We start from the raw sequence: 913,592 nt of genomic DNA, 5'->3' as shown, positions 1-913,592 counted from the left end.
AGGGCCGATCGATCGACGTGCGCGATCCACTCGCCGGCGAGTTCGCCGCGCTGGCGCGCGAGGCGGGACCTGTTGCCGAGCGGCTCGCGCCCGCGCTGCTTGGTGTCGCAAAGGTGTTCGGCCCGCTCGGCGCCGAGCCGCGCCTGCGCGAGGCCGTCACCGCGGCGCTCGGCCGTCTCTACACGGTTGGCGCGCGGCAGGCCGTGGCAACGCACGTCTCGGCATGACCACGAAGCGGGCAGCATCTTGAATGCTGCACTGCAGCCAAAATCGACGGAAGTCGCGCTTGCTTTTTGCCAGTCATTGGCCCACCCGAGAGCGATGGGAAAGGACAACAAGGTCATCGCCGCCAACGCGGCCTTCTACGCCGCGTTCTCGACGGGCGACTTCGCCGGCATGGAACGGATGTGGGCGGACGACGACTCCATCTCCTGCATCCATCCCGGCTGGCCGGCCATCATCGGGCGCGCCACCGTGATCGGAAGCTGGCGCGATATCCTGCAAAACCCGCACCGGCCGCAGATCGTCTGCGCCGAGCCGCAGGCGATCATCGACGGCGACAGCGCCCGCGTGCTCTGCATCGAGATCGTCGACGGCACCGCCTTGGCCGCCGCCAACCATTTCCGCCGCGTCGGCGACGACTGGCGCCTGGTACACCATCAGTCGAGCCCGATCGCGCAGATTGTCGAGCAGGCTGAGGACGATAGAACGAGTCACCGCGTCCACTGAGCGTGGCGATCACGCCAGCGTGATCTACTGTGCATGGGGTTGTTTTTCAGTTTTTTGTTTGGCGGTCCCGAGGTCCGACAGATCATCCAGCACGACCCGCGCCGCGGTGAAGTCATCGTCGCCGAAGAACATGCTGCGCGTGATCAGAACCGGGATACCGGCGCGCGAGGCCGCGATCAGCCCGTTGGCGGAATCCTCGATTGCGACGCACGCGGCGGCGTCCAGCTTCAGCCGCGCCAGGATCTCGATATAGACGTCCGGCGCGGGCTTCTTGTGGCTGACATCATCGCCGGCGACGACCGCCTCGAAATCCGCGGCCCAGCGCTTGCCCAGCGCCCGCGAGAGCAGCGCGTCGATGTTGCCGTGCGAGGTGGTGGTCGCGATCGCAAGCCGCTGGCCCCGCGCCCTCGCCGCAGCGAGCAGGTCCGCCACGCCCGTCCGTAAGGGGCAGCAGCCGGCCTCGACCAGCTCGGCATAATGCGCGGTCTTGATGCGGTGGAGCTCTGCAATCTCCATGTCCGACAATGGCGGAGCGGCCCCCAGCCTGGCGTGGTAGGCGCGCATGCGCTCCTTGCCGCCCGTCACCCGCAGCAGGTCCTTGTAGACGGCGCGGTCCCACCGCCAGTCGAGACCGTGGCGAGCGAAGGCGTGGTTGAAAGCCTGCCGATGCAGCTCCTCGGTCTCTGCCAAGGTGCCGTCGACATCGAAGATTAGTGCGGCCGCACGGCGGATCAGCTCGTTGGCGTCGCATCGCACTGTCGCGGGCGCCTCTCTCTGCGTGATCGACCCGGTCGCCAACTGCGCCTCCCTCCCGACCTACCTGTGACGGATGACCATCCCGCGAAGTGGCAGGCGAGACAAATCGCAATATCTTTTGCCGGACCCAAAAATCTCTTATGAGCGAACTACGCGCGACGTCGCGAACGGGAACTTTCGACCTGCACGGGAGACGCATGCGGCTCTTCATCCTTGGCCTCGGCTACAGCGCCCGGCACTTCGTCGGCAAATACGGCGACGGCTTCTCGCACATCGCCGGCACCGTGCGCGATCCCGCGCAGCGGAACGATCTCGCCGGCCTCGAGGTGCATCCGTTTTCCGGCCGCCCTCCGTCGCGCGAGACGGTTCAACAGGTTCGCGATGCCGATGTCCTGCTGGTGTCAATCCCGCCCCGCAACGGCGGAGATCCCGCGATCGCGGCGTTCGGCGGCGTGTTCCAGGGGAGCCGCTGCAAGGTCGTTTATCTCTCCACCATCGGGGTGTACGGCGATCACGGCGGTGGATGGGTCGACGAGAGCACGCCGCCGCAGGCAACCCTCGACCGCACGCGCATGCGGGTTGCTGCGGAGCAGGCCTGGATGGACGCGGCGCGCGGCGATGCCGTGATCCTGCGGCTTGCGGGCATCTACGGCCCGGTCCGCAATGCGCTGGTAACGCTGCGCGCGGGAACGGCAAGGCGCATCATCAAGCCGGGACAGGTCTTCAACCGGATCCATGTCGATGACATCGCGAGCGCGATCATGGCCGCTGTTCATCACCAGGGCGGCGGCATTTGGAACGTCTGCGACGACGAGCCCGCGCCGCCACAGGACGTGATCGCCTATGCGGCGAAGCTGATGGGGGTGGCGCCGCCGCCTGAAGAAGCGTTCACGACGGCCGAGATGTCGGCAATAGCCCGCAGCTTCTATGCCAGCAGCGCACGTGTCTCCAATGCGAAATTGAAGCGCGAGCTCGGCGTCACGCTGGCCTGCCCCACCTATCGACACGGCCTCGACGCACTATGGCGCGCAGGCGAAGGGCGATAAGGCTCCTGCGCTCCCACGCTTTCCAGCCATGCCTCGCCCGCGCTTGACTTCATCCCAGCGCGGTCGTGATCTAGGCATCGAGCGAGCCACCGAACAACGAGCTCGTCCCTTGGGAGGATGCAATGAACAAGACGATCGCCATGATCGCGGCGACGGTTGCCGTCGTCACGCTCAGCGCAGCGCGGGCCGCGCCGCTGCCCGAAGCCAGTCCCGACGATGTTGGATTTTCAAAACAAGGCCTTGCGCGGCTCGACAGCTTCTTCGCACGCGAGATCGCCGCCAAGCGCGTCCCCGGCGCGGTCGTTGCGATCGCGCGTGACGGCAAGCTCGTGCACTACAAGGCCTATGGCGTGCTCGATCCGGACAAGGGCACGCCGATGCCGGTCGATGCGATCTTCGCGCTGGCCTCGATGACCAAGCCGATGGCAGCGGTCGCCGGCCTGATGCTGATGGAGCAGGGCCGGCTGCCGCTCCAGGCCAAGCTGTCTGATTATTACCCCGGCTTTGCCGACATGAAGGTCGGCGTGCCCCAGGGCGACGGCTCGCTCAAGCTCGAGCCGCAGGCCTCGCCGATCTTCATCCACGATCTCTACCGGCATACGTCGGGCCTGATGTATGGCGGCCGGCCGGACTCATCGAGCCCGGTCGCACGGCAGTATCCTGATGGCATCGCGCCCGCGATCGAAGGCGACACCCAGGCCTTCATCGACCGCATTACAAAACTGCCGCTGGCGCACCAGCCCTCGACCGAGTTCGAATACGGCTTTTCGATCGACGTGCTCGGCGCGGTCGTCGAGAAGGTCAGCGAGCAGAAGCTCGGCGACTATCTCGCCGCCAATGTCTGGCAGCCGCTCGGCATGAAGGATGCGACCTTCCACCCGATCGACGCGCAGCGTTCGCGCCTCGCCCGCCCATTCGCGAACGATCCGCTGACGGGCAAGCCGCAGGCCATCAAGCTCTTGGACACCCCAACCAAGTTCGATTGTGGCGGCGCCTGCTCGTTCGCGACGGTCGGCGATTACATCCGCTTCGGGCAGATGCTGCTCAACGGCGGCGAGCTCGACGGGCAGCGCATCCTCTCCCCGAAGACCGTGCATCACATGACGGCCAACCATCTCGGCCCCGAGATCAAGAACAATGTGGCCAATATCGAGCCGCATCGCGGTGGCTTCGGCTTCGGCCTTTCGGTGGCGGTCCGGACCAGCGAGGGCCTGTCGTCGGTCCCCGGCAATCCCGGCGAGTTCACCTGGAACGGCGCTTATGGAACGCAATTCTTCTGCGATCCCAAGGAGCGTCTCGTCGTGGTGGTGGGGACGGCCGCGCCCGGCGAGCTCAGGAAATATTATCGCGAGCAGGTTCAGGACATCGTCTATGGCGCGATGACCAAGTGAAACCTGTGCGCTGACATGAAAAGGGCGACCGATCGGCCGCCCTTTTGTTTGGGCCCGACGTCAGCTCAACACGCCGTACTTCTTGAACCAGGCCTCGGCCCGCTTCCAGGCGTCTTCCGCGGCGTCCTTGCGGTAGCTACCGCGATAGTCGGCATGGAAGCCGTGCGGTGCATCGGGGTAGATCTTGAACTCGGCTGTCTTCTTGTTCTGCTCGAGCGCTGCCTTCATCTGCTCGACCTGGGCAACGGGAATGCCGGTATCAGCACCGCCGTAGAGGCCGAGGACCGGCGCCTTCATCTCGGGCGCGAGCTGCATCGGACTCTTCGGCCACAGCGGATTGGCGGGATCGACCAACGTTCCATAAAAGGCAGCGCCCGCCTTGAGAGCGCCGCTGTGGGCGGCGTACTCCCAAACCGTGCGGCCGCCCCGGCAGAAGCCGATGATGCCGAGCCGGGTGGCGTCACCGCCTTGCGATCCCGCCCACGCCACCGACGCATCGAGATCCGACAACAGCTCGGCATCCGGCTTCGCATTCACCACCGGCAGCAGGTCCTTGACGTCCGCGATCTTGGTCAGGTCGACGCCCTTGCGGAAATAATAGTCGGGTGCGACCGCCAACGCGCCGAGCTTGGCGAGGCGTCGCGTCACGTCCTTGATGTATTCGTGCAGGCCGAAGATCTCCATCGCCACGATGATCACCGGCGCCTTGGTGTTGCCGGCCGGGCGGGCGAAATAGGCGGGCATCTCTTCGGAGCCGACCTTGATCTTGGCATCGCCGGCCTCGAGACCCTTGGTGTCGGTCGTGACCACCTCGGCGCGGACCGGCCCGGCCGCAAGCGTATAGCCTGCCGCCACGGCCGCGGTGGCACTCATGAATCCACGGCGCGAGACCGGAGCACTTTTGGTCAGGCCGACGACGTCGGACGTCATGGTGGTTTCGAAGCTCATTGGCCATTCCTTCCTGCTGATTGGCATCCCCCGGGGCGACGCATTCGCCGATAATTGCCGGCGGAACGCAAGTCACCAGCCTGCGAGCACGCTCGCTTTCACGCCAAGCCACGAGGGCCGGCGATCGTCGAATTTTGAGGATGTTGCCGAGAGTGGCTGCCGATGCGACACGGTTGAGCGCTGAACCGCATTGGATTCCCAACGACACTTCGACGTTCCCTGGATAGGGCGTGTGCCGGATTTAACCGTCTAGCTGCATTGCATCGCAACATCCGTTAACCGAAAAATGCGGTTCTTCCCTGTGGGCCCGATCGTCGGACGTCGCAGTGAATGCTGTTGTTCGTTCACTCGACAGGCACAGCCGCAACAAATGGCAATCGTGATGACGACGCTGACAAGTCATGTTGCTCATGCATCGCAGATCGTCGCCAATTCTCGTGCGAACCGTCGTTATTTGATTGAAGTTTTCGGAAAATCTGCGTCGCGCGATTTACTCGAATTTTCTTTGTGACGCCCTAGTTCCACGGCCGGAAGTTCCATCGCCGGAAACGGAGAGGCTTCCGCCCCGACGCGTGATCGGCCGCCCGGCAACGGACGAAAGAGCGCCCGGGTTTCATTCCCGTCCACTCAGATTGCGCTGCCCAAGGCTCAATTGAACAAACGTCTATCCGACCTGGAACTGAAATGAATTTGGCTCGTGAATCGATTGAACTGTTGGAGCAGGCCGCGCGAATCCTATGGTTCGAAGGCACCAAGCACGGTTTGCGGGACCGCGAATGGATGGCGCTGCGGCTCCTCTCCCGCGCCAACCGGTTTTCCCGAACGCCGTCGGCGCTGGCGAGCTACGTCGGCACCACGCGCGGTACCGCCTCGTTCATCATCGGCGAGCTCGAGCGGCTCGGTTATCTCGAACGAAAGCGCTCGGCCACGGACAAGCGGTCGGTGATGTTGAGCGTGACGCAGCAGGGCAAGAAGTTCCTGGTGCGCGACCCCGTGAACGTTCTCGTCGAGGCGATTGCCGTTCTCGACGACGAGGTCAAGATCCGCTTCCGCGACACGTTCCGGCACGTGCTGGACCACTCGGATGCTGCCGAGCAGCGGCACCACACGGACATCTGCAAGCGGTGCATCTTCTTGCGGGAAGATCGCACCAGCACGGACGGCAAGACGACCGTCGAGTTCAGCTGCCGCCTGTTTCGCGCGCCGATCGCGGAGGCGGAGGTCGAGCTGCTATGCACCAGCTTCGAGCATCACCGCCAATAGGAGGCGGTTCGATCAAGGCGTTGCCTTGCGCGACGAATAGATGACGCCGCCGCCGGCTTCCACCACCAGGCGTCCGTTCTCGTTCCTGATCTCTTCGATGCGGCCAAGACCGGGCACCTGTTGTCCGAGCACCGCCTCGATGACGCCGTTCGGGCCTTGCAGGATCGCAATCCCCTCATAGGCTTGGCGGACCGACCAGCCCTTGATCGTCTTCCGCGGCGCAGGCGCACGCTCGGGCGCAGGCACCGATCCCGTGAATTCAGGCGCTGTGACCGAGGCCATCATCGGCCCTTGCTGTGGCACCGGCTGCGATTGCACGATTGCCGGCGCGGGAGCCTGGGCCTGCACCTGAGCGAGCTTGTCGAGCTTCGCCGTCGAGGACGAACTCACCCGCTCGATCCGGTCCAGGGATGAGGCGGGCGCCCGCAATGACGGAGCAAGAGGCATCGGCGCTGCTCTGCTCCCCGATCCACGTTTGAATCGCAGACATGCCCTCCCATTCTCGCGGCTGATTTCGCCCGAGCTTTTGCTTCGTCGCTCCACCCTCTCGATCCAAGAGCAACTGTGGCGAAGTAGCCCGGCGATCGGCCGGCCTCAAGGCTGGCGCTGGCGCGCCCCCGCCTGCGGCGGCTGACGGCCTTGACCCCGTCCGCTCACCGGTCTGTTGGCTTTGCATGCGCTCGGCCGAGGTCCGAGCGCGAGATAGGCGCGCTCGTCAGGCCACCCTGTATTTCTTCGGATCCCACGTCTCGCCGCGCGCGATCATGGTGTTGAGGATGATGATCAGCTTGCGCATGCAGGCGACGATCGCGACCTTTGGCGGCTTGCCCTTGGCAATCAGCCGTTCGTAGAAGGCCTTGAACACCGGATTGTTCAGCGTTGCGGCACCGACACAGGGCATGTAGAGGGCATTTCGCACCCAGCGGCGGCCACCCTTGATGCAGCGTTCACCTCGACGTTTGCCGCTATCATCGTCATAAGGAGCAACGCCCATCAACGCGGCGGCAACTTCGTCGCTCACCTGCCCCAGCTCCGGTAGTCCTCCAAGCAGCGCCATTGCGGTCCCCTCAGCAAAGCCTGGTACGCTCTGGATGATCTCGGCGCGTTTGGCAAAGTCCGGCGTTGTCTTGATCGTCGCCGCGATCGCGGTCTCGAGCGCGGCGATTTCGTCAGCCAGCTTCTTAAGAAGACGCGCGCGAGCCTTCTGAACAAGGGCCGGCGCCTCATGCTCCTTCTGCATTTCCAGGCGAGCCCTGACGTCAAGCAGGCCTTGGCGTCCCTTCACCAGTGCCTTCATCTCCTCGTGAGCGGGATTGTCGACTTGGCTGGGAGCCTCGCCGAATGTCTCGGCGAACCAGGAGATCATCTCCGCGTCGATCTTGTCATTTTTCGCAAGGCGTCCCGCCGATTCCGCAAAGTGGCGAACCCGTTTGGGATCGACGATCCGTACTTCCAGCCCTGCTTGGCGCAACGCCTTGGCCCATACCCGCTCGTAGCCGCCGCTTGCCTCCATTACTGCCTTGCCGACCTGATGCTTGCGAAGCCATGCAATCAAGCTCCGTCGCCCCGCCGCGGTTGTTGGGCAAGTCTTCCGCTCCGTTACGGTCCGAATGCACGCATCAATCTTGTCTTTAGCGACATCGATGCCGACGACAACCAGATCGTCTTGTGTCATCATCCACTCCCTTCCTTGCCTGGTACGGGCTCGCAGCCCTTGCAACTGTTCGGGTTCAGGAAGACACCGGAGCTGTCCCTTGCTCTTTAGCAGGCTCTGTCGCCTTTGGGCGCAACGGGCTCAGTTCCGGCAACGGGCGGTTCTGATCCAACCGCCCGTTGCCACATTCTGGCAGATTTCGGGGACACACCGCAGGGAAGGCCGGGTGCCGGCTGGCACCCACGGTCCGCTGTGCGCGTGTAGCGCAAAAGGAATTGCACAGCGGCATACAGGTGAAGCCGTACACACGGCCTTCCCTGCGCAGTGGTCGGACGGCTTATGCCGCGGTCTCCCGGGAGCCGAGTTCCTTCTGGCCTCCCTCACCCCGCGAATTGACGATGCCGTCCGCCCGGTCGGGCTCGCGCGCATCTTCGAAGGGCTTGACCGTAGCAACGACGGCCAGGACCACACGGTTTTGCCGTACGCGCGGCTCGCATGTTCGCGCAGGGTTTTCCCGCGCTGTCGACGTCACGGGAAAAATGCTGGCGAGACGAACCTTTCAGCGCCGCTCGTCCGCACGCGGCTGCGAGCTCACAGGGACTACCCGCCCTGCCCGCACCCTTCGTGCCGACGCTGCCGCGTCCACCGCAACCCGACTCGCGACACGTGACGACACAAGATCGCCCCTCAAGACTGAGCCGGGATGGGCGACACATACGACAAATCCGAATTTCTGTAAAGTCGAATATTTTGGCGGGGACGGATTGACAACGCCGCCTGTGGAAACATCCAGGTGTTTTGCCCGTCGGGCGCCGTAGCCCGGATCGAGTGTTGTCCGGCATCGCACCGCTCATTCTACAGCGCCCCGGATTACGCTTCCGCTCCGTCCGTACGAGGGGCGTCGGATGTCACGCAGAATGCACACAAAAAAACACCCGGCGGTTTCCCGCCGGGTGTTCGTTCCACTGGTTGGAAAGATCTTACCAGTTGCGCTGGGCGCGCAGGATCATGGCGATCGAGTCCTGGTCCTTCAGCTCGTAAACCGCAGGCGGCTTGGCGGTCGTGGCGGACGGGCTGATGGCAACCGTACCCGAATACTTCTGGTCGAGGTGCGTCCAGGAGAGGTCGGCCGAGAACGTCAGGTTCTTGACCGGGGTCCAGCGGGTGACGATACCGAGCTGGCCGATCGCGAAGTCAGGGTTACAGCCCGTGACACCGGCGAGGCCGCCGAACACGCCGCCTGCACCGCTAGCGCCGCAGAGCGTGGTCTTGGCAAGCGTGCCGAACTGGGCCTGAGCGTAGGCACCGTAGAGCGCGGAGTTCCAGTTGGGATTCCAGTTGTGGGTGTAAGCGCCACGGAAGCCCCAGGTCTTGACCGTCTCCTGCTGCGAGCCGGTGATGTACACCGTGTCAGGAGCATTGGCGAAGCCGATGCTGCCATAGGCACCCGCAAGGCCCGAGCCGCCGAACAGCGAATACGTGCTGCCCGACAGGTTCTGGAAGTTGTAGCGGGTCGCACCGTCGGTGTAGACGCCCTGGATGTTGATCGTGTCACCCGCGCCGGTCGGGATGTTCTTGATCGACAGAGCGAGCTGAACCGCCCAACCCCACTTGTCGTCGGGGTGGCCAGTCAGCTCGTTCGCGCCGTAGTAGGCAACGTGGTTGTCATGCGCAGCGACCGACGCCTGGAAGAGACCCCAAGCCTGGTCGACACGCACCTGACCAACGAGGTTCGGCGAACGGGAGCCGCCGATGGCGTTGGTGCCGTACGAACCACCGATCATGCCACCCACGCTGGCGCCGGACATGTTGAGGTTGCCGGCCTGATAATATGCCGTCGCGTCTTCCGCCGAGAACGACGCCGTCACGCCCTGACCGAAGTCAGCGGTATAGGTGAACTGGTTGACACCAGTGACCGTGCCACTGCCGCCGACGAGATTGTCAGTGATGTTGCCCGGATAGTTGGTCCAGGGCGCATCGAACTGCGACACGGCCTTACCCATGGTGAAGCCGGCGAACTGGATGAAGGCATAATACACGCCGAGCGCACCGCCCGAGGTACCGCCGTCGGTCGGGTTGATCGACGAACCGACCAGCGCCGGGGTCGCACCCGAGGTGTTGAGCGCCAGCGTGCTGCTGTAGGCGGTGCCGCCCGTCGCAGAACCGGTGCCGGAATAGTTGCCGGTCGTCCAGGTGAAGACCGCATCGAAATAGGTGCGGACCACGCCGTACTCGGTCGCGGTGCGCGTGTCGATGTTGAGGTCTTCACGAGCACGGAAGGTGTAGTAGTTGGCGAGGCGGTTGCGGGCGCCGGCAACACCGCTCTGGTTCGGGTTGAAGTCCGAGTTGGTGTTCAAGTTCGCGTCGGCGCGCAGATAGCCGCCCAGCTTGATGCAGGTGTCGGTGCCCGGGATGTAGTAGAAACCGGCGCCGTACAGCGAGCAGATCTTGACGTATTCGACCGCCTTGGCCTTCACCGGCAGATCGGCTGCGAACGCCCCGGAGACGGCCATCAGGCCGGCTGCCGAGCCGAGAAACAGCGTCTTCGTTAACTTCATTCGTAAACCTCCAGGTCGCTTCATGGGGCTCGGCTCCTCGGAGGACGCCGCTTCACCCAGTTTGATTTCCGTTCAATTCAGGTCCGCACTGAAGGTCCGGACTGAAACGACAGCGAGGTGCCCCCCCTCCGTCGTTCCTTTCGTATAGTTTATAAAAACAATCGCCTCAATTTGTTGATTTGGTAAATCGTTGTTTCCGGCGCGGATGTGGCCCAAAGGCAACAGAGCAGTCCTTGCGAGGCCATAAATAAATGAAAAAACCCTCAGGGGGCATCCCGAGGGCTTTTTTTGGAGGTCTCACGTCGCCGGCCGTGACAAGGTCAAGAGCCAAAGAGAGAGTGGCTGAGACGTAATTTAATCAATTGATTTTTGCAAGCACTGAATTGTCGCTCGCTTCCGGGCTGCAACATCTACGCCATCTTCGTGCGCGACAGGCGAGACGCCTGCTCAATATCCCGTTACTATCCGGAAAAAGGGATCAAAGGAATAGAACGAGGGAAGCCAGGGTGCTCGAGAAGAAGCTCAACAGGGCGATTACGGACTTCATTTGGAACGTCGTCGAAATCCACTCCCAGCTGGAGGACATCCACACCAGCTGGGCCGGACTGCTGGGCATCACCCAGCCGCAATGGCTGATCCTGATGGCCATCACCGAACTCGATGAGGGGCGAGGCGTCGCCGGCATCGACATCGCGAATAAGTTGCGGGTCCACCCCGCGTTCGTCACCAACCAAACCAAGACGCTCGAAAAGCGCGGATTTCTGTCGCGACGAGCCGCCCCGGACGATGCCCGCTTCGTTCTGATGTCGCTCACCGCAAAGGCGACCACGGAGATCGAAAAGCTGGCCAAGCGAAAGCTCGCCCTTAACTCGACCATGTTCAATGAACTCGACGAAACGACCTTGGCCGAGTTGAACGCCACGCTCGCGACGATCGCCAAGAACGCCCGGCTGGCGGCACGATTGCTGGCGATCGAGACTTCATGATCGGCCTGGCCCCGGCGCTTCACAGGTCCACGTGACGCGTTAGAGGTAAGTCACGGGATCGAATTGACGAGCCGCTCCAAACTTGCTGTCGAGCCATTGGACAATGAAATTGTCGGCGGCGATGAAATTCTCGACCTCACCCAGCGGGTGCGGAATGCGGTTCGGCACGACGACCGAGCAATCGGCTCCGGCCCGCCAATAGGTGGCCTGTAACTCGAGAGCCTCTCGCTCCCGCAGCATCGAGCGGCTGCCAACCACCATGAGAAGCGGGCAAGCGATCCGATGCGACGGCGGCAACTCGCCATTCGAGGCTCTATCATCGACGCCGGTCATCCAATGCACCGATGCGCGACGCGCGACCGAGGTCAACAGTCCCGCGTCGCACACGGCGGCGGCTATCCGGCAGTCCGAAACGGCGAGGCGGGAGGCACGACTGGCGCCCGTCCCTTCGCCATAGACCGCGATCTGCTGCGCGTCGACATCCTGACGCGCTTCCAGATAGTCCAGCCAGCACTGAAGCATTTGCTCCGGCTCCACGCCGCGGCGACCGGGTGAGGCGCCGGCAGCGAGGAAGAGGAGTGACGTGGTCCCGCCGCGTGTGGCCGGCAACAGCCGGCTCATCATCGAGTCCAGCGTGATGTCCTCGTCACCGATGCAGATGATTGCGGGCGCGCAAGGTCCGCCACGCGACGCCGGCACGAAGAAACCGGACAGCGGGCCCCGATCGAGGCCATCGATCTCGACGCGCTCGATCGCCGGACCGAACCCGTCCATGAAAGCTTTCAGGTTGGCTCCGACCTTGCCGGCGAGGCCGGCCAGCGCCGGGTCCTCCGGACAGGACAAGCTTCGCGCGACTTCGAGGGCCGTGAGCGAACACAGCCCCGCTTCCGACACAATCCAGGCCGAACCATCTCTGCGCGCGGACTCGGCGAACAACCGGTAGTCGTCTGCAACCCGCAGCCAGTCCGCGACCCACAGATGTCTGTGCGTCTCACGCGCGAGCTCTGCACCGGTGAGGCTTTCGAAGAATTCGGACACGCGATTGCGCAAGCCCGTCAGATTGCGACCGGCACCGTCGCGCGAGCCGTGAGGCCAATGATCACCTTCCATGTCACCCCCCGAACGGCGCCGTCAGCGGCTGCCCGGACATGGATGGCGAGAACGCAGCGCAATCTCCGCACCGCGTGCGCCCGCTTGCGCCTTTCGCGCGATACGATTCATCCTGACGATCGCTCCGCCGTCGCTTCGCGCAGCGAAGTTGCCGGCGCTCCATCGTTCAAACGAGCCGGTCCCGATACGACGTCCCCGCCGGCTCAACTCAGTCGTCACAGCTCAGCTCCCTTGCTGACACTTGGTCTGCGCCCCGCGCCATTCTGCCATTTTCGCGGTCCCCGGTTTGTAGTTTTTTGTTGTGACGGGCGCCTAAAATATAGAGGGGGCTTGATGACAGAGGAGGCAATCGCGATTTCAGCCGCAGATCCGGCGGATCGTCATCTGATCGTCGCAAACCACCGCGACGCGCAGCTCCAGCTGTTTGCCTCTCCAGCGAGCCGGAAGGGCGATACGATTTTGCCGAATTATTCGAACCGAGATTCTCGGCATCGTGACCGAAGCGCCGTGCTTGCCGTCCTGACTTTTGCGAGCTTGCCGCGGCACGATCCTTGTTGAGCTCCTCGTCGAAATGCGAACGAAGCGGGAATATCACCGCCTTGTATGCATTATCCCAGTTGCCAGTCTCGCGCACTTCGCTTTACATGCGGCCAACCCGCCCTCGGACCAGGACCGAGGCCCAAAATCACATGACCGCTCTGAGGGACGAAACATGGCGCGTAACATTTTGATTCTTGGAGCTTCGTACGGCTCGCTGCTGGGCACGAAGCTGCTGATGGCGGGTCATAATGTGACCCTGGTCTGCCGCGCCAAGACCGCGGAGCTGATCAATCGGGACGGTACCGAGGTGCGCATCAAGTTGCGCGACGAGGCGGTGCATCGGGCCATCTTCTCGCGCGACCTGCCCGGCAAGCTCGATGCGGTGACGCCGGCCAATGTCGACCTCTCCCGTTACGATCTGGTGGGCCTTGCGATGCAGGAGCCGCAATACACCAACCACACGGTGCGCGTTCTCATGGTCAAGATCGCCGCGGCGAAACTGCCGTGCCTGTCGATCATGAACATGCCGCCGCTGCCCTATCTGAAGCGGATTCCTGCGCTCGCGGACATGGAGCTCGAGGAAGCCTACACCAACGCGCAGGTGTGGGAGCGGTTCGAGCCGGGACTGGTGACGCTGTGCTCGCCCGACCCGCAGGCCTTCCGGCCGCCGGAAGAGGCCGCCAACGTGCTTCATGTCGGCCTGCCGACGAATTTCAAGGCATCGGTCTTTGCCGACGAGAAGCACAACAAGCTGCTGCGCGAGCTCGAATCCGATATCGACGCGGTGACGCTCGACGGCCATGACGTGCCGGTGAAGCTGAAAGTGTTCGACTCATTGTTCGTGCCGCTGGCGAAATGGTCGATGCTGCTCACCGGCAATTACCGGTGCATCACGCCCAATGAGCCGCAGTCGATCCGCGACGCAGTGCATGGCGATCTCAAGCGCTCGCAGACGATCTACGACCATGTCGACGCGATCGCCCGCCGCCTCGGCGCCGATCCGCAGGACCAGGTGCCATTCGCGAAATATGCCAAGGCCGCCGAGAGCCTGCTCAAGCCGTCCTCGGCCGCGCGCGCGGTCGCGAGCGGCGCGCCCTTCATCGAGCGCGTCGACCTTCTGGTGAAGCTGATCTCGCATCAGCTCGGCGTGCCCAACGCCGAGATCGACCGCACCGTCGACACCGTGGACCAGAAGCTGAACGAGAAGATCGTGCAGGGCGGATCCGGCGCGCAGTGACTTCGCGCCACGCGCTCGGAAATCATTGAAGCCGGGCCAGGCTGGTCGCCGCGACAGCGTGACCGCGCCGGTGCGCGTGACCAAGTTGCGATGTCCGAGCCGGCGTCCGTGATTGTTCCCGGTGTGGCGCAAACTCACCGATAGTTCTCAAGCCACGTGATCGGGTCGCGCTCACGCGCGAACCGCAGGTATCACGACTGCGTGAGACGACGGCATGCCGCCCGTCATATCCCGCGCTTCGCGGGCAAAGCAGGCCGATTCGACGCGAAAGGCTCCGCCTTACGTGCAGACCCTTCATTCGCGCAAACGTTGCATGCGCGCAGGACCGGTCCAGCTTCTTGCCGGCAGAGAGATGAGCAACATATCTTCCTAACTCAGGTGTCTACGACCTGTTTGCCGGTCTGCTTTCCGGCGCGATCGCAATGCACGGCTGAAAGAACAACAACAATGGATCAGGCGATGCTGAGCATCGTCCGCGCGGTGGAGGCAGGCGCGACGACGATGAAGGCCGTGATCGACGCCATCGGACTATCCCGTCTCAAGATCGAACGTGCGTTGACCGCGCTGGAGAAGCAGAAGCTGCTGGTCCGTGACGGCCAGGGCTTTCGCGCGACCGGTCTGCCGAAGGCGGCGCCTCCCGCCCGGCAGTGCGGCTCATGCAACGCCTGCTGCGATATCCTCGAAGTGGCCGCCGTCGACAAGCCGGTGAACCAGCTCTGCCGGCATTGGCAGCAAGGGACCGGATGCACCATTTACGACCGCCGCCCGCAGATGTGCCGATCGTTCGCCTGCGCCTGGCTGCAGGGCCATCTCGATGACGACTGGTTTCCCGAGAAAGCCGGCCTCGTGGTGCATTTCAGCCAGGACGCCGTCAATGTCACCGTCGACGACGATTGCCCGGACCGCTGGCGCGAAGAGCCGTATTTCAGCAAGCTCGCCGAATGGTCGCTGAACGGCATCAGGCGGATCGGAAACCGGGGCTATGCCACCCTCGTCGTCTCCGGCACTGAGCGCTTCCTGCTGCTTGGACGCACCGTCATTCCCGAGCCGACGCCGTTCGGCACCGCGTTCCTGCCGCTCACGGCTGACACTTTCCGGTTCTGGCGGGCGAAGTCGCCCGAGCATTTGCGACGGCTGCACGAGCGCATCGCCGAGATCGAACGGATCAGGCAGGAATTCGGATCCTGCGCCATCCCTGAGAACGAGGACGACGATCCGCAACCGCCCTATCGGCCCGCGCTTCTACGGTTGTCGCATCACGCCTGAACTCCGCCGTGGGCAACACGGCCTGATTCGCGCGCTGGCGCTCGACGCGCCTCGGTCGGGTTGATAAGTCCCTGTCCGCGAATGACGGGGACTTGAGTCGGGGACATGACGGTTGCAATCGAGATGGGGCAGACCACGGCAGGCGCCGCGGCCGCCATGGACCTCGAGGAACTGCTGGCGACCCGCCTCCTGGTGCAGGGCAATTCGGGCTCCGGCAAGTCGCATCTGTTGCGGCGGCTGCTGGAGCAGAGCGCGCCCTGGGTGCAGCAGGCCATCATCGATCCCGAAGGCGATTTCGTCACGCTGGCCGAGCGCTTCGGCCATCTCGTGATCGACGCCGAGGATCACACCGAGCGCGGCCTTCAGGTTGCCGGCGAGCGCGCGCGGCTGCATCGCGTCTCCACCGTGCTCAATCTCGAGGGGCTGGATGCCGAGAACCAGATGCGGCGCGCCGCGGCGTTCCTCGGCGGAATGTTCGATGTCGATCGCGACCATTGGTACCCGATGCTGGTGGTGGTGGACGAGGCGCAGCTGTTCGCACCGGCGGTCGCCGGTGAAGTCTCGGACGAGGCGCGAAAACTCTCGCTCGGCGCCATGACCAACCTGATGTGCCGCGGCCGCAAGCGCGGGCTTGCCGGCATCATCGCGACCCAGCGCCTCGCCAAGCTCGCCAAGAACGTCGCGGCGGAAGCCTCGAACTTCCTGATGGGCCGCACCTTCCTCGACATCGACATGGCGCGCGCCGCCGATCTGCTCGGCATGGAGCGGCGGCAGGCCGAGGCCTTTCGCGATCTCGAGCGCGGGCAATTCATGGCGCTGGGACCGGCGCTGTCGCGCCGGCCGCTGCGTCTGAATATCGGCTCGACCGAGACCTCCCCGCGCAATTCGACTCCTCGGCTGATGCCGCTGCCGGAAGCGACGCTGGAAGATGCGCGCGCCGTGATCCTGGCGGCGCCGCCGCCCGATGCCAGCCGGCCGCAGCGCTGGCCCGCGCCGGATCTGCTGGAGCAGCTTCGCGCGGCGAAAGCCGCCGCCGCGCCGGAGATCCGGCCCGAGCTGGCCGAGGTGCCGGTCAGCGCCGAAGAGCTCGCGGAGCGGCGCGAGCGTGTCGACCGCACGTTGCGCGCCGTGCTGGCCGAGCCCGACGCCGGCTTCCGCGCCATCGGCGTGCTCTATCAAGAATTCGTGGTCCGCTGCCGCATCGAGGGGCTCGGCGCGGCGGTGCCTGATCTCAACGAATTCCGCCGCATGCTGACGCATGCGCGCGCCGGGCTCGGGACCGATCTCGCTGAAGACGACGCCTGGCAGGAGGTGTCGCTCCGCGCCTCGATCCTGCCCGACGACATGCAGGGCGTGTTCATGATGATCGCGCGCGCGGCCAAGGAAGGCTGGCCGTGCCCCGGCGATGCCGCGATCGCGCGCGCCTACGGCTCGCACTCGCTGCGCCGCGCGCAGCGGCTGCTCGGCTACATGGAGGAGCAGGGCCTGATCGTCGTCCAGCTCGACGGCGCCGGCCGCCGGATCGTCACGCTGGTGGAGCTGGCCTGGGCCACGGCGCCGGGCGATCCCAATGGCGATGATCTGCCGGTGGACCAGGTCGCGAGCGCGGCGTCGGCCTGATATGAGATGGAGGTCGTCATGCCCGGGCTTGTCCCGGGCATCCACGTTGTTCGTGCCGGGAGGCAAGACGTGGATGGCCGGGTCATAGGCGAGCGCAAGCGACGCCGTCCTTCGGACGGCTATGTCCTGCCATGACGTGGAGAGGTCAGCACATTGCGTCAGGCCGCCTCGGAGCCGCCGAGATAGGCGTCGCGCACCCGGGGATCGTCCTTCAGCGCGCGCGCCGGGCCTGACAGCACGATCTTGCCGGTCTGCAGCACATAGGCCTCGTGTGCGATCTCCAGCGCGAGACTGGCGTTCTGCTCGACCATGAACACCGAGACGCCTTCCTGGTTGATGGTGCGGATCAGCTCCAGCACGCGGTCGACATAGAGCGGCGACAGGCCCATGGTCGGCTCGTCCATCACGATCATCCTGGGACGGCTCATCAACGCGCGCGCCATGGCGACCATCTGCTGCTCGCCGCCGGACAAGGAGCCGGCGCGCTGCGACAGCCGCTGGCCGAGCTTCGGAAACAGCGTCAGCATCCTGTCGAGATCCTGCGCCACCGCGTCGCGGTCGTTGCGCACGAAGGCGCCCATCAAAATGTTTTCGCGCACGCTCATGTCCGCGAACAGCCGCCGCGCCTCCGGCACCGAGGCGATGCCGCGGCGGACGATCTGCGGCGTGGAAAGGCCGACCAGCGAAGCGCCGTCGAAGCTCACCTCGCCCGAACGCGGCTTCACCAGACCCAGAATGATCTTCATCGTCGTCGACTTGCCGCTGGCATTGCCGCCGAGCAGGCAGACGATGTGGCCGCGCGCGACCGTGATCGACAGGTCGAAATGCACCTGGGCCTGGCCGTAGAAGGTGTTGACGCCCGACAGCGCCAGCAGCGGTTCGGGTGCGCTCGTCGTCATGCCGCGCTCTCCTGCTCCGCCGCGCCCGACAGGCCGTGGCCGAGATAGGCCTCGATCACCTTGGGATCGCTCCGCACCACCTCGCCCGGCCCTTCCGCGATCTTCTTGCCCTCGTCCATGACGATGACGCGGTCGGACAGGCGCATCACCATCTCCAGCTTGTGCTCGATCAGCAGGATGGTCAGCCCTTCGGTCTTGAGCTCGGCGACGAGCGCCTGCATCTCCGCGGTTTCGGTCGGGTTCATGCCGGCGGTCGGCTCGTCCAGCAGCAACAGGCGCGGCTTCAGCGCCAGCGCCCGGGCGATCTCGACGCGGCGGCGGTTGGCGTAGGACAGGCTATAGGCCGGCTGGTCGATGCGCGGCAGCAGCCGTTCGCCGAAGCGGGCGAGAATGGCTTTCACTTCCTCGCGCAACCGCTCCTCCTCGGCCTTCACGCCGGCCGGGCGCAGCAGCGCCAGGCCGAGTTCGAGCAGCGGGCCGATCACCGGCACGGCCGGCTTCACGGCACGCAGCCGCGTATGCGCGCCGATCAGGACATTGTCCATCACGCTGAGATTGCCGAATACGCGGCCGAGCTGGAAGGTCCGCGCGATGCCTTCGGCCGCAAGCCGTTCCGGCGAGAGACCGGTGATATCCTGGCCTTCGAAGCGTACTGCGCCTTCATCCGGCCGATCGAGACCGGTCACGAGGTTGAACAGCGTCGTCTTGCCGGCGCCGTTCGGGCCGATGATGCTGATGAGCTCGCCTTTGGCGAGGTCGAGATCGATCGCATTGACCGCGGTGAGGCCGCCGAAGCGGCGCGTCAGCCCGCGCAGGGACAGCATGGGATTGTGCTGCTCCGACATCAGATCGTCCCCAACAGGCCCTGCGGCCTGAATCGCACCAGCAAGAGCAGCACGATGCCGTAGATCAGGATGCGATACTCCGCCGCGATCCGGAACACCTCGGGCAAGCCGACCAGCGCCACCGATCCAACAATCGCGCCGACCACGTTGCCGAGGCCGCCGAGGATGACGACCGTCAGCGCCAGGATGGACTGCTGCGTGTTGAAGGTCTCGTGGTTGATGTAGGAATAGAGATGCGCGGCGATGCCGCCGCTGACGCCGGCGGCGAAACCGCCGAAGATGAAGGCCAGCGATTTATAGCGGTTCAGGCTGAGGCCATAGGCGCGCGCGGCAATGTCGTCGTCGCGGATGGCACGGAAGCTGCGGCCGAGATGCGAAGTGAGCAGCCGCCCTTGCAGCAGGGCCAGCACGACCATCACCGCAAGGCTGAACCAGTAGACTGAGGACGGGCTGATCAGGTCGTAGCCGAACAGCGACAGCGGCGGGATGCCGGAGATGCCGATCGGACCGCGTGTCACGCTCTCCCAGTTCAGGATCACCAGCGACACGATCTCGCCGATGGCGAGCGTCGCGATCGACACATAATGCCCGCGCAGGCGGAAGGACGGCGAGATCAAGAGCGTGCCGAGCGCAGCGCTCACGAGGCCGCCGCCGATGACCGCGAGGCCGACCGGAACGTTGAGGGTCAACGACAGCAACGCCGACGTATAGGCGCCGATCGCCAGCAGCGCGGCGTGTCCGAGCGAGACCTGCCCCATCGTGCCCGCGACCAGCGTGAGGCTGAGCGCGAGCATGCCGAGCAGCCAGGCGTTGATCAGCGTCTGGAGCACGTAGAAGGATACCGGGAAGAGCGGCAGGACGGCAAAGCCGGCAGCAGCAACAGCCAGGACCCAACGTGGAATGCGCACCGGGCGGCTCGGGGCGATGAAGGTGCCGGTGAGCGGCTCCGGCGGCGCCTGCCGCGCGCTGGCGAACAGGCCGTTCGGGCGCAGCACCAGCACGACGACCAGCAGCAGGAAGGCGAACAGGTTGCGGTAGCTGGTGCCGAACACGGCAACGCCGTAGCTCTCGACCAATCCCAGCAGCAGGCTGCCGATCACCGCACCCGGCACGTTGCCGGCGCCACCGACGACTTCGGCAACGACGCCCTTCAGCGTCGCCTGCAGGCTCATCGCGGTGTCGATCTGGTTGTAGTACATGCCGACCAGCATGCCGGAGACGCCGCCGAGCGCAGCGGCGATGCCGAACACCGCCTGATTGACGCGGTTGACGTCGACGCCCATTTGCATCGCCGCGTCGCGGTCCTGCGAGGCGGCGCGCACCGCCCAGCCGAGCTTGCTGTAGCGCAGGAACACGAACAGCAGCAGCGCGCTGCTGATGCCGACGCCGGCGATGAGCAGATCAAGCGGTCCGATCGTGCCGCCGCCGAGCTGGAAGCGCACGTCCGGCAGCTGGCTCGGCAGCGCGCGCGGATTGGGCGAGAAGGTCAGCATCACCAGCTGGTCGAGCACGAAGCTGATGCCGATGGTCGCGAGCAGCGGCGCGATGCGCACGGAGTTCTGCAGCGGACGGAGGCCGAACCGTTCGATGATCAGGCCGACCACCGCGGCAGTCGCCGCCACCACGATGATGGTGAGCGGCAGCGGCGTATGCAACTGCACCACCGCGACCCAGCCGATATACGCGCCGACCAGATAGATCGAGCCTTGCGCGAAGTTGATCAGCCGGCTGACGCCGAAGATCAGCGCGAGCCCCACTGCAACGAGGGCGTAGACATTGCCGACGATCAGCCCGTTGATCGTGTAGTCGAGCCAGGAAGACAAACGTTGATCCCCGCGTAGAAAGGAAGGCGGCCGGAGCGGCGCGCTCCGGCCATCAGGTCAGGTCGGCTTGCCGTCCCAGAGCGCGAACTGGCCCTTGCGCACGACGAGCTCGGCGTTCATCGCGCCCTTGACGCGGCGGCTCTCGACGTCGAACGTTGCCGAACCGAAGATGACGCTGGAGACGTCCTTCACTTTCGCGAAGGCATCGCGGATGGCGCGGCGATCGGTGCCGCCGATCTTGAGGACGGCGGCGGCCATGTTCATGGCATCATAGGAATAGGCGTTGAAGGCGTCGGGCTCTTGTCCATTGTACTTGGCTTTGAAGCCCGCAATGAACTTCTTCACCTCGGACCGCGGATCTTCCGGGAAGTAGCGTGTGCCGAGATGGACGTCCTCGACCGCCTCGCCGCCGAGCTCCAGGAATTTCGGCGAATAGACCGAGCTTGCCGCGCAGATCGTCTGCTTCAGGCCGACCTGACGGGCCTGGCGCGCGATCAGCGCGCCGTCGGAATAATAGGAGATCAGGATCAGCCCGTCCGGGTTGGCGTCGCGCACGCGCACCAGGGTCGAGCGGAAGTCGCGTTCCTCGGCGATGTAGCCCTCGGTCACCGCGATCTCGGCGCCGTATTCCTTCGCGGCCTTGACGAAATAATCGCGGCTGGTGCGGCCCCAATCGGTGTTGAGGTGCAGCACCGCGAGCTTCTTGAGACCAAGACGCTTGACGGCATAGGCCGCGAGCAACGGCTGCTCGTCGGCCTGGCTCACGGACGTACTCCACATGAAGTCGCCGCCCTTGGTGAAATCGGGGTGCGAATTGGTGAAGCCGAACTGCACGAGTCCGCCGCGCTGATAGATTGGGGATGCCGCCATCGAGGCGGGACTGGAGAAGTCCCCAAGCTCCATGACGATGCGCGGATCGGACACGAACTTCTGGGCGATCGCCACCGACTGGCGCGGATCGCTCTGGCTGTCCTCGAATTGATAGGCGAGCTTGCGGCCGTTGATGCCGCCGGCGGCGTGGATCTCGTCCAGCGCGAGATCAAAGCCCTGCTTCCACTGCGCGCCATATTGCGCGTTCGGTCCTGTGAGGGGGCCGCTGACGCCGAGCAGGATCGGTTCGGAGGATTGCGCGAGCGCGGCGCGCGAGAAGGCTGCTCCCGCCACCACGGCGGCGAGAGAGCCCCTGACCAGGGTACGGCGATCGATGTTGCTCATGCACGGCTCCATCCATTCATTGTTGAAACAAGCAGCAATTCTCGTGCCGGTGAGATTGCCTATTTCGAGGGCTCGCCGAGCGACAGCATCAGCCGGTTCGCCCAGTTGAAGAACGAGGCGCCGTTGATGACGTCGACGATCTCGGCATCGTCGAGGCCGGCGCGGCGCAGCTCCGCGATGTTGTCAGGACCGAACGCGATCGGCGTCTCGGCCAGCGCCACCGAGGCCTTGACCACCGCATTCCAGCGCTCGCCGAGATCCGCACCAACGCCTTCATCGAGCAGACGCTGCACGTCGTCGCGGCGCTTGGAATAGGTGCTGGCAAACCGCGCATGCACGGAGGCGCAATAAATGCAGCCGTTGTAGCGCGACGTCGCAGCCGCCGCGAGCTCGCGCTCGGCGCGCGGCAGGCCGTCGGCGACGTTGTAGAAGATGTCCTTGTCGGTCTTGGTGCGGGCTTCCAGGACTTCAGGGTCGCGCACCAGCAGGCGGAAATATTCGGACTTGGCGCGGGCGCGGTCGACGAGGCCGGCGAAATGTCGTTCGGTCAGCTCGGCCTCGGGCAGCGGGTCGATCCACGAAACCCAGCCGAGCTCGTCCTGGGTGAAGACGACGGGCGGATTGACGGTGCTCATGATGCAACCTCCTACGCGCTTGCCGCTGCGAGCGTGCGCAAGCCGCTGACGACGCGGACCTGGAACGACAGGAACGCGACGAGCTGGGAAAACGTGACGATGCCGGTGGTCGACCAGCCGGCGGCCAGCAGCGTCTTCATGTCGGCGGATGCGGCATCGCGCGGACGGAAGACCAGAAGATGCGCATGCTCCAGCGCCGCGACAAGCCGGGCGCCGAGCTCGGACTTGCGCTCCGCACTGACGCGATAGATCAAACCAGCCTTGTCCTCCACCGACAGCGGGCCGGCCGGAAAAGCGCCATAGGGACCCGACGTCTTGCCGCGCGCGATCTCGGACCTGATCGGCTCGACCAGCGCCGCGCCATCCGCGCTCGCGGCAAGCTTCTCGCGATAGAAGGCGGCGACGGGGGACTCGCCATGGAGCCCGGTCACGAAGGCCGCGACTGCGGCGCGTTCGGTAAGCGAGAAATCACTGGCGTCGATCGGCTCGAACAGCGAGAGATAGCTCTTCTGCGCGTTCTCGCGCGCCTGCAGGCGACGCGCGCGGATGGCGTCGAGAGCCGATCCTGGCTCGATCCCGGCAAGCATGTCGATGATGTCTTTCGTTCTCATCATTCAGCCTCATCCAATTCCGTAAAGTCGCGGCTAGCCCGCCAGCGCCACATCGGGTGCCGCCGTCCTGATTCAGCCCAGCGCCGGCGCCACCTTCTCCGCGACCAGCTCGATCGAGCGCAGGACATAAGGATGCGGCGCGTCGACCGAATGCACCTGGAAGACGAGATCGGTCACCCGCTCCAGCGTGGCGTCGGTGCGGAGCGAGGCGATCACCTCGTCGGCGGCGCCGACATGAGTGTCGAACGCGGTGATCATCTCCTCCAGCGTCTCGCCCGGCGGAAGGTGACCACCCTTCATGAATTGCGGCAGGGCGCGGCGCAGTCCGATATCGGCAAGGCGCATCGCCTCGCGATGATCGTCGGCGACGAAGACGCTGCGCGAAGCCATGATGCGCGGTTCGCAGCCCGGCGGCAGCGCTGCGAGATAGGCGTCGATGATCGGATTCTGGATCTCGGCGAGCGTGGCCTTCGGCGCCTCCTTGGCCCGCGGCTGGGTGCGCGACAACAAGAGACCATCGCCGGCCTTGCCGGCCCTGGCGCCGCCGGCGACGGAGAACGTCGCCTGCCAGATCCGCTTGTCCAGTTGCGGCCGCTGCGGATAGAGCGTGTCGCCGCCGTCGAGCGGCTTGCCGGTCAGCGCCTTGCGGACGATGTCCAGATTGCGCGCAAAGATCTCGTTGCGCTGGGCGCTGTCGAGGCCGAAGGCGGCGAAGGCGGACGGGTTGCCGCCGGTGCCGACGCCGAGCTCAAACCGGCCATTGCAGAGGAGATCGAGCACCGCGGCGTCCTCCGCCACCCTCACCGCATTCTCCAGCGGCAGCGTGACGATGCCGGTGCCGAGACGGATGCGCGAGGTTTGCGCTGCGACGTAACCCAGGAAGGTGAAGGGCGACGGCAGGCCGCCCTCGCGCTCGTGGAAATGATGCTGCGCGATCCACGCGGAATCGAGGCCCGCCCGTTCGGCACGGACGATCTGCTCGGCCGCGAAGCGATATCGCTCGGCGGCCGGAGCCTCGTCGAGCAGCCGCGTGAAGAAGCCCAGGCGTTTCAGGTTTGCAAAGCGTTTCATAAGACCCCTGTCGGGCGAGGATGGGCCCCGATGATGTCGGTTGCCGCGGCTCCAGACAAGCGGGCATTGCGCAAGGCTCATACGCAAGGCTGTGCGCCGGATCGCCCTTTACATGGACTTTACGCGGGCAGTCTGCCTACCAGCTCGGCAGCACCGCGCCCTTGAACTTGGTCAGGACGAATTCCTTGACCTCGGGCGTGTGATAGCTGTCGACGAGGATCTTGACCCAGGGCTTGTCCTTGTCGACGGTGCGCACCGCGATCAGGTTGACGTAGGGCCCCTTCGGATCCTCGCGCAGGATCGGGTCCTTCACAGGATCGAGGCCCGCCTGGGTTGCATAGTTGGTGTTGATCGCGGCTGCGTCGACGTCGTCGAGCGCGCGCGGGGCCTGCGCCGCATCGACCTCGATGAACTTCAGCTTCTTAGGGTTCTCGGTGATGTCGAGCACCGTCGGCTTGAAGCCGACACCGTCCTTCAGCTTGATCACGCCCTTGTCGCGGAGCAGCAGCAGCACGCGGCCGCCATTGGTCGGATCGTTCGGGATCGAGACCTTGCCTCCCTCGGGGATATCGGCGAAGGCCTTGTGCTTCTTCGAATAGACGCCGATCGGGAAGTTCACGGTCAGGCCGACCGACTCGATCTTGTAACCGCGGTCGGCCTTCTGATTGTCCAGGTAAGGCTGGTTCTGGAACGAATTGGCCTGGATCTCCCCGGCATCGAGCGCGGCGTTCGGCACCACGTAATCCGAGAACTCGAGCAGTTGGATGTCGAGCCCCTGCTTGGCGGCGATCGGCTTCACGGCTTCGAGGATCTGCGCATGCGGTCCCGGCGTCACGCCAATCTTGATGGTCTCGGCTGAAGCCACGGCCGACCACACGGCCAGCACGGCGGAGAGAATCAGGGGAAGGCGAAACGACATCTTGGTCTCCATGGAGTCGGCGGTAACGATTGGAACCGTATTCTCTTTTCTGCGCCGCGAAATCAATGAAATGAAAATCCATATTGGCCGGCCATCGCGGGCAACCCTTCTCCAATCGATCTCAATCGGGAAACGGATGCAGAGGGCCGGGAACGTGCACCACGAGCGCCTGACGGCATCGCGGCAAAGCGGCGCACCCCCCGCGCACCGGTCGCGGAGCGTCCGCCCCTCTTTGACTCCACCACGCCCGACGTGCTGAGTTAGAGCGCACTAAGCCGGCGACGACGTTACTTCGCGAGGTGGAGATCATCCGATGGACGAGACCGAAATCCGCAATCTGGTCGCGGAGGTGAAGCAAGGCACGCTGTCGCGGCGCTCGTTCATCAGGACAATGGCCGCGGTCGGAATCGCGGCGCCGATCGCGAGCCAGATCCTGGTGTGGCACGATGTGGCCATGGCGGACGCCACGCTGCCGTACAAGCCGACGAAGGCGGGCGGCGGCGGCACGCTCAAGATCCTGCTCTGGCAGGCACCTACCCTGCTCAATCCGCATTTCGCGCTCGGCACCAAGGACCAGATCGCCTCGCGCATCTTCTTCGAGCCGCTCGCCGGCTGGGACAAGGAGGGTAACCTCATCCCCTGCCTCGCCGCCGAGGCTCCGTCCAAGGCGAACGGCGGCCTCGCGGCCGACGGCATGAGCGTGATCTGGAAGCTGAAGCAGGGCGTCAAGTGGCATGACGGCAAGCCCTTCACCGCCGACGACGTCGTCTTCACTTGGCAGTACGCCGCCGACCTCGCCACCGCGGCCTACACCACGGGCTCCTACAAGGACATCAAGGTCGACAAGATCGACGACCATACGGTCAAGGTGAACTTCAAGGCGCCGACGCCGTTCTGGGCCGATCCGTTCGTCGGCGCGGTCGGGATGATCCTGCCAAAGCATCATTTCGGCGATTATATCGGCGCAAAGTCACGCGAAGCGCCAGGCAATCTGAAACCGGTCGGCACCGGCCCATACAAATTCGTCGAGTTCAAGCCGGGCGACATGATCCGCGCCGAGCGCAACCCCGACTATCACATCAAGAACCAACCGCATTTCGACACGCTCGAGGTCAAGGGCGGCGGCGACGCGGTGTCTGCGGCGCGCGCCGTGCTGCAGACCGGCGAATACGACTTCGCCTGGAACATGCAGGTGGAGGAGGAGGTCCTCAAGCGCATGGAGGCGGGCGGCAAAGGCAAGCTCGACATCACGCCTTCCGGCAATGTCGAGTTCATCATCCTCAACACGACGGACCCCTGGACCGAGGTCGACGGCGAGCGTTCGAGCGTCAAGACCAAGCACCCGACGCTGTCCGACCCCGCCGTTCGCCGCGCGATCAATCTCTTGATCGACCGCGATTCGATCCAGAAGTTCATCTACGGACGCGGCGCCATCGCAACCGCGAGCTTCGTCAACGCGCCCAATCAGTTCAAGTCCCCCAAGCTGAAATATGCGTTCGACATCGACAAGGCCAACAAGATCCTCGACGAGGCCGGCTGGACCAGGGGCGCGGACGGCATCCGCGAGAAGGACGGCAAGAGGCTCAAATACGTATTCCAGACCTCGACCAACGCCCCGCGCCAGAAGACCCAAGCCATCATCAAGCAGGCCTGCCAGAAGGCCGGCATCGACATCGAGATCAAGGCGGTCACCGCCTCGGTGTTCTTCTCCTCCGATGTCGGCAATCCCGACACCTATTCGAAATTTTATGCCGACATGGAGATGTACAATACGACGCAGCCGCAGCCCGATCCGGAGCGCTTGCTGAACCAGTGCGTCTCCTGGGAGATCGCCACCAAGGACAACAAATGGCTCGGCCGCAACAATTCACGCTATTCCGATCCCGAAGCCGACAAGGCCTACAAGGCCGCGCAGAACGAGCTCGATCCGGTCAAGCGCGCCGCGCTGCTGATGAAGGTCGACGAGATCTTCTGCGAGGCCCACGTGTTCCTGCCGCTGCTCTCCCGCCACGTCGTCAACGCGGGCGCCAATAACCTGATGATCGACATCTCGGGCTGGGACACCATCACGTGGAATCTGGCGGCGTGGTATCGGAGCTGAGGGAGACAGGCGACGGCTCTGGTGTTCCGGACAGCTGCAACGCGCATAACCCGTGGAATCTCCTCCACTGTGTGCTCCAAATCACAGCAGAATCACGCACCGTCCTCTATGAAGATTGGGCATGGCCGCAAACAAGGTAACGGCGGTACGCACGAGGCTGGGAAGACGATCAACAGCTACGGACTTTGCGCAGCCGTCAGGGTGAAGAACCCGGCGGCTTTTTCTTTTTGCAGGCTCGGTAGGATGGGTGCAGCGAAGCGAACCCATCAGAATGTTTCTAGTGCGGACGCATGATGGGTTGCCCAAGGGCTCGACCTATCGCACCTTCGAGACGGCGCCGCTAGTGCCACGTCGTGTCTGCTTCCACGATCACCACTCTCACTTCAGGGTCTTCGGTCGTGTTGCAGATGCAGGGCATGCCTTCGCCGCAGCGGCAGCCGCCCAGCTTCTCACTCCAGACTCGGAGCGGATGGTTTTCGCAGACCCATCCGAGACCCTGGCAGAATGGGCACGTCTTGTCGGTCACAGCGTATCCGGCGTCCGCATCGTGTTCGACTTGTCCTCGTTGCGCAGCTCTTGCTCAGCCGCGTGCCAAAACTCCTCCTCGCGGCCTTCGGGCTTGCCGGCCTGCTCCCACAATCGGTGCGCGCGTTCTCTGATCTCTTGCTCGGTCGGCTCGGACAATGGCACCTCCTGCTTGGGAGCACGGCCCCACCCTGGGGGGTATGGGGGGCTTGGAGGCGGGGCCGTGCAGGCCAGCCATCGGCGGCGACGCTGGCCCGCAGAGTCAATCTTCGACCACAGGCAAGAGTTCCTGCGCGCTTGGCCTTGGCGCAGGCCTTCGCAATACGGTGCAGACAACCCATCGGATTCGGCCATTGGAAACGGAAGCCCTTTGGGAAAATAGAAGAGCTCTTGAACCCACTCATGGCGTTGCTTCCGAGTCGCGGAGAAGGGTTCCTCTTCAGGAGCCACCAATTTCGTCTTTGGAACGCGCGCCCCCCGCATCTGTTGAGATTGCAGTCGGAAGAGCCCGCATTAGCGAGACTTGCCAGTAATGCGCGGCATAGGAGGCAACCATGAAAAAGATCAGCGATGTAATGACCCGCGACGCGAAACTCGTAAACCCAAACGACACGATCCAGGACGCGGCAAAGCTGATGAAGGAATGCGATTGTGGTGTATTGCCCGTGCGTGACGGTGACCGACTCGTGGGCATGATCACAGATCGCGATATTGCGGTGCGCTGCATCGCGGACGGCAAAGGGCCGAACAGCAAGGTCCGTGACGCGATGAGCCAGGAGGTGAAATACTGCTTCGAAGACGAGGACATATCTCAAGTCTGCACGAACATGAGTGAGATCCAGGTGCGGCGATTGCCCGTGATGGACCGGAACAAGCGCCTGGTCGGGATCGTGTCGCTTAGCGATTTGGTGCGCCAGTCGGCAGGGACTGCCAAAGCGCTGCATGGAATCGCGCGGCCGAGTCAACAGCACAACCAGAGCTCGCCTGCTGCCTGAGCCTGCTCATCGGCCCATGAGGTCATAGGGTCCTTCATATCGTAGGGACCTCGATATCGCGCAGGGTCTTGGCGATCTCGCATGAAATGACGGGACAGTTGGATTGTGAGCCGCGATGGGATGATGACTGGGCGGAGGAACTGATGGGCAAAGTTCGAGCGCGCTTGACTTCGCTGCTCGCAATCGCAGCGCTGAGTACGGTCTCCCACGTATACGCGCAGGCTCAATGGCGGATGGCTTCCCCGCTCCCTGCACCCGCCGGCGAAATCGTGGGGACCGTCATAGGCGACGAATGGTATGTGCTCGCGGGGTTGGATACGCGAACCCATCGGCCGCTGGGTCTCGTCTACGTCTTCGACACAAAGGCCGGCAGCTGGGCCCAGAAGAGGGCAATGCCCCAACCCGCCCACCATGTCATGACGGCTGCGCTGGACGGAAAAATATATGTGTTTGGCGGCTTCATAAATCCGGCGGGCGAACCTGAGGCAACGAACGAATCCGGCTGGCAACCCGTCGACAGCAGTTGGGTCTTCGATCCGGCAACCGACACCTGGACGCCGCTTGCCCCAATGCCGACACCGCGAGGTGCAGGCTGGGCAGTTGCACTGAATGGCGAGATCTACCTGATCGGTGGAGTTCAGGCTGACGTTCGCGATGCCCCAACGGCGCCATTGTCCCCCGGGAGCCCGCAACGCGTGCTCGGGACGGTCGAGCAGTACGATCCCTCCACCGACCAATGGAGCGTTCGCGCGTCGATGCCGACGCCGCGCAACCATCTCTTCGCAGCGGCGGCCGGAGGAAAGATCTACGCGATTGGCGGCAGGATCGGTTCAGCGCAGATCACGGTCGCCGAGGACACAAATGTCGTCGAGGAATATGATCCGGCGCGCGACCAGTGGATTGGCAAAGGACGCGCACCGATCCGGCGCAGCGGAATGGCAGGCGCTGTAGCAGACGGCAAAATTTACGTCGCGGGAGGTGAATATCAGGACTGGGAAGGTGCAAAGGCGTTCTGGGCCGTTCAAAGCTACGATCCGGAGAAGGGGCGGTGGGGCACCCTGCCGCGAATGCAACTCGCACACCATGGTTTCGCGGCTGGGTTGATTGGGGACACGTTGCACATGGCCGGTGGAGGCTTCCAGTCGGACGGAATGCCAACTGTGAACACCAAGACTGCCGTTCACGAGACACCGCAGATCAGACCCTGATTTCAGGATGGCGGGGGACTCATCAAGGAACTGGCTCCAATCGCAGCAAGTGCGCTCGGTACGCGTGGTCAGGCAGCCAACTGCAGGACCTTCGCTTCGATCGACCGACGTGAGATGCCGTACCTGTCGAGTAATTCGTCTTTCGTGCCGGAGCGCGGCAGTCGTGCAATCCCCAGCCGATGCACCGGCGCGGTCGAGCCGACCGCGGTCGACACGGCATCGCCCAGCCCACCATCGATCGCGTGGTCCTCGACGACGATCAGCCCCTCGGTATCGCGAGCGGCTGCGGACAGCGTGACGACATCGATGGGTTTCACCGAGTAGGCGTCGATCACGCGGATCGAGATGCCACGTGCGTCGAGCATCTCGGAAGCGGCCAACGCCTCATGTACGGTTATACCGGCCGCGACCACAGTGAGGCGGTCTTGCAGCGACGAGCGCAGCACCTTGGCTCCGCCGATCGGAAACTCCTCCGCATTGGAGTAGATCACCGGCGTCTTCGGCCGCGTGGTCCGGATATAGACGATGCCGTTGGTGCGCGCCGCCGTTGCAGTCAGCCGCTCGGCGCTGACCGCGTCTGCCGGATACAAGACCGTACTCTCGATCAGGGCACGGAACATGGCGAGGTCCTCAAGGCCCATCTGCGATGGGCCGTCCTCGCCGATCGACACGCCGGCATGGCTGCCGCACAGCACGAGATGGGCGGGCCGTGAATACTGCGCCATGCGGATGAAGTCATAAGCGCGCGTGAGGAAGCAGGCGAACGTCGCTGCACATGGGATCTTGCCTGCCGCCGCGAGGCCGAGGGCGACGCCGAGCATGTTCTGCTCGGCGATGAAACCCTCGAAGAAGCGTTCCGGGTATCGGGCCGCGAACGCCTCTGTTCCGGTGGAGTTCTTGACGTCGCCATCAAGCGCCACCATCGCATGTTCCTCACCGCCGAGCCTCTCCAGTGCGCGTCCAAACGCCTCGCGGGTCGCCACCTTGTCGCCCAGCCGATAGGCGGGCGCGGAGCGTGACGCGGTCACGCGCTGCGGGCTTGCCACCTGGCCGACCCGATGCGCCTCGAGCGGCGGCGGAGGCGGCGCATCACCCAATTCTTCGAGCGCCCGCGACATCTGTTCGCGATCGAGCGGTTTGCCGTGCCATCCATCAGCGCCTTCCAGGAACGAGACCCCCTTGCCTTTGATCGTACGCGCGATGATCGCGGTCGGGCCGCCATCATGCGCAGCCCGCAGAGCCGCGAGGATCGCTGTCATATCGTGACCATCGATCTCGATCGTACGCCAGCCGAAGCTCGCGAACCGGCGCGCGAACACCCGGGTGTCGTGGTGATAGGGCGCCGCCTCGCTCTGGCCGAGACCGTTGACGTCGACGATCGCCGTCACGTTCGCAAGACCATTGAGCGAAGCAAACTGCGCGGCCTCCCACACCGACCCTTCCGAGCATTCACCATCGCCAAGCAGACAGAACACGCGAGCGTCGATGCGGTCCAGGCGGTTCGCCGCTGCGAGCCCGTTGGCGGCTGCCAGCCCTTGTCCGAGCGATCCGGTCGCGACCCTGACCCACGGGTTGAGCGGGGTCGGATGGCCTTCCAGCGTGCTGTCGATCCGCCGCAGCGACAGCGGATCCTCGATGATGGCGCCGGCTTCGTGCAGCACCGCCCACAGGATCGGCGCCGCATGGCCCTTCGACAGAACGAATGTGTCGACGTTGCGCGCGGCCGGATCGTGCGGATCCCAGCGCATCTCGCGGAAGAACAGCGCCGCCACGATGTCGGCGCAGGACATGCAGGAGGTGGGATGACCCGAGCCCGCTTCCGTCGTCATGCGGATCACCAATTGCCGCAGCCGCCGGGCCTCTGCCCGCAGATCGTCCACGTCACCGAAAGCCACGGCGCGCTCACCCTTGGCAGCGAACTGCTTGATTAGCGAATCGAACGGATCGATGAACTTCTGGACCGCGTCGTTCTCGAGCTGGGCCGTGACCAGATCTAGCGACACGCCGAGCCGCTCCAGATCTTCCATCATGCGCCGCGCGCTCTGCACGCCGTGCGTGATTGTGGCTTCTACGGTGCCGTGGTCGCGGAACGCGGCGATCGTCTTGCGCGTCATCGTATTGATGGTCATCGGACCGATCAATGGCTCGACATACATGAGGTCCGGATAGTCGGGATTCTTGGTGCTGGTGCTCGCCCATAGCATTCGCTGGACCCGCGCGCCCTTCTCGGCGAGCGCCATCCAGCGATTGCTCGCCACGATATGGCTGAATGTCTGATAGGCAAGCTTGGCGTTGGCGATCGCGATCTTGCCCAGGAGAGCGCGCGGATCAGGATCGGGAGGTGGGCGATCGGGCACGATGCGTTGTCCCAGAAGCCGATCGACGAGCACATCGATGCGACTGAGAAAGAAGCTTGCGACCGAGGCGATGCGCTCGATCGGCCGACCGGCTTCGAGCCGCCGTTCGAGCGCTCGCAGGTAGGCCTCAGCCACCGCTTCATAGCGCGCGATCGAGAACAGCAGCGTGATGTTGATGTTGATGCCTTCGAACAGCAGCTGCTCGATGGCAGGAACGCCTGCCGGAGTGCCCGGAATCTTGATGAACAGGTTGGGCCGGTCAACCAGTGTCCATAGCCTCCGCGCCTCCTCGATCGACGCCTCTGTGTCGTGAGCGAGATGGGGCGAGACTTCGAGGCTTACGAAGCCGTCGACCCCTGCGGTCTCCTCGTAAACCGGACGCAGGATATCACAGGCGTTCCGGACGTCCGTGGTAATCAGCTCTTCGTAGATGCCGACCGGAGACCGGCCCGCCATCGCAGCGCGAGCGATGTCCTGGTCGTAATTCGCGCCTTCCGCGACCGCCTTCTCGAAGATCGCGGGGTTCGAGGTGATGCCACGCAGGCCTTCCTCGGCAACCCGTCGTGCCAGATCGCCGCTATCGATCATTTGCCGGGTGAGATCATCCATCCAGCAGCTCTGGCCTTGCGCCAGGAGTTCGACTGTCCGGTTCATGTGCGATCTCCTTCGTTGGAGTACCTGAAAAACCGACCACGTACCGCCCTATTGCCATTCGCCCTTGTCAGCGGGCCGATGGGACGCTCGCGCGGCGACATCTTGAGCTGGCGGAAGATGCCGGCATTGCGAGCCGTCTCGTGTTCGGTCTCGATATCGATCCCATAGGCGCGCTCGGGATCGACGCGCGCGCCGATCAGGACGAACACGGAGCCTTCGCAATCGAGCAGATGCGGGTCTTCCGAAACCTCCGCCTCCGCGCCTGTGTCGCAACAGAAACCATGTCGCAGCCAATCGTGCTCGACCCGTCTGCCCTGCACCCTGCTCAACGGAATGCAAACGCACGCGTTCCTGAGTTCCGGCTGGAACACGATGCGGCCACACAATTCCTCGCAAGGGGCCGGAGGAGGCTGCGGGAGCTTTAGGAACGACCAAGGCTCAGGTCGCGTTGCCGGTCCGACGCCCCAATGGACCGGATCAGGCTTGCAGCGCTCCGCAGCAGACGTCCAAGGGGACGGGTGCCTGCCATACATGAGCTTCGCGCGGCGTCCGGCGCTCGGGTCATGCCGGATGCGGCCCAAGCCCGCCAAGGGCGAGTTCGGCGTGTATCTGGTTTCCGATGGGACCAACCAACCCTACAGGTGCAAGATCCGCGCCCCCTCGTTCGCGCATCTGCAGGCGATGGACCCAATCTGCCGCGGCCACTTGCTCGCCGACGTCTCGGCGATCATCGGGTCGCTGGACATCGTGTTTGGGGAGATCGATCGATAGTGTCATGAAAGGAGATTGCCATGCCACAGATCCAGATCGGCCGGCAGCCGGTGACGCAAATTACCATCATCGAAGCCGAACCGGAGAAGCAGGCCGAAGCGCTGTCGCTCATGAGGGAGCGAGCTCGCTTCATGCAGCGTCAGCCAGGATTCATTTCCGTCAGCCTGCATCGCAGCCTCGATGGGCGTCGTATCGTGAACTACATTCAATGGGAAAGCCGTGACCTTCTACGGGCGGCGCACCAGTCACCTGAGTTTCGCAAAGCCTGGAGTCAGTTCGGAAGCCTCACCGACGATATCGATCCTCATCTGTACGAGGTCGCCGACGTCCTCGCGAAGAGCGATTGAATCTGCGCTCGATGAGCCCAAGAATGACAAGAGTGAGATGAGCCCAAGAGTGAAACGCCTTTCGCTCCGCACAGGTGGTGGAACGGAAGCAGCACGTGGCTGTTGGGCGCTCATGAATATCCGACGCGTTGTTTCGATGACTGCACGTCCTGTCTTGATGGCGGGACTATTTGCACTTGCGCTCTTGCCGCCATCCGCCCGCGCCCAAGAGCGCTCCGTTCTGACCTATCATGGCGACAACAGCCGAAGCGGCCAGTACGTCGTTCCTGCGCTCTCCTGGGAGAAAGCCAGATCGGTTCAGCTGGATCGCGCCTTCAACGCCCGTGTCGCGGGCTCGATATACGCTCAGCCGCTGTACTGGCGTCCTCCTGACGCGAGCACCGGGATGCTCTTCGTGGCCACCGAGGATGACGTCGTCCAGGCCTTCGACGCAACGACCGGTAAGGAATTGTGGAGGCGCGTGGTCGGCCGTCCCGTGCGCCGTTCGTCGCTTCCGTGCGGGAATATCGACCCTCTCGGCATCACCGGGACGCCCGCAATCGACGCGGCAGCCCAGGCCATCTATTTCGATGCTGCCGTGGAGCGGGGAAACGGTCCGCGCCATGAGGTGTTCGCGCTTTCGACGAGGGATGGCAGCGTTCTCCCGGGCTGGCCGATCGATGTGGCCGACCTTCTGCACAAGGCAGGACGACATTTCGATCCGAGCGTTCAGAACCAACGCGCGGCACTCACGTTGCTCGACGGCACTGTCTATGTCGCCTTTAGCGGCCATTTTGGTGATTGCGGAAACTTTCACGGCTGGGTGGTCGGAATCTCCCTTCATGAACCTGGCAAGCACGTCAGCTTCGAAACGCGTGCGCGAGGCGGCGGCATCTGGGCGCCAGGCGGTCTGAGCGTCTCCGGACGCGACATCTACTTTGCGACCGGAAATACGCTCGGCGCGCAGACCTGGAGCGACGGCGAAGCCGTGTTCCACCTTGGCCCCGACTTGCGCCGCAGTGACGACAAGAAGGACTATTTTGCACCATCGGATTGGAAGGCACTCGATGCCGGCGATGTGGATCTCGGCGGCAGCAATCCGATTCCTCTCGACGTTCCCGGCGCCGACGGTACTCGCGCGCTGATTCTGGCGCTGGGGAAGGATGGCAAGGCTTATCTCCTCGATCGAACTGGTCTCGGCGGCGTTGGCGGCCAGCTGGCTGCCGCGACAGTATCCCAGTCGTCGATCGTCACCTCGCCGGCGGCTTATCGCGTCGGCGATGACATCTTTGTTGCCTTCCAGGCGTCCGGAGTGCGTTGCCCGCAACCTGGCCGAGGTCACGATCTGACCGTCTTGAAGATCACGCCTGGCTCGCCGCCGGCGATGGCCACGGCCTGGTGCGGCGCGCTCCGCGGCCGTGGCTCCCCCATTGTGACCACCACGGATGGCCATTCCAATCCGATCGTGTGGATGCTTGGTGCCGAAGGCGACAACCGGCTCCACGCCTTCCGCGGCGATACGGGCGAACCGATCTTTGTCAGCGAGCCCTTGAGCGGCCTCCGACGCTTCCAGACGTTGATCGCGACGCAGGACCGCCTCTATGTGGGCGCCGACGGGCGCATTTACGCCTTTCTCTTTGAAGGCAATCCGCACGCGCCGGCCGGCCCTTGATCGGGGGGTCACGCCCACGCCGCCGACGGGAACGCCGCCACGGCAAGGCGGACGGCGAGCCTTCGCATTCTCGCGGCGCAATTCGCCCGAGCTTTGCTTGATCGCTCCACCCTCTAAGCCAAGAGCAACTGTGGCGAAGTAGCCCGGCGATCGGCCGGCCTCAAGGCTGGCGCTGGCGCGCCCCCGCCTGCGGCGGCTGACGGCCTTGACCCCGTCCGCTCACCGGTCTGTTGGCTTTGCATGCGCTCGGCCGAGGTCCGAGCGCGAGATAGGCGCGCTCGTCAGGCCACCCTGTATTTCTTCGGATCCCACGTCTCGCCGCGCGCGATCATGGTGTTGAGGATGATGATCAGCTTGCGCATACAGGCGACGATCGCGACCTTTGGCGGCTTGCCCTTGGCAATCAGCCGTTCGTAGAAGGCCTTGAACACCGGATTGTTCAGCGTTGCGGCACCGACACAGGGCATGTAGAGGGCATTTCGCACCCAGCGGCGGCCACCCTTGATGCAGCGTTCACCTCGACGTTTGCCGCTATCGTCGTCATAAGGAGCAACGCCCATCAACGCGGCGGCAACTTCGTCGCTCACCTGCCCCAGCTCCGGTAGTCCTCCAAGCAGCGCCATTGCGGTCCCCTCAGCAAAGCCTGGTACGCTCTGGATGATCTCGGCGCGTTTGGCAAAGTCCGGCGTTGTCTTGATCGTCGCCGCGATCGCGGTCTCGAGCGCGGCGATTTCGTCAGCCAGCTTCTTAAGAAGACGCGCGCGAGCCTTCTGAACAAGGGCCGGCGCCTCATGCTCCTTCTGCATTTCCAGGCGAGCCCTGACGTCAAGCAGGCCTTGGCGTCCCTTCACCAGTGCCTTCATCTCCTCGTGAGCGGGATTGTCGACTTGGCTGGGAGCCTCGCCGAATGTCTCGGCGAACCAGGAGATCATCTCCGCGTCGATCTTGTCATTTTTCGCAAGGCGTCCCGCCGATTCCGCAAAGTGGCGAACCCGTTTGGGATCGACGATCCGTACTTCCAGCCTGCTTGGCGCAACGCCTTGGCCCATACCCGCTCGTAGCCGCCGCTTGCCTCCATCACTGCCTTGCCGACCTGATGCTTGCGAAGCCATGCAATCAAGCTCCGTCGCCCCGCCGCGGTTGTTGGGCAAGTCTTCCGCTCCGTTACGGTCCGAATGCACGCATCAATCTTGTCTTTAGCGACATCGATGCCGACGACAACCAGATCGTCTTGTGTCATCATCCACTCCCTTCCTTGCCTGGTACGGGCTCGCAGCCCTTGCAACTGTTCGGGTTCAGGAAGACACCGGAGCTGTCCCTTGCTCTTTAGCAGGCTCTGTCGCCTTTGGGCGCAACGGGCTCAGTTCCGGCAACGGGCGGTTCTGATCCAACCGCCCGTTGCCACATTCTGGCAGATTTCGGGGACACAAGGGCGCAGGGAAGACCGCATAGGCGTTAAGGTAGCGCGAGCATCGATTGATACGGACGTATTCGAGGAGGCTCGCGCAGGTGCCGCCCAAGCGCTCGCTTTCTGCGGCGAAAGCAACGGATGGTTGGTTGTGGAATGATCGCTTGTAGCAAGGATGCAACGAGTTGTTGCAAAACACGCCAAGCGCCAGGTGCCGTCAGGCGGCCTGCGTCCAGCGGGGAGAGTCCTCGAAGTCGCGGGCAAGCGGCTCGAGCAGCAGGATGATCAAGAGGTGTGCCAGCAAGTAGGGCTTGGCGGAGCGCGGATCGGTTCCAGGTGGCGTCTTGAGACCAATCAGACTCTTCAGTCGCTTGAAGCCAAGTTCGATGCGCCATCGCAGTCGATAGAGCGCGAGTACATCCTTGGTGGAGAACTCGTCCCGCGCGAGCGACGTGACCAGAATGACCCAATCCGCGGCTTCCAGAGTTTCTTTGGAGATGACGCGGTTTTCGTCTTGTGCGTCGCGCCGGGCTTTACGGCGCGAAGCCGCGACTGCACCGGCGGGCTTCTTGACTGCGACCAGACGCATAGCCAGAGGCGCACCGTCCTTGCGTTTGATCCAAATCCTCCGATCGATCAGTCCGTGCGCCTTCGCCGCACGCAATTGGGCCATCAGATCGAACGCAAGGCCTTTGGCATTAAGCCAACGTGCGTTCTTCCAGCCCGCTCGGATCAAAACGTCTGCCCCGGCGTCGCGCACAGCGGCGATGCGGTCAGGTTGTAGATAAGCGCGGTCAGCAATGCGGATCTCGTTCTTGACCACCGGTATCCGGTCAAACGTTTCGCCTTCTTGCTGATCTGTCAGCTCGAAGTGACCAAAGCGCTCATATGGCAGATCGAATGCACTATGAACGCGCCAAAGCTCACTGTTCCTGCGCGCAGCCGGTCCTGCCTGAGGCACTGTCGTCGCATCGATAATGCGGATCAGGCGGCCTCGGCTCGCTTTCGGGGCTGCCGCAGCGAGCAAGCCCTCCACCAGCACTGCAAACCAATCGCCACATTGACGCAGGCGATAGAACAACGCCACGCTGCTGAGGTCGGCAAGCCAACAGAAGCGGCCCACGCGGCTGTCGATCTCAACCCTCTTTCACCCAGACAATAGGCCAGCATCAGCCGAAGTAACGCCACCGCATCTGGAATTTGGCGCCGCCGCACGAAAGCCTTCGTCTGGCGCGCACTTATTTCAAGCTGCGCAGCCCCGCCGAGCTGCGTAACCACTCTCGTCCAGTCCTCGTTCAGAAGCGATTCGTCTGCCATCCCGCCTTGGAATCACGTGTGATTCCAACACTCAAGAACAAACTTAACGCCTATGGGGAAGGCCGGGTGCTGACCTCGCACCCGCGGTCTGCTGCGCGAAAAGCACGCGCAAAAAGACCGCACAGCAGCATACAGGTGGAGCCAATCACTCGGCCTTCCCTGCGCGATGGTCGGACGGCTTATGCCGCGCTCTCCCGGGAGCCGAATTCCTTCTGGCCTCCCTCGCGCTCACGAAATTCACCGGCAGCCGCGCCGGTTGACGCGACTGTCGCATCCGCAAGCGCTTGACCGTAGCAACGACGGCCAGGACCACACGGTTTTGCCGTACGCACGGCTCGCCATTTCGCCGCAGTTTTCCCCAGCCCTGTCGACGGAGCTGCGAAACTTACAGGCGAGACCAACCTGACAGCGCCGTTCGTCCGCACGATGCCTTGGGGCTCACGGAGAGCAATCCGCCCTGCCCCTGGCTGTTCGCGCCCGACGCTGCTGCGTCCACCGCAAGCCCGGCTCGCGACAATGACGACCTCATGATCGCCCCTCGAGAATGAGCCGGGATGGGCGACACATACGACAAATCCGAATTTCGGTAAAGTGGAATATTTTTGCGAGGAGGGGTTGACGGAGAGCGAAACAGCCTGCGTCAGCTCGCTCAGCCACCAATGGCTCCATGTGGACATGAACCAGATGGAAATGCGCGTATGCAGGTGGTATAGTTACCGCGGAGCAACTGACGGGGGCCGAGCGTGGTTCCAAAGTGCGACATCTTCATCAGCTATCGTAGACTCGATAGCGCAATATTCTCACAATGGCTCGCGAATCAATTGAGCGCTGCCTATGGTCAAGATTCGGTTTTTATCGATACACAGAACATCCGGACTGCCGATGTCTGGGCTGAACAGATCGAGCAACGCCTGATCAATTCTTCTCTCGTCTTGATCGTCATCGGAAAAGCCTGGCTGTCCATTGCGGACGAGTTCGGGCGCCGCCGGATCGACCTCCAGGACGATTGGGTTCGTCGGGAGATCGAGGTCAGCCTGAGCAGCAAGAAGAAGATTCTTCCAGTCTTGATAGAGGGGGCAACCCTCCCAGCAAAGCAGGCTCTACCGCCCTCGATTGCTCCGCTACTCGACATTCAGGCGCGGACAATGGATCTCGAAGGGGTGCAACGTGATATGGCCGAGTTTGTGAACGAGGTCGGCATTCTGCTCGGCAGAAAGCCTGCCTCTGTAGACGTCGCGTATCCGTTCCCCCTTTTAACGATAAGTCCTCTAGACGAACAGAATCTCAAAGTTCTGGCGGAAAGACTGCCCACTTGGCAAATCGTGACACGCGCCGATGAAAAGGGAGACAAGACCGAGCTGGTGCGAAAGTTCGAATTCAAGAGCTTCCGCGACGCGATCCATTTTATGAATACCGCTGCGCGCTTTATTGACCAAAGAGACCATCATCCGGAATGGACCAACATCTGGCGGACGGTAATTGTGCGTTTGACGACTTGGGATATTGGTTCAAAACCGTCAATGCTGGACGTCGACGTAGCAGCCTATCTCGACCAGTTGTATCAGGCATATGCGCCAAAGATCCGGCAGAAGGACATCGGCGATATTCTGCCGCCCAGGGCGGTTGCGCACAGCTGACTGCCAATGAGCACGGCTGAGCCGATTTGGATCAATCTTGAGATGTCAGCACAACTCGACCAGAGACTTCTCCACGCCAACGAACCAAGGCTATCTCATCCAATCCCGCGGATGAGGCGAGCGGCAATTGAAGGGCTGGCAGCCTAGTAGCGAGCCGAAGCAACGGAATGCGCAAGAGCTCCGAACGTGGCGTCTGTTCGGTGCCAACATCGTGCAACCGAGCTAGGGTCTGTACTCAATAGGGATTCCCGCTGAGGCGGAGTTGTGATTCAAGACCTCCGAGTCGAAGGGGGGCTTGATGGGGCAAAAGCTATATTGGCTGAGTGAGGCGGAGTGGAAGCGGATTGAACCGCTGTTGCCACGTGGGCGGCGCGGCGCCCATCGCGTGGATGACCGACGCGTGATCAGCGGGATCCTCCACATGCTGCGATCGGGCGCACGCTGGCGAGACTGCCCGGCAGATTACGGCCCCTACACGACCATCTATAACCGCTTCAATCGCTGGAGCCGCCAAGGCGTGTGGGGCAATATTTTCTACGCCTTGACTGGCTCAACCGGCCGGGTCGGGACAATGTCCATCGACGCGACCCACATCAAAGCCCACCGCTCGGCGGCGGGCGCAAAAGGGGGGACTTCCAGCAGGCGGTCGGCCGCTCGCGAGGCGGACGCACCACCAAAATCCACGCGCTGACCGAGGATTATGGACGTCCGATCGCCTTCGTGATCACGCCTGGCAACTGCCATGACCTCACGGCGGCGCGCGATCTGCTGCCTGCCGTCTCACCTGCTCGACGATTGCTTGCTGACAGGGCCTATGACGCCAATAGCCTGCGTGAGTGGTTGGCCGAGCGCGGAACAAAGGCAGTAATTCCGCCCAACCCAACTCGCAAGCATCCGCACCGGTACGACGTGAAGGCCTACAAAGGACGCAATCTCATCGAACGCATGTTTTGCCGCCTCAAGGACTTCAGGCGGATTGCGACCCGCTACGACAAGCGAGCCGACAACTTCCTCTCGGCCATCCTCTTGGTCGCCGCCGTTACTTGGTGGATCAATTGAGTCCGGACCCTAGACCGGTCACGGCATTATCGAGCTTCATCGAGCTTCGCATTGGTTCGGAAGATTGTGCCCAAGAGCGGCCTCTTTGCGCAAAGTACTGCCGTCCGCCTCCCGCTCCGGATGATTGCGGAATAACGATCCGCGGAGCTTTGCTGCATTGCAACTGCGCTTCCGGTCTGATCGCGCGACGGCCGGCTCTCGCGCGCGATATACGTCCCCATCGGTGCAGGATATTGTGGACTGAATGACGTTCCAGCAAAAGATGGACCTCATCTGCTCCGCATCAGGCGCGCATAATCGTTGAACCCAGGCAAAAGACTTGTCGAACATCAATCTCAAGCTTCTCCATACCTTCCTGCTCGCAGCCGAGCACGAAAGCTTCCGGAAAGCGGCGGAGGAATCGAACCGATCACCGTCTGCGATAAGCATGCAGATCCGCGACCTGGAGGAGCAGATCGGCGTTTTGCTTTTCCGCAGAACGCCGCAGAAGGTGCTGCTCACGCCTGAGGGGCGGATCCTGTTCGAGCAGGCGAAGCGCGCGCTTCAGGAAGTGCAGTCCGGGCTCGACCTATTGACGGAATCAGCGCAATCCCGCAGCCGCCACATTCGAATGGCCTGCGTTCCGACGCTTGCGTCCGGATGGCTTCCCAACATCCTGGCCACATTCAAGGTCCGCCATCCGCGGAGCCAGGTGCAGCTCATGGAGCTCTCCACGACGCCGATGCTTGAGCTGCTGAAACGTCAGGATGTCGAGTTCGGCATTGGCCCGGAGGTCCCCGACATGGCGGATTACGAATTCGAGCCGATCCTCGAGGATCCGCTTTTTGCATGCGTACCGCCGGTGTTCGACGAGGGGCAATCGAGCGTCAGCTTCGCCGATCTCGTCGAAAAGCCGGCCATCCTGCTGTCGAAGACGACTGCAGTCCGAGGGTTGATCGACGAGACGCTGGAGACGCTTGCCGTCCGCCTCGATGTGCAGTTCGAAGTCCAAGCGGCCACGACGGCGCTCGCCCTCGCAGCGTCCGGCCTCGGTATCGCGATCGTGCCGAGGGTCGCGCTGGTGCAGGCCGGCGTGCAGCGGTTTCGTGTGGTCCCGATCTCCGATCAAATCAAGCTTCGCCGAATCGGCTTGATCACGGGGCGGGGACAGGTGCGACGCCCGAACACCGAGCAACTGATTGCATTGATCCGTTCGAGCCTAGCTGACCTTCGCTGATGCCCTCGCTTTTTGTTTGAGCATGATCTCCGCGCAAACGCTCCGTGTGTGTCGCGAGGAGAAGCCGCTTCGCACCTTTCGAGTCCGGGACATGCTCTAAAGCGAAATGACTTTCAGGATGAGGACGGAGGGCGCGGCAGCAGCTTCAACGGGCACTGATTGCAGCGATCAAGCCTCATCTCATGGCACTTTAGAGCAGCTTCATGAGCGCATCGACGACCTGATCGGTGGTCGCATGACCGCCGATGTCGCGCGTCCTCAGCGAAGCGTCCTCCAGGCCGGTGCGTACCGCAGCCTCGATCCTGTCGGCACCAAGGCGCAGCCGGCTATCCCGATAGCGCTGATCCAGACGCCGCAGCATCAGGATCGACGCCAGGATCGTTCCATAGGGATTCGCAAGTCCCTTCCCCGCGATGTCGGGAGCCGAGCCGTGCGAAGCCTGGAAGAAGCCGACCCCGTCGCCCACTTCTTCGGACGGAGCCATGCCCATGCCGCCGACCGTCGCCGCGCCGAGATCGGAAATGATGTCGCCGAACATGTTCTCGGTGACGATGACGTCGAAATGGGACGGCTTGTTGACGAGATGAACCGTCATCGCATCAACGAGGACGTGCTCGGCTTCGATATCGGGATAGTCCTTGGCTACCTCATCGAAGACCGCGCGGAAGAACGCATACGTCCGCAGCACATTGGCCTTGTCGCAGCACGTCACGCGACGCCGTCCGTCCTTCGGCGAACCGTTCCTGGTCCTGGCAAGCTCGAACGCGAAGCGGACGATGCGCTCGATACCCTTGCGGGTCTGGACCAGCGTGTCGACGGCGACTTCCTCCCTCAGCAGCGCGCCCGCGCCGCGCGCGGCATAGAGGCCTTCGCTGTTCTCCCGGACGATGACGTAATCGATCGCGCCCGGGCGCCCGAGCGGGGACGGCACCCCCTTGTACAGCTTGATGGGCCGCACGTTGGCGAACAGGTCCAGCTTAAAGCGAAGCTGCAAGGTGAAATCGAGACCCGCTTCCGTCCCATCGGGATGGACGACACCGGGAATACCGGCCGCACCGTGGAGGATCGCGTCGGCTGCGCGGCAGCCCTCAAAGGAGCTGGCCGGAAACGAATCCCCCGTCTCGAGAAAATGAGTGGCGCCTGCCGGATACTCCTCGAATTGGAGCGTGCCGGCCTGAACTCCGGCTTGCAGCAACGAAAGCGCCGCACCGGCCACTTCGGGTCCGATACCGTCGCCGTGCACGACCGCAATTCTATAATTGTCCTTCATGATACTCGCTCGGTGAGTTGAATTTGTGATGGTCACGCCATTTCCCTCACGGCAGCGCGCAAACGGGATCGCACGCCGGCACGCCGTCGCTCGGGTGAAACGCTCGATGGGCTCGATGGGTATGTCTCGTCGCGACTGACCGCGGACGCGACAGAGTCCGGGTCAGTCCAGCTTGATCCAGACCCCCTTCGTGTTCAGATATTCGTCGAGCTGTTCGGTGCCGCCTTCACGGCCGTATCCGCTCATCTTGTAGCCGCCGAAGGGCAATGCAGGATCAATGGCGTGATAGGTGTTCACCCAGACCGAACCGGCGCGCAGACTGCGCGAGACGATGTGGGCCTTGCTCACGTCACGCGTGAAGACACCCGCCGCAAGCCCGTATGGCGTCGCGTTGGCTCGTTCCACGGCTTCATCGAGCGTGTCGAACGGCAGCGCGGAAATGACCGGACCAAAGATTTCATCCCGGGCGATCTGCATCTCGTCGGAGACGCCCGCGAACACGGTCGGCTCGACGAAATTGCCCTTCGCGAAACTCCCCTCCCTCAGTCTCCGGCCTCCGGTCACGACCTTCGCGCCCTCGTCGCGTCCGCTGTTCAGGAAGCCTTCGACCTTGTCGAGCTGCCGCTCTGAAACGAGAGGTCCGATCTCCGTCGTGGGATCCGCGCCATCTCCGATCTTCAGACCCGAGGCAAACTTCCCGAGCCGTTCGACCAATTCGTCGTGGATCGATCGCTCGACGAACAAGCGGGAGCCGGCGATGCAGATCTGGCCCGAATTGGCAAACGCCGCCATCGCGGCAATCGGGACTGCCTTGTCGAGATCCGCATCGGCGCAGACGATGACGGGCGACTTTCCGCCGAGCTCGAGGGACACCCGCTTCAGATTGCCGGCAGAGGCGCGGATGATGGCCTGCCCGGTCGCTGTTGATCCCGTGAAGACGATCTTGTCGACACCGAGATGTTCGGCAAGAGGCGCACCCGCCTCCGGCCCGGTCCCGGTCACGACGTTGACGACGCCCGGAGGTACACCTGCCTCGTTCATCAAATCCGCGATCAGGAGCGGCGTCAGCGGTGCTTCTTCGGAGGGCTTGAGCACGATCGTGCAACCGGTCGCAAGCGCCGGCCCGATCTTCCAGACCGACGCCGCCGTGGGCGCGTTCCACGGAATGATGGCACCGACGACCCCGACCGGCTCCTTCCGCGTGAACGAGACGATGTCGCCCGGAAGCGAATTGTCGATGGTCTGACCGTGAATCGCGGTCGCCATGCCGGCGTAGTATCGGAGCATGCCGAGCACGCGGAGCTTGTTCGCCCGCGTCCTGACGATCGGCATGCCCATGTCGGCGGTGTCGGACTGGCTGATCTCCTCCCAATGCTTCTCGAACAGATCGGCGATACGCAGGAGCAGAGCCTGCCGCTCGAACGGCTTGAACCGGCTCCACGGTCCGACGAAAGCGCGGCGGGCGGCGCTGACGGCGGCGTCGATGTCGCCGGCATCTCCCCGCGGAACACGACCAATCACCTCACCAGTCGCAGGATTGCGCGTTTCGAACACTTTCCCCGAGCGGGCCTCCACCCATGCGCCATCGATGAACATCTGGCGCGTTCGGCCATCCACGGGAAATCGGATATCGGTTCTGGTCATTGACTTGCTTTCCTTGTCTCAACAGTAATTCCGCCTAGGCTGCCGACTTCGTCTTGCGGAATAGCCGCGCCAGGTCCGAAATATAGGCTTGGCCATGGCCGCTCTCGACCACGGCCGCAATGGCGGCGCCAACACCGTCAGCGATCGCTTTGGACGCTCCGGAGTGGCTCGCCATCGTCTGGTAGTAGGAGATGTCCTTTAGCGCATTGCCGATGAAGAATGGAACGGCGCCGACGTCGCCCGTCACGATCGCCGGCGCCATGCGCTGGAGCGCAACGCCCGCCCCGCCGCCCTTGGCGAGAACGTCCACGAAGATCGCCGGATCGACGCCTGCCTCAGCCGCCTGCGCCGCAGCCTCGCCGAGCAGCGCCATGAAACCGATCGACACGTAGTTGTGGAGCAGCTTGAGCCGATGGCCAAAGCTCACCGGGCCGACATGTTCGACATTTTCGGTGAAAGACGCGAGGACTGCACGGACGCTCCGAAGGTCCGCTTCGTCGCCGCCAACCAACAGGTTCAGCGTACCTTCTTCCGCGTGCCTGGCGGTGCGTGTCATGGGCGCATCGAGAAAGCGTCCTCCCGCCGCTTCAACCGCGGCAGCCATCCGCAAGGTCGAGTCCGGCAGCGCCGTCGAACAGTCGACAATGATGGTCCCCCTGCGGAGGCGAGACAGAACGCCGGTCTCGCCCGTGAGGATCGCTTCGACCTGAGGTGAGCCCGTTACGCAGAGGATGATCACATCCGATGCGTTCGCGATCTCGCCGGGAGTCTTGCAGGCCTTAGCGCCGAGGCCGATGAGATCGTCCACGGGCTGATTTCCGGGATGATCGAGAAAGGCCAGAGGGAAGCCGCCGCGCGCAACGACGTTCTTTGCGACACCGTGGCCCATCAGCCCGACACCAATAATTCCGACTCTCATCGCAGCACTCCCATTCATCGGTTCAAGCAAGCCCCTCGTGAACGGCCGCATACATGATCTGCTGCTCGGGTGCCTCTGTCGCCTTGATCTCCTCGACGATCTTTCCGCGGTTGGCGACCAGGATGCGATCCGAGAGAGCCAGTACGTCCGGCAGATAGGGGGAAATCACGACGGCAGCCGGATCCAAAGGCACGACGGTGTCGTGCTCTCGTGCTGGAGGGACTGCTCGCAATCATCGTTTCCTCACCTGCAAGAGGCTTTCTTTTTGCTGGCGCAAGCTGAGCGGCGTGCCCCGGCTTCATGCAAGGCGCTTTTTCTGACCCCCTGTTTGGTTTTTCTGATCTAGCGGTTCGGGGCGCGCTATGTCGGTATCATCGGCAAGAAGAGTGCTTTCTGACAAGCCGCACTCTTCCAACCATTGGGAAGCCGCACACGCATTGACTAAACCTGCACCGAGGTCAGCTTCTTCAGGCAGCGCAGCGCAAACGATGACCGGCTGTGGCGGATACCCGGGATGCGATAGAGCTTTTCCCGCAGGAAGCGTTCATAGCCGGCGGTGCTCTCGACCGCGACCTTCACGACGTAATCGTAGTCGCCCGTGGTGAGATAGGCCTCGATCACCTCCGGCAAGCCCGTGAGCAGTTGACCAAAACGTTCGAGCATCTCTTCGTCGTGGCGATCGAGCGTCAGCTCGATGATGACGGTCTCAGGCAAGCCGAGCTTGTCCTGATTGAGCAGCGCGACATAGCCATCGATATAGCCCTGCGTCTCCAGGCGCTTCAGCCTGTTCCAGCATGGCGTGGTCGAGAGCCCGATCTTGTCGGCGAGTTGCGCCGTCGTCAGGCGTGCGTCCTGCTGCAAGGCGCGCAGGATCTTGCGATCGATTTCGTCGAGCCGAAGCGCATCCTTGCGCGGTGCCTTGGCCGGCCCTGTGGCACGTCCGACTGGCGCCATACCGAGAACTCCGTTCTGGGATTGCCGTTGATATGCAGAAAATCCATACCGCAAACCTAGGCTATACCCAGATTAAAAGAACAACAATCCTGAATTTTGCCAGTACGATATACCAACAAAACGAGACATATGCGGTGTTTCTTCTCGAACTTCAGACCAGCGATATGCACGCCGCACTCGGCCGCCTGCTCGACCAGACGCGCGTCGCGGGGCTTCGGCTTGCCGCCGTCAGCGCACGAGCAGACGCGAGCGAATGCCGTATCTCGGCTTCCATAGATATCGACGACCGCGACATGATCGACCGGCTCGTTCGGCGCGTTGGCGCGTTGTTCTGCATTGATGCGATCGAGGTGAGGGGTGAATGCCAATGCCCGACCAGAACCTCACAGATAACACCATGAGCTCGCGGCGCGAACCAGTTCGCTCGCCGGAGCCTGTGCCCCTGAAACTGCACGTACCGGAACCGGCGGTGCGCCCGGGCGGAAAACCCGATTTCTCGAACATCCGCATTCCGCGCGCCGGCCAGGTCGATCGCCCCAACGTCGACGTGGACGCCGAGGCGATACGCGACCTCGCCTTTTCCGTGATCCGTGTGCTCAACCGCGACGGCGAAGCCGTCGGCCCCTGGGCCGGCGCGCTCTCGGAGAGCGAATTGCTGGAGGGCTTGCGCCACATGATGACGTTGCGTGCCTTCGATGCACGCATGCAGATGGCGCAGCGTCAGGGCAAGACGTCGTTCTATATGCAGCATATGGGCGAAGAGGCCGTGAGCTGCGCCTTCCGCAAGGCGCTGCTTCCCGGCGACATGAATTTTCCGACCTATCGTCAGGCAGGACTTCTCATCGCCGGCGGCTATTCGCTGGTCGAGATGGCCTGCCAGATCTACTCCAACACGCACGATCCCCTGAAGGGGCGCCAGCTGCCCGTGATGTATTCCTCCCGGGAACACGGCTTCTTCTCGATCTCCGGCAATCTCGCCACCCAGTACATCCAGGCGGTCGGCTGGGCGATGGCGTCTGCAATCAAGAACGACACGAAGATTGCCGTCGCCTGGATCGGCGATGGCGCAACCGCCGAATCCGACTTCCATGCCGCCCTCGTGTTTGCCTCGACCTATCGCGCGCCGGTCGTGCTCAACATTGTCAACAATCAATGGGCCATTTCGACGTTCCAGGGCATCGCGCGCGGTGGCTCCGGGACGTTCGCTGCGCGCGGTCTCGGCTTCGGCATTCCGTCGCTGCGCGTGGACGGCAACGATTACCTCGCGGTCCACGCGGTGGCGAAATGGGCCTGCGAGCGCGCCCGCCGCAATCTCGGCCCGACCCTGATCGAGCACGTGACCTATCGCGTCGGCGCCCACTCAACCTCCGACGATCCCGCGGGCTATCGGCCCAAGACGGAATCCGACGCATGGCCGCTGGGAGACCCGGTGATCAGGCTGAAGAACCATCTGATCGTGCGCGGCGCCTGGTCGGAGGAACGACACAAGCAGACCGAAGCCGAGATCCTCGACACCGTGATCTCGGCGCAGAAGGAAGCCGAGAGTTACGGTACGCTCCATTCCGAGCAGCGGCCTACGGCGCGCGACATGTTCGAGGGAGTGTTCGCCGAGATGCCGCCACATCTGCGCCGCCAGCGCCAGGAAGCCGGAGTCTGAACCATGCCACGGCGGACCATGATCGAAGCGATCCGCGACGCCATGGACGTGATGATGTCGCGCGATGACGATGTCGTCGTGTTCGGCGAAGACGTCGGCTATTTCGGCGGCGTGTTTCGCGCGACCCAGGGCCTGCAAGCGAAATACGGAACGAGCCGCTGCTTCGATACCCCGATCAGCGAGCTCGGAATCGTCGGCATCGCCGTTGGCATGGCGGCCTACGGCCTGAAACCCTGTGTCGAGATCCAGTTCGCCGATTATATGTACCCGGCCTACGATCAGATCGTCTCCGAGGCCGCGCGGCTGCGCTATCGCTCCAACGGCCAGTTCACCTGCCCGCTCGTGGTGCGCATGCCGACCGGCGGCGGCATTTTTGGCGGGCAGACGCACAGCCAGAGCCCCGAAGCGCTGTTCACCCATGTCTGCGGTATCAAGACGGTGGTGCCGTCGAACCCGCGCGACGCCAAGGGTCTCCTGATATCGGCGATCGAGGACCCCGATCCCGTGATCTTCCTCGAACCGAAGCGGCTCTATAACGGTCCGTTCGACGGCCATCACGACCGGCCGGTGACGCCCTGGTCGAAGCACGATCTCGGTGAGGTCGAGGACGGGCACTTTGCCATTCCCCTCGGCAGCGCCGCGATCCGCAGGCAGGGCCAGGCCGTCACCATCCTTGCTTACGGTACGATGGTTCATGTCGCGCAGACGGCCGCGGCGGAAGCCGATATCGACGCCGAGATCATCGATCTGCGCACTCTCCTGCCGCTCGATCTCGACACCATCGAAACGTCGGTCAAGAAGACCGGACGCTGCGTGATCGTGCATGAGGCAACGCTTACATCCGGCTTTGGTGCAGAGCTCTGCGCGCTGGTCCAAACGCGGTGTTTCTATCATCTGGAGGCACCGATTGTTCGCGTTGCCGGCTGGGATACGCCCTACCCGCACGCGCAGGAATGGGACTACTTCCCGGGACCGGCTCGGATCGGCCGTGCGCTGATCGAAACGCTGGAGGCCTGAGATGGCCGAGCGCGTGGTCAGGCTGCCCGACGTCGGCGAAGGCATCGCCGAAGCCGAGCTCGTGGAATGGCATGTGAAAGTTGGCGACGTCGTGCGTGAGGACGCCGTGCTCGGCGCCGTCATGACCGACAAGGCGACGGTGGAAATCCCTTCACCCACCGACGGACGCGTCATCTGGCTCGCCGGCAAGGTGGGCGACCTGCTCGCCATCGGCTCCGATTTCGTTCGGCTGGAGGTGGACGACAAGAGCGAGCCGGCGTCGGCGAAGCTCGCATCGCCTGCGGCAAGCGCTTCGGCCAAAACGCCGGGTCATGCCGCGAGCGCTCCACGCCCGTCCACGAGCGTGCCGTCCGAGGCGGTGAAATCGCACTCCTCCGCAACGCGTCCATCCCTTACAGGCGACCGGCCGTTGGCCGCTCCCGCCGTCCGGCTTCGTGCACGTGAAGCAGGCATCGACCTGCGCCGGATATCCGGCTCGGGACCGGCCGGCCGGATCACCCACGATGACCTCGACGCCCAGCTCGCGCGCGGCCGCGCCGGGACGGCGGCATCGCCGTATGCGGCGCAAACCGCGGTCACCGACATCAAGATCGTCGGCTTGCGTCGCAAGATCGCCGAAAAGATGTCGATTGCGAGCTCGCGCATTCCGCACATCACCTATGTCGAAGAGGTCGACGTCACTTCGCTCGAGGATTTGCGCACGAAGGTCAACGGCCAGAAGCGGCCGGGCAAGCCGAAGCTGACATTGTTGCCGTTCCTGATGCGCGCCATGGTGCGCGCGATCGCCGAGCAGCCGCATCTCAATGCTCATTTCGATGATGAGGCCGGGATCGTGCGCCAGCACGCCGGCGTTCATATCGGGATCGCCACGCAGACGCCGGCCGGCCTGATGGTCCCGGTCGTCCGGCATACGGAAGCGCGCGGCATCTGGGATTGCGCCACCGAGGTTGCGCGTCTCGCCGAAGCGGCTCGCAACGGCAACGCCACCCGCGACGAACTTACCGGCTCGACCATCACGATCACCTCGCTCGGCGCGCTGGGCGGGCTTGTGACGACGCCCATCATCAATCATCCGGAGGTCGCGATCATCGGAGTCAACCGGATCGCCATCCGACCGTATTGGAACGGCGCGGCCTTCGTGCCGCGCCAGATCATGAACATGTCATCCAGCTTCGACCATCGCGTGATCGACGGTTTTGATGCCGCCCAGTTCGTGCAACGGATCAAGCTGCTGCTGGAAACGCCGGCCATGATCTTCATCGATTGATGGAACGATGACCGAAATCACCTGCAAGCTTCTTGTCGTCGGCGCGGGCCCCGGCGGCTATACCTGCGCGATCCGCGCCGGCCAGCTCGGCATCGATACGATCATCGTCGAAGCCGCAAAGCCGGGCGGCACCTGTCTCAATGTCGGCTGCATTCCCTCCAAGGCTCTGATCCATGCCGCCGGCGAGTATGAAACGATCGCAGCTGCCGCCGACGACAAGAGTGCGCTCGGAATTTCCACGGCAAAGCCGTCGCTCGACTTCGCCAAGACCATCGCCTGGAAGGACGGCATCGTCCGGCGCCTCAATGGCGGCGTGGCCGGCCTCCTGAAGAAAGCGGGCGTCAGGCTCATCGCCGGGCATGCTCGTTTTCGCGATGGCAAGTCCGTCGAGGTCGAAACGCAATCCGGCGCGCAGACGATCCATGCCGAAACGGTGGTAATCGCGACCGGATCCGAGCCCGTCGCGCTTCCGCACATGCCATTCGGAGGCCGCGTGATCTCGTCGACCGAGGCGCTGGCGCTCACCGAGATCCCGGGCAAGCTCGTCGTGGTCGGCGGCGGCTACATTGGCCTCGAGCTCGGTACGGCCTTTGCGAAACTGGGCGCGGCCGTCACGGTCGTCGAGGCCGAGCCACGCATTCTGCCGCAATATGATGGGGAACTGAGCGCGCCTGTCGAAAGGCGCCTGAGCGCGCTCGGAGTGACGGTCCTGACAGGTGCGAAGGCGAAAGCGCTGGTCGCTGACGGTACCAAGCTCACGATCGAGACCACCGGCGGCGAGCAGAGGACGCTGGATGCCGACAAGATCCTCGTTACGGTCGGCCGAAGGCCGGCGACATCCGGCTTCGGCCTCGAAAGTCTCGATCTCGACATGGCCGGACCTTTCATCCGGATCGACGACCGCTGCCGCAGCTCGATGCACGGCATCTTCGCGATCGGCGACGTCACGGGAGAGCCGATGCTGGCCCATCGCGCGATGGCGCAGGGCGAAATGGTCGCGGAGATCGTTGCCGGTCACCGCCGCGGCTGGGACCGGGTTTCGATGCCGGCGATCTGCTTCACCGATCCCGAGATCGTCACGGTCGGCCTGTCAGCCAGCGAGGCGAGCGGCAAAGGCTTCGGTGTCAAGACGGATCTCTTTCCGTTCAAGGCCAATGGTCGCGCACTGACACTGGAGCGCGAGGACGGCTTCATCCGGACCGTGGCGCGGGCTGATAACCATGTTCTGCTGGGAATTCAGGGGGTCGGAGCCGGCATCGCCGAACTTTCAGCGGCATTCAGCCTTGCGCTGGAGATGGGGGCACGCCTCGAGGACATCGCGATGACCATCCACGCGCATCCGACCCAAAGCGAAGCCTTTCACGAGGCATCGCTGAAATCGCTGGGACACGCAATTCATATCTAAAATAAAGGGGGGAGAACCATGAGCCAGACCACGATCATCGCCAGTCCCGCGAGCGGGGCGAAAACGGCAATCGAATCCTCGACCATCCGCGCCATCTCCTGGCGCCTGATTCCGTTCCTGGTGCTGGCCTACTTCTTCTCCTATCTCGACCGCGTCAATCTCGGCTTCGCCGCGCTGACCATGAACGCCGAGCTGAAATTCACGCCGCTGATCTTCTCCTGGGGCGCCGGCATCTTCTTCATCGGCTATTTCATCTTCGAGGTGCCGAGCAACCTCGCGCTGGAAAGATTCGGCGCGAGCCGCTGGATCGCCCGCATCATGGTGACCTGGGGCATCATCTCGGCGCTGATGGCGGTGGTGAGCGGCGTCACCAGCTTCTACGTGCTGCGCTTCCTGCTCGGCGTCGCCGAGGCCGGCTTCTTCCCCGGCATCATCCTCTATCTCACTTATTGGTACCCGGCCGAATATCGCGCCCGCTTCCTCGCGGCCTTCGCCATCGCGGTGCCGGTCTCGACCGTGATCGGCGCGCCGATCTCGGGCCTCTTGCTCGGGCTCGACGGCATGATGGGGCTGAAGGGCTGGCAGTGGCTGTTCATCATCGAGGGCATCCCCTCGGTGCTGCTCGGCATCGTCACCTGGTTCTATCTCACCGACAGGCCGGAGAAGGCGGACTGGCTCTCTTCCGAGCAGAAGGCCTGGCTCAAGGCGAAGCTCGATGCCGAGATCGCCATCAAGCAGGCCGTGAAGCATCCCTCGCTGGGCGAAGCCTTGTCCTCGCCGAAGGTGATCGCGCTCAGCCTGATCTATTTCGGCTTTGTCGGTGCGCTCTATGGCATGCAGTTCTGGCTGCCGCAGATCGTCAAGGCGTTCGGCCTCACCAACGCGCAGACCGGCTTCGTCACCGCGATTCCCTATCTGTTCGGCACCATCGCCATGATCCTGTGGGCGCGGCATTCGGATGCGAGCCGCGAGCGCGTCATGCATGTCGGCGCCCCGCTGCTGCTCACCGCCGTCGCGCTCGGCGTCTCCTCCTATCTCACCGATCCCACCCTCACGATGGTGGTGCTGACGGTGGCCGCGGTCGGCGTGTTCTGCTGCTTCGGCGTGTTCTGGACCCTGCCGACCTCCTGGCTCTCCGGCACGGCGGCGGCCGGCGCCATCGCCCTGATCAACTCGATCGGCAATCTCGCCGGCTTCGGCGGTCCCTATCTGATCGGCTGGGTCAAGGAGGCCACCGGCCAGACCTCGACCGGCCTCCTGGTGCTCGCGGTGCTGCCGTTGATCGCCGGGATCCTCGCCTTCGTCGGCGGCCACGACAGCAAGTACGAGTTCAGCGAACAGAAGCGGTGAGGTCTTTCCGGCCTCGCCCGGGCGCATGCTGAGATTCTGTAGTTGCAGTGATCGAGCGACGGATCCGGCTCGATCTTCAGATGGCGGCGATGTCCAGCTTGGAGCCATCGACCAGACGCGACAGCCGGAACGGTGTGGGATCAACGCAAGGCGTGTCGTTGACGACAAGCTCTGCGGCCAGATAGCCGAGTCCCGGACCCAAACCGAAGCCGTGACCCGAGCAGCCCGCCGCGAGAACCAGGCCTTTCACCCGGTCCACCTGCGATACCACGGGCACGGCGTCCGGCGTGCAATCGACGAAGCCGCCCCAGGCGCTATCGATCTTCATCTCGCCGAGCTGGGGGAATGTTTTCCGGACACTCTCCACCACTTGGCTCACCAGCCATTTCAAGGGTGGAGGATCCAGCACGCGATTCTGTTCGAAGATCCGATCGTCGTTGGTCAGCAGCGCCGGCATCGAATCCGGCCCCGAAACGAACGATCGGCCGACGCCGAGCCTGACGTTCTTCAGGCGCCGCAAGAACTGCGGCATGAATTCCCGGCTGTACCGGATCGCCTGAGGCGTGATTTCGAGGTTCGCCTTGCCGCTGATCGCAAGCGTATAGCTGCCGTCCAGTCGGCGCGTGATCGTGCAGTAGGGTGTGGAGACCGCCTCGCCTATGTTGATTGTCGGGGTAGAACGCAGCGCGGTCTGACGGATGCTTGCTTGGGGGAAACTGATCCCGAGCGGCCGAAGGAAGCGCGAGGACCAGGCGCCCGCGGCGCACAGCACCGCGCTGGTCCTGATATAGCCCTTTTCCGTGCGCACGCCCGCGATCTTGCCATTGGCCAGGTCGAGCGCCCGCGCGGCGCATTCCTGGTGGATTGTGGCGCCCAGCACTCTGGCCGCATCGGCGATAGCCGGCGCGGCGAGCGCGGGTTCGGCCTTGCCGTCCCGCTCCGAATAGGTCCCGCCGACCCATTTATCGCGCGCTTCGGGGACGCGCTCGGCCACCTCTGCCCGGCTCAGCACGCGGGTGTCGACGTCGTACTCCCTGGCGACCTCGCGCCACTTTTCCCAGCCGGCGAGCACAGCCTCGTCGTGGGTCGCATAGACGAGACCGCAGCGACGAAATCCGAGGTCCCGATTGATATTGCGCGTGAGCTCGTCCCACAGCCGCATGGAGATCACCGAGAGCGGCAGTTCGCGCCGGTCGCGGTTCTGCTGGCGGCACCAACCCCAGTTTCGGCTCGATTGTTCACAGGCGACGTGGCCCTTCTCGAGGAGCGCCACGGAGAGGCCGCGCTTCGCCAGGTAATAGGCGGCCGTAGAGCCGATGATGCCGCCGCCGACGATGACGACGTCGGCCTCGGCCGGGAGACGCTCATCGCTGTGAATGCGCTCGACGCGGGGCGACATGTTCCAACGAACCTCGGCTGCCAAGAACGCGAAAGCAAAGTTCCGATCAGCCCTTCATCGCACCGTCCGCGCGATACAATGTGCTGAAATCATCCAGGACTTCGCAAGATGTTCGGGTTTTTGAGCGCTTGAGTGATACGAGCTGCTCAAGTGCGATCGGGTCCCAGTTCGGCGGAGCCCCTGTCGGTTTCGATCCTGACGAAAGCCATTACGGGCTCATCTGGACCGGAGAACCCGAACTGTCAGGGACAGCACACCATCTTGCCCAATGGCTGCAAGAGCAGTGCAAGAGCTTCATTTAAAGCGCGATGCCGCAGCTTCTCGGAACCGATATTGAGCTATCGGTAGAATCCGAGAACCGCCTTCGTCTCGAGATACTCCTCCATGCCCTCGATGCCGTATTCGCGACCGTTTCCGGAACGCTTGTATCCGCCAAAGGGAGCATTGGGGTCCCAGTCGGGATGGTTGAGATGAACTTGACCAGACTGGATCTGACGGGCGACTGCGCGCACCATCTCCATGTCGGTGCCCTGCACATGGGCGCCGAGTCCGTAGACGGTGTCGTTGGCGATCGCGATCGCTTCGTCCACGGAGTCGTAGGGAATGATCGACAGCACCGGGCCAAAGATCTCCTCCTGCGCGATCCTCATGTCGCGACGAACGTTCGAGAAGATGGTCGGCCGTACATAGAAGCCAACCTGAAGGTCGCCGGGCCGTCCGGGGCCGCCGATGACGAGCTTGGCGCCTTCATGCAGGCCGACACCGATCATGGTCTGCACACGCTCGAACTGCGGCCGGTTGGCGATCGGGCCATGGGTCGTGCTTTCCGCAAGGGGATCGCCGACCACCAGTTCTGAAGCAGCCGCTGCCGCCAAGGTCTCGACCTCTTCCATGTGTGCGCGAGACACGAGCATGCGCGTCGGTGCGCTGCAGGATTGGCCGAGATTGCGGAAGGCGGCGCCGACGCCGAGCGGAACAGCACGGCCGAGATCGGCGTCCGGCAAGATGATATTCGGCGACTTGCCGCCCAGCTCCTGGGCAACGCGCTTGACGGTGGGCGCCGCCACTTGCGCGACGAGAACGCCGGCCCGCGTCGAGCCGGTGATCGAGATCATGTCCACCTTCGGATGCGACGCCAGAGCGGCGCCCACGATTGGACCTGTCCCATTGACGAGGTTGAAGACGCCGGGCGGACAATCGGCATCGTCCATCAGCTCCGCGAACAGCGAGGCGCTCAGCGGCGACAATTCACTCGGCTTCAACACCACCGTGCAGCCCGCTGCTATCGCCGGGCCCACCTTGGCAGTGATCTGATAAAGTGGCCAGTTCCATGGCGTGATGAGGCCGCAGACGCCAATGGCCTCGCGCATGATCGCGGTGCTGCCGCGCGCGGCGATGAATCGATAATTCGCGAGATTGTCGCGGGCGACGCGGATATGTTCGGCGGCCAACGGCACCTGAGCGCGACGTGCGTAGGTGATCGCAGCTCCCATCTCGCACGTAAGCGCCTGCGCGAACAGCTCCAGCCGCTCCAGAAGCAAAGCATGAATCCGGTCGAGCAGCGCCGCTCTCTCAGCAGGCGCTGTCGTGGACCAGCCGCCGAAGGCTCGTCTGGCGGCTGCGATGGCGCAGTCCACGTCATCGTCATCGCCGAGCGCGACCTCGGCGATCGGCTGCTCCGTCGCCGGATTGACGACGGTTGCTGCTGCCGTGACTGATCCGATCGGCTTCCGCCATTCTCCGTCGATGTAGAATTTTCCGAGGAAACCGGCTTCCGTCAGGTGCCGAAGAGGCGAGGTCATTGGAACCGATCCTTTCGACGGCCTACCAGCCGCGCATCCGGGGCCATTGTGCTTCGATCGCGTCGCTGTCGGCGGAGACGACGCTGTACGACTCGTGTTGCGACGCCGTCGCACAGGCGTGATTGGGGAGAATCCTGACCTTCGCGCCGATCGGAAGATTGGGCAAAGCGTGCGCCGAGCCGGGCCTGATGGCGACGATCCCGTGCTCCTGGCTTGCTTGCGAAACGATCAGGTCGGGATAGATCTTGCCGGCTACGTCGCAGACCAGGCCGTATCCCTGGTCGACCGGCTGCGCCGCGGTGCCGCGGTCGCGCGACAGCGCCATCCACCCCGCATCGACCAAAATCCAGCCCTTCTCGGGTTTCTTGCCGATCACGGTGGCGAGCACCGATATGGCAATGTCGTCGGTCGTGCAGACACCGACGCCGTGCATGACCAGATCGAAGAACATGTAGACGCCGGCGCGCATTTCCGTGACGCCGGTCAGGTCTTCGGCGAAATGCGCCGTCGGAGTGGAGCCGACGCTCACGACCGGGCATTCGTGCCCCGTCGCCCGCAACGCCTTCGCCGCGGCGACCGCGGCCGCCCTCTCATTCTCCGCGGCGGCGATGAGGGCCTCGGGCGTGAAGAGGCTGTAGGATTCGCCGGCATGGGTCAGGATCCCGGCGAGCTTGACGCCGGCCTCGCCCAGCGCGACCCCGACTGCAATGAGCTTTGGATCGTCAGCAGTCAGCCCGCCGCGGTGACCATCGCAGTCGATCTCGATGAAAGCGGACGGTATCACACCAGCGGCACGACCGGCCGCGCCAACCATTCTTGCCTGCTCCGGCGTATCGAGCAGAACCTTAAGGTCGACGCCTGCTTTGCGCAGACGCATCGCCCTCGCGGCGGTGTGAGGTGCAAGTCCCACGGCATAGGTGATGTCCCGGAAGCCATGCTGCGCGAAGTACTCCGCCTCCGCCAGGGTTGAGACAGTGATTGGTCCCGCGCCCGACGGATAGGCACGTTGGGCGACGTCAATGGATTTCGCCGTCTTCATATGAGGACGCAGCACGACGCCCTGCTCGGCCATGCGGGAGGACAGACGGGCGAGATTGCGATCGAGCCGATCCTTGTCGAGCAGGAGGGCCGGCGTTGCCAATGCGCCGATCGTTGCGGCCGCCTCGCCGTTCTGGTGATCCGTCCTGTTCATCTCCTCGCGCAGCACGTCGATATCTCCTAGCCGAAAGACTGGTTGGGTATCGCAAAGACACGCGCGGGCCCGCTCGATGGTGCCGGCGTGCCCAAAATCATTGTGGTGGCATCGCCGACCTGCTCCAGGCCGATGCCTTCGAACCAATCCCCGAGTTGCGATGTGGCAGAGGTGTCGATGCGGACAAAAACACTGCCGAGCCGCGCGAGCGCAGCCTCGATCAGCGCCTGTGCATCGGTCGCGGTTTCGGCGACGACGGGACCGATGACATGCCCGCGGCCGAAAAGCCGGGAGATAGCGTAGCCGCGGGCCATGCCGTCACGCTGCAGGACATAGCCATCACCGCTGTGGAGCAGCTTTTCGAGCATCTGTCGTCTCTCCAAGCCCGTAGCCTCGCGATCGAGTCGCATGGTCGCCTCGAAATCCGAGGCAGCCATTGGCCTGACGAGCCCCGGCGGCGGCGGCTCATGGCGCCCTCTGGGAATTCCCTGATGCTGGTGGATGACCCCGATCGGCACAAAGCCGCGACGCCGGTAAAGTATGGCGCCTTCGGCTGTCGAATTCAGCGCGATGGTCCGCGGGCGCGCGGACGTCAGCAACGCATCCACGAGCCGGGCCCCATAGCCGCGGCCCTGAGCATCCTTCGCGACGATGATCATTCCGGCGGAAGCATATGTGTCGCCGTACGGCCACCAGGCTGCAGTCCCGATCACCGTCCCAGCGCGCTCCAGAACAAAGCCTTGGCCCAACTGCAGCGCGACATTCCAGTCTTCGAGCCGATAAGGCCAGGACATCTCCTGCGAGAGCTTTAAGGCGCCTTCCAGATGTTTCTTGGCGAAAGGAAGCAGGACCACGTCTTCATTGACAAGATCTCCGATTGGATAAGCTGCGGTTGTCATGCTGGGTCGACGTCTCTCGTTGGATTGCCTATCGCTGCACTTGCGATACATGGAGCCTCAGATGATCCTCGCACGTTCCGCAGCGTACCTTCGGCTCGACAGCATTACGCAATCAGATTGGAGCGGAGTTCGGCATAGTATTCCGTTCATGATCCGGCAGAAGGGCCAGTCTGCTGCCGGCCGCTGATCGCCACAGCGCGATCCGGACACTGATCCAGTAGCCCGCAATACTCGGAAGTGTGGATCACGGATTGCGCAGATCGCGGCGACCCATTAACAACTCTGCAGATACCGCCATGCGAAACAGTTCATGATCCGAAAGCGGGCTTTCTGCTGGTCGTACCCTGCATGATCTCGGCGATATAGCTCTTGACCGCGCGTGCATCCGCAGGAAGGACTTTAACCCGGCGCGGCAACTCTTCGATGCCCTCGAAACGTCTCGGACGATCCGGCTCCCGTCCCAACGCCTCCTTGATGGTGGCAGCAAATTTGATGGGCTGAGCAGTTTCGAGCACGATCATCGGCACCTCGGGCGACATGTGCATGCGCGCGACCGTCACGCCATCGGCGGTGTGCGGGTCGATTGTGGTGTTGTAGCGCTCCCAAATGTCACGGATCGCCGCCAACCGGTCAGCATGGGTGCTCTTGCCGCTGCGAAGGCCGAACCGTGCGGCCGCCTTTGCGAAGTCGGGATCTCCAATCAGGTCGAAGAGGCCTCGCTCGCTGAGCTGATCATCAAATAGCGCCTTCGTCCGGCGTGCATCGCGCCCGAGCAAATCGAATACAAAGCGCTCGAGATTCGATGCCTTGGAAATGTCCATCGAGGGGCTCGATGTTTCGCGCGTGTCAGCCCGGCTTCGGACGCGATACACGCCCGTGCGGAAAAACTCGTCAAGCACGTCGTTTTCGTTGGTTGCAAGAACGAGACGAGAGATCGGAAGCCCCATCATGCGCGCAACATGACCGGCGCAGATGTTGCCGAAGTTTCCTGAAGGCACGGCAAAGCTCACGCCTTCGGGCGCCGTTTCGGATGCTTGCAGGTAACCGGAAAAGTAATAGATGACCTGCGCGACCAACCTCGCCCAGTTGATCGAATTGACAGCCCCGATGTTGTACCGTCGCTTGAATTCCAGGTCGCCTGACACGCGCTTGACGATGTCCTGGCAGTCGTCGAACACGCCGTCTATCGCGATGTTGTGGATGTTGTCGTCCTGAAGGCTGAACATCTGAGCTTGTTGAAAGGCGCTCATCCGCCCGCGGGGCGACAACATGAAGACCCGCACCCCTTTCTTTCCGCGCATGGCATATTCCGCCGCGCTCCCGGTGTCGCCACTGGTCGCGCCAAGAACATTCAAGTCCTCGTGCCGGCGCGCCAGCTCGTACTCGAGCAGATTGCCGAGCAACTGCATGGCCATGTCCTTGAACGCCAGCGTGGGACCGTTCGACAGACCTTGCAGGTAAAGCCCTGGCTCCAGCCTTCGCAGCGGCGCGATATCAGGACTTCCGAAGACCTCCGAGGTATAGGTCTTGTCACAGATTGCCTTCAGGTCGGCAGGCGGGATGTCGCTGACATAGAGCGACAGGATTTCGAAAGCCAGGCTTGCGTACGGCAAGTTGCGCCACGCCTTCAGCGTAGCGTCGTCCACGCGAGGGTAGCTCTCGGGAACGTAGAGCCCGCCATCTTGCGCGAGCCCCTCGAGCAATATCTCGCAGAACTGCTTGCGGCCCGAATGGCCGCGTGTGGAGACGTAGTGCATCGATTCTCTTCTTTCGAGAGGCGGCGGTGCCGCTAATTGGACGCCATGCCGCCAGCCATCAGCGGCTGGCACGCCACAACGCGATCCGATCACGCATGCGATAGGTCTGGATGAAGGCAGGTATGAACCAGGGATTGCCTCGATAGAACGGGATGAAGGACGGCGGCCGGAAATCAAGGGCGGTGCGCGCCTGCGCGTCATGTCCCATGAGCTTGCGCGCCGCATGCATGCCGCGCGGCTTCCCACCAATAGGGCGTCGCCTTCTCGACAACTCTCGGCGCGTGCATGGGGTTTGCTCTCACGTGTTACGGGTGGCCTGGCCTTGCGCTCGGATCGCATTCAGGTCGAATGATCAGATATGGTCGTTTCGGACGTCGAGCGCGTCGCGCAGGCCGTCGCCGATGAAGTTGAAACTCGTCACCGCTATCGTGATTGCGGCACCGGGAATGATGGCGAGCCATGGAGCGCTCGCCAGATATTGCTGTGCCCCGTTGAGCATGTTGCCCCAGCTGGGCAGCGGCGGCTGGATGCCGTAGCCGAGGAAGCTGATATAGGCTTCAAGAAGGATCGCGCGGGCGACCGCCAGGCTTGCGGCGACGATGATCGGGCCCACCGCATTGGGCAGGACCTCGCGAAACATGATGTGGCCTCTGCGTAAGCCCACCATACGCGCAGCTTGGACAAACTCGCGCTCACGCAGTGAGCGGACCTCGGCTTCCACGATACGCGCAGTCTCCATCCAGCTGGTGACGGCAATGATCACGGTAATCATCACCGGGCTCGGCCGCAGCGTTGCCGCCAGCGCCAGCACGAGAAAGATCGAGGGATAAGAGAGGAAGCCGTCCACCATGCGCATCAGCGCTGCCCCGACCCAGCCGCCGCGATAGCCGGCCGTCACGCCGACGAGCGTTCCGATCAGCGTTGACAATAGCATCGCCGAGAATCCCACCAGCAGCGAAACCCGCCCAGCCATTAGCAGTCGCACAGCCAGATCACGCCCCAACGGATCCGTTCCGAAGTAGTGCTGACCGGTGAGAGGCGGAGCAAAGCGGGCACGCAAATCTATGTGCAGCGAGTCGTAGGGCAGAGCATGGGGCCCAATGGCGCACGCGAGCACGAGCAGGGTGATCATTGCGATCCCAACAAGCGCCAGATGATGACGCATGAAGCGGTTTACTGCACGGCTGCGCCACCAGCGAACGGGAGCTGCATGGACGACGATGGCGGTCATATCTGCTGCCTCCTGTTACCGGCCGTCCGCGGACTCAGCCCAGGCGAATGCGCGGGTCGACGGTGGCGATGACGATGTCTGCGATCAGATTGCCCAACACGACCAGGATGGCCGAGAAGATCAACAGCCCCATCACGACCGGATAGTCGCTATAGCCGAGGCTATCGAGAAACAGCCGGCCCATTCCCGGCCAGGTAAACACGGTCTCTGTGACCAATGCGCCGGTCAGAATGCTGGGCAATTGCATCCCTGCCAGAGTGATCATCGGCAACAGCGCATTGCCGACGACATGCTTCAGCAGGATGCGGCGTTCGCTCACGCCCTTGGCGCGGGCCGTCTTGACGAAATCCTGACTGAGCGCATCGAGCGTCGCCGTGCGCATGTAACGGCTCCAGATAGCGACATGAACGAGCGACAGCACCAGGCTCGGCAGGATCAGGTGATGCAGATAGTCCAGCACCGAGCCGTCGCCGATCGTGTACATGTTGCCTGCGGGCACCCAGCCGAGCTTCAGGGTGAAGATGTAGATGCCGATCAGGCCGAACCAGAAAGTCGGAACCGACAGCGCGACCATGGCGCCGATCGTCGCGCAATAGTCGAACAGGGAATAGCGATGGGTTGCCCCGCGGATGCCGATCCAGGTGCCGACCGCGATCGCCAAGGCTGTGGACGTGCCCATCAGCAGCAGCGTCGCCAGCAGATGGCGACCGATCACCGCAAGCACGGAAGAGCCATCGCGGAATGAGTGTCCCCAATCGCCCTGGAGCAGCCGCCAGGCCCAATCCAGATACTGAATCCACAGCGGCCGGTTCAACCCGAGCTGCGTTGCGAGTCGTTCCACATCCTTCTGGGTCATGCCCGGATCGAGCCCGAACTGCGCGAGAGGACCACCCGGCATGAGGTTGAGAACCGTGAAGCCGATGATCGAGACGATCACCAGCAGCACGATGCTCTGCGAGAGACGATTGAGCAGGAACCCGGACATTCGAGTCACCATGTTGATGTTGACGTTGCAGCATCACTCCAGCGCCGACCTCGCCACAGGGCCTCGGCCGGCAGCACGTCAGCTCGCCCAATACCAGGCCAGCGCATTCCAGGATTCCGTGCGCGTATTGCCGTTCGGCACGAAACCGTTGATCCCCTTCTTGAGACCTTCGACCGCGTTGCTTTGATACAGCGGCAGGAAAGGCAGGTCGCGACGCACGAGTTCCTGTACCCGGAAGTAGATCGCGCGCCGCGCTTCCGGATCGAAGGTGCGTGCGCCCTTGTCGAGCAAAGCATCAACCTCCGGATTGGCGTATTGTGCATTGTTCGAGCCGCGGCCGCCCTTGGCTGCGATCGAGCGGGAGTGCAGGCGATTGGTGACGTCCGGGTCGGCGCCGATCAGATACGAGCTCCCGACGATTACGGAATCGAACTGCGATTGCATCCAGAACTCGCCCCACATCACGGCGGCAGGCAGGTTCGATATCTTCATCTCGACGCCCAGTTGCGCAAACGTCTGCTGCAGGAACTGCTGTACCTGCTCGCGGAGGGGATCGCCGGACGTGGTCGAATTGGTAAAGGACAGACGAACGCCATTCTTGGTGCGAATGCCGTCCCCGCCCTTTGCCCAGCCGGCCTGATCGAGGATCTTGCCCGCGCGATTCACGTCAAATTGGTGAAGCGGCAGATTGGCGTTGAAGAAGAAGGACTGCCGGGGCATGAAGGTCTCCGTCGGGCTCGGCACGCCGTAATAGAGCCCCTGGATGATCGCCTCCTTGTCGATCGCCGCGTACAGCGCCTCGCGAACCGCCAGCTCCTTGAACTGCGGGCGCTCGAGGTTCAGGTAAAAGGACTCGAACGAGGTCCTTGGAACCAGGGTCACCACCCGGTTCGGCAGCGTCTTGGCTTCCGCATAGTGATCAGGCGTGATGTAGGGTTGACCCACGAGGTCAATGTCGCCGCTCTTGAACTGGGTGTAGAGGACGGTGAGGTCAGGGATGTATTTGAAGACCAGCCTCTCGATATGAGGGCCTTCGCCGAAGTAATCGAGGTTCGCCACGAGTTCGAGATGATCGCCGGCGACCCGCTGTCCCCACTTGAACGGCCCGGTGCCGATCGGCGCCTGGTTGAAGGCGGCGCTGTTCGGATTGGCCTCTTTCTCGAGAACGTGCTTGGGCACGATGAAGGTTTCGGTCAGGAACGACAAATATGGCGCAAAGGCCTCTTCCATCCGCCACGAGATCTCCGTGGGCGAGATCACCGTGATGTCGCGCACGAGAGCATGGCCGGCCGTGCGCCAACTGCGGAAGTTGGGATTCATGATGAGTTCGAGAGTGAACTTCACGTCCTCGGCGGTGAAAGGCTTGCCGTCGTGCCAGCGGACATCGTCACGCAAACGAATGCGCCATTTGAGACCGTCCTCCGTAATGCCGCCGTTCTTTTGGTCCGGCACTTCCAGGGCTAGATTGGGTTGAATGACGCCTTGAGGATCGATGCGGAACAGCGCATCGAAAACCGAGAAATGCACACCATCATCGACCTCAATGTGCACCATCAGCGGATTGAAGACGGTCGGCTCTTGACCAAGGCCGACGATCACGCGGCCGGTTGGCTTTGCTGGAGAAGTGCGCGCGAGCGCAGGTTTGTCCAGCAGATTTGATCCGGCAAGGCCGGCCGCGCCGGCGATCATCAGCTGGAGTGCGCTACGCCGCGAATAGATCGATGCAGTCTTTGCTTCAGTCATGACCCCTCCTCATTTGTGGCTATGTCCGGCCAGTGTCGATTGGCTTCCAACGGCGCGGGCGCTGCTTTGCTGCTCGCCGGGGATGGCAGCGACGAGTTCTCGCGTGTAGGCGGATTTCGGATTCAGGAAGATCTGCGATGGCGGTCCGTGCTCGACGATCTGCCCTCGATGCATGACCGCGATTTCATCGCAGATCTGGCTGGCCACGCGCAGATCGTGCGTGATGAAGATCATCGATACGCCGGTCTCCCGCTGAATCTGGTCCAGAAGCTTCAAGATCTGCGCCTGGATCGATACGTCGAGCGCGGAGACCGCTTCGTCAGCGATCAGCAGCTTCGGCTTGAACATCAGCGCCCGAGCGATTCCGATGCGCTGACGTTGGCCGCCCGAGAACTCGTGGGGATAACGATCGAAGGTTCCCGCATCCAGGCCGACATGGGCCAACAGCTCTCGCGCCTGCTCACATGCCGCCTTGTGAGGCACTCCGTGCGCGATCGGGCCGACCGTCAGAATTTGGCCGACCGTTGATCGCGGATTGAGCGAGGCAAATGGATCCTGGAAAATCATCTGGATCTTTGGCCGAACCGGCCGAAACTCGGCTTCGGAGAGCCGGGCAACGTCCCGTCCCTCGAACAGGATAGAGCCGCTGTCGCTGTCGAGGAGCTTGATCAACAATCGACCGAGCGAGGATTTGCCGGAGCCGCTTTCTCCAACAACGCCCAAGGTGCGCCCCGGCGAAAGGTCGAACGACACGCCATTGACCGCTGGTACGATCCGGCGCCTACCGAACAGCGCACTGCCGCTGCGGTAGGTCTTGACCAGACATTCGACCTTCAGAATGGAGGCCGCGGCCGCAGCTTCCGCCGGGACGCGGTCCTTGCCCGTCAGATGCGGCACGGCCGCGATCAGGCGGCGCGTATAGAGATGGCTCGGGGACTTCAACACCTGCTCGGCGCTCCCCTGCTCCACGCAATGACCCTTCTCCATCACCACAACGGAATCGGCAATCTCCGCCACGACTCCGAAGTCATGGGTAATGAACATCACGCTCATTCCCTTGCGGCGTTGAATGTCGCGGATCAGTTGCAGAATCTGTGCCTGGGTCGTCACGTCGAGTGCGGTGGTCGGCTCGTCGGCGATCAGGATCGCAGGCTCCAGAGCCAGAGCCATGGCGATCATCACCCGCTGTCGCTGCCCGCCCGAGAGCCGGAACGGATACTGATGATACATGAGCGGCGGATCCGGCAGGCCCACCTCGGTCAACAGTTCTATGGCGCGGCTACGGCGGGATTTCGGCGTTCCCATGCGGTGCGCCGCCATCACTTCCTCGATCTGCGCGCCCACCGTCATCAGCGGGTTGAGAGCGGATAGCGGGTCTTGGAAGATCATGGAGACAACACGGCCACGGAGGTCGCGCAGACTCTCCGGCGAGAGTCCTACGAGGTCCATGCCTTGCAGACGGATTGCTCCGGAGGACACGCGGATCGACTTGGGCAAGAGGCCCATGATCGCGTTGGCCGTGACCGACTTGCCTGATCCGGATTCGCCTATGATGCAGAGGATCTGGCCGCGCTTCAGTTCAAAGGAAACGTTCTCGACGGCGTGCGCCCGCTCCATGCCTGCCGGCAAGCTCACGGTCAGGTCGCGGACCGCGAGCGCCACATCTTCCGAGGCTAAAGGCTGCGGGGCAGAGGTCATCTGAACCTTCTCCCCTTTCAAGCGCGTCCCGTGACGTTGCGGATCGGCTCTTCGGCCACTTTTGCCGCCGCCGCGCTCGGACAGGTCAACACCTCGTCGCTCATTCTGCCATTCTCCGCGCGGTGAATACGGCATGATTGAGAGCTGGCTGCCCTACAGACAAGGCGTCGCTGAGCGCGGGCGAGCGGTCGAATGGATCGCTCGAACGATGAGCGGAGGTCCGAGAGGCTGCCATTGGCGCCTATCGCTTCGGCAAAGGTCTCCTCCCAGACAAGGCCCATCGCGCGTCACTTTTTGAATTCTGCCCGTTGATCGACATTGATCCGGTGTTCATAACTCTGACCGCTTCAACCATCCCGGAGTCGCCGAAACGCGCCAGACAGGCAGCATGAAATTCTAAAAACGAAGCCCGATTTGGCATTTCGGTCTGCGGCTGCCGGCGCACATGTTCGGCTGAGGCTTGCCTGCAAGTCACGAAAACACAGACCTCATTGCAGAGACCACCCGTCATTCTTCACGCCCATGAGATGGCGTGCAATCCAAATATCTTTGCAATAACTGCCTGCACCGCAAGCCGTAAACCGCAGGAAATTCCGCCCAACCACGAAAGTCCGGAGCGCGCCTGCCGCAGCTGCTCGGATACGATACGCCAAGCATCGGAGTCCCCGCCCCCATGAACCCGCCACTCATGCACATCGAATCCAGCCCTTCCCTGCCTCGAGAGGCGGACGTCGTCGTCATCGGCGGCGGGGTGGTCGGCGTGTTCGCGAGCTATTACCTGGCGCGTCGAGGCGTCAAGGTCGCCTTGCTTGAAAAGGGCCGCGTCGCCGCCGAGCAATCCAGCCGCAACTGGGGATGGTGCCGCCAACAGAACCGCGACGCGCGCGAGTTGCCGATTGCAACCAAGAGCCTCGATCTCTGGGAGAAAGTTGCCCATGAGACCGGTGAAGATACCGGCTTCCGCCGCTGCGGCCTGTTGTATTTGTCGAACGACGAAAGCGAGCTTGAGGGCTGGGCCAAGTGGCGTGACTTCGCCAGGACTGTAGGCGTTACGACGCACATGTTGAGTGCGGAAGAAGCCAGCGAGCGAGGCAAGGTCACGGGCCGCAGGTGGAAAGGTGGCGTCTTCTCTCCCACCGACGGGACGGCGGATACTTCAAAGGCCGTGCCCATCGCCGCGCGTGCGATCATGGCGGCGGGTGGCACGGTGCACCAGCAATGCGCGGCGCGCGGCTTGGAGCTCAGTGGCGGCCGGGTCAGCGGGGTCGTGACCGAGGCCGGCACGATCCGGACGAAGACGGCGGTCATGGCAGGAGGCGCGTGGGCATCTTCGTTCTGCAACCAGCTGGGAATTCGTTTCCCACAGGCGTCCGTGCGCCAGTCCATTCTCGCTTTGGCTCCTGGCGCTGCCGGCCTGCCTGATGCCCTTTACACCGGGCTCGTCTCGCTGACCCGGCGTGGCAATGGCGGATACACGCTCGCTATCAGCGGGCGCGCGCGAGTTGACCCCACGCCGCAGCAATTCAGATTCGGCCGCGAATTCCTGCCGATGTTCGCCCGCCGGTGGCGAAGTCTCAGCCCTGGGGCTTTCGAGGGCCTGCGGCAAGGCCATGAATCCCTGGCGAAATGGCGGCTCGACGAGGTGACCCCCATGGAGCTGAACCGAACGCTCGATCCTCGCCCTGACATGAGGCAGATTAGGGCAACGCATCGACGAGCTTGCAAGCTCGTGCCGGAACTTCAGCGCGTCGAAATCTCGAATGTCTGGGGCGGTTACATCGACAGCACGCCCGACGGCATCCCCGCAATCGGCGAAGTTCAGTCGATTCCGGGTTTCATCCTGGCAGCGGGGTTCAGCGGCCACGGCTTTGGAATCGGCCCAGGCGCGGGGCATATGATCGCAGACATCATTACGGGCAGCGCGCCAATCGTCGACCCTCACCCCTACAGGCCGGAGCGGCTGAAAATGAGCGCCTGGGGCAAGGTCAGCGACTTCTAGAATCCAGTTTCCGCCCCGGTTGGGAAAAGATGCTGGTTGATGTTATGACAGTGCGCGTGACGCTGAAGCCTCGGAGCCTTGACGCCGTTGTCTCACCCCATCTCGTGGCATTGCTATGAAGCTCGATAAGATCGACATCCGGATTTTATGCGAACTGCAGAAGAACGGGCGGATTTCCAACGTCGAGCTCGCAGAGCTGATTAACCTATCCCCGAGCCCGTGCCTGATGCGAGTCAAGAGGCTCCAGTCGGAGGGCTTCATTACCGGCTATTCCGCCCAGATCGACGTTGCGAAGCTCGGACAAACTCTGACTGTGTTCGCCGAAATCACCCTCAAGAATCACCGGCAGATCGATTTCGCGCGCTTCCTCACAACGATCGAAAAGGTCGATTCCGTTGTCGAATGCCATCTCGTCTCGGGCGGGTACGACTATCTCGTGAAATTCATCACGGCAGGGATCAGCGAATACCAGGCGATCATGGAGCGCCTGGTCGAGATGGATATCGGTATCGACAAATATTTCAGCTTCGTCGTGCTGAAGTCCCCGATCGTGAAATCCCATCTGCCGCTCGAAAGCATCTTCAACGGCTAGGGGACAGGCGCCGTGGCTTATCCTTTCATCGCTGCGCGGACGTCCTTGTCCTCGAGCGTCTGGTCGAGCGTAGTTCTCGTCCGCTCAATAATGGCATCGATGTCGCCATCCGTGCAGCAGAGCGGTGGCGCATAGCCCAGCACGCCCTGGGCAAAAGCGCGGATGACGAGGCCGTTGTCCCATGCGCGGTCGAAAATGCGGCGCGCCGCGTCGGCTTCCGCCGGCAGAGGCGTCTTGCGCTGCTTATCGGTGACGAGTTCGATTGCCGCCAGCATGCCGCGACCCCTGATATCGCCGACGAGGGGATGATTGGCCAGCGCGCGAAGACCTTCCAGCAGACGTTGCCCGGCCTTGCGGCCGTTCTCGAGCAAGCCGTTTTCGTAGAGGTCAAGGCACGCGAGTCCCACGGCTGCGCTGACGGGATGGGCGGAATAGGTGTAGCCGTGACCCACGGCCGCCTTGCCGGCACCATCGGCAATGGTGTTGTAGACGCGGTCGGACATCAGAACGGCCCCCATCGGCACATAGCCCGAGGTCAGTCCTTTTGCCGTAGTCATGAGATCCGGCACGACATCGTCCTCTTCACACGCGAAGAGCGGACCGACACGGCCAAAGCCGGTGATGACCTCATCGGCAACGAACAGAATGTCTTGCTCCTTGCAGACAGCATGCATGGCCTTCAGCCAGGACGGCGGCGGAACGAGCACGCCTCCGGACCCCTGTATCGGCTCGACATAGAAGGCGGCAACACGATCGGCGCCGAGCTCGGCGATCTTCTCCCGCAAGGCCGCGACCGAGGCGGCAATGATGGCTTGGGGATGAGTCCCGACAGGATTTCGATAGGCATAGTGCGATGGAATCTTGTGTTGCCAGCTATAAGGCACTCCGAAGCCCGCATGAAAGGCAGGCAGCGCCGTCAGGCCAGCCCCTGCCGTCGACGATCCATGATAGCCGGATTCGACGGAAATGAACTGATCCTTCTGTGGCGTACCCTTGGCATGATAATAGTAACGGATGAACCGGATCGTACTATCGACGGCATCGGAGCCACCCAAGGTGAAATAGACATGGTTCAGATCGCCAGGCGCCAATTCAGCCAGCTTTGCGGCCAACCGGATGGCGGGATCCGAGCCCAACCCGAAATAGCCCGTCGCATAAGGCAGTTCGCGGAGCTGCCTCGAAGCCGCTTCAATGATGCTGTCCTGTCCGTAGCCGGCATTGACACACCACAAACCCGCGAAGCCATCGAGCAACTGACGCCCCGAGACATCGGTCAGCGTCGCGCCTTTCGCTGATTTCAGCACGCGGACGCCCGTGGTCTCGTGGCTGCGATAGGATGAGACCGGGTGAATCAGATGCGCACGATCGAGTTCAATCAGCGAGTTGCTCAACATGTCGTCCTCCAGATCAACCGCAACGTCTGTGCGGCCACCGCGATGTCTTCAGGCTCAACGTAGAGTGCCGAAGACAGCAGTTGCTCCCGGGCCGGACATGGACGGAAGGCATTTTGACTTTGATTGACGACCGACTCGACATCTTATGCCGGGATTGAGCGGCGCACGGCAGCGTGGATCAGCGCGGAGAACCTTCTTCCCGCAACTCTCTACCACAGCTCGGATCCGATACGACACAATCTGCTCCCGGCCACCGCGACATCGGCGCTTTGTCTTGCGCGCTGCTCGCTAGGATGCTTCTCGTACCGGCAAGCGGTGCGTGAGGATTGGAGAATTCAAGCCATGGCGACGTTCAGACCCAAATACATCACCTTCGACTGCTACGGGACGCTGACCAACTTCGACATGGCCGGCGCGGCAAGGAGAGTCTATGGCTCCGAGCTCTCGTCGACGGCCATGGAAAAGCTCATCAAGGATTTTTCGGCCTATCGCCTGGACGAGGTTCTCGGCGCGTGGAAGCCCTATCTCGACGTCGTGCACAATGCACTGGAGCGCGCCTGCAAGCGCAACGGCATCGCATTCCGGCCAGAGCATGCCGAGCGCATCTATGACGAGGTGCCGACATGGGGCCCGCATCCCGACGTTCCGGCAGGCTTGGCTCGGGTTGCAAAGGAAATCCCGCTCGTCATCCTGTCAAACTCGATGAAGAACCTCATCATGTCGAACGTCGAAAAGCTCGGCGCTCCCTTCCACATGGTCATCACGGCAGAGGAAACCGGCGCCTACAAGCCGCACATGAAGGGCTTCGAATATATGCTGGACAGGCTGGGCTGCGGGCCGGAAGACATTACGCACGTTTCCTCCTCCTTCCGCTACGACCTGATGACGGCTTACGATTTGGGCATCAAGAGCAAGGTGTGGGTGAACCGCGGCCACGAGCCCGCCAATCCCTTCTATGAATATACCGAGGTCGCTGGCATCGACTGGCTTGCTGCGGCAGTCGGCCTGGAGCCCCTGCGCAAAAGCGCGTGAGCGCAGTTCTTTTCAGGATCTCTCGCGGCACTTCAGTTCTTGGAAAGCTTCGAGAGAGATCTGCGCTGCAAAGGAAAAAGGGGGCGGTTCAGCCGCCCCCTTTCCTTGTTTCAGATGCAGATCCGAATGCAATCATGGGCTTGCTCCTTCTTCGGGCCAGCCCTGCCATCACGGCCTGGATGTGCGATTGGCGAGGCGAAGCCGTCTCATGCGAGCAATACAGGACCGCACGCCGCATTTTTCATTGAGAATGAAGTAACTGGCCGCGTTGAAGCTGGTCAGACGCGGCCTCGCAAGTCGAATATTCTGAGCGCCGCTCAATAGCGGCCCTCAGCATCGTCTCAGTCATAATGGCAGACGTAGATCTTCCGCACGGTTTCGATCGTGCGCCAGACCCCGACGAAGCCAGGTTTCATCACGAAGCTGTCGCCGGCGCGGTACCTCCTGGTCTCGCCACCCTTTTCCTCGATTTCGATCAGGCCCGAGAGGATGTGGCAGAACTCGAAAGTGGTACCCTTGATGGAGTGGGTCTCGCCGGGCGTTGCCTCCCAGACGCCGGTCAGCACCTTCTCGCCCTTCGAGGCATCCTGCGCCCAGGTCTTGAAGGATGGATTGCCAGAAATGAGCCGTTCCGGAGCAGGCAAGGCGTGCTTCGGTGCGAAATCCGGATTGGTGTCGATGGTGACCAGAAGCGACATGGTGTTCTTCCTGTTAGTAGCCGCGTGTTCGATCGACGAGGCCGATCGGGTTTTGTCCAGCGCGGTGGCGCCGGATGTTCTCTATGACCGATTGTGCCGCCGTATGCGGTTGCGTCACGGACGCGATATGCGGCGTGATGATCACCTTCGGATGGGACCAGAGTGGATGACTCTCCGGCAGTGGCTCGGGATCGGTGACGTCGAGCATGGCCGCTGCAAGATGGCCGCTGTCCAGCGACTCGATGAGTGCGCCCTGGTCAAGCTGCGGGCCACGGCCGACGTGCAGCAGCCTTGCTCCCGTCGGCAAGAGCGAGAAAAGCCTCGCATTCAGGATGCCGCTCGTTTCCTTTGTCAGGGGCAGAAGACAGACGAGGATGTCCGTTCCTTTCAGAAAGCTGCCAAGCTGATCGTCGCCGTGAAAGCAGGTGATACCCTCGACCGTTCTTTTGCTGCGGCTCCAGGCGGCAAGCGGAAATCGAAACGGTTTCAGGCGATCGATCGCAGCTTGCGCCAGCATCCCAAGCCCGAGGAAGCCCACGCGCCGATCGGTCGACTGAACACTTGCAAGGGCTTGCCAAAGGCCCCTTCCCTGCTGCTCCCGATAGGCCAGCATCTCCCGATGGAGAGTCAGCACGCCAAGCACCACGTACTCCTGCATCATGCGTATGATGCCGTCCTCGACCATGCGCACGAGCTTCACGCGCTCGGGTATCGTCTCAGGCTTGAATTGATCGACCCCCGCACCGATGGAAAAGAGCACTTCCAGATTTCGAAACCGCGCGACATCATTGGGTACGTTCCAGGTCAGCAGGTAGCGTACCTTTTCCGGATCGACGCATTCACCGGAATGATGGAATTCGAGATCAGGGAGTTCGCGCGCAAAGGCCTGCCGGAAAATTGCCCCCCGAGCAGCATCGGAATTGAAAAGGAACGCCATCGACGGGGTCCTCTCAGGTCCTCACCTGGGATGCTGGGCATTGAGACCGGCCCGGCCGGCCACTGAGGGCTGGAAAGGCGGCGATATTCACTGGGGCTCACCCTGCCTGCTGTTGCCGGATATCGATAGGCCGCAATCAGGAGCTTTCCCTGCTGAACCGAGTTGCGCTTGCGGTGGAACATTCCGAATACCGCCTGCCAAACAGGCGAAACCTGCTGGCCTTCCGCGTTATGCTGCTGCAAAACAGGGCTTGTGCGGCACGAAGCAGAAGGCCGGCGAGGCCCCCAAGGTTTGGGGGCCGCAAAGAAACGGATGAGCTGAATGGGACGAACGGTCCGCGTGAAGTCCTTTGAACTGGTGGCCAAGGACATCAACGACGTTGATGTGAAGCTGCTCCACGCGCTTTCGATCGGTGTCGGCTGGCCGCACCGCCCGAAGGATTGGGATTTCCTGCGCCGCGCCGGCCACGGCATCGTGGCCGTGGATGGCATAGGGCGCGTCTTCGGCAGCGCGATGTGGTTCCCCTATGGCCACGAATTCGCGACGATTGGCCTGGTGATCACATCACCCCGAACCCAGGCACAAGGTACTGGCCGCTGGCTCATGGAGCAGGTTTTCGAGCGGTGTGGCGATCGGAATTTGACCCTCAACTCAACCCATGCCGCCTATCATCTGTATCTGTCGCTGGGGTTTACGAAGGAAGCCACCGTGTATCAGTGGCAAGGAGAGGCCGTCTCACCACCTCCGCCGGTGCCGGCTCTGACCGCTGAATTGAGCTCGCTGTCCACTGCGAACATCGGAGAGATCGCGGCACTGGATGAACGCGCGTTCGGAGCTAACCGGCAGAAGCTGCTCGCATTGCTTTCTGAAGGTGCCGCAATCTCCGTCTTGCGCCGCGGCGGGGAGGCCGTCGGTTTTTCCATGAAGCGCGAATTCGGGCGCGGTCATGTGATCGGCCCGATCGTCGCCAGCAATGATTGTGACGCGATCCATCTCACGGCCGTGCATCTCAGAGATCTCGCGGGGCAATTCGTCCGCGTCGATACGCGGGAGCAGACGGGTCCGTTTGCGGACTTCCTTCAGCAGAGCCGCCTCGGGATAAACGACACCGTCTCGACCATGTCGAAAGGAAAGCGATTTCTGAACCGGAAGGAAAACGAGCCGTGGGTGTACGGGCTAGCCGGTCACGCGTTGAGCTGAGGCCATGAAGCGAAGCTCCGTGGGGGAATGGTGTCAACGGTGCCGATCGCGACCCTGCAGATAATCGGCCATGGCTACGGCGGCTAGCAGAGGGGACGAGCCGCTCGCGACGCCCCAGAGACGGACCCGAGCACACGAAATCGTAGATTGGCGCAGATAACCTTGAACAAAATTCATGCCTGGTTTGGCGGGACAGTCGCGAGCATCACTCTCAGGCAGGCTTGGGAGCTCACGTCCGAGGTTCTGTCCGGCAACGCGTCGACGCGCCGGGTGTTCGAAAAAGTCCGACTTCAGAATTGCGCGAAGTGATGATCCGAAGACGGTGCGGCTGGTTCTCGATCTCGGCTCCGCACATCCCGCGTGAGCCTCATCTCAACGCGATCGTGAACTGACTGAGATTGGTGGCGGCCCGGAACGGAATGATCGGAAGCCTTGACGCAGATCAAAGGAGGATCGTCGCCGGGTCCCATCATCCGTGCACCGCCCTTGTGCCAACGTGGGGCGACCGGGAGTTCAATCATGAAGGCCGTTTCCGTCGAAGAAGCCGTTGCGATGATCCCGGCGGGCGCCAGCGTGATGGTTGGCGGCTTCATGGGCGTCGGCACTCCGGAGCGGCTGCTCGATGAAGTCGTGCGCCAGAACAAGACAGACCTGAGGCTGATTTCGAACGACGCAGCGACACCGGGCAAGGGCGTCGGCAAGCTGTTCGACAAGACGCTGGTCTCGAAGCTGACGGCAACCCATATCGGCCTCAATCCGAAAGCCCAGCAGCAGATGCTGGCGAACCAGATCGCCGTCGACCTGGTGCCGCAAGGCACCTTCGTCGAGCGCATCCGCGCCGGCGGGTGCGGTCTCGGCGGCGTCCTGACGCCGACCGGGGTCGGGACGCTCGTCGCCGAAGGCAAGCGTCAGATCGAAGTCGACGGCCGGCCATTCCTGCTGGAAACGGCGCTGCGCGCCCAGTTCGCCCTCGTCCATGCCTTCCTCGCCGACTACCTCGGCAACCTGGCCTACGCCCTCACTTCGCGCAATTTCAATCCGGTCATGGCAATGGCGGCGGACACCGTCATTGTGACGGCGGAGCATATCGTGCCGGTCGGCGTGATCGCGCCGGATCATGTCGTCACGCCCGCGCCGCTCGTCGACTATCTCATTACCAACGGGTGAGCCATGGATCCGCAGATCGTCATCGCCCGGCGCGTTGCCCAGGAATTGAAGAGCGGCAACCTCGTCAACCTTGGCATCGGAATTCCGACGCTGGTGGCCAACTACGTCCCATCCGAGCTCAAGGTCTTCTTCCAGTCGGAGAACGGCCTGATCGGCACCGGCCCGATTCCCGAGCAGGGCATGGCGCATCCGACGCTCACCGATGCCGGTGGCCGCCCGATCAGCGCGCTGCCGGGCGCCTCGACTTTCGACAGCGCGATGTCGTTCGGCCTGATCCGCGGCGGTCATGTCGACGTCACCGTGCTTGGCGGCCTCCAGGTCGACGCGCACGGTCATCTCGCCAACTGGATGATTCCCGGCAAGATGGTGCCGGGCATGGGTGGCGCGATGGATCTCGTCAGCGGCGCCAAACGGGTCATCGTCGCCATGCAGCACGCGGCCAAGGGCAAGTCGAAGATCGTGGCCAAATGCTCGCTGCCGCTGACCTCGGCGCGTCCTGTCAATCTGGTCGTCACCGACCTGGCCGTGATCGGCTTCCCCGAGGGCAAGGCGACGCTGCTGGAGACCGCGCCCGGCGTCAGCGTCGGCGAGGTCCTGGCGCTGACGGAGGCCGAGCTCGCCATACCCGACAATGTTCCGGAGATGAGGCTCTGAGCCCATGCGGATATTCAGCGACTTCGACGAGATCAAATCAGCCGTCGGCTCCGAGATCGGTGCCAGCGACTGGATCGAGATCACGCAGGATCGCATCAATCAGTTCGCCGAGGCGACCTGCGACGAGCAATGGATCCATGTCGACCAGGAGCGCGCGAGCAAGGAGATGCCCGGCGGCAAGACCATCGCTCACGGGCTGCTCTCGCTTGCCCTGGCGCCCCTGTTCATCCGCTCGGTTATCGGCCTGAAGGGCCTGCGCAACACGCTCAACTATGGCGCCGACCGCATCCGCTATCTGGCGCCGGTTCCGGCGGGCTCGAAGCTGCGCGGCCGCGTCACGGTGACCGAAGCCGAGGACGTGCCGCCCAACGGATTGCGCGTCAACTATCACCTCGTGATCGAGATCGAGGGCGGCAAGAAGCCCGCCTGCGTCGCCGAATTGATCGCGCTGCACTATCGCTGACTCAAAGAGTCGAAAAACAACCCCATGCACAGTAGCCATGGGGCTGAATTGACTGAGGTTTCTTGTTCACTCCGGATTCGCTCCGAAGCCGTTGCGCCGTCGGGCAAAACACTGGCAATATGTCACCATCGGCCCATGGGTCGCCGGACCGCTCAGCGTGGCGGCGCGCCGATCAATCGATGACGTGACGGCCGCCGTCGACATCGAGGATACCGCCGGTCGTCAGCCTGGCGCCGTTGACTGTGACGCGGCAAGTCCTCCGAACCAGGCACCAAAATAGCCCGCATAAAGCGCCGGCGATTCGAGGTTCATCGAATGCCCAATGCCCGGCACGATGACCAGCCGGCAATCCGGCATCGCTTCGGCCATGGCACGGAGATCGGCCGGGGCGATCCAGCCGTCCCGCTCGCCCCACAACACGAGGTGCGGATGCCGGATCTCCGGCATGCGCCGCTCCAGCTCGCCGCTCTCCCTCTCGTGTGTCAAGTTGACCGGCGTTCCGATCCAGATCCCCTCGGAGACGACGAAGGTCTGCTCGATGATCCGATCGAACAGCGCCTGGATCTCGCCGAGCCCCTCGCGAAAGCGCGGCACCATGTTCGGCGCAAGGCTCTCCGGGACGAACAACGAAGAGGCGGCGGTCGCCATGACGGACCGCGTCAGCTCCTTGCTCGCCATCATCGCCCTGAACAGCCCAATCTGATCGGCATTGAAGGCCATGCCGAGCGGCGTCACCGGGTCCAGCGCGAACACACGGCCAAACCGCCGCGGTTGCATCAACAGCATCCGCGCAGCAATGATGCCGCCGGTCGAATGGGTCGCAAGATGGCAGTATCGGATGCCCAGCGCATCGAGCGCCACCAGCATGTCCTGCGCATGCTGCTGCATGGAGTAGTTGGCGTAGTTGGTCGCCGGCTTCGGCCGGGCGCTGTCGCCGCAGCCGCGCCAGTCAATGGCAATGACGCGGAGTCCACTTGGAAACATCGGTGCGGCGAGCTCGATCCAGTCCTTGCTGGCGAGATTGCCGTGGATGAAGACGACGGTCACGTCGCCTTGTCCCCACTCCCGCCAGCCAAGCTGGACTTCGCCCGCCTGCACTTTCGGCATAGCGCACCCTATTTGTTGAGACCGGCCGTCGGCGCCGCACCGGGCGGCGTCGGCGCCACCGGCAAGGCCGACACCACCGCGCCCTTGATCATGCGGTCGGTGCCGAGCGGCGAAGAGGTGTCGACCGTTCCCTTGGTCACGAAGTCCGCGACATCGGCGGCATATTCGACAGGATTGTCGGTATGGATGAAGTGACCGGTCTCCGGATAGACCTTGAGCATCGGCCGATTGCCGGCATTCGTCATCCTCGTCATGAACGGCGTAATGACATCGCGGCCGAGGTCAGTCAGCCCGTTGAAGGCAGGTGTAGGGATGAAAGGCTCCTTGTCGCCGAACGCAAGGAAGATCGGCGCCTTGATCTGGATAACCCGCTCATAGAGATTCTTCGGATCATCCTGCTGGAGTTCGGCACCGATGGTGTAGATGTCGAAGATGAAGACGTTGCACCATTGATCGAGCTCCTTGGGGTTGCCTTTGGTGAGTCCAACGCGCTGCTCGGTGTGGAAGCGGGCATACTCGCTGTCACTGAAGAAGTAGCCGCTTTTGGCTGCCGAGACCACGCCAGTGTCGGGGTCCCGCTTCTTGAAATAGAAGAAGTCGCGGATGTTTTGCTCGTCGCGCGCCTTCTCCGCTGCGAGAATGCCGGTCTGATCCCAGATCTGTTTCCACTTATCGAAGTCGCGGCCGAGGGTCGGATCGAACAGCGGCGCCTTCTTGTCCTTGGCGATGGTGATCTCGCGCGGATATTCCTCGAGACCGGACGGCGCTTCCAGGGCTAGGCCTTGCAGCGCATCCGGCCAGGTCAGCGCGTAGCCCATCACGAACTGACCGCCGAGCGAATGGCCGAGATAATAGGCCTTCTTGACGCCGAGCTGGTTGACGACGAGGTCGTAGATCACCTCACGCATGTCCTGCATTGTCCGCGCCGGGCTCTTGTCGAGATTGCCGGGCCCGGACATGCCGTAATGCGGCAGGTCCGGCACGATGACGCGAAGACCGCTGCGCAGGGCGTACTGCATGATGTTGCCGTAATGGCCGCCGAATGCGCCCTTGCCATGGATGATGACGAGCACCTTCGGGTCCTTGTCGGTCCCAGCATACTCGTCCATGTAGCCGATTTCCCAGGAGTTGCCGCGCTTGTCCTTGGCGTCGGCGAATTTGACCGGATAGGGATAGGTCACATACGCCTTCCAGAACGACTTCTTCGGATCGATATTGTCGGCAACATTGGGCGCACGATAATTTTTGTCGACGAATTTCTGAGCGCGATCGAGTGCCGCCACGTCGTCCATGAAGGCGACGAACTTCGGGTCGTTCTTGCGCTGATTGATGATCGGGAACACGCCGTAATGGGCGACCGGGCTTTCCTGTGCGATCAGGTCCGCGCCCGGCACGCGGTCGACGGCCTTCTGCGCCAGCTTGAAATTCAGCCAGAGATCATTGGTGATGTGCATCACCAGCGTGCGGGCCTGGATACGGCCGAGATAAGCATTGATGTTGTGTGTCTCGCCGACTCGATTGCGCCAGACGAGGTCGACCGCATCATAAAGCTTGGCGCGGTTGGTGACGTTCAAGCCTGCCTTCTCGTTCGGCGGGTCCCAGTAGAAAATCTCGGGCTGCACCGCGGACCAGTTCTGACTCGTGCGGAAGGCAAAATCGTAACCCGTCATTCCGAGGATCGACCAGCCGAACGCAAGGCCCGGCACCGGGTGCTTCTCCTTGGGCAGTTTATAGTAATCGCCGTTGGTGGACTGCCAGACGGGATCGGATTGGATTGCCGCCGTCATCATCTGGAAGGTCCAGTTGCCGACGGGGTCCTCGCCATCCGACTGCGTGGTGCCGCCGATCGGCATCAGGGCGTTGATATATTCCGGGTGCATCACGCCCCAGACGTAAGTCTGCGTGCCGCCCATGGAGACGCCGGTGACCAGCGCGACGCGCGCAACCTTGAGCTCGTCGCGCAGCAGGCGGTAATTGGCCTGCACCATGTCGTAGTAGCTGTACTGCGGAAACCTGATTCCGAGACCATCCGACGGCTTGCTCGCTCCCCAGGTGCCGAGCGGATCGACCATGATCACGTAATAGCGGTCGGTGTCGATGGGGCGGCCGGGTCCGATGATCGGCACGCCGCCTGATAGCGCCGCGCCCTTGACCCATTGCTCGTACATATCAGTGGAATCGCCAGAGTAGTAGGAGTTGATAACGATGGCATTGGTGATCTCGCCGGCTGCATTGCGCCGGGCGTTTCCGATGGCGATATAGGCCGTGTGCAGCTTGCCCGCGCCCAACGACTCAAGGGTGACGCCCCCCTCGCCGCCGTTCTCCCATTTCGAGGGATCGGACAGGTCGTACTTGCCGCCGAGGCGGAAGTTGGCAAGCTCGTAGGTTTTCTTCAACCCGTCATGCTGCACCTGCGACGAACGTCGCGTGAAGGGTTGTGCGACTGCGAGCGCAGTGCCGACCAGCAGCAGGACCAGACTGATCAAGCTGCGCTTGACGATATCCCTCGCGGTCATGGCGGAGTCCTCCCTGGCGTATTTTGGCGACACGCTAGGCAGGACGACCGGGCGAGCTTTGATCTAACTCAACGGAATGTGCTTGCCGACGTTGAGGATCGCGCGATCGAAATCGCCGCCGGCCAGCGTAATGCCTTTCCTCAGTCATGGGTCATACCGGGTCCGCTATGAGCTCGACGGGCCGGCGGGCGCGCCGGCCTATGTCCTGGTGAACGGGCTGACGCAATATTCCGAGCTTTGGGGCGCATACCGCGAGGCCCTGCTGGCGCGCGGCTTTCGCGTTGCCACCTTCGACCTGCTCGGCCAGGGTGCCTCCGACAAGCCGACGCTGTTCATCAGCCAGGACGACCAGGTCGCCGCGCTGGGCCTCCTGATCGGCGAGCTCGGCAACGGCCCAATCTTCCTGAGCGGCATCAGCTTCGGCGGCCTGATTGCACTGCGCTATGCTATCGCGCATGGCGAACGGCTGTCCGGCCTGGTGCCGATGAGCTGCTTCGCCGAGCTCACGCCGCAGCTTCTGCTGCTCGGCAATGCGCTGCGGACCGGGCTGATCCTTGGCGGCACAAGTTACCTCCAGGACCTGCTGCTGCCGATGAATCTGTCCGACCAATGGCTGAAGCCGCTGCTGGACAAGCTCGACAGCGTCAAGCGGCAGGGCTGGCTGGTCAATGATGTCTACGCGCTCCAGAACCTGATGGAGTCCTTCCTGGATTTCCAGCCGCTCACGCCGCGCCTGTCCGCGATCTCGGTTCCGACCATGATCCTGAATGGCGAGTTCGACTTTCTGACCCCGCGCGCTCTGCACGACACCTTGCGTGTCGAGATTCCGGACAGTTCATTGGTGATCATTCCCAAGGCCTACCACGCCTTCACGCTGGAGAAGGGCGCGCTCACGGCCGATCTGCTGGCGCGCTTTGCCGAGGAGGTGCTGGCCGGCCGCTGGCAAGGCAATCAGGCGGTCTGGGTGGCGCCGGACCAGCCCGGCGGCGAGCTCACGCCGTTTCCGGCCGGCTACGATCATCTGCGCGCCCTCCCGGTCAAGCGAGCGCTGCCATGAGCGACTTCCTCGGTCCCGTCGAGCCGGACGGCCGCATTCCACCGTACCAGCAGACGCGGGTCGCAGCATTCCTGATCTCGGCGCACGGCGCCCTCGCGCGGCAATTCGCCTTCACGCTGCCGGCGCGGCTCGACGCGGCATGGCAGACCGAGTTGAACGCGCAATTCTATCGCGAGGCCGAGATCGTCTCACTGCTGCTGCGCGCCACATCCTGGGGGCTGGATCTATCCCTGGGCTACATGGTCGCGTCCTGGGAGACGGCCTGGGCGCCTGCGCCGATCGACGGGATCGCAGACCCTCACCTTAACCAGGCGGTACACCTCGCAACGCTAGCCCACGCCGTGCATGCCGGCATCCGGCCGGCTGCGCTGCTACCGCTCGAGGCCAATGCGCAGGATCCCTTTGTCATGGCGCTGCGCCGGATCGAATTCGAGAGCGGCCGGCTGTTGCAGGCCCAGATTCTGTTTCTCAAGGGCACAGATCTTGCGCAGCATCGCGATGCGGTAAGTGCGGCGCTCGAGCAGCGTCACGCCGGCGTCCGCAAGCTCTGGCGCGAATTGCTCGAGAGCATCGGCATCGGCGCACCAGCGGCGTGACAACGCGCGATTGCGCGATCAATCGATGATATGGTAGCCGCCGTCGATATAGAGCACGCCGCCGGTGATCAGCTTGGCGCCGTCGAGCGCGAGGAAGGCGGTGGCGTTCCCGACATCGTCGATGCTCACGAGGCTGCGCGAAGGCGCCTTGGACTGCGCCTTGTCCATCAGTTCGTCGAACTCCGGAATGCCTGAAGCCGCGCGGGTTGCAAGCGGTCCCGGCGAGATCGCGTGCACGCGGATCCCCTTCGGACCCAGTTCGGCGGCAGCGTAGCGAACCGAGGCTTCGAGCGCGGCCTTGGCGACACCCATGATGTTGTAGTTCTCCACCACCATCTGACTGCCGTAATAGGTCATCGTGAACAGCGCGCCCCCGTTCTTCATCAGCGGCTCGGCGAGATGCGCCATGCGCAGGAACGACCAGCAGGAGACGTCCATGGTCTTGAGGAAGCCGTCACGGCCGACATCGACGACCCGGCCGTGCAACGCCTCCTTGGGCGAGAACGCAATGGAATGAAGCAGGAAATCGAGCTGGCCCCACTCCGACTTGATGCGCTCGAACACCGCTTCGGTCTGGCCTTCGACCATGACGTCGAGCGGCATGAATATCGGTGCTTCCAGCGCCTGCGCCAGCGGCTCGACGTGCTTCTTGGCGCGGTCGTTCAGATAGGTGACGGCGAGATCGGCGCCGAGCGCCCGGAATGCCCTGGCGCAGCCCCAGGCGATCGACTGGTCGTTGGCGATGCCGACAACGAGCCCCTTCTTCCCCTTCAGGGCGACCTTGCTGTCCGGAAATGCTGGGATCATGACACCCTCTCATGTCTGGAGTTTGGCGAGTGGCCGTTCATCAGAAGCGCCAGCGTATGCTGCGCGATCATCAGCTCCTCGTCGGTCGGCACGACGTAGACGGGGATACGACTTGTCGCCGCCGAGATCAGCCGCGCATGGCGCGCATTCTCGGCCGTATCGAGCATCACGCCGAGCCAGCCGAGCTGCTCCGCCACGCAGCCACGGATACTGCTCGAATTCTCGCCGATACCGGCGGTGAAAACAAAGGCGTCGAGACCCTGGAGTGCCGCGGCGAGCATGCCGGCATTGAGGCCGATGCGATAGACGAAATAGTCCAGCGCCAGCTTGGCTTGCGGGTCGGTGCTTGCCTCCAGCTCGCGCATGTCGTTGCTAACGCCGGAGAGTCCTTTCAAGCCGCAGTCGCGATAGAGCAAATCCTGCACCTTGGAAGCCGTCATCCCCTTCTCGGAGATCAGGTACAGCACGACGCCGGGATCGAGCTGGCCTGGACGCGTGCCCATCGGCAGTCCGTCGAGCGCGGTGAATCCCATGGTGCTCTCGACACTCAGTCCGTCCTTCATGGCGCACATCGAGGCGCCGCTGCCGAGATGGGCGACGATCACCCTGCGCTTTGCGATGTCTGGCGCGATCTGCAGCAGGGTCCTGGAGATGTACTCATAGGACAGGCCGTGAAAGCCGTAGCGCCGCACGCCTTCGGCGTGGAGCTGGTGGGGGATGGCGTAATGATCGGCCAGCGAACCGTGCGCGCGGTGAAACGCGGTGTCGAAGCACGCGACCTGCGGCACCGCGGGGAAATTGGTCAGGATCGAGCGGATCGGCGCGAGATTGTGCGGCTGATGCAGCGGAGCCAGCGCGATGAAGCGCTCCAGCCGCGCCACTACGCCATGATCGACCAGGACCGGTCGTTCATAGTCCGGCCCGCCATGGACGACGCGATGCCCGACCGCCATCGGATGGATGCGCACCTCGTTCCGCAGCCATTCGCCCGCAACGTTCATTGCTGCTGGAACGTCTGGGATCGTTTCGATCGGATAGGCTCGGTCTGCAATGGGGTCGTTGCCCGCCCTGCTCGCCCGCAAGCGCGGCCGGCTGCCGATGCCATCCACCTGTCCCTTGATCAGGCGGCGCAGCATGCCCTCACCCTCGACCGCAAAGACCTGGAACTTGACGCTCGACGAGCCGGCGTTGACGACAAGGATGCTGTCCATGGCGGTCACGCCGAAACTGCCGGCGCCTTCTGGCGCCGGGCATGAGCATAGAGCGCAGCGACGGCGCAGGACGCCATCCGCGCCCGCGGAGTGTCGGCGCGCGAGGTCAAGACAACAGGCACGCGCGCGCCGAGCACGATGCCAGCGCCGTCGGCCTTGGCGAAATAAGCAAGATTCTTGGCGAGCATGTTGCCCGCCTCGAGGTCCGGCACGACCAGTATCTGAGCGCGGCCGGCGACCTCGGACTTGATGCCCTTGATCCGCGCCGATTCGAGGTCGATCGCGTTGTCGAACGCCAGCGGCCCGTCGAGCACGCCCCCGGTGATCTGGCCGCGATCCGCCATCTTGCAGAGCGCCGCGGCCTCGATCGTGGACGGAATTTTCGACGTGACCGTTTCAACTGCGGAAAGGATGGCCACCCGCGGCGACTTGCCGAAGCCCGCCTGATTGTAGAGGTCGATCGCGTTCTGAATGATGTCCCGCTTGGCGTCCAGATCGGGGAAGATGTTGATGGCGGCGTCAGTGACGAAGATCGTCTCGGCGTAGGCCGGTACATCCATGACGAAAACGTGGCTGATGCGCCGATCGGTCCGCAATCCCCCAACCTTGGCCGTGACAGCTCGCATCAGCTCGTCGGTGTGAAGGCTGCCCTTCATGAGCAATTCGCCGCGCGCGGCATGGATCAATTCGACGCCCTTCGCGGCGGCATCGTCACTGTGTGCGGCATCCACGATCTCATAACCCGAGATGTCCAGGCCGAACCTGGCAGCCGTATCCCTGATCTTGCGCTCCGATCCGACCAGGAGCGGCCGGATGATGCCGGCAGACGCGCTGTCGACGGCACCTCGCAAGGATGTCTCATCGCAGGGATGCACCACGACAGTCGGCGTCGGCGGGATTGCCTTGGCCGCGGCGATCAGGCGATCATACTTGCTGGGAGACTGCGTTGCCGTCGCATCTGCTGACATGATGTCGCTCCCGATCCTTACAACTCGCGTTACGACGCCTTCGCCTTGGGATCGAAAGGAGCGACGTTCGACGCCCTTTCGGAACCTTCCGCGGTGTCGAGGCCAAACAGGCCGGCGATCTGCCGCAGCCGGTTTGCGCGCTCGCCCGTGACATCCGCACTGGCCGAAAGCACCTGCTCGATCGCTTCAAATGCTGCACGACGAACGTGCATGTCTTCAGGCAGCAATTTCGGTATTGCGGCGAGCGCCCATTCTCGATCGAGCAACAGCATAAAGAACTGCTCGCGTACCAGCATCTTGAACTCGGCAAGAGACATGCGTGCGCCGCCATGATCCCGGCGGATCTGGCGCAGAGCCTCAATGCTGCGTTCGTCCACCATTCCCCGTGCCGACCCGACGTAGAGCAAAGCGCGCAGCGCCGCTTCACGGAGGCCGCCCTCACCGATCCGCGACTTCAGATCGGCAATGCGCTTCTCGAGCATGGTGCGATGCTCGGCGGACATCTCACGCCGACGCGACGGCGTGGACGTCGGATCGATCCCGACGGCCGCCTGGAGCGTCGGGGACCCGTAGACGCTGAGGAACATCGCTTCGCTGAGCGCTTCCTGTGAATCGCGCCAGCTGTCGAGGGCGTGAACGACCTGCTTCGAGATCTGCTCCTGGAACGCCAGGAACGGATTGTCCGCAGCGACCGGCTTGCGCTCCTCGGCGGCCTTCTCGGCCAATAATTTTACCGTCGCCATGTAAGGATTCTGGCTGCTGAACAGCTCGTATTGCAGCCGCAGCGGATGCATGTTGTGAGCCCATTCCGCCATCTGCGGCGTCACCACGCGCTTGAGCCATGGCTGGACGAATTTCTGGTAGGCCGCCAGATTGATTTCCGAGATCCGCTTGGCTGTGGCAAAGCGTCGCTCGTCTTCGGGCGAATTGCCGCCCATGGCGCGGATGTCGTCGAGCGTCCGCGCTTCGCAGCGCATCACCCACTGGCCGACGACCAGATCCGAACTTGCGGTTTCCTCATCCTTCGCCTCGAATGTTGCTTCATAGAGCCCCGGCGGCAGAACGTCGATGAGGTCGATGTTGCTTGAAAATTCCGCGTGCTCCTTCTTGGCGACGCCGCCGGAGACGAAGATGCCGAGATGGCCGATACTCTTGTGCACGGTGTAGACGATGGTCTGGCCATAGGCCCTGATCTCATCGACATCGGCATAGCAATCGAGGATCCAGTGCAGCGCCTGCTGCGGCGGCGTGATGTTGTCGCCCTCGGAGCAGAACACCACGATCGGGGATCTGATGTTGCGGAGATCAACCTTCCGGCCATCGGACATTTCGATGTTGCCGGCGGCGAGATTGTTGCCGACGAACAGCTCATCGACGATGAACTGAATCTCCTCGGCGTTCAGGTTGACGTGGCCGCCCCACCAACGCTCGAATTCAAGGTACCGCTCTGCCTCGGTGTCGACCTTGGAATAGACGTTGTACTGCTTGGTCCAGAGCGTATTCGAGGGGTTCTGGTTCTCGAAGTTCTGCACCAGCCATGCACCATCGAACTTACCGGCGCCGAGATCAGAGGTCAGGGCCGTTAGCCAGCTTCCGCCCAAGAGCCCGCCCGAGTAGCGCATCGGATATTTTCCGTGCACGCCGGCCCAATAAGCCAGCGGCGCGCCGGCGATGATCAGCGGGCCGAACAGTTCGGGACGCAGCGAGGCCAGGATCATGACGGCCCATCCGGCCTGGCAATTGCCGATCACGCAGGGCTTGCCGTCGGCATCTGGGTGAAGGCTCATGACCTTTTCGATAAAGATGGCTTCGGCACGCGCGATGCGCTCGATGGTCTGACCGGGCATGGGGTCAGGCAGGAATCCGATGAAGTAGCAGGGATGACCTGCCTTCATCGCCACCCCGATCTCGCTATCCGCCTTGAAGCCGCCGATGCCGGGGCCGTGGCCCGCACGCGGATCGACCACGACGAACGGCCGCCGCTCCATATCGATCTCGACGTTGTCAGGCGGAACGATGCGCACCAGCGCGTAATTGACAGGTTCGGCGAGCTGGCGCCCGTCCATGATCAATTCGGCCGCGTATTGCAGAACATGCGGGGCGGTTTTCGCGACATGCTCCCTGTACTGATCCCCGCGCCGGCGCATGATATCCAGGAATAGGACACTGCGCTGTCCCGCATCGACCAGGTATTCGACTGCCGAGGCGATCAGCCCCGACATGGGACCTCCCGGAAATTGTACCTTGTCCATGGACATGTCCTCGACCTCTCCGTCGCTTTCGCCAATTGACGGCGCTGTGCGAGGACGAACGTTGATCTAGGTCAAGATGATCTGCTCGCTTGGGAGGCGTTTATCCTGCATTATAAGGCGTGAGACGCGTCTGGTTTGAGCCGACGGCTTCGGACGAATGACATCGGCATGTCACAAGTAGCAACTTACAGCGTGAAAACCGTCCTGAAGGACGGCACTTCGATCCAGATCCGCGCGCTTCGCGGCAGCGACGAGGCGGATATGCTCGCTGCCATCGCGCGTACCGGGCCGCAGTCGCTGCAGAGCCGATTCTTCATTTTGAAACGGCATTTCTCGGAGAAGGAGCGCACCTTCTTCATGGACGTGGATTTCAGCAATCACGTTGCGCTGGCCGCTCTCGTCGAAGAACAGGGGCGAGACACCGTTATCGGCGGCGGCCGGTACGTTATCGTCGAGCCCGGTCGGGCCGAGATGGCCTTCATGGTGGTGGATGCCTGGCAAGGCCGCGGGGTGGGCTCCCTGTTGCTGAGGCACCTGACAGACATCGCGCGCGAGCAAGGCGTACGAGAGCTCACGGCCGAGGTTCTGTCCGACAACAGGCCCATGCGCAGCGTATTCGCGAAGGCGGGCTTCAAGCTTGCGCGGAGTGACGATCCGACAACGGTGCACCTGTCGCTCTCGCTTGGGTCCGCGCCGCCGGACTGAGCCTCACCTCAAAGCGATCGTGATCTGACTGATATTGGCCGCCAGCTCAAATCCCGCCTTGGGGCCTTGCAGCACCATCGTGACGCCCTTTTCGTTGCGGAGGTGCACACCGTTGGCACCGCCGACCAGCGCAAAGCCGCCGCCAACGGAACTGTAGGTGCCGGCGAAATCACTGATCTCCCGGATACCGGATGCCCAGCCGTTGAGACGGCCGACCGTTGCACCGATCGTGATGCCGAAGCTCAGGCCGCTGATCTTGAAGGGATAGGTCTTGCCCCGGTACGTCAACACGCCGCTGCCGGCGCCACCGCCGACCAGGAGGCCTGCCTTGACGATCTTCACTCTGACCTGACCGGCTGCTTGCGCGAAGGACGGCGTCGCCGGCATGGTCAGCCCGAACGCGAGCAGGAGCAGCGCGATCAGGCGAAATGCGCGCCCGCGCACGCGCGGCTCAGGGTTTTGCGGCATCGACCTTCTTCCAGGTCTGGTCGGGATCGAACAGCGTGATGCGCTGCGCGATAGACTCGGTGCGCTTGCCGAGATCCTTCTGATAGACGACGCCGTCATGATTGACGAGGAAGGTCATGACGCCCGAATTGCCGTATTCCGCCGGCCAGGCGATCAGGCCGAAGCCGCCGATCATCTTGCCTTTGACAACGTAGTTGAGCGCACCGCCTCGCGCATCCGGGCCCTGCCCCTTCAGGATGTGGAAATAGTAGCCGTGATACGGCGCAGGCCCGACATCGGCTGCGTTGTAGCCTTCCCGTGACGCCTCGGCCGCCAGCGCGCCGAGCGGGCTCGGATCGCTGTCGTCGCGCCAGAACAGGCCGTCCTTCTTGCCGGGCGAGGAGACGATGCGCTGCGCGTAGACGCCCGCGCCCTCGCCGCGGTCCTTGTCGGCATATTCGTTTTGCGCATCGACATAGGCGAGCATGGTCTGGATCGCGTCGAGCTCGTTGCGGCCGATACGGCGACGCAGCACCTCGATCCGTCCTTCGTCGGTGTCGAACGCCCAGCCCGTCCTGGTGTTGACCAGCGGAATTGGGAACGGGAAGTCGTCCGGCCCGAGCATCAGGATCGCAGTCTTGTTGCCTTCTGTCTTGATGACGTGCTTGGTATCATACATGGAGCTGAAGCGCGCCCGAATGTCGTTGTCGGCGACCTCGTCGCCGGACGACACGATGTCCTCCGCGTTCCTGCCCAGCACTTTCAAGATGTCTTTCGGGCCGCTCTTCACCGCGGCCGCAAGCGCAGAGGCGGCCTCTTCCGGTGTCTTGTAGGATTCCTGCGCGAGAGAGGGCGATCCGAGCAGCGCGAGCGCGACGACGCCGGGCAGTAGCGCATGGCTAAACGATTTCAGACCGGTCATGGCATCACCTCCGCTGGAATCTTCGCGCCGCCGGCGAGCCAGTCGCGATAGGTGCGGAACGTCAGTCCGAGTTTTTCGTAATGGACGCGCAGATAGCCGTCGCTGCCGTGGGTCACTGCATCGGGCATGACCTGCTCGACCTCCTGCGCCATCACGCCGACATAAGCCTTGTGGCTGCCGATATAGCTGAACCGATAATAGCCAAGGCCATTCGAGAGGTGACCGAGCAGGACGAGATCATGCTTCAGCGCAATGTCGGAACGCCGGCCGCCGCCGCCGCGGAAGCCGCCTCCTCCACCGCCGCCACGCATCGCCATTCCGCCACCGCCGCCGCGGCCGGCAAAGCTTGGTCCGCCGCCGCCACCGCGCGGCATGCTCGCCATGCTGGCGCGGCCGCGCGCGGATGCTGCGGCAGCCGAACGGCCGGAGGAAACGTTCATGGCGCCGCCGCGATTGCCGCCGCCACGGTTGGCCGCACCGCCGCCGGCGCGGTTCGCAGCCTTGGCGCGATCGCCGCTGCCCTTGGTCGCACCCTTGGCACGATCACCAGCCCCGGCACGATCGCCGCCGCCGGGCCGGTCGCGCGTAGCTGCGCTGGGGCGATCACCTGCGCCCGGACGGTCGCCGCGATTGCCGGCGCGATCACCTTGGCCGCCGCGATCCCCCGCACGATCTCCCGCCCGGTCCCCGGCACCCTGATCGGGGCGCAGCACCTGGTTGCCGTCGCGGCCGCGGAAATCCATCCGGTCCGACACGCCGGCCTTCAGATTGTTGTTGCCGAAGCGCTGCTGAACATTGCTATTGTTGTAGCGTACACCGCCGCGATGCGCCGGATTGTGCTGCCAGCCGTTGGCGATGTTCGTGGTGCGATGGTTGACATAGACGTTGCGGTTGCCCCAGTTGCAGCCGCCGCCCCAGTAATTGCCCCAGCGTCCGATCGCCCAGGCCGTGCCGAAGGCGATACCGGCGGCGACCATGCCGGCGCCGATATAGGATGGGTAGCCCCAATAATACGGCGGATACTCCGCATAGGGCCAGCTGCCGTAGACCGTCGCCGGGTCGTAATACGGCACGTACATCGCCGCGGGATCGGCCTGCTGGATGACGACGACCTGCTTGCCCTCCTGAGACTGGACGCTGACCTTCTGCTGCTTGGTGGTGACGAGCTTCTTGTTGTCATAGGCTTTGGTGCGCAGACGCTGGATCGCGTCCATCACGTCGGGCTGCTGCGCGAGGAAGGCATCGCCCAGCTTCTTGGTCCAGTCGAGCTGGTCGCTCATCATTGCGAGGACGTCGGCGGTGCTGGCCAGCGCCTTGACGCTGTCGTCCCAGCCCTGCTTCTCCACTTCCGTCTTCAGCGCATCGCCCTTCAGGCTCTTGCGATCCTTCAGCCAACGATCGGCCTGCACAACTTCCAGCGGATAGGTCGATGCAGCCAGTACATTGGCGAGGAGCTCGTCCGGATAAAGCGCAATCGGCGCAACCAGGGCCTCAAGCTGCTCGGGCTTCAGGAGCTCGGCCGTGGGCATCGGCGGGCTCGCGGGCTGCGCCTGCGGCGCTGGCGCTGGCGCTGCAGATGTCGTTGTGGTCTGCGCCGTTGCAGCGACCGAAGTCGCCATCACAAGCACTAGCGCCATCAGGGTGTTGCCGCAACGAAACATCACATCCTCCCTCCGGACTTCCAGTGTGGGAGGATCGAGCCGGGGCGCAGGCGTTTGTTGATCGAGATCAACGAAACGAGGCCGTCGAGGCTGCCGCAGCGCACGGACGCACGACCATTCGACGAGGATTTTGGCCGTGACAGCCCGCGGATCATCTCTCAGCGCGCGACCGGGAGCCGGATCGTGAACAGTGCGCCTCCCGCCGGCTGGTTCGCCGCGGCGATCGTGCCGTGATGGGCTTCGATGATGGTTCTGGCGATCGCAAGCCCCATGCCCATGCCATGCGGTTTGGTCGTGAAGAACGGATCGAACAGGCTTGCGAGGTCGGAGGCGGGTATTCCAGGCCCGGTGTCGGCAATCCTGATTTCGGCCTGATTGCCGGCACGCAGGGTCGCGACGCTGACCTCCCGCTTTCCGGTGTCGGCGTCGGAGATCGCATCCATCGCGTTGATGATCAGGTTGAGCATGACCTGCTGAAGCTGGACCGGATCGCCCTTGACGTGAAGGGCGGCCATGACCGGAAGATAACTCAATGTGATCCGGCGCCCCTGGGCGAGCGCCTTCACGAGACCGATTGCTTCGCGCACCGTATCGTTGAGTTCGATGTTCTTGACCTCGAACGGGGTCTTTTTCAGAATGCTGCGCAGCCTGCGGATCACCTCGCTCGCCCGTTGGTCGTCCCTTCTGATGTCAGCGAGGATCTGCTGGATCTCGACCAGATCAGGCTGGGCAGCCCTGAGCATGAGCTCTGCCGTTTCGGCATTGGTCAGAATCGATCCGAGTGGCTGGTTCAATTCATGCGCGATCGAGGTCGTCAGCTCGCCAACGGCCGAGTACCGGTTCACGTGGGCGAGCTCCGTCAGCCGCTGACGCGATTCGACTTCCGCAACCCGCCGGCGGCGACGCTCGTGCAGAAGCCCGCTGATGAGTCCGGCCTGGACCAGGAACACGGCCGAGATCATCAGCATCTGCCAGCGATAGCGCTGCCAGATAGTCGGCTCGCGAAACAGAATGGTGCTTCCCGGAGGCAGGCGACTCTCGCTGATGCCCCAGCGCTGCAACTCCCGCCAATCGTATTTAGGAGGGGCATATTCGATCGGTTCAATTCTGACGTTTGCAGGCTCTTCGCCGCCCAGAATTCGGAGTGCCGCATCGGCGGTCTTTTGGCCGAGTTCAGGAATTGAATGCATCGGACCGCCGACAATGTCGCGTCCGAAAAACGACTCCTCAAAGCAGAAGATTGGGGCGTTCGCGACGGCATGAAGGCGATGCAGGGCAAACTTTCCATCATGAATGACACCCGCCGCGTCGACCGACATCAACCCCCAGAACAGAACCGTGTGCGGTGGAAGCGTCGACGCCCGTTTCAGGATCTCCTCGAACGACAGATCCCCGTACCAAACGAACGAAACTCGGTCTTCGAGCGGCTTGACGTCCCTCTTAACCTCTTCGAGCCAGAATTTTTCCAACGCAGACGCGCCGATGACAAGGGCCATCGTCTGCGTGTCCGGCAGCACCTGCAGAACGTTGCGGAAGGCCGTGACAAATTCGTTACGGACTGACACTACCGCGTCATTCCTGGTCAGGCGTGCGCGGTCGACCAATCGTTCCTCGACTGTCGTGAGGACCATTGGCGCCTTCGGAAACAGCCTCTCGCGATGCCTTTGCACGAATCCCGCCGCCGGTCCGCCAATGCTCATCACGATATCAGGTGGCCGCCCTTCGTACAGCGAGCCAAGATATTCGACGAAGGGCCCGTCAGGGCCTGGCGCGATGAACCTGGCAGCAAGAAGCGTATGCTCCTGGATATCGAGCGGCCAAGGAGAGCGCTCCTCGAGATTGGTCTTGATGCTGCGTGCGTACTCGCTCCAGGGCAAGAAATCACGCCCGAAGGAATGCAGCATCAACACACGCTTGGGCTCGCTGCGCGTTGCCGTGGCCGATTGCGCGCGCGCAGGGCCGCATAGCGTGCACGCGGCGAGCAAGAGGCCGAGACAAAGCCACGCAGCCGTAACCGGCCTGACCGCATCTGTGGACATGCGCCCGCTCAGCTCCACTCCCCGCAGCTTTCGCCGACTGCGACCTCCGACAATTTTAGCCGGGATCGCACCAAACGGACAGCCCCCGGGAAGCCTCAGCAGCGCGTGACGACGCGGCCATAGGCGTCCACGACCTGCGCGCAGGAGGGCGCATAATAGGCGCCGGCGGCTCCCGCCGCGGCGCCAACCGCAACCGCTCGGCGTGTTGTTCGACGCGCGACGCCGGCATAGCTCATGGGCGTGAGCGGGCGTCCAACCCTCGCCTGCGCTTCCGAAAGGAAGCTGCTCTCGCCGATGCCAGGTGCACCATTCCAGGACAGTCCGGCGGCAAAGGCGACCATCGCGGCCGCGCCGATCAAAGTCTTTCGCAGCATGATCATTTCTTGGCTCCTGTCGGTGTGCCCGGGGGAAGTTCGTCGAATTCCGCCATCGCGACCGAGTTGATGTCGATCCTGGTGGCGCCGGCCGGTGGCTTGAACACGAAGGTGTCCTCGGCAAATGCGTCGGTCTTCCAGTCCCTGATCCGCAACGTGTACTGCGGTGCGCCCGTCACCGTCTTGCTGGTGATCACGTATTTGCGCGGCACCGGCTTGGCGCCCGTCTCGATCCAGATCTGCCAATCGGTGTCGGGCGTGCGAAATGCGAGATGCTCGCACTCGACGCCGTCGACCACACCCTGCCCGATATGCTTCCCGTCGGTGGCCGTACCCATCAGTTCCTCGAATGCGTTGGTGAGCAGCAGATCGGTGCCGGGCATGCCGAGCCCGGAATGGGCCTGCATCTCGCCGATCATCTGGTCCACCGTGCCCGCCATCTCGGCCTGCATGTAGGATTTGGCGTCGTTGCCGTAGAGCGAGAGCGTCTTGCCGTCATAAACCAGCTCGACATCCGCATAGCCGCCGGTGCGCCTGACGCGGAGCTTGTCGGGCCTGCCCAGCTTGACCTGTCCGGAGCTCGCGAACTGGATCTTCTGAAGTTCGGGCGTGATGATCTCGATGTCGCTGTCGAACGAGGCGGACAGGGTGTTCTGGCTGGTCAGATAGTCCGTCATCGATTTCAGGATCTTGGCCGGATCATCGGCGTGCGCGGGCGAGGCCGCCGCCAGCAACAGAGCCGTGCCGAAGCCAGACAATGTGGTACGAAGGGTTGGTGTTGATCTCATCTCATATCCTCCTCGGATGAAGGACATTGAGATGCGCCGGCGATCGTCTTGCTTGACATGCGTCAATGCTTGCACACTCGCCGCGAGAATTCCGACCGCGCGGACCAGCGCAGGCGACCGAAACGGCAGGCGAGGACGAATTTCGGCGAACTCGCCTTGTCCGTCCTCCTCTTGCGCTTCAATGGCCGCCGCTCAGCACGAGTGTCTGGATCGGCAGCAACAAGGCCTGAATGCGCAGCAGCAGCGCATGGACGAGGCCGACGGCGTCCACGACGTGCAGCGCGATCTTCCGGCTGGTCGGGGTGTCCTTGGCCGAGATCTCCTCGTGGTTGCTGGTGTAGGCATTGACGATGCAGCTCGAGCCCGGTGTGACACCGTCGAGGCCGCCTTTGTAAAGCGGCTCCAGAAAGACCAGGATCGTGCCGGGGCGGACGACATTCTGCGGATCGATTAGCTGCTCGCCGGAGCGAAACTGCCCCGCCGCGATGTAGTCCTGCACCGTCGTGATCACCATCGGGATGATCACCCAGGGCTTCGAGATGCAGGTCGCTTCCGCTATCATGCCCTCCTTCATGACCTGCGCCTCGATCTGGCCGAAACCGGCCTGAAGCGCCTTGCGGCCCGCTCCCTCCGGAACGAGAACGCCGGCGGGGCGCATCAGCTGGTTGACGACGTCGCCGGGGCGAACCAGGAACTGCTCGACCCGGCCATCGACGCCGGCACGCACAAACGTCTTGTCGAGCTCGACCTGTGCCTGGTCGAGCGCGGCTTCGGCGCTGGCCTTTTGGGCCGGCAGCAGAACTGAGACCTGCAGGGAGGCCGACTGCTTCGCCGCCGTCGCGGCGTCGATGCCGGACTGTCGCTGATCGACCAGCACCTGGAGCTTGTCGATGTCACGCTGCGGAACAATGCCGGGGTTGCGACGCTGGAGCTCGGTCTTGACCTCGAGCTCGTCCTTCGCCTGCTGGTGGTTCGCTTTCGCCTCCCCGAGCTGCGCCTCGGCCTTGACCACGTCAGCCTGCGCGGTCTGCATGGCGGCATCGACCTCCGCGACTTTGCGCTTGGCCGTTTCGACGGCGGCCTGCTGCTTGGAGCTGTCGAGCGTGAACAGCACGTCGCCCTTCTTGACCGGCGCGCTGAAGCCGATCTTTACCTCGGCGACACGGCCCGAGCCTTCAGGCAGAATCGGCACTGTGCGGAAGTACAGCGTCGCCGACGACGTCGCCGGATGGAAGTAGAAGATCATGGTGATGAGCGAGACCGTCAGCATCAGGCAGGCGGTGATGCCCCAGCGCAGCTCGTACCAGACTGAAAAGAAGGTGATTTCCTTGCCGAAGCGCTTGCCTTGAGCGTAGCGACGGTAGAGGTAGTCCGGGAGGATCGTGACCAGGGAGCAGATCAGCAGCTCAAGCATGACTGTGCTCCCTCTCCTTGGCAGGTCCCGGCTTGTCAGAAGGAGATGGCGCGGCTGCTGCCTCTGGCTGGATTTCTCTCGCATCGGCGGACGGCGTGGCGTCGGCGATCTTCTCGACGGATCCGGCGATGCTGCGCAGCGGCGTGCCAAAATCCGGAAGATCGATCAGCGCGAGGAGCAGGCCGGCGACCCAGAAGATGTGCATGTGCGTGAACAGCGAGATCAGGCCGAGCACCGCAACGAGCTCGAACTGCAATTTCTGCGATTTGTGCGCCATCCGCTCGGGCAGGCTGTGCAGTTTCCAATAGAGCGTGCCGACCCAGAGCACGGCCCCGATCAGGAATACGCCCATCACCACCATCAGCGTATCGGTCCCGCTCCCCGGTGCGAGATAGAACGGCAGATGATGAGGTGCCATCGGATGAAGCTGCTCGCTCAAAGGTCTCTCCCGGTCAAAACGTGCATGTGCAGCACTGTGTTCGGGTATGTTCGCGTTTGTTTGATTTGAGTCAAGGGAGCGCGTTTGGGGCGACCTAGCGTCTGCTGCATGCCGATCGCATAATCATGAGGAGCCGCCCGCCATGCCCGGCCTAGACGATCTCATCCCCAGCGCCGCCCAGATTCGTAAGGAAGCAGCCCTCAAGGAGGCCGAAAAGGCGGATGAATATGTGCGCCTTGCCGCTGCGGCCGAGGCCGAGAAGCGCGCCCTGATCGAGCGCTTGAGCAAGCCGTCGGGCAAGACCGAGGAGGAGAAGATCAAGCTCGCCTCGACCATTATCCAGCGCGCGGTGCGCAACGGCCTCACGGAAGTGCTGGTCTATCGCTTCCCGAATTCGCTGTGCACTGACAAGGGCCGCGCCATCAATCAGATGGAGAAGGGCTGGGAGAACACCCTGACCGGCATCCCCAAGGAAATCTTCCAGCTCTGGACCGATTACCTGAAACCGCGCGGCTATCGCATCGCCTATCAGATCATCGATTTTCCCGGCGGCGTGCCCGGCGACATCGGGGTGACCATATCCTGGGACGATTAGCAACGGAAGGATCGGGATGGCCAAGGACGCAGCTGCGGAGCGGATGAAGCGGAAGGATTACGAGAAGGAGCTCGAGAAGCTTCAGGTCGAACTGTGCCACCTCCAGGACTACGTGCGGGAAAACAAGCTCCGGGTCATCATCCTGTTCGAGGGCCGGGACGCCGCCGGCAAGGGCGGGACCATCAAGGCGATCACCGAGAAGGTCAGCCCGCGCGTGTTCCGGGTCGTCGCCCTCCCTGCGCCATCCGACCGCGAGAAGACGCAATTGTTCTTCCAGCGCTATATGGAGCGATTTCCGGCCGGCGGCGAGATCGTGATCTTCGACCGGAGCTGGTACAACCGCGCCGGCGTCGAATACGTCATGGGCTTCTGCACCCCTGCCGAGCACGAGCGCTTCCTCAACCTGTGCCCGCAGATGGAGAAATACGTCATCGACGGCGGCATCATCCTGATCAAGATCTGGCTCGAGGTCGGGATGGACGAGCAGGAGCGCCGCTTCAAGGCCCGCATCGACGACCCGGTCCGGCAGTGGAAGCTCAGTCCGATGGACCTGGAATCCTTCCGCCGATGGTACGACTATTCGCGCGCGCGCGACCTGATGCTGAAGAAGACCAGCACGAAGGATGCGCCCTGGTACATCGTCCGCTCTGACGACAAACGAAGGGCGCGGCTGAACTGCATCGCCCACCTTCTCGGCGCCATCCCCTACAAGCGCATCAAGAAGGACAAGATCAAGCTGCCGAACCGCTCCGACAAGGGACGCTACAACGACCAGGTCAGCCTCAAGGAAATGAATTTCGTCGCGCAGCGCTATTGAGCAGCATCAGGCCGCTAGGGGCCTGATGCTGCCGCCGATCGCTCAATAGCGATACGGGTTTTGGTGCGGGCAGACCCAATTGCCGTAGGTGTCCTGATAACAGCCATTGTTGTAGTAGCCGTAAGCGCCGTAAGCGCCCGCTGCTGCGGCCCCAACCGCGGCGGCGCCATAGGCCGCGCGGCCCCAGCCGTAACCAGGACGATATCCCGGATAACCGGCGACGGGACGGCCCGGGCGACCTGCGACTGGATAGCGGCCGGGACGACCGGCTATCGGATGAGCAGGGCGCGCACCTCTGGCGACGCGATGCCCGCCATGGATGCGGCCAGCATGAACAGCACCACCGCGGAAACCTCCGCCATGAAAGCCGCCTGCACGCGCTCCGCCGCCATGAAAGCCGCCACCACCGCGACGAGCGAAAGCATCGTCGGGAACGAGGCTGACGGTGAGCAGGACAAAGACCGCAAGAGCAGCCAGAAGATAACGAAGCATGGCATCTCCTCCTATGATCGGGGTGCCATCACTCGGTCTTGGATGATGCCGCCGCACGACCGCGATAGGCACCCGATGGTAAGGTCGGGTACCGATCCGAATTTGAGCTTGACTTAAATCAACAAGACGACGGCTTTGTGAGGTGGGCTCCTGCAGCGCGCGCGTGAACACGCGCGCTGCGTGGCCCCTTCAACTCGATTTCAGGCGGATTGTGACGCCGCCGACGGCAGCCGATACTTCCGCGCCGACCCGCGGGCCGCTGAGCTGGAGGATCACGCCATTGCTGTTCTGCAACTGAACCGCGCCAGCACCTGCGGCGACTGCCCCACCTGCTCCTCCCACGGCATAAGTGCCTTCAATGGATGCCGGCCCCTTCAAATTGAGGGCGCGGCCGACGAACTTCGTGGTCGACGCCCCGATGGTGAGGCCTACGCTCATGCCAGACACCGTGAACGGATATTTCTTGCCCCGGTAGAGCAGAACGCCCTCTCCGCCACCGGCGCCGATGATGAAGCCACCCTTGGTGAAGACGACCGCAACCTGGCCGGTATCGGCACGGGCCGGCGTGTTGAAGCCGGCAACGGTTGCGAGCGAGGCGACCAGGACGGCGCCGAAGGTCAGTTTTCTCATGACGTGTCTTCCCCTTATTATTGAGCCAGGATCATCGCGAAGTAACCGAAGATGGTGAGAAGGATGCCCGAAACGGCATAGCCGACCGGGAATCCGATCCAGGGCACGGAGCTCTGGATCTCGACCGCAGCCTCGCGGCACGGGCCGGAATGCGAGCGCGCGCCGGCAACGCCGCCCATCAGCACCGCCGGATTGATCTTGAAGACGTGGAATCCGATCGCCCAGACGATGAACGGCGGGATCGTGCACGCGATGAAGCCGACGATGAAGATCTTCAGGGCGACCGCGCCGGTGAGCTGGGCCAACAGGCCTGCGCCGGCATTGACGCCGACGATCGCGACGAACACGACGAGGCCGAGATCCTCGAGTACGTTTCGCGCCGCATTCGGCGTATTGCCGAAGAAGCGCAGACGCGACACGATCGAGGACACAATCACGCCGGACAGCAAGAGGCCGCCGGCATTGCCGAGGCCGACCTTGGCCCCGAACGCGGGGAATTCGACCATGCCGATCAGGAAGCCAAGGATCATGCCGACAGACAGAGTCAGCAGGTCGGTCGAGGTGTTGGCGCGCGCGATGCGCCCCCACATCTCGCCGAGCTCGTTGACCGCCGACTTCAGGCCGACCACCGAGACGATGTCCATGCGTTCCAGCTTGGTCTTGAGACCGGCCGGGATCTGCACGCCGCCCCGTTCGACCTTGGTGACCTGCAGCTGGCCGGCGATAGCCGTGTCGCGGAAGGATTCGAAGGTACGCCCGACGACGTCCTTGTTGAAGACGACGATTTCAGCCTGGTCCATGGGTATACCGAGCGTCTTGGCATCGACGACTTCCGGACCAATCAGGCCCATCTTCTCGGTCAGATGCTCGGTCGATCCGCCCAGCGCGACGATATCGCCCTTCTGCAGCACGAGATCAGGATCAGCGCCCTGCGGCTCGCCCTTACGCCCCACATTGACGATCCGGTATTCCGGATTCATTGCGCGGAATTTGGCAATGCTCAACCCCACCGTCGCTGGATTCTCCAGCCGGTAGGCGCGCAGACCGAACTGACGGTAGCCGGTCAGGGCGCCGCCTTCGAGATCCTTGACGCCGAACTCCTGCTCGTACTTCTTCGCAGCGGCCTTGGCATCGACGCCCCACCAGCGCGGCAAATATTTGCAGATCAGGATGATGCCGACGGTGCCCCAGATATAGGTGATGCCGTAGGACAGAGCGATCATGCCGGACGCTTCCTCGGGCTTCATACCCTCAGGCAGCTTGACGACACCTGAGGTTACCGCCTGCTCGGCCGAGCCGATCGCCGCCGACATGGTCTGCGACCCCGCCAGCATGCCGCCGGCCGCACCGGGCGGCAACGCGAAGAGCTTCGCACCAAGCACGACCAGTGTCAGGCCCAGAATGCTGGACACGACCGCGAGGAACAGGAACTTGACGCCATCTCCCCTGAGGCTGTTGATGAAGGACGGACCGACGCGCAGACCTACACCGTACATGAAGAGATAGTAAAAGAGGCTCTTGGCGAAATTGTTCAGCTCCAGCTTCACGCCATAGCTGGATGCCCAGACCGAGATGCCCGCGCCGACCACGATGGCGCCAGCGACCATGCCGAGACCATAACCCTTGATGCTGGCCCGGCCGATATAGACGGCGAGACCGACCACGAAGAACAGCAGCAAATACGGGTACTGCTGCAAGAACTGAAAAAATGCCTGCATGTTCGTCCCCTCCCGCCCTATGACGCGGCCTTGAGCTTCGGCTGCGCGCTGGGCTTCGGCCTGCCGAGCTTGGCCAAGGCTTCCGTCCGTACGAGTTTCAGCCCTTCCTTGGCGTCGTAGCCATGGATCTCCTTCACATCGAGCTTGCGCATGAAGTCGATGGTCTCCTGGGTGATGACCTGGCCGGGCACCATGATCGGGAAGCCCGGCGGATACGGGATCACGAAGTTGGCCGAGACGAGCTCGGGACCGGCCTTCAGCCGCCGGTCGATCTCGGGGTCGTTGAGGCGAATGTGCTCGCAGCCGGCGACGTCATAGGCCGCGTAGAAGCCGCTGCGGATATCGCCTTCATTAGTCCTGGTGCCGGCATCGCCGCGGAAGCTCGGGTGGAAATGCGAGAAGTTCGGCAGGTCGGGCACGTCCTTCATGAGGCTCGTCACCCGTGCCTCGAAGGTCTTCCGCGCATTGGCGCCGCTGGCGAGGCCGCGGTCGATCTCGCCCGCGATCTCGGCGAGCACGCGGACGAGATGCGCGACATCGCTGCGGGTGTTGTTGATGTTGGACTGGACCAGGACCGAGTTGCGTGAGGTCTTGTTGACCTGGATGTTGTACTCGTTGGCGAGAATGCCCTTGAACTGCGTGCCGTCATAGCCGGCCATGCCGCACACCAGCGTCATGCGGGTCGGGTCGAGGCAGAACTCGTCCTCGTCCAGACTCCTCAGCGTATTCGCCCAATTGACGCCGGGGGCGAGGAAGTCGGTGAAGCCGCTCTGGCGGTACTGCGCCGGCACCATGGCGTCGGCGCCAAGGATGCGGAAATATTTCGAGATCAGCGGATTGTTGTTGACCGCCTGGCGGATCGCGAACGCGATCTCGATCGCGTTGGCGACGAGGCCATAGCCCTCCAACTCCATCTGCCGCCGCGAGATGTCGAGGCTGGCGATGAGCTGCTGGTTCGGACTGGTCGAGGCATGGGTGAACACCGCCTCCTTGAACTGCTGCTCGACGGTGTGGAATTCGACGTCCTTGACCGAAAGCATCGAGCCCTGGCGGATCGCCGACATCGACTTGTGGGTCGAGTTGGTCTGGTAGACGCGCAGCCGGATCTGTCTGGGGTCCGGGATCAGCCGGGTCTTGAGCAGCACCTCGTCGGACGGGTTCTTGCCGAGCTCGGCCTGCTGCTTCTCATAGACCGCGACCGACCTGGGATCGCGCATCCATGCCTCGATCTCGTTGGCGGCGCCAAGTCCGGTCCGGCGGCGCAGGAACGGCGAGAAGCGCGCGAAGCCGAACCAGGCTTCATCCCAGAGAAAGATCAGATCGGGCTTGATGGCGAGGCATTCCTCCATCACCCGTCTAGTGTTGTAGATATGGCCGTCGAAGGTACAGTTCGTCAGGTCGACCATCTTGACGCGGTCGAGCCGGCCGTCGGCCTTGGCGCCCAGCAGCGCCTGCTTGATCGTCTTCAGCGGCACCGCGCCATACATCGAATATTCCGTCATCGGGAAGGCTTCGACATAGAGCGGCTGCGCACCGGCAAGCACCATGCCGTAGTGATGCGACTTGTGGCAATTGCGATCGACGATCGCGATGTCGCCGGGCGCGAGCAGGGCCTGCACCGCCATCTTGTTCGACGTCGAGGTGCCGTTGGTGACGAAGAAGACGCGGTCGGCGCCGAGCGCCCTCGCCGCCTTCTCCTGCGCCTTCTTGATGGTGCCGGTCGGCTCCAGCATGCTGTCGAGGCCGCCGGTGGTGGCGCTGCTCTCGGCCAGGAACAGGTTCGGGCCGTAGAACTCGCCCATGTCCCGGATCCAGTCGGACTTGAAGATCGACTTGCCTCGGGCGATCGGCAGCGCGTGGAACGTGCCGATCGGACGCTGCGCATATTTCTTGAGATTGTCGAAGAACGGCGTGTCGTAGCGATCCTGGATGCCTTCGAGGATCGACAGATGCAGTTCCAGCAGTTCTTCAACGGAATAGAAGATGCGGCGGACCACATCCGCCTCGGGATTGCCTGCCAACTCTTCCACGTCCCGGTTCGAGATCATGTAAAGGTCGAGCTCGGGCCTGACGCGCTTGATGATCTGGGCGAGCCGGAGCGCCGAGGTGTCGGTTTCGTCGATGAGACCGGCCGAGGCCATGATCGAGCGCAACACCGGCGCATCGTGGCGCGAGCGCAGGCCGAAGCCCTCGTTGATGATGACTGCTCCGATGTTCGGATTGAGCATCGTCGCGCAGAAGGCGTCCTCCAGGCTGCCGACGATGACAGGTTCGTAGACGAAGGCATCGACCGGGCGCCGCAGCTTGCGCCATTCGGCGGCCAGGGCCGGCCACTGGCTCGATGATGCGCCGGTGACGATCAGGGTCTCGAAATACGGCCTACGCGCGCTGTGCGCGCCAAAGGCCGGCGGCACCAGCTCCGGCGCGTCAGCATTGCCGTCGTCCTTGGCGTTCCAGTCGCCGGCATGCTGGCGGAAGGATCGCGTCGCCAGCGCCTGGGCAATTCGCGTCGCAAGGGCGAACGATGACGCACCGTCGCCGGCGGCCGCAGCTTCCCGCAGCGCCGCCATGAGGTGCGGACCGGGATAGCCGTGAAATTCCTCGGTGATCGAAAGATCGGCCAGTGCCGCATCATAGGCCGCGCGATTGCCCACGCGCGCCCAGGTCTTTGCTGCCTCCACAAGGTCGCGCCAGTCGTCTGCCCGCGCGCCCGGGCCGGAAAAGAACTGGTCGATACGCTTCTGTGCGGGCTTGGTGTCTTTGGACATCTCTCTCTCCCGATCCTTTACCGAAGGTGATGCGGATCGTGGGAGCGGCGCGGGTCGTGCCATTGATCCAAGTCAACGGTCGCGTGCATTATGCGAGCCGATGCCGTGCCGTTCGCAGCGCAACACGAAGACATCAGGCCGTTCGTTGTGCGACGTTCGCCTGATCATCGCCGAGCAGGCTATCGAGCGACCGCAGCCACTGGGCGCTGTCGGTCTTATCCGCGAGCCCTTCGGCACGCAGAAGATCGCGGAGCTGCGCGTGCGCGCCGACGATGCAGAAGGTCACCCTGCGTGACGCAAGTTCGTCATGCAGCTCGTGCAGCATGCGTGCGCCCGCCAGATCGATATAGGGCGAGGCCGAGAGGTCGCAGGCCACCAGCCGGACGCCGGGCGACCTCCGGAGCGCGGTCAGGACGGTTTCCAGGATCGTCTCGGCATTGATGTAGAGCAGCGACGCTTCGGGCCGGAAAGCGATGATCCCGACCAGCGGCTCGATGCCCTCATGTCTCGCGCTATCCGAATAACGGCCGCTGCCGGGCAAGCGGCCGAGGAACGCGACATTGGGCTGCGAGGCCCGCGCCAGCAGCAGGAAGATCGAGGCGATCGACGCCAGCAGAACGCCCTGGAGGATGCCGAGCAACAAAACGGAGATCAGCGCAATCGCCGCCGCGTAGAAATCGATGCGGCTGACCTGCCACATTCGCAGCAGCGCTCGAACGTCGACCAGCCTGTAGACGGCAGCGATGACGATCGCCGCGAGCACCGCCTTCGGCAGGTTGGTCAGCAGCCCCGTGAAGAACAGCAGGCACAGCCCGAGCGCCACCGAGCAGATCATCAGCGCCAGCGGCGTCCGCGCACCGGCATTGTCGTTGACGGCCGATTGCGACAGGCCCCCCGCGACGGGATAGCCATGGCCAAAGGCAGCGGCGAGGTTCGCCGCGCCCAGTCCCAGGAACTCTTGGCGGACATCGAGCGGATAGCCATGCTTGGCGGCAAAGCTGCGGGCCGCCGATACGCCTTCGATATAGGCCAGCAGCACACAGCCTGCGGCGAGCGGGAACAGGTCGTCGAATTCCAGCAGGCCGAATGTCGGGATCGCCAGTGCCGGCAGCCCTTCCGGTATCTTCCCGGTGACGGGCACGCCGAGGGCTGGCAAGCCCAGGAGCGTTGCCAGAGCGATCGCGAGTGCCACGACGGTGATGCCAACGGGTTTTCCCGGCAAAAGCCGTTCGCCGAGCAGAAGCAACAGGAGCGCGACCGCGCCGATGCCCAGCACAAGCAGATCGATGCCGCCGAGCTGCCCGGACAGCTTGATGACGCGATCGAAGAAATTGTGCCCGCCCCCGGCGATGCCGAGCAGGCTCGGCAACTGACTCATGATGATAGTGAGCCCTGCCCCGGCCTTGAAGCCGACCAGGATGCTGTCGCTGACAAGGCGAACCAACACGCTGAGCTTGAACAGCCAGGCGATGAAGCACAACACCGCCACCGCAAAGGCCGCAAGGCTTGCGACCTGCGCATAGCGGACCGCATCGCCCCCGTCGAGGGCGCCGACGGTCCCGGCGATCATCAGGGAGATTGCCGAGGTCGGACCTATCGCGAGTTGGCGCGACGTTCCGAGCAAGGCATAACCGATGCCTCCGAGCATGTAACCATAGACGCCGATCTGCGGCGGCAAGCCGGCGAGCGCGGCATAGGCGAGCGAGACCGGGATGGCGTAGGCGGCGAGCGTGATGCCGGCGATCGCGTCGGATGGCAGCCATTCGCGTCGATAGGCCGCAAGCCATTCGGCCGGTGGAAAGAATCGCGTCCAGGTCGGAGCGGGTGGCCGGTTCATCGACGGTCCTCCGAACGGGACGCTTCGCAGCGCAGCAACACAATCAACAGCGCGACCACGGGCAGGCCCAACGCGAGATCGGGAATGTTCTTGGCGGCAAAAGCGCCGGCCGCGGCACCGAAGCCGAACACGGCACACAATGCGAAGAAAATGCCCGAGCGGCGCAGCGTTCCCAGTGGGGCGCTCCCTGCCGCGACCGCGAAGACGTTCTCGATGGCCTGACGCATATTGCCGGTGATCATCACCGTGCTGCATACCGTGCCTTCGACCTTGATGAACATTGTAGCCTGCATCGCCGCCACGACGGAAATACCGAGCGTTCCGGCCAGATCGGGCAACCGATTGTGCAGGATGCCGATCGCTACCAAGAGCAGGATCTCGATCAGCGTGCTGATCGCGCTGGCCCGCTCGCCCGCCACGCGGCGCAGCCAGGCCGCGATCACGATTCCGATCGCGAAAGCCAGGATTGGCGGCACGAACTGCAAGGCCTTAGCCCAGTTGCCGGCCATCCCATAGATTGGCGGTCTGGGCATTCGCCATCACACCGTGGATGATCCAGGTATAGGCGTCGATGTAGCCGCCCGCGAAGGCGAGCAGCAAGACGATCCCGACCGTCTCGTCGCGGCGGATCGCGCCGGCTGCGACGTCCAAGGTACTCATGTCGGCATTACGGGCTGTCGCAAACATTTCATCGCGCCATAGGCATCGCCTCATCCCCGCTGAGGCTTGATCTGGATCAAGCAACATCCCGCCGTCGGCAATCAAATCACGCCAAAGCGCCGGGGAAATGCCATGGAAACCGTCGGGTGGATCATCGCCACCGCACCGGAAATTTTCCTGCACCGGCGCCTGCGACGTGGCCGAGAGTCAGACGCCGGTGCTCGCCGTGCCCTATGCGGTCGGCAATGTCGTGCTGACGGTGCTCGGTCCGATCGTGGTCGCCGCAACTTTTGAAGGTTGAGGGAGGTTGCGATGCGTTGTTTGCCTGCGATCCTCCGCTCTTTCGCGACCACCCTCCTCATCCTTCTTGTCTTCGCATCGTCTGCCCGCACGGAGGTCGAGGTTCGCATTCAGGAGGAGATCTGGGCCCTCCCGCTGCCGCTGCCCATGTTCGCCTATCTGGTACGCCCGGTCGGCGATGGTCCCTTCCCGCTCGTCATCATGAATCATGGCGTCTCGCTCAAGCCGACCGATCGGAGCTTCTTTCCCTTGGTCGAATTCCGCGATGCCGCCAAATGGTTCGCGACACGGGGCTACCTCGTGGTGGCTCCAGTCGGCACCGGCTATGGCGCAGCCGCAATCGACATTCCCGAGCGCGCACTGTTTGGCCCGTTCTTCTCCAAAGTCGGCAAGTGCACCAATCCGAACTTTCATGATGCGGGCCTTGCGGTCGCCCAGGGCGATCTTTGGATCATCGACTTTTTGGCCGCCGAAAAGCGGATCATCCCAAAGGACGTAATCGTGGTCGGGCAGTCCGCCGGCGGCTGGGCTTCCATCGCCTTATCGAGCGTGAACCCGCCGCAGGTGAAGGCGATCATCACGTTTGCTGCCGGCCGCGGCGGCCGTGTCGGAGGCAAGCCGAACAACAATTGCGCGCCCCACAAGCTGATCGAGGCCACCGCGGATTTCGGCCGCACATCGCGACTGCCGATGCTGTGGATCTACATCGAGAATGACACGTTCTTCGGACCCGATCTGTCGAAGCGCATGCATGCCGCCTTCACCGCCGCCGGCGGCCGGGCCGAGTATCATCTGATGCCGCCCTTCGGCAATGAGGGACATTTCTTCATCGGTTCGCCGGACGCGATTCCGCTCTGGTCACCCCTGGTTACGAAATTCCTCGATGCGCAGAAATGAGCTCATATCTCGGAGACCGCGACGATGCCTCGCCCTCTTGATTGCCTCTCTGGGCTGTTGATGATTGCAGTCGGGACCGCCACAAGCTCAACCCTGGCCGCGCCGGAGGCATCGCGAGCCGACAGGCCTGCCGAGGTCGCAACGCGCGGCCAGCGCGAAGCAAAGGATATCCGCTATGGCGACTGGCAGAAACTCTGCTTCAAGGCCGGCGGTGCGTCCACCCTGTGCCGAACCTCGATCACCGGCCAATTCGCAACCGGACAGACGGCCGTGCGCCTCGATCTGATCGAGCGGGAGGACGCTCCCACGGCCCGCCTGCAAATTTTCGTACCTGTGGGGATGTACTTGCAACAGCCGCCGAAATTGAGCGTCGACCATGGCGACGCCTTCCGCGTGCCCTATACTTGGTGTCTCACCAATCTATGCGTCGCCGCCGACGTAGCGGCGCCCCAAGTTATCAAAGAGATGGAAACCGGAAAGGCGCTTGTGCTCGAACTCATCGATTCGAATCTTCTTGCCGTTACGACTTCGATTCCGTTGGCGCAATTCGGCTCCGTCCACAAAGGTGCACCAACCAGAACGCTCGAGCAGTATATCGACGAATGATGACCAGAGTGGAGTTACGAAATACGGGCGCGCTCGACGGATTCGATCAACGACTGCGCCGCAAAGGGTTTGATCAAGTAGGCAATTCAGCCGGACGCAAGCGCAGCGGCACGGTTCGCAACGCAATCATTACCGGTTACATAGATTACGGGCGCGATGACGCCTTTCTCAGCCAGTCTTCGCCGCAGCTCGAGGCCGGACTTTGCGCCAAGATTGATGTCGAGAATGATGCAAATCGCGGTGTAGAACTTGCCATGTTCGAGCAAGGCACTCGCAGTGTCGAACAGCGTGGTGTCGAAACCGTGTCCTCGCAGAAGTCCGTCCATGCTGGCGCGCATGGACGCATCGTCGTCGACGACAAAGATGGACTCGCGTAAAGGCAAGGAGATCTGCCTTTCCCTAAGATTCGAAACTATTACGAGGGTGGGATACTGGATACGATTGCTCCGCATTTCCGGGCGGACATGGCCTCAGCATTATCCTTTGGGGCAGTCACAACGGGAACCGCACCGCTGTGACGATGCGGCTACTGGTCGTTCGGGTCGAGTATTCCGAGTCGCTCTGCAATCGAAACGAGTTCCGCCAGCGAATGAACCTGCATCTTCTCCATCACTTGATGGCGGTGCGCCTTCACTGTGCGTTCGGTGGTTCCGAGTTCACGTGCAATCTGCTTGTTGATCCGGCCGCGCACGATGAGATCAAACACCTGCCGCTCGCGCTGCGTCAGCGTGGCGAGATGACCCCGAAACGCATCAAGCCTGCTGCGTTCGGCGCGGGCCATTTTCTGGCGGGCCAACGCGCGCTCGATCGCGTCGAGCAGCTGCTCGGAGGAAATCGGTTTGGTCAGGAAGTCTTCCGCACCCGCCTTGATCGCGCGGACGGTGGTTGGCGTGTCGGCATGACCCGTCAGGAAGATGATGGGCAGCATCGAACCGGACGCGATCAAGCGGGCCTGCAGGTCCGGACCGCTCAGCCCCGGGATCCGGACGTCGAGCAGGATACAACCCGCCTGCTCGTCATCCGGCGCCGAATCCAGGAGTTCCAGTGCCGAGGCATAGGTCATGACCTCATATCCCGCGAGCTTCAGCCGGCGCTCAATCGCGGTCCGAAAGGACTTGTCGTCGTCAACAACGTGAACGAGGCCTGGCACCTTTTACCTGTTACCGAACTATTGATAGGCAGCGCTCGAACGGCGCTCTCATTCTCAAAATCATTTCACGTTCGAAAATGGGAAAGTCTGCTTCGCAATATGCCGCACCTTTCATCGCGGCAAGCTTCTCATCCCGCGCAGCAATCGCCAGTGCTGTCCTTTGGTACAATGCACCTTGGGACAATGGATTGAACTACCAACTTGATCGAAAATCAACCGTGGCGGGAGTGGGATAGCGCGGCGCATTTCCGGCTGAGATATTTTCATCCGACCGACCAATTCGGCGACAAGCTGAGGAGTTGGCCTATGTTTGTTCGCATCACAACGGATTCCGCCCTGCGCCCCAACACCCTCCGCGACCTCGGCATGACCGGCCATTCAAATGCGCTGGTCAATTTAAGCGAATTCTCCTACCGCAAGGGATCTGAGATTTACGGCGAGAAAGAGCCGGCCGAGTATGTTTACCAGGTCAAGTCCGGCGCGGTACGAAGTTACAAGCTGCTGTCGGATGGCCGCAGGCAGATCGGGGCATTTCACCTCGTTGGTGACATTTTCGGGCTTGAGAACGGCTGCGAGCACCGGTTCACGACCGAAGCGATCGTCGACACAACGGTGCGGCTGATCAAGCGACAAAGCCTTGAAACCGTGGCCGAGAGCGATGCCATGGTAGCCAGAAACCTGCTCAGCATGACCACGAGCAACCTCCAGCATGCGGAAGACCACATGCTGCTCCTCGGCCGCAAGACCTCCCTGGAGCGCGTCGCCGCATTCCTGATCGAAATGGACAAGCGCCTGACAGCCGCCGGCGTCATGGCGCTTCCAATGTCGCGGCGCGACATTGCCGATTATCTCGGCCTGACGCTGGAGACCGTCTCGCGCGCTCTGTCGCGGCTCCATGAACTCGGCGTTCTCGGCTTTGTCGGCAACACCCAACGCCAGATCATGCTGCTCGACCGACACCGGCTCGCCAGCCTCGATCTGCAGGCGTGAACCGGCGAAAGGCCGCTTTTCACCATCCACATGGTCGCGCTTGACGGAGGCGACAGCATCAGTTGCGTGGTAGACGCGGGCCAGGTGTTTCCGCGAGCCCGAGATGTTCGAGCGTCTTGAGCAAGACTTCGAACAGAATGGCGGCGGACCAGCCGAACAGAAGCACACCATTCATGGCGGTCAACGGGCCGATCAGCCGCCATTCGCGCACCGGCGTGATATCGCCGTAGCCAAGCGTGGTGTAGTTGACGAAAGCAAAGTAGAGCACGTCGCCGTCGGCGGCAGCGACCCCGACGACGAGATAGGTCGCCGCCCACACCAGAATTTCGAGCATGTGGGCGAACTTCAACACGACGGCAATCGCGATCATGACGCTCATGAGGTGCAGCCTCGGCCAAATGGTATGGCGCGGGACGGCACTGCGGGCAACGGCCACTGCAACCACTGTCACAAGCGCGTGGATCCCGGTATTGATCAAGCTGACCAACGTGCCGACAAGGAATTGGAGCATCATCGGAGTGAATCAAACCTCATTTCGATGGCCTCAGCCCCTTATGATCGACGACGCGGCACGCATGGACGGCAGTGATGTCGCGTCAATCGCCGCAGTTGACGGTTGATCTAGGTCACCCGTGCCTCGACGCCTTCTTTTGCCACAATCATCGCCTGATCAACCCGCGCTGACGCAGCGCGGTCAATCCCCATCCATGCCGTGGCAAGTTCCCAAGCCACCGACAGGATAATCGGCCCAATGAACAGGCCGATGATCCCATGCGCGAGCGTGCCACCAATGACCCCGATCAGGATCACGAGCGTCGGCGTGGTCAAGCCTCGCCCCATGAGAAGCGGCTTCAGAATGTTGTCGAGAAGACCAACGACGACGAGATAAATGGTCAGGAGCAGGGCTACGGTCACGTCCTTGTCCATCCATATCCAGATAATCACGGGAAGAAGAACGATAGCCCCGCCGATCTGAACGATCGATAGCAAGAGCACGATGATGGCGAGCAGCCCCGCACTTGCGATGCCAGCGAGCTTAAAACCAATGCCCGCCAGCAGGGCCTGCACGATGGCGACACCGATGACGCCCTGTGAGACCGCGCGTATGGTGGCGCCGGCGAGCTCGAGGAACTGCTCGCTTTGGTCGGGCACGATGCGCAACAGGAAGCCGCGGAGCGCGGCAACAAGCTGCGCGCCGTGCGGAAGCAGAAAGCCCGCGACGATCACCGAGAGCAGGAATTGCAGCATGCCAATTCCGGTGTTACCGGCAAACGACAACATCATCCCGGCAAGCGGCTTCAAGTACGGTGCCACCTCGCGCAACGCCGCGCGGATGTTCGTGTAGGCCTCGTTCCAGATCGCGTAGAGCTGAGGACCGATCAACGGCCAATTCCTGACCTGCTCCGGCGCCGCCTGAAGTACGAGATCGCCGCTGCCGATCTGGCCCGCAAGGTCGCGAATCCCTTCAACGGCACTCAGGCCCAGCCAGGCGGCGGGACCGATGACAATGCCCAGCGTGACCAGGGTGAGAACGGCCGAGGCCGTCCGGGGACGGCCGCCGAGGCGTCCGGCGAGCCAGGCGAAGACGGGATGAAACGCCACTGCCAGCACTGCGCTCCAGCACAAGATCGGCACGAAGGGGCGGATCACGATGAAGGTCCACAGGATCAGCAGCCCGAGCAGGCCGAGCCGAATCACAAACTGGACAATGTCCTCTGCGGACAGAAGCTGGCGAAGCGTCTTCAAGGCCGTTGCCCTCTGATCGACGGACGTACGCTGCAGAGTAGCTGGGGGGCCGCTCGCTTCGGAGGCTTGATCCAGATCAAGCCGGGCGCAGCCGATTGCAGGTCGGCGCAGATCGCACGGCGCACCACCACCGGCGAAGATCACTCGGTGCTGGTCTCAAGCACTTTGTGCCTTTCTCGGGAGCGCACCTTCTCGCGCTACGCACTTACGGCGCGATGAACCGTTCCTCCCACTTCAATCAATTGATGTCGGACGCTACAGATTTATCTCCCGGTATGCACGTCGTTCACACAAGGCCTTCTAACCGATTGAAAGACTTAAAACTCTCGGTCCAATCCATCATCGGAGCCACAGAAAAAGCCAACGTACGCACTCCAAACTAACCGAAATTGCACACGTTTGTACGAATTCGGCAAAAAAATAACCCCAGCAAGTCCTTCGGACTGCTGAGGTTATTTGCCAACTTGTTGCGGGCAGGCGCAACCACCGATACCGACATTCGGTCCAAGTTGCGCTCTACTGGACGAACAAACGACCTGCTGGCTCAAAGCTGTCCGTTGGACAGGCGCAATTCCTCGATGGCTCGGACGCAGATCTTGACGGGGTCCTTGAGGCCGGTCTGCCCGATCTCAATGATCTTCCTGGCTATCAATTCGGTGAGGGGATCGTTTCGATCCTGTACGCCAATCGTGCGGAGGGCCTGCTTATAAGCGGTGGAAAGCCGCGTGATCTCTTCGGGTCCGAGAGGTGAGTTTTGAAGTAACTGCTGGAGCAACGCATCTCGGCATGACCATTCGTGTCATTCACATGCTTGAAGCCATCAACTTCTGCTGGCTTGCCTGTGCTTGTGTCGACGGCCGGTGCTTTTCGGAGCGTACGCAAAAGACTCGGTCTCGTAGAATGGATCGCGCGTGCAGCTTCCACCGCGTCCGGAAATCGTAGCAAGACACTGCTCCATGGTATCGAAGCTGCAGATCCGCGTCGTCATCAACGCGTAGTCCACGCGACAGTACTCATAGTTGTTTGCGATTGCTGGCTCTGCAGTGCCCCAGAACGTTGCAGCAGCCAGCGCCGCCGCTGCGATGGAACTTGATGCGATAATCTTGGTCATGTCTGCCTTCCATAATTTGTGAAACCGACGCATAGCTAACCGGAGCGCAGCTAATGCTGCGATTCGAGAGCGAGCTCCGGCACGTCGTGCGCCGGCGTCGGTTCAACCGATGCGGACTCCGGAGCGCTGGTCTCTTGCGCAGCGTGTCCATCGCTACAATCAGGATGAATTCTGAACCAGGCGACATACAGCGCCGGCAGGAACAGCAGCGTCAGCAGCGTGCCGACGATGATGCCGCCCATCATGGCATAGGCCATCGGGCCCCAGAAAATCTCGCGCGCGATCGGAATCAGCGCGAGGCTCGCGGCGGCGGCTGTGAGCAGGATGGGCCGCATGCGATGCTCGGTTGCTTCCACCACCGCATCCCAGGCGGGTCTGCCCTCCTTTTTGAGATCCTCGATCTGCACGATCAGGATCACGGAGTTGCGGACCAGGATGCCGATCAGGGCCAGCACGCCGAGAATGGCGACGAAACCCAGCGGCGCGCCGCTTGGCAGCATCGCCATGACGACGCCGATCAGCGCGAGGGGAGCGACCGCGAACACCAGGAACAGGCGCGAGAAGCTCTGCAGCTGCACCATCAGCACAGTGGCCATGACGAACAGCATCAGCGGTACCACCGCGATGATCGGCCCCTGGCTCTTGGCGCTCTCCTCCACCGAGCCACCGATCTTAATCGCGTAGCCCGCGGGCAACTGCTTGGCAAATTCCGCCACCTTCGGCGCGAGCTGGTCGACCACCGTCTTGGGCTGAACGTTGCCGACCACGGCGGCCTTCAGGGTGATCGTCGGGATCCTGGCGCGGCGCCAGATCGTGGGCTGCTCCAGCTCGTAGCGCAGATTGGCGACGGCCCCGAGCGGCACCGATTTGCCGCCGAGCCCGGTCAGTTGCAGGTCACGCAACGTGTCGATCGAGGCGCGCTCCGGCGCGGTCGCACGTCCCGTGACGTTGACGAGATAAATGCTGTCGCGCACCTGTGTGATCGCCGAGCCCTGAAGCACCGAGTTCAGGGTGGTGGCGATGTCTTCCGAGGTCACGCCGAGCTGGCGCGCCTTGTCCTGGAGCACATCGACCTTGACGACGCGCGCCGGCTCCATCCAGTCGAACACCACGTTGCCGAGATCAGGACTGCTGCGGATGACGGCGGCAAGCTTCTGCGAGAGGTCACGGACTTTGGCGATGTCGGGGCCGCTCAGGCGGTATTGCACCGGACGTCCGACGGGAGGGCCGACCTCGAGCAGCTTGACGTAGGTGTCGGTGCCCGGGAACGTCTTCCGCAAGTAATCCTCGAACTGCGACTTGAGCTTGTCGCGTGCGGCGATGCCGCCCTTGGTCACGATCACTTGCTGGCCGAACCAGGTGTTGGCGGTCTGCACGTCGAACGACAGCACGAAGCGCGGCGCGCCGGTGCCGACATAGGTGGACCAGTGCTCGACCGAATCGTTGCCTTGCAGCTGCTCGCGCTCGAAGCGCGCCATCTGAGTGTTGGTCTCGGTGATCGAAGCATTCTGCGGCAGGTTCCAGTCGATCACGAGCTCGGCACGGTCGGAGGAGGGGAAGAACTGCTGCTGCACGAACTGCAAGCCGAACAAGGCGAGCAGGAAGGCGCCGGCGGTCACGGCGACGGTGCTCCAGCGATGATGCATGCAGAACAGCAGGAGGCGCGCGAACATCTGCGCGACGCGGCCCTTCTGCTCGTGATGTCCCTTCATCTTCGCGGGCAGAATGGTGACGCCGAGCAGCGGCGTGAACAAGACGGCGACGATCCACGAGACGATCAACGACACCGCGATCACCACGAACAGCGTGAAGGTGAACTCGCCGGCATTGCTGCTGTTGAGCCCGATCGGGATGAAGCCGGCCACGGTGACCAGCGTTCCCGTCAGCATCGGGAACGCCGTTGAGGTATAGACGTGGGTCGCCGCCTTCTCGAGGGGGTCGCCGATCTCCAGCCGCGCCACCATCATTTCGACCGCGATCATGGCATCGTCGACCAAGAGGCCGAGCGCGATGATCAGGGCTCCCAGCGAAATGCGTTGCAGCGAGATGCCGCAATAGGCCATCACGACGAAGGTGATCGCAAGCACGAGCGGAATGGCAATGGCCACCACGAGGCCCGCCCGCATGCCGAGGCTCAGGAAGCTGATGCCGAGCACTATGATCACGGCCTCGAACAGCGCTTCGGTGAAGCCGGAAACGGCATGTTCGACAACGACGGGCTGGTCGGCAACGAGGTGGACGCCAACGCCGATCGGCAGGTCGGCGATGATTCCGCTCATCTCCTTCTTCAGCGCCTCGCCGAACTGGAGCAGATTGGCACCGGACTTCATGCCGATCGCGAGCGCGATGGCGGGCTGACCGTTGTATCGGAACAGGGTCGACGGCGGATCGGCGTAGCCGCGCGTGATGGTCGCAACATCGGTCAGCGGGAAGAAGCGGTCGTTGATGCGCAGATTGACCGCCTTCAGGCTGGCTTCCGAGGTGAACTGACCGTTGACGCGAACGCTGATCCGCTCCGGCCCTTCCTGGAACACGCCGGAGGGCGCCACCGCGTTCTGGCCCTGGAGCGAGTTCATGATGGCGTGAACGTCGAGGCCGAGGGCCGCGACCTTGCGGGTGGAGAATTCGAGGTAGATGACCTCGTCCCGCGCGCCGAGAATATCGACCTTGCCGACATCGGGCACCGTGAGCACCTTGGCCCTGATATCCTCGACCTGATCGCGGAGCTGCCGCTGGCTGAGGCCGTCGCTGGTGAAGGCATAGACGTTGCCGAAGACGTCGCCGAAGCGATCGTTGAAGCCGGGTCCGATCACGCCTTGCGGGAAATCGCCCTTGATGTCAGCGATCATGTTGCGGACGCGCAGCCAGGTCGGCTTGACGTCGGCCGCCTTGGTTGAATCGCGCAAGTAGACGAAGACGGTGGTCTGGCCCGCGACCGTCACGCTCTTGGTGTAGTCGAGCGATTCGAGCTCCTCGAGCTTCTTCTCGATCCGGTCGGTGACCTGACGCGTCATCTCCTCGGGCGAAGCCCCCGGCCACTGCGCCCCGATCACCATGGTCTTGATGGTGAAGTCAGGGTCCTCTTGTCGCCCCAGCTGAAGATAGGCAAACAGGCCGGCCGCCATGAAGGCGATCATGAAATACCAGACGAGCGAGCGATGGCCGAGCGCCCAGTCGGAGAGGTTGAACGACTTCATGGCTCTTGATCCTGTTCGATGCGGACGTGCTGTCCGGGCTTGAGGCTGTGAATTCCGGCGGTGACGACGCGGGCGCCTGCGGCAAGCCCGCTGGTGACGCGGATGCCCGCCGGTTCGGCGACGCCATCGATCTTTTGCAGCGAGACGGTGCCGGCGGCTTGATCGACCACCCAGACGAAATTGGCGCCGTCCTTGGCGAGCACCGCTGATGCGGGCAGGCGCAAGACCTCGCCCTGGTCCTTGCCGAGCTTTGCCGTGACGGTCGCGCCGAGACGGAAGCCCTCGGGCGGATTGTCGAGCGCAATCCGGATACGTCGCAGCCGCGTCAGTGCGTCCGCTTGCGGCGCGACTTCACGGACCCTGCCCTCGACCTGAACAGCGGGAAGGAGCTGCAGGCTGACGGTGAACGGCAGACCAACTTCGAGCGGCACAGGCAGATCCTCCCCGATATCGACGACCGCCTCGCGAATGTCCGGCCGCGCAACCGTCACCACGGTTTGGCCGGGCGAAACCACCTGGCCCACTTCCGCGCCAACGGCGGTGACGACGCCGCCGAAATCCGCCTTGATCTGGGCATAGCCGAGTTGCTCGATTGCCTTGGTCAGGCTCGCCTGCTCCTGCGCGACGCTCGCTTCGGCACCGGCGCGCGCCTGCTCGGCATTGTCGAGTGTCTGTTTCGTGGTCGCGTCGCTGGTGATCAGCGTCCGTTGCCGCGCCTCCGTCGCCTTGGCCGTCGCAAGCTGCGCCTCGGCCTTCGCAAGCTGGGCTTTGGCCGCGCGAACGGAGAGATCGAGTGCAGTGGGATCGATCGTGCCGATGATTTGGCCTTTGCTGACGATGTCGCCAACGCCGACCGGACGCGAAGTCAGCCGTCCGAGCACGCGAAAGCCAAGGTTGGTCTTGTAGCGCGGCTCGACGACGCCCACGGCAATCGTGCTGTCACCGCTGTTCGGCTTGGCCACCAGTGAGAGCACAGGGCGCACCGGCTCCGGCGCGTTCGCCTCCTGCTGGCACCCTGTCAGCAACGAGGCCGCCGCGAGCGTGCCGGCAATCATCATGACCTGTCGCTTCATGACCGGCCTCCTTCCTCAGCGACCGACTGGCCGACACTCAAAAGCTTGCCGCCTTCGACAACGACGCGCTCGCCGGGCTCGAGGCCTGCCTTGATCAGTACCTGTCCGGCCTCATAGGCGCCGACCGTGACCGGCTTCAGCGAGGCCGTCTGCGTCCTGGGATCGACGGTCCAGACGGCGGCTTTCCTGCCCGCAGCCATCAGTGCGCTCCACGGCAGGGCGATCTCGCTCTGAGGCTTCGCCTTGACCGTTCCGGCGACGGCGCTGCCCAGCGTCATCGCGGCGGGCGGATTTTCGATGGACACCTTGACGCGGATCGTGGAGCTCTTCGCATCGATAACAGGTGAAATCTCTCCCACCTCGCCCGTTGCAGTCACGCCGGGATCGGAGACCAGCGCCAGGGTGACGCGGCGGCTGTCGGTCTGGCCAAGGAAGGCGGATTCATAGACCTCGAAGACGGCATCACGCTCTCCGTCCTGCGCGAGCGAGAACACGGGTTGCGCGGCCGGCACGACCTGGCCGACCTCGAGATTTCGCGCGGTCACGACGCCGTCGGCTTCGGCGCGAAGCACGGTATAGCCGAGCGCATCCTGCGAGGTGCCGAGCTGCGCCCGGGCAGCTTCCAGCACGCCCTCCGCCGTTCGCAGGCCCTCCTGGGCCTGGTCATAAACGGTCCGGGTGGTGAAGCCGCTTGCTATCAGCGCCTTCTGCCGCTCGAACGTAGCCTTCGCCACGCGCAGCTGGGCTTCGGCGGAGGCTACTGCCGCGGTCGCAGCGTCGACATCGGCCTGTTGCTCGGCGGGATCGAGCCGGGCGAGGACTGCGCCCTTGTTGACGTGAGCACCGACGTCCACGGTGCGAGCGATCACACGTCCGCTCACACGGAACGAAAGATCGGCGCGGAAGCGCGCCTGAACCTCGCCAGTCAACGTGATGGCGGCTTGCCGGTCGCGTGGCTGCACGACCGTGGTCCGGACCAGCGTCGCCCGTGTGGTCGTCTGCGCCGCGTGATCGTTGCAGCCGGACAACACCATGCTCGCAAGCACGGCCGCTGTGGCGAAGGCCTTCCCCACATGTGGCGTTCGAACCGGGTCGGAAGGTTGATTTGTCATGGCGCGTCCACACGATGGGAGGGTGACAACAGCCCGCCAAGCGCATCGGCGGATTGGCGGGGGACGACCATTTCGCGTTCTTGCTGGCGCAGGAGTCCCGCGAAGGGACCGGTCTCGGCGGTGGGCCCGCGTTGATTGGCCGCTGCGCTTGCCGTGAGCGCCGCTTCGTTTGAAGCGGTGGCTCTCGTGCGGCGCGGAGCCCTCATCTGGCGCGTTGCGATCGACCAGTTTGCGCCCCGTTCGCGCTCGGTCAGCGGGAACGAGAGGACAATCGAGGTGAAGTCGGCGCCGAAACCCTGCTCGATCCGGCCGCCGAGCGCCCGCGCGATATCCCTGGCAATTCGCAATTCGCGGTCGGAAGTCTCCCTCTCGGGACGCGAGCCGTTGTCCAGGATCACGCAGTTCGCCAGCGCGCCCGTGCGCGTCAGCTTGATCCTGATTTGCCCGGACCGCGCGTCGAAATATGCGTGCCTTGCCGCGTGCATCACGAGTTCATGGACGATCAGCCCAAGGTGCCAGCAGCGCTCCGGCTGAAGCGCGAGAGACTGCGTCGCGAATGCCAGTTGGATGTTCATCCGGTCCAGAAGCGCCCGGCGCATGCCACAGCCCAGTTTGCGAATGTAGGTCCCGGCGTGGATCAGCGTGTCGCCCGTGGGCATGGACAGCGCTCGGTGCACGTCGGCATAGCCATGCAGCAGCTCGACGACATCGCTGAGGGCGCCCTTGGCTTCTGTCCCCTCGACGCGGATGGCCGCGGCAGAGACCAGGTCGATGGCGAAGGCGACGCCATTGGTGACCCTGTGATGCAGCTCGCGCAGCAACGTGCCTTCCTGCAAGCCGGGTGGTTCTCGGTTCAACGGAGTCACGACATTCTCCTCATTTGGCTCGAACGATCGGGGCCGAACACCCCACCTTTGCGGTCCAGATTCGTCCGGAGCTCTCGCCAGGCCCTGCCAGGCACTTAATAAACTATACCGTATATTTTCTTTTTCTTGCCTTTCTTGGCGGACCGTGTCAAGCGGGAAAGCGAAACGCACAGACTCGTGAACTCGGAGGCAAGAATGAAGAAGACGAAGCGAGGTAGACCGCCCAAGGATCTGGCCGGCGACGCGCAGGCGCGCATTCTCGATGCAGCTCAGCAGCTGTTTCTGGAGAAGGGCTTTCGCAGCGCCAGCATCGATGACATTTCCGAGCTCGCGCCGGCGAGCAAGCCGACGATCTATGCCCACTTCCCTGGCAAGGAAGCGCTGTTCGCGGCGGTGGTGGCCCGCACCATCGACGGCTTGACTGACTTCGAGGGTTTCTCGCCTGAAGGCCGCACCATCGAGGACAAGTTGATGAGCCTCGGCACAGCCATCGTCGACAGGGTTATCGAGGAGTCACTGGGCATGGTGCGCGCGACGATCGCGGAATCGCAGCGGTTCCCCGAACTGAGCCGCAACGTCCACGACGCTGCGCGCGATCGCTCCGTGAACGCGGTGTCGCAGCTGCTGGACGAAGCCACGCAAAAGCTTGCCCGCACTGCAAGGGGGCCGTTCAGCGCCAAACGAAGCCGCGCCACTGCCCAGATCTTCCTCGACCTGATCCTGCTGCCGATGCTGTTCCGGTCGCTCGTCGGCGAAACACCGAAGGACCTGAAGAAGGAGCTTCCCGGCTTCGTGCGCGAGCGCGTGGGCTTTTTCCTGGCGGCGTGCGAGACGGACTGGTCATAGGCGCATCGCGGCCTGCCCCCCGTGGGCGATTGGGCTGGAGGCGTCAGCGTCAGCCGGCGGCCTTCAAATGCACCTGCGATGTCATCTCGACCGGCTGCCGCGATGGCATGCGGCTCAGGGCGCCCATACAAAATTTCGACATCTCCTCGAAGCTCGGCCGCAGCGTCGCAGCGCCCATTCGCGAGGGATTGAGATGGATGTCCATGGCATCAAGCAGGCAGCAGGTCAGCGCCATCGGGCTGCCGCCCTGCACTTCACCACGTGCTTGCCCGGCACCGATCATCGGCCGCACCAGTCCTCTGATCCTATCGCTGTAAACGAGAACGACGGGCCAGTTCTGACGAACGGCCAGGGCCACCAGATCCTGGAGCCTTCGGTGCTTCGCCGGCCGGGATTCATTGCAATCGGCCATCGCCTTGAGGACTGCGGCGATGCGCCCCAGCGCCGGCCCACCGCCGCGCGCCGCATCGGCTGCCGCGCCGACCATTTCGTCGAGGAGGCGTTCAACGACGGCTTCCTCGATCGCGCGCTTTGACGGAAAGAAGCGATAGATATTGGCTGAGGACATCGACAGGCGCCGCGCAACATCCGCCACAGTGGTCTTGTTGTGACCGATCTCGCAATAAAGCTCGACCGCGGCCTGGACGATTCTGTCCCGGACATCTGCGTGCCTTCCAAGGTGAGGAGCATGTTCTCGCTTCATGTTCTCACCGCGCCGGAAGGTTAAGCAACTCGCTGCGGCAGGCTTCGCCGAAATCGCGCAAGGGATCCATCTCCTCGATGAAGTCCGGGAGGTCGACGAACGACCGGTTTGGCGACAGATAAGTCTCGATGATCAGCCGACCGGTCCGCTCGGCGGCGTGAACGACGTCGTCACTGGATAGGATCCGCATGCGACCGACAAGCGTATGGAGACCGACGAGTTGCGGGATTTCCACCCTGTCGCTGACGAGCGCGTCGGCATACAGCCGCGAAGCCTCCTCGATAAAGCTCTTGTACAATCGTTCGCGCTTTTCGAACGAGCGGGCGTGATGACGCTCTCGAAGTTTTCGGCGGCGGCTGAACCATCCACTCATGATAGTCGAGACCGCTCCGAACGCGGAGCCGCCGAAGGCGGCAAGGGCCGGGATATACATCGTGGTCATCGATCTTTCCTTTCGCCGGTCACGGTGCGGAGGCATCAGGACGGAACTGCGCAGGTGGCGCCCGCCGCGACGTCGCGCCTTATCGGCTCCGCACGGATCCGGTGCTGGCCTGCTCGAACACCGCCTTGCACGCTTTGCTCAGGTCCGATTTGCGCTGTCGCAAACAGGCTTCGACTCCCGACGGATCGGGAATGTAGGCACTGCACAGACGAAAGGCGTCGGGCGTACACGCAGCCCTCTGCTCTGCTGTGCCCTGGTTTTCCTGCGCGGATGCAGCTGTGCTGCCAAACGCCACCACGACCGCTGCGAACAGCGCCGCCATCAATCTCGTCATGTCCGTTCCTTTCTCTGCGTGAAACTCTGGTTTGCTGGCGGACGCTGACCGCCCGATCCGCACACGCGCTTGTGAGGCCTTCGTCTTGACTTCGGTCACGGCGCATGATTTATATGAACTATACGGTGTATTTTATTAAGGAGGCGCGGAATGTCAAGCCTGCTGTTCGCCTTGATGCGCGAAAACCCGATATCCGGGCTCGCTGTCGCAACGCTGAATGTCGTCGTCGCCCTGTGCCTCGTGGCCTTGAGCCTGCTGCTGGGGATCACGATCGCGATGATGGCCTGGGCTCATGCGCTCAGCGAACGCCGGCCCAGCCCAGTCCGGCTGGAGCGGAGGACGATCGCATGACGCCCGCCCTGCTGATCGCCCGTAACTGCATCATCTACTGGGTCAACGTCTGGATCGCGCGGGTCGAATGCGTGTCGCCCGCAGGCTTTGCGCTTGAGGAATTCGACCGCCTGTCGCAGGCGGCGTGAGGCGACGACGAGTATCCTGACATGCTGAACTTCGTCGAAGTCTTTGACGTAATGGAAGTGAATCCGTCCAGCGGAGAGACCCTGTGGACCGGCGTCACCGGAACACGGACGGCGCTCGAGCGCGACGGATTCATGATCCATCCGAAAGCTGGCGCCTATTGTCCGGCGGAGTGGCTCGACGAGCGCGGCTATCTCGACGCCGAGCTCGCCCGCCGGCACCCGCCCCCCTGGAGTATCTGATGATGAGACGGATTCATTTCGTTGCCGGGAGCGAGGCGCCATGAGCCGACGATCCGCAATGTTCATGCGCGCGAGGCAGCCGATCGATAGCGCCCTTCCGTTGCGCGGCTACTTCCTGTCGGTGGGTGGAATGCTGGTCTGCTTGCTTTGGTTGGCGAACTGGTCGCTGCCGGCGCAATTGTCGGGTCGCTTTTCCGAGCCGGATCCTGCGCGGCCTCCGATCCGCATCCACTCCGACGTCAAGCCACCGGAGCGCGTGGTAATCGATACCAATCAGTCGCTGCCCGCGCCCTCCGACAAGGAGATCGTCGTCGCCCACTCACCCGTTGCAGGCGACCAGCCAGACCGAGACTGATCCGATGTCCAGACAGCATTTGTTCGCCCTGATCATGTGGTCCGCCACGCTCGCCGCCACCGGCGCCGTGGCGGACGTCCAAAATTCCACCGAGACGGACAGCCGCAGCGCGAGCGCGCAAAGCGAGACCGAGGACGTCGCTATCCGCCGCGTGCTCTCTGAATTCCGCACCATACGCGTCCCGCTCAGCCGTGCCATGGCAATCGCGGAGCACCTGCATGACGGCTCGAAGACCGCCGACATCAGCTTCGAGGTCGACAACGCACCCCTCTACCGCGTCCGTACCATCCGAAACGAACACGTGTGGGAAAACGCCATCGATGCCAACACCGGAAACGTCACCGGCAAGGAGCTGACGTCGTCGCTGAAGGAGCTCGATCGGGAAGACCTCGCCAAGATGCTTGCCCTGAAGTGGATCAAGCAGGAATTGTCGGACGCGGTGCAGGTCGCCGAGAGGGCTGCGGCCGGCAGCGCGCTGGCCGGCGGACTGATCCGACAGGACGGCAAGCTCAATTTCGTGATCGTCGTCGCCGCCGGCGATCATCTGAAGGAAGTGCTGCTCGAGCCGCCCAACGTCGGAAAGCAAGGCACGAGCCGCGATTAACACGAACATGTTCATCAGCAATCAAAGAGCACACTCGCCATGAACTTCCAGCCTCGATCACAACTCTCATCCGCACAACGGCAGCTTCCCTTCGACTGCATCGCGCTGCTGTTGCAAGGGGGCGGTGCGCTCGGCGCCTACCAGGCGGGCGTGTACGAAGCTTTGGCCGAAGCCAGCATTCATCCCGACTGGGTCGCCGGCATTTCGATCGGAGCCATCAATGCCGCCATCATCGCCGGCAATCCGCCCGAGTCTCGTGTCGACCGCCTGCGCGATTTCTGGACCCAGGTGACCTCGACCGCGCCCTGGGATTGGTCCGGCAATCCTTTCCTGGACTGGACGCGGAGCGACAATACGCGCAACCTCATCAACCAGATGAGCGCCGGTCTGGCGGCCACCTGTGGCGCCACAGGATTTTTCTCCGCCCGCCCCGTCCTGCCCTGGCTGCAGCCTGGCGGAGCCAGCGATGCGACCAGCATCTATGACACACGCGCGCTCAAGATCACGCTAGAGCGCCTGGTCGACTTCGATCGTATCAATGCCGGGTTGACGCGCTTCAGCGCCGGCGCGGTCAACGTCCGAACCGGAAATTTCGTCTATTTCGACAACACGACCCATACGATCCGGCCGGAGCACATCATGGCCAGCGGCGCGCTGCCGCCGGGCTTTCCCGCGGTGGAGATTGAGGGCGAGCACTATTGGGACGGCGGTCTCGTCTCCAATACGCCGCTGCAATGGGTGATCGAATCGGATGCCCCGCAGGACATGCTTGCATTTCAGGTCGACCTCTGGAGTGCGCGCGGTCAACTTCCCCGCAACATGGCTGAGGTCGTCACGCGGCATAAGGAAATCCAGTATTCGAGCCGCACGCGCGCCAGCACGGACCAGTTCAAGCATGTGCAGCGCCTGCGGCGCGCACTCACCGATCTGCTCAGCCGGCTGCCCGACGATCTCAGCCAGCACGAGGACGTGAAGCTACTCAGCACGGCGGTCTCCCGCAACGTCTACAACATCGTCCATCTGATCTATCGTGCGCGCAATCACGAGGGCCACTCCAAGGACTACGAGTTCTCGCGGCTATCCATGCAAGACCATTGGCAGGCCGGCTACCACGATGCATTGCGCACCCTACGCCATCCCGAGGTGCTTACCCGGCCTTCGAGCCCCGACGGGGTCTTCACTTTCGATCTCGAACACGACGGCCGCGAGTAGCGGTCACCCTGACGACAAGGAGAACGCTTATGCGTGAGGCTGACGTGAAACGACGAGCCTTTGCCATGCCGCTGACGAGCCCGGCCTATCCTCCCGGGCCCTATCGGTTCGTCGATCGCGAATACCTGATCATCACCTATCGTACCGATCCAGCCAAGCTGCGGGCCGTGGTGCCGGAGCCGTTGGAGGTCGACGAACGAGAGGCTCTCGTCAAATACGAGTTCATCCGCATGCCCGATTCCAATGGCTTTGGCGACTACACGGAAAGCGGTCAGGTCATTCCCGTCTCCTTTCGCGGACGCAAGGGAGGCTACACACACTGCATGTTCCTCAATGACGAGGGACCTATTGCGGGCGGCCGCGAGCTATGGGGCTTTCCGAAGAAGCTTGCACAGCCGACCTTGAGAACCGAGATCGATACGCTGATCGGCACACTGGATTACGGCCCGCTGCGCGTCGCGACGGGGACGATGGGCTACAAGCACCGCGAGGCCGATCTGACCAAGATCAAGGCTGCGCTTAACGAGCCGAACTTCCTGCTCAAGATTATCCCGCACGTGGACGGCAACCCACGGATCTGCGAACTCGTTCAATATCGTCTCGAGGACATCGTGCTGAAAGGTGCATGGACCGGACCGGCAGCCCTGGCCCTGACGCCGCACGCCTTGGCGCCGGTTGCCGAACTGCCGGTACTCGAAATCATCTCCGCCGTCCACATCCTCGCCGACCTCACGCTCGGCCTCGGGACGGTGGTGCACGACTATCTACAACAGCCGACGCGCGGCTCGATTCGAGCCGGCGAGCGAGCTCTGGTCTTTTGACTTCAAATCCGCATCGCGATCAGCGGCGCGGCGACAATTGTTCGCATTTATAAGGAAAGTGTACGAGATGGGAATTCTGAACGGTAAGACGGCAGTTGTCACCGGCTCGACCAGCGGCATTGGTCTCGCGTGCGCGCGAGCCTTCGCCGGCGCCGGTGCCAACGTGGTGATCAATGGCATGGGCGTCCCAGCCGATATCGAGACGGCGCGCGCTGCGATCAAGCGCGACTTCGCAGTCGAGGCGATCTATTCGCCTGCGGATATGACGAAGCCGAGCGAGATCGCCGCGCTCATCGCGCTCGGAGAGGCGAGCTTCGGCAGCGTCGACATTCTCGTGAACAACGCCGGCATCCAGCACGTTTCGCCGATCGAGGACTTTACCGCCGAGAAATGGGATGCGGTCATCGCCATCAATCTGTCTGCCGCCTTCCATGCCATCCGCGCGGTGGTGCCAGGCATGAAGAAGCGCGGTTGGGGTCGCATCATCAACACGGCATCGGCCCATTCGATGGTCGCCTCCCCATTCAAATCCGCCTATGTCGCAGCGAAGCACGGCATCGCGGGCCTCACCAAGACGGTGGCGCTGGAGCTCGCCCGCTCGAAAATTACGTGCAACTGCATCAGCCCCGGTTACGTCTGGACGCCGCTCGTCGAGAAGCAAATTCCGAACACGATGGCAGCCCGTCGCATGCGGAGGGATGAGGTCATCAACGATGTCCTGCTCGCCGCCCAGCCGACCAAGGAGTTCGTCACGGTCGAGCAGGTTGCCTCCCTCGCGCTGTTCCTGTGCAGCGACGACGCCGCTCAGATGACGGGCGCCAACCTCTCGATGGATGGGGGCTGGACTGCTGCGTAGCCGGTTTCAATTCCCGGAGCCTTCGATCATGTCTTCTCGCAAAGAAGCCACTCAAATTAAAACAAACCGCCCTTTCCAGCTCGATCTCGCCGAAGATGACCACCTAGCCAACGCCCTGCGCATGAGCGAGGAGGTCTTCAATGATGATGTGCTGCCACGCGATGCCGAGCTGATGGCTCCGAGCGACTTCTATGCGGCGATTGCTTCCAGACCGTCGCGCACATGGCCAACGACCCGGGATGAAAGGTTAAGACTGTTCTTCCATCTCGCGGCCTGATGGACGTGACAGAAAACGACCCGGCGATTGACCCAATTCAACACGAACGATGCCGGGCGCCTCCGCTCTTGCGAAACGAATGGAAAACCTTCTTCTGCTCGGCGGCGTTGGGCCTGCGACGCTCTGTACCTTGGTCCAGTCACCGTAAAACGTGTCGCCAAGTGGTGTCCGATCGCTGGCCGCTCGAAGCTTCGGAAATAAGAGCTTGTGTCCCAGCTTTTTGAGGGCGTGATATTGAAGAAACCCAAGCCGGACAACGTCACCTATGAGCGGCACTCGGCGCATCGATTGAGGATTCTTTAGCGTTCGGTGCTCGTTCGGCCGAATGAAGATGTAAGGAATTCCATCCTCTTCGAGAACGTCATCGACATCCACGCCGCACAACTCCTCCCGGCGCCCGAAAGTATATCTCGCGAGGCACGGTACGACGTGCAATGCGAGTTCGGCCAGGCCCAGCATATACCGGGCTCCGCCGCAGATTGCGTTCCGGAACAGCCGCCCAACAAAACATTGCACCAAATCGCAACCACATTCGGCACCGGGCGAAATTGCGGTTCCGATAGCTTGGTTCAATCCGGCAAGCTCGCCATTCCCAGCGCGTCCGAATTCGACAATGACCTTTCTCTTCAATTCCGACGCACAGCGCGGGGCTGTTTTTCGTGAGGCCTTCACGCGCGACCTCCCACACCTGCCCTTCGCCATCGGTCCGGCCACGGTCTCTCCAGTCGACATACGCTACATCATCACCTGGTCCGTCCCGGAGGCGCTGGAACAATACCGTAACCTCGAGATCCTGTTTTCGGTCGGCGCCGGCGTCGATCAACTTCGGCTGACAGCGATCCCGCCGCAGGTGAAGGTGATACGAATGGTGGAAGACGGCATCACCCGGATGATGCAGGAATATGTCACTCTCGCCGTGCTGGCGCTTCACCGCAACTTTCCCGCCTACCTCGATTTGCAGCGACGCCGCGAATGGCGGGCTCTGCCGCAGAAGCAGGCCGCCGACCGGCGGATCGGGGTCCTTGGACTTGGCGTGCTCGGCCGCGCCGTGCTGGAAAGCCTGAGGCCCTTCGGCTTCCGCCTGAGCGGCTGGAGCCGGTCGGGCAAGACGATCGATGGCGTTGCAACATATAGCGGCGATGCAGGTCTCGGCCAGATGCTCGGCGAAACGGACATCCTCGTGTGCCTGCTGCCCCTCACCGAAGCCACGCGCGGAATCCTGAACCGCGAACTCCTTGCGCAATTGCCTCAAGGCGCGAGCCTCGTCCATGCAGGGCGCGGCGCGCAGCTCGATTCCGATGCGCTCCTCACTGCTCTCGATGCGGGTCAGCTCTCCGGCGCGGTCATCGACGTGACCGAACCGGAGCCTCTGCCCGGCGATCATGCCTTGTGGGCCCACCCGAAGGTGCTGCTGACCCCGCATGTTGCCGGCGTGACCCAGGCGGATACCGCCGCTCGCGCGGTCATCGACAACATCAAGCGGTATGAAGCGGGCCTCGACCTCGTCGGGCTCGTCGATCGGACCCGTGGTTACTGAGAGGAGCCCAACTTGCTGCTGAAACGGATCGACCCCAATCCGACTTTAGCCCCGAAAGAATCCGGCCCGATGCCGGAGCGGCTCGTTGCCGGCGCGCCCCACTTCAAGACCTGGGCGCAGGACGAGGCCAAGGGCGAACTCGTGCACACAGGCGTCTGGGAAGCAACGCCCGGCGAGACGCGCTCGATCAAGGGAGAGACCTTCGAGTTCTGTCACATCCTCGCCGGCACGATCGAAATCACGCCGGAGGGCGGCGCCCCGATCACGTTCAGAGCCGGCGACAGCTTCGTCATGAAGCCCGGATTCACGGGCCTGTGGAAGACGATCGAGACCGTTCGCAAGATCTACGTCACGGTGTCATGAGCCAGAGCTTCGATCCCGATCAGATTCAGCTGCCGATCGGCCATTTCATCGGCGATCGGCTGCTGGAGTCGCCCGGTCTGCTTCCGCTGCACCGGCCGTCCGACGGCGCGCACTACGCCGCATGTCCGGTCGCCTCCGCCGAGACCGTGGACGAGGCCGCTCAAACCGCCAGAAAGGCGTTGAAGACGAGCAATTGGGGCGGCGCGCGTCCACGCGAGCGAGCCAATGTCCTGAAGCGCTGGGCCGATCTCATCGAGAGTGAAGCCGAGACGCTCGCCAGGGTCGAGGCGATTTCATCCACCCGCCCGGTCGGTCAGCTCGTCGCGGGAGACATCGCGGTCACCGCCGAGCAGATCCGCTTCTTCGCCGAATTCGCCGACAAGGAGGGCGGCGACCTCGTGCCCACCGATGACGCGCACCTCGGCATGATCATGACCGAGCCTTACGGGGTCGTCGGCGCCATTACACCCTGGAATTTTCCGGTGAACATGGCGGGATGGAAGCTCGGACCGCCCCTCGCCGCGGGCAACGCGGTCGTGCTGAAGCCGTCCGAAATGACCCCGTTCTCCTCCATCCTCCTCGCCCAATCGGCGGTGAAGGCGGGCCTGCCTGCCGGGCTCATCAACATCGTACTCGGCGATGGACCGACGACCGGCGCTGCCATCACCGGACATCCCGACATTGCGAAAGTGAGCTTCACCGGATCGACCGGCGCGGGCGCTGCCATCATGGCGAACATCGCCCGCACCGGCATCAAACCCATGACGCTCGAGCTCGGCGGCAAGAGCCCGCAGATCGTCTTGCCCGATGCCGATCTGGATCAAGCCGCCGCCGCGATTGCCGGCGGCATCCTCGCAAATGCCGGCCAGGCCTGTGTCGCCGGATCGCGGCTGATCGCTCACGCCTCGGTGGCCGAGCAGCTGGTCGACGCCATCATCGTCCGCATGCAGGCCGTCCAGGCCGGTCCGACCTGGGATACTGCGACGACCTACTCCCCGATCATCTCCGAAAAGCAACGATCGCGGATCCACAGGATCGTGCAGGCAGCCCGCGCTGAGGGCGCCGAGTGTCTGACCGGCGGCGAGCCGATCGAGGCCAAGGGCTATTTCTATGCGCCCACTCTTCTTGCAAAGGTGGATCGATCTTCTGTCGCCATCACCGAGGAGATCTTCGGGCCGGTGCTGACGCTTCAGACATTCACCACTGAAGACGAAGCCATGGCGCTTGCCGATCACCCGACCTACGGTCTTGCCGCCGGCCTCTTCACTCGCGATGTCTCGCGCGCCATGCGGATGACGCGCGCTCTTCCTGCCGGCACCGTCTGGGTCAACCGCTACGGCCGCTCGCGCGATCACATCCTGCCGACGGGAGGCTACAAGCACTCCGGCATCGGCAAGGATCTCGGCCGCGAAGCCTATCACGCCAACCGCCGCTCGAAGAGCGTGCTCATCCACATCGGAGGGCTCTCATGAAGACTTACGCAATCGCACTCATCCCCGGCGACGGCATCGGCCGCGACGTGACCGACGCCGCATGGACCGTGCTGGAAGCAACTGCCAAGCAGTCCGGCTTTGCGCTCAGCGGCACGACATTTCCGTGGTCCTGCGCGCACTACAAGGAGACCGGCGCGATGATGCCTGCCGACGGCATCAAGATGCTCGAAAGGTTCGACGCGATTCTGCTCGGCGCCGTCGGCTGGCCGGCCGAAGTGCCCGACGCCGTGTCGCTGCATGGCCTGCTGCTGCCGATCCGCAAGGGGTTCACGCAGTATGCGAATGTCAGGCCGCATCGGTTGCTTCCCGGCGTCAACGGTCCGCTGAAGACGACCGCATTCGACATCCTCTGCATCCGCGAGAACACCGAAGGCGAATATTCAGGCGCCGGCGGCCGCGTGCATCAGGGCACCTCCGCCGAAATCGCGGTCGAGACCTCCGTGTTCACGCGCGCCGGCGTCGAACGGATCCTGCGGTTCGCCTTCGAGCAGGCGTGCAAGCGGCGCAAGAAGCTTGCCTCGGTCACTAAGTCGAATGCGCAGAAATACTCGATGGTGTTCTGGGACGAGGTGACGCGACTTGTGGCCGCCGACTATCCCGATGTCGAATGCACGAGCTATCACGTCGATGCGCTCGCCGCCCGCATGGTGATGGCGCCGGAGAGCCTCGACGTCGTCGTCGCCTCCAACCTGTTCGGCGACATCCTGACCGATCTCGGCGCCGCCATCCAGGGCGGGCTCGGCTTTGCCGCCTCCGCCAATATCAATCCCGAGCGCAAGGCTCCGTCGATGTTCGAGCCCGTCCACGGCTCGGCACCCGATATCGCCCATCTCGGCACCGCCAATCCGATCGCGGCCATCTGGTCCGGCGCCATGATGCTCGAGCATCTCGGCGAGACCAAAGCAGCGGCACGCGTCATGGCGGCTCTCGAGGCCACCACGTCCCACGGCATCGGTACGGTTCCTGGCAAGGAGCGCACCGAGGCGATCACCGCAGCCGTACTTTCCCGTCTCTCCTGATCGACAAGGAGCATCAAATGCAGAAGCTGAGTGACAAGGATCTCTTCCGGCAACAGGGCCTGATCGGCGGCCAATGGTGCGGCGCCCTCTCGGGCGCGACGATCGACGTGATCGACCCGGCGACACAGGCCAGTCTCGGCACCGTACCGGATATGGGACGGAACGACACCCGCGCCGCCATTGCCGCCGCCGCGATTGCCTACCCCGCCTGGCGCGCCAAAACCAATGCCGAGCGCGCTGCGCTTCTGGAAGCCTGGCATGGCCTCATGATTGCGCATCTGGACGACCTGGCGCGCATCCTGACGCTCGAGCAGGGCAAGCCGCTGGACGAGGCCAAGGGTGAGATCCGGTATGGCGCCTCCTTCGTCAAATGGTTCGCGGAGGAGGCCCGGCGGATCGGCGGCACCACAATCCCTTCACCAACGGCCGATCGGCGCATCGTCGTCCTCAAGGAGCCGGTCGGCGTCTGCGCAATCATCACCCCCTGGAATTTTCCGAACGCGATGATCACGCGCAAGGTCGCTCCCGCGCTTGCGGCAGGATGCACCGTCGTGATCAAGCCGTCGGATTTCACGCCCTATTCGGCACTGGCGCTTGCGGTGCTGGCCGAGCGCGCCGGAATTCCGCCGGGCGTGATCAACGTCGTCACGGGCATGCCGACCGAGATCGGCGCCGAGATCTTGGCCAACGAGACGGTGCGCAAGATCTCGTTCACGGGCTCGACCCGGGTCGGCTCGCTGCTGATGCGCGGCGCGGCCGACAGCGTCAAGCGCGTCAGCCTCGAACTTGGCGGCAACGCGCCCTTCATCGTCTTTGATGACGCCGATCTCGATCTCGCGGTTGAGGGGGCGATCGCGTCAAAGTTCCGCAATGGCGGCCAGACCTGCGTTTGCGCCAACCGGATCCTGGTCCAGGCCGGCGTTTATGATGCCTTCGCAGAGAAGCTTGTCGCCCGTGTCAACGACATGAAGGTGGGCTCGGGCCTCGAGCCCGGTGTGGCGATTGGACCGATGATCAACGAGGCGGCGATCAGCAAGATCAACCGCCATGTCGCCGACGCCCTGTCCAAGGGCGGCCGTATCGCGACCCGGACGGTTGCGCTGCCCAAGGGGGCGCAGTTTACCGCTCCGCTCGTTCTGACCAACGCAACCACCGACATGGTGCTGGCCCACGAAGAAACCTTCGGTCCCGTCGCGCCTCTGTTCCGCTTCGAGACCGACGCGGAGGCGATTGCCATCGCCAATGCGACGCCCTTTGGACTTGCGGCCTATTTCTACACCGCGAACCTCAAACGGTCGTGGCGCGTTGCCGAGGCGCTCGAGGCCGGCATGGTCGGCCTCAACACCGGCATGGTGTCGACGGAAGTGGCCCCCTTCGGCGGCGTCAAGCAATCCGGCGTGGGGCGCGAAGGGGCGCAGGTCGGCATCGAGGAATACCTCGAAATGAAGACCTTCCATATCGGTGGATTGGGCTGAGCGATGACTGAGCGGCAAGAGCGCCTGACCGCGCTCTTGCCAGCTTCGAACTATCGCACGTGATCCAGCATCTTGTAGTACATTCCGACCAGCGGCAGGAACCATGGCTTGCCGAAATGGCCGGGCACGGCCGGCCAATCGAGGCCCTTCATCGGATTTTGATCTTCACGTCCGAGCATCGCGTCGGCGATGGTCATGCCGAGATGGGTCGAGAGCTGCGCGCCATGACCCGAATAGCCCATCGCATACCAGAGCCCGTCCCGATAGCCGGCGCGCGGGAAGCGGTCGCTGGTCATGTCGACGAGCCCGCCCCAGCAATAGTCGATCGGTATGCCGGCGAGTTGCGGGAAGAGCCGCGTGAGACCATTGGCGAGAATGGCGCCGCTCTTGGCGTCGGAACGCTGATCGGATGTCGCCGAGAAGCGCGCCCGTCCGCCAAAGATGAGGCGATTGTCGGGAGCCAGCCGGAAATAATTTCCGACATTCATCGAGGTAACGCAGGTGCGGTTGCCCGGCATGGTGGCCGCGATTTCGGCCGCGTCCAACGGACGGGTCGCGATGATGAAGCTGCCGACGGTAACGATGCGCCGACGGAAATAGCCGAAGTTCGGCGTGGTGTAGGCGCCGGTCGCCAGCAGCACCTGATCGGCGGTGACGCTGCCGCGCGGCGTCGTCAGGTGATGGCGCGATCCTTCTCGCGCTTGCGACGTGACCGGTGCCTTCTCGAAGATGACCGCACCGCGGCGCTTGGCCGCCTCGGCGAGCCCGACGCCATAGCGGCCCATATGCATCATCGCGCTCTTCTTCGACAGCATCGCGCCGAAGAACGGCGAGCCGATCTCCCCGCTCAGACCCTTGGGAGACAGCAAGGCGGTGTCCGGATCGACTTCACGATGGACCGCGTCAAAGTTCCGAGCGATGGCATCGAAGTGCTTCGGCTTGGAGGCGAGCTTCAGCTTGCCGGCCCGGCGGAAATTGCAATCGATCCCTTCCTCCGCAATCAGCGCCTCGAGCGTGTCGATCGAGGCGTCGAGCGCACGGTAGAGGGCGATGGCGCGCTCCTTGCCCAATTCCGCCTTGGCAGCGAGATAGCTGTGGGCCAGACCATTGTTGAGATGCCCGCCGTTCCGGCCCGAAGCGCCGCCGATCACCCGGTCTGCTTCGAGAACGACGACCTTCGTTCCCGCCTTCGCGAGCTGGCGCGCAGCTCCGAGGCCAGTGAAGCCGCCGCCGATCACCGCAACGTCATAGTGCCCCTCGACCGGACCTTCGGCGCCACCTGAGAAGCCTGGTGCGGTATCGTGCCAATAGGAGACGTATTTCACCGCAGGTCCCGCCGGCTCAGAGCCCGAACACGGCCGGGAGCCCGCCGATGTCCTTGATCTCGACATAGCCGTAATAGGGATTCGCGGGCTCGTGCCCCCGATTGACCCACACCTTGTTCTTGATGCCGAGGTCGTGCGCCGTCATCAGGTCGTAGCGGAAGGACGAGGAGCAGTGCACCACGTCCTCCGGACCGCAGCCCAGCGTATCGAACATGAACTCGAAGCCTTTCATGCGCGGCTTGTAGGATTGGGCCTGTTCGGCGGTGAGCGCGGCGTGAAAGGGCGCCCCAAGCTTGGCCACATTGGACGGCAGCTGCGCATTCATCGCGTTGGAGAGGATGACGAGCGGAATCTCCTTGGCGACCTTGGCAAGGCCGGCAGGAACGTCGGGATGCGGTCCCCAACTCGGCACGCGGTCGTAGACCATCTGCGCATGCTCGGCCTTGAAGGCGACGTGATTCCGCCTGCAGGCGCGCTCCAGCGCGTTGTGGATCACGTCCGCATAGGGCTTCCAGTCACCGAGAATCTCGTCGAGCCGATAGGCCGCGAAATCCCTGACGAGGGCAGCCATCTGCGCCTCGGGGAGATGCGCGCGATAGAGATCCTGCGCAGCTTCCGCCATCTGGAAATTGGTCAGTGTGCCGTAGCAGTCGAAGGTTACGTATTTCGGGCGAAACTGGCTCATCATCCCTGTCCTGGTGCGCTCGCGCAATGTCAGGGCGGCAACAATAGAGCGCCAAGGCGGCATAAGATGCGGCTTTTCCACCGGCTGCGGTGGAAGATGTCGTTCGCGCTGCGGCCTTCAGCCGATTTACCCATCGCCGAGATACGACACTGGCTCCCGACAGGAAAACCAGTCGATGACCCAGAGCACCATCTCGCTCACCGCTTTCCAGCCTGAGCATCTCGAAGGCGCATTGCGCCTTTCGCGTCAGGCCAGCTGGCCGCACCGCCTCGAGGACTGGCAATTGGCGCTCGACCTGAGCGCTGGGTTCGTCGCGCTCGACGCCGATAGCAGAAGCGTGGTCGGAACGATCCTGATGACGCCCTACAAGCGGGACGTCGCGACCGTCAACATGGTCATTGTCGATGAAGCAGCCCGCGGGCGCGGATTGGGCCGACAGCTCATGGAAGCGGTCATCTCATTGGCGGGGCCGCGTACGCTGAGGCTGATCGCAACGCGTGAGGGCACCCCGCTCTATCGGAAGCTCGGTTTTTGGCAGACCGGAGCAATTGTCCAGCACCAGGGTCAGGTGCGGCATGTTGCGTCGCCCGCCAAAGTTCGGCCGGCCGAGGCGCACGATATCTTCGGGATCATCGAGCTGGACAAGAGTGCCTACGCCGCCGATCGAAGAGATCTGCTGCGTGCAATTGCGAAGGTCGGCCAGCTGGCCGTGCTCGATCGCGGCCAGGGAATCGCCGGATTTGCAGCCTCACGCGCCTTCGGCAGAGGTGAGGTGATCGGCCCCGTGGTCGCCGCAAACGTCGATGACGCGAAAGCGCTGATTGAATTCTTCATGGCCCAAAGCGAAGGACGCTTCGTCCGCGTGGATACGGCTGAACGCCCTCAACTGAGCGCCTGGCTCGCGGACCAGGGACTGGCCCGGGTTGACGAAGGGATTGCCATGCAGCGTCCCATCGTTGCGCGATCCTGCGGGCCATTGACCACCTTCGCCCTCGCCAGCCAGGCTTTCGGATGAACGGTGACTTGATGCTCAGCAATTCGCTCATTGAACGCGATCGTGCCCATCCCATCCACCCGATCGCCTCGTACCGGGGTCACGAAGCGGCCGGCGTCAAGGTGCTGAGATCAGCCAAGGGAGCGACCGTGACGGACGCCTCCGCGTCGCCGCATTCTATGCCGAGCCAACGTCCGCGGGCGCGGCATGCTGGCCGCGGTCAAACTCGTCACCGACAAGCAACGCAAGACGTCGTTTCCCGCTGCGGCCGAGCCGGCAAAACGCATCCTCGACCGCGCCTGGAAGCAGGGTCTCGTCATCCGCGCTTTCCCGACGGGCGTACTGGGCTGTGCTCCGCCCCTCTGCTGCTCCGAGTCCGAGATCGACGCCATCGTCGAGCGCACCGCTAGGACGCTCGACGATACGCTGGCCGATGCCGAAGTTCGCGCCTCGCTGCAACATTAATAGGCATGCACAATGAGCCGGCTGGACGCAGGTCCGAAATACTAGACACAGCGGCAACTTCGCAATTTTGTGCCGCGGCTCGCGATTTTTTCGGCCAAAGCCGCGGAACTATCCTGCGAGACTTCGATCGCGGGAAAGAATGCAATCCTGAGTGAAGGCGCGGCACGGTCGTTTTAAGGGACCGCGCCGGCATCCACCACAATGCGCGACAGAACAATCTGCCGCTCACCGCAGTACGAGCCGTAGCCTTAGCCAGCGAGGAGGGATTGACATGAGCGATACGACGACAAACTGGTCTGGTTCAGACGATGCCACGATCGAGAACGCGATCCGCCGCGGAGCCTCGCGTCGCGACCTGCTGAAGATGATGCTCGCAAATGGTGTGGCCGTGGCTGCCGCCGGCACCATCTTCGGCCGCGCATCGGAGGCGGTGGCGGCAACACCCGTGAAGGGCGGCGCCCTGAAAGCCGCGGCCTGGTCGTCATCGACCGCGGACACGCTCGACCCGGCCAAGGCCTCGCTCTCGACCGACTATGTTCGCTGCTGCTCGTTCTACAACCGCCTGACGTTTCTCGACCAGAGCGGCGTGCCCCAGATGGAGCTCGCCGAGTCAATCGAGAGCGGCGATGCCAAGACCTGGACGATCAAGCTGAAGAAAGGTGTCACCTTCCATAATGGTAAGGACCTCAGCGCCGACGACGTCATCTTCTCGCTGAAGCGCCATCTGGACAAGGCCACCGGATCGAAGGTGGCTGCGATCGCGTCCCAGATGACCGACTTCAAGGCCGTCGACAAGACGACCATCGAGGTCACGCTGGCGAGCCCCAACGCGGACCTGCCGACGATCCTGTCCATGCATCACTTCATGATCGTGGCCGACGGCACGACCGATTTCTCCTCGGGCAACGGGACCGGCGCGTTCAAGTGCAAGCAGTTTACTCCCGGCGAGCGCTCGATCGGCGTGCGGAACCCGAACTACTTCAAAGGTGGCCCGAACGTCGATTCATTCGAGTTCTTCGCGATTCCCGATGAAAACGCCCGGATCAATGCCCTGCTGTCCGGCGACATTCACCTCGCCGCCTCGATCAACCCGCGATCGGTGCGCCTCCTCGACGGCCAGAGCGGCTTCGCGCTGTCCGCGACCACGTCGGGCACCTACACCAACCTGAACATCCGCATGGACATGGCGCCCGGCAACAACAGGGATTTCGTGGAGGGCATGAAATACGTCGTCAACCGCGAGCAGATTGTCAAATCGGCGCTGCGCGGCTTTGGCGTCGTCGGCAACGACCAACCCGTGTCGCCCGCCAACGTCTACCACAATGCCGCACTCAAGCCGAAATCGTTCGACCCGGACAAGGCCAAATTCCATTTCCAGAAGGCCGGTGTGCTCGGTCAGACCGTCGAGGTCATCACCTCGGATGCACCCGGTTCGGCGATCGACATGGCCATGATCATCCAGGCCAGCGCCGCCCAGATCGGCATGAAGCTCGATATGAAGCGCGTGCCCCCCGACGGCTACTGGAGCAATTACTGGCTGAAGGCGCCGATCCATTTCGGCAACATCAACCCGCGTCCGACACCCGACATCCTGTTCTCCCTGCTCTACAAGTCGGATGCGCCGTGGAACGAGAGCCGCTTCACCTCGGAAAAATTCGACAAGATGCTGGTCGAGGCTCGCGGCTCGCTCGATCAGGCCAAGCGTCACGAGATCTACAACGAGATGCAGGTCCTGGTGTCGGAACAAGCCGGCACCATCATCCCAGCCTACATCTCCAACGTGGATGCCATCACCGCCAAGCTGAAGGGACTCGAGCCCAATCCGCTCGGCGGCATGATGGGCTACGCCTTCGCCGAATACGTCTGGCTGACCGCCTGAGCGGCGCAAAAGCGAGATCACCGCTCGGTATGCCGGGGTGGCAGCCCGAGCTGACAGGAATGATCGGTGTGGCATCGGAGCACGAATGTGAAAAAACAGGTTTCCTTCCTCGTGGTGAGACGACTTCTCATCGCCTTGATCACGCTCGTGATCGTTTCCTTTGCTGTCTTCTTTGCGACCGCGCTCCTGCCCGGCGATACCGCCACGATCCTGCTCGGGCAGTCCGCGACTCCGGAAGCCGTCGAGGGCCTGCGCAAGGCAATGCATCTCAACGATCCCGCAATCATTCGCTTCCTGAAATGGATGGCCGGCCTCTTCCAGAGCGATTTCGGCACGTCCTACGCGAACAATGTCCCGGTCGCCACTCTGATACGCGGCCGGTTCGTCAACACGATGAAGCTTGCAGGGCTGACCGCCTCGATCGCGGTGCCCCTCGCGCTCACGCTCGGCATCACTGCTGCGATATGGCGCGGCACGCTGTACGACCGCATCGTGACCGTCGGGACCATCGGCATCATCTCGGTGCCGGAGTTCATGATCGCGACGCTCGCGGTGCTACTCTTCGCGGTCTATCTCAAATGGCTCCCGGCCCTGTCGCTCACCAACGAGGTCAAGTCGGTCCATGACCTGGTTCGGATCTACGCCATGCCGGTTATGACGCTGACATTCGGCGTTTCGGCGCAGATGATCCGCATGACCCGCGCCGCGGTAGTCGAGACATTGAACACCCCTTACGTCGAGATGGCGCTCCTCAAGGGCGCCTCGCGTCCCCGGATCGTGCTGAGACATGCATTGCCCAATGCGCTCGGTCCGATCGTCAACGCGGTCGCGCTCTCGCTGTCTTATCTGCTCGGCGGCGTGATCATCGTGGAGACCGTCTTCAACTATCCCGGCGTCGCAAAACTGATGGTCGATGCCGTTTCGACCCGCGACCTCCCGCTGATCCAGACATGCGCGATGATCTTCTGCCTGGGTTACCTGGCATTGATCACGGCTGCCGACATCGTCGCCGTCCTGTCCAATCCGAGGCTGCGATGACGGATTCAACCTCGACTGAGCGGCTGGGCATGCGATTGGGCTATCGCTTCAACCTCGTGGGCATGTCGGCCCTCGGCATCATCCTTCTCTGGACCGGCATCGCCCTGTTCGCTCCGCGCATCATCCCGCATTCCGTCGGCGAGATCGTCGATACCGACTATTTTGGACCCATGAGCCGGGACCTGTGGTTCGGCTCGGACTATCTCGGCCGGGATATCTTCTCGCGCATCCTGATGGGCGCCCGCTACACGCTCGGCATCTCCCTCGCCGCCGTCACCATCGCCTGCTTCAGCGGCGTCGCGCTCGGCATGACCGCAGCCGTCGCCGGGGGATGGTACGACAGCATGCTGAGCCGCTTTCTCGATGCGCTCAACTCGATACCGAGCAAGCTGTTCGGCCTCGTCGTGGTCGCCGCCGTCGGCTCGTCGATCCCGGCACTGATCGGGACGCTGTCGGTGATCTACACGCCAGGCGCCTATCGCTTCGCCCGTGCGCTTGCCGTCAACGTCAATACGATGGATTTCATCGTCGTCGCCCGCATCCGGGGCGAACGCCTGCCCTATCTCATCGCCTCCGAGATTCTTCCCAACATTCTCGGGCCCGTGCTTGCCGATCTTGGCCTGCGCTTCGTCTTCATTGTGCTGCTGCTCTCCGGCCTGTCCTTTCTCGGCCTCGGCGTGCAACCGCCCTACGCGGACTGGGGCGCGCTTGTTCGCGAGAACATCGCCGGCCTGCCCTTTGGCGCACCGGCCGTCATCTTTCCTTCGCTCGCCATCGCGAGCCTCACGATCAGCGTCAACCTCCTGATCGACAATTTGCCACGCAGGATCCGCGACCGGGGCGCCGAATGACAGTAAATCTCGTCGAGATCCGCAACCTCAGGGTTGAGGCAACGACCGATGCCGGCAGGCGGGTCGAGATCATCAAGGGTGTCGACCTCGACATCGCCAGAGGCGAGATCGTCGCTCTCATCGGCGAGAGCGGCTCGGGCAAGACCACCATCGCCATGACGCTCATGGGCTACGCGCGGCAAGGCTGCGCGATCACCGGCGGCGAGGTGCGCGTGGCCGGTATGGACATGGTGAGCCTGTCGGAAACCGAACGCGCCAAGATTCGCGGGACGTGCGTGGCCTATGTGCCGCAGAGCGCTGCAGCCGCCTTCAACCCCGCACTGACCATCATGGACCAGGTCACCGGGGTGGCGCGGATCCACAGGCTCATGTCCGCAGCCGAGGCGCAGGCGAAAGCGCTCTTACTCTTCAAAGCGCTATCGTTGCCGGAGCCCGAGACGATCGGCAACCGCTATCCGCACCAGGTCTCCGGTGGCCAGTTGCAGCGGCTCGCCGCCGCGATGGCCCTGATCGGCCAGCCGAAGGTCGTCATCTTCGACGAGCCCACCACGGCGCTCGATGTCACGACCCAGGTCGAGGTGCTGCGCGCATTCAAGTCCGTCACGGCGCAGCACAACATCGCCGGTGTCTACGTCTCGCACGATCTGGCCGTGGTCGCCCAGATCGCCGACAGGATCGTCGTCCTCAAGGACGGCACGGTCCAGGAAACGGGGACGACGGATCAGATCCTGGAAGACGCTCAGCACCCCTATACGAGGCAGTTGCTGGCCGCATTCAGGCCGAAGACACAGCAGCGGGCGCCTGACAACGACGGCGCGACGAAGCGCCCCTTGCTCGAGGTCGACAATCTGACGGTCGGCTATGGACCTCGCTCGCGCGATGGACAGCCGCTGATCAATGCTGTCCAGGCTGTCAGCCTCAAGCTGGATCGGGGACGAAATCTCGGCATCATCGGCGAGTCCGGCTGCGGCAAGTCGACCCTCGCCAGGGCGATTGCCGGAATTCTGCCGGCTCATGCGGGCAATATCGTCTTCAATGGACGCGAATTGGGAAAGGCCGGCCGCAACCGCACCCGCAACGAACTCCGCGAGATCCAGATCGTATTCCAGCACGCGGACACCGCGCTCAATCCGGCGAAGTCGGTGGGAGACATCCTGAGGCGTCCCCTCACCTTCTACCACGGCATGAGGGGCAAGGCGCGCGATGCGCGCGTCAACGAACTTCTCGATCTCGTGCGCCTGCCAAAATCCGTGCGCCATCGGTTGCCGGGAGAGCTGTCAGGCGGCCAAAAGCAGCGTGTGAATTTTGCCCGGGCACTCGCCGCCGAGCCCACGCTCATCCTGTGCGACGAAATCACGTCGGCTCTCGATACGGTCGTGGCAGCCGCGGTCGTCGAGCTTCTCAAGGAGCTTCAGCGCGAGCTTGGTATCTCCTACATCTTCATCAGCCACGATCTGTCGGTCGTCGAGGCGATCTGCGACGAAATCATCGTGATGTATCGCGGTCAGAAGGTCGAGCAGATCACGACGACCCGGCTCTCGGCGCCACAGCACCCTTATACCCGGCTATTGTTCTCCTCGGTCCCGAAGCTCGATCCCGACTGGCTCGACAATTTGAAACAGGATGCCGACGAATTGCGCGCCTATAGCCAACGGTAGAAGCGGTTGGTGCAGCAGCTGGTCAAGCCGGAAAGAGGCTGGTCAGCGGCATCTGGGAGCGCACGATCGGCGATTTGAGGACGACGAAACTGAAATACTTGTCGATACCGATGTCCATGGCGGTCAGACGCTCCATGATCGCCTGGTACTCGCCGACGCTGGCGGTGACGAACTTCAGCATGTAGTCGTAACCTCCGGAGACCAGATGACACTCTCTCAGCTGGTCGATCTTGTCGACCGCCGACTGGAAACGGGCAAAGTCGGTCTGCCTGTGGTTCTTCAACGTCACCTCGGTGAACACGGTCAGCGTCTGTCCGAGCTTGCGCGCGTTGATCTGGGCAGCGTAGCCCTCGATGTAGCCCTCGGCCTGCAGTCTCTTCACACGCACGAGACAAGCGGTGGGCGACAAATTCACCAGCTCGGCAAGCTCGACATTGGTGATGCGACCGTTCTTCTGGAGTTCGTGGAGGATCTTGATGTCGATCCCATCCAGCTTCATGGGTGACTCTCCATCGAACACGCGCCAGAAGGCACAACAGAAAATTTTGTGCGATGAGCCAAAATCTCACCAAGCCCGCAGCCATTGCTTTCGGAAAGGTCTCGGATTTCTAGGGACCTAGAATGAGACGCACGTTGCTGCGGGAGCAGAGAACGCAAGCTCAGCCGATACTGATCTTGCGCGCCGTCGCGCTGACCATGTCGCCCCAGATCTTTTCGTTCTGTTCGACGTAGCGGGAAGCAGGCATGGAGATGCAGAGACCGCCGACCGGCCGGCCCTGCGAATCGAGAATGGCAGCGCCGATGGCGCACACGGCGGGGCGATAGCAGCAAAGATTCAGTGAGTAGCCGCGCTTGCGCACGCGATCGAGTTCCGCGCGCAATGCCTCGGGGTCCGTGAGCGTGTTCTCGGTGTAGCGCGTCAGGCCGCGGCGGATGATGGCATCGACTTCGTCGGGCGAGAGATGCGCCATCACGGCAGTGCCGATGGCGGTTGCATGAATCGGCGACCGATCGCCGATCGGACTGAAGGTCCTGACATTCTGGGTACAGTCCACGCGATCGATCAGGAGCATGGCGTCGAGCCCATCCAGGATCGATAGATGCACGGTCTCGTTCACCTGATCGCGCAGCTCCTGCATCGGCTTGCGCGCCACGACATAGAGCTGGCCGCCCTGCAGCTCCGGCACCTGAAGATGCAGCACGCGATGGCCGATCTGCCAGCGCGTCGCCTCCCCGCCGACCGGACGCAGCCAGCCGGTCGTCGCGAATGTCTGCAGAATGCGCTGCGTGGTGGTTTTGGGCAGGTTGAGGCGACGCGCAAGCTCGCTCACGCCGACCGGCTGCATCTCCGCGACGGCTTCCAGAACGTCCAGGCTCTTCAACAGACTCTTCATCACCCTGACCGCGATTTCTGCGGAGCGGCATCCCCCGGCAAAGGGCACCAGCGCCGCCGATAGCACAAGGCCGGCTTTTCCCGACAGCGCTTGCCATCCCCCAGTTTCCTTGCTGGCCTCCGTAAATGGAACGATGTACCGTATTATGGCACACTTGCTGAGCCGGGGCAACAGAAACATGCGGCGTTCGTTCCCGACGGTCCGCGCAAGCGGACGGGTCCAACAACAGGAGTACTGGCTTTGACCCGAGATGGAGCGACTGCCCCCGGCCCAATGACCCGCCGCCTCCAACTGAAGGCGATATCCGGCGCGGTGGCCGGCAATCTCATCGACTTCCTGGATTTCGCGCTCTTCGGCCTGCTGGCGAAGATCATCTCCACGACGTTCTTCCCGCCCGGCAATCCCACCGTGGCGTTGCTGCAAACGATGATGATCTACGCGTCGAGCTTCCTGATCCGGCCGCTCGGCGGGATCGTCATGGGACGCGTGGGTGATCGCCTGGGGCGCCGTACCGCCCTCTTCATCTCGGTGAGCGGCATGTGTCTGGTCACTGCGGCGACCGCGTTCCTGCCGAGCTACGCCGTCGCCGGCAGCTTTGCGACCGCGGGTCTCGTGCTCTGCCGCCTGGCGCAGGGCTTCTTCGCCGGCGGCGAGTACACGGCCGCGACCGCCTATATCGTCGAGCAGGGAGACAGCAGGCACCGCGCGCTCCGCGCCTCCTTCTCCCCGGTGGCCGCTTATGCCGGCACCGCGATTGCGGTCGGCATCTTCACGCTCGTCTCGGCCATCATCGGTGCGGAGAGCATGGCGGCCTGGGGCTGGCGCCTGATGTTCGGGCTCGGCGTGCCGCTCGGGCTTCTCGGTCTCTGGATCCGCACCCAGATCGATGAATCGCCGGAGTTTCTGGCGATCGAAGAAGAACGCCGGCGTCTGCGCACGGAAGCCCCACCGCTCTCGGCCGTGGTCCGCAGCCAGTGGCGCCGCATGCTGTTCTTCATCAGCATCCTCATGAGCCACACGCTGTCGAACTATCTCGTGCTCGGCTTCCTCGCGACCTATCTCACGAATTTCGTCAAGATCGACGAGACGCATGCGTCGCTGGCGATCTTCATCGCCCAGATGGTGCTGATGGCAACCGTGAGCGTCACGATAGTATCACCGGTGCCCGGGCTTGACTTGCGCGGAATGCTTTGGATAGCGCGGTCGGGATGATTGACGCCGCCGGCGCGCGGTGATGGGGTGACCCTGGTTCGGAGCGGGTAACGAGATCAGAATGACCAGCGAGTCGCAGCTGCGCGAGAAGCTTCGGAAGATCGAGGCCTTGTTCGCAGGTGCCGGAACTGCTGGTGAGCGCCTTGCGGCGGAAGCCGCGCTGCAGCGGGTGCGAGCTAGGGTCGAGGAACTCGCTCGCCACGATCCACCGATCGAACAGCAATTCTCACTTCCCGACCAATGGTCTCGGCATCTTTTTCTGGCGCTTTGCCGCCGATATGGGCTGCGGCCGTTTCGTTATCACCGGCAGCGACGCAACACGGTGATGGTCCGTGCATCACGAGGCTTCGTCGATCGAGTCCTGCTGCCGGAGTTCACCGAGCTGGAGGGTGCGCTGCAAGTGTATCTGCACGAGGTGACGCTGCGCGTGATCCGCGAAGAGATCTACGACGACGCCAGCGATGCGCAGGAAGTTCCTGACGCCTTGCCGTCGAACTGATCAAGCGGCGAGCTTTGCCTCCGAACCGTCGCGTTCGGCCTTCCAATTCCACGGCAGCAGCGTGTTCAGCTGATTGATCTTGGTGCGTCCAGAGACGATGCGCTCGAGAACATCGGTCAGATAGTGCCGCGGGTCGATGTCTTGCAGCTTTGCCGAGTTGATGAGCGAGGCGAGAATGGCCCATGTCTCGGCGCCGCCTTCATTGCCGGCGAACAAGTAGTTCTTCTTTCCCAGGCCTATCGGCTTGATGCTGCGCTCGACCGTATTGCTGTCTATTTCGATGCGTCCGTCATCGATGAAGCGCGTCAGGCCGTCCCAATGGTTGAGGGTGTAGCGGATGGCTTTGCCCAGACCGGACTTCTTCGAGACTTCCAGCAGTCGCGCTTCGAGCCAGGGTTTGAAGTCCTCGATCAGCGGCTTGGTGTTGGTTTGCCGCACCGCAGCCCGATGCGCCGCTGGCAGACCGCGGATGCGATCCTCAATGGCGTAGAACATCGCGATCCGTTGCAGCGCTTCCGCGGCAATCGGCGACTTCGTCGCGACGTGAACGTCCCAGAACTTCCGCCGCGCATGCGCAAAGCAGAACGCGAGCTGCACCAGATGGCCGCCGTTCTTGATCAGGCCCTTGTAGGCGGCATAGCCGTCGACCTGCAGGATGCCGTGGTAGTCCCCGAACAGCTGCTTGGCGCGGATCGCCTTGCGATCCTCGGCAAACATGTAGACCACCGCCGGCGGCGCCGGGCCACCCCACGGACGGTCATCGGTGGCGATCGCCCAGAACTGGCAGACTTTGGTCCGGCCACGGCCGGGATCGAGAACTGGCAGCGGCGTCTCGTCGGCAAACAGCCGCGGGTAGGACATCACTGTGTCGCGCAACAACGTGTGAAGCGGCTTCAGCAACGCTTCCGTCACCATCCCACCGTCGATCGCCTGGGCCGGCGCGGGTGCCTGCAGGACACCCTGGCGGCATCCCCGGCAGCCGTACCGCGGGCGCACAATGCGCTTGACCCGGTACTGCATCGGAATGACGTCGAAGGCTTCCTTGACGGTCTCCCCGATCTTGTGCAGCTGCTCGCCGCAGCAGGGGCAGATCTGGCTCTCCATATCGATCACGACATCGATGCGCGGCAAATGCTCCGGAAGCTTCCCACGGTTGGGTCGCGCCGGTCGCTTTCCACGGTCCTCCGCTCCGTCGGGCAGCCTGCCTCCGGTCACGTCGTCGTTGGCGGCGGCACGAACCGCCTGTGCCGTGATGGTGAAGAGAGACAGCTGTCCGAGATCCAGTGTCTCGGAGCGGGGACCGAAGATCGTGCGCTTGTACTGGGACAGGATCATCAGGAGCTTGTCGTTCTCCTGGATCGCAGCGTCGCGTTGGGCGATTGCCGCATCACGCTCGGCCGAAAGCGAGCTGCATTCCGCCGACAACGCCGCAAGCCGTGACGATAGCACTATCACGGTTTGACGGAGCAATGCTGGATCGAAAGGCAAATCACTCATGCAGAGTGATTCTACAACAACTCCGCATGAGTGACGAACGACTCTTAATAAGGATCAACCAGCTCGTAGTGGCTGATCCACAACTCGCATCGGCAGACGCTTCCAGTCCGAGCCATCGAGCAGCACCGAGAGCTGAGCATGAGATAGCGGCATGACGCCTCCCTTGATCGGCGGCCAGGTGAACTGTCCCTCGATTCTTTTGTAGTAAAGGACAAGGCCGCTCCCATCCCAGGTCAGGATCTTCACGCGATCTCGGCGCTTGGAGCGGAAGACATAAAGTCCGCCGTCGAACGGATCGGCTCCAAAGGCCTCGCTCACCAGCATCGCCAATGAGTCCATGCCGCGGCGGAAATCGACCGGCTGCGTCGCAATCCAGATCGACAACCCAGATCGAAGCCCGATCATCGACCAATCGCCCCGACTGCCGCCAGCACCTCGCACAGTGCCCGCCGGTCGATTGTCCCCCTGACACGGATCCGAACCGCGCCGACCTCGATCTCGATCGCCGCCTGCTCCCCACTCGGCAATTTGCTCCCGCAGCCGATGATCGCGGCCGGCACAAAGCCAGGTAGCATGCCTCTGTCCCCGCGCTCCGCGACTTGCGCCTGCGTTGCCTGGCGACGCCAGAGAAACAACAGGCTTGGACTGATATCGTGCCGCCGCGCCACCGCGGACACGCTCGCCCCCGGCGCAAAACTCTCCGCAACAATCGCCGCCTTCGCGTCGGTCGACCAGCGCCGACGCCGGCCCGTCCCCGTGATGATCTCGATGCGCTGCAGCGTGTCGGCGCCGTCTTCAAGGATAGACGTATGCCTATCCTTATCGCTATCCTTACGACTATCCTTGGACATTGTGACCCCGCGACAAACCATTCCGCGAGATATTCTTAGCCGACCAGATCAGCCCTCAGTGCGTGGTCCCTGGATGACGCTCACTGGCAACCACCGTCACCTATGGCTGGGTCAACGACACCGTGGGACGCCGGCCGACCCTGCTCGCCGGCTGCATCCTCGTGATCCCCGCAATGTTCCTCTCCTTCTATGTCGCAAGCTTTGCGACGCCAGCGAGCGCGATCGCCGCCGCCGTGATCCCGGTGCTGGTCTATCCGCTGATCACCAGCGGCATGACGATTGGACTCGTCGACATGTTTCCGCGCGAGATGCGCGTGACCGCGAGCGGGATCGCCTACAACACCGGCACCGCGCTGTTCGGCGGGACCGCGCCTCTGGTCGCGGCCTTCCTGATCGAGCGGACGGGAACGCCCTACGCAGTCCCCTGCTATGTCGCGGTCATCGCGACGATCTCCTTCGCCAGCGTCTTCCTCTTCTATGACCAGAGACGCGCAGCGCCCTATGTCGCGGCCCCCGCTGCGGCCATTGCCGATCCCGTGTCGTAGCTCCCGGAACGATGCAACAATGACGGCTCAATCCTCCATCTTCGCTCCGGATTTCTCCGAGACACCCTATTGGTGGGACGGCTGGCGCCCGAACGACGCCGGCGCCGGCGAGCTGCCGCGCGAGACCGATGTCGCGATCATCGGCGCCGGCTATGCCGGCATATCCTGTGCGCTCGAACTCGCCGCGCGCGGGACCGAGGTCATCGTGCTGGAGGCTGAGCTTCCCGGCATCGGCGCCAGCACGCTGAGCGGCGGCCAGGTCACCGGCGGCGTGAATGTCGGCAAGAGCATGTCCAAGCGCGTCAGCGCAGCGGCCGGCAATAGCGCGATCGAGGGCAGGCTGCGCGAGGCCGCGGCCGGCTATCGCTTCCTCGAGACGTTGATCGCGCGTTACGGCATCGACTGCGACTACCGCCGCAACGGCCGCATCGCCGCCGCCTGGACCGCCGCGCAAGTCGGCAGCTGGGAAGGACGGATCGCCAGGCTGAACGCACATACCGACAGCGACGTGCGCATGCTGGACCGCAATGAGTTGCGTAGCGAGCTCGCGAGCGAGGTCTATGTCGGCGGCGCGCTGATCAACGGTGCCGGGCATCTGCATCCCGCGAAATTTTTCGGCGGACTGCTCACAGCGGCCCTCGGCGCCGGCGCGAGACTGGCCTGCCACGCGCGTGTCACGTCGATCGCGCGCGCGGGCGCCGGCCACCGGATCTCGACCGGTCGAGGCGAGATTTTTGCAAAACGCGTCGTCATCGCGACCAACGGCTACACGGGCCCGGCAACGCCCTGGCTCAAACGGCGTCTTGTCCCGGTCACCTCGCATCAGATCGCGACCGAGATTCTGCCCGCGGAGCTGCAAATGTCGCTCATCCCCAGGGATCGCGGCGTGGCCGAGGCCAACAGCGTGACCGCCTACTACCGCTACTCGCCCGACGGGCAGCGATTCCTGTTCGGCGGTCGCGCGCGTTTCTATCCGCTCGATCGCAAGGCCAGCGCAAGGATCCTGTTCGCGCAGATGACGGAACGCTTTCCGCAGCTGCGCGACGTGAAGGTGAGCCATAGCTGGGGCGGCAAGGTCGCCGTGACGCTGGATGCCCTGCCGCATCTCGGGCGCGATCCGCAAGGCTGCTACTACGCCGCCGGCTGCAACGGCAGCGGCGTCACGACGATGACCTGGCTCGGCCATCGGCTGGCGCGTCACCTGCTGGGTGAGCACGATCTCGTGTCCGACGCCTTCGGTACGCCGCTGCCGTCGCACCCGCTCTATCACGGACAGACGTGGTTCATGCCGATCCTCGGCAGTTATTTCCAGCTGCGCGACCACATGGACAAGCGCCGCTAAGGCCCTGCCCGCCCGCGGGCATGGTTCGACAACACTTAAAGGAGAGACCTGGACTATGGGTTTGAGAATTGGCGTCGATATCGGCGGATCCTTCACCGACTTTGCGGTCCTCGACGAAGGCAACGGCACCGTGCGCAGCCTCAAGGTGTTCTCGCGGCCCGACGCGCCGGGCCGCGAGGTCGCCGACGGCATGCGCATGCTCGGCAAGCGCTACGGGATCGACCCGGCCGAGGTCGTGCATTTCACCCATGGCACCACGGTCGGCGTCAACGCGGTGGTGCAGCGCAAGGGCATCCGCCTCGGGCTGATCACCAACCGCTATTTCGAAGACGTCCTGGTGCTCGCACGCCTCAAGACCCCCGACATGTATCACCTGATGTCGGCGCGGCCTGAGCCGCTCGTGCCGCGCTACCGTACGTTCGGGATCGACGGCCGGCTGGACGCCGAGGGCAAGCAGCTCGAGCCCATCGACGCAACGAGCGTCCGCGAGGCGGTGGCGGGACTGAAGCGAACCGGGTGCGAGGGCGTTGTGATCTCGCTGCTGCACGCCTACCGCAATCCCGAGCACGAAAGACAAGTACGGGCGATCATCGCCGAGACCGCGCCGGAGCTCTTCGTCTCCTGCGCGAGCGAGGTGTGGCCGATCATCCGCGAGTATGAGCGCACCAACACGGCGGTGATCGGCGGCTACGTGCAGCCGGTCGTCTCGAACTATCTGACCTCGCTCCAGGAGGCATTGCGCAGTTCCGGCGTCACCGCGGATCTCAAGGTCACCAAATCGAATGGCGGCGTGATGAGCGCCGAGCGCGGCAAGACGGACTGCGTCCAGATCGTGCTGTCAGGCACCGCGTCCGGGGTGATCGGCGCCGCGTGGGTCGCGCAGCTTTGCGATCTGAAGAACGTCATGAGCCTCGATATCGGCGGAACAACCGCGGATGTCGCACTGATCGTCGGAGGTGAACCGCAATACGCGACGGGCGAGTATATCGGCGACCACCAGATCCACATCCCCTCGGTCTCCGTCACCTCGATCGGTGACGGCGGCGGCTCGATTGCGCGCGTGGATCCATTTGGCGTGCTCAAGGTTGGACCGGAGAGCGCAGGATCGACGCCGGGCCCGGTTTGCTACGGGCGCGGCGGGCGCGAACCCACCATCACGGACGCCTTCGCCGCCATCGGCGTGCTCGGCCAGACGGCGCTCGGCTATGATTCAGTCCGGCTCGATGTCGCAGCCGCGCGCGAGGCAATCGCTCCCCTCGCCTCGAGGCTCGGCGAATCCATCGAAGCGGTTGCTGAAGCAATCATCAATGTCTCGATCTCGGGAATGTATTCCGGAATCAGCCGGCTGATCTCGCGTTTGGGGATCGATCCCAGGGAATTCGCGCTGATGGCGTTCGGCGGAGCCGGTCCGATGCTCGCCTGTCATCTGGCACGCGCACTCAACATGGAACGGATTACAGTGCCCCTGACACCCGGCGTGCTCAGCGCACTCGGCGGCCTGATCGCCGATACGCGCAACGATTTCGTCGCGGTCGCCTGGTGCGCGCTCGGAGACGAGGAATGGGACTCGCTCGAGCATACGCGACTTGCGTTGGAGCGGGACGCACTGAGTTGGGTGCAGGCCGAGGTCGGCGCCGACGCGCAACCGGAACTGACGTACACCGCGGAGATGCGTTATCAAGGCCAGTCCTTCGAGATCGAGACCGCCTTCGACGCGGAGGCGATGCGCACGAAGAACCTCGCGGCGCTGCGCGAAGCCTTCCATCAGGCCCATGAGCGCCTCTATCGCTACCGCGACGAAAAGGCCGTGATCCAGGTGGTGGCGCTGCGCGTCGTGGCCAAGGTCCGCACGCCGCGCCCGGTGCTGACGCCGGTTCCGGATGCGACCGAGCCCGCGATGCCCGCCGCCATCGTGCCGTGCTGGATGGACGGCGCGATGCGGCAGTTGCCGCTCCATCGACGCGAAGCGTTGCGCGCCGGCGACCACATCGTGGGCCCTGCGATCATCGCGCAGGACGACACCACCACCTGCGTGCTCCCCGACTTCGAAGTGAACGTCGACCGTTGGGGCAATCTTCACATCATCAATCTCGCCGCGGCGACCTAAAGGATTCGGATTATGGCACTCAGTGGTTCCGCTCTTCAGATCTTCGCCAATTACTGCGTGGCCGCCGCGGAGAGCATGGCCTACACGCTGATCCGCACGGCGCATTCGACCTTCGTGAAGGAGACCGAGGATTTCTCCTGCGCCCTGATCACGCCGGAAGGGCTCGCCTTCGCTTCGCCGAAGACGCTGGGCGCGACCTGGTATATCGGCCTCGACTATGGCCCGGTGCTGGGACTGATCAACGAGTATCGCCCCGGCGACATCTGCATGACCAACGACGCCTATAGCGGCAGCGTGGCGACGCATACGCCCGATATCCTGATGTGGAAGCCGGTGTACTACCGCGGCGAGATCGTCTGCTATGTCGGCGGCCACATCCACAACACCGACATGGGCGGCGCGGTCCCGGCATCGCTCTCGCGCAGGCTGACCGAGATCCAACAGGAGGGCATCCGCTTTCCGCCCTGCAAGATCGTCGATCAGGGTGAACTCGACGAAGGCCTGCTCGACATCATGACCATGAACGTGCGCGCGCCATCGCAGAATCGCGGCGATCTACAGGCGCAAATCGCCATGCTGGTGAACGGCGAGAAGCGCGTGCTGGAGATCATCGAGCGCTTCGGCATCGACGACTTCAAGGCCGGCATGTACCAGGTGATGGATTACGCGGAGAAGCAAGCCGAGGCGGTGCTGAAGACAATTCCCGACGGCGAGTATTTCTTCGCGGAATATGCCGACGAGGACAGCGAGAATGGCAAGCCGATGCGGCTCGCGCTGACGCTGACGATCGACAACGGCCGGGCGCTCATGGACTATACCGGCAGCGACCCGCAGCTCGCCTCCTCCCTGAACATGCCGACCGGCGGCATGCCGCGCCATGCGCTGGCGCTGGTCGGATTCCATCACGTTCTCTACACGCTGAACAGCGATATCCTGCTCAACTCCGGGCTGGATCGTGTGGTTCGCTGCGTCCTGCCGGAAGGCACCGTCGTCAATGCGACGGCGCCCGCGGCCGTCGGCATGCGCAGCCTGACCTGCAAGATCACGCACATGCTCACCTTCGGCGTATTCTCCCGCGCGATACCCGAGCGCATGCCGGCCTGCTCGGCTGGCGGCATGGCGATCGTCACGGTCAAGACGATGGACCACGCCGGCCGCGGCGTCATGGCCTCGCTTGGGCCGGTCGGCGGCGGTGCGGGCGGCATGGCTACCGGCGACGGCAGCGACGGCTCCGGCGCCAACAACGCTTTCCTGCGCAACACGCCCGTCGAGATCAACGAACTGGAAGTGCCGATCCGCATGCGGCGCTATTGCCTTGCTCCCGACTCTGGCGGCGCCGGAACTTATCGCGGCGGACTCGGCCTCACCATGGAGTTCGAGGTGTTCACGCCGGGTACCACCGTCACGGCGCGCAATCGCGACCGCACGTATTTCGCGTCTTGGGGCGTCTTGGGCGGCGGCGCGGGCGCCAACGCGATCTTCACAAGAAATCCCGACGGTCCGGACACGGAGGCGCTCGGCAATACCGACGTGGTGCCCTGCAAGCCCGGCGACCGGATCCGCCTCGTCGGCGCGGGTGCTGGAGGATTTGGCGATCCGCTCCTGCGCGAGCCGCGCCGCGTGCTGACCGACGTTCTCTCGGGCTACGTCTCGCTCGAGGCCGCCCGCCGGCTGTACGGCGTCCTCATCGACGGCAGCCGCGTCGATGAGGACGGGACGCGCAGGCTACGTCAGGAGATGCAGAAGGCGCGGCCGGAGCAGCAGAAGGGCGTGTTCGATTTCGGCCTCTATCGCACCGCGTTCGAGACCCGCTGGACCGAGGCGCGCTATCGCGAACTCACCGACATCCTGGCGCGTCTGCCAGTCGCATGGCGGTTCTTCGTCAAGCATCAGCTGTTCGACGCGCTCGACGCCCGTCTCAAGGCGGGGCGACCCGAGGAAGATGCCGAGCTGGTGCGAGAGCTCTTCGACGAACTGGCGGCGCGCTACCCGACGCTACGCACCTCGGAGCGCCAGGCCGCCGGCTAAACGCAAACGCAACCCGTCGACCGAAAGAACAGAGTGACACGCCAAGGAATGTTTGTGTCCTCGAATCTCTAACGACAACCGGATAGGTGCTCCATGATTTCTCGCCGACTTCTTTTCTCAATGATGGCAGCTGCACCGGCAACATCCCTGAACGGCCTCGGCAAGGCCGAAAAACCGCAAAGACGGCACGATCCGCTGGTCGCAGCCGCTCAGCAAGGCGTGGCAATACGTGAAGACAAAGCTGAAGCTCGATCGCGCGGACCTGACTCTCTATTCCACGCGGCACCTGATGGCGGATTGGTTGGACAATGAAGCGATCGCACAACGCACGCGCGACCGCATTCTCGGGCACGCCAGTGACGTCCGCGGCCGCTATGGCCGCAAGGGTATCCTTGATCCGCAAATTGCTGCGAAGATCGAGGCGCTTGAGCCGCCGGTGGTCAAGCAGATGAGAGAAATCTTGCTCGCCACGAAAAGCCGCGCGGATACCGGCGAGCTCACGGTCCTTAAGACGTACTGAATTGCAAAGTTCGCAGCCTTGTTCTGAATGGCGCGCCATTCAGAATAAAACAGCGAACTCCTATGTAATTGAAATCATTATGCAAACTTTCGGGCTCCGCAACACGCTGCGCCTAAAAATTGCAGCCATAAGGATCTTGCTCGAGCTAGCTGGGCCAGACGCCTGACCCATCTGGGTCATGCAAGAAGTCTTACGATAGCGACAATCGGAGCGGCAGCGGCTTCCACCCTCTGCACGGACGTCCGTGAGTTCGTCATCCGTTCCCCTCCGCGGCCCGTGGCGCTATTCCGCAATGAAGGACGTTAAATGAACAAGGTTCTCGCTGTTTTCGCCCTTGCCGTCGTCACTTGCCTCGCGATATCGGCGTACGCCCAGCAAAACCGCGCAAAGCTCGATGCGCCGGGCAAGGTGGCGTTTGGTTCGAGTTACGAGCAGGCAAGTGGTGTCCTCGGAAAGGACGCGGAACCCTATGCGCTCGATCCGCCACAGCCGGGCATGAAGGCGCTTCTTTGCGACAAGTGCGCGCCTCTGCCCAATGTGGAGGGCTTCACTATGTATTTCCAGGATAATGGCGGCCTCGTCCGTTTGGAGGCTTTTGCGATGGCCGGAGGCTTCAAAACGGTCGACGAATGCCAGAAGGCCGACAAGGACATGATGCCGAAGCTCGTGGAAGCGTACGGCAAACCGGACTCGAACGCGGCTGCCAAGAAGGGCGACGCGAGCGAGCGGATCGCCTCGTTCAAGTTCGCGGACGGCGCTCTCATCCAGCACATCAGCAACATTTCCAAGCCTGGGCGACCTTGCACCTATACGGTCGTCTACAAGGAGGCCTCGCGCTGATGCGCTTTGCCGAACGACCAAATGGTCCATGGTGCGTCGGATGTCGAGCCTACGGAAGCTCCTGCATGATTATGGGTAATCCTAATGCGAATTTTAGTGTCGGTGATATTCGTTGCGACGAGCCTTGGCCCGGCCTTGGCCGGTGATTTCGGGTTTGCCTTCGATAACTTCGAGCAGCAGTTCAAGAAATCTCAGGACCTCGTCAACATCGATCTAGGCCTTGAAAAGGTGAAATGCGACGGCGACGGAAAATCTCGGGCCTGCACCTACAAATCCAAAGCCGGGACGACCGTGATCATAGGGACAAAAGGCAGCCAGGCTGAAGACATGATCGCGGTATTCGAGAAACCTGGCGCGAAAGCAGGCTATGAGTTTCTTGCGGTATCAGCTTGGGCAATCGCCTTTGGGAGTGGCGTCTCGGATCCGAAGGAGTTCGGCGCACAGTATAAGGCAGCGATCGACAGTTATGTGAAACAGGCAAACAGCGGCGCCCCCCAGATCGAGGTCATGGTGGGAAACTACAAGTGGACGATGTTTCGGGTGAATCCGAAAAAGGACGAAATGTTTGTCAAAGCGTTGAATTAGTAACTCGTGAGCATTGCTTCGACTGTCGCGTCCAAGCTCGCAAAGAAGATGCGCGCCGTGCCGTCGACTGCAGAACATCCAAACGAAATAGGCTCCGGCGGTACGATCCGGATTTGACGTCGACGCCTTTTCCGCGTCCGCGAGCGCCCTATCAGTGGACCAGCCGCCGCAATATGCGATCATCGCAAACTCCTTGATATTGAAAGCGCTGAAAACGGACGCCGCTAACGTCCTTTAAGGTTTCCAGTTCTTCCCTAGCCTGGGCGTCGGCCGGATCGAGCCGGTAGGCTTCCTGATAGTCAGCCAAGGCCAGATTGAGCTGCATGGTGTGCAACTCGTATAACAGCCCCCGGTTGAAGTACGCCGATCAGTATTTGGGATTGAGCTGGATAGCCCTGGTGAATTCGGCCAGCGCATCATTCTGGTTGAAATCCTCCAGCGCTTGGCTGTGTTGCTTGGTATTTATTTAGTACCCCGATTATTGGAGGCGCTTGGCATACCTCGGATTCAGACGAATGGCCTGGCTGTGGTCGGCAAGCGCCTTATCGGGCCGGTTGAGCTCCCCGTAGACTTTGCCCCGATTATAAAACGCTGGGGCAAAACCTGATAAGATGAAGAGCTGTGCAAAATCGGCCAGAGCTTGGTCGAATTGCCGACGTTCCAGGTAGATGATCCCACGACCATTGTAGGCGTAGGGATCGTTGGGCAGCAGCTTGATAGCCTGTTTGTAGTCAGCCAGAGGCTTGTCCGCCTGCTTGTATTGACCATGGTGGGAGCCCCGCTAATTCGCACCGCCATACGACTCGCGATGAGGGGGCGTTTAGCTAAGGCTTCAGCCGTCGCATGCAGAGCTGCTTATCTTCCGGCTTGTGGTGGAAGCCGTATTGCATGCATCCCTTGTCTTCTGCCGGCGTATATTTCGAGATATTCAGATAGATTCTAGACGGCTTGCCCTCGCCATAATAAAGGTCACCCACGATCTTGGCTGCGTTATCGGCAATGAAATCGTGTCGGTAGAAGTTGCCATCCTCTGCGGTCTTCTCGTAACAGCCGCGGACGAGATTGAGGAGCCTGTCGGTTCGCTCCTCCAGCTCGCGCCTCGTGGTTTTCAGATATTCCCAATCGCAAGCATAGGTCGGAACAATGCGTAGCGTGATGTCCGCGTCTGTGCCGACTTGAATGACGCACTTCGCTGGCGTTACCAGGAATTCCTGCGAAACAGTCACAGGCGTGACGTACGAATCGATGGCCGCCATGTCGCTGATCTTGACACCCTTGCTGCCCAACGTCCCGGGCTCGACAAACCATTCGACCTTCTTTTCCCTGGTGATGCCCGCAAACAAGGTCGCGGCGTGGCCAGTGACGGATCGGATCTGATTGCAAAATTGCCCGTTCTTTTGGCTCGCGTCGGCTTGCTTGACGGCGGGCGTTGACCGCTCTTCCTTCGCTAGCTTGTCCGCCTGAATCTCCTTGAGCTGCCGCACGAGTTGCGCCAGATACTCCAAATCGGCCTTGGCGCAAGCCTTGGCTTTGCGGTCTTCTTTCTCGCGAACCCAGCCGACATACATTTTGTCGACGGGCCCGCTCTGGCACCCAGCCTCGATCAATTTGACTTGCATGGTGTAGTAGGTCTGATTGTCTTTTAGAGCATTCTCCGCATCTATACAGCGCAAGGCGTCGTCCCGCTGTTTGGTCAGTCTGTTGTACTCGTCCTGGTCGATTTCCTTCCGTTGGTACTTGTCTCCAATTGGGGCCATCGTCGCATATTTGAGATCCTCGATGGCGGCACGTTCGCGGGCCACAAGATTTTGAGCTGCCTTCTGCTCTGCGTCCAGCCGGTTTTGGACGCTGAAATCCGGCGGGCATCGATTGGCTGCGTGCGATCCGAGCGGATAGAAAATGAAGGCGACCGCGATAAGCAGGCAGGCCCGCCGAATGAATTCGTACATGTATCGTTTCCTCTTGCCGACTCTTCAATTTCTGAGGCGCGCACGTGCCTTGTCTTCGCCTACGCCCATGGCGTTAGTGACAGCCACGAATGGCGGGTCGCGTTTTTCGGAATGTTCAAGGAATGGCACGCGCGGCGGGTGGCCGTCATCCGCCTGACCCGCTCCCCGCTTGAAACAGGCCCGACAAAATCCTGATCCCTCCGAACAGCATCGCGCCCCAGGCGATGACGACAAAGCCGGAACTACGCGACGCCATCATCGAGAAGACGGTCACGATGATCCCTGCCAGTAGGATCAGAGCACCTGTCCAGATCTTGTTTGAAGCTGAATTCTGCACTCTACAAGCTCCTTTCGATCGCATTTTCGAGTAATCGGTCTTGACTAACTAAATGGGTGCAAGCGGCGTCTTGCATGCGGGCTTGCGCTCCCGCTTCATGCCGAAGCTGTCGGCGCAAAGACAACCGAAGGCGCCGGCCGATGCGTACAGGCGCGCGCTGACGCTCGAGACTTCCGTTTTGACGGAGGTGACCCGTTCGCGCGGAGAGACGCGGACAGTCACGGTGCAGAACAGGTCTTCGGTTCGCCGCTCGCCCTGCTCGGTATGGATTTCAGCTGCAGCACGCAGCTGCCACTCATAGGCCTTCGCGCCATGAGCGAGCATCTTGAAGCCGTCCGGCAATCCGAACTCCTGCATCACCTTCTGGATGTGCATTCCGAGCAATGGACTCCGCGTTGCACCGATGCTCGGTGCACAACGAGCAAGTGCCAGCATGACGGCAAGCGCCAAGGCAACACGGCTCGACGTGCGTGCGACTAGGCTTGGCGGGAATGTTATTCGAATGCTCACGAGCAGGCTCGCCTGAGCGCATGCAGTGACATCCCTTGCAGGTCGAGGGAGATAACGGAACGGCCGACGAGATATCGGCTTGCAATCTTCCGCAAACCGCTCGCGACTTCCCCGAGAGCGCAGTCATCGGCATCCCGTGCCGCGTACAGCGTGTTGACGAAGGCTCGCTCGAAATCATCTCGCGCGAAATCAATCGCGGCGCGCAGGAGAAAGCGGGACGCGCGCCGGGAGAAATGCGGCCCCTCCCGTAGCGCTGCGTACCTCTCGGTCTGAACGAAGAGGCGGTCGCGATCGTCTCCGTCGGAGATGTCCGGAGCGACGTAGCCGCAGGTCGGACATTCCTGCAGCCAGACGCTCATGTTGAACCGCTCCATACCGGAAGGGGGCTGATCGATATCCCGGGAGCCGATCTCGTTGGTGCTCAGAAGGACCGATTGCTCCGAGGTCTGCCCGCAGCAGAAACACCGCACGTTGCTTTTGCGGTCGTTTGTCATGGAGCGACCGAGCGCAGGATGAGCACAGCCCGGCGGCCTCGGCGCAGGCGCAGCCAGATCACGACAGGAGGAAATTCGAGCGACATGCCATCAAACGACAAAATTCGGACTAGCGACCGCTACCGAACTAGCTTGCGGCCGATGCGGCTGCATGACCCAAACGGGTCAGTCAGCTGGACCGTGCTCCGGAACGTCATGCCTGCGGTTTCGGCGTGCCGACTGCTGCCCCCGATGGCGCGGTTCTATAATACCGCAGGCTTTGCGCTCGCCATTCCAGGTGCTCCGTAGAATCCCGGACCAGCCTTGCACATCGCCCTGCTCTCGCGAGAATTTCCAAGCTGGCGTTCATACCTTTGGAGGAGGGTGTGAGTCGGCTGGCACACAGGCCATTTTGGCCTGCCTGTGCCAACTGCCGTCATAAAACGGCAATTGCAGGTTTACGCGGAAGGGGGACCGCTCTTGGGGACAAATGGAGTTGATAACGATCGGTTGTCGAAAGTCATCGATCGACTAGGGGAAGCCGCCATCGATCCCGCCGCTTGGCCCGCCATCATGGACGACATCTGCAGAGCGGTCGGCGCATCAGCGGCCATCCTTCTCCAGAGCGACGTTCGAACGCCAGACGTCCCACGGACGCAATCGATCGATGAGGCCCTTCAGCTGTACTTCAAGCATGATTGGCACCTAAGAGATCCGAGAGCCGCTGGATTTCCGCAAATGATGTCCGGCGAGATCGTCACCGACCACGACGTGCTGACGCCGGAGCAGATCCGTTCCGATCCCATGTATAATGAGGTACTGTATCCGTTCGGGTTTCAATGGTTCGCGGGTGTCGGCTTTTGGGCCGAGTCCGCCGCCTGGGCGCTGACCCTGCAGCGAACGGGTCGCGAGGGTTCTTTCGAGGCGCGTGACAAACGCTTGCTGGCGCGGCTTGCACCGCGACTGACGGAAACGGCTACCCTTGCCACTGCAGTGGGCCGCGTGGCGCTCACGTCCATGACCAACGTGCTGAACCAGGTTCAGCAGCCTGCACTCGTTCTCAACCGCCGGGGAATGGTGCTGAGCACGAACGCGGCGGCCGATGCCGGATTCGACGACGACATCCGGATCAGCAACCGGCGGCTGATGGTGCGCGACAAGAGCGCGCTCGCGAAACTTGATCAGCTGGTCGACCTGATCCGGTCGACACCCGACAGCCACGCGTTACCTGCTGCACCCATTCCGGTTCGGCGAACGGCAAAGCCTCCCGTCGTCATCCGCGTGTTGCCCATCGATGGCGCGGCTCGCAACGTATTTCTGGGGGCACGCGCGATGCTGACGCTCTCTAACTTGCTGCCGCGCCCGGGCCCGGACCCCGGCCTCATCGCCGAAGCATTCGATCTGACACCGGCCGAATCCCGATTGGCCGCGCTGCTCGCAAGCGGGATGTCAATTGACGGCGTCGCCGAGCGGCTGCGCATTTCACGCGAGACCGTTCGCAATCACCTGAGATCGGTTTTCTCCAAGACCGGCATCCACCGGCAATCGGAGCTGATCAGCCTCGTTTCACAGCTGATATGACTCCTGCAAAGGCTCGAACCCGGTGCATGCGAACAAATCGTGCCTCGGCTGACCCATTTGGGTCATGCCCGCGGGCTCGCCGGCAACGCAGATTCTCCATGTCAAAACTTGCTGATGTCCCGGCCATGTCGCGATCTCGCAGACCGCTCTTGATCTTCCTGATGACGGCCTCGCTGCTGTTGGCCTACCCCGAGTTAGGCCTCGCCGGATCATGGAAGTTCGAATTCGACGCGCGAGACGATCCTTCCCTAACCTATTCGCAAGATGGCAAGATCATCTTCCTGCTCAGCTGCGGTCACGCCTTTGCCTTGCACGCGAAATATCCGGGAACGCCGAAGACCTCCGGCAGCGCATCCATCGAGATCAGCAATGCCAGCGCGCGCATGACATTGCGCGGCGAGTTCGAAGAGCCCACCGCGGACGATCAAACCACCTTCGTCCAGTGGGACCTCGGTTTTGCAAGGCAAGATCCTGAGCTCTATGGCAAGCGTTGGGACAAGGTGAGTTCGCGCCTGCTCGACCTGATCGCCAAGGCAGACCCGCTGACGATCGCGAGCGGACACCAGCGCTATGAGATCCCGCGGGTGGACGTTCCCGGCTGGCGCCGGCCGATCGAAAAATGCGGCCGGGGCCCGTGACATAGGCTGCGAATTCTCGAATCCTTTTGTCGCCTGCAGACGGATAAAGAGACCGTAGTTGTCCAGGGTCTTGTGTGATCGCTGGATCGCACCACGTAGGTCGGCGCCGAGTCGGCGGCGGCCGAGCAGATAGTCTTAAGGAGAACTCTCTTGATCAAATTTACCTCACAAGCCCGTTTCGGTCGAAACGCGATTCTATCGTTCGGGCTAGTCGGGATCGCCTCGGCAGCTTCCCAGATGTGCTTTGCCGCAGACCCGCGGTGCTCTGCCATCTACGACAAGCTAGGCGCAGAAGAAAAGGCGGCCGAGAACCGGGTCGCGCGTGAGCGCGCAGCAATTGCGGATCTACATCCGCCCCGCGAATTGGAGGAGATGCGAGAGAAGTACATGGCAGGCCGCTTGTCGCCCGAAACCTACAATGCCGAGCGCAGAAAATGGGATCAGGGCCTGGCATGCATCAATGCCGAGGCGGAGCTCAAATACTGGCGTCTCGGCTACGACAAGGAGGTGGCATACAAAGAGGCGGGCTGCCAGCGCGAGCCGATCACCAAGCACAAGGTCGAAGCCGTCAACGAAAGGACGAAATGGAAGTCCGAGGCGTGCGGAAAAGCGGATCTCGAATATCTGGCGGGGATGATCAAGCGACTCAGTGAGATCAAAACAGACAAAGCTGCGAACGAGGAGCCTCAGACGCCCGTCGTGAAGCAAGCTGACCCGAGTGCGCGGAATACTGAATTTTGCAAAATGTTGCGATCGGTAGCTGACAATGCACCCTCCGCTTTCAAGGCAATTACAGGGCAAAGGGTAGACAAGAAATTTGCGGACAAGATCGCAATCAGCGAGATGGTCGGCGTGGACACGTTCTCCACGCCGGTGGCGCTGTCCCTCGATTTCTTGGGCACGAGTGCGAAGTGTACGATAAACATTGGCAACGAGCACGAACCGAACTTGGCGCTAAGGTCCGCCCCCAACTACGACTGCACTTGGGATTATGATCAAACGACCAGAAAAGAGTTGGACCAGCGAGCCGATAGGATGGCTAACATGAGCCGCGGTTGCTTTCAGGAGATTTCCGAGGGGCCGAGCGAGCCATTTCGGCATTCGTTCACAGCCGATGCGCGGGTGGTGCTCTACGTCACCTCATACTACGGGGAGAAAAAGCCATCTCATATCTCATTGACTGTCGAGCGCGACTTGCCTGGAGCGTTCGGCTCGTGCGTCAAATACAGTATCGACAAGGACCCCCGCGCAAAGCAGCTCTGCTTGAAGAGGTGGGAGCGGCAATAGCATTAACTTAGTTCGCAGTTCAGGCCAGTTCGTGTCGCGACGGGCTAAGATTAGACACCGCCTGCCGTTGGTCAGATGAGGAATAAACCATGAAAACGTACCTGTTGGTCATTTTGGTCTCTACAATTCTGAGCACCTGCCACTCCGCTCAGGCCAAGGCAGATGAATGCAAAGACGCACGAAATGCCTTCCTTCGCTTTGAAGACAAGTCTTCCGAACGATTCACTAGAGCCGTAAATAGCGCGCCGCCGATGAAAGATGCAGCATCGGCGAAAGCGTTCTATCAAGCGCTGTGCAAGGCTCATACTGACAACATTCGGGAGTTTGCCGAATTGAGGCAACTACTGTTTGCTGCCGTCAATGCCTGCAACATGGCGAAGGCCGAAGCAGATTCGTGGCTCCACACACTCGATCAGTCCGCGGAGGCAGGAAAGAAGGACCAGGAGGAATACTGCAAGCGATCAGCTGGGCGATAGGTGTCCTCAGCCAAAAATATCCACGATGGCCGGAATGAACATAGCAAGGCGTTGGGCCTTGTTGAGCATCGCCTTCAGCTTGAGCAGGTACGAGTGAGCGAGGAGGCAATGACATCAGTTGAAACGACCGAACACGCACCCCGGCGCAAATGGGGCTGGATATTCGTCGCCCCTCCTCTTGGTCGAGGTGGTCATCTTCAGCATACACGCTCACAACCTGACGGAAGAAATTAAGTACTTGCGCAGCTATTTGAACGGGACAATCGCCGAGCTTACCCTGGTCAAGATCGACAACCGGACCAAAGAGCTCGATAGGTCTTATCTCATTTCGGGCGCGTCTCTGATCGGCACATTGGTGTGTGTGTGTGCGGCCCTCGGCTTTCGCCGGCGCAAGACTCCTGCGGAGTAGGCACCGCAACCGGGGGAGCTTCTGATGGACCGCTCATGTCGCCATTCTTCCAGCCGTTACAGAGCGGTCACGGCCTCAATGCTGATTTGCCTCCTCAGCGCCGGCGCGTGCCATGCCGGATGTCCGAATGACTACGCCAAGCTGGACGGCCACGCTGAGCAGGCGACGGATGCTTTCAACAGTGCCGGCGCGTCGAGCCGCTGCATGACCGCGCGAGCGCTCGTGCGCGCCGAACAGATGCTTCTCAGCTTCGTCGAGGATTATCAGGTCCAATGCGTGTTGGATCAGGAGATCATTGACGTGCAGCGGCGGCGGCTCAGCAAGGCCATGGCGGCTCAAGATGGTTCGTGCGGCCACTGAGCTATCTTTTTTTGGGTGCCCAACCGAACTTGTTTCTATTGTTCGTCATGAGCTTCGGACGTCGGCGAGCCCTGCTTGCAGAACTTCTCCATGACGACCAAAGTCACCTTCGTCACATTCCTCTGTGCTGGTAATAGATCTTCCTCACCCGGAAGCGGCTTGCTTTCGCCATCTGGGCCGAACGTACCGCCACCGATTATTTCGCGGTTTCCCGCGCCGTCTGGATCGGCCGAGAAGGAGATGCGGAAGGGTTGTCCTGCTCTCAGGTGCAAGGTCGCTGTCAAACTGGAACGGTTGGAAGCAGTGCTCACCCACGTGGCGACTTCCCGATCCAGTCTTGGGCATTCCAGACTTACGAGACCCTCCATCACGAGCCGGAGCAGTGGCTCGTGGTCGGTACCTTCGGCATTGGCGGGAAGGTTTATCAGAAGCGGGAAACATGCGGCGATAGCATGAAGAGTCTTGCTCCTCATATTGCCTCATAGCGATTGTGGGGAGTTTCCGCCCGGCTTGGGACGCCGACAGACGTCAGTGCGATCAAAGACGGGAGGAAGATCGGAAGTGTCATCACAGAACCGCAAGCGTCTCGGGGATTCTCACGAGCTTCCTCCAGGCTTTCGAACAATCTTCAAATGGCGCGCGATCGCCTTGACCAATTCCGGGTCGGCCTCGCCCCTGTCCGGCTCCGACTCGCGGGCAAGCGCCTCCGCGATCGTATGCCGGCCGCTGTCTCTCACTTCGATCCTGCGGCGATGATAGGCCACGATGTCGGCGAAAGGATGCTCGAGCTCTTCCGCCATCAGCTCGGCGATCAGCGCCGCGGCGGCATGCCAGCTCGCCGCCCGCCGCAGGACATCGAGCAGCAACAGGCGGGTGTCGAGCGATGTGAGGGGACCTTCGCCGAGGTGACCGGCGGCTCTGAGCCGCAAGGCGGTCGCGTCGGACGCCCGGCCGCTGTCATCGGCCACCCAGGCCGCACGGAGCGTATTGAGAAAAGCGGATCTCCGGTCCCCGTAAAACGCATCCTGGGCCGAGCGAACCAGGAAGCGGCGCGACGCCGGCTCGGCCAGGGGATCGAGCGAGGCGGCCCGGAACTCCGGCGTGTCGACGAAGCTGCGTGCCTTCGCATCACCCTTGTCGATGCTCGGCGCAACGTAACCGCAATAGGGGCACTCCTGCAGCCACGCGTCGACGGTCGAGCGGAACATTCCCGGCGGGCGCTGGTCGAGATCGCGCGAACCGAAGGAGTTCGAGCTCATGAGCTCCCAGCGTTCGGAAAGCATGCCGCAGCAATAGCATTTGCGCTTTATCTTGTCATAGTCCGTCATGTGCGCTCTAGCCCGCCGCTCCCCAGCGTTTCCTCAGATTGCTCCGGAATCTGTCCGACGCCCGGACAAGCTGTTCCAGCACGCCGTCGCCATTGCCTGGCAGATTCGCGATGCCGGGGCGAAAGATTGGCTTCTTCGCGTCGAGCAACATCCGCAGCATTGCAAAGCTACGCTCCAGCATGGGCTCGGCTTCGTCGACGCTCTCCTCGGCATATCCCTTGGCCAGCTCCGTGAGAATCCACAGCAAGGCGGGGGCGTCATTGCCATACGCTTTTTCGCGGATCGCAAGCAGCCGCTTCAACAGCGGCTCGGCCCGCCGAAATTCCCGGCACTCCACATAGGCGCGTATCATGGCTTCGAGCGCATTCTGAACCTCGAAACTGTCCGGCCCGAATCGCTCTTCCAGAAGGTTCAGGCCAGAATCGAACGCGGAGACGGCCTTGCGGATGCGTTCGTGCCTCGTTCCACTTTGCTGCAGCTTGCTGGCATTGGCGTAGACGATGGCGGCGGCGAGCAGCGACCGAGCAACTTGCTCGCTTCTCGCTCCGAAGATTTTCTCCTTCAGCTCCAGGCTGCGCTGGAGATCGGCCTCGACGTCCTTCCATTTCTCCAAGCGCGCGCTCGTCTCCGCCAGAAGATCGACCGCCTCCGCAACTTCGACGCTATCAGCGCCATGGAGCTTTTCCTTGATCGCGATGCTTCGCTCGAGCAATGCCCGTGCCTTCCGATAGGGTACGTTCGACCCATAGCGTTGGGCGAGGGCTTGGCATTCGGCTGCAACCTGGTTGCTCGTCTCGCCGAAGACCTCGGTCTTGACGGCCAGCCGTCTCAGCTGCAGCGGTTCGAGGTCTTCGAACTCCACGCCTCCCGCCTGACCGATCCAGGTATTGAGATCGGAAAGTGTCGCTTCGGAACCATGCAGGGCTTCCTCGATCGCAAGACAGCGCTCGAGAAAGGGGATGGCCTCGACGGGATCTTCATGCTGGCAGATCACCCGGACGAGCGACCTCAAGCCGGTCGCGACCTCGTCGCTGACCGGTCCGAAGCGCTTTTCAAGTCCCGCGATGTGCTTGAGGTGATTGGGTGCATAGAAGGACGTCATGGCGATTCACCTCCCTTGTCCTCATCGTCAGGGTCGTCCGGCGAACGCTCGCTGCCGTCGATCTCGATGATCTCTTTATCGCCAGGGACGATGGGCGACCAGCGCCGAGGCGGGGTGATGGAATCGCCCGCAGCGATGCTACCGAGGGCATGGGCCACCCGATCAATCCCGGGACCGGACGCCTCGCTCATCTGCCTGAAGTCGTCGTCAGAGAAACCCGGCCAAAGCTCCCATAGCGCGTCGAAGCGATCGTCCTCTTCAAGACTAAGGGTCTCTTGCAAAGCCCCGACGCCAAGCCGGACGACTTCGTTCATGTCCGCCTCGCGGCCGTGCTGAAGCAGTCGGTGGGCGAAACGAAGCAGCAGCTTGACCTGATGCGGCCATTTGTCGACGGCGCCGCCTCGCAGCGTCGACGTGAAGTCCTCGACACGACCATACGTTGCGAACGTTTCGATGGCGGCTTCGAAGACCTCAAACAGCTTCGCCGGCTGATCGGCGATCAACACCGCTTTTGCATTCAGACTGCGCGCGATCAGAGGTCCGATGTCGTCATGCCGGCCAGTCGCAATCAACGTCCCTACCAGAGCATCGAGCGTAGCGACGAGCTCCGCGTCGTCAGGCGCATGCTGCTCATCATGGATGGCAAGCGCCCGGCGCAGCAGCGGCTCGGCCTCCGCCGGCCGGCCGGGAAGGAGGAGTCGGCTGATATTCAGCACCCTGCACGCCACCTCGGCCGGGGCGGCACCATGGCTCTCGACGATCTCAAGGCTGCGCCGGAAATAGGATACGGCCTGGTCACGGCCAAAAAACTGGCGCTGATACCAGCCGGCGAGCGCATCGAGACAGGGCACGAGATCGAGGCTCATTGGGCCCGCGAGGCTCTCCCGGATCGCCAGGCTTCTGCTGAACAACGTTTGCGCATCGCCCTTGTCGCTGCGCTCCGCACATTTCGCCCAACGCTCCAGCGCATCGGCAACAGCGATGTCAGCGCCAAAAATGTGTTCCCGGATTTCCAGGCTGCGGCGGAAATAGGGTTCGGCGCCCGAATAGATGCGGTTATCGGCGTACCACAGCGCGAAATCCTCGAGGGCGTCCGCGAGCCCCAGGTCGTGCGGACCGAACTCCGATTCGAGCCGCGCGATCTCTGCGAGTTTTTGTTCGATGGCTGACGACACGCCCGGCAAATGCCTCGAGAGTCGAGTTTCAAAGGTACGCGACGCGTTTCAGCACCCCGCATCCCTGTGCTCGCTGCGGAGTTTCGCCAGCAGTTCAGCCGTTCGGGCGTCGTCTGCGTTGGCCTCGAGCTGCTTTTCGTACATCTTGCAACGCAGACTGTATTTGGCCGACGGAGATTTCCTTGCATTCGGCGCCTGCACCAATCGATGGGGTGGCTTGGCAGACTCCCTCCTGGCCACGTCCGCATTCTTCAAGGCGATCTTCTCGTTTCTCGCATCGCCAGCCTTTCTGAACTCTAAAGCCGCCTCCCGGAAGCGGTCTTCGGACGTGGACCAGTCCGCGGGTCCTCCGCCGGACTGACCGGCAACACGCGCTGCGGCCTGACCGGCACTGAAGAGTGTACGGGCGTACCGCGCCGCCGCGGCCTTGGCGGGATCATCTTCCGCGGGGCTCGGCTTTGCCGGCAAGGCAGCGGCGGGCGGCGGCGCATCCGGGGCCGGCGACGGCGTCCTGTCGATTCCGAGAACGTCCGCAGCAACGTTATTGACCGCAGATCCGGAATCCTTGGCGCGTGCGCTGGCCGGTACCGCTCCGATCCGGGTTGCAACCGCGGCGCCGCCGTTCGTCGACATCGATTTCCCGTCGGGCGCGAGCGTGTAATTCCACGACCCCAGGCTGTTGGTGTAGGTCAGGACGTTTCCCGAACAGGTCCAGGTGCCCTGCACGCAGGAGGGGTGCTCGCTGCACAACGCCCTGCCATCGGGGGTTATGGTGCCTCTGTTACCACTGCCCGAATGTCTCCAGTCCCCGATGAACTTTGCCGCGCAACTGGATGGCGGCGCAGCCCCGGCGGGCACAGCACAGGCCAACAACAGCAGAAGGGCGATCGAGCGTCTCATATTAGGTTCCCCAAAAAGCAGCCGGTCACGTCGATCAGTGCGCGGTGCGGTTGCAGAATTCTCCCGCTTTGACGCAAGACTGATTGGCGCTTCGACATTGCGCATAAGCATCACGATCGGCTTCCTCTGCGGTGCTTCGGGCGACAGCTCCCCAGCCGGTCCCGGTACTCGTCCAATACAGTGAAATACAGGCATCGGTGGCCAAAATGACCCGGCAGGCGACCCCGGCGCTATTACTTCGACAGCGGTCCATGGAATCGGCTTGCGCCTGGCTCGCCGTGACTCGGTCCCATGACATTCCGTAAGCGAGGCGGCTGGTACTGCTTAGCGCAAGCGCGCCGTACCGCTTGTTCGGGACACAGTCGTTTCCCGACAGCGTCTCGTCGGGGCCACACTTGGTGGTCGCGATCTTCCCTTCCAGAGAAGCGCTTGGCTTCGGAATATCGCCTGACGAAGGTTCGCTCGATAGGCTGGAGATGTTGGTATTGTTGCCGTTGGTGAGTCGGTCCGTGGCTTCCTTGTTGAAATCGAGCTGAATTGTGACAGGCTTAGTTGCACTTCCGACATCGCAGCCTGCCGCCCGAACAGGCGCGTTACCTATCAGGGAGATTGAACGCTCGTCTGTTATCGTGGCCGCCACATCAAACGAAGCTGGGGGACAGCCCTTGCGGTGCAAATAGCTCTTTCCGCTGAGTGCACTTCCTCTTCTATAGCCTTCGAATAAGACCGTTCCTACTTCGATTCCCGCAGCCGAGAGACCTTCTCGCGGTTCAAAGTAGACAGCTGACCGCCTCTGACCGTCGCTCAACCACTTGAGCCTTGACCCGTTGTGATCCCAAATTGATTCGCCTGCGTGGACAGGGTGAACAATAGCCAACATAGCTCCGAGCGCGAGCAGGCTCCTGGTGAACATTCACGCCTCTAATGCTGCAGTGCAGCGACGACCCCTCCGGCTGTCATAACGCCAGCCCTAGGCCACCTGCAGGTCAAACTAAGCAAACGCTCATCTGTCGCATGACCCAAACGGGTCACGTCTTGCGAGCCCCCAAATTTTCGGTCGCAATCCGGTTTTACCCTTCTTCGGACTGACGAATTAGTCGGACGCAATCAAACGACGCAAATAGTTAAATTGCACTATAATTGACCATGAAGTTGAGGAGGAGCGTAACGGCTACCGGAATATGAAATGGTTTGATCACCTTATGCTTATGCCTTTTCGTCGCCGGTAGGCTGGCGCACCGCGTGATCAACGGCCTGCCTGTTCGTCCGCAGCGTAAGGGGACGTCATCCATGACTTCGCTGAAGCTTAGAATTATGGCAGTCACAGCCGCGATGCTGTTCTCGACCGCTAAGCGCGCAAGCGCTATGAATACATCCTGACGCAAAAGGATCTCGACCTCTATCCGATCATCATGTCGATCGTGCATTGGGGCAACGTTCACATGGTCGACTCGCGCGGACGACCGTTGCTGCACGAACACAAGAACTGCCATAAGATGTTTGATCCCGTCATGGTCTGCTCGGAGTGCGGCGAGCCGCTGACGGCGAAGGCGGTTCACGTCCATCCGGGCCCCGGCGCGCGGAAACCCACACGCACCGGCGCGGCCGCACGATAATTCGCGAGTAACATTCACCACTGACGCGGCTGAGCAGTCGCCGGCCGAACACCAGCATTGCCTCGGACGAACCAGTAGTCGGAAACAGATTCGTCAGTTCCGCCGGGCAGACCAATACCCCGAACAACGCGCCCCTCCCGAATAGCCGCTCCACGTTCCCCGACCGGTATGGCTCGAGAGCCGACCTGAGCCGGACGCATATTTGTCCGAAACGGTCACCGAAGCGCGGACGGCGCCCGAGCGCGCCACACGGCCCCTGAACCTCACGAGGTTGGGATGTGTGACGACCCCGTCAGTGATATTGACGGAAAACGTGTAGGTCGGATCGCACGCGCCCCTTTGCGTCACGAAGAGAAGGTCCCAAGAGCCGTCGTAAACTGTGCGGGCCTGTGCGACCGATACAGAGGCGACTAGGCAACTTGCGGCGATCGTATGAGTGAGAAGGTTTTTCATTGTCTGCTCCATGTGTGTTTTGGCCAATCGGCTCGGTTTGCAGATATCAATACGGCGCATGCCGCCGGGCACGCATGGTTGATCACTCAGCAGCAAGGGCGCGGTGTCGCAACGGCAATTCGACCCGCCCCCATACATCCAGCAGCGCTTGCGCGAGCGCATCAATGATCCCGTCATCGTGATATGGCGTTGGCGTGATGCGGAGCCGCTCGGCAATGCACTTGCATCTATGATGCTCATCACAGAGCTCCTCAGTCGTGTTGCCGTTCGATGTCGGCACTGAGCAATCGCTGGACGCTTCGTGTGCCTTGCTTCGTCGCGATCGAACATAGTTAAGGGACCGAGCGAGTTCTTTGCGTCACATGCTTTTGTTTTGTCATTTGTTGCTGGCCAATGAAGACGGATGCAGATGCTGGATGATGGCCGTGCGTGTTTGAGAGTGGCGATGACGCGACCTCCGGATTCACGCCAGCACCGGAAGAGCCTGTCTGATATCAGCCGGCGACGAATCGTGTTGTCGCGATCCAAACTCGCGGCGATATTGGCCGGGCGCCCGACCTGTTGCCTGGCTGAATGCGCGTGTGAAACTGGCTTGGTCGGAAAAGCTGAGCGCCAGCGCAATATCCACCAACGATCGATCACCTTGCGTCAACAAGGCTTTCGCGCGATCAAGGCGCCTGATGCTGACATAGCGATGAGGAGAATGTCCGACGGCCTGCTTGAAGGCGCGGGCAAAATGGTATCGGCTCAGACAGGCGATCGAAGCCATGCCATGCATAACATCGTTGCGACCCACGGCACCGGATCCGGATCGGATACGCGCTCGACCTCATCGATCAGCTTGCGTGCATCCTGCGAATGATCGGAATAGACGGCCGCTTCGACAAAGTCGGCCAGCGCGAAGAATTGCAGGCCAGAGTTGAAAGCCGGATCGGCCGGCGCAAACAGCCGCTGCAGATGCTCGAAGGCCTCCAAATGCCGACCGGCACCGATGGCCGTTATGCCGCGCCCCAACTGCAGCATCGCAAGCAGGAAACTGGCGCCAGTCGACAAGACCAGGCGCTCCGCTTCCGTCGCGCATGTCTCGGCCTGCTCAAGCCTGCCCTGCATGCCCGCAAGCTGCGCTTTCACGATCGTGGCCGCTGCGGTCCATACTGCAGATCCGGTCTCCTCGGCAAAACGGGCGGCTTCCTCAGCTTCTCGCCTCGCCCCGATCCAATCGCCGACTTCCATTTCAGCCCATGCCTGAGCGAACAACGCTCGCGCCAAATTGCCGATTCGCCCCTGTTTGCGCAGCCCCGCGGTAGACTCAGCCAGGAAACTTACACCAAGATCAAACGCGCCGATGACGTTTGCAGTGCTTCCCAGGATTCGCGCAACATGAGGATCGTGGCCGCCCTTTTGCGAAAGCAGCTTCAGCCCCGCGTATACCTCGCTGCTTCGTCGAAGCGGGTCGGAATAGGCGGATATGGCGATGCCGCGCGGGTCGAGCTCCGATAACTCGAGTGATCTTGCGGCGGTGAGGACGCTCGCGCGAAGCTCGCTACCCGCGTTGCTCCACCAGCAGCGTTGCGCCGCTCGCCAGAGAAGATTGCTCGCCAAGTCCTTCGCGCCAGCCGCGCGCGCCTGGTCGGCAAGATTTACGAGGGCGGAAATCCTGCCGAGATCATTGACCATAAGAGGTTGACTCATCTCGCGGCACCAGCCGACCCGGGCGCCGCCCAGCCTATCCGACGGCTGTCGGGCGACATGGGAAATTGCCCCCCTGACGACACGAGGAATTGACCCCCTCGCGACACGATCAAAACGGGGGTTTTATGCAGCGACTCAGTTCAGGTCCTCTGCGGTTCAAAGATCCGCGGAGGGAGGCCATGCTGGAGCCGGACGAGGTTTCGGCGATACTCCGGCTCAACGAGCTGGGGTGGGGTAGCAAACGGATTGCCCGGGAGCTCGGGATCAGCCGCAACACGGTGAAGGAGTACATCGCGGCCGGCGGCTGGACACCTTATCGGCAACCGCAGCGCAAAAAGGCACTTGAGGGCCAGGAGAGCTGGCTCAAGGAGCGTCTGCGGCAGCACCGCGGCAATGCTGACGTGATCCGCCAGGAGTTGGCAGCCGAGAAAGGCATCGTTGTCTGCCTGCGCACAGTTGAGCGGGCGGTACAGCGCTATCGCCAGGAGCTTGCGGCGGAAGCGCGCGCGACGGTGCGGTTCGAGACAGCGCCTGGCAAGCAACTGCAAATCGATTTTGGTGAACGGCTGGTTGAGATCGGCGGCGCCAAGGTTCGCGTCTACCTGTTCGTCGCCACGTTGGGCTACTCGCGCCGGCATCATGTCAGAGCCTTCCGCAACGAACGGCAAGAGAACTGGTTCGACGGCCTGGAAAGCGCGTTCATGAAGTTCGGCGGCGTGCCCGAAGAAGTGCTGTTCGACAATGCCCGTGCCTTGGTCGTAGAGCATGACGCCATCACGCGCACAGTGGTCTTCAACGACAAGCTGAGCGCATTTGCCAAGCACTGGGGCTTCCGGCCCCGTGCCTGCGCGCCATACCGAGCCCGGACCAAGGGCAAGACCGAGAACGGCGTTGGTTACGTAAAACGAAACGCGATCGCGGGCCGCGCCTTCCCGAGCTGGGACGCCCTTGAGGCGCATCTTGAGGCTTGGACGCGGGAGGTCGCCGACCTGCGCCAGCATGGCACGACCGGCGAGCCTCCGATCGAGCGGTTCAGGCGGGCGGAAGCGCAGGCACTCAAGCCCATCGTTGGGAGGCCGCCCTTCCAGGCTGCACGTGAAGTGATCCGCCGTGTGCAGGCCGACTGTGCCGTCGAGATCGATGGCAACGCCTACTCGGTGCCCTGGCGGCTAATCGGCGAGATGGTGCGAGTGATGATCGCCGACGGGCTGGTGCGCATCCACCATGGGATCCATGAGGTGGCCGTCCATCCGATTTGTGCCGGTCGTCGCCGCCGCGTCGTCGACCCCGAGCATTTTGCGGGCCTGACTGGCTTTAGATCGAACCGAGCTGCCGCGCTCGCAGGATCGTCCGTTGCGCCGCACTCGCCGGCGCTGCTGCGGCCGCTCGGCGAGTATGAGGCAATCGTCGGAGGGGGCTTCTGATGCGCGCCGCTGTCCCCGATCGCCTGAGCGATATGCTGACCCGCCTGAAGCTGACCGCCGTCCGCGACCAGTTGGATGGGCTATTGGACGAGGCCGGCCGACAAGAGCTGAGCCTGCGCGAGACCCTGGTGCTACTGTGCGAGCGCGAGATCGCCCGCAAGGACGAGCGGCGCATCGAGATGACCCTCAAACTCGCTCGCTTCCCGTTCGTTCGCGATCTCTCCGGCTTCGACTTCTCGGCCCAGCCGTCCCTAGACCCCAAGCAGGTACGTGAGCTTGCCGGTGCGCGCTGGATTGCCAATGGCGAGAACGTGCTGCTGCTTGGGCCGCCTGGCGTTGGCAAGACGCACCTGGCGGTCGCGCTGGGGCGTGAAGCGATCCTGGCTGGGCATTCCGTGCAGTTCGTCGCAGCCACGACGGTCGTTGCGCAACTCGCCAAAGGACACAGCGAAGGCAGGCTTGACGAGCGGCTCGCGCAATTTGCCAAGCCAAAGCTCCTGATCATCGACGAACTCGGCTATCTGCCCTTTGAGCCCAATGCCGCACATCTCTTCTTCCAGCTCGTCAGCCGCCGTTACGAGAGAGGCGCGATCCTGCTCACCAGCAACCGCAGCGTCGGCGAGTGGGGCTCAGTCTTCGGCGACCCTGTGGTCGCCACCGCGATCCTTGATCGCCTGTTACACCACAGTCACGTGATCACAATCCGCGGCGACAGCTACCGCTTGAAAGAAAAGCGTCGTAGCGGGCTTTTGCAGAAGGCCGCCGCGCCAGAAGCTAAATCGGAGAAAAAGCCGTGAAGCAAGCCGCTCGCTCGCTACGGCGCTATGGGGGCGCGCTCCGCGAGCGGCTTGCCACATCCACCAAAACAACAAGGGGGTCACTTCTTCACGTCGCTACGGGGTTAAATCCGGACGTCGCTTGACACGACGGCTCCACCTCGGCTTCCCGCAACAGATGCTCCAGCAACCCCGGTCGACCAAGGTCGGTTGCAATTTCGGCGGCCTGCAAGAATCGTTCTCTCCTGGCCTTCGCCGTGCTGCTCAGCTTCGCCGCGATCTGCAGAACCTCCATGGCCATGGTGTTGGCGCCCCGGCTCTGCGCACGGCTCGCCATGAGATCGAGTTCGGCGGCCAGGTCGTCGTCGGGCCCCACGGTCGCCGCAGCACGATGCCAAAGCCGGCGGTCTTGATCCTCGATGACCGCCGCAAGCGCGGAATGAACCTTTTGGCGCGTTGCAACGTCGGCGGTTCGATGGATCGCGGATCGCACGAGCGGGTGTCGAAACCGAACCTGCATTGCATCGAGATCGATCAGCTGGGCGGAGGCGGCGGGCGCAAGGGCGTCGACTCCGATATTCTGGGCCAGCAGCACTTCGCCGGCGCGCAGGATTTCGTGGAGAGACGTTCCGTCGTTTTCAGCGGCAACGTTCAACAGCATCTGAGTGGCGCCCGGAAGACCGGACAAGCGGCTGGAGAAGGTGCGTTCAAGTCGCTCCGTCAAGGGAAGCCATGGAGCTTCCCCGTCGTCCTCAGTTCGCAAGTTGTGCGGCAACTCTACCAACGCCAATGGATTGCCGGCGGCTTCCTTGAGAAAGCGGTCGCGCAGCTTCCCGGAGAGGTCAGGGGCCCGGATGTCGAGCAGGCCAAATGGAAGGGAAAAACCCTCTCGTAGAGCGAGCAGCAGAACGATCGAATCCGCACTCAGACGCCGGGAGACAAACGACAGCACGTCACGCGTCGCTTCATCCAGCCATTGCGCATCGTCAACGACCAGGAGGATCGGTTTGTGAGTTGCGCTTTCAGTGAGCAGCGTCAGCGTTGCAAGCGCGACCAGCCAGACATCGGGTGGTTCAGCAGCTTCCTCGCCCAGCCCGAACGCATTCAGCAAGGCAGACTGCTGGCGGGGCGGCAACGCCTTTGCCAGCTTCATGAGTGGACGCAACGCCTGCTGAAGTCCGGCAAACGCCAGATTAACTTCAGCGAGCACGCCGGTCATGCCCAATACGACGATGTCCCGTTCACGGGCCCTATCTTTGGCCTTCTCGAGCAGCGCTGATTTCCAATCCCCGGTGCCCCGCTGATAAAGAGAGTTGCCCCGCCGTCATGGATCCTGTCGAGAAGCTGATCGATGAGAGCAATTTCAGTTTCTCGCCCAAGCAGTGAAAGTTCTCCCGAACGCGGGGCGCGCGCGCGCTGATTTTGCTGCGGTGGCGCAGTTTTTGTCAGCCGTTTCGCCATTGCCCGTTCCGGAGCAATCCGTTCGGGTGATCTCTCAACCAGAACTCTGGGCAACATCCTAGCATGCGCCGGCGACGAGGGCATCGGGGTGCTATCCAACTGCTTAGGCGGCGAGGTCGGAAATGCCTGGGTCTTGCTGCCCACCCTTGCTGTTCCGGGCTTCGATGGCCTTGACGGAGTTTTCAAAAGCCTTTTCCAGAACACCCCTGCCGATGGTCCCGAGCACGAAGCCGAGCAGCCGACCCGTCAGGTTTCTGCCGTCGCGTATCACGACCACATCAATGTCGGTCGTGCCGTCGGGTTTACGGGTAAAAGTATAGGTGTGACCCGAGGCGCCACTCCACACATTGGAGTCGGTTGTCGTGAGGACGACGTGCTCAGGATCAGACCAGTCATAATGCAGGCGCTCCCAGATTCCGCCTGAACCTTCAGTGACATCGGCATGCGAGCCGGTCCGATGATGCACCTTGAGATACGCATCGCTGCTGTTGTCAAACAGCTTCGAGCGGCCGGGCCCGAAATCGGTCAGGCCGGCCACGTACTGCTCGGGCGTCGCCGTGGTAGTTCGATGAAGGTGGATGGTCGACATATGCAGTTTTCCTTGGCGGTGCTCCTTGGTGAGCGCAGCCGTTCAACTCGGGTTCAGTTCGAGGCTGTGTTCGGTTTGCGAACGAGCACGCTGTCCCCTTCCCGGCTGATTTCGATCACGCCCGCTGGCTGCGGTGTCGAGAGCAGCAGGCGCTGACCAGGTGTGAGAAGAGATACGACGCGGAACGGTGTTCCTGTCTCGCCTTGCGCCAGAGTGGCGACCACGCGAAATCCATCGCGCTCGACGGTGTAGTAGGCGACCCCCGATATCCCGCCGAGGTTAATGCTCTTGGCCTCAATGGGACGCAGCCCTTCTGCGTGGGCCGCCGTCAGAGAAGCGATACCGAATGCGGCGGCGAAAAGCGTGTTGCGGATTGACATGACGATTGCTCCTAATGATTGGCGATCGAGCACGGCGAAGTCGTTGATCACGACAGCGGTTCGCCGCCCCGATGAATCCAGGTTCCGTTGATGGCGATCGGTGTGCTGTCGGGCTGCCCGTTGACCGGATCAGCCGGCGGGAAGACGCTGTCGTAGATTGACCGGGCTTCTCGTATCAGGCGGAGCCGTTCGCGCTCGGCCTTCGGGATAAATTGGATGACTTCACCCATGTTTCGCCTCCAGTTCGTGACGCCGTTTCCGGCAGGTCGTGACTGGGAGGTGGGGCGAAAGGCCCGGGTCAACAGGCGGGGAAACCGGGAGTCATCCTTCCGGATTTTGGAAGCTCGACAGCGGAGTGAGCACCGCCTCGGTTTACTCCGCGAAAACCCGCTTCAGCCGCGGGGCTGCAAAGTCCAGAAACGCTCTGACCTTGATCGGCAGAAACCGGTTCGCTGTGTAGACGAGATTAACCGGCATTGGCGGTGGCTGGAATTCATCCAGTACGGTCATCAATGCTCCCGCTTCCGGACCAGCTTCGAGTTGGTAGGCAAAGGCGATGGAAATTCCCACACCAGCGCGGGCTGCCGTACAAGCCGCTTCCGCGCTGCCGACGGTGAGCCGCGTATGCACCGGCGCCGCGATGGTCGCCTTGCCTCTGACGAATGTCCAGACATCCGGTGGCGAGAAGCCAGGATAGCTGATGCAATCATGTCCGGCCAAATCTTCCGGCGTGCGCGGCGTTCCGCGCGCCGCAAGATAGGCGGGACTGGCGCACACCACCCGGCGCGTCCTGCCGAGCCGCAGCGCGACCAGGCTCGAGTCCGGCAATTCGCCGATGCGCACCGCGACATCGATTTGCTCCTGGGCAAGGCTCAGCTTCTGGTCGGTGGGGATCATCCTGACCTTGATGTCCGGGTAGGTCTTGAGGAAGTCCGCAATGATCGGCATCAGAATGATGCGCCCAAGGCCCAATGGGGTGGTCACGGCCAGCTCGCCCGTCGGCGTGGTATACTCGCCGGAGGCGGTACGCTCCGCTTCGAGCACATCGGTGAGAATGCGCTTGCAAGCCGCAACGTAGGACGTGCCTGCATCCGTTAGCACCAGCTGCCGGCTCGATCGGTTGAAGAGCTTCGTCCGCAGGTGAGCCTCGAGCTCGGATACGTTGCGACTGACTGTTGTGAGCGGCGTTTTCAACCGCCGCGCCGCCGCGGACAAGCTGCCCTGCTCGACCACGGTCAGAAAGGTCGACATCGCTTCCAGGCGATCCATCGGATCCCTTCCATAATTCGGGAGGATACCTTCCGATTTTGCCATATCACCCCGGACTGCGGAAGACGGCATCGCCGGGGGTGATCCGGATGGCCCTTCGAGCGAAGCGAGCCTTCCGCTGCCTGGAAGGACCCTTTCCACCTATGGCCCTTTCTGAGGTGGGCTCTCCGATCGATGTCTTTGGATGATGACGCGAGAAGCGCCGCCTTCAAAACAGGAGAGTTCAATGACAAGGCATCTCGAATCCTATCGGTACGAAATCCAGTACAGCGACGACGCCGACTTCGTCACGTATCAGCGCAAGTCGAGCGACGGCGTTTGGCAGACAGTCTCAGCGTGGATGATTCTAAATTCGGCGGATGACTGAGTGTTGGCCCACCATTGCGCAGCCGACCAGTCGTTCCTGTTCGGACATCCAACGACGCACCGGCGAAACTCTCCAGATTGTACTCGGTTCAATGTTTTTATTGCACCGAGTAATGTCTCGGATCATTCTGTCAACCAAGCTCGTAGAGGGGCCAGCATTCAAAGCCGTTTCACGGCGGGTTGACAGCGCCAGCCATGAATGTTGCTCGGAGCATTGAGATCCTCACTCGGAGCATTGGAGACCAAAATGCCTGCGGTAGTCTCGACGATCATCCTGCCTGCTGCCATCAAAGGGGCCGGGATAGCTTCTCGGCTGCTTGCCGGCGGTTGCGAGAGGTTCGCGGGCTATCTCGGCCGACGGACCGCCATTGCCTGCCTTCACGATCTAGACGACCGCGCACTGCGGGACATCGGCATCCGCCGTTTTCAGATCGAGGCCGCCGTCGACGGTCTCATCACATTCTCTGCACAAGCGGACGAAGGGATGGTGAGCGCCGCAGCGGTAGCGATTTCGCGCGAGCGCCGGCGCGCTCCAACCCTGGAGTCACAGCCATGGAGCTGACCGTAGCCACGATCCTGATCACCTTTGCCGGCATGTTCCTGATCTGCTTCATGAAGGGCGCGTTCGGCGGCGGATTCTCGATTGTGGGCATTCCGCTATTGTCTCTCGTGATGGATCCCGTTACCGCCGGCGGCCTTCTCGCGCCGTTGTTCATCGCGATGGACTTGTTCGCCCTTCGCTACTGGAAGCCTTCGACCTGGTCGAAGCAAGATCTTCTGCTGCTGTTGCCGGGCCTCGTGACCGGGATCGGACTGGGCTATCTGCTGTTCCGCTTTCTTGACCACCGCGCCATCGCGATCGCGATGGCCGCGACCACCTTGATCTTCGTGGCGCTGTGGCTTGCTGCAGGCGCGGAGGTGATAACGCGTCCGCGTTCGACGCCGAAGGCCATCACGGCCGGCCTCGCCTCGGGCGTGACGACCATGGTCGCGCATTCGGGCGGACCGCCGCTCGCGATGTATCTGCTGCCCCTCGGCCTCAGCAAGGAGGTCTACGCAGGAACGACAAGTCTGTTCTTCACTGTCGGCAACGCGACCAAGGCCGTCCCGTGGCTCTTGCTAGTGAGGCCGACGGGAAACGTCTGGACGTTGATGGCGATTTGCCTGCTCGCCATTCCCGCTGGCGTGTGGGCGGGTTGGCGGCTTCACGGAAGCTTGGACCAGCGCCAGATCTATCGGGTCTGCTACGGATTGTTGGTCGTGACGGCGCTGAAATTGTTATGGGATGGAGTTTCCGGCTACCTCATGTGAACCGGCTGTTCCCGCGGCTTGGTGTGGGACTCGCAAACACTAACAGCCCCTAACAACCAATAACGAGCAAATTGCGCTGCCTGTGCCAAGTTAGCTTCGCAACAATGATGAATGCGATCCTGGAGCGCCACATGGAGATGCAATCAGAGCAGCCGGCCGCCGCAGGCCGCTATGAGCAGTGGCCGCACCGTGGCGTTTGGGATCGGCACTGTCCAGGCGAGCTGCTGCTGTCTTCGACGGATCGGGGTTGGTCCGGCCTGTCGGCCGAATTGTGCACTGCTAGAAGAGGCGTTGGCCCGTGGAGGACCCCACCATCCGATATCCGGATTTGCGTGGCCACCCGTAGCAATCAAACGATTCTCACGCGGCGGGCGCCGGGCATCGAAAGTCGGATAGTCGCCGAGCGAGGTACGGTTTGGCTCTCTCCTCCCGGCTTGCAGGAGGGTGCGGTTGATTTCGCTGAAGATCTGCCGGAATTCTTGCACATCTATCTTCCGCTAAGCCACTTCGCGTCGAGCAATTTCCACAACGAGACCGGTGAATCGGCAATCCACGCGCTAAACTACGAAACGGCTTTCGAAGATCCGCTGCTGGCCGAGATCGGATTTGCCGTAGCCTCCGAGCTAAAGATTGAAACTTCAGCCGGCAGTCTGTTCGTCGAATCCCTCGCATCTAGTCTGGCGGCGAGGTTGCTTCAAAAGCGAGCCAGCGTATCACGCACTCAACTTTTTCCTCGTCGTGCTCACCATGGGCTCGATCAGCGCAGACTCTTTCGTGTGCTGGACTACATTGATGCGAACCTGGAGGGTGACCTCAGCCTTGAAAGTATGGCAAGGATCGCGTGTCTAAGCAGATACCATTTTGCGCGAGCCTTTCGACAAGCCGTCGGAGAATCTCCCCATCGCTACGTCAGTGCCAAGCGCCTGGAGCGGGCGAAAGCCCTATTGACACGTGGCGATCGGCCCTTGGTGGACATCGCGTTGACGCTCAACTTTTCCAGCCAAGCCAATTTCACGCGAGCCTTCAAGCAGGCGACCGGGCAGGCGCCAGGTCAATATCGTCAAACGGCGGGATCACAAGCATCCAAATCCTCTCTGATGGACGCCAGGCATTCACTTTCGGTTTTTGCCTGAGCCTGCATATCGTTTGCGAGCCAGCGGCAGCAACACATGACAAGACGAGAGCACGCGCTGCAAAGCACGCGGGCCGTCATACGACTATCTTCGCCGGGCTAGTCATTCACTGAAAGGCCGCTCGACGTGCCGATACGTCAATACTTCGTGTGGGTGGGAGGCGCCCTCCTCGTGTTGCTGTTTGCGGCTGACTGGCTGCTCCCAGCGCCTCCTGCATATTCACATTCCGCGGTCGCTCCGAGCGAACGGGCCAACCTGCGCATCACTTCGGACCAAAAATGGCCGGAGCGGGTGGTGTTCGACACCGCTCACGCGCCAGTGACACACTACATTGCTGAGTCTGGCCTCGCGGCGAACCTCGTCCCCGAAGTCTTTTCCCAGACTTCGTGGCGCAGCCCACGCGATGCCTTCGCTGCGGTGGAAGAAGCTGCGGCCCCTGCCCCGACAGCAAGAAATGAAAATGCATCGGCAATCCGTGCAAAGCCACAGCAGCCCAGAACTCGCATGACTAGTGCGGCCAAGATCCATTGATCGAGAACCAACATGAAAGACGCTCTGTGCCTCGCCGTGTTCGCTGGCAAAATCCTGTGCCTCGCGATGTTCGTGACGGTTCTGAAGCCGGACGCCATCGGCGTCATCCAGACGTCGGCGCGTCCTGTCGACTGCAGGATGGAACGTTCAGGGCTGCAGCAATGCGTTTCGAACGTATTTGCGAGAGCTTCGCTAGCCGACGCGACGTCATGCATCGCACATAGAAACCCCGCTCACTGCTGACGCAACGGTCCGCCGACGCCATGACCCAAGCTGCCTCATTCCGGGATCGACATGCCGCCCTCATCTTCGCGCTGCGGACCTTTGCAGCGGCGATGCTGGCGTTCTCGATCGCGCTGTTGCTGGACATGCCGCGTCCCTATTGGGCCATGGCATCGGTCTACATCACTTCGAACCTGTTCACGGGGGCAACCACCTCCAAGGCCGTCTACCGCATCCTGGGCACGCTGATCGGCGCGGCGGGGACCATCGTGCTGGTCCCGAACCTCGTCAATGCGCCGGAGCTGCTCAGTCTCTGCATCGCGCTGTGGGTCGGCATCTTTCTATATCTCTCGCTGATCGACGGCACGCCACGCAGCTACGTCTTCATGCTGGCCGGCTACACCGTGGCGCTGCTCGGCTTTCCCATCGTCTCGACGCCCCAGTCGGCCTTCGACATCGTGGTTTCCCGCGTGCAGGAGATCATGCTCGGAATCGTCTGCGCGAGCGTCGTCGCGATGCTCGTGCTGCCCCGCAGCGTGGCCTCCGGCGTCACCATACAAACCGATGCATGGCTCGCCGGCGCGCGCCGGCTCGCTGCGGACGTCCTGACGGGCCGCGGCAGCGATCGGGAGCATGACGGCGAACGCATACGCCTCGCCGCCGCCGCCGCCGAAATCGACCAACTTGGGCGACATCTCGGCTTTGAGGCGACCACGTCCACAAGTATCGGGCTAGGGCTGCAATTGCTCCGGCAACACATGCTGTCGCTGCTGCCGCTTCTCGGATCGATCGAGGATCGCAAGCTGCCTCTGGGTCCGCACGACGAGGCGGCTGCGCGCATTTCGTCTATGTGCACAAGAATAGCTGCATGGCTCGAAGGGGGCGGCCGCGATGGACAGGAAGCCGATGCGTTGCGCGCAGCGCTTGATAAAGCACGACCGGTGCTGAGCGTGGACGCCGGCTGGATCGAGATCGCGATCTCAGGTCTCATCGTACGGCTGCGCAACCTCGTCGATGTCATGCAGGATTGCCAGCTCCTGCGCGAAGCCCTCGCCGAGGGGCGCAATCCCGAATCGCTTCATCTCGTCGTCTCTCATGGCGCTACGGCTGTTGCCGTCCCGCATCGCGACTACTGGTCTGCGCTCCTGGCGGCCGGGTCTGTAGCCCTTGCGGTGCTGTGCTGCAGTTGCTTCTCCATTGCTACTGGCTGGTCGGACGGGGTTGCCGCACCGCTTTTCGCAGCTGTCGTCGGCAGCTTTCTGGCGGGCGCGGACGATCCGCTGCCGGCGTTCCGCAATTTCTACGGACTATTCCTCGTCGTGATCGCCGTCCATGGCATCTACCTGTTTGGCGTGTTGCCGCGGATTACGGCTCTCGAGGTGCTCATCGTCGCATTGATGCCGCCTTTCGTGCTGTTCGGCTGGATGGCTGCGCGGCCCGCGACCGCGCGTATCGGCGCCATACTTGCCATCTACCTCTCGGTGCAACTAGCGTTGACCGAGACCTATTCGGCCGATTTTATCACCTATGCCAACTCCAGCGTTGCGCTGATGCTGGGTGTGGCGCTGACAGGCGTGACCTGCGGCATCGTTCGCATGGCCGGAGCCGACTGGATCGCAAAGCGATTGCTGCAAAGCAATTGGACCGCGCTTGCATCAGTCGCCGAGCGCACCTCGGATCAGGACCCCTTTGCGCTTGCCAGCCTCATGCAGCATCGCCTCGCCCTGCTTGCTGCGCGTATCGCCGTCGTCCCCGCCGACGCAAGGAACGGCGCCGCCAATCTTCGTCAGCTTCGGACGGCGCTCAACATTCTCGGCGTGAGGCGCTCGAGCTTGGGGCTGTCACGCTGCGCAAGAGCGGCCACCGAAGCGTTCTTTGCTCGTCTTGCCCCGATTTGCCGGACCCACACTGCGGGGGCGCTCCCCGACGACCTGGTGGGACAGCTCGACGGCACCATCGCACTAACGTTGCAGGAATCAAGGAGCGAAGCCCGCGATGACGTGCTGGTCGGTCTCACCGGCGTACGTTCCGGGCTCTTTCCGGAGTCGCCGGCCTATCAACCGCAGCAAATCGAATCTGGGACGATCGCCGCATGAGATACCAACTTGACCTTTTCGGCGTGCTCGTCCCGACGCTCCTGCTCTGGAGCGTGGTTGCCTACGTGCTTGCGCGCCTCGTCAGCAAGCTGATTGCTCGTATCGGCCTCTATCGATGGATCTGGCATCCCGCACTCTTCGATTTCGCGCTTTTTATCTGCCTGGTCACCGGCCTCGTCTTAGGCTCCACGGAGTTATTCTCATGACAGCACCCGTTTCGTTCCAGAAAGCCTTATGGCGCGGGTTCACGATGAAGTGCCCGAACTGCGGTCATGGCCATCTGTTCGGCCGCTTTCTCAAGGTGGTCGGCAACTGCGAGGTCTGCGGCGAAGATTACACGCCGCAACGCGCCGATGACCTTCCGGCCTATCTCGTGATCGCGATCGTCGGCCACCTCGTCGTGCCAGGGCTTCTTGCCGTCGAGATGGCCTATTCACCTCCGGCCTGGCTTCAATTGCTGATCTGGCTCCCTGCCACCGGATTTTCGGCGCTCTTTCTGCTGCAGCCCGTGAAAGGGGCAATTGTTGGGCTGCAATGGCAGACCGGCATGCACGGCTTCGAGGCCGCCAGACGTTGCCGGGATCGAGAAGCCGCAGATGGCGTCCCGCCCGTTCCTCACCTCGCCTCCAAGGAGTTGGTGTCATGAAAGCCGTCGTGAAGTCGCTGCGTCCTTTCGCGCTGACCGGTCTCATCGTGCTGGTCGCGATTTGGGCCGGTTACAAGCTGTGGGATTACTACTTTGATGCGCCCTGGACCCGCGACGGACACGTACGGGCCGACGTGGTGCCCGTGGCTTCCGATGTTTCCGGCTTTGTGAGCGAGGTTCTGGTTCGGGACAATCAGCAAGTCCAAAAGGGCGACGTGCTCTTCCGGATCGATCGGGCGCGCTATGATATCGCGCTCAAGCAGGCAGAGGCGGTACAGGAAGGCAAGCGCGCCACGCTCGACAATGCCAATGCAGATTTGAAGCGCTACAGTGCGCTGACGCCCGGCGTCGTGGTTTCCACGCAGCGGATGGACCAGGTTGTCGCCATCCAGGGCTCGGCCCAGGCGGCGTATGACCAAGCCGTCGCGGACGTTGCCCTTGCGAAGCTCAACATCGAACGCAGCGAGGTGCGGGCCTCGGTCACCGGCATTGTCACCAACAATGAGCTGCGGCCGGGCGCCTACCTCACCCCCGGAAAGGGCGTGATGGCGCTGCTCGACACCGGCACGCTGCATGTCCAGGGCTACTTCGAGGAAACCAAGCTGCAGCGCATCCATATCGGCGATCCCGTCAACGTGCGGCTGATGGGAAGCAGCCGTGCGTTGCCTGGAAAAGTGGAGAGCGTTGCAGCCGGTATCGAAGACCGCGACCGCAGCAACGGTTCGACCCTGCTTGCCAACGTAAATCCGACCTTCAACTGGGTGCGGCTGGCGCAACGTGTCCCGGTCCGGATCGCGCTAGAAGGCACCGAGCGAAACGAACTCGTTGCAGGAGCTACTGCGACCGTCAAAGTCCTCGGCCCCGGATCACGCAATTATGCGACCGCAGTCAAAAATGAACGCAGGACAGCACAGCCCTGCCACATGGTGCAAACTGCGATCGTGGTGGCCCCCTCATGCGGCTGAAAGCTGAACAGATAAAGCCTCTATCAAGATGTTGGTTGCGTTTCTGGCAATGCTGAGTACCAGTATTTTCGCGGCCCATATTTTCGAAGCGCTGCACGCGAGACTCATGTCGGTACGCATTCGCGAACGTAGCATGGCCGATCGTAAGCGATGCCGCTTCCGCTTCGCGAATGCCGCGTCAGTCAGGAGGGCCTTTCACGGAGTCAGTTTAGTGCATTTGGCTACGATCATTGTGCTGGTACCAGCGCCGGAGCGCCCTTGTCCTTGATCAAGAGCACCAGGAATTTCGCGGGCCGGGTGGCACTTGCGTACCGGTCAACGACATGAACGTCGGAAGGGCCTTCATAGAAAGACTGTCCCGGCGTTAGCGTCACCTCTTGTCCGCCCTTCAGCTGCATCACGAGCGAGCCCTCGAGCACGTAAACAAACGCATGGGCATTGTGCCGATGCATCGCGCTCGAGCCGCCGGGCGCATGCTCGACCGCGATCATCAGAGCTTCCCTGCCGGGGCTCTCCGCAAGAGAACAGTTGGATTTGAAAGCGATTATCGGTGATCTCAGCGACTCGCTTGACGAAGTGTTCGGCAGCGCCATGAAGAGAGTCGAGCGACTTCGGGAAGCTCGACCCACTGCGTCAGATATGGAGAGCATTGCGCGCCAGTGAGGTCAGCGCTCAACGCGCCGGTGAGCAATAGAACCTTTTGCTTTCAAGCGAGAGCGTGCGCAGGGCGAAGGCCACACTGGAGCTGGGAACGTCGACGATAGTGTCGACACCTTCGCGTTCGAACCATCGCCGCGCCGTGCTGGCACCGACATCAGCTTTCATCTGATGATCGGCGAATATGATTTCCGCGGGCTGTCCCAAAATCGGCCCAGCGTCCTCGACCGCCATCTTGGCAGCTTCGACCGAGCCTTGTCCGCTTGCGTCAGAATAGACGGACGCCATATCGGTTAGCACCCCTATCCTAACCGGCTGTGTCTGGGCGAATGCGCTCGTAGTCGCGAGCGCAATTGAGCCAACGAGCCATAGGTGCGCCAAACTCCCGCGACGCTTGTCCCCCTCCCTTGATCGTGCCCTTGCCTCTTTCATGTGAGGCCCAGGGCGTCATTTTGTTTCTACGGAAACTCTTCCCGCTCGCGATGGAACTGTCTGTCACCTATGAGTGTGACAGGCCGTGGTAAGCTTAGGGGACCAGCAGATCGAACGTCCTTGTAGAGCATCGACCTACGCGAGCGGTCTAGCTCTTCGGCAAGCGCGCCGTCACCGTCAGCAACTGGTAGGATGCTGCCGTCTCTCCCGTGGCTGTCGTCACTTCGACGTCCCACGTAACCTCGCCGAGCTTATCGCTACGAGGGAACTTCTCCTTCACCGTGAGGCGGACCTTGATCGTGTCTCCGGGATCGACCGGCTTCACGAAACGCAGGGAGTCGAGCCCATAGTTGGCGAGAACCGGACCCGGCGGCGGATCGACAAAGAGGCCGGCGGCATACGACAGCACCAGATACCCGTGCGCGACGCGGCCCTTGAAGAAGGGATGGCCTTTGACCGCCTCCTCATCCATGTGGGCATAGAAGGTATCGCCTGTGAGATGTGCAAATTTCTCGATGTCGTCCAGCGTAATCGTGCGCTCGCCGGTGATGAACGTCTGGCCGAGATCGAGTTCTTCGTAATGGTAGCGGAAGGGATGCTTGTCCTTCACAATCTGCCGGGCACCGCGTACCCAGCTTCCGGCGAGGCTGGTGATCCTTCCCGGCGATCCTTGCAAGGCGGTGCGCTGCATGTAATGGCTCAGGCTGCGAACGCCGCCCAGTTCCTCCCCGCCTCCGGCTCGTCCGGGTCCGCCATGTACAAGATGGGGCATCGGCGAGCCGTGGCCAGTTTGTTCCTTCGCGCAATCGCGATCGATAAAGGCGATCCGACCGTGCTGAGGTGCGATCCCAAAAGCAATGTCTGAAGCCGTTGCCGGATCGTAGGTGTAAACGGACGCGACAAGACTACCTCCTCCACGCCACGTCGAACCGGTCGCAGGCGCTCTCCAGAAGCCGCCGGGCGGCGGCGATTTCGGCGCTGGATTCGGCCACCCGCTGCTGCATGTTGGCGTTCGCGCTCTTGGACGCCCCCGTCACGTCGCGGCGACTCTTCGTGTGCCCGATGAAAGCCTCCAGCCCGGCTTCAGCCATGCCGAGCACCGAACCGGACAGCATGCACGGCAGCCCCGCGAACACCGGAAGGCGGTAGGTCGGAGCGGTGGCATGGGGGCTCTGGCCAATGAAGGTCGGGTAGGTCGGCACCGCGCGATGGTCGGGGACCAGGACGTTACGGGCGACGAGGTCCTTCGATCCGGTGCCGCGCATGCCGAGCGTGCGCCAGGTGTCGTCGATCTCCATATCGGACTGCCGCACGACCACGTGGTAGGTAAGGTAGCCGCCCGCCTCCGGATTGGCGACGCGGGCGCCCATCAGCAACCAAGGCGAGTGATCGCATCCACTGCCGAACTGCCAGCGGCCATTCAGCCGCCATCCCTCCGGGGTCCGTTCGAGCGTTCCTTGCGGAGCGAGGGCTCCGGCGATCAGGTTGTCCGCATCGCCCTCGTAGACCTCCTTCTGGCAGGCCTCGGGGAAGCGCCCGATGACGTAGTCGTGCGCGACGCACACCATCAGCACCCAACTCGCCGCGGCGCACCCATGGGCGACTTCCGCACACGCGCGGATATGGGCGCTGGGCGACATTTCCAGCCCGGCGAACGCCCGCGGCGTGATCACGCGAGCCAGGCCCGATCCACGAAGCAGCGAAGCGGCCTCGTCGTCAAGCCGACGAAGCTGTTCGCTACGTTCCGAGATGGCCGCCAGGCGCGGAACGATCGCCCTGGCCGCGGCGATGGAATCGAAATTCAGGGCGATGGACGGCGCGGCTGAACCGGCGCGGGTCGAGGTAGACATGTCGGTTTCCTCCCGTCGTTAAATCGACGCGATGACGACTTACGGCGCCTTTTCTTGTTGCTCTGATTATCGAACGAGCGGGCCTAGGCCACAACCAATTCACGCAAACTGTTCGCAACGCGAACATGACGGAACGCTCGTTAGTCTAGCGGCGATGGCTGCGGACACGTGCGCCACCCGCAATCTCTCAGCGACTGCGGCCGATCTTCGAAGTCGCCGAGCCGGTCGCAAGCAGAGTAGCCTGTTCGTCGTGGAGTTGGCCTTCCAAGAAGCAGATCGAGCGCCCCCGACTCACGATACGACCGGTGCCGAAGATTCGGCCGACTTTCGCCGGCGAGACGAAGTTGACTTTGATCTCGAGCGTCGGCGCGAATTCACCGGGCCCGAGGGTCGCAGCAAGAGCGGGCGACAGCGTCTCATCCAGCATCGCGGCCAACATGCCGCCATGGATGAGGCCAGCCGGATTCAAGAACTCCGGCCGAGCCTGCATCTCGACCTTGATCACTTGCTGCTCGGCGTCGAAGTCAACGAACTTCCACCCCAGCAGCGTCGCGATCGGCGCCTGAGGAAGCTCTCCTCTCACAATCTTCGCAAAGAACCCACTCCCGTCCATTCAGTCTATCCCAGATTAGCTGATAACAATGGGCGCTAATAAGTTGCTCTCCCCCCGGATAAATCGAACACCGCCCCCGTGCTGAACGAGCACTCCTCGCTCGCCAACCAGCAGACGAGCGACGTCGCCTCCTCGATCGCCCCGAACCGTCCGAGCGGAATCTTCGACAGCATGAACTCGATGTGCTGGGGCGTCATCTGATCAAACAGCGGCGTTTTGATCGCCGCCGGCGTGATGCAGTTGACGCGGATGTCGGTCGCAGCCGTTTCCTTGCCGAGCGATTTGGTGAGCGCAATAAGGGCCGCTTTGGACGCACTGTAGGCGGACGCGTTCGGATTGCCTTCCTTTCCCGCCACCGAGGCGACGTTCACGATGCGGCCGTAGCCACTCTTCTCCATGATGCGGACGGCGGCACGGTTACTGTAAAAAGCTCCGTTGACATTGACATCGAACACCTTGCGCCAATCGCTCGCCGAATAGTCCTTCACGGCTGCGTTCGGCCCCGTGATGCCAGCGCTGGCGACCAGAATGTCGAGCCGTCCGCCCAGTTCGTCGATGCTCCGCCGCATGGCCGCGTCGACGGCATTTTCTACGGCGATGTCGACTGCTTGCGTGTGAGCGGCGCCGACTTCCACCGCTGCGGCGGCAAGGACGGAGGCGTTCAAGTCCCACATGGAAACACGGGCGCCTTCGGCCGCGAGGCGACGCGCCACGTCGCGGCCGATGCCGGAGGCCGCTCCGGTGACTATGGCCGTTCGTCCTTCGAACCGTCCGCTGTACATGGTCACGTCCACGGCCCCGTAGGTGGCGACCACTCGCGGGTTTGCTGGCGCTGCGTTCCGAGTCCCTCGATACCGAGCGTCATGACATCGCCCGGCTTGAGATAGATCGCTGCAGGCTTCTTGCCCATGCCCACGCCGGGCGGCGTGCCGGTCGCGATGACATCGCCGGGCATCAGCGTCATGAAGCGGCTGACGTAGCTGACGATCTCGGCGCAATCGAAGATCATGGTCCGGGTGTTGCCTGCCTGCATGCGTTGCCCGTTGACGTCGAGCCAGACGCCGAGTGCCTGGGGGTCGGTGATCTCGTCCGTCGTCACCAGCCATGGTCCGACAGGACCAAAGGTGTCGCAGCCCTTGCCCTTGTCCCACGTGCCGCCTCGTTCCATCTGGTACTCACGCTCGCTCACGTCGTTCACGATGCAGTAGCCGGCAACGTGGGCGAGCGCGTCGGCGCGGTCGACGTTGGAAGCCTGAGTGCCAATGACGATCCCGAGTTCCACTTCCCAGTCCGACTTCGTCGAACCCTTCGGCAGAACGACATCGTCGTTCGGTGCGCTGAGCGAGGTGATCGCTTTCTGAAAGACGATGGGCTCGGACGGCAGTGGAAGATTCGCCTCTGCGGCATGATCGGCGTAGTTCAGGCCGATCGCTATGAACTTTCCGACGCCTGCAATCGGGACACCCAAACGCGGCTCGCCAGTGACGAGCGGCAGTGCGGATGGCGAGATCGCCGCGAGATTTTTCAGCGCTGAATGCGACAGGGTGCCTGGCGTGACGTCGGCGATAATATTTGACAAGTCGCGCAGGCGCCCCTGATCGTCGATGAGCCCCGGCTTTTCGGCGCCGGGATTTCCAAAGCGAACTAGCTTCATTGGGTGTTCCTTCGAACGTGCCTAGGAGAATCGCGCCGAGACGGATCCAAGGCCAGCGATGTTGGCCTCGAACACATCGCCGGCGCTCACCGGCACCATCGGGCCGAGCGCTCCGGAGAGCACGACGTCGCCGGCGCGCAGCGGCCGTTTGCGGCGGGCCAGCTCGCCGGCGAGCCAGGCCATCGCGTTGAGCGGATTGCCGAGACAGGCCGCGCCGGTCCCTTTCGAGACGACCTCGTCCTTCCTCGTCATCTGCATCTTGAGAGCACGGAGATCCAACCCATCCAGCCGGCGGACGGGCCCTCCGAGCACGAAGAGGCCGGACGACGCGTTGTCGGCGACGGTATCGACGATGCCGATATCCCAATTGGTGATGCGGCTCCCGACGATCTCAAGGGCCGGCATCGCATAGACCACCGCCCTGAGAACGTCGGCACCGTGGGCACCTCGACCTCGACGTCCCGATCAAGAAGGAAAGCCACCTCCGCCTCGATCTTCGGCTGAAGAACACGCCCCGCAGCGACGGGCTCGTCCTCGCCCACGATCATATCGGCGAAGAGAACTCCGAAATCAGGCCTGTCGACGCCAAGCTGCTTCTGTACGGCGCGCGATGTCAGCCCGATCTTGCTTCCGACCACGCGCCGACCTTCCTTCTCCCAATGCGCGGTGTTCTCCTGCTGGATGGCGTAGGCCCCATCAACGTCGAGGTCCGCCAACTGGGGTCGAATGGGCGCGATCGGGACGCCGGCGTAAGCGCCACGGATCTGTGCGGCGAGTTCGCTGTGCTTGGCTTGCTGGTTCATCTGAACGATCCTTATTTGCCGGTCCGGAGGAATTCGATGTGGAGCCGATTGAACTGCTCGGCGTCCTCGAACTGGGGCCAGTGGCCGCAGCGGTTCATGACCACGAATTTCGAACCCGGAATCATGTCCGCGATCTGCTTTCCCTCCTCGGGCGTCGCGGTCGGATCGTGCGAGGTCCACACGACCATTGTGGGCGCCTTGATCGACCGGTATTGGTCGGCGGTGATCATGTTGGGCTGGCGGATTTCCATCTCCTGCAGGTACATGATGCGCTTCATCGTGTCGGCGAAACCCGGCTGCGCGTAGATCGCGCGGCGGGTCTCGATCAGATCGTCCGAGACCATGCTCTTGTCGCACATCAGGAATTCGAGGCGCGCCTTGATCCGCTCCCAGGAGGGATCGGATGCAGCCTCGTTGGACAGCTTTTTCAGCCGCTCCATCACCTGGGGGTGCGCTGTCCAGCCGCCGGCGGTGTTGAGGACGAGCTTCTCGACCGCAGCGGGACGATGCACGGCCAGATAGGTCGCGACCCAACCGCCCAACGATTCACCGCTGATCATCGCCTTGTCCCTGCCGAGCGTCTTGAGGACGGCGAGCACATGGTCAGCGTAGTCTTTGACCTGGTAGTCGATAGCCGGCTTGTCGGTCCATCCGTGGCCCAGCATGTCGATGGCGACGAACCAGAAATGATCGGCGTGCGGACCGAAGTTTCTCGAATATGCCTCGGCATGGCCGCCGACGCCGTGCAGCGCGAGGACGAGCGGCTTGGACGGATCGCCCGACTCGATGCAGCGGGTGCGGATTCCGCCAGCGTCGACGTAGTGCTGTTTGAAGGAAACGCCCCTCAGATCAGCCCAGACGCTGGAAAAGTTCTCCGGTCTTGTGTCGCTCATAGCTGGATCTCGTTCGTTGATGTCAGGCGAAAAGCGGCGTGCCGCTCGGCTTCGATGGACGGGATGGTTTCTCGCGCGGGATGGCAGACAGGTCCGGGAGATCCAGGACCGTTCGGATGGCTGCAGTGAGCCGGTCAAGGGCCACGCTTGCGTCGGACGTTCCCTCAATGTCGCGCCAGGCGACCACGCCATCCGGGCGAACAAGCAGAACTCCGGCTTCCTCGATCTCGCGGATGCGCTGCCACTCGCAATAGAGGTCCTGCGCATCCGGCGAGCCCGTCACCACGACGCGGAGGAATGGCAGATCGAGGCGCAGCGCCGCTTCCTTCCACGCCCCGCCGGCGAGGCCGGTCACGACGGTGAAGAGGCCCTTTCCGGTCACGTCGAGCGTCGACACGCGCAAGCCGTCACGGTCGACGAGCCATGCATGCGGGATCTTCGCCCCAGGGCGCGACGTTGGCTGATTGTAGAGGCCGCGATCTCGCCGCCACTCTTCCGGCTTGGCGCCGACGTCGGGGATCACGGCCGAAGATTCGTACCGCTGGTTCATCTCGGTGCCTTGGGCATTGAACTCCGTTTGCTTCAGGTCCAGCGCGGCCTGCGCCGCTTTCCGGGCGGCCACACCGTCCGGACCCGGATCGCGGAAGCGCGCGATGCCTGCAGCGACCGGGTTCTCAGCGCCTTGCACCCTGAAGCATGCGCTCAGCGGGGCGTAATCGAGCCGGGATTGGTTTGCCCGCAGCACGATCTGCTTGCCGACCGGCGCCCGCTCTTGCGAGTAGCTTTCCAGCAGCTTCGGACCGGCCCACCCCTTCACCGAGTAGGCGAGCTTCCAACCGAGGTTGTGGGCGTCCTGGACACAGGTGTTGTTGCCCAATCCGCTCGATGGCGGATGCCGATGGACCGCATCGCCGCCGCAGAGCACCCTGCCCTTCGAATACTGGGTCACGTAGGCCTGGTTCACGTACCAGATCGATGTGCGCACGATGTCGATGTCGACGGAGGGGTCTCCTATCAGCACCTTGATCTTCGGAATGATGGCTTCCGGAGATAAGTCCGGCTCGCCCTTGCTGATGTCGAAACCCCAACCGGCGATCCACTGCGTCCACGGATGCACGGCCCGCAGCAAGCCCATGCCGATCTCGCCGAAGCTCGCATCCGGCGTCACGATCCAGTTCAGGATGCTCGGCCGGTGTTTGCTATATTTGGTCAGGTCACAGTTGAAGACGGTGTAGACGGTGCCTGCGCGCGCCATCTGTCCTTCGATCGGCAGGCCCAGATGGTCAACCACCATCGAGCGCGCGCCGTCCGCGCCGACCATGTAACGCGCGCGGACGGTGTACTCTCGCCCGTCGAGACGATCGCGCAGCGTGGCCGTCACGCCGTCCGCATCCTGCTCATGCCGGACGTATTCGGTGTTGAACGCGAAGGTCGCGCTCTTCTCGGCCGCCTTCTGGAACAGAATTGGTTCGAGCAATGGTTGGATGATGTCGACCATGCCGCAGGGGCTTGCGCGCAGATAATCGCCGCGGCGGTCGTCGCCGGTCCCCCACGTCCGCATCCGGATCAGCTCTGAGCCGGCCAGGCTGGTCGTGAAGGTCGTGTCGCCCATGAGCTCCCAGGGGCTCGCGTAGCGGGCCACGTCGTCCGCTATCCCGAGATCGCGGAAGACCTCGTTGGCGCGCTGGTTCGTGATGTGGGCGCGCGGGCTGTCGGCCATCCAGTTGCCGCGCGAAACGATGTGACTGCGAACGCCGCAATTGGCGAGCGCCAGGGCGGTCGTCGAGCCCGTGGGGCCGGCGCCGATGATGAGCACGTCCGTTTCGTATGCCATTTGCCTGCTCCGCGATGCTTCCGCATTCGCCCGGGGTTAATGAGCGCCGTCGACCTGCTTGGCCGCCATCATCGCCATGCCGGCGATCCAGCCCGGAATCGCTTCGTAGAATTCCTGCTCCATCTTGAAGTGGCCGCCCGTGGAAAAGGCTCCGAAGGCGGCGACCCATGCGAGGACCTCGTTGGCGCCGCGGCCCGCGACTTCGCGGACCTTGCCGGTATCGAGCGCGTCTGCGCGCCAGATCTGGCCGCTGCGAAGGATCTCCATGAATTCGGCGTCCCACTTCGGATTGAGCGGCTGGCACGGCCCCTTACCCGCCTCGGCGAGAACACCCGCCTCGAGCACGCGCTTCTCGCGGGCTTCCTTGGCCTCGGCCGTCGGATTCCGGCCGTTGATCAGCCGCTCGCGGATTTCGGGCGGTGCATCCTTGATCGACGGGAGCGGTGGATCGTGCGAGAGGCCGCCGGACGCGGCAAACAGCACCCTCTTGCCGGACCGCATTGCGAAGCGGCCAACGGATTCACCGAGTTGGCGGGCCCGGCGATAGGTCGGCACTGGCGGCGCAGCGGCGTTCACGAAGATCGGCAAGATCGGGATGGACTTGAAGTCCCCGAACATCGCTTCCCACAACTGGACGAAGCCGTGATCGACCGGCATGCGGTAGGACACCGCAACGTCGAAATCCTCGTCCCGCAAATGGTCGATGAGTTCGAGCGCCGTCTTCTCCGGAACATCCAGCGGGCCCGTCCCGCCTCCCCAGTCACCCAGGGACACGGCTCCCGCTCCGACGCAGAACGAGGGCATCAGGTCGTAAAAGAAGCCGTTGAAGTGATCGGGCGCGAACTGGACGATGTAATCAGGCGCAAACTCCTTCACGAAGCTTCCAAGACGTCCGAACGCGGTTCGGACGCGTTGCTCGGTCTCATTGCTGGCAGGCCCCTTGTACATCAGGGGGGTATGGGAAGCGCAGACAACGGCTACTGACATGACCGGATTCCTTCCAACGCCTAGTTGAATTTGTCGAAAAGTGGCTGCGGCAGGCTACTTCTTCACCAGCGGGCACGGGCTTTCGGAAAGCGGGCGGTTGAGGGATTCACCTGGCAGCGTCTGCACGACGTTGTAGAGATCCCAAGCGCCCTTGTTCTCTCCGGGTTTCTTCACCTGGAGCAGGTACATGTCGTGGATCATCTTGCGATCTGCGCGGATGTAGCCGTCGGCCGCGAAGAAGTCGTGTACCCGCTCCTTTTCCATCTGCTTCATCACCGTCGGTGCGTCGTCGGTGCCCGTCGCCTTGACCGCTTTGAGGTAGTGCGCGACGGAGGAGTAGACGCCGGCATGGAAGCTCGTCGGCATCTGCTTCGCCTTCGCGAAGAATTTCTCGGCCCAGGCGCGCGTTTCGGGCGTCCGGTCCCAGTAGAACGGGGAGACTTCGTAGGCGTCATGCGCGATCTTAAGGCCCACCGCGTGCACGTCCGTCAGCACCGATTGCAGGGGCACAATCTTGGCTTTTGCGCTCAGCCCGAATTCATCGGCCTGCTTCAGCGCCGTCACGGTATCGCCGCTGGAAGCCGCGATCGCGATGACGTTGGCGCCGGCGCTGGAGGCGGTCAGCAGAAAGGATGCAAAGTCGGACGTGTTCGGCGGAAACACGGAGTTTCCCACCACCTGGCCGCCGTTGAGCTTGACTTGCTCTGACGTATCGCGCGTCAAGGCATTGCCGTACGCCTGATCGACAGTCAGGAAATACCACTTGGTTCCACCTGCATCGATCACGGACTTGGCTGCGCCCTTTGCGAGATTGTAGGTATCGACCGTCCACTGCACCGTGAGCGGCGAACAGGCCTTGCCGCTGAAATCCGACGAGGTCGATCCCGAGAGCAGCATGATCTTGCTCTTCTGCGCGGCCATGTTCTGCACGGCGAAGCCGATCGGCGAGCCCTGCATGTCCGCGACTGCATCGACGCCTTCCACGTCGAACCAGCGGCCAGCGATCTGGGATCCGATGTCGGGCTTGCCGGAATGGTCGGCCGAGATCACTTCGACATTCAGGCCGGCGCCGAAGTCTTCGGCGGCCATCTGGGCGGCGGCGACCGAGCCCTTGCCGTTCGCCATGGATGTCGGACCGGCGATGTCGGTCAGAACGCCGATCTTGACCTTGCCATCGCTGAGCTTCGGGGTGCCTCCGGCGGTCTGCGCCGCCGCTGGCGCCGTCAAGGCCAGACACACGGCCGCGGACAAATAAAGGCTTGAATGGACCATCGTTTCCTCCCATCGCCACTTGTTTGGGCGTGCGGGTGTTGGATTGCCGCCGATTGAACTATGATTCCAGCTGAGTCTGTGAAATGTTCGCGGTGCGAACACGTCGAGGTGATCATGCACCGCAATGTCAGGGCACTTTCCCGAGGGTTGGCGCTGATCAATGAGCTCAATGCGAGCGGGCCATCGAACGTCGTGCAGCTCGCGAAGAGGACCGGTCTCAACCGGACGACCTGCTATCGCTTGCTCGATACGCTGCGCCAAGACGGCTACGTAACGTTGGACGAGACCAACGCCCTATTCGCATTGACGCCGCAGGTGCGCACCCTGAGCGAAGGCGTGTCTTCACGCGACCTATCGAGCCAGGCGGCCCTGCCCGCGATGTTCGGTCTCTTGGATGATGTCTCTTGGCCCAGCGACTTCGGGGTCTTCGAGCTCGGCTCGGTGCTTATCCGCGAGAGCACCCATCCCTTCAGCCCGTTCTCTGTTCACCGCTCGATGGTCGGCCGCAGAAGGTCGTTAGTCCGGAGCGCCCTGGGAAAGGCGATCCTGGCCGCCTCAACGCCCGCGCTGCGCCGCGAGATGCTCGAGCTGACGGCCTCTCTTGTCGAGGAAGACGCAGGGCTGGCGAAGGATCGTCGCTTCATCAACGAAATCCTCTTGAAGACGAAAGAGGACGGATACGCCTCATCGGTGGGCGGATCAGAGGCTGGCATCAGTGCTATCGCGCTGGCCATCCCGGGGGGCGGTCCGGTGCTCGGCAGCCTCAACCTGATCTTCTTCTCGTCGTCAATGACGCCGGAGGTGGCCGCGCGAAAATATCTGCCAAGCATGAAGATGGCAGTAAAGGACATCGAACGTCGGTGGTCAGCCGCAAACAAAGCTCGTGGAAAGCTCGCTTAATCGACGGCTATCGAACGTATGCGCGAGAGCAGAGGGCCCACACGATGGCTCGCTTTTGGCCTTCGGGCGACCTCAAGCTTTCAGCGGCCCTTGGTTTGCCTACCCTAACTTTTGCAGCCTGCAGCGCGCCGCAATACTCCCGGTGGGAAAGGCACATTGGAATGTCGAACTCGAGCAGGATAGTTCGAGACCTACCGGTCGTCGTCATGGATCGACGACGGATGCCGGCACAGCGGCGTGACCCGGATCTCCATGAACGGAAACAGCGGCAGGCTGGACAGAATGTCGTGCAATTCTTGCGCGCCCGAGACGTCGAATATGCTGACATTGGCGTAGCGCCCGGCCACCCGCCACAAATGGCGCCAGGCCCCTGTGCGCTGCAGCTCCATAGCGCGAACACGCTCCGCCTGCTTCAGAGCGTCGGCTCGCTCAGTCGGCAGATCGTGCGGGATTCGCACCTCCATTTCGACGTGAAAAAGCATGACGATGAACTCTTTCTGCAAGGATAAAGCGACCGCGCAAAAATGGCGTGGAGCCGCGGCGCGATCGCGGCGGCTCCCTTGATCGTCTTTATCGTCAGCCCTGTCGTCAGCCCTGCACCAGTCCGCGGCTGACGAGGTTGATGTCATCGGGATTAACCAGATCCTTCGCCGTCCAACCGGAGACGTCGTAGTCGCTCATGCAGTTGCGCACGAAATCCTGCATGGCGCCGAGGTCGCCGGTGGCGGCCGCGGCGTTCAGCGTCTCGACCCGCAGGTTCTCGTAATTGCCGGCATAGTTGCGCTCGTAGAGCTCGTGCCTGCCACCGAATTCGGAGCCGACCGCGTCCCACAGCAGCTTGAGCAGCTTGATCCGGTCGATCGCGGCATAGCCGTTCGAGCCGCGCACGAAGCGGTCGAGATAGGGCCGGATCGCATCGCTCTCCAGATCGGCCGAGCTCGAGGGCAGATAGATCAGGCCGCTCGCGACGTGGCGCTCGATCAATTCCTTGATCCGCGGATAGGCCATCGGCGCGAACACACGATAGGCCAGCCCGTAGTTTAGATTGGGCAAATTGTAGCCCTCGGTGCCCTGCCAGGCGATCGGCGATTTCACCATCGCGTCCGCAATGCCGTGGAACAGATTGCGCCAGGCGATCACCTCCCCCACGGCCGTCTGCACGCCGCGGAAGTCCTTGGAGCCGGTCGCCTCGACGGCCATCGAAAACAGGCCGGCGATGAAGTCGAGCTTCACGGCCAGCCGCGTCACGCCATGCAGCGTGAACCGCGGGATGAAACCGGACGCCGGGAAGAACTGGTTGATCTTGGCGACGTCGCCATAGATGAAGACGTTTTCCCAAGGCACCAGCACCTTGTCGAATACGAGGATCGAGTCATTTTCGTCGAAGCGGCTCGACAGCGGGTAGTCGAACGGCGAGCCGGTCGCCGCCGCCGTGAATTCGTAGGACGAGCGGGCGATCAACTTGACGCCCTTGGCATCCATCGGCGCCGTGAAGATCAGCGCGAACGACTTGTCCTTGATCGGGATGCCGTAGTGCGCGATGAAGTTGTAGTGCGTCAAGGCCGAGCCGGTTGCGACCACCTTCGCCCCGGAGACGATCAGGCCGGCGTCGGTCTCCTTCTCCACATGCATGAAGACGTCGCGCACCTCCTCGATCGCCCGATCGCGATCGATCGGAGGGTTGACGATGGCGTGATTCCAGAAGTCGAGCCGTTCCTGGGTCCGGGCATACCACTTCCTGGCGTTGCCGGCGTAGTCGCCATAGAAGCTCGAATTCGCCCCCAGCGTGCCAAGGAAAGATGCCTTGTAATCAGGTGAACGGCCCATCCAGCCGAACGCAACCTTCTGGAGTTCGGCGATCGCGTCGCGGCCCTTGATCAGATCGTCGGCCGTCTTCGAGCCGAGGAAGAACGGATGGGTCAATTGTCCCGACCCGGTGTCGGTCAGGACGCCGATCTGATCCTTCTTCTCGTGAAAACGGTCGTACCAGCGCGCCACCATCCGCGCCGAATTGCGAAAGGCGGGATGCTGGGTGACGTTCTTGACGCGCTCGCCGTAGATGTAGATTTCTCTTCCGTCCTGGATGCTGTCCAGGAATTCCGCGCCGGTATAGACGCTGGTGGTCGACGCAGGCATGTCGGCTCGCAGGGCGGCTGCTGTAGTCATGGACACTTCTCCTCCGTTTGTGTCGCTGGACCGGCGGCATTGCAACACCGGCCCGAGACCAATCCCGTCACGCTCTTGGTCGGCGCGACATCGGAGGGAACGCTACGCGCTCACAAGGAGCGGGCGAAAGGTATCACACCATACCGCGCGGACCGGCCCAAGTGGGGCTATGACTCGATGGCACGACCGGACTGCAATGATCGTCCGGCCGACGCAACGCCGCAGCTGACGGAGCACTCGCGCAGCACGGCCAGGGAGCGAAAACCGGAGCGAGCCATGGCGACGGGTTTGGGCAAGGGTTTTGACAGCAGCGCTGTCGCTTTCCATCGTGATGGGGAGCTGGCCCTCGACGCCTGCGTCGTGACGATCGGCGCGTTTGACGGCGTCCACCGCGGCCATCAGGAGCTGCTCCGGCAGACAATTGCGGCAGCGCAACGCCGCGGCGTTGCCGCCGTGGTCTACACCTTCGATCCGCCGCCAAAGGTGTACTTCGGCCAGGCCGAGCCGTTGATATCGCTGCGCGAAAAGCTTGCGCGCATCGCAACATTCGCGCCGGACCACATCATCGTCGCCGACTTCAACCAATTCTATGTGCGGCGCACCGCGGCGGATTTCCTCGCCGAGCTGCAGCGGCTGCAGCCGCGTGAAGTGATCGTCGGCGAGGATTTCCGCTTCGGGTCCTGTAAGGGCGGCACTGCGCTGCTGTTGCGGCAACACTTCAACACCCGCATCCTGCCGCCGGTGCGCTGCGGCAATGGCGAGGTCGTCTCCAGCAGCCGGATCCGGAGCTTGCGGCGATCCGGCCTTGCTGCTGCCGCGGCGACGCTGGAAAACTGGCGAGACATCGTGACCGCGCCACCGGCCAATCGATCCGATCTGGCCCAAGCCGAGGCCGCAGGCCAATGACCGCGATCGATCCGCGCGAACTGCGCGATGCGTGTGGGCAGTTCGGCACCGGCGTGACCATCGTCACGACGCATTGCGAGGGCCGCGACCATGGCATGACGGCCAACGCCTTCATGTCGGTCTCGCTCGATCCGCCGCTGGTCGCCATCTCGATCGCGAAAAGCGCGAAGATGCTTCGCAACATCCAGAACAGCGGCCGCTTCGCAGTCAGCGTCCTCGCCGAGGGAATGGAGGATTTCGCGTGGCATTTCGCCGGCAAGCCGAGGCTCGACCTTTGCGACATCTTCGAACGGCGCAACGAGCTACCCGTGATCGCCAACGCGGCGGCCTATTTCGTGACCGATCTCGCCGACGAGATCGTCGCCGGGGACCATACCATCTTCCTCGGCCGCGTCCGCGAGATGGCGCTGGAGCCCAGCAAGAAGCCGCTGCTGTTCTTTCGCGGCCGCTTTGGCGGCCTTGCCGACGCGCAGCCTGCGCCCGCGATGCTGGAGAATGCTGCTTACGAATTTGTGTGGTGAAGCCAACAACCGATATTCCCGAAAACGGGATGCAAGTTTGATCAACCTGCAACAAGAGGAGGAAATGACCATGCTGAACGTCACCAAGGACACCATCACCGACCACGTGATCGCCGCGCTCTCGAAGGACATTCCGGATCGCAACCGCCAGATCATGACTAGCCTGATCCGCCACATGCACGCGTTCTGCAAGGAGGTCGACCTGAGCTTTGCCGAGTGGTTCGCGGCTTGCGAATTCCTGCGGCGCGCCGGCGACATCTCGGACGAGAAGCGCAACGAGTTCATCCTGATCGCTGATATCCTCGGTGTCGAGGTGCTGGTCGATATGCTCGACCACCGAGTCACGGACGGCGAGAGCGAGTCCACCGTGCTTGGGCCGTTCTACCGGGAAAACCCGCCGGTACTGCCGAAGGGCGCCTCCATCATCAAGAAGACGTTCGACAACGCGCAGACTGTCAAGGTCAGCGGGCGCATCAGCGACACCGCAGGGCGGCCGATCGAGGGCGTCACCATCGACGTCTGGGAAGACGCGCCGAACGGGCTCTACGATCTGCAGGATCCGGAGCAGCCGGCCTACAATCTGCGCGGCCGGTTCACCACCGACGCCAACGGCGAATACGCGTTCGTGGCGCTCCGCCCCGAGCCCTATCCGATCCCCTATGACGGCGCGGGCGGCGAGCTCCTGAAGTACATGGGGCACCATCCCTGGCGCCCGGGTCACATCCACTTCATGCTCGCGAAGGACGGCTATCAATCGCTGATCTCGCAGATCTACGATTCCGAGACCAAGTATCTCGACAACGACTCTGTCTTCGCCGTGAAGCAGAGCCTGATCGGCAAGTTCAACAAGGCACCGGCCGGTGCCGACACCGATCTGGTTCTCAACTTCGACTTCAAGCTCAAGAAGGCGGCCGTCGAACGGCTCGTCGCGGCCGAGTAATACCGTGATGTCCTGCCAGGCCCCACCAGCCTGGCAGGGCTCATTCTGAACTTACCTGTGAGGATATATGAGTCGTGCCGTGATCGAAGTCGCCGAGCCTGTGGAGCGAGTGCAGGCTCACACAAAGGACACCGCGATCCGCAGCATCCGCGCCACCATCGTGGAGGCCCCGACCCGCCGTCGGCACAAGCTGTCGAACACGGAAGTCACGCATCAGGGCTACGTGCTGGTGCGCGTCCTGCTCGACAACGGCGTGACGGGCATCGGCGAAGCCTCGACGCTCGGCGGGCCGCGCTGGGCCGAGGAGAGCGTGGAATCGATCAAGGCCGCGGTCACGAATTATCTGGGGCCGGCGCTGCTCGGGCAGCCTGCCCTCGCCTTCGAGGCCAATGCGCTCCGCATGGGCAAAGCCGCGACCCGCAATTTCGCGGCCAAGGGCGCGATCGAGTCCGCCCTGCTGGATGCCGCGGGCAAGACACTCGGCCTCCCCGCCAGCGCCTTGCTCGGTGGTGCAATACACGAACGCATCGAGGTGATCTGGGCGCTGGCCTCGGGCGACAGCGGCCAGGAGGTCGAGGAAGCCAGCGAGAAGCTGCGGCGCCGCGAACACCGTCAGTTCAAGATCAAGTTCGGCTTCAATCGGCCACAAGCCGATCTGAAGCGGCTGCAGGCGCTGCGCGCCGGCCTGGGCGACGAGGTCCGCCTGATCGTCGATGTTAACCAGGGCTGGACCGAGGCCGAATGCATCCGCTTCATGCCCGAGCTGGAGGAATTGGATGTTGCCCTGATCGAACAACCGGTGTCGGCGCTGCAGCTGGACGCCATGGCACGCGTCGCGGCCCGCACGTCCATCCCGCTGCTGGTCGACGAAGCGGCCTTCACCAAGGAAGAGATCGCCCGTGCAGGCACGATGGGCTGCGGCAGCGTCTACTCGCTGAAGCTCGTGAAGAGCGGCGGACTGTTTGAGATGAAGTGCGCCGCTGCGGTCGCCCGCGCGCACGGCCTCGAGCTTTATGGCGGCTGCCTGCTGGAGAGCAGCATCGGCGCAGCAGCGCATCTCGCCGCATTCGCCACGCTGCCCAAGCTCGAATGGGGCACCGAGCATTTCGGCCCGCGGATCCTCATGGAGGACTTGGTCGTCAACCCGATCAGATTCGAGGAGTTCGAGATCTGCGTTCCCGACGGTCCCGGTCTCGGCGTCGAGGTCGACGAGGACAAGATCCGCGCCTTCGCCCGGAAGGACTAGGCAGGCGGCGTCGTTCCGCGGACAATTGACAACCCGGGGACCTACGCCCAGTCTTTACGCTGGAACCATCGTCTCGATCGTGCGCTGATGACCACGCGATACCAAACCAGGCAGGACCTCCAGGCCGCTTCCGCGGAAGCGCGCGAACAAGCGTCCGGCTGACCGTGACCGATCGCGACGACGTCATGGATCTCAGGCGACTGGTCTATTTCGTTGCCGTCGCCGAGGAACTGCATTTCGGCCGTGCCGCCTCGCGGCTCGCGATCGCGCAGCCGCCGCTCAGCCGGCAGATCGCGCAACTCGAGAGCGATCTCGGCGTCATGCTGATCGACCGGAGCCGAAGCCAGATCCGGCTGACCCAGGCCGGCAGCGTGCTTCTGGAGCGTGCGCGCGACGTGCTGGAGCGACTCGACCGAACGCATCGCGAGATCAAGCGGATCGGAGAAGGTTTTTCGGGACATCTGCGCGTCGCCTTCGTTGGATCGGCGACCTATGGCGTGCTGCCCAATGTGATCAAGGCGTTTCGCTCCGCCTATCCCGACGTCGAACTCGCGCTGTCGGCGATGAACAACGCCGAGCAGAAACGCGCGGTGATCCAGCGCGAGATCGATATCGCGATCGCCCGCCCCTCGCTCGACGACGAGGAATTGAAGTCGGAGCCGCTGCTGCAGGAGCCGTTGATCCTCGCGCTGTCCGACACATCGCCTTTGCTCGAACAAGCGATCACAAGGTTGTCGGCGCTGAAGGCGGAGACATTCATCCTCTACCCGCGCAAGCCACGCCCGAGCTTCGCCGACCACATCCTCAACATCTGCCTCGAAGAGGGCTTCATTCCAAAATCGCAGGTGCTGGCCCAGGACTATCAGACCGCGATCAGCCTGGTCTCGGTCGGCGTCGGCATCGCGCTGGTGCCGAAATCGGTCTCGGAGGCGGAACGCCCCGGCGTCTCCTACCGCGCCTATGAGGGACATAATCCAGGGACCGCGCTGTCGCTGAACTACCGTCGCGACAACCGGATGCCGCATTTGTTCAATTTCCTGAAGATCGCACAAGACGTCACGCGGCGGCAGCGCAAGCCATAGTCTCGCGCTCTCAGGCCGCGACCGGCGCGAGTGCGCGATCGTCGACGCGTGCGATCGCATCGGAAAACACGTCGATCCTCGCACCCAGCCGCACGCCGTTCTCCGCGAGGTGCCAGCGGAACGCGCGCCGGGGACGCCATGGAAGGCCCCGACGAAGTGACGCGCGATCGAAAGCAGCCGCGTGCCGTCAGCCGACCGCGGTGCGGGCGACCAACAAGCCGTGGCAGAGGAGGTCGGAACTCCCGCCAATGAGAGTACGAAATCCAGAAGGCAAGCCGGAAGCTCGCTTCGTCGTCCTTCTTCAGAGGCCCGGCGGACGATCCGGTTCTTCATCGACCTGCGAGAGACGGGCAAGTGGCCTGGGAAACGCACCAAATCTCGGCGGCGCGGCCGGCCTGGCAACAGCATCGCCGGCGCTGGTGACGACGGCGGCATCGGGGTTGTCGTAGGCGTCGTCCGCGGGTGGAGTGGCAGCGCCTACAATCATCCCGGCCTCAGGCATCGAACCCAAATCGACACCTTCATCCTCTGCTGGAGTGGCGAGTGCATCTGAGGAGGAGTCCGGCCCCAGTGGCGCCGGAGGTGTGCTTTCGTCCGCTGATCCAGCCTGTGAGGGGGGCTCCTGCTCGCCGAGGATTACGACGCGATCCACGAAGTGATTCTGCAATTTCTCGATCGCCGTGCTGTCCACCCTGCCCTTCCAGCCCCCGAGCTTGCCGTTCCAGCCCAAGCCTGCATCGTCGATGATTGCACGATTATCGGCCGAAACATTGCGAGAAATCTTGACGAACACCTCGCGCACAGCCGCGTCCTCGGAGCCGTACAGCGATCCACCCGACGCACGCTCAGTGGCCTCGAGCGCACGGTTCCTGGGGATGTCCTTCGCAGCGGCCTCGGCCCCAAGCGCACGGATTGTGGCCAGAACCTGCGTCAGCGGCAATTTCGTCAATCCCGCCTCACGGAGACTGCTCAGGATCGTGGCTTCCACGGCCTCATCGTGAGCCTTCTCGTCCTTGGCCAACTGGCCAGCCTCCGCCTCATGGCGCAGGCGCCGTTTGAGCAATCGTGCGGCTTCTGCCTCCAACTTTTTGATCTCGGTCGCCGCCTCGCCTCTCATGACATCCTCGCCTGTTGCGCCCCCCTAAGACCCTGATGCCATGAGAAAATCGCCTCCGCCACCCGATTATTTTTGACTAGTTTCAAGGTCGCCCCTTTGAATTTTCCGGAATCGACGGCAAGCTCAATATGCAGATCGGAGTATTTGGTTGCATCAATGGCAATTATCTACCTAGGAGTTTCATTTACCCACGTTGAGCGAGACGCCGGCGCGCCCGGATTTCTAGGGTACCTGGGCCGTAGCCGGGTGTTGGACACCCGTTTGGCGCGGCACTTTGATTTCTCGAATTTGGACGGCGACCTCGTTCATAGCGAAATCATCCGTACGGACGAGGTCTCCGAGCGGTTCTGCGAGATTGAACATTTCGCCAATTGCGTCGATGAGGCTGAGGTTTATTGGGGCAACTTCGGCGCCGATAGCCGTAGGCAAAATGGCGTTGCCGTGGTCGTGGCTTTGCCACCAGACTCGGAAATCACGCTTGCCGAATGTGCGGAGTTCATTAAACGCATCGCGCTGTTGATCGCTGGAAAGCGGCGCCTTGCGATCCACGCAGCGATCCACGATCCGGCGCGGATGCGACCACGCGATCGAAACCGGCACGGTCATGTGTTTTTTCCGCGCCGTGAGATCCATCTCGACGAAATCTCGGGACCCGCAATTCGCGACATGTTCGCGCATCCCCTACAACTTAAGACGGGCGGAAAAACAGCGACGATCGAAGGCAATCGCTGGCCCGAATTTCATCAGCGCCAACTGCTGGGCTACTTTGCCGAGCTCGGCATCGATCTGGTCGTCGACCCAATTGCCCCGTTTCCCGGCCGTCATTGGCCGGTCGGTACGAAATTTGACGACCCTCGCGTTCAGCACACACGGGCGCGGACGACGCGTCTGAACATCGAAGCGATCCACGGTGATGCCGTCCGCCTGATCGACAAGCTGTTGCGCGGACGCTCGGCGATCCGCGTTGCCGAGCTGCAGCGCTTGATGGACCGGTTCGTAGACAACGAGAACGAACGGAGTTTGCATCTCGAGACTATCCTGAGCCATTGCGATCTCGAAAGTTTTGCTGTGCTCCCTACGGCGACCTACCCCCGGGTCGTTACCACTGCCCCAGTTCGCTCAACCATCGAACAGGCCTGCAGGCTGGTGGATCGAGCGGCTGATAAATCGCAAATCAGCACCATTCGCGCGGTCACCGCCCAAAGTCACGAAGCGGCAATCGACTGCTTCAAAAGCATCGTCGACACAGCGGAACATGACAACCCACCCCTGGTGCTCGGAAACAATCATTCCGATTGCCGCCAATTAGCGCAGGCGATTAAAGCAGCGAAGCCGCAAGTAGGTACCATTAAGGCTGCGCTGGCCGAGTTGCCGAACACGCAGTCACTGATCGTTAAAAATCGGCTGGTCATCGTTCCGCGAGCTGAGTCCATCCACGATCAGACACTTGCCCGCCTAATCGCAACGGCAGACGCGCGAAGTGCGCCTCTCGTTCTAGTGCATGATCAGAGCAAACAGACTGGCATCGCGAGCCATCGCTTGGCGGCGTATGCGGTGGATCGCCTTGCAGCCCTGAATCCGGCTCAGAGCGAAGATGACGTCGAGAGATATCTGCGCTGTGGGCTTATCGCTAGGAGCATTGAATTGATGGCCCAACATCGAAAGATCGAATTCGATCCCGCCGAGCGCTTCTTCGATAAGAGCACCAGCTTCGATTTTCTAGTCTGCAATGATCCACGCCTTCTCGAGGGGCTTAATGACCAGATTCGCACGCTTCGGATTCGCAGCGGCGAACTCGGGACTTCCATCCAGTTGGGCCATCCGCTCAAACCCATCCAGTTGTCACACGACGAGTGGATCGTGTTCACACGGGACGACTATTCCAGCTGCCCACCTGTCATACGCCGCGGCGAACTTGCACAAGTCCTGAACATCGATAGTCAGAAGAACCAGATAACGGTCTCGCTGTTCAGCGGAGGGAACGCGACAATCGATTTGAAGCTGTTTGCCCATTTCCGTCCGGCGCACGCTCTTCTCATCCGGGAGGCAAGGAATGTCGATCGACGACACCGTCTTCTGATTGACATCAACGATGTCCACCATGTGTGGGCAGCAACGCTGCTTGCGGCTCAAGCGCAAGGCTCGGTACTTGCAGTCAACCCGCAGGTTGCAACCAATATCTCATCCCTAATCCTGGCAACCGCGGCGTCGCTTCCCGGTGCTCTCCCGCATCAATTGACACTTCGGCGTGACCCCAACGCAGAGCTCGCTGGCATATTGCGGGGGGAAGGTCCCGTAGGACCGCTTTCGTCGTCGCAAGTCATCGAACCCATGCCGGATCCACAAGCACCGGAAATTGGTTTTGTCAGAAAAGCAGAATCACCGGCACCGGCCGGGACGGTCGAGATCGAGGCTTTTCCGGAGCCTAAGCCGCCGCGCGAAATTGGACATCTGCCAATTGCGACCCTTCACGAAAGCGTCAGAGCCATCGTGGACTCCAACGTTCATACGCGAAGAGGCATGGATCGTCTGCGGCGGAGGCTGCGACGTGGTGAGCCTGAGAGAGATGTCAACGCTCGGCATATTCTTGGACTGTGCGGTGACGACAGCCCGTTAGGGGCCATTGTGAACATGCTAATGAAGTCCCAGACGCCGGCCCCTGCGGATGAAATGGCTGAGCTCGATCTACCCACCGAGATCGAACAACTGTCGCCCCAAGCATGGAATGAATGGGACCTGTACCGGCTAAAGATCGAGTTCGCGACGCTGCAATGGAATTTCACGAGCTGGGAGATGACCCCGGTTGAATTCAAACCACCGGTCCGAGACAGCTGGCGGCGGTTGTTCAAGAACGGCGAGATGTCCCAAGATGAGATCCGGACGCTCTCGATGTAGGTGACATTGCCACTCTTTCGCGTTCTCGACGCTGCGGTCAAATGCGATGCCGCGCGATAGGACGAGTTCATCCGGCGATTCCGCTACTGACTAGGTTAGTCCAGTAGAGGTCCAGGTTATCCTAAAAGCCTTCAGTAGGAAGGTTGCGCATGTGGGAGACCTCGCGCGTCGTGGCCAGGCTTTGAGGCCTCGTTTGCTAATAGCGAGAAGAGTAACTACGGCCAGCACACGCCCGACCTACGGTTTAGGAAACCGTTTTGATGGCAATAATGTCAATACTTTAGATATCGCGTGTCGCAGATATGTTGCGTGCGCGCAATCTCTCCGAGACGAACTCACCAGATTCGTAGTCTGGTCAGGGCCGTTGAAATTGCTAGGATTTGTTACCGTAACGCGAAGCTCAATCCCTCAAACGCGCAAATTCAGCCTTGTCGCTTGGGCAGAGTTACCAGGCATCGATCAGTGCTGATCGTAAGGTGGCGGAGAGAGTGGGACTCTCTTCCTCACAGCGCCGCGTGTGCGAATACCGCCGAAAAACAAGGATTCCCGGAAGGCCCGCCGAAGCTTGTGACCACCGCTGTGTACCACCGGTTCGGCCCGGTGGGCGGTCAATCTCGGGCGATTTCGAGGGGTATCAAGCCCCCGTCGAGCTCGGCTCCTCCCGGGGTGCGGGCTTGCCTAGAGGGTTCGTTTCGCGCTTTCCGGGGCGAACAGGATGCCGATGAAGGCGCAGGCCGCGATCGCCTCGAAATAGAGGATCACCGGGGTGAAGCTGCCGCTCGATCCCATCAGGGCGGTGCCGACCAGGGGCGCGATGCCGCCGCCCAGGATGATGCCAAGCTGCTTGCCGAGCGAGGAGCCGCTGACGCGGACCTCGGTCGGAAACAGCTCCGCCGTGAAGGCAGCCTCCGGCGCGAACATCAGCGCGTGGATGATCCCGATCGAGACAACGAGGCCCATGATCAGCAGCGTCGGATCCTTGGTCGCGACCAGCTGGAAGTAGATCGGATACCAGGCCGCGGCCAGCAGGATGCCGAGTGCGATAAACGGGCGGCGGCCGAGGCGGTCCGAGTAACTCGCGATCAGCGGCACCATGCACATCTCCAGCACATTGGCGACCATGGTGCCGAAGGTGACGCTGGATTGCGCCATGCCGAGCGTCTTGACGGCATAGCCGAGCACGAAGACCGTGCTCATGTACTGGAACGTGCTGTGCGCCATGTTGGCTAGGCAGCCGAACAGCACCGATTTCTTCCACGACTGCACCACTGCCAGCAGCGGTGCCTTCGGCCGCGCGGCCGAGGCCTGTACTGCCTTAAACAAGGTCGACTCGTCGACCTGGAGGCGGATGTAGGTGCCGAGCACCACCAGCGCGAGGCTGAGCACGAAGGGCACGCGCCAGACCCATTGCGCAAAATCCTGCGGCGTCGAAAAGAAACCGAGCAGCGCGATGAACCCGGATGCCAGGATCACGCCGATCGGACCCGAGGCGTTGACGAAAGAGGCGAAGAAGCCGCGCCTTGCCGAGGGCGCATTCTCCAGCGTCAGCGACACCGCGTTCATGTATTCGCCGCCGAAGGCAAAGCCTTGCACGAAGCGCAGCGCGACCAGCGCGATCGGCGCCAGAAGCCCGATCGAATCATAGCTCGGCAGGCAGCCGATCAGGAAGCTCGCGACGCCCATCAGCACGAAAGTGATCGTCAGCATCGCCTTGCGGCCGAGCTGGTCTCCGTAATGGCCGAACACCATGCCGCCGAGCGGCCGGGCGACGAAACCAACCGCGAACGTCGCATACACGGCCAGCATGCTCGCGGTCGAATCCATCTTGGGGAAGAAGAAGCGGTCGAACACCACGGGCGCGGTGAAGGCGTAGATGAAGAAGTCGTAGTGCTCGATCACCGAGCCGAGCGAGGAGGCGATGACCAGCTTGCGGAACGCGGCCGTGATCGGCGCTGCCGTCGTGGCGTCGTTGGTACCGACCATGACATCTGCGCTGTTGCTCATGACGTTTCCCCTCTCCGTCTTGTTTGTCTGGTTTTAATCAGCAGCATTCCCGCGGGCGGACGAAGCCGATGGGCTTCGCCGCCGCTCGGAGCAGCTCCCGTCCGATGGACGTTTCACCGCGCCTCGTCCTCGACCGGATTGCGCAGCACGCCGAGCCGCTCGACCTCGACCTCGACGATGTCGCCGGGCTTCATCCAGAGCGGCGGGCTGCGCCGGGCGCCCACCCCACCAGGCGTGCCGCTGACGATGACGTCACCGGGTTCGAGCCGAGTGAAGGTGGAGCAATATTCGATCTGCCGCGGGATATCGAAGATCATGTGCTTGATCTGCGCTTCCTGCACGACCTCGCCATTCAGGCGGGTGGTGAGCTTGAGCTCGGCCAAATCGCCGAGCTCGTCCGGCGTCATCATCCACGGTCCGAACGCGCCGGTATCGGGAAAATTCTTGCCCGGCGTGAATTGGTGGGTGTGGCGCTGGAAATCGCGGATGCTGCCGTCGTTGTAGCAGGCATAGCCGGCGACGTGGCCCATCGCTTCGCTGCGTGAAATGTAACGTCCGGCCTTGCCGATGACGACTGCAAGCTCGCCCTCGAAGTCGAGGTCGGTCGAGACGCGCGGCCGGACGATCGGCCTCAAATGGCCGGTCTGGCTGTTAGCGTAGCGTGAGAAGATGGTGGGATGCTCGACCTCCGTGCGGCCGGTTTCCTTCCGGTGTGTCTCGTAGTTCAGGCCGACGCACAGGATCTTGTCGGGGTTCGGAATGACGGGCAGGAAGCTGAGCTTCGCAAGCGGCGTGACCGCTGCCTTCGGCTTCGCATCCGCGACGCCCGCCAGAGCGGCGGCGATGGCGGCTCTGAGATCGGCATAGCGAGAAACGAGCACGGCGCCGATATCGATGAAATTGTTACCCTCGACGAGGCCCCAGGTCGTGCGGCCATCGATGGCAACGGTTGCGAGCTTCATGCTGTCTTCTCCATTCTGAGATTGGGATCGGGTTGTCCATGCAGGCGCGCGGTGACGTCGCGCAAGAGATCGTCGAGCTCGGCCGCATCCTGCGCCGTTCCGAACACGTAATGATCGGGCCGCACGATTGCGGCAGCGACCCCATACCTGTCGAACCAGCCGGCCAGCACGCCGTCAGTCTCTTCGAGCACGTTTGAGGCGCCGACGCCGGAAGGCGCGATCGCCGTTGCGGCCAATTCAGGGTGAGCGGCGCAGAGCGCCATCAGAGCGGGCACATCGCTGCGCCGACCGTCGATGACCACGCGCAAGCCCGGCCCGGTGATCTTGTCGAGCAAGCAGCGCGCGCCGCCGTGCAGGACCATCGGTTGTGGAAACAGGGTGCCCCGCGCGGCTCCGACGTGCTCCGCCAGGAAGCCCGTGCGCAGCGGCGGAATGATCTCCTGCCGCGTGATCTCCAGCGGTTTGCCGCCGCCTTGGTCGAGGATCTGCGCGTCGCGGCGCCGCGCGGCCGCCGGATCACGCTCGCAGATCGACTGGCCGATGGCCTTGATCTTGCCGGTCAGCTCGATCACGTGCTGCTTGCGCTCGGCAGTGTAGCAGTCGAGCAGCGTCTCGGGCGAGGTGCCTTTGAGCACGCAGTCGAGCTTCCAGACGAGATTGGTCGCATCGCGCAGGCCTTGGCACATGCCCTGGCCGATGAAGGGGGGCTGCTGATGCGCGGCATCGCCGGCGATGATGATGCGCCCGTTGCGCCAGTTGGCGGCGACCAGCGCGTGGAAGCGATAGGAGGCTGCGCGCCACAGCTCGCCATCCTGCGGCCTCAGCCACGGTGAGAGCAGCGACCAGACATTCTCCGGCCGCTCCATCTGCTTTGAGTCCTCGTCCGGCAGCAGCATGATCTCCCAGCGGCGATGGTTCTTCGGGCCGATCAGGAAGCTGACAGGCCGTGCCGGATTGCAGAATTGCGCGGAATTTTGCGGCAGCTTTGCAAGCGCGCCCTCGTTCACCCGCACGTCGACCACGAGCCAGGGCTCATCGAAGATCAGGTCTTCGAGGGCGATGCGTCCGATCTGGCGCACCGTGCTCGAAGCACCATCGCAGCCGAGGACGTAGCGCGCCGTCACCTTCCGCGACTGCCCGTCGGCGTCCCGCAGCGTTGCCTCGACACGGTCGGATCGCTGCGCGAGATCGAGCAGCTCGACGCCGAGCTCGGCGCAGACGCTGGCGAAGCTCAAGGCGTGACGACGCAGCTCCGCCTCGACCGGCGGCTGGCTGAACACCATGCTCGGCGTGTAGCCGAGCGGATAGGGTTCTGCGACCATGTGGACGCGCCGGATCAACTGGCCATCGGTGCCAAAATGCTCGGAAGCGGTGAAGGGCTCGACATGGGGCGCGATCGCTTCGGCCAGTCCCATATTGTCGAAGTGGCGAAATATCTCGTGGTCGAGCGCGATCGCGCGGGGCTTGTCGTAGATGCCGGTGAGACGGTCAACGACGAGCACGCGATGGCCGAGGCGGCCAAGCAGGCCGGCCGCGACGGCGCCGGTTGGTCCGAAGCCGACGACGAGGACGTCGTAATACATAGGGGCGGAGGACGTCGTCATGCGCGGCGCTCCGTGTCGAACAAGACGGAGAGCTGCGCGGTCTTGCAGGCTTCGCTCTTCGGCGGCGCGATACCCCATTGGTCGGTGCGCCCGGGCGGCCAGACCCATTCCGAGGGGCCCTTGGCGCGATAGAAGTCGTCGACCTGAAGGACTTCGGCGGTGTATTCGATGACGACTCCGGTCGGGTCGACGAAATAGGCGAACACATTGTCACCGGGCCCGTGGCGGCCGACGCCCCAGCCGATCGGGAAGCCATGGTCGACCATGCGGCCCGAGCCGCGCATCACCGATTCCAGGTCAGGCATCAGGAAGGCGATGTGGTTGAGCCCGTTGATAGGGGCTTCCGCAAGCACGACGGCATGGTGATCGCTGTTGCAGCACAGGAAGGCCATCAGCTTCGAGCGGTCGGTCAGGCGAAAGCCGAGCGCCTGCTGGTAGAAGCTCGACAACTTCTCGATATCGGCGCTGTTGATGTTGACATGCGCGAGCCGTTCGGGGCGATCAGCCAGGACGCGCGCGGTCTTGGTGCGGTCGCCCTGGACGAACTCGATGCAGCAGCCTTGCGGCTCGCGGATCACGAAGTGCTCGCCGCCCGAGGGCGCACGCGATGGGCCGGGCGGGGAGATGATCTCGCAGCTCGCCTCGTGCGCACGCGCGAACAGGCGGTCGAGGTCTTCGCGTGAACGCACGCGAAAACTGATCTTGCGCAACGCGGGGCGGGTGCCTTGCGTCAATTCAAGAACGTGGAAGTCCGCTCCGGTGGCCGCCAGATAGATCGTGCCGTCGGCTTCAGCGGCAAAATCGAGCCCCCAGACTTTCCGATAGAAATCCGCCGAGGCGCCGAGATGCGGCGTCGCGATCTCGACGCTACGCAACGCGACCACCGGAAAATCGGACATCGGGCTTCCTCGTGAAAGGCCGGGAGACGCGCGCCGAAACAGCCGCCGATCGCCACCAGGCCGATTGTTGTTGGTCGAGGATTAATGTATACAAACAGCTTCGTAAAGCAGAAATTTATAAATTATGGCTTTGGCGCAGCCTGATGTACAAAAAGCCTGATGAATCAGCACGCTATGAGCTCTGACCTGTTCAGCCCGAAGACGGATGCGCCGGCGACGTTGGCGACGACCATCTATGCCCGCCTCAAGGCCGACATCCTGACCACGCGGCTTGCGCCCGGACGCAAGCTCCAGTCGCGCTTCCTGATGGAGCACTACAATGTGGGACAGACTCCGCTGCGCGAGGCGCTCAACCGCCTCACCACGGAGGAGTTCGTCATCGGCATGGAGCAGCGCGGCTTCTTCGTGAAGCCGGTCAGCAAGGACGAACTCCAGGAGCTAACCAAGACACGCTGCTGGGTCGAAGGTCTCGCCTTGCGCGAATCGATGCAGAACGCCACCCAGGACTGGGAGGAGGCACTGCTGGTGACGCACCACCGCCTCGACCGCACGCCGCGTTCACTCGATCCGGGCAAGTTCACGGACAATCCCGACTGGGAGAAGGCGCACCGCGCCTTTCACGCGACGCTGATCGGGCAGTGCGGCTCGCGCCCGCTGCTCGGCTTCTGCGAGCAGCTCGCCGACCGGCTCTATCGCTATCGCATGATGTCGATCGCCAAGGCCTATCCGGTCCGCAAGATCGGGACCGAGCACGCGCAGATCCTTCAGGCGGTGCTCGATCGCAAGACGGATGACGCTGTCGCACTGCTCCAGCAGCACTATCAGCGCACGGCCGACGTGATCTATTCAGACCTCGCGGCCGTGTTGCCGAAGTCCGATGCGTCTCACGGCACGCGATAATCCGCTGAGGCTGGCGGCGGGCGAGATAGCCGTGTCGGACGAAGGGGCCGGCGTGGGCGTCGCCTTCGACGCCATGGCTTTCAACCAGCACGATCCGATCCCGTGAAGGCTTGCTAAAGTGGTGCCCGCGATCGGCGGCGACCGTCACCACCCTTCCCCGCAATGAGAATTCGTGCTTCTGCGGCATTAAGCGGCGCGGGCGAGCGAGCGCCGCTTCTGGCGCAGGTAGCGCGTGATCTCTGAGAGCGACATCGCGTTCAGGACCCGCTCGGTGGGGACACCGCCCTTGCGGGCCATCAGGACGCCCCAGTGCATTTGGTCGAGCTCGGGAATCGAGTGCGTGTCCGGATTGATGCTCAGCATGCAGCCAAATTCGAGGGCTGCCCGGTGCCAGCGCCAATCCAAGTCGAGACGCCACGGATGTGCGTTGATCTCGACGACGACTTCGTGCTTCGCGCACGCCCGCAGCACCTTTTCGACGTCGATTTCGTAGCCCGGCCGCCGCTGGAGCTGTCGCCCCGTCAGGTTACATCGATACGACTGGCGGACGTCGTCGGGGATGCGCTGGGTGTCCCGCGCGAAACAGCTCAACTTCATCTGAAGACCATCCGCGCTGCCAAGGAGATCACCTTCAAAGGTTTCGGCAGAAGTGCTGCGGCGATGACGCCGCTCGACGCCTCTCGCCTTCTCATCGCAATGGCCGGCAGTTATTTCGTGAAGGACGCGACCGCAGTCGTGAAGCGGTTCGGCAGGCTCAAACCCATTACTCAACGGACCCGAGTGACTGAGACCCTGGAGGATTGCCTGGCCAAACGCCTGGCGGAGCTTCCAATGGACGTTCGTCCCGCAGAGGTAGAGCGCCATTCACCGGAATGGCATCAGAGGTTCGGATCGACGCGGCTTGCGGAGACAGCCCTGCAACTGCTCGATCCCATGCCGAGGGGCGAAGAGAGCGACAAACTCGATCGGTATGCGATCCTGCGATGGCTGAACCAGCGCGGCCGCGCCGAGGTGGTTGTCTTCGGCCCGCAGGGCGCAAAGCAATTGGAGCGCGGCACCGAGATTGCCGATCTACTGGACCTCCAAGAATGGGCTGGGTCGACAATCCCGTCGATATCCGACCTACGGTTTAGGAAACCGTTCAGTGCCAGCTGAAATCAATGACTTAGCTGCTGTGTTCTGCAGGTTAACAGGAAAGGTAAAAGTTTAACCATTGATTGGGTCAGCTCGCCCCGTTCGGAGGCCCGGCCGGAGAACTGATAGATTCCGATGGACGACCACCTGCTCACCCCCCTCCCTGCTTCGAGCAGCGCGCGCGCTGCTCGGATGGAGTCAAACCGAACTTGGGCAGAAGGCTGGCGTGTCGCGGAAGGCCATCGCAACGTTCGAGACGGCCAAGCCATCCGATCGAACCGATCCGCGCCGCAAGGCCGTGCTGCAGACGCTGCGGCAATATCTCGAAGTCGAATGCGATATCGAGTTCACCTTCGCGAGTGACAAGACGGGCGAAGGCGTACGTCGCGCGAAGTCGAAGTGACGGGAGCGACCAAAAGATTCCGGTGTGCAGGATGACAGAAGACCAATCCTAAGCCGTACAAGGCAAGTCCTACAACTAGAATACTCGCATGTCAGCCGATTCGACCTATCTAGCCGTCGCTGCGGATGATTTTGCGCGCCGCTTCTCGCAACGGGGCGGAAATCTGATGTGGTTGCTCGGAGCCGGTGGATCGGCGGCCGCCGGTATCCCGACGGCGTGGGACATGATCTGGGAGTTCAAGCAGCAGCTCTACATAAGTCAGCGGCGCGTCTCCCCGAAAATGGTCGCCGACCTCGCCAACCCAGCCGTCCGGCGCGAACTGCAGTCATTCGTCGACGGCATCGGGAATTTGCCGCCGCCCGGCGCTCCCGACGAGTATGCGGCTCTCTTCGAAGCCGTCTATCCGAGCGAGGCGGACCGTCGAACCTACATCGCGTCGAAGGTGAGCGGCGCCAAGCCGTCTTACGGAACACGTCGCTCTTGCGACAATGATGCGGGCCGGACGTGCTCGTCTCGTCTGGACGACCAACTTCGATCCGTTGATCGCTGACGGCTGCGCGAAGGTCTACGGCGGAACTGGTCAGTTGACGACGGTGGCGATCGAGACCGGAAGTCTTGGGCGCCAAGTCATCGACGAGGGGCGTTGGCCCGTCGAAGTCAAATTGCACGGCGACTTTCGATCGCGCAGACTGAAGAACACCGGAGACGAACTGCGCGAACAGAATGCGAAACTCAGGTCGCTGTTGATCGACAGTTGCGGCCGGTGGGGCCTGATCGTAACTGGCTACAGCGGCCGCGACGACTCCATCATGGACACCCTGGAAACGGCTCTCGAACGCGACACCCCTTTTCCTGCCGGTATCTTCTGGCTCCATCGCGGCGAGGACCCACCGTCGCCGCGCGTCAAACGGCTCTTGGCGGCCGCCGCCCGCAAAGGCGTCGACGGCGGGCCGGTGCCGATCGAGAATTTCGACGAAGTCTTGCGCGACCTCGTTCGCCTGGCGGAGGATCTCGACACTAAAGCCTTGGACGAACTCGCTTCGGAGCGACGAATCTGGTCGCCCGCACCGCGACCGACCGGCAAGCGCGGTTTTCCAGTGGTCCGGCTCAATGCACTCGAATTGATCGAAACGCCGACCGTTTGTCGCCGCGTCGGATACGGCATCGGCGGCGTGGCGGAGGTCAGGTCGGCGATCGAAGCCGCAGACCTGCCGGTGCTCGCGACCCGGTCACGAGCCGGAGTACTCGCTTTCGGCTCTGACGCCGACGTGCGAGCCGTGCTTTCGGCCTACGACATTGAAAGCTACGACCTGCACGCGATCGAAGTCCGCCGATTGCGATACGAAAGCCAAGAGCGTGGGCTTCTCCGTGAGGCGTTGACCCGCGCGCTGACCCGGACGCATGCGATGACTGCAGATCGTCGCCGAAGCAGCGATCTCTTGACCCCGGCCTCGATCGACGACGCGAAGCGGGGGCCGCTCAAGAAACTGACCGGCAGCCTTGGTGGAACGGTACCGAAGCATCCCGAACTTAGTTGGCGGGAGGGCCTGGGCATCCGGCTGGATTGGGCGGACGGGCGGCTCTGGCTTCTGCTCGAGCCGCGCACCGTGTTCGAAGGCATCACGCAGGGGAACAGAACCGCGGCGACCGATTTTGCCCGCGAGCGCACAGTGAGGCGCTACAATCCGGCTCTCAATGCCCTTCTCTCGTTCTGGTCGACGCTGTTCGCGTGCCCGGAGCGCGATATCCTGGCCCTCGGCATCAGCGCGGGCGTGGATGCGGCCTTCAGGCTCGACGATACGACAGCTTATTCAGGAAGAGGCCGCCCATGACGAGCGAGATATCGCCTCACCTTTTCATCCCGGAAGCCGAGCTCGCATTCCATCCCGAGCGAACATCCGACGTCGACCTGCACCCCCTGCGCGGGCTGTTGCGGTTTGGTCCCTATCCGCGCACCAAGGGTGTCGGGATCGTGCACCACGTTACACGTAAAGACGCGCCCGTGGCCTTCCGTATCGTATATCCGTCGAGCGTGGCAAGATTCGCGATCCCGGCCGCTTCGGACCAGGTCGTCGAACTCTTGAGCTTCGCCGGCAAAATCTGGTGGCCTTACGGAGAGCCAAACTTCCGCGACCTCGGCAACTTCCTCGTTGTCCGGCAGCACTTGGTGACCCCAGACGAGTGGCGTGACGATATCTACGCGACGCGTGATCTCCTGAAAGTCGTTCCCGAAGGAGATAAAATCGTAAACACGGAATCGTTCTCGCGGTTCGATCTTCCGAACAAATGCGATGAGGTGACCGCCCAGCTCCAAAGAATACTCGCAGAGAATTTCATGGTCTGCGACGACGTCGTCTACGCAGCAGGCGGCGTGCCGGTCCACGCGGTATGGCGCCATCCCCGCTTCAGCCAGGTGGGCGTCGTCAGCTCCGGCATCGATCGTCGGGTGACGGGTCTCGAACCGCTGAATCCCTACCCCGGCTTCTTCGCTCGCGCAGAAACGCAGGAAGCTTTTTCCGAGAGACGGTTCTGGCAACCCGGCGTGCCGGCACCGATCAAGCTGCCGCGTTCGCAACAAGTGTTCGCCCAGATCGAAGTCGTCGGTCCGACGCCCATCCCCGACACTCTGAGCAACCAGGTACAGATCGACGCGCTTTTCCGCATCATGATGCGCAGTCTAGACTGGTTCATCTTCCATAAGACGCTACCCGACAGCCCCCCTCGATTTTCCGAGCAACGCGAGGAAAAGCGGTTGTTCAGAGCGCGGGTGCGGCAGGCCTTCCGCGATGCGGTGCTCGCTTCTCCGGATGACTTCGTCACCGACACGAAACGAATGGAGGCACTTCGGACCTTATTCGTCGGCGCACGGAAGGTGTCGAGGAAGCATAGCCGGCTTGTCGAGGCTCTGGAAAAGAGCTTCAGGGCGCTGAACAGGCGCAATCCTCGCGAGGAACTCGCACCCGAGGATTTGGCCACCCTCGATAGCCTGGTCGATTCGAACGAGAGCGTTCCGCCTCCGTCGAGCGGTGGTCTTCCTTGATCGCCCAAATCCACGAGGTAGGGCACCGGAAGCCGTCAGCCTCGCTTGGTTATCATGATCACGCCGGACCTCGTGCGGGAGATCCGGATCACCGGAAGTCCCAGCCGATCGCGACGAGAATAAACATGGGGAGAACGCGCGATCGAGCAGCTAACTCGCCTTAGCTTCCCTATCGCGTTTGAGCCTCTTGGTTCCTCCCGATACCGTGAATCTGGAAGCAGAGGCCACACTGGCCATGCCGCGACGGATCGGTCCGCTCGCCAGCTCAAAGGAAACGATGATGCCCAAACAGATGCTTACGGTCGAGGACGTCGAAACCATGCTCAAGCGGTTGTCCGGTGCGATCGAACGGGACCAGACCTACGTCGACGGCCTGCCGCGGGGGCTGTTCTCGCATCAGTACGACGACGACCTGTGGCGTAATTGGCGCCGCGGCCATCGCACGTTCATCGGCGACCTGCTGGCGACCGTCGGCGCCATGAGCCCCACCGACCTGCGGCAGTTGACCGACGTCGCGTCCGGGTTCGCGCCCACCGCCGTGAGGAAGGTCGCGCTCGAGACTTTCGCGGAAGTCGTCGGCGAGTGCGTCGACGCGGACAAAACGGCACGGCAGTTCTTCGCCCGGGTGGCCCGCGAGGTCGTGCGACAGGGACGCGGCAAGCGTCCGGCGGGAGATCCCCGCGAGGCGATCTCGCAGTGGTTTTCGGACATCGATCCTCTGACGATCGCTCAGGATCCCGAATGCGGATATCCGCTCGACGTGAGGGCGTCAATGTCCGTCACGCCGCATCGCAGCCGGCCCTGACTTTCGCAAGCGATAGCGCTCCGCCCTTAAGGCTCGAGCGGGGCCACGCCAGTTCCAAAGTCGCGAAGGGCGGCCAGATTCGTGCCTTTCGACGCCCGGGTCGCCCTCGGCCAACCGGCGGCACCCGTCCAGAGAACGGTACCCTGGCCGTCCGCCGCCCGGTTCAGGAAAACAATTTCCTTGCCTTCTCCCGAAGCTTACTCATGGATTCCACGTAGGGAATGGGGCCGTAGCTGATGCGGGCGAGGCCCAACTGCGCGAGTTCGCCGTTCGAGGGCACGTCTTCCATGCAAAGCGTCCGCCGTCGTTGCGAACGGCTTCGGCCTCAATACGTCTTCGCCGATCGGGCAGATGAACCAACATTCGCTCTTGCCGTTGTGCAGGCATCCCGACCCCTCGACTGTGCCCACCAACCATGAGGACCGACCAGCATCTCGAATCAGGCGGCGCCTGGGACCGCGCCTATCTCGAGTCGCTGATCCGCGAAGACTTCGAGCGATGCCATCCCGGCGAGACGCTGGACGATCTCAAGCGGCGCGCGTCCTTTTCGAGGGAGGACAGAGGCCTACTGCGGGACTGGATGGCGGTAGCGACGGCTCGCGCCGCGGCCGCATGCCCGGCCAAAGCATCGCCGCCACGCTGACGATGCGTTGGTCCGCGCCGAACCATCCGCGCCTCCCAACGATCCGGTTCAACCTGGCACGGCCCCGCCACCGAGCAGCTGCGAGACGGCGGCGGCCAATTGCGCCGGCGCAAAGGGCTTCCTGATCAGGACGCTGCCGTCGACACCCTGCGATTTCCAATCCGGCGCGCTGGCGCTTGTCATGTAGACCACGGGAAAATCAGGCGTGATTTCCCTGATCTGACGCGCCAGCTCCCATCCGCTGATGCCGTCACCCAGGTTGACGTCCGTGAGCAGCGCCCGACACCCCTCGCGGCCGTCGCGAAACGTAGACATAGCCGCCTCTCCCGAATGGACCGAGCAGGCCTCGAAACCGTTGTCGAGCAACGCGTCCTCGATGACGCTGCAGATCAGCGCTTCGTCCTCGACGACCAGAACACGAACGGTATTATCCACTTTCAAGCCTCAAGCGACCTGCCTCGAGGGCCAACCCACACCCGTCTTATCTGCCCCTCAGGGAGAGACTGATGCGCGTGACGATGTCGTCCCACTCGCGCTCTTCGCTCGCCGGGTAGTTGATCAGGACGCAGTGAATCAATCCGCTCGAGAAGTTGCACCGGTTGTACCAGACCGTATCGCCCTTGTAGCTGGACACCGCAAAGAACCGAGGCGTCGTTCGCTTGTACTGAATGCGCGCGGGCGGATGCTTCTTTGCGAGAAATGCGGCGGGTGAATCGTTCGAGACGTTGGGTGCGGCCTGTATCGTAAGATCGGCTCGGCCGTCAGCCGTCCGAAATCGCTGTCCGTAGCCATCCGGCCGGCCGGCTTCTTCGATAAAGATCGTGGCCGGGAAATCCACCGAGGTACCCGTCTGCGGGATGGAATAGGTCGTCCATTTCACCCGTTGAGCCGAGACCATGGAGCTCGAGGCCGCAAGTCCGAGAACGAGCGCCGACTGCATCGCGTCTCCTCCCAGTCGTGAAGACCTGACGAGCGGCGTCTCGGCTTCGATCATCATGTGGCTATCGATCGCCAACGACAACGTCACTGCTGATCCGGCTTCTTAGCCGGCGGACCGCTCTTGTTTCCGGGCAGCCCCTTGATGTTGGACGTGTCCTGCTGCTGGACGGTCGGATTCTGCTGGTTGAGCGTGGAGCTGGAGCCGACGGTCTCTCCCGGTTTTGCCGCCGGACCATTCTTGTTGCCAGGCTGACCGGCGATGCCAGTGCCCGAGTTCTGCGCGCTCGGCGCGGATGAGACATCCGGTTTGGTCGTCTGGGCAAATGCAGCCGAAGCCGACATCGCCAGGGCGAACACGAGAGCGCTCGCGATGGACCTCATTTTGACTCCCTCCACTGTGAGTTTCGGAATCGCGGATCGCGACTAGCTGGAGTCCGAACGTGCGGTTGCGTCGTGCGTTCCTAGCTGCCCGACTGACATCGCTCGCCCTGATCCGAGAAGGCCGAGCGCGACGCGCCAAACCACCGTCTGGACTACGAGCCGAGCGCGTCGGCGGGCAGATCCCAGAAACCTGGAAATGTTCGGGATGGATCAAACCCGTTGATCTGGGGTTGATTGGCCGAAACCCTATTGAAAGGCTCGCCCCTATGGCTGAGCTGGCTCCGGCGGCGCCGCAAGGCACACCGGCCTCGCGCGTCGCGTCTTCGCCCATGCTGACCGCCGGTGGCATCGTCCTAGCCATCGGAGCGCTCTATCTCGGCCGGGAAATCTTCGTTCCTTTTGCTCTTGCTATCCTGCTGAGCTTCGTTCTCACACCCCTGGTCAATTGGCTAAGGCGCTGGAAAGTACCTCGCATCGCAGCGGTACTAATCGCCGTTTCCCTTGCTTTTATCGTGGTCGCGGGAATCGCCTTGGTCGTCGGGCGGCAACTTGTCCAGCTCGCGACCAACCTCCCAAACTATCAGACCACCATCACCGAGAAGATCCACTCGTTGCAGAGTTCGGCCCCAGGCGGTGGAGTCGTCGACACGGTCACCACGACGATGCAGGATCTTGGCAGAGAGATCTCGGGCGAGGAGAAAAAGTCCGAGGCCGCCTCGTCCGGGCTTGGCGCAGGTACCGGGACTCGGGAACCTGTCACGGTGCGGCTGGAGCCGCCCCAGCCGAGACCGTTGGAGCTCATTCGCTCTGTCATAGGTCCGTTGCTGGCACCGCTCGCGACTTCCGGGCTAGTGGTCATTTTCGTGATCTTCGTGCTGCTCGAGCGGGAAGACCTGCGCGATCGATTCATTAAATTGGCAGGAGCCGGTGATCTTCAGAAGAGCACGCAGGCCCTCAACGATGCCGCCTCCCGGGTCAGCCGCTATCTCCTGATGCAGCTTGTTGTTAACCTGACTTACGGTATTCCGATCGGTGTTGCACTCTACTTTGTTGGCGTACCGAACGCGATTCTTTGGGGCCTGCTCGCAGCGGTACTCCGATTCATTCCCTATCTCGGTCCTTTTTTGGCGGCGATCTTTCCTGTTGCCCTGGCCATCGCCGTTGATCCAGGCTGGACGATGCTGTTCTGGGTCGTCGGGCTATTCCTCACCGCCGAACTCATCAGCAATAATGTCATTGAGCCTTGGCTTTACGGCTCCAGCACGGGGCTGTCATCCCTTGCGATCATCATCGCCGCGATCTTCTGGACGATGCTGTGGGGACCGGTTGGGCTATTCCTGGCGACACCTTTGACCGTCTGCCTGGTCGTCATCGGGCGTTACGTCCCGCAGTTGGAGTTCTTGGGCGTTCTGCTTGGCAGCGATCCTGTGCTCGCGCCGGAGGAGCAGCTCTATCAGCGTTTATTGGCTGGCAATATCGAGGAGGCGGTCGAGTTCGCCGAAAACTATGTCGACGAGTGTTCCTCGCGCGAGCTGTACGATAACGTAGGCATTCCAGCTCTGCGCTTGGCGGAAAATGATCGTCAGCGCAGCAGCACAGACACGAACTACCGGCGCCTTGTCGCGGAAACGGCCATCTCGGTTGTGCGGGAGGTTGACGACCACGTCCGCGAGAAAGCGTCTGCTGTGGAAGTGGGAAATCATCTGACGCAACAACCATGCGTCCTTTGTCTCGCCGGACGTACGGAGCTTGACCATGCAGCGTCGGAGATGCTCGCCCAGGTACTTCAGGAACGCAACGTCGGGGCCAAAGTCCTGCCGCCGATCGTGGTGAGCCGGGGAGCATTGGAGCAGCTTGATCTCCAAGGGGTAGACGTGGTGTGCCTGTCCTATTTTCACCCGCAGCCCCAGGTCTATGCGCGCTATGTCTTTCGTCGCCTACGTCGACGGGCTCCCCAAGTGAAGTTTGCCGTCTGCTGCTGGAATTTGATTGCCGGAATGGAACACGCGGAAGAGCTCAAGAGGCAAATGGCGGCCGACGCAGCATTCGCATCTCTGCAAGCCTGCACCGAGCAGGTGGAGGCATGGATCGGTCGGGCAGCAGTTCGCGGCGATGCGCCCCAGGTTACGGCTGAGGCCGAGCGGGCGCAGCTCACCGCGCTACGCAGCCTTGGCTTGGATGCCTCGAAACGTCAGGCCTTGGATGAGGCGTCCAAAAAGATTGGGCAAGCCTTCAACGTTCCGATCGCGCTGGTATCCTTGGTCGATGAGACTCATCCAACTGCCGCTGACAGCCTCCCCCAGGAAGTTCAAACAGGTCTGCAGGGCAATCACGAGGGCTCCCTCGACGCCCATGTGATCGCTGCAGACGATATGCTGGTTTGCGAGGATGTCACCGAGGATCCGCGCTTCGCCGATGATCCGCGTGTGCTGGAGAGAGGCATTCGCTTCTACGCAGGAGTCCCGCTGAGAACTTTGTCCGGTCATGTCGTGGGTTGCCTTTGTGTAATCGATACCGAACCGCGGGAGTTCACTGAGCGAGATCGACACCGTCTGCAGGAAGTGGCGAACCAATTGATGGCCGATATCCAGAACGCCCAAGCGACCAATGACGTCTATTCTGAAAGAACTCGAACATCGGATGAAACATGACCAAGTTCGCGGTACCACGTCCCTGTGCAGATCCTGATGCCGCGGCGCGCCGGCTAGTCCAGCTCGCCGCTAGCATCGAACCGGTTCAGGACGACCGCATCCAGAGAGGATCAACGCGCCTTTCCTCTTCACCCTGAAGGGCAGAGCGTCCGAGTTCGGCGCCGGCATAAAGTACGCCGTCCAGCACGGGTGGCTAGAGCTCCACGAGAGCGGGACAAATGTGCGATTGAAATCCGACAGCCAGAAGCTGATCCGAGATAATCAAGGCGCTCCGGGTGACCCCCTGGCGCCGTAATCATCTGAACTCTCGCGCACCAGCCGGGCAACTCTGCGAGGCCCGTCCCATACCTCAACGGAAGAATGTCCGTCTAGAGCATGTTGTTTTTGGCTGGAATCGGGATTCCCACCGGGAGCGATTTCTGATTCAACATCCATGCTGGAGGGCGGAGGCCGGCATGGATGACGCGACCCTATTCGGAAGACATCCGGGAACGGGCTTTGGCGCGAGCTGACGCGGGAGAAACAGTTCGTTCGATTGCCGAGGCGCTCCAGATCAGCGCCTCCTGCGTGACGAAGTGGAAGAATCTGAGACGGGATACCGGAGGCCTGTCACCTGGCCAAATCGGCGGCCACAAGAAGCGGGTTCTGTCGGATGCCAACGCCGACTGGCTGCGCAAACGCATTCGCTCGGGGCCATTCACTTTGCGCAAGCTGACGCAGGAACTGGCTGCACGCGGGATCAAGACAGACGTGCGGGCGGTGTGGACTTTTGTTCACACCGAAGGGCTCAGCTTCAAAAAAAACGATTCTACCAGCCGAGCAGGATCGTCCCGACGTCGCCCGTAAGCGGACCCGCTGGAAAGCACATCAAGGCAGGATCGACGTCGCGCGGTTGGTGTTTATCGACGAGACGTGGATCAAAACCAATATGGCACCACTGCGCGGCTGGGGGCCTTGCGGGCAGCGCCTCCAAGCCTCTGCACCTTTCGGCCATTGGAAGACAATGACCTTCATCGCGGCGCTGCGTCACGATCGGATCAGCGCGCCTTGGGTGATTGATGGTCCCATCAATGGTGAGCTCTTCACGCTGTACGTCGAGAAGGTGTTGGCACCCACCCTCGCACCGGGTGAGATCGTCGTTCTCGACAATCTTGGCAGCCACAAGGGCAAAGCGGCTCGCCAAGCCATCCGCGCCAGAGGCGCCCACCGCATCTTCTTGCCGCCCTACAGCCCGGACCTCAATCCGATCGAGCAGGTCTTCGCCAAACTCAAACATCTCATGCGAGCTGCCGAGCCCCGTGACGTGGAGGCAACCTGGAGAAAGGTTGGTGAACTCCTCGATCTCTTCTCCAAGGAGGAGTGCACCAACTACTTCAAAAACTCAGGCTATGTTTCCGTATAAAAACATCATGCTCTAAGAATTTCTCGGCCCGAGCCTGGGCGTCTGTGTCGGTCGGGCAATCGATCTCGTAAACTGCACGAGCAACACCTGATAGATCTAATAACTCGGGCGGCTATCTGGCGCTTTTCAGGTTCGATCCAGAAGCTCGCGAACCTTCAACGCAAGCCTTGCTTGGGTGACCGGTTTCTCCAGGAGATCGACACCCTCGTCCAGCCTTCCCTGGTGAACGACGGCGTTGCGCGAGTAACCAGTCATGAAGAGAATCCTGAGATGCGGCCTGATCTGCTGCGCGCGCTTTCCCAACTCACGGCCGTTGATGCCGGGCATGACGACATCGGTCAGAAGGAGATCAACATGCTGATCCTCCTGCAGCAGGATGGTCAAGGCGGCCTGCGCGCTAGCGGCTGACAAAACCCGGTAGTTGAGATCCCGCAGCACGTCCGAGACGTAGGTCCTGAGATCGGCATGGTCTTCGACCACGAGAATAGTCTCTGAAGACACGCCTTCCGATATGAGCTCGTCCGGATCGTCGGGCGCAGGTTGCGCATTGCCGGCGTAGCGAGGGAAATACATCTTGATGCTCGTGCCTTCCCCGACCTCGCTGTAGATCTTCACGTGTCCGCCCGACTGCTTGACGAAACCATAGACCTGGCTGAGTCCAAGCCCTGTTCCCTGCCCCGGCTCTTTGGTGGTGAAGAACGGCTCGAATGCACGATTGAGCACCTCTGGAGTCATGCCGGAGCCCGTATCGCTCACGCTGATGACGACATATTGCCCGGCCGCGAGTTCCGGGTTGATACGCGAATAGTCGTCGTCGACGGAGACATTCGCCCCCTCGATGGTCAGCTTTCCGCCATTCGGCATCGCGTCCCGGGCATTGATGGCCAGGTTAACGATGGTTGATTCCAGATGGTTGACGTCCGCTTCGATCTGCCAGAGGCCGGCTCCGCCGACGGTCTGAATTTCGATGCGTTCGCCCAAGGTGCGCTGAAGGAACTCCTGGAGGCCACTCAGGAAGCCATTGAGGTTGACCGGCTTCGGGTCGAGAGCTTGGCGGCGTGAGAAGGCGAGCAACCGGCTTGTCAGTGCCGCAGCCCGTTCAGCGCCGCGCTTCGCATTCGTCAGCGCGCGGTGCAGGTTCGGCCCCCCGATATTGCGGCTGCTCCGCTCCGCGTTCTCGAGATTGCCAAGGACGATCATCAGAAGATTGTTGAAGTCGTGAGCGATGCCGCCGCTCAGCTGTCCGACCGCTTCGAGTTTTTGCGAGGCAACGAGCTGCTCCTGGACGCGTTGAAGTTCGTCCTGTGCCTGCTTGCGTTCGGTCAGATCACGCGTGACTTTCGCAAAGCCGATGATCGCGCCACTCTCGTCCGTAATTCGATCGATGACGACCGATGCCCAGAAGCGCCTGCCGTCCTTGCGCATGCGCCAGCCCTCGGCTTCGAACCGCCCTTTCTCGGTGGCCTCCGCTAGCGCCGCTTTCGGCACCCCTCTTTCGAGATCCTCAGGCGTGTAGAACGTGCTGAAGTGCCGGCCGATGATCTCCTCCGGCCGATAGCCCTTGATGCGCTCGGCTCCGGGATTCCACGTTGCGACATTCCCGGAAGGGTCGAGCTGAAAAATCGCGTAGTCGACGACCGCTTCCACAAGCCGGCGGTATCGTCTTTCGCTTTCCAGAAGGTCGCTATGGGCCCGCTGCCGATCGGTGATGTCCCGCGTCACCTTCGCAAAACCGACCAGGCGGCCTTCCTCGTCACGGATGGCGTCGAGAACGACAAGCGCCCAGAACCGGCTGCCATCTTTCCGGACTCGCCAGCCTTCGGATGCGAAGCGCCCGGTCTCCGCGGCTGTCGCCAACGCTCTGCTCGGCAGACCCTTCTCTCGATCTTCAGGCGTGTAGAAGATCGAGAAGGGCTTCCCGACAATCTCATCGGCGGCATAGAACTTGAGGCGCTCGGCGCCCTTGTTCCAGGTCCTGACCAGGCCCTCCGTATCGAGCATGAAGATCGCGTAATCGACAATCGCGTTGACCATCAGTTCGAGGCTGCGGGCATCCCCGACGGCGGTCTTTTTCATTTTTGGAACTCAAAAAGGGAGTGAGACCAACTCAAAAGCTTGGGACAGGTTCCGAGCCAGCGCAGCGGTTGGTGGCATGGAGGCGAACGTCAGCTCGTGGCCCTTCGCGACCCGTTTGCCCGGCGCGGGGACATGTCAGAAGTGTGGGGCAGGCCGGAAGTGATTGGCCGAGGCTCAAATCGCCACTGTTGACCTAACCGGAACCGCCAGCAACCAACTCTGCGCGTGCATTTTAGGAGTTCGCCCAGAAACCAGGGTAGTATGGGTGTGGAGCGACAAATTCAGAAGGCCGCGAGAAAGGAGGCGTCTGATGTCGACCGAAGAAAACAAGCGCATCGTACGCCGGTTCTACGAAGAGATTGACAATGGCAATCTCGACGCCATGGATGAACTGGTTGCTGAGGACTATCAGGATCATAATCCCCCACCTTTTCCCGGATTACGGGTGGGACGCGACGGCCTCAAGCAGGTCTTCGAGATCTTCTGGAAAGCGACGCCAGGCTATCACAAAATCGAGGATCAAATTGCCGAAGGAGATAAAGTCGTCACACGCCTCACTTCCTACGGCAAGCATGAAGGCGACCTGCCCGGAGCTCCGCGCACCGGCAACGACTTAATGATGACCTCAATAACCATTCATCGCATCGCAAACGGCAAGCTCGCCGAGAAATGGGCGGAAAAGGACGTCATCGGATTCCTGAAGCAGATCGGTGTGATGCCTAGTTGATCTTCAACTGAACGCGGCGGAATGTCTGCGTGTGTGGCCCTTCGCGACCGTTTGCCGGGCGTTTGCCCGGCGCAGGACATGTCGGAAGTGTGGGGCAGACCGGAAGTCATTGGCCGAGGCTCAAATCGCCGCTGTTGACCCTGAGCGGACTCGCTCATCGGTAACAATTCCGAACGCCGCTGCGCGGTTGAGGGAACGATTTCGGATTCAGGACCTCGGAGGAGATCGAGTCAGGGGACCTTGCCACGGCAGGCCCATGCGACATTTGCAAAGGATCGCGGGCCATCGGGCCGGCCGGCCTCGTAGGCATCGCGCACGGCGGCATCGGTGCGCGCTCGCTCCGTAGCGTCGAGCGCTGCCACATACTTGCCGAGCGGCCCTTCGCCAGCGGCAATCGGAGCCCAATAGTCGGCAAAGTCTTGGTAGTCCATTCGGATCATCAGCTCGATTTCCGCAATGTCCACGAGACCCTGTTCCGCAAATGTCCGTCTCAGTTCGCCTGGCTGCATCATCGGTTGAAAGCAATAGCGACGGCGCAGCTCGCGTCCGCTTTCTCCGAGTGCCGCCACCGTGTCGACCATCATGCGCATGCCGGGCATGCCGCCGAGATGATCCCACACCGTTGCCGCGACCACGCCGCCCGACCGAACGGCACGGCGCATCTCGGCTACTGCCTTGCCGGCTTCGGGAACGAAGTGGAGCAAGAGAAGCGCCAAAGCGCGATCGAACGTGCCGCCCTCGAAGGGCAGGGCGCAGGCATCCGCCTGTCGGACTTTTATTCGTGGGTTTGTGTTGCGCCGGATCACCTCCTCGACAAAGACTGGTGAATAGTCGACCGCGGCAATCTCGGCGAGGTCGGCGGCTTTGGCTAGCGCGAAGGTCAGGCTTCCGGTGCCGCAGCCGACGTCGAGAATCCTTTCGCCGTCGGCAATTCCTGTGAAGTCGATGAATAGCGGCGCGAGTCTTCGGCTCCAGCGGCCCATGAGTTGCTCATAGCCCGCAGCGTTGTGGACGTTGAATTCCGAGGTCATCGAAGTCTCCATGCGCTTCCCAGATTGTTAGACCTCGTCTGCATGGCTACCAAGCCGCTAAAGCAATCGCATTGCAATCGCGGCAAATACGCCGTGCGGCTGCTCTATGATATGTATGAGAAGATCCGCCACGGCCGAGCTCCTTTCGACGGCTACCATGCCTCATCGAGGCCGAGATGCTCGAACACCTCGCGACGAAGCTCAACGAAGTGCGGATCGCCCCGGTGGCGAGGATAGGGTTGGCTGTTGACGACTTCGGCCTTGATCCGTGCCGGTCGCTCGCTCAGCACGATGATACGGCCGGCGAGCAAGAGTGCCTCCTCGACATCGTGCGTGACCAGCAGCGCCGTGAAGTTCGAGCGTTGCCAAAGTGATACGAGTTCCGCCTGCATCGCGATGCGAGTCAGGGAGTCGAGCTGGCCCAAAGGTTCGTCGAGAATGAGCAGCTTCGGGTCGTTGACGAGCGCACGCGCAAGAGCGGCGCGTTGCGCCATGCCGCCGGAAAGCTGGTGCGGGTAGGCATGGGCGAAGCCCGTGAGCCCCACCAGGCGCAACGCGTCCTCGATACGTCCGCGATGGGTGCGCAGCAACCCGCGGGCTTCCAGACCGAGCGCAACGTTGCTCCATACCGTCCGCCATGGATAAAGCGTGGGGTCTTGAAAAACGACGACGCGCGACGGATCGGGTGCTTCGATTTCGCTTCCCTCCGTTAGCAGGGAGCCGGCTGTTGGAGTGTCGAGCCCCGCGACCAGCCGCAGCAAGGTCGATTTTCCGCACCCACTCGGTCCCAGGAGCGCGACGAATTCGCCGCGGCCGACCTGCATGCTGATGCGGTCCAATACCGGCAGGGGCTGCCCTTCGAGATCGAAGCTATGGCTCACTTCGCGGAGCGTTAGCGTCGATCCACGGACCGCGTAATCGCTCGCGATTGCCGCTACCATCGCACTACACCTTTCTGCCAGGATAGCAGGCGGTCCCGCAAGCGGAACAGCAGCGTGATCAGCCCGGAGCACAAGAACGCCATGAGCAGCAGCGCGGCGTACATATTGGCGTAGGCCGCCCAACCCTGCGCCCATTGCAGATACCAGCCGAGCCCGGCCTTCACGCCCAGCATCTCGGCTACGACAAGAACCGCAAACGAGTTGCCGAGCCCCATGAACAGGCCAACAAAGACATGCGGCATTGCCGCCGGAATGGCAACCTTGAGCACGAGGAAGCGCTGGGTTGCTCCCAATGTCCGCGCAATATCGTAATAGGCGCTCTTCACGCAGGCGACGCCCGACCAGGTGAGCACGGTGACCGGAAACCCGGTGGCGAGCGCGATCAGGAAAATGCTGGCGCTGAAGCTCGACGGGAAAACGAAAAATGCAAGTGGCAGCCAAGCTGTCGCGGGCAGCGGCCCGATGAACCGCAAAACTGGGTGGATCCAATAACCGGCGAGCCGCGACCAGCCGATCGCGACGCCGGTTACGAACCCCACCGCCGCACCGAGAAAATAACCGGTCGCGAGCAGACGAGCTGAGGCGAAGATGCCCTGAGCCAGCCGCCCCCAATCGTCGATTACGACTTCGATGATCGCCTGCGGCGGTGGAAAAAATGGCAACGGCAGCAATCCGAGCTTTGCCGTGACGGTCTCCCAAGCAGCCAAAAACACCGCCAGCGCGAACAGCCACGGAAAAAACCGCTGGAGGCGCTGAAAAGCAACGAAACGAACGCCGACAAGGGCCGCCAAGGCAAGGACAAGGGCCAATGCGCCGCACGCAATGGCGAAGCCGCCCGTGTAGGCCCAATCGCTTTCGAGCTTATCTGGCCAGAACGCAGTGAGCGCGGCGACCATAGACCATGCGGCGGCCACAGACAGTCCGCCGATTAGCGACCGAGCTGTTGAACTTTCAAAAAAGCCGAAACCCGATTTCTCTGATGGCCTCGGCACTTCATCGATGACCGAGCTCACTGCAGATGTTCCCAATCGGCTCAGCTTAGAACGTCAAGATAGATGCGGTCGGCGAACTTGGCCGGGTCAGTGCTTCGCTTGATGACGTTCACTGCCTTGAGTTCATCGGTATAGAGTAGAAGTTGCTTCTTGAGTTCCGCCCCGACGGGATGCCTGTGGTGAGTATGGCTACGATACATTGTGGCGAGATCCTCTACGGACCCTCTCCCGCCGTAGCCCGAATAGATTGCCGCGGCATCGGCGGGATCGCTGGCAACTCGATCTGCCGCCTCCAGTATCGATCGTGTCAGAGCGGCCGCCACCGGCATTTCGCCTCGGGTGAGGCTGCCACGTATCGCGAGAACGCAGCAGGTGCGGTCGGCAAATTCACCCGATAAATTCGTCGCGATCTCGTTGAGTTTGCCTTCCTTCAGCCAGATGTAGGGCAGCGGATCTATCTCGGCTAGCGCCTGCACTTCGCCCTTCTCGACGGCAAGCGCGAGCAGATTGGCCGGGTACTGGCGCCACTCTACCTCTTGGGCCGGATCGATGCCCTTCTTGGCGAGATAGATCGAAAAGAAGTTCTTCGCCGGGCTCGCCTGATCGCTAATCGCGATAGCCTTGCCGCGCAGGGACTCCAGGCTGTCAATATTCGCGGCCTTGGAGCCGAGGAGCCGGATGCATCCGCCGTGCACACCCGCGGTGATCCGAACATCGAAACCTTGCTCCAACGGTTTGAGCCAGCGCAGGGCCAATCCCAAACCGGCATCGGCCTTGCCAGTCGCAATCGCCTCCAACAACTGGTCGGTCGAACCGCCGAAATTGACGAAATCGACATCGAGATTGTGCTTGGCGAAGAAACCCCGTTCTTTTGCGACCGGCGCAGCGACCGTGCACGCCGCGTTCGCGTTCCAGGCGAGCTTTAGGTGCCGGGGTGGGCCCTGCAACTCTTCGCTGTTCGCCGCGGTGCGGCAAATAAAAGGCGCGCCCGGAATATAAGACAGCGATCCAGTCCCGGATGCCGTCAGCGCGCGAGCCGCTCCGAACATCCCAAACGGCGCCGCGGCGCCGAGGGTGCAAACCAACGACAGCACCGAGCGGCGGGAGAAGGCGCCCCGCTTCGCTTCGGACAGATCTTTCGTTAAACTGTTGCCAATTTCGCGCTTTTCCATGTGTCGCTCCCAAACTCGCGTGTGAATGGAATGGAACTGGGTGGCGCTTTGCGGGGCCGTAGCTCCCCTCTCTTCGGGCATCATGCGAGCCCGTCTGCTACATAAGCGTGAAGCGATTCACATTACCGCAAAAAATTGAAAGCAGAAAGCTGCGCGGCGATTAAGGCCCCCCGTCAATCGTGTTGACCTGCTCAAGGCAGCGTCTGTCGCTTTTGACCGCGATCGGCGAGAGCGGATGATGGATCTTTCGGTGGGTGCGAACGCACCAGCATGTAGCCTTGCGCGAATTGAGGGATGCCTATTCCAACTATTATAGGGTGAGGCTGAACTTCTAACGTTAGGTCCAGCAGGCTCTGGAATAGTCGGATTGTCGCAGTAGAGGACTGACGATTCGTTCGGCTTTGCGCCTTTGACCCATGTCGACTTCCCGCTTCGCTTGCTTGATCGCGGGAATGCCTCAATTTTGCGGTCGGAGGTATCCTTCAAGGAGGTCGCATGATTACCGCCGTTGTACGATACAAACTGCCGCCGCAGATCGACTGCGCCGCGTGTCGCGAACACTTTCACAAGATCGCACCCAACTTCCGCGAGGTGACGGGGCTGATCAGCAAGCACTTCATCTGGTCCGAAAGCGGCTGGGCCGGCGGCGTGTACCAGTGGGAGCGCATCGAGGACGCCAAGGCGTTCTACACCGGGCCGTGGCTCGAGGGCATCATCCAACGCTACGGCATGAAGCCGCAGATCGATTTCTACGAGGTCTTTGCGGTGACAGACAACACGTGCGGCAAGGTTGAGCTGTTCAAGGAGGCCGTTGCCTCCAAATGACCCCTGAGCAGATCTCGCTGATCTGCTGTGCGAGAGGTGGCGGTCTGTCGCGCAGGCGAATGCCGGCGCTCACTTCCGCCTGTGGGGCGAGCTCTTGACGCATCCGGCGCGCCGCAGGCTGCGCCGCGACGCGCAGTGTCGCCTAGGCGAGGCGCACAAAGTCGCGCACGTCAGCTTTCGACGACCAAACGGAAATCCTACGATCAGTCAGAGCATTGCCGCTCGCGACCCAACTCCCACACGGCGACGTGCGTCGTCATGCAGCCGATTAACTCGATTTTACCCCCATTGAAGCCCCGAGCTGACGTTCGCCGTGCCGCTGGTCTCGAGGCACGGCGGCGTTCACGCGCGTCACCGCGCGCTGCCCGTGGTAAGCTCTTGCGAGTGCACCGGAATCATCAGGTGCTCATTGGGTTTGCCGGGGAACATGACATAAGGCTGGGTCGCGTCCTTGACGTCCAGATCGCGCGGATAGGGACTGAGCATCTCACGTGCTGCGCCCCCGACAATCATCACGTGCGGGCCGGTCTGGACCCAATGCTTGTGCGTGTGGCGTTCGGCATGATCATGATTGCTCGTGCCGGTGTCTCCGGCCAGCATGAAAATCAGGCCGATCTTGTTCGGCGGCTCCTGTTTGGCCTGTAGAGCTTTGCGCCATTCCATGGCGTTCTGGTCGTCGCATTCGGGCGTTCCGTCCGTGCCGATAAAGCACGTGAAACCGTTCGATCCGGTTTGGACGGTCTTAGAAGACCCATCCGCCTGCGGCATGGTGATCGTCGCGTTATTCACGACCGACGGCGGGGCGGCGGTCTTCACCTTGGCGATGTAATCTGGTTCGGTCTTCGGGACTTCCTCCGTTGGAAGAGCCGATGCCGAAGTGGTGGTGAAGGCTGCCAAAGCTACGCAGAACCCAACCGACGCGAGAGCATAGAATCTATTCATGGCTTACCTCCTGCAAGTGGGGCAACCGCACGAATTGTATACCGAAACCGAGCGGGTGCATCCTCCGAAAAGTATGGCAGGGAAATCTTCGAGTTCCGCCGCCGCCAAGTCGGGGGAAACTAGCTACCGTTGAGCTAGTGCATCAAAACAATCTTTAAGCGGACGCGACTTCACTAGAAGCTCAGCACCCACGTGCTCAACATGTCGATCACGGTCCAAAGACAGCAGAGACTCCTACCAAGGTGCGCCATGCGGGCGTGGCTTGCACGCCGTTGTAGTCGTTGACAACTGGGATGCCGACAAGCACGTAGCTCGACCAGTTATCAACCGTGAGCCGAAGACCCGGCGAAACGAAGATGGCGTTGCCGCCCGAATTGGGATCACTGATCCCGGCAATTCGCTGTCTGCCATGCCATTCGCCGTTGATCTCGAGTAGCGCATCGAGCGCAATGTGGCCGTGCGGTGCGGCGATAGTCGGAGCCTTGGTTACCATCGAGTGGCTACGACCAGCATGCGCATAAGCTTTCCGTGGATCGTGCGTATCCGGCTCGCTCGTGGTCTCGCCGAAAACCCGGTAAGAAAGCGCGGCGTTATAATGGAAACGGTTGCCAAGGTTGGTATTTTGCGTTCCGGTGCCAGTAGCAATCGCGAGCACGTTGGTATGGAAGCTCAACGCTGAGGTTAGACGCTGGCTTAACGCTGCGCCGAATAGCCCGTCCCAAGAGCCCGATCCCGGCTGAAATTCGGCCTCGAAGAGTTCACCGAACCTGTCAACGAGATCGGTTGTACCCGTCGGAGCCTTGACCCCAAACAGCACTGCCGCTTGCGTTCCGCTTACCTGATTGTTCACGAAGCGGTACTGTCCAAGTAGTGTGGCATCGCCAAATCCCGATGTATTGCCACGGTCACGCACCGCAGCCGGATCCGCCGGGTCTTCCTGCACGGCTTCGAGGATGCGGTGCGGCGTACCCACGGCAAGCGCACGGACACGGTGAGATCATTGGTGATACCACAGGCAAGCGCAACAGCGTAGCTCTCGACCGTTTGCAAACCATGGACGTCGTTGCCGACGTTCGCGAGCAGCGTCGGTTCGCTCAGTTGTTTGAGCCGCAGATAATCGACATAAGTTGAAGACGCGAACTGGCCCTCGTCGAGGGTGCCAGCGCCTATCGTGAAGATACCGCCTGCGCCACCGATATCGCCGATTCCGGGATGATGCGAGGATGCGTCGCTCACGCCAATGGTTATCGATCCAATCAGGGCCGCCGCGAACCGGAGGCGATTTGCCATGCTTGAAATCCCTATCCTACATTTTCCGCCGACCCTCGTGGAACGGTCCGGCGGACTTACAATAATTGCCGATCAGTTGCGACCGTTGTTTGATAGTGCGGAATTCTATCTCGACGGCGTATCGCTCGTAGGACACACGACGCGCGTATCAACAAGTGGCCTTCTGTGTCTAGGCTGGTAGAGAGCCACGTGAGCTTGACGGCGCTGCTCCGTCATGGATCGTTATCGGCCCATCGGCGAAGTGGCGGCTTGCCGCCTTGAGGTCTGCTCCGCGGGATCTAGCGGACCCGAATTGCTCAGGTTGAGTTTTTCGCATTTTAACCCTGATGGACCCGCATGCGGGCGCTGCGATAAATTGGAGGGCGTGGTAGACTTTCCGTCCCCTCGGTCCGGACTGGATAGCGTGAAGTCCCTAGGGGGCCGCGATGCAGCAGGTTGCCGACTGGCTCGAAAAGCTCGGCATGTCCGAGTACGCCCAGCGTTTTGCTGAAAACCGCATTGATTTCTTGGTCCTTCGTGAACTGACCGATCAGGACCTGAAAGAGCTCGGTGTCGTCCTCGGCGATCGCCGAAAAATATTGCGCGCGATTGCCGACATCGACGTTATCGAGAAGAACGCACCAGCCGCACCCGCCAGGGCGACTGCAGCGCAGCGTCGTACACCCATCGCGTCAGAGCCAATTCCCACCGCGACGCCACCGCCGATCTCCGCCGAGGCCAGCGGCGAGCGCCGCTATGTCACGGTGATGTTCTGTGATCTCGTCAGCTCGACCAGCATTTCCGCGCAGCTCGATGCCGAGGAGTGGCGCGACCTCGTCGGCGGTTATCTCGATGCCGCGTGCGCTGCGGCAACCGAAATGGGCGGCCATGTCGCCAAGAAGTTGGGCGACGGGCTCATGGTGCTGTTCGGCTATCCGGTGGCGCAGGAGAACGACGCCGAACGCGCGGCGCGGGCGGCGCTCTTGATCCAACGCGCACTCGCCGAGGTGAACCGCAAGGATACTGAGGCTGGCAAGCCAGCGCTTAACGCGCGCATTGGGATTGAAACCGGAGCGGTCGTGATCGATGCGGCGGGCGAGATTTACGGTGACGCGCCGAACGTTGCGGCACGGGTGCAAGCGCTGGCGGAGCCGGGTACGGTCGTGGTGACGGCGCGGGTGCAGCACCAGGTCGCCGGGCTGTTCGTCGTTGAGGACCGCGGCAGCCATGAACTTAAGGGCGTGCCGGAGCCGGTGACACTGTACCGGCTGGTACGGGCAAGCGGTGGCGGGCGCCGCGCGGGACAGCGCCATCTCGCGCCGCTGGTGGGTCGCGAAGAAGAGATCGCAATGTTAATGCGGCGCTGGGAGCGGGCGCGGCGGGGCGACGGTCAGTTGGTGATGATCGTGGGCGAGCCAGGATTGGGAAAATCCCGCCTGATCGAGGAATTCCACCCGCGGCTGCGCGAGGTGCCGCACACTTGGGTCGAATGGAGTTGCTCGCAGCTTCTGCCGAACACGCCGCTGCACCCGATCGCCGATTGGGGTCGGCAGCGCTTCGGCGGCGCCGACATACCCGCCGAGCGGCGTCTCGCGGACCTGGAGAATACGCTGGCGCTGGTCAAACTCGACCCGGCGGAGAATGTCACCTTGCTCGCGCCATTATTGGACATCCCCTTGCCGCAGGACCGTACGCCCACTTTAGAGCCGGAAGAATTGCGGCGCCGACAGCTGACAGCGCTCACCAATTGGGTCATGGCCGGCGCGCGAACTCAGCCGGTGGTGCTGGCACTTGAAGATGTGCACTGGGCTGATCCGACCACGCTCGAACTGTTGCGCGGCATCGCCGAACGCGGTGCGCTGGCGCCCTTGCTCGTTCTCAGCACCGCCCGGCCGGAGTTCCGGCCGCCATGGGGCATGCGCTCGCATCACAGCACAATCTCCCTGGCTCCGCTCGATCGCTCGCAGGTGCGCCAGATGGTCGGCGAGCTTGCCTCTCGCTATGCGCTGTCAAGGGAAGTGGTTGACGGCGTGACCGAGCGCACGGGCGGCGTGCCGCTGTTTGTCGAGGAGGTGACACGGCTCTTGCTGGAGAGCGGCGGGCGGGGCATCCAGGCGATTCCGCCGACCCTGCAGCAATCGTTGACAGCGCGGCTCGACCGGCTTGGCCCGGCGCGCGAGGTGGCCCAGATTGGTGCCGTTATCGGGCGCGACTTTTCCTACACACTCCTTCGCGCCGTAACCGCTATGGAGGACAGGCCGCTACAGATTGCGCTGGAACGGCTCGCCGAGGCGGACATTCTGCTGGTGCAGGGCCTACCGCCCGATGCCGATTATCGCTTCAAGCACGTGCTGATCCAGGATGCAGCTTATGAGAATTTGCTTAAGAGCCGGCGCCAGGTTTTGCACCGCCGCGTCGGCGAAGTGTTACGCGATGATTTTGCCGCCACCGCCGCGGTCGAGCCGGAACTGTTGGCGCATCACTTTACAGCGGCAGGACGCAGCGATGCCGCGGTCGAGTATTGGCAACGGGCGGGGGATTTGGCGATGGTGCGCTCGGGACACGCCGAGGCTATTCATCACTTTTCCGTTGCGCTGGACCTCTTGAGCAAGCTCGGTGACAAGCCCGATCGTGCAGCGAAAGAGTTGGAGTTATGCGTCAAGCTCGGGCCGGCCCTTATGATGGTGAAGGGGCCAGGGTCATCGGAGGTCGAAGCAATCTATAGCCGCGCCGTCGCTCTCGAGGCGGGTGAAGAAAATTCAGCGCGGTTCAAGGCGTTGTGGGGCCTCTACTATCATTCGATGAGCTCCGGTCGCTTGCGTGCGGCGACCGCTCATGCCGACGAGCTTCTCGGGCTCGCGCAGCGCTTGGGCGCTGATGATCTCGTCCTAGAGGGCCATCACGCGAAGTGGGCGACGTCGCTTTGGTGCGGCAACTTGGCCGCCGCAGGCGATCATTCTCAAAAAGGCATTTCACAATACGACTGCACCCGGCATCATGCTCTCGCGTTCGCGTTCAGCGGTCATGATCCTGGCGTGTGCGCTCACGCGGCCGGCGCGATCAACCTGGCGCTGTTAGGCTTCCCTCAAAAGGCAATGAAACTCAGTGCCGAGGCCGTCACGTTGGCTCGGAGCTTGTCCCATCCGTACAGCCTCGCCCTAGCAATGTGGTTCTGTGCGATCGTCCTTCAGATCGGCCGCCAGAGAGAATCCTGCCGCGAACTTGCAACTGAGCTGATCGAACTGTCGCGAGAGCACGACTTTCCCATGATGCGCGGCGCTGGGATCTTCTTCTTGGGGTGGGCGACCGCGGATGGCGGCGAACTCGAGCGCGGAATCGCTTCGATGGAACAGGGTCTCGCGCTCTTTTCGGCTGTCCGCCAAGTCACCAGACCTTACATGCTGGCCGTTTTGGCAAGCGCTAAAGCAGATCTCGGCAGGCCGGACGAAGGGCTCGAATTGTTAAAGGATGGGCTCGCCTTGACAGCGGTGAGCGGCGAAGTTTGGTGGCAGGCCGAAATGCACAGCCTTAGGGGTCGGCTGCTTGCGGCTTGCGGGCAAACCGACGAGAGCGAGGCCTGTTTTCGATGCGCAATCGAAGTCAGCCGCGGACAGAGTGCGAAGACGTTGGAGCTGCGTGCTGCCACAAGCCTCGCGCGGCTCTGGAGCGACCGAGGCAGGAACGCCGAAGCCCGCGATCTCCTCGCCCCCATCTACGGCTGGTTCACCGAGGGTTTCGGCACGCCCGACTTGCAGGACGCCAAAATGTTACTCGACGCGCTGGCGCCATGAGGGCGCCGATGCTCGCGAGGTCTGTAAGGAACGTCCGCAGTTGGCCCAAGGGCGAAGTTGCGCCGCTCTGACAGAGGTCCGCTCATCGCTCCAGAGCGGACCAGATTTGCTCAGCCTGCTTCGCATTTTGACCCTGGCTAACCTCTTCAGGGCAAAGCTGGGCGGGGCCTCCTTGACACGGGCTATCCTGAACGGGGCGGACCTCAGGGGAGCGGACCTCTCCGATGCCCATCAGCTCCTTGGGGTACGGGCGCCCATCCTTGGCGAAGAACAGCGAGCGGTTCGCGTTCACCTGATCGGAGTTCAATAGGAACGATGTCGCGCGCCATGGAAAACTGCCCCCTCGGCGTCACGAGGAATTGCCCCCTCCTTGGATAGCCGAGGAGAGAGGGAATGAACGAGGAACGAATCACGGAAGGCTCGTCGTGGATTGATCCACGGGGGCAGGTGATGAAGACGCCGGATGACGTGGCTGAGATGTTGCGCCTGAGGGCGTGCGGGTGGGGTCTGAAGCGGATTGCGCGGCATCTGGGCTGCAGCCATCACACGGTGAAGGGCTACGTGGCGGCCGGCGGGCCGAAGCCGTTCAAGTCGCCTGATCGCCCGAAACGGCTCGATGGCCTTGAGGGCTGGTTGCGCGAGAGGTTCATTCGGCATCGCGGCAATGCGGATGTGGTGCGCCAGGACCTGTTGGCCGAGGAAGGCGTGGCAGTCAGCCGGCGAACGCTGCAACGCGCCGTGCGGCCCTATCGCCAGGCGCTGAAGGCCGAAGCGCTGGCGACGACGCGGTTCGAGACGCCGCCGGGCCGGCAGCTGCAGATCGACTTCGGGGAACGTCTGGTCGAGATCGGCGGGGTGAAGGTCAAAGCATTCGTGTTCGTGGCGACGCTGGGGCATTCGCGGCGGCTGCATGTGCGTGCGTTCCGGGCCGAGAAGCAAGAGCACTGGTTCGCCGGGCTCGAGAGCGCATTCACGACCTTCGGCGGCGTGCCGGAGGAAGTGCTGATGGACAATCCACGCGCGCTCGTGGTGCGCCACGACGCGGTGAGCCGGTCGGTTCAGTTTAACGACAAGCTCATCGCGTTCGCGAAGCATTGGGGCTTCCGTCCTCGCGCCTGCGCGCCGTATCGGGCACGCACGAAGGGCAAGACGGAGAATGGCGTCGGTTACGTGAAGAAGAATGCGATCGCGGGGCATTGCTTCGCGAACTGGGTGGCATTCGAGGTGCATCTGGCTGAGTGGGAGCGTGAGGTGGCGAACGTGCGTATCCACGGCACGACCGGCGAGGCGCCGATCGCTCGCTTTGCGCGTGACGAGGCACACCGGTTGAAGCCGCTCGGCGGGCAGCCGTCGTTCGGATCGTTGCGCGAACTGGCCCGCGTCGTCGGCAACGATTGTGCCGTCGAGATCGACACGAACAGCTACTCGGTGCCGTGGCGGCTGATCGGCGAGCGCGTGGCGGTGACGGTTGCGGCCGGCGAGGTGCGCATCCGCCATGGCATGCGCGAGGTTGCGGTCCACAAGCAATCGGAGGGTCGCCGGCTGCGGATCATCGATTCCGCCCACCTCGACGGGGTTGCCGGGCGCAATGGCGCGGTCTGCCGACCGGAGATTGCGGCAGCGACGGTGCCGGGGTCGTCTCCACTGCCGTCGTTGTTGCGTCCTCTTGCCGAATACGAAGCAGCGATCGGAGGGAGCTTCTGATGGCGCGCACAAAGAAGGCTAATGAAGCACCAATCGATCGGCTCGAGGCCATGCTGGCGCGGTTGCAGCTCTCCGGCATCCGCGACCAGCTCGACAACCTGCTCGATGAGGCGGCGCGCGCGAACCTATCGGCGCGTGAGACGCTGATCCTGCTGTGCGAGCGCGAGATCGCGCGCAAGGATCATCGCCGCATCGAGATGGCGCTGAAACTCGCACACTTCCCGGCCGTGAAGGAGCTTGCGGGCTTCGACTTCGAGGCGCAGCCGTCGATCGATCCGAAGCAGATCCGCGACCTGGCCGCGTCACGTTGGATCGCCAACGGCGAGAACGTACTGCTGCTCGGCCCGCCGGGCGTCGGTAAGACGCACTTGTCGATCGCGCTCGGGCGAGAGGCGATCCTGGCCGGTTACACGGTCCAGTTCACCACGGCGACGACGCTGGTCGCTGGCATGGCCAAGGCGCATGGCGAGCGGCGCCTGGACGAGAAACTGCTCGCGCTGGCGAAGCCAAAGCTGCTGATCGTCGACGAACTCGGCTACCTGCCGCTGGAGCCCGACGCGGCGCATCTGTTCTTCCAGTTGGTCAGCCGCCGCTACGAAACTGGCGCCATGCTGATCACGTCGAACCGCAGCGTTGCCGAATGGGGCACCGTGTTCGCCGATCCGGTGGTCGCTACCGCGATCCTCGACCGGCTCTTGCACCACAGCCACGTGCTGACCATCCGCGGCGACAGCTACCGCCTCCGCGCCAAGCGAAAGAGCGGCCTCATCAAGGCGCCCGCCGCTGACGGCCCTCCGGTCGGCTCCGCCTCCCTCCGTCCCGTCAGCGGCGGAGCCAACCTTCAACCGACATCATGAACCCGAGGGTGGGGGCAGTTCTTCATGACGCAAAGGGGGCAGTTCCGGATGGCGTTTGACAGGAACGAGTGTTCACCTTGGGTGCTTAGACCGCCCAAGATAGGGTCAAAAGTGTGACCGCGAGAGCGAGAACCAAGTGCTGCGCCAATGCCCCCTATGCGGGCAAGATGATCCCCGGTTGACCCGCGAGATCTTGGACCCCACTACCGGGAGGACCTTTCGCCTGTATGAATGCCGATGCGGTGGGCGCAAATGGGAACTGCAAGAACCTGAAGGGTCTACTCAGCCGCGATAAGGCGCGGTTGCCTTCCTTCAGGTGGACGTACTTGGGCGACAGCAATTGAGAGACGCTCATCCCAAGTCACGTATCCGCATTCCCGGCATCGGTACGCCACCACAGACCTGCCAATGCGGAGGTTCAGGAGTTCAGTGACGATGACACGACTGCTGCCGTGGCAACGATCGCATGTTGGCAAGGCGCCAAGAGTACGGTTGATATCTTCCACACCGACACCTCGACTCGTTATTGCAACCGCAAGGTAGTCCTTGACGGTCTTTGCAACAAGTCGTCGTGACCCGGAATATTCTGACAGAAAATCTGAGACACCCCCTCGATCCACGACGCCCGGCGATACGGCAGCCCCCAGAGAGAACCGCAGGTGCATGACCCCGCTGTACAGGCACAGATTCGGTAGACGCAACTGCGGAAAGGGGCTCCCGCGGGAGCGATTCCACACTAGCTGAGGTTCATGCCCAAAGCCTTAGACTTGTGCCTGGCCACAGCCGCAAAGGTCGCGCCCGACGGCTCCGTCGAGGAGGTGCAGCTCTATGCCTTCGACGTGCTCGCCCTCGGCGGCGAGGACCTGCGGCCGCTGCTGCTCTCGATGCGCAAGACCAACCTCGCGCGCCTGTTGCGCGGCCGGCCGGACGGAATGTTCGTTGCGCCGTTCGAGGCCGGCGAGATCGGTCCGGACCTGTTTCGCGCCGCCTGCCGCATGGGCCCGGAGGGCTTGGTCTCGAAACGGCGCGTTCGGCGCTACAGCAACGGCCGATCCACGGACTGGATCAAGGTGAAGAACCGGACGCATCCGGCCATGTCGCGGGTGATTCGCGCTATGGGCAGCCCTTCTCCGAAACGGGGCGCCATCTGGTCAGTCCAGCCGCGGTCTTGACGCTTGGCCGAATTGCGCTCGGCTCGCCTGGAGGCAGTCGGCGGAAAACTATCCGGGTGGACTTGGAGGCGGCAGGCCGTATTCCCTCGCTCGTTTTGCAGCGATCCTTCGATATGAGGCCGCTTGCTCGAGCAGTTGTGATTTGAAGGCGCCGTCGAGTTCACTGGCCGCAAGCTGTTCAAGCTGCACCGCGCGCTCGAGATACTCCGTCAGCAGCTTCATCGGATTTCGCGTGTCGCTTTTCTGTCAGCTGCCCAAGCGCAGATGGCGGGGCTGCGCCCTGGGGTGGCCAGCCAATCATTGATTTGCAATGCGGCTTCGGCCTGCCTTACCCGCTTCATCAGCAGCTCTCGGGCGGTGCCGGGCGGCAACTCTTCAGCGGCTTTCCGGAATCTTTCAGCTTCATCCGCGAGCCGCTGATTGAACGAGATGGATTGCTTAACGCGGTGACGCATACAACATCTCCCCGAACGACCGCCCCGGCTGACACAAACGCATAATGTTCAACTTAGTTTCCGCCTATAGAACCCATTTTAGCCGACCTGACGGCAGGGAAACTTCATCGAAAACACCTAGGCGCGGCTTGGATTCCATCGAGGCCATACCATTCCCTGGTCGAGGCGAGACCTTGCACCAGCGCGCCTAAACAACGCCAAGGGACTCCAGGTAAGGTATAGGGAACCGTCAGCCCTCTAATGCGTTATGGCTTGTTCGGCGGCCCAACGGGGGGAGTCCGCCATTGTCCTCCCAAACTGAATGGCCCCGCGCAGGCCCCCTCTCGCCCCGAGAGACGCATTTATGTCCAATATCGAGGAATTTCCGCTCTCTGTCCATCGCCGGCCCACGGAGTTCGAGGCGCTGGTCGCGGCCGGTAGTGCCGCGCTCGACGCCATTCCTGGGGCGGTTTATCTTTGCGATGCCGAAGGGCTCCTGGTCGCTTACAACAGCGAAGCCGTGGAATTGTGGGGCCGGACGCCCAGCGCTGCCAAGACAGAACGCTTCTGCGGTTCGCATCAACTTTACCTGCTCGACGGCGCCCCGCTTGCCCATAGCGATTGTCCGATGGCGACCGCGATTCGTCTTGGCACGCCCACGCGCAATGGTGAGGTCATCATGGCGCGGCCAGACGGGTCTCGTTTTACAGCACTAGTCAACATCCGCGCACTGCGCGACCACTCCGGTCGTATCCAGGGCGCTATCAATTGTTTTCAGGACATCACCAGACGCAAGCAGATTGAGGAGGAAGTCCGGCGGAAAACGCAGGATCTGGAGGACTTCTTCGAGAATGGCGCCGTTGGGCTTCATATCGTAAGCAGCGAGGGAATTATCCTTCGCGCCAACAAAGCCGAGCTGGATATGCTCGGGTACAGGCCCGAGGAGTATATTGGCCGCCACATTGCGGAGTTTCATGCCGACGCGCCGGTGATTGGCGATATCCTTCAGCGTCTCTCGTGCGGGCAGGCGCTCGAAGCTTATCCGGCGCGGTTGCGGGCGCGCGATGGTTCCGTGAGGCATGTGCTAATTACGTCAAACAGCCGGCTTGTGGACGGCAAATTCACCAACACGCGCTGCTTCACGGTCGATGTGACGCAATTGCGCGCTGCTGAAGAGCAGCGGCGAGCCAGCGAAGCTCGGCTCGCGGCTACCTATGAGGCCGCAAACGTCGGCATCTCGGAAACTGATGAAAATGGCCGGTTCTTGCGGGTCAACGATGCGCTTTGTCGAATCACCGGACGCACGCACAACGAACTGCTCGGAATGACTTTCTCCGACTACACCGATCTCGATGACCGGTTGGAGGATGGCGAGCTATACGCGCAGCAGGTACGCGGTGACATCGCAAACTATGCCGTTCGAAAGCGCATATTACGGCCCGACGGGTCCGTCCGACATCTTGATATTTTCAGCTCTTCCGTGCGCGATGCGGAAGGCCGCTTTCTCTATGGCGTGCGCGTCGCCCAGGATGTCACTGCCACCCAACAGCTCGAGGATCGTTTGCGGGAAGGCGAGCAGCGTATGCGCGATCTGCTTGAGGCCTTGCCCGCTGCGATCTACACGACCGATGCTGAGGGGCGCATCAATTTCTTCAACAGGGCCGCAGTCGAGATGGCGGGCAGGACACCGCAGCCAGGTGACGAATGGTGCGTCACCTGGAAACTCTACTGGCCTGACGGCTCACCCCTGCCGCACAATGAATGTCCGATGGCTGTGGCTTTGCGTGAAAACCGTCCCGTCCGCGGTGCTGAGGCAATTGCTGAGCGACCTGACGGGAGAAGGGTGCCCTTTATTCCCTACCCGACGCCGCTGCGCGACGCAGACGGAAAGTTGGTTGGCGCCATCAACATGCTCGTCGACATCAGCGAGCGCAAGCGGGCGGAGAATGCCCAGAAGGTGCTCATCGATGAGCTGAACCACCGTGTGAAAAACACGCTGGCAACGGTGCAGTCCCTCGCCAGCCAAACTGCTCGGCATGCCGCCGGCCTGGAAGAGTTTCTGCCGACATTCACCGGTAGGCTGCTGGCGCTTTCCCGCGCGCATGATCTGCTCACGATGCGGAACTGGCAAGACGCGCCTTTCGAAAAACTGGTCCACGATATCGTCGCCGCTCTGTCGGGCGGACGCGTCGTGACGGCAGGGCCCCATGTCAGCCTGGACGCGCGGGCGGCGCTGAGTGTCACTATGGTGTTCAACGAGCTTTTGACTAATGCGACAAAATACGGTGCACTCTCTGCGTCGGATGGATTCGTATCACTCACTTGGAAGATTAGTGTCGGCGACCAATCGCAAGGCACTCTTGAATGCGAATGGCTCGAACGCGGGGGCCCCCCTGTTACGCCGCCCAAACGGCGTGGATTCGGCACGCGACTGATGGAGCGCTGTGTGGAACATGACCTCGCCGGAGAGTTCGATTTGATCTTCGATCCGCAGGGCGCACGCTGCACCATGGCATTTCCCGTTATGCTTCCGGCCGCCCATGGCTAAAATGTCCGGCACAAGGGTTCTACTCGTCGAAGACGAAGCGTTAGTTGCGCTCATGATCGAAGACATGCTCGAGGAATTGGGATTGAAGGTGGTTGCCTCCGCCGCGCATGTGAAAAAGGCTTGCGAGCTTGCGACTACCACGTCTTTCGATCTGGCACTCCTTGATGTCAATCTGGCTGGAGAGCGTGTTTTCCCGGTAGCTCGCATCGTGCGCGAACGAAAAATCCCCATCCTGTTCAGCACGGGCTATGGCGCGCCATCTTTGGAGGAGGAGTTCAGAGATGCGCCCGCGATCGGTAAGCCCTTTTCTGTAGACCAGTTGGACCAAAAGTTGCGGGCCCTGCTGTCCGCAGGTGACCAGACGTTGTACGATGGTGGCGGCGACCGCCGCTCGTGACCCGTGGTGGAGTCGAGATGTGGCGCGGTGGCTTTAGGCTGCACATATCTGTTGCCGCCCCTTTCGTCTGGCGGTGCCTTAGTGGTGTAGCCGTGACTCCGTTTCCACATCCCGCTCGTCGAACCGGACAGGCAGATCTTCCGCATCCGGCTCTCGGACAAGGCCTCACGCCTTCGCCCACGGCACGTCGCGCCCAAGTGCGGTGAGACGTACGAGCCCGAAGTGCCCGTAAAGGTGCGAGAGTGGATAGGTCCCGCCCTTGCGTCGCCTGACCTTGTGTTTGATGCGCAACCACCGGCGCAACCGCACAGCGGTGTAGTTGTCGATCGCCCGATACGCCTTGGTGACGGTGCCTACATTGAAGTAGTTCGCCCATCCGCGCAGCGTGCGGTTCAACTTCGCCACCAACTCTGTGGTGTCTTGCCACGTCCCCGTTCGGTCCGTCAGCGCATGGATTTGCTCAACCATACGCTTGATGCTTTTCTTCGATGGCCGGTACCCCAGGCGCGCCTGGCCGGTTCTCGCTGAGTACATCCGTCCGAACGAGTATCCCAGGAAGTCGAACTCCTCTTCCGGCACCTTGCAGATTCGTGTCTTGTCCTCGTTGACCGTCAGCTTCAGCTTGCCCATGATCTCGTGCAGTCGCGACAAGGCCTCTTCGGCTTTGCCCCGCCGGCATAGGATCACGAGATCGTCGGCATAGGTCACGATGCGAGTGCCGAGGCTTCGCTCGAGACCGAGCATCTTCCATCCCAGCACAAACCGGCGCATGTACAGGTTAGCCAGCAGTGGCGAGATGGGTGAACCTTGCGGGATGCCGCGCCGGTTGTCCCGGGCTTCGGTCGTGCGTGTCTTCCTTCCTTGATCGTCGGTTTCTTCCACAGGGCATTCCAGCCACATCTTGATCAGATGCAGCACGCGCCGATCCACGATCCGGCGCGCCACCGACTTGAGAAGTTCGGCAGGCGGAATGCTCCCGAAGTAGTCCGCGAGGTCGGCGTCGACGACTTCCGGGTGACCACGGAACAGCAGCCCTTCCACCTCGACCACCGCCTGTTGAGCATTTCGCCTAGGACGGTACGCGTACTGTTCGGGTGGAAGGTCGGCTTCGAAGATCGGTTCCAGCACCAGCATCGCTGCCGTCATGCAGACCCGATCGCGCAAGGTTGAGATGCCCAATGGCCTGAGTTTGCCATTGGCCTTCGGGATGTACACTCTTCTGATAGGGTCCGGTCGATACGTCTCCTGCCTGAGCGCAGGCGCCAGTTCGCCAAGCCACCGCTGCACCCCATACGCTTCAATGTCCGCGAAGTCCTGACCATCCACCCCCGGTGCGCCCTTGTTGGAGCGGCATTGGGCATAGGCATGGGCCAAGATGTCTTCCCGGCTGATCTTGTCGTAGAGGGCATAAAAGCGGTAGCCGGCTTCTGCCTTCGCTTTCGCGTGCAACGCCGTCTGCAGTTTCTGAACACTCTTCGGAGTTGATAGGTTGCCCAATCCCCAGGTCCCTCACTACGTCTTGCGTTCGTCTTGAACTGAGGTCCCTTCCCTCCCCCGGCGTTACCCGGCTTCAGCGGTATTACGAACCTCTCCGCATCCCCACGGCGCCCGGCCTGTCCCTCGCGGGCGTCCGGTTGATCATCCCTGACCACGTCGTAGGGCCTCCCGTGTTGCGTACGCTTTCCTTGTGTACATGCTGTCGCCACTACCCCGGCGCAGCGGCTGGGCGTACTACTTCGCTCAATCCCCCAGCCGTATCAGCCTTCCCCGAAAGGGTCGTCGGGTCGGCCTGCGCATCGTCCTTTTCGAGGCTTGCTCGGCGTTCACTCGCGTTACGGCCTGCACACTCGCGCTGTCACCAATTCGTGACACGCTAATCGAAGGCTTCAGCCACTTCGTTACCTCCATGACTGCTCCGATTGCTTCCGGCTGGAGCGTTTGCCGGGTGGGACTTGCACCCACTGGAAAGCGCCGCCTTTTCACGGCGCACACCCTTAGCAGACTTCGTCTTGGCAGGAGGTGAACGAGGCCTGATGTGTCGGCCTGCAGCTCAGGGTCCTGATTTTCCCCGCATCATTAAAGTCCAAGACCGCGTGCACTACGTTTTCCCCGCTGACGTACGAGATCATCGCGCCACCGTGCGAGGGCTGAAGATCGTCCAGCTCGGCAGCTGGGTGTTCCTGCAGATGGATAGCCCAGTAGCCTCGCAGGTGTTCTCTGCCGGAGATCGCCAATTGGTCACAATCGCAGTAGACCACGGCATCCTCGGCGTACATTTCGAGTAGCGCTTCGATATCGCCGGCGCGGTAGGCATCGAGCCAGTCGACGGCGGCGGCCATCGGGTCAAAAGACATACGAGCGTCTCCTCCGCGAGAAACAGAGATTTGGCCGGGGTATCCAGCTGATTCTCTGCGCCAGTCGATTCGCGAAGTCTTTGATTTTCACTCGGCCAAGCCATATGCCGAATGCTGCGGATTCCGATCGATGTCGCCCAGGAATCCGAGATGATCTCGCCCACCATTCCGATTTGAAGTCGCCCACCCGTTCCGAGATGATGTCGCCCACCATTCCGGGATGATGTCGCCCGGGTATCGCAAGAGCGAACCCGGGGTGACGAGACCTCTTCTGGCTCCCATAGGGTCAACCTTTCGGCTTTGCGAAGGGGGACCCTGGATGCCGACGGAGAGGCTTGCGATGCGCCGTGTGCGCGATGTGATCAGGATGAAGGCGGCTGGGCTGCCGAGCCGCGAGATTGCTCGGCGGTTGGGCGCGGCGCCCTCGACGGTGCGACTGACCATCCGGCGGTTCGAGGCCGCAGGCCTGAGCTGGCCGTTGCCCGACGAACTCACGGACGCGGCCCTGGAGGCCCGCCTGTTCGCCAAGACCGGCAACGGTAACCGGCAGGGTCATCGCCGCATCGCCGAGCCCGACTGGGCGGCGGTGCACCGCGAGCTCAAGCGCAAGCACGTGACGCTGTCGATCCTGTGGGAGGAGTACATCGGCGCCGAGCCCGGCGGATACCGGTACTCGCGCTTCTGCGAGCTTTACCGCGCCTGGGAGGGGCGCCTGTCGGTGACGATGCGCCAGGCGCACGCGGCCGGCGACAAGCTGTTCGTCGACTACGCGGGCGACGGCGTGCCGGTGGTGGTCGACCGCCTCACCGGCGAGCGGAGGACGGCGCAGATCTTCGTCGCCGTGCTCGGCGCCTCGAGCTTCACCTACGCGCAGGCGACGTGAACGCAGGGGCTTGCCGACTGGATCAGCGCCCATGTTGGCGCCTTCGCGGCGATCAGCGGCGTCCCGGCGCTCTTGGTGCCTGACAACACCAAAGTCGCAGTCATCAAGGCGAGCCTCTACGACCCGCAGATCAATCGCACCTATGCGGAGATGGCCTCGCATTACGGCACGGCCGTCTTGCCGGCGCGACCTCGCAAGCCGCGCGACAAGGCCAAGGTCGAGCAGGCCGTCCTCATCATCGAGCGCTGGCTGCTCGGCCGCCTGCGCCACCGCGTCTTCTACAGCCTCGCCGAGGTCAACGCAGCGATCGGCGAGTTGCTCACCAGGCTCAACGAGGAGCGGCCGATCCGGCGGCTCGGCGTGACGCGCCGCCGGCTGCTCGAGGAGATCGACCGGCCGGCGCTCAAGCCGTTGCCGGCGAGCCCCTACGTGCTCGCCGAGTGGCGGATCCGCCGCGTCAGCCTCGACTACCACGTCGAGGTGGAGAAGCATTATTACAGCGTTCCGCATCGCTTCGCGCGTGCCGAGGTCGAGGTGCGGTTCACCGCCCGCACCGTCGAGATCTTCCACAAGGGCGAGCGGATTGCCGCGCATCAGCGCATGAGTGGCAATCACAAGCACACCACCGTGCCGGAGCACATGGCCTCCAGCCATCGGCGCTACGCCGGCTGGACTATCGGGCGTATCCGTCAGGACGCCGCCGCGATCGGGCCGGCAACCAGCGCATTGTGCGACCTCATTCTCGACGAGCGCTCGCACCCCGAACAAGGCTTCCGCGCCTGCCTCGGCATCCTCAGGCTCGCCGCCTCCTATGGGCGCGAACGGCTGGACGCGGCGGCTGCGCGGGCGATCGACATCGGCGCGCGCACCTATGGCTCGGTCAAGTCGATCCTCGCCAACAATCTCGATCGGCGTCCCGCTCACCAGCGCTCCGCGGACGATGCGCCGATCCTGCATGCCAACATCCGCGGACCGCGCTACTACAATTAGGAGACCGTCCCTTGCTCACCCATCCGACCCTCGACCGCCTCAACGCCCTCGGCCTCCACGGCATGGCTAAGGCCTTCGCCGACATCGAAGCCGCCGGTGAGGCTGGCAGCCTCGGTCACGCCGAATGGCTTGCTCTGCTGCTCGAACGTGAAGCCTCGCTGCGGCACGACAAACGGCTCGCCACTCGCCTGCGCTACGCCAAGCTGCGCCAGCAGGCATGCGTCGAGGACATCGACTACCGCACCCCGCGCGGTCTCGACCGCCCGCTGTTCGCCAAGCTTGTGGAGGGCCGTTGGATCGACGACCACGTCAATCTCCTGATCTGCGGCCCGGCAGGCGTCGGCAAGAGTTGGCTCGCCTCGGCGCTCGGCCACAAAGCCTGTCGCGACAATCGCTCCGTGCTCTATCAGCGCGTCCCGCGCCTGTTCGACGATCTGGCGCTCGCCCGCGGCGACGGTCGTCACCCACGCCTGTTGCGCGGCCTTGGCCGTGTCGATCTGCTGATCCTCGATGATTGGGGCCTCGAGCCGCTCGATGCCGGCGCCCGTCACGACCTCCTGGAAATCCTCGAAGATCGCTACGGTCATCGCTCCACCATCGTCACCAGCCAGCTCCCCGTGGACCAGTGGCATCTGCTCATTGGAGATCCCACCTATGCCGACGCCGTGCTCGATCGTCTCGTCCACAATGCCCATCGGCTCGACCTCACCGGTGAGAGCCTGCGCCGAACCCGGCAATCCGCCCGAAAGACCTGAGCGCTGTGGACATGCCGCTGCGCTTGGACAACGCAATCGCGTTGCCCACATGCCCACAGCAACCGCAGAAGAAGAAAAAAGGTTGAAGTCGCGATTCCAGATTGACCGCGCGGCTTGACCGATGCCAGAGAACCAGCCGGCCAGAACGCCTCGCCGCTGGGCGAGATCAAATCGGAAAGGTGGGCGACATCGTCTCGGAATCCACGGGCGACTTCATATCGGTACGCCTGGGCGACTTCGTCGGAATCCGCACCGAATGCCATACGGCGCATACTTATCCGCTGGCTGTGATACCCCGTGTCGGACGCTGTGATCGGTCTCCATGTGGCCCATCGCTGCCACGCCCCACGGCCCTGTCAGGGGTAGATCGGACCTAACTTAAACCGGGCCAGACCGTCGCGATTGACCCTGAGCGGACCGTCGGTCCTTGCCCTTTCGACTGTCGGCGCTGGCCTGTTTCCGCCGCCATTGCCCTATTTTGTTCTTAGAGCGGCCTGATTAGGCGTATGCTGCCCCGATGGACCTTCGGCTCATCCAGGCACACCTAGCTCAGGCTGAGCGCCACGTTGCGCTGAGCGACAAGCATATTGCTCGCCAGATCGAAATCATTGACGAGTTAGAGCGCGCGGGCGGCTCGACCGTCCTCACCTTAGATCTTCTGGCCACGTACCGGCTGCTCCGAGCTTTGCATGTTGAGCACAGGAATGTCATCCGCAGAGAGCTGGGAATGTGAGGCACCTTCCTTGATCTATCTCAAGCGGCGCACGGCTCTATGCCGCTCCATCGGGCTATGAGGGAATGACCTGCCCCTGCGTATTTCCTCCAGATGGAGTTAGAGTCCGGCCCGAAGAAGGACGGACAGATGAAGCGAGCAAGGTTCACGGAAGAGCAGATTATCGCAGTGTTGAAGGAGCATGAGGCTGGGGCAAAGACGGCCGACCTGGCTCGCAAGCACGGGGTCTCGGAAGCAACGATCTACAATTGGAAGGCCAAATTCGGCGGCATGGACGTTTCAGAGGCGAAGCGGCTGAGGGCGCTGGAGGACGAGAACGCGAAGCTGAAGAAGCTTCTAGCCGAGCAGATGCTCGACGCCGCCGCCCTTCGCGAGCTTCTTTCAAAAAAATGGTAGGGCCCGCCGCCAAGCGCGCTGCGGTCGCGCATCTGCAGGCCGTCATGAGCCTGTCGGAGCGGCGGGCCTGTTCGATTGTCGGAGCGGATCGGAAGATGATCCGCTATCGCTCCAGCCGTCCTCCGGACGCGACTCTCCGTGGCCGGCTGCGTGACCTTGCCAACGAGCGGCGGCGTTTCGGCTACCGCCGGCTGTTCGTGCTGCTGCGGCGGGAGGGTGAGCCATCGGGGATCAACCGGATCTACCGGCTTTATCGGGAAGAAGGGCTCACCGTCCGCAAGCGGCGGGCTCGCCGCAAGGCCGTGGGGACCCGTGCCCCGATCCTAGTCGAGGCGATGCCCAACGCGCGCTGGTCGCTGGATTTCGTCCACGACCAATTCGCCAACGGTCGGCGCTTCCGCATCCTCAACATCGTCGACGACGTCACCAAGGAATGTCTGGGCGCCATTCCGGATACGTCGATCTCAGGACGACGCGTCGCTCGCGAACTGACGGCCGTCGTCCAACGACGCGGCAAGCCAGGAATGATCGTGTCCGACCACGGCACCGAGTTCACCTGCAATGCCATGCTCGCCTGGTGCAGGGACGCAGCTATCGACTGGCACTTCATTGCACCGGGAAAGCCGATGCAGAACGGCTTCTCGAGAGTTTCAACGGCCGGATGCGTGACGAGCTGCTCAACGAGACTCTCTTCTTCGATCTCGACCATGCCCGCGCCAAGATCGCCAATTGGGTTGCCGACTACAATCTTCAGCGGCCTCACTCGTCGCTGAAATACATGACCCCCGCGGCTTATGCCGCCCACCTCACCGCAACGGACGATCGGCTACGCAACCCCGACCAGCTCCGCCGATCGTCCGTTGCTCCAACCGCGCCACTTGGCGTACAAAGCTCCGAGACTCTAACCGCTGCCGGATGAAAATTCAGTGGCAGGTCAGCTGGGGCCGATGTGGTCTTGTAAAAGATCAGCGGCACTTTGAGGCACAGAGGCCGCCGGTTCGCACTGGCGGCCCGCTGGCGCTCTAATCAGTTAGTGGACCTCTCTGTCCCATTGCGAGCGATCTGCAACGGCATGAGGCAGGCGGCCCTCATGGTCCAAGACGGCGGCAAGATCGCGCAGATCGATACTCGCAGGTCGGGCATTTCATAAAATGCTTGGCTTCGTCTGCGGGCAGATTCTGTCGAAAAAGGCCGCAATTGCGACGAGATACCAGTGATGCTCATTCATAGCAGTGTTGCCTTGAACGGCAACATGCAGGTGTCTTGGGGCCGTGCGGCGCTAGGAACTTTTGCAGTTCGGCTCCCTTGTTTCGAAGTGAACATCCTTCAGCCGGACCGATTTAGTCGTGAGTCTGCTCGATTTTTTTCTCGGCCGGCGCCTGGCCAATAGGGAGTTCAAGGAACGCAAAATCGGAGCGTTCGAGGGGCTTCCCGCGATGGGGCTGGACGGGCTCGGCTCATCCGCTTATGGGCCCGAGGCGGCCCTCACCATTCTCATCCCGCTCGGCGCAGCAGCGACATCCTACATTGGTTGGGTCATGGCGCCGATCGTGGCGCTTCTCGGGATACTGTTCGCCTCCTATTGGCAGACCATTCGGGCGTACCCCAATAACGGCGGCGCCTACATCGTTGCAAAGGACAACCTCGGCACTAATGCCAGCTTGCTCGCAGCTGCTGCGCTCATGGTCGATTACGTCCTGAACGTCGCGGTGGGCATTGCAGCCGGCGTGGGTGCGTTGGTCTCGGCTGTGCCGGTCCTGCATCCTTACATTCTTCCATTGTGCCTCGCCATTCTGGCTTTGGTAACGATCGTGAACCTCCGCGGCACGCTAGATGCCGGCAGGGTGTTTGCTCTGCCTACGTATGTCTTTGTCGCAACTTTCGGCATCATCCTGGCCGTCGGCACGTATAAGGCACTTACGGCCGGCGGATCGCCGCAGCCGGAGGTCCCGCCCCCGCCCGTTGGCAAAGCTATCGAGGGTGCCAGCCTCTGGTTGCTGTTGCGCGCTTTCGCCAGCGGTTGCACGGCCATGACGGGCGTTGAGGCCGTGTCGAATGGCATGACCGCATTTCGCGAGCCCACCGTGAAATATGGTCATCGGACCCTCACCGCCATCGCCGTGATCCTCGGTATCCTGCTGATCGGGATAGCTCTCCTCGCCCGCGTCTATGGAATCGGTGCCATGGATCAGGAACAGGAAGGTTATCGAAGCGTGCTGTCGCAGCTTGCGGCCGCCGTCGTAGGCCAGGGTCTCGTCTACTACACCGCGATCGGTTCTCTCCTGTGCGTGCTGGCCCTTTCGGCGAATACCAGCTTCGTGGACTTCCCTCGTCTTTGCCACGTGGTCGCCGAGGACGGCTTTTTGCCAAAATCCTTCGCTGTCGCGGGCCGTCGCTTGGTCTTCGACATCGGCATTCTCTACCTCGGCTTCACGTCGGGGCTTTTCTTGATCGTCTTTGGCGGCATAACGGACCGGCTGATCCCGCTATTCGCCATCGGTGCATTTCTCACGTTCACGATCTCGCAAACGGGCATGGTCCGGCACTGGCGACGCGCCATCGATCAAGCCGGAGGGCCGAAGGGGCAACTGAGAGCCCATCTTCTGGTCAATACTGCAGGCGCAGTAACTACCGGTATTGCGCTGATTATTATTGTTGCCGCCAAGTTCACCGAGGGAGCCTGGATCACCCTGTTGGTGCTCCCAATCGTCATCATTCTGCTCAAAGTAATAAGGTCTTACTACGATGAACTCGCCACGCAGCTCCGCGATCCGAGGCCGTTGGATCTCAGCGGCTTGAGCCCGCCAATTGTCGTCGTTGCCTTCGAATCCTGGAATAAGTTGAGCGACAATGCATTGAAATTTGCGTTGAGCATCTCACCCAACGTGGTTGGCGTTCACCTGATGCAGCTGTCAGGCCCGGATGCCACTGAGGAACAGCGCATGCTGCGGGAGCAATGGAAGGTCGACGTGGAAGTCCCCGCGCGACGGGTCGGGCTTGCGCCACCGCGTCTCGTGGTACTCCACGCGCAGTACCGCACCATTCAGTTGCCCATCTTGAGAGCGATTGACGAAATCAGAAGCCAATTCCCCGGCAGGCCGATCGCCGTGCTCATTCCAGAAGTGGTCAAGCGGCGCTGGTACCAGCATTTCCTGCATACCCATCGCGCGCTTCGGCTACGCAGGCAGCTGATCGCCCTTGGACAACCGGACCTCACGGTGATCAACGTTCCGTGGCGACTGGATCTGAACAAGAAAGTGCGCGTCGCACCTGGCAGCGCCCACCGGATTGGACAGCCTGCCTAAGGCACGATCTGCGGAGGTCGCGGGACTTGCTGCCTATGGCAAAGACCACGAAAGACCCAGGTGTGTCTGTCCTGATCCAGCGGGCGGGCGGCGAAAGAGCGCTTGTGTCCGCTCGTGGACCGATTTTGTTGAAAAGGCGGCAGTTGCGACTCGAGGATAGCAGTGATTCAGCCTGTCTAATTGGCAGGATTGAAGATCATGTTTGGCCAGATGCGCGGATGGGCCTGAGCGGAATTTTAGTCTGTTGCCACTGCGGCCATCACGTCGCCTTGGACGGCGCCCCGTGGCTGGACGAGATGCGGCTGTCGGACATTGAGCCCCGCTTCGTATGTCAGGGCTGTGGGGCCCGCGGCGCCGACGTCCGGCCCGACTTTGAGCGAGGTAATCCGAAGATGGCAATTGCGGGCCACCGACCCGAAAGCGATAAAACGTGACAAAGTTCGCGGCCCCACGGCCCTGCGCAGATCCTGACGCCGCGGCGCGCCAGCTAGTCCAGCTTGCCGCCGGCATTGAGTCCGTCCAAGACGGCCGAATCCATATCGAGAAGATCAACGCTCCGTTCCTCTACACGCTGGAAGCAGCGGCCCCGCGTTTGGCGCCGGCATCAGGTATGCCGTCGAGCACGGCTGGCTGATGATCCACGAGAGCGGGACGTATGTGAAGCCACTCACGTGACTGCTCTCGCGGCATGTCAGCACATCTTCACTATTGCCGCCCTTTTGCTTTTGGGTCGTTCATCGTGGCGCCGGGATTTGCCGACCTGGGGCTGCTTGACGCACCTTGGCCGGTAGTGAGAGCCGACGAGTCGGTCTGGCCACCCCCTCCGGCACTGGCTCCGCCGGTTCCGCCTGCTCCGCCGTCGCCGCTTCCACCAGCGCCCGCGCCGGCACCCGCGCCGCCCGCACCACCTGCCCCGCCCCCAGCTCCGCCTTGCGCCGAGGCTGCGGCAATCGATCCGAACACCAACGCGGCTGCTAAGGCAATCGTAGCGATTTTCATGTTGTACCTCCTTGCTGAAGTTTGCAAAAACTGAACGTCGCAAGGATCGTTCCTAAGGCGCGGTATGTGTGCGCACTTTCGCGGTCGAGGCGATCGGCAGGCGCCTTGAAGCCACCAGACCTCGGCAAGTTAGGACCTGCGATCGTCAAGTCACCGGTCGGGCCGCTTCCTTGACGGCCTGGCCCGTGGTGGCCACTCCGGCGGCGTAGGCTGCTCCCGCGCCAAGAAGAAGGGCGCAGAAGCTTGCAAACATCGCGTAGGCGAAGTGCTTCCGGGCTGCATCAATTTGAGCGGGCGTTGCAGCTGTCGTTGTCGCGCCCACGGTTTCCCGTCCCGTATTGTGCGTCCAGTACGCGACGCGCGTGCTGGCGGAATATGACGGCCCGACGAGGTTGCTGGCGATGCTGGTCGCCGAAGCCGGCAACATCGCCGCCGCAGCGACCACCACCACGGTTGCGACCGCCCAGGCGGCCATCGCATGCCCGACCCGACCGAGGCCAGTCTGATCCGGCGAATTGGCTGCCGCAATGGCCCCACCTAGAAATGCTGCGATGATCCCAGAGACCGCCCACCACACGAATGCGGCCCAGCCTGCGCCGGCAGGCGCCGATGAAGCAGTGGGAATGTCGATTGCAAGCAGACCGATGCCGAACCCCAACATGGTCAGCAGGATCTGGACAACCAACGAAGTGAACACGCCGGCCAGTACGGCTGACCATGTCCAGGCGAAAAACATATTGGGAAAGGTGCGTGTAGCCATGGCGAACTCCCTCGTGCTCCGGTTCCAACGCGCGGTTAAATCGTCCGTTCCTGTTACAGGAACTCCCGATGGGTTCTGAATTTGGTGTTCTAGGAAACAACAGGAGGATGTGCGCCATGACGTTTGGCAGAGGTGCCTTATTGTGGCTGCTCGGTATTCCTCTTCCGGTGATCCTGCTGCTTGCACTGTTCTGGCGCTAGCTCGCAATCGATCGGAGAAGATGCAGCGAAGCCGATTAGTCGGCTGACAACGCCGCAAGATGAAGTAGGCCAGCCAGGCCGCTCGGCTGGACGCTGTGGGCGGGCCGTTTGTCTGTGAGATTTGCGGCCACCGAGGCGCCATCCTGCGCGCCGGCAGCGAGTTTAGAAGGTACCCCACAATAAAGTCGGCCCCAGCTGGGCAGCAACTGAGGCCGTTGGTCTGCTCCGGTTTCGGGGAGTGAGTTGGGGACACCGGAGTAAGGAAGCAATTCGCCAGATTGCGACTTGTTCCCGACTCATGAATCCTGCGGAAAAACTTATCTTCGGCGCATGCGTATGGCGTACGAGCTCTGCCTGGCGACCGCCGGCAAGCAGGTCCCGTCAGGACCGGACTGGATTCATGAGGTAAAGCACGACGGCTTGTAGCGCGTCGATCTGGATGGGAAGCGTATTGCCTCATGTACTGATGCTCCCGGGTGCGATCGGTTGCCTCATTTATTTTGCTCCTGGCTTGAGTTGAGGAGGAGGCCGGGTGCGGAGATGGCCGGGGTTTCGGAGCGCCCGGCCTCCTCCGCTGGTACCTCGCACGTCATTGGGGTGTTGTGACCTCGTACCCTGGCGGCATTTTCTCGCTAGGAGCGAACAGCAGCGCATTCGCTTGCTCGCTGCGCCAGGATTTCAGCCGACGTTGAAGGGTTCGAAGAAGCTTGTTCGGATAGGCTCCAGGATATTCCATCTGCAAGCGCGAGAGCAGTTCGCTGCCAGTCCGCCAAGGCTCAGCTTCAAACCATTTTCGCAAATCTGGCGTTGCTCGGATGAGCGGGTCGGGACGACGTCGGCCTCTTTTCGCCTTCACGAGTGGCCGATCCGTCGGTCGCATGGCTCCGTCCTTCCAGGCCGTGCGCAAGCTTGCCAGGAAGCGATCGATCGGTTGCGATGCCACAGCAGGATGGCCGATTGGTTGGGTATCAGCGAGGGCCGCGAGGCGCTCCTGCACGTCGCGGATGTCGCGCAACAACGCGACTGGATCGAGAGCGGCATAGATTTCTTGGAGATGATGGCTGACAGCGTCAGGCGTGCGGGCGTCCGCTGCCAGGCGCTGGTGTGGTGTAGCCGGCGCGCTGTATGTCTTGCGTACACGGGCACCGTCGCGCTGCTTGGCTATCAATTTGAACGAGGGTTGGAAGAAGTTCACGAACAGCCGCGCCGATCGATAGAGTTCAGCCAGCAGCTTGGCCGCTTCCAGGCCCTCGAACCGACGATAGCCGACTATCCTGCGCACGACGGCGCCGTTCTTCTGCTCGACGAACGCCTGGTCATTTTTTCGGTAGGGCCGGCAACGCGTGAAGACGATGTTGGCCGCCTCGCAGTAGGCTTTCAGCGTCTCGTTTATGAACACCGTATCATTGTCAGTATCGAAGCCGAGCAGCGCAAAAGGCAATTGTTTGCGCAATTCCGTCAGCACCGTGCTCAACAGCGTTTGTTCGCGCACGATCAGAGGAGCGCACTCCGTCCAGCCGGTAGCAATGTCGGTGAGCACGAGGGTCTGGATGAAGCTGCCGCGCGCAGATGGACCGCTATGCGCGACAAGGTCGGCCTCGACGAATCCGGGCGCCGGATCATTCCAATCTGCCGACGTCCTTATTGGAACACTGCGACGCAACGAGTGCGTCGCGTGCCGCCGACGCTTGCGACCTAATCCTTCTCGGCCCCCCACCAATGCGCGGTCGATCGTCGCAGCGCTCATTGCCAAAAGTTTGTCGCGGATCTCGGGGGTAAGGTCGAGGTGGCCATGCCGTTCCATCGCCTCAATCAACGCAGGCATTAACGCCTTCAGCCGCTTCCCGCAGATCCGGTCTGACGCCTCCCAAAGGAGCACGAGCGCGTTGTGTTCTACCTCATTATACATTCGACGTCGCGCCCTTCGGCTTGGGCGCGCGTCTTCCTGACCTCGAAGTAGTCGCATCGCATGCTTGCGATGGAATCCGGTGATGTCGACGAACTCGTCCAATATCCGCGTCTTCTTCGCGCGATCCGAACGCCGATAGCGCGCGCCTGCTGCCGCCGTCAGTTCCTTCCGCGTTGCCATGCTTAGCCACCCCATCTTCGCCCCCGCTCGCTCCCGATCCAAGGGAGCAATTTACGTGAGGCAACGGCTCAGCATCTGGTAACAATTAGGGCGAGGCAATGCGCTCTCTCACCTTGATTGACGCGCTCTTCCATCCTGATCCGCGCGCGACAACGGCTACCGGCTGCTGGTTATCCGGGAGGACAAGCGCGTGCGCCTGCTCTCCCGCAACGGCAGCGACTGGACCAGGCGCTATCCCTGGATTGCCGAAGCCACGCTAAAGAACCGGCAGAAGCATTTCGTCATCGATGGCGAGGCCGTGATCCTCGGCGTCGACGGCATCTCCGATTTTAACGCGCTGCACTCGCGCAAGCACGACCCCGAGGTGCAGCTCTACGACTTCGACATCCTCGCAATGGCGAGCGACGATCTGCGGTCGCTGCCCCTCCACATGCGCAAGGCCAAGCTGGAGAAGCTACTGGCACGCCGGCCCGATGGGATTTCAGTGGCGCCCTTCGAGTGCGGCGAGATCGGGCCTGACCTATTCCGCGCCGCCTGCCGCATGGGTCTCGAGGGCCTGGTGATCGCGATCGCCCCTACAAGAACCGAAGTCATCCCGCGATGGGGCGAGAGCTATAGTATCGGGCCGGCGGACGCCACTCAGGTGCGGCTCCCGCGGCCCGAGCCGCGACGTTCCGCACGATCGGCACGGCGCTTACATCTAAGCATATGGCGCGCCAGCTCCACCATGATAATTAGCGAGAATCTGTCAGTGTTGCCCTTGGGACGGGGCCGTGGGGGACATACGCGGCCTTGCTCAGAGGTGAAGGCCCGCCAGCTCGCCAGCCCGGGAGGGCCTTCCCTCACCTTGAGGCCCGTTAAGCCTGCCGAAGAATGTGAAGTCGATCATATTGCAAGCCAAAAAGGCTGCGGTACGCTTCCGTCTCACCGGGGCTGGCTCCATATTTCACTTAGACCTTTTCACCCGGTCTATTTTGACCATCGCGCTGGCCGCAGCAGCCCCCCTGCTGCGGCCTTCGTGCTGACGGGGGCGCCGCCTGATCGCTAGTCATCCGTGAAGAGCGGCTAAGCGATTGAGCTGGAATCGCATTTGTGGTTGCGGGGTGTTTTAGGATTGCAGGGTTTTGATGCTTCGGGCATCGGAACCTTGCAATTTCATTTTCAGGATTCCGTCGAATCGCCAGACATGATTCGGTGGCCGCATCGGAGGTGGCGATGCGACCGAAGAAGCACAGGACGACGGGATCGGGCGATCTGTTCCGGGCCAGGCTGGACCAGATCATCAACATGAAGCACGAGCTGGTTCAGCTCGCTGGCAAGGTCGATTGGGACTGGATCGACGGCGAGATCGCGCCGCTCTACAGCGAGAACGGCCGGCCCGGCATCGCGACCCGCTTCGTGATCGGGCTGCTGCTGCTCAAGCACATTTACGGCCTGTCCGATGAGGGGGTCTGCGAGCGCTGGGTCCACGACCCATATTTCCAGTACTTCACCGGCGAAGAGTTCTTCCAGCACGCCTTCCCGCACGAGCGCTCGGACCTGAGCCACTGGCGCAAGCGGCTCGGCGACAAGCTGGAACTGCTGCTGGCCGAGAGCCTGCGGGTGGCGCACGAGGCCGGCGCGTTACGCGGCCAAGACCTCAAGCGGGTCACAGTCGATACCACGGTGCAGCCAAAGGCCATCACCTTCCCGACCGATGCCAAGCTGCTGCACGCGGCGATCAAGGGGCTCAACCGTCTGGCGAGGAAGCACGGGATCAGGCTGCGGCAGTCCTATCTTCGCGTCGCCAAGACCGCGGCCATGATGGCTTCCCGCTACGCCCATGCCAAGCAATTCAAACGGCATCAGCGGCAGTTGCGCATCCTGCGCAGCCGGTTGGGCCGGATCATCCGCGATATCCGCCGCAAGATCGAAGCTCAGGCCGTGCTCGAGAACGCCTTCGCCCTGCCGCTCAGCCGGGCCGCGCAGATCCGCTCGCAGCAGCAGCGCCAGCGCGGCTGGAAGCTGTATTCCTTCCATGCTCCGGAGGTCGAGTGCATCGGCAAGGGCAAAGCAGCCGCGCCTTACGAGTTCGGTGTCAAAGCCTCCATCGTCACCAACAACCGCCGTGCTCCCGGCGGCCTGTTCGTGCTGCACGCCAGGGCGCTACCCGATAACCCGTACGACGGTCACACCCTGCGGGACGTCATCGACCGCACCGAGACACTCACCGGCTGTCCGATCGAGCGGGCCTATGTCGACAAGGGATACCGCGGCCATGACGCGCAGAACCCGCGCCGTGTCTTCATCTCCGGCCAGAAGCGCGGCGTCTTCGGTATCATCAAGCGCGAGCTGCGCCGCCGCTCCGCCATCGAACCCGTCATCGGACACCTGAAGGCCGATGGTCACCTCGGCCGCTGCTACCTCAAAGGCCGCGCCGGCGATGCCGCCAACGTCATCCTCTCTGCCGTCGGTCACAACTTCCGCCGCATCCTCGCCTGGCTGAGGGTTCTTTGGTGCCTCTTCCTGGCCACCCTCATCGCAGCCATCAGCGACCGCTCACCGCTGCAATCGGCTTCTTAACGGACGACTCGCTATTGGAGACCTTTATGCCCAAAGAGAATTGCGTGATTGTTCGTACTGCCGGGAAACAGCTCGACCTCTTACGAGGCGAAGCTTCCCGCATCGCAAAAGCTGCTAACGTCGGTTGGTGGACCGACCGCGCGGAGATCGGCACTAGGTTCTGTTTTGAAGACCCTAAATCAAAAGAGTCGTTCGCACTCACTTGCGACAGCCTCGGCATCACCTGCCACGAGGGCTAGTCGATTGAAAAACCCGCCGACCTGGGAGCCGGCGGGTTTTCAATGCCCATGCGTGCCGCGGTACTCGTCACCAATCCGCATGCCTTAACTATACCCATCAGCCGTTGACGTTGAGTTACCTCGCCCAGCGGGAACCGGCGGGCCCTAGCGCTCTAGCCCATCGTCCGCGCCCGGCGCCCAGGTCGCTACGATCGTTGCAAAAGCTCTTGGCTCCAATCGAGACCGCATCCCCGAGACGTTGTCGGGACAGGGCGTAGATGCTGGTCCTGCGACCGCTCCGAGGCAAGTGCGCTGCAACATGATTATATTTTCGATTGCTTGCCCTAACCTAATCGCGCGGATATCTTCGCCTCCCTTTGTAGAGTTGGGGTGTTTTCCGATGACTGGATTTCAGGCAAAGCTGGAACGTTTTGAAAGTCTCGCAGCCGAATGCGATCTGATTGCGAAAAAATCTGACGGCAGCAATCGAGAGCTGTATCTGCGCGCCGGGCAGCACTATCGGGAATTGGCGAACGAGGTCCGCGAACTGATTGCATCGTTTGACATCGCCGCATAGATTTTCGAGCGCCGCGCTACAGCGCGCCTGAACCACCTCAGATCGCGGCCAAAGTTTTCGGCGAGCGTCGCCAACGGACGCGATCTCGCTGAAACTGCCTCGATTGCTCCGAGTAGTGCGCCGCGCCTACTCTAGGCTTGCTCGTTGGGCGGGTCGCCGACGAGCGCGGCGCCCGTCGCCGCGAAGGAGTACGCGAAACTAGGACGCTCTTCGCGAATACGTCTAGCAGACACAATTGGATTGCGATCGCCTTGTCACGACTGGAGGGCACGGAGATACAGCTCCGTTAGATCACAAACGTAGCTGACCACCGTAGCAGAAATGAGAAGCGATCACGTTACAACGAAAAAGCTACACTAGGCCAACAAATTGGCATTTCGGTTTGGAGGAGTGGATATCCTCTTCTAGGCCAGGCATGAGCCCGCAGGGATAGCCCATAGCCCAAACCTTGAGCGCCAAGGTGTCAAACGCCATCCGGAACTGCCCCCTTTGCGTCATGAAGAACTGCCCCCACCCTCGGGTTCATGATGTCGGTTGAAGGTTGGCTCCGCCGCTGACGGGACGGAGGGAGGCGGAGCCGACCGGAGGGCCGTCAGCGGCGGGCGCCTTGATGAGGCCGCTCTTTCGCTTGGCGCGGAGGCGGTAGCTGTCGCCGCGGATGGTCAGCACGTGGCTGTGGTGCAAGAGCCGGTCGAGGATCGCGGTAGCGACCACCGGATCGGCGAACACGGTGCCCCATTCGGCAACGCTGCGGTTCGACGTGATCAGCATGGCGCCAGTTTCGTAGCGGCGGCTGACCAACTGGAAGAACAGATGCGCCGCGTCGGGCTCCAGCGGCAGGTAGCCGAGTTCGTCGACGATCAGCAGCTTTGGCTTCGCCAGCGCGAGCAGTTTCTCGTCCAGGCGCCGCTCGCCATGCGCCTTGGCCATGCCAGCGACCAGCGTCGTCGCCGTGGTGAACTGGACCGTGTAACCGGCCAGGATCGCCTCTCGCCCGAGCGCGATCGACAAGTGCGTCTTACCGACGCCCGGCGGGCCGAGCAGCAGTACGTTCTCGCCGTTGGCGATCCAACGTGACGCGGCCAGGTCGCGGATCTGCTTCGGATCGATCGACGGCTGCGCCTCGAAGTCGAAGCCCGCAAGCTCCTTCACGGCCGGGAAGTGTGCGAGTTTCAGCGCCATCTCGATGCGGCGATGATCCTTGCGCGCGATCTCGCGCTCGCACAGCAGGATCAGCGTCTCACGCGCCGATAGGTTCGCGCGCGCCGCCTCATCGAGCAGGTTGTCGAGCTGGTCGCGGATGCCGGAGAGCTGCAACCGCGCCAGCATGGCCTCGAGCCGATCGATTGGTGCTTCATTAGCCTTCTTTGTGCGCGCCATCAGAAGCTCCCTCCGATCGCTGCTTCGTATTCGGCAAGAGGACGCAACAACGACGGCAGTGGAGACGACCCCGGCACCGTCGCTGCCGCAATCTCCGGTCGGCAGACCGCGCCATTGCGCCCGGCAACCCCGTCGAGGTGGGCGGAATCGATGATCCGCAGCCGGCGACCCTCCGATTGCTTGTGGACCGCAACCTCGCGCATGCCATGGCGGATGCGCACCTCGCCGGCCGCAACCGTCACCGCCACGCGCTCGCCGATCAGCCGCCACGGCACCGAGTAGCTGTTCGTGTCGATCTCGACGGCACAATCGTTGCCGACGACGCGGGCCAGTTCGCGCAACGATCCGAACGACGGCTGCCCGCCGAGCGGCTTCAACCGGTGTGCCTCGTCACGCGCAAAGCGAGCGATCGGCGCCTCGCCGGTCGTGCCGTGGATACGCACGTTCGCCACCTCACGCTCCCACTCAGCCAGATGCACCTCGAATGCCACCCAGTTCGCGAAGCAATGCCCCGCGATCGCATTCTTCTTCACGTGTCAACGGCGCACGGAATCTCCTCAGAAGTGGCGCCGCAAAATTCCCCAGTTGGCGGGATGGCGATCAGCCGTCGACGTGATCAGCACCTCCGTCTTTTGGTGGCCGGCCCCGCCGTTTCAGGGTCGGGGGAATGGGGTTCGCGGTTGCCTGCGTTTTGTGTCGGATCGTCTCGGGGACGAGATCAGCATGTTCGCGTAGGCGATAGCTCGAGCCCTCGATTTGGATGACGACGGCGTGGTGAAGCAGGCGATCGAGCAGCGCGGTAGCGACGACGGAATCGCCGAAGATCTCTCCCCACTCGGCGAAGCCGCGGTTCGAGGTTAGGATCATAGCGCCTTTTTCATATCGGGCGTTGACGAGCTGGAAGAACAAGTTGCCGCCACCGGGAGTGACCGGGAGGTAGCCGATTTCATCGACGATGAGCAGCGCGAACCGGCAGTAGTAGCGGATCCGCTCGCGCAGAGCGCCGTCACGTTCGGCCTTGGCGAGCGAGGCGACGATATCGGCGAGGGAGCTGAAGTAGACGCTGCGCCCTGCCTTAACGGCCTCCACGCCGAGAGCGAGGCTCAAATGGGTCTTGCCGGTTCCTGGTGGCCCGATGAGATGGACCGCCTCGGCCCGATTAATGAACTGCAATCCGGCGAGCGCCAGGACGCGGTTTTTGTCGAGCGACGGTTGGAAGGCGAAGTCGAAGCCGGCGAGCGTCTTTATGGCCGACAACTTGGCCATTTGAACCGCCATTTTGATGCGACGGTTCTCGCGCATCGTGAGTTCTTCGGTGAGCAAGGCATCGATGGCGTCGAGGGCGCTAATTTCGCCGCGTTCGAGGCCGCGCAGGGTGACATCGAGGATTTCCAGGGCGCGCGGCATCTTCAGACTGACCAGGTTGGTCTTGACGCGCTCGATGACGGAGGAAGCACTCATCATACGATCTCCTGGGCTGCCAGGCGGCGGCCGACGGCCGCGTAGAAGTCAAGCGAGCGACGAACGGCGTGGTCACCGGCGCGCGTGAGGGTGACGGGTTCTGCACTGCCTGGACGGCGTCGGCCGAAGCTGGCGAGCTTGCGATGTGCCGGATCGAGCCGCTTCTGGCCCCGACCTTCGAGCGGGGCATGACTTGCCACCAGCACGCTGCCCTCGAAGATGCGGATTTCGTCGGCGAGGACGTGGACGTCGAAGACCCGCCGCCGCCTCGTATCAGGCACGCTGTACAGATTGCCGCCGACGCTCACCATGCCTTCGTGCGAGGCCCGTCGCTCCAGATGCAACACCGCCCGGTAGGGCGCGCTCGGCAAGGCTTGCAGTGCCGCCTTTTCCTCGGCGAAGGCCTCATTGACGACCCGATGGGTCGTGGCATGCACCCGCGGATTGGCGACGGTATCCAGCCAATGGCGGAGCTGGCCATTGAGGTCGTCCAGATTGCGGAAGACCCCGCCGAGGAAGAAGTCCTCGCGGATGTAGCGGAATGGCCGCTCGACCTTGCCTTTTGTCTTGGGCCGATAAGGCCGGCAAGCGCGCGGCTGGAAGCCATAATGGCGAGCGAGATCGACCAGCGCGCGGTTGTAGACCACGAGCCCCTCGGCGTCCTGGCCAAGGACAGCGGTCTTCATGCGGTCGTAGAGGATCTCGCGCGGAGCGCCGCCGATCGCTTCCAGAGCGGCGATATGGCAGCGAAGCACTGTTTGCAGGTCCTGATGGACAACGAACCGCGCCCAGATCAGTCGTGAGTAGCCGAGCACCATCGAGAACAGCCAGACGATGCGCTTGACTCCTGGCTCATCGACAAACTGGACCTCGAACCTGGCGAAGTCGACTTGCGCCTGCTCACCTGCTGGAGTTTCAAAACGCACTTCGAAGGCTGCCGGCTGGGCAGGCCGCAGCTCGCGCACGCGATCGCGTACGATGCTGTAGCCGCCGACGAAGCCGCGTTCCTTGAGCTCACGCCACAGCCGCACGGCGGTGAGCGCAGGATAGGCAGCCAGCCGCTCACGCAAATAAGCTTCGAAGTGGTCGACAATTCCGGGCCGCACCGCTCGCTTTTTGTAGACCGGCGGCTCCAATCCTTTGGCGATGTAGGCCCTGACTGTCTTTCGATCGACACCAAGTTGCCGGGCGATAGCGCTGACCGACAGACCTTGGCGATGCAAATCCAGGATCATGACAAGTTCCCCAAGTTTGAGCACCGCGCCCTCCCTTCCGCCTGCAGGAGGAACGTCGGCGATTCGACGCGACGGCCGACCGGCCAGGGCATGCCCTGGCCGGTCGGCCGTCGCGAAAACTGGGGAATTTTCAAATGCCATAAGTGGGGAGAATTACTCCGCCACTCACATCACGTAACCGACGCCATTCTCCGTCTTGCCCTTCGTGCGTGCCCGATACGGCGCGCAGGCGCGAGGACGGAAGCCCCAATGCTTCGCGAACGCGATGAGCTTGTCGTTAAACTGAACCGACCGGCTCACCGCGTCGTGGCGCACCACGAGCGCGCGTGGATTGTCCATCAGCACTTCCTCCGGCACGCCGCCGAAGGTCGTGAATGCGCTCTCGAGCCCGGCGAACCAGTGCTCTTGCTTCTCGGCCCGGAACGCACGCACATGCAGCCGCCGCGAATGCCCCAGCGTCGCCACGAACACGAATGCTTTGACCTTCACCCCGCCGATCTCGACCAGACGTTCCCCGAAGTCGATCTGCAGCTGCCGGCCCGGCGGCGTCTCGAACCGCGTCGTCGCCAGCGCTTCGGCCTTCAGCGCCTGGCGATAGGGCCGCACGGCGCGTTGCAGCGTTCGCCGGCTGACTGCCACGCCTTCCTCGGCCAACAGGTCCTGGCGCACCACATCCGCATTGCCGCGATGCCGAATGAACCTCTCGCGCAACCAGCCCTCAAGGCCATCGAGCCGTTTCGGGCGATCAGGCGACTTGAACGGCTTCGGCCCGCCGGCCGCCACGTAGCCCTTCACCGTGTGATGGCTGCAGCCCAGATGCCGCGCAATCCGCTTCAGACCCCACCCGCACGCCCTCAAGCGCAACATCTCAGCCACGTCATCCGGCATCTTCATCACCTGCCCCCGTGGATCAATCCACGACGAGCCTTCCGTGATTCGTTCCTCGTTCATTCCCTCTCTCCTCGGCTATCCAAGGAGGGGGCAATTCCTCGTGACGCCGAGGGGGCAGTTTTCCATGGCGCGCGACACCAAGGGGTGTCGCGTCAACAGTTGTAATCGATGCGCTTTTCTGGCCGCGCCTCATTCGATCCGCGGTCCTGGCCACAGCCATTTGGTAGCATCCCACTCCCGCGGGGCCTGCTTCGAAGGTGCGCGGCCAAGAGTCGGCTGCACAAAGTGGCCGCCTGCGATCATATGCAAGGAACCACGGGGGTTAGGGGGGCTATGCCGGATCCAATAACGATCGCGTCCGCTGTGGGTGCTGTAAAGCCGACGTTTGATGCTTTACGTTCGGCTCTCGGCCTGCTGAAGGATGCCAAGGATCTCCTGCCAACCGGAGAGAAGCAGGCGGCAATCACCCAGGCTTTGGTGACCGCTGAATCGAGCGCAAAGCTTGCGGAAGCCGAAATTGCAAAGGCGCTCGGATTTGGATTTTGCAAGTGCGAGTTTCCGCCAACGCCTATGCTCACGGTCGGGCACATCAGCAATGCCCACGCCGCTCGGTATGGTATCCAAGGTGCCGTGTATGAATGGCCCGAAGTGCGGCTTCAATAGTGTGCTGAGTTTCAGCTATTCGCGGACCGCGCCGTTGCGAGAAAAGTAAAAGGCTCGGAATTTTCCACACCCAGGACGCTCTGTAGCCGACGCGAGGAGCATGAAATGACTGCCGCCAGTTGGACGGGCGAAGCCTTCCCGCCCGTCGATCATTGCATCTACGCTCATCGGGATGAGGAACACACGCCCTTCACTGATGAGCACATCATTCCGTTTGGATTGCTGCCGAAAGGCGGCGACTGGTTCTTGCCCAAGTCAAGCTGTCTGAAATGCAATGCGATCACAACGCGCTTTGAAGACACGTGCCTACGCGGGACTTTCGGTGTCTTTCGCGAGCATCTAGACCTAAAGACAAGACGCAAAAAGAACCGAAACAAGCCCCGAGAGGTCTGGTTCAAAGGGCCCGACGGGTCCGATTCAAAGCAAGAAATGCAAGTCGCGGACATCCCGAGATATTGCCTTGGCTTCAACTGGCTCCCCCCAGGCATTTTGCGGGGCCAATCTCCGACATCCGAACTCAATTTCAGCGGTGAGACCGTGCTTCGCTACGCTCGCGGCGAATTAGAGAAATTTATCCCTGACAAACACGGATTCAGGCTCGGCAGCGTTCGAATGCTCGACTTTGCCCGAATGCTTGCGAAGATCGCACACTCATACGCAATTGGGAAATGCGGTGAGAACGCTTTTGAGCCGATGCTCCCAGACCTGATCCTTGGTCGCGATGAGCACGCACCTTACCTGATCGGAGGAGATCCAAGAGGAACACCGCCCGCCCAGCCACGCGTACTTCATGACATTTACCCAATGAGCGCGGCCATCGGAGATGACGGCATCACCTACCTCGGCTTCGTAATTCGGTTGTTTGCGTTCTGGGAGACGCCCACCTATTTCGTCATTGTTGGCCGCAAGAAATGGCGAGTTGGCCCTCGAAATGAACGTCTCGCGCGATCAGGCCCGTCAGCGTGAACCGGCGGCCTTTTCCACACCCACGACGCGCTGTAGCCCGCGGTTCCGGGGATCTTGTGTTGCTTTTTGCCATAATTAGTGAGTTGCCGTCACCAGACGCCAGCAGAAATAATAATCTCGCGATGGTGACGGGGTTGATTATTACCGGCTGTGTTGGCTTCCTAGCTTTGGGCGCGACGTTCGCCGTGATCGTCTACATCGATGCACGAGCTGAGCGCCGACGCCAGCAGTAACGAAGCGAGTCCTCCATACGTCTACTTACGATACCAGCCGCGGCAATTGTCCACATCCCCCTGCCCGCAGAAGCTCGCGCGCCTTCCAAGCCACCAGTAATCGATAATTTGACTCTCGCCGGCGCCGAGCTTCGATGGCCGCATGCCACGTCCTCGACGCAAGGACCGCACCGAACCTGATGGCCGCCCGCGCAAGATCACGCTGGGCGACCTGCATCAACGGGCGTGCGCGATCTCGTGTTCTGCCAGGACCATCGCTGCAGCCACAACGTCAAGCTTACGGCTGATTACGTCGACCGATGGTCGGACGACATCAGGATCTCGCAGCTAGAGCCGCGGTTCGTCTGCACAGCGTGCGGCATGCGGGGCTCCAATATCGTCTCCGGATGCTATGGCACGGAGCAAGCCATCTTGCCGAGACCGGGTAATCAAGAATCGCCTATAGCTCGGCAGAATTTCCGGCTGGGGGGCCGATCCATGAAGCTGATGAACGAGCGGCCTCACTCTGATCCAGAGGCCGCGGGGCGCAAGCTGATCGAACTCGCCAAAGGCGTCGAGGCGGTCCAGGACGGCCGCATCCATATCGAGAAGAACAACGCGCCGTTCCTGTCGAAGAACGGCTGCAATTCTAGCGGTCCCGAATTCGGCGCCGGCATCAAGCATGCGGTCGATCAAGGTTGGCTCGAGCTGCACGAGAGCGCGAGAGCGGGACTTACGTGAGGCTGCTGACACCAGGCGAGGATTTGCTGGCAACGCCGCGAGAGCGAACCCGAGGCTAAGTAAGGGGAGCCTGCGACGCGCGGGTTGCGATCCCGGCGGAGAGGACGGGACTGGCATCAACCACCCGCGCGGGCACGGACGGGCTCGGCGGGTGGCCGTGACCTGGGTCGCAATGCGACTTAAATCCGGCAACGCGGTGGATCCATTTTGGCCGCAGGCGAGATGCAGGCGACTTAGCCGTCAGTTCGATTGTCCCCTCAAGGTCGCACTTTGAAGCATCGGCAAATCTTACCCGAACGGATGTAGCCGATGTTACGGCTGCCAGACGAAGCGCTATATCCGAACTGACGACTGGGCTTTCGACCTTCCCGGGATGACATTCTATGCAGAACCCGTCCGATTGCGTGGAGCGATTGCGATGAGGGAGGTTAGGATGGATTTTTCGCGGATGTCGGATGGGATCCGGCTGCACCAGGCCTCTCATCGGCATGATGGGGACGACGAAGCGAGTCCGGCACCGAGCGCCCCTTTCCTGACCGACGCGGTCGGCGGTGGCATCCTGGTCCATGGTCCCGGCCCGTCTGCAGGTCAATTTTCAGGTCAATTTGCAGGTCCTGAAGCGCACCCCACGAGCGCGAATACCCAGCATCATGGTTCCGACTCGATTCAATCCAAACATCCCGCATCGGGGGTCGACACAGGCGGCCACGCCGGCAATCACGCTGCGGCGGGCCTGGATGTTTCGTCCATCACGCCCGCTTCCGACGCATCCCATCCTGGGATGGGCATTGCGACAGTCGAGAGCGGAGCCAACATGGCCGGGAACGGCGGAGATGGCTACTTTTACGGAAGTATCATTCACGCGTCCCTGTTGGTCTATGAACCGATCAACATCTCGGTGAGTTTGGGATACGGCTCGGTCGCCCAGGCCGACCAGTCCAACAATTTGAATGTCGATCAATCCGCCTTTCAGATGGCCGGCGCCGGCGGCCATGGCGGCAATGACAACATTTCATCGGGAGGCAGCGTCAGTACGTCCTTAGGCGCCGGCGTGATCGCGAGCGGCGAGAGCGGCGCCGGAAGCGGCGGCAGCGGCCATTTCTCGGGAGCGATCGCGGACGCTCCCGTGGTGATCTATCATCCAATCAATATTGCGTTGGCGAGCTCGGGCGGCACTGCACATGCAAGTCAGTCGAACACGGTCGACATCGACCAATCGGCCACGCAGATCGCGGGCGTCGGCGGAAGTGGCGGACATGGCAATGTGGCCGCCGGCGGTAGCGTCATCACGCTCGACCCCAGTTGGGGATCGAGCGTCTTTGACGTTCAAACGGGAGGAAGCCAGGCCGGCAATGGCGGTGACGGCATGTTCTACGGGGAACTCGTCCATACCTCGTTTGTAGTGTACAACCCGATCAACATCGCAATCACGGGTTACGGCTCCAGCGCTTACGCGGTGCAGATAAACGATGTCTCCGTGGATCAATCCGCGGTTCAGATCGCTGGCATTGGAGGGCACGGCGGCAACGACAACGCCGCAGGGGGCGGCCATGCAAACCTTCTCTCCCATGATCTGTGGGGCGGGTCCGATACGATCGCGACCGGTTCGAACAGCGCAGGCAATGGCGGCAACGGTTATTTTGCGGGCAGTCTGATCGACGTCAGCGTCGCGATCTATGCACCCATCAACATAGCAATCGCAGGTCCACATTCGACGGCCATGGCGGATCAGGTCAACAACGTGCACATCGACCAGAGTGCGACCCAGATCGCCGGCGTTGGCGGGGACGGCGGCTACGGCAACCTCGTGCTAGGTGGCGATGCCGCGCATCTCTTGTCGGATCTTCACCTGCTGGCATAGCGAAACGTCGCATCGCTTGCATGGCCGATCGCATCGGGGCACGCGCGTCGCCACTCTTCGCATGCAAAGCCCGCGCAGAGGCGCCCCCCCTGACGAAATGTCGTACTTTCGTAGGTAGGCCCATCAAACCGGGATGGTGTTCGATTTGACATCTATCGCTCCTGGGCACGGGCGGATCAGACTGCCGTGCGCGTCCGCCTGATCGGGATGGATGTTGCACGACAGCCAACAAACCGACGGAGGCCTCAAATGATGCCAAAGGCAATCAACATCTCGGATACGATCAAAGTCAAGTCGATCGACACCGGTGGTCAAAGTGCCGGAAATGGCGGTGACGGTACTTTCAAGGGAGCCATCATCAGCAAGCCGACTGTCAACTACGATCCGACCAACAAGGCGGAAGGCGCCGACGTGCACGTCAGCACCGGCGATCACGTCAAACAGACGGCGGATTGGGATGCTGGCGGCGCCAACGCCAAGGCCTCGGTGTTCTCCAAGGCTCATGGCGGAGACGCCGAGTCGAACGGAAGCCAGAAGTCCTACAGCGGCTACGATACCTCCAAGGTCTACGCCAATACGGATGCCACCCAGATCAACAAGCTCGCGGTGGACCAGCACCAGGAAGTTGTCGCCGGCATCGGCGGCGATGGCGGAGACGGCAACTTCGCATGGGGTGGAGGAGTGACCTTCCATCTCGACACGCTCTGACGAACCGCTCGTCTGACCGGCAGGACCGGCTGCCGCGGCCGCCGGTCCTGGATTTCGCGCCAAAGATCTACCTATGTGGTTGCCCGGTTGCGCTGAGCATCAGTCAAGTGCGCCGGACCTCGATTTCAGGCGGTGACGATCATGCTGATGCCGCCCATTCGGTTGCCCATCCTGCCGCAGATCCGGACGCCACTGCACATAGCCCTCCGGTCCTGCGTGGGACCGCTAGGCCTCGTTTTCGCATATAGCTGCAGTTACAATGTGCTCCTGTTTGCGCCCTCCATCTATCTTCTTCAGATCTACGACCGGGTGTTGTCGAGCCGGAGCGGCGACACGTTGCTCCTGCTCACGCTCATCGTCGCGATCACAGTGGTCGTCGGCGGCGTATTCGATGCATTGCGACGCGCCGTCCTTGGACGCCTCGGCGCCTGGCTCGACGATCGGCTTCGTCCCTGCGTGCTTTCGGCCGGCCTCGAATCGGCGCTTCGCAGCGCTTGGACGCAAGCGTCGGACGCATATCGGGATCTCACCGTGCTGCGCCAGTTCGTCGAGTCCGGCTCATGTGCGATGCTGTTCGACGCGCTCTGGTCGCCCTTGTTCCTCGTGGTCCTCGTTCTGATCCACCCCCTGCTTGGCGTGGTGGGCGCCTGCTGCGTCGCCTTCCTGTTCGCACTCACGATCGCCGGAGAGCTCGTCACGGAAGACGCTTTGCTCAGGTCCAGCGCCGCGCTCTCCAGAAGCTACGGTCGCCTTCAGACTGCCGCGAGCAACATCCACATGATCCGCGCCATGGGAATGTTCGATAGCGCTGCGCGCATGATCCAGCGTGACGCGCAGCACGCGCGCAGAGAACGCGATGGAGCCCTCCGGCGAGGCGAGATCGTCTCGCTGGCCGCCAAGCCGGTTCGCGCGCTGTCGCAGGTCTTGATCATGGGGGTTGCCGCGTGGCTCGTTCTCGATCACGGGAAAAGTCCGGCAATCATCTTTGCTTCTACGCTCATGTTCAGCCGGGCGCTCGCGCCGGTCGAAAGTGCGGTCGCAGGCTGGAAATCACTCGTGACGGCCGTGAGTGCCTGTCAGCGGCTCGGCGCACTTCTCGCTGCGTTCCCCGTCGGCCGGCAGGCGAGCGCAGGGGTTTTCCCGCCGCAGGCGCGAAACGGCCTCGTCGTCGACAATGTGGGCGTGTGGCTTGCGGGGACCGACCATCTTCTGCTGAACGGCGTCTCCTTCAGCCTCATGCCCGGAGAATGCCTTGGCATCATCGGCCCGTCCGGGTCAGGCAAGTCCTTACTCGGCCAGGTGATCGCCGGGCTGTCGATGCCGACGCATGGCCGTGTCCTCCTCGACAATACGGACGTCTCGATGTTTCGGGAAGGCCGAAACGGCGGCGGTCTTGGATATCTCCCCCAGGACATCAATCTGATCGGCGACACCATCAACGACATCATCGCACGCCTTGAAGATGCCGACCGGCGGAAGGTCGTCGAAGCGGCCAAGCTCGCTGGAATCCACGGGGCGATCATGCGCCTGCCGCAGGGTTACGACACGGTGGTTCACAGTGAAACAATCTTCTCGCGCGGCTATCGGCAGCGCCTCGGTCTTGCCCGCGCCTTTTTCGGCAGTCCACGCCTCATCGTTCTCGACGAACCCAACGCCAGCCTCGACTACGGAGGCGAGCGAATGCTCCTGGATGCCATCGAACGCATGAAGCTCGCAGGCGTCATCCTTGTCGTCGTCACTCACAGGATGGGTCTCCTCGCCGCCACGGACAAGATTGCCATCATGGAAGACGGTGCGGTCGCCGCGTTCGGCGACAGCGAAGACATCTTTGAACGGCACCTGAGCCGACCCCAGGTTACTTCACAGGTTGCGCCATGATCTGGAACTCTCTCACCGTCTGGAAGCATCCTGCTGTCTCGAGACTTCCCATGATCTGGGACCAGTTCGTGCGAGCGCCGGTGCGCCCCCCGCCCGCCCGACGATCTGGCGTCGTGGTAACCGCAATCGACGATTTCGAGCCTCTGGAGTTTCCATGGTGCTCGACGCCTACGCCGACCTCGCCACGCGGAAGGCTTCGCACTATCACCGTCGCGGGCAATCTGCTGGTGCTCTGCTTCATGCTGGGGCTTGGGACATGGGCGAGCCTCGCGCCGCTCGAGAGCGCCGCGATCGCGTCCGGCGTCGTGGAATCGGAATCGAGTCGCAAGACGATCCAGCATCTGGAAGGTGGTATCGTCAGCAAAATCCTGGTTTCGGATGGCGATAGCGTGCGTAGCGGCCAAACGCTGATCGCGCTGGAGGATACCCGGGCGAGCTCGGAGGTGCAAAGCCTTCAAGGTCAATTTTGGGACGCAGTTGCTCGTGCCGCACGACTTCAAGCCGAGCAGCAGAGATCTCAGAGCATCGCGTTTCCGGACGCGCTGGAACAGGACAGCAAGCAGAACGGCGTGGCAGCCGCTGCAATGTCCGCGCAGCAGTTCATTTTTCAGGCACGCCTGCAGGTTCACGAGTCGCAGCTTGCGGTCATTCGCGAACGAACGCGTCAAGTCGAAAAGGAGATCGAAGGTCTCACGGCACAGGAGAGCGCCACCGAGCAGCGGGTCGGCATCGTCCGGGAGGAACTGGATATGGTCACGACCCTCGTCAATAAGGGGCTCGAACGGCGGCCGCGACTTCTGAACCTGCAGCGGGAGCTGGCCGACGTTGAGGGCCGCCGCGGCGAGATCGCCGCGCAGATTTCCCGCGCCACGCAAGTCATCAGCGAACAGCAGGCCACATTGTTCAAGCTCGAGAGCGAGAGGCAGAACGAGATCGCACAGTCGCTTCGTGAAGCACAGAACCAGATATTCCAGCTCCGCGAGCGGTTGCTTGCGGCCAGGGACCAGCTATCGCGAACAGAAGTCAAGGCGCCAGAGGATGGCGTGATAACCGATTTGCGGATTCATACAGCCGGTGGCGTCATCGGAGCGGGCGCTCCGCTCATGGACCTGGTGCCCCGGCAAGACCGTCTCATCGTGACCGCGCGCCTGAGGCCCGAGGATATCGACGTGGTTCATCCCGGCCTCAATGCCGAGGTTCACCTCGTACCGTACAATCAGCGTCGCGTGCCTCGCCTGAAGGGAACTGTCGTGCACGTGTCGGCAGACCGGCTCCTCGACAAGCGTACCGACCAGCCATACTACGCGACCAAAATCCGGATCGACGACGCGCAGATCCTCGCAAACGACATCCAGATCGTCCCCGGCATGCCGGTTCAAGTGTTCATCACGACAGGGCACGGTACCGTGGCTCTCTACGCGCTCAGGCCTTTGCTCGACAGCTTCCGTGGTGCATTCAGAGAGGACTAAGTCTCCTGCATCGGACCTGCGCCGGATTCGTGATCGCGAACCTGCGCCGGCAACCGGACGCGCCAGCGGAGCACGGCTTCCGTCCGATTGTGCGCGGCACATTTCCGCATGATATGCTGGACGTGCATTTTCACTGTGCTTTCCGAGAGGTTCAATTTGGCGGCGATCAGCTTGTTGGGCAGGCCGAGCGCCAATTCCGCCAGAACCTGTTGCTCACGAGGCGTGAGGTCGGTCACGCTCCTTTCGATAGTCACTCCGGCTCCCTCGTTCACAAGATATGCGCGCGCAAGCCCGCGTGCATCTGGCGCCTCGAAATCAGCTATCCTGTTCATGCCGGCGACAGGCAGCGGCCTGTAGACGCCGCCGACAAGGACAAGGCGCAGGCCAGCTATGGCGATCTCGATCGGCAGCGAGGTAGAAAGAAAGCCGCGCACGCCCCGCTGCATCGCGGCCTGCACGGTCGGCTCGTCGTCATGGTTCGACAGGATCGCAACGGCGGCGTTGGGACAACACTCCGCAACGAAGGCGAGACTGCCCTCAACCGAGGGATCGTCGATGGGCTTGTCTGCAATACTCAGCATCACCAGACGAACATCGCGAGTTGACGTGGTGTCCAGGCTTTCGACCGTTGCCAAGTCGAGGATCTCGAATTCCGCCAATTCCCGCCTGAGGACGTTCAGAATACATGTGCGGGGCAACAGGAGCGGGTCGACGATTACCAGAACCGGAAAGTGAAGCGATCCATCGAGCCGCTTTGACGAGTTGGTTATGTCGTCCATGATTTCCTCGAGATGAAAAGAGCTTCCGCGATATTCCCATTCCGTACTGCGTCTCCCCTGCTGCTGCATTCATCCTGAATGAACATCACGAGAGCGGCGCAGTGCCGCCGCCAGTGCCTTATCCACTGCGGGTACTTGGCGCTTGGGTGGAAATTCTTTCCGCTCAAATCATTTGGGCGCGTACCGCGCGGTGACGCAGTCGACGCATTCCCTAATTGCAGATATTTCGATACGCCGTTGACGCCGCCGACCCCGACTTGCCGTCGGCGATATATACTTCATCCTCCTTCACGAGATAAAGAAACGGTCTCTCTGCGGTCTCGCCGCCTGATGCGCTTCTTCCTTTCACACGCCCGCAAATCGTGTCCACGGGGCGTCCAAGCGTGTTCTTTCGCATCGTGCGCTTCATTTCGGTGAATTCGGCCGATCCTGGATCCTCCATCTTCGTGGCGATGGTGACCTTCGCCTTTTCCAGGACAGGATCTGATACTTCCGCGGGCCGTTCGGATACCGGGACGCTGATCCTCGTCCGCGGTGACGCCGCTTTGGCGAGGTCGACCGATCCGCTCTTCTCTGGAGATGATTTCTTGCCGGACCTTCCCCGAGTTGCAGAATTCGATTTGACGATCACGGGATCCGGCGCCAATGCCGTCGGCGTTGGCTGTGCGGGTCGGGCGACCGCAACCCGGTCGAAACAGGCTCGTGACGCACACCCAAGGAAATACCCTCGGGAAGGCGCGAACCAGCCAAAGCCGATCAGGACTCCTGCCAGCACTCCAACAAAAAGCAGTCCCATCCGATTCCCCTCCCTGGGAGCTCGGCTCGCACTTGTAACTAGGACTAATTCCGCGCTGGTGATCCATTTGTTGCGCAAAAGCGTTAAACGGCCATTAAGCTCGCAGTCGTCTGGACCATGCCTGGATCGGCGGATCAGATTGGGCTCCAGGCCCGTGCCGAGATTGCCGCAAAAGGACAATCGTGAAAGCAAGCATGGCCCGATTTGGTCCGCTCTTGGTCCCCTCTGCAACTTGCGTGTTCAAAGGTCCCGCTTTGCACCACCAAAGGCTGCCGATCACCGGCTTATGGCCCTCGGGCCTGTACCGCGCACCAGCTTCGCATCAGAAACGGCGTGAACGAAACGCCACGAAAGCAGATGGGATCGAGCAAAAACGAGGGAGGATTGTCAAGCGACGTCCGGATTTAACCCCGTAGCGACGTGAAGAAGTGACCCCCTTGTTGTTTTGGTGGATGTGGCAAGCCGCTCGCGGAGCGCGCCCCCATAGCGCCGTAGCGAGCGAGCGGCTTGCTTCACGGCTTTTTCTCCGATTTAGCTTCTGGCGCGGCGGCCTTCTGCAAAAGCCCGCTACGACGCTTTTCTTTCAAGCGGTAGCTGTCGCCGCGGATTGTGATCACGTGACTGTGGTGTAACAGGCGATCAAGGATCGCGGTGGCGACCACAGGGTCGCCGAAGACTGAGCCCCACTCGCCGACGCTGCGGTTGCTGGTGAGCAGGATCGCGCCTCTCTCGTAACGGCGGCTGACGAGCTGGAAGAAGAGATGTGCGGCATTGGGCTCAAAGGGCAGATAGCCGAGTTCGTCGATGATCAGGAGCTTTGGCTTGGCAAATTGCGCGAGCCGCTCGTCAAGCCTGCCTTCGCTGTGTCCTTTGGCGAGTTGCGCAACGACCGTCGTGGCTGCGACGAACTGCACGGAATGCCCAGCCAGGATCGCTTCACGCCCCAGCGCGACCGCCAGGTGCGTCTTGCCAACGCCAGGCGGCCCAAGCAGCAGCACGTTCTCGCCATTGGCAATCCAGCGCGCACCGGCAAGCTCACGTACCTGCTTGGGGTCTAGGGACGGCTGGGCCGAGAAGTCGAAGCCGGAGAGATCGCGAACGAACGGGAAGCGAGCGAGTTTGAGGGTCATCTCGATGCGCCGCTCGTCCTTGCGGGCGATCTCGCGCTCGCACAGTAGCACCAGGGTCTCGCGCAGGCTCAGCTCTTGTCGGCCGGCCTCGTCCAATAGCCCATCCAACTGGTCGCGGACGGCGGTCAGCTTCAGGCGGGTCAGCATATCGCTCAGGCGATCGGGGACAGCGGCGCGCATCAGAAGCCCCCTCCGACGATTGCCTCATACTCGCCGAGCGGCCGCAGCAGCGCCGGCGAGTGCGGCGCAACGGACGATCCTGCGAGCGCGGCAGCTCGGTTCGATCTAAAGCCAGTCAGGCCCGCAAAATGCTCGGGGTCGACGACGCGGCGGCGACGACCGGCACAAATCGGATGGACGGCCACCTCATGGATCCCATGGTGGATGCGCACCAGCCCGTCGGCGATCATCACTCGCACCATCTCGCCGATTAGCCGCCAGGGCACCGAGTAGGCGTTGCCATCGATCTCGACGGCACAGTCGGCCTGCACACGGCGGATCACTTCACGTGCAGCCTGGAAGGGCGGCCTCCCAACGATGGGCTTGAGTGCCTGCGCTTCCGCCCGCCTGAACCGCTCGATCGGAGGCTCGCCGGTCGTGCCATGCTGGCGCAGGTCGGCGACCTCCCGCGTCCAAGCCTCAAGATGCGCCTCAAGGGCGTCCCAGCTCGGGAAGGCGCGGCCCGCGATCGCGTTTCGTTTTACGTAACCAACGCCGTTCTCGGTCTTGCCCTTGGTCCGGGCTCGGTATGGCGCGCAGGCACGGGGCCGGAAGCCCCAGTGCTTGGCAAATGCGCTCAGCTTGTCGTTGAAGACCACTGTGCGCGTGATGGCGTCATGCTCTACGACCAAGGCACGGGCATTGTCGAACAGCACTTCTTCGGGCACGCCGCCGAACTTCATGAACGCGCTTTCCAGGCCGTCGAACCAGTTCTCTTGCCGTTCGTTGCGGAAGGCTCTGACATGATGCCGGCGCGAGTAGCCCAACGTGGCGACGAACAGGTAGACGCGAACCTTGGCGCCGCCGATCTCAACCAGCCGTTCACCAAAATCGATTTGCAGTTGCTTGCCAGGCGCTGTCTCGAACCGCACCGTCGCGCGCGCTTCCGCCGCAAGCTCCTGGCGATAGCGCTGTACCGCCCGCTCAACTGTGCGCAGGCAGACAACGATGCCTTTCTCGGCTGCCAACTCCTGGCGGATCACGTCAGCATTGCCGCGGTGCTGCCGCAGACGCTCCTTGAGCCAGCTCTCCTGGCCCTCAAGTGCCTTTTTGCGCTGCGGTTGCCGATAAGGTGTCCAGCCGCCGGCCGCGATGTACTCCTTCACCGTGTTGCGGCTGATCCCGAGCTCCCGGGCAATCCGTTTGCTACCCCACCCCAGCTCGTTGAGCCGGAGTATCGCCGAAACCTCGTCCGGCTCCAGCATGGCCTCCCTCCGCGGATCTTTGAACCGCAGAGGACCTGAACTGAGTCGCTGCATAAAACCCCCGTTTTGATCGTGTCGCGAGGGGGTCAATTCCTCGTGTCGTCAGGGGGGCAATTTCCCATGTCGCCCGACAAGGATCACGAAGCTGACCAATATGAGGAGGTCAACATGACCGACACAGCTCAGACAGACAGATCAATGCGGCGGATCGGCGTTATGTTCGGAGCTAGTGAGGGTGATCCCCAGGTCACGAAATATCTGAGAGCGTAAGCTGACATCCCGAAGGCGTGCAACAGAGGCGATCAGTTGAGAGGCTCAACAAGGTGGGCACGCGAGGGCGACGGAGTGAATCGGTCTCACGAAATATTGAGTCTCGTGCGCTACACGGCCGTCGCGGAACTCCATAATGCTGACGGAGTAAGACGGTACGTCGTCATAGCTCAGGACAAACTCGCTAACCCAGAGGTCGCCACCCCCAAGGATTCGCCCTACGGCAAAGCGCTTTGTGTTCGGCTGCAGGAAGCGGCTTTCCTGGATTTTGCGCCGGCCCCGGATGCGTTCGCCTGATTGCGGATAATCGAGCACGGCATCTTCGCAATAGATTTCATGCTCGATCGAACTGGCCTGAATCCGAAGCATCCCAAGGACGGCGCAGCGCAGCCAGTTTCTCGCGATCATCCATCCTTCGCCTCACCATCTGGCGCTTTCGTTTGCGCACGCGATGACACTGGGCACAGGCATACCATGCGCCGCCTAATTGTCTGAGCAAGAGATGCGCCGAAGTAGAGCCGATATCGCCGCGGGTCAAAAGCGCCGTTTTGGCCAGCGGTCGGCCATTCCGGTTTACCTCCGCCTCCGGACATCTCCCTCCGACGCTGTAATGGAAGCTCAAGGGGCCAAAAGGAGACCAGAGACTACGATTGTTTTGGCTACTCGATGACCTTATCAGCGCGGCCCAGCAATGTTGGAGATATGGTGAGGCCCAACGCTTTCGCCGTCTCGAGATTGACAACCAATTCGAATTTGCGGGCCGCCTGAACCGGCAGGTCTGCCGGCTTGGTACCACGAAGAATGCGATCGACGTAGTCTGCTGTCTGCAAGATGGTATCGCTGCGATCGATACCATAAGTCACAAGCGCTCCCGCGTATGCGTGGGCCTCGAATGCAAATATTGCCGGCATGAGATTGGCCATGGCCCGTTGAATGATAAGATCGCGGTTGGCCTCGGTGATGGCGTGGGGCAACGCAATGATGCCCCCTCCACTTCCGCTCCCCACGAACTCGGTGAATGCGCGCTCTACTTCGGTGCTGTTGTGGATGCCGCCAGCAGTGTTGGCGGCGTACGCGATAACGGGACCAGAAGGCGCAGCACCGATGCGCATCGTGATTGGTTCTATGACTGTGGTGCCGTAGGCATCCAGGTTCCTATCATCGGCGTCAAGTCGTAGCCGCTCGCTTCTGTCGAGATTAAAAATGTAAGTCCTTTAGCCGCAAACATATTGGCCAAGCTTACGAATGAAGGGTCCGTCCCCGCAGGCAAAATCTGGATGTCCGAGACGTTGGACATGGTCACATTAGCGGTTTGAGCGAACTTCTCTTTCCGCCACCGAACGGCGCCACCGCGGGAGCGAATAGGATCTCAATAGTTCCTTTGGTGTAATTCGCCCCACGACCGGGGTAGGGATCGCTGCGTGGCGCGCTCCGAAATTCTTCGGAATAGTCCCTTGTGACGTCTACAGACATGGGGTCTGCTGCGAGAGCAGTATCAACAGCTGTAACGTCAAAGATGCGCGCTACGACATTCCTCGGGATTTTGATACCGATATCAAAGTCGATAATGACGCGCTGAGAACATCAAAGTTTACTGTAGGATTCCCCAAGGTTAGGTCGTAGCCGGCTTCGATTTCCAGCAAATACGACTGATACAGGGCGGCTCCGCCCGGCACCGTTCGCGTTCCAATTAGACCTGGCTGACCGGTCTGGTCGTAGGAAAAACGTCCCGGCGTCGCACCAACTAAAAAGCAGGCTTGCAATAATTCCGTTGCAAACCGACTCGAGAATTCAATGCTGAAATCGAAATCGGCTAACTCTGTCATGGCGCACTCACACGGACGCCGAGGAGCGCATCGCCCTTATCAAAACCTATCTTGCTCTGAGCAACGATTCTAAGGTTGAGGCAGCCGACCGTGCGCTCATACTGGCCCCACTATTCAGAACAGCCGCAGACGGAATCGTGAAGGAGGAAGGGCCGGATGCGTCACTGGCGGGAATCATCGCAAAGGCGTTGGACTCCAAGCCAGGTCGTTAGCGATTCCGTGCAGCTTGTGAAGCCTGCCAGTCCGCCAGCGCATCGTCGGCCTCGTTCGCCGTCCCTTGGGGCAGACTAGAAGCCCGGTCGAGATACCAATCAATCGCCTTTCGGTCCCAACGCTGAGTGCCGGAGATCGCCCCCGGTCGAACGCATCCTCGGAACAGCCGCAATAGGCGGCTGCGTCGGCTTTTTTGAGCCCCCGAGGCGGTATCTGTCCCTGGCGGTGCATCAGCTTGGCCGGTTGGTGGGGAGTACGCATACGACGAAGGCCGCCTGATTGACGCATGCGCGCGAGCACGGCGAGTTCTACGATGGCGTTGCGTGCAGGGTCAGGCGGCTTGCTGATTGGCGGACTTGCCGGCTTGGTGCAGGAGCTTCCATTCCCAGGGCAGCAGTTCGCGCAGACGCGAGGTGGGAAGATCAGCGATCCGGGCGAGGACGTCGGCGAGCCAAGCCTTGGGATCGACGTCGTTGAGGCGACAGGTCGTGATCATCGTCAGCATGATAGCTGCACGATCGGCGCCACGCTGGCTGCCAGCGAAGGTCCAGTTGCGCCTTCCCAAGGCAATGCCTCTCAATGCACGCTCAGCGCAATTGTTGGTCAAGCAGATCCTGCCATCGTCGAGGAAGCGGACGAAGTCGTCCCAGCGCTTAAGCATGTAGTTCATGGGCTTCAGGACCTCGGCGGAGCGCGAGAGGCTTTCTCGCTCGCGGAGCAGCCAGTCGTGCATGTCGTCGAGCAGCGGCTTGCTCCGCTCCTGGCGCACGGCACGCCGCTCGTCGGCGCTACGGCCGTTGATGGCGCGCTCGATCTCGAACAACGCATCCAGACGCCTGACCGCCTCCAGCGCGATCGGAGAGACCGGTTTGCCCTTGCCTTCCCGGGCGGCTTTCTCGATGTCAGCCAGCTCGAAGAATCCCCGCCGCGCATGGGCCAGGCAAAATGCCGGCGTGATCGGCATTGCTTTCCTTTTTGGGTCGAACAACGGCTCGAAGCCGCCATAGCAATCCGCCTGCAGAATGCCGACGAAGGCGGCCAGATGCCTCTGAGGATTTTCGCCCCGTCGATTGCCCGAGGCATAATAGACCGCCGCCGGCGGCGCAGGCCCGGCGAACGGCCGGTCATCCCGCACATACGTCCAGATCCGGCCGGTCGTGCATTTGCCCTTCGCCAGGACGCGGATGGTGGTGTCGTCGCCATGAAGGCGCTCGGCCGCGAGCACGTGACGCTCGATCAGCTGGAACAGCGGCATGACGGCGAAGGTTCCGTGGCCGACCTGGTCGGCCAGCGTCGACAGCGGCAGATCGATCCTCTCGGCCTTGAAGCGCACGCTCTGGCGGTTGAGCGGGATATGCATGCCGAATTTGTCGAACAAAATCGTTGCCAGCAATTGTGGGCCGATGAAGCCGCGGGGCGTCGCATGGAACGGTGCCGGCGGCTGGCTGATCTTCTCGCAATCGCGGCAGGTGAACTTCTCGCGTACCGTCTCGATGACCTTAAAGCGACGCGGAATCTCCTCCAGCGTCTTGGTCACATCCTCGCCGACCTTCGCCAGCCGCGATCCGCCGCAGCAGGCGCAGGTCGTTGGAGCCTTGATGACGACGCGCTCACGTTCGATGTCGTCCGGCCACGGTTTGCGCACCGGCCGCTTGCGCGTGAAGGCGCTCACGCTCTGGGTTTTTGCCGCGGCAGCCTGCGCAGCCAGCTCATTCTCGGTCGCCGTGGTGGCGAGTTCTTCGAGCTCCAATTCCAACTGCTCGAGTAGCCGCGCCGTGCGCTCGGAGCGCTGCCCGTGCAGTTCGCGTTTGAGCTTCTCGATCCGTAGCTCAAGATGAGCGATCAGCACCTCGCTGTCCGACAGCTCCGCCCGCGCGTTGGCGGCATCCGCGACTGCCACATCGCGTTCAGCCTGCAACGCCTCGCGCTCGGCCAGCAGCGCAAGGTAGGCGCTTGCGAGATCCGACGGAAGATCATCCGGCTTCGATGTCATGAAGCCATTGAATCAGATCGAGCATCAGATTCAAACCCAAAACGATTATCCGACCCGCGTCGGGCGCTGGGTTTCTTGCGGATTGCGCCAATCGATCCCGGACAGCAGGTAGCTCAACTGCGCCAGCGAGATCGTTACCGCTTCACCGGCAACCGATGGCCAGATAAACTTTCCTCTCTCGAGTTTTTTTGTGAACAAGCAGGCTCCCTGACCATCGTGCCAGATCACCTTCACAAGATCGCTGCGGCGACCACGGAAGACAAACAAATGACCGCTAAGCGGTTCTTTGTGCAGCACCTCCTGCACTTGGAGGGCCAGCGATGGAAAGCCTCTGCGCATATCCGTGTAGCCTGTAGCCAGCCACACTCGCACATTCCCTGGTACAGAAATCATCGGCGTCCAAGCACATCGAGGACCCGCGCCAACGCCTCCGGATCGACGTGCGCATCCACCCGGATGCACCGTCGGTTGCCGAGATCGATCTCTATCAATCCAGTACGCGCAGCTGCCGCCGAACGAACTCGGCCATCAACCGTAGGCAAAAGCTTCGGAGTTTCTTCAGCCGAGGCTGCTAGGGCGGCGATCTGCACCGGCGTAAAAGATGGTGCAACTTGTTCCGATGTCCGTGCTTGGCGACGCCAGGTAAACACCAGGCTGGCCGCTACTCCGTTGCGCCGCGCAACCTCAGTTACCTTCGCGCCCGGTGCCAGCGTCTCCTCGACAATCCGTGCCTTGTCGTCCTGCGACCAACGCCGCCGCCGCTCGAGCCCGCCCAAAACCTCGACCCGCATCGCCTGATGACCTTAAAGCTAGACTTAAGGTCACACGCTTCGCGAATTACCACCCGTCACGCAAGACGGTCCTCGTCGGAGGCGTACGGTGGGGAGGCCTTCCTCTACCGCAAGAGCAGCGAGAGTCTGGGGCCCGCCACCGTGAACCGACGGGCCATTTGGCTTCACTTCTTCATGCAGAGCCCGACCGTCGGCGAGGTCCCACATTTCGCGCCGTCTGCGGCTCCCCCACCAGGACAGAATACGGACACCAGTGTTTCGCTATTATCGCAATTGACTGCGCCATCCGCTTGCACGGCACGGATGTTGACGGGCGCCGGATCGCCCTTGTCGCCCTTCTCACCTTTCGGCCCCTACGGTCCTTGTGGTCCTTGCGCGCCGGCTGGGCCCTGTGGCCCCGGCACCCCCTGAATACCTTGAGCGCCTTGCGGACCGGCCGGGCCTTGCGCTCCCGGATCGCCCTTTGGTCCAGGCTCTCTGCCACAGGCTGCAAGAACGAGCGCGGCCGTCATAACGCCCACCGTAATGATCTTTTGCATTGCGATCCTGCCAATGATCGAGATCATTAAACGGGTCGTACAAGAGAGCCGCAAGAGAGACGCCCGCCAACCTGGCGGGCCCCTATTCATCGCCTCAGCCGTCCGGCATGTGCCGCCAGCCACTGGGCGCGTTTCCTATGTGACCTGGGCGGCGCCTCATGTGCCTGCCCTGCCAAGCCGCTGCGGCCCCGATCGTACTGAGCGGCGACAAGGCGCTCGACCAGAGCCACGAACGATCTGAGGAAGTCGGCTCCTCGGCTTCGATAACAATGCCCCTGCCCTGCGTCGCTCCTTCATGATGAAGCTCGCAACCGACCAGCGAATGGAGCTCGACCATCATCAAAACCCCGGTCGGCTTACAACGGCGATGACCGGTGGCGGAGCATGCCGGAAGCTGACAACCACCCGAGATCGTGGAGACGCCTTTGATCGTTACTTTTCTCGAAATGGCGCGGCTCTCCCGGCCACATGGCCAGATCGGAGCGCACGCTAATGCGCTACCAAATTCAGCCGACGTTATTCCGACGCCAGTTGGTGTCATCCTGACCAAGGATGTGCGGCTATATCTCGGTTCGGGTTGTCAGGCAGACGGGCATGCTCAGCTGGTTCGTTAAAAATGCAATTCTCTGGGCAGGAGAAAATTTGCCCGTGTGCGCCTTGATGTGGCTCGCCGTTGGCGAGCCATGGAGGCGTGTAGCGATGGGACAAACGACCCGAATTTTGAAGCGGGCAACGGTCCTGCCGGATCTCCTGAAAATGCTTCAGGAACTCGAGGATCTACGAGAGAAGGTCCGGCTAGCAGAAGCCGCTCGCGTACTGCACTAAGGTTGGCGCGTTTGAGACGCGTTAAGACAGCCATCCGCCGGGGCGGGTCGGCTCCCTTAGTCGCTCCTCGCCACCCGTAAATTTCCCAATATCGCTCGCATCGAACTCATTCGATCATTTCGAAATGAGATCGTCAAAGCCCAAGGAATGGATCGAGGCTGAGCGGAAGCGGCTGGCTTGGCTGGCGCGTCGCCGTGTCGTCTCGGAGATTGCGGCAGCGCTTGGCCGGCACGCCGGATCCATCAGGCGGATGGCACGGGAAATGGGATTGATTCTGAAGAAATAGCTTAGCACTTCCGTCGCAATCCGGCCCAAGTTATTGATAATTTGCGAGGTACTTACGATGTCGCTTTGATGGCGGCATGCCTCGCTCTTCACGCAACTACACACCTACACACGTCGACGGCCGGCCGCTCAAGATCACTTTCGGCGAGATGCATGAGATGGGCGTGCGCGGGGTCCTACTCTATTGCGCAGATTACCGGTGCAGCCACAGCTTGGCACTCAATGCTGACTGTTGGCCGGATGGCATGCGGCTGTCAGATCTCGAGCCCCGGTTTGTGTGCGTGGCATGCGGAAGGCGCGGCGCCGATGTTCGGCCGGATTTCAAGAGCGGCACGCCGCCACTCTCGTTGGCTCGGGCGCGCTCCGAGCCGCACATGCCTGCCGCTACCAGGGAAGGTACAGCATGACGAATAGGCCAAGACCACCTAGGACGAATGCCCAGGCAACCGGGCTGATCACTGTCCGGATTTCCATGATGCCCCGAACGCCCCTAAGTCCCATCATTTGTCTTAAAGCGACAAATTAGGCAGTCTTTCGGCCGCGTGCCTTCTGCGCAGTCCAAATTGTCATTGGAGACGTTTTATGCCCAAGGAGAATTGCCTGATTGTTCGTGCTGCCGGGAAACAACTCGACCTGTTACGGGGCGAAGCTTCCCGCATCGCGAAAGAAGCTAACGCCGCTTGGTGGACCGACCGCGCGGAGATCGGCACCAAGTTCTGTTTTGAAGACCCTAAATCAAAAGAGTCGTTCGCACTCACTTGCGACAGCCTCGGCATCAGCTGCCAGGACGGCTAGTGCATTGAAAAACAAGCCGACCTGGGGCGGCTGGCGGGTTCCTCTTGGCCATGTAGGCGGTTCTCGAAGTAGATCGCCCGCCGCAGTTCAGCGGTGGTGCTCATCGCTGGACTACTGCGCGCGGGCTGCGCAGGGCGTATAAATCAGAATCCGCGTGCCTTGTAACTCGAATACGCCGCATAAATCCAATCGCAAGCGCAACCTCAGGAACGCATCGCATCGATCGTGTGGGCGATCAGGATCGCTACGCTGACGCCGATGAGAATAACGAGGACCCAATTTAAATACACGCTCGCCTCCAATCTTTGGAATTGAACGCGCGCAATTGTGCACAGTCAAAAACAACCGGCCGAGATTATTAATTTCGGCTCTGGGCTGAGGATTCAAGGTAACTGTTGCGTCCGCTGTCGGCCCTATCGATGGAATGCCATGAACAGAAGGACCCCGACAACGCACGCCGCGAGTGAGAGCAAGTAAATACCCACGGCAACCCCGACTCATCTTTGACTAGGGATTTAATTGGGAACTCGCGCTATACGATGGTCAAGCCTAAGCTTCCCAAGAAACGGTTGATATGCACTCGCGTTTGCGGCGGTAATGGCTCTGGATGTAGCCGCCGGTGCATCGGCCAGGCGCAGCACGAAGGAGTGCCTGAGGTCGCAACAACACTCTAGTCTTAAATGATGGACATAAATATTTAATGGAGGAAATTATATCCTAAGTTAATCCCACGCTCGCGAGGGGCCGCCAGTGCGAACCGGCGGGCGCCGCTGTTGTCCCTCAAGGACGCTTGCGCACGAACGTTTTGCTTGGCCCGGCGTCGAATGGCGTCCAAACTCGCGGTTCGCCATGCACAGAGCAGTCGCTTATGCAATTTCGACCGTCATCGTCCTCCTTGGCGTCTGGATTATTGCTGCCGGCCTGTCGTCTGGCTCGCCTGTCCTATGGATCGTCGTTGGACTCGTCCCCATAGTGACCGGGCTTGTAAGTGCTTTCTGTCCCACCTGATGGTTTTGCACCTTCCTGACGCGGAACGGCACTGACGCGCGTCGAGTTGTCCTCGGAGAGGCCGTGGACCTGACCGAGATCGAGCGCGCGTTCTTAGAACAACTGTCTTCCGAACCGTGGATCAGCACACAGCTGTTCGATCACGAACTCGTTGCTCGCCTGGTAGAGTCTGGCCTAGTAGAGGCAATCCCTGAAGCATCTGGGAATACCGAATATCGAATTACCGCGCAGGGCCGTGCGGCCTTGAGCGGATAGAGTTGCTTCGCAGAAGCTTGGGCCATCCCGCCCTTAGTTAAGCATGTCTGCCTTTTCAGGATCGCGTTTTCGTGGTCGCTCACCCTGGATCGCGTAACCAGCGCTTTGGTTTGGCGGCCCGGGCCCTCGCAGGAGAAGGACATCGACTTCAGTCGCCAATCGCGCGTCTATCCATGGATGGGGGGGCGCCACCGGCTCGGTAGCTTCGGGAACAAAGCCCGTTCGCCTCAATTGCCGCTACATGAAGTGGCTCGTCGGCATCGTTGCGGTCCTCCTGCTCTGCCTTGTGGTGTATGCCGGGTCGGCTTTCGTTTCCGCGTTGGATCTGGTTTCGGCCGTTCGGAGCGGAGACGCTGTTCAAATCATGGCCCGAACGGATTTGTTGCGTGTCCGCCACTTCCTCGTCGACCAGGTTATGTCCGCCTATCTCGATCGACTCGGCCAAAGGCGGCCGGTGCGCCCATTAGAGCGAATGGCGATAAACGCGTTCGGCTCTCAGAACAAGTGGCGCAAGAGCAGAAAACGAGTTCTCAAAGTCAGCGACGAGATCAAATCAGCCGTTCAAAGACAGGGCTATTACCTTCGCAGCTTGCGGATTACCAAGGAGCGGATGATCTAGATCGAGGCTAAAGGCTCTTTGGGTGGTTGGTCTTCGCCGCTCCATCCAGCTGCGCTAGCCCAGCCTCGATCACGATGATATCTTCCTCGATCTGCTGAATGGTTGTCCGGCAGTCAAAGTCGGTGCGTGCCTTCAGGTCCACGGCCAGCTTCCGGCGCTGTATGCGCAAATCGTCGAGAGCTATCCTGTTATTGAGGCTAACGTAAGCGTCCACAATAAGCTCGATTGCGCTTGGCATTCAGACCTCAGTCCTAATCACCCACCTGCAACACTTAGCCCGCGACACTCTTCACAATGGCATCTCTTCGCAAATTGTGTCCAGCGGCCGTCAAATGCGACCCTATGACCAGACCGAGCCGCCTTAGCGTCAGGAGGGCAAGAGGGTCGCACAGTTCAATTGAAAGTCCGGCTCCCAATATCGCAATGGTGCGTTGTTCATCGCTATCGAGATCAGCCCATGAGATGTCCATCACGCGGCTCCGCGTTAAACAAATTACTAAAACCCAATGCGTGCCTGATTTGCCGCAGCATATCCATGGCCGCGTCTGTATACCGACCTTTGGCTAGATATCGACCGTTTGCGCGGTGCCAATCAGCGCCACAACTGCCACCGCGAAGCCCTTAACATTGGGCCTCTCCAGAAGAGACCGCCAACCGGGCGTGTCGAAATATTAAACCGTTCTCAGAATGCGTCGCCGCATATGGCGATGACCTATATGCAAATGGTGACAGCGACTCGTAACCAATTCCTTAACGAGCCGCCACGTCTGGATGCGCGCGGTGGGATGAGGCGAAGACATTGCAGCGGGCATTGCCTGATGATGTCTTGAGTTGCGCGCGCCGAGAACAAAGAGGACAGCGGCGGCCGCAAGGACGATCGTCATTAAGCTCGAACCAGACGACATCATTTCTTCGTCTCCGGATTGGGCTCAGGCGCATTCGGCAAAGCTGTTGCAGGGCGCGAGGCAACGGTTTCTTGGGCTTCAGCCCCAACCGCGCCAATGCGGCGACGACATATTGCGGATGTTTGTGACCGGAGGGCCGCCGGTAGGCGGCGGCATGCCCCAATGCATCAGTGTCATCTCGCTTCGGCTTCCGTGTTGCGGATCACGGGAGCCGGATAATCGGGAAAGACGCCGGGCATGGGCTGCAAGTTGCCAACGTAGCGATTGACCACGCGGAAGAGCGCAAGGATGGCGGCTTGTTTGGTAGTGATGCTGTAGAGATTACACATTATTAAGACCGGCTCCCGGCCCGACGTACCCTGTTGATTTTGCCACCTCGAATAAACCATTCCCGATCCAGCTCGCGCACGGACACGCGCGGTGTGACCGGGAGCGACGGCCGTCTGTGGCGGCTAGCCCTGACGTGCGTCCGCTCTGCCCCGAAGAGCAGACCCAACGGGCAGTTACAGCGAAGGCAGCCTAGGACCAAAAGCAGAAGTGAACGCGATTACAGCGAGGTCAACGACCGGCGTGCGGCCTGACCTCAAGTTCATCTCGAAACCGTCTCAGCAGCATGGGATAATAGTTTGCGATGCTGACTACCTGACCGTTTTCATCGACATCATGATCAATATCCGCGCCCCTCAGAACCTGACGATCTACTATTGGTAACGTTTGAGGAAAATAGGCAGCAAGAAGCGCGGATGCGTACGATGGACCAAAGCCAGCAATCTTGGAATTCGTGTGCCCGCTCAATGCTGGAAATTCACCTGCCTCAGCCCCAAGGCTATCGATGGTTTGGATTTGCCGGAGATCACGGCCGGCGATCAACTTAGCCAGCCGTGAGAGCTGCCTGCTATAACGCGGCAATTTATCGCCAAGGCTTTGCAGGGGCTCGACAACGGAATTGTTGCCGCCCTTGAAATTGCTGACAAGAGCCAATTCCACTGAGTTGATTTCATAGCGTTCCTCGGCGGACTTCAGACCTATGAAATGAAGAAGATACTCGAATGCAAAATTTAGTTTGTCCCAACGTTCCATATACGTTTTTGCTCCTGAGCAGACAGCTATCGCTCACCCGGCCACCAATGCGACGGCGGATCGTTCGCCGAAATCTTTGTCGCCCGCAGCGCAACCAGATGGCTACGCTTGTACGGATAGCCGCGCACCTCCGAACAGTCCTTACAGCGCATGTACCGCTCTAGGGTCCGGACTCAATTGATCCACCAAGTAACGGCGGCGACCAAGAGGATGGCCGAGAGGAAGTTGTCGGCTCGCTTGTCGTAGCGGGTCGCAATCCGCCTGAAGTCCTTGAGGCGGCAAAACATGCGTTCGATGAGATTGCGTCCTTTGTAGGCCTTCACGTCGTACCGGTGCGGATGCTTGCGAGTTGGGTTGGGCGGAATTACTGCCTTTGTTCCGCGCTCGGCCAACCACTCACGCAGGCTATTGGCGTCATAGGCCCTGTCAGCAAGCAATCGTCGAGCAGGAGAGACGGCAGGCAGCAGATCGCGCGCCGCCGTGAGGTCATGGCAGTTGCCAGGCGTGATCACGAAGGCGATCGGACGTCCATAATCCTCGGTCAGCGCGTGGATTTTGGTGGTGCGTCCGCCTCGCGAGCGGCCGACCGCCTGCTGGAAGTCCCCCCTTTTGCGCCCGCCGCCGAGCGGTGGGCTTTGATGTGGGTCGCGTCGATGGACATTGTCCCGACCCGGCCGGTTGAGCCAGTCAAGGCGTAGAAAATATTGCCCCACACGCCTTGGCGGCTCCAGCGATTGAAGCGGTTATAGATGGTCGTGTAGGGGCCGTAATCTGCCGGGCAGTCTCGCCAGCGTGCGCCCGATCGCAGCATGTGGAGGATCCCGCTGATCACGCGTCGGTCATCCACGCGATGGGCGCCGCGCCGCCCACGTGGCAACAGCGGTTCAATCCGCTTCCACTCCGCCTCACTCAGCCAATATAGCTTTTGCCCCATCAAGCCCCCCTTCGACTCGGAGGTCTTGAATCACAACTCCGCCTCAGCGGGAATCCCTATTGAGTACAGACCCTAGCTCGTGGATCGGCGTTGTCTTCGGCCGCCGCACAATATCGAGTGCGACAGTCTGATGGGTCTCGCAGCCGAGGCACTTCACTTCGAGATATAGATACCCAGCGTTAAGGGCATCCCCGAGCGCGGGCGATGGCTGGGCCGGCCCTTGGAAGGCGAGCATGCGTTTATTCCAGGCTTCGCAGGCAAGCCGGTCGGCGACCTTGCGCGCCTCCATCGCCCGCTCTGTCGATGCGCGGACCGAGGCGCCATAGATGCTCTCTCGTGACTTGGTACCCATGCGCATATGAAAGCGCGGCTGCGGCCGATACGCAAATTATCAATCGGGGATGGTACCGGGGCAGAGCTACTCGCAATCGTGGGTGTGGATATGTCCGCTGTTACAGGTGAACCGGACCAGCCCCTGAGAGCTTCGGACCGCTGCTTTTGACCCAAGTGCGACATTCGTAATGCTCGCAATCGGCGCGTTCCGCGTACATAAGACGTGCCCGCCTCCGTCGCCGAATGCTTTGTGCCTTGGATTGAATGTGAGCGTCACGATAGTATCACCGGTGCCCGGGCTTGACTTGCGCGGAATGCTTTGGATAGCGCGGTCGGGATGATTGACGCCGCCGGCGCGCGGTGATGGGGTGACCCTGGTTCGGAGGGTAACGAGATCAGAATGACCAGCGAGTCGCAGCTGCGCGAGAAGCTTCGGAAGATCGAGGCCTTGTTCGCAGGTGCCGGAACTGCTGGTGAGCGCCTTGCGGCGGGAGCCGCGCTGCAGCGGGTGCGAGCTAGGGTCGAGGAACTCGCTCGCCACGATCCACCGATCGAACAGCAATTCTCACTTCCCGACCAATGGTCTCGGCATCTTTTTCTGGCGCTTTGCCGCCGATATGGGCTGCGGCCGTTTCGTTATCACCGGCAGCGACGCAACACGGTGATGGTCCGTGCATCACGAGGCTTCGTCGATCGAGTCCTGCTGCCGGAGTTCACCGAGCTGGAGGGTGCGCTGCAAGTGTATCTGCACGAGGTGACGCTGCGCGTGATCCGCGAAGAGATCTACGACGACGCCAGCGATGCGCAGGAAGTTCCTGACGCCTTGCCGTCGAACTGATCAAGCGGCGAGCTTTGCCTCCGAACCGTCGCGTTCGGCCTTCCAATTCCACGGCAGCAGCGTGTTCAGCTGATTGATCTTGGTGCGTCCAGAGACGATGCGCTCGAGAACATCGGTCAGATAGTGCCGCGGGTCGATGTCTTGCAGCTTTGCCGAGTTGATGAGCGAGGCGAGAATGGCCCATGTCTCGGCGCCGCCTTCATTGCCGGCGAACAAGTAGTTCTTCTTTCCCAGGCCTATCGGCTTGATGCTGCGCTCGACCGTATTGCTGTCTATTTCGATGCGTCCGTCATCGATGAAGCGCGTCAGGCCGTCCCAATGGTTGAGGGTGTAGCGGATGGCTTTGCCCAGACCGGACTTCTTCGAGACTTCCAGCAGTCGCGCTTCGAGCCAGGGTTTGAAGTCCTCGATCAGCGGCTTGGTGTTGGTTTGCCGCACCGCAGCCCGATGCGCCGCTGGCAGACCGCGGATGCGATCCTCAATGGCGTAGAACATCGCGATCCGTTGCAGCGCTTCCGCGGCAATCGGCGACTTCGTCGCGACGTGAACGTCCCAGAACTTCCGCCGCGCATGCGCAAAGCAGAACGCGAGCTGCACCAGATGGCCGCCGTTCTTGATCAGGCCCTTGTAGGCGGCATAGCCGTCGACCTGCAGGATGCCGTGGTAGTCCCGAACAGCTGCTTGGCGCGGATCGCCTTGCGATCCTCGGCAAACATGTAGACCACCGCCGGCGGCGCCGGGCCACCCCACGGACGGTCATCGGTGGCGATCGCCCAGAACTGGCAGACTTTGGTCCGGCCACGGCCGGGATCGAGAACCGGCAGCGGCGTCTCGTCGGCAAACAGCCGCGGGTAGGACATCACTGTGTCGCGCAACAACGTGTGAAGCGGCTTCAGCCACCAGGCGGCGCGGCCCATCCACGAGGCCAGCGTTTGCCGGTCGAGCGTGATGCCTTGGGCGGCAAACATCTGTTCCTGGCGATACAGCGGCAGCTGGTACCCGTATTTCATCACCGCGATGTGGGCCAGCAACGCTTCCGTCACCATCCCACCGTCGATCGCCTGGGCCGGCGCGGGTGCCTGCAGGACACCCTGGCGGCATCCCCGGCAGCCGTACCGCGGGCGCACAATGCGCTTGACCCGGTACTGCATCGGAATGACGTCGAAGGCTTCCTTGACGGTCTCCCCGATCTTGTGCAGCTGCTCGCCGCAGCAGGGGCAGATCTGGCTCTCCATATCGATCACGACATCGATGCGCGGCAAATGCTCCGGAAGCTTCCCACGGTTGCGTCGCGCCGGTCGCTTTCCACGGTCCTCCGCTCCGTCGGGCAGCCTGCCTCCGGTCACGTCGTCGTTGGCGGCGGCACGAACCGCTTGTGCCGTGATGGTGAAGAGAGACAGCTGCCCGAGATCCAGTGTCTCGGAGCGGGGACCGAAGATCGTGCGCTTGTACTGGGACAGGATCATCAGGAGCTTGTCGTTCTCCTGGATCGCAGCGTCGCGTTGGGCGATTGCCGCATCACGCTCGGCCGAAAGCGAGCTGCATTCCGCCGACAACGCCGCAAGCCGTGACGATAGCACTATCACGGTTTGACGGAGCAATGCTGGATCGAAAGGCAAATCACTCATGCAGAGTGATTCTACAACAACTCCGCATGAGTGACGAACGACTCTTAATAAGGATCAACCAGCTCGTAGTGGCTGATCCACAACTCGCATCGGCAGACGCTTCCAGTCCGAGCCATCGAGCAGCACCGAGAGCTGAGCATGAGATAGCGGCATGACGCCTCCCTTGATCGGCGGCCAGGTGAACTGTCCCTCGATTCTTTTGTAGTAAAGGACAAGGCCGCTCCCATCCCAGGTCAGGATCTTCACGCGATCTCGGCGCTTGGAGCGGAAGACATAAAGTCCGCCGTCGAACGGATCGGCTCCAAAGGCCTCGCTCACCAGCATCGCCAATGAGTCCATGCCGCGGCGGAAATCGACCGGCTGCGTCGCAATCCAGATCGACAACCCAGATCGAAGCCCGATCATCGACCAATCGCCCCGACTGCCGCCAGCACCTCGCACAGTGCCCGCCGGTCGATTGTCCCCCTGACACGGATCCGAACCGCGCCGACCTCGATCTCGATCGCCGCCTGCTCCCCACTCGGCAATTTGCTCCCGCAGCCGATGATCGCGGCCGGCACAAAGCCAGGTAGCATGCCTCTGTCCCCGCGCTCCGCGACTTGCGCCTGCGTTGCCTGGCGACGCCAGAGAAACAACAGGCTTGGACTGATATCGTGCCGCCGCGCCACCGCGGACACGCTCGCCCCCGGCGCAAAACTCTCCGCAACAATCGCCGCCTTCGCGTCGGTCGACCAGCGCCGACGCCGGCCCGTCCCCGTGATGATCTCGATGCGCTGCAGCGTGTCGGCGCCGTCTTCAAGGATAGACGTATGCCTATCCTTATCGCTATCCTTACGACTATCCTTGGACATTGTGACCCCGCGACAAACCATTCCGCGAGATATTCTTAGCCGACCAGATCAGCCCTCAGTGCGTGGTCCCTGGATGACGCTCACGATTGAATCGCGTTGTTCACAGCAGGATTGATCGTGGATTGCCGTGAGTCCACCAACCATCGGCCGCGTAGACGTCAAATAGTTGCTTTATCCTAACGTATGGTCCGCTTGTAGGTAGCCGGCGTCACGCCAGTAGCCCGTCGAAATGCGCGCGTAAAACTAGATTGTGATGAGAACTGACAATCGAAGGCGATCTCACTGAGAGACAGCTTCCCCGCCGTGAGGAGCTTTTTGGCGCGCTCCAGCCGGCGTCCTTTAACATAGCAATGGGGCGGTGCCCCGGTACTGGCCGCAAATGCGCGCGTAAAATGGAACACGCTGAGACAAGCGATGCTCGCAAGATCGCTTACCGTAATCTCCTCAGTGAGGTGGTCTTCAATGTAGGCAAGGACTCGTCGCAGTCTTACGTTATCAAGCCCTAATCCTGGCTCGCGTTGCAAGCGATGCAGCGGGCTTTCCGAGTGCTCGTGAAGGAGCCTTGCAGCCAAAAAGAGGGATGCGGTTTCGACCAGCATACGCCCAGATGGCGTTGGATCTGACATTTCGCGCAGAACAGACAGAGCAATCTCGTTGATGACGCTATCTTGGACGCCGGACATGTAGCGGATTGATCGTCCGGGGAATTGAGGCAGGTTGAACTCGGCCTCCAGGCGGCTGAATGCGAGTTTTGGAAGGTACAAGTGAGCGACTTCCAATTCCGGCGACGCGATCCGGATCGCGTCCGCTCTGGCGGCCATAGGATTGAGCCAGATCGTCCCGTTAGAGGGGCGGACTTTTCGCCGCTCTGCTCCGACCTTGCAGGTCACAGCTCCTTGATCTGAACCGTTGACCATGACCGCAACCTCCAAGTCCTCTCCTTCAGCCCCAGGTCCTTCGCAGCTAGAGTGAGATCGAAGCTCTGCGAAAAGCGTCGACCATCCCAGATGGTCAGACGACCTGAGCAGTCGGGAGGCTGGGTATTTTCTGAAGCCTTCGGAAGACAGGGTATACGACAAGTCAGCTCAAACCTAAACTTAAGCCATCATGAGAGTGTGAACTTAGACTATATACAACAGTCAGGCCAGCACTTGCTTTCAGGTTTGAACGATTCGCTCCGATCGGTTGTAAAAAAGCAAACAAATCCGGTTCTGAACGTCGGCGAATCCGCATTGGCATTCCATCGGAGCAACTGCTCTACAACGGCTTCCCGTATCGCCATCAGTCGAACCCAGGCACTTTCGCGCGTAGCACCCAGCACGATCTGGGTGCTACGACAGCTAACACTCTTATCCCTCTGCTCCGTCCATTACATACGCTCGTTGGCGTCTGATGATCCGCGTACCGTCTAGTAGAGGAACCAACTGCGTCCTTCAGCTTCGTCGATCCAAGTCTCAAGCAGGCTCGTCGTCGCAATGTCATGGCTGTCATCGCATATTTTGTGGGCGCGGCGCATTGCCGACTCGAGTCTCAGGTTGTCCTCTCTCAGCTCAGAAAGCATGGCCTGCGGATCGATAGGTTACCGAGCGACGAACGAGAGCAATAGCTCGTTGATCTTGGTTTTTGTCCGTCGTGCATATCTATGTCGCTGTCGGACCAGGGGTGACCCGAGCGGCCGTGGCTCCTGCTACGAGTCGATCACTGAAAGGCGCGATGAAAGTTGGCGCAGCGGCAATCGCCGCCGCGCCATAGACGGTTAGTTCGTCGCAAGTTCGAGATGTCGGCGCACGCCCCGGCTCACCTGATCGATCGCCGCCTCGGTGGAGGGAAGATTTCGCAGGGCGTTCAGCAGCACGAAGTCGTGGATCGTTCCGTTGTAGCGAACGGCATCAACGCTGACACCCGCATCTTTCAGCTTGCGCGCATAGGCTTCGCCCTCATCGCGCAGCGGATCGTTCTCGGCCGTGATGACGAGCGCGGGCGGCAATCCCTCGAGCTCGTGAGTGCTGGCGCGGAGCGGTGAGACATAGGGGTTATCGCGGGTCTTTGCGTCGGGAGCGTAAAGATCCCATCCATACTTCATGAAAGAACGCGACAGGAAACGGCCAGCCCCGTACTCGTGGTATGACGCAGTATCGACACTGGCGTCGGTCGCCGGAATGAGCAGCACCTGGTAGGTGATCCTCGGCCCCTGGCGGTCCTTGGTCATGAGAGCAAGGGCGGCGGTCATGTTGCCACCGACCGAGTTGCCGGCCACAGCAATACGACTACCATCGGAGCCAAACTCGCTGGCGTGCTCGGAAACCCACTTCAGTGCGGCGTAGCACTCGTCCAACTGGGTCGGGAATTTGGCCGCCGGCAAGGGCGTGTACTCGACGAACACGCCAATCTGCCCAGAGCCGACGACAAGATCGCGCAGCAGGCGCTGGTGATTTACGAAATTGCCGACGATCCAGACGCCGCCATGTATGAAAAGCAGTACACCTGGTTTTCCGCTCAGGTGCTCAGGCTTCATAATGTACAATTTGACCACTCGACCATCTTGAGTGACAGTCTTCTCGGTTGTCGTGACGCCCGATATCTCGACGGGTGTCTGCGACTGGAGTCCGGTGAAGACTTCCTGCGGTTTGGGTTGCGGCAGCTCCCAGAAGGGGCTGCTGTCCTTGTTGATCTTGGCCAGGAATGACCGGATCTGCGGATCGATCCGGGGATCAGTCGCGACGTTCGGGGCCGCTGAGGCAACGTGGGTCATGAGGCTTGCTCCGATTGTCAACGCTGCGAGTTTGGCAGTGCGGTTCATGGAATTGGTCCGGATGATTGTGACGTGTGACGGCTTGCAGAGGTTATTTACGAGCCGCGCCGACGGTTTTTTGTCCCGTGGCTGCGATTGTATTGACCGAATTTGCTGTCGCGGCGATCCACACGAACTGGCCGGCTGGACGGACTGCGTGCGTGCTCGTTGCAAGGTTCAATGTTGCCTTGTGGCCCGAAGGCGAAGAGGTTCGGAAAGCCGCATCATTCCGCTGATCTGTTAAGACCGGACTTTGGCTGCGCAGTCTGCTGAACTGGGGGTTCCGGAATTCGGAATCGTAGCAATCTATTGGGAATGTCCCTATTTTTTCCAAATGCGTTCTTTTGAGTTTTGCCTGTCCACCAAGAGCATTGCGGTGCCAGGCCAGGCCCCGACTGGCTTCACGAAGTTAAGTACGATGGCTATCGCCTCCGATTGGAGCGCGATGGCGACCGTGTGAACTGGTCGATAGAAGTCCCGGACGGCCTTGTCACTGCCCGCTGTGCTGCGCGGCTGACGCCTTCAGAAACCGACGTTCTCATGCGCGTCGAGGACCGGCGAATTGCTTTCCGGGTCGGCATCAATGTTGGCGACGTAATCGTTGAGCCCCATGACATATTTGGAGATGGAGTTAACATTGCGGCGAGGCTTGAGGGCATCGCAGACCCTGGCGGCATCTGCATCTCGTCTTCTGCCTACGATCAAGTAGCGGGCAAGATCGAGGTTGACTTCGCCGACCTGGGCGACCAGCACCTCAAAAACATCGCTCGTCCGGTTCGTGCCTATGCCGTAGCTCGAGATAAGTTTGCCTCGACAGCAAAGGGCGGCGGCACGACACCTATCCCACCCGAGCGTCACGCTTGTCTATGGTGGTGCTGCCGTTCGCAAACATCGGCGGCGATCCCGAGCAGGACTATTTCGTCGATGGCGTGACGGAGAGCCTTACTACCGACTTGTCCCGCATCAGGGGCTTGTTCGTTATCGGTCGCCACACCGCATTTTCCTATAAGGGAAAGTCAATCGACTTAAAGCAGATCGGCCGCGAGTTGCATGTTCTCTATGTGCTGGAAGGCTCGGTGCAGCGGAGCGCGAACCAGCTCCGGGTGAACGTGCAGTTTGTCGATGCCGAATCAGGCGCTCACCTTTGGGCCGACCGTTTTGATAAGCCGATCTGTGATCTCTTCGAGATGCAAGATGAAATTGTATCGAGATTGGCCAACGCGTTGAATGATCAGCTTATCGCCGCTGAGGCGAGGCGATCGGAACACTCATTGCACCCGAGCGCCCTAGACTTGTACTTCCAGTGTATGGCTCGCTGGAACAAAGGTGTGACCCCTGCCCACATGGCGCAGGCACGAAGCTTTTTCGAACGTGCTTTAGAGCTTGATCCAGACAACGTTGAGGCGCTGGTGGGCATCGGAGCTGTCGACGTAACAAGAGCTGGCTTTTTTCTCGCCGACGGACGCGCTTTTTGCCGCGGCCGAGGCGGACTTGAACAAGGCGATATACTTGGCGCCGCAGCATGCCCTTGCTCACGCATTTTTGGGTTCTGTCTTATTGTGTACCAAACGCGCGATGGAAGGCATCGCGGAATGCGAGCACGCGTTGGAATTAAACCCGAATTTGGCGGAGGCCCATGCTTTCATTGGTTGCGCCAAAGCCTTTATCGGACTCGCCAAAGAAACAGAGGCACATGTACACAAGGCAATGCGCTTGTCTCCCGTGATGAAGGTACATATCGATGGATGACGTGGGTCGGGTTCAGCAAATTGCTGCTAGGAGCCGACGCCGAAGCAGTTGTATGGTTTCGTCGAGGTCTGAATAGTAACCCGAACAATCCCATAGCGCATTTGGACCTCGCCGCTGCGCTTGCCCATCTCGGAAAATTGGATGAGGCGCGGGCTTCCACGAACAAGGCGCTTGCGCTTAATCCAACTCTCACCATTCGTCGCTTGAGGAGTATTCCATTTAGCGATGATCCGACGTTTCGCGAGCAAGGCAGGCGCGTCATTCAGGGCATGCGTCTGGCCGGGGTGCCAGAGGAGTAATTTCGCCGATGGGTCAATCGCGACGGTTTGGCTCGGGTTAAGGCTGGTCCGGTCTACCCCTGAGAGCCGACAGAGCCTCTGCAGTGGGATGCGGCTGCCATGGGCCAAAAACGGTCATTCCGGGTTCTAGCCACTGGCCTTACGATTGTTGCGTGGCAGGGTAATGATGAATTCCGTGAATTCGCCGAGCTTGGTTTCGACGTCGATCCTGCCGCCATGTTGCTTGACAATGATGTCATGGGTCATCGAGAGGCCCAGGCCCGTCCCTTCCCCGGTCGGTTTCGTGGTGAAGAAGGGGTCGAATATCTTCTCTCTGACTTCCGGCGGGATGCCGGTCCCGTTGTCGCGAATGCGGATTTCCACGCTGCTGCCTAGATCTTTGGTGCTGGCCAGCACAGTCGGCTCGGCGCCCGTCCCTCCATTCTCGATCCTGCGTTTGGTCGCGGCATAGAAGCCGTTCGAAATCAGGTTGAGCAACGCGCGACTGACTTCCTGAGGAAACACCTCGATTGTGCCGGCATTGGCATCGAGCTCTCGTTGCAAGAAGATCTCGAAGCCTGACTTTTCGGCCCGGGCGCCGTGATAGGCAAGGTTGAGACTTTCTTCGACCAGCGCATTGACATCGGCTACGCGTTGCTCGCGGGAGCCTTCGCGCGAATGCAGCAGCATGTTCTTGACGATGGAGTCCGCACGCTTGCCGTGCTGCACGATCTTGGAAAGATTGTCCTTTAGCATGCCGGTCAGCTCGTCTGTCTCCTTGCGGATCGTCTCGACGAGCTCGGCCTGCCTCAAGACGTCGTTGAGTTCGTCGGTGAGTTCGACCGAAAGCGTCGAGAAGTTGTTGACGAAGTTGAGCGGGTTCTTGATTTCATGCGCGATGCCTGCGGTGAGCTGACCGAGCGAAGCCAGCTTCTCGGTCTGGACCAGACGGTCCTGGGCCGCCTGCAAATCAAGCAACGCCTTCTCGGCGGCTTCGCGAGCCATGCGAACAGCGTCCTCGGAACGCTTACGCTCGGTGATATCGGCATAGATCAGCACAAAGCCGCCATCTGGTACCGGGTTGCGGCGGACCTCGACAATGCAGCCATCGGGACGGACCCGTTCGTAACGCATTTCGCGGCCGATATCGTCAACGCTCCTCGCGAGTTCCGCCTCGAGATCGCCCGAACCAAACTCGCCTCTGGCGGCCAAGTAGCGGAACAACTCTGCGAAGTTCGGACGGCTGACGAGCAGGTCGTCTGGCAGATCGAGCATGTCCTGCAGATTGCGATTCCACGCGGCAAGCCGCTTGTCGGCGCCGAACATCGCGACCGCGTCCCCCATATTGTCGAAGGTAACGCGCAGCTCCGCCTGGCGCTCGCGCAACTCATCGAATAGCCGCGCGTTCTCGATCGCGATCACCGCCTGGTCGGCGAAGCTGGTGGCGAGTTCGACGTCCTTGCTCGCGAAGGGTTCAACGCGCGTACGCACAATGCTGAAAACGCCTATCAGCGTATTCTCGCGAAGCAACGGAACGCCAAGCGTCGACCGATAGCCGGCGATCGCCTGCCCTTTGCTGAGAGTGTATTCCGGATCCTGCAAGACGTCAGCGATGGAAACGGCGCGAAGCTCCATCGCTGCTCGGCCAGACGTCGAGCCCCGGCCGGGCGTGAATGGGTTCGTCTTGAAGAATTCTCTTGCCTCGATCGATAGCCCGTAATCGGCGATCAAGTGCCAGAGGTCATGCCGAAGATGGAACATGTACACCTGGTCAGCCCGGCAGAGGCGCGCCACCGTCTCAACCAGAGTTTCGAGTACCGTCTCCAGGTCGACGGATGAGCGGCTGATCACCTTGAGGACGTCGGCCGTCGCGGTCTGCCGCTCCAGCGCTTCCTGCGTCTCGTTGAACAGACGCACGTTCTCGATGGCAATCACAGCCTGGTCGGCAAAAGTTTGCAACAAGTCGATCTGCTTGTCCGTGAAGGGACGCACTTCAGTGCGACGAATGTTGATCGCGCCGATAGCTTCCTGCTCGCGCATCAGCGGAACGGCAAAGAGCGAGCGGTGCCCGGTATTCAGCGAGAAGGCTCGAGCTCTCGGAAACTCGACTTCTTCGGCCCACAAATCGTGAACATGAATGGGTTTGCGGTCCACTACACAACGCCCACTAACCCAGTCGCGGGAAATCGGCCATTTGTCGACGACGGGGATGTCGCCGTGATGAGCTGCGATACGGAGAAAATCGTCCTCGCGCAGCAACAGGACGGCGTCATATGCATCGCACAGGCGACACGCCGACTCCGTCAGAGTATCGAGCACCCTCTGCAAATCAAATGTCGAGCGGCTGATGAGCCTGAGCACGTCGGCCGTCGCCGTCTGCTGCTCGTGAGCTTGATCGAGCTCTATACTCTGACGTTCAAGCTTACGCCGTAGAACGGCAGCAGAGAGTGCCTTGTGACGAGACGCTGTCCCGCGCTTGGTCTGGGTCGATTTGCGTCCGTATTGCGAACTTCTCTTCCTGCCGGCTTTCGCCCTGCCTGCTTTGTTGCCGGTCTTTGACGCGCGCGCCATTTCCCGCCCCTGGGTCCAGAGCCCGCATTTTATCTGTCTGCGGTGTCGGAGCAAAAGGGTCGGATTCGTCCAAATCAGCTGTTGACTGGCTGCGAGGATGCCGCTTTGGGTCAATCGCGACGGTTTAGCCCGGTTTAAGTTAGGTTCGGTCTATCCCTGACAGCCGACATATCTTGGGCCGTGGCATGGGGCAGCGATGGGCCAGCAACAGACCACGAATCCTCGCCTTTGAAGGCAGAGCGAACGCCAGTATCCCGGCGCGGCCCTGATTGGCTATTGCGCACCCGCCCATATGACAAGTTCAACGGGTGACCGTCGGCCGCTTCACCGCTCCAGCGTGCCGAGATAGGCGGCAAGCGCCAAAAAGTCTGCCTCGTTGAGCGCTTTGACCCACTTCGATCATCGGCTGGCTCTCCGGCCCAGCGCGGAAGCCGTGCTGGTATTCGTAGAGCTGGCGGAAGATGTAGGTGGGCGAACGCCCGGCGATGCCCGGCACGACGTCGGTGCCGGTCAGCCTCTCGCCGTGGCAGGCGGCGCAGGCGATCTCCGGCTTCGCGGCCAGCCCGCGGCCGGCGGCGACGCTACCGGGCGGCACGTAGGCGGTAAAGCGGACGCGCGCGTCGCGGTTGACGAAGCGCCCGACGTCCGTCGGCGTCTCGATGATGCGCATTCCGATCGGCTCGCGTTCATCGCCTTTAGTGACGAAAAACCAGCCGGCGACCGTCGGTTTCGGCACGGTCTCAGTCTCCACCACATCGACCAACTTCTTTGGCTTGATGGCGGCGAAATATTCAGCCGCCGCCTTGATCTCGTCGTCGTTCGCTGCCTTCGCGAGCGAGATCATCCATGCTTGGGGAATGCGGTCGGGCAGTGCTGTCGAGCGTTTGCCGCTCCTATAGTCCTGTATCTGCTGAATAAAACATGCGACCGGCAGGCCGGCGATGTCAGCGTTCTCCGGCCCCCCGTGCCAGAGGCACGATGGCAGAAGCCGCAGGCGTAGACGTCAGGCTGGCGGCCGCTCGCCACTACCGCCGGCATCGCTGGATGATCACCTGGGTGCCAATCCGGCGCCAGGAAGCGATCACGCGTTTGTGGGACTGTATAGCTCGCCGTGCTATCGGGAACGTGGCGAGGTTGGCCGTCGTCTGGGGGCGGCTTGAAGTCGGGCGGGTTGTAAGTGTAGGCCCAGAACGGCGGCTTGCCGGTGATCTGCGCGTGCGCGCCCGCCGTACATACGAAAGTCATGGTGAGTGCACTTACCGCCTGAGCGGCCAGTCCCAATCGTGCCATGCTCGCCTCCGGCCTATCTGCCCAGACGAAGACAGGTAAATTAATGACGAATCCGCGCTGGAGCAATTGGCTTTGCTGGCGATTCAGGCCGCCGTCCTGAGGTCCGAGTTGGATCAACAGCAGCGATTTGAGCCTCGGCCAATGACTTCCGGTCTGCCCCACACTTCCGACATGTCCTGCGCCGGGCAAACGCCCGGCAAACGGTCGCGAAGGGCCACACACGCAGACATTCCGCCGCGTTCAGTTGAAGATCAACTAGGCATCACACCGATCTGCTTCAGGAATCCGATGACGTCCTTTTCCGCCCATTTCTCGGCGAGCTTGCCGTTTGCGATGCGATGAATGGTTATTGAGGTCATCATTAAGTCGTTGCCGGTGCGCGGAGCTCCGGGCAGGTCGCCTTCATGCTTGCCGTAGGAAGTGAGGCGTGTGACGACTTTATCTCCTTCGGCAATTTGATCCTCGATTTTGTGATAGCCTGGCGTCGCTTTCCAGAAGATCTCGAAGACCTGCTTGAGGCCGTCGCGTCCCACCCGTAATCCGGGAAAAGGTGGGGGATTATGATCCTGATAGTCCTCAGCAACCAGTTCATCCATGGCGTCGAGATTGCCATTGTCAATCTCTTCGTAGAACCGGCGTACGATGCGCTTGTTTTCTTCGGTCGACATCAGACGCCTCCTTTCTCGCGGCCTTCTGAATTTGTCGCTCCACACCCATACTACCCTGGTTTCTGGGCGAACTCCTAAAATGCACGCGCAGAGTTGGTTGCTGGCGGTTCCGGTTAGGTCAACAGTGGCGATTTGAGCCTCGGCCAATCACTTCCGGCCTGCCCCACACTTCTGACATGTCCCCGCGCCGGGCAAACGGTCGCGAAGGGCCAGAACCGGAAGTCTCGCACGTAGCGCAACCCCGTTCTTCTGGGAACACACGCACGATCAGCCGGGCACATCCGCCACTCGAAATGCGTGCGCTCGAAGACGGTTTTCGAGCCCAATCGCATTGACCGAATGCGCTATCGACAGTTGCCGACTGCAGCATCGTCGCCGCCCGACTGCAAAACATCCTGCAGCGCAGCTACGGAACAATATTACATCCGCGAGATCCGCGGAACGAAACGGTTCGTCAGTCTTTCTCTGGCCTTTGGGAGGTGCACGTGACTTCTCAGACCATAGAAGGCGCCTGTGCGTTCGCTTGGCGGAACTACTTGCTGCTTCACAACGGCATCAGCGAGAACGATGCTCGGCGTTCCGCCCTCTATCGCTACGTCGTCAATCTTCGTGATACCGGCGAAGATGATTTCGATCTCTTGCAAATAGCGGCGGTCGCTTACTTGAAAAAACTCGACGAATTGCATGACGACCGATCTGCGAGACTCGCGGTAGATCAAATTTTGGCCGAACGTTTAGAATCACGCATTGCACAACCCGTCACTTCGCTTCAGGCAAGTAACACTAAAAGAAGGAGCGAGCAGCATGGCAGACAAATCCGCTAACTCAGAGTTCGCGCGCGAACCACAAAGACGCATCGCCGCAGCGACAGCAATCGGCATGAATGCCTTGAACCCAATCATGCGCTTTCAGGTCTCAATGCTGAGGATGTGGGCCGATAGTATTGAGAGGTTCGCGGGCAATTACAAAAAGGGGTTGGAAGAAACCGCGACCGCCGTAGAGGAACAGTCAGACAAGGAACGCGCCGCGTAAAGCAACGCGAATGGTCACGTGGAGTCCGGCTCGCTCGGCGTGCGTTGCGCGGCGTGCTCCTGAACAGTCGACTCAGGGTCCGAAGCTGACGACGCGCCGGAAGGCGCGACAGGTCGCCTAAGGCGCCAATAGCTGACTTAGCACCGCCTCGCCAACCTGGACGAACTCACTTCGGGGGCGACGGTAACGCTGAGGAATGGTGATCGACAATTAGCCAGCGATCACCGTCCTTGACGTAGGTGAAGCTGTAGCGTGCGGGTAAGCTTTTCGTCTCGCCGTCCCTAACCCAAGAGAAGGTGTAATAACCGGAATTGATAGCCGTGTTGCCGTAGACGCGGATTAGTTGATCGCCAAACTCAACCTTGATGCCGGGCACAGCTTTGGCCACGCCAACGAAATACTCGCGTACCGCTCCCCGGCCTGAACGTATTTTCGGTGCCGCCGTACCCCAGAGCACGGCATCATCCGAATAGAGCGATGATACTTTTTCGGGATCGGCAAGTCCCTGTCCCCACGCTGAAGTCGCGGTTGCTATCTCCGCGTTCGGTTCGGCCAATGCATTGGAAGCAAACGACAATGGCCCGATGTTCAGTGAGATCGCGGCGCCAGCCATTGCTAAAGATGATCGCATGACACTACCTCTCGTTCGAAAGAAATACCGGTTTCTTTGAAAAGGATACATCTACGTCAGTGCGCAAAATTTTAGCATCAAAGCTCCCTGCCTTCACGTCTGTTTCGGGCCACAAGCGACATTCGAAAGGATGAGGGTCTCTAGCTGATGCGGCGTTACTCGTCGAAAGCTACGCCGATCTGACCGTCCTTTCGCCAAACAATATGGCAGCGCCAAGAAGTGCCATCCGAGACTATCGCGAGCACGAGGCTGTCAGGAAACCAAAGCGGGCCTGGAGATATCGCGCACGATGCAATCAACGGCCGATGAGCCGAATACAATTTTGCCGGCCTTGAGAATGCGACGGCGCTGGGAGGACCGGTCCTGCATATCGTCAGCTACTTGACTTTACTTCTGCAATCGCTCCGCTTCACTTCTGCAATCGCTTCCGCGACGCTCTCCAGCTGCGCCGCCGTTCGGAGATAAGTGCGAGCGATGATGGTCAGTTTTTGGCGACGGGCCGCCGTTACCGCGAGTTCAGCCAGTTGTTCTGCCTCGGCAGCCTTGTCGCGGTATCGCTTTGCTTCAGCAATGCATTGATCCGATCGTTCTGCCGAAGCAAGTTCGCCGGTTATTAGGCATACACGACCCCGACCTTCTGAGGTGGTAATTGCGCTGCTAGTAAGTGAGGTCGAAAGCAAGGCTGTGATCTTCGGAGGTGTTACGCAGGCGAACCTGCCGCAGGATCTTAAAAACTCGCGCCGATCGTCTTCTGGAGAGGACATTGCGGCTCCTATGATTTTTTTTGAAATGTTTATTAGTTGATTAGAGAGTTAAGCAGTTCAAACAAGGAATGTAACTATATCCTGTGTCGTATCGGAGACCCGCCGCCGCGGGCATTGAAACCTTGACAAGGTCCGGTGCGGGTCAAAGGCTGCCCTCGGTACCTAGCATGACGTTATTCGGCTTACCTCCCCGAAGCGGCCGTCGTGGCGCTCTGAGCTAAGGTCAGTCACAGGCCAAAAGCTGACCTCCTTCAGTCCGACCGCTTAGCTAGCAACGGCCAACCCGAGCGTTTGGACGGCGTGATAGACGCAGCTGACACAACCATGAGAAATCGTTATGCTGCGTACGTTTGAACCAACCGGACGGGTGATTATCATGAAGTCCATTTTGAAGGTTGCCTTAGCACTTATTCTCTTCGGTTCACCGCTGACGGCGTTCGCACAAACACAGCCGCCGGCGACTAAGTCATCGAATGCTCCAAAGGCGAAGGCCAGAATGCATGACGGCTGTCACAGCCGAGCGGCTCAGATGTCAGGGAAACCCTGCCGTTAGGACCACGTTGGGGCCGCCGACGAGCGGCCCCTTTCCTTTCTACTGCCCGGCGAGGTGTGACCGGGAGCGACGGCCGTCTGTGGCGGCTAGCCCTGACGTGCGTCCGCTCTGCCCCGAAGAGCAGACCCAACGGGCAGTTACAGCGAAGGCAGCCTAGGACCAAAAGCAGAAGTGAACGCGATTACAGCGAGGTCAACGACCGGCGTGCCATCGAAAACAGGCCTATAGACCAGCAGACCGGGCATCCTCGAAAGGCTATCAATGATACTAGCCCCAGAGTGACGGAACCTAATACTGCAGGCCAACCTGCGTCTGTCCCGACCCACACCGCCGTCGAGAGAGCTCCAATTCCGACAAGACCTCGGACAAGGTGCTCGGTGAGTGAACTGCTAGCGAACATTTTCACTCCTCAGCGCATCATATATTCACGCACGAGCGCTCGACCGCGATGCAGTCGAGCCTTCACAGTTTCTCGGGTTAGCTCCAGCGATTGCGCTATTTCGCTAATCGTCATTTCGTCCACATCCCGCAAAATGAGCACCTGCCGGTAATGGCTCGGCAGCGACTGGATCGCGGCAGCTATATCGATGCGAAGTTCTGATTCTGGCCTCTTCGAAAGCTGCATGTCATTTTCCAAGGAAGAGACGTCATCGGGAAGACCGATATGCTGCTTTGCCAATCTCAAGCAGGTTCGATGAACTATCTGAAAAAGCCAGAGAGAAAAGGCTCCGGCACGTCGGAGACGACCAATGCGACGGTACACGATCCATAACGTTTCCTGAACCGCGTCTTCCACATCGCTTGTCGTGCGGCAGGTTCTTCGCGCGTACCGGCGTATGTCGGGCTGCGACATTTTGAGCAGCGCCAGAATGGCGTCAGCGTCCCCGCCTATTGCCGCTTCCATCATGCTCGGCGATGAAAAAGGTGTGCTCATGGTTTGGCGCGCAGCTTTCGACCTGCTACTGCGCATGCCGGGCAGTATCCGAAAACGCCTGTAAGCGCGGTCAGGACCCCGACAGCGGCGATCAGGTATCCAACGGGCATACCTTTAAGACCTAGTAGCCCACAAGCGATCATAATTGCCCCAGCCAAGAGCCGGACCCAAATTTCCCAGCCAGCCACGTTCTTCTTATACAGCATAGCAACCTCCTGCCTTTGTAGCGTCCTCTCTGACGCCCCAGAGACTTAGAGGCTTGGAAAATGAGAAACGGTTCGCGGCTCCGAAAAAATAGTCTAAGTCCGGCTGGGGTCAAAGCCGGCGGTCCCCGGGCTGAGTGAAAACGTCTGCAATGGGTCTTGGTCGTGTAAAAACGACCTTACAAGGCGGTCGGTCTAGAGGCCAAAACTGAGCCGACGTCAGGTCAGGATCGCGTCGATCAGCGGCCTGATCCCAAGGATATTTATTACTCGGGTCAGATTGTAGGCCAAAACCGATAGGGCCATCTCACCGGCTACCTTTGGAAGGGTCTTGGTCAGGAAGTGCGTCGCTCCCATGCGTGCCTTCATCGTGCCGAACGGATGCTCGACAGTCTCGCGACGAAGGCGCATAGCGAGCGGGTTCGCATCGAGCCGCTGCTGCACGGCGTCGAGCAGATCCTCGTGCTCCCATCGCGTGATCCGTCGCTCTGACCCGGGCGTGCACTGGGCCTTGATCGAACAGCTCTTACAGGCGTTGGTCCAGTAGCGCCGCAGCATCTTGGCGGCTTCTTCGTTTGTATAGCGATACGGCAATCGCTCCCCGGCCGGACAACGATAGGCGTCTTCCTCAGGCAAATAGACGAAGTCCTGCTTACCGAAGCGTCCGTCTGACTTGGCACCCGAAGTCATCGGCTTGGGCAGAGTTACCGTGATGCCAGCCTCGTGGCAGGCCAGGATCTCCGGGCTGCTGAAGTAGCCGCGATCGGCGACGGCCTCGAGCGTCTCAGTCTTCAGAACAGCCTTCGCCTGCATAGCCATATTGGCAAGTTGTGCCCGATCTGAACCGCTGTTCGTCACCTCATGCGCGATGATCAGGTGATGGTCGGTGTCGACGGCGACCTGGACATTGTAGCCGACAACGCCGGATCCACGGCCACTGGTTGCCATCGAACGGCTGTCCGGGTCGGTCAGTGAGATTTGCTGATCCGGTGAAGCGAGCATCTGCTTCTCGTAGGCGGCAAGCTTGCCCATCTCCTCCTTCAGCTTCGTCAGCTTCTCGGTAAGCCTCGTCACCTTCCCCGCAAGCGCCTCGCTCGGCTCCTGTCGGTCGGCCGTATCAAGTTGGCTCAGATAGCGCGCGACGCTCTCCTCCAACTGGGCCCGCCGCCGCTCCACCTTCGCGCGCGTGAAGTTCCTGTCCCGGTTGTTCACGGCCTTGAACTTGCTCCCGTCAATGGCGACGCTGGACGTCGTGAGAAGGCCCATCCCGCGGCAGAGCTCGACAAACTGCGCACATACCTTGCGCAGCGCCAGGCCATTGTCCTTGCGAAAGTCCGCAATCGTCTTGTGATCGGGAGCGAGCCGACCCAGCAGCCACATCACCTCGACATTGCGCCCGGCCTCCCGTTCCAGCCGCCGGCTCGACTGCACTCGGTTCAGATAGCCGTAAATGTAAAGCTTAAGGAGAACCGAGGGATGGTACGACGGCCGACCGGTCGCCGCCGGCTCCGCACCCGCAAAGCCCATCTCAGCCAAACTGAGCGCATCGACAAATACGTCGATCACGCGAACTGGGTTACTCTCGTCAATGAAGTCATCGAGGCATTCGGGCAACAGCGTCCGCTGCCCACGATCCGCCTCTCAACGAAGCGCCTCATCGATTCCCCCAAAAGAATCACAGGGAATCATAACAGCCGCTCTTCGTTTTCACACAGCCAGGGTCAAAGGCTGCCCTCGGTGGCTCCACGATGGCTTTCCGCTCAACCCTTGGAAGCGGACCGTACGGGGCCCAAATGGGGAGGTCAGCCACAGGCCAACAGCAGACATCACTTTGCGAGATTATTTCCAGCTCACCACCGATAACGCGCTATGCCCTTACCGGCGTAGCTGCGGGTGGCGTTGGAGAACTCGCCTTCGAACGTCACTGCCGCGGACCAGCCGTTCGACCATTTCGTTTCGGCTGACGCCGTGTCGAGCGCGGCACCGGCATCGCGCCGCTCAGAACGCCACCCGCAGGCCGCCGCGCGCGCTGACGACGGTGCTCGAATCCGACATGCCAATCGCCTCGGCGGCGCCGAAGAACGAGACGCCTTTGCGCGTCTGCCATTCGAGTCCGCCGCCGCCCAGGACGCCCGCCACTTTGTTCTTCCCCGGTGTGACGAAGGGCAGGTTCGCGCCGAGCAGCACCGTGTTGACCGTCGTGTCGCCAAGCCGTTGGATGCCGAGCGCGCCCACATAGACGTTGGTGAGCAGGAGATCCGGTCCGACCGGCGTCGCGCGCGTGAGCTTCAACTCGCCACGCTCCTCGACGTTCTGGATCGTGCGGCTCGCGACCGTCAGCGGTGCAGTCGCGCCGGTCTCCGTATAGCCGTCGAAAAAGCCCGCCACGTAGCGCACCTCGAAGGACGGCGTGAGGGTGTATTGCGACCACAGCGGAACATTGACCGAGTATTTCGCCTCCGGGCTCACATACGAAGTGTTGTAGCTGGCGGTCGCGACCTCGGTGCCTAGATTGCTGTTGACCGAGCGCGAGACCGTGCTGGTGCCGGCACCGCCGTGCAGTGCGACCTTAAGGATTGAGGGGGCGCCGAAGGACGTGAACGCATAGCGGCCGTAGAGACCGCCGAACCCGGTGTCGGTCCTGGTATTGCCGGCGCTCTGGTCGAGCGAGAGATAGCTCTGTCCGCCGCCCACGAAAGCCCCGAGCCGCAGGTCGGGTTGCACCAGCAGGTCGAAGCCGACAGCGCCGCCCGAGAACATCGTGGTCGAGCCCAGCAGCACGCCGTCCGCATCCTGCGTGTGCTGGCCGACGAAGCCGCGCGCCCAAACGCTGCGGCCGTCGGCGGTCACCACGGTCGGGTTCTTGAACAGAATGGCATCGCTCGCATAGGCGAGCGCCGGAATCCCCGCGAAGGTGTCGATGCGCTGGGCGGACGAGTCGTCCGGCGCGAAGGCCGAGGCGAGCGGCCCGTTTTGTGCTGCGCCGGTGCCGCCGAGCGAGCCGAGAATGCCGGAAATGCTGCGGGTGAAGTCCATCAGGCTGCGGTCGGCCACCGCAAAGGGGGTCGGGTCGAGCGCGGCGAACTGGTTTCCGCGAATGACGAATGGCGCGTCGCCGGAGCCGTTGATCGTGCCGGTGAAGTTGTTCAACGTCACCAGCCAGGAGGCGCCGCGGCCGGCGGTGAAGTTCACCACGTCCGCGCCGCCACCCATGTCGATCGCGCCGACGATGCGCGAGCCCGGCAGCAGCGTCAGCGTGTCGTCGTTGCCCGAGAACTGGAGCGCGGTCCCCCCGGTGCCGATGATGGTGCCGGAGTTGGTGACGTTGGCGGCACCTCCACCGAAAAGTGTCGAATCAATGCCGACATTGCCGGTGATAGTGCCTGAGTTGGTTACGGTGGTGGTGGCGGACCGGATGCCGTAGACGCCGCCCGAGATGGTGCCTGTATTCGTCACGTTGGCAGCCAAGATGCCACCGATGCCAACGCTATCGCCCGCGATGGTGCCGGAATTGCTCACATTGGCGGTGACGGCGCCGACACCGGCGCCCGCCGCAGCCGAGATCGTGCCGGTATTGGTCACGTTGGCGGTGGTGGCGAACACTCCGTAGGTCGAAGCCGAGATGGTGCCGGAATTGATCACGTTGGCGGTGGTGGTGGCGAAGACTCCGGAGGTCGAACCCGAGATGGTGCCTGAATTGGTCACGTTAGCGGTGGTGGCGACGGCAATACCGAAGTCCCCCGAAATGGTGCCCGAATTGGTCACATTGGCGGTGTCGGCGATGATGCCTCGAAGCGAACCCGAGATGGTGCCCGAATTCATCACGGTGGCCGTGAAGGCGGAGATGCCGTCTTGAGTATCACCGGAGATGGTGCCGGAATTGGTCACGGTAGCGATGGTGGCAGCAATACCGGTGGCCCCCGAGATGGAGCCCGAATTGGTGACGGTGACCGCAGCGGGGGCGAAAATGCCGAAGTTCGAACCCGAGATGCTGCCGGAATTGGTCACGGTAATGCTCTGCGCGCGGAGATACCGATGAGCGAGCCCGTAACGCTTGCGCCCGATACGACGTTGACCGTCAGGTGGGTTTCAAAGCCCGTGCCGTAGCCGATGATATCCGCGCTGGTTCCGGGAGCGCCGCCGCCCTGGTCGACGGTCGCGCCGGTGCAATTGGCCGCCACGTTGCTGGCGGCCGCAGGGTCGCAGGCAGCATGAGCCGCAGGAGAGAACCCGATCAACGCGAGCGCGGTTGCGCCCGCACTCAGCACCCATCGCGCGCGAGTCGATTCCCGGCTCGGGAGATGCGAGTATGCTGCTGCCGTCATGGCCAACCTTCCGTATGCGCTTAACATTGGGTCCCGACGTCGCTAGCAGGCAATTGTTTGGGCAATATTTGAGGAGCGCCAGACATCCGGGAATCCTGGCGCGCGTGAACCGATCGGGCCGGTGATGCGGCATGCTGGCAACAGTTCGGGCTGCGGCGAGCTGACCGCGCAGGGCCTCGGTTACCAGGCGTAACGAACCGCGGCCTTGCCGGCGTAGCTGCGCGTCACGTTGGAGAACTCGCCTTCGAACGTCGCGGCCGCCGACCAGCCGTTGGCCCATTTCATCTCCGCGGACGCGGCGGTGAGCGCGGAGTCACGCGCCTGCGCCGCGCCGTTAACAACGAAGCTCGCCCCCGGCAGCGACTGGAAGATCGCCCCGATGCTCCGGTCCGGACTGAAATCATGGGCCCAGGCGAGGCGGCCGCGCAGCGTGAGAATGCCGTCGGTCATCGCGAAGGACTTGTCAGTGCGCAGGCCGAGCTCGCTGCGCGGCGCAGTGACGCTCTTCGCAGCGTAGGCGAGCGCGAAGTTCGCCGTGCCCGTGACCACGCTTTCGGCATAGGCCGGCAGATCGAACGTCGTGAACTGTCCCGCCGCATAGGGCGTAATGCCGACGCCACTGAGCCACGGCGCGACGAAGCGAAAGCCGCCTTCGAGCCGGCCGGACCAGGCATTCGCCTTGAACTCCGCCCGCAGCTGATCGAGGCCGGCGACGGTCACGGTGCGATTGGTGGTGATGTCCTGCCAGCCATAGGCCAGCGCACCCGTGACATAGGTTGCGCCATTGGTGTGCCGCATGTAAGCGGCGGCCTGGAACAGATCGGAGCGTCCGCTGCCAAGATTGCTGACACTGAAATTGGTGCCGCCGCCAGCAAGCGCAAAGCCGGCGAGCGTGTTCGGCGACAACTGATAGTCGGCGCCGACGGCGGTGCCGAAAATATTGCTGGTTGCGCGGTTCGATCCGGCCAGCGCATTGCCATCGGTGGTCTGCGAGCCGCCATAGCCCGCCGCCCACACGCTCCAGCGCGGCACGAAGGGAATCGGCGGCGCCTTGCTGAACATCGCGAACGCATCCTTCGGCGTCCGCCTCGCGGCATAGGCGCTGGCGCTGCTCTCCTCCGCATATCCCGGCGCTGACGTCGCGCCATTGATGCCGTTGCCGCGACCCGTGAGCGGATCGGTCAAGAGGCCCATGAACTGGCTCATGGCGTTGAACGTGGTCTGCTGCGGGGCGCCGCCGAGTTCGCCCGAGAGCTGCGTCAGCCCGGCCGGTGTGAGGCTGCCGAATACGATCGGAATGCTGCCATTGCTGTTGAAGAAGTTGACGAGCGCATTTCCGACGTTCTGCTGGTTGCCGGACAATCCCGTGCCCGACGGCGCCACGAAGCCGATGGCGAGATCGAGATAGGCATGCGTGCCGTCATAGCTCAACGTGGTCTTGAAACCCGACGGCAGGCCGATGTTGGCCACAGTCGGGTTGAACGTGCCGCTGATGCTGCCGGCGGTCAGGATCATGTACTGCTTTTCGACATAAGATCCGCCCGCGAAACTGGCGCTCACGGTGGCGCCGCCGAGCATCGCCGTGCCGGTGACGGTCGAGTACGATGACGTCGTCGGGTTGACCTGCACGAGGTAGATCGCGCCCGATGCGAAAGCGAGGCTGCCGGCAATGGTCGTGGACGTTCCTGCCGTTCCGTCGCCGGCCGCGAAGGTGCCGCCATTGGCAATGTTCAGCGTGCCGATCGAGCCGGTGCCGAACAATGAGCCGCCCGAGACGGTGACGGCGCCGGCAATCGTGCCGGCATTGTTGAAGGTGCCGCCTGTAAGGGTGAGGCCGCCGCTCAAAGTGCCGAGGTTGGCACCCGTGCCACTGTTGGTCACCAATCCCGTCACCGTGGCGCCGGCGGAATTGGTGAACGTGCCTGACGTCGTGATCGCACCGTTCCAGGTGAGATTGTTGGTGATGGTGCCGGCGCTGGAGGCGACATTGCCGGTCCAGACGCTGTTGTTGGTGATGATGCCGGTGTTGGTCGCGACGTTGGCGAGATAAGCACCATTGTTGGTCACGGTGCCGGCATTGTTGAGATCGTCCTTCACAGTGCCGCCAACGGCGACATTGAGGCTGCCGCCTGCCGCATTGGTGATGCCGCCGACCGTCGCATCCAATTGCCCCCCGCTTGCCACGGTAATGACGCCGCTGTTGGTCAGAAGTCCCTGCAGCGTGTAGTTGCCGGCTGCGCCGATGGCGAGCGTCGCCCCGCCGGCGTTGTCGAAGGTCGAATCGCTGGTCACTGTGCCGCCGACGCTGAAGGTACCGGCGGCGTTGGCGATCGCGCCATTGATCGCGCCGCCATTCGCATTCACGGTCGCGGCATTGCTCAGGCCGCCACCCACGGATCCGCCGGTTTGCGTAAACGTACCGCCGCTGACGGTCACGCCGCCGTTGAGCGCACCGGCGTTGGTCGACGTGCCTACCGTGTTGGTCACACGACCCGACACCACACCCGTCGCAGCGTTGTCGAATGTGTTCGCGTTGCTGACTGTCGCGGTGACCGTGCCGGAGTTTTGAAATGTCGCGGCGTTGGTGACGTTCGATGTGATCGATGCTGCCGACGCCAGGACCAGCGTGCCGGCCGAGACAATGGTCGTGCCAGTGTAGGTATTGGTGCCCGTCAACGTCGTCGTGCCGCTGCCAATCTGGTTGACGCCGCCCGAACCGGAGATCGCGCCGCCAAACGTCACTGCATCGGAGCGGTTGAATGCAAGGGTCGCATTGTCGGTGACATTGCCGACGATCGACCCGGTCGTGCCGCCATTGCCGATCTGCAGCGTGCCGGTGCTGATCGTCGTACCGCCGATGTAGGTGTTCGCGCCCGTTAGCGTCAGTGTGCCCGCACCATTCTGGATGACCGAGCCGTTGCCGGTAATGATGTTGCCGAGCGTCTGGGCGATTGCTTGATCGAAAGTCAAGCTGCCGCCACCGTTGATGGCAAGGTTTCCGGTGAGCGACCAGGACGTGCCTTGCAGCGTCAGCGTGTCGCTGCCGCCGGTGAAGGTGATGGCGTCGGCCCTGCCGAAGGACACTAGTCCTTGGCCGGGCATGCCGCCGCTAATGGATCCGCTGTTGATGATCGTGAGATTGCTGCCGACGATGCCGGCGCCGCCGCGGCCGTTGACTCCGCCGTTGTTGTCGCCGCCGTCACCGCCTTGGATCGTGCCGGCGTTAGTGATGAACGAGGTGCCGAAAACGCCTACGCCGCCTTCGCCGCTACTGCCACCGGAATTGGTGCCGGTGCCGCCGGTGCCGCCCTGAATTGTGCCGAAGTTGGTGAGCGTCGTGGCGCCGGAAACGCCTGAGCCGCCCTGGTTGCCGGACCCGAAGTCGCCACCGCCGCCGGTGCCACCCCGAATTGTGCCGGAGTTGGTGACGGTCGAGGTGCCGGAAACGCCCGAGCCGCCGCGGCCACCAGCCCCGAAACCGCCGCCGCTACCACCGCCGCCGCCCTCAACTGTACCGGAGTTGGTGAGGGACAAAGCGCCGGAAACGCCGGAGCCGCCGTCGCCGCCGCCGCCGTCGGTGCCACCGCCGCCAACGCCGCCCCGAATCGTGCCGGAATTGGTGATGGACACTGCGCCGGAAACGCCCGAGCCGCCGCCACCGCCGTGGCCGCCCCCGGTGATGCTGTCGTTCTCGCCGCCGCTACCGCCGCGGCCGCCGATGATCAAGCCTGAATGAACCAGCGCGCCGGAGCCGAGGAAGGCGACAGCGTCGCCGCCGCCACCGCCGCCACCACCAGCACCACTGAAAGCACCACCGCCGCCGCCGCCGCCGACGATCGCCGACGCGGCAGAGGTCGTGATCGAGACGCCATCAAGGACAACAACGGCCGCTCCGCCGCCGCCGCCACCACCGCTGGTGTCGCTGCCGGATCCGCCGTTGCCGCCGAAGATCACAGCCGTAATGGTTTGATCGGTTGCAATTGCAGCTGGGTCACTAGCGGCCGAACCGCCTGATCCCGGCGTCGTCCCCGCAGTGCCGTCTGTTGCAGGAACGATGCCGCTACTCCCGTTGCCGCCGGCGCCGCCGCCCGGACCCGGTCCGGCTGCCCCACCTCGTCCACCCGCCCATGCGGGCGCGGTGGAAAAGCTCAGCATCACGGCAAGCGAAAGCACGGAGACCGTTTGAAGCAGACTCCAGCGCGAGAGCAGACCGTGTATCGCGGGAGATGATCTACCAAGAATTGAAGCCCAGCATTGCAACTGGACTGAACGAACGACCATACCCGCCCCTTGCACGTTTGACCGGCACGATCGCGCCGGTCAGCCGTCGCTAGCAGGCAATTGTTTGGACAATATTTGAGGATTCCAAAATTGCTCTTAATCAGGGCTGGTTGAAACAGCTCAACCGCTGATGCGGCATGCGGGCAACAGTTCAGCCCGGGGCGATCGAACCGATACTCCTGAGAACGAAGGCGGGCACCGCCTCTTCGCCGTGCAGCCTCCTCGCATGCGTGATCAGGCCACGCATGACATTAGCGCGTGCCTGCTCCGAGACGAGGTGACGCGCCGAGGTGAAGTAGAGATATTCGACCGCGCTTGCGGCGCCCACAGGACCAAGCGCGGCGAGGGCATCCGCCGCCGGCGGCGTCTGATCGGGCGCTGCGACCATCCAGCCGATCATCAGGGCGATTTCGGGCGGGCAGAGCGGACCCATGTTGCCGATATCGACGGCCGCGGCTTCCAGCGCGGCGCGATCGCCGGCAGCAAGCAGGGCGATGCACTTCAGCACCCTCATGTGCAAATGAAGTGCGGGCCCCAGCTCGGCCATCTCGATGCCGCGATCGAAGAATTTGACCGCTTCGTCGAAACGGCCGCGCGCGTAGCGCAATTGCCCCAGGATGGGCAAGGCTGCGGCAAAGTCCGCAGTGCGGGCGAAGGCTCGCTCGGCAATGTCCTCCGCGAGATCGAGATGCCCCCGGTTGATGAAGTACAACAGCTTGGCGGCCGCCACCATCAGCAGCGGGTTCGCCTCGATGGCGGGCAGGCACTCCAGCACTGTGGCGTCGATCTCGCTCTCGATGCGGTAGCGTTCTTCCAGGCTCATCCCGCCGAACGGACTGGTCAGGATGACGCGCGCGAACAGATGCAGACACCATTGCAGAGCGATGTCTGTATTGAGAGGATCCTGCGCGCGGTCCCTGCTCAGTTGCTCGCCACTTGCCAGCCACGATGGATTTGAGACCGACAGCAGGCTTGCAGCCTTGTGCAGGCGCGCTTCAAGCGGCTCGTCCACAGGTGTGCCGAGACCCCTGGAGGCGTCAATCAGAGCCTGCGACAGGTCGCCGACGACCTCATTCGCAATTCGAGTTGCCTCTGCCGTGAACGATTCGGGATCCGCTATGTCCAGATCAAGCCGCAATGCCTTCAAGATCCGCTTTGACGGCATTTCTCGCAAGGTGGCGGCGCAATCAAGCTGCCCGTCACCGCCGAGAAAGCTCATCTGAAGAAAATAGCGAAGTGTGTCGGTGGCGGCAGGGCGCCAATCGTCGGCAACCGCGATCTTTTGGTCAAGGCCGGCAGCGACAATGTCGCGAATTTGACCGACCAGGGAGGACGCTTGCTTGCTGAACGGATGCCCCTGCGGCCCGAAGGACGGCGCAATAACCAGGAACGCGTCGATCGGCAGCGCTGGAGATGGTGCAGCGATCCAAATATAGCCCTCGCCATATTGCGTGGCGATGTACTTTGGCGATCTGGCGCTGTCGCCCAGTTTTGCCCGCAGCCTGTTCACCAGGAAGTCGATGTTGCGGTCGGATATGTCGGATTCCGAAGCGACCTCATCGAGCAGACGGCCGCGGCGCATCAGGCGCTGCGGATTGCGCGTGAGGGCGAGCAGCAGCGCGCGCTCGTTTCTGGTGAACTGAATCATCTGCCCGTTGCGGCTCGCGAAGAGGCACGTTTCGTCAAGAATCAGGTCTCCGAAGCGAAGACCCAGTGCTTTGTTCACTCCTCACCCCCTGAGGCAGATCAAGCCAAGTCCAGTCAGCACAATTAGCCTCTTGAGAGACTACGTCGCAAGCTTGCAGTCGCAACACGACAAGATATGCGCCCAGGCTCTGCCGGGATGCAGCAAAGCCCGATATTCGCCGTTCGGTGGCAAGGCAAACAGTTTCGGTCCGCGCCTTATTCGATATTGGTCGCGTTAACCAGCGCATTTCGCCCGGCCCGGCCGAATGTCTCAGATGGGCCGATTCTGTCGAAAAAGTCGAGATAGGGGGCCTTCCCGAGATCCGTACGAGCTTTCCATCGACAAATGTCTGCAACGGGTCTTGGTCGTGTAAAAACGACCTTACAAGGCGGTCGGTCTAGAGGCCAAAACTGAGCCGACGTCAGGTCAGGATCGCGTCGATCAGCGGCCTGATCCCAAGGATATTTATTACTCGGGTCAGATTGTAGGCCAAAACCGATAGGGCCATCTCACCGGCTACCTTTGGAAGGGTCTTGGTCAGGAAGTGCGTCGCTCCCATGCGTGCCTTCATCGTGCCGAACGGATGCTCGACAGTCTCGCGACGAAGGCGCATAGCGAGCGGGTTCGCATCGAGCCGCTGCTGCACGGCGTCGAGCAGATCCTCGTGCTCCCATCGCGTGATCCGTCGCTCTGACCCGGGCGTGCACTGGGCCTTGATCGAACAGCTCTTACAGGCGTTGGTCCAGTAGCGCCGCAGCATCTTGGCGGCTTCTTCGTTTGTATAGCGATACGGCAATCGCTCCCCGGCCGGACAACGATAGGCGTCTTCCTCAGGCAAATAGACGAAGTCCTGCTTACCGAAGCGTCCGTCTGACTTGGCACCCGAAGTCATCGGCTTGGGCAGAGTTACCGTGATGCCAGCCTCGTGGCAGGCCAGGATCTCCGGGCTGCTGAAGTAGCCGCGATCGGCGACGGCCTCGAGCGTCTCAGTCTTCAGAACAGCCTTCGCCTGCATAGCCATATTGGCAAGTTGTGCCCGATCTGAACCGCTGTTCGTCACCTCATGCGCGATGATCAGGTGATGGTCGGTGTCGACGGCGACCTGGACATTGTAGCCGACAACGCCGGATCCACGGCCACTGGTTGCCATCGAACGGCTGTCCGGGTCGGTCAGTGAGATTTGCTGATCCGGTGAAGCGAGCATCTGCTTCTCGTAGGCGGCAAGCTTGCCCATCTCCTCCTTCAGCTTCGTCAGCTTCTCGGTAAGCCTCGTCACCTTCCCCGCAAGCGCCTCGCTCGGCTCCTGTCGGTCGGCCGTATCAAGTTGGCTCAGATAGCGCGCGACGCTCTCCTCCAACTGGGCCCGCCGCCGCTCCACCTTCGCGCGCGTGAAGTTCCTGTCCCGGTTGTTCACGGCCTTGAATGCGGATTCCGACGAAGTCGCCCAGGCGTACCGATATGAAGTCGCCCGTGGATTCCGAGACGATGTCGCCCACCTTTCCGATTTGATCTCGCCCAGCGGCGAGGCGTTCTGGCCGGCTGGTTCTCTGGCATCGGTCAAGCCGCGCGGTCAATCTGGAATCGCGACTTCAACCTTTTTTCTTCTTCTGCGGTTGCTGTGGGCATGTGGGCAACGCGATTGCGTTGTCCAAGCGCAGCGGCATGTCCACAGCGCTCAGGTCTTTCGGGCGGATTGCCGGGTTCGGCGCAGGCTCTCACCGGTGAGGTCGAGCCGATGGGCATTGTGGACGAGACGATCGAGCACGGCGTCGGCATAGGTGGGATCTCCAATGAGCAGATGCCACTGGTCCACGGGGAGCTGGCTGGTGACGATGGTGGAGCGATGACCGTAGCGATCTTCGAGGATTTCCAGGAGGTCGTGACGGGCGCCGGCATCGAGCGGCTCGAGGCCCCAATCATCGAGGATCAGCAGATCGACACGGCCAAGGCCGCGCAACAGGCGTGGGTGACGACCGTCGCCGCGGGCGAGCGCCAGATCGTCGAACAGGCGCGGGACGCGCTGATAGAGCACGGAGCGATTGTCGCGACAGGCTTTGTGGCCGAGCGCCGAGGCGAGCCAACTCTTGCCGACGCCTGCCGGGCCGCAGATCAGGAGATTGACGTGGTCGTCGATCCAACGGCCCTCCACAAGCTTGGCGAACAGCGGGCGGTCGAGACCGCGCGGGGTGCGGTAGTCGATGTCCTCGACGCATGCCTGCTGGCGCAGCTTGGCGTAGCGCAGGCGAGTGGCGAGCCGTTTGTCGTGCCGCAGCGAGGCTTCACGTTCGAGCAGCAGAGCAAGCCATTCGGCGTGACCGAGGCTGCCAGCCTCACCGGCGGCTTCGATGTCGGCGAAGGCCTTAGCCATGCCGTGGAGGCCGAGGGCGTTGAGGCGGTCGAGGGTCGGATGGGTGAGCAAGGGACGGTCTCCTAATTGTAGTAGCGCGGTCCGCGGATGTTGGCATGCAGGATCGGCGCATCGTCCGCGGAGCGCTGGTGAGCGGGACGCCGATCGAGATTGTTGGCGAGGATCGACTTGACCGAGCCATAGGTGCGCGCGCCGATGTCGATCGCCCGCGCAGCCGCCGCGTCCAGCCGTTCGCGCCCATAGGAGGCGGCGAGCCTGAGGATGCCGAGGCAGGCGCGGAAGCCTTGTTCGGGGTGCGAGCGCTCGTCGAGAATGAGGTCGCACAATGCGCTGGTTGCCGGCCCGATCGCGGCGGCGTCCTGACGGATACGCCCGATAGTCCAGCCGGCGTAGCGCCGATGGCTGGAGGCCATGTGCTCCGGCACGGTGGTGTGCTTGTGATTGCCACTCATGCGCTGATGCGCGGCAATCCGCTCGCCCTTGTGGAAGATCTCGACGGTGCGGGCGGTGAACCGCACCTCGACCTCGGCACGCGCGAAGCGATGCGGAACGCTGTAATAATGCTTCTCCACCTCGACGTGGTAGTCGAGGCTGACGCGGCGGATCCGCCACTCGGCGAGCACGTAGGGGCTCGCCGGCAACGGCTTGAGCGCCGGCCGGTCGATCTCCTCGAGCAGCCGGCGGCGCGTCACGCCGAGCCGCCGGATCGGCCGCTCCTCGTTGAGCCTGGTGAGCAACTCGCCGATCGCTGCGTTGACCTCGGCGAGGCTGTAGAAGACGCGGTGGCGCAGGCGGCCGAGCAGCCAGCGCTCGATGATGAGGACGGCCTGCTCGACCTTGGCCTTGTCGCGCGGCTTGCGAGGTCGCGCCGGCAAGACGGCCGTGCCGTAATGCGAGGCCATCTCCGCATAGGTGCGATTGATCTGCGGGTCGTAGAGGCTCGCCTTGATGACTGCGACTTTGGTGTTGTCAGGCACCAAGAGCGCCGGGACGCCGCTGATCGCCGCGAAGGCGCCAACATGGGCGCTGATCCAGTCGGCAAGCCCCTGCGTTCACGTCGCCTGCGCGTAGGTGAAGCTCGAGGCGCCGAGCACGGCGACGAAGATCTGCGCCGTCCTCCGCTCGCCGGTGAGGCGGTCGACCACCACCGGCACGCCGTCGCCCGCGTAGTCGACGAACAGCTTGTCGCCGGCCGCGTGCGCCTGGCGCATCGTCACCGACAGGCGCCCCTCCCAGGCGCGGTAAAGCTCGCAGAAGCGCGAGTACCGGTATCCGCCGGGCTCGGCGCCGATGTACTCCTCCCACAGGATCGACAGCGTCACGTGCTTGCGCTTGAGCTCGCGGTGCACCGCCGCCCAGTCGGGCTCGGCGATGCGGCGATGACCCTGCCGGTTACCGTTGCCGGTCTTGGCGAACAGGCGGGCCTCCAGGGCCGCGTCCGTGAGTTCGTCGGGCAACGGCCAGCTCAGGCCTGCGGCCTCGAACCGCCGGATGGTCAGTCGCACCGTCGAGGGCGCCGCGCCCAACCGCCGAGCAATCTCGCGGCTCGGCAGCCCAGCCGCCTTCATCCTGATCACATCGCGCACACGGCGCATCGCAAGCCTCTCCGTCGGCATCCAGGGTCCCCCTTCGCAAAGCCGAAAGGTTGACCCTATGGGAGCCAGAAGAGGTCTCGTCACCCCGGGTTCGCTCTTGCGATACCCGGGCGACATCATCCCGGAATGGTGGGCGACATCATCTCGGAACGGGTGGGCGACTTCAAATCGGAATGGTGGGCGAGATCATCTCGGATTCCTGGGCGACATCGATCGGAATCCGCACCTTGAACTTGCTCCCGTCAATGGCGACGCTGGACGTCGTGAGAAGGCCCATCCCGCGGCAGAGCTCGACAAACTGCGCACATACCTTGCGCAGCGCCAGGCCATTGTCCTTGCGAAAGTCCGCAATCGTCTTGTGATCGGGAGCGAGCCGACCCAGCAGCCACATCACCTCGACATTGCGCCCGGCCTCCCGTTCCAGCCGCCGGCTCGACTGCACTCGGTTCAGATAGCCGTAAATGTAAAGCTTAAGGAGAACCGAGGGATGGTACGACGGCCGACCGGTCGCCGCCGGCTCCGCACCCGCAAAGCCCATCTCAGCCAAACTGAGCGCATCGACAAATACGTCGATCACGCGAACTGGGTTACTCTCGTCAATGAAGTCATCGAGGCATTCGGGCAACAGCGTCCGCTGCCCACGATCCGCCTCTCAACGAAGCGCCTCATCGATTCCCCCAAAAGAATCACAGGGAATCATAACAGCCGCTCTTCGTTTTCACACAGCCAGGGTCAATCGCGTCGGTTTGATCGTCTGCCAACCACTTCCGGTCTACCCCAAACTCCAGACGTGCCACGGCATCGCAGCCAGTGAAGCGATGGGCCAGAAGCCAACATCTGAACTGGCCTTCGGCAGTCTGCGTTGGCTGACCGGGATTATCGAACTGCGTCCCCGGAAACTCAGCTCTTGGTTGCTTTTCTGGCGCAGCCGCGAGTTTATTCTCTAACGAAGATATGAGACTTTATCCTCCACTGTCCGTCGGGTTGGTGTTCAAGGAGTCTCACGGTGCTGCCGGAAATTGGCGTCGCCTTCTCATTCACCACTAACGTGGCCGTGAAATGGGAGGTGGTATAGGCGTAGTTCCCGATGGGCAACACATCGACCAGCTCCACCCTGTGATCTCTGACGCTTCTACCCCGCCCCGTAAAAAAATCACGGATTGCCAAAGGGCCGGCGACGGGCCGCGCACCAGGCGGCATCAATCTGCCGTCCGCGGTATACAATGGAAGCAGGGCATCAAAGTCTGCGTTGTTGATGGCAGCATCCCACTTGGCAGCCAACGAGGAAATATCGTCGGCAAGTGGGTCTGCTCCTGCATGGCCAACGCAAGCACAAGTAAAGATCAACAGCATGGCGTATGAACGAAGGGAATGTCGGCTCATCTTTGCCTCCTTTGGCTGATGCTTTAGCTTTTGGCCGAGGTACATGGCGCATGAGCGCACTTGCAAACGCTACCGCTGAGGGAAGCGGGCAACTAGTATAAAAAGTGGACTGGAGAGACTGTCGTCAGCCGGCTCAGAGTTGATCTGTGAGCGCAGGCGTCTCGTTGGCGTATTTGCTGTGTGGGAACCAAGTGCGCATGCTGTTCACAAGATGCTGAGGTCCGTCGATCTCGATTTTGCCGAGCTCACGCGCCCGTAGCAGTGGCATCTCGCCTATGAAAATCTGCACAAGCGTCCGAAGACTCGCGTAGACGCTGATATCGACCTCGAAGCCGGGATCATCCCAGCAGAGATCGGCATCCTCCTCCTTCACAACAAACCACCAGCGCTTCGGCCGAGCGTCTGCAATCTCGATATACAGCACGAAGTCGCATGGAATGCGCTTTAGATCGAACGATCGGCGCATATTCCACATGAGGCGGCCCGCGTGGAGTTCGTTGGGCGTGAGCTGGCTGCGCGCCCACCTGTGACCCCAATAGCCCAATGCATCGATGATTGGCCGGGCTTCTCTGGCCGCTTGGGTCGGGTGGTACTCCCAATGCCCATTGCCGTCTGACTGGCGCGAGATTAGCCCAGCTTCTTCTAGCGTTTGAAGGCGCTTAGAGAGGAGGGTCGGCGACATCTGAGGGATGCCGCGGCGAAGCTGGTTGAAGTGGCGGGATCCTAGCAACAGCTCGCGGATCACGAGCGGTGTCCACCGCTCCGTGAGAATCTCCGCAGCTTTGGCTACGGGGCAAAATGATCCATAGCCTTTCATGGCGAGAACTTTAGCATCACTAGAGCCACCAAGGTAGTCCAGTTTCTGGACTAGAAGGCGCGCCAGTATCGAGGCTCTCCTGCTGCGCGCGAGTTTCTTGGAACGGGTACAAAATGCCTCAGTTTCAGGGCCGGCTACCATCCCCGGCGCTGATCGCTTGTGGTTCCTCGTCTTGTAAAAGCAGCTGACGCCGATCAAAGCTAACCGCTCCTGCAGTTGGTCGGGTTTGGGTCAATCGCGCCATTTTCGGTCGGACCTCAGATGTCCGCTTGTCTCCCGACAGCGGCAGAATAGCAGACATCCCTCAACCGCCGCTTAGGGCCAGAAGCTGAAGTCGCCGTTATCAGATCAGTGGAATTGATAATTGAGCGTTAGCGTCACGGATTGATTGGTGACCCGCTCTTGGGCGTTCAAGACAGCAGACCCAGAGGTCGACAACGTCCCATTCTGGTTGAACACAGTGACCGTGTCGGAGATGGTGAAGCTCGTGGAACGCGCATAGGTGTAGGCAAAATCTAAGAACCAGCCGCCGGCAAAGGAATAGGTAGTACCAATTTGCGCCGCGCCACCCCACACCCAATTCTGATTAAATACGGTGATCGGCAGGCTGGTGGGGAACGTTCCTCTCAACGACTGGGTGGCAAAGGGAATCCCATTGATAAAATTGGATTCCACGCCGAACAGGGCCGGACCACCACCGGCGTATAGCGTAAAATTGCCGAATGCCCGGCCGATGGTGCCGATAAGCGAAAACTGATGCTTGAGATTGATTTCGGCTGGGCTGATCGCCAAGAACCCAGTGATAGGTCCAGAGGTTCCGGCGTTCGGTCCGCTTACCACGGTGCCGGTCCCATTTTGCGGAATGCTCACGTTCTGCTTCGAGTCGACGTTTGCGTATTTATAATTGAACTTGAGCCCAGCCAGCCAGTCGCCCCCGGCAAACGGATGCATATAGCCGAACTGAACATCGGGGGCGAAACCGGATTTGTTTCGATTGTAGTCGAAAAAGGGGCCACCCTCTTGCCCTTGGGCGGTTAGCACCCCCGCATCAAATACACTGATGAGGCCGGATATGCCCTGCAGCGATTGGTCGAAACGGGTCCAGTTATAGCTGCCGCCCACACCGATATAGAACCCGGACCAATCCCACTTAGCAGGCGGCGGCGCTGACGGAAGAGCTTTGACGGCCATATCAGCGGCAAAGACAGGGGCGCTTTTTGCTACGATTAAAACGCTCCCGCAAATAATAATGGAAATAAGTCGGTTACTCATCTGACCACCCCCAAGAGATTCTCATTGCCATTCGCGGCGATTGCAATTCGGAATCTTTCCAAGAGCCGGCGCACTCCCAGATTTCCGGCCGGTGTTGCCCCGTAGCAACGTCCGCTCAGGGTGTGCGCCGTGAAAAGGCGGCGCTTTCCAGTGGGTGCAAGTCCCACCCGGCAAACGCTCCAGCCGGAAGCAATCGGAGCAGTCATGGAGGTAACGAAGTGGCTGAAGCCTTCGATTAGCGTGTCACGAATTGGTGACAGCGCGAGTGTGCAGGCCGTAACGCGAGTGAACGCCGAGCAAGCCTCGAAAAGGACGATGCGCAGGCCGACCCGACGACCCTTTCGGGGAAGGCTGATACGGCTGGGGGATTGAGCGAAGTAGTACGCCCAGCCGCTGCGCCGGGGTAGTGGCGACAGCATGTACACAAGGAAAGCGTACGCAACACGGGAGGCCCTACGACGTGGTCAGGGATGATCAACCGGACGCCCGCGAGGGACAGGCCGGGCGCCGTGGGGATGCGGAGAGGTTCGTAATACCGCTGAAGCCGGGTAACGCCGGGGGAGGGAAGGGACCTCAGTTCAAGACGAACGCAAGACGTAGTGAGGGACCTGGGGATTGGGCAACCTATCAACTCCGAAGAGTGTTCAGAAACTGCAGACGGCGTTGCACGCGAAAGCGAAGGCAGAAGCCGGCTACCGCTTTTATGCCCTCTACGACAAGATCAGCCGGGAAGACATCTTGGCCCATGCCTATGCCCAATGCCGCTCCAACAAGGGCGCACCGGGGGTGGATGGTCAGGACTTCGCGGACATTGAAGCGTATGGGGTGCAGCGGTGGCTTGGCGAACTGGCGCTTGCGCTCAGGCAGGAGACGTATCGACCGGACCCTATCAGAAGAGTGTACATCCGGAAGGCCAATGGCAAACTCAGGCCATTGGGCATCTCAACCTTGCGCGATCGGGTCTGCATGACGGCAGCGATGCTGGTGCTGGAACCGATCTTCGAAGCCGACCTTCCACCCGAACAGTACGCGTTGTCAACGGCGCACGGAATCTCCTCAGAAGTGGCGCCGCAAAATTCCCCAGTTGGCGGGATGGCGATCAGCCGTCGACGTGATCAGCACCTCCGTCTTTTGGTGGCCGGCCCCGCCGTTTCAGGGTCGGGGGAATGGGGTTCGCGGTTGCCTGCGTTTTGTGTCGGATCGTCTCGGGGACGAGATCAGCATGTTCGCGTAGGCGATAGCTCGAGCCCTCGATTTGGATGACGACGGCGTGGTGAAGCAGGCGATCGAGCAGCGCGGTAGCGACGACGGAATCGCCGAAGATCTCTCCCCACTCGGCGAAGCCGCGGTTCGAGGTTAGGATCATAGCGCCTTTTTCATATCGGGCGTTGACGAGCTGGAAGAACAAGTTGCCGCCACCGGGAGTGACCGGGAGGTAGCCGATTTCATCGACGATGAGCAGCGCGAACCGGCAGTAGTAGCGGATCCGCTCGCGCAGAGCGCCGTCACGTTCGGCCTTGGCGAGCGAGGCGACGATATCGGCGAGGGAGCTGAAGTAGACGCTGCGCCCTGCCTTAACGGCCTCCACGCCGAGAGCGAGGCTCAAATGGGTCTTGCCGGTTCCTGGTGGCCCGGTGAGATGGACCGCCTCGGCCCGATTAATGAACTGCAATCCGGCGAGCGCCAGGACGCGGTTTTTGTCGAGCGACGGTTGGAAGGCGAAGTCGAAGCCGGCGAGCGTCTTGATGGCCGACAACTTGGCCATTTGAACCGCCATTTTGATGCGACGGTTCTCGCGCATCGTGAGTTCTTCGGTGAGCAAGGCATCGATGGCGTCGAGGGCGCTAATTTCGCCGCGTTCGAGGCCGCGCAGGGTGACATCGAGGATTTCCAGGGCGCGCGGCATCTTCAGACTGACCAGGTTGGTCTTGACGCGCTCGATGACGGAGGAAGCACTCATCATACGATCTCCTGGGCTGCCAGGCGGCGACCGACGGCCGCGTAGAAGTCAAGCGAGCGACGAACGGCGTGGTCACCGGCGCGCGTGAGGGTGACGGGTTCTGCACTGCCTGGACGGCGTCGGCCGAAGCTGGCGAGCTTGCGATGTGCCGGATCGAGCCGCTTCTGGCCCCGACCTTCGAGCGGGGCATGACTTGCCACCAGCACGCTGCCCTCGAAGATGCGGATTTCGTCGGCGAGGACGTGGACGTCGAAGACCCGCCGCCGCCTCGTATCAGGCACGCTGTAGGATTGCCGCCGACGCTCACCATGCCTTCGTGCGAGGCCCGTCGCTCCAGATGCAACACCGCCCGGTAGGGCGCGCTCGGCAAGGCTTGCAGTGCCGCCTTTTCCTCGGCGAAGGCCTCATTGACGACCCGATGGGTCGTGGCATGCACCCGCGGATTGGCGACGGTATCCAGCCAATGGCGGAGCTGGCCGTTGAGGTCGTCCAGATTGCGGAAGACCCCGCCGAGGAAGAAGTCCTCGCGGATGTAGCGGAATGGCCGCTCGACCTTGCCTTTTGTCTTGGGCCGATAAGGCCGGCAAGCGCGCGGCTGGAAGCCATAATGGCGAGCGAGATCGACCAGCGCGCGGTTGTAGACCACGAGCCCCTCGGCGTCCTGGCCAAGGACAGCGGTCTTCATGCGGTCGTAGAGGATCTCGCGCGGAGCGCCGCCGATCGCTTCCAGAGCGGCGATATGGCAGCGAAGCACTGTTTGCAGATCCTGATGGACAACGAACCGCGCCCAGATCAGTCGTGAGTAGCCGAGCACCATCGAGAACAGCCAGACGATGCGCTTGACTCCTGGCTCATCGACAAACTGGACCTCGAACCTGGCGAAGTCGACTTGCGCCTGCTCACCTGCTGGAGTTTCAAAACGCACTTGGAAGGCTGCCGGCTGGGCAGGCCGCAGCTCGCGCACGCGATCGCGTACGATGCTGTAGCCGCCGACGAAGCCGCGTTCCTTGAGCTCACGCCACAGCCGCACGGCGGTGAGCGCAGGATAGGCAGCCAGCCGCTCACGCAAATAAGCTTCGAAGTGGTCGACAATTCCGGGCCGCACCGCTCGCTTTTTGTAGACCGGCGGCTCCAATCCTTTGGCGATGTAGGCCCTGACTGTCTTTCGATCGACACCAAGTTGCCGGGCGATAGCGCTGACCGACAGACCTTGGCGATGCAAATCCAGGATCATGACAAGTTCCCCAAGTTTGAGCACCGCGCCCTCCCTTCCGCCTGCAGGAGGAACGTCGGCGATTCGAAAACTGGGGAATTTTCAAATGCCATAAGTGGGGAGAATTACTCCGCCACTCACACGCGTACCGTCCTAGGCGAAATGCTCAACAGGCGGTGGTCGAGGTGGAAGGGCTGCTGTTCCGTGGTCACCCGGAAGTCGTCGACGCCGACCTCGCGGACTACTTCGGGAGCATTCCGCCTGCCGAACTTCTCAAGTCGGTGGCGCGCCGGATCGTGGATCGGCGCGTGCTGCATCTGATCAAGATGTGGCTGGAATGCCCTGTGGAAGAAACCGACGATCAAGGAAGGAAGACACGCACGACCGAAGCCCGGGACAACCGGCGCGGCATCCCGCAAGGTTCACCCATCTCGCCACTGCTGGCTAACCTGTACATGCGCCGGTTTGTGCTGGGATGGAAGATGCTCGGTCTCGAGCGAAGCCTCGGCACTCGCATCGTGACCTATGCCGACGATCTCGTGATCCTATGCCGGCGGGGCAAAGCCGAAGAGGCCTTGTCGCGACTGCACGAGATCATGGGCAAGCTGAAGCTGACGGTCAACGAGGACAAGACACGAATCTGCAAGGTGCCGGAAGAGGAGTTCGACTTCCTGGGATACTCGTTCGGACGGATGTACTCAGCGAGAACCGGCCAGGCGCGCCTGGGGTACCGGCCATCGAAGAAAAGCATCAAGCGTATGGTTGAGCAAATCCATGCGCTGACGGACCGAACGGGGACGTGGCAAGACACCACAGAGTTGGTGGCGAAGTTGAACCGCACGCTGCGCGGATGGGCGAACTACTTCAATGTAGGCACCGTCACCAAGGCGTATCGGGCGATCGACAACTACACCGCTGTGCGGTTGCGCCGGTGGTTGCGCATCAAACACAAGGTCAGGCGACGCAAGGGCGGGACCTATCCACTCTCGCACCTTTACGGGCACTTCGGGCTCGTACGTCTCACCGCACTTGGGCGCGACGTGCCGTGGGCGAAGGCGTGAGGCCTTGTCCGAGAGCCGGATGCGGAAGATCTGCCTGTCCGGTTCGACGAGCGGGATGTGGAAACGGAGTCACGGCTACACCACTAAGGCACCGCCAGACGAAAGGGGCGGCAACAGATATGTGCAGCCTAAAGCCACCGCGCCACATCTCGACTCCACCAAAGTCGGTCCTGCCATCGCTCGAATTGGACGCAAGTACGTCTCCAATCGTCCAGAAGCGGACGCCGGATTGGAAGGGCTCCGGGCGGAAAATGACCAGCCTCACTAGATGAGGAGGTCAACATGACCGTTACCCCAAGCCCCGCCGCCGCCTCGAAGCAAGTTCCTTGGAACAAGGGCAAGATCGTCGGTGCAAAGCCGCCGCTCCGTCCCAAGCATGTCTGGTCAATCCGGACCAAGCTCCAGGTCGAAGGCCGAACGCGCGATCTGGCAATGTTCAACGTCGCCATCGATAGCAAGCTCCGCGGCTGCGACGTCGTTGCCTTGAAAGTTGATGACGTTGCGCCAGGAGGATATTCGGCCGACCGCGCGACCATCCGACAGAAGAAGACCGGCCGGCCGGTCAAATTTGAACTGACAGAATCGACCCGGCAGGCAATCGACGACTACCTGCGGCTTACCGGCAAGAAGTCAGGAGAATATCTGTTCACTGGCCGACGCTTAAATGGACCTATGACGACCCGCCAGTATGCTCGCCTCTTATCCCGCTGGCTCGCCGACATCGGACTGGACCCGCACCTGTTCGGAACGCATTCCCTTCGCCGGACCAACGCGACCTTGATCTATCGCCGAACCGGCAACCTACGAGCCGTGCAGCTCCTTCTGGGGCATACTAAGATCGAGAGCACCGTTCGATATCTCGGCATCGAGGTCGACGACGCACTCGCGATAGCAGAACAAGTCGACGTCTGACTTCAGGGGCAGAGCAGACTCGCTCTGCGCTGCCCTCCCAGACGGCTCCGGGCCAACAGCGGAAGTCGCGCTCATTCGATCAGCCCGTTGCGCAGATAAGGTCCTTGGCTCCGATTTCATTTCGGCAGTCCGGGGCAATGTGCCAGCATTCCGCTTGATGGAAACGCTGTTCGGGGACGAGAAAAAGGAGCTTCCGATTTCGGCGCAGCGGAGTTGATACTGCATGGGATCACCACGTGGTGCTCTGACCCGCCGCCACTGTGGGGCCAAGTCGCTCGGGCGGTGGTCGCATGGTGGTCGGCGCAGGAGACGGAAAGTTCCACTCCGGCGGCCTGCCTGTGACTGCGCCGGCATAGGCAAATCGCGGAGCGGCGCTCCGACGTCGGCTTTCGGGGAGCACGTGCGTAATGGATGAAATCCTGCGTTGGGTGGCGACAGTCGGCACGATCGGCGCCGGGCTGATCCTAGCTGCCCGGGCGCGGCCAGTCGTTACCGGCTGGGCCTTCGTCGTGCTGAGCGCTGCATCGATGATCTGGATCGTCGTCGGATATATCACAGCGGAATATGCGCTGATGGTGCAAAACGTCGTGGTGACACTTATCAACGTGTTCGGCATCTACCGATGGCTGATCTGGAAAGGAAATGTATGAAGGCGCTCTGCCGTCTTCGCGCGCACAGGTCAAGCTAAGCTCGGCGGCCTCAGTCCGGTCTACCTCGCACAGCCGACGGCGACGGCTCAACCGTTGTTCGGCTGAGGGCCAGCACCGGAAGTGGCTGATCACTAACTGCAGCTACTTCGAGGGGGACCTGTCGTAAAGCGGTTTGCCCTTGTCGACGATATGTACGGTCAGAATTTTTATGGTCGCGTCACCGACCACTTTGAACGCACCGTGCGGCATATCTCGCACGTTGATGCCGGTCGTTGCCGTTGGGAAGGGGACCTGTTGCCCGTCCGGGCGCTCAATCGTCCCGCCCTCGAGAACATAAAAAGATTCCTCTCCGTGGTGGATGTGGAGTGTTGAAGATTCGCCGGGCTTGATTTCTGAAATGCTGGTGATGACTTCCAAGTTGGTGCCGGTCAGGTCTGCTCGCTTCAATTCCTTTCGAAACGGCGAGTCCTGAGCGTTAGCCGGCAGAGATAGCAACACCGCAAGAAGCAATCCAAAGGTCGTTTTCATCTCAACTCCCCAATCTGAATGAGATTCGAAAGTCCAGCCGAAGAATTAAATCGCGCGACACGCTTGCGTCGCACGCTTTATCTTTTCCGCGTCGCACCAAGTCAACCATGGTCTATCGCGCCTCAGGCCGTTTTGGTGGAGTCGAGATGTGGCGCGGTGGCTTTAGGCTGCACATATCTGTTGCCGCCCCTTTCGTCTGGCGGTGCCTTAGTGGTGTAGCCGTGACTCCGTTTCCACATCCCGCTCGTCGAACCGGACAGGCAGATCTTCCGCATCCGGCTCTCGGACAAGGCCTCACGCCTTCGCCCACGGCACGTCGCGCCCAAGTGCGGTGAGACGTACGAGCCCGAAGTGCCCGTAAAGGTGCGAGAGTGGATAGGTCCCGCCCTTGCGTCGCCTGACCTTGTGTTTGATGCGCAACCACCGGCGCAACCGCACAGCGGTGTAGTTGTCGATCGCCCGATACGCCTTGGTGACGGTGCCTACATTGAAGTAGTTCGCCCATCCGCGCAGCGTGCGGTTCAACTTCGCCACCAACTCTGTGGTGTCTTGCCACGTCCCCGTTCGGTCCGTCAGCGCATGGATTTGCTCAACCATACGCTTGATGCTTTTCTTCGATGGCCGGTACCCCAGGCGCGCCTGGCCGGTTCTCGCTGAGTACATCCGTCCGAACGAGTATCCCAGGAAGTCGAACTCCTCTTCCGGCACCTTGCAGATTCGTGTCTTGTCCTCGTTGACCGTCAGCTTCAGCTTGCCCATGATCTCGTGCAGTCGCGACAAGGCCTCTTCGGCTTTGCCCCGCCGGCATAGGATCACGAGATCGTCGGCATAGGTCACGATGCGAGTGCCGAGGCTTCGCTCGAGACCGAGCATCTTCCATCCCAGCACAAACCGGCGCATGTACAGGTTAGCCAGCAGTGGCGAGATGGGTGAACCTTGCGGGATGCCGCGCCGGTTGTCCCGGGCTTCGGTCGTGCGTGTCTTCCTTCCTTGATCGTCGGTTTCTTCCACAGGGCATTCCAGCCACATCTTGATCAGATGCAGCACGCGCCGATCCACGATCCGGCGCGCCACCGACTTGAGAAGTTCGGCAGGCGGAATGCTCCCGAAGTAGTCCGCGAGGTCGGCGTCGACGACTTCCGGGTGACCACGGAACAGCAGCCCTTCCACCTCGACCACCGCCTGTTGAGCATTTCGCCTAGGACGGTACGCGTACTGTTCGGGTGGAAGGTCGGCTTCGAAGATCGGTTCCAGCACCAGCATCGCTGCCGTCATGCAGACCCGATCGCGCAAGGTTGAGATGCCCAATGGCCTGAGTTTGCCATTGGCCTTCGGGATGTACACTCTTCTGATAGGGTCCGGTCGATACGTCTCCTGCCTGAGCGCAAGCGCCAGTTCGCCAAGCCACCGCTGCACCCCATACGCTTCAATGTCCGCGAAGTCCTGACCATCCACCCCCGGTGCGCCCTTGTTGGAGCGGCATTGGGCATAGGCATGGGCCAAGATGTCTTCCCGGCTGATCTTGTCGTAGAGGGCATAAAAGCGGTAGCCGGCTTCTGCCTTCGCTTTCGCGTGCAACGCCGTCTGCAGTTTCTGAACACTCTTCGGAGTTGATAGGTTGCCCAATCCCCAGGTCCCTCACTACGTCTTGCGTTCGTCTTGAACTGAGGTCCCTTCCCTCCCCCGGCGTTACCCGGCTTCAGCGGTATTACGAACCTCTCCGCATCCCCACGGCGCCCGGCCTGTCCCTCGCGGGCGTCCGGTTGATCATCCCTGACCACGTCGTAGGGCCTCCCGTGTTGCGTACGCTTTCCTTGTGTACATGCTGTCGCCACTACCCCGGCGCAGCGGCTGGGCGTACTACTTCGCTCAATCCCCCAGCCGTATCAGCCTTCCCCGAAAGGGTCGTCGGGTCGGCCTGCGCATCGTCCTTTTCGAGGCTTGCTCGGCGTTCACTCGCGTTACGGCCTGCACACTCGCGCTGTCACCAATTCGTGACACGCTAATCGAAGGCTTCAGCCACTTCGTTACCTCCATGACTGCTCCGATTGCTTCCGGCTGGAGCGTTTGCCGGGTGGGACTTGCACCCACTGGAAAGCGCCGCCTTTTCACGGCGCACACCCGTTCCGGACATTGGTGCATGCGGTGCCCCTGAGAGGGAGGAACCACAATCCATGCACCAATGATCGCCTTGATGGTGCCTTCCGCAGCCGCGGCATTTTATCGATATGGTACCCATGGAAGATGTGGAGTGGCTCGTGGTCTTCGAAGCTGTGGTGCGCGCCCTTCCACAGTACCGTCTCCACTGGGATCGAACGTTTGCTCTCTGCCATCTGGCGGCAGAGGACGGGGCTGGTGGCCTCGTCCTTTTCAGCAAGGTAGAGGCGAACCGGGGCGTAGAACTCGACGTTCTTCATCAAATAACAGGACGGCTGCATCGCGAAGCCGCCCGCGAACATGTGCTCGTGCAGGTCGCCGATTGCCCGGTTCATGATGATGAAGGTCGTGGTCGCACCGTTGCTGCGGCCGAGGACGTAGACCCGCTTGGGATCGGCGATCTTCTGCCCGATGAGCCAGTCCAGCGCCGCATAAGCATCGTCAGCCCGGCGCCGCGCCCAAGTCAACTGGTGGGATCCTATGGACGCAGAAGCCTGGGCGCCGGCTGACCGAAATACTTTCGATGCCCTTTGGCGCAAGGGTGGAGCAGCGCTAAGACCCGCCTCACTCTGTTAACGTCGACGGGCGGCTTCTCCCCTTGTGGGAAAAGGATGAATTGGCCGAAGGCATTGAGAAGAAAGGTTCTTCCCGCATTCGGCCTCCGGGCGATACTGTAAATCGGTACTGTATTTTCCCGGAGGGGTCCTATCGCTATATGTCTGAGTCCGCCACACCGGAACAGTCAAGGTCCAGGAGTCGCATCGGCGCCGTCATCTAACCGCGATTGGATATAGCGTGCGTCAGCCTTGGGTCAGTGCCTCGGCAGGGTCCAAGCGGGCTGCTTTTCGCGATGGATAGAGGCTGGACACGATGGTGATGAGCGTTGCCGCACCTACCGCGCATAGAATGACCAGCCCCGTTTCCGGACGCTCGATTGCTGGCCCCGCTCCAAAAAGGAGCGCTCCGCACACTCCCAGCACCACGCCGACTCCCGACCCCAGAAGTGCGAGCAAGCCGGCTTCGATCATGAACTGGCAGCCGATCTCGCGACGGCGCGCGCCAATTGCCATGCGCAACCCGATCTCCTGTCGGCGCTCACTCACCGAGACCAGCATCACGTTCATGATTCCAACGCCGCCAACGACAAGTGATACGGCAGCGGCTCCCGCGAGCATCAATGTGGTAAGCCAGGCCGATCGTGATTGCGCGCGCTGCGCTGACGCCAGATCACGCACAACGAAGTCGTCAAGATCGTTGATCCGGTGACGTTCGCGCAATAGAGCGCGCACACCTCCGCTCAAACGCTCCATTTCGGCCGTGTTGGCCACTCGCAACGTGATCCCTCCAACGGCTGTCGGGTGGCCCCGGAAGAAGCCCAAGACACGCTTACGCGCGGTCGTTATGGGAATGAAGATCTGGTTGTCGAGATCATCGCCGTCCAGACTATGCCCCTTCTCCTCCAGAACGCCAGCGACAACGAACGGAATCTGCTTGATGCGGACAACTTGGCCGGTCGGATCCTCATCGCCGAACAGAGTTCTCGCGATTCCATGCGCGAGCAGCGCCACCTTGGCGGATCGCCGGACATCCTCCTCGACGAGTGGTCGCCCTGTTGTCAGCGGCCACGGCCGTGCCTCGAACATTCCGGGCGTAACTCCGCGCACCGTGGTGGACTGATTGCGGTTTCCGGCGACCACCTGCGTCGACCCGCGCAGGGCGGGAGCCACTGCGGCGAGCCCCGAAATTTCCTGTGCGATCGCCTCGCCGTCCGCTTCGGTCACCGCCGGCTTGCCCTTGGTGCTCCAGGCGCCCTTGCTTCGCGCTGGGCCAGGCAGCACGAGAAGCACGTCAGCCCCGAGTTCCCTGATCTCCGCGTCGAGCTTCGCCCGGGTGGTCGAGCCTAGGACGACTATGAGTACTATCGCCGCAACACCGAAACAGATGCCAAGCAGCGCCAGTCCGGTGCGAAGTCGATGCACCCTGAGCGCATGTACCGCTGGCACCAGTGTTGTCGCGAGCCTCATCGAGCAATCATCTCCTCCGCCTCCAACCGCCCCAGCTTGAAGCGCAACACGCGTTGGGCGTGGGCCGCGATGGACATGTCATGAGTCACCAGCACAATCGTGACACCCGAGTGGTTCAGTTCGGCGAAGAGGCGCATCACCTCGCTCGCCGAGACACCGTCGAGCGCTCCGGTCGGCTCGTCAGCGAGCAGGAGTTTGGGGCGGTTGACGACGGCCCGCGCGAGGGCCACCCGTTGCTGCTCCCCGCCGGATAAGCGCCCGGGACGGTGATCCTCGCGATCAGCCAGTCCGACGCTCGCCAGCGCAGCGCGCGCCCGCAATTGTCGTTCCGACCGCGGTACCCCCGCATAGGCAAGCGGCATCTCGACGTTCTCAACGGCCGTGCTCTGTGGCAGCAGCAGAAAGGACTGGAACAGAAAGCCGATGGTGCGATTGCGGACGTCTGCCATTTGGTCCGCAGTCAGGCCCGCGACATCGATGCCGCTGAGGCGATATTTTCCATTACTGGGGCGTTCCAGGCAGCCCAGGATTTTCATGAGAGTCGTCTTGCCGGAGCCCGAAGCACCGGTAACGGCAACGTAGTCCCCTGGTTCGACCACCAGCGAGACATCATCGAGAGCGGTCACGGTGCGCCCCCCCAGGGTGTAGTGTTTGCTTAGCCTATCCCCTTCAATGACGTACCCGGGCACACTTAGCCTCCTAAGACGGGGCTCGTTCGGCCACCGCAGCACGCACCCATCCGGCCCAACTCGCGAGCATCAGGCGGAGCGTTTGCGCTACAGTACCCCGGTGGCCCTCCTGGACGAGCTTGTCGACGACGATCGTCGTCCCTTCTCGCAGAGGCCCAACGATCTCGGTCAAGCCGCCGCTGCTAACCCCCACTCGCACGGTGATGGGATGGACGCTGTCACGATCAAATACCCAAACATGTGATCCGGATGGTTCGGCGATACCTTGCGGCCGATAGCGGAGGGCAGCACTGGGAACCTGCAGCGCATCGGGTCGCTCATCGGCAATGATCTCGGCCTTGGCGGTCATCCCGGGAAACAGCAGCCCGCCTTCGTTCTTTGCGGATGCGACGACGGTGTATGTCACCACGTTGTCTTGCGCGTGCGGAGCTTTCCGAATTTGCACAACACGGCCATCGAAGGCTTTGTCTGGGTATGCGTCTACTGAGAACGTGACCGGTTGGCCGAGAGCGATCTGGCCGATGTCGGCCTCATCAATGGCGATCTCGATCGAGACTGCGCCAAGATCACCGATTGTGAACAGCGTCGGCGCCTGAAAGCTGGCGGCGACCGTCTGGCCCGCCGTAACGCTTCGTTCGATGACCACACCGTCCATCGGCGCACGGATCACGGTGCGTTCTAAATCGGCTTCGGCTTGCCGCAATGCCGCCTCGCTGCGCCGGACCTGCGCTTCGCCGAGAGTCACGCGGGAGCGGGCCACGCCAAGTTTGGCACCGGCCTCCTGTGCACGGGCTTGCTGTGACGCCAACTGTGCCTTGATCGACTCCACATCTGCAGCCGCTGCCTCATGGACTGTGCGAGCATCATCGAGATCGCTGACCGAACTTGAGCCGGTCTTTACCAGCTGAGCTTTGCGCTCGAATCGGCGCAAGGCGTTGTCCGCAACGACCTCGGCGCGTTTGACTTCCGCGTCCGCCTTGTTGCGCTCCGCCGCTGCGCTGTTCCCGGCAGCCTCAGCAGTCGCCACCTCGTCAATCGCGATCCGAACGGCCTGTCTCGCCACATCGACCTCGGCCCGTGCTTGTTCCACACGCGTGACAAAGAGCTGCGGATCGAGCCGTGCAATCGGCTGCCCTTCTTTGATCGAATCGTTGTAGTCGACCAGGATCTCTTGCACTTGGCCCGATACCTGCGAACCAACGACAACGCTCACGACGGGCTGGATGGTACCCGCAGCCAGCACCTTGGTTACGGCACGCCCGCGACTGACCTCCGCGAGCCGATACGGGGCCGGCTGAGACTTCGATAGCTCCTTTGTCTCCGTTTCTGCCAGCATAGCGGCAGAGAGGCCGATCCCGATTAAACCGATGAAAACCACCGACGCTTTCCACATCGCTGGTGCCCAATTGAGCTAGTGCTGTGGCCGCGGCTTGATGCCTCGACCACAGCGCAAACCAGATCACGTTGTTTCCGGCACTACTTGCATTGCCCCGCGGGGCCATCACACGACCCGTTGTTCCCACCGCCGTTCACCGTGACAGTGGTGCAGCCCGGGCTGCCGGCGGTGCAGGTGTTGCCGCTTCCGCCTTGGCTCGTGCTGGTCGTAAATCCGTTCTTGTTCCCGTTAGTACTATTCGCGAGCGCTGCGCTTGAGGCAAACGCGAATGAAATCGCGGACGCGAGCAGGAGAGCAGGCAGCTTTGTCATGGCTTTTTCTCCATAGCTAACTAAGCACGTCTTATGTGGAATTTACTTGCATTGCCCGGCCGGGCCATCGCATGTCGGCGGTTGGGGGTTGTTCCCGCCGCCGTTCACACTGGTCGTCGTAGTGGTGCACCCGGGACTGCCGGCGGTGCACGGGTTGGTGCTTCCGCCTTGGGTGCTGGTGGTCGTCGTGTTAAATCCGGTCTTATTCCCGGCCGCGAGCGCCCCGCTTGAGGCAAGCGCGACTGAAGTAATCGCTGCAAGTAGCGGCAGGTAAGTGGCTCGTGACATGATGGCCTCCTGCTGAGAGTGATACCGAAGCCGACCATTACGCCTGGCGTACCGAAGCTTGATCCGGCTACCGACGTAGCGGACCATCGAAACGTTACAGTGAAGTGCCCGCGCGTCTATTGGCGCTTGGATAGGATCGAAGGTCTCCTTCGATAGTAATCAACCGATATAGGCTAAGCGATAGGAGATACCGTAGATCCGCCATGGAATGCCGGAGGCGCAGACGCGCCTAATCAACGGCTTGCGGAAGAGATGCTCCGTCGTAAAAAGGAGCCACCCGAAGTCCATGTGGACTTGGAAAGAAATGGCCCGGCGTTAGGCCAGCCCCGCAGGCCTCGAAGCTAAGCCGAGGTCTTTGGTTGGAGCCTTGCCGCAGTCGCGGAATCCAGAGCGGTAGGCTCCCCCTGGCGCGTTTCACTATTCGATCCAGGCGTCCACGCTCCAGCCATCGACATCGCCAACTGCGTTCTGCTTCCAATACGAAGTTTGGCATAGATATGATGCAAATGCATCTTCACGGTGCCTTCTGACAAATGGAGCTTGCTGGCGATCTCCTTGTTGCGCAAGCCTCGCGATACGAGGTGGACGATATCGGCTTCGCGCAATGTCAGACTGCTCGCAATCTGAGGGGACCGTTCAGCCGTCGCTAGATGGCGCAACAGGGCGGGGTCGAGCCACTTTCGGCCGTGATGCACGCTCTTTACACAATCGATTAAGCTTGTGGAGCAGGCCACGCTCAACAGAATCCCCTCCACGTCAAGGTCAAGCAGAACGGAGGCCCTAAGCGACTCGTGCTCATCCAGCAGGAAGATCATCGCTACAGAGCAGTTGCGGGCGCGGAGTCGTGAGACCGTTCTCGCGATGTCCCCTCCGACAAGGTTTTCCGCCAGCATAATGATATCCGGGCGGTAGGCATCCAGGGAACGCAGGAGGTCATTTTCGGATGAGCAGCGCGCCGCCACACGGTAACCGGACGCATGCAATACGGTTTCCATTCCGGCTGCGGTGATCTCGTTTGGTGTGGCGATCACAAGGACGGCTTCGGTTTTTCCCGACCGCCTCGCAGCAAGCGTGCGATCCCTTTCAAAATTGATGAGTGTGCTGGTTCGAGAAGTATGATCGTTGACCATGAATTCATCCTAGGCAACGTTGAGAGTGTCATCTTGCGCGGCCCTGCGCCGGGGCCATCGCGTCACGATGTTCACGGCGCCGCTACCCAATGAAAATTGAATTTCCGTCGCCATTTTCCACGGCATAATTCGATTTAGTTTAGCACGAATCATCCTATCGGCTAGCGCGCCTGTCTGTCGCGGATTTGTTCCGTGCGCGGAACTGTTCAGCCGCAATCCCACCATGGAGAATCCCGCTTGATATCGGGCGAAGGTAGCGTGCGGCTGGCGATGTTAATTGCACCGCGGCAAAATTGTGCCGTAACATGGCGCTACTCAATCACCGTGTCGGCAGACGCCAACAACATCTCTGGTACTTTCAGATTGAGCGCTCTTGCCGTTTTCAGATTGATCCCAAGCTTATATATAGTGGTGTGCTCGACTGGAAGATCTGCTGGTTTGGCCCCGCGTATGATCCGAGCAGCAAAATGAGCAGCATGATGATATTCGGCAAAGATACTCGGGCCATAAGACAATAGTCCACCTACTTCGGGAAAGGAGTCCGCGAAACTGACCGTCGCCAATTTGTTCTGTAGTGCGAGCTCAGCTATCTGCTGCCCGGCTATATCAAAAAGAGGGTTGCTCGTTAGGGCGATCGCTTGCACGTTGGCGTTCACCGCCGCGGCAAGCGCGCTCGGGAAATCGCTCTGCCCGTGTACTCCAATTACCTGAAGTCTGACCTGCATCTTAGCTGCCGCGGCTTTGGTCGGCTCTACGGAAAGGGAAGCCGTAAGATCGTCAAAATTGTAGAACACCGCCGCACGTTCAAGGGTGGGAACGATCTGAATCAGTAACTCCAACCGCTTTGCACTTGCCTCCGCTGTCAAAATACTAATCCCGGTAAGATTACCGCCCGGGCTTGCGAGGCTCTTAACTAGTCCCGCCTTGACCAAATCGCCTGTCAGGCAAACAATGGGGATCGTGCTAGTCGCGCTCTTGGCAGCCTTACCAGCGACCGCTCCCGAGGCGAAGATCACATTCATACCTTGTGAGATGAAATCAGAAACGGTCCTTGAGATCGTGTCCCGTGGCGTGGTGTAGCTGAGTGCGGGTCACCACGTTCGCCGGCATGGGCCGGATCGGTCAGCTGGCGATTGCCGGGAAGCTGACGGCGGGATCATCGCCCAACGGGGCGATGGTTTCCAGTGTCATGTAGCGGCCGCGTTGAACCGTCCACTCGTCGTTCTGTTCGAGCAGGATGGCACCGATCAGGCGAGTGATGGCGTCCTCATTCGGGAAGATGCCAACCACTTCGGTTCGGCGCTTGATCTCGCCGTTGACCCGTTCGAGCGGATTGGTCGAGTGCAGCTTGGCGCGGTGCGCGGCCGGGAAGCTCATATAGGCCAGCACGTCGGTCTCGGCCTCGTCGAGGAAGGCGGCGAGCTTCGGCAGCTTGGGGCGGAGCTGGTCGGCGATGCGCCGCCATTGCGCCCGTGCTGCCTCGGCGTCGTCCTGGGCAAAGGCGGTGGCGATGAAGGCGGAGACGACGCGCCGGCCGCTCTTGCCAGCATGCGCCAGCGCGTTGCGCATGAAGTGCACGCGGCAGCGTTGCCAAGAGGCGTTGAGCACCTTGCTGACGGTCGCCTTGATGCCCTCATGGGCGTCGGAGACGACGAGCTTGACGCCGCGCAGGCCCCGCCGCGCCAGCTTGCGCAGGAACGCCGTCCAGAACGTCTCGGCCTCTGACGGACCGATATCCATGCCGAGCACCTCGCGGCGGCCATCGCTGTTGACTCCCACCGCGATGATCACCGCGACCGAGACGATGCGCCCGTTCTGGCGCACCTTCACGTAGGTCGCGTCGATCCACAGATAGGGCCAGTCGCCCTCGATCGGGCGGTTGAGGAAGGCCTTCACCTTGTCGTCGATCTCGCCGCACAGCCGCGACACCTGGCTCTTGGAGATCCCGCTCATGCCCATCGCCCCCTGCACCACGGCGGTGAGCGCCTTCTCGGCCATCCGCCGCGGCTCGAGGAAGCCCGGGAAGTAGGAGCCTTTGCGCAGCTTGGGAATGCGCAGCTCGACGGTGCCGGCGCGGGTCTCCCAGCTCCGGTCGCGGTAGCCGTTGCGCTGGACCTGCCGTTCCTGGCTCTTCTCGCCGTACGCGGCCCCGGTCAGGCCCTCGACCTCCAGCTCCATCAGCCGGTGGGCGGCAAAGCCGATCATCTCGCGCAAGAGATCTGCATCGGGGGTCTTCTCTACGAGCGTGCGCAGGTTCATCATGTCGTCGGTCATCGGTGGTTCCTCGAATCAGGTTGGCTGTCGCAATCCAAACCTTACCGACGAATCATCGGTGACCACCCGCAAAGCCGCTCGCTCGCTACGGCGCTATTGAGGGCGCGCTTCGCGAGCGGCTTTGCTAATCAGCTACACCACTCCTCGGGACACGACCGTCCTTGACACTGCTTGCGGGGAAGCGGCGCTTGCTGGATTTCCAACAACTAGTACCGAATCGCCGTCGATAAGGCCAAAGTCGCGCAACCCGCCCTTGAACTCGTCTATTGCACGTTGGTTAAGTGAGCCAACAATTCCGACCTTCGGAATGCTCTTAGATTGAGCTAGCGTGGCAGCCGAATAGGCGGCGAAAACTGACCTGCCCCTGCGTATTTCCTCCAGATGGAGTTAGAGTCCGGCCCGAAGAAGGACGGACAGATGAAGCGAGCAAGGTTCACGGAAGAGCAGATTATCGCAGTGTTGAAGGAGCATGAGGCTGGGGCAAAGACGGCCGACCTGGCTCGCAAGCACGGGGTCTCGGAAGCAACGATCTACAATTGGAAGGCCAAATTCGGCGGCATGGACGTTTCAGAGGCGAAGCGGCTGAGGGCGCTGGAGGACGAGAACGCGAAGCTGAAGAAGCTTCTAGCCGAGCAGATGCTCGACGCCGCCGCCCTTCGCGAGCTTCTTTCAAAAAAATGGTAGGGCCCGCCGCCAAGCGCGCTGCGGTCGCGCATCTGCAGGCCGTCATGAGCCTGTCGGAGCGGCGGCCCTGTTCGATTGTCGGAGCGGATCGGAAGATGATCCGCTATCGCTCCAGCCGTCCTCCGGACGCGACTCTCCGTGGCCGGCTGCGTGACCTTGCCAACGAGCGGCGGCGTTTCGGCTACCGCCGGCTGTTCGTGCTGCTGCGGCGGGAGGGTGAGCCATCGGGGATCAACCGGATCTACCGGCTTTATCGGGAAGAAGGGCTCACCGTCCGCAAGCGGCGGGCTCGCCGCAAGGCCGTGGGGACCCGTGCCCCGATCCTAGTCGAGGCGATGCCCAACGCGCGCTGGTCGCTGGATTTCGTCCACGACCAATTCGCCAACGGTCGGCGCTTCCGCATCCTCAACATCGTCGACGACGTCACCAAGGAATGTCTGGGCGCCATTCCGGATACGTCGATCTCAGGACGACGCGTCGCTCGCGAACTGACGGCCGTCGTCCAACGACGCGGCAAGCCAGGAATGATCGTGTCCGACCACGGCACCGAGTTCACCTGCAATGCCATGCTCGCCTGGTGCAGGGACGCAGCTATCGACTGGCACTTCATTGCACCGGGAAAGCCGATGCAGAACGGCTTCTCGAGAGTTTCAACGGCCGGATGCGTGACGAGCTGCTCAACGAGACTCTCTTCTTCGATCTCGACCATGGCCGCGCCAAGATCGCCAATTGGGTTGCCGACTACAATCTTCAGCGGCCTCACTCGTCGCTGAAATACATGACCCCCGCGGCTTATGCCGCCCACCTCACCGCAACGGACGATCGGCTACGCAACCCCGACCAGCTCCGCCGATCGTCCGTTGCTCCAACCGCGCCACTTGGCGTACAAAGCTCCGAGACTCTAACCGCTGCCGGATGAAAATTCAGTGGCAGGTCAAAACACTTAAAACGGTGAGAACCTGACGCCGCCTCATTCAAGCCTCGTTGAACGTGTGACGCGTGCCGTCCGTAGCCAATAAAACTGCGAAGATCGACCGAATACAATGAACCCTTATGTCGCAGTGGGGGGTCAAAAGACGTAAGCGCTTAGCCGTGACCCTATTGAGGCTGGCAAAGTGTGCTCGCAGGCTCGAGGATCCGCTCCACCCGCGGCAAATGGGCAGGCAAGCAGCTTCGATTGCGATGACGGTCCTGATCCGATCCAGCACGCGATCGGCCCCTGATGACCGCCGCAGCCTTCTCCTGTGCCGCGTCCAAGACGCCTTGCGCGATCTCCACGTCTTCGAGCGGTAAATGGTATTGATCTGGCCGCAGCTTCTCGGACTTCGCTCCGAACTTCTCTCGGCGTAGTTCGCCGAGAATGACCTCCAACCGGCGCCGCGCTTCTTCCGACGTGGCCAGCGCCGCTTGATGTTCGCTCAATGCTGCCTGCGTTTGCGCTAAAAGCGCCTTCAGGCGTTCATTCTCGTCGCGAAGCGTCGCGCTGCTCATGCGCCATGTCGAGCATATCTGCGCTGCCGGCGCCATGCCAAACTCGGCACAGAGTCATTCTGCCGCACTTATCCAGCGACCTGTGGACGCCGCGCTTCCTCCGGCCGTACCAACCGCCAATCCAGGCCCTCGAACAGCGCGGCAAACATCGCCGGCGATATCCGCATCACGCCGTCCGCAATCTTTGGCCATACGAACTTGCAGCCCTCAAGGCGCTTGTGCACCAGCACCAAGCCCGTTCGATCCCACACCAAAATCTTGATCCGGTCCGCTCGTTTCGACCGGAACACAAAGGCTGCACCGCTGAACGGATCGAGACCAAGCATCTGCTGCACCTTCGCAGCAAGCCCATCATACCCACAGCGGAAGTCGACGGGCCGCGTCGCGATGTAAATCTTCAGCTCGGCGCCGGGGACAATCATCGTGACGCCCGCACCGCGCGGATCACTCGAGATAGCTGCTCCCCATCTATCGCCGCGTCCGTCCGCACGACGACGTCGCCAATCGCAATCTCGAGCTTGACTGTCGGAACGTGACGCTCCTCAAACGGCCCCTCCACAACCAGCGGCGCGAACCGCGGCTGCGGAGCCTCGCTCGACGGCAATTCGCCGCGCTGTCGGAAGCGTCGTCGCCAATCGTAAATCTGCCAGCGCGTCGCCCCGTGCTTGCGCGCCACCTCCGCCACCTGAGCGCCGGGCAGCAGACTTTCGGCGACGATCCGAGCCCGCTCGGCCTCCGAACGCACGCGACGCCCGGACGGTCCCTCAAGCACCTCAAGCCGGCTGACTGCTCCTGACCCAACTGATGAGCTGTCCAAATGGGCGTCCTTTTTGCCGTCCAATCCCATCCCAAACCTCCGCTCAACCCAGAGGCTTCTTCGCACATCTAATCTAACGTCGAACCGAGGGTGCCGGCTTAGCGCTTACCAAAAGACCAAGAACTCAGGTTGAGCAAATCTGGTCCGCTCTGGCTCAAGGGGGGCGGGCCACCGTCAGACCCGGCGAAACTTCGCAGATGGCCAGGAGCGGAAAAGTGGCAAGTTGGCCGCGTTATCGCCTTCCGATCTTGTAGGATCGAACGAAAGCTCCGCGCGATGCTGTCCCTGAAGACGCTCGCGAACCGCAAGAGGCGCGGAGGCACAAGCTGGCAGCCCTTTACGATCTGGGCGCTCGGACTACCACGAGTTCGGCCGGCCGCCCAGCTCGGCCAGCCTGTTCGCTGTGGCGGCCTAGGTGGACTTGAGCACGCCGTTCATTCCGTTCGGATAGAAGCCGCCTTTACTAACGCCTTGCTGCTCGGTCAAATAGACGATGTGCAGCACCTCCTGAGGTGTGCGGCGGAACGCGATGGCGTCGGGGGTAGACGGCACGACGTTGGCTTTGCCGTTCATCCGGATGCCTTGGTCCTTATCCTCTGGCCCATCCACTTTGTCGCGAGCGTCCGAGATCGCGTTGGCCGCATTCCAGGCCTTTTCGCCCATCAAATAAAGCTGCGAGCGCGCCATGCCCATGTGGTACGCCTCGACCGCAAGAATGCCGGCCGCCGCCTGGACGAACTCCTTGCTCTTGATCAGCGGCGCTGCCCCAGCATAGGCGGTCACGCCCACGTCCTCAAACAGCATGCCACCGAGCAGGACGCTCATATCATCGGCAAACGGGTCGAAGTCGGCAGGGAGGCCGGCTGCCTGCGCAGCTGCCTTGAAGCCCGCATCGAAATCGATGGCCGGGCGCGACACCGCCATCCTGCCCAGTGTCTTGCGATAGAAGCGCACATGAGCAAGCTCGTTCTCCGCCAACTCCTCGATGAATTCGCGGATTTCCGGCTTCTGGAACTTGGCTTCGTGTCCGCCGACGACCCGCGCCGCATCTGGACCGGCATCGCTATCGTCGATGCCTCTTCCCATTGTGGCCCGCAGATAGAACTCAGCTTCCATGTATTCCAGATTTAACGCGAACTGAAAAATATCTTCATCCTTCACTTCGGGAGCATGGATTCCAACGCCTGTAGTCTCCTGTTGCTTCCGCTGTGCTTTGTGCTGTGCATAGGCGGCGGGAAGCAGGAGACCGCTCAGCCCGAGAACCGATATGCCGGCAACGGATTGCCGTCGGGAAATACGCGACCGCTCTACGTTCATGGCGAACCTCCTTTTCATGGTAATTGTGACGCGCTTTCCGGAGCGGCAAGTCGCAATCCGCTGTCGGCCGCTTGGGGGGCGCTTGATGCATCACAAACGGGACGAGCTTGCGTCCGTTCCTACTTAGCGCAGCTTTCGGGACGATCCGCGATGCGGAGTGGTCCGACCTCAGCAACGGTTTAAAATACGAAGAACTCAGGTTGAGCAAATCTGCTCCGCTCTGGCGCAACGAGCGGACTACCGACCGCCGAGTCGCAACGTCGCCGATGGGCCAACTCCGGACTTATGCGCCGCAGAAGGGCCGCTATTTCGATCACCTCGCGCACATTGGTGTGCTACTCGGGTAGCCCCGCCTTGCGAAAACCCTCAATCATCAGCTTCGCATTTTTTGATAGCTGGCTCCGAGCGATCCACGCCGATATTGTGAAAGTAGGGTCGATTTCGAGCATACGGGTCGCCGCCTCACGGGCCTCAGCGTCGCGCCCGAGATGGGCGAAAGCGGATGCGAGGCAGCGGTATGGTCCTGGATAGGAGGGGTTGTTACGCTGCGCTTTCTTTCCGGCACTGACGGCCTCATCAAAGCGACGAAGCTCAACAAGGGCAAATCCCATCCCGGTGAAGACTGTATATTGTTGCGGGTCTAGTGGGCTCATTCGCACGGCACATTCAAAGCTCCGGATCGCTTCTTCTGGCTGCCCTGCAATCTTGTAGACCCAACCTCTGCAGTTCCATGCACGATATGAATTCGGGTTGAGAGAAACCGCCCGATCAGACATCTCGATCTCAGTCTCACAATCTCCGACCAAAAGTGCCGAGATCAACGCAGCATTTGCTAACGTGTCTGGATTATCATCGTCGAGTCTCAATGCCACGCGCGAAAGCCGAACGGCTTCCTTGCGTTCGAATTGGGGGTCGACGGCATAGCCCCTGACCACATTTTCCGCGTGACAAAGAGCTGCCAGACCAGCGGCAGCAGCAAACTTAGGGTCGCGCTTCAAGACGCGCTGGACTAGCCGGAGCGCCTCAGCCAACCCGTCGCGGGTCGATCGGAAGGCTCGCTGTAGAGCTCGAAGATAAAGATCATACGCGGTGAGGTCTTCCGGTCGCCGCCGCTTCGCCAGTGCAATTTCTGCGTGAAACAATTTTGGCTGAATAGCTGAGACAACAGCGAGCGTGACTTCGTCCTGCAATGCGAAAATATCCGTCATGTCACGCTCGAACTTTTCCGCCCAGATGTGTGCGCTCGTAGCCACTTCAATCAACTGACCGGTGATGCGGACTTTGCCCGACGCCTTGCGCACCGCGCCCTGAAGGACATAGCGGACGCCAAGCCTGCGTCCGACTTCCTTGATGTCGACGGCTTTGCCCTTGAAGGTGAAACTCGAATTGCGAGCGACCACGAACAACGATTTGAACCGCGAAAGAGCGGTCGTGATTTCCTCAACCATCCCGTCCGCGAAATACTCCTGCTCGGGTTCGCGAACGGCAGCACAGCGATGGAGGGCTTGTCGGGAATTGCAGGAGCGCTCTCGGGTGCATCGCCCGGATTTGGACCCGCAGCTTCTCGCGCCTCCTGCACCTTTCCGACGAAGCGGAAGCCCTTGCGTGGTAGTGTTTTGATGAAGCGCTGTTCCTCGCCGGAATCGCCGATTGCGCCCCGGGCGGCATTCAGGCGGGTTGTCAGCGCCGCGTCGGATACGCTGCGCCCATTCCAAATTGCACTGATGAGGTCGTCTTTACTGACAACGCGTTCCCTGTTGCGAATCAGGTAATCAAGCAGGTCAAAAACTTGCGGTGTGATCGACACAGCATCGTTCCCCCGATGCAGTTCACGCCGTTCGGTGTCGAATGTGTACTCCTCAAAAAGATAGTGCAAGCTGCCATTCCCTCTCGAGATCGCCTCTGTAGCACCTCTGGCGCACGAAGAATAAGCCGCCGGTAAGGGAAATGTAAGCCACCGGTTAAGCGCGCCGGCACATCTTGCGGCAACTTCCGCCTAGTGAACAGTCCAGACAGGACGCCCTCAATGAGCACGATCCATGGGACCACTGAGCTGGGGCCGGCAACAGCAAGGCGGCAGGTCTACAGTCCTCTCGAAGCATACTGGAATGCATTTCAGGAGTGGCGCAAACGCCGGAGATTACTAGCCAACTTGTGCGACCTAAGTGACAGGGAGCTTATGGATATCGGTATTACGCGCGGCGAAATCGACTACGTCGCCTCGCACCGAGATTGCGATCCGCGAGGCATCCTATCCGGTGAATGAATGCCGATATCTGTAACGATGGAAGGTCGTATTGTCACAGCTAGAGGCGTCGTGGCGCAGATGCTCACTTCCGATATGGGTCACGAGCGGTCTTCCATCCGAGCGAACTCAATGTCGGAGTGGGTGCCAACAGCAGACATGCGCCTCTCTAGGCGGGAGTGCGCAGCTACGTTTTCGTTACCTCTTTAGGATGCCCGTATCGGTGTTCCAACTGCCGTACGTCTGCATCTGCAGCTGGCGTGTTGTATGCCGGTCGAGATCCGCTCCCGTTCTGATCAGAACCAATCGCGCGCTTCCACGCCTTCTTGCATTTGACGCGTCTGTTCCGCTGAGTGTGGTCCCGCTCAATCTCAATAGCGTTGAGCCAGGCTACTCGCGCCAGCTAAGCTCGTATCTCCTGCAGATGAAGAACCTCCCGAGCCGCCTCCTGAGCTTTGCGCTATTGAGAACGAGGTTGTGCCCAGCAGAATTGTCACCGCGGTCGCTAGAAGCTTCATCCTTTTCCTCCGTCCGGAGCCAGCAGAGCTAGAACTGGCTCGCAATTCCTATCGCCGGCGTGCGAACCAGGCTCCAAGCAGAAACGCAACAAAGAGCGACCGCAAAGGCGCTTTCACTGTCACCTCTCCTGGTGGTCCACCAACCCCATTTTGCGGATCGCGTGGTTGAATGCCAACTCCCGGACATGGTGCTGTTTCAAACTGGGCAACCCCATTTAGGAATTTGATCCCATTGCATACGGACGGCGGCAAGGGACACCCCGCACTCCTCCGGGCAAGCTCTGTATTCAGTGGTGTCTTTCAAATTGTTCACGTCGCAGCAGGGATTGTCGAACTGGCGACCGTAGTGAGCCTCGTGATTGCGCGCAGCCGGCAAACTGATGCCGTTCTCCAGCGCCTACACCGTGCATAATCTCGGCATCGACATCGCGCATCTGCCGACGATCTATCTCGTCTCCGGCCTGTTCAGCATCGTCACGGGACCGCTCGTCGGCCGCGCCAGCGATGCGTTCGGAAAATACCCGACCTTCGTGTTCGGCTGCGCCATGACCGTCCTCATGGTGCTGATCTACACCCATCTCAGCCACGTCTCGCTCGCGACCGCGATCCTGGTCAACGTGCTGATGTTCGTCGGCATCTTCTCGCGCATGATCCCGTCGCAGGCGCTGATGTCGGTGATTCCCGAGCCGAGCCAGCGCGGCTCGTTCAGCGCGGTCAGCGCCTCGCTCCAGCAACTCTCCGGCGGCCTCGGCTCGGTGCTCGCCGGCGCGATCATCGCGCAGGGCGCGGACGGCGCGCTGCTCCATTTCCGGATCGGCTACGTCGTCGTGACCACGACGATCGTCACGCTGGTGATGATGTATTTCGTGCAGAAGGCGGTGGCGGAGCGGGTGGTGTGAGGGGGCGAGAGGACCGATCTGGTGCCTTAGGACCCACACGGCAGCGACGCGGTGATCGCCGCCTGCCATCGCCAACGATCTGAGGTAGCTCTATTTTGGGGTCCGAACCCCCAAAATGGTGCCCAGGAAAGGATTGGGGATCGATCCGTCAAACTACAGCAAAAACAGGGACTTACCTCTGTGTCAAGTCTGACGCTTGTACCACTGGACTGTGCTCATGTCGACCTTACTCTGAATGCCATCCCACATGCGCTGCTAGGCAACGAGACTGCGCCCGAGAGAGCTTAGAGGCGTCGGGGCTAGGTCAGAAGGCCCAATTCAACCCTTCGTGAATGGTCTCTCGGCGCCGGATTTTTAAGCGCGGCAGGACACGTCGCCGATAACTTCAGGGGGTCGGGACGGCAGCCCTGAACTTGAGGTTGAATCGCATTTGAAACTGAAACGTCGATTCTCGTTGTGCTTCAAAGCCGGTCTCGTCCCGATTCTCGCGCCCCGCAATTCCTGTCTGCGTGATCGGACGGATGCTCGATTTCGCGACATATTGCGTCGCGTACGAACGGGGTCGAGTCAGGGAAAAAGAATCCCGTGTTTGCTGGACAAAGCATTGCATGACTCGCTTGGGTCAAGACTGAACGATAAAAACAATAGAGCTGATTACGAACGCTACCCCTGCAATCATTCCGATTTTTTTGTACGGAACCGTATGCGGCTGAAAGGCACCAAAATCACACTGACAATTACAATAATCAGCGACAGGAGCCGCACAAAGAAAATGAGAATCGCCCCTCCCCCAGCGGCCACTTTCAATGGAAAGCTTCGCGGAGCATAGTAGCGCATATCAGCTGGTTCGCGCGCCGAACGAAAAGCGCGGGCATTGCCCGCGCTTAGAAACTATTCCGCACCGAGGCGGCGCAAACCGAGCCGACTTGTTTCGAGTTCGGGCTTGAGCGCGACCGCCTTCCGGAAATCGCTGATCGCCTCCTGCTTGCGCCCGAGCGCTTCGTACACATGCGCGCGGGTATCAATGACGTTCGCATCGCTCGACGCGAGCTTGTACGCCTCTTCCGCATACGTAAGCGCTTCGCTGTTGCGACCGGTTTTGAACAGCGACCACGCGAGCTCGTTGAGCATGTATGCGCTGCGGTTGCCCATTTTGATCACCACGGCGAAATCCTTCGACGCCGAAGCGTAGTCTTTGCTGCTCGCATAAAGACGGCCGCGCCAGCTATACGCAGCGATTTCGTCCGGTTGATTTTGTACGAACATGTCCGCATCGCTGAGCGCCGAGGAGATGTCTTTGAGCGCCGCATAGGTTCGCGAGCGGTAGTAATATGCGTTGCGTGCCTGCGGCGAGCCGACGGCGTCGTCGAATTGGCTCAACGCTGCGCGATAGTCGCCGGTCGCGAAGTCGAGCCTGCCGCGGGTGAATGCCATGCACGCGTCTTTCTCGCCGAGCGACGCAGCCTTCTCGAGATCTTGCCTCGCCTTGTCGTACTGCTGTTCGTCGATGTAGAACGACGCGCGCGAACGCCACATACGGCCATCTTTGGGAGCGAGCGCGACCGATTTGTTGTAATCGATGAGCGCCTGCTCCTTATTGCCCCGCATGTTACAGAATGCCGGCGCGATTCGAATACGGCACGCCGTCGTTCGGTGAATACCGGATGGCGTTGTCGTAATCGGAAAACGCCGCGTCGTACCGCTTCGTGCGATGGTATGCGATGCCGCGCCAGTTATAGGCAAAGCCCGAAGTGCGATCGAATTCGATCGCGGTGTCGCAGTCCCGAATGGCTTTGTCGTATTCCTCCTTGTTCACGTAATGCCCGCAGCGATAGCCGAAGGCGATCGCTGTGTTCTTTTCGTTTTGGAAGCCACCCTTGAGAATACGCGTGCATCCCTCGATACCTTCGTCCGGCAACAGCCCTTCCTCGATGCCGTATTTGCAGTCGAACCAGTCGTCCGCATGCACGGGCGTGGAGCCGATGCCTGCAGCGAACAGCGCGCCTGCGGCAATCATTATTCCGACAAAGATCATTCTTCCCTCTCTCGGTCCACCCGGCTGAACGTCATCGCACTTTGGGTGCCGTTTGCAAGACGCTTCGGAAAAGCGCTCCTTGCTTTTCAGATCCTGCTTCAACGCTTGAGGGCCCTTTCCGCGGCCTGGCAATCTGAAGCCTGCTTGTCTTTCATCTGCGCAAGGAATTCCTCGCGCTGCTTTCTGGCAACATCAGAGAGCTCACGCATGTCACAGGCCCTGGATACATTCTCCATGTGGGGCAAATCGAGCTGAACCTGCTCGACGAACATCTTCTGATAGTCACACTGCGCCTGGAAATACGTTGGCGAGCAACATTTCATTGCATCGATCTTCGCCTGGGCCTTCTTCACGGCTCGATCGGAGTTCTGGTTATGAATTCGCTGGGCATTTTTCGCATCGACGCACTCGTCCGCAAACACCGGACTTGCCAAGACCATCGCTGCAACAATCGCGCTTCTGATCATCGAGAACATCCGCTGGCTCCTGCAATCAATCTGCTATGGATTCGGGCAAACCTCGATCGAGCACTAGCGACTCAGCGATTTTCACGCATAACCCAAATGGGCCATACTACTGCCGGCAATACCATCTGAGTTCGAAACTTCTGTCTTAGCCGCGTAGCACGAAAACTTAGGCCGCCGCCGGGTCCGATTAGGGATGCCATGATTCGTACAAGCCCTCGTGAGACGTCGCCAGATCCACAATAACACCCCTGCGAACCCACAGGAGGCCGACACGTGCCAAGTATCTCCTCATTTGCACACGCCGTTGAAAATCACTGAAAATGCGCGCAAATGCTCTATTCAAATCTTGGGCAGGTCCGAGTCCATGGCGTTACGTGGCTGGCGCCTTGCGCTGAGAGCAACAGAAAGAGCGCCCTTGCGCCCTTGTAGCTGGCCGCCTTGCGGCTGCGTTCGCGGCCAAGCATCACGGGTTTTCTGGGCGAGGCGCAGACCATCCATTCCCAGGAGCGCGAGCGCCTTCGAACGAAGATGTCGAAGGTCGTAAAGCTGGAGCGGTCATCCTTCCAGCCACTCGGAACGATCGCCCGATGTTCACCAAGGCGGCTCAACCCAAACTCCTCTCTTGAATGCGAGGGCGAAGAATTCAATAGACCGACCGGTTTTCCCGAGGATGACCCATTTGGGTCATGCCGAAAGCTTCGCGTGCGGCAACAACGTCATTGTTCGAACCGGACCGATTCGGAGTGGGATTGCCCAGCCAGAGACGGTCCGATACGGTTAACCACTGACTGGTGACGCGGCTCATCCCCGTCGAAGGACTCGTAAAATGTTCAGGACTCTCATTGCCTTCGGTATTGGCATGCTCCTGACAGCGCCAGCTCATGCCCAGCAAAATCGCGCAAAGCTCGAAGCACCGGGCAAGGTGTCGTTTGGTTCAAGCTACGAGCAAGCGAGCGGCGTCCTCGGAAAAGACGCGGAGCCCTATGAACTCGATCCGCCGCAGCCGGGCATGAAGGCCCTTTCTTGCGATAAGTGCGCGCCTTTGCCAAACGTAGAGGGCTTCACGATGTACTTCCAGGACAGCCGCGGACTCGTTCGGTTGGAGGCGTTCGCGATCGCCGGCGGTTTCAAAACCGTCGACGAATGCCAGAAGGCCGACAAGCCATGATGCCGAAACTCGTCGAGCTGTACGGCAAACCTGAATCGAACGTGAACGCCAAGGAAGGCCCCGAGAATAAGCGAATTGCCTCGTTCAAGTTCGCCGACGGCGCTCTCATCCAGCACATCAGCAACATTTCCAAGCCTGCGCGACCCTGCACCTATACGGTCGTCTACAAGAAGGCGCCCTAGCGGCCTAACGCTAATGCGCCGTGGTTTCTCAGGCGGAAATGGGCAGTTCTGGAGGGGTACCAATGCGATTTTTAGTGTCGGTGTTGTTCGTTGCGACGAGCCTTGGCCCAGCCTTGGCTGGTGATCTCGGGTTTGCCTTCGATAACTTCGAGCAGCAGTTCAAGAAATCTCAGGACCTCGTCAAGATCGATCTAGGCCTCGAAAAGGAGAAATGCCAGGGCGACGGAAAATCTCGGGCCTGTACCTACAAATCCAAAGCCGGGACGACCGTCATCATCGGGACAAAAGGCAGCCAGGTTGAGGATATAGTCGCGATTTTCGAGAAACCTGGCGCGAAAGCAGGCTATGAGTTTCTTACGGTATCAGCTTGGGCAATCGCCTTTGGGAGTGGCGTCTCGGATCCGAATGACTTCGGAGCTCAGTATAAGGCAGCGACCGACAGCTATGTGAAACAGGCAAACAGCGGCGCCCCTCGGATCGAGGTCACGGCGGGAAACTACAAGTGGACGATGTTTCGGGTGGGTCCGAAAAAGGACGAAATGTTTGTCAAAGCGTTGAATTAGTAGCACTACTTTGGCAGATTGTTGATTTTGGCGCGTTTTATAGGATTCCCGAATCAATTTTTCAATGATTCATGGGTGGTCGGCTCTTGGAGGGCTGACCATGCCGGGATGGGAAGACGAACTCGAACGCTGGCTGATGCCGTTCTTGGACCGACTGGGTCATAAGACCCGGCAGCGGATGTGTCCTCTGTATGTTGCGGGATTGATCGGTCCCGGCGATCGTAAGAGCGTTCAGCCGATGGCGGAACGCCTTGCCACCAGCACCTACGACCAGTTGCACCATTTCATTGCGGACGGTGTCTGGGACGCGACGCCGCTGGAGACAGAGTTGCTCAACCAGGCGGACCGACTTGTCGGCGGCAGGGATGCGGTGCTGGTTATTGATGACACCTCACTTCCCAAGAAGGGTGAGCGCTCGGTCGGTGTTGCGGCTCAATACGCCTCGGCTCTCGGTAAAACGGCAAATTGCCAAACACTGGTGTCTTTGACGCTTGCGCGCGGCGAAGTACCCGTGATGGTCGCGTTACGTCTCTTTCTGCCTGACAGTTGGACAAGCGACGAATCTCGTTTGAAGCGCGCTCGCGTGCCAGTCGAACATCGAACGCCACGGTCCAAGCCGGAGATTGCTTTGGCCGAGATTGACCGCGCGATAGCAGCCAACGTGCGCTTTGGATATGTGCTGGCGGATGCAGGATACGGCCTCAGCGCACCGTTTCGACAAGGGCTAACAGAGCGCGGGCTGGTCTGGGCTGTCGGAATCCCGCGGCACCTGAAAGTGTATCCGGTCGATGTGAAGCTCATTTGGCCGATTACCAAAGCCCGCGGCAAACCACGAAAGCACCACGTGCCCGATATCTTATCAATTGCGGCCGAGCAAATGCTGGCCGGCGCCAAATGGAAAACCGTGAGTTGGCGTAGCGGGACGAAAGGTCGGCTTAAAGCCCAATTTGCTGCGGTCCGTGTCCGGACCGCCGACGGCCCTCCGCAGCGGATATGGGATAAAGGTCAGCAGCATCTCCCAGGCGACGAAGCCTGGCTCATTGGCGAGCAACGTGCGTCCGGGGAGAAGAAATACTATCTGGCCAATCTTCCGGCGGCGACGGATCTGCGCACGCTGGCCGCCACCATCAAGGCACGGTGGATTTGTGAGCAGGCGCATCAGCAGTTGAAGGAGGAACTTGGACTTGATCACTTCGAAGGGCGATCATGGCAAGGTCTTCATCGCCACGCCCTGATGACAATGATTGCCTACGCCTTCCTGCAACATCGTCGCCTCGCACACGCGGGGCGGAAAAAAAAGAATCTACGGGCCTCCGCCTCAGCCAACCATGCCAGCCGTACGTCACGCCATCGTCGATCTCATCCTTCGGCCGCCGTCTCAGCATTGCCCATATTGCCGAAGGCAAATCCGTGAAAAACAGCGGCGAAAACACAATCTGCCAAAGTAGTGGTAGGCCGTGTACCCATAAATCCGGCCGAGGGGCAGCCTTTGACTCAAGCAGCCATTTAGTTTGTGATATATTCAACGATTTGCTCGTCGAGCCTTCCGTTGATTTTCCGGCTGCGACATTCTGGCTAGGAAGACCTTGATGAAAGCTCGGATTTTCATGCAGAAAAGACTTTTTTCGGGATTGATTGCTGCAGCGTTACTCTGGACCGCGACGGAAACATTGGCTGAAGACGGCGCGAAATGGCGCTGCACCGGACAACCCGATATTGCACCGGATATCCAAATTGATGGCTGCACTGCCGCAATCCGCTCAGGCCAATACAGCGGCAAGAATCTCGCGTGGGCCTACTTCAACCGCGGCAATGCCTATCAAACCAAAGAGGATTACGACCGCGCCATTGCAGACTACGACCAAGCCATCGCGCTTGCGCCGGACGCGGAAGGTCCCTTTGCCAATCGCGGCATCGTTCATCGAAAGAAGCAGGAATACGACCAAGCCATCGCTGACCTCACTCGAGCCATCGCGCTTGGAGGAAAGGATGGACTCGTCTACTTCAACCGCGCCGAAGCCTACAATGGTACAGGCGATCACGACCGCGCCATCGCAGACCTGGACCGAGCGATCGCTCTCGAGCCAAAAAGTGCTGGCAATTACGTCGGCCGTGGAGTCGCCTATTACAACAAGAAAGATTACGATCGAGCTATTGCCGACTTCAATCGGGCAATCGCTATGGATCCGAAATTTGGCGGCGCCTACTACTTTCGCGCGTCTGCGTTCAATGCCAAAAAAGACTTCGATAGCGCCATCGCTGACTATAGTCAGGTCATCGTCCTGCATCCGAAAAGCACTGACGCTTACAGCGAACGTGGCGATGTCTATTTCGGCAAAGGGGATTATGACCGCGCCATCGCCGATTACGGTCAAGCGATCGGTCTCGACCCGAAGACTGCGAACGTCTACGCCAACCGCAGCAGCGCCTATCGCAAAATGAACGAGCATGGCCTGGCCATGGCTGATCTTAATCAGGCCATCGCCCTCGATCCGAAACCGGCTTACCTCAAGGCGCGCGGCGTTTTTCAGTTCGAGCTAGGTGATTTCAAGGCAAGCGCCACCGATCTACTGCGCGTTCTGGAAACCAACGATAGTGCCTACGTGATGTTGTTCCGCTACCCTGCGCGCGCTCGCGCAGGAGAAGCGGCTGCATCCGAACTGGAAGGCAACGCCCGGCGCTTGAACGATAAGTCATGGCCGTTCCCAGTCATTGAATTGCTGGCGGGCAAAAGATCACCAGAGGCCACGCTGGCGGCTGCTACCAAACAGGAAGAGACCTGCGAAGCAAATTTCTACATTGGCGAGTCCTATATCTTGAGTGCAAAGAAGGAACTTGCACAAAAAGCACTGCGAGCCGCTGCCGACACCTGTCCTAAGAGTTTCGTCGAATTTAATGTCGCCCTTGCGGAGCTGAAGCGGTTTTAGCGGTTCTTCTCCGTATCGTAACTTGAGTCCAACAAATGTTAAAACTCCCTGAGTACGATCAGTACCTCCGGCCGAACTCGCTAGGTCTGCTTCTGATGCTGTGGACGGCTTCTGCAGGGGCACGAGAGTGGCAAGGAGTGGGTGCGTTTTGAGGTTCCCCACGATTCGGAGGAGCCTCGCGGATCACAGCGTTGTCGAAGGGCCTGACCACATAGCCGAACGCGGGCGAGCCCCGCACGGATCACAGCCAACTCTTCCGAGATCAGCGTTTGAGGGTACAGGATCATCATCCACATAACCGCGACAAGAATGCGTACCTCTCCGTGACATCGTTGATGATGTCGTCTGCCGGACTCAATCCCCTGGAGAGCCGGATGGGAGCAGTCCAGGAAAGAACTCGAAGGCACCGACCGCCATGGCGCCCCAGGCAACAACGAAAAAGCCGGTGTGAGCGGACGCAGCGCTCGGCAATACAGGTACGAAGATGCCGATCAGCAGCACGGTGCCTCCTCTGGCCACATTGGATGAAACTGTCTGCTTCATTTTCCCCCTCCCCACGTTACAGAATCAGAGACTGTCCGAAGCGAAAACGGCGGCGGCCGTTCACATCGCTGTTGGCGCTCCCGCTTCATCCCGAAGCTGTCGGCGCAGAGACAGCCGAAAGCGCCTGTTGATGCGTACAGGCTCGCGGTGACACTCGAGACTTCCGTTTTCACGGCGGTGACCAGTTCGCGCCGAGAGACCCGAACGATGACAGTACAAAACAGGTCCTCAGTTCGCCGCTCGCCTTGCGCGCTCTGGATCTCGGTTGCAGCACGCAAGTGCCATTCATAGGTCTTCGCGCCGTGGGCAAGCATCTTGAAGCCGTCCGGCAGACCGAATTCCTGCATCACTCTCTGGATGTGCATCCCGACGAGCGGACTTCGTGAGGCGCCGACACTCGATGCGCAAGGAACAAGCGCCAGTACACCGGCAAGCACTAAAGCAGCGCGGCTCGATTTGCGTGCGGCTGGGCTTGCGGGCGAAGATATCATTTAAGCTCTCACGAGCAGCCCCAACTGAGCGCATCGAGTGACATCAGTCGCAGGTTGACGGAGGGAACGGAACGGCCGACGAGATATCGGCTTGCAATCTTCCGCAAACCGCTCGCGACTTCCCCGAGAGCGCAGTCATCGGCATCCCGTGCCGCGCACAGCGTGTTGACGGAGGCTCGCTCGAAATCATCTCGCGCGACATCAATCGCGGCGCGCAGGAGAAAGCGGGACGAGCGCCGGGAGAAATGCGGCCCCTCCCGTAGCGCTGCGTACCTCTCGGTCTGAACGAAGAGGCGGTCGCGATCGTCTCCGTCGGAGATGTCGGGAGCGACGTAGCCGCAGGTCGGACATTCCTGCAGCCAAACGCTCATGTTGAACCGCTCCATACCGGAAGGGGGCTGATCGATATCCCGGGAGCCGATCTCGTTGGTGCTCAGAAGGACCGATTGCTCCGAGGTCTGCCCGCAGCAGAAACACCGCACGTTGCTTTTGCGGTCGTTTGTCATGGAGCGACCGAGCGCAGGATGACCACAGCCCGGCGGCCTCGGCGCAGGCGCAGCCAGATCACGACAGGAGGAAATTCGAGCGACATGCCATCAAACGACAAAATTCGGACTAGCGACCGCTACCGAACTAGCTTGCGGCCGATGCGGCTGCATGACCCAAACGGGTCAGTCAGCTGGACCGTGCTCCGGAACGTCATGCCTGCGGTTTCGGCGTGCCGACTGCTGCCCCCGATGGCGCGGTTCTATAATACCATAAGCTCTACGCCAGCGTTTAAAGGTATTCCGTAGAATTCCGGACCGGCCTTGCACTTTGCCTTGCTCTCGCGAGAATTTCCAAGCTGCCGTTCATACCTTTGGAGGAGGGTGTGAGTCGGCTGACACAGGTCAATTTTGGCCTGCCTGTGCGGGACTGCCGCCACGAAACGGCGGGCGCAGGTTGACGCGGAAGGGGGACCGCTCTTGGGGACAAATGGAGTTGATAACGATCGGTTGTCGAAAGTCATCGATCGACTAGGGGAAGCCGCCATCGATCCCGCCGCGTGGCCCGCCATCATGGACGACATCTGCAGAGCGGTCGGCGCATCAGCGGCCATCCTTCTCCAGAGCGACGTTCGAACGCCAGACGTCCCACGGACGCCATCGATCGATGAGGCCCTTCAGCTGTACTTCAAGCATGATTGGCACCTAAGAGATCCGAGAGCCGCTGGATTCCCGCAAATGATGTCCGGCGAGATCGTCACCGACCACGACATGCTGACGCCGGAGCAGATCCGTTCCGATCCCATGTATAATGAGGTACTGTATCCGTTCGGGTTTCAATGGTTCGCGGGTGTCGGCTTTTGGGCCGAGTCCGCCGCCTGGGCGCTGACCCTGCAGCGAACGGGTCGCGTGGGTTCTTTCGAGGCGCGTGACAAACGCTTGCTGGCGCGGCTCGCACCGCGACTGACGGAAACGGCTACCCTTGCCACTGCAGTGGGCCGCGTGGCGCTCACGTCCATGACCAACGTGCTGAACCAGGTTCAGCAGCCTGCACTCGTTCTCAACCGCCGGGGAATGGTGCTGAGCACGAACGCGGCGGCCGATGCCGGATTCGACGACGACATCCGGATCAGCAACCGGCGGCTGATGGTGCGCGACAAGAGCGCGCTCGCGAAACTTGATCAGCTGGTCGCCTGATCCGGTCGACACCCGACAGCCACGCGTTACCTGCTGCACCCATTCCGGTTCGGCGAACGGCAAAGCCTCCCGTCGTCATCCGCGTGTTGCCCATCGATGGCGCGGCTCGCAACGTATTTCTGGGAAGGATCCAGGCGACGGTATAGCCAAATGGCCACACGCACAAAGGTTCCGCGCGCCTACACTTCCTTTGGCGCTGCCTTACACGGACATTCGACTACGATGATGGCCATCCCTAGGGACCGCCATCATGCGGTACAGAGTGTTCGTGGTAGACAGCAGCCGGCGAGTGATCTGCACCGCGAAGCTCGACTGCATCGGCGAGCAGGCTGCGAGATGTCGAGCCGAGCAAATGTGTGGCGAGCACGAGTTGAGCTTTAGGCGGGGGATCGTCGCGTCGCTATTTTTCGCGGGACAACATCGAAGGAGAAGCGAACCGACCGCTCATCCTGAGTAGAAGACCCGTCAGGCGACCCAACCGTCCTCTAGGATCGAACGGATTGACTGATTCCGAGAAGATTGTCTTCGCTGTCGGGAAACCAAGCGCCTCGCTCACCGATAACCTTACTGGCGTAAGTCCCGGCAATCTCGGCGATCCAGGTCAATGGTCTTCAGACCGGGCAGATCATATTCCTCGACGTTGGAACTCCGTGCTGCGACAGCCATTGCCCCGCACTGGATGATCCGGTCATGGTGCGCAGCAGTTGGAACGCGATGTTTCTGATGGGCGATGTCTTAAGACAGTCGCTCGGAACCCTGCTGGATAATGCAGGGTATGCGCCGCAAGAGATGACTTGGTATCGCGTGCAGCACCCGGATCTTCAATTACGCCGCTACTTTTCGAATTCTGCGGCAACTAATCCCGTTTTGATTGTGCCTGCGCCCATCAAGCGGCCGTACATCTTCGATCTATTACCACAGGTCAGCGTGATACGGCGGCTCGCCGATGCTGGGTTTGCCGTCTACCTGCACGAATGGCCGGAGGAACAGGCTGCGGACTGGAACCTCGAGACGAGCATAGCTCTGCTGCTTGCGGCGATCGAGAAGCTCTCAAGGGATCACCAACGAGCGCCAGTGGTCATTGGCCATTCGCTTGGCGGGACTCTGGCTGCCATCGCGGCTGCACTTGTACGGCGGCGCGTCGGCAAACTCGTCCTGGTTCAGGCCCCCCTCGCGTTCGGCCAATGCACCGGAGCCTTGCGACCGATCGCGATCGATGCGCAGTTTGAGGTTTTGAGCCGTCGTATTGCGGGTAGTCTGCTGGACTGTGCGAGCGTTGCCGCGGCTCCAGAGGAGTTTTTCGTCGGGCGCTATTGCGATGCTTGGGCCAGCTTGTCCGATTTGGAAGCGCTCGCGCTCCACGGCCGCGTCATTCGCTGGACCCTCGATGAGTTCGCCCCATCGCGCCAACTACTCCAAGACGTGATCGAGTTGCTCTATCGTGAAGACCGGTTCGCACGCAACGACCTGCACCTGCTCGACCGTACTGCCCGCTGCGACGCCCTTGCTGAACTGCCAGTGGCGGCGATCGTCGATCATACGAGTCGTGTCGTCCCGCCCTCGTCCACGCTGCAACAATTGAGCAGCCCAAGGGTATTTGTCTATGAGCCGGAGATCGGAGTGGCGTTGCAGCACGTTGGTGCTCTCGTCGGCCGCCGAGCGCATCGAGAGATCTGGCCGCACGTGATCGAGTGGTTGCGCCAGGGGGGCGATCACAAAACTTGAAATCCCTTCGTGCCAGTGAGCATCTTTCCTCGACCAGCGTTTCTCGCGCGGCCCCCCTACGAGTAAGGCATGGCAATGGGCCAGCTCAATAGCCATAGAAGCAAGCGCCGAGCTAGCCACTATCTTTTTCGAGTAAGCTTCCAGCTTTTCTAATGCGGTGTGCGCTTCTCCGGATCTTGATCAGACCGGCGACCCTTGGCGCACTCCTGCTTCACGACAAGGCTGAGACCCAGCGCCTTGGCGACGGGCAAACCGACCCTTGTCATCGGCGACACCGCCGAACAGGCTGTTGCGAGATGGTAGTGTGCGGGAGGTTCTGCAAAAGCTGAGAGGCTGAAGCGGTCATGGTAAGTCCGGTGATTGCGAAGATCACCGCTCGTAGAGGAGCTTGGACCCGCCATGACCGTGACGAAGATTAGGACGGATGTCTCTGCAGTCAAAGAGTTGTTGAGGTCGGACAAGGAGTTCCTGAAGCCGCTGATCCAGGGTGCGGTGCAGGACATTCTCGAAGCCGAGATGACGGAGACGCTGGGTGCGGAGAAAGGGGAGCGCAGCGAGGGGCGGCTTGGCTATCGCTCCGGCTACTATTCCCGCTCGCTGATCACCCGGGTCGGCAAGATCGAGCCGAAGGTGCCGCAGGACAGGCAGGGACGGTTCTCGACCGAGCTGTTCGAGCGCTACCAGCGCTCGGAGAAGGCGCTGGTAGCGGCCTTGGCCGAGATGTACGTGCAAGGCGTCTCGACCCGGAAGGTGAAGCAGGTCACCGAGGAGCTGGTGGGGCTTGCCGGCACGCGGGACGGTATCGAGGCCGCCGGCGATCTGTTTCGCGCGTTTGGTCTGCGCTGCGTCTTTGCTACAGCCCACGACGATCAGCAGACCCGCAACAGGGCCGCGCCCTATGCGCCGCTCGGCTGGCTTGCCAAGCCCTACACGATGGCGTCTTTGGTGGGGCTTGTGCGCGAGGTGCTTTCGACACAGGACTAACAACGGCCAAGCGATCCCTGGAGGACCGGAGCCAGGAGTTTCCTGAGCGCGTGGCTCTCAAAAGGCTTCTGAAAACGTGCGACAGCCGCCAAGCTCGATCTCAATGATGCCAGCCCTGCGATGCTCAGGCGTTGAAGAGGCCGGTTGCGAGGGGTTCATCGCTACCGGAGTCGGCGCCGAGGCGATCTCGACCGGAACAAGCGCCGGCATGATCTCACCGCTCAGCTGACCCTGGCGTGCCTGCCGGCGCCAAACCGTGAACAAATTGGGATGAACATCATGTCGGCACGCAACTCAATAACACTTGCCGCAGGCGCCAATCTTCCCGATCCGATGTCACGGTTGCCAGACAAGCCCACGGCCGATGTCGTTACGTTCGAGTGCATGGAGCACGTGATCTTGAGGTCGCGCAGGTAAGCGTTTGGGAGAGCTTTCAATTACCCACAAATTCTCCTCCGACCATGGCGCCCAGCGCGATGTCGGTGAGGCGTGACAGCCCGCGCCACATGACCGTATTGCCGGGCGGCGGATCGCTGGCGCGGGCGAGATAACCGCCGAGCCGGGCAATCTTGATCAGATAGTGCGAGAGCGTTTTCCGTCTTGCTTTTGGTTTGTCGTTGACGAGGCGATCGAGCACGCCGATTTCAGTCGCAGTCAACGCGAGGGTTGGCGGCGCGTCTGGGGCGGAACGGTTGAGCATCGTCATCCAGAAGACCCGCCAACTCAGGATGCAAAAGAGCGAGATCAGGTTGGTCAGACGCTGGGCGGTCCTGAGCTTCGACTCCTCAGCTTTGCAGCCCGATTTGAGGATCTTGTGGAACACCTCGATCTTCCATCTCAAACCATACCATTCCAGCTTCTCAATGGCGTCGGTGCGGGAACCAACAGGCAGGTCTGTGATCAGCTTCCAATCGATCTTCTTTCTGTTTTTCGGCGTCCCGCGCTCTTCGGCATGGATCACCGTCAGGGTCAGAGCGGGATAGCGCTTCTGCTTTCCGATCGGCGGCAGGACGCGAATCTTGCGATACCTGATCTCAAGAATGGCCTGGTCGGGATCGCCGTTGCTGTCTCTGACTTCGATGCGATGGAGCCCTTTGACGGCGACCTCGTCCATTTCGTCGGCGATCGTGTGATCCCCGTCTCCAGCCAAGCGGTCGACGCAGGTCCTGATCAGGAAATGAGTTCCGATCTCCTGTGCTGCGCAGAAGAGCTCGTAGATGTCACTCTCGCGATCACCAATATGGATGCATCGTCCCGGATGATCCAAGAGTTGCGTAGACTGCTTGAGATTTTCCAACCACCGGACGCTTTCCTTTTTCTCGATGGGAATCCGGGTCGGATTGATCTTCTTTTTAAGCGCTGCCGTCCCCTTGAATTTCTTCCGGGTCCAGAACTTAACGGCCGCCAACCCCAGCGGCACCCCCTCAATTGTAACCGCGAGGCTCGAATGCATCAGGATGCCGCAAACCGTGTGCGATCTGAGGCGACCTGCCTTATCCCGTCCACTGTTTATGCTCTTGGTGATGCCGATCGCTTCTGACTTCTCGCGTTGATAGCTGAACTCGGTTGTATCGTGCAGCACAAGAACGAGACCTTCAGTGGCGGCGGCACGATCACGTGTCGATTGGAAATGGCCCGCCAGAATGTCCACTTCGCTGACCCGGTCGTTAGAGAAGAAGCGGTAGGCTGCCTTGGTATTCGCCCAATCCTGGCAGACGAGCGGAATGCTTTGTCCCATGGCGCTTCCAATCTGCGTGAGCAGTTTGCGGAATCTGTCGCCGAGCCGCGCGTCCCTAAACTCGCATCCACTACTCTCTCGATCAATCCAACATTCGCCTTCCAAGGACCGCAAACAGCCTTTTGCCGATCGATCTCTTAATGTCAGCCCCATAGAGCACCCCTCGCGAATCAGGTGCTCAGAAAGGAATCACAAGTGATTCTTTCGATTCAAGATTTCGCCGATCAGCGGATCAGCCCGAGTGGTCAAAGTTATGGGTAATTGAAAGTTGGGAGAGACCATCATGACCGCAAAGGAGGTACGATTCTCGACAGAGGCCCGAGACAAAATGCTGCGTGGCGTCGACATTCTGGCCAATGCCGTCAAGGTGACGCTAGGCCCGAAGGGTCGCAACGTTGTGCTTGAAAAGAGCTTCGGTGCGCCTCGCATTACCAAGGACGGCGTAACAGTTGCGAAGAAATAGAGCTCGAGGACAAGTTCGAGAACATGGGAGCACAGATGGTCCGCGAGGTTGCCTCAAGGACCTCCGACCAGGCCGGCGATGGCACAACCACTGCTACCGTTCTGGCACATGCAATTGTCCGTGAAGGCGCCAAGGCAGTCTTAGCGGGCATGAATCCCATGGACCTTAAGTGTGGTATTGATCTCGCGGTCGACGCGGTCGTCGATGAACTAAAAAAGAATACGAAGAAGCTTACGTCAAACGACGAAATCGCGCAGGTCGCGACGATTTCCGCCAATGGTGACAAGCAAATTCGGACGCTTCCTGGCCGATGCAATGAAGAAAGTCGGCAACGAGGGGGTGATCACGGTGGAGGAAGCCAAGTCACTCGAGACCGAGCTGGAGGTCGTCGAAGGCATGCAATTCGACCGCTCGGCTTGCAATATTGGCTCTGACGCATTTTTGGTGCAGCTCCGATTATTCTCACGACTGGAACTATGTGCATCTCAATGTGCCGCTGCCTTTTAGCTGCGGTTAAATCGGTAGTAGATGCCGAAGACCCGCACCGCTTATCTCCGCGGGCATCGTGTAAAGCGCCGTTTGCACGCCAGCGATGCTCCAAGACACGGATTTTCAAGACGAAATCCGTGTCTGCCTGGAGGGCCATTAAGCCTACCATTCCCATTCCGGCTCGTCCGCGGCGAAGGCCCGGCGGCCGCCTTTACCGACCTGCTTCGGGGTCGTTCCAGCAATGGGTTCGATTATCGTTGGTACGATGGGCATGCGTGTACATGCCAACGCTCCATGAATCTTGGTATTATTTTACTCCCACCTTCCACTTTGTCCGGTGCGACGCCGCAAGGCTTCTCCGCCCCCCAATAGCCGGTCCGGGGGGCCGCGCTTAACGCTTCCCCAGTGGAATGACCGAGGCTACCCCTTCCGCAATTCCTCGGGTGTCGCAGACACGTTGGTCTTGTCACGAATCGCGCCTATCCCTCTGAAATCATGCCCCCAGCGTGCGCATGTCGGCAGAACGTTCGCCATCGCTATGGAGTGAGGGGGCCTGACTGGCGGACCTTTGCGCCCGACCACCAACCTGCATGATCGCACCTCCGTGGCAGTTTCTGGATCGTTAGCTCTATGCGCTGTGCAAATGAGCACTTGCGGCGCCCCCCATACCGAACCGCGCGCGTTCACGCTATATTTTAGTGGATAAAGTTTGTAACTATAATTAGTTTCTGAAATTTCCGTTGCTTCAAGCGGCCGGATTGGAGACCAATGCGTACATGACCAAGGCAAAAAGAACAAAATCAACATCAGGAACGACCTCGTCTTCACACAGAGAGAATGCTCGGGAAGGCAAAATCAGAAGCTACGACATGATGAGGAAGCTGAGCTGGGAAATCGCGGCGCTCAGCGTACACCTTGATGAAGTTCGTCAGTTCTGGGCTCAGGCCGTCAATATCAGTGGTCCACAATGGACCATCGTGATGGCAATTGCGGAGCTCGATCCGAATGGGGAGGAAGGCGTGCCCGTCACGGGCGTATCGAAAATGCTCCAGGTTGACCCCTCCTTCGTGACCACCCAGTCAAAGCTTCTCGAACAAAGGGGGCTCCTGCGCAGGAAGCCATCCGCGGACGACGGCCGAGTGGTCCGGATGTCGCTGACGGAGAAGGCACGTCGACAGCTGGCCGATCTATCGGAGCACCAGACGGCTATCAGCGATTATGTGTTCGAAGAGTTTGGTGAGCGTGAGTTGCAGGAGCTTACGGATAATCTCGCTACGCTCAACGGCAGGCTCGAGAAAGCACGCTTGAAGATCGCCCTCGATTCCTGACTCATTGAGTAGCTTTCGAGAAACGAAAAACCTCCGGTAGGGCACTACCGGAGGTTTCGGAGGTTTACCAAAAGTAAGTCTTTGTCTCCTTTTCTTCCACAAATCCACTGTCGGGGCTGCATAATACATGACTTGCTCAAATGATCAAGTCAGATATTTAGAGGGTCGTCTGCGATATGACGTCCACGAGCCCCTCGTTCCGACCGATGCCGGCCAGATCGCTTACCAGTTGCGCTGAGCGCGCAGCAGCATGCTGACCGTATCCTGGTTCTTCAGCTCGTAAAGTGCCGCCGGCTTCGCGACACTTCCTACCACCGGTGCTGCAACCGAGCCAGAAAACTTCTGGTCAAGCATGGTATAGGTCACGTCGGCAGAGAACGTCAGGTTCTTTACCGGGGTCCAGCGCGTGATCAGACCGAGCTGCCCGATGTTGAAATTGGGATTGCACGTCGAACCCGGCGTCAACACGCCGGCCGCCGCGATTCCAGCGCAAACCAACGCCGATCCCGTTGCACCGTAGTTTACCTGCGCATAAGCGCCGTAGAGTGCCGTGTTCCAGTATGGATTCCAATTGTGGGTGTAGGCGCCGCGCATGCCCCAGGTCTTGACCGAGGACTGCGAGGTACCGGGGGCAAACACCGTGTCCGCTACTCCGGCAAAGCCGATGCTCTGATACGCTCCGGGCAGACCGGTCCCGCCGTACATCGCGAAGGTCGAGGGCACCAAGCTCTGGAAGTTGTACCGGGTCGCACCATCCGTATACACCGCCTGCACGTTCAACACGTCGCCGGGCCCGGTGGGAATATTCTTGATCGACAAGGCCACTTGTCCGGCCCACCCCCACTTATCCTGCGGGTGACCAGTGACCTCCGTGGCGCCGTAATACGCGGCGTGGTTGTCATGGCTCGCGAACGACGCCTGGAACATACCCCAAGCCTGGTCGACGCGGACAGCTCCGACGAAATCGGGTACCGCCGTGCCGCCGAAGTCATTCGTACCGTACGTGCCAGCGACAACGCCCGCCGCCGTCGCTCCAGCGGTATTCCACATGTTGCTCTGGTAATTGAGCGTAGGATCTTGGGCTGAGAATGACGCGGTAATGCCCTGGCCAAAGTCCGCGGTGTAGGTGAACTGGCTGACGCCGGTAATGGTGCTGCTGCCGCCCACGAGGCCGTCGAAGTTGTTTCCGGGATAGTTGGTCCAGGGCGCGTCGAACTGGGAAACCGCTCGGCCCATCGTGAAGCCCGCGAATTGGATGAAGGCGTAGTAAACACCGAGCGAACCGCCGTAGAGCGCGTCGCCGCTGTAGGTCGATGGCGAACTGCCGGACACGCCGCCCGTGGTCCACGTAAACACGCCATCGAAGTAAGTACGAACCACACCGTATTCCGTCGCAGTGCGGGTATCGATATTCAGATCTGCGCGCGAGCGCATCTGATAATGATTGCTCAGACGATTCTGCGCGCCGGCAACGCCGTTGTACGCACCGCCGTAGTTGCTATTTGTCCAGAGCGCGGTCTCAGCGCGGAGATATCCGCCGAGCTTGATGCAGGTGTCGGTGCCCGGCACGTAGTAGAAGCCGGCACCATAAAGCGAGCACACCTTCACGTACTCGACAGCCTTGGCCTTCACGGGAAGGTCGGCAGCTTGCGCTCCGCTCACGGCGATCAAGCCGGCCGCCGATCCGAGCCAAATACTCTTCATTACGTTCATATCAAACCTCCAAGTCCCTCGTTGATGGGAGACAGAGCCCTTACCTGCCGCTGCGCTCCGCACTTAAGATTCGCTTGCCGCTTCGTGCTCTGATCGCCCGCGTCAGAGCGAGCAACGACCAGCGCAAGCCACCTGCGAAGCGATGAAGAGCTCCCCACCGCCAAGCCAGTTATGCATGCGCCGCTCATTGGATCAAAACATTTGACTTACTCTGCTATTTATTTTGCCGCGCCAGTGGCTCAAAGGCCACCACAAAAATACTTGAGTTTCTAAAATTTTTCAGTCAAACACATTGCAGTCGATAAATGCAGAAGGACTTGGCTGTGATGGTTCAATCCGACGAACCGGTGAGCTGGATGGATGCGCTGGGCAGCAGCAACGAGGGCGAGTCCGACCTGCCCCAGTCCCGAACGAGCCTTGACCAACTCTCATGGGAAATCACGTCCATCAGCGTTTACCTCAAGGAAATCCGAGAGATCTGGGCACGCGAGATCGAAATAAGCCACCCGCAGTGGATGATTCTGATGGCGCTTTCGAAATTGGCCGAGGGCGAAGGCATGGCCGTAAACATGGTTGCAAAGGCTCTTCACATAGAATCGGCATTTGTGACCACGCAGTCGAAAGAGCTCGAAAGGAGGGGGCTCTTATGCCGGCGGTCTTCTTCGGAGGATGCACGCGTCGTTCAGCTGTCGCTTTCGGATAAGGCCTGCAAGCATTTGGAGAGTCTTGCTGAACGGCAAGCTGCCCTCGACGAATACATCTTCGCAGGCTTTACGGACCCAGATCTATCCAGTTTCCTTGTGCGGTTGTCCGACCTCAAAACGCGAATCGGGAAGGCTCGCTTTAGAGCTGGGCTAGAGTGCTGATAGGCAAATCGAGCCTTCCTGGTCTGGAGTCGTATTCCGTGCGCGGGTCATGCCGCGGACGATGGATTCTCGGACAAGCGATCGTAGCGCCTCAGCACTTTCGTGATTTGCTTGCGCGCTTGCCAACCCGCAGTTTGGATGCCAGCCAATCGAAGATGTATTCGTTCGCCAGCGTAGGGTTGTCCGCGTGCCCCTGCCAGGCGGCCGTCTCACTCGCCGTAAAGTACCTTAGCGTTATGTCTCTGCGGGCATCCGCACTGAGGCCGTGCACGATTTCGGCCACTCGGTTGACCTTCAGCCACCCGAGTTCCCCAAGTGTGATCAATAGAGGGCAACGAATTCCGCGAGCAATCCGGCTCACTTCGAGAGGAAGGCTTGGCGGCTGATTGGCGAAGCGCCGGGCGGCCAGAAATTGCGTTTCGTGGATGTCCCAGATGCCACCATCGCAGGCAGCAGCCGCGAACCGTCCATCGGATGCGACTGCCCGCGCTACGAAAGATGACGAACAGGCATCCGACAACACCCCGATGCGTTGTTCGTCGACATCATCCCGCTCGGAGAGATAGTCCATAACGCTCGAGACCGCCGTTTCTAGATCGGGGCGAGCAATGATCTCGCCAAGACGGAAGCCGGCTGTATCTCCCAGCAGGTCGACCAATAGCAACGACAGGCCTCGCTCGACCCCCTGCCGGACGAACCTCGAAAGACCGTCCTCCTTGGCTCGACCAGGCTCTCCCATGCAAATAACCGTGGGGGCTCGATGTGGTGAGTTTGACCGTAGGAAGTAGCCCTGTAGCGGGTAGTCGCATATCCAGGGAATGGACACGATCTCGCCCACCGGACTGTGATGGCGGAGGAAATCAGAGGCACACGCTCGCATACTCCTTACCGAGGCCTGCCATCTCTCGTCCTCGGGCAGAAGCGGTTGGGTCGCAGTCCGATGGTAGTTGATCGCACGAAGCCAGTTGCTCTGGGCCGTGGCGATGTTGCCGTCCCGAATAGCAAGGTTGCCGCGAACTCGGTTGATCTTGGCTGTGGCAGTCCACGCATCATACCAGGAATCATCGGAAGCTTCCGAGATACTTCCAATGGTACTCATGCACTCGGCGATCATAGAGCCGCCTTCCTGGGCTGCGGCTAGGATAGCCATGAACTCACTAGCCAGGTCCTGCCTTTCTGGCCACAACGTTGAAAGAATCGGGATCGAATGGGTGCTCATGTGCAGCTTTGGAACATTGCGATTGGAGCACGTTCGGCGGGCGCTAGACATTAATCAAATGCAGATCATTCATCGCCGAATTCACTCGGGGCATGTGACCGCTGCGCCTCTAGCCGCCCCCTTCTGCCACGGCAATGACCACCGGGGGAGCACGTTTCCTCGAGCCGGTGGCCTCTCAGGGGTAACGAATTTACGGGCGCGGGCCGCTCGAGCGCATCTGCAGAGCCCGCCTCCGCCCCGTCGTGTACGTTCGAAGGCTTCTACGAGCCGGCATACTTCAACCAAGATTTTGCTAGGTTTTCGCCTGGTGTGCCTTCGCGCCTGGATAACGGCTATTCTGGAGCGAGGACCATGTCCGAAGGCAGATACGCTCCGCCGCAACACAGCTCTAGCGCTTGACCTTGGACGCCGCGGCCGGTCGGTCTGCCGAGCGACATAAGGCTTCTGCCGGAGACTAGTCGCCAGAACCGTACGCGGCGGACGCATCGCTGCCCGGACAGGGCATAACCAGAGCACTTCCACTTCCGAAAGCAAGTCTCCTCGACGGCACCGCGTTAGCCGAGAGCGACCCTCGTCGGGATCGACGACTTGGCACTCAAACTATTGGTAGTGAGGACCGGTGCGAAGCACGAGAACGCTGCTCAGTGCAGCTCCGGGGCTGACGCGCAGCACTGAGAACGTGCAGCGCCTCGCACCGGTCCATCCGCCATGCTGTGCGCGTCACAACTCGCGCCACCCGATTCAAACCCGAGAGACTACGTTACCGCGATAGTTCGCGCCCCTCGTCGTTCAGATCGGTAGCCAAACCTGTCGTGAGCCATCCGATAGAGCAAGTTCAATATCCTAATGTGGACATGCGATGATTGAATTGCATCCACGAGAACCTACATCGTCCGGCAAGGCCGCGGCGACCTTGGACTCCATCAAGCTGCACGCACCGTATCAAGGAATTTCCGTACCTCTTGAGGCGGTTGCTCTCCACTGACAGAGCCTGCGCCGACGACAACACCTGGCTCGAAGCCGAGCCCGTCTCGGCAGCGCCGCCCCTCACCTGCCCGATTTTGTCCGCGACATCCGCCGTACCACTGGCGGCCTGCTGCACGTTCCGGGAGATTTCTCTCGTTGCGGCATCTTGCTCCTCGACCGCCGCAGCGATGGTGGTCGTGATTTGAGAGATCTTGTTAATCGTGGAGCCGATCTCCTTGATCGCAGCAACGGAGACTTGAGTTGCAGCCTGGATCTCGGTGACCTGATCCGCAATCTCTTGGGTGGCTTTCGCAGTTTGGGCTGCGAGCTCCTTGACTTCGGAGGCCACGACCGCGAACCCTCTTCCGGCTTCGCCGGCTCTCGCCGCCTCGATGGTTGCGTTCAAGGCCAGTAGGTTTGTCTGGGCCGCGATGGCGTTGATCAGCGCCATGACGTCGCCGATGCGCGCGGCTGACGACCTCTGGTTGGCTCGAATGATCGGGTTTCAACACCAACGTCGCGCTGATATTGCGCCTGCAGGTGAATACTCGGATGAAGCGCAGTCTGCGGTATTAGGCAAAGGCGGCCTGAGCAATTGCGGTCATTCCGCAAGACGCCGCGGGATCAATGAGTACACGCCTTAGGTTAGTCAGAGATAGCCCCGAGCAGCGCATTTAGAAGTTCAGCGACGCTGTGGGGCTGGTAGATAATGCCGTCAGCGCCATACACTTGAGCTGCGACAAGTGCGTAGTCCGCTGGCAGTTGTCCCCCACCAAACACTGCAAGAACCACGATGTTTTCGTGTCCGAGCTTGAGGGACCGCATTAGCTCAAGATATGTCATGAGCGGATCGCGGACCGCGATCAGGGCGACTCCCAGTTTCACGTCAGAGAAGTCAGAGAGCTCGGTCGAATCGCGAGCATGGTGGACGTCGTGACCGGCGCCGACCAAAGCGGTGCGCAGCTATTGGGCGCGAGCATCATCGGCATGACATGCGACTTTTGAATATACCCGTGTGAGATCTGCCCAAACGGACGAACGCGCGGGTGACGTGGTCAATCCGGGACCTCGGCCAATCTGTTCATATCGCTTACGTCTTGCGAGTTCTTCAGGAGCCCGCCGGCCAGCTCGTAGGCTCGAGTGATTTCACCAAGGCGCGCCATCTCTCGTGCCCCGGAGACATTGGACTTCTCGACAACACCACTCATGACCTTACTCAGAGGTGCAGGTTGTGGGCTTTCCTCCGCCTTTAAGAGATTGCCTCCGACGGGCTGCAACAATTCTGGTCGCGCAAAGCGCACCAAGCTGAGTTGTCCCAGCACCCTCTGTTTCGACGTAACAATGCCGTCGGCCCCGACCTCGAGAGGTCCCTCGGTAGGGCCTGTTTGCAGCGGCCCCGTCTTACCTTGAACGGGATATCCGTCAGTCGTAACGATATTTCCGTTTCGATCGACGAGGAATGCCCCGCTCTTCGTGTACAGCTCGCCATGGTCGGTTTTAACCACAAAGAACGCGTCGCCATCGATTGCAAGATCCAACGTGCTTCCGGTAGCGTGAAGCTCCCCCCGAGCCGTGGTTGTGAGCGGAACGCTTGCATCGGTTAGCGACAGCGGACGCTCCTTCTGGCCGTTCTCGTCTATTCCATTCTCCGGCTTGAGGTACTCCCGGAACGAAAGCTCCCGCGCTCTAAATCCGTCGGTGCCTATGTTCGCGACGTTTTGCGCGATCACGTCCAACTTTCGCTGTAGGCCGATCAAGCGAGATAGATGGATTAACGTATTGTCGCCCATAAGACGCTTCCGGAGGCCGCCGCGGGCCAGCGAGAAGCTCGCCGAAGAGTCCGGCGACTTGCTGGCATGAGCCCGCTCTAGGAGCGCCAGTATCGGTGTTGGAAATGGCGCGCCGATAGACTGCGCGATTACCTTCGTCCGGCTCAAATGAAACGTGTTTATCGTGAAATTCGCATCCTGAATAATAGAGCAAGTTAACGTGGGGCCGGCGCTTACCGTGGACTGCCCGCCCGCGAAGCGATGGCTCGGTCACGGAGGCACACTCTCGGCCGACCTTCGCCCTCCAATAAAATGCTAGTTCAGGATCAACTGAATGCCTTGCAAGACCGTCTGCCCACCCAAGGCGCCGACAAACCCGCTAATGATGAACCCGCTCCAGAAGACGGCTACACGTCCCGACTTGGAAACGTAGAGCGCCAATGTTGCAGCAAGACTCAAGCCAAGAACGATCATGGTGACACGCCGATCTGGTCCGTCGGGATCTGCCACCCAATCCGACAATGCACAGCAAACCGTCTGCGCCAAAGCGGCAGTGACCCAGAAGAAGGTTCCGCGCCAGCTAAGTCCAACCGGCCCCGCAATGGCACCTCTCATTCGATACCAAATCACGAACGAAAGAACGAGATAGATACCCCAGTGCAGGATCGCTCCGAGGTCCCCGATGCCGAGCGACTTGTCGACGGCTTCCGCCAAGTTTGCCCCGACGAACGTGATCGCGGCGATCGACCACCAAAACACGATTTCGGCGAGCCGACGACGGGCAAACATCATCCCGATTGCCGAGACAAGCCCGAATGTGGTGAGGGCGACGACGCCTCCCCAATAACCGGTGTTCATCCAGAGGATCAATGCCCTGCCGGCCATTTGACCAGCGGCAGTCGCAATGAGCCGCGTCGCCCAGAACGCGGCGTTGACGTCGGGAAGCGGCCTCGAACGCACTTGCTGAATACTACTTCGATTGATGGTCCCGCGAGTTCCGACTGGCCAAGTGTTGTACGTCAATGCTCTCGCTCCTCTCGCTAAGACGGCGTGTTAGCCCCGCAGGCCGGTGCCTTGGCGGGAGTCGCTACGAGGTGGCGAGAACCACGCTTCCGCGATAGCCGCCGGCTTAGTGCATCGAGGTAGATATAGACGACTGGCGTGGTGACGAGGGTTAGTAGCTGGGATACGATCAGACCGCCGACGATTGCGAAGCCGAGCGGTTGGCGCAATTCTGCGCCGGTTCCGGTCCCGACCATGAGAGGGACGCCGCCAAGCATTGCGCACATCGTAGTCATGAGAATCGGCCTGAACCGTACTCGGCAAGCTTCGAATGCCGACTGCTCGGCAGTTAAACCCCTGTGTCGCTCGGCCTCCAGCGCGAAGTCGATCAGCATGATGCCGTTCTTCTGCACGATACCGATCAGAAGAATGATTCCGATTAGACCGATAACATCAAGTCCGAAGCCAAAGGCCCATAGTCCGAGTAGCGCGCCGAGCCCGGCGGACGGGAGTGTCGAGAGAATCGTGATCGGGTGAATAGTGCTTTCGTAGAGCATGCCCAGGATAAGATAGACAGCGACGATTGCCGCGACGATCAGGATCGGCGTGCTGGCCAATGAGTTTTGGAACGCTTGGGCATTTCCTTGGAAGCTCGTCGCGACGGTCTGCGGCATGTGGAGAGCTGCCACCGTTTTTTGGACCGCTGCCACGGCCATGCCGACCGCCGTGCCGGGCGCAAGATTGAAGCTCAGGGTCACGGCTGGAAATTGGCTCTGGTGGTTTACCGCCAAGGGAGCCACCCCGTACTCGACGGTCGTAAATTGGCTCAATGGGACCATCGATCCGGATGAGGACCGAACATAGATGCGGTTGAGCGCGTAGGGTCCGAGCTGGAACGACGGATCGACCTCCATGATAACAAAGTAGGTATTCAGGGTCGTGAACATCTGGGCGACGTGACGTTGCCCGAACGCATCGTAGAGCGTGTTGTCGACTGATGCCGGATCAATCCCGAGCCGCGCCGCGGCATCACGATCGATGTTGAGCTTGAGCTGACGAGCCGCGTTTGCCTGATCGGTCGCCACATCCGCAAGCTCCGGGAGCGCCTTCAATTCATCGAAGAGCTTCGTTGCCCAGGTGTTGAGCTCGTCCTGGTTCACGTCCGTCATCGTAAACTGGTACTGCGTCTTTGATAGGCGACTGGCGAGATTGATGTCTTGAGTCGCCTGCAGGAACACCTGAATGCCCTGGAGCGATTGGAGCTTCGTGTTCAGTTGACGAATGATCTGGTCAGCAGAGAACTGCCGATCGGCTCGCGGCTTGAGCAGCACAAAAAGTCGGCCATTGTTCTCTGTCACGGTCGGGCCACCCGGCCCAATGTAGCCGGTCGCATTCGCGACGGAGGGATCCTTCGCTATGATGTCGATGACGTTGCGCTGCAGCTCCGCCATCTGGCTTGGAGACGCATCCGCGGATGCCTCGGTGATACCGGCGATCATTCCGGTGTCCTGCTGAGGGAAGAAGCCCTTCGGAATGTATACGAAGAGCGCCGCCGTGGCCGCCATGCTGGCAACCATTACGGAAATGGTGAGCATCTTCCGCTTGAGCGCGATCTTGAGAACGGCTTCGTATCCGTTCTGAATCCCGACGAACACGCTCTCCAACGCTCGGGACGCCCGACCCGGAGATGCTTCATGCGACGCGCCCAGGAGATATGCGCACATCATCGGCGTCAATGTCACGGAAACGACTACGGATACCGCGATTGCGACGCAAACGGTGACCGCAAACTCCTGGAACATACGGCCCACAACTCCGCCCATCATCAGCAGCGGAATGAAGACGGCGACTAAGGATACCGATATCGAGATGATGGTGAAGCCGATCTCACTGGCGCCCTTCAATGCTGCCTCGAACGGTGGAAGTCCCTCTTCAATGTGGCGGGAGATGTTTTCGATCATGACGATCGCGTCGTCGACAACGAAGCCGACGGCGATGGAAAGTCCCATCAGAGAAAGGTTGTCGAGGCTGTAATTGAAGAGGTACATCACTCCGAATGTGACGATCAGAGAGATTGGCACGGAAACGCCCGGGATGATCGTTGCCCAGAAATTACGCAGGAACAGGAAGATCACGCCCACGACCAGCACGATCGTGATGATCAGCGTTAGCTGGACGTCCTCCACACTGGCTCGGATCGTCTGGGTTCGATCGGAAGCGATTTCCACCTTTATGTCGGAGGGAAGGCCACTGATCAGCTGCGGCAAGATTTGCTTGATGCGATCAACCGTGGCGATCACGTTGGCCCCAGGCTGCCGTTGAATCGCGAGAACGACGGCCGGCTTGTCGTTGAACCACCCGTGCAACGTCATGTCCTCGGCCGCCACGACCGCCTGGCCGATGTCGCGAAGTCGAATCGGCGCACCATTTCTGTACGCGATGATAACGTCCTCATAGCCCTTTGCGGTCAGGATTTGATCGTTGGTCGCCAACGTGTACGCCTGCTGAGCGCCGTACAGCACCCCCTTCGGCTGGTTAATCGTGGCGTTTCCCAGCGTGGTCCGAAGCTGCTCGAGATCCAGGCCGGCCGCCGCAAGCTTCGCCGGATTTACCTGAATACGTATCGACGGCTTCTGGGCGCCGCCGATCGTGACGAGCGATACTCCCGGCACCTGCGAGAGCTTTTGAGCCAGGATGCTGTCCGCATAGTCGTTCACTTTCGTGAGCGGCTGGGTATCGGACATCAGCGCGATTAGGAGGACGGGAACGTCGGCGGGATTGATCTTCCGGAGAATCGGCGGCGACGGCAGATTCTTCGGCAACTGACCGGCGGCGGCATTGATTGCAATCTGAACGTCTTGCGCGGCCGCGTCGGCGCTGCGGTTGAGGGCAAATTGCAGCGTGATCTGCGTGTTGCCGAGACCACTGCTCGACGTCATTCCGGTCAGACCCGCGATCTGTCCGAACTGACGTTCAAGGGGCGTGGCAACCGACGATCCCATCGTTTGAGGATCCGCGCCGGGCAACTGCGCCGTCACCTGAATGGTCGGAGTATCGACGTTCGGCAACGCCGAGATCGGCAATTGAATGAAAGCGATCAAGCCAATTAGCGTTATCCCAATCGTCAGGAACGCCGTAGCAACTGGCTTTCGAATGAAGCCCTCTGACACGTTCATGGCAGCATTCCCGCACTGGCCGTTGTCGCGTTCTGTACCCGGGAGATTTGGCTATCCGGCACGATCTCAACGGACTTCCCGTTGGTGAGGCGATATTGGCCGGCGGTGACCACGATCTCATTCGCAGCCAGCCCGTCTTGGACGAGAACCTTGCCTGAGCGTGACTGACCGGTGACGATGTTCCGTGCGGTCACCTTGTTGTCCGGACCAACCACGTATGCGAACGCGCCTTTGGGCCCCTGCAAGGCGGCAGTCAGCGGAATGGTCAACGCATTCTTTCGGACCGATAGGGTCAAATGGACATTGACGAACGCTCCGGGCCAAAGGGTCCGGCTTGCGTTGGCGAATAAGGCCTTCAAACGTACAGTTCCGGTAGAACTGTCGACCTGGTTGTCGATCAACATGAGTGTCCCGTGATCGAGCTTCTTCCGGTTGGAAGCGTCGTACGCGTCGACGGACGCCTCACCGGAAGCGATGGCCTTTTGAACGTTCGGAATCTCGGTGGAGGGCAACGTGAAGATTGCAGCTATTGGTTCGAGTTGCGTAAGAACGACCAGTCCGTTGATATCGGACGGCTGGACGATGTTGCCCGGATCGATGCGGCGAATGCCCGTGATGCCATCAAACGGCGCGGTGATGGTCGTGAAACTGAGTTGGGTTTGAGCCGCTTCCAATGCGGCCTGGTCCAGCTGAATGGTCCCCTCGCCTTGGGCGACCTGAGAGTTTTGAGTATCGAGCTGCTGCATGGTCGCGAAACCCCGATCCGCAAGCGGTTGCGTTCGCGCCAAGTTGGCTCTCGAATTCTTTAGAGTGGCCTCATCGCGCGAAAGAGCCGCCTTGGCCTGGTCGACTTGCGCTTGGAAGACGCGCGGATCGATTTTTGCGAGAACGGCACCCCGCTTCACCAACTGACCCTCGATGAAGTCCACGCTTTCCAGCGTTCCCTGCACTTGCGTGCGAATGACCGCGGTATTGATGGGCGTTATCGTACCGAGACCTTCCAGCACAACTGGAACGTCGCCTTGAACTACGCCAGTGGCAGTTACGGGCACGGCCTGCGCCGAGGTCGCAGACTGTGTGGCACCGGAAGCACGTGCAGTGGCTTTGTTCGATCCCTCGGAAGCTTCTCGGGTAGCCGAGGGAATCCAATAGTAGGTCGTAAGACCCCCGATCATCAGGAGGACGATCCAGACGATCTTTGATGCTTTCGATTTCATTTACTTGCTCGCAATCTGGGGCGATGTCCGACAGTCGCCACCAACTCCAAAAGGAAGGCCTCGGCAGCGCTACCGGTTGCTTGCGGCGTGGTCGATCCAGCCTGGTTCAACCTGATGATGCGTTCGTCCACGTCGGCGTGTTTCAACTGGACTATGAGCCCGGGCTCTTCCTCGCTCTCTTGGTGAACGACCAGACGGATGACCGCCTCTGTTTCGAGATGATGGAACGGCAAAGGCGTGCACGGCACGTCGATGGCCAGTATTCCGGCACATTCGAGTGACCCTTGCGCCACGAGCTCTAACGCTGCACGTCCGATCTCCCCGGCTCCAAACAGGACTAATTGGCCTGGACGGACTCCCCTTTCCTCCGACATCTCCTCGACGAGGCCGCCAACTCGCCCTAGGTCCGCGCGCCGCACGCCGATATGGACCCACGACGCCGACGGCGTCAGTCGGCGCCAGCGAGCAAGGTCCTCCGAGGCTGGCCACTGGTCCTCTGCGAGAACGGCAATGACGACGCCGGCGCCCGTCCGGCCGGCTCTGGAGCCTTTTCCGAGAATTGAAGGCATGACTGGACATTGGCGATCCAAGCGCTATTATTCAAATGAATTGTAATTATTGGTCAATTCACTATGTGCATATGAGGGATGAGCGTGAGACTTCGGAATCTCGATTTGAACTTGCTGCCGGTCTTCGATGCGGTTTTGACCGAACGGAGCGTCGTGCGGGCTGCCGAGGTATTGGGAATGAGCCAGCCCGCAGTGAGCCATGCATTGAACAGGCTGAGGCACACCCTGAAGGACGGACTGTTCGTGCGGACCCCCGCTGGCATGGTTCCGACGCCAAGAGCGGAACGATTGGCCCTTCCAATTCGCAAGGCGTTGAACGATCTGCAGCTGGCAGTCGAGGGCGATGGCTTCGACCCCGCCTCGGCGGACAGGCGATTCGTGATCGCGGTTAACAACTATGCGGCGGTCGTGACGGCGGGTCCTATTGTCGCCGCGACACGCGCTCAGGCGCCGAAGCTTCGGCTTTCGCTCGTGCCGAGCGGAACGCTCAATGTTTCTGACAAGCTCGATCGCGGTGAACTCGACCTTGCCGTTACCGGACGAGAGTGGGAAGGTGAGCGCTTCGCATCGCAGGTCCTTATCGACGACCACTACGTGGCCGCTTTGAGAAGCGGCCACCCGGCCATTCGCACGAAATTGACGATGGTATCCTTGGCGCAGGTACAGCATCTTGCGATCAGCTCCGCTGCCGAGGACCTGAGCTTTGTCGATAAAGCTCTGAAGAAGAATCGAACGATTGCCCTGGACGTTCCGTATTTGTCGGCCGGCTCCGTGCTGGTACAGTCGAACCTCGTCGCCATTCTGGGGCGGAAGCTCGCTCAGGAGTTTCGGCGCGCCTATCCGATCGAGATTCGTGAACTTCCATTCGATGCTCCTCGCCTCCGCAGCGTGATGACCTGGCATCGCCGGTTCGATGACGTGCCCGCGCACAAGTGGCTGCGAAAGACGATCCTCGCGGCGACCGCCGCGATCTAGGGTTCGTCAGCTAGTGCCGGCTCCCGCTTAGGGGAGACTTAGGGCTCCCCCGATTTCCGCACTGAGTTCGACGCCACCGGTCGAGGCGGCACGTCCAAATGGACGGCGCTCGTGCGGACAGACATCATACCGTTCGGAGAACGGGGCGCCTGGATTCTGCTGTTGTCGCGAGGCGGCGGAGGCCTCGTGGTCTTCTCGCGCCAGCTTATCGCGCTGACCTCCTCACCCCTCCTGAACCCGAAATATGCGACCAGTCATCTGGCGAGCCGAACAACTCCTAAGTGTGGGCTAAGTGAGGACTGTCAAAGTTGTGCGGCGGCTTGCGAACTTGTCGGGCCATCCAGGAATGGCGACATGATATTCCGTATTTTCAGATCTTGTATCTCAGGCGCCGCGAGTTGGAGTTCTGTCAGGATGTCTTCGTTGTGCTCGCCCTGGTAGGCTGGCGTCCCCGGAGGTGGCAGCTCCGAGCGGCTGAAGATCCAGGGGTTGCCTGGCATCCGCACCCGGCCGCCGAGGCGATCGTCGACCTCCACCACGGCATTCCATTCCCTCACCCAATCGGACTTTGCAAATTCATTGAGGGTTCGCACGCGCCCGACAGCGAGTCCGGCCTCGCTCACCTGCGCCTGCAGCTGTTCAATGCTGTCGAAGGTCGACAACCACGCCTGAACTTCAGCAAGCAAAGACGACAGGTTTTCCCTGCGCAGTTTGGCTGTCGCATAGCGTGGATCGGTTAGAAGATCGCTCCGCCTCATCATCGCGCAGTAGCGCATGAACATCGGCGAATAGATGGGGCTTGAAGCAATCGTAAGACGGGTGCCGTCGGCCATTTCAAAGATGTGAGACTCGTTTGCGGACAAGGCGATTGGCTCCCCCGTCGGTATCTATGTCCGACAACAAGGCCCCGGCGCGTTCATTCACAGACAACATGGTTGCCGCCATCGAAACGTCGACGTGCTGCCCCTCGCCGGTCCGGTTACGGTGCTGCAGGGCAGCCAGCACGGCGATGACGGCCTGCAAGCCGGTGTAGACATCCGCATGGCTACAGGAATCGCCTCGTGGTTCCGACAGCGCATCGCCAAAATGATCCTGAACGATCGCGGTAAGACCGGTCTCAGCCTATACAGTCGGCGCAAAGGCAGGACGATTTTTCCAGGACGTGGATTGACCATATCCGCTCAGAGATACGTAGATGATGCCCGGATTGATGGCCTTGACGTCTTCATAGCCGAAACCAAAGCGTGCAAGCGTGCCAGGACGGAAATTTTCAACGATGACATCGGCAACGCGGCAAAGCTTTGCGACAATTTCGCGGGCTTCCGCATAGTTCAGATCGATACTGAGGTTCCTCTTGCCTGCATTCTGCTGCACGTAATAGAGCCCAACCGAAACGCCCGAGGTCGCCCGCCGGCGGCTCAATCTTGGTCACGTCAGCCCCTAGATCGCGCAGAGCCTTGGTGCAATGGGGTCCGGCCAACACGCGGTTGAAATCGACCACGCGCAACCCTTCAAGCGGAGCAGCAGACATGGTCAGTCTCCCTGAAATGCCGCGGTCGCAGGTCCGCTAGCGAAGAAAGCGTCGGCGCCGCGCTGGCGGTCCTTGGCCTTCCAGATCGTATCGTTGATCTCGACCTGCCGCGCATCCGCCGCCCCGATGCCGCCCGCGCCTCGAGATTAGCCTGCTGCTTGCCCGCAACCCGAGGCCGGATCGGTGCTTTGCTCGAGCCACCACAAGCGGAACACCCCTTCAGGTGCTCAACCGTACTATGATCAGCCAACGTGGTGGGCTTTCGTCGAGTGCCCGAACGACCGGCCTTCAGTGACTCGAGCGGTGATCAGGAGCATCAGGAATTTCGCCGGCTGGGTAGCGCTCGCGTTCCGGTCTACGACATGAACGTCGGCAGGCCCTTCATAGAAGGACTGTCCCGGCGTCAGCGTCACTCTTGTCCGCCCTTCAGCTGCATCACGACCGAGCCCTCCAGCACGTAAACAAACGCATGGGCATTGTGCCGATGGATTGCGCTCGAACCGCCAAGCGCATGCTCGACCGTGATCATCAGAGCTTCCCGGCCGGGACTCTCCGCAAGATCCTTGGACATCAGCGGGGTGACCTTGGGCTCCTGAGCCAGCGCGGGACTTGATCTGTAGTCCCAATCACCATCTATGGGATGAAAATCGATCACTTCGGGCTGTCGCTCGACGTACCTTCCAAATTTTCCGCCCACTCGCTCGTGTGATGCCGTGTTCTGGACCATCACGAAGATGGTGAGGTCAATCCCGAGCGCCGACAGGTCTATTTGACTGGTCGTACCGAGGATAATGCCGGCGCTATTCAGTCTCTGTAACCGCCTCTAGCACGCGTTAAGTGACGGTCCAGATGTGATCGAATCTTATCTCGGAAAGGGCGTCCACCGTGCTTAAACCCTCACGCGCTAGTTTAAATCATGGCAGGTAAGCTTTGAATGGACGTCCTCCAATTCCCACCCACCGCTCTTCGTATCCTTGGAGCCATCGCCGGCAAACCAGCATTCCGTGACCTTCAACCGCGCGATTTTTGCGGGGCTTCATAGTCAGAAGGTTCGTCACATCATGCAGATCGTCTGGCGATGCGACGGCAATCGTTAGCCATTTTCCGTCGATGTATGTTTTCGCGTCATCGTAGAGTTTGATCAATTGCGCGTGCCAAACATAGCGCCGCTCCTCAAACTTTTCTCGCTCTGCTCTTCCCATGACCACCACAGCTGAAACTCGTCGGAATTCCGGCACCAGGTGGCAGAACGCCTTGGTCTTCTTGTAACGCAGGGACCAACCGCGGTTCTTTCCATTAGAGCCAATCCGGCGCGAAAACTTCTGGGTAGGATTCAACGATCCAGGTCCGCAGCTTGGCCCAGTACTCGAAGCCATCTGCTCCGATCCAGTCGCGAACGGTGCTTTCATCGGGCGATGCTGATTTGTCGGTGATCCTGTCGCCGATTTGCGGAAGCGTACTAATCATCGGAAGACCTCGTGTTGATAGTCCCGCAGGGGGGCCGGAGGTTAAACGGGCGCTCGTCAAGCTTGCCATGGGCCCTCAGAATGCCGCCGGTGCGACTTTGTCCAGAGCACGGAGAGCATTGCGATACGGTCTGGCGATACTCGAGAGCACGGCTGATCAAGCAGCGACGTCTCGAAGCTCTCGCACGACTGTCAAGTCGATACCGTCAATTACCTTCTCGCTCGCTAGCGGAGCTTGGCCCTCTTCAATAAACGCGGTGGCCTGCAGCGGAAGGAATAGCAGCGTCTTTAGCCCAATAGAGTTCAGTGCCAGCGTCAGATAGGGCGTGAGAAAATCAGGCTGATTTCCTCGCTCTCCGGTAAAGACGCCGCCGGAAGCGACGCCGATAAAAACCGGACGATCCGGAAGCATTCCCACCTTCCCGACGGGCGTTGACTCCATTGTGCGGCCGACGCGCAGGATCTGGTCGATCCGCGCTTTGAGAACCGAAGGGATAGTGAAGTTGTGCATTGGCGTTCCAATGACAATCACATCAGCCGCCTCGACTTCCCGAATGAGCGTTTCGGCGAGGTCCAAAGCGCCCTTCAGCGGTGCCGCCAGTGTGGCCGGCGATGACAGCGTATCCGCGTAGTCAGCCGTGGCGTGAGGCAGAGGATCAGCTCCAAGATCACGCCGCCTGATGCTCGCATCCGGCGCAACCTGAAGAAGCTTCTTGACGATCGCCGCCGAAAGCTCACGGCTATGCGATTTCGGGCGAGGACTGCTATCAATATGGAGGATATTCATGCGAGGGATCCAAATGGCTAGGAAGCTCTTGCATCAAACGCCTCCAGGGCTCCTTGGAGGCGGTTGATACCACTGGCGAGCTCAGATCGAGCCGGCCGGTGCGACTGCGGGGAAGTCCCTGTCGGGATGGAACACGTTGTTGAAGAAGTTCGTCAGCGAGTACATGGCCACGAGCGCGACGATCTCCATGATGTTCGCATCCGTGTAGCCCGCATCGCGGACGGCTTGCAGATCGGCGTCGGTGACATGGCCGCGGCTTGCGATGATCTTGCGTGCAAGCTGGACGGCGGCATCTCGCTTCGGGTCGGTTGCGTGACCCTTTCGGGCGAGGATGATGTCCTCGGCCGGCAGCTTGGCCATGCGCTCCGCCGTGAAGCTGTGCACCGTCAGGCAGTAGTTGCAGCCGTTCACCTCGGAGACCGCAAGGCCGATGCTGTCGCGCGTCTTGACGTCGAGCGCCTTGCTCAACGAGCCGAGCAGAGCGGCCCATGCGTTGAACGCGACTGGGCTTTGCGCGAAGGTCGTCAGCATGTTTGGAGTGAACCCGATGTTCTTGGTGAATGCATCGAGGGTCGGTTTCGAGTCAGCCGGCACGTGTTCCGGCTTCAAAGCAGCAGCTCTGGCCATGATATTTCTCCTTGAATGATTGACTGCGGGGTTGGTTATGCGAAGTGCAGCACATCGGCCACGGGCAGACGCGGCTTCTGCGGCCAGTTGCCGGGCCGCTCCGGCCCGACGGTCAACAGCATCACAGGGACTTCGTCTTCGGCCAGGCCGAACTCTTTGTGCACGGCCTCTGCATCGAAACCGATCATCGGTGTCGACCCCAGGCCCAGCGAGCGGGCTGCATAGATGATGGCTGCGGCGCCGAAGGTCGCGGTGCGTACGGCCTCATCGCGCTGGCGCTGCGGATGATTGTCGTACAGGCCGCGCGCAGGCCCCTCCCATTCCGGCACCATATGTGCCGGCATGATTCCGGCTTCCACGACGGGCGCCAGGCGCGCAGGAACGGTGCTGGCATCGGCCAATTGGCCGACAATGATGAAGGTCACGGCTGCTTCGGTGATTGCGGGCTGGTTCCAGGCGATCGGAAGCAGCCGCGCCTTTGCTTCGCTTGAGCGCACGGCGATGAAGCGCCAGTTCTGCAGATGGAAGGATGTCGGCGCTGACGTGCCGATCCGCACGAGGTCGCGGATCTGATCGTCGCTGAGGACGGCCGTCGGGTCGTAATATTTCGCAGCGCTGCGGCTCAGAATGGTTTCGATCACGGCGTTTGTCGGCAACGGCCGCGCCCGCGAACGGGAGGTTTCCCGATCGGCAGCGACAGCAGTTGCAGTGGTGTTGTTCATTGGGGTGCTCCGTTATCAAGTGATGACGGAGCCCAATTTACCGCCGGAAATGATCGTTTCGAGCCTCTAAAGGCTCAAATTGGCGCTCAAAAGGATCATTCTGGCAATGACCCGGACTCATCGCCGTTGTGCGCCAGTCGGCGCCATTCGCCCGGTGTCATGCCCATCCTCTCCGCAAATACACGCCGGAAGGCCGAAACCGATTGATACCCGACCGTCTCAGCCACAGCTTCCGTGCTGATCCTTGGCTTCTTGAGTTCGTTGGCGGCCATGCTCATGCGCAGATCGGTCAACAGGTCGAGGGCGGAGCGACCTAACTTGTCCTGAAACTGGCGCATGAATGTCGCGCGTGACATGCCGCATAGATCGGCCAGATCGGGAAGCTTCCAAGGTCGCGCCGGATCAGCGAACATCGCCGCAATGGCCGGCGCCAATCTCGGATTGCCAGCAAGGGCCAACAAGCCTTCGGTGGATTTTCCGGATTCGCTCGCGGCGCGGAGAACTAGAGTGAACAAGATCGAAGAAAGCGCGTTCAGAATGGCGCGTCCTCCCGCTCTATCCTCAGCGGACTCCGTTCGCATTAAGCTGACCAGTCCGGAAAGTTGACTCGATGCCGACGCGATGTCCTCTTCCCCGTGGTTTTTCAGAGCCCGCACGACCAGATTTGCTGGCAGGTAGTTGCGGACTAATCGATCATGGGGTGGCACGACGAAAAATCGTCCGCACAGCAGATCTAGTTGCTCACCCCGTCCATTGTTCTCGCTCAACATCCATCCTGCGGAGCCCCTGCTTTCGTGCGTGTTGATCGGCGTTTTGCCGCTGCCGTCGTGCAGCACATGCGCCGAACCGTGAGGGAGCAGCACGATATCCCCGCTCCCAAGCTCCTGCACCGTTCTCGATTCAGGGTCCTCGAAAATCGCCCGGCCCTTGACGATGACATGGTAGGGGATCTCGTTCGCCGCCGCCCTAGGCCAGATAACACGCCATGGCGCGCCGTACGCGCAGCGGACCTCAAGCTGGCCGGTCACGGTGATGATTTGCAGGAGATGACTCAACCAGTCGACTTGAGACATAAGACCTCGATAACCTGAATTGCCCACGCAGCATATCGTATCGCGCGCCAAGCGCGCTTCTGATCACTACGGCCCGGAGATCAGCTCGTATTTCCAACGATATGTGTCCCTGATCTCTTGCTGCCTCCCAAGGCGGATCAGCAAAGACATGAGCGGGAGAAAGAAGCCGTGAAATTAAAGTGGTTTCAATTCTGACGAGAGGATGGACAGAATACCCCTGGCCATTCGCCGCACGGACCCGGTCGGCAATCATGGAAAACTCGTTATTTGCCGGTGGCGAAACCAAGGCCCTCCATGAACCGGCATCCGCAGCGCTGGAACGTCGTGGTCGCAAAGTGCACGGTTGCCTGCGATCGAGCACAACTGAAGCGTGAGCGGCACCCATCGCTACAGCTGCTCGTCGCCACATTGCCGTGGACGGCGCAACAATTCAGTGCTCTTCGGTCTTGAGCCCGCCGACATGCTTCTGGGTGTAGAGCTCGAGGCCGATGCGGCCGATTAGATCGAGCTGGGTTTCGAGGAAGTCGATGTGATGTTCCTCATCGCTCATCAGCTCCTCGAAGAGGTCGCGTGTGACGTAGTCCTTTACGCTGTGGCAATAGGTCGCCGCTTCCTCATAGAGGGCACGCGCGCTCATCTCCGCGGCGAGATCGCACTCGATAATCTCCTTGACGTTCTGGCCGATGCGCAGGGGATCGAGCACCTGCATGTTTGGGAAACCATCGAAGAAGATGATGCGCTCGGTGAGCTTGTCAGCGTGCTCCATCTCCTCGATGGACTCCTTGCGCCAGACCTTAGCCATCTCTAGGAGACCCCAATTATTCAGGAAGCGGTAGTGCAGCCAGTACTGATTAATTGCCGTGAGCTCGTGACGCAGTGCTTTGTTGAGATACTCGATGACTTTCGGGTCGCCCTGCATGATGAACTCCAAGACTTGAGGCCCGTTCTTGACCCTCGCAAGTCTAGAACGATTCTGACGAAGAACAAGCAGACAGGCATTCTCTGGGCGTGAACCCGAGAGGCGCCTGTCCAGCAAAACAAGGGAACCTAAGGCTATTTTCGACGCGAGTTTGGGCTCATTCATCCTTGGTCCCACCATGCGGGGCAGCCAGCCTGACAGGCTAGTGCACGCTCCTTGTACGCCTCGTCGATGATCGTCCTCATGGTGTGCGCGCAGCGGCCGCATTCGGCGCTGCAACCGGGTGCTCATAGATCTGCTTGGCATTGCGCAGCGCGGCGTCAGCCGTGTTCACTGCGTGGCGAGGATACTGGTCGCTGAGGACATTACAGGAGCAGATGATCATGAAGCTCGAAGGAAGACCCTCAGTGATACGGCGTCACCGATAGGAGACGAAGCCAGTGCGCGTTGGAGGCTCCAAACAAGGAGAAGATGGTTGCGTGTCGACCGCTATGGGAAGTCCGCCTTGACCTTTGATCTTTGGAGGTCAGCAAAAATCTGCTTGGTCAATCGGGGGCGACCGGTAGCTGCAGATCGGACGGAGGACGCAGAAGCACCGCTCCACGCCGGCCGAAGATCAACGCTTTCGGTTAACGTAGATGACACAGCCGCGGCTAAGCAACTTGTCTTGATCTAAGAACGGGATTGAGGACTGTCGCTGCGCAATTCCCCTCGCTATGGAAACCATAAGTACTGGCTATTGGAAACTTTCGAGCCGCGCTGCGACCTTGACAGCCACTCAGTCGAATAACGACCAGGACAACCGTTTCAGCCGACACGAGCAGGAGACCCCTGATGTCCGGATCCAATCCGCTCGCTTCCACCGAAATCGCAGCCCGACTCGAGTTCGATCTCAAGTACGCTTTGCCGCTCAAAGCTAGCGCGCGTCATGTGCACGTTGCCGGCGATTTCGCCCTGATCGTGCTGGATCGGTCAATTGATGGCAAAGGTCTAAGTCGCAAATACGTTCGAGACTCAGCGAGCGGCGTCGTGCGCCGCGCGGATCGACGATGGCAGTACCTGATCGACAATAGCCAAAGGACGGCTGTGGCAGCTCTCAGCGATGGAGCCACTCGTCAGTTTGGCACCAATATCACCGCCACCTAGTGAAGCAAACCAACCGGAGAACTCGGACCTGCGCGCCCGAATTTCTTTGGAAGACGACCGATTCGCTACTCGATGCAAAACTTGCCACCAGTGATCAGCCAGTCTCACCGAAGCGGAATGCTCCCGCTGGCATTTTTATCAGCGGTAGTTTCCTTGGTGGTCTCATTCGCCGCTGCGGCCGCTCCGATCCCCCTTTACAACACCTACCGGACAGAAGACGGGTTCACTAACGCCGGTATTTCGATGGCCGTCGTCGCGTACGCCGTCGGCACCATAACCGCGCTGTTGGTACTGGGACGGCTCTCCAATCATCTGGGCCGCCGGGTCACTGCGATCACTAGCCTCGGTCTTCTCCTGCTGGGGTGTCTGCTGTTGCTCAATGTGCACGACATCGACACTCTGCTGGCCGGTCGGCTCCTCGTGGGCCTCGGCACCGGGTTGGCTGGCAGCAGTCTGACCTCCTACATCGTCGATGCGGCACCCAGCAGACCGGAATGGTTGGCGTCCGTTGTCACCAGCCAAGGACCGATGCTCGGCGTCGCTATCGGCGCCATAGCATCGGGTGCGCTTGTTGAGTTCGGCCCCTGGCCGCGCGAACTCATCTATCTCGTCTGCGTTTGCTTCCTATTACTGTCTGTTGCACTCGTCGCAATCAGTCCGGAAACAGCAACTCCGACTCCGGGCGCTTGGCGATCGCTGTTACCCCAGGTCAGCGTACCGGCGCGGGTCAGGCATCTGCTCCCTGTCGCGGCGGCGGTGTTTCTGGCCACTTGGGCCAGCGGGGGCTTCTACCAAGCGTTCATGCCTGCGCTTGTACAAGATGAACTCCACACCCGCAGCCCGTTGATCCTCGGGCTCGTGTTCGCTGCCTATATGACCCCCAGCGTTCTCGGCGCTCCCATTGGTGGCTGGTTTACATCCGCGGTAGCCCAACGCGTCGGTATGATCACCTTCGTGGCCGGAATGATCGGCATCAGCACTGCAATCTTAGCCGGCACACTGGTGTTGTTCATCACCGCGACCATGGTTGCCGGTGCCGGCCAGGGCATCGCCATCAGCGCCGCCACACGCGGCTTGCTGCACGGCAGCACACTCGCCGAACGGGCACCAATCTTCAGCGCGATCTACCTTCTCTGCTACAGCGGCGCCGCCTTCCCGAGCCTCATCTCCGGGCAACTTTCCAACCTGTTCTCGCTTCCGCAGATCACGCTTGGATACGGCGGACTTGCCGCCGTGGCCACCCTATTTACCCTTCTCGGTGCGCGCAATCCGCACACCGACAGAACCGGGAAGAGCACGTCCGACGGCTCGACCGCTAGCGGTTCACCAGTACATGGAACAGTGCCATGAGAATCGTCGCTGTCCTGGGCGCCGCTTTATCCCGATTGAAGCGCAGATTATCGCCGCAACATACCCGGCAATGAGACGAATGACAGAGGAGATCATTCCCATGAAAGCGATCGTTGTGACGGACCAGGCTGCGGGAACGGCCGGGATGAAGTTGGTGGAGCGACCCGAGCCGCAGGCAGCGATAAATGACGTCGTCGTTCAGGTGCATGCGTCTGGATTCACCTCGGGCGAGCTGACATGGCCTTCGACCTGGACCGATCGCCTCGACCGTGACCGGTCGCCGACGATTCCCGGCCAGGAGCTGGCAGGTATTGTCACCGCTCTCGGCTATGGCACGACCGGACTGTCGGTAGGACAACGGGTGTTCGGTCTCTCTGACTCGTATCGCGGCGGCACCCTGGCTGAGTATGTGGCAGTGGAGGCACGCAATCTCGCACCGCTGCCAGGCGACGTCGAGTTCTCGGTGGGGGCGGCCGTAGCGATGCCGGGCCTGACTGCTTGGCAGGGACTGTTCGTGCACGGTCGCCTTGAGGCGGGGCAGAGCGTTCTCGTGCACGGCGCGGCCGGCGCGGTCGGCTCGATGGTGACGCAGCTCGCGCGAGAGGCCGGTGCCTACGTCATCGGCACGGGACGCACCGCCGACCGTCAGAAAGCGCTCGACTTCGGCGCGCAGGAGTTCGTCGACCTCGAGAAAGACGATCTCGAAGGCGTCGGCGGAGTCCATCTGGTTTTCGACGTCATCGGGGGCGAGATCGGTAAGCGGTCCGCCGGTTTGGTTCGAGCCGGAGGAACGTTGGTAACCATCGCCGGGCCGACCGAAGCGCGGCCCGGCGACGGCTTGGCGATCGACTTTGTTCTGGTGTCCGATCGCGCGCAACTGGGTGAGATCGTCCAGCGGGTACGGGACGGACGACTGCGTACAAACATCGGCAACATCGCGACCCTTGACGAGGCAGTCGCCGCCTTCAATCCGACGCGGCGGATCAGCGGGAAAACGATCATCCGAGTTCGTCCGTGAGGAAGCAGCGGCGAGCGGCTCTCCCCTCACACATGCATTGTCGGCGCTTTCCCCGGGCCGGTGCGTGGGGCAGGCAATGCCCATCGATCCCGTCGTCTCTCAGCTGATGTCCAAGGTCGTGCCTGGGTACCCATGCTAGCTCGGCTCGCATCCTGGCGGAGGATTCGCCTTTGCCCCGGCCCGGCGCGGCCCGCATATCTAGGAGGAAGAAAGTGACTGTTGATCATGCAATCTTTGCGCGCTGGCCGGCGCAGTATCCCGATCGGCTGCAACTCTTTTCCACTTCCACGCCCAACGGAGTGAAGGTCGGCATCATGCTTGAGGAAACGAGCCTTCCTTACGAGCCGCACCGGATCGACATCATGGCAAACGAAACCCACGACCCGGCCTTTCTGGCGCTCAACCCCAACGGAAAGATTCCCGCAATCTACGACCCTGATGGGCCTAGCGGAACACCGCTCGCGCTGTTCGAATCGGGCGCGATCCTCCTCTACCTTGCCGACAAGACCGGACAATTCATCTCGGCCGATCCAAACACCCGCTATGAAACGATCCAGTGGGTGATGTGGCAGATGGGCGGAGTCGGGCCGATGTTCGGCCAGGTCGGGTTCTTCAACAAATTCGCCGGTAAGGCCTATGAAGATAAGCGCCCGCGCGACCGCTACGCGAACGAATCAGCGCGGCTGCTCGGTGTCATGGACCAACGGCTCGCGGGCCGGGACTGGGTGATGGGGGCCGACTACAGCATCGCCGACATTTCGCTGCTCGGCTGGGTGCGCAATCTGATCGGCTTCTACGAAGCACGCGATCTCGTCGGCTTCGACCGCTTTCTTCATGTGCAGGCGTGGCTCACCCGTGGCCTCGCGCGGCCGGCGGTGCAACGCGGGCTGCAAGTGACAGCTGGCTAGAAGCGCTCGCGAAGAACAAGGAGATGGTATCTATGATTGAAATCACTGCCGACATGGAGGCAATCATCAAACAGGCGATATTGTCGTTTGTGGCGACAGTCAACGAGGATGGAACGCCAAATCTTTCCCCGAAGGCGTCTTTGACGGTAAGAAACGGCGTTCTGTACTTTGCCGACATCGCCTCGCCTCGGACGATACTGAACTTGGAGCGCAATCCCGCTGTCGAAATTAACGTAGTCGACATCTTCCAGAGGCGCGGCTACCGATTCAAGGGCCGTGCGTTGATACTGCCACCAGAAGATGGCGAGTCCTTGATGATCGCCGACTGGGTTCGGGCGACGAATGGCCTAGAGTATCCTGTCGATCACGTTGTCAAAATCGAAACCACTTCAATCAGCCCGTTGCTATCTCCAGCCCATGTCTTCGCTCGCCCTCCTCGAAGTCAGGATGAAATCAGGAGCACCTACTATCAAAAGTACGGTGTGAAGCCCATCGGGGCATAAGTGTGGGCTCCGCAAAAACCGGTCGGTACCCAGAGTTAGAAAGTCCGCGAACATCCGAACCACTATCTCGACCGCCCGCGCAGCGCAGCCTTATCGATGGCCGCCCCACGCTGATGTGAGTTCGGGCGCGAGGCTGCTCGCTGTCTACTGCCTCGACACCGATGACAAGGCGCTTAGCGCGCTCATCAAATGCCCCCTTAGGACTTAAGAGGAGCGAAGGTCTTTCGTCGTAGGGCGGAAGCGGTCCATGCCGTCGAATTTACCTGCGACGCCTCAATCGCGACGGTGGAGCTTCCATGGGCGCGTTTGCAAAGTTTCTATCTTTACTTTCTACTGGACGTGCTTGCAGCTCCTCGGTGGCGTTTCGAAAAAATATGACCGTCCCGCGACCGTCGAGGAAAAGTAACTGTGGAGATAGTGATCGGCGGCATAGGCATCATTAGCTCGAAGATCGTTCTATTCCAGGGGGCATTACATCCCTCGCGGCGTCGAGGGGATCCACATCGTCACTGGAGATGGCCAAAGAGCCACGGCGGGCGCACAGGTGGTCATCGTCTGTCGCTGACGTGACATCTTAGCTGCCGCCTACGGCGAATACTTCGCTCCGACCAGAAAACTGATCATGACCGCCTTGGTCGAGCTCGGCCGCGCTTATCTCATCCCAGTCCTGGCGAGTTTCCTCATGCCGGCCTGGACCCAAGCAAATTGACTCCTCGCGGATCGAGCGCGGAGTCGCGAAACTATTTGAGGAACAAAATCGGCCCCGGGGACCCTAAGCGCCCCTGCCATCCTTTTTACCGAGCACGCAGCGCCATGCTGCGAGGCGCTCGGTCCGATGCTGATTCATCCAGTCGGCAAGCTGCGGTGCGCCCATAAGGCAGGACTGCATCGAGATGTCAGCGAAGTTCGAGGTGGTGACGGTCTGCTCGTGGCAATTTGCGGGAGAAGACAAGCTGCAGAGTACGGCGATGATCGCGATCATGATGCGCCCCCATCGCCGTGATCGATGTCTGCGTCCACGCGCATGTGGCTTGCGCATGCATTGTCCGGCTGGTCGCAGGCACATTCAGACGGCGGGAAGACGCTGTCATAGATCGCTCGAGCTTCTCGACCAAGGCGAGCTCGCTCTCGCTCCGACTTTGGTGCAAATCGAATGATCTCACCCATATTTCACTCCTATCATAGTACATTATCGTACTATTTAGCGATTTAGGTTCGTTGACGTCGATTTGGGCACCGGCGCAGTTAGCAAACGAGGGGGTAAGAACAAGTAACGGATCCGATGTTGTAGGCGTCGGTCGTTTGGCCCGGTCGAGTTAGTACGCTATAGCGCGGATTCCCACCGTGCGCCCCGAGCGATCGGCGTAGATGTAGAGGGGGCGCGCCGTGCCTTCCACGACTTCGCGGGAAATCACAACTTCTTCCACACCTTCCAGGCCCGGCAGGTCGAACATGGTCTCGAGTAAGATCGCCTCGAGGATCGAACGCAGACCACGCGCGCTCGCGCTCTCTTTCGCCTCGTCGAGCGGGTTGTCTCAAGCCTGACTGAGGACGACGACTTTCGCTTCGCCAAAATCCGGCGCGTCGGCACGAGCGCATTCGAGATACTCGTCTATAGCGCCGGAGCGACTGGCTCTCCCCTTCCCATCCAACTCGCCTCCCAAGGAACCCTGTCCGTCGTGACGATATTCGGGCTGATCTACAGTTTCCTTCGCGAAGTCCATCCGCATCTGCCCGAGAACCGCGTTTTCGAGGCTCCGGGAATCGTCATCGTGGACGAGGTCGACGCTCATCTACATCCCAGCTGGCAGCAAAAAATCCTTGCGATGCTGACCTCGACCTTCCCTAACGTGCAGTACATCGTGTCAGCACATAGTCCGTTCATTGTAGCCGGATGCGATCAAGGCGAAGTCTCCGTCTTGCGGCGACAGTCAGAAACCGGTCTATTTCAACTGGACCCGTTATCTCAGGACTTCTTGGCAGCGAGAGCCGGTGACATCTACAAGCAGGCGTTCGAGGTGGCCGAAGTCGATCGGCTGTATCTCGAATATTCGGCAAAAGCATTTTCAAGTGATTCACTCGAGCACGAAATCGACGCTCTTGAGAAGCTGCAGCCACGATCTGAGACTCAAGACGCACGCTTGGATCAACTGTATCGCGAACTGCGACTGGTGAACCGGGCTCGTTCTGTGCGTCAAGAACGGCTGGAAAACGAGCGCAGCTCCGCGCGAATACAGCGGCTGGAAGCTGAGATCGAACGACTCCAAGCGGTCTTACTTGAGCAAAACGCGCCAAAGCAAGGCACCAAAGACGCTCCAGGAGAGCAGGCGTGATGCTTACCGCCGCGGACAGAGATCAGCTGATCGGGCTTTACGCCCGGCATTGCGTCGCCGACATCGATTTGGTGGTGGAATTCCGGGACTTGTGCAAACACCTTGGTGCAGATTTGCACTTTGCTGCGGAACGCGATCGGGTCGAGCGCGCTAAAATCATCGTGGAGGAGGCGCTGGAGGACAGGCCACTGACGGAGCGGGCGATGGTCCAAGAGGCCATTAAGCTTCTTATAAGCACAAGAGGTGATCCGCAGCTGAGAGACCTATGCCACCGTTTGATAGCTGAGGGATACAGCGGCCTGTGGTCTCCGTCGCACAGGATGGCTTTCGACGCCGCCTACCAGAAGGTACAACTCAAGAACGACTTCTTCCTGTCATTCACCACGCGAACGGGATCGAACGTGGGCGAAAATCCGATCAATTTATGCTACAAAAGCTTCATCGTCTCTGAAATCGGCATCGACGCTTTCAAGAGATCGGACAGGTCAAAGACAAATCTCCTGGCGCTCGCCGCTCATCGCCTCCTTTCACAGGCGCGCATCTCGGGGTTTTATTTCCCCCATTCACAATACGACGGAGCGGATACGGAACAGAAGCTGTTCGACGAAGCCGACTCTTCATTGGTCTTTGTCCAGCTGGTTCAGCCGGTCATGTTTGATCGGCCGCCCAACGGAGACAACTACTGCTTCGTGGAATGGAGCCGGGTCTGGTCTCGCATGAGCGAGAGCGAGCGCGACCTAAATATGATCTTTGTGGTCGCCGCAAACGATCGTACGGAGCTGAAAGCGATCTACCCGTTCATCGAGTATCGGGCTTGGCATGACGACGTCTTGAGAAGGGATGCGCCCTATCTGCCCGAAGTCCAGTTCGCAAACCGGCATAAGGTTCTCTACATTAAGAGCACGTTCCGGGAGCAGCTTGTCCGACAAATCCGAGCCGCATGGTCCCGCCTCATAGACGATGTGCCCGATCACTAAGGCATATTAAGCCTCACATAAGATGACGTGCCGACAATGTAATTGTCGTTGCCGCTACAAATCAATCCGGTTGATCAACTTCGAGATTAGGACGTCAGAGCCGCATCGCCTCGAGTTGAGGTCCGCTCGAGCGTTTCGCGCGCTCCTGTTTCTTCACCCACGCGAGAGGCAAGAACCAGCAGTGATTCCAGGCAGGAAGATCTACGTCGAAAGGATACCCGCTTTGATCCTAGGGAGTGTCGACGAATAACGCTCGCTCCGTAGCCAATCCTCGATCCGCTTTTCTCGAAATGTAAACGAAAACCAGTTCCAGCAGAAGTCAACCATTAGGTTCACTTCAAGCAGCAAATACCAGAAATCCTCGGGTACAGGCCCCGTGCGAAATTCGAAGTCAAACTTACCACCTGGGCCTATCGATCGCGGCGCTTGCTGCGCCCGTCGACACACCGTCCTTTCAAGCAACCGCTTATAGGCGCGCTCGGCGGTCGACCGCGAAACGTTGTTCGGATCAGACAGAAACGCGAATGAATAGACCCACTGTGGTTGCGACGTGATGTTCGTGTACGAAACCCTTGTCACGAATTCTTGCCCCGAACGTACGGCGACTACATTAGTCGCTTGCCGATGCATTGGGCTAACATGCTCTACGACGAGACAGCGTGGACAGATCACTTGTCGCCGCTCCGAATACTCAACGGAGATATTCTGGCCCAAATAGCTTAGCCGCCGTTCGATGAGCCGTTCGCCGCAGACTTGACAACAGGTGTCAAGCTGCTGGGCTCCTTCGGGGCCGTACATCTCGTCGAGCTGTTCGCCGACTGCGTAGAACCCGCCCGCTTCCTCCCACGCTTCACTCAGTCGTAGGGTCGCCTGCTTTAGGGAAATGCGTTCATTGGGCGGCCGAATTCCATCAATCAATCCTTCGATGTCTGATTCGGATCTGCCCGCGCGCGATAGGGATCGGATGTCTGCTCGAGCCAACCACGCCATATCTCGTCGGAACTGACTGTGCGGCTCATTGTTCTTCTGGAATCCGAAATTGGCGGCATTGCTAACGAACCCGACGTTGGCGACGAAGCGCCGTAGCAGCTGTGATACTTCTTTCGCCTTAGGATCCGGACTAGAACCGGCGCTCTTCCTCGGCGTGGCTCGATCGGCGACGAGTGCGCGAGATTCCGGATTTCCCAGCAGCATGAATGGGCGATAGTCCACACCTTCCGTTGCCGCGTGATTGTTCAACGCGCGGACGATGTCTCCCATCGGCATCCCATCCGACGTCAAATCCAAGTATAAGTTCAGCAGATTTGGAATGTAAGTTTGAACATGCGTGCTGCAGATCACGGTCTCTGCACGACTTGTTAGAGCGATGGACAGGGGAAGCGTCAGATAAGATCCCAGCTCTGGCCACATGAATGGACTATGGCACGATTGAAGAAGCCAATGCCGAGCCCGCACGTCACGAGGCGAAAGCCGGCCCAATTCGGGTGCACTAATCGTGGGGTGGAGACAGCCCATTCCCACAAGGCAATACGATTGCCTCCCCTCCGTCACCACGGCAAGTGATGTGAAATCATGTCTTGAGATTTGCAGGGCAGCGTCGTCGCGGCTAGTGATCGTTCCCTCCGCTTCCGACCTGCGCCTCAACTTGACGATGGTTCCTGCGAAAGGTACCGAAGGCTCGCGATAATCGAAATCAAGACCTCTGCTCGAATAGAGACCGACGGTCGAGGCTACCTCGGGAACTCCGGCGCTCGGCGCCAACAGGCGGGCGAAGGAATCCTCATGCTGAGGATGGTAGGGGACAATCCCTACAGGGACCCGACCGCCACTTCCTCGCTCGAGGAGGTCAGCCAGTCTATTGTCAATCTGAAAGAGTTCTCCGACGACAATTGCTGGCTCTGTGTCGGAGGCCAACTTCGCCTCCAATTCGGCGAGCGTGACGGCCGCAAAGCTGAACTGAAGCGACTGGAGCAATTTGCCGGCCGCGTTCGAGAGGCAAAGTATTCGCATCGAATTTCATCCGCAAAGAAAGAAAACTACACCTGGAATATCTCTTCGCCTCTCAGCCAAAGTCCATCGAATTCCTCTTTTGTGGCGTGGACGGTAGGTACATTGAATTCAATTTCGTTGATGCCCGCCGGTGAGAGGCGACCGACGGCAATGTGGCCATAGATTCCGAAATTTGGTGGCGACCGGTCTTCGTCCCATTTTAACACCCGAACCTTGACCCCTTGCTTAATCTGGGCGTTTAGGGCCGATCGTCGCTCTTCGTCGAACTCGTCAAATGTTTGTTTGCCCATTCGTAAGATGAATAGTCTGAAGATATTTGGGCTGGCCGAGGCAAATAAAAAGTCCTTCGACTCAGGCCGAAGGACCTCTTCATCGGTGGCTGTGGCCCTGTATTCGTGGACCTGACGCCTCAGAAGATCCATTACGACATAGCTATCCTTCTTGGCTGTGACGATCTTTCCCTGCCGTACGACCGACAAGATGTATGCCAGCTTTTTCTGAGAGGACCAATCTTGTCGCCCCCTGATCATTCTGCCGTACATTGCCCAAAATCGATCATCGATCGGGCTGCCATCGAAAGTCACACTCTGGAGGGCTTGGCCAATCAAAGTGGAGTACAGCCTATCCTCCGCGTATCCACGCCCAACCGGGAAAAGAGGCTCCAGGCGAGATAGCGTATCGAACGAACACGCGGACAAGGTCTCGTTGTCGAGAGTCAGCCCATCCTCTTGGGCATTTCGAAAATCAATGTGATGAGCGTCCCAATCCACCGATTCACGACATTCAAAGACCTGATCCGGAGCTCCCGCGCACGCGGCGACAATTGATCCGACGGCGACGCGTAGGTCACTCGCTCTCCTAGGCTCCGTCGCGTGGTATCGGTGCAAAGGATCTGGAAGCTCACGGACGGATAGGCCATTGATACAGATAGGAACGATGGTCGGCTGCGGAGCATTGAAGAGAGCTGCTCCGAACTCGAGCAGGGCGAAACTTGCCTTGAGCGAGCTCGGCGATGCGAGAAAAACAACAACCGCAGCTTCAGAAAGGCGCACGCGTATGCGCTTCAACCAGTCGATCCCCAAAGGTTGGGCATTGGCATCGGACGAGACAAAGACCCGTACTTTGAACGGTGCGGCCTCGACGATCAGGTCCTTCAAAAGTACCGCAACCTCCTTGTCCTCATCGGCATGGCTGACAAAAACGAGCGGACCATCTTCGGACATCAATGCTCACTCCAACCTAAATTCACCAGAGTTCAGCGCAATATTTTCGAGTTTTATCAGTACGTTGCAATCTTAGGAAGATCAATTTCGTTGCCTAGAGCGATGGACCAGCCTTTTGCATGAGAGCTGCGCACACGCCTCGTTTGATCGAGCCTCTGTTGCTTCGCCAATTCCGCAACGATCTGCTCATACGTCCACATGAGCGACACAGTCGTGGTGCCGACCGCGAATCTCCGGCAAAACCGGCACCGACAGGTCGATGCACGCATCCAGCGTGATGCGCCGAACCGAGTCCTCGCGCCGGCCGATGTAGAGTTCGTGACCTTCGCGTCTTGCACAAAGCCGCGCCGGTGCGTTGTCCTGGTTTCCCCAATTCCGCAAAGTAGCAAGCGACAGAACCGAGACGAACCTGCGGCAATCGGCGACGACATCGAGCACCTCGCGGCCAACCATCATTCCACGTTGAAACGCCCTGGCCGCGGCTTCGCGCTGGTCATCGCTTGCATTCGCGACATCCGACGCCAAGTCGATGCCTTTGAGATGGCGGATCACCGTGTTGACGCTAGGCTCGGTGCGCTTTCGCGCCGAATCGATCAGCGTGTATCCTTCTACCGTCGCGTAAGGCACAAAGATCGGGCCCCGCGCCGTTTCCTCGACAACTTTCAATTGTCCGCCGTCCCGGACGTGCTGCCAAAGGTCGATGCCGATCGCCGGACGCAGGCTGTCACCCTGCTGCTGTTGAAGGCTGTCGACTTGCCGAGCCAAGGGTAACGATTGCTCCAGCAATTTGATCGCCGCATGTCGTTTTTCGATATTCTGCCTCAGATAGGCGATCGTTGCTTCTCGGCGCTGACGCTCATCCAATTCTCGGACAGCGAACTCGTGCCCCTCGGGTTTTAAGGTGCGAAAGCAATCGCGCCCCATCAGGCGGATGCAGGCAGTGCGAGGGAACCAGGCGATGAAACCGATGCCAAATTTCGGATGTCGCGGCGTGCAGCAAGGACACGGCGACTCAACACCCTTGGGAAGCTGGAAATCGGCGACGTATCGGATTTCTAAGGCTTCATCGGCCGTGGGCTCAGAATGTGTATGTCCGTGCCAAGCCCAGGGCGGGTGACGTTTTACTCACTCCCGCACTTCGGCGACGATCTCAACGCCTGGAAAGTCGGAAAATAGCGGCGGCTAGGAAGGCCTCGGCGGGAATCTCGATCGGATCTGGCAAGGTCTCGTCTCGTTGATTCGGAGGGGAGTAAATTAGCCCCTCGCCCTCGTTGAGTCCTCAACAGCGCGCAAACGTTACGTGCAAATGCAGTCTGCGGCACACCTCTGATGGCAGATCAATTGAAGGATTCGAACACCGAGCGAACAAGGTTTCGATTGCCGCTGAGGCGGAAGGGCGTCGCTACGGAATTTGCTACGGCATCGTACAAGGATTCGCGCGAGAGCCGTTCTCTTCAGACGCTTGATTTATCTGGATTTTTGGTAGCGGGGGAGGGACTCGAACCCCCGACCCCAGGATTATGATTACTCGCCTCTTGCAGTCGTGGGCGCGCGTACAGCGGTTTGGCGCGAAAAATCTCGAAAAAATGCCGCCGGACCGCTCCTGCCCCCGTTTCCGCCGACCGCTTTTTTGGACTTCGATGGTACGGCGATGGTACAATTACCGATCCTTCGTCCGAAAATCCGAAAAAGGGAACGGTAAAATGGCGTCCGAACGGCTCGACCTGACCCCGGAGGTCGTCAAGACCGCACTCAAGCGCGCGGTGGAGGGCCAGGAGGGAATCCATGATTTCTGCGACAGGCTTCAGCCCTATCTCGTGCTGCGGGTCCGCGGGCACTCGGCGTCCTGGCTGGTCAAGACCCGCCTCCGGACGCTCAAGATCGGCGACGCCATGCCGCCTTCGACCGCGACCAAGGTCCCGCAGCGGCGCAAGCGGGGCAGCGCTTCCGGCGAACGAATCCTTGGACTGCGCGAGGCGCGCGAGGCCGCCAAGCGCGAGTGGGCCAGGATGGGCAATCCTACGGACGACGCGGGGGAGACGCCGGCCGGCTGGACGTGGGGCAGACTGGCCGAAGAGTACAAGACCCACATCGCGGGCATGCGCGAGGATTCCTCCGGCCGCCCGATCTACCCCTCGGCCGAGACCCAGAGCGACGTCCGGCAGATCTTCGGCCGCAAGGAGGTGGAGGAGCACGAGACCCGCCTGCTCGCCTCTCTCGACGAGAACTGGTTCGAGGAGGTCCAGGAGACCCTTCACGAGGAGTACGGCTACGACGCCTACAGAAAATTCCGCGCCTACGCCCAGGCGGCCCTGAACTGGGCGGCGGCGTTCAAGCGCAAGGAAAGCGGCCTGCTGGGACGCAAATGGTGGCTGCTCGCCGAGCGGCGCCGGCGGACCAAGGACGAGATCGAAAAGAAGGTCGTGCGCGACAAGGCTCGGGCCAAGAAGAAGGACGACTTCAAGGTGGAGCATCTCGGCATGCTGCTGGCCGAGCACGAACGCTTCTGCGCCTCGCGCACCGGCAACGAGCGCATCTCGCCGGGCGTGCGCTGGGGACTCTGGTGGGACGCCTTGACCGGCCACCGCCGCGGCTCCGGCACCTGGATCGCCCAAGAGGATCTCGACTACACCGATCCGCGCGGCGAGCCCGGCTGGGGCCTCGCGACCTGGCAGCCCGAGGTCATGAAGACCCAGAACCCGTTCACTCTGCCCATTCCGCAGCTCGGACTGCATATCGCCGACTGCTGCAAGCGGGATTGGACTCGGGCGGCCGAGCGGGCCGGCATCTGGAACCGGACCAGCAAGTGGGTGTTCGCCTCGCGCGTGATGCAGTCAGAGGCCGGAGACATCGCCGTCTCCGGGTCCGCGATGGCGAACCATCTGCGCAACATGCGCGGCCTGCGCCAAGGCAACCATCGCGACGTGCTCCGCGGCATCCCGCCCTTCTCCATGCACATCATCCGCTCGACCATGGGTGACTACATCCTGGACGAGACCGGCCTCCCGCCGGGCACCGCATCTCTGATGATCGGCCACGAGATCGCCGGCGACCGCCGCAACGAGCTCGACCGGGTCGGACAGACGGGAAAACGCTGGTACTTCCAGGCGCAACGCATCCCGGAAAAAAAGGCGGCGATGGCGTTGTGGTCGGAGGCGTTGCTCAAGGCTTTCCGTGCTGCGGGCGGGATCTACCCGGACTAGTCATGCGCGACTCATGGCGGTTACGGGGCGCAACGGTTGGTGCGGGGCCCCTCCTCTCCCGCAAGGAGAACCAGTCAGGGCGTCTCGGTCGATCTCGTAGCGACGACGAACGCCATCGAAGTCACGCCGATGCCGATGGCAGTCGCGGGCGCCGCGTTCCGCCGAACTACGGACCCGCAACTTCCAAGCTCGTTTGGGCGGCCAGATCGTAGATTCTCACGCGCAATTTGGGAAACCTTCGGATTATCTCCTTTGCGCCACCCATGGCGCCTTCGAGAGTGTCGAACGAGGTCTTGAGATGTCCATCCACCTCCAGAGCGAAACCGGACCGAGGCAATGGCGAAGCCGACGAGCGCATCTTGTCTCCGCATAGACGTGACCCGAATTTCCTAAGGTGAGTCGACCCCGTCCGACAAGCGCGCTCGCGCGGCGAAAAGTGACAGCCTAGGCGACGAGCCGCTCGTTCCGGCGGTCGCACGCCTTGGCGGCTCGCCTCGCTGCAGAGGCGGCGCGAAGCCGAGATTTCGACAGAGCGTCGTCACCAGGGTGCCGAGCTCTCTGGCGGCCGTTTTCTCCGACAGGAGGGACGTCGATAGGCCCATCCACTGGGCGGCAGTTAGAGAATACACGAGTACGCTCGGGCGCGTCGACTCAGGTACCGAGCTCACGGTCGACTCGGGAAATGCGACGCGTCCGGCCTTGATCACGGGTCGCAACGTCGAGCTTTTTGCGACGCTGACCGGTAGGCGATCGCAAGTGGGGAGTATCGAGGAAATATTCGGCGACAAAGGGTTCGGCAGACTTACCCCGGCCTTTCGTTCCCGGAGAGTTGGGAAACGACGATAAAGAACGACGGGATGCCGAGGCCATCCAGCGATGCAGGCCCACATTGGATGACGATGCCCTGGATCATGGGTGGACGTAATTTCGGGCCCGCGTCCACGTTCTTTTCGTTGTACTCGCGAAGATGTGCCCTGAACGCTTCGAGGACCTTGTGCGCGGTGGAGCGAATTTTTCCAACTGGCGAACCCATATCGAGTTTGCCATGGAACCAGCGGCCGTCGTCGCAGGTGATACGTTGCTTCCAGTCCTTCAGATCGACTAGCAGAATCCGATCATCGATGACCATGACGGCATCGATCTCGCGGTACTGCCCCGGGCCCGACGAAGATCTCGAGATTCGTGTAGGCGTACCACTCGTTCGGCAAATGCCGAAGTTGACCATCGGTGGACCTCGCGCGCATGGACGCCTTGTCCTTGATTTCTGATGTCCATGCCGCCCCCCCGTCCGCAAGGCCGTATAGCATGCCGCTGTGGGAGGTAATGCTCCGAATTGCTAATTGCGCATGAATCAGCCTCTGGTCGAATCGAGACCCCGTCGACACCAAGGGATATCAGCCAACGACAATTTTTTCACCCGGACTCTGCGGCGTCCGCGGCGACCCAGCGCGACGATGAACGTCAGAAAGCTCGCAGGCTTTGAAGCCCGCGTTTAGCAACAATTCGAAATCAACGCGGGTCGAACTTTGTCAGTCGCCACCGCACGAGGTCGTCGGCCCCTGGCCCAGCTTGCGGCCGGACGTCTTTCAACCGAACGATCTCGCCTGACTTATCGTCGACCAATGCGACCTTGACAGGACGACCGCTGTTCCTGTTGATGAACTTAAGCGGTGGGCCCGCGTCGCCTGCTACAGCCCACTTGTCTCCGACCTGCGCAAGCGCCTGAATTACCAGAGCGGTGTCCCACCCCTTTCGCGTGAGGACGTATTCGTAGCGATCCGGCCCCGTCTGGTACTGCCGCCTTTCGATTAGGTCGTTTTCTTCCAAATGTCCGAGGCGGTCCGACAGCGTCGCGTTCGTAATCCCGGTCGACTTCCTCAATTCCTCATACTTGCTCAGCCCCAGCGAGAGATCCCGCAGGATCAACATGGCCCAGCGATCGCCGACGGCATCCAGCACGCCAGCAATCGAGCACGTCATCCCTTCAAAGCCTTTTGACCGCATCGCCTTGCCTCGCAAATTACTCTGATTATTAGAGTAATTCGATCGCCTGCGCAAATCCTCAAAACAGCTTGCCTTTCAATCACTCTGATCATTAGAGTTTATCGATAACGCAACGGAGAGACGTCATGGCCGACCTGCGCGATCTGGTTCTTGAGGCGCACGGCGCCGCGAAATGGAAGCGGTTCCGGCAGATCGAAGGGGATATGTCGATCGTCGGCCTTCTTTGGGCGCGGAAGGGTTGGCCTGACGTGCTGAGGAGTGTTCGCGTAACGGCCGATATTGCCGAACAGCAGCTCAGCTACCAGCCATTCACGGCCGACGGTCTGCGCAGCTTCTATCGTCCCGACCTGGTCGCAATCGATACTCTGGATGGCAAGCGCCTTAAGCAGCGGAGCAATCCGCGCAATGCATTTGCGAACCATACGCCGGCTACACCCTGGGACGATCTCCACCTCGCCTATTTCAGTGGCTATGCGATGTGGAACTACCTCAATACGCCCTTCATACTCGAGCTGCCTGGCTTTCTGACCGAAGAGTTGGAGCCATACGCCGAAGGACATCAGACTTGGCGCCGACTTAAGGTCACTTTTCCGGACTCAGTCGCCACGCACTCCCGCGAGCAGGTTCTCTATGTGGACGACAACGGCTTGATTGCGAGGCTCGACTATTCGGCTGACGTCAGCGGCGGCGTTCCAAGTGCGCATTTTACGTCCGGCTATCTGGAGTTCGAAGGGATTAAAATCCCTACCAGACGCCGCGCCTTCCTGCGAAACGCCGACGGGACACCGATCCAGGACGGAGTCGTCGTGGCCATCGACATCAGCGGCATCAGATTTTCCTGAGGCCGGCTAAACGAGAGCGGCGGCCGCCGAGGGCGGGGCCTTGCAGGCCTTTATAGGAAAGCGTGCGTCAAGGCGCTTTGCCCGTGCTTCGAAGCCGCGAAACCGGCGGGCCGCCCGATCAGATATCGTTGCATTTCGTCGCAGCCCTCGTGCAGCAGGAGCGACATCTGCGCCCCCGTTTCAATTCCCTCCGCGAGAACGGGCACGCCAAGTCCGTGGGCGAGACCGATGACTGCCCGCACGATCGCCAAAGCCCGGTCGCTGCGACCTAACGACGCGACGAAGGATCGGTCAAGCTTGATGCGGTCGAGAGGGAACGCCTCCAGATAAGATAAGGACGAATAACCCGTTCCGAAGTCGTCGAGCGCGATCAGGATCCGGAGCGCCTTCAGCGATTGCATCGTCTTTTTGGCGCGCGAAAGATCTTCGATCAGGACCCCTTCAGTGATCTCGAGCTCGAGCCGTGAAGCCGAGAGCCCGCTCTGCCGGAGCGCCGCGGCGACCTGCACATCGAGGTTTTCGCGGCGAAACCGCGCCGCAGAGACGTTGACGGCGATCCTGAGGGGCTGCTCCCATGACGCGGCTTCCTTGCAGGCCTCCGCCAACACCCAGTCGTCGATCTCGGCGATGGAGCCACTCTTCTCCGCAACCGGTATGAACTCCCCGGGAGGAATGGTCCCGCGGAGCGGATGCCGCCAGCGCACGAGCGCCTCGTATCCGTTGATGGATCCATCCCGACCCTGCTGCGGCTGATACTCCAGGTAGAGCTCCCCCCGCCCGATGGCGAGCCTCAGATCGTGCTCCAACGCACGGCGGTCACGCAATTGTTGGTCCATTGCGGCCGTGAACAGGCGAACGGCGCCCCTGCCCTCGTGCTTCGCGCGATAAAGAGCGGCGTCGGCATTCGCCAGCAGTGACACGGCATTGTCGGCATCTCTAGGAAATAGAGCGATTCCGATGCAAAGATCGACCTTTAGAGAGCGGCCGTCGACCTCGATTGGTTGCTCGAATGCAGCGCGCATCCTCCCCGCGACCAACTCCGCTCCGGCCGGAAGCGGCAATTGGTCCGCGATGCCGATAAACTCGTCGCCGCCGACGCGGGCGACGTAGGACCCTTGCGCCGCCTCCTGGAGCCGCCGAGCCCCTTCCCGAAGCACGGCGTCTCCGATCGCGTGGCCGAAGACGTCGTTGATCTCCTTAAAATGGTCGATATCGATCCAGAGCACGGCGAACTCGCTGTCCCGAGCCCGTTCGATCGTCGAGGCGAGATGCCGATCGAGCGCGGCTCTGTTGGGAAGTTGGGTGAGCGCATCATGGCAAGCCAGATATTCCAGCCAGCAAGACGTCCTTGAAGGAAGGCGAAGCGAGCGTGCCGTCCACGGAATTCAAAGGCGGCAAGAGTTCTCCCGGTTTACCCTTTTATTTCGGGCCGTGCCCACCGAGCGGAGAAAAGCCCACCCTATGTGTTCACATTGATCGCCACCGATCTCGAACCTGGCACTTTGCCCTCAGGTCTGACGCGCAATGAACTCGGCGAAGCGTTAAAGGGACACGTTCTCGGTGCGACCAGCTTGGTCGCGCGATACGGACATTGATCTTCTTGCGCGCCGCAAACCTTGGCCCTTCAGGGCCGGATCGAGGCGCGTCTTTGATTGTCGATATATTGCTTCACGATTGCGAGCGGGCGCACCGCAGGAGATCGTAGAGTTAGCTGGGGCTGCCAGCTGTCCGCATGCGAATTTTGACCCTTATCTTTCGATCAGCGCTGCACGGGATCTCAGCCATGCTGCTGCAATGCATTTCCCCGCGCGGGCGATTGCGCGCCTTGTAGTGACATCGGCCTTCCTCGCGGCTTCAGATTGGACCGACTGCTCCCGTCCGCTAAGGGGAAGCCTGCGGGGTGCGTGGCTCCCCGTTCGGAACAGGAAGGATGAACGAGAAGCGGGCACCTCCCGAGAGGTTCACGTTTCCGGCGCGGATGAACCCGCCATGCGCCTCCACTATCGAGCGGCAAATCGGAAGTCCCATGCCCATTCCTTCTTGCTTCGTCGTAAAGAAGCTGTCGAACAAGTGGGCAAAGTGGTCAGGATGGATGCCGGGGCCGCTATCTTCGACGATGCAGGTAATTTTATCGTCCGCGACAATCGTTTGAATCGTAATTTTACGCCGAGAACAATCTCGCTGCGCCAACGCTTGCGCTGCGTTGATCGCTAAGTTCACGATCACCTGCTGAAGTTGCGTCCGGTCCGCAAGGACTATGGCTGGTTCAGCAGACGCGTTATGGACTACGGTGACGGAGCGCGCTTGTAGCTCGTATCGAATGAAGAGAAGCGCCTCCCGGATGATTTCGTCGAGAGATACCAGATTGCGCTCAGGCGGGCGATGCGCTGCCATGGAGCGGATTCGGGCGGTAACATTGGCGGCGCGATGTGCATCCTCCATGATCCATCTAATCGACTCTCGCGCTCTGTCGATTTCTGGCTGAGCCGTTTCAAGCCAGCGCAAACCGGCGTCTGCATTCGCGGCAATGGCCGCAAGCGGCTGGTTCACCTCGTGAGTGATGGAGGCCGTGAGTTCACCCAGCATCGAAACGCGAGCCGCATGCGCGAAATCGCTCTGTACACGCTGCAACATCTCCTGCGCGCGATTGCGTTCCGTAATATCGATAACGGCGACCATGCTCGTCCATCCGCTGAGGTGAGGCGGATAAGCGATCGTGAAGAGCGCATCGAAGGTGCCGCCATCGATCCGGCGCAGCTTGCATTCAGTCCAGTAATGAGGCTTCTGCGCGATGCCGCTCAGCATCGCTTCGGTGAAAGCGCTAGTGCTTTCGTCAGGCCAAAAAGGCTTGAGATTACCTAGCAGCTCCTCCTTATTACCTCTACCGAAAAGAAGTACCGTGTGATCGTTGACGTCCACCACACGCGCTGCCGTCATCATTTCGGAGACGACCCGAGGGTTCTCAAGGAAGTACTTGCGGAAATCCGAGACGCCAGAGTTGCGCAGCGCTCGCAGTCTCTTATTTGCCTCCGAGAAATCGAGCTCCCAAAACGAAACCGCCATGGCTTGGAAGAGGCTCCGGTAGCGAGCTTCACTAAGCCGCAACTCCTGTTCGAAGCTCGTGGTTTTGGCTTCGCGCCCCGTTTCCACGATCTGGATGGGAGTACCCGCCAGATCGCGTTGCACCGACAGCCAAACGTGCACCAACATTTGATTGCCGCGTGCCGATTTACGCTTTACCTCTCCTTGCCAACGGCCGGTCGCGACGCAACTCGCTTCGATATCGCACGCCGATATGGGATATTCGCTATCAAGAAGGGCATCTGCCAGCTGGCCCATCGCAGCGTCACGAGAGTAACCGTACAAGGTTTGGGAGGCTTTATTCCAAGCTCTTATGCGGCCATCAAAGTCGCGAACGAAGACCGCCTGCTCGACATGATCGAGTATTTCGAAGGACTCAGATGTCATTTCAACACCGTGAGTTCGCTTGTGCGCTGGCCCGCCTAACGGCCGCCAGTTAGTCCATCAGCGCACTCGCTCAACGATTTCATGGCAAACTTCAGCGCCCACCGCGCCGGAGCTGAATCCACCGCCGTCCGAGCGCCACCGGTGATGGTTACGTAGATCGCTGAATCGACCGCGTCCAGAATATCCTGATGGAAAGGCTCGGCAGAACCCCAATGGCGCCCTGCCTCATCACTCTGTCTCATCGGAGCATCACCCTGATCGGTTGTTAGAACGATAGAGAGGTGATTGCCATCGGCAAGCTTCTCGTTGAAGGGAAACTCTTGCGCAATCCAGAGGAACGCGTCTACGGCCCACGAAACCGAAACCGGCAATCCATCTTATGCGGCGACCGTGATCGACAATGCAAACAAGCCTCGACGTTCACTTCCTGCGGGGTTTTTGAGCACCGACCTTAGCATGCCATCTGGTTCCCACCAATGACTTCCAGAATTCAAGGACGCTAGGCGCTAAGCAAAAGTCTCTCCCTCGAGTATTTTGCGCCGCAAACTTGCTTTGAGCGCCACTTTCGCTGCTGATTGTCTTCACCCTCTCCTAGCGGTTGTAGGACTTTCGCCAGTGCTGAACGTTCTCACGTGCCGGAGAACGAGTAACGTAAAGCTCGCCTGTAGGCTTGCTTTGGCGCCGTCCTTCAACGTGGAGCGCAGGCAGGCCGCCTAGGTACGGCGGCACTCCTTGCCTAAGAAGCGCATTCTCCCCAAAGCTTAACATGTCTGAATTGCCCCAGCGAGAAAACAAGCTAGAATGGGATTTTCCCTCCTGGGGGGCAACTCATGTTCGACACGGCAACCACCGCGCTTTTGCGCGCCGCCCTCGACGAAGTCTGCGAAAGCGTCTCGCACCGCGAAATCGGAACACGTACTCATGTTGCAGCGAAGATGCTGGAAGCCGCCACCAGAGGCGAGCTTTCGCCAGATGGCCTGAGGCAGGTCGGCCGTGAAGCCTTGTCCCGCGCACCCACGATGTGGCGCTGATCGATCTGGAGGCGGGGGCGTGAATTTCCAGGTTACGGTCCTCAAGATTTTGGTGAGTTATCCAGATGGTTTTGCCGTCATGGAGGACCTCAAGCGCGACATGGCCATCCTGGCAACCAGCGGACGCGATTGGGCGGATCGGACCAAGCGCCTCGCGGCGCGGGTACCAGGCCTCGACATCTTTTCGCAGGGACTGGTCGAGCGCATAAGCGGGGGGTGGATGATCACGGCCAAGGGACGGGACGTGCTAGATTCCATGGAAGCCCGCCCGACCGTGGCCGAACCGATCTCGACGGCTCCGATCGATGAGGCTACTGAGCTGATGCGCCCGTCGGACCCGGTGCCTCCGCTGCGCCATTCCGCTGACCGTGCGAAGCGGCGACGCGAACGCCACGAACGTCGTCGTGAGGCTCGCGGACGAGCGAGGGCGAATGCTTCCTGAGGATCGACCGGGACGCAAAGGAAAAAAGCACCCGTGCGCCGGTCCTACGGCGGCGGCAAGGCGCGAAATTGGGAACTCGGAGCTGGCGACGGGTAAGGTAGCCGTGCCGCACAAAGACGCCGGCATGCGCATCGCCTTCGGCGCCATGGCCTTCCACCAGCACGATCTGATCCCGTGGCGGCTCGCTGAAGTGATGGCGCGATCGGCCGACATCGCGATCACTCTCTAGTGCGAGATCGCGCGCCGGTGCCATTAGGCGGCCAGGTGAGCGACCGCCGCTTCTGATATCGGGTCATCTCCGACGAAGACATCGAGTTCAGGACCCGGTCCGGTTGCGCGCCATCTCGACACCTCAGTGCATTTGGCCGAGCCAGCGATGCGCGTCTGAATTTGAGGCTCATCATGCAGCCGAACTCGAGCGCCGCTTGGCGCCAGTGCCAGTCCAGGTCGAGACGCCATGGATGGGCATGATCTCGACGGCGACGTAATGCTTCGTACAGGCTCGCGACCTCTTCGAATGTCGTAGCCTGGCCGACGCTGAAGCTGCCGCCCGGTCATGAGGCGAACGATCGTGGTGCGAGGATCGGAGAACCACCGGCTCGTAGTAGACAAAGAAACTTGTCAGGATCGTCGCAGCAACGTCGTCCCATCATTCCAAAAAGGTTTGGAACGCGTTCGTTTACCATCATTCGTCAAAATATTTTTTCCGATTGAATGCAACCTGTTACGCCGCCGTTGATCGAACGAGTCCTTGAAAGCTCGGTCGTGAACGCTTGGCCCCGTTTGACGTCGCGGGATACGGCATCCAAATTACTCCCACCGTCAACAACAGTGGGAGAGTGCGAATGAGCGTCGAAGAGAATCTGATCACGAGTCTGCTCGACGGAAGCGTCACGATGGAGACCGCCTGCGGCTCGACCTCGGAGATCGTTGCCGTGTGCCTGGCGCTAGGCCGTTACGACGAACTTCCAGATCCTTACCGCGCCAAGAAGGATGCCTGGGAACGCTTGGACATGCGGCAGCGCCGGATCGTGCGAAACTACAATCCGACATTCCGAGACCCGAAGTGGGACGGGCCGAGCGTGTACGGTTGATCTCGTTCATAACGCTTATCACCAAGCTCTTCGGATGGTGCACGAATGACTTTCGTTCCGGATTATAAAGTTCACTCCATCATGCCGGCGACCTGGATCGGCCCAAACGTGTTCTATGTGGCAGCCGACGAAGAGCGCGGCGTTCTGCTGCGGCTGGACGGCGACGTGTGGCGCGCCTGCTCGTCCGTCACGCAGGTGTTCGAGGGCGGCATCTTCGTCGCGCGCAAGAACATCGATCTGATCGAGGCAGGGGAGCGGGCGCTCGCGCTGGGGCGCGGCTCCGTTTTCCTGAGCCAGCTCGAGGAGGAGCGCACGTCCGCGAAGGTACGTGCCGCCCAGCGTTGGAAGCATCTCATCGAGCGCGGCGCCAGCGGGCAAAGCCCCAAAGGGACCGAATCCAAAGGGGAGTGGTTTCTCGTCGAGCTCGCCGGCACGCTCCTTCCCTGCGGAATGCCTGCTCTCGAATTGCTCGACCGCTTTTCGGCGTCTGAGCTAGAGGGGATCCGCGACGCCATGAGAATCATGGGTCCGGACGGCTGGTACTGGCCGGTAGTGACCCGGACCGCCGACGACGCGGCGTCGTCTCCCGAGTGAGGTGGACCACGGCATGGCTCGAAAAGCGAGACACGCCTTCTCGTCGGCGGAAATGGGGATCGGGGCGGCGATCTACTCCCGAGGTGCCCCTACCCACGACATCGATAGTTGCGGCGCCAGCGCCCTCGTTTCCTTCGACGAAGCTCGAGGGGAGTTGGGAAGGCCCGGTGACTACTCTCGGCCCTGAAGCGCCGAGTTGCGCCCTCGCCTCCACATGCATGGAGACAAGCCGGTCCGCGCTATGCGGCTTTCCGCATCGACGACGCTTTAGGCTACTCATTGCCTCCTGAACGGTTACGCGCTAGGCAGGATTCGACTGATCGCCGCATCCGGACCATGAAGAAAAGCAAGGGCAATTTGGCGTCGAGGCCACGCCTATCGGACGTCGCAAGCGTAGCTGGCGTCTCGTTGGGCGCCGCTTCGAAAGCCTTGTCGGCGCCGGACGCTGTCCGTCCAGCGACTCTTCGCGCCGTTCGGCGCGCGGTGGAAACGTTGGGTTACATCCCAAGTGGCGCGGCTCGCGCGCTCGCCAGCCGGTCGACGCGGATGGTGGGCGTCGTGCTTCCGACCATAAACAATCCAGTGTACGCGACCTTCGTCCACGAGCTTCAGAAGACGCTCGCCAGGCAGGGCCTGCATTTGCTTGCCCTGGCGCACGAATACGACAGGGAAAGCGAGATCCGACTCATCGAACGGCTGGTCAGCCGCAGCGTCGACGCGCTCATCATGATCGGGACCGACCACGACGACCGCACGACATCGCTTCTGAAGAAGATCGGGATGCCGCACATACATTGCTGGTCAAGCGACAAGGCGCCGAGACAGGGTGCGCTCGGATTCAACAACCAGGCTGCCATGATCAAGGTGGTCGACCACCTCGCAGACCTTGGTCACAAACGGATCGCGATGATCGGCGGCGAGACCTGGAACAATGAGCGCGCGCAGTGGCGCCTTCGTGGCGTTCAGAAAGCGGCAGCCGCTCACAAAATGGATTTAGTGAAAGTCGCGACAGTGCCCCTGACGATCGCGGGTGGTCAAATCGGATATGACCAGATAGATCCGGTGCGAAACAAGATCACGGCGCTGATCTGCGGAACCGACCTTCAGGCGGCCGGTGCCCTGCATGCGGCGCGTGCCGGGGGAGTGGCTCTTCCAGACCAGCTCTCGATCACTGGATTCGACGATATCGAGATGGCGGCCCTCCTCTCCCCCGCTCTAACGACTATTCGTGCCCCCATCGCAGAACTGGCGGTCACGACGGGCAATGCGATCATAGGCATGTTGCAGGGCGAAGGCATTCCGAAGTCGCTGTCGCTGCCTACGGAATTGATCGTTCGCCAGAGCACGGGCAGAGCGCCGGTTTGAGTCGGCAACCGCGAGATTGCGTGAACGAAATCTACTTCTTGCCCGGACGTGCTGCCGTCAACCTTTGAGAATTAGGTCGGAGCCCTTCTCCGCGATCGCGATCACACCTGCGTTTGTATTGCCCGAAATGACGGACGGCATGATCGAGGCGTCGACGACCCGCAGGGCATCGACGCCCTTGACCCGCAACTGGTCGTCGACGACGAGTCCCAACGCGGCGGTGCAGCTCGCATGGTACAAAGAACCGCCGGTCCTGCGCGTGTACTCGAGCAGTTGCTCGGCCGACGTGTTCGATGCCCCCGGCATCTCCTCCGCGGCGACGAATGGAGCCATCGCCGACTGGCGCATGATCGATCGGATCAGGCCCAATCCGCTGACGACCGCTTCTCGGTCCCCCCGCGTTCCCAGATAATTGGCGAAGATCTCAGGAGCGACCGATGGATCCGGAGAAGTGATGCGCACATATCCGCGACTTTCCGGCCGCAATTGACAGGCCGAGGCCGTAAAGCCGGAGAAATCGTGCAGCCGTGTCCCCATCGCATCAGTACTGAATGTGATGAAATGCACCTGGATGTCCGGTCTTCGGTCACTTGCTAGTTCCGTGCGGAAAAACCCTCCCGCGTATCCGGCGGAAACGGTCAGCCCTCCTTTTCTCTGCATCAGGTATTTCAGCCCCAACCGCAGAGTTCGAAGCGGGGATTTGAGGTCATCGTTCAATGTTACGGGCTTGGATGCCCGATAGACGACCCGCGCCTGCAAATGATCCTGGAAATGCTCGCCGACGTCCGGGAGATGATGGACGATCTCAATGCCGAAGCTGCTCAACCGACCGGCGTCGCCGACTCCGGAGAGCTGGAGAAGTTGCGGCGTATTGATGGCTCCTGCGCTGAGCACGACTTCACGCCGCGTAGATGCGCTCGCTACGCGCCCATCTTGCATCCATTCAACACCGACAGCCTTCCTCTCCCGGAAGATGATCCTTCGAGCAAGAGCTCCGGTTACGACCTTGAGATTCTTGCGGCTTCGGATGGGCCTCAGATATGCGACCGCGCTGCTCGCGCGCCGTCCTCTGCGGGCCGTCGCCTGGTAATAACCGGCACCTTCCTGCCTCTCGCCGTTGAAATCTGGATTGACCGGATGTCCGTCCTCCTTCGCTGCGGCGATGAACGCGTCGCACAAAGGATGCGGTTCCGTTGGATCGGACACGCTCAGCGGTCCGCCGACGCCGTGGTATTTGGAAGCGCCTCTCTGCTGATCCTCGGCCCGAATGAAATACGGCAACAGATCGTCGTACCCCCAGCCCACGTGGCCGGCCGCTCGCCAAGCGTCGAAGTCCTCGCGCTGACCTCGGACGTAGAGCAAGCCGTTGATCGAGGAGGATCCGCCTAGCACACGCCCACGCGGCTGAGCGATGCGACGCGCATGCATCTGCGGTTCGGGCGCCGTTTCGTACAGCCAATTGAGGCCAGGATGCTTGAAAAGTTTACCGTAGCCGAGAGGCACGTGGATCCATAGATTCCTATCTTCTGGTCCGGCCTCGAGTAGAAGAACACGGTTCTTCGGGTCGGCGCTGAGACGGTTTGCGAGCACGCAACCCGCGCTCCCTGCCCCTACGACGATGTAGTCGAAAGTTTCCATTTCGCTCATGACAGCTTTTCCAGCACCGACCGAGCAATAGCCATCGAAGCTGTGAGGCCCGGGGATTCGATCCCGAACAGATTCACCAAGCCGCGACGACGGTGTTCGCTCTCCGAAGAGATGACGAAATCTCCCGCCGGCTCGCCGCGGCCGGAGATCTTTGGTCTGATGCCGGCGTAGGCTGGGTGTAGCCGCCCGGGATCGATATTCGGCCAAATTGCGCGTGCCGCAGCCAAAAACCTTGGTTTTCGGGTGGCATCGACGTCGTAGTCGATCTCGTCGATCCATTCGACGTCGGGCCCGAAGCGAGCTTGCCCTGCCATATCGAGGGTAAGGTGGAGGCCTAGTCCGCCCGCCTCAGGCACCGGGTAGATCGGGCGGGAAAAGGGCACTCGTCCATCGTAGGCGAAATAGACTCCGCGCGCCAATCGCAACGGAGGCACATATTTCGCATCGAAGCCCTCGATTACGGATGCGACCTTCTGAGCGCCGAGCCCAGCGGCATTGACGAGGACCCGGGCCGATACGACCGCATCGTCCTCACCTCGGATCCAGATATCCCAACCGTCGCCTCTCTCGGCGACGCGCTCGACAAGCGTGTTGCGCGCGAAAACTGCTCCCCTTTCTTCCGCCTCTCCCAGCATGGAAAGCATCAGCGCATGCGAATCGACTATTCCGGTCGAGGGCGAATGAAGAGCGGCCGCGCATGTCAGCGCCGGCTCGAGTGCCTGCACGCTCCCTGGGCTCAGCAGACGCAAGTCGTCCACCCCGGCAGCCTCGCCTTTGCTCTTTAGCTCATCAAGCACGGCAATCTGCGTCTGAGTGGTCGCAAAGACCAGTTTTCCGGACTGACGATGCGGTACGTTTCTCGCCCTGCAATACTCGTAAAGCAGATGCTTGCCTTTGACGCACAAATCGGCCTTGTTCGATCCAATCGCGTAGTAGAGTCCCGCGTGCACGACTTCGCTGTTGCGGCTGCTCGTCCAACTACCGAAATGACTTTCGCCGTCCAGCAGGATGACCTCCCGGCCGGCCATGGCTAGTTCGCGAGCAATGGCGATTCCCACCACGCCCGCTCCCACCACGACTGCGTCGACTCGATCCGGCATATCGTCGTTTTTTCTCGACTTGAAGCGCTTCAAGTTCCATGTATAGGAAGGTGGACGGGAAGGCGCAAGTGGAGGCTTCTGCGATGTCTGAGCGTTTGGCGCGGGACGAACGCCGCAAAGACTTTCTTTGGTGGACGAAAATCTCGAGCCGTTGGGCCGACTGTGATGCCTATGGGCACGTCAACAACGCGACCTATTATAGCTGGTTTGATACGGCCCTTACTCTTCTGGCGATCGAGCGCGGAATTCTACGCGCTCCCGGTCAGACATCGATCGGACTTTGCATATCCAGCGAATGCGAATTCCTGGCTCCCGTTGGGTTTCCGGAAACTGTCGATATCGGCATACGATTGGGACGATTGGGAAATAGTTCGATCACCTACGAGCTGGCGATATTCGGCGAGGCCGCCGACAGGGCATCGGCAGTTTGCAAATTCACGCATGTCTACGTTGATGCCGACACGCGAGCGAAAGTATCGCTTACCGAAGGGCAAAGATCCGCGATGAGGGATCTGGTTCGGCTTTAGCGCTCGATGCCTTGCGCGCTACTCAGGAGGAGATGGAGCGACTCGCATGTTGCTGCGGGGCGACCGCCGAGATGACCACGAAGGCCTGCGCAAGCGGCCAGTCGTCGGTGATGGAAAGGTCGATCCGGGCCTCGAAGCCAGGCGGGGTCAGCTTTTCAAGCCGGGCTAGTGCGCCTCCCGTCAGCTGCATGGTCGGACGTCCGCCCGGCATATTCACAACACCCATATCTCGCCACCAGACACCCTGGAAGATGCCGGTGCCGAGCGCCTTCGAGCAGGCTTCCTTGGCGGCGAAGCGCTTGGCATAGGTTGCCACGACCATCTTCTCGTTCTTGGCCCGACGGCCGGCTCGGGAGCGCTCGACGTCGGTAAATATGCGGTCGAGAAAGCGGTCACCGTGCCGCTCTATGACCTTGGCGACCCGCGTGATGTCGATTAGGTCCGAGCCGATGCCGATAATCATGTCTGCGATCCGTTGCCAATGACGATGTCCCCACCACGAAAACCATTAGGGTGCATATCACGCATAACAACAGTCTACGCGGCCCGGATGCTGTCCAGAAAAGTATTGATCTGCGATCGGATCTCTTGCGTTTCCGAATCAAGGACTTTTCCGGCAGCGGTAACGTGTTGCGCGGCCGTACCCGTCGCATCCGCGGTCGCGCTCACGCGAGCGATGTTCTGCAGTACCTTCTGGGTTTCCGTAGCTGCGAGCTGCGTGTTGGCGCTGATGTCGCGCGTAGCAGTCCCTTGCTCCTCGACCGCCGCCGCAATCGAGGACGCCACGTCGCTGACCTGCCGGATGGTTTCCTCGATTCCCTTGATGGCCTGAACGGCTTCGTTCGCCACGTTTTGCACCGCAAGAATCTGCCCGGATATCTCGTCGGTAGCTTTGGCCGTCTGATTGGCGAGCGATTTCACCTCGGAGGCAACCACGGCGAACCCTCTTCCCGACTCTCCGGCCCGAGCGGCCTCGATGGTCGCGTTCAATGCGAGCAGGTTCGTTTGGCCAGCGATCGTCGTGATCAATTCCACCACCTGTCCGATCCTTCCTGCGCTCTCGGCCAGCCCCCGAACCGTGGCGTCCGTCTCGTTCGCTTGTTCGACCGCTCGAGCCGCAATCTCCGCGGCCTGCGCTGTCCGCTGGGTGATCGAGGCGATAGTCGCACTCAGTTCCTCGGAGGCGGACGCCACGCTTTGAACGTTGATAGAGGCCAGGTTGGACGCTTGTTCGGTCGATTTTACCTGCGCATTCGCCTCTTTGGAAATCGAGGACATGCTGTCGGAAGTGTCACGCATCTGGTCCGACGCTGATGCCAGGGACGCGAAACTACCTGCCATCTGGCGCTCGAACTCCAGAATTTGACGCTCCATCTCCCGTTGTCGTTCGAGCGTAACTTCGCCGAGGTGTCGCTGCTCTTGTTCGATACGCGCCTTCTCTACCGCATTCTCCTTGAATGTCTGCAACGCTTCCGCCAATTGGCCGATTTCGTCCTTACGGCCGGGAAAAGGGGTCTCCGCCGCGATGTTACCGTTGGCAAGTTCGATCGTAGCGTCCCGTATCTTCCGGAGCGGCAGAATTACGAATCCTCGCACTCCCGCGATGCATGCCCCCGCCAGCAAAGTCGCTGCGACCAAGAGGATCGATTGCAGAAGCAGGTTGCTGTGGGCGGCCGCGCTCCGCTCGTTGGCGCGTCCTTGGGCGGCCTCGAGTGCCCGCTCGGCAAGATCTACCGCCGTAGACAACCTCCCGACGCCGAAGTTCACCCACTGGGCGACGCTCATCTCGAGCTTCTCTCCCTTCGCAGGCGCCTCAAAGAGCCGGTCGCGCAGCGCGAGATAATCCTTGTCGAAGTAGCTCGACTTCGTCGCGGCTAGAGCGTCGCTGACCGCCGGGGCCACTGCAGTCCCCGCCACCACGCTTTCGATCGACGACCATGCCGCTTCGATTCTGCCTTTCAAGCGCGCATAGGTCTCTCTCTGGTCACCGCCAGGTGCGACGCCCTCCACGCTCTGCGAGACCAATATCGTCGCTTCACCGCCTACAATGCGGAGAAACCATACTAGTTGCTTCAATGTCATCAATTGATCGACGATCGGATCCCTGAATCTCGCCTGCGACGCAAGCTCGCTGGAAAGGCTATCGAGGCGCCCAAGCAAGCGACCCGTCGCTTCCGCGTATTGCTTTCCGAGCTCTGGCGCTCGCTCCGAGGAGGGCAATTTGATCGCCCGGAAGGCTGCGTCATCCAACTGAAGGACGGCTTCTATCTCTGCACGCGTCACGATCGCCGAGGTCTGCTGTGCGCCGACGGCCTCCACGTCTCGAGGCAGTTCGGTCAGGGCCTGAGAAAGCCGCGAACGCGCCTGACTAAGACCGCCCTCCAGAGCAGGCTCCAGAACCTGCTTATTCTCGAGATAACGACCCGTTATCGCGCGAACGGTGCGGAAGCTGTGCATGCTTCGGAATGTGCCCGAAGACGCTCTCGCTATCGCCGACAGCTGCTCGGCAGTCCGTAATTTCCCGTAGGAGTCGTACACGTCGAACGAAAGGACGCCGGCGACGACCGCGGACACGACGCAAATTATGGTCATCAGTACAGTCGTCAACGTGACGTGCTTCGACATAGGCCAGCTCCCCGGGTTTCCCAGGCTCAAGAAACATACAAAGTTCTAAAAAAGAACTAAATTTCTCTCAGACGAATGCGTTGAAGCAGCGGTAGCGCATCGCGGCTCACGACCCCACACGATACGCCGTGTCTAGGTCGCGCGGTTTACGCCAAGGCCTCGGTCGGATGGCTCAGAAACGAAAATGGCCCGATGCAGCCGCACTATATCCATCCAGCACGCACCATACCCAGGACGGTCGCCGCTTTGCATATGAAGCGTCGAAATTATCGTTGTGATGTTCCCGAAGAGAAGGGATCGCGTGTGGACCGGTAATCCGAACGCCAGAGATATGCGGAAAGACGAATGCCATCGTCGAGCAGGTCTTGTTCGAGCCTAACCAGTCAAATCGCCGCGATAGGCGGCATTGTCGCCCGTTGAACGCGCAAGTTTCATCTTCTCGGCCCGAGATAGGACACTGGAAGGACCCGTACGTGCGGTTCGTCGGTTCGCGCCGGAGGCACGACAGACCTCGCTTCAACCGGATCGTTCGGGGGAAAGATACTGTCGTAGATCGCACCCGCCTCTCGAATTAGCCGATCGCGCTCTCTTTCGGACTTCGAAGCGAACTGAATAATTTCGACCATATTCCGCTCCACGTTGGATCAAGACAGAAGTAGGCGACGGCGTTTCCGGTTATCACTCGAGCCAGCTCCGAGGGGCTCTCAACGGATGCGAATGGCCAGGCTTCCGAAGCGTCACAAGATGCGGAATCAGGGACCGCGTTCGTTCACGGTCGCTCGGAAGAGACCAATCGCCATCCCCGTAAATGAGCGTAACCGGCGTTCGAATCTGCCCGTAGTAGTCGCGAGCCTTGCTCCACGGACCTCCAACCCGCCAGCACCTTTCTAGCCATCCGCTTGTATCCGGGGAGACGAGCCGCCCTGTCGAACTCGTCGAGCAAACCGGGGGCAGTTGCGCGGATCGCGATACCCATGATCTTACCCAGTATCATCTTGTTCCCGATAAGCCGACACCGGTCGTCAACCGCGCGGCTGCCGCAGCGGTGACGCGCCAAGGTTCGGCTCAGATTCGATAAGGAATGATGACCGGAAGGCGTTCGATGCCATGCACGAAGGATGAGAAATTCCTCTCCGGTTCGGCGACGACTTTTATCTCGGGGAATCGTTTGAGAATTTCTTCCCAGATAATCGTGAGCTGCATTTCGGCAACACGATTTCCGACGCAACGGTGAATGCCGAAACCGAAGGACATATGTTGATGGGGCCGTTCCCGATCGATGATGAATTCATTCGCCCGATCGATGATCTCTTCGTCGCGATTGCCCGAGATGTACCACATGGCGAGCCGGTCGCCCTTCCTTATGGTCTTGCCACCGACTTCAACATCTCGCGTTGCTGTCCGCGCCATGTGTGCCAGCGGCGCCTGCCAGCGGATCGTTTCGGACACCATCGACAGGACGAGACCCGGGTTTGCGCGCAGCTTGGCGTATTGCTCCGGGCACTTGTTGAGCTGGAGGACGCTGGCGGAAATCGTGTTTCGTGTCGTGTCGTTCCCACCGATAATGAGCAGGACGACATTACCCTGATAGGATTCGACGGACATGCCTCGGGTGGCGGGATTGTGGGCCAACATCGAGATCATGTCGTTGCGCGGCTCGCCATTGCGGCGCTGGTTCCAGAGCTCTTGGAAAGCGCCAAAACACTCAAACGTTTCCCGGCCCTTCTGCTCCCAGCTTTTCACCGGCCCGTAACCCGGCGGGCTTGTCAGAATGTCGGACCAGTGGGTTAGTTTGCGGCGCTGCTCGAACGGAAAGTCGAATAGGGTGGCCAAGGTCATGGCGGTCAGTTCCTTGGACACCAGGTCGACCCAGTCGAACTCGCTGCCGATCGGCAGGGAGTCGAGAATCTGGCCCGCTCGCTCGCGCACCTGGCCTACCATCGTCTGCAGGTTGGCGGGCGCCATGGCGGGCGTCACGGCCTTCCGCGCCGGAGCGTGCTCGGGTTCGTCCATGGTAATAAAGCCGATGTCGCCCTTGGGACGCTTGCCCATCACCCTCTCGCGCTCTTCGATATCTGCGAGGGGAGTGAGGACGATGCCCTCCGCGGAGGAAAACGCCTCGTGGTTCGTATCGACGGCCAGGATGTCATTCCACTTGGTGATCGACCAATAGGGTCCAAACTCGCTTACCGGCGTGAAGTGGACTGGGTCTTCGCGGCGCAATCGTTCGAACACTAGCCAGTGAGTGCCATTTCTGAAGCGATCCTTCCGCGCCGGATTCAATTGTTCGAGCGGTGTGGCGGCGATCTCAGCAGCGGCGTCGGCCGGCCGGACTTTCATCGCGATGCTCATCGTTACCCTCCCTATTCAAAGGCGCTTCAGCGTCAAGAGCGGCCAAGCGACCGTGGCAGCTCGTTGCGAGACTTTTGGCGTCCGGACGCATGTTGCCAGCTCCAAACCGAGAGTCAATCATTAATAGTGCTAAAAAGGCACCTACTTAAGTTTTCAGACACACTCGTTCGGCATCATCGACGATTATATGCATGAATTCACGGGATCTGTTCCGCTTCGGTAGTTCTTTCAAGAGGTCTAAATTCGAACGGAGCGAGCGTTGCCGATAGCGTACGGTACGATGGCCGAGCAAAACTGCGACTCTCAGCGCATCGCCGCCGTACCACAGTGCCGACACGAGTCGCTGCTTTAGAGTTGGACGTCTCACACGCCGAGCGCCCACTATGCCGCAGACGAAGAATTCATCATCAATAGCGAGGATCGTCGATCATGGGATCCTCTTTTTGAATTTGTCCATGGGTTGCTGGACGATGATCGCGACCTGCCTGGCGCCGTGCGGCACGAGGTAGATGACGAGGAACAACAGCGCGCCGAACACGGCGCCGGAGAGGCCCTTGGAGATCCCCTCGGCCATGTTCGGAACGAAGATGATGAAGGCCGCACCGACGAACGAGCCGGGCAGCCAGCCGACGCCGCCGACGACCATGCCGAGGAACAGCGAGATCGCGAGCGTGATGGAATAGCCGTCGGGGGCCACGAATTGCACCGCGATGGCACCGAGACCGCCGGCAACGCCGGTGATCCCGGCCGAGATGCCGAAGGCCAGCGTCTTGTACAGCGCGACGTCGACGCCCATCGCCGAGGCCGCGATCTCGTTGTCGCGGATCGCCATGAAGGCGCGACCCGAGCGCGAGCGCAGCAGGTTCACCGAGGCGACGTAGATCGCGAGCGTGACCGCAAGCGTGAAGTAGTAGAGCCACATGTCCTGGGACATCGGCAGGCCGAACGGGGCGTCCGGTTTGGTGACGACGAGGCCCTGTACGCCCCCGGTCAAGTGCTCGAAATAGCCGAGCTTGAGGAGCTGCGGCATTGTGGTGGCCAGTGCAAAGGTCGCGAGCGCCAGATAGACGCCGCTAAGCCGCAGCGCCGGCTGACCGAACAGGAAGCCCAAGCCGAAGCAGACGATGCCGGCGATCGGCAGCGTGAGAGCATAGTTCATGCCCGCATGCTCCATCAGAATCGCCGCCGTATAGGCGCCGACGGCGTAGAACGCGCTCTGGCCGAGCGAGAACTGGCCCGAGCCGCCGGTCAGGATGTTGAGTGCCAGCACCGCCAGCCCATAGATCAGAAGCATCGTCATCTGGAAGATGATGAAGTTCTTGACGAACATCGGCACGATCAGCAGTGCCGCCAGCACCACCAGCGAGGTGCCGGTGCCCAGCGTCATGGCCCGCTTCGGAACCGCCTCGACCGCCTCGTGGCCTTCGGCGACGACTTCTTCTGCTGCGCTCATGATCAAACTCGCTTGACGATGTGCCGGCCGAACAGACCAGCGGGTTTGACGACCAGGACGGAGATGATCAGCGCGAGCGCGATCGGGAGTTTCAGCTCGTTGCCGACGCCTGGGATGTAGGTGCCGGCGAGATTCTCGAAGATGCCGACAAGGAAGCCGCCGACCACGGCGCCCAACGGGCTCGACAATCCGCCGAGCACCGCCGCGGCGAACCCGTAGATCAGCACGCCGCCCATCATGTTGGGCTCGAGGAACACGACAGGGGCGATCAGCATGCCGGCGATCGAGCCGATCGCGGTCGCCATGCCCCAGCCGAGCGCGATCATCCAGCTAGTGTTGATGCCGACGAGGCGGGCCGATTCAGGCACCGACGCGGCCGCGCGCATGGCAAGACCGATGCGGGTGTACTGGAAGAAGAAATAGAGCCCGAGCAGCAGCAGCACGGTGACGCCGATCATGCCGGCCTGGTGGGTCGAGATCAGCTGGCTGCCGAGGAACGGCGCGGAACCGAACGGGGTCGGATATTGCTTGATGGTGAAGTCCCAGATCAGGCCGGCGGAGGAGTTGATGATCGCAAACAGCGCAATGAAGCCGGCGACGTTGGTCAGGACAGGGGCCTTGGCGAGCGGCTTGAACAGGATGCGCTCGATCGCGATTCCGGCGACGAAGGAAAATGCCAGCGTGATCAGGAAGGCGGCCCAATAGGACAGGCCCCACTGCATCAATTGCCATGAGATGAAGGTCGAGAACATCGCCATCTCGCCCTGCGCGAAGTTGAGATGGTCGATGGCCTGGTAGATCATGACCACGGCGAGCGCCATGCAGGCGTAGATCGCGCCCGTGGCGATGCCGGCCAGGACCTGGTTGGTGAACAGCTCCATTGTGCCGGCTCCCTCAGTAACCCAGATAGGATTTGCGGATTTCTTCATTGTTCGCGATGTCCTTGGCGTTGCCCGACATCACGATGCGTCCGGTCTCGATCACATAGGCCTGGTCAGCGAGCTCGAGCGCGAGCTGCGCGTTCTGCTCGACCACCAGGATCGACACCTTGTCCTCGCGGTTGATCTTGCCGAGGATACCGAACAAATCGCGCACGACCAGCGGGGCGAGGCCGAAGGAGGGCTCGTCCAGCAGCATCAGGCGCGGCCGCAGCATCAGCGCGCGGGCGACCGCGAGCATCTGCTGCTCGCCGCCGGAGAGCGTGCCGGCCTGCTGGGTGTGCCGCTGCTTCAACACCGGGAAGTGCGCATACATGCGCTCGATGTCGGAGACGATGCCGGCGCTGTCCTTGCGGGTGATCGCCCCGAGCTGGAGATTCTCCTCCACCGTCATGGTGGTGAAGGTGCCGCGGCCCTGCGGCACATGGGCAATACCGAACCGCACGATGTTCTCGGTCGAGCGATTGTTGAGCGGCTTGCCGTCGAACTCGATCGCGCCGGTCGAGCGCACCATGTTGCAGATCGCGCGCAGCGTGGTGGTCTTGCCGGCGCCGTTGGCGCCCAGGAGCGTCGTCAGCGAGCCCTCGTTCAGCGAGAAGGACATGCCGTGGAGCGCCTGGACCTGGCCGTAATAGGCGCGCAGGTCCTTGACGTTGAGCAGTGTCGTCATTGGTCCTTGCTCCCGAGATAGGCCTTGATGACGTCGGGGTCCGCCTGCACCTGGGCGGGCGTGCCTTCCGCGAGCTTCTTGCCGAAATTCAGCGCGACGACGTGGTCGGCGATCGACATGACGAGTCCCATGTGATGCTCGACCAGGAGCACCGTCATGTGGCGCTCGTCACGGATTTTGCGGATCAGGTCGCCGAGCACATAGACTTCTTCGTGGTTGAGGCCGCCGGCAGGCTCGTCGAGCAGCAGGATCTTGGGGTCTGCTGCGAGGGCGCGCGCCAGCTCGACACGCTTCTGCGTGCCAAACGGCAGGCCTGACACGATGGTGTGGGCGACGTCCTCGAGATTGAGATAGGCGAGGATCTCGTGCACCTTCTTGTTCACGTCGGTCTCGCTGCGGCGGATCCAGGCCAAGCGCAGCGAGTCGCTGATGATGTCGCTGGAGGTCTTCGAATGCGCGCCGACGCGGACGTTGTCCATCACCGACAAGTTCGGAAAGAGCGCCAAGTTCTGGAAGGTGCGGCCGATGCCGATCTCGGCGATCCGGTGGGGCGGCCGCGACAGGATGCTCGTGCCTCCCATCAGGATGTCGCCGGACGACGGCTGGTAGAGCCGCGAGAGGCAGTTGAAGAGCGTGGTCTTGCCGGCACCGTTGGGGCCGATCAATCCGAGGATATGGCCCTTGTGCATGTCAAAGGACACGCCATTGAGCGCGACGATGCCGCCGAACACGACGCTGACGTCGCGAACTGCGAGCAGGGGCGATGTCCCCCGCGCGAGCTGTGCCTGCGTCATCTCGTCTCGCCCACGCGATTCAGTGGACGAAGGGGCGACGCGAACCGCTCCCGGCGATGACAAAAAACGACCTGTTTTCCCTGGCGAAACATGCAACTTTTCCTCATCGTCCCGTCCTGTTATATTTTTTGGCTTTCGGCATCGTGCGAGCTCGCGCGACGCGATCCGGTTTATTGCATCAGTAGCCCGCCACCAGCGCTGCTCAGATCGATGAGCTCTTGCGCCGGCATTCCTTGGAGTTGGGAGGCTTTGAACTTCGAGATCCCGACATGGCTTTGCCGCGTCCCATTCGAGATGATGTCTGATTGTCCTTTGGTCAGGCTCGTACTGCGCGCTTCTTCGCTCACATCCAACGGCGATAACGGGAGCGTCAACGGTGTCATGACGATCTGTTCGGCAAGAGCTCGGAAGAGTACGTCGATGGCCATTTTCCGAGCTAAACAAAATTGGATGAAAGGCCGCTCTCGCGGGAGAGCCGTTCGCTCGGCTCAAAGGTGTCAAGCTTTACTCGGGAACGCGCCTCTTCCTGAAGATTCGCAATGGTGCGCATTCCAGGGCTGACCCGAAGCGCGCGACGGCGGCGATTCGACTGCAGCGCATTTGTGGGCAATCAAGCTACTCCCCCTCCCGGCGAATTCGTGCTCGCCCGGTTTTCCGTTTCCCCGTTTTCAAAGAACCATTTGTCTCACGCTAGGTTTCGGCGAGACACGGTTTATATCAGGACCCTAACGTTCTAAAATAGAACTGTCAATATTTTGATTTCAGCCTCTTTTTCCGCTTCTTTTCGGCAAGGTCTAGAATGGTGACCTTCTTTAGAACTAACGTCATCAACGAAGGTGCTGATCGCGAGTTTCGCGGCGAACCGGACCTCGATTTCGGCTGTGCGGAGCTTCATGAGCTCCGAGATCGAGGCGAGCTTGGCCTTGAGCTGGCGGTGGATGCCGTCGAGCGTCTTCGCCGAGATGCCGAATTGCTGGTAGAAGGAAACAGCCAGGTCGCCCGTGAACTTGCGGCCGCTTCGCAGCGCGACGTAGAGCCTGCGCTCGATCCTGGATTCGAGCTCCGCCCTGGCGGCCAGGACGGGGTGAGTGTTGATCCGGGAAGTAAAGGTGCGGACGATGGAGGGCATTGGAGGCCGTCGCTCGGGTCCCAACACCCGACGGACGACATCTACAAGGAACAGGTTTTCTACACGTTAATCCGAATAGCCTGAATGACGAACCCGGCGCAGCGGTTGCCAGCCGAACGGCTCACGATGATCGCAGCGTACGTAAGTCAGATGCGCCCAGCGGGTCGTTGAAGTGCGAGACGTGGTAACGAACTCACCATGAAGATCGCGGTAGAGGTGCCACCGGATCATTCTATCACTGTTGACATCGCAAACGTGTTCAACGTCCTTCAGACGGGCAGCCCAAGTTGCTTTCGCAGGCTCTTGTCGAATGCGGATGTGGGAACGAAACGACGCAGGAGACTGACTTGGCGCGCCATCCTCCCGGCCGCATAACGCGTCTTCGGAGCGGCATCGGTAGCAGCAGCTAAAACGATCTCCGCCACCACTTCGGGCGAATCGCCTTTCTCCATCGCCTTCCGCACGACTTCGGCCATGCCAATTCGCGCTGAATCGTATATGCCAAGCAAGCGGTCTGGACTCGCGAGATTATGTTCGAAGGACGTCCGGGTATAGGCTGGCTCCACCAGAACGACGCGAATTCCGAATTGGCGCAGTTCGTGATCAAGCGACTCGGAATAGCCTTCAACCGCATGCTTGGTCGACGAATAAAGCGCAAAATAGGGAGCTGGGATGAATCCCTGCACCGAACTGACGTTAACGATTCTGCCGTTCATTTGTCGTCGCATTATTGGCAGCACTGCGTTGGTCACGCGAAAAACGCCGAAGACGTTCACGTCAAACAGAGCTTGGGCCTGGACCAGGGAGGACTCTTCCGCGCCACCGAGCAGACCCATGCCAGCGTTGTTGACGAGTAGGTCGATACGGCCGGCCTCGGCCAGCACATCATCAACCATTTTCCCGACCGACGCGTCATCAGTCACATCACAGGTCAGCATCGTAACGCCATCAGCTCTTTCAGAGGCGCGACGACTGGTCCCGAAGACTCGGAAGCCCGCTCTCTGCAGGGCCTTGGCCGTTGCATTGCCGATGCCAATCGAAGCCCCGGTCACCAGAGCAACGCCAAGATCGGTCTTGTTCATGAAGTCTCCTGTGCTTGCGTCGTTGGAGCAGTCGAAGCCGAAGCTTCAATTGCAACAGAGGTCGCGCCCGCGGACGATCCTTTGCGCAAACTCTCGGCGGCCGCTTCCAGGAATTGAGTTGACAGACGCTCGTCGTTAACGACCCGCGAGAGGACGACCGCACCGACCATCGTCGAGAGAATGGCCATGGCTTTGCTGCTGGGGTTCTCGGAGGCTGTCTTAATGATGAAGTGGCGGATAACGTCGAGATGCGCCCTTATTCCCGCTTCGAATGCCGCTTTCACCTCGGCCCCTTGTCGGGCGGCGTCAGAGCCGAGCGCCACGATCGGGCAACCGTCCATCTTTTCTTCGCGATGGTCGGCACTGAGGTAAAATGCCATCACCGCGCCGAGTGGATCGTCAGGATGGGCCGCGGCCGCTTCCGACCACCGAGCGGAAGCGCTCGCCAGGGCACGCTTGGACGCCTCGACCGCCAGATCCTCTTTCGATGCGAACTGCTTGTAGAAGGCGCCTTGGGTAAGCCCGGCACCCTTCATCAAATCCTTGAGCCCGATACCATCAAATCCGCGCTCCCTGAAGAGGCGACTGGCCACGTTGATCACTGTTTGGCGGTTCTCGACCGCCTGAGTGCGACTCACTCGCATCTCGGATCTCCATTGGATTTCGTTCGACTTCTATAGTTGGTATAGAGTTCGAGTGCAATCTATCAATTTGGGACGCTTGGGGGCTTGCTGCCGCACGGCGACAGCCTCGACAGGATCACGTTCGCGTTAGCTTAAAGATTTAGATTGCGATCGAAATCTAAGTCAAATATAGAGTTCGTACACAATCTAAACTAAGGAGACGGATCATGATGAGGGGTATTGCGGTGTTGGCCGGCATTTCGATCCCGGTCGGGGTGGCGGCCTTCGTCGCTTTTGCGATTCCCGCCCAGGAAGCCTCCGCAGTCAGCGACCCCAGGCAGGAGCCGCCGACGGTCCGTCTGGTGACGGCCGCACGAGTTGGGGGATCCGAACGCGGGTTCACCGGGACCATCGGTGCGAGAGTGGAAAGCAATCTCGGCTTTCGCGTCGCCGGCAAGATCGTCGAACGACTGGTGAATGTCGGTGAGCAGGTCAAGGCCGGACAGCCGCTGATGCGGATCGACGAAACCGACCTTCGCCTTGCACTTACCGCGAAGCGCAACGCCGTCGCCGCAGCGCGTGCAACGGTGGTTCAAACGGATGCGGATGAGCGGCGATACGCCAACCTGGTGAACGAAGGGTGGACGTCCCGGCAGCGCTACGAACAGGCAAAGGCCGCGTCGGATACTGCCAAAGCTCAGCTCGCCGCGGCCGAAGCCGAAGCAGGAGTCGCCGAGAACCAGGCAACTTACTCTGTCCTGGTGGCGGATGCGGACGGAACGGTTATGCAATCGGTTGGCGAGCCCGGACAAGTCGTCTCCGCCGGCCAGATGGTCATCCGGCTGGCACAGTCTGGTCCCCGCGAAGCCGTCGTCGCGCTTCCCGAAACGATCCGGCCGATGATTGGCTCGATCGCCGAGGCCAGCCTCTATGGAACCGATGGGCGCCGCTATGCGGCACACCTCCGGCAACTGTCGGATTCCGCCGATGCCCAGACCCGCACCTACGAGGCGCGCTATGTGCTGGACGGCGAAGCCGCCGCGGCACCGCTTGGTGCGACGGTCACCATTCGGCTTGCAAGCCAGGAGACTCAGCCGGAAGTCCAGGTGCCGCTGGGAGCCGTGCTCGACGACGGCCGAACGACCGGCGTTTGGGTCTTCGACAGCGGTACGTCGACCGTACACTTTCGGGCCGTCGAGCTTGCACGTCTGACCAGCGAAAACGCCGTGATCTCCGGATTGAGCTCCGATGATCGGGTTGTTGCCCTCGGCGCTCACCTCCTTCAGGAGGGGGCTCGCGTCAGGATTGCGTCGGAAAGCAAGAGAAACTGATGAGCTTCAACCTTTCCGGGATCACCGCTGGAGGAGGCAAATGCTGTACAGTTACATCGTCAAGAAAGAAATCCGAAAGACCTTCGACCACGTCAACAACCATCGCTGGGATGAAGCGGTGAAAGCAGTCGTGCCGCATGTCCATCACCGCGTTTCCGGCGCCCACGCGCTCGGTGGTGAGCGCCACAACAAAGAGGACCTGCGCCGCTGGTTTGAGCGCCTCGGCCGCGTCCTGCCGAATCTCCGTCTCGAGGTCAACGGCATCTGGGTGAAAGGCTGGCCATGGCGCACCACCGTGTTTGCCGAGTGGGACGCCACCGCAACGCTGCTTAACGGCGACGCGTCGTACGTCAACCGCGGTCTCCACGTGTTCACGCTGCACTGGGGCAAAGTCTACGCACTCGAGGAATTTCAAGATTCGCAGGAAGCGGCCCGTGGTCTTGCCGCCCAAGCAGCAGCTGGCCTTGAAGAAGCTGCCGCCGAACCAATCGTAAGCTCGCAGAAGCGCAATAAGAGGGCTCGCGCCTTTTAGGTAAGCCCGGTTCACGTCGCGTCCACTTGCCGCAATACTGAGCGAGCGAACGTCGCAAATTTGGAGTGGCCAATGTCGAATTTAAATCTTTCAGCGGTTGCCGTTCGCGAGCGCGCGGTCACTCTGTTCTTCATCATCCTGCTGGCGGCCGCGGGCGCCTACGCCTTCTTCAACCTCGGCCGGGCGGAGGATCCGTCCTTCACCATCAAGACCCTGACTGTCACCACCGTTTGGCCGGGAGCGACGGCACGCGAGATGCAGGATCAGGTCGCCGAACCCTTGGAGAAGCGCCTTCAGGAACTGACCTGGTACGACCGGGTGGAGACGACCACACGGCCCGGCTATGCCTACATGACCGTGACGCTGAAGGACAACACGCCGCCATCGAGCGTGCAGGAGGAGTTCTATCAGGCCCGCAAGAAGCTGGGAGACGAAGCGCGCAAGCTTCCCTCTGGCGTGCTCGGCCCCTTCGTCAACGACGAATATTCCGACGTGAGCTTCGCCCTTTATGCCCTCAAGGCGAAGGGCATGCCGATGCGGGAACTCGCCAGGCAGGCCGAGACCATTCGCCAGGATCTCCTGCACGTGCCCGGCGTAAAGAAGATCAACATCCTCGGTGAACGTCCCGAGCAGATATTCGTCGAGTTTTCCTATCCCAAGCTGGCAACGCTCGGCGTGTCGGCCCAGGATATTGTCGCCGCCTTGCAGCGGCAGAACACGGTCACACCGGCAGGCTCGATCGACACCAGGGGGCCCCAGGTTTTCATCCGGGTCGATGGCGCTTATGACAGCGTCCAGGCGATCGCCGATACGCCGATCGTCGCTGCGGGGCGGACGCTGAAACTCTCCGACATCGCCGCAGTCCGCCGCGGTTACGAGGATCCTCCCACCTATCTCATCCGGCACCAAAGCGAGCCCGCCGTCATGCTCGCGGCGGTCATGCAAGAGGGCTGGAATGGCCTCGCGCTCGGCAAGGCGCTGGAGGAGCGGTCAGCAGCTATCGCTCGGACGCTGCCGTTCGGAATGACGCTGGCCAAGGTCAGCGACCAGGCCGTCAACATCACCTCGGCGGTCGACGAATTCATGATGAAGTTCGCGATGGCGCTCGGCGTTGTGCTGCTGGTGAGCCTGCTCAGCCTCGGCTGGCGCGTCGGCATCGTGGTCGCGGCTGCCGTCCCTTTGACGCTCGCGGTTGTGTTCCTCATCATGCTAGAGACGGGCCGGTTCTTCGATCGTATCACGCTCGGCGCCCTCATCTTGGCACTTGGTCTTCTAGTGGACGACGCCATCATCGCCATCGAGGTGATGGTTGTGAAAATGGAAGAAGGCATGGACCGCATCAGGGCGGCCGCCTACGCGTGGAGCCACACCGCGGCGCCGATGCTATCGGGAACGCTCGTCACGATCGCCGGTTTCCTGCCTGTGGGCTTCGCGCGCTCGACGGCCGGCGAATACGCCGGCAACATCTTCTGGGTCGTGGGGTTCGCCCTCATCGTCTCTTGGATCGTCGCGGTGATCTTCACACCCTATCTTGGCGTCAAGATGCTGCCCGCATTCAAGCCGATCGAAGGTGGACATCACGCGATTTATGGCACGCCGAACTATCGACGTCTGCGCGCGCTCATTACCTTTGCCGTGCGCAACAAGTTCGTAACCAGTGGCATCGTTGCCATCGCTTTCGCGCTGTCGGTCGTCGGCATGGGTGGCGTCAAACAGCAGTTCTTCCCGACATCCGACCGCCCCGAAGTGCTGGTGGAGGTTCGTCTGCCGGAAGGCACCAGCATCGAGACGACCACCGCCACAGCCGAGAAGCTCGAACGGTGGCTGCACGATCAGCCCGAGGCCAAGATCGTCACGAGCTATGTCGGCCAGGGCGCGCCGCGTTTCTTCTTCGCGATGGCGCCGGAGCTGCCTGATCCGGCCTTCGCCAAGATCGTCGTGCTGACGCCGGATGCGGAGGCGCGCGAAGATCTGAAGCACCGGCTCCGACAGGCGGTGTCGCAGGGGCTCGCACCTGAGGCCAATGTGCGCGTCACGCAGCTTGTGTTCGGACCGTATACGCCATTCCCGGTCGAGTTTCGGGTGATGGGACCTGATCCGGCGCAATTGTACGCCATCTCCGAAAAAGCCCTCGACATCATGCGTGGCGTCCCCGACGTGCGGCAGGCGAACCGCGATTGGGGCAATCGCACGCCCGTGCTCCGCTTCATCCCGGATCAGGATCGACTGAACCTCATCGGCCTTTCGCCGGCGGAGGTGGGCCGGCAACTCCAGTTCCTTCTCACCGGCATCACCGTAACGCAGGTCCGCGAGGACATTCGCAATGTCCCGATCGTGGCCCGCAGCGCCGGCGGCGAGCGGCTGGATCCGACGCGTCTGGCGGATTTCTCGTTGATGAGCAGGGACGGCCGCGCGGTTCCGCTCGACCAGGTCGGCCATTCGGAAGTCCAGCTTGAAGAGCCGATCATGAAGCGCCGCGATCGCACCCCCGTCATCACGATCAGGTCGGACATCAATGAGGCGACCCAGCCGCCGGAGGTCTCCAAGCAGATCAAGACGGCCCTTCAACCGCTGATCGCGTCCCTGCCGGCCGGCTATCGGATCGAATTGGGCGGATCGATCGAGGAGGCAAACAAGGCCAATGATGCGTTGGCGACGATCTTTCCCGCCATGATCGCCGCCATGCTGATCGTCATCATGCTGCAGGTGCGATCGTTCTCGACGATGGCCATGGTCGTGCTGACCGGACCGCTTGGCCTCGTCGGCGTCGTGCCGGCATTGCTCATCTTCAACCAGCCCTTCGGGTTCAACGCGATTCTGGGCCTGATTGGGCTGGCGGGCATCCTGATGCGCAACACGCTGATCCTGACCGAACAAATCAAGGAGAATCTTGCAGCCGGCCTTGACGACTATCATGCCGTCATCGAAGCCACCGTGCAACGCACGAGGCCTGTCATCCTGACCGCGCTTGCCGCCGTGCTGGCCTTCATTCCCCTCACACATTCCGTGTTCTGGGGATCGATGGCCTACACGCTGATCGGCGGCACCGCGGTCGGCACGGCACTAATTCTGCTGTTTCTCCCGGCCCTCTATGCCGCGTGGTTCAAGATCAAGCCGACAAAAGAGGAGGCGCCCGAGAATTCGGCGGCAGAACCTCACCTGCGCGAAGCAATGGCCGCCGAATAGAGCCTTCGAACCTATGACTCTTCGAACCGGGAACTTCCAGCGAAAGCTCTCGTACGCATTCTGGAGATGTCCGAGCCTTGCTTTCGCGGCAGTCGGCGGCGGCCTTGATCGTGCGCCTTCCGAAGACGCCGGCGGCCGACGCAAGAATGGCATGACATCCAGAGTGCACGGAGAACACACTTGAGTCGAATATTCACTCTCCTCTCAATTGTCTGTGCCGCCTTGGCCGGCGCGGATCATTTGAGCGTCGCGCCCACCCGCACAACAAACAACTACGGATTCTGCCTGGAGGACCATTCGTCAGGCACGCGCAAATGCAACTTCGACACTATCGAAAAATGCATCGCCGTGATTTCTGGTCGGGGCGGTAGCTGCGCTCGCAGCTTCTAACCAGCCGAGGTTTCACTGCAACCGGGGAGATCTGTCCCCGCAGTCAAGCACGTCGGTTGAGGCCCGCGTGGCACAAGCGCAGCGGACCTACCTACCGAACGTATCAAGATGCGCGTCATGCGCTGATAACGCGAACCATGCCCTCTCGCCACAACGAAAAAACCTCCGGCAGGGCACTACCGGAGGTCTCTGGAGGCATACTGTGGAGCTAAGAGCCGTGACTTTCGAAATTGCCTGAGTAAGTATATGGCTGAGCAACTCAGGTAAGCAAGGGTTATTGATCCTCGTCACTATTAATTCTAAAGTTACTTTTCAACAACGACTAGGGGAAGCAAATGCGCAAGGTTGGTATACATAATTTTCCGGAGATCGATCGCGTTGTCTATGGCAAGTCCGCCGCTGAGGCTTTGAATGATGAAGCGGTGCGGTTGAATGCCAACCGCGTCTTCCTCTTGGTCAGCCGAACCTTGAATACCAAGACCGATGAGATCGAAAAGATTCGTCGTGCGCTCGGCAACAAGCATGTCGCGACGTTCGACGGAATTGCGCAGCACACGACTCGAAAACAGGCAGCGGAGGTCGCGCGTGAAGCAAATGAAGCGGAGGCCGATCTGGTTGTTGCCGTCGGCGGAGGTTCAGCCGTCGACCTTGCGAAGATCGTTATCATGGCGATGGAACATGATATTCGCGATGAAGCAGGGTTCGATCCGTTCGTAATGGGGCCTGGCGTCCCCTTCTCTCCATTCCGTGCACCTTCGGTGCGGCAGATCGCAGTGCCGTCGACGCTGAATGGCGGCGAATACAATGCCGGTGCGCTTGTCACGGACGAGCGCACCAAGCTAAAGCAGATATTCTTCCACCCGCAGATGTCGCCCTTGGCGGTCATTCTGGACCCCGCCCTTAGCCTCCATACGCCTATAAACCTATGGATGGGATCCGGGACCCGGTCGATGGATCACGGCATCGAAGCCCTGTGCTCGCCAGCCGGCACGCCATTGGCAGATGAAGTGGTCCTGTCGGGCATTCGTCTTTTGCGCGAAGGCATGCTCCGCACCTTGGAGCACCCGGATGATTTGGAAGCGCGCCGCCAATCGCAACAAGGCTCATGGCTCGCCGCTTTCGGTCTACAGGCGCGCGTTCCGATGGGGGCAAGCCACGGCATCGGGCACGTGCTCGGCGGCACTTTCGATGTTCCGCACTATTACTGCACGCCCGTGATCATGCCGAGCCTTCTTCGATACAACAAGGCCTTTACGGAGGATGCGCAGAGGCGCTTGGCGGCAGCCCTCGGCAGCCCGGATATGGAAGCTGGAGATGCCTTCGCTGATTTCGTCAAGACCCTCGGATTGCCCACGCGTCTGGCCGACGTCGGCGTAGGCGAAGACAAGTTCGAGAAGATCAGCAAAATTGCGATCAATCACCGCTTCGTTCAGGCCAATCCGCGGCCGTTCAAGAGCGAATCCGATATCATCGATCTGTTGCGAATGGCCGCTTAGCCGAACCGGTTTGCGCGATCTGTACTGGCTGAGGTGCGTGCGATAGGCAAAGAGTCGGCTTGCGTCGGTTTGAAGCAAGCCTTTTCTAGCCGTCGGCGCCGACACTCGCAGAACTCTATTCGCTCGTCGTCGCTGATCTTCCGGGGTACGGCGCGTCAGGCGTTCCCAAGATCGCCGTAGACATGTCGGCTGACGTTGGCGCTCGATCATCCCGAACGCCTTTCGCGACTCGTTGTCATCGACATATTGCTTACTTACAATTAGTTCGCTCGCCTCATCCTTTACCCGAGACGCTGATCTCGCGAGGCTCGGACGGATACTCCGGCCCCTGTGTTCGCGGAGAGTTTCGATCCCCGGGCCGTAGAACACTATCTCAGCGCGTTGTGCGATTCCGAACGCGTGCATCTACCGAGCCGGCGCCTATGCGGACTTCGAGCATGACAAGAGCGATCTTGATGCCGGTAAGGAAATTGCAGCGCGCCTTCATGTCATCTGTGGAAGCCGCGGTGTCGCCGCTTCGGGCGCCCAACCGCTGATCATCTGGAAACATTGGGCGATGCAGGTCACGCGAGACGCCGTCGAGGCGGGTTACTCCATGTGCGAGGAAACTCCAGATGCTACCCAGGGGTTATCCTGAAGTTTCTCGCGGGGCTAATCAGCCGACCGGCGCAGCGCCGACGGCCGAAGATCGGCGATACGAGGGTATCCATCGACGGCCATCAGCAAGTCCGCCTCGGCCAAGATGCATCGCAGCACGTGAACGATACCCTCGACGCCGTCGAGCGCCAAGCCATACGCATACGGCCGGCCAATGCCGACGGCCGTCGCGCCCAAAGCCAGAGCCTTGACAACATCCGTGCCTGAGCGAATTCCCGAGTCAAAAAGAACGGGCGTGTTGCCGGAGGCCTTGACGACGTCGGGCAGCAAGTCCACCGCCGCGATCCCGCCGTTCGCCTGGCGGCCGCCGTGGTTTGAACAATAGATGCCATCGACGCCAGCGTCGACGGCACGTCGCGCGTCGTCGGGATGACAAATGCCCTTCACGATCAAGGGCAGTTTCGTCAACGAGCGCAACCACGGAAGATCATCCCAGGTCAGGGGATTTCCGAAGATCGTCCCCCACTTCATGATAGCAGCGGCAACATCGCCCTCGGGCGGCTTTGCGAGACTGGCGCGAAATACAGGGTCCGAGAAATAGTTGACGAGGGCATGCCCGCGGAGCTGAGGGAAATTAGCCTGATTGAGATCCCGTGGACGCCACCCGGTAACCCACGTGTCCAACGTCACAACGATCCCCTTGAAGCCAGCGGCCTCCGCCCGGTGAACCAGGCTCTCGGCGAGCGCGCGATCGGTGGGCGTATAGAGCTGAAAAAAGCCTGGCGTCTCGCCGAACTCCGAAGCGACCTGTTCGAGCGGAGCGTTGCTCAAGGTCGATGCAATCATGGGCACGCCAAGCTTGCGTGCGGCCGTTGCCGTCGCAATATCACCGCGTCCATCCTGTGCGCATAAACCAATGACGCCAATCGGGCACAGGAATAGCGGTGTCGGAAGCCGCATTCCAAAGAGATTCACCGACATATCGCGCTTCACAGCGCCTACTAACATGCGTGGGATCAAACCCCAGCGTTCAAATGCGGACACGTTGACATTCTGAGTATGCTCGTTCCCGCAGCCACCTGCCACATAGGATACGATCCACGGCGGCATTGCGGCATGAGCCCGTGACTCGAGTTCACGAAAATCGACCGGAAGCTTCGGCAGCGCCCCGTGCAAGCCCGAACGATAGATTTCAAACTGGTAGTCGCCAAAATCAACCACGCCGACCTCCCTTGCCGTGTCATTTTGTAGAACGCAGCCACCGATGCGCTCCGGGCGAACATAAGCGCTCAGCGTTCCCCGACGAAACTGCCGTCCCTGCGACGGAGAAGGATATCGGATATCAGCGTCGTCGCGTCCTGAACGCCGGTCAGAGCCATCGTAATGTCGAGTTCCTTGCGGAGACTCTCGAGCACGAGCGTAACTTGCTTCTTTCCGCCGCATGCTAGACCGTCGCGATGCGACCTTTTGCCAGCCGTCGAAAATTCTGAATACTCGTTGTTGGCATGGCGATTTCAAATCGCGCGCGACAATCCGCGTTGTCCTCACGGCAAGAACTGCACTCTATCAGATCCGTCCCCGATCGCATCGCTATCAGGCAGCGGCCTCGCGAGCCTGACGCACCTCATACGACTTCACATGTGCATAGGCAGTGCTGAGGAGGATCGGGACCTCGCCTCCGGTGACGCGACCAAGCAAATCACCGAGAATATGATCGCCCTCCGTCGGAGCTCCGCGCTCGATATCTCGCGCCATGGAGGCAATGAGTGGAGAGCCGGGCGTTGTGAGAATGGAGCGTACGCGCTCGATGTAGGCCGGACGTGGTTCAAATCCCTGCTTAGCCGCAATCCCGCAGGCCTCGTCGAGCAACCTCATCACCACGCCGGATCCGCCGGCAGCTATGATGTCTCCGATCGAGGCGCGCATCAAGCAGGTCGCGCCGGCGATAGTGGCGATCATCACCCACTTTTCCCACATGGCCAGCAGAATGTTATCGCTGAGCTCGGCGTCGAAGCCAGCCCCCGACAAAGCACCGACGATCTCGGCGCGACGTTCAGATCGCGTCCTGTTCTGTTCGCCAAAACTCAGCGTATGCAGATCGGTCATGTGCAGAATGTTGCCATCGGCAGAAAGCGCCGCTGAGATGGTGCACTGGCCACCGAACACGTTCTTTTCACCGAACTTGGTGTTCAGCACGTCGAGATGACGCAAGCCATTCAACAAAGGTATGATGACCGAGTTTTTGCCTACCGCCGGAGCAAACGACTCCATCGCGCCGTCAAGATCGTAGGCTTTGCAGCTCACAATGATAAGATCATAGGGACCATTGAGCCGTTCGGAGGTGACGGTCGGAGGCGATGCCAGGTGCAGATCGCCAACCTTGCTCTTGACTACCAGCCCGCCTCTCGCGAGCGCCTCCGCGCGTTTGGGTCGTACCAGGAACGTGACGTCGCGCCCTGCTGCCAGAAGCCTAGCGCCAAAATATCCGCCCAGGGCGCCGGCTCCGATTACTAGTATCCGCAAGATTCATCTCCTCTTGAAGGTTGAAGGATCGTAGTTTCGTGCCGAGGCAGGATCCGAGTGTTAGCCTCGGCAGCGCCGAGAGTAGCGCCTCAGTGACCGCCGGCCAGCGTGACTATTCCACGGCGTTGACGAGCTTCCCGAACGGAATCCAGCTTTTTCCGTCGAAGCTCTCGAACTGAAGCGACGTCCACGCCTGGTTATTGCTCGCGCTGGTATTGATGGCGCTGCCGGGGAGCGCCATCGAAGGCGAGAAGTTCTTCAAGTTCAGCGCCTGCTTCATGATGTTGTCGCGCGTCAGGTCGTCGCCGCACTGCTGGAGGATCTTCTCAAGTATTTCGCCCTGGACGACACCGGCAACGTAAAGCGTCTCAGCCACATCGCCGCCGGGAATGTATTTGGCCAGAAACGTACGATAGCTTTTTACCCCAGGGTCGTGCTCCCACGTCGGATCCATCGGATCTTTCAGAAACGTGCTTGATATCACCCCCTTGGCGTTGTCGAGTCCTGCCGCCGCAAGCGTACCCGCTACGGACGTGGTTGAATTGATAATGACAGTCAAAGGAGTCCAGCCGATTTCCCGGCTTCTACGGAGAGCCTGCGCCGTGAATTTCGGCGATCCTGCGATGAACAACGATTCTGCTCCCGAGCTTTTTAGAGAAACGACTTGAGAGTCGACGGTCGGATCAGTCGCTTCGTAGGATTTTGTCACGACCAGTTTGCCGAAATCGTCCTTCATGTACGAGCGGAAAGCGCCGACAAAGTCCTTTCCCAGATCATCGTTCTGATAGAGGATGGCAATGCGCGAACCCGGCATCCGTTCAGTTATGAATTTCGCATACACCCGACCCTCGGTGTCGTAGCTCGGAAGCCCGGTCGTGGTGTAAGGATACTCGGCGTGATTGGTGAACTTGTTCGCGCCTGAGAGAACGAAGAGATGCGGTACTTTTTTGGTGTTTGCGTATTTTACGTTCGCAGAAATGCTTGCGGTCCCAAGCGGGCTGAACAGAAATGCGACCTCCTCGCTTTCAACGAGCTTGCGGGTCTGTTCGACGGATTTGCTTGGCGAGTATGCATCGTCGAGCGCTATCAGCCTGATCTTGCGGCCGTTAACGCCTCCCTTGTCATTGACGAACTCGACATAGGCCATCAATGCCTTGCCTACATTGCCGAGGGCCGAGGCAGGACCGCTGAACGGAAACGTCGCACCGACCTTGATCTCCGTTGCGGTCACCCCGACAGGGTCCTCGGCGTCGGCCTTCTGCGCAAAGGACACCGATCCGATCGCAAGCATCAGCGCCGCGAGCATGAATCTGTTCTGCCACATCGATAATTCTCCCCACAATGAGACGCTCTCGGCGTCGAATGGCGTTTCCGTTCTGTCCCCGCATCTGACGGCGGGGATTGCGCGTAGATGAGAGCGGCTTTGACTTGACCTGCCGTCTCCACCAGACAACATTCGGCGCCCTTTCGCGTGTATACCCGCGATCAGGCCTGCCGGATGATGACTGCCATCTGATCTTGCGGTGCGGGAAGCTGGCCGCAGCCAGCAAACCGCGCCTAATGCGTTTAGTCCCAGTAGCGCGAACCGTTTGCGTCCAATGCGCGACGATAAGACTCCAACGACTCCTGTCCAAAAGTGGTCTTCACGTCGAAGCCCTTCGCAACCTCGCTATGCATCTGGCGCGTCGTACGGCCAAGATATCTTCCGAAAAAGGAACGGCCACACCGGCAGTCGTGTGCGTGTGGGCGATGAAGTGGGCGTCGTCGCGCGCGGCATGAACCGAAGAATGGATGGTGAAGCCCCGCGCGTTCGCACGACCGGGAACGTCCACAACCTTGTTCCCATCAAGATTGATCTTGATAAAATTGGAGGCTGTGACTTCGTTGTATGCCAGCCCGAACGAATTGATCAGAATGTCCTGAGGACCCGGCACGCGAGCCGTGATGTGATTGTAGATGTGCTCGCACCAGCCTAACTCAAAAGGCACATGATAGAGGGCGGCGAGATCCTCGCGAACCCGCCGCTCTTTGGCGGCCGGAGCATGCTGGCTGACTGTTCCAGGGAAAGTTCGGACGTTCACGCGATCCCTCCGAGCATTGTTGCTGGCGGGACCTCAGTTGAGCAGATCCGGCTGTTCTTTTACGATCTTCGAATACAGGGTCTGAAATTGAAACCACCCTGTCCTTGAAGCACCGAGAATGGCGAAGGCCTGTTTTGCAGATGCTTCGGGAATGACCCTGAGATCTTGGCCGGTTCGCGCCGCCGCCGCCTCGGCAAGAAGCTGGACTTGGCACGACCGCTCCATCGTGATGAACCACCAGACCGCCTCATCCACGCTCTGTCCCACAGTCAACAGTCCATGGTTCTGCAAGATAGCCGCCTTGTGCGCTCCCAGCGCCTTAGCGATTTGCTGCCCCTCGTCCACTTCGACTGCCACGCCACCGTAATCTTCGTATAGAGCATGATCGTTGTAGAATGCGCAGGCATCCTGCGTGATCGGCTCCAGCTTCCGAGCCAACGTTGAGAACGCCCGGCCATACGTTGAGTGCGAATGCGCCGCACCGATCGAATCGGGACGAGCCGCATGAACGCTGGCGTGAATCGCAAAAGCAGCGGCATTGACGGGATGATTACCCTCGACCACTTCGCCTTTGTGATTGACCCGAATAAGATCCGACGCCCTGATCAACGCGAAGCTCATCCCGAAGCCGTTCACCCAAAACGTGTCCGTGAACTCCGGGTCACGCACGGTGATGTGGCCCGCGACCCCTTCGTCGAATCCGAACTTGGCAAAGAGCCTCAGTCCGGCAGCCAGTCGCTCTTTTCTGTGCTGTCTCTCTTCAGCCAAGGTCTTGAAGACAGGAGGCTGTGGCAACCCCGCGCGCATTCTCGTTACGGCTCCAGCATGTCGATCCTGCAGGTCATGTTCGTTCATCGTTTTGCCTTCGTATTCAATATGCCGCGCAAGGACCGCAGCACAGTGACGGGAATCGTTCGACGCCGCACCGATAAGGGGTTAGGTTCAGCTATCGGGTATTCGCTACTGCCACTAAACTGGCAGTAAGCAGCGCGAAAACAATTGAAATCGATTGTGGATCGTTGAATCTGGCTCACCGCACAATGTCGAAAGCCCACTCAGCCCTTCCTCCCTTGGCAAGTCTTCGTGCGTTCGAGGCTCTCGCACGGTCAGGTAGCGTCAAGCTTGCTTCAGAAAACCTGAACCTCACGCCATCTGCTATCAGCCATCAAATTCGTACGCTGGAAGCGCACTTCGGCGTTCAACTCGTGCGGCGCAGCGGCCGGAACATTGAACTCACCGAAAGCGGCGCGATTTATGCCAGTGCCGTGCTTACCGCCTTCGACGAACTATTTCGGGCCGGCGACTTCCTGGAGGATAGAAAGCGCGGCCCCATCGTCCGTGTCTGCGTGACGCCGACGTTCGCGATGCTCGCTGCGCTTCCTCACCTCGAGAGATTCCGTATCGACAATCCGGGCCTTGATCTGAGACTAGAGGCCAAGAATACGTTGGCCGATTTCGAGAGAGACAACATCGACGCCGCAGTCCAGTTCGGCGAGCCCCCGTTTGGCAGCCTGACCTATCATAGACTGCTGAGGTCGCGCGCCGCCCCATGCGCGGATCCGAAGCTATTGGATCGCTTCGCCCCAATTCAGCAGCCGGAAGACCTGACGAAGCTGCCATTGATAAAGTTCGCCACGGCACCGGATCTTTGGCAAAGTTGGTTCGAGGAGTACGAACCGCAGGTCGCCACGAAAGAACCGGACCTTGTGGGCGACAGCCTCTTGACGGCCATACAGATGGCTAGGTCATCAATGGGCGTGTTGCTGGCGCCCTTTCCTCTGATCGCACCTCTGGTCAGCAGCGGTGCCCTGACAGTCATACCGCGATGGGGCTCGAGACGCCCGGCGCTGAGGGACTTCTACTTCACCCATCGAAAGGTCGACGGTTCGTCCGAGAAGATCAAAGCCGTCCACAAATGGCTCAAGGCCGTAGCCAAGGCCTTGGAGACTGACGCCAAGAAATTGGGCATCTAGTAACTCTTCACGCGCGATGCTTGGATTTTTCGCGCTTCTGCGACCTCTTCGAGCTCGGACGCTTGGTCCGTATCGAGACTTTACGAGGTGCTTTCGTGGATCCGGGGACCTGCGGATCCTCGCCTAGGACATACTGGCGAGCCACGCTCATTATTTCCGATGCGAACTCCGGATGATCGACCGCCCGGGCCAAGAGCAACGCACCCACGATCTCGGACACGACGGCTATCGCCTCTCGCTTCGATGGGCCGTTCATATCTCCGGACAGAACGTCGATCATCTCTCTCAAGCCGTTTGAAAACGTCTTTCTGATCCCCACGCTGGCCCGCGGGACCTCGGCTCCGAGCGAGGGAAGCGCGCAACCGTTCGCGATATCGTCACGGTGTCGGTCCGTGAGGTAGTAGTCGACGATGCTCAAAAGGCGTTCGCCGGGATTCGAGCGATCAGCCGCCTTCCGCCATTGCTCCACCGAACCGTCCATGGCCCGGGCGAAAGCTCTTTCAATCAGATCACGACGAGACTTGAAATGGAGATAGAATCCGCCGTGCGTGAGGCCGGCAGACTTCATGAGCCCCGCGACCTTGATGCTTTCGATCCCCCGCTCGCGGATACGAGCCGAAGCGCACTCAACGATACGAGCCGACGTTCCGGCTCTATGTCCTTTCTCGTAGCGCATAATGTCTCGCCATCAACGAGCGACTGGCCGAGAATGCGCGGCCCAGCCCCCCCGCCCGTTGGGCCATAACCGGTCCAATCGCCGCTCTGGCTCATCGTAACCTAAGCCGATACAGCCCAACACGGCAAAGCTGCTGCCATGCCTATTCAACATTGAATTACGTAAGCCTGGCTCTGGATGATAGTTATCATCCACAATTCGCGAGGAGCCCGCCATGTCAAGGAGTGCTGCACCTTCGCCCGACCGGCCCGGTACTCCGGTGCAGACGGGCCAGAACTTTGAATCGAACGGGGTTCGGAAGCGGGTGGTACAGGCCAACGGACTGGAATTTCCGGTCCTCGAAGCCGGCGACGGGCCCCTGGTGCTATGTTTGCACGGGTTTCCCGACCATTCGCGAAGCTGGGTCTACGTCCTTAGCCGCCTCGCGCAAGAGGGATATCGGGCCGTTGCTCCGTCCCTGCGCGGATATTGGGCCGGAGGTGCTGCGCCCGACCGATCATACCGTGCCGCGGCACTTGGGCAAGACGTCCTCGCACTCATCGAGGGTTTGGGCGCCGAACAGGCCGACGTCATCGGTCACGATTTCGGAGCTCGATCTGCCTATTCCGCGGCGAGCCTCGACGCGTCGCGCATCCGCAAGCTCGTGGGGTTGGCGGTGCCTTATGGGAAAGGCTTGCCGCAAGCCTTCGTCGCCGACGGCGATCAACAACGACGAAGCTGGTATATGTTCTTCTTTAACAGCCGCTTTGCCGAGCCGGCCGTTCAGCTCAACGATTTCGCCTTCCTCCACCGCCTCTGGCGTGAATGGTCGCCAGGTTATCAAATGCCAGCTTCGGATCGCAAGGCGCTCATCGACACGTTCAGTCAACCCGGAGTACTACCCCAGACGCTCTCCTACTATCGGCAATTGTTCACCCCGCCGCCCGAAGCGGAGGCGCAAGCCCTGGAAGCTCGCGCAAACGGCCCGATCGCCGTCCCGACGCTCTATCTGCACGGCGAGGAGGACGGCTGCATGTCGGTGCGGATCAGCGACGATATGGCTGCAGCTTTCACGAAAGGCTTCGAGCGCATCGTCGTGCCCGGCGTGGGCCATTTCCTTCATCTGGAAAAGCCCGAAGCTGTTTTGAGCCATATTCTGCCGTTCCTCAGAAGCTGAGCTGCAACGCGCGGCACTGTCCCGGCGGCCCTGCCGTTCCGTTCAAACAACGCTCAATCAAGTCAGCGAAAGGATACTTCGATGGCCAGTCCCATTCTGATTACTGGCGCCGGTGGAGACGTCGGCTCCGTGAGCAAGACGATAATCAATATGCTCATCGAAGCGAAAAGGCCGGTACGTGCCTTCGTCCGTAAGGAAGACGAGCGGGCGCAAGCTCTCCGACAGCTGGGCGTCGAGGTACTCGTTGGCGATCTGCTCAACATCGCCGACGTTGCGGCCGCCCTAAAGGGCTGTCGCCGGGTCTACTTCAGCATGAGTCTGAACCCTTATTACACCGATGCAACCATCTTGATGGCTGCCGCCGCCCGAGCGCAAGGAGATATCGAAGTATTCGTCAACATTTCGGAGTTCGAGCAGTCTTACATGAACTTCGCGAGAATGACGGCTCACCGTGAGGCGAGGCGTGAATGGTTGGGGGGACTGGTTACGGACTGGTCGCCGCAACAGCGGGCCCATTGGTCATCGGAACAGGCGCTGAATTGGTCCGGACTTCCGGTCGTCCATGTCCGGGCAACCATGTTCGTCGAGAACCCGATCCTCGCCTGGTTTCCCCTGAAGCAACTGATGGGCGCAGGCGAGCTTCATCTTCCCTTCGGCAACAAGAAGATCGCACCGATCGCCGCTTACGACGTGGCGGAGGTCTGCGCCAAGATCCTGGCCGACCCTACGGGCCATGTATCGAAGACCTACGAACTCACCGGTCCGGCGGCGAAAGACATGAAGGGGTTCGCGGAGGATTACGCCGCGACCTTGGGAAAGCCAGTTTCGTATGTGCCTCAAGACTTGGAGGCGTGGATCGACGCTTACATCAATGGTGCCCTGGCAGCACGCATCCCCCATACCGCCGAGCACTTAGGAATCATCACACGCTTGGCCGCGAGTGGACGGTACGAGGGCGTTACGGGCGAGCTCGAACAGCTCCTCGGGCGCGCTCCGAAGGACTTCAGATGGGCGCTTGAGCGATCCCCACGGGTCCGCGCAGCGCGGGCCGACGCGTAGACGGCGCGGTTAAGGGTCCGGAACTCTTAAATCGCAGCTCGGGCCTTCCCCGCCACCTTCCGAGGGCCTTTTGCTGCCGACTTTGCAGCGGCCTTCGCACGTTGGACTGGACGGCGCATCAGGGCCTCGGAGGCTCGGTTCAGATGGCGAAAGCATTCGTCATGTTGAAGGCCACGGCTCAATTTCCCGCTGACGTGCCGGAGGCCCCACCGACCCAGGGCCAAGACGACGACGCCGAGCTCTTGGCCGGCGTCCGTCAGAGTGTAGTCCGCCCTCGGAGGATGATCGCTATAGAACTCGCGCCGGACGAGGCCGTGTTCTTCGAGTTTTTTGAGACGATCGGAAAGAACATTGGGCGCCATCCCAGGCAATCGCTCCTGCAGATCCTGGAAACGCATAGTGCCAGGAAGCAGGTCCCGGATTATGAGAAGTGTCCAGCGCGCGCCGACAATATCCAGCGTCCGAGCAACCGGACAAGTTTCATCAAGACTGTTTTTCGCCATCGAAGCATTCCTAGAACGAGTATCTTGTTCAAACATAGTCAATATTCCGGGAATTGGAACTAGACCCGAGCGCAAGGGCATGATTCGAGGGGGGCCCCGGCGGCGCGCCGCGATCCATCGGCGACGACGCTGCACACCACGGCGGATCGGATGCCTCATCGCCAACCCCCAACCCGCCGCGAAAGGCACTACGAGCCGGTCACCGCCCGATTACGCGCGACGACTTGGTCATGGGCGAGCTTGCCGCCTCCAGCCGTAAACTCCCTCAAGAGCGCGTCCCTATTCGCCGGCGCCTGGGACCGGTTGGCCCGCCGGAGGGCAAATTTCAGCTCATCGACCGTCAGGTCCGTGCAGTACGCCGGGGTACCCGGCTGCTGACGCCAGGAATCCTCTAGATTGCCCGCGTCCAGCGCGTCGAATCCTGTGGCATCCACCAAGGAGGAGGTCATAGCCTTGGCCTGAGCGCTATCCCCCGCAACCGGGATAGCAATACGTCCCGGCAGTCCCCGCGGCTGCCCCTTCTTCGCCAACGTTTCAGCCAGCGCCGCATTCCAGGCCTTGACGACCCTCCGGCCGATCTTCTCGCTCGCCCAGACACTCTCAGGGGTGCCGCCATCGACTGCAGCAATCGCACCATCTCGGAAGGGGTAGTAGTTTGCTGTGTCGACTACGGGGACTTCCGGAGGCACGGCGTGGAGGAGAGAGGCGATGTCAGGGTACCTCCCGAATGGGATCGAAAGAATGATCATCTCTGCGCCTCGTACGGCCACGTCCGCGGTCACGGCCGTAGCGCCCATCTTGCGGGCGATATCGCGGATGGTCGCTGGTTCCTTCGAGTTGGCAAGTTTTACGTCATGCCCGCTGGCCGCCAGCTTCCGCGCGAGGGTCGAACCTATATTTCCGGCTCCGACGATCCCGATCTTCATGGGTCCTCCTTCTCTCGGTCAATTCGCGGTCAACTCGACGGCGGTTCGTGACAACCGCACGCACCATGCGCTGGCTCTTGTCCCTATCTTCGTCGAGTTCGGCGGCCCGCCGAGTTATTGCGCGCCGCTCCTCAGCTCGCGGCGCAAGATCTTTCCGACATTACTCTTCGGAAGTTCAGACCTGAACTCGATCTGCTTAGGAACCTTGTATGCAGTCAACTGCGTTCCGGCAAAATTGACGAGCTCCTCTGCCGTCAATTGAGGATCATGACGGACCACAAAAACTTTGACCGCTTCGGTGGATTTGGGATCCGGCACACCGATCGCGGCGCACTCTAGAACGCCGGGGTGACCCGATATGACCGCCTCGACTTCGTTCGGATACACATTGAAGCCGGAAACGATAATCATGTCTTTCTTGCGGTCCACGATCCTGGTGAAGCCGTCGGCCGACATGACCCCGACATCGCCTGTTCGGAAGAACCCGTCGCTTGTCATCACTCGCGCGGTCTCGTCCGGCCTATTCCAGTAGCCGGGCATCACCTGGGGTCCTTTCCCGCAGATCTCGCCGGCTTCACCGATCGGCAATTCGTTTCCCTCATCGTCGCGGATAGAAATATAGGTCGATGGAAGGGGCAGACCGATGGTTCCGGAAAACTCCGTCATATTCGGCAATGTGGTTGTGAGGGTCGGAGACGTCTCGGACAGCCCGTAGCCTTCGGAAAGAACGCAGCCCGTGACTGCGAGCCACTTGTCCGCGACGACTTTCTGGACCGCCATGCCTCCACCGATGGTCATCCGCAGCTCCGAAAAATCCACATTCTTGAAGTCAGGATGGTGCAGGAGAGCATTGAACAACGTGTTGACCGCTGGAAAGCTGTGAACTCTGTATCTACGCAACTCGCGGACTAGTCCGTCGATATCACGCGGGTCCACGATCAGAAGATTGATGCCACCGCGTCGCACGGAAAACAGGAAGCAAACCGTAAGAGCGAAGATGTGATACAACGGCAATGCGCAAACGGTCAGCAAAGACTCGCCCGCTGGAAGGCTGCGGAAGGCAGGCGCGCTCCACGCAGAAATCTGAAGCACGTTGGCCACCATATTGCGATGGAGCAAAGTCGCTCCTTTCGACACGCCTGTCGTACCTCCCGTATACTGCAAAAAGGCCACGTCGTTCGGACCGATGTCAGGTCTCTTCAGCTTCATTTCTCGACCGGTTGAGAGCGCATCATTGAACGAGACTGCGTCCGGCAGGGAATGGACTGGTGACTTTACGAGGTACCCCTTAGGGTCGAGCCGACCCCCCATAGATGAAACTACTACGATGTGTTTGACATTCGTCCTTGGCAGCACCTTTCCCAAGGTTGCAGCGAAATTTTCGAGTATGAAGATCGCTTCGGCGCCCGAATCCTTTAGTTGATGCTCGAGCTCCCTAGGCGTGTAGAGCGGATTCACGTTCACGACAGCGCAACCGGCACGCAATGCCGCCGCGCCAGTGATCGGGTTTTGGAGAACGTTCGGCATCATCACCGCAACCCGACTCCCCTTTGCCAAGCCTTTGCTCTGCAGGTAAGCGGCGATTGCAGCCGACATCTCGTCGAGCTCGCGGTAGGTGATCGCCTTGTCCATGCAGATGGCCGCTTTACGATCCCCGAACTTCGCAAAGCTCTCTTCGAACATCTCTATCAATGACGGAAACTGATCGACGTCGATATCCGCCGGCACGCCGTCGGGATAATTCTGCAGCCAAAATCGTTCCACCTTACTGCCTCCCCAACGAGGACGCTTTGCGGCCTCGCTCTCTCCACCGAATGCGACACAATCACTCGGTCGGCTCTTTAGCGCGAATCCATTAGAAACTTAAGTTCCTTTTTAATATTGACTTTCTATTGAAAGTGAAGTGACCTGCCCTTGCTCGTTTCGGTAAGCCAGACTGAACTCGCGACAGATGCCGCTCGGCTGACCGAGCCACGTTGATGGCGGAAGGACATGTCCGGCAGGGCCCCCTTTCGTTCTCACGCGAATAGTACTGGCCGGGACTGACAAACGGGGAGAAGACGAATGACGATCGCAGAGTTCATAGGCAACGAAGTCAATGCAAACCGGGTCGTGCTATTCATGAAGGGATCGCCGAGTTCGCCGGCCTGCGGATTTTCGGCGCAGGTTGTTCGTATCCTCGATCATTTGGGCGTGACGTTCAGGTCGCACGACATCTACCAGTCCGAGGAATTGCGGCAAGGAATCAAGGCGTATTCGGACTGGCCGACGATTCCGCAACTCTACGTGCGCGGGGAATTCGTTGGCGGCTGTGACATCGTCACGGAAATGTTCCAGTCGGGCGAATTGCAACAGTTGCTGTCGGAAGAGCACCAAGTCGCGCAGTCGTCCTGAACTTGCCGTAACAACGCTGAGGCACGCCTGCTTGTCATGATAACAGCGAGGCCATCAGCTCTGGGGGCGGCACTCCGCCGCTGTCTCGAGCAATTCTCGGCCGAGCTCGCTCGACCTCGCCATCGCTCTGGCGAGCGTTAAAACCCCGACGATGCGCCAGGCGATATCCGTCGCGTCGCCGCGTGCAGAGTCCTTATCAGGCAAAAGCTTCACGATAGAGCGCAGCGGGCTTTGTCGCCGGTTTATGAGTACTCCTAGATCGAGCACTTTGCGATGTTCACGTGCGCCGATGGGTCGCGACCGCTCCCCTTCTCGCTGTGATAGCTTCACACCAACGAGTGGGGGACGTGGGCTATCAAGGATGGGCCATGGTCGACCAAGGACAATGGCAAGTAGCTGGAAATGCTGCTGAGACATACGAGGAGGCCCTTGTTCCGGCTGTCTTCGCGCCTTGGGCACCGCTCGTAGTTGCTCTTGCGGACCCGCGAGCAGGTGAGCGCGTACTGGACGTCGCATGCGGTACCGGCGTGGTGGCGCGGCTCGCTGCGCAGCGAGTAGGCACCTGCGGGAGCGTTACCGGTCTCGACCTTAATCCGGGTATGCTGGCGGTCGCTGCCTCTATCGCAGCTTCGCGCCCGCCCACAAGCGCACGGATTACGTGGCAAGAGGCCAGCGCGACGAACATGCCTCTGCCTGACGAGGCATTCGATGTCGTGTACTGCCAATTGGGACTCCAATTCTTTCCAGATCGACCCGCCGCACTGCGCGAGATGTATCGCGTGCTGGTGCGCGGCGGCCGCCTCGGCTTAATGGTGTGGCAGGACATCCAATTCAGTCCCGGGTTCAGCGCCTTAGCCGTTGCGCTTGCGCGGCATGTCAGCACTGACGCGGCGAGCATCATGCGCGCTCCCTTTGCGCTCGCAAACAGCTGCGCGTGCTCGTGGCTGCGGAAGGCTTCAGCGACATAAGGATTGAGTCGGTTGCAGGAACCGTTCGTTTTCCGTCAACTTCGCGGTTTGTGCAGGACTATGTGCGCGGTTCGCCGCTCTCAGGCCATGTGGCCAAACTCTCGGATGAAACCCGTAGAGCCCTGGTCAGCGAGGTAGAGGATGCGATGATGTCTCATGTCGCCGATGATGGGCTAAAATTTCCAATCAAGGCGTACCTCGCCAGTGCGGTGAAGCAAGCATAGCGGTCGGACATAGCCGATGCCCAAATGAAGGTTTCGCTGCCTCCTGCGGACTGGGGGCCAACGTGCGAGATGGGTCATTTTCGATGGTTTCAGCGGAGATTGCCAGCCTGGCAGAAGTCCCATGACGAAGGGCGCGTGTGCCAACATCCCGCCGAAAAGCAATCGCAGCGACCCAATCCGCTTCAGCCTGTTTCTCTATCGCGCTCTTTCCCAGCTTGGACGGCAGCGCGGCATCGAGAATTCACAGAAGAGACAGCTTTTTCTCTATAACTCGTCAGATACATTTATGGTCTCTGCCGGCCTTCGATTTCGCTAAATCTGAGGTAGACTCTTGTCTTCCTAGCTCGCAGGACGAAATGAAGCTCCTCGAACCATTTGCGCTCTGGTCCGGGATCGTAAAAAACAGGATCGTGATGGCGCGGATGTCCCGATCTTTCGGCTTTCCGGATTTCCGTGTGGAATCCGCCCGTCCAGCCCGCGGTGAGCCGGTCCGGATGTCGCCGGATCAAGCCTCGATCCCGCTCGCGCGAGGGAATCTCACCCTCGTCCGGAGGGGCGGCGCGAGCCTTTCCCCGTCGCGGCGGCGCCCGAACTCTTGCGACCTCCCGCGCCCCTCCGATCGCGTCAAATGACGCGTCCCCCCACGTCCTGCATGGACCGCTGACAATCCGGCGGACAGGCTGCTCCACCACGACCACACATGCCTCCGCGCGATCCTTGCAGGTCGCGAGCCCGGAAAACTTCCGCCCGCTGCGGAGCGCGGCGCATAGCTTGCGCTCGATGCCCGACTCGAGCTCCGCCCTGGCGGCCAAAGCCGGATGGCTGTCGATCCGGGCCGTGAAGGTGCGGACGATCGAGGGCATTGGGCTGGTTCGCTGGGCCGGACGCCCATGGCGATGAGCTGCAGGCGAAGGAGGTTTCTACGCGTTAATCCGGATGGCCGATTCATCGAATTGGAGTAGGCGCTCGGCGGCGAGCGAGATCGCAATTCCGGCGCGGACAATGCCGATCTGAGCACACAGGCCAGCACGCTCGGTGGGATCCCCTAAGGCGCAAATTTCCCTACCCGCCATCTCACTTTCTCATCTGCACCCGGGCCCGCCTTCGGTCGAACATCCCGCTGGCGGACGGTGGCGTCCGTGCGCTCGTCGATGATCTTCAACCTCACCCGGCCTCCTCCGTTTGTGTTGACGAATTCGAGCGGAGGTCCATCGCTGCCGGCAACTCCCCATTTGTCACCGAGTTGGGCAAGGGCTTGAATCACGAGCACCATGTCCCATCCCCTGGCGGATGGAACATATTCGTGGCGTGCGGGACGCGTTCGATAGACGCGGCGCTCGATGAGACCATTCTGCCCGAGATGCTTCAACCGAGCGGACAGCGTGGCGTCGGTGATGCCGGTCGATCTCTTCAGATCTTCGTACTTGCTCAGTCCCAACGTTAGATCGCGCAATATCAAGAAAGCCCAGCGGTCACCCACCGCTTCTAGAACGCCGGCGATCGAGCATGTCATGCCCTCAAAACCTTTAAGTCGCATTGGCGATCGATCCGAGCAAAGCTCTCATGGAATACTCTCGGTGGGCCGCCGGCTTCGGCGACGACGACCGGCGGCAAAAACAACTTGCTGACAGTCACTACTATTATTAGAGTGACTATAAGTAAATAAGCCAATGACCGGAGGAAATCATGCCTGCCACAGCAAGCACCGGCGAAGTGACAATCGAAATCAATGGGTTACGTCGGACAGGAACGGTCGAGGCCCGTCGGCTGCTGGTCCATTTCCTAAGGGAGGACCTCGGCCTTACCGGCACGCATGTCGGATGTGACACCTCGCAGTGCGGTGCCTGCACCGTAGAGATCGATGGAACGGCGGTGAAATCCTGCACGGTCCTCGCCGTCATGGCAGATGGCGCATCGATCACGACGATCGAAGGGCTGACCGACCGCCGTGGGGAACTCAGCCGCGTTCAGAAGGCTTTCCACGATCACCACGCGCTTCAGTGTGGTTTCTGCACGCCCGGCATGGTGATGAGCGTGAGGAATTTGTTGAGGGAAAACCCCAATCCCACCGAGCGCGAGATCCGGCACGGTTTGGCGGGAAATATCTGCCGGTGCACGGGCTACCATAACATCGTTCGGGCCGTCGAAAGCCTCGCATCGGAAGGAAGCGCGGCATGACCATCTCTCAGGGCGCTCGACAGGTAGGCCAACCTCTCAAGCGGCGAGAGGACCTCAAACTGCTTGCCGGCAGAGGTCGCTACGTCGACGACCTGAAGCTGCCTGGCATGCTGTACATGGCGATACTCCGATCGCCGCACGCGCATGCCAAGATCAGCAGCATCGATCTATCGCTTGCAAAGGCCGCACCCGGGGTTCGGCTGGCTCTTTCCGGCACGGCGCTCGAGGATAGGATCGGCCCTATCGTGCCTAACTGGATCATTCCCGGCAGTAAGGTGCCGGTACGTCGGGTGGTCGCTACCGACCGAGTAAGGTTTGTAGGCGAGGGCGTCGCCCTGGTGGTGGCGGAGAGCTTGGCGCAAGCCTACGACGCCATCGGCCTGATCGAGGTCGAATACGATGTTCTGCCCTCGGTGACCGAGGAGCAGGAAGCCGTCCGCGGCGACGCGCCCCAGCTTCACGAAAACGTACCGGGCAACATCACCACTCTCTACAAGGTCAAGGGGGGCGACTACGAGAAGGCAAATCGGGAAGCCGACCAAGTCGTCAACCTCCGCATCGTCAATAACCGGCTCATTCCAACGTGCATGGAAACGCGCGCGATCGTCGCAGCGCCCGAGCCCGACGGAACGCTCACAGTCTATATCGGCAGCCAAGTCCCTCATATGCACCGCCGCTGGATTGCAGAGACGGTCCGCATTCCGGAACATCAATTGCGGGTAGTAGCGCCCGACATCGGCGGGGGTTTCGGTGCCAAGATGCATTTGTATCCGGAAGATCTGCTTTGCCCGTACCTCGCTCGCGAGCTGAGCGCACCCGTGAAGTGGTGGGAGACACGCTCTGAGAGCCATCAATCGACCAGCCACGGCCGCGCCCATACCGAGGATCTGCAGATCGCCTTCAATAACGACGGCCGGATCCTGGGCCTCAAGGTCAGCACGTTGGGGAACGTCGGAGCCTATCTTTCCAACATGGCGACTGGCGGGCCCACCGTGAACACGGTCAACTTCGGGACGGGCACTTACAAAATCGAAAACTACGAGGCGCTTTCCAAGGTGGTGGTCACCAATACGGTGCCTGTGGATGCCTATCGCGGTTATGGACGGCCAGAAGGAGCTTACATCGCGGAGCGGGCCATCGATGCCGTGGCTCGCCATCTGAACCTCGATCAGGTCGAGGTGCGTCGGCGAAACTTCATCCAAGCCTCCGATTTTCCTTATCGTCCCTACGGCAGCACCGGCGTCGTGTACGACAGCGGAGACTATCAGGCGTTGCTGGACAAGGCCCTCGACGCATTCGATTACGAGGGAAAACGTGGAGAATGCGAGGCGCTGCGGGGCAATGGCATCTACCGCGGCATTGGGCTCGCCGCCTACACCCACATGTGCGGCATGGCTCCATCGCGCCGCTTGGCTGCGGGCGGATTTGATCGGGGCGGTTGGGAAAGCGCCCGCGTCAGCATCGATTCCAGCGGGCGAGCCACGATCTACTCGGGTTCTATGAGCCAAGGGCAAGGTCATGCCACGTCTCTGGCGCAAATCGCTGCAGACGTCCTGCAAATTCCCCTCGAGGACATCGAGATCGTCCAGGGCGACACGCGCCAAGTGCAGGCAGGACATGGGACCTTCAATTCACGTTCGATGGCCGTCGGCGGATCGAGCGTGCACGTGTCCTCCCATCGCGTGATCGCCAAAGCCAAGACGATCGCCGCCGGTATGCTGGAGGTGGACGAGAAGGACGTTTCCTACTCTGCGGGTGCGTTCACAGTTCCGGGCACCGATATCGCCCCGCTGACCTTCTCCAAGGTGGCCCGCATGGCGTACGTCGGCCACAAGCTGCCCGACGGCGTCGCCCCCGGTCTCGACGAGACGGTTTTCTACGATCCTACCGGCATGGGGGCACCGTCCGGCGTCCACATGGCCTACGTCGAGGTCGATCCCGAGACGGGAATCGTCGATATTCTGGACTACGTCGCCGTCGATGACGTCGGTACGCTGATCAACCCGCGTCTCGCCGCCGGACAGATACATGGCGGAGTCGTTCAGGGAATAGCTCAGGCACTCTTCGAAGAAGTCAGCTACGACTCCGATAGCGGACAACTCTTGACAGGGTCATTGCTCGACTATGCCGTTCCGCGCGCCGAGCACGTGCCGAATATCCGATCATCATTCCAGCAAACTCCCTCGCCGACCAATCCGATCGGCGTGAAAGGTATCGGTGAGAGCGGCTCGATCGCAGCCCCGCCCTGCATGGTGCACGCGGTTCTTGATGCGCTGTCGCCGTTCGGGATCAAGCATCTCGACATGCCTCTGACGCCTCCCCGGATATGGGCAGCAATTCGAAGCGCTCGCGAAGGAGACGCACGATGATCCCCGCGGCTTTTGACTACGTTCGCGTATCTTCACTTTCGCAGGCCATCGAATTCCTGCGCGATAATCCCGACGGAGCGAAACTGCTGGCAGGCGGCCACACTTTGCTTCCGGCGCTCAAATTGCGGTTGGCTTCGCCCGAGCTCCTGATCGACATCGGGAGTGTCGCCGAGATCAAGGGGATCGAGATCGGCGAAACACATGTAAAGATCGGTGCGCTGACGACCCACTCCGAGCTCGCGGCTTCTGAACCGTTGAACGAGATATTTCCGATCTTCCGCGAAACTGGCAGCGTCCTTGCCGACCCTCAGGTACGCAACCGCGGCACGATCGGCGGATCCCTTGCGAATGCCGATCCCGCGGCAGACTGGCCTGCCGTCGTTTTGGCGCTGCGGGCGAAAATCCAGATCGCCGGCGCGACAGGACCTCGATTTGTCCCAGCGGAGGAATTTTTTCTCGATATCTTTTCCACGGCGCTGGAGCCGGACGAGATCCTTGCCTCGATCCAAATACCCAAGCCGAAAGCCGGCACGCGCTACGCTTACCGCAAGATCCGGCACCCGGCCAGCGGGTTCGCCGTCGTTGGGATCGCGATAGCCGTGCGGACGTCGGATGGCGTCGTCGATGAAGCTTCCATTGGGGTCACCGGTGCCACGAACCACGCATTTGTGGGTAAGGAAGCGTCCGAATTTCTGACCGGCAAGGTCTTGTCGCAAGATAACATCGACGAGGCTGCACGAATCCTTGGTGAGAACACTGAGTGTCTCTCGGACCGCTATGCGCCGGCCGAATACCGCGCGAATCTGGTTCGAGTCGAACTCAGACGAGCTTTGCTTGAGCTTTCTTAGGGAGTCGAACATGTCGATCGTGCTCATCAGGGCGACGCCGCAGATGAGGAGCGCGAAGGCGATCGGCATCCCGAGCGCCATGGCGCCGAGCAGCGAAAAGGTGAAGACGGCGATCGTCGTGGCATGATCCGGGTGACGCGAAGGGAATGAACCGGCGTGGTGGGGATGGAGGACATCACTGCTCCTCCGATTCCTTGACCGCGACCATCTCCTCCTCGCTCGCTGCCCGCTGACCACGCGGTACAGGTCGTAGAGGAGGATGATCGCGGTCGACACGCCGAAGATCACGCCGACCGCGTAGAAGATGCCCATCGAAAGACCGGTGGCCCGGGGGCGCGGTCATCCACGTTGATGATGGTTTGGCGCCAGCTTCCCGAGAGCAGCAGCCAGTCGGCGAACAGCATCAGGCCGTAATTAAGGACGAAGCAGATGCGCGTGCCGGCGGCCGGCGGCCTCCGGATCAACGTATCGACGCCGAGATGGGCGAGCTCGCGCATCGCGCGACGATGGCGCCGAGGAAGGTCAACCAGACCAGCAGCCAGCGCGACAGCTCCTCGGAAATCGTGATGCCGGAGTTGAAGCCGTAACGCAGCACGACGTTGCCGAACACCAGCACCACCATGACCGCAAGACACGCGGCAATGACGGCCTTGAGAAACGTGCAATAGAGGTCGAGAGCGCGTGCCATGCGTGACGTCCGGGCAAATGAGCGATGTGAGCCGGCCCGGGGCCGGCTCCGCCGCCCGCGTGATGACGGCGTTGATTACTTCACGTCCTTGCGGATGCGCTCTACTTCGTCGTTGAAGACCTTCACCGTGTCGGGACGCAGATTGGCCGAGATCTTGTCTACGACCGGCTGCACCGTCTTGCGCATGCGGTCGGTCTCCTCAGGCGCGATCGCGTTGTACTGCATGCCCTTGGCCTGCAATTCCGCCAAGGCCTTTTCGGTCTGCAGGCGCGTCTGCTCCTTCTGGTAGCCGCGGCTCTCTTCATAGGCCTCGTGCATCAGGCGCTGTTCGGTCGGCGACAGCTTGTCCCAGAACGCCTTGCTCGCCAGGATGATGTTGAGGGTGAAGGTGTGTTTGGTGGCGGAGACGTATTTCTGCACCTCATAGAACTTGTTGGAGAGAATGACCGTATAGGGATTCTCCTGGCCGTCCACGGTGCGGGTCTCAAGCGCCGAATACAGCTCACCGAAAGCCATCGGGGACCGGGTTAGCCTTAAACGCACCGAAGCTTTCGAGATAGACCGGGTTCGGGATCACTCGGAGCTTGAGGCCGGCGAAGTCCTCGAGCTTGGTGATCGGACGGGTGCCGTTGGTGACGTTGCGAAAGCCCAAGCTCCAATAGCCGAGACCGATCAGATTTTTGGACGGCAAGGTAGCGAGCATGGCCTTGCCGAACTTGCCGGTCGCCAGCGCGTCGGCCTGCTCGGAGGTGTTGAAGAGGAATGGGAAGTCGATCAGGCCGAACTCCGGAACGACCGTTGCGTGCGACGTGGTCGAGGCCGACAGCATCTCCTGCGTGCCGCCGCGCAGCGCGGATTGCTGCTGCAATTCATTGCCGAGCTGTGAGGCCGCGAACTCGCGGACCTTCATCTTGCCCCGCTCTTCGCCAGCAGGATCTCGGCGAACTTCTGCACGCCAAAGCTGACGGGGTGATCGGTGTTGTTCAGGTGCCCCCATCTGATGGTGCGCTCTTGGATGTCATCGGCGGCGGATGCGCCGACCGTCAGCGCCACGCAGATCGCCGTCCCAGACAGCGCCCGTACCAACACGCTCGCGAGCTGCCCGGATGCCGATTTGACTCGTCTCTCTCGGTCGGCGCTGCGCAGGATAACTTCCATGCTGCTGCGCAAGGCCTACCGCTACAGGATCTACCCCGACGCCGCTCAGGAGGAGCTCTTCCGGCGGACGATCGGCTGCTGCCGGCGGGTCTACAATCTGTGCCTGGAGCAGAAGAACGAGTATCTCCGTCGCCGGAAGAGCCTCTCGAAGTTCGACCAGATCAAGGAGCTGACTGCGCTCAAGGAGGAGTTCGACTTCCTGTACGAGGTCCCCACCACCCGCTGCAGCAGGCGGTCTACGACGTCCATGCGGCCTTCGACAACTACTTCGCAGGACTGAAGCGGCGGCGGGAGCTCGCGATCCGCGGCATCAAGACCGATCCGGACGACTTCCCGAAGTGGCCGACGTTCCACATAAGCGCGGCCGCAAGGAGAGCTTCCGCTATTCCGACCCCAAGCAGATCAAGATCGAGCCCGGCAACATCTTCCTGCCGAGGCCGGCTGGGTCCGGATCGTGATGCACCGATCGATCGACGGCAAGATCAAGAACGTCACCGTGTCGACAGTCGCCGGCAAATGGTTCGTGTCGGCGCAAACGGAGCTGGAGACGGTCATTCCGGCCAACCGCGGGTTCCGCGGTCGGGATCGACCTCGGAAGCGCCCAGCCCATCGTTCTCTCCGACGGGACGGTGTTCGGCATTCCCCGCGCGGCGCCGACCGAGCGCCGGCGGCTGGAGAACGCCCACCGGACGTCGCCGCAAGAAGGGATCGAAGAACCGGGAGAAGGCCAAACTCAGACTGGCCAGGTTGCAGGCCAAAGCCGCCCGTCGCAGGAGGGACGCGGCCCACAAGGCAACCACGACCATCGCCAAGAACCACGGCATGGTCGTCATCGAGGACCTGAAGGTCAAGCAGATGACGAAGACAGGTCGCGGCACGGCGGAGGCTCCGGGAACGCTCGTCATGAAGCGGGCCAACGAGAACCGGGCTCTGCTCGAGATCGCGCCACGGACGATCCGGACCATGCTGGAGTACAAGTGCCAGTGGTACGGCGCGAGGCTCATTGTCGTAGACCCCGCCCACACGTCGGAGACCTGCAGCGCCTGCGGCGTCGTCGACGCGGAGGCCCGCATCACGCGGGCCCGTTTCGTCGGCAACGCGCGCGGCGGCGACTTCGATGCCGACGAAAACGCGGCGAGGAACATCCTCGCTAAAGGCATCAGCTCAACCGGAGGACTTCCGGGGATGGCCTGGGGATCGAGCCAGACTACCGGCCGGAAGCAGGAAGATGACGCCCGCAAGGGCAGAAACTCGGCCCTTCAGGGCCGAGAGTAGTCACCAGATCTCCCGCTGTGCGCTCGCGAAACGAGACTTGAGGTCTCGCTCGGTCGGCAAGCCAGCCGTCTCCCCACTTCTTCAATGCAAGATAAGCTGGAAAGAAATCCCGCCCCTTTTCGGTCAGAACATATTCATTTCGCCTTGAATGTTCGGGCAGAGGGACTTGCCTCATAATGCCGGCGCTCACGAGCTTCTTCAGCCTGGCGCTTAGAATATTGGGAGCGATTCCGACGTACAGTTCGAACTCGTGGAAGCGTCTCACGTCGTAGTACGCCTCGCGCAGGATCAGGATAGACTAGCGATCGCCAACAAGCTCCATGACGCGCGCGACGGAGCACTCTTTGTTGGCCAGTCGGCTTTGCTTCGTAATGGACATAGTTTTCATCTCCAAACCCAGCCCATACCAGATCGACGGGATTCGTATTGTCCAGATCAGCTTGCCGTCCTTTCGGGTCGTTCTTCAAGGCAGCTTGTCACTTTCATTTTACAAGTCAATTGCCATGTTGCTATTCACTCATTGCTCCTCCAGACATGATCAGCGGAAACGTTGCGCTGTCTGATCAGCGAGCGTACAAGATCGTCTCATTACCCCTAATCGATACGCCGCTGGCGAGATGAGCAAGCGGCGCCGCAAGGAGTGAACCATGCAATCTCCCATTTTGGTCACTGGCGCGGCCGGAAACGTAGGTCATGTGGTCTGCAAACTATTGATCGAACGGGGCTGTAAGGTTCGGGCTCTTGTCCGCGCCGAAGACGGCAGATCGGCGAAGCTCGCGAGCGCGGGAGCCGAGGTCGTTGTTGGCGATCTCCTCGACCTCCATGCGATGCACCGAGCGATCGAAGGTTGCGAGCGCCTCTATTTCGGCACTGCCGTCTCGCCGTCCTATCTCGAGGCGACTGTCAACGTGGCGGCAGTCGCGAAGCATCACAAGGTTTCCGCGTTCGTCAATATCTCCCAGATGACCGTGTCACAGATGGGAATCAACTCGACGACCGACAGTCCGCAACAGAAGTTGCATTGGCTTGCCGAGCAGGCATTGGATTGGTCCGGGCTGCCTGTTGTGCACGTCCGCCCTACGGCATTTCTGGAGACGTTCTTCCTTCGGCTGTCCGTGAACTCCATCCGCGATCATCGGCAAATTCGGTTACCTTTCGGGGATGGGAAAACGTCGCCGATCGCGAGCGAAGATGTGGCGCGTGTAATAGCCACTATTCTTGAAGCACCGGCCACGCACATCGGAAAGATCTACGAACTGACCGGACCAAAGTCGCAGGACATGAATGGAGTGGCCGAAGAGTTTTCGAAAGCTCTTGGAAGTCCCATCACCTACGTGAATGTGCCTTGGGAGCCTTGGCGGAAGCATTTGCAGGATAATGCTAAGCTGCCTCCCCATGTTCTCGCACATCTGGCGACCATGGCTCTTCTCAAACAGCAGAATCGTTACGACCGGCTGACATCGGACGTCGAGAAGATCACTGGCAAACCGCCGCTGAGCATCCGCGACTTCGTTTCTAGGCATGCAAGCGCGTACACGACTGGCGGCTAGATGTGAGCTGGACCGCCTCCCTGCGGTCGGCGGTCCTCTCCAAAGGCGAGATCTCCCAGCATCAGCAGGAATGGAGCCGAGACATGAAGGCATATCTCTGCAAGTTCATACCGCCGCGCGCCGACTTTCTGTCCACTCTGACGTCCGAAGAAGCCAAATGGATAAAGGAACACGGAGCGTTCCTGGACAGTCTAACCAACGAACGCGTGGTGGTCGCGCACGGTCCTGTCATGGACCCGAAAGGTGGATATGGCGTCTCTATCTGGCAGATCGCCGACGATCAGGACATCGAGATGATTACCTCCCAGGATCCGATCGTGAAGAACGGCGCCGGCCATTACGAGCACTATACGATGCTGAAGTTGGCAACCCGAGCCTAGCACCCAACGCCGTTTGTGCGGCGCCGGCTGCAGCTCCCCCAATTCTGTGGCCGTACGCCGCCCACGCAAGCGTCTCGCCCCTTTCTTGCTGCGCCCAATGAACGAACAGACGCAGAAAAGGGCAGAACACTTTAGGCGTCCCGCCCCTTCTTATTGGCTCTTAGCCGGCCGTTCGGGAAGCCCTAAGCTATTGCTCGTGCAGGCGCAGCACCTTTATGCGTCCCGTCCAAGAATCCCGTCAGCCGCTGCCGGATGATGCGCTCGGCATCTTCCATGATGCGATCAATCAGTTCCTTGACGGTCGGGATGTCATTGATGAGACCGACCACCATGCCGCAGCTCCAGGCGCCAGCGTCCATTTCTCCGTTGACCATGACCTTCGGGTAAACGCCGGCGACCTGATCGAGGATGTCGTCGATCTTCAGGCTTGCGCCTTTTGCGCGCTCGATCTCGACCAGCTCTTCTACGCCCTTGTTCTTGAGTACGCGTTCTGTATTTCGCAGAGCACGCATCACGAGCACCGTGTCAAGTTCCGTAGCTTTGAGCAATGCCTGCTTTACGTTCTCGTGGACCGGCGCCTCCTTTGTGGCCACGAACCGAGTGCCCATATTCATTCCTGCAGCGCCCATAGATAGAGCCGCGACAAGACTTCTCGCGTCTGCCATCCCGCCGGAAGCGACGAACGGAATCTTGAGCTCGTCTGCCGCGCGCGGGAGTAGGATCATGTTTGGAATGTCATCCTCTCCCGGATGACCGCCGCATTCGAAACCATCGACACTCACAGCGTCACAACCGATTTTCTCGGCTTTCAGGGAGTGACGGACCGACGTGCATTTATGGATCACCTTGATGCCGGCCGTCTTTAGCGCCGGCATGTACTGTTCGGGGCTTCGCCCTGCAGTCTCTACCGCCTTGATGCCCCCTTCCTTGATGGCGGCGATATACTCCGGATAAGGTGGGTCACTTAGGGTCGGCAGAAAGGTGAGGTTTACGCCGAACGGCTTGTCCGTCATGTCGCGACAACGCGCGATCTCCTTGGCCAGCAGCTCGGGCGTCTTCTGGGTCAGACCGGTAATGAGGCCAAGTCCGCCGGCGTTCGACACTGCTGCGGCGAGTTCGGCGAACCCGACATAGTGCATCCCGCCCTGAATAATCGGATGTTCGATACCGAACAGTTCAGTGATCGCTGTCTTCACGATGATCTCCCGCAGATCCGTTCAATGGATGATTTCGAAAAGGCCGGCCGCGCCCATGCCGCCACCGATGCACATGGTAACGACGCCGTACTTTGCCTTTCGTCGCCGTCCCTCGATCAGAAGGTGGCCCGTGAGGCGCGAACCGGTCATCCCATAGGGGTGGCCGATCGCGATCGAGCCCCCGTTTACGTTGAGCTTGTTCGGGTCGATGCCAAGCTTGTCGCGGCAATAGATCACCTGGACGGCATACGCCTCGTTGAGCTCCCAGAGATCGATGTCGTCGATCTTCAGATTGTGACGCTTCAGCAGGCGTGGGATCGCGACTACCGGGCCGATGCCCATCTCATCCGGTTCGACGCCCGCGGCAACGAAGCCCCGGAAGATGCCGAGCGGCTTGAGCCCCTTCCTGGAGGCGACCTTATCGCTCATGATCACGCAGGCCGAAGCCCCGTCAGAAAGCTGGCTCGCATTGCCTGCGCTGATGGTTTTGCCTTCGAACACAGGCTTGATCTTGGCGAGGCCCTCGGCTGTCGTGTCAGGCCGCGGCCCCTCGTCCTTCGTCAGCGTCACCTGCTCGTAGGTGACCTGCTTCGTTTCCTTGTTCACGAGCGCCATCTTGGTCGTGAACGGGACGATTTCGTCATCGAAGCGGCCACTCTGCAAAGCGGCGCCGACACGCCGTTGGCTCTCGAGGCTATATTCATCCTGCTTATCGCGCCCAATCTTGTAGCGCTCCGCCACGGTCTCGGCGGTCTCGAGCATGGACATGTACATCGCCGGCTTCGCCGCCATCAACTCTTCGTCGACGATGTGAAACTTGTTCATATGCTCGTTCTGCACCAGACTGATCGACTCGATGCCACCGCCAATTGCGATGTCTACCCCGTCGAGCATGACGGAGCGGGCGGCAACAGCGATCGCCTGAAGACCCGACGCGCATTGCCGATCGATCGTCGTTCCAGCCACCGACACCGGCATCCCCGCGCGGATCGCGCCCTTGCGGGCCACGTTCATGACCATGGTGCCCTGCTGCATAGCGCAGCCCATGACCACGTCCTCGACCTCCCCGGGCGAGATGCCGGCGCGCTTGACCGCCTCAGCCATCACATGCCCCGCGAGCGTCGGCCCTTCCGTATTGTTGAGCGATCCTCGGTAGGCCTTGCCGACCGCGGTACGGGCGGTGGAAACGATTACTGCATCTGTCGTCATAATTGCCTCTTTTCTTACGCGACCGCGTCCAGACGTGCATAGCGAAGCACGTGGAACGCGGGATCGCCGAACTGGATGTTGATGGAAGAGATCCGTTTGAAATAGTGGCCCACATTCAGCTCGTCGGTCATGCCCATGCCGCCATGCAGCTGCACCGCCTGGTCGGCGACGAACTTCGCCGCATAGCCGATCTTCGTCTTGGCGCCGGAGGCGAGCCGCGAAAGCCCGGTTTCACCTTCGCTGATGCTGAGATTGAGGTGCTGCATCAGAGAGAGTGCCTCTTGATGGGCGATGAACATGTCGACCATCCGATGCTGCAGAACCTGGAATGACCCGATCGTGACGCCGAACTGCTTGCGGGTCTTCGAATACTCGAGCGTCGCGGAGTTGAGCTCGCCCATCGCACCGACGGCTTCCGCGCAAAGTGCGCCGATGGCGCGGTCGCGGCAGGCCTCCAGCGCGGTAACGCCCTCGCCTTCATTGCCGAGCAACTGCCCGCGGACGTTGCGCAGGCCGATCTCAGCCGCGCGACGTGCATCGATTGTCTTGAAGCTCTTCAGATCGACGCCGGCCGCGCGCCGATCAACGACGAAGAGACTGACGCCGCCGTGATCCCGGCGGTTGCCCATGGTGCGCGCGGAGACGATGAAGTAATCCGCCCAGGGTGCCGCGATCACTGCGCTCTTTTCGCCGTTCAGGACATAGTCCTCGCCCTCACGCCGCGCCGCGGTGGCGACGTTTGCCAGGTCGAACCGGCCGCCCTTCTCCGTCCAGGCCAGCGTCCAGATCTTCTTGCCGTCGATGATGTCGTGAATGAAGTCTCGCTTCTGCTCGACCGTGCCGACCTGTTCGATCAGACCACCTGCTAAAACGACCGTCTCGACGAACGGCTCGACGACGAGATGCCGGCCGAATTCATGCGCGATGATCATGGTCGACAGCGGACCGCCCCCGAGGCCGCCGGCGTCCTCCGTGAACGGCGCAGCCAACAGGCCGAGGTCCGCGAACGCACCCCATTGCTCACGACTGAAGCCCTGTTCGTTGGCGACGATCTTGCGGCGTGCCTCGAAATCATATTGGTCGCGTAGCAGGCGTTGGATGCTGGACCGCAGCAGCTCCTGCTCTTCCGTGAATTGGATGTCCATCCGACCCTCTCGATAGGCTTCGATTAGAGACCAAGAACCGCTTTTGCGATGATGTTGCGCTGGATCTCGTTCGACCCGCCGTAGATGCTCAGCTTGCGCGAATTGAGGTACTTTTCCGCCGCGGTGTGCCCGTATTCGGGGCCGGGCATGAAGTGATTGGCGCTGAAGGGTTGCTCCCGAAGCGCGAGCCCGTAGTTGCCGATCGCCCGATGGGTCAATTCGGTGATCTTCTGAAATATCTCGGTGCCGCGGATCTTGAACAACGATGCCGCCGGTCCCGGATCGATGCCGCGCGCCATCTGCGCCACTACGCGCAACTCGGTCGCCTCAAGCGCCAACACGTCGAGCTCCACGTGGGCAATTTCGCGTTCGAAGTCGAGATGCGCCGGATCGTCGGTCGGAATCTCGGCCTTTACGATCTGCTTCAGCTTATTGATGTAGCGCGTCGACCGTCCGATACCGGCCATGCTGGTCCGCTCGTTGCCGAGCAGGAACTTGGCGTAGGTCCATCCCTTGTTCTCCTCGCCGATCAGGTTCTCGACGGGGACACGGACGTTCTCCAGAAAGACGTCATTGACTTCGTGGCTTCCGTCGATGGTGATGATCGGGCGCACCGTAACGCCAGGCGATTTCATATCGATCAAGAGAAAGGAGATGCCGGACTGAGGTTTGGCATTCGGATCGGTGCGCACCAGGCAGAAGATCCAATCCGCATGCTGCGCTAGTGTCGTCCACGTCTTGTGTCCGTTGACGATATAGTGATCGCCGTCGCGCACCGCCTTGGTGCGGACAGTGGCCAGGTCCGAGCCGGAGCCCGGCTCGGAATAGCCCTGGCACCACCAGTCCTCGCCTGACAGAATGCGCGGAAGATACTTCTTTTTCTGCGCCTCGTTGCCGAACGTATAGATGACGGGACCAACCATGGTGACGCTGAATGCCAACGGCGGCAGAGTACCGGCGCGGCTCGTCTCCTGCTCGAAGATGAACCGGCGGGTAATCGACCAACCCGGACCGCCGTACTCCTTTGGCCAGAGAGGTGCGATCCACCCCTTCTTGTACAGAATGCGATGCCAGAGCAGGGACTGCTCCTTGGTCAGATCGGTCTCCGGATTCGGGACACGCATTTCCGCCGGATAGTTTTCCGCGATGAATGCGCGCACTTCGTCACGAAATGCAGCATCCTCAGGAGAAAGCGCCAGCTCCATCCTACTTGCTCCTCACCACTTCTCGCCGAAGGGGCGAATCTCGAGCTCGAAAGTCCACGCGCTCTTCGGCTGCTGGTAGAGCTGCCAATAGGACGCCGCGACGGAAGACGGAGGCATCAAGGCGTCCGGATCGTCCAGCGCATTGGGGCCCAGAGCCTCGAGGCGCCGCTGCCGCACCCATTCGGTATCCACCCCGGAGTCGATGATGAGATGCGCCACGTGGATATTCTTCGGGCCGAGCTCGCGCGCCATCGCTTGCGCAACCGCGCGAAGGCCGAACTTGGCGCTTGCGAACGCGGCATAGCCGCTGCCGCCCCGAAGCGAAGCTGTCGCCCCGGTAAAGAAGATGTTGCCGCCCCCGCGCGGGAGCATCAACCGGGCGGCTTCGCGGCCAGCCAGAAAACCGGAATAGCAGGCCATTTCCCAGACCTTCCGGAAGACGCGCTCCGTGGTCTCCAGAATGGGGAAATTGACGTTCGCGCCGATGTTGAAGATGCAGATTTCGAGCGGCGCGTGCTTGTCGGCGTCGTTGAGGAAGGAGATGATCTCGTCTTCTTTGCGGGCGTCGAGCGAACGGGCGTGCACCTCTCCCCCGGCCGCCTCGATCTCCTTCACGAGCGGAGCCAGCTTTTCACCGTTGCGACGGCCCGCGAAGACCGTGAATCCTTCCGAGGCGAACTTTTTAGCGATCTCGCCGCCGATGTAATCGCCGGCGCCGATGACTGCCACCGTTGCGTTTCTTTTCTGCACGGGCTTGCTCCCTGTGAGGTTATTACGTCGCTTGCGAATTATGCTGCCGCGATCCGATGGACCACCGTCGCGGCCTCGGCATCATGGAAGCACATAACGTTCTTTTTTAGAACTCGTCAAATGATATTTGATGTGACCATAACGGCGCGAGCGGCGAGTCCGAGCGCTCCAATCGAGTCGAGTTGGACAGCCAAGCGAGTCGAATCCACGACGTGGATGGCACGACCGACCGCAACCACGCCTGCATCCGAAGGGCATCAACGCTGTCCCTCTGTCATTCACTGAAAGTGAGCTTCTAGAGGTCGCTCGGCCAGAGCAAGCGTCGCCGGCTGACTTGAGCAATTATGCTTGCCGGACGCAAACGGCGAGCTCCATCGAGATCGAGTACACGACCCCAACGACCTCGTGCGCCGAAAGATTGACGAGCGGCGAACCACATTTGGTGTCGCCGCCCTACGGGTACAGATATCATTTGGCCTTTGAAGCGGCCCCGCCGGTCTGCTCGACGATGGATTCCTCCACGTCGCGGAGCTGATCTTTGCCGAAGAACATCTCCTTGCCGACGAAGAATGTCGGCGAGCCGAACGCACCGCGGCTCACGGCATCATTCGTCAGGTCAATGAGCCGCTTCTTGACGTCGTCGTCCTGCGCACGCTTTGCAAGGCGATCGATGTCGATGCCCGAGGAAGCGAACGCGCTCCGGAAAACGTCCGGATCGTCCATCTTCTTGGGCTCTTCCCACATGTGGTGATAGGCGGCCCTGAAATAGGGCTCGAACATCCCTTCAGATTGAGCCGCGACTGCGCAGCGCATCAGCATGAGGGTGTTCACAGGGAAGAAGGGGTTGAGGCGGAATTTCGTCACGCCATGACGACGGATGAAGCGCTGCGTTTCAAGCGCCTGGTACTCGGGCTTGTTCTTGATCCCTCGAAGGGAATCGAAGGGCGACATGTTGCCGGTAGCCTTGTAGATGCCGCCCAGAAGAATTGGAACGTACTCGAACTTGACGCCGGTGCGCTGCTCGATGCCGGGGATCGCGACCTCGGCCAAGTAGGCGTTCGGGCTACCGAAATCGAACAGGAATTCTACTTTCGGGGTCATAGTTTGCGATCTCCGGAACAACTCGAGGATAGGGTGACAGTCGGTATGACGTCCGTTTTATAGTTCTATTTTTGAACTGTCAAACTCACCTGCCCTGTTTTGGCGGATTTTCCGGAGGCTGGTATTGTTTAGGGCTCAGTACCTATCTAGAATGGTATGACTTATCATCTCTCGGCGGATTCGTGGGAGAGTGGTTGGGCCTAGTTGGAGACGCGAATGAAGTGGAAAGAACTTGAAGAAGAGCCATGTTCGATGGCCCGGACCATCGGGGTGATCGGCGACCGATGGACATTGCTTATCCTGCGCGAATGTTTCCTGCGCACTCGCCGCTTCGAGGGCTTCCAGTCTGCGCTCGGGATCACACGTCACCTACTTGCCGAGCGACTGAAGAAGCTCGTCCGGCAAGGCATCCTCCGCCGCGTGCCGTATCAAGAATCGCCGAAGCGGCACGAATACATCCTGACGCAGAAGGGCCTCGATCTTTATCCGATCATGATGGCGATCGTCCATTGGGGTGATACCCACATGGTGGACGAGCGCGGACGCCCCCTCCTGCATCAGCATCGGAACTGCGGCAAGAACTTCGATCCTGTCATGGTGTGCTCCGAGTGCGGCGAGCCGGTCTTGGCCAAAGAGGTTCATACGCATCCTGGACCGGGCAGCAGGCGTCCACTCACGAAAAAGGAGACGCCGGAGCCGGCACCGAAAGCCCGGGCGCGGCGGAAGGCGGCCTGATCGCCTAGGCTGTGGCACGCTACGCTGTCACTTGCGGCTCGAGGTAACCGCGCCTCCTCGCAGCGATCGGCCTCTCAAAGGACGCGAGCAGGGCTTCTCAAACCCTGATCACGCCCGATGCCGGCGTGGAGCTGTAGAGAGATTCCACCTGGTCCGATCGGCACCGTAAGACGGCGCGCTGGTTGACATAGGCCTTGTCGGTGATTTCTCCGGCGGCGATCGATGGCGGCTCCTTGAGCAGCACGAATGAATGCACGCTCTCGCTACTCCCGACGGTCCGATTATATTCTTGGAAGCGATCCTTAAGGAACTGCACGACGACCGGATCGCTGTTCAGGTCGGAGGCCGGCTGCGACGAAAGCCGAGCCGCTTCCGTTGGGTTCAGCCAGCAGAGCAGACTGCACCATTCTCGGTTCTCACCTGCGATGACCACGTCCGACAACACGCCGCGAGCGGCCGCCAAGACCGCGGCCCGCATATTCCCGATCGATACCCAGGTCCCGTTGGCGAGCTTGAAATTCTCGGAAATTCGGCCCGTAAACCGGAGTCCTGCTTCCGGTTTCTCGGGATCCATGAACGAGACCGTATCTCCGATGCGATAGAAGCCTTCTTCGTCGAAGGCGCTTTCCGTCAAATCCGGTCTTCCGAGATAACCCGGGGTGACGTTGGGACCTTTGACTCTCACCTCGTAGGTATCGGAGACGGGAAGCAGCTTGAGCTGCAAACCCGGCGCCGGGAGGCCAATTTCCCCCGGGCGATCCGTAGCCCAGTGGGTCGTACTGATCGTTGGAGCGGTTTCCGTAGTACCGTAGCCCGACATGACCGGAATTTGCCGGCCGGTGATCGATGACGTCAAACGGTACAGACGCTCGAGCGTGTTCTGAGAGATGGCAGCGCCGGCATAGCTCATCCTGTCCACCCTCTTCAGTATGTCCGCGCCCAGCTCAGCATCCTTCTCGATCGCGTCGCAAAGGAAAGTGTAGCCGGCAGGAACGTTGAACATGGCGGTCGGCGAGACCTCCCTCAGATTGCGCAGCGTTTTGTGGAAGAGCTGCGGTAACGGCCGGCCATCGTCTATGTAGAGAGTTCCCCCGTTCTTGAGGATGCCATGCAAAATCACGTTGCTTCCCATGGTATGATGCCATGGCATCCACTCGACCTGAACAGGCGCCTCGGATGGAGTCACCAGCAAGCTGCCCATTTGTAGAGAGCTCGCCATCATTCGGTGAGTATTCAGAACGCCCTTGGGAAGGCCCGTCGAGCCGGACGTGAAGAGTACTTTCGCAACGCCATCGCACGACACAGAACGGGACGCCTGTTCGAAGCCTTCGTAACCGCTCCTCTTCGTAGTGAGGTCCGAATAGCGCACCGTTTCGGGAGCGCCGTCGACGCTGATCCAGGTGGCCGCCTTCAGTTCCGGAATAGAGCGGGCTGCGGAGAATTCCCGTCCGCTCTGCACGAACACGAACTTAGGATGCAGGACCTCCGCGATATCCTTCAGCCGCGCCAGGCCGCCGGGCATCAGAGTGTAGTTCGGCGAGATCGGCGCAAAGACTAGGCCAATAGACATTGCGGCAAATGAAACCACCGCATTTTCTATGGAATTCCCGGAAAGAATAGCGAGGCTGTCCGAAGGCTTCGCATTCATTTCGATCAGGCTTTGGCCAACCGCCTGAACCAACGCCCAAGCTTGGCTGTATGTGATCTGGTCCCAGCCTCCGTCCGAATTGCGCTGCGCCAGGAAGATGCGGTTTGGAGCAGCTTTCGCCCACTTCGGCATAAAGTCAGTGATACGCCAATCGCAACTCCCGAGCTCGATTGGCGAACTCAAGATAAGCGAACCGTCGCTCCGCCGCTGCAGAGAAACCTCCTTGGGGGCGAATACTGGTCCGTTCATTGACATCGAAGGTGATCCCATGACTTGCCGCGGCGATCTCGGTGGCTCGCGTGTGAACTAGCTTCTGGTTGCCGGCCTCGCGACAGGCGCGCGCCCGAGCTGAGGAGCGCGGCAGCGCATTCCATCATGCGCCGCCCAGTCAATTTTCCCGCAGAACGCTTATTCGGACTTGGCGTCGAGCACATCTCCGAATAACTGCCAATTTTTGCCGGTCCAGCGCTGCAGCCGCATTTGAGACCACATCATATTCATCTCCTCGCTGGTATTGACCTCGACTCCCGGCAGCGCGATGGGCAGGACAACGTGTTTGAGATTTTTTGCTTGCGCGAGGATATTCTTGCGGGAAAGATCGTTGCCACATTGTTTCAGGATCCGCTCAAGCAGAATTCCCTGCTGATACCCTACCGCGTAGCTCCCATTCTGGATGTCCGCCCCGGCCAGATACTTCTCGACAAACGTCCTATATTCCTGCAGACCAGGGTCGTCCTTCCAGGTCTCATCTGCAATGTCCTTGGTGATCGTGCCGGCGATCACGCCAACCGATTTGTCGAGTCCGGCGGGCGTCAGCGTTCCGCCAACCGAATTCGATGGGAAGTTGATGATCACGGTCGCCTTCCAACCGATGACGGACGCCTGGCGGATCGCCTGCGCCGCAAACTTTGGGGTCCCGGCCACGACCAGCGCCTCGGCGCCCGAACTCTTCAGGTTTGTGATTTGCGAGTCTATGGTCGGCTCGGTGACTTCGTAGGCCGCAGTCACGACCTTCCGATCGAAATCGCTCCCAACATACGACCTGAAGGCATTGACGTAGTCTTTGCCGAGGTCGTCGTTCTGATAAAGGATTGCGTATTTCGCGTTGGGAAGCGTCTTCAACAGATACTTGGCGTAGATCTTCCCTTCGGTATCGTAGCTGACGAGACCGGTCGTGGTTAGCGGATAGTTCGCGACATCCGTGAACTTCGACGCGCCGCTGACGATTGCGATGCTGGGCACCCCCTTCGCCCTGAGATACTTTGCCGTAGCCGAGATGCCGGGCGTACCGAGCTGGCCGTACATGAAAGCCACTTCGTCGCTCTCGACCAGCCTGCGCACGTGCTCCACGGCCTTGGGCGGACTGTACGCGTCGTCGTACGCGATGTAGTTGATCTTGCGGCCGTTGACGCCTCCCCGATCGTTCAGCGATTGAATGTAGGCAATGAGGCCCTTGCCCACGAGCCCGATCGAAGATGCCGGTCCGCTGAAGGGGAAAACACCGCCGATCTTGATTTCGGTATCGGATACGCCGGGGTTTTCTGCCGCGTGTGCGGGACTGCCCAAAAGGACAGTTAGGGTAATCGCGATCCACTTTGCCAACATCGATATCCTCCCTGCGCGCGTTCTGACGCGCAACTACGCTTAGTTGACCTTCTTCGCTTGGCGCGCTCGCTTGGCAGTCCTCGGCAGAGCTCCGACGACCGCAGGTCTAACCATGACGATCTATGTCTAACTCTAGCGTTCTTTTTTGGAACTAGTCAAGCGCTCCGCTCACACGATCGACTGCGACATCATTGCAGGGAAAATCGGGAGGCTTGCGACGGACGCTCAGCGACGGCACATGTCCGGCGCGTCCACTGATTTCGTTTTGGAACTTATATCGGCCCTGGCGCACCGAGGCGCTCCGGCACGCAGTTCGAGGCACGGCGCATCATTTAGTACTGCTAATGAATAGCTCGATAAGCGCGATCACGGTTTCAGGTGCATCTTCTTGACTGAAGTGTCCTGCGTTCGGGAGCCTGATGATCGGCCTACCCGGCCAAACCGCGCTGAAATCCGCGATCTGTGTGTCGGGCAAGATGGCGCGATCCTTCATGCCAACCGCAAGCATCGCCGGTTTGGATTTGAGGTTCTGGATGAGCGGAAGGCCCTCCGCGAGATAGGGCTGGATCCTTCCCAGTAGCGCATCGAGGGGAAATTCGATCGCCCCGATGCACTCTTCCTTGGTCGTAAATGGAGAGCCGTAAGCCGCAAGCCAATCCGGATTCACCACCGAAAGGTTTTCCAGGCCCTGGGTTTTCATGACGCTCAGGATGTTGAGGTTCAGATGTCCCAATACTTCGCCGAGCGTGCCTCCTCTGTGATGATTGAGGACGAATTGGAACCATGGGGTCAGACCCGGCGGGGCATTGCCGTACCCGCTGACCGTGTTGAGGAGAAACAGCCGTCTGACTCGATCGGGGTGTCGCAGTGCGAACGCAGATCCGATGAGGCCGCCCCAATCCTGCACGACGAGCGTGATGTTCGTTAGATCGAGGGCTTCGACCAGCTTGGTGAAGTTCTCGACGTGGCTCCTGAGCGAATATTCGCGACCCGGAGGTGTTTCACTCTTGCCGAAACCCATATGGTCGGGGACGATCACTCTGTGGGAAGCGGCGAGCGGCGGGATGAAGCGACGATAGATGTAGCCCCAGGTGGGCTCACCATGCAGGCAGACGATGGGATCGCCACTGCCTTCGTCGATGTAGTGCATCCGAAAGCCATTGCCCTCGAAATAACGAGGCTGGAAGGGCCATGAGCCGTTGAAGGTTTCGCGAGCATCGATCATCCTTACATGCTTCCTTTCAGGGGCTCGGGCTTCTCCAGGCTCTGCCGGGCGGGCTACTTACCTTTGAACACGGCGGGGCGACGCTCTACGAAGGATCGAATCCCTTCCATCATGTCCTCGCTGTTGAGAACCCGATCCTTGATTTTGGGTATGTAGCCGATAGCATCCCGCTCGGCCGCTTCGATATACTTTAGCGCGGCTTGTTTGGTGACCTGTATCCCGAGCGGCGCATTCTTTGCGATGGTCTGCGCCAGCTCCATGGCTCTTTCGATCTGCCTACCAGGCTCGACAACTTCCTGCACTAGACCGATCGAGTGAGCTCGCTCGGCATTGAATTCGTCGCAAAGTAGGAGGTGATACATCGCATCCCCCCAACCTGCTCGCGTTAGGAATCGGAAGTGAGCGCCGCCGAGAGGCGCAATCCCCCGCCTTGCCTCCATCTGGCAGAAGCGGCTGTCCGAAGCTGCGACGACGATATCGCCGGCAAGCATCATTTCGATCCCGATCGTATAGACGATGCCCTGCACCGCCGTCACGATCGGCTTTCGACAACGCCCTTTGAGTGAAAACGCATCGATGTTGCTCGGCGAAATCTCTGCTTTTTGGGCGGCCGGGCCAAAGAACTTGGGCATGTCGAGACCCGATGTGAAATCGGCCCCTTCAGCGCAAACGACGCCGGCCCAATACTCGTTGTTGTTGTCCAAGAGCGTGATGGCGTTCGACATCTCCACCATCATCGAGGGCGTGAACGAATTCTTCTTCGCGGGATTGTCGATAATGATCTTGAATACTCGGCCATGAACCTCTGTCCGGATCCGGCCAGATGAGGCCTTGCCATCGCTCATTGCATCCTCCAGTCGCGGAAAGCGGCGGCCTCGTCGCCAGAAGAGCGTTCTCTTTTTGACGAGTTGACGATGGGGCGAAGGTACCGGCTACAACAATTATTGTGCCAAGCCTATTCAGGAGTGAATGCCGTCCCCCGAGGGGGGGCCTGCTGCGCCACTCTCGGGCGGTGAATTTCGCGCCGCCTGGGGGATCGGCCTGAATTCGCATCGCATTCGAGGTCGGTCCGCCCAGCGATTTGCGGGCGGTCCGGCCGATTTGGTGCTGCTATTGAAGTTCTTCAGGAATGGGATTGTGCGCCCGATCGATCACGTAGGCTCTAATCGCTTCGGTTTGACTATCGGAAAGCACAGTCGCAAAAGGCGCCATGCCCCTGGACTTCAGTGCGCCGTCTCTGACCACGGAATTGAACGCGTCGCGGCTTCCGACCAGTTCGGAATGACGCAGATCGGGGAGTACGCCGCCGCTGATCGCCCCGATACCGTGACAGGCTCCGCAGTAGAGGTGGTACAGCTCGTCGCCATTTGCGACCGTTTGTGCGTCTCCGATCTTCGAAGGCATGGAGGTGGGGGTAGCCGCCGTCCTTTCGACCCCGGCTGTCAGCGCATCTTTACCTCCAATCTTGAAGGCCAGCAGGCGCGGTTTGTTGGGCTTTGGGAAAGTACCGAGCGCAGCTTCGCCTCCAGTGAGGGCGATTGACCCACCGAACCCGACAAGAACCGCGACGTACTGTTCTCCATTCACCGCATACGAGATCGGCGGCGCGATCACGCCGGACAGTGTCTTGCGCGACCAAAGCTTGGTGCCGTCGACGGCGCTGTAGGCCACGAGCTCGCCCTGCTGCGTTCCTTGGAAGACGAGATCCGCGGCGGTCGAAAGAAGGCCACCGTTCCAAACTCCAGGATGACGGACAGCCCAGGCTGCCTTTTGACGGATCGGATCCCAGGCCAGTAGTTGACCAAAAACATTGCCTTTCATTTCGTCTCTGGTCCTTTTATCCGTCGGCAGGAGCGCTACTCCCATCCGCACTCCGGCGTTCCATCCCTGTTCGCGGTCGGCCGTCATGCTGATATCGGCCAAGAACGGAAATCCGAGCGTAAGCGCGGGGATGTAGACCAAACCAGTGCGCGGACTGAAGGACATCGGTTGCCAGTTGTGGGCTCCGCTCGGCCCAGGTAGAGCGATGAAGAGGCCGTTCGGATTGTTCGCGTAGCGAGCTTCGGGGTTCTCTATCGGTCTGCCTGTCTCTTTGTCGACGCCGGTTGCCCAATTCATCGGCGCGTACTTCTCCGCCGAAATCAATCTCCCGTTCGTTCGATCCAAGACGTAGAAGAAACCGTTCTTCGGTGCCTGCATCAGCACCTTGCGCTCCCGTCCCTCAATCTGCATGTCCGCAAGAATCATGTGCTGAGTAGCGGTATAATCCCAGGATTCGCCGGGGGTCGTTTGGTAGTGCCAGACGTACTCCCCGGTGTCCGGACGAAGTGCAACGATCGAGGATAGAAAAAGGTTGTCGCCCTTTCCTTCCGACCGGATCTTGTGATTCCAAGGGCTGCCGTTGCCTACGCCGATGTAGAGCAAGTCGAGCTCGGGATCGTAGGACATCGAATCCCAGACGGTCCCTCCCCCGCCGAACTTCCACCATTCGCCCGACCACGTCTTTGCGGCGGATGCGAGGATCGGACTTTCGAAGGGTTTCGAAGGATCGCCCGGGACCGTGTAGAAGCGCCACACTTGCTTGCCGGTCGCGGTGTCGTAGGCGGTGACGTAGCCGCGGACCCCCATTTCGGCGCCGCCGTTTCCGATGAGGACCTTCCCTTTGACGACACGCGGCGCACCTGTAATCGTGTAGGGATATTTCCGATCGATCGTCAGCGTCTCCCAGACCGGCGTTCCGGTCCTGGAATCGAGGGCGACCAGCCGGCCATCTAGAGTCCCGACGAAGACCTTCCCTTCCCAAACCGCAACTCCGCGATTGACGACGTCGCAGCACGCGTGCACGGCCCATTCACCGGGCACCTTAGGATCATATGACCACAGTTGCTTGCCGCTGGCCGCGTCCAACGCGAATACTTTGCTCCACGCCGTGCTAACGTACATGATGCCGTCGACGACGATCGGCGTGGCCTCTTGACCGCGCTCCGAATCCAGATCGGCATGCCAAGCGAGGCTCAGCTGCTCGATATTTTCCCGCTTGATCTGATCGAGAGGGCTGAACCGTTCCTCCTTGTATGTTCGCCCGTGTAGCATCCAATTGCCATTCTCGGCGGCAGCGTTGGAAAGCCGTTCGGCGGAGACGTTGGCGGCCAACGGCTCGGCGCCGACACCCGGCCGCGCCGCTAGGACTGCCAGGCAAGAGACGGCCAAGATCGCTCCAATTTTCTTCATCGCATTCTCCGAAGTAGCTGATTGACTGTGATTTTGGGTGCTCTCAGGCGGCAACTTGCGCGGAAACGCGGTGGCAACTGGGCGCTTGGCGCGGGCCGCACGTCCTTTGCTGCGGTGGATCACGACGGGCCGCCGCCGACTGTCACTTGTGGAATTTGGGTAGGGTCGGTGAGGGAGTTTCGGGCGCCCAGAGACGGAAGCTCAGGTTTGCGAATACGCTGAAGCCTTTGAAAACTGCTGCCGTATCGAACCCCGGGACCAGCGTTCCGCCCGATGCGCGAGCGGAGACCTCGTCGAAAGCCCAGACGTTGAGCGCCGCCGGACCGAAGTTGTAACCCACCAAGCCACCGACCGCCCAGATATTGTAGCGGTTCACGTTGATGGCACCGCCGTAGAACGCACTGGAAGTGTCGTTACCGATCTGACCCGCGTAGTAGGCGACCGGCCCGATCGTCCAATTGCCGATGGTCTTGGCGGCGGTGAACTCGGCAAAGAGCATGTCGCCGCTTCTATAGTTGGTAATGGTGTTCTTGGTGTTGATCTCACCATATAGATTTGCGGTGATATTCCAGCCGTCTTTCAGGTAGGACACGATGAATTCTGGCTGAAATGTCCACCAGGGGTGCCCTGCGTTTCCGAGTCCATTGGCTCCGGTCACCGTGCCCGTGGGCACGTACATTCCTAGACCCGCCTTCACGAAGAAGCCGCTATCTCCCAGCCTCCAGCTCAGCTCGCCAGGTACGACATAAGCGTTGTGAATGCCCGAGAATTGCGTGTTCACGGGATTTCCAACGCTTGCCATGACATACGGCTGCGCCAGCACAGCTGAATACGTCGCGCCGAGGAAGGTCCAACCTGGAACAAACAGGATTCCGTTTACGCCGACCGCGACCTGTTCGCCGGTCTTGGTGCCCGCAGGATTGAGCAGGGCATTCCCCGGTCCGGTCAGATTGGCTTGGTATGTGAAGACCTGATTGAAAGAGTAGATGCCGGCCGGAGGTAGTCCTGCGCTTCCTCCGATCGTAATGCCCGGCTTCTGCTCCCATCCTGGCGAACCAAATTCGAAGGCGTTCGCGCTGGAGATTGCCGACATAGTTGCGATGAGCGCAGCGATGCCCGCCATTGCTGACCTTGCAATCATCTTTCCCCCTACTATGTCCGCCAACGATTGTGTGTCGCTGCTGGCTTGTGCGCCGAAATGGCTCACCTGATCAGACTGGAGAAAGATCGCTGTGACAATGTGTCTACTAAAGTAATAGTGAGTATTTTATTGGAAGTGCCAAAACGGGTACACGGATATTACCAATGATCTCTCACATACTATTTGTGATCTACTTTTGACCATTGTTGATTGCCGTGGTCGCCTTCCGTTGCGCTTCGAACGCAATCCAAGCGCACACAGACGCCAGGCTTCGGCTCGCCGATGAACTCGACACCCGCACTCTCAAGGGCCCGCCTTATCTTCGCGATCGTTTCGAAATGCGCATTGATGGGTCCGCTCATGCGCTCGAGTCGGCGGATCGTTGCAATCCCCACGCCTGCTTTCAACGCGAGCTGAAATTGCTCCCACCCGATGAGAGAGCGTCCGGCCTTTATCTGACGTGCCCATACTAGCATTCGGCAGACTCCGTTGGTTGTGAGTTGCATTTGGCGGCCGCCCGAGGGTGCGTGCAGCATCTCACCGATGGGATTTGCGAGCGACGTACCGTAGGAAATCGTGAGCTTGGCTTCTCGTCAGCGAGGCGGATCATTAATGCCAATCCGACGTTCGGATATACCGTCGAGCCGCAGCGCGAGTTGTTTCATCTCCTTTGGGACCTTTAGGCACCCATCTCGCCGCGGCGGGGCGAAATGCCGTCGCCCGATCGGGTCCCCGGTCCGTTGAGTAGACTGACAACTCTCGCCGACACGAATGTCCCCATTTCACAAATCTGAGCTCCGATGAAGGGCGCAAGAGCGCGGGTCGGGGAGTGTTGCGAACCGCAACCACCGCAGGGGGCCAAAAGTCGGTGCATTTGCATTTCGAGGAACAAATAATATGATGGTCATCAGCCAACATCGAACAGCGAGGAGCTTCTCCATGACTGCAGTTACTGATCCAATCGTCATTGCGTCCGCTGCCCGCACCCCGCTCGGGCGCTTCATGGGCGAGTTGTCGCCGCTGGCCGCGCACAAGCTCGGATCGCACGTGATCGGGGCCGCGTTGGAACGCGCCAAGCTTTCGCCCGAGAAGGTCGACGAGGTCTTCATGGGCTGCGTGTTGCCGGCCGGCCAAGGCCAGGCACCGGCCCGCCAGGCCGCACGCGCGGCCGGCCTGCCCGATGCCACCGGCGCCACCACCGTCAACAAGGTCTGCGGCTCCGGCATGAAGGCGACCATGCTGGCGCACGACATCATCCGCGCCGGCTCGGCCGAGATCGTGGTCTCCGGCGGCATGGAGAGCATGAGCAACGCGCCCTATCTCCTCGCCAAGGCGCGCGGCGGCTATCGTGCCGGCCATGACCGCATCATCGACCACATGATGATGGACGGACTCGAGGACGCTTACGAGACCGGCCGCTCCATGGGCGATTTCGGCGAAGCCACCGCTGAAACTTACCAGTTCACCCGCAAGGACCAGGATGCCTACGCGATGGAGACGCTGAGCCGCGCACGCAAGGCGGTCGAGAGCGGTGCGTTCAAGGCAGAGATCGCGCCGATCACGCTGACCGAAAAGGCCGGCCCACGCGTCATCGCGAATGACGAGCATCCTCTGAAGGTCGATCCCGCAAAGATCCCAGGATTGAAGCCGGCGTTTCGCGCCAACGGCACCATCACTCCGGCTGCCTCCTCTGCCAATGCCGATGGCGCCGCGGCGCTGGTGCTGACGAAACTCTCCCTCGCGGACCGCAACGGTCTGCCTGCTATCGCAGAGATCAAGGGCCACGCCACCCACAGCCAGGAGCCGCAATGGTTCACGACCGCCCCGATCCCGGCGATCCGCAAGCTGCTGGACAAGGTCGGCTGGGCGGCCTCCGACGTCGATCTGTTCGAGATCAACGAGGCCTTTGCCGTCGTCGCGATGGCGGCGCAGCGCGACCTCGGCATCCCTCGCGAAAAACTCAACATCAATGGCGGCGCCTGCGCGCTGGGCCACCCGATCGGTGCCACCGGCGCGCGCCTGATCGTGACGCTGCTGCACGCGCTGGAGGCGAACAACCTCAAGCGCGGGGTTGCCGCGCTCTGCATCGGGGGCGGCGAAGCTACCGCCATTGCCATCGAACGCCGTTCGAATTGAAGGTCTAGATCCCAGCCGCGGGCCGAGAGCGTCGCGACATCGGACGCACGGCCGAAATCCGGACGCACGCCGCCCTGGGAGAGCAGGGCGGCGTGAGGCGCTTCTGGGCCCCTTTCGCCGCGCCGCTCGCGGACCTGGGTTCCATTTCATTTGGCCTTCCGCCAAGGCGTTCGTCCCGCCATTGAAAAAACTCCGAGTAACTCCTAAATCAATAGTCACTAGCTGCCTGCGTCGATCGGAGGCTGCGAGCACTCGCCTTCGTACGGTTTCGCTTCGCGATCCGAACGTTCGGCTTCTGAAAGGCGGCATGATGAGGATAGCTCCCAAGTCGGTTGTCGGCACCCTCGCGACGACGGGCCTTCTGTCGGTACTTGTATTCGGCATAGGTTTCGCGCACGCCCGCGATCCCGACGGGCGCTACGCCAACTCTCCTCTCCATGACTGGTTCGAGAGTTTGCATTCCGAGAAGGGCCCCTGTTGTTCAGATGCGGATGGACGCGTACTGAGGGACGTGGAATGGAAGACGAGCCCGGACGGCAAGCACTACAGCGTTCACATCGATGGGGAGTGGGTCGACGTCCCGGACGGCGCAGTGCTCACGCAGCCGAATCTTTTCGGAAAGACCATGGTATGGCCCTACTATCTCGACGGGCATCCAATCATTCGATGTTTCATTCCGGGCACGATGACGTAAGCAGTCGCAGGAGACGCCGGGAAAGCGCGGCCGGAATCCGCTGCTCCGCTCATCCTCCGACCGCGGGTTCCGCGAAATGACGGCTACTGGGTGGCCGTCATTTCCCATTTTTTGGGGCCATCGCGTAATCAAGCGAACTTGACGCTCTTATTCAGAGGCAATTCGCGCACTCGCTTGCCCGTCAGAGCAAAGATCGCGTTGGCGAGCGCCGGTGCCGCCGGTGGGACTGGAGGCTCACCGATCCCTCGCACCTCGGGTCCGAGTTCGAGGCCTTTGATGATGATCTTCGGCACCTGAGGGAATCTCATGGCCTCGTAAACGTGGAAGTTCGTCTGGTTGGGCGCAAAGTTGTCATACGTCAGCTCGCAGTTCATCGCATGCCCTAGGGCCCATATGATGCCGCCCTGAACTTGCGCTTCGAAATTGACAGGATCGAGAATGCGCCCCACGTCGCAGACCGCGAAGACTTTTTCGATCTTTATCCCTTGAGCGGTGTCGCTGATCTCTACGACCTGCGCCATCGGCACACCGAACGACAAGGTAAGCGCGACGCCGCGGGCTCGCCGATCGTCTAGGCGGACACCTTTCCAATCGGAAATGTCTCGCAATGTATGCAAAACGGCCTTCGAAGGCTCGTGATTGCACAGACGGATTAATTCGGACATCGGGTCCGCGCCGGCGGCGTATATCAGTTCGTCCAGGAAAGACGCACAATGGAAGCCGTTGCCGGAGGCCCCTACCGACCGCCACGGGCTGACCGGCACCATTTCTTTCGTCCGGTATCCTGTCACGCGGTAGTTCGGAATTGAGAAGGGCTGATCCCAAATACCGTTGACGCTTGTGGTGTCGGGACCGGGAGGAACGGGCGCCTGCAGACGACTGAACCAGGATGCTCCCATCGATTGGCCGGCGATATCGATGCTCATGCTCTCCACTTTGCCGTCGCGAACGCTTCCTTTGGCGCGGGAGAGCTGGATCGGGCGGGGGTAGTCGTGCGCCATGTTTTCTTCACGGCTCCACGTCATCTTAACTGGAACGCCCTCCATCGCCATCGCCAGCTCGACGGCCTGCTGTGCATACGTATCGTCGAGGCGCGCTCCGAAGCTACCGCCGATCGGCTGAGCATGCACATAGACCTTCTCTTCGGGCAGTTGCGTCAACTTCGCAGCATGGGCTCGTAAGAAGACCGGGATCTGAGTCCCCGTCCAGATGTCGATCCTTTGCTTCGTGTAGAGGACAACCGCGTTCATGGGCTCGAGCGGCGCGTGTGCCAGATACGGTGTCCGATACTCCGCTTCGATCGACTTGGAAGCGCCGGCAAGCGCCTTTTCGACATCTCCGTCGTTGCGAAGCCGACTGTCCTGCTGGTCTTTCGAGAACGAACCCTCGAGCACCTTCCACATGCCCGCCGAATCGGCCGGATAGGGCGGATCGTTCCATTCGATTTTGATAGCCTCTGCGGCGTGAAAGGCTCTCCAGGTGTTGTCGGCGATTACGCCGACACCGTCCTTGATAGGAACGATCATTTTGACGCCTCTCATTTTTTCTGCATTAGAGGCGTCATATCGTTTGATCGTCCCGCCAATGCCCGGATTTGTCCGCACGGTCGCGTAGACCATGCCATCCAGACGAACATCGATTCCATAACGCTGGGTACCGGTAGATTTCGCGACGATATCGATCCGCCGCATGCTCTTTCCGATGTAGCGCCATTCCTTCTCCGGTCGGAGCGCGACATCCGTGATCGGAGCAATCTGCGCCGCTTCGGCGGCTAGTTCCGCGTATGTAACCGACTTTCCGTCGGGCAGGATGACTTTGCCGTCGCTGGTCTTCAGTTGCGACCGGGGAACGCCCGACCGTCTGGCCGCCGCCTCCTTCAATGTCTCGCGCGCAACCGCACCCGCCACGCGCAGCTTATGATAGCCGTCGGGGACGGTAGACGACCCGCCGGTGATCTGCATGCCGAGTAGGCGACTCAGCACTTCCCCGCCGCCCCGCGCCCCCCGGGCCATGACACCTTCGTCGATGGTTGCGAATGGCAGGCTGTCGTCCATGATCCTGCTGTTGAAGTAGGCTGTATCTGGCGGACCGGGATCGATGCGGACCTTGTTCGGATCCACATCGAGTTCCTCCGCGATCAGATGAGCCTGAATCGAATATGCGCCTTGCCCCTTGTCGGCTCGGGGAGTGATCAGCGTAACGCCCTCAGAGTCTACTCGGACGTAGGGCGTGATCGCCGCTTGGCCCGACTTCAGATCTTTCAGAAGTGGGTTCTGAGGCTCCTTGCGCAAGCTGTAGTAGCCGAAGGCGACCCCGCCGACGATCGCAGCGGAGCCGACCAAAAATGTGCGCCTTGCAATTGTCTTGAGACGAGCCACGCTACTTCCCCTTCGTCATCTGAGCTGCAGCTTTTACGGCAGTACGGATGCGGGGATAGGTTCCGCATCGGCAGAGATTCCCACTCATCGCATCGGAGATCTGAGCCTCGGAGGGCTCGGGCGTCTTCGACAGAAATGCGGCTGCTGTCATCATCTGTCCGGATTGACAGTAGCCGCACTGCGCTACTTGATGGTCGATCCAGGCCTGCTGAACGATGTGCGGGTTCGACGCCGTTCCGAGGCCCTCGATCGTTGTGACGTTGCCGCGAACTTCTCCCGCGGTGATCGAGCAAGAGCGCACCGCAGAACCGTCGACATGAACCGTGCATGCGCCACAAAGGCCTGCGCCGCAACCGTACTTCGGCCCCAAGATGCCAAGCTCGTCCCGGAGCACCCAAAGGAGCGGCATTTCAGGTTCGACGTCCAAATCATGTTTCTTACCGTTGACGGTCAATTGCATTGCGAGTGCTCCTGTGACAAGAAACGACGCCGAGACCTATCTGCTCCTTCCGGCATCGCAATCGACTAAACGCGATGCCCGAACTTGGTAGGTAGCCGGCGTTCATGACGTGGAAATGGAAGGCGGCCCCCTCCATCGACGGCTGGATTTGCGGACGCGCTGTTTAGAGATGTGCGGAGTTTCAAGAATCCTCTCTTGCGTCTCTCAACGAGAGACCACCAGTCCGATGTTGCGGCGTCTTTCTCGGACAGGTCTTGCTTGAATTGGGCGAAATCGCGCTCAAGCCGGCAAACGCGCTCGAGAATGTAGTCCGCCTCCTAGTAGTCAGGCTCGAGGTTTCGCAGGAAGTCGATGAGAGCCGTCCCAACTGCGTTGACAAGCTGGGCTGCGGCACTCCGTTATGGCTATCAATATTCATTGCGACCATACGACCTCTTTTCCGGCTCTGTCGAAACCAGCCGCCGCCGACGCGACGGCCTATTTCGATGAGAGGCTCCGCAAGCCCACCTATTCGTCTTTCCGTAATGAATAGGGGCCTTTGCAGAGATTACCGCCAATTCAGACACGAATGGCCCCGCCGCATTCCTGAATAAGGCGCGCATTAGGACTCCCGGCCGAAGGCGACCTCTTACGAGCTCAATCTTCGATGAGGTGGTAATCACCCTTTGCCGCTCCGCATTCAGGGCATTGCCAATCGTCAGGAATATCCTCAAACCGCGTACCGGGGGCGATCCCGGAGTCCGGATCGCCCTCGGCTTCGTCGTAGACGTGGGCGCAGTAAGCGCAACGATACTTTCTCATCGCTCGTCTCCCGCAATATGCAGGCTTACTGCGCGCCTACGGCAGTGGTGCCGCCGACGTGTAGTGTGGGAATCAAGTCGAAGTCGTGCTGAATGCGCAGGTCTCGCTCGCGAAGTTCCGGCTCCATGAGCTTCCAGACCTTGGCGTGATTGTACGATGGTGTAGTTGGCCAGAGATGATGGATCAGATGGTAGTTGTGCCACTGCATCAGAGGAGCCAGCAACTTTTCGAAACCGAGCCGAATGGTGGTACCTGCTGTCAGGTTGTGACTGGTCGACGCGGCTGGCTTGATATGCGAAAGTTCACCCTTCTCGTCGCCGTCTAGGTGCGGGAGCCACAGAAACACAAAGGACATCAGACCCAGCATCAGGCGCTGAGGCAGAAGGAACAGCATGAACCATTCCCAACCATACCCAAGGTAGAATATCCCGGCGAAAATCGAGAGGACCGCGATCGTGTAAGGAAGCGAGTCCTTCATGACCTTTTGGGCGCGCGGGTCGCTACTGCGCAGGTTATACCAGGAATAGCGAAGGTCGGGGGTCATCCAGCGAAAAGGCAGCGTCCACCAGCTCCCATGGAAATAATGATCGGGATCCTGCGGATCGTTGGTAAAGCGGTGGTGCATCATGTGCGAATAGCGAATCGTCTCCAACGTGCCCAGCGAGCCGGTAGCAACCAGGACGATCCGGCCGATCCAATCGTTGAGCTTGACGTTGGATGACGCGGCCCGATGCATCGAGTCGTGCATGACATGAAAAAAGGGGTACATGGTCGCGACATTCAAGAGCGTCCCGACCCATAAGGGAATAAGGCCCCGTATAGCTGCAACGTCGACGGCGATGACGCCGAAGACGACGTAGACCAGCACCGCCACGGTCGGCCAAGCCACTTTCGGCGGGTTAGTCAGGCGATAGAGCTCGGCCTGCTTTTCAGTCGGCACTCTGACGGGGTACTTGGCGGAAGCGTTAGAGGACATAGCTGATGGCCTCCAGACACTTCAGTTGTGCTTGATCTTTCATGTTGTCCGTCCCTAGACTTTGTGAATCACGGATTCATGCGGCGATCCGTTTCCGAAAGCTTAGGGCGCGCCGGCAAAGAGGAGCCATTGTTGAAGGTGACAATTATTTGTCGTAAGTTGCCAGCGCCATAGCAGGCCAAGCCATATACCCGAACGCAGCAGGGCCTGCGCGGCGAGTTGCAATGGACCATTGTTGAAGTCGCGAAGATTTGTCTTAGCATGCCATCCCAGCGGGGCACGACGTCCATGGCGGAAATCAGTCGGGCAATACGCAGCACCTGCCGCGGGCTATCTCCATCTTGGTTTGAACCAAGCCTACACTCCACTTATTTCCATATCTCTGCCGAGTACATATCAGCGACCCCGGATGTCGCACCGGGGCAGCCACGCCTGCTGCCTATCGCTGATTTCCTATTCTTGTTTGAGGCGTGGCATGCCGCCGACGAGCCGGAGACTGGTATCGAGCTGGGCTTGGCGATTCCTGGGGCCGCGCACGGATCAATGGGGCTTTCCGCCATGTCCAGCGAAACTTTATGGGACGCGATGGTCACAATGGCTCGCTATGCGCCCGTCCGAAACGCAATGTTCACGCACCGGTGCTTCCGGCAGGGCGACCATGCGATTATCGAAATGAAGCCCCGTCTGCAATTGGGTGAATTCCAACAGTTCATGGGGTACGCTACCGTTCTTGCCCTCTACAACATCCTAAAGGCAATTTCGGGAGACGCGTTGGACGAGGACATCCGTCTCGCTTTTCCGTGGAGGACGCCTTCTCGGTCGCAGCCGTCGCAGGTAGAGGGATTGTTCGACTTCGAGAGTCGCTACCTAGGTGTTCGATTGCCTTTGGACGTCGCGATGAGGCGATCCCATAGCGCCGATTCCGACTTGTGCGAGCGACTCAAGATGGTGGGCGACGACGAGCTGGCCAAATCAATGGGCAACACGGCAGCAAGAGTTCGCTGCTTGCTGCGGCAGAAGACGTCAGCGTGGCCCTCCCTCCAGGAAGTCGCAGACGAGCTCGCAATGTCGAAGCGAAGCGTGATCAGAAAGTTAGAATCCGAGAAACTAAGCTATCAACTCCTGCTCGACGAGGTACGCACGGAATTGGCCTGCTGGTTCCTGCGCCGCTCGGATATGCAGCTTTCGGAGATAGCTGAGCAGATCGGCTTCAGCGATCAGGCCGGATTCACCCGAAGCTTCCGGCGAGTTCGAGGCTGCACTCCGTCTCAATACCGGTCCGATTTCCGGCATGCCGCGAATTCGACTTGAAGCGGAAAATTCGACGGGCACAATCCCCACTGATGAGGATGGGCAAGGTTTTGCGTCTTACGATGCGATGTCCTTCATCGGGATCGTTGCGTCTCCAAGCTTGGTCTTGTTTACGGGCTGACGGGAGAGAATCAGCCGCTGTCGTAAGTGTCCGACGTGCGCTTGGAACGGCCGCATCAGAAACGACCAAGGTGGTGGTCAACGGTTTTGGTTTTGAGGCTCACTTGCGGTCAGATAACTAAGAGCCCGTCCTCGAAAGTCATGCTAATCGGGCGATGCGTAGGATAGGGACCATGGCAGCGGCAGCACCACCCATCTGCGCGATTGGACGGCGAAGCTGATCTGGTCGGGCTTGCGTCGGACGATTTCGACGGCGATGCGAGACGCCGTCGCGACCCAAGGTCCCTGATACCGGCGTCGGCAAACACCTTCTCGATGAAGGGAAACAGTCGGCGTGATACTGCCAGCAGCGGGCCTGCCCCATCGCGATCCTTCACGCTGGCGGGATGGGCGAACAGGACGAGGCCGCGCCCATCGGTGTCGACGATAGCGTGACGCTTGCGGCCCATGACTTTCTTGCCGGCGTCGTAGCCGCGCGGGCCTCCTGCCTCGCTGGTCTTCACGCTCTGGCTGTCGATGATGCAGGCGCTCGGCGAGGCTGGCCGGCCGCCGCGTGAGCGCCCCATCTGCTCAACCCTTTCGGGACGGGCATAAGAGAAAGCGCTCCCGAAGGAAGAAGGGGCATCCGCGCGGAGAGCGCCCGGATGGACCCTACTTCTGTTTTCGGCGGCCTTGGCCCGAGGAAGATTTAGTCGGCTCGATCCCGACTTTTGGCAAGGGCGCTTCGATCACGCGGGTCATGAGATCTCTCAGGTGGCTCGCCTCGCGCACGCCGAATGCCGACTCGAACTCCGACCGTGCACGCTTCCAGGCCGGGTAGGCGGCCAACAACGCCGACTTGCCGCGATCCGTGATTGTCACCTGACGCACCCGGCGATCTTCCTCGCTGATCCTGATCCTGACCAGTCCGTCGCGTTCCAACGGCCGAAGATTATGCCCGATGGTTGCGCGATCCATCGTCATAGCGTTCGCCAGACTTGCCATCGTCATCGGGCCTTCCGAGCCGAGGAATCCAAGCAGCGTATACTGAGTGGATTTGAGCCCAGTGGCGGCAAGGCAAAGGTCGTAATAACGGGACACGCGCCGCGCCGCCCTCCTCAATTGACTGCAGGTGCAGTTCTCGGGGAAATCACTGATCTCAATGGTTCGACGTGCCAAGAATAGATCCCTTTGGATTGTCAAGGCTCCCAACACGAGCTTTAGCGTGACTACTCTCGGCTCTCAAGGGCCGAGCTTCTTCCCGGGCGTCTTCTTCCTGCTTCCGGCCGATAGTATGGCTCGATTCACAGGCCATCCCCGGAAGTCCTCCAGTTGAGCTGATGCCTTTGGCAAGGATATTCTTCGCCGCGTTGACGTCGGCGTCGAAGTCTTTGCCGCACGCGCTGCAGAGGTAGCGAGCGCGCGTAATGCGGGCCTCCGCATCGACAACGCCGCATGCGCTGCAGGTCTCCGACGTATGGGCGGGGTCTACGACGACGAGGGACGATCCGTACGGCGAAGAAGACCACGTCCACCTGCTTGTCGAGTACCCGCCGACCTTGCAACTCAGCAGGTTGGTGAACTTGCTGAAAGTGGTGGCGCCCCCGCCCGCGATCGTGAAGCAACATATCGCAAACACGCGCCTCGACCCGGCCCTGAAAGGGCCGGGTCTGCGGCGCGCAAGAAGATCAAATCGTGCAAAGTGAACCGTCGCAAAAACTGCGTTGCCCGGCCGGGCGCCGGATGATAGTCTCATATGCCCTTATTTGAAGAACGGCAACCGCGGTCGAGCTTCGGCCTAAGGCGTCGTTGCACACCGAGGGTCAGGTCTGGATAAATGGCATCTGAAAAGGCTGAGAATGCAAGCTCGTTCAGGCGGTACGCCGCTGCGCGGGTCATGAACTACGCGGGCAACACCGGGGAGGACCTCGCCGACGAACCGTTCCGTGAGACCACTCACTTTTCACCTCTATCCGGCCTGCTCGCCGTCGGCATTCGAGCCCGCCGCGCGAACTTGGCGTTCGCCCCGCGACCGACAACCCTCTCCGACGACCCATCGATCACACTGCGTGGGCACGGAAAGGGGACCCAGCCAGCGCAAACATTTTCATCGTCAAAGGGGAAAGACTGAACCTATGAGCGACGAAGCGATCCTCGTAACGAGCGCCGGCGGTCACACCGGCTCTATCGGGCGAAGCATCGTGCGCAGCCTTCGCGAGCGAAATTTGCCGGTCCGCGCGTTCGTTCGTACTGACGACCAACGCGCCCATGACCTGCGCGAAATGGGCGCCGACGTATTCGTCGGCGATCTTTTGAATCCACGCGACGTCACTCGGGCTGTCCAAGGGGCAAGACGCATCTACTTCAGCATGAGCCTAAATCCCTACTACGCGGACGCGACCATCCTCATGGCGGCCGCGGCGAAACGCGAGGGGCGCTGTGAAATCTTCGTTAATATGTCGGACGTCGAGCAAAGCTACATGACGCTCGACAACATGTCGTTACCCGACGCGGCAAGGATCGATATTCTAGGTGCTGACGTCCAATGGTCCCCGCAGCAGTTCGTGCACTGGGCGGCGGAGCGTGCGTTGGATTGGTCCGGCCTTCCCGTCTGCCACATTCAGGCGGCCATGTTCGTCGAGAACCCGATCACGCTCTGGATGCCTGCGGCAACCATCAAGGAAGATGGCACGATCCGGTTGCCGTTCGGCGAAGCCAAGACTGCTCCGGTCGCGACCGTCGACGTAGCCGAAGTCTGTGTCGCCATTCTAGCCAACCCCAAAAATCACAAGAACAAGTCCTACAGGCTCACCGGTCCCGTCCGGAGGAACTGGTACGAGTTCGCCGAGGATTTCTCGGCGGCTCTCGGCCGCAAGATTACCTACGTGCCCTCGACGATTGAAGATTTTCGCAGCCGACTCCGCACGCTGGCGCCCGGTCTTCCCGATCACATAGCTCTACACCTTGAGAACCTCGCCCTACAGAATGGCGGAGACAAGTACGTCGCCGAGGTCACGGAGGACATAGAGCGTTTGCTCGACCGGCCCGCGACTTCATTGCGAGCGGTCATCGCGACAGAGGCCTGGCGCTTCGAGCAGGATGCGCCGAACCAACTTCAGCACCGCGACCTGAAGGATTTCAAGCGACGGCGTGCCTGAGGTCCCATTACCGCGAGAGCGGAGGCGAGGCTGGAGACACGCGGCTCTCGTCGTTCCAATGCCTTCTACCGAGAGGAACGGTTTGATGCCCCAAATTACCTACGTCGAGCACAACGGAAAGCTGCACACGGTCGATGTTTCGTCCGGCCTCAGCGTGATGGAAGGAGCCGTGAGGAACGGCATTCCGGGCATTGATGCCGATTGCGGCGGAGCCTGCGCTTGCGCCACCTGCCACGTGTACGTGGATGCGGGCTGGGTCGATGCATTGCCTCCCAAGTCGCCTATCGAAGAGCAGATGTTGGAGTGCGCGAACAATACTGCCTCGAATAGCCGCCTATCCTGCCAAATCAAGGTCACGGTCGCACTAGACGGCCTTCGCGTCAGTCTACCGGAATTCCAGTAATTCCGGCGCGCGGGCCGGCGGTACGCACCCAAACAACAGGAGCCCGATATGGCGGGACTGAACGACCATCCGATTGCCGAACGCATTAGGCTCAATCCGCCGGCGCCGCCGACCAAGCTGAGCCTCGATGCCCTCAAGTCGCTGGTGATGGAGTGCGGCGCCGACGATTGCGGCATCGTCAGCCTTGACGATCCGCTCCTTCAGGACGAAGCGGTCCATGCACGCCGCGCTTTTGGGGGAGCTAAGCTTGCGGTAAGCATCGTGTCCAGGACACATCGAGCCCCAATCCGCTCGCCCACCCGTTCAGCGGCCAACAACGAATTCCATCAAGTCAGCCACGACGTGGACGACATCGCCCGCGAATTGGTTCGCCGGCTCGAGGACATGGGAATCTCGGCGTTGAACCCGCCGATGGCCTTTCCGATGGAGTTCGACCGGTATCCTGAAAGGGCCTGGGTGGTCTCGCACAAGCTCGTCGCCGAGGCGGCCGGAATGGGCAAGCGTGGGATCCATCGTAGCGTCATTCATCCCAAGTTCGGCAGCTTCATCCTGCTGGGCACGGTCCTGGTCGACCTCGAAGTCGAGGCTCCTGCGACTTCGCTCGACTACAATCCGTGCTTCGAGTGCAAGCTATGCGTCGTGGCTTGTCCGGTCGGCGCAATCAAACCGGACGGATACTTCGATTTCTCGTCCTGTCTGAACCACAACTATCAGCAATTCATGGGCGGGTTCGCTCACTGGATCGAGGATATAGCCGACGCCAAATCGGCCAAGGACTACCGAAATCGTCAACCGCTGGCGGAGACTGTGAAGCGTTGGCAGAGCCTCTCGTACGGCCCCAACTACAATGCCGCCTATTGCGTTGCAGTCTGCCCGGCGGGCGAGCATGTCATGGCGGACTATCTGGCGGATCGGAAGGGCCACGTGGAAACGATCCTCAAACCCCTACAGGAGAAAATCGAGCAACTCTACGTCGTTCGAGACTCAGACGCAGCCAGCCATGCCGCGAAAATGTTCCCGCACAAGACTCTCCGGTTCGTGCGAACGAGTGCTCGAGCCACGAGTATCGGCGCGTTTCTTTTTGGGATGGGTCTCAGCTTCCAGCGTGGCAAGTCCAAAGGTCTGAACGCCACCTATCATTTCGTGTTCACGGGCGAACAGCCTGCAGAAGCCACGGTAGTCATAAGGAATCAGAAGCTCACTGTCACCAACGGCCTGAGTGGGACTGCCGACCTGCGAATCCAAGCTGACTCGACGGCATGGTTGCAGACGCTCACCGGACGACTGTCCGTCGTGTTGGCGCTTGCTCAACGGAAAATACGGCTGAAGGGCCCGCCGAAATTGCTCAAGGCGTTCGGCGCCTGCTTTCCCAGTTGAGTGGGTCCATCTGGCCTCCCCAGTCGCTTGTCGGGCTTTGCCGTCCACCTCGTCAGGGTCAAACTTTCCCACGCTGACCGCTCTGAACACCAACAAAAGAGGAAGAACGTCATGAAACACCAAACTGTTCGCGCAGGGACCAGCCTGCTGCTCGGACTTCTATTGTCCAGCACGTTCTTCTTAGAATCCGGGTCCGCGCAATCGGAGTCCCAGCTCGCGGCGCGCGCGGGCGATGCGACAAGTTCGGCCGCGTTGTCGGCTGATGTGTGGCTCGACGACTATAAATTCCGCGGCGGCGAGACGCTGGCTCGCCTCAAACTTCACTATTCGACGCTCGGCACACCGCACCTCAATGCCAAGGGTGAAATCGATAATGCCGTCCTTGTTCTGCATTGGACAGGCGCGGATAGCCGCGTCCTGCTGAGCCCGACTTTTCACGACGCACTGTTCGCCGACGGACGGCCGCTCGACGCGCGCCGATACTACCTCGTGTTTCCGGACAGCTTCGGCCACGGCCAGTCGAGCAAGCCGAGCGACGGATTGAAAGCGAAATTCCCCAAGTACGATTATGGAGACATCGTCGATCTCCAGCACAAGATCGTAACCGAAACTCTCGGCATAAAACACCTTCACGCAATTCTGGGCATATCGATGGGTGGCATGAACGCCTGGCAGTGGGCCGAGGCCTACCCCGATATGATGGACGGCGTGATGCCTGTGGTTTCGCTGCCGATTGCCGTTTCGGGCCGAAACTTGCTCTGGAGGCGAATGGTAATCGAGGCAATCCGTACCGACCCCGAATGGAACAATGGAAACTACACGGCCACTCCGCGCGGATGGATTATGGGTTACAACGTCCTGCGCCTTATGATCGACAGCGCCTCCGCTCTGCAGCATGAAGTCCCGACGGGGGAAGCGGTTGATAAGTTCTTGCGAACCAACCAAATCGCGGCCGAGCATGTCGACGCGAACGACATGCTCTATTCGCTCGGATCATCATTCAGCTACGATCCGGAGCCAGAGCTATCGAAGATCAGGACGAAGCTCCTTGCACTCAACTTTTCCGACGACGAGTTCAATCCATCCGAGCTGCGCGTTCTCGAGAGTGCGGTGCCGAAGCTCGAACAAGGGCGCTACCTGATTCAAGAGGGTACAAAATCATCGCCAGGCCATCTAACCATGACCTGGCCCAGTTTCTGGGCCCAGCACGTCGCCGAATTCATGCACTGGCTCGGAGACAAACCAACGACGGAATGACCGTCGGTTGGCAAATGACCGTGTATCGGGGCCGGCATCGGCAATTTGGTCCCGAGAAAGGCTGGCCGCAAAAGCAGGCTTATACGTTCCTTTTTGGAATTGATTACCAAGTTTAACGGTGCTCTACTACGCATCCCTCCCGTCCAGTCCGAGTTGGCGAGACTAGGACATGGACTACTAGACCGGCTGCGAGAAGCAGCCGGTTCTTTTTTGGGGGGAGACCTTCGCGAGATGCCGAGCCGAAAAAGCTTCGCGTGACGGCCTAAGATGAAGGCCAGGCTCGCCTCATAATTCGTGGCAACTCTTTTTCGCTAAGTTTAAGGCGAAATACGCGAGACTTCGATCGCGGATAATGCTGGCCGGGCGAAGCGCTCAGCATCGAAGGCAGCACGCTGAAACCGAGCATTTTTCCGTCTGGCCCGACTTCCATCGGATCGAGGCGGAACGCTTCCGGCGAAGCGAGTCCGTCTCCCTCGTTGTCACCTTTCCAGCCTACTCGAGCAAGCGCCGCCGTGACTTGGCGTTCACGAGGACGACACTTGAGGATATCGATTGCCGATCTATAGGCGAGAGCTACCGCTGCCACGTCGTCGACAAGTTGACCGGCAGATGTCTCGGCGTGGGATATGACGGCTCTCAGTACCCTTTCTCGGACATCCTCATATCTGAGGGCGATGGCAGCCAAGCCAAACAGCGCGTCGAATATCCTTATCGCATGTCTGGACGCGCCGAGCGCGTGCACATAGAACTCGATCATGGCGGGCCCGAACGCGGCGGCTGATTTTGCCCCGACCGCCGCCAGCCAAACCGTGCGCTCTCGCGTGAATCCGAGGCTCGGAGTCCATTCTTCTTGGCAAACCCCGAGCGCGGCCATTTCGGGCAGGACCGTGGCGGCGCTGCTCATGAGCGTGAGATGTGCCATGATATGGCTTGCATCGTAGTACCGCTGCACGGCTTTGCTTGAATGGAGGTCATCGTAAGCCTCCACTCTCGCTGGTTTCCGCAGTTGGTCCAGGCTCGCGAGCAGGCCGGCACCGAGCGCGTTTGAAAGCCCTTCGACAAGAGCCGACCATCGGAAGACAGACTGAAATTCGGATCTCGAGGGTATGCGCCCGGCGTTATGATTGGCGCGAGTAGTTCGGCGGCGTGATCTCGGCTCTTCACGGTCAGGAGCTGCACTTGGCGCATGAGGTCCGCAGGTAGCAGGGGATCCATGTCCTCGCCATTCGCAGCATCGTGCATCCGGACCGGACGTAATCTTCCGGATGGCTGAATCTCGATGCCGGCTGTAGCGTTCGGAAGCTTCATGATAAGCGGCTGCTCGTGTCGGCCCGCCGCAGCCCGGATGTTTTCAACGACCGTCGGATCGATCTCGATAGCAAGTCCGATCGCCAATGCGTCGACCATTCGCGTTAGATCGAGCGACATTTGTGCCGCGATTGGCGACGCGGCAATGTCACGGCTTGCCTCTCTCGTTCGATCTCGTCGCAAGATTCGCTGACCTCACCTCCGTCGTCGAGCGTCTTAAGGAGCGCGAGCGATCCCCCGGGACATGGGTGCGCGGATTCTGGCGATAATTGATGTACTCAGGCGGCTGACCGCAGCTGCAAATTTGATGCAGCGCCTAGTCAATAATGAATAAGCGATCGAGCGTGACGGACCGTGCGGTCTGTTCGCGACAGACATAAAGGCCCAGCCGTGCTGGCCGACGTCCTGCGGGTGCGTTCGACGGCCGCCATCCACTTGACAAGTTCAATTTTGGAACTTACCGAACAGGTTCTTAGTAGGGAGAGTAAAGTCGATGCAGGTTCTTGTGCCGGTAAAGCGGGTCGTCGACTACAACGTCAAGGTCCGGGTCAAGGGCGATGGATCGGGCGTTGAACTCGCCAACGTCAAGATGTCCATGAACCCCTTCGACGAAATCGCAGTCGAGGAAGCGCTGCGCCTGAAGGAAGCCGGCAAGGCGACCGAGGTCGTGGTGGTCTCGATCGGACCGGCGCAGGCGTCGGAGACGATCCGCACTGGCCTTGCCATGGGCGCCGACCGCGGCATCCTGGTGAAGGCCGAGGGCAATGTCGAGCCACTCGCGGTCGCCAAGATCCTGAAGAAGATCGCCGAAGAAGAGCAGCCGGGCCTGATCATCCTCGGCAAGCAGGCGATCGACGACGACAGCAACCAGACCGGCCAGATGCTGGCCGCGCTGCTCGGCTGGTCGCAGGCGACCTTCGCCTCCAAGCTCGAGGTCGAAGGTTCTGACTTCAAGGTGACCCGCGAAGTCGACGGCGGTCTGCAGACGGTGAAGCTGAAGGGACCGGCGATCGTCACCACCGATCTCCGCCTCAACGAGCCGCGCTATGCCTCGCTGCCCAACATCATGAAGGCCAAGAAGAAGCCGATCGCGGAGAAGGCCGTCGCCGATTACGGCGTCGACGTCGCCGCACGCCTCGAGGTTCTCAAGACGACGGAGCCGGCCGGCCGCAAGGCGGGCGTCAAGGTCAAGGACGTCGCCGAGCTGGTGTCCAAACTCAAGAACGAAGCCGGGGTGCTCTGATGACGACGCTGCTGATTGCCGAACACGACAACGCGTCGTTGAAGGACGCGACCAACAAGGCTCTCACCGCGGCCGCCGCGCTCGGCGCTGATGTCGAGGTGCTGGTGGCCGGCCAGAACGCCAAGGCCGCGGCGGATGCCGCAGCCAAGCTTGCCGGCGTGAAGAAGGTGCTGCTCGCCGACGGCGACCTCTATGCACACGATCTCGCCGAGCCGCTGGCTGCGCTCGTGGTGTCGCTGGCGTCCGGCTATGACGCGATCGTCGCGCCCGCGACTTCCCGCTTCAAGAACGTGATGCCGCGTATCGCCGCCCTGCTCGACGTCATGCAGGTCTCGGAGATCATCAAGGTGGTCGCCCCCGATACGTTCGAGCGGCCGATCTATGCCGGCAACGCCATCCAGACGGTGAAGTCCAAGGACGCCAAGAAGGTCATCACGGTGCGAACCTCGACCTTTGCCGCAGCAGGCGAAGGCGGTAGCGCCGCGGTCGAGAACGTCGCGGCGGCCGCCGATCCCGGCCTGTCGACCTTCGTCGGTGAGGAAGTCGCCAAGAGCGACCGTCCCGAGTTGACCTCGGCCAAGATCATCGTCTCCGGTGGCCGCGCCATGCAGAGCCGGGAAAACTTCGCCAAGTACATCGAGCCGCTGGCGGACAAGCTTGGCGCCGGTGTCGGTGCCTCGCGCGCCGCGGTCGACGCCGGCTATGCGCCGAACGACTGGCAGGTCGGCCAGACCGGCAAGGTCGTGGCGCCCGAGCTTTACGTCGCCGTCGGCATTTCCGGCGCGATCCAGCATCTGGCCGGCATGAAGGACTCCAAGGTGATCGTTGCGATCAACAAGGACGAGGACGCGCCGATCTTCCAGGTCGCCGATTACGGCTTGGTCGCCGACCTCTATCAGGCGATTCCGGAGCTGACGGCCGAACTCGGCAAGTAACGCAAGCGGCGGCCGCGAGACCGCCGAACAGTCGGAATTCCAACCGCAAGTGCCGTCCAGAGCGGCGATATGGAGGACATCGATGAACACTGTCGTAAGCCTGAAGTCCCATGACGCCATCGGAATCATCACCATCGATAGCCCTCCCGTCAATGCGCTCAGCGCAGCGGTCCGCGTCGGAATCCTCGAATGCGTCCGACAGGCCATCGCCGATCCAGGCATAGAGGCTATCGTGTTGACCTGCGCCGGCCGCACTTTCATTGCCGGAGCCGATATCACGGAGTTTGGCAAGCCTCCGAAGAAGCCAAACCTCGACGAGGTCCTAAGCGCGATCGAGAGCAGTCCCAAGCCTATCGTCGCGGCGATCCACGGGACCGCGCTTGGGGAGGACTTGAAGTCGCCTTGGCATGTCATTTCCGGGTGGCGGATAAAGATTCGAAACTGGGCCTTCCTGAAGTCAAACTGGGGCTCCTGCCGGGCGCAGGCGGCACGCAACGTCTTCCGCGCGCCGTGGGTCCTGAACTCGCCGCGAAAATGATCGTTGGCGGTAATTCCATCGGATCCAACGAAGCGCTTCAAAATGGACTCGTCGAGGAGGTGGTCGAGGAGTCATCGTCCGGTGCTGAAGCTTTTGCTCGGAAGATCCTCGCTGAAAAACGTCCGCTTCGCAGGCTACGTGACGACGACACAAAGCTCCACGCGGCCCGAGCCGACCGCTCGATCTTTACCGGAGCGGTCGCCGCGATAACCAAGAGAATCCGAGGGCTTGAAGCCCCCTTCGTGGCCGCGGACGCAATCGGTTTTGCGCTCGATCTGCCGTTCGACCAGGGGCTGAAGAAGGAACGAGAATTGTTCCTCAAGCTGATGAGCAGCGATCAATCGAAAGCTCAACGATACGCCTTCTTCGCCGAGCGAGAGGCAGCGAAGATCGAAGGCGTGGGAGCAGAGGTCAAGCCGCGTCCCATCGAACGGGTCGCCATTATCGGTGCTGGCACCATGGGCGGTGGCATCGCGATGTCCTTCGCTAACGCAGGCATTCCGGTCACCTTGATCGAGACCGGCCAGGAGCAGCTTGATCGCGGATTGAGCGTAGTTCGCAAGAACTATGAAGCGACGGCCGCGCGGGGCGGGATTGCTGCAGACGCACCCGCGAAGCGCATGGCGCTCATCAACGGAGCCGTCGGCCTCGACAGCGTCGGACAAGCCGACTTGATCATAGAGGCCGTATTCGAGACCATGGCGATCAAAAAAGAGGTTTTCGGTCAGCTCGACAAATTCGCGAAGTCAGGCGCCATCTTGGCTACCAATACATCCTTCCTGAACATCAACGAAATCGCCAAGGAGACCAAGCGTCCCCAGGACGTGCTCGGCATGCATTTCTTCAGCCCGGCCAATGTCATGAAGCTCTGTGAGATCGTTCGGGCCTCGGCCACGTCGCCCGACGCACTGTTGACTGCCGTTTCGTTGGCACGAAAGATCGGAAAGGTGCCCGTAGTGGTGGGCGTATGCGATGGCTTCGTGGGCAACCGCATGCTCATGGCCAGGCAGCGGCAGGCCGGTCAGCTGCTTTTCGATGGGGTACTTCCGCAGCAGGCCGACGCCGCTCTTACCAAATTCGGAATGCCGATGGGGCCGTTTGCCATGGGAGACCTCGCGGGCCTGGATATCGGCTGGCGCTCGCGCAAGGACCGCGGCATCAAATCGGAGATCGAGGACGCCCTTTGCGAGGCCGGTCGTTTTGGGCAAAAGACGGGAAAGGGTTTCTTCCGCTACGAAGACGGCTCTCGTGCTCCCCTGCCCGATCCCGAAGTCGAAAAGCTGATCGATCAGACTTTAAAGCGTCTCGGGCGGAAACGCCGCTCGGTGAGCGACGAGGAAATCCTCGAGCGAACGACTTATTCGATGATAAATGAAGGTGCCCGGATTCTTGAAGAGGGCATTGCAGCCCGTGCAAGCGATATCGACGTGGTCTGGCTGTATGGCTACGGATGGCCGGTCTACCGCGGAGGTCCGATGCATTATGCCGACCACATCGGGTTGAAGAAAGTCGTCGATAGGCTTTCGTACTATGCGAGAGAAACGAACGATCCTTCGCTCGAGCCGGCTCCGCTGCTGAAATCCCTGGCCGACCAGAACTTGAGATTTACCGGGCCTCGTTGAACCTGAAGTGTCCGGCCTGACCTAATTAAGCAGCCTCATTTCCGCTCGAACTGCACACCGAAACGCGGAGCTGATCGATGGCCTTCGGCGCTCGCGAGCGCCGGATGGCTCCTACCACCAGACTGGTAGTTGAGCGAACGAGGCAGGCTGCTGTGTGGAGCGGTGGCGGCGACTCGCGCAAGCTGTTCGCTGCCCAGCATCATCTTGCCGCCGACGGGCTCGCTGATCACAAGGACTGGCGCAGGGCGTGGTACGCCGCGCGCAGCGCGCAGTTCTTCATTGAGGGTGCAGCACGGCTTCAGGGAGGCAATCAGTTCGCTCGTCTGACGTCCGTCGACGACGGTACCTTCCAGCTCGAAACTCCGGCTTCCGGAGACGCTGGGCTATCTGTCGGAAGTCGATATGGTCCAGAGCGGGCACGTTCTGCGCTCCATTTACTTCCGGCTCCGGTTCACATGGCGCCACTGAGATCCGGGAGGCGCTCGATGCCGGCAAGCCGCTGTCCTACCGCTTTCCGGCGAGTCGACGACGGCTCCTGGTTCGTGTCCGTGATGCTGCGGCAGGACTTCGCCGACCCGGCCTCTGCGACTTCTCGAACGGCTGTCCCGGCGTCGACCTCAACGCCGACCACGTCGCGCTGACCTTGGTGGACGACACCGGCAATCCGCTGACGACCGGTGATGATCGGGCGGATCGAGCTCGTGACCTACGGCAAGACCCGCGCGCAGCGGCTTGACATGATCCGGAAAGCCGTCGCCGAAATCGCGAAGTTGGCTGTCCAGCTTGGCTTTCCTGTCGCTGCCGAGAAGCTCGACCTCCGGCGCAAACGCGCGGAACTGGAGACGACCGTCGGCAAGAAACGCTCCCGGATGCTGTCTTCGTTCATCTACTCGAGCTTCGGAGAAGCGCTGGCGCGGATCTGTATCCGCAAGTCCGTGCGGCTCATCGTCGTCAATCCCGCCTACACGTCTCTCATCGGCTGCGTGAAGTTCGCTCCCCGGTACGGGTCGAGCGTCCATGCGGCCGCGGCCTGGCGATCGCCCGTCGGGCGATGGCCCTTTCCGAACGACTGCCGGCTTCCGGCGAGTCCATTTCGGCGGTTCTCGCCTCCGGCGACCGCGTCACCCTCCCGCGACCTGCAAGTCGCGCGTAGGCATGTGTGGTCGTCGTATGGGCGCCCTAATCGACGGCAAGGACGCCCATTTTTCACGGTAGTTGCTTGTAATTTCGTAGCTACTCTGGCAGTTTCGGCTGAAGTGCTCATGCTTGGGGCCGAGCGCGGCTCCTACCTGGGCTGAAAGCCTCCTCATCTCTGGAGATGAAGTTTAGGAGGAACCGGATTCTGCTGTCTCGCGCTCAGGATCCTCTAGCCCCTGGCCAAATCATCGTATCTTCAAGAATCGGATCCTTACATGCGACGAATAGTGGTCACAGGAATGGGACTGGTATCTCCGCTCGGCTGCGGTGCAGAGGTGGCCTGGCCCCGGCTGGTTGCTGGGAAGTCCGGCTTGACCATCCTCCCCGAATGGGCTTCCTCGCTACCGGGGCGAGTTGCCGGGCTTGTGCCGAGCAAAGCGGACGACGTCGATGGTGGCTTCGATCCCGACCTGACCATTCCGCCGAAAGAGCAGCGGAAGATGGATCGGTTCATTCAGTTCGCATTGGTCGCAGCGGCGGAGGCGATCGCCCAAGCTGGCTGGTCCCCTGCGGACGAACGTTCCCTGGAGCGAACGGCGACGATCATCGCTTCTGGGATCGGCGGATTTCCAGCGATCGTCGAAGCGGTTCGGACTACCGACCAACGTGGAATCCGCCGCCTGTCGCCGTTCACCGTACCGTCTTTTCTGGCAAATCTCGCGGCCGGGCACGTTTCGATTCAATATGGCTTCAAAGGACCAATCGGTGCCCCAGTAACGGCGTGCGCCGCCAGCGTGCAGGCGATCGGCGACGCAGCTCGGTTGATTCGCTCCGGCGAGGCCGACGTCGCGGTCTGCGGAGGTGCCGAAGCTTGCATCGATCTAGTCAGCCTCGGAGGCTTCGCGGCGGCCCGTGCAATCTCAACCCGCTTCAACCACCGGCCCGCTCAAGCGTCCCGCCCGTTCGATCGTGACCGCGACGGATTCGTCATGGGCGAAGGAGCAGGAATTTTGGTGATCGAAGAGCTCGAGCACGCTCAAGCCCGCGGCGCACGGCCGATTGTCGAGCTAGTAGGCTACGGAACTTCCGCTGACGCTCATCACATCACCTCGGGTCCTGAGGACGGCTCTGGCGCCCGGAGAGCCATGGAAGCAGCTTTGCGCCAGGCCGAGCTCAATCCGCGCAACGTGCAACATCTCAATGCTCACTCGACATCGACGCCTGTGGGCGACATCTCCGAACTCGCTGCCATCAAATCCGTTTTCGGAGCTGACGGCGGCATCGCCGTGAGCGCTACGAAGTCGGCAACCGGTCACTTGCTCGGTGCTGCAGGGGCGCGGAGGCCATCTTCGCGATACTCGCGCTACGAGACCAGATAGCCCCGCCCACCCTGAACCTGGAAAATCCCGACGATGCCGCGGAGGGCGTTGATCTCGTCGGACCAAAGGCCCGGAAGATGATGATGGATCACGCGATATCGAATGGTTTTGGGTTTGGCGGCGTGAATGCCAGCGTCATATTCAAGCGGTGGTAGGGCGACGGGCGGGTTCTCGTTGGGCTCCGGCCGGCCAGCTTCGCCCGCCATGCGGTCGGCGATGATGGTCGTTTCAGAATAGCCCCTCCTGCCTTGTTCGTTTTAGTCGGAACGTAAGGCCGACAAATCAATTCGAGTGTATTGTGCCGGTGCTAAGAAGCGGGAGATGGACGCTTCTTGGCGCCCGCTCGCTTCGTGACCAATGAACGTCGACCTAAGCGCGTCCGCGATCAGACGGGCACGAACCGATAAACGTCACCATCGGCAACAATGCGTCCGCCGGTTGGGTTCGCAAAATGCGAACCCAACACCAAGACTGGTGTACCCGCGGCCTCAGCGAAGAATCGGCTCCTAGTTCTGTGAGCTTCGTCGGGAGAGACATCGAAAACGCAATTGATCTGCGGGCATGCGCACTGTAGCGGATGATGCAAAATATCGCCCGTGATCAGGGCTTCGGCGCCCTCCGAACGGATACGCACGCTAACGTGCCCGGGAGTGTGGCCGGGAGTGGGCTCGAGCCGAACCTCTTTTGTGATCTGATACGTTTCATCGACGATATCAGCTAGGCCGGCATCGATGATGGGCTGGAGGCTATCGCCGACGACATCGCCCCAGTGTGACGGTGTCGACTGCGTGTGCGCCCACTCCTTTCTACCGAAGAGATAGCGCGCGTTGGGAAAGGTCGGCACCCAGCGCTCGCTCTCGAGACGAGTGTTCCAGCCGACATGATCGACATGCATGTGAGTGCACAAAACCGTATTGATCTCCTCCGGCGGGAAGCCGGCCGAAATCATGTCATCGAGGTACCCTGTCTGCAACATGTGGAAGTTGGAGCCTGGTCGCTGCTTGTCGTTTCCTGCGCAGGTGTCGACGACAATGCGTCGATTGTCCGATTCGATAATGAAGGAATTGAACGCCAGCCGAATGCTGCCGTCGTCCTCAGCGAAGTGAGGACGCAGCCAATCCTGCGAGAGAACCAGCTCCGGAGTCGCTCCCGACAAGATCCGCGCCGCCGGAATCGGTACTTCCCGCTCTTGAACGCGCGTAACGGTAACCTGCCCTACGCGCCAGCGCTTTATGCCAGATTGTTGAACCATGAACTTTTCCCTTTGACGCAGCGAGCCTGAGAGCTTCGCATTTTCGATTTGATAGCGAGGTTGCGCGCGGCCGAATTTCAGGATTCTCTCGCGCAGACGAGAGAAACGTGATGCCGCAGCGATCTAGAGCGATTCGAAGATCATCTTTCCGAGCTGACCGATCTCTTCATCCTGCTCCGGACTGGCGCCGCTTTCACCGATCGCTCCCAGCATCGTGCCATTCTTGTCGCGTAGAACGACTCCGCCCCAGATTGGAGTGAATAGCGGGTCGCCAAACCAGCTCACTTCACGCCTATTGTCGCCAAGCGACCAATCGAAGAGCCGCGCACGTAGCAGCTTGGTATCCTTCTGCCACTTCACCGCTGTGTAGGCCTTGTTATAACTCATCCGCGCAGTGACAGCTGATGCACCGTCCATGCGGGCCAAATGAATGAGATCGCCACCGAAATCTACGACCGCCGCGGACATAACGAACCCTTTTTCGCCGGCGGATTTGAGCATCGCATCGACGACCATTCGTGCTTCGGGCAATCCAAGTTTTTGGACCATTTTCTAGTTCTCCATCTGCAGCATTACTCCTGGCCTCCACGCGTCGGCTTCGGATGACGATTAGACCTACTCGAGACCGCGGGGCTCAGACCCAGAACACAATTTTCGTGCGAGCGGCTTTAACCGCGACCGTCAAGGCGAGAGCGGTAAGAGAGAGATAAGTCAGTACAGAGAACACGCCGGCAATATCCACCTGAGATTGCCGCTGGATGATCAGGGAGCCGAGACCGACGGAAGATCCGACGAACTCGCCCACGATGGCTCCGATCACGCAGAACACCACGGCCACTTCCAGACCTGCAAACAGATAGTTGAGCATATTTGGCAGGCGCACTTTGACGTATATCTGCCACTGGCGCGCACACATCATCCGCATCAAGTCGATCCGGCGCGGGTCGACCGCTCTAATGCCCGCGATGACATTGACCATCACCGGGAAAAATCCGAGCAAAGCGGCCGTCGCGACTTTCGACGATATCCCGTAGCCGAACCAAATGACCAACAATGGCGCGATCGCCACTTTCGGAACGGTTTGGACCACGAGCACAATAGGATAGAAAGTCCGTTCGATCAGCGCCGAGCTACCAATAAGGGTCCCCAATAGCAGTCCGCTCGCCGCTGCAATGAGCAGCCCGGCAGCAACTTCGATTGCCGTCGCGGCTAGGTGAGGCAGGATTGCCCCCGTTGCGAGGTCGCTCACGATCTGCCGTCCGATCTGGGTCGGCCTCGGCAGAATATACGTTGGAATCTCGATCCACAGCACTGCCGCTTCCCAAGCGAGCAAAAGGAGCAGGATGGTCAAGGTAGGAAGCAGCAGGGCTCCGACCGTTTTCACAGTTTGCGAGATATCGGGCGGCGCCCGTTCGATGGCCACGCTCATGACTTCGCCCCTCTTCGCTCCAGCTCCGCTCTGACATCGGCGACGTAAACGCCGAACTTGTCAGAGTTCATTATCTCGATCGGGCGTGGCCGCGGCATATCTATCGGAACGATCGCACGCACGGTTGATGGCCGGCCTGACATGACGAACACCCTGTCGGAAAGGAAGACCGCTTCCGAGATGGAATGAGTGACAAAGATCACCGTTGCGCGCGTCGCCAGACTGATGCGTTGCAGTTCGAGATTCATTTGCTCTCTGGTCATCGCATCAAGGGCCCCAAAAGGCTCATCCATCAGTATCAGCTTTGGATCGAGCATCAGTGCGCGCGCAATCGCGACCCTCTGTTGCATACCGCCAGAGAGTTCCTTGGGATACTTCGTCTCAAAGCCGCCGAGACCGACAAGCTCGATTAGCTGCTTGGCTCGCAGCGCCTGATCGGAGCGCGCAATACCGCGCACCTCGGCCGGCAAGCGTACGTTCTGGATGACGGTCCTCCACGGAAAAAGAATCGAATCCTGAAACACCACACCGAAATCGGCTTGCGGTCCTTCGATCCGGCGCCCCCGGTAGCGAACGACACCCTCTGAAGCGGCCAATAGACCAGTAAGCATCATCATGAGGGTCGATTTTCCGCACCCGGACGGACCCAGGATGGAAACGAATTCACCTTCGTGTATGCTTGCGGTGACGGTGTCGACGGCGCGGACCGAGCGTCCGTCGGCTGCTTGATACGTTTTGCTTAGGCCTTCGATTTCGATCGCCACAGCTGACTGCGCGGGCTTAGACGTCCGGTCGACTGCCGTCGGGCTGAGCATGGAGAGATTCATGATACAGACCTGTTCAGTTGGACGGCTTGTATTGAACGTTTACGGTCTTCTCGATGTCGATTGCACCTATCTGATCGAGTAGTTCGTTCGAGCACACGTCTTTTCCGCCCAAGTTCTGTTTGCTGCCTCCCTCTTCCTTCATGACCCGCATGTACTTCTCGAGAGCCTCAAAATCGAAGCGACCTTGATCGCGTGCGGACAGTCCCGGTGGATACGGATTCATGAAGCCGATTTCTTTCAGAGAGTTGGCCCGTTGCTGCTCCGTAGCTTTACCAAACCGCGAATTTGGCACAGCGTCCCAATATATTTGCACGGCTTCATCAGGTCTCTGACTGATCCATAGACGTGCCCTTACAATGGCGCGCAGAAAACGGATATGAGCTTCCCGCCGATTCTTAAGTGAAGAGTCGGAAATGAAGAATCCGGCATTGCCTACGAAACCTACGACCGGATGATGGTAATAGCGAAACTCGGCGCCCTGACGTTCGAGCGCAGAGTAAGCGGAATCCCATAAGAACAGCGCTGACACGCTGCCATTCGCGAGTGCTTGCAAAGCGGATGGGCCGGTTCCCACCGGAAGAAACACGGAGTTGTCGTATGGCAGCCCGGCGAGCTTAAGCATCGAGCGGGCGATCTCCTTACCGCCGGCCCCTATATCCACAACTCCGATCTTTTTGTTTCGTAGATCTTCGACTTTCTCGATGTTGCTGGCCTTCGGCACGGCAAAGAAGAAGATGTTGTGGGCATAGTTTTGCATGTAGAACTTACCTCGCACGCCTTGTTCATAGCCGGCGAGATAAGGCTCGAACGTTGTGCGCGCGACGTCAGCCGCACCCGAGGCAGCAAGCTGGAGCGCCTGCGACGCATTTGCGGAATGACGCATCTCCACCTGCAGGGCCTCGTCGGAAAAGAAGCCCAGCCTCTGAGCAGCATAGACGTCGAGAAACGGCGCACCTGGCACTGGCGCGGCGTTCTGCACGACATATTTTTCCATGGCGTTCGCGGAGCTGGTCCACATGACGGCCATTGCCGTCAGTACGGCTACAAGCCTACCACCCATCCTCAGTCCTCCCTCTTACCAAGTATTATATGGTTACATCTCTCAGCGAACGGGACGGACCACGTATTTGCCGGGATCGAAGTGCGCCGTCCTGCGGAAATATTCGATGATCGGATAGGGCCAAGGCACTGCCGGTCGGCCGTTCTTGCCTTGGTACCAAGTATTCACCGTCGCAACGCCCCAGGTCCTCTTCCGATTTTCTCGGTCGATTTCGAGGTTGTAGGCGTCGTATACATCGGGACGGAGATCGACCGACTTAGCCCCCTCACGCAGCATGTATTCGATGCTGCTCATGACAAATTGAAGCGAATACTCGGTGGTGACAATTGCGTTGCCATTGACGACAAGACCGCTGTTCGGACCTCCGATGATGAATAGATTCGGGTAATTGGGGACCGAAATTCCGAGGTACGCGCGGCAATCGCCTTCCCAAAATTCATGCAGAGGGATTCCGTTCTCGCCGACCACTTCGATCGGCGCCATGTAGCTTGAGGCATGGAACCCCGTGGCATACACGAGGATATCAACGTCGTGGTGGACGCCGTCGGACGTAACGACTCCGGTGGGCGTCAAACTCGCGACGGCTTCCGTGACGAGACTGACGTTCGGTTGCTTCAAAGCGCGCACATAAGCGCCGTTGTCTCTCACCATGCGCTTCGATCCTGGCGCGTAGTTCGGGGTGAGCTTCTGCAGCAGATCGAGCCGATCGCCGCATTGTTGCGCGAGGAGCGAGAGGCATTCCTGCCGTAGCTTCTCGTTTAGAGCACTTACCGAGATCGGGTGCTTCCAGTCAGGATCCACGGCTACCGCGGGAAACCTCGCATCGAGCGCCATGACGAACTGAAAGAGCCGAAACCATCGGCCGTAATAGGGCACGGATGCCAAGAGACGGCGCATACCGGGCCGAATATCGTCGTAGTAGTTCGGCGTCGACAGGATCCAGGATGGAGTCCGCTGAAAAACCGTCAAACTGTCCACTCGATCCGCAATGGCGGGGACGATTTGGAACCCGCTGGCTCCTGTCCCGAGCACAGCGACACGCTTTCCTTTCACATCGACATCGGAGGGCCACTCGGCCGAATGAAATGCTCTTCCGGAAAACGACTCCTGGCCAGGAATGCTCGGGATGCTTGGCCTGTTCAGATGACCAACCGCTGAAATCACGACATCGGCAAAAAGGGTCTTCTCGCCTGCGGGCTGACGGACGGCAATGGACCACCCTCCTCTAGCCGGGTCGTACGTCATGCGAACGACCTCGGTGTCGAACTCGAAGCTGTCGGACAACTCAGCACTGCCCAGCACCGTGTCGATGTAGTTCAGAATCTCTTTCTGTTGAGAGAACGCTTGCGGCCAATCAGATTTGGGCGCGAATGAAAAGCCATAAGCAAAATTTGGCGTATCGAGGCGGCAACCGGGATATCTGTTGTCGTTCCAGACCCCACCGGGACGGGAGCTCTTTTCCAGCACGACAAACGGCACATTAGCCTGCGAGAGACGATATGCCGCCGCAACTCCCGCCAGTCCCGCGCCAATCACAGCGACTTTAAACTGCCTACTTGGCGCGAGTTCGCTCTTCTGCCAAGCGGGCGTAGCCCTATCCACCGGCAGACGGAACTCTCGGCTTAGCATGTCCGTGAAGTCTTTGTCGTCATTTTTAGTCAGATACTTGAACGCATCGCGCAGCAAATCCGGCGCAGGCTCCATTCTTGGCCACCCATTTTGCCGAGCTTTGATCAATTCGGCGGTCGCCAGGGCGCGGCCCTTTGTCAGCGCCGCTTCACTCATGCCTCCCTGGGGAGCGCCGGCAGCGCCGAGAGGCGGCAGCGGTGGCACGAGATCATCGGCGATAAGGGCGCGTTCTCCGCTCAGCACGAAGAGCGCGGCGAGTAGCGGAGCGATCTCGGCCTCCTGCACTGCCGAGGCGATTTCGGCATCTGTGCCGGGTAGTTCGACGACTTTTTCGAAGTGATCTGCGATGTCGATGGCCTTTCGTCGCGCTGACAAGGAGCCGGCGTTCTGGATATTCATGACGTTCTCCAATTGAATCTTCGGGCCGTGCACCGACGGCAGTATCGTTCAGGTCGCCGCTTCGCCGATCGGCGAGGCTTCTGGGCTTGATGCCTGCTTAAGTTGCGACAGGATCCAGTTCGCTGTCGGACCAGGCAGCTCGACGTGGGGCAGGTGGCCGCAATTCGGCAACATGCACATCTTGGCGTTGAGCATTTCTCGCCAATGTTCGGCATGCGAAGAGGAGACGAGACGATCATTCTCTCCCCAAACAATGAACGCCGGAATATCCAATTGCTGCAGCTTCTGCCCAAGCTTTGGGTCGTAGCTTTGCTGGCCGTTATATCTTGCTGTGGTGGCAGCGTTACGCCTCTGAAGCACAAGCTCCTTTTCCGTTGGATCCCGCGCGAGAATTCGATCGGCGATCGACTGATCGAAGTACAGCATTCGCGTGAAGCTCTCGCGTGTCGGCGGGGGCGCATCCTTTTCTAAGACCCGCGGAAACATTCCGGTTGGCGCCATCAGCGTGAGACTCTTGAGCCTCCCCGCTTCTAACGTTGCGAGTTCACTCGCAAGCCATCCACCGAACGAGCTGGCAACCACGTGTACGCGGTCGATACGAAGCAGGTCGAGCACCTGCCGATAGTGGTTTGCAAGTTCCGCCACATCACGTACGTGCGGCAGATCGGCGGATTCACCGTATCCCGGGTGCTCGGTTATGATTACTTCGTAGTGACTCGACAGATCATCATGGAATTTCGACCAGTTTGCGCCCGCGGCGCCGTGCAGGAACAGCAATCTCTCCCCGCTCCCGCCGCGCAGTACTCGCGTCTTGAAACCTTCACCCGCAACTACGGTGTCTACCGGAGTAACCATCGCTTCATCTCCGAAGAAGAATGCTTCTCTTTTGGCGGCCTCGGAGATCGTCCGGCGATCCGTTGAGGCGCACATCGATCCCTTACTGTCGAGCGGCTTTACTCCGCGCGTCGCTTTCGAATTCGCTTAGAAACTGCTGAAGCTCGGATAGGAAAAAAAGCGGATTCTCCAACACGCAAATATGCCCTGCATCAGGCACGGCGCGATGCCTCGCGTCGACAATCTTCGCCGCAGCGTCGGCGAGGATATCGGGGGGCGCTCCCTTGTCCTTTGCCCCGCCGATAATCATCGTCGGAAGACGGATCTCCGAAAGCCGGGGGCCAAAGGATAGGGTCTTAAGCGCCTCGCAGCACCCCTCATGGCCAACCGGGTCAGTCGACCTGATCATTCGGCGCACCTTGTCGAGATACGGTGGATTTTCGGTGACCGTCTGGGGAGTGAACCAGCGTTCGATAGTGGACTCGACCACGCCTTCCATGCCCTTCTCCCGCGCCTTGTCGATGCGGGATTGGAAGTAAGCGGCATAATCGGGCGGCGCATCTGGTCTGGAGTCGCAAGCCACAAGCGAAATCAGCTTGCTTGGATGCGATATTCCCAAGCCGTACCCGATCATTCCCCCGATCGACAAGCCGACCCAGTGCGACCGCGGGATTCCGAGCGAATTCCAAAGGGCCAGCACGTCGTCCATCAACATCGGAAACGAGTACGGCCCCGGTACGGCTTCAGTTTTTCCATGACCCCGCTGGTCATAGCGGAAGATGCGAAATCTACCCTTCAGCGCATCTACGACATCGTCCCACAAGGAAAGATTATTCGCCAGCGCATGTGAAAGCGTAATCCATGGACGTCCGGTGGCGCTATCTTCCACCTCGCAATGGAAGTTGATGCCGTTAGCGAAGACTTTCATTGATCAAACCTTCTGTTGATCGCCGACATACTCAATATCGTCCGCAATCTTGAGTTCGACGAGCACGTTCTCATCGAGCGATTTCTCGCAAAGCATCGATCGATGAGCTATTCCCTTCGGGATAAAAAGCATATCCCCGGCTTGCATGGTTCGGGTGCCCATCTCGGTCTCCCATCTCAAGGCCCCCTTGACGCAGATGATGATTTCATGAGCATCGATATTGCGATGCCAGAATGACATGTCCTCCTTGCTACGCTTGGACAGATCGATTTTGACTCGGTCCGAAGCGAAGATCCGGAGGGGCGTCCCGTCGGCACTGTTTTTGTTCGTTGGAGTGAACTTTTCGTCGAAAATGTTGAGCAAACGAAAGATCTCTGCGTGCTCGACCACTCCTGCATTTTCGACAGGCGACGATTTGTGAGCAAGAACTACGTTCTTGCCGTATATCGTAATGACTTCCTTCAGGAGATCGTTCATGGATACCTCAAACTTTGTTCACTGCTGCAACGTCTTAGTTGCGACTGACACCACGAGAGCGCACGATCCGCAGCCGCATCCGTTAGCGGCTAACCAGCGGGTTTTGATGAAACGGTTTACTGCAGGACTCTTGAGCGGTCCGACACTATCCCGCGCGCGATTTTGGAAGAGACACGATCGGCGGCCTCGCGTTCAGCTCCTCGACTTGGAAGCCGGCGACGCGACGATAGTTAGCGCCGATCTCCTCAAGCTCACTCTGCGAGATTACGTCGGTAACGACGTCGAACCCGTTCGGCGCCCGCTCTTCTACGATCTGCATGACGTGCTCGGGGCCGTTTCGGCGGTTCAGCTTCACGATCTCCGCCGTCGCCGGCCGACGTTCGGCCTCGTACGCATGAAGCGCGCTCGGAGTCTCGCCATGTTCGAGAATCTCCCTGGTTAGCGTACGCGCGTCCAAGATCGCCTGCGATGCGCCGTTGCTTCCGATCGGGTACATCGGATGCGCGGCGTCGCCGAGCAAAGTGACAGATCCGAAGCTCCATCGCGGGAGAGGGTCCCGATCCACTAGCGGAAATTCGTAGCTCCGCGAACAGTTGCGCATCAGGCCGGGGATGTCGAGCCATCCGAAATCCCATTCCTTGAACCAAGGAAGATAGTCTTCGAGGCTGCCCGCGCGGTTCCAGTCCTGCTGGTGCCAGTCGTAAGTTTCCGGCAATTGGCGCGCGGCGACCCAATTGATTTCGTACTTGCCGTTTTCGTCTGGGACGTTCGAGATAGGATAGCACAGGAATTTCTGCGCCTGATAGCCGGCCATGAGGACGGACCGGCCCGATAGGAACGGCTCCGCGAGCGTAACGCCGCGCCACATGATCCGCCCGGTCCACAGCGGCGGCCCCTCCTCGGGATAAAGCCCCTGTCGTACCCCGGAATGGATGCCATCCGCTCCAACCAGAAGCGCGCCCTCGTAGGCCCCGACGACTTCTCCACTCGCCTTATTGATAAACTCGGCCCGAACACCATTGGGCGTGTCGCTCCAAGAGGAGATGTGGTGACCGGTCAAAACGCATTCCGCACCCATCCGCTCGATCACTGCATCGAGCAGCAACTGCTGAAGCTTCCCACGATTGATCGAGAATTGCGGCCAACGATATCCCGCTTCCAAACCACGCGGCTCGCTTATAATCGGCTTGCCATGCTTCGAGAAGTAGCAAAGGTCCTTGGTCAGCACGCCGACAGATTCGAGCTTCTCCTTCAATCCGAGTTCGAACAACTCGCGTACCGCGTGGGGAAGAACGTTGATGCCGACTCCAAGCGGCTTCAGCGCCGGGACGCTTTCAAATACGCGACATTCAACACCGACTTGGTGAAGGCTGAGTGCCAGCGTCAGTCCACCGATGCCACCACCCGCGATTAAAACCGTCATCATAACGCTCCCTAGACGCCGTTCTTTCGTTGATAGATAGCATGACGACAGCCGACCGCCCGAGGTATTTGCTGATGGATCTCATCTCAATTGGTGATCAGCAAGCTTCAACCGATCTGAACGGCCACTCATTTGCGTCCGCTCGGCACTTGGGAGGTTGCGAGACCTTTCCTCGGGGCTGGCGATCGGCCAATCTGCACTTCAGTTTTAGGAACGAATCCCGCAAAGCACCGATAGGCGGGCAGATAGGGCGAAATGCGAGCAGCCGTGGCGCTGCAGAGTCCGCCGCCCATCGCGATCATTTGCTGCACTTCAACGCCGAACGGTGCTGCGCGAAGTGGGGGGCGAGCTGTCAATCGTGGGACGGAGGCCGACGTGCCGTGTCCCACTATGGTTCGCGCTGTCCGATCATCAGAACAACGCTCTTGACGTGGAGATCGGCAGACCAACGCCTCAACCTCCGAGAGGTCTGCGCTTCTTTGCTTTCACCGGCCAACGAACATCTTCAGCTGTGCAAGCGGATTTCTAACGTCACACGCGAACGCTCGTCGCCGCCTGGTCCAAGACGAGCCAATGGGGAGATTAAGGATTGACGAATCGACCTTTTGAGGTGGGAGGCTCAGTGTGCGAAATCTCATCACCGCGACGCGGTGCCGATCGGGCGGTTCAACGCGAGTAGACCAGGCGCAGCGGCGCCTTTAGTCTTCGCTCTTGCGAGATTTGAGCTTCCCGAGCGAACTTCTCTTTGTCCATTTCGCGGTCGTTCTCGACGACAACCGCGGAGCCGAACCAAGGGCAAAAATAAACGGAATGCGTCTCGCCGATCTTAAGTGGCTGGCCCTCGAAAAAGCGCGAAATCACCCATTGGATTTCCGCAAGCATATACATCTCCCTTAACGCCGACGTTTCCCGTTCGCTACTCCACGGCGGATTGATACGCCTCTCGCGTGAGCAACAGGCGGCCGCACTTCTGCGCCAAACAGTTAACATAGAAGAGGCACCCGGGGCGCGATATTTCCTGATAACCTCTATCTGGATTATTGATCAGCAGGCTTGTAGGACCAGGCTTGTACAGACAAAGATTTTGCGCCGCAGCAGAATTGCTTCGCATCACGTCGAGACCGTCGCCAGCATATATTTAGCCCCTCGCGTTTGGACCAAGGCGCAATCGACCGGTAGCGCTACGCTGATGAGTTGACGAATGCAGCTACCGGGCGGTGGGTTTTGTCCGAGCGCTTAGCGCTGTGGATTAAGCTCATACGACGGCCCGTCCGGCTCATCCATCACATTGCCGAAGCTGCTTCTCGCACGACCTAAACAGCCTCCAATGGATTGCTGGACAGCAGACGCAGCAGTATTGCTTTCGGCTTGCGTGATCACCATTGGGCAGGAGAGCCTAACATGGACATGAGGGCTATCAATTATTTCATCAGTGTATTTGAGCACCGCAGCTTCACGAAAGCGGCCGAAAGAATGCACGTAGTTCAATCGGCATTGAGCATGAGAATCCGCAATCTGGAGGAACAGTTGGGCAGCCCACTTTTCGAGCGCACGCCATCTGGCCTCGTACCTACGCGAGCGGGCCAACATCTATATGATCTCTGCATTCCCATTTCGCGAAGCATCTCGGCTGCAAAGCAGGAGATGGATGACCTAAAATCAGGAAAGTCCAAGAAGGGCCTGCTTCGGATTGGCATTACGTCCCCGATGTGCCGAAACGTGCTTGGCAACGTCCTTCCGCAGTTTATGGAAATGTACCCGGATTTCGAGATCGCGGTATCGGAAGGATATTCTCGAGAGATCACGGAGGAAGTCCAGGCCGGCAAACTCGATGTCGGACTTGGCGCTCTTCCATTGGGCGATTCGAGCTTGACTTGGACCCATGGCTTTAGCGACCGTTACGTCGTTGTTTCGGGAAGACCGATTCATGGGCCGACTTTGACTCCGGTTGAGCTTTCGCAACTGACCGGATCGACCCTCGTCGTCCCAACCGCGCGGCATCTGATGCGCCAAAGAATGGACGAGCACATCGCGAGTGGACGCCTCAAGCCGAAGAAGATAGTTACCGTAACCGGCATGGTTGCCACGCTGGAAAGCGTTAGGGACACCGATTGGGCTGCGATCTGCCTTATGAATTCGGTGCTGGAGCGCATCGGTGACGAAAAAACCTACATTTACCCGATCGTCAATCCGACCATGTATTTCGACCTCTATATTCTTCACGACGTGCATCGCCCTCTCGACATTGCGGCCAGGCAGTTTGTCGACATGTTTCGCGCTCGGCTAACAGAACTGAAGAGCCTCTGGTCAAACGAGTAGATGGCAGGCGTCCGGTTCGGCAGCACGAGGCTTCGGACCTGGTATTTGTCCCAGTCGCTCGCCTGTTCTAAGAATTGATCGAGGCTCACCATCTTCTCTCCCACCAACGCACGGCCTTGGCATTGGCGCCGCTGATCGCACCGATGCGCTGGCAGCCGGGCTAAGTCGATGGTGGATGACTTTGCACTCGAGCGATTAGGGCCATTCAAGAAATGCTTTCGAATTCGGGGCGAGAGTTCGTGTCGGTGGTCCAACTCTGGCAGGTCCCGCCCGTCATCGCGCCCAACGACAGCGAGACCGCGACCCCTATCGGCTTAACCTAGACTGCGGGCGCGATCTACGGATGGCTCTTCTTCCGTTCGGAATGCAAACCCGAGCGGAGGTTGGCAATTCGCCTCTCGCGCAGCCCTGTAGGCCGGTCTACCCGTCGTCCTCTCCAGATAAGGCAGAAATATCTCGGGAATCGAAAGCCCGTATTCGATCGCCCAGATCAAACATGTAGTCAGCAGGATGTCGGCGGTCGTGAATTGATTTCCCAACAGGTATCTCCGTTCATCCGAGAGAACCACCTGAGCAAACTTCAGTTGAGCTTTGAAATATTCTTTAGCCTTCGTGACGGCCGTTGGTGCTTCACCGTAGATGTGTGCGAGCCCCTTCCCCGTGCTGTGGCGTCGCACAACGTAAAGGCTGGTCGCATCCAACTCGCTGACGATGAAGAAGCACCATTCCAGCCATTTCGCGTATCGAATTTCGTCATCGGGCAGGGGCGCTAGGAGTCCGCTACGGTTCTTGCGGGCCAGATAAGCTAGGATCGCAGCACTCTCGCCGATCGTAAACGCTCCGTCCTGTAGAAGCGGTATTTTCTGCCTGGGATTTAATGAGGTATACTCCGGAGTATTCGTCTGCCCGGACCGCGCCAGAATGGGCTTGCAGACATATTCCAGCTCGAGCTCTCGCAATGCCCAATGAGCGCGGATCGTTCGGCCCGTTCCCACGCCCCATAGTGTCAGAATTGAAGTCATCATCAACCCCTCTACAATAGGCCTTAGATCAAGCTCTCGCGCCCAGGCGTCGCGCGGCTGCTGATTGAGGCACCAACTAGCAGCGCCGCCATGCCAGTTTGTTCCTGATTCATGAGCGCCCCTCCCGCGTTAGATTGAACGAACGATCTTACGCTCGATCAGCGCGTCGATCGACGCATCGTCGTAGCCGATGTCGCGCAGGATCTCGCGAGAGTGCTCACCGACGCGCGGCGCGGGCCCTCCGATTTTTGATCGATTGATCTCGAACTTCGCCGCCGGCTTGGGTTGTCTCACCCTGCCGACTGTCGGTTGATCTAGCTCCTCGATCAACTCTCGTGCGACCACTTGCTCGTTGCGGAAGACATCGGCCCGACGCAAAATAGGCGCACAAGGCACGTCCGCTGCATCCAATCGGTCGAGCCATTCCGCGGTCGTGTACCGCCCGATGTATTCCTGCATTTTGTTGATGCGAGCGGTCGCGTTCAGGAAGCGTCCGCCCGGGGTCGAGAACCGTTCGTCCTTCTCGAGTTCGGGGTCGCCGGTGGCGCGGCAAAATCCTTGCCATTCAGAATCGGAGATCGTACCGCACGTGATGTATCCGTCGGCTGTCTTGAAGACGAGATCCGGGCGGTCGTTCGGGTCGCTGACGGATGCTTCCTTCCCGACGACCGTGTACTGCATCATCCCTTCAGGCCAGAGATAGGCGATCATGGTATCCAGCATCGCGACCTGGATGTAGTCGCCTTTTCCGGTCTTCTCCCGCGCATAGAGCGCCGCTGCCACGGCCTGCGCCGTGAATACGGCCGTCGTCTTGTCGGCGACGATCGTACGGATCATTTGCGGGCGGTTCGTGAGAGGTTGAGACTGAATATCTGCAAATCCGGACAAGGCCTGAATGATGGGATCGTAGACCCGCTTCCTTACGTAAGGCCCGCTGTCCCCGACGCCGCTGATTGACACGTAGATCAAGCGAGGGTTGCGCTCGCGAAGTTCCTTCGGCCCTAGTCTCAGGCGCTCCATCGTCCCGGGACGGAAATTCTGAACGAGCACGTCCGCCTGGTCGAGCAGTCGGGTCAGGATCTCGCGCCCAATTGGCTCTTTGATATCGATGGAAAGCGAGCGTTTCCCGCGATTCGAGGATATGAACAGGGCGGAGAATTCGCCAGCTTCGTCGATCGTCGCACGGCTTCGTCTCGTTATATCTCCGGTGATGGGCTCGATCTTGATGACGTCGGCCCCTTGATCTGCGAGAAACATCGTCGCGAAAGGACCGGAGACGACTCCGGTCAAATCGATGACACGAACTCCGCTCAACGCACCGCGCATTTCTGTTCCCCCACTGATGCCCGACAAAGCCGGCAAACCTCGCCACGGCTTCGCAGCCGATCTTCTTTTGAACGTGGCAGGTTCAAGCCTTGGCCGCTTGCGGCTGCGCGCGCAGCAATAGCTCAGCGCGCAGCCGCAGCTCGTGTTTCAGAACCTTGCCGGTACCGTTTCGCGGGAGATGATCTACCAGGAAGACATGTCTGGGCTTTTTATAGCCCGCAACTCTTTCCTGAGCAGTCGCGATCACGTCTTCGACCGTCAAAGGACTGTCCGCTGGGCGTTCGACGAATGCGACGACGGACTCGCCGTAGACATCGTCAGGAATTCCGACCACGGCGGCGTCCGCAATACCGGGATTCGCCAGTAAGGCCTGCTCGACCTCCTTGGTGTAGACATTCAGGCCGCCGGTTATGATCATGTCCTTCTTGCGGTCGATGATATAGAGGTAACCAAGCTCGTCGCATTTGGCTATGTCGCCCGTATGCAGCCAACCGTCCCGCAGCGCCGTCGCACTCTCCTCCGGTCTTTCGTAGTAACATCGCATGACGGTGAAACGCCCCGGCTCGCCCGATCGAACGAGTAGCTCGCCCGGTTGTCCTGGATGGGTGTCGATCCCGCGATCATCGACGATCCTGATCTCTACGCCAGGTGTCGGGCGTCCAATCGATTCCGGCCGGACCAACTGTTCCTCGTGCGATAGCGACGTTACCGCTCCGGCCTCCGTCATGGCGAAGAAGGAGACGAGGCGGACGTGCGGGAGCAAGGACAGGAATTTGCGCTTCAGCTCCGCCGGGAACGCTTCTCCGGTCACGACGATGCACCGTAACGACTCACACCTCGACGGATCATCCTGGATCGCAGGCAGCAACATGCGGCAGATGGTCGGCACCATTCCTGCCACAGTAACTTTCTCGTTTTCGATAGCTAGGACAGCCGCGACGGGATCGAACGACTTTAGGATCACCAAGGTGCCTCCGAGGCTCAGGGCGTTCGCCAGCCGCGCCAAGCCAGCGCGATGGGCCAGAGGCGTAGTAACCAGATAATTGTCGTCGCGTGTGATGCCCCATTCGACTGCGTGCACGAAGTAGTTTTGTACGACCAAATTGGAATGGGTAATGACCGCTCCCTTGGGAGCACCGGTGGTACCTGACGTGTACAGCACCAATGCATCGTCGGCGAAGGGCAGGAAATGCAGAGGAGCCGCATCGTTGACACGCAACTCGGCCATGGGGACCGTGCCGGAGACGTTCATTCCGGTGATGATGAAGGCTGGGCCCGAAACATTTTTGACGACCTCAGCGTACTGGGCGGAAGCCGCCTCCAGAGCGACCGCGAACGGTTTGCTGTCCCTACAGATGTACTGTAGTTCGAGAGGCGTAAGCCGCGTGGATACGGGAACCGCGATCACACCGACCGAAAACGCCGCATAGAGAAGCTCGACCAGTTCGATTCCGTTTGGCAGATAGATGACCAGCCGGTCTCCCGGTTTTGCGCCGAGTTTGAGCAGTCCGGTAGCCACACTTCGTATCCGCCGGTCGAGTTCGCCGTAGCTGACACGATCGCTTCCGCAGACGAGTGCCTCCTTTTCAGGATGGCGCACCGCTTGCGCTCGGAAGATCGTGTCGAGCCGCATGGTGGCCTCACACGATCCGAAATGCCGGATATTGCAGATCTTCTGAGAGGCGTTCCCAGCTTACTTCGACGCGCTGGCCGATCGACACTCTGTCCGGATCAGTGTCGACGATGTTCCCGAGAATCCGGACCCCTTCGTCCAGTTCTACCGTCGCTACGGATAGCGGCAATCGCCCCTCCAGCCCAGGCCCGGGAACGCGAATTACGGTACAAGCATAGATGAAGCCTTTTCCCGAAACCTCGCGCCACTCCAGGTTTCTGCTTCCGGTGAAGATGCTGACCGGACGGGGATAGTGCTGGAACTGATTGGTGTCCCTGCAAAACTGCAGCACTAGCTTTTGGCGCTTGGCGGAATCCCAGAATGGCGCGGTGTCCACATAGCTGGAGATCTTCGGGATGGGACGCACGGCGGTTCGGTCGGTCATCGTCATACCTCCAGGATCAGGGCGGCGCTCGTGCCCCAGTTGCGCGCGAAGGGAATGACGCCGATTCCCGTGACCAGCGCGTTTTTGGGGTCCTTTACCTGTCGACTTCCTCCCTCGCCGAACATCTGCCGGACAGCCTCGGCCAGATTGAGTCCACCGCTGGCCAATCCCGGTTGCCCGGCGGAGATTTGACCGCCTCCCGTGTTCAGCGGCAATGTGCCGGTCCGCGAGAGATCGGTAGCCAGAGTGAAATCGCTTCCTTGGCCACGCTCGCAGAATCCGAAGTCTTCGAACTGCATCATGACCGCGATCGTAAAGTCATCGTAAGGCTGAAACATCCGGATATCTCGGGCAGACAAGCCGCTCTGTTTGTAGATCAGGGGGGCGATTGCAGAGAAGCCGGTCTCGGTAATGTCCGGGCACGAACGGTCGCCGTGGAGATTGGTGATCTCCGCGTAAGCAGTGGGAAACACCATCTTGCTCAGGCCCAGCGCTCGCGCACGCTTCTCCGACGTGACCAGGAAGGCGTTCGCTCCATCGCAGAACATTACGCAATCGAGCAATCGGAGCGGGTCCGCAATCACACGGGAGTTGAAATAGTCTTCCATAGTGAGAGGCGTCCTGAACTTCGCCAGGGCGTTCTCGTTGTGTAACGCGTGTTCTCGCTGAGTGATCGCAATTTTTCCGAGTGCTTCCGACTTGATCCCGTATTGATGATGATACCGGCTCATCAGCAAACCGAAGCTCGCGGGAGGGCCTTGAACGCCTACGGGCTCTTGAAACTCCCCTCGATATGCCCCGTAGTTCGCTCGCCAGGCCGTGCTGGGCGCGTCTGCGCAAAGAACCACGACGGTTTCGCACAATCCGTCTCGAATGGCTGAAGCCGCCCTCGCCACGCCACCCGTGGCGGAGCATCCTCCCGTGCCGCTATAGTTCAACCATTTCGGCGACAGCCCCAATGCTTCCGCCATATACACCGGAAAAAACGGATTCGGACATTCGCTCAGCGGAGCAGCGACGGCCATGCCGTCGATCTCGGATTTCGGAATGCCCGTGGCTTGCAGAAGCTTCGCCAGGGCCTCTCCCCCGAAGTCATACGCGCTGCGCCCGGATTTGAACTCGACAGGAGTTTCGGAATAGCCCGCTATGACGATGTCACGCTTTTTCGCCAAGATGATCTCCTCGGAAATGGAGTTGCCGCTGCGCCTGCGCACCGGAATGCGATTTCAGGACCGGAATGCGATTTCAGGGTTGCCTTCGGGGGATTCCCCTCGCCTTCCTCCCGACCCGCTGGCCGGGACGAGGAGGGTAAGTCGCTCCGATTCTCGAGAAACCCCGATTCGACGCTCACGTCCCGAAATACTTGCCAAGATATCTTGGCCACCGCCTTTCCGAGGTCCGCAAGAGCCGGCACTCCGAAATAGGTCCATTCCGGCTCCGTCCGCACGTCGACGAGGCGCATGTGCTTGTCGGCAGCCAGCACATCCCATGCTTGACGCGGCGAAATTTCCGTCCGTCATCGATGTCACAACGGAATTACGATCAAAATGTCGACGTTTCGGGAATCCAGGATCACCAGCCGTTTCTGAAAGCGGGCCTGTCCCTCTTCTATTACGACGTCGTCGATGTATCTGCCGACCGCGAACAGATCCATTCGGCCGCTTTCCATGGTTCGTACGATCTGGAAGTTCGATCGAGTGGAAAGCACCTTTTCCGATTTCTGCTCCAGAAACTCCGATCTCCCGATGACGTGGTTGTAGGTATGTGGCTCGAATATATTGGCAGAATAGAATGCCTTCACCCGATCCTGCATCATGCCCCTTCCGACACAGCGCACGACTCCGATCGGAAGCCCGGCCTCATAATTCTCGCGGGTGGTCACGTGATAGAGCGCATCCGACGTGAAGAACTGCGGCCACGCATCCAGCTTCATGTCATCGACGGAATGCGCGTATGCAGCGATGAGATCGACCACTTGATCTCGCGTCGGCGCGATTCCCTGCTTGGAGGATTTGTCGAGAACCTTGTGCATCCCGCCTCTCCTCAGAAACCCATGATGTTGCGATAGCCGTACCAGAAGCCGCGGACCGCGGTTTCCGTCGCGCGAGAGTTCCTTTCGGACTCGACTTCTCGCCCGCCCATCTCCATGAACGACGACTGGTCCGGATCGGCACGCGTTCCGCGCTGCACGAACTCGTTGATACACCCGTCCTCCAACGAGACGAGGCCTGCAGCACCGGTAAGATTGCTTTGCATCACTCGCATTCTCGACTGCTCATCGGTATCCCGCTCGTAACCGAGATAGATCCAGAACAACTCCGTCTGGTCTACGCCGCGCGGCGCAAAAAAACGGATCGCCAGAGAATTCAGCGTGAACTGAATGCACATGTTGGGAAAGACGGTCTGAATACTGTGCGTGATGCCGTCGTCGAACTCTTCCCAAGCTTCGAGCAGGCCCGGCCCATCGAGCGCGGATTCATAGTTGGCAGAATGCACCTTCGCATCCGCATATTCGGCCGCCTCCTGCATCTTCGCGCGGCGCGCGAAGCTCAGATGATGCCACTTGCGTTCGGACAGGGTGATGCCGCCGTCCATGTCCAGGCGATTCACCTTGAAAGTCGTGTAGAACGTATGCAACAGGGTCGCATGATACGAATCTCGCAGGTTCTCGGCGTATAGTTTCCAATTGTTGTGGATCATCTGGCTGTGCGTTCCGAGGATACGCAACGGACGCCCGAGATTGCGCTTGATAAACGACGCCATTTCGGGGCCGAGATACGTTTCGACGTCTTCGATCTCGTCCGCGAAAGTCCCAAAGATCATCCCGCAGAACGACTCCACCCTCAGGGGACGGAGCCGGTGCTGCTTCGGATCGAAATCCTCCGGCATGCCGCCGTGGCCGCGCACGCCGTTGCGGAAGGCGACGCCCTTGAGCCTACCATCGAGTTCGTAATTCCATGCGTGATAGACGCACGAAAGGCTCGCGACATTGTCCTTTTTCTTCAGGCACACCAGAGCGCCTTTGTGCGCGCAGCGATTCACCATCGCGTGTACCTTACCCTCGTGGCCGCGGGTGACGATCACGGGCGTTTCGCCGACCGTCGTAGTCCGGTAGTCTCCGACGTTCTGGATCTCGATGTCCAGGCACAGAAAATTCCAGGTCTTTCCCCGGAAGATTCGCTCCTGCTCCAGCTTGTAGATTTCAGGATCGGTGAACAGACGGTAGGGTGCACGGGTTACGCCCTGCGGCGGCCAACTGAATTCGGCTGCATGCTTGCGTTCTACTTGTACCGTCGGCGACATCAATAATGCTCCCGCTTCCGTCCCTTTGAGGACTTCTTCAGAATATTAGGCGGCCGCTCGCGTCGACCTCCAATACATTATTTCGCTGTATTGATAAGCAGTGCCTATCAGCCGATCTGCTTCGAAGTGCCATCCGTTCGTGCAGCCATGCGGCCAACTTGATTCAGCCAATAAGTGCCGAGATTCGCTGTGACGCGCCCCCGATATTCCGTGGGCTATCGCTAAATTTGCGGCTGATCCGCCAAGGCCGGTAGAGGACGTCAGGGAACGTTAAGAAGTTCTGGTCGAGCTCGGCGCATCGGCATCCAGATTTCGGCGACCGCCCCATCTCCGAGGTCTTCGAGGCCGAGCGACCGAAGGTCGTGCCCGGCGCGGACCAGTTCGGTGGCTTCCATGCCGTGCCGGCCTCGTTGTTCAAGACCTGTTTGGTGCGATCCAACAACGCGTACTCGGTGGCAACGAGCGCGGCCGGACAGTGCATCGGCTCAAGCCTATGCGGACCCATCTTGTCCTAGGCCTGATCGTTGCCGAACATGCAAGACAAGTACTATGGGACATATTCTGAAGCCGCTTGAACGTGATGGGGTTGGTTTAAATTGCCGTCGGCAAAAGTGATCGACGCGAGCGACTTGTTACCACTGCAAAGCGGGGTCACGCTTACGCGAACGAAGCCCGCGCGGCCGCGCGCTCAGAGCGGCTTCGAAACGGCTATTGGCGAAAGCGAGCCATATGCGATCAGACGTGGATTGCTGAGATGCTCGTTCCAATGTTTGGATGGCTCGTCGCCAAGATGCCTGCCTGGCTGTTTCCCCACGATTTCGGCAGCTGGCGAGCCCCCCATTTACCTAATAGGCGGCAAGCCTCGGTAACAAATCACTCATGCGGGATGGTCTTAACTTGAGGTCCGAGCCCGGATTAACCGGCCAACCGACCGGCCGACCTGAGCGGCGTGCGTTTATGAAGGAACTGCCTATACGTGACTATGGACGACACGCCCATGAACTCCGCCGGCGCGCAAGGCCGCCAAGTCGTCGTTGATGTCGCTAATCGGTGCAAGCCTCACGGGGATCGCCTTGATGCGCCCTTCGCGAGCATAGCCGACCAGTGACTTGAGTTCGGCGAGCGTTCCGACAAATGAGCCGCGTAGAGTGTATTGCCGGCTGGCCAGAGCGGCGATCGGCAGATGCAGCATGCCTCCGTACAGACCTACACCAACGTAGATTCCAGCATTGCGCATCGTATCGAAGGCAAGCTGAACGGTCTGATCCGCACCGACAAAGTCGACGACGGCAACAATGCCTCCCGTCTCCTCCTTCAACATTGCGGCGGCATTGGCCTTCCCGCTGTTGATCGCAAGGTCCGCGCCATAGTCCTTTGAAGCAAGTTGAAGCTTCGCATCATCCATATCAACGACTGCGACCCTCTCGAAGCCGATGCCCTTGGCGATCGCCAAGGCCATCAACCCGACGCCACCCACACCTATGATCGCGATCCATCCGTCCTTGCGTGGAATCTTTGCTAGGGCGGAAAATGCCGTCAGCCCGGAACAGGCGTAGACGCCAGCCATGTTCCGATCGACCCCCTTCGCGTCCACAAGAAATTTCGGATCGCGGACGACCACCTTCTCTCCGTGCCCACCGGGACGATGGAGACCAAGATTTTGCGGCATCGGGCATTCATTGTCGCGTTGATCAAGGCAGGCCTCGCACTTGCCGCATCCGATCCAGGGATAGACAATGACCGGCCGGCCAAGATCCGCCGGCTTCAGTTGAGCATCCGGTCCGTATGCAGCGATGTGTCCGTAGATCTCGTGGCCAAGCGTTAAAGGCAGGTTCGCACCGATATCGGGCAGTAGGAGTTTTCTGTCCCCTCCCATGCGGAGATGTCCCTCATGAAAATGGACGTCCGAGTGGCACAAACCACAACAGGCTACATCCACGACGACTTCGCTCGCTGATGGCTTTGGATTAGCAAGATCGTTCGGAACGATCGGGCACCCGAACTCCACCACTTGATAGGCCTTCATTTCAGTCCTCTCTGAAATCTGCAATAGGCATTCCGCTTGACCCGCTGCCGGCGCGACGCTTCGGTACCTACCGCGGATGGCCTACAAAGACTATCGGTCGGTATCAGGAAGAAGACGCCCGGAAGGCCGAAGCTCAGCCCTTCAGGGCCGAGTGTTGTCACGCCTGGTATATGAAGATCCGGCTATGCTGGCTTCACCACTGCTTTTGTTTCCAAGAATTCACCAAATGCGGTTTCACCCCATTCGCGACCATTGCCTGACATTTTGTATCCTCCGAATGGAGCTTCGGGATCTTCACCCGCTCCATTGATGAAGACCACTCCCGCACGAATCCGATCGGCGACTTCGTTCGCCCGCTTGTCGCTGCCGGACTGGATAAACGCTCCAAGCCCGTAAACGGTGTCGTTGGCGATTGCGACTGCGTCATCAACGTCATTGTATCCGATGATGCAAAGGACCGGACCAAAGATCTCCTCACGCGCAATGGTCATGTCGTTCTTCACATCGGCGAAGATAGTGGGCTTGACGTAATAGCCAGTGCTCAATCCGTTAGGGCGGCCAGGCCCTCCGGTGACCAGTGTAGCGCCCTCTTCGATTCCCTTGTTTATCAATGACTGTATTCTATTCCACTGGCGCTCGGAGACAACCGGCCCCATGTAAACAGCCGTGTTCGGATCACCGACGGTGATCGTAGCAGAAACTGCTTTTGCAATGGCTTTGGCTTCTTCCATCTTATCAGCAGGAACCAGCATGCGGCTCGGAGCATGGCAAGACTGACCGGCATTTATCATGAGACGATATATGTTTTGCGTGATAGCACTTTGCAAATTGGCGTCATCTAGGATGATATTCGGCGATTTACCACCAAGTTCCTGATGGACACGTTTGACGCTATCGGCCGCCCGTTTGGCTACATCGATACCTGCGGCCGTTGATCCGGTGAACGACACCATATCAATGTCAGGATGAGCTGAAATAGCGGCGCCCACGGTGGGTCCGTCGCCATCGACAAGGTTGTAAACTCCGGCCGGCACGCCTGCTTCATGAAAAATCTCCGCCAGTATATGTGCCGAAAAAGGCGCGATTTCAGACGGCTTGTGAACGCTAGTGCAGCCTGTCGCCAGAGCCGGGAACACCTTCACCACGATCTGATTGATCGGCCAGTTCCACGGCGTTATCATGCCAACGACGCCGATAGGTTCACGACGAATTTCGGTCCGAACACCTCGAGGATGTTCGAACTTGTAGTTCTTGAGCGCCGCAATGGCGGTTTGCAGATGGAGGAAGCCGATTCCCGCCTGCGTATCGGTGGCGAATTTTATTGGCGCGCCGAGTTCTTCGCTCACCGCGGCTGCCAGGTCCGCGTGCCGCTTGCCATAGACAGAGAGAATGCTCGACAGCAGGTCGATCCGTTCTTGGCGGCTCGTGCGAGAGAAGGTTTTAAACGCCGAACGAGCGGCGATGACGGCGCGATCCACATCAGCGGCCGTGGCAAGCGTAATCTTGCCGGCGGCTTTCTCCGTCGCGGGGTTGATGACCTCGACGGCATGTCCGCCCAACGAAGCAGTCCAGGCGCCGTCAATATAAAGCTTGGTATAGTCTCTCATATAGGTCTCCTGTAGCCGCGGATGAGATTCCCGCGGTTTCCGACGCGTGAGTGGGTGGATTCAAGCCAATGGTTGGTTAGCCATTGGATTCGGCTAAATCTCATCGCGCCAGTCCATCTGAAATAGGAAAATGGCGCGATCGATCACGTAAGTCCGTATCCGCCTCCGCTTCATCGGAGGTTGAAGTGTTGCCGAAAGCAGCCTTCCCGAGTTCGGGCGGCGCCGAGCGCTGCCGGGATGTTAGTGGATGCTGTGCTTTCCGACCTCGTCTTGTCAGTTCTCGACGAGGTGGTAGTCTCCCTTGGATGCACCGCATTCAGGGCATTGCCAATCGTCCGGATATCCTCAAAGCGGGTGCCGGGGGCGATGCCGGAGTCCGGATCACCCTTGGCTTCGTCGTACACATGAGCGCAGTAGGCGCAGCTATACTTTCTCACGTCGCTTGCTCATGACGCTTGTCGGATCTGGCTGCGCCCGGTCGTATCGCCGCGGTGCAAGGTGGGAATCAGGTCGAAGTTGTGTTGAATGCGCAGGTCTCGCTCGCGCAGTTCGGGCTCCATCAGTTTCCAGACCTTGGCGTGGTTGTATGCAGGCGTGGTCGGCCAGAGATGGTGAATCAGGTGGTAGTTGTGCCACTGCAGCAGGGGAGCCAGAAGCCTTTCGAATCCGAGCCGCATAGTGGTGCCTGCCGTCAGGTTCTCACTCGTCGATGCGGCGGGCTTGATATGCGAAAGATGGCCATGCTCATCGCCATCCAGGTGGGGCAGCCATAAGAACGCCATCGACATGAGACCGAGCATTAGGCGGTTAGGCAGATACCACAGCATCAACAATTCCCAGCCATACCCGAGGTAGATAATTCCGACGATGGCCGCGACAGTGGCTAAAGTGTACGGTAGCGCTTTTCTCATGATCTTTTTGGCCCGCGCGTCGCCGCTGCGCAGGTTGTACGCAATGTAGTGATAGTCGGTGGTCATCCAGCGGAAAGGTAGCGTCCACCAGCTACCATGGAAGTAGTGATCCGGATCCTGCGGATCATTGGTGAAGCGGTGGTGCATCATGTGCGAGTAGCGAATTACGTCCAAGGACCCCGGCGAGCCGACCGCAGCCAAGACCATCTGGCCGACCCAATCGTTGAACTTCACGTTGGTCGACACGGCCCGATGAAGCGAATCGTGCATGACGTGGAAAAAGGGGTACATGGTGATCACATTCAGGAGCATCCCGACCCATAAGGGAATAATGCCCTGCATAGCGGCGATATCGACGCCAATGACGCCACAGACGACGTAAAGCAACACCGCCAGCGTCGGCCAGGCCACTTTCGGTGGGTTGGTCAGGCGATAGAGTTCAGCCTGCTTTTCAGGCGGGACTCTGACGGGATTCAACGAAGAGGCGTTAGATGACACGATGCTTTTCTCCTTGGTGAGTCACGGCTGCTTTTGATTGTTATGGTTCGTGACGTGATCTTGTTTCCCGGTGTGATTGTGGAAGTCAGGAGCTGCGTTCATCCAGTGTTGAGGTTGCCAAATATTTGACCTAAACTGCCAGAAATCATCGCCACTGCATTGCGACAGAACCATCCATGTCGAAAAGCGGTAAGGCAATGAGCGACAGTGCAACGTACAGCGCGTCGCTATCGTCGTGGTGCCAGCCTCCGCTCCGCCTACTTTCTTCTCCGCCAAGCTGATCGCCGCGCATGCGAGTGCCGCTATCAAGCAGCGCAACTGTTGCCCTTGCTGGACTTTCTCCCGTGCTTGAGGCGTATCGTGCGGCTGACAGGCCCGAAGCGGGCATCGATCTGGGTTTGGCAATTTCGGCAGCTTCGCACGGATTGGTAGGGCTTTTCGCGTTGTCCAGCGACACTCTATGGGACGCCATGGTGACGACAAGCCACCGTTCGCGAAGATCGGCACCTTCAACTCGCGGTCCTCGGTTAGCGAGTCGCTGATATTTAGACCCCGATCGCAGCAGAATAGCCGGTCAATGACACGACCGCTGGCTGATCTCTCGACCAACACTCTATCGGGCTGCGTCAATTACTCTATGAGCGGAGTGCCTGAGCTCTTGATGACGCCCCCCCATTTTTCAGCTTCACGCTTCATGAATCGGGCGAACTCGTCGCCGGACACACCGCCTACTTCTGCGCCCGTAGCTTCCAGGCTCTTTCGGAAGCTCGGACTCGACGTGATCCGTGCAATATCGGCGGTCACCTTCGCTACGTGTTCGGTCGGCGTCCCGGCCGGCGCCAACACGCCGAACCACGAAGACGCCTCGAAGCCGGGCAAACCGGCTTCCTCAAATGTTGGCACATCGGGCAATGAGCTCAGTCGTCTAGGGCTCGCAACGGCCAGCGCCCGGACAGTACCGGCCTGCACCTGCGGAATGACGGTAGGCAGATTGTCGAAAAGTATGGGAACGTGCCCGGCGATAAGGTCGGTCATGGCTGGCGCAGCGCCACGATAAGGCACATGCCTGAGTTTGAGACCCGTCATCTTCTTGAACAATTCTGCCGAGAGGTGATGTGTCGAGCCGATTCCGGACGAGGCGTAATTGAGATCTTCGTCTTGGCTCCGCGCCAGATTCAGAAGCTCGGCGAGCGTAAAGGTCTGCAGCTTCGGATTGACTATCAGGACGATTGGAACACTCGCCAGCAGGGCGATCGGCGTGAAATCTTTGGCGGGATCGAAAGGCAGCTTCTTGTAGAGCAACGGATTTATCACGATCGGACCGGGCGAACTGACGAGATAAGTGTATCCATCTGCCGGCGCAGTCGCGGCGGCCTGCGTCCCGACATTACCGCCCCCGCCAGGCCTGTTCTCGACGACGACAGGTTGTTGCCAAGTCTCGTTGAGCGCCTCCGCTAAAAGACGCGCTACCGCATCGTTAGAACCTCCGGCAGGGTTCGGCACGATTAGCCGAACGGTCCGCGACGGGAACAACTCCGCTTGGACGGCGCTCGCCTGAACGATGATCGCAAGAGCAAACAAGCCTAGAACGACTTTTCTCACCGGGAACTCCCTATGCTCATCAGCTAGTCAATCGACAATGACAACCGATCGCCGCGTTAGAATTCTCGAGTCTCAGGAGACCGGCCCCTCCAGCTGCACATACCTCGGCTTCCAGCATGGAGAGGCTCGCTGGCTGGGACGGTAAGCCGCTTCGATTCGATCGTTCTCTTTGATGCGAATGACCGGGCCGTCGCGCAATTTGTCGTCTTTGCAGCTTGACCCTATAGCCCTCAGTCGAGGGTGATGTTCATTGACTTTACAAAGGTCTCCCAATAATCGACCTCACTCCTCACGAATTTTTCTGTATCCGAACCGTTCATCGAAGCGGGGATCGCTCCAAGATCGATCAGCCGCGCTTTGGTTTCGGGATGATTCATTGCGTACAGACCAGCAGCTTCGAGTTTGGCTTTGGTTGCTGCGGGCGTCCCCGCGCGAATACATACCGCGAACCAACTTTTGCTGACGAACTCAGGAAGTCCGGATTCCGAGATCGTTGGAACGCTTGGCAGCGCGGGCACTCGCACTTCGGTGGAGACTCCAATCGGGCGAATCGCATTCGACTGAACTAGTCCGATCGTTCCGGGGACGTTGTCGAACATCATCACGATGTTGCCGGCGATGAGATCCTGCAGTCCAGGTTGCGAACCCCGATATGGGACATGGATCATTTCAACGCCGGCAAGCCTTTGAAACAGCTCTCCCGACAGATGCATGATTGTCCCCTGACCGGCGCTGCCAAAGCTGTGACGACCAGGGCTCGCCTTGAGATAGGCAATAAACTCGCGCAAATTCGACGCGGGAACATCCCTGTTTATCACAAGGATGTTCGGGATAAGCGCAATGTTAAACACTGGAACGAGATCACGATCCGCCACGTAATTTAAGTTTCGGAAAAGAAATCTGCTGAGCACCAATGTGCTGAGATTGCCCAATAGGATCGTGTAACCATCTGCCGGCGATCGCGCGACTTCTCCGGTGCCTGTCGTTCCGCCGGCGCCCGACCTGTTCTCCACGACTATCGATTGCTTGAGGTAGTCGCCCATATGACGAGCGACCAAGCGTGCCACGGTATCGGTCGATGCACCCGGCGCGTAGGGAACGATCATTCGGAGAGGACGCTCAGGAAACTGATCCTCTGCTCGGGCGGACCTTACTCCGGCTGCTGCCGATAACGTGAAAGCCAGCGCGTCACGTCGCGTGATGGACCTTATCGCCATGTTGTCATCACCATGTATGACTTTTAGTTTCGGCCGCGGCTGCAAGGGCGGCAAGAGCACGCGCGACACCTTCGACGCCCGGCGGGCTATCAAGCACTGTGTTGGCAGAGGCAGAGCTGGGCTGAGGTCTCGTCAGCAAGTGGTCATCCTCCCTGTCCCCTACCTTAGAGGGGTTCAAAAGAGACTACCGAGCCGAGCGTTGTCGCAGCTAATAATGATTTTCTCTACTTAAATAAGTAGATCATATCAGTCCCGAATCCGCCGTCCGTGCCAATCTCTTCAACTGATCGAGAAAGGCGACGACAGCAGGAGCCCGCTCCGACTTGCGATACACCATAGCCAAATCAGACTGCTGATTGATCTTTGCCAACGGCCGATAGACCACATCGGAAATTCGCAGGTTCCTAAGTGAGTCGGGCACGAAGGCCACGCCGAGGCCGCCGGCAACCAGTCCCGCAAGAGCTGTGAATTGTCCCGCGCGTTGCGTTACTTGAGGCGACAAGCCACCCGCAGCACATATTTGGGCAACTTGCGCGTTAAATCCGCTTCCCTCCTGGATCTGCACGGCGACGAATGGTTCGGACTTCAGGGCGCCAAGCTCTACGTTCTTTTGCCGCGCCAGTCGATGCCCGCGCGGTATGGCCAGTATGATCGGCTCCCGGTGCAACGACATTATCCCCACGCCGGTCGGCAGTGAGCTCACCGGAAGACGGAGAATTCCTACGTCAAGCCGGCCGCTGCTGACATCTTCCAACTGCTGGACGATTCCAATTTCGTTCAGGCGGAGCTCCACGAGAGGGTTGCCTACGCGAAACCGCGAGATTGCTTTCGCAAGGACACCCGTGAAGATTGCCGACCCCACATATCCAATTTCGATGTGCCCCAGTTCGCCTCGACCCGCTTGGCGTGCCACCAGCGCCGTCTTTTCAGCTTGCTGAAGTGTCCTGATCGCTTCGTTCAACGTGACCCGGCCGACGACGGTGAGCTTTACCGACCTTTTTGTCCGGTGGAAGAGCTCGACACCGAGTTCGCGCTCGAGTGCTCGAATTTGTTGCGTGAGCGCTGGCTGCGCAATGCCGAGGCGCTCGGCAGCCCTTCCGAAGTGCAGTTCTTCGGCCAGGACGGACATGTATTTCAAGCGACGCAATTCCACTCTCCGCCTCCATGGCGTGCTAGAGAATGCAACGTTTACTCGGCCAAGCCCATTCTCTCTTGAATAAGGCCTAACCATCAGCCGGAGCTGATTGTGATAACTTTATCCTATATGTTCGCATGAAAAGGGGAATTTTGAGCGGATGGGGCAAGGCGTGGCTCAAGCGGTACCGAAGGCGAGTTAGTGCTTCTTCGGACTTTGCCAGCGGCCCATGGCGGCTGGCTGTTGCTTCGTGCGCCGGTTCTGGCGGTCTTCGGCAAGGAGGTTTGCAGTGAGCGAGACCGCCGATCCGCTGGTGCTGGATTTCGTTGAATGGGGTCGCACGCGCCCCCGCGCACCTATGCTGAGGTGATCGCAAGCTGGAAGTCCTCCTTGCCCGCGCGTTACCATCTGGAAGGCCGCGGACCGCGGCTACGTCGCGCGCGAGACGGTGCCCGGCCTAAGGCCTGGTCATCGCGGCGATGGAAGGGGCGGGAGATTGCTGCGCATGAGCGAGCGATGACTTCACCACGTCCTCATTGCGAGCGTGAGCGAAGCAGTCCAGAATATCTCTGCGGCGGCCGACCGGTTGCTTCGCTAAGCACGCATGACGGAACAAAGCGATGTCACTCAAACTCTTCGAACTTGTCGGGACCGACGCTGCGCGTCCCTTCAGCCCGTACTGCTGGCGCACGCGAATGGCGCTGGCGCACAAGGGACTGCCGGCGCAATCGCTGCCCTGGCGCTTCACCGAGAAGAGCGCGATCGCACCGTACGGCTCCGATAAGGTGCCCGTGCTGCTGCATGACGAAGAGCCGGTGGTCGATTCCTGGACGATCGCGAATTATCTCGAAGACCATTTTCCGGACCGTCCTTCGTTGTTCGGCGGCGAAGGTGGCCGCGGCATAGCGCGCATGATCAACGCCTTCGGCGACATCACCGTCATCGGCGGCATCTTTCCGCTGATCGTCGCCGACATCCCGAAATATCTGGCCGAAGTCGACGCTGCCTATTTCCGCCAGTCGCGCGAGGCGCGCTTTGGGGGCAAGACACTGGAACAGGTCATGGCCGGCCGCGACGCTGGCGTGATCGCGTTCCGCAAATCGCTGGAAGTGATGCGGCAGACCCTGAAGAAGCAACCCTACCTGGGCGGCGCCGCGCCGAATTATGCCGACTACATCGTGTTCGGCGGCTTTCAGTGGGCGCGAGTGGTGAGCCCGTTCAAGCTGCTGGAGGCAGACGATCCGATCTACGGGTGGCGCGAGAAGCTGCTCGACGCGTTCGAGGGCATGGCGCGAAGATCGCCGGGCCACGCAGTCTAAGGCGGCCGCTCACGCGAGTGGCTCGGTCCGGGAGAAGCCTCCGGTCGGCCGTCGATTTCCGAAGCCGTTCGCTCTCACGACGGCCGAACGCTTTATGCAACCGCGTGTTTGGCCGCCGCTACTTCAGCCGTCGGGACGCGGCTTTCAGCGCCGAACCGGGCGAACCGGACCACCTGGTCAGCGACGACCTGAAGGCCAGGCAACCAGTTGGCGTCAGCTCCTACGGCAGAGGGAGCGCCGGTAAGGATGGTTGCGGCGTATGGCGTCGGCCATCCTCGCAAGGCGTGAACCACCGAACGCATGGCCACCAGCGTCGTCCCTATTGCCTGATGGCCGTTCGCGCAAACGATGCACCCGACGGCTCTTCCTTCCCAGTAGGAGCGCTCGTCGTCGCGCATTTCTTCGGTGTAATCGATGACATTTTTGATCAATCCTGACATCGAGCCGTGATATCCGGGCGAGGACAGAATGATGCCGTCGGCGCGACGCAGAACGTCCACAATCGCGGCCGCCGCCGGAATGTTCTTCACGGTGGCTGGATCATACGGCGGCAGGATCAGCGAAGGTCCGGCAATGGCGTGAACGTCACATCCTTGCGCGCGCACCATGTCCAGTGCAATGTGCAGCGCACGCTCCGAGCTCGAGCCGACTCGCGTCGATCCACCAATTCCCACGATCAAAGGGCTACCGGCCCCCATAGACGTTCTCATTTCCGAACTCCGCTACCAATTGCTCGACCGCGCACATCGTTCGACCGATTTCATGCTTCCATCCAATTTAGCGGCAAGCGGCTGTGGTGAGTATGCTGAAAGCGCTGATCGCAGATATCATCAACGACGATATCGTTTGCGCAGCACACGCCAACGGGCTCAGAATGCCGGTGCGCCTGCGGCGCGCGGATCGCGATGCCCTCCTTGTTGCACGCATCTTGCGTGGCGCGCTCTGGCTCTCCATCCGGCGAGAAGTGGAAAGTATCGACGAGGACGCAGCGCGGTCGCGTGCCTATAAGCGCATGCAAAGACGCGCCTCGACCCGGCCCTGAGGGGCCAGGTTTGCAGCGCGCAAGAAGATCAACGAGTGGCTTGACGTTCCGTCATGCGCCGTCGTGGTTGGTCCAGCGTTCGAGAAGCTCACCTATCGGCAACCTGATTAGCTTCCTTGCCTACCATCGACGTCGCCTAGGGATTCTTCCAGTCTTGCCATAAACCCTTCTGGGTTCTCCAATGCGACGATGTGTCCCGCGTCCGGAACGACCGCGTGCTTCGCGCCCGGTATCTTGGCCGCGGCCGCCGCCAAGATTTCGGGCGGCGCTCCTTTGTCCTTGGCTCCGCCGATGACCAGGGTCGGCACGGAGATTTCCGAGATACGTGGCCCGAAGGACAGCGTCTTGAGCGCCTCGCAGCAGCCCTCATGCCCAAGGGGATTGGTGGTGCGGATCATCGTACGCACCTTGTTCAGCACCGGTGGATTTCGGCCGACGGTTTCCGGCGTGAACCAACGCTCGATTGTACTGTCGACAACACCGTCCATGCCCTTCGCGCGCGCCTTGTCGATGCGGGACTGGAAGTACGCCGCGTAATCCGGCGGCGCGTCTGGACGCGAATCGCATGCAACCAACGAGCGAAGCCGCGCGGGATGCTCGATACCGAGCCCATAGCCGATCATTCCGCCGATCGACAATCCGATCCAGTGCGCCTTGTCCACCCCACATGCGTCCATCAATTGAACAGCGTCCTCGATCAACATCGGAAACGTGTAGGGGCCGGGCACAGCCTCGGTTTGGCCGTGGCCGCGCTGGTCGTAACGGAGGATTCGGTAATCCTGCCTGAGCGCCATGACAACATCATCCCAAAGGGTCATGTTGTTGGCCAGCGCATGCGACAAAGCGATCCACGGCCGGCCTTTCGCCGCATCGATCACCTCGCAGTTAAACTTGACGCCGTTGACCTCGACCTTCATCAAATGACCTTCCTACCCGCCTACATACTCAAGATCGTCGGCGAGCTTGAGCTCGACCAACACGTTCTCCTTGCCGGACTCCTCGCACAGCATCGACCGATGGGCGATGCCCTTGGGAATGAAGAGCATGTCGCCTGGCCGCATTGTACGGGTCCCCATTTCGGTTTCCCACTTCAGCGCACCTTTAATGCATATGATGATCTCATGCGCATCAATATTGCGATGCCAGAAGGACATGTCTTCCTTGCTGCGCTTGGACAGATCGACCTTCGTGCGCTCCGAACTATAGAGACGTAGCGGTGTTCCGTCGGCCTTGTTCAGGTTGGACGGAGCGTACTTCTCGTCGAAAATGTTCAAGAGACGAAATATCTCTGCGTGTTCGGCAACCCCGGCGTTCTCGATCGGTGATGACTGATGCTCAAGGACCACGTTCCTGCCGTTGATCGTCACCACTTCCCTGAATAGATCGCTCATTAAAGCCTCCACTTCGTTTTTCGCTAGATGAAACTTCGTGCTCCGTGCGCCTCTGTCGGGCACGGTCCAGCTGACGATGGACCTGCGGCCCAACGTCGTCTGGTCAGGCGACTGACGACTTCGGGTCCTGGAGGTACGGCATGACATCGCACGCAAAACGCTCGATGTTTCGTTGCGTTAGCTCGTCCGAGAGCGTGCCGAACTGAAGGAGGCAAACCATGTTGCCGAGCCCAGTTCGATCTCGCATCTGCTCGAGGCGATTGCGAACGGTCTGTGGGCTGCCGACGACAACCGTTCCTTTCGCGATCAGCTGATCGAGGGTCTGGCGCTGGATGCCGAGACCGGTCCGGACCTTGGCTAGAGCCTTGGTGGAGGCGATCGAGGAATAGCCGGGCGGGATCAGCATTTCCCAAGGCATGGGCAGATAATCGTTGAACAAGCGCTCGAGCGGCTCGCGCGCCTCTTCCTGCGCGCGTTCGTCCGTATCGGCCACATAGATCGGAGCAGCCCATCCTAACTGGTTGGACGAGGCTTCATAGCCGAACTGCTGGGCTTCCGACCGATACACGTTGAGATACTTCTCGACAGCCTCGGCGGTGCTGAACGTCACGACGAAGGGATACTTGCGTTCCGGCGCGGCAGCCCAGTGAATGGTCTCCGCAGAGCCTTGCGAAGGAATCCAAATCTGGGGGTGCGGGTTTTGGTATGGCCGCGGCCACAGATTGGTGTACCTGATCGAGAAGTGCTCGCCCTCGAACGCAAACGGGCCAGTTTCCCTCCAGGCTCGAACGATCAGATCGTGCGCCTCGTGGAAGCGCTCGTGCGAGAATGCTGGATTGACTCCAGAGGAGTGATACTCGGCCCCGATGCCTCGAACGAATCCGACAACAAGCCGTCCTTTCGACAAATTGTCCAGCATTGCGAATTCTTCGGCAATGTTGACGGGATTGTTCACCAGCGGCAGAGCGCGGCCGAAGACGCCGATCCGAACCTTCTTGGTCTGCTGGATCAGCGCGCTGGCGATCAGGTTCGGAGCCGGCATCAAACCATAAGCGGTTTGGTGATGCTCGTTGACAGCGATGATATCGAAACCAAGCTTCTCGCCGCTGACTAACTGCTCCATATAGGACGCATAATCTTCCGCGCCCTTCACGGGGTCGTAGAGCGAGTTCGGCAGCGCCGTCCATGCGGAGCGATATTGTTTGGCGGCGACGAAGTCGAGGGCACGATAAGGCATGAGATGAAAAAGAACGAACTTCATGATGCGACCCCGTCGGTAAATGCCTTGACCTTTTCAAACAGCGCGCCCGCCGCTTCGATGTGAGGTAGATGCCCGCATTTTTCCAGCAAAGACAGCTGCGCATGCGGAATGCGCTCGCCCCAGCGTTTTGCGTATGCGACCGGGATGAGCTTGTCGTCCTGGCCCCAAATCACCTGGGTCGGCACCTTGATGCGATGCAGCCACTTTTCGAGATCAGGGTTGAACATGCGCGGCTGCCACGCATAGCGCGTGGCCGCGAAGCGGTTCTTGGTCTGAACCTCGATCTGCTCGTCCGTGAACTTCATCCCCAGCAAGCGATCGGCAATGGCCTGATCGAAGAACAGCTCGCGCGTCGCCTCTTCGGGCGACCAGATGAAAAAATCAGCCACCGGGGTGCCCTTGACCCGAATGCCGGCGGGAGCAACTAACGTCAAGCTGGCCAATCGGCTTGCGTTCCGCACCGCGAGCTCGGCCGCTACCCAGCCTCCTAGCGACGTTCCGACGAGATGAACCTTGTCCAGATTCATCTGCTCGATGAAGTCCAGGTAGAACATCGCTAGATCCGACACGCTCCGGATCCAGTCCGGCGAGTCCGAGCGGCCAAAGGCCGGATGATCCGGGACGAAGAGCTGGTAAGCGCTCGACAACTTTTCGAAGAACGGAAGCCAGGGGCCGACGCCATTTGCCCCGTGGAGGAAAATAAGGGCCTGTCCTGAGCCATGTTTTTGGAGTCCGATACGTACTCCGCCGATGTCGACGACTTCGCTGGTAGGTCCCATTCGCCCGCGCTCCCTCTCACGTTCACTTGCTATTGAAGCGCAACTTATAGGGAGGAGGCTCTCAGGCTAGATGGCGATAATTGATAGGGAGTATCAGACGAAGTAATAGCTGCCCCGAGCGAAACGATTCGCCTCACTGCGGCGCCGACTGCAACTGATCCCAGAGCGCGTCGACTTGCTTGAACTCCAGTTCGATCATATGGACAAACTGTCGCGCTGCGGCACTCAGTGGCCGACGGTGGTCGAAGAGCGCGTAGAGATCGAAGGACAGCGCAGGCTCGACGACGGGATAGACGAACACTTTCGGGTTATCCAGGTCGTCGACCATGCCGATGAACGCCCCCATGACCGCCCAATCTGAATTCATGGCAATCGATATGGATCCTGCCGTACTGTTGATCTCGATGACCTTCTCGGCATTGATCAGACCCCGCTCGATGTACTCTTGCGCAGCACGGCCAAAGCTGTGTTTGGTCGTCGGCAGGATCAGCTTCAGGCCCTCGGCTCGTGTCAGGTCGCAAGGGGTAAGCGAGGCGCCGAACAACGGTGATCCGCTCATCAGCACTACCCGATCGCGGTACAACAGCCGCTGTACCAGGTGGCCTTCAACTTCCGGCCGAGATCCCAATGCGAAGTCGACCAGACCGTCACGGACCCACTCCACAAGGGTGCCCGTGTAGCTTTCCGAGACCACGACATCTACGTGAGGATGACGTTCGAGGAACGGCAGAAGGACATTCTTTAGTAAGCTGCGATTAAACATGCCCGAAAGACCGACGTGTATCTTGCCCGTCACCGCGCCCTTCGGATTCTCGACCCTGAGCTCTTCTTCTGCGAGCGAGATGTTCTGCATGATAGCGACGCATCGCTTGTAGAGCTTGTTTCCGGCCGCCGTGGCCTTGATACCGCGAGGATGCCGCTCGAACAGCTGAACGCCGAACTCCTCCTCAAGGCGACGGATCTGCATGCTCAGGGCCGGCTGCACGGTACGCGCCTTGATCGCCGCCTTGCTGAAGGAGCCCTCCTCAAAGACCCACATAAAGTAGCTGAGTTGCTTGATTTCCATTACTGCCCACGGGATTGACGTCGTCTTCCGGCACTTGCGCCGCATCGGCCTGCAGTGCGTCTTCGAGGGCACCACCATACGTATGCGTTACCATACTAGGTGAAGTTCCGTCCCGTAGCTACCCCGAGAGGCTAGATCATGACCGAACCGCCATCGACGCAGATGGTCTGACCCGTCATGAAATCGCTCGCCGGCGAGGCCATGAACAGCAACGTTCCGATGAGATCTTCGGGATAGACTTCCCGCTTGATGGCACGTGTTGCGACATTTCTGCTGACGACATCCGAATTCCAGCTGGCATTGTTGAGGATACCAGCACTCATCGTTAATCCGGGCGCGATCGCGTTGACGCGAATGCCGAAATCACCCAGCTCGCGCGCGGCCGCGCGTGTTAGGGAAATCACCGCCCCCTTAGAGGCGACATAATGGGCGAGGCCGGGCGAGCCTTTAATGGCGGTGCCCGACGCCAGATTGATGATCTTGCCGTAGCCGGCCTTTTTCATCGGCTGAACGACCGCCTTGATGCACTCGAACGTGCCGCGGGTGTTGACCGCCAGGACACGGTCCCAATCATCGGAACTGATCTCGGTCAGCGGTTGCAATTTCAGTATCCCTGAGATCGCGGCATTGTTGACTAGAATGTCGACGCTGCCAAACTGGCGTATGGCCACGTCCACCATCGCGGCAACCGATCGTCCATCGGTAACGTCAAGTCGCACCGCAGCTACGTTGCGTCGAATGCTTTCGATGGCACGGTAGGTCTCTTCGGTCGAGCTGATGTCGCCGATCACGATCGACGCGCCCGCTCTTGCCAATTCCGTAGCGAACGTCGCCCCGAGCCCTTGACCGGCTCCGGTTACGATCGCAACTTTGCCGGCAAGTGGCTTGACGCCGGTCAATTGATCTGCGTCCGACATTCGCTTGTCTCCTTAGATTGCAGTCGCTCCGCCATCGATAGGAATGACGGCCCCCGTGATGTAGCTTGATGCAGGTGATGCTAGGAGCGCCGCAAGTCCTTTGATCTCGTGCGGAAGCCCGATGCGGTTAAGCAATGTATCGGCAGCGAATTGTTTCGCCGTGTCGGCCTGTCGCATGCGGCCCTGGCCGATGTCGGTCAGGAAAGGTCCGGGCGCGATCGCATTGATAGTCACGTTATCGGTCGCTAGTTCGACGGCCGACTGCCGAACGAGGTTGCTAACCGCAGCCTTGGTCGCAGCATAGGCGTAGCCGACCATCCGCTCGGCGCGAATACCGGCAATCGATGACGTCACCACGATGCGACCAGATTTTTGTTTCCGCATGTGCGCGGCCGCAGCCTGGATCGTGATGAAGACACTGGTCAGGTTGAGCCTCAGGAGCGTATCCCAGTGGACCGGGTCGAACTGAGCCATAGCCCCTCTCTCCGTCAAAGGCCCTGGCCCCGCGGAGATGCCCGCATTCGCGATCATGATGTCCAGACGCCCAAAGTGGGCGGCCGTCCTGTCGATCGTCGAGCGCAATAGATCCAGTTCACCCACGTCAAGCACGAGACCTTCTGCAGACAAACCGCGCCCCCTCAGCCGAGCGCAAGCTTCGTTGACGGCGACTTCGTCGACATCGGATAGGATCGTCGTGGCACCCTGCTCCGCAACCGCTTCCGCCATCGCGAACCCGAGGCCTCTTGCAGCGCCGGTAACGAACGCAACTTTCCCCTTGAGGTCAAACATCTCTTTTACATGCATCAGTCATTCTCCTATCGGGGGAGGGCAGCGGGGGCCCGGCCTAAATCCCCGACTCCGCGGTGCCGGCCCGTGATCAGCTCAACGTGCCTTGGCCTCGATCACGTCGAAGCTTCGACCGGCCGTTTCAGGAAGGATCAATGCAGCCAACACACATATGAGGGCGGCAAGCGCTCCCACCAAGATTCCATTGAGGATATTGCCACCGCTCATCGCGGCCACGACCGGTACGGCGTAAGGCGCAAGACTGCCGATTCCCCGGCCGATCATGTAGATCGTGGACACGGCGCTCGACCGGGTCTCGACCGGGTATAACTCGGAGAACCAAGCGCCGAACATGCCTGCGGCAACCTGCCCGCAACCCCAGACGAGGTAAGCGAGGAACAGAGACCATGTCCAGAGTTCACCCGTAAATTTCTCTTCCTTCGAAAGATACAAGCCGGCAAATCCCACCAAACTCAGCAACATCGGCAAGACGATCCCCAGCTTGCGTCCAAGACGGTCCGAGTACCAACCGAAGATTAGGTAGGTCGCACCCATGGCGCCCGCGAAGAGCAGGCTGATGTTGCGTACGACTTCCGGCGAGGCTCCGAGCTTCAGCATGTGGCCAGGCATGAACACCGAAACCGAATAGAAGGCGAACATGTAACCGGCGACGATGGCAAACCCGAGCAACGTGTATTTCAGCGACGGGCCTTTGAATATCTCGATGAGCGGGCTGTCCGCCGCCGACTTCTCGGGCGGCAGTTCTCCGGCTTTGCGCATGCGCTCGTATTCGAGCCAGACCTTCGATTCCGGCATCCAGAAGCGGACGTACACCATGAGGAGGAGTGGAGCACCACCTGTCAGCAACGCGACGCGCCAGCCCCAGTCAGGGTCAAAGCTGCCGAGCGCCCAAGCCGAAACGATGGCCGCGCCAGCAATGCCGCCGGTTGCTGAAGCCTGGATGATACAGCTGCCAAATCCGCGCCGATTCTTGTCCCACACTTCGTTGAAGAGCACTATGCCGGCGCCCCACTCGCCGCCTAGCCCAACGCCGGTGATCGCGCGCAGGACCAGCAACGACGTGAAATCCCACGCAGCGGCAGAGGCGATTGCTCCAAGCGAGAACAACAGAAGCGTCAGAAGGAGCGAATTCTTGCGACCGATCTTGTCGCCGAGCCAGCCGAACAGAACGCCCCCGATCACCGATCCGATCAGAGTGACCGTAGTGATGATGCCGGCCTGCGTGAGAGTAATAGAGAGAGACTTCTGAATGGCCCCCATCAGAAACGCGATAATTAGAATATTGTAGAAGTCGAGACCAAACCCCAAAATGGCGGAGGTCAGCACGCTCCGCTTCTCGCGGCCGTCATAGGCCAAATGCCCTGCACCCATTTCCATCCCCGTTTCGGCATGGTCCTCAGCCGATCCATAACGTTCGGTCTGGCACCTGCTTGTTATATTTGCCCCAAGCTGTACGCGCGGGACGACCGAAGGGTTCACGTTGGTGGGCTATCGACGGTTGCGACGAGCAGGCGCTCGAACGCGTGCCCAACGGTTCTGAAGTAATGCTTTCCCTTCGGTCGGCTGCAGACACTATACAGAACCAACGCTCGCTCCACATGGCTGGGCGTGATAGGAAGTATCATCATACGTTATATCGTCGGAAGCTCGTGTGGCGTCGCGACTGACCCTCGCGACACCGACTGGCTATGGACCTGAGTTTCTGTCGGAATTTATGATGAGATCAGGTGAGAGATCGCTTCATGACGCACCGCAATCTGGCGACGCTCTAGCACCTCCCTTTCAATGGCTCAGACGCAAGCCGTCACAGATGCAAGCGCATGCAGCAAGCACGGTTGTCCACGTTTCTTCGGATGCGGTTCATTGCCGTCTAGGGGACAGGGCCGACGACTAGGCGCGTCCCACGTTGGACACTCCTTGCATCGGCATGAAGCGCCAAGTATCTCGGTTCTCACGCCGTCCGCTCGACAAAGAAGAATAGGCATACCTCGACGATGAATAGCGAACGCGTATCCTTTCGCTCTTCTGCTCGAGCCGACGGTCTCGGTCATCAGGGATCGCATCGAAGAGATTGAAATCATGGGGCTTTGAAAGGCGAACGCCAAGGTCGGCACAGTTGGCGTACGGCTTCGCCCGCTTTGCGTGGTCCTCGTTGAACCGTTATTCGCGACGGATGGCTGTCGGCACGGCCGGCAGAGACTTGATTCCGCTCTCGCGCTGCCGCTATTCAGATCGAGCCTTTGCGTATTGCAATTCGAGCAAGTCGAATACCCATGAAGTTCACCGGAACGAAGAACTACGTCGCAACCGACGACCTCAAGGTCGCTGTCAATGCCGCGATGGTGCTGGAGCGCCCGCTCCTGGTGAAGGGCGAGCCCGGCACCGGCAAGACGGTGCTGGCTGAGGAGGTGGCGAAGGCGCTGAACGCGCCGCTGCTCACGTGGCACATCAAGTCCACCACCAAGGCGCAGCAGGGCCTCTATGAATACGACGCGGTGTCGCGCCTGCGCGACAGCCAGCTCGGCGATGCCCGCGTCTCGGACATCAAGAACTACATCAAGCGCGGCAAGCTGTGGGAAGCCTTCACCGCCGAGCAGCGCCCGGTGCTGTTGATCGACGAGATCGACAAGGCGGACATCGAATTCCCGAACGATTTGCTGCTCGAGCTCGACCGCATGGAATTCCATGTCTACGAGACCGGCGAGACGATCAAGGCCAAGCAGCGCCCGATCATGATGATCACCTCCAACAACGAGAAGGAGCTGCCGGACGCTTTTCTCCGCCGCTGCTTCTTCCACTACATCAAGTTCCCCGACGCCGAGACGATGGGCCGCATCGTCGACGTCCACTTCCCCGGCATCAAGAAGCGCCTGGTCGAGGAGGCGCTGCGGATCTTCTTCGAGGTGCGCGAGGTGCCCGGGCTGAAGAAGAAGCCGTCGACCTCCGAGCTGCTCGACTGGCTCAAGCTGCTGCTCAACGAGGACATGAGCGTCGAGCAGCTGCGCGAACGCGATCCGCGCAAGCTGATTCCGCCGCTGCACGGCGCCCTGCTCAAGAACGAGCAGGACGTGCACCTGTTCGAGAGGCTGGCATTCCTCAGCCGGCGAGAGGTCTAGCGGACCGGACACGTCTCCAAAACGGACTAGGGACGCTTCAGCCATGAATAGCACGCGAGCGGCAATGTTGAATTTGGTGACTACTCTCGGCCCCGAAGGGCCGAGCTTCTTGCGCGCAAGAAGATCAACCCGATTTATTCATCGATGGGAGAGCGAGGGAAACTATTGAAACAAATCGAGTTTTGTCCTCCATGTCCCAGCACCTCGCTAAGTCGCAAACGACCGAACTCACCGACTTCCGGAATGGCGCGAAGCGTCACTTGGTGATTGGATAATGGATGTGGTGCGAAGACCTTGATATGCAGATCCTCGGTGTCATTTGGACTGGAGCCGACTAGATGGGTCATTCCCAAGCGGACAAGGTAAAAAGTCGGCAGCGTATACTGGATGCAGCGGCAGTTCAGATCCGCGAGCTGGGACTGGATGGCATCAGCATCGCCGAACTCATGAAGTCCGCAAAATTGACCCACGGCGGGTTCTACGGTCATTTTGACTCCCGCGATCAGCTGATTTCAGAGGCTTTGGCAAAAGCTCTCTCGGAAGGGGGTCCGGAATCTGTGCGCTTGGGGAGCACGAACGGACCGCGGACACTTAAGACGCTGCTGAATACTTATCTCAGTAAGGCCCATCGCGACGACCCGAGCGTGGGATGTGCGGTGGCTGCCTTGGCGGGCGATGTCGCGCGAAGCGACCGAAAGACTCGTGAGGTCATGACGGACTATCTTTCGAACTACTTCGATAATGTGGCCGACTTGCTGAAAGGTGATCATCCCGACGAATCGGCCATCGCTATCGTGTGCACGATGGTCGGAGCCGTCGCTCTCGCGCGGGTCGCGAGAGACCTTTCGATGTCCGATAAGATACTGCGCGCTGCGCAACGAAGCATTCTCGATCTCGTGGAATGTCGGGGGACAGCGGGCGGATGATAGCGGTCGGTACAAATCCGAGAGTTCGGGATGCCTTCGATAACGTCCGCTTGTTGGAACACAGTCCTTATCCGAAGGTAAGCGCGCTGTCATCCCGCCGGCTCGCGTCTTGCTGCGGCCTGAGAGGAGAGAAACGACATGAAGCTCTACGATTTCGGACCAGCGACTAGCGCTCAACGCGTCCGGGTCTTTCTGGCCGAAAAGCGCATTGAGCTTCCGACAGAGCAGTTGAACGTTCGGGAAGGCGCCCAATTTACCCCTGCCCTCTCGGAGATGAACCCGTTTCACTGCGTCCCGTTCTTGAAGTTGGACGACGGCACGGTCATCGCGGAATCGGTGTCGATCTGCCGCTACCTCGAGGAAATCCACCCGCACCCGTCCCTATTTGGGCGCACGGCTACAGAACGTGCGGTGGTCGACATGTGGCAACGGCGCTTCGAGCTCGACGGCTTTATCCCGACACTGCACGCGATACGCAATTCCATGCCCATTTTCGCCGGCAGAGTAGTGCCTGGCACGCGCAACGATCTGCCGCAGTTGCCTGAACTGGTGACCCGGGGACGCGAAATGATGGAGATTTTCCTCGGCCGCGTCGACCCGCATATGGCCAAGAACGAGTTCGTCGCTGGTCCGTATTTCAGCATCGCCGATATTACCGGGTTCTTCGCGATACGATCTGCCGCCACGCTGAAGATGGACATCGGCGCCCGGTATCCGTCCGTAGCTGCTTGGTTCGCCAAGGTGTCTGCCCGCCCTTCCTTCGGGCTCTAGGAGGCTCATATGAGCAATGCAGTCTGTCTCGTCACCGGAGTTGGACCCGAGCACGGCACCGGCGCCGAGATCGCCAAGCGCTTCAGCGAGGGCGGCTACAGGGTCGCGATGATCGCCCGAAATGCGGAGAACCTCCGCACCCTGGCAGCGAAGTACGATGGCGCGCGCGCTTATCCCTGCGATGTCGGTGACCTTGAGGCTTTGGCCGAAACCATCGCTCTCATCAAGGCGGAGATGGGTGCCCCGGAAGTCATAATTCACAATGCTTTACGTGCGACGAGGGGAAGCATCTTGTCCATGGACCCCGAGGATTTGGAGAGAAACTTCCGCGTCAATGCCACCGCGCTACTTCATCTGGTCCGAGCAACCATTCCTGAGATGCTGCAAGCCGGAAAAGGTGCGATCCTAGTGACGGGCAACACCTCGGCCTTCCGTGGAAAGGTCAACTGGGGCTTCTTCGCTTCGACCAAAGCCGCCCAGCGGATTTTGGCTGAATCCATGGCACGCGAATTCGGGCCGAAGGGAATTCATGTCGCCTATTTCATGATCGACGCTGCAATCGACACTCCCCGCACCCGACCGGTTTTGGCAGCTGATAAGCCAGACGACTTTTTTGCGAAGCCCGCTGCGATAGCAGAGGAAATGTTCCGTGTCGCCCATCAGGATCGGTCGACCTGGTCATTCCTCGTCGAACTACGGCCCTTCGGCGAGGTCTGGTGAAGGGCGCCAGAAAAACTTGCCCGTGACCGCCACGACCGCTCGCGGATTCGAACGCTCGGAGCGAATGGGACGTTCACGCAACTTGATGAAGACGCTTCTGAGTGGCTTTTTGGGCTGCAAACCAGGATTTTGTATTGGCGAGTTCCGTCTCCAGAAACCGCCACACCTGTCTAGTCATTCTTCGGAGATCCGTCTCTCGGCGGCGCAATAGCCAGAGGTCCAGAATCGCGGTCTCTTCAGGGAGCACACGCACCAATCCTTCAGCCACCGCAAAGGGGATCGGCAGGAACGCCAAACCGAGCCCTTCTGCTGCAGCAGCGAAGTGATTGGCAACCGGCATGATATTCAACGTATTGCGGGCATTCTGAGCTGCATTGAAGGCATTGAGCAGTCTGATGGGTCCAACGCGCCCCCTATGTGCTTCTGCGTAGTCAGCGGGTCTTGCAATCAAGTCGTGGTCAACCAGGTCATCTAAGGTCTTCGGCGCACCGTGCTCTTCCACGTACCCAGCGGAAGCGAACAGACCGAAAGCGATCATTCCGACACGCCGACCGACGAGCTCATTGTCACCAGGCTGACCTATCCGTATGACTAGATCGAGATCGCTGGCCGCCAGGTTCTGTTGTTCGACGGTCGAATTGATCTCGAGTCGGATCTGAGCGTTCAAGGCGCGCAACTTTTTTACGCGAGGCAACAACCAGTGCTTGGTCAATCCCTCGGTCGCGGAGATCTTCACCGCGGTGGATCTATCACCGACTCGGAGGGACAAATCCTTATGAAACGCCTCGAACGAGCGAACGATCTCTTCAGCCGAACGGTGAAGCTCCTCTCCTTCTTGGGTCAACTTCACGCCGGATGACACCCGAAAGAACAGCGGCGCTCCTACATTGCGTTCCAGCTCCTTCAATCGTCTGCTGAGGGTCGGCTGGCTCATTCCCAGTGCGCGCGCGGCCCTGTTGACACTCCCGGTCTGCGCCACAGAAAAGAAAAGCCTGAAGAGATCCCAATTTGTTTCCGCCAATCGAGACTTCTGCTGGCTTGCGGCGGCTTGCTCGTGCGGGAGATCGCGCACTCCAGTATCGAAGCAGCCCTCGCTCCGTGCGCGCTTGACGCGCGTGAGACTCTCCGCAGTCATTTCCACCCCCAACGCTTAAGCTTTCGAGCGGAACGCAAAATGATGCTCGTCATCTTTTGATCAGCATGATAGCTATCATACAGAACGTCAAGCTCGGATCTGCACAAGAAACAGCAACGAGCTGAAGAAAATCTGAATCTCGGTTCATTTTATTCGCGGGACGATGTCCTCATAAGGAAGTCCGTTGGCACCGGGACCACTGAGCTGCTTTGCGAAATCGCAGATAGAGTAGCAGTCATAACGCTGAATCGGCCCGACGCGAGAAACGCGCTCTCGGACAAGCTCACTCCCGCGCTGCGACGAACAATCAAGCAATGCGGTGAGGACGCCGACGTCGGCGCGCTCTTGATCACCGCGACGAGGCGCGCCTTTTGCGCCGGTGGCGATGTGAAAGGAATGGGTGATGGGTCCAACAAGGCGCAGTTGACGTTCGATGAGCGGCTCGCTGATCTGCGGACAAAACAGCGTACCCTCACGGGGGCGCTTGCTGCCCTTGGAAGCCCACTGTTGCCGCGTTGCCCGGTGTGGCAGCGGGAGCTGGAATGTCCATTGCGCTCGCGTGCGACATACGGATAGCTGCAGCGTCCGCGAGCATGGTCACGGGATATGCTCGCATCGGTTTGACCGGGGACTATGGCATCTCGTGGCTATTGACCCGTCTCGTGGGCACCTCGCGCGCGAGAGAGCTGATGTTCCTATCCGAGCGGATCGACGCGCGACGATGCGAAGCACTCGGGCTCATCAATCGGGTAGTTGAGGACGGCGAATTGCAGGGTGTCGCCTTCGCGCTTGCCAGGCAGCTCGCGAGCGGTCCGGCATTTGCGCTTGCCCGCATTAAGGACAATCTCGATCATGCGATGATGGCGACTCTGCTGGACTCACTTGATCATGAAGCAGCCAACTTGGTCAGCGCCAGTCAAAGAGCCGACCACAAGGAAGCTGTTCGGGCCTTTAAAGCGGCCCCAGATCTTTTCTGGACGTTGATCGAAGCTCCTTCCGGGCCAACGGCGCTACATCGCCTTGACGATATTCTCGGTGACCTTCTTGGCGTCGCCGAGCAGCATCATGGTGTTGTCGCGATAGAACAGCGGATTGTCGATGCCGGCATAACCCGAGGCCAGTGAGCGCTTGATAAACATCACCGTGCCGGCCTTCCAGACCTGGAGCACCGGCATGCCGTAGATCGGCGAGGTCTTGTCCTCTTCGGCGGCCGGGTTGGTGACGTCGTTGGCGCCGATCACGAAGGCGATGTCGGCCTGCGCGAATTCGGAGTTGATGTCCTCCAGCTCGAACACCTCGTCATAGGGCACGTTGGCTTCGGCGAGCAGCACGTTCATGTGGCCGGGCATGCGGCCCGCGACCGGGTGAATGGCGTACTTCACCTCCACGCCTTCCTTCTTCAGCATGTCGGCCATCTCGCGCAGCGCGTGCTGGGCCTGCGCCACCGCCATGCCGTAGCCCGGCACGATGATGACCTTGGAGGCGTTCTTCATGATGAAGGCCGCATCGTCCGCAGAGCCGAGCTTGGCCGGCCTCTGCTCGCCGCTACCGCCGCCGGCCGCAGCGGTCTCGCCGCCGAAGCCGCCGAGGATGACCGAGATGAAGGACCGGTTCATCGCGTGGCACATGATGTAGGACAGGATCGCGCCCGAGGAGCCGACCAGCGCGCCGGTGATGATCAGCGCGGAATTGCCGAGCGTGAAGCCGATGCCCGCGGCGGCCCAGCCGGAGTAGGAGTTCAGCATCGAGATCACGACCGGCATGTCGGCGCCGCCGATCGGGATGATCATGAGCACGCCGAGCACCAGCGCCAGGATGGTGATCATCCAGAAGTCGAATGCGCCGCCGGTGAGGACGAGCCGGACGACGAAGAACACCAGCGCCACGGCCAGCGCGATGTTGATGACGTGGCGGAACGGCAGGATGATCGGCGCGCCGCTCATGCGCGCGGACAGCTTGAGGAACGCGATCACCGAACCGGTGAAGGTCAGCGCGCCGATGGCGACGCCGAGCGACATTTCGACCAGGCTGGAGGCATCAATGGCGCCGGGCTTGCCGATGTCGAACGCCTCCGGCGCGTAGAACGCGCCGGCGGCGACCAGCACCGCGGCCATGCCGACCAGCGAGTGGAAGGCTGCGACCAGTTCCGGCATCGAGGTCATCGGCACGCGGCGGGCGATCACGGCGCCGATGCCGCCGCCGATCGCGACCGCGAGGATCACAAGAACCCAGGCCACGCCGTCGGCCGGCGGATGGCTCGCGAGCGTGGTGGCGACCGCGATCGCCATGCCGATCATGCCGAACAGATTGCCCTGGCGCGACGATGCCGGGCTCGACAGCCCGCGCAGCGACAGGATGAACAGCACCCCCGCCACGAGATACAAGAAAGCAGAGAGATTGGCGCTCATCTCAGGTCCCCATTGATCCCTTCAGCCCGAGCTGGCCGCTTACTTCGACTTCTTCTTGTACATCGCCAGCATGCGCTGGGTGACAAGGAAGCCGCCAAAAATGTTCACGCAGGCGAAGATGAGCGCGACGAAGCCGAAGCCGCGCGCCCAGCCAGAGCCGCTCGAGACCATGCCGACGCCGACCGCGAGCAGCGCGCCGACCACGATCACCGAGGAAATCGCGTTGGTCACGCTCATCAGCGGCGTGTGCAGCGCCGGCGTCACCGACCACACCACGAAATAGCCGACGAACACGGCGAGGACGAAGATCGACAGCCGGAAGATGAAGGGGTCGACGACCTGTGCAACATGCTCCATGACGGGTCTCCTTAAACCTTCGGCTGGAAGTTCGGGTGGATCACGGCACCGTCTTTCGTCAGCGCGGTCGCCTTGACGAGCTCGTCGTCCCAGTTCACGGCGAGCTGCTTCTCCTTCTTGTCGACCATGGTCTCGATGAAGGAGAACAGATTGCGGGCATAGAGGCTGGAAGCCGAGGCCGCGACGCGGCCGGCGACGTTGGTGTAGCCGACGATCTTGATGCCATCGAGATCGACGACCTCGCCGGCCTTGGCGCCTTCGACATTGCCGCCGCGCTCGACGGCGAGATCGACCAGCACCGAGCCCGGCTTCATCGACCTGACCATGTCGGCACTGACGAGCTTCGGCGCCGGGCGGCCCGGGATCAGCGCGGTCGTGATCACGATGTCCTGCTTCTTGATGTGCTCGGCGGTGAGCGCGGCCTGCTTGGCCTGGTATTCCCTGGACATTTCCTTGGCGTAGCCGCCGGCCGTCTGCGCGTTCTTGAACTCCTCGTCCTCGACGGCGAGGAATTTCGCACCGAGCGATTCCACCTGCTCCTTGGTCGCGGGCCGGACGTCGGTCGCGGTCACCACGGCGCCGAGGCGGCGGGCGGTCGCGATCGCCTGCAGGCCGGCGACGCCGACGCCCATCACGAACACCTTCGCGGCAGGCACGGTGCCGGCCGCAGTCATCATCATCGGGAAGGCGCGGCCGAAGGCCTCGGCGCCTTCGATCACCGCGCGGTAGCCGGCGAGATTCGCCTGCGACGACAGCACATCCATCACCTGCGCGCGCGTGATGCGCGGCATCAATTCCATCGCGAAGGCGGCGACGCCGGCGTCGGCCATCGTCTTCAGCGCGGCCTCGTTGCCATAGGGGTCCATGATGGCGATGACGAGCGCGCCGCGCTTGTACTGTGCAAGCTCGGAGGCCTCGGGACGCTTCACCTTGATGACGATGTCGGCATCTTTCAGCGCATCCGCGCTGACGGTGGCGCCCACGGCGGTGAATTCGGAATCCGGCAGGCCCGACTTGAGGCCGGCACCCGGCTCGACGGCGATCTCGGCGCCTAACGCCCTAAACTTCTTCACCGTATCAGGCGAAGCGGCGACACGCGGCTCCGACGGATCGATTTCCTTGGCAACGGCGATCTTCATGGGGGGTTACCGGCGACCATTGTGAGATATCTGAAAAACGCGGCCGCGTGCGACGCGCTGGAGGACTAAAAACCTGACGGAAATCCTCGCAATCCAAAATCTGAATATCGTCCTAGTCACCGGTGAATAACGAGTCGAGGTCCCCAGCGCGTTCTAGAAACGCCCCGCTGCGGGCTCTCCGCGCGGCCGCCTCTTCGGATCGACTATCGTTATGCCGCTTGACCGACCCTCTTGCCCGTGTAGGATGAAACAATCCTAAATTGCGCATCTGCTAATTATGAAAGCGATTTTCCGTAAGTCGAGTATTCCTCAATCCTCCAGCTGAAAATGATTTCGCGTACGTGCATCGTCGAGGCAATGAGAGTGCGGCTGCTCCATCGAAGGGCGAGCAAGGTCGGCGTTGTCCTCATTCACGGAAACTCCTCTTGTAAAGAAGTCTTCAGCAAGCAGTTCCGCGATCTAGCGAAGACGGATTTCGGAATCGTCGTCCCCGACCTACCTGGGCATGGCGCGTCCGACGATTCAGATAGGCCCTCGACCACCTACAGCTTCCCTGGCTACTCCAGGACGCTGAGTGCGCTGATGCGTCAGCTCGGCTACTCCTCCTACCACGTGGTCGGCTGGTCTTTGGGCGGGCATATCGGCATCGAAATGCTCGCGTCGGATCAGGCCGTACGATCTCTCTTGATCACGGGAACTCCCCCGGTTCGTTTGACGCCGGCGGGAGCCGCGGAAGGCTTCAGATGGACCGCAGCCACGGCACTCGCCGGACGACGCCGTTTCGGCCGTGACGAAGTCTGCAGGTACACGACTGCCATGATGGGTGCCCGACTGGACGACCGCAGCCACCTCTGGCGCATGGCGTCCCGGACCGACGGGAATGCACGTTATTGGATGGTCGCGAACGGAATGGCTGGCCGCGGCATGGATCAGGTCGACGCCGTGGCACGCTCGGACCGTCCGATCGCCGTCGTCCAGGGCACGGGCGATCCGTTTCTACGGATCGATTACCTCGAGCGCCTTCCGGTCAAGAATTTATGGCAGGGACGACCCGTGCTGATCGAAGCAGGACATGCTGCGCACTGGCAATCGCCACGCGTCTTCAACGAGGCCATGATGGAATTTTTGACGGCACACTGACTCTGAGGTGGGGGGCACCATGGGGATCGATATCGAGACGTTCATTGAAAGCACGCAAAACCTTGCAACGGCAGCGCTACTGGAGAGACAGTTTCTCGCCGCGGTGAACGACGAAGGTTACGAAAACGTCGTCTTTGCGCGGACGAACAATCAGCGCCTGGTCTCCTTGCCGCTGGCCAGGTTTCCGGTGGGCTACGTCGATGCCTACACCGCCCGGCAGTGGGACAAGATCGACCCGGTCGTCGCCCGAGCACAATCCGCACGCGCGCCATTCAGGTGGTCCGACGCGAGGCCGCGTGGAGGGTTCACGAAAGAACAGGACGCGTTCTTCGAGGAATGCCGCGAATTGGGGGTCCATTCGGGGATCACGATCCCTATTGGCGCCTCCGGACAGCATGTGGACTTGATCAGTCTCAGTCTGCGGCAGAAGGGACAAGTACCGGCTCATCGCCTGACGCACGCCTACCTGCTCAGCGTTCAATACTGGCTCAAGTACTGCGAATTGACCGATCGTCGACGGGAGGTCGTCGTCGGACTGACCGGTCAGGAAGTCGAATGTCTGAAATGGTGCAAGGAAGGAAAGACCAACTGGGAAATCGGCGAGATCCTGCGGATCTCGGAAAAGACGGTGGAATTCCACCTAAGCAACGGCATGCGCAAGCTCGGGGCCAACAACCGCATTACCGCCGTGATAATGGGCATCAGGATGGGACTCGTACCGCTTTGAGAACGAGACCGAACTTGGGATCACCTCTCTGATCGCCTCCGCGATCCGGCCCAAGCCATCCTCCAGAGTTTCCGACCCGATATTCAAGGGCGGCATCAGTTTCAACACCTCGTCGTGGGGCCCGCAGCATTCGACGACGACTCCTCGCCTCACTGCGGCTTCCGCTACCGCACCCGCAAAATGAGGCGCAGCGAATTCGATGCCTTGCATCATCCCGAGACCCTTCGGTCTTAAGCTTTCGCCGTACCTTCTCGCCATTTCCGCGGTCCATGAGGAAAGCACATGGCCGTGTCGAGGCACTTCCGCCAGCTCGCCGTTGCGCCAGAGCTCAAGCGCCGCCTTGCCCGTCACGAAAGCCAGCGAATTGCCACGGAACGTCCCGTTGTGCTCGCCAGCCTCCCAAACGTCGTGCTCGGGCTTCATCAGCAGCAGAGACATCGGCAGTCCCAGCCCGCTGATGGACTTGGCCATGCAGACGACGTCCGGCACCAATCCAGCCCGTTCGAAGCTGAAGAACGTGCCGGTGCGTCCGCAACCGGCCTGAATGTCGTCGACGATCAACAATGCACCGAGGGCCTTGGCCGCCTGATGAAGCATCCTCAGCCAGTCGTCCGAGGCGACGTTCAGTCCGCCCTCTCCTTGGACGGTCTCGATGATGATGGCGGCGATCGGATCTATGCCACCCGAAGGATCGTTCGCCATTGCGACCAGTCGCTCCAGGTCGCCGCTCCCCGCCCCTTTGTATCCATCGAATGGAACTCGGACGGCACCGTGCAAAACCGCGGATGTGGCTTGCCTAGCTTTGCGGGAGCCCGTCAACGCCAGCGCTCCTGCAGACATGCCATGAAAGGCGTTCGTGAATGCGACGACGGAAGAACGACCGGTGACTTTCCTCGCGAGCTTTACAGCCGCTTCGACGCAGTTGGTGCCGGTCGGGCCGGGAAACTGAAGTTTGTAATCCAGGCCGCGCGGCCGAAGGATGAAGTCGCGGAAGCCCTCGATGAAAGCGAGTTTGGCAGACGTGTGGAAATCAAGTCCTGCAACGATGCCGTCCGATGCGAGATATTCCATCGCCGCCATCTTCAGTGCGGGGTGATTATGCCCGTAGTTCAACGCGCCGCAGGCGGACAAGAAGTCGATGAATTCGTTGCCATCGACGTCGCGAATGATTGCTCCTTTCGCCGAGGCGAGCAGATTCGGCAGTCTTCGGCAGTAGTACCGGACCTCCGATTCGATGTCCGTGAAGGCGCTCAGGTCCATCTTCCGCTCCTAACAGTTTCCTCCCGCCGGCGGATCGTCGGCGTCCGCGATGCGTTGAAGCTTATCTCGAGCCTCGAACAGGTCCGGCAGCACACCGCCAAAGCCTTCTTCCGCCGCGACTTGGCACAGGTACGACACGGCGTCAGCCATCTTTCCCGCGGTATCCTTGGGGTCTGAGGGACTTTCCCTTCTGTTCTTAAGCTGCTTTCGTGCCAAGGACGAAATCCTCCGGGTTTGCAAGGACGCTGCCGGCGATACCGTAAGCTCGGCAATGGTGGTCCGGACGAATGAAGCGCGTCGGGACGAAGAAGGCGCGCTCCAGCTCGCCTTCGATCTGGTCCGGTCTGCCGAGCCACCGGATTCCGTCCCGGATGAAGTGAGACAGCAGATGCTCACGTGTGACGCCGATCATCCCGATGCCACCCGTGAGGACCAGTATTTCGTGGACGGCGCATAGCAATTCCGGCAGCACCCGGCGGCGACGGTCCGGGGGTAGCCTCTTGTCGACGCAGACGCGCGTGATCTCCACGATTCCTGGCGTCGACGGCAGATCTTGGCCTTCAACGAGATGGGGCCAATACGATTTCAGCATGTATGGGAGCGTCGTCGGAAGGAGGCGAACCAATCCTCGGACGACCTTATGCTCATCGCGCCATACGAGATACTTCGCTGCCGGCGTGTCGAATTCGTCGAATTCCAAGCCATCGTACGAAGAATGGGACAGCCCCCGCCTCAGAACGAATACCTCGTGCCGCAATCGCGCCTGGGAAGAAAGGGCGTCCTGGAAATGGTGTGCCGTCGCCAACGAAAGTGCTTCGATCATGCTCATGATCCATCGCGGTCAATCCTTGATGGATCAGAGCATCAAGTTGGATCGTGAGGTACTCGGGGATACCCCAGCTTTTCCGGACAATTCCGTGACTTGACGATTTCGTTCCAATAGTTGCGGCTTGGAAACGTATTGGGTCTAGGTTGTGGCGCATTCCCCCGCTTGCTGCCGGTCAGGCTCGGAAATGTCTAGGTTAGCGGCAAGGTGAGCGCCTTTCCCTGGTCATCACGACTGCTCGCCCGATGAACGTGCCGCAGGACCGGGACCCCACCCCATCGACCGCCCCGAGATCAGCGCCCTCAACCAACTTCTCCGCTAAGAAAGGATTGCACATTTGAATGAATAACGGCTCGTCACTATTTTTTTAGGAGTTACTTTCGAAATTAGTCAATTCTTTGCGTTTGTGTCCGTTACTGATTGACGATTTGTTCGTAGCTGCTTCTCGCAGTGGCGAGCGCCGAAGTGTTGCAATACTCGTTTCAGTTTCCCGTCAGAGAACACGAACCAATGGCCGCAAGTTTATTCCGGAGGCTCAGCCACGATCCGACGTTCTCCGCGAGTGTTGCCTCCACTCAATTCGTAGGCTTTGTCGCGGCGGTGCCATCTAAATCGATCCCGAGGCTTGTCACGGAACGGCCAGGACGCCGCCGTCGAGCAGGTGACCGCCTTGCCGTAAGTACTACCGACAAAGCTTCACTTCGAGGCGCCCTACTTTCGAGCCGCGGAGTGCCGTCGGCGACGAGAATCGACCCCGGGCGCTGCGAACCGGCGTGTCAGCGATGCCATAACCGGTCCGAAAGCGACGTTTGCCGCAAAGAACGGCCTCGAGAAATTGCATCCCACTTCGGAGGAAACCTATGATGAAGCTAATGCGGAATATCAGCATCGGCACCAAACTGGCGATTTCGTCGCTGGCAAGTACGCTGCTGGTCGGAGGCTTGATCTTCGCCGGACTCAAAAGCAACGCGGTAGCGCGGGCTACGGAGGACTATGCGATCGCGCAGTCAGCGGTAACCCAAACCGCGGTCGAAGCGAAAGCGCTGGTCCGTACCATGGAAGTGGCTGGACGCGACGTGAGCCTTGCCAAGTCGACTAATGACATCCAGGCGGCGCAACGCAGCGTGACCGAAAGATACCAGCGGACCGCGACGATCGTGGACGAGATCCTCAAACTCGCGCAGTCTCAGGAAGTCCGAGATCGTGCCGAAAGGATGAAGACAGTCGCTCGGACCTTTAGCGACGGCGTGGCGGAGATCGCGTCCATCCGCTCCGAAATGATGGCTATCGGCGGAGAAACTGGCGCGGGCGCCCCTCAGCCGGCTGCCTCGTCTCAAGCAGCGATACTCGAGGAGAAATCCGCCGGTATCGCGAAGACGAGAACAATTCCTGCGGCCGACGAACTCGTGTCCATCGCGGGCGAGATCGCGGATTCTTCGAAGAACCAGGCATTGGATGCGATCGTTTCTTCGCGTCAAAAGATGGCGTTGGTCGAGGTGGGTTCTCTCGTCGTGGGAGTGGTTGTCGCATTGCTGCTGATAGGCGCCTGTATCTTCTCGATCGTGACGATCGCTCGGCCTTTGCAGGCTCTGGCCGCCGGCATGCGGGAACTCGCGGACGGTAACTTCTCGGTCGTGTTGCCGGGTCTGGACCGCAAGGACGAAATCGGCGGCATCGCCGCCGCCGTAGAAGCCTTCAAATTGAAGGCCGATCAGGTAGCGCGCGAAGAAGCGGCCGCCAAAACACAGCAGGAAAATCTCGCGGCAGTCCAGCGCAAAGCGGACATGAACCGCTTGGCCGACCAGTTCGAGGCGGCAGTCGGCGAGATCGTCGAGACCGTGTCGTCGACATCGAGCCAGCTCGAGGCATCGGCCGGCATTCTGAGCCATTCGACGGAGCGCGCCCAACAAATGACCATTGTCGTTGCCGGAGCGTCGGAAGAGGCATCGACGAACGTGCAGTCGGTCGCCTCGGCTGCCGAAGAACTGTCGTCTTCGGTGAACGAGATCGGCCGTCAAGTTCAACAGTCCGCACGGATGGCTGGCGAAGCCGTCGGCCAGGCCCGCTCTACGACGGAGCGGGTTAGCGAACTCTCGAAGGCGGCTGCCCGTATCGGCGACGTCGTCGAGCTCATCAATACCATCGCGGGTCAGACCAACCTGCTCGCTCTCAACGCCACGATCGAAGCGGCGAGAGCCGGGGACGCCGGACGCGGCTTTGCCGTCGTTGCGACCGAGGTCAAGGCCCTAGCGGAGCAGACGGCAAAGGCAACCGGCGAAATCGGCCAGCAGATCTCGGGCATTCAGGCCGCTACGGAAGAATCGGTCGTGGCCATCAGAGACATCTCCGGCACGATCGAGCGGCTTTCCGAAATATCCTCGGCGATTGCTACCGCCGTCGAGCAGCAGAACGCGGCGACCCAGGAGATCTCCCGTAACGCGCAGCAGGCTGCCCAGGGAACCCAGCAGGTCAGCGGCAACATCGGCGAAGTTCAGCAGACCGCGACGGAGACGGGCAGTGCGTCTTCGCAAGTTCTCGCCGCCTCGAAATCGCTTTCGCGCGATAGCAATCGGCTAAAGGAACAGGTCGGCCGGTTCCTCTCGACGGTCCGAGCGGCTTGACGGCACGAGCAAGAGGAGCATCGCAATGGGCCAAGTCGTCTATCTCTCTCAAGTACCCCAACGGCCTCCGTTCGCACAACTCGACGCACTTTCCACAAGCGAGCTGTCCGAAGCGCTGTCTTCATGCCACAAGATACGTGAGGAGATCCTCAGGATGATCGAAGTCTCGGCTCTGGCGGAACGGGCAATCGGTGACTACTCTCGGCCCTGAAGGGCCGAGCTTCCACCCTCGCGGGCGTCTTCTTCCTGCTTCCGGCCGATAGTCTGGCTCGATCCGCAGGCCATCCCCGGAAGTCCTCCGGTTGCACTGGTGCCTTTGATGAGGATGTTCCTCGCCGCATTGACGTCGGGGTCGAAGTCGCCGCCGCACGCGCCGCAGACGTAGCGGGCCCGCGTGATGCGGGACTCCGGATCGACAACGCCACAGGCGCTGCAGGTCTCCGACGTGTGGGCGGGGTCGACCACGACAAGGGTCGATCCGTACCACCGGCACTTGTACTCCAGCATGGTCCGGATCGTGCGTGGCGCGATCTCGAGCAAAGCCCGGTTCTCGTTCGCCCGCTTCTTGACGAGCGTTCCCGGATCCTCCGCCGTGCCGCGACCCCTCTTCGTCAACTGCTTGACCTTGAGGTCCTCGATGACGACCACGCCGTGGTTCTTGGCGATGGTCGTGGTTGCCTTGTGCGCCGCGTCCCTCCTGCGACGGGCGGCTTTGGCCTGCAACCTGGCCAGTCTGAGTTTGGCCTTCTCCCGGTTCTTCGAACCCTTCTTGCGGCGGTGGACGGTCCGGTGGGCGTCCTCCAGTTTCCGGCGCTCGGTCGGTGCCGCCCGCGGAATGCCGAACACCGTCCCGTCGGAGAGGACGATCGGCTGGGCGCTTCCGAGGTCGATGCCGGCGGCAGGACCGCGATTGACCGGAATCTCGCTCTCCAGGTCCGTCTGCGCCGACACGAACCATTCGCCGGCGATCGCCGAAACGGTGACGTTCTTGATCTTGCCGGCGATCGGCCGGTGCATCGCGATCCGGACCCAGCCGGCCTTGGGCAGAAAGATGCGTTCCGGCTCGATCTTGATCTGCTTGGGATCCGGGTAGCGGAAGCTCTCCTTGCGGCCGCGCTTGTGGAACGTCGGCCACTTCGGGAAGTCTTCCGGATTGGCCTTGATGCCGCGCATCGCAAGCTCGCGGCGCCGCTTCAGTCCCGCGAAGTAGTTGTCGAAGGCGGCGTGGACATCGTAGACGGCCTGCTGCAGCGGGTGGTGGGGCATTTCGTAAAGGAAGTCGAACTCCTCCTTGAGCGCGGTCAGCTCCTTGATCTGGTCGAACTTCGACAGGCTCTTTCTGCGGCGGAGATACTCGTTCTTCTGTTCGAGACAGAGATTGTAGACCAGACGGCAGCAGCCGATCGTCCGCCCGAAGAGCTTCTCCTGGGCGGCGTCGGGATAGATCCTGTAGCGGTAGGCCTTACGCAGCAGCATGGCGGATAGCCTGCGCTGGTGGAATCGTCAAAAGCGAGTCAAATCCGTGCTCGGTCGCCTCGCGGGCGTGGAAAACCCGAAATGGGGAAGCTAACTTTTCTTCGCGGCAACCGAGTTGCGGCTGGTAGATTGAGATGCGCGCATAGGTTGCGTACACTTGCGTCACCCGCCCTTGCGTCTCCATCTGGCGAGCGATGGGCGAATACCGAGGAGAACGCAGCGCGGTCGCGAGTCTACACGCGCATCTGGTGTTCGTGACAAAGTATCGGCGTAAGGTGCTTACCGACCGCGCTCATTGGCTGCTCCGTCATGAGTTCGAGCTGGTTTGCGCCTCGCTCTGCGTTCAGTTGATAGAGGTCAACGACGAAGAAGACCATGTTCTTCTGCTGGTGGAGTATCCGCCGACATTGCAGCTAAGCCGCCTGGTGAACCGGCTGAAGGGATCGTCCTCGCGGCGATTGCGGACCGAGCGGTTGTCGGAGGTCACGGCAAAGCTTTGGGGAGGACACCTGTGGAGCCCTAGTTACTTCGCGGCCTCGTGTGGTGGCGCTCCGCTTGCTATCGTAAGCACTATATCGAGAACCAAAGGCGCGCCTCGACCCGGCCCTGAAGGGCCAGGTTTGCGGCGCGTAACGGGATCAACTTGAAAGTGGTGATGCCAGACGAATACTGTACGAACGAGTGAGCAGCTCCCACAAGGATTGCACTACCGCCCTCGCGAAGGTTTCGACCGCTATCCACACGATCCATCAGGTCCTGTCGAACCGCCGTCCGGACTTGAATTGATCCTCCGTCGATAATCTTTTCGCCGACAAAAAGCTTGGCGGCCGCAGAAGGCCGCCGGCGTAGGTACGTCGTCGTGAGAGATATGACCGTCTCATCTCTGAAAATCCCGAGCCTCATACCTTAACGGAGAGAACGCTCGGGCTCCTTTTCAGGGTGGAGTGCTTCGATCGTTTCTTTGGACAATCCCGAGATTATGACAGCACGTTTTGCGGCGGCTATGAAAACCTCGTCCGGTGCGGGGATGAGCTTTATGAAGTCTTCCCGCTCTTTGGATTCCGCTCTGGGCGTATATTTTGCCGAGTTCATTGTCCTCTCCCGACATACTTTCTGAAGATTTCCATCGTCTCCGGGTCATCCAAGAAAAACGTGCCGTACCACTGCTCCTGGGTCTCCAACAGCAAGGCCTGTCCCAGAGGTACTTTTTTCGGGAGGCCGGTGTCCCTGTCGAAATTCTCGATGCTTGTGACGGGATCACGCCAACTCGCAACTTCGCGAATGAGCTTCGGATTCTCCCCGTCCAGGACGTCGCGATAGGAGCGCATGGAAGCCGGAGAAATCTCTGCAGTCGCCATCCTGAGACGCCGGCCGGCCTGGGTCCTGACGCTGTTCATCCAAGCCGTACGATCAGGTACAAATCCAAATCTCGCCCAAGCGTATCGCCCGATATCCTGTGCCTCGATGGTGATCGTGTTTATGCCCAGTCTGTCCGCAGTATCGATCAGATCCGCCATGAGCATCCGACCTTTTCCCTTTTGTCGGTCACCCGTCGGGATGAGCATCCGTTGTGCTTCGAACAAGGGACCGCTTAGATCCAACTTGCGTTGAGTCCACCACGCCTCGCCGCTATCGCTTGGAAAACCCTTGATGCGGACGACGAAGGATCCAATTCGCGGGTCGAGATCAGAGATTGTGATCGTCTTGTCGCCCACCGCACTCGCGGAAAGGAGATCTCCTAGATCGTCCGGGTAAATCCCATGGGGCGCATAGATGTGATCCCGCCACCAATCAATGGCGACTTCGGACAAAGGAGGATCGAAAGACAGTCGATTTGAGCCAGAAAACCGATGCCGATCGAAGTTATTGAGCACATCCCACATTCAAAGCCTCTGCACGATCCGTCGATGCATCATCAGCTTCGCGATGTCGTCGCAATCCCAAGGCGGAATTCCTGTATCGAGTGATTTTCTGAAGCCTACTCAAAGATATAAACATGGATACAGCAACAAAAAAGGGCGCGTTTGCCTCCCTCGTTACTGCTTTAGCTTGTAGGTACCGTGCGGCCCTCTCTCCGCGACTTCTCCGACACCCCGGGAGCCCGATCCCGAGTACGCCCAGATGTCCTGGAGGCTGGCCTACGGAGTGCCCCGATTACGCGGGCCGACTTGGGCGGAGGGTGGGAGCTCGGCCCTTCGGGGCCGCGCCTATTCGCCGGGTCGAGAGGAATTCTTAAACGGGTCGGCCTTGCTTGCCCATGACGAGACCGCGGCGGCTAAGTTGAAGTGGAAGGACTCCCATCGGATTTCGTCCGCCTACCACTCTTGGTTATGATGACCGTTTGTTTGTCGGTGTCGAATTGTAGGTGGAAACGCTTCTCGAACAGCGAACGAATCCTTTCGAGAACGGCCCTTCGGCGCGGGTCGACCTTCGTGGATAGCTCCCTCTCGACCACGACGATCGTCTTCCGGCTGAGGCCTACCAGCCGCGCCAGCTCGCCCTGATCGATGCCCGCCAATCTTCTGGCCTCCTTGAGCATCGCCGGCGAGAGCAGGTCGCGTATCTCGCCTTTGGGCAAGTTCGTTCATCCGAATGAGCCTGATTGCATCATTGTCGCGGGAGAGGGCCCGCTGTCCAGCTCAAGGATTCGATTTCCGAGACTTTTTTGGGGAAGCAGTAGTCGAATCCTTGAAGAACGCAGGGAGCGAAACTTCACGCCGATCCGTCCGTCTGGCGCTGAAACGCGGGACACGCTCGCCCGCCGTTACCCCATGCGTCGCCGCACCGGTCCAACGCGTTTGCCCGAACGGCTACATCGACCTCCGCGACCGATTGCATTCTCCGCGAGCGCTGCTTGTGCGGGTGTAACCGAAGACATAAAATTGCCGCATTTCGACGACCCATTTCCTCCTGCGAAGTTCAGTCCGCGGACGTGACTACGAGGAGCTCGAAAATGCAGATCAACGTGATCTCGATGGAATGCTGCGCGCCTGTGGTGCGCAGCTACATGCGCTACATGCTCATGCCCTATACGCCGGAGGCGCTCACCGACGCTCCGCACCGCGACGACACCTCGGCGAACGGTATAAACTCCTGGCGCGTCATGCGTTTTGTTCTGCGGGTCAGGACCTTCGCTTGCCTCGTTCTCCGTCAGGCCGCGATTCTCGATTTGAGCAGCTCGCTGGTGCTGCGTTCGGAACCGACCGCGGGAGCGTTCTGATGGACAGCTATCGCTTTCCCCCTTTTCCTCTTTTCCGGGCTCGAGCCCGGTGTTCTCTGTCCAACATCGTTGCACCACTCTTCCCGGTCGCTTCCGGCCAGCACGCCGTAACCGCTCTCTTCTCGCAACCGGTTGGTCGCGTACCCTTGGTCTTCCGCCCGTCTCCGGTGCGCACCTCGCCCGTCGATCGGCCCCGACGCACTCTTCCAGTCCCGCGCTACGCCTCCACCGGAACGCACCCGTCCGGGATGCAGCGCTTCGTGACCGGTCGGTCGATGGTTCCCACCGGGCGAACGGCGGCCCGTGTCCCCATTTGCTTCAGTCCGCGTGGTGCAGATCCACGACGGCATCGCGTGTCCAACGCTGACGCGCATCCGGTGCCGCTGCGCGAATAGCGGCCTCCTATCCTGGATCGAATAGACGGCTTTCACGGCGCCTCCGTGTTCATCACGCGATCGGCGGCAACGGAGTATTGCGCATGCGACGATACGGATACGCGGGATCAGGCGACACGGAGTGGCATCGCGCGCTGTCGTACTGGAGAAAGCTCCCCAGCGAGGCGTTCGAAGTCGAGTTGCAGGATGAGGTCCTCTGCTGCGTCAGGGAGATGGGATCGACCTCGGCGGACTGGCAGGCGGCCATCGAGGGCGACGCCGGCGCCGCCGTCGGCCTGGCCCTGCGGCTGAAGACCCCGAGCGTCATCACCCCGGCGACCGATATGATCATGACGTTGCTCCTGCGGAGCGCCTTCGAAGACGCGGGCGCGGCGCTGGTGCTCTCCACCAGGTTGGAGCAGATGCCGCTCCCGGCGGTCGAGCGGGCGAGGCTGTCCGCGTCCTGGCGCCTGCACAACGTCTACCTGGCCTGGCGGGGCCGGGCCGCCAAGTCCCGTGCGCGGCGGAGGAAGTGACCATGCGGCTCCGCCTCCAGATCGCAAGCGATCTTCACATCAAACATCCGGGTTCTCGTGGGTTTCCGCCGCTCGCACGCGGCGTCGACATCGTGTTGCTCGCGGGCGATACGTGCGAAGGCCTCGAGCAAGCGATCCGTGAAATGCGCGCGGCTTATCCCCACACCGAGATAGTGACCGTCGCCGGCAATCACGAATTCTATGGCGGAGCATACTTCTCGATCCTCGAAGAGGGCCGCCAGTGTGCCCGCGAACTCGGCGTGCACTTTCTCGAGGACGGCGTCGCAACCTTCGGATCCTTGCGCGTGATCGGCGCGACGGGATGGACGGACTACAACCTGTTCGGTCCCGCCCTGAAGCCGGCGGCGATGCGGGCGGCATACGATACGATGCGCGATCACAAGCGGATCCGCTGGCAGCTGAATCCTTGGCAGAGGTTTCGGCCGGTCGAAGCCAGTTTGCTTCACGCCCGGTCGCGGGCCTTCATCGAGGCGGAACTCGCGCGCACACCGGCGGGATCGACGACCATCGTCATCACTCACCATGCGGCTACCGTTGAAGCGGTTGCACCTGCTTTCCGCGACAAGTTGATCACCGCCGCCTACGCCTCCGATTTGCTTCCCGTGATCGATCGCTATCAGCCGGACCATTGGGTCTGGGGTCATACCCATTTTCCGACCGACGTCACCAGGGGGCGGACGCGATTGATCTCGAACCCGGCCGGATACGGCCATGAGGTGTCCGATTTCGACCCCTCGTTCGTCATCGAGGTCGACGCATGACGATGCCCGCCTTCATCATCACCACGGCAGGGGCCTGACAGGTGAAAGCACCCTCTGGCCGACCACCTTCGAAGTCCGCTGCACCCCAGGAGGCAGGCATCACCAAACACAACGACAAACGTGATGCAGGTAAACCGTCGGATCCAAAACGCCCGGCGAGGCCGAATCCGCGCACAGCCCTCGTGAGGGCCGCCGTCGAGGCAAGTCTTCCCACGCGGCTTCGCTCGGCTCTCCGCAAATCTACGCAGTTGGCGATCGTCATCGCCGTGCCTTCGACGTCTTGGGTCAGCGCGGTGGACGACTATTTCGCGCACGGGGCACTGGGGCGCCGATGGACGCGGTATGCGCGCGACGGGTCGCTTCCCCGGGACCACGTACCGTCGAACGGCTGCGGCACCGTCGCAACGTCGTTGGCCCGGGGGGAATGCGTCGTCGGTATCGCTTCGATGCCGGAACGAGTACTTCCCGATACGTTGATTGCAGCTGCGGATTTTCGCATCCAGATCGTGGTCAATGCAGCCGTTCTGCGCGAAGCACTCCGCGTTGCCCTTCCCGGCACACCGCCCCGCAGCATCCCAGAGGATCTGACCCGTCTCGATTTGGATGACTATGTGGCGGCGATGCGGCCTGGCTCTACCTGCGCGAGAGCCTTGTCGCGTATCTCCGATGTCGCAACTCATCGTCTGGGGCGATCGGCATTGGCAGCATCACCTGACTTGGAAACAGCCGTAGAATTTGGAGCCGCGAGAACCTGGTGTCTAGCCCTGGCGCACGATCTAAACGAGTATCGTGCAAAACGGCTACCTTGGAGTGCATTGGACCGGGGAGCCATTTGGCATTCGCCTCCGGGGTACGGCAAGACGCTGCTGGCTCATAGCCTCGCTCGAAAATGCGATGTCCCTCTGATCACCGGCTCGATCGGCGAAATTTTTGCATCGACTTCCGGGTTCCTTGACTCGGTGGTCAAGGCACAGCGCGAGCTGTTCAGCAGGGCCGCTGCGGCGGCTGCTTCCACCGGCCGCGCAGCCCTGCTTTTTCTCGACGAAATTGACGCTCTACCTTCGCGCGAGTCCTTGAAAAATTCGCGCGGCGCGGACTTTTGGATGCCCGTAATAGCTGACTTCTTGCTGCTCCTGGATGATGCAACCTCTGGTAGACGAGAGGGCATCGTGGTGATCGCAGCCACTAACCGGATCGGCGCGGTCGATCCCGCCATCCTGAGGCCCGGCAGGCTGGAGAGATCGATCGAAATTCTTCCTCCGGACGAGGCCGGCATCCAGAACATCCTTCGTTTCCACGCTCCAGAGCTGAAGCGCGTCGAGCTCCAGAAGATCGCCGACCGCCTCACCGGATATACCGCGGCGGAGATCATGGAGACCGTCCGCGCGGCGCGCCGCATCGCGCGGCAAGCCTCCCGTTCGCTCGCCGCCGAAGACATCGTCGCCGCGGCATTGCCGTCGATGCCCTTGTCGGCCGACGCAATCTATCGCGTCGCCGTTCACGAGGCTGGCCACGCCGTCGTCGCATACTTCTTGGGAGAGGGTCGCATCGGACACATCCGAATCGGAGCTCGAGGGGCTCTGAACGCCCAGACGATGGTCGAATTCGAGGACGCGCCGATCGTCACGCGAGAACTGATGGAAAAACAGGCGGTCCTGCTGCTCGCCGGCCGAGCGGCTGAGATCGAATTGCTGGGCTCGGCATCGACGGGAGCAGGAGGCGATGCGACCGGTTCGGATCTTGGAAAGGCGACCAGAATGCTTGCTTCGCTGCATTTCTCCTATGGCCTGGGCGGAGACGAGATCGTCCACATGTGCGCTCCGGACGAAGCGGCACTGGAGCTCAGGCGGTCCCCTTCGGTCAGGCGTCAAGTCGATTCCATGCTGCGCGCGTTCCAGACGCGGGCACTGGAGATCGTGCGTGAAAACCGGGCCGCCGTCGCGGAGCTCGCGAAGCTGATAGCGGAAGGTCGGTTCCTATCCGGTAACGAGATCGAGACGGTCCTCGATCGGCACAGTGGATCCCCTCCCCGTAAGCCGGGACGTTCTTCATGAGCGACGAGATCACCGATCCCAAAGGCCGGCTGACCGAGATGGCGGCGTTGCTGGAGGCGACGGGCGACTACCGAGTCCTTCGCCGTCTGTCCCCCTCCCCTCTTTCCCCCGAACCGTCCGCCGATCCTTCGGTGCGCAGGGGTATCTTCCTCGACGTGGAGACCACCGGCGTCGACGCCCAGTCGGACGAGATCATCGAGCTCGCGATGCTATCGTTCTCCTATACGCTCGATGGCCAAATCCTGGGCGTTTGCGGATCTTTCGAATGCTTCAGGGATCCGGGACGTCCGATACCGGCGCCGGTGCGAAGCCTGACTGGAATCGACGACAACATGGTGGCCGGAAAAGCCATCGACCCCGACAGAGTCGCAGACTTCATCGGACCGGCCGCGCTCATAGTCGCCCACAATTCGAATTTCGATCGGAAATTCTGTGAGCGGCTGTTTCCCATCTTCGCGACCAAGGCATGGGCGTGTTCGTTGCACGAGATAGATTGGCGCGCCGAAGGATTCGCGAACGGAACGAAGTTGGGCAATCTTGTCGGCTGCCTCGGCTATTTCTTCGACGGACACCGGGCCATAAACGACTGCCAGGCAGGAATTGCGCTTCTCTCGAGCGTTCTGCCGGTCGGCGGCCGGACTGCGATGGCCGCTTTGTTGGAATCGGCGCGCAGGCCGCGTTGGCGCATCCGGGCATCTGGCGCCCCCTATGCGCATCGGGAAAGGCTCAAGGCCAGAGGTTACCGCTGGCATGACGGTAGCGACGGTCATCCCCGCGCCTGGTTCGTCGACGTCGGGGAAGACGCCGCCGAGGAGGAGCTCGCGTATCTTAGGCGGGACATCTATGGCCGGCCCGACGCCGTCATCCCAGTTCGGCGCATTACCGCTCTCGAGCGCTATTCGGTGCGATGCTGATGAGCGCGCACGGACCAGACCCAGGGCCACTGCGTTCGGGACGACCTGCCGAACAAAGTTCGCTGAAGGATCCAGGGAGCCGATGGCGAGCTTCATCGTGCCGACAGCTTCCACGACGAGCGGGCGTCTTCGGCCGGCCATGCGGACAGTCTCTCGCCGACTGCCGTGTCAGCTTCAGCGCCGTCTCCATTCTTCCCTCAGGACTGTCCCTTGAAATGAAGGAATTCGGATCCGGAGAGCACTGCGTCGCGATCCACACCATCGCGAACGCGATCGCCCAGGCGACCCATGCTTCTCGAGCCGGAAACCGGGTTGTTGACGTGGCCATCGTCGCGCACAACGCAGAATTCGACAGTGCCTTCTGCAAGCGACCCTCCGATACATTCGTGCGGAAGGCCTGGGCCTGCTCGTACAGGGAGGTCGCCTGGAGGAGCGAAGGATTCCATAGCGCCCGGCTGGGCCACCTCTCGATCGGGCACTGCCTTTTCTTCGATGCCCACCGTGCTCTGGATGACGGCCGTGCCGCGTTGGAGATCCTGTTGCGTCCGTTGCTCCGCTCGGGCCGTACCGCGCTCGCCGTCGAGGTGTCCTGCTCGACCGCGATCGACCGGTATTCGGAAAGATGTCCATGACGAGGATGCCCGTGCCCATTTCCAGGCCCGGTCTCGGAATCGGGACGCTGTCTCGACTCCCCGTCGGGGAAGGTCGCTTCCCTCCTGTCCACACGGGCGCGCGAGCGGACGATCCGTTCTTCGACGCCAGAATTTGGGGCGCTCCGACGATCGGTCCCACGACAACCCTCAGTGCTCCGTTCGGCTGGATCGGACTCCTACGCCACTTCGGACGCAGGTGCGCCGCTCTGCTCGGTGATACCGAAGCCAGAATCCTTTTGCTGACGTTGTCGCGCGAGACCGGCATCTCGGTAGAAGTGGAGCGGTGCAGCGCGCCGGCCCTAGCTGCCATTCATTCGTTGGCCGCCGAGGTCGGGCAAGCCGCCGCGTGCATCGATGCGGAGACCGGTCTGTTGTCGCGGTCCTCCGCGCTGGAATTCTTCCAGTCCTTGAACTCGCCGCGGGTTCAACCGCCTCCTCCCGAACACCTGGAGCTCGCAATGCGCGTCGGACGGCTTTCCCGTAACGCGCGCCGACGCCTGTTGGATGATGTCGGTATCCTTCTGTCAGGCTCCGTCCCGGGCGACCGCAATGTGCCCATGCTCAAGGACTGGAATTTCGGGTTTCCCCCAGGCGCCGTCGTCGTGGAGATCGTCGGCGCGGCGGGGGCCAACCGACGGCTGGTCGCCGAGCCCGTGGTCGCGATGGACCGCCTGCGGAGATGCGTTCGGACTACCCAAGGGCTCTACCGATTGAGATCGGATGAGGCCGTAACGGAGACGATCAGCCATGAGGGGTAAGCGCGGTCTTTCGGTCAGCGTGTCGGTTCGAACTGCGGGGCGTAGCTTCCCTCCCCCTCCCGATCTGCTGGAGATCAGGGTCAGATCGCTGGCAAGCGCTCTGGCCCGGGCTTGGCTTGCGCGGCAAGAACCGGAGCTGAAAGAAATGAACCAGAAAAATTCGGTTAATGGAAAGAAACCATCGCGTTAGAGGCTTTCCGAGACCCTGTTGTATTTGTCGCATGATAAAGATACGATCCGCAATCCAGTTGAGTTCACGGACGTGTCATGCCCAAAGCCAAAACCCGAGCTTCCTCGGGTCGATCCGCTCCAAAGGCGAACAAAGTCGCCTTCGATCCGTCCACTGCGACCGCCGAGGAACTCGCTTCTCAGCCGATGGAGGCAATGCTTGTCTTGGCCAGACAGGACAGGATGAGGCTTATCGGCTCCGGCGCATCCGCCGCCGGTGGACCGACGAACAAGGCGCGGGACCGGTCGGGTGAGCCGAAGGTCGCGCCGGCGAAACAGGGAAAAGGAGCGCGTTCGAAGAAAAGCAAGAAAACCAAGCCCCACTTCGACCCGACCACCGCATCTGTCGAGGAACTGGCGTCCCGTTCCATGGACGAGATGTTCGATCTGGCTAAGAAGGCCCGCGAAGCCTCCTTGGAAAAGGACGCCCAATTCGAGGCGACGCTCGCCGCGATCGAAACGCCGAAGCCGTCCAGGGCGCAGGAACTGAAGGCGTCGACGGTGCTTCAATCCCGCGTCCCCGCGATCGTCTATGCGCGTTTCAGCGACGACCAGCAGAACCCATTGTCGATCGATGATCAGTTCGCGGAGGCGCGCCGTTATTGCGACGTGATGGGGTACGAACCCATCCTTTTTTGTTCCGACGCTGCGATGACCGGACAGACCTTGGACGGTCGCGAGGGATGGGAGAGGGTCGAAAAAGCGATCGCCTCAGGCATGGCGTCCGTCGTGGTGGCCGAGTCGCTTGACCGAGTTGCGAGAAGCGCCATCGATCTCTTGATGATCATGGAGAAGCTCCGGCACTACGGTGCCTTCATCGATACTCCCTCCACCGGCCGCGCATCCGAATTGCAGGGATTGATCCACTCCATCTACAATTTTTTGTTCAAATCGATGTTGGTCGAGAAGGTCGTCAGAGGAATGGCGGGAGGCGTGCGGCGCGGCCGGCATCCCGGAGGGACCAATTACGGTCTGAGAAAGAAGCGCGATCCGGACGACCCGGAAAAGGACGAGTATGTTCCTTACGACCCCGAGGTCGAGATCTACTTCCGCATCATGTGGGAAATCGGCGTCCTGAAGCGCTCCTACGACGAGATCAGCGGTGACCTCAACCGCGAGGAAAAACCGGCACCCAGAGGAGGCCTGTGGGGGCGCCAGAATTTCGATCACCCGAACGGACTGGCGGGTTTAGCGTCGAACAAACGGTGCATCGGCGTGATCGTCTGGAACAAGGCCTCCTACCAGAAGAGCCGCTCGGGGAAAGTGACGGTCAAGAAGAACGATGCGTCCGAGCACGTCATCGGCTTTAACGCCAAGCAGGCGTTCATCCCGCCTTATCTGTTCCGTCTCGTTCAGGAAGAGGTCGCCCTGCGGAAGGTCGGGCCGTCGGGCCCAAGGCAAGCGGCAGCCCGCCGGCTGCTCACCAACAAGCTGATGTGCGGAGCGTGCGGAAGGGGAATGCACATCATCGCGGGCGACGCCAGAGGCCGGCCGCGGGCCGGATGCTCCACCATCAAGGCCAAGGGGAAATGCACCAATCACCGCACCTTCTACCTCGACACGATCGAGAAGATGGTGGCGCACGCGATGTCGGGTTTCGTTTCCAAGCCCAACCTCGTCGAGACGACACTCGAGGCAACGGACAAGGAAATCGAGACGGACCGAAAGAAACTGATGCGAGAGCTCGAGGCCAAGACCGCCGAGAAGGAGAGCCTGACGCCGATGACCGAAGACCTCATCCGCAAGATGGCGGCGGCCGAGGTCGACAAGGACACCCTGCTCTCGATCATCAACTCTAACCTGAAGCCGCTCTACCACAAGCAGCAGGAGATCGAACGCCGGGTCAAGGAAATCAACCTAATGCTTGCTTCGGAAAAGCTAAATCCGAAGAAGCTGAAGGAGGCTACCAACGTGTTCGCGAGCCTCGAGCGCCTACTCGAGGAAACGGGTGGCAAGGGATTGCCCAAGGATCTGATCGTCGCCGCCCAGGCGCTGATCGGAAAGGTTTCGATCTTCCCGGACCCGGCAAGCCGTCACTTCGAACTGCGGATCACCGGACGGTTCGACTCGATGTTGACCGAAAACTACCTTGCGTCCGCAGCAGTAATCAACTCCGAAGAATATAAGAACGCCAAGATGGGGGGACCCGACCATCGCGGTAAACTTACACTCGCGAAACCCTTCTTTATCACGCTTTCCAGCGCAAAAGAGGGGATTCCGGTGGACAGCGAAGTGCGAGAGCGTCCGGTCAGAAATTTTGTCAGGCGCAGGCGCCGGACCGGCGCGCCTCGCCCGGTCGACGCGGCGGTGGCCCCCGCCGTGGGCCAGCCCGCAAGCCTGCCACGACCGTAGTACTGCGACCAATCCCTAGCAGAGGTCAAGCTCGGCTTCTCGCCGACGAGCAAAGACCCACCTGGTGGGCTATTGACCCTTATCTCGTATGTGACAGATAGGCGGCAGTGCTTGAGTTCCGGGTAATCGGAGAGAGCTTATGAGTGACTTTAGTCAGCGCAGCACATCGAGGATGCAGGCCGGGCTAGATGAGCTGGTTCGGCGCGGCGGGGTCGTTGTCAAGTTGCATTTGGCTCCCGCGGCGGTGCGTGGCGCGGCTTTCCCGAAGTGTGTCCCGTAGAGGGGCCCACGGTCGCGCGGGGTTTGGTCCTGCTTGCCAGTCACTCCGTCAGCGAGACGGTGGCCAAGCTCTCCGCCGAGGGATTCAGGAGGCGCGTTGGGGCCCCGATCACACTGGCCATCGTTCGCGGTATGCTGACCAACCCCATGGTGGTCGGCCTGGTTAAATGGCGGAGGGCGCAGAGCGGCAGCGGCGACCGAACGATCGTGTCGGCCAATGAGAGATACCGCATCGTGACGAGCGAACTTTGGATGCGGGCTCGAAAGGCCCGCGGTTCAGAGGAGGTGTAGGCAGACGTCGAGGCGATCGAGGACGAGGTCTTCCCTCCGGAAGGTCTGCCCGCGATGGACGATCTCGAACTGGCGTTGCCGCGCGAATGCGCATGACAGCAGGTCGTCGGGATCGGCGCCGCCGAGCTTGGCGAGCCGCTTGATGGCGGCCTGGTCGCCCCGCACCAGGCGCGGGAAGCGGACGCCCTGGTCTCCGCAGAGCTCCCTGGCCTCGAGCCCGTAGGCGGCGGCGATCCGGGAGGCGTAGGCGATCGGGGGCTCGAAGGGCAGATGCGCCGGCGCGAAGGGGAGCTTGGCCATCGCCGTCCGGACCTGTTCGGCGCCCTGTCGTGTTACTATCCGGCTGTTTATATTTCTAAGCGGGCCTGAACGAGGCTCGCAAAGCCGGCAGTGAGGCGATCCCCCCTATGGGCGACGGACTGAACGAGGGCGTAGTAGGCGATACCGCGAAGCTGATGATGCATCGGCTGATTGTGCGGATGCTTCGTCGCGACCCTTCGTTAGTCGAGAAGGCTAAAGTGGCGCACGAGCGCCAGGCGACCCAGTTCGCCGATTGGCCCTTCGTGCGCGAATGGCAGGAGCTTCTTGCGCTACCGCCGAAGGAACTGGCTTCGAAGCTCATCAGTCGAGATCGCGAGATGGTTCGCCTGCGCAACACCTCGCCGTTTTATCTCGCCGGGGGCGTCGACTTTGGCGACTACCATGCCCGCGTCCGACTGAGAAAGGCGGCGAGGAGGGTGGTCAAACGCGGTCTGGATGCGCAACCGGAATCATACGTTCCTGGAGGCCTCTGATGGCCAAGGACCGCCGGCTGCGCACGCTGGAAGACCTTCTCAGAGTCGTCCGGGCCTTGGCCTACGAATTCAACACCGACACCGTCTTCGTCGTCGGCAGCCAGGCGATTTTGGCGTCCATGCCCGACGCTCCGGAGCCGGCGCGAGCATCGCCCGAAATCGACGCCTTACGGCGTCGACGAGACGACCGCCAAGCTGCCGCAAGGCTGGCAGGTCCGCCGGACCGAAAGTCGCGGGGCGGACCGTATACGGCATAGCCCCCGCGCCCGAGGATCTCATTGCCTCAAAGGTTGCGCGACTGGACGACCGGGACAAATTGTTCGTCGAGGCGATCCATGCGCAACGGCCGCTTGATCTGGATCTCGTCGAACAACGGACCGCGAGACGGAGCTGCATCCCGCAATCGAACAAAGAGCGATTGCCTATATCGAGAGCCTGAAGCCCGAAGAAAAGCCGAAAGGGCCGCAACCGCCTTGGGCTTCGTCGGAAGACGACTGACGCGCCAGCGGACCAACCGACAATCCACTTGCGCCGGCGCTGCCTCTTTCGCTTTTCAGGCGGGCATCAGGCTCTGAAGGCCGGCGCTAAACCGAGAGCGATTGATAGGCTGGATGGCTCTGCTTCAAGCGCCTGAGCAGATTACCGAGCAAAGACGAGACGGCGAAGGCGTCGCGCAGCTTGCCATGGCCGCTTTCGACCTTGAGCGATCGCCGGTTGCGCTGTTGCCGAGCGAAGTGGATTGGGCCTGGCCCGAGCCTCCGCCGCCGATATCCGACTTGACCGCGAGGGCCGCAGCCAGTCGGCGCGGTTCCATTCTGAGCCAGGTCGCGATCCCAAGTTTGACCGCGGTCGGCCCGACGAAGCGATGGGCAGCCACCTTGGCCTTTAGGTCCGCAGCCGCCGTAAGGTAGGCGGCCGATCCCACCACTGCGATGGCATCCACAGTCGCGCTTGCGATTCCCGCTGCCTCGACGCCGGCAACTGCCGCGCCCACCGCCCCTAACTTTTTGAACAGCCCCGCCTGCGCCGGCGTAGCGGCCTGCAGCAGCGAAACCGCCAAAAGGGCAGCCAAAATCTTAAGTGTTGCTCATGGTCGGCCTCCATCGGAACGCACCTAAGCTATGCCACCCTTGCCCTGGCTTCGCGCCCCGGCCGGCTGGGATCCAGTCCCGAGAAGGATTCGAAATTGAAGAGGCGAACGTCAAGCCGGGTGACACCTTCGTCCATAGCCGCTCCCGTGCTAGGAGACTCTCGGGAGCACGGGGACCTGCGAAGCAATGAAAAAGGCAGTAAAAGTGGACGAAGGTTCTGAGCGTCGTCAGCAAATGGCGGCCGCCCTCAGGACCGTCCGAAAACTTGCGGGTTTTGAATCCGCTGGAGCCGCCGCGGAACGCCTGGGGTTTTCGAATGCCTCTTACCGCTCGCACGAAGCCGGAAGTCGGGCGATGGATGAAGACGATGTTCGTAGGTACGCGGAAGGATTCGGCGTTCCGATAAAAACCATCGCCCAACCCGACCAACGCAAAATCGGCCAAGCTCTGAAGACCCTGGAGGCCAAGGAGCTGAAGAACTCCGAGAAGGCGAAGGCAAAGCGTAAGGAAGTGGGCGGGAGGCTGAAGCTGGCCCGATTGGCAAGAGGATGGGACAGCGGAAGCGGCGCCGCTAGGCAGCTCAAGATCGCGACCCAGACCTTTTTGGGCCACGAAAACGGAAGGAACAGCGTCTCGATGTCAGCTGCCCGGCTTTACGGGGCCCTTCTGGGCGTAAGGGTTGCGTGGCTGATGGATGCTCAGCTCCCGTCAGGTCTGGGACGTTCATTCGACGACCAACTCCAAAAAGGTCTGAAGCTAGAGGACATCCCTCAATACCGCCACCTGGTCGCGCCATTTCGCGCGCCCTCCTCCGCGCAGATATCGGCTCTGAGAGCGGAGGTACGGGAAGAAAGCATGCCGGGTTGGTTGTCAAAGGACCGTCCGGATCTGGTCCGCGAAATTGATGCGAGTGCCCTGGCCGAACTCGGGTTTGAAGCGCTCGGCAGCGACCGGTGCTGGCCGTTTCCGAAAGGATTCGTCCGAACAGCTTTTCGAACGTCCACGAACGCTCTGGTCGTAGTCGCCTGCGACAAGGTTATCGGACAATCACGACGAGGCGATCGCCTAGTCGTCGATACCTCCGCGGACGTCGCTAAGGCGAAAGGCGAGGTCCTGACCCTGAAACGAGGTGCCCTGGGACTCTGGAAAGTTCAGGACGTGGATTTCTCGGACGCCGAGCTTACAGTCGTGGGTCAGATCGTAGCGTATCTCAGTATGGCGGTCGAAAGATAGGGACCGCCCTTCGCGCCTGTGGAATGACCTAGGAGCGAAGTCGGGCCGCTCAACGCGCTGCCTGATTCCGAAATGAAAGCCCGGCGACGCCGACCTCGACGCCACTTCTCCTCCGAACGTCAGCTGTGGGTCCACGGCGACCAATCTTCGTCCCCCGGCTTCTGGAATTCGATTGAAAGGCCCAGCTCGGAGGGAGTGACCAGCGTATCGAGAAGGACACCGTACCGGTCGTGACTCACGACCAGACAGGGCCCGCGGAATACCAGCGAATCCTTACGCCATCGAAAATCCTGGTCGCGGGAGCCCGCTCGATCGAAAACGGAGAGACTGTCGGTTACGCGCATTGCAAGCCGGGCCTTCCCGCCCAAGGCGCGGTCAAGGCCATCGTCCGAACTGTCAACGATCACCTCTTCGACCACCATGCTTTCCGGATCAATGCGTACAGCCGAGACCGTATGGGGCGCGATCTCAGGGTCCGGTGCACCCCATCGAACCAGCCCCGCGATCATCTCGGCGTCGGTCCTCGGCCGAGCGTACTCTCCGAAATCAGCCGGCTTACCGACAACAATGGCGCGGCCGGCGACGAAGCGGGAGCCGCCAAGCGAGAAGCCGTTCCCTCCAAAATCCTCCGTGGTTGCAAGAAGTCTGTCGCCGTTTGGGAATCGTGCGGCCGTCCTGGCCTTTCCTCCCAATATGCGCCGGATATCGCCGGCCGACTCCACCTTATGGCTTTCGATGCTCCGACCTATGGGGTCGATCAACAAAACCTTCATCAACGCCATCCTTCGTTAATCAACTTAGCGCGGGTCTCACGGCCATGAGTCGCTTGACGAGACGCATGATACAGATAGGATAGAGGCGTTCAATGAGCTCGGGACCTCACGCCCTAGAAACTTTGTGCAAAACGAGACATGAAAGCGAAAAAGTTCTTCTCGTACTATCGCACCGCCAAGGATGAGGATCCGACGCAATTTGCGCTTCAGGCCGCATATTGCACGAGTCTGATCCAATCGGTAGGCGGCATCCCCGTGGCAGAATCGTCCGACATCGGCTCGGGCTTGAACGCGCGGCTGCCCGGCTATCTTCGCCTCGTGGCGGCAATCTCCGGCGGCGACGTCGATGCCGTTGTAGTTTCTACGCTAGATCGTCTCAGCCGGGATCCGATCCAGGTTGACCGTCTGCTGGATCGTTGCCGGCTATGTGGCGTCGAAATCTGGGTCGCGCGCGACGGCGTTCGTCTGCACAAGGGGTATCCCGTCGTTGGAGGCCTCGGCAAGGTGCGCTCGAAAGAGGAAGTCCCCTTGCTTCACTAGGCACCCCTGTTCGACAGCTCCTGAAGTTCTAGGGACGCTGTCAATATGGAAGCGCTTTCTTTGCGCGGGCACATTGAGGAGAGTTGACGAATGAGTAACAACGCTTCCCAAGCCAATGCCGAGGTCGATTCCGGGGAGGTCGTCCAGGCCGACCTGCCGATGTATTTTCCTGCCAATCGGGTCAAGCGGGTCGCCACGCGGATGAAGAAACTCCTTCGTACTCAGGGCGTGCATATCACGCACATGGAGGCGCTTGACCTCTCCGTGCAGCTTCTCGGATTCGCGGATTGGACCGAGTTTTGCCGCCGGGATCTCAACGCGCCACTCAGCCCGAGCGACGAGCAGCTGAGCGACGAAGCCTTCGTCGCACGCGACGACTTCCAGATGGAAGTGCTGGCCGAGGCCGGGTTTGCAAAATATGCACGGCTGGTTCTCGACGTGACCAACCCGACGGGAGCGCGCTTGGGCAGGACCGCCCTCGCGGTCGAGGTTCTCACGCAATCGGCGACGTGACATCTGGCAGCGCCATGGCGAACGCGTGCGAATGTCGGCTGGTGCCCGTCTTGGTGCCCTACGACGTTACCTACATGGCTAGGGCCGGGAGGATTGTGCGATCCGAGACCGTGGCCGAACTCGCTCAACTGCAAATTCGTGCGCCTCATCCGGATCAAGCCAGAGTGGCATTTCGGCTCAGCTCAGTGAGTTCAACAGACGGCGTGGTCCAGATGACGGTTCGAGAAGTGGTGTACTGCGACGGCGCAATTTGGTGGCCTATCAGTCTAGCTTTCGACCCGGACGGCGGGGAACTTGGTACCCACCAAGACATCGGCGGAGAGGAGCTTCTCCGGGTTCTCGAAACCGGGACCGACGATATTTTGGGCCTCGGCATCGACTACGCCGCGAAATTCAGCCAATTGGCCCGGCTGCGGCAGTTGGGGCTGATCGTGCGCGAGTGGAAGCAGAACGATCCGGATACCGCTCGCTCGCGTGCTCAAGGGCGCATCGATCATCTGATGATCTGGCAAGGCAAGGCGTACGGACGCGGTGGCGAGCCGGCATACGTCCAGCGCCCAATCCACGGGTCGATTCAGTATGCCAATGGGATGGTCAATATCGGTGCCGATCGATCCGTAGAGCCTCGCGATCAGGGTCTGGCCTTAGATGTCGGAAGGTTCGAGTTCGGTCAGCCCGCGTTCATGCGCGGGACGTTTCAGCGGGCCGACGAATACGACGCCGCAGTAGCGAACCGGTCAACGGCCAACAAGCCGTCCCAGGCGCCCGAGCGCATCGAAGTATTGATGCCTGACTTTCTGAAGATGAACAGGGGGCAGATTCGTCTGGATGCGATCTACCGTGCGACCAGCCGCGCGCTGCTCAATAGAGATGAGCCGATTTGGGCCGACCTGCGGGACCTTTTTGCCGAAACGACGGCTAAGGACTGCAGCTCTCCGACGACGTCGAGAGCCCGCTTCGACGCCATGCTCTCGTTCGCCGGCGTTGCCAGCAATCAGCGTATACTGCCGGCGGAGCTGGACGAAGCCTATCGATGCTTTCTCGATTTCGAAAAGTCGCCCGACCTTTCGGAGCTCGGCCCACTCATCGCAATCGAGGACGACGAGGCACTCGCGGCGATGGGAGCTCAGATCGCCTGACAGGCTGAGCCACCTTGCCGTTCCGCCATCGCTTCCATGACCCAGCGGTCCATGTCGGCGTTGGCCTGGCGTGCTTTCGATAGCGGCACACGCCGACGGGTGCAGGAACACGGGCGGAGGGACTTCGTCTACTTAGCTCCGCGCGAGCCCAATTCGTTCAATAAGGGCAGTTAACCACCTCCCGCGGAACGGTAATGCTTCCGACAGACGATTCGTATTTGACTCATGCGACCGATACGCTATCATACATCGTATGAATTTGGCGGAGAACAGATCCATCGGACATTGCCAGTCACAAAAACGGCGGCACATGACCGGTCGATAGCTGCGCCAAGGAGGGTTTCGTGTCGCTGACGGATGTAGGTGCGAGGGTTCCCTTTACGAGGGGCGACCCATTTTTCCAGACCACGCCGGACGCTTTCGACGCCCATGTAAAAGCCTTTGCTCGCAAGCTCGGCGACCTACCGGTTTCATTCGTGTCCGTGCGTCCCCTTCCCGAGGCCGAAACGGGCTTCTGCCATCGCAATGTAGCTGAATGCGTGGACCTCTATGGCGGCCACTGCGTGACCGGATACGCATTCTGGAAGAGCCGCTTGTTTATCATCGCGGAGGCACATTCCGTTTGGGCGACGCCGACTGGACAACTGATCGATCCGACGCCCGCGGCGGAAGGCGAGACCCGCATCTGCTTCGCCCTCGATCCATCCCTTGTGGACGCCTTCAATAAATCGCGGCCCCCACCCAACCGGGCCATGAGCATCGTCGACAAGGCCGATCCCGCGGCGGTCGCGCAAGAGATCGGCCGACTTTCGCCGGCGCGCCTAGAATATGAAAAGCGCCGCGCCAACCGCGCTGGCCTCGATATCGAAACGCACATCGCGAACAAGATTGGACGGACGGCCCTGTCCATCGCGGTGGATGAGTTCATCGTCGCCAGCGAGGCCCGCGATCTCCTTGTGACGCAGACCTTGACCCGCGTCCTCTCTCATGACCGGGCGGCATTCCGAAATGCGCAGCTCAAGGTCTGCCGACTTGAAGATCGTATCCGCCAGCTGCTCGCAAGGAGCGAGGGCGAGACACCCAACATTGTAGCCAGCGTGGATCCGCTCGCCGATGTGAGGACCAACTCCGAAGGCGGCGCCACGGCTCGCGCGCCCGGCTTCGACGGATTGATCGCAGCACTACTCGATCCGAGCTTCGACGTGGTCGCGGTCGACTTGGCGTCGAGCGGACCGAAGGTACTTTATGCGGGAAATCTCGAGGACGACGCGCCGCCTCAGCCGCTCTGATCCGGCGAGGCATCCGACACCCGTCCTCCAGACGTGACGACCCGGCTCTGAAGGGCCATGGCGCGCAAAACTCGGCGCCAGCGTACGGAGACTAAGCATGTCGAACTTCAAACATCTCTATCGTGCCTGCGGCGGCGAGATCAATCCTGAAACCCTCGAGAATTTCCGTTTGGCCATTCCGGAATTTCACGAGTTCATGCGCCTGGCTCGGGAATTCTTCGCCCCGCGAGGCAAGCCCGGCACGCAGCACGAGGACCGTGATGAAGAACACGAGGCGACAATGAGCATCAAGGAGATTTAACGATGACCAGGCCCCCTCACCCCTGCGCAGGCCTTCCTAGAGCGGCAAGGAAGGCGTTCGACACCATCGCCGCCGGCGGTGAGCTCGAGGCAACGGCGGGGACCTTGGAGTTGCTGGTCAAGCGTGGACTCGTTGCTCGCTTCGACGAGAAGCACGTTCTCGATGATCGCCTACCGCCCCTGATCACCACCAGGTACAGTGTTCCAATCGGGCATCACGTCGCGTGGTGTGAACATCTGACCCATAAGGAGAGGTTGCGCTGACGGACTTGGAGATCGCGTCGATCTCCTGGCGCAGCCGCTTTTCCGACGGAAAGGGTCTTCCCTGTTTCGGGGATACTGCTTATATTTCTGAGCAGATTTAATCGGACGGCGCTTTGCGCTGGGAGACGTCGATGTCCCTGATCCTGGAATTACCGCAAGAGCTCGCAGAGCCTTTGGAGAGCAAGGCGACTGAACTCAATGTGGACCCATCGCGCTTCGTCGCGGCGCTGGTGCGTGAGAAGCTTCGTCTTCCTGTAAAGGTAGGCGAGCTCGAGGTGTACGCACCGGCCGACATTCTTGACTACGAACTCGAACGTGAACCCGGCGAGACGGACGAGGAATACGAAGCCAACAAAGCGACGCTGGGCGCCGTCTTCAGGGCTTCTCTCAGGTGACCGATGAGGTCCGTCCGCCGGCCATCGGAGCCGGCGACTTCATTTGGAGCAATTTTCCCAAACGTGAAGCACCAGGAGTGCCGTCGAATGAGCAGCATATTGCGCTCTGCCTCCGCCGCTATAAGCACAAAACTGACGGGTACATTCTAGCGGCCGTCTACACGACGACCAGGCCGAGAGGAGATCGCCCGAAAGCCAAGGGCGAAATCGAGATTTCGAAGGAGCAAGCGGCGCAACTCGGCCAGAACTCCGCCTTTAGGATCGATGTCCGACGGATAGCGGCGATGCCGCTCAACACGGATTTCTTTCCATATCTTGACGAAAAGGGGCATGGCGTTAGGGGCAATTCGAAGCATTTGGCGGAAGCTGCGCTAAAACTCCTCGCAGAGATTGTGAAGAACGATCCGGAACTCGTGGAGTTTCTCGGCCCTCCGGAAGTCAGAAAGTCGATTTTTGGTCGATGAGTTTGAAGGGCGCCGTAAGTGATCGAGGAAGATGCATGCGCGGCGACGTACCAAGCCAAGAGAGCCTTGAAGCCGTGGATCTCGGCCCCGACAACATTTTCGCCCAATTGGGCGAGCCGGACGCGGACGAACGTCATCTGAAGTCGACGCTCGTGACCAGGCTTCGCGCGGCGATCGCGGATCGCAAGCTTACTCAGGTCGAGGCCGGCGAAATCCTTGGGGTTCCGCAATCGAAGGTCTCGGAGTTGGTCAGCGGTGCGGCCTCCGGCTTAAGTGCCGAGCGTCTGATCAATCTGCTGAACAAGGTCGGAGTGTCGGTCTCGTTGGCGTTTAGCCAAGAGCCCGGCTGGCGCCCCGGAGAAACGTTCGTACACTTCGATCGGGACGCCGACACTGACGTGGCCGGTCCCTAGGCGAGTGACGCTAGGGCCGCCTCGTCCCCGGGATCTAACTCTTCCGACATCCGTGCGACATCGGGCTCCGTCAGAAACTCCTCTATTCCGGCTCGCAGCGATCCCTGCACGGGTTTAAACCAGAGACACTCGCGAAGCAGACCGACGCGTAGACGAGTAAGTTCGTCGTTGTCCAGGGGACACTCCGCAGCCTTAAATAGTCGCTCCCGAAACTCTGCTGCACCCGGATAGGAGGCCGGCAGCCTCGCCTCGTTTGGATGAAAGTGATCCGAGTAGGTCACGTCGTTGACCAAGCAACGGAAAAGGATGTCGCACCGAATGGTACTCTGAGAAATCTGGATTGCCCGGGGCTCAAGCACGTCGATTCTGGGGACCCGATGCCGACGATATTTGCGAGGAAGCAGCTTTTTCACTTCCTCGAAAGAATCGGCGGAAAAAAGCGGTTCAAGCGGATCGTCGAAGGTCTTGAGATCGCAATGGATCCACTGATTTCGCGGGCGCGCTGCCCGGTCCGGTCCCGCGGCGGCGACGAAGTGAACTCCATATTTCGATAAGACATAGAGGGGCTCGCCACCCGCGACATATGCAAATCCGTCGCAGATCATGAGATACGACAGTGCCTTTCGCTGGCATTCCTCCAGCGTAGCTTCGAATTCATCTGAAATCAGCTTTTGAACGGGAAATTCGTTCCTCTTCGGAAGCGGCGGCTCCAAGACGCGCCGGCGCATGTGCTGCCTGAACACATCCTCGTCCAGGTGCGCCAGCTCACCTAGTAATTCGGCTTCAGTCACATGTTCTTCCGAGCCGCTGGACCACTTGAGTGGCCACCACAGCTGTTCTTTCCAGGCCAGAATATCCTCGGAAAACCGGCGCCTACCAATCACCGTCGTATTTGTAATGCGAAAGGCTGGTTTTGCATCAGACGGATCGGCCTGGTTCAGGATGAGTGATGCCGTCTTCTCCTGAAAATAAGCCTTACGAGGTTTCCGGCACCGATAGGGAATGAATTCGACTTCATAGCGGCACTCGAATGGTACGGTGAGATACATAGAGGACTCCGAGTCGTGACGCATGGTCGCGCAATGCCCCTTGATACGCGCCAGCTTGCTCCGAGCTCATTTAGCTCGTGGCGTCATCGGATCGTGAACGTTTCGCGATTTCGTCGTTCGGAATGGTGGAAAACCTGGGAAAACGATGGGAAGTTAATTCGTCAACGCACCCGCACAGGTGGCTTCAACTGCATTGCTCGCTCCTGAGTGCGGGTTGCGAGAACCGCGACCACGCTCCGGTCAGTAGGCCACGGCCATCGGCCGATGGGGTCCCAAGCTTGCTAGAACGCAGCTTGTAGATTTTAAGAGCGAAGCACCTCAAGGGTACAGACGGCGTTCTCGCGTCGACGGCTTGGGTTCCTATGCGATCGCATCCGCGGGCTGCGTTGTATCTGTCAATATTTCTCAAAACTCGGATTGTAATCCTGGCTGGCGAACTCGCCCAGTACCGAGCGCGCCGTACTAAGAGCCCGCAGGGCCAGAGGGCTCGCTACGCTCTTCAGCGAGACCTCCTCGCGAGAGAGTTGAATGACGATACGGAGAAGGACGGCCATCGCCTGCCGGACAAGGTCGAGAGTCGGTTCGTCGGCCCAGAAGTCACCAAACTCGCGCTTGCGGATTTCGCCATGCCATCTGGGGTTTCGCGCATAGACCAGCGAACTGCCGAGCGTCATGGCGACTCCGTGTGCAATGTTGTGCCTGATCGTGAATCCGTAGCGCGCTGAAAGGCACCACCCCTCCAGCAATGTTCTTTCATCTCCCGGCGGGAGGTCGGCTGCGAAGCGCTCCAGCATTCCGATCAAATCGGTGATGGCCCGGGCATCCGTCTCGGGCTTGATGCCCTTCGGATCGATACTGCGGACCCTCCACAGTGCGCGCTCCAAATGATGCTCGATGCTGCCCGCAAAGGTCACGATAGCGGCGACCTTCTGGCCAATCGACGAATTCAATCCCAGCCGCGGCTCGATGAGGTCGGCCCTGCCGTATTCCGTCAGGTCATTTGTGACTACTCTCGGCCCTGAAGGGCCGAGCTTCCACCCTCGCGGGCGTCATCTTCCTGCTTCCGGCCGATAGTCTGGCTCGATTCACAGGCCATCCCCGGAAGTCCTCCGGTTGAGCTGATGCCTTTAACGAGGATGTTCCTCGCCGCGTTTTCGTCAGCGTCGAAGTCGCCGCCGCACGCGTTGCAGACGTAGCGTGCCCGCGTGATGCGGGCCTCCGCGTCGACGACGCCGCAGGCGCTGCAGGTCTCCGACGTGTGGGCGGGATCGACGACGACAAGGGTCGATCCGTACCACCGGCATTTGTACTCCAGCATCGTCCGGATCGTTCGGGGAGCGATCTCCAGCAGCGCCCGGTTCTCGTTCGCCTTCTTTTGGACGAGCGTTCCCGGAGCCTCCGCCGTGCCGCGACCTGTCTTCGTCATCTGCTTGACTTTCAGGTCCTCGATGACGACCACGCTGTGGTTCTTGGCGATGGTCGTGGTTGCCTTGTGCGCCGCGTCCCTCCTGCGACGGGCGGCTTTGGCCTGCAACCTGGCCAGACTGAGTTTGGCCTTCTCCCGGTTCTTCGATCCTTTCTTGCGGCGATGGACCGTCCGGTGGGCGTTCTCCAGCCGGCGGCGTTCTGTCGGCGTCGCCCGGGGAATGCCGAACACCGCCCCGTCGGAGAGAACGATGGGCTGGGCGCTTCCGAGGTCGATGCCGACCGCAGGTCCCGCGTTGGGCGGAATGACCGTCTCCAGCTCCGTTTGCGCCGACACGAACCATTCGTCGGCGAGCGTCGACACGGTGACGTTCTTGATCTTGCCGTCGATCGGCCGGTGCATGACGATCCGGACCCCAGCCGGCTTTCGGCAGAAAGATGCGGCCGGGCTCGATCTTGATCTGCTTGGGGTCGGGGTAGCGAAAGCTCTCCTTGCGGCCGCGCTTGTGGAACGTCGGCCACTTCGGGAAGTCTTCCGGATTTGCCTAGATGCCGCGGATCGCCAGCTCGCGCTTACGCTTCAGTCCCCCGAAGTAGTTGTCGAAGGCGGCGTGGAGATCGTGGACGGCCTGCTGCAGCGGGTGGTGCGGGACCTCGTACAGGAAGTCGAACGCCTCCTTGAGGGCTGTCAACTCCTTGATCTGATCGAACTTGGACAGGCTCTTGCGGTGACGGAGATATTCGTTCTTCTGCTCCAGGCAGAGGTTGTAGACGAGCCGGCAGCAGCCGATCGTCCGCCGGAAGAGCTCCTCCTGGGCGGCATCGGGATAGATCCTGTAGCGGTAGGCCTTGCGAAGCAGCATGGCCAATATCCTGCGCAGCGCCGATCGAAAGATACGAGTCAAATCCGCCTCCGAACAGCTCGCGGGCGTGGAAAACCCGAAATGGGGAAGCTAACTTTTCTTCGCGGCAACCGAGTTGAGGCAAGCGGCTCTCGATGCACTCCAGAGTTGCGCGCATCTTGCTTTGAGGCGATTGCACGCCGAGCGCCTACCGGAAGTAGCCACCAAACTCCGGGGAAGACCATCTATGGAGCCCCAGCTACTTTGCGGCATCATCTCGTGGCGCCCCGCTCGCTATCGTGAAGCAGTATATCGACGACCAAAGACGCGCCTCGCCCCGCCCTAAAGGGCCAGGTTTGCGGCGCGTAAGAGGATCAAATTCCTGCGGCATCCTGTGGGAGACATCGCTGTCTTGACACAGAAGGCCTAAAATGCGGGCAAGGTTCTTGGCATACATAAGCTGTTTCCTGATCCGGCGGCTAGTCGTAGGCCATGCGGTAGTCCCGGAGGATAGGATTTGCCCCGACGCGCGAGAGACCTGGTTCGGGGATCGGCAGCTCAAGCGCGGTCAGGAGATAGCAAAGGGATTCCATCGCCCGCGTCGACTTCGAGAATTGCCGAAATTGGGCATCGCTCTCTGGGTTGAAGTGACCGTGCGCGCTCTTGCCGCGGAAACTGATCGCGCGCTTGAGATGTTCGACAGCCTCCTCCGGCATAATGCCTTTGCCGAACCGGGCCTCGACAGTGCCAATCAGGCGCCTGAATTGCTGCTCGGCTGTCTCCGCCCTGATCCATCGGATCGCGCCCGCCACACGTTCGCCGATTCCAGCCTCATGACCGAGTTCTTGCGCTTTCGCTGCGGCAATGGCGGCGATCGCGTCAACGTCCGAGGCGGAGAGCACCGGCTGCGCCTTCCCGATCGCGATGTCTTCAAACCATCGGCACGCGTTCAAAAGCCGCTCTGAGGAAACGACGTTCTTCAAGCCGAATCCCCTCATCATCAGCGCGTTCGGGCGCCGCCAGGCCAAGGCTCGGTTCATCCATGCCACAAGGCAGGCGCGGAAGGCGGGAAGTTCCTGGTCGTCCCAACAGCGTACCGGCGAACCGCCGACCCAGGGATCGCGATTGTCGACCTCGTCTTCCGGCCAAACGTAATGCACCTTGTGGTCGCCGCGATACTCGCGCTTGTCGATGGCTTCCCTCATCTGTGCGAATGAAAGACGGTCGATCCGGATCGAAGATGGCGTGAGCGGCACGCCGAAACAAAATGACAGGAAGCTCACGTAATCCGACACGTGACCGATGTAGTCCCGGATGTTCTGTGGCTGGTCGAATTCGAGCCCGAACGTGGTCCAGATTTCCTGCGGTCCCTCCAACTCCATGCCGTAGGCCACGCCGTACCAGGCCCGCAGGGTCATGCCTTGCGCCGTATCGTTGAATATCGTCAGCTCATTCTCGCCGGGAACTCGCGTGCGGCCGATCGCCTTGACCTTTCCGTCGTGACGCATCAGCTGGTTCGTGTGCTTCACGATGAAAGAGACTTGCTTGACCCCGTCTTCCGCCGTCCACGAGTCATGGCCGGTGACCGCGACGTTCGAGAGAATCTGCTGGTGGCGGGTCGCCCGCTCCGGTGAGAAATTGCGCGAGGAGGTTCCGGCGATCGTGGTGACGTTGGCATGCAGCGAAACAATTTCGTTCGTCGCGGTCTGCAAGAAGATCGGTTCTTCGCCCTTGATATGGAAGTGACCGTTATAGCTGTAGATGTCGGCGCGGAGCTCGCTGTCTGAAACCAGGACCGTACCAGTAAGCCTCTCGCCAGTGACGAGCTCGACACAATGTACCGGCTTTCCGCTCTCGACCTTCGGCATGTGGCACCTTCGGATCGTTTCTATGTTCGGCGTCTTGGCCTGCGTTAGAAACGCAATGCGGCCAGAGCCGCAAAAAAGATCAGCACAGCGGCGCAAATCGCCAACGCTCCGGCCGCACTGATCCGAAAACCCCACAGGCTGACTTCAAGCCTTGGCTCACGCATGGCGCAATTCTCCATTGAGAATTCTGAGAATTGCCTTGCGGGGGATTTGCTTTTGTCGCCGGTTTTCCGACGGCCGTCAACCACGCGCGGGATCTTTGTCTTGGATGTCTTTGACAGGCTTTTTGAAACGGCGTTCAAGGCGGCTTCAATATAAAAACATCTAAGACCTCCGGAGACCGCCGCGACGGCTTTCGCATCTGACGCCGGTGATTCGCCCCTTCTCCAAAATCAGCCGTTGCCAGAGACTTCATTGGCGCATGTGGCACGCCGCATGGGAAGGCTCTCGTTGGAGTGGACGCCTCCTTCCGGCCGGCCGGCCCCGAGCTCGGTCAAGTGCGGCCTACGAAGATCGCCTGCATGGGGTGCCCGGATGGCCTTTGCATCCCCCAGGAAACTAGGTTCAATCCAGAGGAATCAGGGCCCACTTGGTGTCCGGACAAGGACGTCGAAGCTTGTGCGGAGGAACCTCGTCTAGCCCGCGCCTTCCCCGATCGAAACGGGCAGGTCCATCGTCATGTTGTCGATAAGCCGAGTTGAGCCGATATAGGCGGCGACACAAAGTGTGGCGGATCGCTTCAGCGGGCTCTCGGCGGGCTCCAAGGTTTCGCTATCGACCAGCTCAAGATACTGCAGCTTGTCGAGGGGCTTCAGGTGCTTCTCGGCAATCGCAATCAAGTTTCGAACGTCGCGGCTTCCCGAGCGAAATTCATCCTGAGCGGCGAGCAGAGCCCGACTGATGGCAACGGCTCGTTGACGTTCCTGTTCGTTAAGATATCGGTTGCGACTGCTCATGGCTAGTCCGTCGGGTTCCCTGACTGTCGGCAAGGTCACGACTTCGACCGGAAGATTGAGGTCCTTCGTCATGCGCCGCACCACCGCACACTGCTGAAAATCCTTCTGACCGAAGAATGCCGCGTCCGGCTGCACCATGTTGAAGAGCTTGCAGACGACGGTAGCGACTCCGCGAAAATGTCCGGGACGGAAACCGCCGCACAAGGGCTTTGCAAGCTCGCCCGGCTCGACGAAGGTCTCGAAGCCTTCCGGATAGACTTCCTTGTTGTCGGGAGCGAAGACGATTGCTACACCCGCATCCCGGCAGAGCCTTTCGTCGCGCTGAAAGTCGCGGGGGTAGGTGCTAAGATCCTCATTCGCGCCGAACTGGGTCGGGTTCACGAATATGCTGACGACAGTGACGTCGCACTGTTTTCTGCTTGCCTCGGCCAAAGCCAAATGGCCCTCGTGAAGATAGCCCATCGTTGGCACCAGGCCGACCCGTTTCCCAGCCTTTCGAGCTAGGCCGACAACTTGGCGAAGCTCGGCCACCGACGTGATTGTTTGCATCGCTGATAAGGCTCAATTCGGGTTGGAGGGCTTCCAGCCTGAGACGGCGCCCGCAGCGCTTTCAGGAAGCCGATATGACTCGTCTGTCGAGGGAAATGTACCACCGCGAACATCCGCTACCCACTGTGAGAGGGCATTCTGCAGCAGGCCGAAGCCGTCGGCATAAGTGCGAACGAACTTGGGGCGGCGTCCTTCCGTCAATCCGAGCAGATCGTGCAGCACGAGAACCTGTCCGGAGCAGGACGAGCCGGCCCCGATGCCGATCGTAGGAATCGTCAGCGTTTCGGTTGCTCGGGCAGCCAGCTCCGCCGGTATGCCCTCCAACACGATCGCGAAACATCCCGCGTCTTGCAGGCGATGCGCGTCGTCGAGCAGACGCACAGCGTCGTCGGCCCTCTGCCCCTGTACCTTGAAACCACCCATCATGTTGACGCTCTGCGGGGTCAAACCGAGGTGACCCATGACCGGGATCTCGCAGTCGACCAGCGCGCGGACCATCTCAAGGCGCCTGGCTCCGCCCTCGAGCTTCACGGCGTCGGCACCACGCTGGAGAAACCCGCCTGCGTTGCGTATCGTGTCCTCGCGACTGAGGTGAAAGCTGAGAAACGGCATATCGGCGACGAGCAGGGCCGCCGGCCGCGTACGAGCGACCGCTTCGAGATGGTGGTTCATCATGGCGACGCTGACTGGCAACGTATTGTCGTATCCAAGGCAGACATTACCGACACTGTCGCCGACAAGAAGGATGTCGACAATGGGGCTGGCGATGCGGGCGGTGACTGCATCGTACGCAGTGGTCATGACCAATCGCCGGCCATCCAGCTTCCACCGGTTGATCGTTGGAATCGTGACGCGTCCGACCGACGTCTCAGGGGAATGGCTCATTTCTCTGCAACCACTTGGATCCGCGGAGTCGCTGAAAGCCCAGAGCGCGCCTAATTCGCACGCTGCACCTCGTCCGAGACGCGAGAACAATCACAACGGCGGATCGATGGCCTCCTCATATTCCTTCTTGAAGCGCGCGATCATCTCGGCGGCGGGCACGATGCCCTCAATGCTGCCGATGCCCTGCCCGGAGCCCCAGATCTCCTTCCACGCCTTCGGCTTGGCACGCTCACCCGAGGGGTCGGTGCCGAAATTCATCTTGGACGGATCGGACGTCGGCAGATTTTCCGGATCCATGCCGGCGGCCAGAATCGAAGGCTTCAGATAATTGCCGTGGACGCCGGTGAAGAGGTTGGAATAGACGATGTCGTCGGCCGTCGAGCCTGCGATCATCTCCTTGTATTTCTCGACCGCGTTGGCTTCCTTGGTCGCGATGAAGGCCGAGCCGATATAGGCGAAGTCTGCCCCTAAGACGCGCGCGGCGCGGATCGCCTTGCCGTTGCCGATGGCGCCCGACAGGGCGATCGGACCGTCGAACCACTTGCGTGTCTCGGCGACGAAGGCAAGCGGCGAGATGGTGCCGGCATGGCCGCCGGCGCCGGCGGCGACGAGGATCAAGCCGTCGGCGCCCTTCTCGATCGCCTTATGAGCGAATTTCTGGTCGATTACGTCGTGGAACACAATGCCTCCCCAGCGGTGCACGGCCTGGTTCAGCTCCTCGCGTGCGCCGAGCGATGAGATGATCATCGGCACCTTGTGCTTCTCGCAGAGCTGCATGTCGTGATCGAGCCGGTTGTTCGACTTGTGCACGATCTGATTGACCGCGAAGGGCGCCGAGGGTCGCTCGGGATGTGCGCGGTCATAGGCCGCGAGCTCTTCCCTGATCCGGTGCAGCCACTCGTCGAGAAGCGCGGCAGGTCGCGCGTTCAGCGCCGGAAACGAGCCGACCACGCCCGCCTTGCACTGTGCAATCACGAGATCTGGTACCGAGATGATGAATAGCGGTGACCCGATGACGGGGATCGATAAGCGTCCCTTGAACAGGGCAGGCATGGACATTGCGGAATGATCCTCTGGGCAGTCGCAAATCTATCGAGCTCGCCGGGGCCTCGAAATACCAATTCCGAAGCACCGCAATTCATTGGTGAATTGCGGTGCTCCGCCAATGTCCTTCCCATTGTCCAAAGATCACGCGATTGCTGCACATGTCGCGCTATGAATTAAGCCTCGCTGCGCCGCGGTTGCGACAATTGCGGCCCGTGCGCCCACCCGACGTAGCAAGCCGAGACTCGTATGGAATGGCTCCTCTCGTCGGAGGAAGCACAGCGTAGAGCGGCGGCAGGCCTCTCAAGCGATGATGACCCGTCAAAGTGGCCATTCGGGCGAGACGCGACGATCCGGCGAAGACCGGCTCCATCGCTTGTTTGGCCTCCAAATCCACTAACTCGGGTCTCGCGCCCGACCGCGGTACCGAATGAGCCGCAACTTGCGGCCTTTGCGTTCGACACCGATATTTATCTCCTGCGCATCCCGATCCAGCCGACCTGCCTTCCAAAGTCGATCCAGCGCTTCTGCAATCTCGTGGGTCGCCCCTCCGAAGGTTCGTTGAATCTCGGCCGCCGTCTGCCAACGGGGGCCGACGAGCTTCGCCAGCTGTTCGTCGCCGTCCTTCATCCGTGCCATCAACCAGATGCCCCAGGAAGCTTTCGCCCGCGCCTATTCTGGGCGGGGCGACGCCGTTCGCGACGTCTCTACCCGGAACTGGTGGTTGCACCTCGCGGCGGCAGGTTCAAGACCCGGGCCGTATAACCGTTCCGAAAAACCCCATGAGGGTCGCTTCTCAGTGCGATCTCGCGAAACCTTTCGAACTTCGGATATAGCTCGGATATCTGTTCGTAGTTCAACGGGAAGTGCTTGCCCCAATGAAACCTTGCTTCGACCTGCAGCACCAAGGCCCGAGCGACGAATGAGCAGAAATCATAGAAGGGTTTCCGTCGGGCAGGCGGATCGTAGGTGAAAGCCGAAATCGAGAAACTCGCCTCAGTCTTGGAGGCTGTCATCGAGATCAGCGAGTCATCGGGTGGTACGCGCCGAACGATAAACGGGTAGTGAAGGACATATCGTCCCCGATTGGCGAGCAGTTCTCCATAGCAACCAAGTTCGTCGAATATCTGCCGGATACTGGGAGAAAGCTCGTCCACATTGCCGGCGAAGACGTCGGTTATCGCGCGCAGCAACTCCGTCGTCTCGGCAAGCTTGGCTTCCTCGACGAAAATCTCCATCTCTTCGTGACGAAAAAGATCGTGGTGGAAGGCGAGGATGCGCTCCGAGTCGTCGATCCGTTCGACACCTTTCGGGACGAGAGAAGGCATCAACCATTGAAATCCCCGTACGGCCCAAGCGCCTGCCGACCGGCTTCCGGTAACGCCGACATGAAACATCACGTCGACATTGATGAAACTGAAGACCCGAAGGAACCGGGTTTTCAGTCGCTCCATGACACCTAAGGTCCGCGGACCGATAGGCTTCCGCTGAAAAGCAAGCCATTTCCAATTGTGGCGCGACCATAACAGTTGCGTCAGGGGGTAGTCCGGGTACACGCTAAGTGCATCTTCCAGAGACGTGCGCAGGCGGACGGTCTCGGCAATCATGTACTTCGGGGTCGTCGACAGCTCGACCTCGATGATGATGCCCAGGCAACCAAGCCCGCACCTGGCCGCCTCCAGTTCCTGGCCGGCCGCATAGTCGTAGATGACGGCATTGCCCGCCTCGTCATAGGCCGCGACCTTGACCCTCGTGACGTACGACGAAAGACTTGGCCGGCCCGACCCGTGCGTTCCGGTCGAAATGGCTCCGGATATCGTCTGCACGTCGACCGCGCCGAGAGTGGGTAGCGTCTGATCCGTCTTGGCGTGAAGTTCACGGAGAATCTTGCGGAGCGTGCATCCGGCGCCTACGCGGACGAACTTCTTGCCCCCACGAACAAACGGCTCGACGCTCGCAAAGCGCGTCATATCGAGCGAAATTTCGGCGCCGACGATGTCGCTCCAGGAGTGCTTGCTGCCGAACGCACGTATCGTTTTCTTGGAATGCATATCCAAGATCGCGAGCACTTCGTGTTCGTTCGCGGGCTCGTAGATACGGGTTTCCCAGCTTTGATTGCGGCCGAAATTCGTATCCCGCCGCACCGTTGCATCAGATGGCTGCATCACATGTCCCGCCTACCGATCCGAACTGGTAACCCGAAATCGTGCCGGCTCGCCGATCTCTAGGGTCTTGGTCGACCCAGCAGCGGACTCCGGAGCGTGCGATCATTTCGCAACGGGCACTTACCTCACCCGAACAACATCAACATCCACACTGGTGCTCCATATTTCGTAGTGCGGCCAATAGGCCCTGACCAGCGCGGTTCTGGCGAGCCGTTATTCAGCATTGAAATGCCTCCACCGACGCAGGAAAACCTGTTCTCGCAAAAGACAAGCGAGCTTCGATCCGTCGGAACGGGGATCGCGCGCGGCCGAATGGAAGCTTGCCGCTGGGCACGCACTTGGTGATCCAACGCCGCTAGAGGCAAGAGAAACCGTCAGACCGAACCTTGACCACTTGCTTTAGCTTGAGGTGTGCCTTCCACCACCCGAAATCCTGTTCCCAGCGGAGGCTGACCGTTCGCATCGCGCGCCGCACGATAGGCAGGCCTGCTCGTGGTCCTTTCCAAGTATGGCAGGAAAATTTCGGGAACCTTGAGCATGTATTCGATTGCCCATACCAGGCAGGTGGTCAGCAGGATGTCGGCGGTCGTGAATTGCTCTCCCAGCAGATATTTCCGCTCGTCCGACAACGTCACCTGAGCGTGCTTCAGTTGAGCGAGGAAGTATTCGCGCGCTTTGGCGACTGCCATGGGCGCTTCCCCGTAGATGTGGGCGAGCCCCACGCCCGTACTATGCCGCCGCATGACATAGAGGCTGGTCGCATCCAACTCCGTGGTGATGAAGAAGCACCACTCGAGCCATCTGGCATATTGAATGTCGTCCTCGGGAACGAGCGACGAAGAGCCGCCACGGTACTTATGCGCGAGATACGCTGCGATCGCGGCGCTCTCGCCGATGGTGAATGCTCCATCCTGCAAAAGCGGGATCTTCTGCCGTGGATTCAACGAGGTGTACTCCGGCGTGGTCGTCTCCCCGGAGCGGGCCATTATAGGTTTGCAGACGTAGTCCAAGCCGAGCTCGCGCAAGGCCCAATGGGCCCGGATCGTGCGGCCGGTACCGACTCCCCACAATATCAGATCCGAGTTCATCACCAGCGCTCTGCAAACGGCCTAAGGTCGAGCTCGTGAGTCCAGGCGTCGCGAGGTTGCTGGTGGAGCGCCCAATACGCTTCGGCGACCGAAGACGGTTTGATCAGGGAATCCTGCGCCATCGAGGCTACATCCACGCCGCGCTCCCTCAGGCGCCGGTGTATTTCCGGACTATCCAGACCGCCGTCGATGATGAGATGAGCGACGTGGATGTTTTGCGGTCCCAACTCGCGCGCTACCGACTGCGCGACGGCCCGAAGACCGAATTTGGCCGACGAGAACGCCGCGAAGTTCTTTCCACCCCTCAGGCTTGCAGTGGCGCCCGTGAATAGGATGGTCCCTTTAGATCGCGGGACCATGTACTTGGCAGCTTCCCGGCCCACCAGGAACCCTCCATAGCAGGCAAGCTCCCACGCCTTGAAAAACAGCCGCTCCGAAGTCTCGAGGAGCGGCTTGCTTACATTGGCTCCTGCGTTGAAGAGGCAGACTTCGATCGGTCCCATTTCCCTTTCGACCTCGGCGAACAGGGACTGCACTTCCGCCTCTTTCCTGACGTCCGTGCTTCTCGCCTGCACGCTGTGGCCTAACCGCGTAAGCTCTTCTATCAAGGCCGACGACTTCGACGCATCGCGGCGGCCGATGCACACCTTGTAGTTCGCGGCGGCGAACCGGCGCGCCACGGCAGCGCCGATCGCGTCGCCGGCGCCTACCAGCAGTGCCACTCCTGGCTCCTGATTCATTGTCGCCTCCCACGTCAGACAGCGCGGACCGCTTTGCCCGCAACCAGCGTGTCGATGGACGCATCGTCGTAGCCGAGGTCCCGCAGAATCTCGCGGGAGTGCTCGCCGACGCGCGGGGCCGGCCCTGCGATCTTCGCCTGGTTGATCTCGAACTTGGCGGCCGGTTTCGGCTGTCTCACTTTACCCACTGCAGGCTGATCGAGCTCTTCGATCAGTTCGCGCGCGACGACCTGTTCATTGTGGATGACGTCCGCTCGACGCAAAATCGGCGCGCAAGGCACGTCCGCCTCGTCGAGTCGTTCGAGCCACTCCGCCGTCGTGCATTTGCAGATGTACTCCTGCATTCTATTGATGCGAGCGGTCGCGTTCATGAACCGGCCGGCCGGGCTGGAGAACCGCTCGTCCTTGGCGAGTTCCGGATCTCCGGTCGCCCGGCAAAACCCTTGCCACTCGGAATCCGAGATGGTCCCGCAGGTGATGTAGCCGTCGGACGTCTTGAAAACGAGATCCGGACGGTCGTTCGGATCGCTGACCGATGCTTCCTTCCCTACGACCGTGTACTGCATCATTCCTTCGGGCCATAGGTAAGCGATCATCGTATCCAGCATCGCCACCTGGATGTAATCGCCCTTTCCGGTCTTCTCGCGAGCGTAGAGCGCAGCTGCCACGGCCTGCGCCGTGAACGCCGCCGTCGTCTTGTCCGCGACGATCGTCCGGATCATCTGCGGTCTGTTGGTCACGGGTTGGGATTGTATATCTGCGAATCCGGACAACGCCTGAATGATCGGGTCGTAGACCCGCTTCTTGACGTAGGGGCCGGTATCTCCGACGCCGCTGATGGAGACGTAGATCAGGCGCGGATTGCGTTCGCGTAGTTCCTTCGGTCCCAGTCCCAGGCGCTCCATGGTCCCGGGACGAAAATTCTGAACGAGGACGTCCGCGCGATCCAGCAAACGAGTCAGGATTTCGCGCCCGCTCTGCTCCTTGATGTCGACCGATAGCGAGCGCTTTCCGCGGTTCGAGGAAATGAACAAGGCGGAGAATTCCCCTGCCTTATCTATGGGCGCGCGGCTTCGCCTCGTGATGTCGCCCCCGATGGGCTCAATCTTGATGACGTCAGCCCCTTGGTCGGCGAGAAACATCGTGGCGAACGGGCCGGATACGACTCCGGTCAGGTCGACGACACGAACTCCGCTCAACGGACCAGGCATTTCTGCTTCTCCCTCGACTTACGCTTACGCGCTTATCTCAACGTTTGGGTAAAGTCTCGTGCGGCCAAGGCGGAGCCCCGCCCCTGAGCCGCTACAGCGGGATAACGATCAGGATATCGACGATTCGGGAGTCGAGGATAACCAGCCGCTTCTGGAAGCGGGCCTGTCCGTCCTCGATCACGACGTCGTCGATGTATCTGCCGACGGCAAACAGATCCATGCGGCCGCTTTCCATGGTTCGGACGATCTGAAAGTTCGATCGGACCGACATTACGCCGTTCGAGGTCGGTTTCAGAAACTCCGATCTTCCGATCGTGTGGCAATAGGTATGCGGCTCGAAGATGTTGGCCGAATAGAATGCTTTCACCCGATCCTGCATCATGCCCCTCCCGACACAGCGCACGATTCCGATCGGAAGGCCGGCCTCATGATTCTCGCGGGTGGTCACGTGATACATGGCATCCGACGTAAAGAACTGCGGCCACATGTCCAGCTTCATGTCATCGACGCAATGCGCATATGCAGCGACCAGATCGACGACTTGATCACGCGTGGGTGCGATTCCTGGTGTGGAGGGTTTGTCGAGAACTGTGTGCATCCCGAATCTCCTCAGAAGCCCATGATGCTTCGATAGCCGTACCAAAAGCCGCGGACCGCGGTTTCGGTCGCCCGGGAGTTCCTTTCGGATTCGACTGCTCGCCCCCCCATTTCCATGAATGAGGACTGGTCGGGATCGGCACGCGTCCCGCGCTGCACGAATTCGTTGATACAACCGTCCTCGAGCGAGACGAGACCCGCGGCACCAGTCAGATTGCTTTGCATCACCCGCATTCTCGACTGTTCTTCGGTATCACGCTCGTAACCGAGATAGATCCAGAACAACTCGGTTTGATCTACGCCGCGCGGAGCAAAGAATCGGATCGCCAGGCAATTCAGCGTAAACTGAATGCACATGTTCGGGAATACGGTCTGAATGCTGTGCGTGATGCCGTCGTCGAACTCTTCCCAGGCTTCGAGCAGACCCGGGCCATCGAGCGCGGATTCATAGTTGGCGGAATGCACTTTCGCGTCCGCGTATTCGGCTGCCTCCTGCATCTTCGAGCGGCGGGCGAAGCTCAGATGATGCCACTTGCGGTCGGAGAGCGTGATGCCGCCGTCCATGTCCAGGCGGTTTACCTTGAAAGTCGTGTAGAACGTATGCAGGAGGGTCGCGTGATACGAATCTCGAAGGTTCTCGGCGTATAGTTTCCAGTTGTTGTGGATCATCTGGCTGTGGGTACCGAGAATGCGCAATGGACGCCCGAGATTGCGCCTGATGAAGGAACTCATCTCGGGACCCAGATACGTCTCGACGTCTTCGATCTCATCCGCGAAAGTGCCGAAGATCACGCCGCAGAACGACTCCACTCTCAAAGGCTGGAGTCTGTGTTGGCTCGGGTCGAAATCTTTCGGCATGCCGCCATGACCGCGGACGCCGTTGCGGAAAGCGACGCCTTTGAGCCTGCCGTCGAGATCGTAGTTCCATGCGTGATAGACGCACGTGAGGCTCGCGACGTTGTCTTTCTTCTTCAGGCACACCAGAGCGCCCTTGTGCGCGCAACGATTGACCATCGCATGAACTTTTCCGTCGCGGTCGCGAGTGACGATCACGGGCGTTTCCCCGACAGTCGTAGTCCGGTAGTCTCCGGCATTCCGGATCTCGATATCCAGGCACAGGAAATTCCAGGTCTTCCCTCGGAAGATCCGCTCCTGCTCTTCCCTGTAGATTTCGGGGTCGGTGAAAAGACGATATGGCGCGCGGGTCACGCCTTGCTGCGGCCACTTGAACTCGGCCGCCTTGGTGCGCTCTGATCGAGCGGTCGGTGACATGATCGTGCTCCCACTTCGTCCCTCGACGGACTTTGTAGAAATTCTAGGTGGGGCCTTCGCGCAGCTCCAATACATAATTTCGCTGTATTGATAAGCGCCCGCTATCAGCCGAGATCTCGCTTCTCCGCCAGCAGAGGGCCGACCGAATGAGCCACGCGCGAATTGGCGAAAGGTGTCGAGAAAGGGCGCCGTTTCTTTGAATACCCGGAAGCTCGCACACCTGGGACAAGTTCGATCGGAGCTCGAACGCCATATTCTGGTGCGGCCCACTACTGCGCAATCAGGTGCCGGAGCGCGGTTCGGAATATTGCGGCCGACCGGATACACATTCGATTGTCGACTGATCCCCTAGCAGAGGCTTCCGGTCCTGCAGAGATCAGAGGAGTGCGGTGCTTCCGAGTGCCAATCCCGTTCGGTCTACAAAGGCCCGCCGAAGTGGCCATCGGAGACTAAGCCGTCGGCGTACGTCTCTTCGAACGTGGGTTTTGCGGCTCACGCGCAGTGTGCGTATAGTTTCATCGCGTCGGCGCCTTCTAAGTGCGCTGAGACACCCCACGATACGCAAGCGAGGAAGCGACATGGCCCAGTCCACCCAACCTTCGGCGGAAGTCGCACTGATCATCGGCGGCGGCCCCGGCATCAGCGCCAGTTGCGCGAGATTGTTCGCCAAGGACGGCATGCGAGTTGCCGTGGCGGCAAGGACACCTGACAAGACGGTTCTTGAGGAGCTGGAAAGGGTACACGGCGTGCGTCGATACGCCTGCGACGCGAGCGAACCCAGCGCTGTGGATCAGTTGTTCAAAAAGGTGACGCAGGACATTGGAACGCCGAGGCTTGTCGTTCACAATATCGACGGCCGGGTGGCCGGAATCTTTCGCAAGAAGCTTGTCGAAGCGGACCCGGTGATGGCGTTCGAAACCGTCCGCAATTCCGCATTCAGCGCGTTTCTGGTAGCTCAGCATGCGGCCAAACTCATGCTTGAAAACGGACCCGACGTGAACGGAGCAAGGGGAACCATCATCTTCACGAATGCCAGCGCTGCGCTAAAGGGGTACCCTTCGAGTGGAGCCTTCGCGATGGCGTGTCATGCGAAGGCCGGATTGGCGCAGAGCATGGCAAGAGAACTGATGCCGCAGGGTATCCATGTGGCGAATGTTCCGATCGACGCCGCGATCGGCTGGACTCAGGAGGACGGGACGCGCGCCCACCGGCTGGCAGGCTCGACCGTCGACGACAATATGGCCGACCCCGATCGTATCGCCGAGACCTATTTGCATCTGCATCGTCAGCATCGGTCCACATGGGCTTTCGAAGTGGTCCTCCGCCCATGGGTCGAAAAGTGGTGACTTCATTTCCCGCCTGCCGAAGCTCGGGAGGGCGCTCGCTGATAGGAAGCACCGCCGCCGCCCGCGAGCGGACTATGATGCGCATAGAGAACGACCGCTCATGCCGAAACGGCGCTGGTGCCACCGGAGCGGTTTCGACCATCTACGCCCTGCTCCAACACCAAAGGATCTTCGGAGGTGAAGTCCATTACTCTATGAGAGCTATGCCCGAGCTCTCGATGACCCCTCCCCATTTTTCGGCTTCCTTCTTCAGGAAACGGCCGAACTCTTCACCAAACACGTTACCTACGTCCGCGCCGGTCATTTCGAGACTCTTTCGGAAACTGGGACTCGACGTGACCCGTTCGATATCGGCGGTCACCTTTGCGATGATCTCGGTTGGAGTGCCGGCGGGCGCGAAAACTCCGAACCAGGATGATGCTTCGAAGCCGGTCAAGCCGGCCTCTTCAAACGTCGGCACATCGGGCAGCGAGTGCGATCGCTTCGGGCTCGCGATGGCTAACGCCCGGACGGTACCCGCCTGCACCTGCGGAATGACGGTGGGGAGATTGTCGAAAAGTATAGGAATGTGACCGGCGATAAGATCATTCATGGCCGGCGCAGCGCCCCTATAGGGCACATGCCCGAGCTTGAGACCCGTCATCCTCTTGAACAGCTCCGCCGACAGGTGATGTGTCGAGCCGATTCCGGAGGATGCGTAATTCAGCGCTTCGGATTTCTTGGCCGAACTCATCAGATCGGCGAGCGTCGTTGCCTGCAGCTTCGGATTGACTATCAATACGATCGGCACGGTCGCCAACAGGGCGATCGGCCTGAAGTCCTTCTCGGGGTTGAACGGCAGCGTCTTGTAGAGCGACGGGTTTATCACGATGGGACCAGGCGAGCTGACGAGGTAAGTATAGCCGTCCGCCGGCGCAGCGGCAGCGGCCTGCGTCCCGACATTACCACCTCCACCTGGCCTGTTCTCGACCACGACTGCTTGTTGCCAAGTTTCACTGAGCGCTTCGGCTAAAAGGCGTGCCGCAGCGTCGTTCGACCCTCCAGCAGGATTGGGTACCAAGAGCCGAACGGTCCGCGAGGGGAACGATTCCGCTCGGGCCCCGCTCACCTCGACGGCGAGCGCAAGAGCAAGCAAGAGCAGACCGACTCCTTTCATCGCCGAGTCTCTGGGTTGATCCCCTGATCGACCACGACGACCGCAAGCCGCGGCGGATTTCCACCATCCTCGAGGCTCTCGAAGCCGTTTCGTCGAACCTGAGCTGTCGCGTCCTCCGGCAATCGAACGTAGCGGCTGCAGCCCCTCCGTCGTTGCGACGAGCGACAAAACTCCGACAGCGCAATAAGGTTCGCAATTCATATGGCTGCTCCGCTTCGTTGACCATGAGATGCCCGGCGCCGCTCATGCTATAGCTCTTTGCAAATCACCAACGCCGAGGCCATCGCAAGGCGTCCAGTCCCGTTCCCAGGCCGCGACGATCAATCGAGCGCGATGTTCAGCGACCTCACGAACGGCTCCCAGTAGTCGACCTCGCTCCGCAAGAACCTCTGCGTATCCGAACCGTTCATCGGAACGGGAATTGCTCCGAGGTCGATCAGTCGCGCTTTCGTCTCTGGATGATCTACTGCGTAAAGCGCGGCTTCTTCGAGTTGATTTTCTGTGCTGCGGGCGTCCTCGCGTGAACGCATATCGCAAACCAACTCTTATTGACGAACTCCGGAAGTCCGGACTCCGAAATCGTCGGCACGCTAGGTAGCGCGGGGACCCTCACTTCGGTGGAAACTCCGATCGGGCGAATGGCATTCGATTGAACGAGCCCGATCGTTCCTGGGACGTTGTCGAACATCATTACGATGTTGCCGGCGATGAGGTCCTGCAGACCCGGTTGCGAACCACGATATGGGACGTGGACCATGTCGACCCCGGCAAGCCTTCGAAACAGCTCTCCGGAGAGGTGCATGATCGTCCCCTGGCCTGCGCTTCCAAAGCCGTAACGCCCTGGGCTCGACTTCAGATATGCGATCAGCTCGCGCAAATTGGCGGCCGGAACGTCCCGGTTCGTCACGAGGATGTTCGGGATATGGGCGATGTGCACGAGAGGAACGAGATCCCGATCCGGCGCATAGTTCAACTTCCGGAAGAGAAACCTGCTCAAGACCAATGTGCTGAGATTGCCGAGCAGAATCGTATAGCCGTCTGCCTCGGATCGAGCGACCTCCCCCGTCCCGATCGTTCCGCCGGCGCCCGATCTATTCTCCACGACTATCGTTTGTTTGAGATGGTCGCCCATATGGCGAGCGATCAAACGTGCGACGGTGTCGGTCGATGCGCCTGGGGCGTAAGGAACGACCAGTCGGAGAGGACGCTGAGGAAACCTCTCTTCCGCTTGGGCTGATCGCACTGCGGCAGCCGCAGATAACGTGAAAGCCAGCGCATGTCGTCGCGTGATCGATCTCATTGCCATCCCGCATCCCCATGTACGGTGTCACGGTCCGCAGGCCGGGCCTGCATCGCACTGCGTGTTGCGAGTGGGGCGACGATTGGAGCGGGGGTGGTTCCTTCGTATAGCAGCGAACTATCGAACGCTGCGTTGACGCAAGCAAAACGCGGCTGTGGTCGCGTCAGCAAGTGGTCATCCTCCCTTTTGCCGATCTGGGAGCGGCTCAAAGGGAGACTATCGAGCCGAGCGTCTTCGCAGCTAATAATCATTTTCTCCACATAAATAAGTAGATCGTATCAGTCCTGAGCCGTCGGGCCTGCGGTCCGCGCCAATCTCTTCAGCTGTTCGAGAAAGGCGATGACGGCGGGTGCGCGCTCCGAGTTCCGATAGACCATCGCCAAATCGGACTGTTGATTGATCTTTGCTAACGGCCGATAGACCACATTGGGTATCCGCAAATGCCGAACCGAGTCTGGAACGAATGCCACGCCGAGGCCGCCGGCCACCAAGCCTGCAAAGGGCCGTGAACTGTCCTGCGTACTGCATCACTTGAGGTGTAAATCCGCCTGCGGAGCATAACTGTGCGACTTGAGCATTGAACCCGCTCCCCTCCTGGATTTGAACGGCGACGAAAGGCTCGGACTTCAGAGCGCCGAGCGAGATGATCTTCTGCCGCGAGAGCCGATGCGCACGCGGGATCGCCAATATGATCGGCTCCCGGTGCAACGTAGTTATCCCAACCCCGGCCGGGAGCGATTTCACGGGAAGACGGAGAATGCCGATATCGAGCCGACCGCTACCGACGTCGTCCAATTGCTGAACGATCCCCAGCTCGTTCAAACGAAGCTCCACCAGCGGGTTTACCGGCCGAAATAGCGCGATTGCCTTTGAAAGAACGCCGGTGAAGATCGCCGAGCCGACGTATCCGATCTCGATGTGCCCCAGCTCGCCTCGTCCGGCCTGACGCGCCACCAGCGCGGTTCTCTCGGCTTGCTGGAGGGTTCTGACGGCTTCGCTCAGAGTGACCCGGCCAGCGACGGTAAGTTTTACGGACCTCTTTGTGCGATGGAATAGCTCGACCCCGAGTTCGCGCTCAAGTGCCCGGATCTGTTGCGTCAGCGCCGGCTGCGCTATGCCGAGCCGCTCGGCCGCCCTTCCGAAATGCAATTCTTCGGCCAGGACCGACATGTATTTCAGCCGACGCAACTCCACTCATCCCCTCCATCTCGACTCAGCGTTCGAATGCGATGTCAGCTCGAGTTGGGCGCGCCTCCGGCTCGAAGAAGGCGAACCGATGCGCACCGCAGTAGATCCGCCTGTAGTTTATCCTCTTGATCGATTCCTTGAAGTCGTCGCGACGGTTGCTCGTGCAAAGAACATATTGTTGCAGACGAATTTGTCTCGACGCTTCGGTTATAGCTTTCGATGCAAAATTGCAGTTCGATTGTTTTCCGTCCGGCACCAGATTTGTCATGGAAGACGTGGCTGCTACCCACGTTTGAGCCGGGAAGGGCAGCCTAGCTGCGCCCCTTCAGTAGCCACCATCCCCAAGCGGAATGATGCGCCGTAGCCGAAGCGGCCGAGTAAAGGCAGTCAAACGCGTCGTCTCTTCGAGTCGAAGATTACCTGGACAGCGATACGGGCAAGCGTCCATGCAAACAGTGCCGCCGGCCTCACGAGTTGCCGTTCTTATTCACGATTCCGCATGACGCGCCCGCCGGGCTCGGCCTGATTATCGTCCCCGATAACCTGTCGCACCACGGAACCCGGATCGCCGTTCGATTCCGCACACGATAGTCCATGCGCCCGTCACGCAGTACCTGCCGGCATATGTCTCCTTGCATGCGGAAGCCGGGAATCATGGCGAATGTCCGGTATCCTTCCGGTCGCTCTATATTCTGACTGTTGGCAGATGGATCGCCACCACGCTTCTGAGCAAGGGCTATTCAGGGATGAAATGCACCCGAGGTGTGCACGAAGTGAGCTTCCGCCCCTATCCGCGCACTCTCGGAAGGCCGCTCGAGTGATCGTTTCCGCGACCCGGGGTACATGGGGCGGACCTCGGGTAGACGGGCGATATCGGCCGAACCCAAGTCTTCGATCCGTTGGAGCGGCTCCGTCATTAACGGCAAAGATCGGCCGCTTGTTTCGCCGCGACTCGCAATTCTTTGATGAAGGTCAATACAGCCTCCGCACGCTCCGATCGTCTGTAAACCATCGCCAAGATGGAGTGTCGGGAGACGTCCAGGGGGCGATATGCGACGTCGGGGATTCTAAGATTTCTGACGGAGCTAGGAACGAAGCCGAGGCCCAGCCCGCCTGCGACCAGGCCGATGAGCGTGGTAAATTGACCTGCCCGTTGCGTAACATGAGGATCAAGTCGGATCTCTGCGCATAGGTCGGCGATCTGCGCGTTGAAGCCGACATCTTCCTGACTCCGTAGTGCGACGAATTTCTCACGCCGCAGTTGATTGATGGGAACCGACCTCGACATGGTCAAAGGGTGTGCTGCCGGAATGGCCAAGATGATAGGATCTCGAAAGATCGCATCCGCCGTCAGCCGCGAAGGCAGATCTGCCGGCAGTCGCACGATGCCGACATCCAACCGGCCCTCTTCGATCTCGTTCATTTGCGTCAGGATCGCGAGCTCGGTCAGCCGTATCTCCGTGCGGGGCCTGGTCTCGCGGTAGTTGGCAATCGCGGAAGCCAAAACGCCGGGAAAGACGGCGGACCCCTCGAAGCCGATCTCGATGCGGGCCGGCGCCCTTTGACCTCCAGGCATGGCTCCTCCGACCTACTGCGGAACAGGACGTTAGGGAGCATCGATCGATCGCAACTGGAAAGTCGGCGTCTGGCCCTTCTTTGAAGGATCCATGAGGTAGCCGATCTGCCCTTCCGCGATCCAAAGCGTATTGCCGATGCGCGCGAGGGCGGTCGGTCCGGCGAAATCTTTGATTGTGTCTATTTCCGCGCGATCGCCGACGATCGTGACCTTCGAAAGCGGCCCGGCACCTTCAACCATCAGGAAGCCGGTCTTGTCTGCCCTTAAGCCATCTGGAAACTTGATCGGGCGTGATGTTTCGAGCTTCGTGATGACGCCGGCGACTCCCATATTGGACTCAATGCGGAAGACCTCGCCGCTCTGGAAAGTATTGACGTACAAAGCTCCATCCTGTCCAAACGCAATGCCATCAAGGCCGCCCTTCAACTTGCCGTCTTGAACCCAGACTTCAAGCTCGGAAGACCCCTTCTTCAGGCGAAGGATCTGTGGCTGCAGAGTGTTCGTGACGTACAGCGCGCCGTCAGGCCCAACCGCGAGATCGTTGCAGATCGATGGTTGGGTCGGAAGTTGGGCGCTAATTCTTCCCTTGCCTGTCTCGAGGTCAAATCCCTTTACGAACGAGCCTTCGATCGTGTTTGGGCCTTTGACGCCGAGGGGCGTCGGGTCGTTCGAGCAAACCCACAGAAGTCCCGCATTCTCGTCAGCGAGGACGCCGAAGGTCGATCGCGTGCCGAATGTACCGGGCTCGATCCAGACTTCGGCCTCGGAGGCACCTGGCTTTGCGCGCACGATCCCGCCGTTCGTCAGGCTGCTGGCATAAAGTGTTCCATCCTTTGTTGCCGTCAAGCCTTCCGGAAACGGAGATCCGGATGGGATCGCGATCTGCGATAATGCTGCGGTTGCAAGTGAGATCTCAGCTAAGCCGACGACTGCTGCGGCCACGATACGGGCGAGATTGTGAAAGAGGTTGATTCCCCCGACTGACATGCCTGTTCCTCCGAGTTCATGTATGGACGTGTTATCCGTCCATTGTTGCTGCCGTGGTCGCACGTGACGACGACCGGCGTCTCTCCCGATCGCTGGGATTCGTCGGTGTTCGGGAAGGACCGAGCATCGTCGACATCCACGTCAGCCGCCATAGGTGCAGCCCCCTCGCCGGCACAGTGAGAAACTTAAATGCCCTGGATCCATGTTCGGGATCCGAGACCTCGAGGAGTGCGCTTTCAGGACATCCCCGGCTGGGGCGGAATTTCCAGCGGCATTGTAAGCCTCTATCAGTGCCAATTGGCTGGCGGACGCCCCTTTGGAATTGCGTTAGTGAGGCGCATTATAACGCCTCGAGATCGCTTTAAAAGCAAAAGTGACTATCGGAACCGAAGCGAGTCCAGGCTCTCCGGATCTACCACGGTTTGGCTGTGGGAGCATTCAAGCTGAAGGCCTCACCAAAGGGAGGCGGTGGCTGATCACCATCGGCGAGAAAGTCGCGCCAGGGCGTGCCAAATGCCCAAGCGCCCATAGTTCCCCGTTTACCGCAGCCACCGCTCGCTCTAAGACGTGGCGCGATGCCCTCAAGGCGGCATCTACCGCTCAAACTCTTAACAGGCGCTGATCCGCGAGAGGATGTCCATGCCGATGGCTTATGGTTCGAAGTACGGCAGAAGCCACGCGCTCGTCGTCGGCATCGACGATTACAAGCACGTCAATCCGCTGGGTTTCGCAAAGAACGATGCGATCGCGGTAGCTGGGGCACTGCAAGGATTTGGCTTTGACGAGGAGGATATCGTAGTTCTCCTGGATGCCGAGGCGACCTTCGCCGGCATCCGCAATGCCTACTTGAAGTTCGCGGCAGGCGGCGTGGAGCCGGACGACCGAATCGTGTTCTTCTTCGCGGGGCATGGCTTCACCATGTCCGGCACCCGAGGGGAGGTCGGCTTTCTGGTGCCGTACGACGGCAATCCAGGTGAGCCGAGGACCTTGCTACGCTGGGACGATCTGACGCGAAACGCGGATCTGATTCCGGCGAAACACATGTTCTTCATTATGGATGCCTGCTACGGAGGGCTGGCCGTCCAGCGAGCCCCGTCTTTGGGGAACATGCGCTTCCTCGGAGACATGCTCAGGCGGCATTCCCGTCAGGTCTTGACGGCAGGCAAGGCCGATGAGGTCGTCGCGGACGGCGGAGGCGTGCGGCCCGGTCACTCGATGTTCACCGCGCACCTGCTCAATGGTTTAGAGGGGGCTGCCGCGACGAAGGAAGGAATTCTGACCGCCAATGGTCTGATGGCCTACGTCTACGAAAAGGTGGGACGAGACAGGGATTCCCACCAAACTCCTCATTTCGGATATGTCGCAGGCGATGGAGACTTCATTTTCGACACGGGTCCGCTGGACGAACTTCGGTCGAACGCGGAAGCGAAGGCGGATCCGCGGCAATCAGGAACGACGGGGCAGCCCGACATCCTCGTAAACACGGCGTCGCAGGTGACCGCCGGTGCTCTGGGGCCGGATCCGGTCGAAACCACGAAGGAACTGCTCTCGGATCCCGGGAAGCGCATCAAGCTCGATGATTTCGTGTCGATGCACGTCCGGTCCTTCTTGGAAGAAATCGACGAGCGGCAGTTTCCTCTCCACGGCGCGCAGCCTACGAAGGAAGAGTTCGTTGCCCGCGTTCAGCTTTACGAGCGGGCCGCCACCAATATTCAGAAGATAGTGATACTTCTCGCGCGCTGGGCCAATTCCGAACAGTTGCCGATCTTGGAAAAGGCTCTGGGGCGGATTGCCGAGTCGGACAAGGGAGGAGCCGGCTTTAAGGTGTGGCTCAAGCTGGCATGGTACCCGGTCATGTACCTGGTGTACTCGGCGGGCATAGCCGCGCTTGCGGCTCAGCGTTACGACGCACTCCGCGTCGTGCTCAACACGCCCGTGCAGCCTGATGCCGGTAGTGCCGGCCAAGCCGAGCCCATAATAGTACCTGCCGTTGATGCGCTCAGCGACATCAACGATAACTTCAAACTTCTGCCCGGGCGCGAGAGAAACTACGTCCCGCGGAGCGAACATCTCTTGTCCGTGCTGCAACCTCCTTTGGAGGATTTGCTGTTTCTCGGCCGCTCCTATGAGGGCCTGTTCAATTCATTCGAAATCCTGCTCGCGTTGGACTACGCGGACGTGTCCGATTCGCCTTGGGCGCCGCCCGGACGCTTTGGATACAAGCAGCGAGGATCCATTGGAGATGGTCCGTTCGATCGGCTGATGGCCGAGGCGGAGCGGAACGGCGACTCTTGGGCTCCGTTGAGATCAGGTCTCTTCGGCGGATCGCAGGCGCGGTTGGAAACCGCGTCGGTCAAGGTCAGAGACGTCCTCAAGGAGCTACGCTGGTTCTGATGATAGCGAAGTGCCTGGCCCTCTCCCCTTGCCTCCCGGGCCCGCCGAACGGGCAGAAGGCTTGCTTGCTCGCCAGATGTCCAACGATCTCAAGCTTGGGGCTACACTTCGATGATCTCGGCACTTCTCGGCGCACGGGCCACCGCCTGCGTCTTGAGCGAGAGGGCAAGCCCCCGCATCAAGGTCGACATCTTCGGCGCAACTCTCGAGGGATAGCTTCCTCCATTGATGTGCGCAGCGAAGTACAACAAAGAACCTCTCGCGCTCTTCGGCCCGTTGAGGTCGTCGAGGTTGCGAGACAGGCTTTGCAGATAGTTGTTCTTCGCTTGGGAGTCGATAGCGACTCCCTTTGCGAGAATGATATCCTGCGAAAATGCCAGATCCCAATCGGAGTTCGACGAGATAGTCGCAATTCGATCCAGTTCGTCGCCGGCTCCTGCCGCAGCCGCCTGCCACCTCGTAGCGAGCCCATTGAGCACGGAATTACGTCGCCCGTCGTCGCTCAAGATGTAGCCTATCAGCAGCTTGTAGTCGTTCCGCCAAGTGGTCTGTATGACGCCCCGCCCTCTGAATTTGAAGAAGTCCGCCTCCATGACGAAGCCGTTGATGCTCGGGTCGACCGCGGCCGAAACGTCAGAGGGCCACGTGTCGCCTCCCCATCTCGGGTCGATGCCACCGGGACGTCCTAAGATGGACCGCGCGCCCGCCTTTTGACCGTGGGCGTCGGTGAACAGATGATCCTGGAAGAGAGATAGGGCGGTGCGGTTCGGCGCGTGATTGTAGGTCTGCTTCAGACCGTCGATCTTGTCGAATGCGTAGGCGAGCCCGGGATGAGGACGCCCAAGACCGTTCATCTCCTCCGGAGCAGAAGTGAGATCTCCGTTGGATTCTTCGAGATTGACCGCCATCAAGGCGCAGAGTTCGATCGCGCTGATCGAGTCATTGCCGAAAATCGCCGGGATCTGATCCCAGAAATCGTCGAAGTGCTTGCGCTTGCTTGCGGTGTCGCGGGAAGGGAAACGCGTTTTCATCGCGTCGACATTCCTGAACGTTTGGTTGTACCAGTCGAAGAAGCCCTGATGCTCCCCGAACAGCGCCCGAACGTCCGCTGAATTCTTGAGGGTGACGGCAGAGCACAGATCGACCGTCTCCTGATCGAATGGAGGTAGGCTCGCCGTCGAGACAAGCCCTACTTGAACGATGTCGGCCGCGCCGGATGCCGGCTGCTCGACGGCGGTGCTCCCTTGCCCCTGAAGAACCTTCGTGCCAATCGCGACCGCTTGCGTTTCTTTCTCGGCCGGAAGCAGCGACGTGACAAGCGAAGCTACATTGGACTTCGATGCAGTCAGCATATCAAGCACGTCGAATGTCGGCAGTGCCAATCGGGTATAGTAATCGAGGCGTTCCGTATTAAGTAGCTTCCGTGCTTCAGCCGACGAGGTTTCGAGCCATGCTGCAAACTCTATTTCTCGGCCTTCGACTTTGCCGGTCCACGCCTTGAGTAGCGAATAGTACAATTCCTTGAGGTCCGCGGCGCACTTGTACCAACCTGCGTAATTCTGTTGCTGGGAGTACCAGGCGGAGATCGTCTTTTGGAGCGCGAGGATACCCGTCAGCACCGCGGTCAATTGCGCGACCAGGCTTCCGACATGTGGGTTGGCTGCGGACGAAGACGAACTCCAAGTGCCGCCCAGCGCCGCGATCGCGATCGGGAAACCCACCACCATCGCGGCGTTCAACGCGATGAACAGGATCGCGTTTCTCCTGGCGCGGCTGTACTGCCGGGTATACCAGGCGGCGCTCAGGATAACGTCGACGACGTACTCGCTGAGAGCTGGCTTCAACGCCTCGATGGTTGCCGGCTTCTTTATATCCAGCGCGCTCGCAACCTGTCCGACATAGCCGGCGGCCGTCGCCCCGGATCGATGACCGTCTGCAACGCCTCCCTTGGCAAGAAGAACTTGGAGATCCACTGGCTTGACGGTCATGGGCACGTGCCTCCTGCCGCACATCCGAGCCATGATGGCCAGTGCGGCACCGGAAGACTGGGCACGTTTGAGCTGGCAGGTGTACTAGGAAGGTCCCGAGCATTCGCCCGGCCTGGCGCGAACGGCGGAAACAAGACTCGCCCGCTGCGGAGTGAACCGGTGGGACCCCGGCCTGACGCCCGTTCTGGCTTGGTCCCATGGACGAGCGGCTGCCGAAGGAGCGCCCCGGCCGGGCCTCCGATGTGCGGCAGGCGCCCCCGCGGCTGGACCTTACGGCCGTACCCCCCGGCCGTGGCGATCCTCTCGACCAAATCCGAGCATTTCCAATGGGATTCCCTAGGTTCGGGGGAGCGGCGGGAGCGCTAAGAATGGCGCCGCACCTACAAGGGCCGACGGGCTCGAGCCAAGAAAGGCTTGTTTATGGCAGGAACGGAGCCTACAAGGCCGCCCAAAGTTAACCTAGGAAAACCAACTCGCCCTTAGATGGCGATTCGATCGCTTTTCGCTCTGGATTCGGGAATTCACATGTCCGACGACACGAAACAATCGAATTTGAACGATCACGAACGCCGGGTCTACGCCAAGATCGTCGACGATCTCAGCGATCTCGACCCGGAATCCCAGCGCCATGTTTTGAGCGTCTTCAGGCAGATCTGGACGACCGTTCCGGCTACCAGGCTTGGCCGATGTTCTTCGCGAAGGATCGGTAGCGGCAAGTGACAGTCTTCGTCTGGCGACCACACCGGTGGTCGCCAGATGACCGAGCACATAGAAATACACCCCGAAATCCGCGAAGGCGCCGGCGAAGGCCTCTACTTCATCTTCCTTTCGTTCATGCCTCCGTACGCCTTCAAGGACGTGAAGAAGGCGCTCGAAGACTTCTTCCGCTCTGAAGCCATAACCACCTTCTCGACCTTCGAGATCTTCGGGGCCGTCGACGTCATCCTCCAGGCCTGGATTCCACGGTCGAACGGCGCCCAGATCGTGCAGCGCATGCGCGAGCACATCAAGGCCAAGGATTGTCGGGTCCACCAGGGAGCCGTGTTCAATGTGGACGAATTGGCCTTCCACTCGTATTGGCAAGACCGCGCACGCGTCGTTCACGGCGACGAGGGTTTGGCTGCGCAGCATGCTTTCAGCAGGTTGAGTTCGAATAAGTCGGACAAGCAGGCTCGCGAGGTGTTGCGAGGTGCCAACTGGCTCCGCGAAATCGAAGCGGAAGACAACCAGATCCGGGTGTTCATTTCGATATCGCCTGGCGAAAGCGCCAGCCTGGCCGTTGAAGACCATCTCCAGAAGATCATCATCGAACGACTTTCGAAGTCCGGTTTCCGGGAGCCGGTCCTTTACAAAGGCGTGGGCAGATACACGACGTTGCTGATCGAGGGCCTCGTTCCGGCAGCGAGCTATTTCGAGATCAGCCGCTTCAACGACGGCATCAACAGGTCCGGCCTGCATAACATAGGCATGAAGACGACCACCTATCTCACCACGAGCAATATCGCAGTCGTCGATCGACCGACGATCAGCACGGAAGTCCGGGACGCCCGCGACTATCTCACCTCGGAAGAATCGGAAAAGCTCGAGTTAAAAGGATCCTTCGATCTCGACGTGAACAAGCTCCTCATGACCGACAAAATCGAGAAGCTTCCGGTTCTTAGGGATGAAATTCTCGGCACGGTGGTCGCATTCCTCAACTCCGACGGCGGCGAAATCGTCATTGGGGCAGTCGAGGAAGTCAAGTTCAAGGGCGTCGCGCTCGAAAAGCTCAAGACTAGATTTCCCGCGGTCGGCGAGATGCGCATCATCGGCATCGCTATCGAGAACGAATTCCTCAAGGACAAGAGTTGGGACGGGTACCAGCGACGGCTGATCGATCTGATAGCCAGCCGGATCGGGACCGACTTCGGCGAACTGGTGCGTGTCAGGAGGCTTTCGATCGATCTCGATGGAGACCAGCAAGCCGATCTTTGCCTCGTCCAGGTGTTCCCTGCCAAGGGCGATCTCGCCTTTCTCGATCAGCAAAAATGTTTCTTGCGATCGGGGGCCTCTACCAGAGAAGTGACGGGCAACGAACTCCTCAGGCTGGCGTCGAGACGGCGCGGGAGGTAGCTCATCTGCTCGGCCTAAAAGGACTATCAAAAGACGAGCTGCATGAGCGCGCCTTCCAAGCCGGAATAAGCGCCAAGGCACCTAGCGCGTTAGCCTCGGCGGCCAGCTGTTGTTCTCCTCCTTCATCGCGACATCCCTCGACAAAGCCCATCAGGCGGGCAACTTTGGCGCATGAAATTCGATCGATTCGTTGGTCTGGGAAGCGTTGTCGGAATCATTCTTGTCCTGACAATGATCGCGTGGTTGGGGCTGTGGGGTCCTGTAGACTTGCTCTACCTTAAAGTTGAGATCGCTTTCAAACAATTGATCGAGACAGTGCGATCGCGCCAGTCCAAGTTCACTTTCGCGCCCATCTTGGAGAACGACGAATTTTCCGCTCGGGATCTCGACTTCGAGGAGCCGCCCGAGCTTGAGGAAGCTTGGATGTCGCTGGATATCTTTCCGAGACACCTTATCGCCGAAATTCGCAACGTCAGAAGCTCGCTGCGAAAAATGAAATCGTTCAAGGCGCAGATCGGCGACCGGACAATTCTGTATAAGACGTCCGACCCAGCGAACAAGCCTTGGCTGGTCGAACAAGCCGACAATGCTTTGAACGATACTTGGCACTCAGCTGCCGTCGTCGTCGAGGACCTGAAACCCCTTATTCAGGAACTCGCGCCCGAAATGGACGAGAACGATAGACTGCACAAAATCCATGGAAGTCCGGGGCCTGACGATTTCGACGAGAGCTGAGCGCCTCGCTCGATGTCAGATTATTTGAGGCCAAACCGGACCGAGTGAGGGGCGCCATTTTCCAAGCCGTCAAAAAGCACCACGGCTAGGGCTTCCTTTTCATCCGCCCACAGTACTGAAATGGCCTCGGCCTTTCCGATCTTCTCCTTCCCCTTTACGACGCCTTTGACAGGCGGAAGCTCGCCGATCTCTGTGGTGGCTTCGCTGTCCGGATTGAATAGGAACAGTCGGAACGGCACTTCGGGGCCGTTTACCGCACCTCCAAGCACCACTATCCTGCCGTCCGGTAGTGCGGCCAAGTCACGTATGCCGCGGCCCTGGGTCGCGACCGCGGACGGCTTCACGATTTTTGCTCCGGCCTCATGCCCTTCGCGGAAAAGCTCTTGAGCGCTCAATTCCAGGAGGATCGCAGAACCTTTCGCGTCCAAGGGAGCTCGCAGCCCCAACCAAACGCGATCGTCCTTCACGAGCATCCCTTCTATGTTGAGGCCGGCCGCTCCCTCGAGACTTTTGCCGAAGTTAGCCACTCCCCCGCTGCGCAAGGCATCGGCGACGCGATACGTGGTCTGGACACTTGCTGTCGGAGCGCCGCTGCCGTCGACTTTCACGCGGGCGAACACGAAGGAGGAGAGACGAAATTCGTCCGCCTTGCGCGAGCACCCGTGGGATCCGACGATGTAGAAGTAGGGAGCGGAGTACGAGACCGCCTCGCCATCGAGCTCGCCGAATTCGCCTGGGCCTGCCCCGCATGCGACGGAAGGCTCGGCCCCTAAGGTTTCAGGATCGGGCTTTGCTCCGAGAATGGGTACGACGGCTCCGACCACCAGGCGATCCGCATCTAGTGAGAGCCGTTGGGCCGATTGATTTTCGTCATTGACGGCCATGCAGGTTCGAAGACCCGCGGCTCCTCCTGGAAGGCATGAGAGACCACTCAAATCCACCGCGGCCTGCTTCTTCTTTTTGCCCGCGAACGCCCCATCGATCGTCATGGGTTTGAGTTGCAACTGTTCTGCGTCAGCGGAGCTTAGAGATGCGTCTTTCCACAACGCTGCGGAGAAGAAGGCAACAGCCAGAAGGGCTGTCCTTGCGTACGCCATTTGAATCTCCTTGATCCGATCCGATCAGGTCACCTGATTTCGGCCATCAGAGCTTGCCCGTCAAACTCAACTTCCAAATATCCTGCTTCCGCCCCGTGTCTTCGGAGCGGCCGCGCGTGTAGCTTCCGCTCAACCCGATGTAACCCTGCTCGTCCAGGTTCACGGTCAGCGAACTGTTGAAATAGGCATAGCTCCGGCCGTCGAAACCGGACGTGAGCCAGCTCGCCGTCGTTTGGCCATGCAGGCTCGAAAGAAAGCCGATGTTCTTGATGCTGTCCGGAAGCGCATCGGCTATCGCGGTGTACTTCAGGAAGACCTGCGCTCCTCCGCGCGCCAGGTATTGTTTGCGCCCGGTGATGTCGTCGACCAAAACGTTGTCGTATCTGAGCTTGAGCTCCGGCGCAAAAATGAACGTGATCGGTATGGTCCCGATGTTGAACGGCGAATTGAGAACTCCGTCGATGACGGGAATCCATTCGAGTACGCCGGACCCAGAGGAAGTGCCCGAGATCCTGTCCTCGACCCCAGCTCCTCGGGCCCGGAGATAGTTGGCCCCGGGGCCCAGGTCGAAACCGAGTTCGGCAGAACCTCCGAAGGTGACTTCGTCCACGTTGTTGACAGCGGCTTTGGGGTTGCTGTTGCTGATCCGGTCGATCTGGACGTAGGGCGCGACGCTAAGCCCAATGAAGTTGAGACTACCGTCCTTCGGATACCTGTCGTGCAGATACTGGAAGACCACGGCCCCCATCGCATGCGCGCTCCATGCCCTGTTCTGTCCTATGCGGTCGTCGGAATAGGAAAACTGGGCCCCCTCGGCATCGGCGATGTCGGAGACGCCTTTACGTTTGTCGAACAGCCAGACGTCCGTAAAGCTACTGCGAAGCATCGGATAGAAGGCGGTGGCGTATTCGGGTGGCGGAGGCGGCGGCACGGGTCGCTCCTGAGACTGCGCAACCGCGGGAGCCCGCGTGTTGACGACAGGGGCGGCCACCGGCGCGGCGGTTGCCGCTTTCTCCAGCTTTGCTTTGCGCGCACCGGGGTTGGGATTGCCTCTACATTTCTGGAAGGACGGATCCTGCAGGAGATTCGCCAGGGAGATCGTCGACCCATTCTTGGCCACGAAATCGTCGAGGCAATCGCCGCGCGCCGCCGAATTGATTACCAACAAGAGTGGCGCAAGCAGCCACGCCGATCTGACAGTTCTCCGCATCTCGTTCCGCGGAGCCATCATCGCCCCCTTCGCGATTTTGCTTTCTTGCCTGCTCGTCGCGCGCCCGAAGCGGCACTCGTCTTCTTCGTTCCTTTTGCCTTCCTTGTCCTTTTTGTTCCCTTTGCCGCTTTGTTGCTTCTGCCTTTCGCGGCCCGGCTCGCCTTTTTTGCGGCAGCCCTCTTCCGAGTGCGACCAGACGCCGCATCCGACAAGCGTGCCATCGCAGCGAACGTCGATGATGTCTCGTGCGGACGCGTCTGTGTGTTGAACATGAGATCGACGATGTTGGGCTGATTCGAATTCGGGACCGGCCCTACCGTCACGCAGGCGAGAAATTCAGATGGCGCGAACCAGCCCGTGAACCAAGGAGCGCGGTTGAGAGCCTTGCCCCATTCGCGAAGCGATTCCGGACTGGGGAATCCGAGCGCGGAGATCTTCAGCTTGTCCGGAAAGTTTCCGTGGCGAGCCGGAAAACGGGTGGTCATATCCGCAACCAGATTGGCCCTGATTGCCTCCTTGCTCAACCACATCATATGTCCTCCGCCCCTGGGCGGTGACCAGCCGCACCGCACCTTGAATAACGTTGCAAGATAGATGCGACCGCAAGCTGGGGATTCGCCTAGGTGCGTGCCGGCCTCTTGCGAGGTACCGCGGCGGCGGACATATGTGTCAGTCAAACGATTTCCGGCCGACGGCAGAGCCAAGAAGCAGTTATGGCATTCAAAAAACCCAGCGCGCCGGTTGCGGTGCCCGACAGCCCGGACCGCTTGTTCCGCGACCTTCCGCGCCGCAAGCACGCCAGCCTGTTCGACCACCAGGGACAAATTCTGCGCACCTACGTGGCAAAGGCTGTAGATGTGCCCGACGTGGCGCTGCAACTGCCGACGGGGAGCGGCAAAACGCTCGTCGGCTTGCTGCTCGCCGATTGGCGCAGGCGGAAGTTCCGGGAACGCGTCGTGTATCTCTGCCCCACCCGTCAACTGGTCAATCAGGTTGCGGAAGAGGCGAACTCGAAATACGGCCTGACGGTCGAACCCTTCGTCGGCAAGAGAAAGAACTTCTCGCCGGCCGCGAAGGCGGCATATCACAACCTGGAACGAGTGGCAGTTGCCCCCTACAGCGGCCTGTTCAACACCAATCCGTTCTTCGACGATCCCGACGTTGTCATCGTCGATGATGCGCATGCGGCAGAGAACTATATCGCGTCCCACTGGACGGTCAAAATCAGCCGCTACGCTCCCGCAGACGAAACATTGTTCAAGGCTGTCGTAGGCGTATTGAAGGGCGCGCTCTCGCCGACGAACTACGGCCGTCTGACCGGCGTGGCGCGTTCGATCGACGATGCCATCTGGGTCGACAAGATTCCCACTCCACAACTGTTGGGTATCGAGCGTGAACTCCGCGACGCGATTTCGACCAACATCGGAGACGGCGAACAGAAATATCCGTGGAGCATCATCAGCGACAATCTGACGGGGTGCCAGCTGTATGTGTCCTCGGCCGAAATCCTGATCAGGCCTCTGATCCCGCCGACGTGGGCGCACGCGCCGTTCGCCGGCGCGAAACAGCGCATCTTCATGTCCGCCACGCTTGGGGCTGGCGGGGACCTCGAACGGCTCACGGGACGCAGCAACATCATGCGCCTTCCGATTCCGGAAGGTTGGGACAAGCAGGGCATCGGTCGACGCTTGTTCATCTTCCCGGAGAAATCGCTTCGGGAAGACGAGGGACGCGTCCTGCGCCGCGATCTGATGACGCGCGCGCGCAGGAGCTTGGTCCTTACGCCCAGCAACGATATGGCGAAGGCGATCGCCGAAGACGTCGGCAACGTACTCAAGTTTCCGATCTACGACGGCTCGGACCTGGAAACCGGAAAGGATAGCTTCGTCGCATCGGATCCGGCCGTTGCCGTGGTCGCCAACCGGTATGACGGCATCGATTTTCCCAACGACGACTGCCGGCTTCTGTTCGTCGAAGGCCTGCCCAGAGCGACCAATCTTCAGGAGCGGTTCCTGATGGCGCGCATGGGCGCGAACCTTTTGTTCAACGAGCGGGTTCAGACCCGCGTGCTGCAGGCGGTAGGCCGATGCACACGAGGCCTGAACGACTATTCGGCAGTGGTCGTTACCGGTGAGGACTTGCCTGCCTATCTGACCGATCTCAGAAGACGCAAATATTTCCATCCGGAGCTTCAGGGCGAGCTCGAATTCGGCATCGAGCAGTCGACTGGGGTCAAGTCCGCCGACATACTCGACAATTTCCGCATCTTCCTGGAGCACGATACGGACTGGGAGGAAGCGAACGAGGCCATCATCGAGGCCCGCGACAAGGCCGTCCAAGTGGCGTTTCCCGCGATGGACGAATTGGCCTCGGCGGTGGTGGAAGAGATCGCCTGGCAGAAGGCGATGTGGGACGGCGACCATTCCAAGGCTTTCGATCACGCCCGCGAGGTGTTGGCTAAACTTAAACATCCGGATCTGCGAGGCTATCGCGCGCTGTGGCACTACTTGGCGGGCAGCGCGGCGGAGCTCGCGTATCGCCACGGCGACAGCCGCCTCGAAGAAGCGGCGCGAGAGCAGTTCAAACGGGCCAAGGAGTCCTCATCGGGCATATCCTGGCTTAATGGGCTCGCTCGCAAGGGCGTCTCCCCTACCGTGGAGGAACGGGATCAAACCACTACGATGCTGCAGGTGGAACGGCTGGAAGCGTACTTGGCGAAACTCGGGACCGTTCACAACCGCGCATTTTCGACCAAGGAGCGGGAGATTCGGGAAGGATTGAAATCCGGCGACCAGTTCGAGCAAGCGCAGGTCCTGCTGGGGCAGCATCTTGGGTTCGACGCCGGCAAGCGGGAAGAGGATGCGTCGCCGGATCCTTGGTGGCATGTGGGCGATGTGGCGATCGTTTTCGAGGACCATGCCAACGCCGCCGGCGCAAGCTCGGTTCTAGACGCGACGAAGGCACGCCAAGCCGCCTCTCACCCGGACTGGATACGCATGAACGTACCTGCCGCCGCGGGCGCGAAAATCATCCCCGTCCTGGTTTCGCCGGTGAAGAAGGCGAAGCAGGGAGCTGTCCCCCATCTGGGACGGTTCTCTTTTTGGAGCTTGGATGATTTCCGCGCGTGGAGCGACAACGCCTTGGATGTCATCCGAGAACTGCGACGGACATTCACCGAACCCGGCGATCTGGCGTGGCGGGCGGACGCCATAACCGCGCTGGAGAAGGCGCGAGTCGACGGGCCCGGCTTGTCTCACTGGCTCAGTGAGCGGCCGGCCAGCAAGCACCTGATGGCAGTTCCATGACGGGAGCGCTGATGGCGCTCACATAGCGCCGTCGAAGTCTCTGCGGTCATGTAGGGAGCCGCGGCGCGGATGGGCACCCGCCGGATCTCCGAAGCGCTTCATGGCGCGTGTGCTGCTTCCGCCGCTGCGGCTGTCGCTTTGGCCCTCTCTTCGGTGCGGTCGCGCCTAGCGTACATGAAATCGGCGACCAGAAACCGCTTGGCGCTCGTCCGCGAGTGCGGATGCCAGAGATCGCGTCTGTCCTTGAACTTGCCGGCCTGCACGTACAGGATGCTCACGGCGATTGGCTCCAATTGATAGAGCCAGCCTCCGATCACAGCTCCTCCCGGGTCGGTCTTCCAGCAATGCAGGTCCGACCTTCCTATGCCGTTGTCGCAGCGACCGAACTGCAAATGAACCTCTGGGTGAGGCCGGCCAGACATGATCGCGTTGGAAAAAGCGTCCAGGTTGATGGGGACTTCGTGGCCGTTAGCCTTCGCTTCCGCGATCATGCAGCCGAACAGCTTCAGGAAGTACAGGTGCACGGCGATCATTTTACGCTTCGTAAAGTGCCTGAAGATGCGGTTGCAGCGGACCCACCGGCCCGTCTCCAGCCGCCGTGAACGAAGCCGATCGGACATCCATTCCCACCCGCGATCGTGAGATTGCGTCCTGGCGTTGTTGCAGTGGGCGCAGATGCGAACGGGCGACTTGAGTATCTTGGCATCCAGGCTTCCCACAACCTGGTTCTTCTTCTTCGTATCGCTGTAGAAGAACGGCTGCTTCTGCGACACCTTGCCCAACACGGCGAGAAGATCGCTGCGTTTCGTCTTGTGCTCTCCGGAATCCGCCTTGTTCTCCTTGCAGATCCAGCACAGCCGTGCAGGATCGGCGCCTGGCGCCACTTGGTTGGGCGGCCCTTTGGGTACATTCCCCTCCACTAGCGACATTCGCTCAATCCTCTAGTACTTGCGATAGATCGTCTGCACGCATTGATCCGGACAGCTTGGCCAAATCCGCGTTCTTCAGGCTGGCCCAGTGTGAGAGATTTTCGGGCCTGTACGTGTCGTCACTCTGCCAGCGTTCGAAGACCGAGCTGTCGATCGTCTCATTGATCGTACTTTCCACCGCAGCACCATTGTCGGTCGGGTCGATTCCGATCGGACGTTTATATTTTCGCTGAACAAAGCGGTAGAAGCCGCCAAGGAAGCTCCCGTAGGAATCGATGACAGGTGAACGGATCGTCGGAGAGAATTGGTCGACATCGCTGCGGAACGATAGTCCTTGGGCAGCGGCACGCTTCATCATCCAGGCGAACGGCCGCTGCGACAGCAGGTCGTTCGAATAACCGCCGCCGACGTTGGCATGTGCTCCAACAAACCAGCGCTGCTCCGCCTCTGCCAGCGAGCGCGGAGCCCTCGGTTGATCCGCGGTCGGGTCCTTGGGCACGCTTCTGGTCCATAGCGTAGGGGCGAAATCCGGACGATGCTCGTCGATCGCGAGCGCGTGCGCCGCTGCGATATTCGGCGTCCGAAGGCTGGTGTTGAGGAACGAGTGGCTTTTCTTGAAGTGGCTCAAGCCCACGGGAACACCCAGCGACCCTACGGTGTCGAAGACCCCCAAAAACTTTATATTCACGAAGCGAGAGTAGCGGACAAGCCACTCCTCCTCCAACGTCGGGTTCTTCGGTGGATGGTTAAGGAGACGCTCGATCGATGGGACAGTCAGTCCCTGCCGATAACGATCATAGAGCTGCCTAATCGAAAGCGGCCCCCCCGGTTTCAAAACGCCGCAGCGAGAGACGAAGCCGGACAAACTGCGCGCGGTGTAGGATCCGCGGGAGAAACCGAAGATAAAAATATCGTCCCCGTCGTTGTAGGTTTCGACGAGCCACTGATAGGTCTCGAGAAGGATGTCGTCTATTCCGACGCCAAACATCCCGCCGCGCACTTTGCTGCCGACCTGCGTTCCAAGGCCCGTATTGTAGTAGATCGACTGCCTTACCTGATCCGCGCCGACCGGCGCCGTGAGCGCTCGGAGGCGCCAGACATTTGTATTGTCGTTGGTCGTATTCCAGGTCCCGTCGAGGAATATGGCAATTCGCTTTCGGGGCTGATCGCCCGCCAATTCGCCAACCATTCTCAATGTCCTTGTTGCCAAATAGGTCCAATAATACCTGTAGTTGCAACGGCTGGCGAGGATCGAACACGATGATGCCGGCCTGCCGTCATTCAGGGACTATGATCCCCCACCTTTCCAGGCCATCCAAGGACTGCCGTAATCCAGATAGCTCTCTGGGAGAGGCCAATCATGGGCCTCCATAACCCGAAGGCCGTCTAGAAAAATCGGTAACGCTCCTCGGATCCCTCCAACCTGCACCTCCGACATTGCGTGCAGATGTCTGTGGTCGGGAAACTCGGGGAAGTAGAAGAGGAGTTTCTGCGCCAAGGTGCGCAGCAGCCGGCGACGGTCGTCGTTCAGCCCGCGTCTGACGAGCTCATATCCTGCTAGAGCGGTTGCAACGGGATCCAACCACTCGGCCCCTCGTACGTCCTGCCAAAATGCGTCCGGAAGCACTTTCCTCAAATCGCGGCGATGCCTGTAGGCGCGCTGAGCTTCAGCCGACATCTTAAGGCCCTGCAGCAGATTGCGGGCAGAAACCGGTGGCGCGAAGAATGAACGGTAATATTCACGATATCGGTGCATTGGCAGCACGAACTGCGAAATGACTGGGCTCCCGTTTGCATCCAGCGTCATCGTCAGAAACGTGGCCAACGCACGGTAAGTCTTCGTAGCGATTGAAGTCGTAGCTCCCCCGCTTAACCGGAGCGAAACGAGAACTTCTTGACCTTCCGTGTCGACAAGCAACTCTCTGATCCCCAGCATCCTCTCCGGCTGTCTCGCCTCTTTCCATCCGCTCTCGGTCTTGGCGGATACCTTCACTTCGAGAACGCAGGAGGGATCTTCGAAGGCGGCGAGCAGATAGACCGGGGCGCCCCCGGGGTTGTCGTGTAGAAAGTCGAACAACGGAAGCTGCGCGAACTTCGTATAATCGGCACCCGTTAAACCCGCGGTGATCCGCCCCCCGCCGAGTATTGCAAGCCAGACGTTCAGATCGGGGTCCGAAACCGGGCCCATCGAGTCGGAAAAAACGATACCGCCACTGCTTCCGCCGAAACGTTCGGCGATCGATGCGTGCGGCAGACTGCCCGACCAGTCGTCCACGTCCGTCGAAGTGCCCGCCTCGACGATGAGATTGTCGGATCTCAAAACCTGTCTGTTCAAATCACGGACGATGGCCCTGTAGGACCCACGGGGAAGCGAAGTGGCTGTGCCCGCTCCCTCCACGGTTTTCCGATCGCCGGTCGCCCAATCCTGCAGCTCCACCGTCAGGTCCTTTGGGATGACGATTTCGGAGGCGACTTCCGGCAGCTCGAGCTTGGCGGCCCCGGCCGGATCGGCGCGATTGAAGACCAGCTCCGTATCGTCGAAGACGATCACGTCTCGCACGTCGTTCTGGAGTTCGACGTCGGGCACTTCCACCTGGATCCTGTATCGATCCGGCTTCAGCTGGAACGTCGTCGTGGGGCCGGCGATCTTCAGTTCGGAGCGCGAGGGGTTGCGCCTGCCGGTCGTGAAAATCGTTCCAGCCGGTGCCGGATCGATTCCTGATATCCTGACCACGCAATTCGATGTAGGTGCCGGATTCAGTCGCTTCAGAATGGCATCGGTTTCGCCGTCCGCTCCCGCAACATTGATGTAGATCCGCTGAAGGGACATCCGCTCCCGCACGAACCCTCTCAGGGTATCGAACCGGACTATCATGGTGTCGTCTTCGGTGTCGTCCCAGGTTTTGGCAATGCCTTTGCCCTTGAGACCGTCGAGAAGGGCGGCGGCAAACCTTCCGTCGACGGCAGCGGTTGCCGCTGGAGCGGTAGACTGCAGCAGGTAGGTCGTCGCTTCTCCGGACGTCTGCGGATCGCTCGGGGAATGACCCCGCCGGGATTGATCTTGCGACCGTCCAGATCGTTTCGACATGCGTCGACGAAGTAGAACTGGCGGCCGAAGCCGAGATGCTGCCTCAGCCAATAGATCGCCTTGTCGAGTCTCATGCAAGCTCCGCCTGAGAGCTGCATCGCCTTATAGTTGGAGGCGATGATCACGTCGGATCTGGCGTCGGGCTCGACGAAGGAAAAGCCGTGGCCGCTGAAATAGAAGAAGAACTCCTCGGTGGAATTTTGGCCGGCCGCCTTCAGTTGGAGCAGCGCCTGCGTCAGGTCCTCGGCTGTCGCATGCTCGCCGCCTTCGATGGCTGGCTCGGAGCAGAAGATGATCTGCCGCTCGGATGCGAGAACGTTCTCGGCATCCCATTTGCCGATTAGCCAGTCCCGGAAATCCATGGCCGACCGGAGCGTTCCCGGCAGCTTGGCGGCTATGCTGTTGTCGCTGACCGAGCCATATTCTTCGATGCCGATGATCAGAGCGCGACGACCCACGAGAGCTCCTAGTGCAAAACCGCCTGTATCTCGGTCGATCGTACGGCTTCGTTCCGGTACATGAAATAGCCGGACCTGTGGATACCGACGACAAGGCCGGTTTCGATGGAGAACACCGGTGAGCCCGAGTTGCCCTGAGTGGTCGAACAGTCATGGAAGATGTCAGAGGCCTTCGTGCCGTCCAGGAGCTCGCCCAGCGCCGCGCTCTTGACGCCGAATCTGCCATCGAAGACCGACGTCAGAAACAGAGGATTGTTGTATTCATCCTTCCCCGGAAACCCGATTGTTACGACGCTCGCCCCGGCAGCGGGCACGTCCGCGGCGAAAGAAACCGACGGTCGCCCTCCAGTAGCTGCCCTGAATATCGCGATGTCCCTCGTCGGATGCACCTTCGCTACGCCTTCGATGGGAACGATATCCGACTGCGCGTCCGTCGAGGCGAACTCGCCCTTGAAGACGATACGCGAGGCGCCCGGCGCGAGGGCGTCGCTGCCGCTACTCAAGACGGCCAAGACATGGCGGTTCGTGGCAATGAGGCCATCGCCAACGACGAACCCCGTACCGACGTGACGGTTTCTTCCGTCCTCGATCCTTCCGATCGATCCGACATATCGCCCGGCTGCGGCGCGGAATGAACTCCAAGCGTCCTTGAGCTCTTGCGGTCTCAAGTCGCGGTTCGCGGTCTCCTGCAAGTCCTGCAGCACGCCCCCCTGAGACAACACTACCGGTCTGAGCAGGCGGACGACGATCTCCAGAGCGGCCAGTTGCTGCGGCGACGGCGACTGCCCATCCTGGAGAAGCTTGAGCGCCTCTTGTGCGGCGGCCTCGCTATCTGGAATCTCCCTCGGTCCGATGATGGACCGGACCTTCCGCACGGCCTCGATCGGGGAATTGCCGCCGAGGGCGCGTTGAGCACGCGCGAGCAGAAAGCTTCGGCTTTCCTGAGCGTCGCCGTCCCCTGCCATGTTCTACGCCAGCCGCTTCGAATAGATCGCGACGCCTGTGGCGCTCCGCACCTCTTCCTCGAGATGGGGACCATCGAACGTAAGCACCGCGTAGCCGTGCGGGGAGAACTTGTCCTCCTCGCCCACGATGAATTCGTTTCTACCCTCCAGAACGACAGCGGACGGCAGCGGATTGCCGAGGACAGTCAATGGGCCGCAAGAACGCCAGTCTGCGCGAGCGTAAGGCGCTCCCGTCGCGCGAGGCAAATCAATGGTCAGATCACGACTTTGAGGCATCCCGCCATGCCCGATGCAGCGCGCCCAGATTCCGAAATTCTGGTCGGGCGCTTCGTAGATCGTGCATCGATGCTCGTGGCCCCAATACCACGCGAAGATCCGTTTGCTTCCGAGCAGCTCGCCAAATCGGGCATGCGACCACAGTTTGTCGCCCTGTTCCGATTCGATGTTAGAATACAGCTGATGATGCGAGAAGAGCACGATCTTCCGGTCCCCTGCCTTCCGCACGACTTCCAGTACCCAGCCGACCTGTTCGTCGTCGATGGCATGGTCATGGTACGCCACGTCCAGTCCGATCAGGGTCCAGTGAGCATTCTGATACGCGAAATAGCTACCATCCTGGCCGAACGAGGGAAGGATGCGATCGAAGTACGCATCTCCTCCGGAGTACATCTCGTGGTTCGAGTTCAGCGCCCGGCAGATCGCCCCGCGGGGCCGTGGCCACGTCTTGAGAAACCGGGAATCGACCTCTGCGCGGGTGCCCGAATAATAGACGTCGCCCAGATGCATGATGATCTCGAAAGGATCGGGATCCTTCAGGATGGCCTCCGCGATCTTCGGGGCTCCATATAGCCCGGTGCCCCAGTCGCCCACGACGGCTATCCGGGCCTTGTCGGCAAAAGGAGCCGCATGGTCGGACTTTGGACGAACCATGTCGTGCGGGACCAGATGCTTCAGCTTCTCCCAAACCACGCTTGCCCACCCTCCCCAGTCGGAGGTGTCGAACATGGCCTCGTAGCCGCCGGTCGGTAGCGCCTGAAAGCTCAACTTAGCTGCTTCGCCGGATGCCACCAGGCTTTGTAAGCGGGCGGCCTTTGCGTCGTGCGGGGTCGTCAAGACCTTGGCGCCGGCTCGGCTCTCCGCCTCCTGCAATTGACGAAGAACATGACCTACGCCCGCCATGATGGCGCCGCGCTGGACGGGATCGATGCTCGTGTCCTTGTTCGCTGCCTCGTCGAGGTTTCCAAGAGCCTCCGGGCTGCCGATCGCTTTCGAGATCTGTTCGAAGGTCACAAAAACGTTTTCGGGGAGCGCTTCTGTGCTCATTCCAAATCCTATCTTTGGGAGCGCGTCAGGCAAATCGCCAATGCCGAAAGAGAAGCGGCGCCCCTGGGCGACACCGTTCCGAGCGGGCGTACGCGCCGACTATGGTGATCCAGTCTGACATAGAGGGCAACCCTCGCCACCTAGGGAGACCCCGCGCAACTGCGCTTGATAAACTTAGCACCGCTTGATATAACTTGCATAAAAGGATTCGGACATGGCGACTTTAGGCAAGACGTTAACGGCCGCCCGAGAGCGAAAGGGCCTGAGCCTTCGTGATGCCGAGCGTGAAACCGGGATATCTAACGCTTATCTGTCGCAGCTCGAGCACGGCAAGATTGCCGCACCTTCGCCTAACGTGCTCCACAAGCTGGCTGGCCTTTACGGCATTTCCTATTCGACCCTGATGCGAGACGCAGGTTATCCTTCATCCGAAACTTTGCCGGGACATCACGATGGTGCCCGCCTCGCAGCGCGCCTAGGTCCGACCAATCCAGAGGAGGAGGACGCGCTGGCGGAATATCTGGAATTCATTCGGTCGAGGAAATCGCGAAAATGAAATGGTCGCTGTCCTCGGCGAAGACGTTCCGGAAATGCCAACGACAATGGTATTTCCGGAACGTGTTCGCCAGTCCGACAGCCAAGGATCCCGAGCGGAGAGCGGCCTTCCTGCTGGGAAAGCTGCAGAGCGTCGCGAGCTGGAGGGGATCGGTCGTCGACGAAGTCATCTCCGGCACCATCGTCGGCTCCTTGAAGAGCAGGCAGCTGCCCGAGAGGCAAGAGGCGATCGCGTTTGCGCGAAAGATATTTGACATGCAGCTCGCCACGGCGAAAAAGAATCCGCTGCGCGAGCCTGACATGCCGGTGGCCTCGTGGGGCCGCTCGTACGCCGCTCTGTTCAGCGTCGAATATGGAGACGGTCCGACTGCAGAAGAGATCGAGACCGCATGGCGCGAGGTAGTCGCAGCAATCGAGAACCTGCTGCGCCACCGCGGCCTTCTCAACAGATTGCTCGGCGCAAAGTCGCTTTTTGCGCAGCGGCCACTCCAATACCAGGCCTACGGAGTCACGGTCGTCGGCGTGCCGGATCTCATCGCATTCTATGAGAATGAAGCGCCTGCGATCATCGACTGGAAGGCGCACGCGGTCGGATCGAGCGACGCTTGGCTCCAGCTCGCGATCTACGCGGGAGCGCTCGTCAAATGCACCCCGCACAAGGACTTTCCGGAGAACCCATCGTTGCGGGAGTCGGCGGACATCCGGCTCCTCGAGGTGCAGCTCCTGATCGACCGCATCCGCAACCACGAGCTCGACGATGAAGATCGGGCGGCTGCCGAGGACTACATCGCCGACAGCGCTTCAACCATGCTGACGGCGATCGACGGGCGAAAGCTTGCCGATATGTCGCCGGACGATTTCTCGTCCTCTCCGTTCGACGGCGTCTGCGCCGACTGCTCGTTCAAGCGGATCTGCTGGGAGACGAACGCATGATCAGCGAGACGAACATCTTCCCGATCTCGAACCTGAACGAGCTCTCGACCACCTACCGAAGCTATCGGGTACGAGGCCTCAACTCCTCTTCCATCGATTACCACAAGAACCGAAGCCATATCGTCGGAAGACTGAGCCGCTTGCTCAAGCAGCCGGTAGAGATGTTCGAGGAGGATGACGAACTGCGGCTAGGCGTTCCGGCCGATGCCGATCCCATTCCGGACTCCCTGATCGTGACCCGCGCGAGCGTCCGCTTCGACGAACTCTCCGGTACACGCGTCCTGGACTACGGCGCGCGTACTCCATCGACCGACCGGCTGTGCACGCGTTTCATCGACTTCATGGTCCAGGCGCCGCTTAGATCGCGCTATTCGCTCTGGCAGCCCGGCGCCGGTTCCGCCTACTACGAAAAAAGCCCGATCGGCGGCGACGGTCCGATCGGCCGCCACGAGGGATTCAGCGTCCGCGCAATGATCACCGCCGACGGCGGTATCGGTCTGTGCGTCGACTCGCGCAGCTGCTTCATCGAGCGGCGGCCGCTGCGACATATGACCCGCAACGACTTCAGGCGCATCAGAGGGCGCCATGCGGATCTATCGCATGGGCCACGAATGGTTCGACATCGGATTGTTCGCGCTGCATGACCTCAACGTGAGCGAAGTGCTCGTGCCGAACGCCGACGGACAGATGGTCGGGCTCGCAGAGTTCATCGAGAACCGATCACGCAAGCCGATCCCGCCCGAGCTTGCCCGCCTGGATCCCGCGGGTCAGGTCGTCGTCTACCTCAACACGCGTGGTGAAGAGCGCTCCGCGCCGGCCGGCCTCTGCTTCCTCACGCACGATACCGAATCCCGCGAAGTCCGCGCTTCCCATCGGGAAACCATCATGCCTCCGGAGATCCGGCGCGCCAAGATCGCCGAGATTTGCAGGAAGCATCTTGCAGAGATATTGGTGGGCGGCAGGAAGCTTCGGCTCGGCGATCGGCCGGTGGAGATCGAACGAAAGATCTACGCCTTGCCCGATTTGAGCTTCGGCGGCGGCAAGACGCTTTCGGCACGGGGTACCCCGGGCGCAAGAAACGTCGCGCCGGCCGGCTTTGCTGAAGCGCGTCGCGAGCTTCTTCTCGATCCCAAGGCCGGCTTCCAAGTCAAAACTCCTCTCGACCGACATTACATCGTCCTTCCTAAAATGGTGGTGGATAGTTGGGGTTCGCCGTTCGTGCACATGCTCAAGCGCGAGGTAACCGGACTGTACCCGCACGGGTCCTTCGAACCGGACGTCGTCAGCTACGACGATGTCGGGGTGGGACACACTTTCCCACAACAGGCGAACGCCATTCTGGAGGCCGTCCGCTCTTCGTGCCGACGAGCCGGTTTCGCCACGGTCATGATCCACGACATCGTCAAGGGCAAGCCGCGGAGCCACGACCAACTCGAGGCTGCGATCCTGCGCGAGCTTCCGAAGCTGGAACATTCCATCCGAGCGACGGTCATCCATTCCTCGAAAGGGCGCGAGTGCTACGAGCAGCGGGACGACGGACGCGGAAATCCGGTCTATCGCCTCAACGACAGGAAGGCCGGAGTGTTCAGGAGTTACGTGCGCAACGTGGCGATATCGAAGGTCCTGCTGGCGCACGAGAAATGGCCCTTCGTTCTGTCCCAGCCGCTGCATGCCGACGTCGTGATCGGGATCGACGTCAAGCGCAACACCGCGGGTTACACGGTAGTCTCGAACTCTGGAAGGACGATCAGGTTTCGTTCGGAATCGTCACGGCAATCCGAGAAGCTGCTCGCCTCGCAGATACGCACTCAGCTCGATACCCTGCTGCGCGAGGAGTTCGAGGACGGGGGTCGTTCGCTGGGCGATATCGTGATCCATCGTGACGGCCGCAGCTTCCCCGAGGAGCGAGCGGGTGCCCGCGAAGCTTTCCGAACCTTGCTTGCCGATGGCGTCCTCAAGTCCGATGCGACGCTGACGATCGTAGAAATTCACAAGACGAGCCCGTCTCCCTTGAGGTTCTTCGACGTACGGCGCGACGGCTGCGGCTCCCGCGTGAGCAATCCCAACGTCGGCCTGCACTATGTTTCGGGAAACGATGGTTATCTGGCCACCACCGGCTGGCCTTTCCGCAGACCGGGAACGTCGAAGCCGCTGCACGTGCGGTTCGTCGAGGGGGAAATGGAGTTCGAGCGTTGCCTCGAAGACGTTTTCCGCCTTTCGACCCTGACCTGGACGAGACCGGAGGACTGTCTGCGGCTGCCGATCACGATCAAGCTGACGGACCGGGTTCTGGGCGAGGATGCAACCGAGTACGACGAGGACGAACTCCGTTTCGGCGACGAGCACGGGAGGGAAAGGGCATGAGCAACACTGGCCTTCAGGCGGGCCTATACTCGGAAATACGTACATTGTCCGTGCTGGTCGATACCGTCATAGCCGACCTTTCTACCGGAGCACCCGGCTCGTCGGCGGCGCGGACCGAATTGTCGAAGCTCTTGCGGCATATGATGGCAGGCGGATCGAGCGCCCATCTGATGCGATACCTGCTGCCAAACAGCGAAGCACCGGCAAAGACCTGGTCCGGTCTTCCTGATGCCCTCGAGCGGGACCCCGCGCCGCCGGACCTGGCCGAGCGGCTCGAGACGCTGGCTCGCATATTGGACCGGAGCCGCTCGGCTGCCTTCGAGAGACTCCGCGTCGATGCTAGATGAGTATCTCGCCGTTTCCGCACGTCAGTTGGCATCCCGTGGCCGGCTTCTGCTCGGCAAGATTCCGAGAAATCTTCCGCTGCACTATGGGCCGATCATAACCACCACCCAGACGCGTCTGAACCGGTCGATCGAGGATTTACTCGCTTTCGCTGAGCAAAACCATCCCGCGCCATCGAGCGGGCTGAGGCAGAGACAATTTCGCCGCCTCGTTGAAGATCTGGATCTGATCGAGATGGTGGCGCTCACGGCCTTGGAACGAACGACGCCGGAAGATCTCTTCCTGACTCCATTTGTGAACGCCATTTGCAAGGAGCTCGCATATCCGCTGCTTCCTCCAGTCGTGACCGCAAGCTCGTCCCAATACTTCTTCATCTACTCGGACTTCCACCTGCTCTTCGTTCCGCTGATGGAAGGCCACTTCCTGCTTCATTTGCCGGACCTCTATCACGAACTCGCGCACCCTCTCCTCGCATCGACCCACAGGAACGATCCCCTCACCGAACCGATCAGGGCGGCACTTTGGGATCTGACGACCGAGGCCGGCCGGCATTTCGAGAGCCAGATTGCAGCAGTGCACCGCGGTCGAACCCCTCGCGACATCGGAGATTTGTCGCGGTCCGCTGAATTCTCGTGGGCCGCTGCGTGGGGTGCGGAGTTCTTCTGCGATATATTCGCCACGTGCACGGTCGGGCCTGCGTTCGCCTGGTCGCACCTTCATCTCCACTCCAAACGGGGCCAGCGACAGCCGGCCTATTCGGTTCCCGAGTTCGGCACCTCCTCGCATCCGGCGGACGATGCCCGCATGCAGGTCATCCTTTCGACACTGCGGCGGCTGGGGTTCGATGAGGTCGCCGGCGAGATCTCGCAGCTATGGCGGTCCTTGGTCCGCGTGGCCGAGCCGACCGTCCCGCCGGAATTCGCGCGCTGCTACCCGACCGAGCTCCTCGAACTGTGCGTGGACAAGGCAATGGAGGCGACGCCGGCGATGAGCTGCCATCTTGCCGGCCCGGTGCTGACAGGGGCTGTCCGTGGGGTCCTGAATGAGGCTTGGACGCGGCTTTGGGAGAGACCAAGCGAATACCTGGATTGGGAACGGGAGACGGTGGGCAAACTGAGGTCGCAGTACGCGGTCAGCTGAAGGCCCGGAGAACGGCAAAAACGGCAAGCCGGCACTACCAATTTGCCGCGAACACCTATAAATTGGGGGACAAGTAACGCTTTCGCAGCCGATCGGCGCTATTTTTACGCCGAATCGGACCCATTTCAGCAATCCTGCGTTGTATCCGAGTTCCCATCGTGTTAGTCCGGGCGGAACGATCTGAGGCGGCCGACAGAGGATATTGAGCCATGGCCGGCAATGAGACCAAGTCGCGCGAGGCAGAGACGGCGGTGCGGACCCCTCAGGGGCCGTCTTTTCGCCTGCCCACGCTTAAGCAGGACCAGCGGGAATACCTTAGCCGCATCCGGGAAGCCGAACAGAACCCCAATCTGAACATCCCCTTGGGCGGGCCCAGGAACACTCCGTCCTGGTAACGCCAAATGCCGCGCTGGCGTGCTCTGCCGACCGGGTCGGATAGAATAGACTGCGCCCCGCCGTACTCCTTCTTTTCCAACGTCGTCGAGAGATATTTCAAAGCGGAAACCAACCAGTCTCCGCTCCTGCGCATCTGCGCCGTCGCGCGACAACAGGGCGCCACAGAACTCGTCGTCGAAGATGTCGTTTCCCGTCCCGACGTCGCTCACGAGATTACGGCTCTGGATCGTCGATGCGGCGGCGGCGGCGAAGCTGAGGCCGTCGCGTTCTCCTTCCTCAGAAACCCGAGCGAAGGGTCGATCGTTGTCGATCTCTCGCGAGCGCAGATGATCGCTCATGTCGTGCTGATCAACTACAAGGCGAAGCATCATTCTCGCTTTACGCATTCTTACGTCTACGAGGCGATCCTGCCTCCGCCGAAGCGGCCCTACGGCAACCGGTCGTTCGACTTTCCCCAGACGCTGGTCCTTCCGACGAAGCACTTCGAGTGCAGCGTCCTTGGCCAGATCTTCACCGTCAAAGGCATCCTTTATTGCCAACAGAACGACACTCTGCACGTCTGCGCGCATTCGTGCTTGCGCATGGCGATCGGCTCTTCTCAGCATTCCCCTAGCCGGATCAGTGCCGATCGCATCAACCATCTTCTGGGAATCAAGGAGAAGGTCGATTTCCTTGGATCCGGCCAGATCGCTCAGGTCATCAACGCCTCGGGCATGAAAGCCGCGGTACGAACCGATCTGAAGCCGGATCAGTATCTCGCCGAGCTCGCCTCCCTCATCGACTCGGGCTATCTGGCGATGCTCGGCTTCACGACCAAAGGCGGCGTCGGTCACGTGGTGACGGCATTCGGACATTCTCGCAGGGCCGACCAATGGCATCCGCAGGCGATGCACGCCTACTCCGGTCCGAGGTCCGCCAGATATCTTCCGTCGAGTTCCTGGATCGACCACTTCTTCATCCACGACGACAATCTCGGACCCTACCTCTCGCTCAGCGCCCGCTCGTTTGCCAAAAATCCACAGATGCAGCTCAGCTGCGTCATCGGGCTCCTGCCAAGGCCGGCGATCGGCTCGAATCAAGCGGAAACCATTGCGGCATCGTTGCTGCGCAGCCTGCCCCCGCTGCCCGAAGTCGAAGGTGAAAACTTCTGGATGCGCTACATGGCGAAGCGGAGCGAGGCGCCCACGTTGCGATCCGTGTTGGTCAGCAAGACCGAGTACATCGATCACCTGAAGCGGGCCAAGGCCCACGATCAGTCCAGGGCCGACCGGGCCACGCTTGCGGCTTTGGAGGGGCTGGACGAATCGTTCTGGATGGTCGAATTCAGCCTTCCTACGCTCTATACGGGCAACCGTTCGAAACTCGGAGAAGTATTGATCAGTTCGACCGACTATGCCGGCGAGTCCGGCAGCGTGCTGGGTCTACGATTGCCGGGTCGCTTCCTCTCCGTGAAGGAGGGAGACGTCTACATGTGGCGATCATCGCTCACGTCGCACTCGGCGATCTACGAGCATCGAGGCGCCACGCGCAAGGCGGCGTAAATACTAGGCATTTCCCCAGTTGTCGGCTCAGCGCCGCAGCGGGCAAATCGGTCCGTAAAGTGTTTCGCCGAGCGGCCTGAAGGCCCAGGCCGATGGATTGAGGACGATGGCCACGAAAACAAAAAAATCGGGTGGAGGAAGCGGGCGCAAACGGACGGGCGAACGCTCATCAGCCAAAATCCCGGCAAAAAAGCGGATGGGACGCAAAGCCCGGGCCCGCAAGACGAACGACCGCTACGGCTTTGCGGCGGGCAGCACCTACCAGCCGCGAGTAGTACCGCCGACCTCCTCCGGTCCCGCCTTTCTGGACCAGTTTCTGCCTGCAGTGACCCCCACTCCGGAGATTCTTGCGACGCAGCTTTCCGCCGCGAACAGGCAGGCGTTTTCAGAGTTGAGCGAATTGACGTTGGACGTTCCGGAAGGCGTGGAGCCAAGACTCCAACTCGCGGTCGCGAACTTCCGGACCGGCAAGCTCGGCCCGACCCTTTCGTCGACCGCCAACGACGAAGTCGCGGTGGTGGCGCGCGTCAGCTCGGTCGAGGAGTGGCGGGCCATTGCCGACGTCGACCCCGGGGTCGTGATGGGTCGGACAGAAGATGGCAAGAGCTGGATCGTCACTGGGCGCTTCCCCATCGATCGCCTCGAGGCGGTCGCCTCCAACGAGCACGTCATCAGCCTTTCCGCACCTCAGGTCGTCAAGCCCACGCTGGAGACGACGGTCGAAGCTCTCGAGGCGACCCCGGCGATGCTGCCGAAAGGAGTTCGTCCTCGCGGCGGCAAAGGCGTCGTCGTCGGCATCGTCGATTTCGGATGCGACTTCGTGCATGCCAACTTCAGACGCAAGAACAACAAGACCAGGCTGCTCGCCATCTGGGACCAGAAGGCCGCGAACAGGCACACCTCGCTGACCAGCTACGGCACCGTCCATACCCAAAAGGAAATCGACAAGGCGCTCGCCACGAAAGATCCCTACACCGCGCTCGGCTACGATCCGGGAAATGAGGAGGGTGGCGCGCATGGCACGCACGTGATGGACATCGCGGCCGGAAATGGAGCCAATGGGAAACCAGGCCTCGCACCGGAGGCGGATATCGTGTTCGTCGATGCGTCCATCTCCGATATCGGAAGAACCGGGGAACAAGCCGTCAAGACGCATTTCGGCGACTCGATCCAGCTTCTCGAAGCTGTGCGCTTCGTCTTCGACGTCGCAGGAGATCGTCCCTGCGTATGCAACATAAGTCTCGGGACGAACGGAGGCCCGCACGACGCGACGTCTCTCGTAGAGCAGGGCCTCGATATCATCGTGCGGGACCGTCCCAACCGCGCGATAGTCGTCGCGGCCGGAAATGGGCAGGACAAACGCATACACAAGAGCGGCAAGGTACCAGCCGACGGCTCTCTGAGGATCGAGTGGGAGCATAGGCTGGAGGGCGGTGGCGAGATGGAGATCTGGTATCCGGGGGACCGGAGGCTGGAGGTGACTTTGTTCGCGCCCGACGGTACCGAGATCGGCACCGCCGCGCCCGGCGATCATTTCTCGTACGGCACTCGGAATGACGAGGTTCTGATCTTCATCGGCTCGCGGCTGAACGATCCGAACAACGGCGACAACATGATCGGCATCTGGATCGCCAACAAGCTCGCCAGCGGCCGTTTCGTCGTGCAACTACGGTCGGAGGATGGCGAAGTCGACTATCACGCCTGGATCGAACCTCACGTGAGCAGGGAAAAACAGTCGCGGTTTGTGGACCCCGTCGATTCCCACACTCTCGCTTCGATTTCGAACGGACTCCATACTATCGTGGTGGGAAACTACGATGCGAACAAGCGGAAGAAGACCATCGCTCCCTCCTCGAGCCAAGGTCCCACTCGCGATGGAAGGCCCAAACCGGAAGTGTCGGCACCCGGACAACACGTTCACGCCGCCTTGTCCAAGTCACTGAATGCCGTCACGAAGAAGTCAGGAACCAGCATGGCTGCGCCTGCCGTGACCGGCCTCGTCGCTCTCATCTATGCGGAAGCAAAGAGGAAGGGAAAGAATCTTTCGATCGGCCAGCTCAGAAGGAAACTTATCGATGGGGTCTCCACCGCACCTCCGGAGTTGGCGAAGAAAGGAGACTGGGATCCGGCGTACGGCTTCGGCCGTGCTAATGGTCGCAGCGTTAAACTGTAGCAATGTTGTCACGCTCGCCCTTGTTTTGCTGCATCGCGGGGACATACTTCGTTAACCGTTCTTGAACCGTTCGGGGGTAAATCCTATATTGGGGACGCACAGGGCTGATTGCCATGCCGATCGACTTTAAGTTGTTTCGAAAGCTAGAGTCGCTTCCGAGCTCCCTCTCCTCCCAGTCCCGTAGCGGCTCCGACAAGGTCGAGGTGCTCGTCAAGCTCCGAAGGGGCGCGAGGCGCCCGGTCTTCGTCACGCCCCGTACCCACATCGGCCCGCGCATGTTTTCCGCGGAAATCACCTTCGATGACATGAAGCGGCTCGAGGTACATCCGAGCGTGGAGTCCATGTCACTCGGTCGCAAACTGCCCCAGATCGACTGACCATTGGCACAAGCGCCATTTTCGTCACAAGCGAACTTGGTTGTCGATAGCAAAGCGGCCAGCACGCTCGGACTTCATCAACGCCATTGCCTGTCGCGCGGGTCGCAGCACGCTGACGCATACTGCTGCCATCGCTATGTGTCAGCGCACCGTTCATAGACTGCATCCGGTTATGAGCGCCGCTATCGTCTCTGCGAATGCTCGTGCGTGCAGACGAATGCGCTTGGAGGGCTGGACGTTGTGCCTCGCCGGCCGCTCGGCAACGGACGAGCTTCACGCAAAAATGTCGCCCCTTCCGCCGCGATCGAGGCGAATGCCGCCCGACCTGGGGCCCGGCATCTAAGCTCGAGCCGAAGGGTCGCTACGATGATGGTTGCCTTTGGGAAGCGCAATTAACGGTGCGTCGACGGGCTCGAGATTCTTGAAGTGGTTCTGGACGTTCGCGAGAAAGTCCGCCCAGCCGTTCTTCTTGGCGCGGAGCACTCTAGGACAGTTCTTACCGGACCAATCGTGATGCTGATAGATGTTGCTCGGAATGTGCATGCCCAGACGATAGGCCAGCCAGGCGGTCAATAGCGCTGCCCTGTCGTAACACGCATCGACGTCCGCCATGTCGGAATTCATGCAAATTTCGATGCCGATGCTGGTCTCATTTCCTTGCCTCGTGGCGGTGTGCCAAGCCATCTCGTTAGTAGGGATACTCTGGTAGACGAATTTGTCGTCGACGGTGAAGTGCCAGGAAACCTGTCGCTTCTGCGCATCCGGCCCCTTCATGTACCGCGCGTGAGCCGCAGCGTTGGCTCCGCGACTTGAGTTGTCGGTATTGTGGATCGTGATCGACGTCGGAGACATCCGGGTACCCGGACGGTTGCTGTTACCGGCGGGAACGTAGTCCTGCACGATGTTCAACTGAAGTTGCGCGGCATCCAGGTTCATAGCTTTTCCTTGTGTCGGTGAGAGGATTGATCTGATCGATGCGGGCTCGACGGCGAGATCGGTCTGCAGATCGGCGCCGGCCGTGTCCCCGAAAAGCTTCCAGATCTCGTCGGGCGCGTTGTCTGCGCACCAAAAGCTGCAGGACTTGAAGCCGCCACCGCGCACCAGATCCAAGAATTTCGATGTCGCGGCGAGGCAGGTCGCAACGTCCGGCATCGCGACGTCCTCGGTCATCGTGATATTGCCCGTCGGCTTGTAGCGGGACACGAAGTCCCCCGCCGGGATCAACGCCTTGTACCCGTTGACCGACTTTCGCAGCCGGACCTGAGGGTTCGCCGACGTATAGTAGACCTGAGGACAGACATCTTCGATGTAGTCGAGGAACGGCTCAAAGGGCATGTCGGCGTGCAAGGCCGGCTGATCGTGACTCGAAAAGGCGATCCCGCGTCCGTTGGTCTCCAAGCCTTTCGTCAGAGGCTTCAGGTACGTGATTGCCTCCTTGTTGCCCCCTCTGAAGCGCGGGCTTTCCGGAGTGCGCTCCGCGTCGACCACTATGCCGGTCAAGCTCGCATCGTCCGCCCACTTCAACACCTTGGTCGCCTCGTCGGAGGCGGCATTCTGATCGGCGCAGAACGGAACGTGCCATCCCCATAGTTCGACGCCGACCTTCTGAAGCTCGCTCCGCAGTGTCGAAAGTTTCGGATCGGTCATATTGGCGTCTCGGTTCGGACCGCGACCCACGCGTATCCAAACGCCGTTCATTCCGGCCTTGCTGAGCCGATCGGCGAAAGCCGCGCTGTCTACCTTCTTCAGCACCTTCGCGAGATCGGTAACGAACACGTTCCGGCCGGTTGTTCGCTTCATGGCTCGACCTCTCCGCGTGAGAAGCCCAGATTGCGACATCTATGAGCGAAGGCGAACTAGGGAATTACCTAGGAGCGCACGATATTCCGCCGATCAGGCCGTTCAGGCAGGCACTACTTGGCCGGCTCGAGGTGGAGCGCCAGCACCGCGCTCAAACGTTTCCGCGAGCTCGATCGGCAGCTGCGAGCCCGCGTCAGGTGAGCAGCCCGTCGCATTCGCGTTGCAGGCTCCCAAGCATCGACGTGGGCCACCGCCGACCAGCTCCAAGGAGCCGATGGCATCTTGGCTGGGCAGAGCAACAACCTAGGGACCCCACTAGGTTGCGGCGAAGCGCCGTCACGGGAATTCTTCAAGGACCTAAACGAGAGAGATGCGGGGATATCTCATGAAGGCCGCTAAGAAGGCTGCAAAGAAATCCGCAAAGAAGTCGGCCAAGAAGACGAGCGCAAGGCCAGGCCGACGAATGTCCGCCGCGGGGGCACGCTACTACCTTCTTGACATGGGCAAGGAACAGTACGGCGATTGCATCGTGTGCAGGTTCGGCGACCGAGCCGTCATGATCGATGCGGGCCACCCGTCGGACTTTGCGGGACAATCCGGCTACGAGTCCATTCCCGATCAATTGGCTTCCGTCCTTGGAGGAGAGGCACCTTTCACGATCGACCTCCTGATCGTCACTCATGGCCATAACGATCACATCGGCTGTCTTCCGAAGCTCGTCTCGGAGGATACAATACGCCCCAAGTATGCGATCGTCGCGGATCCCGACTTGGCTTTTCCTCCGGGATTCCGCGACGCTTTGGGCGACGACCCGGACATCGAGGTCGAGAAGGTCGTCGCCGGCCTCCTGGAGGAAGACCACTCGTTCCTTCCGGACGCGCAGCTGGACGAGTTTCTCGACGCAGTCGCTAAGCTGGGGCAAAAGTATCGCGATGCGATCGACAAGCTCGAGCACGACGGTACTACGGTTTTCAAGTGGGGATCGACGGATCCCGCCGAGCTCGCACCCATCTACGAAATGCTTGCCGGCACGGGCTTCGATGTCATCGGCCCCGCCCTGCCGCAGCTTGAAATCTGTCGAGACCAGATCATAGCTTTCGCCCGCAAAGCCAAAAAGGCGGCGGAAGACGCCGTTTCCGCGATTCCAACCGACCTAACTCCAAACGCAACGCGCGTCTACAAGCAGATCCTTCTCGGCGATCCGGCCCGAGATGCGTTGCCGCTCATGGACCGAAAAGGGACGGGATCGGCGCTGAATTGTCAGAGCCTAGTGGTCAAGTTCGGTGACGGCGACCAAAAAGTGCTTTTGGCGGGAGATATGCAATTCGCCGACTCGGAGGTCGACGGCCTCGCCGCCGAACTCGCCGATTTGCGGCGAAAGGTGGTCGCCGCTGGTCCTTATCGCTTCGTCAAGATGACGCATCACACCAGCTACAACGGCATCGACGAAACCTTTTGGCAGCAGTTGGGTAGCCCACCTCTCCTCGCGCATTCGGGTGGACTGAACGATAGCGATCATCCGAACGTGGACGCCCTGGCGTACCTGAAGGAATTGAACGGCATCACGTTCGCCAGAACCGACCGCAACGGTCAGATTGCGGTCGATCCGAGCATCGTCGGTCGCACGGCTTTCAAGACCTCGCGGGGTAGCCTAAACGACTTCGCCCTCAACAAACGACAAAAGGCTCGCGACGAGAATTTGGCTTCGCTTGAGCGGAAGACCCCGCCCGAGGTGCAGCAAGTACAGGAGAATCGGCGATCGCAGTCGGTCTCTCTGGAGGGGCGCGTTCCGACGGACGGAGAGTTCGTCGATATCATCTTCGCGAGAATTCCATATCGGGACGGCAGGGTAACGATTGATGGCCACGTCATCGAAATCCAGCGGTTTCCCGCACTTGAAGCGAAGCAGGAAAATCCGCCACCACCGCCGCGTCCGCCGCGCCTGTCGACGGAAAGGACGGCCGACGTACGAAGGTTCGCGCCCGGCCGCGATCTGTCGCGCATATTGTTCGTGACCGACAAGGAGCGTCTCAGGAGAAACATCGGAGATGACGCAGCCGGAATCATGAGACTGATTCAGGACGGCGGCAGCAGACTGCTCGGTGTCGACGGCAGCGCGCCGGAGCGGCAAGTAACGGCCGAGCTTGCGACAGGCAAATACGACGGCACCGTCGTGCTCGGAGGCTATGACGTCGTCAAGTCGCAGAGCGTGGACGTCCTCGACGTCCCCCTCCGGGCGTCTCTCACCCATAGAGCCATCGCGGAGGATCAGGATGAATTCATCGTATGGAGCGACGAGATCTACGGCGACGCAGATGGTGATGGACTCGCCGAGTTTCCGGTAAGCCGAATACCCGACGCGAAGAAGCCGGCGCTGGTCCTTGCGGCGCTGACTGCGGACAAGCCAGGCCGCGTGAGCCAGCGGTTCGGCATCTGCAACAGCGCCCGTCCCTTCTCCTTCGATATCTTTAACTCCGTGGTACCGGGTAGTGCGCCATACATGACCAGCGGGCCCCGGGGCTACAGGGACGTCAACGCTGGCGCGGCCAGACAACCGTTTCTCTATTTTATGCTGCATGGGCTCGACCGCGACGGCTCCCGCTTCTGGGGGGATGGAACAAGCGGTGCCATCGAGGCGATCAATACGGACGTCCTCCCGAAGTCCGGATTGGGGATTGTCTTTGCCGGCTGCTGCTGGGGCGCTCTGACCGTCAATCAAAGGGCGAACGATCGATCCGGCACCGTATCTCCGAAGGCTCCCGATGCCTCGATGGCGTTGGCCTCTCTTGCCGCCGGAGCTCTGGCCTTCGTGGGGTGTACGGGAGTACACTACTCGCCTGGTTCGGCCGGGGACTTCTTCGGTGGCCCGATGCACCGGGCCTTCTGGAAGGCTCTAGCATCGAACGATTTTTCGCCCGCAAAGGCGTTGTTCGATGCGCGGAAGGCCTTCCTTGCCGAGATGCCTCATGGCCGGCGATTGCCGCTTGAACTGGCGATCGAACGGAAAATCTACAGGCAATTCACCTGCCTCGGCTTGGGCTGGTGAATAGCAAGGAGCACGATATGGCCAAAGATTCCAAAAGCGCGAAGATCGCGGAAGAGCATTTCCCCGGATGGAAGGCCACCCGCGTCAGCTCCATGGAGGAGGGAGCGGAGACGCTGGCGGAGACGCTTGCCGACTCCGACCGACGCTCTGCGGCAGACACCACTATGCCTGGGCTGGACGACCTCAGGAGAAAATACCTGGGGGCTCGCGACTCCAGCAGTGCCGACACTCTTCCTCTTTCTGACGGCGCCGAGGATACGGATCTCGTCGAACTCGAGTCCGGCCCACTCAAGAAGGTCGCAGCCGTTTCCAAGACCAAAAAGAAGGTCATCTGGTCGCAGGGTTGATCCTCTGCGGATCGCTCGAATTTGTATTTTGGACGTTTTTCGGGATGAGATCGCTTGCCTTGAATCTCTCGAATTTGTCAAACTCTGCTCCCGCAGGCCCTTGTTTTAAAGAAAACTGCCCGGCTATCTTAGCCAATTGCGCTGCGGGAAGATCATGTACGCGGGGCTTCTTGGTCGCGTTACATATGGTCGCCGCTTTCCTCCTGCGACGATAGATATGCGCGAATGCTTACCTCGTGCTCCCTGACCAACTTTTGGAATTCCGAGAGGGCAGCCAACCCGAGGCGCGCTTGCGCCTTCAAGACCGGCGTCAGCTCCTCGATGCTGAGAGGGGGCGCTCCTCCGAAAACGTAGGCGACTTCGCTCGAATCCGGATTTGAGCGTCTGGTCACGAATTGAGTGATCCCGATGCCGATTCTCGGTCCGAACCTATGATTGTAGGCGTTCCGGAAATCTCGAGTGGAAGTCCTGAAATCCTTGTTTCCCAATTTCTCCAGTGCTTGCTTCAGCCGGGGATAAGCCTTCCATTGACTTCCGTATCGGTCGGCATGGAGGAATTGCAACTGGTCATCGCCTTCGAACTCATCTTTCCAATATGGCTTCTTGGAGCCGTTTGCCTGATGGCAAAGGTGGGCGGTCGCGAAAATGAATCTGGAGCGTAGCGCGTAGGGCAGGCCGAGTGCCAAGACCGCTATGGGCTCGACGAACTCGACGAGTAGATCAAGGAGTTGCTGTTCGCTCGTGCCGCGGATCACGGTATTCCATGCATCCAAACGGGATGCGTAGTCGAAAAGAGTGTTGATGCCATTCGCGATCTCACGATGGAAGTCCTCGAACATTCCGCGATAGATCGCCCATCTCGGAGACAAGGAGCCTGGCAAAACGCGGAAGTCATAGTCGGCCAGTCCGATATCGACCGGCGAGAGCGCCTCCAGCTCCCGTCTATAACGTGCGTACATTTCGGAAAGCCAGGCTGCTTCAATCATCGTACTAAATCTCTATTTTATGTGCTGCCGAACCGGTGCGCGACGCGAACCGGATCGGCTTCGCGCGCTTAGCAAGTACGATCTGAAAAGTTAGAGAGCAAGAGGAGCAATGGGATCCGCCAAACGAGGCCGCGAAGTAGCTGGGGCTCCAGAGGTGGCCTCTTTGCGGTAATTTCGGCCAAACACTCAGTGCGCAACCGCCCTGAAGCTGCGCCTTTCAGCAAGTTCACCAACCGGCTGAGCTGCAAAGGGGCGGCGCGTCACGAGAAGTCTCGACCGTATCACTCTGCGGCTTCAGCAGGCGGACTCTTAAGCTCCGCAAATTTCGCCGCCATCGTCGGATTGCCCTTAGTCAGCTTCTTGATGGTGACGTCCTGCGCCTTGTCATTCGCAAGGCGGAGGTTCCGGTCGGCTCCGATCAACGCATCCTTTGTCTTCTGCAGATGGTCGATAGACTTGTCGATCTCTGAGATGGCGGTCTGGAAGTGCCGGGAGGCAAGATCGTAATTCTTCGAGAATGCAGTCTTGAACGTCTCTAGCTGGCTTTCAAACTGCGTGATGTCGATATTCTGAGCCCTCACAAGCGCCAGCTCCGTCTTATACTTGAGCGAGTTGATGGCCGCATTCCGCAACAGTGTAATCATCGGTAGGAAGAACTGGGGCCGAATGACGTACATTTTAGGGTAGCGGTGAAAGACATCGACGATGCCAGTATTGTAGAGTTCGCTGTCCGGTTCGAGCAATGAGACCAGAATCGCGTACTCGCACCCCTTCTCGGTGCGATCCCGGTCGAGCTCCTTCAGAAAATCCTCGTTTTTGCTCTTCGTGGCGGTCCTGTCGCTCTCGTTCTTCATCTCGAACATGATGGAGATGATTTCCGTGCCAGCCTCGTCCGAGTCGCGGAAGATGTAATCGCCCTTGCTGCCGGTCCGCGCGTCGTTGTCCTTTTCGAAATACGCCCGCGGAAACGCCATCGAGCGCACCCGGTTGAACTCGGTCTCGCAGTGCTGCTCAAGGGTCTCACCCACCATCTTGGTCGAGAGACGGGCCTTCATATCCTTGAGGCGCTCGATCGCGTCGTCGCGATCCTTTATCCGGGTTTCGTATTTGTCCTTGAGCGACTGCTCGGAGAGCTGCTTTTCAAGCTGAACCTGCTTGATGCCGTTCTTCAGCTCGTCGCGCTCTTTCTCGATCGCACCGACCGCTTCGGTTACAGCGAGCTTCTTCTCAAGCTCGACGGCCTGAAGCTTGGCCTTCAGCTCCTGGATTTCTTTTTCCTTGGCAGCGGTGATTTTGTGCTGCTCACTGGCCAGAAGCGCATCGGCAAGCTCCGACGCCGCCTTCTTTTCGCGCTCAGACTCGGCCAGTGCGTTCGCGAGCCTGTCACGCTCCCTTTCGACGGCGCTAAGCGCTTCGCTAACCGCGAGCTTCTGGGCAACGCCGCTTCCCTCAAGCTTGGACTTCAAATCCTGGATCTCGGCATCCTTGGCGACAGCGGTCTTCTGCAGATCGCTGGCGACCTGAGCCTTGGCCAGTGCCACCGCGCTTTGCTTCTCGCGCTCCGCCAACTCCAAACGCTCGTGCAATTGGTCTGCGAAATCGGCGTCACGAACCTGCTTCAGAATCTCGGCATAGCCGGATTCGTCGACCTTGAAGGCCTTGTCACAGTGGGGACAGATGATCTCGTGCATGGTCCTGGGCAGGCTAGGGGCGCTGCTGTTGTCATTCAAACGGGCCTACGGTCGACCGACTCGACCGAGCTGATTGAGAACAAAATTAGAACAAGCCAGTTTTGGCGGTCAAGCAATGAGCCGGTAATCCGGGCATTTTCCCCAGCTTTCGCCATAGGGAAAGGGGCCGCGGCGAAGGAGGACGATTGAGGGCGGCGAGCCGTCGGCCTTTTGCCAGCAGTCGCGCTGCCGTTCATGTGTCGGGTGAGATCGCCGGTGCAGAGATGCGAGACCGGATCCTTCGCAGGATTAGGGCGAAGCTCCATAAGGGGGCGGCTCGTTCAAGCCGGGGTGAAGGCCGCGCGGTCGATCTGCCGATCCCGCCGCCGCCCGATCCAAAGCCCCGCGGTAGTTCCCCCCCTTGTCCGCCCTAGCCGCCGAGGCCGACACCTTCACGAAGAAAGGAGTTAGCTTGGCGGTTTGGACCAACGACTCTGCACACCTTGACCGTCTTTACCAACGACGGTCGGAGCCGCGTCGTCATCCTTGCCGGGCGTTGCGTCAGCGAGCGCCTAGGTCCGCCGCGATGGAACTTCGAAGTCCGCTCATGCAGCACTTTTGAAAATGGCGAGGTAGCGGTCACCCAAATCGTGAACGGCCAACAGGGTGGCGGACAGGGTCGTGCCACCCTTGGAGGTAAGCCGCCAGCCTCGGCCGAGAGCCATCTTGTTGGCGTTCGCCTTACCGGCTTTCCTGCCGACGTGCTTTGCCGCCGCCTTCTTCGCCGTCTTCGTCCTCTTCGCCGCTTTTGACCGCTTGGCCATTGATCTTATCGGTTTGTGAATACTAAATCGATGTTTCTCTAACAAACCCCAGTCGGCGGGTCGACTCCCAACGGCGATATAGTTAACGCGGGCTGAACTTGGTCTGGGACTGGAAGCGGACCGCAGCCGAGGCTCGGCGTAAGCTGGTCACGGCGAAACATGGCGCACGCGAGGCGGCCTTGGGGGCGGCCGGCGGCTCGATCGACGTCAACACGGTGCGTCGCGCGGTTGTGGCGCTCGAATTCCTGGACCGCCTGAAAGCGACGGACCGGGAGAGCTATAGCGTGCTCGAGAATTCGTCGTTCGGCGTGGTCGAGACCTTTTCGCGATGGTGGTCGATCAACGCCGCCGATGCAGTGGTCGGCCTATCAAAATGGAAGAAGGGTGAGCTGACGACACGCGGGCTCGCGGCTTCAATGCGCAAGAGCGCATCTCCGAGGGTTGGGACGACGAACGACGAACCCTTGCTCCAATCATACAGAGATTACGTCGAGCCACGCCTGCGACACGATATCGAAACCAGGCTCGACGAAAAGGTAATCCGAAGCGAGAACAAGCGCCCTGCGCATCGTCCTCCTGTCGACTTCCGGTACAGTTTCACAGATTCATTCGGCGGCAGGGATCGAGAGGTGGCTGCGATTGTCGTCGGACCGTACCAGAACCAGTCGATCTACAGAAAGAAAAGACATGACTGGATGCTAAAGGCGCTCGGCCTCGCGCATTTCTTCGATTGGGTGTTCGTAGTTATTTCGAGTGAGATTACGGCCGGCGAGTACATAACATGGCTTGAGCGTGCTCGCGCCGAGATCGGCGCGGATCACATGGGCTATGGCCCCCCGAGGGACGCCATAAGCAGGGTGATGATACTCGTTGTTCAGTAGCCTCGCGCAGGTCGGCCGGCACGCCCGCACATCGAGATCGCTCGGCAGGATCAACCGCCCGGCGTCTCTCCGGACGAAGCCGCGGCCGAGGTGCGCGCTATTCTGGATTCGATGGGCGACACCTGCCCGGAGTGCCGCCCGAATAGACGGCGGCTTCAGCTACCGAGACTTTTTTCGACACGCGTGCGCGAGTTGCCGGATCTTCTTGACGACCTTCTTCATAGTTATGTCCGCTGGCCACGCGCTGCCAATCCGTACTGACGATCACAGATTTCGCCTGGATTCGTGGCAAGACAATCGCCACGATCCAAGCGGAGCCATGACTCTCTGGGAGAACTGAACCCTCCGTCCTCAGCTCTTAGGAGCGGACCTGAATGATCGTCTTACCTTGACGTCGCTGGGCCGAGTTGAAGGTGGCGACCGCATCGTCGAGGGAGGAGACCTTTCCGATGTTTGTCCGCAGTCTTCCGTCCCGTACCCTCTGGACGATCTCACTCAATTGACCACGGTCGGCCTCCACAACGAAGTCGATGGCCAAACCGTCTCGCGGCCGAGCCTCCGCCGGGCTGACGACCGTCACCAGGGTCCCTCCGGCTCTGACGACGGCTGCAGACTGCTTCTGGATATCGCCGCCGATGACGTCGAAGGCAAGATCGACGCTACCGACATCTTTGAGGGCGTCGTTCTCCAGGTCGACGAATTCATTCGCGCCGAAGTCGAGCGTTTTCTGCCGGTCGGCCGCGCGTCCTGTTCCGATGACATAGGCGCCGGCCTCTCGTGCGAGCTGAACCACCATAGAACCGACCGCGCCGGCCGCACCGTGCGCAAGCACGCTCTGGCCTGCGTGGAGACGGCCGTGCTGGAAGAGCCCTTGCCATGCGGTCAAGCCCGAGATCGGCAGACTCGCGCCCACCTTGAAATCGACGTCACCCGGCAATGGCGCGAGATTGCGTGCCTCGATGGCAATATATTCAGCGAGCGAGCCATCGCGGTACCAATCGGCGAGGCCGAATACCCGCTGTCCCACTGACAGTCCCGCCGTGCCGTAGCCAAGCGCCGCGACTATGCCGGCGAATTCGTGCCCAGGGATCGACGGAGTTCTGTTCTGCTCGCGACGATCGGTCCACGTCGAGGGCCACTCCAATTCGGTCGGAACGAATCCCGATGCGTGAACCGCTACTATGACGTCGTTGATCGCAGGTTGAGGGTCGGGCCGGTCCACCAGTTTCATCCCGCCAAATCCGGCAGCCTGATCCGTCACAATAATCGCCTTCATCTTCGACTCCTGTATGTGTGATGTTTTTTCAGATTCCGTGCTTCCCGGTCTGCGAGCCGCGAGGATCGTGCTCAGATCGAGCCGACCGGTGCCACCGCGGGGAAGTCCCTGTCGGGATGGAACACGTTGTTGAAGAAGTTCGTCAGCGAGTACATGGCCACGAGCGCGACGATCTCCATGATGTTCGCATCCGTGTAGCCGGCGTCGCGGACGCCTTGCAGATCGGCGTCCGTGACGTGACCACGGCTCTCGATGATCTTGCGTGCAAACTGGACGGCGGCATCCCGCTTCGGGTCTCTGGCGTGACCCTTTCGGGCGAGAACGATGTCGTCGGCCGGCAGCTTGGCCATGTGCTCCGCCGTGAAACTGTGCACCGTCAGGCAGTAGTTGCAGCCGTTCACCTCGGAGACGGCAAGGCCGATGCTGTCCCGCGTCTTGACGTCGAGCGCCTTGCTCAAGGAGCCTAGCAGTGCGGCCCACGCGTTGAACGCGATCGGGCTTTGCGCGAAGGTCGCCATCATGTTTGGCGTGAACCCGATGTTCTTGGTGAACATATCGAGGGTCGGTCTCGAATCAGCCGGAACGTGTTCGGGCTTCAGAGCAGCAGCTCTGGCCATGGTATTTCTCCTTGGTGATTGATTTCAGGGTTGGTTATGCGAAGTGCAGCACATCGGCCACGGGCAGGCGCGGCTTCTGCGGCCAGTTGCCGGGCCGCTCCGGCCCGACGGTCAGCAGCATGACCGCGATTTCGTCTTCGGCCAGGCTGAACTCTCTGTGCACGGCCTCCGCATCGAAGCCGATCATCGGTGTCGACCCGAGGCCGAGCGAGCGGGCTGCATAGATGATGGCTGCGGCGCCGAAACTCGCGGAGCGCACGGCCTCGTCGCGCTGGCGCTGCGGATGATTGTCGTACAGGCCGCGCGCAGGCCCCTCCCATTCCGGCACCAGATGTGCCGGCATGATTCCGGCTTCCACGACCGGCGCCAGGCGCTCAGGGACGGTGCTGGCATCGGCCAATTGGCCGATGATGATGAAGGTGACGGCTGCCTCGGTGATTGTGGGCTGATTCCACGCGATCGGACGCAGTCGCGCCTTCGCTTCGGGTGAGCGCACGGCGACGAAGCGCCAGTTCTGCAGATGGAAGGAAGTCGGCGCTGAAGTACCGATCCGCACCAGGTCGCGGATCTGGTCATCGCTCAGGGTAGCGGCCGAGTCATAGTACTTCGCAGCACTGCGGCTCAGAATGGTCTCGATGACGGCATTTGTCGGAAGCTTCCCCGCGAGCCAGCCGGAGGTTTCCGGATCGGCAGCGGCAGCGGTTGTAGCGGTGTGGTTCATTTGGTGTCTCCGTTATCAAGTGATGACGGAGGCCAATTTACCGCTGTGAATGATCGTTTCGAGCCTCTATTTGCTCAATTTGATGCTCAAAAGGATCATTTTGACGGCGGCCCAGCCTCATCGCCGTTGTGCTCCAGTCGGCGCCATTCCCCCGGTGTCATCCCCATCCGCTCGGCAAACACACGCCGGAATGCCGAAACGGATTGATACCCGACCATCTCAGCCACAGCCTCCGTGCTAGTCCTTGGATTCTTGAGCTCGTTGGCGGCCATGCTCATGCGAAGATCGGTCAACAGGTCGAGGGCGGAGCGGCCTAACTTGTCCTGAAACTGGCGCATGAATGTAGCGCGTGACATGCCGCATAGATCGGCCAGATCGGGAAGTTTCCAAGGTCGCGCCGGATCCGCGAACATCGCCGCAATGGCCGCTGCCAATCTCGGATTGCCGGCAAGGGCCAACAAGCCTTCGGTGGATTTGCCGGCTTCGCTCGCGGCGCGTAGAACCAGGGTGAACAAGACCGAAGAAAGCGCGTTAAGAATGGCGCGTCCTCCCGCTCTGTCACCAGCCGACTCCATTCGCATCAGGCCGACCAGTCCGGAAAGTTGACTCGACGCCGAGCCGATGTCCTCTTCTCCATGCTTCTTCATAGCCCGCACGACCAGATGTGCTGGCAGGTAGTTGCGGATAAGTCGATCGTGGGGTGGTACGACGAAAAATCGTCCGCAGAGCAGATCGAGCCGCTCACCGGGTTCATCGTTCTCGCTCAACATCCATCCAGCGGAGCCCCTGCTCTGGTGCGTGCTGACGGGCGTTCTTCCGCTGCCGTCGTGCAGCGTATGCGATGATCCGTGAGGAAGCAGCACAATATCTCCGCTCCCAAGCTCCTGCACCGTCCTCGTATCAGGATCTTCGAAAATGGCGCGACCCTTGACTATGACATGGTAGGGGATCTCGTTCGCCGCCGCTTTGGGCCAGATAATCCGCCATGGTGCGCCGTAGGCACAGCGGACCTCAAGTTGGCCGGTAACTCTGATGATCTGCAGCAGATGACTCAACCAGTCGATTTGAGACATAAGACCTCAAGACGTGAATCGCGACGGAACATATCAGCTTAGCGGCTCCCGCGACCAAAGGCTTGGCGTTCTGTCCCTGTTGATCGCGGTGAAGGCCAGGACGCTCACTTGCCGAGTGCCTTCATATCGGCGGTGAGTTCAGTGATGATCAATCTCTATTTTGAAATGGGTGCTCAGGACTCGCTGAGAAGGTCCGGCTGCGCAGCAGCTTCCCGCAGTCGATCACGCTGTAGACCGACAGGTTCGGCACGGTCATCGGGTCCCTAAAGCGCTAGAGGACTAAGGCAAATTCATCGTTCGTGCGCTCGCCGCAGGCGGGGCTTCCAGCGTCTCGCGCTGCTTCCGCCAGCGCGGCGCTCGACAGGCTGCGACTCTGCGGCGGCCACCATCTGCGGCGAGGCGAGCGAAACTCCAAGCAACCGTACCGGCTTAGGCAGCGGCATCTCGGCCTCGATCAGTCCGTCCGCCAAGTGCTCCAAAGGAAGTTCATGCGCACGGCAACGTGCCGGACATTGTCGAAGTTCGAACTCGCGCGCTCAACCACGCGCTGGAGCGGCTCTCGCTGGTCCCGCGCACACGGACTTCAATAGTTCCGGAAGGTTAGGAGAGCGACCTCGACGCGGTTCGTTTCAGACCTTCTCGAAACTGCGATACCGCGCTCGGAAAGCTTCCGCTTGAAGTTGATCCGCGCGAAGTCGGAAGCAACACACTTCGGCTCACGCCGACTTCCGCTGCGGCTTAGCCGACGGCTTCTTCGCCGTTTCCTTCGCCGGCATCTTGCCCTCGATCGACATCAGCACTTCCTTCTGGCCCGCTGCCGCCTTTCGCGGCTTCTTGGCGGTGTACGCTTTGCCACTCTACACGACTCACAAAAAACCCGCCGCCGAGTTGGGACCGACGGTGGGCAGTCTACCTACCTTAATCTACGAGTCTCGCAACTTCCTAGGCGTCGAGGAGTTCCAACGGCCCGCTGGTTCGCAATCTTTCGCGTTTGCGCCAGGCTGCAACGGGGGCCGAAGGACAATACCGTCCTTCTTAGAGCCCATCGAACTCTCGGCAAGAGCCGACGTTTACTGACATCATGTCAGACGCATTCGATTACTTCCGAGCCTACGCGGTGCGAGCTCTCTGCAAAGCGAGATCCATGCCGCGGGGCAGCATGAAGCATCTGCAGCTGGTGGCCGATCGGATCTACAATCTCCTCAAGAGGGAGGCTGCCTACGGTCCCAATATCCATCACCTTGAGGACTTCGCGCAGCCCAGAAGCTCGAGAACTCTCTCGATCGCCGGCCGAGTGACCGTCCCGGTGGTAGCCTTGCTCCAACGGCGACGCAAAGTGCGGACTGGGAGGCTCCCTGAATGCCAGCGCTCGACGCTCGCGTTGTGGCAAGTCTCCTGCGAGAATACGCGCAGCGCACAGCGTTGCGAGGCGGTAATCCGTACCGGGCAAAAGCGTACTCGCGGGCTGCCGATAGCCTGGCGGCTCTTGCCGTCCCTCTGGACGTGCTTGTCGCCGAAGACAGTCTTACGGAGATCCCGGGCGTCGGCGACGCGATAGCCGACATCATCGAGAAGCTGCACAAGACGGGCAGTCATCCAGCCTCGAAAAGCTGCGGAAGGAGATCCCCGAGGGCGTGATCGAGATGCTCGCTGTGCCCGGTCTTCGTCCGGAGAAGGTGCTGCGCCTGTATAAGGATCTCGGCATCGCCTCGCTCGCGGAATTGGAAGCCGCGGCGAAGGACGGCCGCATCAAGAAGGCCAAGGGCCTCGGCGCCGCTCTGCAGACCAAATATCCTGCAGAACCTGGCTGTCATTCGGCCTGCAAGATTGACCCCCTAAGCCGGGGGATCGGCGTCCAAAATTGACCCCCTACAGGTTGGTCTGTTGCGCTGCCTGCTTCGTAACAAAGCAGGTGGTGGAGGATGCTGGTCGTGGAGACGATTGCGCGGATTCGGCGCGAGCACTTCATCAAGGGCAAGACGATCAAGGAGATCGCCCGTGACCTGAAGGTGTCGCGGAACACGGTCCGGAAGGTGCTGAGGTCGGGAGAGACCTCCTTCGAGTACGACCGGCAGGTGCAGCCGCGGCCCAAGCTGGGGCGATGGGCATCGGAGCTCGATGGGCTGCTGGCGGCGAACGCGGCCAAATCGGCGCGCGAGCAGCTGACGTTGATCCGGATATTCGAAGAGTTGCGCGACCGCGGCTATGACGGCGGTTACGATGCGGTGCGTCGTTACGCCAGGCGGTGGAGCAAGGAACGCGGTCAGTCAACCGCTGCGGCTTACGTCCCGTTGAGCTTCGCGCCAGGAGAAGCCTACCAGTTCGACTGGAGCCACGAGGTGGTCCTATTGAGCGGCACCACGGTGGTCGTGAAGGTCGCTCACGTCCGGCTCTGGCACAGCCGCATGCTGTTCGCGCGGGCCTATCCGCGGGAGACGCAGGAGATGGTGTTCGACGCTCACGATCGGGCGTTCGCGCTATTCAAGGGCACCTGCACCCGCGGCATCTACGACAACATGAAGACCGCCGTAGAGACGATCTTCGTCGGTAAAGGGCGTCTCTACAATCGCCGCTTCCTGCAGATGTGCAGCCATTATCTGGTCGATCCGGTCGCCTGCACGCCAGCGTCGGGCTGGGAGAAGGGTCAGGTCGAGAACCAGGTCGGGCTGGTCAGGGAACGCTTCTTCACGCCACGGCTGCGGTTCAAAAACCTCGACGAGTTGAACGCCTGGCTGCTCGACAAATGCATCGCCTACGCCAAGGCTCATCGCCATCCGGAGCTGGCCGATCAGACGATCTGGGAAGTGTTCGAAGCCGAACGCCCCAAACTCGTTCCCTATGCCGGCCGCTTCGACGGCTTCCATGCGGTGACGGCATCGGTCTTGAAGACCTGCCTGGTGCGCTTCGACAACAACAAGTACTCGGTCGCAGCCAGCGCCGTCGGACGACCGGTCGAGGTTCAAGCCTATGCCGATCGCATCGTGATCCGTCAGGATGGACGCATCGTTGCCGAGCACCCGCGATCCTTTGGCCGTGGCGATACCGTCTACGACCCCTGGCATTATGTGCCGGTGCTCGCCCGCAAACCCGGCGCCTTGCGCAACGGTGCTCCCTTCAAAGACTTGGTGCTGCCGGCCGCGATCGAGCGGATCCGGCGCAAGCTTGCCAGCACCGACGATGGCAATCGGCAGATGGTCGACATCCTCAACGCGGTGCTGACGGACGGTCTGCCCGCGGTTGAAGCGGCCTGTGCCGAAGCGCTCGGTCACGGCGTCCATTCCGCCGATGTCGTTCTCAATATCCTGGCCCGTCAACGTGAACCCACCCCACCGGCCAACATCATGACGCCGGCCGCGCTGACGCTCCGTCATGCACCGATCGCCGATTGTGCCCGCTACGACAACCTCCGGAGGACCATCTGATGGAACGAACCCAAATCTTCGACCTCATGGGCGAGCTCAAGCTCTACGGCATGAAGGCTGCCTTCGACGAGATCATGGCAACTGCCGTCAAGCGCCAGCACGAACCCCAGCGCATTGTCGGCGACCTGCTCAACGCCGAGATCAACGAGAAGCAAGCCAGGTCGATCAAATACCAGCTCACCATTGCCAAGCTGCCGTTGGCCAAGGACATCGCCGACTTCCAGTTCGACGGCACGCCGATCAATCAGACTCTCGTCAATGATCTCGCTGGCGGCGGCTTCATCGCCCAACAGCGCAACGTCGTGCTGGTTGGCGGCACCGGCACAGGCAAAACCCACCTGGCCATTGCCATCGCCAGAAGCTGCATCCGATCCGGAGCTCGCGGCCGCTTCTTCAACGTCGTCGACCTCGTCAATCGCCTCGAGACTGAGACCCGCAATGGACGGCAAGGTCGGCTCGCCGAGCATCTGACCCGGATGGACTTCATCGTGCTGGATGAACTCGGCTATTTGCCCTTCGCCCAGTCCGGCGGCCAGCTTCTGTTCCATCTCGTCAGCCGGCTCTATGAGCGCGCCTCCGTCATCGTGACCACCAATCTCGCCTTCGGCGAATGGCCGAGTGTGTTCGGCGACGCCAAGATGACCACCGCGCTGCTCGACCGGTTGACCCATCACTGCGACATCGTCGAGACCGGCAACGATAGCTGGCGGTTCAAGAGCCGAGACGACGATCACGCCACCCGCGCTCGTCTCGCCTCCGCTATCCCGGCCAGCTCCGACGAGACGAGCGCTACCAGTAAAACCCGCCGCCCGAAGGGGTCAAAATTGGGCTCTGACGCAATTTTGGTGCAGCTTACTCATTCAGCACCTATCAGTCTGGCCTGCAGCAAATCGATTTTGCCGCGACCGTACATTTGACGTCTGACGAGCTTGAGGCGAGTGATCTGTCCTTCGGTTTGTCCGTTCGACCAGGGCGACGTGATTGCCGCTCGAACCGCCGCTTCATCCTTCACGACGCCGCTCGCGAACGAGGAGACAAGACTAGCGCGAGCCCGGTCGATCCACAGGGTGAGGCCCGCCTCGGCCTTGCGCCGGATCATCAAGTGGAATTCGGCGATAATTTCGCGCGCCTCGACCAGGTTCGGTACGCCAGCTTCGATCGCCGCCACCGTGATGGTCTCCGCTTTCGTGAGCAAATCCCGCCCGATTGTCATGAGGCGCGCGATCGTTCTGGCCGACGGAATCCGCTGAAGGTTCTGTGCGTCGGCCTTTTCAGCCCGTCGTCTGCGCGTCGCCCATTCGCTGATGACGCGGAGCGAGCCTCGGAAGCCACGCGCCGTTAGGCGACGCCAGAGTTCAGTGCCGTTTCGGCAGCCAGCTGCCCACTGATCGTCGAGCCACGGCAGGTGCTGATCGAGCGAACTCTGCCGGGTCCGGAAGACATCATTACGTTCGCCGCGGATCACCTGCCGTACCAGCTTCCTGCTATGGCCAGTTTGGCGCACGATCTGCTTGATAGGTATGCCGTTCTTCGACAGAGCCAGGATGGCCGCATTGGCCTCCTCGCGGCGCAGATAACCCTCATACTGGAGGCGTTCGGCGGCTGTTAGCAGCTTGGGATCGATCGTGGTCGCACCGATGACAGTACGTATCTGTCGCATCGATTTGCGGACCGCATCGAGGAAGGACCGACTGGCGTTCTCCATCAGGTGCCAACGATCCGCGACCTGTACCGCGTGCGGCAAAGCCTTTGCCGCAGCTTCGCCATAGCCCCCACCACGGTCACGGGCGATGATCGCGATTGTGGGATGAGCGGCCAGCCAGGCCTGGGCGGTTGCGGGCTCCCGATCCAGCAACAGCGTGACGATCCGGCGCCTTTCCAGGTTGCAGATGATGCTGGCGTACCGGTGATTGCGCCGCCACGCCCAATCATCAATGCCGATAACCTTGAGCGGGTCAGCCAGCGGACGGCTACGGCGTCGGACCACGCGTAGGAGCGTGTCTTTGCTCACTGGCAGCACCAGCCGTCTTGCGAAGTCTGCTGCCGGTCGACCGCCAAGCGCCAGACCGAGGTGATGGACGATAGAGTCCAGCCTCGCCGTGCGTCGCGCCGAGGGAGCAGTACCCCTTCGGCGAAGCTTTCAATTACCCACAAATTCTCCTCCGACCATGGCGCCCAGCGCGATGTCGGTGAGGCGTGACAGCCCGCGCCACATGACCGTATTGCCGGGCGGCGGATCGCTGGCGCGGGCGAGATAACCGCCGAGCCGGGCAATCTTGATCAGATAGTGCGAGAGCGTTTTCCGTCTTGCTTTTGGTTTGTCGTTGACGAGGCGATCGAGCACGCCGATTTCAGTCGCAGTCAACGCGAGGGTTGGCGGCGCGTCTGGGGCGGAACGGTTGAGCATCGTCATCCAGAAGACCCGCCAACTCAGGATGCAAAAGAGCGAGATCAGGTTGGTCAGACGCTGGGCGGTCCTGAGCTTCGACTCCTCAGCTTTGCAGCCCGATTTGAGGATCTTGTGGAACACCTCGATCTTCCATCTCAAACCATACCATTCCAGCTTCTCAATGGCGTCGGTGCGGGAACCAACAGGCAGGTCTGTGATCAGCTTCCAATCGATCTTCTTTCTGTTTTTCGGCGTCCCGCGCTCTTCGGCATGGATCACCGTCAGGGTCAGAGCGGGATAGCGCTTCTGCTTTCCGATCGGCGGCAGGACGCGAATCTTGCGATACCTGATCTCAAGAATGGCCTGGTCGGGATCGCCGTTGCTGTCTCTGACTTCGATGCGATGGAGCCCTTTGACGGCGACCTCGTCCATTTCGTCGGCGATCGTGTGATCCCCGTCTCCAGCCAAGCGGTCGACGCAGGTCCTGATCAGGAAATGAGTTCCGATCTCCTGTGCTGCGCAGAAGAGCTCGTAGATGTCACTCTCGCGATCACCAATATGGATGCATCGTCCCGGATGATCCAAGAGTTGCGTAGACTGCTTGAGATTTTCCAACCACCGGACGCTTTCCTTTTTCTCGATGGGAATCCGGGTCGGATTGATCTTCTTTTTAAGCGCTGCCGTCCCCTTGAATTTCTTCCGGGTCCAGAACTTAACGGCCGCCAACCCCAGCGGCACCCCCTCAATTGTAACCGCGAGGCTCGAATGCATCAGGATGCCGCAAACCGTGTGCGATCTGAGGCGACCTGCCTTATCCCGTCCACTGTTTATGCTCTTGGTGATGCCGATCGCTTCTGACTTCTCGCGTTGATAGCTGAACTCGGTTGTATCGTGCAGCACAAGAACGAGACCTTCAGTGGCGGCGGCACGATCACGTGTCGATTGGAAATGGCCCGCCAGAATGTCCACTTCGCTGACCCGGTCGTTAGAGAAGAAGCGGTAGGCTGCCTTGGTATTCGCCCAATCCTGGCAGACGAGCGGAATGCTTTGTCCCATGGCGCTTCCAATCTGCGTGAGCAGTTTGCGGAATCTGTCGCCGAGCCGCGCGTCCCTAAACTCGCATCCACTACTCTCTCGATCAATCCAACATTCGCCTTCCAAGGACCGCAAACAGCCTTTTGCCGATCGATCTCTTAATGTCAGCCCCATAGAGCACCCCTCGCGAATCAGGTGCTCAGAAAGGAATCACAAGTGATTCTTTCGATTCAAGATTTCGCCGATCAGCGGATCAGCCCGAGTGGTCAAAGTTATGGGTAATTGAAAGTCGGCGAAGCGCTCAGTGAAGATTTGGCGCCCGCAGAGGACGGCATCGCAGCGGAAGCGGCGAGCGATCACCAGGAGCTGCACGATCCGCCCCGAAAGCGGCAGATCGGTCACGCGTCGTCGATACCGGCTATGGACGCGTCGGGAAACCGTTCCGCACGACGGACACAGACCAATGCGTCCAGACGCCCGGACCACAATAACGGCCTTATCGCCTTCGTAGTACGCACTCTCTACAACAAACCCACGCGGCACCAGACTGGAACGCTGGAGTGCTTGCTGCATGGCGCTGATTCTCCCCAATCAAAGCGCCAGACATCTCCCAAACTGCATCAAAAGTGAGTCAGAGCCAAAATTGGACGCCGATGAGGGGTCAAAATTGAACGCCGATTGACATACAAGCCCGTATAGTCACATCGAGCCTGCGATGGCCTACCAGTTGGGCTTGCCCATCCTGATCCTTCGGGAAAGAGGCGTCGTTGCCGAGGGAGTTCTGGAGCGTGGCGTAACCGGGCTTTACTGCCCGGAGTTCGATTGTTCAGCGGAAGGCCCATTCGGGAAGTTGGATTCGAAAGCCATTCTAGATCAACGGACCGGACGAGTCAGAACCACCTACGAAATCGCGGAGCGGCTCCGAAATTCTATTAAAGCGCCCCATGCGACACGGAAGCCGGGATCCGTCGTCTGCTGCGCTGACCTGCCGCTGGTAGGGACGCATCGCGGAGCAGACCTTGATGGTACGTTCAGATTCCACGTTGGGCATGTCTGGTTGAACGAGCGCAAAGCCATGCGTCTCCATTGGGCAATGATCCGATCAATGGAATGCTCTCAGGCCCTCGGACGCTTTTTTGGAGACGCCCGTTTTGTTTTGGCAGGCGCCCTCGATCGAGAAGCTGCTTTACCTTTCCGCCGCTTGGCGTTCTTGAAGTACCGGGCTAGTTGTTCCATCGAGAGCGATGCAATCTGCGTGTTGATCTTTCTGGCGGCTTCTCCGAAGGAATCGAGCACCTTGAGGAAGTTCCTTCTGGCCTGAGGGTATGCGGCGTCCGTTCCCTGAACCGCTAATATCCTTGCCGAGGCGTCAAAAAGTTCGCGCCGAATGGTCTGCCATGTCGTCGTATTCTCGGACGCGTCGGCAACGTTGGCCCTGTTTCCATGAAGCGTGAGCAGCGCTGCGTGATCGTCGAGCTTCATCTGAGCCGCGTCGTCTTCGATCAGAATGATCTCCTTCTGCAGCAGACGAACCTTGGATTGCAGTTCTAGGGGATCGGTCTCCAACTTGAAGGCTTCGGGCGAGATGGCGCTATCCGCTTCGATGAAGATGGCCCTGTAGCGCGCCGCGACGTTCAGAAATGCCAGCAAGGTGACCGTTTCAGCCTTGCCATGGTCACCCCGCTTCAGCTTTTCGATGAAATACATATGGACGACTTTGCGTCCGTTGAAATAATCAAAATGTCTGGTCACGAGCACTCGGTATAGCTTGCCGTCCTTTGGTGCCCGGACGAGTTGGTCGTTGTCGACGTTCGACCCTTCGGACAAGGCAGTCTCGAAGACCCGTTCGATGGCCCGGATCGTCGCAGCGGCGTCGGCACTGTTCTGCTTTGTCAATTCGCCGCAGAAGTCCTTCCAAAGGATCATCCCGTCCAAGCGATCGATCTTGAAAAGGCCGAACGCTCCACCCTGTTCCGTGAGTTTGGCGGTGTCGGGGATGCCCGGCGCCCGGGGCGCATCTCTTGCTTCGAAGAATTCGATCTCTATGAGCCGTTGTTCGATTGAACTCCGTGCTACACGGTTGCCGAGACAGTGGAACATGGCGACTTTGATCCCGGGCACGATCTCCGTTTCGATCCGTTTGATTCGTGCGGCGGTCTCTCCGTCGATGCTGACAGGGTCTCGGTTGGCGAGAGGAGGCAGGCCCTCTTCGGCCTTGTGGGCGACCTCCTTGAGAAATCTTGCTAACAGGCCGTTCGCGGTATCGGGGTCGGCCAACACCCTCTTTTTGTAGTCATCCGTCCCGAGATTGAGATCCTGCTTCTCGATATTGATCGAGATGCCTTGAATTTCATTGAGTGCCGTCGGCGGGTGGTCGATGTAGATCGGGATGATCTTGCGGCTTGTCGACTTCTCTCGCTTGATGTCCGCTTCCATCAACGCTTCGAAAAAGCCAACTTCGATGCCGGTCCAAGAATGGCTTCGTTTCAACGTACCGGTGTAGAAGACGACGAGATAGTCCGTCTCCTCCAAAGCTTCGCGGATCGTCGCGGAGATCAACATGCTTGCGGCGACGGATGACGTGTCGCGAAAAACGCGGATGTTGCGGAAGACAGAGTCGCCGAGGTCTTCAAAAGCCTTGTAGAATGCCGCGACGATGTCCGAGTCCTCTCTAGCGTACGAAAAAAAGAGCCGCACCGGATTGACGTTCACAGCCGCGACACTTTGCGCTGGCACTTCGGATAACGTTTCGGACACAAGGGACCTCCTTTCGCGACGAAAACCCCCTTTCGCAGATAGCTTACATTCCCAAGAGCCCGCGCGCCCAAGGGGAATCCCTAGGAACTGCCGAAATCTATAAAGGTAGGCTACGATCGTACTCGCACGCACGGCGCCGACTTTGTGTTGCTGGCCTGCGATGAAATATGTCGACTACCGGCGCGCTCAAGCGACCGCATAATCTGCATTGAATGTCGGCATTCCACTGCCCGACCGGGCCCACCACAAATGATAGAATTTGGAATCCACGAAGGTAGGGGCGTTCAGGTGAACTCGCATAGTCTCGAGCATCGTGGCAGATGCGCCGCCTTGGCGTACTCTGATGGCGGATATTGGGGCTTTCCGACCAGCTCTTTTGAACCAATCATCGGGAGACCTCGAACGAATTACCGAAAAGTCTCTACCACAGGAAACCGCTTTGGGCGGCGGCCAGCCGACCGGGAACGACTCGTCGTTGCCTGCGACGAACGCGGGCCGCCGGACTCTATCCGCGGGCTGTCTTGAGGACGAACATTCTCCGATTGGGAGAGCACGGCAGCAACTTCTCCGGGCTCGAGTTGCTCAATCACCGAAGCGCATTGGCAGAAACATTGTTCTGATTTTCACCGCTCCAACGGGGAGACGAAGCGGCGCCATAGGTAGTCGAACGCCTGGTCCGGCGTCAAGCGTTTGGAATCAACGCCATCTTCGAACCTATGGAAACCGCTCATTAAAGCAGAAAGAGCAATATCATCCCCCTGAGCGAGCACTAGCATCTCGTTGGTGGCGTTCCCGGAAAGAGAACCCTCCGCATACGATATGCCTTCGCCCGAAATCGGCCCTCCCTGCCAAATGCGGCAGCGGCAAATGCTTTTCCCTCGGAGAAACACCTCGGCGGTGAATTCGACCGATGATCGTCGGTCGAAATCGAATTCAACGGCATCTTCACTGCCGGCGAGTTCGGCAAGCGATCGCTCGAAGCCCTCGGCTAGTCTTTCGAAGGTCTTGCGCATGAAACGCTTCTTGTCGACGTCAGTCATGGCTTTGGGAATTTTAGGCACATAGGCCCCTCTGGACGAGGCAACAGCGGGGAAAGCCGGCTTGGGACGGACGGCACCCGGGAATGGCGGTCGGACCGCCGGCTTGCTCCGTCCGGGCCGAACACCATGAATAAGACGGCGCCGCGCCTCCTCCTCGTCGGCGCCGACGACGTCGATGTGAATGATCGATTTGAGGAGACCGGGGGGCGAGCATTTCTCCACCATCACGGGCAGCAGCTTGCCCTTCTGCCCTTCCGGATCCTCCGCGAACGCGGCCGCCCACTCGGATTGAGCGAACTTCGATGTTAGATAAGCCGAAGAGAGCACTGCGATCGTTCTGTCGCAATCGGCTGCCGCGTTCTGCATGTGGAGCACGAAGTTGGTTCCGGGCCGAAAATCCCAAGCCTGGAGGAACGTGGTCAATCCATGTTCTTCAAGAACGTAGGCGATCCATATCGCCCAGACTTCGTCCGCGGAATTGTAGCTCACGAAAAAGTCAGTCACTCGACCTCCGAATTGGCGATTCGGTTTGGAGCGCACTATACCACTCGATAGGGCCGGGATACGAATGGCGGCTGCTCTGTGTCGCCACCAGCGACACCTAATCAGAGTACCATTCTGCTCGGACGAAAGCGGTCAGGCGCGCCAGTCGCCGCCTTCGTGCAAAGTGCCGGCGGACACGGTTTTGGGGAAGACGGCGAGATCGGCGGCCAGCGCCACAACAAATCAGGAGATTCGCTGCATCACCGCCAGCTTGCGATAATGAGCCCCAAGCGCTGAAAGCTTGCAGGCCTTCGATTCGACCGCAGCGTAATACATGTGGACGGTATCGACCGGAACCACCAGGCCATGCCGGTAGCATTGCTGGAGCTCGGCGAAGATTTGCTGGTTCGTTTCGTTGACCGGATACTTCGCCTTCATCTCTTCCGTGAAGTTCGATCTGTCGCGCTCGTATGACGGATCGAGCGCGAAAGTGTATGCAGCATCCGGAAAATAGGTCGGGAGACGGCGGAGGACTTCTTTGGGCACCTTTGGGGCGACCTCGCGCAACGTCACGAAGGTCTGCACGTTCGCCTTGTAAATCGGGCGCTGCTCCCAAGGCCCCAACGTCTGGTCGACGTGAGAGTAAACCGACGCCGGAGTGATCCGGCCGCAAATGTCGGCTGCGCCGCCACTCAGCGCGTCGAGCACGATGCTCGTGAACAGCCCGTGACCGTCCGACTCCGCAGCGGTTTGTTCGCGATGGCAAGCGGTCAGGATCGTGACGCCTTCGCCTATCGCCGCTACCGCCTGACTGCCGAGCCCGGGTACTTCGCCGGCGTATCCGGAATGGCAGCTGTCGAGGATGATGACGCTCGACTTGATGCGGGGAGCCGCGGTGTTCGCTATGTTCAGTATGTCGGCGAGCGAAATGCCCCACGCTCCCCTCGAACCGTTCTGGCTTACCAGGTGACCGGCGTTCGTTGCGGGGTTGATGATCCCGTGACCGGCGAAGTAGAGAAGCGCGACGTCGGCGTCGCCCTTGAAGAGCTCGGCGATCTTGTCGTTCAACAGTGCCGAAGTGACCTCCTCCTTATCGGAAGTATGAAGGCGAATCGAGAAGTTAGGCGAACCGTCGCCGTTCTTTTCGACGATGGCGGCGATGGCTTTCGCGTCATTGATGCAACCCTGGAGTGGGTTGACCGCATAATCGTCGATACCGATGACGAGCGCCTTCTTCAACGGCCGCCTCCGATCAGCGTCTTCAGATTGTCCCAAGTCCAGTTGTACAGTTTGTCTGTTGCTTTGGCGGCGGTCGGCTTCCGGTTCGTCTTCTTGGCGTAACCGGCCAGCAGGAAATAGTCCACCTTCTCTTCCTGCGCGATCTGGACCTCCGCGCTCACGCCGGTCGCTTTGTCCGTGTGTTCGCCGCAGATTACGGCGACGACGTCGACGGCCTTGATCCGCTTGCGCGCCTTTTCCTTCCAATTGCCTGTGAGCGCTTCCTTGATCGACCAGTCGGCGAGCTCGAAGGGGCTGTCCTTCAGTTTGGATTGACCGATCAGGAAGTCCTTCAGAGTCTCGTCATGATCGTAGTCGAAGCTCACGAAAACTTTCGTCTTAGCCATGATTGTCCGCCCCAATGTGCGCAACACGCTGCAAGATCGGATCGATGTGGATCACTCGCCTCGATTTGGCAAGTGCGAATGCGACCACGTCGGCCGTACCACCGATTCCCTTTGATTGCTTCCCGTCCCAGACCGCGAACAACAGATCGCTTTTGTCTACGATGAATTTGCCGGCCGCGAAGAAACCTTCCTGGTCGTCGCCGGTCCAGCCGAGGTTCGTGACGTCGCACATGCCTAGGAGACGCCGATATTCGGCCCGCGCGTCGGGCGCGAAGAATCTGTCGTACCCATTCACCGGAATCACAGCGGTCACGGGTATTCCGACGGACATGGCCGCACGGGCGAATACCTGATCGCTTCCAACGGCAAGCGAGGAAAATGCACGCCTGACCCCGGTGAGGTTGGCGAGTTCGTGCATCAGGGTTTCACCGACCCAGCCCCAGTCTACACCTTCCCGTTCCTGATGGCCGGTGATACCCACTTTCATGAGGTTAATCTATCTCATTTGGATGTGAAATTCTGCACGAATAGCGGTCCTTCGCGCTCTTCAGGCCCTCAGTCGCTGTTTGGCCTCCCGGTCTTTTGCGCGCGATTATGGATTCGACATGGCGATGATCCGGCACCGTCCGCTTTAGAGCCTCCGGATCCGGCGGCGGCGGCACTGATTGCCGGACCTGATCGCTTCTATGAATGCGATCGCCGATTTCACACTCTCGCGCGAATGCGAACCGTCATCACGACATCGCGCGCCACCCTGCGGCCAGCGAAGCAAGTGGCATTTCCGCGGTCTTCGGCCCGGTCGGTTCCTAAAGGCAAAGTTCCGATACGATCGATCGTGACGCGATGGGCGGCTCGACTATTGGCCTAGGCGAGCCCTGAGATCGCGGTAGAATTGTTGGGTAGCGGTCTGGCGTGCGCGGGCTTCGACCTTGAACGGTCTCTCCCGGGTAAAAGTCCGATCCGCAGCCTTCGACACCTGTGCGTATCCGTCCAGTTCGACCATCGATCGCAGATACGGCCACTTCCTCAAATACTCGGGCAGCGTGGTGTTGTCGCCCGCGTACGTGGCGATCGGCTGGTCCTTCTCAGTGGAAATGCCTATCTCCCATGGCACCCACCAAGAAGACTTGGTGTTCTGCGACACCACCGCGAGCAGTTGGGTGCATAGGCCGAGTTGCTCTCTCAGATGCTCCCCCAGTTTGTCCCCCGTTTTCGACGCCTCGGGATCGATCAGATCTAGATAGCAATCGATTTGATGAGTGATCCTGAGACGGTGAGCGATGTCCCCGGCGAGTGTTGAATCGGCGCTTTGATGCGAAATGAAGATCTTCATTTGTTTCCTTCGAGATTGCGAATCTGTTCAACCCGTGGGCGGTCCAAAGGCGATACGGCGATCGCGTTGTGCGAGATAGCGTGAAGTCTAACAGCTTCAGAGCCGACCTGCTGAAGCCAGTTGGCGATAGAAGATCCCCAGCGTCGTCAACTGGACGAAGCCCGACCGCTCCGCGGTCCAAAACAGGTCGAAACCCTCTTTGGGTTTCAACAGACCGGCGATCTGCAAGATCTTGAATTTCCTGAAGACGGCGACATGCTCGGGCTTCGCTGCGCTATTCGTCTCTTCGTACGTCTCATCAAGGCGATATTCCGCATCCGGTTCGGGGAAGAACACCAGGAGTTCGCGCAGGAGTGCATCCTCGACCTTCGCTTCGCAAATCCGGACGGGCTCCAACCGCGCTGCGTGCGATTTGTACATGGGCCTCTGATCCAAGCCGCCGAGCGCGGCCTCGGCATACGCATAGATCGAAGCAGCCGACACCCGGCCCCGCACGTCGGCCGCTCCTCCGCGCAGCGCCCCGAGCAACAGTCGCGTGAAGACGCCGTGGCCGTCCAACTCGAACGCGGCTTGGCCTGGCCGCGAGGCTGCCAGGATCGTCACGCCTTCTTTCAGTGGAGACTGATTGCTCGATTGCAAGTCCGCATAGTTTCCGACCGCGCCGCTGTGGCAACAGTCCAGGATGATCAGCACGCTCCGGGCCCTCGAAAGGTTGGCGAGGTGCACGACGTCATTCATCGCAAGTCCGGGATCGTCGGGAGTCCCCTCCTGAGTAACCAGATATCCGCCCAGCTCCGTCGGATAGCCGTGTCCCGAGAAGTAGAACAGAACGTCTCCATCGAAATCTCGAAACAGCTCGGACCAGCTCCGGCGCAAGACCGCCCGCGTGATCGGCTCGCCGGCCGAACACGTCAGCAAGCGGCAATCGAAGTTGGGACTATCGTTGTCGTTCTTCTTGAGGATCGCCGCCATTGCTCTGGCATCGGCTGCGCAACCGGCAAGAGGTGCGACGTTGTGGTAGTCGTCAATGCCGACTAAGAGCGCGCGCTTTGCCATCTATATTCTATCCAGAAAGTTCTTGATGTTGTCCCAGGTCCAATCGACTACGAGCACGCCACTCAGTTCGGGCGGGAGCCAAACCGGTCGATTGTCCTGGCTGATGTACATGCCCATGACGGGAACTCTCTCTTCCCGGGCTGTCTTGATCTCCCAGAGTTCGCCCGTGGCACCCGCGGTGTTGTTGCTCACCAGAGCGATGACTCCATCGCATCCCTTGATGCGGGAACGGCACTGAGTCTTCCAAGCCTCGTCCCACGGCTTTTTGGCCGACATGTCGACGAAGTCGAACGGCGTCCGCTCGTTCTTGGCCTGGCCTCCGAGCCTGATTCTGGCCCATTCGTCCTCCATGGCGAAGCTGATGAATATACGGTTTGTACGCGCCATTTTCTCTCCTACAGCCGCCGTGGTCGGGGCGGGACCCCACGAGGTGAGTGCGCCCCCAGAATCACGCTGTCGTCATGGAATACACCCCGTCGTCCACGTTGCGCCCTAGGCGAATCCCCAGCTTGCGCCCAGGCAATTTTGCGTAGTTGATTGGCTTTGGCGGGTGCCAAGGCGATATGTTGCGGAGCAAGGCGGCCGTGCGGTTCAATCTAGTCGCTAAAATGACGATGAGGTTACCAGCGCATCATGGAATTTCGTGGATAGATCAAGGTTGCTGCGCAGGGCTTTCCGAGCACGCAATCATTCGCGAAATGGCACAAGCTTTCCCGCGCAACGATCGGCCCGCTCTCGAATCAAAGGTCCGCATCGTCGCTCTGATGGTCAACACTCGCGCTAGTCCGCGGGAACAGGCCGCGCGGGGCTTGCGAACCGGTTGATTTAGGGAGCCGGGCATAAGAACAAGCAGCATGATCTCAATTCCGAGCGTGGGCTCATTCTTTGCGCGCAGCCTGCGCGGTGCCGCCTGCGCGGATCAGCGGCGAGTAGAGAGGCTGACCGACATTTCGCAGTGGTCGAGATTCGACAAACGGACGAGATCAGGTACTTTGAACTCGACGACGATGTTGCCGCACGAGTCAACTAGCCGCGAGGAAGGTGATGAACGAGTGGTTGGTCGTACGGCGCTCCCGCCAAGCGCGCGCAGATACAAGCAGGTCGCCGGAGCCGATCGCGAGGACCGCGGTGGCGAACGAAACTCCGCCGCACGATCACCTGAAAGTTGGTGTGGAACAGGCCGACGTGCGGGATGGGTTGCAGGACTGGAGAGATATCGAGACCGCTGCCCCCCCGATGCCCATGTCCTTGATCGAGCCTCTTTCGTGCGAACCAGCTGACGCGCAGGAGCTTCTGAGACAGAGCAGGCAGGCAGGCATCGCTTGGGGACTTCGCGCGATGGGCGTTGATCTGAGCAAGTTCGACGGCGCGGGTGTTTCAGTGGCCGTGATCGACACGGGCATCAAGCGTTCGCATGCGGCGTTCGCTCACATTCCACAAGACGCCATTCTGGAAGCCGACTTCACTGGAAAGCCGAACGGCGTCCACGGCTTTGGCACGGCGGAGGACAGCCGGGGTCATGGCACCCATTGCGCAGCCACCATCTGCGGCGGGGTCGTCGATGGCGTCCGTATCGGCGTAGCACCCAAGATCGACAGGCTTCTGATCGCCAAGGCGATCGGTGGAGACCGCGGTTCGGCGGCATTGCTCGAGGCCCTCAGTTGGGCGGTCGCGGAAAGGGTCGACGTGATCTCGATGTCGCTTGGTTTCGACTTCGTCGGTTATCGCGGCACGTTGATCGGCAAGGGAGTTCACGACAAGACCGCCACGTCGATGGCCCTGACCGCCTTCCGCGACAACATCAGGGTATTCGACGCCTGGATGGAAGAACTCCGGAGCAGGCGAAAGCAGCGCTATGATCCGCTGGTGATCGCGGCCAGCGGCAACGAGAGCGGTCGTCCCACTTATGTGGTCGAGAAGGCCAGTCCTTCCGAAGCCGAGAGCGTGATCGCGGTCGGAGCAATCGACGAAACTTTTGCGGTCGCGCCATTCTCGAACATTCATCCGAGTTTTGTCGGTCCTGGCGTCAACGTGCTTTCTGCGGGAATTCATGAAGAACTTGCTGTGATGAGCGGCACGAGCATGGCCTGCCCGCACATTGCGGGCTTGGCAGCGCTCTACTGGCAAGCAGCTCGTTTGTCCGGGGCGGCAACTTCCGCGCGGGTGCTTCGAATGATGGAAAACAGTGCCGACGAAAACTTCGGCCCTTTCCAATCTCATGTGCAGGCTGACGTGGGCATGGGGATGCCTCGTGCACCAGAAGGGCTCAAGACATCTGTGCAGTCGCGTTCTGCCGGATAGAATATCGAGGCCTTTATTTTTGTTTGCGTCGGGCATCGCTCCGCTTGCCGACGGTCGCCCCGCTCGCGATCAACTTTCGCTTTTGCATGTGTATCGCGCCGGTCGACTGAATTAGCCGGATTCGCTCCATTCATTGTCGCATTGTCCCCACGGTTGTAGGTGGGGCCCGACCCGGCTTTTGCGAAAATGGAGACAGTCGGTCCTGTTCGATCAACGTCAGCACGTTGTTCACCGATCTTAACATTCGCTCCTCGCTGGGAACACCCCACCCGAACCGGCGCAATAGATCCTGCGCGGCGGCACTTGTTTGTCCATCCCACCTCTTCAGCATGGCTGGTGTCCAACGCGCGGAATGGACCATGAGGCCTCTTATCGTCTCAGGCCAAAGCTTGGGATAGGGCGCTGCCATTCGCGGGCTGTCAGGTAACGGCGCGAGCGCTAGGCTTGCAACTGGAAGGGTCGAGCGTCAGTATCGAGGTTGCGTGTTCGTACCGCGCCGGTCTGATGTCGGAGCTCGAGACCTTGGAAAATGGCACAGGATACTTGAGGATGGCGAGCAAGGACCGGCGCGTCAGGTCGGCGCCGTGCTCGCTCGAGAAGCTTTCCAGCCCCGACAGGATCCGAAGCGTCTGACCGTTACCCTCGAAGCCGCCGGCATCCCGCATGCAGTAGTTGAGCGCCACTTCGCCGCCATGGCCGAAAGGTGGGTGACCGAGGTCACGACAGAACCCGACGTCTGGATGAGGCTACGGGGGCAGGTGATCGACCGCCTTATGATCGTGGTAGGTCTTCGCGAGCTGCCGGCTCCAGGCCGCCGGCGATTTGGGCCACCTCCAATGAATGGGTCAGGCGCGTCCGGTAGAAGTCGCTGTCGCCGAGATTGAGGAATCAGGTTCTTGCCCTGCAGACGCCTGAAGGATCCGGAATGGACAACGCGCGCGGAGTCGATGTCGAACACGTCCCGGGCGTCGTCATGCTGCTGCCCCAGGGGCTCCGTCGCTCCACCCAAAGGCCCGTCATGAGCCCTCTTCTTCGACGCGTGCACGCGTCTTCCTCGAACCCTCCGTACGAGCCGCCGGATTCGGGGCGATGGATTCCTTGAAAAAACAGGCGTTTAGCCTGAGCACCAACTTCTGCTCAGATAGAGATTGGTGGTACGGAAGGTGGTACCGAATTGTAGATGAGAGTCGCTCGGCGCAAAAAAGCTTGTTTTTCTGGTAGCGGGGGAGCGCTACCGCCTTTCCCCACACCAACCAAACCTACGATATCTTATCCCGTCCTTCGCATGAGGCAGTCCGCTAGATCCGCGCTAAGCTCTTATGAATGCATTTGGTGGCGTACTTGGAAGCGTGACGAACCTCGGTATCTGACTAAAGCGGCAGAATTCGGGAAAAATCGAACAGTGGCTCATGTTCGTCGACACCTTCGTACAGCCGGCCACAATTGCCGAGACCACTCCGCTGGCTGCGCAGTTTCTATTCGGAAAGCACTGGGCGCCTCCCAGCCTTGACTGACCGTTGCCCTCCGAAGGCAAAGGTCACACGTTCGAATCGTGTCGGGTGCGCCAGCCTGGAAAAGCCAAAATGAAGGCGTTTCCAGCGATTTAGGCCCTCCTGCCCCAGCGCCCGAAAAGCTCGCTGTCACAACCGTGTCACAGCGAGAAAAACACATGGCCACGATCAGGCAGCGAGGCAAAAAATGGCAGGTTCAGGTCCGGCGGGCAGGCTCGGGGGCCGTGTCCAAGTCCTTCCTTCGAAAAGGATGCTGAGGCTTGGGCGAGGCAGATGGAGATTCGGGCTGACCGTTCCGATCTGCCGGCCGACAGCGGCGTTCTGAAGACCGTCAAGTTAGTCGACCTTATGATCCGCTATCGCGCGGAGGTGACCCCTAAGAAGCGTGGCGGGAAAATCGAAGACTCCGTGCTCGCGCAGATGCTCCGCGATCCAATCTGCAAATTGCCGCTCTCGCAGTTGGGGACCACCGACTTCGCACGTTATCGCGACCGCCGACTGGCTTGCGTCGCACCCACAACGCTTAAGCGACAGTTGAACCCAATCCAGCACATGTTCGAAGTCGCAAAGCGCGATTGGGCTCTCCCGATCACGAACAACCCTATCAAGGCTCTTCGCTTCTCCGCGAAAATGCGGATGCGCACTCGCCGCCTAAGACCCGGAGAATTGCACAGGTTACTGAAAGCCACTCGGTTATGCCGAAACCGAGCAATTGCGCAGATAATCCAATTCGCGCTCGCTACCAGTATGAGGAGGGGCGAAATCGCCGATATGCAGTGGAAAGACCTCGATCTTAAAAGGCGGCTTCTAACCATTCCCGTCACCAAGAACGGTCATGCGAGAACGATTCCGCTTTCAAACGATGCCGTCAAGGCGTTGCCAAGGCGATGCTCGATCGAAGGGCGCGTGTTTTCGATGACAGGGAACGCGATACATTTATCTTGGGATCGCATTACGGAACGTGCGGGAATCGACGACTTGCGATTTCATGATCTTCGTCATGAAGCAATCAGCCGGTTCTTCGAACTAGGACTAACTATTCCAGAGGTCGCGACGATAAGCGGTCATCGAGATGCAACAATGCTGCTTAGATATGCTCACGCAACGTCAAGCGCGGTCTTCAAGAAGCTGAATCGCGTGGCAGCTTGAAGTTATCCGCTATGGGAACTTCCGATAAGTAACATGCGCGGTCGCGAATGGAATGCCCGCTCGCCCCGCGCTACCGCGAACGATGCAGACTTTATTGTCGATTCCATAGAACCAATAATCGAAGTTCAGCTTAAACGACTTCCCATCGCCCTGCGGCGTGTCGCGCGTGTACTTCCAATGGAAGGCGCATCCGGCTTGCTCGCCCGTGGCTTCGCCTTCCAGCCGATTTTCATGGCCTGTGTATTGACCTTCGGCCACCTTGTGTATCGTCCAGCGTAGCGTGTCGCTATGGCCGTCATCGAACGTGTACGTTTCAGTGAAGAAGACAGTGTCCGTGTCCGCGTCCAATTCGCCGTGAGCAGTTATCGTTGCTCGCTTAAGAAGCCCGCCGACAAGGCTTTCAAGCACAGCCCATCCTCGAGGCGTCCGACGAAGAACTTCTCCGGGAGAAACACGGGCGTGGTGCCAGCGAACGCATCGATGGCCATGGCGAGTCCTCCGAAACACATTAAGTCACCTCTCGGCGCCAAGTTCCTCAGCGAGGAAACATGCTTGGTTCGGAGTGCTCAACCATCTTCAAGATGCTCTTACAGGATGGACATTCATACGATCGAATTTCGTACCGCTTGGCGGCCGGCTCGCTTCTGATGAACTTTCGCGGCCTGTCGCACGCGGTGCAGACGTATTGATTGCGGTCCATGGCAGACCCCAAATCGCCACACGGCAAGTATGAAAGGCCGCCCGTAATATCGAGCGGCCACCGGTCTAAAATCAAGCGGCTAATCTCAGCCCGGCGCATACATCGTAACTTCAACGCGCGCGGAGAAGAGTCGGAAATCCGACGCTCCAACTAAGAATGGCAGACCTAGTGGCCTCTTAGACACACTGTGACGCTTCAGTGATCATATCCAACTTCAACCAACGTCCTTCAACTCGACTGATCACGGCCAATGCCTATTCGCGAAGAAGCGCGGACTTACTAACGCGCATCATCCGAACATTTCATCGTGGCGCCACCGGCTCGAATGCATGTTCGGTATAGCCATGGTGCCGCAAAGCTTCCCGCCCAAATACCGCGCCCTGTCCGTTCGGCGTCCTTTTGTGCCTGGTCATATTTGCCTTTCGAGAAACGCGGCCAATCCAATGCGTGGCCATGTGAGACAAGCCACTCCGCAAGATCAGCGCCTTCAACGGAGCACGACGCGACCACTCGGCCGTACCGATCGGTATCAATTGCTGAGCACGTAACGGTGCGACTACCAATGAACTGATCTAGCTCGTTGGCGGCTTTGGCACCGCAGCGATACTGAAGGCTATTTTCGTCACGGCAAAGTTGATCGTGCTCAGGCGCATCAATGCCCCATAGCCGGATGCGAGCGCTATGAATTTCAAGGGTGTCACCGTCGATGACACTGGCGCGGCCCGCGAAATCAGAGGCAGCACACGCGCTGTAGATGAGCGTCGCCAAACCGGTGAGAGTCGCTACCAATGAGAAGCGGATTGCTATGGTCTTTTGAATGGAGGGCCCTCAATCAACCGCTATCTCGAATCCGTTGGCGGAAATGACTCGGATGCTGATGCAGTTAGAAACATTCGTGGAACTACACTGCGTGTGATGGGGAGAGGATGATCCGAAATCTGATACGCGTACCGATGGCAAGACCTCAGCGGACACGGACTTAGCAGGACTGTCCTCGCTCGCGCTTATCGTCCGCTCCTCTCCATTTTCCAACCTAATGACAGCGGAAACACTCGTCAGGAGAACGTTATCTGCGGAGAAGGTCGCGATGTAGGAGGTATCGATGATGGAGTATTCGCCCGGCTTGGCTATGACGACGTTTCGCTTCCAACTGAACAGTGCGTGCTCCTTGTCGAACTGCACTCCTTCTTGATCGTTCCGGTACGTCTCGTAATCTTCTTTATACCCGACTCCAACACTCTCGACGGGCACTGGCGTTGCAAGCTTCTCGATGCACTTCGCGCTGATGACCTTCCAGTTAACGATGCTCGATTTGTTTTCTTGCAGACACTTTTCATAGCTCTTCACGGTACTGCGCTTGCTCCAGAACCATCCCCAGCTCGGGGTGGACGAAACCGCGAATACAGCAACAATGGGAGCCCATACGACGAGGAGTCTAATTTTTAAGTCATGGAGCAAAGATCGACTCATTGATTTACTGAGGTGTAGGCCGCCTTGCGGAAACTAGCATTCAGTTCGTCACGCTGTTGACCTTGAATCTGTTGGCCGATCGTCTTCGTTGGCGTTATCACCGAAAACATGATGAACCCTCCCGCTTTGCGCGGAAGGATGAAATACTCAGCTATCGCTGACTTCTCAGAATCCTCGCAAGAGGACATGCCACGGAAGACGACTTCACTATCGATAAGCTCGCTATTACGCGCAGAAGCAAACTTTCCTTTGCAGTCTTTTGCATCATTCCCGACTATAGCGGCAGCTACATCAAGACCAGCTACATTCGGCTGTGGAGGAATAATACGAACGAAGCCGGTTGCGTTGTCAGCTTTCCAAGCCGCGCCGGTTGAAGCAAGAGCAACTGGTGTTTCAGATCGACTAACCAAGGCAGGATGAGATAAAGAATTTGCCTTAAGAATGAAGTTTGACGCTAGCTGCATTGCCTCCAACTGCAATTCTGCCGAACCCTCTTGTGGACGTGCTGGTTCCAAGCTGGACGCGTTGGTTGGCGACGTGTTCGGCGCAACAAGTTTTGGCGTGGCGTTGGCAGTGACCGCTGCCGTAAAGTCGCTGGCGGCTGCGATACCTCCGGCATTAATAGTCTTAACGCAGGTTACCAGCGCGGGAATGAGGACCGATGTTCCGCTCAGATCAAACTGAAAAAGGTGGCCTTGGGCAAATGCAGACATTGTGCGTGCCGCGCGGAAACTCTTAATCAGAGCAGAATTGTCCGGCATCGGGACGAAAACCATAGTCCCCGAAATTGCCACGGCATCAACGTTGAACGTATTCCGGCCATCGAAACTCAGAACGATCGGAAACTTTTGTCCCTGGGATAGGGTCCAACTCTGATGTGTAAACGCAAGCACCCAACTGTAAGTCTTGGTGACGAGAACACCAAAATTGATGCCGCTCTTGTAGTTGGCGCTCGCAATACAGTTCGAGAATTGACCCGTCTTATCGTCCGTGTAAGCCCCGCCCGACCATCCTGCTACGGATATCCTACCGTAGGGACCGCGCGCGTGGACAGGATTCACAATAGTGACGAACAGAACTAGTGCGGCAATTATAGCACGCATGGAACTCCCCCCGTACCCTCAGGTTGGCGGCCCATTCTTCCAAAAACTTAAGCGCCGTCAAGTATTAGCCGTATTCACGTCACTGCAACGTCTTCTTTCGTCTCGCCCCGCGCGACAATGATCAGCCCATCATCCGCCAGAGGCCGCTGCAACGCCTTCGCTTCCTCCCATGGCGCCCGCATCCACGCGTCGCGCTCTTCATCGCTCGTCAGGATCACCGGCATAGCTTTGGGATGTATCGGTTCAACAATCGCATTGGGTGTTGTTGTCAAGAAACCATAGACATTATGCGGACCAGGCACAGGCTTGGATTTCGTACCGCGATCACCTTTGAACGTGGTCCAAATGCCAGCGAACGCTGTTAGGGGGCGCTGGTCGTTGATCGCAAACCAAACAACGTCCTTTTTCTTGGTTTCGGGGTTGGACTCTGGCGCGTATTCCGCGAAGCTATTGAACGGTACCAAGCACCGGTTTTCAGGTTTCAACCAGCCGCGCCAATGCGGCGATGAAGTGTTGCGAATGTTCGTGATGGGAGGCCCACCTGTGCGCGGCGGCGGCGGCATGCCCCAGCGCATCAGCGTAAGCTCCGTGCCGCTATCAGTGTTGCGCACAACGGGCGCTGGATAATCGGGAAATACGCCGGGCATTGGCGCAAGATTGCCGACGTAGCGATTGACGACGCGGAAAAGTTCGGCGATCGCCGCCTGATTGGTCGTGATGCTGTAGAGGTTGCACATCGATACTAATCCGATGCTTCGGAGTCCCCGCCATCAGCTAACAAGCCACCCATCACATGGGACAACGCGGGAGGTGGGCGAATTCCGTGGAGCAAATTAGCAAGTAAACTTGCGAAACGAAGGAACATGAAGGGCTTTAGATAGACGAGCGCCAGTCTTGATGTGATCTTCCTCTTTGTTCCGGTCGAATACGACATCAAATCACGCAAGATCGATAGTCCGTTTCCTTGCTTGTCAACGTCGCTCGCAGCATCATAGATGTTCTTCTGCATGTTGCTGACATCATGAGCGTAATAATTTCTTATTCGTGCCAACGCACGGATGAAGCCTGCATTATCGTCGCTAATGATTTCCGACTTCAGAGCTAGCCTAATTTTTGATTCCAAGTTCGCGCCTGCAACGAAGTCGGCTAGCGCGTCGCCACCAGGAAAGTTCACCTTTGGATGCTTCAAGGCCCTCGTCACAGATTGTTCGAGTGCATCCCCCAGCAACGGCTCGATGGTAGCGTGCATTTTAACGACAGCTAGAAAGTCGCCGTCTCGGCGGATGTCGGCGATGGTGCCGCGAGCGACTCTTAAGTAGTCTTCTGCGTCGCTTACCGTAGGCTCAATCGCTCGAAAAAATTCTTCTAGTCCGTCTGGGGTAGGTGAGCCGTCTGGATTCTGGTTGGTCATGTCCGGTATTACCGCTCCCCCGGCCACCACGTTGACGGTGGATGGCTTGCCGAAATCTTCGTTGGCCTAAGCGCTACCAACGCGCTTCGCTTGTACGGATAGCCTCGCACCACCGAACAGTCTTTGCAACGTAGGTAGCGCTCCAACTCATGGACCGGTGTCGTCTTCGTACGCCGAACAATGTCTAGCGCTACGGTTTGGTTCGTATCGCACCCAAGACACCGCACTTCTAAGTATAGATAACCGGCATTGATTGCGTCGCCGATTGTGGGTGATGGCTGAGCCGGTCCTTTGTAGCCGAGCATGCGGCAATTCCAAGCCTCGCACGCCAGCTTGTCGGCCTCCTTGCGCGCTTCCTTGGCACGCTCCGCTGACATTTTGATTTGTGTGCCGAACAGGTACTGGCGAGACTTGGTGGACATGCGTTATAGAGAAGCGTAGCGCACTTGCCTGTGCAAATTATCAATCCGTTGCGAGCGGGAACGCCCTCGGGCTACTGGCTATGGTGGATGTGGATATCTCTGGAATCAAAGAGGCCGCCAACTGAGGCGGCTTAAGATCACTGAATGGATTTTTGGGGGGATGGGCGTGTTAAGGGATTCGCTCAAGTGGGGACTGGGCGGCTGCATCATATTCTTCGTACTGACCACCATCTTGTCCATTACAGGATGGCCCAATCGGATTCATTCCGACGACGACCTGCTCTTGATTTTGAAGCTGGTCACTATAGGCGTTGGAATAGCCATCGCGGTCTTGCTGATCGCGACCCGACAAAAAGCAAGTTAGGACATTAGCAAAATCAACTTAGGACGCTCGGGGTCAAATACGGACAGGTCCACAAGAACACACTGCGAACTAGAACAAACGCGGTACATTGATTGAATGCCAGCTTCCTTACTGAGCAAGCCATCTGATGCAGACCGCCTTGAATTAGCGGCGGACCAGGCCATAGCGGCATGCGGCGGGGACGCGCGCGAGGCGGTCAAGGCGCTGATAGTCGTGAATGAATTCCTTGAGCGGCGCTTGGAAGAGCTTGCCTCGCCCGGTTACGCGCGCGGGCGAGTGCTGCCGCGCAACAATTGAACACCGTTGGATAAGTCGGCGGACCACGTCCCTGTTATTTCAACTTCTGATAGCGTCGCCTGCTCTCAAGAGGATTTTTCATGACTGCGTTGAACGTTTTGCATCTTTCGGACCTGCATTATCGGGGCGAGCAAGATCACGATGTAAAGATCGTGCTGAATGCGCTAACGGAAACCATCGGCTTGCACGCTTCTAGCGAGAAGATCGATCTAGTCGTCTTTTCGGGAGATCTGGTTCAGAGTGGCGCAGATAGGGCTACATTCGAGCAAGCGATCCATAACTTCGTGCGGCCGCTGTTGGTTGAGTGCAAACTTGATAGTAGTCGATTTGTAATCTGTCCTGGCAATCACGACATTGATCGAGACGTGGTACGAGGTAGTAAGTACGTCGAACTAGGACTACTTGCGAGCCTTCGGTCGCGCGAACAGATCAATGCCTTTATCGATGAGCATTGGACCATGCCCATTGCAGGAACGATACCGCCTGCATTCGCTCGTCTCTCCAAATTCTACGAAACGCAGTGGATTGCCCCCAATCCGTCTCGCCATTTTGCCAATCTGTTTCTATCGATTCACAGCTTCGACATCGGTCCCTTGAGGATTGGTGTTGCGCTATTCAATACCGCCTGGCGAACGACCGGGGAACCGGATGATGTTGATCGTAATCGACTTGTGCTTGGCGAACGAGTCGTGGATAGGGCCGTCGATATGATGAAAGACTGCGATCTTAGAATTGCAGTGTATCACCATCCGCTTAACTGGTTGATAGACGACGATGAACTCTCGGTGGAAGGGCGGCTACAGTCCGAATTTGACCTACTAATGTGCGGCCACGTTCACAACAATTCACCCCAGTATAGAAAAACCGTATCTGGAGATGCTATTCTTTCCCAAGGCGCAGCGCTCTATGTCTCAAGAAAATACTTCGACGGGTTTAGCATATTGAACGTTCGGCCCGATGAGCGGCAAGCGAAGATGTCGCTCTTTGAATATTCCGATCAGCGTCGTGTATTTACTCCAGCGACTCGCATCGTTGAAGGCGGCCAAATCATACTGCCCTTCGCCGACTCAAGAGCGCGGGCAAAGCCCTCATTAGCTTCGACTATTCGCCGCGTAAAGTCCGTCATCCGCCAGCAGGCGAATAAGCACCTTTCCTTAATCGGCACGCCGAGCGGTGCCCAGGATATCGATACGCACTTCGTCTGCCCACCATTTGACAATGCTTCTCGGGCTGCCAGTTCCGTCGATCAGGATCAGACGCGAGCACCAAAATCGATTCTGGCGTCACTCTTAGCGATTCCTGAAAGCATTGCCTTCATTGGAAGGTCTGAACACGGCAAAACCTCTCTTGGACATTACGTGGCCGTTCAGGTCGCGGAGGGCAATGCAGACCAACCTCGATTGCCTTTGCTGTGTCAGTTCGCAGCAATCAAAAAGCACACAAATCTCTTTTGGCAGCTTGTCCGCAACCGCGTCACAGAAATATCGGAAGGTACAATCCAACGCTCGCTTGTAGAAAATGAGGCGGTCTTTGTGATTGTTGATGATGTCGATCTGTTTGACACAGATCGATTGACCATTCTTAAGCAAATGATTTCTGAACAGAGTAACGCGCGCTGGTGCCTTCTCGTAAGAAATGCGACCGGGGCGTTGTCGCTGATAAACACAACTGAAGCCAACTTCCCTGGATTTAAAGTCTCCGGCATCGGTGAACTGGATCGCAGATCGATTCGCGCGCTTTCTGCTCAATGGCTAAATACGTCATCCGGCGAAGTAACCGATGCAATGCATCGAGCAGTGATGGAGCAGATTCAGCGCACCGGGCTCCCAAGAAGCGGCTACATCGTTTCCCTTATGCTTTGGGCGATGCTGAATCGGTCAAAGGGTGAACTGATAAATGAAGCAGTCCTCCTCCAGAACTTGATAGACTTTATGCTTGGAAGGATGGATTATTCGGGCGCTTTGCGCCGAGAATTCGATTTTCATTCTAAGTCTGTCGTGTTGCAGGCGCTAGCCTACTGGTTCAAAACCACCGACGAAATAAAGACCAAAAACGACGTAGTGGCGAGGGTGATTCAGTTCCTTCACAGTAAGGCTCTCACTTACGACGCAACAAAAATAGTCGATGGTTTCATATCGTGCGGCATCTTCTCCCAAGTTGGGGAAACAATCTCATTCCGCTACCGACGCTTCCAGGAGTTTTTTGTAGCGGGTTACTTTGCGGACAATCCGAGCATCAGAGCGCAGGTCTTAGCCTCGCCTAACTGGATCGATTACACGCGAGAGTTTGACTTGTACACCGCTCGCTTTAGGCATGAGGGCGATCTTCTCGACTTCGTGAAAGCTCAGATTGATTCGATTGATGTTCCCGAACCGTCGCTGGACGGTCCGCAAATAGAGCAGTATCTCGCATCAACCAAAGACCCTGAGTTTGTTGCGACACAAATTAAGAAGATGCGCAAGGAGCCTATGACGGCCGAGCAAATCGACGCTTTATGGGATTCCGCTGATCGCCGCCTGGAGGAGCGAGAGCGTAAGCAGAACGGTAAGAAAAATGAGAGAGGTTCAATCGAAACTTATTTTGTTGTCCTCGAATTCTACAGCGAACTATTGCGCAATCTTGAATTTGTTGATCGCGAACGGAAGAAGCTTCACTTAGACCACTGCGTGGCTCTTTGGGAGAAAGGCCTTCGCGGTATACTTTCAGGCCTTAAGGAGGTGGTCGAAGAATTTAGGCGAGAGTTGGAGGCTAAAAACCAACCGGACAATACTGAGCGGACCATAAAGCTTCTCACTTTTTTTGAGGAAGCTATGGCGTTCGCCTGGCCCGCTGCACTCTCTGACACAGCTTACCAAAATCTGGGAAGCGAGAAGCTGGTTGATCTACTCGACGAATTAGCACAAGAGCGCGGCACTGCGCCTCTTAAGCGGCTGTTTGCCCTCTTTATTTTGCTAGAACTTGATCCTGCGCGCTCAATCAAGCGATTTTCAGAACTAGCGTCGAACCGACGAACTGAACGATGGGTAAAGAGTGCCATCGTACAACGGTTGTTCGCGTACTATCATTCTAGGCCGCTCAGCGCGTCTCTCAGAGGCGAATTCGAAGCTCTCGTTGCCGATCTTGAGCTTGATCTTATGGACAAGACGAAAGCGAATGGGGCGCTGAAAAGTCGATTGATATCCAAGCTTCAGCAGTCGGCCTACAAAGAAAGTGACCGGCAATAAACTCGCCCATTTTGCGGACGTGCAAATTTTCCTAGGCCCCGGTCGGGAGCCAATTTGGCGAAGGAATCGCTCCCCCCCCGGGGTTAGTTGGGATAGTTCGAAGGCTCATTACGCTCTCGTTGCCGTGCGGCGGACTCTAGTCGTCTTGCCACAGGAGCCTTGCGGTGGAAATCGTCAAAAGAAGCAATGATCGTTGTCCATGGCAAAATGGGCCAGACCCGTTTCGAACTAATGCAGGGGCGTCATTTGAGCGACGACGAAAACGCGTGCGCCTCGTTGCAAATGCGACCACATTGGGCAAGTTGAACTCTCGACTGGGGAGTGACTTTCTCCAATCACTTGCTCGGAATGGATTGCCCAGATGATCTCGGTCCCGGGAGACAAGTCCACCTCATTTCGAAAGACGCCTTTACCTTGTCATCGCTAATGCGGCCGCCGGTTTTAGAGTTAAAAGCAACTGCCGTCCGTTCGCACTCAGCTTCAGACGAATAACCGGGAACAGTTGCTAGACTAACGGCGCTCTGAGAAAACAAGGTCAAAACGAGGACCCAAGTATCCATACCTATTCTCCATAACTGAAGCGCTTAGCACTGTTCTCCTCTCCATGGAGCAATGCATTTGGGGCCATGCCAACAAAAGACCAAGCCTGAGCCGCAGACATAATCACTATTCATGTTTGGCCTGCCGCCGGATACCAGCATCTTTCACCATAGATCCCACGGCACACTCGGAATGGGATGCGGCAGACGGTCGGCCCATCGCCAGCCTCGCTTGAGCGTCTTTTCGCATCTTGTGCCCACGCGGGGGAATAGAGGACAAGCAGGCTCATCACCAATGGACTAAATAAGCGACCAAAGCGGCTCATGTATTTGTACTCCGGCGACGCCAGCACACCGTGGGCAGATTGATCCGTTAGCCTCCGCAATCTCTTCTGGATACCGCTTCAATGTTGACGCTGATGAAGATGTGGCCAGGCAATTTGGAATTGGTCGATGTCGAGTTTGGGTTATACGCCCCGATTTTTATGACGCCTCCCACGCAACGTTGTCCCGGCAGCTGGCACTGCGCTCCCATCGTTGGATGGACCAGGAACGGCGTACTAATCCTGACGCTCTTATCAGCGAGTTCGCTTGATCTGGGCACCGCGATAGTGCTGGAACTTCCCGCAAATCGCGTGAGCATCACGCAACCGACAAGTAATGCGTTTGATAATTGATTCTCAAGCAGCGGATCCAACAGCGCCGTCGGTGGGTTTGGCTGAAGTACCGCGCCTTGAGCTACGGCTTCAACTGAGGCCGTCATCGAGAATGCCGAAACGAAAAACGCATATGTTGCTGTATGTCGCGTGTTGGCACCGCGCTTAGCCGGAGTAACGCCGCGGCCAAATATTCGATGACACTGACGAGCGAAGTCGAGTGTTACGTTCCGACTTCGCTCGTCGGCAAGCTCAGAGATTTGGATCACACTTTTTTGCGCAATATTTTGAGGTCGGAGAAGGACCACAACACCTTTCGCCCTTTGCGCAGCAGCTGCCGGCACATACTGGTCCCCCGGTTGTGCAAGTCACTTGAGATAGTTGAATGAGCGGGGAATAGTTAGGAGCAGACGTCCGGTACGGCCGCAGCGCCTCTTGCGCCAATATGGGGCTCGAAATCGACAAGAACAGTGCAGCGATCACGAGCTTCCGAATACTCCGTTTAGTCATGATGGCAACCCTCCACGTTGTCACGGTGTCAAGTAACAATACGTGCGGCCACGGGTTGGACCGCGCGGAAACGACCAGGCCGACGATGAGGCGGCCTAGTCGTTGAATCGATTAAAGGTCGCCACAGCCAGCGCTATATTTGCACTCTTTGTATCGGTTCAAACACCCCTGCCAACAAAGTTGGTAGTCTCTTCCTGCTTTACAGATATTGCCACATCCGTTCGCTTGTTGTTGGCAAACGCTGGCGGCCCGCTGATCGCAAGCAATCTTTATGATGTTGTTTCGATAGATGCCCTTTCCGGGGATCGGCGTGAAGTTGGCGGCTAAAGCAGAAGTCGTAGCAAACGATAGCAATAGTCCGACTGCACCGGCCAAACGCATTTTTACCTCCCATAGCTAAGGTAGATGATCATCGCCGCCCTTGGCGACTTGTTGACTGCTGAATTTTTGCTGCATTCGCTGCGGATGCTGAGTAATCCAGCCAAGATCAGCAAATCTTACGATTCGCGCATCCGCCATCTATGATTGAGCCTAACTTGATGTCCTTCCGTTTGAGATAGTATTCGGCAGTTCCAGGATTGTTGTCAGCCTGTGCGCGCAGGCATCGGACCGAATGTCCAAAGGATGATGTTCAGCCAGACACCGGAGGCAATGAGCGCAAGAAGTATCTTCGTAGATTGATCCATCGCTTTTACCCTGATCCCTCACAGGCCGCTCCTACCTCGCGCACTGTCGATATGGCGTTTGAATGATTACGAGCGTGCCGTAATGGGTGACCTGAACGTTTGGATTTCCCGTACATTGGCGTGCACGCGCAAAGCAGGCTTGCGCATCTAGATGTGGACCTACGATGTTCCACCGCTCGCCATTGTGAACTGCAACGCACTGAGTGTAAGCTCCCTGAGCAACCCTGAAGGTTTCTTCGGCCCAAGCAGCGCTCGCCAACTGAAAGACAGTCGCGAGTGACAATATCGTTCTGAGCCCAGTGGACATTTCGTCAATCCTGGGGTTGATACTGCAATTTAAACTTCAGTTATTGATGCAAGTGACCGTGTACCAAGAGTACCCGCAACGGTGGCCACCGTGCGTTCCCTCTTTTACAAGGCGGTGCGGCAGAACTTTATTGTCGCCTCCGCCGAGGCGCACAGTGCAAATCTCTTCAGCGATCTGATCAGCATTTGAGCCGCAGGGGTGCAACGATGGGGAAGACACCGGACAGAGCTTTTCGCCTATACAGAATCTCGTAGATTGCGAAAAGGCGGTACTGTTAAATGCGACTACGGAAAGCAGTCCAATTACAAATGAACGCATGGCCGACATCCCAAGGTTTATTTGAGTGCCGCGCTTGAAACTAATTCCATTGCAACCTAAGAATTAATCCCGTAGTCCGCTAGTTGACAACACTCTTCTATCAGTGGCGTCCAATTGTCGCAGATAGGGCAGTGTGTCTTACTTGCCGCGTCGCGCATCTGCTGATGCTTGGTCAGCGAAGGTATTGTTGTGTTCGATCGTAAGGAAGCGACGCGTAGCGATTGTGGCATTGAGCGTGTGCCGATGGACATGTTGGATGGCTACAAGAAAATGGATGTAAGCGCACCGTGAGCGTCACGATAGTATCACCGGTGCCCGGGCTTGACTTGCGCGGAATGCTTTGGATAGCGCGGTCGGGATGATTGACGCCGCCGGCGCGCGGTGATGGGGTGACCCTGGTTCGGAGCGGGTAACGAGATCAGAATGACCAGCGAGTCGCAGCTGCGCGAGAAGCTTCGGAAGATCGAGGCCTTGTTCGCAGGTGCCGGAACTGCTGGTGAGCGCCTTGCGGCGGAAGCCGCGCTGCAGCGGGTGCGAGCTAGGGTCGAGGAACTCGCTCGCCACGATCCACCGATCGAACAGCAATTCTCACTTCCCGACCAATGGTCTCGGCATCTTTTTCTGGCGCTTTGCCGCCGATATGGGCTGCGGCCGTTTCGTTATCACCGGCAGCGACGCAACACGGTGATGGTCCGTGCATCACGAGGCTTCGTCGATCGAGTCCTGCTGCCGGAGTTCACCGAGCTGGAGGGTGCGCTGCAAGTGTATCTGCACGAGGTGACGCTGCGCGTGATCCGCGAAGAGATCTACGACGACGCCAGCGATGCGCAGGAAGTTCCTGACGCCTTGCCGTCGAACTGATCAAGCGGCGAGCTTTGCCTCCGAACCGTCGCGTTCGGCCTTCCAATTCCACGGCAGCAGCGTGTTCAGCTGATTGATCTTGGTGCGTCCAGAGACGATGCGCTCGAGAACATCGGTCAGATAGTGCCGCGGGTCGATGTCTTGCAGCTTTGCCGAGTTGATGAGCGAGCCGAGAATGGCCCATGTCTCGGCGCCGCCTTCATTGCCGGCGAACAAGTAGTTCTTCTTTCCCAGGCCTATCGGCTTGATGCTGCGCTCGACCGTATTGCTGTCTATTTCGATGCGTCCGTCATCGATGAAGCGCGTCAGGCCGTCCCAATGGTTGAGGGTGTAGCGGATGGCTTTGCCCAGACCGGACTTCTTCGAGACTTCCAGCAGTCGCGCTTCGAGCCAGGGTTTGAAGTCCTCGATCAGCGGCTTGGTGTTGGTTTGCCGCACCGCAGCCCGATGCGCCGCTGGCAGACCGCGGATGCGATCCTCAATGGCGTAGAACATCGCGATCCGTTGCAGCGCTTCCGCGGCAATCGGCGACTTCGTCGCGACGTGAACGTCCCAGAACTTCCGCCGCGCATGCGCAAAGCAGAACGCGAGCTGCACCAGATGGCCGCCGTTCTTGATCAGGCCCTTGTAGGCGGCATAGCCGTCGACCTGCAGGATGCCGTGGTAGTCCCCGAACAGCTGCTTGGCGCGGATCGCCTTGCGATCCTCGGCAAACATGTAGACCACCGCCGGCGGCGCCGGGCCACCCCACGGACGGTCATCGGTGGCGATCGCCCAGAACTGGCAGACTTTGGTCCGGCCACGGCCGGGATCGAGAACTGGCAGCGGCGTCTCGTCGGCAAACAGCCGCGGGTAGGACATCACTGTGTCGCGCAACAACGTGTGAAGCGGCTTCAGCCACCAGGCGGCGCGGCCCATCCACGAGGCCAGCGTTTGCCGGTCGAGCGTGATGCCTTGGGCGGCAAACATCTGTTCCTGGCGATACAGCGGCAGCTGGTACCCGTATTTCATCACCGCGATGTGGGCCAGCAACGCTTCCGTCACCATCCCACCGTCGATCGCCTGGGCCGGCGCGGGTGCCTGCAGGACACCCTGGCGGCATCCCCGGCAGCCGTACCGCGGGCGCACAATGCGCTTGACCCGGTACTGCATCGGAATGACGTCGAAGGCTTCCTTGACGGTCTCCCCGATCTTGTGCAGCTGCTCGCCGCAGCAGGGGCAGATCTGGCTCTCCATATCGATCACGACATCGATGCGCGGCAAATGCTCCGGAAGCTTCCCACGGTTGCGTCGCGCCGGTCGCTTTCCACGGTCCTCCGCTCCGTCGGGCAGCCTGCCTCCGGTCACGTCGTCGTTGGCGGCGGCACGAACCGCTTGTGCCGTGATGGTGAAGAGAGACAGCTGTCCGAGATCCAGTGTCTCGGAGCGGGGACCGAAGATCGTGCGCTTGTACTGGGACAGGATCATCAGGAGCTTGTCGTTCTCCTGGATCGCAGCGTCGCGTTGGGCGATTGCCGCATCACGCTCGGCCGAAAGCGAGCTGCATTCCGCCGACAACGCCGCAAGCCGTGACGATAGCACTATCACGGTTTGACGGAGCAATGCTGGATCGAAAGGCAAATCACTCATGCAGAGTGATTCTACAACAACCCCGCATGAGTGACGAACGACTCTTAATAAGGATCAACCAGCTCGTAGTGGCTGATCCACAACTCGCATCGGCAGACGCTTCCAGTCCGAGCCATCGAGCAGCACCGAGAGCTGAGCATGAGATAGCGGCATGACGCCTCCCTTGATCGGCGGCCAGGTGAACTGTCCCTCGATTCTTTTGTAGTAAAGGACAAGGCCGCTCCCATCCCAGGTCAGGATCTTCACGCGATCTCGGCGCTTGGAGCGGAAGACATAAAGTCCGCCGTCGAACGGATCGGCTCCAAAGGCCTCGCTCACCAGCATCGCCAATGAGTCCATGCCGCGGCGGAAATCGACCGGCTGCGTCGCAATCCAGATCGACAACCCAGATCGAAGCCCGATCATCGACCAATCGCCCCGACTGCCGCCAGCACCTCGCACAGTGCCCGCCGGTCGATTGTCCCCCTGACACGGATCCGAACCGCGCCGACCTCGATCTCGATCGCCGCCTGCTCCCCACTCGGCAATTTGCTCCCGCAGCCGATGATCGCGGCCGGCACAAAGCCAGGTAGCATGCCTCTGTCCCCGCGCTCCGCGACTTGCGCCTGCGTTGCCTGGCGACGCCAGAGAAACAACAGGCTTGGACTGATATCGTGCCGCCGCGCCACCGCGGACACGCTCGCCCCCGGCGCAAAACTCTCCGCAACAATCGCCGCCTTCGCGTCGGTCGACCAGCGCCGACGCCGGCCCGTCCCCGTGATGATCTCGATGCGCTGCAGCGTGTCGGCGCCGTCTTCAAGGATAGACGTATGCCTATCCTTATCGCTATCCTTACGACTATCCTTGGACATTGTGACCCCGCGACAAACCATTCCGCGAGATATTCTTAGCCGACCAGATCAGCCCTCAGTGCGTGGTCCCTGGATGACGCTCACAGCGCACCGAAGCCGACCTCTGAACTAGTAAAAATGGTTTTGGAAACAACCCGGCCGATGGCTATTCACCACCGACCGAGCCGCCGCACTCAACGTCGGGACGCCGCGAGCGCTAGACCGTCACTCCCGTAGTCTAGGGACGGTCGTTTCGTACGGCTTCCAAGAGGTTGCCAAGTGCCTTAAGAAATTTATGCGTCGCTCCGTCATTCATAATCTTGAGGGAATTAGCATCGTCTTCGAGCGACCGCGCGTCTTCCGCGTCAATCAAGCCGCAGAACGCGGGCTTGCATGCACCCGCTGCTACCAGGCTGACTTCCTGCAAAGTGGCTGATCTGACCATCCTGACACGGGTATCATCTATCTCAACGTATTCGTCTCCGTGGATAATGACGCCCACGGAAAGGGCAGTGCGCTCCCCGTTCTTGACCGTCTCGAAGGCTTTGCGCCGTGTCGGGTCACCTCCAACCACAAGCCGCATCGCTAGCCCATTGTCGTCGCAGTAAAGCTGCAAGCCGCTCTGCGTCGTAGCGATCACTTCCCCTTCGTTGTGGTCGAAGAGCAGGCGCTTCGGCTCACCCCACATCGGATTTTTGATCGAATGGGGCAGGAAGTAGAAGTACTTTCCGGCCTGCTCAATCAACGAGCGCCAGCGGAGCGCGTAACCTTGCAGGTGCTGCCGTACTTCTTTTTCGTTGGTTGCGCTGATCGACTTCCCATCCACGGCCGTAACGAAGCCGCCGCCTCCGTACTCCAGGTCGTGTGGCCTGCCCGCTGCTATCTCATAGTCGCGCCTGATCATCGCTCAAATTCCTTTGGCATCGAGCGTATATATCCAGCACTTACACACTCACGTAGAAAGCCCGCAAATTCGCTCGTCCGGTCATCAGGAATGCCGAGAAAGTAGGGTTCGATCTGAAAGATTCCGTGCAGTTGCAGGCCCTGGTTGAGCATGGCTTGTTTCATTGCGAAGATGTCACTCCAGATCGCGTGAGCTTCGCGGAGGAGGGGAACGAGCTTCTTCATCCCCCGCTGATAGTACGGTCGCATTTCGTCGCTAATCCCGCCTGCCGCTGCTTTGCGCGCCGTCTCGATCAGAATTAGCTGACTTTTCTCGGCATCCTCCAATGCCCGCAATTCCCTCATCGCCACTTTGAGTTCGGCTTCGAAATCGGGTAGCGCTTCTCCCCTTACCACCCGTTCAGCGTCGGCGGCGCGTTCGTCGGCCGTTGGTCCCGACCGAACACGCTCGTTCAGTTGACGTGCCTTACGTTCGGCGTCCTGTTTCCGGGCCGTGATTTCTTTCCCTTTCGCGGTCTCTTCGCGAAGCTCACGGCTGTATTCAAAGACGTTAGGTACTTTGGTCGCCATCTTAGTTCCTCTACAGGCACAGTCATTCCACCGAAGCATTTGCTTCGTTCGCAACGCGCGTAAACTGATTGGCTACTTGCTGAATCTTATTGTTGTCGTTCTCTTCTACTTCGTGCGTTGACACAAAGGGATCAACAATGAGGACATCGATCCCCTTGTACTTCATTTCGGCGATCAGCGCTTTGACAACTGGCTCGACAATTTTCGTCTCGCGACCTTGCTGCGTCACGACTACAAGCGATTGATCGCGCCCAGAATCCACGAAAAGATTCGCGTTCAACACTTCCGGGTCAACGCCGTGGTGCATTGCGGCTGCGGTCACGCGGCGCTTAATCTCGTCAATCGGGTCTTCAAGATTGAAGTACCAGCCCCTAAGCGGCGGATTCGCGCTAACCATTCCCAACATGTCGGCGACTTCAATGGACGACTTTCCTCCGCCCCCGCCCCCTACAGTTGACGACACGTATCTACGAATAAAGTGGCCGCCATAAAGGTTGTCACGCCGGGGCAGCGTCGAAGGGTCTTGAAAGACGAATGGCGTGGCGGTTATCGCGTTTGAGCGCTTCTGTTCCTTCCGCTTTTCCCGTGCGTTTTCCACGAATGCTTCTGCCGCCCGTGCATTGGCTTCACGCTCGGCCTTCTTGGGTAGAACGAATTTATTCCAGCATCTCTCTGCATCGGCTATGAGGGCTGCTTCGCTGCTATATCTCTCTTTCCAAGCCCCCCGTGAGCGAGACAAAGCGAAATTGTCTCATCCAGTGACAGACCTTCGAAACCGCAGTGCTCGAAGACGCTGGCGGCGTGCTCTGATCTGTCGGGCAATCCGTTCGAAAGCAAAGCCGCTCGAAGAATGTCGCTAGCCCGATCCCAGATGGAGTGTGCTTCGACGCGGCCTGAGAAGCATTCATCGAACTGCGTCTCCCCCTGGGGCTCGTTCAGGTAAGACGATAAGCTGTCGGCCAATTGAGACCCGCTATAGACCAGTCCTTGAAACGGCTCTTTCAGAGTCACGACGCACGGCTCAGCACTGCCCCGCGTGCGAGCTTCGTCTTGGTCGGCCAATTCAGCGTGCCGAGAATGCGCCACACATGAGATATGTCCGCTGTGCCGTGGTCGGAACCGCTGGCTTTCTTCAGCGCAACGGCGAGCGGTTTAGCCTGTTCTAGTGACAGCGGCCTATCAAATAAGATCACCTGTTGACTGTTGCCCGGTGACGTTTCGATCACGAAGCTCGATTCAACTGGCATTTCACCGACCTTGCCTGTGTCGGCGCCCATATCCGCCGCCAGCCCAAGCGCTGCGATAACATCGGACTCGCCACCCTTCTTTCCGCGTGGCAGATTACGACGCATAACGCACAACGGAACGTAAACGTTGGCGCCCGGCGTATTCGCGTGCGCGACTACAGATTCGTACAGCCAGCAACGTCGCCGACGCGGTGGTGCGTGATCGTACCTGGCGCGCCTTCGATGAATACGGAAACAACAAGCTTGCCATCTATGCCGTGGGCACGCTCGTTGATGATTTCAAGGTGTTGCTTGATACTGCGGGGATCGAATGCAGTGACATTCTTGACTGCTGAGTTACTGCTAGACATTACAAGACCTTTGGGAAGCCATCGCGGTTCGTTGGCCATAAATCGCGGATCAACGACCTCCTATCAAGCGAGCCAAATTTGAGTGACGAGATTTTTTTGTTCTGCTAGAGAGCGGCTGTTTGAATCGAAGCGGAACCTGCTATGGCAAAGGCGAGAGAAGAAGCCTCCATCGCCATTCGCGCTAGCTGTCGGTGCGCGGCTAAGGGCAGCCCGTCGCGCGGCAGGGATCAAATTGGCGCAGCTTGGCGAGCAGCTTGAAGTATCTGGCCAGCAAATTCAAAATTACGAGGCAGGTAAGAGTCGCCTGTCCGACGAAACGATTGTCCGAGCTTGTGAAGCCTTACGAATTGAACCCAACCATCTTCTCGGATGGAATGAAAAGATCCCGCCGAAGACAAGGCCGCATTTTATCGTACTCGGTCGTCAGCGTTCAATGATAATGACGACGGACTACGACGGCCTGTTTGAGGCTGGCTTCTTAATGGCTAGCCATTAGGAACGAAGGCAGCGTTGAGAGTGCCTGAAGCGCATTTGTTAGCTTGGCCTCTTGATTATCATCTTCGAATTTCTCGTAAATCCGGCGGTCACACTCTTGTCACAGCACCGGCTGCAACGCAGCGGGTTGCAACCCACCCCTCTTTGCTGTACCATTGATTTTACAGCGAATTTTTGGATTGCTGGATAGAGCGTTGCCCTCCGAAGGCAAAGGTCACACGTCCAAATCGTGTCGCCGATCCAGCACCATGTCCAGATAGTCGTCCTTGCGCCGGCTCAGAGCGGTGTTGCTCATGCTCGCTCCGTCCGTCGCCCCGGGCGACGGCGTTGCGTCGGACCGAACCGCGGCAGCGCGCGCACGCCGCCGCCTCCCGCGCGTTCAGGCCGGCGAACGCTGGCCTCGCCCCGCAGAGTCGCTGCGGTAGCGGCTGGCCGAGGTCTGGTAGTACCGCGCGCAGATGGCCGCCATGGCCTCGATCAACGATCCCCAGGGCGCCGGAAAGCGTTCTTCCGCCATCACCCGGTGCAGCATGCGCGTATAGCCGGCCAGTTCGTCGCTGAGGAACTCCACCACAGGCATAGCTGGATAGCGCTGCAGCAGCAGGATCGCCGCGTTGTCGGCCTCGCCAGCTGACGTGTCCTTGTCGCGTCCATGCAGATCGTTCTGCAGGCGCCCTATCGCGGAGATGAGCCGCAGGACCTGGCGAAACGCCGGACGCGCGCGCAAGGTCGCCATGTCTAGCCCCCACAGCAACGACAGGCAACAGAACACGTTGGCGTAGGCTATCGAATCGATGCCGTTATGCAGGTACTCGGCGTAGGACCAGCGTTCCGGCCCTGCCGCCTGCGCGTGTCCGGCGCGGAGCGCCGCGCAGTAGCGCCTGGTATCGGCGAGAAGCTGAGCATAGTCGCGATGATCGTAGGCTAGCGCGGCCAGCGAAGCGCGCAGCACAGCGCAGCCCTCGAATCCGGGGAGCGCGCACGGCTCGCCCTGCCCCAGCGCCTGCTCCACCGCGGCGAGCTGCTCCGGCACGATCAGGCCAAGGTCGTTGCAATCGTCGAGCCAGAACAGCAGCGCCAGTTCGCGATAGAACGCCAAGATCAGTGTTTCGTCGTGCGGATCGCGACCGGTGCGGACGCTTATGTCGCGCAGGCTCGGGCGGATACGCTGCAGAATGTACTGGCCGCCGTTCACCGCTTCTACGGCATGCTCGTCGGCGAACCCGGTCAGGGTACGCCCCCACTCCAGCACCTGATGCAGCGCGCGTTCTGCCTGGATCATGGCGTCGCTCCTACTCTCTCGGTCAGGACGGGCCGCCCCAACGAAGCGCCAGCCACAAGCCGGCGAGTTCGGCCACGCGCACGACCCGAGTGGGGCAATACAGTTCCTTGCCGATCCACAATGGCGTTTTCGGCAATGCATGCGCCGCATGGCGGGCGAGCATCCACTCTAGCGCACGCGCCACCACCTGTGCGATGCGCCGGCGCCCTGGGGTTTTTTCTCTCTCGTCCATCACGCGTAATGCGAACAACGCATAGGCGGTTTCCTCGAATGTGGACGCGCGACCGGCGCCCCAGCCGCCGTCGCCGCGCTGCGCCCGCAGCAGTGCCGCCAGCGCGCGCTCGTCCCGCCACTCGGGCTTGCCTTGCGCCAGCGCAGCGACCGCATGCGCGGTGGGATACAGCCACGAAACGTGCCATTTTTCGTTGTCCCAGAGACCGTGCGGGTTGCGACTGGCCTCGACGTAGGCGCTGGTGCCGGCGGCGGGCTTTCCCAGCAGTCGCAACGCATGCAGGGCGTGGATGTTGGTCGACAGCGAGGCATTGCGCTCGCCGGGGAAGGTGACGAACAGCTCGCCGGTTTCAAAATGGCGCAATGCATCGACCGCCGCGTCGCGGCCTGCAATGTGCAGGACGCACAACGCAATGGCGGTGTCGTCCGCATCAGCTGCGAAATGCAAGGCGGGGCCTAGACCGCGCACGCTCAGGCGGGCGTCGAGCTGTGCGACAATCACGCGGACCGGCTCGGCGAGCCCGGGATGCGCGAACAGTCCGGCCAGATGCAGGGTGTACAGCGACCAGCATGGCTCGAAAACATTGATCGGCCAGACGTTGGGAACGACGCCTTCGACGCCGCTGCGCGTCACCCGCGATGCCATCCGGAGATACGCATCGGCGCGCCCGGCCTGCGGCGTGCTTCCCCGCGTCATGGCGTGCGCAAGCCACGCGGCAGTGGCCGCAGGACTGATGCCGATGCTGCCATCGTCATCCGGGCATGCGGTCGTCGGCGACGTCCCCCAGGCCTCCCAGGAGTGTAGCAACGGATGGCCGCTCGGCAACATCGCCGCCGCCGCCAGCTTGTCCAGGCACGCTTGCCGCAACGGCAACAGCGCTGGATGGCGCGGAAACGCTACGGTACCCAGCAAGGATGCGGCCTCACCGCAAAGCTGCGGCAGGATCAGCTCCGCGCCGATCGGCGCGTCTTCCGGCACCGCATGCGCGTAGGGATCGGGCTGGCGCTGGAGGAACCGGGTTGCCGCCTGGACTGCATCGGCAGCACCGGGAAGAGGATCGGCGCGCTGCAATGCCAGTAACGCTGCCCAGGTGGACGCATGGCGGAACAGCGGGAAGTCCGCGCTTCCCCATCCGCCGTCGGCCTGTTGTTGCGCGATGAGCCACGCGTACGCGTCCTGCCGACCGGTGACGTTGCCGTGGAAGCGCAGCGCCCGCGCCGTGTCGTAGACAGACGGGCCGACGCTGCCACCATCGCTCACTTCGCTCAGCAGGACGCGCAATTCGGAAAGGATCTGTTCGGACAGCACGTTCACGCTGGATGTCCCTTATGCACACCAGTGAAAAGAACCGGGATCGGGCAGACGCCGCGGATGTCGCGGCGTCGCATAGGCAGCGCCGGACGGCCGCCCTGCTCCGGCGCGGCGACGGTCCCCGATGCTGGCGCCGGTCCGGCGCGTAGGCTTGCGCGCAGGCCGCCGCGTACGCCGCGGCGGGCAACCGCTGCGATCTGGACCGCGATTTGAACAAAGTGCAGCATGGACCTCTGTCGCCGGTCGATCGCTGCGGCACGGGGGGCGTCTCCACGCGGGCGCGCTCATGCGCATGACGCGTGCTTGGATAGATACGCGTTGGCGCGCTGTAGGAGTTGTGCCAACCGTTCAGCACGCGACCCCAGCGGCGCGATCGCCTCCCCGGCATCGCGCAACAGATCCAGCGCGAACTGGCGTGCTGCCGGCAGGCCCATGATCGACGCGCAGGTCGGCTTCTGCGCCGCCGCGTCCTTACCGGGGGTCTTGCCCAGCGTCGCGATATCCGCTGTCACGTCGAGAATGTCGTCGATCACCTGCAATGCCAGGCCGAAACAGGCGCTGTAGTGATCGAGCGCACAGTACAGCGCAGCGTGCGCGGCATTCTCTGCGACAGCGCATAGCGCGCCCATGCGAACGGACGCGCGCACTAGCGCTCCGCTCTTCATCTGGTGCATCGCCAAGATCCTGTCCAGCTCGACGTGCTTTCCAAGCAGCGACAGGTCCCTGGCCTGCCCGCCTGCGGCACCCTCGGCTGACACCGCCTGCGCCAGTTCGCGCACAAGCGCGATACGGCTCTCGCCCGGCGCGCCGAGGCTCGCCAGGGTCAGGAAGGCGTGCGCCTGCAGCGCATCGCCGACCAGGATCGCAGTAGCTTCGCCGAACTTGACGTGCACGGTCGGAAGGCCGCGGCGAAGCACGTCGTCGTCCATCGCGGGCAGATCGTCGTGGACCAAGGTACAGGCGTGCATCATCTCAATGGCGGCGCCGACCTTATCTAGGATGTGCGCCGGCGCGTCGGCCAGTGTGCCGGCGGCCAGACATAGCAAGGCGCGGGTGCGCTTCCCCCCATGCAAGGTGGCGTAGCGCATCGCGGCCATCAGCTCGGTCTCACCGTCATGCTCGGCGCAGAGAAGACGCGCCAGCACCTGTTCGACCCGGTTTGCGCCCTCATGCATCCAGATCTCGGGCAGCAGCCCGCCGGATGCGTCGCGCGCCTGAGCGCCCAATCCGCCGAGCGCGGAATCACCAGTTATGTCATCCTGTGGCGTAGAACCGGGCTGCATGTTGTTCATGTCCTTGTCCCTGACAGGCGAGCCGCCGCGGTATTGTCTGCGTCGCACCGTGCGCGCGCGGAGTGCAGCAATGCCGCGCGTAGCCGGCACTGCTGCCGCGCCACAGGGGCATGTGATGCCAGCTCATGAGAATCCGATGCGTATAGTCATGGACGGATGTGCGGTCGGGTAATAGCGCCGGCCTTTTTCGACACCGCTCAGCAACCGCGGCCGCGCCCCGCCCTCGTGCATGGTCAGCGCCAAGGCGATGCAGAATTGCACCAGTTCCAGCCATGCCAGGTGGTAGCCGATGCAGACGTGTGGGCCGGTACCGAACTGCAGCATGTCCACCGGCCGGATCGGCTCGGTGCGTTCCAGCCACCGCGTCAGGCGAAACTGATGAGGCGTCTCGTACAGCAGCGCCGAGGTCGAGAAATGCAGCACCGGGATGCATAGATCGGTGCCCGCGGGAATGCGCCGTTGGCCGAGTGGCAATTCACGCACTGCGCGACGCACCAGGAGCGGCGTCGGCGGATGCATGCGCAGCGTCTCACGGAACAGCGCTTCGGCGACCGGACACTGCGCCAAGTCCGCGTGCCGGGTCGGCACCGCGCCCACGCGTTGCGCCTCCTCGACCAGAGCGTCCCATAGCCCAGGCTGCCGCGCCAGCTCGATTACTATCCAGGCCATAGTCGAGGCCGTGGTGTCGTGACCACCGAGCAGCAGCAAGCGGATATTGGCGACTAAGACCTCATCGGAGAGCGCATCGTCGCTGCGATCGAAGGCGCTCACCATGTCGTTGATCAACCCGGTGCGCGCGGCATGTTCGCGCGCGTCGCGAACGAACTCCCGCAACCGCGCATCGATCCAGTCTCGGGCGGCGCGACCGCGCCGCAAGGGCAGTCCGGGCAGGTCGACCGGGGGCGCGACGATCAACTGCAGCAGTTGCCGGTACTTGCGACGCCATTCCGGCAGGTCCTGCGCGGGGATTCCCATGAGGCTGAAGATGAGTTTGAGCATTAGATCGCCGGTTTCGCGCAGGATGGTTACGTCTCCCCGGTCGCGCCACCTCTGCACCCACGCCCGGATGACGGGCGCGAACAGCTCGCCGATGCCAGCCTGGGTTAGCCCCGTGGGCAGGAACGCCGCCTGGATCGCACCGCGCGCCTGCCGGTGCGCGCCGCCGTCCTGGGCGACCAACGTTCCACCAAACAATTCGGGCGCGATATCTTCGATCAGCGCCGAGGACACGTCCTTGTGCCGGAGCAGTGCGATCGCATCCGGATCCAGACAGGTCACCATGTGTCCGGCAGGGCCGAAGTCCAGCCAGAAGTGACTGCCCAGCGTCCGTTCCGCACGCCGCAGCAGGCGCGGCAGGTCGCAGACGATGGCGGGAAGGTGCCCGACCAAGGGGAAAGCGCCGGGCACGACCGGGATGTCGTGCCGCAGCCGATCTCGACGGTTCAGCGGGTTGAGCAGCATGTCCATCACCAGCGCGGCGACGCAGCCGCTTCGGTGGTCTCGCCGGAAGGCGGCGCGGCGCGGCTGTTTCCACCGTCGGCGTACGTCGGCACATGCGCCAGCATGCCGCCGTCGATGCACACCACTTGGCCGGTGATGAACGCAGCATCCTCAGAGAGTAGGAACGCCACCAGCGCGGCCACGTCCTCGGGGCTGCCGACGCGCGGCAGGAGCTGGTGCCGGCGCAGATGCCGTTGCATGCACTCGTCCAGCTTGGCCAGGAGACGCTCGGTCATGATGAGACCTGGCGCAACCGCGTTGCAGCGGATCTGCGCATGACCGTACTGGGTGGCGAGCGAGGCCGATAGCATGTTCATCGCCGCCTTCGATGCGGCGTAGGACGTCAGCGTGGTGTCACCGCTGAGCCCCTGGCACGACGACATGTTGACGATCGCGCCACCGCCGCGGGCGATCATCCCTGGGATGGCCCGCCGGCAGCAGAGCAATGTGCCGCGCAGATTGGTTGCCATGGTCTCATCCCAGACCGCCAGGTCCAGGTCGAGGATCGCGCAGTCGCGCGGGGTCAGATGCATGGCGCCCGCATTGTTCACCAGGAGATCGACCGCACTGAAGTGCCGCTCCGCCGCATCGAACAGCGCTGCCACAGCCTGCGCCTCGGCGATGTCGATGGCCAGAGCCAGCGCGTGGCCCGCCTCGGCCGCGATTTGCGCGGCACACGTCGTGGCCGCCGAACCATTGATGTCGGCTACCACCACTCTGCCGCCCTCGCGCGCGATGGCGAGGGCGCATGCCTTGCCGATCCCGGCGCCGGCGCCGGTCACCACGGCCACCTTGCCTTCAAACCGTCCCATGGTGTCCTCCTGGATTGCGTTGGTCTCTCGCGGCATGCCGCTCCGTGTCCGCCGGAGAAGGCGCACTGTCGGCGCTGGCGCGCTCGTCACCGCGAGTTTCGCTTCTGATGACTCGAATCGCGGCGACCGGGCACTGGCTAGCTGCGAGCCGCACGGCCGCGTGCAGCGCCTGCGGAACTGTCGCCCGGCACACTTCGGCCACGCCGTCCGATTCGCGCTGGCGAAAAATACCCGGTAGCGTCAGCGCGCACTGTCCGCTGGTTCCGCACAGATCCTGGTCGACTAAGACTCGCATCACAGCCCCTGCGCATGCAGCCGCACCGGAAGCGCGCGGAACGTCCTAAGGAATGCGGAGGGCTCCCGGGTCGGCAGCTCGGCCAATGCCAGCGTGGGGAAGCGCGCCTGAATCCGCGGCAAACTTTCGGCCAACTGCACCCGGGCCAGTTGCGCACCGAGGCAGAAGTGGATGCCGTGACCGAAGCTCAGCATGATCTTCCCGTCGGTCGACATGCCGGGACTAGTGCCGTAGAACCGGGCAGGATCGAAGCGGTCGGGATCGGCGAAGGCGTCGGGGTCGCGATTCCCAGATGCGATCAGCACGCGCACGTCCGCGTTCTTCGGGATCACCACGCCGCCTAATTCGATGTCGTGCTGGGCGATACGCGGAATGGAGCTGAACATGGCGGGCGCGTCGCAACGCAGGACCTCTTCGACGAATGCCTTCACCCGCATGGCGTCTCCCTGCAGCCACTGCCGCTGTTCGGGATAGGCCAGCATCGCCAGGACCGCATGGTCGATGGTCGCAGCAGTGGTGGCGAAGCCACCCAGCAGCATGCCCCACAACATGCTGATCAACTCCGCATCTGAAAGCGTGTCGGCATCATCGTCGTGTGCGAGGACCAGCATCGACACGATGTCGTGGCACGGATCGGTGCGCTTGCTCTGTATGAGAGCGCCGAAATAGGCCTTCACTTTGGCACTGGCCGCGTCCGCCGCGGCGAGCCGGGAATCGCTGGCGTGTGGGCTCAGGCCTTCCAGAATGGCGCCGATGCCCGCGGCGAGCCCGAACATGTCGTCCCGAGGCATGCCAAACAGTTCGGCGAAGACCAGTATGGGCACGGCCAGCGCGAATTCCCGATGCAGGTCCACGGCCTCCCCGCGCTCCAGCGCGGGCGCCAAGCCGTCCAGCCGCGCTTCGACGATCCGCGCGATGCTCGGCCGCAGGTTGTCGATCTGGCCCATGGTGAAATCGCGCGAGATCAGCCGGCGCAGATGCGTATGCGTCGGTGGGTCCTTCATCGCTAGCGTGGAGGCCAGCAGATTGAGCGACAGGCTGGTCGCCGCATGCGGAAAATAGCGCGCCAGTTCGCCCGGCGCCGGTCCCCGAAACGCATCGCCCGTGGCCTTGAGGGCCCAGTAGATGTCGGCGTGGCGGCTCAACAGAAAGAGGCCCGACGCCGCGCGATGCACCGGGTCGTGCTCGCGCAACCACCGCATGAACGGATACGGGTCGTGGACCCACGCCGGCGACCCGAGTTCGGCGAAGGCGTCCCGGCATGCTGCCGTGGTTTCTTGCACGTCCATCTTTGTTACCGGTTAGCTGGCTGATCTGACCGGTGCACGGCAGGTGCGCCGGCAAACCGCGGATACGGATCGCTTCCCCCAGCGCTGCTCCATCACCAGAAAACCGGGAACTCCTCGAACCCGCCAGTGATGATCTCCTTGCGCAACCTCAATTGTTCAGGCGCGACGGCTAGGCGCAGCGCGGGAAAGCGCTGGAAGATCGAACCGAACACCGCCTTGAGTTCCAGCCTGGCCAGCTCCCCGCCGATGCAGGAGTGCGGCCCGTAGGAGAACGCCAGGTGCGGCTTTTCCTGGCGCCCGATGTCGAAGATTTCCGGCTCGTCGAAATGGCGCGGATCGAACGATGTTGCCGGCAGGCCGACCAGCACCTTGCTCTCGGCGGGAATATGCACGCCCGCGATGGTCACGTCGGTCCTCGGATAGCGCATGATGCCGTCCCAGCCCGCGCCCGGCGGGTACATGCGCAGGATTTCCTCCACCGCGCTGTCCACCAGGGATGGATCGCCGACCAGGCGCTCGCGCTGTGTCGGATGGCGGAACATGGCCAGTAGGCCGCATTCGATCTGGGCGACGGTGCTCTCGTGCCCCGCCACCAACATGCCTGCCGCCAGGCCTATCGCTTCTTCCTCGGTCGACTTGCCCTGGGTCGACCGCCGCGAGCAGATCAATCAGCAGGTTGTCGCCCGGATCCTGGCGCTTATCCCGCATCTTGTCGCGAATGTAGGCGCGCAGCTCTTCCCAAGCCAAGCGCGACACGCTGCGCGGGCCGCTTTCATGCTGGTGCGTCATCACTTCGTCGGACAGGCGAGCAAAAAGGGCATGATCCTCGTAGAGCAGGCCCATCAGGGCGCTGATGACCATGGCCGGAAGCGGAAACGAGAGGTGGCGCCGCAAGTCGGCGGGCTGGCGCTGGACTGCCAGGTTCTCGAATAACTGCGCAGCGATCGCCTCGACATGCGGCGCCAGCAGCTTCACCCTGCGGCTGCTGAAAGCCGGGGCAACGAGCGTGCGTAACCGGACATGCTCGCCCCCCTCGTGCGAGACGAGCCACCCCGGCGAACCGAGGATCACCGAATCCGGGGTGAACGCCGTCGGCGGCATTCCCGCCGGCCGGAACGCCGCGTCGGACAGCGCCGCCTTGGCCTCGTCGTAGCCTGTCACCCACCAGCCTTCGTGCCCGGACGGGAAACGCACGCGGTGGATCGGACCGTTCGCGCGTAGCGCCAACATCTCGGGCGAGGGCTCAATGTGATCGACGCGCCACATCGGCAGCATCGGCAGTGGTTGTTCGGACACGGTGGCACTTCACTCTCTAAACTATGGAAGGGCGGAAGGTGCCCGCAGGCGCTGTGGTCACCCTACGTGCGCTTGCGTTCACTTCTGTTCGTCGATGATGATCGGCGGGAAGGCAACCGAGTCCTAGGGCCTCAAGTTGGCTTTGGCCAGCTACCGAATCTTGTAGTAGCCCGCTAAGCGCCTGGTGCCGAAAAAACGCGGAAACTCTGTCGCCAGGCGCTGCATTTGGAAAACCTATTTTAAAGGGTATCCGCCCATGTTGGTTGGTCTCATGCGCATCTGAGAACACGGACCTGCAGCGCGATGCGCTGCTCGGCTCGCCATCGTGACCTCGCTCAAGGACAATCGGTTCCGATCGCTGACCAAGACCCTGCACACGGCGACGCCCTCGGGCGAATTCCTGTTCCTAAGATCAAGGACTAGCTCGCCAAACGCGACTCGGTGCGCGTCGAAGGACAGCTGCCGGATCGCTTCATACAGGCGACCGCCGGGTGAGATCTGTAATGGTCCATGAATGCCCGGCTCAGCCCGCAGGAGAATAGCTACGGAAACACAACCCCAACAGCAACTCGACGGACCGAAGCGGCTGAATGGAATCGCCCGCGTCCCGAATAAATCCGAAGTCGTCACGTCAAAAGAGGAACCGGAGTAGCAATACGGGAGCGACCGAAACTGACAGTTTTCTCGCATATCGAGGTGGTTTATCTCGACGACCGCCAACGGAGAGCCTCATGTACATACCAACCCACTTTCGAGATGACGACATCGAGAACATTCGAGCGACAATCCGCTGCGCCCGATTGGCCAACCTAGTGACAGCGACATCAGATGGGCCACTTGCGACGCCTCTTCCGCTCTTCCTCGATGAGAGCGAAGGCGAACACGGCGCGCTATACGGGCACCTGGCGAAGGGCAATCCCCAGTGGCGCACGGCCCCGATCGGAGAAGCTCTGGCGATCTTTGCTGGCGCAGAGGCTTATGTGACCCCATCCTGGTATCCCAGCAAGCGACAAGCTGAACATGTGGTGCCGACATGGAATTACATCGCAGTCCACGCCCATGGGCCGATTGAGTTCTTCGAGGATCCCACTCGCCTGCTTGAGGTTGTGACGCGTCTGACGAATATCCATGAAACGTCACGTGCGACGCCCTGGGCCGTCAGCGATGCTCCCGCGGATTTCATCGCCGCTCAGTTGCGTGCAATCGTCGGCGTGCGCATCCCGATCACCATGGTCGAAGGCAAACGCAAGATGAGCCAAAACCGCCCCGCGCCTGATCGCATTGGTATCGCCACGGGCCTAGCGGCGAGCAAAATGGCACGGGACCAGGAAGTTTCAGCTCTTATCTTGGTTCAGGACTGAGACGATAATGTGCATGACCAGCAGCGCCGCAGCCATCTTACATCTACAGCTCTCATAGACTCCAGCGTCGGGCCATCAATTACCTCGCGAAATTCACGAACGGAAACGTCGCCTCGGGCTTGCCGCACTGCGCAGACACCTGTCGGCATTCTGACAAAGGGACAATCTCATGTCAGGTCCAGTACAACGCCCACAGTAAGCGTTCAGACTTTCGAAAGCCCATTCGACTTTGCGGATCCCGCGCCGCCTGGGATGGCCATTGGTTAAAACAAAGCGATCCAGAAACAGAGCCATATAAGCAACACTGCTCTCCACCTTCTCCAAACTCCATCTCGCCCTAGTGGCAATTACATTGTTGAACCAATTCGCGCACAAGTGCAAAGGCTTTGACTCGAGACTCGCGTCAGCGACATTTAATATTTTCGAGCCGCTCAACTCAGTTTAGGAGCATGAGCAAGCAAGAGCGGCTGCACTTGTATATGCAGACCACCGTTTGGTCCCAGAAAGAACCGTCATCGTCATAGTGAGCGATATGCCAGTTGAGACAGAACTTGCCAAAATCTGGGTCTCGTCAACATATCAAATCGTTGGATGATTTGTTTCCGAGACGCGCTTCCGCGCGGCAGGTCCCGACTACATGATTCATAACCATCATGAACTGTTACATATTCTACAGAAGCATTGCTCTTTCAACGCAGTTGCGCGATTACAAAAGCATAACGAGATCTGTCGTTGGCGCGCTCCTGCTGTCCGCTTCGCGTTCGACATTCGAAGGGGTGAGCTCGGAGATCGAGTTCTTTCTTAAGTCGCCCAATCACACGCTCAGTTCGAGGCTCGCGCCAAACGCCACTCATCATTCACTGCCCGTTGTCGAGTACATTTTTGTCTTTCGCTTGGCACGATGCTTGCTGAAGATCATTTGTTTCAAGGGGCGAGGAAGAACTGCAAGGGCTTGGAAAAGCAAGATGAGCACAAACGCTTTGATCGGAGGCGTCATTCCTGGTACCGATGTTGTGAAACGTGCCGCGCGGATCGGTGCCGAAGTCAAGAATATCAAGTTATCAGGCGATCTACCGGATCAAACGATCGCCGCGATCAACAGCTTATTGCTCGAGCACAAGGTGATCTTCTTCCGCAATCAAGGCCATCTCAATGACGCCGAGCATGAGCGCTTTGCCGCTCGTCTCGGAAAGCTGGTGCCACATCCGATGCTCGGTCCTACCAAGGGGATGGCGTCGCTCCTCGAACTGGACTCCACTCGCGGCGGCGGCCGCGCCGACGTTTGGCATGCGGATGGAACCTTCGCCGACGCCTATCCCAAGATTTTGGTCCTGCGGGCCGTTGTAATTCCAGCGTTCGGGGGGGACACCGTGTGGTCGAACACAGCTGCCGCTTATCTTGATTTGCCGCCGCCGCTACAAGGGCTTGCCGAGGACCTATGGGCCGTTCACAGCAACGTCTTCGATTACGCCGGCATCGCGCGAGTCCGCGAGGTCGACAAGAAACATTTTGACGAGGTGTTCACCAGAACGGTTTTTGAGACCGAGCATCCCGTCGTACGCGTCCATCCCGAAACAGGCGAGCGGGCGCTAGTGCTCGGCGCCTTGGTGAAGCACTTTATTGGAATCCGCAAATACGACGGACAAAAGCTGTTCGATCTGCTCCAGTCTTACATCACCGCGCCCGAAAACACTGTGCGCTGGAATTGGTTAGAGGGCGATGTCGCGCTGTGGGATAACCGCGCAACGCAGCATTACGCGGTCAACGATTACGGGGACCAGCATCGCGTCGTACGTCGGGCCACGATCGAGGGGGACGTGCCTCTCAGTGTCGATGGCCGGAGCAGTGTAACGCGACTGAAGGTGACCGACTAACTGCACGTCGACGCCCAGCGCCCCGGCTGAAAACTGGGAAAAATTGGTAATCGGAGTTGTTTCGGGCAAACTCGAAAGCACACTTTCCGACGCCACATCTCAACTCTTGATGCCAACTCGGCAGCGCTTCGCTGTGCTGGCAACTATTTAGCGTGGGCAACGGCTTCGAGGAAATCACGAGCATCACTGTCCTTCGCCGGCGGCCGGTACATGGCCTTCTCGTTTCAGTTTAGAAAATCCTCGGTCAGCGGCCATAAAGCGCGCCAACATGGGGCCGATGAGTTTAGTTGGATCGACCAGTTGACCACCCTGACGCGTAAGCACTTCTGCATATGCAATGAGATCACGATGCACGGCCGCGGGCAGCTCCGCAGTCACTTTGACCGGCTTGTCGTCTGGAAGCTCTCCTATTTTAAGTTTGGGCATGTTGTCACCCTCTATAGGGGGGAAGTATCAGATCATGATTGACAAGAACACGAACCGGGAAACCGGGTCGCACGGTCAGAGTAGGTTGGATGTTGAGACTGCGCCGAACCACCTGCTGGCCGGTCTGGTTCAGTGAGTCGGAGGCGCCGTGTCGCAATGCCTGGATGATCGCACTGTCGTTGCTGTTGGTGTCCGAGCCGGCACCCAGTTCGGTCCCGACCGCCAGAAACGTGGATAGTGCCGCGGCCTTGAAGAGCTCACCCCAGTGATTGTCGACCTGGTCTTCGAGGCCCGCATACCCGCCGGCGTCAGCGCCAGGCTGCCGCTCGAGAAAGATGGAACGTCCATTCGGCATGATCAGCCGGGTCCAGACGAGCAGGACGCGAGACTGGCCGAAACTGACCTGGCTATCGTAGATGCCGATCAGACGCGCTCCCTGAGGCACAAGCAGAAAGCGGCCAGTCGGCGTGTCAAAGACATTCTCGGTTACCTGCGCCGTAATTTGGCCTGGCAGGTCCGACCGGATTCCGGTGATCAGGGCTCCCGAAATAATCGTCCCAGCCTGCACGATATATGGTGAGGCCGGATTGGTGACGCGATCAGGGCTGACCGTGCGGCGGTCCACAGAGGCGTTGACGAAGGCAAGCTTGCGGTCCTGACCGTTCTCCGCCGATCCATCGTCGCCAGTACTCGTTGCCTTCGGTGGCACGACGCGGTCGCTTCCAACCGCCGCAGAGGTGGGCGGACGCAGTTCTCTCCCATTGGTCGAAGCGAACAGATGACTGATGCGGGCGGCCTCAGTCTCTTGATCCCGGCGCTGCTGGTCCGGATCAGCGCCGATCGTCGGCGACTGGCTTTGGGCCGCAAGGATCGGACGACCGAGGTCCCCAGGAAGCGGCGGACCCAGTTGCGGCATTGGCTGGCGTGGAATGCCAGCGTAGTCCTTCGGCAGCGTCGCAACGCCGTCGGCGATATTGTGATGGTCGGCACTGTAAAGCTCATCGGCCGCGTGGTCTCGAGGGTGACTCTTCTGCAGCGACCACAGCACTGCTCCGCCGACCACAAGCAGGACGACCGCGCTCCCTCCCGCAAGTACTTTCCGTGACAACCGTGTCACGCGCGGATGCTCCGCTCTCAAGCGGAAGCTCCTGGACTGATCCTCTTGTGTTTCAGGCCGAGCCGCTTGCTCCTGATCGTTTCCATTCCGGGTGTTCATGATGACGGCCTCCCGTCGGTCCGGACAATCCTGACCTTCTGCTGGTGCTCACCTCCCAGCCTGAGTTCTGCGGCCGCGAACAGCCGATCGACGATCAATACGTTGCCGTAAGCGCGATAGTTGACGAGTTCAGTCTTGCCGTCTGGACCGATGACGAAGAGCGGAGGCATCTCACCCTGCACGATGCCTTGCGGGAATTCGACATAGACCTTGCGGCCATCGTCATATGCGGCGAGCGGCCGCCAAGGAGGAGTGTCGCCTTCGATGGCATAGCGGGAGATACGCTGCGCCGGATCCGGAAGAACGGACTTCAGAGCAACTGAACGCGGCCGTTCGCGTGCCGCCTCAGGATAGTACCAGGCAACGTATGGCATGTATGGCCGTTCGCGGGAGCGGAGCTCGATCAGGTAGGTGCGCCGGTCAGTGTTGATCACAAGATTGGTCTCGATGGAAGCTCGGGTCGGCTTGACCAGGATATGGACGCGCCGTGTGTCGCCGCTCCCGCTCTCGGTATCGCCCACGACCCAGCGTACGGTATCTCCGGCTGCGATCGGCCCTGATCCCGTCAACTGTTCTCCCTCCTCGAGCGCTATATCCGTGATCTGCCCTGGTGCGGCGTAGATCTGGTAGAGCGCCCCGGGACTGTAGGCGTAGATTTGCGCCGCGTTGAAATAACCCCGCTTGCGCGGTTCGACCCGGGCTGCGCTATTTGCTGTCTCAACCCGGCTCACGGATTCGACATCTTCCATCCCTCCCGACTTGCCGCCGAGAGCCGGCTTCCAGAGAGGTGGAACGTGAAGCGGCCGCGATCTGTCGTCGAGAGCCACCGGCGTCGCCGGTAACGGAGGCACTTCGGTGTCATAACTGATCTCCGGCGGAATGTAGGTCGCGCACCCACCGAGCACCGAGGAACCAAGCAAGACAGCAAACAAAAGTGCTCGCTTTGCGATCAAGAATTCGCGCCAAGTGGGACCGATCCCACAGTACGGGACGGGGTGCTTCGAATAGACGTCAAACAGCGTCTGGGTCACTGGCTCAACTCCTTTGACCAGTTGATGGCGCGGACGTAAACGCCAAGTGGATTCTTGCGCAGACGTTCGGCATCGCGGGGCGTCTCGATCACGATCGAGAGAATTGCAGTCCACCGCTCAGTCGAGCTCAACGAACCGTTGTCGTAGGTGCGCTGGGTCCACGCGACCCGAAAGCTCTCCGAAGAAGCACGAATGACGCTCGAGACGTCGACGGAGACTTGCGCCTTGCCCAGCTTGGCAAAGGGGTCATTGTTGCGCGCGTAGTCGTTGAGCGCAGCGGCGCCGCGATCGGTCGTAAAATCATAGGCCCTAAGCCAGTTTTGCCGCAGAACGATGCCGTCCGCTGGCAGGCCTCTGACATCTTCGATAAAGCGCGCCAGATGGTAAGCGATCTGCGCATCAGTGGGTTGATAGTCGACGTTGGCTGGCGCAACCCTTTGAGCCTGGCCGAGATGATCGACTTCGACTACCCAGGGCGTGATCGATCCCTCGCTCGATTGCCAGATAAGGCTACCCGCGAGGCCGGCCGATAGAATCAAGCAGCCGAACGCCATCAAGCGCCAGTTCTTGGCCTGCACGCGGGCAGATCCAATGCGTTCGTCCCAAACTTGCGCTGCCTTTTGGTAAGGCGTGATCGGCTCTGGCATGCGCCCGTAATGAACGGATGGTCGCTTGAACATCGATAATTTCCCCTGAGATCAAAGATGGGTCTTGAGTCGTGCGGTGCCCGGGTTTGAGGCGCTGCTGCGCAGCGGGTGGCGAAAGCGCGATGGCCGCGCGTCAGCGCTCTCCTTCAGACAAATCGACGGAAGAGCCGCTGCCGCCACGATCGCCTGAGCGAACCGCGTGGCCGACCGCCGACGCACCGTGCCGAATGGTCTGGGCCCGCTTCATGCGCCGCGCCCAATCTGGCTGCCCATCAGCCGAACTGCTCGCGGCTTGCCCTCCCGTTTGCCCCCCTGCTCCGAACGCGGCCGCTGCGCGACGCAAAGGGCTCATCGCAGCCGAGCTGCCAGCCTCCGCGACACCAGCAAGGCCTCCGCTTCGATAAGCCGCTGATGCTCCGCTTATGATGGCGCCGCCACCGCGCGCGGCGCCTGCAATCGCGCCGCCAGCAAGTCCAACGCCGCCGGCGGCAACACCTGCGCCGGCGGCAACAATACCGCCAGCGGCAAGGCCCGTTCCAATCGCCGCACCGGCGCCGAGCTGCGGTCCGCCGGATACCAGGCCGTTGGCGAGTCCTGGCCCGAAGATGCCCAAGCCCAGCAACGAAAGCGCCGCGAGCACCAGCGTCATCGCGTCCTCGATGGTCGGCTGCGCGCCGCCGAAACCAGAGGTGAACTGGGAGAACAGGGTCGAGCCGATGCCAACGATGACGGCAAGGACCAGGACTTTAATCCCCGAAGATATGACGTTGCCCAAAACCCGCTCCGCCGCAAAGGCGGTCTTGCCAAACAGACCAAATGGAATGAGCACGAAGCCGGCCAGCGTCGTGAGCTTGAACTCGATCAGGGTGACAAAAAGCTGGATCGCCAAAATGAAGAAGGCGAGCAACACTACGACCCAGGCAAACAATAGAACGACGATCTGGACAAAATTCTCGAAGAAGCTGATGTAGCCCATCAGGTTGGAGATCGAATCGAGCAGCGGTCGGCCAGCATCGAGTCCGACTTGCGCGATCTTTCCCGGCCGCAGGAAGTCCGACGCGGAGAGACTTGCGCCTGATGCTTTCAGCCCAAGGCTGGCAAAGCTCTCGAAAACGACGCGCGCAAGGCTGTTCCAGTTTCCGATGAGGTAGGCAACGACTCCCACGAAAAGCGTCTTCTTGACGAGGCGCGCGATGATGTCTTCGTCCGGCCCCCAACTCCAGAACAACGCAGCAAGCGTGATGTCAATCGCCGCAAGGGTCGTGGCGAGATATCCGACATCGCTACCCAGCAGCCCGAAGCCGTTATCGATATAGCGCGTGAACGTATCCAGGAATTGGTCGATGATGCCCGTACCCGTCATGGCCTGTTCGCCTCAGGTGTCGCCGGCTGCGGTTGCGGATAGCCTTGCGGAATCCGGCTCTGGTCCTTTGGAGCGGGCGCTAACCCTGCGGCGGGATCTTCTTGGTCAGGAACCGCGGCATGGGTTTTCTTGCCGAAGAAGCGACGCCGGTTTTCGGCCCACAGCTGCCTGCAATGCTGATAACCTACCGTTTCCTCAGCAGTGACGCTGCGGCAGCGTGCGAGGTCCGAGCTGGTTGCATCGATCGTCTGCTCCGCGTTGTGCGATCGCGGAGCATCTTCTCCACCGCGAAGCTGGATCGTGCAGGCTGTGACGACCAACACGCCGATTGTCGCAAGCAGCGACAGCGCCTTGAATGCCCTTATGTCGTTCATCAGTGGAACATCTGCACATTGGATGATTGATAGCCCTGCCCCGGTGTCAGGAAGCGCCGAAGCTGTTCTCGTCCCTGATCCTGAGCCGCGGCGCGCTGAGCCGCTTCAAGACTCTGCGCCCTGCCCTGCGCCGTCACGACAGCGGTGAGGTCGGCGAGTTGCTGCGCGCTCAGCGCGAGAATCTGATTGCCGGCCTGCGTCGCCTGCAGAGCGCCGCTTGCACCTTGGCTGGACGTTACGAGCGCGGACGTCTGGATACGGTTGGTGTCGAGGTTGCCTACGATGCCCGCCTGGACGCGAAGCGCGTCCTGTGTTGCCGCGTAAGTATTCTGCCAGCGGGATTGAGCGTTGGTGACCAACATTTGGCTCGACTGGCTGCCAGTGGCCGGTGCGTAGCTCGCCGAGAACGCACGATCGACCTGCTGGACGTCGTAGGCGATGCGCTGAGCCTGAGCCAGTAGTTGTTGGGTCCGCTGGATCGATGATTGCAGTTGCTGCAGCGACGAATACGGCAGGCTTGCCAAATTCTTTGCCTGGTTGACCAGCATCTGCGCCTCGTTCTGCAACGAGGTAATCTGGTTGTTGATCTGCTGGAGCTCCCGCGCAGCCGTGAGGACATTCTGGACGTAGTTGTTGGGATCAAAGACGATCCACTGTGCTCTCGCAGGCCGCGTGACGCCGAGCATCAGCGCGGCCGTGCCAGCGGCCACCAATAGGCCAAGACGCTTCATAGCGATTTCTCCAGATTCACGAGATTGGGGATCAGATCCGTCGCCCAGCCGACGCCACGGTGCTGGAGCCAGGCCGGCACGAAGCCGTCAGGTCCATGTTCGGCGAGGAGTTGCGCGATGGCAGCCTGGTCTGTCTTGGAAGAGGCCGCGGTAAAGGCGAGCGCAACCTCACCAAGCCCGAGTTCGAACATCCGGTTGCCGCGGCGGGACTGGCAATAGTAGTCGCGCTTCGGCGTTGCCCGGCTTAAGAGCTCGATCTGGCGGTCGTTGAGGCCGAAGCGGCGGTAAATGGCCGTGATCTGCGGCTCGATCGACCGTTCGTTCGGCAACAATAAGCGCGTTGGGCAGCTTTCGATGATTGCCGGCGCGATTGCGGAGCCGTCGATATCCGACAGCGACTGGGTGGCGAAGATGACGGACGCGTTCTTCTTCCGAAGCGTCTTCAGCCATTCCCGGAGCTGCCCCGCAAAATCCTCGTCATCGAGGGCAAGCCAACCCTCGTCCACAATGAGAAGTGTCGGCCGGCCGTCGAGACGGTCTCCGATCCGATGAAAGAGGTAAGCCAGAACGGCTGGGGCAGCACTCGTTCCGATCAAGCCTTCAGTCTCAAACGCCTGAACCGAAGCTTCGCCAAGGCGCTCGAATTCGGCATCAAGCAGGCGTCCGGAGGGACCGCCCAGGCAATAGGGCTGCAGGGCCCTTTTCAGGGAATTGGATTGCAGCAGGACTGACAGGCCCGTGAGGGTGCGTTCCTCCCTCGGCGCCGAGGCGAGAGACGTCAGTGCCGACCACAGATGATGCTTGACCTCAGGGGTGATCCCGACCTTTTCCCGTGCCAGAATTGCGCCGATCCATTCCGTGGCCCATCCGCGCTCAGTGGGATCGTCGATCCAGGCCAAGGGTTGCAGAGCGACGGGGTTTTCGTCCCCGTCAGACAATGCACCGCCGAGATCATGCCAGTCGCCCCCCATGGCGAGCGCGGCCGCCCGGATCGAACCACCGAAGTCGAACGCAAAGACCTGGGAGTTTGGATAACGCCTGAACTGTAGCGCCATCAGAGCGAGAAGGACTGACTTGCCGGCGCCGGTCGGTCCCACCACCAGGGTATGACCGACGTCGCCGACGTGGAGGGAGAAGCGGAACGGCGTTGATCCCTCTGTCTTGCCGAACAACAGAGGCGGACCTTGGAAGTGGAGGTCCCTCGCCTCGCCCGCCCACACGGCCGACATCGGAATCATATGGGCGAGGTTGAGAGTCGAAACCGGAGGCTGCCGCACGTTGGCGTAGACGTGCCCGGGCAGACTGCCGAGCCAGGCTTCAACAGCGTTCACCGTCTCGATCATGCAGGTGAAATCGCGGCCCTGAATGACCTTCTCGACCAGCCGCAGCCTTTCGTCGGCAGCACTGGGATCGCGGTCCCAGACGGTAACGGTCGCCGTGACAAAAGCCTGTCCGATCTGGTCCGACCCCAGTTGCTGCAACGCCGCGTCGGCATCCAGTGCCTTGTTGTGAGCGTCGGTATCGAGCAGCGTCGATGCCTCGTTGGTCATGACCTCCTTGAGGATGGCGCCGATGGATTTTCGCTTCGTAAACCACTGGCGGCGGATCTTGGTCAGCAGCTTGGTGGCGTCGGTCTTGTCGAGCATGATCGCCCGGGTCGACCAACGATACGAGAATGCCAGGCGATTCAGGTCGTCCAGGATTCCCGGGGTCGTGGCACCCGGAAAGCCGACAATCGTCAGGACCCGAAGATTGGCTGAGCCCAACATGGGCTCTAGCCCGCCGGTCAACGGCTGGTCGGCCAACAGCGCATCGATATACATCGGAATTTCAGGCACCCGAACGCGGTGACGCTTGGTCGATATCGTCGAGTGCAGGAAGGTCAGTGTGTCCTGATCATCGAGCCAAGTGCATTCCGGCATGAACCCTTGGACGAGCTGCAGCACGCGGTTGGTTTGATCAACAAACCCGCGCAGCACCTCCCGGGCATCCGCTCCAACGGTGCGGTCGCGACCTTCATAGAGCAATCGCTCCGCCCTGGCGGCTCCCTCCTCCGGCGGTAGATAGAGGAAGGTTAGGAAATAGCTGGACTCATAGTGAGCGCCGGCCTCTTCGAACTGGGCCCTGCGTTCGGCATCGACCAGCGCGGACGCGACATCCGGAAATGTACTCGGCGGATAGACCCCAGCAAAATGACGCTGCGCCTCAACGAATACGGCCCAACCAGATCCCAGACGGCGCAGGGCGTTATTCAAGCGACCCGCGACGGCGACGAGTTCAGCCGGCACTGCGCTATCGAGGTCGGGCCCGCGGAACTTTGCTGTCCGCTGGAACGAGCCGTCCTTGTTCAGGATGATTCCCTCGTCGACGAGGGCTGCCCAGGGCAGGAAGTCGGCGAGACGCGCGCTGGAATGACGATATTCGGCAAGGTTCATCATGACAAAGGGCTCAGGTGTTGAGATGTGCGGGAATGCGTAGATGCCGGCGCACCACATCGACGAAGGCGGGATCGCGCTTGGCGGCCCAGACGGCGGCCATGTGGCCGATGAACCAGAGGACAAGACCCGCGATCCAGAGCCGCAATCCCAGCCCAAGGGCTGCCGCAAGCGTGCCATTGACGATCGCAACCGACCGCGGCGCGCCGCCCATCAGGATGGGCTCAGTGAGGGCGCGGTGAACGGGCACCAAAAAGCCTGCCACCTGATCATCCATCAGATCACCACGCCACCGCCGAAGGAGAAGAACGACAGGAAGAAGCTCGAGGCGGCAAACGCGATCGACAAACCGAACACGATCTGGATCAGCCTGCGGAAACCACCTGACGAGTCCCCGAACGCGAGCGTGAGCCCCGTCACGACGATGATGATGACGGCGATGATCTTGGCGACCGGACCTTCAACCGACTGCAGGATCTGATTGAGTGGCTGCTCCCACGGCATGTTCGAGCCAGCCGCCCACGCCGGCACCGACGCCAAAAGGACCGTGCCGCAGGCTAATGAAACGACACCTCGACGGAAGCGAAATTGCACACGCATGTCAGTCTCCTGCTGATGAAAGGTTGTAGTCGCCGGCGGACCCGAGCCCCGAAACGAGGGCGAGCTCAGCGAGGCGACGATCAGCGCTGCGGCCCGCAAGGACAGCGACGAGGTTGATGGTCTCAGCGATCAGGGCACGCGGAACCGTGACGACGGCTTCCTGGATGAGTTGCTCCAGCCGCCGCAGCGCTCCGAGCGCGGTACCTGCATGAATGGTCCCAATGCCACCAGGATGGCCGGTACCCCAGGCCTTGAGCAGATCGAGCGCCTCGGCACCTCGGACTTCACCAATCGGGATGCGATCAGGACGCAGGCGCAGCGAAGACCGAACGAGGTCCGATAGCGTGGCCACGCCATCTTTGGTCCGGAGCGCTACAAGATTGGGCGCTTTGCACTGAAGTTCGCGCGTATCTTCGATCAACACGACCCGATCGGCAGTCTTTGCCACCTCGGCGAGGAGCGCATTTGTGAATGTCGTCTTGCCGGTCGATGTCCCACCGGCGACGAGGATGTTCTTCCGTGCAGCGACCGCGCTCTTCAGGATGCTGGCCTGCTCCGAGGTCATGATCTCCTTGGCGACGTAGTCGTCGAGCGTAAACACGGCGACGGCGGGCTTGCGGATAGCAAAGGCCGGGGCGGCAACGACCGGAGGCAGGAGACCTTCGAAGCGTTCGCCTGTTCCGGGCAGTTCGGCCGAAACCCGTGGCGCGCCGGCATGCACCTCAGCGCCTACGTGATGCGCAACCAGGCGAACGATACGCTCGCCATCCGCAGCCGACAGGGTTGCGCCGGTATCGATCAAACCACCCGACAGCCGGTCGATCCACAGCCGCCCATCCGGGTTGAGCATCACCTCGATGATCGCTTCATCTTCAAGGTAGCCGGCAATCGCCGGGCCAAGTGCGCTGCGTAGCATTCGCGCACCGCGCGAATTCGCTTCCGATTGAATGGAATGGATTGCCACCGTTCGTCCCCACCGAATGAGGACGTCAAACCGGCGTCCCTCATATGGGGATTATTAGAAAAGGCACCGATGGACATGGCGCAACAAGCGGCTTCACTGATCGTAGACTGGCGTAGAAAAAGAAAGGCTGAGAACTGATGTTTGATGCCTACTCAACTGTATTGTACTCGGCGAGCTACCGCTCACCACTCCGCATCGTCATTTGCGGGCAGGAGGATGAGCGACTCCTCATACGAGCTTACCGAAACGACAAGGTCGAAGACATCGGCCGGCGTCAAAACCGGAATCGGCCTCATCCGTGAAGCTAGGTATCCGGCCCAAGGCAGCGCGAACCAGAGCAGCGCCGCGATCTGAAGTGCTACGTTGAGGCCGAACGCGACTTGATAGGCTTGGACGGGCCTATGGCCACCATCCTCAGACCATTGCTGCAGGATCAGGCCGGTCCCGAATTGAGCCAAAAAAGCCCAACCGAAGTGCAGGACATTTAGGGCGCCATTGGCGCGACCAGCTAGCTCAGGGGGAAAGTAATCCGCCATCACCGCGAAGCTGGCCACAGTTGCCGTTCCGACAATGGCGACAACGGACCAGGGCACAATGGACGGCAAGGGTGCTCGCAAGATCAAGGCTAACTCAGCTGTGACAAACAGAACGGCTACCATCACCAATATCCTCTCCGCCCCGATTCCCCTCCGTTTGGTGTAATGGACCGTCGTACCGAACAACCAGGCACCGCAGCTCAAGACGATCGACATCGTAAGAAGCTGTCGGACCAGACTTGCGCGATCAAACCCCTCGACGTCTGCCAGCCATGGCGATGCCCACAAACCTTGCAGAGACCAGGCTGATCCAATGCAAGTCGCCGACAACGGTGCGATTCGCCAGAAGCGCCGGTCCCCGAAAATGGAGCCAAGGGTGGCGTGCGCGATTGATGGGACATTGGGTCGTTCAGGCACCACGACATAGATGAGAATGGCTGTCACACCCGTAGCGGCTGCCAGGATCTCAAAGAGCTGCCGCCAGCCGATCAAAGCGAGCAGGTGCTCGACGGGAGCCGTAGCAGTCACCGCTCCTAGCGAGCCCAGCATGACCATATAGCCATTCAGCAAGGCAACTCGCTCGCTGGGGAACCAAAGGATGATGGACTTCAGTCCTGCCGTGAACGCCGCTGCCACGCCAAGCCCGATCATTGCACGGGCGATCAAAAGCAACCGGAAGCTGGTCGATACAGCGAACAGCCCAGCGCCCACTGCGGCGAGCAAGAGCAAAACACTTTGGACGCGCCGCGGGCCAAATCGGTCCAACAATACGCCGACGGGGATCTGCGCCGCCGCGAAGACTAGGAAATAAACCGACGTCAGCAATCCGACGTCGGCGGTCCCAAGACCGATATCCGCGCTGAGACGACTGGCGATCAAAGCGTTGATCGTTCGAAAAAGAAACGAAAGATAGTATCCAGCAGCAAAAGGAAGAAAAACGAACGCGATTCGACGCGATGCTGTTAAGATTTGCATGCTGGCCCCTCTTGCTGTCGGCTCGTGTGAGCCGATAGCGCGTCTAGCTTTTTGCAAGTTCGGCTAAATTATTGCCGTCGTGGGCTGGCGTAGAAAAAGAAGGTCAGGCGCGATAACGCATCCAGGATACTCGGTCAGGATTCGTCGGCTGATTCCTGGCGGCGGATATCTTCCGGAATCTCGCGGAGAAAGCTTTGCCCTTTTTGCAAGCGACGCCCGAGCGCCTCGACAAATCCTTCAAATCGTTCTCGGCCTTTTGCCTGCGCGGCCGCCTGCGCGTCATTCGGCAACGGTGGCGTGATCGTCAGCCAGAACCGAATGAAGAGAGCCAAGGTCTCCGCCGTCAAACTAACGTCGCGCTCCAGCCTCTGCATCTGACGCGACAGCCGATCAAGACGACGGCTGAACGCGGCCTCCCGCCTATCCGCGCCGTCCGGTGACAGAAACGAGACAACGGCCGCTTCCACGATCGCCGACCGGGAAAGCTTCTTGCGATCGGCGAGCTCCGATATCTGTTTCAGCAGTTCTGGCGGGAAGTAGACATTCATCCGATCGCGCATATGCCTCAGAGCTCCATACCGTCATCGGGTCCATGGCGACTTGACGGGCGACACCGCGCATCTGTTGGCGTATGAGCCGGGACTGACGGACCGCATCGTCGTCATCGTCAAGCACAACCGCAAATTCCTCGGCTGGCGTAGGCTCGGTCGTCTCCTTGACCATCGCAACATGATCAGGCAATTCCGGCTCCCGACGAAGGCCGCTGTTCGCCATGTCTTCCTCCGATTCCGCGGTTTTGTCAGTTGGACCTGCCGTGGGCTTCAATGGTCCCAGCGCTGACCATCCGTCCGTTCGCGATGATCGGCCGGCGCTCGCCGGATCGGGCGGCGGCAGAACCCGCTCGGTGAATCGGCGATCCTCGTAGTAGCGGACCTTCTTTGCCCGGATCGGCGGCGTGCCCGCCACCATGACGATCTCGTCCTTCGGCGGAAGCTGCATGACTTCGCCTGGGGTCAGCAGCGGCCTTGCCGTCTCCTGGCGCGAGACCATCAGGTGCCCCAGCCACGGGTTCAACCTGTGACCGGCATAGTTCTTCATCGCCCGCATCTCGGTCGCGGTCCCGAGCGCGTCGGAAACCCGCTTGGCGGTCCGCTCGTCGTTGGTCGCGAAGCTGACGCGGACGTGGCAGTTGTCCAGGATCGCATTGTTGGGCCCGTAGGCCCTTTCGATCTGATTGAGCGACTGTGCGATCAGAAAACTCTTGATTCCGTACCCCGCCATGAAGGCGAGCGCAGACTCGAAGAAATCAAGCCGTCCCAGCGCCGGGAACTCGTCAAGCATCATCAGGACGCGATGCCGGCGATCACTGGCGTGCAGGTCTTCGGTCAAGCGTCGGCCGATCTGATTCAGCACAAGCCGGATCAGGGGCTTGGTCCGCGAGATATCGGAGGGCGGGACGACGAGGTAAAGCGTCGTCGGACTGCGATCGGCGATCAGGTCGGCGATGCGCCAGTCGCAGCGGCAGGTCACCTGAGCCACGACGGGATCACGGTAGAGCCCGAGGAACGACATCGCGGTGGACAGGACGCCGGAGCGTTCATTCTCAGATTTGTTGAGGAGCTCGCGCGCGGTCGAGGCGACCACGGGATGGGCGCCCTGCTCGCCAAGATGTGCGGTTGTCATCATCGCCTTCAGCGTCGCCTCGATCGGCCGCTTCGGGTCGGACAGAAAGGCGGCGACGCCAGCCAAGGTCTTGTCCGCCTCGGCATAGAGGACGTGGAGGATGGCGCCGACCAGGAGGGAATGACTGGTCTTCTCCCAGTGGTTCCGCTTATCGAGCGAGCCTTCGGGATCGACCAGGACATCGGCCACGTTCTGGACGTCGCGAACCTCCCATTCCCCGCGCCGGACTTCGAGCAGCGGATTGTAAGCTGAGGACTTCTGGTTGGTGGGGTCGAACAACAGGACGCGACCACGCCGCGAGCGAAAGCCGGCAGTCAGTTGCCAATTCTCGCCCTTGATGTCGTGCACGATGGCCGAGCCGGGCCAAGCCAGCAGTGAGGGGACGACAAGGCCGACACCCTTGCCGGACCGGGTGGGTGCAAAACACAGGACGTGCTCCGGCCCGTCATGACGGAGATAGTCACGGTCGAGTTTGCCGAGCACCACACCGTCAGGACCGAGAAGTCCGGCCGCCCGCACCTCTTCCGGACCAGCCCAGCGCGCCGAACCATAGGTCTCGACATTCTTGGCTTCGCGCGCCCGCCACACCGACATGCCGATTGCCACCGCGATCGAAACGAAGGTTCCCGACGCCGCGATGAAGGCTCCCTCGACAAAAATCTGAGGCGCATAGGCGTCGTAGACGAACCACCACCAGAAGAAGACTGGCGGGTAGTAGACCTTGAAGCCCAACAGTTCGAACCAGGGCCGCCCAAGCGCCGGCTGCCAAGCGAGCCGCCAAGCCGTCCACTCGGTTGCTCCCCAGATGGCCAGCAAGACGATCAGGCCGACCACGATCACCTGCCCCCAAAGGATTTTAGTTCCGGACATCCCGAACGCCCTTCCGCAACTGGTTTGGTGAGATTGCTAGAGACCGAGGTCGCGCTTCCGACCAAAGCCCCATTCGATGCCACCGCTGTCTTTCACGACGCCGGTGACGTGTTGGCCGAGCCTCTTTTCGAGGTCGCGCGACCAAGGCACGAGTTGGAAGCTGAGCCCATTGTCGATCATGGCGAACCGCCCCGAACTGAGCGTCAGCCGCTGGCGATACGTGCCCGCCACATGTTCTCCGGAGGCGGCATTCACATGGGGCAGGCCGGTGTCGGCCGAGACCCTTGCTGCTACCTCGTCAAGCTCGCGCCGGCGCAACGTGTTCAGGAGGTCGCGCTGCAGGACGATGCGCTGGCCCTGCCGCCGTGCCAGACTTTCCTGGATCAGATGCTCGGTACGGGCTTCCAAGGCGTTGCGGATCTCGCGACCGAACCCGCCCATGGCGAGCGGCATGGGGTCGCGTTCGACCAGCCGGTGATCGAGCCAAGTGGCGCCTTTTGCAGTGACCTGCGCATCGAGATCGAGATCGGAACGAGTCGCGAGCACCAAGGTCGGCCGCGGGTCGCCGGCTTGACCGAAGCGTCGGACTTCGACGATGCCGCCGGCCAGCGGAGCATCTTCGAAAGCCTCGAGCCCTCGGAAGCGCACGTGGTGAGCGCGCCCGTCCGTTCCGTCGATGAGGGCATAGGCCTCGCCGGTCAGTTCATCATGCAGTCCACGGTCGACCAGCCGTCCGACAATCTGGGACGTCGGCTGTCCGCCCTCGATGACGAACTCGGCAACGCCGCGCGCTTCCCCACGCTCGGTAAAGGCGCGGTGCATGGTCTTGATGATGTCGCTCCGCATGCCAAGGTCGCGCAAGCTGCGCTCGGCCTCGAGCCCTACCATCCACTCCCCTGGCGCGGCGGATGCGGCAAGGCCCATCTTCTCCAGGTGTTGAAGGCGACCGACCATCAGGCGCCGTATCTCGGGATCGGACCGGCCGGGACTCTCCGGGCGAAGATCGATAGCGCCAGTCTCATCGGCTGCCAGCCGGATCTCCCGATCGAGCCGCGTCCATCGTTCCGCGGTGACTTCCCTCTCCAGCGAACTGCGGATCTCGTGCTCCGGTTTTGGACCCAGTTCGATGGCGACCAGTTCCTCGGCGCGTGAGCGCAGGCCCTGGCTGATGTAGTCGCGGGAGATCACGAGATCCGCCCCTTCCTCATCTACTCCCCGAACGAGAAGATGGACGTGTGGGTTGTCGGTATTCCAATGATCGACGGCTACCCAATCAAGCCGCGTACCGAGATCGGTCTCCATCTGCCTGGCGAGGTCGCGGGTGAAGGCCTTGAGGTCGGTCATCTCGCCGGCGTCCTCCGGCGAGACGATGAACCTGAAATGATGCCGGTCGTCCTTGCTGCATTCTGCGAAAGCCGCGCTATCGGCACGATCGGCGCCGGCATCGAACATCTCGGCCCGCTCACCACTCCGGGTCACGCCGTCGCGCTTCAGATATGAGAGGTGCGCGGTCAGTGGTGCTGAACGGAAGGCTCGACCCTTATGACGAACCACGCGCGCCTTTACCACGACACGCCGGGTCGGGCTAAACAATCTTGCACGGCTAAAAGCAAGGCGCCCGCGGCCAAACGTCGAGCGTCCATAGGCCGCAGCACGCCTGCCAACTGCGGCCTGCCCCGAGGTATGTCCTGCTTTCTTCGCGGCGCGCAGCACCTGGTTGATAAAGCTCTTCTGTTTAGGCGCGCGGGTGCTGCGAATACGCCCGGGCCGAACACGCAGATCGCTGTCGCCCGCGCTCACGGCAGGGCCTCCCAACGATCAAAAGCGCACACGGTGCCGAAAACGCCTTTGATTGCATTGTTCAAAATGCAAGGCGCGGCACGCGCCCCGACCGACCGGCACGCCGGAACCCAAGCCATGTCAATGGCTTGCGGTTCGAGCGGCGAGCCTCTTTTATCTCGCCGTCCTGCCGTCGTGGTCTCCCGGTCGCCGGTTTCCGAAAGAGCCGCCGCGACTTGGCTGCCAACTGGCGAAGCCCCCACTGCTTCCGAGCGCTTGCGATAGCGATCGTTACCCGAAGGGCCGAGACACCCGAAGGGTGGCTCGGTGAGGAGCGAAGCGACGAGTAGAGCGCGGGCCGAAGGCATCGCCCATACGCCATCCGCACGTGCCACTTGCATGGTGGAGCACACGAAGGCTTGCGAACCCGCACGCTTGGTCATTGCGATGCTCCCGAATCGATCGAGGCACGAACACGCCAATTGGCCGAGAGAACCGTGTGCCCGTCCTGCCGTCGTGGTCTCCTGGTCGCCGAAAGAGCCGCCGCGACTTGGCATCCAAGTCGCGAAGCCCCCAATGCTTCCGAGCGCTTGCGATAGCGATCGTTACCCGAAGGGCCGAGACACCCGAAGGGTGGCTCGGTGAGGAGCGAAGCGACGAGTAGAGCGCGGGCCGAGGGCATCGCCCATACGCCATCAGCTTGCGAACCCGCGCACTTCGTCATCGCGATGCTCCCGAATCCGATCGAGGGACGAACATGCCAATAGGCCGAGGGACTATGGGCAATACATCGCCGCCCGAGATTGCGGTCGTGACACCGCTCGGCGGCATGAGCGCCAGCAACCGATCGCGCGTTTTCATGAGATCGGATCGCGTGACGAATAGCGTTGCAGCTGCCGATGACTGTCCACTGGACGCCCACCTCGGCGGCAGTTCGATGGCAAGCAGATCTGCAAGCTTTGCGACGTATGCTCGCGTCTCGCCTGGAAGAGGGCCGCCCGCGAGATGCTCTTCATAGCGAGATGGCCCCGCATTGTACGCGGCAAACACGCCAGGCGAGCCATACCGATCGAGCAGTTCGCGCAAGTACGCCGTACCGGCCAGAATGTTGTCGTGCGAATCGTAGGGGTCATTCCCGAGATTGTAGCGCTCGCGAAGTTTCGCCCAGGTCGCCGGCATGATCTGCATCAGGCCCATTGCGCCTTTGGGCGACTTGGCGTGCACGTCTCCAGCGCTTTCGACGTTAATGACCGAACCGATCCAGTTCACCGGAATTGCAAAACGCTTCGAGGCTTCATCGACGAAAGCTCGAAACGGGTTGCTCGCCTGAACAACCGCTTGAGCTAATGCCGATCCACTCTCGGCTAGAGCGGCACTGTCCGATGCAGCGAAAACAAGCAGCAGCGACACGACAGCCCAAACACGCACGCCAGACCGAGCCAGGCATGCCATCGTGCTCGCGCCCGTCCCGGGTAAAGCTGCTTCGCGCCCGCCATGCGGCCGCCCTGGACTGCCGCGGCGCGCGTCCGCGCGGCAAGCGTTGGCCGGGACGGAGGAATCGCCCCGTGATCGATCGAACAGAGGAATGGCTGGGTAAGACCGTGGAACACGCACGATCACTCCTCCCACGTCCACACGGGCAGCGCACGGCCGATCACCGCCGACGCAGGCAAGAATCCAAAATATCGGCCATCCAGGGAGTCGTCGGACTGCCAGTTCATCAGAAACAGCTCTCCGTCGCCGACGACGCGGCAGCCCTGCCATTTCGGCAGCGGCCGGCCGCGTCCGTCGCGGTCCCGCGCCTCGCCCACCGCCACCTCATCGACCGAAATCGTGAGGCCGGTTCTGCAAACGGTCTGCCCGGGAAGGGCGAGCACGCGCTTCAGCATGGGGACGCCAATGGGCAAATAGCCGTTAAGGTCGAGGAAGGTCGCAAGCGGCTCCGGCGGCTGCACGGCGACCAATTCAGCGACTCGGAATTGGTCCGCCGGCCGGAGGCGGTAGAGACCGATCGGCACGCTCGCGGATGCGTTCCAGATGTAAAGCGGAAGCGGCTCCAGCACGATCGTCGCGATGAGGGCAGCAGCGACCCCAATCGTCACGGCCAACATTATTGGGCGGTCCGTCATCGCATCACCTTTTGGCGATGAAGCCAGGCCTGATGGCGCGCTTTCGTATACGGGCGCGGGTTTTCATTGACGGACAGACGGTTATGAACGTGATGCCAATGATCAGGCGCGACATCAGCGGGATCGATGCCGAATGCCTCAACGGCATCGGTCATCTGCAGCACGCGCTCGACCTTCGGCCAACCGGACAGACGCAGCAAAATTTCTCCGCCGGGTGTCACATAAGGAACGGTCGAGCAGCGCTGTCCCGGAGGGACCGCGCGCAAGATGTCGATCCGCGAAATGATTACCCCAAAGTCGTTGGAGGTCCACCGGATGAAAGCAAAGATGCTGCCGGGCGCAAATGACAGGACGCGCCGGTGGCGATCAAGCTTCCGTTCCTTGACAATGCGACCGAACCGAATCCGGTTTTCAATACGCTTCTCGAGCCACAGCACTTCCACTTCCGTGAGATCGCTCATGCCGCCGCTCCGTGACGCTGGAGTTGGCAACCGTGAGCTTGGGGCTCGGTGGAGAGTGTGTATGGCCTACAAAGGCAGGCTGGCCTGTCGGACGGCCGTTGCCGAGCGCCACCAACTCCGCTTTCGGCCCGGTCCGTTAGAAGAAATCCGAAGGATTTCTGGTTAGTAAAGTTAGAGCGACTGGAAAGCTCGGAGAAACAAGCCCTTAAGGTCGATTCCGGTCCCCGAAAGCACGAGGATCGGGTCCCCGATAGCACGAGGGTTGCGGTCCCCGATAGCACGAGTTGATTCACAGGTTGTCCTCCGAATTTCGAATGAGACCGCGCCGGCGCAGACGTGCCGTTAAGGGATCAAAAGGCTGGCGCGAAGCTGAGTCGCTCGGTGCCATCAGAATCGCGCGTGAGCACGAGCTGGTAGCCGGGCAATGTCTGGCGCTGGACGATCTGACGTAGGTCGTACGCAAAATGCTTGAGCGGCGAGAGGATGCCGGACTTGGCATGGAGGTGCACAAGATCAAAACTCCAGCCGCCGTCCTGGCGTCCACCGTGCTTGCGCACGAGCCTGTAGAGCCACCGCTCAAGCCCGCCCGTGAGCTCGAAATAGGCGCGGTCGATCGTCAGGACGAGGGCATCATCGAGGACTCCAGCGTAGAACCAATCCGGCAGGATCAACTCGATCCCAAATGGCCGACCGTTTGCATCTGCCGTCTCCTTCCATTCGTTAATCCAGGAGAAGCGGTGTCGCCGTCGTTCTGCCGGCTGGCGGATCGATGTCAGCACGGTCGTTGACTGAAGTCTGTCAAGACCAGCCTTCAGGCGGTCATAGTCACGTGCGCTGGTGCCGCGGCCGACAAACGTCAAAATCTCGTAAGGTGTTGCAGCCATCAGGCGCGACGTCTTCAAGCCGGCGTCGCGGGCTTCGACGATCTGGGACGCAGCCCAGATCAGAACATCTGCATCCCAAATGGTCGCCATGCCGTGTTCAGGAACGGCTTCGACCCGAATTGCGATCGCACCAGCTCGGAAATCGATCGGCACGATCCGCTTCGTCTTTGCGAGCGAGAAGAACGGATAAGCCATCAGATCCTGCGCGTCACGGGGCGCAAGATCCCCGGGCAGCGCCCGAAAGAGCTCAAGCTGCTCGCGCTCGGAATGGTGTTTGCGCCGCATGGTCACTGCTCTCACGCGGCGATCAACGACGTTCCTGGCCTGCATAGGGACGCAGGGCCGGATGTCTCTTGGCGGGGAGCACGGTCCCCTTGCCGGGATCGGATGTCGACGTCTTGGCGCCGCGGTCGGCCCACGCTTTCAGGTCATCGACGGCGTAGACAACACGTCCGCCGATCTTCCGATACGTCGGTCCAGTACCATACGTGCGGTGCTTCTCGAGCGTGCGACCGGACAGGCCAAGATAGCGCGCGGCCTCCGGTGTACGCAGGAATCGCGGTGGTAGACCGGCCATTGGATCGGGCATTTGAGGACTCCAGGAGCACATCGCACTACGCCTGGCTATGCCGGCGTGTGTGCGGTCATCATGGAGAAGCAAGATCTCGGAGGGGGATGCCGAATGTTGCGGGTACGATTTTCGGCACCCCTTGGAGTCTGCGCTACTCTGCCCTGCGTCCGGGCCGCAGGAGTTTGCGGTAACCACCGCGCATCAACGCGACGCCGCCTTGCACCAGGCGGATTGCTCGATTGCGCAGGTCATGCGTCTTCCAGGCGCGATCGGGGATTCGCTTTTTGCCGAACAGCGCTTCGGCGATAACGCGATAGCTGCCGCCGGCGCTATGCGCATCGAGCGCGCGGATCGCCACGCTCAGGCGTTCGCGCCGCTGTCTGGATAACTGGTGAAAGGCTGGACCGGGCGGGCGTCCGTTCATCGCGCGCCACAGCCGGCGGGCTGCATACGCACGCGCGTCGAAATCGCCATCAAATGGCAATTCGGCTGCGTATGACGCGCCGAGCACCGGCGGCTCTTTGGACCAGACACGGTGATCTACCGCACCGACGCGCAGCACGATGCCAGCCGTCTGCGGCGCGGCGCACTTGGCCAGCTTTAACTCGAGCAGTGGGAGACTGCCGAGCCGAGATCGGCCGTCAAGGCAACCGGCACCGGAACGACCGCCGCTAGAACCTCGGGCGCCCAATATTTGGTGACCGCGCTTCTTTTGGCGCTTGGTCCCGACCCGCCGCGCTGTTTCGCCGGCGCGGCCAATGTCGGCAAAGTTGCCGGAAATCACGCCGCGCTCACGAGCAGCATCGACCAGCGACAGGAGCCTCGGTGAGCGAGGGTCGATCGGGTGAAGGCGATGGCCGAACCGGGCAAGATTTTTCCGTGTGCCTCGACGAAGGCGGCGATACCAGCCTGCGTCGCCGCTACAAGCGCCGTACCTTCACTCATCCGTCGAGCGATGTCGGCGTACAGCTCCATGCATTGTTGGCCGGCGCCTCCATGGACGTCATCGAGCAAATTGATGGCCGACGCCATTGCTCCATTGAGCGGCAAGCCGCAGGTGATGGACATGCGGCCGACCGCGATCGAGGGCGCTTGCGGTCCGTGATCGACCGCAGCCACAAGAGCGGCTTCAAGCAGAGCGGCATGATCGGGCGACGGGAGGTCGCCGCGCAACAGAAGCCATATCATCTGCGGAAAGCTGACCGAGCCGATCAGCTGCTCGATCGAAAAGCCACGAAAGCGGATGACGCCCGGCTTCATGTCGATAATGTCGGTCGACCACCAATTTGTTGCCTCGGTCAGGAGATCGGCGGGATTGGATTCGGGCATGACCAGGATTTCCTTTTCAAGCGACGCGGACCACGCCGCGGTCCGCCATTTCGTCGATCTGGGCGCGCGTGTAGCCGAGCCGTTCGAGCCATGTCGCCGTGTCGGCGCCGAGCAGCGGGGGAGCGGACGGTTTGGGAAAGCCTTCGTCTAGAAGGAAGCGTGGGCGCGTCACCCGTAGCTGTTGCCCTTCGGTCGGTGCGAGAGGCCGGTTCTCGACGAACCGGCGTTCGACCAGTTGCGGCTGCTGCAGTGCGTCCTGGACTGAGAGCACGCACCCCGCGGGAACGCCGGCGGCGTTGAAAATCTCCTCCCATTCCTCGGCGGATTTCGACTTGAGCGCCTTGTTGATCTCGTCGCTCAGGGCTGCGCGATGCAGGTTGCGCGTGTGGCGTTCACCGAACCGCTCCTCGCTCAGGAGATCGGGTCGTCCGATCAGCTGGCAGAGCTTCTCGAATTGCTTCTGCTCGTTGGCGGAAATGTTGAGCGGACCGGTCTTCGTCTTGAACGTGCCGGATGGCGCCGCCGTGAAATTCTCGTTCCCCATTGGCTCGGGGAGGATGCCGGCGTTGAGGTGGTTAGAGACTACCCAGCCCATTGCCGCCAGAGTCGATTCCAGGAGCGACACATCGATGAACCGACCGCGGCCCGTCGAACGCTGCGCGACCAGCGCCGCCGAGATTGCGAAGGCTGCTGTGATACCGGCCATGGTTCGGAGATCGGAAAGCCGGTGCGCAACGGCGCTGATCGGTGATCGCCGGTTACGCTCATCGCGCCCGAGACACCTTGCACGATCTGGTCGTAGGCGGACCGGTTTGCCCAGGGCCTTCCTGACCGAAGCCGGATATGGCGCAGTAGATCAGCCGGGGATTGCGCTTCGCGAGAACCGCATAGCCGGGGCCGAGCCGCTCCATCACTTTGGGCCGGAAGTTCTCGAGCAGCACGTCGGCCTGATCGACAAGTCGAAGGAATGCATCCCGACCCTCCGGCGATTTCAAGTCGATCGCGATCGATTGTTTACAGGCATTCACCGCAACGAAGTACAGGCCGAACAGGCGCTGTGCCATCGTCGGATCTGCCCCGAGATGGCGAGCCAGATCGCCGCCCTTCGGATTTTCGTCTTGATCACTTCGGCGCCGAGCCGCGCCAAGTTGTAGCCACAGAAGGGTCCAGCGAGCACGTTGGACAGATCGAGGACCCGTACGCCCTCAAGCGGCAAACTCATGGCGATCTCCGTAAGACGTTCAACCCTCGTTCTGTCTGACAGAGCGTTATTCTATTGTGCAGACCTCACGCCCGAGTTCAATGCATGAGTCAAGGCAGTTCTATTGTGAAGAACCCAATACAGGTGGGCTTGCAGGTTGATTTTTGAATTCGCGCGAACTAAGTTCTGTAAAACAGAACCTGCAAGGCGATTTTTGATGACCAGGGACGGCGCGGAGTCGGTCGAGCGCGCACTCAACATCTTGCGCGCCTTCTCCGAAACGCGCCGACAGATGAGCCTGACAGAAATCTCGCAAAGCACCGGCTTGTATAAGAGCACGGTCTTGCGTTTGACCGCATCGCTCGAAGCCTGCGGCTTCGTGCAGAGAGGAGAGGACAAGCTCTACCGGCTCGGACCGGAGTTGTGGCGTCTTGGAGCAATTTACCGGCGCGGCCTCGACCTCGGCGAGTTCATCCGGCCGGTTCTGCGCCGCCTCGTCGATACGACCCAGGAGAGCGCCTCGTTCTATGTCCGCGACGGCGACGAGCGCATCTGCCTGTATCGCCAGAATTCGCCGCGCGCGGTTCGACACCATCTTGAAGAGGGAGAACGGCTCCCGCTCGATCGCGGGGCCGCGGGGCGCGTTCTGCGCGCCTACACGGCGCCGAAGTGGCCGCCAGGAGCGCAGATTCGAGAGGACGGCTTCTATATCTCGTTGGGTGAGCGCGACGCAGACGTCGCCGCCGCTTCGGTGCCGGTCATCGACAATGCAGGCCGGTTGCGCGGCGCCTTGTCTGTATCCGATTTGAGAAGCCGTTTCGATACCAAGGCGCAACACCTGGCGATCGAAGCCATGAAGATGGAGGCTGCGCGACTAGCTGACCACCTGCCTGCATCTGACTGAGTCCGGCGAACAAGCGGCAGATGTCGCGTTAGGGTCACAATGCGAAAAAACTCAGATTGAGCAAATCTGGTCCGCTCTGTTGCGATGAGCGGCGCCCGGGAGACAGAGCGCAGTTTCGTGGATGGGCCAGGCAGCTGCGAATGGCGTTACGCTCTGGGCAGGCTTTTAGCTAAGAAACCCCGTCCGATTTGGTCGGACGGGGCTTGGTGGGGCGCTCTTAATCGCCGTTCTTGCGCGGCCGCGACCACAGAAGGGTGTAGCCCTCACCGCCTTCATCATCGAACAGGTTCGCGTAGATCGGCGCGTTGAACGAGGGGTCGTCGAGCTTGAGCGAGAGGTAGTCGCGGCCTTCCTCGGAACGCTTCGACCAGGCTGCGCCGATCTCCGCACGACCCACGTAGATGCGGTGGCTAGGAGCGTTGTCGTTGGAGCGGTTGGTCTCGGCGACGATGCGGACGCCCTTGGCTCGCAGGCTCAGGGTGACGATTTCGCCCTGGAATTCGTTGCCGACCTTCTTGAAAGAACCGATGTTAGCCATGTCACTTCTCCTGTTGTGTTTCGAGCCCGCGACCACCGCGGCCTCGATGGCGATCTAGGGCCGAGGACGATCGGCGACGCACCCGCTCGGGCCGGAGCGCAGCGGAGGACGTCGTTGTGGCGACTTTCTTGTCTCGCGAGGAATGGGCGAAGCCCAGGGGAAGAAAGTCGCATCAACGGCGTTGCGGCTCAGACGATCGAGGCGAAGCCGGTCTTCGGCCAGATCAAGCCATCAACGAGGCCACGTGCGTCCGCGTGCTGAACCACAATCTTACGGAGAAGCGTAGCTATCTCGGTTTTGATGAACAAGCGGTCGAAACGATTTGGCGCAGAAAGAGAAACAATCTGCTGCAAAGGGCGGAATCGTCTCCCCAAGAACGGATCGAGATAAAACCGCTCCGACGCGGCTGTGTGGGCCAGACCGAATGCCGGCAGCTTGATCGAGGTGTTCCGAGGAGGACGGCCCTTCCCGCGCTCAGGTTTCGATCAGCCTTCCTTTAACGCGCCGATCTACGCGCACCTGTTCGACGGAGGGCGGAAAACGGTCAGCCCCTCGGGCCATGCGGCCATAAGAACGCGTTAGGACGGGTTCTCCACCACCTCACCCGGCTCGAACGGGCGGGGCTTCGCCAACACCATCAAGCGCGTCCATGACGTAAGGCCAATGCAAACTGCGCCCAGGCAAGCGAAGACGTCACGCCCAGCGAGTGAAGGCGCTCCGATCTGGGACAGGGCGAATACCACATGATAGCCGGCGACGGCGGCGGGGACCGCGAATGCTGTCGCGATCGCGATACGCAAGGCGGAAGACCGAGTAGCAGCAAAGGCGACCTGGCCTAGCACGAGCGTCAGCGTACCGCCGGCCGTTGCGATAAGCGGGGTGCCAACGAGGCCGGCGCCGCGCTGATACGCCGTGATCCCGATACTCAGTGCGACGAAAAATGGCAATGCATACACAGCGAGCGTAAAGATCGCCCAGCAGAACAAGCCGATGCCGAGTGTGTTGAGAACAAGCCCAATAGCGAGCATGGTGGTGGCTCCATGTGCATAGATGTACTGGTCGCGCCTTCCACCACCACCACGGCGCAACTCTGGATATGAGACCGAAACGAGGCGGAGTTGCGGCGCGAGCAATTTCGCTTCGATGGAAATCGAGAAGACGGCGCTCACGCGCCGCCGAACCTCCAGACGGGGATGCCGAGGCGCTTCGCCTTATCGGCAAGGTTGTCCTGAATTCCCGTGCCCGGGAAGTGCATGACGCCGATCGGCAGGAGTTCGAGCATGGCGTCGTTGCGCTTGAACGGTGCGGCCTTGGCATGCTTCGTCCAGTCTGGCTTGAAGGCGATCTGAGGTACCTTGCGGGTGGTCGCCCATTTCGAGGCTATCAGTTCAGCGCCCTTCGGGGAGCCACCATGGAGCAGGACCATGTCGGAATGCTTGGCATGAACCTTGTCGAGGCGGTCCCAGATGAGGTTGTGGTCGTTAAAGTCGAGCCCTCCGGTGAGCGCGATCTTCGGCCCAGCGGGCAGCATGACCTCGGTCTCGGCGCGGCGCTTCGCCGCGATGAAGTCGCGGGAGTCGATCATCGCTGCGGTCAGCGTACGATGGTTCACCAGCGTTCCCGATCGGGGGCGCCAGAATGAGCCGGTGTGCGTCTCGAAGCGCTCGATGGCCCGATCACGGAAGAGCTCCAGGCAGTCGCGCCGCTCGATCAATGTGATGCCTTCCGCCGTCACGCGCTCGAGTTCGACGGATCGAACTTCGGAGCCGTCCTGCTCGCGCTGGCTCTTCTGCTGCGCCTGTTCGTTGTCGTCAAGTTGACGCCCGATGCGGTCGACGGCTCGGTGGAACAGGTTGACAGTAGACCAGAGCAGATCGTCAAGGTCCGGCTCGAGCCGCGTGTCGCTCAACGTGGCGACCAGGGCATCGAAGATGTCAGCGACGGCACCGGTAATGATCCTGGCCTCGGGAAGCGGCCGTGGATCGGGCTGGTCGTCGAAGGGGCGGTAACCGAAGAGCTGCAATTCGGCAAGAACATGTTCGGTCGGAGATGCGGCGTGCGGCGGTTCGATGTCGTCGTGGTCGGTCATGGAGGCGATCCTTTGCCGGATCGGCCGCGACCATCGCGGCCTTCGTGGCGATCACTCAGACGGCAGGCGGAACGGGCCAGAACCCGGAGCAGAGCGGAGGGCCGAAGCGCCGCGGAGGATGGCAAAGGCCGGCTATTTTGCTTCGCGATGCAAAGCGCGCCGCTCAGATGGCTAATCGCCGGCGCGCGGCGGAAAATAGCCGGACGCAGCCATTGCCGGCCCGAGCCGCTTGCCGTCCGATCGCCCTCTAGAAGGCCGTGGTCGCGTCCTCTTCCGGCAGTGGCCTTGCTATGACCGAGCTGTCGACCCCGATGGAAGCGCCGGGGCTATTCCGCGGCTACCGTCGGAGAATGCAGGAAGCGCGCGACGTCCTCTGGTACGAGTTGAAGCCGCAAGCGTACTCGGATGGCATCGATCCCGAAGAGGTGCAGATCTTCGTTGAAGTCCCCCAGCCGGGGCGACAGCGGGATCGCTTCAACGCCGACGGCTTCCGCTCGCTGCGTGAGAATCGCCTGTACGGCATCTCCGGCGGCATCGTTATCGCGGGCGATATAGAGCCGACGCAGGCCAGACGGCAGCAACATGGCTGCGAGGTGATTGGCCGAAAGCGCAGCCGCCATGGGCAAGGTCGGCAGTGCGTAACGCAGTGACAGCATGGTCTCGATCCCCTCGCCGGCAGCAAGTACGTCATCGACCACGCCGAAATGAACGGCGTTGCCCAGAAGGTCGCCCATTGCGCGTCGTGGTGTGTCGATCGGAGCCTTGCCGAGCCGCACGCGATCAAAGCCGTCTGGATCTAGCCAGGTGCGATGCACGCCGGTGATCCGTCCCTCGAGGTCCGTGACAGAGCCTATCATCGCCGGCCAGGTTTCGGTCGGCAAATGCTCGTCCGGCCGATAGTAGCAACGCGGGTGGAAGCGGAGGCTGCCACCATGGTGGATGCGGGCTATTCCGCGACGCTGCAAGTACGTTTCAGCCGCCGTCCCCTCGATCGGACTGGATATCGCAAAGAGCCGACGAGCGGCTTCCTGCGATCCGGCCGGCACTACTGGACGAATAGGTTTCTGAGCTGGTTGCTGTTCAGAACGCGGTAGCTTCAGAAAGCGCCTCGCCTCCTCAGCGACCTCGCGAAAGTCTCGCAAGGCCAGACTTTCGCGGATGATGTCGAGGAGATCGCCATGTTCTCCGGTCGCGGCGTCGGTCCATTTCCCAGCGGGTCCCTTCGGCGATTCCTGGAGCCGTACGAACAACGAGCGGCCCGGCGTGTTGTGGACGTCGCCGACCAGCCAGTACCGCCCCGCTCGCCTGCCATTGGAGAGATAGTGTCGGCACACCGCCTCGGCCTCGCGCGAGAGGCGGCGTGCCAGTTCGGAAGCATCGCGGGACATCACGCCGCCTCCCGATCACTGATGCGCGCAACCGGATAGCTGTCGAGTACATTCGACAGGATCTCGACACCGCTCGCGTCCGTGGGCACGAACATGCGCAGCTTCCAGGAGATGATCTCCCCAAAGAGGCCGTAAGCACGGAGGCGATCGCGCATCGTGTCTTTGAATCCCGACAGCTCGATGCGATACGCGCCCATCACCCGGACGCGGCGAAGCTGGAGCCCCTCCGCAAGATCGAGGACGGTCCGTCCCTCCATCAGCGCGGCAAAGGCAGCGCCTGGTGTCAGCGCAGGCGCGTCCGTTGCAAGGACGCTTTCGACCCACGCCGCGGAAACCTTGCGTCCGATGATGCGTTCGCCCGCATCGGTCTGGAGCCGATAGACGCGGGTTGATTCGTTCGGCAGCCGCTTCCAGATCGGGAGCAGCAAGCCCGCCACGACGTGGATCGTGATTTCCGTGAACTCGGGCACCTCCGCAAGTTCCGCCAGCCAGGCCGAGGCAAAGCGTTCACGATCCGCTTCGTCCCAATGGCTTTCTGCCATTATGCTTAGGGCGACCCGGTGCTGCTCCATCGGCCGGATCAGACGGACGCGCCGCTCGATCTCGCCATCATCGAGCATGACGCTCGCCGCAGGGACCTGCACGGCGGCTCGTTCCGAGCGCTCATTGACGAGCAGGACGGCCTGACGATCGGAAAGACGTGCAAGAGCGTCATCCAGACTCACCGGATGATTGCGCTGCCGCTGGGCGACCGTGAGCAGCCGGGTCTCGGCGCCGGTGCCAGGATGGTCATAGATCGTCCGCCGGTCGGCGACGACGAAGCTTTCAGCGCGGAGCGTTTCCAGGCCGACGTCGTAGGTACCCGACGCGACCGCGCCCTCGATCCGAGCGGTCAACAGCTGCTCGAAGGCGGTGAACAGCACATTCTGTAGATCGATAGTGAGTGCCAACAATCTGTTGAGGAAGGTGGTGATCGGCGGCAGGTCATCCCTCAGCCCATTGGCATCCATGAGCTTCAGGCCGGTCGCATCCTCGAACCGTTCGAGCGAACAGCCATCGACTTTGCCTCGCACAAGCAGCGTATAGAGCTGACGCAGCGCGTCACGCCCGTACTGGCTTTCGAGATTGTCCTCGGGCCGGAACAGGCCCTGCCCTCCTGTCTGGCGCTGGCCGCGCGTAATGGCCCCTAACGTGTCGAGCCGTCGGGCAATGGTGCTGAGAAAGCGCTTTTCGGCTTTCACGTCGGTCGCAATGGGACGGAACAGCGGCGGCTGCGCCTGATTGGTCCGGTTTGTGCGGCCGAGCCCCTGAATCGCGGCGTCGGCCTTCCAGCCGGGCTCGAGCAAATAATGGACCCGCAAGCGGCGATTCCGGGCCGAGAGCTCGGCATGGTAGCTCCTCCCCGTGCCGCCTGCGTCGGAGAACACGAGGATACGCTTGAGGTCGTCCATGAAGGCCGATGTCTCAGCGAGATTGGCCGAACCGGCTCGGTTTTCGACCACCAACCGATCGCCCTTACGAATGATGCGGCGCGAGCGGCCGGTCACTTCGGCGACGATGTCGGTGCCGAATTGCTGCACGATTTGATCCAGCGCGCCGGGGACCGGAGGCAGCGAGGCGAGTTTCTCGATGAGGCGGCCGCGTCGTGCGACGGCTTCCCGGCTCTCGACCGGCTGGCCATCGCGATAGACAGGCCGAGAGCAGAGGTTGCCCTCAGAGTCGGCGAATGGTTCGTAGAGCTGGACCGGGAAGGAATGGGCGAGATAGTCGAGCACATACTCGCGCGGGGTGATGTCGACCTGAACGTCGCGCCAGTCTTCGGTCGGGATCTCGGCGAGCCGGCGCTCCATCAGCGCTTCGCCCGTTGAAACAATCTGGATGACAGCGGCATGGCCGGCGGCGAGATCGCGGTCGATCGACCGGATGAGCGACGGCGTCTTCATTGAGGTCAGCAAATGGCCAAAGAAGCGCTGTTTGGCGCTTTCAAAGGCGGATCGGGCCGCGGATTTCGCCTGCCCGTTCAGCGTTCCGGTTTCGCCGGTGATGTTGGCGGCCCGCATCGCCGCGTCGAGGTTGTTATGGATGATGCTGAACGCATCTGCATAGGCGTCGTAGATGCGAACCTGCTCCGGCGTAAGCTGATGCTCGACGAGGTCGTATTCGACGCCTTCATAGGAAAGCGAGCGGGCCGCGTAGAGGCCGAGCGCCTTCAGGTCACGCGCGAGCACCTCCATGGCCGCGACTCCACCCTCCTCGATCGCTTCGACGAATTCGGCGCGTGTGGCGAACGGGAAGTCGGAGCCGCCCCAAAGACCGAGGCGTTGGGCATAAGCGAGGTTGTGGACCGTGGTTGCGCCCGTCGCCGATACATAAACGACGCGAGCATTCGGCAGCGCGTGCTGGAGCCTCAAGCCCGCGCGCCCCTGCTGAGAGGCCGCCTGGTCGCCGCGCTCGCCCTTGCCCCCGACCGCATTCTGCATGGCGTGGCTCTCGTCGAACACGATCACTCCGTCGAAATCGGCGCCCAACCATTCAACGATCTGTCTGACACGCGAAAGCTTTTCGCCACGCTCGTCGGTCCGTAGCGTAGCGTAGGTGGTAAATAGGACGCCTTCCGAGAGCCGGATCGGGGTACCCTGGCGAAACCGCGAAAGCGGCGTAACAAGCAATCGCTCCATGCCCAGCGCGGACCAGTCGCGCTGCGCATCTTCAATCAGCTTGTCGGACTTGCTGATCCAGACCGCACGACGACGGCCCTTGAGCCAGTTGTCGAGCAGGATCCCCGCGACCTGCCGCCCCTTGCCCGCCCCGGTGCCGTCGCCCAAGAACCAGCCACGTCGAAAGCGGACGGCATTCTCTGCGTCGTCGCGTGCTGCCGCCACAACATCAAAGGTCGCGTCGACCGTCCAGGAGCCCGCGACAAACTCGGAATGCGCCTCACCGGCATAAATGACGCTCTCAAGCTGAGCGTCCGACAGAAGTCCATCTGCCACCAGACCCCAAGGGAGGTGCGGCCGGTAGGAAGGCTTCGGTGGCGCAACGGAAGCCATCGCCGCGGATTGCACGAGTTTGGTCGGGTGTGCGCACGATCCAGGAATACGGATCGACTGCAATCCGTACTCCTCGTAAAGCGCATCGGTGAGCCGGGTGCCTTCCGGCGGCGACCATTCGACCGTTTCGTACGTAAGTTCGACGCCTTCTGGCGCGGCGCCTGTCGCAGACGATGAGCGCGTTGCAACAGCGCTGGTCGACCCGGACATGTTTGGCCACCCGATAGCGGAGATCTCCGATGGCGTGGCGACAGGCGTCCTTGTAGGCACATGCTTGGCCACCCAATCAAGCAAGGTAGCGACGTCGGCCGCCATGCCCGGCGAGGCAGGAAAAGCCGTCGGATCGGCAGCGGGCAGCTTGTCGATCACAAGCAGCCTCGTATCCGTCTGAGTGCCATGCTTGGCGTAGATGGCGCCCTCGATCGCCGCAGAAAACACCAATCGCCCGCGTCCCTGGAGCCGCACAAAGGCATCTCGCCATGCCGGGTTATCGGCCGCGAAGCTTGCGCCAGTGATGGCGACGAGGCGCCCACCATCGCAAAGACGCGCGAGCGCCGAAGCGATGTGCCGGAGGGTCGCATCCGCCATCCGTCGATCGACATTCGCCAGGGCCGAGAACGGCGGGTTCATCAGGACGACGCTCGGTGCGACACTCGCATCGAGGTGGTCATCGATCTGAGCAGCATCGAACCGCGTGACGTTACCGCCTGCGAATAGATGTTCGAGCATCCCCGCCCGGGCCTCGGCCAACTCGTTCAACACCAAGGCGCCGCCGGCGAGTTCGGCAAAGATGGCGAGCAAACCGGTGCCCGCCGATGGCTCGAGAACACGATCGGCCGGCGTAATGCCGGCTGCGGCGTATGCTGCCAGCCCGAGCGGGATCGGCGTCGAGAATTGCTGAAGCGCCTGGCTGTCCTCGGAACGCCGCGTGTGGGTCGGCAGACAGCTCGCGATCTTCGCGAGCATCGGCAGCATTGCTGCCGTCGAGCCAGCCTTGGCAAGCATCGCGGGGCCGAACTTGCGAAGGAACAGAACCGTTGCCGCCTCGCAGACGTCATAGGCGGACTTCCAATTCCAGACCCCGGCCGCGTCAGAGGCGCCGAAGGCAGCCTCCATGGCGCTACGCAGAACAGCGGCATCGATGCGCCGCCCGCGTTCGAGTTCGGTCAGGACCTGTCGCGCGGCCCTGACAGCGGCAGAGGTGAGATTTGCAGCGGCACGCATCGAGAGCGGCGCGGCGACAGCGCCGCCGGCGAGAGATTCGGTCATGGCAGGGTTCTTTCGGAGAGCAGGAATGGGGCGAACCATCGGGGGCTCTCCTTTGACGCCGACGGCTCAAACCCTTCCCGGCCCGACTCTCACTCTCAGCCGTTCCCAATAAGAATGGGGACCAGCGCTGCGCACGGACCCCCCAAGCAACCGCGGGACGGCCAAAGCCGTCCCGCTCTGTGATGATCACTCAGCCGCGTCGAGCTGTTGCGGATCTTCGTCGCCGACGGCCTCCTCGTCGACGAGGAATTCGGGCAACGAGCCCGTGCCCTCCTGCTCCACTTGCGCCGCATTGGGATCGACGAGACGCAGCGGCTCCGGCAATCAACCCGAGCCATCCAGCAGGCGCTCGGCCTCCTTGGCCATGTCGGCCTTCTTCAGATGATCGATCAGTTGGGCCCATGACTCGCCCTTGGCTTCTCGCACCGCTTCCAGAATGCGCGGCTTGGTGACCTGGCCGAGATAGTTGTCGACGGTCGGCCGCCAGCCAGCCAGCACCATGTCGAGCCCGACCGCGCGCGCCAGCACATCAGCCTGGTCGAGACGCGTGCGGACACCCTGAGCGGAGACACGGCCCTGATTGTAGCGGTTGGCCGGCTCATACACGGCGTTGGCCGTAAATGATGCACAGTGGGCGAACAGCGATGCCTGTGCACCACCATCGAGTGCTGTCAGCGCATCCCAGAGATCGCTCTCGCTCTTCGGCAACCGTGCCTTCCAGGCCTCATGCCGCGCCTCGACAGCTTTGGCCGAGTTGCTTTCCCTCAGCCCCGGAGCTTGGGCGGGAAAGTTCGGCGTGCGAAGGCTGATCTCAAGACAGCTCCCCGACGACGCGAACCGATAAAAGGCAAGTCAGCACGAAGTTATGCAGCACTGCCTGAAACGCAATGGCTGGATTTTCTGCCAGCGCATCCCGCAATGCCAACGTACGATGCGCCGTCAGCTCGGTGATCAACCGATCCGGCAGAGGTTTGGCGGCGTCCTCATCATCCTCTTCGGCGTCAGCAGCACCACCTGCGACCGCGATGATCGTGCGCTGGACGGAAGGGCCCTCTTCTTGACCTTCGGTCGACGACGTTTCGGCGCCCTGCCCGACATCAGGATCAGTTGCCTGAACCTCGTCCTCTGGCCGGACGTAACCCCGGTCCACGGAAAGGCGTCCTTCGGAATCGATGCTGATGAAGACACCAGCCCGGGCGTCTCGGTCGGATCGTAGTGCATCGGCCGGTCTTCGAACGCCGCCAGCGCTGACTCGATTTCGCCGAGACGCTGATCGACTTCGTTGGGCAATTCGTCGGCATCATGGTAGTCGGTTTCCAGCTTGGCCTGCTCGGCGTTCAGTGCATCGATGGTGGCCTGCTCCTCAGGCGAGAGATTGACAGGCTTGCCTTCGATCTTCCGTAGGCCTGAGTGTGACCGTAGGAGAAGTCTACGGCGACCGATATCCACTTCCAGCCTTCGGCGGTAATCGTCTCAGCCTCGGCCTTGAGCTTCTCGGTTACGAGGCGGTCGAGCAGCACGACGTCCTGAAGCCAGCCGCCGTCGTCGTGCTCGAACAGATCCCGCAGAACGCCGCCAACCCGCGTGCTGAGAGGCATCAAGGCCCACAAATTGGGCGCGGCGATCGGACCCGCGTACGGTGTTCTCGGTGAGCAAGCGCCGGATCTGGTAAGGCTCGTCATAGCCGGAACGGCTGACATTCTGCCAGACTTGCTCCTGGCGGGCGTGATCGGCCGTGACCGAGAACGCCATGAGCTGCTCGAGCATCATGCCGTCTTCGGCATAGACCTCATGCAGCCTCGGCGAGACCGACGCCAGCCGCAGGCGCTGCTTGACGATTGCAGGGTTTACGAAATGGCGCGCGGCAATGTCTTCCTCGCTCATGCCGAGATCGCGCAGTGTCTGGAAGGCCCGAAACTGATCAAGCGGATGCAGGCCGACCCGCTCATCGTTCTCCGCCATCGAATCGTCCGCGGCGATACCCGCTTCACGCACAACGCACGGCACCGCCTGCGTCTTTGACATGCGTTTTTGTTTCATCAGGAGCTCGAGAGCGCGATAGCGCCTGCCGCCCGCCGGCACCTCGAACATGCCGGTCTCGTTGCCATCTGCATCAACAACGGCCCGGACACTCAGACTTTGCAGAAGCGTACGCTGCGCGATGCTCTCGGCTAGCTGCTCGATCGAGACACCGGCCTTGACGCGGCACGACGGGCGGCCGTGAGACTCGCTCGGCTTCCAACCCGTCGCGAACAGCCTCCCCCTCCTCTCACTCTCGCGCAGCCATCAGGCCAAGCATCACGCCGTCTCGTGATCGGCGACAACCGAATCCAGCGACGGAAGCTCAATGGACCCGGGAACGAAGCCGAGCAAATAGTCCACGGCCTTGCTCGCCTGTGAGGCGGCCCGCACGATGGCCCGACTGTCTTCGCGTAGGACTTCAAGCCAGGAGCCGATATAGTCGGCATGGCGCACGGTCGGGACGATCCCGAGCGACGCGCAGCTGAATGCGGAACTCAACTCGGCGACCAGTTCTTCAAAGGCATATTTCTTCGTACCGTAGGATCCGCTCTGGTCGCGATTGAGGCGCGAGGGATGCCCGGTCGCATGACCGAGTTCATGCAACGCGGTACGGTGCCAGTTGATCGGCTCGAAATAGGCCTGCGGCGGCGGGACCTGAACATAGTCTTCGGCTGTTGCGTAGAATGCGCGATCTCCACCAATGCGAAATGGAATTCCGCTGGCCTTGATCAGGGCGTCAACCGTGGGGTCAATCAGGCCAGCCGGCGGTGGCGGCGCAGCGGTTGCGATGCCGTCGGGCAGTTCCTCGCACTGTTCGACGTTGAAAACGGTAAATCGTTTGAGGAATGGAATTGCCTGCGCGTCTTCGCCGGTCTCGGCCGCCCGGCGCTTTTCGTCATTCGGCACGAAACGATCAGCGTACACCACTGTGGTGCCGCGCTCTCCCTTGCGAACGTGGCCGCCGAGCGAGAGCGCCTGACGAAAGGTGAGCCAACTTTGACCGGCAAATCCGCGTTCGATCACGGCTCCCCAGAGGATGAGGATGTTAACGCCACTGTATTGCCGGTTGGTCGACGCGTTTTTCGGCATGGCCAGCGGCGCTTTCGCCGCGGCCGTACCCCAGGGCTGAACCCAGGGGACGCGTCCGGCCTCAAGCTCGGCAATGATCTTGTCGGTGATTTCGTTATAGAGGTTTGCCCGGTCCTGGCCGACGCGCGCGCAAGCAGTAGGGTTCGACATCGCGGGTCTCCGCGACGGGCGCCACGAGCCTCTCTCGCAGCTTGTAACCCGTCACGAAAAACCCAGCCTGTACTCTTACTCTCAGCTTCTAGCGCAATCTGCCTTAGGCCGCAGGCCCGATCAGGCGTGCGCCCAAGGGCCCATCGCCTCAACGGAAAATGGCACCCGGAGAGCGTGAGCATAGCGACCCGAAGGGGCACGCTGGTCCGAGTGCAGCGACGAGACCGGTTCAATAGCGGCACCCGGGAACGGGGCAGTGATAGCGATCGCCGCAGGCGAGCCCCTTTCCCGAGTGCCTCCGGCGAGGAGCACCAAAGCTCTAGCGCGAGGGATCGAAGCCGCAAGGCCGAGACGCTGCGCGGCTCGGTTCACGATAGCCCGGTGTGGCCTTGGCCGCACGCGCCAAAACCTGAGCGAACGTGATGCAGGCAATGATACGAGAACCGCCCGGCATTTTCACAGGGGTCTCACAATTGTGGAAGAGAGGTCTGTGGGCGGAGCGAAAGCGAAGACCACTCGCGGACGCGGCGAAAGAGGCACCCGCAGGAGGGTCAGCATAGCGCCGACGCGTAGCGGCGGGACCCGGGACCGAGTGCAGTCGCGAGACCGGTTAAGAAGGCACCCGACCCGAAGGGCAGTGATAGCGACGCCGGCATGCAATGACGGCGGGCCCGAGGGCGAGTGCCTCCGGCGAGCTACTCAATGCGGATTTACGTCTCCTTGGTATCAATTTTGCTTTTGTGATATCGTCTCACGTGTGCGCATGTCTATGCACGGCGTGGGCTTGTTCACTGAGAGCCAATTCTTACAGAGGACGACATGGCCAAGAAAGCGAAGAAGGCAAAGAAGACCGCGAAGGCAGCTACCAAGAAGGCGGCAAAGAAGACTTCAAAGAAAAAGAAGTAGTCGTATCGGCTACTGATATATTGCCGCCTCCGGGTCGAGACCCGGATGAAAAGCGAGACCTCCCAAAGGATATGAAGCGTCCTTTGCAGCCGTTTGGTATCGCGGCACGCTAAGATAAGGCCGGACCTTTATGCAGGTGGCTGCTGCATAAAGGTCCGGTTTTCGTTTCTGCCCCGCGAGGGCGTGATCTGCTCGTGCGCGACGGATCGAAGCCGCAAGCCCGAGACGCTGCGCGGCTCGGTTCACGAGTGCCCGGTGCGGCGACAGCCGCACGCGCAAAAAGGGCAAGGAGCAACCACCTGAGCTCGGACGTCTGAAGTATCGGAAAACGGTGTTTCCAGGCACGGTTGGATGCAGGACCGCGCCGATCCGCATGCACGAGAGCGGGCCTTCGACATCGCCCGTCGAGATCCGCCAGCAGACGCATCCCGTCAAGAAGCGGAGGCCGCGGTTCGCGACGTGCTGGACTCGATCGGTGATACCTGCCCTGAATGCCCCCTCTGACTGGGCACGCTCCGACGCCAGCCCGTCTCTCCGACTCAGCGGCCTAGCCGTTTCTCCACCTGCTTGCGCGCGTTGCCGACCTTTTTGACGGCCTTTTTCACCGCCGGCGACGACTTTCCTATCTTCTTCGCCTCATACTGCACTTCGTAGTCCTGCCCGCCTGCCACTCTCGCCCGGTCCTGCTTTCGTCCCCGCGCCGTCTTCCTCTTCTTCGCTCCCGCCATGGGTGCCTCCTGTTGTGACATGGAAGCAACGCGACAGGGATTCGCAGGTTCCGGAACGATTCGAACTGTGCCAATTTGAATCGGCTGTAGCGTGGAGTTCTGCAGTGGCATTTCAGCGTAACAAGCCGGCAGCTATCGGCGTCAAGACGCCTTTGCCCGGCTTCATCGAACCGGCCCTGGCATCCTCGACAGAGAAAGTGCCGTCGGGAGAGCGCTGGATTCACGAAATCAAATTCGACGGCTACCGTGTTCAGGTCCATCTGGCCAACGAGACGACGAAGATCTTCACCCGGCGAGGCCATGATTGGACGCATCGCTTCAAGAAGGTCGCTCAAGACGCCTGGCGGATCAAGGCGAACTCGGCGGTAGTGGACGGCGAGATCGTGGTCCCGGCCGCCGACGGCACCACCGATTTCTCGGTCCTGCAGAACGAACTCAGAGGCAAGTCCAAGAGCATCGTGCTCGTAGCGTTCGATCTGCTCTATCTGAACGGCCGAGATATCCGGAAGCTTCCGCTCTTTCAGCGCAAAGCCGAACTCAAGAAGATCCTAACCGGCACCGACATCCAGTTTAGCGAAAGTTTCGAAATAGACGGCCACCAGATGTTTGCGCACGCCTGCAAGCTCGGCCTCGAAGGCGTCATCTCGAAGGTCCGGGGCAGCGCCTATCCGGCGGGACGCACGAACGACTGGGTCAAGAAGACCTGCGTGCAGCGGGAGACGCTGACCATTGCCGGTTTCGCGCTCGATGGAACGAAGTGGGACGGCATCTACGTCGGCCGGCGCAAGGGCGACGATCTGGTATACGCCGGGAAGGTGGACCATGGGTTCGACAAGGCGTCAGCCGTCGACCTTCAGGAGCGCCTGAAGCCGCTGATCCGCAAGACGCAGCCTTATGCAAAGCGGATTGCGCACAAAGGCATCTGGGTCGAGCCCAAGCTGCTGGCGGAGATAGAGTACCGTGCGAAATCAGCTGAGGGGAAACTCCGCCATCCCTTCTTCAGGGGACTTCGGGAGGATCTGTAATGGATGCCTTTGACCGCTTCTGGCAGTGGGCGGAAAAGCCGCTCGATAGTCCGCTGACGATCCCTGCGGAGCTCCATCGAGCGGTGATGGAGCTGTCTCCGGAGGACAGACGGGACCGCGCGAGGTCAACGAATCCGCAGCGCGGGCGGTTTCCGGCCGATAGGTTACAAGCGATTGCTCAGTCTAAGCACGCCCGCTCGAGACGCATCATTCGACATTGACCGGCTTGAATTGGAAAGTATCAGAATTCGCGAAACGGAGTATGATCAGTCATCACCGGCAAAGGCACTCTGCCCGCGGGCACCGGTGACTGAGAGGCCAATCGCGCTCCCGCCTGCAGCAGGAGCCACCAATGTCTCAGGATTCCGAACGTGTCATCCTTGCCCGTCGCCATGTTGCCAGAGGACGTCAGATCGTCGAAAGGCAGCAACGGATGGTCAGCAATGGCGGTGCAAACACTGAGGAAGCCATAAGCTGCTGACTCTATTCGAAGCAACGCAGAACATCTTCGAGGATGATCTGGAGCGCATCTTGCGGGAAGAGCGCAACGGCTAAGGCTGGAGACCTGGCAGTTCAGATTGGCGATTTCCGATCTCGACGGCAAAGCAGGCGTTAATGCTAAGACTCGAGATGGTCACACTTCGAGACCTAACCTCGCGCTCGTCGTAACGCCTCTTCCAGCCGGGCCTTCTTTTTCCCAGCGCGCTTCCTCGTCCCGCGCGCTTTCCTCAAGAACCTCGAGTTGTTGTTGAATATCAGCGGCCTTTTCTTCGTGCTTGCGCGGGCCGCGTCCAAGGCGTCTTGCGCCTTGTCGACGGCGTGCTGCCATCGCTCGCGCTCCTTCTGCCGGGCGGCCTCCTCTTTGGCACGTTCGCGCTCCCGTCGCTTCTGCTCCCTCTCGAAAGCAAGTGCGGCGTCCCGGTCAGCCGCATCATCGTTGGCCCGCTTGGCAGGCTTCCGCGGTGGACGGCGGCCTGTCTTCTTTGAGCTGCCGCTGGCAAGGTCGGTAGGTAACTCCGCATGCTCCCCGAATGGCCCGTCGGAGCCGACAGGTCTCTTCAGAACGACGCCCGGCGCAGCCATGGTCGCCTCGATGACGTCCGGATCGTCGCTGTCCTTTGCCGCGCCCTGGTGGAAGAGATTGCTGTCGGCGCCCCAGGCTTCGAGGGCCCATGGAGGGAGCGGCGATCGCCAGATCGAAAAAAACCCAGCGAAGTCCGGTAGGTCTTGAGTTTTCTCGCCACGCCTCGCTCCCCACCTACCGACTCGATCATTTGATCCGCCGGTCAGTCTACCGCGCAAGCAGGGATACTTTAGATCGAGCGCACAGCGCCGCCTGTCCGGGATCTAATAAGCGACCGCCCCAGCGTCAGTGAAAAGCGCATTCGGATGCGCCCTGGACGCCACGGAGCAGGTCCTGCCCTGTTACGGAAAATAGGCCGGGCTCGTTGGTAGTTCGCTCACGCCGCTTGTTCGTGGGTCACGTAATCCATCGTGACCTTCGCGACGTTGGCGTCGATCCAGGCGGCCATGCGCTCCTCCTCCTTCAACGAAGCTTCCAGCGGAGCTCTGGCGGAATCCATCCCGGCCGCGGGGCAGAGCGCCAGCAGCGACTTGTAGGCAGCGATCTCGAAGTGCTCGAACGCATTATTCGCGAAAGTGTTCTTGAGGATTTCGTCACCCGCCATCGAATGGGCCATCGCCATTGTGTTCGCCGCGATGGATTGGGCCGTGTCCTTGAGACTGGAGGTCGTCTCGCCGCAGGCCTCGAGACACTGCTCAAGCCTCGTTAACTGAGTGTTCGTCTCCTGAAGATGGGCGGCAACCTTTTGCTTCACCTCCGGGTACTCATCCAAGCGCTCCGATTGACGTTCCAGTAGTTCGCGCGCCTGGGTCTCCATCGCATGCGCGTTCCTCAACCCGACCACGAATATATCGCGCGCTGTCTGTGTCATCAGTTCCTCCTGTGCTTTGCTGAAGGCGAGAACATCGCTCATGGAGCTACGTTCCAAATCGCACCCGGCTGCGGCGTCTCTACGCAGCCCTCGACGCGCCCGAGTCCTTGCCGCGATAGGAACAAGGGCGCCGCTAGGTCGTTCGGGCCCTGATTCCCGTTCAACCAAGCCGAGGCTCCCCATGTACCATCACGTCAAGAAACTGATGTTCACCGTCCGCGTCGATGAGCCGGACCCCCGGTTCGGCAACATGCTTCTTGAACAGTTCGGCGGAGCCAACGGCGAACTCGCCGCCGCGATGCAGTATTCTATCCAGGGGCTCAATTGCGAGGATCCGGATCGCAAGGACCTGCTCATGGACATCGGGACCGAGGAGCTGAGCCATCTGGAAGTCGTCGGCACGCTGGCCCGCATGCACCTCAAGCCATCGAAGTTCGACCGTCAGGCAGCCGAAGCCGATCCGCTGATTGCGATCGCGGGCGGCGGCGGGGTGAACCTGTTCAATTCGCAGGGCAACGCCTGGACCGCCGACTACCTCAAGATCACCGGCGAGCTCGACGTCGACCTGCGCAGCAACATCGCCGCCGAGGCCCGCGCCAAGATCGTCTATGAGCGGCTGATCAATTTCACCGAGGATGCCGGTACCAGGGACGCCCTCCAGTTCCTGATGACCCGCGAGATCACCCACATGAAGGCGTTCGCGCTGGCGCTCGAAAGCATGGCCAAGCCGGCCTTCAGCATCGGCCGCATCGCGCCGACACCCGGCCTGGTCGACCAGTTCTTCAATGATTCCACCGGCACCGGCGACCACGGCGAGATCGATACCCGTGGGCCCTGGAACGAGGGTGGCGAATGGGTCTTCACCGAATCGCCCGCGATCCAGGCCGGGGACCCGGGTCCTACGAGCACCATTGTCACGGAAAGCTCGGCGCCCGCGGACGAGGCAGGTCTCGGCGACCTGCTCATGGACGAACTCCGCGACCTCCTGCATGCCGAGAAGCAGTTGACTAAGGCGCTTCCCAAGATGGCCGAGGCAGCGCGCTACGACCAATTGCGCGAATTGTTCGAGCAGCATCTCGCCGAGACCGAAGCCCAGATCGAACGCATCAACGAATGCTTCGAACTGCTCGGCAAGTCGGCCCGCGCCAAGCCCTGCAAGGGCATGATGGGGCTCATCGAGGAAGGCGAGGAGATCATCGCAGAGGGTGAAGAGAAGGAAGACGCCGCCGCCGACCTGACGCTGATCGGAGCCGCGCAGCGCGTCGAGCACTATGAGATCGCAGGCTACACCACCGCCCGCAACATCGCGCAGCAGCTTCGCCACAGTGCCGTCGTCGCTCTGCTGTCGAAGTCTCTGGCGGAGGAGGAGAATGCCGACCAACTGCTGAACCAGGTCGCACGGTCGCTGATGTCGGTCGCGAAGATGCCTGCCGCGATCGAACAGGCGCAGTAACCCAGCCAGCGTGCACCGGCTGCCGATCCAATCCCGGCGGCGGATGATGCGAGTTCGAAAGCAGGATCCAAGTGGTGAAGCCGTCGAAGGGTAAACTTCATGAGGAACGCTGAGCTTTATCTCGAAATCGCAAGCCACTATCGAGCAGCGATGCTGAAAGCGCCGGATCCGTTCTCGAGGTGGCACTTGGAAATTCTTGAACGCAGCTACCGCATGGTGGGCGAGAGCGAGACCCTGCTGGAACGATCATCGGGCTTCGCGCGAACGCTCGTACAATCCGCGCCCCGGTCCGCGGAGCGTCCACAGATGCTGCTGCGCATTGTCCCGCCAGCCGCTACCGGGCCCAAATCGGGCGATCTTTGAGGGAGCTCACTCGTTCTCATCCTTGCCGGCCTGCGAAGTGTTGGCGCGCCGTTCGTAGTCCTCCGCCAGCGCGTTGAGCCGCGCGGCGGTTTCCTGATCGTTGATCGAAGCCGCGAGGCGGCGACACCTTCGGGCCTCAGCCAGCAGTCGGGCTTTCTCGTCTTCCATGGCGATCCAATCCACTTCTCGCGGCCCGGTTGCGCCTGGATAACGAACGATTACCATGAAACGTAAGATCCCGAACACCACGTGAAGCGACCCTTGCCCGGTCGCGGCATCCTGCCGCGGCCGCAAACCTGCCGTTAAGCCCTTGGTGGGACCTTGCGCGAAAAGGAGCTCGCTTCCCGTTGTGGGCGGCGGCTTTCGTGGCGCTGGCCTGCGTCGCCATTCTGGCGCTGAGCGGATGGCGCGAATGGGAAGCGCGCCAAGTCGAGTTGCGCAATGCCGAAGTCGATATGGCCAATCTCGCCCAGTCGCTGACGCAGCACGCCGAGGATACGTTCAAACTCGCCGATACCATCCTTGCCGGCATAGTCGACCGGATGGAGGTCGGCGGAACGAGCCCGGCCGCCGTTACGAAGATCCAGACCTTCCTGCAGGCCCGCAAGTACAACAGACAACGCGTCCGCGGCATTTTCGTCTACGGCGAAACCGGCCGGTGGCTCGCCACGACCGAAGACATTGACTTCGCGAGCCTTAACAACAGCGACCGTGACTACTTCCAGCACCATCGTGCCTCGGCGGACCGCGGGACGTTGATCGGCCGGCCGGTGAAGAGCCGGTCCGGCGGCCAGTGGATCATCACCGCATCCCGCCGTTTCAATCGTCCCGACGGCAGCTTCGCGGGCGTGGTGCTGACGAGCGTCGACCTCGCTTATTTCATGCAGTTCTACCGGCGCTTCGACATCGGGCCCAATGGCGCGGTCGCGCTGCTGAATGCCGACGGCACCATGCTGACCCGAAGTCGCGACGAGGACGGTGCCTACGTTGGGCGCGACATGTCGGGTTCGCCGCTGTTTCGGACCATGGGCCACCGGCCGGACGCCGGCGCCTATTATTTCAAGTCGCCGCTGGACGGGCAGGAGCGACTGAGCTTCTACCAAAAAAGCAGCCGCTATCATCTGTCGCGCCAATCATCGCCGGAAGAAGGAGATCTGGGTCGAGACGGCGCTGCGGTCACCCGGTTGTCGGAAACCCGTGAGATCGATGGCGTGGTGGCGATCTCACGCGACATGACCGAGCAGAAGGATCTCCAGGACAAATTGGCCGCGCTCGCCACGTCCGACGGGGCTCACCGGCATCGCCAACCGCCGTCATTTCGACGAGCGGCTCGCGGAAGAACGGGCGCGCGCCAAGCGCGACGGCACCCCGCTTTCGTTACTGCTGGTGGACGTCGATCACTTCAAGAAGTTCAACGACCAATATGGCCACCAGGCCGGCGATGCCTGCCTGCGCGCGCTCGTGCGGATCCTCTCCGCCCGGGTCCGCCGCCCCTCGGATCTTGCCGCGGGCTACGGCGGCGAGGAGTTCGTCCTGCTTTTGCCGAACACGGACGCGGAGGGCTGCGAGCTCGTCGCCGAGAATGTGCGCCGGGCGCTCCGCAAACGTCGGCATGCTGCACGCTTTGAACCCGCCGTGGGTCACCTGGCCGCGCACCAAAAGCGCCTGAGTCAGAGCGGTCAGAGGTTCCGAGAGCCACCGAGTTCCACCAACGCCGGTCGCATTGAAGCGGAGCCCGTCCAATCGTACAGACGGAGAACCGCCACGCTGATGAGGCAATCGAATTGAAGGATCGCGAGACGACACCCGAAGCCAGGGCCGACAAGTCGTGTCCGCGCGGCAGCCGCAAGTTCGAACTTGTCTGGTCTCTCCTCAATCCAGCCTCAATCCAGGTGCCGGTCGTACCGTTCTGAGGTTCGAATGCCGTTGCCGGGAGCGGACCTGGTCCGAGTGAATGGGCGTATCCTTTCCGTTGCAGTGCATCCAAGATGTGCGTCCCGATTCACATGCGTTATGGCTGGCGACCTTCCGATGATGGTAGTCGACTCTCATGGCTGACGTAGCGAACAAGCGGCGCCGGCGCTTCATGCATACGATGTCGCTGACGGAGCGATTGCGGGTCGCCGCTGAGTTGGCGCGCGAGCGCGCGGATGACGCCGCCGACGAGGTGCACCGGGAAATGCTGCTGAAGAAGGCCGTCGCCGCCGAGAACGTCGCGCAAATCGAGAGCTTCCTCACGGGAAGGCCGCGACCGCCCGCGCACGCCACTACACTTCAGAACGCTCGTCCATCCAAAAAATAGTGCGACATCGCGTCGTCGATCCGCGTTGGTGGATCGTGCTGGAACAAACCCCGCCGCGGTGGCAGGCTATCGTTCTCCGACAACTTCGAGTCCTTCGCCATGCGATCGCACATTCAGTTACCGGAGCCGATCGCGACGGTGTTCATCACCGAGCAGCTCGCCGACCGTGTAGCGGCGGCACCCGATTTCCTGCGCGAGAAGCTCGCGATCCAGAATCTGGCGGAAGTCATGTCGGATCATCCGGACGAGGTCCTGGCGCACCTCGTCAAGCTGGGCATGGAGATCTGCGGCGCCCATTCGGCCGGCATCAGCATCTTCGAGCCAGAGGCCCGCCGATTCCGCTGGCACGCGCTTGCCGGCGAACTCGCGACCTTCGAAGGCGCCACGACGCCGCGGAATTTCAGTCCTTGCGGCGTATGCCTCGACCTCGCCGAACCCATCCTCATGGAACGGCCCGAACGCGCCTACGATTGGATCCGCGAGGCCGGCATCACGGTGCCGGAGGTGCTGCTCGTGCCGCTGACGGTGAAGGGGGCCGATGCCATCGGCACACTTTGGTTGGTGGCGGCCGATGCGGGCCACTTCAACAAGGAGCACGCACGGGTTATGGCCGAACTGGCGGCGTTCGCCGGCGTGGCCTTGCGCATGATCCAGACTGAACAGCGCCTCAATCTCGCCTTGCAGCAGCAGGAGACGCTGACGCGCGAGATGAGCCACCGCATCAAGAATCTCTTCACGGTCGCCGACAGCATGGTCCGGATGACCGCCCGTAGCGCGGCCTCCAAGGAGGATCTGGCCGAGATCTTGTCCGGCCGCCTGCACGCGCTGGCGCAGGCCAATGCTCTGATCCGACGGTCCTTCGGCACCGACGTCTCCGCCGTCGCCAGTTTCGGCGACCTGATCGCGCGCATCCTTCGACCGCACGAGCAGGGCCAGGCCGCTCTCTCCGGCCCCGACCTCGCGATCGGAGAACAGGCCACCAACCAACTCGCTCTCGTCTTTCACGAACTGGCGACTAACGCGGCCAAGTACGGAGCGCTCAACTGCGACCGCGGTTCGTTGACGATCTCCTGGGCGGTCACGGCCGACGCCGTCGACATCGTCTGGAACGAAAAGGGCGCTTCCTCGGTGAAGGCTCCCTCGGAGACTGGATTCGGCACCAAGCTCGTGGAAACTACGATCGGCAGGATCGGCGGCAAGATCGACCGCGAATGGTCGACGGACGGCCTCCGCGTCCGGATTTCGCTGCCGCTGAGCGCGTTGCGCAACTGATCGGAAGATCGGAGCAGGAACTCATTCTCCGCGGTGCGATTGATTTCCGCGGAGAGTTCGATGGCCAAGATCCAGATGTCGCATGCCCGGGACACGAACGGCGCAGGATGGAGCTTGGAGGCCGCGCTGGGAACTTCTTGCGGTGGTGTGCTTGTAGGATCGCTTATGCCCGCCTGAAAACGTGGCGCGGCGCGACAAAGACGAAATTTTTCAGCGCAAAGAGGCGGCCGATCGCAATGCCTCGGCGATCGGTCTGGCGACCGAGGGCGGAGATCGAGGGCGGGAGGCTAAATCCCGTCCGAGATTTCCTGCGAAGGGATGGAAGGACATCCTGCAGCGCGTCTACGGCAACATCGACGAGCACCGCCTCCTGGCGCTCGCGGCGGGCATGACATACTACAGCATCCTCGCGATCGGCGCTGGCGGCTCTCGTAGCGATCTACGGCCTCTTCTCCGATCCGGGCAGCATCGCCAAACACCTCGATCAGGTCTCCGGATTCCTTCCGGGCGGCGCAATCGACGTTGCCAGGGATCGGCTTACGCGCGTCGCGTCGAAGAGCAATCAAGCCCTCGGTGTGACCTTCGTCATCAGCTTGGCGGTCTCGCTCTGGAGCGCGAACGCCGCGATGAAGTCTCTGTTCGATACGCTCAACATCGTGTACGGCGAGAAGAAGAAGCGTGGCTTCGTGAAGCTCAATATCGTTTTCCCTGTCCTTCACGGTTGCCAGGATCGCGTTCGTGTTGGCCGCACTTGGCGCAGTGGTGGTTCTGCCGCTGTTCCTGAACTTCGTCGGCCTTTCGAACGCCGCGGACCTTCTGGTCCGCATCGGGCGATGGCCCGCGATGTCCGTCACCCTCGGTCTGACGCCTGCGTTGATCTATCGGTTCGGCCCGAGCCGTGAGGCGCCGCGCTGGCGCTGGATTACCTGGGGCAGCGCGGTCGCGACCGTCCTGTGGCTCGGTGCGTCGGCACTGTTCTCCTGGTACGCCGCCAACTTCGGCAAGTTCAAGGAGACCGACGGATCGCTCGCGCCGCGATCGGCTTCATGACATGGCTGTGGATCTCCGCGATCGTGATCCTTCTCGGAGCCGAGCTCGATGCCGAGATGGAGCACCAGACCGTGCGTGACACGACGACAGGCGCGGAGAAGCCCATGGGCGCGCGCGGCGCTAGCATGGCAGACACGGGCGCAGCGTGCAGCGGCTGATCATGCCCTACGCCGCTCCCGCATTTCGAGACCGTGCAAAATGGCCGCAGGAACCTGCGTAGAACCTCAAGGATCGCTTGGTTTCCAACGTCTGCAGCCTGCGCTCAGCACACCGGATGCTTCACGATTGGCTCGGCCGACTTTCGCTGCGGCTTTGCGGCGGGCTTTTTCGCCGTCTCCTTGGCCGATCTTTTGCCAGTGATCGGCATCAGCATTTGCTTCTGCCCAGCGGCCGCCTTGCGCGGCGTCTTGGCTGCTTTCTTCGGCGCCTCTGTCCGGCCCGGTCGCGTCTCTTCCAATGCTCTTGCGCAGTGCGTCCATCAGGTCCACGACGTTCTCGCCGCGGGGACTCGCTTTGGCGGTGATGGGTTTGCCGGCGCGCTTCTGATTGATGAGCTCGATGAGGGCGGTTTCGTACTGGTCTTCGAACTTGTCCGGCTCGAAATGGCCCGCCTTCTGATTGACGATGTGTTTGGCGAGATCGAGCATATCCTTGGTAACTTTGACATCCTGGATGTCGTCGAAATATTCATCGGCTGAACGGACTTCGTAGGGGTAGCAGCAGCGTTCCGATCAAGCCCTTGTCCAGCGGCTCGAGCGCAATGATGTGCTCGCGATTGGTCTGCACCACACAACCGATCGCGACCTTGTTCATCTCGCGGATGGTTTCCGGAATGACATCGTGCCCGACTTTACCGTCGGGACGCAGGTAGTAGGGCCGGATGAGATATCGCGGATTGATCTCGCTGCGGTCGACGAACTCGTCGATCTCGATCGTTCGCGTCGATTCCAGCGCGACGTTCTCAAGCTCCTCCTTGGTCACCTCGATGAACGTATCGGTATCGACCTTGTACCCCTTGACGATGTACTTGTTGTCAACCTCCTCGCCGGTGTCGGCGCGACCTTGGCGTACTTGATCCGATGGCCGGTCTTTCGGTTCAGCTGGTTGAACGAGACGGATTCCGAGGTGCCGGATCGAGCGCGACCGGACATGACCAGGGAAAGACGCAGGAAGCCTTTCCAGTTAGCGCGGGGGGCCATGCCGGGGGAACTCCGATACTGATACCTGATTCAAGACGAACGATCAGGCTGGGTTCCGACACCGCGACCCGTCCCATAGGAGGATTTTTCTCAGCGGCTGCCCCAGTCGGACTCGACATTTGTTCTTGCTATGTTCTAATTCGGGCATGACCGACCGACCCGCGAGCTGGCGCATGCCGACCCCGAAGCAGATGGAAAAACTGGCCGCCGAAGCCGGCCGGAGACGAGCGCCGTCCGCTGCGGGTCCTGATACGCCCCCCTCGGCCGAATATTGGGAATCGGTCCTCAAAGACCCTCGCGCCGGCGCGACTTTGGCCCAGGCCAGACATCGACGCCTTTCGGAAATTAAGGGCCAGGTGCTGCGCGTCTCCTGCCGCCGCTGCGAGCGGACCGTGGAAATCCAGACGGCCGATGCCGTCCGCTTGTATGGAGATAACGCGCTCTGGAAGGACGTGGCGCAGCGATTGCTCGACAACACCTGCCAGCAGCGCAGCGGCCGGCATGAGGAAGACGGCTGCTGGCCAGCGTTCGAGCCGTAGTCGCTCAGGATTCGCGATCCGATCTCTTTGCACCTGGATGTCCGGATGGCGCCGAAGTATCACCCTACGCCTTTGTCGGGCGGCGATCGCAAGGCTCTGGCGAAAGAGCTCGGCAAGGCACGTGCGATGGCAAACATCCTGGCTACCCAATCGGCGGAGATGCGGGCCAAAGGCGAGGCCATGATCCAGCAAGCGGACAGGCTGCTTTGCGAAAGCTGGAACGAGCGGATGTGGAGTGACGGCGAACCGATCGATCGTCGTCGACCATCGATCAGGCCGTCAACGGAGGCTTTCCCTGGCTGGAGATCAGGTGCGCACGGTGCAAGACGCCGAGCGACGTGGACCTCGCGGCGATGAAGCATCGGCCGACTACGTTCGTGCACGATCTCGCCAGCCGGCTGCGCTGCCGCAAATGCGCCAGGGCGGACCGGCGTCCATCCGCGACTCTGCTACAGTTGACGTGGCAGCCGCGCCACCCTCGAACCGAATCCTGACCGATGTGCAACCTTTATTCCATCACGACCAACCAAGCCGCGATCAGCGCGCTATTCCGCGTCTGAATCGACACGTCGGCAATCTGGCGCCGATGCCCGGGGTTTTTCCCGACTACAAAGCACCGATCGTACGGAACGGAGCCAAGGGCCGCGAGCTCGCTTCGGCGCGGTGGGGGATGCCATCATCATCAAAGGCGCTGATGGACGCCACCAAGAAACGAGCGGAAAAGCTGCAGGCCAAAGGCAAGGCGGTGGATATTTCAAGGAATTGCTCAGACTGGAGCCGGACGGCGGCACGACCAACATCCGCAATGTGAAGAGCAAACACTGGGCCCGCTGGCTCGGCGTCGAGCATCGCTGTGTGGTGCCGTTCAATTCGTTCAGTGAGTTCAACAAGGCCGAGGGCGGCGATATTTGGTTCGCGCTCGATGAGACTCGTCCCCTCGCCTGTTTCGCCGGCATCTGGACGAAGGTCAAAGAAGGTGAGACGACCAACGACCTCTACGCGTTCCTGACGACAGAGCCGAAGGCCGAGGTCGCAGCCATCCACCCCAAGGCCATGCCCGTGATCCTTACGACGCCGGACGAGGTCGAGTCCTGGATGACAGCCCCAGCGGACGAGGCCCTGAAATTCCAAAGGCCCCTTCCGGATCGAAGCCTCCGGATCGTGGCCCGCGGCGTGAAGGAAGACCCGGCTGGGCAGACAGCATGACGGACGGAGACGACGACCAGGCAGAGCCCTCGCTCACCCGACGCAAGATCACCGATGGACGCCTTTTGGCGCGCAGGTTCGGAGTTAGGTCGGCAATGCCGTCGGTGACGGTCAGACAGCAATGTCCGGATCTGATCTACGTGAAGCTGCTTTTCGAGGTCTACAAGGCGGCCTCGCAGTAAATCCGCGAGATATTCGCAAGCACACTCCAATCATCCAGCCTCTGTCTCTGGCCGAGGCCTATCTCGGAGAGGATCACCTCGGGCTTCGGAAAGTTGAGGGCGTAGTTGCATTGCAAAGGCCCGTGCCCGACAATCAACTCATCGATGACATGCCTGGAGCGGACACGGAATACGTAGCAAAGGCGTGAGGCCTGAGAAGTGAGATTATCCCCTGCGTAGCGCAGCGGCGGAAACAATCCGACTTCAAGGCTACGAGCACAAATGTTAGGTTCGAACAGCCACCGACCACAGCCTTTTCGATAGGTCCTAGGTCATCCATGCGCCTAATAATTGAAGAACGAGTCGAACATTCTCTTCGCTACCTCCGCCCAACGGAGAGCGCGAAGGTCATGCATACGCTTGGAGAACTCGAAAGAGCTGACTTTGCTCACTGGCGCGAAAAATTCAAAGTTGTAAAGTCGCAGACCGCCGGGGTTCAGCCGTTCTTCGTTATTCGCGTTAATCCCCGGCTCCGGATCATTTGTCGATATGGGGAAAATGAGACGCTGATCATTGAGGATATCGTTACTCACGAAGGCCTCGAAAAATTTGCTTCCGGGAAGCAGCGAAGATGAAGACGTTCGCTTCTCACACTTTTTCGTTTGATGACTGCGCTGTGCAGCTCGATACATTCGACGGTTTACTCCGCTCAAAAGTAGAGCTCAGCGAACGAGACGACATTCTACCTTTTTTCAAGAAGAACACACAGCTCGCGTCGTTCATAAGCACGTATGTGCCCGATATTGCTAACCCGGATCGGATCGCAATCGAGTACGACATCTTTGGCGACTTTGCCTGCGATCTCGCGATCGGAGACTCAACGTCGAAGAGCTATCTTTTGGTGGAATTCGAGGATGCCAAGCCGAACAGCTTGTTTATCACGGCAGGCAAGAAGGCAACACCTGAATGGGCACCTCGCCTTGAGCACGGACTTTCACAAGTTCTGGACTGGTTCTGGAAGCTTGGTGATATGGAGAAGTCGGACGATTATGAAAATCGATTCGGGGCACGACATGTAAGTTTTAATGGACTAGTTGTTGTCGGAAGAGATCAACAGCTCGAGGCACGTGAGAAGATTCGCCTGAAATGGCGCCAGGATCACACGGTAGTACACTCAAAGAAGGTCTCGGTAGTAACCTTTGACCAACTAGCCCGCGATCTTCGTTATCGACTCTCGCGATATTCACAAATCGCGCAGGCAAAGCAGGCATGAACGATACGGCCAGCTCGTTTTGGTTGATTGCAGGCGCGCTTGCCCAAGCGTCTGCTAGAGTTTCAGTTCCACTTTCGGGTAGCCTGATGCTGCCCAACATACGATTACTTTTCGCGAGGCCTCGTCGAAGAAAAAGGCTAAGCGAATGGTATGGCGCGGCTCTGTGCTCACTCCGTATCCGATATGCTCTTTTAGCTTCACACGGGCGTCGCGGTAGGTCACTTCGTAGTCAGCCGCGTACATACCCATGGTGATTTCGGACTGATGGGCGTTGTACCTAAACTGGCAGCTTTCCCGGCAGGAGTGGTCCAAATCAGCGCACCTCTCAACTCCTGTGCGCGCGTTCTAATACGTCGTCGCTAACCAATTGAAAGCCGCATACAACAGTTCCGGCTGTTCAAATTGAGAAGCCTCCTTTGAGGCGCGACCGTCGAGTACTTCTATGCGGCTCGTGAAATCGTTGCGTGCGCCGTCAATCGCCTCGTCTGTCGTTTCAATCCCCGGCACGTCAGCGGGCTGGCTGTCTTGATCGGCAGCCTTGGAACGCTGCGCCTGAAGAAACATGTTCTTCCAAAGAAGAAGCGCATAGTCGGCTGCGGTTTCTCAGAACGCACAATGATGCAGTCGGTTCGCCAGAGGAGCCGTGACTGAAGGTCGCCATGCTCGAACCGGACAGCGGCGACATCCCGTTCTTCAATCTCATCTTGCCAGCGGAGCACCTGGATCTTTTCGCCGCCCGGAAACACAAGGGGCTCTGCGAGCTTTGGCCAATTTACCGGACGCGCAAGCGGCCTGCGCGCATTCTTAAAAAGCCAATTCGCCACGTGCTCAAGCACCTCCGCCACGGTCGGCGGTGGAGTCTCGGCCTGCTCACCCATCAAGAATGCTGAGAAGTAGGTGGGTTGCACCGCTCCCCTCAAAACGTCGGCTAATATGCGATTCGCCGTAAAGTTTTATCGTACTCTTTCTTGTTGGCCACAACTATAGGTGTCTCTTTTGGCCGGTCCTGCTTCTCCGCAACGTCCAGGCGAAGACGCTTGTCGAAGTAGTAAAGCAAGGCGAGTCGCACCTTCAATTCGCAACGGCCATTGCTCATGCCGTAGTCGCGCTCGATCGTTTTCTGCTGCGCGGCGGAAAGTTTTGGGTTGGGCACGAGGACAACGGTGAACGTGTTGTGCCAATCGTGATCATCAGATGACTTTGCTTCAGGCGCGCCTGTCTGGCCGACCGCGAGGCACCTTGAGATGATAAAATCCTTGAAAGCACGTTCGATGTGACAGAACGCGCGTACGTGCCATCGCAGTCCATCTGTACCGAACGCGTGTGGGGTGATCCAGCGCCACATGGGTTCTGGCCTGCTATCGTTCAGCGACTGATATTCGATATGTGCGGAGCGCTGGGTCCGTATCGCTGTCAGGAAGAAGCGTAGAGTTTCCGGGTCCACTCGCCGTGACGGAATCGGCGTCACCCCCACGTCCGTGAGGGGAAGCATCCACGTATCGAGCGGCGATATGACATCCTCAGCAAGGGCGCGCATTTGGGCGAGATAGCGTTCGGCATTCGGCCGTAGGATACGCGGTTCAAACGTGTCCGACGGAAGGTAGCGTTTGCCGCTGCTGTCGTACCGCAGGTTTTCCGGAGCCCGCTCGCGGTATTGGGCTAGGTCAGCGGAGGCTTGGGGGATCGACACCCCGAATCTCTCCTTCAGGTCGGAGCGGTTGACGCTCCCCTCCCAAAATAGACGAAACTCAATGAATTCAAGACGTTGTTCCGCACCCCAGCGGGGCTTGGCGGGGGACTTGTCCACTGCGGCACTCCGATTATCAGTAAAGTTTCTTGACAGATATAGTTTCTTTATTCATAGGAAGACTAGACCCATCTCCGCTGCGTAGTCAACGATTCGGTTGGCCGCAGCACAGACTGCTTTTGGATTCAACGATGAGCCGCAGCCACGTCGATCATGCCGACATCGTCCGCTTTGCTTCCGAACGGGTAAACCTTCCTAAGGAGCAGGCCGACGAGTACCGCGCGCAAGTGCGTCGTCTGCGTGAGCGGCTTGAAACCTATCTGGCCGAACACCCGGAATTTTCGCTCCGAAAAATGCTTTTGTCGGGCAGCCTTGCCAAGGGTACCGCCCTTCGCACGCTCAACGACATCGACGTGGCCTGCTACATTAGCGGAGCGAACGCGCCCAAGGATGTCAGCGCACTGATCGAATACCTCGCCGAACGGCTTCGCAAGGCATTCCCGAACTTCTCGCCCGACCAGGTCAAGCCGCAGACCTATAGCGTGACCGTGTCCTTCAAGGGCACCGGCCTCGACGTTGACGTTGTCCCGATCCTCTATGACGGCGACAAGGACTGGTATGGCAACCTCGTCAGCCAGGAGGACGGCTCCTTCCTGAAGACCAATATTCCCTACCACCTTGAGTTCATTCGCAAGCGGAAGGCGGCACAGGAAAAGGACTTCGCGCAAGTTGCCCGTCTCCTGAAGTTCTGGACGCGCAAGCTGAAGAACGAGCAAGAAGGTTTCCGTTTCAAGTCTTTCATGGTCGAGTTGGTCCTCGCCCATCTCGCCGACGGCGGGGCCAATCTCTCGGACTATCCGGAGGCGCTGCAGCATTTCTTCACCTACGTCGCCAAGAGCAATTTCCGCCAGCTCATCGTTTTCGGCGACTACTACCCCGTTTCAAGCGCCGGCACGATCACCGAGCCTGTGAAGATCATCGATCCAGTCAACGCGGTGAACAACGTCAGCCGTCTTTATACGGCGCAACAGGCCGACGCGATTGTCGATGCCGCACTCGACGCGGGCGATGCGATTGATGCGGCGCTCGCCGCGCCAACCAAGGGTGAAACAGTTCGGTACTGGCAGCTAGTCTTTGGATCCTCATTTCAGGTCTGAGAGAACATGAGCACGAGTTACGCACTGACGGCAACCACGGCGTTCACAGTGACGCATGCGCGGCACATGGCGTCCAAAGTTGCGACTGACCTCAAGCGCGTGCAGCGATTCTATGGCGAACCGAGCGACATGCGGATCGCGAACTACGAGACTGAACTCACCGAGCTTTTGAAGGCTGGGTTCCTGTCCGAAGTCACCTACGGCTTCCAGCGGAACGGCTCCTGGATCGAGCCAACGCTGCGCTACACCGCGCAGGACCTGCAGGGCATGACGGCCAACGACGACGATCCGGGAAAGGTGCGCGCGGGTGCTGACGTGAGCAACGCCAGCTTTGGTTCGTTCCTGACATATTCCTCAGCTTACTTCACCGCGAGCGAGGCCACACGTGCCGCAGTGCATCGCTTGCTGCCCTTCTCGCGCGGCGATTCCGCCAATCCGGGCGTGTCCGGCTACTTTTCAGCCGACCGCACCTATTCGGCGGGCGGACAAGCCCTCAACCGTCAGAGCGTTCGGAGCTGGTAATGAACATGAAGCCTACCCTTGATGACCTCTTTGAGAGCCGCTTAACCTTCCCCGATCCACTCGCGCGCCAGCGGCTCGCCGCTCTCGTCGGGCTGGATGATCACAAGCAGCGTCTCATGAAAATTCTCGGCCTGCTGATCAATCCCGATGGCCTGAAGAAGTGGGCTCAAGCCCATCACCCGCAACTGAACGGTTCGTTGAGTAGCATCCTGCGACGGCCGCCGCTCGTGGTGCTCGCAGGGGACGTCGGTTCAGGCAAGACGGAACTTGCCGAGACAATTGGCGATGAGGTGGCGCGCCAGGAAAATATCGATGTAACTCTCTTTCCCCTGAGCCTTGCCACTAGAGGGCAAGGTCGTGTCGGTGAAATGACCCAGCTAATTTCCGCCGCGTTCGACCACACGGTGACTGAAGCTTCAAAACTAAAGTCAGCTACCGGCAAGTCCCGGGGTGGCATCATCCTGCTAGTCGACGAAGCCGACGCGCTCGCGCAATCCCGCGAGGCGACCCAAATGCATCACGAAGATCGCGCTGGCGTGAATGCATTCATCCGCGGCGTAGACCGGATCGGAAATGGCGCGCTGCCTGCCGCTGTGATCATGTGCACCAACCGGCTTGGCGCGCTGGATCCTGCCTTGCGGCGCCGCGCAGCCGAGATCCTGCAATTCCAAAGGCCAGACGGCGCCCAGCGCCACGCTGTTCTAAGCAGGATACTTACCGAACTCGGCTTCTCAGCGGCACATATTGAACAGGTCGTCACGGCCACAGGGCCGGCGGCGGGCATCCGTTATGGATGCACGTTCTCTGATCTGACACAACGGCTCCTTCCCGCCATCATTCTGGACGCCTACCCCACGAAAGCCGTCACCGCAGTGCGCGCTGTTGACATCGCCAGGGCGATAGTCCCTACGCCGCCATTTCAGGAGAAATCGACGTGAGCGGCTGGTCCTTAACCCAATTGTTGTCCGGGCTGCACGACGAGATTCAGCAGAAGCTCGCAATTGCAAGAAGCTCCTTTGCGCATCCTGGAATAAAGGGAGATGCGAGCGAGCAGGTTTGGCTCGACATGCTGCAGGCATACCTCCCTCAACGCTATCAGGCCGCATCAGCCCACGTAGTCGATAGTCAGGGGAAGTTCAGTGACCAAATCGATGTCGTCGTCTTCGATCGTCAGTATTCTCCCTTCATATTCAAGTTCCAGGGCCAAACCATCGTTCCCGCGGAGAGCGTCTATGCTGCATTTGAGGCCAAGCAGGCCATCAACGCGGCCCAGGTCGAATATGCGCAAAAGAAGATCGCAACTGTACGGCGGCTGCACCGCACGAGCCTCCCCATCCCGCACGCCGGCGGCACCTATCCCGCTAAGCAACTCATCCCCATCCTGGGAGGGCTTCTTACATTTGAGAGCGATTGGACTCCTGCTTTCGGCACTCCGTTGGAAAATGTCCTCGCAACTACCGATCCAATTGAACGCTTGAATATGGGCTGCGTCGCCGCACATGGCCACTTTGCGTTCGACCCGAAGACCAGCTCCTACATCTTCACCAGGGAAGGACGGCCTGCGACTGCGTTTTTGTTCAACCTCATCTCGACTCTGCAGTTCAGCGGCACAGTGCCGATGATCGACATCCAGGCCTACGCGCGTTGGCTGGCCTAGGCTTTTAGCGGCTAAACAAAAGGTGTTGAGCAAGATTGCGCGATGAATGCGAATCACGATGAGATCAGGGTACGCTGCCTCTTCCGGACCATTTTCGCGCCGGATCATTGGCTGTGCTGGGACTTGTGTTCGGCCCCGGCCGGTGATGATGCCACATTAGACTGGCGGCCCGTTCAGAGCTTTGGACTGCGCTGCGCTAATCTGACCTTTGGTAACGACCTGCAACATTATTGCCTGTACCAAGAGTAGGAACTTTCAAATGGACCGCGTCTCAATTGATCTCAAGCACTGCTACGGCATCAAGGCCCTCTCAAAGGATTTTGATTTCAAGAAGACCAAGGCTTACGCCATTTATGCCCCAAACGGCGTGATGAAGTCGTCGCTAGCCCAGACGTTCGCCGACGCGGCAGCAGGTGCCGATTCCCAAGATCGGATTTTCACCGGCCGCAAAACGGTCCGAAAGATCACCGACCAGGCGGGTAACAGCATCGATGGGGACCGTATCCTCGTCGTCCTACCTTATGATTCGGAATTCGGCCCCACTGAAAAGACATCTACACTTCTCGTCGACGCAAAGCTGCGCAAAGAGTACGAGCAGCTTCACGTCGACATCGAAGACGCGAAGGCTGTCCTTTTAAAGGATATCCGGCAAACGGCTGCTTCCAAGCGCGATTTCGAGACCGAGATTGCTGGTGCCTTCACCAACGGCAGCGACTTTGAGACAGCTGTTACTCGTATCCGGACCGAGCTGGAAAAACAGAAAGACGCGCCCTTCTCTGAAGTTTCCTACGACATCATCTTCGCCGACAAGGTCGTAACGGCCCTGGAAGGCAACGACCTAAAGGACGAAGTGGGCGACTATATCCGGCGATATAACGAGCTGATGGCGAACTCGACCTACTTCAAGAAAGGAATGTTCGACTACTACAATGCCGGTCAGATCGCAAAAAGCCTGGCAAGCAATGGCTTCTTCGACGCGAAACACGTTGTCACGCTGAGGTCGGCATCGGGAGGGGTCAAGGAGATTGCAACAGAGAAAGAACTCGAAGCCGTAATCGCGCAGGAGAAGGAGACCATTCTTAAGGACAAGGAGCTCCGGAAATCATTCGACGCGCTTTCGAAAAAGCTCGAGCGAAACTCCGAACTTCGTGATTTCTGCCGTTATCTTCAGGAGAACGAGACCCTGCTCTCCAGAATGAACAATCTTCCAAAGTTCAGGGAAGACGTTCTGAAATCATATCTGAAGGTACATCAGGATCACTATGAAGATCTGATGCAGAAATACGATGCCGCTGCAAAGCGCAAAAAACAAATCGAGGACGAGGCCCGAAAGCAGCGCACGCAATGGGAAGAGACCATTGCGATCTTCAACGACCGCTTTTTCGTTCCGTTCCGGCTGGAGGCGCGAAATCGCATCGAGGTAATGCTGGGTGAGGATGAGATCATTGATCTCGGGTTTACCTACATCGACGGCACCGAGACTGCAGACGTTGAGAAGCGGGAGCTCGTGCAGGTCCTCAGCACTGGCGAACGCAAGGCTCTGTATATCCTTAACGTCATTTTCGAAGTGCAACGCCGGATCAAGGTGGGCCTGGAGACCTTGGTCGTCGTCGATGACATCGCAGACTCCTTTGATTACTCAAACAAATATGCGATCATTCAGTATTTGAAGGACATCAGCGAGGCTGGCCCCTTTAAGCTGATCATAATGACGCACAACTTTGACTTCTTCCGGACAATCGAAGGTCGCTTCGTGGGATATCCGAACTGCTTGATGGCATCGAAGAATGCTCAGGGCGTATCGCTGGCACAAGCAACCGGAATACGGAACGTTTTTGCAAATGACTGGAAGGTAAACTTCTTCAAAGACGCGAAAAAGAAAATCGCCTCGATCTGTTTCCTGAGAAATCTAGTCGAGATGACAACGGGCGAGACTGATCCCCACTACGGGAAACTAACTTCCATGCTGCATTGGAGGTCCGACTCGCCGAGCATCTCAGTGCGAGATTTAGATGCCATTTACAACGCTGTATGTAAGACGTCCGGCACTTCGCAGGACGCCGGCAAATTGGTGCACGTTCTCATCACCGAAGAAGCCGAAAAATGCCTCGGAGGATCCGCAGGCTTGAACCTGGAGAACAAGATCGTGCTCGCGGTAGCAACGCGCCTGGCTGCGGAACGCTTCATGATTGCTAAACTCAATGACGCCGTTTTTCTAGCCGCGATCAAGTACAATCAGACTCAAGCCCTCATCGGCAAGTTCAAGGAAATTTTTCCAAACGACACGCCCCAGATCAATTGTCTAGATCGCGTCGCCCTTATGACGCCCGAGAATATTCACGTTAACTCGTTCATGTATGAACCGATCGTCGACATGTCGGACGAACATCTCAAGCGTCTGTACGAAGATGTGACGAAGCTCAAATAAGGTGGCTTGCCGCTTGTTAAAAGGCCGCGGCGGGCCATGGCGTGTGCGGATCGCCGAACCCGAACCGACGCGGAGCGATCTTTGGTGGTGCGTTGGGTTCTTTGTAAACTAGTCGATTGATTCTAGAGAATTGTAATGGACGTAGAAATCTATGAAACAAAGGAATTCCTGAAGGCTCTGCGGGCTATGAAACTCGTCGGCGGGCGCAAGAGCAAGGCCGCCGACCAAGTCTTGGCAATGCGCAGCAGCGTCGGGTTGTTCGACAATCCGTTTCAGAGCCTCCGCAAGACCAAGAACGGCGAGAGCCGGATTGCTGGATGTGTGAAGTATGACCTGCAGGAATTTTGCCGACTGGTCACGATTGCTGGAAACGGATGCATCTTTCTGCTCTACATCGGAGACCATGAGGAGGCCGACGCATGGCTCGACAGACATCGGGGCCTGACGATCGGTGCCGTGTCGGGCACTTCGCTCGGGAGAACGAAAATCTCCGATAGCGAAAGCGGTGTGACCATAAGCAACGAGCCGGACAATTGGTCCGGGGTGCTGATCGAGAGATTGCCTGAGGAGCTGCTTGAGCGCCTACTCGGCCACCGCCCCTACCGGGAGGTCCAGGCTATTCGCCAGGTTAGAGCCGGAAGCCGCGATACGAGCATACGAGACTGCCTCGTTCAGGTAGGCGACGAAGCTCTCCGGTCCGCTCTGTTCGATATCCTAGTTCTGTTAAATGGCGGTTTGATCGAGGAGGCTCAAAATCGCGCGCTCCACCACCTCGGAAGCTTCAAGCCCCTCGCCGAGCTTTCGCCTGAAGAGCTCTTGGAACTCGATATGGGCGATGGAACCCGGAAGGTCGAACTGGGCTCGAAGGAATACAGCGAATGGGTAGCTCGTTTCATAGAGACGAAACACCCCTTCGACTGGTTCCTGTTCATGCATCCCGAACAGGAGCGGCACGTTACTGCGGACTACAACGGTCCAGCAAAACTGTCCGGTGTAACAGGGTCGGGCAAGACCAGCATTGCTGTGAAGAGAGCGATACGCCTCGCAGGCGAATACGCGAACGAAAAGATCCTTGTATTAAGTTTAAACCGCGCTCTTTGTGAGTTCATCTCAGAAATTGTTGATCACGCGTGCGGCTCTGATCTCGCATTGAGAAGCAGAATAGAGGTCAAATCGCTGTTTTCAATCTGCCAAGAGCTGCTTCAAGAATTCGAACCGGCAAATGCCAAGCTCTACAGTGATGTGACCTGGGGCCTCGAAGAACACAAGGACGAAGTTTACCGCGAGTTTTACCGCTGCCTCAGTAACGTCAAGGACGCCGAGGTGCTGCGTCCAATGCACCGTCTGTTGACGTCGCAGTCCATCGACGCGGAAAAATATATCGCGGAAGAGTTCGATTGGATTCGTAGCGCGCTTGGACTCAACAAGCGGCCTGAATACAACTCGATTACACGCGCAGGGCGCGGGTATAAAATTCTAGAGCAGCATAGGACCTCCATTCTGGAGGGTTTGACAGGCTGGGAACGCAAGATGTCCGCAGTCGGCGTCATCGATTACATGGGTCTGGTCACTGCGGTGACGAGATATCTCGATAAGATCACATCCCGGTATCGGTGCATTCTGGTGGACGAAGCGCAGGATTTTGGAAGCGTCGAGCTGTCAATTCTCCGGAAGCTTGTGAGGCCGGACAGGAACGATCTATTTCTCTGCGGTGATGCCGCACAATCCATTCTTCCAAAACATCAATCATTCGACGCCGCCGGCATCGACGTGAAGGGCAGATCCTCGCGGATATTCCGCAATTACAGGAATAGCCGGGAAATATTGAAGTTTGCTCATCAGGTCTTGACGCTGAACTTGTCGGAATCTCATTTTGAGCAAGGTGAGCTTGAGATTTCGGATCCGGAATTGTCGTATCGATCATCCGCCGAACCGCTCGTACTCGAAGCGCCATCACTGGACATAGAAATAGCTGCCGCGCTCAAGCTGCTCGACGCAAACGACGAGATCGCAGCCCGGCGCGGCTCGAGCCACTCAGGCTGCGTCGCTATCGTCGGATATTCCGGATTCGAGGTTCAGCAGTACGGCAATGAAATCGGCATACCAGTCCTCGACGGAGCATCGAAATTTCTGCATGGAACGCGCTTCCTGTCGGATCTCGAGCAGACGAAGGGCTATGAGTTCGACACGATGATCATCGTGAATTGCAGGGAAAGCCAGCTTCCACCGCGCGGAGCTCCTGAGCAGGAGGTGTTCCGCAATGCGAGCGAGTTCTATGTCGCCATGACGCGCGCCAAGAGCCAGCTCATTTTGTCATTTTCGGGAAAGCTGTGCGGCTGGCTGGCAGCATTGAAGTCGCCGGTCTCGCAGTGGTCCGATGTTGTTGATATGGATGATTTGGCAAACCTCGGGGTGCCCGGCTTCCTTCAGGAATTTCCGGACACCGAAACCCTGAACTTGCGCGAACTGACCGGAACGGAGTTCATCTTCACTCCCTACGCCCGGGGTCTCGATGCCGAACTCCTCGAAAAGCTGGAGGAATTTGTTGACGGTCGGGGAATGATACAGGGACAAACACAACGGAGGCTCAAATGGAAGAACATCGGCGCACTGGTCGATGACTTCGAGTCGGGCGCGGGCACAGCGGTGTTTGGCCCCTTAGCTCGCGACGTGATGAAGATACGGTTAGCCGAGGCAATGCTGGGTCTGCGGCCGAGCCTTAGGCCGAGGCCTACGCGCAAAAGGCAGCCGCCCGCGGAGACGAAGCTGCGGGGTGACCCGTCTGGTGATGGGTCTTCCACACACGATGGATCCCGCGCCTCAGGACTAGAGAAGCTCGGTCTTACAACCCGCGAATTGGCGATTTTGCACTCCTTGAATATTCGATCCTTGCATGACTTGATCAATGCAAGCGAGAAGCCCCTCGCAAAGCACCTCAGCATGACGACGATCAATTCCTTAAAAGAGCGAGCGAACGCAGCCGAGAAGCGCGCGCTGCGAGACGACTTGGCCGATACTGAAATCGGCAATGCCGGCTTTTCCAAGCAGGTCATTTCGATACTGAAGCAGATGGGATTGAAAAGGCTCAGAGATCTTGGGCGCCTCTCACAGCGAGATCTTTGGACCCGCTCTGACTTAGGCAAAACCGACGTCCAGAGAATTCTAAGAGTCTGCCGAGACCATGGTGTCACCCTAAAGGACGGCTGATCCGAGGGGGCCGGCAAGCATGCCGGCATGCAGCGGGGAGCGAGCAGGCAAGTTGCGAGACCGAAGCAGCAGCCATTGAGCGCGATTCGGCTGCATTAGAATATTGGTCCCGCCATTCCACGACCCTAGTAGCCTTAGGCGTGAATTGGCCGGAGATAGAGATTCGATCCGGGTTCACGGTTTCCTGATTACCGCACCAGTTTCGCACCAGAAATAAGATGATCAAAGCGCAACGAACGCCATCGACATCAAACAAAAACCCGGCAAAATCAACGAAGGCAGGCTTTATCCTCCCGCTCATAACGGTCTGGTTGCAGGTTCGAGTCCTGCCGGGCCCACCAATGAAGTCCAATTGTCCGTCCTCAACGGTGAAATGAAGCTCCTTGAGGCGCTTCGCCTCAAGCATCCTAAGCATGTCCGAAAACTGCCCGCGCGTAACCTGCAGCGAGGGGTGTAGAGAAGTAAGGGTGCTCGCGGCCCGTAACAGAACGCCCATGACGCCGGGCCAGGTGAAGCGCGCCTCAGGCATCGTGAAAGGCAGCGGGCATTTTCACGTAAGTGAACTCAACGGACTGCCTCGGTGGGCGGGGCTGAACGACCTATCCAAGGTTAACCGTGCGGCCTCCAAGGATTTCACCGCGCCAGTCGCCCATATCGTTGCGTCGTGTCACACTCAGATTATCGCGCTCTCATTAAAAAGGCGCTCCATTCCTTCTGCTTGTCCTTTCCAGGCGCCAGGCGCGAGGGTGAAACAAGACACCGGAAAACGATTCTCCTGTTTCGGGCGTTGTTTCCATCACAATACGAAGCAATTTTCCTGACATGATCCTCAATTCCGGGAACGTCGTTGAAGGTCTTCCTCGTGAAGCACGCTCGCTCGAGGTTTGGTAGCTCGTCCATCAGTCCCGTAACATCCCGCCAGACCGAGACGCGTCCGCCGATGTAACTGTCTTTTCGATGATGGGCGCGATCAGTGTCTACCATCACCTCTGAAATGATATCGACGAAGTCGATACCCCTTTCCCGCGTGAACCTCAGCCGTTCCGGATTGCGATTTTTACCCTTTAGATGTCCCTCTACTCCAAAGGCTGCTGGCAACAGGCTCCACAGATCGTTTCTTCCCGTCCCGTAAAAGAAGTCAGCGGTATTCTTGGGTGTATCCGGATTGAACGTTCCAATGATAAGGCACCTCGTTGCAGGGTTTATTTCGTGATTCCGAAATTTATGTTTGATCGGCGTGGGCGTCATTCTTTGCTTCCCGCATTTATTTCCGTGACGTGCTTGGCATCGGCTGCGTCAGACAATGAATCCCACCACCACCGAGAGCAATGTGGTCAATGCTCAGCATCCGGATGTCTCGGCCTGGAAATGATCTCTGCAACACGGAGTGCGCCGCCTCGTCCCGTTCTGGGTCTCCGAACTTCCCAGTAATGGCTGCGCCGTTCGCCAGGTAAGCGTTCAGGTATGACGGAGCAAACGAGCGGCCACGAAACCGCCAGTGCCGCCTGCGAGGCGGAAGGATCGAGTTTACAGTCATCGCGCTACCTCGACTGTCGGATTCGCTCTGAAGCACGTCGATATCTCTTGACCGATTTCTGGGCGTGGGCATCTCTGGATCGGGCGCTTCGACCAGAATTGCTCCGGGCGACGTGAAGAGCAGGTATCCGTCGGCATGGCCACTGGTAAATGGTTCATCGGCGTCGCCCTCAAGCCATATGATCTTGCGCCCGCCGACGGCGGAGAACCCACGCTCTATTTCCTCCATTTGCTCGTGCGCACTGCGACCAATTCGTGGGTTTCGGTTTTCGTTCAGCAGGCAGCTCTTGGTCACGATAACGGTACCCTCGCCGTCGGTCACGAACGCTCCTCCTTCTGCGACAAACTGTGCACGTATGGTCGCCAGCCCCAGTCTTGCGGCCAAGGGGCCGGCGAGAGCATCTCCAGGGCGTGCGGAGCGCGTTGAGCCCCAGCAATTGAAATTCCAGTCAACAGCGACGACTGCATCACCCCGCACCGCAAACGTCGGCGCAATGTCGCGCATCCAGATGTCGTCCACGGGAGCCGATAGGATCTCCACGTTCGGTCCAAATGACTGGCGCTTGGCCTCCGGAATTTGGTCGGACGGTGTCAGCAGGTAAACCGTTTCATATTCGGCGATGGTGACAACAACCTCGTGGAGTTCGCGCCTGACAGCATCGGCGTACATCCCCCATTCCCGGTGTATGGCCCAAGCCATCAGACAACAGGCGTGAGGCTCCCATTCGGCGGGAAGTCTGATTTCGTTGTACGACATTACTGCAATATCCCGCTCTATCTGGCTCTCGCTGCAATGTCGGGAAACCGGCCGAGCTTTCGGCTGACCAACCTAAAACCGAAATCGCTTCTTAGAATCCGCGTGAGCTTCGTGCCTCCTCGTATGCCTTGTTTATTCTGACCGCCTCATCTTCTGCGGCCTTCTTTATGAGCTCGCTGAGATTTGCCACCTTGTCCGGATGGCACTTCTTTATGGCGTCGCGATAGGCGGCTGTGATCTCCTCTGAAGAAGCCTCAGGAGAAACTCGGAGAACATCATGCCATCGCTTCTGCTCGATTGCCCTTTCTGGAGACCTTGTATCAACTCTCGCCTTCTCGTAGTCGACTTTTCTGTTTGGCTCATCCGGCTCCGCTGATTTCCGGGAGCTCTTCTCCGGCGGCCTATTGCCGCCACGGATCGAGGCAAGGGCTTGATAAGCTCGCTCTCGGTCGTTCTCATCTTTGAATCTCAGATTCCATTCTCGACTTCCCGGAAAGCTAAGCTTGATACAAAACGCCCTATCTGGCCGCCCGGTGGTGCTCCGCGAGAATTGAAGTTCAGCATTCCGTCCAGAATTCCAGTGCCACGGGAACCAAATAGATCCGCCCGACCACCAATGAAAATCAGGTGCTATCACGAGAAAGAATTGGCCGTTGGTCGCCTTCCACCGTTGTTCGAGGATCAGAACCGAGAAGGGCCAGCGGACACCGCGATATCTCGTCTTTGACATAACGCGAATCCTGTCGGCGGTAACGCCATTTCGAATTCTTCGTGGGACACGGGCAGCGGCATCCAGGAAATTCTCTTCCCGACCATCGGAATTCCGAGCGACACGTAAGCTCTGTAACGCAAACCATCGAATGAGCAGCACTAAAGGAATGAATTCGATCAGCATGTACTTGCTGTCGGGGTAAGCTAAACCTACTGCAAAAAAAGAGAGTTGTGCGGGCACTCCGATTCGCATGAGCTGAACTCGGAGACCTCTCTCTCTTTCGAGCTGGCGCGTAATTTCGTCTTTTTGAGTGGGCTGCTTTGCGAATTTCTTCTTTAGCAATCTGAATATTCGGCTTTGATCCATGTATCCGCCGCCCCCTCAGAGGATGATGCTGCGCAAACGCGACTCTTCTTTACCGTTCTAAAGCACCCAGCAAAAACGCAGCCAAAGCTAACCAAAACATCGAAGAGTAAGCGAATGTCATGAAGGGGCTGCGAGCTAACCGTGTTTGTTGTTGCGTCTGGCTGTATGATTTCGATCCGACCGAGACGTACATGGTCCACTGGATAACCATGCCAGGAAACAGGTAGAGCTTTTTTAGGATGCTACCCGATACGCCAGCTATATTGTCGCTCGCCATTTTTCAAATTTATCCAACAATAACAATTATTTATCGAATTTTATCCTAGTGAACGAACCAGGACGCGTCAAGGGTCGGAGGTGCCGTCCGCTGCCTTGTTGAATCTTGATAGCGGGTCGTTCGACGTGATGCTCAGCCGTGGCGTGCGCATCATGGCTTATGACGCAGCGATGAAGACCATCATGGACGAAGTGGCGGCCGACCTTTCTTGGTTCGTTAGCCATCCGTGTGACCTTATTCAGAGACTTGAGAGCTGCACGACAAGAGAAGGGCTCAATTCCCGATTGTCGCCCTACGCGAGACGGGTCGTCACGTTCTCACGGAGGTACGACCTGAACTTGTTTTACTCGCCCGCCTTCACGCCTTCCCATTCAAGATTTGGCTGCCGCGTAGCGACTATCGGGAGAGTAAGCCAGCGCCTTGACACCATCAGCATGTCCGACAACCGTGCTCTGTCTCGTCCGCCACGGCAACCTATCGTGCAGGTGGTTTAGCCAGGAGACTCCAACGAGAGATAGGCCTTTGTCGCACACAGCGGCTTTGTCCGAGTTCAAATCCAGCCTTTCGGAGAGCCTATCTTCGTCGTACGATGCCTCCCTCGACAAGTCGGGTGAATACGAGACGCCGCGAATTCCTCCGGTGCGCAACGGCGGCCTGTCGTCTCCCGCGAGCTGAGAGGAGGGATTGACGCAAGTCGGCCAGATGCTCCTCGAACGCACGGTTCGTCTCGTTAGTCCGCAAAGCAGACTGCGGTGATCAATTCGATCTGAAGGCGTCTGCCATATCGGGCTAGCGATCTTTGATCTTCGACCAAGATTTCAAAATTCAGTCATGGTGAACGACCCAATTGCCTAGTCCCGGCGCCGACGATGTCCGATCGACGATCACCCGACATGGATTCATACCGCGGCGTCAGCTACGTCGGTGGTCTGGTCGTGATTGGACTGATCTATTTCGTCTCGGCAAAGGCTGGCCTCGCCCTCGCCTCTATTCATCCCAGCGCAACACCAATTTGGCCGCCGACAGGTGTCGCGCTGGCGGCAGTGTTGTTGCGGGGATATCGAACCTGGCCCGCAATTTTTGCCGCGGCGATGATCGCCAATGCGACGACGGCAGGCTCCCTTGCCACCGCAATTGCGATTGCAACCGGTAACTCTCTCGAGGCGATTGCCGGCGCGTATCTCATCAATCGGTGGTCGGGCGGGTGTGAAACGTTTTCGACACCAAATTCTGTCGCAAAGTTTACCCTGATCTGCGTCGTGATCGCGACACCGATCAGCGCCACCATTGGACTGACCAGCCTGGCACTCTTCGGATACATCGAGCCAAAGAATTTTGCGGACGCGTGGATCACCTGGTGGCTGGGCGACGTGACCGGCGCACTAGTCATTGCCCCCGTAACCGTGCTGTGGGCATCAAACCACCATCAAGCCTCCAACTGGCACGATTTTGTCGAGACGGCAGGGGTCCTCGCGACAGCAGCGGCTGTCGGCCTCATTGCTTTCAGCCCCCTGATCGAGCAGACGCCCGGCCGAGATCCACTCGGCTTTCTGGCCATCCTGCCCATGCTATGGGCGGCGCTTCGTCGCGGTCCACGCGATACCGCAACGGTCGCTCTCGTGCTTGCGGGCATCACGATTTGGGCAACGCACGCGGGCGGCGGCCCCTTCGCGATTTCGGATCCCAACGCGTCATTCCTGCTCGTGTTGATGTTCTTGATCAGTATTACCGTTCCAAGCCTGCTGCTGAGCGCGGATGTTAAGGTCCGCGAGAAAGCGGAAGGAAACCTGCGCCGCGCGCATGTCGAACTCGAGCAGAAGGTCGCCGAGCGTACGCAGGAACTGGAGCTCGCCAACGCAGCCAAATCGCGCTTTCTCGCCATGGCAAGCCATGATTTGCGGCAGCCCTTACATGCGTTGGGGTTGTTCGTCGCCCAGCTGCGGACGCCACTCAAACCGGAGGAAAGGACAAACACGATCGAACGGATCGACGCAACCCGCAAGGAAATGGATGAAATGTTCAATTCGCTCCTGGACATTTCCAGGCTGGATGCCGGGATGCTTACCCCCAAAATCACCGAATTCCCGATCGGGCGCTTGTTGCAGAAAATCGAGACTGCGTTTGACCAGGCCACGCAAAAAAAGGGGCTGCGGCTACGCGTCAGGCCAAGTGACGCCTGGGTGCGAAGCGACGCGATGCTGCTCGAACGCATCATGCTGAATCTTGTGTCAAATGCGGTGCGCTATACGTTGCAGGGCGGGATCCTCGTCGGATGTCGTCGGCGCGGTGAAATGTTGCGTATCGAAGTATGCGATACCGGTCCTGGCATTCCCGAGGATCAAAAGCAGAATATCTTTCGCGAGTTTTTTCAAGTTCCCACCTCAGAACAGAACCGGTCCGGCGGACTGGGCCTCGGTCTGGCCATCGTCGACAGGCTTCGTCTGCTTCTCGACCATCAAATCGACCTGGTTTCGACTGTGGGCCGAGGTTCGCGATTTGCGATCCTGGTTCCGAAAGTCGATCAATGCATCAGGTCCGCGGCGCCCGCCGTCTTACCCCACGCCGGCGCCTTGGCGGTCGACGGCAAGGCAATTCTTGTTATTGCCGATACTCCGATCGTGCAGGAGGGAACGGGCGGATTGCTTAGCAAATGGGGATACTCGGTACTTGCCGCCGGCTCCGACGAAGCTGCACTTGTCCGACTTGCCGAGCGCGAACAGCGTCCCGATCTCATAATCTCGGACTATCATCTCGCAAGCGGTAGGACCGGGATCCGGGCAATCGAACAAGTCAATGCGGCGTTTGGCTCGCCAATTCCCGCCATTCTCGTCAGCGGCGATACCGCAGCTGAACCTCTGCGGGACGCCAGGGACAGAGGGTACATTTTGCTGCACAAGCCCGTCGATCCGATGCGGCTCCGTGCTGTCATGCATGAGCTCCTTAGGGATCACGATGGTGGGAGAGGCACCGGGGCAGTTTCATGAATCAGATTTCGGCGGCACCTCCCAGCCCATTTTTCCGACCTTAATGACGGCCTCGGTGCGCGTCGCTACGCCGAGCGCCTTGAGAACGACCGTGATGTGATTCTTCACTGTCGGCACTGCCATATTGAGCGTCCTGGCAATGACCTTGTTGGTTTTCCCCTTCATCAGCAGCGCAAGTACGTCGATCTGACGATCGGTCAATCCAAGCCCCTTGAGCGAGCCGCGAGCCAATGGCTTATCTGCAAACCGCGGGTCCGCTGTTTCCTCCAGAATCTCCGAGGGAATGTAAACTCCGCCGGAAAACACCAACTCAATAGCGTTGAGCATCACCTCACGTTCCGTGGTTTTGGGGATGAAACCCAGCGCGCCAAGCTTGAAAGCGCGCCTGACCGTATCGTGATCATCGGAGGATGAGAGAATGATGATAGCAATGGTCGCATAGCGATGGCGCAGTTCGCAGAGGACAGAGAAGCCGTCGCGGTCAGGTAGATTGATGTCAAGCAAAATGAGGCTGATATCGGGATGCTCCTCGACGATGTGCATGGCCTCTCGGCTGCTCGAAGCTTCGAATATCACGGCTTCTCGCTTCAATTGCTTGAGGACAGCGTGCAACGCCTCGCGAATCAATGTGTGATCGTCAACAACAAGCACTTTCATAAAAATGCTCTCCGTCCTCTGACCGCCCGGAGATCAATGAAAAATCATACACCCACCTTCGAAACCGTCCATCTTCTATCTCTGGTCCAGCGGTTCGCCGTCAGGCACTCAGAGTAGGAGCCGAGCGCTGCTGTGTGGTATGATTGCAACGGCACACAGTCGTAAGGAGCGCGCGCTGCATGGAGCGCGGAACTCGCTTAGCCCCTCCGTCCACGCGAGCGACAAATTGCTCATCATGCGGTCTCAATACCGCGTTCGGGATAGTACCTTGGTCATAGGACCTAGGCACCTCTCTGTACCGACCTCCGGCCGATTTACAGTCTGTGCCACTTGAAAGATGATGTCGACAGTCGGTCCTCCCACCAGCGTTCTACCCAGCGCGGCCATGTGATCATTGTCGCAATTGCTGTCGTTGCCAGGTCGATGTGAAGCAACCTTGAACTGCGGCGCTGTCACGACCCGCAGGGCCGCGCTTTTTTTTCAAGTTCGATCCGTCTCGATCGTTCCTCTTTGAGCGTGCGCGCACGCTGGACGAGGCAAGCCAATGCATGATCGAACCGCCACCCTGAAGCCATCCGCGGACGTGGCGTCGGAGCTGAAAGCCAACGGCCGCGACGTGCGCATTGATGCCTGCCGCGGCATCGCGCTCTGGTGCATCTTTCTTGATCATGTCCCCAATAACATTGGAAGCTGGCTGACGCTGCGGAACTACGGCTTCAGCGATGCCGCGGAAGTGTTCATGTTCGTCTCAGGGGTCACCTGCGCACTGGCCTACGGTAAGGTATGGGGCCGCGAGGGATGGAGCAGCGTGATCCGCCGGACGCTGCGGCGAAGCTGGGACATCTATGTCGCGTTTCTGCTGCTCACGCTCGCCTGCGCGACCCTAGTCCACATCGCCGGCGTGGAACGCCTTGCCGACGAGAGCAATACGCGCATTCTGTTGGATCAGCCGGGCGCAACGCTCGCGCACGCGGCGATTCTGCAATACCGCCCAGTCAATACCGATGTGTTGCCGATCTTCGTGCTCCTCCACCTCTTGTTCGCGCCGTTGCTGTGGTTGCTGCTCCGACTGCCCAACGTGACGCTCGGCGCCTCGCTGGCGCTTTATACACTGGTGCATATGTTCGGCTGGTCCTTGCCGGCGTGGCCAAACGGCCACTGGGCTTTCAATCCACTGGCCTGGCAGCTGCTGGTGGTCCTTGGCGCGTGGGTGATAATCGCGGGCGGAAGAGTGCGCCCCTGGCTAACGTCACCTTTGGCGCTCGTGCCTGCCGTTCTCTATCTGGTCTTCAGCCTCGTCATCGTATTGAGCTGGAGAATCAAGCCGCTGGAAGCATTGATCCCGCAGGGGCTGACGAAGTTGGCCTACCAGATGGACAAATCGAATCTCGATCCGTTGCGTCTGTTGCATTTCTTGGCCCTAGCGGTTGTGGCGGTATGGTTGGTGCCGCCCAATCGACGAGCATTGACGACTGCGGTAATGCGCGGCGCCATCCTCTGTGGCAGGCACTCTTTGCCAATCTTCTGCCTCGGTGTCCTGCTTACGCTCGCTAGCCTCCTGGCGCTGCTCGACATATCGGCGGGGCTTGCGATGCAGATCACGCTCAGCGCTGGTGGTGTCCTGACGATGATCATGGCGGCGACGCTACTGAACTTGATCAAGAGCAAACCCAGGCCGCAGCTGGCCATTGCACTGCCTGTGAGTGTGCGCGCCGAGGGGAACGCTTGGGGCACCGTTAGCTGGCGCACCCTGGAGGCGTTCCGCCGAGGACTGCGCGAGTTCGGCTGGGCCGGCGACCAGAAGCGCCTCGTCAGCGAGCGGCCATCCCACCAGGGGCCTCGCTTCGCAGACGAATTGGTACGATCAAGCAGGCTCAACGTGAGCGAGCACCCGGCCATGTCGAGCGAGGTGACGTAGCTGCCGATCAGCGAGCGGGCGATGCGCAAGCCGCGCTTCCACCGGGTCGCGTCGGAGCGTATTGCCAATGCCACCCAACGCCTGCGGCATCATCCATACCGCGCCCTTTCGAAAGCTGAAGGCGCTGCAGGCTGCCGCACGCCGTCTCACCCCTCCACCCGCCACAGCCTCCATCTTTCCGGCACGCCCTTCAGCCGGTGCAAGCCGTGATCCTTCAGGCTCGCCGCCGCCTGCGCCGTCATCAGCTCCTTCACCGCACTCGACACCAGCACCTCCCCTGCCCGCGCCTTCGCCGCGACGCGGGTGCCGATGTGGAAGGCGAGGCCGACCATTTCGCCGCCGCTGATGGTGTATTCGCCGGCGTGCAGGCCGACCCGGATCTCGAGGCCGAGCGTGCGCACGGCTTTCTGGATCGCGGTCGCGCAAGCAATGCCGGCGGCGGGTTTCCTGAACGTCGCCAGCACGCCGTCGCCGGTGGTCACGACCTCCTTGCCGCGGCACGTCTTCAACTCCTTGCGGACGGCAGCATAGTAATGGCCCATGACCTTGGTCCAGCGCGCATCGCCGAGCTTCGCCGCCTTCGCGGTGGAGCCGACGATGTCGACGATCAGGATGGTGGCGAGCGCCTGCTTGAGCTCGGCGCTGCGTGCGGCGGACGGGCGCCGGTTCGCGATCGGTCCGGTCAGCGGCTCATAGCGATGATTGCGGCGCCGCGCGATCGCGGCCTTCGTATAGTCCTGCGCGCGCTGCGCAGTGCCGCAACGAACCGTCTTCTCCTGCGGCAGACGCGACCAATAGACCTTGCGCCCATCGCCGGCGCCATGCACCTCCACGGCGCCCCACTTCAGGAAGACTGCCGAGCCAACACGCCTGACGCACCACGCCTTCGACGTGTACCCGGAGACGTTCGACTGATGGACCCCGATGCGTAGGAATTTCGGCATGAACGAGCGGCCAAGGACCGTTTGGGCGTAGCTTGGCGCAAAACCTAGACGCACAACCCGGCGCTGGCAACAGTGCTGCCAACCCGCATGCCGTCGCCGCATCCCAAGCTCGCAGCCTAAATTCCTCTGCCCCCCGCCCTGCCTGCCGATCGTACAGCGCCATGCAGCCGGACGTTCGGCCGGATGCTGCGCCATCCATGCGGCGAGCTGCGGCGCGCCCATCAGGCAGGACTGCATCGTCACGTCGGCGAAGTCCGAGGTCGTGACGATTTGTTCACGACAGTTCGTCGGTGACGAAAGGCTGCAGAGCAAGCGGCGGCAGCCCGGCACGGGGGCGGTCGAGACATAGGCGGAGCAGGCAGAGCGGTTCCGCCGACTGCAGCGCTGCGAGCTCCGATTGGCACTTCCTGCGGCAAGGTGCGTTGCGCTCTTTTCGAGGAGGCGCAGATGACCAAGACGCAGACGACCAGGACCAACGCGCAGGACTCAAGGACCGGGATCCAGCCAACGCTCAATCCTGGCGATGAAGCCCCGCCCGGAACCATGGGCACCGGCGAAGACGTCTGTCCCGACTGTCATGGCAAGGGTCGCATCGACGGTGCCCCCTGCGCCACCTGCGGCGGGAGTGGCACCATTACGCGGGCCATTGGCGGCGCTTGACGTTGCTCCCTTGAGCGAGGCTTCATCTTGACAGCAACGATGGCCGTCACCCGTGTTTGCGGAGCGCCCTCGGGGATAACGACACGAGGCAAAGCCGGAGCGGCCAGATGAACGCGCCGGGCGCCGGCACGACGGGAACGAACCGCAAATGGCCGCGGGCGGAAGGTCGCTTAGCCCTGATACGCAAACAGCTCGATCGGATCGCTGAAGCCGCGCACCTCGTGCCTGCCGACATGCTCGAGCTGAAACTCCTTCTCCACGAGCTCGGCGAAATCGCGTGACAGCAGCACGTTCCTGCCGAGCTTCTTGGTCAGCGCCTCGAGGCGGGAGGCCATGTTGACGGCCGGGCCGATCACGGTGAAATCGAGCCGGCTGGCCGATCCGATGTTGCCGTACATGACGTCACCGACATGGACGCCGATGCCGTAGTTCAGCGGCGCGCGGCCGGTTGCGCTGTTCCGTTCGTTCAGCGCGGCCATGGCCTGCCGGGCCTCGGCCACGGCATGGAGCAGATTGGCGCAGGCGTTGGGCGTATGAAGCGGAAAGATGGCGAGCAGTCCGTCGCCGATGAACTTGAGGATCTCGCCGCCGTGCCGCGCAATCGGCTCCGACATCGCGTCGAAATAGTCGTTGAGCAGGTCGATCACGTCGTCGCGCGGCCAGTTGTCGGAGATCTTGGTGAAATCCCTGAGGTCGCAGATCATGATCGCAGCACGCACCGTCGTGCCGCTGCCGCGCCTCGTGGCGCCGGCCAGGATCAACTCGCCGGCATGAGAGCCGACATAGGTCTCCAGCAGCGTGCGCGCCAGGCGGTTCTTGACGCGGATCTCGCTGACCAGCGCCAGCACCGGCAACAGCTTCTTCAGGCCGGCGACATGCGCATCGTCGAACCCGCCGGGCCGATCGGTCGCGAAAGTGACGATGTGCCGCTTGCCGAGCGTATGGTAGAGCGGCCAGGCGACATAGTCGGTGAGGCCCTTGGCCCGCATCTCGTCATAGAGGGCGTGCTTGCGGCTGAGCGAAGAATCCTGCTCGAGCCGCTCGCGCACCTCGGCGGCGCCGTCATGGATCTCGTTGGCGGCGCTTCCGATATATTCGGACCGCTCGCGAACGTCATAGTCGACCAGCGCAATCTCCGCCTCGCGCATCCCGTCGGACCACATCATGCGGGCCCCCAGCCACTGCGGGTGATTGATCAGGATGTGAAGCGTCGCGCGCTTCACCGGAATGCCCGCCTGCTGGAGACGGATACACATCTGCGCGAAGATGTTGTCGATGAAGCGCTCGTCGCGCGTGCCGGTGGTCAGCCAGTCGACGACGCCGTCGGCCTGCGCAGGGACATGGTTGTCTGGTGCGTTCATATCCTGCCCCTCGGGCTGCGGTCTTTGGGGAAGCAGATATCGTGCTCCGGCCGGGCGGCGTCAACCTAGCCAGTTGCACGGATTGTGCGCAGCGACCGGCGCTAACCGAGGAGCCGGATCGACCCCAGCACCGCCAGACCCGAGACGAGCGCGAGCTGCGATGGCCCGAGCAGCTCGACTTTCAGCGTGCCGTTGTGGGGAATCGCAATATTCTCATTGTCGAGACTGATGCGGCATTCGCCCCGAGGTGCGTAGACCAGATGCGTGCCGGCGGCCAGCCGCCGGTCGCCGGGCTCCTTAAGCGCGATGAGATCGATCTCCGCCGCACCGCGCCGCGCCATGAGGTTCACGACCTCGACGGGCCCGGCCTCGAGCTCGGTCACGATCTCGAGCTCGCCGGTGAAGCGCACGGTCGTAAAAGGTTCACGTTCGTCGAATTCCTGCCCGAGGGCCTTCAGCACCAGCCCGCGCCCATCGACGACCATCTGCAAGCGATCGATGCCGGGCATATGGGAGAAGGGACCCGGCGCCACGATCGGCGTCGACGCAAAGCGCCAGTGCAGGCTGTCCCAGCTCTTCTCGCGTGCATCGGCCCGATGAGCGTCCGCGATGTCGGTGAAGATGCCGCCGCCGTTCTTCCAGGGCGAGCGGGTGTAGTTTTCGGGTCTGAGCAATGTGGTTTTCATATCGTGAGTCGTCCGGGAACGCCGGAGTTTGCACCCGAGTTTGTAGCCGGATGAAGCGCAGCGCAATCCGGGTCAGCTCGCGCCCTGAAGCACTGGCCCCGGATTGCGCTCCCAGCTACATCCCGCTCAGGACGGTATCCGCCGCGAGGGCCTGCCGGTGACGTAGACGCTTTCGGAGCCGGCCGACGCAGCACTTCCTTTACCAAAAGCCCCGCTGCATCGGCTGCGCCGGCTGATAATACTGGTACTGGCTGCGCGGGCGCGGATTGACCGGCTGGACGTAGGGATCACGCTGCTGGAAGAAGAAGCCGAAGCCGTTGCCGCCGTTGTCCCAGCCGTCATCGCTGGCGATCATGGCAGGCGCGGTCGGCTTGCGCGTGATGAAGCCGCCCTGCGGCTCGTTGCTCAGCACTGCGACGAACTCTGTCCGGTAATTGGTCTCGCTGCTCAGCGGCTCATCGGAGATGATGATCGAGGAGCGCGGCAATGCGGTCGGCCCGATGCGATCCCACACGTCCTGCGGGATGGTGATGCGGTCGAGCGCATTGCGGGCGTCGTCGCCGTTGTCGATCGTGACCACGCTCCAGCGCAGGCCCGAATCGGTCTTCGCCATCGCCGTGAAGATGTGCGTGCCGAGCGGCTGGTCGGGATTGCGGATCGTGACGGGAACCTCGATGCTGGTGTCGAACACCTCGCCGCCGCCGTCGGGCGCTGGCTTGTGCGTGTTCCGCCGCACGTAGAGCTTCTGCGTCGCACGGCTGATGTAAACCGAGACCGGCTCACCCGCGAGCTTTGCATCGGTCGCCGCCTTGACGGCGTCGGCCTTCCTGGCCGCGGCCGCCTTCGCGGCTTCCTTGGTGGCGGCCGCTGCATCGCGCTTCGGCTGCGCGGCGGCCCTGGCGGCGTCGAGCTGCGTCGCCGCGTCGGCAGCCTTGGCCACCGCCTTTTGCTTCAACTCCTCGGCCTTGGCGCGTGCCTGATCGGTTTTGGCGTTCACGAGCGTCTTGTCGGCGAAGGCGAGCTCGGCATCTGCGCGGGCCTTCTGCTGTTCCAGCTTGCGCAGCGCGGCAGGGAGCGAGGCAGCTTCCTTCGCGGCAGCGGAAGCAGCCTTCTTGGCCTCGTCGGCCACCCTTGTGGCCTCGTCGGCCTCGGCGGAGAGCTTGTCGGCCCGGCTGGGCGCCGCCGCGATCGCCTCCGGCTTCGGCACGAACAGCGAGGGGTGAGAGAAGTCGGTCGGGACCGTGTCATACGGCGAGATGATCACCCGCATTCCGATATAGGTCTTGTCGAACAGGTTCTCGGCAAAGCCGAACGGCATGCGCACGCAGCCGTGCGAAGCGGCATAACCGGGCAGCGGCCCGCCATGCAGCGCGATTCCGTTCCAGGTGATGCGCTGCATGTTCGGCATCCAGGCATCGTCATACATGGTCGAGCGGTGGTCCTTGTCCTTCTCGATGATGGCGAACACGCCGGCCGGCGTCTCGCGGCCCGTGGTGCCGGTCGACACCGGCGCGCGCAGGATCCAGCCGTCGGCATCATAGAAAGTGACCTGCTGGCTCTTGATCGACACGATCGCCATGATCGGCTCGCCGGCCACACGCGGCGCCACCGCCTCGGTCACCTGGCGCGGCTGCTTGGCGGCGGTCGCCGGGGCCGCCGCCGTCAATGCGACGACCGCGGCCAGCGCCACGAGTCCGGAAGGCCTCCAACTCCGCATCGCCACGGTGGATTGCGCCCTCGTCGGTCGGTTTTTCATGCCATCCTCGGTCGAAATGCCAGTCCGCCTGTGCCGATCACGTGCCAGATTGGAATCATTGCATTAAGAAGTCGCAGCCGCCTTACGTTCCGTCTGTGGCGAGATTCGGCATGTTCCCGCGACAAATCACTCATATACGACGGCTGCCACAGGCGGAAGGCGGCCTCCGGTCGAAGCTGGCGTGAAGCTGGCCCCGATCGCTGCGGCAGAATGTCCGGTTAGCTGGCGGGGGGTGCGTCGTGACGGCGACGCCCACCGGCGCGCAACTAAACGCCCAGCGCCTTGCGGTTGAACGTGCGGAGAAATCGCAGCGACAACGTTCGCACGTTCGCAACGTTCAGCAGCCAGACCGCAACCGCATAAGCAAAGCCGCCGGCAAGGCTCACGATGATCAGCGACACGAGGCCGGTGCCGCCAGTTTGCGAGCGCGCAACCAGAATCGCGGCCGCCATCACCGCTGCGGAGAGGGCAATGCCGGCGAGGCGATTGAGCTCGAACGGGACCGGGTGGGCCCGATGCATCAGGACGACGGCAACGAGGAAGCCGATCGCCTCGGTCGCCAGCGTCGCCAGCGCCGCGCCGTAAAGGCCGTAAGGAGCGATCAGCGCGAACATCAGGATCACGCTGACCACCAGCGTGAGAAAGGATTGCGCCGCCAGCATGAAGGGGCGCTCGGCAAGCTGGAAGCTGATCTGCACGTAGAACTGATTGGCGATGCCGAAAAGCCGCGCAAGCACCAGGGTCGGCAGCAGCGCCGAGACGCCGGCGCGGAAGTCGATGCCGACGAGCGTGCCGGCGACCTGGTCCGCCGCAAGCGCGAGCCATATCGCGACGGGTGCCACGACGGCCAGCAGGAGTTCGAGACTTTCGGTCAGCCGCTCCCGCGTCGTCTCGCTGCTATTCTCGGACAATGACCGGAACACCAGCGGCACGGTCGCCGCGGCGACGCTGGATGCGATCATCACCATGAACTGGCGCGGCAGATCGGCGGCAACGCCGAAGATGCCGGCAGCGTCCTTGCCGAGCAAATAGGCGACGATGAGCCGGTCGCAGGCCGAATAGACGGCAACGGACAATCCTGCCAACGTCAGCGGCAGACCGTAGCGGGCCAGCTGCATGAACTGGCTGCGCTGGAAGCGCGCGATCCTGCTGCGGTCGCCTGCGAGGTTCAGGATGATGCCGGCGAGCGACCCCAGACCGAACGCCGCGAGCAGCCCCAATCCGCCCCAGCCGAGCCAGATGCCGACGAGGCCGAAGCCGACGCTGGAGACGCTGCGCACGATCGCGATCGCCGCGAAGCGGTAGGGACGCAATTTGGCGCGCTCGAACTCCTGGCCGACATCGACCGCATTGGCCATGATCGCGACGAACATGCTGGCGAGCAGCAGCTCGACACTGATGTCGCTGCGAAACAGCAAGACCAGCGGTGTGGTGGCACAGAGCACCGCGACCGTGAGGACGAAGGCGACCATCGCCGTGCCGCGAAAATCGACCTCCGCCGACATCGCCTGATAGCGCGACACCGACAGCTTGATCCAGGCGAAGAAGATCGCGCCCAGAATGCCCGCAAGGCTGATACCGACGACATAGACGCCGTACTCAGCCGGGCTCACGAGCCGCGTATAGGCCGTGACCGCGAAAAAGCCCACGGCCGCCGGCAGGATGTAGGCCACGAGATAAATCGAGAAATGGCGGTTCAGCATGCGAGCACGGGACCGGCAGCGGTCTTGCGATTATGACGGCTGTTAATCGATGGGGCCTTGGCGAACGAACTGCGCCGCAGCATGGCGCAAGAGTGTCACATAAGTCTCCAGATCGGGCGGCGAATGCGGCTTTGACGCCGCTTTCGCGCGTTAGCGTTAAATTTGCCCTTCCTCGAGCGGAAAGGTTTGGCGATCGAAAGAAACATGACTTGCGACTGCAAGGTTAACCCAACGAGCCAAAACCCAGGCGTCGCAAGGCGCCGCTTGGTACGATGCCGTCTTGGATCGATGAGGACTGCGGTGACCAGGCTCGACAGACGCGAATTTCTCCTCGGCGGCGCCGCAGCCCTCGCGGCGGGCGCATCGGCGTCCGCGGTGCCGGCGTCCAAACGCGCCCAGCGCCGTCCCGGCTTCGGCGCCGCGGCGACGCTCTGGGACCTGCAAGCCGACCCGCGGCTCGGTGACGCCATCAGCACCTATTGCACGCAGGTGGTGCCGGTGCTCGAGCTGAAATGGCCGATGCTGCGGCCGGACGCCCACACGTTCGCCTTCGAGCGCGCCGACGCGATCCTGGATTTCGCGCGAGACAACGATCTGACGATGCGCGGCCACGCGCTGGCCTGGTATCACGACATTCCGGACTGGACCAAGCGGATCAAGGACACCAAGGGCGTCGAGCGGGCCTATCTCGACCACATCGGTACCGTCGTCTCCTACTACAAGGACAAGCTGACGTCGTGGGACGTCGTCAACGAGCCGATCCCGGATAACCCCCGCAGCCCGAAAGACAGGCGCGACACGTTCTGGACGCAGCATCTCGGCGGCCGCTGGATTCCCCTGGCGTTCCGTACGGCGGCCGCGGCCGACCCCTTCGTCAAGCTCGCGATCAATGAATATGACATCGAGTCGGCGAAAGACTCGTTCGTCGCCAAGCGGGCGGCTTATCGCAACCTCATCATGGACCTGCTCGATCAGGGCGTTCCGCTCCACGCGGTTGGGCTGCAATCGCATCTGCACGCCGAGCTCGAGATCGACACGCACGGGCTCGCCGAATTCGTCACCGAGCTGCGCTCTTGGGGCCTCGATGTGCTCATCACCGAGCTCGACGTCGACGACCAGAAGCTGACGGGAAGTCCTGCGGAGCGCGACGCCGTCGTGGCCAAGCGCGTCGACGACCTGCTCACCGCCGTCTCCGCGAGCGGCCCGGTGCGCTCGATCCTGACCTGGGGCCTCTCGGACCGTTACAGCTGGATCAACGGCACCTTCGCCCGCGCGGACAAGCAGCCGAACCGCCCGCTGCCGCTCGACGGCGAGTTCAAGCCGAAGCCGTTCATGGACGTCATCAGCAAGTTCACCAAAGACGTTTGAAGACTAAAGCGCGATGAGATTTGGATGAATCGTCATCGCGCTTTAGCTTGTTGTTTACGCATGATTTTTCCGGAAAACCGCTTCGCACTTTTCCGGATCATGCTTTAGCGCGTCTTGGGCACTTCGAACGCGGCCGCGTCTCCCATGTCTTCGGGCGACAGGCTCGGGCTTCGGCGATCGCGCGAGGAGAGACGGAACACGTCGCGGATGTCGTCGATCGAGGTCGACGAATAGGACTGGATGCATAGCGCGACCTGCTCGGGCGAGGCCGTGCGCATCATCGCTTCGATGGCCGGGCGGTCGAGGGGCGTATCGTCCCAGTGCGAGACTGCGAGGCTGTCTTCGGTGATCCGATGTCTCGCCAGATGTTCCGGCGAGGTCGCGACGAAGTTGCCGTAAAGCAGATATTCGGAGAACTTTTTCTTCCGGCACAGCGCCAGAGCCCAGCTCAAGCCCGTCGCCGACTTGATCGCGTCGGTCATCGCACGGGCCGTGTCCTTGTCCCAGACCAGCGCGTTGCCGACATAATCGTCCGCCGGGAACGAGCGCTGCTTGATACCGAGAAGCTGATCGACGGTGCGAAGCCAGAGGCCATGCAACGGGTGATCGGCGCCGATCGCCTCGCGCGTGACGAACAGCGGCGTCTGCTCGGCGCCGGCATACTGGCCGACGTCGAATTCGCGGAAGAACAGATTATCCGAATCCAGGATGCAGACGCGCTGCTCCGGCGCATTGAGGACGCCGGCGATCTTCAGGATCTGCTGGATGTGCCAGCCGTGCACCGGTGACGACAGCAGCGACAGCCAGACGCGGCGCTTGCTCATGAACTGGAGCGCCGGCGGCAGCGCGAACAGCCATTTCGGCAGATAGCGCGAGGCCGGGACGATGACCCGCTTGTCGGAGGCGAACCGCGCGAACAGCGGCACGTCCTCATCGTTGACGAGAACATAATGCCGCGTGTATCCCGTCAGCCAAGTGTCGATGCTCTCGCTGAGCAGCGAAAAACGTTCGATATCCTTGGCGTAGCTGGCAGTCAGCAGTGCAACGGAATGCATGGAACGCGCTCGAATGGCGATCAGACCGCACTCATAGCGACGGCGGGAGCCGCTGGAAACTCACAAACGGAATCAAGGTAAAATGAAATGAAGCATTAACTAATCCGACGGCAGCCCCTGCGCGAGACTGCGAAAGCGCAGCGGTGCCAGGGCTGAGGCCCGCTGCCACCAGTCGGCGACGCGGTCGTCGAGCGCGCTCACACCGCGGCCGTGACCGGGAAAGATCCGGATCTGCTGGATCGCCTCTGCCTCGAAGCCGTTAGCCCTCCGCGTGATCTTGAGGGCGGCACCTTCGCGGTCGCGCTGGGTCAGCGGCACCAGGAGGCGGCCGCGCGGACGGAGCGCCTCAAGCCAGAGTGGGTGCGGGTGCGGGAAGCCGGCATGCACGATGATCACGTCGGCCGGCTTGCCGACGTCCTTGCATCCGTCGCCGTTGACGACCCTGACGTTACCATAGCCGCGCAAGCAGTTCGCCGCTCGCACCGCGAGACGCTCGTCGCATTCGATCGCATGTACGCTGCCCTTTGGACCGACCATCATCGACAGCACGGCCGAGAAATAACCCAGTCCGCAGCCGATCTGCACGACACGGTCCTTCTCCCTGATGTCGAGCATGTCGATGAAATGCGCCCACAGGCTCGGCAGGCCGGTGTCGAGCCTGCGGCGCGCGTCGATCGCGACCAGTACGTTGTCGTAGAGATGAACGGGATCTGCGTTGGGCGTCAGCCGATAGCTGCGCGCCGCCTCGCTCTTGATGCGCCAGGGTCCCCTCGGCAGAAACTCCTCTCGCGGAACGGCGGCAAGCGCGTCGAGCAGGCGCTTTGAGGAAATCCGCTCGCGCCTGGCAATCAACTCCACATAGCGGGCACGCTCGGCGACAAGATCGCTCATGTCACAGATCGGCCTGCTCGCGAATGGGCGCGCCCGCCCCGAGCTCGTTGACGAGCTGCATCGCCTTCTTCAGGTCCGGGGTGTAAAAGCCCTCGCTGAACTTGTTCACGATCGGCACCAGCAGGAGACTTGCGTGCTCGCGTTTGCCGGCTTCATGCGACAGGCGCGCGAGACTGACGGCGGTGCGAAGCTCCCAGGACAGCGCACCCTGCTTGCGTGCGATCTCCAACGACAGGCCGAACAGGTCCTCGGCCTCCTGTACCGAGGCCGGGTCGTGAGCCGACAGCGTGATCTCGCCTTGCAGGCGATAGACCTCGGCAAGGTAGGAGTGATCGCCGGTCCGTTTCGCCGTCGCGAGCGCACCATCGAGCGCGCGCAAGGCGGCATCGCGCATCCCGATCTTGGCATAGGCCTCCGCCAGCAGACAGCGGAACCAGCATCCGGCGAGCCAGGAATCCATCGCCTCGTATTCGTCGAGGCCGAAGCGCATCTGGCTGAGACCTTCGTCGGCCTCGCCAAGCTGCGTCAGCGCCCAGCCGCGCAGGATCGCCGCCTGCTGCTTCCAGTGCAGGAAATTGTGCTCGGTAGCAATGATCATGGCGCGGTTGGCATGGTCGCGCGTGCCCTCGACGTCGCGCAAATGCTGGCAAAGATACGCGCCGAATACGAGTGCGAAGGCGAGGGTGAAGGGGTGACGGATCTTCTCCGCATTCGCGATCGCCTGCTCGCTGTGCTGGCGCGCCGCGTCGGGCCGGCCGAGGAACCACAGGAGGTAGCCGAGATAGGACAGCGAAACGACGCCGGGATCGGTGCCGTGCCGCTCGATCAGATCGGAATGCAGATCGGGGCTGTAGAGATTGATGCAGCGATGCAGATGATGCTGCGAGGCGGCGAAGCGGCCGCGATAGAGCATGGTCATCGCGATCGCGCGGTGAGCCTCGATCAAATAGCCGGTCTGCTGTGCCGGCTGCGCTCGCTCGTTCAGCCGCGCGCGCTTGGCGAACTTCATCAGCTCGACGCTGAGATCGTGCGCGCGCGTGAGATCGGCACGGATGAAATGGCACACCCAGAGCCCGCGGGTCGCAGCAAAGGCCTTTTCGTCGTCCTCGAGCTGCCGACCCAACTCGAGCGCACGGATGTAGTTTTCCTCGACTTCCTGCACCGCATAGCCTTTGGCGGCAATCAGCGCGTTGCCGAGCGCGATCCGCAGCTCGAGCTCCATCTCGTCCGCGCCCTGCATGCGCGCGTTGGCCTGAACGACGCTGAGGCCGCGGCGCAGATGGCCGATCGCCTCCAGATTGGCGCCACTCTTGGCCGCCTGTTTGCCGGCCTTGAGCCAAAAGCTGGCGGCGCCCTCGCTCTGGCCGGATTCGGTCAGGTGATAGGCGAGCAGCTCCGGTTCGCGTTCGGTCTTCTCCGGATACATCTCGGCGAGCACCTGGGCGATGCGGGAATGCAGCTTGCGCCGCTCGCTGTGCAGCAGGCTCGCATGCGCGGCGTTCTGGATCATCACGTGCTTGAAGGAGTAGATCGCGTCCGGCGGATGGCCGCGGCGCATGATCAGTCCCGCCTCCTCCAGATGATTGAGCGCCGCCTCGATCTGCTCGGCCGGCGTATTGGCGACGGCGTGCAGGGTTTCATAGGAAAATTCGCGGCCGATCGTGGCGCCGATCTGCGCGATCCGCTTGAACGGTCCCATCCGGTCGAGCCGCGCCATCAGCGAATCAGTCAGGGTCGCCGGAATTGCGAGCTGCCGCCACTGTCCCGACAACACATAGCGCCCGTGCCGCTCGGTCAGGAGGTTGGATTCGAGAACCGTCTTGGTCAGCTCTTCCAGGAAGAGCGGGACGCCGTCGGTCTTGACGATGATCTCCTCGACGACCTCCTTGGGCAGTTCGCGTCCCGCAACACGCTCGACCAGCGTCGTGCGGAGCTGCCGGCTGAGGCGATTCAGGACCAGGGTGGTGATGTGCGAATGCGCATTCCAGCTCGGCTGGAATTCCGAGCGCGCGGTGATGATGACCAGGATCGCCCGGTTCTGCACCCGATCGACCAGGAGGTCGATCACCTCGCGGGAGGTCGGGTCGATCCAGTGCAGATCCTCGAACGCGATCACCAGCGGCATCTCGCGCGCGAGACCGAGGAAATGGTTCACCAGCGCCGCGACGGTCGCATCCTTCTGCTGCTGCGGCGATAGGTCGAGCGGTGGATACCGGTCTCCGGTCGGTATAGACAGCAGCGCGGCAAACAGCGGCGCGACCTGCTCGATGTCGCCATGCGCGGCGGCGATCGCGTTCTCCAGGCTCGCCAGCGACAGCGCGGAAGCGTCCTCGCGGTCGAGGCCGAGGGAGAATTTGAGCTGCTCGACGAACGGATAGAATGCGGTCGAGGTGTAGTAGGGCGAGCACTGGAACGAGACCTGCGCATGCCGGTCGCCTGATATCCGCTCGAAGATTTCCTGGATGATGCGCGACTTGCCGATGCCGGGCTCGCCGAACTTGACGACGACCTGGCCGTCGCCGTCCTTGGCCTGCTGCCAGCGGCCCATCAACAGCGCAATCTCCTCCTCGCGGTTGACGAGCGGCGTCAGCCGCGCGCCCATCGCGGCGGCGAAGCGGGTCTCCACCCGCGTGGCGCGCACCACGTGCCAGGCCTGCGCCTTCTCCGAGATGCCCTTGAGCGCATGGATACCGAGATTGCGGTAGTCGAATTTCCCCTTCAGCAGCGACTGCGTCGAGGCGGAGATCACGACGCCATTGGGCGGCGCCAGTGCTTGCAGCCGCGCCGCGAGATTGACGGTTTCGCCGACCGCGGAGTCGCGCTCCTCGGTGCCCTGCCCGACGAGGTCGCCGACCACGACGAGGCCGGTCGCAATCCCGATGCGGACAGCGGGTGAATGGCTGAGCGCGCCCCGCGGCTCGACCGCGCGAGCCGTCGACAGCGCCCGCACGATCTCGAGCCCGGCGCGCACCGCACGCTCAGCATCGTCCTCATGTGCGGTCGGATAGCCGAAATAGACCAGGATACCGTCGCCGACGAAACGGGCCGCAAAGCCCTCGTAATGTTTGACCACACGGACGCAGGTTTCGCGAAAGCCCGCGATCATGTCGCGGACGTCTTCCGGATCGAACTGCGCGGAAAGCGAGGTGGAATCCACCATGTCGCAGAACATGGTGGTGAGCTGGCGGCGTTCGGCACCGACCTCCGCGCGTGTTTGCGGACGGACCGCCGCGGTTGGCGCCTTCGCCGTTTCCGCATGAAACAGCGCCGCCATCGCCCGCTGGAGCCGCTTGCGATCGCCGAGCGGCAATCCAAGCTCGACCAGATCGGATTCGGTCAGGTCCCGCATGACGTCGAGATCGAGACGGTGCTGCGCGAAAAGATCGGTGTAGTGCCCGAGGCCGATACCCTCGAGCCAGCGCTTCAGCCCGCTTTCCGATCCCGTGTCCGGCTCATTCTCCAGCATGGTGATTCTGCCCGACCATCACTCCGTCGAAGGGCTTCAGGGTCCCTCAACCACAGATTTTGGACCCAAACTTCACCTCGGACTGGACGCGTTCCCTAGCTTGTTGGAAGAATAGCCTAATCGGATCAAAAGGGAATGGCGTTGTCGGACATTGCATCCGGAGCGGAAGAAGGATCAGCCGGTACGACGGCCGAAACGCAGATATTCGCGCATATCAGCGGCCTTCTCGAATTTTACGCCCGCAAGACACCGGCGGCGCCCGCACTCCTCGCCCCCGGCCGGCCGGTCCTCAGCTATGGCGCGCTGGACGGATCAGTCCGGCAACTGGTCCGTAGCTTGCGTGAGCTCGGCATCGGCCCCGCAGGCCGCATCGCGGTTGCACTGCCGCGCGGCGCCGACAGTGCACTGGCGTTGATCGCGGTCGCCTCGACCTGCGCCTGCGTCCCGGTCAATCCCGACCTGACCGCGGACGAGCTGCAGCGCTATTTCAGCGAATTGAAATTGACGGCGCTCGTGACCCGGGCCGACATGAACTCTGCGAGCCGCGACGTCGCCAGGGCGCTCGATATCGCCGTGATCGATTTCGTGGCGGGGCCGATCGACGATCTCGGTGGCTGCGCGTTCATCGCGCCGACGATCGGGCCGGCGAATGCCAGCGGTGCCGCGCGCGGCGACGACGATGCGTTCATCCTGTTGACGTCGGGCACGGCGGCGCGGCCGAAGATGGTGCCGCTGACCCATCGCAATGTCTGCCTGTCCGCTTACAATGCCGGCCATGTGCTGTCGCTCACGTCGCATGATCGCCTGCTCAACGTCCTCCCTTTGTTTCATGCCCATGGCCTGATTTCCGGTCTCCTCACGGCGCTGGCCGCGGGCTCCAGCGTGATCTGCACCGACGGTTTCGACGCATCCTCCTTCTTTGGCTGGATGCGGGAGCTGCAGCCGACCTGGTACACGGCGGTGCCGACCATTCACCGCGCCCTCTTGACCGCGGCGGAAGCGAACCCGGACCGCGCCCGACCGTCGTCGCTGCGCGTGATCCGCTCGGCCTCGGCCTCCCTCGCGCCTCCGATTCTCCAAGGGCTGGAGGCGACGTTCGGCGTTCCCGTACTCGAGACCTACGGAATGACGGAAGCTGCCTCGCAGATCGCGGCCAACCCGTTCGAGCTGCGCAAGGTCGGATCGGTCGGCCGCGCCGCCGGCCCGGAGATCGCGATCATGGACGAGAGGGGCCGCACGCTCGCGAGCGGCGCGCACGGCGAGATCATGCTGCGCGGTCCGAACATGAGCCGCGGCTACTACAATGACGATGCGGCGACGCAGGCGGCGTTCCGCAACGGCTGGTTCCGGACCGGCGATCTCGGTTATCTCGATGCCGATGGCTATCTCTTCATCGTCGGCCGCATCAAGGACGTCATCAACCGCGGCGGTCAGAAGATCTCGCCGCTGGAGGTGGAAGAGGTCCTGCTCAGCCATCCCGCGGTGCTGGAGGCCGGGGTGTTCGCCGTTCCACACGAAAAGCTCGGCGAGAACGTCGCCGCCGTCGTGGTGTTGCGGCCGAATTCCGAGGCAACCTCCGACCAGTTGCGCCAGTTCGCACGAAAACGGCTTGCCGCCTACAAGATACCCAGCCTGATCCGCAGCGTGCCGGCACTGCCGAAAGGTGCCAGCGGCAAGGTCAAGCGCAATGCGCTAGCCGGCTTGATCGCGGAGACGGCGGATGCCGGCGAGACGCGACTGCCGCGCAACGCGCTGGAGACGCAGCTCGCGGAGATCTGGGCCGGCCTCCTGGAGCTGCCGCAGGTCGGCGTCGACCAGGACGTCTTCGCGCTCGGTGCGGACTCGCTCGCGGTGACTCAGATGCGCTCGCGCCTGCGCGAACGCTACCATGTCGACTTCTCGTTCGAGGACATCTTCGATTGCTCCACGGTCACGGCGCTTGCGAACCGGATCGAGACCGCCGCAAGCCGGCGCGCGACGGCGCTGCCCGCCTGGCGCCACGACGAGGATCCGGATGCGCCGCTGTCGTTCCAGCAGCAGCGGATGTATCTGCTCTCGCGGCTCGACCCGACCCGCTACAATTACAATGTCGTCGAAGTCGCACTCCTCGACGGCGCGGTCGACGTCGCCGCGCTTTCTGCGAGCCTCGCTGCGGTCTGCTCGCGCCATGAGGCGCTGCGCTCGGTCTTCGTCGAACGCCAGGGCGAGCCGGTACAGCTTGTGCTGTCATCACCGCCGCGGGTCGAGCGCATCAAGCTGAAGCCCTGCCCTGCAGAGAAGCGGCCCGCAATTGTTCGGCGCGAGGCCTTCAAGCTCGCGCAACATCCGTTCGACCTTGCCCGCGAGCCACCGCTGAAACTCGCACTGCTGTCGTTCGACAAGAACAGCCATGCGCTGGTGGTCAATGTCCATCACCTCGTCACCGACGGCTGGTCACAGCGGCTGTTCTGGGAAGAGCTCGCCATCCATTACGCAGCGGCGCGCAAGAAGCACCCCGCCGCACTATCTGCGCCTGCCTTCCAGTATCGCGACTTCGCGCTCTGGCAGCAGAGCTGGGCGCGGACGCCGGCGGCGAAGGAGCAGCTCGAGTATTGGAGGGCGCAGCTCGACGGCGTCACCACGCTACCGCTACGGACGGACCGACCACGGCCGCAGGTCTGGAGCGGTCACGGCGCGCGCCACTATCTCGAATTCTCCAAAACGCTGTCGAGCCAGCTGCGCGCGCTGAGCCAGAACCAGGGCGTCACGCCGTTCATGGCGCTGCTCGCCGTCTTCCAGTGCCTGTTGTTCCGCCATACCTCGCATGAGGATGTCGCCACCGGCTCGCTGATCGCCAACCGCAACCAGATCGAGAGCGAGCGCCTGATCGGGCTGTTCGCCAACACTCTGGTCCTGCGCAACGATTTTAGCGGCGATCCGAGCTTCGGCGAGATATTGCGGCGGGTGCGGCAGGTCACGCTGGACGCCTACCGCAACCAGGACCTCCCGATCGAGGAGGTGCTGCGCGCGCTGCAGATCGCACGGAGGAGCGACGGCAATCCGCTGTTCCGGATCATGTTCATCCTCCAGAACGCCTCGATCGAGGCGGCACGCTTCCGGGGGCTGTCGACCCGGCGGCTGGAGGTGGACCCGAAGGTGGCGCGTTTCGACATCACGCTCGAGCTGGTCGAGGCCGACGGCCGTTTCGCCGGCTTCTTCGAATACGCCACCGATCTGTTCGACACCGCGACGATCGAAGGCATGGCCGCCCAGTTCAAGACCCTGCTCAAAGCCGTCGTCGCCAATCCGGAGCAGCGGATCTCGCGCCTGCCGCTCCTGACCGAGGCCGAACGCCGTCGGCTGCTGGCGAAAGGCCGGGGCATGCCGGTCAATTTCACCACACGCGGCAATTTGAGCGAATGCTTCGACCGCCAGGCGAAGAAGACACCGAACGCCGTTGCGGTGTCGGACGGCCGCGCGTCGGTGAGCTATCGCGAACTCGCGCGCCGCAGCCAGGCGGCCGCACGCTGGCTCGCCCGCGAGGGGGTCGGCGCCGAGAGCGTCGTCGCCTTGCTCGCGGAGCGCGGGCCCGACCTGCTGGCCGCAATGATCGCAGTGCAGCGCGTCGGCGCGGCGTTCCTCAATCTCGATCCTGACCAGCCGCCGGCAAGGCTCACGACGATCCTCGGATCGAGCTGCGCCCGCGTGCTGCTGACGCGGCGGGCCCAGTCCGCCATGGTCGAGACCCTGCTCGAGCCGCTGGTCGAGCGCATCCAGGTGGCCGAGCTCGAAGACGTGATCGCACCAGGGACAAGCAAGCCGGCGCGCACGCTGCGGCGCGCCGCCTCCAGCCTCGCCTATCTCGTCTATACGTCCGGCTCCTCCGGTGCGCCGAAGGGCGTCATGGTCGAGCAGCACGGCCTGTCGAACCATCTGGCCTCACTCATCTCCGAGCTCGGCCTCTCCGCCAGGGACGTGATCGCGCAGACCGCACCGCAGAGCTTCGTCATCTCGGTCTGGCAGTTCCTCGCCGGGCCCATGGTGGGCGCGCGCGTCCATGTCTGCGGCAACGCGATCGTGCAGGACGCGATCCTGCTGGCGCGGGAGATCGAGCGCGAGGGCATCACGGTGCTCGAGATCGTGCCTTCGCTGCTGCGCATCATTCTCGATCGCATGGACGAGGTGCAGGTGCAGCGCGCCTTCGCAAGGTTGCGGCTGCTGATCTCGACCGGAGAGCCGTTGCCCGTTGATCTCTGCCGCGCCTGGTTCGCGCGCTGTCCGAGAGTGCCGCTGATCAATGCCTATGGTGCATCGGAATGCTCCGACGACGTCTCCCTGCATCGCCTGACCAAGGCGCCGGCGATCGCGGCGACCAACGTTCCGATCGGCGCGCCGCTGCCGAACACCCAGCTCTACGTGCTCGACGCAAGCCTTCAGCCGCAACCGATCGGCGTGACCGGCGAGCTCTGCATCGGCGGCGCCGGAGTCGGCCGCGGCTACGTCAATGACCCCGCGCAAAGCCGGCAGCGCTTTCTGCCGGATCCGTTCGCGCGCCAGGCCGGCGGCCGGCTCTACCGGACGGGTGATCTTGCCCGCCGCCGCGCCGACGGGACGATCGAATGCCTCGGCCGCGCCGACCATCAGGTCAAGGTCCGCGGCTACCGTATCGAGCTCAAGGAGATCGAGAACGCGCTGGCCGAGCATCCAAACGTGCGCGCCGGCATCGTCGAGCCGCGCCGGGAGGCGAGCGGCGATATCAGGCTGATCGCCCATATCGTCGCCGAGCCCGGTAGCCGGAGCAGCGCCAGCGAGCTGCGCGAGTTCCTGAAAGGCAGGCTGCCGGCCCACGCCATCCCGTCCGCCTTCCTGTTCCTGGATCGGGTGCCGCTCAACGCCCATGGAAAAATCGACCGCTCCGCGCTGCTGGCGCCCGCTCAGCCGGAAACGTCCGGGCCGGACTTGCCCGTGGCGGCGCGGCGCTTCACCGAAAAGGTGCTCTCCGACATCTGGATCGACTTGCTGAAGGTCGAAGACCTCGGTGTCACCGACAATTTCTTCGACCTCGGTGGCCATTCGCTGCTGGCTGGCCAGGCGATGGCGCGCATTGCCCGCGCGCTCGGCGCGTCGCTGCCGATCAAGACCATCTTCGAGGCGCCGACGATCGAAGAGTTGGCTCGGCGGGTCGACGAGGCCGTGGCGGCGAAGCCGCACAAGCCTGCCGCAAGCGTGCCGCGATTAGCTGCAAGCGGGCCTCCCGTTCTTTCCATCGCGCAGGACCAGATGCTGCGGATCGAGCGGAATCTGCCGGGGCTACCCCTGTTCAACCTGCCCTTCGCCTTCCGTCTCCAGGGCCCGCTCGATCCGGCCGCCCTGGCGCAGGCGATCGATGACGTCGTGCGCCGGCACGAATCGCTGCGGACGGCGTTCGGCTGGAACGGCGAGGCGCCCGAAAGCCGCATCGCCGCGCTGCGCACCCTCGGCCGAATCATGACGGTCGAGACGATCGGCGACGGTCATCCTCATAACAACAAGCGGCGCAAGGCCCTGGAGCTCAGGAAGATCAATCTCCTGATCCAGCGGGAGACCTACGTCCCGATCGACATCACGCGTGCGCCGCTGTTGCGCGCCCGCTTGTTGCGGCTCCACGACGACGATCACGTGCTGCTGCTGACGCTGCATCACGCCGTTGTCGACGGCTGGTCCATCGGCGTGCTGTTCGAGGAATTGTCGAGCCGCTATGCGGCGCTGGCCGGATATCCGTCGGTGCCGCTAAAGAGCCCCCCGCCGGCCTTTTCGGCCGTCGCACGCTGGCAGCGCTGGTGGTGCGACACCGACGCCGCACGCCGCCAGGCTGCCGACTGGACGGAGAATTTACGCGGAGCGGGTCTCCTTTTTGACCGCGAATCAAGGCCGGGCCCATCCACAGGGCACCATCCGATCAACCTCGAGCGTGAGCTGATCGGCCGGCTCACGGCGTTCGCCGGCCGGCACAATTGCACGCTGTTCATGTGCCTGCTCACAGGTCTCAAGGCCCTGCTGCTGGCCCGGACCGGCCGCACCGACATCGTGGTCGCGACCGCCATGGCCAATCGTGCCCAGCCGGACACCGACCGAATCATCGGCCCGTTCGAGAACACGGTGATCGTCCGCACGACGATCACGCCGGATCTGTCGTTCGCGCAGGCCTTGGCGCGGATTCGCCAGAGCGTGCTCGACGCGCATGCGCGGCAGGAGCTGCCGTTCAATATCCTGGCCGATCATCTGGAGCGCGAGGGGATCGATCCGGCCTCGCTGCTCCAGGTCTATTTCACGCTGCAGAATCCGCTGCGCCAGCCGCTCGATCTTCCGGATCTCGCGACAGCATCGATCGGCAACGTCGCGCGCGAGGGCCAGCCGGTGCTGCCGATCGACCAGACCTGGCTGTCGCTGATGCTCAAGGAGCGCCCGACCGGCATCACAGGCTCGTGCAATTACAAGCGCGAGTTGCTCGAGGGCCGAATGGTCGGCGAGTGGATGGAGGATCTCGTCGCGCTGCTGACGGCGGCGGTCGCCCAACCCAATGCGCCGCTCGGCCGGTTACTCGCGCGCAGGGCGGCCTTAAGCGCGTTACATCCGGACGAGTACGGATTCACGCGCCAAAGCTGCGAATGATCAAGTTGCGTCTTGATTATTTGGCGTCACCGCGCAAGATTATTCCCGCGTTTTGATTTGGACGATTATTTTCAACCGGGGGAGTGTTTATGGGTTTCATCAAATTTACCAAGGGCACCTCGCTGAGCGACAAGGATCGCAAGGCCCTGCAGAAGTTGCTGACTGAAGAGAAGAAGAGGCTCCAGTCCGCGCTGAAGGACGTCGACGCCAGCCTTTCGATGCTGGGCGCGGCGAAGAAGGCCAAGAAGAAGAAAAAGTAAGACTAGTCGGCAGGGACGCCGCACGAATCTTCAGGCTTCATTTTTCGGCCTCCGGTTTTCAAATTGGGCCGCTCGCTTATCGAGTTGGGGTCTCGGACAAGCTTGCGCCTGTAAACCGGTCTGCAAATCGACAAGAATTCGCCTGGGTGGGCCGTTAGGAAAGGTCCTCTTCGTGGATTCTTGCTCAGCTGACTCTTCCGTCAGGACCGGGGCCTTGACCTCGCCTGACGCCATGGGCCCAATTGATGGCAGACGACAGAATCGAACTCTTTGTCGGGCTGATCGAGACCATTGACGCGCCGGGCGCAGTCGAGGCGTGCCGACGCCTGCTCTCGATCGACGAACGGGCCCGGGCCGATCGCTTCATGTTCGAGCGGCATCGGCGGCAATACATCTTCGCGCATGCCATGCTGCGCCTGGCGCTGTCGCAGGTCGCCTCCAACGTCGCGCCCTCCGACTGGTCGTTTGGCGCGGGCCGTTATGGGCGCCCCTTCGTCGCAGCGCCCGTCACCTCGACAGCGCTGCATTTCAGCCTGTCACATGCCGACGGCTGCGTCGCCTGCGTGGTGTCGCGGCATGAGGCCGTCGGGATCGACGTCGAAACCGTGTCGCGGCGTGTCGCGCCGCTTTCTACCGCGCATCGCTTCTTTGCACCGGAGGAGGTCGAAACGCTGCTCGGACTGCCGGAGCCGGCGGCGATCGAGCGCTTCTTCGACTATTGGACGCTCAAGGAGGCCTATCTGAAGGCCAGAGGCTTCGGGCTCAATTTGCCGCTCGATGCCTTCGCGATGCAGGTGTCGCGCGAGGCCATCGAGATCAGCTTCAAGCCCGGCATTGCCGACGATCCGGACGGCTGGCGCTTCTCGCTGTGCTCGCCATCGCCCTCGCACCGCCTCGCGATCGCCGATGGCTCCCGTGCTGATGGCGGCCTTCCCATCAGCCGCCATGCCTGGCCGCTCCAGGAAACGGCCGAATGACGCCGTCGCGGCTGCGCGTCTTTGCCGCGATTTCACGCAACCGCGATCCCAAGACCCATGTCGGCGAGCTGATGCGGGTGGCGCAGTTCGCCGGCCGCAACGGCTTCGAAGGCATCCTGCTGTTCGAAGGCAACGACGTGTTCGTCGAACCCTGGGCGATGGCCCAGCACATCATGGCAGAGACGACGCGATCTTCGCCGTTGATCGCCGTCAATCCGGTCTACATGCACCCGTTCACGGCGGCGAAATTCGTCTCGTCCTTCGCACAGCTCTACCGCCGCAAGGTCTATCTCAACATGATCACGGGGACGGCGGTCAGCGACCTGCAGGGCCTCGGCGACGACCAGTCGCATGCCGATCGCTACGTTCGGCTCGGTGAATTCGTCGCGCTGATGCGCCAGTTGCTGGCAAGCCCGCGGCCGGTGAATTTCGATGGGCAATTCTATCGCGCCCGCAATCTGCAACTTCGCCCGCGCCTGCCCGCGGAGCTTATGCCGGAATTCTTGATCGCCGGCCAGTCGGACGCGGCGCAGCGCGTGGCCAAGGAGACCGGCTGCATCAAGATGCAGATGCTGCCGCCCGATCTCGATCGCGGCCTCGACGCGGCTGGGATGAACTTCGGCATTTTCGCGCGCGCGGGACGCGAGGAGGCACGACAGGCGGCAAGGGCGCGCTTTCGCGACAGTGTCGATGATCGCGAACTGCTCGCGCTCACCGTGGAGAGCAGCGATTCCGTGTGGAAGCGGCGGCTCTACGAGGAGCAAAGTGGTGAGCTTCACGATAACGGCTATTGGCTGCTGCCGTTCCTCACCTTCCAGGCCGACTGCCCCTATCTCGTCGGCAGCTACGAGGAGATCGGTGCAAAGCTGAAGGAATTTGCGGCGAAGGGCCTGACCACTGTTATGCTCGACATGGTAGCGGACGAAGCCGAGATGCAGCACGTTTGCAAGGCGCTCGCTGCGAGCGGGATGCTCTAAAGCATGATCCGGAAAAGTGCGAAGCGGTTTTCCGGAAAGATCATGCGCAAACAACAAGCTAAAGCGCGATGACGATTCATCAAAATCTCATCGCGCTTTAGGACCGCACGCCGAGCGGGCTCAGTCGCGCCAGCGGCTCGGAGCCTTCCGGCCGGCGCAGCAGCTGCATGACATGCCGCTTCAGCCGCACGAACTCGGGTTCGGTCACGAGATCGTGGCTGCGCGGCCGTGCGAAGGTCAGGACGACGTCCTCGATGACACGGCCGGGTCTTGCGCTCATCACGACGATGCGATCGGCGAGGAAGAGGGCCTCGTCGATGTCGTGGGTGACGAAGACCGTGGTCGTCGGGATTTTGCTCCAGATGTCGAGCAGCACCGCCTGCATCATGCCGCGCGTCTGCGCATCGAGCGCGCTGAAGGGTTCGTCCATCAGCAGCACCCGCGGCTGGTTGATCAGGACCCGCGCGATCTCGACGCGTTGCTGCATGCCGCCCGACAATTGCGCAGGGTAAAACGTCTCGAAGCCGGAAAGGCCGACCAGCTTGATGATGGCGTCGGCGGCACGGTCGCGTTCCTTCTTCGAAAGGCCACGCATCTTCGGGCCGAAGGCGACATTGTCGCGCACCCGCTTCCAGGGAAACAGCGTGTGCTGCTGGAACACCATACCCCGGTCCGGGCTCGGCCCCTGGATCGGCTGCCCGTCGACGGTCAGCTGCCCCGCCGTGACCGGCAGATGCCCGGCCAGCGCGCCGAGCAGCGTGGACTTGCCGCAGCCGGAGGGACCGAGAATGCAGACGAACTCGCCCGGCGCAATGGAGAAATCGAGGCCGCTCACGGCCTCGATTGCCTCGGCGCCGAAGCCGAGCGCAATCGAGACGCCGGCGATGTCGATGCGACCGACGCTCTTGGTGCCGATATCCGCCACCCGGATGTTCATCGCGCCACCTTCGGGCTGCGCCAGGGCATCAGAAGCCGGCCGGCGGTCGTCAGCAGCCAGCTGGAGCCCATGCCGAGCAGGCCGATGACCAGCATACCGACGATGATGTCGGCGTAGTTCTGGAGCGTGTAGGCTTCCCAGGTGTAGTAGCCGATGCCGAACTGACCCGAGATCATCTCCGCGGTGACGAGACAGAACCACGAGGTACCCATACCGATCGCAAGGCCCGTGACGATGCTGGGCGCGGCGTCCGGCAGCACGACCTCTCGCAGGATCGCGAGCTCCCCCGCACCGAGGCTGCGGGCGGAGGCGAGAAGCCGACGGTCGACATTCGCAACGCCATGGACGGTGTTCAGCACGATCGGAAACAAGGCGCCGATGAAGGTGATGTAGATCATCGACAGTTCGGACGACGGGAAGATCAGGATCGACAGCGGAATCCACGCCACCGCCGGAATCGGCCGCAGCAATTCGAGCGGCGGCAGCAAGAGGTCGGTCGTGGCGCGCGACCGGCCGATCGCGAAACCGAAGATCACACCGAGCACCACCGCCGCTCCGTAACCTGCGAACACGCGCCAGAGGCTGCTGGTGATATGGGGCACCAGTTTCGGCGACCGAAACAAAGCGAGTGCGGATTGCACGACCTCGAGCGGCGGCGGCACGTTGCGGAAGGTGACGATCCCGAGATTGAGATGCGTCGCGGACGCGACCTGCCACAGCGCGATGCAGGCGAGAATCGAAAGGCCGCGGACCACCCAGCGGATGGCCGCAGGCCGCGCCTGGATAGCGGCGGTCATGGCCTCACCGGCTCGCAACGAGCGACTCGCGCGCGGCCGCGAAGTCGAGCACCGCACCGCCATGTTGCTTCGACCAGCGCTCGGCCGCATCCTTGAGCAGGAACGCGCTCAGCTCGCCGCTCCACGACCGCACGAACCAGGCTTGGTTTGCGAACAGCTTGATGCCGCTCTCGCGGTCCTGGGCATAGACGACGCGGATGGTCTTGCCGTCCTTCTCGATGCCGGCCAGCGCCTTGAGCGCGTTCTCGGGCGAGGCGTAGTGACGCACATGAGCCTCGTCCCGGACCCAGATCTGCGCGACACGACTGAAGTCGGTGATTTCGGCTCCCGTCACTGCATCTTTGGCCCTGAGCGGGAGCTGCGCATAGTTCTTCAGCTCCGCGTCATAGTCACGGCCCGCCTGCGCGGCCGCGATGCGGATGAACTTGTCTGTGACGAACTGGTTGATGTCGAGATCGCTGTCGGCGCGCTTGAGCAGCTTCAGCGTCTTGATCGAGGTCGCGACCGCCTGCCGGTATTCCGCCTTCCAAGTCACGTCGCGGGTCTGAAGGCCGAGCGGGCCGTGAAAGAGGTAGTCGACCTCGGCCTCGATGCCCGTCACCTTCGCGATCAGCTCGCTGTATTTCTCGGGCTCCTCCGCGATCAGGCGATCCGCTTCGAGCGCGGCGCGCAAATAGGCGACGACGATTTCCGGATATTTTTCGGCATACTCGGCATCGACCAGCCCACCGTGGAATGTCGGAGCATTTGCCTGTGCACCGTCGAAGATCTTGCGCGCAAAGCCGCGCCACGGGAACAGCTCCGCGAACGGGACGAAGTCCGCATGCGCCTCGATCTTGCCGGCCTGCAAGGCAGGTCCCGCAATCTCGGGCGCCTGCATGATGATATTGACGTCGGTCTCGGGGTTCCAGCCCTTGGCTTCGATGGCACGGAGCAGCATGCCGTGCGAGGTCGAGGCAAAGGGAACGGAGATTGTCTTGCCCTTGAGCTCGCTGAGCGACTGCACCGGCGAATTCGAGGGCACCACGATGCCGTTACCGCTGCCCTTGGTGCTACCGGACAAGACGCTGATGAACAGGCTGCGGCGTCCTGCCTTCTGGAACGCAACGCCGTTGAGCGAACCCGGAAAATCCGCCATCGCTCCGAAGTCGAGCTTGCCCGCGACCATCTCGTTGGTGAGCGGTGCGCCGCTGGTAAAGTTCTTCCACTGGATGTCGTAGGTGACGTCCTTGTACTTGCCGTCGCGAGGCAGGAACTGCTCCAGCAGTTTGAGCTCGCGGATAAGCAGCCCGCCGGTCGCGCAGTTGATGGTCGTATCCTGCGTTCCGATCGCCACGCGGATGGTCTCCGCCTGTGACGGTCCGAACATCGCGATTGTCAAAGCCAAGATGGCCGCACTCATTCTCAAAGAGCTGAAATCGATCATCGAACTGTCCTCGGAGACCGGCGATGCCGGCGACAATGCCAGCCTGCACTATCGAAGTCGCGGCGAACCGCTTGAAGCAATTACTTGCATCGCCATCGTGAACTGCGCGCATCGTGAATCCCGCGCGCGATGGCGTGAATGATTTTCTCAGGACCGCGTTCCCGACAGAGGAATCATTCCGCCGTCGATCGCCGCACATATCAAGCTTTGCTAAGTGATTTGGAACGATCGCAAAGAGATGGACATCGCACCACCGCCGCTCTTACCTATTCGCGAGACATCTGAGAGCTGACGGATTGCGATGACCATTCTCAAGGAAGCTGCCGCGACAGAGCCTGGCGCTTTTGTTGATCGGCCGGGCGTTACGTTCGACTGGCCCGCCCGCGAGACCGCGCGTCGAACCCGCGACACGCGCGCGAAGACCGCGAGCTCGGCACTGTTCATGAGCGAGACGATCGACGGGCTCAACGCGGGGGCGCATTTCCTCGATCGCCTGTCCACATTCGAGCAGGCCCGCGTGCATGCGGCCGGGCGCACCGTCACTGTGCCGCAGGGCGAGATGGTGTTCAGCCAGGGCGACGGCCACGAAGGCATCTTCATCATTCGCCGCGGGCAGGTTCGGGTCTACTACACGGCGCCGTCGGGCCGCGAGATCACGCTCGCCTACTGGACGCCGGGACATTTCATCGGCGGTCCGGAGATTTCCGGTGGCGGCATTCACATGTGGTCCGGCATCGCCATCGAGGCGTGCGAGATGACGGCACTCTCCGGTCCCGCGCTCGAGAAGCTGCTCAAGGGCATGCCGAGCTTCGCGCTGGCGCTGATCGACGGCCTCATCGCCAAGGGCAAGTGCTATTCCTCGATGGCGCAGATCCTCGGCACGCGCTCGGTGATCGAGCGGCTGGCGCAGTTCCTGCTCACGCTGTCAGAGCTGCACGGTGTGGCCGACGGCGACACCATCGTCATCAACCGCAAGATCACTCATGACCAGATCGCGGCCATGGTCGGCTCGACCCGGCAATGGGTGACGATGATGATGAAGCGCTTCCAAAACCGCCGCATCATCGCCATCGACGGCAGCTCCATCCGGATCAGGCGGATCGATCTGCTGGAGCAGATCTTGTTCAAGCATTGAGGTGGGCCGATCGACGCTCCGGGGCCGCATTTCTCCTCCCTCTCCCCGTTCTTACGGGGAGAAACGAAGAACGCGCATCACCGCGCCTCTTCGAATCCGGCCAGCACGGAAGTCAAATTCGCGCCGAGGATATTCGAGAGATAACCGCCTTCCGTGGTCGCAGGTTCGCTTGACGTGCCACGAAAGTCTTGATCTCCGCGGCCGCGAGATGCAAGCAAGAATGCCGCATCCGTGCGCGCGGCTCTGCATCGGAAGCAGATCATGCTCTAGCAGCGCCCGCGCTGGAGGCAGTGCTCGCGCCCCGGCTGGTCGGTGCGGAAGGATTCGATGAAGCCACCCTGGCGCTGGGTGACGAAGACAGTCTTGCCGTCACCGCCGCCGAAGGCGAGGTTGGTCGGCTCCTTGGCCCGAAGCGCGATCTCCCGCTCGACCGCGCCATTGGGCTTCATCAGCGCGATCGTGCCTTTGAGAATGCGCGCGACATAGAGGCGGCCGGCGACGTCGGTGCGCAGGCCGTCGACGGTGTCGGGCTGAAACGACTTCACGAGCCTTGCGCCAGTGAGCTCGTTGCCGCTGATCGCATAGGACCAGATCTGGCCGCTGCTGGATTCGCCCACATAGAGCGTCTTGCCGTCCGGGCTGAGATCGATGCCGTTGGTGGTGCCCATCGCGCGCGGCGCCGGCATCACCTGCCCCCGCACCGTCCCGTCGGCTCGCTTCGCGATGCGCCAAATATGACCTTCCCTGCCTTTCCAGTTCGGATCGCTCGCATAGATCGTGCCGTCGCGCGCGATGGTGATGTCGTTGGGCTGATTCATCTCGTCGGAATGAAACCAGACGGTGGGCTCGGTCGCGCCCTTCGGGATCGCGAAGATGTTGTGCTTCTTGTAATCGGCAATGAACATGGTGCCGTCGCGTGCAAAGCGGATGGCATTGCCGACACTGCCTTCGGGAAGCACCGTGAATGGCTCCGACGCCGCGCCGCCCGCCGGCAGCCTGCCGATGGTGCCGGGCTTGCCGAGATTGACCACGAAGAGGTTGCCGTCGAGGTCGGCGGCGGGCCCTTCGATGCCGAACGTATATTCGCCGGCGGGCGTCACCTGCACGCTTTCGAACAGCCTGGTCTCGGCCTGGGCGGGGGCCGTGGCGACGACGAAGAGGATGCTACTGCACAGGCACCAGAAATTCCTGCCGGATGTAATAGCCATCGCCGTCGGAGCACTCGCCATTCAGATAGGGATCGGCCGGCCGAAAGAATCGGCTGAAGCCGGGTCTGTCTACAGCGCTCCTTTGTGTCACGACAACGACCTTGGCGGCCGGTATTTCGCCGCATTCCTTGTCGGACTTGTCATAGAACTTGCGCTGCGGCGGACCGGCTTTGATCCGCATCCGCGTGCCCGGAACCATCTTCGCGACGAGCAGATCCGCCGCATCCAGCAGACGCTTGTAGCCAGGCTCGGTCTTCGGCAGGCTCTCGCCACCCGGCGGCATCAGCTTCTCCGCGCCAAGGCCGCGCAGGCGCGTGCGCAGCTTGCCGGCGTCGGGATCGCCGGGATAGATCCAGCCATCCTGCGACAGCATGAAACGGAGCACGGCGCCGTCCTGCTCTGCCTCCGATTGGCCCGCCTTCAGACCGAAATCCGAGTGGCAGCCGACGCAATGCTTCTCGACGAGGCCCTTGCGCAGCGTGGTCAGCCGGGCGCTGTTCCGTGCATCCCTGGCGACCAAGGCCGCGAGCTGATCGATCATCGCCGGGCTGCGGCTGTCGCAGGGCAGCGGCGCCGGCGCTTCACCCGCGGCGCGATCGACGCGGATCACGGTCCGGTTCTTGTCCTCCACCAGCCAGATCGCGCCGTCCTCCGCAACCGTCATGCCGACGGGCGCACCTTGCGGCCGCGCGCCGTTGACGCGGTGCCAGCCGGCGATCAGCTCCTCGAACGGCGCGGCGGCGACCTCGCCGGCCTCGGTTTGGAATCTGCGGGTCGGGTCAGCCGCGCAACTGACGTGATAGCGCACCGGTGCCGGGGCAGGTTTGGGGAAGCCGTGATCGTCGACATCATAGACGAGCAAGCGGCTGCCGGTCGGGCGATAGCCGTGCAGGCCCACCAGCAGCTTGCCCTCAAGCTCCGGAAATTTGCCGCCGTGGTAGTAGAGCATCGCGAGCGGTGCACCATGCGGCGGCAGCAGCGAGAGCGGCGGCTTATAGAGCGCGTTGGCCGTGCAGAGCGACTTGTAGACCCCGGATTGCAGCACGAGCCTGAATTCGGGACTCGGCGTCGACAGATCGTAGCAATACGGCCAGCCGTAGTGCCTGCCCTGCTCGATCGCGTTGATCTCCTCGTTCGGCTTGAAGATGTCGGGCAGATCGCGCCCGTTCTCGCCCTGCAGGAAGGCGTAGCCGGCATCCGGAAAGTTCGGATGCAGCGCCAGCGCCATCGAGTTGCGCAGACCGCGCGCATAGACGGTGTGCGGCGGGTCGGGATCGCCAGGCTTCAATGCCGGGAAGACGCCGCCTGGTGGCGGCGTGAACAGCCAGATCGCAGCCATCGCGGAGCCGCCTTCGGCCGCAGCGCAGGGCCTGGTGATCGGCGCCGGCGTGATGCAGTCGTCGCTGTGCGCGCCGACATTGACGAACAGCCGTCCATTCCGATCGAGCACGAATTGCTTCAGCGGATGCGCGCTCTCGTCCAGCCTCGTGCCGTCCGGCAAAGTGATTCGGCGGCCGGGCATGTGACGGATGATGGTCTCGACCGTGCTCCGTGGATTGTCGGCGAGCGGATCGAAACGGAAGATCGTCTCCGCGGTCGAGGCATAGAGCTTTTTGTCGGGACCGATCACGAGGCCGAACGGATATTCGAGCCCCGTCAGCAGCTCTTTGAAGCGTTGCCCGTGGGGCGCATGCGGATCGAGCAGCAGCAGCCGCCCGTCGGCATGACCCCAGCCGCCCATGTCGGCGACGACGAACAGGTCATGACCGGGCACCTGGACGATCGAGCGCGGGAATTTGAGGCGGTCCTGTTCGCTGGCGACGAGGCCGGCGCAGAATCCCGCCTTCATGTCGATCTCGATTCTGGGGAAGGCGAGATCGCCGCTGCCGCAGGATTCGGTGCCGATCGCATAGCCACTTTTCCTGACCGGCTCGGACGATGCCGGCGCTAAGCCGAGCAGCGCGGCGGTCAAGACCCCTGCAAGCAAGCGCAGATTTCGCCGTCCGATCTCGAATGTGAACTGATTCACGGTCGCCCCCGACCTTCCCGCGGACGTTGTTCCATGCCGCCTCGGCGCCGTCCAGTCATCACTCGCCTGTGATTAAACCTGTAACGACCTTGGTGCCGACCAATCTCCGTAAATTCCCTTACCGGGCTCGACCCGAATGTTTCGCGAAGGCTTGGGGTGGTATCGATTTGCCGTCCCAATCGCTTTCTACAGGAGGCGCTCATGGTCCAGGTCTATTTTCACTGCTCCAACACCGAGGGCACGCTGATCGACCACTACGGGGCCGCCGTCGCCAATCTGACCGAGGCGCGCGACCGCGCCACCCAGATCATGAACTCGATGATCCAGACGCCCGGTGCCGAGGACTGGCGCGATTGGGTGATCCATGTCAGCGATGACGACGGTGAGGAGATTTTCGATCTCCCCTTCACCGCCATGCTCGGCAAGCCGCATTGAGGTGATACCATGTTGCTCGCTTCCTTGAGCCTGTTCCGCCAGCCCCTGAGCTTCGTCGCCACCAAATGGCAGACGCTGATCCGCGTCGCGGGCAACCCCTATCGCCCCGAGCTGCATTACATGCGCGGGCCTGGCCCGAAATGGCGCGCCAAATATCAGGCCAGCCGGCTGGACCGCTCGCTCTAGGCGCTCCTTCGCTGCGTTCGAGCTGATTTCCGTCTCTTTCCCATCATGGCCGGGTTCAACCCGGCCATGATGCGTTTGGGAGACGGCAGCGCCCCGCCATACCGCCTATTTCACACCAGCCATGTCGCGCCTCCCTTTGTTCTCGTTGGCGGCAATGTGTCATTCTGCGCTCGCTCCGCCGTTTGCGCGGTCGCGCAATGAAGCCAAGACACAGACCAACAAGACACAGAACAAGACGAGATCATGCCTCACCAGTTCAGCCTCAACCAGACCGTCCGCAAACCTGCAGTCAAATCGAAGGGCGGCATCGTCGCCTCGCAATCGCGGCGGGCTGCTGAAGTCGGGGCGCAGGTGCTGGCCGCGGGTGGCGACTGCGTGGACGCGATCGTCGCAACCACCTTTGCCCTGAACGTCCTGGAGCCCTGGAATAGTGGTATCGGCGGCGGCGGTGCGATGGTGCTCTACCGCGCGAAGGAAAATCGCTACGAGGTGATCGACTACGGCATGTGCGCGCCGCAGAGCCTGCGCACTGCCGACTATCCGCTCAGTGGCGAAGGCGCGGCGGCCTCCGACCTGTTTCCCTGGCCCCGGGTGAAGGATGACCGCAACATCCATGGTCCCGGCTCGATTGCGGTACCCGGCGTCGTCGCCGGCATGGAAGAGGCGCATCGCCGCTACGCAAAGATGCCGTGGAAGGATCTGGTCGCGCCGGCTGCCGCGCTCGCCGGCGAAGGCCTGCTGGTCGATTGGTGGACGACCGTGACGATCGCTGGCTCTGCGGCGGATCTCAGGCGCTATCCCGCAAGCGCGGCCGCATACCTGAAAGACGGTCTGCCGCCGAGCGCGCCATGGGGCATCAAATCCGAGACACGGCTGCCCCAGGACACCATGAAGGCGACTTTGTCACATCTCGCCGAGGCCGGCCCTCGCGATTTCTACCAGGGCGATCTCGCCAGGAGCATTGCCTCCGATATCAAGGCCGACGGCGGCTCGCTGTCGGTGGAGGATCTCGCCGCATTCCACGCCCACCTGCGCGAGCCACTGGCGATCCCCTATCGCGAGGGCAAGGTGCTTGCGACGCCGGAGCTCACGGCGGGACCGACGATGGCGCATGCGCTGCGCCTGTTGCAGCAGAGCTTGACGCCCGCAGGCGCGCCGGATGCCGCCGCCTATGTCGAATATGCGCTCGCCCTGCAGGCGGCCTTCCGCGAGCGGCTCAGGGACATGGGCGATGCCGACGGCAAGCGCTCGCTTGGCGCAGAATATCTGGCGCCCGCCTGCACCACGCATTTCTCCGTCGTCGACCGTCACGGCAACATCGCGGCGGTGACGCAGACGCTGCTCTCGTCCTTCGGCTCGAAATATGTGACACCCCACACCGGTATCACCATGAACAACGGCATCATGTGGTTCGATCCGACGCCGGGTACCACCAACTCGCTTGCACCCGGCAAGCGCTGCCTTTGCAACTACACGCCCGTTATCGCCGAGACGAAGGACGGCAAACGCCTCGCCGCCGGCGCCTCCGGCGGACGTCGCATTTTGCCCGCCGTGATGCAACTCGTCTCCTTCGCGATGGATTTCAGGATGGATCTGGACGCCGCCATCCATCAGCCGCGCATCGACGCCAGCGAAGGCGCGATCGTGATCGGAGACGCCCGACTTCCGGAGGAAGCACGCAAGGCGCTGGCCGCACGCTTCGACTACGAAGAAGGCCGGGTGCAAACGTTGCCGCAGAAATTCGCCTGCCCGAGCGTGGTGATGCGCGAGGGCGACACGAATTATGGGGCGGTCGAGATTTTTCAGCCATGGGCCGCGGCGGTCGCGGAAGGCTGAGCGCAGAAATCGACGCGAGATCATGCGAGCGCTCGTTGAGCCGATACGGGATCGCGCATCTGCACGAGCGTCACGACTCCTCCACATTCGCAGGGAACTTACCTGCGCACAGTTCGTTCATTGAATGGACAAATGCGCTCGCCCCAGTGGAGGACAAGATGAAGAAACTTGCGCTCGCCGCGTCCCTGATCATCGCGGCCGGCGTTACGTTTGCCGGCCCCGCGGTTGCAAAGGGCGGACATGGACATGGTCGCGGTCACGGCCATGGTCACGCGATGGGCCATTATCACTATGGCACACCGCCCGGCTGGTCGCATGGACGCAAGGTCGGCTGGCGCGGCATGGGATGCCCGCCCGGGCTGTGGAAGCAGGGCCGCTGCTGACGCAATCTGCAACTCCCAACACGGCGCCGCCCGAATCCGGGCGGCGCCTTTTTCATATGCCAAGCCGGTCCCGCACCCGGCCCGCGATCACCGCGGTCGTCACGCCGACCGGCCAGAACGCGTGCATCGGGATCGGCTTGATGCCCGTGATCGGCATGTCGATTTCGGCCTTGGCGCCGCCGATCAGGCGGCGCGCGAGTTGCGCGCCCATCGCGGTCGAGAGCGCGACGCCGCGGCCGTTGCAGCCGAGCGAGATCAGGATGTTCTCCGCGGGCTCATGCACGTGGGGATAATGGTCCTTGGTGATGGCGAGCCGGCTGTTCCAGCCATGGGTCCAGGCGGCGCCTTTGAGCTGGGGCCATAGCCGCTCGGCATAACGGATGAGATAGGCCACGTCATACGGCGACTTGATCCAGCGCATCGGGCCGCGGCCGCCCATCAAGAGACGGTTCTGCTGATCGATGCGGTAATAGACCGTGATGTGGCCGCTCTCGTAGAGGACCGGACGCGTCGGCATGATCGAACGGGCGACCGCGTCGGAGAGCGGCGCGGTCGCGGCGATCGAGGAAAACACCGGCACGATGGTGCGGCGGAGCGCCGGCCAGAGATCGTCGGTGAAGCCGTTGGTGGCGAGCAGGACCTTATCGGCATGAACCACTGCGCGCGGTGTCTCGATGCGCCAGCGCCTGCCGTCGCGGCGCAGTGACAATGCCGGCGTCTCGCCATGGATCTTCGCGCCCGCGGAGATCGCGGCGCGCGCGAGGCCACGGGCGTAGCTCAGGGGATGCAGATCGCCGCCGCGGGTATCCAGCATCGCGCCGATGTAACGGTCGGTGCCGGTCATCTCGCGCAGCTGCTCGCGGTTCAGATAGGTCACCGGCATGCCGCGGCGGATACATTGTTGCGCGGTCTTCTCGATCGCGGCGGCGCTGGCCTCATTGTAAGCCGCGCGCAGCGTGCCGTTCTGCCGCGCCTCGCAGGGAATCTGGTAGCGGCGGATCAGGTCGTGGGTGAAGTTCGTCGTGCCGTAGGAGAACTCGATCATGCGGCGGCCGAGATCTGCGCCGAAATCGGCTTCGATCTGATCGGGATCGTGCTTCAGTCCGGGATTGGTGTGGCCGCCATTGTTGCCGGACGCGCCCCAACCGGGTTCCTGCGCCTCAAGCACCAGCGCCTCGACGCCTTGCTCGGCCAGATGCAGCGCTGTGGACAGGCCGGTGTAGCCGCCGCCGACGATCGCGACGGAGACGCTTCTGTCGACGTCGAGCGGCGGCGTGGCGACCGGCGCGACGGCGGTGTCGGCATAGAGCGAGGGCGGCAGAGGCAGGCGCGTCATGGCGAAGTCCGGTCAGAGCGGATGCAGCACGCGGCGCAAAAAGTCCTGCGTGCGCGAATGCTGCGGCTGGTTGAGCAGCGCCTTGGCCGGGCCCTGCTCGACGATGACTCCGCCGTCGATGAACAGCACGCGATCGGCGACATCGCGGGCAAAGCCCATCTCGTGGGTAACGACGACCATGGTCATGCCGTCGTCGGCGAGCTTGCGCATGACGCCGAGGACCTCGCCGACCAGCTCGGGATCGAGCGCCGAGGTCGGCTCGTCGAACAGGATCGCCTTGGGTTGCATGGCGAGCGCCCGCGCGATCGCGACGCGCTGCTGCTGGCCGCCGGAGAGTTGCGGTGGATGGGCATCGGCCTTCTCGGCAAGCCCGACCTGGGCGAGCAGAGCGCGGCCGCGCTCGAGCACCTGGGCGCGCGGCTCCTTCTTCACGAAGAGCGGCCCCTCAATCACGTTCTCCAGCACCGTCCGATGCGGAAATAGGTTGAAGCGCTGGAACACCATCGAGACCTGGGTGCGGATGTTCACGATCGACGGAGCATCGCGATCGACCTTCAGGCCTTCGACGCTGATCTCGCCACGATCGTAGCTTTCGAGCCCGTTGATGCAGCGCAGGATGGTCGACTTGCCCGAGCCTGATGGCCCGATGATGCAGACCACCTCGCCCTTCTCGACGCTCGCCGTGATGCCCTTGAGCACCTCGACCTTGCCAAAGCTCTTGTGGACGTCGTTGAGTTCGATCATCGCTTGCGGGCCCGCTTCTCGAAGTGACGGACCAGCAGGATCAGGGGGATGCTCATGGTGAGGTACATCAGCGCCACCAGGGTGAACACGCTGGTGTTCTTGAAGGTCGAGGAGGCGATCAGCTTGCCTTGCAACGCAAGCTCTGCGACCGTGATGGTCGAGGCCTGCGAGGAATCCTTCAGCATCATGATCATGACGTTGCCGTAGGGCGGCAGCACGATACGTACCGCCTGCGGCAGCACCACGCGACGCATGGTGAGCCACCAGCCCATGCCGATCGACTGCGCCGCCTCGATCTGGCCCTTGTCGATCGCCTCGATGCCGGCGCGAAAGTTCTCAGCCTGATAGGCCGAATAGGCGATGCCGAGCCCGAGGATCGCAGCCTGCAAGGCCGTCAGCGTGACGCCGAGATCGGGCATCACGAAGTAGAGGTAGAACAGCAGCACGATGATCGGGATGCCGCGGATCACGTTGATCAGGCTGGCGCTGAGCATCGACAGCGCCTTGATGCCGGAGACCCGCATCATCGCCCAGACGAGCCCTAGCACGGTCGAGAGCAGCAGCGAGCCGACCGTGACGACGATCGTCAACGCGACGCCGTTCAACAGGATCGGGAAGAACTCGACGGCGTCGCGCCAGAAGCCTTTCATCGGGAAGCCTTCATCGGTCAGACGCTCACGATCAACCTTGTGCCTTCAGGCCCCATTTATCCAGAATCTTGTCGATGGTGCCGTTGGCTTTCAGCTTCGCCAGCGAAGCATTGATCTTGCCGAGCAGCGCAGTTTCGCCCTTGCGGACGCCGATGCCGACCGAGCCGACCGTGACCGGCTTATAGCCGTCGACGAGACGCACCTCGGGGAAGCCGCCCTGCTTCAGATTGTAGGCGAGGATCGGATAGTCGGCATAGCCCGCCTTGAGGCGGCCGGTGTTCACGTCGCGCAGGATGTCGGGGATGGTGTCGTAGGCCTTCACCTCGGCGAACAGACCAGTCTTCTTCAGCGCGTCGACGAAGGCGGTGCCGACCTGGGCGCCGACCGTCTCGCCCTTCAGGTCGTCCTGCGTGGCGTAAGCCTTGGTGTCGGTCTTCGGCACCACGAGGCCCTCGCCGTAGGTGTAGATCGGGTCGGAGAAGTCGACGACCTCCTTGCGCGGCGGCGTTATGAACATCGCAGCCGCGATGATGTCGATCTTGCTCGAGGTCAGCGAGGGGATCAGCGCCGAGAACTGCATCGGCTCGATCTGAACGTTGAAGCCGGCGTCCTTGCCGACCTCGGTGATGAGATCGACCATGATGCCCTGGATGGTGTTGGTCTTGGTGTCGAGGAAGGTGAAGGGAATGCCCGTCGGCGTCGAACCGACCTTCAGCACTTGTTGCGCCGACGCCGGCACGGCTGTGGCAATGGCGAGCGCCGCGATCGCGGCCTGGACAAAACGCTTCATCGCATCCCCCTTTGGGTCTGGCCGGTGACGGCGCTCGCGCATGTCGTGACCAGACGTTGCGGGCTCAGCCGTTTCGGCCTAGTTTCACCAATATGAAAATTGGTCACAGTTTCGCGAACGATGCAAGTGGTTTTCATGCACATGAAGGAGGCTGTCTGACGTGAGCGGTGGCAAAAGAATGCGCAAACCGGTCGCCGCAAAGCCGGCCAGGAAGGCGAGAGCCAAAGCCGTCGCCAAGCCGGCCGAACCCGCGATGGACGTCGCGGTCGGCCGTCGCATCCGCGATCTCAGGCGGGTCAGGCAATTCTCGCTGGAGACGGTCGCGGCGCGCACGGATCTGTCGATCGGTTTTCTCAGCCAGATCGAGCGCGGCCTGTCGTCGCCGTCGCTGCGCGTGCTGGCAACGCTCGCCGACGTGCTCGGCGTCGGCATCGCCGCGCTGTTCGGCGCAAGCCCGAGCAGCGATGGCTCCTCCGATCAGGTGGTAACCCGCGGCCTGCAGCGGCCAGAGCTGAAACTCTGGCGCACCGGCGTCTCGAAACAATTGCTGAGCCCGGCCAGCGCCGATAACAAGCTCAACCTGTTCCTGGTGCATCTGGAGCCCGGCGGCTCCACCGGCGACGAGCTCTACACCCATGATGGTGAAGAGGCCGGGCTCGTGCTCGAGGGCGAGATGATGCTGACGGTGGACAGCCGGACGTGGTCGCTGAAGACGGGTGACAGCTTTCGTTTCGCCAGCCGCCGGCCGCATCGGTTCTCCAACCCGGCGCAGGATGCGAAGGCCGTGGTGCTCTGGGTGAATTGCGTGACGGGGGCGTAAGCCTCCCTCCTTTCGCGCGCACACCCTCAGCCCGTGATAGGTTGGCGCTCCGCTACCTCCACATCGTCATTGCGAGGAGCCCTTGCGACGAAGCAATCCAGACTGTCTCCGCGGAGGGATACTGGATTGCTCACATGGGGATTTGGTGTGTCAAGGCGGTTTGTTCAGCTCTTTGTTCGATTGCAGGCCAGCTCTTCGTCCCGACCGTGGAGCACGTAGGATGGCGCGCGCAGATCGAGTCAAGGTCGGCCCGTAGGGCCGTCGCGAAGCGACTTGGCCTTGACTCGAGCGAGCACGCCATCAGGCTTTGGCAGTCGGGGCAGCGGGCGGATAACTCCTTTTCGTCAGGCGATCCAAGGGTCGAGCCGGTTTTTGCAATCTGGTTTGCTTGCCAGATCAAACTCACATTCGGTCGCCGCGCGGCGGCGGCTGCACCAACATTCCGCTTGCGGCGGGCAGGCTCGAGAGGACGAGACCATTCTTCGTTACGGCGTTTGAAGCCATGCAATCCATCGGTTCGTCCACCCGGATCGGCCGAGGCTGATCAATCTCGGCGGATTGGCTTTGAGGCTGAGGAGCGTGGTGTCAGGCGGCGGCCTTTATCTCGGCTCCCTCGATCACCACGCCCGCGGTCACGTACTTCCAGAGGGCCACGAGCAGCTTGCGCGCGAGCGCCACGATCGCGCGCTTGCGGCCGCGTTGGCTGTGCACCTTGAACCACTGGGTCAAAGCCGATTGAGGCTGGTGGCGTACCCAGAGCCAGGCGAGCTGGATCATCGTGGTTCTCAGGCGCGGATTGCCAGCCTTCGACACGCCTTGCTCGCGCTCGATGCCGCCACTGCGCCATGGCGTGGCTGCAAGGCCGGCATAGGATGCAATCTGGCGGCGGTTGGCGAACTGCCGGTAAAAGGCCTCCGACCAGAGAACGGCCGTGAAGTTCGGGCCCAGGCTCTTCAGTTCGAGCAGCATTGCCACCGGGTTCGATACGGTCTTCTCCCCCGCCGCCTTGCTCGCGGCCAGCAACGCATCCTGCTCGCGCTCCACCGCCGTGATCTGGTCGAGCAGCAGTTCGAGCCGGTCGAGTTCGCGGCTGATCTGCGCCTTCAGATGCGCCAGCAAGGCGCGCCCGTCGCCCGTCCGCAAGGCCTCCAGCCGCTTCCGCCGGTCTCGCCGCAGCGGCGCGTAGTCGAAGATCCCTTGCGCGAACAGAAGACCCTTGATCCGGTTCACATGCTCGATCCGCTCCGCGATCAAGGTCTCTCGCTCGCGGCACAGCCTACGGCGGTCCTCCTCTGCCGGAGAGGGCGCAACGACCATGGCGCAGACCCGTACCTCGCCGCGCTTGTAGGCCAGCAGCGTCCGCAACAGCGTCTCGCCATCCAGCCGGTCCGTCTTGGCCCGCCGGCGCCGGCGCGGCGTCGCAATCGAGGCCGGATCGACTACGTGGCTCTCGATGCCTTCCTGCTGCAGGGCGCGGTGAAGCCAGAACCCGTCCAGCCCCGCCTCCTGGATCGTGATGATCGGATAGCTCTCACCCGTTCGCGCCTGCGCCTTGCGCTTCAGCTCCGCAAACAGCTTCAACAGTTCCGAAAGGTCGCCGGCCTTCATGCTGCGTTTGGACATCTTCTCGCCCTTGCAGGGCGACAGCGAAGTGACCAGCCATGTCGAACGGCTCAGTTCCAATGACACAAAAATTGCGCCAAACTGCGTGCGGATAGCGGCCAGTCCGTCGGAAGGATGATCGAGCAACATCGTCGTCTCCAGGTTGAATGGATTCAGCAACCCTCAGTCTGGCCTCAGACCTGGTCGCTATCCACTCCCCATGGAATCTTCGCTACGCACGCAATGACGAACGGATAGAGCCTTACCCGAACCGATGCGCGTACCGCTCCACCGTCAGCGCACTCACATCGATCTCCGGCTTCTTGCCCGACAGCATGTCGGCCAGCACGCGTCCCGAACCGCAGGACATGGTCCAACCCAACGTGCCGTGGCCGGTGTTGAGGTGGAGGTTGGCGTATTGGGTCGGGCCGATCACGGGCGGGCCGTCCGGGGTCATGGGGCGCAGACCGCTCCAGAACGTTGCCTTGGCGAGATCGCCGCCGCGCGGGAACAGGTCGGTGAGGGAGTGATCGAGCGTGGCGCGGCGGGCGTCGTACAGCTTGCTCGAATAGCCCGAGATCTCGGCGGTGCCGCCAACGCGGATGCGGTCGCCGAGGCGGGTGATCGCGACCTTGTAGCTCTCGTCCATCACGGTGGATTCCGGCGCGCCGGAGGCGTCCTTGATCGGCACCGTGATCGAATAGCCCTTCACCGGATAGACCGGCAGCGCGATGCCGAGCGGCGCCACCAGCCGCGGCGACCAGCTGCCGAGCGCGAGCACGTAAGCGTCCGCCTGCAACAGGCCGGCGCTGGTCACGACGCCGCTGACGCGCGCGCCCTCGGTGACGATGCGATCGATGCCGGTGTTGAACAGGAAGCGCACGCCGAGCGCCTGGGCATGCTTGGCCAGGGACTGCGTGAACATATGGCAGTCGCCGGTCTCGTCCTGCGGCAGACGCAATCCACCCACGAATTTTTCCTTGACGCCTGATAGCGCCGGCTCGACCGCGATGCAGCCCTCGCGGCTCAGCACCTCGAAGGGCACGCCATATTGCTTGAGCACGGCGATGTCTTCGCCGGTGCCGTCGAGCTGGGACTGGTGGCGGAACAGCTGCAGCGTCCCCTGCGAGCGCTCGTCATACTGGATGCCGATGTCGCGGCGCAGGTCGCGCAAGGCGTCGCGGCTGTATTCCGCGATCGGGATCATCCGGCTCTTGTTGACCGCATAGCGCGCGCTGGTGCAGTTGCGCAGCATCTTGAGCAGCCAGACCCACATGACCGGATCTAGCTTCGGCCGGATCACCAGCGGGCCGTGCTTCATCAACAGCCATTTGACCGCTTTCACCGGCACGCCGGGGCCGGCCCAGGGCGACGAATAGCCGGGCGACACCTCGCCGGCATTGGCGAAAGAGGTCTCCAGTGCCGGCTCCGGCTGACGGTCGACGACCGTCACCTCATGACCGGCGCGAGCGAGGTAGTAGGCAGAGGTGACACCGATGACACCGCTGCCGAGGATCAGAACTTTCACGCTTCGTCAAACTCCCGCGGCATCACACGCGCCGCTGCCAGGAAACAACTCGCAACGGCGAGAGCAATTATCAGGCCACCTTCTTGATGGCGTCGCCGAGGATGGAGACCATCTGATCGATGTGGCTCTTCTCGACGATCAGCGGGGGCGACATCGCGAAGCTGTCGCCGCTCATGCGCAGATAGAGACCGGTGTTGAAGCAGTCGACCATGACGTCATAGCCGCGCGCGCCGACGACGCCGTCGCGCGGCGCCAGCTCGACCGCGCCCATCAGGCCGCAATTGCGGATGTCGACGACGTTCGGCAGGCCTTTGAGCGAATGCAGCGCGTCGCGCCAGTATTCGGCGATCGAGGCACCGCGCGTGAGCAGGCCTTCGTCCTTGTAGATGTCGAGCGTCGCGATGCCGGCGGCGCAGGCGGTCGGATGCGCCGAATAGGTGTAGCCGTGGAACAGCTCCATCTGGCTCTCGGGGCCGACCATCATGCCGTCATGCACCTTGCGGCTCGCGAACACCGCGCCGCAGGGAATGGTGCCGTTGGTGATGCCCTTGGCCGTCGTCATCAGGTCCGGCGTGACGCCGAAGAAGTTGGCGGCGAACGGCGTGCCGAGGCGGCCGAAGCCGGTGATGACCTCGTCGAAGATCAGGAGGATGCCGTGCTTGTCGCAGATCTCGCGCAGGCGCTGCAGATAGCCCTTCGGCGGCGGCAGCACCGCAGTCGAACCCGGCACCGGCTCGACGATGACGGCGGCAATGGTCTCGGCGCCGTGCAGCGCCACCAGACGCTCGAGATCGTCGGCCAGCTCGACGCCATGCTCGGGCTGGTCCTTGGCGAAGGCGTTACGGGTGAGATCGTGGGTGTGGCGGATGTGATCGACGCCCGGCAGCAGGGTCGCGAAGGCGCGGCGATTGGCGACCATGCCGCCGACCGAGGTGCCACCAAAGCCGACGCCGTGATAGCCGCGCTCGCGGCCGATCAGACGGGTGCGGCTCGACTGGCCGTTGGCGCGATGGTAGGCGAGCGCGATCTTGAGCGCGGTGTCGACCGACTCGGAGCCGGAGTTGGTGAAGAAGACGCGATCGAGTCCCTTCGGCGCGATCTCCGCGAGGCGCTCGGCGAAGTCAAATGCCAGCGGATGGCCCATCTGGAACGAGGGCGCGAAGTCCAGCGTCATCAGCTGCCGCTCGACCGCGGCGGCGATCTGCTTGCGGCCATGGCCGGCATTGACGCACCAGAGGCCGGCGGAGCCGTCGATCACCTTGCGGCCGTCGACGGTGGTGTAGTGCATGCCCTCGGCCGAGGAGAACAGGCGCGGCGCCTTCTTGAACTGCCGGTTGGCGGTGAACGGCATCCAGAACGAGTCGGTCTTGATGGTGTTCGGAATCTGATGAAGGGTCACGGCCGCGCTCCTTTGCTGACGGGCCAGCAGAGCCACGGCTTCGAAGCCGCAACAAGTCCTTTTCTGGTGATCTGCAAGCCATTGATTTAACTGGGGCCGCCGGTCCATATTTGCGCGATCCGCAACACCTGCAACAGGGCTTGGGCTATGAGCGTCGACATCGGTGGACGGCTACGATTCATCCGGGCGCGCCACAAGCTGTCGCAGCGCGAGCTGGCCAAACGTGCCGGCGTCACCAATTCGACGATCTCACTGATCGAATCCAACCAGATGAACCCCTCGGTCGGCGCGCTCAAGCGCATCCTCGACGGCATCCCGATGGGGCTCGCCGAGTTCTTCGCGCTGGAGCCGGAGTCGAGGCGCAAGATCTTCTACCGCGCCGAGGAGCTGACCGAGGTCGGCAAGAAGCCGATCTCGTATCGGCAAGTCGGCGACAATCTGTTCGGCCGCAGCCTGCAGATCCTGAAAGAGCGCTACGAGCCCGGCAGTGACACCGGACGCGTGCATCTCGTCCACGACGGCGAGGAAGGCGGCATCGTGATCTCGGGCAAGCTCGAAGTCACCGTCGAGGACGAGCGCCGCATTCTCAATCCCGGCGATGCCTATTATTTCGAGAGCCGCCGCCCGCATCGCTTCCGCTGCGTCGGCGGCAAGCCGTGCGAGGTGATCTCCGCCTGCACGCCGCCGACGTTCTGAGGGCGCGATCGGCCTTTCGCGATCTTACGGAACCACCGATATCTTACGGATATTGAGCCACCTCAATTTCCGCGAAACAAGCCGCTACATATTACGAACCGTGCCGGGCAGCCTGGCGTTGAGGTGCTGAGGTTATAATACGTGAGAATTCCTTGGGCACTCCGGGGCCGCTTCGCAACAGGACTCGCAGATGAAGATCACGCTCGCCAATGCAGAAGCCGCGCTCGACGAAGTCCAGCGCGATGCCGACAAGCTCCATTCGCGCGAGCTGCGCAAGGCCATCGCCGACTACATCGAGATGCAGCGCGAGGCGCTCAGGGCGCTCCGCAAGAAGCTGCATTAGCGAAACGCGGCGGAGCGAGAAGATCTCGCCCCGCCTTGTCCCTCAACGCTGCGTCAGCAACTCCTCGATCCGGATCGGGAAACGGCGGACGCGCACGCCAGTCGCATGCCAGACGGCATTGGCGACCGCGCCGGCGCTGCCGGTGATGCCGATCTCGCCGACGCCCTTGATGCCGAGCGCATTCACGTGCGGATCGTGCTCCTCGACCGTGATGACGTCGAGCGGCGGCACGTCGGCATTCACCGGGATGTGGTACTCGCCGAGATTGGCATTCATGATCCGGCCGCTGCGGCGGTCGGTGACGGCCTCCTCGTGCAGCGCGAAGGACATGCCCCAGATCAGGCCGCCGCACAGCTGGCTCTGCACCATGCGCGGATTGACGATCCGTCCCGCCGCGAAGGCGCCGACCATGCGGGTGACGCGGACCTGGCCGAGCTCCGGATCGACCTTCACCTCGGCGAACACCGCGCCGTGGGCATGCATGGCATATTCCTCCATCGCCGCCGGATTCGGCGCGCCGGTACCGCGAGCCTCGACCTCGGCGACGCCGGCGCGCGCGAGAATCTCGGCATAGCTCTCGCCGCGGCTCTCGTCGTCGCGACGGATCAGCCTGCCGTCCCGCGCGATCACGCCGGCATTGCCGGCGCCGAACAGTGGCGAGCGCTCATCATTGGTGGCGAGATCGGCGAGCTTTGCGATCACGGCCGCGCCGGCGCTATGGATCGCGCTGCCGGCCGTCGCGGTGTGGGCCGAGCCGCCGGCGATGCCGGCATCGGGCAGGTCGGACGTGCCGGCCTTGAATTCGACACGGTCGACATCGAGGCCGACGGCATCGGCCGCGATCTGGGCCAGCGCGGTCCAGGCGCCCTGCCCCATGTCATGCGCGCCGATCTCCATGACACCCGAGCCGTCGCGGCGGATCGCCGCGCGCGCTTCGGCCTGGAACATCAGCGCCGGGAAGGTCGCGGTGCCCACGCCCCAGCCGACCAGAAGACCGTCATCGTCGCGCATCTGCCGCGGCTGGAGCGAGCGCTTCGCCCAGCCGAACCGCGCCGCACCCTGCTCGTAGCAGGCACGCAGTGCCTTGGACGAGAACGGCTTGCCCGAGATCGGCTCGACCTCGGCGTAGTTCTTCAGGCGGAAGGCGAGCGGGTCGATGCCGCAGGCCCAGGCCATCTCGTCGATCGCACTCTCGAGCGCGATCGAGCCCGTTGCCTCCCCCGGCGCGCGCATGAAGAGGGGCGTGCCGGTGTTGACGCGCACGGCATCGTGCGAAGTGCGGATCGCAGCCGCCGCATAGAGCGTGTGCGAGGCATCGGCCGCGGGCTCGTAGAAATCGTCGAACGTGCTCGACACGGTCCTGGCGTGATGATCGAGCGCGGTCAGGCGTCCCTCCCCGTCGGCACCGATGCGCAGGCGCTGACGCGTCGGCGCACGATGGCCAACCGGGCCGTACATCTGCTCACGGCGCAGCACCAGCTTCACCGGCCTGCCGACGAGTTTTGCCGCCATGATGCCGAGCGTTGGCGGCCCGGCCATCAATCCCTTGGAGCCGAAGCCGCCGCCGAGGAACGGGCTGCGGATGTGGATCTTGTCGTGCGCGATGCCGAACAATTCGGCGATGCGCGCCAGCGACAGCATCAAGCCCTGGGTCGGCATGTCGATCTGCAGACGGTCGCCATCCCAGGAGGCGACGATCGCATGCGGCTCCATCGCGTTGTGATATTGCGGCGGCGTCTCGTAGGTCGCGTCGATCCGCTTCTCGGCCGCGGCAAGACCCGCCTCGACGTCGCCGTGATGATGTTCGCTCGGATTGCCGACGCCAACGACGGGCGGCACGAAGGTCTCCCCGGCATCGAGCCCGACCAGCGGGGGCAGTTCATCATAGCGAGGCGCCAGCAAGGCAGCGCCTTCAGTCGCGGCTTCGAGCGTTTCCGCGATCACGACCGCGATCGGCTGATTGGCGTAGCGAACCTCATTGCTCTGCAACACCTCCATCCGGAACACAAACGGATTGGTCTTGATCTCGGGGTCGATCGCGAGCTGTGGCTTGTGGTCGGGCGTCATGACGTCGACGACGCCGGGATGGCGCTTGGCGGCCGCGACATCGAGCGAGGTCACGCGGCCGCGCGCGATGCTCGAAACGGCCATCACCGCAAACAGCATCCCGGGTGGATGATTGTCGGCGGCGTAGGTCGCCCGCCCCGTGACCTTGAGGATGCCGTCCCGGCGGGTCAGCGGCTGGCCGATATTCGAGCCGTGCCGCAGATGGGCGGGAGCGCTGGTCAAATTGAGCTCAGGCATGGATGGCTCCGGAGATCGAGGCAAAGGGAGAGGCCGGCAGCGCGGGGATACGCGCAGGCGTACCGGCGGCGGCGAGTAGCAGCGCGCGCACGACGATGCGGCGCGCGAGCTCGATCTTGAAAGCGTTGTCGCCGGACGGTTTTGCGCCCTCGAGCGCACGCCAGGCCGCCTCCTGGAACGCGTCCGCCGAGGGCGCAGCATTCCCAAGCACGTCCTCTGCTGCGCGAGCGCGCCAGGGCTTTGCGGCAACACCGCCGAGCGCAAGCCGCGCCTCCGCGATTCTGCCGTTCTCGATCCGCAGCGCGGCGGCGGCCGAGACCAGGGCAAAGGCATAGGAGGTGCGCTCGCGGACCTTGAGATAACGCGCATGCGCGGCAAAGCCGCGCGCGGCGGGCGGCAGGCGCACCGCGACGATGAGATCGCCGGGCTCGAGCACGGACTCGCGCCCGGGCGTATCGCCGGGCAGGCGGTGCAGCGCGTCGAGCGCGATCTCGCGGCGGCCGTTCCTGCCCTCGATCTCCACGACCGCGTCGAGCGCGACCAGGGGCACGCAGAAGTCGGACGGATGCGTGGCGATGCAGCTCTCGCTCCAGCCGAGCACGGCATGGCTTCGATTCTCGCCGTCGCGGGCGTCGCAACCGGAGCCCGGCTCGCGCTTGTTGCAGCGGCTGGCGGTATCGTAGAAATATGCACAGCGTGTCCGTTGCAACAGATTGCCGCCGACGGTGGCGGCATTGCGCAATTGAGCCGACGCGCCGGAGAGCAGCGCTTCGGCCACCGCAGGATAGGATCTCGCGAATTCGGCATTGTGCGCGAGATCGGCGTTGTTGACGAGCGCGCCGATACGCAAGCCACCGTCTGCGAGAGTCTCTATACCATCGAGTCCATCGAGATGCGTGACGTCGACCAGGCGATCCGGACGGCTGACACCGCCCTTCATCAGATCGAGCAGGTTGGTGCCGGCTGCGAGATAGACGGCGCCCGGCCGGGCCGCGGCGGCGACGGCTTCGGCGATCGTGCCGGGCCTGACATAATCGAACTGTTTCATGCGGAGCGCCTCTGATTGGTCTCGTCCATGCCGGCCTGCGCTTCCAGCACGGCATCGACGATGCCGGCATAGGCGCCGCAGCGGCAGAGATTGCCGCTCATGCATTCGCGCACGCGCTCGGGATCGTTGCCAGCCTGGCCTTCGCGCATCATGCCGATCGCGCTCATGATCTGGCCGGGCGTGCAGAAGCCGCACTGAAAGCCGTCATTGGCGATGAAGGCGGCCTGCACGGGATGAAGCTGGTCGCCGCGTGCGACGCCTTCGATGGTGAGGATGTCGGCGCCGTCATGGCTGATGGCGAGCGCAAGGCACGAGTTGATGCGCTTGCCGTCGACGAGAATGGTGCAGGCGCCGCACTGGCCGCGGTCGCATCCCTTCTTGGTTCCGGTGAGATGGAGGCGCTCACGCAAGAGATCGAGCAGCGTGACGCGCGGATCGTCGAGGACGAAGTCGCGCCGCGCACCGTTCACGGTGAGGCTGATGGAGTGGTTCATACAAGGCTCCGATCAGAAATGGATATGAGTCGTCGTGCAGCGCGCCACCGCCGTGGCCGCCGTCGATACCGCGCCGCCCGAAGATGATGCGGCCGACGCCCGATCGAAGATACGGAGGCAGCCTCCGTTTAACAAGAGCCGCTCGGAAATATCTGGAATTCGTCAAAAGCCCCTGCGCCACCAACGCGATGCAGCCCTGCACGGGTCCGGCGAGGGTTCAATCTAACCAATTCGTGATCTACATTGCGCGGCATGGATGACCACACCGACCAGGCCCGAAAGCCCCGCGCCGACGCCGTGCGCAATCGCGAGCGCGTGCTCGAAGCGGCCAAGGCCGTGTTCAGCGCCGGCGGCCCCGAAGCGAGCCTGGAGGCCGTCGCAAAACGCGCCGGCGTCGGCATCGGCACGCTCTACCGCCATTTTCCGACGCGCGAGGATCTGTTCGAGGCGGTGTACCGGCGCGAGGTCGAGCAGCTCAGCGAGCTGGCCGAGCAACTGAAGAATGAAAAGGACCCGGTCGAGGCGCTGCGGCGCTGGTTGCACTCAGGGGTCGAGTTTGTTGCGACCAAGAAGGGGATGATGGCAGCGCTGGCGCTGGCGGTGCAGAGCGGGTCGGAGCTACATGCTTTCTCCTTCGAGCGTCTGACCAAGGCGATCGGCTCGCTGCTCGAGCGCGCGGTCGCAGCTGGCGAGATGCGCGCCGACATCAGCCCGGAGGATCTGCTGCGCGCCTTCTTCGGCATGTGCTACGTGCACGACCAGCCCGGCTGGCAGGCGACGGCGCTGCGCCTGCTCGACGTATTCGTCGACGGCTTGCGCGTGCAGCCGCCCAGCAAGGCCAAGGTGCGCGCGGCCAGGACGACGAAGCCGGCACCGAGGCGGAAGCGGTAGGCGCGGAGATGTGCTAGCATCGCCTCCGCCGGGATATCGACGCGGAGCCTGTCATGCGCATCGCAGTCTTGGTCGTCGCCTTCACGATTGCCCTTAGTCTCCTCGCCGCACGCGCCGGCGATGTCGCGGCCGCCCAAAGCGTCATCCGCGCCCAGGAGCAGGCCTTCGTTCGCGACGATGCGACGGCGGCTTATTCCTATGCGGCACCGGCGATCAAGGAGATCTTTCCCGCACCCGACATCTTCATGTCCATGGTGCAGAGCGGCTACGCGCCGGTCTATCGTCACAAGAGTTTCGAATTTGGCGAGAGCAAGATCGATGGCGGCTGGATCGCCCAGCGCGTCCATATCATCGATGCCAATGGCGAGGCCTGGGAGGCGCTCTACACGCTCGAGCAGCAGGGCGACGGCAGCTACAAGATCACCGGCTGCTCGCTGCTGAAGGCAGGACAGTCCGTTTAGGTGGCAAAACCCGGGCCGGTCTTGACCGAGCCCATCCGCGCGCGGATCAAGAGCAGCACGACGATGCCGATGTTCAGCGCATTCCACGCCACGCCATTGGCGAATGCCGCGGCGTACGATCCGGTGGCATCGAAGATGACGCCGGACACCCAGCCGCCGAACGACATGCCGAACACGGAGGCGAAGATCACGATGCCGACGCGGGTCGCCGCCTCGCTCGCCGGCATCGCCTCGCGCACGATGATGGCGTAGCTCGGCACGATACCGCCCTGGAACAGGCCGAACATCGCGGAGATCAGATACAGCGAGGTGAGGCTGTCGAAGAACAGATAGAACACCAGCGCAAATCCCTGCGCCAGCGATCCCACCAGCAGCGTGCGGATGCCGCCGATCTTGTCGGCGAGATAGCCCGAGCCGATGCGGCTGATGATGCCGCAGCCCATCATCAAGGACAGCATCTCGGCGCCGCGCGCGACGCCGTAGCCGAGATCGCCGCAATACGCGACGATGTGCACCTGCGGCATCGCCATCGCCACGCAGCAGGAGATGCTGGCAATCGAGAGCAGCACCGTCAGTGTGTTGGTCGACAGCTTGAGATCGACCCGCGGCGGCGGTGCGTTGGCATGATCGCGGAGATGGTCGTTGCCCATCTGCGCGCGCAGGATCAGCACGAGCACCGCCATCAGGCTGGCGCAGACGATGCCGATGCCGATATGGGTGTAGCGCCAGCCGATCTCCTGCGTGCCCCAGCTCACGATCGGCGGCCACATTGTTCCCGCGACATAATTGCCGCTGGCGACGATGGTCACCGCCAATCCGCGATAGCGCTCGAACCAATGCGAGGCTTCCGCCATCAGCGGCGCGAAGGTCGCGGAGGTGCCGAGCCCGATCAAGAAATAAGCCGCCACGAACTGCCAGAGCTGGGTCGACAGACCCGCGAGCACATTGGCGACGCCGAGGAAGGCGATGCTGATCGCCATCGCCGGCACGATGCCGAACCGGTCGGTGATCTTGCCGGCGATCACGCCGCCGAGCCCGAAGCCGAACATCATGAGGGTGAAAGCCAGCGACACCGCGCCGCGCGTGGCGCCGAATTCGGTCTGCACCACGGGAATCACGACCACGACCGCCCACATGCCGACGGCGCCGATCGAGCCGATCACAAGGGCAATGACCAGGCGCACCCAGGCCTGTCGGGAGTCAGGGTTGAAGGACGCAGGTGTTTGTCCTGGATGATTTGGCGCGTGCACGGGCCGGACCATGACCCGCGGTTCGCCACATGGTCAAGCATCGTGGCGCGATATTGGGCATGCGCGGTGCACTGCGGTAAGAAGAGCTTGGCGAATGCGCCTTTTGCCATTAGTTTGCAATCAGCGTGTGCAACATTGCCGCGCGGAGTCGGCGGAATGTTGTTGCGATTGACGCGATCGTTGCGGATCAGGGTGGGGCGGATCATCGCCCTCGCCTATCTGTTCTGCGTGCTCGCGCCGGCCGCAAGCCTTGCCTGGGGCGGTGGCCCTGCGCCCTGCCTTGACGACGCGCGCCTCGCAGATCTCGTGCCGGCGCATCACCAGATGCCGACGAACCATGTGCACGGCGATACGTCGCACGCGCATGCGGCAACCCACGCTCATCACCAGACCGCGGCAAAGGACGCGCCCGCACAGCATCACCACGACGGCAAGGGAACAGTGGGCCCGTGCTGCGCGATGATGTGCGTCAGCGCGCTGCCCGCCGATCTGCCTGATGTCGCCAAGCCGCTTCTGCCCGTCTCCGCCTGCGCACCCGAGATCGTCCCCAGCCTGCACGGCGCGGCACCACCCCAGCACTACCGTCCCCCCATCGCTTGATCTGACGCGACGATTTCGGGCCGAGCGCGCTTCTGCGCGCGCGAACCTGTGGTCTCCAGATCAAGGACAGGTCATGTTTACGCTTTCCGGGGCGAAGTCCGCCGCATCTGCGGTGGATCGACGATATTTTCGATTGAATCGGCTGCTGCTCGCCCTTGCCGCGCTGTCGCTCTCCGGCTGCATGCCGGCAACGACACCGATCGCCAGTGCCGACCCCGCCGCTCCCGCGGCGAAGGTGGCGCGCATCGGCTATCGCTCGACCATCGCGCCCTATACCAGCCTGCGGCCTGCGACGCCGGCGCCGTGGCGCGGCCGCAACGATGCGGTGACGCCGCAGCCGAAGCAAGACCGGTAGGAGCGCGCCATGACACGCCATCTTGCGCGAGGCCTGCTCGTCCTCACTGCGCTCAGCGTTTCCGGCTGCGCCGCGTTCTCGCCCGACAGCGGCATGACCGATGTCTCGGATCTGACGAACCAGGCCATCAACAAGGACGTCGCCTTTGTGCGAACGGCCGAAGGCACCGGCGCGGTCGAGGCGCGCGTTCGCCAATTGCTGTCGCGGACGCTCAGCGCAGACGCTGCCGTGCAGATCGCGCTGCTCAACAACAAGGGGCTGCAGGCCGCCTATAACGAGCTGGCGCTGGCCGAGACCGATCTGGTCGAGCAGAGCCTGCCGCCCAACCCGGTGTTCTCGATCTCGCGGATATCAGGCAATGGCGCCAGCGAGATCGAGCGCCAAGTGGTCGGCGACATCCTCGCGCTTGCCACCCTGCCGTTCCGCTCCGACATCGCCCGTGACCGTTTCAGGGCAGCGCAATTGCGCGCTGCCCTGGCGACGCTGCGACTCGCCGCCGACGTGCGCCGCGCCTACATCCGCACTGTTGCCGCCAACGAGATGGTGGTGCTGCTGACCGAGGCGAAGGCGACGGCGGAATCGACCGCGCAGCTCGCGGTCAAGCTCGGCGAGACCGGCTCGCTCAACAAGCTCGACCAGGCGCGCGAGCAGGTGTTTTACGCCGAGACCACTGCCGACCTCGCCACCGCGCGGCAGACCGCGGCGAGCACGCGCGAAAGGCTGGCGCGCCTGATGGGTCTGTGGGACGAGGGTCTCGACTTCCGCTTGCCCAACGCGTTGCCGTCGCTGCCGCGCCGGCCGCTGGCCTTGCCCTCCATCGAGGCCGATGCGGTCGCCCATCGCATCGACCTGCAGATCGCGCGGCTGGAGCTGACGGCGCTGGCGAAGTCGCTGAACCTCACCGAGGCGACGCGTTTCGTGACGCTGCTGGATCTTGCCGGCATTTCCCGCCGCACTCGGGATCCGGAAGGGCCGCCGTTCCGCGAACGCGGCTTCGACGTGCAGTTCCAGATCCCGATCTTCGACGGCGGCGAGGTGCGCGTGCGTCAGGCAGCCGAGACTTACAACTTTGCCTTCAACCGTTTGAGCGAGCGCGCCGTGAATGTGCGCTCCGAGGCGCGCGATGCTTATCGTGCCTATCGCTCCACTTACGACATCGCGAGCCACTACCAGCGCGAGATCATCCCCTTGCGCAAGATCATCACCGAGGAGATGCAGCTGCGCTTCTCCAGCATGCAGGTCGATATCTTCGCGCTGCTCACCGAGGCGCGGCAACGTCTGGCGTCGCTGCGCGGCGCGATCGACGCCAGGCAGAGATTCTTCCTCGCCCAGGCCGACTTGCAGACCGCCGTCAATGGCGGCGGCGCGGCGGCGGCCGTCAGCGACAATCCAACCACCATCGCCGCGGCAGCACCTGCCGATGGCGGCGGCCACTGAGATGGAGGCCAGGATGTTTTCCCGCCGAGGATTTCTAGGGAGCGCCGCGCTTGCCGGCGCGTCGGCTATTCAAGGCCGCGTGCAGGCCGCTTCGATTCCGGAAGCACCCACCATGGACAAGGTGGTGATGCAGCCGCCGCTGCATCCGATCAGCGGACCGGATTATCGCCCCGTGGTCACGCTGAACGGCTGGTCGCTGCCGTTCCGCATGAACGGCGACTGGAAGGAATTCCATCTCGTCGCAGAACCGGTGGTGCGGGAGTTCGCCGAAGGCATGAAGGTGAATTTGTGGGGCTACAACGGGCAATCGCCCGGCCCGACCATCGAAGCCGTCGAGGGCGACAAGGTCCGCATCTTCGTCACCAACAGACTGCCCGAATACACAACCGTGCACTGGCACGGCATGATCGTCCCGAGCGGGATGGACGGCGTCGGCGGATTGAACCAGCCGCACATCGAGCCGGGCAGGACCTTCGTCTACGAATTCGAGATGAAGAAGAGCGGCACGTTCATGTACCACCCGCATTCCGACGAGATGGTGCAGATGGCGATGGGCATGATGGGTATGGTCGTCGTGCACCCGCGCGATCCGAATTTCCGGCCCGTCGATCGCGACTTCGTGTTCGTGATGAGCACCTATCGCGTCGACCCCGGCACCTATCTGCCGCATGTCAACGAGATGACCGATTTCAACATGTGGACCTGGAATGCGCGGGTGTTTCCCGGGATCGATCCACTGCCGGTCAGGCTCGGCGACAAGGTGCGCGTGCGCATGGGCAACCTCAGCATGACCAATCATCCGATCCATCTGCATGGCCACAGTTTTGCGGTGACCTGCACCGACGGCGGCTGGGTTCCGGAGAGCGCGCAATATCCGGAGACGACGACGGACGTTCCGGTCGGCGCGGTGCGCGTGCTCGACGTGCTCGCCGACAATCCCGGCGACTGGGCGTTCCACTGCCACAAATCGCACCACACCATGAACGCGATGGGACACGAGGTGCGCACCCTGATCGGCGTGTCGCGCAAGGATCTCGCCAAGGCCGTCGGCAAGCTCGCACCGGACAGCATGGCGATGGGCTCGACCGGCATGGCGATGGGCAACATGGAGATGCCCGCGCCCGACAACACGCTGCCGATGATGACCGGCACCGGCCAGTTCGGGCCGATCGAGATGGGCGGCATGTTCACCGTGATGAAAATCCGCGAAGACCTCGCGCGCGACGATTACCGCGATCCCGGTCCGTACAAGTTCCCGCAAGGCACCGTCGCCTACGAGGTCACGGCGCCGGCCGCCGAACCAGCCCGGCAAAAACCCGGCAGCCCGCCGATGAAGAACATGAAGATGTGAGCGTCTTGATGAACCACCAACTGGAGACCACGATGAAGATCACGATCAAGCTCGGCCTCACGCTGGCCGCGCTCTCGACCGTCCCGGCCTTTGCCCACGACAAGCACGGGCACGCAAATTTTTCCGCCGGCGAGCCCGGCGATCCCAACAAGCCCGCACGCACGATCGAGATCCTGATGAACGAGATGGACTACTCACCCGCCCGGATCGAGGTCAAACGCGGCGAACAGATCCGCTTCGTGCTGCGCAATGTCGGCAAGGAGGATCACGAATTCCTGCTCGCGACACCTAAGGAGAACCTCGCGCATGCCGTTGAGATGAAGAAGCATCCGCACATGGAGCACGACGATCCGAACGGCGTGCGCCTCGCCCCGAACAAGACGGCCGAGATCGTCTGGAAATTCACCAAGGCAGGCGCCTTCGAGTTCTCCTGCCTGATTCCCGACCATCGCGACTACGGCATGGTCGGCCACGTCACCGTGAAGTAACGCGAAAGGAGACTGCCATGAACCACATCATCCGTATCGGCACTGCGCTGGCGCTGACGTTGAGCGTTGCCGCTGGAGCTTTGGCGGCCGGGGCTGCCGCGATCAGCGGCGAGGTCAAGAAGATCGATGAGGGTGCCGGCAAGATCACGCTCAAGCACGGACCGGCAAAGAGCCTCGGCATGGATGAGCCGATGACCATGGTCTACCGCGTCAAGGACGCCGCGATGCTCAAGCAGGTGAAGGTCGGCGACAAGGTGACCTTCGAGGCCGAGGAGGCGGCTTCAGGGTACACGGTGACCAAGATGGACAAGGCGAAGTAGGGGCGCTTGCCCTCGACTGTCATTCCGGGATGGTCCGCAGGACCGGATCCATGACCCCCGCACCACCCACCCCTCCGTTAACCCTTTGCTAACCATACACCGGGCAAAAATTGCCGGGTGAAGTCGAGTGTCGTCGGCCGCGTTTAGAACGGGAGAGCCCCCGTGGACGCCAGTGCGGTGCCTCACTTTCGGAACGGCGGCCCATCGGCCGCTGCGCAGACGTTTGGGGCGCGCGGACGGCAGTCGCGCGGGGAGGCAGCTACCATGGTCGACGTCACCGCGGGACAGGGCGTAGGCAGCGCCAAGCCCGGCATCCCCTCCCTCAACGAGATCGCGAGCATCCTCAAGCGCGGCGACATCGCGCTGGCACTCGGCATCCTCACCATCCTGGTGGTGCTGATCCTGCCCCTGCCCGCCATCGTGCTGGACCTGTTCCTGGCGATCTCGATCACGCTGTCGATCCTGATCCTGATGACCTCGCTGTTCATCCAGGCGCCGCTCGAATTCTCCGCCTTCCCGACCATCCTCCTGATCTCGACCATGCTGCGCCTGTCGCTCAACATGGCTTCGACCCGCCTGATCCTGTCGCACGGGCACGAAGGGACGGCGGCCGCCGGTCACGTCATCGAGGCCTTCGGCAGCTTCGTGATGGGCGGCAATTTCGTCATCGGCATCATCGTCTTCGCCATCCTGATCATCGTCAACTTCGTCGTCATCACCAAGGGTTCGGGCCGCATCGCCGAGGTCGCCGCGCGCTTCCACCTCGACGCCATGCCCGGCAAGCAGATGGCGATCGACGCCGACCTCTCCGCCGGCCTGATCGACGAGAAGGTCGCCAAGCAGCGGCGCAAGGAGCTGGAGGACGAAAGCGGCTTCTTCGGCGCCATGGACGGTGCCTCCAAGTTCGTCCGGGGCGACGCCATCGCCGGCCTCTTGATCGTCTTCATCAACGTCGTCGGCGGCATGATCATCGGCGTCGCGCAGCAGGGCATGTCCTTCGCCGACGCCGGCCGCAGCTACACGCTGCTGACGGTCGGTGACGGCCTCGTCACCCAGGTGCCGGCGCTGATCGTCTCGACCGCGGCCGGCCTGCTCGTCTCCAAGGCCGGCGTCTCAGGCGCCGCCGACAAGGCGCTGATGAAGCAGTTTTCCGGCTATCCGCAGGCGCTGGCGATGTCCTCGGCGGTGATGCTGGTGCTGGCGGCGCTGCCGGGCATTCCGACCATCCCCTTCCTGGCGCTCGGCGCCGGCGCCGGTGCGCTGGCCTGGCATGCCCGCAACCACAAGAAGACCGCCGTCAAGGCCGAGGAAGCCGCCAAGGCGGCACCCGCGCCGGGCACGCCGGGTGCGCCCGGTGCTGCCGCGACTGAAGAGCCGATCTCGGCCGCGCTCAAGATCGACGACCTCAAGATCGAGCTCGGCTATGCGCTGCTGCCGCTGGTCAATGGCCCCGACGGCACCGACCGCCTCACCGAGCAGATCAAGGCGCTGCGCCGCTCGCTCGCGATCGAGATGGGTTTCGTGATGCCGGCGGTGCGCATCCTCGACAACGTCCAGCTCGAGGCCAACACCTACATCATCAAGATCAAGGAGGTCGACGCCGGCACCGGCAAGATCTGGCCGAACCAGTTCATGGTGATGGACCCCGGCGGCAGCCAGGTGCAGGTGCCCGGCATCCACACCACCGAGCCGACCTTCGGCCTGCCCGCGACCTGGGTCGACGCCAGCCTCAAGGAGGAGGCCTCGCTCAAGGGCTACACCGTCGTCGACGCCGCGACCGTGCTCTCGACCCATCTCACCGAGCTGCTCAAGGCCAACATGTCGGACCTGTTGTCCTATGGCGAGGTGCAGAAGCTGCTCAAGGAGCTGCCGAAGGAGCAGAGCGAGCTGGTCAAGGACATCGTTCCGGGCCAGGTCACGGTCTCCGGCATCCAGCGCGTGCTGCAGCTGCTGCTCGCCGAGCGCATCTCAATCCGCGACCTCTCCACCATCCTCGAAGGCATTGCGGATTCGCTCGCCTTCTCGCGCAATCCGGCGACCATGGTCGAGCACGTCCGCGCGCGCCTCGCGCGCCAGATCTGCGCGCAAAACACCTCCTATGCCGGCTATCTGCCGTTGATCGCGCTGTCGGCGAAATGGGAGCAGGCCTTCGCCGAGTCGATCATCGGCCAGGGCGAGGAGCGCAGCCTCGCAATGCAGCCCTCGAAACTGTCGGAGTTCATGACCGCCGTGCGCGAGGCCTTCGAGCGCGCCGCGCGCGAAGGCGAGGCGCCGGTGCTGGTCACCTCCGCGGCCATTCGTCCGTTCGTGCGGTCCCTGGTGGAACGGTTCCGGGCCCAGACCACCGTGCTGTCGCAGGCTGAAATCCACCCCAGGGCGAGGTTGAAAACGGTCGGAAGCATCTGATTTGCCTTAAGAAGCCGTGTGTTTTTCAGCCACAGGCAAATGTTTTTTGAGTTCCTGGCGCCTTGTCGACCACCAAGCCAGAAAGCGCCAGGCAGGCCCATTACATCTTTGAAATAATTATAGAAAAGCACGACAAAGGGGCCGCTTTTGATCGCGATCTTTCACGTCATGTCACGGTCTTGTGATCGCCCCTTGGGAACGAATCCGCCGATATTAGGTTGTTGAGCACCGGAAGCATGAACCTGCCCGAATGGGCGGGCGACTACTTCGGGTAGATGGCGGCAGGAGGCTTCCATGAACCACTCGATCTACAGCGCTGATCGCGCGACCCATTGGAAGATTGTGGTCGTCGCGCTCGTCGCAGGGATCGCGGTGGCGGGCTTCGGCATGACGGCGCGCTCTGGCTCGGATGAAGGCCTGACCCAGACCGCCCGCGTGGTCAAGGCCGGCAAGCCGGTCGTTGTCACCAGTTCGAACGCCTCTCTCGTTCGCTGAGGAGATTTGACGAGTTTTGTGAATTCACGCGGCTCTTTACCAGCCCCCCAAAGTCGCCACGTGGATATGTAGACGACCCCAACCCCAAGTCGACTACGGAAAGCGCCCGCCCCCCACGGGCGCTTTCTCATGTCTGGGGTATGTCGCGCGGTTGCGCAGGGACGGGTCAGATCTTCAATGCGAGCATTCTCTCCGCCCGTGTCCCGGACGCGCTGCAACGCTCTTCAGCACGTTCACGCGCGTCTTCGACGCGCTATGGCGTTGCTGCGCAGAGCCGGGGACCCAGCAGCTCCACGGCATCCCGACACATGGACCCCGGCTCTGCTTCGCATCGTCGAAGGAACGCTACGCTGCGTCCGGGGCACGAGGGCAGAGTGATGGCGCGTGGGAGGTGACACAGTCGCTTCATCATTGGCATTCATCGCAGACACACCCTCGCATTCTCGCGACTGATCTCGCCCGAGCTTTGCTTCGTCGCCTTGCCCTCGTGGGAAAGAGGGCGCAGGGAAGACCGGGAGCCCGCTGGCACCCGCGGTCCACTGTGCGAATTCTGCGTAACAAGAAGCTGCACAGCGGCATACAGGTGAAGCCAGGACATCCCGGCCTTCCCTGCGCAGTGGTTTGACGGCTTATGTCGTGATCTCCTCGGGGAGCGATGCACTATTGCCCCCGTCGCCTTGCGGATGACTGATGTGCATGCCCGGTCGGGCAATACACACCACCACAACGCTTGGCGCACAGACCCCGGGCGCCAGGACCACACGATTTTGCCGTACGCCAGTCACACCGGTCGTATGCGCGACGCACTCGCTCACGGTTACCCGCCCTGCGAAGCTCTTCGCGCCGATGTGACCCACGTCCACCGCCGCCCGGCCCGCGTGTCGTGACGATCGCGATACGCCCCTCTTCCTCGGGCCGGAGTGCCGCGACACCTACGCGATTTCCGAATTTCGGTAAAGCGGAATATTTTCGACTGCGCCCGTTGACCGACAGTTGGGGTGTTTTGCCCGTCGGCAACACAAGGTCTCGTAGCCCGGATCGAGCAAAGCGTATCCGGGATCCCATCCGCGGACAAAGCGGTCCCGGATTGCGCTAACGCTCCATCCAGGCTCCGTGCTACGCGCCTACAAGCCGCGGCTCACGCCTCGCGCAGCTCCGACGGCGTCGCGCCGAAGCGCTTGCGGAAGGCGCGGTTGAAATAGGACAGGTCGGCGAAGCCCGAGGAACGCGCAATGTCGCTGATCTTGCGCGCCCTGGCGCGGGGATCAGCGAGCAGCTTGCGCGCGTGGAGCAGGCGCTGCTCCAGCACGAATTCGGTGAAGGTCGTGCCGGCCTGCTCGAACAGGCGCTGGGCCTGGCGCGGGCTGAGCCCCGAGCGCGTCGCGACTTCGGACAGGCAGAGATCGTTGCGGCCGAGTGCGGCCATCACATCGGCGCGCATGAGATCGAAGCGAGCCGCCGCCTGGCCCCGGCCGCGTGCGCGGTTTGCATTCTCCGCATCCGTGCCGAGCAAGAGCCCGACGAGATCGACCATATGCTGCGCGGTCAGGCGCTGGCCGACCGCATCGAGATGCGGCGCATGATTGGCGGCGAGCTCATGGTAGCGGAAGATGGTATCGGCGACCGCGCCATCCGAGAGCACCTGCGAGAGCTTGTCCTCGGCGCGCGGACTGATGTCGAGCAGCGCACGGCGCGGCATGCGAATGGTGGTGAAGCGGTCTGCCTCGGTGTGGCCGACGGTCCCGGTCACGCTCATGTCGACCAGCACCATCTGGGCGGGCGCGAGCTCGACGCTGTGGCCGTTCTGCCCGACGCGGACGAGCCCCGCATGGGCCGCGATCAGGACGAGATCGTCACTGCCGTCGGCAAGGTGGCTCTGCGTGCGGGAATATTGCGCGGAGGCACCTTCCGGAATGGCGAGCGCGATGTTGTCGACGACGCTGATCTGCAGCCGGCAATCGATGTTGTCGCCATGGCTCGGCCCGATATCGAGGCCGCAGGGACCGACGGCCCGCTCGCGCCAATGTTCGAAGGCGGCGCCGTGCGGCAGGCCTGCATATTGGTGAAGGAAGATGCTCGGCGTTCTCGCTGCATCCATTTGATTTTCTCGCCCTTTCCAGCATCGCGGACTTCAAATTCCGGGGATTTGACGCGGCGAATTGCGGGGAGGTTCAAAGCGGGGATGGATTCACGGACACTTAATCGGGATGCGACGGCGGGATGGACCGTGGCGGCAGTGGCGCGGCCTTGTAGCCCGCACGGAGCAAAGCGGAATGCGGGAACAGTGGTCCCGGATTTCGCTTTTCGCTCCATCCGGGCTGCGGCACACGCACCTATTTCTTCGCAGGCGCCTGCGGCTGGGACGGCGGCACGGCCTCGATCAGCTTGCCGGAAAACACCGGCGCCGAGGTCGGCTGGCCGCTCGGCGAACCGCCGGCCTGCTCGACCGTGACGGCGTAGGTCGCGCCTTGGACGACCTCGGCATCATAGGAGGCGAGCAGCGGACGCGCGGTGAAATCGCTCGCGCCGATGACGCCGAGCGAGCGCGGGCGCGGCAGCTTGTCCGAGATCAGCCAGAGCTCGAAGCTCTTGCCGGGCTCCGGCGTCGCGCCGACCTTGCGCACCGTGAAATTCCGCGTCGCACCGTCGATGGTGAGGATGAAGGCGGGGCCGCCGCCCTGGCCCTGCAGCAGCGCGACATATTGTGCGGAGGCGGCGAGCGGCGCGGCCGGCGTCTTCACCTCGACCGTCTGGATGCGCGGCGCGGGACGCAAAGCACCCGGCAGCGCGTCGGGCTGGAAGATCTGGAGCGACAGCGTCACGAGCAGCGCGGCTGCGAGCGCGGCGGCGGCCGATGCAATGGAGCGCCAGCGCTTCACGCGGCCCTCGAGGCGAACCACATTGCTGTCGCCGACGACCGGCGGCTGCGGCGCACGAACGACGTTGATATCCGGCGCATGGACTTGCGGGATGAATTGCGGTGCGACGTCAGGGAGGGCGTCCGGCTCGGGACGCGACGTCTCAGCTGGCCCGGCCTCGGGATGCTGCACCTCCACCGACTGCGAGCTTTCGGTCGGCGCCTCCGCGGTCTGCAGCGAGGATGACTCCGGCACGGACGGTGGTGGCGGCGAAGCCTCGGCCAGCGCGGGCGGCTCCTGTGCGGCGGCCGTGCGCGCGATCTCGGACCTGATGTTCTCCCACACGATCGGACGCGGCTCGACGGAGCCGACCATCTGGTTGAGCACGCCGAGACGATGGGCCCAGCCCTGCACGATGGCGGCGAACGCCTCGTCGACCGCCATCATGGTCTCGACCTGCGCGCGCTCATCGGCGTCGAGCGTCCCGAGCGCGTATTCCGCGGCGAGCGCGATATGGTCCTCCGTGTAGGCCATCACATTCCTTCACCTCTCCCGAAGGGAGAGGTCGGAGCGCATCGCAAGATGCGGCCCGGGTGAGGGGTTACGGTCCCCCAGGAGATCCGCGGCCCCTCGCCCGGCGCTACGCGCCGACCTCTCCCCGACGGGGGGAGGTCAACTGCCGTTGCCGCTCTGGTTCGTGCCACTCTCGTCATCCTCTAGAGCCCGAGGCACTCCCGGATATCCAACATGCTGCGCCGGAGCCACGTCTTCACCGTGTTGACGGGCGCCGAAAATTTCTCCGCCAATTGCTCGCGGCTCCAGCCGTTGTAATAGGCGAGCAGCACGAGCCTCTGACGGTCCGGCTCGAGCCGGCCGATACATTCCAGGAGCCGCTTCAGCTCCTCGGTCATCTCGCGGCGCGCCAGCGGATCGGCAGTCTCGGCCGCAACCTCCATCGCCTGAGGCTCTTCCTCGATGGAGGCTTCCGATTTCTTGCGCACGATGTCGATCGCACGATTGCGCGCGATCGAGGCCATCCACGTGATCGGCGACGACAGCGCCGCATTGAACTGGCCGGCGCTGTTCCAGATCTTGACGTAGGTCTCCTGAATGACCTCCTCTGCGAGATCCTGCCGACGCAAGATACGGAGCACGACGCCATAGAGTTTCGCGCGCGTGGCGGCGTACAGGCGCTCGAATGCGGCCTGATCGCCCTTCGCCACCGCCTCAATCAACCCGACCAGCTCTGCTGGCGTCAGCATTGAGCCCCCTGAAACGCGACCCGTCGCTTCACCTCTCCCCGTCGGGGAGAGGTCGATTTGCGCAGCAAATCGGGTGAGGGGGCGCAGGGCTAACGGCAGACCGTAACCCCTCACCCGGCGCTCCGCGCCGACCTCTCCCGAGGGAGAGGTGGGCACCGCCGTCGCTGGCACAGCATTCACTCTCGCCAGCATAGCGCGCGGCCAAGCCGACCACCAAGGGGCGCGGCGCTACACTGTGGACAGCAGATACGAAAACCCGGACCTTGCGGGTCCGGGTTTGGCAAATTCCTGGATGGTTTGGTTGCTGGCGCGTCAGGCGACGGCGCCGATGCGCGCGCGCATCAGGCCGATGCTGTCGAGGTCGGCCTGCTCACGGGCGTTTTCCTCGGCGCGCTCGCGGGCCTGGTCGCGCTCGTCGAGGAGCTCGACTTTCTTCAGCTCCTCGAAGGCCTCGGCCAGCGCGGCCTTGGCTTCATCGAGCTGACCCTTGAGCTCGTCGGCCGAGCGGGTCAGATTCTCGCGGCGCTGGATCGCGGCCTTGGCGTAGGTCGGATAGGCGAAGTGCGAGGGATCGTTGATCCCGGCACGCTCCTGCTCGGTCTGGATCTCGCGCTCGAGATCGACCGACATCCGCTGGAAATCGGCGATCATGGTCTCGATCTGGGTGACCCGGCGGCGCTTCTCGTCGACCTGAAATTTCTTCAGGCGGATAAGCGTATCTCGTGACTTCATCGACTCGTACTCCCCAGAAGTCCCCCCGCTGCACGTGGGACGGCACCGGTCACCCCATAGGCCCGATCGAGGCCAAGACCGGCTCTGCTACTCTGTGGGATCGGATGATGACCTGACAAAGTTAGCGTTCCGTTTCCAAATTGCCCAGGATTTGGGCCAATTGGCGGTAGCCGTCCGCGAGTGATGCATTTTCGTCCTTGCGCTGGCGCAGGAAGGCCTCGAGCGGCTCGTGCAGGCGGATCGCCTCGTCGACCTCGGGGCTGGAGCCGGCCCGGTAGGCGCCGAGACGGATCAATTCCTCCATGTCGGCATAGGTCGCCATCACCTGGCGCGCCCGCTGGATGACAGGCCAGAACTGCGGATCGGCCGATTTCGGCATCGTGCGGGAGACGGATTTGAGGATGTTGATCGCAGGGTAGCGGCCACGCTCGGCGATCGACCGCTGCATCACGATGTGACCGTCGAGGATGCCGCGGACGGCATCGGCGATCGGCTCATTATGGTCGTCGCCATCGACCAGCACCGTGAAGATCGCGGTGATGGCGCCCTCGCCCAAGCCCGGCCCGGCACGCTCCAACAGCTTCGGCAACTCCGTGAAGACGGTCGGCGTGTAGCCCTTGGCGGTCGGCGGCTCGCCGGCGGACAGGCCGATCTCGCGCTGGGCCATGGCAAAGCGCGTCACCGAGTCCATCAGGCAGAGCACGTCCTTGTCCTCGTCGCGAAAATACTCGGCGACCGCGAGCGTGAGATACGCCGCCTGGCGGCGCATCAGCGCGGGCTCGTCGGAGGTCGCGACCACCACGACCGAACGCGCCAGGCCCTCCTCGCCGAGATCGTCCTGCAGGAATTCCTGCACCTCGCGGCCGCGTTCGCCGATCAGCCCGATGACACTGACGGCGGCATCGACGTTGCGCGCCAGCATCGACAGCAGCACCGATTTGCCGACGCCGGAGCCTGCGAAGATGCCCATGCGCTGGCCACGGCAGCACGTGAGGAACGTGTTCATCGCGCGCACGCCGAGATCGAGCGGGCTGCCTACTCGCTTGCGCGAATGTGCGGGCGGCGGCGTATTGCGGAACGGCATCGGCGAAGAGCCCTGCGGCAACGGGCCCTTGCCGTCGATCGGCTCGCCCAGCGCGTTGACGACCCGGCCGAGCCAGGCTGCGGACGGCCGCACCTGATTGGCGGCATTGGCAATGACCGCCTTGCAGCCGCGGCGCACGCCTTCGAGGCCGGCGAACGGCATCACGACAGCATTGTTACCGGAGAAGCCGATCACTTCGCAGGGAATGGTGCGGTTGGCGCCGGTCTCGATCACCAGCCGCGCGCCGACCGACATCGCGTGGATCGGACCGGCCACCTCGACCATCAGCCCGCGCACGCCGACCACGCGGCCATAGATGTTGATGCCGTCGATGTCGCCGATCTGTTCGGCAAGAGCCTTCATCGGTGAGCCTTCATCAAGGGGCGCGCCCAGGTCATCCGGGACCTCACGGTGAACTCTTAAGTTTCGCCATATTTCTGAACGGCGCTTAACTTCGTGTTTACCCGCATCATTAATCATTGCGTCACTGTCTTTGTGACTGAGCGTGACTCCCCTTCAGAAGAAGGCTGAGTCGCGGGAGTCGGTTAGGTCCGTCTCTTAAAGTGGAGCTTGAACGGGATCGGGTAACGAAAGCTGCTTCGCGCGCAAGACCTTAGGGCGATTCGACAAAAATTGCACCGTGGGGACTTGCGTTCCAGAATCAGAGTTTGTTAACCATCTGTCGTCAGGATCCGAATCAGTTGTTCAAAGGCGTTTTGTTGAGTGCCGCGAATGCGGCCGACCTGACGCCCAGGAGCGGCGACTATGGGGAACTGGCATGCGCGTTTTGCTGATTGAAGATGACAGCGCCGTCGCGCAGTCGATCGAGCTGATGCTGAAGTCGGAGAGCTTCAACGTCTACACGACCGACCTGGGGGAAGAAGGCGTCGATCTCGGTAAACTGTACGATTACGACATTATTCTCCTCGACCTCAACCTGCCCGACATGTCCGGCTACGACGTGCTCAAGCAGCTCCGGGTCTCCAAGATCAAGACACCCATCCTGATCCTCTCCGGCCTCGCCGGCATCGAGGACAAGGTCAAGGGTCTCGGCGTCGGCGCCGACGACTACATGACCAAGCCCTTCCACAAGGACGAGCTGGTGGCCCGCATCCATGCGATCGTGCGCCGCTCGAAGGGCCACGCCCAGTCTGTCATCCAGACCGGCGACCTCGTCGTCAACCTCGACACCAAGACGGTGGAAGTCGGCGGCCAGCGCGTGCATCTGACGGGCAAGGAATATCAGATGCTGGAGCTGCTTTCGCTCCGCAAGGGCACGACCCTCACCAAGGAAATGTTCCTCAACCATCTCTATGGCGGCATGGACGAGCCGGAGCTGAAGATCATCGACGTCTTCATCTGCAAGCTCCGCAAGAAGCTCGCCAACGCCTCCGAGGGCCGCAATTTCATCGAGACCGTGTGGGGCCGCGGCTACGTGCTGCGCGAGCCGCACGAGGCCGACGAGCGCATCCCCGCCTGATCTTCCGGGTTACGTCGCGAGCCCGAAAGGGCTCGCTCCTCCCAGCCTGGCCCCCGCCGCAAATGGCGGGGTTTTCGTTTTTGGGGGGCAGCTTCATCCGAAGCTTAACGTTTGAACCGCTAGCCTTCCCCTGCCGACGAATGGTCGCTGCACGATGGGGAACGATGCTCCTGCAATCACTCGCCGGCCTGCCCGCCTTCCTGGTCTATTTCTGCACCGGGCTGATCGCGATCGTGGCCTATCTGTTCGTCTACACCCGCATCACGGCCCATGACGAATTCCAGCTCATCCGGGATAACGAGCCGGCCGCAGCGATCGCGCTCGGGCTCAGCCTGCTCGGCTTCGCGGCGCCGCTGGTCAGCGCCATCGCGCATTCGGCCAATGTGCTGGACTGCCTGATCTGGGCGACCATCGCACTGGTGGTGCAGGTCATCGTGTTCTTCCTCGTCAAGGTCCCGGTCCCCAATCTGTCGGCGCGGATCTCCGCCGGCGAGCTTGCCCCGGCGATCTGGCTCGGCCTGTCCTCGCTCGCCGCGGGCCTCCTCAACGCCGCCAGCATGATCTACTGAGATGGCCGACAAGCCCTCCAAGAAGGAATTCGGCAAGCGCCGGCCAGTGGTTGAACCACCGCCTGCGCAGCCACCGGTGAAGCGCTCCGGCCATGTCGCGCTGCTGGTGATGGGCACGATCGCGGTCGGCACCACCGCCTACACGCTGATGCCGCGGCAGACCTGCGAGCCCTCTCCCGGGGCCGTACCGGGGCAGACGACCACGACCTGCAGCAGCAGCGGCAGCAGTTCGTCAGGCGGCAGCAGCCCGCATTGGTCGTCGCGATCGAGCGTCTTCAGCAGCGATTCCTCGAGCCATTCCTCGTCGGGAACATCTTCCGACTCGGGCTCTCATAGCGTGAGCCGCGGTGGCTTCGGCTCGTTCGGCCACGGCTTCTCGGGCGGCGGATGACCCATGCAGCGCATCACCTGTCTCGAGCGCGACGACTGGCGAGAGACCGCAGCGAAATGCGGCTTCGTCTTCCACACCATCGACGGCGAGCGCTATTGGGACGAGCGCGCCTATTACGGCTTCACGCTGGACGAGATCGAGCGTGACATCGAGACGCCGACCGGCGAGATCGACGCGATGTGCCTGGAGCTTGCCGGCCGCATCATCGGCGACGAGCACTCCTTGCGGCGCTTGAAGATTCCGGAAGCGTTCTGGGGCCTGATCGCCGAGAGCTGGAAGCGCGACGACCGCAGCCTCTATGGCCGGCTCGATTTGAAGTTCGACGGCAAATCGCCGGCAAAGTTGCTCGAATACAACGCGGACACGCCGACCTCGATCTTCGAGGCCGCCGTGTTTCAATGGACCTGGCTCGAGCAGGCGATCGAACGCCGCATGATCCCGTCGCGTGCCGATCAGTTCAACTCGATCCATGAGCGGCTGATCGCGACGTGGAAGGAGATCGCTAGCGGCCGCCACGTCCATCTCACCGGCATCACCGGCAACGAGGAAGACGCCGGCACGCTCGCTTATCTCGAAGACACCGCACGCCAGGCCGGGCTCTCGACCAGGCTGCTCGACATCGAGCAGGTCGGCTGGCACGACGAGCCTGGTGGCTTCGTCGATCTCGACGATGGCGACATCGCACTCGCCTTCAAGCTCTATCCCTGGGAGTGGATGTTCCGAGACGCATTCGGCGCAAAGCTCAAGGGTGCTCCGACGCGCTGGATCGAGCCGCCATGGAAGGCGGTGCTCTCGAACAAGGGCATTCTGCCGCTGCTCTGGGAGATGTTTCCGAACCATCCCAACCTGCTGCCGGCCTTCTTCGAGGACGACCCGCGCGCTGCCGAGCTCGGCAGCTCCTATGTGCGCAAGCCGCTGCTCTCGCGCGAGGGCGCCAACGTCACGATTGTGTCCGGCGGAATGCCGCTCGATGAACAGAATGGCCCCTATGGCGCCGAAGGTTTCGTGCGCCAGGCGCTGTCCCCGCTGCCGAATTTCTCAGGCTTCTATCCCGTGGTGGGAAGCTGGCTGGTGAATCACGAACCCTGCGGCCTGTCGATCCGCGAAGACGAGAGCCCGATCACCGGCAACCGCTCGCGGTTTCTGCCGCATGCGATTCTGTGAGGGCCCCTCATTCCGGGGCGCGACGTCGTCGCGAACCCGGAATCCATAGCCACAGGCAGATCGAACGGCCCCACGTCCAACGGCCTGCCCATCTCGGAGGCCTGTGGTTATGGATTCCGGGCTCCTCGCTTAGGCGCGGCCCCGGAATGACGAGAAGCTGTTCACCGCGCCGCAGCGACCTTCAGCGGCTGCGGCATCAATACGCCCATCGCCCGGCCGGAGCGCGCGGGGTTAAGCTGGTAGAGACCGCGACGGTCGGAGATCGGGCGGAACGCATCCGTGATGCCGACGACGGATTCGGCGGCCCCAAGCAGCAGCGTGCCGTCGGCTTCCATCGCTTTCGCCAGGCGCTCGAAGATCACGGCCTTTGTATCCTGATCGAAATAGATCAGCACGTTGCGGCAGAAGATCACGTCGAACGTGCCGAGATGGGAGAAGTCCTGCAGCAGGTTGAGCTGACGAAACTGCACCATGGCGCGAATGTCGGGGTTGAGCTGCCAGAGCTCGCCGGTTTGCGTGAAGTATTTCACCAGAAGCTGGATCGGCAGGCCGCGCTGCACCTCGAACTGGCTGTAGACGCCGGCCTTGGATTTCTCCAGCACCTCCTGCGACAGGTCGGTGGCGACGATCTCGATACGCCAGCCGGCGAGAGCAGCTCCCATCTCCTTCACGCACATCGCGATCGAATAGGGCTCCTGCCCGGTCGAGGAGGCCGCCGACCAGATGCGAAGCGACTTGCGCGCCGCGCGCGCCTGGATGAGGCCCGGCAGGATGGTGTCGCGCAGGTTATCGAACGGAATCTTGTCGCGGTAGAAGAACGTCTCGTTGGTGGTCATCGCTTCGACCACATCGGTCGCAAGCCGGCCGTCGCCGTTCCTGATCTTCAGGACGAGATCGGGAATGCCTGATAGGCTTGCCTTGCGGGCGAGCGGCAGCAGTCGGCTCTCGACCAGATATTGCTTGTCGGCGGAGAGATCGAGACCGGAGCGTTCCTTCAGGAACTTGCGCAGATAATCGTAATCCAAGGGCGTCACGAGCGGTCTCCCGCGAACAGGCGGTTGACCTTGGCGCCGATCTGGTTGAGCGGCAGGATCGCCGCGCAGATGCCGGCATTGGCCGCTGCGCCCGGCATGCCCCAGACCACGCTGGAGGCTTCGTCCTGCGCGATCACGCTGCCGCCGGCCGCGACGATGTCCTTGCCGCCACGCATGCCGTCCGAGCCCATGCCCGTCAGGATCACGGAGAGGATGCTGCCGTGCCAGACGTCGATGGCGGAGGTGAAGAGCGGATCGACCGCGGGCTTGCAGAAATTGACGGCGGGGCCGTCGTCGAGCCCGATCACGACATCCGCGCCGCTGCGCGCCACACGCATGTGCTTGCCGCCGGGCGCAAGATAGATCCGTCCCGGCTTCACCGGCTCGCGGTCGACCGCCTCGGCTGCCGGCCGGCGGCTCGAACGCGCCAGATGCTCGGCAAGGATGGTGGTGAAGGTCGGTGGCATGTGCTGGGTGATCAGCACCGGGAAGCGGTCGATCACGGGGCCAAGCTCGGTGACAAGCGACATCAGCGCCTGGGGACCGCCAGTCGAGGAGCCGATCAGCAGCACCTTGGGCGCCTGGGCCGAGAACGGACGCGTCGACGGCGATCCTGACGAGGGCGCGTGCACGGCCGGAGCGGGCGCAGGCGCGACAGGCCGCGCAACCGGACCGCGCGCGGCCGGAGACGGGCTCGCGGGCGCCAGCGGCGGGCTCGCAACCGCGGGCCTGCGACGCAGCCGCGCACCGAGATGGCGGATCTTCTGGATCAGGTCGTGATGAAAAATGTCCGCGGCTGCCGCCTCGCGCGTCGACTCCGGTTTGGGGATGTAATCGGCCGCGCCGAGCGACAGCGCCTTGAAGCTGATCTCCGCGTTGCGGCGGGTCAGCGTCGAGGCCATGATGATGACGAGATCGCGCTGCTTTGCCAGCAGCCGCGGCAGCGCCGAGAGGCCATCGAGCTCGGGCATCTCGATGTCGAGCACGGCGACGTCGGGGTTGATGCGTTCCAGCTGGTTGACCGCCTCGAGCCCTGTGCGCAGCGAGGCCGCAACCTCCATGTCGTGCTCGGCGCCGATCCAACGCGAGATCAGACCGCGGATGACGACGGAGTCGTCGACGATCATCACCCGCAGCGGTCCGGCTTCGCGCGACGTGCCTGTAGTCGAATTACCTGCGAACGCAATACTCATTACTCACCAACTCAGACTGAAACGGTTCAGTTGAAAACAAGCGCCGGAGGATCCGTTCAGCCTCCGGACAATCGCTCAGATCAGGCCGACTTCCTGGAACTTCGCCGTCACGATGTCCTTGTCGAACGGCTTCATGATGTATTCGTTGGCGCCGGCGTGCAGCGCGCGCGCAATATGCGCGACGTCGTTCTCGGTGGTGCAGAACACGACCTTGGGCTGGTCCCCGCCGGGCATGCGGCGGAGATGGCCGAGGAACTCGTAGCCATCCATGACCGGCATGTTCCAGTCGAGCAGCACCGCATCGGGCAGGCCGCGCTTGCAGGCCTCCAGCGCCTTCTCACCGTCCTCGGCTTCGAGGATCTGGAAGTCGAGGCCTTCCAGGATCCGGCGCGCAACCTTGCGAATGACGCTGGAATCATCAACGACGAGACAAGTTCGCATGTGAACCTCTGCTTCCTCCCCTCTGCGGGGACACTTCCAATTGCAGGCCCGCCGGCGGCAGCGCCGCCGTATCAGGCCGCCATCATTTCGGGCGCAAGCTCGAGGACGCGATCGACGTCGAGGACGACCATGAGCTGGCCGTCGAGGCGGTGGACACCGCCGGCGAGCTTGGCCATGCGGGGGTCGAGGTTGACGGGGTTCTCCTCCTTGCCGTCCTCGGGCAGGCGCAGCACCTCGCCGATCTGGTCGATCAGGAGGCCGTAGGATTCGCCGCGCAGGTCGACGCCGACCGCCATCGCCGTCTTGCCGTCCTCAGGTCTGGGCAGGCCGAGACGGGCGCGCATGTCGACCACGGTGACGATGCGGCCGCGCAGGTTCAAGACGCCGGCGATCTCGCGCGAGGACAAGGGCACGCGGGTGACGCGCTCGGGCATGAACACGTCCTGGACGCGGGAGATCGGCAGCCCGAACAGCTGGCCGCCGATCATCGCGGTGACGTATTCGACCATGGTGCCTTCGCTGGCGTGGGTCTTGCTGCTCATAAGCGCGTCTCCTGATCCCGTTGGTTACGCCGCCGCCCGGCTCAGCTCGGAGGCGCCGGCGGCGCCCGCGGTCTGCTCCTTCAGCGCCGCGATCAGACCGGGACGGTCGAACTTGGCGACATAATCGTGGAAGCCGGCCTGGCGGCCGCGCTCGATCGCCGCCGGCGACACCAGCGCCGAGAGGCCGATGATCGGCGTCGCGGCGAGATTGTTGTCGGCGCGGATCACTTCGGCGAACTCGAACCCGTTCATGTCCGGCATCTCGATGTCGGTCAGGATCACGTCGAAGTTTTGCGCGCGCAGCGCGGCGAGGCCCTCCTGCGCGCCTCCCGCGGTGCGGACGCGGTAGCCGGCGGCCTTCAGCACCGGCGCCAGCATGTTGCGGAAGAACGCAGAGTCGTCGACCAGCAGCACCGACTGCGAGTGCATCGACGGCCGCATCTCCTTGCGGGTGAACCAGTCGGCGAACGCCATCGGCAGGAAGTGGCCGACGTCGATCACCTCGGTGGCCTGGCCCTTGATCACCGCCGAGCCGAGAATGCCCGAACCCGAACCGCCGACCTCGATGTTGAGCCGTTCCTCGACGATGTCGATGATCTCGTCGACGACGAGGCCCATGGAGCGGCCGTCATCGGCGAACACCAGGATCGGCTGGGCGCCCTGGCCGGCAATGGTGACGCCTTCCATGGCGACCAGCGGCATCAGCTGCTCGCGGTACTGCACCATGTAGCGGCCGTTACTGAACTCGATCTTGTCGGCCGGCAGCTCTTCCAGGCGCGTGACGAGGCCGAGCGGGACCGCCTTGGGCTGCGACGAGCCGGCGCGGAACACCAGCAGCGAGGTGGTCTGCTCGCCCGAGCCGATGTGATGGCCGGCCGCGTCATCCGCCATGTCGTGGGCCGAGGAGCCGGCGGCGCCGAGCGCCTTGGCAATGCCGTTGGGGTCGATGATCATGATCACCGCGCCATCGCCCAAGATGGTGTTGCCGGAGAACATGTCGATGTGACGCAGCTTGGTCGACATCGGCTTGACCACGATCTCTTCGGTGTGGAACACGCCGTCGACGACGATGCCGAAGGTCTGGCTGCCGACCTGCGTCACCACGATGAAGCCGTTCTCGGGATCGCTGGCGGCGCCGTCGTCGATCTTCAGGAGCTTCTTCAGGTGGATCAGCGGCAGCAGCTTGTTGCGCAGCCGCAGCACCGCGGTGTCCTTGATGCGCTCGATGCGGTGCTCGCTGTTGGCGCGGGCGCGGACCAGCTCGACCACCGAGAGCTGCGGAATGGCAAAGCGGTCGCCGGCGGCTTCCACGATCAGGGCCGAGACGATGGCGAGCGTCAGCGGGATCTTGATGGTGACCGAGCTGCCCTCGCCGGCCACGCTCTTGATGTCGATGGTGCCGCCGATCTGGTCGATGTTGGTGCGCACCACGTCCATGCCGACGCCGCGGCCCGAGACCGAGGTGATGGCGGCGGCGGTGGAGAAGCCCGGCGCGAAGATGAACTTGTGGATCTGGGCTTCGCTCATCTTCTCCAGCTCGGCCTCGGTGACGAGACCGCTCGAGAGCGCCTTGGCCTTGATCTTCTCGGTGTTGAGGCCGCGGCCGTTGTCGGCGATGCAGATGATGATGTGGCCGCCCTCGTGATAGGCGGAGAGGCGAATGGTGCCCTGCTCGCCCTTGCCGCTGGCGAGGCGCTCGGCGGGGGTCTCCAGGCCATGATCGGCGGAGTTGCGCACCATGTGGGTGAGCGGGTCCTTGATCAGGTCGAGCACCTGGCGGTCGAGCTCGGTGTCGGCGCCGTGCATCTCCAATTCGATCTGCTTGCCGAGTTCGCTCGAGAGGTCGCGGACGATGCGCGGCAGCTTCTGCCAGGCATTGCCGATCGGCTGCATGCGCGTCTTCATGACGCCCTCCTGCAGCTCGGCGGTGACGTTGGAGAGGCGCTGCAAGGGCACCTTGAACTCGGTGTCCTCGTTGCGCCGCGAGATCTCCAGCAGCTGGTTGCGGGTCAAGACCAGCTCGGAGACCATGGTCATCAGATGCTCCAGCGTATCCACGTTGACGCGGATCGACTGGTTGGCGACGCGGTCGCCCTCGCTCGCCGTCTCGTCGGCCATCGACTTCTTCGGCGCCGGCTTGGCGGGTTTTGCCGCCTCCTTCGCGACCGGTGCTTCGGCGGCCGGCGCAGGCGCGGCCACAGCTTTGACAACAGGCACCGGCGCTTCGATCGCGGTCTCGCGGAAGGCGCGCTCGAGCTCGTCGAGCGAGACTTCGCCCGGACGCAACGGGCGCTCCAGGGTCTGCTCGACCAGCGAGCCCGTGGTCATCTGCTTGGCCGGCGCAGCAGCCGGGGCATCCGGCGCCAGCGGCGGAGCGTCAGCAACCGGAATGGTGCCGCTCGGCATCGGCTGCGCCGAGCCGGACGCGATCGGCGAGGCCGACGCCGACATCGCCGCCATGCCCTGCTCGACCATCGCTTCCAGCTTGTCGATGAGGTCGCGGTCGTTGCCCTCAGGCTCGGCTTCGGTCGCCTCGAGACCTGCCAAAATCTCCTTGATGCGGTCGATCGAGGACAGGATCACCGTCACCGCCTGCCCGGTCACCGGCATGCCGTCACGGAATTTGCCCATCAGGGTCTCGCCGGCATGCGCCAGCGCTTCCAGCCGCGGCAGGCCGAGGAAGCCGCAGGTGCCCTTGATGGTGTGGACCAGGCGGAAGATGTTATCCAGGATCTTGGCGTTGTTCGGCTCCTGCTCGAACTTCACCAGCTGGTTGTCCACGGTGTCCAGGCTCTCGCTGGTCTCCGTCAGAAACTCCCGCAACAGATCATCCATGAAAACAGGCCTTCATACAGGCGCGCACGAGGCGTGATGCGCCATTTCGGAATGGGGCCAGCTTCACCGCAAAGCGTTTAATATTGGTTGAGTATGTGCAAAAGAACGGAACCAACAAAGAGATAGGGCGCTCCGGACAAACCGAAGCGCCTCATAAAGATTCGATTAAGAAGCCGAACGCGACGCGTCTGTTTTACGAAGCGCTAACGATGATGGCTTCGCCTTCGGGCGCGAGCGTCACGGTTAGCCCGCAGGACTGCGCGAGCAGCCGCGTGTAGTAAGGCTGGATTGCATGCGCATCTGCGGCAGGCCCGCGCTCGCCGCTCAGGAGCTCGGAGATGTTTTGCGGCAGGCGCGCATTGTGCCCCGTCGCAGTGATGCGGAAGCTCATCGTCTCGCCCTCGCCGATCGGATCAACCGTCAGCATGCCGCCGCGCGGGATCGTATGCTGGGCGACGACCAGCATGTTGAGCAGCAGCTTGACGCGATTCTTCGGCAGCAGCAGCCGCGGCAGATTCCAGGTGATCGAGCATTTGCCGTCCTCGATGTGGCCGCGCGCCATGGTCTGGGCATCGCCGAGATCGATCTGGGCGCCGGAGGAGCCGGCGGCGCCGAAGGCGAGGCGGCAGAACTGGAGTCGGGCGGAGGCAGTCTTGGCGCTCTTGCGGATCAGGTCGAGCGCGAACTCACGATCTTCCGGCTTGGGATCATCGTCGAGCACTTCGAGCCCGTTGACGATGGCACCGACGGGGCTGATGAGATCGTGGCAGACCCGCGAGCACAGGAGCGCGGCGAGTTCGAGCATATCGGGAGCAGTAGCGGTCGCGGGCGACGAGGCGTCAGACATATAATGGGGTCCTGGAGGGTTCCTGGAATTGCACGGCGCTGGACGCCGCGAATCACGCATGCTTGACGGATGCTGCGGGTTCTAACATTCGCCAGCCGGTGGCAGCTAGCTTGCGATAGGCTCGAAGCGGCCATAAGAGCTGCGGGCGAATCAATTGAGAGGGCAGACTTGCCGATGAATGAGGCATGCAGGTGAGGATCATCGATGCCGAGGCCGCATCCGGATTGATGGAGGCGCTCACCGCACTGGTGGTGAAGGCGGGCGAAGCGATCCTTGCCGTCAACCGCTCCGCCATGCGGATCGAGGGCAAGCAGGACGGCTCACCGGTGACTGAGGCCGACCTCGCCGCAGACCGCATCATCGCCGACGGCCTGGCGCAGCTCGCGGGCGACGTTCCGACGCTGTCGGAAGAGCGGACCCAGCTCGCCGCCCCGCCGTTTCAGGGCAGCTTCTTCCTGATCGATCCGCTCGACGGCACCAAGGAGTTCGTCGCCGGCCGCGACGAATTCACCGTCAACCTCGCCCTGGTGACGGACGGCGTTCCCTTGCTCGGCATCGTCAGCGCACCCGCGCTCGGGCTGCTCTGGCGCGGCATCGTCGGGCGCGGCGCCGAGCGGGTGAAGTTCGACGGGGCAACCATCGGGGCGGCCGAGCCGATCCACACCCGAAAGCTGCCGGCACCGGGCGAGCCCTGGATCGCGGCGGTGAGCCGCTCCCATGGCGATCCCAAAAGCGAGGCGTTCATCGACAACAGGCCCAATGCCGTCAGGAAGACCTGCGGCTCGGCCGTGAAATTCGGCCGGATCGCGGAAGGCAACGCCGACATCTATCCCCGTTTCGGGCCGACCTCGGAATGGGACGTCGGGGCCGGCTGCGCGGTCGTGACCGCGGCCGGCGGCAAGGTGACCGACGGCAAGGGCGGCGAGCTCCGATTCGGCCAGCGCAGCGATACGGGCTTCATCATCCCGGAATTCATCGCCTGGGGCGACCCGCAGGGGATAGGCTGCTACTGACCGAGCTGTTCCTGAAGAGTCGGCCAGCGCTTGCCTACCTCATAGAGGAAGCGCTCGGGATCGGCGACGAAAGCGTCGCGATTCGCTTCCCGGCTGAACAAATAGAGCCGCTGCGCCACGATCGCGAAGAAATGCGGATTGCCGGCGATGGTGACGCCGCGGGCGATATCGGCCGGATCGTAGCCGCCGAATTGCGGACCATAGATCTCGGGATGGGCCAGAAAGGAGGCTCGGTTGCCCTCGTTCCGGAAGCGCCAGACCGCACCCCGGAGATTCGCCTCGAACTCTGCCGTCCCCTGCACGGCCTTGCCAACAACGAAATAAGCGACGGGGTCGAAGCCCTCGATGGCGACGCCGGTGAAGCGGTTGACGACGATCCGTTCGGTGGTGGTGGCCGCTGCCGGCAGCCCCGGGCAGATGATCCAGATGCCCGCCAACAGGCCGACGAGGCCGATCAAGGCAATTCCGGGGCGCAAAGGGCTATCTTCCTGCCGTTGTGCCGTCATAGTTGCTGCGGATAACATCCGAGTCGAGGGGACATTCGGCGCAACCTAGAGCCGTGCCTGTTGGCGTCAGGTTAAGGAAGCGATCGGATTCGGTACCAGGGGTTCTTTTATGACTTTCGCATCACGCCTTGCTGCGCTCGCGCTTGCCGCGATGATCGGCTGGATCGTGCCGGCCTTCGCCCAGCAGGCGCCGCCGCCCAACCTGCCGCCGCCGCAGCGAGCCCCGTCCCCCAACACCTATGGGCCGGACGAGCTCGTCACGGCCGGCCACCGCTTCTTCGGCAACGTCTCGCGCGGGCTCGCCTCGATCATCGAGAAGGCGGTCAGCCAATGGGGCCTGCCGAACGGCTACATCCTGGGTGAGGAAGGCTCCGGCGCCTTCGTCGCCGGCCTGCGCTACGGCGAAGGCACGCTCTACACCAAGAACGCCGGCGACTTGCGCGTCTACTGGCAGGGTCCCTCGCTCGGTTTCGACTGGGGCGGCGACGGCGCCCGCACCATGACGCTGGTCTACAACCTGCCCGCCACCAATGCGATCTACCAGCGCTTCGCCGGCATCGACGGCTCGGCCTACATCATCGGCGGATTCGGCATGACGGCGCTCACCGCCAACAACATCGTGCTGGTGCCGATCCGCTCCGGCCTCGGTCTGCGGCTGGGTGCCAATATCGGCTATCTCAAATACACCCCGCGGGCGACCTGGAACCCGTTCTAGGTCCTCGCCTCCTATCCGCCTACGGATCAAGGTTAACGACAGAGCGGGGCTGGCTTTTTGCCGGCCCGCCATGGCATTGTCGTTGGTGAATTTTTCCTTAAGCTTGGGAGTTCTGGCCCATGGTCGAACCGATCATGTACCTGGCGATCGGTTTCCTGCTCTCGATGCTGTGCTGGCTCGCGATCGTGCCGCTGGTGCATAACCGCGCGGTGCGCCTGACCACGCGCCGGCTGGAGGCCGCGACTCCGCTGTCGATGGCCGAGATCCAGGCCGACAAGGACCAGCTCCGTGCCGAATTCGCCATGTCGGCGCGGCGGCTCGAGATGAGCGTCGAGCAGCTCAAGAACAAGACCACGAGCCAGCTCGCCGAGCTCGGCAAGAAGAGCGACGCCATCAACCGCATGAAGATCGAGCTTGGCGAGAAGAACGCCACGATCTTCGCGCTCGAAGCGCGCGAGAAGGCGATGAAGGAGCAGCTGCGCGCCACCGAGGAGGAATTCAACGCCAAGACCGAGGCGTTGCACGCCGCCGAGATTGCGCTGGCCGACAAGCAGGCCGAGCTCGCCAGGATCAATGCCGAGCTGTCCGACCGCTCGATGATGGCGGAGAGCCGCCAGGTCGAGCTCATTGCCGTGCGCGCGCAAATCGAGGAATTGAAGAACCGCGTCGGCGATGCCGAGAAGGAATTTGCCGCCACGCAAGCTCGCCTCGCGCAGGAGCGGACCGACTCCGAGACCGCCTCGCGCGAACTCGGCGAGGCCCGCGGCCGCGTCGAGAATTTGAGCCAGCGCATCACCGAGCTCGATCGCCAGCTCATCGTGCAGGTGAAGGAGGCCGAGATGCTGTCGGGCCGCGTCGCCGACCTCGAAGGGCGACTTGCGACGCAAGGCAAGCTGCTCGCCGAGCGCGACTATGAGAACAACCAGCTGCGCCAGGCCAACGAGGCCGCCGAGCGCACCATCAAGGAGCTGCGCGTCGAGATCGCCGCCTTGAGCGGCGGCAAGTCGTCGGCCGCGTTTGCAGCGATCCGCGCGGAGAAGGCCGCGTTGGAGGAGCAGCTCCGCTCCGCCCGCGACGAGCGCGCAAAGCTCCATCGCGACATCAACGCGATCCAGCAGCAGGCGGAAAGCTCCTGGGCGACCGAGCGCATGGAGAACGCGCTGCTGCGCGAACGCATCAACGACATCGCCGCGGAAGTGGCAAAACTCGCGATGCAGCTCGAAGGCCCGAACTCGCCGATCGAGGCGCTGCTGGCGGCCGAAGCCGGCCAGCCGCCCAAGCCGGCGCCACGCCCGGCCAACGATGCCGCGACCAATGGCGCGGGCGCTGCCACCCTGCCCGAAGGCGGCGGAACGCTCGCCGAACGCATCCGCGCCCTCCAGGCCCACGCCTCCCGCGCGCGCCAGCAGGGCGCGTAACCGGCCCAAAATCCGGCTTCCCTCGCGAATTGCCGACCTGCCGAAGGTTTTCCGCCGCCGCGCCGCCTGGAAACTTGACACCTTCGGCCGGCACTTCTAAATCGCGGGCTCCGATGTGCCGGCCGGCCGAAAGGTCCGGCCGCCTGCATGATGGTCCCGGGCGCATAGCTCAGCGGGAGAGCGTTCCCTTCACACGGGAGAGGTCCAAGGTTCGATCCCTTGTGCGCCCACCATCCATCCTCCTGAACCATCCAGTTGCGGGCAATCCGGACAGCTGGCGTCGCCGTCAGGGCTTGCCGAGAGCGTTCCATAAAAAATCGAAAAACAACCCCATGCACAGTAGCCGACGTCAGTCGGATCAATGGGTTGCGCCTTTTCCGAAATCGGATTTGACTTGTCGGGCAAAACAGGGGCAGGATGGCAGGATCAGGGAGGGCTCACTGGGCGACCCGGTCGGTTCGTACCTGAACGGGTCACTCGCCATTGCAGACCTTGGCGGTTGGTTGCATCGGCCTGCATTCAACGCTCGCGGAACGCCCGGGCAACCTGGTCCAGGAGTGGCTTGGTGAAGTACGACAAGACGCTGCGGTCGTAGGTCTTGGCAAAGACTTCCGCCGGCATGCCGGGCACAAGCTTGACAGTGCCGAGCCGTGCCAGCTCCTCGGGCATTATCGAGACACGTACCGTGTAATAATTCTGACCCGTGCGTTGATCCGACGTCACGTCGGCGGAGATACGGCTGACCTTGCCCTCGATCTCCGGCGTCGTCCTCTGGTTGAATGCAGAGAATCGCAGGCTTGCCGATTGGCCGACATACAGCTGGTCGATGTCGGCCGGAGAAACCTTGGCTTCCACCATCAACAGGTCGGCTTCCGGCACGATCAGCATGACGGGATCGGCCGGGCTGACCACGCCGCCGACCGTATGGACATTGAGTTGATGAACCACGCCATCTTGCGGAGCGCGTATGTCAACCCGTCTCAGCTGATCTTCGGCCGTCACCTTGCGCTCGATGAATTCGCCAATCTTGCCGTCAATCTCGCGCAACTCCTTCGCAACCTCGCTGCTGAGGTCTTGGTCGATCTGCAGGATCTGCAGCTCGATTTCGGTCACCTTGCCCTGAACTTGGGCCGTGGAGGCGATCGACTGCGCCAGTTCGCCCTTGAGACGCGCGGCTTCGCGTTCCAAGAGGGTAAGACGGTTTATCTGGACCAGATTCTTCTCCCAGAGGCCGCGCACTCCGATCAGCTCGCGCTGGATCAATTCGATCTCCTCCGCCTTGGCTTGCTGCAAAGCCGCATAGCCGCGGATTTCATCCTCGAGCTGCGCGATCCGCTGGCGAAGCTGGGCCTTCTGGCCGCGACGCGCGGTGGCGCGCAACTCGAACAGCTTGCGTTCGCTGCCGATCGCCGCAACGAATTCCGCAGAAGCGTTGTCGAGCAGTTCCTGCGGGATGACCAGATTGTCGGCGCCGTCTCGCTCGCTGGCAAGACGAGCCTTGCGGGCGCGCATCTCATCCAATCCCTTGGTGTAGATGGCGAGGCCGGCACGCAGGGCGGTCTCGTCGAGCCGCACCAATGTCTCACCGGCACGAACATGGTCGCCTTCGCGAACCATCAGCTCTCCGACGATACCGCCGGTGAGATGCTGGACTTTCTTGACGTTGGAATCGACGACCACCGATCCAGCAGCGGTGACCGCTCCCGACAGTTCGGTCGTGGCGGCCCAGCCGCCGATCCCGCCGGTCAGACCCGCCGCCAGAACGACGCCGGCGAGCAGATGATGGCGCATGCTGCGATCTTCGCCATATGTCGCGGTGGTCATGTGGATGCGGCCGGTTGAGGAACAACAACCTTGAACGGTGCGCCAGGCGGCCCGGCTTCCCGCCTCGCCACCAGCGACTGCACTTCCTCCTTGGACCCGAACGCCTGCTGCCTGCCATGGGTCATCGTCATCACGAAGTCCACGGCAACCAGCGCGCTGGAGCGATGTGCGACGATGACGACAACGCCGCCTCGAGCCCGAACGCCGAGAATTGCGCGAGTCAGCGCCTCCTCGCCCTCGATGTCCAGATTGGAATTGGGCTCGTCGAGCACGACCAGGAAAGGATTTCCATACAGCGCACGCGCGAGCGCCACGCGCTGTCTTTGCCCCGCCGACAATAGCGCGCCCTGCTCGCCAATCTGGGTGTTGTACCCATCGGGCAGGCTGACGACGAGCTGGTGGACGCCGGCGGCTTCGGCAGCGGCAAGGATCTGCTCCATCGAAGCATCAGGTGCAAACCGTGCAATGTTCTCGGCGATGGTCCCCTCGAACAATTCGACGTCCTGAGGCAGGTATCCGATGTGATTTCCAAGTGCGTCAGGCGACCATTGCTCGAGCGATGCACCGTCGAGCCGGATAACACCGCGTGACGGCCGCCATGCGCCGACAAGGGCGCGCACCAGCGAGGATTTTCCCGAGCCACTGGCGCCGACAATGCCAAGCCCGCTGCCTGCCTTCAGGTGAAAGCTGATATCAGCAACCAGGATCTTTTCCGATCCAGGGGCGGCGACGGACAACTTGTCCACGACGAGGAATCGCGTCGGAGGCCGCAGAGGCAGTTTATCGGCGGACACCGGCAACGCCGACATGAGCCCGGTGAGGCGCTGCCAGCTTTGGGCCGCGGCGATGAAATTCTTCCAGTTGCCGATCGTGACATCCACGGGAGCAAGTGCGCGACCCGTCAGGATGGAACTGGCAATGATGATCCCCCCGGATGCCTCCTGTCGAATGACGAGGTAGGCCCCAACCCCCAGCACGGCCGATTGCAGCATCATGCGCAGCATCCGTCCCGTCACCCCGAAGCCTCCCGAGATGTCGTTGGCGATCCTTTGCTGCCTGCGATGAGCATCGCCCAGCTTGCGCCATCGCTCCAGAAACCTGGAGGACATCGACATGGCAATCAGGACTTCCGCATTGCGACGACTGGCTTCCGCAAGGCGGTTGCGTGCAGCGGCATAGCTCGACGCCTTCCGGACGGATTGCCGCGACAGCCGATCGGTGACCAGCGTCAACATCACCAGCATGAGCGCGCCGCCGAGGGCTGTCGCGCCAATCAGCGGATGGAAAGCAAAGCAGATGACGAGGTAGAATGGCAACCAGGGCAGATCGAACAGGGCAGGAAGACCAGAGCCCGACATCACCGATCGCACCGTGTCGACGTCGCGAACCGGCTGCAGTCCGTCTCCGCCACCGCGTGTGCGAAGCGGAAGGCGAACCATCAGATCGTAGATGCGGTCACTGATCCGCCAGTCGATCTGGTTCCCGATGCGAACCAGCATTCGACCGCGAACCACTTCCAATGTGCCCTGAAAGACGAACAGCAAGGCCGCGATGATCGTCAGGCCGGCCAGCGTAGATACGCTGCGGCCAGGCAGCACGCGATCATAGACCTCAAGCATGTAGAGGGAGCCGGTCAGGCTGAGGATATTGATCAACCCGCTGAAGGCTGCGATGCCCACCAGGGCCGCGCGGCACGATCGAAGAGCGGCGCGCAGCTCCGATCCTGCATCCGTGGAAACGCCTGCTTGCGTAGCCAACATCACACGCAATGACTCCGCAGCTTACGATGTGGTGATTGTCTCGAACTGATCGCCCCTTCACCGCAGAAAGCGATGAAACGGCTTCTAACTGTCGATGACTCATGACAGACGTTTGACAGCGACAGAGGTGCCGGACTTGGAGTCCGGCACCTCCACAGAGCAATAGCCTCGTCGGGCAACTTGGCGTCAGACGAGATATTGGTGGATCAGTTGCAGCTGGCCGCCTTCGACGAGCTCCCCTCCCACATTGAGGTGAGACTGGGTGTCGATCAGGTAGACGTTTTCCCCGGCATTGCCGAGGATATGCGTGACGTCGATGACGCCTGATGCCTCTTCGTCCTGGGTCAGGAAGTTTGCACCTCCCGTAACGAAGCGGCTTGCGTCGTGCTGAGCAAGCTGTGTGAGCGCGTCGGTCGCAGGATCGTATTGCCACACCTTGCCGAGATGGGCGTTGTTGCCGACGTCCTCGCAAAGAATGACTTTGCCGTGGGAATCGACGGCGACGTTGTCAAGCATCTTCTGGCCTTCGCTGCCGTTGAGCAGCAGCTTGATGGTGCCGCCGAGCTCGGGGTGCGACGCGTCGGTGAAGTCCAGCGCCCACAGCTGGCTCGGCGCGTTGAACGCATTCGTCGTCACGAAGTAGAAGCGGTTGGGATTGAGGGTGTCCCATGCGCCGTCCTCCGGCCGCAGGAAGCTCGTCACACCCGCAGTTTCGCTGTCCGCGTCGATTTGCGCGCCGGTTTTGCCGCTGACGTCGCCGAGGTCAATCATGGTGAAGGCGGACTTCTCGTCGGCACCCAGCGGGCTGGTGCTGCTCGGCGCATTGTTCGCGTAACCCTCGAAGTCGGTCACGTGAACCCCGAGCAGATGGCCGCCAGTCAGCCCGGCCTTCTCGATGGCATTTCCGGTCGACTGTTTGGTGCCGGAATAGAAGTAGACTTGGCCGTTCTGGCCGTCATCCATCATGCCGACGACGGTCTTGTCTCCCGTGTGCGCATTGGCGACCACGTTCTCGTAGGCCATGTTGCCGAGCCAGGCCAGCTCGTAGCTGTTCCCGTCCTGAGGGCCGCCGACAATGTGCGCAAAGGCTCGGCCCTCGACGCCACCCTCTTCACCATTGAGATACAGCCTGCCGTCGAAGCCAAGCCCCGTCTGCGCGTTGTAGAACGCGCCCGAATCGGCAAGATCGGCGGAACAGAACCGGTTGAACGATACGGGGCTGTTGCCGGTGCTGTGGTCGACATAGTTGCCGCCCTCGTACATCCAGACGTCATGGATGAGGTCCTTGCCCGACAGGACCTGCAGCGTCGTCTTGTCAATGACCCATTCCGACACGAACGCGCCGGTGCCGCCATGAGCGCGGGCAATGCCCGCCGCCGAGGGAAGTTCATGGTTCATCAGCACGGTGAAGGTGCCATCGCCATTGTCGAACGCGCCGAGGCCGTCCGGAATGCCGGCCATCTTGTAGCCGTTGACACTGTCGCCGGTCGTCAGCAACGACTCGGTATAAACGTGGGAATCGCTGCTGAGCAGGTAGGGTGTCTGTGAGCTCGACGCGCCCTTCACCTGATCGGAAACAATGAACTGCTCGGCGTGAAGATCAGAAATGCGGGCATGCTCGATGATGAGCGCGTCGCCATTGCCGAGATCGATCTGAACTTTATGGCCGATCTGGCGCGCGGAATTGATCAGCGCCTGAAAGGACGGAATGTTGAAGTCGCGGACGTCGATGCGATCGCCGGAATCGAGATGCTGGATCGTGTCCACACCCATGCCCTTCCGAAGCAGGAACTTGTCGTTGCCCTGATCTCCGTCCAGTTGGTCTCGGCCTGCGCCGCCAAGGAGCAGATCCCGGCCGCGGCCGCCATGCAGGTCGTCATTGCCGTCGCCGCCGATCAGGACGTCATTGCCGCTTTCGCCGAACAGCACATCGTTTCCCTTGCCGCCGTCGATCCAATCATCGCCGCGACCGCCGAAGACGGTGTCATTGCCGAGGCCGGCATTGATGGTATCATTGCCACGGAAGCCAAGGATGATGTCGCCAAGGTCCGACCCCGCAATGATGTCGTCTCCGTTGGTTCCGAACTTGATTTTCTTGAACGGACCGATGTGGCGATCGCCGTGGTGATGGTGTGACATGCTTTGCTTCCTGGCTTTTGGCTTGGTACTGGCACGAACGCTCCGTTAACCAACGGCTGTGACGTTGACGCGACATCGAGATGACGAGGACGATGCCCGCGTTCGATTCGAATTGTGCCATTCCGCTCTAATGAGCCATCAGGACAGGCAGATCCGCATGCTCCATGATATAGCTGGTCGCCCCGCCGAAGATCATTTGCCGCAGCCGGGTGCGGGTGAAGGCTCCCTTGATCAAGAGATCGCAGCCTTCAGCTCTCGCGGCATCGAGGACCGCCTCTCCGGTCTCGCGGTTCTCCAGTTCAACCCTTCTCACCTGGGCTGCAATGTCGTTGTACCGCAGTTGCTGAACGATCTGATCGGCAGACGGTCCTGCTACCCCCTGGCCGCCAATGACGGTTAGCACCGATACCCTTTCGGCCGCACGAAGCAGCGGCATGGCAAATGCGTTTGCCCGAGCCTGCTCGGTACTACCATTCCAGTGGATCATGATGTTCGTCGCGATGCTTCTTGGTGCATTGGATGGCGTCAGGAGCACGGGCCTGCCGCTCTCAAACAGCGCGGATTCAATCGCGCGACGGTGAGGGCCCGCAGCATCGACGTCGGACCGTGCCATCACGATCAGATCGAAAGCGCGCCCATAAGTTCCGACAAAGTCCTCGCCCTCAGGCGCGGTCTCCAGCCAGCCGAAGCATGGTCCACGCGATCCCGCAGTGGCTCGAGGAATATCGTGCTTCAACATGAATGCTTCGAAAAAGTTGCGCATGTCGTTCAATTCGGCTTCGGTCTTGACTTGATACGAATCCAAAAGGATGCCGGTGGCCAATTCCGCGGCTACATATTGAGGGATGCCGAACCGGAGCGGAAAGCCCTCGATATAGGCGCCGGAACGTTGCGCGAGACCTACGACGACATTGAGCGTGGATGTCATCATCGGAATGTTTCGAAGCGGGACCAAGAGCGTCTTCATTTTGAACCCCCGGTGTTTGCGGTGAACATTGACGCAGGATGCCTAGTTTCGCTTGGGACGGCGTGCCACGCGTGCCGACGATACAAGCTCCGCGAGAAAGCGACCGGCGCGCAGATCACGTCGGAACTGCCGGCGGAATGGTGCCTCGACATCGGATTCATCGTCGACGACATTATTTGACCGCTCAACTGCTGCCTCCGGTCTGCAATGGTGCCGCCAGCGTACGTGGCAGCGTAATGATGAATTCCGTATGATCGCCAGGCTCGGTATCGACCTCGATGCTGCCGCCGTGTTGCTTCACAATGACGTCGTGGCAGATTGAAAGGCCAAGCCCGGTACCTTCACCTGCGGGCTTGGTGGTGAAGAATGGATTGAATATTTTCTCCCTCACGTCGGCCGGGATGCCCGTGCCATTATCGCGAATGCGGATTTCGACGGCGCCGCCGAGGTTTGTGGTCGTCGCGCGCAGCCTTGGCTCGAAGCCGTCGCCGGCGGCGTCCTTCTGCTTGCTAGCCGCGTAGAAGCCATTTGAAATGAGGTTGAGGAACACCCGCGTGATTTCCTGCGGATACAGCTCGATCGTCCCCGCACTGGGATCGAGATTCCTTTCAAGCTTGATGTTGAAACCCGCCTTTTCAGCGCGCGCGCCGTGATAGGCAAGGTTGAGACTTTCCTCAACGATGGCGTTGATGTCGGCCGAGCGGCGCTCGCCGGAACCCTCGCGCGAGTGCAGAAGCATATTCTTGACGATGGAATCGGCGCGCTTTCCGTGCTGCACGATTCTCTCCAGATTGCCTTGTAGCATGCGTATCAGCGCGTCGATGTCCTGCCTTGCTGCCTCGCCGAGAGCGGCCGAGCGCAGCCCGTCGCCGAGTTCGTCAATCAGCTCGGAGGAAAGCGCAGCGAAATTATTGACGAAATTGAGCGGGTTCTTGATCTCATGTGCAATGCCGGCGGTGAGTTGCCCGAGCGAGGCAAGCTTCTCGGTCTGGATCAACCGATCCTGCGCGTTTCGCAATTCCTCGAGCGATCGCGACAACTCCATAGTGCGCTCGCGCAGTTCATTCAGCAGGCGTGCATTCTCGATCGCGATCACACCCTGGTGCGCGAAATTGGACACGAGCTCGATCTGCTTGTCCGTGAAGGGCTTAACTTCCTGGCGGAAGATCGTGATGGTGCCGATCAGTTCGTCTTCCTTGAGCATGGGCACGATGACGAGGGTCCTTGCGCCAGCAAGGTCGGCAAGCGCGCGAACGTCGGGGTTGCCTTCGATATAGGGCGGCTGCGTCCTGATATCGTCGATATGAACCGCCTGGTGAGTCTTCTCGACGGTGCAGAGCCCGCTCGCGGGATGCGGGCGAATGCTCTGGTGCAGCCGGGTCTCAACATAAGCTGGCGGCGCGTTGTGCAATGCGACCGTACGAAAGCCGCCTTCCTCGTAGAGATTCATGGTGCCGAAGCCGGCGCCGCAGATCCGTGTCGCATTCTCCAGCATCTTGTGGAAGACCGGAGTCAACGAGCCTGATGAAGCGCTTATGATTTCCAGCACCTCCGAGGTTGCGGTCTGCCGCTCCAGCGATTCGTTCAACTGCTCGAACAGGCGCGCATTGCCGATGGCGATAACAGCCTGATCTGCAAAAGTCTGGAGCAGGTTGATCTGCTTCTCGCCGAATGGACGAACCTCCGTGCGACGTAGCACGATCGCTCCCATGGCCTCGCCTTCGCGCAACAGCGGCACACTCAAAACGGTCCGAACGTTGGAGCGAAGCGCATATTCGCGTCCTGTCGGGAATTCCTCCCCTTCGGGTCCAAGCAGATCATGCACGTGAACGGTGCGGCGGTCGATAATGGCCCGGCCGCTGGGCGATTGCGCACTGATCGATCGTCGACTCCACACGACGGGAACTCGACCATGGTGCGCCTGGACGAGGATATCGTCGCCGTCCCTCAGAACGACGAGCGCATCGTATGCCTCGCAAAGCCCGCATGCGCTTTCCACGATCGCTTTGAGCGCCGGACCGACTTCAGTCGGCGAGGAAGCGATAACCCTCAGGATATTGGCGCTGCCGGTCTGGTACGTCAGCGCCTCGGATAGATCCCGCGTCCTGCTTTGCAATTGTTCGAAGAGCCGTACATTCTCGATGGCGATCACGGCCTGATCGGCAAACGTGGCGACCAACTCGATCTGCTTTTCCGTGAAGGGCTGCACGCGCTTGCGGGCGATCACGATCGCGCCGATCGGCTCATTCTCGCGCAGGAGGGGAACGCCGAGTGCCGTGCGCTGGCCAGCCATGGTGATGGACTCGTGCAGGCGGTATTCGGGATCTGCAGCGACGTCGAGGATTTGCACGGGACGACGCTCGAGTACGGTCCGACCTGTGACCGTGCTCCTGCCGGGGGCAACCGGGTGAGCCTGCAGAAACGCGATGTATTCCTCGGAAAACCCTACCGCTGCTCCGGCCTGATATTCATCGCCTTCGCGGCGCATGATGAATGCCATCTCCGCTTCGCACAGCCTTGCCGCCGAATCGACCAGCGTGTTGAGTACGGCTTGCAGATCGAAGGTCGAGCGGCTGATCACCTTCAGCACATCGGCAGTCGCGGTTTGCTGCTGGAGCGATTCGGCGAGATCGCGCGTCTTCGCTTGGACCTCATCGAACAGCCGGACGTTCTCTATGGCGATGACGGCCTGGTCGGCGAAGGTCTGCAGAAGTTGCACATGATGCGGAGCGAAGGTACCCGGCTCGGCTCGCGTTACGCTGATCATGCCGATCACCTCGCCGCCGGTCGCGAGCGGAACGAACAACATGCTGCGAAAGCCGCGGGCGCGGGCGATGAACTTGATGTCGTTTGTCAGCGCTTCGGTATCGGGGGTCGGCACCACCTTACCGGTCTGCGTCCTTGCAAAACTCTCGAAATCGGCAATCGGCCGCGGAAACATCTTCTTCAATGCTTCATCGGCGGCGGAATTCGTCGGCGTGAACGCCGCCAAGTGGGCGGAGCCGTCGATGAAGCGGAATACGGTCGTCGAAAAGCCGCCGAGCAAGGCATTGGCGCGCCTCGCGATTGCATCGAATACCGGTTTCACCTCGGATGGCGAGCCGGCAATGATCTTGAGAATGTCCGCGGTGGCGGCCTCGCGATCTTGTGCGGCGCGCAATTCGGCGAGGAGCCGCGCGTTCTCCTGCTGCAAATCCGCCACAACGTCCTGAGGAAGCGCGGCCATGGTGAAAATCCACGTCGCCAGCCGGTTCGCAGCCGACGTCAAAATCCAATCAAGAAAGCATCCGGAATTATTCCACCATCAGGTGCTTCCGACCAGACCTATCGTGAGTTGATTTTCACTCGATTGCGCGTCAGTTCGCCTCCGCAATGTGGCGAAGCGGCGAGTTCCGCAAATTGCCGCTGCGGGCCGACTTGTTTTGTGCCGGAGCGGAGCGCGGCGTGATCGTCGGCCTGCTCGCTGCCGCGGTGGCCGTGAACGACGAGCAGTATCGGAAATGACGCGCGGGCGCGATACACTGCGCATAAGAGGTCAGGAGGAGCAGCGCATGGCGACCATATTCATCACGGGCAGCACCGACGGCCTCGGCCGGGCGGCGGCGCAATCACTCCTCGATCAAGGTCACCGCGTGGTGCTGCACGCGCGTTCGGCGGATCGTGCCGTAGCGCTCGGCCAACTCACGTCGCGTGCCGCGGGGGTGGCGGTCGGCGATCTCAGAAGTGCGGCAGAGACGAGGAGCATCGCGGATCAGGTCAACGCGATCGGGCGCATGGATGCGGTCATCCACAATGCCGGCGTCTACACGCGGCCAAGCCGTGGCGCGACGCCGGAAGGCCATGCCGAGACCTTCGCCATCAACACGCTTGCGCCGTACATGCTGACGGCCTTGATCGAGCGGCCGGGCCGATTGGTCTATCTCAGCAGCGGACTGCACCGGGACGGAGAGGGTTCGCTCGGCGATCTCGACTGGAGGAAGCGGACTTGGAATGCGGCCAAGGCCTACGCCGAGAGCAAGCTGCACGTCGTCGCGCTGGCCTTCGCGCTGGCACGACGCTGGCCCGAGGTCCTGAGCAACGCCGTCGATCCCGGATGGGTCCGCACGAAGATGGGCGGCGCGGGCGCTCCGGTCGATATCGACACCGGACAACGAACCCAGACCTGGCTCGCGGTGAGCGAGGATTCCGCTGCCTTGGTCAGCGGACGCTACTGGCATCATCTCGCGCAGCAGCAGCCGGCCAGCGAGGCGGCGGATCGGAAATTTCAGGACCAGCTCATCGGCCAATTGAGCGAGCTGACGGGCGTCGAGCTGCCGGAGGTGTAACGCAGGATGTGATGAACACGAAATGCTGCAATGACGGAGGTGCGCTCCCTCTTCCGCAGGACTATCGCAAATGAGAGCTTTTCCGTGCGGCCATCCTTCGAGACGCCCGCTTGAGGCGGGCTCCAATGAGATTGCTCCCGTCGATAGCGCCTTTTGCCGCGCGATCGTCGCCTGGCCCTGCGCGTCCCTACCCGATCGACAGGATCTCGATCTCCTGCGCGCCTGAGCCCACGACGTCTCCGACCGCCTTTGCCATCAGCGACCTCGCAACCGGCGAGACGAACGAGATCGAGCCGGCCTTGGGATCAGCCTCGTCCTCACCGACGATACGGTAGGTCTGCACGCGGCCATCGGGGCGGCTGAAGGTCACGGTGCTGCCGAAGGCGACGATTTCGGTCGAGGTCGGATCGGGCATGACCTGAGCGGTGCGTAAGCGTTCGGTGAGATAGCGGACGTCGCGCAGCGGCACCGCCGACTGCCGGCGCTTCTCGTTGACGTCCTCGATGGCTTGCGCGGCTTCATAGGCCTGGCGCGCTTCGGCAAGCTGCGTCTGCAACGCCTTGAAGCCTGCCTCCGTGACGAGGTTCGGATGCGGTGAGATCGGGCGATCCGGCAACAGCGTCTCGGACGCGGTTTCGGCGCTTTCTTCCTTGGTGAAGGCGACGCTCAATTGAATATCCTGTCGAGCTGGTTGGATGGCGACGCCGTGTGCCGCCGCTGCCCAAGACTATATCTCAAGTTCGACGAAACGGCGGAGCTTGAAGACGAGGTCCGGAATCGCCTGGCGGAACCGGGTTGCGTTCTGGAAACTGGTCGAGAACGGCGCGAAGGTGAGCATGGCGTTCCAATTCCGATAGCCGTAGACCGTGACCGAGACGCCAGAACTCGGGAAATCTTCCAGCTTGCGCAGCTCGCCGAGCACGAGATCGGCGATCGCCTCCGCCGGCAGCAGGCGCTTGCCGTCCCGCGTGGTCGCGATCTGCACAGGCGGCTCGACCGGTTTCGTGGCAGCCGGCACGGCATCGGGTGCGTTCTCGGCTTTGGCCGCTGCCGGATCGGAGCTGGATGTCGGCCCCACTGCATCCGCCGGCACGATCGGCGGAACCTCGGCGGGCGGCGGCGGTGCAACACTGTCCGCGCGCTTGTTGCCTCCCAGGATGCTGCTGATCATGGCCATAAGGCCAGCATCCTTCACCTCGTCACTCATCATTCCCCCCGGCTTCGCCCTACTTTAGCACTGCTCTCGCAGACCGCCACCGCGGATGTGGGGCCGGAAGCCGCCCGGCCAAGACCGTCGCACCACCGTCGATCCCGCTACTGCTTATCGAACGGAATGTATCGCTGATACTGCTTGGGCACTGAACTGCGGTAGCGCGCAGGCACGGTGCCGGTGTCGATCGAATGATCGATCTCCTGCTGCCGGGTCATCCTCTTCTTCGCCCGCTTCTTCGATGCGCTCTTCTTGGCGTCGGTCGGCTGGCTGGTATCGGTGGTCGCGCCCGGCGTGGTCGACGCGGCTGGCGCGGGGCTTGTCGTCGCAGGCGCGGTGGTCCCGCCGGCGGCCGGAGTGGTCTGCGCCAGCACGAGCGACGATTGTGCAAGAAGCGCCAGCGCTGCGGTCGCACCGAGCAAATATGACCTTTGCATCAGAACCTCCAAATGACCTGACCCGAATGAGCAAAAGCGTAGGCCTCCGGGCATGGCGCGTGCAAGTCCGCAGACGGCAAATCCGTTCACGACAAGTCTGCACGATAGGCCGACAACCCGGTGGCGAACTGTGGCCGAGATCACATTGCTCGCCGCGGTTCGCATCATCATGCATGCGTGTTGAACGCGGCGGCCGCTGCGGACACCAAGACGAGCACGACGAAGTGTCGGACAAATCCCGGAACACGTAGAATGAGCTGGTGTTATCCCCCGTTCTCGAAGGAGTCTGAAATGCGTCGCACCATCCTCACCCTGGCATCGCTCGCAGCGCTGATCGCCGTCGCATCGCCGGCGGCCCAGGCGCATCCTGCAAACGATCGATATTGCCTGCAGGGCCGCATGTGGGGCTATCCCGGCAACTGCCAGTTCGCGACCTATCAGCAGTGCCAGGCCTCCGCCTCCGGCACGTCGGCCTATTGCGGCATCAATCCGCGCTACGCGTTCGCGCCGCAGCGCTATTACTGACGTGATTGCGGCGTGCGCGCTGTCGCGCGCGCCGCCACAATCTTCCGGTGAAGACGATCGACCGAAAGCCCGGCGAGTCGTCACCGCATGAAGCTGCTTGCGCGCGGCGATGACGAGAATGTTATCCGTCATCGGTCCGGGAAGAATTTGCAAAGCGCCGCCGCAGCTTGCTCGCACCCCTCCGCTTCGGAACAGCATCGACATCGCGCACAGTGTGAAGCGACGGCTTGTCGCACGCCGGAATCCTGATCTAGCTTTGCCTGTATATTCTATTGCTAACAACTTTAGCTTTATTCGTTCCGTCGTGACTTTTCAGAGGAGGTGTTTTCATGAGCAGCCGCCACGCAATTGTTCCGCGCGGATTGAACGCAACCCGTTCGCCGCTTTCGCAAGGCCGCTTCGGCCGCATGTTCCGCAAGCTCACCCCGGCGACGTTCGGCGTGAACGACGCCGACAATGTCGCGAACCTTTCGGCGCTCGCCGACAAGATGGTCGGCAAGTTCGACGCGCCCAAGGATGGACCGGACGCGGAGGAGAGCGGCATCCCCGCGCTCTACACCTATTTCGGCCAGTTCGTCGATCACGACATCACCTTCGATCCGGTCAGCTCGCTGACGAGGCAGCAGGATCCCGACGGGCTCGTCGACTTCCGCACGCCGTCCTTCGATCTGGACAACGTCTACGGCCGCGGGCCGAACGACCAGCCCTACATGTATGACGGCAACAAGTTCCGCCTCGGCGAGACGCTGAGCGGCGCGGGCGTGCCTGATGCCAACGACCTGCCGCGCTTCAAGGGCCGCGCGCTGATCGGCGATCCCCGCAACGACGAGAACAGCATCGTCTCGCAGTTCCAGGCCCTGATGCTGCGCTTTCACAACCGCATGGTCGACGAGAATGACAGCCTGTCGTTCGAGGACGTGCAGCAGCGCGTCCGCTTCCATTATCAATACGTCGTGCTGAACGACTTCCTGCCGCGCATCGTTCACGCCAGCGTGCTGGACGAATTGAAGACCGCGGGCCGCTACGACCGCAGCAAGCTCGCCCACTACCACTGGAAGACCTATCCGTTCATGCCGGTCGAGTTCTCGGTCGCGGCCTACAGGCTCGGGCACTCCATGATCCGACCCGGCTACCGGCTGAACGATGCGGACAACATGCTGCTGCAGATCTTCCCCGATCCGAACAACCCCGACCAAAACGCGCTGACGGGGTTCCGCGCCATGGGCCCGGGGCGCGCCATCGACTGGGGCCGCTTCATCGATCTCGACACGCGCGCTTACGGCGTCGAGGACGACGACACCAATCCCGAGAACAAGCGGCGGCTGCAGTTCGCCTATCGCATCGACGCATCGCTGGTGGACCCGCTGCGCAAGCTGCCGCCGGAGGTCGCATCCAATCCGGCGTCGCTGGCGCTGCGCAATCTCGAGCGCGGCTGGCGGCTCGGCCTGCCCTCGGGGCAAGCCGTCGCCAGGGCGATGAACGTGACGCCGCTGGCCGACGACCAGATCGTCATCGGCAAGGCCGTCGACGAGCCCGGCCCCGACGATCCGCAAACCAAGATCGCAAGCATTGCGAACGGCGTGTTTGCCGGCAATTGCCCGCTCTGGACCTACATCCTGGCCGAGGCGCGGCAGTTCCAAACCACCGTGGCCATTCCCGCCACCGGCGCGCCGGCGGCCGGAATCAACACACCGCAGCTCGGCCCCGTCGGCGGTCGCATCGTGGCCGAGGTCTTCCTCGGCATGCTGTTCGGCGACAACTCCTCCGTGCTGTCACTCGACCCGCAATGGACGCCGGTGACGGGCCCCGGCTTCGCGTTGAAGGACCTCGTCGCCTACGCGCTCGGCCAGGGCGATCCGTTGCACTGAGCGCGCTTGCACAATGAAAGGCCGCTCGCATCGCGCGGGCGTCCTTTCGGCTGAAACTCATTGAAACGAGATTCGGCGAGCCGTCCCTGGTTCACCTCTCCCCGACGGGGAGAGGTGAAACCGTGCCCCGAGCGCGTATCGATTCAACCAAAACTCAGCGTCTAAAGCGCGATGAGATTTGGATGAATCGTCATCGCGCTTTAGCTTGTTGTTTACGCATGATCTTTCCGGAAAACCGCTTCGCACTTTTCCGGATCATGCTTTAATGCGCAGCCCCAAGACCACTCTCCGCAACCCGCGCTGCGAACCAGAGTGACAGCGGCTGATCGACAATGCCACTCACATAGACCTCCGACATGGTCACATGGTGCCTGTCCAGCACCAGGAGAACACCCATCCAGTAGGGAAACCAGACATGCACATCGGTCAGCGCCCGCAGCTTGTGCTGATCGTGATCGAGCGGCGTGTGATTGCTCGCCTTGCGGATCTCAACGGCGAGCAGGTTGTTCGGGATCTCGCGCTGATGCACGACGACATCGGGATAGATCGACTTGCCGAGATGATCGTCGGTCGAGATGATGGTACCGTGCGGCAGGTGCAGCGTGCGCTCGCCGAGCCGGTCGTAGTTGCAGTCGACCGACCAGCCCGGAAACTGCTTTTCCAGATGCACGGCGAAGCGGTGCGTCACTGCACGCTCGCCGACGTCCTTCTCGAACAGGAAACCCTCGTGGGCGTAGACGTCCCTGAGCGCCGCGATCACCTTGTTCAGCTCGGTCTGCATCGTGCCTCCGGGCTCACGGCGCTCTGTCTGTTGGCGCCCTACATCTGGACTTCGATCAGCCGCGGGCCGGGCTCGGCGACGGCCTCAGCCAACGCCTTGTTGAACTCGTCGGCATTGGTGACGGCTCGGCCGGGCACGCCCATACCTTTGGCCAGCGCCACGAAATCCAGCGTCGGACGATCCAGGCGCAGCATGTCGTTGGCGCGCTGGCCGGGCTCGCCGGCGCCGACATTGTCGAACTCGCCGCGGAGGATCTGGTAGATGCGGTTGGCGAACACGATGGTGACGATGTCGAGGTTCTCGCGCGCCTGCGTCCACAGCGACTGGATCGTGTACATCGCGCTGCCGTCGCCGACCATCGTGATCACCTTGCGGTCCGGGCAGGCGATCGCCGCGCCGATCGACAGCGGTGTCGAGAAGCCGATCGACCCGCCCATGTTCTGGAGCCAGTCGTGCGGGGCGGCCGCCGCCGTCGGCGGGAAGAAGCCGCGGCCGGTGGTCAGGGATTCGTCGACCATGATCGCATTCTCGGGGATCGCACAGGCAATGGCCTGCGCGATCGAGGCGAAGGTGAGCGCGCCGGTCGGCTTGACCAGCTCCTGCAAAGCCTGCGGCTTGACGTCCTTGGCGCTGGCCTTGACAGCGCCGGCAAGCGCTTCCAGCGCCGCGACCGAGTTCTCGCCCCAGGAGGTCATGCGGTGCACTTCGCAGCCCTGGGGCTTGAGCATGCTCGGCTTGTTCGGATAGGCGAAGAACGCCACGGGATCATCGGACTCGACCAGCACGATGTGACGGAACCTGGCCAGCATCGGCAGCGCCTGGTCGATGACATAATGGATCCGGTCGATCGAGAAACGGCCGCGGCCGCGCGCCATCTTCGGACGGAAGGTCGGGCCCATCACGGTGCAACCGGTCTTGCCGGCGATGCGCTCGGCCAGCGCCAGACCCTGCTCGCTCAAGGCGCTGCCGGTCATCAGGAGCAGGGTGCCTTCGCCGTCGCCATGCAGGATTCTTGCGGCTAGGTCGACCGCCTGCGGCGAGTAGCTCGCGCGCTGCCGCTCGGCCGGAACCTCGGCGATGCCGTCGGCCTCGTTCCAGGCAGTGTCCGCGGGCAGGATCAGGGTCGCGATCTGCGGCGGCGCGCTTTTGGCGGCGGCAATGGCCGCGGCGCCGTCGGCGGCGACCGATTTGGCATCCGGCGAGGTGCGGACCCAGGATGACATCGGCCGGGCCAGGCCCTCGATGTCCGAGGTCAGCGGCGCGTTGTAGCCGATGTGGTAGACGGCGTGCTGGCCGACGATATTGACGATGCCGGAATTCGCCTTCTTGGCATTGTGCAGATTGGCAAGGCCGTTGGCGAGGCCGGGGCCGAGATGCAACAGGGTCGAGGCCGGCGTGCCCTTCATGCGGAAATAGCCGTCGGCGGCACCGGTCACCACGCCTTCGAACAGGCCGAGCACGCAGCGCATGCCGGGCACGCGGTCGAGCGCCGCGACAAAATGCATCTCGGAGGTGCCGGGGTTGGTGAAGCAGACGTCGACCCCACCCTTGACCATCGTCCGCACCAGGCTTTCCGCACCGTTCATTCTTTCTGCTCCCGTAACCGGCGATTTCGAGTGATCCATCCGACCAATCATTGTTCGCAGGCCTCGTCAAAGCAATAGCGGCCATCGCGCCCCTGCCCCGCGCGAGGATGAGCTGGTTTGGCTAACGCTTTCCGGCAAATTGGCGCGGTTGCCGATTTGGTAACGCCATTCGTTAAGCATGGCGCCCCTCACGGGGCCGTGGCTTGCGAAACCCTCGCGAATATGGCCTCTGGCCTTTGTTGAAGAGATTTTTTTCGGGGGAAACATGATCCGGTTTTTTGCCGCGCCGATCGCCGCCATCGTACTCTTGACCGCCGCGACCGGCGGCGTGCTCGCCGAGGAGTTCGACTCCCGGGACATCATGGGCGGCGGCCCGAACTTCTTCCGCGGCGGCGCGAGCCCGATCCCCCGTTCCACCGTCATCTATAACGGCAACTATGCGCCCGGCACGATCGTGGTGAACACCGCCGAACGCCGGCTGTATCTGGTGCTCCAGAACGGCCAGGCGCTGCGCTACGGCATCGGCGTCGGCCGCGATGGCTTCCGCTGGGGCGGGGTACACAAGATCACCGCCAAGAAGGAATGGCCGGACTGGACGCCGCCGTCGCAAATGCTGGCCCGCCGGCCCGACTTGCCGCGCCACATGAAGGGGGGCATCGAGAATCCGCTCGGCGCCCGCGCCATGTATCTCGGCTCGACGCTCTATCGCATCCACGGCTCCAACGAGCCGGAGACGATCGGCCAGGCCGTGTCCTCGGGCTGCTTCCGCATGACCAATGACGACGTCACCGACCTCTATAGCCGCGTCTCGGTCGGCACCACCGTGGTGGTGCTGAATAACTAACCGGCAGCCAGTCCGCAGGGTGGGCAAAGCCGGCGGATCGCGCGAACGCGGATCCGCCGTGTGCCCACCACTCTGGCGGCCGCGATTGCGGGCGCGTGTATTTGCGGTCTTGTGTGCGCGTCGCGAATACGGCAGCGTTGCACAACGATGAGCGCATTGGACCCGCCCTCGCCCGGCCTTCGCGTCGCCCTGCTGGCGCTCGCAACGTTCACCTGCGTGCTTGACACCGCTACCATGGCCGCGGGCGAACTGCCCGCGATCGCTTCACGCCAGCGCGCCGAGAAGAAGAGCTTCACCGACAACGAGATCGTCGAGGGTTTTTTTAAGACCGCGTTCGGCGCCGAATACCACCTGGCCGGCCGCGTCGACCGCATCCGCAAGTTCGACGGTCCGGTGCGCGTCTACGCCGAGAGCGACCGCGCCGACCGCAAGGCTCAGCTCGCAAAAGTCGTGGCCGATATCGGCAAGCGCGTGCAGCATCTCGACATCGCGATGATCGACACCAATGAAGCGGCGAATGTACGGGTGAAGCTGGTGCGCGACCGTGATCTGTTCCGCACCATCTCGAGCTTCTACGGCGTGGAGAAGGCGCGCGAGATCCGCTCCTCGCTCGATCCGCAATGCCTGTCCGGATTCCGCAAGAACGACAATTTCGAGATCGAGCATTCCGACGTCATCCTCACCGTCGACAACGGCGATTTCGTCTTCCTCGACTGCGCCTATGAGGAGCTCCTGCAATCGCTCGGGCCCATCAACGACACGGCGAGCGTGCCCTGGACCATGTTCAACGACAACGTCTCGATGGGCTATTTCGACGTCTACGACCAGTACCTCCTCAACCTGCTGTACGATCCCCGCATCAAGGCCGGCATGACCGTGGCAGAGGTCAAGGCCGTGCTGCCCGCCGTGCTCACCGACGTGCGCGCGTGGGTGAAGCAGGTGAATGATCTGAAGGAGTGAGGCGCTCTTCCCTCTCCCCTTCTTGTGCCTTCTTGTGGGAGAGGGTGGCTCGCCGCGTAGCGGCGAGACGGCTGAGGGGTTGTCTCCGCAGACTCACTCTCAACTGAATTCGCGGATGGAACCCCTCATCCGGCGCTTCGCGCCACCTTCTCCCACAAGGGGGAGAAGGAAAAGCCAGCACCTCTCCGCCCTATTGCACGAGATCCGCGACGGTGGTCGCGGCCTTCAGCCCGGTGCCGGTGAGGACTGCCACTGTGGTCTCGTTCGCCTTGATCAATCCGGCCGCGGACAGTTTTTCCAGCGCCGCGGCCGCGCTCGCGCTGGTCGGCTCGGCGAACAACCCCTGCCGCGCAAGACGGCGCAGGGCGGCGACGATTTCATCCTCGGCGAGCGCGACCGTGCCGCCGCCGCTTTCGCGCAAAGCGGCGATGATCTCGCGCAGGCGCACGGGGTTCTTGATCGCGGTGCCTTCGGCGATGGTTTTACTGACCTCGCGCGCGACGGGCGTGTCGACGCCGGCCTGAAAACTCGCATCGATCGGCGAGCAGTTGAGCGGCTGCGCCGCGAACAGGCGCGGCAGCTTCGATATCTGCCCGGCTTTCAGGAGCTCGCGGAAGCCGAAGGCGCAGCCGAGCAGGCTGCTGCCGGCGCCGACGGGGACGATGACGTTGTCGGGGGCGCGGAAGCCGAGATCTTCCCAGATCTCGTAGGCGAGCGACTTGGTGCCTTCGAGGAAGAACGGCTGCCAGTTGTGGCTGGCATAAAACGTCTGACTCGACTGGCGGATGGCCTCGGCTTCCGACTCCTCGCGCGGCCCTTCGACGAGTTGCACCGTCGCGCCGTAAGCGCGGACCTGCGCGATCTTGGCCGGCGACGTCGAGGCCGGCGCCAGGATCTTCACGCGCATGCCGCCGGCGGCGCCCAACCCCGCCATCGACGAGCCGCCATTGCCGGATGAATCTTCCAGAATGGCTGAGATGCCGATCTGGCGCAGGAAGGACAGCATCACGGCAGAGCCGCGGTCCTTGAAGCTGCCGGTCGGGTTGAACCATTCGAGCTTGAAGAACGGGCGCAGCTCGCCCCAGCCCTGCTGGACCAGCGGCGTGCAGCCTTCGCCGAGCGTGATCGGCTGCTTGATCGCAACCGGCAGCGCCGCCCGGTAGCGCCAGAGCGAGCGCGTGCGACCTTCGATGTCCTCGCGCGAGATGCCGGTCCCCGGCGTCACCAGCAGTGGCGTGCGCTCGTCCGAGCACCAGCGCGGCTGGTCGAGCGGATAGAGCTGTCCGTTGCGGGGGTCGATATAGCTGGCGGTGGGCATTGGGGTCTCCAGGACAAGAACGAACTGCGATTGGGCCAATGACACCTTTAGTCCGGGATTCGACGCTGGCCGAGCCAAACGATGCATAGCCCCCTTGAAAAGATGAAATATAGAAATATTTCAATTGCTTAAGGCGATCGCGCCGGCAGATCGGCGAGCCCGGCCAGCGCGAGCGCCTGGCGCTGAAGGCGGACTCTGCAGGCCCATTGCTGTCGGGAATTTGGTGGCAAGCGGCCCTGCCCGCCCGGCACGATTAACTTGTCTGTCGTCGCTGGCCGCTACAATATGTTGGATTGAGCTTGCGTTGCCGCCATGCTGCGCAAGCGAGCCAGGCCCGTCCGAGCGGCGGGCCGTTGGCTTTTTGGGAGCCTGGACATGAGCCGTGCAAACCGTACCGACCACATCCGCCTGACCTCCCATCCGGAGCCCGGCAGGAAGGCCGCCTTTCCGATCCATTGGGGTGCTGCGGACGCGCGCGCCCGTGGGCCAATCATAGGCACAGTGTCGCGCGCCGGGGATCGCAACGTGATCGGCAGCCATGGCGGGTCCTACGCGATGTACCGCGCGCTCGCCGTCTCCGCCGGCGCGCTCGATCCCATCAGGCGCCCTGACCTGACCAACACTTTTCCGGCCGCAATCATCGGGCCGTTCGAGCAATGGCGCGATCCCACCAAGATCGTTGCGCTCGATCCCTGGGGGCATCTCGTCGCCGAAAACTTCCGCCAGGAGATCGCCGAAGGCGTCGACATCCGCCCCAGCATCGCGGTGACGCGGGCGCGGCTGGACCTGCCGGAGATCCGCGAGGCGCTGACCGCAAAACGGCTGCGCGCCGACGGCGAGGTGGTGCATGCCAATGGCAGCGTGTCGGTGGTGAAGATCGCGATCGATCCGGTCTGGTATCTGCCCGGCCTTGCGGCCCGCTTCGGCACCGGCGAGACCGAGTTGCGCCGCACGCTGTTCGAGCAGACTGCCGGCATGTTCCCCGAGCTCGTGACGCGTCCGGACTTGAAAGTGTTTTTGCCGCCGATCGGCGGCACCACCGTCTACCTGTTCGGCGATGTGACAAAATTGCCGGACCATCGCACCAAGATCACCTGCCGCGTGCATGACGAGTGCAACGGCTCCGACGTGTTCGGCTCCGACATCTGCACCTGCCGTCCCTACCTCATCCACGGCATCGAGGAATCCGCGCGCGGCGCGCAGGAGGGCGGGCTCGGGCTCGTCGTCTACAACCGCAAAGAGGGCCGCGCGCTCGGCGAGGTCACCAAATTCCTGGTCTACAACGCGCGCAAGCGCCAGGAGGACGGTGATGCCGCCGCGGCCTATTTTGAACGCACCGAATGCGTCGCCGGCGTGCAGGATGCGCGCTTCCAGCAATTGATGCCCGACACCATCCACTGGCTGGGCCTGAAGCGCATCGACCGCTTCCTGTCGATGAGCGACATGAAATACGACGCGCTGACCTCGCAAGGTATCGACATCGTCGAGCGCGTGCCGATCCCGCCGGAGCTGATTCCGGCCGACGCCTATGTCGAGATCGCCGCGAAGAAGGCCGCTGGCTACTACTCGACCGACATCGCGCCGGAGAAGGACATCGATGGCGTGGTCGGCCGTTCGCTGGAAAAATACTGATCGCGTGATGGCGGACGCTTTGGAATTGCAGGCACGCTCGCTACTCTCCGCAAACGCGGTGCGCGCGCGGGCGGGGCAGATGCTCGAGCTTGGCCTCGCCGGCGGACTCCAGCATTTCACGATCGACCTCGACCGCATGGATGGCGTCGCGGACGCCGTGCTCGCGGTGACGCGAACAGCCTATCCGACGCTGGACATTCCGTTCCATGCGCGCTGGCGGCACTTTGTGCTCGGCGGCGTCGATCGCTGGGCGCAGCTTGCCGGGGCAGCATCATGGCCCGATCGCGCCGCGCGGGCGCGCTCCGAATTCGATCTTGCGATCGTCAGCGTGCTGCTCGATGCCGGCGCGGGTGCGGCGTGGCGCTATCGCGACGCGCTGACCGGCAAAAGCATCGGCCGCTCCGAGGGGCTCGCCATCGCAAGCCTCGACATGTTTGCAGACGGGCTCTTTTCGCGCGATGCGCGGACGCCGTTCAGGGTCGACGCGGAGGTGCTCGCGAAACTGCCCCTCACCTCACTCACATCCGCTTTCCAAGTGACGGACGCCAATCCATTGCTCGGCCTGGAGGGGCGCACCGATCTGCTGCGTCATCTGGGCAAGCTGGTAGCAGAGCGCGCGGACGTGTTCGGCCTGCACGACACGCCGCGGCCGGGCGGCCTGTTCGATCACATCGCGGCGCAAGCCGTCGGCGGTGCCGTCGCTGCGCCCGCCATTCTGTCGGCGGTGCTGAACCAGCTCGGTCTGATCTGGCCGTCACGGCTCGAGGTCGCGGGCGTCCCGCTCGGCGATTGCTGGCGCCATCCGGCGATCAAGGCGGACGACGAAACGGCCGGGCTCGTGCCGCTGCACAAGCTGTCGCAATGGCTGAGCTATTCGCTGATCGAGCCGCTGCAGCGCGCCGGATTTGCCGTCACTGACATCGACGGGCTGACCGGCCTTGCCGAATACCGCAATGGCGGCCTGTTCGTCGATCACGAGGTGCTACGCCTGCGCGATGCCGCGGATGCCGAGCGTGCGCATACGGTGGATTCATTGCTCGTCGTGGAATGGCGCGCGCTGACGGTTGCGCTGCTGGATCGTCTTGCCGAACTGGTGCGCCCCAAGCTCGGTCGCACCCCTGAAACCTTGCCACTCGCCAGTATTTTGGAAGGCGGCAGCTGGGCCGCGGGCCGCGCCATCGCATTTGCGCGCCGCCCCGATGGTTCGCCGCCGCTCAAGGTGATCAGCGACGGGACTGTGTTTTAAACCTTCTCCCCCTGTGGGAGAGGGTGGCTTCGCGAAAGCGAAGCCGGATGAGGGGTATGTCTCCGGGGGCACATCTCTCATTTGGAGTTCGCGGAAAGATACCCCTCATCCGGCGCTTGCGCGCCGCCTCATCCCACAAGGGGAGAAGGAAGAAAGGCATCTCGATCATGGAAGGCGTCACGATCGTCGATCATCCGCTGGTGCAGCACAAGCTGACGCTGGTGCGCGACAAGTCCATCTCGACCAAGTCGTTTCGAGAGCTGATCAAGGAGATCGGCATGCTCTTGTGCTACGAAGTGACGCGCGACCTGCCGCTCGCCGACACCGTCATCGAGACGCCGCTGTCGACGATGCACTCGGCCAAGATCGCCGGCAAGAAGCTGGTGTTCGTGCCGATGCTGCGCGCCGGCACCACCTTCGTCGACGGCATGATGGACCTAGTGCCGACCGCGCGCGTCGCTCATATCGGACTCTATCGCGAGCCGCACAGCTTTGCCGCGGTGGAGTATTTCTTCAAATCGCCGTCGGATCTCGGCGAGCGTCTCGCCATCGTGGTGACGCCTGTCGTCGCCACGGCCAACACGGCTGTCGCCGCCATCGACCGGCTGAAGGAGCGCGGCGCCAGGGACATTCGCCTGGCCTGCCTGATCGCAGCGCCGGAAGGGCTGGAACGGCTGCGTGGATTGCATCCCGATGTGCCGATCTGGACAGCCGCGGTGGACGAAGGTCTCGACGAGAACGGCTTCATCCTTCCGGGCCTCGGCGACGCCGGCGACCGCGCCTACGGGACGCGATAGCTAAACTTTCCCGCTGCCGCAAATGCCCTTCAGCGCCCGCCACTCCTTGTCAGTCAGCAGCGGCGGGCCGCTGGCGGGCCGATCCTCTCTGCTCATGCGCTTGAGGCGGTCCTCGGTCAGCGGGTGGCTGGCGAGGATCGTCGTGAGCGTGGAGCCGCCTTCCTTACCGGTGATGCGGAACATCAATTCGGCCGCGGGCTTCGGCGAGCGGCCGAGCGCATGCATGATCTCGATCGCAAACGTATCCGCGGCAGCCTCGGCCTCGCGCGAATAGGAGGCCTCGACCAGGCTGCGCGACGCGAAGATCACGGCCGACGAGCCGGTGACGTCGCCGAACAAGAGTCCGATCAGGAACGAGGTGCCGCCGTTGTAGAGCAGGCCGCGCATGTTGTCGTGATGCTTGAGATGTCCGAGCTCGTGGGCGAGGATGCCGGCGAGCTCGTCAGGGCTCTCGGCCTTGTCGAGCAGGCCCTTCAGCACGAACACCTTGCCGCCCGGCAGCGCGAACGCGTTCGGCACCGCGGTCGGCAGCACGCCGGCCGTCATGGAATCGTCGTCGAGGCCGGCCGCATCGCGCAGGCGGTTGACGAGCCTGGTGAAGGCCGCCTTGCCCGCGGGATCTTCGCACACACCGCGGCCGAAGATGGCCTTCATCTGCACTTCGGCGGCGTCGCCGATGCGCCGTTCGACGGGTTTCGGCACCAGCGGAGCGAGACGGTCGGCGGCGAGCGGCACGCCGAACAGCACGACGCAGACGATGGAGACGGCGGCGGCGACCGACCAGCCGACGATCTTTGCAATGCCGCGGCGCGACGTCTGATGTTCGTCGAGACGCATGCAGCGGGCGGTCACGTCGGCGGCGAGGGCGGCGTCGCGGATCTCGAGCCGCGCCAGCGGCGGTGCCGACGTCGAGGCCAGCCGCAAAACGCCAGCCGGGCTATCGGCGCGGCGAATGTTGGCGTAGGCCCAGCGCACGTGCGCTCCGTCCTCCTCGACGATTTCGAGCCCATCAGCCAGGGTCAGCATCACCTGCCGTTTGCGGCTCGACACGCCGTCGAAGAAGATGGTCGGCTTCCTAGATTGTGCCGGCGCCTCGGCAAACACATCCGTCACAGCTCAGAATCCCGCAACATCAAGCCCGTCGGCAAAACCTTCGCCGAGCGCGCTTGCAAGCTGACCGCTGCCGCGCACATCCGCCGCAGCCCCGATATTGTGCACCTCGACGGTTTCCAGAACCTTGGCCCAGAGATCGCGCTGGAGATAGACGCGCATGACGATGTTGGCGCCGAGCGCAAGGGCGAAATAGCCGATAACCGTCACCACCAGCATCGGGATGTTCACCCCAGGCGCGGCGCCCTGCGCCGACGGCGCGAGGTCAAGCTTGACGGTGATCGCGATGGCAGCACCGAGATAGGCGCCGTATATGATCGTCAGCAACAACCACCAGCCGATCACTTTCCAGTACAGGCCGTAGAATGCGTGGTGCGGCAAATCCGAGGACAGGCCGACGTCGCCGATGCGGATGCCGTTGAGCCACCAGCGCCACTCGCGCGCCTTGAACTCGGCATAGAGGAACGGCGCAGCCGGGAAGAAGAGCAGCGCGAGCGGCGTGAGAAGCCACAGCCACCAGCCGCGCTTGAAGAACTCCCAGCCATCGCCGTCGAAATCGCCCTGCAGATCGCCGAAATGCGTGTGCTGCATCTTGTAGCGCTCCAGCGACGCCTCCCGCCAAGGCAGCGCCAGACCGAGCGTGAGGAACATCAGCAGGCCCCAGGCCATCGCGCGGGACGAATAGGCCCAGCCGGAGCCGTCCATCCAGAAACGCACGCCGCGCCAGACCGTGCGCGTCAGCCGATAGCGCCGCGCGCGATAGATCGCGAACTGGCCGAACGCGTAAAACGAGACGAACAGCGGCGTCGAGGCAAAACCCTTCCAGCGCTCGAACTCGATGCCGACGAGGAAATAGACGACGTAGATCGGCACCAGAATCGCGAGCGCGACAAGGAAGCCGAACAGAAGTTCCCTGGCCCGCCCGGTGTATTCGGCGGCGTCGCCGTCGATCGCAGTGTTCGACCACAGATGACGGCGGATGTCGGTGACCAGCCAAAACCGGTAGAAGCCGAAGGTAATGAGCTCCAGCATGGCACCCTTCGTTACCAATTTGCGGAACTCAGAGCGATTGCCGGTGAAATCGACTCGCGTTGGCGGCAGAGGCGGCGGCAACGGTTCGGAGCCGATGGGCACCCATTGCATGTCGTTCACGGCGGCAACCTCGGGATGCGGGCCTGATCCGATCAAACTATAGATCAAAGGTTAGTCGATCCCCAAGATCGTCGGGTTCGATTTGCCTCGATTCCAGTCGATTTCTTGCAGGATTCCTCGGCCAAGGGCGTGCGGGAGATCACGCTGGCGAATCCCCCTGCGGTCCAGGTCGCCTCTCGCAAGGGTTGGGTGTGGCAAAACTCTCCCTTGCTCCGACGCAGGCGACCGGCTGTAATTGCAAATCAAATACCGCAGCGCAGAATTCAAAAATGACGTGCGGAGAACCCAGGGAGAACGGTCATGCATGGGACCATCGAGAGCGCGTCCAAGCTCGACGCACTTCGCGAGCGCGCGTCGACATTGCCGCTGGAGCAATTCGATCCGGGTGACCCCGAATTGTTCAGGACGGATACGTTCTGGCCGTATTTCGATCGCCTGCGCCGCGAAGATCCCGTGCATTACTGCAAGGACTCGATGTTCGGCCCGTACTGGTCGGTGACGCGCTACAACGACATCATGGAGATCGAGACCAACCATGCGGTGTTCTCCTCGGCCTCCGCGCTCGGCGGCATCACCATCCGCGACATCGATCCGGATCTGCGCCGCGAGAGCTTCATCTCGATGGACCCGCCGCGCCATGCGGCGCAGCGCAAGACCGTGGCGCCGATGTTCACGCCGACGCATCTGGACAACCTCGCCATCAACATCCGCAAGCGCTCGGCCGAGTGCCTGGACAACCTGCCCCGCGGCGAGGTGTTCGACTGGGTCGACCGCGTCTCGATCGAGCTCACCACGCAGATGCTCGCGGTGCTGTTCGACTTCCCCTGGGAGGACCGCCGCAAGCTGACGCGCTGGTCGGACATCGCCACCACCATTCCCGGGCCCGAGGGTCTCGTCGCGACCGAGGACGAGCGGCAGGCCGAGCTGACCGAGTGCGCGCAGTATTTCTCGCGTTTGTGGAAGGAGCGCATCGCGCAGCCGCCGAAGAGCGATCTGCTCTCGATGATGGCGCATGGCGCCGCCACGCGTGACATGGACGCGAAGAACTTCCTCGGCAATCTCATCCTCTTGATCGTCGGCGGCAATGACACCACCCGCAACACCATGTCGGGTTCGATTCTCGCGCTGAGCCAGCATCCGGAGCAATACCGCAAGCTGTGCGACAATCCTGATCTGCTCGACAGCTTCGTGCCCGAGGTGATCCGCTGGCAGACGCCGCTGGCGCATATGCGGCGCACGGCGCTCTCCGACTTCGAGTTCCGCGGCAAGCAGATCAAGAAAGGTGACAAGGTCGTGATGTGGTACGTCTCGGGCAACCGCGACGAAGAGGCGATCGAAAAGCCTTACGATTTCATCATCGACCGTGCCCGCCCGCGCACGCATCTCTCCTTCGGCTTCGGCATCCACCGCTGCGTGGGCCTCAGGCTTGCTGAACTCCAGCTCAAGATTGTTTGGGAGGAGATCCTCAAGCGTTTCGACCATATTGATGTGGTCGGCGAGCCCAGGCGGGTCTATTCGAGCTTCGTGAAGGGGCTGGAGGCGTTGCCGGTGAAGATTGCGGCGTGAGAGAACTGAAAACTCCCTCTCCCCGTTCTTACGGGGGAAGGGTCGGGATGAGGGGCTCTTCTCCGCGAATACGCTGAGAGGCGGACTCGCAGAGAGTCCCCCTCACCCGGAGTGCATCTTCGATGGAGCCACGACCATGAACATCCAAGCGCCGGTTAAAGTGGACAAAGCCGAACGCCTGCGCAGGGCGCGCGAAGAGGCCTATGCGACGCCATTGTCGCAATTCCACCCCGGTGCGCCCAGGCTGTTCCAGGACGACACGCTGTGGCCCTGGTTCGAGCGGCTGCGCAAGGAAGAGCCGGTGCATTACTGCACCAACGCGCCGATCGAGCCGTACTGGTCGGTGGTCAAATACAACGACATCATGCATGTCGACACCAATCACGGCATCTTCTCCTCGGACTCGACGCTCGGCGGCATCTCGATCCGCGACGTGCCGGAAGGCTACGACTGGCCGAGCTTCATCGCGATGGACCAGCCCCGGCATTCGGCGCAGCGCAGGACGGTGTCGCCGATGTTCACCCCTCAGCATCTGGACGAGCTGGCAAAACTGATCCGCCAGCGCTCGCAGACCGTGCTGGACAATCTGCCGCGCAACGAGACCTTCAATTTCGTCGAGCGCGTCTCGATCGAGCTGACGACGCAGATGCTGGCCACCCTGTTCGACTTCCCCTGGGAGGAGCGGCGCAAGCTGACGCGCTGGTCCGACGTCTCCACTGCGCTGCCCAAGAGCGGCATCGTCGCCTCGGCCGAGGAACGCCGCCGCGAGATGGACGAGTGCTACGCCTACATGTCGAAGCTGTGGAACGAGCGCGTCAACTCCGAGCCGCGCAACGATCTACTGTCGCTGATGGCGCACAACCCGGCGACGCGCTACATGGATCCCGACAATCTCATGGGCAACATCATCCTGCTCATCGTCGGCGGCAATGACACTACGCGCAACACCATGACCGGCTCGGTGCTGGCGCTGAACGAGAACCCAGAGCAGTATGACAAGCTGCGGGCCAACCCGGCGCTGATCGATTCCATGGTGCCGGAGGTGATCCGCTGGCAGACGCCGCTGGCTCATATGCGGCGCACGGCGTTGCAGGATACCGAGATCGGCGGCAAGCAGATCAAGAAGGGCGACCGCGTCGTGATGTGGTACGTCTCCGGCAACCGCGATGACGAGATGTTCGAGAAGCCGAACGAGTTCATCATCGACCGCCCGCGCCCGCGCACCCACCTCTCCTTCGGCTTCGGCATCCACCGCTGCGTCGGCATGCGGCTCGCCGAACTGCAGCTCCGCATCGTCTGGGAGGAGATGCTGAAGCGGTTCGACCGCATCGAGGTGGTCGGCGAGCCCAAGCGAATCTATTCCAGCTTCATCAAGGGATATGAGGCGCTGCCGGTGAGGATTCCGGGGTAGGCTCCTCATCGGACTGCCTTGGGGCAAACCAGCCTCCTCAACCTCCGCTGTCATGCCCCGCGACGGCGGGGCATCCAGTACGCCGCGGCTTCTCGATTCTGGCCGCGCGGCCTCTGGAATACAGGATTGCCCGCCTTCGCGGGCAATGACGCCGAGGGTGAGATGGCGAGCGCGCTCCGAATGCTCCAGGAACTGGCGTCCCAGCTATAAAATTCCGGCATGTCAGCTCGCGCCAGATGCGAAGGCAAGGCGACGCCCAACTGTTCTACGACACGGCATCTAACTCAACTTGATGTCCCACACGCCGTCCTTGCGGCAGGCGGCGACCTCCTCGCGCAGGAGCGCGGTGATGGCGAGGGACGCCGTCGAGGCCGGGCGGTCGATTGGAGATGCGAAAATGAGCTCGCGCGTCATCGGCTTGGAGACGGGCGCGGTTTCCAGCCGCCCCTCCGCGACCTCGCCGTGGACGGAGGAGGGCGGCAGCAGCGCAAAGCCGAGCCCCTCTTCGACGAGGCTCGTCAGTACGCGGAAGGAGTCCGCCTCGAGCTGGACGTTGAGCTTGATCTTGCGCTGGGCGGCGGCGTGCTCGATCAGGGCGCGGAGGCCGTGGGAATGACTGGGCAACACCAGCCGCTGCCGCAAAAGCCAGCCGATGTCGACGCTCTTCTTGCGCGCAAGGCCGCAGCCGCGCGGGCCGACGGCGACGATGTTGTCGCGGCCCAAGCTCTGCACGGTGAGATGCAGATCAGCCGAGCGGCCGTAGAGGATGGCGAGATCCATTTCGCCGCGATGCAGCCATTCGACGAGATGGCCGCTGTAGCTCTCGACGATGCGCAGCGAGATGCCGGGAAACTTTTCGACGCAGCGCCGCGCAAAGCGCGCCGACAGCACGCAGCTCACGGTTGGAACGAGTCCGAGCACGACTTGCCCGGACGGCGGCCCTTTGGACGACTGGATGTCGTCGCGGATCTGGTCGATCTGCCGCACGATGCCGGAGGTGCGTGCCAGCAGCAGCCGCCCGGCCTCGGTCAGCACCATGCCGCGGCCGTTGCGGGTGAACAATTCGGTGCGCAGCTCGTGTTCCAGCAGCTTGATCTGCCGGCTGAGTGCCGGCTGCGCCACGCGCAGCGTGTCGGAGGCCTTGGACAGGCTGCCGAGCTCCGCCACGCAACTGAAGGTCCTGAGCTGCCGGAAATCCATGCTTGCCAATCCTGGAAGGCTACTCCATACGCTATAACAAATGAGCATAGGGGGCGGGCGTTGTTTTCACAACGCCAGGGGATTGGCCGGCGTTATCTTAACTGCCGCTAAGAATTGGAAACGCCATGAGTCAAGAACACCACACCGAAGATTACGCCGATATTCGCGAGGCCGTCGCAAAGCTCTGCGCGCAGTTTCCCGGCGAATATTGGCGCAAGCTCGATCGCGAGATGGCCTATCCCAAGGCGTTCGTGGATGCGCTGACCGAGGCCGGCTATCTCTCGGTGCTGATTCCGGAAGAGTATGGCGGCGCGGGGCTGAAGCTTTCGGCTGCGGCCGCGATCCTGGAAGAGATCCAGCGCGCCGGCTGCAATGGCGGCGGCTGTCATGCCCAGATGTACACGATGGGCACCGTGCTGCGGCACGGCAGTGCCGAGCAGAAGGCAAAGTACCTGCCGAAGGTCGCAAGCGGCGAATTGCGGCTGCAAGCCTTCGGCGTCACCGAGCCGACCAGCGGCACCGACACCTCCTCGCTCAAGACCTTCGCGCGCAAGGACGGCAACGACAGCTACATCGTCAACGGCCAGAAGATCTGGACCAGCCGCGCCGAGCATTCCGATCTGATGATCCTGCTGGCGCGCACCACGCCGAAGGAACAGGTCAAGAAGCGCACGGACGGCCTATCCGTGTTCATCGTCGACATGCGCGAGGCGAAGAACAATGGCCTCGAGATCCGCCCGATCCGCACCATGATGAACCACGCCACCACGGAGGTGTTCTTCACCGACATGAAGGTGCCGGCGGAGAATTTGATCGGCGAGGAAGGCAAGGGCTTTCGCTACATCCTCTCCGGCATGAATGCCGAGCGCATCCTGATCGCCGCCGAATGCGTCGGCGACGCCAAATGGTTCATCGCCAAGGCGACGAACTACGCCAAGGAGCGCAGCGTTTTCGGCCGGCCGATCGGGCAAAATCAGGGCATCCAGTTCCCGATCGCCAAGGCCTACGCCTCGATGCGCGCGGCCGAGCTGATGGTGAAGGAAGCCACGCGCAAATACGAGGCCGGGCTCGACTGCGGCGCGGAGGCCAACATGGCCAAAATGCTGGCGGCGGACGCGTCCTGGGAGGCGGCGAATGCCTGCATCCAGACCCATGGCGGCTTCGGCTTTGCCGAGGAATACGACGTCGAGCGCAAATTCCGCGAGACGCGGCTCTACCAGGTGGCGCCGATCTCGACCAATCTCGTGCTGTCCTACGTCGCCGAGCATGTGCTCGGCATGCCCCGCTCGTACTGAGGCAACATCATGGGAGCACTTGACGGGATCAGGGTGATTGCGGTCGAGCAGGCCGTGGCGGCACCGTTCTGCTCCTCGCGCCTGGCCGATGCCGGGGCGGAGGTGATCAAGATCGAGCGGCCCGAAGGCGATTTCGCCCGCGGCTATGATGCGGCGGCCAGGGGGCAGAGCAGCTATTTCGTCTGGCTCAACCGGGGCAAGCAGTCGGTCGTGGTCGACCTCACCACGAAGGAAGGCCGCGCCGAGCTGGAGACGCTGATCGCGAGCGCCGACGTGCTGATCCAGAACCTCAAGCCCGGCTCGATGGACAAGCTCGGCTTCTCGCGCGAGCGGCTGCTGAAGGATTATCCCAAGCTGATCTCGTGCACCATCACCGGCTATGGCGAGGAGGGCCCCTACGCGCACCGCAAGGCCTATGATCTGTTGATCCAGGCCGAGAGCGGCCTTGCCTCGATTACCGGCAATCCCGACGGAGCCTCGCGCGTCGGCATGTCGATCGTCGACGTCGCAACCGGCGCGACGGCCCATGCGGCGATCCTGGAAGCGCTGATCGCGCGCGGCCGCACCGGCAAGGGCTGCGACATCCGCATCTCCATGTTCGACGTGATGGCGGATTGGTGCACCGTGCCGCTGCTCAATGCGGAGGCCGGCAATCCGCCCAAGCGCATGGGGCTGCGCCATCCCTCGATCGCTCCCTACGGCGTGTTCACCTCGAAGGACGGCAAGGACATTCTGATCTCGATCCAGAGCGAGCGCGAGTGGAAGACGCTATGCACAAAGGTGCTGGATCAGCCCGATTTGCCCGCCGATCCCCGCGTCGCCAACATGGTCGAGCGCGTGCGCAACCGCGACTTCACCGACAAGACCGTCGCCGACATCTTCGGCAGGATGACGCGCGACGAGCTCTTGAAGCGGCTGTCGGACGCCGACATTGCCTTCGCCGAGGTCAACACCATGGCCGACCTCACCAACCATCCGCATCTGCGCCGCATCGAGATCGATACGCCGAACGGCCGTGTCAGCTATCCTGCGCCGGCGCCGATCATCGTCGGCGAGACACGCAGCTATGGCGCCGTGCCCGCGATCGGCGAGAAACCAGCCAAGAAGTAACAGAGCGAGGCGTCATGACCGAAAAGCTCGACATCGATCATTTGCGGCAGTGGATCGGGCGCAGCACCGAGGCCACCGACATCGTCACCGCGCAGCTCGTCAAGGGCCTGCGCGCGACGCTGTTCCAGGACGTCGGCGAGCCCAAGACGGGCGATGCCGCACCCTTCACGGTGCACTGGTGCATGGCGCAGCCGGTGTTTCCGATGTCGATGCTCGGTCCCGACGGCCACCCGACCCGCGGCGGCTTCCTGCCGCCGGTGCCGCTGCCGCGCCGGATGTGGGCCGGCGGCGAGATCGAGTTCTTGCAGCCGCTGCGGGTCGGCGATGAATCGACGCGGACCTCGCGCATCGCCGACGTGCAGGTGAAGACGGGCTCGACCGGCACGCTTTGCTTCGTCTCGGTCGAGCACAGCATCTCCAGCCCACGCGGCATCGCCATCCGCGAGCGGCAGGACATCGTTTATCGCGAGATGACGAGCAGCGCGCCCGCGACGGCCAAGGCGCCGCCTCCGCCGCCCAGGGCACAGCATCGCGAGACCCACGTCTCCGATCCCGTGCTGCTGTTTCGTTATTCCGCGCTGACCTTCAACGGCCACCGCATCCATTACGACCGCGATTACGTCACCAGGGTCGAGGGCTATCCGGGCCTGATCTTCCACGGCCCGCTGCAGGCGGCACTGATCATCGAGATGGCCGCCAAGCTGCGCAGCGGCAGGGCGCCGAAGAAGTTCACCTATCGCGGGCTCCAGCCGCTGTTCGAGGGCACCGAGTTCTCCGTCAACGCCAACGAGACCGCTGATGGCATGGAACTGTGGACCGCGAACGCGGAAGGACAGCCGACGATGAAGGGCACGGCGGTGTGGTGATACGCTGCTGCCTCCTCCTCTATTGCGAGCGCAGCGAAGCAATCCAGAATCTTTCCGCGGTGACAGTCTGGATTGCTTCGTCGCATCAGCGCAAAATTGCAACGCAATCTTGTCGCGAGCTCCTCGCAATGACGGGTGAGGCTGCTACCTTCCATAAACAATAGGGACGGAAACCATGGCCAAGAACGGCAAGACCGGCAGCAAGTCCGTCACCGTGAAGCAGGCGACGCTCGACCTGTTGCGCTCGTTCGGCATCGACAGGGTGTTCGGCAACCCCGGTTCAACCGAGCTGCCGTTCCTCAGCGACTGGCCCGATGACATCGACTACGTGCTGGCGCTTCAGGAAGCCTCCGCGGTCGGCATGGCCGATGGCTACGCGCAGGCGACGCGCAATGCCGGATTCGTCAACCTGCATTCGGCGGCAGGCGTCGGCAACGCGCTCGGCAACATCTACACCGCGCACCGCAACCAGACGCCGCTCGTCATAACCGCAGGCCAGCAGGCTCGCTCGATCCTGCCGCTGCAGGCGTTCCTCTATGCCGAGCGCGCGTCGGAGTTTCCGCGCCCTTACGTCAAATACAGCGTCGAGCCGGCGCGGCCCGAGGACGTGCCGGCCGCGATCGCGCGGGCCTATTACACCGCGATGCAGCCGCCGTGCGGGCCAACCTTCGTGTCGATCCCGATCGACGACTGGGCGCACGCCACAACCCCGATCGAGGCGCGCAAGGTGAGCCGGGAGATCGGACCAGAGCCTGACGCGATGAGGGCGCTGGTCACAGCGCTCGGCTCCGCAAAGCACCCTGCCCTCGTCGTCGGCCCCGGCATCGACCGCGCCGGTGCGGTCGATCTGATGGTGCGTGTGGCCGAGAAGGCCAAGGCCAGCGTCTGGGTCAGCCCGTTCTCGGCGCGCTGTTCGTTCCCGGAGCGGCATCCGCAATTTGCGGGCTTCCTGCACGCTTCGCCGGCGCAGCTGTCCGACGCGCTGCGCGAGCACGACCTCGTCGTCGTGATCGGCGCGCCGGTGTTCACCTTCCATGTCGAGGGCCATGCCGCGATCTTCGACGGCGGTGCGACCATCTTCCAGATCACGGATGACGCGGATGCCGCCGCGGTGACACCGGTCGGCACCAGCATCATCGCCACGATGAAGCCGGCACTTTCGATGCTGCTCGACCTACTGCCGGAGAGCAAACGCGCGGCGCCAAAAGGCCGCACGCTGCCGCCGGCGCCGCAGGCTGCCGATCCGCTGCCGGTCGAATTCCTCTTGCACTCGCTGTCGTTGGCGATGCCGAAAGACGCATCACTCGTCGAGGAAGTGCCCTCGCACCGGCCGGCAATGCAAAAATTCCTGCCGATGCGCGGCCAGGACAGTTTCTACACCATGTCGAGCGGCGGGCTCGGCTATAGCCTGCCCGCTGCCGTCGGCATGGCGCTGGGCAAGCCGAAGCAGCGCACCGTCTGCCTGATCGGCGACGGCTCGGCGATGTATTCCATCCAGGCGCTGTGGACCGCCGTGCAACGAAAACTGCCGCTGACCGTCGTCGTCATCAACAATTCCGGCTACGGCGCGATGCGCTCGTTCAGCCAGGTGATGCAGGTGCGGGGCGTGCCAGGGCTGGAACTGCCGGGAATCGATTTCGTGCGGCTTGCCGAAGGCATGGGCTGCGATGCGGTGCGGGTGACGAAGGCTGCAGAGCTCGGCGAGGCGCTGAAGCGCGGCATGGCGTTCGAGGGCACGAGCCTTGTCGAGGTCGTCGTGGATTCCGCGGTGCCGGTGCTGTACGGGCAAAAGCACTGAGTTGTCATCCCGGCGAACGCCGGGACCCGTACCGCGTGATCTATCGATTCAGCGCAGGTATCAGTACCGTGGGACAGAACAACTATCTGTCTTCGCAAAATTACGTCCTGTGGTTATGGGTCCTGGCGTTCGCCGGGACGACATCGAGTTTGCCGTGCCACCGACCAACATACTACGACGCCAAAAATCCCCCGTCCGCCGCCAGAACGTGGCCGACCACATACGACGACGCATCCGACGACAGCCACACCACGGCTTCCGCGACTTCCTCCGGGCGGCCCATCCGCCGCAGCGGCAGGCCGGCGCCGACCGTTGCGACATCGCCGACGCCGGCGCGCAGCATCATGTCGGTGACGACGCGGCCGGGCGCGATCGCATTGATGCGGATGCCGCGCGGAGCGTTCTCCATCGCGGCCGAACGCGTCAGCGAGATCGCAGCGGCCTTGGAGGCCGAATAGAGCGAGAAGCCGGGATTGGGATTGCGCATGCCGCTGACCGAGGCGTTGACGACGATGCTGCCTCGGCCTTTCGCCAGCATCGCCGGCAATTGATGCCGCAAGCACAGGAACAGCGCGCGGACATTGGTGTCGAACACGCTGTCGTAGATATCGGTCCCCTGCTCTTCCAGCGGCGCGCGGCGCTCCTGGAACCCGGCATTGTTGAAGGCGACGTCGAGCCGGCCGCAGCGCTCGACGGCCGCGCGCACCAGCCGTGCGACGTCATCCTCCTGCGTGATATCGGTCTTGACCGGGACGGCCTCCACGCCGCGCTCGCGGCATGCTGAGGCGGTGGCGTCGATCTCGGCTTCGCGCCGGCCGGCGACGAAAATCGCTTCGGCTCCCTCGGCCGCCATCCTGAGCGCCGTGGCGCGGCCGATGCCGCTGCCGCCGCCCGTGACCAGGCAGACCTTGCCTGTCATCCGCATCCCGGTTGGCAACGTTCCGCTCATCGTCCACTCCAAAACGCTTGCGCGCGGCGTTGCGCGCATATAGTTGTATGATACAACTATATGCCGGGAGTCAAGGGATGGCCGAGCTTTCGCTGATCGACGACATCCGCACCGCCTCGCGCCTGATGGTGCGCGAGCTCGGTTTCATGGACGCGACGGTGGCGGCATCGGACTATCCGCCCTCGGCGGTCCACACCATCCTGGAGCTCGGCATCCGCGGCCCGATGACTTCGGGCGAACTCGGCGACTGCCTGCGCCTGGAGAAATCCAGCGTCAGCCGCCTGGTGCGCAAGCTGATCGATTGCGGCGAGCTGCGGGAGACCACAAATGAGCTTGATGCCCGCAGCAAGCTGCTATCGCTGACGGCGAAGGGCCGTCGCACGCTGGAGGCGCTGCACGCCTTCGGCCGTCAGCAGGTGCGCGGCGCACTGGCGGCGCTGACGCCAGCCGAGCAGCGCACCGTGCGCGAAGGCATGATGCTCTATGCGCGGGCGCTGCGGGCGAGCCGGATGGAGGATGAGGTCGTGGGCTAGCCACACTCTCCGTGCCATCGCCCGGCTTCCGGGCGATCTCGTACTCCGAGGCGTCAACGTTTCAATCGATAGGTCGCGGCGTACTGGATGGCCCCCTTGCCGCCTTCGCTAAAGCTTCGGCGCCCCTGGGCCTCAACGCCGGCGAAGCCTTGGCGTAGCCGGGTCGCGGAGCATGACAACGTCAGGTGTGGCGGTCACTTGCCGAATTCCTCTCGCATCTTGGCCTGGATCTTGGCCATGCCGCCGATCCAGCGGTCGTAGTTCTCGGTCTTCTTGCGCATGTAGCCGAGCACCTGAGGGTGCGGCAGGATCAGGAATGTCTCCTGCTCGAGCCCGGCGAGCACGTCTTTCGCCACTTGCTCGGGCGTGAGATCGCCGTCGCCGGATTGCGGGCCCTTGGGGATGGAGCGCAGCATGTTGGTGTCGACGCCCTGCGGGCAGAGGATCGAGACCTTGATGTTGTGGGCCTTGTGCGAGATCGCGAGATTCTCGGCAAAGCCGACCGCGGCATGCTTGGTCGTCGAGTAAGCCGGGCTGCCGACCTGCGACAAGAGGCCCGCGGCCGAGATGGTATTGAGGAAATAGCCGCCGCCGCGGGCCCTCATACGGGGGACGAGATGCCGCGCCGCATAGACATGCGCCATGACGTGGATCGCCCAGCTGCGCTGCCAGGGTTCATCCGAGGCGCCCCCGGCATTTTCCGACATCGGATCGAAGCCGCCGCCGATGCCGGCGTTGGAGCAGAACAGTTCGATCGGGCCGAACTGCCGCTCGGTCTCCTCGATGACGTGGGCGATGTCCTTTTCCTGCGCGACGTCGCATTTGAAGGCGGCGCCATCGACCATGGCCGCGACCGCCCTCGCATTGGCGGCGTCCATGTCTGCGACGACGACCTTGGCCGCGCCCGCATTGTGAAAGGCCTCGCACAGCGCCTTGCCGATGCCATTTGCGCCGCCCGTGACGACCACGACCTTGCCGGTCACCTGCATGCGACGTCTCCTCTTGTCTTGTACCGCTTTGTATCGCGCCGCTCATTCCGCGTCGCGGGTCCTCGTCAGCTCAACACGAGGTCGAGCACCGCGGTATAATGGCATGCCGCGCCGGCCAAGACAAAGCCGTGCCAGATCGCATTCTGGAAGCGCAGCCGGCGCCAGGCGTGGAAGATCACGCCAAAGCTGTAGAGCAGGCCGCCCGCAAAGATGAAGCCGAGCGCCAGCGCAGGGAGAGCCCTGACCACGGCGTCGTAGAGCATGATGCCGCTCCAGCCCATCGCGAGGTAGATGCCGACCGCGACTCGGTCGAACCGGCCGGGATAGCGCAGCTTCAGCACGATCCCTGATATCGCCGCGCACCAGACGCCGGCGAGCAGCACCAGCGCGAACGCGCTGTCCTTGAGCTCCAGGATGAATGGCGTGTAGGTCGCCGCGATCAGCAGGTAGATCGCGGAATGGTCGAACCGCCGCAGCAGCCACTTGGCCGGCGACACCGGCCAGAGATTATAGGTCGCCGACAGCACCAGCATCGAGAGCAGACCAGCGACATAGATCGACACGCCGACGATGTCGGTGACATCGGAATAGACCGCCGCCAGCACCACCAGGACGGTCGCGGCGATGATGCCGGAGAGCACGCCGATCGCATGGATGATGCCGTCGGCGATCAGCTCGGCGCGGTCGTAGTTCCAGCCGATCGCGTCGGCTGCAGCGTGGACAGAATCGGACGCGAACTGTTTCATTTGGAAGACGGTCATGGCAATCCGCAAAGCGTGGCAATGCCCTCTTGCATGGGTCTTTCGGGATCGGCGTATCGTTCAAACGGCTGATTTGCCGACAAAGGCGGTGGAAGTATGAAAGCTTGATTTTCCTCAGGCAATTGCCACTTTTGTGACTAATCCGTTCTGCGTATCCCTCGCCCGAGATCCCCTCACGTTCATATGGCATTCAGTTTCCAGGATATGGTCGAGGAGGCGCGGCTGTCGGCGCGGGCGCTGATCGACTATGGCGAGCACTTCTTCAATCCGACGGTGCGGCTTGGTGTCACCGGCCTGTCGCGCGCCGGTAAGACCGTATTCATCACCGCGCTGATCCATGGGCTGACGCGCGGCGGCCGGTTTCCGGTGTTCGAAGCCTATGACTCGGGTCGGATCGCGCGGGCGCATCTGGCGCCGCAGCCTGATGATGCCGTGCCGCGCTTTGCCTATGAGAACCATCTGCGCGCGCTGGTCGAGGAACGGCGCTGGCCGAACTCGACCGTGGACATCAGCGAGCTCAGGCTCGTTATCAACTACCAGCGCCCGACCGGCGCCGATCGCACGCTGACGCTCGACATCGTCGACTATCCCGGCGAATGGCTGCTGGACCTGCCGCTGCTCCAGAAGAGCTACGAGCAATGGTCCGCCGAAAGCCTGGCGCTGTCGCGCGAAGCGCCGCGCGCGCATCTCGCGACCGAATGGCACACCCATCTCGCAACGCTCAAGCCCCAAGCGCGCGAGGACGAGCAGGCGACGCTGACGGCCGCAAAGCTCTTCACCGATTATCTGCGCGCCTGCCGCGACGAGCGGTTTGCGATGAGCCTGTTGCCGCCCGGCCGCTTCCTGATGCCCGGCAATCTCGCAGGCTCACCCGCGCTGACCTTTGCGCCGCTCGATGCGCCCGCCGGCGGGCAGGCGCCTGAGGGATCGCTATGGGCGATGATGGTGCGGCGCTTCGAAGCCTACAAGGACGTCGTGGTGCGGCCGTTCTTCCGCGATCATTTCGCGCGGCTCGATCGCCAGATCGTGCTGGCCGACGCGCTCGCCGCCTTCAACTCCGGCCCCGAGGCGCTGCACGACCTCGAGGCCGCGCTCGCCGGCATTCTCGACTGCTTCAACATCGGCCGCAGCACCTTGCTCTCCAGCCTGTTCCGGCCGCGCATCGACCGCATCCTGTTCGCGGCGACCAAGGCTGATCATCTGCATCATTCCAGTCACGACCGGCTCGAGGCCGTGCTGCGCCGCGCGGTCACCCGTGCCGTTGCGCGGGCGGAAAACACCGGCGCGGCGATCGACGTGGTGGCGCTCGCCGCCGTGCGTGCCACGCGCGAGGCGCAGGTGGCGCGTGGCCGGGATAAACTGCCGTCGATCCTGGGAACGCCGGCCGCGGGCGAAAGTGCCGGCGGCGAGTTCTTCGACGGCAACACGGAGGTTGCGACCTTTCCGGGTGATCTGCCCGACGATCCCGAGCCGCTGTTCCGCGGCACCGATGCGTTCCGCGGGCTCGCGACAGAGGCCGCCGAGAGGAGCGATTTCCGTTTCCTGCGCTTCCGCCCGCCGAAGCTCGAACGCGCGGGCAACGACGAGCCCGTGTTGCCACACATCCGCCTCGACCGTGCCTTGCAGTTCCTGATCGGAGACAAGCTCGCATGAACGACCGATCCCAGCCGCGGCGGCCGGCGACGTTCCGGCTCGACGATCCCGGCGTCCTCGTCACCGAGGCCGATGAAGCGGGACGGATCGGTCGCGACACGATCCAGATCACGCCGGAACCAGATCTCATGGCGCTGCCGGTGCCGGTTGAAGCTGCGCTGCCGGCGCGGCGCGGCGTTCCCTGGGGCACGCTGTTCTGGTCCGGCCTCGCAGGGCTGACGTTGCTCGGCACCGGGCTTGGCGTGATCCGTCTGATCGAGGATCTGTTTGCGCGCAGCGAAAGCCTCGGCTTCATCGGCCTTGCCTTCGCCTTCGTCACTGCGCTGGCGCTCGCCGTAGTGATCGGGCGCGAGGCGTTCGGGCTGGCCCGCCTCGCGACCATCGAGAAGCTGCATCAGCGCGCCGCCGCGGTGCTGGCCAGCGACGACCGGAAAGAGAGCCGCGTCATCGTGCAGGACCTGCTCAAGATCGCGCACCAGAACCCGCAGCTGGCGCGCGCCCGCGCCACGCTGGAAAGCCATGCCGGCGAGATCATCGACGGCGCCGACATGATCCGCCTCGCGGAGCGCGAGTTGATGTCATCGCTGGATGCCGAGGCGCGGCGGCTGGTCTCGTCAGCGGCACAAAAGGTCTCGATCGTCACGGCGGTCTCGCCCCGCGCCGCGATCGACGTGCTGTTCGTGTTCGTCGCCGCGCTGCGCCTGATCCGCCAACTCGCCTATCTCTATGGCGGTCGTCCCGGCGCACTCGGCATGATCCGCCTGCTCCGCCACGTCATCGCCCATCTCGCCATCACCGGCGGCATGGCCGCGAGCGACAGCCTGGTGCAGCAGATGCTCGGCCACGGCATCGCGGCGAAGCTGTCGCAGCGACTGGGTGAAGGCGTGCTGAACGGGCTGCTGACGGCGCGGCTGGGATTGGCCGCGATCGACGTGACGCGGCCGCTGCCGTTCGCGGCCTTGCCGCCGCCGAAACTGTCGGATCTGGCAACGGATCTCTTGCGGAAGAAGGACGGGGAAGAGTAGTTTCTTCGCGGCACGTGCTGGCTGCACCCTCTCCCCTTGCAAGAGGAGAAGGAAGTTCGGAGCATGCCGCGCTAAAGCATGATCCGGAAAAGTGCGAAGCGGTTTTCCGGAAAGATCATGCGTAAACAACAAGCTAAAGCGCGATGACGATTCATCCAAATCTCATCGCGCTTTAGGCGCGCTCCCGCTTTTCGGTTTCTCCCGCCAGCACCTTCCACTGGAATAGCGGCGAGTCCTTCGGCGGCGAGAGCTCCGGGGTCCAGCCGGTCAGCTTCTCCAGCACATAAGTGTCCATCACGAGGCCGCGCCAACGGCGCTCGACCTCGCCAAGTTGCTCGCGTTTCGCCGGGATACGCTCCCACAGCGACGAACGATCGTCCGGTTCGCGCCCGACATAGATCCCCGCATGTCCCCTGATCTTGTCCATGCCGGGATCGCGGAAATCCTGGAAGCGGCCGCGCTCGTTGAGCTCGATCACGGGCACACGGCCCCGGAACAACCAGCGCATCATGGCATAGGTGCGATAGTCGGTGGTCGCGATCCAGGTGGCGCCGGTCTCGTCGAGTGCAGCCTGCGCGCGCGCGGCGACCTGCTCGTAGCCGGCCTCGGCGCCGATCGGATCAATCTTGCCGAGCAGATTCCAGGGCGCGACGACGTAATAGAGAAACACGAGAACGACGAAAGCGATGCCCGAGACGATCGCCGTGTTGACCCAGACCAGTGTCGATTTGAGCATTCGGGCCGACCAGCCCTCTTTCGTCATCGTGGCGAGGTTCACCGCGGCGGCCGCAAAGCCCACCGGCCACATGAACATCGGCCAGGTGTCGCCGACGCGAAGTGTCAGCGATTTCACGAGGAAATAGAGAAACGGCACCAGCACCGCGGTGGACAAGAGGATCGCGACCGGCTCGCGCATGCGATAGCCGCGCCGCGCCGTCAACACCAGGCCCGTCAGCACCACCGGCAGCATGACAAAGCCGACCAGGCCGAATTGCAGGCCGATGTAGTCGCCGATCGTGCGCAGCGAGATGCCGTAACTGGCGGTGGCGCGCACGCCCTGGAAACGGAACGAGGCCCAGTCGTGCTGTGCGTTCCAGATCAGCACCGGCGAGAACGCGGCGATCGCGACCAGCATGGCGAGGTAAGGGTAGGGACTGCGCAACCAACGCCAGCGCCAGTCCGGCACCAGCAGGAAGGCAGCCACTGCGGGTGCGAACATGATCGCGGTGAATTTCGACAGCACCGAGAGGCCCGCGAACAGGCCGGCCGCGAGCCACCAGCGGCCATCGCCGCTCTGCGCCAGCCGCACCAGCGACCAAACCATCGCCATTGCACACGGAATCATCGCAACATCGGGCGCGACCTTGGCCATCAACAGGCCGTAATAGAGCGCAGCCTCCGGCATCAGCACGGCGACCACAATCGCACGCGTATCATGCGTGAGGCGGCGGACGAGGTCGCCGAGCAGCAGCTGCATCACCAGCATCGCGACGATGCCGCCGAAGCGAACGCCGAGAGTGGTGTCGCCAAAGATCGCGGTTCCGAAACGGATCAGCCAGGCGATTCCCGGGGGATGATCGAGGAAGCTGAGCGCAGCCTCCTTTGACCAGGTCCAGTAATAGGCTTCATCGGTGCGCAGCTCGATCGCGCAGGCATAGACGATGCGGAGCACGGTCATCGCGGCGATGATCACTGCCGCCATGACTAGAGGTCGGCGCGCGCCGCCGCGGAGGGGCTTGATGATGTCAGAGGCTGTCGTCACGGCCGCGCTTTTCGCCAACCTGGGAGGGGGAGTCAATGCGGGGAGCCCATTCGCGCTGTCGTCCCGGACAAGCGCGCGGAGCGAGCGCTTATCCGGGCCCCATAACCACAGCGAGGAGTTTGGCGAAGGCTCGCGGTTGCCAGCTCGCGCGCAAGCCGATCCTGTGGTTATGGGTCCTGGGTCGGCACGCGCCTGGGGCCCTCTTGTCCGGGACGACGGTGGCGGCTTGCCGCGCATGTGATCGGGCGAGCTGTCCGCGGGGGGAATTAAACGCTACGCTGGCTGTTCTTCTCGATGAACTGATACAACCGAATCATGGCCACCGCTCCCGTCCATATGCCCGAACTCGTCCGCGCGACCAGCGCGCGGCAGGTGCGGCTCATCTGCGGCATCATCCTGTTCTGTTATGTGGTCAGCCATTTCCTCAACCATGCGCTCGGCAACATCTCGGTCGATGCCATGGAGATCGGGGTCTACTACCACACCCTGTTCTGGCAGTTCCTGCCGGTCGCGATCGTGTTCTACACGGCCGCGCTGACCCATATGGGGCTCGGGATTTACGCGCTGTATCAGCGCCGGCAGTTCCGCTGGCGGACGATCGAGCCGCTGCAGCTCGTGCTGGGACTGAGCATTCCGGCTCTCGTGATGGCGCATGTGATCGGCGTGCGCCTCGGCCAGACGCTGTACGGACACCAGAAGCTCTATCCGCAGGAGCTCTACCTGTTCTTCGTCGCGGCGCCGGGCCGGCTCTGGCAGATGACGATCCTGCTTCTCATCGCCTGGGTGCACGGCTGCATCGGCATCTATTTCTGGCTTCGCCTCAAGCCGTTCTTCACGCGCGCGGCGCCCTATCTGCTCGCGGCCGCCGTGCTGATCCCGACGTTGTCGTTGCTCGGCATCTACCAGGGCGGCCGTAGCGTCGAACTCGAGGCCGACGACGGCGAATGGCGCACGCACAACCTCGCACGTCGCCAGGTCGGCAGCGTCGCGGAGGCCGACACGCTCGACCGCATCACCGGCGGCCTCACCGTCGGATATTTCGGGTTGCTGGGACTGGCGCTGGCGGCGCGCGGCGTGCGCGCCTGGCGCGAACGGCGCGGTGGCACGATTGTCCTGTCCTACGGCAATGGCAAGACGGTGCGCGTGCCAAAGGGTCTCTCCGTGCTGGAGGCGAGTCTGCGCCACAACGTGCCACATGCCAGCGTCTGCGGCGGCCGCGCCCGTTGCTCGACCTGCCGCATCCGCATCATCGGCGACCATGGCGCCCTGCCCCAGCCATCGCAGCGCGAGGCCTTCGTGCTCGCTCGCGTCGGCACCGCCGATCCGTCGATCCGACTTGCGTGCCAGCTGCGTCCGGACTGCGACCTCTCTTTCTTCCAGCTCTTCACGCCCCACACGCATGCGGCGGATGGACAGGCCTCGACGCCGGCGCGCATCGGCCAGGAACGCTATCTCGTCAGCCTGTTCGTGGACATGCGCGGCTCGACGCAGCTCGCCGAGAAGCGGCTGCCGTTCGACACGGTCTTCATCGTCAACCGCTTCCTCGGCGCGGTCTCGCAGGCCGTGATAGAGAGCGGCGGGCAGCCGAACCAGTTCGTCGGCGACGGCATGCTGGCGCTTTTCGGGCTGTCGGCCGATCCGCCGACCGCCTGCCGGCAGGCGCTGAAGGCTGCCAGCAGCATCGCGATGCATATCGACGAGCTCAACGCGCTCTTGAGCCACGATCTGCGCCAGCCGATCCGCTTCGGCATCGGCATCCATGGCGGCGAGGTCATCATCGGCGACATCGGCTATCGCGATCACATCGTCTTCACCGCGCTCGGCGATGCCGTCAACGTCGCCGCCCGCCTGCAGGACATGACCAAGACGCTGGCCTGCGAGGCCATCGTCTCGGAGGAGGTCCGCCGCACCGCGGACCTTGCAGGGGACGCCCTGCCGCAGCAGGAGGTCGCAATCCGCGGCCGCGACGAGCCGATGGCCGTCCGCGTGATCGCTGATGTGAGGGAGCTGGGGGCGCTGGTCGATGGACGCGAGCGCGTTGCGGCGTGAGGCGCGAGCCAAGCGACAGGTGCGCTCTGTCCCCCGCTTGCGGGGGAAGGTTGGGGAGAGGGTCTCTCCGCGACGGGACAATCCGCTAGAGGAAAGAGCCCTCACCCGGCGCTTTGCGCCGACCTCTCCCGCAAGCAGAAGAGGGCGAGCGCACCGCCGCTACCGCCACGACTCGCCACTCTCTCCTCGCGCCGCGTAACACCGGCCTGCTGCAACGCAGCGGCATGGGCTTGCTGCGAAAGCACGAATTGACATCATCCAAATCGTTGCGACAGATGAGCACGGGTCTTACGGTGATGACCGCTGGTCCAACGAAAAGCTCCGGGAGGAGACCAGAATGTTCGATCGACGCGACCTGCTCAAAGGAGCGGGGCTTGCCGCGCTTGCGGCCACACTGAATTCCACCAAGGCGCTGGCACTCGACACCGTCACCCTGCCCTTCGCCAATGGCGAACGGCCGCTGGTGAAATATCCGCAGAAGCGGCCAATGATCGGCCTCACCAGCCGGCCGCCACAGCTCGAGACGCCGTTTGCGGTGTTCAATGACGGCCCGATCACGCCGAACAACGCGTTCTTCGTGCGCTATCACCTCTCCGACCTGCCCTACAATCTCGACCCCGACAAGTTCACGCTCGAGGTCAAGGGCAAGGTCGACAAGCCGCTGAAATTGTCGCTGAAAGACATCAGGAAGATGAAGGCGACGGAGATCGTCGCCGTCAACCAGTGCTCGGGCAACAGCCGCGGCTTCTTCGAGCCGCGCGTCGCCGGCGGCCAGCTCGCCAATGGCGCGATGGGCTGTGCGCGCTGGCGCGGCGTGCCGCTGAAGGCGGTGCTGGAGTTGGCGGGCGTTCAGACCGGCGCCAAGCAGGTGACGTTCAACGGCATGGACGGGCCGGTCAACGACAAGACGCCGGACTTCATCAAGGCCCTCGACATCGATCACGCCACCGACGGCGAGGTGATGCTGGCCTATGGCATGAACGGCGAGGACCTGCCGTTCCTCAACGGCTTCCCGCTGCGCCTGATCGTGCCCGGTTATTACGGCACCTACTGGGTCAAGCACCTCAACGAGATCACCGTCATCGACAACGTCTATGACGGCTTCTGGATGAAGTCGGCCTATCGCATCCCTGACACGCCCAACAACGCGGTCGAGCCGGGCACCGCGCCGAAGGCAACGATCCCGATCAACCGCTTCACCATCCGCTCCTTCATCACCAGCGTCCCCGATGGCGCCAAGCTGAAGGCGGGAGCGACCACCCTGCGCGGCATCGCCTTCGACGGCGGCAAGGGCATCAAGGAGGTCCAGGTCTCCACCGACGGCGGGCAGACTTGGGTGAGCGCAAAGCTCGGCAGGGACCTCGGCAAGTACGCCTTCCGCGAATGGAAGCTGCCGGTGAAGCTCGCGGCAGGCAGCCATGAGCTCAAGGTCCGCGCCACCGGCAATGGCGGCGAGACACAGCCGGATACGCCGCGCTGGAACCCGGCGGGTTATTTGCGCAATGTCGTCGAAACCGTCCGCGTGACGGTGGCCTGAAGGAGACTGATCATGCAGCGCACCGTTCTCCTCGCCATCGCGCTCACCCTCGCCGCGGCAGTGGGTTCAACGTTTGCCGCGCCGGTCAATTACAAGACCCCCGACGAGATCGCGGCGTTCAAGCCGGGGCCCAATCTCGAGGTCGTGCAGGGCAATTGCAGCGCCTGCCACTCGTCCGACTACATCGCCACGCAGCCGCCGATGAAGGACAAGAAGGGCTTCTGGCAGGCCGAGGTGACCAAGATGATCAAGGTCTATGGCGCACCGATCGACGATGCCGATGTCGGCAAGATCGTCGATTATCTGGCAGCGACGTATTGACGGTTGGTGAGACGCGTCTGGGCCATTTGACCGCGAAACGGGCAAAACCGGCAAAAACGCCGCGAAGTTGAGCGGAATTCGGCGAAATGCCGATGTGGTTTGAGCTACCAAGCCTGCCACATTCCGCGTATCCTGCTATGACCGAACCGGCTGGTTGGCGGGGACTGGCGGTTCGAGATCTCGGAGGAAGACCCGCGGAGAAGTCGTGATGGCTAAAGGTACGGTCAAGTGGTTCAACCCGACGAAGGGTTATGGATTTATCCAGCCTGCGTCGGGTGGCAAGGATGTGTTCGTGCATATCTCGGCGGTGCAGAAAGCCGGTCTGTCCACCCTCAACGAGGGACAGACGGTGGAATACGAAGAGATCGCAAACCGGGGCAAGACCTCCGCGGAGAACCTCAAAGTATAAGCCCGCGCAGCCTTTGCTGCCTCCCGGATCTGTCCGGGAGCGGGCCAAAAAATTTAAGAAGACGGCCGGTGCATTCGACGACAGGCGTTGCGATTGCACGAGGATAACTATTTTTCCTGCAAAGACCGCCTTTCCGACTACAGCAATGACAATCGCGACAGCACTGCGCTAACCCACCGGCAATGGTGCGTCGCGCTTGATCTCCTCCATCACCGCATAGGTCCGCGTCTCGCGCACGCCCGGCATCGACAGCAGGGTCTCGCCGAGAAAGCGTCGATAGGCGGTCATGTCCGCAAGCCGCGCCTTCACAAGATAGTCGAAGCCGCCGGCAACCATGTGACACTCCAGCACCTCGGGCGCGAGCTTCACCGCGCGCGCAAAGCGCTCGAAATTGTCGGGTGTGGTCTTGTCGAGCAGCACCTCGACGAACACGAGCAAGCCGAGGCCGAGCCGGTGCGGATTGAGCCGCGCGCCATAGCCCTCGACGAACCCCTCGCGCTGCAAGCGCTTCAGCCGCTCGCCGATCGAGGTCGGCGAGAGGCCAATGCGCTCGGCGAGCTCGACATTGGCGATGCGCCCGTCCTCTTGCAAAATCGAGAGGATTCTCCGGTCGATGCGATCAAGTTCCATATCTTACGAGGCTTAATGGTGAATGATCTTCATTTTCTAAGGCAAATCGGCTAAATTGTCTATCGAACTACGGTCATGCGGGCTTTATCCTGAATTTCAGCCACAGGACACGCCATGCCGAACATCCCGCCGCCCTTCACTGCTCCCTACGCCCCTGACGACGCCGACATTGCTGCGCGCCTGTTGCCATCGGCCCATCTGAGCCCTCCGCAGGATGCGCGGATCGACCGCGCCGCGACGCGGTTGATCGAGGCGATCCGCAAGCGCGACGACCGCCTCGGCGGGATCGAGGATATGCTGCGGGAGTTCGCGCTCTCGACCAAGGAGGGGCTCGCGCTGATGGTGCTGGCGGAAGCGCTGCTGCGCGTGCCCGATGCCCGGACCGCCGACCAGTTCATCGAGGACAAGCTCGGCGAGGGCGACTTCATCCACCACGAGACCAAGTCCACCGCGTTCCTGGTCAACGCCTCGGCCTGGGCGCTCGGCCTGTCGGCGCGGGTGATCCAGCCCGGCGAGACGCCCGACGGCACCATAGGCCGGCTGGTGAAGCGTCTGGGCGCACCGGCGGTGCGCACCGCCACGCGCCAGGCGATGCGGCTGATGGGCAATCATTTCGTGCTGGGCGAAACCATCGAGCAGGCGCTGGAGCGGGCCCGGCCGCGCTCGGGCCAGAAGCCGCGCTATTCCTTCGACATGCTTGGCGAAGGCGCGCGCACGGCGGCGGACGCCAGGCGCTATTTCGACGCCTATGCCAGTGCCATCGAGACGATCGGCAAAGCGGCTGGCAACCATCCCCTGCCCGACCGACCCGGGATCTCGGTAAAACTTTCGGCGCTGCATCCGCGCTTCGAGGCGATCAGCCGCGCGCGCGTAATGGCCGAACTGGTGCCGCAACTGCTGGACCTCGCGCAGCGCGCCAAAGCCCACGACCTCAACTTCACCGTCGACGCTGAGGAGGCCGACCGGCTGGAGCTGTCGCTCGACGTGATCGCAGCGACGCTCGCCGATGCCTCACTTGCCGGCTGGGACGGATTTGGCCTGGCGATCCAAGCCTATCAGAAGCGCGCCAGCGCGATGATCGACTATGTCGATGCGCTGGCGCGTGCGCATGACCGCAAGCTGATGGTCCGGCTGGTCAAGGGCGCCTATTGGGATACCGAGATCAAGCGCGCGCAGGAGCGCGGCCTCGACGGCTATCCCGTGTTCACGCGCAAGGCGATGACGGATCTCAACTACGTCGCCTGCGCCTCGAAACTCTTGAGCCTGCGGCCGCGCATCTTCCCGCAATTCGCCACCCACAATGCGCTGACGGTCGCGACCGTGCTGGAGCTTGCCGCTGACAGCGGCGGATTCGAATTCCAGCGCCTGCACGGCATGGGCGAAGCGCTCTACGAGCAGCTTGCCGAGGATCACCCAGACATCGCCTACCGCACCTATGCGCCCGTGGGCAGCCATCGCGACCTGCTCGCCTATCTGGTGCGACGGCTGCTGGAGAACGGCGCCAACTCCTCGTTCGTGGCGCAGGCCGCCGATTATCGCGTGCCGGTTTCGGCGCTGCTGCAGCGCCCGGCGGATGCCGTCGGCCGACCGCAACAGGCCGCTCATCCCAGGATTCCGTTGCCGGCAGATCTGTTCGCGCCGGAGCGGCGCAATTCGCGCGGCATCGAATTCGGTGAGCGTGCCGCGCTCGACCGGCTGCTGGCCGACGTCAAGGCGGAAGCAGCCGATCTCAAGTCCGTCACCAACGCGACGCCGGATCAGGCCAACGCGGCGGTAGCCGCTGCGCGCGCGGGCTTCGCCAGTTGGAGCCGGGCGCCGGCGGGCGCACGCGCGGCAGCGCTGGAGCAGGCCGCGCATCTGTTGGAGTGCCGGGGTGCCCGTTTCATCACGCTGTTGCAAAGCGAGGGCGGCAAGACGCTGGACGACGCGCTGTCGGAGCTGCGCGAGGCCGCGGACTTCTGCCGCTACTACGCCGCGCAGGGCCGCAAGCTGTTCGGGAACGATGCCGCCATGCCGGGCCCGACCGGCGAGAGCAACGCGCTTAGCCTGCGCGGCCGCGGCGTGTTCGTGGCGATCTCGCCGTGGAACTTTCCACTGGCGATCTTCCTCGGCCAGGTCACGGCGGCGCTGATGGCCGGCAACAGCGTGGTCGCAAAACCCGCCGAGCAGACCCCGCGCATCGCACATGAGGCCGTCGCGCTGCTGCACGAGGCCGGCATCCCCAGGAGCGCGCTGCATCTCGTCACCGGCGACGGCCGTATCGGGGCGGTGCTGACCGCACACCAGGACATCGCCGGCGTCGTCTTCACCGGTTCGACCGAGGTCGCCCGCAGCATCAATCGGACGCTCGCGGGCAAGGACGGGCCGATCGTGCCGCTGATCGCAGAGACCGGCGGCATCAACGCCATGATCGCGGACGCGACCGCACTGCCCGAGCAGGTCGCCGACGATGTCGTCACCTCCGCGTTCCGCTCCGCCGGCCAGCGCTGCTCGGCGCTGCGGCTCTTGTTCGTGCAGGAGGATGTCGCCGACCGCATGATCGAGATGATCGCGGGCGCCGCGCGCGAGCTCAAGATCGGCGATCCCTCTGACGTCGCGACGCATGTCGGGCCGGTGATCGACACGGAGGCAAAGCAGCGCCTCGATGCGCATATCGCGCGGATGAAGCGCGAGGCGCGGCTGCACTTTGCAGGCCAGGCGCCGGAGGGCTGCTTCGTCGCGCCGCACATCTTCGAGCTCAAGGAGGCCGGTCAGCTCACCGAGGAGGTCTTCGGGCCGATCCTGCATGTCGTGCGCTATCGCGCCGAGAACCTCGCGCGCGTGTTGCAGGCCATCGAGCGCACCGGCTACGGGCTCACCCTCGGCGTGCACTCCCGCATCGACGATACGGTCGAGGCCATCATCGACCGCGTCCACGTCGGCAACATCTACGTCAACCGCAACATGATCGGCGCCGTGGTCGGCGTGCAGCCGTTCGGCGGCAACGGACTGTCCGGAACCGGCCCCAAGGCCGGCGGCCCGCACTACCTCGCGCGCTTCGCCACCGAGCAGACGGTGACGATCAACACGGCTGCAGCGGGCGGCAATGCGGCACTGCTTGCGGGGGAGGAGTGAGGCCCTGCGCCCGGCGCCGTTGCATCCCGTCGAAACATCGGTCTAATGCTCCCATCACTGGCCTGCGCCAATTCCAGCGCGCGGGAAACAACAGGAGCGAGGGAGCAACGCCGCGATGGACAAGGGCATTTTTGCGGGGCTGAAGGTTCTGGACTGCGCGAGCTTCATCGCAGCGCCCGCGGCCGCGACCGTGCTGTCGGATTTCGGCGCCGATGTCATCAAGATCGAGCCGCCCGGCACCGGCGACCCCTACCGCAATCTGCCCAACCTGCCGGGTTATCCGACCGGCGAGCACAATTTCGCCTGGCTCTTGGAGGCTCGCAACAAGAAGAGCATCGCGCTCGACCTCGCAAAACCCCAGGCGCAGGCCGTGCTCTACAAGCTGGTGGCGGAAGCCGACGTCTTCATCACCAACATGCCGCCGCCGGTGCGCGCCAAGCTCGGCATCACCTACGACCATCTCGCCCATCTCAACGATCGGCTGATCTATGCCTCCTTCACCGGCTATGGCGAGAAGGGCGAGGAAGCCAACAAGCCCGGCTTCGACAGCAACGCCTATTGGGCGCGCTCCGGCCTGATGGACCTCGTCCGCGCCGACACCGACACCACGCCGGCGCGCTCGGTCGCCGGCATGGGCGATCATCCCTGCGCCATGGCGTTCTACGGGGCCATCGTCACTGCGCTCTATCAGCGCGAGAAGACCGGCAAGGGTTCACACGTCGCCTCCAACCTGATGGCGAACGGGGTGTGGGCGGCAAGCGTGCTGGCCCAGGCAAAGCTCTGCGGCTCCAAGTTCGGCGAGCGACGACCGCGCGAGCGCGCGCTCAATGCGGTCGCCAATCACTATCAGTGCAAGGACGGCCGCTGGCTGATCCTGTCGCTGCTGAACGAGGAGAAGCAGTTTCCGACGCTGGCGCGCTGCCTCGGGCGCGAGGATCTGATCGACGATCCCCGCTTCGCCACCAAGGCCGACCGCCACGCCCGCTCGGTCGAGCTGATCAAGATCCTGGACGAGACCTTCGCCACCAGGGATCTCGCCGAATGGCGCAAGATTCTCGACGGCAATGGCCTCGTGTTCGGTGTCGTCGCCATTCTGGACGACATCCCGAACGACAAGCAGATGCTCGACAACGAGGTGCTGGTGCCGTTCGAGAACGACACCATGCTGACCATCAACAGCCCGATCTGGATCGACGGCGCCAAGAAGGTGCAGCCGCGCAAGCCGCCCGCCGTCGGCGAGCACAGTGACGAGATCTTGCGCGAGGCGGGATACGACGAGGCGACGATCAAGACGCTGAGGTCGTCGGGGGCGGTTGGTTAGGAGCGCGTCGCTCCAACCCCGTCATTGCGAGCGCAGCGAAGCAAATCCAGAGTGTCTCCGCGGACGCATTGCTGGATTGCTTCGCTGCGCTCGCAATGACGGTGAGGGACTATCTCGCTATAACAATCGGCAACACACCGATGCCGCGAGGTCCCATGCCCAGCTACCGCCTGCACTACTTCCCTGAATCCGGCAACAGCTACAAGCTGGCGCTGATGCTCACGCTTTGCGGCGAGACGTTCGAGCCGGTCTGGACCGATTTCGCCGGCGGCGTTACGCGCACGGCGGAGTGGCGCCGGAACGTGAACGAGATGGGCGAGATTCCCGTGCTCGAGATCGACGGCGCGAAGATGACGCAGACCGCGCCGCTGCTGCTGAGACTGGCCGAGCAATACGGCCGCTTCGCCGCCGAGACGGAGGACGAGAAGTTCGAGCTGCTGCGCTGGCTGTTCTGGGACAACCACAAGCTCACCGGCTACATGGCGACCTATCGCTTCATGCGCGCCTTCACCGAAAAGAGCGATTCTCAGGTGCTGAAGCATTTTCGCCGGCGACTCGAGGATTTCCTCGGCATCCTCGACGGGCACCTCCAGCACAATGAATTCGCGATCGGTGCGAAGCCGACGGTCGCCGACATCTCGATGATGGCCTATCTGCACTATCCGAGCGACGAGCACGGCTTTGATTTCGCGCAGAGCCATCCGGCCGTTCATGCCTGGCTCGGCCGCATGGCCGCGCTGCCAGGCTGGAAGCCGGCCTATGAGCTATTGCCGGGCAAACGGATGACGAATTACGCGAAGTGAGGCTTCTTCTTTTCCCTCTCCCCGCATGCGGGCAGAGGCGAAGAAAAGCTACCTCAGCGACAGCCAGCCGAGCGTGAACAGGATCCCGCCGACGATGACGGCCACCGCAACCGCCCAGGTGCTGACGCGGATGCTGCCGGTGATCTGCTTGGCTTCTTCATTCCGCGCAATCTCGCGATTGCGCTCCTTGTTGGCTTGCCTCGTATCCGCCATGAACCATCCGAATCGCTTCTAGTTCTATCTTGCGCGTGATCTTTTCGGAAAACCGCTACACACTTTGCGCTGGCCTCCGGGTCGGATCACGCGCTAACGCGTCTTGATGAAGCACATGCCGATGCGGCGCGAGGCCGCGGCAGCCTGACAGGTGAGACCGTTAGCACAGCTCCATGACGTAAAACTCTCATCCCGCGTTCCCGATCCCGCGTCTTGCAGGGAACAATGCGCGCCCCAGCCGTCCTGATATTCGGTGCCGGCGAGCTCGCTTCCGCCGCGGGTCTGCGGCCGGCTGGCAAATCCGCGTGAGAAATCGGGGTGTTTTCCGGCCGCGAACGCGGTCAGGATGTCGCGGCGGCGGAGCTGATCGCCGAAGAAATGCGGCGAGGCCGGCACGATGGTGGAATTCGATGGCTTGTCAGCAAGCCAATCGACGCCCGGAAAATGGAATCCGCCGATGCCGCGGGTCTGATGGCAGCCGGCGCAGGTGACGTCGTTGAGACGGCGCTGGAAGCCTGCGACCGAGCGGACATTCTGCATGTCGACGCCGCGTGCCGCCGCCTGCTTCAGCGCGCTGACCACGTCATTGTCGGTGAAGACGCCATCGCCTTTGCCCTCTCCTTGCATCATGCCGAACTCCGGCTGCAAGGCCGAGGCATCGAGGCCGGCGGGGGTCGGTACCACCGCAGCCTTGGCCAGGAATTTCTCCGGGATCAGCACGGTGCCACGATCGAACTCGCGAAGATGATCGGGCGCGAGCAGCCAGGTCTTGAAGTCGCGCCGCAGCACGTCGTCAGCAAGAATCCGGTCGCGGTCGATCTGGTTCTCCAGTGTCGATTCCTCGAAGGTCTTGCCGGCAGCGTCGTACTTGAACACCTTGAGCAGATAGTCGGAGCGGAAATCGTGCAGCGTCGATTTCGGTGCGACCGAGACCTGAATGTTGGTCTCGATGCGGTCGAGCATGGCGTCGTGAGGCGGGAGGCGGCTGCCGATCAAATCTTGCCAGTCGGCATTGTCGAGCCAGCGCCGCGCGACATCGGCGCAGCTGATCGACTTGCCGTTCCCGTCCGTCTGGCGCACATCGCGCGCCTTCATCACGAGGTTGAACGTCATCGGCAGGCGCGTTGCGGTCTTGCCGCCATCCGGCCCGCTGTCGAAACGCGTAAGACGATAGATCAGCCGGATCTCGCCGCAGGACCCTTCAGAGACATAGGCACGGTCCATGCGATTGACGATCCCGGCCAGCACGAAGCGCGTGTCGTGCGATCTCAGATTGGCGAGGTCGAACAGTTGCGCATCAAAACCCTCGCCGACGCCGATGGTCTCGCCCGGATATGTCGCCTTGTACCGCGCGATGTAGCGCTCGAACTCCGCATCGATAGCCGGCACGATCTCCTTCAGCTGCGGCAGAGACACGAACATCAGCTCAGTCGTGAGCGGGACGTCCGCGTTCCGCTCCGGCGATAGCAGACGTGGGATCGTCAGCGTATTGTTCTGGTCGAGCTTGCGCAGGAGATCGGGATCGGTGATCGCGATGCCGCGCGTCAGCGCAGTGTTCTCCGCTGCGAAGAGCGAAACGACACCGCCCAGCAATGCGACGGCAGCAACGAGAATTCGCAGCGCGCGGCTCATGCCTCAGGTAACACCGCGCAGGGACGCCTATTCAAGCAAAAAAGGCGCCTCACAGGGTGGTGAAGCGCCTCTGCGACGGTCGAATATCGAATGTTCAGCGCGCGACGATCAGGCCCCTGCTGGTGACGACCACCCAGCGGCCGTCCTGGCGGCGAATTGCATCGACGCGGCCGACCCCGGGTATGGGGTCGCCGGGATAGACCTCGTAGATGCCGTAGCGGCCCTCGATCAGCGCACCGCCGTTGCCGGCGTTGCGCAGCCGCCAGCCCTCGACCGTCGGGAGACGTCCAATCTCGGTCTTGGGCGCGGCGGGAGCGGGAGCCGGTGCGGCCGCAGCAGTCGCGAGCTGGGTCGGCGCGATCGAGCCGGTGGTCTCCTTGGCCGGTGCGGCCGTGGCTTGCGCAGGTGCGGCGGGCGGAGTCGCGCGGAGCTTGTCGACGGTCTCAGACAGCTTGGCGATCTTGGCCAGCGGCTCGGCCTGCGCCTTTTCGAGCTTGTCGAGGCGCTCGTTGGTCCGGCTCAACTGGCTGACTCCGGTCTTCGAGCTCTGCTCGACATTGGCCTTCAGTGCGACGAGATCGGCATCGATCCGGGCGACGGACGCATCCAGCGCGCTGGTATCGGCGACCTGTACTGGCGCCTGGGCCGGGGATGCGAAATGCATCATGCCGGCGGTCGCGAGCGCACCGCTGATCGCGCCGACGCCGGCGGCAATCGCCACCGCGGCAGCCATGGCCGAGAGGCGGCGCTTGCTACCGGTTTCGCGCGGCTCGTCCGCCTTCACATGCGGAGCGAACTCCTCGCGCTCCCAGGTGCGGTCGGCAGGCGACATGACGATGAGCTTGCCGAGCTTCGGCTCGGGATTGGCTTCGGTCTTAGCTTCGAACTTCGGCACCTCGATCCGCGGCGGCTCCACCTTCGGGGCTTCCGCCTTGACCGGATCCGGCTTGGGCGGCGCCTCGTGGTCGGGGGCAATCGAGGGGGCCTCGATACCGGCGGCAGCCTCGACGGCCTGCGGCGCTGCGGCGTCGACAGCACCGGAATCCTGGGCAGCCTGCTCGGGCAATGGTTCGCTCACGGCTCAAATACTCCAGTCTCGGTTGACCTTTTGGTAACTTTCATTGCTTGCGAAATCCTTACCTTCGGATCCGCTTACCGAAATTTTAGGAACTCATCCGGGGCCGAATTAGGCCGGGAAAATGGAACCGGTGTGGCGGGCGTGAAACAGTTTGTAATCGGGGCAAGATGAATGGCGGCGCAACGGCCGGGCCGTCGCGTTCGCGGCGCGCTGAAGAAGCGGGCGCTTCAGTGCGACGGCGAGAGAGTTAACGCGTCCGCTGCGTCCACATCGTCATTGCGTGTGGGGCGTCAGCCGGCATTCACATCACCACCGGCGCATCCGGCAGCTCGTTCGGATGCGGGCCGCCCGGCGGGAAATGGCGCGCCAGTTCGCGCGACACCGCCTCGATGCCGGCGATCACACCGCGTTCGAACTGGCCCGATCTGAAATCGGCCTCCATCGCCTGGCAGATGGTCTCCCAGCCCTCGGCGCCAACCTTCGCGTCGATGCCGCGGTCGGCGATGATCTCGACGTCGCGGTCGGCGAGCAGGAGATAGATGAGGACGCCGTTGTTGTGCGCGGTGTCCCAGATGCGCAAGTGCGAGAACACGTCGAGCGCACGCTCGCGCGCCGGCTGGTTGCGGAACAGGGGGCCGCCGTCGAGCGCGCCTTCGACCACGAAGCGGATCTGGCCGGAATGGGAGGCTTCGCCGCGCTCGATCGCCTGCTCGATGCGTTCGAGCACGGCTCGCGGAAAAATCTGCTTCGCCCGCCAATGATGCTGCACGAGATGTCGGGCAATGCGCTTGATGCTCATGACTGCTACCAGCTCCCCGAGGCGCCGCCGCCGCCGAAGCTGCCGCCTCCGCCGCTGAAACCGCCACCGTCGCTCGACGATGATCCGCTGCTCCAGCCGCCGGACGAGGAGCCGCTCGACCAGGAGCCGCCGCGCGAGCGGCCTGTCGCCGATCCCACCCCCAACAGATCCGCGATGAAGGTCAGGATGGCGCCGAGCACACCGGCGCCGAGGCCAATCACGGCAGACTCCAGCACGAACCAGGCGAGGACGCCGACGATGACTCCGGCCACCACCGAACCCAACAGACGCCCGAACATGGCGCGCAGAAATCCGCCCACGACGAGGGGGCCGAACAATACGAAGTAAAACAGCGGCTCGATGTCGTTCCAGCTGCCGAAATTCACGCTGCGCGAGGGCGTCGGCAGCGGCTCGCCGTCGATCACGCGGATCATGCGATCGACGCCCGCCGAGATGCCACCTGAAAAATCGCCGCTGCGAAATTTCGGCGTGATGTCCTCGTCGATGATGCGCCGCGAGGTGACATCGGTGAGCGCGCCTTCGAGGCCGTAGCCGACCTCGATGCGCAAATGCCGGTCGTTCTTGGCGACGACGAGGATCGCGCCGTCATCGACCTTCTTGCGCCCGATCTTCCAGACCTCCGCGACGCGGATCGAGAATTGCTCGATCGTTTCCGGCTCCGTCGTCGGCACGATCAGGACGGCGATCTGGCTGCCCTTGCGGTTCTCGAACTCGCGCAATTTTTGCGACAACGAGGCGATGTCGCTGCTGGAGAGCGTGCCGGTCTGATCGACGACGCGGCCGGTGAGTTGGGGGACGGCGACGTCGGCGCGGGTGGGGAATGCGAGGGTGAGAAGCAGTGCGATGGCGAGGACCAGTGCGGCGACCAACGAATACGCCCGCCACATTCGCGCTGTCATCGCCCGCGCAGGCGGGCGATCCAGTATTCCAGAGGCCGCGCTGCTCGAGCCGTGAAGCCGCGGCGTACTGGATTCCCCGCTTTCGCGGGGAATGACAGTGGAGTGTGGGGCCCGCATCGGAAGCCGAACGCAGCTACTTCGACGGCGCTGGTGACGGATTGAAATCCACCTTCGGCGCGGTCGAGATCGCCTTCTCGTTCTCGACCGAGAAGTTCGGCTTCTCCTTGTAACCGAACGCCAGCGCGGTGAGGTTGGTCGGGAAGGAGCGGATGGTGACGTTATACTCCTGCACTGCCTTGATGTAGCGGTTGCGCGCCACCGTGATGCGGTTCTCTGTGCCCTCCAACTGGGACATCAGGTCCCTGAACAAGGCATCGGACTTCAGCTGCGGATAGTTCTCGGTGACGACCAGGAGACGCGACAGCGCGCTGGAGAGCTCGCCCTGGGCGGCCTGGAATTTCTGGAAGGCGGCGGGATCATTCAGCACCTCCGGCGTTGCCTGGATGCTGCCGACCTTGGCCCGGGCATTGGTGACACCGAGCAGCACGTCCTTCTCCTGCTGCGCAAAGCCCTTCACCGAGTTGACGAGATTGGGCACGAGATCGGCGCGGCGCTGATACTGGTTCACGACCTCGGACCAGTTGGCTTTGATCTGCTCGTCCTCGGTCTGGATCGCGTTGTAGCCGCAATTGGTCAGGCTGAGCGAGGCCAGCGCCGCCAGCACGGTCAGGATCTTGCGCATCAAATTTCTCCCGGTGGAATCCTGTGATTCAATATCAGATAGCGATCACACGATGCCAGCTTCCCGCGTCATTCCGGGGCGCGAAGCGAACCCGGAATCTCGAGATTCCGGGTCTGGTCCTCCGGACCATCCCGGAATGACTGCGGCGAATGGGGCACCCCAGCCGACTGACGCAAGCCCCTTGCCTATCGCAGGCGGTCATAGTCAACTCCGGCAAAACAAAAGCGGAAACGCCAGGAGGAGCGCGATGTCCTCGTTCGAGACCATTCTCGTGGAGCGGCCGGAGCCGGCCATCGTCCGTGTCGTGATGAACCGGCCCGAGGCGCGCAACGCCCAGAACCTGCAGATGACCTACGACCTCAACGCCGCTTTCGATGCAGCGGTGCAGGACGACGCGGTCAAGGTGATCATCCTCGCCGGTGCGGGTCCGCACTTCTCGTCCGGCCATGACCTGCGTCCGGGCGGCAAGAACGCCGCAGGCGTCGATTTCCCGCCGATCGGAAATTGGGGCGGCTTCGCCGAACCCAACGCGCATGGCCGCTTCGCGCGCGAGCAGGAAATATATCTCCAGATCACGCGGCGCTGGCGCAACCTCGCCAAGCCGACCATTGCCGAGGTGCACGGCAAGTGCATCGCCGGCGGTCTCATGCTGGCCTGGGCCTGCGACCTCATCGTCGCCAGCGACGATGCGCAGTTCTGCGATCCCGTCGTCACCATGGGCGTCTGCGGCGTCGAGTGGTTCGTGCATCCCTGGGAGCTCGGGCCGCGCAAGGCCAAGGAGTTCCTGTTCACCGCCGACAGCTGGAGCGCGCAGGACGCGCATCAGCTCGGTATGGTCAACCAGGTCGTGCCGCGCGCCGAGCTGTCATCGCGGGTGCTGGAGCTGGCGCGCCGGATCGCGACAAAGCCCTCCTTCGCGCTGAAACTGACCAAGGAGGCGGTCAACCGCTCGGTCGACGTGATGGGCCAGCCCGCCGCGATCGACCAGGCCTTCGCGCTGCATCAGCTCTGTCACGCGCATAATCTCCAGGAGTTCGGCATGATCGTCGATCCCTCCGGCCTGCATCCCTCCGTGCGCAAGCCGCCGACGGCCGCGGAGTAGACGCAATGGACCTGAATCTCAGCGACGAGCAGAAATTGCTGCGCGGGAGCGTGGAGCGGTTCGTGGCCGAAAGCTACGATGCCGATCACCGCCGCAGAATCGCGAATGATCCGCTCGGCTTCAGCCCTTTGGTGTGGAAACAGTTCGCCGACCTCGGCTGGCTGGCGTTGCCCCTTCCCGAAGAATTCGGCGGTCTCGGCGGCGGCGCGGTCGAGATCGGTATTCTGATGGAAGCCTTTGGCCGCGGCCTCGTGTCGGAGCCCTATGTAGCGACCGTGGTGCTCGGGGCCGCGCTGATCGCCAGATGCGGCACCACGAAGCAAAAGCAGGCGAGCCTGCCCAAGATAGCGGACGGATCATTGAAGCTCGCCTTGGCGCATTCCGAGCGCGCGGCCCGGTTCGATCTTGCCAAGGTCACGACCAGCGCCACCAAGACGTCGCAAGGCTGGCGCCTCGCCGGCAGCAAGATCGCCGTGCTCGACGGACATGCCGCCGACGAGATCATCGTCTCCGCCCATATCCACGATCACCGGGGGCCGTCGGGGCGGATCGGCCTGTTCCTCGTGCAGGCGACGACGCCGGGCCTCGTCATCAACGATTATCCGCGTCTTGGCGGCGGACGTGCCTGCAACATCGAGCTGTTCGACGCGCATCTGCCGGAGGATGCCCTGCTCGGCGACGGCAGCGATGCGCTGCCGGCGATCGAATGGGCAGTCGATCGTGCCATGGCCGCGCTGGGTGCCGAAGCTGTCGGCATCATGCAGACGCTGCTCGACACCACGCTCGAATACACCAAGATTCGAAAGCAATTCGGCCGGCCGCTCTCGGCCAACCAGGTGATCCGCCACCGTCTCGCCGACATGGCGATGCAGGTGGACGAGGCACGCTCGATGGCGCTGCGGGCCGCGTTGAAGGTGGATGCTGCGCCGATCGAGCGTGCCCGGGCGGCGTCGGGCGCGAAAGCCAAGATCGGCAAATGCGCGCGCTTCGTCGGTGAGCAGTCGATCCAGCTTCACGGTGGCATGGGCGTCACCGAGGAGCTCGAGGTCGGCGCCTATTTCAAGCGGCTGGTCGCATTCGACACGCTGTTCGGCGGCAGCGCGCATCATTATGCCCGCCACGCCGAACTTGGCCGCAGGGCCTGACACCGGGAGAGCCTCATGGACCTGTCGTTCAATGTCGAGGAGCGTGCCTTCCAGGACGAGGTGCGCGGCTTCATTGCAAAGAATCTCACCGAGGAGATGAAGCGCGCGACCGCGCTGACGCCGTCGGTGTTCTCCGATCCTGATATCGGCATGGCCTGGCAGCGCGCGCTGCACCGGCAGGGCTGGGGCGCGCCGGGCTGGCCGGTCGAATATGGCGGTCCCAATTGGACGCCGGCACAGCGCTGGATCTTCGAGACCGAATGCGCGCGGGCCGGCGTGCCGAACGTCAACTTGATGGGCGTGAAGATGGTCGGGCCCGTCATCATCGGCTTCGGCAGCCCCGAGCAGAAGAACTTATACCTGCCGCGGATTCTCTCCGGCGAGGATTATTGGTGCCAGGGTTATTCCGAGCCGGGCTCCGGCTCCGATCTGTCCTCGCTGAAGACGCGCGCGGTCCGCGACGGCGACGACTACATCATCAACGGCACCAAGATCTGGACCACGCATGCCCATCACGCCAACCGCATGTTCGCACTGGTGCGCACCAGCGACGGGCCGCGGCAGCAGGACGGCATCAGCTTCATCCTGATCGACATGAAGACGCCGGGCATCACGACGCGCCCCATCCTCACCATCGGCGGCGACTACGAGGTCAACCAGGTGTTCTTCGACGACGTCCGCGTGCCCGTCGCCAATCGCGTCGGCGAGGAAGGCAAGGGCTGGACCTACGGCAAATATCTGCTCGAGTTCGAGCGCGGCGCCGGCATCGCCTCCGCCAAGCTGCGCGAGGGCCTGAAGGCGATCGCGGATCTCGCCTGCTCCGACCTCACGGGCCGCGCAATCGACAGTCCCGACATCGCGACGCGGATCTCCGAGGTGGAGGTCGATATCGACGCGCTGGAAATGACCGAGTTGCGCGTGCTCTCGGCGCTGCAGACCGGGCAAAATCCCGGCGCGGTGTCGTCGATCCTGAAGCTGCGCAACAGCGAGATCCGCCAGGCCGTGACGCGGCTGGGCGCCGACGTGATCGGCCACGATGCGCTCGCAGTCGAGCCGATGCGCCCGCTCTACAAGCTCAACCACGAGCCGGCGACACCTGAGGAAATGCTGACGGTGATGCCTGAATATCTCAACGGCCGCGCCTACACGATCTTCGGCGGCACCTCGGAAATCCAGCGCGATATTATTGCGAAGATGATGCTCGGGATTTGATGGCTGCGGCCCTCTCCACCGTCATTGCGAGGAGCCCTTCGAAGCAATCCAGAACTGCCGCTGCGGAAAGATCCTGGATTGCTTCGCTGCGCTCGCAATGACGGTGCCCTTGAAGGCTTACCCCGCCGCCTTCGCATCCCGGATCGCCTGCCAGATCTTCTGCGGCGTCAGGGGCGTGTTGAGCTGGGTGATGCCGAGATCGGCGAGCGCGTCCATCACGCCGTTGGTGACGCAAGGAGGGCCGCCGATCGCGCCGGATTCGCCGCAGCCCTTGGCGCCGAGCGGATTGGTGCGGCAGGGCGCCGAATCGTCGAGCGTCACCACGATCGGCGGAACGTCGTCGGCGCGCGGGATGCAGTAATCCTGGTAGCTCGCGGTGAGGAGCTGGCCGTCGGCGTCGTAGGACACGCCTTCATACAGCGCCTGGCCGATCCCTTGCGCGACGCCGCCATGGATCTGGCCGGTGACCAGCATCGGGTTCACGGCGATACCGACGTCATCGACCGTGGTGTAGCGCACGACCTTGGAGACGCCGGTCTCGGGATCGATCTCGACCTCGCAGATATGCGTGCCGTTGGGCCAGCTCGGACCATCGACCTCGCCTTCGGAATCGACGCTGAGCTTGGCGCCGCGCTCCTTCTCGGCGAGATCGAACAGGCTGATGCGGCGGTCGGTGCCGACCACGGTGAGCATGCCGCCCTGATATTCGATGTCCTCGACCGAGGTCTCCAGCACGTTGGCCGCTTTCTCGCGCGCCTTCTGGATCAGGTCGTTGGAGGAGACCGCGACCGCCGTGCCGCCGACGAACAGCGAGCGCGAGCCGACACTGCCGAAGCCCATGGCGAGATCGGTGTCACCCTGGACGACGTCGATCTTGTCCATGGGAATGCCGAGCGAGTCGGAGATCATCTGGGTGTAGGTGGTCTGCAGCCCCTGCCCCATCGCCATGGTGCCGGAATGCAGCACGACGCGCCCCTGAGAGGTCGCGTGCAGGCTGACCTTCTCGGTGTGGGCGCGGCCGCCGGTCCACTCGATGTAGGAGGTGAGCCCGCGGCCGTAGAGCAGGCCCTTCTTCTTCGCCGCCTTCTTGCGCGCGGCAAAGCCGTCCCAGTCGGCGAGCTTGACGGCACGGTCGAGCATGTGGGCGAAGGCGCCGGAATCGTAGACCTGGCCGGCGGCATTGGTGTAGGGCAGCTGCGCCGGCTTGATGTAGTTCGCTTTCCGGATCGCGCGCGGATCCATGCCGATTTTTCGTGCGGCCGCGTCAAACAGGCGCTCGACGATGAAGACGGCTTCGGGTCGGCCGGCGCCGCGATAGGCACCGACCGGCGCGGTGTGGGTCATCACCGTCTTCACTTCGAAATGCACCAGCGGCAGATCGTAGACGCCGGTCTGCACGAAGGGCCCGAGCACCAGCGGAATGATGTTGGCCGCGCCCGAGGAATAGGCGCCGGTACAGCCGATCGACTTGACACGATAGGCCAGCACTTTGCCTTTCTCGTCCAGCGCGAACGAGGCCGTCGAGGTGAGATCGCGGCCATGGGTGCCGCCGACAAACTCGTCGGTGCGATCGCCGCGCCAGCGGATCTTCTTGTTCAACTTGGTCGCGGCATAGGCGACGATGCCGTCTTCCGGATAGAGGTTGGTCTTCTGGCCAAAGCCGCCGCCGATGTCGCCGACCAGCACGCGCACGCTGTCCTTGGGACGCTTGAGCACGGCTTCCGCCAGCACGTCGCGGGTCGAGGCCGGGGTCTGCGACTGCACGTGCAGGAGGAGACGGCCGGACTTCCTGTCGATCTCGGCAATGGTCGAGCGCGGCTCCATCGCGGAAGGAACGAGGCGCTGGCTGACGATGTCGAGCTCGACCGTGTGCGCGGCCTTGGCAAAGGCCTCGTCGACCCTGGCGGCGTCGCCATAGCTCATCGCGCCGACGATGTTGTCGGGTGCCTCCGGCCACACCACGGGCGCGCCGGGCTTCACGGCTTCGACGGGATCGACCACCGCGGGCTGCACGTCGTATTCGACCACGATCGCCTCGGCGGCGCTCTGCGCCTCCACGCGCGATGAAGCCACCACCGCGGCCACGGCCTCGCCGGCATGGCGCACGACCTCGTGGGCGAGCAGCCGGCGCGGCGGCACTGTCATCGGCTTGCCATCGGGGCGCTTGAAGATGTTCAACGTCGGGATGCTGCCGATGTCGTCCTTGACGAGGTCCGCGCCGGTGTAGATCGCGGTGACGCCGGGCATTGCGGCCGCGGCGCTGGTGTCGATCGAGACGATCTTGGCGTGGGCATGCGGCGAACGCAGCACGTGCAACCACAGCGCGCCGTCTTCCGGCTTGTCGTCGATGAACTGTCCCTTCCCGGTGAGCAGCCTGAGGTCTTCCAAACGCTTGACGGGTTGCCCCGCTCCGAAACGCAAATTGCCGGGAAGAATGTTCATTCCGTTATGTCCTCGAAATCCGGAAAACGACCGCGGCGGTTTTAACCGATTTTGCGGGTCAGACAACCGAGCCCCGGCGCATCTGCAATGCGCGTCAGAGCCCCTTGCAGGCGCGGATTGGCCCGCTAAGACCTGTCGATATCGATGATGCTTACGTTCACATCACGGGTATCCGAGCCGCGCTTGACCGTGAGCCGAACGGTCTTTCCGGCCCCGGACAGCTCAAGCGCATCGGTCAGGTCGGAGAGGCGTCGCACCGGCTTGCCGTCGGCCGCGGTGATGATGTCTCCGACCGCTCCGGTCGAAAAGTTGACACCACGAATTCCCGCGCGCTCGGCAGGACTGCCGGGAGCGGTCCGGACCACGATCACCCCTTCGACACCAAGCCGCGTCGACACATCCTCGCTGGCGGCCACGATGCCGATACCGGGTGTCGGCACCCGGCCGTTGCGGATGAGCTCGGGCACGATCCGGTTCACGACATCGACCGGCACCGCGAAGCCGATGCCGGCGTTGGAACCCGACGGCGATATGATCGCGGTCGTGACGCCGATCAGCCGGCCGGCAGAATCCAGCAGCGGTCCGCCTGAATTGCCCGGATTGATCGCGGCGTCCGTCTGGATGACATTGGCAATCTCCCGGCCGCCATGAGTCGGGAGCCTGCGCTTGAGCGCGCTGATGATGCCGCTGGTCATCGATTGATCCAGCCCGAAGGGGTTACCGATCGCAAAGGCGGATTGCCCGACCTTCAGGTCGCTCGAGCTGCCGAGCGCCACCGGCGGAGGCAGTTCGCGCACACTGCGGATCCGCAGCACCGCAAGATCGTAATTGGGTGCCGTGCCGACCAGATCGACCTGGGCCACCTCTCCCGACGCAAAACGCACGGCGATTTCCTCGCCATTGGCCACGACATGATTGTTCGTCACGAGATGGCCCTCACGGTCCCAGACGAATCCCGTGCCGGAAGCGCCGCCCTGGGCTTCCTCGCCGATCAGCGGATTGGCCGCCGATTTCGCCGCCACCTGGACGACCGAGGGAGACACGCGTTCGAAGATGTCGATGGTGGCCTTTTCGGCCTCGGACAACGGCCCGCGCTGCTCGATGGCTCGCGCGGCAGGCGTGGTCCACGGCACATGCTGGATCTTCGCGGCGGTGACCACGACGAGCAGAGCGGCCAAAACTGCCGCGGCAATTCCGTAGCGACGATTCATGGGTGATCACTGCGTGTGCTGAAGACCATGCTCGGAATGCAGATACATAAGCTGGCGGACCTCGCTCACGCAGCAACGTCCCAAGCGGATGGAAGTTTCCCGGTCAGGCAGATGGGGAACGGCTTGGCTCTTGGCAGGCGTCCGAGGACATATTGCCGCGTGACAATCGGCTATGCCAACTCCCTCAGCGCGGCTTCGACGATCCTGCGCTGCTCGACTGTCAGCGCGGCCTGCGGCGGGACGGGGTCGCCGACGTCGTAGCCCTGGATCGAAAGGCCGGCCTTGATGCAGGCGGCGAGGTTGAAGCGGGCGAAGGCTTCGTTGATGCGCCACAGCCGGCGCTGGAGCGACATGGCCTCGTCCCAGCGGCCGGCCCTGCAGAGGTCGTAGAGCATCACGCTCTGGCGCGGGATGATGCAGGCAGGTCCCGCCATCCAGCCGCGGCCGCCGATCAGCATCACCGCCGCCGGAATGTGGGCGGAGGCGGAGAACACGCGCAAGGCGTCCCCGCAGCGGTTCATGATCGAGAGCAGCCGGCCGGTGTTGGTCGAGGCGTCCTTGATGTAGCCGATGCGCGGATGCTCGGCGAGGCGCGCTATGACGTCGAGGGTGAGATCGGAGCGCTGGAATTGCGGATTGGTGTAGATGACGACGGGAATGTCCACGGCATCGGCCATGGCGCGGAAGTAGGACTCCACCTGGACATCCGAGAGCGGGAAATAAGCCTCCAGGATCGCCAGGATGCCGTCGGCGCCGAGGGCCTGATAGGCTCTCGCCTGCGCCACCGCATCCGCCGTCGAAGTGGAGACAACGCCGGCTACGACCGGCACGCGGCCCCTCGCCGCCTCGATCGTGGTCCGTACGACAGAGGTGCGTTGCGCTGCATTGAGATAGGCGAATTCGCCGGTCGAGCCCAGCGGCGTCAGCCCGTGGACGCCGGCAGCGATCAGGTCCTCACATAGCTTCGCAAGGACGTTCGTCCGCACCGTGCCGTCGGCATCAACGGGAGATACGAGGTAGGGAAAGACGCCGTGGAATTCGGACATGTCGGGCTCCCGGAGAGCAGCTGGCACCCGACGGTATTACCAACGCCAGCTCCAGCGATCAAACCTTGAGCAAGCGTACCCGCGTGCCCCAGGGATCGATCGCTTCCAGGCCGTCGGCAAGCGCCGTGACCTTCACACCGTTCTTGCGCAGGCGCTCCTCCTGGGCGGCGAGCAGCTCCGGCTTCGCCATCATCAGAGAAAACCAGGCAAGTCCCGTCGTCTGCTCATCGCGTTGGCCGGCGCCCTGGCTCTGCCAGACGTTCATGCCAAGGTGATGGTGGTAGCGGCCCGACGACAGGAACGCCGCGCCGTCGCGGCGGCGGGTCGGGTCGAGACCAACCGTGCCATGATAGAAGCTCTCGGCCTGCGCGAGATCGCCGACGCGAAGATGCATGTGGCCGACGCGCATTCCGTCCGGCGCTTTGGCATAGTCGGCAACGCGCGTATTGGTCAGCGACAGCAGGTCGGGGATGTTGAGCTCGTCGGTCGCCATCTTCACGCTCCCCTCGCTCCATTGCCATTGCGAAGGGTCGCGGTCGGCATAGACCTCGATGCCGTTGCCCTCGGGATCGTCGAGATAGATGGATTCAGAGACGAGGTGATCGGCAAAGCCCGACAGCGGCACGCGATGCGAGGCCGCGTGAACCAGCCAGCGCGCCAGATCCTTGCGGGTCGGCATCAGGAAAGCGGTGTGATAGAGGCCGGCGGCGTTGCGCGGCTCGATCGCCGCATCGGGACGAGCTTCCAGCGCGAGCAGCTTGATGCCAGCCGTGCCGAGCTTCGCGCCGGTTGCCGAACGCTCCATCACGGTGAGACCGATCACGTCGCGGTAGTAGTCCGCGATCTTCTCGAGATTCTTCACCCGGAGCGTCACCATGCCGACCCGCATCGGCGTGCGGCTGGCATAGGTCGGGCCGCCGCCCTGCGGTGTGCCCTCGGCGCGCGCCGCCGCTGCGGCGGCCATCGCAAGCGAGGTGGCGCCGGCCAGTTGAAGCAGGGTGCGGCGGGTGAGATCGATGGTCATCAGTCAGGGCTCGCTGAAATCCTGGGGGCCAAAGGGCGCACTTTCGGGATTGCTACACGTTCCCGTGAGGCGCTCCCAATCACATGTTCGTCGGCCGTGGTCCTGCGGCGGACTGCCCTGTCCCTGCTCTGGTCCTGGCCACCCGGCCAGTTTCGCAATCGTGCGCGGCATCCCAGATTGAGGGCAACTACAGGAGCCTGCCATGACCGATTCAACTCCTCTGACCTTGCTGTCGTACGCGCTCGCGGACGTGGTGGCGCGCACCGCGCCCTCCGTCGTCTCCGTGCATTCGCATCGCGCCCGCGCAACCGGCTTTGCCTGGAAGCCCGGTCTGATCGTCACTGCCGATGAGGCGCTGGCCGACGAGGGCGAGGTCGAGATCGGCCTCGCTGACGGCAGCCGGGTCGCGGCCACGATCGCCGGCCGCGACCACACGACCGACATCGCGCTGCTGCGCACTGAGGCCGCTGTCGCACCGGTCAAACTCGCCTCCACGGTCCCGCCCCTCGGCGCGCTGTCGATCGTGGTCGCCACCCATCGCGAGACGCCGAGCGCCGCGCTTGGAATGGTATCGGCGTCCGGCAAGGGCTGGCGCTCCTTGCGCGGAGGCGACATCGACGCCCGGATCGAGCTCGACGTTCGCCTGCGCGATAGCCAGCAGGGCGGCCTCGCGCTCGACGCATCGGGCGATGCCTTCGGCATGGCGGTGCTCGGGCCGCGGCGCGTCCTCGTCATTCCGACGGCGACGATCGAACGTGTCGCGCCGCAGCTTGAGGCACGTGGCCGCATCGCACGCGGATATCTCGGCCTCGGGCTCCAGCCGGTGCGGCTCGACGATGGCGTCGGGGCGATGGTGATGAGTGTCGACAAGGCCGGCCCCTCGGCCGCGGCCGGCATCCGCCAGGGCGACGTGATCGTCGCGGTCAACGACCAGAAGCTGTCCGGCGTGCGCGCCTTGTCGCGGACGCTCGGACCTTCGAGCGTCGGCGCGGTGGTCGAAGTCGCCGCCCGCCGCGGCGGCGAGCCGGTCAGCTTCAAGGTCACGGTCGGCGAGAGGCCTGAGGCGTGAGCGAGGACAACGCGCCCGAGATCGTGCTGTCGCTGGAGATCGACGATCCCGCTCTCGCCGATCGCCTGGCGAAGCTGCTGGGCAACGTCACAGGGTTACGCCTCGCCGCGCCCGGCGAAGCGGCCTCAGTGACGGTTGTCGCCCGCGATCCGCGCATCAGGTCCGAAGACATCGCGCTGACCCAGCGCGAGCTCGACGTGCTGGCGCTGATGGCCGAAGGCGCCTCCAACAAGATGATCGCCCGGCAGCTCGGCATCTCCGTGCACACCGTGAAATTCCACGTCGGCTCGCTGCTCGACAAGCTGGATGCCACCGGACGCACCGATGCGGTCGCGCATGCGGCGCGGCGTGGCGTGATCGAGCTTTGACACCGCCGGGCGTCACGGCGCCGACGTCGCCCGGAAGCGGAGCTCGACCTTCAGGCCCGGCGCATTGTCTTGCAGCGCAACCTCGGCGCCATGAAGGCGCGCGACCGCGGCGACGAGGCTGAGGCCGAGACCATTGCCCGGCGTGTAGCGGCTCTGCTCGAGTCGATAGAAGCGCTTGAAGACGTGATCGCGCTGCTCGGCGGGAATGCCGGGACCGTCGTCGGCAATGGATATCAACGCACCGCCATCGGCTCTGCGGCAGCTCACGGTCACCTGCCCGCCCTTGCGGCCGTGCTTGATCGCGTTGTCGACGAGATTGGCGATGGCGTCGAACAGCAGGTCGCGGTCGCCGGTGATCGCCACCACGCGGTCACCATCGAGGCTGAGGCGCGTGGCGACCTGCTCGGCGGCGGCATCGTAGAGCTCGACGACCTCGCCGGCGATCTCGGCGAGATCAAGCGCGCGGAAGGCACCGGTGCGGGCCCGCGTCTCGATCTCGGAGATCCGCGTGATGGAGGCGAACATGCCGAGCACGGCATCGAGATCGGCGATGGTGTCGCCGATCAGCGCCGCGTCGGCTTCGCTGTTGCGCGGCGCGTGGAAGGCCTTCTCCAGCCGGCCGCGCATGCGTGTCAACGGCGTGCGCAGATCATGCGCGACATTGTCGCTGACCTGCTTGACCTCGCCCATCAGCGTCTCGATGCGGT

818 protein-coding genes, 1 tRNA gene and 66 pseudogenes (2 of these 885 only partly in view) are annotated in these 913,592 nt (G+C 61.4%); 356 read left to right on the top strand and 529 right to left on the bottom strand.

Translation table 11 applies throughout. From position 1 onward, the window contains the following. Together BRAD3257_RS10750 and BRAD3257_RS10745 are read left to right on the top strand one after the other, a co-directional pair. A protein-coding gene (locus BRAD3257_RS10750) for a mannitol dehydrogenase family protein (RefSeq protein ID WP_174221562.1) crosses the window boundary here: on the top strand, positions 1-227 show its final stretch. It extends 1,258 nt beyond the left edge of the window; the window shows 227 of its 1,485 coding nt (coding positions 1,259-1,485); its start codon lies beyond the left edge, outside the window; its stop codon occupies positions 225-227. Positions 228-321: 94 nt separating this feature from the next. Continuing rightward, a complete protein-coding gene (locus tag BRAD3257_RS10745) occupies positions 322-729 on the top strand; it encodes a nuclear transport factor 2 family protein (protein ID WP_122401798.1) in 408 nt (135 codons plus the stop codon). Between the two features lie 24 nt (positions 730-753). Here the strand turns inward: BRAD3257_RS10745 and BRAD3257_RS10740 are convergent, their stop codons facing one another. After that, positions 754-1,527 (bottom strand): HAD family hydrolase, encoded by a 774-nt coding sequence (locus tag BRAD3257_RS10740; protein WP_244607925.1) that lies wholly within the window; start codon positions 1,525-1,527, stop codon positions 754-756. A 155-nt stretch (positions 1,528-1,682) separates the two neighbouring features. Here BRAD3257_RS10740 and BRAD3257_RS10735 point away from each other — a divergent pair, with 155 nt between their 5' ends. Both BRAD3257_RS10735 and BRAD3257_RS10730 read left to right on the top strand, forming a co-directional pair. Then, positions 1,683-2,531 carry an SDR family oxidoreductase gene (locus BRAD3257_RS10735; protein ID WP_122401797.1) on the top strand — a complete coding sequence of 283 codons (849 nt, stop codon included), beginning with the start codon at positions 1,683-1,685 and terminating at the stop codon, positions 2,529-2,531. A gap of 122 nt (positions 2,532-2,653) precedes the next feature. Next, complete coding sequence (locus BRAD3257_RS10730; RefSeq protein WP_122401796.1) at positions 2,654-3,922, top strand: serine hydrolase domain-containing protein; 1,269 nt, start codon at positions 2,654-2,656, stop codon at positions 3,920-3,922. A 60-nt stretch (positions 3,923-3,982) separates the two neighbouring features. Here BRAD3257_RS10730 and BRAD3257_RS10725 read toward each other — a convergent pair whose 3' ends face one another. Next, the gene (locus tag BRAD3257_RS10725; protein WP_122401795.1) at positions 3,983-4,870 is read right to left on the bottom strand and encodes a dienelactone hydrolase family protein; all 888 of its coding nucleotides are present in this window, start codon (positions 4,868-4,870) and stop codon (positions 3,983-3,985) included. Positions 4,871-5,252: 382 nt separating this feature from the next. Between BRAD3257_RS10725 and BRAD3257_RS41745 the strand changes: the two genes are divergently transcribed. Both BRAD3257_RS41745 and BRAD3257_RS10720 read left to right on the top strand, forming a co-directional pair. After that, complete coding sequence (locus BRAD3257_RS41745; protein WP_283809951.1) at positions 5,253-5,381, top strand: hypothetical protein; 129 nt, start codon at positions 5,253-5,255, stop codon at positions 5,379-5,381. Between the two features lie 173 nt (positions 5,382-5,554). Then, on the top strand, positions 5,555-6,133 hold the full coding sequence (locus BRAD3257_RS10720) for a MarR family winged helix-turn-helix transcriptional regulator (protein ID WP_122401794.1): 579 nt from the start codon (positions 5,555-5,557) through the stop codon (positions 6,131-6,133). A gap of 12 nt (positions 6,134-6,145) precedes the next feature. Here BRAD3257_RS10720 and BRAD3257_RS10715 read toward each other — a convergent pair. The 3 genes and pseudogenes from BRAD3257_RS10715 to BRAD3257_RS10700 all read right to left on the bottom strand — a co-directional run. After that, a pseudogene (locus BRAD3257_RS10715) lies at positions 6,146-6,550 on the bottom strand (hypothetical protein); the annotation flags it as partial. A gap of 298 nt (positions 6,551-6,848) precedes the next feature. After that, complete coding sequence (locus BRAD3257_RS10710; RefSeq protein ID WP_122406484.1) at positions 6,849-7,808, bottom strand: IS110 family RNA-guided transposase; 960 nt, start codon at positions 7,806-7,808, stop codon at positions 6,849-6,851. 959 nt (positions 7,809-8,767) lie between these two features. Further along, positions 8,768-10,345: a porin gene (locus BRAD3257_RS10700; protein ID WP_122401793.1), complete on the bottom strand. Its 1,578-nt coding sequence runs from the start codon at positions 10,343-10,345 to the stop codon at positions 8,768-8,770. Positions 10,346-10,851: 506 nt separating this feature from the next. On the opposite strand from BRAD3257_RS10700, the gene BRAD3257_RS10695 reads away from it, so the two are divergent. Further along, on the top strand, positions 10,852-11,331 hold the full coding sequence (locus tag BRAD3257_RS10695) for a MarR family winged helix-turn-helix transcriptional regulator (protein WP_122401792.1): 480 nt from the start codon (positions 10,852-10,854) through the stop codon (positions 11,329-11,331). A gap of 39 nt (positions 11,332-11,370) precedes the next feature. Here BRAD3257_RS10695 and BRAD3257_RS10690 read toward each other — a convergent pair whose 3' ends face one another. Both BRAD3257_RS10690 and BRAD3257_RS39265 read right to left on the bottom strand, forming a co-directional pair. After that, complete coding sequence (locus tag BRAD3257_RS10690) at positions 11,371-12,441, bottom strand: alpha/beta hydrolase family protein (RefSeq protein WP_122401791.1); 1,071 nt, start codon at positions 12,439-12,441, stop codon at positions 11,371-11,373. A 208-nt stretch (positions 12,442-12,649) separates the two neighbouring features. Next, positions 12,650-13,075 carry a hypothetical protein gene (locus BRAD3257_RS39265; protein ID WP_129146097.1) on the bottom strand — a complete coding sequence of 142 codons (426 nt, stop codon included), beginning with the start codon at positions 13,073-13,075 and terminating at the stop codon, positions 12,650-12,652. 78 nt (positions 13,076-13,153) lie between these two features. On the opposite strand from BRAD3257_RS39265, the gene BRAD3257_RS10685 reads away from it, so the two are divergent. The 3 genes from BRAD3257_RS10685 (at position 13,154) to BRAD3257_RS10675 (ending at position 17,104) form a co-directional block, all read left to right on the top strand. Next, entirely contained in the window at positions 13,154-14,218 is a 1,065-nt protein-coding gene (locus BRAD3257_RS10685) for a ketopantoate reductase family protein (protein WP_122401790.1), read from the top strand. A gap of 459 nt (positions 14,219-14,677) precedes the next feature. Continuing rightward, a complete protein-coding gene (locus BRAD3257_RS10680; protein ID WP_430648820.1) occupies positions 14,678-15,484 on the top strand; it encodes a YkgJ family cysteine cluster protein in 807 nt (268 codons plus the stop codon). 105 nt (positions 15,485-15,589) lie between these two features. Next, on the top strand, positions 15,590-17,104 hold the full coding sequence (locus BRAD3257_RS10675) for a helicase HerA domain-containing protein (protein ID WP_122401788.1): 1,515 nt from the start codon (positions 15,590-15,592) through the stop codon (positions 17,102-17,104). Between the two features lie 158 nt (positions 17,105-17,262). Here the strand turns inward: BRAD3257_RS10675 and BRAD3257_RS10670 are convergent, their stop codons facing one another. The 8 genes from BRAD3257_RS10670 to BRAD3257_RS10635 all read right to left on the bottom strand — a co-directional run bounded on the left by BRAD3257_RS10670 (position 17,263) and on the right by BRAD3257_RS10635 (position 25,134). Beyond that, complete coding sequence (locus BRAD3257_RS10670) at positions 17,263-18,003, bottom strand: ABC transporter ATP-binding protein (protein ID WP_122401787.1); 741 nt, start codon at positions 18,001-18,003, stop codon at positions 17,263-17,265. Then, positions 18,000-18,848, bottom strand: coding sequence for an ABC transporter ATP-binding protein (locus tag BRAD3257_RS10665; protein WP_162500152.1), 849 nt, complete (start codon positions 18,846-18,848; stop codon positions 18,000-18,002). Before BRAD3257_RS10665 ends, BRAD3257_RS10670 begins: the two co-directional genes overlap by 4 nt. Then, positions 18,848-20,671, bottom strand: coding sequence for an ABC transporter permease (locus tag BRAD3257_RS10660; RefSeq protein ID WP_122401785.1), 1,824 nt, complete (start codon positions 20,669-20,671; stop codon positions 18,848-18,850). The genes BRAD3257_RS10665 and BRAD3257_RS10660 overlap by 1 nt, the downstream gene beginning before the upstream one ends. A gap of 57 nt (positions 20,672-20,728) precedes the next feature. Beyond that, positions 20,729-21,886, bottom strand: coding sequence for an ABC transporter substrate-binding protein (locus BRAD3257_RS10655; RefSeq protein ID WP_122406483.1), 1,158 nt, complete (start codon positions 21,884-21,886; stop codon positions 20,729-20,731). Positions 21,887-21,945: 59 nt separating this feature from the next. Further along, complete coding sequence (locus BRAD3257_RS10650; RefSeq protein ID WP_122401784.1) at positions 21,946-22,521, bottom strand: alkylhydroperoxidase domain protein; 576 nt, start codon at positions 22,519-22,521, stop codon at positions 21,946-21,948. 11 nt (positions 22,522-22,532) lie between these two features. Continuing rightward, the gene (locus BRAD3257_RS10645; protein WP_162500552.1) at positions 22,533-23,132 is read right to left on the bottom strand and encodes a CMD domain protein; all 600 of its coding nucleotides are present in this window, start codon (positions 23,130-23,132) and stop codon (positions 22,533-22,535) included. Between the two features lie 72 nt (positions 23,133-23,204). After that, a complete protein-coding gene (locus BRAD3257_RS10640; protein ID WP_122401782.1) occupies positions 23,205-24,203 on the bottom strand; it encodes a putative FMN-dependent luciferase-like monooxygenase in 999 nt (332 codons plus the stop codon). A gap of 136 nt (positions 24,204-24,339) precedes the next feature. Beyond that, positions 24,340-25,134 (bottom strand): MetQ/NlpA family ABC transporter substrate-binding protein, encoded by a 795-nt coding sequence (locus BRAD3257_RS10635; protein WP_122401781.1) that lies wholly within the window; start codon positions 25,132-25,134, stop codon positions 24,340-24,342. A 301-nt stretch (positions 25,135-25,435) separates the two neighbouring features. Here BRAD3257_RS10635 and BRAD3257_RS10630 point away from each other — a divergent pair, with 301 nt between their 5' ends. Further along, positions 25,436-27,223, top strand: coding sequence for a peptide ABC transporter substrate-binding protein (locus BRAD3257_RS10630; protein ID WP_122401780.1), 1,788 nt, complete (start codon positions 25,436-25,438; stop codon positions 27,221-27,223). Positions 27,224-27,745: 522 nt separating this feature from the next. On the opposite strand, the gene BRAD3257_RS10620 is transcribed toward BRAD3257_RS10630, so the two are convergent. Beyond that, the gene (locus BRAD3257_RS10620) at positions 27,746-27,907 is read right to left on the bottom strand and encodes a DUF2934 domain-containing protein (protein WP_122401778.1); all 162 of its coding nucleotides are present in this window, start codon (positions 27,905-27,907) and stop codon (positions 27,746-27,748) included. A 395-nt stretch (positions 27,908-28,302) separates the two neighbouring features. Here BRAD3257_RS10620 and BRAD3257_RS10615 point away from each other — a divergent pair, with 395 nt between their 5' ends. Next, on the top strand, positions 28,303-28,743 hold the full coding sequence (locus BRAD3257_RS10615) for a CBS domain-containing protein (protein WP_122401777.1): 441 nt from the start codon (positions 28,303-28,305) through the stop codon (positions 28,741-28,743). A gap of 143 nt (positions 28,744-28,886) precedes the next feature. Beyond that, positions 28,887-29,951 (top strand): Kelch repeat-containing protein, encoded by a 1,065-nt coding sequence (locus BRAD3257_RS10610; RefSeq protein ID WP_160118801.1) that lies wholly within the window; start codon positions 28,887-28,889, stop codon positions 29,949-29,951. 68 nt (positions 29,952-30,019) lie between these two features. Here the strand turns inward: BRAD3257_RS10610 and BRAD3257_RS10605 are convergent, their stop codons facing one another. After that, positions 30,020-32,962: a transketolase gene (locus BRAD3257_RS10605; RefSeq protein ID WP_122401775.1), complete on the bottom strand. Its 2,943-nt coding sequence runs from the start codon at positions 32,960-32,962 to the stop codon at positions 30,020-30,022. Next, the gene (locus BRAD3257_RS10600) at positions 32,959-33,171 is read right to left on the bottom strand and encodes a hypothetical protein (protein ID WP_129146092.1); all 213 of its coding nucleotides are present in this window, start codon (positions 33,169-33,171) and stop codon (positions 32,959-32,961) included. The genes BRAD3257_RS10605 and BRAD3257_RS10600 overlap by 4 nt, the downstream gene beginning before the upstream one ends. 124 nt (positions 33,172-33,295) lie before the next feature. Here BRAD3257_RS10600 and BRAD3257_RS42210 point away from each other — a divergent pair, with 124 nt between their 5' ends. From BRAD3257_RS42210 to BRAD3257_RS10585, 3 genes are read left to right on the top strand one after another with little or no spacing between them, the layout of a single operon-like run. Further along, complete coding sequence (locus tag BRAD3257_RS42210; RefSeq protein WP_376707303.1) at positions 33,296-33,733, top strand: NADH-quinone oxidoreductase subunit D-related protein; 438 nt, start codon at positions 33,296-33,298, stop codon at positions 33,731-33,733. Positions 33,734-33,753: 20 nt separating this feature from the next. Next, positions 33,754-34,080: an antibiotic biosynthesis monooxygenase family protein gene (locus BRAD3257_RS10590; RefSeq protein ID WP_122401773.1), complete on the top strand. Its 327-nt coding sequence runs from the start codon at positions 33,754-33,756 to the stop codon at positions 34,078-34,080. A gap of 49 nt (positions 34,081-34,129) precedes the next feature. Continuing rightward, positions 34,130-35,731 carry an outer membrane protein assembly factor BamB family protein gene (locus tag BRAD3257_RS10585; RefSeq protein WP_160118800.1) on the top strand — a complete coding sequence of 534 codons (1,602 nt, stop codon included), beginning with the start codon at positions 34,130-34,132 and terminating at the stop codon, positions 35,729-35,731. A 281-nt stretch (positions 35,732-36,012) separates the two neighbouring features. On the opposite strand, the gene BRAD3257_RS40935 is transcribed toward BRAD3257_RS10585, so the two are convergent. The 3 genes from BRAD3257_RS40935 to BRAD3257_RS10575 form a co-directional block, all read right to left on the bottom strand. Then, positions 36,013-36,354 carry a transposase gene (locus tag BRAD3257_RS40935; protein WP_244608010.1) on the bottom strand — a complete coding sequence of 114 codons (342 nt, stop codon included), beginning with the start codon at positions 36,352-36,354 and terminating at the stop codon, positions 36,013-36,015. A 305-nt stretch (positions 36,355-36,659) separates the two neighbouring features. Beyond that, positions 36,660-36,971 (bottom strand): IS110 family transposase, encoded by a 312-nt coding sequence (locus BRAD3257_RS40930; RefSeq protein ID WP_244608009.1) that lies wholly within the window; start codon positions 36,969-36,971, stop codon positions 36,660-36,662. A gap of 385 nt (positions 36,972-37,356) precedes the next feature. Next, on the bottom strand, positions 37,357-38,262 hold the full coding sequence (locus tag BRAD3257_RS10575; RefSeq protein WP_160118799.1) for a transposase: 906 nt from the start codon (positions 38,260-38,262) through the stop codon (positions 37,357-37,359). Positions 38,263-39,199: 937 nt separating this feature from the next. Here BRAD3257_RS10575 and BRAD3257_RS10565 point away from each other — a divergent pair. From BRAD3257_RS10565 to BRAD3257_RS10555, 3 genes are all read left to right on the top strand, one after another. Then, on the top strand, positions 39,200-40,093 hold the full coding sequence (locus BRAD3257_RS10565) for a 4a-hydroxytetrahydrobiopterin dehydratase (protein WP_122401770.1): 894 nt from the start codon (positions 39,200-39,202) through the stop codon (positions 40,091-40,093). Between the two features lie 298 nt (positions 40,094-40,391). After that, positions 40,392-41,152 (top strand): IS5 family transposase gene (locus BRAD3257_RS10560; protein WP_407120425.1). Its coding sequence is split into 2 segments (ribosomal slippage): positions 40,392-40,728 and positions 40,728-41,152, totalling 762 coding nucleotides; the frame shifts between segments, so codons are not numbered across the junction. 319 nt (positions 41,153-41,471) lie between these two features. Continuing rightward, the gene (locus tag BRAD3257_RS10555) at positions 41,472-42,368 is read left to right on the top strand and encodes a LysR family transcriptional regulator (RefSeq protein ID WP_122401769.1); all 897 of its coding nucleotides are present in this window, start codon (positions 41,472-41,474) and stop codon (positions 42,366-42,368) included. 190 nt (positions 42,369-42,558) lie between these two features. Here BRAD3257_RS10555 and BRAD3257_RS10550 read toward each other — a convergent pair whose 3' ends face one another. From BRAD3257_RS10550 to BRAD3257_RS10535, 5 genes are all read right to left on the bottom strand, one after another. Continuing rightward, complete coding sequence (locus tag BRAD3257_RS10550) at positions 42,559-43,638, bottom strand: isocitrate/isopropylmalate dehydrogenase family protein (RefSeq protein ID WP_122401768.1); 1,080 nt, start codon at positions 43,636-43,638, stop codon at positions 42,559-42,561. A gap of 162 nt (positions 43,639-43,800) precedes the next feature. Continuing rightward, positions 43,801-45,282 (bottom strand): aldehyde dehydrogenase family protein, encoded by a 1,482-nt coding sequence (locus BRAD3257_RS10545; RefSeq protein ID WP_122401767.1) that lies wholly within the window; start codon positions 45,280-45,282, stop codon positions 43,801-43,803. Between the two features lie 34 nt (positions 45,283-45,316). Continuing rightward, the gene (locus tag BRAD3257_RS10540) at positions 45,317-46,201 is read right to left on the bottom strand and encodes an NAD(P)-dependent oxidoreductase (protein WP_162500151.1); all 885 of its coding nucleotides are present in this window, start codon (positions 46,199-46,201) and stop codon (positions 45,317-45,319) included. A gap of 22 nt (positions 46,202-46,223) precedes the next feature. Continuing rightward, positions 46,224-46,394 (bottom strand): hypothetical protein, encoded by a 171-nt coding sequence (locus BRAD3257_RS39670; RefSeq protein ID WP_160118798.1) that lies wholly within the window; start codon positions 46,392-46,394, stop codon positions 46,224-46,226. 248 nt (positions 46,395-46,642) lie between these two features. Next, positions 46,643-47,155, bottom strand: a complete 513-nt coding sequence (locus BRAD3257_RS10535; RefSeq protein WP_122401765.1) for an Lrp/AsnC family transcriptional regulator — start codon at positions 47,153-47,155, stop codon at positions 46,643-46,645. Positions 47,156-47,187: 32 nt separating this feature from the next. Between BRAD3257_RS10535 and BRAD3257_RS10530 the strand changes: the two genes are divergently transcribed. The 6 genes from BRAD3257_RS10530 to BRAD3257_RS10505 are packed head-to-tail and all read left to right on the top strand — an operon-like array spanning position 47,188 to position 53,851. Next, positions 47,188-47,556, top strand: coding sequence for a hypothetical protein (locus BRAD3257_RS10530; RefSeq protein WP_122401764.1), 369 nt, complete (start codon positions 47,188-47,190; stop codon positions 47,554-47,556). Continuing rightward, positions 47,553-48,812 carry a 3-methyl-2-oxobutanoate dehydrogenase (2-methylpropanoyl-transferring) subunit alpha gene (locus BRAD3257_RS10525; RefSeq protein ID WP_122401763.1) on the top strand — a complete coding sequence of 420 codons (1,260 nt, stop codon included), beginning with the start codon at positions 47,553-47,555 and terminating at the stop codon, positions 48,810-48,812. The genes BRAD3257_RS10530 and BRAD3257_RS10525 overlap by 4 nt, the downstream gene beginning before the upstream one ends. A gap of 3 nt (positions 48,813-48,815) precedes the next feature. Continuing rightward, positions 48,816-49,829, top strand: a complete 1,014-nt coding sequence (locus tag BRAD3257_RS10520; protein WP_122401762.1) for an alpha-ketoacid dehydrogenase subunit beta — start codon at positions 48,816-48,818, stop codon at positions 49,827-49,829. 1 nt (position 49,830) lies between these two features. Further along, positions 49,831-51,096 (top strand): dihydrolipoamide acetyltransferase family protein, encoded by a 1,266-nt coding sequence (locus BRAD3257_RS10515; RefSeq protein ID WP_122401761.1) that lies wholly within the window; start codon positions 49,831-49,833, stop codon positions 51,094-51,096. A 7-nt stretch (positions 51,097-51,103) separates the two neighbouring features. Then, positions 51,104-52,501, top strand: coding sequence for a dihydrolipoyl dehydrogenase (lpdA, locus tag BRAD3257_RS10510; protein ID WP_122401760.1), 1,398 nt, complete (start codon positions 51,104-51,106; stop codon positions 52,499-52,501). An 18-nt stretch (positions 52,502-52,519) separates the two neighbouring features. Further along, a complete protein-coding gene (locus BRAD3257_RS10505; RefSeq protein WP_122401759.1) occupies positions 52,520-53,851 on the top strand; it encodes an MFS transporter in 1,332 nt (443 codons plus the stop codon). Positions 53,852-53,927: 76 nt separating this feature from the next. Here BRAD3257_RS10505 and BRAD3257_RS10500 read toward each other — a convergent pair whose 3' ends face one another. From BRAD3257_RS10500 to BRAD3257_RS10445, 10 genes and pseudogenes are all read right to left on the bottom strand, one after another. Further along, positions 53,928-55,250, bottom strand: a complete 1,323-nt coding sequence (locus BRAD3257_RS10500) for an NAD(P)/FAD-dependent oxidoreductase (RefSeq protein WP_122401758.1) — start codon at positions 55,248-55,250, stop codon at positions 53,928-53,930. 338 nt (positions 55,251-55,588) lie between these two features. Beyond that, entirely contained in the window at positions 55,589-57,052 is a 1,464-nt protein-coding gene (locus tag BRAD3257_RS10490) for an aldehyde dehydrogenase family protein (RefSeq protein WP_122401757.1), read from the bottom strand. Between the two features lie 22 nt (positions 57,053-57,074). After that, complete coding sequence (locus tag BRAD3257_RS10485) at positions 57,075-58,244, bottom strand: alanine racemase (protein ID WP_122406482.1); 1,170 nt, start codon at positions 58,242-58,244, stop codon at positions 57,075-57,077. 26 nt (positions 58,245-58,270) lie between these two features. Next, positions 58,271-59,194, bottom strand: coding sequence for a GNAT family N-acetyltransferase (locus BRAD3257_RS10480; protein ID WP_430648819.1), 924 nt, complete (start codon positions 59,192-59,194; stop codon positions 58,271-58,273). Positions 59,195-59,451: 257 nt separating this feature from the next. Continuing rightward, a complete protein-coding gene (gene thrC / locus BRAD3257_RS10470) occupies positions 59,452-60,900 on the bottom strand; it encodes a threonine synthase (protein ID WP_122401754.1) in 1,449 nt (482 codons plus the stop codon). A gap of 58 nt (positions 60,901-60,958) precedes the next feature. After that, a pseudogene (locus BRAD3257_RS10465) lies at positions 60,959-61,132 on the bottom strand (oxidoreductase); the annotation flags it as partial. A 120-nt stretch (positions 61,133-61,252) separates the two neighbouring features. Next, on the bottom strand, positions 61,253-62,131 hold the full coding sequence (locus BRAD3257_RS10460; protein ID WP_122401753.1) for an ABC transporter permease: 879 nt from the start codon (positions 62,129-62,131) through the stop codon (positions 61,253-61,255). Between the two features lie 34 nt (positions 62,132-62,165). Further along, positions 62,166-63,116 carry an ABC transporter permease gene (locus BRAD3257_RS10455; RefSeq protein WP_122401752.1) on the bottom strand — a complete coding sequence of 317 codons (951 nt, stop codon included), beginning with the start codon at positions 63,114-63,116 and terminating at the stop codon, positions 62,166-62,168. A 78-nt stretch (positions 63,117-63,194) separates the two neighbouring features. Continuing rightward, positions 63,195-64,859: a peptide ABC transporter substrate-binding protein gene (locus tag BRAD3257_RS10450; protein ID WP_122401751.1), complete on the bottom strand. Its 1,665-nt coding sequence runs from the start codon at positions 64,857-64,859 to the stop codon at positions 63,195-63,197. A 9-nt stretch (positions 64,860-64,868) separates the two neighbouring features. Further along, entirely contained in the window at positions 64,869-66,557 is a 1,689-nt protein-coding gene (locus tag BRAD3257_RS10445) for an ABC transporter ATP-binding protein (RefSeq protein WP_122401750.1), read from the bottom strand. A 673-nt stretch (positions 66,558-67,230) separates the two neighbouring features. Here BRAD3257_RS10445 and BRAD3257_RS10440 point away from each other — a divergent pair. Continuing rightward, positions 67,231-68,556 (top strand): NAD(P)/FAD-dependent oxidoreductase, encoded by a 1,326-nt coding sequence (locus BRAD3257_RS10440; RefSeq protein WP_122401749.1) that lies wholly within the window; start codon positions 67,231-67,233, stop codon positions 68,554-68,556. 115 nt (positions 68,557-68,671) lie between these two features. Further along, positions 68,672-69,148 carry an Lrp/AsnC family transcriptional regulator gene (locus tag BRAD3257_RS10435; RefSeq protein WP_122401748.1) on the top strand — a complete coding sequence of 159 codons (477 nt, stop codon included), beginning with the start codon at positions 68,672-68,674 and terminating at the stop codon, positions 69,146-69,148. Between the two features lie 17 nt (positions 69,149-69,165). Here the strand turns inward: BRAD3257_RS10435 and BRAD3257_RS10430 are convergent, their stop codons facing one another. Beyond that, on the bottom strand, positions 69,166-70,542 hold the full coding sequence (locus BRAD3257_RS10430) for an aspartate aminotransferase family protein (RefSeq protein ID WP_122401747.1): 1,377 nt from the start codon (positions 70,540-70,542) through the stop codon (positions 69,166-69,168). A gap of 342 nt (positions 70,543-70,884) precedes the next feature. Here BRAD3257_RS10430 and BRAD3257_RS10425 point away from each other — a divergent pair, with 342 nt between their 5' ends. Beyond that, on the top strand, positions 70,885-71,574 hold the full coding sequence (locus BRAD3257_RS10425) for a haloacid dehalogenase type II (RefSeq protein ID WP_122401746.1): 690 nt from the start codon (positions 70,885-70,887) through the stop codon (positions 71,572-71,574). 341 nt (positions 71,575-71,915) lie between these two features. Here BRAD3257_RS10425 and BRAD3257_RS10420 read toward each other — a convergent pair whose 3' ends face one another. Continuing rightward, positions 71,916-72,272 (bottom strand): cupin domain-containing protein, encoded by a 357-nt coding sequence (locus tag BRAD3257_RS10420; protein ID WP_122401745.1) that lies wholly within the window; start codon positions 72,270-72,272, stop codon positions 71,916-71,918. Between the two features lie 13 nt (positions 72,273-72,285). Beyond that, positions 72,286-73,209 (bottom strand): 2-hydroxyacid dehydrogenase, encoded by a 924-nt coding sequence (locus BRAD3257_RS10415; RefSeq protein WP_122401744.1) that lies wholly within the window; start codon positions 73,207-73,209, stop codon positions 72,286-72,288. Between the two features lie 321 nt (positions 73,210-73,530). On the opposite strand from BRAD3257_RS10415, the gene BRAD3257_RS10410 reads away from it, so the two are divergent. The 4 genes from BRAD3257_RS10410 (at position 73,531) to BRAD3257_RS10395 (ending at position 76,693) form a co-directional block, all read left to right on the top strand. Next, a complete protein-coding gene (locus BRAD3257_RS10410) occupies positions 73,531-74,409 on the top strand; it encodes a GNAT family N-acetyltransferase (protein ID WP_122401743.1) in 879 nt (292 codons plus the stop codon). Positions 74,410-74,928: 519 nt separating this feature from the next. Beyond that, entirely contained in the window at positions 74,929-75,576 is a 648-nt protein-coding gene (locus BRAD3257_RS10405) for a CoA transferase subunit A (RefSeq protein ID WP_122401742.1), read from the top strand. A gap of 3 nt (positions 75,577-75,579) precedes the next feature. Continuing rightward, entirely contained in the window at positions 75,580-76,230 is a 651-nt protein-coding gene (locus tag BRAD3257_RS10400) for a 3-oxoacid CoA-transferase subunit B (RefSeq protein WP_122401741.1), read from the top strand. A 4-nt stretch (positions 76,231-76,234) separates the two neighbouring features. Next, the gene (locus tag BRAD3257_RS10395) at positions 76,235-76,693 is read left to right on the top strand and encodes a MaoC family dehydratase (RefSeq protein ID WP_122401740.1); all 459 of its coding nucleotides are present in this window, start codon (positions 76,235-76,237) and stop codon (positions 76,691-76,693) included. Between the two features lie 222 nt (positions 76,694-76,915). On the opposite strand, the gene BRAD3257_RS10390 is transcribed toward BRAD3257_RS10395, so the two are convergent. Together BRAD3257_RS10390 and BRAD3257_RS10385 are read right to left on the bottom strand one after the other, a co-directional pair. Beyond that, positions 76,916-77,800 (bottom strand): alpha/beta fold hydrolase, encoded by an 885-nt coding sequence (locus BRAD3257_RS10390; RefSeq protein ID WP_122401739.1) that lies wholly within the window; start codon positions 77,798-77,800, stop codon positions 76,916-76,918. 8 nt (positions 77,801-77,808) lie between these two features. Further along, complete coding sequence (locus tag BRAD3257_RS10385; protein ID WP_122401738.1) at positions 77,809-80,316, bottom strand: alpha/beta hydrolase; 2,508 nt, start codon at positions 80,314-80,316, stop codon at positions 77,809-77,811. 130 nt (positions 80,317-80,446) lie between these two features. On the opposite strand from BRAD3257_RS10385, the gene BRAD3257_RS10380 reads away from it, so the two are divergent. After that, positions 80,447-81,373 carry an alpha/beta fold hydrolase gene (locus BRAD3257_RS10380; protein ID WP_122401737.1) on the top strand — a complete coding sequence of 309 codons (927 nt, stop codon included), beginning with the start codon at positions 80,447-80,449 and terminating at the stop codon, positions 81,371-81,373. After that, on the top strand, positions 81,370-81,969 hold the full coding sequence (locus tag BRAD3257_RS10375; RefSeq protein ID WP_122401736.1) for a hypothetical protein: 600 nt from the start codon (positions 81,370-81,372) through the stop codon (positions 81,967-81,969). Before BRAD3257_RS10380 ends, BRAD3257_RS10375 begins: the two co-directional genes overlap by 4 nt. 18 nt (positions 81,970-81,987) lie before the next feature. On the opposite strand, the gene fabI is transcribed toward BRAD3257_RS10375, so the two are convergent. The 4 genes from fabI to BRAD3257_RS10355 are packed head-to-tail and all read right to left on the bottom strand — an operon-like array spanning position 81,988 to position 87,213. Further along, positions 81,988-82,776 (bottom strand): enoyl-ACP reductase FabI, encoded by a 789-nt coding sequence (gene fabI / locus BRAD3257_RS10370; protein WP_122401735.1) that lies wholly within the window; start codon positions 82,774-82,776, stop codon positions 81,988-81,990. After that, on the bottom strand, positions 82,773-83,987 hold the full coding sequence (locus tag BRAD3257_RS10365) for an acetate/propionate family kinase (protein ID WP_122401734.1): 1,215 nt from the start codon (positions 83,985-83,987) through the stop codon (positions 82,773-82,775). Before BRAD3257_RS10365 ends, fabI begins: the two co-directional genes overlap by 4 nt. 5 nt (positions 83,988-83,992) lie before the next feature. Beyond that, positions 83,993-84,955 (bottom strand): phosphate acetyltransferase, encoded by a 963-nt coding sequence (locus BRAD3257_RS10360; protein ID WP_122401733.1) that lies wholly within the window; start codon positions 84,953-84,955, stop codon positions 83,993-83,995. A gap of 29 nt (positions 84,956-84,984) precedes the next feature. Further along, on the bottom strand, positions 84,985-87,213 hold the full coding sequence (locus tag BRAD3257_RS10355) for a DUF3141 domain-containing protein (protein ID WP_122401732.1): 2,229 nt from the start codon (positions 87,211-87,213) through the stop codon (positions 84,985-84,987). A 162-nt stretch (positions 87,214-87,375) separates the two neighbouring features. Here BRAD3257_RS10355 and BRAD3257_RS10350 point away from each other — a divergent pair, with 162 nt between their 5' ends. Then, positions 87,376-87,912 carry a GNAT family N-acetyltransferase gene (locus tag BRAD3257_RS10350; RefSeq protein ID WP_122401731.1) on the top strand — a complete coding sequence of 179 codons (537 nt, stop codon included), beginning with the start codon at positions 87,376-87,378 and terminating at the stop codon, positions 87,910-87,912. A 3-nt stretch (positions 87,913-87,915) separates the two neighbouring features. On the opposite strand, the gene BRAD3257_RS10345 is transcribed toward BRAD3257_RS10350, so the two are convergent. The 8 genes from BRAD3257_RS10345 to BRAD3257_RS10310 all read right to left on the bottom strand — a co-directional run bounded on the left by BRAD3257_RS10345 (position 87,916) and on the right by BRAD3257_RS10310 (position 95,975). Then, positions 87,916-88,380 (bottom strand): hypothetical protein, encoded by a 465-nt coding sequence (locus BRAD3257_RS10345; RefSeq protein WP_122401730.1) that lies wholly within the window; start codon positions 88,378-88,380, stop codon positions 87,916-87,918. Then, a complete protein-coding gene (locus BRAD3257_RS10340) occupies positions 88,364-89,281 on the bottom strand; it encodes a DUF2950 domain-containing protein (RefSeq protein ID WP_122401729.1) in 918 nt (305 codons plus the stop codon). The genes BRAD3257_RS10345 and BRAD3257_RS10340 overlap by 17 nt, the downstream gene beginning before the upstream one ends. Then, on the bottom strand, positions 89,278-90,942 hold the full coding sequence (locus BRAD3257_RS10335) for a DUF3300 domain-containing protein (protein ID WP_122401728.1): 1,665 nt from the start codon (positions 90,940-90,942) through the stop codon (positions 89,278-89,280). Before BRAD3257_RS10335 ends, BRAD3257_RS10340 begins: the two co-directional genes overlap by 4 nt. 158 nt (positions 90,943-91,100) lie before the next feature. Further along, positions 91,101-92,981: a sensor histidine kinase gene (locus tag BRAD3257_RS10330; RefSeq protein WP_122406481.1), complete on the bottom strand. Its 1,881-nt coding sequence runs from the start codon at positions 92,979-92,981 to the stop codon at positions 91,101-91,103. Positions 92,982-93,076: 95 nt separating this feature from the next. Further along, positions 93,077-93,361, bottom strand: coding sequence for a hypothetical protein (locus BRAD3257_RS10325; RefSeq protein ID WP_122401727.1), 285 nt, complete (start codon positions 93,359-93,361; stop codon positions 93,077-93,079). Next, complete coding sequence (locus BRAD3257_RS10320) at positions 93,358-94,143, bottom strand: DUF2092 domain-containing protein (protein ID WP_122406480.1); 786 nt, start codon at positions 94,141-94,143, stop codon at positions 93,358-93,360. The genes BRAD3257_RS10325 and BRAD3257_RS10320 overlap by 4 nt, the downstream gene beginning before the upstream one ends. 178 nt (positions 94,144-94,321) lie before the next feature. Continuing rightward, positions 94,322-95,557, bottom strand: a complete 1,236-nt coding sequence (locus BRAD3257_RS10315) for an HlyD family secretion protein (RefSeq protein ID WP_122401726.1) — start codon at positions 95,555-95,557, stop codon at positions 94,322-94,324. After that, positions 95,550-95,975: a hypothetical protein gene (locus BRAD3257_RS10310; RefSeq protein WP_122406479.1), complete on the bottom strand. Its 426-nt coding sequence runs from the start codon at positions 95,973-95,975 to the stop codon at positions 95,550-95,552. Before BRAD3257_RS10310 ends, BRAD3257_RS10315 begins: the two co-directional genes overlap by 8 nt. Before the next feature lie 163 nt (positions 95,976-96,138). On the opposite strand from BRAD3257_RS10310, the gene BRAD3257_RS10305 reads away from it, so the two are divergent. Then, positions 96,139-96,591 (top strand): hypothetical protein, encoded by a 453-nt coding sequence (locus BRAD3257_RS10305; protein ID WP_025035470.1) that lies wholly within the window; start codon positions 96,139-96,141, stop codon positions 96,589-96,591. A gap of 16 nt (positions 96,592-96,607) precedes the next feature. Beyond that, entirely contained in the window at positions 96,608-97,408 is an 801-nt protein-coding gene (gene ppk2 / locus BRAD3257_RS10300) for a polyphosphate kinase 2 (RefSeq protein ID WP_122401725.1), read from the top strand. A gap of 42 nt (positions 97,409-97,450) precedes the next feature. Here ppk2 and BRAD3257_RS10295 read toward each other — a convergent pair whose 3' ends face one another. The 7 genes from BRAD3257_RS10295 to BRAD3257_RS42465 all read right to left on the bottom strand — a co-directional run bounded on the left by BRAD3257_RS10295 (position 97,451) and on the right by BRAD3257_RS42465 (position 105,696). Next, on the bottom strand, positions 97,451-97,900 hold the full coding sequence (locus BRAD3257_RS10295) for a hypothetical protein (RefSeq protein WP_122401724.1): 450 nt from the start codon (positions 97,898-97,900) through the stop codon (positions 97,451-97,453). A gap of 189 nt (positions 97,901-98,089) precedes the next feature. Beyond that, the gene (locus BRAD3257_RS10290) at positions 98,090-98,530 is read right to left on the bottom strand and encodes a hypothetical protein (protein ID WP_122401723.1); all 441 of its coding nucleotides are present in this window, start codon (positions 98,528-98,530) and stop codon (positions 98,090-98,092) included. 17 nt (positions 98,531-98,547) lie between these two features. Then, complete coding sequence (locus BRAD3257_RS10285; protein WP_122401722.1) at positions 98,548-100,248, bottom strand: aspartate:alanine exchanger family transporter; 1,701 nt, start codon at positions 100,246-100,248, stop codon at positions 98,548-98,550. Between the two features lie 17 nt (positions 100,249-100,265). Further along, the gene (locus BRAD3257_RS10280; protein WP_122401721.1) at positions 100,266-103,016 is read right to left on the bottom strand and encodes a decarboxylase; all 2,751 of its coding nucleotides are present in this window, start codon (positions 103,014-103,016) and stop codon (positions 100,266-100,268) included. Positions 103,017-103,149: 133 nt separating this feature from the next. Further along, complete coding sequence (locus BRAD3257_RS10275) at positions 103,150-104,853, bottom strand: SulP family inorganic anion transporter (RefSeq protein WP_122401720.1); 1,704 nt, start codon at positions 104,851-104,853, stop codon at positions 103,150-103,152. After that, complete coding sequence (locus BRAD3257_RS10270) at positions 104,850-105,329, bottom strand: DUF1275 family protein (RefSeq protein WP_430648830.1); 480 nt, start codon at positions 105,327-105,329, stop codon at positions 104,850-104,852. The genes BRAD3257_RS10275 and BRAD3257_RS10270 overlap by 4 nt, the downstream gene beginning before the upstream one ends. Positions 105,330-105,342: 13 nt before the next feature. Then, positions 105,343-105,696 (bottom strand): hypothetical protein, encoded by a 354-nt coding sequence (locus tag BRAD3257_RS42465; protein ID WP_488225968.1) that lies wholly within the window; start codon positions 105,694-105,696, stop codon positions 105,343-105,345. Positions 105,697-105,825: 129 nt separating this feature from the next. On the opposite strand from BRAD3257_RS42465, the gene BRAD3257_RS10265 reads away from it, so the two are divergent. Beyond that, positions 105,826-106,710 carry an alpha/beta hydrolase family protein gene (locus BRAD3257_RS10265; RefSeq protein ID WP_122401719.1) on the top strand — a complete coding sequence of 295 codons (885 nt, stop codon included), beginning with the start codon at positions 105,826-105,828 and terminating at the stop codon, positions 106,708-106,710. A gap of 24 nt (positions 106,711-106,734) precedes the next feature. Next, positions 106,735-107,316: an invasion associated locus B family protein gene (locus tag BRAD3257_RS10260; protein ID WP_122401718.1), complete on the top strand. Its 582-nt coding sequence runs from the start codon at positions 106,735-106,737 to the stop codon at positions 107,314-107,316. 86 nt (positions 107,317-107,402) lie between these two features. Here the strand turns inward: BRAD3257_RS10260 and BRAD3257_RS10255 are convergent, their stop codons facing one another. Together BRAD3257_RS10255 and BRAD3257_RS10250 are read right to left on the bottom strand one after the other, a co-directional pair. Then, complete coding sequence (locus tag BRAD3257_RS10255; RefSeq protein WP_312016197.1) at positions 107,403-107,642, bottom strand: response regulator; 240 nt, start codon at positions 107,640-107,642, stop codon at positions 107,403-107,405. A 200-nt stretch (positions 107,643-107,842) separates the two neighbouring features. Next, positions 107,843-108,466 (bottom strand): response regulator transcription factor, encoded by a 624-nt coding sequence (locus BRAD3257_RS10250; RefSeq protein WP_122401717.1) that lies wholly within the window; start codon positions 108,464-108,466, stop codon positions 107,843-107,845. Positions 108,467-108,772: 306 nt separating this feature from the next. Between BRAD3257_RS10250 and BRAD3257_RS10245 the strand changes: the two genes are divergently transcribed. Further along, positions 108,773-109,456, top strand: coding sequence for a helix-turn-helix domain-containing protein (locus BRAD3257_RS10245; RefSeq protein ID WP_122406478.1), 684 nt, complete (start codon positions 108,773-108,775; stop codon positions 109,454-109,456). A 58-nt stretch (positions 109,457-109,514) separates the two neighbouring features. Here BRAD3257_RS10245 and BRAD3257_RS10240 read toward each other — a convergent pair whose 3' ends face one another. From BRAD3257_RS10240 to BRAD3257_RS10205, 8 genes are all read right to left on the bottom strand, one after another. Further along, positions 109,515-109,835: a potassium channel family protein gene (locus tag BRAD3257_RS10240; protein WP_312016196.1), complete on the bottom strand. Its 321-nt coding sequence runs from the start codon at positions 109,833-109,835 to the stop codon at positions 109,515-109,517. Positions 109,836-110,077: 242 nt separating this feature from the next. Next, positions 110,078-111,202, bottom strand: a complete 1,125-nt coding sequence (locus BRAD3257_RS10235; RefSeq protein ID WP_122401715.1) for an AI-2E family transporter — start codon at positions 111,200-111,202, stop codon at positions 110,078-110,080. Positions 111,203-111,746: 544 nt separating this feature from the next. Continuing rightward, the gene (locus BRAD3257_RS10230; protein WP_122401714.1) at positions 111,747-111,977 is read right to left on the bottom strand and encodes a hypothetical protein; all 231 of its coding nucleotides are present in this window, start codon (positions 111,975-111,977) and stop codon (positions 111,747-111,749) included. Positions 111,978-112,022: 45 nt separating this feature from the next. Further along, positions 112,023-112,313: a DUF3551 domain-containing protein gene (locus tag BRAD3257_RS10225; protein ID WP_122406477.1), complete on the bottom strand. Its 291-nt coding sequence runs from the start codon at positions 112,311-112,313 to the stop codon at positions 112,023-112,025. A 50-nt stretch (positions 112,314-112,363) separates the two neighbouring features. After that, on the bottom strand, positions 112,364-115,510 hold the full coding sequence (locus BRAD3257_RS10220; protein ID WP_122401713.1) for an efflux RND transporter permease subunit: 3,147 nt from the start codon (positions 115,508-115,510) through the stop codon (positions 112,364-112,366). Beyond that, on the bottom strand, positions 115,507-116,583 hold the full coding sequence (locus tag BRAD3257_RS10215; RefSeq protein ID WP_122401712.1) for an efflux RND transporter periplasmic adaptor subunit: 1,077 nt from the start codon (positions 116,581-116,583) through the stop codon (positions 115,507-115,509). Before BRAD3257_RS10215 ends, BRAD3257_RS10220 begins: the two co-directional genes overlap by 4 nt. Continuing rightward, positions 116,580-117,695: an efflux RND transporter periplasmic adaptor subunit gene (locus tag BRAD3257_RS10210; RefSeq protein ID WP_122401711.1), complete on the bottom strand. Its 1,116-nt coding sequence runs from the start codon at positions 117,693-117,695 to the stop codon at positions 116,580-116,582. Before BRAD3257_RS10210 ends, BRAD3257_RS10215 begins: the two co-directional genes overlap by 4 nt. Continuing rightward, a complete protein-coding gene (locus BRAD3257_RS10205; RefSeq protein ID WP_244607923.1) occupies positions 117,692-118,561 on the bottom strand; it encodes an ATP-binding protein in 870 nt (289 codons plus the stop codon). Before BRAD3257_RS10205 ends, BRAD3257_RS10210 begins: the two co-directional genes overlap by 4 nt. 195 nt (positions 118,562-118,756) lie before the next feature. Here BRAD3257_RS10205 and BRAD3257_RS10200 point away from each other — a divergent pair, with 195 nt between their 5' ends. Continuing rightward, positions 118,757-119,407 carry a TetR/AcrR family transcriptional regulator gene (locus tag BRAD3257_RS10200; protein ID WP_122401709.1) on the top strand — a complete coding sequence of 217 codons (651 nt, stop codon included), beginning with the start codon at positions 118,757-118,759 and terminating at the stop codon, positions 119,405-119,407. 49 nt (positions 119,408-119,456) lie between these two features. On the opposite strand, the gene BRAD3257_RS10195 is transcribed toward BRAD3257_RS10200, so the two are convergent. From BRAD3257_RS10195 to BRAD3257_RS10185, 3 genes are all read right to left on the bottom strand, one after another. Then, positions 119,457-120,110 carry a TetR/AcrR family transcriptional regulator gene (locus BRAD3257_RS10195; RefSeq protein ID WP_122401708.1) on the bottom strand — a complete coding sequence of 218 codons (654 nt, stop codon included), beginning with the start codon at positions 120,108-120,110 and terminating at the stop codon, positions 119,457-119,459. A gap of 4 nt (positions 120,111-120,114) precedes the next feature. Next, on the bottom strand, positions 120,115-120,552 hold the full coding sequence (locus BRAD3257_RS10190) for a hypothetical protein (protein ID WP_122401707.1): 438 nt from the start codon (positions 120,550-120,552) through the stop codon (positions 120,115-120,117). A 79-nt stretch (positions 120,553-120,631) separates the two neighbouring features. Next, on the bottom strand, positions 120,632-120,886 hold the full coding sequence (locus BRAD3257_RS10185) for a hypothetical protein (RefSeq protein ID WP_122406476.1): 255 nt from the start codon (positions 120,884-120,886) through the stop codon (positions 120,632-120,634). A 150-nt stretch (positions 120,887-121,036) separates the two neighbouring features. Here BRAD3257_RS10185 and BRAD3257_RS10180 point away from each other — a divergent pair, with 150 nt between their 5' ends. From BRAD3257_RS10180 to BRAD3257_RS10145, 9 genes are all read left to right on the top strand, one after another. Further along, on the top strand, positions 121,037-121,237 hold the full coding sequence (locus BRAD3257_RS10180) for a hypothetical protein (protein ID WP_122401706.1): 201 nt from the start codon (positions 121,037-121,039) through the stop codon (positions 121,235-121,237). Continuing rightward, complete coding sequence (locus BRAD3257_RS41740; protein ID WP_283809950.1) at positions 121,234-121,365, top strand: hypothetical protein; 132 nt, start codon at positions 121,234-121,236, stop codon at positions 121,363-121,365. Before BRAD3257_RS10180 ends, BRAD3257_RS41740 begins: the two co-directional genes overlap by 4 nt. A 21-nt stretch (positions 121,366-121,386) precedes the next feature. Beyond that, on the top strand, positions 121,387-121,605 hold the full coding sequence (locus BRAD3257_RS10175; protein WP_122401705.1) for a hypothetical protein: 219 nt from the start codon (positions 121,387-121,389) through the stop codon (positions 121,603-121,605). Positions 121,606-121,645: 40 nt separating this feature from the next. Then, positions 121,646-121,960 (top strand): hypothetical protein, encoded by a 315-nt coding sequence (locus BRAD3257_RS10170; RefSeq protein WP_129144686.1) that lies wholly within the window; start codon positions 121,646-121,648, stop codon positions 121,958-121,960. Positions 121,961-121,964: 4 nt separating this feature from the next. Then, complete coding sequence (locus tag BRAD3257_RS10165; RefSeq protein ID WP_122406475.1) at positions 121,965-122,564, top strand: PepSY domain-containing protein; 600 nt, start codon at positions 121,965-121,967, stop codon at positions 122,562-122,564. A gap of 39 nt (positions 122,565-122,603) precedes the next feature. Then, positions 122,604-123,776: a DUF3734 domain-containing protein gene (locus BRAD3257_RS10160; RefSeq protein ID WP_122401703.1), complete on the top strand. Its 1,173-nt coding sequence runs from the start codon at positions 122,604-122,606 to the stop codon at positions 123,774-123,776. Positions 123,777-123,805: 29 nt separating this feature from the next. Beyond that, positions 123,806-124,597: an acetoacetate decarboxylase gene (locus BRAD3257_RS10155; RefSeq protein ID WP_122401702.1), complete on the top strand. Its 792-nt coding sequence runs from the start codon at positions 123,806-123,808 to the stop codon at positions 124,595-124,597. Between the two features lie 67 nt (positions 124,598-124,664). Further along, the gene (locus BRAD3257_RS10150) at positions 124,665-125,453 is read left to right on the top strand and encodes a 3-hydroxybutyrate dehydrogenase (protein ID WP_122401701.1); all 789 of its coding nucleotides are present in this window, start codon (positions 124,665-124,667) and stop codon (positions 125,451-125,453) included. A 28-nt stretch (positions 125,454-125,481) separates the two neighbouring features. Continuing rightward, on the top strand, positions 125,482-125,730 hold the full coding sequence (locus tag BRAD3257_RS10145) for a hypothetical protein (protein WP_129144687.1): 249 nt from the start codon (positions 125,482-125,484) through the stop codon (positions 125,728-125,730). On the opposite strand, the gene BRAD3257_RS39260 is transcribed toward BRAD3257_RS10145, so the two are convergent. Further along, positions 125,701-126,189 (bottom strand): site-specific integrase, encoded by a 489-nt coding sequence (locus BRAD3257_RS39260; RefSeq protein ID WP_145987000.1) that lies wholly within the window; start codon positions 126,187-126,189, stop codon positions 125,701-125,703. The genes BRAD3257_RS10145 and BRAD3257_RS39260 overlap by 30 nt on opposite strands. Before the next feature lie 154 nt (positions 126,190-126,343). On the opposite strand from BRAD3257_RS39260, the gene BRAD3257_RS10140 reads away from it, so the two are divergent. The 5 genes from BRAD3257_RS10140 to BRAD3257_RS10120 all read left to right on the top strand — a co-directional run bounded on the left by BRAD3257_RS10140 (position 126,344) and on the right by BRAD3257_RS10120 (position 131,617). After that, the gene (locus BRAD3257_RS10140; protein WP_122401699.1) at positions 126,344-127,267 is read left to right on the top strand and encodes a 2-hydroxyacid dehydrogenase; all 924 of its coding nucleotides are present in this window, start codon (positions 126,344-126,346) and stop codon (positions 127,265-127,267) included. 69 nt (positions 127,268-127,336) lie between these two features. After that, a complete protein-coding gene (locus BRAD3257_RS10135; protein ID WP_174221631.1) occupies positions 127,337-127,630 on the top strand; it encodes a cupin domain-containing protein in 294 nt (97 codons plus the stop codon). Next, positions 127,627-129,102 (top strand): aldehyde dehydrogenase family protein, encoded by a 1,476-nt coding sequence (locus tag BRAD3257_RS10130; protein WP_122401697.1) that lies wholly within the window; start codon positions 127,627-127,629, stop codon positions 129,100-129,102. Before BRAD3257_RS10135 ends, BRAD3257_RS10130 begins: the two co-directional genes overlap by 4 nt. Beyond that, positions 129,099-130,142, top strand: coding sequence for a tartrate dehydrogenase (locus BRAD3257_RS10125; RefSeq protein ID WP_122401696.1), 1,044 nt, complete (start codon positions 129,099-129,101; stop codon positions 130,140-130,142). The genes BRAD3257_RS10130 and BRAD3257_RS10125 overlap by 4 nt, the downstream gene beginning before the upstream one ends. A 17-nt stretch (positions 130,143-130,159) precedes the next feature. Next, positions 130,160-131,617, top strand: coding sequence for an NAD-dependent succinate-semialdehyde dehydrogenase (locus tag BRAD3257_RS10120; RefSeq protein ID WP_122401695.1), 1,458 nt, complete (start codon positions 130,160-130,162; stop codon positions 131,615-131,617). 50 nt (positions 131,618-131,667) lie between these two features. Here BRAD3257_RS10120 and BRAD3257_RS10115 read toward each other — a convergent pair whose 3' ends face one another. Together BRAD3257_RS10115 and BRAD3257_RS10110 are read right to left on the bottom strand one after the other, a co-directional pair. Next, positions 131,668-132,942 carry an NAD(P)/FAD-dependent oxidoreductase gene (locus BRAD3257_RS10115; RefSeq protein WP_122401694.1) on the bottom strand — a complete coding sequence of 425 codons (1,275 nt, stop codon included), beginning with the start codon at positions 132,940-132,942 and terminating at the stop codon, positions 131,668-131,670. 16 nt (positions 132,943-132,958) lie between these two features. Further along, on the bottom strand, positions 132,959-133,627 hold the full coding sequence (locus BRAD3257_RS10110; RefSeq protein WP_122406474.1) for a haloacid dehalogenase type II: 669 nt from the start codon (positions 133,625-133,627) through the stop codon (positions 132,959-132,961). 175 nt (positions 133,628-133,802) lie between these two features. Between BRAD3257_RS10110 and BRAD3257_RS10105 the strand changes: the two genes are divergently transcribed. The 6 genes and pseudogenes from BRAD3257_RS10105 (at position 133,803) to BRAD3257_RS10080 (ending at position 140,512) form a co-directional block, all read left to right on the top strand. After that, complete coding sequence (locus BRAD3257_RS10105; RefSeq protein ID WP_122401693.1) at positions 133,803-134,642, top strand: GNAT family N-acetyltransferase; 840 nt, start codon at positions 133,803-133,805, stop codon at positions 134,640-134,642. A gap of 168 nt (positions 134,643-134,810) precedes the next feature. Continuing rightward, positions 134,811-135,086, top strand: a pseudogene (locus BRAD3257_RS10100) (aspartate aminotransferase family protein); the annotation flags it as partial. A 271-nt stretch (positions 135,087-135,357) separates the two neighbouring features. Next, positions 135,358-136,965 (top strand): ABC transporter substrate-binding protein, encoded by a 1,608-nt coding sequence (locus tag BRAD3257_RS10095; RefSeq protein WP_122401691.1) that lies wholly within the window; start codon positions 135,358-135,360, stop codon positions 136,963-136,965. 87 nt (positions 136,966-137,052) lie between these two features. Continuing rightward, positions 137,053-138,003, top strand: coding sequence for an ABC transporter permease (locus tag BRAD3257_RS10090; RefSeq protein ID WP_122401690.1), 951 nt, complete (start codon positions 137,053-137,055; stop codon positions 138,001-138,003). After that, positions 138,000-138,854, top strand: coding sequence for an ABC transporter permease (locus BRAD3257_RS10085; protein ID WP_122401689.1), 855 nt, complete (start codon positions 138,000-138,002; stop codon positions 138,852-138,854). The genes BRAD3257_RS10090 and BRAD3257_RS10085 overlap by 4 nt, the downstream gene beginning before the upstream one ends. After that, on the top strand, positions 138,851-140,512 hold the full coding sequence (locus tag BRAD3257_RS10080; protein WP_122401688.1) for an ABC transporter ATP-binding protein: 1,662 nt from the start codon (positions 138,851-138,853) through the stop codon (positions 140,510-140,512). Before BRAD3257_RS10085 ends, BRAD3257_RS10080 begins: the two co-directional genes overlap by 4 nt. 22 nt (positions 140,513-140,534) lie before the next feature. On the opposite strand, the gene BRAD3257_RS10075 is transcribed toward BRAD3257_RS10080, so the two are convergent. Both BRAD3257_RS10075 and BRAD3257_RS10070 read right to left on the bottom strand, forming a co-directional pair. After that, a complete protein-coding gene (locus BRAD3257_RS10075; protein ID WP_122401687.1) occupies positions 140,535-141,011 on the bottom strand; it encodes an Lrp/AsnC family transcriptional regulator in 477 nt (158 codons plus the stop codon). Between the two features lie 160 nt (positions 141,012-141,171). Next, complete coding sequence (locus BRAD3257_RS10070) at positions 141,172-142,197, bottom strand: IclR family transcriptional regulator (RefSeq protein WP_197711541.1); 1,026 nt, start codon at positions 142,195-142,197, stop codon at positions 141,172-141,174. On the opposite strand from BRAD3257_RS10070, the gene BRAD3257_RS10065 reads away from it, so the two are divergent. Further along, the gene (locus tag BRAD3257_RS10065) at positions 142,180-143,118 is read left to right on the top strand and encodes an MFS transporter (protein ID WP_122401685.1); all 939 of its coding nucleotides are present in this window, start codon (positions 142,180-142,182) and stop codon (positions 143,116-143,118) included. The two genes, BRAD3257_RS10070 and BRAD3257_RS10065, sit on opposite strands and share 18 nt — an antisense overlap. Positions 143,119-143,179: 61 nt before the next feature. Next, positions 143,180-143,617 (top strand): hypothetical protein, encoded by a 438-nt coding sequence (locus BRAD3257_RS10060; protein WP_061882017.1) that lies wholly within the window; start codon positions 143,180-143,182, stop codon positions 143,615-143,617. Here the strand turns inward: BRAD3257_RS10060 and tnpC (BRAD3257_RS10055) are convergent, their stop codons facing one another. The 3 genes from tnpC (BRAD3257_RS10055) to tnpA (BRAD3257_RS41735) are packed head-to-tail and all read right to left on the bottom strand — an operon-like array spanning position 143,618 to position 145,965. Next, complete coding sequence (tnpC, locus tag BRAD3257_RS10055) at positions 143,618-145,114, bottom strand: IS66 family transposase (RefSeq protein ID WP_162500150.1); 1,497 nt, start codon at positions 145,112-145,114, stop codon at positions 143,618-143,620. 54 nt (positions 145,115-145,168) lie between these two features. After that, the gene (gene tnpB, locus BRAD3257_RS10050) at positions 145,169-145,519 is read right to left on the bottom strand and encodes an IS66 family insertion sequence element accessory protein TnpB (protein WP_122401294.1); all 351 of its coding nucleotides are present in this window, start codon (positions 145,517-145,519) and stop codon (positions 145,169-145,171) included. Continuing rightward, on the bottom strand, positions 145,516-145,965 hold the full coding sequence (gene tnpA, locus BRAD3257_RS41735; RefSeq protein ID WP_160118757.1) for an IS66-like element accessory protein TnpA: 450 nt from the start codon (positions 145,963-145,965) through the stop codon (positions 145,516-145,518). The genes tnpB (BRAD3257_RS10050) and tnpA (BRAD3257_RS41735) overlap by 4 nt, the downstream gene beginning before the upstream one ends. Before the next feature lie 83 nt (positions 145,966-146,048). On the opposite strand from tnpA (BRAD3257_RS41735), the gene BRAD3257_RS10040 reads away from it, so the two are divergent. From BRAD3257_RS10040 to BRAD3257_RS10010, 7 genes are all read left to right on the top strand, one after another. Further along, positions 146,049-146,510 carry an MFS transporter gene (locus BRAD3257_RS10040; RefSeq protein WP_347338433.1) on the top strand — a complete coding sequence of 154 codons (462 nt, stop codon included), beginning with the start codon at positions 146,049-146,051 and terminating at the stop codon, positions 146,508-146,510. A 19-nt stretch (positions 146,511-146,529) separates the two neighbouring features. Continuing rightward, complete coding sequence (locus BRAD3257_RS10035) at positions 146,530-147,852, top strand: NAD(P)/FAD-dependent oxidoreductase (protein WP_122401683.1); 1,323 nt, start codon at positions 146,530-146,532, stop codon at positions 147,850-147,852. Between the two features lie 55 nt (positions 147,853-147,907). Continuing rightward, positions 147,908-149,959 (top strand): hydantoinase/oxoprolinase family protein, encoded by a 2,052-nt coding sequence (locus tag BRAD3257_RS10030; RefSeq protein WP_122401682.1) that lies wholly within the window; start codon positions 147,908-147,910, stop codon positions 149,957-149,959. Between the two features lie 12 nt (positions 149,960-149,971). Continuing rightward, positions 149,972-151,987 (top strand): hydantoinase B/oxoprolinase family protein, encoded by a 2,016-nt coding sequence (locus BRAD3257_RS10025; RefSeq protein ID WP_122401681.1) that lies wholly within the window; start codon positions 149,972-149,974, stop codon positions 151,985-151,987. A 229-nt stretch (positions 151,988-152,216) separates the two neighbouring features. Then, on the top strand, positions 152,217-152,507 hold the full coding sequence (locus BRAD3257_RS10020; protein ID WP_244607922.1) for a site-specific integrase: 291 nt from the start codon (positions 152,217-152,219) through the stop codon (positions 152,505-152,507). A 306-nt stretch (positions 152,508-152,813) separates the two neighbouring features. Then, positions 152,814-153,347 carry a hypothetical protein gene (locus tag BRAD3257_RS10015; RefSeq protein WP_122401680.1) on the top strand — a complete coding sequence of 178 codons (534 nt, stop codon included), beginning with the start codon at positions 152,814-152,816 and terminating at the stop codon, positions 153,345-153,347. Positions 153,348-153,443: 96 nt separating this feature from the next. Then, positions 153,444-153,932, top strand: coding sequence for a hypothetical protein (locus BRAD3257_RS10010; RefSeq protein ID WP_160118796.1), 489 nt, complete (start codon positions 153,444-153,446; stop codon positions 153,930-153,932). 151 nt (positions 153,933-154,083) lie between these two features. Here the strand turns inward: BRAD3257_RS10010 and BRAD3257_RS39660 are convergent, their stop codons facing one another. From BRAD3257_RS39660 to BRAD3257_RS09990, 6 genes are all read right to left on the bottom strand, one after another. Further along, complete coding sequence (locus BRAD3257_RS39660) at positions 154,084-154,257, bottom strand: hypothetical protein (RefSeq protein WP_160118795.1); 174 nt, start codon at positions 154,255-154,257, stop codon at positions 154,084-154,086. 153 nt (positions 154,258-154,410) lie between these two features. Beyond that, entirely contained in the window at positions 154,411-154,650 is a 240-nt protein-coding gene (locus tag BRAD3257_RS42200; protein WP_376707283.1) for a hypothetical protein, read from the bottom strand. Between the two features lie 106 nt (positions 154,651-154,756). Then, positions 154,757-155,881, bottom strand: a complete 1,125-nt coding sequence (locus tag BRAD3257_RS10000) for a hypothetical protein (protein ID WP_122401678.1) — start codon at positions 155,879-155,881, stop codon at positions 154,757-154,759. A gap of 145 nt (positions 155,882-156,026) precedes the next feature. Continuing rightward, positions 156,027-156,218 (bottom strand): hypothetical protein, encoded by a 192-nt coding sequence (locus tag BRAD3257_RS39255; RefSeq protein WP_129145359.1) that lies wholly within the window; start codon positions 156,216-156,218, stop codon positions 156,027-156,029. A 48-nt stretch (positions 156,219-156,266) separates the two neighbouring features. Further along, positions 156,267-156,593 carry a hypothetical protein gene (locus BRAD3257_RS09995; RefSeq protein ID WP_122401677.1) on the bottom strand — a complete coding sequence of 109 codons (327 nt, stop codon included), beginning with the start codon at positions 156,591-156,593 and terminating at the stop codon, positions 156,267-156,269. Between the two features lie 131 nt (positions 156,594-156,724). After that, positions 156,725-157,222, bottom strand: coding sequence for a hypothetical protein (locus tag BRAD3257_RS09990; protein ID WP_122401676.1), 498 nt, complete (start codon positions 157,220-157,222; stop codon positions 156,725-156,727). 717 nt (positions 157,223-157,939) lie between these two features. Here BRAD3257_RS09990 and BRAD3257_RS09985 point away from each other — a divergent pair. The 6 genes from BRAD3257_RS09985 (at position 157,940) to BRAD3257_RS09960 (ending at position 161,952) form a co-directional block, all read left to right on the top strand. Next, complete coding sequence (locus BRAD3257_RS09985) at positions 157,940-158,782, top strand: helix-turn-helix transcriptional regulator (protein WP_160118794.1); 843 nt, start codon at positions 157,940-157,942, stop codon at positions 158,780-158,782. 125 nt (positions 158,783-158,907) lie between these two features. Then, positions 158,908-159,420 carry a hypothetical protein gene (locus BRAD3257_RS09980; RefSeq protein WP_129145357.1) on the top strand — a complete coding sequence of 171 codons (513 nt, stop codon included), beginning with the start codon at positions 158,908-158,910 and terminating at the stop codon, positions 159,418-159,420. 150 nt (positions 159,421-159,570) lie between these two features. After that, positions 159,571-160,707, top strand: a complete 1,137-nt coding sequence (locus BRAD3257_RS09975) for a hypothetical protein (protein WP_145986999.1) — start codon at positions 159,571-159,573, stop codon at positions 160,705-160,707. Between the two features lie 89 nt (positions 160,708-160,796). Next, a complete protein-coding gene (locus BRAD3257_RS09970; protein ID WP_122401672.1) occupies positions 160,797-161,183 on the top strand; it encodes a hypothetical protein in 387 nt (128 codons plus the stop codon). A gap of 118 nt (positions 161,184-161,301) precedes the next feature. Beyond that, positions 161,302-161,592 carry a hypothetical protein gene (locus BRAD3257_RS09965; protein WP_145986998.1) on the top strand — a complete coding sequence of 97 codons (291 nt, stop codon included), beginning with the start codon at positions 161,302-161,304 and terminating at the stop codon, positions 161,590-161,592. A gap of 24 nt (positions 161,593-161,616) precedes the next feature. Next, complete coding sequence (locus tag BRAD3257_RS09960) at positions 161,617-161,952, top strand: hypothetical protein (RefSeq protein WP_129145353.1); 336 nt, start codon at positions 161,617-161,619, stop codon at positions 161,950-161,952. 35 nt (positions 161,953-161,987) lie between these two features. On the opposite strand, the gene BRAD3257_RS09955 is transcribed toward BRAD3257_RS09960, so the two are convergent. From BRAD3257_RS09955 to BRAD3257_RS09930, 6 genes are all read right to left on the bottom strand, one after another. Beyond that, positions 161,988-162,425 (bottom strand): hypothetical protein, encoded by a 438-nt coding sequence (locus BRAD3257_RS09955; RefSeq protein WP_122401669.1) that lies wholly within the window; start codon positions 162,423-162,425, stop codon positions 161,988-161,990. A gap of 123 nt (positions 162,426-162,548) precedes the next feature. After that, on the bottom strand, positions 162,549-163,280 hold the full coding sequence (locus BRAD3257_RS09950; RefSeq protein ID WP_122401668.1) for a hypothetical protein: 732 nt from the start codon (positions 163,278-163,280) through the stop codon (positions 162,549-162,551). Positions 163,281-163,287: 7 nt separating this feature from the next. Then, on the bottom strand, positions 163,288-164,292 hold the full coding sequence (locus tag BRAD3257_RS09945) for a tetratricopeptide repeat protein (RefSeq protein WP_145986997.1): 1,005 nt from the start codon (positions 164,290-164,292) through the stop codon (positions 163,288-163,290). An 86-nt stretch (positions 164,293-164,378) separates the two neighbouring features. Continuing rightward, the gene (locus BRAD3257_RS09940; RefSeq protein ID WP_122401666.1) at positions 164,379-165,557 is read right to left on the bottom strand and encodes a tetratricopeptide repeat protein; all 1,179 of its coding nucleotides are present in this window, start codon (positions 165,555-165,557) and stop codon (positions 164,379-164,381) included. Between the two features lie 48 nt (positions 165,558-165,605). Next, entirely contained in the window at positions 165,606-166,457 is an 852-nt protein-coding gene (locus BRAD3257_RS09935; protein ID WP_122401665.1) for a hypothetical protein, read from the bottom strand. 34 nt (positions 166,458-166,491) lie between these two features. After that, positions 166,492-167,370: a DUF4189 domain-containing protein gene (locus BRAD3257_RS09930; protein WP_122401664.1), complete on the bottom strand. Its 879-nt coding sequence runs from the start codon at positions 167,368-167,370 to the stop codon at positions 166,492-166,494. A gap of 445 nt (positions 167,371-167,815) precedes the next feature. Here BRAD3257_RS09930 and BRAD3257_RS40920 point away from each other — a divergent pair. After that, positions 167,816-168,073, top strand: a pseudogene (locus BRAD3257_RS40920) (winged helix-turn-helix transcriptional regulator); the annotation flags it as partial. Positions 168,074-168,608: 535 nt separating this feature from the next. Here BRAD3257_RS40920 and BRAD3257_RS40915 read toward each other — a convergent pair. The 3 genes and pseudogenes from BRAD3257_RS40915 to BRAD3257_RS09900 form a co-directional block, all read right to left on the bottom strand. Beyond that, positions 168,609-168,737 (bottom strand): annotated as a pseudogene (locus tag BRAD3257_RS40915) (5-aminolevulinate synthase); the annotation flags it as partial. Between the two features lie 252 nt (positions 168,738-168,989). After that, positions 168,990-169,295 (bottom strand): helix-turn-helix transcriptional regulator, encoded by a 306-nt coding sequence (locus tag BRAD3257_RS09905; protein WP_244607921.1) that lies wholly within the window; start codon positions 169,293-169,295, stop codon positions 168,990-168,992. Continuing rightward, positions 169,274-170,203, bottom strand: a complete 930-nt coding sequence (locus tag BRAD3257_RS09900) for a hypothetical protein (protein WP_122401662.1) — start codon at positions 170,201-170,203, stop codon at positions 169,274-169,276. Before BRAD3257_RS09900 ends, BRAD3257_RS09905 begins: the two co-directional genes overlap by 22 nt. A gap of 194 nt (positions 170,204-170,397) precedes the next feature. Between BRAD3257_RS09900 and istA (BRAD3257_RS09895) the strand changes: the two genes are divergently transcribed. Next, positions 170,398-171,642 (top strand): IS21 family transposase, encoded by a 1,245-nt coding sequence (gene istA / locus BRAD3257_RS09895; protein WP_347338424.1) that lies wholly within the window; start codon positions 170,398-170,400, stop codon positions 171,640-171,642. Next, the gene (gene istB, locus BRAD3257_RS09890) at positions 171,642-172,439 is read left to right on the top strand and encodes an IS21-like element helper ATPase IstB (protein WP_122401602.1); all 798 of its coding nucleotides are present in this window, start codon (positions 171,642-171,644) and stop codon (positions 172,437-172,439) included. Before istA (BRAD3257_RS09895) ends, istB (BRAD3257_RS09890) begins: the two co-directional genes overlap by 1 nt. Before the next feature lie 88 nt (positions 172,440-172,527). Here istB (BRAD3257_RS09890) and BRAD3257_RS09885 read toward each other — a convergent pair whose 3' ends face one another. The 5 genes from BRAD3257_RS09885 to BRAD3257_RS09865 all read right to left on the bottom strand — a co-directional run bounded on the left by BRAD3257_RS09885 (position 172,528) and on the right by BRAD3257_RS09865 (position 176,117). Then, positions 172,528-173,652 carry an ATP-binding protein gene (locus BRAD3257_RS09885; RefSeq protein WP_430648829.1) on the bottom strand — a complete coding sequence of 375 codons (1,125 nt, stop codon included), beginning with the start codon at positions 173,650-173,652 and terminating at the stop codon, positions 172,528-172,530. Between the two features lie 330 nt (positions 173,653-173,982). Next, positions 173,983-174,468: a hypothetical protein gene (locus BRAD3257_RS09880; RefSeq protein WP_122401661.1), complete on the bottom strand. Its 486-nt coding sequence runs from the start codon at positions 174,466-174,468 to the stop codon at positions 173,983-173,985. A gap of 53 nt (positions 174,469-174,521) precedes the next feature. Then, positions 174,522-174,899 (bottom strand): hypothetical protein, encoded by a 378-nt coding sequence (locus BRAD3257_RS09875; RefSeq protein ID WP_244607920.1) that lies wholly within the window; start codon positions 174,897-174,899, stop codon positions 174,522-174,524. Beyond that, positions 174,896-175,078 (bottom strand): hypothetical protein, encoded by a 183-nt coding sequence (locus BRAD3257_RS09870; protein ID WP_122401660.1) that lies wholly within the window; start codon positions 175,076-175,078, stop codon positions 174,896-174,898. Before BRAD3257_RS09870 ends, BRAD3257_RS09875 begins: the two co-directional genes overlap by 4 nt. 142 nt (positions 175,079-175,220) lie before the next feature. Next, positions 175,221-176,117, bottom strand: coding sequence for a LysR family transcriptional regulator (locus BRAD3257_RS09865; RefSeq protein ID WP_122401659.1), 897 nt, complete (start codon positions 176,115-176,117; stop codon positions 175,221-175,223). Between the two features lie 226 nt (positions 176,118-176,343). Between BRAD3257_RS09865 and BRAD3257_RS40255 the strand changes: the two genes are divergently transcribed. From BRAD3257_RS40255 to BRAD3257_RS09825, 8 genes are all read left to right on the top strand, one after another. Continuing rightward, entirely contained in the window at positions 176,344-176,484 is a 141-nt protein-coding gene (locus BRAD3257_RS40255; RefSeq protein ID WP_164937136.1) for a hypothetical protein, read from the top strand. 246 nt (positions 176,485-176,730) lie between these two features. Beyond that, positions 176,731-177,045 (top strand): YjiS-like domain-containing protein, encoded by a 315-nt coding sequence (locus BRAD3257_RS09860; RefSeq protein WP_122401658.1) that lies wholly within the window; start codon positions 176,731-176,733, stop codon positions 177,043-177,045. Next, the gene (locus tag BRAD3257_RS09855) at positions 177,036-177,794 is read left to right on the top strand and encodes a sulfite exporter TauE/SafE family protein (RefSeq protein ID WP_122401657.1); all 759 of its coding nucleotides are present in this window, start codon (positions 177,036-177,038) and stop codon (positions 177,792-177,794) included. Before BRAD3257_RS09860 ends, BRAD3257_RS09855 begins: the two co-directional genes overlap by 10 nt. Positions 177,795-178,126: 332 nt before the next feature. After that, positions 178,127-178,927: a helix-turn-helix domain-containing protein gene (locus tag BRAD3257_RS09850; RefSeq protein ID WP_244607919.1), complete on the top strand. Its 801-nt coding sequence runs from the start codon at positions 178,127-178,129 to the stop codon at positions 178,925-178,927. A 794-nt stretch (positions 178,928-179,721) separates the two neighbouring features. Further along, a complete protein-coding gene (locus BRAD3257_RS09840; RefSeq protein ID WP_122401655.1) occupies positions 179,722-181,776 on the top strand; it encodes an FUSC family protein in 2,055 nt (684 codons plus the stop codon). Further along, the gene (locus tag BRAD3257_RS09835; protein WP_122401654.1) at positions 181,773-181,982 is read left to right on the top strand and encodes a DUF1656 domain-containing protein; all 210 of its coding nucleotides are present in this window, start codon (positions 181,773-181,775) and stop codon (positions 181,980-181,982) included. The genes BRAD3257_RS09840 and BRAD3257_RS09835 overlap by 4 nt, the downstream gene beginning before the upstream one ends. Then, positions 181,979-182,422, top strand: a complete 444-nt coding sequence (locus tag BRAD3257_RS09830; RefSeq protein WP_122401653.1) for a DUF983 domain-containing protein — start codon at positions 181,979-181,981, stop codon at positions 182,420-182,422. The genes BRAD3257_RS09835 and BRAD3257_RS09830 overlap by 4 nt, the downstream gene beginning before the upstream one ends. After that, entirely contained in the window at positions 182,419-183,387 is a 969-nt protein-coding gene (locus tag BRAD3257_RS09825; RefSeq protein WP_122401652.1) for an efflux RND transporter periplasmic adaptor subunit, read from the top strand. The genes BRAD3257_RS09830 and BRAD3257_RS09825 overlap by 4 nt, the downstream gene beginning before the upstream one ends. 227 nt (positions 183,388-183,614) lie before the next feature. Here BRAD3257_RS09825 and BRAD3257_RS09820 read toward each other — a convergent pair whose 3' ends face one another. From BRAD3257_RS09820 to BRAD3257_RS09765, 13 genes and pseudogenes are all read right to left on the bottom strand, one after another. Continuing rightward, positions 183,615-183,878: a cupin domain-containing protein gene (locus tag BRAD3257_RS09820; RefSeq protein ID WP_244607918.1), complete on the bottom strand. Its 264-nt coding sequence runs from the start codon at positions 183,876-183,878 to the stop codon at positions 183,615-183,617. Between the two features lie 19 nt (positions 183,879-183,897). After that, positions 183,898-184,020: pseudogene (locus BRAD3257_RS42195) on the bottom strand (ABC transporter substrate-binding protein); the annotation flags it as partial. Between the two features lie 39 nt (positions 184,021-184,059). Continuing rightward, positions 184,060-184,476, bottom strand: coding sequence for an ABC transporter substrate-binding protein (locus BRAD3257_RS09815; protein ID WP_122401650.1), 417 nt, complete (start codon positions 184,474-184,476; stop codon positions 184,060-184,062). Between the two features lie 148 nt (positions 184,477-184,624). Continuing rightward, positions 184,625-185,401 (bottom strand): annotated as a pseudogene (locus BRAD3257_RS09810) (MaoC/PaaZ C-terminal domain-containing protein); the annotation flags it as partial. Further along, complete coding sequence (locus BRAD3257_RS40910; protein WP_244608007.1) at positions 185,382-185,567, bottom strand: hypothetical protein; 186 nt, start codon at positions 185,565-185,567, stop codon at positions 185,382-185,384. The gene BRAD3257_RS40910 and the pseudogene BRAD3257_RS09810, both read right to left, overlap by 20 nt. 946 nt (positions 185,568-186,513) lie before the next feature. Next, a complete protein-coding gene (locus BRAD3257_RS09800) occupies positions 186,514-186,939 on the bottom strand; it encodes a PaaI family thioesterase (RefSeq protein WP_122401647.1) in 426 nt (141 codons plus the stop codon). A 35-nt stretch (positions 186,940-186,974) separates the two neighbouring features. After that, the gene (locus BRAD3257_RS09795; RefSeq protein WP_122406469.1) at positions 186,975-187,721 is read right to left on the bottom strand and encodes an SDR family NAD(P)-dependent oxidoreductase; all 747 of its coding nucleotides are present in this window, start codon (positions 187,719-187,721) and stop codon (positions 186,975-186,977) included. 2 nt (positions 187,722-187,723) lie between these two features. Then, positions 187,724-188,593: a fumarylacetoacetate hydrolase family protein gene (locus tag BRAD3257_RS09790; protein ID WP_122401646.1), complete on the bottom strand. Its 870-nt coding sequence runs from the start codon at positions 188,591-188,593 to the stop codon at positions 187,724-187,726. 21 nt (positions 188,594-188,614) lie between these two features. Beyond that, on the bottom strand, positions 188,615-188,998 hold the full coding sequence (locus BRAD3257_RS40905; protein WP_244607916.1) for a fumarylacetoacetate hydrolase family protein: 384 nt from the start codon (positions 188,996-188,998) through the stop codon (positions 188,615-188,617). Between the two features lie 409 nt (positions 188,999-189,407). Beyond that, the gene (locus BRAD3257_RS09780) at positions 189,408-190,289 is read right to left on the bottom strand and encodes an alpha/beta fold hydrolase (protein WP_122401645.1); all 882 of its coding nucleotides are present in this window, start codon (positions 190,287-190,289) and stop codon (positions 189,408-189,410) included. Positions 190,290-190,311: 22 nt separating this feature from the next. After that, entirely contained in the window at positions 190,312-192,105 is a 1,794-nt protein-coding gene (locus BRAD3257_RS09775; protein ID WP_244607915.1) for an FAD-dependent monooxygenase, read from the bottom strand. 54 nt (positions 192,106-192,159) lie between these two features. Next, positions 192,160-193,110, bottom strand: a complete 951-nt coding sequence (locus BRAD3257_RS09770) for a 3-carboxyethylcatechol 2,3-dioxygenase (RefSeq protein WP_122401643.1) — start codon at positions 193,108-193,110, stop codon at positions 192,160-192,162. A 54-nt stretch (positions 193,111-193,164) separates the two neighbouring features. Further along, positions 193,165-194,382 carry an ABC transporter substrate-binding protein gene (locus tag BRAD3257_RS09765; RefSeq protein WP_122401642.1) on the bottom strand — a complete coding sequence of 406 codons (1,218 nt, stop codon included), beginning with the start codon at positions 194,380-194,382 and terminating at the stop codon, positions 193,165-193,167. A gap of 114 nt (positions 194,383-194,496) precedes the next feature. Here BRAD3257_RS09765 and BRAD3257_RS09760 point away from each other — a divergent pair, with 114 nt between their 5' ends. Beyond that, positions 194,497-195,282 (top strand): IclR family transcriptional regulator domain-containing protein, encoded by a 786-nt coding sequence (locus BRAD3257_RS09760; protein WP_160118792.1) that lies wholly within the window; start codon positions 194,497-194,499, stop codon positions 195,280-195,282. Positions 195,283-195,473: 191 nt separating this feature from the next. Here BRAD3257_RS09760 and catC read toward each other — a convergent pair whose 3' ends face one another. Together catC and BRAD3257_RS09750 are read right to left on the bottom strand one after the other, a co-directional pair. Further along, positions 195,474-195,764 carry a muconolactone Delta-isomerase gene (gene catC, locus BRAD3257_RS09755; RefSeq protein ID WP_122406468.1) on the bottom strand — a complete coding sequence of 97 codons (291 nt, stop codon included), beginning with the start codon at positions 195,762-195,764 and terminating at the stop codon, positions 195,474-195,476. 106 nt (positions 195,765-195,870) lie between these two features. Continuing rightward, on the bottom strand, positions 195,871-197,448 hold the full coding sequence (locus BRAD3257_RS09750) for a 4-hydroxyphenylacetate 3-hydroxylase N-terminal domain-containing protein (RefSeq protein ID WP_244607914.1): 1,578 nt from the start codon (positions 197,446-197,448) through the stop codon (positions 195,871-195,873). A 276-nt stretch (positions 197,449-197,724) separates the two neighbouring features. Here BRAD3257_RS09750 and BRAD3257_RS09745 point away from each other — a divergent pair, with 276 nt between their 5' ends. The 5 genes from BRAD3257_RS09745 to BRAD3257_RS09725 all read left to right on the top strand — a co-directional run bounded on the left by BRAD3257_RS09745 (position 197,725) and on the right by BRAD3257_RS09725 (position 202,143). Next, positions 197,725-198,354, top strand: coding sequence for a nucleotidyl transferase family protein (locus BRAD3257_RS09745; protein WP_244607913.1), 630 nt, complete (start codon positions 197,725-197,727; stop codon positions 198,352-198,354). Further along, positions 198,351-198,875: a flavin reductase family protein gene (locus BRAD3257_RS09740; RefSeq protein ID WP_122401639.1), complete on the top strand. Its 525-nt coding sequence runs from the start codon at positions 198,351-198,353 to the stop codon at positions 198,873-198,875. The genes BRAD3257_RS09745 and BRAD3257_RS09740 overlap by 4 nt, the downstream gene beginning before the upstream one ends. Before the next feature lie 70 nt (positions 198,876-198,945). Continuing rightward, a complete protein-coding gene (locus tag BRAD3257_RS09735; protein ID WP_122406466.1) occupies positions 198,946-199,815 on the top strand; it encodes an intradiol ring-cleavage dioxygenase in 870 nt (289 codons plus the stop codon). Positions 199,816-199,882: 67 nt separating this feature from the next. Next, positions 199,883-201,061: a muconate/chloromuconate family cycloisomerase gene (locus BRAD3257_RS09730; RefSeq protein WP_122401638.1), complete on the top strand. Its 1,179-nt coding sequence runs from the start codon at positions 199,883-199,885 to the stop codon at positions 201,059-201,061. A 185-nt stretch (positions 201,062-201,246) separates the two neighbouring features. Next, positions 201,247-202,143: a LysR family transcriptional regulator gene (locus BRAD3257_RS09725; RefSeq protein ID WP_122406465.1), complete on the top strand. Its 897-nt coding sequence runs from the start codon at positions 201,247-201,249 to the stop codon at positions 202,141-202,143. A 10-nt stretch (positions 202,144-202,153) separates the two neighbouring features. Here the strand turns inward: BRAD3257_RS09725 and BRAD3257_RS40900 are convergent. After that, a pseudogene (locus BRAD3257_RS40900) lies at positions 202,154-202,335 on the bottom strand (tRNA dihydrouridine(20/20a) synthase DusA); the annotation flags it as partial. Between the two features lie 109 nt (positions 202,336-202,444). Continuing rightward, a complete protein-coding gene (locus BRAD3257_RS09715; protein WP_122401637.1) occupies positions 202,445-203,260 on the bottom strand; it encodes a hypothetical protein in 816 nt (271 codons plus the stop codon). 156 nt (positions 203,261-203,416) lie between these two features. Here BRAD3257_RS09715 and BRAD3257_RS09710 point away from each other — a divergent pair, with 156 nt between their 5' ends. Continuing rightward, positions 203,417-206,155, top strand: a complete 2,739-nt coding sequence (locus BRAD3257_RS09710; protein WP_122401636.1) for a MobA/MobL family protein — start codon at positions 203,417-203,419, stop codon at positions 206,153-206,155. A 678-nt stretch (positions 206,156-206,833) separates the two neighbouring features. On the opposite strand, the gene BRAD3257_RS09705 is transcribed toward BRAD3257_RS09710, so the two are convergent. The 4 genes from BRAD3257_RS09705 to BRAD3257_RS09690 form a co-directional block, all read right to left on the bottom strand. Next, positions 206,834-208,159 (bottom strand): MFS transporter, encoded by a 1,326-nt coding sequence (locus BRAD3257_RS09705; RefSeq protein WP_122401635.1) that lies wholly within the window; start codon positions 208,157-208,159, stop codon positions 206,834-206,836. A gap of 113 nt (positions 208,160-208,272) precedes the next feature. Then, entirely contained in the window at positions 208,273-209,121 is an 849-nt protein-coding gene (locus BRAD3257_RS09700; RefSeq protein WP_122401634.1) for a fumarylacetoacetate hydrolase family protein, read from the bottom strand. Further along, positions 209,118-210,725 (bottom strand): bifunctional 3-(3-hydroxy-phenyl)propionate/3-hydroxycinnamic acid hydroxylase, encoded by a 1,608-nt coding sequence (locus BRAD3257_RS09695; RefSeq protein WP_122401633.1) that lies wholly within the window; start codon positions 210,723-210,725, stop codon positions 209,118-209,120. Before BRAD3257_RS09695 ends, BRAD3257_RS09700 begins: the two co-directional genes overlap by 4 nt. Beyond that, positions 210,722-211,624 (bottom strand): VOC family protein, encoded by a 903-nt coding sequence (locus tag BRAD3257_RS09690; protein WP_122401632.1) that lies wholly within the window; start codon positions 211,622-211,624, stop codon positions 210,722-210,724. Before BRAD3257_RS09690 ends, BRAD3257_RS09695 begins: the two co-directional genes overlap by 4 nt. 174 nt (positions 211,625-211,798) lie before the next feature. Here BRAD3257_RS09690 and BRAD3257_RS09685 point away from each other — a divergent pair, with 174 nt between their 5' ends. Together BRAD3257_RS09685 and BRAD3257_RS41730 are read left to right on the top strand one after the other, a co-directional pair. Further along, on the top strand, positions 211,799-212,524 hold the full coding sequence (locus BRAD3257_RS09685; protein WP_122401631.1) for a GntR family transcriptional regulator: 726 nt from the start codon (positions 211,799-211,801) through the stop codon (positions 212,522-212,524). Next, positions 212,502-212,630 carry a hypothetical protein gene (locus tag BRAD3257_RS41730; protein ID WP_283809949.1) on the top strand — a complete coding sequence of 43 codons (129 nt, stop codon included), beginning with the start codon at positions 212,502-212,504 and terminating at the stop codon, positions 212,628-212,630. The genes BRAD3257_RS09685 and BRAD3257_RS41730 overlap by 23 nt, the downstream gene beginning before the upstream one ends. An 80-nt stretch (positions 212,631-212,710) precedes the next feature. On the opposite strand, the pseudogene BRAD3257_RS09675 reads toward BRAD3257_RS41730, so the two are convergent. Beyond that, a pseudogene (locus BRAD3257_RS09675) lies at positions 212,711-213,052 on the bottom strand (PHP domain-containing protein); the annotation flags it as partial. On the opposite strand from BRAD3257_RS09675, the gene BRAD3257_RS09670 reads away from it, so the two are divergent. The 7 genes and pseudogenes from BRAD3257_RS09670 (at position 212,945) to BRAD3257_RS39655 (ending at position 217,906) form a co-directional block, all read left to right on the top strand. Next, positions 212,945-213,679 (top strand): hypothetical protein, encoded by a 735-nt coding sequence (locus tag BRAD3257_RS09670; protein ID WP_162500032.1) that lies wholly within the window; start codon positions 212,945-212,947, stop codon positions 213,677-213,679. The pseudogene BRAD3257_RS09675 and the gene BRAD3257_RS09670 sit on opposite strands and share 108 nt — an antisense overlap. 58 nt (positions 213,680-213,737) lie before the next feature. After that, a pseudogene (locus BRAD3257_RS41920) lies at positions 213,738-213,875 on the top strand (hypothetical protein); the annotation flags it as partial. A gap of 9 nt (positions 213,876-213,884) precedes the next feature. Further along, on the top strand, positions 213,885-214,061 hold the full coding sequence (locus BRAD3257_RS41915; protein ID WP_347338440.1) for a hypothetical protein: 177 nt from the start codon (positions 213,885-213,887) through the stop codon (positions 214,059-214,061). 88 nt (positions 214,062-214,149) lie between these two features. Continuing rightward, positions 214,150-214,611, top strand: coding sequence for a hypothetical protein (locus tag BRAD3257_RS40895; RefSeq protein ID WP_244607911.1), 462 nt, complete (start codon positions 214,150-214,152; stop codon positions 214,609-214,611). Further along, positions 214,550-215,893, top strand: a complete 1,344-nt coding sequence (locus BRAD3257_RS09660; protein WP_244607910.1) for an SIR2 family protein — start codon at positions 214,550-214,552, stop codon at positions 215,891-215,893. The genes BRAD3257_RS40895 and BRAD3257_RS09660 overlap by 62 nt, the downstream gene beginning before the upstream one ends. Then, the gene (locus BRAD3257_RS09655) at positions 215,890-217,101 is read left to right on the top strand and encodes a hypothetical protein (protein ID WP_122401629.1); all 1,212 of its coding nucleotides are present in this window, start codon (positions 215,890-215,892) and stop codon (positions 217,099-217,101) included. Before BRAD3257_RS09660 ends, BRAD3257_RS09655 begins: the two co-directional genes overlap by 4 nt. Before the next feature lie 280 nt (positions 217,102-217,381). Further along, on the top strand, positions 217,382-217,906 hold the full coding sequence (locus tag BRAD3257_RS39655) for a hypothetical protein (protein WP_160118791.1): 525 nt from the start codon (positions 217,382-217,384) through the stop codon (positions 217,904-217,906). A 163-nt stretch (positions 217,907-218,069) separates the two neighbouring features. On the opposite strand, the gene BRAD3257_RS40890 is transcribed toward BRAD3257_RS39655, so the two are convergent. From BRAD3257_RS40890 to BRAD3257_RS09630, 4 genes are all read right to left on the bottom strand, one after another. Then, the gene (locus tag BRAD3257_RS40890; RefSeq protein ID WP_244607909.1) at positions 218,070-218,195 is read right to left on the bottom strand and encodes an isocitrate lyase/phosphoenolpyruvate mutase family protein; all 126 of its coding nucleotides are present in this window, start codon (positions 218,193-218,195) and stop codon (positions 218,070-218,072) included. Positions 218,196-218,597: 402 nt separating this feature from the next. Further along, on the bottom strand, positions 218,598-218,984 hold the full coding sequence (locus tag BRAD3257_RS09640) for a response regulator (RefSeq protein ID WP_122406464.1): 387 nt from the start codon (positions 218,982-218,984) through the stop codon (positions 218,598-218,600). Positions 218,985-219,030: 46 nt separating this feature from the next. Further along, positions 219,031-219,489, bottom strand: coding sequence for a hypothetical protein (locus tag BRAD3257_RS09635; protein ID WP_122406463.1), 459 nt, complete (start codon positions 219,487-219,489; stop codon positions 219,031-219,033). An 83-nt stretch (positions 219,490-219,572) separates the two neighbouring features. Beyond that, on the bottom strand, positions 219,573-219,869 hold the full coding sequence (locus BRAD3257_RS09630; protein ID WP_122401626.1) for a hypothetical protein: 297 nt from the start codon (positions 219,867-219,869) through the stop codon (positions 219,573-219,575). A gap of 266 nt (positions 219,870-220,135) precedes the next feature. Between BRAD3257_RS09630 and BRAD3257_RS09625 the strand changes: the two genes are divergently transcribed. Together BRAD3257_RS09625 and BRAD3257_RS09615 are read left to right on the top strand one after the other, a co-directional pair. Continuing rightward, entirely contained in the window at positions 220,136-222,520 is a 2,385-nt protein-coding gene (locus BRAD3257_RS09625) for an AI-2E family transporter (RefSeq protein WP_122401625.1), read from the top strand. Positions 222,521-222,979: 459 nt separating this feature from the next. After that, positions 222,980-223,922 (top strand): IS630 family transposase gene (locus BRAD3257_RS09615; protein ID WP_122401624.1). Its coding sequence is split into 2 segments (ribosomal slippage): positions 222,980-223,315 and positions 223,317-223,922, totalling 942 coding nucleotides; the frame shifts between segments, so codons are not numbered across the junction. A gap of 126 nt (positions 223,923-224,048) precedes the next feature. On the opposite strand, the gene BRAD3257_RS09610 is transcribed toward BRAD3257_RS09615, so the two are convergent. Beyond that, positions 224,049-225,998 carry a hybrid sensor histidine kinase/response regulator gene (locus BRAD3257_RS09610; RefSeq protein ID WP_162500149.1) on the bottom strand — a complete coding sequence of 650 codons (1,950 nt, stop codon included), beginning with the start codon at positions 225,996-225,998 and terminating at the stop codon, positions 224,049-224,051. A 310-nt stretch (positions 225,999-226,308) separates the two neighbouring features. Here BRAD3257_RS09610 and BRAD3257_RS09605 point away from each other — a divergent pair, with 310 nt between their 5' ends. Next, on the top strand, positions 226,309-226,725 hold the full coding sequence (locus tag BRAD3257_RS09605; RefSeq protein WP_122401584.1) for an ester cyclase: 417 nt from the start codon (positions 226,309-226,311) through the stop codon (positions 226,723-226,725). A 230-nt stretch (positions 226,726-226,955) separates the two neighbouring features. On the opposite strand, the gene BRAD3257_RS09600 is transcribed toward BRAD3257_RS09605, so the two are convergent. The 4 genes from BRAD3257_RS09600 to BRAD3257_RS09585 form a co-directional block, all read right to left on the bottom strand. Beyond that, a complete protein-coding gene (locus BRAD3257_RS09600; RefSeq protein WP_122406461.1) occupies positions 226,956-227,756 on the bottom strand; it encodes a class I SAM-dependent methyltransferase in 801 nt (266 codons plus the stop codon). Between the two features lie 152 nt (positions 227,757-227,908). Continuing rightward, positions 227,909-228,697, bottom strand: a complete 789-nt coding sequence (locus BRAD3257_RS09595; protein ID WP_122401623.1) for an ABC transporter ATP-binding protein — start codon at positions 228,695-228,697, stop codon at positions 227,909-227,911. Continuing rightward, on the bottom strand, positions 228,691-229,710 hold the full coding sequence (locus BRAD3257_RS09590; protein ID WP_244607908.1) for an ABC transporter permease: 1,020 nt from the start codon (positions 229,708-229,710) through the stop codon (positions 228,691-228,693). The genes BRAD3257_RS09595 and BRAD3257_RS09590 overlap by 7 nt, the downstream gene beginning before the upstream one ends. Positions 229,711-229,730: 20 nt before the next feature. After that, a complete protein-coding gene (locus BRAD3257_RS09585; protein ID WP_244607907.1) occupies positions 229,731-230,861 on the bottom strand; it encodes an ABC transporter substrate-binding protein in 1,131 nt (376 codons plus the stop codon). A 495-nt stretch (positions 230,862-231,356) separates the two neighbouring features. Between BRAD3257_RS09585 and BRAD3257_RS09580 the strand changes: the two genes are divergently transcribed. After that, positions 231,357-231,686 (top strand): hypothetical protein, encoded by a 330-nt coding sequence (locus tag BRAD3257_RS09580; protein WP_122401621.1) that lies wholly within the window; start codon positions 231,357-231,359, stop codon positions 231,684-231,686. Positions 231,687-232,037: 351 nt separating this feature from the next. On the opposite strand, the gene BRAD3257_RS09575 is transcribed toward BRAD3257_RS09580, so the two are convergent. The 3 genes from BRAD3257_RS09575 to BRAD3257_RS40615 all read right to left on the bottom strand — a co-directional run bounded on the left by BRAD3257_RS09575 (position 232,038) and on the right by BRAD3257_RS40615 (position 233,918). Beyond that, positions 232,038-232,628: a hypothetical protein gene (locus BRAD3257_RS09575; RefSeq protein ID WP_129146347.1), complete on the bottom strand. Its 591-nt coding sequence runs from the start codon at positions 232,626-232,628 to the stop codon at positions 232,038-232,040. 208 nt (positions 232,629-232,836) lie between these two features. Further along, positions 232,837-233,478, bottom strand: a complete 642-nt coding sequence (locus BRAD3257_RS09570) for a transporter (RefSeq protein WP_244607906.1) — start codon at positions 233,476-233,478, stop codon at positions 232,837-232,839. Further along, positions 233,475-233,918, bottom strand: a complete 444-nt coding sequence (locus BRAD3257_RS40615) for a hypothetical protein (RefSeq protein WP_197711539.1) — start codon at positions 233,916-233,918, stop codon at positions 233,475-233,477. The genes BRAD3257_RS09570 and BRAD3257_RS40615 overlap by 4 nt, the downstream gene beginning before the upstream one ends. 425 nt (positions 233,919-234,343) lie before the next feature. Between BRAD3257_RS40615 and BRAD3257_RS09565 the strand changes: the two genes are divergently transcribed. The 5 genes and pseudogenes from BRAD3257_RS09565 to BRAD3257_RS09545 all read left to right on the top strand — a co-directional run. Continuing rightward, the gene (locus BRAD3257_RS09565) at positions 234,344-237,688 is read left to right on the top strand and encodes an adenylate/guanylate cyclase domain-containing protein (protein WP_122401618.1); all 3,345 of its coding nucleotides are present in this window, start codon (positions 234,344-234,346) and stop codon (positions 237,686-237,688) included. A gap of 40 nt (positions 237,689-237,728) precedes the next feature. Further along, positions 237,729-237,998: a pentapeptide repeat-containing protein gene (locus BRAD3257_RS42190; protein ID WP_430648817.1), complete on the top strand. Its 270-nt coding sequence runs from the start codon at positions 237,729-237,731 to the stop codon at positions 237,996-237,998. Positions 237,999-238,081: 83 nt separating this feature from the next. Beyond that, positions 238,082-239,392, top strand: coding sequence for an IS21 family transposase (gene istA / locus BRAD3257_RS09555; RefSeq protein WP_122401617.1), 1,311 nt, complete (start codon positions 238,082-238,084; stop codon positions 239,390-239,392). Continuing rightward, positions 239,392-240,249: an IS21-like element helper ATPase IstB gene (istB, locus tag BRAD3257_RS09550; RefSeq protein WP_122401609.1), complete on the top strand. Its 858-nt coding sequence runs from the start codon at positions 239,392-239,394 to the stop codon at positions 240,247-240,249. The genes istA (BRAD3257_RS09555) and istB (BRAD3257_RS09550) overlap by 1 nt, the downstream gene beginning before the upstream one ends. A gap of 815 nt (positions 240,250-241,064) precedes the next feature. Continuing rightward, positions 241,065-241,421, top strand: a pseudogene (locus BRAD3257_RS09545) (ATP-dependent DNA ligase); the annotation flags it as partial. Between the two features lie 48 nt (positions 241,422-241,469). Here the strand turns inward: BRAD3257_RS09545 and BRAD3257_RS40250 are convergent. Further along, positions 241,470-241,643 (bottom strand): hypothetical protein, encoded by a 174-nt coding sequence (locus BRAD3257_RS40250; RefSeq protein WP_174221560.1) that lies wholly within the window; start codon positions 241,641-241,643, stop codon positions 241,470-241,472. Continuing rightward, positions 241,640-241,876: a hypothetical protein gene (locus tag BRAD3257_RS09540; protein WP_122401616.1), complete on the bottom strand. Its 237-nt coding sequence runs from the start codon at positions 241,874-241,876 to the stop codon at positions 241,640-241,642. Before BRAD3257_RS09540 ends, BRAD3257_RS40250 begins: the two co-directional genes overlap by 4 nt. A gap of 343 nt (positions 241,877-242,219) precedes the next feature. Here BRAD3257_RS09540 and BRAD3257_RS09535 point away from each other — a divergent pair, with 343 nt between their 5' ends. Continuing rightward, positions 242,220-244,403: a PAS domain-containing sensor histidine kinase gene (locus BRAD3257_RS09535; protein ID WP_122406458.1), complete on the top strand. Its 2,184-nt coding sequence runs from the start codon at positions 242,220-242,222 to the stop codon at positions 244,401-244,403. Next, the gene (locus tag BRAD3257_RS09530; RefSeq protein ID WP_122401615.1) at positions 244,396-244,800 is read left to right on the top strand and encodes a response regulator; all 405 of its coding nucleotides are present in this window, start codon (positions 244,396-244,398) and stop codon (positions 244,798-244,800) included. Before BRAD3257_RS09535 ends, BRAD3257_RS09530 begins: the two co-directional genes overlap by 8 nt. Before the next feature lie 165 nt (positions 244,801-244,965). Here BRAD3257_RS09530 and ltrA (BRAD3257_RS09525) read toward each other — a convergent pair whose 3' ends face one another. Continuing rightward, positions 244,966-246,297, bottom strand: a complete 1,332-nt coding sequence (gene ltrA, locus BRAD3257_RS09525) for a group II intron reverse transcriptase/maturase (protein WP_160118790.1) — start codon at positions 246,295-246,297, stop codon at positions 244,966-244,968. Positions 246,298-246,794: 497 nt separating this feature from the next. Then, positions 246,795-247,154 (bottom strand): nuclear transport factor 2 family protein, encoded by a 360-nt coding sequence (locus tag BRAD3257_RS09515; protein ID WP_122401614.1) that lies wholly within the window; start codon positions 247,152-247,154, stop codon positions 246,795-246,797. Positions 247,155-247,494: 340 nt separating this feature from the next. On the opposite strand from BRAD3257_RS09515, the pseudogene istA (BRAD3257_RS09510) reads away from it, so the two are divergent. The 5 genes and pseudogenes from istA (BRAD3257_RS09510) (at position 247,495) to BRAD3257_RS09490 (ending at position 254,216) form a co-directional block, all read left to right on the top strand. Continuing rightward, positions 247,495-249,027: pseudogene (istA, locus tag BRAD3257_RS09510) on the top strand (IS21 family transposase). An 11-nt stretch (positions 249,028-249,038) separates the two neighbouring features. Then, positions 249,039-249,782 (top strand): IS21-like element helper ATPase IstB, encoded by a 744-nt coding sequence (gene istB, locus BRAD3257_RS09505; RefSeq protein ID WP_012041725.1) that lies wholly within the window; start codon positions 249,039-249,041, stop codon positions 249,780-249,782. Between the two features lie 517 nt (positions 249,783-250,299). Beyond that, entirely contained in the window at positions 250,300-250,515 is a 216-nt protein-coding gene (locus tag BRAD3257_RS09500; protein ID WP_122401613.1) for a hypothetical protein, read from the top strand. A 129-nt stretch (positions 250,516-250,644) separates the two neighbouring features. After that, a pseudogene (locus tag BRAD3257_RS09495) lies at positions 250,645-251,830 on the top strand (IS3 family transposase). Between the two features lie 427 nt (positions 251,831-252,257). Further along, positions 252,258-254,216 carry an APC family permease gene (locus BRAD3257_RS09490; protein WP_122401612.1) on the top strand — a complete coding sequence of 653 codons (1,959 nt, stop codon included), beginning with the start codon at positions 252,258-252,260 and terminating at the stop codon, positions 254,214-254,216. Between the two features lie 1,144 nt (positions 254,217-255,360). On the opposite strand, the gene BRAD3257_RS09470 is transcribed toward BRAD3257_RS09490, so the two are convergent. Then, entirely contained in the window at positions 255,361-255,975 is a 615-nt protein-coding gene (locus BRAD3257_RS09470) for a hypothetical protein (RefSeq protein ID WP_145986996.1), read from the bottom strand. A 68-nt stretch (positions 255,976-256,043) separates the two neighbouring features. On the opposite strand from BRAD3257_RS09470, the gene BRAD3257_RS41725 reads away from it, so the two are divergent. After that, the gene (locus BRAD3257_RS41725) at positions 256,044-256,175 is read left to right on the top strand and encodes a hypothetical protein (protein WP_283809948.1); all 132 of its coding nucleotides are present in this window, start codon (positions 256,044-256,046) and stop codon (positions 256,173-256,175) included. Between the two features lie 589 nt (positions 256,176-256,764). Here BRAD3257_RS41725 and BRAD3257_RS09460 read toward each other — a convergent pair. Beyond that, a complete protein-coding gene (locus BRAD3257_RS09460) occupies positions 256,765-258,279 on the bottom strand; it encodes a DDE-type integrase/transposase/recombinase (RefSeq protein ID WP_122406456.1) in 1,515 nt (504 codons plus the stop codon). Positions 258,280-258,454: 175 nt separating this feature from the next. Between BRAD3257_RS09460 and BRAD3257_RS41910 the strand changes: the two genes are divergently transcribed. The 4 genes from BRAD3257_RS41910 (at position 258,455) to BRAD3257_RS40245 (ending at position 261,621) form a co-directional block, all read left to right on the top strand. Beyond that, positions 258,455-259,312 (top strand): ATP-dependent DNA ligase, encoded by an 858-nt coding sequence (locus BRAD3257_RS41910; protein ID WP_347338422.1) that lies wholly within the window; start codon positions 258,455-258,457, stop codon positions 259,310-259,312. A gap of 167 nt (positions 259,313-259,479) precedes the next feature. Beyond that, a complete protein-coding gene (locus tag BRAD3257_RS09450) occupies positions 259,480-260,826 on the top strand; it encodes an IS5 family transposase (protein ID WP_122406455.1) in 1,347 nt (448 codons plus the stop codon). 26 nt (positions 260,827-260,852) lie between these two features. Beyond that, on the top strand, positions 260,853-261,065 hold the full coding sequence (locus tag BRAD3257_RS09445; RefSeq protein ID WP_122406454.1) for a hypothetical protein: 213 nt from the start codon (positions 260,853-260,855) through the stop codon (positions 261,063-261,065). Between the two features lie 379 nt (positions 261,066-261,444). Then, entirely contained in the window at positions 261,445-261,621 is a 177-nt protein-coding gene (locus BRAD3257_RS40245) for a hypothetical protein (protein WP_174221559.1), read from the top strand. Positions 261,622-262,143: 522 nt separating this feature from the next. Here the strand turns inward: BRAD3257_RS40245 and istB (BRAD3257_RS09440) are convergent. The 5 genes from istB (BRAD3257_RS09440) to istA (BRAD3257_RS09420) form a co-directional block, all read right to left on the bottom strand. Continuing rightward, positions 262,144-263,001 (bottom strand): IS21-like element helper ATPase IstB, encoded by an 858-nt coding sequence (gene istB / locus BRAD3257_RS09440; RefSeq protein ID WP_122401609.1) that lies wholly within the window; start codon positions 262,999-263,001, stop codon positions 262,144-262,146. Beyond that, positions 263,001-263,534 (bottom strand): Mu transposase domain-containing protein, encoded by a 534-nt coding sequence (locus tag BRAD3257_RS09435; protein WP_244608072.1) that lies wholly within the window; start codon positions 263,532-263,534, stop codon positions 263,001-263,003. The genes istB (BRAD3257_RS09440) and BRAD3257_RS09435 overlap by 1 nt, the downstream gene beginning before the upstream one ends. Positions 263,535-263,601: 67 nt before the next feature. Then, positions 263,602-264,465: an IS21-like element helper ATPase IstB gene (gene istB, locus BRAD3257_RS09430; protein ID WP_407120139.1), complete on the bottom strand. Its 864-nt coding sequence runs from the start codon at positions 264,463-264,465 to the stop codon at positions 263,602-263,604. After that, positions 264,462-265,721, bottom strand: a complete 1,260-nt coding sequence (istA, locus tag BRAD3257_RS09425) for an IS21 family transposase (RefSeq protein WP_122401608.1) — start codon at positions 265,719-265,721, stop codon at positions 264,462-264,464. The genes istB (BRAD3257_RS09430) and istA (BRAD3257_RS09425) overlap by 4 nt, the downstream gene beginning before the upstream one ends. Positions 265,722-265,862: 141 nt before the next feature. Then, positions 265,863-266,648 (bottom strand): IS21 family transposase, encoded by a 786-nt coding sequence (gene istA / locus BRAD3257_RS09420; RefSeq protein ID WP_244607905.1) that lies wholly within the window; start codon positions 266,646-266,648, stop codon positions 265,863-265,865. Positions 266,649-266,951: 303 nt separating this feature from the next. Here istA (BRAD3257_RS09420) and BRAD3257_RS09410 point away from each other — a divergent pair, with 303 nt between their 5' ends. From BRAD3257_RS09410 to BRAD3257_RS09375, 7 genes are all read left to right on the top strand, one after another. Then, positions 266,952-267,251: a hypothetical protein gene (locus tag BRAD3257_RS09410; RefSeq protein ID WP_145986995.1), complete on the top strand. Its 300-nt coding sequence runs from the start codon at positions 266,952-266,954 to the stop codon at positions 267,249-267,251. Positions 267,252-267,356: 105 nt separating this feature from the next. After that, entirely contained in the window at positions 267,357-268,217 is an 861-nt protein-coding gene (locus BRAD3257_RS09405) for a hypothetical protein (protein WP_122401605.1), read from the top strand. 710 nt (positions 268,218-268,927) lie between these two features. Next, entirely contained in the window at positions 268,928-269,170 is a 243-nt protein-coding gene (locus tag BRAD3257_RS09395) for a hypothetical protein (RefSeq protein ID WP_312016237.1), read from the top strand. A gap of 433 nt (positions 269,171-269,603) precedes the next feature. Next, positions 269,604-271,031, top strand: a complete 1,428-nt coding sequence (locus tag BRAD3257_RS09390) for a hypothetical protein (RefSeq protein WP_244607904.1) — start codon at positions 269,604-269,606, stop codon at positions 271,029-271,031. A 249-nt stretch (positions 271,032-271,280) separates the two neighbouring features. Beyond that, a complete protein-coding gene (locus BRAD3257_RS09385) occupies positions 271,281-271,739 on the top strand; it encodes a hypothetical protein (protein WP_035705682.1) in 459 nt (152 codons plus the stop codon). Positions 271,740-271,880: 141 nt separating this feature from the next. Next, a complete protein-coding gene (locus tag BRAD3257_RS09380) occupies positions 271,881-273,617 on the top strand; it encodes a type I secretion system permease/ATPase (RefSeq protein ID WP_122406453.1) in 1,737 nt (578 codons plus the stop codon). Positions 273,618-273,667: 50 nt separating this feature from the next. Next, complete coding sequence (locus BRAD3257_RS09375) at positions 273,668-275,086, top strand: HlyD family type I secretion periplasmic adaptor subunit (protein ID WP_244607903.1); 1,419 nt, start codon at positions 273,668-273,670, stop codon at positions 275,084-275,086. On the opposite strand, the gene BRAD3257_RS09370 is transcribed toward BRAD3257_RS09375, so the two are convergent. The 7 genes and pseudogenes from BRAD3257_RS09370 to BRAD3257_RS39250 form a co-directional block, all read right to left on the bottom strand. Next, positions 275,083-275,865 carry a helix-turn-helix transcriptional regulator gene (locus BRAD3257_RS09370; protein ID WP_122406452.1) on the bottom strand — a complete coding sequence of 261 codons (783 nt, stop codon included), beginning with the start codon at positions 275,863-275,865 and terminating at the stop codon, positions 275,083-275,085. The two genes, BRAD3257_RS09375 and BRAD3257_RS09370, sit on opposite strands and share 4 nt — an antisense overlap. 211 nt (positions 275,866-276,076) lie before the next feature. Then, a complete protein-coding gene (locus BRAD3257_RS40875) occupies positions 276,077-276,661 on the bottom strand; it encodes a hypothetical protein (RefSeq protein ID WP_244607902.1) in 585 nt (194 codons plus the stop codon). 512 nt (positions 276,662-277,173) lie between these two features. After that, positions 277,174-277,971 (bottom strand): IS21-like element helper ATPase IstB, encoded by a 798-nt coding sequence (istB, locus tag BRAD3257_RS09355; protein WP_122401602.1) that lies wholly within the window; start codon positions 277,969-277,971, stop codon positions 277,174-277,176. Beyond that, positions 277,971-279,269: an IS21 family transposase gene (gene istA / locus BRAD3257_RS09350; RefSeq protein ID WP_122401601.1), complete on the bottom strand. Its 1,299-nt coding sequence runs from the start codon at positions 279,267-279,269 to the stop codon at positions 277,971-277,973. Before istA (BRAD3257_RS09350) ends, istB (BRAD3257_RS09355) begins: the two co-directional genes overlap by 1 nt. Positions 279,270-279,517: 248 nt before the next feature. Continuing rightward, positions 279,518-279,897, bottom strand: a pseudogene (locus BRAD3257_RS09345) (nuclear transport factor 2 family protein). A gap of 247 nt (positions 279,898-280,144) precedes the next feature. Then, entirely contained in the window at positions 280,145-280,597 is a 453-nt protein-coding gene (locus BRAD3257_RS09340; RefSeq protein WP_122401600.1) for an ABC transporter substrate binding protein, read from the bottom strand. A 411-nt stretch (positions 280,598-281,008) separates the two neighbouring features. Next, complete coding sequence (locus tag BRAD3257_RS39250; RefSeq protein WP_145986994.1) at positions 281,009-281,311, bottom strand: hypothetical protein; 303 nt, start codon at positions 281,309-281,311, stop codon at positions 281,009-281,011. Here BRAD3257_RS39250 and BRAD3257_RS42185 point away from each other — a divergent pair. Beyond that, entirely contained in the window at positions 281,305-281,523 is a 219-nt protein-coding gene (locus BRAD3257_RS42185; RefSeq protein ID WP_376707299.1) for a DUF6161 domain-containing protein, read from the top strand. The two genes, BRAD3257_RS39250 and BRAD3257_RS42185, sit on opposite strands and share 7 nt — an antisense overlap. A gap of 332 nt (positions 281,524-281,855) precedes the next feature. Here BRAD3257_RS42185 and tnpC (BRAD3257_RS09330) read toward each other — a convergent pair whose 3' ends face one another. From tnpC (BRAD3257_RS09330) to BRAD3257_RS39650, 4 genes are all read right to left on the bottom strand, one after another. Then, complete coding sequence (tnpC, locus tag BRAD3257_RS09330) at positions 281,856-283,517, bottom strand: IS66 family transposase (RefSeq protein ID WP_122401599.1); 1,662 nt, start codon at positions 283,515-283,517, stop codon at positions 281,856-281,858. A gap of 45 nt (positions 283,518-283,562) precedes the next feature. Beyond that, positions 283,563-283,883, bottom strand: coding sequence for an IS66 family insertion sequence element accessory protein TnpB (gene tnpB / locus BRAD3257_RS09325; protein WP_425304745.1), 321 nt, complete (start codon positions 283,881-283,883; stop codon positions 283,563-283,565). 23 nt (positions 283,884-283,906) lie between these two features. Continuing rightward, positions 283,907-284,308, bottom strand: coding sequence for an IS66-like element accessory protein TnpA (gene tnpA / locus BRAD3257_RS09320; RefSeq protein ID WP_122401598.1), 402 nt, complete (start codon positions 284,306-284,308; stop codon positions 283,907-283,909). Between the two features lie 1,478 nt (positions 284,309-285,786). Beyond that, positions 285,787-286,050 (bottom strand): hypothetical protein, encoded by a 264-nt coding sequence (locus BRAD3257_RS39650; RefSeq protein ID WP_160118789.1) that lies wholly within the window; start codon positions 286,048-286,050, stop codon positions 285,787-285,789. Positions 286,051-286,539: 489 nt separating this feature from the next. On the opposite strand from BRAD3257_RS39650, the gene BRAD3257_RS09300 reads away from it, so the two are divergent. From BRAD3257_RS09300 to BRAD3257_RS40865, 3 genes and pseudogenes are all read left to right on the top strand, one after another. Then, entirely contained in the window at positions 286,540-286,752 is a 213-nt protein-coding gene (locus BRAD3257_RS09300; protein ID WP_122401595.1) for a hypothetical protein, read from the top strand. A gap of 1,071 nt (positions 286,753-287,823) precedes the next feature. Continuing rightward, positions 287,824-288,015, top strand: a complete 192-nt coding sequence (locus BRAD3257_RS09295) for a hypothetical protein (RefSeq protein ID WP_122401594.1) — start codon at positions 287,824-287,826, stop codon at positions 288,013-288,015. A 241-nt stretch (positions 288,016-288,256) separates the two neighbouring features. After that, positions 288,257-288,478 (top strand): annotated as a pseudogene (locus BRAD3257_RS40865) (DUF2939 domain-containing protein); the annotation flags it as partial. A gap of 163 nt (positions 288,479-288,641) precedes the next feature. On the opposite strand, the gene BRAD3257_RS09285 reads toward BRAD3257_RS40865, so the two are convergent. The 5 genes and pseudogenes from BRAD3257_RS09285 to BRAD3257_RS09260 form a co-directional block, all read right to left on the bottom strand. Next, positions 288,642-288,872, bottom strand: a complete 231-nt coding sequence (locus BRAD3257_RS09285; protein ID WP_122401592.1) for a hypothetical protein — start codon at positions 288,870-288,872, stop codon at positions 288,642-288,644. A 632-nt stretch (positions 288,873-289,504) separates the two neighbouring features. Further along, positions 289,505-289,868: pseudogene (locus BRAD3257_RS39645) on the bottom strand (SOS response-associated peptidase family protein); the annotation flags it as partial. Between the two features lie 229 nt (positions 289,869-290,097). Beyond that, the gene (locus tag BRAD3257_RS09270) at positions 290,098-290,619 is read right to left on the bottom strand and encodes a hypothetical protein (RefSeq protein ID WP_122401591.1); all 522 of its coding nucleotides are present in this window, start codon (positions 290,617-290,619) and stop codon (positions 290,098-290,100) included. 173 nt (positions 290,620-290,792) lie between these two features. Beyond that, a protein-coding gene (locus tag BRAD3257_RS09265) for an IS5 family transposase (RefSeq protein WP_407120425.1) occupies positions 290,793-291,553 on the bottom strand; the annotation gives its coding sequence in 2 pieces (ribosomal slippage) (positions 290,793-291,217 and positions 291,217-291,553; 762 coding nt in all). Positions 291,554-291,626: 73 nt separating this feature from the next. Then, positions 291,627-291,905, bottom strand: a pseudogene (locus BRAD3257_RS09260) (hypothetical protein); the annotation flags it as partial. Positions 291,906-292,286: 381 nt separating this feature from the next. On the opposite strand from BRAD3257_RS09260, the gene BRAD3257_RS09255 reads away from it, so the two are divergent. Then, positions 292,287-292,724 carry a hypothetical protein gene (locus BRAD3257_RS09255; protein ID WP_122401589.1) on the top strand — a complete coding sequence of 146 codons (438 nt, stop codon included), beginning with the start codon at positions 292,287-292,289 and terminating at the stop codon, positions 292,722-292,724. Here BRAD3257_RS09255 and tnpC (BRAD3257_RS09250) read toward each other — a convergent pair. From tnpC (BRAD3257_RS09250) to BRAD3257_RS09225, 6 genes and pseudogenes are all read right to left on the bottom strand, one after another. Further along, a pseudogene (gene tnpC, locus BRAD3257_RS09250) lies at positions 292,725-294,352 on the bottom strand (IS66 family transposase). It lies immediately after the preceding gene. A 54-nt stretch (positions 294,353-294,406) separates the two neighbouring features. Then, positions 294,407-294,757 (bottom strand): IS66 family insertion sequence element accessory protein TnpB, encoded by a 351-nt coding sequence (gene tnpB / locus BRAD3257_RS09245; RefSeq protein ID WP_122401294.1) that lies wholly within the window; start codon positions 294,755-294,757, stop codon positions 294,407-294,409. After that, on the bottom strand, positions 294,754-295,131 hold the full coding sequence (tnpA, locus tag BRAD3257_RS41720) for an IS66-like element accessory protein TnpA (RefSeq protein ID WP_283809960.1): 378 nt from the start codon (positions 295,129-295,131) through the stop codon (positions 294,754-294,756). Before tnpA (BRAD3257_RS41720) ends, tnpB (BRAD3257_RS09245) begins: the two co-directional genes overlap by 4 nt. Before the next feature lie 248 nt (positions 295,132-295,379). After that, positions 295,380-296,135: a helix-turn-helix domain-containing protein gene (locus tag BRAD3257_RS09235; protein ID WP_122401588.1), complete on the bottom strand. Its 756-nt coding sequence runs from the start codon at positions 296,133-296,135 to the stop codon at positions 295,380-295,382. Positions 296,136-296,611: 476 nt separating this feature from the next. Next, a complete protein-coding gene (locus tag BRAD3257_RS41905) occupies positions 296,612-296,764 on the bottom strand; it encodes a ferritin family protein (RefSeq protein ID WP_122401587.1) in 153 nt (50 codons plus the stop codon). A gap of 195 nt (positions 296,765-296,959) precedes the next feature. After that, positions 296,960-298,003 carry an alpha/beta hydrolase gene (locus BRAD3257_RS09225; RefSeq protein WP_122401586.1) on the bottom strand — a complete coding sequence of 348 codons (1,044 nt, stop codon included), beginning with the start codon at positions 298,001-298,003 and terminating at the stop codon, positions 296,960-296,962. A gap of 531 nt (positions 298,004-298,534) precedes the next feature. On the opposite strand from BRAD3257_RS09225, the gene BRAD3257_RS40855 reads away from it, so the two are divergent. Both BRAD3257_RS40855 and BRAD3257_RS09215 read left to right on the top strand, forming a co-directional pair. Beyond that, positions 298,535-298,927 carry an adenylate/guanylate cyclase domain-containing protein gene (locus BRAD3257_RS40855; RefSeq protein ID WP_244608004.1) on the top strand — a complete coding sequence of 131 codons (393 nt, stop codon included), beginning with the start codon at positions 298,535-298,537 and terminating at the stop codon, positions 298,925-298,927. Further along, the gene (locus BRAD3257_RS09215; RefSeq protein ID WP_244608003.1) at positions 298,861-300,042 is read left to right on the top strand and encodes a tetratricopeptide repeat protein; all 1,182 of its coding nucleotides are present in this window, start codon (positions 298,861-298,863) and stop codon (positions 300,040-300,042) included. The genes BRAD3257_RS40855 and BRAD3257_RS09215 overlap by 67 nt, the downstream gene beginning before the upstream one ends. Before the next feature lie 126 nt (positions 300,043-300,168). Here BRAD3257_RS09215 and BRAD3257_RS09210 read toward each other — a convergent pair whose 3' ends face one another. The 3 genes from BRAD3257_RS09210 to BRAD3257_RS09200 all read right to left on the bottom strand — a co-directional run bounded on the left by BRAD3257_RS09210 (position 300,169) and on the right by BRAD3257_RS09200 (position 304,550). Then, the gene (locus tag BRAD3257_RS09210) at positions 300,169-302,592 is read right to left on the bottom strand and encodes a GAF domain-containing protein (protein WP_122401585.1); all 2,424 of its coding nucleotides are present in this window, start codon (positions 302,590-302,592) and stop codon (positions 300,169-300,171) included. Positions 302,593-302,893: 301 nt separating this feature from the next. Next, the gene (locus tag BRAD3257_RS40850) at positions 302,894-303,436 is read right to left on the bottom strand and encodes a c-type cytochrome (RefSeq protein ID WP_244607901.1); all 543 of its coding nucleotides are present in this window, start codon (positions 303,434-303,436) and stop codon (positions 302,894-302,896) included. A 697-nt stretch (positions 303,437-304,133) separates the two neighbouring features. After that, entirely contained in the window at positions 304,134-304,550 is a 417-nt protein-coding gene (locus BRAD3257_RS09200) for an ester cyclase (RefSeq protein WP_122401584.1), read from the bottom strand. Between the two features lie 485 nt (positions 304,551-305,035). Here BRAD3257_RS09200 and BRAD3257_RS09195 point away from each other — a divergent pair, with 485 nt between their 5' ends. Both BRAD3257_RS09195 and BRAD3257_RS09190 read left to right on the top strand, forming a co-directional pair. Further along, positions 305,036-305,374: a hypothetical protein gene (locus BRAD3257_RS09195; protein ID WP_122406450.1), complete on the top strand. Its 339-nt coding sequence runs from the start codon at positions 305,036-305,038 to the stop codon at positions 305,372-305,374. Beyond that, positions 305,355-305,582, top strand: a complete 228-nt coding sequence (locus BRAD3257_RS09190; RefSeq protein WP_122401583.1) for a hypothetical protein — start codon at positions 305,355-305,357, stop codon at positions 305,580-305,582. Before BRAD3257_RS09195 ends, BRAD3257_RS09190 begins: the two co-directional genes overlap by 20 nt. 166 nt (positions 305,583-305,748) lie before the next feature. Here BRAD3257_RS09190 and BRAD3257_RS09185 read toward each other — a convergent pair whose 3' ends face one another. The 19 genes and pseudogenes from BRAD3257_RS09185 to istA (BRAD3257_RS09080) all read right to left on the bottom strand — a co-directional run bounded on the left by BRAD3257_RS09185 (position 305,749) and on the right by istA (BRAD3257_RS09080) (position 329,613). After that, complete coding sequence (locus BRAD3257_RS09185) at positions 305,749-306,213, bottom strand: SgcJ/EcaC family oxidoreductase (RefSeq protein WP_160118788.1); 465 nt, start codon at positions 306,211-306,213, stop codon at positions 305,749-305,751. Between the two features lie 377 nt (positions 306,214-306,590). Beyond that, a complete protein-coding gene (locus BRAD3257_RS09180) occupies positions 306,591-306,977 on the bottom strand; it encodes a hypothetical protein (protein ID WP_122401581.1) in 387 nt (128 codons plus the stop codon). A 962-nt stretch (positions 306,978-307,939) separates the two neighbouring features. Then, entirely contained in the window at positions 307,940-308,464 is a 525-nt protein-coding gene (locus BRAD3257_RS09170; RefSeq protein WP_122401579.1) for an RNA polymerase sigma factor, read from the bottom strand. Beyond that, positions 308,461-308,670: a YgaP family membrane protein gene (locus BRAD3257_RS09165; RefSeq protein WP_122401578.1), complete on the bottom strand. Its 210-nt coding sequence runs from the start codon at positions 308,668-308,670 to the stop codon at positions 308,461-308,463. The genes BRAD3257_RS09170 and BRAD3257_RS09165 overlap by 4 nt, the downstream gene beginning before the upstream one ends. Before the next feature lie 216 nt (positions 308,671-308,886). Continuing rightward, positions 308,887-310,325: pseudogene (locus tag BRAD3257_RS09160) on the bottom strand (IS1182 family transposase). A gap of 192 nt (positions 310,326-310,517) precedes the next feature. Then, positions 310,518-310,649: pseudogene (locus BRAD3257_RS42180) on the bottom strand (autotransporter outer membrane beta-barrel domain-containing protein); the annotation flags it as partial. Positions 310,650-310,665: 16 nt separating this feature from the next. Then, the gene (locus BRAD3257_RS09155; protein ID WP_122401576.1) at positions 310,666-312,675 is read right to left on the bottom strand and encodes an autotransporter outer membrane beta-barrel domain-containing protein; all 2,010 of its coding nucleotides are present in this window, start codon (positions 312,673-312,675) and stop codon (positions 310,666-310,668) included. Beyond that, complete coding sequence (locus tag BRAD3257_RS09150; RefSeq protein WP_145986993.1) at positions 312,672-312,992, bottom strand: hypothetical protein; 321 nt, start codon at positions 312,990-312,992, stop codon at positions 312,672-312,674. The genes BRAD3257_RS09155 and BRAD3257_RS09150 overlap by 4 nt, the downstream gene beginning before the upstream one ends. Before the next feature lie 180 nt (positions 312,993-313,172). Beyond that, entirely contained in the window at positions 313,173-317,165 is a 3,993-nt protein-coding gene (locus BRAD3257_RS39640) for an autotransporter domain-containing protein (protein WP_283809947.1), read from the bottom strand. 259 nt (positions 317,166-317,424) lie between these two features. Continuing rightward, the gene (locus tag BRAD3257_RS09135) at positions 317,425-318,999 is read right to left on the bottom strand and encodes a winged helix-turn-helix domain-containing protein (protein ID WP_122401574.1); all 1,575 of its coding nucleotides are present in this window, start codon (positions 318,997-318,999) and stop codon (positions 317,425-317,427) included. A gap of 382 nt (positions 319,000-319,381) precedes the next feature. Further along, a pseudogene (locus BRAD3257_RS09130) lies at positions 319,382-320,389 on the bottom strand (IS1182 family transposase); the annotation flags it as partial. A gap of 246 nt (positions 320,390-320,635) precedes the next feature. Next, positions 320,636-321,379, bottom strand: coding sequence for an IS21-like element helper ATPase IstB (gene istB, locus BRAD3257_RS09125; RefSeq protein WP_012041725.1), 744 nt, complete (start codon positions 321,377-321,379; stop codon positions 320,636-320,638). An 11-nt stretch (positions 321,380-321,390) separates the two neighbouring features. Beyond that, positions 321,391-322,923 (bottom strand): annotated as a pseudogene (gene istA / locus BRAD3257_RS09120) (IS21 family transposase). 226 nt (positions 322,924-323,149) lie between these two features. Beyond that, positions 323,150-323,592: pseudogene (locus BRAD3257_RS09115) on the bottom strand (transposase); the annotation flags it as partial. Positions 323,593-323,859: 267 nt separating this feature from the next. Continuing rightward, a complete protein-coding gene (locus tag BRAD3257_RS09110; RefSeq protein WP_160118787.1) occupies positions 323,860-324,306 on the bottom strand; it encodes a YybH family protein in 447 nt (148 codons plus the stop codon). A gap of 133 nt (positions 324,307-324,439) precedes the next feature. Further along, positions 324,440-325,123, bottom strand: coding sequence for a winged helix-turn-helix transcriptional regulator (locus BRAD3257_RS09105; RefSeq protein ID WP_283809946.1), 684 nt, complete (start codon positions 325,121-325,123; stop codon positions 324,440-324,442). A 348-nt stretch (positions 325,124-325,471) separates the two neighbouring features. Continuing rightward, on the bottom strand, positions 325,472-326,395 hold the full coding sequence (locus BRAD3257_RS09100) for an outer membrane protein (RefSeq protein ID WP_122401571.1): 924 nt from the start codon (positions 326,393-326,395) through the stop codon (positions 325,472-325,474). Positions 326,396-327,494: 1,099 nt separating this feature from the next. After that, positions 327,495-328,358: an IS21-like element helper ATPase IstB gene (istB, locus tag BRAD3257_RS09085; protein WP_430648816.1), complete on the bottom strand. Its 864-nt coding sequence runs from the start codon at positions 328,356-328,358 to the stop codon at positions 327,495-327,497. After that, positions 328,355-329,613: pseudogene (istA, locus tag BRAD3257_RS09080) on the bottom strand (IS21 family transposase). The gene istB (BRAD3257_RS09085) and the pseudogene istA (BRAD3257_RS09080) overlap by 4 nt, the downstream one beginning before the upstream one ends. Positions 329,614-329,753: 140 nt before the next feature. On the opposite strand from istA (BRAD3257_RS09080), the gene BRAD3257_RS09075 reads away from it, so the two are divergent. The 3 genes from BRAD3257_RS09075 (at position 329,754) to BRAD3257_RS09065 (ending at position 332,191) form a co-directional block, all read left to right on the top strand. Continuing rightward, positions 329,754-330,629 carry a reverse transcriptase domain-containing protein gene (locus BRAD3257_RS09075; RefSeq protein ID WP_197711536.1) on the top strand — a complete coding sequence of 292 codons (876 nt, stop codon included), beginning with the start codon at positions 329,754-329,756 and terminating at the stop codon, positions 330,627-330,629. Positions 330,630-330,911: 282 nt separating this feature from the next. Next, positions 330,912-331,541 (top strand): tyrosine-type recombinase/integrase, encoded by a 630-nt coding sequence (locus tag BRAD3257_RS09070; protein WP_122401570.1) that lies wholly within the window; start codon positions 330,912-330,914, stop codon positions 331,539-331,541. A gap of 407 nt (positions 331,542-331,948) precedes the next feature. Then, positions 331,949-332,191, top strand: coding sequence for a hypothetical protein (locus BRAD3257_RS09065; RefSeq protein ID WP_122401569.1), 243 nt, complete (start codon positions 331,949-331,951; stop codon positions 332,189-332,191). 141 nt (positions 332,192-332,332) lie between these two features. On the opposite strand, the gene BRAD3257_RS09060 is transcribed toward BRAD3257_RS09065, so the two are convergent. The 9 genes from BRAD3257_RS09060 to BRAD3257_RS09015 all read right to left on the bottom strand — a co-directional run bounded on the left by BRAD3257_RS09060 (position 332,333) and on the right by BRAD3257_RS09015 (position 342,988). Next, positions 332,333-332,719 (bottom strand): cupin domain-containing protein, encoded by a 387-nt coding sequence (locus BRAD3257_RS09060; RefSeq protein ID WP_122401568.1) that lies wholly within the window; start codon positions 332,717-332,719, stop codon positions 332,333-332,335. Between the two features lie 294 nt (positions 332,720-333,013). After that, the gene (gene ltrA / locus BRAD3257_RS09055) at positions 333,014-334,345 is read right to left on the bottom strand and encodes a group II intron reverse transcriptase/maturase (RefSeq protein ID WP_160118785.1); all 1,332 of its coding nucleotides are present in this window, start codon (positions 334,343-334,345) and stop codon (positions 333,014-333,016) included. A 482-nt stretch (positions 334,346-334,827) separates the two neighbouring features. Next, positions 334,828-335,343, bottom strand: a complete 516-nt coding sequence (locus tag BRAD3257_RS09045) for a dienelactone hydrolase family protein (protein ID WP_160118784.1) — start codon at positions 335,341-335,343, stop codon at positions 334,828-334,830. Between the two features lie 333 nt (positions 335,344-335,676). Then, a complete protein-coding gene (locus BRAD3257_RS09040) occupies positions 335,677-336,900 on the bottom strand; it encodes an ABC transporter permease (protein WP_122401566.1) in 1,224 nt (407 codons plus the stop codon). After that, positions 336,897-337,526, bottom strand: coding sequence for an ABC transporter ATP-binding protein (locus tag BRAD3257_RS09035; RefSeq protein ID WP_244607899.1), 630 nt, complete (start codon positions 337,524-337,526; stop codon positions 336,897-336,899). Before BRAD3257_RS09035 ends, BRAD3257_RS09040 begins: the two co-directional genes overlap by 4 nt. Positions 337,527-337,599: 73 nt before the next feature. Further along, positions 337,600-338,967: an efflux RND transporter periplasmic adaptor subunit gene (locus tag BRAD3257_RS09030; RefSeq protein WP_160118783.1), complete on the bottom strand. Its 1,368-nt coding sequence runs from the start codon at positions 338,965-338,967 to the stop codon at positions 337,600-337,602. A gap of 958 nt (positions 338,968-339,925) precedes the next feature. After that, positions 339,926-340,714, bottom strand: a complete 789-nt coding sequence (locus BRAD3257_RS09025) for a response regulator transcription factor (RefSeq protein WP_122401564.1) — start codon at positions 340,712-340,714, stop codon at positions 339,926-339,928. 311 nt (positions 340,715-341,025) lie between these two features. Continuing rightward, positions 341,026-341,772, bottom strand: a complete 747-nt coding sequence (locus BRAD3257_RS09020) for an ABC transporter substrate-binding protein (RefSeq protein WP_283809963.1) — start codon at positions 341,770-341,772, stop codon at positions 341,026-341,028. Between the two features lie 64 nt (positions 341,773-341,836). Continuing rightward, positions 341,837-342,988, bottom strand: a complete 1,152-nt coding sequence (locus BRAD3257_RS09015; RefSeq protein WP_122401562.1) for an IS256 family transposase — start codon at positions 342,986-342,988, stop codon at positions 341,837-341,839. Positions 342,989-343,405: 417 nt separating this feature from the next. On the opposite strand from BRAD3257_RS09015, the pseudogene BRAD3257_RS09010 reads away from it, so the two are divergent. After that, positions 343,406-344,591 (top strand): annotated as a pseudogene (locus BRAD3257_RS09010) (IS3 family transposase). A gap of 179 nt (positions 344,592-344,770) precedes the next feature. On the opposite strand, the gene BRAD3257_RS09005 reads toward BRAD3257_RS09010, so the two are convergent. The 6 genes and pseudogenes from BRAD3257_RS09005 to BRAD3257_RS40835 all read right to left on the bottom strand — a co-directional run. Further along, entirely contained in the window at positions 344,771-345,163 is a 393-nt protein-coding gene (locus tag BRAD3257_RS09005) for an IS66 family transposase (protein ID WP_244607898.1), read from the bottom strand. 68 nt (positions 345,164-345,231) lie between these two features. Continuing rightward, positions 345,232-345,585 carry an IS66 family insertion sequence element accessory protein TnpB gene (tnpB, locus tag BRAD3257_RS09000; RefSeq protein ID WP_122401561.1) on the bottom strand — a complete coding sequence of 118 codons (354 nt, stop codon included), beginning with the start codon at positions 345,583-345,585 and terminating at the stop codon, positions 345,232-345,234. Then, positions 345,582-346,010, bottom strand: coding sequence for an IS66-like element accessory protein TnpA (gene tnpA / locus BRAD3257_RS08995; RefSeq protein ID WP_122401560.1), 429 nt, complete (start codon positions 346,008-346,010; stop codon positions 345,582-345,584). Before tnpA (BRAD3257_RS08995) ends, tnpB (BRAD3257_RS09000) begins: the two co-directional genes overlap by 4 nt. A gap of 381 nt (positions 346,011-346,391) precedes the next feature. Beyond that, complete coding sequence (locus BRAD3257_RS08990) at positions 346,392-347,297, bottom strand: ferritin-like domain-containing protein (RefSeq protein WP_122401559.1); 906 nt, start codon at positions 347,295-347,297, stop codon at positions 346,392-346,394. 335 nt (positions 347,298-347,632) lie between these two features. Then, a complete protein-coding gene (locus BRAD3257_RS08985; RefSeq protein ID WP_244607897.1) occupies positions 347,633-348,745 on the bottom strand; it encodes a tetratricopeptide repeat protein in 1,113 nt (370 codons plus the stop codon). 200 nt (positions 348,746-348,945) lie between these two features. After that, positions 348,946-349,104, bottom strand: a pseudogene (locus BRAD3257_RS40835) (winged helix-turn-helix domain-containing protein); the annotation flags it as partial. 219 nt (positions 349,105-349,323) lie between these two features. Between BRAD3257_RS40835 and BRAD3257_RS41715 the strand changes: the two are divergent. Then, positions 349,324-349,563, top strand: coding sequence for a DUF1127 domain-containing protein (locus BRAD3257_RS41715; protein ID WP_122401558.1), 240 nt, complete (start codon positions 349,324-349,326; stop codon positions 349,561-349,563). 874 nt (positions 349,564-350,437) lie between these two features. Further along, a pseudogene (locus tag BRAD3257_RS08970) lies at positions 350,438-350,959 on the top strand (MFS transporter); the annotation flags it as partial. Positions 350,960-351,850: 891 nt separating this feature from the next. Here BRAD3257_RS08970 and BRAD3257_RS08965 read toward each other — a convergent pair. From BRAD3257_RS08965 to BRAD3257_RS08955, 3 genes are all read right to left on the bottom strand, one after another. Continuing rightward, entirely contained in the window at positions 351,851-352,567 is a 717-nt protein-coding gene (locus BRAD3257_RS08965; RefSeq protein ID WP_122401556.1) for a tetratricopeptide repeat protein, read from the bottom strand. 1 nt (position 352,568) lies between these two features. Beyond that, positions 352,569-352,994, bottom strand: coding sequence for a tetratricopeptide repeat protein (locus BRAD3257_RS08960; RefSeq protein WP_122401555.1), 426 nt, complete (start codon positions 352,992-352,994; stop codon positions 352,569-352,571). 98 nt (positions 352,995-353,092) lie between these two features. Next, positions 353,093-353,470 (bottom strand): hypothetical protein, encoded by a 378-nt coding sequence (locus BRAD3257_RS08955; protein ID WP_122401554.1) that lies wholly within the window; start codon positions 353,468-353,470, stop codon positions 353,093-353,095. 817 nt (positions 353,471-354,287) lie between these two features. Here BRAD3257_RS08955 and BRAD3257_RS08950 point away from each other — a divergent pair. The 5 genes from BRAD3257_RS08950 (at position 354,288) to BRAD3257_RS08930 (ending at position 358,301) form a co-directional block, all read left to right on the top strand. Then, entirely contained in the window at positions 354,288-354,629 is a 342-nt protein-coding gene (locus tag BRAD3257_RS08950; protein WP_145986991.1) for a hypothetical protein, read from the top strand. Then, entirely contained in the window at positions 354,626-354,811 is a 186-nt protein-coding gene (locus tag BRAD3257_RS08945) for a hypothetical protein (RefSeq protein ID WP_122401552.1), read from the top strand. The genes BRAD3257_RS08950 and BRAD3257_RS08945 overlap by 4 nt, the downstream gene beginning before the upstream one ends. Positions 354,812-354,873: 62 nt before the next feature. After that, positions 354,874-355,374: a hypothetical protein gene (locus tag BRAD3257_RS08940; RefSeq protein ID WP_122401551.1), complete on the top strand. Its 501-nt coding sequence runs from the start codon at positions 354,874-354,876 to the stop codon at positions 355,372-355,374. A gap of 64 nt (positions 355,375-355,438) precedes the next feature. Further along, positions 355,439-356,788 (top strand): IS701 family transposase, encoded by a 1,350-nt coding sequence (locus tag BRAD3257_RS08935; protein WP_122400733.1) that lies wholly within the window; start codon positions 355,439-355,441, stop codon positions 356,786-356,788. Positions 356,789-356,963: 175 nt separating this feature from the next. Continuing rightward, the gene (locus tag BRAD3257_RS08930) at positions 356,964-358,301 is read left to right on the top strand and encodes a tetratricopeptide repeat protein (protein ID WP_122401550.1); all 1,338 of its coding nucleotides are present in this window, start codon (positions 356,964-356,966) and stop codon (positions 358,299-358,301) included. Positions 358,302-358,655: 354 nt separating this feature from the next. Here BRAD3257_RS08930 and BRAD3257_RS39245 read toward each other — a convergent pair whose 3' ends face one another. The 3 genes from BRAD3257_RS39245 to BRAD3257_RS08920 all read right to left on the bottom strand — a co-directional run bounded on the left by BRAD3257_RS39245 (position 358,656) and on the right by BRAD3257_RS08920 (position 359,706). Further along, a complete protein-coding gene (locus BRAD3257_RS39245; RefSeq protein WP_145986990.1) occupies positions 358,656-358,844 on the bottom strand; it encodes a hypothetical protein in 189 nt (62 codons plus the stop codon). Further along, positions 358,841-359,194, bottom strand: a complete 354-nt coding sequence (locus BRAD3257_RS08925) for a hypothetical protein (RefSeq protein ID WP_145986989.1) — start codon at positions 359,192-359,194, stop codon at positions 358,841-358,843. Before BRAD3257_RS08925 ends, BRAD3257_RS39245 begins: the two co-directional genes overlap by 4 nt. 149 nt (positions 359,195-359,343) lie before the next feature. Further along, positions 359,344-359,706, bottom strand: coding sequence for a hypothetical protein (locus tag BRAD3257_RS08920; protein ID WP_145986988.1), 363 nt, complete (start codon positions 359,704-359,706; stop codon positions 359,344-359,346). A 624-nt stretch (positions 359,707-360,330) separates the two neighbouring features. Between BRAD3257_RS08920 and BRAD3257_RS08915 the strand changes: the two genes are divergently transcribed. The 3 genes and pseudogenes from BRAD3257_RS08915 to BRAD3257_RS08900 all read left to right on the top strand — a co-directional run. Further along, entirely contained in the window at positions 360,331-361,017 is a 687-nt protein-coding gene (locus BRAD3257_RS08915; RefSeq protein ID WP_145986987.1) for a hypothetical protein, read from the top strand. Positions 361,018-361,707: 690 nt separating this feature from the next. After that, complete coding sequence (locus BRAD3257_RS08905; protein WP_122401546.1) at positions 361,708-362,742, top strand: alpha/beta fold hydrolase; 1,035 nt, start codon at positions 361,708-361,710, stop codon at positions 362,740-362,742. A gap of 399 nt (positions 362,743-363,141) precedes the next feature. Then, positions 363,142-363,552, top strand: a pseudogene (locus BRAD3257_RS08900) (transposase); the annotation flags it as partial. A gap of 607 nt (positions 363,553-364,159) precedes the next feature. Here the strand turns inward: BRAD3257_RS08900 and BRAD3257_RS08890 are convergent. Further along, positions 364,160-365,617, bottom strand: coding sequence for an IS4 family transposase (locus BRAD3257_RS08890; RefSeq protein ID WP_122401315.1), 1,458 nt, complete (start codon positions 365,615-365,617; stop codon positions 364,160-364,162). Between the two features lie 130 nt (positions 365,618-365,747). Here BRAD3257_RS08890 and BRAD3257_RS08885 point away from each other — a divergent pair. Together BRAD3257_RS08885 and BRAD3257_RS08880 are read left to right on the top strand one after the other, a co-directional pair. Beyond that, positions 365,748-366,338 (top strand): annotated as a pseudogene (locus tag BRAD3257_RS08885) (TCP-1/cpn60 chaperonin family protein); the annotation flags it as partial. A gap of 854 nt (positions 366,339-367,192) precedes the next feature. Further along, the gene (locus BRAD3257_RS08880) at positions 367,193-367,744 is read left to right on the top strand and encodes a MarR family winged helix-turn-helix transcriptional regulator (RefSeq protein ID WP_122406445.1); all 552 of its coding nucleotides are present in this window, start codon (positions 367,193-367,195) and stop codon (positions 367,742-367,744) included. A gap of 222 nt (positions 367,745-367,966) precedes the next feature. Here the strand turns inward: BRAD3257_RS08880 and BRAD3257_RS08875 are convergent, their stop codons facing one another. Beyond that, positions 367,967-369,457: a porin gene (locus tag BRAD3257_RS08875; protein WP_122401543.1), complete on the bottom strand. Its 1,491-nt coding sequence runs from the start codon at positions 369,455-369,457 to the stop codon at positions 367,967-367,969. Positions 369,458-369,762: 305 nt separating this feature from the next. Here BRAD3257_RS08875 and BRAD3257_RS08870 point away from each other — a divergent pair, with 305 nt between their 5' ends. Continuing rightward, complete coding sequence (locus tag BRAD3257_RS08870; protein ID WP_244607895.1) at positions 369,763-370,323, top strand: MarR family winged helix-turn-helix transcriptional regulator; 561 nt, start codon at positions 369,763-369,765, stop codon at positions 370,321-370,323. Positions 370,324-370,414: 91 nt separating this feature from the next. On the opposite strand, the gene BRAD3257_RS08865 is transcribed toward BRAD3257_RS08870, so the two are convergent. From BRAD3257_RS08865 to BRAD3257_RS08830, 7 genes and pseudogenes are all read right to left on the bottom strand, one after another. After that, positions 370,415-371,542 (bottom strand): alpha/beta hydrolase family protein, encoded by a 1,128-nt coding sequence (locus BRAD3257_RS08865; RefSeq protein ID WP_122401542.1) that lies wholly within the window; start codon positions 371,540-371,542, stop codon positions 370,415-370,417. Positions 371,543-372,465: 923 nt separating this feature from the next. Then, positions 372,466-372,983 (bottom strand): annotated as a pseudogene (locus BRAD3257_RS08860) (methyl-accepting chemotaxis protein); the annotation flags it as partial. Positions 372,984-373,563: 580 nt separating this feature from the next. After that, entirely contained in the window at positions 373,564-374,298 is a 735-nt protein-coding gene (locus tag BRAD3257_RS08850) for a flagellar hook-basal body complex protein (RefSeq protein ID WP_122406443.1), read from the bottom strand. 294 nt (positions 374,299-374,592) lie between these two features. Beyond that, the gene (locus BRAD3257_RS08845) at positions 374,593-375,300 is read right to left on the bottom strand and encodes a hypothetical protein (RefSeq protein ID WP_145986986.1); all 708 of its coding nucleotides are present in this window, start codon (positions 375,298-375,300) and stop codon (positions 374,593-374,595) included. A 17-nt stretch (positions 375,301-375,317) separates the two neighbouring features. Further along, the gene (locus BRAD3257_RS08840) at positions 375,318-378,455 is read right to left on the bottom strand and encodes an efflux RND transporter permease subunit (protein WP_122401538.1); all 3,138 of its coding nucleotides are present in this window, start codon (positions 378,453-378,455) and stop codon (positions 375,318-375,320) included. Beyond that, positions 378,452-379,672 carry an efflux RND transporter periplasmic adaptor subunit gene (locus BRAD3257_RS08835; protein ID WP_244607894.1) on the bottom strand — a complete coding sequence of 407 codons (1,221 nt, stop codon included), beginning with the start codon at positions 379,670-379,672 and terminating at the stop codon, positions 378,452-378,454. Before BRAD3257_RS08835 ends, BRAD3257_RS08840 begins: the two co-directional genes overlap by 4 nt. After that, the gene (locus tag BRAD3257_RS08830; protein WP_122401537.1) at positions 379,669-380,241 is read right to left on the bottom strand and encodes a hypothetical protein; all 573 of its coding nucleotides are present in this window, start codon (positions 380,239-380,241) and stop codon (positions 379,669-379,671) included. Before BRAD3257_RS08830 ends, BRAD3257_RS08835 begins: the two co-directional genes overlap by 4 nt. Before the next feature lie 105 nt (positions 380,242-380,346). Between BRAD3257_RS08830 and BRAD3257_RS08825 the strand changes: the two genes are divergently transcribed. Next, positions 380,347-381,216: a LysR family transcriptional regulator gene (locus BRAD3257_RS08825; protein ID WP_244607893.1), complete on the top strand. Its 870-nt coding sequence runs from the start codon at positions 380,347-380,349 to the stop codon at positions 381,214-381,216. Between the two features lie 302 nt (positions 381,217-381,518). Here the strand turns inward: BRAD3257_RS08825 and BRAD3257_RS41710 are convergent, their stop codons facing one another. The 10 genes and pseudogenes from BRAD3257_RS41710 to BRAD3257_RS40830 form a co-directional block, all read right to left on the bottom strand. Further along, a complete protein-coding gene (locus BRAD3257_RS41710; protein ID WP_283809945.1) occupies positions 381,519-382,079 on the bottom strand; it encodes a CoA transferase in 561 nt (186 codons plus the stop codon). After that, positions 382,051-382,747, bottom strand: a pseudogene (locus tag BRAD3257_RS41705) (CaiB/BaiF CoA transferase family protein). The gene BRAD3257_RS41710 and the pseudogene BRAD3257_RS41705 overlap by 29 nt, the downstream one beginning before the upstream one ends. 409 nt (positions 382,748-383,156) lie before the next feature. Next, positions 383,157-383,474, bottom strand: coding sequence for a cupin domain-containing protein (locus tag BRAD3257_RS08810; RefSeq protein WP_244607892.1), 318 nt, complete (start codon positions 383,472-383,474; stop codon positions 383,157-383,159). A gap of 307 nt (positions 383,475-383,781) precedes the next feature. After that, positions 383,782-384,214: pseudogene (locus BRAD3257_RS08805) on the bottom strand (DUF3788 domain-containing protein); the annotation flags it as partial. Between the two features lie 156 nt (positions 384,215-384,370). After that, a complete protein-coding gene (locus BRAD3257_RS08800; protein WP_122401536.1) occupies positions 384,371-385,000 on the bottom strand; it encodes an FMN-dependent NADH-azoreductase in 630 nt (209 codons plus the stop codon). A gap of 81 nt (positions 385,001-385,081) precedes the next feature. Continuing rightward, positions 385,082-385,627: a carboxymuconolactone decarboxylase family protein gene (locus BRAD3257_RS08795; RefSeq protein WP_122401535.1), complete on the bottom strand. Its 546-nt coding sequence runs from the start codon at positions 385,625-385,627 to the stop codon at positions 385,082-385,084. A 35-nt stretch (positions 385,628-385,662) separates the two neighbouring features. Continuing rightward, positions 385,663-386,349 (bottom strand): nitroreductase family protein, encoded by a 687-nt coding sequence (locus tag BRAD3257_RS08790; RefSeq protein WP_244607891.1) that lies wholly within the window; start codon positions 386,347-386,349, stop codon positions 385,663-385,665. Between the two features lie 95 nt (positions 386,350-386,444). Beyond that, positions 386,445-387,422 (bottom strand): AraC family transcriptional regulator, encoded by a 978-nt coding sequence (locus BRAD3257_RS08785; RefSeq protein WP_122401534.1) that lies wholly within the window; start codon positions 387,420-387,422, stop codon positions 386,445-386,447. Between the two features lie 430 nt (positions 387,423-387,852). Then, positions 387,853-388,341: a bacterioferritin gene (gene bfr, locus BRAD3257_RS08775; RefSeq protein WP_122406439.1), complete on the bottom strand. Its 489-nt coding sequence runs from the start codon at positions 388,339-388,341 to the stop codon at positions 387,853-387,855. Positions 388,342-388,502: 161 nt separating this feature from the next. Further along, a pseudogene (locus BRAD3257_RS40830) lies at positions 388,503-388,726 on the bottom strand ((2Fe-2S)-binding protein). A gap of 449 nt (positions 388,727-389,175) precedes the next feature. Between BRAD3257_RS40830 and BRAD3257_RS08765 the strand changes: the two are divergent. The 5 genes from BRAD3257_RS08765 to BRAD3257_RS08745 all read left to right on the top strand — a co-directional run bounded on the left by BRAD3257_RS08765 (position 389,176) and on the right by BRAD3257_RS08745 (position 393,266). Next, complete coding sequence (locus BRAD3257_RS08765; protein ID WP_122401533.1) at positions 389,176-389,487, top strand: hypothetical protein; 312 nt, start codon at positions 389,176-389,178, stop codon at positions 389,485-389,487. 117 nt (positions 389,488-389,604) lie between these two features. Beyond that, a complete protein-coding gene (locus tag BRAD3257_RS08760) occupies positions 389,605-390,837 on the top strand; it encodes an MFS transporter (RefSeq protein ID WP_197711535.1) in 1,233 nt (410 codons plus the stop codon). Between the two features lie 100 nt (positions 390,838-390,937). Next, positions 390,938-391,855 carry an NADP-dependent oxidoreductase gene (locus BRAD3257_RS08755; RefSeq protein WP_122406438.1) on the top strand — a complete coding sequence of 306 codons (918 nt, stop codon included), beginning with the start codon at positions 390,938-390,940 and terminating at the stop codon, positions 391,853-391,855. 212 nt (positions 391,856-392,067) lie between these two features. Then, positions 392,068-392,763 (top strand): glutathione S-transferase N-terminal domain-containing protein, encoded by a 696-nt coding sequence (locus BRAD3257_RS08750; RefSeq protein ID WP_122401531.1) that lies wholly within the window; start codon positions 392,068-392,070, stop codon positions 392,761-392,763. Positions 392,764-392,795: 32 nt separating this feature from the next. Further along, positions 392,796-393,266: a pyridoxamine 5'-phosphate oxidase family protein gene (locus BRAD3257_RS08745; RefSeq protein WP_122401530.1), complete on the top strand. Its 471-nt coding sequence runs from the start codon at positions 392,796-392,798 to the stop codon at positions 393,264-393,266. A gap of 772 nt (positions 393,267-394,038) precedes the next feature. Here BRAD3257_RS08745 and BRAD3257_RS08740 read toward each other — a convergent pair. The 3 genes and pseudogenes from BRAD3257_RS08740 to BRAD3257_RS08730 all read right to left on the bottom strand — a co-directional run. Then, positions 394,039-394,248 carry a hypothetical protein gene (locus tag BRAD3257_RS08740; protein ID WP_122401529.1) on the bottom strand — a complete coding sequence of 70 codons (210 nt, stop codon included), beginning with the start codon at positions 394,246-394,248 and terminating at the stop codon, positions 394,039-394,041. Beyond that, on the bottom strand, positions 394,245-394,433 hold the full coding sequence (locus tag BRAD3257_RS40825) for a hypothetical protein (RefSeq protein WP_122401528.1): 189 nt from the start codon (positions 394,431-394,433) through the stop codon (positions 394,245-394,247). Before BRAD3257_RS40825 ends, BRAD3257_RS08740 begins: the two co-directional genes overlap by 4 nt. 149 nt (positions 394,434-394,582) lie before the next feature. Continuing rightward, positions 394,583-394,768, bottom strand: a pseudogene (locus tag BRAD3257_RS08730) (ATP-dependent Clp protease ATP-binding subunit ClpX); the annotation flags it as partial. 39 nt (positions 394,769-394,807) lie between these two features. On the opposite strand from BRAD3257_RS08730, the gene BRAD3257_RS08725 reads away from it, so the two are divergent. Together BRAD3257_RS08725 and BRAD3257_RS08720 are read left to right on the top strand one after the other, a co-directional pair. Continuing rightward, positions 394,808-395,599 carry an AAA family ATPase gene (locus tag BRAD3257_RS08725; protein ID WP_122401527.1) on the top strand — a complete coding sequence of 264 codons (792 nt, stop codon included), beginning with the start codon at positions 394,808-394,810 and terminating at the stop codon, positions 395,597-395,599. Beyond that, positions 395,596-396,576, top strand: a complete 981-nt coding sequence (locus BRAD3257_RS08720) for a hypothetical protein (RefSeq protein WP_145986985.1) — start codon at positions 395,596-395,598, stop codon at positions 396,574-396,576. The genes BRAD3257_RS08725 and BRAD3257_RS08720 overlap by 4 nt, the downstream gene beginning before the upstream one ends. A 201-nt stretch (positions 396,577-396,777) precedes the next feature. On the opposite strand, the gene BRAD3257_RS39240 is transcribed toward BRAD3257_RS08720, so the two are convergent. The 3 genes from BRAD3257_RS39240 to BRAD3257_RS08705 all read right to left on the bottom strand — a co-directional run bounded on the left by BRAD3257_RS39240 (position 396,778) and on the right by BRAD3257_RS08705 (position 400,733). Next, positions 396,778-397,836 (bottom strand): hypothetical protein, encoded by a 1,059-nt coding sequence (locus tag BRAD3257_RS39240; protein WP_145986984.1) that lies wholly within the window; start codon positions 397,834-397,836, stop codon positions 396,778-396,780. A 776-nt stretch (positions 397,837-398,612) separates the two neighbouring features. After that, positions 398,613-399,809: a toll/interleukin-1 receptor domain-containing protein gene (locus tag BRAD3257_RS08710; RefSeq protein ID WP_122401524.1), complete on the bottom strand. Its 1,197-nt coding sequence runs from the start codon at positions 399,807-399,809 to the stop codon at positions 398,613-398,615. 186 nt (positions 399,810-399,995) lie between these two features. Continuing rightward, entirely contained in the window at positions 399,996-400,733 is a 738-nt protein-coding gene (locus BRAD3257_RS08705) for a hypothetical protein (protein WP_122401523.1), read from the bottom strand. A gap of 779 nt (positions 400,734-401,512) precedes the next feature. Between BRAD3257_RS08705 and BRAD3257_RS08700 the strand changes: the two genes are divergently transcribed. Next, a complete protein-coding gene (locus tag BRAD3257_RS08700) occupies positions 401,513-403,012 on the top strand; it encodes a site-specific integrase (protein WP_122401522.1) in 1,500 nt (499 codons plus the stop codon). Positions 403,013-403,814: 802 nt separating this feature from the next. Here the strand turns inward: BRAD3257_RS08700 and BRAD3257_RS39635 are convergent. After that, positions 403,815-404,237 carry a nuclease-related domain-containing protein gene (locus BRAD3257_RS39635; protein WP_283809944.1) on the bottom strand — a complete coding sequence of 141 codons (423 nt, stop codon included), beginning with the start codon at positions 404,235-404,237 and terminating at the stop codon, positions 403,815-403,817. A 284-nt stretch (positions 404,238-404,521) separates the two neighbouring features. Next, a complete protein-coding gene (locus tag BRAD3257_RS08685) occupies positions 404,522-405,016 on the bottom strand; it encodes a winged helix-turn-helix transcriptional regulator (RefSeq protein WP_122401520.1) in 495 nt (164 codons plus the stop codon). Positions 405,017-405,141: 125 nt separating this feature from the next. Here BRAD3257_RS08685 and BRAD3257_RS08680 point away from each other — a divergent pair, with 125 nt between their 5' ends. Beyond that, the gene (locus BRAD3257_RS08680) at positions 405,142-405,858 is read left to right on the top strand and encodes a hypothetical protein (RefSeq protein ID WP_122401519.1); all 717 of its coding nucleotides are present in this window, start codon (positions 405,142-405,144) and stop codon (positions 405,856-405,858) included. 50 nt (positions 405,859-405,908) lie between these two features. Here BRAD3257_RS08680 and BRAD3257_RS08675 read toward each other — a convergent pair whose 3' ends face one another. Continuing rightward, positions 405,909-407,183 carry a putative bifunctional diguanylate cyclase/phosphodiesterase gene (locus tag BRAD3257_RS08675; protein ID WP_244608000.1) on the bottom strand — a complete coding sequence of 425 codons (1,275 nt, stop codon included), beginning with the start codon at positions 407,181-407,183 and terminating at the stop codon, positions 405,909-405,911. Between the two features lie 138 nt (positions 407,184-407,321). On the opposite strand from BRAD3257_RS08675, the gene BRAD3257_RS42175 reads away from it, so the two are divergent. Beyond that, a complete protein-coding gene (locus tag BRAD3257_RS42175; RefSeq protein WP_430648815.1) occupies positions 407,322-407,453 on the top strand; it encodes a YbhB/YbcL family Raf kinase inhibitor-like protein in 132 nt (43 codons plus the stop codon). 286 nt (positions 407,454-407,739) lie between these two features. Here BRAD3257_RS42175 and BRAD3257_RS08665 read toward each other — a convergent pair whose 3' ends face one another. Next, a complete protein-coding gene (locus BRAD3257_RS08665; protein ID WP_122401518.1) occupies positions 407,740-409,326 on the bottom strand; it encodes a sensor histidine kinase in 1,587 nt (528 codons plus the stop codon). Positions 409,327-409,361: 35 nt separating this feature from the next. Further along, on the bottom strand, positions 409,362-409,697 hold the full coding sequence (locus tag BRAD3257_RS08660) for a hypothetical protein (RefSeq protein ID WP_122401517.1): 336 nt from the start codon (positions 409,695-409,697) through the stop codon (positions 409,362-409,364). A 459-nt stretch (positions 409,698-410,156) separates the two neighbouring features. Between BRAD3257_RS08660 and BRAD3257_RS08655 the strand changes: the two genes are divergently transcribed. The 6 genes from BRAD3257_RS08655 (at position 410,157) to BRAD3257_RS08625 (ending at position 413,852) form a co-directional block, all read left to right on the top strand. Then, positions 410,157-410,357, top strand: coding sequence for a hypothetical protein (locus BRAD3257_RS08655; protein WP_122401516.1), 201 nt, complete (start codon positions 410,157-410,159; stop codon positions 410,355-410,357). A gap of 19 nt (positions 410,358-410,376) precedes the next feature. Further along, a complete protein-coding gene (locus BRAD3257_RS08650) occupies positions 410,377-410,799 on the top strand; it encodes a hypothetical protein (RefSeq protein WP_122401515.1) in 423 nt (140 codons plus the stop codon). Positions 410,800-410,902: 103 nt separating this feature from the next. Beyond that, positions 410,903-411,028: a hypothetical protein gene (locus tag BRAD3257_RS41700; RefSeq protein WP_283809943.1), complete on the top strand. Its 126-nt coding sequence runs from the start codon at positions 410,903-410,905 to the stop codon at positions 411,026-411,028. A gap of 616 nt (positions 411,029-411,644) precedes the next feature. After that, a complete protein-coding gene (locus BRAD3257_RS08635) occupies positions 411,645-411,893 on the top strand; it encodes a hypothetical protein (protein WP_122401514.1) in 249 nt (82 codons plus the stop codon). Between the two features lie 45 nt (positions 411,894-411,938). Beyond that, entirely contained in the window at positions 411,939-412,487 is a 549-nt protein-coding gene (locus BRAD3257_RS08630) for a hypothetical protein (RefSeq protein ID WP_145986983.1), read from the top strand. Between the two features lie 336 nt (positions 412,488-412,823). Beyond that, positions 412,824-413,852, top strand: a complete 1,029-nt coding sequence (locus BRAD3257_RS08625; protein WP_122401512.1) for a LacI family DNA-binding transcriptional regulator — start codon at positions 412,824-412,826, stop codon at positions 413,850-413,852. A 57-nt stretch (positions 413,853-413,909) separates the two neighbouring features. Here the strand turns inward: BRAD3257_RS08625 and BRAD3257_RS08620 are convergent, their stop codons facing one another. Both BRAD3257_RS08620 and BRAD3257_RS08615 read right to left on the bottom strand, forming a co-directional pair. Continuing rightward, a complete protein-coding gene (locus BRAD3257_RS08620) occupies positions 413,910-415,499 on the bottom strand; it encodes a GMC family oxidoreductase (protein ID WP_122401511.1) in 1,590 nt (529 codons plus the stop codon). Further along, complete coding sequence (locus BRAD3257_RS08615) at positions 415,496-416,599, bottom strand: NAD(P)/FAD-dependent oxidoreductase (RefSeq protein ID WP_122401510.1); 1,104 nt, start codon at positions 416,597-416,599, stop codon at positions 415,496-415,498. The genes BRAD3257_RS08620 and BRAD3257_RS08615 overlap by 4 nt, the downstream gene beginning before the upstream one ends. Positions 416,600-416,682: 83 nt before the next feature. Here BRAD3257_RS08615 and BRAD3257_RS08610 point away from each other — a divergent pair, with 83 nt between their 5' ends. Then, positions 416,683-417,126: an acyl-CoA thioesterase gene (locus BRAD3257_RS08610; RefSeq protein ID WP_160118781.1), complete on the top strand. Its 444-nt coding sequence runs from the start codon at positions 416,683-416,685 to the stop codon at positions 417,124-417,126. A gap of 22 nt (positions 417,127-417,148) precedes the next feature. Here BRAD3257_RS08610 and acpS read toward each other — a convergent pair whose 3' ends face one another. The 12 genes from acpS to BRAD3257_RS08550 form a co-directional block, all read right to left on the bottom strand. Further along, the gene (acpS, locus tag BRAD3257_RS08605) at positions 417,149-417,589 is read right to left on the bottom strand and encodes a holo-ACP synthase (protein ID WP_122401508.1); all 441 of its coding nucleotides are present in this window, start codon (positions 417,587-417,589) and stop codon (positions 417,149-417,151) included. Between the two features lie 74 nt (positions 417,590-417,663). Continuing rightward, entirely contained in the window at positions 417,664-419,751 is a 2,088-nt protein-coding gene (locus tag BRAD3257_RS08600) for a methyl-accepting chemotaxis protein (RefSeq protein ID WP_122401507.1), read from the bottom strand. A gap of 431 nt (positions 419,752-420,182) precedes the next feature. Further along, entirely contained in the window at positions 420,183-420,377 is a 195-nt protein-coding gene (locus BRAD3257_RS40820) for a hypothetical protein (protein ID WP_122401506.1), read from the bottom strand. 439 nt (positions 420,378-420,816) lie between these two features. Next, complete coding sequence (locus BRAD3257_RS08590; RefSeq protein WP_197711532.1) at positions 420,817-422,103, bottom strand: cytochrome P450; 1,287 nt, start codon at positions 422,101-422,103, stop codon at positions 420,817-420,819. A gap of 427 nt (positions 422,104-422,530) precedes the next feature. After that, on the bottom strand, positions 422,531-423,556 hold the full coding sequence (locus tag BRAD3257_RS08585) for a branched-chain amino acid ABC transporter permease (protein WP_122401505.1): 1,026 nt from the start codon (positions 423,554-423,556) through the stop codon (positions 422,531-422,533). 2 nt (positions 423,557-423,558) lie between these two features. Further along, a complete protein-coding gene (locus BRAD3257_RS08580) occupies positions 423,559-424,437 on the bottom strand; it encodes a branched-chain amino acid ABC transporter permease (protein ID WP_122401504.1) in 879 nt (292 codons plus the stop codon). A 13-nt stretch (positions 424,438-424,450) separates the two neighbouring features. Next, positions 424,451-425,164: an ABC transporter ATP-binding protein gene (locus BRAD3257_RS08575; protein ID WP_122401503.1), complete on the bottom strand. Its 714-nt coding sequence runs from the start codon at positions 425,162-425,164 to the stop codon at positions 424,451-424,453. Continuing rightward, positions 425,161-425,958 (bottom strand): ABC transporter ATP-binding protein, encoded by a 798-nt coding sequence (locus BRAD3257_RS08570; protein ID WP_122401502.1) that lies wholly within the window; start codon positions 425,956-425,958, stop codon positions 425,161-425,163. The genes BRAD3257_RS08575 and BRAD3257_RS08570 overlap by 4 nt, the downstream gene beginning before the upstream one ends. Positions 425,959-426,128: 170 nt before the next feature. Beyond that, a complete protein-coding gene (locus BRAD3257_RS08565; RefSeq protein WP_122401501.1) occupies positions 426,129-426,386 on the bottom strand; it encodes a hypothetical protein in 258 nt (85 codons plus the stop codon). Between the two features lie 305 nt (positions 426,387-426,691). Continuing rightward, entirely contained in the window at positions 426,692-427,087 is a 396-nt protein-coding gene (locus tag BRAD3257_RS08560; RefSeq protein ID WP_122401500.1) for a hypothetical protein, read from the bottom strand. A 269-nt stretch (positions 427,088-427,356) separates the two neighbouring features. Continuing rightward, positions 427,357-428,169 carry an oxidoreductase gene (locus BRAD3257_RS08555; protein WP_122401499.1) on the bottom strand — a complete coding sequence of 271 codons (813 nt, stop codon included), beginning with the start codon at positions 428,167-428,169 and terminating at the stop codon, positions 427,357-427,359. Beyond that, positions 428,166-428,813 (bottom strand): TetR/AcrR family transcriptional regulator, encoded by a 648-nt coding sequence (locus tag BRAD3257_RS08550; protein WP_122401498.1) that lies wholly within the window; start codon positions 428,811-428,813, stop codon positions 428,166-428,168. The genes BRAD3257_RS08555 and BRAD3257_RS08550 overlap by 4 nt, the downstream gene beginning before the upstream one ends. A 206-nt stretch (positions 428,814-429,019) precedes the next feature. Between BRAD3257_RS08550 and BRAD3257_RS08545 the strand changes: the two genes are divergently transcribed. The 5 genes from BRAD3257_RS08545 to BRAD3257_RS08525 all read left to right on the top strand — a co-directional run bounded on the left by BRAD3257_RS08545 (position 429,020) and on the right by BRAD3257_RS08525 (position 435,727). After that, a complete protein-coding gene (locus tag BRAD3257_RS08545; protein ID WP_122401497.1) occupies positions 429,020-430,123 on the top strand; it encodes an efflux RND transporter periplasmic adaptor subunit in 1,104 nt (367 codons plus the stop codon). A gap of 40 nt (positions 430,124-430,163) precedes the next feature. After that, a complete protein-coding gene (locus tag BRAD3257_RS08540) occupies positions 430,164-430,655 on the top strand; it encodes a nuclear transport factor 2 family protein (protein ID WP_122401496.1) in 492 nt (163 codons plus the stop codon). Positions 430,656-430,727: 72 nt separating this feature from the next. Beyond that, positions 430,728-433,841: an efflux RND transporter permease subunit gene (locus BRAD3257_RS08535; protein WP_122401495.1), complete on the top strand. Its 3,114-nt coding sequence runs from the start codon at positions 430,728-430,730 to the stop codon at positions 433,839-433,841. Between the two features lie 180 nt (positions 433,842-434,021). Then, a complete protein-coding gene (locus tag BRAD3257_RS42170) occupies positions 434,022-434,231 on the top strand; it encodes a DUF3551 domain-containing protein (RefSeq protein WP_160118780.1) in 210 nt (69 codons plus the stop codon). A 335-nt stretch (positions 434,232-434,566) separates the two neighbouring features. After that, a complete protein-coding gene (locus BRAD3257_RS08525) occupies positions 434,567-435,727 on the top strand; it encodes an iron-containing alcohol dehydrogenase (protein ID WP_122401493.1) in 1,161 nt (386 codons plus the stop codon). 651 nt (positions 435,728-436,378) lie between these two features. On the opposite strand, the gene BRAD3257_RS08520 is transcribed toward BRAD3257_RS08525, so the two are convergent. From BRAD3257_RS08520 to BRAD3257_RS08500, 6 genes and pseudogenes are all read right to left on the bottom strand, one after another. Continuing rightward, positions 436,379-437,545: a lactate 2-monooxygenase gene (locus BRAD3257_RS08520; protein WP_162500031.1), complete on the bottom strand. Its 1,167-nt coding sequence runs from the start codon at positions 437,543-437,545 to the stop codon at positions 436,379-436,381. Positions 437,546-437,613: 68 nt separating this feature from the next. Then, a pseudogene (locus tag BRAD3257_RS40035) lies at positions 437,614-437,769 on the bottom strand (hypothetical protein); the annotation flags it as partial. Positions 437,770-437,917: 148 nt separating this feature from the next. Then, positions 437,918-438,847 carry a ketopantoate reductase family protein gene (locus BRAD3257_RS08515; protein ID WP_122401491.1) on the bottom strand — a complete coding sequence of 310 codons (930 nt, stop codon included), beginning with the start codon at positions 438,845-438,847 and terminating at the stop codon, positions 437,918-437,920. Between the two features lie 112 nt (positions 438,848-438,959). After that, entirely contained in the window at positions 438,960-440,171 is a 1,212-nt protein-coding gene (locus tag BRAD3257_RS08510) for an ABC transporter substrate-binding protein (protein ID WP_244607887.1), read from the bottom strand. A 319-nt stretch (positions 440,172-440,490) separates the two neighbouring features. Beyond that, positions 440,491-440,928 (bottom strand): class II aldolase/adducin family protein, encoded by a 438-nt coding sequence (locus tag BRAD3257_RS08505; RefSeq protein WP_122401490.1) that lies wholly within the window; start codon positions 440,926-440,928, stop codon positions 440,491-440,493. A gap of 33 nt (positions 440,929-440,961) precedes the next feature. Beyond that, positions 440,962-441,783 carry a class II aldolase/adducin family protein gene (locus BRAD3257_RS08500; RefSeq protein WP_122401489.1) on the bottom strand — a complete coding sequence of 274 codons (822 nt, stop codon included), beginning with the start codon at positions 441,781-441,783 and terminating at the stop codon, positions 440,962-440,964. Between the two features lie 185 nt (positions 441,784-441,968). Here BRAD3257_RS08500 and BRAD3257_RS08495 point away from each other — a divergent pair, with 185 nt between their 5' ends. Then, a complete protein-coding gene (locus BRAD3257_RS08495; RefSeq protein ID WP_122401488.1) occupies positions 441,969-442,901 on the top strand; it encodes a LysR substrate-binding domain-containing protein in 933 nt (310 codons plus the stop codon). Between the two features lie 7 nt (positions 442,902-442,908). Here the strand turns inward: BRAD3257_RS08495 and BRAD3257_RS08490 are convergent, their stop codons facing one another. Beyond that, positions 442,909-443,577, bottom strand: coding sequence for a TetR/AcrR family transcriptional regulator (locus BRAD3257_RS08490; protein ID WP_122401487.1), 669 nt, complete (start codon positions 443,575-443,577; stop codon positions 442,909-442,911). A gap of 214 nt (positions 443,578-443,791) precedes the next feature. Here BRAD3257_RS08490 and BRAD3257_RS08485 point away from each other — a divergent pair, with 214 nt between their 5' ends. Both BRAD3257_RS08485 and BRAD3257_RS08480 read left to right on the top strand, forming a co-directional pair. After that, positions 443,792-444,733 (top strand): alpha/beta fold hydrolase, encoded by a 942-nt coding sequence (locus tag BRAD3257_RS08485; protein WP_122401486.1) that lies wholly within the window; start codon positions 443,792-443,794, stop codon positions 444,731-444,733. Positions 444,734-444,814: 81 nt separating this feature from the next. Next, positions 444,815-445,792, top strand: coding sequence for an NAD(P)H-binding protein (locus BRAD3257_RS08480; protein ID WP_174221558.1), 978 nt, complete (start codon positions 444,815-444,817; stop codon positions 445,790-445,792). 26 nt (positions 445,793-445,818) lie between these two features. On the opposite strand, the gene BRAD3257_RS08475 is transcribed toward BRAD3257_RS08480, so the two are convergent. The 3 genes from BRAD3257_RS08475 to BRAD3257_RS08465 all read right to left on the bottom strand — a co-directional run bounded on the left by BRAD3257_RS08475 (position 445,819) and on the right by BRAD3257_RS08465 (position 448,985). Then, positions 445,819-446,295, bottom strand: a complete 477-nt coding sequence (locus BRAD3257_RS08475) for a winged helix-turn-helix transcriptional regulator (RefSeq protein WP_122401485.1) — start codon at positions 446,293-446,295, stop codon at positions 445,819-445,821. Between the two features lie 188 nt (positions 446,296-446,483). Then, a complete protein-coding gene (locus tag BRAD3257_RS08470; protein WP_122401484.1) occupies positions 446,484-447,221 on the bottom strand; it encodes an NADPH-dependent F420 reductase in 738 nt (245 codons plus the stop codon). Between the two features lie 114 nt (positions 447,222-447,335). Further along, complete coding sequence (locus BRAD3257_RS08465) at positions 447,336-448,985, bottom strand: long-chain-fatty-acid--CoA ligase (protein WP_122401483.1); 1,650 nt, start codon at positions 448,983-448,985, stop codon at positions 447,336-447,338. 300 nt (positions 448,986-449,285) lie between these two features. On the opposite strand from BRAD3257_RS08465, the gene grxD reads away from it, so the two are divergent. From grxD to BRAD3257_RS40810, 4 genes and pseudogenes are all read left to right on the top strand, one after another. Beyond that, on the top strand, positions 449,286-449,615 hold the full coding sequence (gene grxD, locus BRAD3257_RS08460) for a Grx4 family monothiol glutaredoxin (protein ID WP_122401482.1): 330 nt from the start codon (positions 449,286-449,288) through the stop codon (positions 449,613-449,615). Positions 449,616-449,983: 368 nt separating this feature from the next. Next, a complete protein-coding gene (locus BRAD3257_RS08450; protein ID WP_244607886.1) occupies positions 449,984-450,583 on the top strand; it encodes a methyltransferase domain-containing protein in 600 nt (199 codons plus the stop codon). Continuing rightward, the gene (locus BRAD3257_RS40815; RefSeq protein WP_244608071.1) at positions 450,550-450,807 is read left to right on the top strand and encodes a hypothetical protein; all 258 of its coding nucleotides are present in this window, start codon (positions 450,550-450,552) and stop codon (positions 450,805-450,807) included. The genes BRAD3257_RS08450 and BRAD3257_RS40815 overlap by 34 nt, the downstream gene beginning before the upstream one ends. A gap of 121 nt (positions 450,808-450,928) precedes the next feature. Next, positions 450,929-451,030 (top strand): annotated as a pseudogene (locus BRAD3257_RS40810) (IS5/IS1182 family transposase); the annotation flags it as partial. Between the two features lie 822 nt (positions 451,031-451,852). Here the strand turns inward: BRAD3257_RS40810 and BRAD3257_RS08435 are convergent. Continuing rightward, positions 451,853-452,344 carry a winged helix-turn-helix transcriptional regulator gene (locus tag BRAD3257_RS08435; RefSeq protein ID WP_122401479.1) on the bottom strand — a complete coding sequence of 164 codons (492 nt, stop codon included), beginning with the start codon at positions 452,342-452,344 and terminating at the stop codon, positions 451,853-451,855. A gap of 149 nt (positions 452,345-452,493) precedes the next feature. Here BRAD3257_RS08435 and BRAD3257_RS08430 point away from each other — a divergent pair, with 149 nt between their 5' ends. Genes BRAD3257_RS08430 through BRAD3257_RS08420 form a run of 3 tightly spaced genes read left to right on the top strand, consistent with a single transcriptional unit; the run spans position 452,494 to position 456,202 of the window. Further along, on the top strand, positions 452,494-452,985 hold the full coding sequence (locus tag BRAD3257_RS08430; protein WP_122401478.1) for a (2Fe-2S)-binding protein: 492 nt from the start codon (positions 452,494-452,496) through the stop codon (positions 452,983-452,985). Next, the gene (locus BRAD3257_RS08425; protein WP_122401477.1) at positions 452,982-455,354 is read left to right on the top strand and encodes a xanthine dehydrogenase family protein molybdopterin-binding subunit; all 2,373 of its coding nucleotides are present in this window, start codon (positions 452,982-452,984) and stop codon (positions 455,352-455,354) included. Before BRAD3257_RS08430 ends, BRAD3257_RS08425 begins: the two co-directional genes overlap by 4 nt. Further along, complete coding sequence (locus BRAD3257_RS08420; RefSeq protein ID WP_122401476.1) at positions 455,351-456,202, top strand: FAD binding domain-containing protein; 852 nt, start codon at positions 455,351-455,353, stop codon at positions 456,200-456,202. The genes BRAD3257_RS08425 and BRAD3257_RS08420 overlap by 4 nt, the downstream gene beginning before the upstream one ends. Positions 456,203-456,662: 460 nt before the next feature. Here the strand turns inward: BRAD3257_RS08420 and BRAD3257_RS40805 are convergent, their stop codons facing one another. The 4 genes from BRAD3257_RS40805 to BRAD3257_RS40800 all read right to left on the bottom strand — a co-directional run bounded on the left by BRAD3257_RS40805 (position 456,663) and on the right by BRAD3257_RS40800 (position 457,943). After that, entirely contained in the window at positions 456,663-456,890 is a 228-nt protein-coding gene (locus BRAD3257_RS40805) for a TRAP transporter small permease subunit (RefSeq protein ID WP_244607885.1), read from the bottom strand. A 75-nt stretch (positions 456,891-456,965) separates the two neighbouring features. Next, positions 456,966-457,406: a TRAP transporter substrate-binding protein DctP gene (gene dctP, locus BRAD3257_RS41695; RefSeq protein WP_283809942.1), complete on the bottom strand. Its 441-nt coding sequence runs from the start codon at positions 457,404-457,406 to the stop codon at positions 456,966-456,968. Continuing rightward, positions 457,393-457,800, bottom strand: coding sequence for a TRAP transporter substrate-binding protein DctP (gene dctP, locus BRAD3257_RS41690; protein WP_283809941.1), 408 nt, complete (start codon positions 457,798-457,800; stop codon positions 457,393-457,395). Before dctP (BRAD3257_RS41690) ends, dctP (BRAD3257_RS41695) begins: the two co-directional genes overlap by 14 nt. Then, positions 457,797-457,943: a hypothetical protein gene (locus BRAD3257_RS40800; RefSeq protein WP_244607884.1), complete on the bottom strand. Its 147-nt coding sequence runs from the start codon at positions 457,941-457,943 to the stop codon at positions 457,797-457,799. The genes dctP (BRAD3257_RS41690) and BRAD3257_RS40800 overlap by 4 nt, the downstream gene beginning before the upstream one ends. 103 nt (positions 457,944-458,046) lie before the next feature. Between BRAD3257_RS40800 and BRAD3257_RS39630 the strand changes: the two genes are divergently transcribed. Next, a complete protein-coding gene (locus BRAD3257_RS39630) occupies positions 458,047-458,328 on the top strand; it encodes a helix-turn-helix domain-containing protein (RefSeq protein ID WP_160118779.1) in 282 nt (93 codons plus the stop codon). 236 nt (positions 458,329-458,564) lie between these two features. Next, a complete protein-coding gene (locus tag BRAD3257_RS08400) occupies positions 458,565-459,323 on the top strand; it encodes an RNA-guided endonuclease InsQ/TnpB family protein (RefSeq protein WP_122401475.1) in 759 nt (252 codons plus the stop codon). Here the strand turns inward: BRAD3257_RS08400 and BRAD3257_RS42165 are convergent. Next, complete coding sequence (locus tag BRAD3257_RS42165; RefSeq protein ID WP_430648828.1) at positions 459,256-459,609, bottom strand: winged helix-turn-helix transcriptional regulator; 354 nt, start codon at positions 459,607-459,609, stop codon at positions 459,256-459,258. The genes BRAD3257_RS08400 and BRAD3257_RS42165 overlap by 68 nt on opposite strands. A gap of 361 nt (positions 459,610-459,970) precedes the next feature. Here BRAD3257_RS42165 and BRAD3257_RS08390 point away from each other — a divergent pair, with 361 nt between their 5' ends. Both BRAD3257_RS08390 and BRAD3257_RS08385 read left to right on the top strand, forming a co-directional pair. Continuing rightward, positions 459,971-460,873 (top strand): NmrA family NAD(P)-binding protein, encoded by a 903-nt coding sequence (locus tag BRAD3257_RS08390; RefSeq protein ID WP_122401474.1) that lies wholly within the window; start codon positions 459,971-459,973, stop codon positions 460,871-460,873. Between the two features lie 83 nt (positions 460,874-460,956). Continuing rightward, positions 460,957-461,253 (top strand): YciI family protein, encoded by a 297-nt coding sequence (locus BRAD3257_RS08385; RefSeq protein ID WP_122406433.1) that lies wholly within the window; start codon positions 460,957-460,959, stop codon positions 461,251-461,253. A gap of 182 nt (positions 461,254-461,435) precedes the next feature. Here BRAD3257_RS08385 and BRAD3257_RS08380 read toward each other — a convergent pair whose 3' ends face one another. The 6 genes from BRAD3257_RS08380 to BRAD3257_RS08355 all read right to left on the bottom strand — a co-directional run bounded on the left by BRAD3257_RS08380 (position 461,436) and on the right by BRAD3257_RS08355 (position 467,859). Then, positions 461,436-462,449 (bottom strand): NAD(P)H-dependent flavin oxidoreductase, encoded by a 1,014-nt coding sequence (locus BRAD3257_RS08380; RefSeq protein ID WP_122401473.1) that lies wholly within the window; start codon positions 462,447-462,449, stop codon positions 461,436-461,438. 21 nt (positions 462,450-462,470) lie between these two features. After that, a complete protein-coding gene (locus BRAD3257_RS08375) occupies positions 462,471-463,658 on the bottom strand; it encodes an acetyl-CoA C-acyltransferase (RefSeq protein WP_122401472.1) in 1,188 nt (395 codons plus the stop codon). Between the two features lie 14 nt (positions 463,659-463,672). Continuing rightward, on the bottom strand, positions 463,673-464,803 hold the full coding sequence (locus BRAD3257_RS08370) for an acyl-CoA dehydrogenase family protein (RefSeq protein WP_122401471.1): 1,131 nt from the start codon (positions 464,801-464,803) through the stop codon (positions 463,673-463,675). A 23-nt stretch (positions 464,804-464,826) separates the two neighbouring features. Then, positions 464,827-466,008, bottom strand: a complete 1,182-nt coding sequence (locus BRAD3257_RS08365; protein WP_122401470.1) for an acyl-CoA dehydrogenase family protein — start codon at positions 466,006-466,008, stop codon at positions 464,827-464,829. A gap of 12 nt (positions 466,009-466,020) precedes the next feature. Next, positions 466,021-466,758 carry an SDR family oxidoreductase gene (locus BRAD3257_RS08360; protein WP_122401469.1) on the bottom strand — a complete coding sequence of 246 codons (738 nt, stop codon included), beginning with the start codon at positions 466,756-466,758 and terminating at the stop codon, positions 466,021-466,023. A 468-nt stretch (positions 466,759-467,226) separates the two neighbouring features. Further along, positions 467,227-467,859 carry a 2-hydroxychromene-2-carboxylate isomerase gene (locus tag BRAD3257_RS08355; protein ID WP_122401468.1) on the bottom strand — a complete coding sequence of 211 codons (633 nt, stop codon included), beginning with the start codon at positions 467,857-467,859 and terminating at the stop codon, positions 467,227-467,229. 216 nt (positions 467,860-468,075) lie between these two features. Between BRAD3257_RS08355 and BRAD3257_RS08350 the strand changes: the two genes are divergently transcribed. Further along, positions 468,076-468,594 carry a winged helix-turn-helix transcriptional regulator gene (locus BRAD3257_RS08350; RefSeq protein ID WP_122401467.1) on the top strand — a complete coding sequence of 173 codons (519 nt, stop codon included), beginning with the start codon at positions 468,076-468,078 and terminating at the stop codon, positions 468,592-468,594. A 97-nt stretch (positions 468,595-468,691) separates the two neighbouring features. Here the strand turns inward: BRAD3257_RS08350 and BRAD3257_RS08345 are convergent, their stop codons facing one another. The 7 genes from BRAD3257_RS08345 to BRAD3257_RS08315 all read right to left on the bottom strand — a co-directional run bounded on the left by BRAD3257_RS08345 (position 468,692) and on the right by BRAD3257_RS08315 (position 477,950). Beyond that, a complete protein-coding gene (locus BRAD3257_RS08345) occupies positions 468,692-470,497 on the bottom strand; it encodes an AMP-binding protein (RefSeq protein WP_244607883.1) in 1,806 nt (601 codons plus the stop codon). A 153-nt stretch (positions 470,498-470,650) separates the two neighbouring features. After that, positions 470,651-471,847 (bottom strand): ABC transporter substrate-binding protein, encoded by a 1,197-nt coding sequence (locus BRAD3257_RS08340; protein ID WP_122401465.1) that lies wholly within the window; start codon positions 471,845-471,847, stop codon positions 470,651-470,653. A gap of 328 nt (positions 471,848-472,175) precedes the next feature. Beyond that, on the bottom strand, positions 472,176-473,072 hold the full coding sequence (locus tag BRAD3257_RS08335; protein ID WP_122401464.1) for an alpha/beta fold hydrolase: 897 nt from the start codon (positions 473,070-473,072) through the stop codon (positions 472,176-472,178). Positions 473,073-473,125: 53 nt separating this feature from the next. Further along, entirely contained in the window at positions 473,126-473,917 is a 792-nt protein-coding gene (locus tag BRAD3257_RS08330) for a crotonase/enoyl-CoA hydratase family protein (protein WP_122401463.1), read from the bottom strand. A gap of 265 nt (positions 473,918-474,182) precedes the next feature. Next, the gene (locus BRAD3257_RS08325; protein WP_122401462.1) at positions 474,183-476,303 is read right to left on the bottom strand and encodes a PQQ-dependent dehydrogenase, methanol/ethanol family; all 2,121 of its coding nucleotides are present in this window, start codon (positions 476,301-476,303) and stop codon (positions 474,183-474,185) included. A gap of 142 nt (positions 476,304-476,445) precedes the next feature. Further along, on the bottom strand, positions 476,446-477,426 hold the full coding sequence (locus BRAD3257_RS08320) for a SphA family protein (RefSeq protein WP_160118777.1): 981 nt from the start codon (positions 477,424-477,426) through the stop codon (positions 476,446-476,448). A gap of 197 nt (positions 477,427-477,623) precedes the next feature. Then, positions 477,624-477,950, bottom strand: coding sequence for a helix-turn-helix domain-containing protein (locus tag BRAD3257_RS08315; protein ID WP_181956133.1), 327 nt, complete (start codon positions 477,948-477,950; stop codon positions 477,624-477,626). A gap of 433 nt (positions 477,951-478,383) precedes the next feature. Between BRAD3257_RS08315 and BRAD3257_RS08310 the strand changes: the two genes are divergently transcribed. Together BRAD3257_RS08310 and BRAD3257_RS08305 are read left to right on the top strand one after the other, a co-directional pair. Then, positions 478,384-479,580, top strand: a complete 1,197-nt coding sequence (locus BRAD3257_RS08310; protein ID WP_122401460.1) for an acetyl-CoA C-acyltransferase — start codon at positions 478,384-478,386, stop codon at positions 479,578-479,580. Between the two features lie 310 nt (positions 479,581-479,890). Further along, positions 479,891-480,274: a hypothetical protein gene (locus BRAD3257_RS08305; protein WP_430648827.1), complete on the top strand. Its 384-nt coding sequence runs from the start codon at positions 479,891-479,893 to the stop codon at positions 480,272-480,274. 128 nt (positions 480,275-480,402) lie between these two features. On the opposite strand, the gene BRAD3257_RS08300 is transcribed toward BRAD3257_RS08305, so the two are convergent. From BRAD3257_RS08300 to BRAD3257_RS08285, 4 genes are all read right to left on the bottom strand, one after another. Continuing rightward, on the bottom strand, positions 480,403-482,652 hold the full coding sequence (locus BRAD3257_RS08300; RefSeq protein ID WP_122401459.1) for a xanthine dehydrogenase family protein molybdopterin-binding subunit: 2,250 nt from the start codon (positions 482,650-482,652) through the stop codon (positions 480,403-480,405). Between the two features lies 1 nt (position 482,653). Further along, positions 482,654-483,112 carry a (2Fe-2S)-binding protein gene (locus BRAD3257_RS08295; protein WP_122401458.1) on the bottom strand — a complete coding sequence of 153 codons (459 nt, stop codon included), beginning with the start codon at positions 483,110-483,112 and terminating at the stop codon, positions 482,654-482,656. Between the two features lie 636 nt (positions 483,113-483,748). Continuing rightward, on the bottom strand, positions 483,749-483,913 hold the full coding sequence (locus BRAD3257_RS08290; RefSeq protein ID WP_122401457.1) for a rubredoxin: 165 nt from the start codon (positions 483,911-483,913) through the stop codon (positions 483,749-483,751). 25 nt (positions 483,914-483,938) lie between these two features. Beyond that, positions 483,939-484,889 (bottom strand): fatty acid desaturase family protein, encoded by a 951-nt coding sequence (locus BRAD3257_RS08285; RefSeq protein WP_122401456.1) that lies wholly within the window; start codon positions 484,887-484,889, stop codon positions 483,939-483,941. Between the two features lie 288 nt (positions 484,890-485,177). Here BRAD3257_RS08285 and BRAD3257_RS08280 point away from each other — a divergent pair, with 288 nt between their 5' ends. Next, a complete protein-coding gene (locus BRAD3257_RS08280; protein WP_160118776.1) occupies positions 485,178-486,200 on the top strand; it encodes a helix-turn-helix transcriptional regulator in 1,023 nt (340 codons plus the stop codon). A gap of 306 nt (positions 486,201-486,506) precedes the next feature. On the opposite strand, the pseudogene BRAD3257_RS08275 reads toward BRAD3257_RS08280, so the two are convergent. From BRAD3257_RS08275 to BRAD3257_RS42160, 3 genes and pseudogenes are all read right to left on the bottom strand, one after another. After that, positions 486,507-486,880 (bottom strand): annotated as a pseudogene (locus BRAD3257_RS08275) (transposase); the annotation flags it as partial. Positions 486,881-486,971: 91 nt separating this feature from the next. Further along, positions 486,972-487,478, bottom strand: coding sequence for a MarR family winged helix-turn-helix transcriptional regulator (locus tag BRAD3257_RS08270; RefSeq protein ID WP_197711530.1), 507 nt, complete (start codon positions 487,476-487,478; stop codon positions 486,972-486,974). Continuing rightward, positions 487,459-487,758 (bottom strand): annotated as a pseudogene (locus BRAD3257_RS42160) (zinc ribbon domain-containing protein); the annotation flags it as partial. The gene BRAD3257_RS08270 and the pseudogene BRAD3257_RS42160, both read right to left, overlap by 20 nt. Before the next feature lie 55 nt (positions 487,759-487,813). Here BRAD3257_RS42160 and BRAD3257_RS40795 point away from each other — a divergent pair. From BRAD3257_RS40795 to BRAD3257_RS08245, 5 genes and pseudogenes are all read left to right on the top strand, one after another. After that, positions 487,814-487,900, top strand: a pseudogene (locus BRAD3257_RS40795) (transposase); the annotation flags it as partial. Positions 487,901-488,434: 534 nt separating this feature from the next. Continuing rightward, the gene (locus tag BRAD3257_RS08260) at positions 488,435-489,457 is read left to right on the top strand and encodes an NmrA family NAD(P)-binding protein (protein WP_174221556.1); all 1,023 of its coding nucleotides are present in this window, start codon (positions 488,435-488,437) and stop codon (positions 489,455-489,457) included. Positions 489,458-489,542: 85 nt separating this feature from the next. Next, a complete protein-coding gene (locus BRAD3257_RS08255) occupies positions 489,543-489,860 on the top strand; it encodes a 2Fe-2S iron-sulfur cluster-binding protein (protein ID WP_122401453.1) in 318 nt (105 codons plus the stop codon). Between the two features lie 48 nt (positions 489,861-489,908). Beyond that, complete coding sequence (locus BRAD3257_RS08250; protein ID WP_122401452.1) at positions 489,909-491,237, top strand: SCP2 sterol-binding domain-containing protein; 1,329 nt, start codon at positions 489,909-489,911, stop codon at positions 491,235-491,237. A 111-nt stretch (positions 491,238-491,348) separates the two neighbouring features. After that, positions 491,349-492,494, top strand: coding sequence for an alpha/beta fold hydrolase (locus BRAD3257_RS08245; protein WP_122406430.1), 1,146 nt, complete (start codon positions 491,349-491,351; stop codon positions 492,492-492,494). Between the two features lie 262 nt (positions 492,495-492,756). Here BRAD3257_RS08245 and BRAD3257_RS08240 read toward each other — a convergent pair whose 3' ends face one another. Next, a complete protein-coding gene (locus BRAD3257_RS08240) occupies positions 492,757-493,482 on the bottom strand; it encodes a hypothetical protein (RefSeq protein ID WP_145986981.1) in 726 nt (241 codons plus the stop codon). An 813-nt stretch (positions 493,483-494,295) separates the two neighbouring features. Here BRAD3257_RS08240 and BRAD3257_RS08230 point away from each other — a divergent pair. From BRAD3257_RS08230 to fabF, 5 genes and pseudogenes are all read left to right on the top strand, one after another. Beyond that, positions 494,296-495,045, top strand: a complete 750-nt coding sequence (locus BRAD3257_RS08230) for an electron transfer flavoprotein subunit beta/FixA family protein (RefSeq protein WP_122401449.1) — start codon at positions 494,296-494,298, stop codon at positions 495,043-495,045. After that, positions 495,045-495,980, top strand: coding sequence for an electron transfer flavoprotein subunit alpha/FixB family protein (locus BRAD3257_RS08225; RefSeq protein WP_122401448.1), 936 nt, complete (start codon positions 495,045-495,047; stop codon positions 495,978-495,980). Before BRAD3257_RS08230 ends, BRAD3257_RS08225 begins: the two co-directional genes overlap by 1 nt. An 82-nt stretch (positions 495,981-496,062) precedes the next feature. After that, positions 496,063-498,140, top strand: a pseudogene (locus BRAD3257_RS08220) (3-hydroxyacyl-CoA dehydrogenase NAD-binding domain-containing protein). Between the two features lie 680 nt (positions 498,141-498,820). Continuing rightward, the gene (locus BRAD3257_RS08210) at positions 498,821-499,438 is read left to right on the top strand and encodes an IS200/IS605 family element transposase accessory protein TnpB (RefSeq protein WP_122401446.1); all 618 of its coding nucleotides are present in this window, start codon (positions 498,821-498,823) and stop codon (positions 499,436-499,438) included. 114 nt (positions 499,439-499,552) lie between these two features. Next, positions 499,553-500,811: pseudogene (fabF, locus tag BRAD3257_RS08205) on the top strand (beta-ketoacyl-ACP synthase II). Between the two features lie 230 nt (positions 500,812-501,041). On the opposite strand, the gene BRAD3257_RS08200 reads toward fabF, so the two are convergent. The 11 genes from BRAD3257_RS08200 to BRAD3257_RS08150 form a co-directional block, all read right to left on the bottom strand. Then, the gene (locus BRAD3257_RS08200; protein ID WP_122401445.1) at positions 501,042-501,908 is read right to left on the bottom strand and encodes an MBL fold metallo-hydrolase; all 867 of its coding nucleotides are present in this window, start codon (positions 501,906-501,908) and stop codon (positions 501,042-501,044) included. 123 nt (positions 501,909-502,031) lie between these two features. Further along, entirely contained in the window at positions 502,032-502,457 is a 426-nt protein-coding gene (locus tag BRAD3257_RS08195) for a GlcG/HbpS family heme-binding protein (RefSeq protein WP_122401444.1), read from the bottom strand. Positions 502,458-502,542: 85 nt separating this feature from the next. After that, positions 502,543-503,337: an ABC transporter permease gene (locus BRAD3257_RS08190; RefSeq protein ID WP_122401443.1), complete on the bottom strand. Its 795-nt coding sequence runs from the start codon at positions 503,335-503,337 to the stop codon at positions 502,543-502,545. Next, positions 503,334-504,164, bottom strand: a complete 831-nt coding sequence (locus tag BRAD3257_RS08185; protein WP_244607881.1) for an ABC transporter ATP-binding protein — start codon at positions 504,162-504,164, stop codon at positions 503,334-503,336. Before BRAD3257_RS08185 ends, BRAD3257_RS08190 begins: the two co-directional genes overlap by 4 nt. 13 nt (positions 504,165-504,177) lie before the next feature. After that, positions 504,178-505,224 carry an ABC transporter substrate-binding protein gene (locus tag BRAD3257_RS08180; RefSeq protein ID WP_122401442.1) on the bottom strand — a complete coding sequence of 349 codons (1,047 nt, stop codon included), beginning with the start codon at positions 505,222-505,224 and terminating at the stop codon, positions 504,178-504,180. A 42-nt stretch (positions 505,225-505,266) separates the two neighbouring features. Next, positions 505,267-507,252 (bottom strand): flavin-containing monooxygenase, encoded by a 1,986-nt coding sequence (locus BRAD3257_RS08175; RefSeq protein ID WP_145986980.1) that lies wholly within the window; start codon positions 507,250-507,252, stop codon positions 505,267-505,269. 48 nt (positions 507,253-507,300) lie between these two features. Next, a complete protein-coding gene (locus BRAD3257_RS08170) occupies positions 507,301-508,182 on the bottom strand; it encodes an alpha/beta fold hydrolase (protein WP_122401440.1) in 882 nt (293 codons plus the stop codon). 7 nt (positions 508,183-508,189) lie between these two features. After that, complete coding sequence (locus BRAD3257_RS08165; RefSeq protein ID WP_122401439.1) at positions 508,190-509,014, bottom strand: alpha/beta fold hydrolase; 825 nt, start codon at positions 509,012-509,014, stop codon at positions 508,190-508,192. A 3-nt stretch (positions 509,015-509,017) separates the two neighbouring features. Continuing rightward, positions 509,018-509,491 carry a cupin domain-containing protein gene (locus BRAD3257_RS08160; protein ID WP_122401438.1) on the bottom strand — a complete coding sequence of 158 codons (474 nt, stop codon included), beginning with the start codon at positions 509,489-509,491 and terminating at the stop codon, positions 509,018-509,020. Positions 509,492-509,636: 145 nt separating this feature from the next. Next, positions 509,637-510,914, bottom strand: a complete 1,278-nt coding sequence (locus BRAD3257_RS08155; protein ID WP_122406428.1) for a flavin-dependent oxidoreductase — start codon at positions 510,912-510,914, stop codon at positions 509,637-509,639. Between the two features lie 666 nt (positions 510,915-511,580). Continuing rightward, positions 511,581-511,796, bottom strand: coding sequence for a hypothetical protein (locus BRAD3257_RS08150; protein ID WP_145986979.1), 216 nt, complete (start codon positions 511,794-511,796; stop codon positions 511,581-511,583). Positions 511,797-512,315: 519 nt separating this feature from the next. Here BRAD3257_RS08150 and BRAD3257_RS08145 point away from each other — a divergent pair. Continuing rightward, positions 512,316-513,233 (top strand): LysR family transcriptional regulator, encoded by a 918-nt coding sequence (locus tag BRAD3257_RS08145; protein WP_122401436.1) that lies wholly within the window; start codon positions 512,316-512,318, stop codon positions 513,231-513,233. A gap of 314 nt (positions 513,234-513,547) precedes the next feature. Here BRAD3257_RS08145 and BRAD3257_RS08140 read toward each other — a convergent pair whose 3' ends face one another. The 11 genes and pseudogenes from BRAD3257_RS08140 to BRAD3257_RS08085 all read right to left on the bottom strand — a co-directional run bounded on the left by BRAD3257_RS08140 (position 513,548) and on the right by BRAD3257_RS08085 (position 525,983). Then, complete coding sequence (locus tag BRAD3257_RS08140; protein ID WP_122401435.1) at positions 513,548-514,258, bottom strand: glutathione S-transferase family protein; 711 nt, start codon at positions 514,256-514,258, stop codon at positions 513,548-513,550. Positions 514,259-514,384: 126 nt separating this feature from the next. Beyond that, a complete protein-coding gene (locus BRAD3257_RS08135) occupies positions 514,385-515,581 on the bottom strand; it encodes a CaiB/BaiF CoA transferase family protein (RefSeq protein WP_122401434.1) in 1,197 nt (398 codons plus the stop codon). Between the two features lie 82 nt (positions 515,582-515,663). Beyond that, positions 515,664-517,214: a class I adenylate-forming enzyme family protein gene (locus BRAD3257_RS08130; protein ID WP_122401433.1), complete on the bottom strand. Its 1,551-nt coding sequence runs from the start codon at positions 517,212-517,214 to the stop codon at positions 515,664-515,666. 7 nt (positions 517,215-517,221) lie between these two features. Continuing rightward, positions 517,222-517,638 (bottom strand): Zn-ribbon domain-containing OB-fold protein, encoded by a 417-nt coding sequence (locus BRAD3257_RS08125; RefSeq protein WP_122406427.1) that lies wholly within the window; start codon positions 517,636-517,638, stop codon positions 517,222-517,224. 2 nt (positions 517,639-517,640) lie between these two features. After that, positions 517,641-518,810, bottom strand: coding sequence for a thiolase family protein (locus tag BRAD3257_RS08120; protein ID WP_244607880.1), 1,170 nt, complete (start codon positions 518,808-518,810; stop codon positions 517,641-517,643). A 353-nt stretch (positions 518,811-519,163) separates the two neighbouring features. After that, positions 519,164-519,613, bottom strand: coding sequence for an aromatic-ring-hydroxylating dioxygenase subunit beta (locus tag BRAD3257_RS08115; RefSeq protein WP_160118775.1), 450 nt, complete (start codon positions 519,611-519,613; stop codon positions 519,164-519,166). A 68-nt stretch (positions 519,614-519,681) separates the two neighbouring features. Then, complete coding sequence (locus tag BRAD3257_RS08110; RefSeq protein WP_122401431.1) at positions 519,682-520,941, bottom strand: SRPBCC family protein; 1,260 nt, start codon at positions 520,939-520,941, stop codon at positions 519,682-519,684. A 970-nt stretch (positions 520,942-521,911) separates the two neighbouring features. Further along, positions 521,912-522,967 carry a zinc-binding dehydrogenase gene (locus BRAD3257_RS08100; protein WP_122401429.1) on the bottom strand — a complete coding sequence of 352 codons (1,056 nt, stop codon included), beginning with the start codon at positions 522,965-522,967 and terminating at the stop codon, positions 521,912-521,914. Between the two features lie 182 nt (positions 522,968-523,149). Then, positions 523,150-524,574, bottom strand: a complete 1,425-nt coding sequence (locus BRAD3257_RS08095; RefSeq protein WP_122401428.1) for an aldehyde dehydrogenase family protein — start codon at positions 524,572-524,574, stop codon at positions 523,150-523,152. Between the two features lie 273 nt (positions 524,575-524,847). Next, positions 524,848-525,011, bottom strand: a pseudogene (locus BRAD3257_RS08090) (rubredoxin). Between the two features lie 9 nt (positions 525,012-525,020). After that, a complete protein-coding gene (locus BRAD3257_RS08085; RefSeq protein ID WP_145986978.1) occupies positions 525,021-525,983 on the bottom strand; it encodes a fatty acid desaturase in 963 nt (320 codons plus the stop codon). Positions 525,984-526,273: 290 nt separating this feature from the next. Here BRAD3257_RS08085 and BRAD3257_RS42155 point away from each other — a divergent pair, with 290 nt between their 5' ends. Next, the gene (locus BRAD3257_RS42155) at positions 526,274-526,525 is read left to right on the top strand and encodes an AraC family transcriptional regulator ligand-binding domain-containing protein (protein ID WP_122401426.1); all 252 of its coding nucleotides are present in this window, start codon (positions 526,274-526,276) and stop codon (positions 526,523-526,525) included. An 88-nt stretch (positions 526,526-526,613) separates the two neighbouring features. On the opposite strand, the gene BRAD3257_RS08075 is transcribed toward BRAD3257_RS42155, so the two are convergent. From BRAD3257_RS08075 to BRAD3257_RS08065, 3 genes are all read right to left on the bottom strand, one after another. Next, on the bottom strand, positions 526,614-527,585 hold the full coding sequence (locus tag BRAD3257_RS08075; protein WP_122401425.1) for a Bug family tripartite tricarboxylate transporter substrate binding protein: 972 nt from the start codon (positions 527,583-527,585) through the stop codon (positions 526,614-526,616). 230 nt (positions 527,586-527,815) lie between these two features. Further along, positions 527,816-528,691, bottom strand: a complete 876-nt coding sequence (locus BRAD3257_RS08070) for a Bug family tripartite tricarboxylate transporter substrate binding protein (RefSeq protein ID WP_160118773.1) — start codon at positions 528,689-528,691, stop codon at positions 527,816-527,818. 352 nt (positions 528,692-529,043) lie between these two features. Beyond that, positions 529,044-529,955 carry a LysR substrate-binding domain-containing protein gene (locus BRAD3257_RS08065; RefSeq protein ID WP_160118772.1) on the bottom strand — a complete coding sequence of 304 codons (912 nt, stop codon included), beginning with the start codon at positions 529,953-529,955 and terminating at the stop codon, positions 529,044-529,046. A gap of 271 nt (positions 529,956-530,226) precedes the next feature. Here BRAD3257_RS08065 and BRAD3257_RS41900 point away from each other — a divergent pair. Together BRAD3257_RS41900 and BRAD3257_RS08055 are read left to right on the top strand one after the other, a co-directional pair. Further along, positions 530,227-530,446: pseudogene (locus BRAD3257_RS41900) on the top strand (hypothetical protein). 111 nt (positions 530,447-530,557) lie between these two features. Next, the gene (locus BRAD3257_RS08055; RefSeq protein WP_122401422.1) at positions 530,558-531,256 is read left to right on the top strand and encodes a glutathione S-transferase family protein; all 699 of its coding nucleotides are present in this window, start codon (positions 530,558-530,560) and stop codon (positions 531,254-531,256) included. Positions 531,257-531,348: 92 nt separating this feature from the next. On the opposite strand, the gene BRAD3257_RS08050 is transcribed toward BRAD3257_RS08055, so the two are convergent. Then, positions 531,349-531,954 carry an NADPH-dependent FMN reductase gene (locus BRAD3257_RS08050; RefSeq protein ID WP_122406425.1) on the bottom strand — a complete coding sequence of 202 codons (606 nt, stop codon included), beginning with the start codon at positions 531,952-531,954 and terminating at the stop codon, positions 531,349-531,351. Between the two features lie 104 nt (positions 531,955-532,058). Between BRAD3257_RS08050 and BRAD3257_RS08045 the strand changes: the two genes are divergently transcribed. Next, entirely contained in the window at positions 532,059-532,298 is a 240-nt protein-coding gene (locus tag BRAD3257_RS08045) for a hypothetical protein (RefSeq protein ID WP_122401421.1), read from the top strand. 107 nt (positions 532,299-532,405) lie between these two features. On the opposite strand, the gene BRAD3257_RS08040 is transcribed toward BRAD3257_RS08045, so the two are convergent. The 8 genes from BRAD3257_RS08040 to BRAD3257_RS08005 all read right to left on the bottom strand — a co-directional run bounded on the left by BRAD3257_RS08040 (position 532,406) and on the right by BRAD3257_RS08005 (position 539,896). Then, entirely contained in the window at positions 532,406-533,215 is an 810-nt protein-coding gene (locus BRAD3257_RS08040) for an alpha/beta fold hydrolase (protein ID WP_122401420.1), read from the bottom strand. 12 nt (positions 533,216-533,227) lie between these two features. Further along, positions 533,228-533,689, bottom strand: a complete 462-nt coding sequence (locus BRAD3257_RS08035) for a cupin domain-containing protein (RefSeq protein WP_160118771.1) — start codon at positions 533,687-533,689, stop codon at positions 533,228-533,230. Between the two features lie 103 nt (positions 533,690-533,792). Beyond that, positions 533,793-534,950 (bottom strand): LLM class flavin-dependent oxidoreductase, encoded by a 1,158-nt coding sequence (locus BRAD3257_RS08030; RefSeq protein WP_122401418.1) that lies wholly within the window; start codon positions 534,948-534,950, stop codon positions 533,793-533,795. Next, complete coding sequence (locus BRAD3257_RS08025) at positions 534,947-535,729, bottom strand: alpha/beta fold hydrolase (RefSeq protein ID WP_122401417.1); 783 nt, start codon at positions 535,727-535,729, stop codon at positions 534,947-534,949. Before BRAD3257_RS08025 ends, BRAD3257_RS08030 begins: the two co-directional genes overlap by 4 nt. Before the next feature lie 133 nt (positions 535,730-535,862). Continuing rightward, entirely contained in the window at positions 535,863-536,795 is a 933-nt protein-coding gene (locus BRAD3257_RS08020; RefSeq protein ID WP_160118770.1) for a LysR family transcriptional regulator, read from the bottom strand. A 131-nt stretch (positions 536,796-536,926) separates the two neighbouring features. Beyond that, the gene (locus tag BRAD3257_RS08015) at positions 536,927-537,712 is read right to left on the bottom strand and encodes an SDR family NAD(P)-dependent oxidoreductase (protein ID WP_122401415.1); all 786 of its coding nucleotides are present in this window, start codon (positions 537,710-537,712) and stop codon (positions 536,927-536,929) included. A gap of 12 nt (positions 537,713-537,724) precedes the next feature. After that, entirely contained in the window at positions 537,725-538,516 is a 792-nt protein-coding gene (locus tag BRAD3257_RS08010) for an SDR family NAD(P)-dependent oxidoreductase (RefSeq protein WP_122401414.1), read from the bottom strand. A gap of 78 nt (positions 538,517-538,594) precedes the next feature. Then, positions 538,595-539,896, bottom strand: coding sequence for an MFS transporter (locus BRAD3257_RS08005; protein WP_122401413.1), 1,302 nt, complete (start codon positions 539,894-539,896; stop codon positions 538,595-538,597). 896 nt (positions 539,897-540,792) lie between these two features. Between BRAD3257_RS08005 and BRAD3257_RS08000 the strand changes: the two genes are divergently transcribed. From BRAD3257_RS08000 to BRAD3257_RS07985, 4 genes are all read left to right on the top strand, one after another. Then, positions 540,793-541,635, top strand: coding sequence for an AAA family ATPase (locus tag BRAD3257_RS08000; RefSeq protein ID WP_122401412.1), 843 nt, complete (start codon positions 540,793-540,795; stop codon positions 541,633-541,635). Between the two features lie 338 nt (positions 541,636-541,973). After that, positions 541,974-542,561, top strand: coding sequence for a TetR/AcrR family transcriptional regulator (locus BRAD3257_RS07995; protein ID WP_122401411.1), 588 nt, complete (start codon positions 541,974-541,976; stop codon positions 542,559-542,561). 138 nt (positions 542,562-542,699) lie between these two features. Continuing rightward, on the top strand, positions 542,700-543,332 hold the full coding sequence (locus tag BRAD3257_RS07990) for a glutathione S-transferase family protein (RefSeq protein WP_122401410.1): 633 nt from the start codon (positions 542,700-542,702) through the stop codon (positions 543,330-543,332). A gap of 9 nt (positions 543,333-543,341) precedes the next feature. Beyond that, positions 543,342-544,052 carry an SDR family NAD(P)-dependent oxidoreductase gene (locus tag BRAD3257_RS07985; RefSeq protein WP_122401409.1) on the top strand — a complete coding sequence of 237 codons (711 nt, stop codon included), beginning with the start codon at positions 543,342-543,344 and terminating at the stop codon, positions 544,050-544,052. Between the two features lie 73 nt (positions 544,053-544,125). On the opposite strand, the gene BRAD3257_RS07980 is transcribed toward BRAD3257_RS07985, so the two are convergent. Then, positions 544,126-545,187, bottom strand: coding sequence for a LysR family transcriptional regulator (locus BRAD3257_RS07980; RefSeq protein ID WP_244607879.1), 1,062 nt, complete (start codon positions 545,185-545,187; stop codon positions 544,126-544,128). Between the two features lie 171 nt (positions 545,188-545,358). Here BRAD3257_RS07980 and BRAD3257_RS07975 point away from each other — a divergent pair. Beyond that, positions 545,359-546,140, top strand: a pseudogene (locus BRAD3257_RS07975) (enoyl-CoA hydratase-related protein); the annotation flags it as partial. Positions 546,141-546,197: 57 nt separating this feature from the next. On the opposite strand, the gene BRAD3257_RS07970 reads toward BRAD3257_RS07975, so the two are convergent. Genes BRAD3257_RS07970 through BRAD3257_RS07960 form a run of 3 tightly spaced genes read right to left on the bottom strand, consistent with a single transcriptional unit; the run spans position 546,198 to position 549,091 of the window. Continuing rightward, positions 546,198-547,595, bottom strand: coding sequence for an NAD(P)(+) transhydrogenase (Re/Si-specific) subunit beta (locus BRAD3257_RS07970; RefSeq protein ID WP_122401408.1), 1,398 nt, complete (start codon positions 547,593-547,595; stop codon positions 546,198-546,200). A 39-nt stretch (positions 547,596-547,634) separates the two neighbouring features. Further along, positions 547,635-547,952, bottom strand: a complete 318-nt coding sequence (locus tag BRAD3257_RS07965) for a proton-translocating transhydrogenase family protein (protein WP_091888212.1) — start codon at positions 547,950-547,952, stop codon at positions 547,635-547,637. An 11-nt stretch (positions 547,953-547,963) separates the two neighbouring features. Then, positions 547,964-549,091, bottom strand: coding sequence for a Re/Si-specific NAD(P)(+) transhydrogenase subunit alpha (locus tag BRAD3257_RS07960; RefSeq protein ID WP_122401407.1), 1,128 nt, complete (start codon positions 549,089-549,091; stop codon positions 547,964-547,966). A 363-nt stretch (positions 549,092-549,454) separates the two neighbouring features. Between BRAD3257_RS07960 and BRAD3257_RS07955 the strand changes: the two genes are divergently transcribed. Continuing rightward, entirely contained in the window at positions 549,455-550,231 is a 777-nt protein-coding gene (locus tag BRAD3257_RS07955) for an alpha/beta fold hydrolase (RefSeq protein WP_160118769.1), read from the top strand. 19 nt (positions 550,232-550,250) lie between these two features. Continuing rightward, a complete protein-coding gene (locus tag BRAD3257_RS07950) occupies positions 550,251-550,958 on the top strand; it encodes a helix-turn-helix transcriptional regulator (protein WP_145986976.1) in 708 nt (235 codons plus the stop codon). Here BRAD3257_RS07950 and BRAD3257_RS07945 read toward each other — a convergent pair. Genes BRAD3257_RS07945 through BRAD3257_RS07940 form a run of 3 tightly spaced genes read right to left on the bottom strand, consistent with a single transcriptional unit; the run spans position 550,872 to position 553,047 of the window. Continuing rightward, on the bottom strand, positions 550,872-552,218 hold the full coding sequence (locus tag BRAD3257_RS07945) for an aspartate aminotransferase family protein (protein WP_122401404.1): 1,347 nt from the start codon (positions 552,216-552,218) through the stop codon (positions 550,872-550,874). The genes BRAD3257_RS07950 and BRAD3257_RS07945 overlap by 87 nt on opposite strands. 9 nt (positions 552,219-552,227) lie before the next feature. Then, complete coding sequence (locus tag BRAD3257_RS39625; protein WP_160118768.1) at positions 552,228-552,368, bottom strand: hypothetical protein; 141 nt, start codon at positions 552,366-552,368, stop codon at positions 552,228-552,230. Positions 552,369-552,414: 46 nt separating this feature from the next. Beyond that, positions 552,415-553,047, bottom strand: a complete 633-nt coding sequence (locus BRAD3257_RS07940) for an acyl-homoserine-lactone synthase (RefSeq protein ID WP_122401403.1) — start codon at positions 553,045-553,047, stop codon at positions 552,415-552,417. Positions 553,048-553,904: 857 nt separating this feature from the next. Between BRAD3257_RS07940 and BRAD3257_RS07935 the strand changes: the two genes are divergently transcribed. Continuing rightward, positions 553,905-555,665, top strand: a complete 1,761-nt coding sequence (locus BRAD3257_RS07935; RefSeq protein WP_122401402.1) for a methyl-accepting chemotaxis protein — start codon at positions 553,905-553,907, stop codon at positions 555,663-555,665. A gap of 195 nt (positions 555,666-555,860) precedes the next feature. Here BRAD3257_RS07935 and BRAD3257_RS07925 read toward each other — a convergent pair whose 3' ends face one another. Beyond that, positions 555,861-557,141, bottom strand: coding sequence for an RNA-guided endonuclease InsQ/TnpB family protein (locus BRAD3257_RS07925; protein ID WP_122401400.1), 1,281 nt, complete (start codon positions 557,139-557,141; stop codon positions 555,861-555,863). 194 nt (positions 557,142-557,335) lie between these two features. Between BRAD3257_RS07925 and tnpA (BRAD3257_RS07920) the strand changes: the two are divergent. Further along, positions 557,336-557,751: pseudogene (gene tnpA, locus BRAD3257_RS07920) on the top strand (IS200/IS605 family transposase). A 296-nt stretch (positions 557,752-558,047) separates the two neighbouring features. Here the strand turns inward: tnpA (BRAD3257_RS07920) and BRAD3257_RS07910 are convergent. The 3 genes from BRAD3257_RS07910 to BRAD3257_RS07900 all read right to left on the bottom strand — a co-directional run bounded on the left by BRAD3257_RS07910 (position 558,048) and on the right by BRAD3257_RS07900 (position 559,719). Then, entirely contained in the window at positions 558,048-558,233 is a 186-nt protein-coding gene (locus BRAD3257_RS07910) for a hypothetical protein (RefSeq protein WP_122401398.1), read from the bottom strand. Next, positions 558,230-559,024 (bottom strand): GNAT family N-acetyltransferase, encoded by a 795-nt coding sequence (locus BRAD3257_RS07905; protein ID WP_145986975.1) that lies wholly within the window; start codon positions 559,022-559,024, stop codon positions 558,230-558,232. Before BRAD3257_RS07905 ends, BRAD3257_RS07910 begins: the two co-directional genes overlap by 4 nt. Before the next feature lie 392 nt (positions 559,025-559,416). Next, entirely contained in the window at positions 559,417-559,719 is a 303-nt protein-coding gene (locus tag BRAD3257_RS07900; RefSeq protein WP_197711529.1) for a helix-turn-helix domain-containing protein, read from the bottom strand. Positions 559,720-560,094: 375 nt separating this feature from the next. Between BRAD3257_RS07900 and BRAD3257_RS07895 the strand changes: the two genes are divergently transcribed. The 9 genes from BRAD3257_RS07895 to BRAD3257_RS42150 all read left to right on the top strand — a co-directional run bounded on the left by BRAD3257_RS07895 (position 560,095) and on the right by BRAD3257_RS42150 (position 569,582). Continuing rightward, positions 560,095-560,361: a hypothetical protein gene (locus tag BRAD3257_RS07895; RefSeq protein ID WP_122401396.1), complete on the top strand. Its 267-nt coding sequence runs from the start codon at positions 560,095-560,097 to the stop codon at positions 560,359-560,361. A gap of 478 nt (positions 560,362-560,839) precedes the next feature. Further along, complete coding sequence (locus tag BRAD3257_RS07890; protein WP_122401395.1) at positions 560,840-561,271, top strand: hypothetical protein; 432 nt, start codon at positions 560,840-560,842, stop codon at positions 561,269-561,271. A 2-nt stretch (positions 561,272-561,273) separates the two neighbouring features. After that, positions 561,274-562,053: a metallophosphoesterase gene (locus tag BRAD3257_RS07885; RefSeq protein ID WP_122401394.1), complete on the top strand. Its 780-nt coding sequence runs from the start codon at positions 561,274-561,276 to the stop codon at positions 562,051-562,053. Positions 562,054-562,301: 248 nt separating this feature from the next. After that, positions 562,302-564,107: an AAA family ATPase gene (locus BRAD3257_RS07880; protein ID WP_145986974.1), complete on the top strand. Its 1,806-nt coding sequence runs from the start codon at positions 562,302-562,304 to the stop codon at positions 564,105-564,107. Then, positions 564,104-565,021 carry a 3'-5' exonuclease gene (locus BRAD3257_RS07875; protein WP_122401392.1) on the top strand — a complete coding sequence of 306 codons (918 nt, stop codon included), beginning with the start codon at positions 564,104-564,106 and terminating at the stop codon, positions 565,019-565,021. Before BRAD3257_RS07880 ends, BRAD3257_RS07875 begins: the two co-directional genes overlap by 4 nt. A gap of 215 nt (positions 565,022-565,236) precedes the next feature. Further along, positions 565,237-565,653 carry a hypothetical protein gene (locus tag BRAD3257_RS07870; RefSeq protein WP_122401391.1) on the top strand — a complete coding sequence of 139 codons (417 nt, stop codon included), beginning with the start codon at positions 565,237-565,239 and terminating at the stop codon, positions 565,651-565,653. A gap of 257 nt (positions 565,654-565,910) precedes the next feature. Further along, positions 565,911-566,432: a hypothetical protein gene (locus tag BRAD3257_RS07865; RefSeq protein WP_145986973.1), complete on the top strand. Its 522-nt coding sequence runs from the start codon at positions 565,911-565,913 to the stop codon at positions 566,430-566,432. Positions 566,433-566,699: 267 nt separating this feature from the next. Next, a complete protein-coding gene (locus tag BRAD3257_RS07860) occupies positions 566,700-569,012 on the top strand; it encodes a recombinase family protein (protein WP_122401389.1) in 2,313 nt (770 codons plus the stop codon). 267 nt (positions 569,013-569,279) lie between these two features. After that, the gene (locus BRAD3257_RS42150) at positions 569,280-569,582 is read left to right on the top strand and encodes a recombinase family protein (protein WP_122401388.1); all 303 of its coding nucleotides are present in this window, start codon (positions 569,280-569,282) and stop codon (positions 569,580-569,582) included. Here BRAD3257_RS42150 and BRAD3257_RS07850 read toward each other — a convergent pair. Further along, the gene (locus tag BRAD3257_RS07850; RefSeq protein WP_122401387.1) at positions 569,568-569,882 is read right to left on the bottom strand and encodes a hypothetical protein; all 315 of its coding nucleotides are present in this window, start codon (positions 569,880-569,882) and stop codon (positions 569,568-569,570) included. The two genes, BRAD3257_RS42150 and BRAD3257_RS07850, sit on opposite strands and share 15 nt — an antisense overlap. A gap of 107 nt (positions 569,883-569,989) precedes the next feature. Between BRAD3257_RS07850 and BRAD3257_RS07845 the strand changes: the two genes are divergently transcribed. Beyond that, positions 569,990-570,376, top strand: coding sequence for a hypothetical protein (locus BRAD3257_RS07845; protein ID WP_122401386.1), 387 nt, complete (start codon positions 569,990-569,992; stop codon positions 570,374-570,376). After that, entirely contained in the window at positions 570,376-570,633 is a 258-nt protein-coding gene (locus BRAD3257_RS07840; RefSeq protein ID WP_181956132.1) for a hypothetical protein, read from the top strand. The genes BRAD3257_RS07845 and BRAD3257_RS07840 overlap by 1 nt, the downstream gene beginning before the upstream one ends. A 365-nt stretch (positions 570,634-570,998) precedes the next feature. Here the strand turns inward: BRAD3257_RS07840 and BRAD3257_RS39620 are convergent, their stop codons facing one another. Then, positions 570,999-571,436, bottom strand: a complete 438-nt coding sequence (locus tag BRAD3257_RS39620; protein WP_122401385.1) for a hypothetical protein — start codon at positions 571,434-571,436, stop codon at positions 570,999-571,001. A gap of 217 nt (positions 571,437-571,653) precedes the next feature. Here BRAD3257_RS39620 and BRAD3257_RS07830 point away from each other — a divergent pair, with 217 nt between their 5' ends. Beyond that, positions 571,654-572,700, top strand: coding sequence for a helix-turn-helix domain-containing protein (locus BRAD3257_RS07830; RefSeq protein WP_122401384.1), 1,047 nt, complete (start codon positions 571,654-571,656; stop codon positions 572,698-572,700). A 119-nt stretch (positions 572,701-572,819) separates the two neighbouring features. Here BRAD3257_RS07830 and BRAD3257_RS07825 read toward each other — a convergent pair whose 3' ends face one another. After that, positions 572,820-573,473, bottom strand: a complete 654-nt coding sequence (locus BRAD3257_RS07825) for a hypothetical protein (RefSeq protein ID WP_145986972.1) — start codon at positions 573,471-573,473, stop codon at positions 572,820-572,822. A 138-nt stretch (positions 573,474-573,611) separates the two neighbouring features. Between BRAD3257_RS07825 and BRAD3257_RS07820 the strand changes: the two genes are divergently transcribed. From BRAD3257_RS07820 to BRAD3257_RS07780, 8 genes are all read left to right on the top strand, one after another. Next, the gene (locus tag BRAD3257_RS07820; RefSeq protein ID WP_122401382.1) at positions 573,612-574,013 is read left to right on the top strand and encodes a recombinase family protein; all 402 of its coding nucleotides are present in this window, start codon (positions 573,612-573,614) and stop codon (positions 574,011-574,013) included. 90 nt (positions 574,014-574,103) lie between these two features. Beyond that, a complete protein-coding gene (locus BRAD3257_RS07815) occupies positions 574,104-574,526 on the top strand; it encodes a glyoxalase superfamily protein (protein WP_122401381.1) in 423 nt (140 codons plus the stop codon). Positions 574,527-574,540: 14 nt separating this feature from the next. Continuing rightward, positions 574,541-575,665, top strand: a complete 1,125-nt coding sequence (locus BRAD3257_RS07810) for a hypothetical protein (RefSeq protein WP_122401380.1) — start codon at positions 574,541-574,543, stop codon at positions 575,663-575,665. A 344-nt stretch (positions 575,666-576,009) separates the two neighbouring features. After that, positions 576,010-576,954 (top strand): hypothetical protein, encoded by a 945-nt coding sequence (locus tag BRAD3257_RS07805; RefSeq protein ID WP_145986970.1) that lies wholly within the window; start codon positions 576,010-576,012, stop codon positions 576,952-576,954. 97 nt (positions 576,955-577,051) lie between these two features. Next, entirely contained in the window at positions 577,052-577,255 is a 204-nt protein-coding gene (locus BRAD3257_RS07800) for a hypothetical protein (protein ID WP_122401378.1), read from the top strand. A 394-nt stretch (positions 577,256-577,649) separates the two neighbouring features. Beyond that, positions 577,650-577,913 carry a hypothetical protein gene (locus tag BRAD3257_RS07790; RefSeq protein WP_122401376.1) on the top strand — a complete coding sequence of 88 codons (264 nt, stop codon included), beginning with the start codon at positions 577,650-577,652 and terminating at the stop codon, positions 577,911-577,913. Beyond that, the gene (locus tag BRAD3257_RS07785; RefSeq protein ID WP_145986969.1) at positions 577,910-578,377 is read left to right on the top strand and encodes a hypothetical protein; all 468 of its coding nucleotides are present in this window, start codon (positions 577,910-577,912) and stop codon (positions 578,375-578,377) included. Before BRAD3257_RS07790 ends, BRAD3257_RS07785 begins: the two co-directional genes overlap by 4 nt. 35 nt (positions 578,378-578,412) lie before the next feature. Continuing rightward, positions 578,413-578,790, top strand: coding sequence for a helix-turn-helix domain-containing protein (locus BRAD3257_RS07780; RefSeq protein ID WP_160118766.1), 378 nt, complete (start codon positions 578,413-578,415; stop codon positions 578,788-578,790). Here the strand turns inward: BRAD3257_RS07780 and BRAD3257_RS07775 are convergent. From BRAD3257_RS07775 to BRAD3257_RS07760, 4 genes are all read right to left on the bottom strand, one after another. Further along, positions 578,787-579,839, bottom strand: a complete 1,053-nt coding sequence (locus BRAD3257_RS07775; RefSeq protein ID WP_122401373.1) for a hypothetical protein — start codon at positions 579,837-579,839, stop codon at positions 578,787-578,789. The genes BRAD3257_RS07780 and BRAD3257_RS07775 overlap by 4 nt on opposite strands. Positions 579,840-580,234: 395 nt before the next feature. Then, a complete protein-coding gene (locus BRAD3257_RS07770; RefSeq protein WP_145986968.1) occupies positions 580,235-580,753 on the bottom strand; it encodes a hypothetical protein in 519 nt (172 codons plus the stop codon). A 92-nt stretch (positions 580,754-580,845) separates the two neighbouring features. Next, entirely contained in the window at positions 580,846-581,805 is a 960-nt protein-coding gene (locus BRAD3257_RS07765) for an RNA-guided endonuclease InsQ/TnpB family protein (RefSeq protein ID WP_283809961.1), read from the bottom strand. 4 nt (positions 581,806-581,809) lie between these two features. After that, positions 581,810-582,127 carry a helix-turn-helix domain-containing protein gene (locus tag BRAD3257_RS07760; RefSeq protein WP_122401370.1) on the bottom strand — a complete coding sequence of 106 codons (318 nt, stop codon included), beginning with the start codon at positions 582,125-582,127 and terminating at the stop codon, positions 581,810-581,812. Between the two features lie 227 nt (positions 582,128-582,354). Between BRAD3257_RS07760 and BRAD3257_RS42145 the strand changes: the two are divergent. Further along, positions 582,355-582,522, top strand: a pseudogene (locus tag BRAD3257_RS42145) (hypothetical protein); the annotation flags it as partial. 63 nt (positions 582,523-582,585) lie between these two features. On the opposite strand, the gene BRAD3257_RS07750 reads toward BRAD3257_RS42145, so the two are convergent. From BRAD3257_RS07750 to BRAD3257_RS07700, 12 genes are all read right to left on the bottom strand, one after another. After that, on the bottom strand, positions 582,586-583,974 hold the full coding sequence (locus BRAD3257_RS07750) for a hypothetical protein (protein WP_122401369.1): 1,389 nt from the start codon (positions 583,972-583,974) through the stop codon (positions 582,586-582,588). A gap of 44 nt (positions 583,975-584,018) precedes the next feature. Continuing rightward, positions 584,019-584,276: a hypothetical protein gene (locus tag BRAD3257_RS39235; protein WP_145986967.1), complete on the bottom strand. Its 258-nt coding sequence runs from the start codon at positions 584,274-584,276 to the stop codon at positions 584,019-584,021. Between the two features lie 333 nt (positions 584,277-584,609). Next, the gene (gene panC / locus BRAD3257_RS07745; protein ID WP_122401368.1) at positions 584,610-585,479 is read right to left on the bottom strand and encodes a pantoate--beta-alanine ligase; all 870 of its coding nucleotides are present in this window, start codon (positions 585,477-585,479) and stop codon (positions 584,610-584,612) included. 12 nt (positions 585,480-585,491) lie between these two features. Then, the gene (panB, locus tag BRAD3257_RS07740; RefSeq protein ID WP_122401367.1) at positions 585,492-586,364 is read right to left on the bottom strand and encodes a 3-methyl-2-oxobutanoate hydroxymethyltransferase; all 873 of its coding nucleotides are present in this window, start codon (positions 586,362-586,364) and stop codon (positions 585,492-585,494) included. 90 nt (positions 586,365-586,454) lie between these two features. Then, on the bottom strand, positions 586,455-587,423 hold the full coding sequence (locus BRAD3257_RS07735) for an NAD(P)H-dependent flavin oxidoreductase (RefSeq protein WP_122401366.1): 969 nt from the start codon (positions 587,421-587,423) through the stop codon (positions 586,455-586,457). 381 nt (positions 587,424-587,804) lie between these two features. Next, on the bottom strand, positions 587,805-588,038 hold the full coding sequence (locus BRAD3257_RS07730) for a hypothetical protein (RefSeq protein ID WP_122401365.1): 234 nt from the start codon (positions 588,036-588,038) through the stop codon (positions 587,805-587,807). 77 nt (positions 588,039-588,115) lie between these two features. Then, positions 588,116-589,573 carry a D-arabinono-1,4-lactone oxidase gene (locus tag BRAD3257_RS07725; RefSeq protein ID WP_122401364.1) on the bottom strand — a complete coding sequence of 486 codons (1,458 nt, stop codon included), beginning with the start codon at positions 589,571-589,573 and terminating at the stop codon, positions 588,116-588,118. Between the two features lie 374 nt (positions 589,574-589,947). Next, on the bottom strand, positions 589,948-590,661 hold the full coding sequence (locus BRAD3257_RS07720) for a glutathione S-transferase family protein (protein ID WP_174221555.1): 714 nt from the start codon (positions 590,659-590,661) through the stop codon (positions 589,948-589,950). Further along, positions 590,661-591,401: an SDR family NAD(P)-dependent oxidoreductase gene (locus tag BRAD3257_RS07715; protein ID WP_122401362.1), complete on the bottom strand. Its 741-nt coding sequence runs from the start codon at positions 591,399-591,401 to the stop codon at positions 590,661-590,663. Before BRAD3257_RS07715 ends, BRAD3257_RS07720 begins: the two co-directional genes overlap by 1 nt. Positions 591,402-591,415: 14 nt before the next feature. Then, on the bottom strand, positions 591,416-592,612 hold the full coding sequence (locus tag BRAD3257_RS07710) for a CaiB/BaiF CoA transferase family protein (RefSeq protein ID WP_122401361.1): 1,197 nt from the start codon (positions 592,610-592,612) through the stop codon (positions 591,416-591,418). Between the two features lie 91 nt (positions 592,613-592,703). Beyond that, the gene (locus BRAD3257_RS07705) at positions 592,704-593,210 is read right to left on the bottom strand and encodes an aromatic-ring-hydroxylating dioxygenase subunit beta (protein WP_122401360.1); all 507 of its coding nucleotides are present in this window, start codon (positions 593,208-593,210) and stop codon (positions 592,704-592,706) included. Positions 593,211-593,221: 11 nt separating this feature from the next. Further along, positions 593,222-594,481, bottom strand: a complete 1,260-nt coding sequence (locus BRAD3257_RS07700; protein WP_122401359.1) for a Rieske 2Fe-2S domain-containing protein — start codon at positions 594,479-594,481, stop codon at positions 593,222-593,224. Between the two features lie 578 nt (positions 594,482-595,059). On the opposite strand from BRAD3257_RS07700, the gene BRAD3257_RS07695 reads away from it, so the two are divergent. Beyond that, positions 595,060-595,827 (top strand): SDR family oxidoreductase, encoded by a 768-nt coding sequence (locus BRAD3257_RS07695; protein ID WP_122401358.1) that lies wholly within the window; start codon positions 595,060-595,062, stop codon positions 595,825-595,827. A gap of 187 nt (positions 595,828-596,014) precedes the next feature. Here the strand turns inward: BRAD3257_RS07695 and BRAD3257_RS07690 are convergent, their stop codons facing one another. The 5 genes from BRAD3257_RS07690 to BRAD3257_RS07670 all read right to left on the bottom strand — a co-directional run bounded on the left by BRAD3257_RS07690 (position 596,015) and on the right by BRAD3257_RS07670 (position 602,034). Then, positions 596,015-596,983, bottom strand: coding sequence for a Bug family tripartite tricarboxylate transporter substrate binding protein (locus BRAD3257_RS07690; RefSeq protein WP_122401357.1), 969 nt, complete (start codon positions 596,981-596,983; stop codon positions 596,015-596,017). A gap of 463 nt (positions 596,984-597,446) precedes the next feature. Continuing rightward, positions 597,447-598,283 (bottom strand): Bug family tripartite tricarboxylate transporter substrate binding protein, encoded by an 837-nt coding sequence (locus BRAD3257_RS07685; protein WP_160118765.1) that lies wholly within the window; start codon positions 598,281-598,283, stop codon positions 597,447-597,449. A gap of 240 nt (positions 598,284-598,523) precedes the next feature. Beyond that, on the bottom strand, positions 598,524-599,477 hold the full coding sequence (locus BRAD3257_RS07680; RefSeq protein ID WP_122401355.1) for a LysR family transcriptional regulator: 954 nt from the start codon (positions 599,475-599,477) through the stop codon (positions 598,524-598,526). 910 nt (positions 599,478-600,387) lie between these two features. Then, on the bottom strand, positions 600,388-601,047 hold the full coding sequence (locus BRAD3257_RS07675; RefSeq protein ID WP_122401354.1) for a LysR family substrate-binding domain-containing protein: 660 nt from the start codon (positions 601,045-601,047) through the stop codon (positions 600,388-600,390). A 30-nt stretch (positions 601,048-601,077) separates the two neighbouring features. After that, positions 601,078-602,034 (bottom strand): SMP-30/gluconolactonase/LRE family protein, encoded by a 957-nt coding sequence (locus BRAD3257_RS07670; RefSeq protein WP_122401353.1) that lies wholly within the window; start codon positions 602,032-602,034, stop codon positions 601,078-601,080. A gap of 639 nt (positions 602,035-602,673) precedes the next feature. Here BRAD3257_RS07670 and BRAD3257_RS07665 point away from each other — a divergent pair. After that, positions 602,674-604,428 carry a caspase family protein gene (locus BRAD3257_RS07665; RefSeq protein WP_160118764.1) on the top strand — a complete coding sequence of 585 codons (1,755 nt, stop codon included), beginning with the start codon at positions 602,674-602,676 and terminating at the stop codon, positions 604,426-604,428. Between the two features lie 101 nt (positions 604,429-604,529). Here BRAD3257_RS07665 and BRAD3257_RS07660 read toward each other — a convergent pair whose 3' ends face one another. Both BRAD3257_RS07660 and BRAD3257_RS39230 read right to left on the bottom strand, forming a co-directional pair. Continuing rightward, complete coding sequence (locus BRAD3257_RS07660) at positions 604,530-606,416, bottom strand: hypothetical protein (RefSeq protein ID WP_122401351.1); 1,887 nt, start codon at positions 606,414-606,416, stop codon at positions 604,530-604,532. A 459-nt stretch (positions 606,417-606,875) separates the two neighbouring features. Beyond that, positions 606,876-607,196 (bottom strand): hypothetical protein, encoded by a 321-nt coding sequence (locus BRAD3257_RS39230; RefSeq protein WP_145986966.1) that lies wholly within the window; start codon positions 607,194-607,196, stop codon positions 606,876-606,878. A 78-nt stretch (positions 607,197-607,274) separates the two neighbouring features. On the opposite strand from BRAD3257_RS39230, the gene BRAD3257_RS07650 reads away from it, so the two are divergent. Both BRAD3257_RS07650 and BRAD3257_RS07645 read left to right on the top strand, forming a co-directional pair. Further along, complete coding sequence (locus BRAD3257_RS07650) at positions 607,275-608,528, top strand: ATP-binding protein (RefSeq protein WP_160118763.1); 1,254 nt, start codon at positions 607,275-607,277, stop codon at positions 608,526-608,528. A gap of 171 nt (positions 608,529-608,699) precedes the next feature. Next, a complete protein-coding gene (locus tag BRAD3257_RS07645) occupies positions 608,700-609,263 on the top strand; it encodes a hypothetical protein (RefSeq protein WP_122401348.1) in 564 nt (187 codons plus the stop codon). A 20-nt stretch (positions 609,264-609,283) separates the two neighbouring features. Here the strand turns inward: BRAD3257_RS07645 and BRAD3257_RS07640 are convergent, their stop codons facing one another. From BRAD3257_RS07640 to BRAD3257_RS39225, 3 genes are read right to left on the bottom strand one after another with little or no spacing between them, the layout of a single operon-like run. Further along, positions 609,284-610,360, bottom strand: coding sequence for a DUF3616 domain-containing protein (locus BRAD3257_RS07640; protein ID WP_122401347.1), 1,077 nt, complete (start codon positions 610,358-610,360; stop codon positions 609,284-609,286). Between the two features lie 46 nt (positions 610,361-610,406). After that, entirely contained in the window at positions 610,407-611,528 is a 1,122-nt protein-coding gene (locus BRAD3257_RS07635) for a hypothetical protein (RefSeq protein WP_145986965.1), read from the bottom strand. A 59-nt stretch (positions 611,529-611,587) separates the two neighbouring features. Then, the gene (locus BRAD3257_RS39225) at positions 611,588-612,103 is read right to left on the bottom strand and encodes a hypothetical protein (protein WP_145986964.1); all 516 of its coding nucleotides are present in this window, start codon (positions 612,101-612,103) and stop codon (positions 611,588-611,590) included. A gap of 180 nt (positions 612,104-612,283) precedes the next feature. Between BRAD3257_RS39225 and BRAD3257_RS07625 the strand changes: the two genes are divergently transcribed. Beyond that, a complete protein-coding gene (locus tag BRAD3257_RS07625) occupies positions 612,284-614,875 on the top strand; it encodes a DEAD/DEAH box helicase (protein WP_122401344.1) in 2,592 nt (863 codons plus the stop codon). A 98-nt stretch (positions 614,876-614,973) separates the two neighbouring features. Here BRAD3257_RS07625 and BRAD3257_RS07620 read toward each other — a convergent pair whose 3' ends face one another. The 6 genes from BRAD3257_RS07620 to BRAD3257_RS07595 form a co-directional block, all read right to left on the bottom strand. Then, positions 614,974-615,804 (bottom strand): hypothetical protein, encoded by an 831-nt coding sequence (locus BRAD3257_RS07620; RefSeq protein WP_145986963.1) that lies wholly within the window; start codon positions 615,802-615,804, stop codon positions 614,974-614,976. A 4-nt stretch (positions 615,805-615,808) separates the two neighbouring features. Next, the gene (locus BRAD3257_RS07615) at positions 615,809-616,993 is read right to left on the bottom strand and encodes a T6SS phospholipase effector Tle1-like catalytic domain-containing protein (protein WP_122401342.1); all 1,185 of its coding nucleotides are present in this window, start codon (positions 616,991-616,993) and stop codon (positions 615,809-615,811) included. 99 nt (positions 616,994-617,092) lie between these two features. Next, positions 617,093-618,679 carry a hypothetical protein gene (locus BRAD3257_RS07610; protein WP_122401341.1) on the bottom strand — a complete coding sequence of 529 codons (1,587 nt, stop codon included), beginning with the start codon at positions 618,677-618,679 and terminating at the stop codon, positions 617,093-617,095. After that, positions 618,676-619,350 carry a caspase family protein gene (locus tag BRAD3257_RS07605; RefSeq protein ID WP_160118762.1) on the bottom strand — a complete coding sequence of 225 codons (675 nt, stop codon included), beginning with the start codon at positions 619,348-619,350 and terminating at the stop codon, positions 618,676-618,678. The genes BRAD3257_RS07610 and BRAD3257_RS07605 overlap by 4 nt, the downstream gene beginning before the upstream one ends. A gap of 8 nt (positions 619,351-619,358) precedes the next feature. After that, positions 619,359-620,315, bottom strand: a complete 957-nt coding sequence (locus tag BRAD3257_RS07600) for a trypsin-like serine peptidase (protein WP_122401339.1) — start codon at positions 620,313-620,315, stop codon at positions 619,359-619,361. Positions 620,316-620,318: 3 nt separating this feature from the next. Next, complete coding sequence (locus tag BRAD3257_RS07595; RefSeq protein ID WP_122401338.1) at positions 620,319-621,638, bottom strand: metallophosphoesterase family protein; 1,320 nt, start codon at positions 621,636-621,638, stop codon at positions 620,319-620,321. Positions 621,639-621,852: 214 nt separating this feature from the next. On the opposite strand from BRAD3257_RS07595, the gene BRAD3257_RS07590 reads away from it, so the two are divergent. The 8 genes from BRAD3257_RS07590 to BRAD3257_RS07550 all read left to right on the top strand — a co-directional run bounded on the left by BRAD3257_RS07590 (position 621,853) and on the right by BRAD3257_RS07550 (position 631,085). Further along, positions 621,853-622,194: a helix-turn-helix domain-containing protein gene (locus BRAD3257_RS07590; protein WP_122401337.1), complete on the top strand. Its 342-nt coding sequence runs from the start codon at positions 621,853-621,855 to the stop codon at positions 622,192-622,194. Beyond that, a complete protein-coding gene (locus BRAD3257_RS07585) occupies positions 622,191-623,126 on the top strand; it encodes a PD-(D/E)XK nuclease family protein (RefSeq protein ID WP_122401336.1) in 936 nt (311 codons plus the stop codon). The genes BRAD3257_RS07590 and BRAD3257_RS07585 overlap by 4 nt, the downstream gene beginning before the upstream one ends. Further along, positions 623,123-623,770, top strand: a complete 648-nt coding sequence (locus BRAD3257_RS07580) for a hypothetical protein (protein WP_122401335.1) — start codon at positions 623,123-623,125, stop codon at positions 623,768-623,770. Before BRAD3257_RS07585 ends, BRAD3257_RS07580 begins: the two co-directional genes overlap by 4 nt. Then, entirely contained in the window at positions 623,754-625,490 is a 1,737-nt protein-coding gene (locus BRAD3257_RS07575) for an argonaute/piwi family protein (protein WP_145986962.1), read from the top strand. The genes BRAD3257_RS07580 and BRAD3257_RS07575 overlap by 17 nt, the downstream gene beginning before the upstream one ends. After that, positions 625,487-625,837 (top strand): ribbon-helix-helix domain-containing protein, encoded by a 351-nt coding sequence (locus tag BRAD3257_RS07570; RefSeq protein ID WP_122401333.1) that lies wholly within the window; start codon positions 625,487-625,489, stop codon positions 625,835-625,837. The genes BRAD3257_RS07575 and BRAD3257_RS07570 overlap by 4 nt, the downstream gene beginning before the upstream one ends. Next, positions 625,827-626,975 (top strand): hypothetical protein, encoded by a 1,149-nt coding sequence (locus BRAD3257_RS07565; RefSeq protein WP_122401332.1) that lies wholly within the window; start codon positions 625,827-625,829, stop codon positions 626,973-626,975. Before BRAD3257_RS07570 ends, BRAD3257_RS07565 begins: the two co-directional genes overlap by 11 nt. A 737-nt stretch (positions 626,976-627,712) precedes the next feature. Next, entirely contained in the window at positions 627,713-628,912 is a 1,200-nt protein-coding gene (locus BRAD3257_RS07555; RefSeq protein ID WP_145986961.1) for a hypothetical protein, read from the top strand. Between the two features lie 106 nt (positions 628,913-629,018). Then, complete coding sequence (locus BRAD3257_RS07550) at positions 629,019-631,085, top strand: S8 family serine peptidase (RefSeq protein ID WP_122401329.1); 2,067 nt, start codon at positions 629,019-629,021, stop codon at positions 631,083-631,085. Positions 631,086-631,801: 716 nt separating this feature from the next. Here BRAD3257_RS07550 and BRAD3257_RS40585 read toward each other — a convergent pair. After that, positions 631,802-633,262 carry a peptidoglycan recognition protein family protein gene (locus BRAD3257_RS40585; RefSeq protein ID WP_197711528.1) on the bottom strand — a complete coding sequence of 487 codons (1,461 nt, stop codon included), beginning with the start codon at positions 633,260-633,262 and terminating at the stop codon, positions 631,802-631,804. Positions 633,263-633,647: 385 nt separating this feature from the next. Between BRAD3257_RS40585 and BRAD3257_RS07535 the strand changes: the two genes are divergently transcribed. Further along, the gene (locus BRAD3257_RS07535) at positions 633,648-636,308 is read left to right on the top strand and encodes an MBL fold metallo-hydrolase (RefSeq protein ID WP_160118761.1); all 2,661 of its coding nucleotides are present in this window, start codon (positions 633,648-633,650) and stop codon (positions 636,306-636,308) included. 17 nt (positions 636,309-636,325) lie between these two features. Next, positions 636,326-636,655 (top strand): hypothetical protein, encoded by a 330-nt coding sequence (locus BRAD3257_RS07530; protein WP_145986960.1) that lies wholly within the window; start codon positions 636,326-636,328, stop codon positions 636,653-636,655. Between the two features lie 179 nt (positions 636,656-636,834). Here the strand turns inward: BRAD3257_RS07530 and BRAD3257_RS07525 are convergent, their stop codons facing one another. The 3 genes from BRAD3257_RS07525 to BRAD3257_RS07515 all read right to left on the bottom strand — a co-directional run bounded on the left by BRAD3257_RS07525 (position 636,835) and on the right by BRAD3257_RS07515 (position 640,135). Next, complete coding sequence (locus BRAD3257_RS07525; protein WP_122401325.1) at positions 636,835-637,641, bottom strand: integrase; 807 nt, start codon at positions 637,639-637,641, stop codon at positions 636,835-636,837. A 281-nt stretch (positions 637,642-637,922) separates the two neighbouring features. Beyond that, positions 637,923-639,332: a DUF2130 domain-containing protein gene (locus tag BRAD3257_RS07520; protein WP_122401324.1), complete on the bottom strand. Its 1,410-nt coding sequence runs from the start codon at positions 639,330-639,332 to the stop codon at positions 637,923-637,925. A gap of 584 nt (positions 639,333-639,916) precedes the next feature. Further along, positions 639,917-640,135, bottom strand: a complete 219-nt coding sequence (locus BRAD3257_RS07515; RefSeq protein ID WP_122401323.1) for a hypothetical protein — start codon at positions 640,133-640,135, stop codon at positions 639,917-639,919. A gap of 98 nt (positions 640,136-640,233) precedes the next feature. On the opposite strand from BRAD3257_RS07515, the gene BRAD3257_RS07510 reads away from it, so the two are divergent. Beyond that, positions 640,234-641,016, top strand: a complete 783-nt coding sequence (locus BRAD3257_RS07510; protein ID WP_122401322.1) for a hypothetical protein — start codon at positions 640,234-640,236, stop codon at positions 641,014-641,016. 358 nt (positions 641,017-641,374) lie between these two features. On the opposite strand, the gene BRAD3257_RS07505 is transcribed toward BRAD3257_RS07510, so the two are convergent. The 5 genes and pseudogenes from BRAD3257_RS07505 to BRAD3257_RS41895 form a co-directional block, all read right to left on the bottom strand. Next, positions 641,375-642,292: an NADP-dependent oxidoreductase gene (locus BRAD3257_RS07505; protein ID WP_122401321.1), complete on the bottom strand. Its 918-nt coding sequence runs from the start codon at positions 642,290-642,292 to the stop codon at positions 641,375-641,377. Between the two features lie 71 nt (positions 642,293-642,363). Continuing rightward, positions 642,364-642,909, bottom strand: coding sequence for a carboxymuconolactone decarboxylase family protein (locus BRAD3257_RS07500; protein WP_122401320.1), 546 nt, complete (start codon positions 642,907-642,909; stop codon positions 642,364-642,366). A 34-nt stretch (positions 642,910-642,943) separates the two neighbouring features. Continuing rightward, complete coding sequence (locus BRAD3257_RS07495) at positions 642,944-643,630, bottom strand: nitroreductase family protein (protein ID WP_244607878.1); 687 nt, start codon at positions 643,628-643,630, stop codon at positions 642,944-642,946. Between the two features lie 95 nt (positions 643,631-643,725). Continuing rightward, on the bottom strand, positions 643,726-644,703 hold the full coding sequence (locus BRAD3257_RS07490) for an AraC family transcriptional regulator (RefSeq protein ID WP_122401319.1): 978 nt from the start codon (positions 644,701-644,703) through the stop codon (positions 643,726-643,728). Between the two features lie 290 nt (positions 644,704-644,993). Then, positions 644,994-645,182, bottom strand: a pseudogene (locus tag BRAD3257_RS41895) (hypothetical protein); the annotation flags it as partial. Between the two features lie 880 nt (positions 645,183-646,062). Here BRAD3257_RS41895 and BRAD3257_RS07470 point away from each other — a divergent pair. The 3 genes and pseudogenes from BRAD3257_RS07470 to istB (BRAD3257_RS07460) all read left to right on the top strand — a co-directional run. Further along, a pseudogene (locus BRAD3257_RS07470) lies at positions 646,063-646,521 on the top strand (helix-hairpin-helix domain-containing protein); the annotation flags it as partial. A gap of 104 nt (positions 646,522-646,625) precedes the next feature. Next, positions 646,626-648,116 (top strand): annotated as a pseudogene (istA, locus tag BRAD3257_RS07465) (IS21 family transposase); the annotation flags it as partial. An 8-nt stretch (positions 648,117-648,124) separates the two neighbouring features. Next, the gene (gene istB, locus BRAD3257_RS07460; protein ID WP_347338420.1) at positions 648,125-649,042 is read left to right on the top strand and encodes an IS21-like element helper ATPase IstB; all 918 of its coding nucleotides are present in this window, start codon (positions 648,125-648,127) and stop codon (positions 649,040-649,042) included. Here the strand turns inward: istB (BRAD3257_RS07460) and BRAD3257_RS07455 are convergent. The 11 genes and pseudogenes from BRAD3257_RS07455 to BRAD3257_RS07405 all read right to left on the bottom strand — a co-directional run. Further along, positions 648,982-650,235, bottom strand: a pseudogene (locus tag BRAD3257_RS07455) (ISL3 family transposase); the annotation flags it as partial. The gene istB (BRAD3257_RS07460) and the pseudogene BRAD3257_RS07455 overlap by 61 nt on opposite strands. 30 nt (positions 650,236-650,265) lie before the next feature. Continuing rightward, positions 650,266-651,723, bottom strand: coding sequence for an IS4 family transposase (locus BRAD3257_RS07450; protein WP_122401315.1), 1,458 nt, complete (start codon positions 651,721-651,723; stop codon positions 650,266-650,268). A 36-nt stretch (positions 651,724-651,759) separates the two neighbouring features. Then, complete coding sequence (locus BRAD3257_RS07445) at positions 651,760-652,122, bottom strand: transposase family protein (protein WP_122401314.1); 363 nt, start codon at positions 652,120-652,122, stop codon at positions 651,760-651,762. A gap of 543 nt (positions 652,123-652,665) precedes the next feature. Beyond that, a complete protein-coding gene (locus BRAD3257_RS07440; protein WP_160118760.1) occupies positions 652,666-654,306 on the bottom strand; it encodes a toll/interleukin-1 receptor domain-containing protein in 1,641 nt (546 codons plus the stop codon). Between the two features lie 623 nt (positions 654,307-654,929). Beyond that, complete coding sequence (locus BRAD3257_RS07435; RefSeq protein WP_160118759.1) at positions 654,930-655,850, bottom strand: toll/interleukin-1 receptor domain-containing protein; 921 nt, start codon at positions 655,848-655,850, stop codon at positions 654,930-654,932. A gap of 222 nt (positions 655,851-656,072) precedes the next feature. Further along, entirely contained in the window at positions 656,073-657,068 is a 996-nt protein-coding gene (locus tag BRAD3257_RS07430) for a caspase family protein (RefSeq protein ID WP_122401311.1), read from the bottom strand. Next, a complete protein-coding gene (locus tag BRAD3257_RS07425; protein ID WP_122401310.1) occupies positions 657,065-657,454 on the bottom strand; it encodes a TIR domain-containing protein in 390 nt (129 codons plus the stop codon). Before BRAD3257_RS07425 ends, BRAD3257_RS07430 begins: the two co-directional genes overlap by 4 nt. Further along, a complete protein-coding gene (locus BRAD3257_RS07420; RefSeq protein WP_181956131.1) occupies positions 657,447-657,941 on the bottom strand; it encodes a hypothetical protein in 495 nt (164 codons plus the stop codon). Before BRAD3257_RS07420 ends, BRAD3257_RS07425 begins: the two co-directional genes overlap by 8 nt. 369 nt (positions 657,942-658,310) lie before the next feature. Continuing rightward, positions 658,311-658,787 (bottom strand): toll/interleukin-1 receptor domain-containing protein, encoded by a 477-nt coding sequence (locus BRAD3257_RS07415; protein ID WP_122401309.1) that lies wholly within the window; start codon positions 658,785-658,787, stop codon positions 658,311-658,313. A gap of 96 nt (positions 658,788-658,883) precedes the next feature. Then, positions 658,884-659,843, bottom strand: a complete 960-nt coding sequence (locus tag BRAD3257_RS07410) for a caspase family protein (RefSeq protein ID WP_122401308.1) — start codon at positions 659,841-659,843, stop codon at positions 658,884-658,886. After that, positions 659,844-660,230 carry a TIR domain-containing protein gene (locus tag BRAD3257_RS07405; protein WP_122401307.1) on the bottom strand — a complete coding sequence of 129 codons (387 nt, stop codon included), beginning with the start codon at positions 660,228-660,230 and terminating at the stop codon, positions 659,844-659,846. A gap of 741 nt (positions 660,231-660,971) precedes the next feature. On the opposite strand from BRAD3257_RS07405, the gene BRAD3257_RS07400 reads away from it, so the two are divergent. Next, positions 660,972-662,144, top strand: a complete 1,173-nt coding sequence (locus BRAD3257_RS07400) for a S8 family serine peptidase (RefSeq protein WP_160118758.1) — start codon at positions 660,972-660,974, stop codon at positions 662,142-662,144. Positions 662,145-662,563: 419 nt separating this feature from the next. Here the strand turns inward: BRAD3257_RS07400 and BRAD3257_RS40515 are convergent, their stop codons facing one another. After that, positions 662,564-662,827: a hypothetical protein gene (locus BRAD3257_RS40515; RefSeq protein ID WP_181956130.1), complete on the bottom strand. Its 264-nt coding sequence runs from the start codon at positions 662,825-662,827 to the stop codon at positions 662,564-662,566. 1,101 nt (positions 662,828-663,928) lie between these two features. Here BRAD3257_RS40515 and BRAD3257_RS07390 point away from each other — a divergent pair. Further along, the gene (locus BRAD3257_RS07390) at positions 663,929-664,804 is read left to right on the top strand and encodes a site-specific integrase (protein ID WP_122401305.1); all 876 of its coding nucleotides are present in this window, start codon (positions 663,929-663,931) and stop codon (positions 664,802-664,804) included. Positions 664,805-664,813: 9 nt separating this feature from the next. Here BRAD3257_RS07390 and BRAD3257_RS07385 read toward each other — a convergent pair whose 3' ends face one another. The 7 genes from BRAD3257_RS07385 to BRAD3257_RS40780 all read right to left on the bottom strand — a co-directional run bounded on the left by BRAD3257_RS07385 (position 664,814) and on the right by BRAD3257_RS40780 (position 669,910). After that, on the bottom strand, positions 664,814-665,212 hold the full coding sequence (locus BRAD3257_RS07385) for a DUF3833 family protein (RefSeq protein WP_347338419.1): 399 nt from the start codon (positions 665,210-665,212) through the stop codon (positions 664,814-664,816). A gap of 571 nt (positions 665,213-665,783) precedes the next feature. Next, positions 665,784-666,272 (bottom strand): thermonuclease family protein, encoded by a 489-nt coding sequence (locus BRAD3257_RS07380; protein ID WP_244607877.1) that lies wholly within the window; start codon positions 666,270-666,272, stop codon positions 665,784-665,786. 60 nt (positions 666,273-666,332) lie between these two features. Continuing rightward, positions 666,333-666,851, bottom strand: coding sequence for a hypothetical protein (locus BRAD3257_RS07375; RefSeq protein ID WP_145986959.1), 519 nt, complete (start codon positions 666,849-666,851; stop codon positions 666,333-666,335). A gap of 119 nt (positions 666,852-666,970) precedes the next feature. Beyond that, positions 666,971-668,077, bottom strand: coding sequence for a hypothetical protein (locus BRAD3257_RS07370; RefSeq protein WP_122401302.1), 1,107 nt, complete (start codon positions 668,075-668,077; stop codon positions 666,971-666,973). A 74-nt stretch (positions 668,078-668,151) separates the two neighbouring features. Continuing rightward, positions 668,152-668,814, bottom strand: coding sequence for an SOS response-associated peptidase (locus BRAD3257_RS07365; protein ID WP_122401301.1), 663 nt, complete (start codon positions 668,812-668,814; stop codon positions 668,152-668,154). A 5-nt stretch (positions 668,815-668,819) separates the two neighbouring features. Beyond that, positions 668,820-669,488, bottom strand: coding sequence for a hypothetical protein (locus BRAD3257_RS07360; protein WP_145986958.1), 669 nt, complete (start codon positions 669,486-669,488; stop codon positions 668,820-668,822). 8 nt (positions 669,489-669,496) lie between these two features. Beyond that, positions 669,497-669,910, bottom strand: a complete 414-nt coding sequence (locus tag BRAD3257_RS40780) for a hypothetical protein (RefSeq protein ID WP_122401299.1) — start codon at positions 669,908-669,910, stop codon at positions 669,497-669,499. Between the two features lie 741 nt (positions 669,911-670,651). Between BRAD3257_RS40780 and BRAD3257_RS07340 the strand changes: the two genes are divergently transcribed. Beyond that, positions 670,652-673,795, top strand: a complete 3,144-nt coding sequence (locus BRAD3257_RS07340; protein ID WP_122401296.1) for a metallophosphoesterase — start codon at positions 670,652-670,654, stop codon at positions 673,793-673,795. Between the two features lie 912 nt (positions 673,796-674,707). Here the strand turns inward: BRAD3257_RS07340 and BRAD3257_RS39220 are convergent. Next, entirely contained in the window at positions 674,708-675,334 is a 627-nt protein-coding gene (locus BRAD3257_RS39220) for a hypothetical protein (protein ID WP_145986957.1), read from the bottom strand. 1,900 nt (positions 675,335-677,234) lie between these two features. Between BRAD3257_RS39220 and BRAD3257_RS07330 the strand changes: the two genes are divergently transcribed. After that, positions 677,235-677,672, top strand: coding sequence for a hypothetical protein (locus BRAD3257_RS07330; protein ID WP_061882017.1), 438 nt, complete (start codon positions 677,235-677,237; stop codon positions 677,670-677,672). Here BRAD3257_RS07330 and tnpC (BRAD3257_RS07325) read toward each other — a convergent pair whose 3' ends face one another. The 7 genes from tnpC (BRAD3257_RS07325) to BRAD3257_RS07295 form a co-directional block, all read right to left on the bottom strand. Then, positions 677,673-679,301: an IS66 family transposase gene (gene tnpC, locus BRAD3257_RS07325; protein ID WP_162500148.1), complete on the bottom strand. Its 1,629-nt coding sequence runs from the start codon at positions 679,299-679,301 to the stop codon at positions 677,673-677,675. A 54-nt stretch (positions 679,302-679,355) separates the two neighbouring features. Then, positions 679,356-679,706, bottom strand: coding sequence for an IS66 family insertion sequence element accessory protein TnpB (tnpB, locus tag BRAD3257_RS07320; RefSeq protein ID WP_122401294.1), 351 nt, complete (start codon positions 679,704-679,706; stop codon positions 679,356-679,358). Continuing rightward, positions 679,703-680,152: an IS66-like element accessory protein TnpA gene (gene tnpA, locus BRAD3257_RS41685; protein WP_160118757.1), complete on the bottom strand. Its 450-nt coding sequence runs from the start codon at positions 680,150-680,152 to the stop codon at positions 679,703-679,705. The genes tnpB (BRAD3257_RS07320) and tnpA (BRAD3257_RS41685) overlap by 4 nt, the downstream gene beginning before the upstream one ends. A 217-nt stretch (positions 680,153-680,369) precedes the next feature. After that, positions 680,370-681,035: an HK97 family phage prohead protease gene (locus BRAD3257_RS07310; RefSeq protein WP_122401292.1), complete on the bottom strand. Its 666-nt coding sequence runs from the start codon at positions 681,033-681,035 to the stop codon at positions 680,370-680,372. After that, complete coding sequence (locus tag BRAD3257_RS07305; protein ID WP_122401291.1) at positions 681,032-681,604, bottom strand: hypothetical protein; 573 nt, start codon at positions 681,602-681,604, stop codon at positions 681,032-681,034. The genes BRAD3257_RS07310 and BRAD3257_RS07305 overlap by 4 nt, the downstream gene beginning before the upstream one ends. Positions 681,605-681,626: 22 nt before the next feature. Further along, a complete protein-coding gene (locus BRAD3257_RS07300) occupies positions 681,627-682,343 on the bottom strand; it encodes an AAA family ATPase (protein ID WP_122401290.1) in 717 nt (238 codons plus the stop codon). A gap of 268 nt (positions 682,344-682,611) precedes the next feature. Next, positions 682,612-682,956 carry a DNA-primase RepB domain-containing protein gene (locus BRAD3257_RS07295; protein WP_122401289.1) on the bottom strand — a complete coding sequence of 115 codons (345 nt, stop codon included), beginning with the start codon at positions 682,954-682,956 and terminating at the stop codon, positions 682,612-682,614. An 89-nt stretch (positions 682,957-683,045) separates the two neighbouring features. On the opposite strand from BRAD3257_RS07295, the gene BRAD3257_RS39615 reads away from it, so the two are divergent. Both BRAD3257_RS39615 and BRAD3257_RS41680 read left to right on the top strand, forming a co-directional pair. After that, positions 683,046-683,186 (top strand): hypothetical protein, encoded by a 141-nt coding sequence (locus tag BRAD3257_RS39615; protein ID WP_160118756.1) that lies wholly within the window; start codon positions 683,046-683,048, stop codon positions 683,184-683,186. A gap of 97 nt (positions 683,187-683,283) precedes the next feature. Continuing rightward, the gene (locus BRAD3257_RS41680; protein WP_122401288.1) at positions 683,284-683,697 is read left to right on the top strand and encodes a helix-turn-helix domain-containing protein; all 414 of its coding nucleotides are present in this window, start codon (positions 683,284-683,286) and stop codon (positions 683,695-683,697) included. A 378-nt stretch (positions 683,698-684,075) separates the two neighbouring features. Here BRAD3257_RS41680 and BRAD3257_RS07280 read toward each other — a convergent pair whose 3' ends face one another. The 8 genes and pseudogenes from BRAD3257_RS07280 to BRAD3257_RS07240 form a co-directional block, all read right to left on the bottom strand. Beyond that, positions 684,076-684,978, bottom strand: a complete 903-nt coding sequence (locus BRAD3257_RS07280; RefSeq protein WP_122401287.1) for a terpene synthase family protein — start codon at positions 684,976-684,978, stop codon at positions 684,076-684,078. Between the two features lie 22 nt (positions 684,979-685,000). Continuing rightward, positions 685,001-686,524: a hypothetical protein gene (locus BRAD3257_RS07275; RefSeq protein ID WP_122401286.1), complete on the bottom strand. Its 1,524-nt coding sequence runs from the start codon at positions 686,522-686,524 to the stop codon at positions 685,001-685,003. 281 nt (positions 686,525-686,805) lie between these two features. Then, on the bottom strand, positions 686,806-687,804 hold the full coding sequence (locus BRAD3257_RS07265; RefSeq protein ID WP_122406418.1) for a polyprenyl synthetase family protein: 999 nt from the start codon (positions 687,802-687,804) through the stop codon (positions 686,806-686,808). A 132-nt stretch (positions 687,805-687,936) separates the two neighbouring features. Continuing rightward, entirely contained in the window at positions 687,937-689,280 is a 1,344-nt protein-coding gene (locus BRAD3257_RS07260) for a cytochrome P450 (protein ID WP_122401284.1), read from the bottom strand. After that, a complete protein-coding gene (locus BRAD3257_RS07255; RefSeq protein WP_122401283.1) occupies positions 689,280-690,125 on the bottom strand; it encodes an SDR family oxidoreductase in 846 nt (281 codons plus the stop codon). Before BRAD3257_RS07255 ends, BRAD3257_RS07260 begins: the two co-directional genes overlap by 1 nt. Next, positions 690,112-690,420 (bottom strand): ferredoxin, encoded by a 309-nt coding sequence (locus BRAD3257_RS07250; protein ID WP_122401282.1) that lies wholly within the window; start codon positions 690,418-690,420, stop codon positions 690,112-690,114. Before BRAD3257_RS07250 ends, BRAD3257_RS07255 begins: the two co-directional genes overlap by 14 nt. Continuing rightward, the gene (locus tag BRAD3257_RS07245) at positions 690,420-691,709 is read right to left on the bottom strand and encodes a cytochrome P450 (RefSeq protein ID WP_122401281.1); all 1,290 of its coding nucleotides are present in this window, start codon (positions 691,707-691,709) and stop codon (positions 690,420-690,422) included. Before BRAD3257_RS07245 ends, BRAD3257_RS07250 begins: the two co-directional genes overlap by 1 nt. A gap of 92 nt (positions 691,710-691,801) precedes the next feature. Continuing rightward, positions 691,802-693,005, bottom strand: a pseudogene (locus BRAD3257_RS07240) (cytochrome P450). Between the two features lie 731 nt (positions 693,006-693,736). Between BRAD3257_RS07240 and BRAD3257_RS07230 the strand changes: the two are divergent. Together BRAD3257_RS07230 and BRAD3257_RS07225 are read left to right on the top strand one after the other, a co-directional pair. Then, a complete protein-coding gene (locus tag BRAD3257_RS07230; RefSeq protein ID WP_122401280.1) occupies positions 693,737-694,366 on the top strand; it encodes an FMN-binding negative transcriptional regulator in 630 nt (209 codons plus the stop codon). Positions 694,367-695,331: 965 nt separating this feature from the next. Then, entirely contained in the window at positions 695,332-696,240 is a 909-nt protein-coding gene (locus BRAD3257_RS07225) for a TauD/TfdA dioxygenase family protein (RefSeq protein ID WP_122401279.1), read from the top strand. A gap of 183 nt (positions 696,241-696,423) precedes the next feature. Here the strand turns inward: BRAD3257_RS07225 and BRAD3257_RS07220 are convergent, their stop codons facing one another. The 25 genes and pseudogenes from BRAD3257_RS07220 to BRAD3257_RS41665 form a co-directional block, all read right to left on the bottom strand. Further along, complete coding sequence (locus BRAD3257_RS07220) at positions 696,424-696,666, bottom strand: DUF2274 domain-containing protein (protein WP_122401278.1); 243 nt, start codon at positions 696,664-696,666, stop codon at positions 696,424-696,426. Positions 696,667-696,670: 4 nt separating this feature from the next. Further along, on the bottom strand, positions 696,671-697,882 hold the full coding sequence (locus BRAD3257_RS07215) for a TraB/TrbI/VirB10 family type IV secretion system protein (protein WP_122401277.1): 1,212 nt from the start codon (positions 697,880-697,882) through the stop codon (positions 696,671-696,673). Further along, positions 697,879-698,835: a P-type conjugative transfer protein TrbG gene (gene trbG, locus BRAD3257_RS07210; RefSeq protein ID WP_122406417.1), complete on the bottom strand. Its 957-nt coding sequence runs from the start codon at positions 698,833-698,835 to the stop codon at positions 697,879-697,881. Before trbG ends, BRAD3257_RS07215 begins: the two co-directional genes overlap by 4 nt. Before the next feature lie 74 nt (positions 698,836-698,909). Then, positions 698,910-699,593, bottom strand: a complete 684-nt coding sequence (trbF, locus tag BRAD3257_RS07205) for a conjugal transfer protein TrbF (RefSeq protein WP_122401276.1) — start codon at positions 699,591-699,593, stop codon at positions 698,910-698,912. A gap of 100 nt (positions 699,594-699,693) precedes the next feature. Continuing rightward, positions 699,694-700,923 (bottom strand): P-type conjugative transfer protein TrbL, encoded by a 1,230-nt coding sequence (trbL, locus tag BRAD3257_RS07200; RefSeq protein ID WP_122401275.1) that lies wholly within the window; start codon positions 700,921-700,923, stop codon positions 699,694-699,696. Further along, positions 700,920-701,297, bottom strand: coding sequence for a putative entry exclusion protein TrbK-alt (trbK-alt, locus tag BRAD3257_RS07195; RefSeq protein WP_122401274.1), 378 nt, complete (start codon positions 701,295-701,297; stop codon positions 700,920-700,922). The genes trbL and trbK-alt overlap by 4 nt, the downstream gene beginning before the upstream one ends. Then, positions 701,297-702,028: a P-type conjugative transfer protein TrbJ gene (gene trbJ / locus BRAD3257_RS07190; RefSeq protein ID WP_122401273.1), complete on the bottom strand. Its 732-nt coding sequence runs from the start codon at positions 702,026-702,028 to the stop codon at positions 701,297-701,299. Before trbJ ends, trbK-alt begins: the two co-directional genes overlap by 1 nt. After that, positions 702,025-704,466 carry a conjugal transfer protein TrbE gene (trbE, locus tag BRAD3257_RS07185; protein WP_122401272.1) on the bottom strand — a complete coding sequence of 814 codons (2,442 nt, stop codon included), beginning with the start codon at positions 704,464-704,466 and terminating at the stop codon, positions 702,025-702,027. The genes trbJ and trbE overlap by 4 nt, the downstream gene beginning before the upstream one ends. 10 nt (positions 704,467-704,476) lie before the next feature. After that, entirely contained in the window at positions 704,477-704,740 is a 264-nt protein-coding gene (locus BRAD3257_RS07180) for a VirB3 family type IV secretion system protein (protein ID WP_122401271.1), read from the bottom strand. Beyond that, positions 704,740-705,063: a TrbC/VirB2 family type IV secretion system protein gene (locus BRAD3257_RS07175; protein ID WP_122401270.1), complete on the bottom strand. Its 324-nt coding sequence runs from the start codon at positions 705,061-705,063 to the stop codon at positions 704,740-704,742. The genes BRAD3257_RS07180 and BRAD3257_RS07175 overlap by 1 nt, the downstream gene beginning before the upstream one ends. 1 nt (position 705,064) lies before the next feature. Next, the gene (gene trbB, locus BRAD3257_RS07170; RefSeq protein WP_174221554.1) at positions 705,065-705,979 is read right to left on the bottom strand and encodes a P-type conjugative transfer ATPase TrbB; all 915 of its coding nucleotides are present in this window, start codon (positions 705,977-705,979) and stop codon (positions 705,065-705,067) included. A 230-nt stretch (positions 705,980-706,209) separates the two neighbouring features. Continuing rightward, on the bottom strand, positions 706,210-707,538 hold the full coding sequence (locus tag BRAD3257_RS07165; protein WP_122401268.1) for an MFS transporter: 1,329 nt from the start codon (positions 707,536-707,538) through the stop codon (positions 706,210-706,212). Between the two features lie 134 nt (positions 707,539-707,672). Next, positions 707,673-708,098 (bottom strand): ribbon-helix-helix domain-containing protein, encoded by a 426-nt coding sequence (locus tag BRAD3257_RS07160; protein WP_122401267.1) that lies wholly within the window; start codon positions 708,096-708,098, stop codon positions 707,673-707,675. Positions 708,099-708,103: 5 nt separating this feature from the next. After that, positions 708,104-710,091, bottom strand: a pseudogene (locus BRAD3257_RS07155) (conjugal transfer protein TraG). A 36-nt stretch (positions 710,092-710,127) separates the two neighbouring features. Beyond that, positions 710,128-711,891 carry a relaxase/mobilization nuclease domain-containing protein gene (locus tag BRAD3257_RS07150; protein ID WP_122401266.1) on the bottom strand — a complete coding sequence of 588 codons (1,764 nt, stop codon included), beginning with the start codon at positions 711,889-711,891 and terminating at the stop codon, positions 710,128-710,130. Further along, the gene (locus BRAD3257_RS39215) at positions 711,888-712,313 is read right to left on the bottom strand and encodes a hypothetical protein (RefSeq protein ID WP_145986956.1); all 426 of its coding nucleotides are present in this window, start codon (positions 712,311-712,313) and stop codon (positions 711,888-711,890) included. Before BRAD3257_RS39215 ends, BRAD3257_RS07150 begins: the two co-directional genes overlap by 4 nt. Before the next feature lie 277 nt (positions 712,314-712,590). After that, positions 712,591-713,280 carry a lytic transglycosylase domain-containing protein gene (locus BRAD3257_RS07145; protein WP_122401265.1) on the bottom strand — a complete coding sequence of 230 codons (690 nt, stop codon included), beginning with the start codon at positions 713,278-713,280 and terminating at the stop codon, positions 712,591-712,593. 206 nt (positions 713,281-713,486) lie between these two features. Beyond that, entirely contained in the window at positions 713,487-713,999 is a 513-nt protein-coding gene (locus BRAD3257_RS07140) for a S26 family signal peptidase (protein WP_122401264.1), read from the bottom strand. After that, entirely contained in the window at positions 713,996-714,460 is a 465-nt protein-coding gene (locus BRAD3257_RS07135) for a DUF2840 domain-containing protein (protein ID WP_122401263.1), read from the bottom strand. The genes BRAD3257_RS07140 and BRAD3257_RS07135 overlap by 4 nt, the downstream gene beginning before the upstream one ends. 289 nt (positions 714,461-714,749) lie before the next feature. Beyond that, positions 714,750-715,629, bottom strand: a pseudogene (locus BRAD3257_RS07130) (replication initiator protein A). 22 nt (positions 715,630-715,651) lie between these two features. After that, positions 715,652-715,933: a helix-turn-helix transcriptional regulator gene (locus BRAD3257_RS07125; RefSeq protein WP_122401262.1), complete on the bottom strand. Its 282-nt coding sequence runs from the start codon at positions 715,931-715,933 to the stop codon at positions 715,652-715,654. A gap of 133 nt (positions 715,934-716,066) precedes the next feature. Next, on the bottom strand, positions 716,067-716,699 hold the full coding sequence (locus tag BRAD3257_RS40755; protein WP_244607875.1) for a DUF2285 domain-containing protein: 633 nt from the start codon (positions 716,697-716,699) through the stop codon (positions 716,067-716,069). After that, positions 716,696-717,244, bottom strand: a complete 549-nt coding sequence (locus tag BRAD3257_RS07115) for a citrate/2-methylcitrate synthase (RefSeq protein WP_197711527.1) — start codon at positions 717,242-717,244, stop codon at positions 716,696-716,698. The genes BRAD3257_RS40755 and BRAD3257_RS07115 overlap by 4 nt, the downstream gene beginning before the upstream one ends. Positions 717,245-717,260: 16 nt before the next feature. Beyond that, a pseudogene (locus tag BRAD3257_RS41890) lies at positions 717,261-718,308 on the bottom strand (CaiB/BaiF CoA transferase family protein). Next, positions 718,269-718,466 carry a CoA transferase gene (locus BRAD3257_RS41665; protein WP_283809939.1) on the bottom strand — a complete coding sequence of 66 codons (198 nt, stop codon included), beginning with the start codon at positions 718,464-718,466 and terminating at the stop codon, positions 718,269-718,271. The pseudogene BRAD3257_RS41890 and the gene BRAD3257_RS41665 overlap by 40 nt, the downstream one beginning before the upstream one ends. 196 nt (positions 718,467-718,662) lie before the next feature. Here BRAD3257_RS41665 and BRAD3257_RS07105 point away from each other — a divergent pair, with 196 nt between their 5' ends. Then, on the top strand, positions 718,663-719,349 hold the full coding sequence (locus BRAD3257_RS07105; protein ID WP_122401261.1) for an IclR family transcriptional regulator: 687 nt from the start codon (positions 718,663-718,665) through the stop codon (positions 719,347-719,349). Positions 719,350-719,566: 217 nt separating this feature from the next. On the opposite strand, the gene BRAD3257_RS07100 is transcribed toward BRAD3257_RS07105, so the two are convergent. The 8 genes and pseudogenes from BRAD3257_RS07100 to BRAD3257_RS07050 form a co-directional block, all read right to left on the bottom strand. Then, positions 719,567-719,887 carry a DUF736 domain-containing protein gene (locus tag BRAD3257_RS07100; RefSeq protein WP_122401260.1) on the bottom strand — a complete coding sequence of 107 codons (321 nt, stop codon included), beginning with the start codon at positions 719,885-719,887 and terminating at the stop codon, positions 719,567-719,569. 578 nt (positions 719,888-720,465) lie between these two features. Further along, a complete protein-coding gene (locus BRAD3257_RS07090) occupies positions 720,466-721,056 on the bottom strand; it encodes a hypothetical protein (RefSeq protein WP_244607874.1) in 591 nt (196 codons plus the stop codon). After that, positions 721,053-721,976 (bottom strand): DUF2493 domain-containing protein, encoded by a 924-nt coding sequence (locus tag BRAD3257_RS07085; protein ID WP_122401259.1) that lies wholly within the window; start codon positions 721,974-721,976, stop codon positions 721,053-721,055. The genes BRAD3257_RS07090 and BRAD3257_RS07085 overlap by 4 nt, the downstream gene beginning before the upstream one ends. 326 nt (positions 721,977-722,302) lie before the next feature. Then, complete coding sequence (locus tag BRAD3257_RS07080) at positions 722,303-723,364, bottom strand: DUF7146 domain-containing protein (RefSeq protein WP_122401258.1); 1,062 nt, start codon at positions 723,362-723,364, stop codon at positions 722,303-722,305. Further along, a complete protein-coding gene (locus BRAD3257_RS07075; RefSeq protein WP_122401257.1) occupies positions 723,364-727,683 on the bottom strand; it encodes a strawberry notch-like NTP hydrolase domain-containing protein in 4,320 nt (1,439 codons plus the stop codon). Before BRAD3257_RS07075 ends, BRAD3257_RS07080 begins: the two co-directional genes overlap by 1 nt. Before the next feature lie 186 nt (positions 727,684-727,869). Then, positions 727,870-729,888: pseudogene (locus tag BRAD3257_RS40030) on the bottom strand (ParB/RepB/Spo0J family partition protein); the annotation flags it as partial. 93 nt (positions 729,889-729,981) lie between these two features. Then, complete coding sequence (locus BRAD3257_RS07055; protein WP_122401256.1) at positions 729,982-730,944, bottom strand: ArdC family protein; 963 nt, start codon at positions 730,942-730,944, stop codon at positions 729,982-729,984. Between the two features lie 1,445 nt (positions 730,945-732,389). Further along, entirely contained in the window at positions 732,390-732,578 is a 189-nt protein-coding gene (locus BRAD3257_RS07050) for a DUF3606 domain-containing protein (RefSeq protein WP_122406414.1), read from the bottom strand. Positions 732,579-732,682: 104 nt separating this feature from the next. On the opposite strand from BRAD3257_RS07050, the gene ligD reads away from it, so the two are divergent. Continuing rightward, positions 732,683-733,603 carry a non-homologous end-joining DNA ligase gene (gene ligD / locus BRAD3257_RS07045; protein ID WP_122401255.1) on the top strand — a complete coding sequence of 307 codons (921 nt, stop codon included), beginning with the start codon at positions 732,683-732,685 and terminating at the stop codon, positions 733,601-733,603. Positions 733,604-734,251: 648 nt separating this feature from the next. Here ligD and BRAD3257_RS07035 read toward each other — a convergent pair. Beyond that, positions 734,252-734,686: a cell envelope biogenesis protein TolA gene (locus BRAD3257_RS07035; protein WP_347338418.1), complete on the bottom strand. Its 435-nt coding sequence runs from the start codon at positions 734,684-734,686 to the stop codon at positions 734,252-734,254. 377 nt (positions 734,687-735,063) lie between these two features. Further along, a complete protein-coding gene (locus tag BRAD3257_RS07030) occupies positions 735,064-735,558 on the bottom strand; it encodes a ferritin-like domain-containing protein (protein ID WP_122406413.1) in 495 nt (164 codons plus the stop codon). A 181-nt stretch (positions 735,559-735,739) separates the two neighbouring features. Between BRAD3257_RS07030 and BRAD3257_RS07025 the strand changes: the two genes are divergently transcribed. Next, positions 735,740-737,011 carry a DUF892 family protein gene (locus tag BRAD3257_RS07025; protein ID WP_122401253.1) on the top strand — a complete coding sequence of 424 codons (1,272 nt, stop codon included), beginning with the start codon at positions 735,740-735,742 and terminating at the stop codon, positions 737,009-737,011. 99 nt (positions 737,012-737,110) lie between these two features. Continuing rightward, positions 737,111-737,374 (top strand): hypothetical protein, encoded by a 264-nt coding sequence (locus tag BRAD3257_RS07020; protein ID WP_122401252.1) that lies wholly within the window; start codon positions 737,111-737,113, stop codon positions 737,372-737,374. Positions 737,375-737,380: 6 nt separating this feature from the next. Here the strand turns inward: BRAD3257_RS07020 and BRAD3257_RS39610 are convergent, their stop codons facing one another. Next, positions 737,381-737,542 (bottom strand): hypothetical protein, encoded by a 162-nt coding sequence (locus BRAD3257_RS39610; RefSeq protein ID WP_160118754.1) that lies wholly within the window; start codon positions 737,540-737,542, stop codon positions 737,381-737,383. A 287-nt stretch (positions 737,543-737,829) separates the two neighbouring features. On the opposite strand from BRAD3257_RS39610, the pseudogene BRAD3257_RS40750 reads away from it, so the two are divergent. The 5 genes and pseudogenes from BRAD3257_RS40750 to BRAD3257_RS06995 all read left to right on the top strand — a co-directional run. After that, positions 737,830-738,438: pseudogene (locus BRAD3257_RS40750) on the top strand (cache domain-containing protein); the annotation flags it as partial. A 184-nt stretch (positions 738,439-738,622) separates the two neighbouring features. Further along, complete coding sequence (locus tag BRAD3257_RS40745) at positions 738,623-739,162, top strand: diguanylate cyclase (protein WP_122401250.1); 540 nt, start codon at positions 738,623-738,625, stop codon at positions 739,160-739,162. A gap of 307 nt (positions 739,163-739,469) precedes the next feature. Further along, a complete protein-coding gene (locus BRAD3257_RS07005) occupies positions 739,470-739,676 on the top strand; it encodes a hypothetical protein (protein WP_145986954.1) in 207 nt (68 codons plus the stop codon). A gap of 99 nt (positions 739,677-739,775) precedes the next feature. Beyond that, positions 739,776-740,948 (top strand): sensor histidine kinase, encoded by a 1,173-nt coding sequence (locus BRAD3257_RS07000; RefSeq protein WP_122401248.1) that lies wholly within the window; start codon positions 739,776-739,778, stop codon positions 740,946-740,948. Positions 740,949-740,981: 33 nt separating this feature from the next. Beyond that, positions 740,982-742,156 (top strand): annotated as a pseudogene (locus BRAD3257_RS06995) (YihY/virulence factor BrkB family protein). A 104-nt stretch (positions 742,157-742,260) separates the two neighbouring features. Here the strand turns inward: BRAD3257_RS06995 and ku are convergent. After that, positions 742,261-743,197, bottom strand: a pseudogene (ku, locus tag BRAD3257_RS06990) (non-homologous end joining protein Ku). Between the two features lie 146 nt (positions 743,198-743,343). Between ku and BRAD3257_RS06985 the strand changes: the two are divergent. From BRAD3257_RS06985 to BRAD3257_RS06960, 6 genes and pseudogenes are all read left to right on the top strand, one after another. Then, complete coding sequence (locus tag BRAD3257_RS06985; RefSeq protein ID WP_174221551.1) at positions 743,344-743,736, top strand: hypothetical protein; 393 nt, start codon at positions 743,344-743,346, stop codon at positions 743,734-743,736. A gap of 45 nt (positions 743,737-743,781) precedes the next feature. After that, a pseudogene (locus BRAD3257_RS40740) lies at positions 743,782-744,230 on the top strand (hypothetical protein). 3 nt (positions 744,231-744,233) lie between these two features. Beyond that, a pseudogene (locus BRAD3257_RS06975) lies at positions 744,234-744,942 on the top strand (SOS response-associated peptidase). Between the two features lie 68 nt (positions 744,943-745,010). Next, positions 745,011-745,189, top strand: a pseudogene (locus BRAD3257_RS39605) (Y-family DNA polymerase); the annotation flags it as partial. 324 nt (positions 745,190-745,513) lie between these two features. Then, on the top strand, positions 745,514-745,738 hold the full coding sequence (locus BRAD3257_RS39210) for a hypothetical protein (protein WP_145986953.1): 225 nt from the start codon (positions 745,514-745,516) through the stop codon (positions 745,736-745,738). Further along, entirely contained in the window at positions 745,735-746,376 is a 642-nt protein-coding gene (locus BRAD3257_RS06960; RefSeq protein ID WP_122401246.1) for a Shedu anti-phage system protein SduA domain-containing protein, read from the top strand. Before BRAD3257_RS39210 ends, BRAD3257_RS06960 begins: the two co-directional genes overlap by 4 nt. A gap of 345 nt (positions 746,377-746,721) precedes the next feature. On the opposite strand, the gene BRAD3257_RS06950 is transcribed toward BRAD3257_RS06960, so the two are convergent. Then, the gene (locus BRAD3257_RS06950) at positions 746,722-746,940 is read right to left on the bottom strand and encodes a hypothetical protein (RefSeq protein ID WP_122401244.1); all 219 of its coding nucleotides are present in this window, start codon (positions 746,938-746,940) and stop codon (positions 746,722-746,724) included. A 95-nt stretch (positions 746,941-747,035) separates the two neighbouring features. Between BRAD3257_RS06950 and BRAD3257_RS06945 the strand changes: the two genes are divergently transcribed. Further along, positions 747,036-747,266, top strand: coding sequence for a hypothetical protein (locus tag BRAD3257_RS06945; RefSeq protein WP_122401243.1), 231 nt, complete (start codon positions 747,036-747,038; stop codon positions 747,264-747,266). Positions 747,267-747,304: 38 nt separating this feature from the next. Here the strand turns inward: BRAD3257_RS06945 and BRAD3257_RS06940 are convergent, their stop codons facing one another. Further along, the gene (locus BRAD3257_RS06940) at positions 747,305-748,183 is read right to left on the bottom strand and encodes a BrxR family helix-turn-helix transcriptional regulator (RefSeq protein ID WP_122401242.1); all 879 of its coding nucleotides are present in this window, start codon (positions 748,181-748,183) and stop codon (positions 747,305-747,307) included. Positions 748,184-748,314: 131 nt separating this feature from the next. Here BRAD3257_RS06940 and BRAD3257_RS06935 point away from each other — a divergent pair, with 131 nt between their 5' ends. From BRAD3257_RS06935 to BRAD3257_RS06910, 6 genes are all read left to right on the top strand, one after another. Continuing rightward, a complete protein-coding gene (locus BRAD3257_RS06935; RefSeq protein WP_122401241.1) occupies positions 748,315-749,280 on the top strand; it encodes a CBASS oligonucleotide cyclase in 966 nt (321 codons plus the stop codon). 6 nt (positions 749,281-749,286) lie between these two features. Beyond that, the gene (locus BRAD3257_RS06930) at positions 749,287-749,802 is read left to right on the top strand and encodes an HORMA-1 domain-containing protein (protein WP_122401240.1); all 516 of its coding nucleotides are present in this window, start codon (positions 749,287-749,289) and stop codon (positions 749,800-749,802) included. Then, on the top strand, positions 749,802-750,740 hold the full coding sequence (locus tag BRAD3257_RS06925; protein WP_122401239.1) for an AAA family ATPase: 939 nt from the start codon (positions 749,802-749,804) through the stop codon (positions 750,738-750,740). The genes BRAD3257_RS06930 and BRAD3257_RS06925 overlap by 1 nt, the downstream gene beginning before the upstream one ends. Beyond that, entirely contained in the window at positions 750,737-751,459 is a 723-nt protein-coding gene (locus tag BRAD3257_RS06920; protein ID WP_122401238.1) for a DUF6602 domain-containing protein, read from the top strand. The genes BRAD3257_RS06925 and BRAD3257_RS06920 overlap by 4 nt, the downstream gene beginning before the upstream one ends. A 259-nt stretch (positions 751,460-751,718) precedes the next feature. Next, a complete protein-coding gene (locus tag BRAD3257_RS06915) occupies positions 751,719-753,887 on the top strand; it encodes an ATP-binding protein (RefSeq protein WP_122401237.1) in 2,169 nt (722 codons plus the stop codon). Between the two features lie 135 nt (positions 753,888-754,022). Beyond that, positions 754,023-757,094, top strand: coding sequence for a UvrD-helicase domain-containing protein (locus BRAD3257_RS06910; protein ID WP_122401236.1), 3,072 nt, complete (start codon positions 754,023-754,025; stop codon positions 757,092-757,094). A gap of 678 nt (positions 757,095-757,772) precedes the next feature. Here BRAD3257_RS06910 and BRAD3257_RS39205 read toward each other — a convergent pair. The 3 genes from BRAD3257_RS39205 to BRAD3257_RS06895 form a co-directional block, all read right to left on the bottom strand. Further along, positions 757,773-758,342 (bottom strand): uracil-DNA glycosylase family protein, encoded by a 570-nt coding sequence (locus tag BRAD3257_RS39205; RefSeq protein ID WP_129145799.1) that lies wholly within the window; start codon positions 758,340-758,342, stop codon positions 757,773-757,775. A 16-nt stretch (positions 758,343-758,358) separates the two neighbouring features. Continuing rightward, entirely contained in the window at positions 758,359-759,387 is a 1,029-nt protein-coding gene (locus tag BRAD3257_RS06900) for an agmatine deiminase family protein (RefSeq protein WP_122401234.1), read from the bottom strand. A gap of 91 nt (positions 759,388-759,478) precedes the next feature. Then, complete coding sequence (locus BRAD3257_RS06895; RefSeq protein ID WP_122401233.1) at positions 759,479-760,465, bottom strand: J domain-containing protein; 987 nt, start codon at positions 760,463-760,465, stop codon at positions 759,479-759,481. Between the two features lie 1,170 nt (positions 760,466-761,635). Between BRAD3257_RS06895 and BRAD3257_RS06880 the strand changes: the two genes are divergently transcribed. After that, a complete protein-coding gene (locus BRAD3257_RS06880; protein WP_244607873.1) occupies positions 761,636-763,726 on the top strand; it encodes an MASE1 domain-containing protein in 2,091 nt (696 codons plus the stop codon). Here the strand turns inward: BRAD3257_RS06880 and BRAD3257_RS06875 are convergent. Continuing rightward, on the bottom strand, positions 763,721-764,383 hold the full coding sequence (locus BRAD3257_RS06875; RefSeq protein ID WP_122401229.1) for a response regulator transcription factor: 663 nt from the start codon (positions 764,381-764,383) through the stop codon (positions 763,721-763,723). The two genes, BRAD3257_RS06880 and BRAD3257_RS06875, sit on opposite strands and share 6 nt — an antisense overlap. Before the next feature lie 544 nt (positions 764,384-764,927). Between BRAD3257_RS06875 and BRAD3257_RS06870 the strand changes: the two are divergent. Continuing rightward, positions 764,928-766,034: pseudogene (locus tag BRAD3257_RS06870) on the top strand (OpgC domain-containing protein); the annotation flags it as partial. 206 nt (positions 766,035-766,240) lie between these two features. On the opposite strand, the pseudogene BRAD3257_RS42140 reads toward BRAD3257_RS06870, so the two are convergent. The 3 genes and pseudogenes from BRAD3257_RS42140 to BRAD3257_RS41885 all read right to left on the bottom strand — a co-directional run. Next, positions 766,241-766,336: pseudogene (locus BRAD3257_RS42140) on the bottom strand (dihydroxyacetone kinase subunit DhaK); the annotation flags it as partial. A 111-nt stretch (positions 766,337-766,447) separates the two neighbouring features. Further along, positions 766,448-767,245 (bottom strand): adenylate/guanylate cyclase domain-containing protein, encoded by a 798-nt coding sequence (locus tag BRAD3257_RS06865; RefSeq protein WP_122406411.1) that lies wholly within the window; start codon positions 767,243-767,245, stop codon positions 766,448-766,450. Positions 767,246-767,377: 132 nt separating this feature from the next. Beyond that, a pseudogene (locus BRAD3257_RS41885) lies at positions 767,378-767,575 on the bottom strand (hypothetical protein); the annotation flags it as partial. A 117-nt stretch (positions 767,576-767,692) separates the two neighbouring features. Between BRAD3257_RS41885 and BRAD3257_RS06855 the strand changes: the two are divergent. Further along, positions 767,693-767,905 carry a hypothetical protein gene (locus BRAD3257_RS06855; RefSeq protein WP_122406410.1) on the top strand — a complete coding sequence of 71 codons (213 nt, stop codon included), beginning with the start codon at positions 767,693-767,695 and terminating at the stop codon, positions 767,903-767,905. Between the two features lie 170 nt (positions 767,906-768,075). Here BRAD3257_RS06855 and BRAD3257_RS06850 read toward each other — a convergent pair whose 3' ends face one another. From BRAD3257_RS06850 to BRAD3257_RS06835, 4 genes are all read right to left on the bottom strand, one after another. Beyond that, the gene (locus tag BRAD3257_RS06850; protein ID WP_122401227.1) at positions 768,076-769,266 is read right to left on the bottom strand and encodes an adenylate/guanylate cyclase domain-containing protein; all 1,191 of its coding nucleotides are present in this window, start codon (positions 769,264-769,266) and stop codon (positions 768,076-768,078) included. Positions 769,267-769,367: 101 nt separating this feature from the next. Then, a complete protein-coding gene (locus tag BRAD3257_RS06845) occupies positions 769,368-769,952 on the bottom strand; it encodes a HutD/Ves family protein (RefSeq protein ID WP_122401226.1) in 585 nt (194 codons plus the stop codon). 199 nt (positions 769,953-770,151) lie between these two features. Continuing rightward, the gene (locus BRAD3257_RS06840) at positions 770,152-771,708 is read right to left on the bottom strand and encodes a L,D-transpeptidase (RefSeq protein WP_122401225.1); all 1,557 of its coding nucleotides are present in this window, start codon (positions 771,706-771,708) and stop codon (positions 770,152-770,154) included. A 266-nt stretch (positions 771,709-771,974) separates the two neighbouring features. Next, entirely contained in the window at positions 771,975-773,411 is a 1,437-nt protein-coding gene (locus BRAD3257_RS06835; RefSeq protein ID WP_122401224.1) for a lipopolysaccharide biosynthesis protein, read from the bottom strand. A gap of 300 nt (positions 773,412-773,711) precedes the next feature. Between BRAD3257_RS06835 and BRAD3257_RS06830 the strand changes: the two genes are divergently transcribed. After that, positions 773,712-774,779, top strand: a complete 1,068-nt coding sequence (locus BRAD3257_RS06830; RefSeq protein ID WP_122406409.1) for an endo-1,4-beta-xylanase — start codon at positions 773,712-773,714, stop codon at positions 774,777-774,779. A gap of 104 nt (positions 774,780-774,883) precedes the next feature. On the opposite strand, the gene BRAD3257_RS06825 is transcribed toward BRAD3257_RS06830, so the two are convergent. From BRAD3257_RS06825 to BRAD3257_RS06815, 3 genes are all read right to left on the bottom strand, one after another. Continuing rightward, on the bottom strand, positions 774,884-775,834 hold the full coding sequence (locus tag BRAD3257_RS06825; protein ID WP_162500147.1) for a DUF6492 family protein: 951 nt from the start codon (positions 775,832-775,834) through the stop codon (positions 774,884-774,886). 99 nt (positions 775,835-775,933) lie between these two features. Further along, positions 775,934-776,725 (bottom strand): protein-L-isoaspartate O-methyltransferase family protein, encoded by a 792-nt coding sequence (locus BRAD3257_RS06820; RefSeq protein ID WP_122401222.1) that lies wholly within the window; start codon positions 776,723-776,725, stop codon positions 775,934-775,936. Between the two features lies 1 nt (position 776,726). Beyond that, positions 776,727-780,191, bottom strand: a complete 3,465-nt coding sequence (locus tag BRAD3257_RS06815) for an ATP-binding protein (protein WP_122401221.1) — start codon at positions 780,189-780,191, stop codon at positions 776,727-776,729. 135 nt (positions 780,192-780,326) lie between these two features. Between BRAD3257_RS06815 and BRAD3257_RS06810 the strand changes: the two genes are divergently transcribed. From BRAD3257_RS06810 to BRAD3257_RS06800, 4 genes are all read left to right on the top strand, one after another. Continuing rightward, positions 780,327-786,821 (top strand): non-ribosomal peptide synthetase, encoded by a 6,495-nt coding sequence (locus BRAD3257_RS06810; protein WP_122401220.1) that lies wholly within the window; start codon positions 780,327-780,329, stop codon positions 786,819-786,821. Positions 786,822-786,910: 89 nt separating this feature from the next. Beyond that, on the top strand, positions 786,911-787,081 hold the full coding sequence (locus BRAD3257_RS40235; RefSeq protein ID WP_164937211.1) for a hypothetical protein: 171 nt from the start codon (positions 786,911-786,913) through the stop codon (positions 787,079-787,081). A 245-nt stretch (positions 787,082-787,326) separates the two neighbouring features. After that, complete coding sequence (locus BRAD3257_RS06805; RefSeq protein WP_122401219.1) at positions 787,327-788,058, top strand: 4'-phosphopantetheinyl transferase family protein; 732 nt, start codon at positions 787,327-787,329, stop codon at positions 788,056-788,058. Then, positions 788,055-789,035, top strand: coding sequence for an LLM class flavin-dependent oxidoreductase (locus BRAD3257_RS06800; protein ID WP_122401218.1), 981 nt, complete (start codon positions 788,055-788,057; stop codon positions 789,033-789,035). The genes BRAD3257_RS06805 and BRAD3257_RS06800 overlap by 4 nt, the downstream gene beginning before the upstream one ends. Positions 789,036-789,132: 97 nt before the next feature. Here the strand turns inward: BRAD3257_RS06800 and BRAD3257_RS06795 are convergent, their stop codons facing one another. From BRAD3257_RS06795 to BRAD3257_RS06785, 3 genes are read right to left on the bottom strand one after another with little or no spacing between them, the layout of a single operon-like run. Beyond that, entirely contained in the window at positions 789,133-789,972 is an 840-nt protein-coding gene (locus BRAD3257_RS06795) for an ABC transporter ATP-binding protein (RefSeq protein WP_122401217.1), read from the bottom strand. Continuing rightward, positions 789,969-790,769 carry an ABC transporter permease gene (locus BRAD3257_RS06790; protein WP_174221550.1) on the bottom strand — a complete coding sequence of 267 codons (801 nt, stop codon included), beginning with the start codon at positions 790,767-790,769 and terminating at the stop codon, positions 789,969-789,971. The genes BRAD3257_RS06795 and BRAD3257_RS06790 overlap by 4 nt, the downstream gene beginning before the upstream one ends. A 4-nt stretch (positions 790,770-790,773) precedes the next feature. Further along, complete coding sequence (locus tag BRAD3257_RS06785; protein WP_430648814.1) at positions 790,774-792,171, bottom strand: ABC transporter substrate-binding protein; 1,398 nt, start codon at positions 792,169-792,171, stop codon at positions 790,774-790,776. On the opposite strand from BRAD3257_RS06785, the gene BRAD3257_RS06780 reads away from it, so the two are divergent. Next, positions 792,158-792,337, top strand: coding sequence for a hypothetical protein (locus BRAD3257_RS06780; protein WP_122401214.1), 180 nt, complete (start codon positions 792,158-792,160; stop codon positions 792,335-792,337). The genes BRAD3257_RS06785 and BRAD3257_RS06780 overlap by 14 nt on opposite strands. Positions 792,338-792,496: 159 nt before the next feature. Further along, a complete protein-coding gene (locus tag BRAD3257_RS06775; RefSeq protein ID WP_122401213.1) occupies positions 792,497-793,330 on the top strand; it encodes a Crp/Fnr family transcriptional regulator in 834 nt (277 codons plus the stop codon). A 266-nt stretch (positions 793,331-793,596) separates the two neighbouring features. On the opposite strand, the gene BRAD3257_RS06770 is transcribed toward BRAD3257_RS06775, so the two are convergent. Both BRAD3257_RS06770 and BRAD3257_RS06765 read right to left on the bottom strand, forming a co-directional pair. Beyond that, the gene (locus BRAD3257_RS06770) at positions 793,597-794,538 is read right to left on the bottom strand and encodes an SMP-30/gluconolactonase/LRE family protein (RefSeq protein WP_162500146.1); all 942 of its coding nucleotides are present in this window, start codon (positions 794,536-794,538) and stop codon (positions 793,597-793,599) included. Then, positions 794,495-796,567, bottom strand: coding sequence for a PQQ-dependent sugar dehydrogenase (locus BRAD3257_RS06765; protein ID WP_122401211.1), 2,073 nt, complete (start codon positions 796,565-796,567; stop codon positions 794,495-794,497). Before BRAD3257_RS06765 ends, BRAD3257_RS06770 begins: the two co-directional genes overlap by 44 nt. A gap of 201 nt (positions 796,568-796,768) precedes the next feature. Between BRAD3257_RS06765 and BRAD3257_RS06760 the strand changes: the two genes are divergently transcribed. From BRAD3257_RS06760 to BRAD3257_RS40020, 4 genes are all read left to right on the top strand, one after another. After that, on the top strand, positions 796,769-797,002 hold the full coding sequence (locus BRAD3257_RS06760) for a DUF6894 family protein (RefSeq protein WP_122401210.1): 234 nt from the start codon (positions 796,769-796,771) through the stop codon (positions 797,000-797,002). Between the two features lie 9 nt (positions 797,003-797,011). Next, positions 797,012-797,188, top strand: a complete 177-nt coding sequence (locus tag BRAD3257_RS40230) for a hypothetical protein (RefSeq protein WP_164937212.1) — start codon at positions 797,012-797,014, stop codon at positions 797,186-797,188. Positions 797,189-797,431: 243 nt separating this feature from the next. Continuing rightward, entirely contained in the window at positions 797,432-799,024 is a 1,593-nt protein-coding gene (locus BRAD3257_RS06755; protein WP_122401209.1) for a gamma-glutamyltransferase family protein, read from the top strand. 158 nt (positions 799,025-799,182) lie between these two features. Continuing rightward, complete coding sequence (locus tag BRAD3257_RS40020) at positions 799,183-799,407, top strand: hypothetical protein (RefSeq protein ID WP_162500145.1); 225 nt, start codon at positions 799,183-799,185, stop codon at positions 799,405-799,407. Between the two features lie 52 nt (positions 799,408-799,459). Here BRAD3257_RS40020 and BRAD3257_RS06745 read toward each other — a convergent pair whose 3' ends face one another. Genes BRAD3257_RS06745 through BRAD3257_RS06730 form a run of 4 tightly spaced genes read right to left on the bottom strand, consistent with a single transcriptional unit; the run spans position 799,460 to position 802,927 of the window. Then, positions 799,460-800,743, bottom strand: coding sequence for an NAD(P)/FAD-dependent oxidoreductase (locus tag BRAD3257_RS06745; protein WP_122401207.1), 1,284 nt, complete (start codon positions 800,741-800,743; stop codon positions 799,460-799,462). Positions 800,744-800,755: 12 nt separating this feature from the next. Then, positions 800,756-801,487 (bottom strand): amino acid ABC transporter ATP-binding protein, encoded by a 732-nt coding sequence (locus BRAD3257_RS06740; RefSeq protein WP_122401206.1) that lies wholly within the window; start codon positions 801,485-801,487, stop codon positions 800,756-800,758. Then, positions 801,484-802,137, bottom strand: a complete 654-nt coding sequence (locus BRAD3257_RS06735; RefSeq protein WP_122401205.1) for an amino acid ABC transporter permease — start codon at positions 802,135-802,137, stop codon at positions 801,484-801,486. The genes BRAD3257_RS06740 and BRAD3257_RS06735 overlap by 4 nt, the downstream gene beginning before the upstream one ends. 31 nt (positions 802,138-802,168) lie before the next feature. Beyond that, the gene (locus tag BRAD3257_RS06730; protein WP_122401204.1) at positions 802,169-802,927 is read right to left on the bottom strand and encodes an ABC transporter substrate-binding protein; all 759 of its coding nucleotides are present in this window, start codon (positions 802,925-802,927) and stop codon (positions 802,169-802,171) included. A gap of 178 nt (positions 802,928-803,105) precedes the next feature. Here BRAD3257_RS06730 and BRAD3257_RS06725 point away from each other — a divergent pair, with 178 nt between their 5' ends. Next, on the top strand, positions 803,106-803,747 hold the full coding sequence (locus BRAD3257_RS06725) for a helix-turn-helix domain-containing protein (RefSeq protein ID WP_162500144.1): 642 nt from the start codon (positions 803,106-803,108) through the stop codon (positions 803,745-803,747). 585 nt (positions 803,748-804,332) lie between these two features. Here the strand turns inward: BRAD3257_RS06725 and BRAD3257_RS06720 are convergent. The 3 genes from BRAD3257_RS06720 to aptA all read right to left on the bottom strand — a co-directional run bounded on the left by BRAD3257_RS06720 (position 804,333) and on the right by aptA (position 808,276). Next, positions 804,333-805,499, bottom strand: a complete 1,167-nt coding sequence (locus BRAD3257_RS06720) for an IS110 family RNA-guided transposase (protein WP_122406408.1) — start codon at positions 805,497-805,499, stop codon at positions 804,333-804,335. Between the two features lie 112 nt (positions 805,500-805,611). Beyond that, positions 805,612-806,877, bottom strand: a complete 1,266-nt coding sequence (locus tag BRAD3257_RS06715) for a D-amino acid dehydrogenase (RefSeq protein ID WP_122401202.1) — start codon at positions 806,875-806,877, stop codon at positions 805,612-805,614. 70 nt (positions 806,878-806,947) lie between these two features. After that, positions 806,948-808,276 carry an omega-aminotransferase AptA gene (gene aptA / locus BRAD3257_RS06710; protein ID WP_162500143.1) on the bottom strand — a complete coding sequence of 443 codons (1,329 nt, stop codon included), beginning with the start codon at positions 808,274-808,276 and terminating at the stop codon, positions 806,948-806,950. A gap of 147 nt (positions 808,277-808,423) precedes the next feature. Between aptA and BRAD3257_RS06705 the strand changes: the two genes are divergently transcribed. Beyond that, entirely contained in the window at positions 808,424-808,972 is a 549-nt protein-coding gene (locus BRAD3257_RS06705; protein WP_018646206.1) for a cupin domain-containing protein, read from the top strand. 190 nt (positions 808,973-809,162) lie between these two features. Continuing rightward, positions 809,163-809,315, top strand: coding sequence for a hypothetical protein (locus BRAD3257_RS40225; RefSeq protein ID WP_164937244.1), 153 nt, complete (start codon positions 809,163-809,165; stop codon positions 809,313-809,315). 42 nt (positions 809,316-809,357) lie between these two features. Here the strand turns inward: BRAD3257_RS40225 and BRAD3257_RS06700 are convergent, their stop codons facing one another. The 3 genes from BRAD3257_RS06700 to BRAD3257_RS06690 are packed head-to-tail and all read right to left on the bottom strand — an operon-like array spanning position 809,358 to position 813,161. Next, the gene (locus BRAD3257_RS06700; protein ID WP_122401200.1) at positions 809,358-811,619 is read right to left on the bottom strand and encodes a xanthine dehydrogenase family protein molybdopterin-binding subunit; all 2,262 of its coding nucleotides are present in this window, start codon (positions 811,617-811,619) and stop codon (positions 809,358-809,360) included. Further along, positions 811,612-812,667 carry an FAD binding domain-containing protein gene (locus BRAD3257_RS06695; RefSeq protein WP_122401199.1) on the bottom strand — a complete coding sequence of 352 codons (1,056 nt, stop codon included), beginning with the start codon at positions 812,665-812,667 and terminating at the stop codon, positions 811,612-811,614. The genes BRAD3257_RS06700 and BRAD3257_RS06695 overlap by 8 nt, the downstream gene beginning before the upstream one ends. Then, complete coding sequence (locus tag BRAD3257_RS06690) at positions 812,664-813,161, bottom strand: (2Fe-2S)-binding protein (protein WP_122401198.1); 498 nt, start codon at positions 813,159-813,161, stop codon at positions 812,664-812,666. Before BRAD3257_RS06690 ends, BRAD3257_RS06695 begins: the two co-directional genes overlap by 4 nt. A gap of 252 nt (positions 813,162-813,413) precedes the next feature. On the opposite strand from BRAD3257_RS06690, the gene BRAD3257_RS06685 reads away from it, so the two are divergent. Then, a complete protein-coding gene (locus BRAD3257_RS06685) occupies positions 813,414-814,052 on the top strand; it encodes a TetR/AcrR family transcriptional regulator (protein WP_122401197.1) in 639 nt (212 codons plus the stop codon). A gap of 53 nt (positions 814,053-814,105) precedes the next feature. Continuing rightward, the gene (locus tag BRAD3257_RS06680) at positions 814,106-814,513 is read left to right on the top strand and encodes a DUF4864 domain-containing protein (RefSeq protein ID WP_122401196.1); all 408 of its coding nucleotides are present in this window, start codon (positions 814,106-814,108) and stop codon (positions 814,511-814,513) included. On the opposite strand, the gene BRAD3257_RS06675 is transcribed toward BRAD3257_RS06680, so the two are convergent. Beyond that, positions 814,510-815,775, bottom strand: a complete 1,266-nt coding sequence (locus BRAD3257_RS06675) for an MFS transporter (RefSeq protein ID WP_122401195.1) — start codon at positions 815,773-815,775, stop codon at positions 814,510-814,512. The genes BRAD3257_RS06680 and BRAD3257_RS06675 overlap by 4 nt on opposite strands. Positions 815,776-815,919: 144 nt before the next feature. Here BRAD3257_RS06675 and BRAD3257_RS06670 point away from each other — a divergent pair, with 144 nt between their 5' ends. The 8 genes from BRAD3257_RS06670 to BRAD3257_RS06635 all read left to right on the top strand — a co-directional run bounded on the left by BRAD3257_RS06670 (position 815,920) and on the right by BRAD3257_RS06635 (position 823,215). Then, positions 815,920-816,363: a hypothetical protein gene (locus BRAD3257_RS06670; protein WP_122401194.1), complete on the top strand. Its 444-nt coding sequence runs from the start codon at positions 815,920-815,922 to the stop codon at positions 816,361-816,363. A gap of 73 nt (positions 816,364-816,436) precedes the next feature. Then, the gene (locus tag BRAD3257_RS06665) at positions 816,437-816,718 is read left to right on the top strand and encodes a hypothetical protein (RefSeq protein WP_122401193.1); all 282 of its coding nucleotides are present in this window, start codon (positions 816,437-816,439) and stop codon (positions 816,716-816,718) included. 9 nt (positions 816,719-816,727) lie between these two features. Beyond that, positions 816,728-818,155, top strand: coding sequence for a TolC family protein (locus BRAD3257_RS06660; protein WP_122401192.1), 1,428 nt, complete (start codon positions 816,728-816,730; stop codon positions 818,153-818,155). A gap of 13 nt (positions 818,156-818,168) precedes the next feature. Further along, positions 818,169-819,506 carry a copper oxidase gene (locus tag BRAD3257_RS06655; protein ID WP_122406407.1) on the top strand — a complete coding sequence of 446 codons (1,338 nt, stop codon included), beginning with the start codon at positions 818,169-818,171 and terminating at the stop codon, positions 819,504-819,506. A gap of 32 nt (positions 819,507-819,538) precedes the next feature. Beyond that, a complete protein-coding gene (locus BRAD3257_RS06650; RefSeq protein WP_162500549.1) occupies positions 819,539-819,994 on the top strand; it encodes a cupredoxin domain-containing protein in 456 nt (151 codons plus the stop codon). A gap of 17 nt (positions 819,995-820,011) precedes the next feature. Beyond that, on the top strand, positions 820,012-820,314 hold the full coding sequence (locus BRAD3257_RS06645) for a copper-binding protein (RefSeq protein ID WP_122401190.1): 303 nt from the start codon (positions 820,012-820,014) through the stop codon (positions 820,312-820,314). A gap of 264 nt (positions 820,315-820,578) precedes the next feature. After that, positions 820,579-822,720, top strand: coding sequence for a flagellar biosynthesis protein FlhA (gene flhA, locus BRAD3257_RS06640; protein WP_162500142.1), 2,142 nt, complete (start codon positions 820,579-820,581; stop codon positions 822,718-822,720). Between the two features lie 294 nt (positions 822,721-823,014). Continuing rightward, positions 823,015-823,215: a hypothetical protein gene (locus tag BRAD3257_RS06635; protein WP_122401188.1), complete on the top strand. Its 201-nt coding sequence runs from the start codon at positions 823,015-823,017 to the stop codon at positions 823,213-823,215. 1,138 nt (positions 823,216-824,353) lie between these two features. Here the strand turns inward: BRAD3257_RS06635 and BRAD3257_RS06625 are convergent. The 5 genes from BRAD3257_RS06625 to fliI all read right to left on the bottom strand — a co-directional run bounded on the left by BRAD3257_RS06625 (position 824,354) and on the right by fliI (position 829,514). After that, on the bottom strand, positions 824,354-825,313 hold the full coding sequence (locus tag BRAD3257_RS06625; RefSeq protein ID WP_122401187.1) for a helix-turn-helix transcriptional regulator: 960 nt from the start codon (positions 825,311-825,313) through the stop codon (positions 824,354-824,356). Between the two features lie 235 nt (positions 825,314-825,548). After that, positions 825,549-826,607, bottom strand: coding sequence for an anti-sigma factor (locus tag BRAD3257_RS06620; RefSeq protein WP_122401186.1), 1,059 nt, complete (start codon positions 826,605-826,607; stop codon positions 825,549-825,551). Between the two features lie 182 nt (positions 826,608-826,789). Beyond that, entirely contained in the window at positions 826,790-827,335 is a 546-nt protein-coding gene (locus tag BRAD3257_RS06615) for a sigma-70 family RNA polymerase sigma factor (RefSeq protein ID WP_122401185.1), read from the bottom strand. Between the two features lie 312 nt (positions 827,336-827,647). Then, positions 827,648-828,067 (bottom strand): flagellar export protein FliJ, encoded by a 420-nt coding sequence (gene fliJ / locus BRAD3257_RS06610; protein WP_011084990.1) that lies wholly within the window; start codon positions 828,065-828,067, stop codon positions 827,648-827,650. A 121-nt stretch (positions 828,068-828,188) separates the two neighbouring features. Next, entirely contained in the window at positions 828,189-829,514 is a 1,326-nt protein-coding gene (gene fliI, locus BRAD3257_RS06605) for a flagellar protein export ATPase FliI (protein WP_122401184.1), read from the bottom strand. 415 nt (positions 829,515-829,929) lie between these two features. Between fliI and ctrA the strand changes: the two genes are divergently transcribed. The 4 genes from ctrA to BRAD3257_RS06585 all read left to right on the top strand — a co-directional run bounded on the left by ctrA (position 829,930) and on the right by BRAD3257_RS06585 (position 832,755). Further along, complete coding sequence (ctrA, locus tag BRAD3257_RS06600) at positions 829,930-830,631, top strand: response regulator transcription factor CtrA (protein WP_016848562.1); 702 nt, start codon at positions 829,930-829,932, stop codon at positions 830,629-830,631. Between the two features lie 164 nt (positions 830,632-830,795). Continuing rightward, positions 830,796-831,200, top strand: coding sequence for a DUF350 domain-containing protein (locus BRAD3257_RS06595; RefSeq protein WP_122401183.1), 405 nt, complete (start codon positions 830,796-830,798; stop codon positions 831,198-831,200). 1 nt (position 831,201) lies between these two features. Further along, the gene (locus tag BRAD3257_RS06590; protein WP_122401182.1) at positions 831,202-831,591 is read left to right on the top strand and encodes a hypothetical protein; all 390 of its coding nucleotides are present in this window, start codon (positions 831,202-831,204) and stop codon (positions 831,589-831,591) included. Between the two features lie 3 nt (positions 831,592-831,594). After that, entirely contained in the window at positions 831,595-832,755 is a 1,161-nt protein-coding gene (locus tag BRAD3257_RS06585) for a glutathionylspermidine synthase family protein (RefSeq protein WP_122401181.1), read from the top strand. Positions 832,756-832,916: 161 nt separating this feature from the next. Here the strand turns inward: BRAD3257_RS06585 and BRAD3257_RS06580 are convergent, their stop codons facing one another. The 6 genes from BRAD3257_RS06580 to chpT form a co-directional block, all read right to left on the bottom strand. Next, positions 832,917-833,789 (bottom strand): CheR family methyltransferase, encoded by an 873-nt coding sequence (locus BRAD3257_RS06580; RefSeq protein WP_122401180.1) that lies wholly within the window; start codon positions 833,787-833,789, stop codon positions 832,917-832,919. After that, positions 833,786-834,982, bottom strand: a complete 1,197-nt coding sequence (locus BRAD3257_RS06575) for a protein-glutamate methylesterase/protein-glutamine glutaminase (RefSeq protein WP_122401179.1) — start codon at positions 834,980-834,982, stop codon at positions 833,786-833,788. Before BRAD3257_RS06575 ends, BRAD3257_RS06580 begins: the two co-directional genes overlap by 4 nt. 75 nt (positions 834,983-835,057) lie before the next feature. Further along, positions 835,058-835,423 (bottom strand): response regulator, encoded by a 366-nt coding sequence (locus BRAD3257_RS06570; RefSeq protein WP_007600538.1) that lies wholly within the window; start codon positions 835,421-835,423, stop codon positions 835,058-835,060. Positions 835,424-835,494: 71 nt separating this feature from the next. Continuing rightward, the gene (locus BRAD3257_RS06565) at positions 835,495-835,965 is read right to left on the bottom strand and encodes a chemotaxis protein CheW (RefSeq protein WP_122401178.1); all 471 of its coding nucleotides are present in this window, start codon (positions 835,963-835,965) and stop codon (positions 835,495-835,497) included. A gap of 24 nt (positions 835,966-835,989) precedes the next feature. Further along, entirely contained in the window at positions 835,990-838,800 is a 2,811-nt protein-coding gene (locus BRAD3257_RS06560) for a hybrid sensor histidine kinase/response regulator (RefSeq protein ID WP_122400448.1), read from the bottom strand. A gap of 193 nt (positions 838,801-838,993) precedes the next feature. Next, entirely contained in the window at positions 838,994-839,647 is a 654-nt protein-coding gene (gene chpT, locus BRAD3257_RS06555) for a histidine phosphotransferase ChpT (RefSeq protein WP_162500141.1), read from the bottom strand. Positions 839,648-839,832: 185 nt separating this feature from the next. Here chpT and BRAD3257_RS06550 point away from each other — a divergent pair, with 185 nt between their 5' ends. After that, a complete protein-coding gene (locus BRAD3257_RS06550; RefSeq protein WP_122401176.1) occupies positions 839,833-840,660 on the top strand; it encodes a 3'(2'),5'-bisphosphate nucleotidase CysQ family protein in 828 nt (275 codons plus the stop codon). Here BRAD3257_RS06550 and BRAD3257_RS06545 read toward each other — a convergent pair. Beyond that, positions 840,654-841,136: a YHS domain-containing (seleno)protein gene (locus BRAD3257_RS06545; RefSeq protein WP_122401175.1), complete on the bottom strand. Its 483-nt coding sequence runs from the start codon at positions 841,134-841,136 to the stop codon at positions 840,654-840,656. The genes BRAD3257_RS06550 and BRAD3257_RS06545 overlap by 7 nt on opposite strands. 139 nt (positions 841,137-841,275) lie before the next feature. On the opposite strand from BRAD3257_RS06545, the gene BRAD3257_RS06540 reads away from it, so the two are divergent. The 3 genes from BRAD3257_RS06540 (at position 841,276) to BRAD3257_RS06530 (ending at position 843,532) form a co-directional block, all read left to right on the top strand. Next, on the top strand, positions 841,276-841,881 hold the full coding sequence (locus BRAD3257_RS06540) for a DUF1134 domain-containing protein (protein ID WP_122401174.1): 606 nt from the start codon (positions 841,276-841,278) through the stop codon (positions 841,879-841,881). Between the two features lie 119 nt (positions 841,882-842,000). Continuing rightward, positions 842,001-843,299, top strand: coding sequence for a coiled-coil domain-containing protein (locus tag BRAD3257_RS06535; protein WP_122401173.1), 1,299 nt, complete (start codon positions 842,001-842,003; stop codon positions 843,297-843,299). Positions 843,300-843,457: 158 nt separating this feature from the next. Next, a tRNA-Val gene (locus tag BRAD3257_RS06530) sits at positions 843,458-843,532 on the top strand. A 286-nt stretch (positions 843,533-843,818) separates the two neighbouring features. Here BRAD3257_RS06530 and BRAD3257_RS06525 read toward each other — a convergent pair. The 7 genes and pseudogenes from BRAD3257_RS06525 to BRAD3257_RS06500 form a co-directional block, all read right to left on the bottom strand. After that, on the bottom strand, positions 843,819-845,123 hold the full coding sequence (locus BRAD3257_RS06525; RefSeq protein ID WP_122401172.1) for an HlyD family type I secretion periplasmic adaptor subunit: 1,305 nt from the start codon (positions 845,121-845,123) through the stop codon (positions 843,819-843,821). Further along, a complete protein-coding gene (locus tag BRAD3257_RS06520) occupies positions 845,120-846,883 on the bottom strand; it encodes a type I secretion system permease/ATPase (RefSeq protein ID WP_122401171.1) in 1,764 nt (587 codons plus the stop codon). The genes BRAD3257_RS06525 and BRAD3257_RS06520 overlap by 4 nt, the downstream gene beginning before the upstream one ends. Before the next feature lie 186 nt (positions 846,884-847,069). Next, positions 847,070-848,449 carry a PhoX family protein gene (locus tag BRAD3257_RS06515; protein ID WP_244607995.1) on the bottom strand — a complete coding sequence of 460 codons (1,380 nt, stop codon included), beginning with the start codon at positions 848,447-848,449 and terminating at the stop codon, positions 847,070-847,072. A gap of 276 nt (positions 848,450-848,725) precedes the next feature. Then, positions 848,726-849,022 (bottom strand): annotated as a pseudogene (locus tag BRAD3257_RS40735) (calcium-binding protein); the annotation flags it as partial. A 127-nt stretch (positions 849,023-849,149) separates the two neighbouring features. Next, positions 849,150-849,989, bottom strand: coding sequence for a universal stress protein (locus BRAD3257_RS06510; protein ID WP_122401169.1), 840 nt, complete (start codon positions 849,987-849,989; stop codon positions 849,150-849,152). A 63-nt stretch (positions 849,990-850,052) separates the two neighbouring features. After that, a pseudogene (locus BRAD3257_RS40730) lies at positions 850,053-850,160 on the bottom strand (response regulator); the annotation flags it as partial. A gap of 13 nt (positions 850,161-850,173) precedes the next feature. Next, a complete protein-coding gene (locus BRAD3257_RS06500; protein WP_122401168.1) occupies positions 850,174-853,215 on the bottom strand; it encodes a GAF domain-containing protein in 3,042 nt (1,013 codons plus the stop codon). Between the two features lie 325 nt (positions 853,216-853,540). On the opposite strand from BRAD3257_RS06500, the gene BRAD3257_RS06495 reads away from it, so the two are divergent. After that, positions 853,541-854,314: an SDR family NAD(P)-dependent oxidoreductase gene (locus BRAD3257_RS06495; protein WP_122401167.1), complete on the top strand. Its 774-nt coding sequence runs from the start codon at positions 853,541-853,543 to the stop codon at positions 854,312-854,314. 187 nt (positions 854,315-854,501) lie between these two features. Here the strand turns inward: BRAD3257_RS06495 and greA are convergent, their stop codons facing one another. From greA to BRAD3257_RS06480, 3 genes are all read right to left on the bottom strand, one after another. Further along, on the bottom strand, positions 854,502-854,984 hold the full coding sequence (gene greA / locus BRAD3257_RS06490; protein ID WP_122401166.1) for a transcription elongation factor GreA: 483 nt from the start codon (positions 854,982-854,984) through the stop codon (positions 854,502-854,504). 57 nt (positions 854,985-855,041) lie between these two features. Further along, a complete protein-coding gene (locus tag BRAD3257_RS06485; RefSeq protein WP_122406406.1) occupies positions 855,042-855,521 on the bottom strand; it encodes a hypothetical protein in 480 nt (159 codons plus the stop codon). A gap of 107 nt (positions 855,522-855,628) precedes the next feature. Continuing rightward, entirely contained in the window at positions 855,629-855,961 is a 333-nt protein-coding gene (locus BRAD3257_RS06480; protein WP_122401165.1) for a hypothetical protein, read from the bottom strand. 291 nt (positions 855,962-856,252) lie between these two features. On the opposite strand from BRAD3257_RS06480, the gene BRAD3257_RS06475 reads away from it, so the two are divergent. Beyond that, positions 856,253-856,486: a DUF3551 domain-containing protein gene (locus BRAD3257_RS06475; protein ID WP_122401164.1), complete on the top strand. Its 234-nt coding sequence runs from the start codon at positions 856,253-856,255 to the stop codon at positions 856,484-856,486. A gap of 329 nt (positions 856,487-856,815) precedes the next feature. Next, positions 856,816-858,354, top strand: coding sequence for a peroxidase family protein (locus BRAD3257_RS06470; protein WP_122401163.1), 1,539 nt, complete (start codon positions 856,816-856,818; stop codon positions 858,352-858,354). 262 nt (positions 858,355-858,616) lie between these two features. Here the strand turns inward: BRAD3257_RS06470 and BRAD3257_RS06465 are convergent, their stop codons facing one another. Both BRAD3257_RS06465 and BRAD3257_RS06460 read right to left on the bottom strand, forming a co-directional pair. Continuing rightward, entirely contained in the window at positions 858,617-859,135 is a 519-nt protein-coding gene (locus tag BRAD3257_RS06465; protein WP_122401162.1) for a hypothetical protein, read from the bottom strand. 38 nt (positions 859,136-859,173) lie between these two features. After that, positions 859,174-860,721 carry an acetolactate synthase large subunit gene (locus tag BRAD3257_RS06460; protein WP_162500140.1) on the bottom strand — a complete coding sequence of 516 codons (1,548 nt, stop codon included), beginning with the start codon at positions 860,719-860,721 and terminating at the stop codon, positions 859,174-859,176. Between the two features lie 265 nt (positions 860,722-860,986). Between BRAD3257_RS06460 and BRAD3257_RS06455 the strand changes: the two genes are divergently transcribed. Next, complete coding sequence (locus BRAD3257_RS06455; protein ID WP_162500139.1) at positions 860,987-861,565, top strand: L,D-transpeptidase; 579 nt, start codon at positions 860,987-860,989, stop codon at positions 861,563-861,565. A 147-nt stretch (positions 861,566-861,712) separates the two neighbouring features. Beyond that, the gene (locus tag BRAD3257_RS06450; protein WP_162500138.1) at positions 861,713-862,525 is read left to right on the top strand and encodes a DUF2927 domain-containing protein; all 813 of its coding nucleotides are present in this window, start codon (positions 861,713-861,715) and stop codon (positions 862,523-862,525) included. 190 nt (positions 862,526-862,715) lie between these two features. On the opposite strand, the gene BRAD3257_RS06445 is transcribed toward BRAD3257_RS06450, so the two are convergent. Further along, complete coding sequence (locus BRAD3257_RS06445) at positions 862,716-863,843, bottom strand: threonine synthase (protein WP_122401159.1); 1,128 nt, start codon at positions 863,841-863,843, stop codon at positions 862,716-862,718. Positions 863,844-864,218: 375 nt separating this feature from the next. On the opposite strand from BRAD3257_RS06445, the gene BRAD3257_RS06440 reads away from it, so the two are divergent. The 3 genes from BRAD3257_RS06440 to upp all read left to right on the top strand — a co-directional run bounded on the left by BRAD3257_RS06440 (position 864,219) and on the right by upp (position 867,518). Next, positions 864,219-865,475, top strand: a complete 1,257-nt coding sequence (locus BRAD3257_RS06440; RefSeq protein ID WP_122401158.1) for a GTP cyclohydrolase II — start codon at positions 864,219-864,221, stop codon at positions 865,473-865,475. Between the two features lie 7 nt (positions 865,476-865,482). Continuing rightward, positions 865,483-866,721 carry a URC4/urg3 family protein gene (locus BRAD3257_RS06435; protein WP_122401157.1) on the top strand — a complete coding sequence of 413 codons (1,239 nt, stop codon included), beginning with the start codon at positions 865,483-865,485 and terminating at the stop codon, positions 866,719-866,721. A gap of 167 nt (positions 866,722-866,888) precedes the next feature. Then, entirely contained in the window at positions 866,889-867,518 is a 630-nt protein-coding gene (upp, locus tag BRAD3257_RS06430; protein ID WP_122401156.1) for a uracil phosphoribosyltransferase, read from the top strand. Here the strand turns inward: upp and BRAD3257_RS06425 are convergent, their stop codons facing one another. Both BRAD3257_RS06425 and BRAD3257_RS06420 read right to left on the bottom strand, forming a co-directional pair. Then, positions 867,519-868,631 (bottom strand): M48 family metallopeptidase, encoded by a 1,113-nt coding sequence (locus BRAD3257_RS06425; protein WP_122401155.1) that lies wholly within the window; start codon positions 868,629-868,631, stop codon positions 867,519-867,521. A 3-nt stretch (positions 868,632-868,634) separates the two neighbouring features. Beyond that, complete coding sequence (locus BRAD3257_RS06420; protein WP_174221627.1) at positions 868,635-869,771, bottom strand: YjgN family protein; 1,137 nt, start codon at positions 869,769-869,771, stop codon at positions 868,635-868,637. Positions 869,772-870,080: 309 nt separating this feature from the next. Between BRAD3257_RS06420 and BRAD3257_RS06415 the strand changes: the two genes are divergently transcribed. Next, positions 870,081-871,346, top strand: a complete 1,266-nt coding sequence (locus BRAD3257_RS06415; protein ID WP_122401154.1) for a cytochrome P450 — start codon at positions 870,081-870,083, stop codon at positions 871,344-871,346. A gap of 136 nt (positions 871,347-871,482) precedes the next feature. After that, on the top strand, positions 871,483-872,757 hold the full coding sequence (locus tag BRAD3257_RS06410; protein WP_122401153.1) for a cytochrome P450: 1,275 nt from the start codon (positions 871,483-871,485) through the stop codon (positions 872,755-872,757). Between the two features lie 279 nt (positions 872,758-873,036). Here the strand turns inward: BRAD3257_RS06410 and BRAD3257_RS06400 are convergent, their stop codons facing one another. Further along, positions 873,037-873,957, bottom strand: coding sequence for a LysR substrate-binding domain-containing protein (locus BRAD3257_RS06400; RefSeq protein ID WP_122401151.1), 921 nt, complete (start codon positions 873,955-873,957; stop codon positions 873,037-873,039). A 125-nt stretch (positions 873,958-874,082) separates the two neighbouring features. On the opposite strand from BRAD3257_RS06400, the gene BRAD3257_RS06395 reads away from it, so the two are divergent. From BRAD3257_RS06395 to mdlC, 4 genes are all read left to right on the top strand, one after another. Then, positions 874,083-875,252 (top strand): acyl-CoA dehydrogenase family protein, encoded by a 1,170-nt coding sequence (locus BRAD3257_RS06395; protein WP_122401150.1) that lies wholly within the window; start codon positions 874,083-874,085, stop codon positions 875,250-875,252. A gap of 9 nt (positions 875,253-875,261) precedes the next feature. Continuing rightward, complete coding sequence (locus BRAD3257_RS06390) at positions 875,262-876,362, top strand: CaiB/BaiF CoA transferase family protein (RefSeq protein WP_122401149.1); 1,101 nt, start codon at positions 875,262-875,264, stop codon at positions 876,360-876,362. A 14-nt stretch (positions 876,363-876,376) separates the two neighbouring features. Continuing rightward, positions 876,377-877,228, top strand: a complete 852-nt coding sequence (locus BRAD3257_RS06385; RefSeq protein ID WP_122401148.1) for an HTD2 family dehydratase — start codon at positions 876,377-876,379, stop codon at positions 877,226-877,228. A 175-nt stretch (positions 877,229-877,403) separates the two neighbouring features. After that, the gene (gene mdlC / locus BRAD3257_RS06380) at positions 877,404-879,026 is read left to right on the top strand and encodes a benzoylformate decarboxylase (protein WP_122401147.1); all 1,623 of its coding nucleotides are present in this window, start codon (positions 877,404-877,406) and stop codon (positions 879,024-879,026) included. Between the two features lie 172 nt (positions 879,027-879,198). Here the strand turns inward: mdlC and BRAD3257_RS06375 are convergent, their stop codons facing one another. Beyond that, the gene (locus BRAD3257_RS06375; protein WP_122401146.1) at positions 879,199-879,975 is read right to left on the bottom strand and encodes an SDR family NAD(P)-dependent oxidoreductase; all 777 of its coding nucleotides are present in this window, start codon (positions 879,973-879,975) and stop codon (positions 879,199-879,201) included. Positions 879,976-880,052: 77 nt separating this feature from the next. Here BRAD3257_RS06375 and BRAD3257_RS06370 point away from each other — a divergent pair, with 77 nt between their 5' ends. Beyond that, complete coding sequence (locus BRAD3257_RS06370; RefSeq protein ID WP_122401145.1) at positions 880,053-880,508, top strand: MarR family winged helix-turn-helix transcriptional regulator; 456 nt, start codon at positions 880,053-880,055, stop codon at positions 880,506-880,508. A 194-nt stretch (positions 880,509-880,702) separates the two neighbouring features. Here BRAD3257_RS06370 and BRAD3257_RS06365 read toward each other — a convergent pair whose 3' ends face one another. Continuing rightward, entirely contained in the window at positions 880,703-881,497 is a 795-nt protein-coding gene (locus BRAD3257_RS06365; protein ID WP_122401144.1) for an SDR family oxidoreductase, read from the bottom strand. A 65-nt stretch (positions 881,498-881,562) separates the two neighbouring features. Continuing rightward, the gene (trhA, locus tag BRAD3257_RS06360) at positions 881,563-882,258 is read right to left on the bottom strand and encodes a PAQR family membrane homeostasis protein TrhA (protein WP_122401143.1); all 696 of its coding nucleotides are present in this window, start codon (positions 882,256-882,258) and stop codon (positions 881,563-881,565) included. Between the two features lie 183 nt (positions 882,259-882,441). Here trhA and BRAD3257_RS06355 point away from each other — a divergent pair, with 183 nt between their 5' ends. Then, positions 882,442-883,911, top strand: a complete 1,470-nt coding sequence (locus BRAD3257_RS06355) for a YcjX family GTP-binding protein (RefSeq protein WP_122401142.1) — start codon at positions 882,442-882,444, stop codon at positions 883,909-883,911. Continuing rightward, complete coding sequence (locus tag BRAD3257_RS06350) at positions 883,908-884,936, top strand: YcjF family protein (protein WP_122401141.1); 1,029 nt, start codon at positions 883,908-883,910, stop codon at positions 884,934-884,936. Before BRAD3257_RS06355 ends, BRAD3257_RS06350 begins: the two co-directional genes overlap by 4 nt. A gap of 172 nt (positions 884,937-885,108) precedes the next feature. Here BRAD3257_RS06350 and BRAD3257_RS06345 read toward each other — a convergent pair whose 3' ends face one another. After that, complete coding sequence (locus BRAD3257_RS06345; RefSeq protein WP_162500137.1) at positions 885,109-886,638, bottom strand: glycosyltransferase family 39 protein; 1,530 nt, start codon at positions 886,636-886,638, stop codon at positions 885,109-885,111. A gap of 375 nt (positions 886,639-887,013) precedes the next feature. Between BRAD3257_RS06345 and BRAD3257_RS06340 the strand changes: the two genes are divergently transcribed. From BRAD3257_RS06340 to BRAD3257_RS06325, 4 genes are all read left to right on the top strand, one after another. Next, on the top strand, positions 887,014-888,747 hold the full coding sequence (locus BRAD3257_RS06340) for an adenylate/guanylate cyclase domain-containing protein (protein ID WP_122401139.1): 1,734 nt from the start codon (positions 887,014-887,016) through the stop codon (positions 888,745-888,747). A gap of 337 nt (positions 888,748-889,084) precedes the next feature. Beyond that, positions 889,085-890,284, top strand: a complete 1,200-nt coding sequence (gene sorA, locus BRAD3257_RS06335; RefSeq protein ID WP_122401138.1) for a SorA family sulfite dehydrogenase catalytic subunit — start codon at positions 889,085-889,087, stop codon at positions 890,282-890,284. 12 nt (positions 890,285-890,296) lie between these two features. Further along, positions 890,297-890,605 carry a SorB family sulfite dehydrogenase c-type cytochrome subunit gene (sorB, locus tag BRAD3257_RS06330; protein ID WP_162500136.1) on the top strand — a complete coding sequence of 103 codons (309 nt, stop codon included), beginning with the start codon at positions 890,297-890,299 and terminating at the stop codon, positions 890,603-890,605. Positions 890,606-890,813: 208 nt separating this feature from the next. After that, positions 890,814-891,014 carry a cold-shock protein gene (locus BRAD3257_RS06325; protein ID WP_008563500.1) on the top strand — a complete coding sequence of 67 codons (201 nt, stop codon included), beginning with the start codon at positions 890,814-890,816 and terminating at the stop codon, positions 891,012-891,014. A gap of 168 nt (positions 891,015-891,182) precedes the next feature. Here the strand turns inward: BRAD3257_RS06325 and BRAD3257_RS06320 are convergent, their stop codons facing one another. Beyond that, a complete protein-coding gene (locus BRAD3257_RS06320; protein WP_122401136.1) occupies positions 891,183-891,644 on the bottom strand; it encodes an Lrp/AsnC ligand binding domain-containing protein in 462 nt (153 codons plus the stop codon). 114 nt (positions 891,645-891,758) lie between these two features. Between BRAD3257_RS06320 and putA the strand changes: the two genes are divergently transcribed. From putA to BRAD3257_RS06305, 3 genes are all read left to right on the top strand, one after another. Next, on the top strand, positions 891,759-894,758 hold the full coding sequence (gene putA, locus BRAD3257_RS06315; protein WP_122401135.1) for a bifunctional proline dehydrogenase/L-glutamate gamma-semialdehyde dehydrogenase PutA: 3,000 nt from the start codon (positions 891,759-891,761) through the stop codon (positions 894,756-894,758). Positions 894,759-894,873: 115 nt separating this feature from the next. Continuing rightward, positions 894,874-896,079, top strand: coding sequence for a CaiB/BaiF CoA transferase family protein (locus tag BRAD3257_RS06310; RefSeq protein WP_122401134.1), 1,206 nt, complete (start codon positions 894,874-894,876; stop codon positions 896,077-896,079). 155 nt (positions 896,080-896,234) lie between these two features. Continuing rightward, positions 896,235-896,882, top strand: a complete 648-nt coding sequence (locus tag BRAD3257_RS06305; RefSeq protein ID WP_122401133.1) for a glutathione S-transferase family protein — start codon at positions 896,235-896,237, stop codon at positions 896,880-896,882. Between the two features lie 48 nt (positions 896,883-896,930). Here the strand turns inward: BRAD3257_RS06305 and BRAD3257_RS40220 are convergent, their stop codons facing one another. The 6 genes from BRAD3257_RS40220 to BRAD3257_RS06280 form a co-directional block, all read right to left on the bottom strand. Beyond that, entirely contained in the window at positions 896,931-897,095 is a 165-nt protein-coding gene (locus tag BRAD3257_RS40220) for a hypothetical protein (protein WP_174221549.1), read from the bottom strand. A 93-nt stretch (positions 897,096-897,188) separates the two neighbouring features. Continuing rightward, positions 897,189-898,727 (bottom strand): hypothetical protein, encoded by a 1,539-nt coding sequence (locus BRAD3257_RS06300; protein WP_122401132.1) that lies wholly within the window; start codon positions 898,725-898,727, stop codon positions 897,189-897,191. A gap of 94 nt (positions 898,728-898,821) precedes the next feature. Next, entirely contained in the window at positions 898,822-899,793 is a 972-nt protein-coding gene (locus BRAD3257_RS06295; protein ID WP_162500548.1) for a hypothetical protein, read from the bottom strand. 313 nt (positions 899,794-900,106) lie between these two features. Then, positions 900,107-900,604 (bottom strand): TPM domain-containing protein, encoded by a 498-nt coding sequence (locus BRAD3257_RS06290; RefSeq protein WP_122401130.1) that lies wholly within the window; start codon positions 900,602-900,604, stop codon positions 900,107-900,109. 5 nt (positions 900,605-900,609) lie between these two features. Beyond that, complete coding sequence (locus tag BRAD3257_RS06285) at positions 900,610-901,524, bottom strand: TPM domain-containing protein (protein ID WP_122401129.1); 915 nt, start codon at positions 901,522-901,524, stop codon at positions 900,610-900,612. 133 nt (positions 901,525-901,657) lie between these two features. Then, positions 901,658-902,266 (bottom strand): LemA family protein, encoded by a 609-nt coding sequence (locus BRAD3257_RS06280; protein ID WP_122401128.1) that lies wholly within the window; start codon positions 902,264-902,266, stop codon positions 901,658-901,660. A gap of 247 nt (positions 902,267-902,513) precedes the next feature. Between BRAD3257_RS06280 and BRAD3257_RS06275 the strand changes: the two genes are divergently transcribed. From BRAD3257_RS06275 to BRAD3257_RS06265, 3 genes are read left to right on the top strand one after another with little or no spacing between them, the layout of a single operon-like run. Beyond that, a complete protein-coding gene (locus tag BRAD3257_RS06275; protein ID WP_162500135.1) occupies positions 902,514-903,368 on the top strand; it encodes an enoyl-CoA hydratase in 855 nt (284 codons plus the stop codon). A 5-nt stretch (positions 903,369-903,373) separates the two neighbouring features. Beyond that, on the top strand, positions 903,374-904,513 hold the full coding sequence (locus BRAD3257_RS06270) for an acyl-CoA dehydrogenase family protein (protein WP_122401126.1): 1,140 nt from the start codon (positions 903,374-903,376) through the stop codon (positions 904,511-904,513). Positions 904,514-904,528: 15 nt separating this feature from the next. Then, the gene (locus tag BRAD3257_RS06265; protein WP_122401125.1) at positions 904,529-905,725 is read left to right on the top strand and encodes an acyl-CoA dehydrogenase family protein; all 1,197 of its coding nucleotides are present in this window, start codon (positions 904,529-904,531) and stop codon (positions 905,723-905,725) included. A 117-nt stretch (positions 905,726-905,842) separates the two neighbouring features. Here the strand turns inward: BRAD3257_RS06265 and BRAD3257_RS06260 are convergent, their stop codons facing one another. The 4 genes from BRAD3257_RS06260 to BRAD3257_RS06245 form a co-directional block, all read right to left on the bottom strand. After that, positions 905,843-908,167 (bottom strand): xanthine dehydrogenase family protein molybdopterin-binding subunit, encoded by a 2,325-nt coding sequence (locus BRAD3257_RS06260; protein WP_122401124.1) that lies wholly within the window; start codon positions 908,165-908,167, stop codon positions 905,843-905,845. A 125-nt stretch (positions 908,168-908,292) separates the two neighbouring features. Continuing rightward, on the bottom strand, positions 908,293-909,378 hold the full coding sequence (locus BRAD3257_RS06255) for a S1C family serine protease (RefSeq protein WP_122401123.1): 1,086 nt from the start codon (positions 909,376-909,378) through the stop codon (positions 908,293-908,295). Between the two features lie 170 nt (positions 909,379-909,548). Further along, on the bottom strand, positions 909,549-910,424 hold the full coding sequence (locus BRAD3257_RS06250) for a dihydrodipicolinate synthase family protein (RefSeq protein ID WP_122401122.1): 876 nt from the start codon (positions 910,422-910,424) through the stop codon (positions 909,549-909,551). Between the two features lie 58 nt (positions 910,425-910,482). Continuing rightward, on the bottom strand, positions 910,483-911,448 hold the full coding sequence (locus BRAD3257_RS06245; RefSeq protein ID WP_122401121.1) for a VOC family protein: 966 nt from the start codon (positions 911,446-911,448) through the stop codon (positions 910,483-910,485). Positions 911,449-911,650: 202 nt separating this feature from the next. On the opposite strand from BRAD3257_RS06245, the gene BRAD3257_RS06240 reads away from it, so the two are divergent. Beyond that, the gene (locus BRAD3257_RS06240) at positions 911,651-912,517 is read left to right on the top strand and encodes a S1C family serine protease (protein WP_122401120.1); all 867 of its coding nucleotides are present in this window, start codon (positions 911,651-911,653) and stop codon (positions 912,515-912,517) included. Continuing rightward, positions 912,514-912,885 (top strand): response regulator transcription factor, encoded by a 372-nt coding sequence (locus BRAD3257_RS06235; protein WP_122401119.1) that lies wholly within the window; start codon positions 912,514-912,516, stop codon positions 912,883-912,885. The genes BRAD3257_RS06240 and BRAD3257_RS06235 overlap by 4 nt, the downstream gene beginning before the upstream one ends. Positions 912,886-912,897: 12 nt before the next feature. On the opposite strand, the gene BRAD3257_RS06230 is transcribed toward BRAD3257_RS06235, so the two are convergent. Continuing rightward, on the bottom strand, positions 912,898-913,592 hold the 3' portion of the coding sequence (locus BRAD3257_RS06230) for a sensor histidine kinase (protein ID WP_122401118.1). The gene runs 382 nt beyond the window's last position; 695 of the gene's 1,077 nt are visible here — the last part of the coding sequence; its start codon lies off the right edge, out of view — the gene reads right to left on this strand; the stop codon is at positions 912,898-912,900.

It is taken from the genome of Bradyrhizobium vignae, assembly GCF_900324035.1.
In the GTDB taxonomy this organism is placed as follows: domain Bacteria; phylum Pseudomonadota; class Alphaproteobacteria; order Rhizobiales; family Xanthobacteraceae; genus Bradyrhizobium; species Bradyrhizobium vignae.
This window is presented reverse-complemented; position numbering and strand designations above follow the sequence as displayed.

Excerpts from the sequence above, each read along its gene's own strand:
- BRAD3257_RS10745 (WP_122401798.1), top strand. The coding sequence starts at position 322 with ATGGGAAAGGACAACAAGGTCATCGCCGCCAACGCGGCCTTCTACGCC.
- BRAD3257_RS10735 (WP_122401797.1), top strand. The coding sequence starts at position 1,683 with ATGCGGCTCTTCATCCTTGGCCTCGGCTACAGCGCCCGGCACTTCGTC.
- BRAD3257_RS10730 (WP_122401796.1), top strand. The coding sequence starts at position 2,654 with ATGAACAAGACGATCGCCATGATCGCGGCGACGGTTGCCGTCGTCACG.
- BRAD3257_RS10725 (WP_122401795.1), bottom strand. The coding sequence starts at position 4,870 with ATGAGCTTCGAAACCACCATGACGTCCGACGTCGTCGGCCTGACCAAA.
- BRAD3257_RS41745 (WP_283809951.1), top strand. The coding sequence starts at position 5,253 with ATGACGACGCTGACAAGTCATGTTGCTCATGCATCGCAGATCGTCGCC.
- BRAD3257_RS10720 (WP_122401794.1), top strand. The coding sequence starts at position 5,555 with ATGAATTTGGCTCGTGAATCGATTGAACTGTTGGAGCAGGCCGCGCGA.
- BRAD3257_RS10710 (WP_122406484.1), bottom strand. The coding sequence starts at position 7,808 with ATGACACAAGACGATCTGGTTGTCGTCGGCATCGATGTCGCTAAAGAC.
- BRAD3257_RS10700 (WP_122401793.1), bottom strand. The coding sequence starts at position 10,345 with ATGAAGTTAACGAAGACGCTGTTTCTCGGCTCGGCAGCCGGCCTGATG.
- BRAD3257_RS10690 (WP_122401791.1), bottom strand. The coding sequence starts at position 12,441 with ATGGAAGGTGATCATTGGCCTCACGGCTCGCGCGACGGTGCCGGTCGC.
- BRAD3257_RS10685 (WP_122401790.1), top strand. The coding sequence starts at position 13,154 with ATGGCGCGTAACATTTTGATTCTTGGAGCTTCGTACGGCTCGCTGCTG.
- BRAD3257_RS10680 (WP_430648820.1), top strand. The coding sequence starts at position 14,678 with ATGCTGAGCATCGTCCGCGCGGTGGAGGCAGGCGCGACGACGATGAAG.
- BRAD3257_RS10675 (WP_122401788.1), top strand. The coding sequence starts at position 15,590 with ATGACGGTTGCAATCGAGATGGGGCAGACCACGGCAGGCGCCGCGGCC.
- BRAD3257_RS10670 (WP_122401787.1), bottom strand. The coding sequence starts at position 18,003 with ATGACGACGAGCGCACCCGAACCGCTGCTGGCGCTGTCGGGCGTCAAC.
- BRAD3257_RS10665 (WP_162500152.1), bottom strand. The coding sequence starts at position 18,848 with ATGTCGGAGCAGCACAATCCCATGCTGTCCCTGCGCGGGCTGACGCGC.
- BRAD3257_RS10655 (WP_122406483.1), bottom strand. The coding sequence starts at position 21,886 with ATGAGCAACATCGATCGCCGTACCCTGGTCAGGGGCTCTCTCGCCGCC.
- BRAD3257_RS10650 (WP_122401784.1), bottom strand. The coding sequence starts at position 22,521 with ATGAGCACCGTCAATCCGCCCGTCGTCTTCACCCAGGACGAGCTCGGC.
- BRAD3257_RS10645 (WP_162500552.1), bottom strand. The coding sequence starts at position 23,132 with ATGAGAACGAAAGACATCATCGACATGCTTGCCGGGATCGAGCCAGGA.
- BRAD3257_RS10640 (WP_122401782.1), bottom strand. The coding sequence starts at position 24,203 with ATGAAACGCTTTGCAAACCTGAAACGCCTGGGCTTCTTCACGCGGCTG.
- BRAD3257_RS10635 (WP_122401781.1), bottom strand. The coding sequence starts at position 25,134 with ATGGAGACCAAGATGTCGTTTCGCCTTCCCCTGATTCTCTCCGCCGTG.
- BRAD3257_RS10630 (WP_122401780.1), top strand. The coding sequence starts at position 25,436 with ATGGACGAGACCGAAATCCGCAATCTGGTCGCGGAGGTGAAGCAAGGC.
- BRAD3257_RS10615 (WP_122401777.1), top strand. The coding sequence starts at position 28,303 with ATGAAAAAGATCAGCGATGTAATGACCCGCGACGCGAAACTCGTAAAC.
- BRAD3257_RS10610 (WP_160118801.1), top strand. The coding sequence starts at position 28,887 with ATGGGCAAAGTTCGAGCGCGCTTGACTTCGCTGCTCGCAATCGCAGCG.
- BRAD3257_RS10605 (WP_122401775.1), bottom strand. The coding sequence starts at position 32,962 with ATGAACCGGACAGTCGAACTCCTGGCGCAAGGCCAGAGCTGCTGGATG.
- BRAD3257_RS42210 (WP_376707303.1), top strand. The coding sequence starts at position 33,296 with ATGCAAACGCACGCGTTCCTGAGTTCCGGCTGGAACACGATGCGGCCA.
- BRAD3257_RS10590 (WP_122401773.1), top strand. The coding sequence starts at position 33,754 with ATGCCACAGATCCAGATCGGCCGGCAGCCGGTGACGCAAATTACCATC.
- BRAD3257_RS40935 (WP_244608010.1), bottom strand. The coding sequence starts at position 36,354 with ATGGCGCTGCTTGGAGGACTACCGGAGCTGGGGCAGGTGAGCGACGAA.
- BRAD3257_RS40930 (WP_244608009.1), bottom strand. The coding sequence starts at position 36,971 with ATGACACAAGACGATCTGGTTGTCGTCGGCATCGATGTCGCTAAAGAC.
- BRAD3257_RS10550 (WP_122401768.1), bottom strand. The coding sequence starts at position 43,638 with ATGAAGGACAATTATAGAATTGCGGTCGTGCACGGCGACGGTATCGGA.
- BRAD3257_RS10545 (WP_122401767.1), bottom strand. The coding sequence starts at position 45,282 with ATGACCAGAACCGATATCCGATTTCCCGTGGATGGCCGAACGCGCCAG.
- BRAD3257_RS10540 (WP_162500151.1), bottom strand. The coding sequence starts at position 46,201 with ATGAGAGTCGGAATTATTGGTGTCGGGCTGATGGGCCACGGTGTCGCA.
- BRAD3257_RS10535 (WP_122401765.1), bottom strand. The coding sequence starts at position 47,155 with ATGGCGCCAGTCGGACGTGCCACAGGGCCGGCCAAGGCACCGCGCAAG.
- BRAD3257_RS10530 (WP_122401764.1), top strand. The coding sequence starts at position 47,188 with ATGCAGAAAATCCATACCGCAAACCTAGGCTATACCCAGATTAAAAGA.
- BRAD3257_RS10525 (WP_122401763.1), top strand. The coding sequence starts at position 47,553 with ATGAGCTCGCGGCGCGAACCAGTTCGCTCGCCGGAGCCTGTGCCCCTG.
- BRAD3257_RS10520 (WP_122401762.1), top strand. The coding sequence starts at position 48,816 with ATGCCACGGCGGACCATGATCGAAGCGATCCGCGACGCCATGGACGTG.
- BRAD3257_RS10515 (WP_122401761.1), top strand. The coding sequence starts at position 49,831 with ATGGCCGAGCGCGTGGTCAGGCTGCCCGACGTCGGCGAAGGCATCGCC.
- lpdA (WP_122401760.1), top strand. The coding sequence starts at position 51,104 with ATGACCGAAATCACCTGCAAGCTTCTTGTCGTCGGCGCGGGCCCCGGC.
- BRAD3257_RS10505 (WP_122401759.1), top strand. The coding sequence starts at position 52,520 with ATGAGCCAGACCACGATCATCGCCAGTCCCGCGAGCGGGGCGAAAACG.
- BRAD3257_RS10500 (WP_122401758.1), bottom strand. The coding sequence starts at position 55,250 with ATGTCGCCCCGCGTCGAGCGCATTCACAGCGATGAGCGTCTCCCGGCC.
- BRAD3257_RS10490 (WP_122401757.1), bottom strand. The coding sequence starts at position 57,052 with ATGACCTCGCCTCTTCGGCACCTGACGGAAGCCGGTTTCCTCGGAAAA.
- BRAD3257_RS10485 (WP_122406482.1), bottom strand. The coding sequence starts at position 58,244 with ATGAACAGGACGGATCACCAGAACGGCGAGGCGGCCGCAACGATCGGC.
- BRAD3257_RS10480 (WP_430648819.1), bottom strand. The coding sequence starts at position 59,194 with ATGTATCGCAAGTGCAGCGATAGGCAATCCAACGAGAGACGTCGACCC.
- thrC (WP_122401754.1), bottom strand. The coding sequence starts at position 60,900 with ATGCACTACGTCTCCACACGCGGCCATTCGGGCCGCAAGCAGTTCTGC.
- BRAD3257_RS10460 (WP_122401753.1), bottom strand. The coding sequence starts at position 62,131 with ATGACCGCCATCGTCGTCCATGCAGCTCCCGTTCGCTGGTGGCGCAGC.
- BRAD3257_RS10455 (WP_122401752.1), bottom strand. The coding sequence starts at position 63,116 with ATGTCCGGGTTCCTGCTCAATCGTCTCTCGCAGAGCATCGTGCTGCTG.
- BRAD3257_RS10450 (WP_122401751.1), bottom strand. The coding sequence starts at position 64,859 with ATGACTGAAGCAAAGACTGCATCGATCTATTCGCGGCGTAGCGCACTC.
- BRAD3257_RS10445 (WP_122401750.1), bottom strand. The coding sequence starts at position 66,557 with ATGACCTCTGCCCCGCAGCCTTTAGCCTCGGAAGATGTGGCGCTCGCG.
- BRAD3257_RS10440 (WP_122401749.1), top strand. The coding sequence starts at position 67,231 with ATGAACCCGCCACTCATGCACATCGAATCCAGCCCTTCCCTGCCTCGA.
- BRAD3257_RS10435 (WP_122401748.1), top strand. The coding sequence starts at position 68,672 with ATGAAGCTCGATAAGATCGACATCCGGATTTTATGCGAACTGCAGAAG.
- BRAD3257_RS10430 (WP_122401747.1), bottom strand. The coding sequence starts at position 70,542 with ATGTTGAGCAACTCGCTGATTGAACTCGATCGTGCGCATCTGATTCAC.
- BRAD3257_RS10425 (WP_122401746.1), top strand. The coding sequence starts at position 70,885 with ATGGCGACGTTCAGACCCAAATACATCACCTTCGACTGCTACGGGACG.
- BRAD3257_RS10420 (WP_122401745.1), bottom strand. The coding sequence starts at position 72,272 with ATGTCGCTTCTGGTCACCATCGACACCAATCCGGATTTCGCACCGAAG.
- BRAD3257_RS10415 (WP_122401744.1), bottom strand. The coding sequence starts at position 73,209 with ATGGCGTTCCTTTTCAATTCCGATGCTGCTCGGGGGGCAATTTTCCGG.
- BRAD3257_RS10410 (WP_122401743.1), top strand. The coding sequence starts at position 73,531 with ATGGGACGAACGGTCCGCGTGAAGTCCTTTGAACTGGTGGCCAAGGAC.
- BRAD3257_RS10405 (WP_122401742.1), top strand. The coding sequence starts at position 74,929 with ATGAAGGCCGTTTCCGTCGAAGAAGCCGTTGCGATGATCCCGGCGGGC.
- BRAD3257_RS10400 (WP_122401741.1), top strand. The coding sequence starts at position 75,580 with ATGGATCCGCAGATCGTCATCGCCCGGCGCGTTGCCCAGGAATTGAAG.
- BRAD3257_RS10395 (WP_122401740.1), top strand. The coding sequence starts at position 76,235 with ATGCGGATATTCAGCGACTTCGACGAGATCAAATCAGCCGTCGGCTCC.
- BRAD3257_RS10390 (WP_122401739.1), bottom strand. The coding sequence starts at position 77,800 with ATGCCGAAAGTGCAGGCGGGCGAAGTCCAGCTTGGCTGGCGGGAGTGG.
- BRAD3257_RS10385 (WP_122401738.1), bottom strand. The coding sequence starts at position 80,316 with ATGACCGCGAGGGATATCGTCAAGCGCAGCTTGATCAGTCTGGTCCTG.
- BRAD3257_RS10380 (WP_122401737.1), top strand. The coding sequence starts at position 80,447 with ATGCCTTTCCTCAGTCATGGGTCATACCGGGTCCGCTATGAGCTCGAC.
- BRAD3257_RS10375 (WP_122401736.1), top strand. The coding sequence starts at position 81,370 with ATGAGCGACTTCCTCGGTCCCGTCGAGCCGGACGGCCGCATTCCACCG.
- fabI (WP_122401735.1), bottom strand. The coding sequence starts at position 82,776 with ATGATCCCAGCATTTCCGGACAGCAAGGTCGCCCTGAAGGGGAAGAAG.
- BRAD3257_RS10365 (WP_122401734.1), bottom strand. The coding sequence starts at position 83,987 with ATGGACAGCATCCTTGTCGTCAACGCCGGCTCGTCGAGCGTCAAGTTC.
- BRAD3257_RS10360 (WP_122401733.1), bottom strand. The coding sequence starts at position 84,955 with ATGTCAGCAGATGCGACGGCAACGCAGTCTCCCAGCAAGTATGATCGC.
- BRAD3257_RS10355 (WP_122401732.1), bottom strand. The coding sequence starts at position 87,213 with ATGTCCATGGACAAGGTACAATTTCCGGGAGGTCCCATGTCGGGGCTG.
- BRAD3257_RS10350 (WP_122401731.1), top strand. The coding sequence starts at position 87,376 with ATGTCACAAGTAGCAACTTACAGCGTGAAAACCGTCCTGAAGGACGGC.
- BRAD3257_RS10345 (WP_122401730.1), bottom strand. The coding sequence starts at position 88,380 with ATGCCGCAAAACCCTGAGCCGCGCGTGCGCGGGCGCGCATTTCGCCTG.
- BRAD3257_RS10340 (WP_122401729.1), bottom strand. The coding sequence starts at position 89,281 with ATGACCGGTCTGAAATCGTTTAGCCATGCGCTACTGCCCGGCGTCGTC.
- BRAD3257_RS10335 (WP_122401728.1), bottom strand. The coding sequence starts at position 90,942 with ATGTTTCGTTGCGGCAACACCCTGATGGCGCTAGTGCTTGTGATGGCG.
- BRAD3257_RS10330 (WP_122406481.1), bottom strand. The coding sequence starts at position 92,981 with ATGTCCACAGATGCGGTCAGGCCGGTTACGGCTGCGTGGCTTTGTCTC.
- BRAD3257_RS10325 (WP_122401727.1), bottom strand. The coding sequence starts at position 93,361 with ATGATCATGCTGCGAAAGACTTTGATCGGCGCGGCCGCGATGGTCGCC.
- BRAD3257_RS10320 (WP_122406480.1), bottom strand. The coding sequence starts at position 94,143 with ATGAGATCAACACCAACCCTTCGTACCACATTGTCTGGCTTCGGCACG.
- BRAD3257_RS10315 (WP_122401726.1), bottom strand. The coding sequence starts at position 95,557 with ATGCTTGAGCTGCTGATCTGCTCCCTGGTCACGATCCTCCCGGACTAC.
- BRAD3257_RS10310 (WP_122406479.1), bottom strand. The coding sequence starts at position 95,975 with ATGGCACCTCATCATCTGCCGTTCTATCTCGCACCGGGGAGCGGGACC.
- BRAD3257_RS10305 (WP_025035470.1), top strand. The coding sequence starts at position 96,139 with ATGCCCGGCCTAGACGATCTCATCCCCAGCGCCGCCCAGATTCGTAAG.
- ppk2 (WP_122401725.1), top strand. The coding sequence starts at position 96,608 with ATGGCCAAGGACGCAGCTGCGGAGCGGATGAAGCGGAAGGATTACGAG.
- BRAD3257_RS10295 (WP_122401724.1), bottom strand. The coding sequence starts at position 97,900 with ATGCTTCGTTATCTTCTGGCTGCTCTTGCGGTCTTTGTCCTGCTCACC.
- BRAD3257_RS10290 (WP_122401723.1), bottom strand. The coding sequence starts at position 98,530 with ATGAGAAAACTGACCTTCGGCGCCGTCCTGGTCGCCTCGCTCGCAACC.
- BRAD3257_RS10285 (WP_122401722.1), bottom strand. The coding sequence starts at position 100,248 with ATGCAGGCATTTTTTCAGTTCTTGCAGCAGTACCCGTATTTGCTGCTG.
- BRAD3257_RS10280 (WP_122401721.1), bottom strand. The coding sequence starts at position 103,016 with ATGTCCAAAGACACCAAGCCCGCACAGAAGCGTATCGACCAGTTCTTT.
- BRAD3257_RS10275 (WP_122401720.1), bottom strand. The coding sequence starts at position 104,853 with ATGAACCGGCCACCCGCTCCGACCTGGACGCGATTCTTTCCACCGGCC.
- BRAD3257_RS10265 (WP_122401719.1), top strand. The coding sequence starts at position 105,826 with ATGCGTTGTTTGCCTGCGATCCTCCGCTCTTTCGCGACCACCCTCCTC.
- BRAD3257_RS10260 (WP_122401718.1), top strand. The coding sequence starts at position 106,735 with ATGCCTCGCCCTCTTGATTGCCTCTCTGGGCTGTTGATGATTGCAGTC.
- BRAD3257_RS10255 (WP_312016197.1), bottom strand. The coding sequence starts at position 107,642 with ATGGACGGACTTCTGCGAGGACACGGTTTCGACACCACGCTGTTCGAC.
- BRAD3257_RS10245 (WP_122406478.1), top strand. The coding sequence starts at position 108,773 with ATGTTTGTTCGCATCACAACGGATTCCGCCCTGCGCCCCAACACCCTC.
- BRAD3257_RS10240 (WP_312016196.1), bottom strand. The coding sequence starts at position 109,835 with ATGAGCGTCATGATCGCGATTGCCGTCGTGTTGAAGTTCGCCCACATG.
- BRAD3257_RS10225 (WP_122406477.1), bottom strand. The coding sequence starts at position 112,313 with ATGACCAAGATTATCGCATCAAGTTCCATCGCAGCGGCGGCGCTGGCT.
- BRAD3257_RS10220 (WP_122401713.1), bottom strand. The coding sequence starts at position 115,510 with ATGAAGTCGTTCAACCTCTCCGACTGGGCGCTCGGCCATCGCTCGCTC.
- BRAD3257_RS10215 (WP_122401712.1), bottom strand. The coding sequence starts at position 116,583 with ATGAAGCGACAGGTCATGATGATTGCCGGCACGCTCGCGGCGGCCTCG.
- BRAD3257_RS10210 (WP_122401711.1), bottom strand. The coding sequence starts at position 117,695 with ATGACAAATCAACCTTCCGACCCGGTTCGAACGCCACATGTGGGGAAG.
- BRAD3257_RS10200 (WP_122401709.1), top strand. The coding sequence starts at position 118,757 with ATGAAGAAGACGAAGCGAGGTAGACCGCCCAAGGATCTGGCCGGCGAC.
- BRAD3257_RS10195 (WP_122401708.1), bottom strand. The coding sequence starts at position 120,110 with ATGAAGCGAGAACATGCTCCTCACCTTGGAAGGCACGCAGATGTCCGG.
- BRAD3257_RS10190 (WP_122401707.1), bottom strand. The coding sequence starts at position 120,552 with ATGACCACGATGTATATCCCGGCCCTTGCCGCCTTCGGCGGCTCCGCG.
- BRAD3257_RS10185 (WP_122406476.1), bottom strand. The coding sequence starts at position 120,886 with ATGACGAGATTGATGGCGGCGCTGTTCGCAGCGGTCGTGGTGGCGTTT.
- BRAD3257_RS10180 (WP_122401706.1), top strand. The coding sequence starts at position 121,037 with ATGTCAAGCCTGCTGTTCGCCTTGATGCGCGAAAACCCGATATCCGGG.
- BRAD3257_RS41740 (WP_283809950.1), top strand. The coding sequence starts at position 121,234 with ATGACGCCCGCCCTGCTGATCGCCCGTAACTGCATCATCTACTGGGTC.
- BRAD3257_RS10175 (WP_122401705.1), top strand. The coding sequence starts at position 121,387 with ATGCTGAACTTCGTCGAAGTCTTTGACGTAATGGAAGTGAATCCGTCC.
- BRAD3257_RS10170 (WP_129144686.1), top strand. The coding sequence starts at position 121,646 with ATGAGCCGACGATCCGCAATGTTCATGCGCGCGAGGCAGCCGATCGAT.
- BRAD3257_RS10165 (WP_122406475.1), top strand. The coding sequence starts at position 121,965 with ATGTCCAGACAGCATTTGTTCGCCCTGATCATGTGGTCCGCCACGCTC.
- BRAD3257_RS10160 (WP_122401703.1), top strand. The coding sequence starts at position 122,604 with ATGAACTTCCAGCCTCGATCACAACTCTCATCCGCACAACGGCAGCTT.
- BRAD3257_RS10155 (WP_122401702.1), top strand. The coding sequence starts at position 123,806 with ATGCGTGAGGCTGACGTGAAACGACGAGCCTTTGCCATGCCGCTGACG.
- BRAD3257_RS10150 (WP_122401701.1), top strand. The coding sequence starts at position 124,665 with ATGGGAATTCTGAACGGTAAGACGGCAGTTGTCACCGGCTCGACCAGC.
- BRAD3257_RS10145 (WP_129144687.1), top strand. The coding sequence starts at position 125,482 with ATGTCTTCTCGCAAAGAAGCCACTCAAATTAAAACAAACCGCCCTTTC.
- BRAD3257_RS39260 (WP_145987000.1), bottom strand. The coding sequence starts at position 126,189 with ATGCTGGGCCTGGCCGAACTCGCATTGCACGTCGTACCGTGCCTCGCG.
- BRAD3257_RS10140 (WP_122401699.1), top strand. The coding sequence starts at position 126,344 with ATGACCTTTCTCTTCAATTCCGACGCACAGCGCGGGGCTGTTTTTCGT.
- BRAD3257_RS10135 (WP_174221631.1), top strand. The coding sequence starts at position 127,337 with ATGCCGGAGCGGCTCGTTGCCGGCGCGCCCCACTTCAAGACCTGGGCG.
- BRAD3257_RS10130 (WP_122401697.1), top strand. The coding sequence starts at position 127,627 with ATGAGCCAGAGCTTCGATCCCGATCAGATTCAGCTGCCGATCGGCCAT.
- BRAD3257_RS10125 (WP_122401696.1), top strand. The coding sequence starts at position 129,099 with ATGAAGACTTACGCAATCGCACTCATCCCCGGCGACGGCATCGGCCGC.
- BRAD3257_RS10120 (WP_122401695.1), top strand. The coding sequence starts at position 130,160 with ATGCAGAAGCTGAGTGACAAGGATCTCTTCCGGCAACAGGGCCTGATC.
- BRAD3257_RS10110 (WP_122406474.1), bottom strand. The coding sequence starts at position 133,627 with ATGAGCCAGTTTCGCCCGAAATACGTAACCTTCGACTGCTACGGCACA.
- BRAD3257_RS10105 (WP_122401693.1), top strand. The coding sequence starts at position 133,803 with ATGACCCAGAGCACCATCTCGCTCACCGCTTTCCAGCCTGAGCATCTC.
- BRAD3257_RS10095 (WP_122401691.1), top strand. The coding sequence starts at position 135,358 with ATGAGCGATACGACGACAAACTGGTCTGGTTCAGACGATGCCACGATC.
- BRAD3257_RS10085 (WP_122401689.1), top strand. The coding sequence starts at position 138,000 with ATGACGGATTCAACCTCGACTGAGCGGCTGGGCATGCGATTGGGCTAT.
- BRAD3257_RS10080 (WP_122401688.1), top strand. The coding sequence starts at position 138,851 with ATGACAGTAAATCTCGTCGAGATCCGCAACCTCAGGGTTGAGGCAACG.
- BRAD3257_RS10075 (WP_122401687.1), bottom strand. The coding sequence starts at position 141,011 with ATGAAGCTGGATGGGATCGACATCAAGATCCTCCACGAACTCCAGAAG.
- BRAD3257_RS10065 (WP_122401685.1), top strand. The coding sequence starts at position 142,180 with ATGACCCGCCGCCTCCAACTGAAGGCGATATCCGGCGCGGTGGCCGGC.
- BRAD3257_RS10060 (WP_061882017.1), top strand. The coding sequence starts at position 143,180 with ATGACCAGCGAGTCGCAGCTGCGCGAGAAGCTTCGGAAGATCGAGGCC.
- tnpC (WP_162500150.1), bottom strand. The coding sequence starts at position 145,114 with ATGAGTGATTTGCCTTTCGATCCAGCATTGCTCCGTCAAACCGTGATA.
- tnpB (WP_122401294.1), bottom strand. The coding sequence starts at position 145,519 with ATGATCGGGCTTCGATCTGGGTTGTCGATCTGGATTGCGACGCAGCCG.
- tnpA (WP_160118757.1), bottom strand. The coding sequence starts at position 145,965 with ATGTCCAAGGATAGTCGTAAGGATAGCGATAAGGATAGGCATACGTCT.
- BRAD3257_RS10035 (WP_122401683.1), top strand. The coding sequence starts at position 146,530 with ATGACGGCTCAATCCTCCATCTTCGCTCCGGATTTCTCCGAGACACCC.
- BRAD3257_RS10030 (WP_122401682.1), top strand. The coding sequence starts at position 147,908 with ATGGGTTTGAGAATTGGCGTCGATATCGGCGGATCCTTCACCGACTTT.
- BRAD3257_RS10025 (WP_122401681.1), top strand. The coding sequence starts at position 149,972 with ATGGCACTCAGTGGTTCCGCTCTTCAGATCTTCGCCAATTACTGCGTG.
- BRAD3257_RS10015 (WP_122401680.1), top strand. The coding sequence starts at position 152,814 with ATGAACAAGGTTCTCGCTGTTTTCGCCCTTGCCGTCGTCACTTGCCTC.
- BRAD3257_RS39660 (WP_160118795.1), bottom strand. The coding sequence starts at position 154,257 with ATGCAGCTCAATCTGGCCTTGGCTGACTATCAGGAAGCCTACCGGCTC.
- BRAD3257_RS10000 (WP_122401678.1), bottom strand. The coding sequence starts at position 155,881 with ATGTACGAATTCATTCGGCGGGCCTGCCTGCTTATCGCGGTCGCCTTC.
- BRAD3257_RS09995 (WP_122401677.1), bottom strand. The coding sequence starts at position 156,593 with ATGCACATCCAGAAGGTGATGCAGGAGTTCGGATTGCCGGACGGCTTC.
- BRAD3257_RS09990 (WP_122401676.1), bottom strand. The coding sequence starts at position 157,222 with ATGACAAACGACCGCAAAAGCAACGTGCGGTGTTTCTGCTGCGGGCAG.
- BRAD3257_RS09985 (WP_160118794.1), top strand. The coding sequence starts at position 157,940 with ATGATGTCCGGCGAGATCGTCACCGACCACGACGTGCTGACGCCGGAG.
- BRAD3257_RS09980 (WP_129145357.1), top strand. The coding sequence starts at position 158,908 with ATGTCGCGATCTCGCAGACCGCTCTTGATCTTCCTGATGACGGCCTCG.
- BRAD3257_RS09970 (WP_122401672.1), top strand. The coding sequence starts at position 160,797 with ATGAAAACGTACCTGTTGGTCATTTTGGTCTCTACAATTCTGAGCACC.
- BRAD3257_RS09960 (WP_129145353.1), top strand. The coding sequence starts at position 161,617 with ATGGACCGCTCATGTCGCCATTCTTCCAGCCGTTACAGAGCGGTCACG.
- BRAD3257_RS09955 (WP_122401669.1), bottom strand. The coding sequence starts at position 162,425 with ATGAGGAGCAAGACTCTTCATGCTATCGCCGCATGTTTCCCGCTTCTG.
- BRAD3257_RS09950 (WP_122401668.1), bottom strand. The coding sequence starts at position 163,280 with ATGACGGACTATGACAAGATAAAGCGCAAATGCTATTGCTGCGGCATG.
- BRAD3257_RS09935 (WP_122401665.1), bottom strand. The coding sequence starts at position 166,457 with ATGAGACGCTCGATCGCCCTTCTGCTGTTGTTGGCCTGTGCTGTGCCC.
- BRAD3257_RS09930 (WP_122401664.1), bottom strand. The coding sequence starts at position 167,370 with ATGTTCACCAGGAGCCTGCTCGCGCTCGGAGCTATGTTGGCTATTGTT.
- BRAD3257_RS09905 (WP_244607921.1), bottom strand. The coding sequence starts at position 169,295 with ATGGCTTCGATCGCCTGTCTGAGCCGATACCATTTTGCCCGCGCCTTC.
- BRAD3257_RS09900 (WP_122401662.1), bottom strand. The coding sequence starts at position 170,203 with ATGGTCAATGATCTCGGCAGGATTTCCGCCCTCGTAAATCTTGCCGAC.
- istA (WP_347338424.1), top strand. The coding sequence starts at position 170,398 with ATGCTGGAGCCGGACGAGGTTTCGGCGATACTCCGGCTCAACGAGCTG.
- istB (WP_122401602.1), top strand. The coding sequence starts at position 171,642 with ATGCGCGCCGCTGTCCCCGATCGCCTGAGCGATATGCTGACCCGCCTG.
- BRAD3257_RS09880 (WP_122401661.1), bottom strand. The coding sequence starts at position 174,468 with ATGTCGACCATCCACCTTCATCGAACTACCACGGCGACGCCCGAGCAG.
- BRAD3257_RS09870 (WP_122401660.1), bottom strand. The coding sequence starts at position 175,078 with ATGGGTGAAGTCATCCAATTTATCCCGAAGGCCGAGCGCGAACGGCTC.
- BRAD3257_RS09865 (WP_122401659.1), bottom strand. The coding sequence starts at position 176,117 with ATGGATCGCCTGGAAGCGATGTCGACCTTTCTGACCGTGGTCGAGCAG.
- BRAD3257_RS40255 (WP_164937136.1), top strand. The coding sequence starts at position 176,344 with ATGACAAGGCATCTCGAATCCTATCGGTACGAAATCCAGTACAGCGAC.
- BRAD3257_RS09860 (WP_122401658.1), top strand. The coding sequence starts at position 176,731 with ATGCCTGCGGTAGTCTCGACGATCATCCTGCCTGCTGCCATCAAAGGG.
- BRAD3257_RS09855 (WP_122401657.1), top strand. The coding sequence starts at position 177,036 with ATGGAGCTGACCGTAGCCACGATCCTGATCACCTTTGCCGGCATGTTC.
- BRAD3257_RS09840 (WP_122401655.1), top strand. The coding sequence starts at position 179,722 with ATGACCCAAGCTGCCTCATTCCGGGATCGACATGCCGCCCTCATCTTC.
- BRAD3257_RS09835 (WP_122401654.1), top strand. The coding sequence starts at position 181,773 with ATGAGATACCAACTTGACCTTTTCGGCGTGCTCGTCCCGACGCTCCTG.
- BRAD3257_RS09830 (WP_122401653.1), top strand. The coding sequence starts at position 181,979 with ATGACAGCACCCGTTTCGTTCCAGAAAGCCTTATGGCGCGGGTTCACG.
- BRAD3257_RS09825 (WP_122401652.1), top strand. The coding sequence starts at position 182,419 with ATGAAAGCCGTCGTGAAGTCGCTGCGTCCTTTCGCGCTGACCGGTCTC.
- BRAD3257_RS09820 (WP_244607918.1), bottom strand. The coding sequence starts at position 183,878 with ATGATCGCGGTCGAGCATGCGCCCGGCGGCTCGAGCGCGATGCATCGG.
- BRAD3257_RS09815 (WP_122401650.1), bottom strand. The coding sequence starts at position 184,476 with ATGAAAGAGGCAAGGGCACGATCAAGGGAGGGGGACAAGCGTCGCGGG.
- BRAD3257_RS40910 (WP_244608007.1), bottom strand. The coding sequence starts at position 185,567 with ATGGCTGAAGCCGGGCTGGAGGCTTTCATCGGGCACACGAAGAGTCGC.
- BRAD3257_RS09800 (WP_122401647.1), bottom strand. The coding sequence starts at position 186,939 with ATGGACGGGAGTGGGTTCTTTGCGAAGATTGTGAGAGGAGAGCTTCCT.
- BRAD3257_RS09795 (WP_122406469.1), bottom strand. The coding sequence starts at position 187,721 with ATGTACAGCGGACGGTTCGAAGGACGAACGGCCATAGTCACCGGAGCG.
- BRAD3257_RS09790 (WP_122401646.1), bottom strand. The coding sequence starts at position 188,593 with ATGAAGCTAGTTCGCTTTGGAAATCCCGGCGCCGAAAAGCCGGGGCTC.
- BRAD3257_RS40905 (WP_244607916.1), bottom strand. The coding sequence starts at position 188,998 with ATGCCGGCCCTTGAGATCGTCGGGAGCCGCATCACCAATTGGGATATC.
- BRAD3257_RS09780 (WP_122401645.1), bottom strand. The coding sequence starts at position 190,289 with ATGAGCGACACAAGACCGGAGAACTTTTCCAGCGTCTGGGCTGATCTG.
- BRAD3257_RS09770 (WP_122401643.1), bottom strand. The coding sequence starts at position 193,110 with ATGTCAGTAGCCGTTGTCTGCGCTTCCCATACCCCCCTGATGTACAAG.
- BRAD3257_RS09765 (WP_122401642.1), bottom strand. The coding sequence starts at position 194,382 with ATGGTCCATTCAAGCCTTTATTTGTCCGCGGCCGTGTGTCTGGCCTTG.
- BRAD3257_RS09760 (WP_160118792.1), top strand. The coding sequence starts at position 194,497 with ATGCACCGCAATGTCAGGGCACTTTCCCGAGGGTTGGCGCTGATCAAT.
- catC (WP_122406468.1), bottom strand. The coding sequence starts at position 195,764 with ATGCTTTTTCACGTCGAAATGGAGGTGCGAATCCCGCACGATCTGCCG.
- BRAD3257_RS09750 (WP_244607914.1), bottom strand. The coding sequence starts at position 197,448 with ATGACTACAGCAGCCGCCCTGCGAGCCGACATGCCTGCGTCGACCACC.
- BRAD3257_RS09745 (WP_244607913.1), top strand. The coding sequence starts at position 197,725 with ATGGCGACGGGTTTGGGCAAGGGTTTTGACAGCAGCGCTGTCGCTTTC.
- BRAD3257_RS09740 (WP_122401639.1), top strand. The coding sequence starts at position 198,351 with ATGACCGCGATCGATCCGCGCGAACTGCGCGATGCGTGTGGGCAGTTC.
- BRAD3257_RS09735 (WP_122406466.1), top strand. The coding sequence starts at position 198,946 with ATGCTGAACGTCACCAAGGACACCATCACCGACCACGTGATCGCCGCG.
- BRAD3257_RS09730 (WP_122401638.1), top strand. The coding sequence starts at position 199,883 with ATGAGTCGTGCCGTGATCGAAGTCGCCGAGCCTGTGGAGCGAGTGCAG.
- BRAD3257_RS09725 (WP_122406465.1), top strand. The coding sequence starts at position 201,247 with ATGGATCTCAGGCGACTGGTCTATTTCGTTGCCGTCGCCGAGGAACTG.
- BRAD3257_RS09715 (WP_122401637.1), bottom strand. The coding sequence starts at position 203,260 with ATGAGAGGCGAGGCGGCGACCGAGATCAAAAAGTTGGAGGCAGAAGCC.
- BRAD3257_RS09710 (WP_122401636.1), top strand. The coding sequence starts at position 203,417 with ATGGCAATTATCTACCTAGGAGTTTCATTTACCCACGTTGAGCGAGAC.
- BRAD3257_RS09705 (WP_122401635.1), bottom strand. The coding sequence starts at position 208,159 with ATGAGCAACAGCGCAGATGTCATGGTCGGTACCAACGACGCCACGACG.
- BRAD3257_RS09700 (WP_122401634.1), bottom strand. The coding sequence starts at position 209,121 with ATGAAGCTCGCAACCGTTGCCATCGATGGCCGCACGACCTGGGGCCTC.
- BRAD3257_RS09695 (WP_122401633.1), bottom strand. The coding sequence starts at position 210,725 with ATGACGACGTCCTCCGCCCCTATGTATTACGACGTCCTCGTCGTCGGC.
- BRAD3257_RS09690 (WP_122401632.1), bottom strand. The coding sequence starts at position 211,624 with ATGTCCGATTTTCCGGTGGTCGCGTTGCGTAGCGTCGAGATCGCGACG.
- BRAD3257_RS09685 (WP_122401631.1), top strand. The coding sequence starts at position 211,799 with ATGAGCTCTGACCTGTTCAGCCCGAAGACGGATGCGCCGGCGACGTTG.
- BRAD3257_RS41730 (WP_283809949.1), top strand. The coding sequence starts at position 212,502 with ATGCGTCTCACGGCACGCGATAATCCGCTGAGGCTGGCGGCGGGCGAG.
- BRAD3257_RS09670 (WP_162500032.1), top strand. The coding sequence starts at position 212,945 with ATGTGCGTTGATCTCGACGACGACTTCGTGCTTCGCGCACGCCCGCAG.
- BRAD3257_RS40895 (WP_244607911.1), top strand. The coding sequence starts at position 214,150 with ATGTCAGCCGATTCGACCTATCTAGCCGTCGCTGCGGATGATTTTGCG.
- BRAD3257_RS09660 (WP_244607910.1), top strand. The coding sequence starts at position 214,550 with ATGATGCGGGCCGGACGTGCTCGTCTCGTCTGGACGACCAACTTCGAT.
- BRAD3257_RS09655 (WP_122401629.1), top strand. The coding sequence starts at position 215,890 with ATGACGAGCGAGATATCGCCTCACCTTTTCATCCCGGAAGCCGAGCTC.
- BRAD3257_RS39655 (WP_160118791.1), top strand. The coding sequence starts at position 217,382 with ATGCCCAAACAGATGCTTACGGTCGAGGACGTCGAAACCATGCTCAAG.
- BRAD3257_RS40890 (WP_244607909.1), bottom strand. The coding sequence starts at position 218,195 with ATGGAAGACGTGCCCTCGAACGGCGAACTCGCGCAGTTGGGCCTCGCC.
- BRAD3257_RS09635 (WP_122406463.1), bottom strand. The coding sequence starts at position 219,489 with ATGCAGTCGGCGCTCGTTCTCGGACTTGCGGCCTCGAGCTCCATGGTC.
- BRAD3257_RS09630 (WP_122401626.1), bottom strand. The coding sequence starts at position 219,869 with ATGAGGTCCATCGCGAGCGCTCTCGTGTTCGCCCTGGCGATGTCGGCT.
- BRAD3257_RS09625 (WP_122401625.1), top strand. The coding sequence starts at position 220,136 with ATGGCTGAGCTGGCTCCGGCGGCGCCGCAAGGCACACCGGCCTCGCGC.
- BRAD3257_RS09610 (WP_162500149.1), bottom strand. The coding sequence starts at position 225,998 with ATGAAAAAGACCGCCGTCGGGGATGCCCGCAGCCTCGAACTGATGGTC.
- BRAD3257_RS09605 (WP_122401584.1), top strand. The coding sequence starts at position 226,309 with ATGTCGACCGAAGAAAACAAGCGCATCGTACGCCGGTTCTACGAAGAG.
- BRAD3257_RS09600 (WP_122406461.1), bottom strand. The coding sequence starts at position 227,756 with ATGACCTCGGAATTCAACGTCCACAACGCTGCGGGCTATGAGCAACTC.
- BRAD3257_RS09595 (WP_122401623.1), bottom strand. The coding sequence starts at position 228,697 with ATGGTAGCGGCAATCGCGAGCGATTACGCGGTCCGTGGATCGACGCTA.
- BRAD3257_RS09585 (WP_244607907.1), bottom strand. The coding sequence starts at position 230,861 with ATGGAAAAGCGCGAAATTGGCAACAGTTTAACGAAAGATCTGTCCGAA.
- BRAD3257_RS09580 (WP_122401621.1), top strand. The coding sequence starts at position 231,357 with ATGATTACCGCCGTTGTACGATACAAACTGCCGCCGCAGATCGACTGC.
- BRAD3257_RS09575 (WP_129146347.1), bottom strand. The coding sequence starts at position 232,628 with ATGAATAGATTCTATGCTCTCGCGTCGGTTGGGTTCTGCGTAGCTTTG.
- BRAD3257_RS40615 (WP_197711539.1), bottom strand. The coding sequence starts at position 233,918 with ATGGCAAATCGCCTCCGGTTCGCGGCGGCCCTGATTGGATCGATAACC.
- BRAD3257_RS09565 (WP_122401618.1), top strand. The coding sequence starts at position 234,344 with ATGCAGCAGGTTGCCGACTGGCTCGAAAAGCTCGGCATGTCCGAGTAC.
- istA (WP_122401617.1), top strand. The coding sequence starts at position 238,082 with ATGAACGAGGAACGAATCACGGAAGGCTCGTCGTGGATTGATCCACGG.
- istB (WP_122401609.1), top strand. The coding sequence starts at position 239,392 with ATGGCGCGCACAAAGAAGGCTAATGAAGCACCAATCGATCGGCTCGAG.
- BRAD3257_RS40250 (WP_174221560.1), bottom strand. The coding sequence starts at position 241,643 with ATGAAGCTGCTGACGGAGTATCTCGAGCGCGCGGTGCAGCTTGAACAG.
- BRAD3257_RS09540 (WP_122401616.1), bottom strand. The coding sequence starts at position 241,876 with ATGCGTCACCGCGTTAAGCAATCCATCTCGTTCAATCAGCGGCTCGCG.
- BRAD3257_RS09535 (WP_122406458.1), top strand. The coding sequence starts at position 242,220 with ATGTCCAATATCGAGGAATTTCCGCTCTCTGTCCATCGCCGGCCCACG.
- BRAD3257_RS09530 (WP_122401615.1), top strand. The coding sequence starts at position 244,396 with ATGGCTAAAATGTCCGGCACAAGGGTTCTACTCGTCGAAGACGAAGCG.
- BRAD3257_RS09515 (WP_122401614.1), bottom strand. The coding sequence starts at position 247,154 with ATGTCTTTTGACCCGATGGCCGCCGCCGTCGACTGGCTCGATGCCTAC.
- BRAD3257_RS09500 (WP_122401613.1), top strand. The coding sequence starts at position 250,300 with ATGGACCTTCGGCTCATCCAGGCACACCTAGCTCAGGCTGAGCGCCAC.
- BRAD3257_RS09470 (WP_145986996.1), bottom strand. The coding sequence starts at position 255,975 with ATGGCTACACGCACCTTTCCCAATATGTTTTTCGCCTGGACATGGTCA.
- BRAD3257_RS41725 (WP_283809948.1), top strand. The coding sequence starts at position 256,044 with ATGGGTTCTGAATTTGGTGTTCTAGGAAACAACAGGAGGATGTGCGCC.
- BRAD3257_RS09460 (WP_122406456.1), bottom strand. The coding sequence starts at position 258,279 with ATGGGGTGGCTAAGCATGGCAACGCGGAAGGAACTGACGGCGGCAGCA.
- BRAD3257_RS09450 (WP_122406455.1), top strand. The coding sequence starts at position 259,480 with ATGCGACCGAAGAAGCACAGGACGACGGGATCGGGCGATCTGTTCCGG.
- BRAD3257_RS09445 (WP_122406454.1), top strand. The coding sequence starts at position 260,853 with ATGCCCAAAGAGAATTGCGTGATTGTTCGTACTGCCGGGAAACAGCTC.
- BRAD3257_RS40245 (WP_174221559.1), top strand. The coding sequence starts at position 261,445 with ATGACTGGATTTCAGGCAAAGCTGGAACGTTTTGAAAGTCTCGCAGCC.
- istB (WP_122401609.1), bottom strand. The coding sequence starts at position 263,001 with ATGGCGCGCACAAAGAAGGCTAATGAAGCACCAATCGATCGGCTCGAG.
- istB (WP_407120139.1), bottom strand. The coding sequence starts at position 264,465 with ATGATGAGTGCTTCCTCCGTCATCGAGCGCGTCAAGACCAACCTGGTC.
- istA (WP_244607905.1), bottom strand. The coding sequence starts at position 266,648 with ATGAACGAGGAACGAATCACGGAAGGCTCGTCGTGGATTGATCCACGG.
- BRAD3257_RS09405 (WP_122401605.1), top strand. The coding sequence starts at position 267,357 with ATGACTGCCGCCAGTTGGACGGGCGAAGCCTTCCCGCCCGTCGATCAT.
- BRAD3257_RS09395 (WP_312016237.1), top strand. The coding sequence starts at position 268,928 with ATGAAGCTGATGAACGAGCGGCCTCACTCTGATCCAGAGGCCGCGGGG.
- BRAD3257_RS09390 (WP_244607904.1), top strand. The coding sequence starts at position 269,604 with ATGGATTTTTCGCGGATGTCGGATGGGATCCGGCTGCACCAGGCCTCT.
- BRAD3257_RS09385 (WP_035705682.1), top strand. The coding sequence starts at position 271,281 with ATGATGCCAAAGGCAATCAACATCTCGGATACGATCAAAGTCAAGTCG.
- BRAD3257_RS09380 (WP_122406453.1), top strand. The coding sequence starts at position 271,881 with ATGCTGATGCCGCCCATTCGGTTGCCCATCCTGCCGCAGATCCGGACG.
- BRAD3257_RS09375 (WP_244607903.1), top strand. The coding sequence starts at position 273,668 with ATGATCTGGGACCAGTTCGTGCGAGCGCCGGTGCGCCCCCCGCCCGCC.
- BRAD3257_RS09370 (WP_122406452.1), bottom strand. The coding sequence starts at position 275,865 with ATGGACGACATAACCAACTCGTCAAAGCGGCTCGATGGATCGCTTCAC.
- BRAD3257_RS40875 (WP_244607902.1), bottom strand. The coding sequence starts at position 276,661 with ATGGGACTGCTTTTTGTTGGAGTGCTGGCAGGAGTCCTGATCGGCTTT.
- istB (WP_122401602.1), bottom strand. The coding sequence starts at position 277,971 with ATGCGCGCCGCTGTCCCCGATCGCCTGAGCGATATGCTGACCCGCCTG.
- istA (WP_122401601.1), bottom strand. The coding sequence starts at position 279,269 with ATGCAGCGACTCAGTTCAGGTCCTCTGCGGTTCAAAGATCCGCGGAGG.
- BRAD3257_RS09340 (WP_122401600.1), bottom strand. The coding sequence starts at position 280,597 with ATGCGCATCGGTGCTGCGCCTTCTGGTCCCGTTATCGCGTACGCCGCC.
- BRAD3257_RS39250 (WP_145986994.1), bottom strand. The coding sequence starts at position 281,311 with ATGACAGAGTTAGCCGATTTCGATTTCAGCATTGAATTCTCGAGTCGG.
- tnpC (WP_122401599.1), bottom strand. The coding sequence starts at position 283,517 with ATGACATCGAAGCCGGATGATCTTCCGTCGGATCTCGCAAGCGCCTAC.
- tnpA (WP_122401598.1), bottom strand. The coding sequence starts at position 284,308 with ATGCGGGTCGAGGTTTTGGGCGGGCTCGAGCGGCGGCGGCGTTGGTCG.
- BRAD3257_RS09300 (WP_122401595.1), top strand. The coding sequence starts at position 286,540 with ATGCCCAAGGAGAATTGCCTGATTGTTCGTGCTGCCGGGAAACAACTC.
- BRAD3257_RS09285 (WP_122401592.1), bottom strand. The coding sequence starts at position 288,872 with ATGCCAAGCGCAATCGAGCTTATTGTGGACGCTTACGTTAGCCTCAAT.
- BRAD3257_RS09270 (WP_122401591.1), bottom strand. The coding sequence starts at position 290,619 with ATGGAACGTTGGGACAAACTAAATTTTGCATTCGAGTATCTTCTTCAT.
- BRAD3257_RS09255 (WP_122401589.1), top strand. The coding sequence starts at position 292,287 with ATGACCAGCGAGTCGCAGCTGCGCGAGAAGCTTCGGAAGATCGAGGCC.
- tnpB (WP_122401294.1), bottom strand. The coding sequence starts at position 294,757 with ATGATCGGGCTTCGATCTGGGTTGTCGATCTGGATTGCGACGCAGCCG.
- BRAD3257_RS41905 (WP_122401587.1), bottom strand. The coding sequence starts at position 296,764 with ATGCTTTCTGAGCTGAGAGAGGACAACCTGAGACTCGAGTCGGCAATG.
- BRAD3257_RS09225 (WP_122401586.1), bottom strand. The coding sequence starts at position 298,003 with ATGAACCGCACTGCCAAACTCGCAGCGTTGACAATCGGAGCAAGCCTC.
- BRAD3257_RS40855 (WP_244608004.1), top strand. The coding sequence starts at position 298,535 with ATGCGCGTCGAGGACCGGCGAATTGCTTTCCGGGTCGGCATCAATGTT.
- BRAD3257_RS09215 (WP_244608003.1), top strand. The coding sequence starts at position 298,861 with ATGGTGGTGCTGCCGTTCGCAAACATCGGCGGCGATCCCGAGCAGGAC.
- BRAD3257_RS09210 (WP_122401585.1), bottom strand. The coding sequence starts at position 302,592 with ATGGCGCGCGCGTCAAAGACCGGCAACAAAGCAGGCAGGGCGAAAGCC.
- BRAD3257_RS40850 (WP_244607901.1), bottom strand. The coding sequence starts at position 303,436 with ATGATCTCGCTCGCGAAGGCAGCGAACGACGACGAGATCAAGGCGGCG.
- BRAD3257_RS09200 (WP_122401584.1), bottom strand. The coding sequence starts at position 304,550 with ATGTCGACCGAAGAAAACAAGCGCATCGTACGCCGGTTCTACGAAGAG.
- BRAD3257_RS09190 (WP_122401583.1), top strand. The coding sequence starts at position 305,355 with ATGGCAGACAAATCCGCTAACTCAGAGTTCGCGCGCGAACCACAAAGA.
- BRAD3257_RS09185 (WP_160118788.1), bottom strand. The coding sequence starts at position 306,213 with ATGCGATCATCTTTAGCAATGGCTGGCGCCGCGATCTCACTGAACATC.
- BRAD3257_RS09180 (WP_122401581.1), bottom strand. The coding sequence starts at position 306,977 with ATGTCCTCTCCAGAAGACGATCGGCGCGAGTTTTTAAGATCCTGCGGC.
- BRAD3257_RS09170 (WP_122401579.1), bottom strand. The coding sequence starts at position 308,464 with ATGAGCACACCTTTTTCATCGCCGAGCATGATGGAAGCGGCAATAGGC.
- BRAD3257_RS09165 (WP_122401578.1), bottom strand. The coding sequence starts at position 308,670 with ATGCTGTATAAGAAGAACGTGGCTGGCTGGGAAATTTGGGTCCGGCTC.
- BRAD3257_RS09150 (WP_145986993.1), bottom strand. The coding sequence starts at position 312,992 with ATGACGGCAGCAGCATACTCGCATCTCCCGAGCCGGGAATCGACTCGC.
- BRAD3257_RS09110 (WP_160118787.1), bottom strand. The coding sequence starts at position 324,306 with ATGAGCCGACATTCCCTTCGTTCATACGCCATGCTGTTGATCTTTACT.
- BRAD3257_RS09105 (WP_283809946.1), bottom strand. The coding sequence starts at position 325,123 with ATGAAAGGCTATGGATCATTTTGCCCCGTAGCCAAAGCTGCGGAGATT.
- BRAD3257_RS09100 (WP_122401571.1), bottom strand. The coding sequence starts at position 326,395 with ATGAGTAACCGACTTATTTCCATTATTATTTGCGGGAGCGTTTTAATC.
- istB (WP_430648816.1), bottom strand. The coding sequence starts at position 328,358 with ATGATGAGTGCTTCCTCCGTCATCGAGCGCGTCAAGACCAACCTGGTC.
- BRAD3257_RS09070 (WP_122401570.1), top strand. The coding sequence starts at position 330,912 with ATGACCGTTACCCCAAGCCCCGCCGCCGCCTCGAAGCAAGTTCCTTGG.
- BRAD3257_RS09065 (WP_122401569.1), top strand. The coding sequence starts at position 331,949 with ATGGATGAAATCCTGCGTTGGGTGGCGACAGTCGGCACGATCGGCGCC.
- BRAD3257_RS09060 (WP_122401568.1), bottom strand. The coding sequence starts at position 332,719 with ATGAAAACGACCTTTGGATTGCTTCTTGCGGTGTTGCTATCTCTGCCG.
- BRAD3257_RS09040 (WP_122401566.1), bottom strand. The coding sequence starts at position 336,900 with ATGAGGCTCGCGACAACACTGGTGCCAGCGGTACATGCGCTCAGGGTG.
- BRAD3257_RS09025 (WP_122401564.1), bottom strand. The coding sequence starts at position 340,714 with ATGGTCAACGATCATACTTCTCGAACCAGCACACTCATCAATTTTGAA.
- BRAD3257_RS09015 (WP_122401562.1), bottom strand. The coding sequence starts at position 342,988 with ATGACCGACGACATGATGAACCTGCGCACGCTCGTAGAGAAGACCCCC.
- BRAD3257_RS09005 (WP_244607898.1), bottom strand. The coding sequence starts at position 345,163 with ATGAGCAGCGCGACGCTTCGCGACGAGAATGAACGCCTGAAGGCGCTT.
- tnpB (WP_122401561.1), bottom strand. The coding sequence starts at position 345,585 with ATGATTGTCCCCGGCGCCGAGCTGAAGATTTACATCGCGACGCGGCCC.
- tnpA (WP_122401560.1), bottom strand. The coding sequence starts at position 346,010 with ATGGGATTGGACGGCAAAAAGGACGCCCATTTGGACAGCTCATCAGTT.
- BRAD3257_RS08990 (WP_122401559.1), bottom strand. The coding sequence starts at position 347,297 with ATGAACGTAGAGCGGTCGCGTATTTCCCGACGGCAATCCGTTGCCGGC.
- BRAD3257_RS08985 (WP_244607897.1), bottom strand. The coding sequence starts at position 348,745 with ATGGTTGAGGAAATCACGACCGCTCTTTCGCGGTTCAAATCGTTGTTC.
- BRAD3257_RS41715 (WP_122401558.1), top strand. The coding sequence starts at position 349,324 with ATGAGCACGATCCATGGGACCACTGAGCTGGGGCCGGCAACAGCAAGG.
- BRAD3257_RS08965 (WP_122401556.1), bottom strand. The coding sequence starts at position 352,567 with ATGCGGGGCAATAAGGAGCAGGCGCTCATCGATTACAACAAATCGGTC.
- BRAD3257_RS08960 (WP_122401555.1), bottom strand. The coding sequence starts at position 352,994 with ATGATCTTTGTCGGAATAATGATTGCCGCAGGCGCGCTGTTCGCTGCA.
- BRAD3257_RS08955 (WP_122401554.1), bottom strand. The coding sequence starts at position 353,470 with ATGTTCTCGATGATCAGAAGCGCGATTGTTGCAGCGATGGTCTTGGCA.
- BRAD3257_RS08950 (WP_145986991.1), top strand. The coding sequence starts at position 354,288 with ATGTTCAGGACTCTCATTGCCTTCGGTATTGGCATGCTCCTGACAGCG.
- BRAD3257_RS08945 (WP_122401552.1), top strand. The coding sequence starts at position 354,626 with ATGATGCCGAAACTCGTCGAGCTGTACGGCAAACCTGAATCGAACGTG.
- BRAD3257_RS08940 (WP_122401551.1), top strand. The coding sequence starts at position 354,874 with ATGCGATTTTTAGTGTCGGTGTTGTTCGTTGCGACGAGCCTTGGCCCA.
- BRAD3257_RS08935 (WP_122400733.1), top strand. The coding sequence starts at position 355,439 with ATGATTCATGGGTGGTCGGCTCTTGGAGGGCTGACCATGCCGGGATGG.
- BRAD3257_RS08930 (WP_122401550.1), top strand. The coding sequence starts at position 356,964 with ATGAAAGCTCGGATTTTCATGCAGAAAAGACTTTTTTCGGGATTGATT.
- BRAD3257_RS39245 (WP_145986990.1), bottom strand. The coding sequence starts at position 358,844 with ATGAAGCAGACAGTTTCATCCAATGTGGCCAGAGGAGGCACCGTGCTG.
- BRAD3257_RS08920 (WP_145986988.1), bottom strand. The coding sequence starts at position 359,706 with ATGAGCGTTTGGCTGCAGGAATGTCCGACCTGCGGCTACGTCGCTCCC.
- BRAD3257_RS08905 (WP_122401546.1), top strand. The coding sequence starts at position 361,708 with ATGGTGCGCAGCAGTTGGAACGCGATGTTTCTGATGGGCGATGTCTTA.
- BRAD3257_RS08890 (WP_122401315.1), bottom strand. The coding sequence starts at position 365,617 with ATGGGGCTGACATTAAGAGATCGATCGGCAAAAGGCTGTTTGCGGTCC.
- BRAD3257_RS08880 (WP_122406445.1), top strand. The coding sequence starts at position 367,193 with ATGACCAAGGCAAAAAGAACAAAATCAACATCAGGAACGACCTCGTCT.
- BRAD3257_RS08875 (WP_122401543.1), bottom strand. The coding sequence starts at position 369,457 with ATGAACGTAATGAAGAGTATTTGGCTCGGATCGGCGGCCGGCTTGATC.
- BRAD3257_RS08870 (WP_244607895.1), top strand. The coding sequence starts at position 369,763 with ATGCAGAAGGACTTGGCTGTGATGGTTCAATCCGACGAACCGGTGAGC.
- BRAD3257_RS08865 (WP_122401542.1), bottom strand. The coding sequence starts at position 371,542 with ATGAGCACCCATTCGATCCCGATTCTTTCAACGTTGTGGCCAGAAAGG.
- BRAD3257_RS08850 (WP_122406443.1), bottom strand. The coding sequence starts at position 374,298 with ATGGGCGACAATACGTTAATCCATCTATCTCGCTTGATCGGCCTACAG.
- BRAD3257_RS08840 (WP_122401538.1), bottom strand. The coding sequence starts at position 378,455 with ATGAACGTGTCAGAGGGCTTCATTCGAAAGCCAGTTGCTACGGCGTTC.
- BRAD3257_RS08835 (WP_244607894.1), bottom strand. The coding sequence starts at position 379,672 with ATGAAATCGAAAGCATCAAAGATCGTCTGGATCGTCCTCCTGATGATC.
- BRAD3257_RS08830 (WP_122401537.1), bottom strand. The coding sequence starts at position 380,241 with ATGCCTTCAATTCTCGGAAAAGGCTCCAGAGCCGGCCGGACGGGCGCC.
- BRAD3257_RS08810 (WP_244607892.1), bottom strand. The coding sequence starts at position 383,474 with ATGGTCCAGAACACGGCATCACACGAGCGAGTGGGCGGAAAATTTGGA.
- BRAD3257_RS08800 (WP_122401536.1), bottom strand. The coding sequence starts at position 385,000 with ATGAATATCCTCCATATTGATAGCAGTCCTCGCCCGAAATCGCATAGC.
- BRAD3257_RS08795 (WP_122401535.1), bottom strand. The coding sequence starts at position 385,627 with ATGGCCAGAGCTGCTGCTTTGAAGCCGGAACACGTGCCGGCTGACTCG.
- BRAD3257_RS08790 (WP_244607891.1), bottom strand. The coding sequence starts at position 386,349 with ATGAACAACACCACTGCAACTGCTGTCGCTGCCGATCGGGAAACCTCC.
- BRAD3257_RS08785 (WP_122401534.1), bottom strand. The coding sequence starts at position 387,422 with ATGTCTCAAGTCGACTGGTTGAGTCATCTCCTGCAAATCATCACCGTG.
- bfr (WP_122406439.1), bottom strand. The coding sequence starts at position 388,341 with ATGCAGGGCGACCCGAAAGTCATCGAGTATCTCAACAAAGCACTGCGT.
- BRAD3257_RS08765 (WP_122401533.1), top strand. The coding sequence starts at position 389,176 with ATGTCCGGATCCAATCCGCTCGCTTCCACCGAAATCGCAGCCCGACTC.
- BRAD3257_RS08760 (WP_197711535.1), top strand. The coding sequence starts at position 389,605 with ATGCTCCCGCTGGCATTTTTATCAGCGGTAGTTTCCTTGGTGGTCTCA.
- BRAD3257_RS08755 (WP_122406438.1), top strand. The coding sequence starts at position 390,938 with ATGAAAGCGATCGTTGTGACGGACCAGGCTGCGGGAACGGCCGGGATG.
- BRAD3257_RS08745 (WP_122401530.1), top strand. The coding sequence starts at position 392,796 with ATGATTGAAATCACTGCCGACATGGAGGCAATCATCAAACAGGCGATA.
- BRAD3257_RS08740 (WP_122401529.1), bottom strand. The coding sequence starts at position 394,248 with ATGATCGCGATCATCGCCGTACTCTGCAGCTTGTCTTCTCCCGCAAAT.
- BRAD3257_RS40825 (WP_122401528.1), bottom strand. The coding sequence starts at position 394,433 with ATGGGTGAGATCATTCGATTTGCACCAAAGTCGGAGCGAGAGCGAGCT.
- BRAD3257_RS39240 (WP_145986984.1), bottom strand. The coding sequence starts at position 397,836 with ATGGGAGACATCGTCCGCGCGTTGAACAATCACGCGGCAACGGAAGGT.
- BRAD3257_RS08710 (WP_122401524.1), bottom strand. The coding sequence starts at position 399,809 with ATGTCCGAAGATGGTCCGCTCGTTTTTGTCAGCCATGCCGATGAGGAC.
- BRAD3257_RS08705 (WP_122401523.1), bottom strand. The coding sequence starts at position 400,733 with ATGGGGCGCGATTGCTTTCGCACCTTAAAACCCGAGGGGCACGAGTTC.
- BRAD3257_RS08700 (WP_122401522.1), top strand. The coding sequence starts at position 401,513 with ATGGCGTCCGAACGGCTCGACCTGACCCCGGAGGTCGTCAAGACCGCA.
- BRAD3257_RS39635 (WP_283809944.1), bottom strand. The coding sequence starts at position 404,237 with ATGGTCAACTTCGGCATTTGCCGAACGAGTGGTACGCCTACACGAATC.
- BRAD3257_RS08685 (WP_122401520.1), bottom strand. The coding sequence starts at position 405,016 with ATGCGGTCAAAAGGCTTTGAAGGGATGACGTGCTCGATTGCTGGCGTG.
- BRAD3257_RS08680 (WP_122401519.1), top strand. The coding sequence starts at position 405,142 with ATGGCCGACCTGCGCGATCTGGTTCTTGAGGCGCACGGCGCCGCGAAA.
- BRAD3257_RS08665 (WP_122401518.1), bottom strand. The coding sequence starts at position 409,326 with ATGACATCTGAGTCCTTCGAAATACTCGATCATGTCGAGCAGGCGGTC.
- BRAD3257_RS08655 (WP_122401516.1), top strand. The coding sequence starts at position 410,157 with ATGTTCGACACGGCAACCACCGCGCTTTTGCGCGCCGCCCTCGACGAA.
- BRAD3257_RS08635 (WP_122401514.1), top strand. The coding sequence starts at position 411,645 with ATGAGCGTCGAAGAGAATCTGATCACGAGTCTGCTCGACGGAAGCGTC.
- BRAD3257_RS08630 (WP_145986983.1), top strand. The coding sequence starts at position 411,939 with ATGACTTTCGTTCCGGATTATAAAGTTCACTCCATCATGCCGGCGACC.
- BRAD3257_RS08625 (WP_122401512.1), top strand. The coding sequence starts at position 412,824 with ATGAAGAAAAGCAAGGGCAATTTGGCGTCGAGGCCACGCCTATCGGAC.
- BRAD3257_RS08620 (WP_122401511.1), bottom strand. The coding sequence starts at position 415,499 with ATGAGCGAAATGGAAACTTTCGACTACATCGTCGTAGGGGCAGGGAGC.
- BRAD3257_RS08615 (WP_122401510.1), bottom strand. The coding sequence starts at position 416,599 with ATGCCGGATCGAGTCGACGCAGTCGTGGTGGGAGCGGGCGTGGTGGGA.
- BRAD3257_RS08610 (WP_160118781.1), top strand. The coding sequence starts at position 416,683 with ATGTCTGAGCGTTTGGCGCGGGACGAACGCCGCAAAGACTTTCTTTGG.
- acpS (WP_122401508.1), bottom strand. The coding sequence starts at position 417,589 with ATGATTATCGGCATCGGCTCGGACCTAATCGACATCACGCGGGTCGCC.
- BRAD3257_RS08600 (WP_122401507.1), bottom strand. The coding sequence starts at position 419,751 with ATGTCGAAGCACGTCACGTTGACGACTGTACTGATGACCATAATTTGC.
- BRAD3257_RS40820 (WP_122401506.1), bottom strand. The coding sequence starts at position 420,377 with ATGGTCGAAATTATTCAGTTCGCTTCGAAGTCCGAAAGAGAGCGCGAT.
- BRAD3257_RS08590 (WP_197711532.1), bottom strand. The coding sequence starts at position 422,103 with ATGAGCATCGCGATGAAAGTCCGGCCGGCCGACGCCGCTGCTGAGATC.
- BRAD3257_RS08585 (WP_122401505.1), bottom strand. The coding sequence starts at position 423,556 with ATGAGCGCAGCAGAAGAAGTCGTCGCCGAAGGCCACGAGGCGGTCGAG.
- BRAD3257_RS08580 (WP_122401504.1), bottom strand. The coding sequence starts at position 424,437 with ATGGAGCTGTTCACCAACCAGGTCCTGGCCGGCATCGCCACGGGCGCG.
- BRAD3257_RS08575 (WP_122401503.1), bottom strand. The coding sequence starts at position 425,164 with ATGACGACACTGCTCAACGTCAAGGACCTGCGCGCCTATTACGGCCAG.
- BRAD3257_RS08570 (WP_122401502.1), bottom strand. The coding sequence starts at position 425,958 with ATGACGCAGGCACAGCTCGCGCGGGGGACATCGCCCCTGCTCGCAGTT.
- BRAD3257_RS08565 (WP_122401501.1), bottom strand. The coding sequence starts at position 426,386 with ATGGCCATCGACGTACTCTTCCGAGCTCTTGCCGAACAGATCGTCATG.
- BRAD3257_RS08560 (WP_122401500.1), bottom strand. The coding sequence starts at position 427,087 with ATGCCCTCCATCGTCCGCACCTTTACTTCCCGGATCAACACTCACCCC.
- BRAD3257_RS08555 (WP_122401499.1), bottom strand. The coding sequence starts at position 428,169 with ATGAACAAGACCGATCTTGGCGTTGCTCTGGTGACCGGGGCTTCGATT.
- BRAD3257_RS08550 (WP_122401498.1), bottom strand. The coding sequence starts at position 428,813 with ATGCGAGTGAGTCGCACTCAGGCGGTCGAGAACCGCCAAACAGTGATC.
- BRAD3257_RS08545 (WP_122401497.1), top strand. The coding sequence starts at position 429,020 with ATGATGAGGGGTATTGCGGTGTTGGCCGGCATTTCGATCCCGGTCGGG.
- BRAD3257_RS08540 (WP_122401496.1), top strand. The coding sequence starts at position 430,164 with ATGCTGTACAGTTACATCGTCAAGAAAGAAATCCGAAAGACCTTCGAC.
- BRAD3257_RS08535 (WP_122401495.1), top strand. The coding sequence starts at position 430,728 with ATGTCGAATTTAAATCTTTCAGCGGTTGCCGTTCGCGAGCGCGCGGTC.
- BRAD3257_RS08525 (WP_122401493.1), top strand. The coding sequence starts at position 434,567 with ATGCGCAAGGTTGGTATACATAATTTTCCGGAGATCGATCGCGTTGTC.
- BRAD3257_RS08510 (WP_244607887.1), bottom strand. The coding sequence starts at position 440,171 with ATGTGGCAGAACAGATTCATGCTCGCGGCGCTGATGCTTGCGATCGGA.
- BRAD3257_RS08500 (WP_122401489.1), bottom strand. The coding sequence starts at position 441,783 with ATGAACGAACATGACCTGCAGGATCGACATGCTGGAGCCGTAACGAGA.
- BRAD3257_RS08495 (WP_122401488.1), top strand. The coding sequence starts at position 441,969 with ATGTCGAAAGCCCACTCAGCCCTTCCTCCCTTGGCAAGTCTTCGTGCG.
- BRAD3257_RS08490 (WP_122401487.1), bottom strand. The coding sequence starts at position 443,577 with ATGCGCTACGAGAAAGGACATAGAGCCGGAACGTCGGCTCGTATCGTT.
- BRAD3257_RS08485 (WP_122401486.1), top strand. The coding sequence starts at position 443,792 with ATGTCAAGGAGTGCTGCACCTTCGCCCGACCGGCCCGGTACTCCGGTG.
- BRAD3257_RS08480 (WP_174221558.1), top strand. The coding sequence starts at position 444,815 with ATGGCCAGTCCCATTCTGATTACTGGCGCCGGTGGAGACGTCGGCTCC.
- BRAD3257_RS08475 (WP_122401485.1), bottom strand. The coding sequence starts at position 446,295 with ATGGCGAAAAACAGTCTTGATGAAACTTGTCCGGTTGCTCGGACGCTG.
- BRAD3257_RS08470 (WP_122401484.1), bottom strand. The coding sequence starts at position 447,221 with ATGAAGATCGGGATCGTCGGAGCCGGAAATATAGGTTCGACCCTCGCG.
- grxD (WP_122401482.1), top strand. The coding sequence starts at position 449,286 with ATGACGATCGCAGAGTTCATAGGCAACGAAGTCAATGCAAACCGGGTC.
- BRAD3257_RS08450 (WP_244607886.1), top strand. The coding sequence starts at position 449,984 with ATGGTCGACCAAGGACAATGGCAAGTAGCTGGAAATGCTGCTGAGACA.
- BRAD3257_RS08435 (WP_122401479.1), bottom strand. The coding sequence starts at position 452,344 with ATGCGACTTAAAGGTTTTGAGGGCATGACATGCTCGATCGCCGGCGTT.
- BRAD3257_RS08430 (WP_122401478.1), top strand. The coding sequence starts at position 452,494 with ATGCCTGCCACAGCAAGCACCGGCGAAGTGACAATCGAAATCAATGGG.
- BRAD3257_RS08425 (WP_122401477.1), top strand. The coding sequence starts at position 452,982 with ATGACCATCTCTCAGGGCGCTCGACAGGTAGGCCAACCTCTCAAGCGG.
- BRAD3257_RS08420 (WP_122401476.1), top strand. The coding sequence starts at position 455,351 with ATGATCCCCGCGGCTTTTGACTACGTTCGCGTATCTTCACTTTCGCAG.
- BRAD3257_RS40805 (WP_244607885.1), bottom strand. The coding sequence starts at position 456,890 with ATGGCACGCGCTCTCGACCTCTATTGCACGTTTCTCAAGGCCGTCATT.
- dctP (WP_283809942.1), bottom strand. The coding sequence starts at position 457,406 with ATGGCTTTCGGTGAGCTGTATTCGGCGCTTGAGACCCGCACCGTGGAC.
- dctP (WP_283809941.1), bottom strand. The coding sequence starts at position 457,800 with ATGAAGGTCCGCGAGTTCGCGGCCTCACAGCTCGGCAATGAATTGCAG.
- BRAD3257_RS39630 (WP_160118779.1), top strand. The coding sequence starts at position 458,047 with ATGCTGCTGCGCAAGGCCTACCGCTACAGGATCTACCCCGACGCCGCT.
- BRAD3257_RS08400 (WP_122401475.1), top strand. The coding sequence starts at position 458,565 with ATGGTTCGTGTCGGCGCAAACGGAGCTGGAGACGGTCATTCCGGCCAA.
- BRAD3257_RS08390 (WP_122401474.1), top strand. The coding sequence starts at position 459,971 with ATGCAATCTCCCATTTTGGTCACTGGCGCGGCCGGAAACGTAGGTCAT.
- BRAD3257_RS08385 (WP_122406433.1), top strand. The coding sequence starts at position 460,957 with ATGAAGGCATATCTCTGCAAGTTCATACCGCCGCGCGCCGACTTTCTG.
- BRAD3257_RS08375 (WP_122401472.1), bottom strand. The coding sequence starts at position 463,658 with ATGACGACAGATGCAGTAATCGTTTCCACCGCCCGTACCGCGGTCGGC.
- BRAD3257_RS08370 (WP_122401471.1), bottom strand. The coding sequence starts at position 464,803 with ATGGACATCCAATTCACGGAAGAGCAGGAGCTGCTGCGGTCCAGCATC.
- BRAD3257_RS08365 (WP_122401470.1), bottom strand. The coding sequence starts at position 466,008 with ATGGAGCTGGCGCTTTCTCCTGAGGATGCTGCATTTCGTGACGAAGTG.
- BRAD3257_RS08355 (WP_122401468.1), bottom strand. The coding sequence starts at position 467,859 with ATGACCCCGAAAGTAGAATTCCTGTTCGATTTCGGTAGCCCGAACGCC.
- BRAD3257_RS08350 (WP_122401467.1), top strand. The coding sequence starts at position 468,076 with ATGAAGTGGAAAGAACTTGAAGAAGAGCCATGTTCGATGGCCCGGACC.
- BRAD3257_RS08345 (WP_244607883.1), bottom strand. The coding sequence starts at position 470,497 with ATGTCAATGAACGGACCAGTATTCGCCCCCAAGGAGGTTTCTCTGCAG.
- BRAD3257_RS08340 (WP_122401465.1), bottom strand. The coding sequence starts at position 471,847 with ATGTTGGCAAAGTGGATCGCGATTACCCTAACTGTCCTTTTGGGCAGT.
- BRAD3257_RS08335 (WP_122401464.1), bottom strand. The coding sequence starts at position 473,072 with ATGATCGATGCTCGCGAAACCTTCAACGGCTCATGGCCCTTCCAGCCT.
- BRAD3257_RS08330 (WP_122401463.1), bottom strand. The coding sequence starts at position 473,917 with ATGAGCGATGGCAAGGCCTCATCTGGCCGGATCCGGACAGAGGTTCAT.
- BRAD3257_RS08325 (WP_122401462.1), bottom strand. The coding sequence starts at position 476,303 with ATGAAGAAAATTGGAGCGATCTTGGCCGTCTCTTGCCTGGCAGTCCTA.
- BRAD3257_RS08320 (WP_160118777.1), bottom strand. The coding sequence starts at position 477,426 with ATGGCGGGCATCGCTGCGCTCATCGCAACTATGTCGGCAATCTCCAGC.
- BRAD3257_RS08315 (WP_181956133.1), bottom strand. The coding sequence starts at position 477,950 with ATGCAACTCACAACCAACGGAGTCTGCCGAATGCTAGTATGGGCACGT.
- BRAD3257_RS08310 (WP_122401460.1), top strand. The coding sequence starts at position 478,384 with ATGACTGCAGTTACTGATCCAATCGTCATTGCGTCCGCTGCCCGCACC.
- BRAD3257_RS08305 (WP_430648827.1), top strand. The coding sequence starts at position 479,891 with ATGAGGATAGCTCCCAAGTCGGTTGTCGGCACCCTCGCGACGACGGGC.
- BRAD3257_RS08295 (WP_122401458.1), bottom strand. The coding sequence starts at position 483,112 with ATGCAATTGACCGTCAACGGTAAGAAACATGATTTGGACGTCGAACCT.
- BRAD3257_RS08290 (WP_122401457.1), bottom strand. The coding sequence starts at position 483,913 with ATGAGAAAGTATCGTTGCGCTTACTGCGCCCACGTCTACGACGAAGCC.
- BRAD3257_RS08285 (WP_122401456.1), bottom strand. The coding sequence starts at position 484,889 with ATGTCCTCTAACGCTTCCGCCAAGTACCCCGTCAGAGTGCCGACTGAA.
- BRAD3257_RS08280 (WP_160118776.1), top strand. The coding sequence starts at position 485,178 with ATGGCGGAAATCAGTCGGGCAATACGCAGCACCTGCCGCGGGCTATCT.
- BRAD3257_RS08260 (WP_174221556.1), top strand. The coding sequence starts at position 488,435 with ATGAGCGACGAAGCGATCCTCGTAACGAGCGCCGGCGGTCACACCGGC.
- BRAD3257_RS08255 (WP_122401453.1), top strand. The coding sequence starts at position 489,543 with ATGCCCCAAATTACCTACGTCGAGCACAACGGAAAGCTGCACACGGTC.
- BRAD3257_RS08250 (WP_122401452.1), top strand. The coding sequence starts at position 489,909 with ATGGCGGGACTGAACGACCATCCGATTGCCGAACGCATTAGGCTCAAT.
- BRAD3257_RS08245 (WP_122406430.1), top strand. The coding sequence starts at position 491,349 with ATGAAACACCAAACTGTTCGCGCAGGGACCAGCCTGCTGCTCGGACTT.
- BRAD3257_RS08230 (WP_122401449.1), top strand. The coding sequence starts at position 494,296 with ATGCAGGTTCTTGTGCCGGTAAAGCGGGTCGTCGACTACAACGTCAAG.
- BRAD3257_RS08225 (WP_122401448.1), top strand. The coding sequence starts at position 495,045 with ATGACGACGCTGCTGATTGCCGAACACGACAACGCGTCGTTGAAGGAC.
- BRAD3257_RS08210 (WP_122401446.1), top strand. The coding sequence starts at position 498,821 with ATGATCGGGCGGATCGAGCTCGTGACCTACGGCAAGACCCGCGCGCAG.
- BRAD3257_RS08200 (WP_122401445.1), bottom strand. The coding sequence starts at position 501,908 with ATGGTTCAACAATCTGGCATAAAGCGCTGGCGCGTAGGGCAGGTTACC.
- BRAD3257_RS08195 (WP_122401444.1), bottom strand. The coding sequence starts at position 502,457 with ATGGTCCAAAAACTTGGATTGCCCGAAGCACGAATGGTCGTCGATGCG.
- BRAD3257_RS08190 (WP_122401443.1), bottom strand. The coding sequence starts at position 503,337 with ATGAGCGTGGCCATCGAACGGGCGCCGCCCGATATCTCGCAAACTGTG.
- BRAD3257_RS08185 (WP_244607881.1), bottom strand. The coding sequence starts at position 504,164 with ATGAATCTCTCCATGCTCAGCCCGACGGCAGTCGACCGGACGTCTAAG.
- BRAD3257_RS08180 (WP_122401442.1), bottom strand. The coding sequence starts at position 505,224 with ATGGGTGGTAGGCTTGTAGCCGTACTGACGGCAATGGCCGTCATGTGG.
- BRAD3257_RS08175 (WP_145986980.1), bottom strand. The coding sequence starts at position 507,252 with ATGAATATCCAGAACGCCGGCTCCTTGTCAGCGCGACGAAAGGCCATC.
- BRAD3257_RS08170 (WP_122401440.1), bottom strand. The coding sequence starts at position 508,182 with ATGTGCGCCTCAACGGATCGCCGGACGATCTCCGAGGCCGCCAAAAGA.
- BRAD3257_RS08165 (WP_122401439.1), bottom strand. The coding sequence starts at position 509,014 with ATGAAAGTCTTCGCTAACGGCATCAACTTCCATTGCGAGGTGGAAGAT.
- BRAD3257_RS08160 (WP_122401438.1), bottom strand. The coding sequence starts at position 509,491 with ATGAACGATCTCCTGAAGGAAGTCATTACGATATACGGCAAGAACGTA.
- BRAD3257_RS08155 (WP_122406428.1), bottom strand. The coding sequence starts at position 510,914 with ATGACGGTTTTAATCGCGGGTGGTGGCATCGGTGGACTGACGCTGGCA.
- BRAD3257_RS08150 (WP_145986979.1), bottom strand. The coding sequence starts at position 511,796 with ATGCTTGCGGAAATCCAATGGGTGATTTCGCGCTTTTTCGAGGGCCAG.
- BRAD3257_RS08145 (WP_122401436.1), top strand. The coding sequence starts at position 512,316 with ATGGACATGAGGGCTATCAATTATTTCATCAGTGTATTTGAGCACCGC.
- BRAD3257_RS08140 (WP_122401435.1), bottom strand. The coding sequence starts at position 514,258 with ATGATGACTTCAATTCTGACACTATGGGGCGTGGGAACGGGCCGAACG.
- BRAD3257_RS08135 (WP_122401434.1), bottom strand. The coding sequence starts at position 515,581 with ATGCGCGGTGCGTTGAGCGGAGTTCGTGTCATCGATTTGACCGGAGTC.
- BRAD3257_RS08130 (WP_122401433.1), bottom strand. The coding sequence starts at position 517,214 with ATGCGGCTCGACACGATCTTCCGAGCGCAAGCGGTGCGCCATCCTGAA.
- BRAD3257_RS08125 (WP_122406427.1), bottom strand. The coding sequence starts at position 517,638 with ATGACCGACCGAACCGCCGTGCGTCCCATCCCGAAGATCTCCAGCTAT.
- BRAD3257_RS08110 (WP_122401431.1), bottom strand. The coding sequence starts at position 520,941 with ATGTCGCCGACGGTACAAGTAGAACGCAAGCATGCAGCCGAATTCAGT.
- BRAD3257_RS08100 (WP_122401429.1), bottom strand. The coding sequence starts at position 522,967 with ATGAAGGCCTATCAAGTGGTGGAGTTCGGGTGCCCGATCGTTCCGAAC.
- BRAD3257_RS08095 (WP_122401428.1), bottom strand. The coding sequence starts at position 524,574 with ATGAGAGACTATACCAAGCTTTATATTGACGGCGCCTGGACTGCTTCG.
- BRAD3257_RS42155 (WP_122401426.1), top strand. The coding sequence starts at position 526,274 with ATGCGAGTGCCGCTATCAAGCAGCGCAACTGTTGCCCTTGCTGGACTT.
- BRAD3257_RS08070 (WP_160118773.1), bottom strand. The coding sequence starts at position 528,691 with ATGATCGTTCCCTACGCGCCGGGTGCATCGACCGATACCGTGGCACGC.
- BRAD3257_RS08055 (WP_122401422.1), top strand. The coding sequence starts at position 530,558 with ATGTCACTCAAACTCTTCGAACTTGTCGGGACCGACGCTGCGCGTCCC.
- BRAD3257_RS08050 (WP_122406425.1), bottom strand. The coding sequence starts at position 531,954 with ATGGGGGCCGGTAGCCCTTTGATCGTGGGAATTGGTGGATCGACGCGA.
- BRAD3257_RS08045 (WP_122401421.1), top strand. The coding sequence starts at position 532,059 with ATGCTGAAAGCGCTGATCGCAGATATCATCAACGACGATATCGTTTGC.
- BRAD3257_RS08040 (WP_122401420.1), bottom strand. The coding sequence starts at position 533,215 with ATGAAGGTCGAGGTCAACGGCGTCAAGTTTAACTGCGAGGTGATCGAT.
- BRAD3257_RS08035 (WP_160118771.1), bottom strand. The coding sequence starts at position 533,689 with ATGAGCGATCTATTCAGGGAAGTGGTGACGATCAACGGCAGGAACGTG.
- BRAD3257_RS08030 (WP_122401418.1), bottom strand. The coding sequence starts at position 534,950 with ATGAAGTTCGTTCTTTTTCATCTCATGCCTTATCGTGCCCTCGACTTC.
- BRAD3257_RS08025 (WP_122401417.1), bottom strand. The coding sequence starts at position 535,729 with ATGGGACCTACCAGCGAAGTCGTCGACATCGGCGGAGTACGTATCGGA.
- BRAD3257_RS08020 (WP_160118770.1), bottom strand. The coding sequence starts at position 536,795 with ATGGAAATCAAGCAACTCAGCTACTTTATGTGGGTCTTTGAGGAGGGC.
- BRAD3257_RS08015 (WP_122401415.1), bottom strand. The coding sequence starts at position 537,712 with ATGTCGGACGCAGATCAATTGACCGGCGTCAAGCCACTTGCCGGCAAA.
- BRAD3257_RS08010 (WP_122401414.1), bottom strand. The coding sequence starts at position 538,516 with ATGCATGTAAAAGAGATGTTTGACCTCAAGGGGAAAGTTGCGTTCGTT.
- BRAD3257_RS08005 (WP_122401413.1), bottom strand. The coding sequence starts at position 539,896 with ATGGAAATGGGTGCAGGGCATTTGGCCTATGACGGCCGCGAGAAGCGG.
- BRAD3257_RS08000 (WP_122401412.1), top strand. The coding sequence starts at position 540,793 with ATGAAGTTCACCGGAACGAAGAACTACGTCGCAACCGACGACCTCAAG.
- BRAD3257_RS07995 (WP_122401411.1), top strand. The coding sequence starts at position 541,974 with ATGGGTCATTCCCAAGCGGACAAGGTAAAAAGTCGGCAGCGTATACTG.
- BRAD3257_RS07990 (WP_122401410.1), top strand. The coding sequence starts at position 542,700 with ATGAAGCTCTACGATTTCGGACCAGCGACTAGCGCTCAACGCGTCCGG.
- BRAD3257_RS07985 (WP_122401409.1), top strand. The coding sequence starts at position 543,342 with ATGAGCAATGCAGTCTGTCTCGTCACCGGAGTTGGACCCGAGCACGGC.
- BRAD3257_RS07980 (WP_244607879.1), bottom strand. The coding sequence starts at position 545,187 with ATGACTGCGGAGAGTCTCACGCGCGTCAAGCGCGCACGGAGCGAGGGC.
- BRAD3257_RS07970 (WP_122401408.1), bottom strand. The coding sequence starts at position 547,595 with ATGAGCGCCAATCTCTCTGCTTTCTTGTATCTCGTGGCGGGGGTGCTG.
- BRAD3257_RS07965 (WP_091888212.1), bottom strand. The coding sequence starts at position 547,952 with ATGGAGCATGTTGCACAGGTCGTCGACCCCTTCATCTTCCGGCTGTCG.
- BRAD3257_RS07960 (WP_122401407.1), bottom strand. The coding sequence starts at position 549,091 with ATGAAGATCGCCGTTGCCAAGGAAATCGATCCGTCGGAGCCGCGTGTC.
- BRAD3257_RS07950 (WP_145986976.1), top strand. The coding sequence starts at position 550,251 with ATGGGGATCGATATCGAGACGTTCATTGAAAGCACGCAAAACCTTGCA.
- BRAD3257_RS07945 (WP_122401404.1), bottom strand. The coding sequence starts at position 552,218 with ATGGACCTGAGCGCCTTCACGGACATCGAATCGGAGGTCCGGTACTAC.
- BRAD3257_RS39625 (WP_160118768.1), bottom strand. The coding sequence starts at position 552,368 with ATGGCTGACGCCGTGTCGTACCTGTGCCAAGTCGCGGCGGAAGAAGGC.
- BRAD3257_RS07940 (WP_122401403.1), bottom strand. The coding sequence starts at position 553,047 with ATGAGCATGATCGAAGCACTTTCGTTGGCGACGGCACACCATTTCCAG.
- BRAD3257_RS07935 (WP_122401402.1), top strand. The coding sequence starts at position 553,905 with ATGATGAAGCTAATGCGGAATATCAGCATCGGCACCAAACTGGCGATT.
- BRAD3257_RS07925 (WP_122401400.1), bottom strand. The coding sequence starts at position 557,141 with ATGCTGCTGCGTAAGGCCTACCGCTACAGGATCTATCCCGACGCCGCC.
- BRAD3257_RS07910 (WP_122401398.1), bottom strand. The coding sequence starts at position 558,233 with ATGAACTCGGCAAAATATACGCCCAGAGCGGAATCCAAAGAGCGGGAA.
- BRAD3257_RS07905 (WP_145986975.1), bottom strand. The coding sequence starts at position 559,024 with ATGTGGGATGTGCTCAATAACTTCGATCGGCATCGGTTTTCTGGCTCA.
- BRAD3257_RS07895 (WP_122401396.1), top strand. The coding sequence starts at position 560,095 with ATGCAGATCAACGTGATCTCGATGGAATGCTGCGCGCCTGTGGTGCGC.
- BRAD3257_RS07890 (WP_122401395.1), top strand. The coding sequence starts at position 560,840 with ATGCGACGATACGGATACGCGGGATCAGGCGACACGGAGTGGCATCGC.
- BRAD3257_RS07885 (WP_122401394.1), top strand. The coding sequence starts at position 561,274 with ATGCGGCTCCGCCTCCAGATCGCAAGCGATCTTCACATCAAACATCCG.
- BRAD3257_RS07875 (WP_122401392.1), top strand. The coding sequence starts at position 564,104 with ATGAGCGACGAGATCACCGATCCCAAAGGCCGGCTGACCGAGATGGCG.
- BRAD3257_RS07870 (WP_122401391.1), top strand. The coding sequence starts at position 565,237 with ATGAAGGAATTCGGATCCGGAGAGCACTGCGTCGCGATCCACACCATC.
- BRAD3257_RS07860 (WP_122401389.1), top strand. The coding sequence starts at position 566,700 with ATGCCCAAAGCCAAAACCCGAGCTTCCTCGGGTCGATCCGCTCCAAAG.
- BRAD3257_RS07850 (WP_122401387.1), bottom strand. The coding sequence starts at position 569,882 with ATGGCCAAGCTCCCCTTCGCGCCGGCGCATCTGCCCTTCGAGCCCCCG.
- BRAD3257_RS07845 (WP_122401386.1), top strand. The coding sequence starts at position 569,990 with ATGGGCGACGGACTGAACGAGGGCGTAGTAGGCGATACCGCGAAGCTG.
- BRAD3257_RS07840 (WP_181956132.1), top strand. The coding sequence starts at position 570,376 with ATGGCCAAGGACCGCCGGCTGCGCACGCTGGAAGACCTTCTCAGAGTC.
- BRAD3257_RS07830 (WP_122401384.1), top strand. The coding sequence starts at position 571,654 with ATGAAAAAGGCAGTAAAAGTGGACGAAGGTTCTGAGCGTCGTCAGCAA.
- BRAD3257_RS07825 (WP_145986972.1), bottom strand. The coding sequence starts at position 573,473 with ATGAAGGTTTTGTTGATCGACCCCATAGGTCGGAGCATCGAAAGCCAT.
- BRAD3257_RS07820 (WP_122401382.1), top strand. The coding sequence starts at position 573,612 with ATGAAAGCGAAAAAGTTCTTCTCGTACTATCGCACCGCCAAGGATGAG.
- BRAD3257_RS07815 (WP_122401381.1), top strand. The coding sequence starts at position 574,104 with ATGAGTAACAACGCTTCCCAAGCCAATGCCGAGGTCGATTCCGGGGAG.
- BRAD3257_RS07810 (WP_122401380.1), top strand. The coding sequence starts at position 574,541 with ATGGCGAACGCGTGCGAATGTCGGCTGGTGCCCGTCTTGGTGCCCTAC.
- BRAD3257_RS07800 (WP_122401378.1), top strand. The coding sequence starts at position 577,052 with ATGTCGAACTTCAAACATCTCTATCGTGCCTGCGGCGGCGAGATCAAT.
- BRAD3257_RS07790 (WP_122401376.1), top strand. The coding sequence starts at position 577,650 with ATGTCCCTGATCCTGGAATTACCGCAAGAGCTCGCAGAGCCTTTGGAG.
- BRAD3257_RS07780 (WP_160118766.1), top strand. The coding sequence starts at position 578,413 with ATGCGCGGCGACGTACCAAGCCAAGAGAGCCTTGAAGCCGTGGATCTC.
- BRAD3257_RS07775 (WP_122401373.1), bottom strand. The coding sequence starts at position 579,839 with ATGTATCTCACCGTACCATTCGAGTGCCGCTATGAAGTCGAATTCATT.
- BRAD3257_RS07760 (WP_122401370.1), bottom strand. The coding sequence starts at position 582,127 with ATGCTGCTTCGCAAGGCCTACCGCTACAGGATCTATCCCGATGCCGCC.
- BRAD3257_RS07750 (WP_122401369.1), bottom strand. The coding sequence starts at position 583,974 with ATGCCGAAGGTCGAGAGCGGAAAGCCGGTACATTGTGTCGAGCTCGTC.
- panC (WP_122401368.1), bottom strand. The coding sequence starts at position 585,479 with ATGCAAACAATCACGTCGGTGGCCGAGCTTCGCCAAGTTGTCGGCCTA.
- panB (WP_122401367.1), bottom strand. The coding sequence starts at position 586,364 with ATGAGCCATTCCCCTGAGACGTCGGTCGGACGCGTCACGATTCCAACG.
- BRAD3257_RS07735 (WP_122401366.1), bottom strand. The coding sequence starts at position 587,423 with ATGTCCATGCCTGCCCTGTTCAAGGGACGCTTATCGATCCCCGTCATC.
- BRAD3257_RS07730 (WP_122401365.1), bottom strand. The coding sequence starts at position 588,038 with ATGAAGGACGGCGACGAACAGCTGGCGAAGCTCGTCGGCCCCCGTTGG.
- BRAD3257_RS07725 (WP_122401364.1), bottom strand. The coding sequence starts at position 589,573 with ATGCAGCCATCTGATGCAACGGTGCGGCGGGATACGAATTTCGGCCGC.
- BRAD3257_RS07720 (WP_174221555.1), bottom strand. The coding sequence starts at position 590,661 with ATGAACTCGGATCTGATATTGTGGGGAGTCGGTACCGGCCGCACGATC.
- BRAD3257_RS07715 (WP_122401362.1), bottom strand. The coding sequence starts at position 591,401 with ATGAATCAGGAGCCAGGAGTGGCACTGCTGGTAGGCGCCGGCGACGCG.
- BRAD3257_RS07710 (WP_122401361.1), bottom strand. The coding sequence starts at position 592,612 with ATGCCTGGTCCGTTGAGCGGAGTTCGTGTCGTCGACCTGACCGGAGTC.
- BRAD3257_RS07705 (WP_122401360.1), bottom strand. The coding sequence starts at position 593,210 with ATGCACACAGTTCTCGACAAACCCTCCACACCAGGAATCGCACCCACG.
- BRAD3257_RS07700 (WP_122401359.1), bottom strand. The coding sequence starts at position 594,481 with ATGTCACCGACCGCTCGATCAGAGCGCACCAAGGCGGCCGAGTTCAAG.
- BRAD3257_RS07695 (WP_122401358.1), top strand. The coding sequence starts at position 595,060 with ATGGCCCAGTCCACCCAACCTTCGGCGGAAGTCGCACTGATCATCGGC.
- BRAD3257_RS07690 (WP_122401357.1), bottom strand. The coding sequence starts at position 596,983 with ATGAAAGGAGTCGGTCTGCTCTTGCTTGCTCTTGCGCTCGCCGTCGAG.
- BRAD3257_RS07685 (WP_160118765.1), bottom strand. The coding sequence starts at position 598,283 with ATGAGATCGATCACGCGACGACATGCGCTGGCTTTCACGTTATCTGCG.
- BRAD3257_RS07675 (WP_122401354.1), bottom strand. The coding sequence starts at position 601,047 with ATGCCTGGAGGTCAAAGGGCGCCGGCCCGCATCGAGATCGGCTTCGAG.
- BRAD3257_RS07670 (WP_122401353.1), bottom strand. The coding sequence starts at position 602,034 with ATGTCAGTCGGGGGAATCAACCTCTTTCACAATCTCGCCCGTATCGTG.
- BRAD3257_RS07665 (WP_160118764.1), top strand. The coding sequence starts at position 602,674 with ATGCCGATGGCTTATGGTTCGAAGTACGGCAGAAGCCACGCGCTCGTC.
- BRAD3257_RS07660 (WP_122401351.1), bottom strand. The coding sequence starts at position 606,416 with ATGACCGTCAAGCCAGTGGATCTCCAAGTTCTTCTTGCCAAGGGAGGC.
- BRAD3257_RS07645 (WP_122401348.1), top strand. The coding sequence starts at position 608,700 with ATGAAATTCGATCGATTCGTTGGTCTGGGAAGCGTTGTCGGAATCATT.
- BRAD3257_RS07640 (WP_122401347.1), bottom strand. The coding sequence starts at position 610,360 with ATGGCGTACGCAAGGACAGCCCTTCTGGCTGTTGCCTTCTTCTCCGCA.
- BRAD3257_RS39225 (WP_145986964.1), bottom strand. The coding sequence starts at position 612,103 with ATGATGTGGTTGAGCAAGGAGGCAATCAGGGCCAATCTGGTTGCGGAT.
- BRAD3257_RS07625 (WP_122401344.1), top strand. The coding sequence starts at position 612,284 with ATGGCATTCAAAAAACCCAGCGCGCCGGTTGCGGTGCCCGACAGCCCG.
- BRAD3257_RS07620 (WP_145986963.1), bottom strand. The coding sequence starts at position 615,804 with ATGTCGCTAGTGGAGGGGAATGTACCCAAAGGGCCGCCCAACCAAGTG.
- BRAD3257_RS07615 (WP_122401342.1), bottom strand. The coding sequence starts at position 616,993 with ATGGTTGGCGAATTGGCGGGCGATCAGCCCCGAAAGCGAATTGCCATA.
- BRAD3257_RS07610 (WP_122401341.1), bottom strand. The coding sequence starts at position 618,679 with ATGATAGTCCGGTTCGATACCCTGAGAGGGTTCGTGCGGGAGCGGATG.
- BRAD3257_RS07600 (WP_122401339.1), bottom strand. The coding sequence starts at position 620,315 with ATGGCAGGGGACGGCGACGCTCAGGAAAGCCGAAGCTTTCTGCTCGCG.
- BRAD3257_RS07595 (WP_122401338.1), bottom strand. The coding sequence starts at position 621,638 with ATGAGCACAGAAGCGCTCCCCGAAAACGTTTTTGTGACCTTCGAACAG.
- BRAD3257_RS07590 (WP_122401337.1), top strand. The coding sequence starts at position 621,853 with ATGGCGACTTTAGGCAAGACGTTAACGGCCGCCCGAGAGCGAAAGGGC.
- BRAD3257_RS07585 (WP_122401336.1), top strand. The coding sequence starts at position 622,191 with ATGAAATGGTCGCTGTCCTCGGCGAAGACGTTCCGGAAATGCCAACGA.
- BRAD3257_RS07580 (WP_122401335.1), top strand. The coding sequence starts at position 623,123 with ATGATCAGCGAGACGAACATCTTCCCGATCTCGAACCTGAACGAGCTC.
- BRAD3257_RS07570 (WP_122401333.1), top strand. The coding sequence starts at position 625,487 with ATGAGCAACACTGGCCTTCAGGCGGGCCTATACTCGGAAATACGTACA.
- BRAD3257_RS07565 (WP_122401332.1), top strand. The coding sequence starts at position 625,827 with ATGCTAGATGAGTATCTCGCCGTTTCCGCACGTCAGTTGGCATCCCGT.
- BRAD3257_RS07550 (WP_122401329.1), top strand. The coding sequence starts at position 629,019 with ATGGCCACGAAAACAAAAAAATCGGGTGGAGGAAGCGGGCGCAAACGG.
- BRAD3257_RS40585 (WP_197711528.1), bottom strand. The coding sequence starts at position 633,262 with ATGAAGCGAACAACCGGCCGGAACGTGTTCGTTACCGATCTCGCGAAG.
- BRAD3257_RS07535 (WP_160118761.1), top strand. The coding sequence starts at position 633,648 with ATGAAGGCCGCTAAGAAGGCTGCAAAGAAATCCGCAAAGAAGTCGGCC.
- BRAD3257_RS07530 (WP_145986960.1), top strand. The coding sequence starts at position 636,326 with ATGGCCAAAGATTCCAAAAGCGCGAAGATCGCGGAAGAGCATTTCCCC.
- BRAD3257_RS07525 (WP_122401325.1), bottom strand. The coding sequence starts at position 637,641 with ATGATTGAAGCAGCCTGGCTTTCCGAAATGTACGCACGTTATAGACGG.
- BRAD3257_RS07520 (WP_122401324.1), bottom strand. The coding sequence starts at position 639,332 with ATGCACGAGATCATCTGTCCCCACTGTGACAAGGCCTTCAAGGTCGAC.
- BRAD3257_RS07515 (WP_122401323.1), bottom strand. The coding sequence starts at position 640,135 with ATGGCCAAGCGGTCAAAAGCGGCGAAGAGGACGAAGACGGCGAAGAAG.
- BRAD3257_RS07505 (WP_122401321.1), bottom strand. The coding sequence starts at position 642,292 with ATGAAGGCGATTATTGTGACGGATCAGGCTGCCGGATTTGGCGGGATG.
- BRAD3257_RS07500 (WP_122401320.1), bottom strand. The coding sequence starts at position 642,909 with ATGGCCAGAGCTGCTGCTCTGAAGCCCGAACACGTTCCGGCTGATTCG.
- BRAD3257_RS07495 (WP_244607878.1), bottom strand. The coding sequence starts at position 643,630 with ATGAACCACACCGCTACAACCGCTGCCGCTGCCGATCCGGAAACCTCC.
- BRAD3257_RS07490 (WP_122401319.1), bottom strand. The coding sequence starts at position 644,703 with ATGTCTCAAATCGACTGGTTGAGTCATCTGCTGCAGATCATCAGAGTT.
- istB (WP_347338420.1), top strand. The coding sequence starts at position 648,125 with ATGGAACGAACCCAAATCTTCGACCTCATGGGCGAGCTCAAGCTCTAC.
- BRAD3257_RS07450 (WP_122401315.1), bottom strand. The coding sequence starts at position 651,723 with ATGGGGCTGACATTAAGAGATCGATCGGCAAAAGGCTGTTTGCGGTCC.
- BRAD3257_RS07445 (WP_122401314.1), bottom strand. The coding sequence starts at position 652,122 with ATGCAGCAAGCACTCCAGCGTTCCAGTCTGGTGCCGCGTGGGTTTGTT.
- BRAD3257_RS07425 (WP_122401310.1), bottom strand. The coding sequence starts at position 657,454 with ATGGCTAAGACGAAAGTTTTCGTGAGCTTCGACTACGATCATGACGAG.
- BRAD3257_RS07420 (WP_181956131.1), bottom strand. The coding sequence starts at position 657,941 with ATGAAAGTGGGTATCACCGGCCATCAGGAACGGGAAGGTGTAGACTGG.
- BRAD3257_RS07415 (WP_122401309.1), bottom strand. The coding sequence starts at position 658,787 with ATGAAGATCTTCATTTCGCATCAAAGCGCCGATTCAACACTCGCCGGG.
- BRAD3257_RS07410 (WP_122401308.1), bottom strand. The coding sequence starts at position 659,843 with ATGGCAAAGCGCGCGCTCTTAGTCGGCATTGACGACTACCACAACGTC.
- BRAD3257_RS07405 (WP_122401307.1), bottom strand. The coding sequence starts at position 660,230 with ATGGCGCGTACAAACCGTATATTCATCAGCTTCGCCATGGAGGACGAA.
- BRAD3257_RS07390 (WP_122401305.1), top strand. The coding sequence starts at position 663,929 with ATGGAGATTCGGGCTGACCGTTCCGATCTGCCGGCCGACAGCGGCGTT.
- BRAD3257_RS07370 (WP_122401302.1), bottom strand. The coding sequence starts at position 668,077 with ATGCGTGCTATAATTGCCGCACTAGTTCTGTTCGTCACTATTGTGAAT.
- BRAD3257_RS07365 (WP_122401301.1), bottom strand. The coding sequence starts at position 668,814 with ATGTGCAACCTCTACAGCATCACGACCAATCAGGCGGCGATCGCCGAA.
- BRAD3257_RS07360 (WP_145986958.1), bottom strand. The coding sequence starts at position 669,488 with ATGACCAACCAGAATCCAGACGGCTCACCTACCCCAGACGGACTAGAA.
- BRAD3257_RS40780 (WP_122401299.1), bottom strand. The coding sequence starts at position 669,910 with ATGTCCACCAAGTCTCGCCAGTACCTGTTCGGCACACAAATCAAAATG.
- BRAD3257_RS07340 (WP_122401296.1), top strand. The coding sequence starts at position 670,652 with ATGACTGCGTTGAACGTTTTGCATCTTTCGGACCTGCATTATCGGGGC.
- BRAD3257_RS07330 (WP_061882017.1), top strand. The coding sequence starts at position 677,235 with ATGACCAGCGAGTCGCAGCTGCGCGAGAAGCTTCGGAAGATCGAGGCC.
- tnpC (WP_162500148.1), bottom strand. The coding sequence starts at position 679,301 with ATGAGTGATTTGCCTTTCGATCCAGCATTGCTCCGTCAAACCGTGATA.
- tnpB (WP_122401294.1), bottom strand. The coding sequence starts at position 679,706 with ATGATCGGGCTTCGATCTGGGTTGTCGATCTGGATTGCGACGCAGCCG.
- tnpA (WP_160118757.1), bottom strand. The coding sequence starts at position 680,152 with ATGTCCAAGGATAGTCGTAAGGATAGCGATAAGGATAGGCATACGTCT.
- BRAD3257_RS07310 (WP_122401292.1), bottom strand. The coding sequence starts at position 681,035 with ATGATCAGGCGCGACTATGAGATAGCAGCGGGCAGGCCACACGACCTG.
- BRAD3257_RS07305 (WP_122401291.1), bottom strand. The coding sequence starts at position 681,604 with ATGGCGACCAAAGTACCTAACGTCTTTGAATACAGCCGTGAGCTTCGC.
- BRAD3257_RS07295 (WP_122401289.1), bottom strand. The coding sequence starts at position 682,956 with ATGCGTCGTAATCTGCCACGCGGAAAGAAGGGTGGCGAGTCCGATGTT.
- BRAD3257_RS07280 (WP_122401287.1), bottom strand. The coding sequence starts at position 684,978 with ATGATCCAGGCAGAACGCGCGCTGCATCAGGTGCTGGAGTGGGGGCGT.
- BRAD3257_RS07265 (WP_122406418.1), bottom strand. The coding sequence starts at position 687,804 with ATGCAGCCCGGTTCTACGCCACAGGATGACATAACTGGTGATTCCGCG.
- BRAD3257_RS07260 (WP_122401284.1), bottom strand. The coding sequence starts at position 689,280 with ATGGACATGCTGCTCAACCCGCTGAACCGTCGAGATCGGCTGCGGCAC.
- BRAD3257_RS07255 (WP_122401283.1), bottom strand. The coding sequence starts at position 690,125 with ATGGGACGGTTTGAAGGCAAGGTGGCCGTGGTGACCGGCGCCGGCGCC.
- BRAD3257_RS07250 (WP_122401282.1), bottom strand. The coding sequence starts at position 690,420 with ATGCGAGTCTTAGTCGACCAGGATCTGTGCGGAACCAGCGGACAGTGC.
- BRAD3257_RS07245 (WP_122401281.1), bottom strand. The coding sequence starts at position 691,709 with ATGGACGTGCAAGAAACCACGGCAGCATGCCGGGACGCCTTCGCCGAA.
- BRAD3257_RS07230 (WP_122401280.1), top strand. The coding sequence starts at position 693,737 with ATGTACATACCAACCCACTTTCGAGATGACGACATCGAGAACATTCGA.
- BRAD3257_RS07225 (WP_122401279.1), top strand. The coding sequence starts at position 695,332 with ATGAGCACAAACGCTTTGATCGGAGGCGTCATTCCTGGTACCGATGTT.
- BRAD3257_RS07220 (WP_122401278.1), bottom strand. The coding sequence starts at position 696,666 with ATGCCCAAACTTAAAATAGGAGAGCTTCCAGACGACAAGCCGGTCAAA.
- BRAD3257_RS07215 (WP_122401277.1), bottom strand. The coding sequence starts at position 697,882 with ATGAACACCCGGAATGGAAACGATCAGGAGCAAGCGGCTCGGCCTGAA.
- trbF (WP_122401276.1), bottom strand. The coding sequence starts at position 699,593 with ATGTTCAAGCGACCATCCGTTCATTACGGGCGCATGCCAGAGCCGATC.
- trbL (WP_122401275.1), bottom strand. The coding sequence starts at position 700,923 with ATGACGGGTACGGGCATCATCGACCAATTCCTGGATACGTTCACGCGC.
- trbK-alt (WP_122401274.1), bottom strand. The coding sequence starts at position 701,297 with ATGAACGACATAAGGGCATTCAAGGCGCTGTCGCTGCTTGCGACAATC.
- trbJ (WP_122401273.1), bottom strand. The coding sequence starts at position 702,028 with ATGAAGCGTCTTGGCCTATTGGTGGCCGCTGGCACGGCCGCGCTGATG.
- trbE (WP_122401272.1), bottom strand. The coding sequence starts at position 704,466 with ATGATGAACCTTGCCGAATATCGTCATTCCAGCGCGCGTCTCGCCGAC.
- BRAD3257_RS07180 (WP_122401271.1), bottom strand. The coding sequence starts at position 704,740 with ATGGATGATCAGGTGGCAGGCTTTTTGGTGCCCGTTCACCGCGCCCTC.
- BRAD3257_RS07175 (WP_122401270.1), bottom strand. The coding sequence starts at position 705,063 with ATGCGTGTGCAATTTCGCTTCCGTCGAGGTGTCGTTTCATTAGCCTGC.
- trbB (WP_174221554.1), bottom strand. The coding sequence starts at position 705,979 with ATGCTACGCAGCGCACTTGGCCCGGCGATTGCCGGCTACCTTGAAGAT.
- BRAD3257_RS07165 (WP_122401268.1), bottom strand. The coding sequence starts at position 707,538 with ATGCAAATCTTAACAGCATCGCGTCGAATCGCGTTCGTTTTTCTTCCT.
- BRAD3257_RS07160 (WP_122401267.1), bottom strand. The coding sequence starts at position 708,098 with ATGCGCGATCGGATGAATGTCTACTTCCCGCCAGAACTGCTGAAACAG.
- BRAD3257_RS39215 (WP_145986956.1), bottom strand. The coding sequence starts at position 712,313 with ATGACCAAGCGTGCGGGTTCGCAAGCCTTCGTGTGCTCCACCATGCAA.
- BRAD3257_RS07140 (WP_122401264.1), bottom strand. The coding sequence starts at position 713,999 with ATGACGGACCGCCCAATAATGTTGGCCGTGACGATTGGGGTCGCTGCT.
- BRAD3257_RS07135 (WP_122401263.1), bottom strand. The coding sequence starts at position 714,460 with ATGAGCGATCTCACGGAAGTGGAAGTGCTGTGGCTCGAGAAGCGTATT.
- BRAD3257_RS07125 (WP_122401262.1), bottom strand. The coding sequence starts at position 715,933 with ATGCCCGATCCAATGGCCGGTCTACCACCGCGATTCCTGCGTACACCG.
- BRAD3257_RS07115 (WP_197711527.1), bottom strand. The coding sequence starts at position 717,244 with ATGCCCGAATCCAATCCCGCCGATCTCCTGACCGAGGCAACAAATTGG.
- BRAD3257_RS41665 (WP_283809939.1), bottom strand. The coding sequence starts at position 718,466 with ATGAGTTTGCCGCTTGAGGGCGTACGGGTCCTCGATCTGTCCAACGTG.
- BRAD3257_RS07105 (WP_122401261.1), top strand. The coding sequence starts at position 718,663 with ATGACCAGGGACGGCGCGGAGTCGGTCGAGCGCGCACTCAACATCTTG.
- BRAD3257_RS07100 (WP_122401260.1), bottom strand. The coding sequence starts at position 719,887 with ATGGCTAACATCGGTTCTTTCAAGAAGGTCGGCAACGAATTCCAGGGC.
- BRAD3257_RS07085 (WP_122401259.1), bottom strand. The coding sequence starts at position 721,976 with ATGACCGACCACGACGACATCGAACCGCCGCACGCCGCATCTCCGACC.
- BRAD3257_RS07080 (WP_122401258.1), bottom strand. The coding sequence starts at position 723,364 with ATGTCCCGCGATGCTTCCGAACTGGCACGCCGCCTCTCGCGCGAGGCC.
- BRAD3257_RS07075 (WP_122401257.1), bottom strand. The coding sequence starts at position 727,683 with ATGACCGAATCTCTCGCCGGCGGCGCTGTCGCCGCGCCGCTCTCGATG.
- BRAD3257_RS07055 (WP_122401256.1), bottom strand. The coding sequence starts at position 730,944 with ATGTCGAACCCTACTGCTTGCGCGCGCGTCGGCCAGGACCGGGCAAAC.
- BRAD3257_RS07050 (WP_122406414.1), bottom strand. The coding sequence starts at position 732,578 with ATGGCGGGAGCGAAGAAGAGGAAGACGGCGCGGGGACGAAAGCAGGAC.
- BRAD3257_RS07035 (WP_347338418.1), bottom strand. The coding sequence starts at position 734,686 with ATGGCTGCGCCGGGCGTCGTTCTGAAGAGACCTGTCGGCTCCGACGGG.
- BRAD3257_RS07030 (WP_122406413.1), bottom strand. The coding sequence starts at position 735,558 with ATGACACAGACAGCGCGCGATATATTCGTGGTCGGGTTGAGGAACGCG.
- BRAD3257_RS07025 (WP_122401253.1), top strand. The coding sequence starts at position 735,740 with ATGTACCATCACGTCAAGAAACTGATGTTCACCGTCCGCGTCGATGAG.
- BRAD3257_RS07020 (WP_122401252.1), top strand. The coding sequence starts at position 737,111 with ATGAGGAACGCTGAGCTTTATCTCGAAATCGCAAGCCACTATCGAGCA.
- BRAD3257_RS39610 (WP_160118754.1), bottom strand. The coding sequence starts at position 737,542 with ATGGAAGACGAGAAAGCCCGACTGCTGGCTGAGGCCCGAAGGTGTCGC.
- BRAD3257_RS07005 (WP_145986954.1), top strand. The coding sequence starts at position 739,470 with ATGTCGCTGACGGAGCGATTGCGGGTCGCCGCTGAGTTGGCGCGCGAG.
- BRAD3257_RS07000 (WP_122401248.1), top strand. The coding sequence starts at position 739,776 with ATGCGATCGCACATTCAGTTACCGGAGCCGATCGCGACGGTGTTCATC.
- BRAD3257_RS06985 (WP_174221551.1), top strand. The coding sequence starts at position 743,344 with ATGACCGACCGACCCGCGAGCTGGCGCATGCCGACCCCGAAGCAGATG.
- BRAD3257_RS39210 (WP_145986953.1), top strand. The coding sequence starts at position 745,514 with ATGCATACGCTTGGAGAACTCGAAAGAGCTGACTTTGCTCACTGGCGC.
- BRAD3257_RS06960 (WP_122401246.1), top strand. The coding sequence starts at position 745,735 with ATGAAGACGTTCGCTTCTCACACTTTTTCGTTTGATGACTGCGCTGTG.
- BRAD3257_RS06950 (WP_122401244.1), bottom strand. The coding sequence starts at position 746,940 with ATGTTTCTTCAGGCGCAGCGTTCCAAGGCTGCCGATCAAGACAGCCAG.
- BRAD3257_RS06945 (WP_122401243.1), top strand. The coding sequence starts at position 747,036 with ATGCTCGAACCGGACAGCGGCGACATCCCGTTCTTCAATCTCATCTTG.
- BRAD3257_RS06935 (WP_122401241.1), top strand. The coding sequence starts at position 748,315 with ATGAGCCGCAGCCACGTCGATCATGCCGACATCGTCCGCTTTGCTTCC.
- BRAD3257_RS06930 (WP_122401240.1), top strand. The coding sequence starts at position 749,287 with ATGAGCACGAGTTACGCACTGACGGCAACCACGGCGTTCACAGTGACG.
- BRAD3257_RS06925 (WP_122401239.1), top strand. The coding sequence starts at position 749,802 with ATGAACATGAAGCCTACCCTTGATGACCTCTTTGAGAGCCGCTTAACC.
- BRAD3257_RS06915 (WP_122401237.1), top strand. The coding sequence starts at position 751,719 with ATGGACCGCGTCTCAATTGATCTCAAGCACTGCTACGGCATCAAGGCC.
- BRAD3257_RS06910 (WP_122401236.1), top strand. The coding sequence starts at position 754,023 with ATGGACGTAGAAATCTATGAAACAAAGGAATTCCTGAAGGCTCTGCGG.
- BRAD3257_RS39205 (WP_129145799.1), bottom strand. The coding sequence starts at position 758,342 with ATGACGCCCACGCCGATCAAACATAAATTTCGGAATCACGAAATAAAC.
- BRAD3257_RS06900 (WP_122401234.1), bottom strand. The coding sequence starts at position 759,387 with ATGTCGTACAACGAAATCAGACTTCCCGCCGAATGGGAGCCTCACGCC.
- BRAD3257_RS06895 (WP_122401233.1), bottom strand. The coding sequence starts at position 760,465 with ATGGATCAAAGCCGAATATTCAGATTGCTAAAGAAGAAATTCGCAAAG.
- BRAD3257_RS06880 (WP_244607873.1), top strand. The coding sequence starts at position 761,636 with ATGGATTCATACCGCGGCGTCAGCTACGTCGGTGGTCTGGTCGTGATT.
- BRAD3257_RS06875 (WP_122401229.1), bottom strand. The coding sequence starts at position 764,383 with ATGAAAGTGCTTGTTGTTGACGATCACACATTGATTCGCGAGGCGTTG.
- BRAD3257_RS06865 (WP_122406411.1), bottom strand. The coding sequence starts at position 767,245 with ATGCCGAAATTCCTACGCATCGGGGTCCATCAGTCGAACGTCTCCGGG.
- BRAD3257_RS06855 (WP_122406410.1), top strand. The coding sequence starts at position 767,693 with ATGACCAAGACGCAGACGACCAGGACCAACGCGCAGGACTCAAGGACC.
- BRAD3257_RS06850 (WP_122401227.1), bottom strand. The coding sequence starts at position 769,266 with ATGAACGCACCAGACAACCATGTCCCTGCGCAGGCCGACGGCGTCGTC.
- BRAD3257_RS06845 (WP_122401226.1), bottom strand. The coding sequence starts at position 769,952 with ATGAAAACCACATTGCTCAGACCCGAAAACTACACCCGCTCGCCCTGG.
- BRAD3257_RS06840 (WP_122401225.1), bottom strand. The coding sequence starts at position 771,708 with ATGAAAAACCGACCGACGAGGGCGCAATCCACCGTGGCGATGCGGAGT.
- BRAD3257_RS06835 (WP_122401224.1), bottom strand. The coding sequence starts at position 773,411 with ATGCTGAACCGCCATTTCTCGATTTATCTCGTGGCCTACATCCTGCCG.
- BRAD3257_RS06825 (WP_162500147.1), bottom strand. The coding sequence starts at position 775,834 with ATGCATTCCGTTGCACTGCTGACTGCCAGCTACGCCAAGGATATCGAA.
- BRAD3257_RS06820 (WP_122401222.1), bottom strand. The coding sequence starts at position 776,725 with ATGAGCGATCTTGTCGCCGAGCGTGCCCGCTATGTGGAGTTGATTGCC.
- BRAD3257_RS06815 (WP_122401221.1), bottom strand. The coding sequence starts at position 780,191 with ATGCTGGAGAATGAGCCGGACACGGGATCGGAAAGCGGGCTGAAGCGC.
- BRAD3257_RS06810 (WP_122401220.1), top strand. The coding sequence starts at position 780,327 with ATGGCGTTGTCGGACATTGCATCCGGAGCGGAAGAAGGATCAGCCGGT.
- BRAD3257_RS40235 (WP_164937211.1), top strand. The coding sequence starts at position 786,911 with ATGGGTTTCATCAAATTTACCAAGGGCACCTCGCTGAGCGACAAGGAT.
- BRAD3257_RS06805 (WP_122401219.1), top strand. The coding sequence starts at position 787,327 with ATGGCAGACGACAGAATCGAACTCTTTGTCGGGCTGATCGAGACCATT.
- BRAD3257_RS06800 (WP_122401218.1), top strand. The coding sequence starts at position 788,055 with ATGACGCCGTCGCGGCTGCGCGTCTTTGCCGCGATTTCACGCAACCGC.
- BRAD3257_RS06795 (WP_122401217.1), bottom strand. The coding sequence starts at position 789,972 with ATGAACATCCGGGTGGCGGATATCGGCACCAAGAGCGTCGGTCGCATC.
- BRAD3257_RS06790 (WP_174221550.1), bottom strand. The coding sequence starts at position 790,769 with ATGACCGCCGCTATCCAGGCGCGGCCTGCGGCCATCCGCTGGGTGGTC.
- BRAD3257_RS06780 (WP_122401214.1), top strand. The coding sequence starts at position 792,158 with ATGGCCGCACTCATTCTCAAAGAGCTGAAATCGATCATCGAACTGTCC.
- BRAD3257_RS06785 (WP_430648814.1), bottom strand. The coding sequence starts at position 792,171 with ATGAGTGCGGCCATCTTGGCTTTGACAATCGCGATGTTCGGACCGTCA.
- BRAD3257_RS06775 (WP_122401213.1), top strand. The coding sequence starts at position 792,497 with ATGACCATTCTCAAGGAAGCTGCCGCGACAGAGCCTGGCGCTTTTGTT.
- BRAD3257_RS06770 (WP_162500146.1), bottom strand. The coding sequence starts at position 794,538 with ATGGCTATTACATCCGGCAGGAATTTCTGGTGCCTGTGCAGTAGCATC.
- BRAD3257_RS06760 (WP_122401210.1), top strand. The coding sequence starts at position 796,769 with ATGGTCCAGGTCTATTTTCACTGCTCCAACACCGAGGGCACGCTGATC.
- BRAD3257_RS40230 (WP_164937212.1), top strand. The coding sequence starts at position 797,012 with ATGTTGCTCGCTTCCTTGAGCCTGTTCCGCCAGCCCCTGAGCTTCGTC.
- BRAD3257_RS06755 (WP_122401209.1), top strand. The coding sequence starts at position 797,432 with ATGCCTCACCAGTTCAGCCTCAACCAGACCGTCCGCAAACCTGCAGTC.
- BRAD3257_RS40020 (WP_162500145.1), top strand. The coding sequence starts at position 799,183 with ATGAAGAAACTTGCGCTCGCCGCGTCCCTGATCATCGCGGCCGGCGTT.
- BRAD3257_RS06745 (WP_122401207.1), bottom strand. The coding sequence starts at position 800,743 with ATGACGCGCCTGCCTCTGCCGCCCTCGCTCTATGCCGACACCGCCGTC.
- BRAD3257_RS06740 (WP_122401206.1), bottom strand. The coding sequence starts at position 801,487 with ATGATCGAACTCAACGACGTCCACAAGAGCTTTGGCAAGGTCGAGGTG.
- BRAD3257_RS06735 (WP_122401205.1), bottom strand. The coding sequence starts at position 802,137 with ATGAAAGGCTTCTGGCGCGACGCCGTCGAGTTCTTCCCGATCCTGTTG.
- BRAD3257_RS06730 (WP_122401204.1), bottom strand. The coding sequence starts at position 802,927 with ATGAAGCGTTTTGTCCAGGCCGCGATCGCGGCGCTCGCCATTGCCACA.
- BRAD3257_RS06725 (WP_162500144.1), top strand. The coding sequence starts at position 803,106 with ATGCGCAAACCGGTCGCCGCAAAGCCGGCCAGGAAGGCGAGAGCCAAA.
- BRAD3257_RS06720 (WP_122406408.1), bottom strand. The coding sequence starts at position 805,499 with ATGTTGCTCGATCATCCTTCCGACGGACTGGCCGCTATCCGCACGCAG.
- BRAD3257_RS06705 (WP_018646206.1), top strand. The coding sequence starts at position 808,424 with ATGAGCGTCGACATCGGTGGACGGCTACGATTCATCCGGGCGCGCCAC.
- BRAD3257_RS40225 (WP_164937244.1), top strand. The coding sequence starts at position 809,163 with ATGAAGATCACGCTCGCCAATGCAGAAGCCGCGCTCGACGAAGTCCAG.
- BRAD3257_RS06700 (WP_122401200.1), bottom strand. The coding sequence starts at position 811,619 with ATGCCTGAGCTCAATTTGACCAGCGCTCCCGCCCATCTGCGGCACGGC.
- BRAD3257_RS06695 (WP_122401199.1), bottom strand. The coding sequence starts at position 812,667 with ATGAAACAGTTCGATTATGTCAGGCCCGGCACGATCGCCGAAGCCGTC.
- BRAD3257_RS06690 (WP_122401198.1), bottom strand. The coding sequence starts at position 813,161 with ATGAACCACTCCATCAGCCTCACCGTGAACGGTGCGCGGCGCGACTTC.
- BRAD3257_RS06685 (WP_122401197.1), top strand. The coding sequence starts at position 813,414 with ATGGATGACCACACCGACCAGGCCCGAAAGCCCCGCGCCGACGCCGTG.
- BRAD3257_RS06680 (WP_122401196.1), top strand. The coding sequence starts at position 814,106 with ATGCGCATCGCAGTCTTGGTCGTCGCCTTCACGATTGCCCTTAGTCTC.
- BRAD3257_RS06675 (WP_122401195.1), bottom strand. The coding sequence starts at position 815,775 with ATGGTCCGGCCCGTGCACGCGCCAAATCATCCAGGACAAACACCTGCG.
- BRAD3257_RS06670 (WP_122401194.1), top strand. The coding sequence starts at position 815,920 with ATGTTGTTGCGATTGACGCGATCGTTGCGGATCAGGGTGGGGCGGATC.
- BRAD3257_RS06665 (WP_122401193.1), top strand. The coding sequence starts at position 816,437 with ATGTTTACGCTTTCCGGGGCGAAGTCCGCCGCATCTGCGGTGGATCGA.
- BRAD3257_RS06660 (WP_122401192.1), top strand. The coding sequence starts at position 816,728 with ATGACACGCCATCTTGCGCGAGGCCTGCTCGTCCTCACTGCGCTCAGC.
- BRAD3257_RS06655 (WP_122406407.1), top strand. The coding sequence starts at position 818,169 with ATGTTTTCCCGCCGAGGATTTCTAGGGAGCGCCGCGCTTGCCGGCGCG.
- BRAD3257_RS06650 (WP_162500549.1), top strand. The coding sequence starts at position 819,539 with ATGAAGATCACGATCAAGCTCGGCCTCACGCTGGCCGCGCTCTCGACC.
- BRAD3257_RS06645 (WP_122401190.1), top strand. The coding sequence starts at position 820,012 with ATGAACCACATCATCCGTATCGGCACTGCGCTGGCGCTGACGTTGAGC.
- flhA (WP_162500142.1), top strand. The coding sequence starts at position 820,579 with ATGGTCGACGTCACCGCGGGACAGGGCGTAGGCAGCGCCAAGCCCGGC.
- BRAD3257_RS06635 (WP_122401188.1), top strand. The coding sequence starts at position 823,015 with ATGAACCACTCGATCTACAGCGCTGATCGCGCGACCCATTGGAAGATT.
- BRAD3257_RS06625 (WP_122401187.1), bottom strand. The coding sequence starts at position 825,313 with ATGGATGCAGCGAGAACGCCGAGCATCTTCCTTCACCAATATGCAGGC.
- BRAD3257_RS06620 (WP_122401186.1), bottom strand. The coding sequence starts at position 826,607 with ATGGCCTACACGGAGGACCATATCGCGCTCGCCGCGGAATACGCGCTC.
- BRAD3257_RS06615 (WP_122401185.1), bottom strand. The coding sequence starts at position 827,335 with ATGCTGACGCCAGCAGAGCTGGTCGGGTTGATTGAGGCGGTGGCGAAG.
- fliJ (WP_011084990.1), bottom strand. The coding sequence starts at position 828,067 with ATGAAGTCACGAGATACGCTTATCCGCCTGAAGAAATTTCAGGTCGAC.
- fliI (WP_122401184.1), bottom strand. The coding sequence starts at position 829,514 with ATGAAGGCTCTTGCCGAACAGATCGGCGACATCGACGGCATCAACATC.
- ctrA (WP_016848562.1), top strand. The coding sequence starts at position 829,930 with ATGCGCGTTTTGCTGATTGAAGATGACAGCGCCGTCGCGCAGTCGATC.
- BRAD3257_RS06595 (WP_122401183.1), top strand. The coding sequence starts at position 830,796 with ATGCTCCTGCAATCACTCGCCGGCCTGCCCGCCTTCCTGGTCTATTTC.
- BRAD3257_RS06590 (WP_122401182.1), top strand. The coding sequence starts at position 831,202 with ATGGCCGACAAGCCCTCCAAGAAGGAATTCGGCAAGCGCCGGCCAGTG.
- BRAD3257_RS06585 (WP_122401181.1), top strand. The coding sequence starts at position 831,595 with ATGCAGCGCATCACCTGTCTCGAGCGCGACGACTGGCGAGAGACCGCA.
- BRAD3257_RS06575 (WP_122401179.1), bottom strand. The coding sequence starts at position 834,982 with ATGAGTATTGCGTTCGCAGGTAATTCGACTACAGGCACGTCGCGCGAA.
- BRAD3257_RS06570 (WP_007600538.1), bottom strand. The coding sequence starts at position 835,423 with ATGCGAACTTGTCTCGTCGTTGATGATTCCAGCGTCATTCGCAAGGTT.
- BRAD3257_RS06565 (WP_122401178.1), bottom strand. The coding sequence starts at position 835,965 with ATGAGCAGCAAGACCCACGCCAGCGAAGGCACCATGGTCGAATACGTC.
- BRAD3257_RS06560 (WP_122400448.1), bottom strand. The coding sequence starts at position 838,800 with ATGGATGATCTGTTGCGGGAGTTTCTGACGGAGACCAGCGAGAGCCTG.
- chpT (WP_162500141.1), bottom strand. The coding sequence starts at position 839,647 with ATGTCTGACGCCTCGTCGCCCGCGACCGCTACTGCTCCCGATATGCTC.
- BRAD3257_RS06550 (WP_122401176.1), top strand. The coding sequence starts at position 839,833 with ATGCAGGTGAGGATCATCGATGCCGAGGCCGCATCCGGATTGATGGAG.
- BRAD3257_RS06540 (WP_122401174.1), top strand. The coding sequence starts at position 841,276 with ATGACTTTCGCATCACGCCTTGCTGCGCTCGCGCTTGCCGCGATGATC.
- BRAD3257_RS06535 (WP_122401173.1), top strand. The coding sequence starts at position 842,001 with ATGGTCGAACCGATCATGTACCTGGCGATCGGTTTCCTGCTCTCGATG.
- BRAD3257_RS06525 (WP_122401172.1), bottom strand. The coding sequence starts at position 845,123 with ATGACCACCGCGACATATGGCGAAGATCGCAGCATGCGCCATCATCTG.
- BRAD3257_RS06520 (WP_122401171.1), bottom strand. The coding sequence starts at position 846,883 with ATGTTGGCTACGCAAGCAGGCGTTTCCACGGATGCAGGATCGGAGCTG.
- BRAD3257_RS06510 (WP_122401169.1), bottom strand. The coding sequence starts at position 849,989 with ATGAAGACGCTCTTGGTCCCGCTTCGAAACATTCCGATGATGACATCC.
- BRAD3257_RS06500 (WP_122401168.1), bottom strand. The coding sequence starts at position 853,215 with ATGGCCGCGCTTCCTCAGGACGTTGTGGCGGATTTGCAGCAGGAGAAC.
- BRAD3257_RS06495 (WP_122401167.1), top strand. The coding sequence starts at position 853,541 with ATGGCGACCATATTCATCACGGGCAGCACCGACGGCCTCGGCCGGGCG.
- BRAD3257_RS06485 (WP_122406406.1), bottom strand. The coding sequence starts at position 855,521 with ATGAGTGACGAGGTGAAGGATGCTGGCCTTATGGCCATGATCAGCAGC.
- BRAD3257_RS06480 (WP_122401165.1), bottom strand. The coding sequence starts at position 855,961 with ATGCAAAGGTCATATTTGCTCGGTGCGACCGCAGCGCTGGCGCTTCTT.
- BRAD3257_RS06475 (WP_122401164.1), top strand. The coding sequence starts at position 856,253 with ATGCGTCGCACCATCCTCACCCTGGCATCGCTCGCAGCGCTGATCGCC.
- BRAD3257_RS06470 (WP_122401163.1), top strand. The coding sequence starts at position 856,816 with ATGAGCAGCCGCCACGCAATTGTTCCGCGCGGATTGAACGCAACCCGT.
- BRAD3257_RS06465 (WP_122401162.1), bottom strand. The coding sequence starts at position 859,135 with ATGCAGACCGAGCTGAACAAGGTGATCGCGGCGCTCAGGGACGTCTAC.
- BRAD3257_RS06460 (WP_162500140.1), bottom strand. The coding sequence starts at position 860,721 with ATGAACGGTGCGGAAAGCCTGGTGCGGACGATGGTCAAGGGTGGGGTC.
- BRAD3257_RS06455 (WP_162500139.1), top strand. The coding sequence starts at position 860,987 with ATGATCCGGTTTTTTGCCGCGCCGATCGCCGCCATCGTACTCTTGACC.
- BRAD3257_RS06450 (WP_162500138.1), top strand. The coding sequence starts at position 861,713 with ATGAGCGCATTGGACCCGCCCTCGCCCGGCCTTCGCGTCGCCCTGCTG.
- BRAD3257_RS06445 (WP_122401159.1), bottom strand. The coding sequence starts at position 863,843 with ATGCCCACCGCCAGCTATATCGACCCCCGCAACGGACAGCTCTATCCG.
- BRAD3257_RS06440 (WP_122401158.1), top strand. The coding sequence starts at position 864,219 with ATGAGCCGTGCAAACCGTACCGACCACATCCGCCTGACCTCCCATCCG.
- BRAD3257_RS06435 (WP_122401157.1), top strand. The coding sequence starts at position 865,483 with ATGGCGGACGCTTTGGAATTGCAGGCACGCTCGCTACTCTCCGCAAAC.
- upp (WP_122401156.1), top strand. The coding sequence starts at position 866,889 with ATGGAAGGCGTCACGATCGTCGATCATCCGCTGGTGCAGCACAAGCTG.
- BRAD3257_RS06420 (WP_174221627.1), bottom strand. The coding sequence starts at position 869,771 with ATGCAATGGGTGCCCATCGGCTCCGAACCGTTGCCGCCGCCTCTGCCG.
- BRAD3257_RS06415 (WP_122401154.1), top strand. The coding sequence starts at position 870,081 with ATGCATGGGACCATCGAGAGCGCGTCCAAGCTCGACGCACTTCGCGAG.
- BRAD3257_RS06410 (WP_122401153.1), top strand. The coding sequence starts at position 871,483 with ATGAACATCCAAGCGCCGGTTAAAGTGGACAAAGCCGAACGCCTGCGC.
- BRAD3257_RS06400 (WP_122401151.1), bottom strand. The coding sequence starts at position 873,957 with ATGGATTTCCGGCAGCTCAGGACCTTCAGTTGCGTGGCGGAGCTCGGC.
- BRAD3257_RS06395 (WP_122401150.1), top strand. The coding sequence starts at position 874,083 with ATGAGTCAAGAACACCACACCGAAGATTACGCCGATATTCGCGAGGCC.
- BRAD3257_RS06390 (WP_122401149.1), top strand. The coding sequence starts at position 875,262 with ATGGGAGCACTTGACGGGATCAGGGTGATTGCGGTCGAGCAGGCCGTG.
- BRAD3257_RS06385 (WP_122401148.1), top strand. The coding sequence starts at position 876,377 with ATGACCGAAAAGCTCGACATCGATCATTTGCGGCAGTGGATCGGGCGC.
- mdlC (WP_122401147.1), top strand. The coding sequence starts at position 877,404 with ATGGCCAAGAACGGCAAGACCGGCAGCAAGTCCGTCACCGTGAAGCAG.
- BRAD3257_RS06375 (WP_122401146.1), bottom strand. The coding sequence starts at position 879,975 with ATGAGCGGAACGTTGCCAACCGGGATGCGGATGACAGGCAAGGTCTGC.
- BRAD3257_RS06370 (WP_122401145.1), top strand. The coding sequence starts at position 880,053 with ATGGCCGAGCTTTCGCTGATCGACGACATCCGCACCGCCTCGCGCCTG.
- BRAD3257_RS06365 (WP_122401144.1), bottom strand. The coding sequence starts at position 881,497 with ATGCAGGTGACCGGCAAGGTCGTGGTCGTCACGGGCGGCGCAAATGGC.
- trhA (WP_122401143.1), bottom strand. The coding sequence starts at position 882,258 with ATGACCGTCTTCCAAATGAAACAGTTCGCGTCCGATTCTGTCCACGCT.
- BRAD3257_RS06355 (WP_122401142.1), top strand. The coding sequence starts at position 882,442 with ATGGCATTCAGTTTCCAGGATATGGTCGAGGAGGCGCGGCTGTCGGCG.
- BRAD3257_RS06350 (WP_122401141.1), top strand. The coding sequence starts at position 883,908 with ATGAACGACCGATCCCAGCCGCGGCGGCCGGCGACGTTCCGGCTCGAC.
- BRAD3257_RS06345 (WP_162500137.1), bottom strand. The coding sequence starts at position 886,638 with ATGGCGGCAGTGATCATCGCCGCGATGACCGTGCTCCGCATCGTCTAT.
- BRAD3257_RS06340 (WP_122401139.1), top strand. The coding sequence starts at position 887,014 with ATGGCCACCGCTCCCGTCCATATGCCCGAACTCGTCCGCGCGACCAGC.
- sorA (WP_122401138.1), top strand. The coding sequence starts at position 889,085 with ATGTTCGATCGACGCGACCTGCTCAAAGGAGCGGGGCTTGCCGCGCTT.
- sorB (WP_162500136.1), top strand. The coding sequence starts at position 890,297 with ATGCAGCGCACCGTTCTCCTCGCCATCGCGCTCACCCTCGCCGCGGCA.
- BRAD3257_RS06325 (WP_008563500.1), top strand. The coding sequence starts at position 890,814 with ATGGCTAAAGGTACGGTCAAGTGGTTCAACCCGACGAAGGGTTATGGA.
- BRAD3257_RS06320 (WP_122401136.1), bottom strand. The coding sequence starts at position 891,644 with ATGGAACTTGATCGCATCGACCGGAGAATCCTCTCGATTTTGCAAGAG.
- putA (WP_122401135.1), top strand. The coding sequence starts at position 891,759 with ATGCCGAACATCCCGCCGCCCTTCACTGCTCCCTACGCCCCTGACGAC.
- BRAD3257_RS06310 (WP_122401134.1), top strand. The coding sequence starts at position 894,874 with ATGGACAAGGGCATTTTTGCGGGGCTGAAGGTTCTGGACTGCGCGAGC.
- BRAD3257_RS06305 (WP_122401133.1), top strand. The coding sequence starts at position 896,235 with ATGCCCAGCTACCGCCTGCACTACTTCCCTGAATCCGGCAACAGCTAC.
- BRAD3257_RS40220 (WP_174221549.1), bottom strand. The coding sequence starts at position 897,095 with ATGGCGGATACGAGGCAAGCCAACAAGGAGCGCAATCGCGAGATTGCG.
- BRAD3257_RS06300 (WP_122401132.1), bottom strand. The coding sequence starts at position 898,727 with ATGAGCCGCGCGCTGCGAATTCTCGTTGCTGCCGTCGCATTGCTGGGC.
- BRAD3257_RS06290 (WP_122401130.1), bottom strand. The coding sequence starts at position 900,604 with ATGAGCATCAAGCGCATTGCCCGACATCTCGTGCAGCATCATTGGCGG.
- BRAD3257_RS06285 (WP_122401129.1), bottom strand. The coding sequence starts at position 901,524 with ATGACAGCGCGAATGTGGCGGGCGTATTCGTTGGTCGCCGCACTGGTC.
- BRAD3257_RS06280 (WP_122401128.1), bottom strand. The coding sequence starts at position 902,266 with ATGCGCAAGATCCTGACCGTGCTGGCGGCGCTGGCCTCGCTCAGCCTG.
- BRAD3257_RS06275 (WP_162500135.1), top strand. The coding sequence starts at position 902,514 with ATGTCCTCGTTCGAGACCATTCTCGTGGAGCGGCCGGAGCCGGCCATC.
- BRAD3257_RS06270 (WP_122401126.1), top strand. The coding sequence starts at position 903,374 with ATGGACCTGAATCTCAGCGACGAGCAGAAATTGCTGCGCGGGAGCGTG.
- BRAD3257_RS06265 (WP_122401125.1), top strand. The coding sequence starts at position 904,529 with ATGGACCTGTCGTTCAATGTCGAGGAGCGTGCCTTCCAGGACGAGGTG.
- BRAD3257_RS06260 (WP_122401124.1), bottom strand. The coding sequence starts at position 908,167 with ATGAACATTCTTCCCGGCAATTTGCGTTTCGGAGCGGGGCAACCCGTC.
- BRAD3257_RS06255 (WP_122401123.1), bottom strand. The coding sequence starts at position 909,378 with ATGAATCGTCGCTACGGAATTGCCGCGGCAGTTTTGGCCGCTCTGCTC.
- BRAD3257_RS06250 (WP_122401122.1), bottom strand. The coding sequence starts at position 910,424 with ATGTCCGAATTCCACGGCGTCTTTCCCTACCTCGTATCTCCCGTTGAT.
- BRAD3257_RS06245 (WP_122401121.1), bottom strand. The coding sequence starts at position 911,448 with ATGACCATCGATCTCACCCGCCGCACCCTGCTTCAACTGGCCGGCGCC.
- BRAD3257_RS06240 (WP_122401120.1), top strand. The coding sequence starts at position 911,651 with ATGACCGATTCAACTCCTCTGACCTTGCTGTCGTACGCGCTCGCGGAC.